Origin of the sequence: Streptomyces sp. NBC_01506 (assembly GCF_045040295.1) — a bacterium.
Classification (GTDB): domain Bacteria; phylum Actinomycetota; class Actinomycetes; order Streptomycetales; family Streptomycetaceae; genus Streptomyces.
Genome location: NZ_CP109422.1, coordinates 862939 through 1785684, shown reverse-complemented (window position 1 = coordinate 1785684; position 922746 = coordinate 862939). Strand labels below are relative to the sequence as shown.

Genomic DNA, 922746 nt, shown 5'->3' with positions numbered 1-922746 from the left:
GCGCGGGAAGCCCGCGAGCCGCCCTGCCAGCTCGGTGTCGAACAGCCGCGTGGGGCGCATGCCTATTTCCCGCAGGCACGGAAGATCCTGGGTGGCGGCGTGCAGGATCCACTCGGTGTCGGCGAGGACATCGCCGAGTGCGGAGAGATCGGGGCAGCCGACGGGATCGATGAGCGCCGTGCCCGCGCCTTCGCGGCGGAGCTGTACGAGATAGGCGCTCTGCCCGTACCGGTAGCCGGACGCCCGCTCGGCGTCGACGGCCAGCGGGCCGGTGCCCGCGCCGAAGGAGGCGATCACCTCGGCGAGCGCTTCGTCGGTGGCGACCACCGGCGGAATGCCTTCGCGAGGCTCCAGCAAAGGGATCGGCGCCGTTTCGACGTCGTCCGGGGGAGCGCCCCCGGTGGTTCGCAGTGCTGGGTCTGCTGCGGTGTCTTGGGCGTCGGTCACGTGTCAAGGGTATCTGTGAACGGACGCCGCCCGCCGACGGAACGTTCCGTCGGCGGGCGATGCGGCCGGTGGGGAGGGTGAAACCGGTCAGTGAATGATTCCGGTGCGCAGGGCCACGGCGACCATTCCCGCCCGGTCGCCCGTGCCGAGCTTGCGCGCGATACGGGCCAGGTGGCTCTTGACGGTCAGGGCCGACAGGCCCATGGAGACGCCGATCGCCTTGTTCGACTGGCCTTCGGCGACCAGCCTGAGTACCTCGACCTCACGGCCGGAGAGCTCGCGGTAGCCACCCGGGTGGCTCGGGGAACCCGGGGGGCGGCGGTGCATGCGCGGTCCCGCGCCGATGGGTGCGGCGCCGGGGCGGCCGGGGTGGCCGATGTTCGTGCGCGTACCGGTCACGACGTAGCCCTTGACGCCGCCCGCGAGGGCGTTGCGCACCGCGCCGATGTCGTCGGCGGCGGAGAGGGCGAGGCCGTTGGGCCAGCCCGCTGCCCGGGTCTCGGACAGCAGGGTCAGCCCGGAGCCGTCGGGCAGGTGGACGTCGGCGACGCAGATGTCGCGTGGATTGCCGACGCGGGGGCGCGCCTCCGCGATGGACGAAGCCTCGATGACGTCACGTACTCCGAGGGCCCACAGGTGGCGGGTGACGGTGGAGCGGACGCGAGGGTCGGCCACGACGACCATGGCCGTCGGCTTGTTCGGGCGGTAGGCGACCAGGCTTGCGGGCTGCTCGAGGAGAACGGACACCAAACCTCCTGGGAAGGTGCGGGACGGGCCGGCTCGGGGATGAAGCCGGGGGCGAACCGTGCTTGAAGGGTCATTGACCTCTTCGGCAGCAACCGTCCCGGCCTTTAGAGAATGATCACGAATTGGTGAGTAACAATTCGGGCAATTCGGATACGTGATCGATCATCCTACGAGTGGTCCCCTCTTTGGCCGAGCGAAAACCGGCCACCGCGGGGACGCACGTCGACCGACCAGCTCGTATGCCGACCGCGTTCACGGCGCCCCGGACGGGGCCTAACGCGCCTGCGGACCCCGGCGCTGGGGGAGCGAGACCACGCCCGCCCCCGGCTCCGTCGGACCGCTCGGGGCCGCCGGCGGCAGGCCCGCGAGCTGGCACAGCAGATCGCACCAGGCGGCCAAGTGCGTTGCCGCGTCCGGGACTCCACCCATGCCCTCGCGCGGCGTCCAGGAGGCCCGGATCTCGATCTGGGTCGCCGGACGGCGCTCCGAGAGCCCGCCGAAGTAGTGCGACCCCGCGCGCGTGACCGTGCCGCTCGGCTCTCCGTAGGACAGTCCGCGCGCCTCCAGCGCCCCGGTCAGCCACGACCAGCAGACCTCCGGCAGCAGCGGGTCCGCCGCCATCTCCGGCTCCAGCTCCGCCCGCACCAGCGTGACCAGCCGGAACGTGCCCTGCCAGGCGTCGTGCCCGTCCGGGTCGTGGAGCAGGACGAGTCTGCCGTCGGCCAGATCGTCGTCCCCCTGGACGACCGCCGCCTCCAGCGCGTACGCGTGCGGTGCGAGCCGCTGGGGCGGCTTGGTCGGGTCGATCTCCATCTCGGGGCGCAGCCGCGCCGTCCGCAGTGCTTCGACGGCCAGCTTGAACGCGGACGGGACGGAATCCTCCTCCGTACCCCCCGTATCGCCGACACCGTTGGAATGATCAGAAAACTGTCCCTGAGCCGCAGCCATGCGGGGAAGAGTAGGCGGAACGAGCGTCCCGTGCGGTGAAGGACACCCGGCCCGGGGCGGCCGCTTCTGTGTACATGCGAAGATTCTGGGCGTGAGCGCCAACGACCGCCCCCCGGGCCAGCCGACGAAGACCGCAGCGACAGCGGCGACACTCGCCACCCGCGACTCCGCCTTCATGAAGGCGTGCAGGCGGGAGCCCGTACCGCACACACCCGTGTGGTTCATGCGGCAGGCGGGCCGGTCGTTGCCCGAGTACCGCAAGCTGCGCGAGGGCACCGCGATGCTCGAGTCGTGCATGCGGCCGGACCTGGTCACCGAGATCACGCTCCAGCCGGTACGCAGACACGGAGTCGACGCCGCGATCTACTTCAGCGACATCGTCGTCCCGCTCAAGGCCATCGGCGTCGACCTCGACATCAAGCCGGGCGTCGGCCCCGTCGTCGCACACCCCGTCCGCACGCGCGCCGACCTCGCGCAGTTGAGGGATCTGACGCCGGACGACGTGCACTACGTCACCGAGGCGATGGGCATGCTCACCGCCGAGCTGGGGTCCACCCCGCTGATCGGTTTCGCGGGCGCCCCGTTCACCCTCGCGAGCTACCTCGTGGAGGGCGGGCCGTCCCGTAACCACGAGAACACCAAGGCCATGATGTACGGCGACCCGGAGCTGTGGGCCGATCTGCTCGACCGGCTCGCGGAGATCACCGGTGCCTTCCTCAAGGTGCAGATCGAGGCGGGCGCCAGCGCCGTACAACTCTTCGACTCGTGGGTGGGAGCCCTGGCCCCCGCCGACTACCGGCGCTCCGCGATGCCCGCGTCCGTCAAGGTCTTCGACATGATCGCCGGATACGGCGTGCCGCGTATCCACTTCGGTGTCGGTACGGGCGAACTGCTCGGGCTCATGGGCGAGGCGGGCGCGGACGTCGTCGGCGTCGACTGGCGCGTACCGCTGGACGAGGCGGCCCGCCGGGTCGGCCCCGGCAAGGCGCTCCAGGGCAATCTCGACCCGGCCGTCCTGTTCGCCCCCACACCGGCCGTGGAGACGAAGACCGATGAAGTCCTCGACGCCGCACGGGGGTTGGCGGGGCACATCTTCAATCTGGGGCACGGCGTGCTGCCGAACATGGACCCGGACTCGCTGACGCGACTGGTGGATTACGTCCACACGCGGACCGCGCACTGAGGCTGTCCTCGATCGCCGGACGGGCCGCACATGCGGCCCGTCCGGCGACTGAAGGCCCAACTCCCGGCTACCAGCCCGCCTTTCGGACCGCCGCCGTCGCCTTGCGGGCCGCCACCAGGACCGGGTCCCACACCGGGGAGAACGGTGGCGCGTAGCCCAGGTCCAGCGCCGTCATCTGCTCCACCGTCATCCGCGCCGTCAGCGCCACCGCCGCGATGTCCACCCGCTTCGCGGCCCCCTCGCCGCCCACGATCTGCACACCGAGCAGCCGCCCCGTACGGCGCTCGGCGAGCATCTTGACCGTCATCGGCCGCGCCCCCGGCAGATACCCGGCGGTGCCGGTGGACTCGATGGTCGCCGAGACGTACTGGAGCCCCGCCGTGCGCGCGTCCTTCTCGCGCAGCCCCGTACGGGCGATCTCCCGGTCGCACACCTTGCTGACGGCGGTGCCGACGACGCCCGGGAAGGTGCCGTAGTCGCCGCCCACGTTGGCGCCGATGATCTGGCCGTGCTTGTTGGCGTGCGTGCCCAGCGCGATGTGGCGGGTGGTGCCGGTGACCAGGTCGAGCACTTCCACGCAGTCGCCGCCGGCCCAGATGTCCTGGTGGCCGCGTACCCGCATCGACAGATCGGTGAGCAGCCCGCCGTGCGGGCCCAGCGGCAGCCCGGCCGCCCCGGCGAGCGCGGTCTCCGGCCGGACGCCGATGCCGAGGACCACGACGTCCGCCGGGTACTCGGCGTCGTCGGTGGCGACCGCCCTGACCCGGCCGTCGGCACCGGTCAGGATCTTGGTGACGGCGGCGCCGCCGACCGTGGTGATGCCCAGGCCGTCCATCGCTTTGTGCACCAGTCGGCCCATGTCCGGGTCCAGCGTGGCCATCGGCTGCTCGTCGCGGTGCAGGACGGTGACCTCGTACCCGCGCTTGAGCAGCGCCTCCGCCATCTCGACGCCGATGTAACCGGCGCCCACGACCACCGCGCGTCCGCCGTCCCCGCCCGTGCGGGTCAGGGACTCGATCAGCGCCTGGCCGTCGCCGAGGGTCTGCACGCCGTGCACACCGGGGGCGTCGATGCCCGGCAGCGGGGGCCGGATGGGGCGGGCGCCCGTGGCGATCACCAGCTTGTCGAAGCCCGTCCACGACTCGGACCCGCTGTCCAGATCCCGGGCGCGGACCCGCCGGCCCCCGGTGTCGATCTCCACGACCTCCGTCCGCATCCGCAGATCGATCCCGCGCTCCCGGTGCTCCTGCGGCGTACGCGCGACGAGGTCGTCCCGCCGCCCGACGTCGCCGCCGACCCAGTACGGGATGCCGCACGCCGAGTACGAGGCGAAGTCGCCGCGCTCGAAGGCGACGATCTCCAGCTCTCCGGGCCCCTTGAACCTGCGGGCCTGCGACGCGGCGGACATTCCCGCCGCGTCGCCGCCGATGACCACCAAGCGCTCCGCTGCCATTGCGCGTCCCTTCGTGTGTGTGCCGGGCACCGCGCACCCGGCACTCAGACGCTACGCGGACGCGGCCGGTTCAGTCGTCCTCGTCCCCTTCGGGCGACCTCTCCGGGGCCGGGGCGGGGTCCGGCGCGGCGGCGGGGTCCGCCGCGGGCGCGAAGACCTCGACCGGGGCGGGTGCCGCCGCCGGGGTCCTCCTGCGCCGCAGCCGGGCGCCGAACAGCAGCCACAGCCCGAGCAGCACCGCCAGCGCCGCGACGAACGGCAGGATCGCGGCCACCACCACCACGATCCACCGCAGCACCGTCACGAACGCGTCCCAGCCGCCGCCGAGCGCGTCCAGGAAGCCCGGGTCGTCGTCCCCGGAGTCCTTCTCCTCCTTCGTCCGCTCGCTCAGGTCGAGCGTGATGGTCGCCATCGTCGTCCGGTCGGCGAGCGACGCCTGCTTGGCCAGCAGGGACTCCAACTCTGCCTGCCGCGTGTTCAGTTGGGACTCCAGGGCCACCACGTCCGTGATGTCCTCCGCCTGGTCCATCAACTTCCGTACGCGGTTGACACTGGCGCGCTGCGTCGCGATCCGGCTGTTGACGTCGACCACCTGCTCGGTGACGTCCTTCGCGTTCGCCGTACGGGACAACAGCTTCCCGGTGCCCGCCAGTTCGGTCAGGACGGAGTCGTAGTCGGCCTCCGGGACCCGCAGGACGACATTCGACGCCACATGCGTGTCGTCGATGCGCTCGGTGGTCTCGTCCTCGACCACGCCGCCCGCGGCGAGCGCGACCGTACGGGCAGTGGCGAGTGCCTTCGTCACGCTTTTCACCTCCACCGAGAGCGTGGCGGTGCGGATCACATGGGTCTTCGAGGAAGGCTCGTCAACGGCCTTGTCGCCGTCGGCCGGTTGCTTGCCGGCGTAATCGTTCGCCGCCCCCGGAGCGGCGGCCCCCTCCTCGCCCGCCTGCGGTTTCGCCGCGCTGTCGGCCTTCATGTCTCCGCTGTCCGAACTCGACGCGCTGCACCCGGCCAGAGCCAGTGAAACGGTCAGAAGTGCTGCCGCGAATGCGGGAAGTGCACGCATGTCGGTCCCCCCAAGGACGCCAAGCGGTGAATGTCGCCGGTTCGACGGGGCGGCGCGGAAGCGGGTTGCGCTTTTCCGGTCGCGAAGCGGTCACGGTCGGGACTCGGTACGGGTCGCCACGCGCCGGACAGGCCCTGCGAGTGGTCTGAGACAGTGGACGGCATGGTGAGCAGTCCGAATCCCACGCCTCCGTCCGGTCCCATGGCTCCGTCCGGACCCGCGCCCCATGTCGTCGTCATCGGGGGCGGTATCGCCGGTCTCGCCGCCGCCGACCGGCTGTTGACCGCCGGCGCCCGCGTGACGCTTCTGGAGGCGACCGACCGGCTCGGCGGCAAGCTCAGGACCGGCGCGATCGAGGGCGCCCCCGTCGACCTCGGCGCCGAGTCCATGCTCGCGCGCCGCCCCGAGGCCGTCGCCCTCGCGCGCTCCGTGGGGCTCGCTGAGCGCCTTCAGCCGCCCGCCACGACCTCCGCCTCCATCTGGTCGCGCGGCGAGCTTCGTGCCATGCCCAAGGGCCATGTGATGGGCGTCCCCGGCGACGCCTCCGCCCTCGCCGGTCTGCTTTCCGTGGAAGGCGTCGCCAGGATCGGCCGCGAGCGGGACCTCGACCCGGTGGCTGTCGGCGACGACGTGTCCGTCGGCGAGTACGTCGCGCGGCGCCTGGGCCACGAGGTCGTGGACCGGCTCGTGGAACCGCTGCTCGGCGGCGTCTACGCGGGCGACGCCTACCGCATCTCGATGCGCGCCGCCGTCCCCCAGCTCTACGAGGCGCTGCGCACCCACGGCTCACTGCTCGACGCCGTCCGCGCGATCCAGTCCAAGGCCGCCGAACACCCCCGTACCGACGCCGTGTTCACCGGCATCGACGGCGGCGTGGGCCGGCTCCCGGGCGCCGTCGCCGACGCCGTACGGGCGCGCGGAGGCGACATCCGTACGACGACGCCCGTCCTGGACCTCACCCGCACCGCCGACAACTGGGCGGTCAGGACCGACCGGGAGACCATCACCGCCGATGGCGTCGTCATGGCGAACCCGGCCTGGTCCGCCTCCGTGCTCCTCGCGCGCGAGTCGCCCGCCGCGTCCGCCTCACTCGCCGAGATCGAGTACGCCTCCATGGCCCTGGTGACGATGGCCTTCCGCCGCGCCGCCGTCACGGACCTGCCCGGTATGCCGGCCGGCAGCGGCTTCCTCGTACCGCCCGTCGACGGCCGCACCATCAAGGCCGCCACCTTCTCCACCCGTAAGTGGGGCTGGGTCGACCAGTCGGCACCGGACCTGTTCGTGCTGCGCACGTCCATCGGCCGGTACGGCGAGGAGGACCAACTCCAGCGCGAGGACGCCGAACTCGCCGGCGCGTCCCTGCGCGACCTCGGCGCGGCCGTCGGACTCACCGAACGCCCCGTGGCCACCGAGGTGACCCGGTGGACCGGCGGTCTGCCCCAGTACCCGGTCGGCCACCCGGCCCGCGTCGCCCGCATCCGCGAGGCCGTCGCGAAGCTCCCCGCGCTGCGGCTGTGCGGCGCGTACGACGACGGCGTCGGCATCCCCGCCTGCATCGCGAGCGCACAGCGCGCCGCCGACGAGATCATGGCCACGCCGACCCTGGCGCGGGGCACGGATCGGGACGCGGGAGAATAGCCGTATGACTGCCGCATCAGACAAGACCCCCAACGCGGGCAAGAAGGCCAAGGATCTCAACGACGTCATCAGGTACACGCTGTGGTCCGTCTTCAAGCTGCGCGATCTGCTGCCGGAGGACCGGGCCGGATACGCCGACGAGGTCCAGGAGCTGTTCGACCAGCTCGCAGCCAAGGACGTCACGGTGCGCGGCACGTACGACGTGTCCGGGCTGCGCGCCGACGCCGACGTGATGATCTGGTGGCACGCCGGGACCGCGGACGAGCTCCAGGGCGCGTACAACCTCTTCCGCCGTACGAAGCTGGGCCGGGCGCTCGACCCCGTCTGGTCGAACATGGCGCTGCACCGCCCCGCCGAGTTCAACAAGTCCCATGTGCCGGCCTTCCTGGCCGACGAGACGCCGCGCGACTATGTGAGCGTCTACCCCTTCGTGCGCTCGTACGACTGGTATCTGCTGCCCGACGAGGAACGGCGTACGATGCTCGCCGACCACGGAAAGATGGCCCGTGGATATCCGGACGTCCGCGCCAACACCGTGTCATCCTTCTCGCTCGGCGACTACGAGTGGATTCTCGCCTTCGAGGCCGACGAGCTGGACCGGATCGTCGACCTGATGCGTCATCTGCGTGGTTCGAAGGCACGGCTGTACGTACGGGAAGAGGTGCCGTTCTACACCGGCCGCCGCAAGTCGGTCGCGGACCTGGTCGCCGGACTCGCCTGATCCACAGGCGCGGCCCGCGATTCGCTCCACGCGATCGCACAACTGCATGACGGCCGGGTCCGCCCTCGGGCAGCCCGGCCGTCCCACCCGGAAGATCAGACGACCGGCGGCAGCCCGCGGCCGGACCTCTCGTCCAGCGACACCGGGTTCGGCGCCGCGTGCGGCGCGCTCTCAGCGCGCCGCACCGGTGTCTTCACCGGCGCCCCCACCCGCTGCCCCGCACGCGGGGCGACATGCCCTGTGCCCCGGGCGCCGCGGGGAGGCGCGGCACGGCCGGGAAAGCGATGCTGGAGGAGACCCGCGTCCGTCCCGGGCGTCAGCGAGCCGCACAGAATCGGAGCGTGCCATGACCGCGAGCGGTGATCTGCTCATCGACGCCTTCGACCGTATCCGTGACACCGTCCACCGGGTGGTCGACGGGCTTTCCCCGGACGAGCTCGCCGTACGCATCGACGAAGGGGCGAACTCGATCGCCTGGCTCGTCTGGCACCTCACCCGGATCCAGGACGATCACGTCTCCGACATCGCCGGGACGGACGAGGTGTGGATCGCACAGGACTGGACGGGCACGTTCGAGCTGCCGTTCTCGCGCGACGCCACGGGGTACGGACACTCACCGAAGGACGTGGCGGCGGTCGGCGGGAGCACGGGGGAGGTGCTGGTGGGCTACCACGACGCCGTACACGCGCAGACCGTCACGTACATCAGAACGCTTCAGGACGCGGACTACACACGCGTCGTGGACCCGACGTGGGTCCCGGCCGTGACCCTCGGCGTGCGGCTGGTCAGCGTTGTCTCCGACGATCTCCAGCATGTCGGCCAGGCCGCTTTCATCAAGGGCTGGCTGACGCGCCGCTAGCGGACGCTTCGTCGGCGTACGGGACGTGGGCGCCCGGAACGTCGGCGCCCGCCACGTCGGCGCCCTCCGAGTCCGTCAGGTACGAGAGCAGTTGCCGGGCCGCCGGACCGGTGCGCCCCTCCTCGGGGACGGCGGCCGAGACCTCCCAGAGATGGCTCCGCGTCCCGGTCAGCCGCACCGTCGCCAGCGCGGCGGCCTGATCCTTGCGGGCGATCGGGCGGGGCACCACCGCGATGCCCAGACCGTGGCCGACCAGTTCGATGAGGCTGTGCACATCGTTGACCTCCAAAGAGACCCGCCGCTCGACGCCCACCGCCGCGAAGGACCGGTCCGTGAGGCCGCGGGCTCCCCAGTCCTGGTGGAAGTCCACAAAGACCTCGCCGGCCAGGTCCGCCCACCGCACCTCGGCGGCCCCGGCCAGTCGGTGCCCGGGGTGGCAGAGCAGCACCATCGGTTCGCCGGCCAGCTTGATCAGCCGTACCCCCTCGGGCACGGCTCCGGACACGACCACGAACGCCAGGTCCAGCCGTCCCTCGGCCACGTCGTCCACGAGAGAGGCGGAGCCGGCCTGCCGCAGCCGTATCTCGACGTCGGGGTGCTCGGACCGGAAGCGCGCGAGCAGGCCGGGGACATGGACGCCGGTGACGCACTGCTCCGTACCGACGGACAGCGTGCCGCGCAGCAGCCCCTGTACGGCGGCGACCGCCTCCTTGCCCGCCCGTACGCTCGCCAGCGCGCGCGACGCCTCCACGAGCAGCGCGCGGCCGGCGCCGGTCAGCTCCACGCGCCGCGTGGAGCGTACGAACAGCCGGGCCCCCAGCTCGCGTTCCAGCGCGCGCACGGACGCCGAGAGGCCCGACTGCGAGACCATCAGCCGCTGGGCGGCCCTGGTGAAGTGCCGCTCTTCCGCGACGGCGACGAAGTACTCAAGATGTCGGAGTTCCACAGAAAGGAGCCTAAGCGAGAGGCCCGGGACGCCGATGCCATTGAGAAGCTGGAGCGCTCAATGCGTTCAGTTTCTTCTATTGGACGCCTTGTGGGCGTGGAAGCGAGACTGGCGCATGCCCGCCGGAACCGGCCGGGCGCAGTAGCGGCAAGGAGCAGATCACACCATGAAGACTCGCCGTATCGGGACCGTCGACGTCAGCTCGATCGGCCTGGGCGGAATGCCGATGTCGATCGAAGGACGGCCCGACGAGGCCCGTTCCGTCGCCACCATCCACGCGGCGCTGGACGCCGGCGTGACATTCATCGACACGGCGGACGCCTACCACTCGTACGCCACCGACGTGGGCCACAACGAGTCCCTGATCGCGAAGGCGCTGGCGTCCCACGGCGCCGGATCCGAGGTGCTGGTGGCCACCAAGGGCGGCCATCTGCGACCGGGTGACGGCTCCTGGACGCTCGACGGATCCCCCGGATACCTCAAGCGTGCCTGCGAGGAATCGCTCCGCCGGCTCGGGGTGGAGTCGATCGGGCTGTACCAGTTCCACCGCCCCGACCCGAAGGTGCCGTACGAGGAGTCCGTCGGCGCCCTGCGCGACCTGCTCGACGAGGGCAAGATCCAGCAGGCGGGCATTTCCAACGCCACCCCGGAGCGGATCCGGCTGGCCGACGACATCCTCGGCGGCCGACTCGTCTCCGTACAGAACCAGTTCTCGCCGGCTTTCCGTTCCAGCGAGCCGGAGTTGGACCTGTGTACGGAGCTGGGGATCGCGTTCCTGCCGTGGAGCCCGTTCGGCGGCATCAAGAACGCGGCTGAACTCGGCTCCTCCCACGCCGCGTTCAACCGCGTCGCCGAGGCGCACGGAGTGAGCCCGCAGCGTGTCTGCCTGGCCTGGATGCTGGCGAAGTCGCCCGTCGTGGTGCCGATCCCGGGCTCCAGCCGTCCGCAGACCATCGTCGACTCGGTCGGCGCGGCCGGCCTCGAACTCAGCCCGGCCGAGGTGGCGGAGCTGGACGCCTGAGCAGGTGTGAGCGCCGTGGCCGACCGGACCGGTCGGCCACGGCGCTCAGGCACCGTCCGAACACCCGCTCACCGGCTCAGAGCTGAACACCCGGGTTCAGCCTGCGCCGCAGTTCGGAGCGTGTGTCGTCGGCGGGCTCCAGCGACACCGGGTTCGGCGCCGCGTGCGGCGCGCACTCGGCGCCGCGCACCGGTGTCTTGCCGGTCAGCAGATACGCCTCGAGGTGGTCGTTGACGCACTCGTTGGGGCCGCCCGCGATGCCGTGCGTGCCCGCGCCGCGCTCGGTCACCAGAACGGACCCGGCCAGCCGGCGTTGCAGATCCAGCGCCCCCGGATACGGCGTCGCCGCGTCCCGCTCGGCGGCCAGGATCAGCGTCGGCGGCAGCTCACCGGGGCCGGTGCGGATGTCGGCCGGCTGCTGGCGCGGTTCCTTCCAGAAGGCGCACGGCAGATTCATCCACGCGTTGTCCCACGTCTCGAACGGGGCCCGCTCGGCCAGCTCGGTGTTGTCGCGGTCCCACACCTTCCAGTCCGTCGGCCACGGTGCGTCGTTGCACTGCACGGCCGTGTAGACGGCGTTGCCGTTCTCGTTGTCGACGGCCGCCGCCGGGTGCGGCGTCGCCTGGTCGATCAGGGGCTTCGTATTGCCCTTCAGGAACTCCGACAGTGCCGTGGCCCGCATCGCCCAGTAGTCGTCGTAGTAGCCCACGCCGAGCATCGCCGCGTGCAACTGGCCGGGGCCGACCTTGCCGCCCGCCGGCCGGTGCGCGACCTCGGCCCGTACCCGCTCGTAGCCGCGCTGGACCTCGTCGGGCGTGGTGCCCAGGTGGTACGTCGCGTCGTGCTTGGCGACCCACGCGCGGAAGTCCGCCCAGCGCTGCTCGAAGGCGGGGGACTGGTCGAGGTTGTTGCGGTACCAGATCTGGTCCGGGTCCGGGTTGACGGCCGAGTCGAAGACCATCCGGCGTACGTGGGACGGGAAGAGGGACGCGTAGAGCGCGCCGAAGTACGTTCCGTAGGAGGCGCCCATGAAGGACAGCTTCTTCTCACCGAGGGCGGCCCGCAGGACTTCCAGGTCGCGGGCGTTGTTCAGCGACGTGTAGTGGCGCAGGGCCGGTCCCGCGCTGCGGGCGCAGCCCTGGGCGTACGCCTTGGCGCCGGAGATCCGCTCCCGCTTGTACGACTCGGAGGGGTACGTCGGCGCGAGCGTGGGCGCCTTCGCGAAGTCCCCGGCGTCCTGGCAGGACAGCGGCGCGGAGCGGCCGACCCCGCGCGGGGCGTAGCCGACGATGTCGTACGCCGCCGCGATCCGCTTCCACTCGGGCATCTGGGCCGCCATCGGGAAGGCCATGCTGGAGGCGCCGGGGCCGCCGGGGTTGTAGACCAGCGCGCCCTGGCGCTGGACGGTCTCCACGGCCTTGCCGTCGCCGCCCGCCGCGCCCGTCTTGCCGGACGCCTTCACCCGGCTGACGGTGAGTTTGATCCGCTCGCCGTCCGGCCGGGCGTAGTCGAGCGGTACCTCGACCGTGCCGCAGGTGAGGGGAGCGGGCAGCATCTCCGCCTTGGGGCACGCGCGGAACGTGATTCCGGCGGCGGCTGCGCGCTCGGCGGCGACGACGGTGCCGCGCGCCTCGGACGAGGTGCCGGCGAAGTCCGCGCCGCGCGCCGGGGCGGCGGACAGGGTGGACAGGACCAAGGAGCCGAGGGTGGCCAGGGCCCCGTACTTCGCAACTGCTCTCATCGCTTTCCCTTCAGGCGTGCCGCGTTGGGGGGAAGGCGATCATCTATGGAGCCGTTGAGATGTAAAGGAACTGTGAGCGGTGTCGGGGCGCATGACTCCGATGCGTCATACAGTCACTCAATAGGCCCGTACGGGGTGCGGGATCGGGTGTGGCGTGCTCCGTGCGCGGGTGAGCGCGACGAGGTCAGCCGCCGCCTCCTCCGCAACCGCCGCCGCCCCCACCACAGCCGCCCCCGCCGCCCCCTCCTCCGTCGCCGCCCCCGCCGCCGGAGCCGCCACCCCCGCCGCACCCTCCGCCCGAGCTGCCGCAGCCCGAACCTCCGGAGCCCCCGCCGCAGCCCGAATCGCCGCCCGAACCGCCGTCCCCGACGCCCGCGCTCGCGCACCACACCACCGTGGTCGCGGCCACATGCGGCGCCGCCTGGAAGTCGCGGCCGGGCCGCATGCGCGTCGCGACCATGAGCTGGTCCCGCAGCAGGGTGTCGTCCAGCGCCATCGGCCCGTCCAGGGCGACCCGGTGGTCGGGTGCCGTGGTGTACGTGTGCAGCACCCGGAACGACTGCCGCGCGCGGATACCGGCACCGGTGAGCCGCCGCCTGGCCAGCGCCGAACAGAGGAAGCCCGTGATGATGCCGATGATCGCCAGCGGGATGGTCGGGATGACCCACGGCGAGGAGGTGTCGATGAGCACGAAGACGGTCAGCGGTATGGCGAGCAGGGACACGATCGCCTGCGCCAGCCCCCAGCGCACCCACACGCGGGTCTTCCGGGCCGGTACCAGCAGCCCTCGCGCCGCCAGGGAGTCGCCGACGTCCTGGACGGCGCGCGAGCGCATCACCGCGAGGCGCAGCGTGTGCAGGGCGCCGTGCGGTGCCCGGTTGTGCTCGTCGATGACGGCGCGTTCCACCGGGTTGCGCGCGACATCGCCGTACAGGGCGACGATGCCGGGGCCGCCGATGCCCAGCCGGCCGTCCGCGTGCATCGCGACGATGGCGGTCTCGGCCACCCGGCCCGGTCCGCCGCCGAGGAAGGCCACGTCCATGAGGTCGCGGACGTCGGTACTGCCACCCCCTGAGCGCATCCTGATCACTCCGATCAGGAGCGTGACGATGGACAGCGGGATGGCGATCTGGAGCGTGGTCAACAGCGTGTCCACGGCCGTCACCGCCCCACGAGTACGGAGCGGGCGGCACGCACCATCCGGGTCGCACGGCGCGGCGCTCGCGCGCCGGAGCGATCCCGCCACCACTGGGTCAGCTCGCGCCGGGCCGCCGCGTCCTCGGGCCGGTCGGCGATGAGCAGATGCTCGGCGAAGTCGAGCGCGTCGCGCCGGTAACCGGCGCGCATGGGGCGGCACTTGGCGTACGCGAGGAATGTGGCGCGGTAGTCGGCGCCGAGGATACGCGGGATGTCGGGGGCCACCTTGGCGACGACCTCCGCCCGCTTCCCGGCGAGCGCCCGGCTCTGCACGCCGAGCCGCCGGGAGTCGAAGCCCTCGGGGGCGGGGGTCCCGGCGACCAGGGCGGACAGGAGGGCGGTCTGCGCGAGAGCGAGGCGCTGACGGGCGGGGTCGGTGGACGGGGCGGCCTCAACGGCGGTGTCCGAAGTGGAATTTGACGCCCCTTCAGGTCCCGTCACCGGTTCCGCTACGGGTCCCGGTCTCGCGAGCGTCGCGCGGATCGTGTCGAGTTCGGCGGCGAGTTCGGCGGTCGGCGGGAAGTTGTCGTCCCGTTCCAGCAGGACACCGGGCGGGGAGATCCGGGAGCGCAGCTCCGCGAGTATGCCGAGCACCGGCGCGCTCACCGGGTGGGCGTGGGTGTCGTGCCAGACGCCGTCGCGTTCGACGCCGCCCGCGACATGTACGTACGCGATGGCCTCGAGCGGCAGTTGACCGAGCGCGGTCGCCGGGTCCTCGCCCCGGTTCACCTGGTTGGTGTGCAGGTTCGCGACGTCGATCAGCAGCCGTACGCCGGTGCGCTCGACCAGCTCCGCCAGGAACTGACCCTCCGTCATCTCCTCGTCCGGCCAGTTGATCAGCGCGGCTATGTTCTCCACGGCGAGCGGCACGGGCAGCGAGTCCTGGGCGATCCGTATGTTCTCGCACAGCACCCGCAGCGCGTCCTCGGTGCGCGGGACCGGCAGCAGATGGCCGGCTTCGAGTGTGGGCGACGCGGTGAGCGGGCCACCGCCCCGTACGAAGGCGATGTGCTCGGTGATCAGCGGGGCGCCGAGGGCCAGCGCCCGCTCCGCCAGATCGGCGAGGCGCCTGGCGTCGGGCCGGTCGGCGCCCCCCAGACCGAGCGAGACGCCGTGCGGGATCACGGTGACGCCGCGTGCGCGAAGGCGCCCGAGCGAGTCGGGGAGATGGTCGGCGCAGATGTTCTCGGCGACGGCCTCGACCCAGTCGATGCCGGGCAGCGCCTCCACCGCTTCCGCGATCTCGGGCCGCCAGCCGATGCCGATCCCCAAGTTCCCCGCGTTCCCCGCGTTCCCCACGTGTGTCGTGTGGCTCATGACTCCCCCTCCTCCGTGCCTCGGCGAGTGCCGGTTCCGGGGTAATGGCCCCGCCGGGCGCCGGTGAATCCAGGGGAGGGGACGTTCAGAGCATCATTTGAGGTTCCCGCGACGGCCCGCGGTCGTTCACGGGCTCGCCTCGGTGCCCGGCGGCGCCGGGCGGTTGGTGTTCACGGCCGTCGGCGGGCCCGGCTGGGTGGACGGCCGGGAGGTGAAGGAGCGGTCCCCGGTCGGTGCGGCGGCCGGCGGTGACGGCGGCAGGCTGCCGTCCGGCGGCGGCGGGCCGGTGGGGCTGGCGGTCTTGGTGCCCGCGGCCTCGCGCGCGATGTCGTCGAAGTCGACCAGCCCGGTGCCCTCCAGCATCGTGATGTGGTCGAGGACCGTCTGGTTGGCGTCGGTGGCGAGCTGGCGTATCAGGGTGTTGCGTGTCGTATGTCTGACCTCGGCTATCAGCGCGAACACCTTGCCGTGGGCGTTACGCAGGAGGTTGGCGAACTTCCTGTCGTACTCGGAACCGGTGGCCGCCGACAACTCCCTGAGCCAGTCCTGCTGTTGCTCGTTGGGCTGGTTCGGCAGCTCGACGCCGAGCTTCGCCGCCACGTCGCGCGCGCGGGCGTCGAGGTCGGTGTGGCCGACGACGAGATGGTCGCCCGCGTCCTTGATCGCCTGGCTGGGGGCGCGCTCGATCGCCTGCTGCCCGGCGGGCAGTTCCCACAGCCCCGCGAGCCGCACCTTCACCAGGAAGTCGCGGTCCGTCGCGGAGAGCGGACCCCACTGGGTCGACACGCTCGACGCCGCGAGATTCGCCTCCCCGGTGCCGGAGCGGTCGGCGTACGACCAGAGAGGAAAGGCGAGGGCGCCGACCGTCGCGACGAGCGCCGCGATGATGAGTGCCGTGCCGTTGATACGTCGCAACAAAGTGTCTCCCGGGCCGATGTGCCACCGTGTCTCACCGCGTACCACCGTCGAATCAACCGCGCACCGACCGGTCGTTCAACCTACTTGGCGGTATCGGGAGATACGGATCTCGGCGCGGGAATGTTCAACGACGCGGGACCGAGGGGGAGCGCGCCACGTAGTCGGCGAGAGTGCCGCGGGTGCGTCGCAGGTTGTCGATGTGCTCGTCCATGGCCGCCATCTCCCCCTGGAGGATGGCCCGCAGGTCTTCGCACCAGTCGAACTCCGGCGCCTCCTGGGCCTCACCCCGGACGCATGGCAGCACCGAGCGGATCACCTCGGTGGACAGGCCCGCCTCCAGCAGCGCGCGTACCTGCCGCACGGTGACGACCGCGTCCTCGTCGTAGGTCCGGTAGCCGTTGTGCTCGCGCCTGGCGACCAGGAGGCCCTGTGCTTCGTAGTACCGCAGCAACCGCGCCTTGACCCCGGTACGCCGGGACAGTTCCCCGATCAGCATGGTGTCACCGTCCGTCGTGTCCGTTTTGCCGTGTCCCGGCTTCGCGTCTTGACCTTCTCATCGGTGTCAACCCATAGCGTCGTCCTGCCGAGCGGGCACCGCGCACAGGTGCCTGACCGATCACTAGCTGATGCTGGAGCGATGCACGATGTCTTTCGTTGTCCAACGTAACGGCCTGGCGGCGACCGCCGACGAGCTGACGCCCCTCGCCTTCGCGGGCTACGCCCACTTCACCGCCGTACAGGTCCGCGGCGGCCGGGTCCGCGGTCTCGATCTCCACCTGGCGCGGCTGCGGTCCGCCTCCCTGGAGATGTTCGGGCGGGCACTGCCCGACGACCAGGTCGTGTCCTACCTGCGGACGGCGGTACGGGCCGGCCCGGCCGACCTCTCGCTGACCGCCACGGTGTACTCCCCGGCGGGCGAGTTCACCGTGGCCGGACCCGAGGTGGAGCCCGAGCTGCTGGTCCGTACGGGACCGGCGGCGACCGGACCCGAGGGCCCGCTGGCCCTGGCGGTGGTCGAGCACGAACGGGAACTCCCGGGTGTGAAACATGTCGGCGAGGTGGCCAAGACGTACCACCTCCGCCGGGCCGTCGAGCTGGGGTTCGACGATGCGGCCTTCGTCGACCGGCGGGGCCGGCTGAGCGAGGCCACGATCTGGAATCTGGCCTTCTGGGACGGCGAGAGCGTGGTGTGGCCCGCCGCCGAGATGCTGACGGGTACGACGATGGGCATCGTCCGCCGCCAACTGGAACACCTCGGCGTCCCCCAGCGCACCGCGGAGATCACCCCCGACGATCTGCCCGCGATGGCCGGAGCGGTCGTCATGAACTCCTGGAACCCGGGAATCCCGGTGCGTCGCGTCGGCTCGGTCCACCTGCCGGACGCCCCGGTCTTCCTGAAGCGGCTGCACGAGGCATTTCAGGCCGAACCCGCCATGCCGCTGTGACGGCCGGGCGGCGGGCGCGGGCACCGGAGCGGGCGCGGGAGTGGGCACCGGAGCGGGCGTGGGAGCGGCCGACAGTGTTCAACGACGCAGCGCGGGATGGTCGGCGACCACCGTGCTCGACCCGGGCGCGATCTCCGTGAATCCGGCGTCACGGACCAACGGCAGCCCGCTGCCGGTCAGTCGGCGCCAGCGCGCGGCGTCCGGCGTGCGTACGGCGAGCGGGAATCCGGCCTCCCGCCACACCTTGCGTTCCGTCTCCGACAGCTCCCACCAGGCGAGCTGCGCGCCATGGCCGGCCTGGGCCATCGCCTTGCCCGCCGACATGCCGAGATCCGGGCTGAGCCAGAGCACGGGAGTGTCAGGGCCGGGCGGGTCGGTGGCGGGCGGGGCCTCGGGGTCGTCCAGGTCGGTGCCGGAGACCTGGAGCTTCGCCAGTTCCTTGGGCCAGCCGTCGAGCGGGATGGGCGGGAAGACCCGTACCTCCGCGTACGGGGCGAAGACGGGGCCGTCCTCGGCCGCTTGCGGTGGGTCGGTCGGACCGGTGTCCGTCGGCCCGGCGTCCGCCGGACCGCCCACCGTGATCCCCGGCAGCAGCGACGCCTTCCGCCACTCCGCGCCGCGCGCCCTGCGCACCACCTTGCGGATCCGGGCGTCCTGCCAGTCCCGCATCGCCCGCGCCCACTCGCCGTCGCCCGTGGACCGCTCGTCGGCGAGCATGACGAGTACGGCCCGAGCGGCGGCCTCCAGCGCGTCGGTACGGGTCGGCGGCGCGGCCTTCTCGATCCGTACCACCAGCGGCAGCACGAACTGCGGGGCCTCGTCACGCGCGGTCCGCTCATGCCGGAACGGGCTGTCCACCGGGGCGCCGGAGGTGTCGTCCGCCGGGTTGTCCGCCCCGGTGCCGGCGGTGTCGTCGATGCTCACGTGTCAAGTGTGCCAGTTCGGACTCGCCGCGATGTTGGCGGAATGCGCGGCTCCGGGTGACCATGCTCCGCATGAAGAGCGATCTGTTTTCCCACGAGAACATGGCACAGCAGGCGACCATCCCCGGGATGAGCCTCCAGAACTCCAAATCCGTCAAGTACGCCGTCAACGGCGAAATGCACGCGCGCCAGGGGTCGATGATCGCCTTCCGCGGCAATCTCCAGTTCGAACGCAAGGGCCAGGGCGTCGGCGGGATGCTCAAGCGCGCCGTCACCGGCGAGGGCCTGGCGCTGATGGCCGTGAAGGGCCAGGGCGAGGCGTGGTTCGCGCACGAGGCGGCCAACTGCTTCATCGTCGACATCGAGCAGGGCGACGCGCTCACCGTCAACGGCCGCAACGTCCTGTGTTTCGACCCCACCCTCAGCTACGAGATCAAGACGGTGAAGGGCGCCGGCATGACCGGCGGCGGCCTCTTCAACAGCGTGTTCACCGGCTACGGGAAGCTCGCCATCATCTGCGAGGGCGACCCCATCGTCATCCCCGTCACGGCGCAGGCGCCGGTGTACGTCGACACGGACGCCGTCGTCGGCTGGAGCGCCCAGCTCAGCACCTCGATGAACCGCTCGCAGTCCATGGGCTCGATGATCCGCGGCGGTTCCGGCGAGGCCGTCCAACTGATGCTCCAGGGCGAGGGTTTCGTCATCGTCCGGCCGAGCGAGCTGACGCCCACGAAGGCGTCCGGGAGCTGACCCACGCGTGGAACTACGAGGAGTGGGCCGCCGGTACGGTGTCGGCGGCCCCTGGGTGCTGCGCGGCGTCGACCTCGCGCTGCCGCCGCACAGCCTGATCCGCGTCGAGGGCACCAACGGCAGCGGCAAGTCGACCTTGCTGCGGCTGCTCGCCGGGATCGACTCGCCCACCGAGGGGCGTGTCACGGGCCGCCCCGGCCGTACGGCGTACGTCCCCGAGCGCTTCCCGGTCGCGCTGCCCTTCACGGCCACCGGGTAACTGACCCATCCGGGGCGGATCCACGGACTGCGCGGCGCCGAGGCGGTGGCGCGCGCCGCCGAGTGGCTGGAGCGCTTCGGGGCCGGGAGCCACGCCGGTACGGCGCTGTCGGAGCTGTCCAAGGGCACCAGCCAGAAGGTCGCCGTGGCACAGGCGCTGCTCGCCGCACCGGAGCTGCTGGTGCTCGACGAGGCGTGGACGGGGCTCGACTCGGCGGCCCGTACACAACTCGACCTGGCCGTCGCGGAACGCGTCGCCGCCGGTGGCACGGTGGTCTTCGTGGACCACGATCCACGGCGCCTGGCCGGGGCCGCCGACGCCGTGTACGCGGTGGCGGGGAACGCGCTCGTACGCGGTACGGCGCCGGGCTTCCCGGCCCAACAGGGGCCCCTGGTACGGGTCGTGGCGGTCGGCCCGCCGGGCGCGGCCCCGCCGGACGGGCTGCCCGGCGCACCCACACACGAGCGGGGGCCGGGGGACGGGACTGTACTGCTGAGTGTCGCCGCCGCGCACTCCGACGCGCTGTTGCGCGCGCTGCTCGCGGCGCGCCCGCCCTGGCACATCCGAGAGGTACGCGCGCCGACGGCGACGGACGCGAGCACGGCCACCACCACCAGCACGACGGAGCACGCCACTTCATGACCGCACTGTTCCGTTACCACACCGCCATGCTGCTGCGCTCGCAGCGCCGGCTCCCGCCGGTCCTGCTCCACGGCATCGTCCTCGCCGTCGGCGTCCAGGGCGGCGAGCCGGTGCTCGACTCGCTCGGTGTCGTCGCCGCCGCGCTGCTGCCGGTCACCGCGTGGCCCTCCGGATCTGCGTCACGCAGGAACCGGACGCGGCCCGCGCCGTCACCGCCACCGCGGCGGGCATGCCCCGCGCGCATCTCGCCGCGCTGCTCGCCGCGACGGCCTGCGCGGCGCGCTGGGCGTCGTCGGCACGGTGGTCGTCACGGCGGTCAGCGACCGGAGAAGCGCCAACGGCCTGGTGGAGCTGGCGCCGCTGCCCGCCGGGGCGGCGGGGCTGCTCGCGGCGCCGGTCTGTCTGCTGACCGGTGCCACGGTGGGCGCGCTGTTCTCCCGGCCGCTCGCGGGGATCGCGCTTTTCGCGCTGCTGGCGCTGGTGACCGGGTCTCCGGCCAAGGCCGCCGTGAGCGCTCCGGTGACCGGCTCGCGTGCGGGTGCGATCCACCCGCCGGGACTGCCGCTGGCCGCCGCCGCGCTGGTGGCGGCCGTGGCGGCGGGGATCTGTGTCCTGGGCGTACGGCGGGGCTGAGCGCGGCGCCGCCGTACGCCGTTCAGTACGCTCGACCGTATGGGAGACGAAACCACCGGTACCGGGACCGTCGTGTACGCGGACTGTGTGCACTGCGCAGAGCCGACCGAGTACCCGGAGTCGGTGAAGGGCATCACGCTGTGCCCCGTCTGCGAGTGGCACGAGGCGCAGCGGAACGCCTGCTCCGGCTGACGGCCCGGTCCGGTCCGGCCGGCGCCGGGGCTCAGCCCTTCATCAGATCCGACACCTTGACGAAGCGGTAGCCGCGCTCGCGCAGCGCGGGCACGATCTTGCGTACCGCCTCGTCCGTCACCGGCGCCGCGCTCGTCGTGCAGTGCATGACCACCAGCGAACCGGGCCGCACTTCGGCGAGCACCTGCTCGGCCACCGCGTCCGCGTCCGTGGCGAAGGCGTCGCCGCTGACGACGTCCCACTGGACCGCCGTCAGGCCGGCCGGTGCCAGGGTCCGTAGCGTCGACTGGTCGTAACAGCCGCCGGGGAAGCGGAAGTACGGCACGACCTGCCGTACCCCGGCCTTGCGGAACGCGCCGAAAGCCCGCTCCACATCGGCGGCCATGTCCTTCTTGCCGAGCACCGGAAGCCCGTAGCAGTCGGCCGTGAAGGAGTGGTGGCTGTACGAGTGGTTCGCCACCTCGAACAGGGGGTCGGAGCCGATCTCCCTCGCCTGGAACGGGTACTCCTCCGCCCACCGCCCCGTCATGAAGATCGTCGAGGGCACTTCGAGGCGGCGCAGCGACGAGATCAGCGTCGGGTTGTCGAAGCGCTCGCCACGGGCGGCGCGCGGTCCCTGGTCGGCCGTCATGTCGGCGTCGAAGGTGAGCGCGACGGTCTTGGCCGCCGCCTTGGTCCGGGTCTTGCCGGTGGGGTCCGCGCCACGGTCCGCGCCACGGAGGAAGACCGGCGTCACGGCCGGACGTTCGGGCCCTGCCGGGTGCTGTGCCGCCGCCTCGGGCGAGGGCTTGGCGGGCGGACGGGCCTCGGTGCCGGTGTCGGTGCCGCATCCGACGAGGACGGTCCCCAGCGCGGCGACCGAGATGAGTCTCTGGACATAGGTAGGCATATGGGCAAAATATATGACTAATTGTTCAACCTGCGGTTACGGCGCTCGAAGATTGCCGGAACACGGCACTGCGCCGCGTGACGGACCGTGAGAACATTTCCTCCCGTTCAAGGGTTCATCAGGGGGACCGGCGGAAGCCGGGGGAGGGACGACCCCATGGATGTGTTCCTCGGCCTCGGTATCGCGGGTGTGATCCTGCTCGCCGTCGCGCTGATCTTCGACGGAATCTTCGAGGGCCTGTTCGGCGGAGTGCTCGACGGCCTGTTCGCGGGCCTGCTGTCGCTGCCCGTCGTGGCGGGATTCGTCGCCATGCTGGGCTTCGGCGGTGCGATCGTGCTCGGTACGACCGACCTCGGAGCCGGCCCCGCCATCGCGGCGGGCGCCGTCGCCGGTGCCGTCACCGGCTGGCTGGCCTGGAAACTCAGCCGCGTGCTGATGCGCGATCAGACGGACGCCACGCCACGGGGAGCGGACCTCGTCGGTACGTCGGGGTCCGTGGTCACGGCCATTCCCGTCGGCGGTTACGGCGAGGTGATGCTCCGGGTGGCGGGCCAGCCGGTGAAGTTCGCCGCGAGGAGCGCGGTGCCCCTGGCGCGGGGTTCCGAGGTCTGGGTGGAGTCGACGCTGTCGTCCACCTCGGTCGGGGTCCGGCCCGTCGAGCGCTGAGCCACCCGCCGAACCGCCGAACCGCCGCGCGGTGGCCGGCGTCCCACAGGTGCGGCGTCCACAGCAGCCCGTACGTCAACAGGGGGAGTCCCATATGAGTCCAGTGATCATCGCGGTGGCGGGAGTCGTCGTACTTCTCGTCCTGCTCGCCCTCGTCGTCATCACCCGCTACAAGGTCGCGGGACCCAGCGAGGCCTTCATCATCACCGGCCGCCGGGGGAAGTCGTCCACGGACCCGGTCACCGGCCGGATCAGCACCGACAACAGCGGTCAGAAGGTCGTGGTCGGCGGCGGCGTCTTCGTGGTCCCGTTCGTCCAGCAGAAGTTCACGCTCGACCTGTCCAGCCGGCACATTCCGGTCGCCGTCCGGGGCGCGGTGACCCTGCGCGGCGTCAAGGCGCATCTGGAAGGCGTCGCGATCGTCAAGGTCGGCGGCAACGAGGACGCCATCCGCGCCGCCGCGCAGCGCTTCCTGCGGCAGCAGAAGGGCATCGTCGGCTTCACACAGGAAGTGCTGTCCGGCGCGCTGCGCGCCATCGTCGGCCGGATGGCCGTCGAGGACATCATCCGCGACCGCGCCGCCTTCGCCGGTCAGGTCGCCGAGGAGGCCGAGGCGAGCCTGTCCGGCCAGGGCCTGATCCTGGACGCCTTCCAGATCCAGGACATCACCACCGAGGGCTCCTATCTGGAGGACCTGGGCCGGCCCGAGGCCGCCCGTGCCAGGCAGGAGGCGGACATCGCCGAGGCGATCGCCAAGCGGGCCTCCGAGCAGGCCCGGCTCAAGGCCGCCGAGGAGATCGCGGTGGCCGAGCGGACGTTCTATCTCAAGCAGGCCGAGATCAAGGTCGAGACCGAGGCGGCCAAGGCCAAGGCCAACGCGGCCGGACCGCTCGCCGAGGCCGCGCGTCAGCAGGAAGTCTTGGGCGAGCAGGAGAAAGTGGCGCAGCGTCAGGCAGCTCTGACGGACCGTCAGCTCGACACCCAGGTGCGAAAGCCTGCCGACGCCGCGCGCTACCAGGCCGAGCAGGAGGCCGAGGCCCGCAGGATCGCGCAGGTGAAGGAGGCCGAGGCGGACGCCGAGCGGTCGCGGCTGACCGGTGAGGGCGAGAAGCTGCGCCGTGCGGCGCTCGCCGAGGCCGTACGCATCGAGGGCGAGGCGGAGGCGGACGCGATCACGGCGCGCGGTACCGCCGAGGCGGGCGCGATGCAGAAGAAGGCCGACGCGTTCGCGCAGTACGGGGACGCGGCCGTGCTCCAGATGCTCGTCGAGGTGCTGCCGGCCGTCGTCGCCAAGGCGTCGGAGCCGCTGAGCGCCATCGACAAGCTGACGGTCATCTCCACGGACGGCGCGAGCCAGCTCTCGCGCACGGTCACCGACAATGTCGCGCAGGGGATGGAACTGCTGACGTCGACCACCGGGGTCGACCTCGCGGAACTGCTCAAGGGGCTTACGCAGCGGGCGAGTTCGACGGAGCCGGCCAAGGCGTCGGAGACCAAGAAGAAGATCGAGCTCAGCGGCTGACGATACGTCAGACCGAAATCAGACCGCAGTACGTGAGGGGCCGGCCGGACCGTCGTCCGACCGGCCCCGTCGTACCGCCCGCCCGGTCGGCTGAACACAACTCGCGTGTCGCCCGTATCAAGGGGTCACTCCGTAATCCCCCACAGGAGGCGACGAGTTGAGTCACAGGCGAATATCCAAGGGCAAGGCCGTTCTCGCGGGAGCCGGGGCGGTGGGTGTCGCGGCGGCGGCCGTCCTGCTGCCGAACGCCAACGCGTCACAGTCCGGCACGGACGGCGGTGCGGACGGTGGTGCGGGGCGGAACGCGCGGACGGTCAGCGCCGCGTCGGCGCCGGAACTCGTCGCGAAGCTGTCCGCACAGCTTGGCGAGGACTACGCGGGGGCGTACTACGACGCGGGGACGAAGCAGGTAGTGGTGAATGTCGCCGACGGTGGTGGTGAGTCGGCCTCGCGGGTGCGCGACGCCGGCGCCGTGCCGCGAGGCGTCCGGCACAGCATGGGTGAACTCCGGTCCGCCACCGGCACGTTGAGCCGCGACGCCGCCGTCCCCGGCACCGCGTGGGCCGTCGACCCCCGCACCAACCAGATCCTCGTCACCGCCGACACCACGGTCACCGGCGCACGCTGGGACACGCTGGAGTCGACCGTGCGCTCGCTGGGCGACGGCGTGGCCCGTATCCAGAAGTCGGCGGGCGAGTTCAAACCGTTCCTGGACGGCGGCGACGCCATCTTCGGCGGCGGCGCCCGCTGTTCGCTCGGCTTCAACGTCACCACGCAGGACGGCGCGTCCGGCTTCCTCACCGCCGGGCACTGCGGCGTCGCGGCCGAGCAGTGGTCCGAGGACCAGAACGGCGCACCGGTCGGTACGGTCCAGGCCGCGACCTTCCCCGGCGACGGCGACTTCGCGCTCCTCACGTACGACGACCCGGCCACCGAGGCGCCCAGCGAGGTCGACGTCGGCAACGGCCGGAGCGTGCCGATCAGTCAGGCGGGCGAAGCCGCGGTGGGCCTGGAGGTGGTCCGGATGGGCAGCACCACCGGGCTGTCGGACGGTTCGGTCACCGGGCTCGACGCGACCGTGAACTACGCGGAGGGCTCCGTCAGCGGGCTCATCCAGACCAACGTCTGCGCGGAGCCCGGCGACAGCGGAGGCCCGCTGTTCACGGCGGACGGCACCGCGATCGGCCTGACGTCGGGCGGCAGCGGTGACTGCACCGTGGGCGGCGAGACGTTCTTCCAGCCGGTACCGACGGCGCTGGCGGCGGTGGGAGCGGAGATCCTTTCCGCCGGCTGACGACGGTGTCGGGGTGCCCTCAAGCGCCGGACGGGCTTACTAAGCCCGTCCGGCGCTTGAGGACGAACCGGCCACCGGGCGGACCCGGCAACCGAACCGGTCACCTCACCAGCGCTAGCGCCACGGCCCCGTGACGGCGAACGTCTTGCCGGGCGTGTAGGAGTTCACGTACATCGTGTCGCCGTCCGGCGCGAACGTGACCCCCGCGAACTCACCCCACTCCGGCTCCTCCGCCGTCCCGATGTTCTCCGCCGCGCGCGCCATCTCGTACAGCTCGCCGTGCCGCGTCAGCCCGTACACGTGCTGCGCGCCCCCGCCGTCCTCGCACACCATCAGGCCGCCGCTGGGCGCGAGGCAGATGTTGTCGGGGGACTCGCCGGGCATCTGGATGTCGGTGTCCGGGCCGAAGACGATCACCAGCGTGAGCCGGCGCCGCTGCGGTTCGTACTTCCACACCTGCCCGTAGTGGTCGGCCGCCGACCCCTCCGCGCTCCTCGCGAAGCTCGACACGAAGTAGACAGACCGGTCGCCCCAGTAGCAGCCCTCCAGCTTCTGGGCGTGCGTGATGCCCTTCTTGCCGAAGTCCTGGAGCCGGATGGGCGTTTCCCGCGCCTGGGTGTCCGGCACGGGCACCCACTCGACTCGGTCGAAGCTGGCGCCCGGCTCCTGGACGGCCGACAGATCCGGTACGCCGGGGACGCGCATGGCCTCCAGCGTGCCGCCCGCGCGCAGCGACCCGAGCCCGCCCAGCGGCTTCTCGGGCAGGAAGCGGTAGAAGAGGCCGAAGGGCCTGTCGAACGCGTCCTCCGTCTCGTACACCACACCCGTGCGCGGATCGATCGCGATCGCCTCGTGCTGGAAGCGGCCCATCGCCTTCAGCGGTACGGCACCGGTACGGTGCGGATCGGCGCCGTCGACCTCGAAGATGAAGCCGTGGTCCTTGGTGTAGCCGTTGGTACCGGCCTTGTCCTCGGTCTCCTCGCAGGTGAGCCAGGTGCCCCAAGGGGACGGCCCGCCCGCGCAGTTGACGGCGGTGCCGGCGATGGCGACGCGCTCGCCCAGTACGTTGTTGCGCCCGTCGAGTTCGAGCGCCGTACAGCCGCCCTTGCCCATCGGGTCGTAGGTGAGGCCGTCGACGGTCGGGACGCCGATCTTGGCGGTGGCCCGGTTCTCGTGGTTACGGACCAGATGGACGCGTCCGCGCCGGCCGGCGAAGGCGGCCATGCCGTCGGGATTGCTGGGGACTTCGCCCTCGCCCGAACGGAGCGCGTCGCCCGTTGCGGACAGGACGCGATAGCGGAAACCTTTCGGCAGGTCGAGCAGACCGTCCGGGTCGGGTACGAGCGGGCCGTAGCCGCTGCGCCCCATTTCCTGTGCGACGGCGGTGCCGGCGAAAAGCTCCGACACCGCTCCGGTGAACGCGATTCCGGCGACCGATGCTCCGGTGGCCAGGACCTGACGTCGTGTTGCGGACATGAGGCAACTCCCTGTTGGCGGACAGGAGACGTGACCCGCACGTGTGTATCACGGGTGTTGTGTACACGTGAACCGTGCGGGCCACTGAGCCTTATGTGTCGCCTGGTATGTCCTGAGAGATCAGCGGTTCAGCGGATCCTCGGTTCGGCGGATCTCGGTTCAGGCGAGCGTCGCGGTGAGCGTGATGCTCGTGCCCGCGAGCGCCTGGCTGACCGGGCAGTTCGCCTTCGCGTCCTCGGCGGCCTTGACGAACGCCGCCTCGTCCAGGCCCTCGACCTCGCCCCGAACGGTGATGTGGACGCCGGTGATGCCGGTGCCGGGCACCAGCGTGACCTCGGCCTGGGTGGTCAGCCTGGTCGGCGGGGTGCCGGCCTTGGCGAGACCGTTGGACAGGGCCATCGAGAAGCAGCTCGAGTGAGCGGCGGCGATCAGCTCCTCCGGGCTGGTCTTGCCGTTGGCCTGCTCGGCGCGGGAGGCCCAGGAGACCGGCTGCTCGGCGATGCCGGAGGAGTCGAAGGTGACGACGCCGCTGCCCTTGAGGAGGTCGCCTTCCCAGACGGTGTGTGCCTGGCGCGTGGTAGCCATGGTGATGGGAACCCTTCTGTATCGGGCACGCGGGAGCTGACCGACCGCACCTCGCGCACCGCACATCGTTACGGCACCGAACTTACTCGGCGAGCAGGCGCTTCGCGTCGCGCGCCAGTGCGGTGAGACGGGAGATCGCCCGGAAGTACTTCTTCCGGTAGCCGCCGTTCAGCATCTCTTCGCCGAATAGTTGGTCGAAGGGCAGCCCCGAGGCGAGGACCGGTATCTCCCGGTCGTACAGCCGGTCGGCCAGTACGACGAGGCGCAGCGCGGTCGACTGGTCGGGCACCGGGCCCACGTCCGTGAAGCAGGCGATCCGCAGACCCTCCGTCAGCGCGCCGTACCGGCTGGGGTGCACGGTGGCGAGATGGGCGAGGAGCGAGGGGAAGTCGTCCAGGCCGGCGCCTTCGGTCGCGTGGGCGGCGCGCGTCACCTGTTCGGTGGTGAGCGGGGGAGGGGCCTCGGGCAGTCCCCGGTGCCGGTAGTCCTCGCCGTCGATGCGCAGCGGGCGGAAGCGCGCGGAGAGCCCCTGGATCTCGCGCATGAAGTCGGCGGCGGCGAAGCGGCCTTCGCCGAGCTTGCCGGGCAGCGTGTTGGAGGTCGCGGCGAGCGCCACGCCCGACTCCACGAGCCGGCTCAGTAGACTCGATACGAGGACGGTGTCGCCCGGGTCGTCCAGCTCGAACTCGTCGATGCACAGGAGCCGGTGGCCGCCGAGGGTCCGTACGGTCTGCTGGAAACCGAGAGCGCCGACGAGGTTCGTCAGCTCCACGAAGGTGCCGAAGGCTTTCTGTTCGGGCGCGGCGGGGGTGGCGTGCCAGAGGGAGGCGAGCAGGTGGGTCTTGCCGACGCCGTAACCGCCGTCGAGGTAGACGCCGCGCGGGCCGGCGGTGCCGGCGCTGTCGGCGGGCCTGCGGGCGAACCAGCGCCGCTTGCCCTGCCCGCCGCCCGCCGGGCCGCCGAGTCCGGCGGCGAACGCGCTCAGTACGGTGACGGCCTCGGCCTGGCTGGGCTGGTTCGGGTCGGGGACGTACGTGGCGAAACGCACGGAGTCGAAGCGGGGCGGCGGCACCATCTCGCCGACCAGCCGCTCGGCCGGTACACGGGGCTCACGGTCGCACAGGGACACAGGGGAGTAAGAGGCGGAGAAGGGGGACACGGTTCTCAACTGTAGGCGGTGGGGGGTGGGGGCAGGCGGCTCGGCCGACCCGTAGGATTCTTCGAACATCTGTACGTTTCAAGTGTCGGGAAGCCGCATGGGGGGAAACGAACATGACAGACATGCCGGAGTCGGAGTCCGCCGTCACGCCGCACTACGGCGGCGACGGCCGCAGCGGCACCTATCAGGCGTCCGGCCTTCCGGAGAGCGCCCGGGTCGCGTGGGTGGCCGCGACGGACGGGGAAGTGATCGCCTCGCCGGTGCTGGCCGGGGACACCCTGCTCGTGGCCGACTCGGCCGCGAGGCTGTACGCCTTCGACGCGGCCACGGGCGCGCTGCGCCGGCGTCACACGTACAGCGACGACTGGGTCGAGGAGGAATTCGAGCCCGGCGACTTCGTGGCGCAGCTCCCGATCGCCGTGTGGAACGACATGGTCTTCGTCGGGGTGGGCGGGCTCGACCACGAGTTCGACGACTGTCTGCACGTCCACGACCTGAAGACGGGACAGGTCCTGCGGACGATCGAGGGGCCATGGCATCCGACGGTGATCGGCGACCTGCTGCTGCTCTCCGGTGACGGGGGCATGTGATCCCCCGGCGCGCCGGGCGCCGGCGCCGGACTCGCCCACCCTCACGCACGTCAGTTCGGGGCACCCCGGCGCGCGGATATGTGGGCGGCACCCCGGCGTGCGCCGTGTCAGACTGCGGCCATGCGACGCCTGTTCCCCGTGCCGTCCGAGCCGATGGCAGACCACGAGTGGGCCCTGGACGATCTGGCTGACGCGTACGCGTACCCCGAGCCGCTGGAGGGCCACTGGCTGCGCGCCAACATGGTCTCCACGCTCGACGGTGCCGCCCAGCACGACGGCCGTTCGCGGGGGATCTCCTCCGACGCCGACATGCGGATCTTCGGCACCCTGCGCGGGCTCGCGGATGTCGTCGTGGTCGGCGCGGAAACGGTTCGCCTGGAGGGCTACCGGCCCGCCCGCGCCCGTGACGCCTTCGCCGGACGCCGGGCCGCCGCCGGGCAGGCGCCCGCGCCCGCGATCGCCGTCGTGAGCGTGAGCCTGAACCTGGACTTCACGCTTCCGCTTTTTGTCTCGCCCCTTGTCCAGACCCTGATCCTGACCGGCTCCGCCGCGTACCCCGACCGGATCCGCGCCGCCGAGAAGGCGGGCGCGCGGGTGCTGGTCGCCGGGGACGGGCCCGGCGTCGAGCCCGCCCGCGCGGTCGCGGCGCTCGCGGAGATGGGCCTGGTACGGCAGCTCGCCGAGGGCGGCCCCCACCTGCTCGGCCAGTTCGTGGCGGCGGGTGTGCTGGACGAACTCTGTCTGACGGTCTCCCCCCTCCTCACGGTCGGTGGCGCGCAGCGCATCACGGGCGGACCGGACCTCGCGGACCCCGAGCGCTTCGCCTTGGCGGCCGTACTGGAGGAGGCCGGGTTCCTTTTCACCCGATACCGTCGGAGCTGACATTGGGCGGAATTTGTCGTTCCGGTTAGCTTCCACTGGGCACACTTACTCACGCAGACTCATCACGCAGACCCCGTGCGGACACGGGGAAGGATGGTTTCCGCAGTGGGCCTCACCGGCCCCTGAACGACGAAGGGCGCCTGTCGTGTTCACAAGCGTATTGATGATCGAGAAGCCCCTGTCGTCCGTGGACGTCGAATTCGTGACCACGCTCCACGGGGACGAGGACGTCACCTTCATCGTGCTCATGCAGCCCCGCGGCGACCAGGCGGACGCACTGCTGCGCGCCATCGACGACGTCGCGTTCGGCGAGCTGAGGGAGGCCGGCCGCGAGGGCGACGTACCCGAGGGCGCCGCCGCCCGTGGCCCCGCCGAGCTGGCCCTCGCCCACTCCCTGACCGTGCTGCGGGCGGCGGGCCGGGACGCCACCGGCGTGGTGGTCGAGAAGCACCCGCTGGACCACCTCAAGTCCGTTGTCGAGGAGTCGGCTGCCGACGAGGTGATCGTGCTCACCGAGCCGCACTACGTGGAGGAGTTCTTCCACAGAGACTGGGCCTCGCGCGCCCGCCACAAGGTCGGCGTACCCGTGCTCAAGCTCTTCGCGCACAGCGCGGAGGACGACGAGCCCGCGGGAGAGGCCAACGGGTCGGCGGGCGGAGCCGGTCGAAGCGAATAGGCTGGGGGGCCGCTGACGGCAGACGTACCGTACGGTCGGCAGCCCACGCCCCCGCACCCACCGCACCACCTGGGAGAACACGTATGGCACCCGGTATCCCCACCGCCATGGAACGGCCGCACTTCATCGGCATCGGCGGCGCCGGAATGTCAGGTATCGCCAAGATCCTCACCCAGCGAGGCGCCAAGGTCGCGGGCAGCGACTCGAAGGAGTCCGGCACCGCCGAGGCCCTGCGCGCGCTGGGCGCCACGGTCCATATCGGCCACGCGGCCGACCACCTCGCCGACGACGCCTCGTGCGTGGTCGTCTCCAGCGCGATCCGGGCGGACAACCCCGAGCTGGTACGCGCCGCCGAGCTGGCCGTCCCCGTCGTGCACCGCTCCGACGCGCTCGCCGCCCTGATGGGCGGCGGCCTGCGCTCCATCGCCGTGGCCGGCACCCACGGCAAGACGACGACGACGTCCATGCTGGCCGTCGCCCTCACCGAGCTGGGCCTCGACCCGTCGTACGCCATCGGCGGCGACCTGGAAGGGCCCGGCACCAACGCCCGCCACGGCGCCGGGGACATCTTCGTCGCCGAGGCGGATGAAAGCGACCGGAGCTTCCACAAGTACGACCCCGAGGTCGCGATCGTCCTCAACGTCGAGTTGGACCACCACGCCAACTACGCCTCCATGGACGAGATCTACGACTCCTTCGAGACGTTCGCCGGCAAGATCGTCCCCGGCGGCACGCTGGTGATCGCCGCCGACCAGCCCGGCGCGGTCGAGCTGACCGCGAAGGTCCGCGATCTGTCCACGGTCAAGGTCGTGACGTACGGCGCGGCGGCGGACGCCGACGTACGCGTCCACAAGGTCACCGCACGCGGTCTGACGAGCGAGGTCACGGTCGTCCTCGACGGCCGCTTCCTCACCTTCACGGTCTCGGTCCCCGGCCGCCACTACGCCCACAACGCGGTGGCCGCCCTCGCGGCGGGCGTCGCGCTCGGCATCCCCGCGCACAATCTCGCCTCCGCGCTCGGCAAGTACACCGGCGTCAAGCGCCGCCTCCAGCTCAAGGGCGAGGCGAACGGTGTGCAGGTCGTCGACTCCTACGCGCACCACCCCACCGAGATGACCGCCGACCTGGAGGCGATGCGCGACGCCGCCGCCCCCGGCTCCCGGCTGCTCGTCGTCTTCCAGCCGCACCTGTTCTCGCGTACGCAGGAGCTTGGTACGGAGATGGGCCAGGCCCTCGCCCTGGCCGACGCCTCGGTCGTACTGGACATCTATCCGGCCCGCGAGGACCCGATCCCCGGCATCACCAGCGAGCTGATCATCGAGGCGGCGCGGACGGCGGGCGCGGACGTCAGGGCCGTATCGGACAAGGGTGCGGTGCCCGAGGCCGTGGCGGGAATGGCGAAGGCCGGTGATCTCGTTCTCACCATGGGGGCGGGTGACGTGACGGACCTCGGTCCGCAGATCCTTGCCCGCCTGTCCCACTGAGGTGTCCCACTGAGGCACTGAGGCCCTGGAGAGGAAAGTCATGGCGTACGACATCGACAAGCCCGACGAGCAGTGGCGCGAGGAGCTGTCCCCGGCCGAGTACGCGGTGCTGCGCCAGGCCGGTACCGAGCCCGCCTTCGTCGGTGAGTACACGGACACCAAGACGACCGGCGTCTACTCCTGTCGCGCGTGCGGCGCGGAGCTGTTCCGCTCCGACACGAAGTTCGAGTCGCACTGCGGCTGGCCGTCGTTCTACGACCCGAAGGACACCGACGCGGTCGAGCTGATCGAGGACCGCACGATGGGCATGGTCCGCACCGAGGTCCGCTGCTCGCGCTGCGGGTCGCACCTGGGCCATGTCTTCGAGGGCGAGGGTTACGGCACGCCGACCGACCAGCGTTACTGCATCAACTCGATCTCGCTGCGGCTGACCCCGGACGAATAGTCACGCGGGCAGGATGGCGTGGATACGGGAGATCGAGAACACCCGCTCGGCGTCCCGGAGATGGCAGTGCGCGACGATGTGCGGCGCGTCGAGGACGATGCCGCTCACCGTACGCACGGTCCGGGCCCCGGACGCCGAGACGTACTCGATGGTCAGCGGCTCGCCCTCGTGAATGGCGTAGGCGATCTGCCGGACGTCGGTGAGTGAGAGCGACGGCGAGTAGCCGTCCAGGATCTCCTCGGTGTCGCTGTCGTAGGCGGGGCCGCCCTCCATCGGCGCGGGGTATGGCCGCCGGTCGGGGGCGGCGAGCAGCCGCTCGGCGAGTTCCCGTCCGGCGGCGTCGGCGCCCGGGTCCTCGCCGGCCACCGGGATCAGGTCTTCGAGCGGCAGCGGCGGTTCGGCCCGTGGCCTTGGCACGCGCTGGACGCTCACCGCGCCGTCGTCCGTCTCCGCCACCGGCGCGTAGCCGGCCCCGCGCAACGCCTCCAGGGTGACCGACGCCTCCGTACGGCAGAGCAGTACGGTCGGTGCGAGCCTGCGCAGACCGAGAGGTGACAGCGCGCTGTGCGCCGCGATCTCGGCGAGCAGCGCCGTGTCCTCGCTGTGCAGCACACAGGCGGCCGACGCCAGGCGGACCCGTCCGTGGCGGCGGGCGACATCGGCGATCAGATAGCTGAGCGGCTGCGGCAGCGGGCTGCCGGAGACCTCGGAGACCTCGGAGACCTCGCAGACACGGAGCAGATCGGCTTCGATGGCGTCCGGGGTCTGTCCCGCGTCCAGCGCGCGGCGCACCGACGCCGGGCTGAACCTCCATACGGAGGCCACCGACCGGCTCTCCCGGTCGGCGAGCGAGTCCAGCAGCGTGGCAAGTCGGATGGTGGGCTCTCCGGTCACCACCGCCGTCAGGTCGGCGCCGAAGCGGGCCCGGCCGGTGGCTGCCGGGAGCAGCCGGGCCGCCACCGTGTGGGCGGCGGCCGGTTCACCGGTCAGCAGGGCGGCGCCGAGTGGGCTGAGCGCGCCGCGCGCCAGTACGCCCAACAGCTCGGCCTCGTGGCCCACCGAGGCGAAGGGGATCTCGTCCTGGGGAGCGGAGTCCGCCAACGGGCGGTGCCAGGACACCAGTTGACCGAGGACGCCGAGGCCACGTACACCGTGCCCGGCCGGCAGTGTCGTGGCCGCCGCCAGTACCCCGCGCCGTGCGGCACGGCAGCCCGAGCACGTCGGTCGTCCCGCGAGGGCGGGCAGGGCCTTGCCGTCCTCGTCGCGGGAGGACGACGCCGAGAGGCCGAGCAGCCACCACGCACGCAGGAGCAGGGCGAACCGGTCGGCACTCTCGCGGGCGGCCCACGCGTCGTACGCGGTGGTGACCAGGACCCGCGTGCCCTCGTACGAGAGCAGGCCGGCCGCGTACGCGCTCTCCAACACCAGCCGGACGACGGATTCTTGACAGCCCGTCACCTTCCCCAGCTTCGCCAGCTCGCGGGCGCCGATACCGCCCGACTTGAGCGTGGCCGGTGGACGCGTCGCGCACTCCGCGAGGAGGGTGGCAGCCTGCCCGGCGAACGCCGTGGCTGCGGCAGACGCCTCCCGCTCCACCTCGTCCGGGGCCACGCGTACGAGATCCGCCGCGTCCGGCGCGGGCGGTACGGGGTCGAAAGGGGCGTGCCAGTCGGGCCCGCGCAGCGCGCGGATCACCTCTACCGGCACCTGCGGGGACTCGTACACCCACTCGCGCCGGACGAGCAACGCCCGTTCCAGCAGCCAGCGTTCGGCCGATCCGGCGCTCATGGTGGTGAACGCCCCGGCCGCTTCGGCCAAGTCACCGACACCGGCGTACTCCTGGAGGAGGGCGCGGGCCGCCTTCGGGGCGGAGCCGATGAGCGCGAGGAGCTTTTCCTCGTCCTCGTAAGTGTCGAGGATCGCGTCGTGGCGTGCCTGGCGCCGGGTGCCGGGGTTCAGACCGAGCGCTGTCGCGATGACGCGCAGATCGTCGGCGGTGTGGGAGTCGAGCAGTTCGGCGAGCCCGGGGCCCATGCCGAGGGGTGACTCCCACGCGTGCCGCAAGGCCGGCGCCATGTGCAGATCACCGTTCGTGTCCGGCCACACCAGGGCGAGACCGGTGAGGACGTCCAGCACCGGCGCGAGCGAGTCCGGGTCGGTGCCGAGCAGTGCTCGCAGTGACTCGGGCGCACAAGGGGCCGGGAGCGCGGCGAGTGCCTGGGCCGCCTGGAGACAGGGGAGCGGCAGCCGCTCCAAGGGCTGGACGACTGATCCGGTCCGCTGGAGACGGTCGGCGAGTTCGCCGAGGGTCAGCGGGGCAGGCGCGCGTGTGCCGTCGGGGCGGGCGGCGAACAGTTGTTGAAGCTGTTCGCCGCCGAGCGTACGCAGCCACCTGGTCAGGGTCGAGTGGGACTCAGACTGCGGTGGCATAGGTGATGAAGCTCGTCCAGGCGCCGGGGGCGAGGGCGAGTTGGGGGCCCTCGGTGACCTTTGAGTCGCGGATGTGGATGGTGGTGGGGCAGGCGGCGACTTCGACGCAGGAGTCGCCGGAACCGCTGCTGTGGGTCGACTTGTGCCAGGAGAGGGCTACTTCGACGCAACTGTCGCCGTCACCGCCGCTGTAGCTGCTCTTGAACCAGGCCAGTTCTGGGGTGCTCATACCGCTCCTCGCATCCGCCGCAACAGGCTCACGGAGTCCTCCAATGAGAGAGCCTGTGAACGCATCCTGGCATACCGCATCTGGAGCTCGCTGACCACTTTCGGGTCAGTGATGAGGTGGCCGGTCTTCTGGCCCTCGCAGTAGCCCAGCCACTGGTGGTCCGGGGTCTCCAACAGTTGCATGGGGCCGTCGAGACCCGCGTGGCGCTCCTTCACCTGTGGCATGAGCTGGAACTCGATGTTACGCAACTCGATGAGCCCGAGAATGTGGTCGATCAGATTCCGAGTGACCTCCGTCCCACCCGTGTTACGAAGGAACAGATGTTCTTCGAGGATGAAGCTGTACGCCGTGTTCGGGCGCTCCCGCAGCAACCGCTGCCGCTCCGTCCGAGCCGCCATCTTCGTCTCGATCTCGTCGTCCCCGAGGGGCGGAAGTTGGTTGAGGAACAACTTCCGCGCGTACGCCTCCGTCTGCAACAGCCCCGGAATCAACCGGCATTCGTACGTGTACAGACTGCGCGCCTCCGCCTCCAGCTTCGCCCACTGACGGAACCAGCGCGCCAGCCCCGGTTGCCGCGACAGATGCTTTGCCGCACCGCGCAACGCCCCGAAGGCGTCCAGGACGTCCTCCGCCCGTTCCACGAACTCCACTGTCGGGAACCGCCGGCCCTGCTCGATGGACGCCACCATCGGCAGTGAGTACCGCACCCGGGGCGCGAACTCCTCCTGTGTCAGCCGCGCCCGAATGCGGAACGCCTTGAGCACCGCCCCGAATGCTTTGAGGCTGTCCGACGTCTCCGGCTCCTCGCTACTACTACTACTACTCGTACCGCTTCCGTCCGTACTTTGAGTCATGCGTCTGCCTCCCGTGCGCACCTGTCCCTGGCCGGTCACCCACAACGCATCAATGCTCACGGACGGTGACGTCGACTGTCTACCTTCTGTACCCGTACGCTGACTCGGCGTACGGGTTGGCGATCTGGCCTCATCACCCCGCTGACCTCGACGTTGATGCCATGAACGCACCCGTCTCCCCACAACAACCGGGCACCGTACGTCTGTTCACACAGCGTTTCAGCTCAACCCCCCTCGGCGCGCGGCTCGCCCGGCATCTGGCGGTTCATCAACTGCACGCATGGCGGATCCCGTACGGCTCCGAGGTCTCGGAAGCCGCGGCGCTCGTCGTCGCCGAACTGGCCGCCAACGCCGCGACGCACGGCCGAATCCCCGGCCGGGACTTCGAGTTGGCGCTCAGGCTCGCGACCGCGCCCGACGTGCTGCGGATCGACGTGTCCGACACCCGTGGTGAACGCCGCCCACCCGGCCCCGGCCACCTGCCGCCCGCCCCGCCGCTCGACGCGCGCACCGGGCGCGGTCTGCTGATTGTCGAGGCGCTGGCGAGCCGGTGGGAGGTGTTGGACCGGGTGCCGGTGGGCAAGACCGTACGCGCGGAGCTGGATCTTCCGCACTGAGCGAGCCTCTTGTGCGGGGTTGGCCTGTCCATGACGATGAAGCGCCGGATCGTCGCTCTGGAAAGGAACTTCCATGCCCGAGCAGCCCGCTGGAACGCCGCGCAGGCCGCGTACGCCCCGTATGCCGCGCAGAAGGACCGTACTGACCTCGGCCGCCGCGACCGCCGCCATCGCCGGTGTCCCCCTGGTTGCCCCCGCCGGGCGGGCGGTCGCCGCGTCCGGCGGCGGGGCCGCCACCGCCCAGGCGCCCGACCGGGAGTTGCGCCAACTGCTCAAGGAGATCGACGCGGACCGTATCGAGGCGACCGTACGGCGGCTCGCCGCCTTCGGGACCCGGCACACGCTGTCGGTCCAGGACGACCCCGAGCGCGGCATCGGCGCGGCGCGTGACTGGATCCTGGCCGAGATGAGGACGTACGCGGCGGTGTCCGGCGGCCGGATGACCGCCGAGCTCCAGTCGTACATCCAGGAGCCCGCGTCACGGATTCCGGTGGCGACGCGGATCACCAACGTCGTTGCCACACTGCGTGGTTCGGTGACACCCGACCGTGTGTACGTCGTCGCCGGGCACTACGACTCGCGCGTCACCGACGTCATGGACGCGACCAGCGACGCGCCCGGCGCCGATGACGACGCGTCAGGTGTCGCGCTCGTGATGGAACTTGCCCGCGTGATGGCGAAGCGGCGTCCGGCGGCGACGATCGTGTTCACGGCGGTGGCGGGGGAGGAGCAGGGGCTGTACGGATCGCGGTATGCCGCAACGCGCTTCAAGGAGGCGGGTGTTGACGTCCAGGGCATGTTCACCAACGACATCATCGGCAGCTCGCGCGCCGACGACGGCACCCGCGACCCGTACGCGGTACGCCTCTTCGCGGAGGGCGTACCGACGTCCGAGACCCCGGCGCAGGCCAACACCCGCCGCTCGGTGGGCGGCGAGAACGACTCGGCGACCCGGCAGCTCGCCCGCTTCGTCAGCGATGTCGGGGACAACGACGCGACGGGCATGAACGTCCGCGTGGTCTACCGGCGCGATCGCTACCTGCGCGGCGGGGACCACATCCCGTTCCTCGAACAGGGCTATCCGGCGGCCCGGTTCACCGAACCGGCGGAGGACTTCGCGCACCAGCACCAGGACGTACGGGTGGAGGACGGCAAGCAGTACGGCGACCTGCCCGAGTTCTGCGACTTCGACTACATCGCGCGCGTGGCGCGGGTGAACGGGGCGGTGCTGTGGACCCTGGCGCAGGCGCCGGGCACACCGCGCGAAGCACGGATCGTCACGAGCAATCTCACCAACGACACCGAGCTGAAATGGACGTTGGGCACGGAGCCGGATCTGGCGGGCTACGAGGTGGTGTGGCGCGAGACGACGGAGCCGGAGTGGACGCATGTGATCAAGGTCGGACTCAAGACCACGCACACCGTGGACCTGTCCAAGGACAACGTCTTCTTCGGCGTACGGGCGGTCAACCGCGACGGGAAGCGGAGCCCGGTGGCCTTCCCGATGCCGGGCAATTGACGGCTCGTCAGGTCTGCCGTCAGCCATGACCGTGCAACTCGTCTACGAGACCCACGCGACCACGACCGACAACGAGGCCGGTCTCGCGACCGGTTGGCGCCCCGGCGTGCTCTCGGCGGCCGGGCGCCGCCAGGCGCGCGAGCTGGGCGAGCGGCGTCGTGACGACGGGATCGACGCGGTGTTCACCTCCGACCTGGAACGGGCGGTGGACACCGCGCGGATCGCGTTCGCCGGCACGGCGACGCCCCTGCACCAGGACGTACGGCTGCGCGAGTGCGACTACGGCCACTTCACCGGCCGCCCGGTCGCGGACCTGGCGCCGCGCCGGACCCGGCACATCGCGGAGCCGTTCCTCGGCGGCCAGAGCTACCGGGACGTCGTCCGCGCGACGGCGGACTTCCTGCGCCAACTGAGCGCGGAGCACGACGGTACGCGCGTACTGCTCGTCGCACACTCGGCCAACCGCTGGGCACTGGCCTGCCTGCTGGGCGGCGCCGAACTGCGCGATGTGGTGTACGAGCCGCCGGGGTGGTGGCGGCCGGGGTGGGAGTACACGCTGCCGACGGGCTGGAAGTAGGCTTCGGTCTCAACGGGGTTGCTACACAGCGCTGTTCAGCCTCGGGCACTCCGCCGACGTCGGCCGACGTTCCGGACGGGAGATCACTGAAGTGAACGAGGGATTTCGATGATCGCAGTGATATCGGCTGTGATCGCCGTTCTGGGCGCGGTGTTTACGGCAGTCCTGGGGCATCGGCTCCAGGTTCAGGCGAAGTCCCGCGACCGCCAGGACTACATGAGCCGATACCGGGACGCGCTGCTCTGGACAGCTTTCGATCTCCAGAGCAGGATCTACAACATCCTCAGGGGCTACCAACTCGACCTGCGCGGGAGGCGAGGATTCACCAGTGCCTTCCTGCTGGCGGGCACTGAACAGCAAGCGCTTTACGTGAAGAGAAGCACGGCGTTCCTGTTCGCCGAGTACCTGGGATGGGCCGAGATCTTCCGGAGGGATCTTCAGTTCCTCGACCTCGGAAGCAACAGGGCGAATCAGCAGATCATGTTCACCCTCAACAGGATCAGCAGGACCTTCGGAGACGTGAACTCCTCGGAGTGCTTCCGGATTTTCCGCACGGATCAAAGGGCGGTCGGTGAAATCATGATCGATCCGGACAGCGAGCCCGGTGAGCGCCGATGCATCGGCTACGCCGCATTCTGCGCGCAGCTCACCGCAGAAGGCGCGTTCTGCGAGTGGACGCGGGAACTCCTCGACCACGTCGAGCTCGCAGCCCGTGAGCCCGACAAAGCCCGTGACCGGCTGGCCCGGATCCAGCACCAGCTCATCGACCTGATCGACCTTCTCGATGCCGAAGGGCGACGCTTCCCCTCGGCGGAACGCTCACGCTTCGTGCCGACGGAGTGAGTCAGCCGACTCGGCGCGGCGTCCGACCCGCAGGACGCTCAGATAGCGGCGTGCCGCTCGATCGCCCATCCGCGTGCGGACGCGCTCGGCGATCGCATCGAGCAGCGGCTCACGGATGTCGCGGTCGAGCCTCCGGTACAGGGACAACGAGCGAAGGTGATCGGCGAAGCCGTCCCCGTTGAACCACTGAACGGTTGGATACCAGCGCACGATCGCCGGGCCGAACAATCCCCCGGGATCGTCGACCGGGCCCCAACCGGCGTCGGTGGTGCGCACGTCGTCCGCCAGCGGCGGATGACCCCAGCCGGGGTTCCCGGGACAGAACCGCTCGTGCAGATCGGCGGTCTCGGCGTACACCTCCCGCTCTCCCCGCCGACGGACAACGACGTGGCCGAGCAGCGCTGCCCAACCCCCGGGAGACAGCACGGCGTGCGCTCGCTGCCAGCCGATCGACGGGTCGACCCAGTGCCACGACGACGCGGCCACGAGAACATCGAAGCGTCTACCGCGGTCGTCCCACTCCTCAAAAGTCGACGTCTCGACCTCGACGTCGCGAAAGGAGGCGAGCCGCAGGCGAGCGAGTGCGGCCATGTCCGTGCCCGGCTCAACAGCGGTCACCGAGCATCCGAGCGCTGCCAGCGTGCGCGTCGCCTGACCGGTACCGCAGCCCACCTCCAGCACCGACGACCTTCCGTCCATGCCGGTGATCGCGCCGATGTCCGCGAACAGTTCGTCGGGGTATCCCGGCCGGACCCGGTCGTAGAGTTCCGGCACCTCGTTGAAGACTCGGCCGAGGTCATGTCGATTCGGGCGCCCCTGCGGATCATCAGTCACGAACGCACAAGCTATGAGGCTCGTCCACGCCGGTGCCACTGGTTTACCGGCAGCCGCAGGCCCGCTGCCGCCGGTGGGGAGGACGGCGAGGACGGGTGCCCGCCGCCCCGCCGCCCGGCACCACGGCGTGGAGGTCAGCCCGTCGCGGGCTGGAGCAGATCCCAGCGGTTGCCGTACAGATCCTCGAAGACCGCCACCGTGCCGTACGGCTCGTGCCGGGGCCCGTCCTGGAAGCGCACGCCCCCGGCCAGCATCCGGGCGTGGTCGCGCGCGAAGTCGTCCGTGTACAGGAAGAAGCCCACCCGGCCGCCCGTCTGCGCGCCGACGCTCGCCCGCTGGGCGTCGTCGGCCGCGCGGGCCAGCAGCAGCCCGCCGGCGGCGCCGCGCGGCCGTACGACCACCCAGCGGGAGCCGTCGCCCCGGTCGGTGTCCTCGACCAGTTCGAAGCCGAGCGGGCCGGTGTAGAAGGCGATGGCCTCGTCGTAGTCGCGGACGACGAGGGTGACCAGGGCGATGTATGACATGACGGGAACATTATACGTATGACAGAGCATGACGGAGCGTAGGGCGAGACGCACAAGCAAGGCGGCGCATCCGGGACCACCCGGCCGGTCCCGGATGGAACAATGCCGCCATGGACGCGCGGCAGCTCGACGTACTCATCCGCCGCGCCCGGCAGCTCGCCGCCCCCGGTCAACGCCGGATCCTCGGCATCGCGGGCGCGCCCGGCGCGGGGAAGTCCACGCTCGCCGCCGAACTCGTCGCGGCGCTCGGCGGCAGCGCCGTACTCGTCCCCATGGACGGCTTCCACCTCGCGCAGGCCGAGTTGCGCAGACTCGGCCGCGCCGACCGCAAGGGCGCGCCGGACACCTTCGACGCCGTCGGATACGCGGCGCTGCTCGCCCGGCTCCGGGCGCCGGCGGCGGGGGTCGTCGTGTACGCGCCCGCGTTCGACCGGGCGCTGGAGGAGGCCGTGGCGGGCAGTATCCCGGTCGCCCCGGACGTCCCGCTGGTCATCACCGAGGGCAACTACCTCCTGCACGGCGACGACGGCGACGGCGACTGGGCGCCGGTCCGCACGCTCCTCGACGAGGCGTGGTTCCTGGAGCTGGACCCCGTCGTGCGGGTACGGCGCCTGGTCGAGCGGCATGTGCGCTTCGGCAAGGAACGGCCGCGCGCGGAGCGCTGGGTCCAGGACTCCGACGAGGCCAACGCGCGACTGGTGGCACACGGCCGGCACCGCGCGGACCTGGTCGTTCCGGTCACCCTCGGGCCCGGCCGGCCGGCACCGTAAGGCCCCTACCGGACATTCACCACCCGCCAGGGCCTACCATCGATCGTTCGACGCACGTGGACGATCACAGGGGACCAACGGGGAACGGGGACCCGGACCAGGGGCCGGGGCACCGAACCGAGCGCGATCATGGGGAGGCGGACGACGTGGGGTTGTTCAGACGCGGGCCGAGACGAGACGGGCGCGAGATGCCTCGCGACCCCGAATTCTCCTTCTTCTCGACCGACGAGGCCGCGCTTTTCCGCAGCCAGGTCCGTGCGGCGTTCGCCGAGCGGGGCCTGGAGGTCACCGTCTACTCGGACCTGGTGACCGACAGCGCGGGCCGCCAGTTCGGGCTCTCCAACCTCGCCGCCGTCTGCCACAACGACGACCGGGGCCCGCGCGTCTGGGGCGAACTCGTCCGCCAGCACGCCGGGATGGTGCTGCGGACGATGGACGGCCCCTCGGCCCTCGACACCATGGCGCCCGCGCAGATCCGCGCCCAGCTCTACCCACGGGTGATCAGCGGCGACAGCCTGGACGCGCAGTCGTTCGCGTACGCGCGCTCCGTCGCGCCCGGACTGTACGAGATCCTTGCCCTCGACCTCCCGGAGAGCGTCATGATGCTCACCGACGAGGCGCTGGAACCGCTCGGCCCGCTGCCCGAGCTGCGGGCCCAGGCGCTCGGCAATCTGCGTCAACTGCCCGTCGAGGGGCGGGAGACGGTCAAGGACGCGGAGGGGATGCGGTTCGAGGTCGTCATGGGCGACTCGTTCTACACCGCGAGCCGCGTGCTGGCGCTGGACAGCCTCGTACACCAGGTCACCGGGCGGCTGCTCGGTACGGACGGCGCGCTGGTGGCGTTCCCGTTCCGGCACCAGGTCGCGTTCCATGTCATACGCGACGCCACCGTCATCCCTTCGCTGAACGCGATGGCGTCGTTCGCCGCGTCCGGCTTCGAGGACACGCCGGGCGCGATCAGCCCGTACGTCTACTGGTGGCGCGACGGCACGCTGACCCAGCTCAGCGACAAGGACGAGGGAAACGTCGAGGCGGGCGGGCTGCGCATCGTGGTCGGTGACGACTTCCAGGAACTGCTGGAACGACTGGTCGCACCCTCGGGCCCGGAAGACGACTGACCGGCCGCCGCCCGCTTCTGTCGCGTCTCTGTCGCGTCTTTATCGCGTCCGCAGCCAGGCCGCTCCCCGAGGGGAGAGCGCGTAGCCGGTGTCGAGGCTGAGCGTGAGGCCGAGGGCTTTCAGCTTGCGGATGTCGCGCTTGAGCGTGTCCTTCTCGACGCCGAGAGTCCCCGCGAGGTCCACGGCCCGCGTGCCCGGGTTGCCCTCGATCAGCCGCAGCGTCTCGCGCGTCCAGGCGCCTCGGGTACTGCGCGCGTCGAGCCGGTCCAGGGCCCCGGCGATGCGCGCGACGTCGTCGGACGTGAGCGCGGCGTCGGCCGCGATCGCGTCGCGGGGGTCCGGACCGCCGTACGACAGGGTGATCCGGAAGACCGGGTCACCGGGGCCGCCGCGCAGCGCCGCCACGACGTCCTCGACACCACGCGCCCCGGCGGCGCGGGCGTCCTCGGCGGTGATCGTCGCCGGATCGATCCGCTCGACGGCGTCGACGACGATCACCCCGGCGACGGAGAGGAACGTACCGCCGGCGAAGACCCGGCTGGTCGCCCAGCGGCGGAACGCGAGTGTGACGTCCCCCCGGGCGACACCTTCGGCGACGACCCGCGTGAGCATCACGCCGGCGCGCCGTTCCGGGCGGTGGTGGCCCTCAGAGGGTCGGTCATGGTCGTACTCCTCCGGGGCCCGGCGGAACAGGTCATGCCCCATCCTGCCGCACTCCCGGCCCGCTACAGGAGACGCAGTCGGCGCGACAGCCACCACCGCGGTGTCGTGGCCGGCGCACTCGTCCGGCACGTTCTGGGAGGACCAGCCGCCGAGGAACCGTGCCTGTCTTTGGATCCGGGGTTCGGGCAGTCCCACGTCCGGTACCTGAGCGTTCGTGTTGTTCTTCCGCTTCGAGTGGCTGCCGGTGTTCTGGCGTCTCGACCACTGCGGCGAGGGCCGACGACATCGCCCGCCAGGATCCCTCCCTCGCTGCCCTCACCGAGCTGGTTGTCTCCCTGGCCGACCAGCACGTCCCTCCCCAGGACGACGGCCACACCCACCAATACCCGGACTGGGTAGGCGCACTGCGCGTCCTCGGGCTCCGGAGTCGGGGCGGGCGTGGCCGCACAGTGCGGCGGAGCCACCGCCGCCCAGGAAGCTGGCGAGGTTGCCGAGTGGCGCGTGCCGTCAGGCAACCTCCCCAGCCCCGCAGAACGGCCTCATGCGGCCGGCCGCTCTGGATTCCCGCATGTGTCGCGCTAGTCGGTGAAGTGCGACAGCACGTCGTACGGATACGGCAGCGGGCGCGCGCTCGCCTCGTTCAGGCGGGTCGTCTGGGCGGCCGTCAGGTTCCAGCCCACCGCGCCCAGATTGTCCGTCAGTTGGGCGTGTGTCCGTGCGCCGATGATCGGGGCCGTGACTCCCGGTCGGTCCAGCAGCCAGCGCAGGGCGACCTGTGAGGGGGTGTGTTCCGTCTCGGTCGCGATCGCCTGGACCGTCTCGACCACCCGCCACGTCTCGTCGTTGTCCCGGCCCCGCCAGCTCTCGCCGTCGCCGTGCGACTCGCGGCTGCCGGGCGGGACCGACGTCATGCCGCGCTGGTACTTGCCGGTCAGCCAGCCGCCCTGGAGCGGGCTGTACGGGATGACGCCCACGCCCGCCGCCTCGCTCTGCGGCAGCAGCTCCCACTCCACCTCGCGCGCGAGAAGGTTGTAGATCGGCTGGAGGCAGACGTACGGTGCCCAGCCCCGCCGGTCGGACACGTCGAGCGCCCGCTGGAGCTGGCCCGGCGAGACGTTGCTCGCGCCCAGGTAGCGGACCTTGCCCGCCCGTACGAGGGTGTCGAGCGTGCCGAGGGTTTCCTCGATCGGTGTCCTGAAGTCCCAGACATGGGTCTGGTACAGGTCGATGTAGTCGGTGCCGAGCCGCCGCAGGCTCGCCTCCACCGACGCGATGATGTGCTTGCGGCTCAGCCCCGCCTCGTTGGGGCCCTCGCCCATCGGGAGCGCCACCTTCGTCGCGACGACCAGGCCGTCGCGGTCGCGCCCCTTGAGCCAGCCGCCGAGAACTTCCTCCGAGACGCCCCGGCCGTACGCGTCCGCCGTGTCCAGGAAGGTGCCGCCGGCCTCCGTGAAGGTGTCGAGGATACGGTGCGCGCCCGCCACGTCGTCCTTCGTGAAGGTCATCGTGCCGAGGCAGAGTTCGCTGACGCGGAGCCCTGTCCTGCCGAGAGTTCGCTGCTTCATGGCGTAGACGCTAGAGGTTCGAGCGCACACCAAGGCAGGTGATTTCGCTTGCCGCAGGTCTTGCCGCAGATTTCGTCGTCAGCCGCCCGCCAGCACCGCGCACGATTCCGGCGGTAGCAGCAACACCCCGTCGGGGCCCGGCGGTTCCACCGGGTCCCAGGTCAGCAGGGCCTGGGCGCTCCGCCCGCCCAGGGGGATCTCGGCCGGCCGCGCGGACAGGTTCAGGGCGATCCGCAGATCGCCGCGCCGGTACGCGAGCCAGCGCGCGTCCTCGTCGTACGCCACCTTCACCGTCGCCAGGTCCGGGTCGTTGAGATCCGGGTGGCTGTGGCGCAGGGCGATCAGGTCCCGGTGCCAGGCCAGCAGCCTGCTGTGCGGCTCACGGGCCGCCTCCGTCCGGTCCAGGCACGAGCGGGCGCGCGTCGCCGGGTCCTGCGGGTCGGGGATGGACTCGGCCGCCCAGCCGTGCGCCGCGAACTCCCGCCGCCTGCCGCTCCGTACAGCCTCCGCCAGCTCCGGATCGGGGTGGTCGGTGAAGAACTGCCACGGTGTTCCCGCGCCCCACTCCTCGCCCATGAACAGCATCGGGGTGAACGGTCCGGTCAGTACGAGCGTCGCGGCGCACGCCAGCAGACCGGGGGACAGGGTCGCCGACAGCCGGTCGCCGAGCGCGCGGTTGCCGATCTGGTCGTGGGTCTGGGCATAGCCGAGGAAGCGGTGGGCGGAGGTCCTGGCGGGGTCGACGGGGCGGCCGTGCGTCCGGCCCCGGAAACTCGAATACGTACCGTCGTGGAAGAAGGCGCGGGTCAGGGTCTTGGCCACGGCGGCGATCGGCTCGGCCGCGAAGTCGGCGTAGTAGCCCTGCGATTCGCCGGTGAGCGCGGCGTGCAGCGCGTGGTGGAAGTCGTCGTTCCACTGGGCGGTCAGCCCGAGGCCGCCCTGCGGGCGCGGCGTGGTCGTCCGAGGATCGTTCAGATCGGACTCGGCGATCAGGAACAGCGGTCTGGCCAGCTCGGCCGAGAGGTCGTCGACGGCGGCGGACAACTCTTCGAGGAAGGTCAGCGCGCGCGTGTCGGCGAGGGCGTGCACCGCGTCGAGGCGCAGCCCGTCGAAGCGGTAGTCGCGCAGCCAGGCGAGCGCGCTGTGGAGCAGATACGCGCGGACCTCGTCGGAGCCGGGCGCGTCGAGGTTGACGGCCGATCCCCACGGGGTGTGGTGCGTGTCCGTGAAGTACGGGCCGAACACCGGCAGGTAGTTGCCGGACGGGCCCAGGTGGTTGTGCACGACGTCGAGCACGACACCCAGGCCCAGCCCGTGCGCCGTATCGACAAAGCGCTTCAGCGCCTCGGGCCCGCCGTACGGCTCGTGCACCGCCCACAGCGACACCCCCTCGTACCCCCAGCCGTACGTCCCCGGGAAGGGGCACACGGGCATCAGCTCGACGTGCGTGACGCCCAGCGCGGCCAGCGGGGCGAGCTGGGCCGCGGCGGCGTCCAGGGTGCCCTCGTCGGTGAAGGTGCCGATGTGCAGCTCGTAGAGGACCGCGCCCGGCAGCGGACGGCCGTGCCAGGGATGGGTCCACCCGTACGCCGCCCCGTCGACGACCGCGCTGAGTCCGTCCGGTCCGTCCGGCTGGCGGCGGGAGCGGGGGTCGGGCAGCACGGGGCCGCCGTCCAGCGCGAAGCCGTAGCGGGTGCCGTCGGCCGCGGGCGCGTCGGTGGTCCACCAGCCCTCGCGGAGCGGGTCGCGGGCCATGGAGCGGTCGGCCGCGTCTGCCAGGTGGAGCGTGACCCGCTCCCGCGCCAGTGGTGCCCAGACCTCGAACTGCACGGGTGGTCCCCCTCTGTCGTCGGCACGCTTGTCACCATATGGTGACAAGCGTGCGGGCCGAGGGCTCGGTGATCGCGTCGATTCGGAGGACACGACCGGATGCGACCGGACACGACCGGATGCGGTCAGCTCCGGTCAGCTCCGGTCAGGCCAGAATGATCCGCTCCTGCACCACCGGATAGCCCGCGCGGGCGAACTGCGCGGCCATGGGGAAGTTCCCCTGGTCCGTCGCGCCCGCGATGAACGTCGCCCCGGTCTGCGCCAGCATGTTCGTGCACTCGACCAGCAGGTCGTACGCGTACCCGTGACCACGCTGCTCCGGTACGACCCCGATGAACCCGACGCACGGCCCCGCCGGGTTGTGCGCGGGCACGTGGATGCCGACCAGCTCGCCCGCCGGGTCGTACGCGAGCTGCCACCACTCGCGCGGCGACGGGCACCAGCGGAAGAAGTCAAGATCCTCCTGGGCGGCCTGGTCCAAGCCCGACTCGGCGATCGCGCGCAGCGCGTGCGCGTCGAGCGTGGCCGAGTGGACGCGGCGCAGCACGTCGAAGATCACGTCGTCGTCGGGCTCGGGGCGGAACTCCAGCCGGCCCGGCCGCTCCGGCAGCCCCAGATCGGGCGTCCACCGGTACTGGAAGCGCTCGACCAGCGGTTTCATCCCGGCGGCGCGCGCGGCGCCCGTCCGGGACTCGACAGCGGCGCGCAGCGTCGGGTCGTCGCGCCAGTTGGCCGGTGCGATCAGCTCGTACTCGACGTTCCACGGGGCACGCCGGAGCAGTTCCGCGCCCGCCTCCTCCTCGCCCGGCGCGAAGTCGAACCAGTTGAGCAGCCGCGGCTCCCGGTCGTCGGGCCCGCCCCACCAGGCCGCGCGGGCGACGACCACACCGTCGCGCAGCGCGACCCAGCTCCACTCAGGGCGGTAGTCGCCGCCCTCGGCGACGGTGCGGTACTCGACCCCGGTGATCGCGCGGCCGACGAGCCCCGCGTCGGGCAGCGAACGGAACAGCGGTGCCTCGGAGTCGGCGAGCTGACGGAAGACCGTATCGGTCATGGAATCGTGCCTCCAGGAAGGGGCGTTCACGATAAACGACCGGTCGGCCGCCGTACGAACCAATTTCGTCACCGGAAATCGGCCCTTCTGGACACGTCACGAACTCGGCCCGACAATCAGTCATGTGACGTCCTCGTTCGAGTTCCACACGTATCCCGCGCGGCTCTCCGACGCCGAGCGCGACCGTGTGCTCGCGGTCCTGCGAGAAGGGGTGGCACAGGGCAAACTGTCCCACGACACCTTCATACGCCGGATGGATCTGGCGCTGGCCGCCCGCAGGTCCGACGAACTGGCGCTGCTCACGGCCGACTTGGACACCGACGGCCGCTGGGCGCGGCGGCTGTTCGGCGCGGTGGGCCGGGCGTCCGCGTTCTCCGGACGGCTGCGCAGGGCGTGGCAGGTCGAGCGGCTGCCGAGGCTGCTGCTGCCCGACCCGGGCCCCACTCCGCTGCGTATCGGCCGTGACCCGATGAACGGGCTGCGGCTCAGCCACGACACCGTCTCCCGGCTCCACGCCGAGCTGGTGATGCACGGGGGGCGGTGGATCCTGCGGGATCTCGGATCGACCAACGGCACGACGGTCAACGGCCGTCGGGTGACGGGGACGGTGGTGGTGCGCGACGGGGACATGGTGAGCTTCGGCGAGTTGAGCTTCCGCCTCGCCGCGCACTGAGTCACTTGCCGCGCACCGAGCCGCGAGGGCGGCGGGCCCGGCGCTGCCGGGAGACGCGACGGCCCTGGTATCAGCGCTGGTGCAGCCCGCGTCCCGCCAGCGTCAGGAACGTCTCACCGACCGCCTCGGAGAGCGTGGGGTGTGCGTGGATGTGCCGCGCCACGTCGGACGGTTCCGCGTCCCAGCCGACGATCAGTTGGCTCTCGGCGATCATCTCGGAGACGTTCGGCCCGACGAGATGGACACCGAGGACCCGGCCGCCGCGCTCGGCGACCACCTTCACCACCCCGCCCTGACCGTGCACCATGCCCTTGGCCACGGCCGTCAGCGGCATGGTGTTGACCACCACGTCGTGTCCGCGGTCGCGGGCCTGCGCCTCCGACAGGCCGACGGCCGCCGTCTGCGGGCTGGAGTACGTGACCCGGGGGACCACCGCGTAGTCGACCGGCTGCGGGCGGGCCCCGGCCAGCGTCTCGGCCACGAGCAGACCCTCGGCGAACGAGGCGTGCGCCAGCCCGAGTGAGGGCGGCGGCAGCAGGTCACCGACGACATGGACGCCCGTGACGGCGGTTTCGAGGCGAGACCAGTCGGCGGGGGCGACATGGCCACGGTCGTCGGTGGTCAGCCCGGCCGCCGTGAGATCCAGACCGTCCGTGACCGGCTCGCGGCCGACGGCGACCAGCAGCCGCGAAGCCTCGACGGTACGGGCCTCGCCCCGCGCCGTCCGTACGGTGGCGCGCACCCCGTCATCGAGCACGACGGCATCCTCCAGGCGGGCGCCCACCCGCACATCGATGCCGCGCTTCTTCAGACCGCGCGTGAGGTGACGGCTGACGTCGGCGTCCTCCAGGGGTACGAGGCGGTCGGCCGCCTCGACCAGGGTGACCTCGGCGCCCATGGACCGGTGGAACGAGGCGTACTCGACGCCGATCGCGCCACCGCCGAGCACCAGCACCGAGGCGGGCAGCCCCGGCGCGAACAGCGCGTCGTCGCTGGTGACGACGCGGTGCCCATCGGGTGCCAGGCCCGGCAGCGTACGGGGGCGTGAGCCGGTGGCCAGGACGACGCCGAGGCGCGCGGTGAGGTCGGTGAGGTCGGTGAGGTCGCTGCCGCTGCCGTGGCCCTCGACGCGTACAGTGCGGGGCCGCCCGGTCAACCGGGCGCTGCCGCGCACCACTTGGACCCCGGCATGCGCCAGATGCCCCTCCACGCCCTTGTGGTTGCGGGAGACGATGTCGTCCCTGGTGGCGACCAGCGCGGGCCAGTCCACCGAGTCGAGAGTCGCCTTCACGCCCCAGCGCTCACGGGCCTCGGCGATGCCGTCCACGAGTTCGGCGGCGTGCAGCATCGCCTTGCTGGGGATACAGCCGCGGTGCAGACATGTGCCGCCGATCTTGTCGCGCTCGGCGAGGACCACCGTCAGGCCGAGGGCGGCGGCGCGCAGGGCGGTCGAGTAACCGCCGGTGCCGCCGCCGATGACGATCACGTCCGGGCTGTTCGTCGCTGTCATCCGGGTCATGCGCCCAGCCTCTGTCGCACGCTTGCCATTGGTCCAAGGCAATGTTTCTGTCATTGCGATGCACAACGGTCATGGCAAAGGGAGGGGATGCCGATGAGCCTGCGACAGATGGAGTACTTCCTCGCCGTTGTCGAGGAGTCGTCCTTCACCAGGGCGTCCGAACTCCTCCATGTCACCCAGCCCGCGCTCTCCCACCAGATCAAGGCCCTGGAGAAGTCTGTCGGCGGTCCGCTCCTGGAACGGATGACGCGCGGCGTGCGGCTGACCCCGATGGGCCGCGCCTATCTGCCGCACGCCGAACTGGCGGTCCGCAGCGCCGCCCAGGCGCGGCGTGCCGCGCGGGCGGCGGCGGGCGCGCAGGGCGGTGAGCTGCATGTCGCCGCGCTGCACGCGGTCGCTGTCGGCATCCTGCCCGAGGTGTTCGCCACCTGGGGGCGGGAGCATCCCGGAGTCGTGCTGCATCTGCACGAGTACGCGACGGCGGCCTCCTTGGAAGATCACGTCGAACGCGGCACGGCGGATCTGGCGGTGGGCCCGGCGCCGAAGGAGTGGGCGGGACCCGTGGCCGAGGTCGGCGAGGAGGAGATCGTCCTGGTCGTCCCCTTCGACGACCCGCTTGCGGGCCGCGCCTCGGTCCGCCTCGCCGAACTCTCCGACCGCGCATGGGTGCGGTGCGCGATGGAACCGGTGGTCGAGGGGCGCGAGTTCCTGGACTGGGCGTGCGAGGCGGCCGGCTTCGTACCGCGCACGGCGGTCCGCACCGAGCACACGTCGACGGCGGTCCGCATGGCGGCTGCGGGGGTGGGCCTGGTCACGGCGCCGTCGCACGTCGTGCGGGGGGCGGTCGGCGAGGACTGCGTGGTCGTCCGGGTGGACGACACCTGGCGGCGCCCGCTGACCGCCTTCTCGCGGGTGCCGTTGGTGGGGGCGGCGTCGGCGTTCGTGGAGCTGCTGAGGGCGGGGGAGTGGACGGTGGGCGCGGGGCGACTCCCGTCGGGGCGGGTGGTCTGACGTACGACGCGAGCGGTTCGCAGGCCGCGCCGCGCGGGGCGGTCTGCGAAGGCAGGCCCGCACGAACAGATCGCCGAGCTGATGCGGCAGACGCTGCGGTACGAGGGCGATGACGTGCTCGCCCCGCGCGCGCGTTGGCGATCCCGCGGGAGGATGTCGGGGCGCAGGGCCGTGTTGGAGGAGTCCCGCCTGGCGCTCCCCCATAGCCGCAGAGGGGGGCACGGGAGGCCCTCGGCGCGTTGTCGGAGTCGCCCACGTGCGCCCGTACGCGGTCGATCCTCCGCCTTGCCATCGCGCGCACCGATGGAGACATCAGCCGCGCCGCGGCGGGCGGATGGGGCGCTCCTTCCCGAAGTGGGCCTGGGCCCTTCTTCCGAGTCCCGCCTTGCCCGCAGGTGCCCCCTTCGCGCGCACCGGATGCTGTGGGCCCGCCCTGCGGGCGGACGGCGCTCCCTTCCGGACACGCTCTGGGGGCACCCGCAGAACGTGGACCCGTAGGTCGACCACCCCCTCCCACGCCACCGGGCCCGTGGCAGACGCCGTTCCCCGCCCGGCAGGGCTACTCGCGGCGCGACAGGAGCGCCACCGGGCCCGTCGACAGCAGTTCCGTCAGGGAGATCGGACCGCCCGGGAATTCGCGGTCCGGGGACAGCGCGTCCGTCCAGCGGCCCGCCGGCAGCTCCAGCACCGTGCCCGACCAGCCGCCCGACGCCGCCAGACGCAGGGACAGACGCGTGACCGCCGAGATCACCTCACCCGAGCGGGAGAACGCCGTGCAGTGGTCCGCCGCCGGGCCCGTCGCCGTCAGCGGGGTGTACGTCGCCGACTCCGCGAAGGCGTGCGGGCGTTCGCGGCGCAATTGCAGCGCCGCCACCGTGAGCACTGTCTTCTCGTCCGGCGGGCCCGTACGGAAACGTTCGCGGTTGTCCGGGTCGACCAGGGCCAGATACTCCCGCTCCGTCCGCTGGTAGATGTCCGGCACCCCCGGCATCGTGAGATGTACCAGCGCCGCCCCGAGCACGTTCGCCCTGACGTGCGGGGCGAGTTCACGGGCCAGGCGGGCCACCGCCTCGCGCGGCCGGCCCGCCGGACCCACCGCGACGAAGTCCCGTACCGCCTGTTCGTACACCGGGTCCGGCTCCGTCCAACTGGTGTGCAGCCCCGCCTCCCGTACGGCCTTCAGCAGCGCCGGCTCCATCCGCGCGCCGTCCGGCGGCGCCTCCACCGAGGTGAAGCCCACAGCCGTCTGCCAGGCCTGCCAGGCCAGTTGGGCGTCCGGCGCGGCGACCCCCGCCAGTTGGCGCAGCAGCGCGTCCCACCGGTCGGGGCACTCGGACAGGACGGCGATCCTGGCCCGTACGTCCGCGCTGCGCTTGGTGTCGTGCGTGGTCAGTACGGTGCCGGTGGCCGGCCAGTCGCGGGCGAGGCGGGCACAGTAGCCGTGGAAGCGCTCCGGGCTCACCGCGGGCCGCCCCGGATCGCCGCCGACCTCGTTCGCCGACAGCAGCGGCACATGGCGGTAGAACGCCGTGTCCTCCACCGCCTTGGCACGCAGCGCCGACGACGTCTGGGCGAAACGCGCGCAGAACGCCGTCCGGTCGGGCCCGCCGCCGAGCCGGCCCAGCGCCAGTTCCCGTACGACGTCCACCGCCGCCGCCTCCTGCGGCACCGCGAACGCCGCCTTCGCCTGCCGCGCGGCCTCCACCGGCACCGCCGCCTCGTCGGACTCCCGGCACGGCCCGCCCGCGACCGTGTAGGGCCGGTACACGGGCACCCGTACCAGCAGCTCCCGGATCGCCGTCCGCAGCGCCCACGGCGCGTGGTCGCGCAGCGCGACGTCCGCCGCGCAGATCCGCTCCGCGATGCGGGCCAGCGCCGCGGTCTCGGCGGCCAGCTCCTCGATGACGACCTTGTACATCGCGCGCCGTACGGTCGCTTCCCAGTAGCCGCCCCGGTCGCCGGCGGGCCCCGAGAAGTCCCGGAAACGGCGCGCCAGTTCGTCGGCACCGGCCGGGTCGGTGAACAGCCCGTCGATGTGGTGCAGCGCGTCGTAACCCGTCGTGCCGGCCACCGGCCAGCTCGCGGGCAGCGGCTCGTCGCCGGTGAGGATCTTCTCCACCACCGTCCAGCAGGCGCCGCCCGTCGCCTCGTTGAGCCGGCGCAGATACTCCTCCGGGTCGGCCAGACCGTCCGGATGGTCGATACGCAGACCGTCGACGACCCCGTCCCTGACGAGTTCGAGGATCTTGGCATGGGTCGCGGCGAAGACCTCCGGATCCTCCACCCGCACCCCGATCAGCTCCGAAATGGTGAAGAAGCGCCGGTAGTTGAGATCCGTACGGCCCAGCCGCCACCAGGCGGGCCGGTAGTGCTGGGCGTCCAGGAGCGCGGGCAGCGGCAGGTCCTCCGTACCGTCGGCGAGCGGGAAACGCTGGTCGCCGTGGTGCAACGCACCGTCCTCGACGCGCAGTGCGGCGAGTTCACCGCCGACCGGGCCCGGCAGCACTGGCAGCAGGAGCTTCCCGCCGCCCGCCTCCCAGTCGATGTCGAACCAGCGCGCGTACGGGGACGCCGGACCCTCACGCAGCACCTCCCACAGGGCCTTGTTGTGCCGGGGCGCGGTCGCCATGTGGTTGGGGACGATGTCCAGGACGATCCCAAGCCCGTACTCGCGGGCCCGGTGGGCGAGCTGCCGCAGCCCCTCCTCGCCCCCCAGCTCGGCGCGCACACGTGTGTGGTCCACGACGTCGTACCCGTGGGCAGAGCCCGGCACGGCCTCCAGCACCGGTGACAGATGCAGATGCGAGACCCCGAGCGCGGCCACGTACGGCACGGCCTTGGCGGCGGCGGCGAACGGGAAGTCCGGCTGGAGCTGGAGTCGGTAGGTGGCAGAGGGCGTCATGCGAACGTACGTACCCCGCTGAGCCGGTTCTGTGTCATCCGCTCATACATTCGGCAGCTACTCGCCATGGCCGGACGTGCCCGGACGTGCCAGGACGTGCCAGGACCGGCCGGGGGGAGGAGGGCGGGGGTACGTGTCGACGTACCCCCGCCCCGGTCCCCGCCCCCGTACTCGGCCCCCTCTACACCGACCGCATCAGCACGGTCATGCTGCGGCCGATCATCGTGATCCGCTCGCCCGCGTCCACCTTCGGACCGTCGCCCGGCGGTACGCCCTCCGGACGGGACGTGTCCACGACGACGCGCCACTGGCTGCCGTGATTCGCGGGCACGGCGAATTCCAGCGTCTCCGCGCTCGCGTTGAACATCAGCAGGAACGAGTCGTCGAAGATCCGCTCACCGCGCGGTCCCGGCTCCGAGATGGCCTGCCCGTTCAGGAAGACCGTCATGGCCTTCGCGTCGGTCGCCTGCCAGTCGCCCTGGATCATCTCTTCACCCTCAGGGGTGAACCACGAGATGTCCGACAGCTCGTCGTGCGTCCCCTCCACCGGACGGCCGTGGAAGAACCGGCGCCGCCGGAACACCGGATGGTCGCGCCGCAGCCAGACCATGGTCTGGGTGAAGGCGAGCAGCCCCTTGTTCTTCTCGTCGCCCTTCTTCGGCCAGTGCACCCAGGAGACCTCGTTGTCCTGGCAGTACGCGTTGTTGTTGCCGCTCTGCGTACGGCCGAACTCGTCGCCGTGACTGAGCATCGGCACGCCCTGGGACAGCATCAGCGTCGCGATGAAGTTGCGCACCTGACGGTCGCGCAGCTCCAGCACCTGCGGATCGTCGGTCTCTCCCTCCGCCCCGCAGTTCCACGAGCGGTTGTGGCTCTCGCCGTCCCTGTTGCCCTCGCCGTTCGCCTCGTTGTGCTTGTCGTTGTAGGCGACCAGGTCGTGCAGGGTGAAGCCGTCGTGGCAGGTGGTGAAGTTGATGGACGCCAGCGGGCGCCGCCCGTCGTCCTGGTAGAGGTCGGACGACCCGGTGAGCCGGGACGCGAACTCCGCCAGGGTGCGCGGCTCGCCCCGCCACAGATCGCGGACCGTGTCGCGGTACTTGCCGTTCCACTCGGTCCACAGCGGCGGGAAGTTGCCCACCTGGTAGCCGCCCTCGCCCACGTCCCACGGCTCGGCGATCAGCTTCACCTGAGAGACCACCGGGTCCTGCTGGACCAGGTCGAAGAACGACGAGAGCCGGTCCACCTCGTGGAACTGCCGGGCCAGTGTCGCGGCGAGGTCGAAGCGGAAGCCGTCGACATGCATCTCCTCCACCCAGTACCGCAGCGAGTCCATGATCAATTGGAGCACGTGCGGACTGCGCATCAGGAGCGAGTTTCCGGTGCCGGTGGTGTCCGTGTAGTAGCGCGGGTTGTCGGCGCCCAGCCGGTAGTAGGAGGCGTTGTCGAGGCCCCTGAAGGAGAGGGTCGGGCCCAGATGATTGCCCTCCGCCGTGTGGTTGTAGACGACATCGAGGATCACTTCGATGCCCGCCTCGTGCAGCGCCTTCACCGCCTGCTTGAACTCCAGCACCTGCTCGCCGCGGTCTCCCCAGGAGGCGTAGCTGTTGTGCGGGGCGAAGAAGCCGATGGTGTTGTAGCCCCAGTAGTTGTTGAGGCCGGCGTCCACCAGCCGGTGGTCGTTGACGAACTGATGCACCGGCATTATTTCCAGCGCGGTGACGCCCAGCTCGGTGAGATGTTCGATCACCGCCGGATGGGCCAGGCCCGCGTACGTACCGCGCAGCTCCTCCGGCAGGTCGGGGTGCAGCATCGTCAGGCCCTTCACATGGGCCTCGTAGATGACGGTGCGGTGGTAGTCGGTACGCGGGCGGCGGTCGTCGCCCCAGTCGAAGTACGGGTTGACCACGACGGCCGTCATCGTGTGCGGCGCCGAGTCCATGTCGTTGCGCGAGTCCGGCCTGCCGAAGTGGTAGCCGTACACCGACTCGTTCCAGTCGATGCTGCCGCTGATCGCGCGGGCGTACGGGTCCAGGAGCAGCTTCGCCGAATTGCAGCGCTGCCCGTTCTCGGGCTCGTACGGCCCGTGGACCCGGAAGCCGTACCGCTGACCGGGCATGATGCCCGGCAGATAGGCATGCCGGACGAAGGCGTCCGCCTCGCGCAGCTCCACCGCCGTTTCTGAACCGTCGTCGTGCAGAAGGCACAACTCGATCCGGTGCGCGGCCTCTGAGTAGACCGCGAAGTTGGTTCCGGCGCCGTCGTACGTGGCGCCGAGGGGATACGTCTGTCCCGGCCAGACCTGCATAGATATGACTCTTCCACTTCTGATCCGGGTGCTGGGGGCTTTCCTCGACCAGATACTCCCCGAAAGAGGCGCAACCTCCTAGGAGGCCCGTGCGGAAGCCGGGCCGGAAGCGGCCCGTCCGGCCCGGCGGGTCAACTTCGGGTTCCCGGCGCGTCACCCCGTTGCCGGACCGTGTCCCGCGTCGCATATGGCCGGATTCAAGCCATACGCCGCCACTTGGCCGACCATCCGTCACCAGGCCCAATGACTATGAATCATCCCACTCCGGCCGAGATCGGCACACAGAACGCCCGCCCGAGCCAGGGGAGTTGAGAAACGAGCCTGTGCATCCGGCTGCACCTCCTCCCCTTTGCGCAGTACCCTTCCTTGATCGTTGAAAGGGGAGGGAAGGCGGTGCGCGGGTGAGCTCGGGAGGGCTGGAGCTACCCCCAGGTGACCCAGGTCATGAGGGGGTTTCCGGCGACATCCCGCCCGGAGCGGTCTCCCTCGCACGGCCGATGGAGATCGGGGCGGAACTGGACTGGGGTCCGGAGGCATGGACCGAGGTGCGTACGCGCGCCCAGCGGGCCGGCCGGGCCTACATCTGGCTGAATCTTGTCGAACAGCGGCTCCGGGCCGTCGTCTCGGCGATCCTCAAGCCGATCTACGAGCCGGTGCACGGCGACGACTGGGTGGTGGCCGCCGCCGGACCGGCGGGCCAGGAGTGGGTCCAGCGCGCCGTCGCCGTCCGCGAGGTCTCCCGCCGCAAGGGCTATCTGCTGGACCCGGCCGACGACAACGTCCTGAGCTTCCTGACGCTCCCGCAACTGCGGGAGCTGATGGTCCAGCACTGGCCGGGCTTCCAGCCGTACTTCGACGACCGCCGCGATGTCGAGCTGGCCCTGGACGAGCTGGAGGTGGCCCGTAACGTCGTCTCCCGCAACCGGGCGCTGTCCGAGGCCGTCCTCGCGCAGGCCGAGCGGGCCTCCGCGCGGCTGCTGGAGATCCTGGGCAGCGGGACGGCCGTGCCGTCCGCCGAACGGCTCCGCGTGGACGCCGTGGAGGACCTGGTCGGCGACCGGTACGCGGACGTGGTCTCCGTCCACCCCGACCGGGTGCGGCTCCAGCGGCAGATCCCCGCCGAAGACCTCTTCGGCGGCGCGCGGCGCCTCGACGCGGTAGGGATAGGTCTGAACCTCCTCGTGCAGAACTTCTCCGGCCGGCGCCTCGTACGGCTCGCCGAGTCCGGCTGCCGGATACGGCTGCTCTTCCTGAACCCGGCCAGCAGCTCGGTCAAGCGCCGCGAACGCGAACTGGGTCTCAAGAAGGGCGAGCTGAGCCGGTCCGTGGAGATGAACATCCTCCATATGCGCCGGGTGCGCTCCCGGCTCCGCGACCCGGGCGCCTTCGAGATCAATGTCTTCGACGAGACCCCGCGCTTCACGGCGTATCTGGTCGACGGGGACGGCGCGGACGGACTCGCGGTCGTGCAGACCTATCTGCGCCGGGCGCGCGGCATGGAGGCGCCGGTGCTGGTGCTGCGCGGCGCGGGGCGCGATGTGGTGCGGGTCGGCCAGGACACGGAGCACGGTCTGTTCCAGACGTACCGCGAGGAATTCGAGTCGGTGTGGGCCGACTCGCGACCCGTCTCCTGACGGTGCGCGAGCACGTCGGCGTGCTGAAGCCACGTCAAGGCGGCACCCACCCGGCGTTGTCAGTGCCGCGTGCGAAGGTGAATGTCGAACGGGGAGAAGCGTGAGGGAGGACCGGGATGGGCTGGCACGGGGAGCCGTTGGTCGGATTCGATCTGGAGACGACCGGCACGGAGCCGCTTCAGGCGCGCGTCGTGACGGCGGCGGTGATCGTGGTGCGGGACGGCGCGGTGGAGGAGCGGTGGGACTGGCTGGCCGATCCGGGCATCCGGATCCCGGAGCAGGCGTCGGCGATCCACGGCGTCACCAGCGAGCGCGCGTCGGCGGAGGGCCGGCCCGCGCGTGAGGTGACGGACGAGATCGCGACCACGCTCGCCGGGTACTGGAGGCGGGGCGTGCCGGTCGTGGCGTACAACGCGTCGTTCGATCTCACGCTGCTCGCCGCGGAGTTGGCGCGGCATCAACTGCCGTCGCTCAACGACCGGGTGGGCGGCGGACCGATCGGCCCGGTGATCGATCCGTACACGATCGATCGCGCCGTCGACAAATACCGGCGGGGCAAGCGCAATCTGGAGGCGGTCTGCACGGAGTACGGGGTGGTGCTGGACACCGCGCACGACGCGGGCGCGGACGCGCTGGCGGCCGTGCGGGTGGCGACGGCGATAGCGGGCCGCCACCGCCAGGTCGGCTCCCTCTCGGCGGCGGCGCTGCACGAGCGGCAGATCGCCTGGTACGCGGAGTGGGCGGCGGACTTCCAGAGCTTCCTGCGGCGCAAGGGCAACGCGGACGCGCTGGTGGACGCGCACTGGCCGCTACGGGAGTTGGTGCCGGCATCTTCGGCGCTACCCTCCAGCCCCTCCGGCGTTTGATGGGCGGGCCGGGCCTGTTCAGCGCCTCAGGTGTTTGAGGCGCGGGCCGGGCATCTTCAGTCCGTCCGGTGTCTGAGGTGCGGGGCGGCGCATGTCCAGTCCGTCCGGTGTCTGAGGTGTGGGGCCGGGCCTGTTCAGCCTCGCCGGCGTTTGAGGCGCGGGTCGGGCATCTTCAGCGCCTCAGGTGTCTGAGGTGCGGGGCCGGGCCTGTTCAGCGCCTCCGGCGTTTGAGGGGCGGGGTCGGGCATGTTCAGCCTTCAGGTGTCTGAGGTGCGGGCCGGGCGATCTTCAGCCTCGCCGGCGTTTGAGGCGCGGGGTCCGGGGCGGAGCCCCGAAACCCAGCCCGCCCGGCGTTTGAGGGCACGGCCGAAGGCCGTACGGGGCCCGGGGCGCAGCCCCGGTTGAGGGAAGGGGCGGGTAGGGGAACAGCCCGCGCAGCGGCAGCCCGTCAGAAGGGGTACCAGCGCACCTCGGGGTCACCGTCGCGCAGCGACGCGACGCGGCGGCGGAATTCCGTCAGCGCCTTCGGGTTCGTCGGGGCGTGCTGCGCCACCCACGCGCAGCTCGCCGTCTCGCGGGCGCCGCGCAGCACGGCGCAGCCGGACCAGTCGCGTACGTCCCACCCGTACGTGTCCGTGAAGGTGTCGTACGCCTCCGAGGCCATGCCGTAGCGGTCCCGGGACAGGGCCATCACCACCAGGTCGTGCTCGCGCAGATCGGTGGCGAAGGTCTCCAGGTCGACCAGGACCGGTCCGTCCGGGCCGACATGGACGTTGCGGGGGAGCGCGTCGCCGTGGATCGGGCCGGGGGCCAGGTGCGGGGTGAGCGCCGCCGCCGCGGTGGCGAAGCCGTCCCTGCGCTCGCGCAGATAGTCGGCGTCGGCCGGGTCGATCGCGTCGCCCGCGATCCGCAGCCACCGCTCCACACCGCCGAGCAGTTCCCTGCGGGGCAGTTCGAACGGCGGCGCGGGCAGGGCGTGGACGAGCCGGAGCAGCGCCGCCAGATCGGCCGGGCCCGCCGGGCGTACGGCGGCGGGCAGCCGCCGCCAGAGCGTGACCGGGTGGCCCTCCACCGTACGGGCCTTGGGCTCGGCGGCCCGCACCGTCGGGACGCCGTTCGCCGCGAGCCAGTCGGCGACGGCCAGTTCACGCTCGGCGCGCTCCAGCAGCTCCGGGGCGCCGGCGAGGCTCCGGCCGACCTTGACGACCAGGTCACCCGTCGCGAACACCGCGTTCTCGCCCAGCGCCAGCAGCTCGGCATCGTGCGACAGCCCAGCGGGCAGCCCCGTGGCGTCCAGTACCGCGCGCGCCCCTGCCTCGTCCATCGAACTCTCCCTCAGTCCCGCCGGGCCCGGTGGCCGGTCAACCGGTCCGGTCACCGCCCAAGTCTCGCATCCGTGCAGGTTGGCTTGACGAACCCGCCGCCCGTCAGCACGATGACGGGGCCGCCAGGGCCTGTCCGGCGGATCTTCGTGAGCCCGGAGCGTCTGGCACGGCACCTCAGTGCGTTGTCGGACTCGTCCAAGTGCGTCCAGTACGAGCACGATCGTCCGCCTTGCGATGCACCGCACCAGACGCCCCGGGCCGATCCCGAATATCCGCCGGACAGGCCCTGGGGCGGCCATCCCCACAAAGCCGCCCGAAGGAGCCGAATTCGTGACACTGGCGACCGCAAAGGCGCGGTCCGGCAAGGGAGTTCCCGAGGGCAGACCACCACGGGAGAAGGTGATCGACCGCGGTGCCTGGTTCCTGGTGCTGCCGGCCCTGATACCGATTCTCGTACTCAGCGTCGGCCCCCTGTTCTACGGCATCGCCCTCGCCTTCACCGACGCGCAGTCCGGCCGCACCGAGCCCACCGAGTGGATCGGGACGCTCAACTTCCAGGACCTGTACCACGACACGCTGTTCTGGGAGTCCTTCCGGATCGGCCTGCTGTGGGCGGTCGGCGTCACCGTCCCGCAGTTCGTGCTGGCCCTCGGCCTCGCCCTGCTGCTGAACCAGCGGCTGCGCTTCCGCTGGCTCGCACGGGCCCTGGCGATCATCCCCTGGGCCATGCCCGAGGTGGTCGTCGGCATCATGTGGCGCCTCGTCTACAACGCCGACGCCGGAATCCTCAACGAGACGATCCGCGACTTCGGTCTCGGCGACGGCCGCGACTGGCTCACCGGACTGGCCACCGCCCTGCCCGCCGTGATCGTCGTCGGCATCTGGGCGGGCATGCCGCAGACCACCGTCGCGCTCCTCGCCGGACTCCAGAACACCCCGGACGAACTGCACGAGGCGGCGGCGCTGGACGGCGCGGGCGCCTGGCGCCGGTTCCGTACCGTCACCTGGCCCGCGCTCAAGCCGGTCGCCCTCGCCATCACGGCGCTGAATTTCATCTGGAACTTCAACTCCTTCGCCCTGGTCTACGTGCTGACCAACGGCGGACCCGGCGGCCGGACCCGGCTGCCCATGCTGTTCGCGTACGAAGAGGCGTTCCGCTACGGGCAGTTCGGCTACGCCGCCGCCATGGGCTGTGTCATGGTCGCCGTGATCTCCGTTCTCCTCGCCTGTTATCTGGTGGGACGTCTCAAGGCAGGGGAGGACAAATGAGTCTGCGCACCAGCAAGCCGGCGCGCGCCGGGCAGTACCTCGCGCTCCTGTGCTATCTCGTCTTTCTCGCCTTCCCCTTCCTGTGGCTGATCTCCACCGCCTTCAAACCGGCGCGTGAGCTGGGCAGTCTGCACCCCACCTGGATTCCCGACAGCCCGACCCTGGAGAACTTCCGGCAGGCGTTCGACGAGCAGCCGCTGCTCAGGGCCGCCGGCAACAGCCTCACCGTCGCGCTGTCCGCCGCCCTGATCTGCGTCGTCATCGCGACCCCGATGGCCTATGTGATGGCCCGGCAGCGCAGCAGGCTCGCGACGGCCGCCACCGGATGGGTCGTGGTCAGTCAGGCGTTCCCGTTCGTCCTGGTGATCATCCCGCTGTTCCTGGTGCTGAAGAACCTCCACCTGATCAACTCGCTGTTCGGGCTGATCATGGTGTACGTGGTGTGGTCCCTGCCGTTCGCGCTGTGGATGCTGGTCGGCTATGTACGGGCCGTGCCCGCCGAGTTGGAGGAGGCTGCCGCCGTCGACGGCGCCGGCCGGCTCCGTACGCTCGTCTCCGTCACGGTCCCGCTGCTGGCGCCGGGCATCGTCGCCACCGCGATGTTCGCCTTCATCACCGCCTGGAACGAGTTCTTCTTCGCGCTCGTCCTGCTCAAGACCCCGGAGAAGCAGACCTTGCCGGTGATCCTCACCCACTTCCTCGGTGCGGAGGGCGTCGCCGATCTGGGGCCGCTCGCGGCGGCGGCGTTCCTCGCGACGATCCCCTCACTCGTCATCTTCGCGATCATCCAACGACGGATCACGGGCGGCATGCTCGCCGGGGCGGTGAAGACCTGATGCGTACGAGAAGCCGGATCGCGGCCTGCGCGGTGAGCGCCGTGCTGCTGTTGAGCGGGTGCTCCGGGGGCGGTGACTCCTCCGACGGTCGGATCACCCTGCGCTTCCAGTCGCTGGCCTGGCAGGACGAGTCGGTCGCCGTCAACAAGGAGCTGGTGAAGGAGTGGAACGCCGCCCACCCCGACGTACGCGTCGAGTATGTCCAGGGCAGTTGGGACAGCGTCCATGACCAACTACTCACCTCCTTCGAGGGCGGTGAGGCGCCCGACATCATCCATGACGCCTCCGACGACCTCGCCGACTTCGCGTACGGCGGCTCCCTCGCCGACCTCGACGGGCTGCTGCCCGACCGGCTGAAGCGGGACATCCCGGAGCGGAGTTGGCAGACCACGACGTTCGGGGACGGGGTGTACGGCGTGCCGTTCCTCCAGGAGCCGCGCGTGCTGATCGCCAACAAGAAGATCCTTGAAGCCTCCGGGGTGCGGATCCCGACCGCCGAGAATCCCTGGACCTGGGCCGAGTTCAGGGCGGTCAGCAAGGAACTGACAGCGGGCGAGGGGCAGAAGCCGGGGCCGGGGCAGGCGGAGTACGGGGTGGCCTGGCCGCTCAAGGACCCGGTCTCCGCGACGCTCAATCTGAGCCGGTCGACCGGCGGGCAGCTCTTTCACCGGGGTGCCGACGACAAGGTGACGATCCAGTACACCGAGGCCGACGCCGAGGTCCCCGCCGTCATCCACGACCAGGTCAACAGCGACGGCAGCGCGTCGGGCGCCACGCTCGGCATGGGCGGTTCGGACACGCTGCCGGGCTTCTTCGGCGGCACATACGCGATGGTGCCGCTCGGGTTCTCGTACCGGCAGCAGATCATCCAGCAGGCGCCGAAGGACTTCGAGTGGACGGTGCTGCCGGCGCCCGCCGGGGCGGACGGGGCGACGCAGGGGGTCAGCCCGCAGACCCTGTCGGTCTCCGAGGACACCCGGCACAAGGAAGAGGCCGTCGCCTTCATCGACTTCCTGCTCCAGCCGCAGAACATGGTCCGCCTGGCCCGGGGCGACTGGATGCTGCCCACCGGTACGGCGGCGCTCACCGATCCGTCCCTGCACACCGAGAAGGACGGCTGGGGCACCGGCGCCGCGCTCGCCCGCGACCTGCTGCCGGCGCCCGCGCAGACGGTGCGCGGCTATCCGGAGTGGAAGGACAAGGTCGCCACCCCGGCGCTCCAGGAGTACTACAGCGGCGCGATCGACCGCGCCGAGCTGGAGAAACGGCTGGTGAAGGACGGCAATCTGGTGCTGGCCCGCTATCAGCGCTGATCTTTACGGGGAGTCGAGGCGGGCCGCTTCCAGGCGGGCCGCGCGGTCGTGGAGGTAGCGCTGTTCGGGGAGGCTGGTGGTGAGCCGGGCCGCCGTACGGTAGTCGGCGAGCGCGCCCTCGCGGTCGCCGGCCCGCTCCAGCAGGTGGGCCCGGACCGCGTACAGCCGGTGAAACCCCCTCAACCGCTCGTCGCCGTCCAGCGGTTCGAGCAGGGCGAGTCCGGCGCGCGGGCCGCAGACCATCGATACGGCGACGGCGTGGTTGAGCGTGACCACCGGATTGGGCGCGAGCGCCTCGAGGAGCCGGTAGAGGCCGACGATCTGCCGCCAGTCGGTGTCCTCGGCGCGTACCGCCTCCGCGTGCACGGCGGCGATCGCCGCCTGTACTTGGTACGGGCCGAGTTCGGCGCGCGTCAGCGTCTGCGAGATCAGGGCGACGCCCTCCTCGATGGAGGCCCGGTCCCACAGTGTCCGGTCCTGCTCCGCGAGCGGGACGAGGGAGCCGTCAGGGCCGGTGCGAGCCGCGCGGCGGGCGTCCGTGAGCAGCATCAGGGCGAGGAGTCCGGCGGTCTCACCGGCCATGACGCCGTGCGCACCGGCCAGGCTGTCAGCGCGGAGCAGGCGGCGTACGGTCCTGGTCAGCCGGATCGCCTCGCCCGTCAGCTCGCCACGGCGCAGAGCGGGCCCCGAGGTGGCGGTGTAGCCCTCGTTGAAGATCAGGTAGAGGACATGGAGCACCGAGCGCTGCCGGTCGGGCAGTTCGTCGGGCGGCGGCATGTCGAATCGCGCGCCCGCCGCCTTCACACGCTGCTTGGCGCGGCCGATGCGCTGGGCCATCGTCGCCTCGGGGACCAGGAAGGCGCGGGCGATCTCCGCCGTGGACAGCCCGCCCACGGCGCGCAGCGTGAGCGCGATCCGGGACGGTGGTGTGAGGGCGGGGTGACAGCAGAGAAAGAGCAGGGTGAGCGTGTCGTCCTCGTGGGCCGGTTCGTCGGCGGCGGGTGCGAACCACTCGTCGGCCGGGGTCCGCGCGGCGACCGCCTCCTCCCGCCGCCGGTCGGCCGCCTCGCTGCGGATGTGGTCGGTCAGCCTGCGCGACGCGACGGTGACCAGCCAGCCGTCCGGGCTCCTGGGCACGCCGTCCTTCGGCCACTGGACGGCGGCGGCCAGCAGCGCTTCTTGTACGGCGTCCTCGGCGGCCTCGAAGTCGTCGTGGCGACGCGCGAGCGCGGCGAGGACGCGCGGCACCAGCGGGCGCAGCAGATCCTCGACGCGCTCGCTGTCGCCGGCGCCCCCAGGCTCGCCCGTGCTCACATCTCCTGGCCGGATGTGTCCATGATCGGGCGTACCTCGACGGCGGCGAACCGCGCGTCCGGGAAGCGTGCCGCGATCTCGGTGGCCCGCTCCTGGCTGTCGCAGTCGACCACGAAGTAACCGGCCAACTGCTCCTTGGCCTCGATGTACGGCCCGTCCGTGGTGGCGGGCAGACCGTCCCGTACCCGTACCGACTTCGTGTTCACCGGGTCGGCCAGCGCGGTGCCGCTGATCAGCTCGCCGGACGTGGTGATCTCCTGCCGGAGCACGTCGGCCTGCTCGCTCATCTCGGCCCGCTCCTCGTCCGACATCGCGAGGGCTTCGCGGGTACGGAGGAAGGCCGGGTGACCCCAGCTCTTGGGGTTGCTGTAGATCATGATCAGATACTTCATCTCGACTCCCCGTCTTCCGGATGTACGGTACGGGGCCGGTCACGCACCGTCACTCAGGCCGTCCCGGCGAGGCCGACGACGTTGCCCTCGGGGTCGGCGAAGTGCCCGACCACCAGCGCGCCGGGCTCGGGCCGCGCGGGCTCGGGGCCCATCCGGCGTGTCCCGCCAAGGGCCTCGGCCTGCCGGAGCGCGGCTTCCACGTCGGGTACGCCGATGTAGAACAGGACCTGCGGCCGGAAGCCCGCCCCACCGGCGACGCCGCCGTTGATGCCGGGCACACGCCCGTTCGCGCCGTCGCCCCGTACGGGGTTCGCGGCGCCGTTCACGAAGCCGTACTCGCCCGGCCGCGACACCGTCAGCGTGCTCGCGTCCCCCACGGCGAAGTCCCACCCGAACAGCTCTCCGTAGAAGGCGCGCAACTTCGCGGGGTCGGCGCCGACGATCTCGAAATGCACCACTGGCAGTCCCATGACCGCTCCACTCCTCGTCACTCGTATCTCGCGTCTCGTACGTCCTTGGTGGACGTCTTACAGCGAGGTCGGAGCCGACGGGCCGATCTCTACGTCCGCGCGTGTTCCGGCGGCGGGAAATATCGGTTGTCCGAGACGATCCGGTTCGTCTAGCGTCCGGGGTATGGGTAGCAACTTCATGGCGATCGTAGAGACCGGCTCCGTCCGGGGTTCCGTCGCCGCCTTCACCCGGCTGCGGCGCGTCCCGGCGCCCTGACCGGTCCGGGGATCTTCGACCGCTGACTCGCCGTCGCCCCCGCGCGCACCGATCCATGATCCGTGCGCCGCCTCACCCTGCTCCGGTCAGGGCCTTCGTCTGCCCACGAAGCCCTTTCAGGAGACAGGACGCAGGTCATGGCCCGCAGCCAGCAGCACCGCCGATCCCGCACGCTCTCGCAGAACTTCCTCACCGACCGCGCCACCGCCGCCCGCGTCGTACGCGCCGCCCGCCCCGACCCCGCCGGGCTGCTGCTCGAAGTCGGCCCGGGGAAGGGCGCGTTGACCACCGCGCTCGCACCGCACTGCCGCGAGCTGCGCGCGTACGAGATCGACGCCGGGCTCGTCCCGGAACTGCGCTCCACCTTCGCCGCCGCACCCCATGTGCGGGTGTACGAGCGGGACTTCGTCACCGTACGCCCGCCGCGTGAACCCTTCGCCGTCGTCGGTAACGTGCCCTTCTCGCGTACCGCCGACATCGTCGACTGGTGTCTGCGCGCGCCCGCGCTGACCGACGCGACGCTCATCACCCAGCTCGAGTACGCCCGCAAGCGCACCGGCGACTTCGGACGCTGGTCGCTGCGGACGGTGGAGACCTGGCCGTACGTCGAGTGGCTGCTGCTCGGCCGCGTCGGACGCCGGGAGTTCCGTCCGGTGCCGCGCGTGGACGCGGCCATCCTGCGCCTCGAACGGCGCCCGCGCCCGCTGCTGCCCACCGCTCAACTCGCCGACTACCGGCGGCTGGTCGAGGTGGGCTTCTCCGGGGTCGGCGGATCGCTGTACGCGTCGCTGCGCCGGGCCGGCCACGCGCGGCGGCGGCTCGACGCGGCGTTCGAGACGGCGGGTGTCGACCGCACCGCGATCGTCGCGTTCGTGCCACCGGCGGCGTGGCTGACCCTGCACTTGAAGTTGAACGAGACGTCTCGTCTCGTTTGATGTTACGGTGTGGGCATGACGTCACCACACCGTGCCCATATCGCCATGTTCTCCATCGCCGCCCACGGGCACGTGAACCCGAGCCTCGAAGTCATCAGGGAACTCGTCGCCCGAGGGCATCGCGTCAGTTACGCCATCCCCGCCGCGTTCGCCGACAAGGTCGCCGGCACCGGCGCCGAGCCGGTGATCTACACGTCCACCCTGCCGATGGACGACGCCGACGCGTGGGGCACCGAGCTGATCGACAATCTGGAGCCCTTCCTCGCCGACGGGGTGCAGGCGCTGCCGCAACTGGCCGAGGCGTTCGAGAACGACCGCCCCGATCTCGTCATCAGCGACATCACGTCCTACCCGGCGCCGATCCTGGCCCGCCGCTGGGGCGTCCCGTACATCCAGCTCTCACCGAACCTGGTCGCCTGGGAGGGGTACGACGAAGAGGTCGCCGCCCCCCAGAACGCCCAGCTCGCCGGGTCCGAGCGCGGCCGGGCCTATCTCGCGCGCTTCCAGGCGTGGCTGGACGAGAACGGCATGGGCGTTCCCGTGGACCGGTTCGTCGCCCATCCCGATCGCGCGATCGTGCTGATCCCGAAGGCACTTCAGCTTTTCGCCGACCGGGTGGACGAGTCCGTCTACACCTTCGTCGGCGCGTGCCAGGGCGAGCGGGCCGACCAGGGGGAGTGGGAGCGGCCGGCGGGGGCCGAGAAGGTGCTGCTGGTGTCGCTCGGCTCGGCGAACACCAAACAGCCCGCCTTCTACCGAGAATGCGTCGAGGCGTTCGGTGGCCTGCCCGGTTGGCATGTCGTGCTCCAGATCGGCAAGTTCGTCGATCCGTCCGAGCTGGGTGAGATCCCCGGCAACGTCGAGGTGCATCCCTGGGTGCCTCAGCTCGCCATCCTTAAGAAGGCCGACGCGTTCATCACCCACGCGGGCGCCGGTGGCAGCCAGGAAGGGCTCGCGACCGGTACGCCGATGGTCGCCGTACCGCTGGCCGTCGACCAGTTCGGGAACGCCGACACGCTCGTCTCGCTCGGCGTCGCGCGGCGCCTTTCCATGGAGGAGGCGACGGCGAAGGCGCTGCGGGAGGCGGTCACCGGGCTCGTCGCGGACCCCGAAGTCGCCCGCAGGGGCGAGGAGATCAAGCGGGAGATGGCGAAGGAGGGCGGCACGCGCCAGGCCGCCGACATCATCGAGGCGGCGCTTCCGGCGACCGACTCCTGACGTACGGCACGCCGCCCGCACGCCGCACGCCGCACGCCCGGCCGGTCGAGACCGGTCGGGCGTACGGCGTATGCGTGTCCGAGGGATTGGGGAGTACGAGGGTGCGTCAGACCCGTACGGGATCGGGCTGTCCGCCCGCCTTCCGGCGGTCCTCACCACCGGCGTCGGACTGCTCCGCCGTCTCCACCTCCACCTCCGCGACGACCGACTCGTCGTGCGTCAGGTCCGGCAGCCACCGCAGCCAGGAGGGGAAGTACCAGTTGCGATCGTCCAGCAGCGCCATGACCGCCGGGAGCAGTACGCCCCGGATGATCGTCGCGTCGATCAGCACCGCCGCCGCCAGACCGACGCCCATCTGCTTCATCGACTGCATCGACAGCGTCCCGAAGATGGCGAACACCGCGACCATGATCACTGCCGCGCTCGTCACCACGCCCGCCGTCGTCACCACTCCGTGGGTGATCGCCTCACGGGTGGTGCGGCCCCGCATCCGCGCCTCGCGGATCCGGGACACCACGAAGACGTGGTAGTCCATCGACAGCCCGAAGAGGATCACGAAGAGGAACAGCGGCAGCCAGGAGATGATCGCCCCGACGCCTTCGGCGCCGACCAGCGACGCGCCCCAGCCGTGCTGGAAGACGATGGTCAGGATGCCGTAGGCGGCGCCTACCGACAGCAGGTTCAGCACGATCGACGTCACGGCGATCGTCAGTGACCTGAAGCAGAGCAGCATCAGTACGAAGGCGAAGATCACGACGAAGGCGAAGACGGGCGCCACGGCCCCGACGAGCTGGTCGTTGAAGTCCTTCGACCCGGCGACCTGGCCGGTGATCGGCGCCTCGACGCCGTCGACCGTGCCGAACGTGTCGGGTCGTACGGTGTCCCGCAGCAGCACCAGGCTTTTCTCGGCCCGGCTCTGGTCCGAGCCGCCGACCAGCGGTACCTCGATGATCGCGACGTTCTGCTTGTCGTGCGTGACGATCTCGACGGGCCCCTCCGAGGCCCCCGAACTGACCGCCCGCTCCCGGAAGTCGGCGAGTGCCTGCCGTACGGGCGCGGCGTTGATGTCGTCCGCCCGCACCACCACCTCGGCCGGCTCGGCGCCTCCCGGGAAGGCTTCGTTGACCCGCTCGTACGTCTGGACGATGGGCAGCGAGTCGCCGAACTCCTGGTCCAGCGTGAAGTTCTGCGTCTGCATGCCGACGGCCGGCAGGGCGATCGCGGCGAGCGCGCCGCCGGCCACCACCAGCGCGATCTTCGGCCGGCGCAGCACACCACCGAGCACCGCACGCCAGAACCGGCTCTCACCGGTCCCGCCACCGCCGGTCCCGCCACCACCGGCCGTGGCTCCGGCGGCGGCCGTCGCGCGTTGCTTCTTCGACTGCTTGAGGCGGTTCAGGAAGGGCACCCGGCCCCGCTCCACGCGGTCGCCGAGCAGTGACAGCAGCGCGGGCAGCACGGTCACCGAACCGACCATCGCCACCGCGACCACCATCAGCGAAGCCAGCCCCATCGACTTGAACTCGGCCAGCCCGGTGAACAGCATGCCCGCCATGGCGACACACACCGTCACACCGGAGACGACGACGGCCCGGCCGCTCGTCGCCGCCGCGATCCGCAGCGCCGTCTCGGCGTCGCGGCCGGCCTCGCGCTCCTCGCGCTCACGCCGCAGATAGAACAGGCAGTAGTCGACGCCGACCGCCAGACCCACCAGCAGCATCACGGAGTTGGCCGTGTCGCTCATCGGCATGACATGGCTGACCACGCCCATGAGCCCCATCGTCGCCATGATCGCGGTCAGCGCGAGCGCGATCGGCAGCAGCGCGGCGACCAGCGCGCCGAAGGCGATCAGCAGGATGCCCAGCGCCACCGGTACGGCGGAGATCTCCGCCTGCTTGAAGTCGTCCCCGAAGGCGTCGTCAAAGGTCTTGTTCATACTGGCGCCGCCGATCTCCGCGATCCGCAGCGTGTCCTTGTGCTCCTCCTGCACCCCCTCGACGGCCTTGAGCACCGGATCGATCCGCTCGCTCGAAGTCTCCGGATCGCCACGGATGTTGAAGCGCACGAGCGCGCTGCGCCCGTCCTTGGAGATGGTCTTCGTGTCGTACGGCGAGGCCACGTCAGCGACTTCGCCCGTACGCTCCACCGCCGCCTGGACCGCCGCGACCCCGGCGCGGAACTCCCTGTCCGTGGCGGACGTTGACGAGTCGACACCCTGGATGAGTACGGACTCACCCACCGGCTCCTTCAGACCCGCGTCCTCGATGATCCGCTCCGCCTGGCTGATCTCGCCGGACATCTGCTCGCTGTCCTTGACGTCGACCCGGCCCGCCGCCGAGCCAAGTCCCATGGCGAGTACGACGAACAGCACCCATACGGTCACCGCCGTCCACCGGTGCCGCGCGCTCCAGACCCCGGCACGCGCCGCGATTCCGCGCGGTGCGGGCGCCGCCCCCCGGCCCCGCCCGGACGGCGCGGCGCTGTCGCGTCCCCGTCCTTTGCCCCGTCGCCGTCTGTCTGTCGTCACCATCGCCGGTCCGTCCCCTCGGGCCTGAGAGCGGCCGTGCGCCGCGGTCTCCGACTCGAATTTATGGTCGGATTCCAGCCTTCTCGTCCTGCTCCCCGGTGACCTGAAGGGGGCCGGTTCTCCTTCTCGCGGGGTGGTCGCATCCCTGACAAGAGGGATGGAAGCCCCTTACAACTATCGGCCCGGGGAGGGAAATCGAGGGTGCGGTCCGAGTTGTGGGCGCATGGCCGGTTTCGTATTGAGCAAGGTTGTTTTCTAAGTCACAGCAGCCTGAGGGTCTTGATCTGGGCGCGACAATCGGCCAGGGTTTCGAACCAGCCCGCCGGAAGTTCTTCGTCCGGCGAGCTGTCCCCCCACACATGCTCACGAGGAGAACTCTCTTCATGACGATTCATAAGACGACTCATCGGCGCGCCACCCGGATGAGACTCACCGCGGCGATAACCGCCGTGGCGGCCGTGGCCGGTATCACCGCCTTCGCCTCCCCCACGGCGGGCGCGGTCACCCCCCTCGGCACGGTGTACGGCGCCGACGCCAAGGGCGCGGTCGTGGGCAGCTACATCGTGCTGCTGGACCAGAAGGCCGACAACAAGGACCTCGCCGCGCAGTACGGCGGGAAGCTCAACCGCACCTATACCTCCGCCCTCAACGGCTTCTCGGCCAGCGGCCTTTCGTCCACCGAGGCCAAGCGGCTCGCCGCCGACCCGGCCGTCTCCAAGGTCGTCCAGAACAAGAAGTTCTCGATCGACGCGACCCAGGAGAACCCGCCGTCCTGGGGTCTGGACCGGATCGACCAGACCGCGACCACCGGTGACAACGCCTACACCTACCCGGACAGCGCGGGCGAGGGCGTCACGGCGTACATCATCGACACCGGAGTCCGGGTCAGCCACGCCGACTTCGAGGGCCGCGCGTCGCTCGGCTTCGACGCGATCGACAACGACGACAGCGCCGACGACGGCCACGGCCACGGCACACATGTCGCCGGTACCGTCGCGGGCGCGTCGTACGGCGTCGCCAAGAAGGCGAAGATCGTCGCCGTCCGGGTCCTGGACGACTCGGGCAGCGGCACCACCGAGCAGGTCGTCGCCGGCATCGACTGGGTCACCGCGAACCACACCGGCCCGTCCGTCGCCAACATGAGCCTCGGCGGCGGCGCCGACCCCGCCCTCGACGAGGCCGTCCGCACGGCCATCGCCTCGGGCGTCACCTTCGGTGTCGCGGCGGGCAACGACAGCAGCGACGCCGGCGAGACCTCCCCGGCGCGCGTCGAGGAGGCCATCACGGTCGCCTCGTCCACCGTGGACGACCAGCAGTCGTACTTCTCCAACTACGGCCCGGTCGTGGACATCTACGCGCCGGGCTCCGACATCACGTCGACGTGGAACGACAGCGACACCGGCACCAACACCATCTCCGGTACGTCGATGGCGACCCCCCACGTCGTCGGCGCCGCCGCGGTGTATCTCGGCGGACACCCCGACGCCGCGCCGGCCGACGTCGCCACGGCCCTGACCGAGGGGGCCACGCCCGACGCCATCAGCGACGCCGACCCGAGCACCGCGAACAAGTTGCTGAAGGCCGTCGAGTAGCCGCCACAGGCTGACCGGCTGACGGCGCAGGACCGGCGGTCGCCGCGCTCTCCCCCACGGGGCGCGGCGACCGCCTTCCGCGTGCCGAAGCGGTGGGCCGAATTGGCGGTGGGCCGAAGCGCCATGTCGAAGCGGTATGCCGGAGCGGCCCGGACCGCCCGCCGACCTATCGTGGGCCCATGACGACAATCAGGTACGCGGCACTGCTGCGCGGCATCAATGTCGGCGGGAACCGGAAGGTACCGATGGCGGCTCTGCGCGACGTGCTCGCCGGCCTCGGCCACGGCGACGTCGCGACGTACCTCCAGAGCGGCAACGCCGTCTTCACCGACACCACCGGCGCCGACGAGTCCACGCTCGCCGCCGCGCTCGGCGACGCCATCGCGGAGAAGTTCGGCTTCGCCGTCGACTGTCTGGTGCGCGACGCCGCCTATCTGAAGGCCGTCGCCGACGCCTGCCCCTTCCCCGCCGCCTCGCTCCAGGGCAAACAGCTCCATGTCACCTACTTCTCCGAGCCGGTGGGCCCCGAACGCTTCGCCGCCATCGACCAGGAGGCGTACCTCCCCGAGGAGTTCCGGCTCGGCGACCGGGCGCTGTATCTGTACGTCCCCGACGGCCTCGGCCGCTCCAAACTCGGCGCGGCGCTGTCCAGTCCCCGTCTGTACCGGGGCACCATCGCCACCAGCCGCAACTGGAACACCGTCGTGAAACTGGTGGAGCTGACCCATGACTGAGTCGCCCGCGGTCGTCGCCGCCATCGAGGCCGAGCTGCGCCTCCTCGACCCGGTCGTCCGCTCGTCGGCGGAGCTGATCGGGGAACTGCTGCACCCGGAGTTCACCGAATTCGGCTCGTCCGGCCGGCGCTGGGACCGTGGGTCGATCATCGCCGCCCTGACCGCGCACGACGCGCCCGCCGCCAGGCCCGTCACGACGTCCGAGATGCGGGGCGTCGAACTCGCGCCGCACGTGGTGCTGCTGACCTTCGACACCGAGTACATGGGGCGCCGGGCGCATCGCAGTTCGCTGTGGCTGCTGACGGGCGGGCGCTGGCTCCTCTACTTCCACCAGGGCACGGTCGTCACGCCGTAGCCCCCCCCGCCCCGGTCCGTCCGTCCGTTCCGGGCGGCATTGTCGTGGACGGGGGTACGGCGTTACGGTGACGGCATGTACTCCCGGCGCCACATCGACCTGCTGCGCGTCGCCGGCGCGCTCTGTCCGGCGTACGGCGACGCCGCCACGCGGCACACGGCCCCACCGCGCACCGCCCTCTGACGCACCGCCCCCGCGGCTTCTTCCGGGGGTGACCGCTGTCCGGCGCGCGTGTCCATTTTGCCGAGTTCCCGTACTCCCGTACTCCCGTACTCCCGAACTCCCGGACAGCAGGAAGCGGTATCTCCCATGCCCGTGCCTCCCACACCCCTGTCTCCTCCGCCCCTCCATCTCGCCGTCGCACTCGACGGAGCGGGCTGGCATCCGGCCGCCTGGCGGGAGCCCGCCGCGCGCCCCGCCGAGCTGTTCACCGCCCGGTACTGGACCGATCTGGTGACCGAGGCCGAACACGGCCTGCTGGACTTCGTCACCTTCGAGGACTCCCTGAGCCTCCAGTCGTCGCGCCCCGACGGGCCGGACGGCCGTACCGACCGCGTGCGCGGCCGGCTCGACGCCGTACTGATCGCCGCCCGGGTGGCACCGGTGACGCGGCACATCGGGCTCGTCCCGACCGCGATCGTCACGCACACCGAGCCGTTCCATCTGTCGAAGGCGATCGCCACGCTCGACCATGTGAGCGGGGGACGGGCCGGGGTACGGGTCAGAGTCTCCGGTCGCGCCGACGAGTTCGCGCACGTCGGACGCCGCACCCCGCCCAGTACGCCGATCACGGCCGCCGCGATCGAGGAACTGTTCGCCGAGGCGGGCGACTACGTCGAGGTGCTGAGCAGGCTCTGGGACAGTTGGGAGGACGACGCGGAGATCCGGGACGTCGCCACGGGCCGCTTCATCGACCGCGCCAAGCTCCACTACATCGACTTCCAGGGCGCCGAGTTCAGCGTCAAGGGCCCCTCCATCACACCGCGCCCGCCGCAGGGCCGGCCACCCGTCGCCGCGCTGGCGCACGACACCGTGCCGTACGAACTGGTCGCCGCAGCCGCCGACATCGGCTTCGTCACCCCGCGCGACGCCGACGACGCCCGCGCGATCGTCGCCCGGATCCACCACGCGCGGGCGGCGGCGGGCCGCGCCGACGAGCCGGTGCACATCTTCGGCGACCTGCTCGTGTACCTGGACGACGACCCCGGTGCCGCCGCCGACCGCCGGGCCCGACTGGACGAACGGGCGGGCGCCCCGTACACGAGTGACGCCCCCGTCTTCTCCGGCACCCCCGCCGAACTGGCCGACCTCCTCCAGGAGGGCCGGCAGGCCGGACTCACCGGCTTCCGGCTGCGGCCCGCCACCCTGCCGCACGACCTGGAGCGGATCACCCGCGCGCTGGTGCCCGAGCTGAGCCGGCGGGGCGCCTTCCGTACGGCCTACGGGGCGGACACCCTGCGCGGACTGCTCGGCCTGCCACGCCCGGCCAACCGGTACGCGGCGGCCTGAGCGCGCCCGCCTGAGCGCGCCCGCCTGAGCGCGCCCGCCTGAGCGCGCCCGCCTGAGCGCACCCGCACGCCAGACCTTTCCCGGACTCCTGACCCGTACGAGTCGAAGGACGCCCCGCCATGAGCAAGCCCGTCAAGCAGATCCATCTCGCCGCCCACTTCCCCGGCGTCAACAACAGCACCGTATGGAGCGACCCGGCGGCGGGCAGCCAGATCGACTTCAGCTCCTTCACCCACTTCGCCAGGACCGCCGAGCGCGCCAAGTTCGACTTCCTCTTCCTGGCCGAGGGGCTGCGGCTGCGCGAGCAGAACGGGGAGATCTACGACCTGGACGTCGTCGGGCGCCCCGACACGTTCACCGTCCTGAGCGCGCTGGCCGCCGTCACCGAGAAGCTGGGCCTCGCGGGCACGGTCAACTCCACCTTCAACGAACCGTACGAAGTGGCACGGCAGTTCGCCTCGCTCGACCATCTCTCGGCGGGGCGGGCCGCGTGGAACGTCGTCACCTCCTGGGACGAGTTCACCGGCCAGAACTTCCGGCGCGGCGGATATCTCGCGCAGGAGGACCGCTACGAGCGCGCCAAGCAATTCCTGGCCGCCGCCTGGGAGTTGTTCGACTCCTGGCAGGGGGACGAGATCATCGCCGACAAGGAGTCCGGCCTGTTCCTCGCCCACCCCGACCCGGGCGGATTCGACCACCACGTACGGCAGTTCGACATCAGCGGCCACTTCGACGTGCCGCGCGGACCGCAGGGCCGGCCGGTCATCTTCCAGGCCGGCGACTCCGACGAGGGCAGGGAGTTCGCGGCGTCGGCCGCCGACGCGATCTTCACCCGGCACGGCACCTTCGAGTCAGGGCGGGCCTTCTACACCGACGTCAAGGGCCGCCTCGCCCGCCACGGCCGCTCCCACGACGAGCTGAAGATCCTGCCCGGCGTCACCTTCGCGCTCGGCGACACCGACGCCGACGCGAGGGAGAAAGCGGCCGTCATCCGCCGCCGGCAGGTGAGCGGACAGACCGCGATCCGCCTGCTCGAACAGCTCTGGAACCGCGACCTCAGCTCCTACGACCCCGACGGGCCGCTGCCCACCGCCGATCCGCTCCCCGGCGAGAACACGGTCGCGCGCGGGCGGGCGAGCGTACGGATGCACCGCGACCCGCTCGCCACGGCCGCGCGCTGGCGCGCCCTGGCGGCGGAGAAGGACCTCTCGATCCGGGACCTGATCATCGAGGTGACGGGGCGTCAGACCTTCATCGGCTCCCCGGCGACCGTCGCCGCCGCGCTCGACGACTTCGTACAGGCCGACGCGTGCGACGGGTTCATCCTGACGCCCCATCTGACACCCGGCGGGCTCGACGAGTTCGCCGACACGGTCGTCCCGCTGCTCCAGGAGCGGGGCGTGTTCCGTACGGAGTACGAGGGCGACACCCTGCGCGACCACCTGGGGCTGCGCACTCCCGTACCCGCCGGCCGGCCCGCCTCCCACTGACAAGGAGCACCACCGTGCCCACCACCCGTACCCCGCTCGCCGTCCTGGACCTCGTGCCGGTCTCGTCCGGATCCACCCCCGGCCAGGCGCTGCGCAACAGCATCGACCTCGCCCAGCAGGCCGAACGGCTCGGCTACACCCGGCACTGGTTCGCCGAGCACCACCTCAACCCCGGCGTCGCGGGCACCTCCCCGGCGGTCGTACTCGCCCTCACCGCCGCCGCCACCTCCACCATCCGGCTCGGCTCCGGAGCCGTACAACTCGGCCACCGCACCGCCCTGTCCACCGTGGAGGAGTTCGGGCTGCTCGACGCGCTGCACCCCGGCCGGTTCGACCTCGGACTCGGCCGGTCCGGCGGCAAGTCGGAGTCGGCGACCCCCGCCCCGGTGCCGGAGCAGGTGACCCCCGTCGTGGACGGCCGCACACCGAACGGGCTGCGCATCCCGGCCCGGTTCTCCTTCGCGAGCCTGCTGCGCTCCCCGCGCTTCGCGCTGCACCGCAAGCTGCTCCAGCAGCCGGGCGCCGAATCGCAGCCGTACGACGAGCAGATAGCCGACATCCTCGCGCTGCTGGCCGGCACCTACGCCACCGCCGACGGCGTCGAGGCGCACATCGTGCCGGGGGAGGGAGCGGACGTTCAGGTGTGGATCCTGGGCAGCAGCGCCGGGATCAGCGCGCAGGTGGGAGGCGCCAACGGCCTGCGGTTCGCGGCGAATTACCACGTCAGCCCGGCGACGGTGCTGGAGGCCGCGGAGGGGTACCGGGCGGCGTTCAAGCCGTCCGCCGAGCTGGAGCGGCCGTATGTCAGCGTGTCGGCGGACGTCGTCGTCGCCGACGACGAGGCCACCGCGCGCGAGCTGGCCACCGGTTACGGCCTGTGGGTACGCAGCATCCGCAGCGGCGAGGGCGCGATCGCGTTCCCCACGCCCGACGAGGCCCGCGCGCACCGCTGGAGCGCGGCGGACCGGGAGCTGGTCGCCGACCGGACACAGACGCAGTTCGTCGGCTCACCCGCGAGCGTCGCGGACCAGTTGGAGGTCCTGCGGGACGCGACGGGGGCCGACGAACTGCTGATCACCACGATCACCCACGACCACGCGGACCGGGTGCGCAGCTACGAGCTGCTGGCGCGGGAGTGGGCGCGACGGTGACCTGGCGGGCGGTTCTGTCCTCAAGCGCCGGACGGGCTGCGGGTTCTGTCCTCAAGCGCCGGACGGGCTGCGGGTTCTGTCCTCAAGCGCTGGACGGGCTGGATTGGTCGACCCCCAGCTCCGCCAGCAGGCGCTCCCGTAGCGCCGCGTACGCCGCGCTGCCGTGAGTCCGAGGTGCGGGCAGAGCCACCGGGATGTCCGCAGCGATGCGGCCCTCGGCGAGGACGACCACCCGGTCCGCGAGGACGATCGCCTCGTCCACGTCGTGCGTCACCAGCAGGACCGCCGGCCGGTGCTTGGCGCACAGCTTGCGCAGCAGGACATGCATCCGGATTCGGGTCAGCGCGTCCAGCGCGCCGAACGGCTCGTCGGCGAGCAGCAGTCCGGGTTCCCGTACGAGCGAACGGGCCAGTGACACCCGCTGCTGCTCACCGCCGGACAGTTCGACGGGCCACGCCTTCTCCCGTCCCGCCAGGCCGACTTCGGCGAGCGAGGCCCGGCCGCGCTCCACCGGATCGGGTCCGTCGAGACCGAGGACGACGTTGTCGAGCACCCGCTTCCAGGGCAGCAGCCGCGCGTCCTGGAAGACGACGGACACCGGCTCGGGGGAGCTGAGTTCGCCGGAGCCGGTGACATCGTGGTCGAGACCGGCGAGCGCGCGCAGCAGCGTGCTCTTGCCGGAGCCGCTGCGGCCCAGCAGGGCGACGAACTCCCCGGCGCCCACGGTGAGTTCGAGGCCGTCGAGGACATTACGGTCACCGAAGGAGCGGACCAAGTTGGTGATCCGTACGGTGCCGGGCTGCGGATCCGTCAGGTGGTCGGCGGTCAGCCCGCCAGTGTGCGTCGCCATGACAGCGTCCTCCGTTCGACGAGACGTACCAGCGCGTCCGAGAGCAGGCCCAGCAGCCCGTACACGACCAGGCCGACGATGATGACGTCGGTCTGCCCGTACGTCCGGGCCAGCTCCATCATGTAGCCGATCCCGCTGGTGGCGTTGACCTGCTCGACCACCACCAGCGCCAGCCAGGCGCCGGTCACGGCGAACCGCATGCCCAGCAGGAATCCGGGCAGCGCGCCGGGCAGTACGACATGGCGCAGGAAGGCCGTACGGCTCAGCCGCACCGTCTCGGCCAGCTCGACATAGCGGTTGTCGATGGTGCGCAGTCCGTTGTGCGTATGGATGTAGACGGGGACGAAGACGCCCAGGGCGATCGTGATGACCTTCATGGACTCGCCGATGCCGAACCACAGGATCAGCAGCGGGATCAGGGCGAGGGACGGGATGGCCCGCTTGATCTGCACCGGGCCGTCGATCACCCCTTCGGCGATCCTGCTGAGCCCCGAGACGAGCGCCAGCAGCAGACCGGCCGCGACGCCGAACAGCAGCCCGAGCGCGGCGCGTTGGGCCGAGGTGGCGAGGTTGGACTGGAGCCGGCCGTTCTCGATCAGATCGCCCGCCGTCGTCACCACGGTCCAGGGGGCCGAGAGATTACGGGCGTCGATCAGGCCGGTGGCGGAGCCGGCCGCCCAGACGGCGAGCAGCAGCAGGGGGCCGAGTGCCCAGCCGTACGGGACGGGGCGCCCGAGACCGAGCCGGCGGCGCGCGAGCCGCCGGGCGCCGCGCGACTCGCGCGCGGTGCCGGGGCCGCCGTCCGCTCCGTCGTCCGTCGACTCCGTCAACTTCGCCTTGATCAGGGTGATTTCCTCGGCTGCTTCGGTGGTCATGATCCGGCTCCCGTCTTGGCTCCGGTGTCGGCGGCGGTGCCCGCGATCGCTTCCGCCCCGACCTTCTCGAAGCGGCGGTCGAACAGGATCTCCGTGTCGAACGGCTCCTGGTCCGTCTCCTTCGCCAGCAGGTCCACCGTCTTCTGCTGATTGGCGATGGCATCGGTCCAGTCGTCCGGGATGGCGGGGTGCCCACCGTGCTCGACCAGATACTCGCCGTCCTCGCGCGAAAGCCCCTGGTCCTTCACGTAGTAGCCCTCGATCCACTCCTCGGGGTGCGTGTCGATCCAGACCTCCGCCTCGGCCCAGTACGTGACGAACTCCCTGATGGCGGCGGCCTTCTGAGGGTCACTCACCGAAGCGGTCGGCACCCAGAGATGACCCGGGTCGTCCCGCAGCCCGTGCGGGATCGTCTTGCCGCCGTCCTTGCCGTACTTCGCCGTGTAGCGCTTGATGTTGACCCCGCCCAGCGGTGCGGCGTCGACCTGACCGCCGCCGAGCGCGGTCGGATAGACGTCACCGGTGCTCGGCAGCTCCACCAGCTTCACCTCGCTCTTGGAGAGCCCCGCCTTGGCCAGGATGCGCAGGACGAGCGCGCCCTGCGCCTGGCCGGGGCTGTACGCGATCCGCTTGCCGCGCAGATCCGCGAGGCTGTCGATGCCGGCGCCCGGCGCGACGCCCAGCTCGTATATCGGGTCCTTGATCGGATCCGTACGGAACGCCGCGGCCACCAGTTTGGTGTCGAGCCCGGTCCAGTGGGCGTGGATCGACGGGATCTCGGCCGCCGAGCAGACATCCAGGGAATTGGCGCGGAACGCCTCGGAGCACTGCGGACCGCCGCTGAGATTGGCCCACTTCACCTTGAAGGGGAGCTTGTCGATCTGTCCGGACAGCTTGAGAGCCACCTGGATCTCGGGGCTGCCGATCGTGATCTCGGTGTCCGGGTCCACCGTCTCCGGGATCTCCACGTCGGCGAGATCCTTCGAGGACGCGGTGGTGGTGGCGGTGTTGTCGGCGCAGCCGGTGAGCACGGCCGAACTGATCAGGACGGTGGCGAGCAGGGCGGCACGGAGTGCTCTGGACATGTCTGTTCCCGGGTTCTCTGAATTGCTGGGGCCGTCGCGGAATGGGGCGGTGAGGTCAGCTACAGAGGGCGGTGGAGACGCGCATCAGATCGACGGCGCGTCGTTTGCTCAACCGCTGGGAATGGGACATGTGCGCGAAGCTAGCGGCGTGACGAAGCCCCGAGCAAGGGGCCCGGTCCGAATATGCGATACGGCAACAAGGGCTTCGTACCGCCGCTATACGCCCGACACAGAACACGACGGCCCAGGTCAGCTCACCGTGACCGGGACCCTGATCATCGCGTCGAACAGGTAACCCTGTGTGTTCGGCACCGAGCGCTCGGGCTGCGTGTTCCCCGCCGTGTCCGTGGCGCGCGCCAGAAGGTGCGTCTGCCCGGCCGTCCGCGGCTGCCAAGGGGCGTACCAGCGAACCCAGTTGTTACGGCGCGGGGTGTCCCGCAGATGGGCCCGCTGCCAGCGGCCCCCGCCGTCGGTGCTGAACTCGACCTGACGCACCGGCGCGTGGGCCGACCAGGCGCGGCCGGTCAGCCGGTGGGTGCGCCCGGCGGACAGCACGGTGCCCGGCGCGAGTTCGAAACCGGACTTGATGGTCTGCCGGGTGAGCGGGGCGCTGCCCCCGGGCGGGTAGGACGGGCCGAACAGCCGGTAGAAGTCGGTGTTCCAGGGCGAACTCAGCGGCTCGGCGCTCACCTCGATGTCGCCGAGCCACTTGATGGAGGCGATCCCCACCCAGGACGGTACGACGACCCGTACCGGATAGCCGTGGTCGTACGGCAGCGGCTCGCCGTTCATCTCGTACGCGAGGATCACGTCGTCCAGGGCCTTCGCCACCGGCAGCGGGCGGCGCACCCGGCCCAGGTTCACGCCCTCGGTGACGTAGTCGGCGTCCAGTCCGCGCGGCATCACGTCGACCGCGTGCGCGCCGACCCCGGCCTGACGCAGTACGTCCGAGAGCCGCACGCCGCGCCAGCGGGCGACGCCGATCGCGCCGAGCGTCCAGGCGGTGCCGGAGGCGGCGTCGCCCTGCTGGGAGGTGTAGAAACTGCGGCCGTTGCCCGCGCACTCGACGGCCACGTCGCGGGTGACGGAGGGAAGCCGGCGCAGTTGGTCGTACGTGAAGCGGGCCGGGCCGCCGCGCAGACCGCTGCCCCACACCGTCAGGCTCCAGGAAGCCGCGTCCAGAAGGGGAGTTGACGTGTGGTTGCGGACGAAGAAGCGCTCCACGGGGGTGTGGAGGCCGGTGTCGCCCAGGGCGGCGAAGTTGGCCTCGGCGTTGGTGCCACGGATGGTGAACAGCTCGGGCGGCAGCGGCTTGACGATGCCGGGAGCGGCGCGTGGCGCGGGTGTCGTGGGTGTGGCGGTGGCGGTGGCGGGTGTGGCGGTGGCGACCTGGGCGGCCACCGGGGTGGCGGCGAGCAGCTTCAGCACGGAACGGCGAGCAGGGGTCATCGCATAACTCCTTGGAGGAGGGGAGGTACGGGAGACGGAGACGGGAGAACAGGCGTCAGCGACAACAACAGCGGCGCGGCGAGAAGCGCGACATGACAGCCATGGGGGGAATCGTAGACGCGGCGCCCCGGCCGGGGCAGCTTTTTCCCGCACCAGGTCACACGACTGCGGATCTATGCTCGACACGAATCGGACCTTGGTCGAACGGAACGGAGTCGAGATGCGCTACATCATCATCGGGGCGGGTGCCGTCGGCGGCAGCATCGGCGGCCGGCTCGCCGAGTCGGGCCACGACGTCGTCCTCGTGGCGCGTGGCGCGCACCACGCCGCCCTGCGCGAACACGGCCTCAGGCTCACCACACCCGACGGCACCCGCGTGCACCGCCTGCCCGTGGTCGAACGGCCCGACGAACTCGAACTGCGCCTGGACGACGTTCTGTTGCTGTCGGTGAAGACCCAGGACAGCACCGCCGCGCTGGACGCCTGGGCCGCGCGGCCGGTGGCCGGTGGCGGGAGCGCCGGTCAGACGCTTCCGCTGGTGTGCGCGCAGAACGGGGTGGAGAGCGAACGGCTCGCCCTGCGCCGCTTCCGGCAGGTGTACGCCATGTGCGTCTGGCTCCCCGCGACCCATGTCGAGCCGGGCGTCGTCTCGGCCGGAGGCACCCCGTACACCGGCACCCTCCATCTCGGCCGCTACCCCTCGGGCACCGACGAGACCGCCGCCCGGATAGCCGCCGACCTGGAGAAGTCGCGCATACTGGCGCCGGTCGTGCCGGACGCGATGCGCTGGAAGTACGGCAAGCTGATCGCCAACCTCGCCAACGCGGTGGAGGCGGTCACCGGCCGCATCCTCGCCGACGAGGCCCGTGACCTCACCGCCCGCACGCTCGCCGAGGGCCGCGCCGTACTCGCCGCCGCCGGTGTCGAGGCCGTGACCGGGGCGGAGCAGGACGAGGTCCGGAGCCGGATGAGCTTCGACCCGTACGCCGTACCGGAAGGCGGCGGCGGCTCGTCCTGGCAGAGTCTGAGCCGGGGCACCGGCACGATCGAGACGGACTACCTCAACGGCGAGATAGCCCTGCTGGGGCGGCTGCACGGGGTGCCGACACCGATCAACGAGACCCTTCAGCGCGTCGCCAACACCTTCGCCCGCGAGCACCGGCCGGCGGGGTCCCTGCCGATCGGCGAACTGCTGCGGATCATCGACGCCGGTGCGTGAGATGGCGCGTGACGCCGCCGCCGTCCTCCGCGATGTCCCGCACCCGCGTGTATCCGAGCCGCGCGAGCAGTGCCAACGAGGGCGCGTTCCGCGCGTCGACGGTGGCATGGACCTCGGCGAGAGCGAGGGTGTCGTGCCCGTACGCGGTGAGCGCCACGGCCAGTTCGCGGCCGAGCCCCTGGCCCTGGAGGTCCGGCGCCAGCGCGTAGACCAGCTCATGACCGTCCAGCCAGGGCTCCGGCGACGGTTTGATCTCGGCGTGGCCCGCGTAGCGGCCGACGTGCCGTACGGCCCACACGTCGAACCGGTTCGACGGATACACGTCGGTGAAGACCCGGCCGAACAAGGCCCGGTCGGCCGCCTCGCTCTGCGGCCCGTCGCCCATCCAGCGGGACACCCGGGTGTCCTGGAAGAGCGCGACGAAGTCGTCCTCGTCGGCGGGGACGTACGGGGACAGTGTCAGGCGCTCGGTACGCAGATCGGGGGTCACGGTCCCGGAGGCTAGGCCCTGTCCGGCGGATCTTCGGGGGTCCGGGACGCCTGGCACGGCACCTCCCCGCGTTGTCGGAGTCATCCAAGTACGTCCAGTACGAGGATGATCCTCCGCCTTGCGATGCACCGCACCAGCCGCCCCGGCCTGATCCCCGAAGATCCGCCGGACAGGACCTAGGTGTGGCAGTGCGCGAGCCGCAACCGGCTTTGCGACCTGTCGCCTTTCTTCAAGACCGGCGCGCGGGGCCATTCCTACCGTGGGAATCATGAACAGCGACACGAACAGCGACACGAGCAACCCCGTCAACACCGTGTACCCGGCGATGCGCGAGTGCGCCGCCGAGGCCGCCCGGATCGCGGGGCACGTACCCGCCGACCGGCTCGCCGACCCCACACCCAGCGCGGACTGGGACGTCCGCGCCCTGGCCAACCACCTGGTGCTCTACACCTCGCACGGGCTCGAACACCGGGCGCGGCGCACGGAGATGTCCGAGACCCTCACCGCGCGCGACTTCACGGCCGACGCGGACTGGCCCGAGCGCTACCGGACCGCACTGGACCGTGCCGTCGCGGCGTGGGCCGATCCCGCCGTCTGGGAGGGCGGCACAGGGGACAGCCCGGCGGTCTCCGTCGGCACCCTGATGACCCTCGAAATGGCGTTGCACGGCTGGGAGTTGGCGCGGGCCACCGGCCAGGAGTTCCATCTCTCCGAGGACGCGGCGGCGTTCGTGCACGGCGTCGTGGACGAGTACGCCGAGATGTACCGGAAGTACGACGGCTTCGCCGAGCCTGTCGCGGTCCCGCCGACGGCTGACACCTTCACCCGCGCCCTCGCGGCGAGTGGCCGCGACCCGCGCTGGACGGCCTGACCGCGAGACACGAGCCCCGCGAAGTGGCCCACCTGATCGCCATACGAATGGCCCGCAGGGCGAGGCCACCGCCGGGCTAGCCTCTGGGCATGAGTGATCAGGAACACCGCACCACCGTCGACTTCTACTTCGATCCCGCCTGCCCCTTCGCCTGGATCACCTCCCGCTGGATGCTGGAGGTCGAACGGCAGCGACCGCTCGACCTGCGTTTTCATGTGATGAGCCTCTATCTGCACAACGTCGGCAACGAGCTGCCCGACTGGTATCGCGATCTGGTGGACCGCTCCATCGGTCCGGTGCGGGTCGCCGTGGCCGCCGCGCAGCGGCAGGGGGACGGGGTGCTGCGGGATCTCTACACCGCACTCGGTACCCGGATCCACGAGCGGAAGCAGGAGGACTTCGACGCGGTGGTCGCCGAGGCGCTGGCCGAGCTGGAGCTGCCCGCCGCTCTCGCGGGGGCCGCGCACGACCCGTCGTACGACGAGGCCGTGCGCCGCAGCCATGACGCGGGCAGGGATCCGGCCGCAGGCGCGTACGTGGGGACGCCGACCATCCATGTCGACGGGGCCGTCTGGTTCGGGCCGGTTCTGCGGGCGATTCCGCGTGGCGAGGACGCGGTCCGTGTCTTCGACAGTTTTCGGGTCCTCGCCACGCACCCGGACTTCTTCGAGCTGAAGCGCAGCCGCACCGGTGGCCTCGACTTCGGATGAGCGCGCTGGACGGTCTGCGTGCCGCCGGTGCGGTTCGGAACGTCACGCCGACAGCGCGGCGACCTCCCTGGCCGCCCGCGCCGACTCGTAGCGCCGCACCAGCAGCCGCGCCAACTCCGGTGCGGGGCCCAGGACATCGGCCAGCACGTCCGCGCCCGCCTCGTGCGCGCCGCGCGCGATGCGGTCGGGCAGGCGGCCGGGCGCGATCACGTACGGGGCCACGGCCACCCGACGTACTCCCTGCGCCCGCAGCTCGCGCACGGCGTCCTGCGTGCGCGGCAGGGCCGCGGAGGCGAACGCGGGCCGCACGGCACACCAGCCGGTGCGCCGCCACTCCCGCGCGACATGAGCGATCACCGCGATCGCCTCCGGGTCGGAGGAGCCCGCCGAGGCCAGTACGACCCCGGTCGAGCCCTTGTCGCCGGGCCCGAGCCCGGCCTCGTACAACCGGCGCTCCAGCGCCTGCGTCAGCAGTGCCGACGGGCCGAGGACATCGGCCTGTCGTACGTGGAGCCTGGGCAGCCTCGTGCGGGCCTCGTGCAGTACGGCCGGGATGTCGGACTTGGCGTGGAAGGCGCGCGTCAGCAGCAGCGGGAGCGCCACCACGTCCCGTACGCCCTCCGCGTCCAGCCTCTCCAGCACGCGGGGCACGGACGGGGTGTTGAAGTCCAGGAAGCCCGCCTCGACCCGTAGCCCCGGCCGCAGCGCGCGCACCCGGCGCAGCAGCGCGTGCACCGTCGCGGCGTGCCGGGGGTCGCGGCTGCCGTGCGCGACGACGACGAGGACGGGTCGGCCGGGGTTACGGGGCACGGGTGTCAGCTCCTGACCAGGAGACCGCGGCTGCGCAGGACGCGGCGCTCCAGGGGCGAGAAGAACAGCAGGTCGATGCCGATGCCGACGATCAGGATGAGGATGATCGTGGCCAGCACACCGGACATGTCGCTGTAGGTGCGGAAGTTCTCCATGAGCTGGCCGAGTCCCGTACCGAGGTCCGGCGAGCTGGCGATCAGCTCGGCGGCCATCAGCGACCGCCACGAGAACGCCCAGCCCTGCTTCAAGCCTGCCAGATAGCCGGGCAGCGCCGCCGGCAGCAGGACATGCCGGATGCCGTTGACACCGGTCGCGCCGATGGTCCGCCCGGCACGCAGATACAGCGGCGGGATCTGGTCGACGCCCGCCACCAGACCGTTGGCGATGGACGGTACGGCTCCGAGCAGCACCACCGCGTAGATCGTCGCGTCGGTCAGGCCGAACCAGATGATCGCCGCGGGCACCCACGCCACGGACGGCAGGGACTGGAGGCCGGACAGGATCGGACCGATCGCGGCCCGTACCACCTTGACCCGCGCGACCAGCAGCCCGAGCGGCGTACCGATGGCGACGGAGACGGCGAAGCCCAGCGCGCCCCGCGAGATACTGGTCCAGATATAGCCGAGCAGCGTGCCGTCCAGCCACATCTTCTCGATGGAGCGCCAGACGTCGAGCGGCCCCGGCAGTACGTAGTCGGGCTTGAGGTCGGACGCGGCGGCGAGCTGCCAGGCCGTGATCACCAGGACGACCGCCACGAGTGGCGGGACGATCTTGGAGAGCAGGACGCTGCCCAGCGACACCCGCTCGGCGGTCCTGGTCTCCAGCGCGTCCAGGCCGGCCTCCAGGCCCGCCAGGTCCTCCTTGGACACCTTCGTGTCCGGCGCGTCGGAGTCAGTGCTGGCCATGTCGGCGGATCTCCCCACGCAGCTCCTCGGTGATCTCCACCGACAGGTCCGCCACCGCGGCGTCCTCGATCCGGCGCGGCTGCGGGATGTCGATGCGCCACTCCCGCGCGATCCGCCCCGGCCGGGACGACATCAGCACCACGCGCTCCGCCAGCCGCACGGCCTCGCGCACGTTGTGCGTGACGAAGAGGACCGACACGTTCGTCTCGGCCCAGATCCGGGTCAGCTCCTCGTGCAGCACATCGCGCGTGATGGCGTCGAGCGCGGCGAACGGCTCGTCCATCAGCAGCAGTTGGCTGTCCTGTGCCAGCGCGCGGGCCAGCGCGACCCGCTGGCGCATACCGCCGGACAGCTCGTGCACCCGCTTGCCGTACGCGCCCTTGAGCCGTACGAGCTCCAGCAGCCGCTGGGCCTCGCCGCGCCGCTCCGCCTTGGGCATGCCCCGCATTTTCAGGGCGAGTTCGATGTTCTTGCCCGCCGTGAGCCACGGGAACAGCGCGTGCTCCTGGAACATCAGGGCGGGCCGGCCGCCGGGGACGTCGATGGACCCCGCCGACGGCAGGTCGAGCCCGGCGACCAGATTGAGCAGGGTGGACTTTCCGCAGCCGGACGCCCCCAGCAGGGTCACGAACTCGCCGGGCGCCACATCGATGCTGACGTCGTCCAGCACGAGCTGCCGGCCGCCGGGGCGGCCGAACGACTTGGACACATGGTCGAGACGGGTGGCGTACGTCTGTGTGTCGACCGTGGTGGCCTGCTTGACGAGAGTGGTGGCCATGAGTCGCACCTCCTGGGGGCGGTCCGGTTGCGGGCGGTCGGAGCTGTTCGAATGACTACTTGACGCCGAGACCGGCGTCGTCGATCGCGGGCTTGCCCTCCGCCTTCAGCACCTTGTTGAGCAGCGACAGGTCGTAGATGCCGTCGAGCAGCGGGTCTTCGAGGAGCCCCGCCTTCACCGCGTGCTCGGACGACTCGCTCAGCGTGGCGGCCAGCGGGTCGTCGGTGATGTCGACGTTCTTCCACGCCGGGTCGATCACCTCGGGCGGCAGCGCCGCTCCGGAGTCCGCCTTGAGCTTGGCGTTGGCCGCGGCCTTCGCCTCGTCCGGGTTGGCGTTGATCCAGACGTTCGTCTTCACCGAGCCGCGCAGCACCGCCTCGACGACGTCCGGGTGCTCCTCGAGGAACTTCTGGGAGACGATCACGTTCGTGATGACGAACTTGCCGTCCTCCCAGAGCTTCTTCTCGTCCAGCAGCACCGAACCGCCGCCCGCGACCAGCTTCGACGCGGTCGGCTCGGGCACCCACGCGCCGTCCAGCGAACCGGCCTCGAAGGACGCGGGGATCTGCTTGTTGTCCTGGCGGATGACGGTGACGTCACCCTTGCCGGTGTCGGCGTCGACCTTCAGGCCCTTCTCCGACAGGTAGTTGAGCAGCGCCACGTCCTGCGTGTTGCCGAGCTGCGGCGTCGCGATGCGCTTGCCCTCGAGATCGTCCAGGGACTTGATCTTGTCCGGGTTGACGACGAGCGAGACACCGCCGGACGCCGAGCCGGAGATGATCCGCAGGTTCTCGCCCTTCGACTTCGTGTAGCCGTTGATCGAGGGCGATGGACCGATCCAGCCGATGTCGATCGCGCCCGCGTTCAGCGCCTCGATCTCCGAGGGGCCCGCGTTGAAGACCTGCGGCTTGATCTTGGTGCCGCCCAACTCCTTCTGGATCAGGCCCTCTTGGAGACCGACCAGCGCGGTGGCGTGCGTGATGTTGGCGAAGTAGCCGATCTTCACCTCGTCCAGGCCGCCTATCTTCTCGCCGTTGGCGGCGGGGGCGACCTTGTCGTCCTTCTCGCTGTCGGAGCCGTAACCGCAGGCGCCGAGCACCACGGCGAGGAGGGGCAGGACCGCGACCGCGGCGATGGTACGCCGGTGGCGTGGGGTGGTACGGGTGGCTGGCACGGGAGGTGTTCCTCTCGTCGGCCCGTGCTCACGTCCCTCGGTGACGAGGCGGCGTGGCCGGGAAGTCGGCAGGTTTTCGGCGGAACAGATGCGGCGGGCGTGACACGGCGGACAGCGAGACGGCGGTCGGTGACACGACAGCCGGTGACACGGCGGCCGGTGACACGACAGCCGGTGACACGGCGGTCTCGCGGGTGCTCTGGGCGCGCGTGCGGTGCGCGTACGTCAGCGCGCACATCGCGCCACCCCGCCCGTCCCCGCGCCGAGGGCGCCGCTGCCGACCCGGCCGCCCTCCTTCGCGAACGTCGCGTATGCGTCCACGGGCATCAGAAGTCCCAGCCCTCGTCGTCGGCGGTGGTGTCCGCCGCCGGGGCGGGCGGCGGTTCGGCGGCGAACGAGTCGCCCGCCATGCCGGCCGACAGCGTGGTGCCGTCGGCCGGGTCGATCAGGATGAAGGAGCCGGTACGGCGCGAGTCGCGGTACGCGTCGAGCGCCAGCGGCTCCGCCGTACGGACGACGACCCGGCCGATGTCGTTGGCGACGAGCTGTCCCGGCGCCTCGTGCTGGGAGAGGTCGTCCAGCGTGAGCCGGGACGGGATCTCCTTCACGATCGCCTTGACCGTGCGGGTGGTGTGCTTGAGCAGCACCCGCTGCCCTACGGTGAGCGGCCTGTCCGCGACATGGCAGACGGTCGCCTCGACGTCCTGCGTACTGGCGGGGACGCCGGAGCTGGGCGCGATCAGATCGCCGCGCGAGACGTCCACGTCGTCGCTGAGCCGGATCGTCACCGACTGCGGCGCCCACGCGATGTCGACGGCTCTGCCGAGCGCGTCGATGCCCTCGATGGTGCTCGTACGGCCCGAGGGCAGCACGGTCACCGACTCGCCGACGCGCAGCACACCGGAGGCGATCTGGCCCGCGTAGCCCCGGTAGTCGGGGTGTTCGGCGCTCTGCGGCCGGATGACGTACTGGACGGGGAAGCGGGCCGGGCAGCCGGACAGGTCGTGGCTGACGGCGACGGTCTCCAGATGCTCCAGGACGGTCGGCCCGCCGTACCAGTCCATGTTCGCCGAAGGCTCCACCACGTTGTCCCCGGCCAGCGCCGAGATCGGGATCGCGGTCACCTCCGGGACGCCCAGCGAGGCGGCGTACGCGGTGAACTCCTCGGCGATCGCGGCGAACACGGGCTCCGCGTACTCCACGAGGTCCATCTTGTTGACGGCGAGCACCACGTGCGGGACGCGGAGCAGGGCCGCGACGGCCGCGTGGCGGCGGGTCTGTTCGACCACTCCGTTGCGTGCGTCGACCAGGACGACGGCGAGTTCGGCGGTGGAGGCGCCGGTGACCATGTTGCGGGTGTACTGCACATGACCGGGGGTGTCGGCGAGGATGAACCGGCGCCGGGGGGTGGCGAAGTAGCGGTACGCGACATCGATGGTGATGCCCTGCTCGCGCTCGGCGCGCAGCCCGTCCGTCAGCAGCGCGAGGTCGGGGGTGTCCTGGCCGCGTCCGAGCGAGGCGCGCTCGACGGCCTCCAACTGGTCGGTGAGCACGGACTTCGAGTCGTGCAGGAGCCGGCCCACCAGGGTGGACTTGCCGTCGTCCACGGAACCGGCGGTGGCGAAGCGCAGCAGGGTGGTGGTCGACAACTGCTCGGCCAACTGCTCGGTTGCCGTATGCCCGTTGGTCGTCATGTTTAGAAGTACCCCTCGCGCTTGCGGTCTTCCATGGCGGCCTCGGACATCTTGTCGTCGGCGCGGGACGCGCCGCGCTCGGTGAGGCGGGACGCGGTGATCTCCGTGATGACGGCGTCCAGCGTGGTGGCCTCGGAGTCGACGGCGCCGGTGCAGGACATGTCGCCGACGGTGCGGTAGCGCACGCGCCGTTTCTCCACCACCTCGCCGTCCTTCGGACCGCCCCAGTCACCCGCCGTCAGCCACATGCCGTGGCGGTCGAAGACCTCACGCTCGTGCGCGAAGTAGATCTCCGGCAGCTCGATGCCCTCCCGGGCGATGTACTGCCACACATCCAGCTCGGTCCAGTTGGACAGCGGGAAGACCCGCACATGCTCACCCGGCGCGTGCCGCCCGTTGTAGAGCTGCCACAGCTCCGGGCGCTGCCGCCGCGGATCCCACTGCGAGAACTCATCACGCAGCGAGAACACCCGCTCCTTCGCCCGCGCCTTCTCCTCGTCACGCCGCCCGCCGCCGAAGACCGCGTCGAACCGCTCCGCCCGGATCCTGTCCGTCAGCGGCACCGTCTGAAGCGGGTTACGCGTGCCGTCCGGACGCTCGCGCAGCGTCCCCGCGTCGATGTACTCCTGCACGGACGCCACATGCAGCCGCAGCCCGTGCTCGGCCACCGTACGGTCCCGATAAGCCAGCACCTCCGGGAAGTTGTGACCCGTGTCCACATGCAGCAGCGTGAACGGCACCGGCGCCGGCGCGAACGCCTTCAACGCCAGATGCAGCATCACGATGGAGTCCTTGCCACCGGAGAACAGAATCACCGGCCGCTCGAACTCACCCGCCACCTCACGGAAGATATGCACACCCTCCGACTCCAGAGCGTCCAGGTGGGTGAGGGCGTACGGCGCCACGCTGCCGCCGGAGCCCTCGGTGCCTTCGGTGCCCTCGGTGACGGATGCGACGGTGGTCGTCATCAGGCCAGACCCCTCTCGGTGAGCAGCGCGTGAAGCGCCGCCGCGGACTCCTGCACGGACTGCGTGTGCGACTCGATCCGCAGATCGGGCTCCTCGGGGGCCTCGTAGGGGTCGTCGACGCCGGTGAGACCGCTGATCTCGCCCGCCGCCTGCTTCGCGTACAGGCCCTTCACGTCCCGTACGGAGCACACCTCGACCGGAGTCGCGACATGCACCTCCAGATACGCGCTGCCCTCGCTCTGGTGGCGCTTGCGCACCGCCTCTCGGCTGTCGGTGTACGGCGCGATGACCGGCACCAGCGCCTTGACGCCGTTCGACGCGAGCAGTTCGGCGACGAAGCCGATCCGCTGCACGTTGGTGTGCCGGTCCTCGCGGCTGAAGCCGAGGCCCGCGGAGAGGAATTCGCGGATCTCGTCGCCGTCCAGGACCTCCACGCGGTGGCCTTCGGCGCGCAGTCGGTCCGCCAGTTCGACGGCGATGGTGGTCTTGCCCGCGCTGGGCAGACCGGTGAGCCAGACCGTCGCGCCCTGCTCGGTGGCGTTCGTCGCGTTCGCCGTGCTCGTCGCGCTCATCAGTGCAGCCCGCATTCGGTCTTGGAGTTGCCCGCCCAGCGGCCGGCGCGGGCGTCCTCGCCGGCCAGCACACGTCGGGTGCACGGCGCGCAGCCGACGGAGGCGTAACCGTCCTGGAGCAACGGGTTGGTGAGGACGCCGTGTTCGGCGACGTACGCTTCCACGTCCTCCTGCGTCCAGCGGGCGATCGGCGAGACCTTGACCTTGCGGCGCTTGTCGTCCCAGCCGACGACCGGGGTGTTCGCGCGGGTCGGCGACTCGTCGCGGCGCAGCCCCGTCGCCCAGGCGTCGTACGCCGTCAGGCCCTCTTCGAGGGGCTTGACCTTCCGCAGGGCGCAGCACAGGTCGGGGTCGCGGTCGTGCAGCTTCGGGCCGTGCTCGGCGTCCTGTTCGGCCACCGTGCGGCGCGGGGTGAGCGTGATGACGTTGACGTCCATCACGGCGGCGACGGCGTCGCGGGTGCCGATCGTCTCGGGGAAGTGGTAGCCGGTGTCGAGGAAGACCACGTCGACGCCGGGCAGCGCGCGGGAGGCGAGATGGGCGACCACCGCGTCCTCCATGGAGGAGGTGACGCAGAAGCGCGCGCCGAAGGTGGTGGTGGCCCAGGTCAGGATCTCCAGGGCGGTGGCGTCCTCGAGTTCGCGGCCCGCGCGTTCGGCGAGTTCCTTGAGTTCGGCGTGCTTCTGGCTGTCGCTCTCCGTGGTCTGCGTCAGAGCCGTCATATCCGTACCCCTCCGTCGTCCGTCGCGTCGTCCTTCGCCAGCCCACGGGTCAGCAGCCCGAGGAACTTCAGTTGGAAGGCCCGGTTGCAGGCCCCGCATTCCCAGGCGCCGTGGCCCTGTTCGTTCGGGCGCAGGTCCTCGTCACCGCAGTAGGGGCAGTAGAACGGGGCGGCGCGCTCGCTCACGACAGCGCCTCCTCGGACGCGCGGGCCGCCCAGGTGGCGAAGCGCTCGTCGGCCTCGCGCTCCTTCTGAAAGCGCGTCAGAACTCGCTCGACATAGTCGGGGAGGTCGGCGGCGGTGACTTTCAGACCGCGCACCTTACGGCCGAACGCGGGCTCCAGACCGAGCGCGCCACCGAGGTGCACCTGGTAGCCCTCGACCTGATTGCCGTCGCCGTCGAGCATCAACTGGCCCTTGAGGCCGATGTCCGCGACCTGGATCCGGGCGCAGGCGTTGGGGCAGCCGTTGACGTTGACGGTGATCGGCTGGTCGAAGTCGGGGATACGGGCCTCGAGTTCATCGATCAGCGAGGCGCCGCGCGCCTTGGTCTCGACGATCGCCAGCTTGCAGAACTCGATACCGGTGCAGGCCATCGTGCCGCGCCGGAACGGCGACGGCTTGACCCGCAGATCGAGCGATTCCAGGCCCGCGACGAGCGAGTCGACCTGGTCCTCGGCCACATCGAGCACGATCATCTTCTGCTCGACGGTGGTCCGCACCCGGCCGGAGCCGTGCGCCTCGGCGAGATCCGCGATCTTCTTCAGGGTCGGGCCGTCGACCCGGCCGACGCGCGGCGCGAAGCCGACGTAGAAACGGCCGTCCTTCTGACGGTGCACCCCGACGTGGTCACGCCACTCCGCCACGGGCCGCTCCGGCGCGGGACCGTCGACAAGCGTCCGCTTCAGATACTCGTCCTGAAGGATCTGGCGGAACTTGTCGGCGCCCCAGTCGGCGAGAAGGAACTTCAGCCGGGCGCGGGTACGCAGCCGGCGGTAGCCGTAGTCCCGGAAGATCCCGATCACTCCGGCCCATACGTCGGCGACCTCGTCCAACGGGACCCAGGCGCCGAGCCGTTGGCCGATCTTGGGGTTGGTCGACAGACCGCCGCCGACCCACAGGTCGAAGCCGGGGCCGTGGTCGGGGTGCTCGACACCGACGAAGGCGATGTCGTTGATCTCGTGCGCGACGTCGAGCAGCGGCGATCCTGAGACGGCCGTCTTGAATTTACGCGGGAGGTTCGAGAACTCCTTGGTGCCGATGAACCGGTCGTTGATCTCGTCGATCGCCGGGGTGCCGTCGATGATCTCGTTCTCGGCCACGCCCGCGACCGGTGACCCGAGGATCACACGGGGCGTGTCACCGCACGCCTCGGTGGTCGACAGACCGACGTCCTCCAGCCGGCGCCATATCTCGGGGACGTCCTCGATCCGGATCCAGTGCAGTTGGATGTTCTGCCGGTCGGTGATGTCGGCGGTGTCCCGGCCGAACTCGTGCGAGATCTGGCCGATGACCCGCAACTGCTCGGTGGTCAGCCGTCCGCCGTCGATCCGTACCCGCAGCATGAAGTATTTGTCGTCCAGCTCCTCCGGCTCCAGGATCGCGGTCTTGCCACCGTCGATACCGGGCTTGCGCTGGGTATACAGCCCCCACCAGCGCATCCGTCCCCGCAGGTCGGCGGGGTCGATGGAGTCGAATCCGGCCTTGGAGTAGATCGTCTCAATGCGTGTCCGCACATTGAGACCGTCGTCGTCCTTCTTGGCCTGCTCGTTGGCGTTGAGCGGAGTGAAGTGACCCACGGCCCACTGTCCCTCGCCGCGGTGACGGCTCACCTTGCGGCGGGGCGTGGCGGCAGCGGGCTTCTCAGGGGTGGCAGCCATGGCTGAATACGTCCTTCGGGACTACGGAGGGCGGCTCTGACCTGCACACGTGGGCTGACGGGCGCAGCGGTGCGCAGAGAGGATGCGAGCGGAGCGAGCGGGGGAGAGCGGCGGGGGCTGTGGTGCTCAGCTCGCCCGACAGATGGCGCTGGACATGCGGCCGAGATCGACGTGCCGCCGACTCACCAAGGCAATTCCAGACGTAGACATGGGGCGAAGCCTGGCACGCGGATCTGAGGGCAGTCCACCACGATCCACGATGTGGACGGGTGGGTCCCGCTATGTGAGATAGGGTGTCGGGCGCCCAGTTGCCGATGTGGAAGGGGAGACGTGACAGCTCCATCGGAAGACAGCGGGCGGCTCCTGGAAGCGCGTATCGGCCTGGTCCGGAGCATGGAACGGGGGAGCGCCGTGCTGTCGGCCCGGCTGGCCGAAGTGTTCCTGAATGTGCCGCGTCATCCCTTCGTCCCGGTCTTCTATCGAAGAGACGGGGACCGGTTCACACCCTGGAGCAGCACGGCGCCGGACGCCGACGCCTGGTTGGCGCAGGTGTACTCGGACGACTCGCTCATCACCGAGGTGGACGGAGTGCACGCGGAGGACGCCGGGCCGCAAGGCGTGAGCGGAGTGCCTACCTCGTCCTCGACCGCCCCGAGCCTCATGGCTGACATGCTCGACGCGCTGGACGTACGGCCGGGCCACCGTGTGATGGAGATCGGGACCGGCACCGGATACAACGCCGCACTGTTGTGCCGACTGGTGGGCGGGGGGTCCGTCACCACCGTGGACAACTCAAGACGTCTCACGACCACGGCCAGGACCCGGCTCGACGCACTGGGGCCGGCCCCCGACGTCAGGTGCGCGGACGGGGTGGAGGGTGTCCCGGGCCGAGCCCCTTTCGACCGCGTCATCGCGACCTGCTCGGTGCGGCGTATCCCCACGGCGTGGTTCGACCAGTGCGCGCCGGGCGGGCTCATGGTCGTACCGATCAAGGGAGCCCTGGCCGGAGGCATGATCGCCCGGCTTCAGACACTCCCTGACGGGACGGCCGCCGGGCGGATCATGCACACCCCGGCAGCGTTCATGCCCCTCCTGTCCGGTCCGGAAGAGACGGCGAAGATCCCTGAACGAATGGATGGAGCGCACCGCGACTCGAATCTGTCCGGAAGCGTTCTGGACGACTGGACCTTCTCGTTCTTCGCCGAACTGCACATGTCCGCGACAACTGTGCGCGACTATCACCGGGGACCCGACGGCGGGCATGTGACCGTCCTCTTCGACCCGCAGGACGGCTCCTACGCGCGCGTCGCGGATCGCGGCCCGGAGCCCGGCGCCCCCACGGTCCTCACGCGCGGTCCTCGGGACCTCTGGGCGCCGATCGAGAAGGCGTACGAGCACTGGCTGAGTCTCCACAGGCCACGGCGTGAGTGGTTCACCATCAAGGCGACACCGCACAAGCAGACCGTCAGCTATGTGATGCCTGACGGGCAAGGCGTGCACTGGGATCTTTGATGAGCCGAGCCGCAGGCGGGCTGCGTGCGCGGGTGTGCGGCCCAGTTGCGGTCCTACTCCGGCTCGTCTTCCACCTTCGTGTCGAAGAGGGTGAAGCCACGCCGCAGGTAGTTGTCCATCGCGTGCTCTCCGTCCTTGGAGCAGGTGTGCAGCCAGACCCGCTTCGTCGGTGTGCGCTCCGGGCGGCGGTCCGCCATGTCCCAGGCGCGGGCCACCCCGTACGACAGCAGGTGCCCGCCGATACGGCGGCCCCGGAAGGCCGGGATCAGTCCGAAGTACACGATCTCGACCGTGCCGTCGTCCTGCGCGGCCAGCTCCAGATAGCCGGCCGGGGTGCCCCTCTCGTACGCCACCCAGGTCTCGACGCCCGGCCCGGAGACGGCCTCGTGCCACTCCTCGTACGACAGGGAGAGGCGGTCGGTCCAGCGGATGTCACCGCCGACGGCGGTGTAGAGGAACCGGCTGAACTCCGCCGAGGGGACCTCGGACCGCACGATCCGTACGTCTCCCTCCGGCGCGGCGGCCGGCCGCAGATCGGCCGGGGAGGTCTGTTCCAGGGACCAGGTGGTCACAGTGATGCTCATGGTCGCCAGGGAATCATGCGGCTTTCGTGCGGCCAAAACCGCCCGAGCCCGGCACCTGTGGCGGGGCGTGTTCAACGCGTGGTCCGGCCCTCCGTCACCGCCGGGGCCGTCGAGTGGGGGAGCAGGTCCGTCGGGTGTTCCGGGCGTACGACCGTCACCTCGACCTCCTCCTTGAAGCGGTACGGCCGGTGGGCCAGCACCCCCGCCAGATGACGGCGCACCCGCGACATCTCGGCCCGCACCGTCACCGTGCGCGTCGGGTCCCCGAAGACGTCGGCCGCCAGTTGTGCCGCGCTCCGGCCCGCCCGGTGCACGGCCAGTACGTACAGCAGCTCCGCGTGGCGCGGTGTCAGCTCCTGCGCCCAGCTTCCCGCCGCCCCCGAGACCGTCACGGACCAGCTCCGGGGTCGGCTCAGATCCAGCACCACCTTGCTCGGCGCGTCCGGCGGCGGCTCCTCCTCCACGGTCAGCAGCCAGCCGCCCGGCAGCGGCTCGACGGTGCACATGCCGAGCGCCGGCAGCCAGAGCCGCCCCGGCCGTACGGACTTGGGCAACGGCAGCCGGTCGACCGGCGCCATCCCCGTCACGGCCGCCGTCCAGCCGTGTGTGTCGACGGCCACGGCCCGTCCGCCCATCCGGCACAGGATCGGCGACACGATCGAGCGCAGCCGCTCCACGGCCCGCAGATGCCGCTCCCGCAGCTCGTTCTCGGCGAGCCTGGCGATCGCGGTCACCAGCGCCAGCGTCGTCGGATGGAAACCCGTCGCCGGGCCGCTCACATCGACCACACCCAGCAGCCGCCCGTCGCGCGGGTCGTGCACCGGCGCCGCCGCGCAGGTCCACCGGGTCAGGGTCCGCACGAAGTGCTCGGCCGAGTGGACCTGCACCGGGGCCCTGGCGGCCAGCGCCGTACCGATGGCGTTGGTGCCCGTGACCTGCTCCGACCAGGCCGCGCCCTCCTCCAGACGGATGTCGTCGGCCTGCCGCATCACCTTGGAGCTGCCCGCGCGCCACAGGATCCGGCCCTGTTCGTCGGAGACCACCAGGATCTGCAGCGCCGTGTCGACAACGCCGGTCAGCCTGTCGCAGACGCCGCGTACCACCTCGGTGAGGGCCGATGTACGGCGCCGGTACTCGAGCTCCTCCGTCGTCATCACGACCGAACCGGTCTGCCGGTCGGGGCTGACGCCCAGCCGCCGCATCCGCTGCCACGACGCCTCGATGACGGGGCGCGGCGCCATCGGCGGCCGGTCACCGGCCAGCGCCGCCTCGCGGATCCGCTGGAGCAGCCGTGTCGCGTGCCGGCCGTCCATCGCGGCGAGGCGTGACAGATCGAGCGGTGTGTTCTTCATCGGACCCCCCGGCGGCGCATGGCGCTTAATCGATTCTGCGAAGTCTGGGCAGACACGTCGTCAGACGTAACGTGTAGATGGGCACGCTCCTTCGCGGGCCGGCAGTCCGGATGTTCTGCAACCACTTGCAACCCTGGCCAACTGACGCCCCGATACGTGAAGGTGACATCAAGTCGTGGGTGGTGCCGTGTCGGCGCAGCACCACCCTCGGCCCTATCAGGGGGTGTCGGGCGCCCGCCCCTGGCGCCCGTCACCGTCACCGTCACCGTCACCACCCCCCCCAGCCCCCGGCACCGGCACCGTCACCGGCCTCAGCCGACCGCCCGCGCCCGCGTCACCACCGACTCCAGGTCCAGGCTGTGCGGCAGCGTGCCGAAGGCCGTACCCCAGTCCCCGCCGAGCCGCGACGCGCAGAACGCGTCCGCGACCGCCGACGGCGCCCACCGCACCAGCAGCGACCCTTGGAGCACCAGCGCCATCCGCTCCACCAGCCGCCGCGCACGGGCCTCCACGCCGTCCAGATCGGCGAGTTCGGCCAGCAGGTCCTTGATCGCCCCGTCCAGCCGGTGGTCCGCGCCGCGCGCCTTGCCCACCTCCTTCAGGAACGCGTTCAGCGCCTCGGGCTCCCGCTGGAGCGCTCGCAGCACGTCGAGCGCCTGGACATTCCCCGAGCCCTCCCAGATCGAGTTGAGCGGCGACTCGCGCAGCAGCCGGGGCATGCCCGACTCCTCGACGTAACCGTTGCCGCCCAGACACTCCAGCGCCTCGGCCGCCACCGGCGTACACCGCTTCGTCACCCAGTACTTGGCCGTCGGCACCGCGAGCCGCAGAAACGCCCGCTCGCTCTCCGAGCCCGTGCTCTGCACGGCGTCCTGCGCCGCCGCCAGCCGCAGCGCCAGCGTCGTCGCCGCCTCCGACTCCAGCGCCAGATCGGCCAGTACGTTGCGCATCAGCGGCTTGTCGATCAACTCGCCCCCGAACGCGCTGCGATGAGCGGCATGATGGACCGCCTGCGCCACCGACTGCCGCATCAGCGCCGCCGATCCGAGCACACAGTCCACCCGCGTCGCCGCCACCATCTCGATGATGGTGCGCACCCCGCGCCCCTCCTCGCCGACCCGGCGGGCCCACGTACCGTCGAACTCCACCTCGCTCGACGCGTTCGACCGGTTGCCCAGCTTGTCCTTCAGCCGCTGGATCAGGAACACGTTGCGCGTGCCGTCCGGCAGTACGCGGGGCACGAGGAAGCACGTCAGCCCGGCCGGCGCCTGCGCCAGCACCAGGAACCCGTCGCACATCGGCGCGGAGCAGAACCACTTGTGCCCGGTGAGCAGATACTCGCCGTCGGCGTCCAGCGGCCTCGCGGCCGTGGTGTTCGCCCGTACGTCGCTGCCGCCCTGCTTCTCCGTCATACCCATCCCGAACAGCGCGCCGGCCTTCTCGGCGGACGGCCGCAGACCGGGGTCGTACCGGTGCGAGGTGAGCCGGGGCTCCCACTCGGCGGCCAGGTCAGGCTCGGCCCGCAGCGCGGGCACCGCCGCGTGCGTCATGGACAGCGGACAGCCGTGCCCGGCCTCCGCCTGCGTCCACACATAGAACCCGGCGGCCCGGCGCAGATGCCCGTCCGGCCTGCCCCAGGCGTCCGTCAGCCCCGCCGACACCGCCCGGTCCAGGAGTTGATGCCACGCCGGATGGAACTCGACCTCGTCGATCCGGTTCCCGTACCGGTCGTGGGTACGCAGCTTCGGCGGGTTCTCGTTGGCCTGGGTCCCCCACTCCTGCGCCCGCGCCGAACCGGCCTCGACACCGAGCGCGGACAGCTCCGACCGTGCCTCGGCGAGGACTTCGGGGGAGGAGTGCCGCTCCAGACCTTCCGCGAGGGCCCGGTCGCCGGTGAAGACGTCGTATCCCACCAGGGGCGGAACCTGGTTGGTCACTGTGTGGGTGCTGGCAGTCATGCCGCTACGGTAAGGAGGTGCAGGCAGCAAATGAAACACCCGAGCGGCCATCGGGGCGACTCCGCCGGGCCCGTGCCCTCTACCGCGACGTCTCCATGCGGAAGATGGCCTGGCTGCTGGTGAAAGACACGGTCAACTCGTGCATCGAGTACCGGATCCTCGGTCTCGCCGCGGAGGCCGCGTTCTTCACGCTGCTCTCCCTGCCGCCGTTGCTGCTCGGTCTCATCGGCCTGCTCGGGTACATAGACGACTGGACCAACACCACCACCGTCGCCTCGATCGAGGAGAACATCCTCACCGCGGTCGCCACGGTCCTCTCCGACCGCGGCGTCGACCAGATCGCGAAACCGCTCCTGTCGGACGTCACACACGGCGGACGCCCCGATCTCATCTCCATCGGTTTCGCCATCGCCCTCTGGTCGGGCTCACGGGCGGTGAACGTGTTCATCGACACGATCACCGTGATGTACGGACTCGACGGCCGCCGCGGCATCGTCGCCACCCGGCTGCTCGCCTTCCTCCTCTACATCGTGGCGCTGCTCATCGGCGCCGTGGTGCTGCCGCTGGCGGTGGTGGGGCCCGACAGGGTGGTCGACATCATCCCGTGGGGCACGGAGGTCGCCAGCGTCCTGTACTGGCCGGTGGTGATCCTGCTCTCCGTCGCCTTCCTGACCACGCTCTACCACGTGTCCGTGCCCGCGCGGTCGCCGTGGATAGAGGATGTGCCGGGCGCGCTCGTCGCCCTCGCCATGTGGGTCTTCGGCAGCTTCCTGCTGCGGATCTATCTCACCAGTACGGTCGAGGGCCCCACCATCTACGGGTCGCTCGCCGCCCCCATCGCGGTCCTGCTGTGGATCGGGATCTCGGCCTTCGCGGTCCTGGTCGGCGCGGCGGTCAACGCGGCCATCGACCGGGTCTGGCCGTCCGTCTCCACGGCGGCGGCACGCGCGGCCAACGACCGGCTGCGCGCGGCCCAGGCGGCGGAGCTGGTGGCCCGGATGGAGGCGCGGTCGGCGGAGACGGACGACAGCGAGTACGGCCCCGACCCGGACATGCCGTCGGAGTTCCCGGAGAGATGGTCCCGCTTCCTGCCGCCGGACGATCTGAAGTCCCGGTTCCACTCGAACCGCGACAAGGAGCAGAAGCCGTAGGCCGCGTCCTTGAACCGCGAGGGCTTTAACCTGGTGGTGTGTACAGGGAACGGGCGTCGCACGTCGAGGGCGTCGTCGTATGGACGCGGACAGCGCCGGAACGGGACGACGGCCCCGTCTATCCCGTCCTGCCGGACGGCTGCATGGATCTGCTCTGGATCGGCGGCCGGCTGAGCGTCGCCGGACCCGACACGCACGCGTTCACGCCGGAGCCGCGGGGCGCCTCCGGTGCTGGCGGCGGTTTCGCCGATGCGGTCGGGGTCCGCTTCGCGCCCGGCGTCGCGCCCGCGCTCCTGGGCGTACCGGCGTACGAACTGCGCGACCGGCGCGTGGACCTCGCCGACCTGTGGCCGGGCCCCGAGGCGCGCGAGATCGCCGAGCGCGTCGCCGCCGCCACCGACCCGGTCGCCGCGCTGGAATCGGCGGCGCTGCGGCGCGTCGCCCGCACCGGACCGCCCGACCCGCTGCTGCGCGCCGTCGTGGACGGGCTCGACGCGGGCCGCACGGTCGCCTCCGTCGCCGAGACGGTCGGCCTCGGCACCCGCACGCTGCACCGACGCTCGCTGGACGCCTTCGGTTACGGTCCCAAGACCCTGGCCCGCGTGCTGCGGCTCCAGCGCGCGCTCGCGCTCGTACGGGCGTCGGTGCCTTACGCGGAGGCCGCCGTCGCCGCGGGCTGCGCCGACCAGGCGCATCTCGCCAGGGAGACACGCGATCTGACCGGTCTGACGCTCGGCGCCTATGCGGCGTTGGCGAAGAAGGAGACGCCGCAGCCGTCCGGGTCGAGCACGACCGCGTAACGCTGGCCCCAGGTCGCGTCCCAGGGCTTGAGGTGGCCGCGGTACCCGGCGCCGGTCAGCTCCGCGTAGACCGCGTCGACATCGGCGGGGCTGTCGCAGAGGAAGTTCAGGCCGATCCGGTCACCGTTGGACGGTGGGGTCCAGTCGGGGTCGAAGGAGCGCATGACGTCCTCCGTGTCCCAGGCCAGCCGGAGCCCGCCGGGGAGGGCGGCCTCCACATGGGGAGCGGAGTCCGCGTCGGTGGGGATGTCCAGGCCGAGCCTGCGGTAGAAGGCGAGCGAGGCCGCCATGTCGGAGGTGACGATGCCGATCACGTCGAGTCGTAGAGTCATGGGACCAACGTAGGCGCAGGTCGGCGGGCCGGTCTTGAAGGAATCGGACGCCGGCCGTGACCGCCCTCGATCTACGGCTTCGACAGCCTCGAACGGTGCGGTGGTGGGGCGTGAAGAGTGAGGCGCGGACGGTGGTGGGGCCCGTCGTGCGCGACATCGCCCTGTGGCCGGCGCTGGCCTGGATCGCGCTCGTCTGGTTCGTGGGCCACCCCGACTCCTCCGTCGCGCTGGAACTGGCGCTCCCGCTGCTCGTGCTCGCGGTCGCCATCCCGGGCGGTCGCCGGTGGCCGGTGGCCGCCGTGTTCGCCGTCAACGCGCTGTGCGCGCTCGGCCTCGCCCACCCCGTCACACCGGCCAACGCCTACATCGTCGCGCTGGCCGTCTCCGCGTACCTCCTGGGCACCGGACCGACCACACCCCGCCGCGCGCTGCCGGTGTTCGGCGCCTGCCTCGCGGTCGACTTGGCGCTCACCGCCGCGCTCGGCGGGGGTGCGGTGTGGTGGTACTACACGCTGACGGCCTTTCCCCTGGCGCTGCTGGTGCCCTGGCTGTTCGGCCGCTACTGGCAGGCCCAGCTCGCGTTCGTACGCGGCGGCTGGCAGCGGGCACAACTCCTGGAGCGCCAGCAGCGGCTCGTCGCCGAACAGGCCCGGTTGCGCGAACGGAACCGGATCGCCGCCGACATGCACGACTCGCTCGGACACGAGCTGAGCCTGATCGCCCTGCGGGCCGGCGCCCTGGAACTCTCGCCCACGCTGACCGGCCAGGACCGGGAGGACCTGGGCGCGCTGCGGGCCGCCGTGTCGGACGCCGTCGGTCATCTGCGCGACACCGTCGGGGTGTTGCGCGACGACGAGGGGGACCGGGCCACCGCCGGCACCACGCCGCCGGCCGAGTCCGTCGAGCAACTGGTGGGCCGGGCACGGGAGTCCGGCGTCACGGTGGATCTGCGCCGCGACGGCACCCCGGCACCTCCCGGCCTCTCACCGCTCGTCGACCGGGCGGTCCACCGGGTGGTGCAGGAGTCCCTGACCAACGCGGCCAAGCACGCGCCCGGGGGAGCGGTACGGGTGCGGATCACGCACAAGGGCGGGGTGACCGGGATACGGGTGACCAACTCGGCTCCGTTGGCAGGGCGGTTGACGCCGTCAGGGCCCGAGTCCGGCGGGCGGGGGCTGACGGGGCTGCGGGAGCGCGTACGTGTGGTCGGCGGGACGCTGCGGGCGGTGCCGTACGGGAACGGGTTCGAGGTCGTCGCGACGCTGCCGGACCGGGTGAGCCAGGACCGGCCGAGGAACGCGGAGCAGGAGCCCGAGCCCGAGCCCGGCTCGGAATCGTCCTCGGAGTCGGTACGCCAACTCACCACCGCCCGGCGCAGGGCCAGGCTGCGGTTCGCCGCCGCGTTCGTGGTGCCCGGCGGATTCGGGCTCGTCATCCTGGGGTCCGCCGCCTACGCCGGCGTCCAGTTGGCGACCTGCGTGCTACGGCCGGCCGACTACGCCCAGCTCCAAGTGGGCCAGGACCGCGCCGAGTTCGCGAACGTCCTCCCGGCGCGGCAGTTCCCGTACGTCTCCGACTCCGCCAAGGACCGGCCCCGGCCCGCCGGGGCCACCTGCGCGTTCTACCGCTCCAGCGGCAGCCTGCTCGACCAGGTGGACGTCTACCGGCTCTGCTACACCGACTCCCGGTTGATCTCCAAGGACGTCGTGCCAGGGCCGGACAGCGGCTGAGGACGGGGCCGGGGCCACCGCGGACTGCTACGCGTCGCGCCGTCGCAGCACCTGACGGCCAGTCAGAGAGCAGCAGAAAGAGCACCGTCAGCACCCCGGCAGATCGTCACCGGCCGCAGCCCCGCGGGTCAGGATCATCCGTTCAGTGTTCCGGGGAGATCGCGGGCCGCTGCCGTGCCGATCGCTGACGGTGCTGGACGTTTCGCCGAGGGCAGCATCCTGCTCACCACGATGGCGACGGCACCGAACGCGGTCGAGATCGCGAACACGGTGGTGAATCCGGACCAGGCCGGAAGAGCCAGGTCCGGCAGCGGGTGTCCGGCGAGGACGCTGGCGCTGACCTGGGCGCCTAGTGTGCCGCCGACGCTCTTGAGGACAAAGGCGAGGCCGGTGACGCTCGCGACCCGTTCCACGGAGATCTCGGCGGCGACGGTGTTCATCGCCTGGGTCATGCCCCAGCCGATGCCGATGCCCATCAGCGCCGAGGACATCGCGAGCGGGACGGATCCCTGGCGGCCGGAGAAGAGGGCGCCGCACGCGCCCATGACGGCGATGCCGGACAGCAGCATCACGCTCCGGGCCCCCACTGCCCGCTCCAGTCGGCCGGTCAGCGGTGCGCTGAGGCAGGCCGCCACACCCAGGGGAAGCAGCAGCAGTCCGGCGGTGGTGGCACCGGCCTCCAGCCCGTATCCGGTGGCGTGGGGCGCGTCGGCGATGGTGGGTACGGTGAGGTGAATCGTGCTGGTGGCGTAACCGATGACGAACGACACCAGACAGACGACGGCGACCGGACGGCCGCCGAGCCGCAGCCGGACCAGGGGGTGTTCGGTGCGCGACTCCACGACGCAGAACACGGCCGGACCGGTGAGGGCCACTGCCTCCAGTGCGAGGAATCCGGGCAAGGTCCAGCCCCAGGAAGGTGCTTTGGTCACACCGGTGAGCAGGGCCACCAGTGACCCGGCCATCAGCAGCGCGCCCGGGATGTCGAGGCGGCCGTGCCGGGTGGGCGGGCAGGGCGGCAGCGCCGACCAGGAGCAGAGAGCGACCGGTACCAGGAGGGCGAGGGTGATCCAGTACAGCCAACTGTAGTGGAGCCTTTCCTTGGCCGGTTCGACCCGGTGTCTGACCGGCACCCACAGCAGCGTCGCGCGCACGCTGGTCGTCGCGTACTCGCCGGTCACCGTCGTCATCGCCAGGACGACCACCACGAACTGCACGAGCACCGGCGCTGGACGGCATGGTCGTTGATACGCGCGCCGGCGCCGCAGTAGAAGGTGAACACCCCCATCAGCAGCGCGCCCGCGACCAGGCTCACGTACGCGCCGCGTACCGTCCACACCTTGTCGCCCAGCTCCGCGCCGAGGGCCACGAGATCCGCGACGAGGACATCGCCCGGCTCTCCCCGCTCAAGCACCGCAACCTGAACCTGCTCGGCCGCTACAGCTTCACCGCCAGTGTCCCGGCCGCCGGCATCCTGCGCCCGCTGCGCGACCTGGACACGCCCGAGTTGGACGAGGACGACGACGGAAGCGGGGACGCACAGTGAACCGGACCGCTCAGGCGTTCGGTCGGGCGCCGCAGGCTACAGGTGCGGCGTGATCAGTGCGACGACCCTCGCCTTGTTTGCGGGTCCGATCCAGGTGCCGACGATCTTTCCCTCCTTGAACACATGGAGCGTGGGGATGCCGGTGATGTTGTACTTCTGTGTCGTCTCCGGGCTCTCGTCGATGTCGAGCCGGGCGATGGTGACACGGCCGGAATACTCCTTCGCGACATCGACCAGTACCGGGTCCAGCGCCTGGCACACACTGGACCACTCGGCGCGGAAGACAGCCAGTACCGGTCCGGCCCCCTTGACCACCTTCGCCTCGAAGTCCGCGTCGGTCACGTCGATGACGGTGCCTGCCATGTGGATCAGCCCTTTCTTCATAAGGGAGAGGAGAGTGAACTCGGGCCCAGGGGCCACCGCGTGCCGCAGCCGTTGATGCCTCGGCATCCGCGTACAAGCGTCGCGGGAGAGCGGCTGTGGCTGCCTTGGCCGCGGTTCTCCTCCTTTGCGGAATCAGCCGCAGCAACGGACCGCGGCGACCGGAGACTGCCCAGAACAGGCAAACCCGTTTGATATCCACGGTAATAGGGCTTGAACTCGCTGACACATGTCTGACCGCTCCCTCTTGTGCACTCCCCGGCAGCCTGTCGACCCCGGCCTACGGCAGCGCGGACACACCAATGCTGTCGTCAAAGGATCGAATGACGACAGGCAGAAGCCGCGTCCAATGAACCCGTGCAGGGTTTAACGACAGATAGGGTCCGATCCTCCGCACCGAAGGGGCCCACGGTGGCGAACCTGGTCGAGAAGCGGGTCGCGACCGACCAGCAGTCGACCGCCCGGCAGAACCTCGTCCTGGCCGAGGCCGGCATCAGGACCCGGTCGTCTTCGATGAGGCCGGCGGCACATCCTCGACGTGCTTGACGTTCTCCACCGCGACCAGGTCGCGGTGCGCATCCACGACGGCGCGTTCCCCGCGATGGACCTCACCGCCCGCCACCCGCGCACCGGAGAGCTGCTGTCCACGGTGAAGTTCATGGTGCAGACCCTCGCCGCCGCCGGCGAACTCCAACGCGACCTCCAGCGGGAGCTGACCTACGACCGGCTGCGGGCCGCCGAGGCCAAGGGCGCGAAGGGCGGGCGCCGCCCCGCCGTGGCGGCCGCCCAGACCGCCGACGTACGCACCGCGTACCCGGAAGGCCGCTCCATCGCGGCCCTCGCCCGTGACCACGGCGTCAGCCGCGGCGCCATCCGTAACGCCGTCGCCGACCCCCTCCCCGACCACACCGCCAGCGAGGAGGGCGCGCCCGCCCTGGAGCTGTCGTCGCGGAGGCGAGGGACGGGCGTGCGGGCCGTCGACGCCGTACGCGAACACCGCCCGGACGTCGCCCTGTTGGACATCCGGATGCCGACGCTCGACGGGATCCACCGCGAACTGCCCGGCACGGCGGTGGTCATGCTGACGACCTTCGGCGAGGACGACTTCATCGCCCGCGCGCTGAGCGGCGGGGCGGACGGGTTCCTGCTCAAGGCGGACGACCCCAGGGAGCTGCCGGCGGGCGTGCACGCGGTGGCCGGGGGCGGCGCGTATCTCTCACCGAAGGTCGCGGCCCGTGTCGTCGCCGGGCTGCGGGCCGGCGGATCGGGTGCGGCGGCGGTCCGGCCGTTGGCGGAGCGGCTGACGGGGCGGGAGCACGATGTTCTGGCACTGGTCGGCGGGGGCCTGTCCAACGCCGAGATCGGCGGACGGCTGCATCTGGTCGAGGGCACGGTGAAGGCCCATGTCAGCGCGATCCTGGCCAAGTTGGGCGTACGGAACCGGGTGCAGGCGGCGATCGCGGCGTACGAGGCGGGCCTGGTGGGCCGGGACCGCGACGACCGGCCGTGAGTGTGGCCGTGAACCGGCCGGACGTACGACGGCGGGCCGCGCGATGAGCAGCGCGGCCCGCCGGGGATACGTATCCCTGCCTCCTTCAGAACCTCGGAGGGTCGTCACCCTCGAAGCTCCGCCGGACGCCTCAGATGATCGAAACGCCGTAGACGCTCAGCGCTTCGGTGACCGGCTGGAAGAACGTGGTGCCGCCGGAGGAGCAGTTGCCGCTGCCGCCGGACGTGATGCCCAGCGCCGTGGTGCCGGCGAAGAGCGGGCCGCCGCTGTCGCCGGGCTCGGCGCAGACGTTGGTCTGGATGAGGCCGGAGACGATACCGTCCGCGCCGTAGTTGACGGTCGCGTTGAGACCGGTGACCGAGCCGCCGTGCAGACCGGTCGTGCTGCCGCTGCGCTGCACGGACTGACCCACGGAGGGGTTGCCCGCGCCGGTGATCTCCTGGTACGAGCCGTTGTACAGGTAGACCCTGCCGTCCGCCGCCGACGGGTTCGAGTGCTGGATGATCCCGTAGTCGTTGCCCGGGAAGCTGGAACCGGCGGTAGTGCCGATGGACCAGGAGCTGCCGATGTTGGTGCAGTGACCGGCGGTGATCGCGTAATTCGTGCTGCCGTTGGTCACGTTGAAGCCGAGCGAGCAGCGGGCGCCGCCGGTGGTGATGGCCTCGCCGCCGGCGATCAGCGGGGTGAACGTGCCCGGGGTGCGCTTGATCGTCAGGCCGGCCTCGGAGTCCGAGAGCGCGGACCTGACCTCGGCCAGCTCGGCCGCCGAGACCGTGCTGTCGGCGGTCACGACGATCTTGCCGGTGGCCTTGTCGGTGTACCACGCGGTGCCGGCCACGTCCGCGCCGCGCACGGCGGAACTGGCGTCGGCGAGCTGAGCCGCCGTCACCTTGGTGTCGGGAGCCGGGGCGGCCACGGCGGACGGTACGGCGAGCGCGACGGCGGCCACCAGACCGGTCGTTACGGCCAGGGCACGAGCGCGTCTGGACACGCCGCTGCGGGGGGAGAAACGCTTGAAGGTCACGAAAATCCTCCATCGGTGGGGGGAATGCACGGCCCCGTGGGGTGTGGGCCGCTGTTCGTGCGCCGGTCCGTGGCCGGTCCTTGCCGGTCGCGGACCTGTTGATCCGCACGGATGGAATCGTTGACGGGGTACGCCTCGTACACAAGGCCGACTTCCGGACCTCGGCCATACGTGCCGGGACCCTGCGCGGGCTGCTCCGCCGGGGGCGCGCCGCGCCTTCGCCCGTGCCCGGCGCGCGATTTGCTGCAAAGAGAAGCGGCGCGCGCTCGGCGCGCGATGCGGGCGGAAACTCCCACCAAGGGCCTGGGGTTTGGGGGTGTATGCCGGGGGTTGCGAGGGGTCACATCATGAACACCCGGCGTTTGCAGGGCAGTTGAGCGCATGCTATGAGCGGTGGGTACTACCGTGCGCGCGCCGGGTTGATGGCGAGGTCTTATGTGTCGTACACGCGAATTGCGTGCGCATGCTCAATGGCTGAATATGTTCGCCCGGTGCCGAGTTGGGGTCGCCGCACCCGTCCGCGATCGGCCAGAGCCGCGCTCTTGCGGGGTGGCCCCGCAATGTGCTGGGCGGTCAGAAACCCTCCGTGGGGACGTGCTGCCTGCCCAGGGGGATCACCGGCGGGGTGCCGCTCACCGGGTGACGTGACCGGCGTACCGGACCACGGCCGAGGTACGGCCCGCAGGGCCCGCGCCCTCCAGCGCGCGTACGCCCGCGCTGCCGCCTCGGTCATCGCTCAACACCGGCCGCACGAGGGCGAGTTGCTGCGCGGGCGCCACGTCGAGCCGGTGACCGGTGGCGATGGCGGCGCGGGTCGGCCGCAGTGTCGCCGAGCGCCCCGTCGAAGCTCCGCCGCCGCTGGACGGCTCCGGCCCGCCGCCGGCGGGCGACGCGCCGTGCGGGTCGAGCGGCCCGTACGCGTGACCGTCCCCACCGACGACCACGTCGGTGCCGGGGACGGTCGCGGCGCCGATGACGGCGGTCGTGGTGCTGATGCTGACGTTGGCGTCCGCCTGGGCGGTGCCTTCGACGACGGGGCTGGTCGGGGTCGTGTCTTCGATCGTGGCGGTGCCGGGGACGGTCGGGGCGCCGGCGTTGGCGTTCGCCCTGGGCGTGCTTTCGGCGACGGCGGTCGTGACGCCGGCGTCCGCCTGGGCGGTGCCTGCCGCCGTCTCGCCGGTTGCGCCCGCCACGGCCGGCCTCCGGCGGCTATGCCAGCTCCGCTGGCTGCTTCGGTGCCCCGACATCTCCGACCCCGCCCGGCAGGTGCGGGGGGCGGTCATGCCCCTGGCGTGGGCGTCAGGTCCGACGGCGCGTGCCGCCGTCTCGCCGGTGTGGTCTTGGCCGGCCTCCGGCGGCTATGCCGGTTCCGCCGGTGGTTCGGTCCCGGCGGCGGGGGCCGGGCGGTCGTGTCCCTGGTGTGGGCGTAAGGCCCGGTGGTGGTGTCCGCCGTCGTCTCGCTCGCCGGGCCCGGCCTACGGCCGTGACCACGCCGGTTTCGCCCGTTGGGCCTCCGCCCCCGCCCCCGTCCCGGCGGCGGCACGTGCCCGTCAAAGCCCGGGCCGGGAACACCGGTCAGGCGTCAGGCCGGGCGGTCCTGGAGTACGGACAGGATGTTGCCCGCCGGGTCCGTGAACCACGCGATGTACGGGCCGCCGAGCCGGAAGATGCCCCTGGCGTCGGTCTCCATGTCCGGATAGCGCTCGAAGCGCACACCCCGCCGGACCAGCTCGTCCACGGCCCCCTCGATGTCGTCCACCGGGAAGTTCAGAATGGTGTACGTGGCGGGGACATGGTCCGGCTTCGGGTAGACAAGCACCTCCGCCCCGCCCGCGAGGCGCAACCGCAGCATGCCGTTCGCCTCGGTGACGTCCAGGTCCAGCGTCTCGGCGTAGAAGAGACGGGCCCTCGGGATGTCGTCCACCGCGAAACCGCTGAACGCCTTGCTGCTGCCGAGCATGGCTGCTCCCTCTCGTCCGGCCGGCCCCCGCCTTCCCTTTCGACCGTACAAGCAGGGCAGCGCCCCGGCAGTCCGACCGGAGCCGACCGGAGCCGGGTGGGCCCGGCGCAGGGCCGCCGCGCCGGGTGCGTAATACTCGCAGCATGAATCCGCGTATTACCGGCGCCGGCCGACGCCCGGCGGGCCCCTCCCTGGCCGCCGTGTCCGTCCGGCGGGCCACCGCGCGCGACGCCAAGCGTCTGACCAGGCTCATCCAGGCGTCCAGCGCCTACGAGGGCCCCTACGCGCCCATGATCGCCGGCTACCGCGTGGGGCCCGACTACATCGAGACCCACCGGGTCTTCCTCGCCACCGCCCCGGACGACCGGCTCCTCGGCTTCTACGCCCTGCTGCTCGCCCCGCCCGAGCTGGACCTGATGTTCGTCGCCGACGCCGCGCAGGGCCTCGGTGTCGGACGGCGGCTGGTCGACCACATGAAGGGCGAGGCGCGCGCGGCCGGTGCCGGCTCCGTACGTGTGGTGTCGCACCCGCCCGCCGAGGGTTTCTACCGAGGCGTGGGCGCGGAACGCGTCGGTACGGTGGCGGCGAACCCGCCCGCGGTGATGTGGGACCGCCCCGAGCTGGTCATCGCGATCGACCCCGCCGGTGAAAGCCACCCTCACGGGTAGTTGACGCGCGGACGACCCCCGGCGCGCATCGGGATGTGGTCCGATGAGATGCGGTCCGACCCATTGACCGCGTTGCACCAAGACGTAACGCTGTCGCACATGGCTGAACGTCGGCCATTCACGTGAATGAGCGCGTTCAGTGGTCCCGCTCCCTGATCCCCCACATCTCAGGAAGGCAGGCAACGGCTCATGAAGGACTCGCAGGAAACGGCCCAGGAGCCCAGGCAGCCCACCGAGGGCACGATCAACTGGCAGACCCCCGAGTTCATGGTCGTCGAGACCGCGCTCGAGGTCACCGCCTACGCCCTCACCGACCGGTAGACCCCACCGCCATGCTGCTGGAGGTGCTCGGCACCGCGGCGGGCGGCGGACTGCCCCAGTGGAACTGCGCGTGTCCCGGCTGCGCCGGGGCACGCGCCCACCCGCGCCGGCGCCGCCGCCATGCCTCACTCGCCCTGCGCGCCGACGACGACCGCTGGTATCTCGTCAACGCGACCCCCGACATCGGCGACCAGATCGAGGACAGCCCCGTACTGCGCCCGGGGCCCGGACCGCGCGACACACCCGTGGCCGGAGTGATCCTCACCGACGCCGAACTCGACCACACCCTCGGTATCGCCCGACTGCGCGAGGCCGACGGCTTCGACGTCCTCGCCACCCGGCCCGTGCACGGCGCCCTGACCGGGCTCATGAGACTGGACGACATCCTCGCCCCGTACACCCGTGTCGAATGGCGGGAGTTGGGCGCTGAGCCCGTGCCGCTCACCAAGAGCGGCAGCGTCGAGATCGACGCCGTACCCGTCTCGCCCAAACGCCCGCGCTACGCAGCCGCCGCCGCGACTCCCGAGGCGTCCGACGACGACCACACCTGGGTGGTCGCGCTACGGCTGCGCGAGACCGCCACCGGCCGCAGTCTCGTCTACGCCCCCGCCCTCGCCCGCTGGACCGACGCCTTCCAGGACGCTGTCGAGGCCGCCGACTGCGTGCTGGTCGACGGCACCTTCTGGGACGACGACGAACCCGTACGCACCGGCATCTCGACCAGGACCGCCACCGGCATGGGACATCTGCCGATCGCCGGACCCCACGGCACCGCGCGCCGGCTCTCCGGGCTGCGTGCCCGCTGCCTCTACACACATCTCAACAACACGAACCCCCTCGGCGACCCGGACGCCCCGCAGCACAGGCTGCTCGGGCAGTGGGGCCTGGAGGTCGCCGCCGACCGAATGGTGATCGAGCTGTGAGCACAGCCGCCCCGACTGCGACGCGCACCGAAGGGCCCTGGAGCCCCGAGGAGTTCACCGACCGACTGCGCGCCGTACCGGCCGAGCGTTACCACGACCGCCATCCGTTCAACGTGCGGATGCACGAAGGCGCCCTGAAACCGGCCGAGTTGCGCCGCTGGATCATCAACCGCTTCCACTACCAGCGGCACATCCCCGTCAAAGACGCGCTGATTCTCGCCAAGTTCGACAGCTCATCGCTGCGCCGCTCCTGGCTCCGCCGTATCCAGGACCACGACGGTCTGGTGGAGGGCGAAGGCGGCATCGAGCGCTGGCTGCGGCTCGGCGAGGCCGCCGGGATCGACAGAGCGCGGCTGCGCTCGGGCGCCGAAGTCCTGCCGGGCGTACGGCTCGCGGTCGACGGATACGTCAACTTCTGCCGGCTGGGCTCCCCGCTCGAAGCCGTCGCCGCCTCGCTCACCGAACTGGCGGCGCCCGGCATCATGCGCACCCGCATCGCGGCGTTCGAACTCCACTACCGGTGGATCGAGTCCGACGGGCTGACCTACTTCCGCGACCGCGTCGGACAGGGCGGCCGGGACAGCGAGGAAGCCCTCGCCCTGGTCCTCGAATGGGCCGTGACCCGGCGGGAGCAGGAAGCGGCCGTCGCCGCGCTGCGGTTCAAGTGCGACGTGCTCTGGTCCCTGCTCGACGCGGTCGACCACGGGGCGGGGGAGTGCCCATGACGACCGGACGACGACCGCCGGACCTCGACACCGACACCGACACCGACACCGCCACCGATACCGCAACCGCCACCGATACCGACACCGCCTGGAAGCCGGTGCTCTCACGGTCGGTGATGTTCCGGCACGACCGGGTACGTGACACGGACCTGCTCGTCATGCCCGAACGCGTCGTCGTGCTCCAGGGCAACGCCGGCTCCGTCCTGCGCCTCTGCGACGGCGCCAACGATGTCGGCGCGATCGTCGCCACCCTCGCCGCACAGCACCCGGGCGCACCGATCGCCGACGAAGTCCCGCTCTTTCTCAGCCGGTTACGCGCGGAAGGCTGGCTCAAGTGACCCCACCGACCAGGCCGGCCGCCCCACCGTGGGCGCTCCTCGCCGAGCTGAGCCACGGCTGCCCCCTGCGCTGTTCGTACTGCTCCAACCCGGTCGAACTCATCAGCCGTTCAAGCGAACTGACGGCCGATCAGTGGGCCGGGGTGTTCCGGCAGGCCGCCGACCTCGGAGTCGTACAGACCCATCTCTCCGGCGGAGAGCCACTGCTGCGCCGGGACCTCACCGAGATCGTCGCCGCCGCCGACCGCGCCGGGATCCACACCCAGCTCGTCACCAGCGGAGTCGGCCTGTACGAGAAGAGGCTGGCCGCGCTGCTGGACGCCGGGCTGCGCAGCGTACAGCTCTCCGTGCAGCACGCCGACCCGGCGGCGTCCGAACTCATCGCGGGCGCACGCTCGTTCGCCGCAAAGGAACTCGCGGCCCAGCTCGTACGCGCGGCGGACCTGCCGCTCGGCCTCAACGTCGTGCTGCACCGCGCCAACCTCGACGCGCTGGACGATCTCGTCGAACTCGCCCTCGCCTGGGGCGCGGAGCGCGTCGAGCTGGCCAACGCCCAGTTCTACGGCTGGGCGTTGCGCAACCGTGATGCCCTCCTGCCCGACCGCGCGCAGATCTCCCGGGCCCGGCAGTCCGTCGAACGGTGGCGCGAACGCCTGGCCGGGCAACTGGAACTGGTGTGGGTCGTGCCGGACTACGTGGACGGGACGGCCAAGCCCTGCATGGGCGGCTGGGGCGCCGTGTCGCTGACGGTCGCGCCGGACGGGACCGTCCTCCCCTGCCCGGCCGCCGCCGCCCTGCCGGGGCTGGACGCGCCCAACGTCAAGGACCACTGTCTGGAGTGGATCTGGCACGAGTCGAAGGCGTTCAACCTCTACCGGGGCGAGGAGTGGATGAGTGACCCGTGCCGTACCTGCGACCTGCGTACCAAGGACTTCGGCGGCTGCCGCTGCCAGGCCCACGCGCTCACCGGAGACGCCACGCGGACGGACCCGGCCTGCCACCTGTCGCCCGACCACGCGCTCGTACGTGACCTGGTGGACGCCGCGATCGGGGCGGCGCCGGCGGCACCCGCGTACGTCTACCGGGACTATCCGCAGGACCACAGAGCCGCACCCGGTCACCCTTAGAACTTCCGTTCGCGCGGCCCCCGATGGCCGCACAGGCACGCACCGCACAGGCACGCACCGCACAGGCGCACACCGCACACCTCCCACCCAACCCCCCACTCCATCCGGAGGAACCCATGCACGGCAGCAAGCCGACGAAGACTTTCGTCAGGACGGCGGCGGCCACCGCCGCCACCGCGGCGCTCGTCGCCGGACTCGTCCAGACCGCCGCCGCGAACGAGTCCGGCACCGCCGCGGTGGCCGGTCAGCCGACGGCCATCACCACCATCTCCACCGGCTACTCGATCCCCTGGGGCATGTACTGGATGCCCGACAACTCCTCGGCGCTGGTCACCGAGCGCAATACCTTCAAGGTCTTCAAGGTGACACCGACCGGGCAGCGCACCGAGATCGGCTCCGTCCCCGAGTCCCAGACCACCGGCGGTGAGGGCGGCCTGATGGGCGTCGCCGTCGACCCGAACTGGCAGAGCAATCACTTCGTGTACTTCATGCACACCTCGTCCGACGGCAACCGCATCGCCCGGATGACCTACGACGGCACCCGACTCACCGGCTACACGGCCCTGTTGAGGGGCATCGCGAAGAACAGGTACCACAACGGCGGCCGGCTCGCCTTCGGCCCCGACGGCTATCTCTACGCCTCGACCGGCGACGCGCAGAACACCGCGCTCGCCCAGGACAGAAACTCACTCAACGGCAAGATCCTGCGCATGACGACGAGCGGCGCCCCGGCGCCCGGCAACCCGTTCGGCAACCACGTCTACAGCCTGGGCCACCGCAACCCGCAGGGCATCGCCTTCGACGCGCAGGGCCGCCTGTGGGAAGCGGAACTCGGCGAGAACACCCGCGACGAGCTGAACCTCGTCAAGGCCGGCAACAACTACGGCTGGCCCATCTGCGAGGGCAACTGCTCCACGGCCGGGATGACCAACCCGAAGGCCACCTGGACCACGGCCGAGGCATCACCAAGCGGAATCGCCATCGTGGACAGCGCCGTCTACATGGCGTCGCTGCGCGGCGAACGGCTCTGGCAGATCCCGATCAACGCCGGCAACGAGAACGTCGGTACGCCGCAGGCGCATTACGTCGGCACGTACGGACGGCTGCGCGGTGTCACCAAAGTGCCGGGCGCCGACGCGCTGTGGCTCTCCACGACGAACGTCGACGGCAACGGCGGTGAGCCGGCCGGGTCGGACAGAATCTTTCGCGTGACGATCGGCTGAACCGGCGCTCAAGGCGTACGGCCGACCCCGTACGACCGGCGCACGCCCCCGGGTACAGGCCGCTGTCCGGCGGGGAACTCCCCTTCCCCACCGGACAGTTGGCCCGTCACACCCTGCGCGCCCCGCGCCACCACACCCCGCGCGCCCGCTCACGCGGCGCACGCCGGACATGTCCGGCGGCGCCACGCCCGGGACAGGGCCGTTCGGGAGGGATCTTCATCGGAAGCGGTGCGCGTACGACCGACGTCGGTGTGTACTGTGCGTGTCTGCCGAGCGGGTTTCTTTCGACCCGTCAGATTTCCACGATCCTCCTGAGGTCCGTCCGATGATCGAGATAACGGTCCTGGCCGCCGGTGGCCTGGCCGCCGGGACGCTACTGGCGCTCGTCCTGGGAGGCGGTCTGCTCCGCTCCCGCCGTGACCGGTCCAGACTCCGCGAGGAGATCGCCGGTCTGCACGACCAACTGGACGACGCGCGCTCGAAGGCCGACCGTGTGTCCGACGAACTCAGCGCCGAGATCGCGCATCTCACCGACAAGCGCGTTCCGGCGGTGGCGACCCGTGCGGCGCACCCGCACGTCCAGGTCCCGGGCCCGCTCGGGCCCGGCTTCGCCGGCACCGGACCGGGCGCCGGTCTGGACGGGGTGCTCGACGCGCTGTTGATCGCCATGACGAAGGAGCGCAAGCGGGTCGACGCCGCGGCACGTGCCGGCATGCGCGGCACCACCCGCGAGATCCAGGCCGGGCTCTACCGCCTTCAGGACGTACTCAGAGGACTCCAACAGCAGTACGACGACCCCGAGTTGGCACAAACCCTGTTCGAACTCGACCACGAGAACGAGCAGTCGCTGCGCCGCGCGCAGGTCGCCGCCGTGGTGTGCGGCGCCTGGGTGGGCCTGGCGCGCGAGGAGTCGCACCTGGTGGACGCGGTGACCGGCGGCCAGTCGCGGATCGTCGGCTACCACCGGGTCCGCGTCAACAACCATCTGGAGCCGGGCACCGCGCTCGTCTCGCACGCCGTCGAACCGGTCGCGATCATCGTCGCCGAACTCCTCGACAACGCCCTGCGGCACTCCTCACGGGACACCGACGTCACGGTCAGTCTCGAACGCGCCCACCACGGGGTCGCCGTCACCATCGACGACGCCGGTGTCGGCATGTCCACCGACGAACGCGCCTACGCACAGCGCATGGTGGCGAGCAGCGAGCCGATCCTGCTGTCGGACCTCGGCGACCCGCCCCGGATGGGACTCGCCGCGATCGGTCAGCTCACCCGCCAGTTCGACCTGTCCGTCGACCTGTCGACCCCGTCGCCGTACGGGGGCGTACGCGCGGTGCTGCTCGTCAACAACCACCTGCTCAGCCATGTCGACCCGGTCGTCAGGCCACCGGCCGCCGCCGCGCCGCGCTCCACCCGCCCCGCAGGGACGGAACAGCTCGCCAGGCCGGAGACCAACGGCAAGCTGCCCATCAGGACCGGCGCCTCCTCACGGGCCGTACGGGCGGCGGCCCGGCCGACCCACCCCGCCGCCCCCGACACCCGTACGCCCGCCACCCGTACGCCCGCCACCCGCACGCCCGCCACCCGTACGCCCGACAACGACGTTGCCCCGCACCCCGACGACCCACAGGCCCGAGCCACGCACGCCAACGACCCGGACCACGACCACGACCACGGCACCGCGCCCGCCGACGACGTCCTGCCCCAGCGCAGACGGCGCCGCCCCCGCCCCGACACGATGGCGATCCCGGCCCCGGCCGCCCGCCCCGTACCCGAGCAGGCCCAGCCGCCCGCCCGTACCCCTGATGACTCCGCAGCGGCGCTCGGCGCGCTCCAGTCCGGCACCGCAGCGGCACGATCCAACGCCGACCCCGAAGGGAACGACCCGCGATGAAAAGCCGCGACGCCGGCGAAACGGCGTGGGTGCTCGATCCGATCCTGGAAATCCCGCATGTGCGGGCAGCCGTCCTGCTCACCAGGGACGGCCTCGTCTCCGGTTACACGGACGCGCTGAGCCAGGCCACCGCCGAACGCACGGCGGCGATCACCAGCACCGTGCAGGGCGCGTGCCGTACGGCCGCCGCCGCCTTCGCCGACCACGACGACGCGGAGATCCGCCAGATCGTCATCGAGTCCGACCACGGCTACATCCTGGTCGCGCCCACCTCGCACGGCACCTGTGTGGCCGCGTACGGAGGCCCCGAGGTACGGCTCGACCTGCTCGCCCACCGGGTGCACTCGCAGGTGGCCAGACTCGGCGAGAAGACGATGACCGCCGCACCGCGCGCGGGTAAGGGCGGCACTCCGGTATGACCGGCCGCAGGAGCGGCCGTCCACTTGTTCCCGCCTATCTGTCCACGGGCGGGGTGGCTCGGCCGAGCCATACGGAGCTGGAACGGCTTTCGCTGCTGACCGGCGGGGCCGGGCCCGCCCCCGACGGACTTCCCGCCGCCCGGCACGCGCTGTTCGATGTGCTCGCCGGCGGAACGCTCACCCTCGTGGAAGCGGCGGCCCTGCTGGAGCTGCCGGTCTCCGCCGTACGCGTACTCGCCGCCGAACTGGCGGACCAGGGGCTGGTGAGCCTACGCGCGCCGGTGCCTCCGGCCGCCCTGCCCGCACCCGACCTGTTGAAGAGAGTGGCCGATGGCCTCCGCGCCCTCAAGCAGTAGCACCAGCGGCACCGGCACCAGCACCAGCACCAGCGGCACCATCGGCGCCGGCGTCGGTGAGCTGCATCTGCCGGACACCACCCGCCAGTTGGTGAAAATCCTGGTGGCGGGCCCGTTCGGCGTGGGCAAGACCACGCTGATCGACTCGGTGTCCGAGATCCGCCCGCTGCACACCGAGGAACACCTCACCGAGGCGTCGGTGTCCGTGGACGATCTGGCGGGGGTACGGGACAAGACCACCACGACCGTCGCCATCGACTTCGGGCGGATCAGCCTGGACGCCGGGATCGTGCTCTATCTGTTCGGCACCCCCGGCCAGGAGCGCTTCCGCTCACTGTGGGCGGACATCGCCCACGGGGCGCTCGGCGCGCTCGTCCTTATCGACACCCGGCGCATCGACGACTCCTTCGACGTGCTCGGGCTGGTCGAGGAGTCGGGGCTGCCGTACGCCGTCGCGCTCAACACGTTTCCCGACGCACGCTCCTACACGGAGGAGCAGTTGCGCGGTTCGCTCGACCTGGAACCCGACACACCCATGGTGGTGTGTGACGCCCGGGACACGAACTCCTCCATCGACGCACTGCTCGCACTTGTCGAGTACTTGATAACCGCCAATGCCGCCCACGGTGGGCCCGCCGCCGCCGCCGCTTCCGCTTCCGCCGACGACGTCGCTGCTTCCGCCGACGACCTCGCCGCGCCCGCCGGCGCCGAGCCCGCCACCGGTGCCGCCGGCCCCGCGGACGGCACCGGCCCCACCCCGGAGACCTGGTGATCTGGTGACTTCCTACCCCGCCCCCGCGGCGGCCTTCTCCCTCTCGGCGCCGGTCCGGCTCTGGGACGAGGGCTTCGCCGCCGACCCGCACGGCCGCTACGAGGCCCTGAGGGCGCAGGGCCCCGTCGGCTGGGGCGAACTCGCCCCCGGTGAGCCCGCGTACATCGTCACCGACCGCCGGGCCGCGCTCGACATCCTGCACGACCCCGACACCTGGTCGCACGACTCCAGGGAGTGGGAGGCCACCGCCGCCCCCGACTCACCGATCCTCAGCATGCTGAAGTGGCGCCCCAACCCACTGTTCAACGACGGTGCCGCGCACAAGCGTTACCGCTCCGCGCTGGTCGACGGCTTCGACCTGGTCGAGCCGCACGACCTGCGCGAGCGCGTGCACCGCGCCGTGGACCTGCTGGTCGCCCGGTTCGGCCCGGCGGGCAGCGCCGACCTGGTGGACGACTTCGCCCGCCCGCTGATGACGCTGATCTTCAACAACCTCTTCGGCCTGCCCGACAGCGAGAGCGACCGCCTCCACAACTCCATCGGGCGGCTGATGGAAGGCGGCGACGACGCCGCCGCCGGCGAGCTGGAGTACGGCAAGTACGTCACCGAACTCGTCACCGCCAAAACCCTCAAACGCGGTGACGACCTGACCAGTTGGCTGATCGACCACCCGGCGGACCTCGCGTACGAGGAAGTCGTCTGGCAGGTCTTCCTCACGATGGCGGCGGGTCACGAACCCACCGCGAACCTCGTCGCCAACGCCCTGTCCCGGATGCTCGGCAACCCCACGTACTACTCCACCCTCACCAGCGGCTCGCGCCCCGTGATGGACGCGGTCCTCGAAGTCCTGCGCCACGAGACGCCGTTGGCGAACTACGGCATCCTTTACGCCCGTGAGGCGCTGAGTTTCCACGGCGTATGGGTACGCAAGGGAGTACCCGTCATCGTCTCGTACGGAGCGCTCGGCTATTTCTCCGAACGGGACGGCTCCGACGAGCCGCACCACCCGCACGACGCCTCCCATCTGTCCTGGGGGGCGGGACCGCACAAGTGCCCCGTCAAACAGCACGCCCTGCTCATCGCCACCGAGGCGATAGAGCGGATCACCCAGTGGCTGCCCGACCTGGAGCCCGTCACACCGCGCGACCAACTCACCTGGCGGCCGGGCCCGTTCGTCCGTTCCCTGCGCTCGCTGCCCGTCCGCTTCACCCCACGTACGCCGGACACCACCGTCGCTACCCCGTGACCACCGGCAGACCCGCCGGCAGCCCCACCGCCACCGCCACCGCCACCACCACCGGCATCAACGCCTTCGGCAACCCCGAGAAGTCAGGAGACCGAGCATGACCATGACCACCGATACGCGCACCCGCGTGGCCCTCGACCCCTTCGGCGCCGACATCACCGCCGAGAGTGCCCGGCTGCGCGCCTTAGGCACCATCGTGCCCATAGACCTCCCCGGCGGCATACCGGCCTGGGCGCCCACCGGCTTCGCCTCACTGCGCGCCCTCATGCTGGACTCCCGCGTCAGCAAGGACCCCCGGCTGCACTGGTCGCTGTGGGAGGACGTCAACAACAAGCCCGAGTGGAGCTGGATACTGGGCTGGGTCGGCGTGGTCAACATGCTCTCCACCTACGGCCCCGACCACACCCGGCTGCGCAAGCTCGTCTCGCCCAGCTTCACCCACAAGCGCACGGAGGCGATGCGTGACCGGGTGGAGGAGATAACCGCCGGCCTCCTCGCCGGCCTCGACGCGGCGGCGGCACAGGCGGGTCCCGGCGGAGCGGTCGATGTGAAGGCCGGCTACGCCCACCCGCTGCCCATGCTGTTCATCTGCGACTTGTTCGGCATACCCGACGACTTGCGCGACGCCGCCGTCAAGCTGATGGTCGACGTCTTCGACACCTCGGACCCGACCCCCGAGCACGCGGCCTCGGTACAGCGCCAGATCGGCACCGTGCTCCCCGCGCTGATCGCGTACAAGACCGCGAACCCCGGCAACGACCTGGCCACGGAGCTGATCCGGGTACGCGACGAGGAAGGCGACCGGCTCGCCGACCACGAACTCCTCTACACCCTCCTGCTCGTCATCGGCGCGGGCTTCGAGACCACGGTCAACCTCATAGGCAACGCCGTCGTCACCCTCCTGAACCACCCCGGCCAACTCGCCGCCGTCCGCGCCGGCGAGGTCAGTTGGGAGAGCGTCATAGAGGAGGTCCTGCGCGTCCACCCCTCGATCGCCAGTCTCCCGCTGCGCTACGCCGTCTCCGACATCACCGTCGACGGCGTCACGATCCCGGCGGGCGACGCCATACTGACCACCTTCGCCGCCGCGGGCAACGACCCCGAGCGGTACGGCCCCGACGCCGCCGAGTTCGACATCCACCGAGGCGCGGACGAGCACCTGTCGTTCGGGATCGGGGTCCACCGCTGCATCGGCGCGCCGCTCGCCCGGATGGAGGCCCTGACGGCGCTGCCCGCGCTGTTCGAGCGCTATCCGGACATGCGACTGGCCGTCGGGACGGACCAGTTGAAGCAGGTGCCGTCCTTCATCGCGTTCGGCTGGCAGGAGATACCGATACTGCTGCACGGGTAATGCCGACCGCCGCCGGACGGGCTCCCGGCGAAGCCCGTCCGGCGCGACGAGGGGCCGACGTGGCTGGTCCCAGGGGTCCTCAGCGGAGGTACGCGAGCCCCGGGTGGACGTCCACGTAGGCGTCCACCAGCCGCCGCGCCACCGTCACGGAGTCCACGAGCGGATGCAGCGCGAACGCCTTCTCCGCCGTCGTACGCGAACCGCTCTCCGCCGCCGCCAGCACCTCGCGCTCGACGGCCTTCACCGCGCAGACCAGACCGGTCGCGTGATACGGCAGCGGCGCCACTGACATGGGATGCGCGCCGTTCGCGTCGACGAGGCAGGGGACCTCGATGACGGCTTCGGCGTCCAGCACCGAAAGCGTCGTGCGATTGCGGACGTTGAGGATGAGCGTGGCGCGGCTGTTGTGCGCGATGGCCCGCATCAGGGCGAGGGCGACCTTCTCGTAACCGCCCGACTCCAGGTCCTCGGCGGCGCGTTCACCCGCGCCCGCCGCCTCACGGTTGTGGGCCATGTAGGTGGCCTCGCGTTCGGCGCGGGTACGGTCCCAACTCTCCAGCGCGGGAGTGCCCGGCCGCGCCATCTCCCCGTAGAACCGGGCCTGTTGGTCCCGCAGGAACGCGCCACGGGTGGCCTCGGCCTCGCGGTACGCGCGTACCGCCTCCCGGTTGAAGTAGTAGTAGTGCAGATACTCGTTGGGGATCGAGCCCAGGGACCGGAGCCAGTCCGTACCGAACAGCTTGCCCTCCTCGATCGAGCCCAGCAGTCCGGGATCGGCGAGCAGGCGCGGGAGTTGGTCGCGGCCGTCGATGCGCAGGGCGCGCAGCCAGCCGAGATGGTTCAGGCCCACGTAGTCGATGAACGCGCTGTCGGGGTCGCCGCCCAGGACGCGCGCGACGCGACGGCCCAGACCCACGGGGGAGTCGCAGATACCGATGACCCGGTCACCGAGTTCGCGCGCCATCGCCTCGGTGACCAGCCCTGCCGGGTTGGTGAAGTTGATGACCCAGGCGTCGGGGGCGAGCCGGGCGACCCGGCGCGCGATATCGACGGCGACGGGCACCGTGCGCAGCCCGTACGCGATACCCCCGGCCCCCACGGTCTCCTGACCGAGCACCCCCTCGGCGAGCGCGACGCGCTCGTCGGCCGCGCGGCCCTCGAGACCGCCGACCCGGATCGCCGAGAAGACGAAGTCGGCGCCGCGGATCGCCTCGTCCAGGTCGGTGGTGACGGTGACACGCGGCGCGTCGGGCACGCCGGCCGCCTGGTCGGCGAGCACGCGGGCGATCGCGGTCAGCCGGGCGGTGTCGACATCGTGCAGGACGACATCGGTGACCCGGCCCTCCGCGTGGTCGCGGAGCAGCGCGCCGTACACCAGGGGGAGCCTGAAGCCCCCGCCGCCGAGGACCGTGAGCCTCATCCGGGAAACCACCTTCACCTCGCGCCGTGCTTCGCGCGGCGTAAACGACAGGACCGTCCCGTTATACGTCACCGGGGGCGCGGCACGACGGGGCCCTAAAGCGTTGGCGGGCGCGGACGCCGTCCCGGCATGCTGGGGACCATGCTGATCAGGGAAGCCACCGATGAGGACTGGCCCGCCATCTGGCCGTTCTTCCACGGGATCGTCGCCGCGGGCGACACGTTCACGTATCCGACCGACCTCGGCGAGCACGACGCCCGCGACTGGTGGCTGCTGCCCCCGCCGAACCGTACGGCCGTCGCCGTGGACGACGACGGCCGTACGGTCCTGGGCACCGCCAAGATGAACGCCAACCACCTGGGCAACGGCGCGCACATCGCGAGCGCGAGCTATATGGTCGACCCCGCGCACACGGGCCGGGGCGTGGGCCGGGCGCTGTGCGAGTACAGCCTTGAGTGGGCGCGTACGGCGGGCTTTCGCGCGATGCAGTTCAACGCCGTGGTGGAGACCAACACGCACGCGGTGAAGCTGTACGAATCACTCGGCTTCACGGTGCTCGGCACGCTCCCGGAGGGCTTCCGCCACCCGGTGCACGGCTACGTCGGACTGCACATCATGCACCGCGCGCTCTGACTCGCCTCGGACATCCAGTGGGGTGCGCCGCCAGGCCCGGTCCAACTGGGCTCTGAGCAGGGGCAGCGGACTGTCGTCGCCGCCGTAGAGGCGGTCGGCGAGCCGGAGCAGTGTGTCGTACCGGCACAGTGCGAGCGCCCGCGCCGCCCGAGCGGCGGTGTACCGGGCGCCGGTCGCCACACGCACGGCGGCGGGGGCGCCGATCGAGATGGCGAGCCCGGCGATGTCCTCGGCCGGATCTCCCGTCGCGGCGTCGGTCCAGTCCAGGACGCCACTGAGGCCGCCGGCCGCGTCGAGCAGCAGATGCTCGCCCTTGAGATCGTTGTGGAGCAGCACGCGCGGTGTCGCCCGGTGCTGATCCGGCCCGGCACCGGTGGGCCGGTCCCGCGCCATGAGCCCGGAGTCGAACTCCCCGTCCGCCGTGAGCCGTTCGGCCGCGCGGACAGCGGCACTCCTGAGCGGGGCGATGTCGCGTGGCGCGTGCTCGCGAAGCCCCAGCGCCCCGGTCCGCGAGGCCGGGATCCCGCGCAGCACGGTCAACATCTCGGCCAGGGCGCCCTCCCCGGCGGCGGACACCTCGCGCACTTCCGCGGAGATGCCCGGGAGGCGGGCGTCGAGGGTGTAGGCGAGCCCCGGTGCCCACTCGCCCGAGGCCACGCTGGTGGGCACGGCGGCGAGCCGGGGTCGCAGCAGGTCGCGCAGCGCGACCTCGCGGCGCTGACGGGCGGAGGTGTCCGGATCGAGAGCGAGCCGCAGGACATGACTGCCGCCGATCCACCAGGTGGAGTGCTCACCGCCTTCGTCCACGGGGCGGATGTCCGTCTCGGCCACAGACGGCAGCACCGGCCGGACCAGATCGTGTACGGCGCGCTGGTGGAGCTGATCGCGCATGAGACTCCCTTCCTGGGTTTCACCTCGAACTCTCCCGCTGCTCCAGGCCCAGCACCTAACGATTAATGCCCTACGCGCCCTAACGTCCGACGTCCGCCGTCCGGTGGGGGAGTCAGCGTCCGGTCGCGCCGTCGATCTGTTCGCGCAGGATGTCCGCGTGGCCCGCGTGGCGGCCGGTCTCCTCGATCATGTGGGTGAGCGCCCAACGGACGCTGGGGGCGGGGGTGTTCGGCCGGGGGCGCGGCACCCGCGCGCCGAGGTCGGCGCATTCGTCGAGTACGTCGTCGGCCCGCGCGACCGTCGTCCGGTAACGGGCGACGACGTCGGCGACGCTGTCCGAAGGCGCGGCGTGGAACGTCGCCTGCCAGTCGGTGACCCGGTCCCCGAGGAACGTGGCCCGCTCGACGTGGATGAGGTGGTTGAGCAGACCGAGCAGGTTCGTGCCGGAGGGCACCGCGGCGGTACGGACGTCCGGTTCGGGCGCGCCCTCGACCTTCGCGGCGATCGATTGCCGAAGGTAGTCGAGGAAGCCGCGCAGAACCTCGGTCTCGCTGCCTCCGGTCCGGGGCGGCGGGGTGTCGCCGTGGCGCTTGCGGCCGGGGGTGGTGGGCATGGTGCCTCCTCGCGGGGAAGCCGCGCCGGTTCAGGCGGCGCGGCGGATGATCAGGACGTGGTCGATGACCTCGGCGGTGCGCCCGTCCGGTCCGGTGGCGACCCGGCGGGGCGCGTCCGCCCGCTCGACCGGCCACGTGGCCGGGTCCAGCCCGATGTCCGCCGCGACTTGACGGGGCGTCGGGTGGTGAACGTCGGGGTCCTGGTCCCACGACCACGGAGCGGTCGATCCGTGGTCGACGATCAGCAGCCGCCCGCCCACCCGCAGCGCGTGCGCGGCCTCGCGCAGGACGCTCGCCCTGTCCAGGTCGAGCGGGGTGTGCAGATAGTGCGCGCAGACGACGTCGAACGCGCCGTGCGGGAAGGACTCGCGCAGGTCGTGCCGCGTGGCGGCGATCCGGTCGCCCAGGCCCAGTGAGAGGGCGAGGCCGGTCAGGCGGTCGACCGCCACGGACGAGACGTCGACGGCGGTGACGCGCCATCCCTGGCGGGCGAGCCACAGCGCGTCGCCGCCCTCGCCGCATCCGAGGTCGAGCACATCGCCGGGCGGCAGGTCCGTGACCGTCTCGGTGAGCCGTACGTTCGGGCGCGGTTCGGTGGCCGGCGGTCGGGCCGCGTAGACGCCGTCCCAGTACGTGACCGCGTTGGTGGTGCTCATCGGGGCTCGCTCCTTCTGCGGGGCTGTCGGGGTACGTGACCCACTCTCGCCCGGCTTCCGTCGATCTGGCACGCGATCTTGCGGTTCTGGCAAGATGGCCGGGTGGACCGCGAATCGGAGGACGTACTCGGCCTGGTGGGGCCCCGGCTGCGTGCCCTGCGCCGCGAACGCGGTATCACCCTCGCCGACCTCGCGGCGGTGACCGGCGTGTCGGAGAGCACCCTGTCCCGGCTGGAGAGCGGGCAGCGCCGGGCCACCCTGGAGCTGCTGCTGCCGCTGGCCCGTACGTACAACGTGCCGTTGGACGACCTCGTCGGTGCCCCGCGTACGGGCGATCCCCGGATCCATCTGAAGCCGGTCCATCGGTTCGGGATGGTCTTCGTCCCGTTGTCCCGGCGGCCGGGCGGCACACAGGCGTTCAAGATGATCATCCCCGCCCGGCCGGAACCGCTCGAACCGACGCCGCAGACCCACGAAGGCACCGAATGGCTGTATGTGCTCAACGGCCGTCTGCGGCTGCTGGTCGGCGAGCGTGACGTGACGATGGCGCCCGGTGAGGCGGCCGAGTTCGACACGTCCCTGCCGCACTGGCTGGGCAGCGCCGACGGCGGGGTGGTCGAGCTGCTCATCCTGTTCGGGCCGCAGGGGACACGCGCGCATCTGCGCGCGGCGCCGCAGTGAATCGTCCGCCGGGCGAGTGCGGTTCCGGTCAGTTGGCCGGGCGGCCCTGGAGGCGTGCGGCACGTTCGCGTATCGCGGGGAGCTGGGCGTAAAGGGCGCCGCCCGGACAGAGCGTCGAGTAGCCGTCGCGGTGCCCCGACACCGTACGGAAGATCTGCCGGGTGCCCTTCTTGTACCGGCTGCCGTCGTTGGTGGACTCCAGCACCGCCGTGCCGCGCGGATCCACCCCGTACAGCCCGAGCTTCCACGCGATCAGCCGGACGAGCGAGTCGACCATGGGCTCGGGCGCCGGCATCCCGTCGCTGAAGTCGCCTATGGCCGCGATGCCGACGGTGGCGACGTTGAAGCCGAGGGTGTGCGCGCCGACGACGGGGTTGGCGACACCGCCGGCGCGGCCCTCGTAGATCACACCGCCCCGGTCCACGAGGAAGTTGTAGCCGATGTCGTCCCACTCCCTGTTGTCGACGTGGTCGACGGCGAAGTTACGGATGAGACCGGGGACCTCGGGCCGTGTGTAGTCGTTGGGGCTGCTGGTGTGGTGGATGAAGACGGCCTTGACATCGTTCGCCGTACGCTCCGGCTTCCGCCGGGGCGGCGGACTCTCCTGCCAGAACGTACGGGGCTCGACGGTGGGCGCGGCACTCGCCCACCGGAGCGGACGCTCCGGGCGCGCCTGGGGGCGCGGGCGAGGGGCGGGCCTGTCCTCGCCGACGATTCCGGCGGCGTCGGCGGCCAGGGTGAGGCCCGCGCCCGCTGCGGCGGCCCAGCCCATGCCGCGAAGGAGCACGCGCCGGTCGATGCTCATGGGGATGATCGTATGGCGGGGCGCCGGGATCCGCCTCCCCTCGGCGGGGGCCGGCCGGCCGTCGATGACGGCGGTGCGGCCGCCGGGTGTCGCCCCCGGACCGAATTCGAACAGTTCGTCCGTACGGAGGTCGCCCCGTCCGCCCCACTGTCCGTCCGCCCCACTGTCCGTACGCGTCGGAGCGGTCAGGACGCGCGGCGACGTACCGCGATCGTGATGCCGCCCGCCGCCAGCAGGGCGACCGCCGCGCCGCCGGTGCGGAGCGTGCCGTCGGTGGTTCCGGTCTCGGCCAGCTCGCCGAGTTGCGTGCCGGTGCCGCCGGTGCTGGTCCCGCCGGTGGAGCCCGTACCGCCCGTACCGCCCGTACCGCTCGTACCTCCCGACGACCCAGACCCGCCGCTCGTCCCACCCGTGGTGGCTCCGCCGGTCGGCGCGTTCACCACGATCTTGGCCGTGTTGTTGGTGCGGTTCTTGTCGAACGGCAGCGTCCCCCAGCGGTGATCGCCCTTCACGAACGCCACCTCGCCCGTGGCGTTCGCGACGACCTTGTCGATGTGCAGCCCGAAGACGTACGCGCGCTCGCTGTCGTCGTCGGCGTAGTTGTACGGCGTCGTGCAGCGGTACGTCCGCGCGGCGGTCGCCCCGCCTGCCCCGCCCGCCCCGGCCGGCTCGCAGAACTCCGGGACCTTCGTGACCGTCGTCCCCTTCGGGATCCCGACGTCGAAGACACCGATCGGCCCGTAGACGTCGTTCCTCGCCCAGGCCGGCCCCTTGTTGGCGAAGGTGACCGTCGCGTTCACGGTCCGGCCCGCCTTGCCCTTCACCTTCGAACCGGTGAGGGCGAAGTCCGCGGTGTTCTCGGCGGTGATGTCGACGCCCAGCTCGGAGCCGTGGACGGTGCCCGGCGCCTCCGGCGCGGTCCGCGCGACCAGCCGCAGCACCGGGTCCGCGCCGCCGCCGTGCTGCGTCCCGTCGGGGAACGTGCTCACCCCGGCGAGGATGTTGACGTTGAGGCGTTCGTACAGCGCCCGGTTCTGGACGGCCAGGCCGATCGGCTCGGCGGGTTCGTAGACCACGCCCGGCTCCAGGATCTGCTCGATGTCGCACACCGCGTTCGTCTGCGCCGGGCCCTCGTCCTGGGCGGGCGTCTCCTCGTACACGCAGTTGGAGTACTTCTTGGCGTACGCCAGCCCCTGCGATCCGTTGAGGTAGAGCGCGACCCGGGTGGCGGGCGCGGTCCCCTTGTTCTTCACCGCGAACGACACCTCGGTCGCGTCCCCGGGCCGCACCCCGTCGATCGGCCCGGTCTGTTCGAACACCAACTCGGCCCCGGGCTCGGCCTGTTCGGCGGCAGCGGCGCCGCCGTGCGCCGCCACCAGCGACCAGCCGGCCGCCGCCGCGACGACCGTGGCCGCCGCCGTGAATCGCCGTGGTCCGTGTGCCGTGGACGTAGATCTCATATGCCCCTCCGAGGACGCGTGCACCGAGTGGCGAACGGCTGTGGAACGGAAGACACACACGAGGGGTCGACGGTTGTACGGCGGGTCGCGAACGCGTTCAGTCGTGCGAGGGGCGGCCGTCGAGCTGGTGGTCGGCCAGGTTCAGCGCCTCGTCGATGACGCGCCGCAGATGGCCGTCGCGGAGGCTGTAGACGACCCGGCGGCCTTCCTTGCGCGTGACGACCAGACCGGCGAGCCGGAGCTTGGCGAGGTGCTGGCTGACGGCGGGCCGGGCCGCGCCGCACACCTCGGTCAGCGTGGTCACGTCCGCCTCCCCGCGCGACAGCTCGTGCAGCAGGACCAGCCGGGTGCGGTCGGCGAGGACGGCGAAGACCTCGGCGGCGAGGGTGAACTGTTCCTCGCCCGGGATGGGCGGGTGCGCATCATGCGCAGGTGATAGTTGCATGCGTGCGTTCATATGCACATAATGGCGAACGGGTCACGCCGCTGTCCACCCCCTGCTTTGCCCGGCCCCCCACTGCCCGCGCGTCGGAAGGTCATCGCCATGAACGACCCGCACGGACACCCGCACCCGGACGCCCACCCCCGCCCGCACCCTCACCCTCACTCGCACTCGCACCCGCATCCGCACCCCTACGAGCCCGCCGGGCGCCTGGCCCGCCTGCGGCACAAGGCCGGCCATCTCCTCACGCCCCACTCCCACGAAGCGGCCGACAAGCTCGACACCGCCCTCGAATCGTCGGCGAAGGGCATGCGCGCGCTGTGGGTCTCGCTCGCCGTGCTCGGCGCGACCGCGCTCGCGCAGGTGGTGGTCGTGATCCTGTCCGGCTCGGTCGCGCTGCTGGGCGACACCGTCCACAACGCCGCCGACGCGCTGACCGCGCTGCCGCTCGCCGTCGCGTTCGTCCTGGGGCGGCGGGCGGCCACCCGTGGATTCACCTACGGGTACGGCCGGGCGGAGGACGTCGCGGGCATCGTCATCGTGCTGACCATCGCCGCCTCGGCGGTCTTCGCCGCGTGGACCGCCGTCGACCGGCTGCTCGACCCGCAGCGGGTCCACTATCTGCCCGCTGTCGCCGCCGCGGCCGTCGTCGGCTTCCTCGGCAACGAGTGGGTCGCCCGCTACCGCATCCGCGTCGGCCGTGAGATCGGCTCGGCGGCCCTGGTCGCGGACGGGCTGCACGCCCGTACCGACGGATTCACCTCGCTCGCCGTCCTGCTCGGCGCGGGCGGCGCCGCGATCGGCTGGCGGCTCGCCGACCCGATCGTCGGGCTCCTCATCACCGCCGCGATCGTGCTTGTCCTGCGCGACGCCGCGCGCGAGGTGTTCCGCCGCGTGATGGACGCCGTCGACCCGGCGCTCGTGGACACCGCCGAGACGGCCCTGCTGGACGTCGAAGGGGTGCGGGCGGTGGGGGAGTTGCGGCTGCGCTGGATCGGCCACCGGCTGCGGGCCGAGGTGGCGGTCGTGGTGGACGGCGATCTGACGGTGCGTCAGGCACACCATGTCGCCGTCGAGGCCGAGCACGCCCTGCTGCACGCCGTACCGAAACTGACCGCCGCGCTGGTCCATGCCGACCCCGCCGCCACCGCCGACGAGGCGGACCCGCACGCGGCACTGAGCCACCACACCCCCGCGCACACCCCCGCCCATGTCCACGCCGGCTGAAGCTGTGCCCTTGTCGGTTGCATGACATCGTCATTAGCGTGTGCCGGGTTCCATCCCCCACAGGAGGAGACCGGTATGAAGGACCGAGCGAGACCCGCCTACCGGCGTCGGATCACCGCAGCCCTGGCTCTGCTCGCCTGCGTGGGCGCGGCTGTCGCCACGCCATCCGCCGGAGCGGCCGACGGCCAAAAGTCCACGCGCGTAGAGGCGTTGCCGATCTCATGGTCGGCGGATCTGACCCGTATCACCTCCGATGACGTCAACGTGCGCTACACGAAAGGGGCGTTGAGCGTACGGAGCACCAACTTCCGCCCGGCGTCGGCGCAGACCGGCCGAGGCTACGGCACCCAGGTGACCGCCCCCGAAGAACTCGACGCCCCCGTCAACCGGGTCAGCGCCGCACTGGACGCCGACACTCCCTCGGACGCCGACGTGGTCGTCGACGTCCGCGGCCGGTCGGCGGGAGGAGCCTGGACCGAGTGGACACCGGCCGACGACGGGGCGGCGGTCCTGCCGCGCGCGGTCACCACCGTGCAGACCCGGATCACCCTGCGGGACGCGAAGGGCGAGGCGCGCGTACGTGGTGTGCGCCTGACGGCCGAGAAGGGTGCCGCGCCCCGTAGCCAGGCGGGCGTCACCGCCGTCACCGCCCGGGTCTTCGCCACCCGCGAGGGACTTGTCGGCGGCACGACCGCCAACGGCCACATCATCCAGCCGAACGACCACTTCGTCGCCCTGCCCTCGCGACGCGGGTTGTCGCCCAACGGCAGCGGCCAGTACTCCGTCCAGGTCTGCGGCCCCGCCCGCTGCGAGACCGCGCCGGTGTGGGACGTCGGGCCGTGGAACACGAAGGACGACTACTGGAATCCGTCCCCGACCCGGGAGATGTTCAAGGACCTCGCCCAGGGCATGCCCGAGGCCCAGGCCGCCTACGAGACCGGCTACAACGGAGGGCGGGACGGCTCGGGCCGCACCGTGCTCAACCCGGCCGGTATCGACCTCGCGGACGGCACCTTCTACAACGTCGGTCTGAACGACAACGGCTGGGTGACGGTCACCTATCTCTGGACCGGCGACCAGTCGGGCAAGTCCTTCCCCACCTGGGGCACCGACGTCCGGATACGTCAGCAGGCGACCACCGCCTCGCCCGAGGTGGCGCGCCTGGCGGGCCCCACCACGGTCAACGTCACGTGCCAGGTACACGGCCAGCGGATCACGGTGGACGGCATCACCAACGACGGCTGGGCGTATCTGCCGTCGTTCGGTGGCTATGTCTCCAACATCTTCATCGACGTGGTGGAGTCCTGGCTGCCCGGCGTACCGAACTGCTGAAGCGGCGGGGGCACCGGGACCTGACCGTCAGGTCCCGGTGCCCCCGTGCGCGTACCCGCTACCCGGCCCGGACCGTCGCCGGCGCGGCCTCGGCCTCGGGCGCGGCGGCGGTGGCCGTGAGCCGGCCGCCGCGGTGCAGTGCGCCGAGCGCCGCCGCACAGGCCGCCCCGAGCGCGCACAGCGTGACCCACGGGAGCGCGGAGACGCCGGCCTGCCGGGCCGCGTCGAGAGCCGCGCCCGTGAGCAGGTTCCCGAGGGTGATGCCGACACCGCAGATGGTGTTGTAGAGCCCGTAGTGGGTGGCGACGAGACGGCCGCCGGACAGCCGGACGACGGTGTCCATCTCGTAGGGGTACGCGATCATCGTGCCCAGCGCGAGCAGCAGCGCGGCGAGCGCCGGTGGACCGGCCGCCAGGACCCACCGGCCGATCCCGCCGTCCGGTACGGGGATCGCCGTGGCCGCCAGGAGCGGCAGGAACGCGCAGCCCATCACGGCCAGCCCCAAGGAGAGCGCCCGCCCCGGCTCCACGCGGGCCTTGCACCAGGCCGTCACCCGGGTCTGGAACACGATGGTGGCCAGCCCGGAGACGGCGAACAGCAGCGCCACGGCGGCGGTGCCGAACCGCCCGTCGCCGCCCACCCGTCGTACCTCCAGCGGAAGCGCCAGATACACCTGGAAGGTCAGGACGTACGAGCCGATCATCGCCGCCGAGAAGAGCAGGAACGGCCGGTTGGCCAGCACCGAGCGCCACTGGGCCGGCACGCTCGCGCTCCGACGGTCCTCGTGCGCGCTCTTGTCGTCGGCGCCACGACGGGCCGGGAGCGCCCGGATCTGGACGATACTCAGCACCGCGAAGATCCCCGCCGACGTGAGGCAGGTGATCCTGAAGTCGACGCCCGTCAGCACCATGCCGACCAGCGGGCCGAGCAACACACCCGCCTGGTAGAAGACGTTGAACAGCGCGAACGCCTCGACCCGGCGCTCGTTGGCGTCCGCCGCGAGATACGCCCGGACCGCCGGGTTGAACAGCGCGCCGGCGAATCCGGTGGCCGCCGAAGCGGCGAGCAGCGCGGACAGCGAGTCCACGAGGCCGAGCGTCGCGAAGCCCGCCGTGCGCAGGACGCATCCGGCGACGATGAGCGGCTTGTAGCCGAACCGGTCGGCCAGTGTCCCGCCGACCAGGAACATCCCCTGCTGGCTGAAGTTCCGTACCCCCAGGACGAATCCGACCAGCCACCCGGCCAGCCCGAGCGTGCCGGACAGATGGGCGGCGAGGTACGGCATCAGCATGTAGAAGCCCAGATTGATGGTGAACTGATTGACCATCAGCAACTGGACGCCGCGCTCGTACGAACGCGTCCGCGCGATCAGCCCCTTCACCGGCCCGCCTCCTCAAGGGAGTTGGCGACACTCTCGCGATCGGTAAGGGTCAGCGGGTCGACCACCTCGGCGCACCGGGTCCAGCGGGTGACCTCCTTCTCGTCGGCGCGGCCCACCACCTCCGGTTCGGCGGCGGGCGCCGAGTCCAGCAGCCCGTACGTGGCGCAGTACTCGTCGTCGTACACCGTGCCGAGATAGCGCTGGGGCCCGTCCGGGAACACGGCGGCGATCCGGGTGTCCGGGGATCCGGTCCGGGCCAGCCAGTTGGCCACCAGGGCGACGGCGCCGACGCTCCAGCCGCCGGTGGCGTAGTGGGACGCGGCGAGTTGGCGGCACGTCCACACCGCCTCGGACGGCGCGACCCAGTGCACCTCGTGGAAGTTCTCGTACGCGACGTTGCGCGGGTGGATGCTCGATCCGAGGCCGCGCATCAGCCGGGTGCGGGCCGGCTGGCCGAAGATGGTCGATCCCACGGCGTCCACCCCGATCACCCGCAGCTCCGGGTAGAACTGGCGCAGCACCCGCGAGATCCCGGCGGAGTGGCCGCCGGTGCCCACGCTGCACACCAGGACGTCGATATGGCCGAGCTGGGAGGCGAGTTCGAGCGCAAGTGGGGTGTACGCGGCGGTGTTGTCGGGGTTGTTGTACTGGTCCGGGCACCAGGAACCGGGGTGCCGCTGAAGCAGTTCGGCCACGCGTTCGCGGCGCGCCTGCTGCCAGCCGCCGGTGGGGTGCGGCTCCGCGACGGTCTCGACACGGGCGCCGTACGCGGTCAGCAGCCGGGTCATCGACAGTTCGAGACCGGGGTCGGTGACGAGGGTGACCGGGTGGCCGTGGACCATGCCGGCCAGGGCGAGCCCCAGCCCCAGGGTGCCGCTGGTCGACTCGATGATCCTGGCGCCGGGCAGCAACTCGCCGCGGGCGCGGGCCCGTTCGACCATGTAGAGGCCGGGGCGGTCCTTGATGCCGCCGGGGTTGGAGCCTTCCAGCTTGGCCCAGAAGCCGTGCCCCGCCGGGGCGAAGGGCTCGCGGACACGCAGGAGCGGGGTGTTGCCCACCAGTGCGGACAGACCGTGGGGGGCCTGCGGGACGGCGGCACGGGGTGGGGCTGTGGGGGATTGGTGGCGCATGGGTTCGCTTTCGCTTTCGTTCGATGTACGGGAACGCGGGAGCCCGCCGCGGCGTGTGAATCGCGGCTCGACGGGCGCGCGGAAAGCGGCCGGAGTGGTCGTACGAGTGGCGCGTCACGCACAGGCGGAACGGGTCGGACGGCGCGAGGCGGCCCAACTGCGCGGTGCGTATGCGAAATTCATGCGCTCGAAAAGAGAAACGACCGGTCCGGAAGGGCGTTCTACACCCGCAGAATTCCCGGGTCTCGCGGTCCGGCGGATGCGGGGAAGGCATCGGCCGTCACCAGGAAAGCGGGGACACGGCAGTGCGTCAGTTCCGTGAAGCAGAGCGGTGTCGTGCCACGAGCGGGCAGATCGGCGCGGTACTGCGGCTGACCGGACGCACAGCTCTCCGACCCGTGCTCCGCCTCGTCCCCGTCGTGGTGACACGGCGCGATGTCGTGCTCCTCGAAGGCGGTCGACGCCGTAGCGGTCACCGCGACGACGGGGGACGCGTGGGTCGCGGCGTTGTGGCCGTTGACACCATGCGTGTAGAGCAGCGCCAGCAGAAGCACGGCCAGCCACAACACCCTTGACGGGCCCGCCAGTTGCCGGCGGGCCCGTCGCGGTGGTGACATCCGGCAGGCCGTGAACATACAGTGATCGTAGCGTCACTTCATGTGAGTGACGGCTAACCCACGACGGCCAGCCCCCGGTCGGTGGCGTTGAGCCGACGGCCGCCGGTCCCGGTGACCGTCACGATGTCCTCGATCCGTACGCCGAACCGGCCCGGAAGATAGACGCCAGGCTCCACGGAGAAACACATGCCCGGTACGAGCGGCTGCTCCTCGCCCTCGACCATGTAGGGCGGCTCATGGGTGGTGACGCCGATGCCATGACCGGTGCGGTGGATGAAGTACTCCCCGTACCCGCCCTCGGTGATCACCGCGCGGGCCACCCGGTCCACCTCCTGGCAGGCGATGCCGGGCCGCACCGCCTCGCAGGCGGCCTCCTGCGCGGCGCGCACCAGATCGTGCACGCGCCGCTCCTCCTCGGTGGGCTCGCCGACATGCACGGTGCGCGAGGTGTCGGAGCCGTAACCCTGGCACAGCCCGCCGAAGTCGAGCACGACCATGTCGCCGTCGCCGATGACCCGTTCACCGGCCTCGTGGTGCGGGTTGGCGCCGTTGGGGCCCGAGCCGACGACGGTGAAATCGACCTGGGAGTGGCCGAACCCGCGCAGCAGACCGGCGAGGTCCGCGGCGACGTCGGTCTCCCTGCGCCCGGCGAAGGGCACCTTCTTGATCTCCTCGTAGGTGGCGTCGGCGGCGGCGCCCGCCAGGGCCAGCCGCTCCACCTCGCGGGCGTCCTTGACGGCGCGCAGCATCGGGAGCGCGGTGGTCAACGGCGTGTACGAGGTGCCGGGCAGGGCCTCCTGGAGGCCGATGAGGTGCAGGGCCCAGGTGTTGTCGCTGATGCCGTAGCGGCCGTCGGCGACGAGCGAGGGCGCGGTCACGCCGTACGGGTCGACGCCGTCCGTCCAGTCGCGCAGGGTCAGCGCGGGCGCTCCCACGGCCTTCTCGGCGTCGGGCGCCTCCAGCTTGGGCACGACGAGGACCGGTTCGGCGTCCGGGGTGAGCACCAGCAGGGTCAGCCGCTCGGTGTCGGCGGGCGGCCGGTAGCCGGTCAGCCACACCATGTCGGGGCCGGGCGCCACGAGGACGCCGGCCAGCCCGGTGGCGGTGGCGTCCCGTACGGCGCGGTCCATACGGGCGCGGTAGTCGTCCGCGGTGAAGGGGGCCGGGGCCGCGGAGGCCCCGGCGGCGGCGGTCGGGTGTGCGGAGGTTGCGTCGCTGCCAGTCATGGACCCCATCCAAGCCTGCCGCCGCGGCGAGTGGACCTGGCTAGGGCTTCAGTTGTGTGAAGCGGATGTTGTTGCCGAAGGGGTCGCGCAGGCCGCAGTCGATGCCGTACGGGCGCTCCGTGGGCTCGTCGGTGAACTCGACGCCCCGGGCCAGCAGCGTCTCGTACGTCTTGCGGCAGTCGTCCGTGGTGAAGATGAGCGAGCCGCCCGTCGCGCCCTTGGTGACCAGTTCGCGCACCTGCTCCGCCGTCTCCTCCGACATCGCCGGAGGGCCGGGCTTCTCCAGCAGGATCTGCCGGTCCGGGTGGCCGGGGACGTTGACGGTCAGCCAGCGCATGAAGCCCATGTCGATATCGGCGTTGACCTCCAGGCCGAGCGTGCCGACGTAGAAGTCGAGTGCGGCGTCCTGGTCGAGGACGTAGATCTGTGAGTGTGTGATCGCGGTGAACATGTACTTCACGTTACGGGGCATGACGGGCGAAAACTTGTCCAGAACTGCTCAGCTCGGTCGACCGGTGGCGCTCACCGCGGGGAGCACGGTGAGGCAGCGCGGACGGTCAGGCGCTCGGCCGCGTCCACGCCTTCGCGAAACACATCGGTACGGCGCCGGCGCCGGCCGCACGTGTCGCGTCCTTGCGGTACGTCCTCGGTGGCCGGCCGACGATGTCGCGGAACGTACGGCTGAAGGTGGCCGGACTGCCGAAGCCGACCTCGTAACAGATGTCCGTCACACTGCGATCGGTCTCCCGCAGCAGGAACATCGCGCGCTCGACACGGCGGCGCTGGAGATAGCGGTGCGGCGTCTCGCCGAACGTGGCGCGGAAGGTCCGGGTGAAGTGCGCCTGCGACACATGGGCCATCTTGGCCAGGGCCGGGACGTCCAGCGGCTGCGCGTAGTCGCGGTCCATCGCGTCGCGCACACGGAGCATGCGGCGATTGGTCTCCTCCACGGCGCGGCTCACGTGACCCATCACATCACGGGCTCTCCGCCCCTACGCGCGGTCCGCCGCGTGGGTGTGCAGTTGGGCCCAGAACGTGGTCGAGTGGCCCCCCTCGTATCCGTGCGCCTGGGACAGGGCGGCCACGATGGACAGACCCCGGCCGGATTCCGTGCACGGGTCGAGGTCGATCCCCTTGGCCGGATAGGCGACACGGCCGTGGTCGCTGACCCTTATGGTCAGGGCTCCGTCCCCCCGGTGCAGCGCTATGTGAACCGGACTTCGCCCGTGCCGGATGGCGTTGGTGACCAACTCGCACACCACGAGCACGGCGTCGTCGACGGTGGCTCGCGGCAGCCGCCACTTCTCCAGCACACCGGCGGCCTTCCTGCGGGCATGGGCGGCCTGCGTCGAGTCGGCGTCCGGCAGACACCAGACATGCCTGTCGGCGGTGCGGTGCGAGCTGTGCGGGCCGGTCCGAGCGGCCAGAATGTCCATCATCATCTCCTGTGGGCGGGGCTTTACGCCTCCCACCGAAGCGTCTCCCGCCACCTCGCGGAAGGGCGCGGGAAGGACCGGACACTCTGATGTCCGGTCCTTCGGCGCGCCCGCGCGGCCGCACACAGGCACGATGGGAGAGCGCGGACCGGCGGTGACATCGCTGGTCCGGAGCGTGGCCCGGAGGTGTGAGATGGGGAGAGCGGAGCTGCCCCCTCAGTCGGACATGCCGAAGATCATGCGTACGTGGAGAGCGCGGCGGAATCTGGAAGACATCCCCGGAGCGAGCGCGCTGCCCCGCCACCGGCACCGGCGTGGGCAGCTCACCCAGGCCATCATGGCCGACCTGCTCGGGGTGGACGAGCGCCACTACCGGCGCCTGGAGCACGGCGAGGGCCGGATCAGCAAGGACCTGGTGAGGGACTGCGCCCGGATCCTGGGCCTGAACCCGGCCGAGGCGTCCGCCCTGTACGTCTGGTCCGGTCACCAGCCCCCGCAGGCGGTCGTACCGGAACACATGGACATCCCGCCCGACCTGCTCGGACTGCTCCACCGGATCGGCCACGGCGCCTACTGGAGCGACGACACCTACTCGGTGCTCGCCTACAACCGCCGCGCCGCCTGGCACTGGCCCTGGATGCAGCGGGCCGGCGCCAACATCATGGAGGAACTGCTCGCGCCCTCGTCCCAGGGACGCGACCAGTGCCGGCAGTGGGAGACCCACTGGGCGCCGTACATGGTCGCCGAGCTGCGCCGCAGCGCCGTCGTGGACCTGGAGCACGAACGTATCCAGGAGGTCGTACGCCGGGTGCGGCGCTCGCCCGAGGTACGCCGCCTGTGGGACGAGGACGAACGGGCGGAGATGAGCCTGCACCCTTACGCCACGGTGCGCCCCATGGTGCTGCCGCTCGCCGGTGCGGTCCATGTGTCGGTCCAGGCGCTGGCGCCGATGGCCTATCCGGGGCTGCGGATGATCGTCGGGATCCCTGTCGGATTCACCGAGCCGGAGCTGCCGGAGGGGCCGCCGCCCCCGCCGCGGCCCGCAGACGCAGCGCCGTAGCGGTGAAGCCGGGGCCGAAGGCGACCGCGACGCCCTCGCCGTCGATCGCGTCCGCCACCCGCGGATCCAGCGTGCGCGCCAGCACGTCCAGCAGGGCGACGCCGCCGAGGTTCCCACGGGCGAGGGAGGCGAAGGAGTGAGTACCCGCCGTGTCAGGGTCGAGCCCGAGCCCGGCCAGTGTGCCCCTGATGATCGCGGGCCCCCCGGGATGTACCGCCGCCCACTCGACCGGGCGCCCGTCCAGCCACCCGGCCAGATGCGGAAGCACCCGCCCCGCCGCCGTTTTCGCGTCGGGCCCCGAATCGAAGTGCAGCCCGTCCTCTTCGATCACGCCCCAGTACGCGTCCTGGCTCTGCGGAAGCACGAACTCCCAGGTGTCGGCCACCTCCAGCAGACCGTCCGACACGCCCCGGTCCGCGTCGGCGTCGGCGTCGCTCACCACCACCGCACCACCCGCGTCCCCGAAGAGACCGCCGTACAGGACGGACTGGAGCGTGAGGTCACGAGGGTGGTAGAGCGTGCTCAGAGCCTCCGCCGCCACGACCAGGACCCGTGCCCCCGGGCGCGCGCGTACGAAACGGGCCGCCTGGACCAAGGCGTGCGCGCCACCGGCACACGCCACCGTCGTCAGCCCCACCCGTGACACATCGGGCCGCAGCCCCAGCAGCCGTATCAGATCGACGTCCAAGCCCGGCACCGTCCAGGACGTCGTGTGCGTCGTCACCAGACAGTCCACATCGCCGGGGGCGAGACCCGAGCCGCGCAGAGACTCCCGCGCCGCGTCCACCGCCAGCGGGCGTGCTCCCTCGTACGCCGCCCGCGACCGCTCACCGACGCTCTCGCGCGCGGCGGTCTCGGCCAGCGGCGCGACCCAGGGCCGGGTCACCACCCCGGTGTGGCCCAACATCCTCAGCCACAGGGCGAGTTTGGGGTGGGTGGGATGACGCGCGCGAAGATCGCGTCCGATGTCCTCGGTGCTCACCCAGTACGGCGCCGTCCGCACCACAGGACGGCTGACGATGACGGTCACAAGGGCCTCCCCACCGCCCGGGGCCCGGCGGGTCCAGGACTGCTCGCTGTCAACAGTAGGCGAGTGTCACGGGAACGTGCCCGAGCCTTCGGATGGCCGCCGTGAGGGGGTGGTCCTAGCGTGGAGAGGTGGGGGTGAACCCGGCTGCGAAGGAGTACGCCATGGCTGACAAGCCCACGATCGTCCTGGTCCACGGTTTCTGGGGCGGAGCCGCCCACTGGGCGGGTGTCATCCCCGAGCTGCACCGGCGCGGCTACGGCTCGCTGCACGCGGTGGAGATGCCGCTCACCTCGCTGGCCGAGGACGCCGAGCGCACCGCCAAGATGGTCCGCCAGGTCCAGGGGCCCGTACTGCTGGTCGGTCACTCCTACGGCGGTGCGGTCATCACCGAGGCGGGCGACCTGCCGAATGTCACCGGGCTCGTCTATGTGGCGGCGTTCGCCCCGGACGTCGGCGAGAGCCCCGGACAGATCACCCAGGAACTGGCGCCCGCCGCCGCCGACAACCTCGTCCCGGACTCCGACGGATACCTCTGGATCCGGCAGGACAAGTTCCATGAGAGCTTCTGCCAGGACCTGCCCGCCGATCAGGCGCTGGTCATGGCCGTCACCCAGAAAGCTCCGTTGGCCACCACCTTCGGCGACGCGCTCACCACCGCCGCGTGGCGGTCCAAGCCCTCCTGGTACCAGGTCTCCAGCGAGGACCGCATGATCCACCCGGACAACGAACGCCGTATGGCGCAGCGTATGAACACCCGGAAGACGGTCGAACTCTCCGCCAGTCACGCCTCGTTGGCCTCCCACCCGGGTGACATCGCCGACCTGGTCGACGTCGCCGCCGCCGGCTGAGCGAGCGGTGCTAACGGCGCGGACCGCGGACGGCGCGGACCGGGAGTGGCGCGGTCCGGCCCCGGCTACCGCGCCGCGAACGCCGCCAGGATCGTCAGTGAGACCGTGCGCGCCGCGTCCTCGGGCCTGAGCCGCCCCGCGTTGATCTCGTCGGCCGCTCCGTGCAACACGTTGTGCAGCGTCGCCACCAGCCAGGAGGTCGGCAGGTCCGACCGGAACACGCCCTCGGCCTGACCACGGGCGAGCAGCCGTTCCGCGCGCGCGGCGGGTTCGGCGTGCAGATCCCGGATCCGGGCGCTCGTCAGCTCCTTCTGCGCGGCGATCAGAAGTGACCGCGACTGATGGATCAGCCGCCAACTCGCCCCGATCAGGCGCTCCAGTGCCTCGGCCGGGTCCCCGTCGAGATCGAGCGGTTCGAGTGCCGCGTCACCGTGCACGAGCACCCGGGCCATCGCCGCGTCCACGAGTTCGGCGCGTGAGGCGAAGTGCCCGTAGAGCGTCACCCGTCCCACCCCCGCCTCCTTCGCGATCTCCGCCAGCGTCGTCTCGGGGCGTCGCGCGAGGCTGTCGATCGCGGCGTCCAGGATCGCGTCGATGTTGCGCTGCGCGTCGGCCCGGCGGGCCGGCCGCGTAGGCGGCGACGAGGCCATGCGTCCTCCTTGAAATCAGACACTGTTGTTTGAGTTACGCTACCAGGCGAGATAACTCGAACATCGATGTCTGACTTAGGAGAAGCTGTGACCGATCAACGGATCACGACGGCGTCGGGCGCGGGCGCCCACCCGCGCCGGTGGCAGGCGTTGGCGCTGCTCGGTGTCGCACAGTTCATGCTGATCCTCGACGTCACCGTGGTGGCGATCGCGCTCCCGCACATAGGCGCCGACCTCGATCTCTCCCGCTCCGCGCTGACCTGGGTGGTCAGCGCCTACACGCTGGCGTTCGGCGGCCTGATGCTGCTCGGCGGTCGCGGTGCCGACCTCTTCGGGGCCCGGGGCCTGGTCCTCGCCGGGCTGGCCACCTTCACGGCGGCGTCGCTGGTCGTCGGCCTGGCCGGCGGCGCCGAAGTGCTGATCGCGGGACGCGTGGCGCAGGGTGTCGGCGCGGCGATGCTCTCCCCGGCGGCGCTCTCGGTCGTGGTGCGGCTGTTCGAGGGCGAGGAGCGCAACAAGGCGCTCGGTATCTGGTCGGCGCTCGGCGGCAGCGGCGCGGCCGTCGGTGTCCTGCTCGGCGGTGTGCTGACCGCCGGTCCTGGCTGGCCGTGGGCGTTCTTCGTGAACGTGCCTGTCGGCGTCGTCATCATGGTGCTGCTGCCCCGCATGCTGCCGCCGCTGCCCCGGCCCGAGGGTGTGCGTCCGCGTCTCGATGTGCCCGGTGCGCTCCTGGTGACCGGGGCGACAGGCGTGGGGATCTACGCGCTGATCAACGCCGGCGACCGTGGCTGGGGCGCGACGAGCACGCTCGGCCTGGCCGTGGCCGCCGTGGTGCTGTATCTGGTCTTCGGGGCCTGGCAACGAGCCGCGAAATCACCGCTGATGGACCTCTGCCTGCTGCTGCGCCGCCCGGTGACGGCGGGCACGTTCGTGATCCTCACCGGTACGGCGCTGATGGTGGCGGTCTTCTTCCTCGGGTCCTTCTACTTGCAGGAGTACAGCGGCCACGGCGCGCTGGTGACGGGGCTGCTGTTCCTGCCGGTGGCGCTCGCCACGATGGCCGGCGCCCAGACGGCGGGCCGCGTCATCGGTGGTCTCGGGGGCCGCCGGGTGGGGGTGGCCGGGATGGTGATCGCGGCGGCCGGGCTCGTCGTCCCGGTGTTCTGGGCCGGTACGTCGGCGGTCGTCCTCGGCGTCAGTCTGGCCGCGGCCGGGATCGGTTCGCTGTTCGTGGTCGCGTCGGCGACGGCGCTCGGCCAGGTCGAGCCGCACCAGGCGGGGCTGGCCTCGGGCATCGTCAGCACCTTCCACGAGTTCGGCGCGTCGATCGGGGCGGCGGTCGTCTCCAGCCTCGCGGCGGTGAGCCTGGCGGGCGGTACGGATGCCGGGTTCGAGCGGGCCTTCACCGTCTCGGCCGTTGTCGCGCTCGCCGCGGCTGTCGTGACCGCGCTGCTGATCCCGGCGCACTCGTCCACCGCCACGGCCACCGGGCTGAGCGCTGGGCACTGACCGCTGACCCGCGTCACGCGGCGGGTATCCCGAGCGCCGGACGGGCTGTCGAGCCCGTCCGGCGCTTCTGCGCGCCCCGACAACGCCCCGACAACGCCCCCACAACGCCCCGACAACGCTCCGAACAACGTCCCGGCGTTGGCGGGAAATACCCTAGGGGGGTATGTTGTTCACTCGATCGGAGATACCCCCCTACCGTATAGGAGCGCATCATGTCATCGCCAACCACCTCAGCCGATCCACGCCGCTGGACGGCGCTCGCACTGATCGCTCTCGCCCAGTTCATCGTGATCATGGACACCTCGATCATCGGTGTCGCGCTCCCCAAGATGCAGAGTGACCTGGGCTTCTCGCAGGAGAACCTGTCCTGGGTCTTCAACGCCTACGTCGTCGCCTTCGGCGGACTCCTGCTTCTCGGCGGACGCCTCTCCGACCTCTTCGGTGCCAAGCGCCTCTTCGTCGCCGGCTGGGTCGTCCTCGCCGCCGGCTCTCTCACCGCCGGCCTGGCGGGCGAGGTCTGGGTCGAACTGACCGGCCGCGCGGTCCAGGGCGTCGGCGCCGCGCTGATCGCGCCGTCCGCGCTGACCCTGCTGATGATGCTCTTCGGCGGCAACCCGAAGGAGCTGACGAAGGCACTGGCCCTGTACGGCGCCGCGGCCCCGGCGGGCGGCACCGCGGGCGTCTTCCTCGGCGGCGTCATCACCGAGTACGCGAGCTGGCCCTGGGTCTTCTACATCAACATCCCCATCGCGGTGATCGTCCTGGCACTGGTCCCGCGCGTCATGCCGTCCGCCCCCGCGCGCCGCGGCTCGATCGACCTCGCGGGCGCCGTCACCGTCACGGCGGGTCTCGCCACCGCCGTCTACGCCGTCGTCCGCGCCCCGGAGACCGGCTGGGCCTCGGCCGAGACCTGGCTCGTACTGGCCGCCGCCGCCGTACTGATCGGCGCGTTCGTCGCGATCCAGGCCAAGCGCCGCGAGCCGCTGATGCGACTGGCCATCTGGCGCTCTCCCAACCTCGCCGGCGCCAACATCGCCCAGCTCCTGATGGCCGGCGCCTGGATCCCCATGTGGTTCTTCCTGAACCTCTACCTCCAGCAGGTCCTCGGCCTGGGCGCGTTCGCCTCCGGCGCCGCGCTGCTGCCCATGACGGTCGCCATCATGATCATGATGATCGTGCTCGCGCCCCGGATGATCGGCCGCTTCGGTCCCAAGCCGCTGATCGTCACCGGCCTGTTCGCCCTCGCCGCCGGCATGGTCTGGCTCTCCTTCGCCCGCCCGGACGGCAACTTCTGGGTCGACGTCCTGCCGGCCTCCCTGCTCGCCGCCGCCGGTATGTCCCTGGCGTTCATCCCCTCCCTCGGTACGGCGCTGTCCAGCGCGCGTCCTGAGGAAGGCGGCCTCGCCTCCGGCATCGTCAACACCAGCTACCAGGTGGGTTCGGCCCTCGGGCTCGCCGCCATGACAGCGGTCGCCGCCGCCTACGGTGCCAAGGAGCTGGGCAACCCCGTCGCACTGACGGACGGCTTCTCGGCCGCCTTCGTGGGCGCCGCCGCCATCGCCGCGGTCGGTGCGGTCATCGCCTGGCTCACCCTGCGCACCAACCCCGCCCCGGCGGGCGCGGCGCCGTCCGACACCGGTTCGTCCGACACCGGTACGGAGACCGACACACCCAACTCCCGTACCGCAAAAGCTCTCTGAGTGAGCATCAGAAATCCCCGACGCCGTCGGACACGGACCTCCCTCGTCCTGTCCGGCGGCGAGGCGATTAATCACTGGCGCGCTCGGCGGGGCAGAGGCTATCTTCGCTCGTGTTCCTGACGGACCGATCGGGTCCCGTCAGCCGTGTGTGATCCAGGAGGTGTGTACCGATGACTGTCGCCGAGATGGGCCGTGCCCGCACTCAGTTGATCGTCCATATCACCTCCGTGGTCTCCGGCTGACCCCTTTCTTCTCTCCGCGCCCCCACCGGGGCGCGTGCCGGGACCGCCCTTGTGAAGGGTTTCCCGTTGTCTTTCCCGCTCATCTCTTCTGAGGCATCTTCCGCTTCGCATCCGCTCGCCCCGTACAACTGGGACGAGGGCTGGGAGGCGGAGTTCGCCCCGTACGCCGCGCAAGGTCTGCTGCCGGGCCGTGTCGTGCGCGTCGACCGGGGACAGTGCGATGTCGTCACGCCCGGCGGCACGGTACGGGCCGACACCGAGTTCGTCGTTCCGCGCGACCCGATGAAGGTCGTGTGCACCGGGGACTGGGTCGCGGTCGACCCCGGCGGCGATCCGCGGTATGTGCGGACGCTGCTGCCGCGCCGTACCGCCTTCGTACGCTCCACCTCGTCCAAGCGCTCCGAGGGGCAGATCCTCGCGGCCAACGTCGACCACGCGATCATCGCCGTACCGCTCTCCGTCGAGCTGGACCTGGGGCGTATCGAGCGCTTCCTCGCCCTGGCCTGGGAGAGCGGCGCGCAGCCGCTGATCGTGCTCACCAAGGCCGACCTCGTACCGGACCCGACCGGGCTGTCGTATCTGGTCGACGACGTCCGGACCACGGCGCCCGGAGTGGAGATCCTCCCTGTCAGCGCGGCGACGGGGGAGGGTGTCGACGTGCTGTCCGCCGTCGTCTCCGGGAGTACGAGCGTGCTGCTCGGCATCTCGGGCGCCGGCAAGTCGACCCTCGCCAACGCGCTCCTCGGCGAGGAGGTCATGGAGGTGCAGGCCACCCGCGACGTCGACGGGAAGGGCCGGCACACCACGACGACCCGCAATCTCCTCGCGCTGCCCGGCGGCGGCGTACTCATCGACACACCGGGACTCCGGGGTGTCGGGCTGTGGGACGCCGGGCAGGGCGTGGGGCAGGTGTTCGCCGAGATCGAGGAGCTTGCCGAGCGGTGCAGGTTCCACGACTGCGCCCACGGCAGCGAGCCGGGCTGCGCCGTGCTCGCCGCGCTGGAGGACGGCTCGCTGTCCGAGCGGCGGCTGGACAGCTACCGCAAGCTGCTGCGCGAGAACAAGCGCATCGTCGCCAAGACCGACGCCCGCATGCGGGCCGAGATCCGGCGCGACTGGCGGCTGAAGGGCGCGGAGGGTCGCGCGGCGATGGAGGCCAAGCGGGGGCGTATCCGTTAGGTCGCGTCCGACAGATCCCGCCTGGCGCGCGACGCCCGGCACGCCGTCCCCCGTAGCCCCCGTACCCCCGGGGGCTACGGGAGGTGCCCCCGCCGCGTTGTCGGAAGTCGCCCGAGTACGCCCGGTACGAGAGCGATCCTCGACCTTGCGATCGCACGCACCGACGGAAGTCATCAGCCGCTCCGGGGCGGGTGCACGCCCCGCCCTGCGGGCGGACGGCGCTATGTGTCAGACACGACCTGGGCGGGGTCCGTCCTCAATCGCCGGACGGGCCGCGTACCCGCCGTACGCGGCCCGTCCGGCGTGTCCATCTCCGTGTCCGAATCCCGCGAGTGCCGACGGCGGACACGGCGCACACTGGGGGGTGTGATGGACGAGGAGACCAGATACGAGGCGGTGGCCAGCCGCGACGCACGGTTCGACGGCGCGTTCTTCTTCGCCGTCGAGACCACCGGCATCTACTGCCGGCCGAGCTGTCCGGCGGTCACCCCGAAGCGCGAGAACGTCCGCTTCTACCCCACCGCCGCCGCGGCCCAGGGCAACGGCTTCCGCGCCTGCCGCCGGTGCCGGCCCGACGCCGTGCCCGGCTCGGCCGAGTGGAACGTACGCGCCGATGTCGTCGGCCGCGCCATGCGGATGATCGGCGACGGGGTCGTGGACCGTGAGGGCGTACCGGGACTGGCCGGACGGCTCGGCTACAGCGCCCGGCAGGTGCAGCGCCAGCTCACCGCCGAACTCGGCGCCGGGCCCGTCGCCCTCGCCCGCGCGCAGCGCGCGCACACCGCGCGGACGCTGCTCCAGACCACCGTCCTGCCGGTCACGGAGATCGCCTTCGCCGCCGGGTTCGCGAGCGTGCGGCAGTTCAACGACACGATCCGGCAGATCTACGCCCGTACGCCGAGCGGCCTGCGCGCCGAGTCCGGCAACGGCATGAGCGGCATGAGCGGCAGGAACGGCGCGAACCGCACGACCCGGCGGGCCACCGCCCCCGCCCTCGCCGGTATTCCGCTACGGCTCGCCTACCGGGGCGTCTACGCGGCGCGCGACATGTTCGACCTGCTCGCCGACGAGGCCGTCCCCCGCGTCGAGGAGGTGATCGGCGAGCCCGGCACCCGCACCTACCGGCGTACGCTGCGCCTGCCGCACGGCCCCGGCATCGTCTCGGTGGACGAAGCCCTCCCGCCGGCGGGAGGGACCGGCCCCGCCCGCTCCAACTGGCTGGAGGCCCGGATCCACCTCGCCGACCTGCGCGACCTCACCACCGCCGTACAGCGCCTGCGCCGGCTCCTCGACCTCGACGCCGATCCGTACGCCGTGGACGAACGCCTCGGCGCCGACCCGTTCCTCGCGCCGCTGGTCGAGGCCCGCCCCGGACTGCGGGCACCGGGCACCGCCGACCCCGACGAGTACGCGCTCCGCGTCCACCTGGGCGACGCCGAGGCACGGCGCCTCGTCGCGGCGTACGGGAATCCGCTCGAGCATCCGTGCGGCACGCTCACCCGGCTCTTTCCCACCCCAGCCGCCCTAGTGGACGACCCGGCGGCCGGCCCGCTCGCCACCGCCCTGGCGGACGGCACCGTACGGCTCGACAGCGGGGCCGGCCGCGAGGAGGCCGAGCGCTCACTGCTCACCGTGCCCGGGATGACGGCGCGTACGGCGGCGCTGATCCGCATGCGGGCCCTGGGCGATCCGGACGTGGCGCCGGACGGCGAGATGGGCCGCGCGGCCTGGCGGCCGTGGCGTTCGTACGCGGTACGGCATCTGAGCACCGCCGCCAGGGCTACCGGGATCTCCGCGTTCACGGAGGTCCCGGCGGAGTCGGCTCAGCCGGTCTCCTCCTCCAGCCCCCAGCTATGAATCTTCCGGGGATGGATCCGGATCAGCTCCTCGCTGAAGTGCGGTCCCAACTTGTGTGGCCCGGTGAGCAGTTCGGCCTCGCCCCGGATGTCCACGCCCCGTACCTTCCACGGTTTGACGCTCACGATGTCGTCCACGACCAGCGCCACCCGGGGGTTGGACTGGAGGTTCCGCCATTTCTTGGTGGTGCCCAGCGCGTACCCGCCCACCAGGATCGTGCCGTCCGACTGCGGGAAGAAGCCCACCGGATTGGCCTGCGGCTGGCCCTTCGGGTCGACGGTCGCCAGCCGGCCCAGCCGCTGGGAGGACAGGTACACGCGCTCGGCGTCGCTGAATTCGGTCATGGCTCCAGCCTCACACGCCCACGGCCACGATCGCCGCGCGACCCGGCACCGCCACTTCGCGGACACGGCCTAGAATCCAGGCCCTGAACGCACAGGCTTTCCGGGGGAGTCCAAGGTGCTGCGAGTCGATCTCCGTGGACGGGAGTTGAACCGGCTGCGTGTGGCGGACGGAGCGGACGCTCTGTGGGAGGCCGCGCTCAGCCTGCATCTCCTTCAGAACCAGCACGTCCCACCGGCCTTCGCGCCCTGGCGGCGCGAGGTCCGCTCGGCCCTGGAGAGCGCCGGACTCGCCCCGGTAGTAAGGGAGTTGATGCTGCTGTGTCCGTCGGCCGAGTACTTCCCCGACTTCCTCACGCCCGGCGGCGGCGAGCTGGACCTCGACATCGGTGTGGACCGGCTGCTGTCAACTCCCCGCCGGCGCCTGGTCGCTGACCTCACACGGCTCTACGCGCGCAGACGCGGGCCCGTCCCGGACTCCGTACGGCGGCTGTCCGAGGGGGACGTGGAGGCGCTGCGCTGGCTCGGGTCGGCGCTGCGGCGCTACTACTCGGTCGCCGTGGAGCCGTATCTGCCCGCCATCCGCGCACAGGCGGCGGCCGACCGCGCCCGCCGCGCCGAGGCGGCGCTGACCGGGGGAGCGGAAGGGCTGGTGGCCAGTTACGAGGAGCTGCCCGGCTGGCGCTGCGAGGAGGGCGTCCTGCGCACGCCGTACCCGCTCCACCGTGAACTCCGTTTGTCCGGGCAGACGTTGACACTGATCCCGGGCTTCTTCTGTGTCGGTACGCCACTGGCCCTGGTGGACGACGAACTTCCCCCGGTGCTGGTCCACCCGCTCTCCCCGGCGCCCGGCTGGCTGACGCGTTCCCGGCGGGGTGCGGCGTCGCCGCCGGTGGCGCAGTTGATCGGCACCTCGCGCGCGCGGCTGCTCGAACTCCTCGACCGGCCGATGACGACGACGGGTCTGGCGGAGGCGCTGCGGATGGCTCCGTCGACGGCGAGCCGCCATGCCTCCGTACTGCGCGAGGCGGGTCTGCTCACGTCGCGCCGCCACGGCAACCGGATGATGCACCACCGCACCCGACTGGGCAAGGCACTGCTGGACGGCCCCGCCCCGTGATCGCCGGACGGGCTCGTGGAGCCCGTCCGGCGATGCCCGGATCAGCAGTTCGGCACGCCCGGCAGCCACGCGTCCGAGACGTCGATGAAGATGTTCGAGATGTAGCCGCCGTACTCCGGCAGATACGACCAGGCGTCGTTGCTGTACCCCTGGTAGTTGACCAGCTCTCCGCGCTTCTGGCACCGCACCTCGACCGATGTCGGTCCCGCCAGACTGGCCACCTGCGCCGAGGTGGTCGCCGCATCCTGACGGATGCTCACGCCCGTGCCCCATGTCGGGAACGAACTGCCGGGACCGGGGCCGGGGTCACCGCTGCCGCCGTTGACGAGGGACATGTAGTAGTTCCAGTTCCAGTGCGCACCCGGGTCGGTGTGGTCGTTGCCCGGCACCTCACTGTGGCCGACGACGCCCGCGCGGGTGCGCGGGATGCCGTACTTCGCGGTGAGGTGGCGGGTCAGCGCCGCCGACGAGCGGTACATCGAGTCGGTGAACCAGGACGGGTCGGCGACGAAGCCCTCGTGCTCGATGCCGATGGAGCTGGAGTTGGCCGAGCGCGCGTGCCAGGCGGTGTTGGCGTCGCGAACCATCTGGGTGACCTGGCCGTCCGAGGAGCGGATCACATAGTGCGCGCTGACCTGTGAGGACGGGTTCTGGAACCAACTGATGGAGCCCGCGTACGACCCCTGGGTGACATGCACGACCACCTTGTTGATCGCCGCCGTACGGCCGTTCTGGTAGTTCGACGTGCTCGCCGGGACCCACAGGGCCGCCGGATAGTCGTCGCTCAGTACGCCGGCGTCCGACGCGACGCTCGCGTACTTGCCCCGGTCGGGCGTCACCTTGCGCGCCTTGACGAGGATCTGCTCGTTGTCGGCGGTCCGCGCGCGCAGCCCCTTGTTCAGCAGGTCGTACGCGGTGTCCGCGTACAGCCGCGCCGTCCGGTCGTCGGGCGCGGCGCCGTACTCGGCGGCCACCGGGTACCACTCGGCGAGCGAGTCGCGGTCGGCGTCGTCCAGCCCCTGCTCATCGGCGACGGCGCGCAGGACGGCGGCGGCGCCGCGGATGTTGGCCGCCGTGTCCTTCTTGAGCGCCGCAACGGACTCGCCGGTGAGCTTCGCGGCCCGCTCAAGCGTCTGGTGCTTCGGCTGGCTGACCAGGTGCATCACGCCGTAGCCGTTCGCCTGACTGGGGCTGCCGCCATGACCGTCGAGGTGCGTCTCGCCGTATCCGACGGCGACGAGCAGATCACGGGGTACGTCGAACTCGGCGGCGGCTTTCGAGAACGCGGTGTTCATGGCGCCGGCGCCGGAGCCGGAGCCGTCGCCGGGGTACGGCGCGGCCGTCGCCGACTGGCCGGTGAGGGCCAGCGACGCGGCGACCACGGTGCCGAGGAGCGCGGCCTGACCGCGTCTGAAGCCTGTCATCAAGGTCATGGGTCTTCTCTCCGCTCTGTGGTGCGCGGGTCCGTGACCTACGCGCACCAGTGGGGGCAAGGCGGGGTGAGGAGCTGTCAACTCCCGTGCATTGCAGATGACTTGTGAAGTTGTGTCGGTGTGAAGTGGCCGGACGGGCGGGTGGGGCGCGCTCTGCCGCACCGGCGGCGTCGACGCCATGCTGAGCTGTCGAGTTGTCAGGGGCAAGACATTTCAGCTCCGACGAAAGGCGCTGTCCAGTCGTTGTGGGACGGTGCGCCCGTCGCTACTTTTGCCGGGTCTCGCAGCGGTCGCGGCCCGCCCGCCCGGCTGCATCCCCCACATCCATCCGGGAGCATTCGTGACCCGTCTCAGACGCCTATCGACCACATTCGCCGGTGTGCTCCTCGTACTGGTGGGGATGCTGACCGTACCCGCCGGCGCCGCCGAAGCGGCCGAAGCGGGCACCTCCGACACGGCCGCCGCGGCGGCCGGGCCCAACTTCAAGGCCCCCTACCCGTGCGGACAGCGGTGGACCTACAGCCATCACTCCGCCGAGGTCCGCCGCGCGCTGGACTTCGTACGCGCGGACGGCGGCACCACCAACGGCACCCCGGCCCTCGCGTCGGCCGCCGGTACGGCGACCCGGCACAGCCAGCCGAGCGGCGCCGGCAACTACATCTCCATCGACCACGGCGGCGGTTGGACGACGTACTACTTCCACCTCGGCTCCTACTCGGTGGCCAGCGGACAGTTCGTCAACCAGGGCCAGCAGATCGGCACCACCGGCTCGAGCGGCAACTCCTCCGGCCCCCATCTGCACTACGAGCAGCTTCTCAACGGCGTCGGACAGAACATCGTCATCAACGGCGGCGGCCTGCCCTACCCCGGCAGCTACAACCAGTACTTCCTCACCAGTGACAACGGCTGCGGCGGCGGAGGCGGCGGAACCCCCTTCACCACCTGGGGCACCGGTGTCAGCGTCCGCGCGGACGCCCGGCTGAACGCCGCCGTCGTGACCCGACTGGCGGGCCCCACCAACGTGCACGTCCTGTGCCAGAAGCAGGGGGACACCGTGAACGCCGAGGGGTACAGCAACAACTGGTGGAGCAAGCTGCGCGACCAGGGCGGCTTCATCTCGAACATCTACATCGACCACCCGGCCGCCCAGCTTCCGGGCGTGCCGCTCTGCTGACCGGCGCACAGGTCCGGCCGACCGGTTCGTCCTCGATCGCCGGACGGGCTGCGAACGCAGCCCGTCCGCGCGTTCAGCCCCAGACCAGTACGCCCAGCCAGGCGCCCGCCACGAGCAGGCAGCAGAACAGCTCGACCAGCACCGGGACACCCGCCGAGCGCATCACCGCGCGCGTCGACGCCCAGCCGTCCCGGTGGCTGCCCAGCCGTACCCGCTCGACCGCGTAGATCCCCCCGACGAACGCCGGCACCGCGCCCACCACCGGCACCACGAAGAAGCCCACGATCCCGGCCAGCCCGCCGGCCAGCAGTGTGCGCCGACGGGTCCCCGTCTCGCGCGTCCGCCGGGACGGCAGCAGCGGTCTGAGCGCCTGGTTGAGCAGCAGCAGCGCCGTGGCCGCGATCAGTACCGCCCAGGCGGTGGCCGAGGTGTCGCTCAGCGCCCACCAGACCACGGCCGCCCAGACGATGGCGGGTCCCGGCACCCCCGGAATCAGCACACCGAGGACGCCCAGCAGCATGACCAGACCCACCAGCACGAGCTGCCACACGTCCATCTGCCAAGAGTGCAGGATCCCGGTCGCGGTGGCACGCGGGGCGTTCCGCGCCCGCCCCGACGTGGCCCCTACGGCCCGCGCCGTCCGCTCACTCCCGCAGGTCGCGGGAGACCCAGCCCTTCTCGTACGCGTGCCAGCCGAGCTGGAGCCGGGTCGTCACGCCCGCCAGCTCCATCAGGCCCTTCACCCGGCGCTGCACGGTCCGCAGCCCCAGATCGAGCTGCTTGGCCACGCTCGCGTCCGTCATTCCCGCGAGCAGCAGCGACAGGACCTCCAGATCGGTCTCGCCCGGCCCCTCGACCGCGTCTTCCACGACGGTCGTCGCCCCGTCCTCGCCGCCCCCCTCCCCGCCCGGGACCAGGCGCAGCGGCAGCGCCTCGCGCCAGACCGCCTCGAAGAGGCCCGACAGCGACTCCAGCAGCCCACTGGCGTGCACGACCAGCGCCGCGGGCTCCGCGTCGCCCGCCGTCAGCGGCACCATCGCCAGCGCGCTGTCGGCGATCACCAGCTTGGTCGGTACCCGGTCCACCACCCGTACCTGCTCGTCACGGCCCAGAGCCGCCGACAGCTCGCTGATCCCGTCGGGCAGCGACAGCACCTCGCGTTCGATCACCACGCGGTAGCGGACGCCGCGCGTCACCACCCGCTCCTCGGACTCGTTGTCGATCCCCGTCACGGCCATGGGCCTGCCGGTGACCAGCGCGCGGATCTCCCGCACCGCCCCGAGCTGGAGCTGGTGGAAGCGGTGCGCCACCGCGCTCGCGCCCGTCACCACCTCGACCAGATCGTGTACGGCGGGACCCGCCGACTCGGCGCGGTACTCCTCCGCGAGCAGTACGGCGGCCAGCTCGGCCCGCTCCAGCTCGTGGCGCTGCTGGGTGAGCAGCGCGCCCAGCGCCACGGCCGGCGGTGCGGCCACCCAGCGCCCCGTCCGGGCCGACGACTGCGCGGCCAGTCCCTGCTGCTCCAGCCGGCGCAGCGCGCGCTCGGTGTCCTGCTCGGGCATCGCGAGCCGATGCGCCAGATCGGCCGCCTCGGCGGCGCCGAGCGCCACCAGCGCGCGGTACGCCGACTCCTGTCTCTCGTCGAGACCTATCGCTCCCAGCACCCCTGCACCCCTCCCCGGACGGACGTTCAAAACCCGGCGGGGTGTGGCGGATACCGGCCACGGCGTAAACCCGCCGCGCTCATCATCCCCGGATCACGTGTCACTCTGCCAATGTGGCGACATTGCCGGATCGACAGACCTCAGGGATATGCCCCGGTTACTTCGGTGTGTGTCCGTCTTCGTATGCCGGACCTCGTATGCCGGATAAGCTGACTACCGGGACGTTCCTGTCGAACCCCGACGAGTCGCTACGATTCGAATCGGCGTACGGTCGGAAGTAAGGCCGGTCTCCGGCCCCGAATCCTGGTCGGCGCACTCCGGTGCGCTCCGACCTGCCGAACGTCCGCCGGGCGTCCTTCCCGTGGGGGGTGGGGTCGCCCGGCGGACTCCGGTCGCGCCGCTGATTTTTCGCGGTGTCCCGTTTTCTGACGGCCCGTGCGGTCGACAATAGGAGCATGAGCCAGCAGGGGGACCGGCCCGCCACCACCGACGACTGGTGGAACCGGCTGTACGACGACTCCGCACCCGACACCGGTCCGGCCGAGGCGCCGGGCGACACGATCGACGACCGTTTCGACTCGGCGGCGGACACACTCGGCACCGAGGGCGCGGCATCTGTGACGTCCCAGGCCCGGTACGTGCACGCGGTCGGCGACATCGGCGACATCGGCGGGATCGGCGACGACGACGAGGACGAGGACGACGAGGATGTGGGCACCGCCGCAGGCATCGGGTCCGTCTCCCGACCGCCGGCCTGGTGGGAGGCGCCCAGCGGCTATCCGGTGGTCCAAGGGCCCGCGCCCGTACCGCCATCACCGCCATCACCGCCCACGGTTGTCGACGCACCGCTCGTCCCGCCGCCCGCGCCGAGTCCCGTCGCGCCGACCCCTCTCACCCCCCGGCCACGGGCGCCGTGGGAGCCGCCGCCCGCCGCGTTCGACCCCAGCGACCCCAGCCCGCTCCCGATCACCACCCCGGTCACCACCCCGGCCGTGCCCCCGCCCCCGGACCCGCGCGCCGCCACCCCTGAGGCCCAGGCCCCCGCGCCCCCGCCCGCGCCGCAGCCGCCTCCGTCCGCTCCCGTCGCCCCCGCCCCCCTCACCTACGTCGGCGACCGGCCGCCCACCTACGACGCCGAGCCCACCGCGCTGCCCGCCGCCGACGCCGAAGGGCTCGGCCAACTCGTCGCCGACACGGTCCTCGACGGCGCCCAGTACGGCACGTACACCCTGCGCGCCGCCTCCGTGCGCGGCGATTCGGCGCGCTATCGGGGCGAGCCCCGCCGGGACGCCCTGCTCACCGCCCGCTTCGGGACCGGCGCGGGCGCCCTCGTCCTGGTCGCCGTCGCCACCGGCGCGCGTGCCACCGAGGGCGCGCATCTGTCCGCCGCCGACGCCTGCCGGTGGATCGGCGGCGCGGTCGGCCGCAGTCACAGCCGGCTCGCCGAGGACATAAGGGCCGGCCGCCGGGGCGATCTGAAGTCCGGACTGCACCGGCTCACCGACCGTACGTACGGCAAGCTGCGCGCCCGCGCCGCCGAGTTGGGCCGCGAACCGGAGGACTACACCGCGAGCCTGCGCTGTCTGCTGCTCTCCGCCGACGCCGACTGCCGTACCCGCGTCTTCTTCGGCGTCGGCGGTGGCGGGCTGTTCCGGCTCAGGGACGGCGCCTGGCAGGACCTGGAGCCGCCGGTGCCGGCCGACATCCGGGGCGAGCCGGTCCTCGGCTTCGGCTCCGCGCCCGCCCGAGCGGTCGCCGACGCCCTCGCCGAACAGACCCCCGACGGCGACCGCCTCACGATGGATCTGGAGATCACCAAGCCGCCGGGACCGGTCGTGGAGGACCCCGTTCCGCCTCCGCCGGAGCCGTTCCGCTTCCGCGCCTCGGTGGCCCGTCCGGGCGACACACTGCTACTGACCAGTGTCGGGCTCGCCGAGCCGCTGCGCGGCGAACCGGCCCTGGGCGACGAACTGGCGGTGCGCTGGGCGTCCGCCGAGCCGCCGGGGCTCGCCGCGTATCTGTCGGACGTCGGGCTGCGGGTGAAGGGTTACGCCGACGACCGTACGGCCGTGGCGGTCTGGGAGGCGTAACGGCGCGGGGCGTGGGTTGATGGACAGCGGGTATCGGAAGGGGATCCCGGGCCGCCCACGGTCGGTGGCCGTGGCCCGGATCTCCGGACAGCAGAAGGGCACGCTTCCATGGCCAAGCAGAACGTGGCGGAGCAGTTCGTCGGCATCCTCGCCCGCGCGGGTGTGCGGCGGATGTACGGGGTCGTCGGCGACAGCCTCAACCCCGTGGTCGACGCCATCCGGCGCAACGCGGCCATCGACTGGGTCCAGGTCAGGCACGAGGAGGCGGCGGCCTTCGCGGCGGGCGCCGAGGCCCAGATCACCGGCAAGCTCGCCGCCTGCGCCGGCTCCTGCGGGCCCGGCAATCTGCATCTCATCAACGGTCTGTACGACGCGCACCGCTCGATGGCACCGGTCCTCGCGCTCGCCTCGCACATCCCCACCGGTGAGATCGGCCTCGGCTACTTCCAGGAGACGCACCCCGAGCGGCTGTTCGAGGAGTGCAGCCACTACAACGAGATGATCACTAACCCCGAGCAGATGCCCCGGCTGGTCCAGACGGCCATCCAGCACGCGATCGGCCGGGGCGGTGTCAGCGTGGTGACGCTGCCCGGCGACATCGCCGCGCGGCCGGCCCCGACGAAGGCGATCGAGCACGCGTTGGTCACCTCACGGCCCACGGTGCGGCCCGGCGATCTGGAGATCGACAAGCTGGTCGACATGATCGACGAGGCGGACCGTGTCACGCTGTTCTGCGGCAGCGGCACGGCCGGGGCGCACGCCGAGGTCATGGAGTTCGCCGAGCGGATCAAGTCGCCGATCGGCCATGCGCTGCGCGGCAAGGAGTGGATCCAGTACGACAACAAGTTCGACGTCGGCATGAGTGGACTGCTCGGTTACGGCGCCGCGTACGAGGCCACCCACGAGTGCGATCTGCTGATCCTGCTCGGCACCGACTTCCCGTACAACGCCTTCCTCCCGGACGGCACCGACGTCAAGATCGTCCAGGTCGACGTCCGGCCCGAACGCCTCGGCCGGCGCTCCCAGTTGGACCTCGCGGTGTGGGGCGACGTACGCGAGACGCTGCGCTGTCTGACCCCCCGGGTGCGGATCAAGAACGACCGCAGGTTCCTGGACAAGATGCTCAAGAAGCACGCCGACGCGCTCGAAGGCGTCGTCAAGGCGTACACCCGCAAGGTCGACAAGCACATCCCGATCCACCCCGAGTACGTCGCGTCCGTGCTGGACGAAGTGGCCGATGACGACGCCGTGTTCACCGTCGACACCGGTATGTGCAATGTCTGGGCCGCCCGCTATCTGTCGCCCAACGGCCGCCGCCGCGTGATCGGTTCGTTCAGCCACGGCTCCATGGCCAACGCCATGCCGCAGGCCATCGGCGCCCAGTTCATCGACCGGAAGCGTCAGGTCGTCTCGATGTCGGGCGACGGCGGATTCACCATGCTGATGGGCGACTTCCTCACCCTCGTCCAGTACGAACTGCCGGTGAAGATCGTCCTGTTCAACAACTCCTCGCTCGGCATGGTGGAGTTGGAGATGATGGTGTCCGGGCTGCCGTCGTACGGCACCACCAACCACAACCCCGACTTCGCCGCCGTCGCCCGCGCGGCGGGTGCCTTCGGCGTACGGGTGGAGAAGCCCAGGCAGCTCGAGGGCGCGCTCAAGGACGCCTTCAAGCACAAGGGCCCGGCCCTGGTGGACGTGGTCACCGACCCGAACGCCCTGTCCATGCCGCCGAAGATCAGCGCCGACATGGTGCAGGGCTTCGCGCTCTCCGCCGGGAAGGTCGTGCTGGACGGAGGGGTGGGCCGCATGGTGCAGATGGCGCGCTCCAACCTGCGCAACCTGCCACGACCCTGACCCTCCGTCAGTACACCTTTACGCGGGAGTGAACCGCAGCGTCAGGATCTGGAACGGCCGCAGCGCCACCCGCAGACCCTCCGCTCCCGTCCCCGCCTCGTGCAGCGGACGCTCCAACAGGTCCGTGACCTGGGCCTGTACGACGGGGAACCCGGTCCGCAGCAACGCCGACGCACGGTTGCCGGCCGACTCGTAGAGCCGTACCACCACATCCCCGCTGCGGTCCTCGGCCAGCTTCACCGACTCCACCGTGACCGCCGGATGGTCGACGGACACCAGCGGCGCCGACGGGGGAGCGGCGGCGACCCGCAGCGGCAGATTGAGCGCCAGACCCTCCCGTACCGCGTCCGTCACCTCCGCGCCGGGCGCCAGCGCGTAGCTGAACTTGTGCGTGCCCAGATCCGTCTCCGGGTCCGGGCTGTGCGGTGCCCGCAGCAGCGTCAGCCGTACCGTCGTACCCAGCCCCTCCTCGTGCGCGGTGCGGGTCACGTCGTGGCCGTAGGTCGAGTCGTTGACCACCGCCACGCCGTAGCCGGGCTCGGCGACCCGCAGCCAGCGGTGCGCGCAGATCTCGAACCGGGCCGCGTCCCAACTGGTGTTGGCGTGCGTGGCACGGTGCACATGCCCGAACTGGATCTCGGCGGTGGACCGTTCGGCGTGCACGTCCAGCGGGAAGGCCGCCTTGAGGACCTTCTCCGACTCCTGCCAGTCGACCTCGGTGACGACGTCCACGCGCCGGCTGCCGGCCGCGAGCCGGATCTCCTGCACGATCCACGACGAGCCGAACGTACGGACCACCCGGACCGTCACGCGCAGTGGCCCCTGCTCCACCAACTGCACGGACTCCGCCGTCGTGAGATCGGTGTGCCGGTGCCGGTAGTGCCGGTCGATGTCCCAGGCGTCCCACTGGTTGGGGTGGTCCGGGTGCAGTTGGAGCAGATTGCCCCGGCTGCCGGGCGCCAGGACCTCACGGTCCGCCGTCAGATCGCGTACGGAGCTGAGCAGGCCGTCGCGGTCGACGGTGACCCGCAGCAGCCCGTTGTCGAGGGTGATCACGTCCGAGCCCTCGGCGCGCGTCGTCACGCCCAGGGTGCCGTCCGCCGTCTCGGCGGCGGTCAGAGCCGTCGCGCCCAGCCCCGGTACGCGTACGGCGACGGCCGACCGGCCGTGGCTGTTCAGCGCCTGCACGGCGCTGCCCTCGGGGATGTCGGCCGTGTCGGCCTCGACGATCTCCGTCCGCTCGTACGGCGAGGTGTTGAGCACCGCGGCACCCGCACCGCCCTCACCATCGCCACCACCCACGCCGAGCGCCGCGACCGCCGCAGCCGTGATCGCCGTCAGCTCCTCCCGCACCGCCGCGTAGGTGTCCCTGGCCTCCCGGTGCACCCACGCGATGGACGAGCCCGGCAGGATGTCGTGGAACTGGTGCAGCAGCACCGTCTTCCACAGCCGGTCCAGCTCGTCGTACGGATACGCGTACGACGGCGTGCGCAGCGCGGCGGCCGTCGCCCACAACTCGGCCTCCCGCAGCAGGTGTTCACTGCGCCGGTTGCCCTGCTTGGTCTTCGCCTGGGTCGTGTACGTCGCCCGGTGCAGCTCCAGATACAGCTCGCCCGACCAGACCGGGGCCTTCTCCCCGTACTCCTCCTCGGCGGCGGCGAAGAACTTGGCGGGCTTCTCGATCTCGACGCGCGGCGAGCCCTCCAGGGACTTCAGCCGGCGCGCCTTCTCCATCATCTCGCGGGTGGGACCGCCGCCGCCGTCACCCCAGCCGAACGGGACCAGGGAGCGCGAGGCCCGGCCCTTGTCGGCGAAGTTCCGCTCGGCGTGCGCCAGTTCGGACGCGTGGAACTGCGCGTTGTAGGTGTCGACCGGCGGGAAGTGCGTGAAGACGCGCGTGCCGTCGATGCCCTCCCACCAGAACGTGTGGTGCGGCATCTTGTTGGTCTGGTTCCACGACAGCTTCTGGGTGAGGAACCACTCCACGCCTGCCAGCTTTGCCAGTTGGGGAAAAGCCGCCGTGTAGCCGAAGGAGTCCGGCAGCCAGATCTCCCGCGTCTCGACCCCCAACTCCTCCTGGAAGAAGCGCATTCCGTGCACGAGCTGCCGGGCCAGCGCCTCACCGCCCGGCATGTTGGCGTCCGACTCCACCCACATCGAGCCCACCGGCGACCAATTGCCGTCCGCCACGGCCTTCTTGATCCGCTCCCAGATGTGCGGCTGGTGCTCCTTGACCCATGCGTACTGCTGCGCCTGCGAACAGGCGAAGACCAGCTCCGGATACTCCTCGGCGAGTGCGGTGACGTTGGCGAACGTCCGCGAAGCCTTGCGCACGGTCTCGCGCAGCGGCCACAGCCACGCCGAGTCGATGTGCGCGTGTCCGGCCGCCGAGACACGGTGGGCGCTGGGCGCCGCCGGACTGGCCAGGACCCCGGCCAGCTCGGCGCGGGCGGCCACCGCCGTACCCGCCACGTCGTGCAGATCGAGCACGTCCAGCATGCCCTCCAGGGCGCGCAGGATCTCGTGCCGCCGCGACCGGTCGGCGGGCAGCTCCGCCATCAGCTCGGACAGCACCTCGATGTCGAGCACCAGATGCCACACGTTCTCGTCCAGCACGGCGATGTCGGCGGCGGCGAACGTGTACAGCGGGGTGTCGCCGGAGGTCCGTACGTCTCCGAGGCGCGTCGGCATGAAATGGGCCGGCATCGACGGGTTCGCCGCCGCCTCGAGGAGCAGATGGACGCTCTCGCCGCCCTCGGCGGGCGCGCCGACGGGGATGTGCCGGTTACGCGGATGCACTCCCTTGATGGGCACGCCCGCCGCGTCGTACACCATCCCCTCCGCCTGGAAGCCGGGCCCCTCGCCCGTGAAGCCGGGGTCGATCACCACCTCCACCCGCAGCCCGGCGTACTCGTCCGGCACGACGCCCTCCAGCCGGAACCAACTGGTCGACCAGGGCGGACCCCACGGCGTCCCGGTCTGGAACGGCTCGTACGTGGCCTTCAGAGCCTGCTCCACGGGCACCGGCTCGCCCGGCACCTCCCAGACCGAGAGGATGAGTGGCGTCCTGGCCGCGTACTGCGCGGGGCGGATGAACTGGCGGAGGGCGCGCTCCAGCCGGCCCTCCACCAGGGTGCGGTCGTCGTGCATCAAGGCTCCTCAGGTCTACGGCTCGGCCTTTCGGAACGGCAGACTCCAGGTGTCCGGCCGATCTCGCAACCCCTCACTTCCCACCAGAAGCACCAGGCACTCGCCGTCACACCACTCGCATCCTCATGAGTGGCCGGTGGTCAGTGGGGAATGCATCTGGAGGAGAGCGTTCAAGAGAGGAAGCTCGCACAGACAACGGGGGCATGGGGGAGATGGGGGACATGAGAGGTACGGGGGAGCATGCGCGGCTGCTGAGCAAGCAGTTGCTCCGAAGAGTGGAGAGCGCCGATCTCACGGCGGTGCCCGAGGTGCGGCACGCGCTGCGTGAGCTGCTGAGTCACTGGCGGCAGCGCGAGTCGGCGGAGGTGGCGGAGCTGCTGACGAGCGAGCTGGTGACGAACGCGCTGGTGCACACCGAGTACGGAGCGGTGGTCAAGGCGACCGTCGCGGACTCCCAACTACGGGTGGAAGTGCGGGACTTCGTCGACGCGCCACCGACGCCGAGCGCACCGACGCAGGACGACGGGACGCACGGGCGGGGGCTGGTCCTGGTGGAAGGACTCGCCGACGCCTGGGGGGTGCGGTCCCAGGGGCTGGGCAAGATGGTCTGGTTCGAGCTGAACGGCGAGACGGCGTGAGGTCTGCCCGCGCCGACGCGGACGCCCGCGCCGCCACAGACGACGAACCGGCGCGACGGTCTCCCGTCGCGCCGGTCGTGAACCCGTGCGCGGTGTCGCTCCTCGCTCATGACGGCACTCGCCGCACTCGTACGCGTACGCGCACTCAGCCGAACTGCTGCTCCAGATGCTTGAGTTTGCGCTCCAGCGAGTCGAGCCGGGGCAGCGCCTGGGTGTCGTCCTCGGCCGTCAGATCAACGGTGTGCGCCTCGTACCCTTTCACCGGCATGAGGGACGGCTGGGACCGTACGGCCGACTGCTCTCCTTCGCGTAGATCGCCTATAACAGGCTCCGCAGAGGCGGCCGCGACGGCCGGCGGTGAGCCCGACCCGCCGCCCACGGCCGGTACGGCCGCCGCCGCCGGGAGTTCGACCTGGCGGCCACGGCCGCGCCCCCAGGCCCGGTGCTGCCGGTTGAGGGCCTTGATCCTCGCCCGGCCCAGCTTCTCCTGCTCGCGCCGCTGGTGCTTGTTCTGCTCCTTCTCCCGGCGGTCCTCGCGTACCTCGTCGACCGCCTCGTCCAGCGTGCGTACGCCTTCGAGAAGCATCAGCGACCAGGCGCCGAAGGTCTCACGGGGCGCCCGCAGCCACCGTACGATCCGGATCTGCGGCAACGGACGGGGCACCAGGCCCTGTTCGCGCAGCGCCGCCCGGCGGGTCTGCTTCAGTGCCCGGTCGAACAGCACGGCGGCCGAGAGCGACATGCCGGCGAAGAACTGCGGCGCTCCCGCGTTGTCCATGCCACGCGGCGCGTGCACCCAGTTGAACCAGGCGGCGGCGCCGGCGAACGTCCACACCAGCAGCCGCGAGCCGAGTGCGGCGTCGCCGTGGCTGGCCTCGCGCACGGCCAGTACGGAGCAGAACATCGCCGCTCCGTCGAGGCCGAACGGGACGAGATATTCCCAGCCGCCGGTGAGGTTGAGGTTCTGCCGGCCGAAGCCCACGAGCCCGTGGAAGGAGAGCGCGGCGGCCACGCCGGCACAGCAGAACAGCAGCAGATACGAGGCACTGCCGTAGATCGCTTCTTTTCTTCTGCGGCGCTCCTCGCTGCGTTCCCAGGAGTCTTCGGTCCTGGTCTTGGCGCCGGCGGCTTTGCCGCGGGCGATCAATGCCACCGCCACCAGGACGCCGATAAGGAGCACGCCGCCCGGAAGCAGCCAGTTGAGCGGTGAGTCGGTCAGTCGCATGCGGTGTCCCTTGCATCGCAGTGGGGCGTTTCGGGCGCCATATTGGCCGAACCACGGCTGCGCGCAGGAGGGTTTCGGGACAAGAGAACGCCAACGAGGCGCAAGGATACGCGAATAGGAGGGATCCTCCCGAACGAACCGGCGAAGGCGATGAGTTGCGTTCGAATATGACCCGCTGTCATGCCACCCGGATGAGTGGCATGATCCAACGAAGCGCGCAGGAGCGTCAGTTGCTGCTTGCGCTCAGCCGTCGGACCCGGTCCGCGTCGCACGTACGCGGGCAGGTCACGCAGGTGTCCTCGGGCCGCAGCGTGTAGAAGAAGCAGCAGCTCGCCCGGTCCCTGGTCGGCAGCGACTCGCCGCCGGGGCCCCGCAGTTCACGGAAGCCCGCCGTACCGACATACGGCTTCGTCGCGCCCGGCAGCAGCAGTTCGAGCTCCGTCATCGCGCGCCGCTCCTCGCCCAGCAGTTGCGCGACGTACCAGAGCCCCTCGACGATCTCGTCCGTCGCCAGGGCCCACAGCGCGTGATCGCGGCGCCGCATACGCGGCCCGAACGCGGCCAGCACCGGGGCGAGATGCTCGGCCACCGCCGCCCGCACCTCGGCGCGCAGCGCCTCCTCGTCCGCTACGACCCTGGCACCCGGCAGGTCGGCCGCCGGGTCACCGGGCAGACAGGCGAACTCGGCGACACGGACGGCCATTCGGCCCCGCGTCCGCTGGAACGAGACATGTTCCACCGGGATACGGGGCACCCGGCGGCTCACGAACCACGGCACGGTGATCAACAGGCAGGCGGGCCAGGCGTATCGGTGCAGTCCGAAGGTCGCGACGACGTCCGGGCGGGCCCGCTGACCGTAGTCGCGCACCACCTGCGCCTCGTCCCAGGCGAGGAACGTGTCGACCGCGGGGCCGCCGGCCGCGAGGTCGGTCGCGCCGACCCAGCCGTCCCCCGCCGCCGGACGCTCACCGTCCGTCAGCTCGTCGATGCCCAGGGAGGGGAACACCTCGGTCAGTCGCCGGTAGGCATCGGCGACCGGTGAGGTGAACCGGCCGGGCAGCAGAGCATGTGCGGACATTCCTGGGGACCACCGAATCGCGATCGTCTGAAGGTGAGGCTTACCTTACCCGACACGATGGATGTTTGAACTGTCACCCTGTCCGCCTATGGTGCTTCGGGGACCCGGTTCGCGCGAGCCGGGACGAGTGGGAGCAAGCGGAAGTAAGCGGGAAGCGGGAAACGGGAAACGGGAAAGTACGTGACGGCCGGAGGAGGGCGCGCGATGGAGCACGGCAGCGCGTACGACGGCGCGACCACGTCCGCGGGCCCCCAGGAGCCGCCCGGCCGGACACGGACCGGCCACACATCACGCGTCCCGGAGCAGGCACGCGGTGCAGGCGAGCACACGTACGACGCGCCCGAGCCGGGCGTACGCCCTGCGGTGCGGCGTCACTCCGTACGCGGCCAGATCCTCGACGCGCTCCGTACCGCCCTCGTCAGCGGCGAGCTGGTGCCCGGCGAGGTCTACTCCGGCCCCGCACTCGGCGAGCGTTTCGGGGTGTCCGCCACCCCCGTGCGCGAGGCCATGCAGCAGCTCGTACTCGAAGGCGCCGTCGAGGTCGTGCCCAACCGGGGCTTCCGGGTCGCCGAGCGCACGGCCCGCGATCTCGCCGAGCTGGCGGAGGTACGGGCGCTGCTCGAGGTCCCGGTGATGCTGAGGCTGGCCCGTACGGTCCCCGCCGAACGCTGGGCGGAGCTGCGCCCACTGGCCGAGGCGACCGTCGCGGCTGCGGCGTGCGGCGATCTCGCCGCCTACGCGGACCGGGACCGCGCCTTCCACGGCGCCCTCCTGGGCCTCTGCGGCAACCGGCGACTGGTCATGGTCGCCGACGATCTGCACCGCCGCGCGCAGTGGCCGCTCGCCGGCGCGCCGAGGGAGATCAGGGCCGCGCTCGTCGCGGACGCCGCCGAGCACTCCGCCCTGCTGGACGCGCTGATCGCCGGGGATCTGCCGGTCGTGCGCACGCTCGTACGGGAGCACTTCACGGGCGGCGCGGGCTAGTCCGTGTCTGACAAATCCCGCCTGGCGCGCGACGCCCGGCACGCACGCTCGCCGCGTTGTCGTCAGTCGCTCAAGTACGTCCAGTACGTCCAGTACGTCCAGTACGAGAGCGATCCTCCGCCTTGCGATCACACGCACCGACGCCAGTCATCAGCCGCTCCGCGGCGGGCGCGCGCCCCGCCCTGCGGGCGGACGGCGCTATTCGTCAGACACGACCTAAGCCCTGTCCAGGGGCCCCGCGGGGCACGTCCCCGGCTTTGGTGTCGCGTGCGTGTGCGGGTAGCGTCACTCACTCTTCGTCTTCCGGCCACCCACACCACGGGACGTCATGCGCGCCAGCAGTGTTCGTCAGCCAGCCCCCGCAACGGACCGGGCGGGTCTGTCAGGACGGGACCGGCTGCCGTCCCTGACCGGTCTGCGGTTCTGGGCCGCGTTGATCGTGGTGCTCTACCACCTCTCGCGGCAGGTCGGGGAGATCCCCTGGATCAGCGCGGCCACCTGGTACGGGCGCAGCGGTGTCACCTTCTTCTTCGTCCTGTCCGGCTTCGTGCTGGCCTGGACCTACGACGGGCAGCGGGTGCCGGCCAAGGTCTTCCTGTGGCGGCGTTTCGCCCGTATCTGGCCCCTGCTGGTGGTGACGTCGGCGGCCTCCGTCGCCGTCTGGATCGCCATCGGCAAGGAGGTGTCCACGAAGGCCGTGGTCGCGACGCTGCTCATGGTGCACGCCTGGGTGCCCGATCCGATGGTCCAGAAGGGCGCGAATCCGGCGGCCTGGTCGCTCAGTGACGAGGCGTGGTTCTATCTGATCTTCCCGCTCCTGATGCTGCTGCCGCTGCTGAAGTCCGGCCGGGGCCGCCTGTGGGTCGTGGTGACGATGACCGTCGCGCTCGTGGGCGTGTGGTTCGCGAGCGCGCTGATCGAGACGGGCGCCACCCGCGTATGGCTGCTCGACTACTTCCCGCCGACGCGCATGCTCCAGTTCGTGATCGGGGTGGCCGCCGGGCTCGCCATCAAGCGCGGCTGGCGCTCACCCGTCGGGCTGCCGACGGCGATCGCCCTGGTCGTGCTCTGGCATCTGGCGCTCGTCCCGTGGCGCGAGGCCGCCCCGGACGGCCTCTGGTACAGCCCGTACAGCGCCTCGCAGTTGCTCTCCGCGCCGATCTTCGCCCTGCTGGTGTGCGCGGCGGCGCAGGCGGATCTGCGGGGCAGCCGTACGGGGCTGGGCGGGGCGTGGGCGGTACGGCTGGGGCACTGGTCGTTCGCCTGGTACCTGGTGCACGAGATCGTCATCCGCGCCCTGCTCGCCCACTACGGCCGTACGGAGTCCCTGGCCGCCACGGCCGGCTTCTGGCTGCTGGCGATCGTGATCAGCCTGGCCGTGGCGGGGCCGGCGTACCAGTGGGTGGAGCATCCGCTGGAGCGGCTGCTGCGGAAGGCGGGGCCGCAGGCGAGGAAGGAACCGGCGGTGTCCGGCGGCGCCGCCCCCGCGACATCCGGGCTCACCTAGGCCCTGTCCGGCGGATCTTCGGGGGTCCGGGACGCCTGGCACGGCACCTCCCTGCGTTGTCGGAGTCGTCCAAGTACGTCCAGTACGAGGATGATCCTCCGCCTTGCGATGCACCGCACCAGCCGCCCCGGCCTGATCCCCGAAGATCCGCCGGACAGGACCTAGAGCCGGACCGGGCCGGTCCGGTCCGGTGTCGCCGGGTCCGGCCCGTCCGCCCGGCGGGCTTCGACTTCAGGCCGCCGGGCTCGGGGCCAGTTGCGCGGCCAGCCATGTCGGGACGCCGTCCAGCAGCCGGAACAGCCGGCCCGCCTCCGCGCGCAGCCGCGTCGCCTCCGGCTCCGGCTCGGCGTCGGCCAGTGCGGCGAGCGCCGGGGCCGTACCGACCAGATAGCCCAGCTCCTCACGGATCCGCAGCGACTCCCCGAAGCCGTGCCGTGCCTGAGCCAACTCGCCCTCGCGCAGGGCGAGTCCGGCCAGATGGCGCCAGGTGAAGGAGAGCAGCAGCGGCTGTCCGTGCGTGGTGGCGCCCGTGTGGGCGCGCCGGTACGCGGCGAGGGCCGACTGCGGTGAGTCCGCGAGGTGTTCGGCGATCAGGCCCCGGCGGAAGTCGAGCAGCGGCCGGCCGGGCGCCGTCGGCGCGAGCAGCGCGGCGGCCCTGCCGAGCGCGGCACGCGCCTCGTCGGCGCGGTCGCGCACTCCGAGAATCGTGGCCGCGTAGGCGAGATGGCCGCGCTCGCTGGCGGCGCCGCCCCGTTCGTCGTCCTCGCGCGCCGTGGCCTCGGCGACCCGCAGCGCGTCCTCCGCCTCGGGCCAGCCGTCACCCGTGAACAGGCAGCGCTCCACCAGCAGTGACGCTCGTTGCAGGGACAGCGCGGCTCCCCGATGGGGCGCGAGCAGTGCGGCCGCGTCGGTCCAACAGCCGCGCGAGCGCAACCGCCATACCGCGGTCTGGAGTGGGTCGTCACCGGTAATGAATCCGGCACCAGACATGGCGGTATCCGCCACATTGCCCTCCCCGAGCGCGCCATTGTGCTGTTGAGTTCTCACGCATCTCAACACGGATCGGCACGCCGGGCCAATAGTTCAGGTGAAAAAATTCACAATGCCTTGGTCAACAAGGGGTCGACAGCGGGCTGTTCGACGCTGCGTCAAGGCGGCCGGATGCGCCGTTCGGCACACTCCCCACGGGGCCGTCACCCGGCTGACCAGCGCGAGCACCCGCCGCCGGGCGGCGGGGAGTTCACCGTGCGGACGGCCAGGGGCCGCCGCCCGTCACGCGGTTGGATCTCGCCGTGACCACGACGGGTGACAGCGGTCAACATGGCACCGGGTGACGCGTGTTGGGCGCGATCAGCTCATCCGGAGGGCAAGGAAGAAGTCGAGCTTGTCCTCCAGCCGGGACAGATCGCGGCCCGTGAGCTGTTCGATGCGCCCCACCCGGTACCGCAGCGTGTTCACATGCAGATGCAGCCGGGCCGCACAGCGTGTCCAGGAGCCGTCGCAGTCGAGGAACGCCTCGAGCGTGGGGACCAGTTCGGCGCGGTGGCGGCGGTCGTACTCCCGTACGGGGTCGAGCAGCCGCGCGGTGAACGCGCGCCGCACGTCGTCCGGGACGAACGGCAGCAGCAGTACGTGCGAGGCCAGCTCGTGATGGCCGGCGGCACACACCGGGCCGGGCCGGGCAGCGGCCACCCGGCGGGCGTGTCTGGCCTCCTCCAGCGCGCCGCGCAGGCCCTCGGCCGACTGCACCGCCGCGCTGACGCCCAGCGTCACCCGGCCGTCGTCGGCGAGTCCGGCGGTCAGCGGTACGCGTACGGCGGCCAGCAGTACGTCCGCCTGGAGGCCCCCGTCCGCCGGCTTCGTGTCCCCGGCGGCCGGGGCGGTCGCGGCCGGGGCGGCCGGGCCCGGCGCCGTAGAGCCGTCCGGGACCGCCAGCGGCACCAGCGCGATCGCCTCGCCGCCCGTGTGGGCCACCGCGATCCGGTCGGCCGACTCCATGCCCGCCGTCGCCGGATCGACCAGGATCTCCTCGAGCAGCGCCTGGGCGACGTGACCGGCGTCGAGCGGACCCGCGCCGCCCCCGCCATCCCCGCCGCCGTCGCCCTCGCCCGCCCAGTCGACGCGCGCCACGACGAGCTGCCAGTGCGGGGCGCTCCCGTGGCCGGGCAGCAGCACCGGCGCCGCGACCCGCAGCCGTGCCGCGATCTCGGCGGGCGGGGCACCCGTCTGGACCAGTTCCAGAATCTCCTGGGCGAGCCGGCGCCGTACCGTACGCGCCGCGTCCCGCCGGTCCCGTTCGACCGCGATCAACTGCGTGACGCCCTGCAACAGATCCAGCCGGGGCGCGCCCCACTCACCCGCGTCCGCCTCCACGGCCAGCAGCCACTGCGACAGGACGCTCTCGCGTACGTCCCCGGCCGCCTCCCGTACGTCCCCGCCCCCGCCCACCGCCGCCGCGCCACGTCCCGGATCGCGCACCGGGAACAGCGAGTACGTCGTCCCGCCCACGGCCACCCGGTGCGGCGCCCGCCGCCCCGCGCGCGTCGCCGCCAGATGCTCCGCCGCCAGCGCCGCGCCCACCGCGCCGGACAGCGGCCGGCCCGCGCCGGCGATCCGCCGCCCGGTGGGGGAGAGCACCCACGCCCGCAGGTCGAGGTCCGAGCCCAGCAGGTCCAGGACCACCTCCGGTCCGCCGCCGGCCGGGCCGGACGTCATCAGCCTGCGGTGCCGGTCGACCACGGCGGCCAGATCCCCGGCGCGCTCGCCGGACACCTGCCGCACCACGTACTCGGTGACCGTCGCGAACGCGACGGACTCGTTCACCGCGAACAGCGGCAGCCGGTGCCGCAGACACGCCCCGATCAGATCGTCCGGGATGGCGCCCAGCTCGGCCTCACCGGCGGCCAGCCCGGCCACCCCGGCGCCCGCGAGGAGCCGTACGAAGGGCTCGGAGTCCTGGGGCGTACGCCGCCAGGCCAGGCCGGTCAGGACCAGCTCACCGCCCGACAGATAGCGGCTCGGGTCCCGCAGGTCGGTGGTCATCACGCCGCGTACGGTCCGGTCGAGCTCGTCCTGACCGCCGAGCAGCCGCAGCCCCAGCGCATCGGTTTCCAGCAGTGCGCGCAGCCGCATCTCGTCGCCGCCGATCTCTTTCGCCGCTTAGCCATTTGTTCGAATCTACAAGACCCGGAAGCCGCCCAGCCAACTCCTTCATGGTTTCGGTGACTGCACCGGACGGAGCACGGCCGGTGTACTTGGGCCACACAGCGTTAACAGCTAGTGAATATCCGTATGAGACAACCAGAGACAACCAGACATCTCGAATGAAGAGGGCCACCTATGGACTTCCTTCGCCCCGCAAGCTGGGAGGAGGCGCTTGCCGCCAAGGCCGAGCACCCCACCGCCGTACCCATCGCGGGTGGTACCGATGTCATGGTCGAGATCAACTTCGACCACCGGCGGCCCGAGTACCTCATGGATCTGGGCCGCATCGGTGAATTGGAAGAATGGGCGGTCGGCGAGGAGCACGTCCGGCTCGGCGCCTCCGTCCCGTACACCCGGATCATGGAGCACCTGCGGACCGAGCTGCCCGGACTCGCGCTCGCCTCGCACACCGTCGGCTCGCCCCAGATCCGCAACCGTGGCTCCGTCGGCGGCAACCTCGGCGCCGCCTCGCCCGCCGGTGACGCGCACCCCGCGCTGCTGTCCGCCGGTGCCGAGGTCGAGGTCGAGTCGGTACGGGGTGTCCGCCGCATCCCCGTCGAGGAGTTCTACACCGGTGTGAAGCGCAACGCGCTGGCCCCGGACGAGCTGATCAGGTCCGTCCTCATCAAGAAGGCGTCCGGGCCGCAGCAGTTCTCCAAGGTCGGCACGCGCAACGCGATGGTCATCGCGGTCTGCGCGTTCGGCATCGCCCTGCACCCCGACACGCGCACCGTGAAGACGGGCATCGGCTCCGCCGCGCCCACCCCGCTGCGCGCCCGCGTCGCCGAGGACTTCCTCAACGCGGCTCTGGAGGAGGGCGGTTTCTGGGAGAACGGCAAGATCATCACCCCGTCGGTCGCCAAGCAGTTCGCCGACCTCGCGGCGGGCGCCTGCAACCCGATCGACGACGTGCGCGGCACCGCGAAGTACCGCCGCCACGCGGTGGGCATCATGGCCCGCCGCACGCTCAACTGGACCTGGGAGCAGTACCGGGCCACCGGCACCACGCTGGAAGGAGTCGCATAGCGATGCGCGTGAACTTCACGGTCAACGGCCGTCCGCAGGAGGCCGACGACGTCTGGGAGGGCGAGTCCCTGCTCTACGTCCTGCGCGAGCGCATGGGTCTTCCCGGCTCCAAGAACGCCTGCGAACAGGGCGAATGCGGCTCCTGTACGGTCCGCCTCGACGGCCTGCCCGTCTGCGCCTGCCTCGTGGCGGCGGGCCAGGCCGAGGGCCGTGACGTGGTCACCGTCGAGGGCCTGGCGGACTTCGCCGACCACCGCGCGGAGCACGGCGGTCGCGGTACGCAGGACGCGCCCGCCACCTCGGCCCCGCCCGGCATCTCGCTCGACGCGGCCAAGCGGTGGGGCGCCAAGGGCGGCACCGACTCGCAGACCGGCGAAGGCGGTCAACTCGCCCCCATCCAGCAGGCGTTCATCGACGCGGGCGCCGTGCAGTGCGGCTTCTGCACCCCCGGTCTGCTGGTCACGGCCGACGAGATGCTGGAGCGCAACCCCTCGCCGTCCGACGCGGACATCCGCGAGGCCCTGTCCGGCAACCTGTGCCGCTGCACCGGCTACGAGAAGATCCTCGACGCCGTCCGCCTCGCCGCCGCCCGGCAGTCGGAGGCGGTCTGACCATGGCGACAACCAAGGCAACAGCCAGGACCCCAGCCAAGGCGACACCCAAGGCAGCAGCCAAGGCAGCAGCCAAGGCGACCACCACCGGTACCCCCACCGACATCACACAGGGCTCCCAGACCAGGGGCGGCGTCGGCGAGTCCACGCTCCGCCCCGACGGCACCCTCAAGGTCACCGGCGAGTTCGCGTACTCCTCCGACATGTGGCACGAGGACATGCTGTGGGGCCACACCCTGCGCAGCACCGTCGCGCACGCCGAGATCAGATCGATCGACACGGCCGAGGCGCTGGCCACCCCCGGCGTCTACGCGGTCCTCACCTACGACGACCTGCCGACCGAAGTCACCCGGTACGGCCTGGAGTTCCAGGACACCCCCGTCCTCGCCCACGGCAAGGTCCGCCACCACGGCGAACCGGTCGCGCTCGTCGCCGCCGACCACCCCGAGACCGCGCGCCGCGCCGCCGCGAAGATCCGGATCGACTACGCCGACCTGCCGGTGGTCACCGACGAGGCGTCCGCGACCGCCGACGGCGCGCCGCTGGTCCACGAGCACCGCGACGACCACCACGCCGGGCACGTACCGCACCCGAACATCGTGCACCGCCAGCCCATCGTGCGCGGCGACGCCGACGAAGCGGCCAAGCGTGCCGACGTCATCGTCTCCGGCGAGTACGTCTTCGGCATGCAGGACCAGGCGTTCCTCGGCCCGGAGTCCGGCCTCGCCGTGCCGGGCGAGGACGGCGGCGTCGACCTGTACGTCGCCACGCAGTGGCTGCACTCGGATCTCGGCCAGATCGCGCCCGTCCTCGGCCTGCCCGAGGACAAGATCCGTATGACGCTCTCCGGCGTCGGCGGCGCCTTCGGCGGCCGTGAGGACCTGTCGATGCAGATCCACGCGAGCCTGCTGGCCCTGCGCACCGGCAAACCGGTCAAGATCGTCTACAACCGGTTCGAGTCCTTCTTCGGGCATGTCCACCGCCACCCGGCGAAGCTCTGGTATGAGCACGGGGCCACCAAAGACGGCAAGCTCACGCATCTGAAATGCCGGATCGTGCTGGACGGCGGCGCGTACGCCTCCTCGTCCCCCGCCGTCGTCGGCAACGCCTCCTCCCTCTCCGTGGGCCCCTACGTCGTGGAGGACGTCGACATCGAGGCCCTGGCGCTCTACACCAACAACCCGCCCTGCGGCGCGATGCGCGGCTTCGGAGCCGTACAGGCGTGCTTCGCCTACGAGGCGCAGATGGACAAGCTCGCCGCCGAGCTCGACATGGACCCGGTGGAGTTCCGCCGGCTCAACGCCATGGAGCAGGGCACGCTCCTGCCCACCGGCCAGCGCGTCGACTCGCCCGCGCCGGTCGCCGAGTTGCTGCGCCGCGTCAAGGCGCGTCCGCTGCCGCCGGAGCGCCAGTGGCTCGCGGCGGGCGAGGCGCCCGACGTACGGGCGCTGCCCGGCGGACTGTCCAACACCACGCACGGCGAAGGCGTCGTACGGGGTGTGGGCTACGCGGTCGGCATCAAGAACGTCGGCTTCTCCGAGGGCTTCGACGACTACTCCACCGCCCGGGTGCGGATGGAGGTCATCAACGGCGAACCGGTCGCCACCGTGCACACCGCGATGGCGGAGGTCGGCCAGGGCGGCGTCACCGTCCACGCGCAGATCGCCCGTACCGAACTGGGCGTCGCGCAGGTGACGATCCAGCCCGCCGACACCCGTGTGGGGTCCGCCGGTTCGACGTCCGCGTCCCGTCAGACGTATGTCACGGGCGGCGCGGTCAAGAACACCTGTGAGCATGTCCGCGAGCGGGTCCTTCAGATGGGCCGCGTCAAGTTCGGTACGTACCACCCCGCTTGGGCCACGGCCGAGTTGCTGCTCGAGAGCGGCAAGGTCGTCACCGACGGCGGCGAGGTGCTGGCCGATCTGGTGGATGTCCTCGAAGGCGAGTCGGTCGACCTCGAGTTGGAGTGGCGGCACCGCCCCACGGAGGCGTTCGACCTGCGTACGGGGCAGGGAAACGGCCATGTCCAGTACTCGTTCGCCGCGCACCGCGCGGTGGTCGAGGTCGATACGGAGCTGGGCCTGGTCAAGGTGGTCGAGCTGGCCGTCGCGCAGGACGTCGGCAAGGCGCTCAACCCGCTGTCCGTCCTCGGCCAGATCCAGGGGGGCACCACCCAGGGCCTGGGCGTGGCGGTCATGGAGGAGATCATCGTCGACCCGAAGACCGCGAAGGTGCGCAACCCGTCCTTCACGGACTATCTGATCCCCACCATCCTCGACACGCCGACGATCCCCGTCGACGTACTCGAACTGGCCGACGAACACGCGCCGTACGGGCTGCGTGGCGTCGGCGAGGCCCCGACCCTGTCGTCAACTCCCGCCGTGCTCGCGGCGATTCGCGATGCGACGGGTCTGGAGCTGAACCGGACGCCGGTACGGCCGGAGCATCTGACCGGCACGTGAGCGGCACGTGAGCGGCACGCTCCGGACACGGCCCACAGCGTGTCCGGAGCGCCGGCCGCCGCACCGCTCGCGGCGGCAAGGCACCACTTCGCAACACCCTTGTACGACAACCCAGTTCGCCTCGGGCCGTCCCCCGGGTCGTGCAGCCCACGCACCATCCCAAATCCCGCATCTGAAGTCTTCTCGCGGGTGCCCCTGTGAACCTTGGGAGTAGGCATCATGACCCAGCAGTCCGTGCAGCCCGGGACAACAACCGCCGAGGACGCCGGCTCCGGCTCGCGTCCCCCGGCCGGAAGGTCCTGGCTCGACCGGTATTTCCACATATCCCAGCGGGGATCCACCGTCGCGCGTGAAGTGCGCGGTGGCGTCACGACCTTCATGGCCATGGCGTACATCCTGCTGCTCAACCCGCTCATCCTCGGCGGTAAGGACGCCGCGGGCAATGTGCTCAGCCAGCCCGCGCTGATCACCGCCACCGTCGTCGCGGCGGCCGTCACCACGCTGCTGATGGGCTTCGTCGGCAAGGTGCCGCTCGCCCTCGCCGCCGGTCTGTCCGTCTCCGGCGTCATCTCCACACAGGTCGCGCCCCACATGACATGGCCGCAGGCCATGGGCATGTGTGTGATGTACGGCGTCGTGATCATGCTGCTGGTCGTCACCGGCCTGCGCGAGATGATCATGAACGCGATCCCGCTCGCCCTCAAGCACGCGATCACGATGGGCATCGGTACGTTCATCGCGCTGATCGGCCTGGTCAAGGCGGGCTTCGTGCACGCCTCGCAGGGCGGCGGACCCGTCACCCTGGGCCCGGCGGGGGAGTTGGCCGGCTGGCCGGTCCTGATCTTCGCCGTCACCCTGCTGCTGATCTTCATGCTCCAGGCGCGTGAGGTGCCCGGCGCGATCCTGATCGGCATCGCCGTCGGCACGGTCGTCGCCGCCGTACTGAACGCCGCCGGTGTCATCGGCGCCAAGGCATGGGCGAGCGGACCGCCAGAGCTGACCGGCAGCGCCGTCTCCATGCCGGACTTCTCGCTGTTCGGGGACGTCGAGTTCGGCGGCTGGGGCGAGGTCGGCGCGATGACCGTCGGCATGATCGTCTTCACGCTCGTACTCGCCGGCTTCTTCGACGCGATGGCCACCATCATCGGCGTCGGTACGGAGGCCAAGCTCGCCGACGACAAGGGCCGGATGCCCGGCCTGTCGAAGGCGCTGTTCATCGACGGCGCGGGCGGTGTCATCGGCGGTGTCGCGGGCGGCTCCGGCCAGACCGTGTTCGTGGAGTCCGCCACCGGTGTCGGCGAAGGAGCCCGTACCGGCTTCGCCTCCGTCGTCACCGGCCTGTTCTTCGCCGCGTGCCTGTTCTTCAGCCCGATCACCCAGATCGTGCCCGGCGAGGTCGCGGCGGCGGCCCTGGTGGTCATCGGCGCGATGATGATGCAGAACGCCAGGCACGTGGACTGGAACGACCGCGCCGTCGCGATCCCGGTCTTCCTGACCGTGGTGATCATGCCGTTCACTTACCAGATCACCGCCGGGGTCGCCGCCGGTGTCATCTCCTACGTCGCCATCAAGATCGCCCAGAGAAAGGCCCGGGAGATCGGCGCGTTCATGTGGGGACTGGCCGTGATCTTCCTCGTCTTCTTCGCGCTCCACCCGATCGAGGGCTGGCTCGGCGTGAGCTGACGGGCACCGACCCTCCGCACATCCGATACTGAGAGACCAGAGGAGGCCGACATGCTGGACATCGCCGAAGAACTGAACCGGTGGGTCGGGCAGGGACGTGACTTCGCCGTGGCCACCGTCGTGGCGGTCGGCGGCAGCGCGCCCCGGCAGCCCGGCGCCGCCCTCGCCGTCGACAGCGAGGGCACGGCGATCGGCTCGGTCTCCGGCGGATGTGTGGAGGGCGCGGTCTACGACCTGTGCAGGCAGTCCCTGGACGACGGCGAGACCGTCCTGAAGACGTTCGGCTACAGCGACGAGGACGCCTTCGCCGTGGGCCTGACCTGCGGCGGCGTCATCGACATCCTCGTCACTCCGATCCGCGCCGACTCTCCCGGCCGGGCCGTGTTCGCCGCCGCGCTGTCCGCCGCCGCCTCGGGCGAGGCGGCGGCGGTCGCCCGGCTCACCGACGGGCCCGCCGAGCTACGGGGCCGAGCACTCCTCGTACGCCCCGGGGGAGCGTACGAGGGGACGCTGGGCGGCCACCCGGCACTGGACGACACCGCGGCGGGCGAGGCCCGCGCCCTGCTGAACGCGGGCCGTACCGGCACCGTCACGATCGGCGAGGACGGCTCGCGCTGCGGACGCCCGCTGACGCTCCTCGTCGAGTCGAGCGTGCCCGCCCCGCGCATGATCGTCTTCGGTGCGATCGACTTCGCGTCCGCCCTGGTCAGGGTCGGGAAATTCCTCGGCTACCACCTCACGGTGTGCGACGCCCGCCCCGTCTTCGCCACCCGCGTCCGCTTCCCGGACGCCGACGAGATCGTCGTGGACTGGCCGCACCGCTACCTGGCGTCGACGCAGACCGACGGCCGTACGGTGCTCTGCGTCCTGACCCACGACGCCAAGTTCGACGTCCCCCTGCTGGAACTCGCCCTCAAACTGCCCGTCGCCTACGTCGGCGCCATGGGCTCCCGGCGCACGCACCTGGACCGCAACGAACGGCTGCGCGCCGTCGGCGTCACCGAACTGGAGCTGACGAGACTCCACAGCCCCATCGGCCTGGATCTCGGCGCGCATACGCCCGAGGAGACCGCGCTGTCGATCGCCGCCGAGATCGTCGCGAACCGGCACGGCGGCACGGGCGTCTCCCTGACCGGCGCGCACACCCCGATCCACCACGAGGACAGCCGCGCTCCCGCGCGCCGTATCGGCTCCGTCGCCTAGGTCCTGTCCGGCGGATCTTCGGGGATCAGGCCGGGGCGGCTGGTGCGGTGCATCGCAAGGCGGAGGATCATCCTCGTACTGGACGTACTTGGATGACTCCGACCAACGCAGGGAGGTGCCGTGCCAGGCGTCCCGGACCCCCGAAGATCCGCCGGACAGGACCTAGTGCTTGCTGCTTGTCCTCAATCGCCGGATCCGCACACCCCGCGCCACGATCACCACGGCCGACGCCAGGGCCGCCGCCGCGACGCACACATACAGCGCGGGCCACACGTACAGCACCTGGTCGAGCGTGCCCTCGCGCCCCATCAGCAGCCCCACCAGCTCCGGGAGCAGCGGGAAGAGGGCCACCAGGACCGTGTACGGCACCGCCCGAAGCCCCGCACGCCACAGCGGGCGCCCGGCCGCGCGCCGCGCCCACCCCGCCGCCCGTACGGTGCCGAGCGTGCCCAGCCCCAGAGCGAGCAGCGTCAGCGCGGCCAGGACATAATCGGCCGTCATCGTGAACGGCTTCTCGATCCGCGCCGGCCGGCCCTCGGCCAGATCCCGCAGGCCGTCCGCGATTCCCGCGCTGTCGTCGCCGGACACCATGCCGGTGTTGCTGACGACGGCGATGCCGATCTTCCGCTCCGGGAGCAGGATCTGGATGGCGTTGTGGGTCAGCAACTGACCGGTGTGCTGGAGCGGCGGCGGCCCGTCAGCTTCACCGGCCTCGCCGAGCGACCAGCCCATCGCGTACACCTCGCCCTTCGGCGGCGTGTGCATGATGTCCAGGCTCGTCGCCGAGACGACGCGTCGCCCGTCCGCGCCGACACCGCCGTTGTTCTGTGCGATCAGCCAGCGCGCGAGGTCGTCGGCGGTGGTGACCACCCCGTGCCCGCCCGCCGTGAACCAGCGCGGATGCGACCGCTCGACCACGCGGCCGTAGGCCCGTACGTACCCCCGCGCGTCCTCGGGCATATCGGTCGTGGAGTCCACCGAGCGTGAGTCCGTCATCCCCAGCGGGGCGAACACCCGCGTACGGAGGCGGTCGGCGAACGGCTCCCCGCCGACCACCTCCACCAGCCGGGCCGCGACGAAGTAGTTCGGGTTGTGGTAGCTCCAGCGAGTCCCCGGCTCGGCGGCGAGACGGGCGCCGCGCATCCGGGCGACCGCGCCCTTGAGCGTGTGCGCCTGCGGCAGCGTCAGATCGGGGAAGGCCGAATCTGCCATGCCGGACGTCTGGTTGAGCAACTGCCGCACGGTGATCCGCGCGGCCCGCTCGTCGGCCATGGTGAACTCCGGCAGATAGCTCCGTACGGGCCGGTCGAGGTCGACCTTCCCCTCCTCGGCCAACTGCATGACGGCGAGCGCGGTGATGGACTTGGAGAGCGAGGCCACGGGGACCGGGGTCCGCCCCGTCATCGTCCGCCCGCCGGCGCTGTGCCCGTATCCGGCGGTGTGCATGACGTCGTCGCCCCGGGTCACGGCCACGACGGCGCCGGGCAGCCCGGTCTCGTCCAGGTAGTCGTTCATGAAGCGGTCTATCGCGGCGGGTGTGAGGGTGGGTGGGGGTAGGGCGGTCGCGGGGGTCGGTTCCGCGAGCGCGGTGGGGGCGGACCCCGCAAGCGCCACGAGGGTGAGGCCGAGCGCAACCACCAGGCCCTGTTTCCTTGTTCTGATCCACATGCCGGTCATCCCACCCCCCACCGGGGGTCCGGCACATTGGCATACGCCGGAGTACGAAGGTAGTGCTGGTCCTACTGTCCGGATCCCGGCCCCCGGCTACGGTCGGTGTGTGCAGCACACAACAGCCTGGCGGGCCGTCTCGCGGAGCCCGTGGAAGTTCCTCACCTCGGCCTGGCCCTGGCGGTCGTTCCTCTACCTCCTGTCCGGCGGTGTCTTCGGCGCGCTCGTCCTGGTGGTCCTGCTGGCGATGACCCTCGCCGGTGTCGTCTCCCTGGTGGTGGGTGTCGGAGCCGTCATCCTGCTCGGGGTGAGCCTCTCCGGCATCGTCGTCAGCCGGGTCGAGCGCCGGCGGGTGCGTCTGATGGACCCCGACCCGCTCCCCGATCCGCACCGCCCGCCGGCCGGACCGGGACTGCGCGGCTGGCTGGCCACCCGGCTGCGGGAGCCCGCCACCTGGCGTGAACTGGGCTTCACCGCCGCGTCGTTGGCCGCCATGTGGTGGATGGACGCGCTGGTACTGGGGCTCTCGCTCGCCGTCCCGGTGCTGCTCGCGATCTCACCCGTCGACGATCCGGACGCCTGGCCGCTGGTGGTCGTCGCGGTGCTCCTGGTGCCGGTCGCGCCGTACACCATCACCGTCTGGGCGGGGGCGCGAGCCGCCATGACCCGTGCGATCCTCGCGCCGCGCGACGGCGAACTCGGCCAACAGTTGACCGAGATACGGGCCTCCCGGGCCCGGCTGGTCGGCAACTTCGACGCGGAGCGCCGCCGGATCGAGCGGGACCTGCACGACGGCGCCCAGCAGCGGCTCGTCTCGCTCAACGTCCAACTGGGCATGGCCCGGCTGGACGCGGATCCGGGCTCGTCCGTCGCCCGGCAGCTCGACGCCGCGCAGGAGCAAGTCGCGCTGGCCGTCAACGAGTTGCGGGAGCTGAGCCGGGGTGTGCACCCCAAGGCGCTGACCGACCACGGACTGCCCGAGGCGGTCGGCAATCTCACCGTCCGCTCGGCCCTGCCGGTCACCGTGGACATCCAACTGCCGCACCGGCCGCCCGCCGCCGTGGAGAGCGCCGCGTACTTCGTCGTCGCCGAATCCCTCGCCAACGCGACCAAGCACAGCGCGGCCACCCGCGCCGAGGTCCACGCCCGGCTGCACGCCGACGTACTGACACTGAGCATCACCGACAACGGCGTGGGCGGCGCCGATCCGGCGGCCGGGACCGGGCTGACCGGCCTCGCCGACCGGGTCGCTGCGGCCGACGGCAGACTCCGTATCTCCAGCCCGGCGGGCGGACCGACCCTGCTCCACGTGGAGATCCCATGCCGCTGACTGTCGTGCTCGCCGAGGACTCCCCGCTGATGCGGGACGGCCTGGTCGGCGTCCTCACCCGGTTCGGGCACCGGCTCGCCGCCGAGGTCGGCGACGCGAACAGCCTCGTCACGGCCGTCCGTACGCACCGGCCCGACATCGTCGTCACCGACATCCGCATGCCGCCGGACCACTCGGACGACGGCCTGCGCGCGGCGGTCGCCCTGCGCCGTGAACATCCCGCGCTGCCCGTGCTGGTGCTCAGCCAGTACGTCGAACAGTCCTACGCCGCCCGCCTGCTCGACCTCGGCAGCAACGGCGGTGTCGGCTATCTCCTCAAGGACCGGGTCAGCGCGGTCACGGAATTCGTCGACGCGGTCACCCGCGTCGCCGCCGGTGAGACCGTGGTCGACCCGGAGGTCGTACGCCAACTCCTGCACCGGCGGCAGGATCCGCTCCGGCGGCTCACCCCCAGGGAGCGCGAAGTGCTCTCACTGATGGCGGAAGGGCGGGCGAACGCGGCGATCGCACGCCATCTGTATGTGACGGAGGCGGCGGTCAACAAGCACGTCAGCGCCATCCTCCAGAAACTTGACCTGCACGTGGACGGCGAGGGCCACCGCCGTGTCCTCGCCGTCCTGGCGTACCTGCGCGCGTGATCCGTGTGCGGGTCAGGTGGGTCAGGTGGGTCAGGCGTGTCGGGCGTGTCAGAGGACGACGATGCCTTCGCCGCCGACCGCGTCGGGTACCGGCGTGGTGCTGATCTTGGTGAGGGAGCCGTTGGCGTTGACGCGGAATCCGTCGACCGCTCCCTTGCCCCCGGTCTGTACGTACAGGTAGCGGTTGTCGGGCGAGACGGCGGCGTCCACGGTGCCCGCCCCGGTCGGGGTGTTGCCGAGCGCTTCGAGGTGCGCCCCGCGGTTCTGCCAGAAGCCCGAGAGCGTGTTGCTGCCGGCGTTGGAGACGTAGAAGCGGTCCCCGGCCCGGACGATCCAGCAGGTCGCCTGCTGGCCGGTCGCGATGTCGTCGAGGAGCGTGACATCGCCGCGCTTTTCGATGCGGAAGGTCAGGACGGTGTTGGGGCCGGCGTCGGCGACGACGAGCCGCTCACGTCGGTCGAAGGTCACGCCGAAGGGTACGGAGCCGGCCTTGCTGTTGACGACGGGCTTGGCCGCCGGGGCTCCCGTACGGTCGAGGTGGAAGACCTCGATGCTGTTGCCGCCCGCCTTGGTGGTGACGACGAGCCGCGATCCGTCGGGGGTGAAGGCGACCTGTCCGGGGGTGTGCGTGAACTCCGGTGCCGTGCCGGTGTCGAGGTGCAGGGCGCGGTGCCAGGTCTTGACCCGCTCCAGCCCCTTCGTGGTGAGCCGGTACCCCTGGATGGAGCCGCCCTTGCGTGCGTTGAGGACGTAGACGCGGTCGCCGTGCGTGGTGACGCTGACGGGGAAGGTGCCGCCGGAGGAGATGACCTGCTTGCGGTGGAGCCGTTCCCCGTCGACCGCGAAGACGGTGAGGGTGTTGCTCCCGGCGTTCACGGCGTAGAGCAGCCGGTGCTTGGCGTCGTAGGTCAGCGACCCCTGCGAGGCGAGGTGGTCCACGACGGAGCCGGCCAGCACCCCGCCCTTGCCGTCGGTCGCGTAGACGCCGCGCTTGTGGAGGGTGCCGTCGGGGGCGCGGTGGTAGGCGACGATCTTGTTGCCGCGCACGTCGTCGGTCTGGACGAAGACCGGGCCCCGGGAGTCCTTGGGGTGCCGGTCCTGTTCTGCGGACGCCGAGGCGGGTGCGACGGCGAGCGTCGCCACGGAGGCGGCGACCGCGACGGCGATCTTGAGCGTGCGGGCGAGCTTGGGCAGGCTGTTCATGGTTCCCCTGGTGAGGTGGGCGCGATCGCGAGAGAGACCTGACTGCCGGCCATGACGGCGGCAGGGCAGGTGAGTTCCCAGGGATGGTCGGTCAGCCGCTGCCGGGACGGGCGGAGCGGCCCGGCGTGGCGTCTCGTACGAGTGAACCGCTCGACTCCGAACAGCCCCTGATCGCGGCCACCTGCCGCAGCGCGCGGGCGCGGGCGCGGTCCCGGCCCCGCCGGGCACTCGCGTGAAGGTCGCACATCGGCGGGGTGTCGGTCGAGTGTGTCCTGAATCACCCGTTACGTTCTGCGCGATCCGATCCCAGTTGTGCCGCACGGAGGAGCCGACCCTTGCGTACACCCTTGTTCCGCTCGCTGTCGCTCGCCCTCGTGGCCGCCGTGACGCCCGCCGCGCTCGGGTACGGGACGGCGGCCGACAACGCCGCCCCCGCCGCCGCCCAGCCCGGCCCCGTACGGGTCAACCAGATCGGCTACGCGACGGGCGCCGACAAGATCGCGACCGTCGTCGCGGCGGCCACCACCGCGCTGAAGTGGCAGCTCAAGGACGACAAGGGCCGTACGGTGGCCTCCGGCACCACCCGCGTCGTCGGCGCCGACAAGGCGTCCGGCGACCATGTCCACCAGGCCGACTTCTCGCGCGCCACCGGCCAGGGGGTCCACCGGCTCACGGTCGCGGGCGTCGGCACCAGCGTGCCGTTCACCATCACCGGCAAGCCGCTCTACCCCGACCTCGGGCGCGAGGCGATGCAGTACTTCTACTTCCACCGCATGGGCACCCCGGTCAAGGCCGAGTACCTTCAGCACGCCGCCCACGCGCACGCCGCGCTGCACCCCGGCGACAAGTCCGTTCCCTGCTACAAGAATTGGTGCGGCAAGGACGGCGCGGACGGTAAGAGCGGCGGGAGCAGGGAGCAGCAGCGGCTGAACGTCGCGGGCTCCTGGGCCGACGCCGGAGACTTCGGCATCTACCCCGTCAACCACGCCATCTCCGCCTGGACCCTGCTCAACCTCTACGAGCGCAGGCGCACGGCGTACGCGGACGGCAGCCTGTCCGTACCGGAGCGGGCCAACGGCGTGCCCGACATCCTCGACGAAGTCGCCTACGGCTCACGCTTCATGACCGGCATGCTCCCCAGGACCGGTCTGGCGTCGCACAAGGTGCACAACCACACCTGGAGCGCGTTCCCGGTCAAGGACATCGCCGCCGAGAACGCCATGCCCCGCTCGGCCATGCCGCCGTCCACCAACGCCACGTACGCCGTGGCCCGTACGAACGCCCAACTCGCCCGCGTACTGCGCGAGTTCGACGCCAACAAGGCATCCGCTCTCTGGGTGTCCGCACAGGACGCCTTCAGCCGTGCCGAGGCGCGCCCCGACGTCGACTACCCGGCGGCCGACGACGGCGCCGACGCCGAGGGCGGCGGCGACTACCCCGACACCCAGAACAGCGACGACCGTTACGCGGCGGCGGCCGAGCTGTTCCTCACCGCCGAGCAGCGCGCCGACCGCTCCGCCGAGAACTACCGGACCGCCGTGACCGGTTCCGCGCACTACGGCGAGATCGGCCCCTTCGACTGGGGCCGGGTCGCCGCCACCGGCAGCCTCTCCCTCCTCGCCGTGCCCAACAGCCTCCCGCCCGCCGACCTCGAGCGGATGCGCGCGAGTCTGCGCACCGTCGCCGACACGCTCGTCGCCACGCAGCGGCGGGAGGGTTATCCGGCGCTGATCTCCGGCGCCGAGGCGTACCCGTGGGGCTCCAACTCCGCCGTCGTCAACCGGATGTTGCTGCTCGGCACGGCGTACGACCTCACCCACGACCGCGGCCAACTGAAGGCCATGCACCGGGCCATGGACTATCTGCTCGGCACCAACGCGATGCGGATCTCGTACGTGACCGGCTACGGCCCGCACCGGGAGACCGATCTGCACGACCGGCTCGCCTGGGGGCAGTACCCCAAGACCCCGTACCCCAAGGGCTGGCTCTCCGGCGGACCGAACAGCGCCGACATCAACGACCCGGTCACCCCCAAGGGCCGCCCCGCCGCCAAGTCCTACGCCGGGCCAGGCACGGCGCCCAGCGCCTGGGGCTCGAAGGAGAACACCATCAACTGGAACGCGCCGCTCGTCTGGGTCGCGACCTACCTCACGTCGACCGCCCCGGACCTGACCTCACGCTGACCGCGCCGCGAGGTCCGCAGGCCGCTTCACGCCGTACGCCGCTTCACGCGGCACGCCGCTCACGACGACGCGCGCCGCACCAACTCCGTGGGCAGCACGGCATGTTGGTGCGGCGAGCCGGGATCGTTGATCCCCTCCAGCAGCACCCGCGCCATCGCGCGCCCCATCTCCTCCACCGGCTGCCGCACCGAGGTGAGCGCCGGATCGGTGTGCCGCGCGATGGGGGAGTCGTCGAAGCCGACGACGGCCACGTCGTGCGGCACCCGGCGGCCCGCCGCCCGCAGCGAGTGCAGGGCGCCCGCCGCCATCACGTCCGAGGCGGCGAACACCGCGTCCAGGTCCGGATGGCGCGCCAGCAGCTCCGCCATCGCCCGCCGCCCGCTCTCCTCGGTGAAGTCCCCGTGCGCCGTCCACGAGGGATCCTGGTCGCCGCCGGCGCTCGCCACGGCCTCCCGGTACCCGCCGAGCCGGCACTGCGCCACGTACATGTCCAGCGGCCCGGTGATGGTGGCGATCCGCCGCCGCCCGGTCTCCGCGAGATGGCGCACGGCGCGGCGGGCGCCGCCGACGTTGTCGGAGTCGACGTAACTCACGGACTCGTCGGCCGAGCGCCGGCCGCTCAGCACGGTCGGCAGGCCCATCTCGGCGAGCAGGTCCGGCAGCGGGTCGCTGCCGTGCACGGACACCAGCAGCACGCCGTCGACCCGGCCGGCCCGCGCGTACTGGAGGAAGCGCCGGCGCTCGTTCTCCGTCCGTACGAGCGTGAGCAGCAACTGCATCTCGGTGTCGGCGAGACCGCTGCCGACACCCTGGAGGACGTCCGAGAAGTACGGCTCCGCGAAGAACCGCTTCTCGGTCTCCGGGATCACCAGCGCCACCGCGTCGGTCCGGCTCCCGGCGAGGGCGCGGGCCGCCCTGTTGGGTATGTAGCCCAGCTCGGTTATGGCGTGCTGGACGAGCTGCCGGGTGGAGTCCTTGACGCGCGGCGAGTTGTTGATGACACGGGAGACGGTGCCGCGCCCCACACCCGCGAGCGCCGCCACTTCTTCGAGTGTGGGCTGGCCGGTGCGGCCCGTACGTCCCCTTGCCACCATCGTGCGACCTCCATCGACGCTCCGTCGGGGGACCGTCATCCAATCACTGGGAGCGCTCCCAGATTAAGAGGTTGATCATATCGCGAACAGCCCCCCTCCGTCGGGCCGCATCACCTTCAAATACATTCATAGGTGTCTGTCGTGCACGTAAGGGCAATAGCCTTCCGGTGCGGTCGTACGGGAAGGCGTGGTTCTTCATGGAACGGAGCGGAATGCCGAAAGCACAGGGAGTCGCGGGAGCGCCATGCTGGGTGAGCCTGCTCGCGCGCGAACTGCCGGGCGCCCAGGACTTCTACGGCAAGGTCCTCGGCTGGACCTACCGGCGCGCCGGGCTCGGTGACGACTTCTCCGTGGCGCTCATCGACGGCCGGCCCGTCGGCGGTATCGGAGCGCTCGCCTCCTCGCTCCAGGTGGCCGTCTCCTGGACGCCGTACTTCAACGTCACGGATGTGGACGAGGCGGCGGCCCGGATCAGGGAGCGCGGCGGCACCGTCGGCGTCGGCCCGCTGGCCTTCCACACCGGCCGCGCGGCGCTCGCCGTCGACCCGGACGGCGCGGTCTTCGGGATCTGGGAAGGCGCGGTGCGCTCCGACTGGTCGATGGGGCGCGGCAGTGGCTCCGCCTCGCTGGAGCTGCGGACCAGGGACGCGGTCACGGCAGGGCGCTTCTACTCGCTCACGCTCGGCTGGGAGCCGCAGGGCGAGGGGAAGCTGCGCCTGACGCACGAGGGGGACCAGGCGGTGCTCCTCGACGGCGATGAGCCGCTGGCGCGGATCAGCGGCGGCGCCGTACAGGCGGCACCCGACCCGCAGATCCGGCCGCGCTGGCACGTGCACTTCAACGTGCGGGACGTGGGCGCGGCGGTCAAGATCGCGCTGGCCTCCGGCGGCTCGCTCGTCCTGCGGTCGGACGTGTCGGAGGTGTCGGCCGAGGTGGACGAGGCGACGCTGCGCGACCCGGACGGCGCGCTGTTCACGGTCACCGCCGCGGCGTGAGATGACACGGGGCAGGCTTGCGGACAGAAGATGTCCGCAAGCCTGAGTACCGTGCGAAGTATGGCTTCGAAGACGACGACGGACCCGGCCTCGCACCCCGTACTCACCACCCGCGCCCTCAACCGCGCCACCCTGGCGCGGCAGCTCCTGCTGCGGCGCGCGGCCATGTCCGCCAAGGACGCCGTGACACATCTGGTCGGGCTCCAGGCGCAGAACGTGAAGCCGCCGTACGTCCAACTCGCCGCCAGGCTCCGCGCGTTCGACCCCGGAGAACTCTCCGGGCTGATGGCCTCCCGCGAGGTCGGCCGCATGGTCACGCTCCGCTCCACCATCCACACCCACACCGCCGAGGACTGCCTCGCGCTGCGTCCGTTCGTCCAGCCCCTGATCGAACGGGAGTTGCGGGGCTTCCGTGACGGTCTCGTCGGGGTGGATCTGGACCGGCTCGCCGCGTACAGCAAGGAACTGGTCGAGGAACGGCCCCTGCCGCTCAAGGAGTTGAAGGCGGCCTTGGTGGAGCGGTGGCCCGCCGCCGACCCGCTCGCCCTCTCCGTCGCCGCGCGCTGCCTGCTCCCGCTCGTACAGGTCACACCGCGCGGGCTGTGGGGCCGCAGCGGTCAGGTCACGCTCACCACAGCCCAGAAGTGGTTCGGGGCCGACGGGGGCAACGGCGTCAGCGCTCCGACGACGGCGGGCATCGCGCCGGACGCCGCCGTCCTGCGCTACCTCGCCGCCTTCGGACCCGCCTCCGTCAAGGACATGCAGACCTGGTGCCGGCTGACCCGGCTCGGCCCGGTCTTCGAGCGGCTGCGGGACCGGCTCGCCACCTTCCAGGACGAGTACGGCGTCGAACTCTTCGACCTCCCCGACGCGCCCCGGCCGGGCGCGAGCACCCCGGCGCCGCCGCGCTTCCTCCCCGAGTACGACAACCTGCTGCTCTCGCACGCCGACCGCACCCGCGTCGTCCCCTTCGAGTACCGCAAGCTCATCTGGAACGGCAACCAGGGCTACCGCACCTTCCTCGTCGACGGATTCCTCGCCGGTATCTGGCGGTTGGAGGACGGCGCGGAGGGCGACGACCACGGGACGCTGACCGTGCAGGCGTTCGGCGCGCTCACCCGCGCGCAGCGTGAGGCGGTGGCCGAGGAGGGCGAGCGGATGCTCGGCTCCCTCTCCTCGGCCACGTCCCCCTCGTACACGGTGCGCTTCGCGGACTTCGCCCGGTTCACGGTCTGAGGCGCTCAGAGCCCCACGTCGCGCCGCCGTAGGTCCTCGAACGTCTCACGCCGCACCAGCAGCCGTGAGCGCCCGTCCGCGACGGCCACCACCGGCGGCCGGCCCGTCATGTTGTACTCCGACGCCATCGACACCTGGTACGCCCCCGACGCGGGCACCGCGAGTACGTCACCGGGCCGTACGTCCTCCGGCAGCTCCACCCCCTCGGCGAGCACGTCGCCCGCCTCGCAGTGCCTGCCGACCACCGTGGCCGCCCGCATCGGCGCCGTCGAGGCGCGCCCGATCCGCCGGACCGGGTAGCGGGCGCCGTACAGCGCCGGGCGCGGATTGTCGCTCATCCCGCCGTCGACCGCCACGAAGACCCGGCCGCCCGACCGCTTCACCGCCAGCACCCGGTACAGCGCGATCCCCGCCGGCGCCATGATCGAGCGGCCCGGCTCCACGGTCAGCCGGGGAACCGGCAGGCCCGCGTCGGCGCAGGCGCCGGCCAGCGCCCGCCGGATCGCCCGCCCGTACACGGCGGGTGCCGGGGCCGCGTCACCGGGCAGATACGCCGCCGCGAAGCCGCCGCCCAGGTCCAGCTCGGGCAGGACGACACCGAACCGGTCCCGTATCCGTACGAAGAAGGAGACCAGCTCCCGTACGGCCCGCTCGTAGGGCTCGGGCGAGGTGATCTGCGAGCCCAAGTGGCAGTGCAGACCGGCCAGTTCGAGCCGGGGCTGGCCCAGGATCCGGGCCACGGCGTCCTCCGCGTCCCCGTCCGCGATCGACAGCCCGAACTTCTGCCCCTCGGCCCCCGTACGGATCTTGGGGTGGGCGCCCGCCTCGATTCCCGGCAGTACGCGGACCATCACCTGCTGCGCGTCGTGCGCCGTGACCTGCGCGGCGAGCCTGGCGATCTCGCAGCCCGAGTCGATGACGACCCTGCCGACGCCGAGCCGCAGCGCCGTGCTCAGGTCCTGCGGCGATTTGGCGTTGCCGTGCAGCACGATCCGCTCGACCGGGAAGCCCCGGGTGGCCGCCAGCTCCAGCTCACCCGCCGAGCAGACATCGAGCCCCAGGCCCTCCTCCTCCATCCAGTCCACGACGGCACGGCACAGGAACGCCTTCGCCGCGTAGACGATCTCCGCCTCGGGCAGCGCGCGCAGCCAGGCCCGCGCCCGCGACCGCACCTCGCCCTCGTCGAGTACGTAGGTGGGGGTCCCGTAGCGCTCGGCCAGCTCCAGGAGGGAGACACCCGCGACGCCGAGGTCACCGCCGGGCGCGGAGACGGCGGAGGCGGGCCAGACCGACGGGGTGCTCAACTCGTTGACGACGAGCGGCGGTTCGGTCCTCACACGCCCACCGCCAGCGGCAGCTCGCCGGCGTGGCGCAGACACGGCCTGACCGTCGCGCGGGCGGGTGTGTGCGGGGGCGTCCGGTGGGCGACGGGCGGGGCCGCGAGCTGCGGGTCGAGCGTCACGAGGACGACGCCGAGCGGTTCCGCGAGCGCCCGCAGACACGGCTCGGCGAGCCTGATGTACGGCTGCCGGGCCCCGAGCGCGGCGGCCAGCCGCCGGGCGCTGGTGAAGCCGACGGCGGTCCGCGCGCCGAGCCGGGTGCGCATGAAGCGCAGTTGCCGCCCTCCGGCGGAGCCGAGCCGTACGGGTACGTACAGGGGCCCCGCCGACCCGGGTTCGTCGGGGTCCGCCCCTTCGGCAGTGGTGCTGTCCATGGTGTCCTCCGCGGGGGAGTGGTCGCTGTCTGACACCAGGAAGCTATGCCCGGCCCGTACCGGTTCGGGCACGTCATGACGCGGCGTTGACCGGCCGCCCCGGTTATTTGACGCTTCCCTGACGAGACCGGGGTCGCGCCCGCGCGCCAGCGCGTCGGCCGCCTAGGACTTGTCCGGCCGATCATGTGACTGGTTCATGTCCGGGTCGTTGGTGTGGGCATGGGGCGGGGTGATCTGAGTGATGCCGAGTGGGAACGGCTGCGGCCGTTCCTGCCAGTCAGCAACGGGCGTTGTGGCAGGTGGCGGGACCATCGGCAGGTGATCGACGGGATCCTGCACCGGGTCCGGACCGGTGTTCAGTGGCGTGACCTGCCCGAACGGTTCGGCCCGTGGAAGACCGTCTACGAACGGCACCGGCTGTGGTCGGGCGACGGGACGTGGGAGCGTCTGCTCCAGCATGTCCAGGCCGCCGCGGATGCGGCGGGTGAGATCGACTGGGACATCTCGGTCGACTCCACCATCGTGCGGGCTCATCAGCACGCGGCCGGCGCCCGCACCGACCCGCCGCCGGCACCCGCCTCAAAGGGGGGCGACGGTCCAGAACACCAGGGCGAAACCGCCTGGCAGAGTCTGCACGCCCGCCTGGTGGAGGTGGTGCGGGAGGTGAGGGCCTGGGCCGCTCACGCGGCGGGTTCACCACCAAGCTCCACCTGAGCGCAGACGGCCGCTGCCGCCCGCTGTCCCTGATCGTCACACCAGGTCAGGGAGCGGACTGCACCCAGTTCAAGCCGGTCCTGGAGAAGATCCGCATCCCGAAGACCGGGCCTGGCAGGCCCCGCAAGACGCCTGACAGCGTCGCGGCCGACAAGGCTTACAGCAACGGGCCGTGCCGCGAATACCTGAGGCGTCGCGGTATCCGGCACACAATCCCGGAGAAGACCGACAGCCAGGCCGCCCGCCTGCGCAAAGGCTCACGCGGCGGACGGCCACCGGGCTTCGACGAAGACCGGTACAGGAAACGCAACACCGTCGAACGGGCCATCAACCGCCTCAAGCAGCACCGGGCGGTCGCCACCCGCTACGACAAACGCCGCTACGTCTACCTCGGCACCGCAACCGCCGCAGCCCTCACCATCTGGCTCCGAACATGATCGACCGGACACCCCCTAGGCGGTCGTATCCCGTCGGCAAGTGGTGCCGGTACGCATATTGGAAGAGGCACCGGCGATGACGGAGTCGAGTCGGTCCCGGGTCTGGGCGAGGCCCGCGATATGCCGGTCGAGGTGGTCGCGTTCCACGGCCAGGCGCTGGAGCAGTTCGGGTGTGGCCTTGCCGTCGACGACGCAGGGCGTGAGCTCGGCGATGGCCTTGCTGGACAGGCCCGCGGCGTATAGCTGACGGATCACCCGGATCCGGTCGACGGCGGCTTCCGCATAGTGGCGCTGGCCGCTGCCGCTGCGCTCGGAGGTGAGCAGGGCCTGCTCCTCGTAGTACCGCAGAGCCCGGGTGGTGACGCCCGTGCGGCGGGCGAGTTCCCCGATACGCATGGTCGGCTCCCCTTCTTGTGACCTGAGCCACAGGTTCTTGCCCTTCACGTCAACGTCAAGTTTTAGCGTAGTCGGTGTGCTCGGTGACGCCGAGCGCGTCCTCCACCTCACTCACCCCGCCGCCTCTGAAAGGCAGACACACGCATGACCACTTACCGGACGACCGGTCTCACAGGCCCCGCCCCCACCCCGACCGTGTCGGTCAAGCCACTCGTGCTGAGCGCACCGCATCGCGGTGACGACCTGCACGTCCGCGTCACCGCCCCCATCACCGGCACCGGCCTGCCCGTCGTGCTGTTCGCGCACGGGTTCGGCTCCGACCTGGACGGTTACGCACCACTGGCCGACCACTGGGCGTCCGGCGGCTTTGTCGTCGTGCAGGCCACCCACCTGGACTCCAAGCGGCTCGACATCGCCGCGGATGATCCCCGCAGGCCCCGCATGTGGGGCTACCGGGTCCAGGACATGCGGTGCGTCCTGGACGAACTCGCCACGCTGGAGGCCGCCGTACCGGGACTGGCGGGCCGGGTGGACCACCGCCGCGTCGCCGCGGCCGGACACTCCTTCGGCGGCCAGACCGCGGGCATCCTGGTGGGCCTGCGCGTCAAGGACCCGCACACCGGGATCGCCGACGACCTGTCCGACTCGCGGGTCATGGCCGCCATCCAACTGGCCACCGCCGGCAAGGGCGGTGACGAGCTGACCCCCTTCGCCCACGAGAACCTTCCCTGGCTGCGCGATCAGGACTTCTCCCACATCACCGCCCCCGGCCTCGTCGTCGCCGGCGACAAGGACGACCTCCCGCTCTCCACCCGGGGCCCGGCCTGGACGACCGACCCCTACACCCTCAGTCGCGGCGACAAGAGCCTTCTCACCGTCCACGGCGCCGAGCACTTCCTCGGCGGCATCTCCGGCTATCAGGCGGCGGAGACCACCGACGAGGACCCCGACCGCGTCGCTCTCGTCCAGCAGGTCACCCTCGCCTACCTGCGCCATGTCACCGGCATCGACCACGGCGACTGGAACAACGCGCAGACGGTTCTCGCGGGCGGGCACCGGTTGGGACACCTCGAATCCAAGTGACCCGAGGCCAACACCGAGACGCCCGGCAGCGCGACCGTCCACTCGCTCGAAGACCGGCCGGACAGGCTTACGGCAGCAGCCCCGCCCGGCGGGCCGCCACCACCGCCTCCAGGCGGGTGTGCGCGCCCAGCTTGCGCATCGCCGCCCGCAGATAACCCTTCACCGTCTCCGGGCGCAGCCCCAGCCGCTCGGCCGCCGCCGCGTTCGTCGAGCCCGCCGCCACGCATGCCAGTACGTCCACCTCGCGCGGCGCCAGTGTCACCGGCTGCTGCTCGCGGTGCTCGCCATGGGCGCGCGGGCCCGGTGGGGCACCGCCCGCGCCCGCCAACCGGCCGCAGACGGCGTGCAGTTCGCCGCGCAGCGCGGAGTCCACGATGCGCGGCGCGAGCGCCCGCAGTTCGCTGTGCGCCTCGCGGACCTCCTCCCACGCCTCCGGCCGCCCGTGCACCGGCTCACGGGTCACGGCGAGCAGCCGCTGCACCTCGTCCCGTACGACCAGCGACTGCTCCACGTCGCGGGCGGCGGCGACAGCGGCGTCGAAGACGCGCTCTCCTATCGGCAGCGGATCGCGCAGCGCCCCGTACAGCACCCCACGGACCCGGCGCCGCACGATCACGGGAACGGCGACCACGGAGCGCAGCCCTTCGGCGGCGACCGCCGCGTCGTACTCGTGGCTGATGTGCCGCGCCTGCCGGTAGTCGGTCACCGCGCACGGCCGCAGCAGGGCGATCGACTTGCCGCCCAGCCCGTTGCCGACGCAGATCCCGAGCCCGCGCAGCGCCCCCGTCGCCGTGCCGTTCAGCTCCGCGATGCGTACCTGGCGGGTGTCGTGCAGCAGCCCGCCGAACACCACCGGCAGCCCGGTCGTACGGCGCAGCGTCAGCAGCGCAGTCCGCATCTCGACCGCTTCGACCGCCTCAATCACAGCGCCTTCCTTCTCTTCGGCTCACTCCGGCCGGCGCGACGAGGTCGGTTCACCCCCGTCAGGGGGTGGTGAGACGTACGTCACCGGTTACACGATGCTAGTGAACGGGCGAGCGATGAGGAGGGCACATGACGACAGTCGATGCGACCGAGCAGTTCCGCGCGGCCAGGGATTTCCTGCTGCGACACCGGGAGGACTACACGGCGGCGTACGAAGGCTTCGTCTGGCCCCGCCCCGCGCTGTTCAACTGGGCGCTGGACTGGTTCGACGTGATCGCCGAGGGCAACGACCGGCCCGCGCTGCACATCGTCGAGGAGGACGGCAGCGAGAGCGTCACCTCCTTCGCCGAGCTGTCCCGGCGCTCCGACCAGGTGGCCAACTGGCTGCGCGCCCAAGGCGTGGCGGCCGGGGACCGGGTGCTCGTCATGCTCGGCAACCAGACGGAGCTGTGGGAGACGGCGCTCGCTGCCATGAAACTGCGGGCCGTCGTCATCCCGGCGACGCCGCTGCTCGGCCCCCTGGACCTGCGGGACCGGATCGAGCGCGGCGAGGTGCGGCATGTGATCGTGCGGGCCGGTGACACCGCGAAGTTCGACGGCGTGCCGGGGGAGTACACCCGGATCGTGGTCGGTCGCGACGGTGCCGAAGTTGACGCCGGGGGCCGGGGTGGGGTGCCGGGCTCGGAAGAGGGCGGTTGGCGGGCGTACGACGCGGCCGGCCAGGAGTCCGCGGACTTCGAGCCCGACGGCGTCACCCGCGCCGACGACACCCTGATGCTCTACTTCACCTCCGGCACCACCGCCCGCCCCAAGCTCGTCGAGCACACCCATGTCTCGTATCCGATCGGCCATCTCGCCACGATGTACTGGATCGGCCTCAAACCCGGCGACGTGCATCTGAACATCTCCTCGCCCGGCTGGGCCAAGCACGCCTGGTCCAATCTCTTCGCGCCCTGGAACGCCGAGGCGACCGTCTTCATCCACAACTACACCCGCTTCGACGCCGTGCGGCTCATGGCCGAGATGGACCGCGCCCATGTCACCAGCTTCTGCGCGCCGCCCACCGTGTGGCGGATGCTCATCCAGGCCGATCTCAGGTTGCTGCGCAACTGCCCGCGCGAGGCCGTCGCCGCCGGTGAACCGCTGAACCCCGAGGTCATCGAGACCGTCCGCAGGGAGTGGGGCGCGACGATCAGGGACGGCTTCGGCCAGACGGAGACGGCCGTCCAGGTCGCCAACTCGCCGGGGCAACTGCTGAAGGCCGGATCGATGGGCCGGCCGACCCCCGGCTTCGTCGTGGAACTGCTGGACCCGGTCACCGGCGCACCCGGTGCCGACGAGGGCGAGATCGCGCTGGACCTGGCCAACGCCCCTGTCGGGCTGATGACCGGTTACTACGGTGACCCGGAGCGTACGGCGCAGTCCATGGCGGACGGTTACTACCGCACCGGCGACATCGGCTCGCGCGACGTCGACGGCTACATCACGTACATCGGCCGCAGCGACGACGTATTCAAGGCGTCCGACTACAAGATCTCGCCGTTCGAGCTGGAGAGCGCGCTGCTGGAGCACGAGGCCGTGGCCGAGGCCGCCGTCGTACCGGCACCGGACGCGCTGCGGCTCAATGTGCCGAAGGCGTACGTCGTCCTGGCGGACGGCTGGGAGCCGGGTCCCGACACGGCGAAGCTGCTTTTCGCGCACTCGCGCGCGGTGCTCTCCCCGTACAAGCGCGTGCGCCGCATCGAGTTCGCCGAGCTGCCCAAGACGGTCTCGGGCAAGATCCGCCGTATCGAGCTGCGGGAGCGGACGGCGGCGGGATCGGACGCGGAGTACGAGGAGGGCGACCGGAGTTGACGCACCGGACCGGTCCGGTGTGTCAACTCACCGTCGTGGCACGGCGCATGACGACCCGGGGCCAGTGGTCGAGACCGTGCGCGGCCTCGTCGCGCCTGATCTCCCGCAGCCCGTCGGTGAGTTCGCTCTCCGCGAGGGTGCGGAAGCCGAGCCGGGTGTAGTACGGCGCGTTCCACGGCACGTCCGCGAAGGTGGTCAGGGTGAGCCCGGCCAGCCCGGCGCTCGCCGCCCGTCCGGCCAGATGCTCGATGAGGGCCCGGCCGACCCCGCGCCCCGCCGCCGTGGGATGGACGGAGACCTGCTCGATATGGGCGGCGCCGTCGACCTCGTCGTAGATCAGATAGGCGACCGGGCGGCCCGTGCCGTCGTCGGTCACCCAGGCGTGACCGGCGCGCAGATAGCGGTCGAGAAGATCGAGGGCCGGGGGGTCGTCGTCGGCGATCGCCGCCATGCCGACGGCGCGGAAGGGTTCACCGGCGGCCCTCTCGATGTCCTGGAGGAGGGGGAGGTCGGCGGGGACCGCGGGGCGGATTCGCATGGAGAAAGTATGCCCGCGCGGTGCGCGCGCGGTTCAGGGTTCCGGCCGGGCGTGTGAGCGATCGAGCTCGGCCGCAGGGGTGTTGACGGGTCGCGGGGCGCCCGCCGGGTCCAGGAGGAACAGCGGCACCCCGAGGGCGTCGGCGCGGTCGCGCGCCTCGTCCACGTAACCCGCCAGGGAGAAGAACGCGCTCACCGCGGACTCGCTCAGCGCGTTGAGCCACAGACACTCGACGGCGCGCGCGTCGGCGGGGCGGGTGCCCAGATCGACCTGGGCGACGATGCCGGGACCGCGCAGATCCACGCCGTTCTCCGGCGGCTCGCCGGTCCGTAGGACGTCCGGGAAGCCGCTCCCGCACAGATAGAGCGCGGCGGCGTGCACGGCGTCACCCTTCGTCCCCGACGTCGCCGGCCTGACCGGAATCCGCAGCACCGTCCCGCATGGACAGCCCAGCTCCGGCTGCGGCCACTGGTCGAGGCGTCCGCATCCGGTACAGCTCACGGTTACCCACTCGTCGTCCCAACTCCGGCGTACCACGCGGACGGCGGGCGCGCCCACCACCAGGGGCGCCACGACGGGCGCTCCACAGGGGCAGGGGTAGGCCGCCGCCGTGAACACATGGCTGTGCCCGCAGTCGGGACAGCCGACCGGAACGCTCTCGCCCACTCTCAGTACCCCCTTGTTCCGCCCATCGTCCATCAACGGACGGGCATTGGGGAGGGGCTTCCGGCATCCCTTGACGGCGCACGGAAGGCACCTTAGATTGATTCCACATAGCAGAACAAGCTTTCCGTATTGTGGAATCGAAAGCTGCACTGTCGATGTGGCGCGGCGGCGGCGGAAGCGGCCGAAGCGGTGGAATCAACGGAATCGACGGAATCGACGCTCTCAGGTGGCGCGACAGAGCCCGAGTCCACCAGCCGAAGCAGGAGCACTCCATGCCTCGTATGACCGCTGCCCGAGCGGCAGTTGAGATCCTCAAGCGCGAAGGCGTCACCGACGCGTTCGGTGTGCCGGGCGCGGCGATCAACCCCTTCTACAAGGCCCTCGAAGAGGCCGGTGGCATCGACCACACGCTCGCCCGCCATGTGGAGGGCGCCTCCCACATGGCCGAGGGCTACACCCGTACGAACCCGGGCAACATCGGTGTCTGCATCGGCACTTCGGGCCCGGCCGGCACCGACATGATCACCGGGCTGTACTCCGCGATCGGTGACTCCATCCCGATCCTGTGCATCACCGGCCAGGCACCGACCGCGGTGATCCACAAGGAGGACTTCCAGGCCGTCGACATCGCGTCGATCGCCAGGCCGGTCACCAAGGCGGCCACCACCGTCCTGGAGGCCGCCCAGGTCCCCGGCGTCCTCCAGCAGGCGTTCCATCTGATGCGCTCGGGCCGGCCGGGACCGGTCCTCGTCGATCTGCCGATCGATGTGCAGTTGACCGAGATCGAGTTCGACCCGGGGACGTACGAGCCGCTGCCCGTCTACAAGCCGTCCGCGAGCCGCGCGCAGATCGCGAAGGCGCTCACGATGCTTCTCGCGTCCGAGCGCCCGCTGATCGTCGCCGGCGGCGGTGTCATCAACGCCGACGCGTCCGAACTGCTCGTGGAATTCGCCGAGTTGACCGGCACCCCGGTCGTGCCGACCCTGATGGGCTGGGGCACCATCGCCGACGACCACGACCTGAACGCCGGCATGGTGGGCATCCAGACCTCGCACCGCTACGGCAACGAGACGTTCCTCGCCTCGGACTTCGTCCTCGGCATCGGCAACCGCTGGGCCAACCGGCACACCGGCGCGCTCGACGTCTACACGGCGGGCCGCACCTTCGTCCACGTCGACATCGAGCCCACCCAGATCGGCAAGATCTTCGCGCCGGACTACGGGATCGCCTCGGACGCCAAGGACGCGCTGAAGCTGTTCGTGGAGGTGGCGAAGGAGCTGAAGGCGGCGGGCGAACTGCCCGACCGTACGCGGTGGATCGAGTCCGTGCTGGAGCGCAAGGGCACCTTGCACCGCAAGACGCACTTCGACAACGTGCCGCTGAAACCGCAGCGCGTGTACGAGGAGATGAACCGCGCCTTCGGGCCCGACACCCGGTATGTCACCACCATCGGTCTCTCGCAGATCGCCGGCGCGCAGATGCTGCACGTCTACCGGCCGCGGCACTGGATCAACTGCGGCCAGGCGGGGCCGCTCGGCTGGACGATCCCGGCCGCGCTCGGGGTCGCGAAGGCCGACCCGGACACGACGGTCGTCGCGCTCTCCGGGGACTACGACTTCCAGTTCATGCTCGAGGAGCTGGCGGTCGGCGCGCAGCACAAGATCCCCTACGTCCATGTGCTGGTGAACAACGCCTACTTGGGGCTGATCCGGCAGGCGCAGCGCAATCTCGACATCAACTTCCAGGTCAACCTGGAGTTCGAGAACATCAACTCACCGGAGCTGGGCGTCTACGGGGTCGACCATGTCAAGGTCGTCGAGGGCCTGGGCTGCAAGGCGATCCGCGTCACCGAGCCCGACCAACTGCTGCCGGCCTTCGAGGAGGCCAAGAAGCTCGCGGCCGAGCACCGGGTGCCGGTGGTGGTCGAGGCGATCCTGGAGCGGATCACCAACATCTCGATGGGTGTGCGGATCGACCAGGTGAACGAGTGGGAGGAGCTGGCCACCGAGCCCGGCGACGCGCCGACGGAGATCAGGCCGCTGGTCTGAGGCTTCGTGTGACGCCCCGTCACAACGCGCGACGTGCGGCCCCTCGCCCGGAACTCCGGTGCGGGGGGCCGCTGTTGTACGTGGGCGGGTCAGCCGCCGCAGCCACCACAGCCGCCGCAACCCCCGCAGCCACCACCGTCTCCGCCCCCGCCGTCCCCGCCACCACCGTCCCCACCGCTCGCGTCCGCCGTGTCGCCGCCGTGCGCGTGCTGCCCGTCGGCCCACCAACTGGCCGCCGCGACACCCCCGACGGCACCGGCCGCACCGGCGGCCGTTCCCGCGGCGGCACCGCCCGCCGGCCGCCGTACAGCTACGCGGGGCTTGCGAAGCTCGAACGGATTGAGCCCAAGGAGCAGCAGAAGGCCGACCGGAGCCAGCAACCAGGAATAGTCCTTCTGGACGACCGCGACGACGACCGACACCGCGGACAGGACGAGAAACATGGCAAGGCGCATTCCTTCAGTGTGCGCACCCGGTGAGGTCGCACAAGAGCCCGGCCGAAAAATCGGCCGGGCTGAAGACCGTCCGGCGGTGCGAGGCCGGCGCGACAGGACACTCGCACCGCCGGACGGCGTTTGACGGAGCCTCAGCAAGAGGCTGTGGGGACCGTGGCGACGGCGACGGTGAGCGCCGGTCGCCTTCCTTCATGCCAGGAAGGCGTCCGGCACCCCCTCACCACCGCACTGGCTCGCGCGTCGCCACGGTCCCGGGGATGTCCCTCCCACCGGCCACCCCTCACGAGGGCCGTTGGAAGGGACGGCTGTTGGCCGCGTAACAGCAGCTTGGTGTGCGGGTGGTTCCCGGGCTGCGGCGGCGCCTGGGCGCGACAGGACAGTTGTCAGCGCCGCCACAACCCGGAGTTCGGGGGCCGGACGAGGGTGCCGTCAGACCTGGCGGCCGGACAGCCGCTCGACGGCACGCAGCAGCGCCGAGTGGTCGAGGCCGCCGTCGCCCTGCGCGCGCAGGGAGGCGACCAACTGCGCGACGACCGCGCCGACCGGAAGCGCGGCACCGACATTGCGGGCGGCGTCGGTCACGATGCCCATGTCCTTGTGGTGCAGGTCGATCCGGAAGCCCGGAGCGAAGTCGCGGTTGATGAAGTTGTCCTTCTTACGGGTCAGTACCGTCGAGCCGGCCAGTCCGCCGTTGAGGACGTCGAGCGCAGCGTTCAGGTCCACGCCCGACTTCTCCAGGAAGACCACAGCCTCGGCGCACGCCTGGATGTTGACGGCGACGATGAGCTGGTTGGCCGCCTTCACCGTCTGCCCGGCGCCGTGCGGACCGCACAGCACGACGGTCCTGCCCAGTACGTCGAACACCGGCTTGGCCTCGTCGAAGTCGGCCTGCTCGCCGCCGACCATGATGGACAGGACCGCCTCGACGGCCCCCGCCTCACCTCCCGACACCGGCGCGTCGAGGACGCGGACGCCCTTCTCGCGGCCCGCCTCGGCCAGGTCGATCGACGTCTGCGGGGTGATCGACGACATGTCGATCAGGAGGGCGCCCTTCTTGGCGTTCTGAAGGATGCCGTCCTCGCCGTAGGCGATGGCCTCGACCTGCGGGGAGGCGGGCACCATCGTGACGATGACATCGGCGCCCTTGACGGCTTCGGCGATCGACGGCGCCACGGAGCCGCCGTTGGCCGCGAGCCGGTCCAGCTTCTCCCGCTCCAGCGTGAAGCCGGTCACGGAGTATCCGGCCTTGATCAGATTCTCGGCCATGGGGGACCCCATGATGCCGAGGCCGATCCATGCCACCTTGGGAAGAGTGCTCATCGGGGGTGCCTCTCTCGCATACGTGATTCCGTCGTGTCCACCGCGTCCGAGTGCTCGACCGAGTGGTCCACCGAGTGGTCCACCGCGTGGTCCGGACCGGGGCTCAGCGCGCGGCCCGCGCGTCGGCGGGCAGCCACGCGAAGGACTCGGCGCTCGGGCGGTCGCCCGGCTTGTACTCCAGGCCGACCCACCCCTCGTAACCGGCCTTGCGGAGCCGGTCGAGCAGGTCGTTCAGCGGCAGCGTGCCGGTGCCGGGCGCGCCCCGGCCGGGGTTGTCGGCGATCTGTACGTGGCCGGTCCTGTCGGCGTACCTGTCGATGACCTCGGCCAGCCCCTCGGCGTCCAGTCCGTTCATCGACAGGTGGTAGATGTCCAGGAGGAACGCGGTGTTGCCCAGCCCCGTCGCCGTGTTGACCCGGTCGACGACCTCGATCGCGGCCTCGGCGCTCACCAGCGGATAGTGCGGGGACTCCGGCCTGTTCAGCGCCTCGATCAGCAGGGTCGCCCCGATCCGGTCGGCCGCGCGGGCGGCGAGGACCAGATTCTCCAGGGCGAGCGAGTCCTGCGTCCGCGGGTCGACGCCGTCGACGCGGTTGCCGTACAGCGCGTTGAGCGCCGTACAGCCGACCGAGGCGGCGAAGCCGGCCGCCACGTCGATGTTCGCGCGGAAGCGGTCCGACTCCTCGCCGGGCAGCGACAGCGCGCCCCGGTCGGGACCGGGCAGTTGGCCGGCGTAGAAGTTGAGTCCCACGAGCTGGGTGCCCGCGTCGTCAAGGGCCTTCTTGAGGGCGTCGAGCTCGGCCTGCGGGGGAGTGGGCGTCTCGATCCAGGGCCACCACAGCTCCACCGCCGTGAAGCCGGCCGCGGCGGCTGCCGCCGGGCGCTGAAGGAGCGGGAGTTCGGTGAAGAGGATCGACAGGTTCACATCGAAGCGCTGCTCGGAGCCGGGCTTGTTCGTGACGGGGGCCATGAGGGGTTCTGCGCTCCTTCCGTATCGCGGAAGTTAGTTTCTGCTTAATGGAAGATTGCCTGGGATTCGGGGAGGCTGTCAAGAGGGCAGCCCTGATTTCGGCCCTGGGCACCCGGCCTGGCGCAGTAGGTTGTGCGCGTGCGACTGAGAGTGGAATTCACGACCGAGCCGTTCGACCTGGACGAGGCCCCCGCCCATGCCGTGGTGGCCCGCGAGGTCATCCGGACGGCCGACCTGGACGCCGTGGACGTCGGGCCCTTCGGCAACACCGCCGAAGGCGGCGCCGACGCCGTCATCGCGGCCGTCGACGCCCTGCTGCGCCGCTCCCTGGAGGCCGGCGCCACGCGCGTCTCGCTCCAGGTGAACGTGATCGCGGAGGACGGGAAGTGACCGAGCCTTCGGGCCTGCCCGACCATCCGCTGCTCGCGGCGGTGAAGCCGCTCGTCGACGCCATGGGCGCGCAGACGGTACGGCCCGAGCTGGCCCGGCCCGACGACGTCGTGCTGAGCTGGGAGGGCGAGGCGGTCGTCGCCGTACGCCTTCCGCAGCTCTCCGAATCGCTCGACCACATCCTCGTCGCGCTGGAGCGCCGGCACGGCATGCCCCTGTCGGAACTCGACCGCAGGACCAAGCAGTCCGTGGTGCGGTCGCTGGAGGCGCGCGGAGCCTTCTCCGTACGACACGGAGTGGAGACCGTCGCCGGGGCGCTCGGGGTCAGCCGGTTCACCGTCTACAACTATCTGAACCGGTCTCAGACGAACTGACGGGTCGAGCCGGACCGAGCCGGACCGATCCGGGTCGACCCGGATCGACAGGGGGCCGCCACCGCCCAAAAGAATTCAACAAAGTGTTGACGTGATGTTCGTGAAGGCGTTAGCTGTCCCGCAGCCCGTCAAGCACAGCCACGGAGGCTCCCGTGACGACCGAACAGCCACCGGGCCTCACCCGGTTCAACACCTCCTCCGACAGCGCGGCGCTGACCGCACTGCACGAGGTGTGCGCCAGTACGGCATGGGGGAGCGCACTGCTCGCCCACCGCCCGTACGCCACCCCCGACACCCTTCTCACCGCCAGTGACACCGCGACGGCCGAACTGACCGCCGACGACCTGGCGGAGGCGATGGCCGGGCACCCGCCCATCGGCCGCCCGAAGCCGGGCGACCCGACCTCGGCCCGCGAACAGCGGGGCATGGCCGGGGCGTCCGACGAACTCAAGACGGAACTGCTCGAACTGAACCTGGCCTACCAGGACAGGTTCGGACATGTCTTCCTGATCTGCGCCACCGGCAGGACCGGTGAGCAGATGCGGGACGCGGTCCGCATACGGATCGGCAACTCGCCCGAACAGGAGCGGGCCGTCGTCCGCACCGAGCTGGGCAAGATCAACCGCATCCGGCTGACCCGCCTCGTACACGCAGGAGAGTGATCCCTTGAGTACCGCAACCACCGCGTCGGTGTCCACGCACATCCTGGACACCAGTGTCGGACGCCCCGCCGCGTCCGTCGCCGTCTCGCTCCGCGCCCGCGGCGGCGGCCGGGAGCCGTGGGTGGTCCTGGGCCGGTCGGCGACCGACCCGGACGGGCGGTGCAAGGATCTTCCGGCGCTGCCGGAGGGAACGACCCATGTACGGCTCGACTTCGAGACCGAGGCGTACTTCCACACTCAGAGCCAGAAGCGAGCCGAGGCACAGCAGGACGCCCCCGCGCTACGGGACAGCGGCGCGTTCTTTCCGGAAGTGGCGATCACGTTCGCCGTCGCTCCCGGCGAGCACTATCACGTACCGCTGCTGCTCAACCCGTTCGGCTACTCCGTATACCGAGGGAGCTAGCAGATGCCGACCATTCTCGGCCAGAACCAGTACGGCAAAGCGGAGAACCGCGTCGTCAAGATCGTGCGGGACGGCGACACCCACCACATCAAGGATCTGAACGTCTCCGTCGCCCTGTCCGGCGACATGGCGGAGGTCCACTACTCCGGCTCCAACGCCAACGTCCTGCCGACCGACACCACCAAGAACACGGTGTACGCGTTCGCCAAGGAGTACGGCATCGAGTCCGCCGAGCGGTTCGGCATCGATCTCGCCCGGCACTTCGTCACCAGCCAGGACCCGATCCACCAGGCACGTATCCGGATCGAGGAGTACGCCTGGGAGCGCATCGAGACCACCGGCACCGGCACCGGTATCGGTGCCGGCGCTGACCAGGCCAGGCACTCCTTCGTACGCAAGGGCCAGGAGACCCGCGTCTCGCAGATCACCTACGACGGCGAGAAGTGGGAGATCATCTCGGGCCTCAAGGATCTGACGGTGCTCAACTCGACCAACTCCGAGTTCTGGGGCTACGTCAAGGACAAGTACACGACGCTCCGCGAGGCGTACGACCGCATACTCGCGACCGACGTGTCCGCGAGATGGCGCTACAACTGGACCGACGACGCGGAGCCGATGCCCGACTGGGAGGAGTCCTACGAGCGGGCGCGCGAGCACATGCTGCACGCCTTCGCTCAGACGTACTCGCTCTCGCTCCAGCAGACGCTCTACCAGATGGGCTCGCGAATCATCGACAGTCGCGGCGAGATCGACGAGATCCGGTTCTCGCTGCCCAACAACCACCACTTCCTGGTCGACCTCGAACCGTTCGGCCTGAAGAACGACACCCCCGACGGAGCCGTCTACTTCGCCGCCGACCGCCCGTACGGCCTCATCGAGGCCACCGTCCTGCGCGACGGCGTCGAACCCCGGATCCCGCTCGACATGACCAACCTGTAGCACCACCTCGCGCTACCCCCGACGCGCGCGCCGGCGTCAAGTCCCGTGAAAGCGGGGCGATATGGGGGAGGAGCGGGGGCATCTGCGCACCGACACAACCGCGGATCCCGATCGTCACCCCGCTCGACCCCGGATCCGTCCACCCACATGGGAAGAACGAGGACCCGCCATGGCGGCTTCGCGCATCGTCATCGAGAACTGTGCCATCGCGACAGTGGACGCGAACGACACCGAGTACGCCTGCGGGCATGTCGTCGTCGCGGACAACCTCATCGAATCCGTGGGCGCCGGCCGCGCCCCCGCCGGCCTTCCGAGCGTCGTACGGCGTGTCGACGGCACCGGCCATCTCGTCACCCCCGGCCTGGTCAACACCCACCACCACTTCTACCAGTGGATCACCCGAGGTCTGGCCACCGACCACAACCTGTTCAACTGGCTGGTGGCGCTCTACCCGACCTGGGCGCGCATCGACGAGTCCATGGCGCGCGCCGCCGCCCAGGGGTCACTGGCGATGATGGCGCGCGGTGGGGTCACCACCGCGATGGACCACCACTATGTGTATCCGCGCGGGGCCGGCGATCTGTCCGGCGCCATCATCGGGGCCGCGTCGGAGACAGGCATACGGTTCACCCTCGCCCGCGGCTCCATGGACCGCGGCCAGTCGGACGGCGGCCTGCCGCCGGACTTCGCCGTCGAGTCGCTGGAAGGCGCGCTCGCCGCCACCGAGGCGACCGTCGACCAGTACCACGACGCGTCGTTCGGCGCGATGACCCAGATCGCCGTCGCGCCGTGCTCGCCGTTCTCCGTCTCCACCGAACTGATGCGCCAGGCAGCCGAGTTGGCGCGCCGCAAGGGCGTACGGCTGCACACCCACGGCAGCGAGACGGTCGAGGAGGAGCAGTTCTGCAAGGAGTTGTTCGGGATGGGCCCGACCGACTACTTCGAGTCGACGGGCTGGCTCGGCTCCGACGTATGGATGGCCCACTGCGTCCATATGAACGACGCGGACATCGCCGCCTTCGCCCGCACCGGCACGGGCGTCGCACACTGTCCGTCCTCCAACGCCCGTCTCGCGGCCGGTATCGCGCGCGTGCCCGACATGCTGAAGGCGGGCGTTCCCGTCGGCCTCGGCGTGGACGGCACCGCGTCCAACGAATCGGGCGAGCTGCACACCGAGTTGCGCAACGCGCTGCTCATCAACCGCCTCGGCGCGCACCGCGAGTCCGCCCTGACGGCCCGTCATGCGCTGCGCCTCGGTACCTACGGTGGCGCCCAAGTCCTCGGCCGAGCAGATCAGTTGGGCTCGATCGAGGCCGGGAAACTCGCCGACCTGGTGCTGTGGAAGCTGGACACCCTGGCCCACTCCTCCATCGCCGACCCGGTGATCGCGCTGGTCTTCGGGGCCGCCGCGCCCGTCGCTCTCTCCCTCGTCAACGGCCACACCGTCGTGGAGGACAACCACCTGACCACGGTGGACGAAGACGCCATCGCCCGCTCGACGCGGGCCGAGGCGCAGCGCCTCGCGCGGATCGCGGCGGCGGGCTGACGGAGCCCGCCGCCGAATCTTTCCGGATGTCCGGTCGAGGGGGACGGCCCTCGACCGGCGGCCACGGGGCCCGAGCGGGGTTCCTGGCAGCCGCGTCCGGGTGGTGGCGTCCCGCACGACGGTGCGCCACCACCCGGGGCGGTGACTCGTGTACGTAACACGGGCTCGCTACTTTGCATGCTCACCCGCATGATCGCGCCCTCTCCACGCCCAGCAGCACCTCCCTGACACCCGCGTCGCCGCCGACGCGTAACCGACCGGAGGAACACCCGTGCCAGCCAAGCCCAGGTCCGCCCCTGACGAGATACGCGGCGAGATACGCGCCGAGATACCCGACGAGGACCGCAAGCATCCGGTCGACCAGACCCTGCCGCCCTTCAAGATGTTCACCAGCGGCCTCCAGCATGTGGCCGCCATGTACGCGGGCGTGGTGGCCCCGCCGATGATCGTCGGGCCGGCCGTGGGCCTGAACGCCCGGGACACCGCGTTCCTCATGGGCGCCAGCCTCTTCACCGCCGGTATAGCCACGCTGCTCCAGACGCTCGGCGTCTGGAAGATCGGCGCGCGGATGCCGTTCGTCAACGGCGTCTCGTTCGCCGGTGTGACGCCGATGGTCGCGATCGGACGGGAACGCGGCGCCGATGGCATCGCTGTCATCTTCGGCGCGATCATCGTCGCCGGAGTGCTCGGCTTCGTGCTCACACCGTACTTCTCCAAACTGGTGCGGTTCTTCCCACCTGTGGTGACCGGCACCGTCATCACCCTGATCGGTGTCTCACTGCTCCCGGTGGCCTTCAACTGGTCCCAGGGCGGGAACGCCACGGCCGACGACTACGGCTCCATGAAGAACATCGGGATGGCCGGTCTCACCCTGCTGATCGTGCTGGTCCTGCGGAAGGTGTTGCGCGGCTTCCTCCAACAGATCGCCATCCTGCTGGGGTTGGTCGTCGGCACCGTCGTGGCGATCCCGATGAACATGACGAACTTCGACGCGATCAAGGACGCCGATCTCGTCGGCTTCCCGACGCCGTTCCACTTCGGCGCACCGCAGTTCGAGATCGCGGCGATCATCTCCATGTGCATCGTGATGCTCGTGTGTATGACGGAGTCCACCGCCGACATGCTGGCACTCGGCAAGATCGTGGACCGGCCGGCGGACGAGCGCGTCATCAAGGGGGGACTGCGCGCCGACACCCTCGGCAGCGCCATCAGCCCACTGTTCAACGGCTTCATGTGCAGCGCCTTCGCGCAGAACATCGGGCTGGTCGCCATGACCAAGGTCCGCAGCCGCTTCGTCGTCGCGGCCGGTGGCGGCATCCTCATACTGCTGGGCCTGTGCCCGGTACTGGCCTCGGTGATCGCACTCGTCCCGCTGCCGGTCCTGGGCGGCGCGGGCATCGTGTTGTTCGGCTCGGTCGCGGCGAGCGGCATCCAGACGCTGGCGACGGCCGCGCTGGAGAAGGGCGAGAACGCGCTGATAGTCGCCGCAGCGGTCGGCATCGGCCTGATCCCGATCGCGGCGCCGGAGTTCTACCACGCGTTCCCGGAGGACCTGTTGGTGGTGCTCGACTCCGGGATCAGTACGGGGTGTGTGGTCGCGATCGTGCTGAACCTGGTGTTCAACCACCTGGGCGGGAAGAAGAGTTCGGCCCTCGCCGCGTAGCAGCGCGTCGCGGAGCCCCGTCACCTCAAGGGGGAGCGGTGGCGGGGCTGTCGCGGGCGGGCGTCAGACGGCGCCGAACTCTCCGGTCTTGATGCCCGACACGAAGGATGCGAACGCACCGGCGGGGAGGCCCAGAACCGGACCTGCCGGGCTCTTGGAGTCGCGGACGGGGACTACGCCGTGCGGGGCGGCGAGGTTGGCGGCTACCTCAACGCAGTCGCCGCCGTTGTCGCTGTAGGAGGACTTGAACCAACGGGGGGATTCGGTTGTCACGGTTGGCCTTTCGGTCAGACGGTGCCGAACTCTCCGGTCTTGATGCCCGTCACGAAGGCGGTGAACGCACCAACGGGAATGCCAAGGGTCGGACCGTCAGAGGTCTTGGAGTCGCGGATGGGCACTACGCCGTGCGGGTCGGCGAGGTTGGCGGCTACCTCTACGCAGTCGCCGCCGTTGTTGCTGTAGGAGGACTTGAACCAACGGGGAGATTCGGTCGTCACGGGTTGCCCTTTCGTAACTGGCTGATCATGGCCACGGATGCCGCCTGCGAGGGCGATTCGGCCTGTAGCTGATGGTAGGCCGTCAGCATGGGAAGTACCGCCGTGCTTTCCCGTTCGAGGTGACCCCGTTGTGCGGACTCGGCGTACGACATGAGCGAGCGATCCGCCATGGTCAGTACCGTGATGGGCAGATCAAACGGTCTGTGGCTCATGTCGAACGGGACGACTTGAAGCATGGTGTTCGGTCGCCCGGCGAACTCGATCAGCCGCGCCAACTGCGTGTCCATGGCGGCGTCGTCGCCGATGGACCGGCGGATACAGCTCTCGTCCAGCACCACCAGGATCATGGGAAGGCGGGGCCGCACCAGCGCCGACTGTCGCTCCGCCAGGAAGGAGACGCGTTCATCAGCCTGTTCGGGCGTGATGGCGCCCCGCCGTACGGCACTGTGCGCCAACACCCGTGCGTACTCCGGTGTTTGCAACAGGCCAGGGATGACCCCCGTGTTGTAAATCCGGATCTCTACGGCCCGGCCCTCATACCCGACGTACTCAGGGAAGCCTTCCAACAGGCTGCCGTGCCGGATCTCGCGCCATTCGCTTTCGAATGATTCGCCAGTATTTGCCGTGCCGAAGATAATGTCGAGCTTGCGCGAGAAGGGCAGGGTTGGCGGCTTGCGGGCAGTTTCCGTAGCCGAAATATGCTGGCTGGAACATCCCACGTGCTCGGCCAGGACTTCCTGACTCCAGCCACGTTTCTCCCGCAGCCTGCGGACACGGGCCCCAAAGGCCGCACGTGGGCTGCTCTCCGGGTTCAGCTCTTTACGGTTGACCATGCGTGACTCAACTCCGCCTTCGCGTCTGGTCAGTTGAAGGGATCTCAACTGTACGCCACTCTGGCCTCACTGGGTAATTGAGTCGCTACGGAGAGGAGTGGTCGTGTCCGGTATGAGTGTTCCCGCCAAGCGGCAGGGACCCCAACACGCCCCGGCCCTTGGCGCGTTGAGGGTTGGTGCACGGGAACCCGTGAACACTGAGGCGGCCCGCGTCTACCGTGCGCGTCCCGCCCCGGTGCCCGAACTGCGCGTCGGTATGGCGGTGTTCGACCCCCGGGCGGACATGCCGGGTGTCATCCGGTCCTTCACCGGACTCACGGTCTGGCTGATCCGTCCCTCGGGCCACACCTGGCAGTCGGCGCGGATCTCCATCCGTCCGGCGACCGAACGGGAACGGGTTCAACTCCGCGCGCTCGCCGCTCTGCGTCGAAAGCAGCGGCCCCCCGCGGGGCGGCGGAATTGGTGATGCGCGGGGGAGCGGGTCCGGCGCATACTGCCCCAATGCCGCTGAGCCTGCACCACATCGTCGTCGACACACACGATCTCCCCGGCCTCGCCCGCTTCTGGGCGGCTGCGCTGCGCTGGCGGGTGCTGTCCGAGCGCGAGCGGGAGGTGGTCATCGGGCCCGACGAGTCCGCACCGGTCGGCATGTGCTTCATGCCCGTGCCCGCGACGGAACGCAAGACGGTCAAGAACCGCCTCCACCTGGACTTGACGACCGTCGCGGAGGACCGCGAGGCCGAGATCGACCGGCTGATCGCACTCGGCGCGCGGCGGGTCGACGTCGGACAGACCGGCGAGGAGTCATGGACGGTCCTGGCAGATCCCAACACCTCTAACTACCAGTTCTGAGCATACGCGCACGTCAGCACCAACGACAGAGCCCCGCACGGCAGTTGCCGAACGGGGCTGTTTGCTGTCTGGTCAGTTGCAGAACGATGACCGTACGGCGGTCACGATGTCGCCGGCCTGGTCGTCGGTGAGGCTCGGCACGGCGCCACCCTCGAACCGGGTCTTGGCGTTGCCTTGGACGGTCGCGGCATCCTTGCCGCCTGTGATGTCTAGGCAGACGTTCCGGGCCCGGTCAACGGCCCGATCGTCCTCGGCCACCAGCTCCGGTTCTACGGCCCGCAGCGCGCGTATCAGGGCTTCGGTCTGTGCGGCATCGGGCGACGGGATACCGGACGGCTTGGACGGCTCCGCGCTCGGCTTCTCGTCCGGCTCGTCCGTGACCAGCCGCGCCGAGGCGGACGGCTTGGGCTCGGCCGTAGCCTTGTCCGGCTCGTCCTCGAACAGTGACAGCACTCCGCCGAACGCGAGCACTGCGACCCCCGTGATGATCCATGTTTTCCGCTCCACGCGGTCCCTCCCCTGGTCGCGCAAAAGATCGCCAATGCCTATCACGCGAGCCTCACATTACGTACACAATTCAGACGCGCGGAAGCCCCGCCCGGCACGGTGTCGGACGGGGCTGGTCTGCGATCTGTGTGTGCGTCTACGGGTTGCGCACCACGTCATCGGGCGTCGGTCCCGCGTTGAGCGCTACGGCGTGGCTCGGGCAGGCGTACAGGGTCGTTCCGGTGCCGCTCGGGCGCTGAATCCACCGGACGGCGACGGGCGCGTATGTCCAGTTGCGGCAGCGGCAGCAGCGTGCACCGGTGGGGGCGGGGCTCGGTTCGGCGGTGAGTGCGGCTGTCTGTTCGTCGCGTGTCATGCGGACACCCGCTCACGGTTTACGAGGCTGCCGAGCGGCATTGTTGGATAGTCGTAGTCGACGCCGAGCCGGGCGAATGCGGCGGCGTATGCCCGTTCGCGCTGTAGCTCGGGCAGCTCTCGCGTGTGCTCGTCCGTGAAGACGGCTCGCACGTCCCGTGATGACGGGGCGGTCCACGGACGGGACCAGGGCGACACGGGCGCGGGCTCGGTAGTGGGCGGGGTGGCCGTTGTGCAGTGGCGTCCACGGGCAGGCAGGACCAGCCGCAGCAGCCACACCAGGGCACGGGCGATAGGGTCACGCATAAGTCGATCAGCTCCTCAGAAAGCTGTTTCGGCGGAGCCTCGGCAAACCGCGTAGGACCGGTTTGCCGGGGCGTTTCTCGTGGTGAGCCTAGAGCTTCACGTCAAGATACGTAAAGCCTTGTAAAGGCACGTCAAGGGACATGGCTTGTTGTGCCCTATTGAGTAAGTCCCGCTACCGTTCACCCATGGACTACGGCCCAGACGACGAAATCGAGCGGGAGGCACCCGAGCCCCCGTTTCACCAGCTCGCGGGCATCCTGCGGGCGCGCATCGCGCGGGGTGACTGGAAGCCGCGCCGTCCGATCTCGTCGGAGACGCGTCTCTGTGAGGAGTTCGGGTTGTCCCGCCCCACGGTTCGGCGAGCCATCGCCGCTCTTGTTGCGGATGGCCTGTTGTTCGTTGTCCCGCAGCGGGGTACCTACGTCCAGGTTGCCGAGCCAGCCGGCGAGGACGAGCGGCAGGAGGGTTAGCGGACCCCGCCCACGTGGCATGGGCGTGACGTGTGGGCGGGGCCGCTGGTTCAGCGGTTCAGAGCGGCCAGGAGTCGGTTGGATCATCCACCCATGCGCTCTGCCCTTCCGCTGTCACGGTGAGCCCGAAGCGCTCGTATCCGGGTTTCCCCTTCTCCGCCCACCATCGGTAGGCCGCTTCGGCTTCGCCCCATAGTCGGCGGGGACCGGACTGCCAGACTGACGCCTCGTCGCCGTCACGGAACATCACGCAAGCCCACGAGCGATCGGTGAGCCCGTAGAACCACACGGGCAGTTCGCCGTCACGCTTTTCGGCAACGACGTGGACGCAATCGCGGAGTCTTAGCCCTACAGCGAACCGCTGGGGACTGAATCGATCCCCCAAAAAGTCGTCCTCTGAGATGGTAGTAGATGACTTGTCACGGTCGGCCGAACTGCCGTTGACGTAGTCGGAATGCACGACGGGCGAGAGCCGTTGGGCTCGTGCTTTCATGAACTCCACGCCACCCGTGAACGGCCCTGTGGCGCGCTCTCCGCCGCCAGCGACAACCAGTCGGGCCACGGCGTCACCATGGCCGTAGTGAGTCCCCCACGGGGCCACGATGACCGTACCGGGCCGGCTCTGTTCAACCCACGCGAAGGGGAGTTTGCGGAATCCGCACGTTGCAATGATGCGGTCGTACGGGCCACCTTCCTCGTAGCCCCTGAGCCCATCACGGTCGATGACGCGTACCGGGAGTCCAAATGCGTTCAGCGCCGTACGTGCCTCTGCCGCAACGACGGAATCCAGTTCCACCGTCACTACGTTCTCAACCCGCAACCGGTGTGCCAGCAATGCGGCGTTCCATCCGGTGCCCGTGCCGATCTCCAACACGCGATTGCCGGGCTCCACGGCAAGGTCTTTGAGCATCCGGAACACTACAGACGGCATCGATGCCGAAGAGGTGGACACCTCTCCCGGTTCATTACCGGTGTGTTGTCCGTCGTCCCATTGCGTCACGACGGGAACGTCCGAGTCTGCGTATCCGTACCATAGGTCGGGCTCTGCGGATCGCGAGACGGCAACGCTCTGCCCCGTCTTCATGTCGAAAGGCCAGATGAGATCCGGCAGGAATGAGGCGCGGGGAACGGCAGCGAACGAAGGTGCCCAATCCGAAGAGAGCGCACCCTCGGACATGAGGACGCGCCCCAGCTCGTTGCGGCTGGGGCGCTCCTGGTGTGCGTTGGTGGTCACTGTTCAGACAGCCTTCGGGGGGTTGGGAACGCCGGGGCCACCATCCGGGGTGGGCGGCGGGTGCGGGCCGGGGTAGGGCTGGCCGGGCAATTTGTCGTCGCCGTTGGAAACTACGCCGATCATGACTTCTCCCTCAGTTGTCTTTCCCTGTACCCGCCCGGCTGCCACTGTCCTTCAGGCGGGCGGAGTCCCCTTGCCCGGAATCGAACCGGGGCCCACTCAGAATTGCGTGACGTGCGGCACGGTTCTGAGCCTCTACCGACTGAGTTACAAGGGGTCAGCCCCGATGGGGGGCCTTTGAGCGTAGACCGAAGTGCCTTACTTTTTCTTGCCCTTGTCCAGCTTCGCCGCCAATCGCCGCTCGGCACGATTTCCGGTCGGATTCGCCGCCGTTGTTACGTACTTTGCCTTCGGCGTGTGAATAGCATCGCCAACTGGTGCCGGTTTCTTCTTCCCTGCCATGCGCCCTCTACTTTCTCTCGCGCTCTTTCTTTGGGTGTGCCCCGGCTCCAGTTTTCCGTCACGGTGGAGCCGGGCACCCGCTATCAGTGAGAACCGGCCGTGATGGGAAACCGGAACTCTCGGGAAGCCCCCCGATAGCGGTTGTTGTGGCCGCCCCTGCCGATCCCTAAGTGAGTATCGAAGGTGGAATCCACTTGGATTCAATCGACAGGGGCGGGGTTCAGAGTCGGCCGGTAAAGGCCAGCGTGGGGATCGCGACGGCATTCACGGCGACGAAGGGAGTCGTGAGAGACACGGACGCTCACCTCTCCCTTTTTGTAGGATCGTTGGCCCGGTCGGTCGGGTGGTGGCTCCCTGAATAGCCGGTGAGCAACAGCCAGCCGGCCCGTCGGGCCCTTCTGTGGCTCGTGTGACCAGAGCGGCCGTGCGTGGGGTGCCCGCTGGAGACTCGCGCTGTGGGAACGCACTCGGGCGGGGGGACGAGAACGGGCCAGACAGTCAAGGTGTAGCGGCAGCCGTTGTCCGTTATCACCACGGACAGCGGCGCCCCCTCTCTGAGCTGGTCCCGCGCAGCCTGGTAAGCGCCGGGGTCCTCGGCCCAGAAAGACAGTTCGGCACATCCATCGGGGACGGGCGCGGGGTCCACGAGCATCCACGGCGTTACCCATGCCGAGCGTTCCGGGTCGGGGTCGAGCCGGTCCACGATGCGCATCGCCTCACCGCGGACCCACCGCAGTGCGAGCACCGGGGAAATGGTCTGGAACGTGCTGAGGATGTGCTGCACGATCTCGCCCGTGCCGTATACCGGTCCCTCGGCGCGTACTTCCGCCCAGTAGCCCGTCAGATCCGGGCTGCCGTTCATGTCAGACCCTCGGGCTTCATGACCCACGGGCGTTCGATCACTTCGGCATAACTCAAGTGGTCGGGGTGGGCGCGCAGATGGGCGAACACCCAGGTCTGCATTTCGACCGTGGTCGGCTGCACGTTCGCGGGGTCGGTGGTCCATTTTTTCCCGGCGCCTACGGGCCGAAGCGACCACCGCCCGGCGCGCTCACCGCAGTACTCGCCGAGCTGGTCCCGCACGGTGTCCACGGCTAAAGCGCCAACAGCCGGGACCGCGCTCATTTGGACGCTCCGGGCTCCCGCAGAGTGCTCGGCGTCGGTTTGGTCCGCCCGTGGCGGAATGCGTGTGCGACGGGCCAACATCCTGCGGATGCGTCGTACAGGTTCCGTCGTCGCTTCCGGTCGGCAGAGGTACGGTTCATGGACTGGTCTCCCGTGTCCGGGGGTATGGGGGGTAGACCATGAACGTAAAGGCGTGACGGCCAGTCAAACCACGGAACAAGCGCGGTAGTTCGCCGAGCGTAACCGACCAACTACCACGCAGCGTGGTACGTCTCAGAAAACCCCCAGGTAGGAAGCCATGTCGCGCATCTCGGCTGTAAGTGTCCGCTTGCGGGAGCTGAGTACATCACCCATGACATACCGCGCTAGCGGCTGATGCTTGAGCCACGCACCGTTGCTCTCGCGGAGCCCCGCCAGTTCCGACATGGCGTCTTGGTGAGATCCCAACACCACATGGGACTGCGCCACGTCCAGCCGGTGACGACCCCAGTTCGGCGCGGTCGGCTTCCCCAGAGCCTTCAGCGCCTTGCCCCCTAGAACTCCCTCGTCCGCCCGCCGTAGCACTCCGCGCGCATCCCCGTCCAGCGCAAGATCTTCCACGGCTTTCATCTCGGCAGTGATAGGGCCGAAGCCGCCCCAGTGGTTCGGGAAGCTGTTGCGCTCTTGAGCAAGTGCGCTCGCAGCCGTACCCGCCATTCGGCGAGCAACGGCGGCATCATCGGGCCTGTTGTTGCGCACCGTGGCAGAGGCGACGCGCAGCCACAGTTCCCCCCACACCGCAAGTTCAGACGGCTTCGCCGACGACATACGCGGTTCCATCGCTTCGGCAGTCTGTAGGGCAAGCGCTTCGCTTTCATCGAACCTGTCTTGCCGAAGAAGCAACCAGCACATGCCGACGATGCCCGTACCGGCGGTTAACGTCTGCCCGCTCTCCCGTGCGAGTCGGATGGACTCCGCAAGAGCGTGGTAAGCCAAGTCGTACTGCCTCACCTGAGTGAGGTACTTCCCCGCGAGCAACAGCGAGAAAGTCCGAGCCTGCACGGCTTCCGTCTTGTCCTGGTCGCCCTCGGCATCCGCGGCGGCGGCCTCGGTTGCCCTCAGCAGCGCGGGCAGTTGTCGCGCAACAGAGTCGTATCGGTCTGCCCAATACAGTGCGTGAACGTCTTCAATGCGCTGGTGTAGGTCACCAACGTCCCCGGTCTCGGCTGCCAGTATCACCGGAGCTTCCAGCCCTACCGGGGGCATCAATGCCTTGCGAAGCTCGACCAGGTTCCGGCGAGACGCTTCGTCCCCCACCACGGGGGCTGGCGAGTCCGCAACGAACAGTTCAGCCGTGGTGACCTGTAGGCCACGCGCAACCATGTGCAGGGTGTCCGTGCGCACGTCCCCGCCTTGTTCGATCTTGCGGACAGTCTGGATCGATACCCCGGCCATTTCTGCTAGAAGTTCCTGGCTCCACCCCCTACGGCGGCGGTGCTTCCTGACGTTCTTAGCTAGCTCTGTCGTCATCGTCGGCCCCTCATCCTCTCCGCAACGGTACGCCCGCCGTGGTCTCCCGTACTGATACCCGCGCGCCTCTTGACACAACGTACTGGCGGGGCGGCAGCGTTCACGGCGAGGCTGGTCCGGGACACGACGAAAGCCCCGCCGTACCCCCAAGGTTGGGAGTGCAGCGGGGCTTCGGGCTGTGCAGGTAGGAGTGTGTGTACGGGATGTGAGAGCCCGACGAGTGCGGGTTAGGCGGCGGGGTGTCGTCTGCCTGTCTTGCGTGCTTGTCTTTCCAGGGCTTCGACTCTCAGGCGGTCGTCCCAGACGACCCAAGGTGTCCCGGCGGGTACCCAGCGGTTCGTCTCGCGAGACCGGTCCCATGTCCACTCGCCTACCGTGGCGCCCGTTGTGAGGCACGCTGCGATGACGCGGAAGCGGTTGGCTGGTGACGTGTCCAGCCATGCGGCAGCTCGGGGGCCATGCAACGCCATTTCGCCGGCCAGTTCATGCTCTGTGTAGACGATGACCTGTGCCCGTGGGAAGCGCGCTACTTCTCGCCATTGCCAGTACGCCCCGCCGGGACGCTCCGTATAGATTTCCGTGCGCAACTCGGCAGTTGGCCTTGCTACTGGGATCTTTCTTACAGCCTCACTCATTCCCCCACCACGCAATATCGGCCGTTCCTCTGATCCCCCGGTTGGGCCACATTAAGCGAACAGCGGGAGGTAAACAAGGGGTAATTCGCAGGTCACGGGGGGTGATCTAGCTGAGCGGCCAATCTAATTCATCGTCATTCTGCAACTCGACTCTGTCATAGGGAAGTTGGCGAGAAGGTCAGTGAGTTCATTCTCTTCCGGCCGAACTCGGCGCGTCACTGTCGCGACTGTCCGCCCCGAGCTGTCCCGGACGTGGATGTCCACCAGGGCGCCGCCGCAGCGGGTCACCGTCACCGTGCCCCCGTCCGTGGTCGCCATGGTCACCATGCCGCCACCCAGTCCGCGAGGGACTTACCGCCTTTGCTTGAGTTGCACGGCCAACAAGCCGGGACGACGTTGCGTTCAACGTCGTGTCCTCCGAACCCGAGCGGGACGACGTGGTCAAGGGCGGTGGCTTCGCTGCCGCAGTAGCAGCAGCGACTAGCCCAACGCGTGAACACGGCTGCACGGCTGTAGGGCTCGTGTTCGGCTCCGTATCGCTTAGCCCGCGCTTTCGAGTTGTGGCGCGCGTGTGCGTCCGGGTTCTGCAGTTTCCATGCCTTGCTACGCTCCGACTCCCGTTCTCTGTTGAGAGCGCGCCAAGCCCGTTGGGCAGTCCTGATCTTGTCCCGGTTTCGCTGTCTGTAGCTTTGGGCTTCCTTACGCACCGCTTCACGGTTGGTGTCCGCACGTGCCTTGGTCGCTGCTCGCTTGCACGCTTTGCAGGATGACATGAGCCCATCACGGCGACCGTGGGCTGAGTAGAACTCGGTGCGGGGCTTGCTCTCGCTGCACTTTGTGCATGTCTTCACCATGCGCGTGCACCGGCTCTGTACAACTCGGAGAAACGTTCCTTCCCCTTCTTGCGAGCCTGCCGCACCTGGTCGTGAGACAGACCCGTGTCCGCTTCCAACTCGGCGTCATCGATTACGGGCCGGTACTTCGGAACCGGGGAAATTCCGAACACAGCTTTCACCACGTGACGTTGCCGCTCGGACAGCAGTCCCAACGTGCGGTGCACCTGGTCCCGGATGACAGTACGGCGGTGCGAAGCGATATCAGCCGCGGTGATCAGCTCGGCGGGCATCCCGATTTCGCGCTCCAACTTCGCCGCGAGGGTGATCACTTTGCCGCCCTCGCTCTGAACGGGACGGTCCAGGTATTCGAGCCCGAGCCACGAAAGTCGTGCCGCGTACGCGTGGTCCGGGCTCATCTGGCGTTCGCCCATGTCGTCCGTGATGGCGATGCGCTCGGCGTCGTACGGGTCTCCGCCGGCCAGGGTCAGTGCCTTTTCAAAGTCGCCAGCGGCGTACGGGGTCACACCGGGGCGGGTTTCCGCCCGGCGGGCTTCCGACATGGCGGTGTGCAATGCGCGGTCTATGTACTTCATGAATTCGCCGGGGCTGTCTCCGTCGAACTTGGCGAGGGATTGCCAAACGGCTATTCGCCCGGCCTGTGCGAGGTCTTCCGCGAGGGCGTTGCCGTTGACCTCCGCCGATCCGGCGTAATGGCGGGCTTTGGCTTTGATGAGTGCTTCGGTTTCGCTGATGACCGCAGATACGGCGTCTAGGTCGTTTTCCCTGGCGGCCGAAATCTGCGAATGCGTAAGGTGCGTCATTGAGCTTGGCTCCGTACTTCGGGGGCTTTGCTCTCTGTGGAGAGCAGGAAGATCCCGGAACGGAGCGCGAGGGGTTCTGAAAGGAACCCACGGCTCTATTCAATGCGCCTTACAAAGGGCACAAAAAAGCCCCGTCCCGGATTAGCAGGACGGGGCTTGCGCATTGCCTTTATCGCTGCGTGGCAACGAATTTAGGTATATGCCAGCGGCACAACAATGCACCTTAATGCGGTGTGTTTACTCATATCGGTTCTTACCTGAGATATTGGCGCACTAGCCGCAACCTTTCGTAACGCTCGGCTAATTCGTTACTCAAACTAGTAGCATTGAGTGCATGATTGTGGAGATGTCGCGAATGTCGTGGCCCTAGCGTGACCCAATCGGGTGCAACCAAAGAAGAACAGGCATGTCTTCGGTCGGTTTCTCTCGCTTACTCTCCGTCGCGAAAATCGCGGACAGTAATCAGAAGTCGGCCCCGTACAGCGAGCCCCACGACCGTCCGCCGATCTCGGCTTCCGCGTCAATGGCGACTCCGAAGATCGGGAACGTCATGGCTCGCTCAAACTCTCGCGCGAACTCTCTTGCATCCCGCTCGGGCACCGATGCCAACAGTTCGTCATGAATGGGCAAGCGGCAGAATTCGAGCAGACCGGCCGACTCCATATTGAGCATGGCTTGCCCGAGGACGTCCCGCGCGGTGCTCTGGCACAGATAGTTGGTCACGGCGTAGGTGCGGTCCCGGTCCAGTGGCAGCCGGCGACCGGTGACGGAGACCAGGACCATGCCCGTTTGGAAGGCTTCGCGCTGCCATCGGGAAGCCGCTCGGCGAATCTCCGGATACACCCGGTCATACGCCTTGAAGGCGCTTCGCACATCTTCAATCGGCGCACCCGTTTGCCGGGCGGTTGTCTCGGCTCCGCCGCCGTAGATTTTCGACAGACCGACACCTTTGCACAGCTTGCGGTGAGCCTTTGTGAAGCCCGGTCCGAATACCAGTCGCGCGGTGAAGTCGTGCAAGTCCTCGCCCTTGCCGATTGCCTCCTTCATGCGCCGGACATTTGCGAGAGCGGCAAGAACCCGCATTTCGACAGCTTTGAAGTCCGTGGAAATGATCACGTGTCCGGGGTCGGCAAGCAGACACCGCCGGATCATGTGGTCACTGGACGGAAGTGTCTGGAGAGCGGGGCGGGTAATCGACATGCGGCCCGTACGGGCTTGCAGTGAGTTGATGAACGGATGGACTCTGCCCGCAGCGTCCACGGTCTTTAGAAACGTCCGTGTGTATGCCTTCCGCCACTTCCCGGCCCTCTTGCTCCGCAGCACAGCGAGGGCAAGCGGGTTGGGTGTGCGGGTGTTGAGTGGCTGCCACTGCAACGACATGTCCGCGAGCGCCAACAACACGTTCTTGTCGACCTTGACGGCCCCGGACGCCGTGCGCTCCGTCAGGGCCTCGCCCATGCCCGCGAACGCTTCGGCGAGTTGGGCCGTGCTGTTGACGTTCTCGACTCCGTACCGCCGGGCCTGGTCCGCGTACGTGGCCGCGTCCACGCCCAACCGGCCGTCAAGCTCGGCGGTGTACTCCGTGTCCAGCACCAGGCCCGTGCGCATCATGACCGCGCAGAGCCGGGCAATCTCGTGCTCATACGTCACCAGCTCGGCGCGCACGGACAGCCGGTTCAGTTCCCGCCGTAGCACCGGTTCGAGACGGGCCGTCAGGATCACGTCCAGCCCCGCGTAAAGGAGATACGTCGGATCCGTGATCGGTATGCTCGCCCATCCCGTTTCTTTGGTGAGTCCGAGGGACCTGAATACGGCTGTGAGTCCTGATTGTGTGTCCGGTGCGGCAGGGTCCACCCAGTGCGCGGACAGGGGTTTCAAGCCCGTCCCTATGCCGCCCTCTTGGGGCTGCCGGGGGTCCACCAGGCTCGCCAATATGCGGGTGTCGGTGGTCCATGGCGCGAGTTCTTCCAGGGGAATTCCCGCGTGCCGGTCCAACACCAGCCAATCGAACGCCGCATTGTGAATGAGAACTTGGCGGCAACGGTGGATTGCCTCTCGGGCGTACTGTGCGAACCACCCGCCCCGCTCGTACAGCAACACCCAAGCGTCGTGAGCGTCCCCGAACTGGACCATCCGGAGCCGATAGGTAGGGCTGAAAATATCCAATCCGGTTGTCTCGGTGTCCAGCGCGATTGGTCCCCGTTCGCGCGCCCGGTATAGCCATTGCCAGAACTGTTTCAGATCGTTGGTGTCCTCGGGAACGTGGACGGTGACCCGCTCGCCGGCTATGTCGTGACGGAATTCTCTCATTCCTCCCCCTAAAGCAGAATGGGCCGCCCACCCGAATAGGTGGACGGCCCGTGTCAGTGGTCAGTGATCAGTTTCCGAAGATTCCCGGTCCGGCTACGTCCGGGCTTTCTTCGGCAGTGCGGAGACCGACCAGACCGATTCCCCGCATGGTCTTTCGGCGGGACACCCCACGTTCTTCCATGGCGTCGTAAAAGGTGCGTCGGGTCCACCGCTCACGAGCCGGAAGGTTCTCCGCTTCGCACCACTCCAAATAGGTGTTGAACGCTTCGGTCCCGTTCATCACCCGGTCGTCGTCGGTGGGTTCCAAGACCCCTGGAAAGAAGCCGGCGAGCTGGTCCGACGTCTCCCGGTATTCACGGGATGCACCCGTGATGACCTGGGGGTCTTGCAGCCCGTCCGCGTACCAGTGGACGGCGCCACGTACCGCCCACGCTGCAATTCCCTCGGCTTCCCCCAACAGCCGCGCGTCTAGCGAGTGGTCGCGCTCATGGGGTGCGAAATAGCGCAGGAAAGGCAGCAGTTTCACCCGTCGCCAAAGTCCCTCGTCCTGACTTTTGAATTTGGGCTTGTGGTTCGTGGCGAGCAGCAGCAGAAAGGACGGCTTGAACTCGAAGAACTCACGCCGCAGATAGCGGGCTGAAATCATGTCCTTACCGGTGACGCGCTTTAGTACCGCTTCGGACATAGGCGCCCCGCTCTCACCCTCGGAGGCCATGACGAGCCGGGCGCCGCGGAGTGCGGCAATGTCGTTGGGAATGCCGCCGCTTACTTTTGCCTCGAATGTTGCAAAGGGTGTTGTCTTGCTGATGGCGCGGAACACGGCGGTAAGGGTGTCGACAAGCACAGACTTGCCATTTGCCCCCTTGCCCCACATGACCGCGAACGCTTGCTCTGTGACGTGCCCCGTAACGCCATATCCGATAAGGCGTTGAATGTACGGCGGAATTTCCGGCATACCAGGGAAGATTTCAGCGAGGAAACTCTCCCACCGTGGGCATTCGGCTTCGGGCCGGTAGTCGATATCCAGGCCATACGTCAGCATGTCGCGCATGTCGTGCGGGCGGACCTGTCCCGTACGGAGATCCACCACACCGTTTCGGAACGCGAGCAGATCGGGCCGGTTGTCAAAGTCGAGTGCTTCCACGCGCACCGTTGGCACGGACCGAAGTTCCGTCAGTAGAGCGTCAATTCGGTTGGTCATGGTGAAACCACGTGCCGCTTGAGTCTGTCCCGCGAGGACGAGAGCGGCCCCCATCCGGTGGATTTCCTGCCGGACCCTGGTGTCTGAGCGGCCCCAGACACGGCCGTTCCACGTGTAGAAACCGAGACCGGCCGCGTAGCGGATACGGCCCCCGCAGAACGCAGTGAGCGCATGGGCGTTCATCGCGTCGGACTCGCCGAGCTGCCCGACAAGGCGGGCAAGGATCTCCGCCGCTTCCGCCCCCTGGTCGCGCGTCACGGCGTCGGCCCCGGTGCGCTCGGCAAGCTCGGCAGACCGAGCTTCCGCTTCGGCATCGGCGGTGTCCCGGACGGGCCGGGCAGCCTTGACCGCACGGTGCAGCTCGGCTGCGAAGTGCTCGGGGTCATCCTCGCGCCAATCAGTCAAGTCCCAGCCGGCTCGCGGCAGTTCGAGCCGCAGCGCGTCAACTCCGTGGTCGGCGAGACCGGTGGCGAGCCGGGACGTGAAGCCGTTCCCGGCGGTGTCGTTGTCCCCGGCAAGGATGACGAGAGAGTCCCGCAGACCCTCGGCGAGTTCGCGCACCAGCTCGGGCGAGCCGGCGAGAGCGGCCCCACGAATCGCGACGGCGTCATAACCGCATCCGGTGGCCGTAAGCGCGTCGCCCGGCCCTTCACAGACCAGGACCGTTCCGTATCCACCCGCACCGCGAAAGACGCCGTAGGGGGTCCAGCGGTGACCACGGGGGTTAATCAGAGACAGCCACCGTGCGGGACAGTCGCCGGACAGGTCCCGCCCCTGTAGCCCTCGGGCGACTCCGTCCCATCCATACAGGGGGACAGTCACGCGCGGGTGCGCCCAGTACTGGCGAGAGAGGTACGGGAAGCCCTCGCCCTGGTCTCCGGGATCCACCCCGATGCCGAGATCTGTGGCGGTTTCCACATCGAGGCCGAACCGGTCGGCGAGGTAGCCCCGCGCACGCTCGGGCCACTCGGACGACCAGTTGCCGAGTGCTGCCGATGTGCGGTCGACGTACGCGGCGAGACCGGCGACCAGCCGCGCGGGGACCAGCTCGGGGCGTTCGGCGGACACCGTGTTGCCGGGGCCCGTCACGTCGAACAGGTCGGACCAGCCGAGACCGGCCGCGCGGATGACATCGGCGGTCTCGCACCCCGCCCGGCACGTGAGCCGTGCTTTCAGATCCTCGCCCCGCCAGATGCGCAGACTCGGCCGGCTGTCGTTGTGCGCGGGACAACGGGCCGCGTACCCGCCGTCCTGGTGCTCGTCCACGTCGCCGAAGCGTGAGAGCAGATCAGCGAGCAGCACGGCAGACCACCGCCCCACGCACATCAGCGAGCAAGACAGCGAAGTGATCGAGGTCCGTCGTCAGGTACCAACGCGACGTGTCGAGACCCCGCAGCGACACCGCGAACCCGTACGCCGCGAACATGTCGCGGGTGGACAGCCCGAGCGCTGTACGTGTCCGTGTCCACGTACGTACGTCAAAGTGAACCCGTCCCGACCGCACGCCGAGCCCGCGCCGCTTGTGCACGACGACCGCGTACGGGAAACCGGCATGCACCGCTTCAACCCGTGCTTGCCGAAGCCATGTCGGAACCGCCGGGCCTATAACGTCCTTGCATTCGAGAATGAACGGCACGGCATGCACGTCGCCAACATCCCGCGCACCCTCTTGCGCCGCTCTGCGAATGTTCCTGGAATCGAATGGGTCCAGGAAAGACCCGAGCGAATCGACCAGCCCGAGAGTTCTATTCAGATGGTCCCGGACCGCGCTTTCCCATGCGGTCCCGCGCGCTTTGTTGGGGTTAGTCATGGTCGGCCCCCTGACGCACGGTGCAGCCCCGGCCCATGGCATGAGCCACCGCAGCGAGATACCGAATCCAGTCCCGACGCGCACGCCAACCGTTCCGCAAAATCAGCTCGTCCCCGGCGGACAGCTCCCGCACGTCCCCGAGCGGCGGAGCATCGTCGGCAGAAATCACATACATCATTCGTCCCCCCACACAGCAAAAGGACCGGACAACCCGTATCGGTCGCCCGGCCCCTCATATCGTCTTACTTGTCGTCGCTCACAACGCCCGGAAGAATCAACCTGACGTGCTCGGAGCTGATCCATTCCCTACGGAGTGACCGACGCTTTGAAAATCCCGACTCAACCCCGGTGGGACGGACACGCAGCATTCCGCGCAGCCGACCATCAACCAGGCGTGCGGTCACCTTGTCCACGATCGCGTCAGTCATCCGGACACGGTTTCCCTGCCGCGCGGCATAGGCAATCAGGTCCCCCCGGTAGATTTCCTCGCCGCTGTAATCGGTGATAACACCGCGCTTACTCATTCGCCCCCCATGTGGTTAGTAGGTGTGAATATGCGGCGTGCGCCTGGTGGGGCACCACGCCGTTTCCGATGATGTGAAGCTGGTCCGTCCTGGTCAGCCCGCCAATTCCGGTCACCCATCCGTCCGGAAGGTCCATGAGCCATTCACCGAATCGGGGGGAGAGCAGTAGCCGGCCCCGGTGGTCCAGCTCGGCCGGTCGGGGAGCGGGACGGCCCGTCACCGATTCCCATCGGTGGATTCGGTCGGCTCTGTCGCCCCACCAGCCGCGAGGAGAGTGGACACCGGGAGGCTTTTCGCCACCACGTCCAACGATGCCCCGGATTGCCGTCCGTTCCCTGCTTTCCCGCCCCTGCGGCCGTGGCCATTCGGGCTGGTCCCCGTGTCCGGAGTCGGAAAGCCGGGCGATACAGAACCACCGGTCGCGCTGATGTGGGGCACCCATTGCGGACGCTCGGAGGCAGCACCATGACGCGTCGTACCCGCTCGCGGCCAGCTCCCCGAGAACAACGTCAAGACCGTTCCTGCGGATGGCTGCCACGTTTTCCAGGAACACAGCACGTGGTCGAATCGCGCGAACGGCTGCCGCAACGTGCTTCCAGACTCCCGAGCGCTCCCCATGAATTCCGGCTCCCCTTCCGGCCGTAGATATGTCCTGGCAGGGAAATCCGCCGGTGACGATATCGACGCGACCGGCCACCGCTCCCCAGTCGGATTCGCTGATATCGCCTAGATTTGGCACGGGATACCGCTCGGAAAGTACCGCGCTCGCTGCGGGTGAGTTGTCGGCGACGTACGCCACCCGTTCACCCGTCAATGACTCCACGGCCATCGCGAGCCCGCCGTACCCCGCGCACAGTTCAAGAATCGGCATCAAACATCCGCCATCAGCAGATGCCGGTAGGCCGTGAATGCCTGAGCGGGACAGACCCCATTGCCAATAGCTTTCAGATGGTCACGACGATTGAGCCCCGGAACTTCGGTTATCCAACCCGGCGTCAAACCCATGAGCCATTCTGCAAAAAAGGCCGTGACACGGATGCCGCCACGTGGCCCGATTTCGGTTGGAGCGGGTGCGGGGTATCCGGTGATGGATTCCCATCGTCGGATTACCGGGAGGTATTGCCCCCACCATGTGGAAGGTGAATAACCACGGTCCGTAGATTCATTCCACCGGTCCGTTTCGGCGAGTTCCCAGGGCCGCCCGTTGCATCGGATGCCGTCGGAGTAGGGAAGTAGAAAACAAACTTCGTCGGCAAGGGTGGAAGCGTGGGGCTGTTTACCCCCCCCCCCCCCCGCGTGGGTCGTTTTGCCAAGTCGCTTTAGCGGATGCTGCGCGCCGCCATTTGTCCCAAGATTTGCCGTGGGAGTCTTGAGGTACGGCGATGCAAAACCATCTGTCCCGATGGTGGGCGGCTCCAATGCCGGATGCGCGGTAGCTGCACCATTTAGCGTCATACCCTGCCGTGGCCAGAGACCCGAGAACTTCCGGAAGTCCCCGCCGCCGGATGACTGCAACGTTTTCCAGAAAGACAACGTCCGGTCGAATGATGCGAACAGCGTCGGCGACGTTTCGCCAGATGCCCGAGCGCGTGCCATTGATTCCCCCGCCTCGTCCCGCTATGGATATGTCCTGGCACGGGAAACCGGCCGTAATGGTGGTCACTTCACCCGTGAGGGGCGACCAGTCAATTTTTGTTATGTCGCCGAGATTCGGCGCGGACGGATACCGCTCGGCGAGGATCGTGGATGCTGCGGGGTCAATCTCCGCAACGTATTTCACGGTGTCCCCGGTGAGCTTTTCCACGGCGAGCCCGAGCCCCCCGTAGCCCGCGCACAGTTCAAGAATTGCCATCTTCCCTCCCCTGGTTAGCGGCCCTGGAAATTCGTCGTGTCCGGGGCCCCTTCCGTCCGCCTGCTAGAGCGACTTGGAAGAATCCGCTACGGCGTCATTCCAGGACTTCAGAACCTTGATTACCGGCTTGAAGTAAGAAACGTCCCGGCCCTTCTTTGTGGTGTACTCCACCAGTTCGATAGAAAGTTCAGCGAAAGCTTCTCCGCCCACCTTGTCCAGCGAGTTTTCGATCTCGTGTAGTACCTCGGCGAGCTTCCACGAACCGGTCTGGAAACGGAAAAGGCCAAGGCCGTAATCCTCGGCGAGCCGGAACATCACCGAAATAGAAGGAGACGGCCCCCGCTTGGACTTGGCGTTGGCTTTCCGGTCCTCCATCAGCGGCGGGCAACCGCACGCAATACCCTTGTCCGTCTCGGGGCTAAGGAACTCGACCCCGTCACAGTGATGAATGAGAACGTTTCCGTTCCAGAGCTTCATGTCCGACGAGACCGCCGAAGCGCCGGTCAGAACCACCTTCACGCGGTTCGTGCCGGTCAGAATCTCGATGAAGTTCTCCGACGTGGAATCGGTCACTTCCGGCTGCCCGCCCATGAGCTGAGCAATAGCGGCGGCAACGTCCGGATCACCGGTCGTCACCTTCCATTCGGCGAGGGCTTCGGGAATGCCGTTGACCGAGCGGCCCGAGTGGAAACGGCCCACGGTGTCATCAGAAAACGTGCCCTTCGGCAGCGCGTCCGGGTCGGTCTCGAAGATACGAATAGCCATACTGTGAATCCCCCTGGTTTGGGCATGAAAAAAGGACGAGCCGTTGTGTGCTCGTCCTGGTGCTGGTGCTGGTGTGGTTTAGCCGCGCCGCTGCGTTCCGGTGATGAGCCGGCGGACGCTCTGCGCAATCGGGCCGCCGAACACGGTCTGGGAAATTTCGCGGTCCCAGTGGAACACGTGCCGCAGCGTGAGGAACACGTTAAAGACGTCCTCGTCAATGCGGACGGGCTTGAAAACCCAACCGTCTGGAGTGATGTGGAGAACTGCCGCACCGCCTACGGCGGGCATGGGCTCTGACTTTCCGTCGGGTGAAATTATCCGGTCGGCATGGGCGTACGCGGAGAGTTGTAGCGCCACGTCCGGATACGCGCTCTTACTGGTCTTCCAGTCGACCAACAGCGTGTGCCACTCACCGTTTTCGTGGTCGGGCTTCCCGTCCTCGCCGAGCCGGACGCGAAGGATCGCGTCAAAGCTGCCCGCGTACCCGTGCTCATCAGACCAGCACACATCCTCGGCTCTGATCAGCTCGGGGCGCACGGCGGTAAGGAACTCGGCGAAACCGAGCCGGTACGGCTCCATATCCGGGTGTACTCGGCCGATCTCTTCGAGCCGGATCATGCGCTCGAAAAGGTCGTGTGCCTGACTTCCTACCTTTGCCCGCAGGCTGGTGTAACGGGTGTGGGAGTTCCGCAGAAAGTCCACGGCCCCCGCAGGGTCGCGCCCGGCGATAGCCTGAACGGAATCCAGGTTCTCGACTGCCGATTCTGCGGCCATGCGAGCGGCCCAGAATGTCAGGAACGGCTTGGGAAGCATCCCGACGATGCTTGTCACGCCCGGTACTTTCTCGGCGGTCTCAGGGCTGATGTAGAAGCGCGAGCCCCCGCGCTTGATAGTCCGGATGGCTCCGGGCATGGGTGTCCCCTCGTAGGCTTTGGTGAGTGATCGGCGAGGGGATGACGGATGACGGTTTAGACCCTCTTTTTGGCATGCGTCTAAAAAATAAGAGAGATAGCCAAAGAGGGGTCATCACGTCATACCGTCATCCCCCCGCTGGTGTCAGCGGGGAACCGCGAGGCGGTCCGCGAGCGCGTGCAGCTCGGCGACCGTGCCCGCGTTGGTGAGTACGGCGTCCGCCGGGAAGTCGTCCAGTTCGGTTTCGCTGGTGTGCTGTCGCTCGTCCTTGCCGGCTGGTCCGTGCTTGCCGGGACGTTCTACGCGGACGAGCAGCGCGCCACGAGCCTGGAGCGCTTCGGCTTCATTGACATACCGGGTGTCCGTGACGACCACGGGCAGCCCCCACCGGTCGGCGACGTCTACCTTGGCGAGGGCGGCGTGGAGCCAGTACTCGTCGTCCTGGTTCCGGACGGACTGCCCGAGTCGCTGCAACGTGCGCCGCACTTCCGGGCGGTGCTTGGCCTGGTGCCACCCGTCGCGCCGCACGACGTCGGACAGCCGGATCGGAAGCGGCCCGTATCCCGTGGGCTCATAGGCAACAACCGGGTCCAGGGACAGCGCCATGTCCCGCAGCGGGTCCGCGAACGCCACACGGGCGAACGCGAATTGCTGGACGAGCCGGGCGCCCACCGTGTCCTTACCGGAGCCCGCCCGGCCCATCAGAGCTACATGCCGGTAGGTCACTCCGCGGGCGCCTGGTCGTCGTCCTGGCGCTCGTCGATGGCGTCGTCCTGGTCGTCCGGGTGCTCGACCTCGCTGGCCGTGGCGGTCTTGGCGTCCTCGGCGCGCTGGACAGCCTCACCGGTACCGAGGATCGCGGCGACCAGGGCAAGGACGAGCGCGCTGGGCAGCTCGGGCACGTAGTGCGCCACCAGGGCGAGGGCGGCGACGGCTATGGCGTAGAGACGGGCGGGATGGGTCTTGACGAAATGCATGGGTGTTCCCCCGTTAGGAGTAGGTATCGGCGTGTTGCAAGGATTGGGCAGCGTTTGCGTCTAACCTCGGCGTAGCCGAGGGAGCACGAACAGCGCCAAGGGCGGCCAGCACGGAGTGTGATCGGTGCTGGGCTCGTGGGCTCCGAGCTGGTCCCGGCGGGTGTAGAACCGCTCACGGGGAGTCGTTAGACCGCCGGGACCTTGAGCGCGTCCCACGTGGTCTTGCCGGGCCAGCCGTCCGCGTCGGCCCCGGAGAACCCGCGCTTCCTCTGCCACGCGGCGTAGCTCTTGCGGTCCGCGGCGGTCCACTGCGGGCCGGGCCCGGACGAATAGGCGGAACAGCCCTCGGCCACGAGCCGCTTGCCCATGGCAGTGATCAGGGCCGAGCGGGGCGAGCCCTTGAAGTACGCGGCACCGGGAAACGGGGCGTACTTCGGCGTTGCCGGCTTGGTGTAGGCGGGACGGCCGAAGCCGAGTACCTGGGAGCGGGTGCGGGTGCGGCGATAGCAGCCGTCCCCGTTGCCCTGACTGCCGCTGGTGCCCGCGCTGGTGTTGCCCTCAATGGTCTTGATGTCGTGACCCGCCGGGCTGTCTGCGGTGACGATGCCGACGTGATCGGCGACCGCTCCGCCGTCCCACGTGTAGAAGACGATGTCCCCGCGCCGAGCGGCCGAGTTCTTGCTCACCCACTGACCGCGCGCCTTGAACCAATTCACATGGCTCGGGCAGTAGGCGAACTTCCCGACGACTCCCGCGTTTCCGCTCTTGTTCGCCCAGTAGCTAATTGCCATGTCGCACCACGGGTTGTAGTCCAGCCCGTACCAGGCCCCGTGCTTGGTCTTGTTGTTGGACCCTTCCTTGTAGCCGACGTCCGCCGAAGCGGCGGCAATCATGACGTCTACAGTTCCCATGAATTCTCCCTCTTTTGGGCATAAAAAAGCCCCGCCCGGTAGGCCCGGAACGGGGCTGGTCTTGCGTGCTGTTTCTCTAGCCGGTGAGGCGTGCGACGGTAAGTCCCGCAGCAACGACCGTCGCCACTGCGGTAATCAGCGCGACGGGCAGAACGAATCGTCCCCGCTCGCTCTCAAGCCCACGGATACGGGCCTCGTGATCCTCTAGCGTCTCGTCCACGGATTCCCCCTGTTGTCCGAGGCGTTGAACGTCGCCCCGGAGTCCCACAACCTCGTCATAGATTTCACGGGCTCCGATACGCACGCCCAAGGGCTCGTTGGTCTCTTCCATTCATCCCCCCTCGGTCTGTCACGGTGGCGGGGGCGCACCCGGACGGGTTGGCGGGTCCGGGGTCAATCCGGTATCGGTCGGAGTGCCGTTGGTCGTCGTCCCACGGAGTGTGAGCGTCTGCGTAATCTCGCTTCCGCTTCCGGACGTCTTGTTGCCGATTACCCAAGCCAGCGTTTCGAGTTGGGCCCCGGTTTTGTCCACCACGCGCACCACGTCCCCGAGTTCAATTCGGGGATCGGGCAGGATCTCAACGGATTGCAGCAGCGGCACCGGATAGGCTCCCGCAGTGATCATCACCGACGCGAGCAGCGAGGCACCTTCCCGAGTCTGCACCCATGTCGTGGCGTCGTGCGTATACGTCTGGACCCCGTACGCGCTCTGACTTGCCGTATGGCCGGCTGTGGCGACAGCCGGCGCGGGCTCCGACCCTTGCGGATGCGTTGCCGACCGGAGTGTTGCTTGATGGAAGTAAACAGGCGCCGCAGACCGGTTCCGCACCGTCATGGACAGGACTCCGCCCGAGCGGGTGACGCGCGGTTCCACCGCCCCATAAACCAGCACCCCGGAAGTGGCGTTCGCAGAATTACGCACGTCCATCACGGTTCCCGTTCCAATGTCCGTCGACGGAACTGGCGTCATCACGTCATACAGGGTCTCGCCCACCGGATACGTCCGGGTGAGTGTCTGCCCCGGCTGAATCGGCAGGGGAGACGGGGGCTTGTCCGTGATCGCTATTGTGCGTACGCCGGTGACCGATTCCCAGTTGTTCCACGTCACCGCACAGTAATTCCGGCATGCGTCGATCTCCTCGGTGGCGACCAACTTGCCCAATTCCCGTGACGACGTGACCGCGAAATCCGGTGCAGTGGGGGCAGTTGACCAGCGGGTGTGATCCCGCCACCGGAAATACCCGTCCGAGTCGAATTCTGCCGTGGACAGCGTGACGCGTGCTAGGTCCGTGATCACGTCCCACGCGCTACCACTCACGTTCGGAATCACCCGGAGCGGAAACCGCGGGGTATCCAGCGACGCCGTACGTTTCCATGTGCCAGCCTGTGTCGTCTGGCCAATGGTGACCGGCCGGTCCGGCATCATCGATATTTGCAGACCCTCGACGCGTGTGTTGGTCACACCGAGTTCAACGCTAGTCAATTGCCCGGCGGGGGCAGGGGTTGCCGCCAGGACTCCCGAGTTGAAAGCGGTTGTGGTCCCGTCCTCGGCCGTCACGTACGGGTAAATCGTGGGAACCCCTGTCGTGCTCCATGACAACCACCACCCAAGGTGATACGTCCCCGCCGTTTTCAACCGGTCCCAAGTCCACGACACCGACTGATTGTTGCTCGCATTCGAGTCCTGCCCGCTGTACGCAGTCAACTTCCCCGCCACAAAGTCCACGGCAAAATTCACGTAATGCGCGGTGCCACCACAGTTCCAGAGTTCGTCAATGGTCACGGACTTTGCCCCGGCGGGAAGTTCCCCGGTATCGGTCCAAAACTCTCGGTACGTCGCGTCCGAACGCCGGTTCACCGGGGACAGCTCGGGCGCATACCGCGCGTAGCTCGTCTGGTTCGCGGGGGCGACGAACGCCGACTCCTGCGGGGCACGGGTCTTGGACCACTGCGTCCACGAACTCGTCAGGTCCCGCAGCGTCCCGATACCGGCTGCCGCACCGCCGTGCATCGAGGCGTGCAGGATGGCGGTCGCTCGCGGGGGCGGACATGTATGTATTCCTGCCTTGCGCAGCAAGTGGTCCACGATCCATACCGGCGACGCACACCACGGATTGGTGTACGCCCAAGTGCCGTACATCAACCCGCCATCGGGCCGGGGCAGCTCGGCCGGCTGTCGCAGCCGCTCGGCGCCGTCCAGCGCCGACAGCCGCACCACGTCCGTACCCGACTCGGCAGAACGGGCGCGCACTGTGCCCCGGAAGGCGTCGAGAGTCTGACCGTTCACCCCCCATGCGTGGGTGACCGACTGACCGGGCCTGGCCACGTCGCCGGTGCTGCGAGGGGCCCACGGGCCGTACAGCGCCGGGGCCGACCTGTCACCAACCCCCGTGACTGACAAGTCCAGTTGGTCACTGGCGGACCCGCTGAAAGCACGCATGGCGTCCGGCAGATCGGTGGCGTACGCCTGGTCGAGTGACCAGCTCTCCACCTGAGATGACACGTCCCGTCCCCCGAGCCGGACCAAATGGGCCGCTGCACGTTCGCCGCTCGCCAGAGCTGCCACAAGGGACGCGCTACCCGGTCGCACTGCTGATCACCTCCACCATGTCCAGCCCGATGTCCCGAAAGGCGCCGTTGCCCGAAGTCGCCGCGTGCGTGTAGTTGGTCACGGAGTAGGCGGGACAGCCCTCGCCCGAGGGGCGGGCACCGGACAAGAGATCGACCGAGACGTCTCCCGCAGCGAGGACTGCCCGCCCAAGTGACCACACGCCAACGGCACTGAATTCGATGTTGGGCTTTACGAGAGCAGCGTTAGCCGGAACGGTTGCGACAAGCGGTGTGCTTGCTGTGGCTCCGAATGTCGAGCTGATGTAAGAGCTATCTGCCGCGTACCAGTGCAGGCGAAGTCCGTTAAGTGCTGCCCCGGATTCTCTGAGTCCCGGTGTCCACCACGTGAGCTTTGTTCCCGGTGTGACGGGAAAACCAATCCAGTACGGGTGAAGGTACGTCAGGTACGGGTAGCCGATATCGGTCATGGACTCAACAGACACCGTGTTCGGCGTATATGGATCATTCGCAACGCCGTACATGCTGATGGTCGGTGTGGCGTACAGTCTGGATGCCCCAATACCGGCGCCCTGTTGTGTGGACAGCAGATTGAACGCAAGCGGGTCCAACACGGCCACCGGACCGGGGGAATCCGCACGCCGGGCGAGAGCGTCAAGATGCAGGAAATCGGCTCGCACCATTGCTTCCCAGGAGAGTTTCAGCCGGCGAGGGCGCACCGGGGGCGCCCATGTGGTAACACCCCCGGCAAGCGATCGGAATTCCGACACTCCAAGATCAGGGCTACGGTCGAACGAACCGGCCCCGTCCCGTATCTCCCGGAGCGCACCGACGTTTCCAATCCACACCGGGAATCACCTCCTGTCTATCTGTCGGTTACCTGCCACTACGGCCCGAGCTATCTCTTGCTCGCCGATACGCAGCACGATTTCCCGCCGGTTCTCGCGGTCCCGCTCGGCAAGAATCTGCCTCACTTGGGCCCAAATATCGGCGGGTTCCCGCACGCGCTGGACCCTGCCAGACATGCTCGCGGATTCCACCCTCGGAACAGTCACCATGGCGCGCAAACGAGCATCAAGCGTGCCTTGCTCGGCGTCGATACCCTCCACGACACCGGGCGGAATGAACCGGCCGATCTGATCGCGCATCAAAAGACTCGGACTGTTGATTCCGAGCGCGTCCGCGATAGGGCCGGGAATGGCAGACTTGGCCCACCCGATGAGGGTGTCTGTCAACCATGACCCCATGGACTTAATACCGTCCCAGAGCCCGCGCACCAGGTCTTTTCCCTTGCCGACCAAAAGTTTTCCGAAGTCGCCAAGACCCTTCCCGATGCGTCCGGGAAGACCGCGCATCCAGTCCGTGAATTCACCGACTTTAGCTTTCGCCTGAGTGCCGAAACTGGCTACCCCACGAACAGCGTCAACGAACGCAGTTCCGAGTTTGCCAACAAAACCGACGATGTTGCCTAGCCACGAAATGGCGGTGCCCAGTGCGGAGAACAGGCCCGAGAAAACCGGACCCGCGAGCCGGATTACTACCGGGATCACGGCACCCAGGATCTTCGCCGCAAACTGAGCGAGCCACGTGACAATTGTGGTGACTACGGAGACAACGGGATGCGCTTTCTGGACCAGCTCGGACAGCTTTCCGCCGATCATCTGCACGGCGGGCACAACCCGTGTCGTGATGAAATCGGACAGCGACAAAAAAACCGGCTGTACATTCTCCAGAATGGCCGCGTAAATACGCATCGCGGCGGGCAGCACGTACTGAGTAAAGATCAGTGCGAGATTCGTAAAGATCGGTGCGAGCGCGCTGTAGACCGCACCATAAAGCGACATGAGAGCGGGAATCAGTTGCCCGGAGACAACAGACCAAAAACCTTGCAGAGCGGGGAGAACACCCGTCGTGAATTGCTGGACGAGTGCGGACACGCTCGGAGCGAGGGTGTCCCGGATAGTCGTTCCGAGCCCCAGCAGGATTTGCCCGAGACCGGATATCGACTGCCCGCCGGCTCCGGACGCGAATACTCCGAAAAAACCGCCGACCACATCTCTCGCGGTGCCGAGTGCCGGACCTAGAACATCCTTTGCCGTACCCGCAAAAGATATGAGTGACGGCAACACCTTGTTGCCTACGAAATTCGTCAGCGCTACCTCGGCGGTGCGCTTGAACTGTTCAATCTTGGCGGACGCATTGTTGTGCAGCGCGTCGCCCATTTTGTCAGCGGCACCCGCAGTATCTCCGAGAGCCTTGACCGCCGTTTTCGGGTCAAGGGCAAAAAGTGCTTGCCCTAGATCCTCCGCCGTCGTTCCGAAAAGGCCGACTGCCGCAGCGTTCTTCTCGGCAGGGTCCTTTATTGCCTTGATGCCGTCAAGAACTTGCTGCAAGCCTTGTTTTGCACCGGGGCCGCCCGCAGCAATCTTGCGGGTCATCTCCTCGGCATTGAGCCCGATTTCCGTATAGGCATCCGCGCTCGCCTTGCTACCGTCCGTCGCCCTGATCTGAAATTCTTTCAGAGCGTCAGAGACGATATCCGTGTCCCTCGCGCCTGCCTGTAGACCCTGGGACATGAGCCCCATTGCGTCGTTGGCAGAAAGCCCGAGATCACGAAATTTGGTGCTGTATTCATTGAACGAATCCGCCATGTCGTCGGCGCGCGGACCCATTCTTTGCATCCCCGCCGTAAGGATGTCCAGAGCTTCCGTACCATCTTTAGCCAGCCCGTTCTTCAGGATCTGACCGACCGCGTTACTCGTCTGCCCCAGGTCGAGTTCGAAAACGTCGGAAAGGTTGGCGACCTTCCCCGTTATCTCTTCAATCTGCGCATTGGTTGCTTCCGGAGGAAGGATGCCCGAGCGCATGATTCCGGAGACAGCGGCGGCAGCCTCTTCCACGGAGCCAGTGATGCCATGCGCATACAACTGTCCGGCCGCTTCTCCGTATTGCTTGGCCTGTTGGGGAGTGCTGCCCAACGTCGCCTGAATCCGCCCGTCAATGCGGGTCTGATCCAGAGCGTCCATGAACCCTTTTGCGAAGATCGCGGCGGCGGCAAGACCGACAGCGGCAAGCCCGCCTTTAAGGGCTCCGCCCATTTGCCCGGTGAAGCCCTCGCCGGCTGCCTGCCCGCCCTCTTGCCCCGCCGCCTCGGACGGCCCGGTGACCTGTCTCTGAAGCTCTGCCGCGAATCCCTCGACTTCCGGGACGATCGACACATAGCCCATGCCGACTTCTACGGCCATCAGGCACCCCCCGCACCGGGCTGCATACGGACGAGATAGGCCGCGACTTCCTGCGGACTCCGTTCCGTCCCGCCGATGCGCCCCGAGCGGATACCGGGCCGCTGAATGGGAGCCGGGCGACGACTCGGGGACTTAGCCCCGGCATTTCCCCGCTGCCAATTCGCCTCGGCAAGGCGGTCATGCAGTGCGGCGAGGAGTTGTGTTTCCAGTGTCCAACCGGACTCCTCACCGGCCAGTGAGCGGCCCAACGCGGACTCTGTGGGGAGGTTCACCACGAGAGCCCGGAACCGCCTCCACGTGAGCCCCGAGCCGGTACGGAAAAGGTCCCGGATATCGGTCCGGTAGTAGCGCTGGAAATCTGCTTCTATGGCCTCCCCGTTCTCCGTCAGGAGTCGGAAGAGGCCGAAAATTCCCCCACCGGGGCACCCTCGTGCTTCTGCCACTGCCGGAAAAGCTCGCCAAGTGCAGCGAGCGGAACGGGGATGGTATCGAACCGGGCCCACTGCTCACCAAGACCCGCCTTAAGCAGAGACTCAATATCCCGCGCACTCGGGTTATCGACGTTCACCGCGGTAAGAATGGACTTGTCCAGCTCTCCCGCTGCGGGCATGGTGAAGATGAGACCGGACAGGGAAAACCGGAAAGGTTCCTGCCGGGCTTCCGCAACCCAAACATCAAGGTCAAATGCAGCCGTGCTCACGTTAATTTCTCCTAGAGTAAAAGGAACGTTTCTGCAAAGTACTTAAGCTGCGGGTTCCTCACCCCAGGACGGGTCATCGCTGTACTTGACCGCAACCGTTCCGTCCGTTCCCGGATAGGCGGTAATGGTCAGGTCGTAGGCAATTGCTTCGTCACCCTTGTAAACAATGTCGCCGGTCTCGGTAACCTCACCGTCCGGCACAACAATGCGGACATGCGAATTGCCATCGATCACGTCGAAGCCGAACTGACGGCGGTCCGGCCCCGGTGCCTTGACCGCAAGCACGGACTTTCCGGAAGTGGTGAGCACCTTTGAGCCCTTGTGATACAGCTCAAGAACCGTTTTGCTCGTCTCGATGGCGGTGAACTGAAACGTCATCTCGGACGAGCTGATGACCTTCCGTACGGTCTGCCCGCCCTGCCAGCCCTTGATTTCGGAGGTCTCGGCGGTGTTGGACTCGGTAATACCGTCGTCGGAGATCCAGCCGACATCGGTAGCCGTGACAGGCCATGGACTCGTTGCATCGGTCGGCTTGACGGAGTTAAGCGGAGCCACATACGCGGCGCCGGTAATCGCAACGCGCACGGCGTTAGCGTTCAGAGGCATGGGTATCCCCTCGGAGTAAATGAGAATTGGATTTCAGTTGCCGGGTTCGGGGGTGTCGAGCACCCGCCCGCGCATGTGAATTTCAGCGGCGAATGCATATCGCGGCTGTGATGATTCGGGGTCGGGCAGCCATTGCGGGCCCCCGACTTCCGCCACGGTGTAGACCGTCACCCCGCCACGGACACCGGAAATTGCCCCGATCAGTCCACGCACCAGGGCGCACAGGTCATGCGCGTCCGCTTCGGTGGCTGCCCACATGTGGAAGTCGAGCCGGGCACGGTCTGACACCACGGTCCGTTGCAGCCCGCCGAGCCGTTCCACGCGAACGAACCGTGGAGGGCGCGGAGTTGGGATGCGGGACACCACGGGTACCCGCTCGCCGGCTGCCGCGAGGGCGGGGCGGAGATAGCCCGTCACCACGGCCACGGCGTCCGGCATGACGATGACGGGCCGGTTCAATCGGCACCGTCCAGCCCACGGAGCAGCGCCCGCCGCGTGCCTTCCGCATCGTTCTGTTTCTTGTAGTTGCCGATCACGGCAGCACGCCAACGGCGGGAACCTAGAGCCGAGTCGGTGCGGTACTCCCCGCCCGAGCTGTCAGCGGACTGTGCGATGCGCTCGGCCACCCGGCGGACTTCTGCCCCCGTGGCCGGGTTCTTCATGAAGGAATTGATGCCGTTGCGGTTCGGTCGGAACCTCACCCGTCCACCCCCTTCAATCGGGCTTCGGTGTGGTGGTGGCGACCGGCGAGGGTCCAGCGGGCAACGTCCCCGTCCACATCGAGCAACCGCCCGAGTGCAACCACGCGGTCCCCTGGTGCTAGGTCGATATCGGCGCGGGTCCGGGTGACCAGTCGCCACCCGGCGACAACAACGGGACGGTCCCCGGTGTCCTCGGTGGACGCGTCGGGCTGGACGGCAACGTGCCGGTAGGTCGTCCTGGTCGCGTTGGACCAGTCGCGTTCGCTGGTGGTGTTGCCGTACCGGTCCACCAGGAACGGGGCGCGCACGACCACGACGGTTTGGCGGTATTGGACGCTCACAGCAGCCCCACCACCGCTACGCGCTTGCGGTACCGGGCGAGTAGGTCCCGGTCCGCAGGGGCGAGAGAAGCCCCGATGGTCTCGGCGGAGTACGTCACGGACACACTGCCCACAGACTCTTGCCGTAGGTCGGACGGGTTCGTGAGCACTCGGCCGGCAAGGGTGAGCACCACCGCGAGCACGTCACCGGGCACCGCCGTATACCCGTGGGTGTAGGTGACGGTCACGGGCTGGTCGTCGGGCACTCTCACTCGGTCCCTGACGAGCTGCCACCGGTCCGGGGTGAGTGCCGTATCGGCGACCATGACCCCCTGTACGGAGATCACGGGACGCTGCGGCAGCACCGCCCACCCGCCGCGCGGGTACAGCAGTGCAGAGCTGGTTCCCCTGGTGAAGCTCTGCCGGGCTTCCCCGCGAACGATGCTGGCTGCCACGTCCAGCACCAGGGCAGCCGACTCGGGCAGCTCGCCCGGCTCGCGCTGCATCCACGCGGCAAGCTGTTCCGGTGTGGCGAGGGCGGGCAGTTCCATTCCGGCCCCCTCCTACTTGACTGTCTGAGCGGCGCACGCCAGACACCGCGTAACGGTCCGCGCCACCCCGCCCGAATCGAGAACCGGAAAGCTCTCAATACGGGCCGGGGCAGCGCACGAATCCGTGTGCGGAATCTTCGGGGCGGACGCCGTGGCACGCTTACGCGGCGGCAATTCCGTTCCCTTTCCGATTACTTGGCGAGAACGCCGTTAAGACGCGCGGCACCCTTGCCGCCGAACACCGCGAGACCGCAGTAGAACTCAATGCGGGTGCGGTAGGCGGGCTTGGTCTCAAGCTGCCCCAGGTCATCGACCATGACCCCGCCATTGGTGAGACCGGTCACGGCCTGGTCATCCTCGGTCTGCCCGAACCGCACAACGTAAATACTGGACGCGTCCGTTGCCGTACCAGCCGTCTCGGTCTGCGGAAGAATTTCCGCACCCGCAGCAGTCTGACCGGGATCCAGGAACGGAATTCCGTTGTACGTCGCAACGAGCTTGCCGGTAAGAGCTTCGCGCACCATCTCGAAACCGCCAATCCGGCGGGCGGCGGAACGCACCTTCGCGATAACCTGCCGGTTCGCGTACAAAGCACCGTTCGCACTTGTCAGGCCCGGAACGGAAGCAACGAGAGCGTCCATCAGGTCGAAAAACGTATGCGAGTCCGCAGCACCAGCACCCACAATGGGCGCGCCGTTCGTACCGGCGGAAATGACCTGCGCCCCGGTGAGCCGCTTACGCAGACCGTCAAACGACTTGGGATCCGTCACCACGTCACCGTTAAAGAACGTGTCCTGAAACTTGTAGGCCGCCGCCTTGACCTTCAAGCGTGTCTGTACCGCCCGCTGGTCATTCAAATTTCCGCGCGTCTGCACAATGAAACGGTCAACGTCCGCATCACCGCCGAGAATCACCAGAGATTCCGACTTCTGGTTTACCGTCCCGGTGCTCTCGGTGTACGCCTCATTGACGCTTCGGAAAGCAACTCCCGGAAGTGTCGCTTCCTCGTTGTAGCTGTAGCTGTTGCCCTCGATGGGCAGCAGCGGGATTCGGTCCAGAATGCTGGACTCCTGTACGAAAGTCTCAATGACCCCGCGCTGGAGATTGGTCGTGCTGAGCTTGGCGGACTCGGCGAGAGAAAGCGCCATGAATGACCCTCCATTTGAGCATGAAAAAAGGGGCACACGTAGCGTGTGACCCTTGGATTAGGTGTGGGTGCGGTTGGTTAGCCGGCCGAGCCGTACGCGTCCCGCAGACGGTCAAACGGGGTCGCGGGCTCGGCGTCCGGCTCTGCGCTGCCCCGCTGCCCCGCCCCCACGTCGCCCCACGGGGCCGGACTCGTCGAAGCGGGCTCCGCAGCGAGTGCAAGATACGGCTTGTCCTTGACGAGCTTGTCCAGCGCGGCAGTTACCGCAGTGGTGTTCACGTCGCCGCTCTCACTCACCAGACCGGCAACGTCGACCAGGGCGAGAGCGTCCGCCGGATCGCGGAGCCGACCAGCGGCAGCCGCCCGAATCTCCGCGCGAACGAGCTGCCCCGTGAACTCGGAACGGATCTCCCCGCGGAGCGCGTCGAGGTCGCCCGGCTTCTGCGCAGCGTTCGACCGGCGGAGCCGAGTTGCTTCCGCTTCGGCGGTCTCGGCGCGCTTCTCCGCAGCAGCTCGGGCAGCCCGCTCGGTCGACAGCTCGCCGGGCTTGTTGCCACCCTGGTCGTCCTCGGGCCTCGCGTCGGTCGGCCCGTCCTGGCGCTCGTCGCCGGTCGGGGCCGGGGTGCCCTCGCCGGGCTTCGACTCCGGGCCGTTCGCGGCCGGGTTCGGGTTCGGATCGTTGGGCATGCGTGCCCCTCCTATGTGATGTATCCGTGTTTCCGGAGCATGGCTATTTGGTGCTCGCGGTTATCACCGGCGAGTTTGAAGATGGTTTCCGGCATGAGGCGGGCCTCGTTCGCACGCTCGTACCGGGCTCCGGGGATCTTCTGGAAACCGGAATCAAGCGCCTTGCCACCGATTCCGCGTCTCGTCGTGCCCTCGGTCGTGACCCGCATAGGGCCCCGTCCCGTGGCAGCAGTCGCCATGCCTCGACGGGCGTTGACGATCTGCCCCAAGTCGGCCCCGCTCTCAAGGGCTTTGACCCCTGCGGCGCCGAGACGCTTCCGCTGTTCCTCCGTGCTCATCTCCTGAAAGAGCTTTTCCGGGGTCTTGGTCTGCTTCCACTCGGCGTCCGTCATCGGCGACATCCCACAGTCGCAGCGGGGATGCCTCTTGAAGCCCGTTGAATAGCTGTACTGACGGCCGGACAGAATGACACACCGGGCGCACGCGGGAAGCTTCACCACCCGGACGTACGAGATACAGCGGGGATGCGCTGCCATGGCAACGGCTGTTGCCGCTCGGGCCGTATCGGCGATCTGTGTGCCGATCAGCATTCCCATTTGATTCATGCCCCGCAGTGCGGCGGATGCTTCGCTCTCCCCGAGCGCGAGAGCCCGCGCGGCGGTGATGGCGGGGAGGTACAGGAGCGAGACAAGCGGGCGGGCATCGGACGTGATACCGACCAGGGCACCGGGATTCAGCCGGGCGAGCGGGGCAGCAGGGGCACCCTGCGCCAGCAGTGAGGCACTGACAAAGATTTCCGCCCCCTGCGCCACGGTCATTTGCCCGGCGGTCACCGCTGCAAGAATCTGTCGACCCGCTTCCCCTTGCAAAGCCGAGAGAATACGGTCCGGCGGAACTTCACCCCAGAGGGCTTGTACGGCCCTAATAACAGTCTGGGATACCTGCTGGACCAATGAATGCCGCTCGGCTGCCAGTTCGGCAACCCGGCTCATGCCGCGTCGTCCTGGTCGCCCTGGTTCGGCTCGGCCTGGTCGGGCTTCTCGCCGAACAGTGCGGCGATGTTGCCGCCGAGAACTGCCGTTGCCTGGTCGTCCCGCATGCGTTTCCAACGGTCGATTTCATCCGGGGTCACACCGGGAATTCGCTCCCACAATGCCTCATCGGGTACACCGATCGACTTCAACTTGACCAGTGCATCGGAGTATTGGGAGTCCGAGCGGAATTGAGGGTCACGCCAGACGACCGTGCCGGTAGCGAGCGAATCGGCACGGTCGGGCTCGCCGGCTGCCAGAGCTTCCAGCCGCATCACTTCACGCAGCGCTGCCCCGAAGTGCCTTTGCCGCTCCGTCACCTTGGCCACTAGACCGGCTTCCGAAGCGGCCAGAGCATCCGCACTCACATTGGTGAGCTGCCCCGTCAAGTACGTTGCCGGAGTGCGGGTCTGTGAGGCGATGTGTTCGACCGCAGCATCAATAACCCGGAGATAGTTCCCGAGATCAGCAGCGGTGAACTCCGCGATGCGCGCCGTGTCCTTCTCAAGCCACAGCAGCCGGTCCGAACGGAACCGGTTAAGCGGCTCGTCCTCCTCGCCCACGACTTCCCCGGAATCGGGGTCCACGATTTCCCGAACGGGCCGGTCCGTGCCGAGCACCGCGCGGGCTGGTAGCGCGAGGTCATCCGAAGCCGTAAGCAACTGCGCCCACAAGGTGTTTACCGCATCCTGTAGCGGAAGCACGGTCACCAGCTCGGAGCGCGGGGAAGCATGCAGCCGTGACCGGTTCGGGAGTTCGACCAGTGGCACGGCCCCAAGCGGATTCTTGATATGCGAGGGCTCACCACGGGGAAGACCCACCGTGCGGCCGGTCCAGACGTGCGAGCGGCCCCGACGCTGCCACCGGTACACCATGTCCGGGGTAAAAAGGGTGGCGAACTCCCACACCCCATCACGCCACGTTTTCAGCCCGGCAGAACGGAGCCTACGGCGACCGGGAACGTACTCCACCACGGCGTTAGCTGCGTGCTCGAAAGTGATTTCTGTGCGGATGCCGTCCGGTTTCCAGACCAGGGCGTACGAACGCCCGGTGATCAGAGCTTCCAGCAGAGCTAGGCCGACTTCAACGTCGCATTCGGACGTGCGCCATGCCTTACCCGCAGCCTGATCAATGGTCCCGTCCTCCAGACGGAATCCAATCGGCATGAGCCGTTCAACGGTGGCATCCGGTACGGTCGCACACCAGTTGTCGGAAAAGTCCTTGAACAGTTCGCCGGCCTGCGCGTTGAATTCGGGCGATGCGAACAGCAACGGGCGGTTGCCCTCGTAAGCGTCCGACCACTTGCGGGCTTCATTCTTCCGCCGCTCAATCTTCGCGCGAAGCCGGACCGTCATTTGCAGTGGTGTTTCCGCCATGCTCCCCCTTCCGGGCATGAAAAAGCCCCGACCGGCAGAAACCCGAGCGGGGCAGCTATGCGCTTGAGGCGCGAGGACGTTTAAGGGGTCTGCGTACGTATCCGTCAAGTGCCATGACCGCAGCGGCTATGCCGTCGATACGAGCGCTGGACTTTCCGCGGTCGGGCTTTACGGGTCTCATGTTGTCGTTTCCGTCCCGGTACACCTCGACCACGCTTGCGTTCCAGCGCAACACCGGATTGCCTCCGTGTCGAATCCGACCTTCACGCAAGAGCCGTTCCAGCTCTTTACATCCGGGCGACATGCCTAGATAGGTCTGTGCCACGGGGACCACGTCCACACCACGTGTCTTAGCTTCAATCCGCTGGACGAGCTGCCCGGCAAACATCCGATCATAACTGATGCGCTGTACGTCAAGCCGACGACAGTCCGCAATGATCTGTTTCTCGATCGCGTCGTAGTCGATCGCGTCGCCCTCGGTGAGCGTCAGCAGCCCGTCTTTAGCCCATTGATGCAAAGGGACCTGTAGCTGTTGTTCCAGCTCGTCTACGCGTTCATCGGGCAGCCAGAACCGTGAAATAACTTCCAACTCGACACCGGGCGCGCGGGATTCCACCACCAGCACCCAAGCTGAAAGGTCGGACACCGCACTCAGGTCCACCCCGCCCCAGGCGCGCCGATACCGGAACGTCGTGTCATTGACCGGCCCGCTATTCGCGTCCCACAGTGTGAGCGTTAGCCACCGTGAGGCAGCCCGCATACGCCTGTTGAGAGACAAGCGGCAAAAGGTGGGGAAGTAACTCGGCGTGGACTTCGCCTTGTTTGCCTCACGGCGCATGTAGGCGAGAGAGGGAGACGCGCCCAATCCGGGATTGGCCTTACGCCACGTCTCCTCGCTGAAAGGATCGTCCGACTCTGCGGCAGCCCAAATGACCCCGTAATGACCAGGGTCGGTAATGATCCCGTCCGCGCAACGGCGCGTGTAGGTGTGTTTCTCGTCGTAAATCGAGCCCTCGACGCCTTCATCAGCCGTCGTGATGTAAATGACCAAAGGCTGATCACGGGCACCGGTGCCGGTCTCGATAGCGTCGATAAGGTCACGCCGCTTATGAACGTGTACCTCGTCCACAATCGCCCCGGACACATTCAACCCGTGGGCGGTCTCGGCGATTTTGGAGAGTGCACGGAAGATGCCGCCGGTTCTCGGCACTCGGATAAGACCCCGCAGAACCTCCACGCGGCCCCGTACCGTCCGGGAAGTCAGGGCCATGCGCTTGGCGTCGTCAAAGACGCGCTCGGCTTGTGGCAGGCTGCCAGCAGCCGCGTATACCTCCGCCCCGATCTCCCGGTCCGCAAGTAGCAGGACGAGCCCGATACCGCTGGACAGAGTTGATTTCCCGTTCTTACGAGGAACTTCAATCCACGAAGACCGTACGACCCTTACGGCTCTGCCTAGTTCGGGGTCGTGAGCCAGCCATCCGAAGATCGGGGCAATCACCCAAACCGTTTGCCACGGCGAGAGCTTGAGTCTTGTCCGGCCCCAACGCCCCTTTGTGTGCTTGAACGTTTGGATAGCGTGGATGGCTCGCCGAGCGGCTGCCACGTCGAAATATGCGCCCGGAGCGGTCTTGGCTTGTGCTGCCACCACCAGCGGGCGTGATTGGACCGCTTCGGCTATCTCGTCCTCGGACAAGCCGAGTTCGCGCAGTGCGTCCAGCGGTACGGGAAGATCGTCAGTCGAATACGTCTCCGTCATCATCCCCACCAAAATCGGGCGGGGTTATCCGGGTCGCCGATGCGGGGCTGAGCCCCAACTCACCTACCAGTGCACGGAAGTGACTCCGGTACTGGTGGGCAATCGTCACCCACGGACTCTTTACCTTCCCGCGCTCCGTCTCGACTACCAATCCGGCCCGAGATAGCTCCCGCTCCGCCTGCCACAGACGAGCGACCGTCACGCAATACTCAATTGCCGTTTCCCGCTGCGCGTCAGTCAGGCCGGCTGCCACCACCACGGCGGGAATCGTCCTCGCCCAAACGTCAGCAGCCTTACCGCGCACGTCCTCGGACGAGTCGCCCGGCAGCAATTCGGACCAGTCAGGTTCGACGGGGGCCACCGGTGCGAAACGAGCGCCCTCGGAATTGCGATCTTCGCGGAACGTTCCCTCTCGGACCGCCTGGATATGGGGTTTCGGTTTCTGTCCGGGCACTGCCAATGCGCTCTCCTTTCCACGGAAACGCTCAAATGAGCCACGCGAGTTTTTTGTCTCCCTGCCGCTCAACTAGGGCTCGGGGAGGGGGCACCCGCCTGGTGAGTCAGAACGGCGGACGCTCGGACGACTCACGGCGCGATCGATGCTCGGCAGCGAACCCGCCCGGTTGGTGCTTCGCAGTCTCCGAGTTGTGGCACGACGTGCACAGCGGACGGAGCCTTGACCATGCGTCCGGTTTCGACTCGCCCCGCGCCACCAGCTCTCGCCGGCTCTCCGGAAAGTGGTCGGCAACGGTCGCCAGGGCGGAGCAGAGCACGCACCACGGATGGGCATACAGGTACGCCTTCCGGATGCGCTGCCAACGCGTCGTGTAGACAGCCCCACCGCGTGAGGCACGGTCCCGGTTCGCTTCCCGCTCATGGGTCGTACAGCGGCCACCTGTGGTCAGCTCGGGGCATCCGGGGATGGGGCAAGGGGGGCGGGGGCGTCGGGGCATGGGGGGATCACCTCCAGCGAGGGTATGGGAGGGCGGCTTATACCACGGAGATCCCCGAGATTCTGCAACTTCCGTTATTCGCCGAGAACCGCTGATGGGTTCTGTTAACGGTGCTTAGAGTCCTTGCCGTGAACGACATCGAGAATCCAAACCCTGCCGTGTTCGAACTCCGCTGCGGCAACGTGCTCCACGTGACGATCCAGCGCATCCCCGGATGGCTGGTGGCAGCCGTCGCCACGGCCACGGGAAGCGGGCTCGCGGCATGGCTCACGTCCCGGTGAAAAGCTTCGGATAGTCGTGAAGGGGACAAGGGGGTGAAGGTGCGGAATCCGGAGGTGTCTCATTTGAAAGGGGGGAGCATACGCGTTGCACGCTTAGCGTCTCCCTTCACGAACGTGAGAACGTACTGATGAATGCGCCCCATCTTCCTTGAGGCACGCCACTGAGCCGGCAGCCGCAAGGCCGCAGTACCGATCACGTTCAAGAGAACGGCATCGTTGTACAGGTGCATACCCGCCGCGCGGTGAGCAGCAACCGTAAGAGGTGCCAGTCCGCGAATGCGGCCCGCAGAGTCCCGCACGTCTCCCACCACCCACGTAGCAAACCGGTCTGCGGTGAGACAGCGTACGGACTCGCCAATGATTTTCCGGTAAGCGTCTTCAAAGCGCGCCCATGGCATGGCGGACAGGTCGTTGGGGTGGTCAGAGTAGCGCTCTAGACTGTGGTAGGGCGGGCATGTGAATACGTAGTCGAATGACGCATCGGGGAAGCTCGAAAGTGTCTTGGCCGAGTCCCCTTCAACCCACCTGGGCGGTACGGTGAGCAAGTTGCGCATTGCCCACTCCGTGGACTGCTTTTGGTTCGCCGCAACTTGCGAGCCCGACAAATCAACCCCGGTATAGGCGTAGCCTCTGTTTCCGGCAATGAGACCACGCACGGAACCGCCGGCGAATGGGTCGAGAATGGTGCCACCGTCCGGGCAATACCAGCCGTAACTAGCCTCGGCTAGAACGGGATCAAACGTGCTCGGATCGGCGATGAAACCCTTCCCGCCGTAATCGTCAGGCATGTTATAGAGGTCGACGCCTTCCCGGCCCTCACGACTATTGAGCCCGATGTCATCCCAAAACCGCCGACGTTCACGCCACGGCCCCAAGTCACTACGGATGACAGACATAGGGGTAATTCCTGCGGCCGGTCCGTAGCGGTTCTCACCCCTAACATGCGGCATGGCCAGCCCCCGTTCCATGTGGTTAATTGAGCAGCAGGGTGGACGAAATCGAACCGCCTCCACCGCTAGGATTCAGCGCGGAAACCGCCCGCACCTACCCGACGAGCCGGGCTAGGGCTAGTCCAGGGCGGTGTCATTGCGGGGCGTGACAGCCCCAAAGTCCTCGCCGGTCTTGGCCATGTGGCAGTCACGGCACAGGGGTTGCACATTGCTGTCTGTGTCCTCACCACCACGGGCGAGGGGGTGCACATGGTCCACGTCAACCGAGCTGGCAAGCGCAACCGATCCGCACCGTGCACAACGGGCACCACCACGGGCACCGACCAGAGCACGGAGCCGAGCGGCCCCCGAGTAGACAGCAGCGAGAACAGCGCGACGAGCACGCCGAGCCCGAACCGCGGAACGGCTCTCGTGGACCCGGTGGTGACCCTCGCAGCGGCCCCGGTGAGTAGCAGGCTCCGGGCAGTCGATACAGCGCACGATGCCCCCCGTTGTCGTCGGCCTGGTCGTCGACCTGGCGGTGGACAGGCTGAACACCCAACGTCCCGTCCGTGTGCGCCCCGCACGCCGTAGCGCTGCACTGTGGCGCCCTTCCTTGTCCGGCACCCCTCACGGCGCATGGGGACCACACAGGCTTACAACCCCGTTCGGCGCCCGTGGTCAACGGGCGGTTACTTGTGGGCGGTGTGGTCCCCGCGCTCTGCCTCACGACCCCAGCGGCCACCCCGTACGGGTGCGTGGTGCACGGGCAGAGCATCGGGTGAGGGGCGGGCACTCGGACCGCCCGTTCCGGGCTGGCGGGGTGCGCGGTAGTCCCTGGTCCCTCACTTGTTGTGGAGAGCAGGAGGATCCCGCCGGATCCATGACGGGATGACGGTTGGGATGCTGGTTTGGTTTTCTCTCGATTTTTTGTGTACATACAAAAAAAGACCCTCTAACCGTCATACCGTCATGGGTTCGCCCGCTGGTCGTGCTGCCGCTCGCCGAGCCGCCGAGCGCCCTGAGCGTCCGTGTGAGGGCATGGGAAAGCCCCGGCGGTCACGTGGACTGCCGGGGCTGTGCGGACCGGTCGTACTGCATCCCAGGACGAACCTGTTAGACACCGGGCCTACTCCGCACACTCCATGTCGGTGCGGTCTACGGGCGAGGGTATCCCGTCACGCGAGGACCGGAATCCGCGCGGGCACCGGGTCGGCAACGGGCTCGGGGCGCTCACGGGTGGGGTCGGCAACGTGTTCCGTGGGGGTGTGCACTGGCTCGGCCGTGGGCTCCGTAAGCCGTGCCGTGCTGCCGGGCACTGGGGGGATGTCCGTGCCGCCGGCTTCGGCTTCGGTGTCCGCAGCGGCCACGGCCGCACCTTCTGCGGCGGGGTCGAGTTCTCCGCGCATGGTGAAGTCAACGCGCCGCGTGTCCAGCTTGCGCCACCCGCCACGGACACCGCGCCGTACGTCCAGCCGAACGCCTGCTTCAACGAGCATGGCCCGGCGACCGGCCGTGTCCTGCTGCGCCCACTCGTCGGCGAAAGTGCGGCCCGTGGGTGTCACGATGCGCTGCGGCTCGCGCTTCTCACGGGTCTCAAGGTCGGCTATGCGCGCGTCCAGTGCATCGGCGCGTTCCTGCCATGCGTTCGCGGCGTGCCGGGACTTCTGGCGCCCCTTCTGTTCCTGGTGCTCGGCGAACTCGGCAAGAGTGGCGCGTAGCTCGGGCTCGGGGTCGTATCCGGGGATCTCGACTACGTGTTTCGTCTGGATCGGGCCGACCAGTCGCAGGAACTCGGCTGTCACGTACTCGTCCGCCCAATCGCCCCTGATATTCGCGGACTTGTCGCACATGAACCCGCGTGAGTGGGGGTTGCACTTGTACGTGGGGCGTTGCCTGGAGTCTTGCTTGTTGAGGTACATGCGGCCCCCGCACGCGTCGCAGTGGATCACCCGCAGCAACAGGGAATCCGTGTCGGACCGTTCGCGGTTGTCGATGCCGCGTGCGTTCAGCACGACGCCCACTCTGTCGAACTCTTCGCGGGTCATGACCGGGGTTTCCGTCGCCATGACCGGGTTGCCCTGGGTGTCCCGGACGGGCTTTCCCTGGTGCATCTTCCAGCCGAGCAAGTTCTCGTTGCGCAGCAGCCGCGTAATGACAGCGCCAGTCCACTTGAACACGTCGCGCACGACGTGTTCGCCTTTCGCCCCGCCGGTCTTCCCGCCCTTGGCACGTTCGTTCTTCACGGCCCAGTGGTCGCGCGGGCTCGGCACCTTGTCCGAGTTGAGCCCCACACCGATCAGGGAAACCGGCACCCCTTCCAGGAGTTCACGCACGATGCGCTCAATGATTTTCACGGCGTCCTGATCGGGTACGAGCGTCCAGCCCTTCCCGCCGTGCTCTGCGGGCATCGGGGCAGGCATGTAGCCGTACGAGGGGCGCGAGCCCCGCCACCGAAGCGGCATCTTCCGCATGGCTGCCATGGCGCCGGTAACCCGGTCGCTGATGCTCTGCGACTCCACCTGAGCCGCGAAGGCGAGCATCATCATCATGAGTTCGCTCATGGGGTCCATGGCGTTGCGGAAGTCGAACACCAGCCGGCCCCCGCCGATGCCCTCGGCGAAGACGAGCATCTTCCGGTGCTGCTTCGCCCACTTCGCGAGGTCGTGCATGTCGCCCATGGACCGGATGGCACGGTCGAACCGCCACCACACCAGCGCGTCGAACTCATTCGGGCGGGCAAGCCATGAGCCGAGCGCGGGACGGTCGAACGGGGAAATCTTGCTCGCGGACACGTCCAGGTCGACGGCTTCACGGAGCCCGTCACCGTCGCTGAAATCGATGTTGAGCGCCCCCGCCGCTATGTCGTCGGCATCGCGCTGCCGCTCGGGGCTGGTCGTCTCATCGGTGAGTACAGAGAGCCGGACGCACCGCACACCCCGAAGGGTCTCGGTGTAGACCGTCCCGGCAAGGGGGTTGCGAGTGGTCGTCATGCTCTCTGTAGAGAGCGGGGAGATCCCGGCTACGTCCTTGACCAGCGTTGATGCGCCCACGGCCCAACTCCAGAACTACTAGTTCCGTGTGTTGGGAGATCCTGAAGGGAATGAGTTTTGTGTGGTGCGGCCGAAGCGGACGCTGATCGGGTGAGGGGAGGCCGACGCCGCGCGTCTGCGCCTGTGTCGGCGTCCGTGCCTCAGCCGCCGTCGATGCGGTAACTGTCCCCGTACACCTGCCACTTGAGCGGCGGTTCGAGCGCCAGATTGTCCGCGTCGAGGAAGACCCGCTGGGCCGTCTCGACGCGGCTGGTGTCCTCGTGCGCCTTCTCCTGCTTCATCGCCCGGACCCGGGCGTCGAGGAAGGCGTTCAGGTACGCGGCCTCGTCGCCGCCCTTCGCGGGCGACTCGGCCTTTTCCAGGGCCTGTTCGCGGATCGTACGGAAGCCGGCCGAACCGCGTGCGTCGCCGAGGCCGTGCATCACGTAGGCGTCGTAGTAGATGAACTGCCCCAGCGCGCCCAGCCCGTCGTCCCTCGCCGCGTCGACGGCGGGGTCGAAGTAGACCCGGTCGCGCTCGTCGTCCTGTGTCTCGCGGAACGCCGGATCGTCGTCGGCGGCCCGCTGCCAGGCCGTGGTGAACGCGCTGCCGAGCCCGTCGTGCGAGTCGCCGCCCCGGACCGCGCGCAGCGCCGGGAGGAACGGCTTGAGTACGTTGCCGTCCGGCCGGGCCGCCGCGTAACGCTCGACCACCTTGAGCAGATCGCCGCAGCCGGTGCAGAAGCCGACGATGCCGGCGGTGTAGCCGCGGCCGTCGCCGATGTCCTCGATGTAGCGGTACTGCGCCTTCCAGTCGAGCGAGGAGTTCTCGGCGCTGGAGACCAGGCGCATCGCGATCTCCTTCTTCGCCGGGTCGTCCAGCGCGGTGGGCGCGTTCTCCCGCGCGGTGGCGGTGCACGCCGTGCACAGCGCGGCGAGCGCCAGCAGCAGCGCCAGGCCGTGTTTCAGAAGTCCGGTCACGACCTCAGTCAACAGGCCGGGCGGCGCGGACACGCGGGCGGTCCATGGACGGGCGTCGGGCGGAGCGAGTGGACCGCGTTGTCGACCGAGTTGTCAGTGGCTCGTGCCAAGGTTCTCGTTATGGATCTCGCACAGATTTTCGTGGATCTCGACGCGCAGCCATGGGCGGATCGGGAGCACGCCTATGGCAGCGCCGACGACGTCCCGGGCCAACTGCGGGCGTTGGCGGGCGACGACGCCGATGAGGCGGAAGAGGCGCTGTCCGAGCTTTACGGAAACGTCGTCCATCAGGGATCGGTGTACGAGGCCACGGCCCACACCGTGCCGTATCTCGCCCGACTGGCCGCTGCGGGGAGCAGACCGGCCGACCTGCTTCTGCTGCTCGGCTCCATCGCCGAGAGCGAGGACGAGCGCAGTGACACGCCCGGCGCGTGCCGGGCGGCGGTGACCGCCCAACTGCCCCTGATCCTGCCGCTGATCGAGGCGGCGGACACCCTCGTACGGCAGGCGGCGGTCTGGGCGGCGGCCAGGACCGGTGCGGCGGAGCAGGTGCTTCCGGCGCTGCGGCGGTGCTGGGAGGGCGAGTTGGACCCGCTGGTACGGGCGGAGGTGCTCGCGGGGTCGGTGTGGCTCGATCCGGCGGGCGCGGGGGAGTTCGAGAAGGCCGTGCTCGGGGAGACGGACGGGGGTGGGACCGGGGTGGCGGCCGGGGCCGTACAACTGGCCGCGCTGCTGGCCTGCTTGGACGCGGAGCTGCCATGGACCTCCGTCCATCACGACGCGGTCGTCTCTCTGCTGCCGGTGCGCCCACTGGCCGAGGGCCGGTTCGACGAGGAACAGGCCGAGCCGTTCCGGTATGTGGTCGAGGGGCTGCTGGAGCGGGACACGGACGAGGCGCGGGAGGCCGCGTTCGCGCTGGTCGAGGCCGGGCTGCGGCATCCGGAGGCCGACGCGCGCGGCGAGGCGGTCTGGGCCGCCGAGCACGCGTGCCAGGTCTCGCGCGCCGCCGCGCCCCGTCTGGCCGGGGCGTTGACGACGCTGCTCGGCGATCCCTCGTCGGTGAGCGCCGCTCTCTCGGTCGTCGATCAGCTCGGTCCCCACGCGACGCGGGCCGTCCCCGCGCTCATGGCCATCGCCACCGAAGAGGGAGACCTGGCCGACCGCGCGTTGGCGGCACTGGTCGCGACGGCCCCGGAGCAGGCTGCCCCGCTGCTGGCCGCAGACCTGTCGCGGCGGCCGAGGGCGCTCGACGCCGCGGCGAAACTGAGTCCCGGGTCGAGGACCGGGGAGGCTCGCGCGGGGGACCCCGACCCGTTCCCGTACACACCGGAGCTGCTGGACGCCGTCCGGGCCCGGCTGGCGGACAGCGACATCGCCTGGAACGAGTCGATCCACCTCGGCCTGGTCCTGGCCGGCTGGGGGCACCGCGCGGCACCGGCCGTGCCCGATCTGCTCGCCGCGCTGGACCGGTATCCCTTTGTCGTCCTGCGCACCCTGCCCGCCGTCTGCCCACCGGAGGAACGGGCCGGCGCGGTCGCGGCGTTGCGCGCCGCCGACCTCACCGGGCAGAGCCCGGCCGATGTCGGCTCGGCGCTGCACCGGCTCGTGGGGGAGGGGGAGACGGGCGTCACCGGCGCGCTGTTGGCGGCCGTGGTCGAGGCGCTGGCCGCCGGCGGCCGGGACGTGGCCGACGCGGCGAGACTCGCGGGGGAGCTGGGCGGCGGCCCGGAGACGGCCGCCCTGCTGGTGCCGCACCTGCGTGCCGCGCTCAGTGACACCGCTCGCGGCGACGCCGCCCGCAGGACAGCCCGCTCGGCGTCCGAATCGGCGCGCGGCTCGTCGGGAGATGGGCGCACCAACCCCCGCCTCGACAGCGACACTCAGATCGCCCGCGCGCTGTGGCAGCTCACCGGCAGCGCGGACGAGGCCGTGCCGATCATCGCCGGGGTGCTGGAGGACGCCGACGGAGAGTGGACGCGCTGGCCGAACGTCCGCGCGGCGCGGGCCGCCGGTGCGCTCGGCGAGCGCGGCCGGCCGCTCGTCCCACTGCTGGAGCGCAAGCTCGCCCACCCCGACCGGGCGGCGGCAGCGGCGCTCGCCCTCCTCGCCGTCGACCCGGCCGGCCAGGACCGTGGCCGGCTGGCGGACACGGCGCTGACATCGGCCGAGACGGACGCGGACCCGTTCACGGCGCTGGACGTCCTACGGGCCGTAGGAACAAGGAACTTGACGGATGATCAGCTCCGCCGGCTGACCGGCCTGGCGGAGCGGGACGCGCTCGTCTTCATACCCGGCTTCCCGTACGCCCCGGCAGTCGCGGACGCCCGCTTCCGGGACGAGGCGAGAGCGCTGCTGCGTACGGCCCTGGGAACCGCCGTCGAATGATCCTGAGGGTGGATCACGGTGGGGTGTGCGCCCGTGCGCCGCCGCTCGCGGCTCCCGCGAGCGGTCGTCACCAACCCACCAACAACGTAAGGACACCATTCCGTGCGATTCAGCAGCCTCAGGTCCGCCACGGCCGCCCTCTCCACTCTCGCCGTACTCGGGGGAGCGGTGGTGGCGTTACAACTCGGCTCGGCCACACAGTCGTCGGCAGCCGCAGGGTACGAAGTCGTCGACACATCGATCGCCACGGGTACGACCGGACCGGTGGTCGTCACCACCCCGGGCGATGAGGAGATCCAGATAGCCCTCGACATGCGGCTGTCCGGCTTCGGTACCAGCCGCGACATGATCACCTGGCAGGGCAACACCTGCCGATTCAACGTCGAGTTCCTCTACTGCACGCCGACCAACGGCCGACTCACCTTCAACATGAAGATACCCACGGGCGCCACGAAGGGCGGAATGGTCATCGTTCAGGTCCGCCCCTTCAGCGGCCAGTGGGCCGACGGGGACAAGGGCATCGTCACCCTCGTCTAGGCCCTGCCCGGCGGATCTTCGGGGGTCCGGGACGCCTGGCACGGCACCTCCCTGCGTTGTCGGAGTCATCCAAGTACGTCCAGGACGAGAATGATCCTCCGCCTTGCGATGCACCGCACCAGCCGCCCCGGCCTGATCCCCGAAGATCCGCCGGACAGGACCTAGCCGGAGCCGGGCCTCCTGCCAGGAGGCCCGGGACATGATCTAGGCCCCCGGCCGCCAGTCCGGCCGGCGCCCGCTCAGGCCGATCACCCGGTCGAGCAGCGGCGCGTCGGCCGGTACGGGGACCGGGGGGCCGAACAGGCCCTGCGGTGCCTCGTCCGTCTCCGCGCTCGCCGCCGCCGGTTCGAGGAACGGGAGCACCGCCTCCAGGCTCGCCCGGTCGACGTCGTACGGCTGCCCTGTGCTGCGCGCCAGGTCCCAGCCGTGCACCACCAGCTCGTTCAGCGCGACGAGGCCCGCCACCTCGGCCGGCAGATCCACACCGCCGGCCCGGGTGAAGCCCTGCCAGGCGTCGGGCGAACGCCAGGCCGCGGCCAACTCGTCCATCTGGACGGGGAGCGCGGTCCGCCAGTCGTCCGGCAACGGGGGCAGGCCCTCGGTGGGCGGGGTGTCGGTCGTCGGCCCCAGCGCCTTCCTGCCGGCGTCGCGGAAGGCGACGGTCAGCCCGACGACATGCGCGAGCAGCTCGCCCACGGTGTAGTCCGGGCACGGCGTGGGCCCCGCGAGGTGCTTCTCGTCGATGCCGTCGAGCAGTCCGGCCACGCTGCGGCCGATGGGGCCGTGGTCGGGAAGGTTCGTACCGCTGTTGGTGTCCATGAGAGGTAGACCTCCCGGACCACGAGAACTCATCGGTCCACCGCCACCACCCCTGTTACCAGCACAGGGCGGCTCCGCCGAACCGCGTTCAGCGCGCCGTGCCGCGCCCCAGAAATGTGACGTCGTCCGCGTCCGGCACGGTGATCTCGTGGAAGCCGACGCGGTCGTAGAAGGCCCGCGCCCCGGTGTTCGCGGGCAGCATCGACAGATGCACGGCGCCCACCCCCTTGGCGCGCAGCGCGTCGAGAAGCGCGTCGATCAGCGCGCGGCCGTATCCCCGACCCTGCCGGAGCGGCAGCAGATCGATGTGCAGATGCGCGGGATACGCGGTGAGTTCGGCCACCACCATCCGCTCCGGGTCGTGCAGCAGTCCGGCCATGACCTCGCTCGGTGTCCGCTCCCCGTCCCCTTCCGGCGCGGGATATCTGTCGCCGACGACCGGCAGCCACTTCTCCCGGTACGCCGCGACGAACCGCTCGGTGTCCGCGACCCCGACCACATACCCGACCGCCCGCCCTTCCCCGTTGTCGAGCACGAACGCCAGATCGGGCTCCAACTCCACGTAGGGACCGGCGAATACGCTGGGCACCAGCTCGTTGTCGGGATACAGATGCCGTGCGTCCCCGCCCGCGTCGGCGGTCCGCACACAGATGTCGTACACGGCGTCGCGATCGCCGGGACGGTAGGAACGTATGAAGGCCATGCGCCGAGTCTGTCCCGACCGGGAGCGCTCCCGCAACGGCCCGCCCCTTCGCCCCCGGTCCCGCCCCGGTCGCAGTCTCGGTCGGTCTCAGCCCATGCTCGCCGCCACCTCGCTGCGCAGTTGCGGCAGCTTGTCGTGGATGACACCCGGACACAGCGTGGTGCCGAAGTCCTTGTGGCCGTAGAGCTGGCTGGGCGCGATGCCGTACTGCCCGCACACGTACGCGCACAGCGTGACGAGCACGTCCCACTGTGCCGCCGGCGGCTGCGCGCCGTCGTGGTAGGCACCCTCGTTGGCGATGCCGATCGACTGCTCGTTCTGCCCCGAGGTGTGCGAGGCGAGTACGAAGCTGCTGCCCCCTTGCAGGGTGCTGAGGCTGCGATGCCGCCCTTCGGTGATCCAGCCGCCCCGGCTGACGACGAAGTGGTAGCCGCTGTCCAGCCAGCCGTTGTCGTCCATGTGCAGGTCCTGGACCCAGTGGGCGTGTGCGTGGGCCTGGGCGCGGGAGAAGTCGGAGGTGTTCGGGCCCACGGTGTGATGGACGACGATCTTCGTCGGTCGCCTGTTCAGCACGCTCACGGGGCTTCGGGGCGGCCGGGCGTTCCACTGCTGGGTGGTGTCGATGTCCGGTTCGACGCCACGCGCGGCGTGTGCGGTGGCGTACGCGGTGGTGGGTAGGGCGGCGGCGACGATCCCGCCGGAGCCGGCGAGCAGGATGTGACGTCGGCTGGGTCTGCGAAAGCTCATGGTGGTGCCTCCTGGTCCGCGGTGTCACCGAGTGTTCAGGGGCGGGGCGGGGCGGGGCAGGGCGTGGCGTGAACGTGCCTGCGGGGGCGGCCACTTGGGCCGGTGAAGTCACGCTGTGGGAGTGGGCTTCACCGGCCTGCGTCGCATCGTGTGGAGGCGGCCCGGCTACGGGGTGTTGTTGGCGAGAGCCACGAGCCGGTCCATGGTGCCGTTGAACTTGTTGCGGTCCACATCACCCGCGACACCGCTGACCCGGCCGGTGGCCGTGTACTGCCAGATCGTGTACGTGGGGAAGCCGGCCGGGATGTTGGGGCTGGTCGTCCCCCAATGGGCCACCCACAGCGGCGACTTGGCGGCCATGCCGGTCCAGCTTCCGGTGCAACTGTTCCACCAACTGGCCGTCGTGTAGATGACGACGTCGCGGCCCGTGCGGGCCTTGTAGGTGTTGTAGAAGTCGTTGACCCAGGTGCGCATCTGGGTGGTGGACAGGCCGTAGCAGGAGGCGCCCGACGGGTTGCTCTCGATGTCGAGAACGCCCGGGAGTGTCTTGCCGTCCTTGGACCAGCCGCCGCCGTTGCTGGCGAAGTAGTTGGCCTGGGTGGCCCCGTTGGAGGAGTTCGGGCGGGCGAAGTGGTACGCCCCGCGGATCAGGCCCGCGTTGTAGGAGCCGGTGTAGTTCGCGTTGAAGCGGGCGTCCTTGAAGTTCGTGCCCTCGGTGGCCTTCATGTAGGTGAAGTCGATGCCCGCGGCCTTCACCGAGGTCCAGTTGATCACGCCCTGCCAGTTGGACACGTCGATGCCTTGCACACCGCTGGTGTCCATGGGTGTCGGGCCGGGCGTGGGGCCCTGCTCGAGACGGGTTCCCGCGCCCATCCACGCCTGGCCCGGCCGTACGGTCTCGTCGGGGCCGGGGGGTGCGGCGGCGGCCGGTCCCGCGCCGGTGATGAGCAGCGTGGCGACGGTGCCGAGAACGCCTGAGACCTGGGCGCCCCTCGATCTGATGATTCGTCGGAACGGAGAGCTGTGCTGGGGCATGACTGCCTCCGGGACATGGTGGGGGTGGGGGTGTCCGGTCCTCGTCACCGAGTGCCATGGACACGACACGAGTAACGCACGCGTCAACTACGCGCGTAAAGGGGGCACGGGAACGGCCCGTGGTGTAGTCCTCTGGCGCCCGGCGTGAGCTGCGCCAATGCGCCGGAGCGTCAATAAGTTTCACGCCTGAAGACGCTGTAACCCGCCTGCCGGACATCCGCCGGACACGCGCCGCACCCCCGGCGCCACAGACGGGCCGGGGGTGCGGTGTGCGCGGGGCGGCGAGTGCGATGCCGGGCGGTGAACTCCCCGTATCAGCCCCGCAGTTGCTCGTAGGCCGGGAGTGTCAGGAATTCCTCGTAGTTCTCGTCCAGCGCCACCGTCAGCAGCAGATCGTGGGCCTGCTGCCACTTGCCCGTCGTGAACGCCTCCTCGCCGATCTCCGCGCGGATCGCGGCCAGTTCCTCGGAGGCGATCTTGCGGGCGAGGTCGGCGGTGGCGCTCTCGCCGTTCTCGAAGACGACGCCCGCGTTGATCCACTGCCAGATCTGGGAGCGGGAGATCTCGGCCGTCGCCGCGTCCTCCATCAGGTTGAAGATGGCGACCGCGCCGAGGCCGCGCAGCCACGCCTCGATGTAGCGGATGCCGACCTGGACCGCGCTGACCAGCCCCTGGTAGGTCGGCTCGGCGTCCAGGGAGTCGATCGCGATCAGTTCGGCCGCCGTCACCGAGACGTCCTCGCGCAGTCGGTCCTTCTGGTTGGGCCGCTCGCCCAGCACGGCGTCGAAGGAGGCCATCGCGATCGGGACCAGGTCGGGGTGGGCGACCCAGGAGCCGTCGAAGCCGTCCGCCGCCTCGCGGTCCTTGTCGTCCTTGACCTTCGCGAAGGCCACCTTGTTGACCTCGGGATCGCGCCGGGAGGGGATGAAGGCCGCCATGCCGCCGATGGCGTGCGCGCCGCGCTTGTGGCAGGTGCGGACGAGCAGTTCGGTGTACGCGCGCATGAACGGGGCTGTCATCGTCACCGCGTTGCGGTCCGGCAGCACGAACCTGGCGCCGCCGTCACGGAAGTTCTTGACGATCGAGAAGAGGTAGTCCCAGCGGCCGGCGTTCAACCCGGAGGCGTGGTCGCGGAGTTCGTACAGGATCTCGTCCATCTCGTACGCCGCGGTGATCGTCTCGATCAGTACGGTCGCGCGGACGGTGCCCTGCGGGATGCCCACGTAGTCCTGCGCGAAGACGAACACGTCGTTCCACAGCCGCGCTTCGAGATACGACTCGGTCTTCGGCAGATAGAAGTACGGGCCCTTGCCCAGCTCGATGAGCCGCCGGGCGTTGTGGAAGAAGTAGAGGCCGAAGTCGACCAGCGCGCCGGGGACCGCGCGGCCCTCGAACGTCAGATGGCGCTCGTCCAGATGCCAGCCGCGCGGGCGCATGACGACCGTCGCGAGTTCACCGGCGGCCTTGAGCGCGTACGACTTGCCGGACACCGGGTCGGTGAAGTCGACCTTCCGCGCATAGGCGTCCATCAGATTGAGCTGGCCGGTGATGACGTTCTCCCAGGTGGGAGCCGAAGCGTCCTCGAAGTCCGCGAGCCAGATCCGCGCGCCGGAGTTGAGCGCGTTGATGGTCATCTTGCGGTCGGTCGGCCCGGTGATCTCCACCCGGCGGTCTTTCAGCGCGGCCGGGGAGGGCGCGACCCGCCACGAGTCGTCCGCGCGTACGGCGGCGGTCTCGGGGAGGAAGTCCAGCGCCGACGTACGGGCGATCTCCGCGCGGCGCTCGCCCCTGCGGAGCAGCAGCTCGTCACGGCGGGGGGTGAACCGCCGGTGCAGCTCGGCCACGAAGGCGAGAGCCGCCTGGTCAAGGACCTCGTCCTGCCGGGGCAGGGTGTCGGCATCGACGACGGCCAGCGGGGACGGCGCTGGTGCGGACATGAGCTGTCACTCCTTACGGGCGGTGCCCGGCGACCGCCGGCTCACCGTTGGCGGCACTGGGTGCCGGGGCTCCGGACTGCGGTCACGGGCGCCTTCCGGTGGATCGGGCGCTTCTGACCTGTGGATAGTAGTTTTCTCATGGTGGAACTTCAATGGTTTGTTGATGTCGAGATTCTTCGGTTCGACACACCACGGCGCTCAGTGCCAGGGCTCTCACTCAAGGTGCGACAGATCCTCCTCCGTGTCGATGTCGTACGCCTCCGCGACATCCCCGCACTCGATCAGGACGAGGTCCCGCGCGTGGGACCGCAGATATCCGCGTGCCCCCTGATCGCCCGTCGCGTCCGCCGCCACTTCGGCCCAGTGGTCCGCGCCGAACAGCACCGGATGGCCGCGCTCACCTCCGTAGGAGGCGGCGGCGAGTGTGCCGGGGGAGTCGTACGCGGCCAGCATCCGCGCCACCGCCGCCGGACCGATCCCCGGCTGGTCCACCAGCATCACCAGGGCGCCGCGGGGTGCGGGGTCCACCGCCGAGGGTGCGGGGTCCGCCGCCAGCGAGGCCAGGCCCGCCCGTAGCGACGAGCCCATGCCACTCGCCCACCGCGGGTTGTCGACCAGGACACAGCCCGGCAGTACGGCGCGGGCCCGCACCTCGTCGGCGGCGGCGCCGAGCACCACATGCACCGGCTCGCAGCCGCCCTCCCGCAGCGACCGCACCGCGTGCTCCACCAGCGGGCGCCCCCGGTACGGCAGCAGCGCCTTCGGCCGCCCGCCCAGCCGCCGTCCGCCGCCCGCCGCGAGCAGCAGCCCCGCGACCGGCGACTCTCCGTGATCGTTCTCGTCCATGGGTTCTCCCTATCGCACGGGCCACCTCGCGCGCCCGCTCGCCCCGCCCGCGCGCCGCATATCGGACGGTCCGTCAGATTGCTGCCGGGCTCCGACCTGGCGATACGTCAGTTGAACAAGTTGAATATTGTCCATCTGGTGGCGCGCGGCCGTCCAAGTGGCGTTTACTGGCCCGCGTCTCGCGGCGCCGGGCATGCGAAAAGGGAGGCGCCGGAGGGACAAGCACCCTGCCGAAGGCATATGCACGATGGCGCGTGAGGGGGAGAACTTTGTTGCGGAGCGTGGGGCATACGCGAGTGACAGAGAATGGCGAGGATCCAAGACTGACCGGCCTGCGGTTCACCGTGGGCCGGCTCAGACGTGAACTCGCGGCGTATCCGAGTGAGTTCAGGGACAGAGGAATCGCGGAAGAAGAACTGGCCGCGCTGGCGGAGATGGTGGCGGGAGGCGATCCGGAGATCCGGCGGATGCGTCGCTCGCTGCTGCTGATCGTCGGCTCGATCGGCTCGGTGAGCGCCTTGGCGCCCACCCTGATGGATGTCAGGAAGGCGGTCGACCTCTTCGGAGAATTAGGACACTGACGTACGCACCGAGTACGACCGGGGCCGGGCGCTGTCGACCTGACCCTTCAGGTACCACGTACCACGTACCAGGTACAGGTAGCAGGCACGCGTGCCACGGCCGAGGGGCCCGAGCGCCGTACGCCCCAGGGGATTGGGACGTACGACGCTCGGGCCCCCCGGGCCTCACGACTGCTGCTGATGTGTCGTCGCCGTCGTCCCTGTCGTCGTCCCCGCCGTCGTCCCCGCAGTGCCTGTCGCCGCTGTGCTCGCCAGCGCCTCGGACAGATCCCGCGCCACCTCCTGAAGGATCGGCACGATCCTCTCGGTGGCCGTCTCCGTGACCCGCCCGGCCGGCCCCGAGATCGAAATCGCCGCCGGGGTGGGCGAGTTGGGGACCGGGACCGCCAGACAGCGGACCCCCATCTCCTGCTCGTTGTCGTCCACCGCGTAGCCGGCCGCGCGCACCGTCTCCAGCGCTTCGAGGAAGCCGTCCGGCGTCGTGATCGTCTTCTCCGTGGCCGCCGGCATCCCCGTACGCGCGAGCAGCGCCCGCACCTCGTCCGCCGGCGCGTGCGCCAGGAGCGCCTTGCCCACACCCGTGGAGTGCGGCAGCACCCGCCGGCCGACCTCGGTGAACATCCGCATCGAGTGCTTGGACGGCACCTGGGCGACGTACACGATCTCGTCGCCGTCGAGCAGCGCCATGTTCGCCGTCTCGCCGGTCTCCTCGACCAGCCGCGCCAGATACGGCCGCGCCCAGGTGCCGAGCAGCCGCGACGCCGACTCGCCGAGCCGGATGAGGCGCGGGCCCAGCGCGTAACGGCGGTTCGACTGCTGGCGTACGTAACCGCAGGCGACGAGCGTTCGCATCAGCCGGTGGATGGTCGGCAGGGGCAGTCCGCTGCTGGCCGACAGTTCGCTCAGACCGACCTCGCCGCCCGCGTCCGCCATCCGCTCCAGCAGATCGAAGGCGCGCTCGAGGGACTGGACGCCGCCGCTCGCGGATGCGGGCTTGGCGGCGTCGGTGGCGCTGGCGCTGGCGGCGCTGGACGTCGGCACGACAACGGTCCTTTCGGGCGTAGGGGCGACGGGACGACGGGTCGGTGCGTAGGGGCGACGGACGGGCGAGTCAGCAGTTTACCGGTCGGCGGACCGGTTGCCCGGCGGACCGGTGGGCCGGTCCGTGCGATGTATTCGCCGGTCAGGGGGTGTCTGTCCGGGTGTCGACCGTCACCCGCCGTGATCGGTCCGTACGGTGGGCGGGAGGGTCGGCTTCTGTCTGATGAAAGTTTGTTTTCGCTGTGTGGAAGTACCTCAGTGTAGTGCAGCGCGCCCGTTCCGGGCGGAGCGGCCTTGACGGACCCCGGTCCGGCATGAAGACTCCTTCAACAGTTCGTTGAATTTCTCGCTTGGACGTGACGACGGAAGAGAGGGTTGCCGGTGACCGACCTGGACCGGAACGTGGACCTGGTGCTGCGCTCGACACGCGTCGTCACCCCCGAGGGCACCCGCCCCGCGTCCATCGCCGTCGCCGGCGGCACGATCGCGGCCGTGCTCCCGTACGAGACGGTGTACGGCTCCGAACTACCGCCCGGCGCCCGACCGGTGGACGTCGGCGACGACGTCGTCCTGCCCGGCCTGGTCGACACCCACGTCCATGTGAACGACCCCGGCCGCGCCGAGTGGGAGGGCTTCTGGACCGCGACCCGCGCGGCGGCGTCCGGCGGCATCACCACACTCGTCGACATGCCCCTCAACTCCCTGCCGCCCACCACCACGACGGCCCATCTGCGGATCAAGCGGGAGGTCGCCGGCCGTAAGGCGCACATCGACGTCGGCTTCTGGGGCGGCGCGCTGCCCGACAACGTCCAGGACCTCAAGTCCCTGCACGACGCGGGGGTGTTCGGCTTCAAGGCGTTCCTGTCGCCGTCCGGTGTCGAGGAGTTCCCCGAGCTGGACGCGGCGGGGCTCGACCGGTCGCTCGCCGAGATCACCGCCTTCGGCGGGCTGCTCATCGTGCACGCCGAGGACCCGGGCGAACTGACCGCCGCCCCGCAGCGCGCCGGTGCCAAGTACGCCGACTTCCTCGCCTCCCGGCCCCGCGACGCCGAGAACGCCGCGATCGCGGGCCTGATCGCGGCGGCCCGCAGGCTCGACGCCCGCGTCCACGTCCTGCATCTGTCGTCCGCCGACGCGCTGCCGCTGATCGCCGAGGCCAAGCGGGACGGCGTCCGGCTGACCGTCGAGACCTGCCCGCACTTCCTCACCCTCACCGCCGAGGAAGTCCCGGACGGCGCGACCGAGTTCAAATGCTGTCCGCCCATCCGCGAGGCGGCCAACCAGGACGCGCTCTGGCAGGGACTGGCCGACGGGACGATCGACTGCGTCGTCTCCGACCACTCGCCCTCCACCACCGACCTCAAGACCTCGGACTTCGCGACCGCGTGGGGCGGTATCTCCTCCCTCCAGCTCGGGCTGCCCGCCATCTGGACCGAGGCCCGCCGGCGCGGTCACTCCCTGGACGACGTGGCGCGCTGGATGTCGACGGGCCCCGCCGCGCTGGCCGGGCTCGACAGGAAGGGCGCCATCGAGGCGGGCCGCGACGCCGACTTCGCGGTCCTGGCGCCCGACGAATCGTTCACCGTCGACCCCGACACGCTCCAGCACCGCAACCGCGTCACCGCGTACGCGGGCAGGACGCTGTCCGGCGTCGTCAGGTCCACCTGGCTGCGCGGCCGGCGGATCGTCGCCGACGGAGCCATCGCCGAACCCTCCGGCCGACTGCTCGAAAGGAACAACTGACCGTGCCCACAAGCCCCTTGACCGGGCCCTCTTCCGGGGTTCCCTCCTTCACCGGTGACGCGAGCCCGTACGGGGGCGGCGACCCGTACGCCGACTACCGCTCCGCCGACCTCCCCTTCACCCACCTGGTCGACCTCGCCGACCGCAGGCTCGGCGCCGGTGTCATCGCCGCCAACGACGAGTTCTTCGCCCAGCGCGAGAATCTGCTGAAGCCCGGCCCCGCCGAGTTCGACCCGGAGCGCTTCGGACACAAGGGCAAGATCATGGACGGTTGGGAGACCCGCCGCAGACGCGGCGCCTCCGCGGCCCGGCCGCACCCCGCCGACGAGGACCACGACTGGGCCCTCGTCCGGCTCGGCGCTCCCGGCGTCGTACGCGGCATCGTGGTCGACACCGCCCACTTCCGTGGCAACTACCCGCAGGCCGTGTCCGTCGAGGCGACGTCCGTGCCCGGCTCCCCGTCCCCGGACGATCTGCTCGCCGACGAGGTGACGTGGACAACTCTCGTACCGCGTACGGCCGTTGGCGGCCACGCGGCCAACGGGTTCAGCGTCGGCACCGAGAAGCGCTTCACCCATCTGCGGGTCAACCAGCATCCGGACGGCGGCATCGCGCGCCTGCGGGTGTACGGCGAGGTCGCCCCCGACCCCGGGTGGCTCGCCGCGCTCGGTACGTTCGACCTCGTCGCCCTGGAGAACGGCGGCCGGGTCGAGGACGCCTCCGACCGCTTCTACTCACCGGCCACCCACACCGTCCAGCCCGGCCGCTCGCACCGGATGGACGACGGCTGGGAGACGCGCCGCCGCCGCGACAAGGGCAACGACTGGATCCGTTACGAGCTGGCCGAGCGCTCCGAGATCCGGGCCGTCGAGATCGACACGGCGTATCTGAAAGGCAACTCGGCGGGCTGGGCGGCACTTTCGGTACGCGACGGTGAGCCGGGATCCGGCGCGCGGGCGGCGGGCTGGACCGAGATCCTGCCCCGTACCCGCCTCCAGCCCGACACCAACCACCGCTTCGTCCTCGACCGCCCCGTGACCGCCCGTCAGGTCCGGATCGACATCTTCCCGGACGGCGGCATCTCCCGACTGCGCCTCTTCGGCTCGCTCACCGACGAGGGTGCGGCCCGACTGGCCGTGCGCCACCGGGAGTTGGGCGGCTGACCGCCCCGGTCCGACATCAGCCGCTCCGCGGCGGGCGCGGGCCCCGCCCCCCACGGGCGGACGGCGCTACTTCGAAGACACGACCTACGCGGCGTGCCCGCCGTCCACCGAGAACTCGGCGCCCGTCACATACGCCGCCTCGTCACTCGCCAGGAACGCCACCATCGACGCCACCTCGTCGGCGGACCCGAACCGGCCGAGCGCCGTCAACGCGCTCTGACCCGCCGCGTACGGGCCGTCGGCCGGGTTCATGTCCGTGTCGATCGGACCCGGGTGGACGATGTTCGCCGTGATCCCCCGCTCGCCCAGCTCCCGCGCCAGCGCCTTGGTCAGCCCGATCAGCGCGGACTTGCTCGTCGCGTAGAGCGTGCCGCCGGGGCCGGGCACCCGCTGGGCCATGCAACTGCCGATGGTGATGATGCGGCCACCGCGTACGAGCTTCGTCGCCGCGGCCTGCGTGGTGAGGAAGACGCCCTGAACGTTCACCGCCAGCAGTCGGCCGACATCGGCCACCGGGAAGGAGTCCAGCGGACCCAGCAACCCGATCCCGACGTTGTTCACGAGGATGTCGAGCCGCCCGCCGAGACCCGCCACGGCCCGCTCCACCACGCTCACCGCCTCATCGGGGTCGGCCGCGTCGGCGCGCAGCGCGAGGCCGCGCCGCCCGGTCGCCTCGATCTTCCGTACGACCTCCCGTGCGGCGTTCTCGTCCGCGACGTAGGTGATCGCGACGTCCGCGCCCTCCTGGGCGAGCCGCACGGCGATCGCCGCCCCGATTCCCCGGCTGCCGCCGGTGACCAGCGCGGAACTCGTTACAGACATGTGGTGCGTCCTTCGGTCGATCGCCCGCGACGGCGGGCGATGGGTGGGTGCTGCCGATGACCTCGATCAAACCGGCCGCGCACCCGCGCCACCGGCGGGAATCGGACGACGACGGCCCGGTGCGGGGGCCGGGCTTGTCCTCAATCGCCGGACGGGCTGCACCTACCGCCCTAGGTCGATCGCCCCGTGACTTTGGTAGCGGTCTCCTCGCACCAGGCGGCGTTCGGTTTCCCACCTGCATAGATTGGTCGTATGACGCGTACGGAATACCCCTGGCTGCTGCCTTCGGCCATGGCGGCACCCGCCGACCCCGGGCCCGCCGGGAAACGGGGCGGGCGACGGCCCCGGCGTACCGTGCGTGACTGGGTCGTGGACCTGACCGCCTTCGTCTTCGCCGTCTTCATCGGCATGGTCGCCCTGGACGCGGCCGACCAGGCCGGCAACAGCGACACCCTTCTTCTGGCCGACATTCTGATCGGCCTGGCGGCCTGCGGCACGCTCTGGGTACGGCGGCGGCGGCCGGTCGCTCTGGCCGTCGGCCTCTGCCTGGTGCAGGTCGTGTCGCCGACGGCGGGCGGCGCCGCCCTGGTGGCCGTCTTCAGCCTGGCCATCCACCGGCCGTTCAAGCCCGTGGCCCTCGTCGCCGCCCTGGGTCTGGCGAGCGTGATCGGCCAGGCGTATCTGCGCCCGGACCCGACCACGTCCCATCTGATAGCGATCATCCTCGGCGTGCTGCTCATGCTGCTCGTACTCGCCTGGGGCATGCTCGTACGCTCGCGCCGCCAGTTGGTCGTGGCGCTGCGCGAGCGCGCCGTCCGGGCGGAGAACGAGGCGGCGCTACGGGCCGAGCAGGCGCAGCGCCTCGCCCGCGAGGCCATCGCCCGCGAGATGCACGACGTGCTGGCCCACCGGCTGACGCTGCTCAGCGTCCACGCGGGCGCTCTGGAGTTCAGGCCCGACGCGCCGCCCGCCGAGGTGGCCAGGGCGGCGGGTGTGATCCGTGACAGCTCGCACGAGGCGCTTCAGGACCTGCGCATGATCATCGGCGTGCTGCGCGCGCCCGGCGACGACGGCGAGCGTCCGCAGCCCACGCTCGTCACCCTGGAGGCCCTGGTCGCCGAGTCCCGTGACGCCGGGATGAAGGTCACGCTCGACAGCGGCGTCGACGACCCGGCGGCCGTACCGTCCACCACCGGCCGTACCGCCTACCGCATCGCGCAGGAGGGCCTGACCAACGCCCGTAAGCACGCGCCCGGCACCGGCACGACCGTCCTGGTGAGCGGCGGCCCGGGGGACGGGCTCACCGTCGAGGTACGCAACGAGGCGCCCCTCGGACCGGTCCCGCATGTGCCGGGATCCGGCCAGGGACTGATCGGACTGACCGAACGCGCCACCCTGGCCGGCGGCCGGTTCGAGCACGGTCCGACCCACGACGGCGGATTCGCCCTCCGGGCCTGGCTACCGTGGTCCGCATGACGACATCGATCATCCGGCTGCTCATCGTCGACGACGACCCCCTCGTACGCGCGGGACTCACCTTCATGCTGGGCGGCGCGGACGGCGTCGAGATCGTGGGGGAGGCGTCCGACGGCTCCGAGGTCGACGCGCTCGTGCGTGAACGCACGCCCGACGTCGTGCTCATGGACATCCGGATGCCCGTCATGGACGGTCTCACCGCCACCGAGCGACTGCGGGCGCGCGCGGGCGCGCCCGAAGTCATCGTCCTGACCACGTTCCACGCCGACGAGCAGGTGCTGCGGGCGCTGCGCGCGGGCGCCGCCGGATTCGTCCTGAAGGACACACCGCCGGCCGAGATCGTCGCGGCGGTACGGCAGGTGGCGGCGGGCGAGCCCGTGCTCTCCCCGGCGGTCACCCGCCAGTTGATGCACCATGTCGCGGGGGCGCCCACGGGCGTACGCAAGGACACGGCGACCGACCGGCTGACCCGGCTCGCGGAGCGCGAGCGGGAGGTGGCGCTCGCCGTGGGGCGCGGCAGCTCCAACGCGCAGATCGCGGCGGAACTGTTCATGAGCGTCCCCACGGTCAAGGCGCACGTGTCCCGCATCCTGGCCAAGCTCGGCCTCAACAACCGTGTACAGATCGCCCTGTTGGTGCACGACGCGGAACTGGTGACGGACAGCGACTGATAGGTCACGCCATGCCGCGGATTCGGCGGCGTACGCCGGAGCGACGTAACCTGACGTGATGACTGTTGTCGATCTGGGCGCGTACGGGCCCGACTTCACCGCGGATCCGTACCCGTATCTCGCGAAACTGCGCGAGTCGGGGCCGGTTCATGAGGTTCGTACGCCACAGGGCGACCGGCTCTGGCTGATCGTCGGGCACCGGGAGGCGCGCGCCGCGCTGGCCGACCACCGGCTCGCCAAGTCACCGGCCACGGTGGGCGGCAGCATGCTGGACGAACGGGTCATCGGACCGAATCTGCTGGTGGTCGACCCGCCGGACCACACCCGGCTGCGCAAGCTCGTCGCCCGCGAGTTCACCGCCCGCAGGGTCGCCGGATTACGCGAGCGGATCCAGCGCCTCACCGACGAGCTGATCGACGCCATGCTCCCGGCCGGCGAAGGCGACCTGGTCGAGTCGCTGTCGTATCCCCTGCCCATCACCGTCATCTGCGAACTGCTCGGTGTGCCCGCCGCCGACCGCGCGGTCTTCCGCACCTGGTCGACGGAGATCGTCGCCCCCGCCGAGTCGGCGGGCGAGTACACAGCCGTCCACGAACTCGGCGCCTACTTCGACGAGTTGATCGAGGACAAGCGCTGCGCGGGCCCCTCCGACGACCTGCTCTCCGCCCTGCTGCGCACCCGCGCCGAGGACGGCGACCGGCTCTCCGCCCCCGAACTGCGCGCCATGGCCTACCTGTTGCTGATCGCCGGTCATGAGACGACGGTCAATCTCATCACCAACGGCGTACGCGCCCTGCTCGGCCACCCCGACCAACTGGCCGCCCTGCGCGACGACTTCGGGCTACTCGACGGCGCGATCGAAGAGATGCTGCGCTACGAGGGACCGGTCATGAACGGCACCGTCCGCTTCACCGGCGAGCCCGTGACCGTCGGCGACACGGTCATCCCGGCATGGCAGACGGTGCTGGTCGGCCTCGGCGCGGCGGGCCGCGACCCCGCGCGCTACCCGGAGCCGGACCGCTTCGACATCCGGCGTACGGCGACGGCCACGGCGACCGGTGCCAAGGGCCGCAACCACGGACATCTCGCCTTCGGGCACGGCATCCACCACTGCCTCGGCGCGCCGCTCGCGCGCCTGGAGGCCCGGATCGCGGTCCGTACCCTCCTCGAACGCTGCCCCGATCTGACCCTCGACCCGGACACGGGGCCGCTGGACTGGCTGCCCGGAATGCTGATCCGTGGGGTGCGGGGTCTGCCGGTGCGGTGGTAGGCAGGGCGCGGGGTGCCGCGCGGGTACGTTCGGAGGAGTCTGACCATGCAGGAGTTCGACATTGTCCTGGCGCGGAAGGTGCTGGACGGGCAGCCTTTCAGCCGCCTGCTCGGTACCCGGGTGATGGTCTTCGGTGACGGCGAGGCGGAGCTGGAGCTGGACATCCGCGAGGACCTTCAGCAGCAGAACGGCTATCTGCACGGCGGCGTGCTGGCGTACGCGGCCGACAACAGCATCACGTTCGCGGCGGGTTCGGTGCTCGGTCCCGCCGTGCTGACGGCGGGCTTCTCCATCCAGTACATGCGCCCCGGCACCGGCCGCACACTTCTCGCCCGCGCGTCCGTCGTCCACGCGGGCCGGCGGCAGGCGACGGTGCGCTGCGATCTGTTCACGGTCGCGCAGGACGGGGCGCGGACCCTGTGCGCGGTGGCGCAGGGCACGGTACTGCCGGTACAGAAGCCGGCCTGAGGTTCGTGATCAACCGCCGGACGTGCTCAACCGCCGGACGTGCTCAACCGCCGGACGTGCTCGACCGCCGGACGGGTTCAGCCGCCCGGGATCTCGTCCAGCCGCACCGGGCGGTGTTCGCGCCGGGACAGCTCGCACGCCTCGGCGATCCGCAGCGCGTGCAGCGCCTCGTGGCCGTCGCACGGATTCTCCAGCTCGCCGCCCACGACACGGATGAACGCGTCCAGCTCCGCCTCGTACGCCGGGGCGAACCGCTCCAGGAAGCCCGGCCACGGGTTGTCGCAGCGCGGCGGACCCTTCGGTTCGGTCGAGGTGATCGGCGTACGGTCGTCCAGGCCGACCGCGAACTGGTCGAGTTCGCCCGCCAGTTCCATCCGTACGTCGTACCCCGCGCCGTTGCAGCGGGTGGCCGTGGCGGTGGCGAGCGTCCCGTCGTCCAGGGTGAGGACGGCGGCGGCCGTGTCGATGTCCCCGGCCGCGCGGAACATCGGGGGACCGGCGTCCGAACCGGTCGCGTACACCTCAACCACCTCGCGCCCGGTGACCCAGCGCATGATGTCGAAGTCATGGACCAGACAGTCCCGGTAGAGCCCGCCGGACAGCGGCAGATACTCCGCGGCCGGCGGCGCCGGGTCGGAGGTGATGGCCCGGACGGTGTGCAGCCGGCCCAGCGCGCCGGATCGTACGAGATCGCGGGCCGCGCCGTAACCGGCGTCGAAGCGGCGCATGAAGCCCAGTTGGAGGACGGTGCCGGCGGTGTCGACCTCGTCCAGCGCGCTCAGCGTGCCCTTGAGGTCCAGCGCGATCGGCTTCTCGCAGAAGGCGGGCAGCCCCGCCCGCGCGGCGCGGCCGATCAGATCGGCGTGGGCGGAGGTGGCCGAGGCGATGACGACGGCGTCCACGCCCCAGGAGAAGACCTCGTCCACCGAGGGGGCCGCCGTCGAGCCCGTACGGTCGGCGACCTGTGCGGCGCGAGCCGCGTCCGTGTCGGCGACGACCAGGGAGCCGACCTCGCGATGGCGGCTCAGCGCCTCCGCGTGGAAGGTGCCGATCCGGCCTGTGCCGATGAGTCCGATGCGCATGGCCCCCAAGGTGGCCTTCGCGCTGTCATCGTGTCAAGCGTTTGTCCTGACATTTGGACCCGTTGATGATCTTTGCGATGATCTCTGTCCGGAAGGCGTCGGTCTCCGACCGTGCGCTTCGGTTGTCCTGACAACCGAACGACGGGACTTTCCGTCAACATCTCACGGGGCTACGCTCCCCCCGTGCCCAAGCAGCCGGAACCAGAGCAGCCGAGCGGGTCGGCCCCCCGGGCCGCCGCGCTCCAGCTCGGTGTCGACCGCACCAGCCCGGTCCCGCTCTACTTCCAGTTGTCGCAGCAGCTCGAGGCGGCCATCGAACAGGGCGGACTCGCGCCCGGCAGCCTCCTCGGCAACGAGATCGAGCTGGCCGGCCGGCTCGGACTCTCCCGGCCCACCGTCCGCCAGGCCATCCAGACACTCGTGGACAAGGGCCTGCTGGTACGCCGCAGGGGCGTCGGCACCCAGGTCCTGCACAGCCAGGTCAGACGTCCGCTGGAGCTGAGCAGCCTCTACGACGATCTGGAGGCGGCCGGCCAGCGCCCCGCCACCCGCGTCCTGCGCAACACCGTCGAACCGGCCACCGCCCGGGTCGCCGCCGCGCTCGGCGTCGCGGAAGGGGCGGACGTACGGCTCATCGAACGGCTCCGGTACGCCCACGACGAACCGATGGCCCGGCTGCGTAACCATCTGCCGGTCGAACTCCTCGACTGCGACACCGCCCGGCTCGAATCCACCGGCCTCTACCGGATGATGCGCGCCGTCGGCATCACGCTGCACAGCGCGCGCCAGTCGGTCGGCGCGCGCGCCGCCGACGCCGAGGAGGCGCGGCAGCTCGACGAGGCGACGGGCGGGCCGCTGCTCACGATGGAGCGCACGACGTTCGACGACACGGGCCGCGCCGTCGAGTTCGGCGCGCACATCTACCGGGCCTCGCGCTACGTCTTCGAGTTCCAGCTCCTCGTCCGGCCGTAGGACCATAGGGCCGCCCCGTTCGTCGTAAGAATGTTCGGACAAACTATTGACGGGGCCGCGCGACCGCCGTTAGAACACCTCCAGCCGCAACGGGGCGGCCGGGAGAGAAGGCGGAACCACCATGCGTACCAACCGAAAGGCGGCGGGCCGCACGGCGGCGGCGCTGCTCACCGCATGCGCGCTCGCCCTCGTCGCGGGATGCAGTGGCTCCGGCGGCAAGGACTCCGAGGACAAGGCCGATGACGGCGGGAGCGGTACGGCGGCCAAGACCCCGCGCATGAAGATCGCCATGGTCACGCACTCCGGCGAGGGCGACACCTTCTGGGACATCGTCCAGAGCGGCGCCAAGGTCGCGGCAGAAAAGGACAACGTCCAGTTCCTCTACGCGGCCAACAAGGAGGGCAAGGAGCAGGCGCAGTTGATCCAGAGCTATATCGACCAGGACGTCGACGGACTCGTCGTCAGCCTCGCCAAGCCCGAGGCGGTCAAGGACGTCCTGGCCAAGGCCACGGCCGCCGGAATCCCCGTCGTCACGATCAACTCCGGCGCCGAGTTCTCCGAGCCGTTCGGGGCCCTGAGCCATATCGGCCAGGACGAGGCCATCGCCGGTGAGGCGGTCGGCGAGGAGCTGAACAAGCGCGGCAAGAAGAAGGCGCTCTGCGTCATCCACGAGCAGGGCAACGTCTCGCTCGAAGGCCGCTGCGCCGGTGTGAAGAAGACCTTCGAGGGCACCGTCGAGAATCTGAACATCGAGGGCACCAACATGCCCGCGTCGACGTCGTCCATCGAGGCCAAACTCCAGAGCGCCAAGGACATCGACACGGTCGTGACGCTCGGCGCGCCCTTCGCCGCCGCGTCCGTGAAGGCCAAGGAGAGCGCGGGCTCCAGCGCCGAGATCAACACCTTCGACCTCAACGAGGACGTGGTCAAACAGCTCAAGGCCAAGGAGATCGGCTTCGCCGTGGACCAGCAGCCCTATCTCCAGGGCTACCTCGCGGTCGACGAGCTGTGGCTCAACAAGAACAACGGCAATGTCGTCGGCGGCGGAAAGCCCGTACTGACCGGACCGGCCCTCGTGACAGAGAAGGACGTCCCCGCGCTGGAGAAGTTCACCGCGCGCGGCACCCGATGACAGGCGGCCGTCATCTCCCGATGACATGCACGTGCCCGTACCCGCCGACCGGGCCCCGAACAGCCATGACCGATACTTGGGCCGCCGGACCGGGACACACCCCGCCCGGCGGTACCGGGAAGTACGGCAAGAGGGGCACGGCGTCGTGGCAAGAGTTCGGACAGGGGTACGCGCTACCGGCGCGGTGCTGGCGGTGGTTCTCGGGGCGGCGTCCCTGGCCGGATGCAGCAGCACCGGCGGCAAGCGCGCCGAGGAGCGGGCCGCGGCGGCCGAGGCGCGGGGGCAGGCCGCGGTGACCACACCGAAGTGGACCTTCGCGATGGTCACCCACTCGGGAGACGGCGACACCTTCTGGGACATCGTCCAGGAGGGTTCCGAGGAGGCCGCGGCCAAGGACAACATCAACTTTCTGTACGCGAAGAGCGACGAGGGCCAGCAGCAGGCGCAGCTCGTCCAGTCGTACATCGACAAGGGTGTCGACGGGCTGATCGTCACCCTCGCCAAGCCCGAAGCGATGAAAGACGTCGTCGCCAAGGCCACCGAGGCGGGCATCCCGGTGATCACCGTCAACTCCGGCTCCGAGGAGTCGAAGGAGTTCGGCGCGCTCACCCATATCGGCCAGGACGAGTCCATCGCCGGTGAGGCCGTGGGCGACGAACTGGACAAGCGAGGCAGGAAGAAGGCCCTGTGCGTTCTGCACGAGCAGGGCAACGTGGGCCACGAGCAGCGCTGCGCGGGGGCGAAGAAGACCTTCGACGGCACGATGGAGAATCTGTACGTCGACGGCACCAACATGCCCGACGTCCAGGCGTCCATCGAGGCGAAGCTCCAGAGCGACAAGGGCATCGACGCGGTCGTGACGCTCGGCGCGCCCTTCGCGGACACCGCCGTCAAGGCGAAGGAGACGGCCGGCAGCGACGCCGAGATCGACACGTTCGACCTCAACGAGGCGGTCGCGGGCTCGCTCAAGGCGGGCCGGCTCGGCTTCGCCGTCGATCAGCAGCCCTATCTCCAGGGATACGAGGCGGTCGATCTGCTCTGGCTCCACCGGTACAACGCCAACGCGCTCGGCGGCGGGCTGCCGGTCCTCACCGGACCGCAGATCATCAACAAGCAGGACGCGGCCGAGCTGGAGAAATACGCGGAGCGGGGGACCCGATGACCACAACCGCACCACCGGTGAAGGACCGGCCGGACGACGGTGGGGACGGGGGCGGGGGCAGGGGCGGCGGCCCGGCCAAGGACGAGCGGCTGCTCGGTGACTCGGCGCTGCGCAGACTGCTCGGCAGGCCCGAACTGGGCGCAGTCGTCGGCGCCTTGGCCGTCTTCCTCTTCTTCTCGGTCGTCGCCGACTCGTTCCTCAAGATGTCCAGCTTCGGCACCGTCCTGTACGCGGCGTCGACCATCGGCATCATGGCGGTGCCGGTGGCACTGCTGATGATCGGCGGCGAGTTCGACCTGTCCGCCGGTGTGCTGGTGACCAGCTCGGCGCTGATCTCCTCGATGTTCAGCTACCAGATGACGGCGAACATCTGGGTCGGTGTGTTCGTGTCCCTGCTGGTCACCCTGGCCATCGGGATGTTCAACGGCTTCATGCTGACGCGGACGAAACTGCCGAGCTTCATCATCACGCTCGGCACGTTCCTGATGCTCACCGGTCTCAATCTCGGTCTGACGAAGCTGATCAGCGGCAAGGTCTCCACCAAGGGCATCAGCGACATGCAGGGCTTCGAATCGGCCCGTAAGGTCTTCGCCTCCGAACTGACCCTCGGCAGCGTCGAGTTGAAGGTCACGATCCTGTGGTGGGCGGGCCTGGTCGCGCTGGCGACCTGGATCCTGCTCCGTACCCGCTTCGGCAACTGGATCTTCGCGGTCGGCGGCAACGCCGAGGCCGCCCGCGCCGTGGGTGTCCCGGTGCGGCTGACGAAGATCGGCCTGTACATGGGCGTCGGCTTCTGCGCCTGGGTCTCCGGCCAGCATCTGCTCTTCTCGTTCGACGTCGTCCAGTCCGGCGAGGGCGTCGGCAACGAGCTGATCTACATCATCGCCGCGGTCATCGGCGGCTGTCTGATCACCGGCGGTTACGGCTCGGCGATCGGCTCCGCGGTCGGTGCCTTCATCTTCGGCATGACCAGCAAGGGCATCGTGTACGCGGAGTGGAACCCGGACTGGTTCAAGTTCTTCCTCGGAGCGATGCTCCTTCTGGCCACCCTGCTCAACGCATGGGTCCGCAAGCGAGCGGAGGCAACCCGATGACAGGCACGCCCAGCACGCCCGGCACGAACAGCGGCGGCACGGTGACCACGACACCTCTGGTGGAACTGGACGACGTCAGTAAGTACTACGGCAACATCCGTGCCCTCGAAGGCGTCTCGCTGGAGGTGCACGCGGGCGAAATCACCTGCGTCCTGGGCGACAACGGTGCGGGCAAGTCCACCCTCATCAAGATCGTCGCGGGCCTGCACCGGCACGACGCGGGCGATTTCCTCATCGACGGCGAGAAGACGACGCTCGGCTCGCCGCGCGAGGCGCTGGACCTCGGTATCGCCACCGTCTACCAGGACCTCGCCGTCGTACCGCTCATGCCCGTCTGGCGGAACTTTTTCCTCGGCTCCGAGCCGACGAAGGGAAAGGGCCCCTTCAAACGCCTCGACGTCGAACTGATGCGCACCACCACCCGCGAGGAACTGCTGCGGATGGGCATCGACCTGCGCGACGTCGACCAGCCCATCGGCACCCTGTCCGGCGGCGAACGGCAGTGTGTGGCGATCGCCCGCGCCGTCCACTTCGGCGCGAAGGTCCTCGTCCTGGACGAGCCGACCGCCGCGCTCGGCGTGAAGCAGTCCGGAGTCGTACTGAAGTACGTGGCCGCCGCGCGCGACGCGGGTCTCGGCGTGGTCCTGATCACCCACAACCCGCACCACGCGTATCTCGTCGGCAATCGCTTCGTGCTGCTCAAGCGCGGTGTGATGGCGGGCAGCCACACCAAGGGATCGATCACCCTGGACGAGCTGACACGCCAGATGGCGGGCGGTTCGGAGCTGGAAGAACTCAGCCACGAGCTGGCGAACGCCCCCGCACCGGCCCATCTCGGTGGCCGTCCGGTGGACGGGAGCGGGCATCCGGTCGACGGGGACGAGAAGGGCGAGGTGCCGGGCGGCGGTGCCCCGGACAAGGCGCAGCCCTGACCGACCTCCCCACCCTCCGAGTGGCAGAATCGGCGGTGGTGGACAACCGTCCACCGCCGCCGCCCCGGACACCCGGCGCGACGAGCCCCCGACCCGCAGGGACGACACGACACGTGCGAGCACCCAGGCCGCGTTCCGGTAGCAGCGCCGACCACCCGGCTGCCGACCACCCGGCTACCGGGACCCGACGGACACGTACGAGGGGGCCGGTGCGATGAGTACCTACCGTGACTTCACCCACCGCGGCTCCGCGCGCGCCACCGTCCTGCGGACCGTCGGCACCCGCGAACGCCGCTCGCACGCCTCGGCGCCGCGCGTGCCCACCGTGGGGATCGACATCGGCGGTACGAAGGTGATGGCCGGTGTTGTCGACCCGGACGGGAACATCCTGGAGAAGATCCGCACCGAGACCCCGGACAAGTCCAAGAGCCCCCGGGTCGTCGAGGACACCATCGTCGAGCTGGTGCTCGACCTCTCCGACCGTCACGACGTGCACGCCGTCGGCATCGGCGCCGCCGGGTGGGTGGACGCGGACCGCGCCAAGATCCTCTTCGCCCCGCACCTGGCCTGGCGCGACGAACCCCTGCGCGACTCGATCTCCTCCCGGCTCGCCGTCCCGGTGATGGTCGACAACGACGCGAACACCGCCGCCTGGGCGGAGTGGCGCTTCGGCGCCGGACGCGGCGAGGACCATCTCGTGATGATCACGCTCGGCACCGGTATCGGCGGCGCCATACTGGAGGACGGCCGGGTCAAGCGCGGCAAGTACGGTGTGGCCGGCGAGTTCGGCCATATGCAGGTCGTGCCCGCCGGACACCGCTGCCCGTGCGGCAACCGCGGCTGCTGGGAGCAGTACAGCTCGGGCAACGCGCTCGTCAGGGAGGCCAGGGAGCTGGCCGCCGCCGACTCCCCGGTGGCGTACAACCTCATCGAACGCGTCAAGGGCCACATCCCCGACATCACCGGACCGCTGATCACCGAGCTGGCCCGCGAGGGCGACGCGATGTGCGTCGAACTGCTCCAGGAGATCGGCCAGTGGCTCGGCGTCGGCATCGCGAATCTCGCGGCGGCGCTCGACCCGTCCTGCTTCGTCATCGGCGGCGGCGTCAGCGCGGCGGACGATCTGCTGATCGGCCCCGCCAGGGAGGCGTTCCGCCGCCAGCTCACCGGGCGCGGCTACCGGCCGGAGGCCCGTATCGCCAAGGCGCAGCTCGGCCCCGAGGCGGGCATGGTCGGCGCGGCCGACCTCTCCCGGCTCGTGGCGCGCCGCTTCCGCCGGGCGAACCGGCGCAGGCTCGAGCGGTACGAGAGGTACGAGCTGTACGCGGAGGCGATCCGCACCGGCCGGATGCCGCAGGACCTGCGCGAGGAGCAGGAGCTGCGCGAGGCCGAGGAGTCCCGCGCCGCGGCGGTGCGCGAACGGCAGGAGGCCGCCGCGGCGGCGGAGCCGAAACCGCGGACGCGGGCGCGCGAGGCACCGGAGGCACCCGGACCGCCGGACGCACCGCGAGAGCCCCGTACGAGCCCCAGCCGCGCCCCCCGCACCAGCCAGGAACCGCCCTCATGACCGTGCCCCACCAGTCGAAGTCCCCGGAATCGATGGGGAAGCCGCCGGAGAATCACCGCCACATGGTCCGCCGCCGGTGGGTGACGGCGATAGTGATCGTGCTGCTCATCGGCATCCCCGCCGGTTATCTCGTGGTCTCCGCCGGCCAGAGCAGGCGCAGCGGACTCGACAAGGAGCTGGAGTCCTCGGCGACCGGCCTCACGGACGCCGTGCCGTCGCGGATGAAGCAGCGGGTCTTCGAGGTGCCGATCCCCGGGCGTGCCACGAACGTGCGCTACTACGAGACGAGCAACTGGAAGTCCAGCCGTCTGTATGTGCAGTTCAACGTGACGTCCGGCCGGCTCGACACCTTCCTCACCGAGCTGGGCACGCACCGCTCGGCGCTCAAGGAGGGCGAGGTGACGATCGCGCCCCGCGACTCGCGCACCGTCGGCTGGGACTTCGTCCCCACCCGCGTGTGGTCGGGCACCACGCACAAGCAGAAGGACCCGCGCCCCACCCAGGACATCACCGTCGACCTGAGCGATCCGGCCATGCCGCGCGTGTACGTGGTCTCCACGACGACCCCGTGACCCACGAGCACGCAGTGACCGCGACGACTCCGTGACCACGACCACCCCGTGACCACGACGACCCCCTGATCAGCGCCACCCGGTGGGCGTCCCCCGACCCCCTCCCGTGCGCGATCGGGGGATGTGGGAGCGTGAGCGGGTGAGCGAGACGACCACGAAGACCTTGCAATACCGCGTCGACGGACCGGAAGACGCACCGGCCCTGATCCTGGGGCCCTCCCTCGGCACGACCTGGCATATGTGGGATAGGCAGACCCCTGAGCTGGCCAAACACTGGCGGGTGGTCCGTTTCGACCTGCCCGGTCACGGCGGCGCGCCCGCCCACCCCGCCACCGGTGTGCCCGAGCTGGCGGACCGGCTGCTCGCCACGCTCGACGGGCTCGGCGTGCAGCGCTTCGGCTACGCGGGCTGCTCCATCGGCGGCGCGATCGGTGCGGAGCTGGCGCTGCGCCGCCCCGACCGGGTGGCCTCGCTCGCGCTGGTGGCCTCGTCCCCGCGCTTCGGTACGGCGGACGAGTTCCGCCAGCGCGGCGTCATCGTCCGTACCAACGGTCTCGACCCGATGGCCCGCTCGGCGCCCGAGCGCTGGTTCACGGCCGGTTTCGCCGCCGCGCAGCCCGCGATCGTGGAGTGGGCGGTCCAGATGGTCCGCACCACCGACCCGGGCTGCTACATAGCCGCGTGCGAGGCGCTGGCCGCCTTCGACGTACGCGCGGAGCTGGGCCGTATCGGGGTGCCGACGCTCGTCCTGGTGGGCGCCGAGGACAAGGTCACCGGTCCCGCCGAGGCCCGCACGCTGGTCGCCGGGATACCGGACGCCCGGCTCGCGCTGGTGCCGGGAGCCTCGCACCTGGCGCCCGTCGAGCAGCCGGCCGCCGTCACGGACCTGCTCGTACGCCACTTCTCCACCGCCTGGCAGAACCCCTCCGACACCTCGACCGGTCTGACGGTGCTGCCCGACTGGGCCACCTACCCGGGCCCGGGGACGCCCGCGGGACCGCCGACCCTGTCGCCGATGACCACCCCCGTCGCCGAGATCACCTCCGCCGAGCAGCCGCGGGCCGTGGCCGCCGTACGCCCGGATCCGTACGAGGCGGGCATGCGGGTCCGCAGGGAGGTCGTGGGTGATGCCCATGTCGACCGGGTCATGGCCGAAACGGACGACTTCGCCGGCGACTTCCAGGAGCTTCTGACCCGCTACGCCTGGGGCGAGGTCTGGAACAGGGAGGGGCTGGACCGCCGCAGCCGGAGCTGTGTGACGCTGACGGCCCTCGTCGTGGGCGGCCACCTCGACGAACTCGCCGTCGAGACCAGGGCCGCCCTGCGCAACGGCCTGACGCCGGCCGAGATCAAGGAAGTCCTGATTCAGGCGGCCGTCTACTGCGGCTTCCCGGCGGCGACCGCCGCGTTCCGCGTCGTCGGCGCGGTCGTCCAGGAGGAGACCACCCCCGACCACTAGGGTCCGTCCGTCCCTCGCATTTGCCGTCGCGGTGGCGGATGTCGACCATGGGAGGGTGCGGCGCCGGTGGTCGTACGCAACCCCGTCCAGGAATTCGCGACACGAGGTGGTCACGGTGAAGCTCACCAAGAAGTCCCACGCCTGCGTCCGACTGGAGAAGGACGGGCGGACACTCGTTGTCGACCCCGGCGTCTTCAGTGAGCAGGACGCGGCGCTCGGCGCCGAGGCCGTCCTCATCACCCACGAGCACCCCGACCACTTCGAGGAAGGCAGGCTGCGGGCCGCCCTGGAGGCGGACCCGGCCACCGAGATCTGGACCCTGCGCAGTGTCGCCGAGCAACTGTCGGCGGCCTTTCCGGGGCGCGTGCACACCGTGGGGCACGGCGACACGTTCGCCGCCGCGGGCTTCGACGTACAGGTGCACGGCGAACTCCACGCCGTGATCCACCCCGACCTGCCGCGGGTCACCAACGTCGGCTATCTGGTGGACGGTTCACTGTTCCATCCCGGCGACGCGTTCACCGTCCCCGACCGCCCCGTCGAGACGCTGATGCTCCCGGTGCACGCGCCCTGGAACAAGATCTCCGAAGTGATCGACTACGTACGGGAGGTCAAGCCGCGCCGCACCTTCGACATCCACGACGCGCTGCTCACCGATCTCGCGCTGCCTCTGTACGACGGCCATGTCGGGCGCCTCGGCGGCTCAGGCCACGCCAGGCTGGCCCCCGGCGAGGCCACCGACCTGTGAGCACCGGCCCGGTGGCTGTCGCGACGCCGACTGTCAGACCTCGCCGATAGGCTGTCGTCCATGCGCATCGCCACCTGGAATGTCAATTCGATCACTGCCCGGCTGCCGCGTCTGCTGGCCTGGCTGGAGAGCACCGGCACGGACGTGCTGTGCGTCCAGGAGACCAAGAGCACCCTGGAGCAGTTCCCCTCCGACGCCCTGCGCGAGCTGGGTTACGAGTCCGCGGTCAACGCCACGGGCAGGTGGAACGGGGTGGCGCTGATCTCGCGCGTCGGTCTCGACGCCGTCGTCAAGGGCCTGCCCGGCGGCCCGGAGTACGAGGGCGTGGAGGAGCCCCGCGCGATCTCCGCGACCTGCGGCGGCGTGCGGATCTGGTCGGTCTATGTGCCCAACGGCCGCGAGGTCGGGCACGATCACTACGCGTACAAGCTGCGCTGGCTCGATGCGCTGCGCGCGGCGGTGGCCGAGGACAGCGCGGGGGACGGGCCGTTCGCCGTGCTCGGCGACTTCAACGTCGCGCCGACCGACCAGGACGTGTGGGACCCGGCGCTGTTCGAGGGCGCCACCCATGTCACCCCCGCCGAGCGTGCCGCTCTGGCCGCTCTGCGTGAGGGCGGTCTGTCCGACGTGATGCCGCGACCGCTCAAGTACGACCAGCCGTACACTTTCTGGGACTACCGCGAGCTCCGGTTCCCGAAGAACCGGGGTATGCGGATCGACCTCGTCTACGGCAACGGGCCCTTCACCGCTGCCGTCAAAGACAGTTATGTCGACCGTGAGGAGCGTAAGGGCAAGGGTGCTTCGGACCACGCCCCGGTCGTCGTCGATCTCGACCTCTGATGTTCGGAGGCCGGGCCGGCATCGTCGGGTCTGGCCCCGGGCATTCTGCCTCTGATACCGCCCGCGTGCCCTGAGGTGCGCGGGTACGGGGAAATGGCAGGCTGAGTGTATGAACATCCCTTTCTTGGACAACTGGCGCAAACGGAACGGCGCTGATGAGGGGGCGGCGTCGGCATCCGTCGTCGGGAGTGACGCGGAAGGCGTGGCCGAGCTGCTGTCCGAGTGCGAGCTGCTGCGGGTGAGGGCAGGGCAGTCCGGTCTCGAACTGGACGATTCCCCGGCCTCGTTGGAGGCTCTGGACCAACTGCCGCCGCACTGGCGCGACGACCCGGAGGAGCTGCCCTGGCTCGGCAACGACGCGGGGCTCTATCTCGGTACGGTCATCGTGCGTACGGTCGAAGGGGCGACCTGGCACATCTGGCCCGGCGGTCACCCCGTCGTGCGGCTCGTCTCCGGCCGGGAGATCCAGGTCGTGGAGGCGGGTCTCGACTGGGCCGTCAGCGGCGCGCCCGAACTGTCGCAGGTGTACGCGGAGGCGGCCGAGGCGTGACCGGGGTCTGCCACCTGGACGTTAATACGGCTTATGCCCGATTTATGCGTGTCGGGTGTGAAGTCCCTTGCCGGGCTGGATAGTTTGCGCTGACCTCGACAGAGCCGAGAACGGGGAGGGCAGCGTATGGCCGTCGACCACGGTCCGACGGGCAGTCCACGGCGCAAGCCGCAGTTCATTCCACGACCGACCCACACACCGCCGACCCGATGCCCCGGTCCGGGAGTTCGGGTGCGCGGACGAACCCATCGCGCCGGATCTGGACTACGATTTGCCGTTCATCCCCATGGCGACGGTGGTCTCGACGGCAGAGACCACGGATGCCGCGCCGGCCTCGGGCACCACCCGGGAGTCCGTACGCGTCCGCCGTGCCCCGCACCCGTGGGGATGGTCCCGCCGCCGCCCGACGCGCGGTAGCCCTTAGGGACACGGCCCGCCTCCCGCCTTGCGCGGGAGGACACTCCGGCAGCAGCCGGAGATCACTTCTCGCGCCGTAGGACCGACCGGCACCATGGGTCGGACGTGGCCGGGGAGAAGGTCAGCTGCGCGCCGGGAGGGCCGTGTCCGACATGGAGCGGGCCCGCGTCGTCGCCATGTACGACGAGGGTGCCGCTCTTTTTCGTCTCCCGCGCCGCCGCGGCCACCCTCAGCTCGACGCCCGGTGCGAGGTGCGCACGGCCGGAGCGGGCTCCTGAGCCGCCCTGGTGACGTCCGAGACCAGCTCGACCACATCGGGGCCGTACGCCTGCGAGTTGACCACCTTCAGCAGCAGACAGAACGAGTCGCGGCCATGCTTTCGCGCCAGCTTCGCGTGGTGCCTGGCCAGATAGCGCGAGGCCGCCTGGTTGGTGATCGCGCGCTGCCCGCAGAAGAGGAAGACCGGCCGGGAATCCTGCCCGGCCGTCAGCCGTGCCAGGATGACGTACTCCGCCACACCCGGCTCCGCGCGGTAGCGCTCGCTGCCGATCTGGAAGGCCCCGCGGTCCGGGCCCGGATCCGGATCCGTGTTGATCTTGACGCCGGGCAGCAGCGAGGACAGATGGGCCGCCATCCGGCGGTTCGAGGCGGGACCGCCCAGACAGAACTCCGTACGCTCCCCGAAACCCTGCTGCGCGGAGTCGTGCTGGACTATCTGCGCGTGCGCGCCGCAGTCCTTGATCAGCGCGGACAGCTCCAGCAGCGCGAAGACGTCATGACGGTGGACGGCACCGTCGCCGCCCGCCTCCCGGTTGACGACCAGCAGGCACTCGGAGTTGCCGGGCAGCCCGAAGAACGCCTGCTTCCTGCGCAGCTTGCGGCGCCAGAGATAGGTCCGGGCCATCCAGCCGAGAGCGGCGCTGATGCCGGCGGCGAGCACTCCGAGAACGATGTTGCGTATGTCGTCGGTCATGGGCGCGCATGTTAGCGGGACGGCGCCGCCGCGGACATGCCGCACGGGCTCCGGGGCAAGACACCGCCTCCAGTGCTTCTGGCGGGGAGTGGGCGGTGAAGTTACGCTCCGCGGACGGACGTACACCGGAGGTACAGATGCGCCGCCCCGCCGCACGCACCGCACGCAACGTCTCGGTCGTGGCAATCGCCGCCGCCATGCTCTCGGTCGGCGCCGCCGCGCCGCCGCAGTCCTCCTCCGCCGCGCCTCCTACGGAAGCGCCCGCCAAGACTCCCCCGAAGGCACCCGTCAAATCGCCGGTAGCCGTCGGCCACGGCGGGGCGGTGGCGAGCGTCGACACGGACGCGTCCGCCGCCGGCCTCGACGTGCTCAGACGCGGCGGCAACGCCGTGGACGCGGCGGTGGCGACCGCCGCCGCGCTCGGTGTCACCGAGCCCTACTCGGCCGGTATCGGCGGTGGCGGCTACTTCGTCTACTACGACGCCAAGTCCCGCTCCGTCCACACCGTCGACGGCCGCGAGACCGCGCCCCGGTCCGCCGACGCCACCCTCTTTCAGGAGGACGGCAAGCCGATCCCCTTCGCCGAAGGCATGACGAGCGGACTGGGTGTCGGTACGCCGGGCACCCCGGCCACCTGGGAGCGGGCGCTCGACTCCTGGGGCAGCGTGTCGCTGCGGGAGTTGCTGAAGCCCGCCGAGAAGCTGGCGAAGGACGGCTTCACCGTCGACGGGACGTTCCGCTCCCAGACCGCGTCGAACCAGGCCCGGTTCGCCGACTTCCCGGCCTCCGCCGAGCTGTTCCTGCCCGGCGGCCAACTGCCCGTGACCGGTTCGGTGTTCAAGAACCCCGACCTGGCCCGTACGTACGCGGAACTGGGCCGGCGCGGCACCGACGCGCTCTACCGGGGCGACCTCGCCCGCGACATCGTGCGCACCGTGCGCACCCCGCCCGTCGACCCGGACGCCACCCGCAAGGTCCGGGCGGGCGATCTGACGACCGGCGACCTGGCCGCGTACCGGACGAAGAAGCAGGCGCCGACGAAGGTCTCCTACCGAGGACTCGACGTGTACGGCATGGCACCGTCGTCCTCCGGCGGTACGAGCGTCGGCGAGGCGCTGAACATCCTGGAGCGCACCGACCTCGCGGGCGCCTCGCAGGCGACGTATCTGCACCGCTTCATCGAGGCGAGCCGCATCACGTTCGCCGACCGGGGGCGCTGGCTCGGCGACCCCGCCTTCGAGGACGTCCCCACCAAGGCCCTGCTGTCGCAGCGCTTCGCCGACTCGCGCGAATGCCTCATCAAGGACGACGTGGCCCTCAAGAGCCCGCTGCCGCCCGGGGACCCGTCGAACCCCGTGCCGTGCGCGACGGGCGGTACGGCGGCGCCGACGACGTACGAGGGGGAGAACACCACCCATCTGACGGCCGCCGACAAGTGGGGCAACGTCGTCGCCTACACGCTGACCATCGAGTCGACGGGCGGCAGCGGCATCACCGTGCCCGGCCGGGGGTTCCTCCTCAACAACGAGCTGACGGACTTCTCGTTCGCCGCCGCGAACCCGGCCGTCCACGACCCGAACCTGCCCGGCCCCGGCAAGCGGCCGAGGTCGTCCATCTCCCCGACGATCGTGCTGGACGAGCGCGACCGCCCGGTCCTGGCGCTCGGCTCACCCGGCGGCGCGACCATCATCACGACCGTCCTCCAGACGCTCACCGGCCATCTGGACCGGGGTCTGCCGCTGGTCGACGCGATCGCCGCGCCCCGCGCCAGCCAGCGCAACGGCGCGACCACGGAGCTGGAGCCGGGCCTCTACGACAGCCCGCTGCGCGCCCAACTCGAAGCACTGGGGCACACGTTCACCCGCAACCCCGAGATCGGCGCCGCGACGGCCGTCCAGCGGCTGCCCGACGGCCGCTGGGTGGCGGCGGCGGAGAAGGACCGCAGGGGCGGCGGCTCCGCGATGGTGGTCCACCCGGCGGGCCGGCCTTCCAACAGTTATACCGGTTGATGGCGGTATTACAATGACGGAATGGTACGCAGCCCCCTGACTCCAGAAGAGCGCGAGCGCGGCGAGCGGCTCGGCCTGCTGCTCCGCGAGGCGCGCGGCACCCGCAGCATGGTCGAGATCGCGGCCGTCGCCGGGCTCTCGCCCGAGACGCTGCGCAAGATCGAGACCGGCCGCGCCCCGACACCCGCCTTCTTCACGGTCGCGGCGCTGGCCGGGGCGCTGGGGCTGTCGATGGACGAGATCGTGACGGCCTGCTCGCCCTTGCCCGCCTGACCGGGCGAATTCGCCCACCGCTCGGTACCGAGCGGTACCGAGCGGTATCGATCGGTGCGGCGTGCTGCCGGGTAGTCTCGCGGGCGTGACTCTCGACGCGCTCCGCCGCAGCCGCTACGTCAGCCTCACCACATACCGCAAGGACGGCACCGGGGTCGACACCCCCGTCTGGCACGCCGTGGACGACGGCCAGTTGTACATCTGGACCCGCAGCGACTCCTGGAAGGTCAAGCGGATCCGTGACAACAGCCGCGTCGTCGTGACCGCGTGCACCGCGCGCGGGCGCATCGCGCCGGGCGCGGCGAGCGCCGAGGGCACGGCCCGGCTGCTCGACGACGCGCAGGCCGCCCGGGTCGACAGACTCCTCCTGCGCAAGTACACCTGGCAGTTCTGGCTCGTCGCGAAGCCGGCCGCGCTCGTACGCCGTGGGAAGCGTGTGCATACGGCGATCGCGGTAAGTTTCTGACGCCTCGTCGGCGCGCCGACTTGTTCAACAAGGTTGACCTCTAACCAGATTTTTATCTGGGAAACGTGACGTCGACCACTCGCTGAGCCCATACTTGAGTGATCGCACCGCACCGTGCGCGACAATCCCGCGTAGCCGTCACGTAACACGGCTGCGGTTTCATGCCGGCGGGCCGGACGGTTCCCTCACGGCAGTGCGCAGCAGGGCAAGGGCGGAAAGACAGCGATGACGAGGCATGAACTTCCTGCGGAGATCGGGGCTTTCGCGCGGTACTTCCGCGGGATGACGGCGCTCCTCGACCCGGACGGCGGCTGGTACGCCGTCTTCAGGCAGCGGGACCCGGAAGGGCTCAGGGCCTGCCTCGACGGTGCCGAAGTACCGCCCTGGGACGTGGTGGAGTCGCTGCTCCACGACCTCGCCGCGAGCCACGGGAACCGGCCCGTCGACCGCGAGACCGCGCGGGCGAGCCGGCTGCACGCCGCGTCCGCCGCCGCCCACGACCGGCTCCCCGGCGGCCCCGACGCGCTGCGCGAGCGGCTGCGGCTGATGCACCATGAACAGGCCACGGCGGCGAGCCGCGCGGATGAGGTCATGCGCCGCCTGCGGCTGGTCGGCGAGGGATCGCCCGAGGCCGATCAGCTCGAGTACGACCTGGCCTGGGTCCGCGACGACTACGCGCGCGCCACGGCCCGCTGCGCCGAACTGCGCGAACGGCTCGGGGCGGTCGCCGGGCCGCCGAACGCACCGTCCGCGCACACCACGCACTCCACCCACGGCACGCACAGCGCGCCCACCCCGCGCTCCTCCTCGCCCGCGCACGCGGCACCCGCCGCCCCGGCGTACGGCTCCCCGGAGGCGAGACCCACGGCCGCCGACGGGTGGTATCGGGCGGAGGAGCCCGTGGCCGACGACCAGTCGGTCTTCGGCCGCCCCGACGGCGGCCGGCCCACCGCACCCGACGACTGGTTCCGCCCCGAACCCGGCCGGACGGGCGAGAGAAGCGGCGGCGCGGACGGCCGCCGGGGCGCCGGTGCCACGGGCGACCCGGGGGACACCGGCTCGCACCCCACCGCCGGCCCCGAGGACTCGCAGGAGATGGCGCAGGTGCCCGGCCAGCGCCGTAAACAGCGCAAACAGCGAGGCGCGCGCTTCGCCTTCACCGAAGGGGCCGACGCGGCGGACGCGTCCCTCACACCGCCCGCCGCCACCGCACCGCCCCGCGGCGCCCGCTTCGGCGGCTCGCCCGGCTCCGAGCGCGGCCGTACCGACGGCCCCGACAGCGGGCTGACCCGGCAGCAGGCCGAGGCGCGCCGCGCCGCCCTGGACACGGTGGCCGTGCTCGTACGGCTCCGGGCGGCCGGCCGCAGCGGTGAGGCTCACGTGGCGCTCTGCGAGGCGGCGGCCAGACCCGCCGAGCAACTGCCCTTCCTCGCGGCCGAACTGCACCGTGCCGAACTGGGCGCCGACTGGGCCTCGGTGCTGTGGGAGGTCTCGTCCCTGCCGCCCGACCGGCTCGCGGCGGCGGCGACCGCGCTCGCCACGGCCGGCCGCGACGCCGACTGCGGTGTGCTGCTGCGGCAGGGCGTCTCCCGGCCCGCCGAGGACATCGGCCACGCGGTCGTCGCCCTCGGCGACGCGGGGCGCACCCAGGAGGTCCAGGCGCTGCTCGGCGCCTTCGTCCGGGCCCGTACGCCCGACGACACCGCGCGCATAGCCGCCGTGGACCCGCCGCGCCTGGTCCCGTGGCTGCTGGAAGCGGCGCGAGGCGTCTCCACCGGACACGAGCGCGATCTCGCCCGTGCGCTGCGCGGCGCGGGGCTGGGCGGCGCCTGACCCGGGCGGGTTGCGAATCATGATCGACTCAGCGGCTTAACCGCGATGGTCTTGCCCCGTCGGGACGGCGGGCTTAGGTTCTCCTCCTACGCACCGTATCTACGGGCGTAGAAAGCGCTCGGAACGCACCCGGAAACGCGCTCGGATCGCAATCGGAGAACGCGCAGCAGCACACCCGCAACACGCTCAGCGAGAAGCTGGGCGAACAGCTCAGCAGACGCTCGACCTTCCGCCGAAGGAGCAGCCCGTGGCCAGAGTCGTACGCGCCGCACTCGTCCAGGCGACCTGGACCGGCGACACCGAATCCATGATCGTCAAGCATGAGGAGCACGCCCGCGAGGCGGCCCGGCAAGGCGCCAAGGTCATCGGTTTCCAGGAGGTGTTCAACGCCCCCTACTTCTGCCAGGTGCAGGAGCCCGAGCACTACCGCTGGGCCGAGGCGGTCCCGGACGGGCCGACCGTGACCCGGATGCGGGAGCTCGCGCGCGAGACCGGCATGGTCGTCGTCGTGCCGGTCTTCGAGGTCGAGCAGTCGGGCTTCTACTACAACACCGCGGCCGTGATCGACGCGGACGGCTCGTATCTCGGCAAGTACCGCAAGCACCACATCCCGCAGGTCAAGGGCTTCTGGGAGAAGTACTACTTCAAGCCGGGCAACGCGGGCTGGCCCGTCTTCGACACCGCCGTCGGCAAGATCGGCGTCTACATCTGCTACGACCGGCACTTCCCGGAGGGCTGGCGCCAACTCGGCCTGAACGGCGCCGAACTGGTCTACAACCCCTCGGCCACCTCACGCGGACTCTCCAGCTATCTGTGGCAGTTGGAGCAGCCCGCCGCCGCCGTCGCCAACGAGTACTTCATCGCCGCGATCAACCGCGTCGGCCAGGAGGAGTACGGCGACAACGACTTCTACGGCACGTCGTACTTCGTGGACCCGCGCGGCCAGATGGTCGGCGACACCGCGAGCGACAAGGCGGAGGAACTGGTCGTCAGGGACCTGGACTTCGGGGTCATCGAAGAGGTGCGCCAGCAGTGGGCGTTCTACCGCGACCGGCGCCCGGACGCGTACGAGGGGCTGGTGCGGCCGTGACCGAAGCGCCCACGAGCCCGTCCGCCGCCGGCCCCTCCCACGACGCCCCGATCAGCCTGCCCGCCACCGACCTGCACGGCCGGCACCGCGCCGTCCTGCCCGACTGGCTGGCCCTCTACTACCGGCGGCCCATCGAACTCACCCACGGCGAGGGCCGCCACGTCTGGGACGCCGAAGGCAACCGCTACCTCGACTTCTTCGGCGGCATCCTCACCACCATGACCGCCCACGCCCTCCCCGAGGTCACCAAGGCGGTGAGCGAGCAGGCCGGGCGGATCATCCACTCGTCCACGCTCTACCTCAACCGCCCGATGGTGGAGTTCGCCGAACGCGTCGCCGCCCTCTCCGGCATCCCGGACGCGCGCGTCTTCGTCACCACCTCCGGCACCGAGGCCAACGACACGGCCCTGCTGCTCGCGACCGCCTACCGCCGCTCCAACCAGATCCTGGCGATGCGCAACAGCTACCACGGCCGCTCCTTCTCCGCCGTGTCCATCACCGGCAACAGCGGCTGGTCCCCGACGAGCCTGTCGCCGCTCCAGACGCTCTACGTGCACGGCGGGGTGCGCACCCGGGGCCCGTACGCGCATCTGTCCGACGCGCGGTTCATCGCCGCGTGCGTCGCCGACCTGGAGGACCTGCTCGGACACACCCGCGCGCCCGCCGCGCTGATCGCCGAACCGATCCAGGGCGTCGGCGGGTTCACCTCGCCGCCGGACGGGCTGTACGCCGCGTTCCGCGAAGTGCTCGACCGGCACGGCATCCTGTGGATCAGCGACGAGGTGCAGACCGGCTGGGGCCGTACCGGCGACCACTTCTGGGGCTGGCAGGCGCACGCCGAGAACGGCCCGCCGGACATCCTCACCTTCGCCAAGGGCATCGGCAACGGCATGTCCATCGGCGGTGTCGTCGCCCGCGCCGAGATCATGAACTGCCTGGACACCAACTCCATTTCGACCTTCGGCGGCAGCCCGGTCACGATGGCGGCGGGCGTCGCCAACCTCGCGTACCTCCTGGAGCACGACCTCCCCGGCAACGCGCGTCGCGTCGGCGGGCTGCTGATCGAGCGGCTGCGCGCGGCGGGGGCCGGCGTCCCCGTCGTACGGGAGGTGCGCGGACGCGGCCTGATGATCGGCATCGAACTCGTGAAGCCCGGCACCGACGAGGCGAACCCGGAGGCCGCCGCGGCGGTGACCGAGGCGGCACGCGAAGGCGGTCTGCTGATCGGCAAGGGCGGCGGCCACGACACCAGCGTGCTGCGTATCGCCCCGCCGCTGTCCCTCACGGTCACGGAGGCCGAAGAGGGCGCGGCGATCCTTGAACGAGCCCTGGACAGCGTCTAGTTCGCCGATCTCCGATCGCCGATCGCCGGACGGGCGGCCACCCGCGGCCCGCCCGGCGAACGGCCGTTCAGCCACCGCGGGTCCGTCCAGCCGTCTCACGTCCGTCCAGCCACCGCACGTCCGTCATGTCACGGAGGCCATGTACATGAGTAATCGCACGCTCGTCCGGGGCGGTCTGGTCATCACCGCCGCCGACGAGGTCCACGCCGATGTGCTGACCGAGGACGGCCGTATCGTCGCGCTCGCCTCCAACGGCTCCGACGTCGCCGCGAGTTGGACGGCGGACCGGGTCATCGACGCCACCGGCAAATACGTCATCCCGGGCGGCGTCGACGGCCATACGCACATGGAGATGCCGTTCGGCGGGACCTTCGCCGCCGACACCTTCGAGACCGGCACCCGCGCCGCGGCCTGGGGCGGCACCACCACCATCGTGGACTTCGCCATCCAGTCGCCCGGCCAGGCGCTGCGCGAAGGGCTCGACGCCTGGTACGCCAAGGCGGACGGCAACTGCGCCATCGACTACGGCTTCCATATGATCCTCGCCGACGTCAACGAGGACTCTCTTAAGGAGATGGACCTCCTCGTCCAGGAGGGCATCACCTCCTTCAAGCTGTTCATGGCCTACCCCGGCGTCTTCTACAGCGACGACGGCAAGATCCTGCGCGCCATGCAACGGGCCTCCCACAACGGGGGGTTGATCATGATGCACGCCGAGAACGGCATCGCGATCGACGTCCTTGTCGAGCAGGCCCTCGCCGCCGGCCGTACCGATCCCCGCTACCACGGCGAGGTACGCAAGGTGCTGCTGGAGGCCGAGGCGACGCACCGCGCGATCCAGCTCGCCCGCGTCGCGGACGCGCCCCTGTATGTCGTGCACGTCTCCGCCGAGGAGGCCGTCGCCGAGCTGGCAGCCGCCCGCGACAAGGGACTTCCCGTCTTCGGCGAGACCTGCCCGCAGTATCTCTTCCTGTCCACCGACAATCTCGCCGAGCCGGACTTCGAGGGCGCCAAGTACGTCTGCTCGACCCCGCTGCGGCCCCGCGAGCACCAGGCCGCCCTCTGGCGCGGACTGCGCACCAACGACCTCCAGGTCGTGTCCACCGACCACTGCCCGTTCTGCTTCAACGGTCAGAAGGAGATGGGCCGCGGCGACTTCTCCAAGATCCCCAACGGGCTGCCGGGCGTGGAACACCGGATGGATCTGCTCCATCAGGCCGTGGTCGACGGGCACATCACCCGGCGCCGCTGGATCGAGATCGCCTGCGCGACCCCGGCCAGGATGTTCGGCCTCTATCCCAAGAAGGGCACCATCGCGCCCGGTGCCGACGCCGACATCGTCATCTACGACCCGCACGCCGAGCAGACCCTGTCCGCCGAGACGCACCACATGGACGTCGACTACTCGGTGTACGAGGGCAAGCGCATCACCGGACAGGTGGAGACCGTGCTGTCCCGCGGCGAGGTCGTCATCGACGGCCGGAAGTACACCGGCCGTGCGGGGCACGGCAATTACACCCCCCGCGCCACCTGTCAGTACCTCACGTGACCGCACCTGACCTCACCTGAAAACGCAGTACCTCACCGAGAAGTTGGGAGTGGCTTGGCCATGGACTTCGGACTTGTCCTCCAGACCGACCCGCCGGCGTCGGCGGTCGTCGGCCTCATGCGGCGCGCCGAGCGCAACGGCTTCCGCTACGGCTGGACCTTCGACTCCGCCGTGCTGTGGCAGGAGCCGTTCGTCGTCTACAGCCGCATCCTCGAACACACCACCACGCTGATCGTCGGGCCGATGGTCACCAACCCCGGCACCCGCACCTGGGAGGTGACCGCGTCCACCTTCGCCACGCTCAACGAGATGTACGGCAACCGCACCGTGTGCGGCATCGGCCGCGGCGACTCCGCGATGCGGGTCGCCGGCCGCGCGCCCAACACCCTCGCACGGCTCGGTGAGGCGATCGACGTCATCCGTGACCTCGCCGAGGGCCGCGAGGCGTCGGTCGACGGCAAACCGCTCCGGCTGCCCTGGGTGCGGGACGGGAAACTGCCGGTGTGGATGGCCGCGTACGGGCCGAAGGCCCTGGCCATGGCCGGCGCGAAGGCCGACGGCTTCATCCTCCAGCTCGCCGACCCGTATCTCACCGAGACCATGGTCAACGCCGTCCGTACGGCCGCGTCCGACGCCGGACGCGACCCGGACTCCGTCACCATCTGCGTCGCCGCCCCCGCCTACGTCAGCGACGACCTGGCGCACGCGCGCGACCAGTGCCGGTGGTTCGGCGGCATGGTCGGCAACCACGTCGCCGATCTGGTCAGCCGCTACGGCGAACACTCCGACCTGGTGCCCGACGCCCTCACCACGTACATCAAACAGCGTGAGGGATACGACTACAGCCACCACGGCCGGGCCGGGAACCCGTCCACGGACTTCGTGCCCGACGACATCGTGGACCGGTTCTGTCTGCTGGGCCCGGCCGAGGCACACATCGAGAAGCTGAAGACGCTACGGGCCCTGGGCGTCGACCAGTTCGCCGTCTACAACATGCACGACGCGAAGGAAGCGACGATCGACACGTACGGCTCCGAGATCATCCCCGCGCTGATCTCCTAGGGCGTGTCCGTGAAGTCCCGCCTGGCCCGCGACGCCTGGCACGGCACCTCTCCTCCCGTAGCCCCCGAGGGGGCTACGGGAGGTGCCCCCTGCGGGGCGGACACGCCCCAGCCCCCCGCGCTGACCTCCTGAGCCCTCCCTCAGGGCGCCGGGCGCCTGGCGGTGACGATCCACACCCCGGCGCCCAACATGACGCCCCGCTCGGACTCGTACGGCCGCAGCACCGCGGCCATCTCCTCCCGCGCGGCGTCGGGCACCGTCAGCCCCGGCGTCCGCGAGAGGTAGAAGTCGACGGCGTCCGGGGCGTCGTGCCCCCAACAGGTGGGCAGTGTCACGGGGTTCACGTCGATGCCGGTGAACCCCGCGCCGGCCAGGACCTCGTGGATCCGCGACGGCTCCGAGAACGATGCCATCGCGGCGGCCAACTCGCCCTGGATCGGCCGGTCCTGGCCCGCCAGTGCGGCCAGCCGCCCGAGGGCCGCCCGCTCCTCGCCGTCCGGAAGCCCCGGCTGCGGACAGAGCAGGGCGAGCCGGCCGCCCGGACGTACGCCGCGCGCGATGTTGGCGAAGGCGGCCACGTGGTCGGCGAAGAACATCACGCCGCCCCGGCTGATCACCACGTCGTACGCGCCCGCCGGGAAGGGGTGGAGCTGCGCGTCCGCCAATACGTAGGCGACGTGGGGCAGTTCGCGGTCGTCGGTCAGAGACCGGGCGCGCTCCAGCAGGGGCGCCGAGATGTCGACGCCGGTGACCTGCCCCTGCGGGGCACGGCAGGCGGCCAGACGGGTCGTCAGACCGCTGCCGCAGCCGACGTCGAGGACATGGTCGCGCTCGCCGATCGCCGCCGCCGTGAACAGCGGGTCGTCGAAGTTGGCCATCATCGCGTTGTAGCGGTCGGGATGTTCGGCCCAGTGCGCGCCGAAGGGACCGTTCCACGCCTCGGCGACGGCGACGGCAGTGGCGGCGGTGGCCGCGGTGAGAACGGGACTGGCGTCGCTCATGCGGACTCCTCGACAAGCGCGGTGCCGGTCAGGGCCGCCTCGACGCGTTCGACCGCGCAGATCGCGCCGAACGCCACCAGATGCACCAGACAGTGATCGGTGTGCGGCGGGACGAGCCACGCCGCCACGTCCTCGTCCGTGACGCGGTACGGGGCGAGGGCCGCCAGCAGCGCGAGCCGGGCGCCCGGCCGCTCGTCCCGGTCCGGCAGGCCGTCACCGCTCAGCGGCAGCGGCGTGACACCGTCCCAGGCGGCCACCGTCCGCCGTACGTACGCGGCGTCCTCGTCGCTCAGCAGCCCCGCACCCAGGTGCGCCGCCGTACGCAGCGCCCCGAAGGCCGCGCCGACCGGGCTGTCACCCGCCCACGCGGGAGCCGGCCCCTCCGTCTCCAGCAGGCGCAGGCTGTCGCCGGGAGTCAGCTCGCGGCGGACCGTACGGGGCAGCTCGCCACCCGCCATATCGCGCAGCACCTGGGGCCTCTGCGCGTTGTCGGGCAGCATGTTCTCGGTCAGCAGCGTCGACACGACGCGGTTGATGAAGTGGAACGCGAGGCCCGTCCCGATGAACTCGGGCGCGTGCTCCGCCGGGAAGGGGCGCTCCGTGTCCATGCGCTTGCCCCAGTCCAGCAGCCGCCGGTGCCGCGGATCGGCCGGCTCCGCGCCGCGCCCCACCGTCTCGGCGAGGCCGTGCTCGCCCGTCGCGTGCAGCAGCACGGTGTGCGCGTCCACGCAGAACGGGCAGCGGTTGGCGAGCGACACCCCGGCGGCCACCACCTCCTTCTCCACCCGCGACGCGGCACCCGCGAGCAGGGACTCGCGGAGCACGGCCCAGGCGCCCGTCAGCAGCGGGGGAGCGGGAGTCAGGACGACGAAGGTGGGCGCGCCCTCGAAGCCGAGGTCGGTGGCGACCTGCGCGAGGACGTCGGCGCTCACGCCGGTCGCGGAGGTGGGCGGTTCGGGTGTGGTGTATCGGAACGTTCGAGTCATGGGTCGATGTTCGCCGTGGCCAGGGCCCCGTGGCGTCGTACCACCGATGGCATTACGGCCTGCGCCCGCCGGGTGGTGGCGGGCGGCGACTACTTCGCCGGGAGTAGTGGGGAAGCAGTCGCCGGGGACGACGCGCCGCCCGCCGCGCGCTGGTTAGAGTGCGGCCATGGGGGGCGAATGGAAGAAAGCGGCGGGCCGGCGGGCGGTGCTGCTCGACACGGCGCTCGCGGCCGTGACCGGTGTGGTGGTGCTGCTCGCGGCCGTGGCCGCCGACCACCCCGGCCCGGACCCGGTCGACATGTCGCTGATCGCGGCCGGCTGTCTGACGCTGGCCGCGCACCGGCGCGCGCCGGTCGCCGTGCTGATCGTGACGACGCTGTGCATGCTCGCGTACGTCCTGCACGGGCAGCCGGGCTCATGGGCCGCCTTCCCGGTCCTGGCGGCCGTGCACGCCTCGGCGCGCAGCGGGCGGCGGGCGTACGGCATCGCGGCGAGCGCGGTGTTCCTCGCCGTGTTCTTCGGCGTCGATCCGGGCGCCGACGACATCGTGGAGCGGACCGTGCTGCTGGTCGGCTGGTTCCTCTCGGCGGGCGTCACCGGGCTCGTCGACAAGAACTGGCAGGCGTATCTGCGGCAGACCGAGGAGCGGGCGCGCGAGGCCGAACGCACCCGTGAGGAGGGCGCGTTGCGCAGGGCGGGGGAGGAACGGCTGCGGATCGCCCGCGAGTTGCACGACTCCCTCACCCACTCCATCTCGATCGTCAGGCTCCAGGCGGGCGTTGCCGTGCATCTCGCGCGCAAGCGCGGCGACGAGGTGCCCGCCGCGCTGCTCGCCATCGAGGAGGCGAGCGGCGAGGCCATGCGTGAGCTGCGGTCGACGCTCGAAGTCCTGCGTACGGATGTCGTGCCGGACGGCACGGGCCTGGACCGGCTGGACGAGCTGGTCGAGCGGGCCAGGGCGGCGGGCATCGCCGTCGCCGTCTCCGTCACCCGCACCGGGAAGGCCGCCGGGCTTCTGCCGCCGGCCGTCGACCGGACCGCGTACCGCATCGTGCAGGAGGCCCTCACCAATGTGGCCCGGCACGCGGACCGCGCGAAGACGGCGGTACGGCTCACCCACCGGGCGCGCCATCTGCTGGTGGAGGTCGAGGACGAGGGCCCGGCCGCGCCCGGCGATCCGGTCGCCGAGGGGACAGGGCTCACCGGCATGCGCGAGCGCGTCGCGGCGCTCGGCGGCACGCTGCACGCGGCGCCCGGCGCGGGCGGCGGATTCACCGTACGGGCCGAACTTCCCCTGGAGAGCGTGTGATTGAGCGAGGCGATGGGGACGGGGCGGCTGCGGGGCCGCCGGGCGGGGAGGTGATCCGGGTCGTGGTGGTGGACGACCAGGCGCTGATGCGGGCGGGGTTCCGCGCGCTGCTCGACGCCGAGGAGGGCATCGAGGTGGTCGGTGAGGCCGCCGACGGGCGGCGGGGGCTGGATCTGGTGCGGGGGTGTGTCCCGGACGTGGCCCTCATCGACGTACAGATGCCGGTGATGACCGGCATCGAGACCACCCGGCACATCGCGGCCGATCCCGCGCTGGCCGGGGTCCATGTCGTCATCCTCACCAACTACGGCCTGGACGAGTACGTCTTCGACGCGCTGCGCGCCGGGGCCGCCGGATTTCTGCTCAAGGACACCGACCCCGTCGAACTGCTCCAGGCGATCCGCGTCGCCGCTCGCGGGGACGCGCTGCTGTCACCGTCCATCACGCGCCGGCTGATCGGCGAGTTCGTGTCCCGGCCGCCGGACCGCTCGACCGCGCCGGGTCTGGAAACGCTGACGCGGCGCGAGCGGGAGGTGACGGGGCTGGCGGCGCGCGGGCTGACGAACGAGGAGATCGCCGCGCACATGGTCATCAGCCCGTTCACGGCGAAGACCCACATCAGCCGGGCGATGACCAAGCTGGGCGCCAGGGACCGGGCCCAACTGGTCGTGTTCGCCTACGAGTCGGGGCTGGTGGCACCGCGCGAGCGGACGCGCTGATACGAGGGCCGGGGGCCGCGTCCACCTGCGCCCGCGCCAGGCCGTGTCTTCGAAGTAGCGCCGTCCGCCCGCGGGCCAGGCGGGACTTTGAAGACACGTCCTAGGTGTATTGATCACGAGCGTTGTTGACACTTGGCAGGTCTTGAACATGGCGAAGACCTCCGGTGTGGTGGGAGCTGTCTAGGAACTCACCGCACGGAGGTCTTCGTGTCCCACCGTAATGCCCGGCTGACCGTTCACGGTAGGCGACTGCTGGTCGAGCGGGTCTGCTCGGGCCGCCCGGTCGCGCATGTGGCCGCTGAGATGGGCGTATCGAGAGCCACCGCCCACAAATGGATGCGACGGTGGCGAGACGGGGGCGAGGCCGGGCTGCGTGACCGGTCCAGCCGGCCCCTCAGGACACCGCACCGGACCCCGGCCGATACCGAGGCCCGGGTGTGTGACCTGCGCCGGGAGCGCAAACTCGGCCCCGCCCGCATCGGCCCGGTCCTGGGACTTCCCGCCTCGACCGTGCACCGCATCCTGACCCGCCACGGCCTGAACCGCCTTGCCTGGATGGACCGTCCGACCGGCACCGTGATCCGCCGCTACGAACGCGAACGCCCCGGCGAGCTGATCCACGTGGACGTGAAGAAACTCGGCCGCATCCCCGACGGAGGCGGCCACAAGGTGCGGGGCCGCGACGCCGGCCGCCCGATCCGCGGCATGGGCTACGACTACGTCCACTCCGCCGTCGACGACCACACCCGCCTCGCCTACAGCGAGATCCATCCGGACGAAAAGGTCACCACCTGCGCCGCCTTCCTCACCCGCGCCGCCGCGTTCTTCCACACCCACGGCATCACCCGCATCGAACGCGTCCTGACCGACAACGCCTGGGCCTACCGCAAGGGCCTGGCCTGGAAGGCCGCCCTGGCCGACCTCGGCGCCACCGGCAAACTCACCCGCCCCTACCGGCCCCAGACCAACGGCAAAGTCGAACGCTTCAACCGCACCCTGGCCGACGAATGGGCCTACCAGCGCCCCTACACCTCCAACACCGAACGCACCACGGCCCTGGCAGACTTCCTCCACACCTACAACCACCACCGCGGCCACACCGCACTCGGCGGCCACCCACCCATCACCCGCGTCAACAACCCTCCGGGTCAATACACCTAGGGCACCCGGGCCGTCCACTCGCGCGTACCGAACTTCGTCTCGGCCAGCTCCCGCGCCCGCGCCATCTCCTCGTCGGTGACCTTGCCCTCGTCAAGGCCGTACCGCCCCCGGAACGAGTCGATCATCCGCTCGATGACCGCCTCGCGCGCCAGCCCCGTCTGACGGCGCAGCGGATCCACCCGCTTCTTCGCGCTGCGCGTGCCCTTGTCGGACAGCTTCTCCCGGCCGATGCGCAGGACTTCGAGCATCTTGTCGGCGTCGATGTCGTACGCCATCGTCACGTGGTGCAGTACGGCGCCGCCGCCCACCACCCGCTTCTGCGCGGCGCCCGCGATCTTGCCCGCCTCGGTGGCGATGTCGTTGAGCGGCTGGTACCAGGCGTTGATCCCCATGTCGCCCAGCGCGCCGAGCACCCAGTCGTCCAGATAGGCGTAGCTGTCGGCGAACGTCAGGCCCTGGACGAGGGAGTCGGGGACGGACAGCGAGTACGTGATGGTGTTGCCGGGCTCGATGAACATGGCGCCGCCGCCCGAGATCCGGCGTACGACCGTGACGCCGTGCCGCTCGGCGGCCCGCGGGTCCACCTCGTTGCGCAGCGACTGGAAGCTGCCGATCACCACGGCGGGGGAGTCCCACTCCCAGACCCGCAGGGTCGGCGCGCGGCGGCCCGCCGCGACCTCGTTGGTCAGGACCTCGTCCAGCGCCATGTGGAGCGCGGGCGACTGCGGCTCCATGTGCACGAGTTGCCAGTCGTAGTCCGTCCAGTCGGTGGCGTGGGCCACCGCGCGCCGTACGGCGATGCCGATGCCGTCACTCGTCAGCCCGTACATCCGGGTGCCGGGCGGGAGCGCCGTCTGGACGCGCGCGGCGAGAGAGGCCGCGTCGAGGTCGGCGGGCGCGCCTTCGAGCGCCCGGTCGATGAGGTGGATCGCCTCGTCCGGTTCCAGGAAGAAGTCTCCGGAGACCCGGACATCACGCAGCACGCCGTCCCGCGTGTCCAGGTCCACGACGACGAGCTTGCCGCCCGGGATCTTGTACTCACCGTGCACCGCTGTGCCACCGCCTCTTGTCCGTCTCGCCGCTCGCGCCGCTCTTGTTGGCTGTGCGGTCTGTCCGCGCGCTCTGTCTGTGCGCTGCAACGTACGGGGACGGGCGGATCATCCCGGACCGGACCGGACCCACCCACCCGCCCCTGTCCCCTACGTCACGGGCAGCCGCGCGCAGCGGCGGCAGGCGCGGGCCGAGGAGGCCACCATGCCGTGCGTGATCGCGGTGACCATGCCCGCGAAGGTGACCAGCGGCCAGTTCGTGGCCAGCGGAGACAGCACGGCCAGCGCGAGGGTGGCGACCACCATCGCCACACCCGCCGTCGTACCGGCCCAGGCGACGGCCAGCGGCAGCCGCCGGGGTGTGCGCAGCCTGCGGGCCGGCGCGCCGGTGGCGGCGAGTGCCGCCGCGGCGAGCAGCGTGGCGACGGCCGCGACCGCCGCCAGTTGGACGGCGAGGAGCTGTGGCGTGTGGTGGAGCTGCCAGCCCTGCCCGGAGGTCCAGATCAGATGCCAGCAGGCGATCAGGAACGGGACGGTGAGGGTGACCGACAGGGCGGTCCGCCGGGTCTGCGCGAGGGTCAACTCCCGCTGACAGCTCGGCACCAGCTCGTCAGGGGTGCCGAACTCCCGTACCGCCAGGCGGGCCGCCAGGTCGTCGGGCACGCCGTCGCGGGTGTGCGCCTCCACCGTGTCGGTGAGACCGTCCCGTATCTCCTGGAGCATCCGCGACTTGGCCCGGACCGGGCCGTGCAGCGCGGCGGACAGCGTCGCGATGTAGCCCGCGACCGGGTCGTCGGCGGGGTCGTCGGCGGGGGTGCCGGCGGGGGTGTCCTTCGTCTCGATCATGTCGCGGGCCTCGCGGCCGGGGCGGCGACGGCCGGGTTCAGGACCGCGCCGATCGCCGTCGTGAACTCGCGCCACGCCGTGCGTTCGCTCTCCAGGCTGCCGCGTCCCGCGTCGGTCAGCCGGTAGCAGCGCCGCCGCCGTTCGCCGACGGACTCCCAACTGCTGCCGAGCAGTCCGAGCCGTTCAAGTCTGTTCAGGGCCGGATAGATCGTGCCCGTACGGAGTTGGAGCGCGCCCTCGCTCCGCTGCTGGACCGCCGCGATGATCGCGTAGCCGTGCAGCGGGCCGGGTTCGAGCACGGCCAGCAACAGTCCGTCCAGGTGCCCACGCACCGCGTCTGTCTTCATGAGTAGACAGCCTACCTATAGAACGCGTTGCCGTGGTACCTATTGGCAGCCAACTTATTCACGCACTCCCTGAAGGGCCCTCGCGGTGACCAAGCTGCTGCTGTCCATCCATGTCCTCGCCTCGATCCTGGTGGTCGGGCCGATCGCCGTCGCGGCGTCGATGTTCCCGCGCTACGCGCGCCAGTTGGGGGAGGACGGCCGCTCCACCGGCGCCACGGTGCTGCTCCATCGCATCTGTAGCGGCTACGCGATCATCGGGGTCGCCGTCCCGGTCTTCGGGCTCGCCACCGGCGCGCAGCTCGGCGTCCTCACCGACGTCTGGCTGCTCGCGTCGATCGTGCTGACGGCGATCGCCGCCGCGATCCTGGCGCTGGCGATACTGCCCGGCCAGAAGAGCATGATCGACACGCCCGAGGACGGGGAGGGTCGCGACACGGCGCGCGCCGCCGCGCGGCTGGCCGGGCTCACCGGTGTCTTCAACCTGCTCTGGGCGGTCGTCGTCGTCCTGATGATCGTGCGCCCCGGTTCCACGACCAGCGCGTGAACGGGTCCGGGGCGGCGCACGCCGCCCCGGCCGGTGGCGCCGTCCTTCACGGGAACGCATGTCTACGGGAATACATGCGCAGTCATGTTGTTGTGGGGGTACAGGACACCGTGAAAGGCGGACACCATGCAGTTCGGAATCTTCTCGGTCGGCGACATCGCACCCGATCCGGTCACCGGCTACACGCAGAGCGAGGCGGAGCGCATCAGCAACATCGTGCGCATCGCCCAGCGGGCGGACGAGGTCGGCCTGGACGTGTTCGCGCTCGGTGAGCACCACAATCCGCCGTTCATCCCGTCATCGCCCACGACCCTGCTGGGGCACATCGCGGCGCTGACCGAGCGCATCATCCTCAGCACCTCGGTCACGCTCGTCACCACGAACGACCCGGTGAAGATCGCCGAGGACTACGCCATGCTCCAGCATGTGGCGAAGGGACGGCTCGATCTCATGGTGGGGCGCGGCAACACCGTGCCGGTCTATCCCTGGTTCGGTAAGGACATTCGCGAGGGTGTGGCGCTGGCGCTGGAGAACTACAACCTGCTGCACCGGCTCTGGCGGGAGGACGTGGTCGACTGGGAGGGCGAGTTCCGCACCCCGTTGCAGGGCTTCACCGCCACCCCGCGGCCCCTGGACGACGTGCCCCCCTTCGTCTGGCACGGCTCGATCCGCACACCGGAGATCGCCGAACAGGCCGCCTACTACGGCAACGGGTACTTCGCCAACCACATCCTGGCGCCCAACCTGCATTTCAAGCCGCTCGCCGACTTCTACCGCGCGCGCTTCGAGCACTACGGGCACGGCACGAAGGAGCAGGCGATCGTGGGTCTCGGGGGGCAGGCGTTCATCGCCAAGCGCTCCCAGGACGCGATCAACACCTTCCGTCCCTACTTCGAGGGATACCCGATGTTCAAGGGCAGCTCGCTCGACGACTACATGGACCGCACACCGCTGACCGTCGGCAGCCCGCAGCAGGTCATCGACAAGGTCCTCACCTTCCAGGAGGGCTTCGGCGACTACCAGCGCCAGCTCTTCGCGGTCGACGGTCTGGCCCTGCCGGTCGAGATGGCGCTCGAACAGGTGGAGCTGCTGGGCACCGAGGTCGTCCCGGTCCTCCGTAAGGAGATGGCCGCACGGCGCGCACCCGGAGTGCCCGACGCCCCCACGCACGCCTCGCTGACCAAGGAGAAGTACGGCGACGCAGAGCCGCGCCGGCCGCGACCGAACCCGAACCGCGGCGACAACCTGTCCGGCGCGTCTCCGTACCAGGACAGCGACCCGGCCGTCGCGGCCAACTTCCCCAAGGCCCTGTGACCGTGGCGCGCGCCGTCCGACTGGCGAACGAGGCATGGGAGGCCCTGTTCCGGGCGCAGGCCACCATCTCCCGCGAACTCGCCGCCGCCGACATCTGGGGGGACCTGCTGCCACGGGAGTACGCCGTGCTGCACGCGCTCTCCAACGCGCCCGCGCGGGGGCTGCGGATCACCGAGCTGGGTGAGGACGTACTGATCACCCAGCCCGGTATGTCCCGGCTCATCGCCCGTCTGGAGAGCCGTGGACTGGTGGCGCGCGAGGACGACCCGAAGGACGCGCGTGCCTGTCGCATCCGTCTGACCGGTACGGGCCTGGCCGCCCAGCGACGTACCGGCGGCGCCCTCGTACGACAGGTGGCCAAGGCGATGACGCGGGCGCTCGACCCCGGCCAACTGGCGGACATCCGCGACCTCAGCGGCGCGCTCCTCGCGGCGGCCGAGCGAGAGGCGGCGACCACCACCGCACCGAAGGAACCGAAAGCGAAAGGGAAAGGGAAAGCAGAATGAACGCGAACGCCGCCCAGCGCGACGAGTCCCCCGAGCAGGACGCGGCCGTGAACCCTGCCGTGAACCCGGCCGTGAGCTCTGCCGTGAACATCGTCGTCGTCAGCGCCGGGGTCAGCGACCCCTCGTCCACCCGCCTGCTCGCGGACCGGACGGCGCAGAAGGTCGTGGACCTGCTCCAGGCGTCCGGCATGTCCGCGACCGTCGGTGTCATCGAACTCGGGCCGCTCGCCGTCGACATCGCGCAGGCGATCGTCACCGGATTCCCCGGTGAGCGCCTCCAGGCCGCCTTCGAACGACTCGCTGCCGCCGATGCCGTGATCGCCAGTACACCCGTGTACAAGGCGGGTATCAGTGGTCTGTTCAAGTCGTTCGCCGATGTCCTCGACAACGACCTGCTCATCGCCAAACCCGTCATCCTCGCCGCCACCGCCGGCACCGCTCGGCACGCCATGGTGGTCGACGAACAACTCCGGCCGCTGTTCGCCTTCCTGCGCGCGCTTCCGGTGCCCACGTCCCTGTTCGCCGCGCCCGAGGACTGGGGGGACCGCTCGCTCGGCGGTCGGATCGAACGAGCCGCCACGGAGCTGGTCCTGCTGCTGCGCGCCGGCGTCGGCCGGTCCATCGCCGACAACGCCTGGGCGGGCTATCAGCACCAGTTCGGGGGCAACGCCACCCGTGCCGAACGAAGCGTCACCGACGTCGACTTCAGCACCGACCTCATGCGGCTCGCCACCGGCGGACGACGGTGAGCGACGGATCCGCCGGGCGGGGCGTGGGCGGGACCTGAGGGTCCGGACCTCCGGGGAGGGCCGGACCCTGACGCCGGGACCTGACGGCCCGCACCTGACACCCGGACCTGACGGCCCGCACCTCCGTGGCCAGGAGGCGGGCACGGAGGGCAGCCGGGCGATCGATAACCTGCCGGGGGCGGAAGGAGCCCCGGAGAAGCGATCACGAGCGCGCCCATCGGTCCCGCCGGCGCGCGGAAACAGCGAGGTGACAGACCCGTATGTTCACCACCCGCCCCACCCTCCAGGGCACCTTCGGCATGGTGTCCTCCACCCACTGGCTCGCCTCGCAGTCGGCGATGGCCGTCCTGGAGGACGGCGGCAACGCCTACGACGCCGCCGTGGCCGCCGGGTTCGTCCTGCATGTCGTGGAGCCGCATCTCAACGGCCCCGGCGGCGAGGTGCCGATCATCCTCGCCCCCGCCGGCGGTGAGGTCCAAGTCCTCTGCGGCCAGGGACCCGCGCCCGCCGGGGCCACGATCGAGCACTACCGCTCCCTCGGCCTCGAACTCGTCCCCGGTACCGGACCGCTCGCCGCGGCCGTGCCCGGCGCGTTCGACGCCTGGATGGTGCTGCTGCGCGATCACGGCACCAAGTCCCTCGCGCGGGTGCTGAGTTACGCCGTCGGCTACGCCGAGGACGGCCACGCGCCCGTCGAGCGGGTCGGCGAGACCGTGGAGAGCGTGCGCGAACTGTTCGAGACCGAGTGGACCTCGTCCGCCGACGTCTACCTGCCCGGCGGCCACGCCCCCGCGTCCGGCGAGCTGTTCCGCAACCCCGCCCTGGCCGCCACCTGGCGCCGTCTGATCACTGAGGCCGAGGCCACGGGCGGTGACGACCGCGTCGCGCAGATCGAGGCCGCGCGTTCCGTCTGGCGCACCGGATTCATCGCCGAGGCGCTGATACGCCAGTCCGGCCGCCCCACCCTCGACACCAGCGGCTCCCACCGCACCGGCACCCTCACGGCCGCCGACCTGGCCGACTGGTCCGCGACGTACGAGGCGCCCGCCACGTACGACTGGAACGGCTGGACCCTGTGCAAGGCCGCCGGCTGGAGCCAGGGCCCCGCCTTCCTCCAGCAGCTCGCCCTGCTGCCGCCCGCGCCGGAGCTTCCGGCGTACGGCTCAGCCGAGTACGTCCACCTCCTTACGGAGGGCTGCAAGCTGGCCATGGCCGACCGCGAGGCGTGGTACGGCGACGCCGCCCGCGTACCGCTCGACACGCTCCTCTCGGAGCCGTACAACGCCGCCCGCCGCGCCCTGATCGGCGACGCGGCCTCGTACGAACTGCGCCCCGGCAGCCCGGACGGACGCCGGCCCGTCCTCAGCGCCCACGCCACCGCCGTCGCCGCCGGTGAGGCCGGCTTCGACGCCCTCGCCGTACCGGCGGCGGGCGCGGGCGAGCCGACCGTCGCCCGCGACGGCGCGACCCGGGGCGACACCTGCCACCTCGATGTCGTGGACCGCTGGGGCAACATGATCGCCGCGACGCCGAGCGGCGGCTGGCTCCAGTCCAACCCCGTCGTGCCCGAACTCGGCTTCCCGCTCGGCACCCGCCTCCAGATGGCCTGGCTGGAGCACGGGCTGCCCAACTCCCTCACACCGGGCCGCAGGCCACGCACCACGCTCACGCCGTCCCTCGCCCTGCGCGACGGCGTACCCGTCCTGGCCTTCGGCACCCCCGGGGGCGACCAACAGGACCAGTGGCAGCTCCACTTCTTCCTGGCCGTCGCGCTGCGCCCGCGCGTACGCGGCGGACTCGACCTCCAGGGCGCGATCGACGCGCCCAACTGGCACAACGACAGCTTCCCCAGCTCCTTCTACCCGCGCGGGATGCGACCGGGCGGCGTCACCGTGGAGCCGGCCATGGACGCCTCCGTCGTGGACGGGCTGCGGCGCCGGGGCCACGACGTCATCGTCGGCGAACCCTGGTCGGAGGGGCGGCTCTGCGCGGTCGCCAGGGACCCGCGCACGGGCGTCCTGTCGGCGGCGGCCAATCCGCGCGGCATGCAGGGGTACGCGGTGGGCCGCTGACGACCGCGCGGGCCGGGCGTAGAGCCGGATGCGGCGACCGCGCGAGGGCCGGACGCTCAGCCGCCATCGAGTCGTCATCTCCGCTCCCACCTGCGTTGTCACACGTCTGTGGTTCTCTTGAGGAATGATCGATGACTTCCTGAACGGTGACCTTTCCGCTGTCGAGGCGGCGGTGCGCGATGCCGCCGCCGCCGAGATCATGCCGCGCTACCGGCAGCTCGCCGCCCACGAGATCGTCGAGAAGTCCGGCCCGCACGATCTGGTGACCAGCGCCGACCGGGGCGCCGAGGAGCACCTGACCGCCGCCCTCACGGCGCTGCTGCCCGGCTCGGTGGTGGTGGGCGAGGAGGCGGTGCACGCCGACCCGGCCGTGTACGGGGCGCTGCGTGGCGACGCGCCCGTGTGGATAGTCGACCCCGTCGACGGGACCCGCCAGTTCGTCCGGGGCGAGCCCGGTTTCTGCACGCTCGTCGCGCTCGCCCAGGGCGGCGAGCTGCTGGCCTCCTGGACGTACGCGCCCGCGACGGACGAGATGGCGACCGCCGTACGGGGCGGAGGCGCCCGGCTCGACGGCGTGCCGCTGCGCTGCGGCACCCCCGCGCCCGGCGCGGTGCTCGACGTCGCGATCTCGCACCCCGACTTCACGACGCCGGAGGAGAAGCGGGCGCTGCTGGGGGTCCGCAGCGCCACTGACATGGCCGCCCGGCCGTGCGGTTCGGCGGGGCTGGAGTATCTGGCCATCGCGCGCGGCGTGCTCGACGCCGTCGCCTTCAGTTGGGAGCTGGCCTGGGACCACGCGGCGGGCCTGCTGCTGGTGACGGAGGCGGGCGGCGCGCAGACGACGCTCACGGGCGAGCCGTTCCGTATCACGGGCGGAAACGCGCTGCCGTTTACCGCGGCGCGGGACGCGGCGACCGCGCGGCGGGTGCGCGAGCGCCTGCTGGGCGGCGCGCGGACAGCGGCGGAGGCGGAGGCGGCGTCCCGAGCCTGAGCCGGAGCGGGTCCGGGCGCCTGAGAAACGCCAGGGGCGTCGGCCGGATCAACGGACCTTTCGGGATCCATGGCCGTAGGCCGGGATCCGTCGCCCCCGCCGACGCCGTGTCAGAGGCCAGGAATATCCTGGTTGCTCTGGCCATCGGCTGACGAAGGAGTCCGAAGGTGCCGTCGATGCTCGATGCCGTCGTCGTGGGGGCGGGACCCAACGGGCTGACCGCCGCGGTCGAGCTGGCCCGACGTGGATTCTCCGTCGCCGTGTTCGAGGCCCGTGACACCGTGGGCGGGGGAGCGCGGACCGAGGAGCTGACTCTCCCCGGCTTCCGTCACGACCCGTGTTCCGCCGTGCACCCCCTGGGCATCGGCTCGCCCGCGTTCAACGACATGCCCCTGGCGCGGTTCGGTCTTGAGTGGCTGCACCCCGAGCTGCCGATGGCCCACCCCTGGGACGACGGCACGGCCGCCGTGCTGTCCCGCTCCGTCGCCGAGACCGCCGCCTCCTTCGGCCCGCGCGACGCGGGGGCGTATCGCAGGCTCGTCGCTCCCTTCCTCGGCAAGTGGGACTCGTTCGCACGGGACTTCATGACCCTGCCCCCCCGGGGGCTGCCGCACGACACCCTCACGCTCGCGCGCTTCGGACTCGTCGGGCTCCCCTCGGCGAATCTGCTGATGAGGCGCTTCCACGACGAGAAGGCCAAGGGGCTGTTCGCCGGTCTCGTCGCCCATGTCATAGCCCCGTTGAGCGGGATCGCGACCGGCGGGGTGGGGCTGATGTTCGCGCTCGCCGCGCACGAGAACGGCTGGCCGCTGCCGCGCGGCGGCTCCCAGTCCATCTCGGACGCGCTCGCCGCGTATCTGCGCGACCTCGGTGGCACGGTCCACACCGGATTCGAGGTCAAGAGGCTCGACGACCTGCCCCCGGCCCGCGCGTATGTCTTCGACACCTCACCGACCGCGCTCGCCCGTATCGCGGGCCTCGGCCGGGTGTACGACTCGTACACGTACGGTCCCGCCGCCTTCAAGATCGACTACGCGCTCGACGGCCCCGTGCCGTGGACGGCGGAGGCCGCGCGCCGGGCCGGCACGGTCCAGGTGGGGCCCACGAAGCGGGAGATCAGTACGGCGCTGAATCTGGCGTACGGCGGCAGCGCCCCCGCCACGCCCTTCCTGATCACCGCCCAGCCCAGCCTGGTCGACCCGTCCCGCGCCCCCGAGGGCAAGCATGTCTTCTGGGCGTACGGCCATGTCCCGAACAACTGGGACGGCGATCTCACCGAAGCGATCGAGCGGCAGATCGAGCGTTTCGCGCCCGGCTTCCGGGACCGGGTCCTGGCCCGCGCGACCGCCGGCCCGGCGGAGGTGGCCGCCCGTAACGCCAACTACGTGGGCGGGGACATCGCCAGCGGCTCCGTCGCCGGACTGCGGCTGCTGGTGCGCCCCAAGCTCTCCCTGTCGCCGTACAGCACGCGCCACCCGGCGGTCTTCATCTGCTCGTCCGCGACGCCGCCGGGGCCGGGCGTGCACGGCATGTCGGGGCAGAACGCGGCGAAGGCGGTGTGGCGCAAGCTGCGCGGGACGGCCTGACGCGACGAGGGCCCGGCGCCCGCGCGCCGGGGCCGCGCACCGGGCCTGCGCCCGCCCCCGAGGCCCGCGCCCGGCGGGCGGGACCCGCCCATCCCTGAGACGCTTGATGGCGGCCGGTGGACGTCATCCGTGCGCGCCCCCTGACTCGTGCGTGTCCTGAGCGGTGCGCCGTCGCCGACGCCGACGCCGAACGACCCGCGCCGAAGAAGGGACGGACCGCCATGCCCACCCTCACCACCACCGACGGCACCGAGATCTTCTACAAGGACTGGGGCACCGGCCCGCCCGTCGTGTTCAGCCACGGCTGGCCGCTGAACGCCGACGCCTGGGACGGCCAGCTCCGTCTCGTCGCCGAGCACGGCTTCCGCGCGATCGCGCACGACCGCAGAGGACACGGCCGCTCCAGCCAGACCTGGCAGGGCAACGACATGGACACGTACGCCGACGACCTCGCCCAGCTCCTCGACGCGCTCGACATCCGCGACGCCGTCGTCGTCGGCCACTCCACGGGCGGCGGTGAGGTCGCCCGCTACATCGGCCGCCACGGGACCTCCCGGCTCTCCAAGGCGGTCCTCCTGGGCGCGGTGCCCCCGCTGATGCTGCGGACCGACGCCAACCCCGAGGGCACCCCAATCGACGCCTTCGACGCCATCCGCGCGGGTGTGGCCGCCGACCGCTCGCAGTTCTACCAGGACCTCACCGACCCCTTCTACGGCTTCAACCGCCCGGGGGCCGCCGTATCGCAGGGCGTGCGCGACGCGTTCTGGCTCTGGAGCATGCAGGTCGGCCTCAAGGCCGCGTACGACTGCGTGAAGCAGTTCTCCGAGACGGACTTCACCCAGGACCTCAAGCGCTTCGACATCCCCACGCTCGTCGTGCACGGCGACGACGACCAGATCGTGCCCATCCAGGCGGCGGGACCGAAGTCCGCCGAGCTGATCAAGGACGCGACGCTGAAGGTCCACCCCGGCCGCCCGCACGGGCTCTACGGCGACTACGAGAAGGAGTTCAACGCCGATCTGCTGGCCTTCATCGGTTAAGAGCACGCGCTGCCTGGCAGCGCGAGGTTGATGTCGGATTCTCGCCAGCCCCGCCACCCGTCAGTGGCGGATGCTTGACGCATGCACACCGACACCGAGCGCTGTCTGCGCGCCGTCCGGTCCAAGGACGCGCGATTCGACGGATGGTTCTTCACGGCCGTCCTGACCACCGGTATCTACTGCCGTCCGAGCTGCCCGGTGGTGCCCCCCAAGGCCGAGAACATGGTCTTCCACCCGAGCGCGGCCTCCTGCCAGCAGGCCGGCTTCCGCGCCTGCAAGCGCTGCCGGCCCGACACCAGCCCCGGCTCTCCCGAGTGGAACGCCCGCGCCGACTCCGTCGCCCGTGCCATGCGGCTCATCCAGGACGGGATCGTCGACCGCGAAGGTGTCACGGGACTCGCCGGGCGGCTCGGCTACTCGGAGCGGCAGATCGAACGGCAACTGCTCGCCGAACTCGGCGCCGGGCCGCTCGCGCTGGCGCGCGCCCAGCGGGCCCAGACCGCGCGGCTGCTCATCGAGACCACCGCGCTCCCGATGGCGGAGGTCGCCTTCGCCGCCGGATTCTCCTCGATCCGCACCTTCAACGACACCGTCCGCGAGGTGTTCGCGCTCGCCCCCACGGAACTGCGGGCACGCGGCGCCCGCCGCGCGGACGCCGCCGCCCCCGGACCCCGGACCCCCGGCGTGATCAGCCTGCGGCTGCCCTTCCGCGCGCCGCTCACCCCCGACAACCTCTTCGGGCATCTCGCGGCGACGGCGGTCCCGGGCGTCGAGGAGTGGCGGGACGGCGCGTACCGGCGCACGCTGCGTCTTCCGTACGGACACGGCATCGTGGCCCTGGCACCGCGCCCCGACCACATCGCCTGTCGGCTCGCGCTGACCGACCCGCGCGATCTCACGGTCGCCATCAGCCGCTGCCGGCGCATGCTCGACCTGGACGCCGACCCGGTCGCCGTGGACGGGCAGTTGCGCACCGATCCGCTGCTGGCCCCGCTGGTCGACAAGGCGCCCGGCCGCCGGGTGCCGGGCACGGTCGACGCCGCCGAGTTCGCCGTACGCGCGGTGCTCGGCCAGCAGGTCTCGACCGCCGCCGCGCGCACGCACGCCGCCCGTCTCGTCACCGCGTACGGCACACCCGTGGACGACCCCGAGGGCGGACTCACCCATCTCTTCCCCTCGCCCGACGCGCTGGCCGCGCTGGACCCCGAATCCCTCGCGCTGCCGCGCAGCCGCCGCACCACACTGACGACCCTGGTCGCCGCGCTGGCCGACGGCACGCTGCCGCTCGGTACGGACAGCGACTGGGACGAGGCCAGGGCACGGCTGCACGCGCTCCCCGGTTTCGGCCCGTGGACCGTCGAGGTGATCGCGATGCGCGCGCTCGGCGACCCGGACGCCTTCCTTCCGGGCGACCTCGGTGTCCGCCGGGCCGCGCGGGCCCACGGTCTGCCGTCGACACCGGCCGCGCTCACGGCGCGCGCCGCCGCCTGGCGGCCCTGGCGGGCGTACGCGGTGCAGTATCTCTGGGCCACCGAGGACCACGCCATCAACATCCTTCCCGCATAAAGGAGTTCACCGCATGACCAGATCACACACGGTGATCGACAGCCCGTACGGACCGCTGACCCTCGTGGCCACCGACGGGACACTGAGCGCCCTCTACATGAGCGAGCAGCGCCACCGTCCGCCGCAGGAGAGCTTCGGGGAGGTGGACGCCCCGGACGCCGCCCCGTTCGACGGAGTGATCCACCAGCTCGACGAGTACTTCGCGGGCGAGCGCACCGAGTTCGACGTCCCGCTGCGGCTGAACGGCACCCCGTTCCAGCGCGGCGTCTGGGAGCAACTGCTGGCGATCCCGTACGGCGAGACCCGCAGTTACGGTCAACTGGCCGACGCGCTCGGCAAGTCGGGAGCGTCACGCGCGGTCGGACTGGCCAACGGCAAGAACCCGGTGAGCATCATCGTGCCGTGCCACCGGGTGATCGGATCGACGGGCGGTCTCACCGGATACGGCGGCGGGCTGGACCGCAAACAGCGCCTGCTGGCCTTCGAAGGCGCGGCGGGCTCGACGGGTGCGGCGGGTGCGGCGCGTGTCGGCGCCGGTACGGCGGCGAGCGGACCGGCGACGCTGTTCTGACTTCTGACTTCTGACGGGCCCGCCCCTGCTCTCAGCTCGCGTGGAACTGCCGCAACAGCGCGGGCAGCGCCGTACCGATCGGCTCGCGGATGATGTCGTCGGCCTGCTCGTCGTACGGGGTCGGCTCGGCGTTGACGATGACGAGCCGGGCCCCGTGCTCGGCCGCGATCCCCGCCAGCGAGGCGGCAGGCTGCACCTGGAGTGTCGTACCCACCGCGATGAAGACCTCGCACGCCTTGGCGATCGACATGGCCTGACCGAGGACGTGCGGGTCCAGCCGTTCGCCGAACATCACGGTCGCCGACTTGAGCACGGCGCCGCACACGGTGCACGGCGGATCGTCCTCGCCGGCCTCGACGCGGGCCAGCGCCTCTTCCATGGAGAAGCGGGCCCGGCAGCCGGTGCAGACCACCGACCGCGCCGTGCCGTGCAGTTCGAGCACCTTGCGGGCGGGGGTACCGGCGCGCTGGTGGAGCCCGTCGACGTTCTGCGTGATCACCCGGACCGCGCCGTCGCCCGCCCGGTCGAGCTCGGCGACGGCACGGTGCGCGACGTTCGGCTCGGCACGGAAGGCCGGGCTGTCCAGGCGCATCCGCCACGAGCGCCGCCGGATCTGCGGGTCGCTCATGTACGCGTCGTACGTCACCAGCTTCTCGGCCCCGGGATCGCGCCGCCACAGGCCGTTAGGACCTCGGTAGTCGGGAATGCCGGAGTCGGTGGAGATCCCGGCGCCGCTGAGGATCGCGACGAGAGTCATGCCGCGAGGGTATGCGGCGGCGCCGGGGCGCGGCGACCCGATAGCCGCCCGATAGCCGCCCGACTGCGGGTGCTTCTAGTAGAGGTGGCCGATATGACCCGGGTGGGGCGCGTGGCCCGCGTAGTCGGAGGCATCATCCGTGTCATCCGTGTCATCGGTGGCGGTGGTCACCGGGGCGAACGGTGTCGGTGTGCTGCCCGTCCAGCGGTTCAGCACCGCCTTGCCCGTCTGCTTGGTGACGCCGTCCTCCACGACCGTGCCGGCCTCGGCCAGGTAGTACCGGCCGTCGTCGAGCGACACGAGCCCGTACTGGCCGGTCGACTCCCAGCCGTACGTACCGGACGCCGGGTGGTGCAGCCCCTGCGCCAGGAGCGGCAGCAGTTGCCCGCGCTCCGGTGCCGGCTGGCCGCTCACCGGGCCGGTGACCGGGCGCTTCGAACCGTCGAGCACGAACAGCGAGTAGTTCGGGAACCGCGTCTTGGTGCCCTTGTACGCGGCCAGCAGCCAATTGCCGCTGTACGCGTCGTAGTCGAGGTTCTGTACGCCGTAGGTGGTGTTGCCGGTGTAGGCGAAGTACTTGCCGTCGGGCGATCCGGGGCCGCTGGTGTGCGGGTCGGCCTCGGTGAGCGGGCGCTCGTACTTCTTCCACCGCCGGATGTCGTACTGGAGCAGCACCTGGTTGTCGTTGTCCTGCCGGGTGGTGTTGGCGTAGACGCCGTACGCGACGGTGAGCATCTGCGTACGCGCGGCGCCGCGCCTGCCGTCGAACGCCGGGCCGAACGCGACGCCGTCGATGCCGCTGCATCCGTAGCGGTGGTCGGCGGTCTTCGCCGTGTCGCCGTCGAAGACGCCGTTGCCGTCCATGTCGGCCGAGTAGTCGTCCACGACCTCCTTGAGATGGACGGTCGAGACGACGCCGGTCGTCTCCGCGTCCATGTCCATCTCGGTGATGCGGTCACCGTCGAGGATCGCGATGTAGAAGGCCTTGGCCGCCTTGTACTCCAGCGAGCCGTAGACCCTGCCGTCCTTGGTGTTGAAGTCGAGGTCCCCGAGGTGCCCGGTGAAGCCGGTGACGGAGCCGACCGGCTTGCCGGCGAGGTCGGTCTTGACGAGGAGGTTGGTGAACGAGAAGTACATGAAGCCTTTGCGGCGGTCGACGGCCATGCCCTGGATGTGGCCCGACTTCCAGGCACCGCCGTCCACGGTCGCCGGGAGCTTCGGGAGCTTGGGGAGCGTGGCGGGCTTCTTGGCGGGCCCGGGAGCGTCCGACCCGGAGACGGTGTCCGCCGACGCGGTGACCGCGCCCGCCGCCACAACCGCCGTGGTGAGCACGGCTGTCAGCCAGCCGCGAATCTGCCGTCGCATGTTCCCTCCGGTGTCCTGGGCCTGGGATTCTGGATCATGCAGGGCGCGCGTGCACGGCGGGCCAACGCGAGGTGAATCGACGTCAACTACGGCGGGGCGGCGCGTACATGACATATGAGAACAGCTTCGGTCCCACCCGTCACCCCCGCGCGCACCCGGATCACCAGACTCGGCGGCCGTTCTCCAACTCCACGCCCTCCGCGCCGGCTTCGAGCGCGTCAAGGCCCGCGAGGACGCGGCCCCCGAGCGACCCGATCATCAACGCGGGGATCTCGGCCCGCTCCACCAGCCGCCAGGACAGCAACTCCTCCTCCTGGAGCCGGATCTCGGCGAGCCGGTCCGCGTCCAGCACACCGCCGTCGTACAGATAAGCCACGATGGGCGGCCGGTCCGGTGCCCGGGACCAGTCGACCGCCAGCAGCGGCCCCAACTCGACGTCCAGACCGATCTCTTCGAGCGTCTCGCGCCGCGCGGCCTGCCGGGGCGTCTCGCCCTCGTCGGACTCGACGGTCCCACCGGGCAGCGCCCAGCCCGGCCGGTAACTTGGCTCGACGATCAGCACCCGCCCCTCCAGGTCCCGGAACAGCACGGCGGCACCGGCGAGCACACGGGGGAGCCCGGCGATATAGGCGAGATAGTCGGCGTCGCGAGAGATCGTCACACGGAAAGCGTAGATCAGAGGCCCCGTGGGGGCGCTGCGACCGGTCCATGTTTATGGGAGGTTTGTCAGTTTTTCATGGCTCCGGTGTCTATGGGCAGGGAGCCACCGGGCCGGATAGGGTCGGTGCGGCGCGACTGCCTGTTCGAAAGCAAAGGAAATGACACGGTGACGGACGGAGCAGTAACCAAGGCCGCGCACGCGCACGTGCTTGTCGCGGCGGACAAGTTCAAAGGCTCGCTCACAGCCGTACAGGTCGCCGAGCGCGTGACGGCCGGGATCCACCTGGTCGCCCCCGAGGTGACGGTCGAGGCACTGCCCGTCGCGGACGGCGGTGACGGCACTGTCGCGGCGGCTGTGGCGGCCGGGTTCGAACGACGCGAGGTACGGGTCACCGGACCGCTCGGTGACGAACTGACCGCGGCGTACGCGCTGCGCGACGGCACGGCGGTCGTGGAGATGGCCGAGGCGTCGGGCCTCCAGCACCTGCCCGAAGGCGTCTTCGCACCGCTCACGGCCGGGACGTACGGCTCCGGCGAACTGCTGCGCGCCGCGCTCGACGCGGGCGCGCGCACCATCGTCTTCGGCGTCGGCGGCAGCGCGTCGACCGACGGCGGCGCGGGCATGCTCGCCGCGCTCGGCGGACGCTTCCTGGACGCCGCCGGGCAGCCGGTGGGGCCCGGGGGCGGCGGGCTGCGCGACCTCGCGACGGTCGACCTGTCCGGGCTCGATCCCCGTATCGCGGACACGGACATCGTCCTCGCCAGTGACGTCGACAACCCGCTGACCGGACCGAAGGGCGCGCCGGCCATCTACGGTCCGCAGAAGGGCGCGTCGCCCGACGACGTCACGACGCTCGACGCGGCGCTCGCGCACTACGCGCGCGTCCTCGAGGAGACCGTCGGCGCCACGGCGGCCGAGTCCGCGCTCGCGCCCGGCGCCGGGGCGGCGGGCGGTATCGGTTACGGCGCGCTCGTCGGCCTCGGCGCGAGCTTCCGGCCCGGCATCGAGGTCATGCTCGACGTGCTCGGCTTCGGGCCCGCGCTGTCCCGCGCCACGCTCGTCATCACCGGCGAGGGATCGCTGGACGAACAGACGCTGCACGGCAAGGCCCCGGCGGGCGTCGCGGCGGCGGCCCGCGCGCGGAACATCGAGGTGATCGCGGTCTGCGGCCGCCTCGCGCTGCGCCCGGAGGCGCTGGGCCGCGCGGGCATCCGCCGCGCGTACGCCCTGACGGACCTGGAGCCGGACCCGGCGCGCTGCATGACGGAGGCGGGACCGCTGCTGGAACGGATGTCGGCGGGTATCGCCCGCGACTTCCTGGACTGACGGGCGCGGGCCTGAACGCGCCCCGCCGCGCCCGGGTTCGTCCTCAATCGCCGGACGGGCTGGGGGTGCCTGCCGGGTTGGCGGGGTGCCGGCCCGTCCGCGCCGGGGTGTCCTCAATCGCCGGACGGGCTGGGAGTGGTCGCCCGGGCGGGTTGGGTTGCCGCTCGCGCGAGCCCGGGTTTGTCTTCAGTCGCCGGACGGGCTGGGGGTGCCTGCCGGGTTGGCGGGGTTTCGGCCCGTCCGCGCCGGGGTGTCCTCAATCGCCGGACGGGCTAGGGGGGTTCGCCGGGCGGGTTGGGAGTGGTTGCCCGGGTGGGTTGGGTTGCCGCTCGTGCGAGCCCGGGTTTGTCTTCAATCGCCGGGCGGGTTGGGGGTGCCTGCCGGGTTGGCGGGGTTTCGGCCCGTCCGCGCCGGGGTGTCCTCACTCGCCGGGCGGGTTGGGAGTGGTCGCCCGGGTGGGTTGGGTTGCCGCTCGTGCGAGCCCAGGTTGTCCTCAATCGCCGGACGGGCCAGGGGGGTTCGCCGGGCGGGTTGGGAGTGGTTGCCCGGGTGGGTTGGGTTGCCGCTCGTGCGAGCCCGGGTTGTCCTCAATCGCCGGGCGGGTTGGGCTGTCGCCTGTCCGCCGAGGCGCCGTGCTCGACCACGGTGGTCTTGAATCCTTCGTCCACCAGGGCCTTCTCGACCGTGGCGGTCCGCGCAGCGACTTCTCACGGCGTGACCCGCAGCGCCGACGTCGTGACAACTTATGTACCGTTCGGAATGTAAGTCGTGGGGTCGAGGTTCTCCTCCCTCACAGCCGCCGCGACAAGAGCGCGGGAGGGCGTCGCACGCCATCGGCGCCCAGCACCGCCCGATCCGGGCGACAGAAAGGCCGTCATGTCTGACACCGACCTGCGCGACATCGAAGCGCTCGACGCCCGTGAGTCCGAGTCCGACCGCATCGCCGTTGTCACCGGCGCCAGCCGTGGCATCGGGGCGGCCATCGCCGGCCGTCCCGGCGCCGACGGGTACACCGTCGCGGTTCATCACCGCCAGGACTCGGCCGCCGCGGCCGACGTCGTCGAGAAGATCACCGCGGCCGGCGGCACCGCGTTCTGGACGGCTTACGACGCGGCTGCGGGCTCGCTGCGCGACGCGCCCCTGCGGGTGCTGGTGAACAACGCCGCGATCGCCCTGCACGGTTCCATCGAGGAGTTCAGCGCCGAGGATTTCGTCCGCCAGCAGCAGATCAACGCCACCGCGCCGTTCCTGATCATCAAGGCCGCTCTGCCGCGCCTGGCCGACGGCGGACGCTCGTGAACATCTCCTCAGGCACTTCCCGCGTCGCCCTCCCCGACCTCATCGGCTACACCATGACCAAGGGAGCCATCGACGCCCTCACGCTGCCCCTCGCCCAGCACCTCGGCCCACGCGGCATCACTGTCAACACCGTCATCCCCGCCACCACCGACACCGACACCGACACCGACATGAACGCGTCCTGGTTGCGCGGCAACTCCGAACTCGTACCCACCATCGCCGCACAGAACGCCCTCGGCCGCATGGGCGAACCCGCCGACGTCGCCGACGTGGTCGCCCTTCTCGCCTCCCACGCCACCGGCGGGCTCCGCCTGTAGGCGGTATCCCTCCGGGGACAAGGAGAGCCCGGCCGGTGGCCGGGCTTTCGGCGGTGCGGTGCCGTGGCTTCGGAGGTCAGATGCCGAGTTGTCGCTGTACGGCCTCGGCGTCGATCAGGTAGTTCATCTCGTAGAAGCGTCCCTCGCGCACCTTGTGGAAGGAGTACTCGGGGTACTCGATCGTTTCGCCGGTCGGAGCGACGCCGAACCACTCCTTCGCGGGGGGTGCCCTTGTTGAACAGACGGGCTGCGACGCGGTCACCGTCGATGGCTACGTCCCGTACCCGCCAGGTGAAGTCCGGCACCGCGTCGCCGTGCCCCTTGCTGACCTCTGCGGCCCCGAACCGTGGGGCGTGTGTTGGATCGGCACTCGGGAGTACGCTGCACAGATGCCTGGTTCGCGGAGCGCCGTTATGGGTCGGCCTCGAGAATTCGATATCGACGAGGCGCTCGAGCGCGCCATGCGGGTGTTCTGGGAACGGGGATACGAGGGCGTCAGCCTCACCGACCTGACCAAGGCCATGGGCATCACGAAGCCAAGCCTGTACGCGGCCTTCGGCAACAAGGAGGAGCTGTTCCGCAAAGCTCTGGAGCGCTACATCGAGGGTCCGGCCGACTACGGGACGCGCGCCCTGGAGGAGCCGACCGCGCGAGGCGTGGCCGAGGCGATTCTCCGCGGAGCGGTTCGGACCACGACGCGTCCCGGAGGCCCTGCGGGCTGCCTGACCGTGCAGGGCGCGCTGGCGTCGGGCGAGGCGGGTCGGCCCGCGCGCGACATGCTGGTCGAGTGGCGCAACCTTTCGGGTCTACGCCTTGAGGAGCGCTTCCGGCGGGCCGTCGACGAGGGCGATCTTCCGCGCGACGCCGACCCCCGACAGCTCGCCCGGTATCTCATGACGGTGACGTTCGGCATCGCCGTCCAGGCCGCCGGCGGCCTCGGCCGCGACGAACTCCAGGACATCGCCGACATGGCACTGGAACGCTGGCTGCCGTAGCGGCAGCCGGGAGGGCCGCCGGGCGGCCATCTTCAGCCCGTCCGCGCGGGTGAGGGGTGCGTTCCAACGTGCCTGGCGGCCAACCTCCAACTGGCTGGACGCTTGAGGACACCCCGGCGTAGGCGGGGTTTTTTGGAGCCGTCCGGCGATTGAGGACAAAGCCTGGGCGCGGGCGAGGGGTGCGTTCCAACCCGCCCGGCAGCCAACCCCCAGCCCGTCCGGCGCTTGCGGACAGACCCCGCACCCGGCGGACCCGCACCCCTTCACCCCGGCGTCAGCCGAAACGCGTCCAGGGCCAGCGTCATTTCGATCAGGTCCCGGGGGCGGGACAGGGAGCGGGACGTCAGTTGTTCCAGGCGGCGCAGGCGGTTGAAGACCGTGTTGCGGTGGCAGTACAGCCGCGTCGCCGCCCGGCCCGCCGACCCCCCGTACTCAAGCCACGCGTCCAGCGTCTCCAGCAGGACCGCGCGGTCCGCCGGGTCCAGGTCCAGCAGTGGGCCGAACACGTCGGCGATCAGCCGGGCCGCCAGTTCCGGCTGGCTGACCACCAGCGCCGTCGGGAGGCGTTCGTCCAGGCGGACGATGTTCCGCGCGTCCGGCGGGAGCGTACGCAGCGCCGTCTCGGCCAGTCGGCGCGCCTGCCCCAGCCCGGCCAGGCTGTCCACGACCGGGCTGATGCCGCCCGGCCCCTGGCAGGGCCGTAACAACTCCGCCGCCAGCTCCGCCAGACCCGTGCCGCCGTCGAGCGCGACGACCGCGATCTCGCAGTCCGTACGCATCCGCCAGAAGAAGCGCATCCCGTCCGCCACGGCCACCCGCCGGAACGGCTCACGCCCGTCCCGTCGCTCCACCCGCACGACCACCACCGCGTAACGCCCCTGCTCGGGCAGGTCGAGACCGGCGGCGGCGCGCGCCGCGAGGCCCGGTGTCGAGCGGCCCTCCAGCAGCGCGTCGAGCAGGGCCTGCACCCGTTCGTCGCTGCGCCGTCGCATCGACTGCTCCGTGCTGCGGTACGCCTCCGCGACCGTCGTCGCCTGCCGGTCGACGCCCGCCCACATGTGGGACGCCGTGTGTACGAGCATCGGTACGTCGTCGGGGTCCTCCTCGCTGACGATGCGCAGCAGCTCGTCCCACACCAGATAGCCGGCGTGCCGGTACGCGTGCAGCACCAGGTCCAGCGCCAGGCCCTGCTCCGCCCGCTGCCGGCCCAGTTCTTCCGCGTACGCCAGGTCGCGGCGCGGTGCCGTACGCGGGGCCGCGATGGCCTCGATCCCGTACCGCATCGCCTCGTTGATCTGCCGCCAGTGCTCGTCGCGCGGCACGGCCGCGTCGAACTGCCCGGAATGGAGCGTGAGTTCGTCCATCAACTGGTCGGTCAGCGCCGGTACGCGCTCCAGAAGCACCCGGGACGCGGTCACCAGGACCGACCACTCGCGATCAGTGCGCGCTCTGCGGCCACCCATGGCTGGTGAGGATGCCACCGGCGGGCGCGGTGCGACAGCCCTTGTGCGCGTGCACAATCCGGCCGCCGCGCCGCTGGTCATCGGCAGCGATTCGCCCCCGCGCCGTGGACGGTGCCCCGGCCCGGTGCTGAGGTGTGCCTCCACGGCAGCACGACAGCCGCAGAACGCAGAGGAGACCCCGCATGGCCGCCGCGCTCGAAGTGCGTGCCCTGTCCGTCGGTTACGGCCCCGTACGCGCCCTGCACCAGGTGTCCATCGACGTACCGTCAGGTGGGATCACCGCCGTGCTCGGCGGCAACGGCGCGGGCAAGTCCACGCTGCTGAGGGCCATTTCCCGCACCCTCGCCTTCCACCGGGGTACGGCCGGCGGCGGCACCGTCCACTTCGACGGGCGGTCCATCGGCGGGCTCGGCGCCGCCGGGATCGTGGCCGCCGGTGTCGTCCAAGTCCCGGAAGGGCGGCAGGTGTTCGCCCGTATGACGGTCGCCGACAACCTGCGGGCCGGCGCACTGGGCGCGCGCGGCGGTCGCAAGCGGTACCTGGCCTCCCTCGCCGAGGTGCACGAACTGTTTCCCGTACTCGCCGACCGCGCCGGCCAGCGCGCCGGACTGCTCTCGGGCGGCGAGCAGCAGATGCTCGCACTCGGCCGGGGCCTGATGGCCCGCCCCCGGCTGCTCCTCCTGGACGAACCGTCGCTCGGGCTCGCCCCCCTGATGGCCGCCCGGATCGGCGAGACGATCCAGCGGATCAACGCGAGCGGCACATCCGTCCTGCTGGTCGAGCAGAACGCGGCCATGGCGCTGCGCCTCGCCTCACGCGCGTACGTCCTGGAGGTCGGCGAGGTCACGCTCGAAGGGGACGCCGCCGAACTGGCCGCCTCCGACGAGGTACGCCGCCGCTACCTCGGCGTCGTGGACGAGACGGCCGCCGAAGACGCGGGCCGGGCCCAGGAGTTGGCATCGGTGCTGCGGAGGTGGACCGCATGAGGGACCGCATGAGGGGCCGCATGACGGGCCGCATGACGGGCGCCGGGCACACATCGGGCGGACATCCCGAACGGACGGTCGGCGACACCGGGCCGGACCCCCACACCCCGGCCCCGCTCACCGTCACCGACATCACCGTCCGCTTCGCCGGACTCACCGCGCTCGACTCCGTCTCCTTCACCGTCGAACCCGGCAGCGTCCATGCCGTCATCGGCCCCAACGGCGCGGGCAAGTCCACCTGTTTCAACGTCCTGTCCGGCGTCTACCGCGCCACCTCCGGCAGCGTCCGCCTCGGCGCCGCCGAACTCACCGGTCTCGCCCCGCACCGCGTCGCCGCGCTCGGCGTCGCCCGCACCTTCCAGAACCTCGCGCTGCCGCCGCACGCCACCGTCGCCGACAGCATGCTGCTGGGCCGCCACCGCCTCACCCGCGCCGGTTTCCTCGCCACCGGGCTCCGACTGCCCTCCGCCGCCCGCGAGGCCCGCCGGCACCGGGCCAGGGTCGGCGAGATCGCCGAGTTCGTGGGGCTGGCCGGCGATCTGGACCGGCCGGCGGGCGCCCTCCCGTACGGCAAACAGAAGCTGGTCGAGCTGGGCCGCGCCCTGTGCATGGAGCCCACGGTGCTGCTCCTGGACGAACCCGTCGCCGGGATGACGGCCGGTGAGCGGCGCCGTACGGCCGCCGTCGTGGCCGGCGTACGCGACAGCCTCGGCATCTCGATCGTGCTGGTCGAACACGACATGGGGGTGGTGATGCGGCTCGCCGACGCCGTGACCGTACTCGACTTCGGACGCCGGATCGCCGGCGGTACGCCCGCCCAGGTGCAGAGCGATCCGGCCGTTGTCCGCGCCTACCTCGGCGAGAGCGCCGACACCGACACCGACACCGCCGACGCCGACGAGGAGGCCGCGTCATGACCACCTTCACCGAACTCCTCCTCGGCGGGCTCTCCATGGGCTCCGTCTACGCCCTCATCGCCCTCGGCTTCGTCGTCATCTTCAAGGCCACCGAAGTGGTCAACTTCGCCCACGCCTCGCTCCTGCTCGCGGGCGGCTACCTCACCGCCGTACTCCATGACGACATCGGCTTCTGGCCCGCCCTCGCCGTCGGTATCGCGGGCGCCGCCGTCGTCGGCTCGGCCGTCGAGTACACGGTCATGCGGCGCTACCGGGGCAGCGACCACAGCGTCCTGGCCATCGTCACCATCGGCGTCGACATCCTCCTCACCACCGAACTCACCCGCCGCATCGGCACCGACGTCCTGGCGCTCGGCGACCCCTGGGGCGACAAGCTCCTCACCCTCGGGGACATCACCATCGCCCAGACCCGGGTCGCGGCCTTCGTCGCGGCGGCCCTGCTGATCACCGCGTTCCTGCTCGCCTTCCGCTACACCACCTGGGGCGTCGCGATGCGCGCGGCGGCGGAGAATCCGCAGACCGCCGCGCTCATGGGCGTACGCCTCGGCCGGGTCTCGCTCTCCGCCTGGGCGGTCGCGGGCTCGCTCGCCGCCGTCGCCGCGCTGTTCCTGACGGTCTTCCCGACCCCCGGCCTGGAACGCGCCACCTCCCTCGCCGCGCTCAAAGCCTTCCCCGCCGCGATCCTCGGCGGCCTCGACTCCACGACCGGAGCGCTCGCCGGGGGACTGATCGTCGGCGTCACGGAGTCCTTCGCCACCGGCTACCAGAGCGATCTGACCTTCCTGGGGCGCGGCTTCGGCGACCTCGCGCCGTATCTGGTGATGGTCGCGGTGCTGCTCATCCGGCCCGCCGGGCTTTTCGGTACGAAGGAGCTGGCCCGTGTCTGACCCGACCAACGCGGCCACCAAGGCCCCGGCGGCCCCGAAGACCCCGGCGGCCACCAAGACCCCACCGCATCGCAGCCCCCGCGCCTACGCCTGGCTCGCCGGCTCCCTCCTGCTCCTCGCCCTGCCCTTCTACCTCGACCGCTTCTGGCTCCAGGCCGGACTCTTCGCGATGGCCGCCGCCATCGGTGCCATCGGTCTCAACCTCCTCACCGGCGCCACCGGACAGCTCTCCATGGGCCACTCCTTCTTCCTCGCCGTCGGCGCCTACGGCTACTGCGTCTTCGCGGGCGACAGCGGCGAGGAGAACGGCCGCCGGCTCACCGGACTCGGCCTGCCGACCTGGCTCGCGGTCGTCCTCGCCGTACTCCTCGCCGGCGCGGCGGGCGGCCTCTTCAGCCCCATCGCCGGCCGGCTGCGCGGCGCCTACCTCGGGATCGCCACCCTCGCGCTGATCTTCATCGGTCAGCATGTCCTCTTCAACGCCGGCGGTCTGACCGGCGGGTTCAACGGCCGCGACGTCCCCGTGCTCTCCCTCTTCGGTTTCGCCTTCGACGACACCGAGGTGGTGATCGCCGCCGTCCCCTTCGGGTCGTCGGAAAAGCTCTGGTACGCGGGTCTGTTCGCCCTCCTCGCCGGCGGGCTGTTCGCGCGCGGGGTGCTGCGCGGCAGGCCCGGCCGGGCCATGAACGCGATCCGCGACCACCGCGTCGCCGCCGGGGTGATGGGCGTGCCGGTCGCCCGCTACCGGGCCGCCGTGTTCGTCCTGTCCTCCATGTACGCGGGGCTGGCCGGCGTTTTGATCGCGCTGATCTTCCAGCGGACCGTGCCCGACTACTTCGGCATGATCCTGGCCCTCGAATATCTCGCCATGATCGTCATCGGCGGTCTGGGCACGGTCGCAGGAGCCGTCGTCGGCGCGGCCTTCGTCGCCCTGCTGCCGCAGCTCCTCACCCACTACAGCGACTCGCTCCCGCTGGTCGCCGACCCGGGATCGGGCGGCGTCACACCGGGCGAGGCGGCCCGCTATCTGTACGGCGCCGCGATCGTCGCGGTGGTGCTGTTCCTGCCCGGCGGACTCACCCGCCTGTCAGTTCCGACGGTTCGACGGTTCTCACGGGAGAAGACATGAAGCGACGCGCACGTCACCCGAACACACCGAGCGGCGCCGCGGCGCTGCTTCTCGTACTGGCCCTCGCGCTCGCCGGGTGCAGCGGCAAGGCCACCGAGGACAACGGCAAGGACAGCGACGCGGGCGCCGGGGGAGTGAAGACCGGGCAGGGCGTGAGCGACAAGACGATCACGCTCGGCGTCCTCACCGACATGACCGGTGTCTACGCCTCGCTCGGCAAGAGCGTCACCCAGGCCCAGCAGTTGTGGGCGGACCAGACGAACAAGGCGGGCGGTATCTGCGGCCGTACGGTCGAGCTGACCGTACGCGACCACGGCTACGACCCGCAGAAGGCCGTCGCCGCCTATACGGAGCTGGAGCCGGACGTGCTCGGCTTCGCCCAGTTCATCGGCTCGCCGTTCGTCGCCGCCGTCGAGAAGCGGATCGACGGGCAGGACAAGGGCCTGGTCCTGCCGCAGGCGTGGTCGGCCAGTCTGCTGGGCAGCCCGTACGTACGCGTCGTCGGCGCCACCTACGACATCGAGACCATCAACGCGATCGACTATCTCCTCGACCAGAAGCGCATCGCCAAGGGCGACAAGATCGGCCACGTCTACTTCGAGGGCGACTACGGCGAGAACGCGCTCGCCGGCTCCGAATACGCGGCCGAACAGGCCGGTCTCACGGTCGTGGAGCAGAAGATCAAGCCGACCGACAACGACATGTCCGCGCAGGTCGCCGCGCTCAAGAAGGCGGGAGTCAAAGCCATCGTCCTCAGCGCCGGACCGCGCCAGGCGGCCTCACTGGTGGGTGTGGCGGCGGCGGGCGGGTTCGATGTGCCGGTCGTCGGCAACAACTCGGCGTTCGCGCCGCAACTGCTCGCCACGGCGGCGGGCCCGGCGCTGATGAAGGACTACTACGTCGCCGCCTCCACCCTGCCCATCGGATCGGACGAGCCGGCGCCGAAGAAGCTCGCCACCGAGTACGCGGCGGCCTACCCGGACGACGGGCTCGACAACGGGGTCGTGTCCGGATACACGGCGGCGACGCTCTACGGCGAGCTGCTGAAGACGGCGTGCGAGAACAAGGACCTCACCAGGGCGGGCATCGACAAGGCGCTGCTCGGGCTCGACGCGTTCGACACCGGTTTCGGGATCACCCATGACTTCTCGGACCCGGCGGCGCCCTCCACCCGGCAGTCCGTGATCATGAAGCCGGACTCGAAGGTGCCGGGGGGCCTGAAGGTCGTCCAGGAGGCGCGGATCGCGAAGCCGGCGCAGTCGTTCACCTTCGGCGAGTGACCGGGTCCGCGCGGGTGGCGGGTCCGTCCTCAATCGCCGGACGGGCTGGAATCGGTCCGCCGCAACCGGCTGTGCCGTCAATCGCCGGACGGGCTTGAAATATTCGCCGGGCGGGCTGCGTAAGCAGCCCGCCCGGCGATTGAGGGCGAGCGCGGCCCACGGGCCGCGCAACCGGTCAGCGTTCTCCGGCCCCAGCCCTACGGAAGCTGCGCGGCACGCGCCTCACGGCGGTTGTCACGGAACGTGTTCACCCGTCGCGCCGTAGCGAAGAGCGGAATCACCGCGCCCGTCACCACCTGGAGCGCACAGCCCGTCTGGAGCAGGAGCTGCCCGCCCGGCGCGTCGAACGCCCAGGCCGCCAGCAGCCCCATCGCGGCCACGATCCAGCCGAGCATCGCCACCGCGAGGACACCTCGTGGCTTCGGATACTCGACCCGGCTCACCATCAGCCACGCGACGCCGATGATGGCGAGCAACGTCGGTACGAAGGGGAGTTCCAGGAGCACGATCGAGACGACCGTCAGCGCGCCGAAGGGGCTCGGCATGCCCTGGAACATGCCGTCCTTCGGCTCCACGCAGGAGAATCTCGCGAGCCGCAGGACCACCGCCAACAAGACCACGATCGCCGCCAGCGCCGAGACCCGCTGATGCGCGTCGTCGGCGACCATGCCGTACACGAGCACGAAGTACGCGGGTGCCAGACCGAAGCTGATCAGGTCCGAGAGGTTGTCCAGCTCCGCGCCCATGGGCGAGCTGCGCAGCTTGCGTGCCACGAGTCCGTCGAACAGGTCGAAGACCGCCGCGCACAGCATGAGGATCACGGCGGTGGCCGCGGAGTGCCGCGCCATGCCGGTCTCTTCGCTGCCCGTGAGGTGCGGGATCAGGATGCCGGTGGTGGTGAAGTACACGGCCATGAAGCCACAGGTGGCGTTACCGAGGGTGAGGGTGTCCGCTATCGACAGCCGCATGGACAGCGGCATGTCCTCCGCTTCGTCCTCCTCCTCGGCATCGGCGACCCAGCCGGCCGGTGCGTCGGGATCAATCACGGTCAATTCGAGTCACCCCTGCGGTCGTGGCCTGGCCGACCTCGACAGCGACATCGACACCTTCCGGAAGGTAGATGTCGACGCGCGAGCCGAAGCGGATCAGGCCGATGCGCTCGCCTTGCTCCAGCTTGGTGCCCTGCGGTACGTACGGCACGATCCGCCGGGCGACGGCACCGGCGATCTGGACCAGCTCGATGTCACCGAGTTCGGTGTCGAAGTGCCAGACGACGCGCTCGTTGTTCTCGCTCTCCTTGTTGAACGCGGGAACGAAACCGCCGGGGATGTGCTCCACGGACGTCACCGTGCCCGCGAGGGGGGCGCGGTTCACATGGACGTTCAGCGGGCTCATGAAGATCGCGACGCGGGTGCGTCCGTCCTTCCACGGCATGATGCTCTGCACCACTCCGTCGGCCGGTGAGATGACCCGGCCCTGTGTGATCTCTCGCTCGGGGTCGCGGAAGAACCACAGCATGCCCGCCGCGAGTGCGGTGGCGGGCACGGCGATGGCGGCGGCGCGCTTCGAGCCGCGCGCGCGGACCAGACTGAGTGCTGCGGTGGCGACGGTCGGCAGAAGCCACGGCGATGCTCCGCGCGCGAGGCGTCCCTTGGGAATGAGGTCGCGAGGTGCGGAGGTTTGGCTGTGGGGCATGAATGACCTTCGTAGCGGATGGAGCCGCACGGGCAACGGGGGACGGCGGCTTTCCGTCGATGGTATCGGTTGCCGGGTGCAACTGGGCAATGCAGAAGCCGAGTCGGCGGCCGGAAGCCGATGACGCGGGGTGATGTCGTGGGCGGTCAAATGGGATGAAAGGCCGTGATCAACCCTGGAATCGGTACTCCTCCAGCAACCGGCGACCAATGATCATTTTCTGGATCTCGGCGGTACCTTCGCCGATCAGCAGCATCGGTGCCTCGCGGTAAAGGCGCTCGATCTCGTACTCCTTGGAAAAGCCGTAACCCCCGTGGATACGGAAGGCGTCCTCGACGACTTCCTTGCAGTATTCGGAGGCGAGGTACTTCGCCATCCCTGCCTCCAGGTCGTTTCGTTCCCCGGAGTCCTTTTTGCGTGCCGCATTCACCATCATCGCATGAGCTGCTTCGACCTTCGTCGCCATTTCGGCCAGTTTGAACTGGATCGCCTGGTGCTGGGCGATCGGTTTGCCGAAAGTGTGGCGCTGCTGGGCGTACGAGACGCCGAGTTCGAAGGCACGTTGTGCGACGCCACAGCCACGCGCGGCGACGTTCACACGGCCGACCTCGACGCCGTCCATCATTTGGTAAAACCCTCGGCCGGTGGTGCCGCCGAGGACCCGATTGGCCGGAATGCGCAGTCCGTCCATGATCAACTCGGTGGTGTCGACGCCCTTGTAGCCCATCTTGTCGATCTTGCCGGGGATGGTCAGACCGGGCCGCACCTCACCGAAGCCGGGCTCCTTCTCGACCAGGAACGTGGTCATCGACCTATGCCGGGCCGTGCCTTCCGGGTGGCCTTCGTCACTGCGGCACAGAACGGCGACGAGCGTGGACGTACCGCCGTTCGTCAGCCACATCTTCTGGCCGTCCAGGACGTACTCGTCGCCGTCCTTGACGCCCTTCGACGTGATCGCCGACACGTCCGAGCCGAGCCCCGGCTCGGACATCGAGAACGCGCCACGTACCTCACCGGCCGCCATACGCGGCAGGAAGGTGTCCTTCTGCTCCTGGGTGCCGTGCTGTTTGAGCATGTACGCCACGATGAAATGCGTGTTGACGATGCCCGAGACGGACATCCAGCCGCGGGCGATCTCCTCCACGCACAGCGCGTACGTGAGCAGGGACTCGCCCAGACCGCCGTACTCCTCGGGAATCATCAGCCCGAACAGACCGAGTTCCTTGAGCCCTTCGACGATCCGGGTCGGATATTCGTCGCGGTGTTCCAGTTCGGTGGCCACCGGCAGGATCTCTTTGTCGACGAAGTCCCTTACCGTGGCGAGGATCTCGCGCTGGATGTCGGTCAGGTCCGCGGTCTGGGCGAGACGGCTCATGGATCAGATCTCCCTCGTCGTAGGCATCGGCTCGGGGCGGCCCGGCTGTTCGCCGCCGCGCCGCTCGACATAGGCGGCGGTCGGCACCATCACCTTGCGGCGGAACACGCACACGACCGTGCCGTCCTGCTTGTAGCCCCTGGTCTCGACGTACACGACCCCCCGGTCGTCCTTGGACCGTGACGGTGTCCTGTCCAGGACGGTCGTCTCGCCGTACAGCGTGTCGCCGTGGAAGGTCGGCGCGATGTGCCGCAGCGACTCGACCTCCAGATTGGCGATGGCCTTCCCGGAGACATCCGGGACAGACATACCGAGCAGCAGCGAGTAGACGTAATTGCCCACCACCACGTTCCTGCCGAAATCGGTCGTCTTCTCGGCGTAGTTGCTGTCGAGATGCAGCGGATGGTGATTCATGGTGAGCAGACAGAACAGGTGGTCGTCGTACTCGGTGACGGTCTTTCCCGGCCAGTGCTTGTAGACGGCCCCGACCTCGAACTCCTCAAAGGTGCGTCCGAATCGCATCGTTCACGCCTCCGGGACTTCGAAGACCGAGGTCCGCCGCAGCCCCGCCGCCCGGCCCTTGCCGGAGACGACCAGCGCCATCTTGCGGCTCGCCTCGTCGATCATCTCGTCGCCGAGCATCGCCGACCCCTTCTTGCCGCCCGCCTCGGACGTCGCGTAGTCGTACGCGTCGAGGATCAGCTCCGCGTGGTCGTAGTCCTCCTGCGACGGCGAGAAGATCTCGTTCGCGGCGTCGATCTGGCCCGGGTGCAGGACCCACTTGCCGTCGAAGCCCAGCGCGGCGGCGCGGCCCGCGACCTCGCGGAACGCGTCCACGTCCCGGATCTGTAGGAACGGCCCGTCGATCGCCTGGAGGTCGTGCGTACGGGCCGCCATCAGGATCCGCATCAGGATGTAGTGGTAGGCGTCCGCGCCGTAACCGGGCGGCTGCTGCCCGACCACCAGCGTCTTCATGTTGATCGACGCCATGAAGTCGGCGGGGCCGAACACGATGGTCTCCAGACGCGGCGACGAGGCCGCGATCTCGTCCACGTTCACCAGGCCCTTGGCGTTCTCGATCTGCGCCTCGATACCGATCCGGCCGACCTCGAAGCCCATCGTCTTCTCGATCTGGGTCAGCAGCAGATCGAGCGTCACGACCTGCTGCGCGTCCTGGACCTTGGGCAGCATCACACAGTCCAGATTGTGGCCCGCGCCCTCCACGACCGTGATCACGTCGCGGTAAGTCCAGTGCGTCGTCCAGTCGTTGACACGTACGACCCGGGTCTTGCCCGTCCAGTCGCCCTTGTTGAGCGCGTCCACGATCGTGTGCCGGGCGCCCTCCTTGGCGAGCGGCGCGCACGCGTCCTCCAGATCGAGGAAGACCTGGTCGGCCGGCAGCCCCTGAGCCTTCTCCAGGAAGCGCGGGTTCGAGCCGGGCACCGCCAGACAGGTGCGGCGGGGGCGGAGCCTGTCGGCGGGGGTTTGCGACGCGGTTGACGTGGCCGACGTGGTCGACGTGGTCATGTGCGGACCTCCAAGGGGTCGAGCTTGTTCGCGTGACGGATCTCGTCGACGATACGGCCGATGATCTCGGTGATCCCGAAATCCTTCGGGGTGAAGACGGCGGCCACTCCGGCGGCCCGCAGCGCCTCGGCGTCGGCGCCCGGGATGATCCCGCCGACGATGACCGGGATGTCCCCGGCCCCCGCGTCCCGCAGTCTGCCGAGCACGTCCGGGACCAGCGCGGCGTGCGAGCCGGAGAGGATCGACAGGCCGACGCAGTGCACGTCCTCGGCGACGGCGGCGTTCACGATCTGTTCGGGCGTCAGCCTGATGCCCTGGTAGACGACCTCGAACCCGGCGTCCCGCGCGCGTACGGCGATCTGCTCGGCCCCGTTGGAGTGCCCGTCCAGCCCCGGCTTGCCCACCAGCAGCCGCAGCCGCCCCGAGCCCAGCTCCGCCGCCGTACGCGACACCTTCTCCCGTACGGCCGCGAGCGGCGTCCCCGCCTCGGCGGCGACCGCGACCGGCGCGCCGCCCACCCCCGTCGGCGCCCGGTACTCGCCGAAGACGTCCCGCAGCGCGAAGGACCACTCACCGGTCGTCACCCCGGCCCGCGCGCACTCCACGGTCGCCGCCATCAGATTGCCGGTACCGGCCGCGGTCCGTTTGAGGGCGGCCAGCGACTCGCTCACCCGCGCGTCGTCCCGGTGTGCCCGCCACTCGTCCAGCGCGGCCACCACACGCGCCTCGTTCGCCGGGTCGACCGTCATGATCGCGGTGTCCAGATCGGCGGTCAGTGGACTGGGCGCGGTCTCCTCGAAGCAGTTGACCCCGACGATCTTCTCCTCGCCCGACTCGATACGCGCCCGGTGTTCGGCGTGCGAGGAGACCAGCCGCGACTTCAGATAGCCGGATTCGACGGCGGCCATCGCACCGCCCATGTCCTCGATCCGGGCCATCTCCGCCAGCGAGTCCTCGACCAGGGACGCCACCTTCGCCTCCACGACGTGCGACCCGGCGAAGATGTCCTCGTACTCCAACAGATCGCTCTCCAGGGCGAGTACCTGCTGTATACGCAGCGACCACTGCTGGTCCCACGGCCGGGGCAGCCCCAACGCCTCGTTCCAGGACGGGAGTTGTACGGCGCGGGCACGGGCGTCCTTGGAGAGGGTGACGCCCAGCATCTCCAGCACGATGCGCTGGACGTTGTTCTCCGGCTGCGCCTCGGTCAGACCCAGGGAGTTGACCTGGACGCCGTAACGGAACCGCCGCTGCTTCTCGTTCGTGACGCCGTACCGCTCGCGCGTGACCTGGTCCCAGATGCGGCCGAAGGCGCGCATCTTGCACATCTCCTCGATGAAGCGGACCCCGGCGTTCACGAAGAACGAGATCCGGGCGACGACATCACCGAACCGCGCCGCCGGCACCTGTCCGCTGTCGCGCACCGCGTCGAGCACGGCGATCGCCGTCGACATCGCGTACGCGATCTCCTGGACCGGGGTCGCCCCCGCCTCCTGGAGGTGGTAGCTACAGATGTTGATCGGGTTCCACCGGGGGATGTGCGCGACCGTGTACGTGATCATGTCGGTGGTCAGCCGCAGCGAGGGCACCGGCGGGAAGACGTGCGTCCCGCGCGACAGATACTCCTTCACGATGTCGTTCTGCGTCGTCCCCTGGAGCAGATCGCTGTCCGCGCCCTGCTCCTCGGCGACCACCTGGTAGAGCGCGAGCAGCCACATGGCGGTCGCGTTGATGGTCATCGAGGTGTTCATCCTGGCGAGCGGGATGTCGTGGAACAGCCGCCGCATGTCGCCCAGATGGGAGACGGGGACGCCGACCCGGCCGACCTCGCCGCGCGCGAGGATGTGGTCGGGGTCGTAACCCGTCTGGGTCGGCAGGTCGAAGGCGACCGAGAGTCCGGTCTGGCCCTTGGCGAGGTTGTTGCGGTACAGCGCGTTGGACGCCTCGGCGGTCGAATGGCCGGCGTACGTCCGCATGAGCCACGGCCGGTCCTTGGGGCCCCTGCCGCTGCCGGACTCCCGTTCCGCTTCCGGCATGTCACACGTCCCGGAAGCGGTTGATGGCGTCGATGTGCCGCGCGCGGGTCTCGGGGTCGCTGACGCCCAGGCCCTCGCGGGGTGCCAGCGCGAGGACGCCCACCTTGCCCTGGTGCCGGTTGCTGTGCACGTCGTACGCGGCCTGGCCGGTCTCCTCCAAGGCGTACACCTTGGACAGCGTCGGGTGGATCTTTCCCTTGCCCACCAGGCGGTTGGCCTCCCACGCCTCGCGGTAGTTGGCGAAGTGCGAGCCCACGATGCGCTTGAGCGACATCCACAGATAGCGGTTGTCGTACTCGTGGGTGTAGCCGGAGGTGGAGGCGCAGGTGACGATGGTGCCGCCCTTGCGGGTGACGTACACACTGGCGCCGAAGGTCTCGCGGCCCGGGTGCTCGAAGACGATGTCGACGTCCTCGCCGCCGGTCAGTTCGCGGATGCGCTTGCCGAACCGCTTCCACTCGCGCGGGTTCTGGTGGTGCTCGTCCTGCCAGAAGCGGTACTCCTCGGCGGTACGGTCGATGATCGCCTCGGCGCCCATGCGCCGGCAGATCTCCGCCTTGTGGTCGCTGGAGACGACGCAGACCGGGTTGGCGCCGCCAGCGAGCGCGAACTGGGTGGCGTACGAGCCGAGTCCGCCGCTCGCCCCCCAGATCAGCACGTTGTCGCCCTGCTTCATCCCGGCGCCGTTGCGTGACACCAACTGGCGGTAGGCGGTGGAGTTGACGAGGCCGGGCGCCGCCGCCTCCTCCCAGGTGAGGTGCTTGGCCTTGGGCATGAGCTGGTTGGACTTGACGAGTGCGATCTCCGCGAGGCCGCCGAAGTTGGTCTCGAAGCCCCAGATGCGCTGCTCGGGGTCGAGCATCGTGTCGTTGTGCCCGTCCGAACTCTCCAGCTCCACGGAGAGACAGTGCGCGACGACCTCGTCGCCCGGATGCCAGACGTTGACGCCCGGTCCGGTGCGCAGGACGACCCCGGCCAGGTCGGAGCCGATGACGTGGTACGGCAGATCGTGACGTTTCGACAGCTCGCTGAGCTTGCCGTAGCGCTCCAGGAAGCCGAAGGTCGACATCGGCTCGAAGATCGAGGTCCAGACGGAGTTGTAATTGACCGAGCTGGCCATGACGGCCACCAGGGCCTCGCCGGGGCCGAGTTCGGGCACCGGTACGTCATCGAGATGGAGCGACTTGCGCGGGTCCTTCTCGCGTGATTCGAGACCGGCGAACATCTCGGTCTCGTCCTTGTGCACGGTCACCGCGCGGTACGAATCGGGCAGCGGCAGTGCGGCGAAGTCGGCGGACGTGCTGTCCGGCGACTGGATCGCGTCCAGGATGTCCTTCACGGTGTGGCCTCCGGCGAAGCGTGTTGCGGGAACGCTGAACAGGTCCCTGGGGGATGGGACGAGGAGTCGCGCTGTGCGCGTGGTGCGGTGAAGGTGTGCCGTCGGTTCGGCGCGTGGTGGCGCTCGTGCTCGTGCTCGGCGACGCCGGGTGGGCGTGTGGGATGCCTGTGACGCAGGCGTCCGGGCGCGCGGGCCGGGTGGCTCGCGGGGACAGCCGGCGTACGAGAGGTCTCGGTACGCCGGCCGCCCGGACATCTACAACGTATGGCACGCCGTGTCGTTGGACAAGGCACTGCGTGCCAGGAATTTGTCTCAGTTGTCATCCGCGAGGCACGCATGAGCACCAGCAGTCCACTCTGTGAGGTGAAATGTCACCATAAGTGGCTACTTGACAGCGGGGTGTCTCAGTGGGGGCGTGTCACGGAGGGCTTGTCGCGCGGGGCGTGTTACCGAGCGCGATGCCGCGCTTGTCGCCGGGGGCCTTGCAGGGGGCGCGTCACGGCTTCTTGAGCGCCTGCTTGATGGTGCGCATGACCTCGTCCAGCGGTGCGTCCGTACGGGCCACCGCCACCAGCACCTCGCCGCCGGCGCTCACCGAGGCGGCGGGCCGCTCGCCGCCGCCCATGGTCCGGCCCGCGCCGATGCCGGAGCCGTAGATGTCACGGACGATCGCGAAGGCATGGTCCAACTGCGTCTCCACGTCGCCCTGGCCGTCGGCCCGCAGCCACCGCCGCAGCACATGGTTGTGCGCGGTGACGACGGCGGACGCGGCCACCTCGGCGAGCAGCGGGTCGTCGTTGCCGTCGGTGTGCTCGTGCTCGTCGAAGTGGCCCAGCAGATAGCGGGTGAAGAGACGTTCGTAACGGGCCACCGAGGCGATCTCGGCCTCGCGCAGCGTGGGCACCTCGCGGGTGAGCTGGTAGCGCGCCACGGACAGGGTCGGCGAAGCCGCGTACATCCGCATGACTTCCTTGATGCCCCGGCACACGGTGTCGAGCGGATGCTCGTGCGCCGGCGCCGCGTTCAGGACCGCCTCCGCGCGCACGAGCGTGTCGTCGTGGTCGGGGAAGATCGCCTCTTCCTTGGAACGGAAGTGCCGGAAGAACGTCCGGCGCGCGACCCCGGCCGCCGCGGCGATCTCGTCGACGGTCGTCGCCTCGTACCCCTTGGTCGAGAACAGCTCCATCGCCGCCGCCGACAGCTCCCGGCGCATCTTCAGCCGCTGGGCCGCCGCGCGGCCACCGGCCGCGCTCTCCGGGGCGTCGGTTGCGGTGTTCGTACGGGCGGGCCGTCGGGCGGAGTCAGCGGGCTGAGCCATGACCACGAACGTACTGCATCCGTACACAAGGGCGCGCCTGCGGGTCAACCGCCGGACGGGCGGCGAACACGCCGTCCGGCGGTTGGAGGGGACGGCCGGACATGGCGTGTCCGTGTAGCGCTGTCCGCCCGCGGGCCGGGCGGGACTTCTCAAACACTCCCTAGCGCCGCGCCGCGTACTCGCGGAAGCCGCGTCCCGTCTTGCGGCCCAGACAGCCCGCCGCCACCAGGTGTTCCAGCAGCGGCGCGGGCGCCAGGCCGGGGTCGCGGAACTCGCGGTGCAGGACGCGCTCGATGGCCAGCGAGACATCGAGACCGACCACGTCCAGCAGCTCGAAGGGGCCCATCGGATAGCCGCCGCCCAGCTTCATCGCGGCGTCGATGTCGTCCGGCGTCGCGTAGTGCTCCTGGACCATCTTCACCGCGTTGTTCAGATACGGGAACAGCAGCGCGTTCACGATGAAACCGGCCCGGTCGCCGCAGTCCACCGGGTGCTTGCGGATCGTCGCGCACACCTCGCGGACCGTGGCGTGGACCTCGTCCGACGTGAGGACGGTACGGACCACCTCGACCAGCTTCATCGCCGGAGCCGGGTTGAAGAAGTGCATGCCGATCACGTCCCGCGGGCGCGTCGTGGCGCGGGCGCACGCGACGACCGGCAGTGACGACGTCGTGGTGGCCAGCACGGCGCCCGGTTTGCAGACCTTGTCGAGCGCGGCGAACAACTGCCGCTTGACCTCCAAATCCTCGGTCACGGCCTCGACCGCGAGATCCACCTCGTCGAACGCGTCCAGCGAAGGGGCCGGGGTGATCCGCGTCAGCGCGTCGTCGCGTGCCTCCCCGGTCAGCCGCCCCTTGTCGACAGAGCGGTTGAGGGACTTGGCGACCCGCGCCTTGGCCGCGTCCGCCTTCTCCTGGCTGCGGGCGGCGAGCACCACGACGTAACCCGCCTTGGCGAAGACCTCGGCGATCCCGCTCGCCATCGTTCCCGAGCCCGCCACCCCGACCGAGCGGACCGCGCCCCGCTCGGTGCCCCCGCCGGGCTTCCTGTCCAGCGGGGTCAGCGCGTCGCGCACCACCGTGCCGCTGCCCGGCGCCTCGTACGTGTAGAAGCCGCGTCCCGACTTACGGCCGGTGAGCCCGGCCTCGCTGAGCTGGCGCAGGACCGGCGCCGGGGCGTGCAGCCGGTCGCGCGACGCCGCGTACATGGCCTCCAGGACCGTACGGGCGGTGTCGACGCCGATCAGGTCGAGCAGCGCCAGCGGGCCCATCGGCAGACCGCAGCCGAGCCGCATCGCGGCGTCGATGTCCTCGCGCGACGCGTACTTGGCCTCGTACATCGCCGCTGCCTGGTTCAGATAGCCGAACAGCAGCCCGTCGGCGACGAAGCCGGGCCGGTCGCCCACGGCGACGGGCTCCTTGCCCAGCTCACGGGCCAGCGCGGTGACGGCGGTGACGGCGGTCGGCGCGGTCAGCACCGACGACACGATCTCGACCAGCTTCATCGCGGGGGCCGGGTTGAAGAAGTGCATGCCGAGCACGCGCTCGGGATGCGCGGAGTCGGCGGCGAGCCGGGTCACCGACAGCGCGTTCGTGCCGGTCGCCAGGATGGTGGCGGGGCCGACGACGCCGTCCAGCGCGCGCAGGACCTGCTGCTTGATGTCGTACGACTCGGGGACGACCTCGATGACGAGATCGGCGTCCGCGGCGGCCTGGAGGTCGGTGAACGTACGGAACCGGGAGAGCACGCCGCGCCGCTCCTCCTCGGTGATCCGCCCGCGCTCCACGGCCCGCGCGGTGGACGCTTCGAGCGCGGCGACCGCCTGGGCGGTGGCGATCTCGTCGATGTCGATGCCGATGACCTCACGGCCGGCGCCGGCGAGGACTTCGGCGATACCGGTGCCCATCGTGCCGAGGCCGACGACGGCGATGGTGGAGAGAGGGATGTCCATCACGGGACTCCAGGGGATGAGTGACGACTGAAGAGGGGACAGGCGCGTTGCCGCTGCCCGGGGCCGCCGCCGACAGGCGCGCGCCGCAGGGGCGTTGTGGTGCGGTGGTGTGGTGCGGTGCGGTGCGTTGTGGGCGTCGGAGAAACGGAGAAGGAGTCGGCGGACCCTGTCCCGGAGTCGCGCCGTGGTGCCGGACCATCTGGGCCGGAGCCTGTGTGCCGAACCGACGGACACTCACGGTGGCTGCGTCACCAGGCCACCGGGAGCCGCGGGGGTTTCCCGCTCACTTGAGGTTAACCGGCGGGTAACGAGCGCGCCAGCCCTGGGGAGATGTGCGGTACGTCACCGGCGGAAACCGGCCGTTCGCGTGCCGGGCGGTCACGGAGCGCGTCCTGTCGGACACGGAGCGCGGATACTCTGCCCGGCATGAACGAGCTGGAACGGCCGGCCGAGACGGTCGGAGTGGGCAGGCCCCGGGCGCCGCTGGCCGCCAACGCCGCCAACGCCGCCAACGCCGCCCACGCCGCACGGGACGTCACCGACGAGGAATCACATCTGCTCGCGGACCGGTTACGGGACGAGTCCGGCGACTCGGCCACGTACCGGCGGCTGATCGCCACCGAGGACCACGAAGAACTGGCCCACGTCCTCGTCGCTCCCCAACACCCCCTGTGGGCACGGGAAATCGCCGCGTTCCGGCTCGGCTGCGCGGGCGACCGGCGGGCGTTCGAGGCGCTGGTGCTGCTCCTGAACCACCGCGACACCGAACGCTGTGTGTCGGCCGCGCACGCGCTGGTGAAACTCGGCGACCCCCGTACGCCGCGCGCCGCCGCCGCGCTCGCCACCAACGTGCTGCGCACCGCGTACGCGCTCCACCCGGTGCGGCTGCTCGCCGAGCTACGGGCGCCGGAGTCCGTACCGGCCCTGATCGCCACTCTGGAGCGGCTGCTCGCCCCGGACGAGACCCACTGGCGGGTGGCGCTCGCGTGCGTGGAGGGCCTGGGGCGCCTGGGCGACCGGCGGGCGCTGCCCCTGCTGCGCAGCGCGCGGGCGCATCCCCGGCTGTCCGCCGCCGCGTCGGAGGCGCTCAGACGGCTCGGGTGAGGCCGCGCGCGTAACGCACCTCGGGCACGGCGACACCGTCCACCTCGAAGGGTTCCTCGGCACCGTCGAGTAAGAATCCGGCCATTTCGTAGAAGCGCCGGGCGCGGTGGTTCTCTTCGAGGACCCAGAGCAGGAGCGGCGAGTGGCCGTGCGCCGCGGCGTGCCCCAGCAAGGAGTCCAGGAGGCTCCTGCCGACGCCGGTCGCCACATGGCCGGGCGACACGTACAGCGCGTACAACTCACCGGCTCCGTCGGGCACGCCCTCGTCGCGGCTCGGCCCGAGGCAGCCCCAGCCGACGACCAGACCGGCGCGCTCCGCCACCAGATTCACGACCCTGCCGTCGCCATCGGCGAGTTGGGCGCGCCGGCGGGCGGCGTCCTCCTCGACGCTCATCGCGTCGAGGTAGGACTGCGGTATCAGCCCGGTGTACGCCCACCGCCAGCCGTCGATCCGTAGGGCGGCGACGGCGTCGCAGTCGTCGGCGGTCATCGCGCGGATGAGCGGGGTCATGGGTCAGGCGTCCTCGCCGACGATCGCGAACGCCTCGATCTCCACGAGCAGTTCGGGCCGGAAGAGGGCGGACACCTGGACGGCGGAGCTGGCCGGGGGCCGCTCCTTGTCGATGACCTCGTCGCGCGCGATCCGTACGGCGGGCAGATGCGCGACATCGGTCACGAAGAACGTCAGCTTGACGACGTCGGCGAAGGAGGCACCGGCCTCGGCGAGGCAGCGGCGCAGGTTCTCGAACACCTGCCGCGCCTGCGCCTCGGCGTCCCCCTCACCGACGATCTTCCCGTCGCTGTCGAAGGCACACTGCCCGGACACGGCGACGAAGCGCCCGGTGCCCCAGACGACGTGGCTGTAGCCGTTTCCGGGGGCGACGCCGGCGGGGGAGTGCACGTGAGTGAGTCGGGTCATGCCGCCATCCTCGCGGACGCCACTGACAACGGCCGAATGCTTTTCCCCCGGCGGGGCGCTTCGCCCGGCGGGGCGGGCGGGTCGGGTTGCGCGGGTCCGCCCGGCCACCGCCCACGCACCGCAGCGCACCGCAGCGCACCGCACGCGTCCGCACGCGCTACGCGGCGACCGCCGCCGTCAGCAACCGGTGCGTCTGTTCGTCGAACGCCATCAGCCTGATCCGTTCGACGTCCGTGCGCGTGGACCTGAGCGTGTCCACCGCGATCCGGGCCGCCCGTTCCGGCGGGAATCCGAAGATGCCCGTGGAGATCGCCGGGAACGCCACGCTCCTGGCGCCCAGTTCATCCGCGACCTCCAGGCAGCGCCGGTAGCAGGAGGCCAGGTTGTCCGCCTCGCCGCGGTCGCCGCCCTTCCAGACCGGGCCGACCGTGTGGATGACATGCAGGATCGGCGGGGTGAGATCGAAGGCCGGTGTCGCCTTCGCGTCACCCCGCGCGCAGGGCGCGATCGCGGCGCCCGCCTCGGTGAGCCGTGGGCCCGCCGCCCGGTGGATCGCCCCGTCCACGCCGCCCCCGCCGCGCAGTGACTCGTTCGCCGCGTTGACGATGGCGTCCGTGTCCTGCCGCGTGATGTCGCCGTGTACGACCTCGATCACTGTCATACCGGGATGATCGCACCCAGCACTACAACAGCGTCAGTTGCGTCGGGCCCGGCTCCGGTGTCACGTCGACGCGCTCCGGGGCCGGCGTCCGCCGGCCCGCGCGGCCCGCCGGGCCGATGCCGAACTCGTCCGCCAGTTCGTGGACCTGGCGCGTGATGCGGCGCTGGTACCACTTCGGCGCGTACGCGCCCTCCGCGTACAGCCGTTCGTAGCGCGGCACCAGATACGCGTGGTGTTCCCGCAGCCACGCCATGAACCACTCGCGGGCCCCCGGCCGCAGATGCAGCACCAGCGGGGTCACCGACGTCGCCCCGGACGCGGCTATCGCCCGCACCGTGGCCCGCAGTTGGTCCGCGCTGTCGCCGAGGAAGGGGATGACCGGGGCCATCAGGACCCCGCAGCCGATGCCGCTGTCCGTGAGTGTGCGCACGGCGTCGAGGCGGCGTTCCGGGGACGGTGTGCCCGGCTCGACCGTGCGCCACAGCTCCTGGTCGGTGAAACCGACGGAGACGGACACGCCGACGTCCGTGACCTGGGCGGCCTGGCGCAGCAGCTCCAGGTCGCGCAGGATCAGCGTGCCCTTCGTCAGGATGGAGAACGGGTTCGCGTGGTCGCGCAGCGCCGCGATGATGCCCGGCATCAGCCGGTAACGGCCCTCCGCCCGTTGGTAGCAGTCGACGTTCGTCCCCATGGCGATGTGCGCGCCCTGCCATTGGCGGGAGGCGAGCTGGCGGCGCAGCAGCGCCGGTGCGTTGATCTTCACGACGATCTGCGAGTCGAAGCCGAGGCCCGTGTCGAGGTCCAGATAGCTGTGGGTCTTGCGGGCGAAGCAGTACACGCAGGCGTGTGTGCACCCCCGGTACGGATTGACCGTCCACTCGAACGGCATGCGCGACGCGCCCGGCACCCGGTTCACGATGGAACGGGCGCGGATCTCGTGGAACGTGATGCCGCGGAATTCGGGGGTGTCGAAGGTCCTGGTGGTCACCGCGTCGGTACCGAAAAGCGCGGCGTCACGGGTCGACGTGGCGTTCTCGGCCAGATTGTCCCAGCGCATGTGCGCCTCCTCAGATGTACTGACCACAGAATAGAACACTTGTTCCCATGATCGAAGCAACCCCGGATTTGGGCACGCCTGCCGAAGATGGTTGGCTGGTCGCCCGGAGAACCGAATGCTGGAGGAAGCCATGGCGCAGGTCGAAGCCACGACGGAGCGGATCATCGCGGCGGACCCGGAGGCGGTGTTCGACGCGCTGGCGGACTACCAGGACATCCGCCCGAAGGTGCTGCCCGCGCACTTCAGCGAGTACGAGGTCCGCGAGGGCGGCGACGGCGAGGGGACGCTCGTCCACTGGAAGCTCCAGGCGACCAGCAAGCGCGTCCGCGACTGTCTGCTCGAGGTCACCGAGCCCACGGACGGCCAGCTCGTGGAGAAGGACCGCAACTCCTCGATGGTCACCACCTGGGTCGTCACCCCGGCGGGCGAGGGCCGTTCGAAGGCCGTCGTCACCAGCGTCTGGGACGGGGCCGGCGGTATCGGCGGCTTCTTCGAGAGGACGTTCGCGCCCAAGGGCCTCGCCCGTATCTACGACGAACTGCTCGAAAAGCTCGCGAAGGAGACGGAGAAGGCCGCCGAAGCGTCCTGAACCGTCAAGTCTCCAACCGTCAAGTCCCCCGAGGCCGGGGCGTCCTGGACGGCAACGGACGACCTTCCCGGCGTCACTGGTTCGAGTGATTTAACCCGCGACGCGTGACGTGCGCCCGCGCACCACGCGTCGTGGGAAAGCCGCTGATGAGCGCCCCCCGACCGCTCCTCGCCACCCCGTGCCACCGTGCGCCGTACCTCTTTCGGTGAAGCGCCCAGCTTGCTCCCGCTCTGCGTGCAATGTGAAGAATTACGCCGCGCAGACGCGACGAAGGGGAGCAATTCGTGGGTGGGATCACGCTGGTGAAGGACGACGAGCAGGCCGCCGTGCCCGCTCCGGCCGCGATCGACCCGCCCCCACCCGCCCCCGGCGCCGCCACCGAGGGCGGTGAACTCTCCCCGCGCCGGGTGCGTCTGGTCTTCTTCGGACTGATGCTCGCGCTGCTGCTCTCGGCGCTGGAGCAGATGATCGTCGCCACCGCCCTGCCGAAGATCGTCGGGGAACTCCAGGGCCTGGACCGGATGTCCTGGGCGATCACCGCGTATCTGCTGACCTCCACGATCGGCCTGCCGATCTACGGCAAACTCGGCGACCTCTTCGGCCGCAAGGGCGTCTTCCAGTTCGCGATCGTCGTGTTCGTCGTCGGCTCGGCCCTGGCCGGCTGGTCGCGCACCATGAACGAACTCATCGCCTTCCGCGCCCTCCAGGGCGCCGGCGCCGGCGGGCTCATGATCGGCGTCCAGGCGATCATCGCCGACATCGTGCCGCCCCGTGAACGCGCGCGCTACATGGGCCTCATCGGCGGCGCGTTCGGCCTCGCCTCGGTCGCGGGACCGCTGCTCGGCGGCTTCTTCACCGACCATGTCTCCTGGCGCTGGTGCTTCTACTTCAACGTGCCGTTCGGCCTCGTCACACTCGCCGTCGTCACCGTCGTACTCAAACTCCCCAAGCCGCGCGGCAGGGCCCGGCTCGACATCATGGGCGCGGTGCTGCTCGCCGCCGCCTCGACCTGCCTGGTCCTGCTGACCAGTTGGGGCGGTACGGAGTACGAGTGGGGCTCGCGCGAGATCCTGGGCCTGGCAGTCGGCGCCGTCGTAACGGCCGTGCTGTTCGTGGTGGTCGAGCACTTCGCGCCCGAACCGATCATCCCGCTGCGGCTGTTCCGCGACTCGATCTTCAACATCACCGGTCTCGTCGGCGCGGTCATCGGTGTCGCGCTGTTCGGCGCCGCCAGCTATCTGCCGACCTTCCTCCAGATGGTCGACGGCGCGTCGGCCACCGAGTCCGGTCTGCTGATGCTGCCGATGATGGGCGGCATCGTCGCCGCCTCCGTCGTCTCCGGCCAACTCATCAGCCGTACCGGCCGCTACCGGATCTACCCGATCCTCGGCGCCGCCGTCTCCGCCGTCGGCATGTGGCTGCTGTCCCGCCTGGAGACCGACACCTCCCGGCTCGAATACAGCCTCTGGCAGGCCGTCCTCGGTATCGGTATCGGCCTGGTCATGCCGGTCCTGATCCTCGCCGTGCAGAACTCGGTCCAGCCCCGCGACCTCGGCACCGCCACGAGCGCCAACAACTACTTCCGGCAGATCGGCGGCAGCGTCGGCGCCGCCATCTTCGGCACGCTGTTCGCCGACCGGCTCACCGACGCGCTCGCCGACCGCGTGCCGTCCGGCGCCGGGCTGCCCAGCGCCGAATCCATCACCCCGCAGATGGTGCACGCGCTGCCGCCCGCGCTGCGGGACAGCTATATCCAGGCGTACGCGGACGCGATGCCGCGGATCTTCCTCTACCTCGTGCCGGTGCTCCTGCTCGGCCTGCTCATCGCCTGCTTCCTCAAGGAGAAACCGCTGGTGTCCCACAACGCCTCCGCCGCCGAGTCCACCGCCGTCCCGGCCGCCCGCAGCGGTTCCGCTTCCGGTCCGGCCGCCGCTTCCGCGAACGCCGCCGCCCCGCACTCGTATCCGCCGGGCGTCCCCGTCTGCGGCACCGTCCAGCACCACGACGGCAGCACCGTCCCGCGCGCCGCGCTCACCCTCATCGACGTACAGGGCACCCAGATCGGGCGCGGGGCCAGCGGCGAGGACGGGCGGTACGCGCTCAGCGTGCCGGGGGCCGGTTCGTACGTGATGATCGCCGCGGCGGGCGGGCACCAGCCGCAGGCCGTCACGGTCACCGTCGGGGAGCGCCCCGTCGAGCTGGACGTGGTCCTCGGCGGCGCCGGACGCCTCGCCGGCGCCGTACTGACCGCCGACGGCACACCCGTGCGCGACGCCGCCGTCACCCTCACCGACGTACGCGGGGATGTGGTCGCCTCCACCCGCAGCGGGCGTGAAGGCAGCTATGTGATCTCGGAGTTGGTGGCGGGGGAGTACACCCTCGCGGCCAGCGCGCCCGCCTTCCGGCCCGCCGCGCTGCTCGTCAGCGTCCAGGCGTCGCGCGAGACCCAGCAGGACATCGAGCTGGCCGGCGGGGCGGTACTGCGCGGCACCGTACGGGCCGGCGGCGGCCGTCCGGTCGAGGACGCGCGCGTCACCCTGCTCGACGCGGCGGGCAATGTGGTCGACACGCTCACGACGGGCGCGGACGGGACATTCCGCTTCGTCGATCTGTCGTCCGGCGAATACACGGTCATCGCCGCGGGCTATCCGCCGGTGGCCACCGTGCTGCGGATGGCGGGCGGCGGACGCACCGAGAGGGACCTGCAACTGGGCCACGCGGACTGACGGTCGGCCGAGTGGATCACCGGCTGAATGACTGACTGAATTTCAGTCAATTTACCGGCGTACGCGGGCGCACGACCTAATAGTTCATTGCCCGGCGCATTGCGTGTTCAGAGCCGTACCGTGGGTGCACAGCCGCAGATCCCGGCGGCGGGGAAGGAGCCTTCCACCCATGGACAGTGGCACTCCGCCGCTCCGGTCACGGCGCGGGCGCACCGTGACCGGCCGGATTCCGCTTGCCGTTGTCGTCGTGGACGCAGACGGCCTCGTGTCGCACTGGTCGAGCGGTGCGCGGCGGCTTTTCGGCCACTCCAAACAGACCGCGGTCGGGCAGCCGGCCGGTGACCTGATGCCGGTCTCCGGAGCCCTCACCGAGGACCGCACGGGGCGGGTCAACGGCGCCTACGAATCGTACGGCGCCGACGACGAGTTGGGCCCGGAGCTGCACGGACGCAGCTCCTACCCCACCGCCGGCCGGGCGAAGCTGTCCGACGCGGGACGCCCACAGCTCGACGTGCTGTGGTGGGCCTATCCGCTGGCGGGTCCGGGAACGGGGCGCCATCTCGTACTCGCCGCGGACGTCGACCAGTTCCGCGGCGACGTCGGTGACGCCGACAGTGGCCGGATCGCGCCGAGCTTCTCGCTGCACACCGAATTCCCCGATTCGCAGTCGCTGGCCGGGCAACTCCCGCACATCCTGCCGAACATGAGCGTCGCCGAGTCGGAGCGCGTGGTCGCCCAGGTTCTCGAACTCGGTTATCCGGTACTGGAGTTCAGCCGCCACGAACGGGTGCCCGTGACCCCCGACTGGGGCGTGCCGCGGCGCGGGGCAAGACGCGCGAAGGGCGGCACCGCTCTCGCGCACCACCACCCCGCCGGCCGGCCCGCAGCGGCACCCGTATCCGTACCGGCGCCCCTATCCGTACCGGCACTCGTATCGGCGCCCGTATCCGTACCGGCGCCGGATCCCGAACTCGACCTCGAATACGCGGCGGTCCGCGAGCGGCTGGAATTCCTGAACGAGGTCAGTGGTCTCATCGGCTCCTCGCTCGATCTCGCGCGCACCATCCGCGAGGTCACCAGCGCCGCCGTGCCCCGCTTCACCGATTTCGCCGGGACCCATCTGCGCGCCGCCGTCCTGGCCGGCGAGGGCTTCCCCACCGGCCCGCCCGACGTGACCACCATCTGGCACCGGGTCTGGGTCGAGCACAACGACGAACCGGGCCGCTGGGACGACACCGTGCCGGTCGGCGAGGCCATCGCCTTCCCCGAGCACACCCCGTTCTTCCAGTGCATGGTCACCGGCGAACCGGTCCTCATCCCGCGGCTCAGCGAGGAGGACGGCGACCGGATCTCCGCGCAGTTCGAGAAGCGCGACCTGCGCCCGCTCATCAACAACCGCTCCATGCTGCTGGTCCCGCTCAAGGCGCGTGACGTGGTGCTCGGCTTCATGGTGCTGATGCGCCGTCAGGGACGGCAGCCCTTCGACGACATGGACCGCACGACCGGCGCCGAGCTGGCCGCCAGGGCCGGTCTCGTCCTCGACAACGCCCGGATGTACACGTATCAGGAGACTGTCGCCGACACCCTCCAGGACAGCATGCTGCCGCAGGTCGCCGCCCGCATGCCGGGCTGCGACATCGCCACCCGCTATCTGCCCGGCGCCCGGCTCGGCCGGATCGGCGGTGACTGGTTCGACTCCGTCAAACTGCCCGGATCACGTACCGCGCTCGTCGTGGGCGACGTCATGGGTCATGGCCTCAACTCGGCGGCGATGATGGGCCAGTTGCGTACGGCCGTGCAGACGATGGCGACCATGGAAATGCCGCCCGCCCAACTGCTGCGCAAGCTGGACGACTTGGCGCAGCGCCTGGGCGAGAACTATCTGGCGACCTGCCTGTACGCGGTGTACGACCCCATCCGCTGCGAGCTCCAGATCGCCAACGCCGGCCATATCCCGCCCGTCCTGGTCCGCGCCGCGGACGGCCGCAGCGAACTGCTCGACCTGCCGACCGGCGCACCCATCGGCGTCGGCGGCGTGCCCTTCGAGACCGCGACGGTCCAAGTCGGCCCCGGTGACCGGCTGGTGCTGTGCACCGACGGTCTGGTCGAGGTGCGCGGCCAGGACATCGGCGCGGGTCTCGCGGCGCTCTGCGAGTCGGCCGCGCATCCGGCCGCCTCCATGGACCAGGCGTGCGACACGATCATCCGCGCGCTCAACACCCAGGGCGGGCGCAACGACGACGTGGCCCTGCTGATGGCCAGACTCAACGGCGTCCCGGACGGCGACGTCGCCGAGTGGCAGCTCGCGCTCGACCCGCGCGAGGTCGCGCGGGCCCGGCGCCTGGTGCGCGGCAAGCTGTACGACTGGGATCTGCCGGGAGCCGTGGAGAACGCGGAGCTGATGGTGGGCGAGCTGGTCACCAACGCCGTACGGCACGCCCGCATCCGCCATGTCGGGCTGCGGCTGGTGCGCACGGACGCGCTGCTCTGCGAGGTCACCGACGACGAACCGGCCCCGGCGACCCTGCTGGGCGCGACGGCGGACGACGAGATCGGGCGGGGCCTGCGGATCGTGAGCCGACTGGCCCGGGGCTGGGGAAGCAGCAGTTCCGCACAGGGCAAGACTGTGTGGTTCGAACAGTCCCTGGCGGGAAAGGGAGGGGCCTATCTGGCGCGTAAGTGACGCGCCGTCAATTCGCCCCTGGCGGGGCCGAATTCGGGAGGCACGGATGGGCCTGTCACAGCGGTACCGGGACGCGTGGGAGAGCTACTGGCGCGAGACCTCCGACGCCCCGGGTGAGGCGATCTGGGACTCCGACCCCTCCCTCACCGCGATACCGCACTGCGCCATACTGCTGCCGCACGCCGACCCCTCGCTGCCCGTGATCGACCTCGGCTGCGGCAACGGCACCCAGACCCGCTATCTCGCCACCCGCTTCGCGCGCGCCGTGGGCGTGGACCTCTCGCAGGCGGCGATCGAGCACGCGCGGCGCGCCGACACCGCGAAGGTGGCCGAGTTCGAGCAGCTCAATCTTGTCGACGGGGAAGCGGTACGGGAACTGTCGGCGCGGGTCGGCGACACACACGTCTATATGCGCGCCGTCATCCACCAGAGCGAACCGCAGGACCGGCCCGCCGTCGCCGGGGCGGTGGCCACGCTGCTCGGCGAGCGCGGCAGGGCGTTCGTCGTGGAGCTGACCTCCGGGTCCAAGACGGTGCTCCAGCAGGCGGCGGCGGCACCGGGCGGACCGCCCGCGAAACTGCGCCGGGTCTTCGACCACGGACTGAAGCCGGCCGGGGCCGCCGACGACGAAGTGCCCCGGCTGCTGGGCGAGGCGGGCCTGCGGATCATCGGCAGCGGGGACACCACGCTGCCTCAGACGGAGTATCTGGCCGACGGCACCCGGATGGAGCTGCCCGCCAGGTGGTTCGTCCTGGCTCCCGTCTGACGAATCGCCCCCGTCCGACGCGTCGGCGGCCCGGGAGGGCCGGGGGTGGTCGACGCGTCCGGCGGCGCGTACGGTTTCGCTGCATGAAGATCCTCATCAGCGCCGACATGGAAGGCGCCACCGGTGTGACCTGGCCGGCCGACGTCCTGCCCGGGACGCCGCAGTGGGAGCGCTGCCGCACCCTGTTCACCTCGGATGTGAACGCCGCCGTCCTGGGCTTCCTGGACGGCGGCGCCGACGAGGTGCTGATCAACGAGGCGCACTGGACCATGCGCAATCTGCTGCTCGAGGAGCTGGACGAACGCGCCCAGATGCTCACCGGGCGCCACAAGTCGCTGAGCATGGTCGAGGGCGTGCAGCACGGCGACGTCGACGCGATCGCCTTCGTCGGCTACCACACGGGCGCGGGCACCGAGGGCGTCCTCGCGCACACGTATCTCGCCAACTCCATCACCGGCGTCTGGCTGAACGGAGCGCGCGCGAGCGAGGGGCTGCTCAACGCCCACGTCGTCGCCGAGTACGGCGTCCCCGTGATCCTTGTCACCGGCGACGATCTGACCTGCCTGGACGCCGACGGTTACGCCCCCGCCGCCCGCAAGGTCGCCGTGAAGGACCATGTCTCGCGGTACGCGGCGGTCTGCCGCACCCCCGCGCGCACCGCCGCCGACATCCGCGCGGCGGCCAAGGAGGCCACCGCTCTGGCCGTACGGTACGAACCGGTCCGCGGCGGCCCGTTCACCGTCGAGCTGGAGTTCGACGCCGCCCATCTGGCCGCCGCCGCCACGGTCGTTCCGGGCGTGGTCGGCAGCGGCGAACGGCGTGTGGCGTACTCGAGCGGGACGATGTACGACGGCATTCGCACCTTCAAGGCGGTCACCACGATCGTCTCCGCCGCGGTGGAGGAGCAGTATGGCTGACATGACGACCGACAAGACGCCTGCCGGGCCGCGCGACATGACGCCCGACAGAACGCCCGCGGACGCGAGTGCGAGTGCGAGTACCGACCGAGCCGACGCCGTCGACATGGTGGCGCTGGACGAGGTGGTGTCGTTCACCTCGGAGCTGATCCGTATCGACACGACCAACCGGGGCAACGGCGACTGCTTCGAGCGCCCCGCCGCCGAGTACGTCGCCGAGCGGCTGGCCGCCGCCGGACTTCAGCCCACCCTCCTCGAACGCACCCCCGGCCGCACCAACGTGGTCGCGCGCATCCCCGGCACCGACCCGACCGCCGACGCGCTCCTGGTCCACGGCCATCTGGACGTCGTACCGGCCGAGCCCGCCGACTGGTCCGTGCACCCCTTCTCCGGCGAGGTCAGGGACGGCGTCGTGTGGGGGCGCGGGGCCGTCGACATGAAGAACATGGACGCGATGGTGCTCTCCGTCGTCCGCGCCTGGGCCCGCTCCGGGGTCCGGCCGCGCCGCGACATCGTGCTCGCGTACACGGCGGACGAGGAGGCCAGCGCGATCGACGGCTCCGGCTTCCTCGCCGACCACCACCCGGAGCTGTTCGAGGGCTGTACGGAGGGCATCAGCGAGTCCGGGGCGTTCTCCTTCCACGCCGGGCACGGCATGACGCTCTACCCCGTCGGGGCGGGCGAGCGCGGCACCGGCTGGCTCAAACTCACCGCGCACGGCAGGGCCGGCCACGGCTCCAAGGTCAACCGGGCCAACGCCGTCAGCAGGCTCGCGGAGGCCGTCGCCCGTATCGGCCAGCACCGATGGCCGGTCCGGCTCACGCCCACCGTCACCGCCGCCCTCAAGGAACTCGCCGCGCTGCATGACATCGACGCCGACGTCGACGCCGAGCACTTCGACGCGGACGCCCTGCTCGCCAAGCTCGGCCCCGCCGCCGCCCTGGTCGAGTCGACCGTGCGCAACAGCGCCAACCCGACGGTCCTGGAGGCCGGTTACAAGGTCAATGTGATCCCCGGTCAGGCCGTGGGCTATGTCGACGGGCGGATGCTGCCCGGTGGCGAGGACGAATTCCGCGCCACGCTCGACCTGTTGACCGGACCCGACGTCGACTGGGAGTTCAACCACCGCGAAGTCGCCCTCCAGGCACCGGTCGACTCCCCGACGTACGCCAAACTCCGCGCGGCCGTCGAGCGGTTCGACCCGGCCGGGCACGTCGTGCCGTACTGCATGTCGGGCGGCACGGACGCCAAACAGTTCTCCCGTCTCGGCATCACCGGCTACGGCTTCTCACCGCTCAAGCTGCCCGTGGGATTCGACTACCAGGCGCTGTTCCACGGCGTCGACGAGCGCGTCCCGGTCGACGCCCTGCACTTCGGAGTCCGCGTTCTCGACCACTATCTCCAGACCGCGTAGAGGGAGTTGGGCATGGAGCAGCCGAGACCCTACGGCTCCTGGCCGTCACCGATCGACGCCACGCTCGCCGCCTCGCACGACGGGCGGCCCGAGTTCGTCGGCACGGTCGGCGACGAGGTGTGGTGGACGGAGCCGCGGCCCGCCGAGGGTGGCCGGCGCGCACTCGTACGCGGCCGGTCCGACGGCGGTGAGGATTCGGTCCTGCCCGCCCCGTGGAACGTGCGCAGCAGGGTCATCGAGTACGGCGGCAAACCCTGGGACGCGGCGGTACGGGCCGACGGCTCCACCCTCGTCGTCTTCGCCCACTTCCCCGACCAGCGGCTCTACGCCTACGAGCCGGACGGCGACGGGCCCCCGCGCCCGCTCACCCCGGCCCCCGCCCCGGACGGCCGGCGAGGCGGCACCCTGCGCTGGGCCGACCCGCGACTGGACCTCGCCAGCGGCGAAGTCTGGTGCGTACTGGAGGAGTTCACCGGCGAAGCACCCACCGATGTGCGCCGCGTCCTCGCCGCCGTCCCGCTGGACGGCTCGGCCGCCGACGACCGTACGGCGCTGCGCGAACTGACCGACGACCGGCACCGCTTCGTCACCGGACCGCGCGTCTCGCCGGACGGCCGGCATGCCGCCTGGATCGCCTGGGACCACCCCCGAATGCCCTGGGACGGCACGGAGTTGCTGCTCGCCGATGTGACGGAGGCGGGCGCCTTCGAGCAGGTGCGCACCGTCGCCGGGGGCCCGCTGGAATCGGTCGCACAGGTGGACTGGGCGGCGGACGGCTCACTGCTGTACGTCTGCGACCCCGGCGACTGGTGGCGCTTGTACCAACTGCGGCTCGACGCGTCGGCGCCGCTGGGAGTGCGGGCGCCGGTGCTGCTGAGCCCCGCCGTGGAGGAGGAGTTCGGCGGGCCGCTGTGGAAGATCGGCCTCCAGTGGTTCGCGCCGATGGACGACGGCATGATCGCCGTCGTCCACGGCAAGGGCGCCACCGCCCTTGGCGTACTCGACCCCGAGACCGGCCAGCTCGCGGACGCCGCCGGGCCCTGGACCGAGTGGGCCGCCACCCTCGCCGTCCGGGGGTCGCGCGTGATCGGTGTCGGTGCCAGCCCGCGCAGCGCGTACGAGATCGTGGAGCTGGACACCACGACCGGGCGGGCCCGCGCCATCGGCGCACGGCGGGACGACCCGGTGGACCCCGTGTACTACCCCGAGCCACAGATCCGTACGTTCACCGGCCCGGACGACCGCGAGATCCACGCCCACATCTACCCGCCGCACAGCCCCGACCACAGCGCGCCCGGCGACGAACTGCCGCCGTACGTGGTGTGGGCGCACGGCGGCCCGACCAGCCACGCCCCGCTCGTACTCGACCTGGAGATCGCCTACTTCACCTCGCGCGGCTTCGGCGTCGCCGAGGTCAACTACGGCGGCTCCACCGGCTACGGGCGCCAGTACCGCGAACAACTGCGCGAGCAGTGGGGCGTCGTGGACGTCGAGGACTGCGCGGCCGTCGCCCGCGCCCTCGCCGACGAGGGCACCGCCGACCCCGCGCGGCTCGCCGTCCGGGGCGGCAGCGCCGGCGGCTGGACCAGCGCCGCCTCGCTCACCGGCACCGACGTCTACGCCTGCGGCACCGTCATCTACCCGATCCTCGACCTGGCCAACTGGACGCAGGACGGGACCCACGACTTCGAGTCGCGCTATTTGGAATCGCTCGTCGGCCCCGTCGCCGACGTCCCGGCCCGCTACCGCGAACGCTCCCCGATCAACCACGTCGACCGGATCACCGCCCCGTTCCTGCTGCTGCAAGGGCTGGACGACGTGATCTGCCCGCCCGTCCAGTGCGAACGCTTCCTCGAACAAGTGGCCGGGCGCGGCGTCCCGCACGCGTACATCACCTTCGAGGGCGAGGGCCACGGCTTCCGTAAGACAGCCACCATGGTCCGCGCGCTGGAGGCGGAACTGTCCCTGTACGCCCAGACGTTCGGGATCGACCGCCCCGACGTCCCGGTGCTGGAGCTGAAGACATGACCCCCGTCGCCCCGCTGATCCGCCCGCCCCGGCCGCGCCCCGGCGCGAAGGTCGCCGTCGTCGCGCCCAGTGGCCCGGTGCCCGCCGACCGCCTCGAAGCGGGCCTGGACATCCTGCGGGGCTGGGACCTCGATCCCGTCGTGGCACCCCATGTCCGGGACACCCACCGGGAGTTCGGCTATCTCGCGGGGACGGACGAGGCACGCGCCCGCGACCTCCAGGACGCCTGGTGCGACCCGACGATCGACGCCGTCCTGTCCGCGCGCGGCGGCTACGGCGTCCAGCGCATGGTCGACCTGCTCGACTGGGACGCCATGCGCGCCGCGGCCCCCAAACCCTTCGTCGGCTACAGCGACATCACCGCGCTGCACGAGGCGTTCGCCGTACGGGCGGGCGTGAGCACCCTGCACGGCCCCATGGTCGCGGCGCTGACCTTCCTCAAGGACCCGGCCACCCAGGAATCCCTGCGCGCGACGCTCCTCGAACCCGAGACGGTCCGCGTCATCGGCCTCGACACGGCGCACGGTCTGATCCCCGGCCGGGCGCACGGCATCACCCTCGGCGGCTGCGTCAGCCTCCTCGCCGCCGACCTCGGCACCCCGCACGCCCGCCCGTCCGCCGCCGGGGGACTGCTGCTGATCGAGGACATCGAGGAGGAGCCGTACCGGCTGGACCGGATCCTCACCCAACTCCTGCGCTCCGGTTGGCTGGACGGCGTCGCCGGGATCGCTCTCGGCTCCTGGGCGGACTGCGGCCCGTACGACGACGTACGCGCCCTGATGCTCGACCGGCTCGGCGGCCTCGGCGTCCCGGTGGTCGAGGAGCTGGGCTTCGGCCACGGCCCGACGAACCTGACGGTCCCCCTCGGCGTCCCGGCACTCCTGGAGGCGAGCGCCGACACGGGGACGCTCACGCTTCAGGTGCCGGCGCTGACCTAGCGCGGCGGCCGGTTCGCGCGGCCGGCACCTGGCGGGCCTTACGCTGACGCGATGCCCGACATCACCACCCCCGCGTCCGAAGGCCCACGCACGCGCGTACGCCCGTATCGGTACGAGGACGCCGACGAGTTCGCCGCATCGGCCCGCGACAGCGGCGAACTGCACCACCCCTGGCTCTTTCCGCCCCGCACGCCCGAGGCGTACGTCGACTACGCGAGCGCCGTCATCGAGGACCCCACCAAAGCCGGTTTCCTCGTCTGCGACCTGGCCGACGGCCGCATCGCGGGCTTCGTCAACATCAACGACATCGTCCGTGGCGGCTTCCTCAACGGAGCGCTCGGCTACGGCGCCTTCGCCCACGCCGCCGGGCGGGGCCTGATGCGCGAAGGGCTCGGCCACGTGGTGCGCCACGCGTTCGGACCGCTCGGACTGCACCGGCTGGAGGCCAACATCCAGCCCGCGAACGCCGCCTCGATCGCGCTCGTGCGCGGCACCGGATTCCGGTACGAGGGCTGTTCGCCCAACTTCCTGCGTATCGACGGAGCCTGGCGCGACCACGAACGCTGGGCGATCACCGCGGACATGATCCGTGCCACCACGCCCGGCGGGATCAGCGGCGGCCCTTCCGATTGATCTTCATCGTGTCCATGTCGGTCACGGTCGACCGCAGCTCCCCGAAGCCGACGCCCGTACCCCCGGCCAGCGCCGTGAGCGCCGTCTGCGCCCGGTCCTCGGCGAGCACCGCCGCCATCTCCGCGCCGTCGGCCGCGTCGGACACCACCACGAAGCGGTACGAGAAGTGCTTCAGGACCCGGTCGTAGGTGAGCGACCCCTCGGGCGTGAACCGCATCTGGCCAAGACCGTGCTCCTCGACCTCGGCGAGCAACCACGCCCGCGCGGCGTCCGTCAGCTCCTGGAAGGTCCCGCGCACGATCACCCGGTACGTGTGCTGCGTGGTCATGGAGGCGCCGCCTTCTTCCCGAAGATCCTGTTTGGAGAACGAGCGTACGACGCGCAGGATGGTCCGCATGCGCAATATCGTGGTGATCGACGCCCCCTCCAACCTTGGCCTGCGCCCGCCCGCCCCCGGCACCGTGCCCGGCTGCTACAAGCTCGCCGGTGCCATGCGTGAGCAGGGGATCGTGCGGCGGCTCGGTGCCTTCGAGGGCGGGGTCGTGGTGCCGCCCCGCTACGACCGGGGCGACTGGAAGGAGGGCGACGGGGTCTTCAACGCCGCTGCCATCGCCGCGTACACACCCAAGCTCGCCGACCGGATCGAACACCACGTACGGGCCGGAGACTTCCCGCTCGTCCTCGGCGGCGACTGCTCCATCCAGCTCGGCGCCTCGCTCGCGCTGCGCCGCATCGGGCGGTACGGCATCGCCGCGATCGACGGCTCCGCCGACTTCCGGCACACCGGGAACTCCGACGCCGTCGGCGCGGCGGGCGGCGAGGAGCTGGCCATCGCCACCGGGCGCGGCCAGCGCGACCTCAGCGACATCGAGGGCCTGCGCCCCTACGTCCGCGACGAGGACGTACGCCTCTTCGGCATCCGCGACTACGACGAGGACCGCGAGGAGCTGGCCCGGCTCAAGATCCCCACCGTGTCCGTCGGCGAGTTCCGCGAATGGGGCGGCGCCGACCTCGCCGGGGCCGTCCTGAAGACGTTGGAGACCCCCGTCACGGACGGCTTCTGGGTGCATCTGGACGCGGACGTCCTGGACCCCGAGGTGATGCCCGCCGTCGACGCCCCGGACGCGGGGGGACTGCTCCCCGACGAGCTGGAGGCGCTGCTGGGCGTCCTGGTGCGCTCGGAGCGCTGCGTGGGTCTCAACCTGACCATCTACGACCCCGACCTTGACCCGGACGGCACCGCCGGCGCGCTGCTCGCGGACATCGTTGTGGCGGCCCTCACCCAAGACTGATCTCCAGGTGCTCTGTTCGGCGCGCACTCGACCGTGTTCCATGGTCATCGGGTGCGCGCCGGCCAACCGAGCCGCCGGCGGCCCCCGCGAGCGAAGCGAGGTTTGCCTGTGGCCACGAGCGTGCGACGTGCCGTACTGACCCTGCCTGCCGCCCCATTGGGGCCGGAGAACCCCCTGCCCGCGCTCCGGCCGCTCGACGAGACGCACTCGATCGACGAGCGCGCCAAGCGGGACCTGCCCCGCGACATGGCGCGCCAGATCGGCTACGAGCCGCTGCGCACCCTGCTGCCGGTGCGCGTCCTCGACGGCTACGGACGCGACCGCGTGCCCACCGGCTTCGACACGATCGTCATCGAGAACGACCACCTGCGGGCCACGGTCCTGCCCGGACTCGGCGGCCGGATCCACTCCCTGCACCACAAGCCCACCGGACGTGAACTGCTCTACCGCAACCCGGTGTTCCAGCCCGCCGACTTCGCGCTCAACGGAGCCTGGTTCTCCGGCGGCATCGAGTGGAACATCGGCGCCACCGGTCACACCACCCTCTCCTGCGCCCCGCTGCACGCCGCGCTGGTGCCCGCGCCGGACGGCGGCGAGATGGTCCGGCTGTGGGAGTGGGAGCCGCTGCGCGGACTGCCCTTCCAGGTCGATCTGTGGCTGCCCGACGACTCAGACTTCCTGCACGTCGGCGTACGGATACGCAACCCGCACCAGGGTCCCGCGCCCGTCTACTGGTGGTCCAACATCGCCGTCCCCGAGGACGAGCACACCCGCGTCATCGCCCCCGCCGACGAGGCGTGGCACTTCGGGTACGAACGGAGCCTGCGCCGCGTCCCGGTGCCCGAGTACGACGACGCCGACCGCACCTACCCGCTGCGCGGCCAGTACCCGGCCGACTACTTCTACGAGGTCCCCCTCGGCGCCCGGAAGTGGATCACCTCGCTCGACGCGGCCGGCCACGGGCTCGTCCAGACGTCCACGGACACCCTGCGCGGACGCAAGCTCTTTCTCTGGGGCGCCGGGCGCGGCGGCCGGCGCTGGCAGCGGTGGCTCACCGAACCGGGCACCCCCGGATACGCCGAGATCCAGGCCGGGTTGGCGCGCACCCAGCTCGAACACGTCAAGCTTGACGGCCACGACGACTTCAGTTGGCTGGAGTCGTACGGTCCGCTGGAGGCCGATCCCGGCACGGTCCACGGCGCCGACTGGGGCGCGGCCCGCGCGGAGGTCGACGCCCGGCTCGAACGCGCCCTGCCCCGTGCCGATGTCGACGCCGCGTACGAGGCGTGGCTGCCGCACGCGGACACCGAGCCCGGCGAACGGCTCGCCACCGGCTCCGGCTGGGGCGCCCTCGAAGTCATGCGCGGCACGATGAGGGGCGGCTACCAACTGCCCGGCACCCCCTTCGACGAGTCGATGCTCGGCGAGCAACAGGCGCCGTGGGTCGAGCTGTTCACCCAGGGCACGTTCCCGAAGACGCGAAACGCCGAGCCGCCGGGGCCGACGCTCGTCGCCCCGCACTGGCGCGACATGCTGGAGACGGCGCCCGCCGAGCCGCTGACGGAGTATCACCTCGGTGTCACGCAGTGGCACGCGGGCGATCTGGCCCAGGCGGTACGCAGTTGGGAACGCGGACTCCAACTGGCCACCTCCCGCTGGCCGTTGCTCCGCTGCCTGGCCGTCGCCGACCGCGAGGGCGGCAACCCGGAGCGGGCCGCCGACCAGTACGCGGACGCCTTCGACGACCTGTGCGCCCGGCGCGTGGACGAGGACGAGTCCTGGACGGCGGCCACGGCGTCCCTGGCACGCGAGGCGATCGCCGCGCTGCTCGCCGTCGACCGCCCGCGCGAGGCGCGCCGCGTCTGGGACCGGCTGCCGCGGGAGACCCGGCAGCGCGGCGTGTTCCGGCTGATGGAGGCTCAACTGCTGCTCGCCGAGGGCGAGAAGGCGGCGGCACGCGCGCTGTTCGACGCGGGCTTCGAGGTGGCGGACCTGCGCGAGGGCGCGGAGACGCTGAACGAGGTGTGGGCGTCTTTGACGGACGATCCGCTGCCGGAGGCGTACGACTACCGGATGCGGCCGGCGGCCGGGTGACGATCGAGCGCGGTACGGGCCGTCCGTACCGCGCTTCGACATGCCGTGCCACGCGCGTGAGAACCGGGGTGGGCCCGCCCCGTCAGCCGCTCTGGACCGGGTTGCGGTCCACGTACTCGAAGACCGAGCCGTCCGGGTGGACCGCGATCAGGTTACGGCCCGCCGGGGTGGGGACCGGGCCCGCGAGGACCTGGGCGCCGACGCCCGTGAGCGCGGCGTACGCCTCGTCCACGTCCTTGACGGCGATCGTGGCGGTGACCTTGCGCAACACCTCGATCTCCTCGGCAGGGCCGCTCATCAACAGGAAGCAACTGACGGCGGCGACAGAGACCCCGCCGCGCTCGAAACGGAGCGCGGGGCTACCGGTCAGCCGTTCGTAGAACGCGACCGAGGTCTCCAGGTCGTCTACGCAGATGCGCAGCGTGGTTCCCAGGATTTCCATACGGGTGAGGGTAGCGAAGCACCGTTCTCCGTGACCATGAACCTCGGGGAACCAACCCTCATACCCGGCAAAGGATTTCGCCGTGCGGGACCATGAACCACGCGTCCGGGTCGGTGTCCCAGGCGCGCCACGCCTCCGCGATCCGGGCGAGCCGTTCGGCGGTCGCGTGGCCGCCGCGTACGGCCAGTTCCGCGTACACCGACTCCGTCGTGCGCTCCGCCCACAGACCGCTCCACCACGCGCGTTCCTCCGGGGTGGCGAAGCACCAGGCCGCCGCCGTGGACGTGATGTCGGTGAAGCCCGCGACGCGGGCCCAGGAGCGGAGCCGGCGGCCCGCGTCCGGTTCGCCGCCGTTCGCGCGGGCGACGCGGCGGTACAGCTCCTGCCACTCGTCCAGCGCCGGCGACGACGGGAACCAGGTGAACGCGCCGTAGTCGCTGTCGCGGGCCGCGACCGTGCCCCCGGACCGGCACACACGGCGCATCTCGCGCAGCGCCTGTACGGGGTCCCCGACGTGCTGGAGCACCTGGTGGGCGTGGACGACGTCGAAGGATCCGTCCGGGAAGTCCAGCGCGTGGACGTCGGCGACCGCGAAGCGGACGTTGTCCAGGCCGCGCGCCGCGACCGTCTCGGCGGCCCGCTCCAGCACGTCCGCCGCCGTGTCCACGGCGGTCACCGTGCCGGGCGCCACCAGCGCGGCCAGATCGGCCGTGATGGTGCCGGGGCCGCAGCCCACGTCCAACACGTTCATCCCGGAACGGAGTTCGGGGAGCAGATACGCCGCCGAGTTCGCCGCCGTGCGCCAGCGGTGCGAGCGCAGGACCGACTCGTGGTGGCCGTGGGTGTAGACGGCGCTCTCTCGTGCCATGACCGGGCTCCCTCTCCTGAAGTGGTCCCGTCACGGTACGCCGCGATGTCGGAATATGAGACCCGTGTCTCGCGATGTGGTCACTCGTGGGCCGTCCGGTGCCACTGCCCACGTGTGAGCGCGTACTCCACATCCCCCTGCTCCGAGCCCTCGATGACCTCGGGCCAGTCCTCGAAGTACGTACGGACGAACATCAGCCCGGCCTTCTCCAGCACCCGCCGGGACCCCGTGTTGACCGTCATCGTGTTCGCCGTCACCCGCTCCGTGCCCAGCTCGGCGAACGCCTTGCGTACGAGCGCGCGGGCACCCTCCGTCGCGTACCCCCGGCCCCATACGGCCCGGTGCAGCCGGTAGCCCAGCTCCACCACCCGCCAGTCGGTGTCGTTGAGCGGCTTCAGCTCGAACCAGCCGAGCCACTGGCCGGTGGACCGCTCCTCGGCGGCCCAGAAGCCGCGCCCGAGGAGGCGGGGCAGGGCCTCCGCGCGGAACGTGTCGGGCGCGGCGGGCACGCCGCCGTCGATGAAGCGCTTCACGCCGGGGTCGTTGTCCAGCGCGAGGAGGCGGTCGAGGTCGGCCTCGACGCACTCACGCAGCCGAAGGCGCGGGGTTTCGAGGAAGACAGGGGGTGCGGATTCCATGTCCGTGATCCTCGGCCCCGGACTGTCGGCCCGCCACCGATTTGCGCGGTGGTCAGCGGTGGTGAGCGGCGGTCACTGGAAGGCGCGCGGGCGGTAGACCGTCAGCCCCTCGTTCGCCTTGTCGACGGTCAACTCGACCGGCGACTGGGCCACTTCGCCGTCGAACGCCAGCGGCGTGCCGGGGGCGATCCCCTTGATCCGTACCCGCCGCATCCGCTCCGCCGCGTGCACCGGCGACCGGCTCAGCGGACCGGCCGCCGCCGCGGCCAGCAGCCGAAGGCCCGGGAAGCCGCCGCCGTGCACCACCCGTACATCCAGCAGACCGTCCGCCAGGTCGAGCCGGTGGCCGGGTGTGAACCCGAAGCGCTGATAGATGCCGTTCCCGGCGAACAGCATCCACAGCGACCGCCGCCGGCCCTCGAACTCCGCCTCCACCTGATGATGGCCGCGCAGCACCCGCACCGCCGCCAGCACCCCGGCGGGCCAGCCGCCGATCCGTGGCGCCCAGTGCTCGCGGACCCGCACCAGCTCCGGATAGACACCCAGACTGAAGGTGTTGAGGAAGTGCCCGCTCACCCCGTCGGGCCCGGTGAACCGGCCGAGGTCCACGCGGACCGCGTCACCCGCCGCCATCGCGCGGCACGTGTCGTGAAAGTCCTCGATCCCGAGGTCGTACGCGAAGTGGTTCAGCGTGCCGCCGGGGAACACCGCCAGCGGCAGCCCGTGCCGGGCGGCGACCGCCGCGGCGCGGTTGACCGTGCCGTCACCGCCGACGACGCCCAGCGCGCGGCACCGCCGCACCGCCTTCGCCAGCTCCGTGTTCACCTCCCCGGGATCGCACTCCACGAACTCCGCCCGCGGCAGGGCGTCGCGCAGCGCGCCCGCGGCGTCCGAGGAGCCCGACGCGCGGTTGACGACGATCACCATGTCCTCGCCGTCCGGCAGGGCCGGCGCCTGCGCGTACGGCCGGCCCGGCGAGGGCAACTGGGAGCGGGTCGGCACGATGCCCCGTACCGCGAACGCCGCCCCCACCCCCAGCGCTGCGCCCACCAGCACGTCGCTCGGGTAGTGCACGCCCGTGTAGACGCGGGAGGCCGCGACGGAGAACGCGACCGGTGCCACCACCGCGCCCCAGCCCTTCGACTCCAGGGCGACACCGGCGGCGAAGGCGGCGGCCGACGCCGCGTGCCCGGACGGGAAGGAGGTGGTGAACGGCTGCCGCTTCAGCCGCCTTATCAGCGGTACGGCGTCCAGGACGGGCCGTCGGCGGCCCACCGACCGCTTGCCGACGGTGTTGATGGCCGCCGACGCGACGGCGAGCGAGGCCACCCCGCGCAGGGCCGCCCGCCGTGAGCGCTGCCCGCGCCCGAGGAGCGCGATGGTGGCGGCGGCGCCGAACCACAGGAGACCGTGATCGGCCGAGCGGCTGAGCCGGGGCAGCACCGGCTCGGCACCCGGCCAGTGCCGGTCCGCCGCCGACCGGAATACCTGCTGGTCCAAGCCCTTGAGCAGGGCGGCGACCCGGCCGCGCGTGGTGGGATCGGTCGGGGTGCGGCCCGCGTGGATGTCAGACATGGAACGCGGGTACCCCGTACCGCGCGGTGCCACGCAGGAACCGGTACGGGAGCCGGAGCCGGTCGCGCCCGGTCGCGCCCGGTCGCGCCCGGCCGGATCCTGGCGTCGGACTGGCGTTCGGACTCGCGTTCGGCCGGGCGGCCGGGGAGAGTGGAGTACATGAACGATCCACTGCTTGACCGGCACGGCGAGGCGCTGGACCTCTTCACGGACCGTGTACACGCCGTCCGCGCGGACCAGTGGGGCGCGTCGACGCCCTGCGCCGAATGGTCCGTACGCGACCTGGTCAACCATCTGACGGCCGAGCAGCTCTGGGTGCCCCCGCTGGTGAGCGAGGGCCGGACCATGGCCGAGGTGGGCGACGCCTTCGACGGCGACGTCCTCGGCGACGACCCGGTCGCCGCCTGGGACCGCGCCGCGGCGGCGGCGCGCGCCGCGTTCGCCGAGCGGGGTGCGACGGACCGCACCGTGCGGCTCTCGTACGGCCCGACACGGGGCGGCGCCTACTGCGCGCAGATGGTGCTCGACGCCGTGGTCCACACCTGGGACCTGTCGCGCGGGATCGGCGTGAACGAGCGGCTGCCGGGACCACTGGTCGACTACGCGCTGGCGGAGGTCGAGCCGTACGCGGACAGCCTCTCGCAGAGCGGCCTGTTCGACGCCCCGCTTCAGCCACCACCGGGCGCCGACGCCCAGAGCCGTCTGCTGGCGATGCTGGGCCGCGCGATGTAGGCGCGTACCCCTCAAGGGCCGGACGGCCTCGTGGCCGGTGAGCGCGGGAGGTGGCGGGCATGGGGGCGACAGGGACGAAGAGGACGGCGGGGACGGCGGGGACGGCGGGGGCGACAGACGCGGCGGGGACGGCGGGGGCGGTTCACGAAGGACGCGGTCCCGTACGGTACGGGCCCCTGGCCCCGGACGCGGGCCTGCCCGCGCTGCCCGAACTCGTCGCCGTACTCGCGGACGCGGCGGGAGGGACCTCGCCCGAGCCGCCCGGCGGCGGCCCCGTCCTGCGGGAGGCCGCCTGCGGCTACTGGTCGAGGCGCGGTCTGCCCACACATCCCCAGGAGGCCGCCGCGGCGGCCGGCCCGCAACCGCTGCTCCTGGCACTGCTCGCCGCGCACGGCGGGGACATCCTGATGCCCCGCCCGCACCCGGCGTCCTGGGCGCCGCAGGCCAGACTCCTGGGCCGGCCCGTCTTCCAGGTGCCGACGCCCGCGGAGTGCGGCGGCATACCCGATCCGTACGCCTTCCTGGAGACGGTGCGCCGGGTACGGGCGGAGGGAGGCACGCCGCGGCTGCTGCTGCTCTCGATCGCCGACGACCCGACCGGCACCGTCGCCCCGCCGGAACTTCTCAGGGAGGCGTGCGAGGCCGCGGTCGGCGAGGGCCTGCACATCATCAGCGACGAGACCTGGCGCGACACCCTGCACCGGCCGTACGGGACGGTGCCGCTCAGCCCGGCCGAGATGTGGCCCGAGGACGTCACCGTCTTCTTCGACCTGGCGGGCGCGTTCACCCCGGCGTCGTGGCCCGCCGCCGTCGCGCGCTTCCCCGCGACGTCCGGCGGCGCCGTACGCCGGGCCAGGACGCTGGACCATCTCACCGCGCTGGGCGCGCTCGTCGCCGGGCCGGTCGCCGCCGCTGCCGCCTACGCGCTGGACGAACCGGCGGCCGTGACCGGGCGGATCGCCGCCGCTGCCGCGCTGCACGCGCGCGTGGCCGGAGCCGTACACCATGCAGTCCTGACCGCCGGGGCGCTGGCCAGGCCGCCGCAGGCGGGGCGCCATCTCTACGCGGACCTCGGGCCCGTACGCCGCGCTCTGGCCGCGCGAGGGGTCGGCGACTCCATGGAACTCGAGGAGTTCCTGGGCGAACGGCTGGGCATGCCCGTCCCCGGCGGACACCGCTTCGGCGACGAACTGGGCGCGCTGCGGGTGCGGCTCGCCACCGGACCGCTGCTCGGGTCGACCCGTGAGGAGCGGATGGAGTCCCTCACCGCGGTGGAGCCCCTGGAATTGCCGCATGTCGCCGAAGCACTGAGCATTTTGACGGCGGCCCTGACAGAACTGCGTGAACCGCTCGAACCGCTCGAACCGCGCTGAACGGAGCTTCGATGACGGATCGGACCGATCGGACGGACCTCACCGCACGCGGGCGCGCCACGGCCCCCACACCCCCGGCCCCGGCCGACCCGGCCGGCGGCGCGCCACGCCCGCTCGGTGAGGTCCGCCGCCACTGGCCCCGCTCCTTCGCCCACCGGCTCACCGCCCCGCTGCCCGGTGTCCGCGCGATGGCGCGGCTCGCCCGCGAGGGCGCCGCGCGGCCGGGACGCGGCGCGCTCGACGCCGTCCCGCTGCTGCCCTTCGAGCCGGGGCCGCTGCCCGCCGTGGACGCCGGAACCGTCGCCATCACGTGGGCGGGGCACGCGAGTTGGGTCATCCGTATCGGCGGGCTCACCGTCCTGACGGACCCGGTATGGTCGCGCCGGATCCTCGGCACGCCCGCGCGGATCACTCCTGTCGGCGTCCGCTGGGAGGATCTGCCGCCCGTCGACGCCGTCGTCATCAGCCACAACCACTACGACCATCTCGACGCGCCCACGCTGCGGAAGCTGCCGAGGCGCACCCCGATGTTCGTCCCCGCCGGTCTCGCCCGCTGGTGCCGGCGCCGCGGCTTCACCCGTGTCACCGAGCTGGACTGGTGGGAGGCCGCCGAACTGCCCGCAGTCGACGCCATCGGTACCCGCACCCGCACCGTACGGTTCGACTTCGTCCCGGCCCACCACTGGTCCAAGCGCACCCTCACCGACACCTGCCGCTCGCTGTGGGGCGGCTGGGTGCTGAGCGACGGGACGACCGGCCGGCGCGTCTACTTCGCCGGGGACACCGGCTACGGGCACTGGTTCAAGGAGATCGGCCGCCGTCACCCGGGCATCGACCTGGCGCTGCTGCCCATCGGGGCGTACGAACCGCGCTGGTGGCTCAGCGACGTCCACGCGGACCCGGAGGAGGCCGTACGCGCCTGCCAGGACGTGGGCGCGCGGAACATGGCGCCCATGCACTGGGCGACGTTCCTGCTCTCGGCCGAGCCTGTGCTGGAGCCGCTGGAGCGGGTCAGGGCGGCGTGGGAGCGGACCGGGCGACCGCGCGAGCAACTGTGGGACCTGCCGGTGGGGTCCTCACGCCTGCTGACCGTCCGGCCCTGATATCGCCGGACCCTCCGACGCCGCCGCCGGACCACCGTCCGGTGTGCCCTTCCCTTCCGACCCGTCCGGCCCGCCCGATCCCTTGCCGTGCCCGCGCAGCCTGCGCCACACCGTGGGCCCGCCGCTGATCAGCACCGTCAGCGCCACCGCCGCGACCACGCCCTCCCACGCCTCGTCGAACAGCGACCCGCCCAGGATCCCGATCAGTTGGTACGTCGCCGCCCACGCCAGGCACGCGGGCAGCGCGCCCTTGACGAACCGCATCGTCGACCATCGGCTGAGCAGACACGCCAGCATCACCGGGATCCGCCCGGCGGGCACCAGTCGCGACAGCACCAGCACCGTCACACCGTGCTCCCGCAGTTTGCGCTGCGCCTGTTCGAGCGTGTCGTCCGCGACCCGCCGCTCCAGCGCCGCCAGCCAGCGCGAGCCGTTCTTCGAGTTGACCCCGCGCCGCCCCAGCCAGTAGAGCGCTATGTCGCCGAGGAACGCCGCGAACGACGCCACGACGAATATGTAGAGCAGCGCGAGCGGCGCCGTCTGATGGAAGGCGACCACGGCCGCCGAACTCACCACGGCGCCGGTCGGCACCACCGGCACCAGGGCCCCCAGCGCCACCAGCAGGAACAGTGACGGATAGGTGACGGCCTGCTGCGCGGACTCCGACGGCAGTTGGCTCATGAGCTGGTCGATCACAGGGTGGCCCCCGGCCGCACACTCTCGCCGTGCTGAAGCCGGTGCACGGCGACTTCGGGCGCGCGCCGGGCCGCCAGGCGGACGAACTCGTCGCCCGGCGAATGGAATTCGTGCGGTCTGATCCCGTCCATGCCGATCGGCCAGAACGTGCCGTAGTGCACCGGCACCGCGGCGCCGGGGGCGAGCCTGGTCAGCGCCTCGGCCGCCCGGTCGGGGTTCAGATGACCGAGGCCCAGATGCGGCCCCCAGCCGCCCACCGGCAGCAGCGCCACGTCGACCGGGCCCACGACGTCCGCCATCTCGTCGAAGAGGCCGGTGTCGCCCGCGAAGTACGTCCGGCGCTCACCGATGATCACGAAGCCCAGCGCGGGAGCGAGGTGCGGTCCCACCGGCAGCCGCCGCCCGTCGTGGTACGCGGGCACCGCCCGTACCCACAGCGGCCCGATCTCCACCTCGTCGCCCGCGTCGACCTCCGTGATCCGCAGACCGCCCCTGCCTCTGACGGCGTCGAGCCGCCGCAGTCCGGGAACCGCCCGCCGCGTGCCGCGCGGCACGATCAGCCGGGTGCCCGGCGCGAGTTTCGCCAGCGACGGCAGATGCAGATGGTCGGAGTGCAGATGCGAGACCAGCACGGCGTCGGCGACGGCCGCCTCCGGCGGCGGCACGTCACCGCGCCGGCGGCGCAGATGAGCCAGGCGGCGCGCGAAGAGGGGGTCGGTCAGCACCCGGACACCGGAGTCCTCGACCGTGCAGGTGGCATGACCCCACCAGGTGATCACGTTTCCCAAAGCGCGACCTCAACTCCGTCCGTATCCAGCTCTCAGCGTACGGCGGACCGGCGCCGGACGGGCGGCCGACGGCTTGCGACTCCGCCCCCGCGCGCCCGAGGGCGTGCGCCCGTGGACATCTGTGCGCCCGCCCATGCCCGGAACGCGCCTCCTTAAGAAGGGCCGACCGGAGTAGGGTCGTCGAACACCGGGGAACAGGGGGCGGCTTCGGGGGAGTGGTCGGATGCGGTTGAGCGGGGGGCCGGAAACATGGGCGATTTACGAGTGGCGGCTATAGCCAGCCTCACCCCGCTCGAGGAGCTGGACTGTGAGCCGTTCCTGGTCGACATCCGCGGTCAGCAGGCGATGTGCGCCCGCTGGGCCGCGGACAAGGGGTATGTCGTCACACGACAGTTGCTTCTCTACGGGATGCGCTCCGACCACTGCGGACTCTGGGTCGATGTCGAAGCCGGGGTGATCGACGCCTTCGTCGTCCCGAACGAGCGGGTGCTCGACCGCGCGTTCGCCTCCGTCCCGGACTTCTACGCCGAGTGCGAGCGTCGCGGCGTCCCCCTGGAGACCGTGGGGACGGACGAACCTTCGTACGACGCGACGTCCAAGGCCAAGGTCCACCGCAGGCTCTCCATGCCCACCGCCGGGTACGACGGCTGCTGAACCCGTCCCCCCGGCCCCGCGACGCCCCACCCCTCACAATCCGCCGCCTCTTAAAGAAGACCGGCTCCACCGCGCGCTGTGCAAGGCTGTGCATCAAGCCCGTGGACGTGTGCGGGCCCTGGACGTGAGGTGAAGACGCGGTGTTCAAGGGGCGATGGCGGACGGCCGGCAGGGCCCTGGTGCGGGTGATCGTCGTATGGGCGGTCTCCACCCTGACCATGCTGGCGCTCGCCGGCATCCTGCCCGACTTCCAACTCCAGGGCACCGACGACAGCCTCACCAGGACCGCGCTCACCGCCGCCTGGGGAGCGGGAGCCTTCGGCCTGCTCAGCGCGCTCGTCTGGCCCCTCCTGGTGCGCGCCCTGCTGCTCGTGTCCGCCCTGGTGCTCGGTCTGCTGGTCTTCTTCCTCAACGGCTCGCTGCTGCTGGTCGCGCTCAAACTCACCCCCGCCGGCGGGGGCACCGCCAACGCCGAGAACGCGATCGTCGTCGCGGCCGTCATGTCCGCCGTCGCTTCGGCCACCTCCACCGCGCTCGCCGTACGCGACGACGACGCCTACCGGCGCCGGCTCTCGCGCCTCGCCGGACGCCGCCGGCGCCGCAGCGGTCAGGACACCGCCTACCGCCGCTCCACGGCGTCGCCCGGCACGGTCTTCCTCCAGCTCGACGGCGTCGGACACCAGGTGCTGCTCGACGCGGTCGCCGAAGGCCATATGCCCACCGTCGCCAACTGGCTCGGCGAGCGTCCCACCCACCGGCTCACCCCCTGGCGCACCGACTGGTCCAGCCAGACCGGCGCCAGCCAGCTCGGCATCCTGCACGGCAGCAACCACGACGTCCCCGCCTTCCGTTGGTACGAGAAGGAGAGCGGCCGGATCATGATCAGCAACCGGCCCGCAGGCGCCGCCGAACTCCAGCGCCGGGCCGTCGAGCACACCCGCGACGCCGGGCTCCTCACCCTCGACGGCGCCAGCCGGGGCAACCTCTTCAGCGGCGGCGCCGACCAGCTCGCGCTCGTGCTGTCCATGGCCGCGCGGCGCGGCCGGGCCACCCGCTCCCGGGCCGGCTACTTCGCGTACTTCACCGACCCGGCCAACGCCGTCCGTACGGCCGTCTCCTTCGTCGCCGAGGTCGGCCGGGAGATCGGCCAGTCGACGCGGGCCCGGATCCGCGGCGACCGGCCGAGGGTGGGCCGGGGCGGGCTCTACCCGTTCATCCGGGCCTTCGCGACCGTCGTGGAGCGCGACGTCGTGGTCGCGGCGGTGATAGGGGACATGCTGGCCGGTCGCGCCGCCGTCTACGCCGACCTCGTCGCGTACGACGAGGTCGCCCACCACTCGGGACCGCACAGCCGCGACGCCATGCGGGTCCTGGAGCGGCTGGACCGCTCGATCGCGCTGCTGGCCAAGGTCGCCGACCACGCCCCGCGCTCGTACCGCCTCGTGCTGCTGTCCGACCACGGCCAGAGCCCCGGCGAGACCTTCCTGGGCGTGTACGGGCTCACGCTCCGGGATCTCGTACGGGCCGGCTGCGGGCTTCCGGTGCCGCGCCGCGCGGTGCGCACCAAGAGCGGCGCCGAGGCGCGCGACGCGGCCCGTGACGCCGTACGGACAGCGCTGCACCGCCCCGTCAAGGACGGCGACGAGGGCGAGACCGGCGACGAGAAGCGCTCGGCCCGTGGCTCCGACCCGATCGTGCTCGCCTCCGGGAATCTGGGGCTGATCTCCTTCCCCGACGTCCCGGAGCGGATGACCCGCGAGCAGATAGACGAACGCCACCCCGCGCTGCTGCGGACCCTCGCCAACCATCCGGGCATCGGCTTCCTCCTCGTAAGAAGTGAGGCCAACGGCTCCGTGGTGCTCGGCCCCGCGGGGGCGGAGATCCCCGTCGCCAAGCTGGACGACACGGGGCTGCTGGCCACGATGGGGCCGGGCGCCGCCGACGCGGTCCGGCGCACCGACACCTTCCCCCATGTCGCGGACATCATGGTCAACTCGATGTACGACCCGGCGACGGGCCGGGTGCACGCGTTCGAGGAGCAGATCGGCTCCCACGGAGGACTCGGCGGCGAGCAGTCGAACGCCTTCCTGCTGTCGCCCCTGACGCTGCCCGCGCCCGTCCCCGGCGACGGCGAGCTGGTGGGCGCGGAACGGGTCCACGCGGTGCTGAAGGGCTGGCTGTACGACGGGGTGGGACCGCAGATCCCCCTCGGCCCGACGCCGGCCACCAGGTCCGTGCCGCGCAAGGAGACGGAACCGAGCGCCGAGGCGACGTAGCGCGGTGGCCGGGGAGCCTGGGCCGTGTCACGCGGCTCGTGGGCCGCGCCTGGCCTCGATCGCCGGACGGGCCACATGTGCGGCCCGTCCGGCGATCGAGAACGACAGCTAGGACCTGTCCTGTCCTTCTCCGCGCGGTTCGGTGGTCCGGCCCCCGGCAGGGCCGGCCGGGGCCGCGGTGGGCGCGGTCGTCGGGGTCTTGGTCTCGTGTTCGGTGGAGCGCGCCGCCTCGGCGCGCAGCAGGGCGTTGAGTACGGCGAAGGGGTCGATGGGCATGGCTGTGTCCTCGCGGTGCGATGGGGGCTGACCGGCTGGTGGGGTCGACGGGCACGAGGCGTGCCGGACCTCTCAGCAGCGCAGCACCGCACAACGGGCGGGGGGTGGCAAGGCGGGTCCGTTCCCCGACGGGGCGACGGCTCCTCCGTAACGAGGACGCGACGGTCGACGCCCGGTCCCCGCACGAGGGCCCGCCGCCCCGCGCCTGTTCGGCCGGGCCTGCGCGGGCTGCGCCGCCATCGCCGTGTCGTGGTGCCCCTCTCCCGCGGGCTCGGGCGGCGTCGACGCGGCCGGCCGGGGTTCCGTGCCGCGGGCGGCCGAGGCGCACGGGTCCAGCGACATCCCGAGGAGGGCGAGCAGCGCCAGCAGCAGTACGGCGACACGCACGGGGGGACGGCCCGCCGTGGCGGGCCGGGCGCTGCGCGGTTCCGGGGCGCTGTTCACGGGATGCACGACCTCCTGATCGTGCATCCTGTGCCCGCGAACGCCGCCGTGCGCGCCGGGAGGCCGAGAACCGCCCGCCCGGGGGACGCGGGTTACGCCGGCTGTGCCGGTCGGCGTAACGAGCCGCCCAACTCGGCGGCCAGGCGCGACGTCCTCAGCCCAGCGCCGTCGTGAGGTATTTCGCCGTCGCGGGATCGGCCGGCAGGAACGTCTCGATCGCCAGCTCGGCGACCGTCACGTCCATCGGTGTGTTGAACGTCGAGATGGACGACAGGAAGGTCAGGACCTGCCCCCCGTGCTCGATCCGCAGCGGCAGGGCGAAGGTCCCCAGCTCGAAGGCCGCTGCCTCGTGGGGGTCCGCCGCCCCGTACGGCTCCTCGTCCACCCCCGCCGGAGGCGGATACGCGGCGACCTCCTCGTACAGCGCGCGCAGCTCGTCGGAGCGGGCGAGCGCGATCTGCCGGTTCATCTGGTGCAGCAGATGCTGCCGCCACTGCCGGAAATTGCGGATACGCGGCGCCGCGCCTTCCGGATGGAGGATGACCCGCATCGCGTTCACCGGCTCCACCAGCAGATGCTCGGGCACGCCCTCCAGGATCAGGGCGAGTCCCCGATTGGCCGCCACCACCGAGTACGTTCCGTCCACGACGAGCGCGGGATACGGCTCGTACCCCCGCAGCAGCCGCTCCAGCCCCTCCCGCACCACCGCCATCGACGGGTCGTCGAGCGCGGTCTCGGTGAACCTCGGGGCGTAACCGGCCGCCAGCAGCAGGGTGTTGCGCTCCCGCACCGGTACGCACAGATGCTCCGACAGCCGCAGGATCATCTCCTCGCTCGGCCGGGCCCGGCCCGTCTCGACAAAGCTGATGTGGCGCGCGGAGGAGTCGGCGCGCAGTGCCAGCTCCAACTGGCTGATCCGGCGCTGTTCGCGCCAGCCTCTGAGGAGCGGTCCGACCCCGGTCCGCGACGCAGGAGATGTCATACGTGGACGGTAGCCGGGCCGGGACGGGGCCCGCTGCGGGGCCGGTGTTCTGCGGGCTCCTCCCAGGTGGGGCAATCTGGTTGCAAAGGGGCAGAACACGGTCGTGTCCGGTGAGGAGTGCCATGCGTAACGAACTACTGACAGAACTGGCGCAGCAGCTCAGGGTCGACTCGGTCCGGGTCGCCGACCTGGCGGGTTCCGGACATCCGACCTCGTCCATGTCCGCGGCGGATCTCGCCGCCGTACTGCTGGCCAACCACCTCACGTACGACTTCGACCAGCCCGACCACCCGGGGAACGACCGGCTGATCTTCTCCAAGGGCCACGCGTCGCCCCTGCTGTACTCCATGTTTCTCGCGGCCGGTGCCATCGAGGAGTCCGAGTTCCGCACCTACCGCCGGGAGGGCAGCCGGCTCGAAGGCCATCCCACGCCCCGGCTCCCCTGGGTGGACGTCGCGACCGGCTCGCTCGGGCAGGGCCTGCCGGTGGGCGTCGGCATGGCGCTCGCCGGGCAGCGGCTGGGCAAGGTCCCGTCCCGGGTCTGGGTGCTCTGCGGTGACAGCGAGATGGCCGAGGGGTCGATCTGGGAGGCCGCCGAGCACGCCGGATACGCGGGTCTCGACTCGCTGACGATGATCGTCGACGTGAACCGGCTGGGCCAGCGCGGCCCCACCCGCCACGGCCACGACCTCGGCGCGTACACCCGCAGGCTGCACGCCTTCGGCTGGCACACCATCGAGGTCGACGGCCATGACATCGGCGCGATCGACGCGGCCTTCAACGAGGCGCGCTCCACCATGGGTGAGCCCACGGCGATCGTCGCGGCCACCAAGAAGGGCCGGGGCGTCGCCGCCGTGGAGGACAAGGAGGGCATGCACGGCAAGCCCCTGCCCGACGCGGCGAGCGCCATCGAGGAGCTGGGCGGCCGGCGCAATCTGCGGGTCGAGGTGCGCAAGCCCGACCCGGCGGCCACCGAGCCGCGGCTGGAGGTCGGCCATCTGAATCTGCCGCGCTTCGACGTGGGCGACGCGATCGCGACCCGTGACGCGTACGGCCAGGCGCTGACGGCGCTCGGCTCCGCGCGCGGCGACATCGTGGCGCTCGACGGCGAGGTCGGCGACTCGACCCGTACCGAGTTCTTCTCCAAGGAGCACCCCGAGCGGTACTTCGAGCTGTACATCGCGGAGCAGCAGTTGGTGGCCGCCGCCGTCGGTATGCAGGCGGTCGGGCAGATCCCGTACGCCTCCACCTTCGCGGCGTTCTTGACCCGGGCCCACGACTTCCTGCGGATGGCCACGGTCAGCCGGGCGTCGATCAGCGTCGTCGGCTCGCACGCGGGCGTGTCCATCGGCGCGGACGGGCCCTCCCAGATGGGCCTCGAAGACCTCGCCATGTTCCGTGCCCTGCACGGCAGTACGGTGCTCCAGCCGTGCGACGCGAACCAGACGACCCGGCTCGTCGCCGCGATGGCCGAGCTGGAGGGCGTCAGCTATCTGCGCACCATGCGCGCGAAGACACCGGTCATCTACGGCCCCGACGAGCAGTTCCCGGTCGGCGGCAGCAAGGTGCTGCGGCACTCCATCGACGACCGGATGACGCTCGTCGGCTCCGGGATCACCGTCCACGAGTGCCTCAAGGCGGCCGACCTGCTGGCCGCCGAGGGGATCACGGTACGGGTCATCGACATGTACTCGGTGAAGCCGGCCGACGAGGTCACCGTCCAGGCCGCCGCGGCCGACACCGGCTGTCTGATCACGGTGGAGGACCACCACCCGCAGGGCGGTCTCGGCGACGCCGTCGCGGAGGTGTTCTCGGACGGGCGGCCGGCTCCTCGGCTGGTGCGGCTCGGCGTACGGAACATGCCCGGGTCCGCCACCGCCGACCAGCAGTTGCGCGCCGCCGGCATCGACGCCGACTCGATCGCCGCCGCGGTGAAGCTCCTGACGGGCACGGCCGTGGTGCGCTGACGGCCAAGGCGGCCGGGCCCCCACGCGTCCCGGCGGCCGGGCACCGGACACGGAGCGTGCGTGCCGGGCGTCGCGCGCCAGACGGGATTTGTCAGACACGGCCTGGGCCCGGTCGTCCGGGCCGACTTCGGAATCGGGAGACGAGCATGCTTCTGCCGGACAAGGCCCGGCTCGCCCAGCTTCTGCGCCGTTACCGGACCTGGGAGCAGTTGGTCCTCCAGGAGCCGCACAACTCGGTGCGCCGGCGACGGCTGGACGACGCCGCGTACACCCTGTGCGTGCTGATGGGGCACCGCACCGCGCATGAGGCGATCCGCGCGGCGGAGTCGTATCTCGGCAGAAGCCATCGGGGCGCGCAGGCGCGTAAAGCGGCGGACGTACGGGACGCGGCTCGGGCCCGCAGGGCCGCCCAGGCACACAAGGCGGCTCAGGCGCGCGAGGCGACCGGGCTCTGAGGCGCCGGCGAATTCTGAAGACCCCACCGACCCCACCCACCCGACCTACCCGACCCACCCGACCGACCCCACCGACAGCAACGCCGACCCCGCCGACATCAACAGCAGCCGGAAAGAAAGGGCGTGAACGGGCATGGCCGAATTCCTCACCGACATCGAGACGATTCGCGAGCGCGCGCGTATGGAGATCGAGAAAGGCCCGGTGACGGACGCCTACGGGGCGGATGCCGGACGCGTCATCCAGGTCCTGAACGAGGCGCTGGCCACCGAGATCGTCTGCACCCTGCGCTACAAGAGGCACTACTACACGGCGACGGGGCTGTACGCCGAGCCGGTCGCCGCCGAATTCCTGGAGCACGCGGGGGAGGAGGAGGAACACGCGGACAAGCTGGCCGAGCGGATCGTACAGCTCGGCGGCGAACCCGACTTCAACCCGGACACCCTCACCAAGCGCGCGCACGCGGAGTACGACGCCAGCTCCGACCTGATCGAGATGATCAAGGAGGATCTGGTCGCCGAGCGGGTGGCCATCGCGGCGTACACGGAGATCGCGCAGTGGCTGGGGGACGGTGACCCCACCACGCGCCGGGTCTTCGAGGATCTGCTCGCGCAGGAGGAGGAGCACGCGAACGACCTGCGGGGACTGCTGGAGCGGCTGCCGGGCAGCGCCAAGTCCTGACGGGCGCACCGGCGTTGTACGTGAAATCGCCGGACGGTCCGCGTCCGCGGTCCGTCCGGCGATTCGTCTGCGAAGCGGTGGGTCAGTTCCCCACGGCGCGGCGCTTGCGCGCGGCCCACGTGATGCCCGCACCCGCGACGAGTATGACGGCCGCGGCGCCCGCGATCAGCGGCGTGGTGCTGGAGGAACCCGTCTCGGCGAGGTCGTCACCGGCGGGGCTCGGCTGCGACGACGGCACGGCCGCCGCGTCGGTCGGCTCGGTCGTCTCCGTCTCCGGCTCCGGCTCCTCGACCGGCGGCGGAGTGGTCTCGGGCTCCTCCGGCGGCGTCTGGGGCGGCGTGGTCTCGGGCTCGGTGCCTTCGCAGACCGGCGCGGTCTTGGTGTCGTCGAGCGAACCGTCGTTGCCCGAACCGTCCACGACCACCAGATGGAGGGTCAGTTTCTCGGTGTGCTCGGGCAGTTCGATCTTCTTGTGGAACTCGCCACCGAACTTCTCGGTGGACAGCAGGTCCTTGCCGTCGACCGTCAGGGTCACCGTGTTCTCTTTGTCGGCGGTGTAGTTGACGAGATCGACGCTCACCTCCGAGCAGGTCACGGCCCAGGCCGGGGTGTGCGCCACCGCCGGGGCGACGAAGAGGCCGACGCCGAGCGCACCCGCCGCCGCGACCGTCACGAGCGCCCCGGGGCGTCGCCACGATCTGTTGAATACAGTCACTGAAATCCTCCGCGGGAACTGCGCCGGCCAGGATGGCGGCGCGCGCGCACAGTACCGCCATTCGGGCCCGACTCCGCACGCGCCCCTACTGACTTGACCGTCCCATGGGCCTGTTGTGCCCGAAATCGATACGCCCGCCACATTGCTCGCTCCGGGCCCCTTGCCGCGCCCTTGTCTCGTTTGTAACTTGGCGCAGATGCTTCGCAGGAAGCGCTTTCTGCGGGGCCGCGGTCGTACCGTCCGAGCCGTACCGTCCGAGCCGATGAGGTGAGCGGGATGCCCAAGCCCGGAACAACAGGCAGAAGGAGACTGGCCATTGCGGCGGGGGTGCTGCTGATGGCGCTTCTCGTGCCACCGGCCGCCGCGCGTGAGGACGGGCCGATCGCCGATCCGCTGCCCGATCCGACACTCTCCGAAATTGGCCTGGTTCTTGACGAGTTCTCGACCCTTCCCAAGTCCGAACCGGTGCCGCCGCCGACCGACGAACGGCTCAAGCGCTGGGCCCGGATCAACTTCGTCGGCGAAGTCCCGGACAGTACGGGCAGGTTGTACGTCCCCGATCTCAACGGCAAGCTGTATCTGCTGAACAGGGCGGGTACGCCCACCGAGTATCTGGACGTCGGCGCGGCCTTCGGCGCCGACTTCTGGTCCCATCAGGGGCTCGGCAGCGGCTTCGGATTCGTCGCGTTCCACCCGCGGTTCGCCGACAACGGCAGGTTCTACACCGTCCACACCGAGGCCCGAGGCGCCCTCACCAAGCGCCCGGACCTGCCTTCCGGCGGAGTCACGGTCGTCCACAGCGTCATCACCGAGTGGACCGCCGACGACCCGGCCGCCGCGACCTTCGCCGGCTCGCGCCGCGAGGTGATGCGGCTCGGCTTCCAGGGCACGGTCCACGACATCCAGGAGATCAACTTCAACCCCAACGCCCGCCCCGGCGACGAGGATTACGGGCTGCTCTACATCGCGGCCGGCGACGGCGGGGCCGGCTGGCGCAGTTCGGTGCCGCAGGATCTGTACGTACCGCAGGGCAAGATCCTGCGCATCGACCCGCGCGGTCACAACGGCCCCGGCGGCAAGTACGGGATACCGGCCACCAATCCCTTCACGCACCGGCAGTACGTGCTCGGCGAGATCTACGCGTACGGCTTCCGTGACCCGCACCGGTTCAGTTGGGACTCCGGCGGCAGCGGTCAGATGTTCGTCGGGAACATCGGGGAGCACCGGATCGAGTCCGTCTACGACGTCAGGGCCGGTGACAACCTCGGCTGGAGCGACCGCGAGGGCCCCTTCGAGTACCGCAAGGAGGGAAACCCGACCTGTGGTGTCTACCAACTCCCGGACGACGACGAGCAGTACGGCTACACCTATCCGGTCGCGGCCTTCGACCACGTACCGCCGCCGGCCACACCGTGCGCCGACAGCGGCAACGCGCTGATCGGCGGCTTCGTCTACCGGGGCGCGGAGATCCCTCAGTTGCGGGGCAAGTACGTCTACGGCGAAGGCGTCGGCGGCCGGATCTTCTACTCCGACGTGGCGGACATGCGCCGTGGCGGGCCGCTCGCGAAGGTCCACCAGTTCAAGGTCCTCGACACGGCGGGCGCGCCGACCTCCATGGCGGAACTGGCCGGGGACGAGCGGGTCGACCTGCGCTTCGGCACGGACCGCGCGGGTGAGCTGTATGTGCTCGCGAAGGCCAACGGGAAGATCTGGAAGGTCACCGATGCGCGCTGACACACACGGGCGGCGTCGCCTCGCGCCGGCCCTGGCTCTCGCCCTCGCCTCGACGCTCCTGGTCACGGCGTTCGCCCCGGCGGACAGACCGTCGGACAGACCGTCGGACAGACCGTCGGACAGACCGTCGGACAGAGCGGCGGACGGACCTTCGGACCGGGCCGCCGGTGCGCCCTCCCGCGTACCGCGCCCGGTCGCCGCGTACGACTTCGAGCACCCCGTCCCCGGTGACCCGGCCCGTGAGCGGGACCGGGGCCGCTCGGGAACCACGATCGAACTCGTCAACGGCGGCGCCCAGGCGCGGGTGAGGGACGACGAGCGGGACGGCCGTGTGCTGCGTACGCGACAGGTCTCGCCCGCGACGGCGAGCGCCGACGACTGGAAGGCGGGCGTGTACGGCCCGCAGGGGGTGCCGACCCTGCACGCGTTCAACGGGGCACGGCAGACCACCGTCATGGGCTGGTTCAAGATGACCGGTGAGAATCCCGCGCCCAACTCCAACACCCCTGATCCGAACGACCGTTACAACGCGATCGGCCTCGCCGGAATCCTCTCGGGCACCTCGCAGGGACACGACGTACGCGCGCTGCTCGAACTCATCACGGTCGAGGGGGAGATGAAGGTCGTCGCCCTCGGCCGCCGGTTGGACGGCGGGAGTTCACAGACGTTCGCCGCCGACACCGACTGGCGGCGGATCCTGCCGCCCGACACCTGGGTGTCGCTCGCCGCGACGTTCGACTTCGACACCGGCACGATGGCGCTGTACCGCGACGGCCGCCCGCTGCCCGGCCGGCACATCGTGGCCGGCGACCCGTGGGCGGTCCAGGGGCCACCGGAACCCGACACCGCTTCGCCCACCGATCCGCGCGGCATCAAGATCGGCGGCAGCTATCCGCAGAACACCCAGGAGGGCAATCCCTGCGACTGCCGGATGGACGACCTGATGTTCTTCGACCGGGCGCTCACGCCCACGGAGATCATGTCGCAGTACCGGCGCACGCGAGGATAATGGGCTGACGGGGGACGAAACGCCACAGTTCGGAGCCGAACGTGAGCCGTCCAAGCCGTGGAAACCGTCCGAGCCGTCCAAGCCGTCCAAGCCGTGTGCGCGGCGCGATGCGCGCACACGGTGCGGTCCGCGCCGCGCACCGCGCACGGGCCGCGCACCGCGCTCGCGGTGCGAGCCGTCCCAGCGGTGCGGGGGGTCCAGGCCGTCCGCGCGTTGTCGTCGTGGGAGCCGGTTTCGCCGGTTTCCAGGCCGCCCGTACGCTCTCCCGGCAGGTGGGGGACGAAGCCGAGATCGTCGTGCTCAACCCGACCGACTACTTCCTCTACCTGCCGCTGCTGCCCCAGGTCGCCGCCGGGATCCTGGAGCCGCGCCGGGTGACCGTCTCCCTGCCCGGCTCACTGCCGCGCGTACGCCTCGTACTCGGCGAGGCCGACCACATCGACATGGCGGAACGGCTCGTGCGGTACACCGGCCCCGAGGGCGTCCCCGGCGAGCTGACGTACGACCGGCTCGTCCTCGCCGTCGGCAGCGTCAACAAACTGCTGCCGATCCCCGGCGTCGCCGAGTGCGCCCACGGCCTCCGGGGCCTGCCCGAGGCCCTGTACCTGCGGGACCACGTCACCCGCCAGATCGAACTCGCCGCCACCGGCGACCGCGCCGAGCACGCGGCGCGCACCACCTTCGTGGTGGTCGGCGCGGGCTACACCGGCACCGAGGTCGCCGCCCAGGGCAAGCTGTTCACCGACGCGCTGGTCCGCGGGCAGCCCGGCGCGGAACGCGGACCCGCCCCGCGCTGGCTGCTCCTCGACGTCGCGCCCAGGATCCTGCCCGAACTGGACCACAGGCTCTCCGACACCGCCGACCATGTCCTGCGCGGGCGCGGCGTGGACGTCCGCACCGGCACGTCCGTCACCGAGGCCACCGCGAAGGGCGTCCAGCTCGACGACGGGGAGTTCGTCGAGACGCGGACCCTCGTCTGGTGCGTCGGTGTCCGGCCCGATCCGCTGGTCAGCGAGGTCGGACTGGCCGTGGAACGGGGCAGGCTGCTGGTCGACGCGCGGCTGAACGTGCCCGGACACCCCGAGGTCTTCGCCTGCGGTGACGCCGCCGCCGTCCCCGACCTGACCACACCGGGGGCCTACACGCCCATGACCGCGCAGCACGCGACCCGCCAGGGCAGGGTGGCCGCCCACAACGTGGCCGCGTCCCTCGGACACGGGGAGGCACGGGCGTACGCGCACCACGATCTCGGCTTCGTCGTCGACCTCGGCGGGGTCAAGGCCGCGGCCAACCCGCTCGGGGTACCGCTCTCCGGTCCGCTCGCCGCGGCCGTCACCCGCGGCTACCATCTGGCGGCCATGCCGGGGAACCGGATACGGGTCGCGGCGGACTGGATACTGGACACGGTGCTGCCCCGGCAGTCCGTACAGCTCGGGCTCGTACGCTCGTACACCGTGCCGCTCGACACCGCGTCTCCGGAACTGGGGAGGGTCCCCGGCGGACCCCGTAAGGAGTGACCCATGGCGAAGGACTCGCTGACACCGCAGGAGATTGAGGACCGGCTCGCGGCGCTGCCCGAGTGGTCCGTGGAGGACGGCAAGCTCACCCGTAGCTACCGGCTCGCCGACCACTTCGCCGCGACGGCGATGGTCGTGCACGTCGCGCACATCCAGCAGGAGCTGAACCATCACTCCGATCTCACCCTCGGCTACAACACCGTCGATCTGGCGGTGAACTCGCACGACGTGGGCGGCATCACGGACCGTGACTTCGACCTGGCCGCGCGGGTCGAGGAGATCGCGCCCACGCACGGCGCGAGCTGAGAGGCAGCGGGCGGCGGGCAGCGGGGAGCGGGGAGCGGGGAGCGGGCGGCGTTACGGCGACACGGCCTGTGGTCCGCCCTCCGTCGCGGCGCAACTAACCTGGCCGGTATGGACGCACTCGCCGGACTGCTCGACGGACCCCGTGCCCGGGGGGCCTTCCTGCTGCGCATGGTGATGGAACCGCCGTGGTCCGTACGGATCGAGGACCGCGCCCCGCTGTGTCTGATGTGTGTCACGCGCGGCGAAGCCTGGATCGTCCACGACTCGGGCACGGCGCCCGTCGTGCTGCGCCCCGGCGACATCGCGATCGTGCGGGGGCCGGAGGCGTACACCGTCACCGACGCTCCCGGCAGCACGCCGCAGGCCGTCATCGGCCCTGGCAGTACCTGCCACACCCTGCACGGCGAACCGCTCGCGCAGTCCATGAAGCTGGGCGTACGGACCTGGGGCAACGCCCTCGACGGGTCCTCGACGATGCTCGTCGGCACCTACCGGATGGACGGCGAGGTCAGCCGGCGGCTGCTCGACGCACTGCCGGACGTGCTCCATCTGCCCGTCGACGCCTGGGACTGTCCGCTGCTGCCCGTCCTGGACGACGAGATCTCACGGGACGACCCCGGCCAGAGCGTCGTCCTCGACCGGGTGCTCGACCTGCTGCTGATCGCCGTGCTGCGGACCTGGTTCTCCCGCCCGGACGCGGCGACGCCCGGTTGGTACCGGGCCATGGGCGACCCGGTGGTCGGCCAGGCGCTGCGGCTGCTCCACAACGAGCCGGCCCACCCCTGGACCGTGGCGTCGCTCGCCGCGAAGTGCGGCGTCTCGCGCGCGGCGCTCGCCCGCCGCTTCACCGCGCTGGTGGGGGAGTCCCCGATGGCGTATCTCGCCGACTGGCGGCTCTCGTTGGCCGCCGACCGACTGCGCGAGACGGACGCCACGGTCGAATCGATCGCCCGACAGGTGGGCTACGGCGGCTCGTTCGCGCTGAGCGCGGCGTTCAAGCGGGTACGGGGCATCAGCCCGCAGGAACACCGGACGGGCCACGGCGCCGGCGGCCCGTCCGGCGATTGAGGACGGTGCGCGGCCCTCAGCCTTCCGCCCTCAGCCGTCGAACGCGTCCGGGTCCAGGCCCAGCCGGGTCCCGGAGTCCAGCGCGGCGAGCGCCGCCAGGTCCTCCGCGTCCAGTTCGAAGCCGAACGGATCGAAGTTCTCCTTGATCCGCGACGGGGTCACGGACTTCGGGATCACCACATGGCCGAGCTGAAGGTGCCAGCGCAGCACGGTCTGCGCGGCCGTCCTCCCGTGCTTGCGGGCGATCGCCAGCACCGTCGGGACCTCCAGCAGCCCCTTGCCGGACCCCAGCGGCGACCAGGCTTCGGTCACGATGCCGTGCTCGGCGTCGAAGCCGCGTACCTCGGCCTGCTGGAACTGCGGGTGCAGCTCCACCTGGTTGACGGCGGGCACGACCGACGTCTCGGCCAGCAGCCGCCGCAGATGCGCGGGCTGGAAGTTGGACACGCCGATCGCCCTGGCCCGGCCGGTCCCGGCGATCTCCTCGAACGCGCGCCAGATGGTGAGGTAGTCGTCGCGCACGGCGCGCGGCCAGTGGATCAGATACAGGTCGACATGGTCGAGACCGAGCTTCGACAGCGAGGTGTCGAGCGCACGCAGGACACTGTCGCGCGTCCAGGTCTCGTTCTTGCCGTTCCACAACTTGGTGGTGACGAAGAGGTCTTCACGGGCGATCCCGGAGGCGGCGACGGCCTTGCCCGTGCCCTCCTCGTTCCGGTAGACGGCCGCCGTGTCGATGCTGCGGTAGCCGGTCTCCAGGGCCGTACTCACCGCCCGCGCCGCCTCGTCGTCGGGGACCTGCCAGACGCCGAAGCCCAGTTGGGGCATTTCGACGCCGTTGTTGAGGGTGAGGGAGGGGACCTTACTCACGTGCGGTGGATCCTTACGTCGTCGGTCGATCGTCGGGGGCACAACGTACGAGGGCGCGCGGGCATTCCCACCGTTCAGCGGTAGAGCGCGTCCACCTCGACCGTGTACGCCGCCTCGATCGCCTTGCGCTTGAGCTTCAGCGACGGCGTCAGCAGCCCCTGCTCCTCGCTGAAGGGATGCGCCAGTATCCGGAACGTACGGATCGACTCGGCCTGCGACACCAGCGTGTTGGCCGCCACCACCGCCCGCCGGACCTCCAGCTCCAGATCCGGATCGCGCACCAGGTCCACCGGCCGCAGCGGCCCCTTGCCCCGTATCGCGAGCCAGTGGTCCACGGCCTCCTGGTCGATGGTGACCAGGGCGGCGATGTACGGCCGGTCGTTGCCGACCACGATGCACTGGGCGACCAGCGGATGCGCCCGTACGCGCTCCTCCAGGCCGGCCGGCGACACGCTCTTGCCGCCCGACGTCACCAGGATCTCCTTCTTGCGCCCGGTGATGGTCAGATAGCCGTCCTCGTCGAGCGCGCCCAGGTCGCCCGTGGCGAGCCAGCCGTCGCGCAGGACGGCGTCGGTGGCCTTCGGATCGTTCAGATAGCCCGAGAAGACATGGTCGCCGTGCAGCCACACCTCGCCGTCCTTGGCGATATGCACCGTGGTCCCCGGAATGGGCTGGCCGACCGTCCCGTACCGGGTGCGCTCCGGCGGGTTGGCGGTCGCCGCCGCGCTGGACTCCGTCAGGCCGTACCCCTCGAAGACCGTGACACCGGCACCCTCGAAGAACAGCCCGAGCCGCCGGTCCATGCCCGAGCCGCCCGACATCGCGTGCCGCACCCGGCCGCCCATCGCGTGGCGCACCTTGGAGTACACGGCCTTCTCGAAGAACTGGTGCTGGATCCGCAGCCCCGCCGACGGGCCGGGGCCGATCCCGAACGCCTTGTGCTCCATCGCCTCCGCGTGCTTGACCGCCACGTCCACGGCCTTGTCGAAGGGCCCCGTCTTTCCCTCGCGCTCCGCCTTGCGGCGGGCGGCGTGGAAGATCTTCTCGAAGATGTACGGCACGGCCAGGATGAAGCTCGGCCGGAACTCGGCCAGATCCGGCAGCAGTTCACTCGCCCGCATCACCGGCTGGTGGCCGAGCTTCACCCGCCCCCGGATCGCCGCGATCTCGACCATGCGGCCGAAGACGTGCGCGAGGGGCAGAAAGAGCAGGGTCGACGCCTCGTCGCCGCGCTTGGAGTGGAAGACCGGCTCCCAGCGGCCGATCATCGTGTCCGTCTCGAACATGAAGTTCGCGTGCGTGATCACGCAGCCCTTGGGGCGGCCGGTGGTGCCCGAGGTGTAGATCACCGTGGCCGTCGAGTTGGGTGTCACCGCCCGGCGGTGCCGGTGCACCACGTCGTCGTCGATGTCGACGCCCGCCGCGTTCAGTTCGGCGACCGCGCCGGCGTCGAGCTGCCACAGTTGCTTCAGGCGGGGGAGCCGGTCGATCACCGAGCCCACGGTCATCGCGTGGTCCTCGTGCTCGACCACGCAGGCCGACACCTCGGCGTCGTACAGCATCCAGTAGACCTGCTCGGCGGACGACGTCGGATAGACGGGCACGGACTGGGCGCCGACCGACCACAGCGCGAAGTCGAAGACGGTCCACTCGTAGCGGGTACGGCACATGATCGCGACACGGTCACCGAACCGGACGCCACGTGCCAGCAGCCCCTTCGCCAGGGCCAGCACCTCGTCACGGAATCCGGCCGAACTCACGTCCCGCCAGGCGCCGTCGGGGCCTTTGCGGCCGAGCGCGACGCGGTCGGGATCATTCAGCGCATGATCGAATACGACGTCCGCCAGCCCACCCACATGGGGCGCAGACGCCATGGGACGGACAGTGAACTCGCGCAATGACCTGCTCCTTGTGGCGCTCCGCACGGCGCCGTGACGCTACCCCAAGGCGCGATCCGGCGGCAGGGAGCGGGCTCAAGTGGTATCTCGTCGCATCACTCCAGGTCAGAGGCCGGAAGAAAGATCCGGCGACAGGCTGGGGAGGAGCTTCTGACCGAAGAGTAAGTAAGCCTGGGGGGAATCTCCACCGAATCTGTACGGCGTGATTACGCCCCGCGCGGGGACCGGGGGGCTGGCCTGTACCAGCGCACCCGCACGGTCTCCCGCGCCCGTCCAAGTTACGAGGCGACGACGTCGATGACGTTGATGACCACGTGTTGGTTGCTGACAATGTAGGAGATCAACCCGCCGGTGACCTGCTTCCTGCGAGGGGGTTGCCCTCGGCGTCGAAGGCGCTTCCATCGGCATCCCAGAACACGAGGCTGTCGTCGCCTTTGCTGTGGGTGCGCCGCACGAGGTCCTCGACCTCGTCCAGGTAGCCCGGTGTGGCACAGGCGCAGGCATGCGGATGCCATTTGGCAACCACCGCGTGAATGCCGTCCTGATCGAAATCGGCGGCTGCGCTGAGGAATTCCTGTTCGAAGCTCTGCAACCACTCCGGCTTCCGAGCGAGCGCGGCCCGGATCGCGCCAGGTGTTCGCTCGCAGGAATCCAGATCGACCTTCAACGGCATGACCAACTCCTTGTTCTCCGCGCTCGATGGCAAGGGCGGCGATCCGATGGTACGTGTCGGCCCGACCGATAAGTACTGTGCGTGGTCGAGTGATTGGCGGTGCGTGACGAACGGCGAGGTTGCCACGCACCGCGCCCGTACTCACTCTCAGCGCGCGTCGGCAGGACGGTGCAGCCGGTCGCCGCCCGCCAGGATCGCGGCGGCGAGCGCGTCAGCCGGGCTGCGGTCGGATTTTCCCGCCCCGCCCGCGCGACGCCCGTGCCCGCTGCGCCGTCCGTGCAGCAGGACGAAGTCGACGTCGCCCAGCTCCGGCAGCGCCGCGCGGGCCGGTACCGGCACCAGGCCGGGAGGGATCAGGCCACGGGTGTGCGCCATCACGCCGAGCCCCGCCCGTGCCGCCGCGATCAGCCCGCTCAGGCTCGCGCTCGTACACGCGATGCGCCACGCGCGGCCGTCCGCCTCCAGCACCTCCAGCGCGCGGGCGCGCGTGATGCCCGGCGCCGGGAACAGGATCAGCGGCACCGGGCGCTCGGGGTCGATCCGCAGATGCGGCGCCCCGATCCAGGTGAGCGTGGACTGCCACACCAGCTCGCCGTGCGTGTCGCCGCCCCGGCGCTTGGCCAGCACCAGATCCAGCTCGCCGGCCGCCAGCCGCTCGTGCAGCGTGCCGGACAGTTCGACGGTGAGCTCCAGATCGACCTCGGGGTGGTCGGTGCGGAACGCCTGAAGGATCTCGGGCAGCCGCGTCAGGACGAAGTCCTCGGACGCGCCGAAACGGAGCCTGCCCCGCAGCCGGGTCCCGGAGAAGTACTCCGCGGCCCGCTCGTGCGCCGCGAGGATCGTCCGGGCGAAGCCCAGCATGGCTTCGCCGTCCTCGGTCAGCTCCACGCTGTGCGTGTCCCGCGTGAAGAGTTGCCGGTCCCCGGCCGCCGCCTCCAGGCGCCGTACGTGCTGGCTGACCGTCGACTGCCGCACGTCCAGCCGCCGGGCGGCCTGCGTGAAGCTCAGGGTCTGTGCCACGGCCAGAAAGGTGCGGAGCTGGGCGGGGTCGTACATACGGCCCAGGGTAGCTTCCGTCATCGCGGAACGTGATCACAGTCAGAGCCGTATGCGGGATTCCCGATCAAGCTCGGACCCTGGACGATGGAGAGCGCGCGATCCGTCCCGGAACACGGAACAAGATCCAGCGCGCAGAGCACAGGCAAGAACCAGTGGAGCACATGAACCGCCGCACCTCGCCCCGCCGTCCCCGCCTCTCCCGCCGTCCCCGGGCGTCGGGGTCCCCGTCCCGGTTCGCGCGCCGGCCGTCCTGGCGGCTGCCGATCGACCCGTACATCGTCGCCCTCCTCGCCACCGTCGGCCTCGCGGCGCTGCTGCCCGCGTCCGGCACCACGGCGGACGTCGCCGGCGGCGCGACGACCGGCGCGGTCGCGCTCCTGTTCTTCCTGTACGGCGCCCGGCTCTCGACCCGCGAGGCGCTGGACGGCCTCAAGAGCTGGCGGCTCCATCTGACCGTCCTGGCCTGTACGTTCCTGGTGTTTCCGCTGCTGGGGCTGGCGGCGCGCGGACTCGTGCCCTTCGTCCTGACACCGGAGCTGTACAACGGTCTGCTGTTCCTCTGCCTGGTGCCCTCGACGATCCAGTCGTCCATCGCCTTCACCTCCATGGCACGCGGCAACGTCCCCGCGGCGATCTGCGCCGGATCCTTCTCCAGCATCGCGGGCATCGTGGTGACGCCGCTGCTCGCCGCCCTCCTGCTCGGCGGCGGAGCGAACGGGTTCTCGCCCGACTCGCTGCTGCGGATCGTGGCGCAGTTGCTGCTGCCTTTCGTGGCGGGGCAGTTGCTACGGCGCTGGGTCGGCGGGTTCCTCGCCCGGCACCGCACACTGCTGGGCAGGGTGGACCGCGGATCGATCCTGCTGGTCGTCTATACGGCCTTCAGCCAGGGCATGGTCGCCGGGGTCTGGCACCGGGTGACTCCGGGGCGGCTCGGTGCGCTGTTCGCGGTCGAGGTGGTGCTGCTCGCGGCGATGCTGACGGTGAGCTGGTACGGGGCGCGGCGGCTGGGCTTCGGCAGGGCGGACCGGGTGGCGATCCAGTTCGCCGGGTCGAAGAAGTCGCTGGCGGCCGGGCTGCCGATGGCCAGCGTGCTGTTCGGCGCGCAGGCGAGCCTGGCGGTGCTGCCGCTGATGCTGTTCCACATGCTGCAACTGGTGGTCTGCGCGATGATCGCGAAGCGCCGTTCGCGAGACCCGCTCCCCGATGACGCTCTGTCCGACGATCTGTTGGCGGACAAAGCGACGCCGGTCCGCGCGGGGCTTGGCGCCGGGCAGTGACCCGGACCCCGACGCCCGGCGAGTGAGCCGAAGGGGCGCGTCGGTGTCGAAAGGGAGAGCGCGCGCAGGCCCCGAGGAACGAGGGGCCGAGCACGGTCGACCGTCGACACCGACTCAAAGCGCCCCGGAGGCGAACCGAGCCCCCAAAAAAAGGGGGGAGGGACCCGGCCGGCGCAGGGGGCGCTCCCCGCCGGCCGGGGCCTTGTCCCGTGTATCCCGTGCCGCGGCAGCGCGTCACACCTCGCTGTGGAGGGCGATGCGGTCGTCGCCGGCATACACGTTCATGGAGGGGCCGCGGAGGAAACCGACCAGGGTCAGCCCGGTCTCCGCGGCGAGGTCGACGGCGAGTGACGACGGTGCGGAGACCGCCGCCAGGACCGGAATTCCGGCCATCACCGCCTTCTGGGCGAGTTCGAACGACGCCCGCCCCGACACCAGCAGGATCACTCGTGACAGCGGCAGCAGCCCCTGCTGCAACGCCCGTCCGACAAGCTTGTCGACCGCGTTGTGGCGGCCCACGTCCTCCCGGATGTCGAGGAGTTCACCCTTCTCGGAGAACAGGGCCGCCGCGTGCAGACCCCCGGTCCGGTCGAAGACCTGCTGTGCCGCCCGCAACCGGTCGGGGAGGAGGGAGAGCAGAGCCGGTTCGACGCGGACCGGGGGAGTGTCGGCGATCGGGAAGCGCGCCGTGGTGCGTACGGCGTCGAGGCTGGCCTTGCCGCACAGGCCGCACGAGGACGTGGTGTAGACGTTGCGTTCCAGCGTGATGTCCGGCATCGGGACGCCGGGCGCGAGCTGGACGTCCACCACGTTGTACGTGTTGCTTCCGTCGTCCGTCGCCCCGGCGCAGTACACGATCGACCGGACGTCGTCGGCCGAGCCGAGGACGCCCTCGCTGACCAGGAATCCGGCGGCGAGCGCGAAGTCGTCTCCCGGGGTGCGCATGGTGATGGCGAGCGGCTTGCCGTTCAGCCGGATCTCCATCGGCTCCTCGGCGACCAGGGTGTCGGGGCGGGTGGTGACCGCTCCCTCCCTGATGCGGATCGTGCGGCGGCGCTCGGTGACGCGTCCCACGGTGATCCTCCCTTCTGCTGGTGCTGCCGGAATTGCCGGTACTGCCGGTGCTGCCGGTGCTCGTGCTGTCAGTGCTGCTGCGCGTGCTGGTAGCCGAAGCGACCCTTGATGCACAGATTGCCGTGGGTCACCGGGTTGTCGTGCGGTGAGGTGACCTTGACGATCTCATTCTCCTGCACGTGCAGGGTGAGGTTGCAGCCGACACCGCAGTACGCGCAGATCGTCGTGGTCTCCGTCTGGGCCGACTCGTCCCAGGTGCCGGCCTCGCGCATGTCGAACTCCGACTTGAAGCTGAGCGCCCCCGTCGGGCAGACCTCGATGCAGTTTCCGCAGTAGACGCACGCCGATTCGGGCAGCGCCACGGCGTGCTCCGTGGAGATACGGGCGTCGAAGCCGCGGCCGGCGACGGAGATGGCGAAGGTGTTCTGCCACTGCTCGCCGCACGCGTCCACGCACTTGTAGCAGAGGATGCATTTGTCGAGGTCCCGGACGTAGAGATCGTTGTCGATCTTCGGCGTCTCGTTCACCCGGGCCGCGTCGGGCCCGAACCGGTCGGGCTTCGCCTCGTACTCCTTGATCCACTCGGCCGCGCGCGGTGTCGTGGACAGGTCCGTGGACGACGCGAGCAGTTCCAGGACGACCTTGCGGCTGGTCCGGGCGCGCTCGGAGTCCGTACTGACCTTCATCCCGGCCTCCGCCTTGCGTGAGCAGGCCGGCGCCAGCGTACGGGCGCCCTCCACCTCCACCACGCACACGCGGCACGCGTTCTTCGGGGTGAGCGTGTCGCCCTCGCAGAGCGTCGGGATGTCCTTGCCGGCGGCCCGGCAGGCGTCCAGGATCGTGGCGCCCTCGGGGACCCGGGTGGGCTCGCCGTCGAGCGTGAACTCAAGCAGACGGCGCGGCAGTTGAAGAGGAATAGCGGTCACTTGAAAGCCCCCAGACGATCGATGGCGGACTCGACGGCGTTCCACGCGGTCTGTCCGAGACCGCAGATGGAGGCGTCGCGCATGGTCTGGCCGACCTCGCGCAGCAGCGCGACGTCGTCCGAGGCCGCGGCGCCCGTACGGTCCTTGATGCGGTGCAGCGCCTCCTCCTGGCGGACGGTGCCGACCCGGCAGGGCACGCACTGACCGCAGGACTCGTCGCGGAAGAACTCGGCGATGCGCAGCAGTGTCCTGGGCAGGGCGACGGTGTCGTCCATGACCAGGATCACGCCGGAGCCCAGGGTGGTGCCCGCGGCCCTGGTGCCCTCGAAGGTGAGCGGGATGTCCCGCTCGTCGGGCCGTACGAAACCGCCCGCCGCGCCGCCGAGCAGGATCGCCTTGATCTCGGTCGGTGTGCCCGCGAGATCGAGCAGTTCGCCCAGTGTGGCGCCGAACGGCAGCTCGTAGATACCGGGCCGTTCGACATTGCCCGAGACGCAGAACAGCTTGGGTCCGGTGGAGTTCTCGGTGCCGATCGCCGCGTACGCCTCGGCGCCCATCGTCAGGATGGGCAGCACGTTGATCAGCGTCTCGACGTTGTTGGCCGCCGTGGGTTTGCCGAACAGCCCCTTCTCCACCGGGAACGGCGGCTTGGAGCGCGGTTCGCCCCGGAAGCCCTCGATCGAGTTGAAGAGGGCCGTCTCCTCGCCGCAGATGTAGGCGCCGGCGCCCCGGCGGATCTCGATGTCGAAGGCGTAGCCCTGGCCGAGTACGTCGTCGCCGAGGAATCCGCGCAGCCGGGCCTGGGTGAGGGCGTTCTCCAGCCGGTGCAGGGCGCGCGGGTACTCGCCGCGCAGATAGAGATAGCCGACATGGGCGCCGGTGGCGTAACCGGCGATCGTCATGGACTCGATCAGGGCGAACGGGTCGCCCTCCATGATCACCCGGTCCTTGAAGGTGCCGGGCTCCGATTCGTCGGCGTTGCAGACCAGATAGTGCGGCCGGGCGGGCTGGGACGCGGTGGCCTGCCACTTGCGCCCGGTGGGGAAGGCCGCGCCGCCCCGGCCGAGCAGCCCGGAGTCGGTGACCTCCCGGATCACTCCGGCCGGTCCGATGTCGAACGCCCGCCGCAGGGCGGCGTATCCGCCGTGCGACCGGTAGTCGTCGATGCTGTACGGGTCGACGACGCCGACCCGTTGGAGCAGCAGCAGGCCGTCCTGTCCGGCCTGCGGTACGGCCAGTGCGGCGGACGGCTCCTCGGGGGCGTCCTCGGGAGCCGTGGCGGCCTCGACCAGTGTGTCGACGGTGGCCGGCGCGATGACGGCGAACGCCTGCCGCCGGGGGGCGGGTTCGGCCGACGAGCCGTTGGCGTGCGCCCGCAGGGGCGTGACCACCGCGCCGTTCGGCGCGTCGGCCGCGCCGAGATCCGCCCGGATGGGGGTGACGTCGGCGCCGCCGCCGTCTACCTCCGTTTTCGCCGTGTCCTGCTGCCGGACCACGTCCTTGAGCCTCGGGTCGCGCTGCGCGGGCACGGTGTCGGACGGGGTGCCCGCCTGCAACACCAGTGCCGCCGGGGCCCGTTCGCACAGCCCCAGACACGGGCTCGACTGCCAGACGAGTCCGTCGGCGGCCGAGCCCGCCGCGCCGATCCGTTCCTCCAGGTCCGCGCAGACCTTCGCGGATCCCTTCGCCGCGCACGCCAGGTCGGTGCAGACGTGCAGCACCTTGGCGGGCCGGGGCTTGACCGCGAACATGGCGTAGAACGTGGCCACGCCGTACGCCTCCGCCGGCGGCACCGTGAGCCGCCGGCACAGATAGGCGAGCGCGCCCTCGCTGATCCAGCCCACGCGGTCGTTGACGGCGTGCAACCCCGGCAACAGCAGGTCGCGCCGTTCGCGTGCCTCGCGACCTCCACGGGCCCAGCGCAGATCCGCGTCCGAGCGGTCTTCCGCGCCTTCCCACGCCGACGTCGCGGGACCGAGCAGCGAGTCGACCGCCGCGCGCTCCTCGTCCGTCGGTTTGCTGTCACCGAAGTGCAGGTCCACTGATTCTCAGCTCCTCGCTGCTGTCGCGGACATCTGAGTCACGCTCGCGGGCAACTTCTCGATCCGGATGGCCGACGCCTTGAACTCGGCGGTGCCGGCGATCGGGCAGTTCGCCTCGATCGTCAGTTGGTTGGTGTCCACCTCGTCCGGGAAATGCATGGTCATGAACGCCAGTCCGGGACGCAGCCCGGGGTCGATCCATACCGGTGCCTGCACCGTGCCGCGCCGTGAGGAGATCCGGACCTCCTCGCCGACCTCGACCCCGTACGACTCGGCGTCCTCCGGGCACAGCTCCAGATACTCGCCGCGCCGCAGCGGGGAGGCGAAACTCCCGCTCTGCACACCGGTGTTGTACGAGTCGAGGCGGCGCCCGGTGGTCAGCCTGATCGGGTACTGATCATCCGTCAGATCCACCGGCGGGTCGTGCTTCACGATGCCGAACGGGGCGAGCCTGCCGCGCTTGGCGGGGTCCGCGTCCCACAACCTGCCGTGCAGATAGGTGGGTTCGATCCGCTCGGTGTCGGGGCACGGCCACTGGATGCCCTGGTGCTCGGCCAGCCGGTCGTACGTCATCCCGAAGTGGTCGGGGGACAGGGCCCGCAGCTCGTTCCAGACGGTCTCCGCGTCCGCGAACTTCCAGTCGTACCCGAGCCGGCCCGCGATGTCGCAGATGATGTCGATGTCCTCGCGCGCCTCGCCCGGCGGGGTGAGCGCCTTGCGTACGCGCTGGACCCGGCGCTCACTGTTGGTGGTGGTGCCGTCCGTCTCGCACCAGGCGGCCGTGGCGGGCAGGACGACGTCCGCCAGCTCGGCCGTCTTGGTGAGGAAGATGTCCTGCACCACGAGGCAGTCGAGCGCCTTGAGCCGGTCCATGGCCTGCTCGCTGTCGGCCTCGGACTGGGCCGGGTTCTCACCGATGCAGTAGACGGCCTTGAGGTCGCCGGTCTCCATCGCCTCGAACATGTCGGTCAGGTTGAGGCCGTAGTGGGGCTGGATCACGGTGTCCCACGCGGTCTCGAACTTCCGCCGTACATCCGTCTCCAGGATGTCCTGGAAGCCCGGCAGCCGGTTGGGGATGGCCCCCATGTCGCCGCCGCCCTGCACGTTGTTCTGGCCGCGCAGCGGCTGGACCCCGGAGCCGTAGCGTCCGACGTGCCCGGTGAGCAGCGACAGGTTGATCAGCGCCCGGACGTTGTCCGTGCCGTTGTGGTGCTCGGTGATGCCGAGCGTCCAGCACAACTGGGCCCGCTCGGCGCGGGCGTAGGCGTGGGCGAGATCGCGGATCGCGGCGGCGGGTACGCCCGTCACCTTCTCCGCCACCGTGAGGGTCCACGGCTCGACCTCGGCCGCGTACTCCTCGAAGCCGGTGGTGGCCTGCTCGACGAACGCCTTGTTGTGCAGACCGGCATGGATGATCTCGCGGCCGACCGCGTGGGCGAGCGGGATGTCCGTGCCGACGTTGAGCCCCAGCCAGCTCTCGGCCCATTCGGCCGTGGTGGTGCGGCGGGGGTCGACGGCGTACATCCGGGCACCGTTCCTGATGCCCTTGAGGACATGCTGGAAGAAGATCGGGTGCGCGAAGCGGGCGTTGGAGCCCCACATCACGATCAGATCGGTGTGCTCGACCTCCCCGTACGACGAGGTGCCACCGCCCGATCCGAAGGCCGCGGACAGGCCGGCGACACTCGGCGCGTGGCAGGTCCGGTTGCAGGAGTCGACGTTGTTGGTGCCCATCACCACGCGCGCGAACTTCTGCGCGACGTAGTTCATCTCGTTCGTGGCCCGTGCGCACGAGAACATGCCGAACGCGCCGCGCGCGGCACCCAGTCCCTCGGCCGCCCGGTCCAGTGCTTCCTCCCAGGTCGCCCGCCTCAGCGGGCCGCCCTTCTCGTCCCGCACCAGCGGGTGTTCGAGCCTGGCGTAGGTCTTCGGCGTACGATCCCGCCTTCTTGCGCTGCTTTTCACGCTGCGCTCCCTCATGAGTCATGGCTTGTGGCCGCGCCATTGCATACAGTATCCCGATGCGCCGCGGGAAGCGGAAGCCTTGCGTAGGGGTTTTGTGCGGGCCGGGTCCACGGGGTGGCCGGTCCGTCCTCAATCGCCGGACGGGCTCAACTGAGCCCGTCCGGCGACCGGTGTCGGGACCTACGCGGCCACGCCGCGCGCCAGCAGGTCCGAGATGGCGTCGACCGTGCGGAGCGTCGGCACCTCGATGTCGCACATGGCGGCCAGTTCGACGACCGCCGCGAGCAGCACGTCCAGCTCCATCGGCTTCCCCTTCTCCAGGTCCTGGAGGGTGGAGGTCCGGTGGTCGCCGACCCGTTCGGCGCCGGCCAGCCGGCGTTCGACGGAGATGTCGGGGTGGCAGCCCAGTGCCTCGGCCACCCGGAGCGTCTCGTTCATCATCAGTTCGATGACTTCACGTGTGCTGCGGTGCAGGCACATCTCCCGCATCGTGGCGCGGGTCAGCGCGCTGATCGGGTTGAAGGAGATATTGCCCAGGAGCTTGATCCAGATCTCGTTGCGCAGTTCGGCCTCGACCGGACACTTGAGTCCGCCCGCCCGCATGGCCTCGGCGAACTCCTTGGTGCGCGGCGAGAGCGACCTGTCCGGCTCCCCGATGGAGAACCGGGTGCCTTCCAAGTGCCGTACGACGCCGGGCCCTTCCAGCTCCGTCGCCGCGTAGACCACGCAGCCGATCGCGCGCTCGGGCGGCAGGACGGCGCTGACCGAGCCGCCGGGGTCGACGCTCTCGATACGGCGGCCGTCGTGCGGGCCGCCGTGCTGGTGGAAGTACCACCAGGGGATTCCGTTCTGGGCGGCGATGACCGCCGTGTGGTCCTGGAGCAGAGGCGCGATCAACGGCCCGCACGCCGCGTACGAATTCGCCTTGAGACCCAGGAACACGTAGTCGACCGGCCCGATGTCGGCCGGCTGATCGGTGGCGTGCACCCGCGCGGTCCAATCGCCGCGCGGGCTGTACACCCTAACTCCGTGCTGCCTCATGGCCGCCAGATGCGGTCCACGGGCTATGAGATGGACTTCGGCGCCTGCGCGATCCAGCGCGGCTCCGACATAGGCGCCGATCGCACCGGCACCGACGACTGCGACTTTCACCGTGGGGCTCTCCGTTCGCTTTGAGGGTGTTGAGAGAAGCGCGGAGTCAGCCAAAGGAGCACACTTTGCCGACGATATATTGTCTACAGTATGGAATAACTGCCGACAAGACTTCTGTCGTCGGCATACGGTCGACTCAACAACGGGTCAAAGATCTTCCCAAAGGGTCTGGGGCGTTCCTAGAGTGCGCGTCCATGACCCCACCACTCGCCCCGGCCGGCTGGAGCCGCTGGCTGGTACCCCCCGCAGCGCTCTCGGTGCACCTGTCGATCGGGCAGGCGTACGCCTGGAGCGTGTTCAAGCCCCCGCTGGAATCCGCACTCGGCCTCTCCGGCACCCAGAGCGCCCTCCCCTTCCAACTGGGCATCGTGATGCTCGGCCTGTCCGCCGCCTTCGGCGGCACACTCGTCGAACGCAACGGCCCGCGCTGGGCGATGACCGTCGCGCTCGTCTGCTTCTCGTCCGGCTTCCTGCTCTCCGCGCTCGGCGCCGCGACCGAACAGTTCTGGCTGATCGTCTTCGGCTACGGCTTCGTCGGCGGTATCGGACTGGGCATCGGCTACATCTCGCCCGTCTCGACGCTGATCAAGTGGTTCCCCGACCGGCCCGGCATGGCGACCGGCATCGCGATCATGGGCTTCGGCGGCGGCGCGCTCATCGCGTCCCCCTGGTCCGCGCAGATGTTGGAGTCCTTCGGCTCCACGAACGACGGCATCGCCAAGGCGTTCCTCGTACACGGCCTGGTCTACGCGGTGTTCATGCTGCTCGGCGTCCTGCTGATCCGGGTGCCCCGCCCGGACACGGCGCCGAAGGCGGCCCCGGCCTCCACGTCCGCCCTGATCACCACCGCGCAGGTGTCCGCCAGGTCGGCCGTGCGCACACCGCAGTTCTGGCTGCTGTGGATCGTCCTGTGTATGAACGTGACCGCGGGCATCGGCATCCTGGAGAAGGCCGCGCCGATGATCACCGACTTCTTCGCCGACACCGACACACCGGTCTCCGTCTCGGCCGCGGCCGGTTTCGTAGCGCTGCTGTCGGCGGCCAACATGGCGGGCCGGATCGGCTGGTCGTCCACCTCCGACGTGATCGGCAGGAAGAACGCCTACCGCCTCTACCTGGGCGTCGGCGCGTTGATGTATCTGCTGATCGCGCAGTTCGGCGACGCGTCCAAACCGCTGTTCATCGTCTGCGCGCTGGTGATCCTCTCGTTCTACGGAGGCGGCTTCGCCACCGTCCCCGCGTACCTCAAGGACCTGTTCGGCACCTATCAGGTGGGCGCGATCCACGGACGGCTGCTCACCGCCTGGTCGGCGGCCGGCGTCCTCGGCCCGCTCATCGTCAACCGGGTCGCCGACAGCCAGGAGGAGGCGGGCAAGAGCGGCCCCGGACTGTACGGGCTCTCGCTGACCGTCATGATCGGGCTGCTCGTCGTCGGCTTCGTGGCCAACGAGCTGGTACGCCCCGTACACCCGCGCCACCACGAGCCCGCGAGCACGAGCGAAACGAAGCCGAGCGAAACGAAGCCGAGCGAAACGAAGCCGACCGAAACGAAGCCGGAAGCGCCGAAGGAGGCCCCCGATGACCACATCACCGCAGAGCGGGAGCGCAGTGTCTGAGTCCCGGCGGACGGCGCTGACCGTCTTCGCCTGGCTCTGGGTGGGGGCTCCTCTCGCGTACGGTCTGTACGAACTGGTCCGCAAGGCCACCCAGCTCTTCACCGGGTGACCGGGGGGCGATGATCCGGAGTCTCCAAGAGGAGGCGGGTAATCCTGTCGGGTCACCTGCCCCCTTACTCGTGAGTCGCTGACGAGACTGGGGAACTCCTGACGTCGACCGAAGAGGGGGTCCCGGGCATGACCGGCACTCGTATCGCCGCGCTCGGGCACTATCAGCCCGCCAAGGTGCTCACCAACGACGACCTGGCGGGCATGGTCGACACCAGTGATGAGTGGATCAGGAGCCGTGTCGGCATCAAGACCCGGCATGTGGCGGGACCCGACGAGACCGTGGACGAGCTGGCGGCGCACGCCGCGGCCAAGGCGCTCGCCGCCGCCGGTCTGACCCCCGCCGACATCGACCTCGTCCTGGTCGCCACGTCCACGGCGATCGACCGGTCGCCGAACATGGCCGCGCGTGTCGCCGCCCGGCTCTCCATGGGCTCGCCCGCGGTGATGGACCTCAACGTGGTCTGCGCCGGCTTCACCCACGCGCTCGCCACCGCCGACCACGCCGTACGGGCCGGTGCGGCCACCCGCGCGCTGGTCATCGGCGCCGACAAGATGGCCGACATCGCCGACTGGACCGACCGCTCCACCTGCGTACTCCTCGGCGACGGCGCGGGCGCGGCGGTCGTCGAGGCCGTCCGGCCGGGCGAGGAGCCGGGCATCGGTCCCGTGCTGTGGGGCTCGGTTCCCGAGATGGGCAACGCCGTACGGATCGAGGGCACCCCGCCGCGCTTCGCGCAGGAGGGCCAGTCCGTCTACCGCTGGGCCACCACCCAACTGCCGCCGATCGCCCGCAAGGTCTGCGAGCGCGCGGGTATCGCGCCCGAGGACCTGGCCGCCGTCGTACTGCACCAGGCGAACCTGCGGATCATCGAGCCCGTCGCCCAGAAGATCGGCGCGGTCAACGCGGTCATCGCGCGCGATGTCGTGGACTCCGGCAACACCTCGGCCGCGTCCATCCCGATGGCGCTGTCCAAGCTGGTGGAGCGCGGCGAGGTGGAATCCGGCGCTCCGGCGCTGCTTTTCGGGTTTGGCGGAAATCTCTCTTACGCCGGACAGGTCATCCGCTGCCCCTGATCCGCTACGGTTCTCGGTAGACTGTAGACGATAGCCAATCGTTGCTGTCTGTTGCCGAGATCTTTACCGTGTAGATCAGCCAGGAGTGGGGGACCGCATGTTGTCCGCAGGACTGCCGCAGGGCTCAGTGCCCAAACTCGAACGGCCTGGCCCGCTGCGCGAGCGCGTCTACGAGGCGCTGCTCGAACTCATCACGGTGCGCTCACTACGGCCCGGACAGCATCTGGTGGAGAGCGAACTCGCCGGCCATCTCGGGGTCTCCCGCCAGCCCGTACGCGAAGCGCTCCAGCGCCTGAACACCGAGGGCTGGGTCGATCTTCGGCCCGCCCAGGGCGCGTTCGTCCACGAGCCGACGGAGGCGGAGGCGGACCAACTGCTCTCGGTCCGTACGCTGTTGGAGGCCGAAGCCGCGAGACTCGCCGCCGCGAACTCCGGATCGGCGGGGATCTCGGCGCTGGAGGCGCTGTGCGCCAAGGGTGAGCAGTCGGTGGCCGACGACGACGTGGACCTCACGGTCGCGACGAACGCGGCCTTCCACGCGAAGGTGATGGAGCTGGCCGGGAACGTGGTCCTGGCGGAGCTGGCGGCGCAGGTGGACCGCCGGGTCCGCTGGTACTACACGCCGGTGGCGCGACAGCGGGGCAAGCAGTCCTGGATCGAGCACCGCGCTCTGATCGCGGCGATCTCCGCGCGGGACGAAGAGGCCGCGACGGCGGTCATGCGCTCCCACACGGAGCAGACGCGGACCACGTACCACCACCGCGGGGACGCGGCGGTCTGACACCTCGGCACTGTTGGACCAGTTCCTGCACTCACTGCGCACCTCCTCGGGAACAGCCGGCCGCGAGGTCGTGGCCTCGTGGCCGTAGCGTGAACCCGTCCACCGCGAACCGCTGTTCGCGGTGGACGGGAGCCTTCAGGACGGCGTCACGCGCTCCACGAGGTGCTGAAGCCGGTCGTCGAGCAGCTTCGCCGCGTCCGGGGTGCAGGTGGCGAGCGCGACCATGCTCGTCACGATGACATCGCACAGTTCCTTGTTGACGTCGTCCCAGGTGTGCGACCGGCCCTTACGCGGGTTGGTGCCGGCCGCGCCGTGCATCGCCTCGGCGACCTCTCCCACCTCTTCGCTGATCTTGAGGATGCGCCACAGCCGCTCGTCGCCGACCGGGGCCGCGTTTTCGTCAAGCCAGGTCCGCAGCATCTCGATACGGGTCCAGGTGGTGTCTTCCATGGGGGCCTCCTCGGATCGTGCGGGTACAGGGAAGAGAGCGTCAGTGCCCTCGTGGGGTGCTGGCGGTCCCGGCTCTCGGAGCACGCCGTTGGGGTGCAGCGCGAGTGACAGCGTCAGCGCAGAGTGATCCGTCAGCCGGTTTTCACAGGTCCGCGGTCCGTGGACGTAGGAACAACTGCGCAGCCCGGTACGGAGATCGGCCGACACGTGTGCGTGGTCGTAGCGGTAGCCGTCGCCGGTGCGCCCCACCCATGAGTACTCCAGCGAGTCCGGATGCAGCTCACGGTACGCGTCGGCGTAGCCGACCTCGCCGAGCCAGTTGTAGAACCCGTACTCGAAGCCCTTGAAGAACCCGTATCGGGGGGAGTGGTCGGGCTCCAGGATGTTGAAGTCGCCGATCACCACCTGCTGTCCGGCTTTTCCACCGGGCAGTCCGAGACGGCAGTCCTCGAGGAACTTCTCCTTGCGGGCCCGCTTGGGCGCGGTGCCGTCCCGTGAGGGGACGTAGAGCCCCACCACGTCGAGCGGCCCCTCCTGGGTGTCGACGGTCACCGACACGGCGCGGTGCGGCAGGTACTCGGCCACGACCCGCCCCGGCATGGTGGCGAGGCGGCTGACGATCATCACGCCTCGCTCTCCCCGTCCCGGCCGGGGGAACGTGACGTGGTACCCCTCTGCGTGGAAGCGGGATTCCAGCAGATCACACCCGGCGCTGTTGGCCGTCTCGGTGAGCACCAGGACTTCCTCCGAGCGCCCCATCAGGTAGGCCAACTGCCGCTCTGCGCGCTGCCTGCTGGGGTTGTTCAGGTTGAACGTCAGCAGGTCCAGCGTCGTCTGGCTGGTCATCAGCGGCCCCTCATCATCCACGTTTGGCTGACCGCGTCGACGATGTCGCGTGCGATCTGCTCCGGCCCTTCGGCCGACGCGTCGAGTTGCAGTACGCGGACGCCGGCGGTTGAAAGGAACCTAGCCGTCTCCTGGAACAGCGCGCATTCCCGCTCGGTGCCGCCGGGGTCCTGCTCGTAGCGGCTGTGCGCACCTCGGTTGCTGAGTCGTTTCTCAATCACCTTGGCGCGCGCGTTGATGATGACGGCGAGGTCGGGCATGTCGGCGTGCCGGTTGAGCTCCCAGACGACGTCGCGACCGACGCCGTCGAGGACCTGGAGAACGAGCGACGAGGCCACGTACCGGTCGCACACCACGATCTCACCGCGCGCCACGGCGGGCCGGATCTCCCGCTCCTGGTGCTGGTAGCGGTCGGCGGCGATCAGGCACGCCATCGCCATGCCCCGGTACTCGTCGGTCCCGTACCGGGCCAGGTCGCCGAGGGTGGTGTCGCTGGGTTCGCGGGTCGGGTGAACCGGCAACTCGGTGACCTGGAGTTGCTGAGCGACGAGGCCTGTCACGGTGGACTTGCCCACGCCGCCGGGGCCGTCGATGGTGATGAAAATGCCGGTCACGACACACCGACCACGGGGAGCTGGCGGGACTGGCGCGGTACGACGGGGCACTGCTCGGTGTCGACGGCGCCGATGCGCTGCCCGGCGGCGACGACGGCGGCCGGGCAGCCCTTCCCGCAGTCCTTCGACATCGGGCACCCGCCGCACGTCGGGTTCGCGCCCAAGTCCCATCGGTCGTGAAACTTGTACGCGTCCAGGCGATCGGCGACGTCGGTGTCGGTCCAGACGTTGCCGATGATGAAGTCCGTGTCGGGGTGCCGGCTCACCTTCGTGCGAGCCGCGAACACGAGGTACGGGCAGACGGCCACCTCGCCCTTCGTGAACACGTAGATGATCGTGCCGGCTTCGCAGCCCGACAGCGGCTTGTCGTCGTTGGGGAACCGGATGTGGACCATGTCCAGGCCGTCATCCACGAACGGCATCGTGATGTGCCGGATGTAGTGCATGTGCTCGTCCGGCCTGCGAAGTCTTTTCGAGGAGTTCGCGCCGCGGCCCATCTCGCCGAGCGGGTTCATCAGCACGTACTTCGCGCCCTGGTCCCGGGCGAACTCGCAGAGCTGCCGGTACTCGTCGTCCTCGGCGAGGTTGTTCGGCGTGCACAGTAACCCTTGCAGGATGCCGGCCCTCCCGAACCGCTCCACCGTTGCCACGGTCTCCACGAACCCTTCGGGGCGGCCGCGGAACTTGCCGTGCGACTCGGATGAGAATCCGTCGAGGCTGACGTTCATGTGGGCATCGAACGCCGCGAGTTGGCGGATCTGGTCGTCCGTCACCATCGTCGCGTTCGTGCACACTCCGACGCCCATTCCGGCGTCGCGGAACGCGGCCACGATCTCGATCAGGGCCGGGTGCATGAACGGCTCACCGCCGGTCAGCGTGACCCGGTTGACGCGGGCGTCGGCGAGCTGCGGAATGAGCTTGGTCTGGATGTCCGTGAGCGGCATGTAGTCGCCGCGCTTGGTGGCGGACACGAAGCAGTGTGCACACTTCTCGTTGCACGGCTCGCAAATCTGGATGAGCGCCTTGCGGTTCGGATGGTCGACGGTCGTACGGAAGTAGCAGGAAGCGGCCTGCCCCTGGATCAGGATCGGACGTGCGGTCATGCGGACCTCCATGGTGGATGGGTCGTGCGTGGTCGTAGTAATCGCCTTCACTCGGTGATCGCCGTGGCGGCGATGAGGGTGAGGAGGAATGCCGTCACGCTGAGGTACGTGTAAAGGCTGTGGACCAGGACGGGGTGGTCACGCCGCATTACCCTGAGAGCGGCGAGGCCGGTCTTGCCGTCGGCCTGCGCTCGGACGCCGAGTAAGGAAATGTCCACAGACGACCAGCAGACCGGCCGTCGCGAGTCGTCGTCGCGACCGGCGTCGAGGATCGTCTCGATGGAGGTGAACTGCTCGCAGTCCTTGCGGGCGGAGTCGTAGCCGCAGTGGCGGCGGAAGCCAGACATGAGTGGGTAGCTCTCTCTCGGTAGGGGGCAGGCCCTTATCGGTGACTGCGCCGGATCGGGGCGGTGGTCTAGGCCGTGGTCTTCTCGTCGATGAGGTGTTCGAGGCTGACGGTGATGCAGCCGTGGAGGGTGACGACGGTGCAGGCTGCGAGCGTCCAGCGGATCAGGGGGCTGTCGAGGCTGACCGCGACAGGCTGATCGTCGGGTCCGTGCACAGGGGTGAGGGTGTCGGGGTCGTGGACGACGCCGGCCACACCCCACATCTGGGCACGGCCGACCAGCGCGGCGGTGTATCCCTTGCGCAGGTGCGGGCAGGCGCTGACGGATTCGACCGCACAGGGTTCGCACACCGGTGGCGTGCTGGTCTGTTCGCCCTCGGTGATGGGGCGCCCGTCGGCGGAGCGCATGAGGAACAGGTGCCGTTCATCGGGCCGGCCGAACGTGGAGGTCCCACAGACCTGGCAGAGCATGTGCGACATCGCCTGCCGCTGCCGGTAGGGATGAACCGCCGCCAGATCGGGCTCCCCGAGCCCGCGTACGGCCGCCCGTCTGATCCACAGCGCCTCGTATCGGCGGTCGACGTGGCTCAACTCGTCGGCGTAGCCGATGCCCTCACCGCCACGCCCGGTCCGCCGGACCACTGTCCCGGGCTGCTTCTGCTCGCCGGTCCAAGGCGTGATGAACGGGACGTGCAGGCCCTTCCAGTAGAACTGCCGCAGGGGCTTCATGGCGCTTCCCTCAGGACCGAGGAGGGGTCGAATTCGTCGGTGGTCACCGCGAGATGCCTTTCAAGGGTGAAGTGAGCGGATGGGCCGTGGGCCGTGTTCGGAGCCCGGCGCCGGGACACCGAAGATCCGTTCGTACAAGACGGCCTCGGCCTCCGGGGTGGCGTTGTCCGCGAGCACGCCGAGGAGTACCGCGTGCCGGAGGCGGTCCCTGCGCCGACGACGCGGGGAGAGCGCGCGCAACACACCTACACGGGTCATATCGAGCGCGACGACGACGAGTTCCCAGGCGTGCGACGCCCGGTTCCGCCGACTGCTCCTCTTCTTCACGTTCCGTCGTACGGGCATGCCGGCTCCTGCCGCCTGGTAGTGGGTGCGACCCTGACCCGATTCGGTCGCCATGGGGGTGAGGCCCGTCCGGCTTCCGACCGCCCCCGCCGATGGGAAACAGCCGGACGGACTCCTGGTCCGGCCCAGCCCGACCGCGCGATTCCCTTTCTGCGTCGGCGCGTTGCGGACGGCGCCGGGGTTATGGGGTACGCCGCCGAGCCGGCCGGGCGTGGTGCGCGTGCGCGCGCAGCTCGTTGTTGCAGTCCTCGACAGTCGGCTGACCGCCCTGGCGCCGGGCTTCCTCGCGCTGCGCGGCCAGTGCCGCGCACACGTCGCATCCCTCGACGGCCACCGGCTCGAGAACCGCAGCGTCGTGACCCGCCCTCATGTCAGCCGCCGCAGACAGGTCTCGACGTGCTTGAGGAGCGATCGGTCGACCGGGGCGTACACACGGGGTACGCACTCGGGTACGAGCCGCCAGAAGCCACCGCCGTGGATGGTCTCTTCAAGCTCCACCAGCCCTTCGTCCGGGGCCGGTTGTACTGCTCCTGTGGGTGCGGCCATGGGGGCGCCTTTCGACAGCCAGATCACTAGATCTGGGTGAGGTCGTGCACGGCCGCGAACATGAACAGCAGGCCGATGAATGCGAGGAAGCCGAAACAACTCGGTATCGACAGGGTGTGAAGACATCCCCTGCCGTCGCCTTCGGGCGGCGCGGCAGTCGGACTCACGGGCTTCGGCGGTGGCGCTGAGCGTGCGGGGAGTGGGGGGTTCATGCCGTCAACTCACGGGGATCGGGGCGGAGTATCCGCGTACGGGTTGCCCGGGGCCGGGGTCACACGGAAGAAGGCGGTCGTCGTTGCCCGGTAGCCGCGGTGCGTCGGGTGGCCGCCGGTGTGGTTGAGCGCCCATGCCTCGGGGCTCGCCCGCTCCTCCGCCGCGTCCGAGGACTCGCCGCACGTCGTGCACTCGATCTCGTGCACCGGGCCGGAAGCGCCGGGCTCGGTGTCGACACCGAGCGACCAGTCAGCGTGTCGCATTACAGCGCGCGCGATCATCGCTCTCGATTGGCCCGCAGCGTGGTTCACATCAGCCCGCTTCCGTCAGACTGGCCGGGGCGTAGGGCGGAGTGCCGATGCGCGCGACGAAAGCGTGGCGCTCCAGCAGCCACGACGAGATATCTTCGTCGGTGGTGTTCCATGCGGAAACGACGATTCCGTCGGCCAGGCCCGAGTCGATCAGCTCTGCGAGGCGTGGCCAGAGCGGCCACGTCATGGCGGGCATTTCTAGCGGTGCCGTGTCGACTAGTTCCGCGACGATCGTCCAGTCTCGCGCTTCAGCGAACGCGCGGTGTGAAGCGAGAGGTTGCCCGTCCTGGGGTGTCGGGTGGCAGTCGTACAGCACGACGCGGACACGGGGTATGCGGGTAGGAAGCCCCCTACGGTGGCCGCCGCTCGACGACTCGGCCAGAGCTGCACGGCGAGCCCGTTGCTGGGGGGTCCGGTTCATGTAAGTACCGTGCCGCTAAAGGACGTTGAAATGAAGAAACGCCCCGTACGACTCTGCCGATTCGTCAGGCAGGGGGTCGTACGGGGCGTTGGATCGTAGGGTGACTACGCGTCAGGGCTCCTATGTGACATACGAGTTAGAGTGCGGTCTTTTCGGTGGCGGGCATGAAGCTGCCCGTACCGGCTGGGGTAGCGCCGATCAGTTTCGACACCCGGCGCAGCCGCGCTGTACTGGCCAGCCCGACCTTCTGAACGATCACGGACGGCAGGGCCTGAAACCGCGCCCATTCGGGAGCAGCGATCAGGGCCTCCTCCAAGGTATCCAGCGACGCGTCGAACATCTTCGCGTCGGCCTGCGCCATGGCCTTGTCCATCGCGTACCGGTTCCGGGCTGCGCCGGAGAGCGCCGACACGTCCTTGATTGAGTCGATGAGCGTCAGCGCCTTCCCGGTCTGCCCGAGCGCGACGTTCACACCGACTGCCTGTGTCGTCGCCGACACCGGACCGAAGAGAGTCCCATTGGCGCGGTGCTCGGCCCCCATACGGGCGCCCGTCGCGTGGGCCTGCGACAGGTAATCAGCCGCCCGGTCCTTATCGCCCACTCGCGAGGCGACGACGGCTGCGAAGTTCACGTGGCTGCCGTACGCCACCAACTGGTCCAAGGTGGCCTTCGAGAACCGGGGCTCAATGTCCACGGCAGACTTCTCCGCCAGGGCGAGCGCTTCATCCAGCCGCGAGTCCCGCAAGTAGACCCAGGACCGGCCCGATGCCACCAGAGCGGCTCCCATGTCGTCTGCCGCCCGCTCCGCCGCGTTCTGGGCGTGCCCGATCGCCGCGTACGCCAGGTCACGGAACCCCATGAGGTTCGCTACGTACGCGGCGAGACGGTAGGCATCAGCGACGAAGCCCCACGCCTCGGACTGCGCGTCGGCAGATTGCGCGTGCAGGTGGGCACCGGCTTCGGCGAGGAACAGCGCCGCGACCGCGCCGGCTTCCACGTAGTTGCCCTTCCAATAGAGGTTCCAGCATCGCTTCGTGGTCTTCCGAAGCTCGGCTGCGCTGGGCGCGTTGATGCCTGCGGGTAGCAGCCCAACAGCCGTGTCATGGACGGCTCGAGACAGGTCACGCATTGTGGTGCGGTCCCCATGCTCCATGGCCCGGCGCGGCCCCTGCTGCCCGAGAATGACGGATGTGTCCACGCGTAACGCGGCGGCGAGTTTCATGAGCGTCGGCAGGGTGAGCCGCCTGTCCTGCTCCGCTCCCTGCACCGTGGGAAGCGAAAGGCCGGTCATTTCCGCGAGATCCGACTGTCGGATCTCCTTCCCACGCAAGATCTTGATGCGCTCGCCGGTGGTGTACTCACTCCAACGTGGCATGGTTGTCTCCATTCCTAGCGTCCACTAGGGACGCTACCCCCGCCGCGCGGCCCGGTAGCGGCGAAGGGCCTTACGAACTTCTATCGTGGGGCCCTTTCGCACGTCACGCTCGCCGTCCCGCCGACAACGAAGGCGCCCGCTCGTGGAGCGGAAACATCATCGAGTCGGCGCAACCAACGAACCGACCCCGCTGGGGCCTTCCGCGACACGGTGGATATTGTGATCAATTCTGGGGAGGGGCCGACACATGCCTCTGGTCCTGTGGGACATCGACCACACACTTATCGAGACGCGCGGCGTAGGACGGGATCTGTCCGCCGCCGCATTCGAGCAGGTGACCGGTCAACCCATGCGAGAGCAAGCCACGATCGACGGCATCACGGAAGCCGTGACCTTCCGTGAGACCGCGAAACTCCACGGCCTCACACCTGACCGCGCCGACTTCGAACAATGCGCGCACGCTCTCCATCAGCAACACGTCTCGCACGCAGCAGAGTTGAGAGAACGCGGCTCGGCGCTCCCGGGCGCTGCCGCAGCCCTGGACGCCCTCGCCGTCGCGAACGTCCGCCAGACTGTGGTGACCGGCAACGTCCGCCCTGTCGCGGAAATCAAGCTGGGCGTCTTCGGCCTGGACACCCACATCCAGTGGGACGTCGGCGCGTACGGAGAAGACGCGGACCTCCGAACACCCCTCGTTGACTTGGCCCTCACCCGCTCGTCCACTTCAGCCAAAGACGCGGTACTGATCGGCGACACCCCAGCCGATGTTGAAGCCGGGCGTAAGAACGACGTTCACGTCATCGCCGTTGCTACAGGGCGCCGCTCCGCCGCCGAGCTGCGCGCGGCGGGCGCCCACCACGTCCTGAACGACCTCACCGACGTGGACTGTCTACTGAGCCTCATCGCGAGCCGGACGTAGGACGAGCTGGGGGAAGAGTGCCAGTGGCCCGGCGTACGGTTGTCGCATGCCCTCCCCTCCAGGCCACACGGCCCACTACTGTGCCCTGCGCAGGCTGAGCGTCCTGTGGGCCGAGGCAACCCATCGGGGCAACCTCGTGGCGGCCGCGTAGGGCTGTCCGGACGGCTCGGACACGGTGTTCGCGTTTTTGCCGGTCGCCACCCTGACGCGCATGGACACTGTTCAGACACGGTGTCCGGACAGTGTCCTGTCAGACGTTGATGAACAGCGCGACGACAGCGACGATCAGGGCGCCGATCTGCGCGGGCGCCAGCGGGCCCGCTTCGGCTCGTCGATCTCCTGTTGCGGCGCCCGGACCGACTCCTCGGTGTCTGCTCGGAGCTGCTTCACGTCGGCGCCCGCACGCGCGGTACGCTCGACCAGCACGCCGTACGACCCCTTGGTCCCTGCCAGACCGGTGCCGAGTCGCCACGTAGTTGAGCCAGCTCGACCGCGACGAGTTCGGACTCGGCAGCACTCACCCATCGCCTCGCCCCTGCGCGGTCAGCTCCCCGACCGCCACAGTGAGTTCCGCGCCGGGTGCAGGTCCTCGGCCGACCTCCGCGCGTGCCCGTACGTGCTGCCCAGCGCGGTGTCGGCCTCGACGTTCCTGTCCTGAACGCCCTCGTCCTCGTCCTCGTCCTCGGGCCACGTCGTGGCGACCGACCACCCCGGAAGCTTCACGTCCTCCGTCTCGTGCATCCGTCGGATCACGCGTGCGGTCGCCGTGAGACGACGAGGAGTCGGCGAATCGCCGCTCCGCCCCTCGTGCTCCACGGACAGCCACGTCGCGTTCGCGCCGGAGGCGTGTCACGACCGGCCATCGGCATCCAGCCACTGGAGAACCCGCCCGTCCAGGCGCGCGGCGAAACGGCTTTGTCCTGACTGTGGAGAAAGTTAGGAGCGATTCATGCTCAACTTCTTCCCACTCGGGGAAAGCGCTGCTACGTTCCCCTCGAAAGCCCGTCGAAACGACAACCCGACGTAGCGACGCATCACACAGCCGAGAGGCGGGGAGGGGCGCGTGAGACGAATGACCGCACGACCCGCGAACGCTCACCAGGCGCGACTGCTCCGGCTGTTGCGTGACGGTGGCCCCAACTCCCGCGCCCAGCTCGGCGATCAGGTCGACCTCTCCCGCTCCAAGCTCGCCGTGGAAGTGGACCGGCTGCTGGAGACCGGGCTTGTCGTCGCCGACGGGCTCGCCGCCTCGCGCGGCGGCCGTCGTTCGCACAACATCCGGCTCGCGCCCGCCCTGCGGTTCCTCGGGGTGGACATCGGCGCCACGTCGATAGACGTCGCCGTGACCAACGCCGAACTCGAAGTGCTCGGCCATATCAACCACCCCATGGATGTCCGCGAGGGCCCGGTCGCCGTCTTCGAGCAGGTGCTCGCGATGGCCGCCAAGCTCAAGGCGTCCGGACTCGCCGACGGTTACGACGGCGCCGGTATCGGTGTTCCGGGACCGGTCCGCTTTCCCGAGGGTGTGCCGGTCGCGCCGCCGATCATGCCCGGCTGGGACGGTTTTCCCGTACGTGAGGCGCTGAGCCAGGATCTCGGCTGCCCCGTCATGGTCGACAACGACGTGAACCTGATGGCGATGGGGGAGCAGCACGCGGGCGTCGCGCGCTCCGTGGGCGACTTCATCTGCATCAAGATCGGCACGGGTATCGGCTGCGGCATCGTGGTCGGCGGCGAGGTCTACCGGGGTACGACCGGCAGCGCGGGCGACATCGGCCACATCAGGGTCGAGCCGGACGGACGCGCCTGCGTCTGTGGCAACAGGGGTTGTCTGGAAGCCCACTTCAGCGGTGCCGCGCTGGCCAGGGACGCCGAGGACGCCGCCCGTACGGGCCGTTCCGCCGAACTCGCCTCGCGTCTGGAGGCCGCCGGCCGGCTCACCGCCGCCGATGTGGCCGTGGCCGCCGCGGCCGGCGACCCCACCGCCCTGTATCTCATCCGCGAAGGCGGCAACCGGGTCGGCCAGGTCATCGCCGGACTCGTCAGCTTCTTCAACCCGGGCCTCGTCGTGATCGGCGGCGGGGTGACCGGACTCGGCCACACCCTGCTGGCCAGCGTCCGGACCCAGGTCTACCGCCAGTCACTTCCGCTGGCCACCGGCAATCTCCCCATCGTTCTCGGGGAGTTGGGGCCGACCGCCGGAGTCACCGGCGCGGCCCGGCTCATCAGCGACCACCTCTTCTCCCCGGCCTGACACCGGCACCCCGACGTCAGGCCGTACGGCACACGCTTCACCCGCACTACCGAAATAACAGCAAAAAAGGCAACAAAAGCGCCAACGAACCACCGCACCACACCGCACCACCGCACATCGCTCCGCACGCCCGCTCACCGGCCGCATCCGCCGAGGGGATACGCCATGGCACCAGCACCACCCGAAGGCAGCCTGCTCACCATGTCCGGCATCACCAAGCTGTTCCCCGGCGTCCGCGCCCTGGACGGCGTGGACCTGGAGGTTCAGGCAGGCGAAGTCCACTGTCTGCTCGGCCAGAACGGGGCCGGCAAGTCCACACTCATCAAGGTGCTCGCCGGCGCGCACCAGCCCGACGACGGTGTCATCACCTGGCGCGGCGAAGAGGTCCAGCTCAAGTCGCCCATCGCGGCGATGAAGCTCGGCATCGCGACCATCTACCAGGAACTCGACCTGGTCGAGGGCCTGTCGGTGGCCGAGAACATCTTCCTCGGCCACGAGCCGACCACCGCCGGCTTCGTCATCAAGGGCGGCGAGGCCAGGGCCGCGACCACCGCGCTGCTCGCCCGGCTCGGCCACCCCGAGATACCGGCGGGCCGGCCCGTCGGTGAACTGTCCGCCGCGCACCGGCAGATCGTCTCCATGGCCCGCGCGCTCTCCCACGACGTACGCCTGATCGTGATGGACGAGCCATCGGCGGCGCTCGACCCGGACGAGGTCAACAACCTCTTCCGTATCGTCGACACACTCACCGCAGACGGTGTCGCCGTCATCTACATCTCCCACCGCCTGGAGGAGATCCGCCGGATCGGCGACCGCGTGACCGTCATCAAGGACGGCCGCACCGTCGCCGTGGGTCTGCCCGCGAAGGAGACCCCCACCAGCGAGGTCGTCTCGCTGATGACCGGACGGAAGGTCGCGTACGTCTTCCCCGACCGCCCGGCTCCCGCCGACACCCCGCCGGGCGAGCCGCTGCTGCGGACCGAAGGGCTCACCAGGGAAGGGGAGTTCGAACCGGTCGACCTCGAACTGCGGCCCGGCGAGATCGTCGGCCTCGCGGGTCTCGTCGGCTCGGGACGCTCCGAGATCCTGGAGACCATCTTCGGCGCCCGCAAGCCCACGGCCGGCCGGGTGCTGGTCGACGGCAAGGAGCTGAAGCCCGGCAGCGTCCGCGCCGCCGTACGCGCCGGACTCGGCCTCGCCCCCGAGGAGCGCAAGGCCCAGGCCCTGCTGCTCATCGAATCGGTCACCCGCAATGTGTCCGTGTCCTCCATGTCCCGCTTCTCGCGCGGCGGTTGGCTCGACAGCTCCGCCGAGCGCAAGGCCGCCAGGGCCGCGACCCAGGAACTCTCCCTGCGCCCCGACAACCCCGACGCGGTCATCCGCACCCTGTCGGGCGGCAATCAGCAGAAGGCGGTCCTCGCCCGCTGGCTGCTGCGCGGCTGCCGGGTGCTGCTTCTCGACGAACCCACCCGCGGTGTGGACGTCGGCGCGCGCGCCGAGCTCTACTCCGTGATCCGCCGGCTGGCCGACGACGGCCTCGCCGTACTGCTCGTCTCCAGCGAGGTCCCCGAGGTCCTCGGCCTCGCCGACCGGGTGCTGGTGCTCCGGGAGGGCCGTGTCGTCCATACGTCACCGGCCCAGGAGCTGGACGAACACCGTGTACTCGACCTTGTGATGGAAGGGAGTCCGACGCCATGACACAGCCTGCCTCTGAGGCGCGACAGGGCGGGCCCGACGCCGCACCCGCCCCGGCCGACGCCGTGCCGCTGACCAAGCCCGCCGGGAAGACCCCGGGAGGCTCCGGGGGCCGGCCGCCGCTCGGGCTGCGTCTCGATTTCCGGACGCTCTCGTTGCTCGGCGTGCTCGCCGCCCTGATAGTCGTCGGCGGTATCACCAAGCCCGAACAGTTCCTGGACACCAGCAACCTCCAACTGGTGCTCACCCAGGCGTCGATCATCGGTGTCGTCACCGTCGGCATGACGTTCGTCATCACCAGCGGCGGCATCGACCTGTCGGTCGGCGCGATCGTGGCCCTGGCCTCGGTATGGGCGACGACGCTGGCGACCCAGGAGTACGGCTTCGCCGGCATCCTGTTCACCGCGATCATCGTGGGTCTGGCCTGTGGTCTGGTCAACGGAGTGCTGATCGCGTACGGCAACATGGCGCCGTTCATCGCGACCCTGGCGATCATGGCGTCCGCCCGTGGTCTGGCTCTGCTGATCACCGACGGCAACACGCAGATCGTCACCCTGAAGTCGGTGCTGGACCTCGCCTCCCGTGACTCGTACATCCTCGGGATCCCGCCGCTCGTCATCATCTTCGCGGTGGTCACGATCATCGGCTGGCTGCTGCTCAACCGCACGACCTTCGGCCGGCGCACGGTCGCGGTCGGCGGCAACGCGGAGGCCACCCGGCTCGCCGGCATCGACGTACGCCGCCAGCGGCTCTACCTCTACCTGCTGTCCGGTCTGTGCTGCGGCATCGCGGCCTTCATGCTGATCGTGCTCTCCGGCTCCGGCCAGAACACCAACGGCAACCTCTACGAACTCGACGCCATCGCGGCGGCGATCATCGGCGGCACCCTGCTCAGCGGCGGGCGCGGCACGATCGTCGGCTCCGTCCTCGGTGTCCTCATCTTCACCACCATCACCAACATTTTCGCGCTCAACAACCTCCAGAGCGACGTCCAGCAGATCGCCAAGGGCGCGATCATCATCGCCGCCGTACTGGTCCAGCACCGCACGGCGCGCAACGGCGAGGCCTGACCCCGTAACCCGGGGCCCGACCTCGTACCGCTTCCCGACGCACCGCTTCCGACGCACCGCTCAAAGAGCTTCCTGAAGGGGACGAACCGCCATGCCAGAAACGAGCCGTAGAGGTCTGCTGTTCGGCACCGCCGCCATTTCGGCCGGTGCCCTCCTCACCGCCTGCACCAGCAACGAGAAGGACGAGCCCGCCGCGAACAACGAGCCGGCGGCCGACGACAAGCCCGGCAAGCCCGTCACCATCGGCTTCGCCGGCCCCCAGGCCGACCACGGCTGGCTCAACGCGATCAACGAGAACGCCCGCAACCAGGCGAAGAAGTACTCGGACGTCACGCTCGACATCACCGAGGGCTCGAACGACACCGCCGCGCAGATCGGCCAGATCGACGCCCTGATCAACAAGAAGGTCGACGTCCTGGTGATCCTGCCGGCCGACGGCAAGGCCCTCACCCAGGCCGGTCTCAAGGCGATGCGCGCGGGCATCCCCGTCATCAACCTGGACCGCATCTTCGCCGACCCGCAGGCGTTCCGCTGCTACGTCGGCGGCGACAACTACGGCATGGGCGTCAACGCGGGCAACTACATCGGCGAGAAGCTGAAGGACAAGGCCAACGCCACCGTCATCGAACTGTCGGGCCCCGACAGCCTGGAGCTGACCAAGCAGCGCACCCAGGGCTTCGACGACGCGCTGAAGAACTACCCCAACATCAAGAAGGTCGCCCGCCAGGCGGCCGACTTCACCGTCGAGTCCGGCCAGGCCAAGATGGCCCAACTCCTCCAGGCGCAGTCCAAGTTCGACGCCCTGTGGAACCACGACGACGACCAGGGCGTCGGCGCGCTGCGCGCCATCGACCAGGCCGGCCGCGACGGCTTCCTGATGGTCGGCGGCGCCGGTGCCAAGTCGGCGATGGACGCCATCAAGGCCGACAACAGCGTCCTGAAGGCCACCGTGCTGTACCCGCCGATCATGGCCTCGTCGGCGATCGACCTGGCCCGCGCGCTCGGCCAGGGCAAGGGCATCACCGGCATGGCCGGACTGGAGATCCCGGCGCAGGTCACGCTGTTCTCGGCGGTCGTCGACAAGACGAACATCGACGAGTACCTGCCCCAGGGCTTTAGCTGACCGGCTCCGCCAGTCAGGGCCTGATCCACACGACAGGACCCCGAGCCCCCACACGCGCGAGAGACGAGGAGTACTCCCTTATGACCAGCAGGGAAGCGTCGGAGAAGGAAGCCGGCGCACCGCCGCCACTCGGTATCGGCATGATCGGATACTCGTTCATGGGTGCCGCCCACTCCCAGGGCTGGCGCACGGCGGGACATGTCTTCGATCTGCCGATGCGGCCACACCTCGCCGCCATCTGCGGGCGGGACGAGACGGCCGTCCGGACGGCGGCCGACAGACTCGGCTGGGCCGCCGCGGAGACCGACTGGCGGGCCCTCATCGCGCGTGAGGACGTGCAACTGGTCGACATCTGTACGCCTGGGGACAGCCACGCGGAGATCGCGATCGCCGCACTGGAGGCGGGCAAGCACGTCCTGTGCGAGAAGCCGCTGGCCAACTCGGTCGCCGAGGCCGAGGCCATGGTCCGGGCCGCCGAAGCGGCCAGGTCCCGCGGCCAGTTGGCCATGGTGGGCTTCAACTACCGGCGGGTGCCCGCCATCGCGTACGCCCGCAGGCTGATCGAGGAGGGACGGCTCGGCGCGCTGCGGCACGTACGGGTCACCTACCTCCAGGACTGGCTGGTGGACGCCGAGTTCCCCCTCACCTGGCGGCTCAAGCGTGAGCACGCGGGGTCGGGGGCGCTCGGCGACCTGGGCGCGCACATCGTGGACCTCGCGCAGTTCCTGGCGGGGGAGCCGCTGGTCGGCGTTTCGGCGATGACCGAGACGTTCGTACGCGAACGGCCGCTGCTGTCAGGGGCGTCGGCCGGGCTCTCCGCGACCGGCGGCGCCGAGACGGGTCCGGTCACGGTGGACGACGCCGCCCTGTTCACGGGGCGGCTCGCCTCGGGGGCGCTGGCGTCCTTCGAGGCCACCAGGATGGCGGCGGGACGCAAGAACGCGCTGCGTCTGGAGATCAACGGCGAGGACGGTTCGCTCGCCTTCGATCTGGAGCGGCTCAACGAGCTGTCCTTCCACGACCAGTCGGAGCCGGCCGTCACGGCCGGCTTCCGGCGGATCCTGGTCACCGAGTCCGAGCACCCGTATCTGGAGGCCTGGTGGCCGCCGGGCCACGGGCTCGGCTACGAGCACACCTTCGTGCACCAGGCCAAGGATCTTCTCGAAGCCATCGCCGCCGGAACCGACCCCCTGCCCTCCTTCGCCGACGGGCTCCAGGTGCAGCGCGTGCTGGCCGCCGTGGAGGACAGTGCGGAGAAGAACTCGGTCTACACACCCGTACCCCCGCCGGCCCCGTCCGGAATCGAGTCCTAGGAAGAGGTCCGAATGCCACGCCCGTTCACGCTGTTCACCGGCCAGTGGGCCGATCTGCCACTGGAAGAGGTCTGCCGGCTCGCCCGTGACTTCGGTTACGACGGTCTGGAACTGGCCTGCTGGGGCGACCACTTCGAGGTCGACAAGGCGCTGACCGACCCCGGCTATCTCGCGAGCCGCCACCAACTGCTCGACAAGTACGGCCTCAAGTGCTGGGCCATCTCCAACCACCTGGTCAGCCAGGCGGTCTGCGACAGCATCATCGACGAGCGCCACCAGAACATCCTCCCCGCCCGTATCTGGGGCGACGGGGAGGCCGAGGGCGTACGTCAGCGGGCCGCCGCCGAGATCAAGGACACCGCGCGCGCCGCCGCGGCCTTCGGTGTCAACACGGTCATCGGCTTCACCGGCTCGTCCATCTGGCATCTGCTGGCGATGTTCCCGCCGGTGCCGCCGCATATGATCGAGCGGGGCTACGAGGACTTCGCGGAGCGGTTCAACCCGATCCTCGACGTCTTCGACACCGAGGGAGTGCGCTACGCCCACGAGGTCCACCCGGGCGAGATCGCGTACGACTACTGGACGACGAAGCAGGCGCTCGAAGCGGTCGACCACCGGCCCGCGTTCGGGCTGAACTTCGACCCGAGCCATTTCGTCTGGCAGGACCTGGACCCCACCGGATTCCTCTACGACTTCCGGGACCGGATCTATCACGTCGACTGCAAGGAGGCGCGCAAGCGTCTCGACGGCCGTAACGGCAGGCTCGGTTCGCATCTGCCCTGGGGCGACCCGCGGCGCGGCTGGGACTTCGTCTCGGCCGGGCACGGCGATGTGCCGTGGGAGGACGTCTTCCGCATGCTGGGGGCGATCAACTACGAGGGTCCGATCTCGGTCGAATGGGAGGACGCCGGAATGGACCGGCTCTCCGGCGCGCCCGAGGCGCTCGCCGATCTGAAGCGGTTCGACTTCGACCGGCCCACCGCGTCCTTCGACGCCGCCTTCGGCGGCGGCGAGTAGAAGAGTCAACACGAGCCCGGCGGGGACAAGTTCACCGCCGGGCCGTTCGGCATGCCCGGACGACCTTTGTCCTGAGGCGGGGAAAAGTTGAACTTCACCGCTGCTCAAGGGCTTTCCGTCTCGGACGAACAGAGTTACGGTCACTGAGATGTACAGGTCATGTTGATCTCCGGAGCGACGGCGCGCCCCGGCGGGCCGGCGGACCGAGAGCGACAGATGCGGGAACACGGGTGCTTGGACGAGCACTCCCCCCATCCCCCCCACCCGAGGTGAGCCCCCATGCTCCTTTTCTCCTCGGAACCCGCACGTACGACAGGCATTTCCGGAGGACTCTCGTGCACAGTCAACGACGTCCCAGGGGCCGATCCCTTCGCGCACTGCTGACCGGCGCCCTGCTCACGGCATCGGCCCTCAGCGCGGTGCCGGCCGGCGCCGCGCCGGCCCACGCCGCCGACCCGTCAGGACAGGCCGCCGCCCCCACGTTTCAGCAGGTGACCCTCGCCAAGGGGGCCGACGAAGCCGGTGAGCCCATGACCCTGGCGGTGCTGCCGGACCGTCAGGTCCTGCACACCTCGCGCGACGGGACACTGCGAATAACCGACGAGGGCGGCACCACCAAGGTGTCCGGCACCCTCGACGTCTACAGCCACGACGAGGAAGGACTGCAAGGAGTCGGGGTCGACCCCGGCTTCGCCCGGAACCGCGCCATCTACCTCTACTACGCGCCCAAGCTCGACACCCCGACCGGTGACGCGCCCGAGACGGGCACCGCCGCCGACTTCGCCCCCTTCGACGGGGTCAACCGGCTCTCGCGCTTCACGCTGAACGAGGACGGCACCCTCGACAAGGCCAGCGAGAAGAAGGTTCTCGACATCCCCGCCTCCCGTGGCACCTGCTGCCATGTCGGCGGTGACATAGCCTTCGACGCGGACGGCAACCTGTATCTGTCGACGGGGGACGACACCAACCCCTTCGCCTCCGACGGCTACACGCCGATCGACGACAGGCCGGACCGCAACCCGGCCTTCGACGCCCGGCGTTCGTCCGGCAACACCAACGATCTGCGCGGCAAGGTGCTGCGTATCAAGGTCGCCGACGACGGCTCGTACACCGTGCCCGAGGGCAATCTCTTCGCCCCCGGCACGCAGAGGACGAAGCCCGAGATCTACGCGATGGGCTTCCGCAACCCGTTCCGTATCTCCGTCGACCAGCAGACGGGGATCGTCTACGTCGGTGACTACGGTCCCGACGCGGGCGCGGCCGACCCGGAGCGCGGACCGGCCGGGCAGGTCGAGTTCGCCCGTGTCACCGAGGCGGGCAACTTCGGCTGGCCGTACTGCACGGGCGACAACGAGCCCTTCAAGGACTACGACTTCGCCACCGGCACCTCCGGCGCGGCCTTCGACTGTGCGGCGCCGAAGAACGACTCGCCGCACAACACCGGCCTCACCGAGCTGCCGCCGTCGCAGCCCGCCTGGATCCCGTACGACGGCAACAGCGTCCCGGAGTTCGGCGACGGCTCCGAGTCCCCGATGGGCGGTCCCGTCTACCGCTACGACGCGGACCTCGACTCGCAGGTCAAGTTCCCCCAGGAGTACGACGGGAACTTCTTCGCCGGCGAGTTCGGCCGTAAGTGGATCAAGCGCATCGACCAGGGCGCCGACGGGACGGTCACCTCGATCAACGACTTCCCGTGGGCCGGCACACAGGTGATGGACCAGGAGTTCGGCCCCGACGGCGCGCTCTACGTCCTCGACTACGGCACCGGCTACTTCGGCGGCGACGAGAACTCGGCGCTCTACCGCATCGAGAACGCCACCGAGGGGTACGCGCCGGTCGCCGTCGCCGCGGCGGACAAGACGTCCGGCACCGGACCGCTGGAGGTGGCCTTCTCGTCCGAGGGCACCACGGACGCGGACGGTGACCCGCTCACGTACGCCTGGGACTTCGGCGACGGCAAAACCTCCACCGAGCCGAACCCGGCCCACACCTACGACGAGAACGGCACCTACTCGGCGACCGTCACCGCGAAGGACCCGGGAGGGCTCACCGGCACCGCGTCCGTGCGGGTCGTCGTCGGCAACACCGCGCCCACGGTGAAACTGGAACTGCCCGCACCGGGGACGCTGTTCAACTTCGGCGACGAGCTGCCGTTCAAGGTCACCGTGACCGACCCTGAAGACAGCGCCGCCGGGGGAATCGACTGCGCCAAGGTCACCGTCCGCTACATCCTCGGCCATGACAGCCACGGCCATCCGATCACCTCGAAGACCGGCTGCGAGGGCACCATCACGGCGCCCGCCGACGCCGAACACGATCCCAACGCCAATATCTTCGGAGTGATCGACGCCGAGTACACCGATGGCGGGGGCGGCGGCCAGGCGGCGCTCACCGGTCACGGCCAGTCCGAGATCCAGCCGAGGCACCGTCAGGCGGAGCACGCCAACAATCAGTCCGGCACCACGGTGACCGACCGCGAGGGAGCCAACGGCGGCAAGAGCGTCGGCGGTATCTCGGACGGCGACTGGATCTCCTTCGAGCCGTACCACCTGGCGGGCGCCGACAAGCTCACCGCCAGGGTCTCCTCCGCGGGCGCGGGCGGCACCCTTCAGGTGCGGGCGGGCGCGGCAGACGGCGCCGTCCTCGGCTCGGCCGAGGTGCCCGTCACCGGAAGCTGGACCACGTTCGAGGACGTCGAGGTGGCCCTGAGCGGTGCCCCGGCGGACACGACCGACCTCGTCCTGACCTTCCAGGGCGGCGCGGGCGCGGAGGGCGACCTCTTCGAGGTGGACGACTTCGAGATCACCGGGGCCGGCGCCGCCGGCCAGGTCCCCGATCGCGACAGCCGGATCGAGGAGGGGCCCAGGTAGCGGCACGGTGTGATGGACCGGGACGTGCCCGGCGGTGGCCGGCAGCCACCGCCGGGCCGTCCGGTCTGCCGTTTCTCCCTTTGTCCTCAACGAGGAAAAAGTTCAACCCAATTGCTGCGCAAGGTCTTTCCGGCACGGACCAACCCAGCTAACGTCCAGCGAGATGTAAGGGCCACGTTGCTCACACAGGACGTGTCCCGGCATGTCGAGGGGCGCCATTTGGCGTCCCTCGACACCCGCACGTACGAACAGCCCCACCCCCGGAGGACTTTCGTGCCCAGAAGACGTCATAGATCCAGATCCCTCCTCGCACTCGTCGCCGGCGCCCTGATAGCCGGCACCATCTCCGCCGTCCCCGCCGCCGCGCACCCGGACGATCCCCACCCGACGGACGACACCTTCCAGCAGGTCGCCCTCGCCAAGGGCGCCGACGAGGTCGGCGAGCCGATGTCCCTCGCCGTGCTGCCGGACCGTCAGGTCCTGCACACCTCGCGCGACGGCACGCTGCGTATCACCGACGCGGCCGGCGACACCAAGGTCTCGGGCAAGCTCGACGTGTACACGCACGACGAGGAAGGTCTCCAAGGCGTCGGTATCGACCCCGACTTCGCCCAGAACCGCGCGATCTACCTCTACTACTCGCCGGTGCTCGACACCCCCGCCGGTGACGCCCCCGAGACGGGCACGGCTGCCGACTTCGCCCCCTTCGACGGGTACAACCGGCTCTCCCGCTTCACGCTGAAGGAGGACGGCACCCTCGACAAGGCCAGCGAGAAGAAGGTCCTCGACATCGAGACCAACCGCGGCCTGTGCTGTCACGTCGGTGGCGACATCGCCTTCGACGCGCAGGGCAACCTCTACCTGTCGACGGGTGACGACACCAACCCCTTCGCCTCCGACGGCTACACGCCGATCGACGAACGCTCCAACCGCAACCCGGCCTTCGACGCCCGGCGCACCTCCGGCAACACCAACGACCTGCGGGGCAAGGTCCTGCGGATCAAGGTCGCCGAGGACGGCTCGTACACGATCCCCGAGGGCAACCTCTTCGCCCCCGGCACCGCCAAGACGCGCCCCGAGATCTACGGCATGGGTTTCCGTAACCCCTTCCGTATCAACGTCGACCAGAAGACCGGCATCGTGTACGTCGGTGAGTACGGCCCCGACGCGGGCGCGGCGTCCGACACCCGCGGCCCGGCCGGCCAGGTCGAGTTCGCCCGTATGACGCAGGCCGGCAACTTCGGCTGGCCGTACTGCACCGGCGACAACGACGCCTACCGCGACTACGACTTCGCGACCGGCATCTCCGGCCCGGCGTTCGACTGCGCGGCGCCGAAGAACGAGTCGCCGCACAACACCGGTCTCACCGACCTGCCGCCGTCCCAGGCCGCCTGGATCCCGTACAACGGGAACAGCGTCCCGGAGTTCGGCGACGGCTCCGAATCCCCGATGGGCGGCCCGGTCTACAACTTCGACCCGGACCTGGAGTCCGCGGCGAAGTTCCCCGAGGAGTACGACGGCGACTTCTTCGCCGGCGAGTTCGGGCGTGAGTGGATCAAGCGCATCGAGAAGGACGCGGACGGCACCGTCAGCGCCATCCACGACTTCCCGTGGACCGGCACCCAGGTCATGGACATGGAGTTCGGCCCCGACGGCGCGCTCTACGTACTCGACTACGGCCGCGCCTGGTTCGGCGGCGACGAGAACTCGGCCGTCTACCGCATCGAGAACATCGCCGACGGCCGGGCCCCGGTCGCCGTGGCCGCCGCCAACAAGACGTCCGGCAAGGCGCCGCTGCGGGCGAACTTCTCCTCCGCGGGCACCACGGACGCCGACGGCGACGAAGTGACGTACGCCTGGGACTTCGGCGACGGTGGGAAGTCCACCGAGCCCAACCCCAGCTACGTGTACAAGAAGAACGGCACCTACACAGCGACGCTCACCGCCACCGACCCCAAGGGGCACACCGGCAGCGCGTCAGTGAAGGTCGTCGTCGGCAACACCGCGCCCAAGGTGACGCTCACCGTGCCCGCCGACGGAGCCCTCTTCAAGTTCGGTGACAAGCTGCCCTTCAAGGTCACCGTCACCGACCCCGAGGACGGTCCGATCGACTGCTCCAAGGTCACCGTCAACTACATCCTCGGCCACGACAGCCACGGCCACCCGATCACCTCGGCCAAGGGCTGCGAAGGCACCATCACCGCCCCGGCGGACGGCGAGCACGACCCCAACGCCGACATCTTCGGAGTCCTCGACGCCGAGTACACCGACGGCGGAGGCGGCGGCCAGGAAGCTCTCACCACGCACGACCAGGTGCAGCTCCAGCCCCGCCACCGGCAGGCCGAGCACTTCACGGGCCAGTCGGGCATCAAGACGTACGACAAGGCGTCGGCCAACGGCGGCAAGACCGTCGGCGACATCAACAACGACGACTGGATCTCCTTCAAGCCGTACAACCTGACCGGGTCCAAGACCCTCACCGCACGGGTCTCCTCCGGCGGCGCGGGCGGATTCCTCGAGGTACGTACGGGCTCCGCCACCGGCAAGCTCCTCGGCTCCGCGCCGATCCCGGTGACCGGCAGTTGGGACACCTTCCAGGACATCGACATCGCGCTGCGCTCGGTGCCGAAGGCCACCACGGAGCTGTTCCTCGTCTTCAAGGGCGGCGAGGGCGCGCTCTACGACCTCGACGACTTCGAGATCAGCGAGGAGGCCGCAGGACGGACCGAGAAGCGGGTCCTGGTCTTCTCCAAGACCGCCGGATTCCGTCACGACGCCATCCCGGCGGGCATCGCGGCCCTGAAGGAGCTGGGCAAGACCAGCAACATCACCATCGACTCCACCGAGACCGGCGCGCAGTTCACCACGAACAACCTCGCCCGGTACGACGCGGTGGTGTTCCTGTCCACCACCGGTGATGTCCTCAACCCCGAGCAGCAGAAGGCGTTCGAGTACTACATCTCCACCGGCGGCGCCTACATGGGCGTGCACGCCGCGTCGGACACGGAGTACGACTGGGCCTACTACGGCAAGCTGGTCGGCGCCTACTTCTCCGGGCACCCGCAGATCCAGCAGGCCACCGTGCGGGTCGAGGACAAGAAGCACCCCTCCACCGCCCACCTGGACGACGAGTGGCAGCGCACGGACGAGTGGTACAACTACCGTGACAACCCCCGCTCGGACGTGAAGGTCCTCGCCACCCTGGACGAGACGACCTACCAGGGCGGCACCATGAAGGGCGACCACCCGATCGCCTGGTGCCAGACCTACGAGGGCGGCCGGTCCTTCTACACCGGAGGCGGCCACACCAAGGAGTCGTACGCCGAACCGGCCTTCCGTGAGCACCTGCTCGGCGGACTGCGGTACGCGGCCGGCCAGGTCAAGGCCGACTGCAAGCCGAACACCGGCTACCGGTCGATCTTCAACGGCAAGACCCTCGAAGGCTGGAAGCAGGCGGGCCCCGGCAAGTTCAACGTCGCCGGCGGCGAGCTGCACACCGAGGGCGGCATGGGCATGCTCTGGTACCAGCCCAAGGAGCTCGGCGCGTACTCGCTGAAGATGGACTGGAAGATGGACGGGGACGACAACTCCGGTGTCTTCATCGGCTTCCCGGCCTCCGACGACCCCTGGTCGGCCGTCAACAACGGCTATGAGATCCAGATCGACGCCACGGACGCGGTCGACCGCACCACCGGCGCGATCTACGGCTTCAAGTCGGCCAACATCAAGGCCAGGGACCAGGTTCTGCGGCCTCCGGGCCAGTGGAACAACTACGAGATCAAGGTGCAGGGTGAGCGGGTCCAGGTCATCCTCAACGGAGTCAAGATCAACGACTTCACCAACACGGACCCGAAGCGCAGCCTGAAGAACGGCTACTTCGGCATCCAGAACCACGGTGCCAACGATCAGGTCGCGTTCCGCGACATCCAACTGAAGGAACTGGCCTCCTAGTACCCGGGAGGTCGACCCGGCCTCCTGGCCAACCACCAGGAGGCCGGCCGCCAGCCGGCGGCGGGCGGGGAGGCGCCGTACCCCCCGCCCGCCGTCCACCAACACACCCACCCGGCAGGGAGGCAGCCCGTGACCACCAACGATTCGACTGCAGGACGTACCGGAGTCTGGTTCGTCGGAGCACGCGGCTCCGTCGCGACGACGGCCGTAGCGGGATGCGCGGCGGTCACCGCCGGGCTCCACCCCGCGACCGGCATGGTCGCCGAGACCCCGCCCTTCGCGGACTCGGGCCTGCCCGCGCTGTCCTCGCTCGTCTTCGGCGGACACGACACCGCGAGCTGCCCCCTGCCGAAGCGGGCCGAAGCGCTCACCGCCGCGGGCGTTCTGCCGCACGGCCTGCCCAACAGCATCGCCGCCGAACTCGAGGCGGCCGACGCTGAGATCCGCCCCGGCGGACCGATGCCCGGCGACACCCGCGACGACGACGAACTGATCGCCGCGTTCGCCGACGACATCACCGCGTTCGTCCGGCGCACCGGCGTCGCGCGCGCCGTCGTCGTCAACGTCTCCTCCACCGAGCCGGAGCCCGCCGAGGACGACCCGCGGCTGCCCGCCAGCTCCCTCTACGCGGCAGCCGCGCTCAAGGCGGGCTGCTCCTACGTGAACTTCACTCCGTCGACGGGGCTGCGCAGCGCGGCCCTCGCGGACGCCGTCGCAGCCAGCGGACTTCCCCACGCGGGCCGCGACGGCAAGACAGGCCAGACGCTGCTCCGTTCCGTGCTCGCCCCGATGTTCGTCCAGCGCGCCCTCGACGTCAGGGCCTGGTCGGGCACCAACCTGCTGGGCGGCGGCGACGGAGCGGCGCTGGCCGACCCGGCCGCCGCGGCGGCCAAGAACGCGGGCAAGGAGCGGGTCCTCGCCGACACGCTCGGCACCGCGCCCGAGGGCGAGGTGCACATCGACGACGTGCCCGCGCTCGGCGAGTGGAAGACCGCGTGGGACCACATCGCGTTCGACGGCTTCCTCGGCTCCCGCATGATCCTCCAGACGATCTGGCAGGGCTGCGACTCGGCGCTCGCCGCACCGCTCGTCCTGGACCTGGCCCGGCTGGTCGCCCGCGCCCACGAGGCCGGGCTGAGCGGCCCGCTGCCCGAGCTGGGCTTCTACTTCAAGGACCCGGACGGCGGACCGGCCGCGCTGGCCGAACAGTTCGACGCGCTGCTCGCCTTCGCCGAGCGTCTGCGGGAGACCAAGTGACGCTCGGTCCTGTCCGGCGGATTTTCGGGGGCCAGGGACGACAGGACCTGCGCGCCTGGGCCGAACTCCTGCGGGTGTCCGCGCTGTTCACGGTCCCGGGCGACGCCCTGGCCGGCGCGGCGTCCTGCGGAGTGCGGCCCAACCGCGGCACCGCGCTCGCCGTCGGGGCGTCCCTGTGCCTGTACGAGGCGGGGATGGCGCTCAACGACTGGGCCGACCGCGACGAGGACGCCGTCGAGCGCCCGCACCGCCCGATCCCCTCGGGCCGCATCACCCCGAACGCGGCACTGGCGGCGGCCACGGGCCTGACGGCCACGGGCCTCTTCCTGGCCTCCCGCGCCGGCCGCCCGTCGCTGGCCCTGAGCACGGCCCTGGCGGCCACGGTGTGGGCGTACGACCTCCGCCTCAAACACACGGCGGCGGGCCCGGCGGCGATGGGCGCGGCGCGCGCGCTGGACGTCCTGCTGGGTGCGACGGCGACACGCTCGGCGGCGGGTGGGGTCGTGCGTGGCGGCGGTTTTGACCGCACGGCTGATGCCCCGACCGGGGTCCGCCCCGGCAGGGGCACCACGACGTCCGGCTCCGCGCCGGCCGCCCCGGCATCCGGCGCCGATCGCGCGCCGGTCACGACGGGCCGGTCGCTGCCCGCGCGAGTGGCCCGTTCGACGGGGAACTTCCCCGCGCCGCCCGCACGGCGCGGCGTGTTCGCCCGCCTGTCGGCCTGGAGCGGCGGCCCGGCGGTCGGGCAGTTCGGCCCGGCGGAGGCTCCGGCGGCCCAGGCCGCCGGTTCGGTCGGTGCGTCCGGTCGACTCACGGCTCCGCAGGAGAGGCGCGGCCCGCGTGCCCGCCTGTCGGCGAGGGCGGGCCGGTCCACCGGCGCCGTCGAGCCGACGCGCGGCTCGGCGGGGGAGTTGACGAAGATCACCGACTCGGCGACCCGTTCCGCGGACTGGACCACGACCCGTACGCGGAACGTGGCGGAACGCCAAGCGCGATGGGCCGATGAGGCTCGTACGCCCGCTTCCGCGTCCGCGTCCGCGCGCCGTACCGCGTCGTCCACCGGCGGCCACGCCGGATCGGTGGGCCGCGTCACGGCCCCGTCCGTTCGGCGGCGGGTGCCATCTGCCGGGCTGTCCGCCGGGTCGCCCGTGGCCTGTTCGACGTCACGGCCGGGTGCGTTCGCCCGCCTGTCGGCGTGGGCGGGCCGGTCCACCGGCGTCGGCGTCGGCATCGGCGAGCCGCCCCGCGTCCCGGTGGGCCGTACCGCCACGTCGGTGGCGATCTCGATGGGGGAGCGGGCGGAGGCGCTGACGACAAGACTCACCGAGTCGGCGGCCCGTTCGGCGAACCGGGTCACGAGCTCGACGTCGAACACGGCTGCCGGTAGCGGCCGTACGTCCGCCCGCCGTACCTCGCCTTTGTCGAACGGGTCGGTTACCGCTCGGGAAACGAAGTCCGGCGTATCAGCGATCCGTCCGCCGACACGGCCGGGCTCGTTCGCGTCACTGTCGGCGTGGTCCGGCAACCCCGCCGGTTCCGCCGCCGGTTCAGCGGGTCGGTTCGACGGTCTGCCGACCGCGTCGTCCACCGGCGGTCACGCCGGACCGCTGGGCGCAGCCCGGTCGTCCGCCGTCCCACGCGACGCCCTCCTCCCCGCCGCACTCCTCGGCGCGCACACCCTCGCCGTCACCACCGTCTCCCGCCGTGAGGTGTACGGCGGGTCCGTCGGGGCGCCGCTCGCCGCGCTCGTCGTCACCGGGGTGCTCGGCGGGGTGGTGGGCCGGTCGCGTACGGGCACCGGGCCCGACCTCGTCACCCCTGCCCTCGCCGCCACCTACGTCGTCACCGCCGGGCGGCCCCTCCTGCACACCGCGCTCAATCCGTCGCCGCAGCTCACCCAGCGCGCCGTCGGTGGCGGGATCCGGGCCATGATCCCGTTTCAGGCCGCGCTCGCCGCGCGCGGTGGGGCACCGGGGACCGGGCTTGCCGTCATGGCGCTCGTGCCGCTGGCCAGGAAGCTCGCGAAAAAGGTGAGTGTGACATGACCATCCGTTACGGATACGGCACCAACGGGCTCACCGATCTGCGTCTGGACGACGCGCTCGGGCTGCTCGCCGACCTCGGGTACGACGGGGTCGGGCTGACCCTCGACCATATGCATCTGGACCCGCTCGCCCCCGAACTCGCCGCCCGCACCGCCAAGGTGGCCGCGCGCCTGACGGAACTCGGCCTCGGGGTCACCGTCGAGACCGGTGCCCGCTATGTGCTCGACCCGCGCCGTAAACACGGGCCCACCCTCCTCGACCCCGACCCGGACGGGCGCGCCGCGCGCACCGCGCTGCTCGTCACCGCCGTACAGGTCGCCGCCGACCTGGGCGCGCACGCGGTGCACTGCTTCAGCGGCATCACGCCCGCCGGCACCGACCAGGACACCGCCTGGAAGCGGCTGGAGGAGTCGATCACCCCGGTCGTCGACGCCGCCCACACCGCCGGCGTCCCCGTCGCCATCGAGCCCGAGCCCGGCCATCTCCTCGCCGACATCGCCGGGTTCCACCGCCTCAGAACGCTCCTCGGCGACCCCGAACCGCTCGGTCTGACGCTCGACATCGGCCACTGCCAGTGTCTGGAACCGGCGCCGCCCGCCGACTGCGTCCGCGACGCGGGACCCTGGCTGCGCCACGTACAGATCGAAGACATGCGGCGCGGTGTGCACGAGCATCTGCCGTTCGGGGAGGGCGAGATCGACTTCCCGCCGGTGCTGGCCGCGCTCGAGGCCACCGGCTACCAGGGCCTGACCGTCGTGGAGTTGCCCCGCCACTCGCACGCCGGGCCCGAAATGGCCCGCACCTCCCTGGACTTCCTGCGCTCGAAGGGAGCATCGGTATGAACCGCGAGGAGATCGACGGGCGGCTCGACGCGACGGCCGTCGCCTGGCTGGACCAGGCACTCGCCGAAGCCGCAGAGGCCGCAGAGGCCGCCGACGCCGCGGAGACGGCGCACGAGGGCACCGCACCCGACAACGTTGCCCCGGCCCGCTGGGAACTCCACTTCGCCGCCGCCGGCCGCCACTGCGGCCGGCCCAACGCCGACGCCGCCCGCACCCTGCTCCTGCGCCGCGCCGCCGCCGACGTCCCCACCCTCACCCGCCTCTACCACCAGGGCAACGCCGCCGAGCGCCGCGCCGTACTCCTCACCCTGCCGCACCTCGTCCCCGGACCCGAGGCCCTGCCACTGGTCGAGGACGCCCTGCGTACCAACGACACCACCCTCGTCGAGGCGGCCGTCGGCCCGTACGCCGCCGACCATCTCGACCCGCACGCCTGGCGGCACGCCGTACTGAAGTGCCTCTTCACCGGCGTGCCCGTCACCGCCGTCGCCGACGCGGAACGCCGCGCCCACGGCGACGGAGAACTCGCCCGGATGCTCACCGACTTCGCGTCCGAGCGCACCGCGGCGGGCCGGTCGGTCCCCCCTGACCTGCACCGCGTACTGATCATGACCGGCGAGGAGTTCTGATGCGCATCTTCGACCCCCACATCCATATGACCTCCCGCACCACGGACGATTACCAGGCGATGTACGCCTCCGGAGTCCGTGCGCTCGTCGAGCCGTCCTTCTGGCTCGGCCAGCCCCGCACCTCGCCCGCCAGCTTCTACGACTACTTCGACGCGCTGCTCGGCTGGGAGCCGTTCCGCGCCGCGCAGTACGGCATCGCCCACCACTGCACGCTCGCCCTCAACCCCAAAGAGGCGAACGACCCCCGCTGCACCCCCGTCCTGGACGAACTGCCGCGCTATCTCGTCAAGGACGGCGTCGTGGCCGTCGGCGAGATCGGCTACGACTCCATGACCCCCGCCGAGGACGTCGCGCTCGCCACCCAGCTCCAGCTCGCCGCCGAGTACGCGCTGCCCGCGATGGTCCACACCCCGCACCGCGACAAGCTGACCGGGCTGCGCCGCACCATCGACGTCGTCGCCGAGTCGAATCTCGACCCGGAGCATGTCCTGCTGGACCATCTCAACGAGACGACCGTCAAGGACGCGGCGGATTCGGGCAGTTGGCTCGGCTTCTCCATCTACCCCGACACCAAGATGGACGAGGACCGGATGGTCTCCGTCCTGCGCAACCACGGCACCGACCGCGTCCTCGTCAACTCCGCCGCCGACTGGGGCAAGAGCGACCCGCTCAAGACCCGTAAGGTCGCCGACGCCATGCTCGCGGCGGGCTTCTCCGAGGACGACGTCGACAAGGTGCTGTGGCGCAACCCCGTCGCGTTCTACGGCCTCAGCGGCAGACTCCAGCTCGACGTCCCCGCACCCGAGGCCCTGCACGAGGGGAACTCCATCCTGCGCGGCGGTGAGTGAGCCATGCGCTTCCGCCACCCCGACGGCTCCACCGTCCACCTCTCGTACTGCACCAACGTCCACCCCGCCGAAAACCTCGAAGGCGTACTGGCCCAACTGCGCGACCACTGCGAGCCGGTACGCAAACGCCTCGGCCGCGACCGGCTCGGCATCGGTCTGTGGCTCGCCAAGGGCGCGGCCCGCTCCCTCATCAACGACCCGGCCCAACTGCGCGGACTGAAAAGCGAGTTGGAGCGGCGCGGCCTCGAGGTCGTCACCCTCAACGGCTTCCCCTACGAAGGCTTCGGCGCCGAAGAGGTCAAGTACCGCGTCTACAAGCCCGACTGGGCCGACCCCGAACGCCTCGCCCACACCACCGACCTCGCCCGGCTCCTCGCCTCGCTGCTGCCCGACGATGTCACCGAGGGCTCCGTCTCGACGCTGCCGCTCGCCTGGCGCACCGCCTTCGACGACGCCGCGGCCCGCACCGCCCACGCCGCGCTCACCACCCTCGCCGAACGGCTGGACGCGCTGGAGGAGTTGACCGGAAAAAGCATCCGGATCGCGCTGGAACCGGAGCCCGGCTGCACCGTCGAGACCACCGCCGACGCGATCGGACCGCTCACCGACGTCGCCAGCGCCCGCATCGGCATCTGTGTGGACACGTGCCACCTCGCCACCTCCTTCGAGGACCCGGCGACCGCGCTCAAGGCCCTCGCCGAGGCCGGCGTCACCATCCCCAAGGCCCAGCTCTCGGCCGCGCTGCACGCCGAACACCCCCATCTGCCCGAGGTACGCGACGCGCTGGCCGCCTTCGCCGAGCCGCGCTTCCTGCACCAGACCCGCACTCGTACGGCGGCCGGTCTGCGCGGCACCGACGACCTCGAAGAGGCCCTGGCCGGCGAGGCGTTGCCGGACGGCGCCCCCTGGCGCTCGCACTTCCACGTACCTCTGCACGCACCCCCCGCCCCGCCGCTCACCTCGACCCTCCCCGTACTCCAGGACACCCTCGCCCGGCTCGTCGGCGGTCCCGTACCGCTGACCCGCCACCTGGAGGTCGAGACCTACACCTGGCAGGCGCTGCCGCCCGAGCTGCGCCCCCGCTCACGCGGCCGGCTCGCCGAGGGCATCGCCGCCGAACTGACGCTGGCCCGCGACCTGTTGGTCGAACTGGGTCTCAAGGAGCTGCCATGACCGCCGACCCCACCACCACCCCCGCGACCGCCCCCACCCCCGCGACCGCCCCCACCCCCGCGACCGCCCCCACCCCGCTGCTGGTCCTGGACGTCGTCGGACTCACGCCCCAGCTCCTGGCCCATATGCCCAACCTCAAGAAGCTCGCCGCCGCGGGCTCCCAGGCCCCGCTGACCACCGTGCTGCCCGCCGTCACCTGTAGTGCCCAGTCCACTTTCCTCACCGGCACCCTGCCCTCCGAGCACGGCATCGTCGGCAACGGCTGGTACTTCCGCGAACTGGGCGACGTCCTGCTGTGGCGCCAGCACAACGGACTGGTCTCCGGCGACAAGCTGTGGGACGCCGCCCGCCGCGTCCACCCCGGCTACACCGTCGCCAACATCTGCTGGTGGTACGCGATGGGCGCCGACACCGACTACACGGTCACGCCCCGCCCCGTGTACTACGCGGACGGACGCAAGGAGCCCGACTGCTACACCCGGCCCCCGGCCCTGCACGACGAACTGCACGACAAGCTCGGCACGTTCCCCCTCTTCCACTTCTGGGGCCCCGGCGCCGACCTCGTCTCCTCGCAGTGGATCATCGACGCCACCCGCCACATCATCGACACCCGCCACCCCGATCTGGCGCTGTGCTACCTGCCGCACCTGGACTACGACCTCCAGCGCTACGGCCCCGACGACCCGCGCTCCCACCAGGCGGCCCGCGACCTCGACGCGGCGATGGGCCCGCTCCTGGACGACGCGCGCCGCGAAGGCCGTACCGTCGTCGCCCTGTCCGAGTACGGCATCACCAATGTCTCGCGGCCCGTCGACATCAACCGGGCCCTGCGCCGCGCCGGACTTCTGGAAGTGCACACCCAGGACGGCATGGAGTATCTGGACCCGATGGCGTCGCGCGCCTTCGCCGTCTCCGACCACCAGATCTCGCACATCTATGTGCGCCGCCCCGAGGACCTGGAGGCGACCCGCGAGGCGCTGAAGGACCTCAAGGGAATCGAGGAGATCCTGGACGAGCAGGGCAAGAAGAACTACGGCCTGGACCACCCGCGCTCCGGCGAACTGGTCGCCGTCGCCGAGCCGGACGCCTGGTTCACGTACTACTACTGGCTCGACGACGCCAAGGCGCCCGACTTCGCCCAACTCGTCGAGATCCACCGCAAGCCGGGCTACGACCCCGTCGAGCTGTTCATGGACCCCCTCGACCCGTACGTGAAGCTCAAGGCCGCCAAGGCCGTCGCCCGCAAGAAGCTGGGCATGCGCTACCGGCTCGCCGTCGTCCCCCTGGACCCCTCACCCATCCGCGGCAGCCACGGCCGCCTTCCCACGAGCGACGACGAAGGTCCGCTCATCCTGTGCTCCACCCCCCAAGCCGTCACCGGCCGCACCGAGGCCACCGACGTGAAATCCCTGCTCCTGACTCTCGCAGGACTGCACTGACCTAAGGAGTTCCACGCATGAGCCGCATGAGCCGCAAGAAGTCAGTCGACCCGGAGCTCGCAGCCAAGCTCAGCCGTCGCAACATGCTGGGCGTGGCCGCGGGCACCGGTGCCGCCGCCATTCTCGGCCTGTCGGCCGCCACCCCGGCGGCTGCCTCCGCCGACCGGGGACGGGGCAAGGGCGAACGCGTCCTCACCCCGGGCCACCTCGGCATCCAGCTCTACTCGCTGCGTGACAAGGTCAACTCGCTCGGCTTCGCGAAGGTCTTCGAGGAGCTGGAGCGCTTCGGCTACGACGAGATCGAGTACGCGGGCTACGGCCAGGGCAGCGCCGGCGCCATCACCCTTCCCCAGCTCCGCCAACTGGCCCGGAACCACGGTCTGCGCCCGATCGGCAGCCACGTCAACTACGCCGACGACAACAACCCCAACGCGTACAGCTTCGCCCAGAATCTGAACAAGGTGCTGGACGACGCCCAGGCGCTGGGCCTCGACCACATAGGCACCGCGTCGGGCCCCTGGCGTTACGGCGCCACCGTGGACGGCTGGAAGCGGGCGGCCGAGGACTTCAACACCTACGGCGCAGCCGCCCGCAAGCGCGGCATGAAGTTCTACCAGCACAACCACGCCGAGGAGTTCTCCTTCGCCAGCGACCAGCCGGGCGTGCGCCTCTACGACGTCCTGCTCGCGGAGACCGACCCCAAGCTCGTCTATCTGGAGATGGACATCTACTGGGCGTTCGCCGCCAAGCACCGCTTCAGCAAGACCGGCGACGGCAAGCCCGCGCCGTTCGACCCGCTGAGCTACGTGCTCAAGCAGCCGGACCGCTACCCGCTGTTCCACGTCAAGGACGGCGTGAAGAACGAGGCGGCGCGCGACGGTTACGACATGGTCGACGTCGGTGACGGCGACATCGACTACAAGAAGTTCATCTCGGCCGTGAACAAGACCCACAACGGCCGCAAGGACCACCACTGGCAGGCCGAGCACGACAACCCGGTCGACTCGCTGCTGTTCGCCGAGAAGTCGGCGGACCACCTGCACTCCCTGCGCGAGAAGCGCGGCCACGGCCACCACTAAATGGCGGACGAACGGCGGCTCCCCGTACGGCTGTTGGCCGTACGGGGAGCCGCCTCACTGTGCGCGAGCGGTCGTTCGACCGCTCAGGCGTCCTCCCGCCCGATCGGGTTCGGATTCGCCTGGATCTTCTTGATGTCCGGCCTGCCCGGCGCCTTCAGGAAGACGGCGAGGCACGCCGAGAACAGTCCGACGCCGCCCGCGATGACGAACGCCGTGTTGTAACCCCAGTTGTCCACCACGACTCCACCCACACCGGCGCCGACGAGGCCGGAGATGAGCTTGGAGCTGTAGACCATGCCGTAGTTCGACGCGTTGTTGTTCTCGCCGAAGTAGTCCGCCGTCATGGCCGCGAACAGCGGGAAGATCGCGCCACCGCCGAAGCCGGAGATCATCGAGCAGACCAGGAACAGCGGCATGTTGCCGATCGATCCCGAAGCCAGCACGCCGAACTGCGACAGGCCCAGGACGATGCAGACGAAGATCAGGGTGTAGCGGCGGCCGTACTTGTCGGATATCCAGCCGATGACACCGCGTCCGGTGCCGTTCACGATGGCCTTCAGCGACATGGCCGTGGCCACGATCCCGCCGGCGAAGCCCATTTCCTTGCCGAAGGGCACCTGCATCGCGATACCGAAGATGTTGATGCCCGCTGTGCAGAGCAGGCAGAACCACATCATCCACAGGACCGGTACGCGTGCGGCTTCCTTCGGTGTGTACTGCTTGACGGCCGGCGGGTTCTTCTCCAGCGCGCGCCGGATCTTCGGGTCGTCGGAGACCTTCAGCGGGTCGGCGCCCTCGGGCCACCAGAACTTCGGCGGGTCCTTGAAGAACCACCCGGAGATCGCCACCATCGCGCAGCAGATCACGCCGACGAAGACGAGTACGCCCTGGTAGTTGCCCAGGTCCATGTACGTGCTGAACAGGAAGACGAAGGGCACGGAGCCGTAGGCGAAACCGCCGTTGACGAGGCCGGTCTTGCCTCCCTTGCGCTCCGGATACCACTTGCCGACCATGTTCACGCAGGTCGCGTAGACAAGACCCGCGCCGATACCGCTGAACATACCGAAGCCGATATAAGCCACGATCACGTGCGGCGCGTAGGCCAGGGACAGATATCCCAGGATCGTGCCGAGCGCGCCGAGCATCATGGCGTAGCGGGCGGGCAGCTTGCCGCTCTCACGGAGCTGCCCGGCGGGGAAGGCCACGGCCGCCTGGAAGAAGATCCAGACACCCATCAGCCAGAAGATGTGCCCGCTGCTCCACATGTGAGCCGTGTGCAGTGTGTCCTCGGCCGAGGTGAACGCGTACTCCGAGGAGCTGATTCCCATCATGCCGATCCACGGGAAGAGCACCATCGTCCACCGTGGACGGCCCATGATCTGCCGGTCGGACTGCCCGATCCGGTAGATACGGCCGTTCCGGTCCGCCACCTCCCTGTAGGGGACGGCTGCGGAGATGTCAGTTGTCGCCATTGTCGATCGAACCCCTTGCGTCGAAGAAGTCAGGCCAGCGCCCCCTGTCCGTTCTCTTCGTGCGGGGGGCCTGCGATGAGCGGAATCCACAGGCCCCCTGGGTCGCGCCGTCAGCTCATCCGGCGCCTCCCCACAGCCCGGCGGCGCTCACAGGAGCCCCGCCGCTTTCGCCCATCGGCTGTGTCGCCCCGGGGGACAACCCCCGGACCCCCGGCCGTTCCACGGCGTCGCCCGGCTTCACAGCAGCCCCGCCGCCTTCGCCCATCGGCCGTGTCGCCCCGGGGGACAACCCCCGGACCCCCGGCCGTTCCACGGCGTCGCCCGGCTTCACAGCAGCCCCGCCGCCTTCGCCCATCGATACTTCGCGCCAAGCACCTCGACCGGCTTCTCCGTGGTGTACGGGTAGGCCACCACGCCCCGCTCGTAGAGGTACTGGCACGCGGCCTCCACCTCGACGTCACCCGCGAGCGACGCCACCACCGGCTTCTCGATGCCGCGCTCGCGGAACTCGGCCACCACCCGCGCCGTCAACTCGGCGAAGACCATCGGCGGGGTGACGATCGTGTGCCAGTAGCCCAGGACGAGGGAGTGGATCCGGGGATCCTCCAACCCGAGCCGGATCGTGGCCTCGTACGTCGACGGCGGCTCGCCGCCGGTGATGTCCACCGGGTTGCCCGCCGCCCCGAAGGGCGGGATGAAGGCGCGGAACGCCTCGTCCAGGTCCGGCGGGATCTCCATCAGCGACAGCCCGTTGTCGACGATCGCGTCCGACAGCAGCACACCCGATCCGCCGGCGCCCGTGATGATGACGACGTTCTCGCCCTTGGGAGTGGGCAGTACGGGCAGCCCGCGCGCGTACTCCAGCATCTCGCTCAGCCCCGGCGCCCTGATGACGCCGGACTGCTTCAAGATGTCCTCGTACACCGCGTCGTCGCCCGCGAGGGCCCCGGTGTGCGAGCCCGCCGCCTTGGCGCCCGCCGCCGTACGGCCGGCCTTGAGCACCACCACGGGCTTCTTCGGTACGGTCGCGCGCGCCGCCTCCACGAAGGCGCGGCCGTCCTTCAGGTCCTCCAGGTGCATCGCGATGCAGTCGGTGTTGTCGTCCTCACCGAACCAGGTCAGCAGGTCGTCCTCGTCCAGGTCCGACTTGTTGCCCAGTCCGACGATCGCCGACACACCCGTCCTGGTGGTCCTCGCGAAGCCCAGGATCGCCATCCCGATGCCGCCGGACTGCGAGGTCAGCGCCACGCCGCCCTTGACGTCGTACGGGGTGCAGAAGGTGGCGCAGAGGTCCTGCCAGGTGGAGTAGTAGCCGTAGATGTTCGGCCCGAGCAGCCGGATCCCGTTCTCCTCGGCGATCGTCACGATCTGCTGCTGGAGTTCGTGCTCGCCGGTCTCCGCGAAACCGGACGGGATCAGGACGGCGTTGGGGATGTTCTTGCGCCCGACCTCTTCGAGAGCGGTGGCGACGAACTTCGCGGGAATCGCGAATATCGCCACATCAGGCTCACCAGGAACATCCATCACGCTCTTGTACGCCTTACGGCCGAGTATGTCATCGGCCTTGGGGTTGACCGGATAGATCTCGCCCGCGAAACCTCCGTCGATGAGGTTCCGCATGACCGAATTGCCGATCTTGCCGTCCTCGTTGGAGGCACCGATCACCGCCACCGAACGCGGCTCCATCAGCCGGCGCATGGAGACCAGGATCTCCTCGCGCGAGTAGCGCCGCCGTTCGGCGGGCACCTCGTCGGTCAGCAGGATCCGTACGTCGGCCGCCATGACCCCGCTCTCGGAGGCGAAGACCGGGTTGAGGTCCACCTCCGCGATGTTGGGGAAGTCGGCGGCCAACTCCGAGGCCCGGACCACGAGATCGGCCAGCGCGTCACGGTCGACCCCCGCCGCGCCACGTACCCCGCGCAGGATCTCGGCGGCCCGGATGCCGTCCAGCATGGACAGCGCGTCGTCCTTGGTGGCCGGCGCCAGCCGGAAGGTGACGTCCTTCAGCACCTCCACCAGGACACCGCCGAGGCCGAAGGCCACGACCTTGCCGAAGGTGGGGTCGGTGACCGTACCGATCAGGATCTCGGTGCCCGCGGGCACCATCTGCTGCACCTGGACGCCGAGGATCCGCGCCTTGGGGTCGTACGTGCGCGCGTTGGAGACGATCGTGGTGAACGCGGAGCGCACCTCGGCCGCCGACTTGACGCCGATCTGCACGCCGCCGGCGTCCGTCTTGTGCAGGATCTGAGGCGAGACGATCTTCATCGCGACCGGGAAACCGAGCCGCGCCGCCACAGCCACGGCGTCGTCGGCCGACTCCGCCAGGGCCTCACCCGGTGTCGGGATGCCGTAGGCGTCCGTGACCGCCTTGCCCTCGGGGGCGGTGAGTGAGGTACGCCCCTGTGCCAGGGCGGCCTCGATGATCGCACCGACGGCATCCTTGTCGGGCGTGAACTGAATATGGCTGTCCGCCACTAGATGACTCCGTTCGTCTTCAACAGGCGCAGTTCCTCGTCGCCGAGACCCAGCTCGCCGACGTACACCTCCGCGTTGTGCTCACCGAGCAGCGGAGATGCGGTGATGGTGACGGGGGAGTCGGAGAGCTTCAACGGGCTCCCGACCGTGGTGAACGTCCCGCGCTGCGGGTGCTCGACCTCGACGACCATCTCGTTGGCCGCGAGCGAGGCGTCCTCGATGATCTCCTTGGTGGAGAGGATCGGGCCGCACGGGATGTTGTGGGCGTTGAGCTTCTCCAGCACCTCCCACTTGGGGATGGTCGAGGTCCACTCCTCGATGAGCTGGAACATCTTGCCCAGCTTGGTGAGGCGGGCCTCGGGAGTCGCCCAGTCGGGGTCGTCGGCCAGTTCGGGCCGGCCGATCAGCTCGCTGACGGGCTTCCAGCCGACCGGCTGCACGATCACGTACACGTAGTCGTTGGGGCCGCCCGGCGCGCACTTGACCGCCCAGCCGGGCTGACCGCCGCCGCTGGCGTTGCCCGAGCGCGGGACCGCGTCGCCGAAGTCCTCGTTCGGGTACTCGGCCAGCGGGCCGTGCGACAGCCGCTGCTGGTCACGGAGCTTGACCCGGCACAGGTTGAGCACCGCGTGCTGCATCGCGACGTTCACCCGCTGGCCGCGCCCGGTGGCCGTGCGCTGGTAGAGCGCGGCCAGGATCGCGGCGACCGCGTGCATGCCGGTGCCGGAGTCGCCGATCTGCGAGCCCGTGGCCAGCGGCGGCCCGTCCTCGAAGCCGGTGGTCGACATCGAGCCGCCCATGGCCTGGGCGACGACCTCGTACGCCTTGAAGTTGGTGTACGGGCCCTCACCGAAGCCCTTGATCGAGGCGTACACGATCTTCGGGTTGATCTCCTGGATCTTCTCCCAGGTGAATCCCATCCGGTCGACCGCGCCGGGGCCGAAGTTCTCGACCATCACGTCGGAGCGGCGGATCAGCTCGGTCAGGATCTCCTTGCCGCGCTCGGTCTTGGTGTTGAGGGTGACGCTGCGCTTGTTGCAGTTGAGCATCGTGAAGTACAGCGAGTCGACATCGGGGATGTCGCGGAGCTGCTTACGGGTGATGTCTCCCGTCGGCGCCTCCACCTTCACCACGTCCGCGCCGAGCCAGGCCAGGATCTGGGTGGCCGAGGGGCCGGACTGCACATGCGTCATGTCGAGGACACGGACGCCGCTCAGCGCCTGCGGGCTCACGGCGTCGGGGGAGTTCTCCGGGGCTTCTACAGCCTGGGTCATCTTGGCCTCCCTTACTTGTACATGGTCTGGTTCATGGTTCCGGGGGCGTACGCGTCGGGGTCGACCCAGACGTTGATCAGCGACGGCAGTCCGGACTCACGGGCCCGCTGGAGCGCGGGCGCGATGTCGGCCGGGTCGCGGACCTCTTCGCCGTAACCGCCCAGCATCTGGGCGAACTTGTCGTAGTGGACGTCGCCGAGGGTGTTGCCGACCCGCTCGCGCTCGTCGCCGTACTTGGCCTTCTGGCCGTAACGGATCTGGTTCATCGACGAGTTGTTGCCGACGATGCCGACGAACGGCAGGTTGTAGCGCACCAGCGTCTCGAAGTCCCAGCCGGTGAGCGAGAAGGCCCCGTCGCCGAACAGCGCCACGACCTCCTTGTCGGGCCGTGCCTTCTTCGCCGCGAGGACGAAGGGGACGCCGACGCCGAGCGTGCCGAGCGGACCGGGGTCCATCCAGTGGCCGGGCGACTTGGGCTGCACGACCTGGCCGGAGAAGGTGACGATGTCGCCGCCGTCGCCGATGTAGATCGAGTCCTCGGTGAGGAAGTCGTTGATCTCGCTGACCAGACGGTAGGGGTGGATCGGTGAGCTGTCCTTGCGCAGATTCGGCAGCCGCTTCTCGATCGCGGTCTGCTCGGCGGCGCGCAGCTCCTCCAGCCATGCCTTGCGCTTGACGGAGCCGCCGTTGATCCGCCCGCTGGCCGCCTCGGTGACCGACTTCAGGACGAGGCCGGCGTCACCGACGATGCCGAGGTCGATGTCGCGGTTCTTGCCGACCGTCCGGTAGTCGAGGTCGATCTGGACGACCGTGGCGTCCGGCGAGAGCCGCTTGCCGTAGCCCATCCGGAAGTCGAACGGGGTGCCGACGATGATGATGAGGTCGGCGTTGGTGAAGGCGTAGCGCCGCGAGAGCTGGAAGTGGTGCGGGTCGCCGGGAGGCAGGGTGCCGCGCCCCGCGCCGTTCATGTACGCGGGTACGTTCAGCGTCCGTACCAGCTCGATGGCGTCGTCCGTGGCCCGGGTCGTCCATACCTGGCTGCCGAGCAGGATCGCCGGCTTCTCGGCGTGGACCAGCAGATCGGCCAGCTTCTCGATGGCCGCGGGGTCACCGGGCGAACGGGTCGAGGCCCGGTACTGGCCGGCCTTGGGTACGCGTGCTTTGTCGGCCGGGACCTTCGCGTCGAGGACATCACGCGGAATCTCCAGGAAGGACGGGCCGGGAGCGCCGTTGTAGCACTCACGGAAGGCCATGGAGACCATGTCGGCCGCGCGGGCCGTGTCGGGGACGGTGGCCGCGAACTTGGTGATCGGCGTCATCATGTCCACGTGCGGCAGGTCCTGGAGCGAACCCATCTTGTGCTGGGTGAGCGCGCCCTGGCCGCCGATGAGCAGCATGGGTGACTCGGCACGGAACGCGTTGGCGACACCGGTGACGGCGTCGGTCGTGCCCGGTCCGGCGGTGACGACGGCGCAGCCGGGCTTACCGGTGATGCGCGCGTAACCGTCGGCGGCGTGGGCGGCGACCTGCTCGTGGCGTACGTCGACGACTTCGATGCCCTCGTCGACGCAGCCGTCGTAGATGTCGATGATGTGGCCGCCACAGAGCGTGTAGATGACCTCGACACCTTCTGCCTTGAGTGCCTTGGCGACCAGATGACCACCGGAGATGAGTTCCTGGCTGTCGTCGGGCATGAGGTTGTCTTGTCCCTTCGTAGGGGAGGTCGGAGGGCTCTTGTGGGTGCTCCCGAGTACTCCCGCGATGGATTGCATACAGTCTACGAATACTGTATGAAGCTTGTTATCCCGCATTCGGCGGGTGGTGTCCAGGGGGCGTGCGGCACTTTCATTCCTTTCTGTTGCAGTGGGAGCCGGCATGGATCTGTACGAGCACCAAGCCAGAGACCTGTTCGCGGAGTACGGCATCGCCGTGCCGGAGGCCGAGACCGTCGAGTTCGCGAGGGAGGCCGCGCTCGCGGCGCAGCGGCTCGGCGGCAAGGTCGTCGTCAAGGCACAGGTGAAGACCGGAGGCCGGGGCAAGGCCGGCGGGGTGAAGCTCGCGGCCGATCCGGCCGCCGCGGAACTGACCGCCCGCCAGATCCTCGGGATGGACATCAAGGGCCACACCGTCCGTACGGTGATGCTGGCCCAACCGGTGGACATCGAGACCGAGTTCTACGTCAGCTATGTGCTCGACCGCGCTGCGGGGACCTTCCTCGCGATCGCGTCCGCAGAGGGCGGCATGGACATCGAGGAGGTGGCGGCCACCCGCCCCGAGGCGGTGGCCCGCATCCACATCGACCCGGCCGAGGGCGTCACCGCGGCCAAGGCGGTCGAGATCGCCGTGGCCGCCCAACTGCCCGCCGAGACCGCCCCCGTACTCGAATCGCTCTGGCAGGTCCTGATCCGCGAGGACGCCCTGCTGGTCGAGGTCAACCCGCTCGTCAGGACCACGGACGGACGGATCCTGGCCCTCGACGGAAAGGTGACCCTGGACGACAACGCCCAGTTCCGCCAGAGCCGTTGGGGCGACGACCAGCAGGACCCCGGCGCCGACCCTCTGGAGGCGGCGGCCGCCGCCAAGGGCCTCAACTACGTCAAGCTCGACGGCGAGGTCGGCATCATCGGCAACGGCGCGGGGCTCGTCATGTCGACCCTCGACGTCGTCGCCGGCTGCGGGGCACGCCCCGCCAACTTCCTCGACATCGGGGGCGGCGCCTCGGCCCAGGTCATGGCCGACGGACTCTCCGTCATCCTGTCCGACCCCGACGTGAAGTCCGTGTTCGTCAACGTCTTCGGCGGGATCACCGCCTGCGACGCCGTCGCCGACGGCATCGTCCAGGCGCTGGAGACCGTCCGGCTGACCAAGCCGCTCGTCGTACGCCTCGACGGCAACAACGCCGCCCGGGGCCGCGCGATCCTCGCCGACCGGGCGCATCCGCTCGTGGAGCAGGTCACGACCATGGACGGTGCCGCGCGCCAGTCCGCCGTACTCGCGAACGCCGGATAAGGAGCAAAGCAATGGCGATCTTCCTGACCAAGGAGAGCAAGGTCCTCGTCCAGGGCATGACCGGTGCCGAGGGCATGAAGCACACCCGCCGGATGCTGGAGGCCGGAACCGACGTCGTCGGCGGCGTCAACCCGCGCAAGGCGGGCACGAACGTCGACTTCGACGGCCGGGCGGTCCCCGTCTTCGGCTCCGTCGCCGACGGCATCGCGGCGACCGGCGCGGACGTCACCGTCGTCTTCGTACCGCCGCCGTTCGCGAAGGCCGCGGTCATGGAGGCCATCGACGCGGGCATCGGCCTCGCCGTCGTCATCACCGAGGGCATACCCGTCCATGACGCGGTCGTCTTCCAGGCGTACGCCGCCAAGAGCGACACCCGGATCATCGGACCCAACTGTCCCGGGCTGATCAGCCCCGGCCAGTCCAACGCCGGCATCATCCCGGCCGACATCGCCACCAAGCCCGGCAAGATCGGACTCGTCTCCAAGTCGGGCACGCTGACGTACCAGTTGATGTACGAGCTGCGCGAGATCGGCTTCTCGTCGGCGGTCGGCATCGGCGGCGACCCCGTCGTCGGCACGACTCACATCGACGCCCTCGCCGCCTTCGAGGCGGACCCGGACACCGAACTCATCGTCCTCATCGGCGAGATCGGCGGCGACGCGGAGGAGCGCGCGGCGGCGTACATCGCCGACCACGTCACGAAGCCGGTGGTCGGCTACATCGCGGGCTTCACCGCGCCCGAGGGCAAGACCATGGGCCACGCCGGAGCGATCGTCTCCGGCTCGTCGGGCACCGCGGAGGCGAAGAAGAAGGCGCTGGAGGCGGCGGGCGTACGCGTCGGCTCGACGCCCTCGGAAACGGCCCGCCTGGTACTCGACCGCATCGCGGTCACGGCCTGACCCGACACCGCCCCTCAGGCGGTGTCTTCAAAGTCCCGCCTGGCCTGCGGCGGCTGGTACGGCACCTCCCTGCGTTGTCGGATTCTTCCGAGTACGTCCAGTACGCGGGAGATCCTCCGCCTTGTGATGCACCGCACCAGCCGCCGTGGGCCCGCCCTGCGGGCGGACGGCGCTACTTCGAAGACACGACCTCGTCCCGGAACCGCTCCTCACCCGCCGGACGGCCACCTCCACCGTCCGGCGGCCACCTCCAGCCCGTCCGGCGCTTGAGGACGAACCGCCCACCGGGCGGGCCCGGCCACAACCACCCGTACACAACAACCCGCCATCCCGGACGACCCGTGCACCTCGTCCGGAACCCGCGCACACGCGTACCGCCCCCTTTCGAGCGGAGTCCACGACATGGCACCCACCCTCATCCTGAAGCCGGGCACTGCCTGGTCCGACGCCTGGCAGAACTGTCTCACCGTCGCGCCCGAGGCATTCCGGGACGACCACGTGCTCAACCTCTGGGCCGCGTCCTGGCAGTCCGGCGGCCGTACCCTCCCCGCCTACAGCCCGGTCGACGGCAGCCCCATCGCCGGACCGCCCCGGCTCGACGCCGAGGCCGCGCAGCGGGCCGTACGCGCCTCGCTCGACCAGCACCACGCCTGGCGGCACATCCCGCTGCCCGAGCGCCGCGCCCGTGTCTCCGCGACACTCGACGCCCTGGCCGAGCACCGCGAACTGCTCGCCCTCCTGCTCGTCTGGGAGATCGGCAAGCCCTGGCGCCTCGCCCAGGCCGACGTCGACCGCGCGATCGACGGAGTGCGCTGGTACGTGGACGGCGTCGAGCCCATGCTGGCGGGCCGCAGCCCGCTGCCGGGCCCGGTCTCCAACATCGCCAGTTGGAACTACCCGATGTCCGTCCTGGTCCACGCCATGCTCGTACAGGCCCTGGCCGGCAACGCGGTGATCGCCAAGGCGCCCACCGACGGCGGCGTCGCCTGTCTCACCCTGGCCGCCGCTCTCGCCGTCCGCGAGGGACTGCCGATCACGCTGGTCAGCGGCAGCGGGGGAGAACTGTCCGAGGCGCTGGTCCGCTCCCCGGAGATCGGCTGCGTCTCCTTCGTAGGAGGCCGCGACACCGGCGCCCGGATCGCCACCACGGTCGCCGACCTCGGCAAGCGCCACATCCTCGAACAGGAAGGTCTCAACACCTGGGGTGTGTGGAACCACAGCGACTGGGACGCGCTCACCGCCGTCATCCCCAAGCTGTTCGACTACGGAAAGCAGCGGTGCACCGCGTACCCGCGCTTCGTCGTCCAGCGCTCGCTGTTCGCGGACTTCCTCGGGGCCTATCTGCCCGCCGTACGCTCCATCCGACTGGGCCACCCGCTGGCCGTCGAGCACCCCGACGACCCGCTGCCCGAACTGGACTTCGGCCCGCTCATCAACGCGGCCAAGGCCAAGGAGCTGGACGACCAGGTGGCCGAGGCCATCGACCGCGGCGCCGTCCCCATCCACCACGGCTCGCTCGCCGACGGGCGTTTCCTGCCCGGTCAGGACACCTCCGCCTACCTCGCGCCGGTGACCCTGCTGAACCCGCCGCCTTCCTCGCCGCTGCACCACGCGGAGCCCTTCGGCCCGGTCGACACGATCGTCCTGGTCGACACCGAGGCGGAACTCCTCGCGGCCATGAACGCCTCCAACGGGGCACTGGCCGCGACGCTGGCGACCGACGACCCGAAGACGTACGCGCGTCTGTCACCCCAGATACGCGCCTTCAAGGTCGGCCACGGCAAGCCACGCTCCCGCGGCGACCGTGACGAGCTGTTCGGCGGCTTCGGCTCCTCCTGGCGGGGCGCCTTCGTCGGCGGCGAACTGCTCGTGAAGGCGGTCACGAACGGCCCGGACGGGGAGCGCCCACCGGGCAACTTCCCGGACTACCACCTGATGCCGTGACGGTGGATCCGGCCCGGCCCTGAACCGGAATCGGCTGAGGTCGACCGAACCCCTCCTCAGCCGATTCCCCAGGTCAGCGGTGCTGTCAGTGCACCGGTGTACCGTCGTTCGCATGGACTCGAAGGAGCTCGCCAACCTCGCTCACCTGCGGCGGGCAAGGGATCTGATCGACCGGGAGTACGCACGTCCGCTCGACGTACCGACGATGGCCCGCCACGCGCTGATGTCGCCGGCCCACTTCTCCCGGCGCTTCCGCGCGGCCTACGGCGAGACGCCGTACAGCTACCTGATGACCCGCCGTATCGAGCGGGCGATGGCGCTGCTGCGTGCGGGCACGAGCGTGACCGACGCGTGCATGGCCGTGGGCTGTACGTCACTGGGCTCGTTCAGCTCGCGCTTCACCGAAGTCCTGGGGGAGACGCCCAGCGCGTACGCCGCCCGCGAGCACGGCGCGGTCACGGCGATGCCCGCGTGCGAGGCGAAGCTGCGCACCCGGCCGGCCAGGGACGCACCGAGCAGGATCCGAGAAGCGGCGCGCGAAGCCGCCGCCTAGGTCCTGTCCGGCGGATCTTCGGGGATCAGGCCGGGGCGGCTGGTGCGGTGCATCGCAAGGCGGAGGATCATCCTCGTACTGGACGTACTTGGATGACTCCGACAACGCAGGGAGGTGCCGTGCCAGGCGTCCCGGACCCCCGAAGATCCGCCGGACAGGGCCTAGCGTGGGTCACATGACCATCGCACTCCAGTACTGCCACATCACCGTCAACGACCCGGACGAATCACTCACCTTCTACCGCGACGCGCTCGGCCTCGAGGTGCGCAACGATGTCGCCTCGGGCGGCTTCCGCTGGGTGACCCTCGGCAGCGTGGACCAGCCGGGCCTCGAGATCGTCCTCTCGGAACCGCACGCCGGCCGCTCCCAGGCCGACGGCGACGCCCTCCAGGAACTGCTCACCAAGGGCGTCCTGACGCAGGTCGTCTTCCGCACCGACGATCTCGACGCGATGTTCGAGAAGGTACGGGCCTCCGGCGCCGAAGTGCTCCAGGAGCCCATCGACCAGCCCTGGGGCCCGCGCGACTGCGCGTTCCGCGACCCCTCGGGCAACATGGTGCGGATCTCGCAGGAGCCGAAGGCATAAACAGCGGTCAGCCCCGTCCGTGCGCCCCGGACCACGGGATATACGGGTGAAGAGCACTCCCGAGCCCTGGTATCGTTCTTTACGTCACCCCGGCGGAAACACCGAGGTTCGACCACTCGTCCGGGTGGCGGAATGGCAGACGCGCTAGCTTGAGGTGCTAGTGCCCTTTATCGGGCGTGGGGGTTCAAGTCCCCCCTCGGACACAGCGGCACTTCACAGAACTCCCAGCACGGATTCGTCCGGGCTGGGAGTTCTTCGTGTGGGGGAGGACATTCAGTGAGTACGGCGAAGAGACACATCTGGTGGGCGACCGTTGTGGCCTCGGCCGGGATATCAGCGGCGGCACTCACCGGGTGCGGCTCCGGTGACGGTGGCGAGACCGACGACCTCAGCGGCCCTGCCCCGGTCCGGTTGTCCTCCGTGGACCTCCAGAGCCGGTGGTGGGAATGGGCCGCGGCGGAACCCACCGACAGCAACCCGGTGGCCGACCCGACGGGCCGCGACTGCGCGCGCAATCAGCCGAAGGATCGCTGGTTCCTGGCCGGCACCTTCGGCGGACACACGTCCCGGACCTGCACGATTCCGGCCGATCGGCCGATCGCTTTCCCCGTCGTCAACATCGTGGGCGAGCTGATGGACTGCGGGGGATTCGACAGGTCCGCCGAAGGGACGGTCGAGGTCGACGGAGAGAAGGTCGCGGTCGACCGTCACGAGGGCGTGGAATTCAGATACTTCGCGGCCGAGGGCAATCCGGTGACCGAAGAGGAAGGGATCTTCCAGGGCGCGGGCTGCGGTTTGTGGGCACAGTTGCCGCCTTTGTCGCCCGGACGTCACACCGTCGAGATACGTGGCGGGGCAGAGGACCTCACCGTGTCGGTCGACTACGACCTGACGGTGGAGGGTAAGCCGGGGGCCGCACGAGGGGCGTAGTCGCGCGCACGTGACCGGTGTCGCCGCTCCCGCTCCCGCGCCCGGCCGGACGCCGTGAGTTCGCTCGCGCCTGGGCCGTTTCGCTCGGATCATCGGATCGTTGGTCCGGGTGTGCCGTTGGCTGACGCGCGGTGGGCGCGGATCGGAGTGTGCGGACTTGTTCGATCGGTGCTTCGCGTTTCCCGACGAGTTACGAGTGGCCGGGCCCGCCCACCCCGCGCGGGTGGGAATCATCGGCGGCGGGCTGGCCGGGCTGGTCGCGGCCTACGAACTCCAGCGGCGTGGGGTGGACGCCGTGGTCTACGAGCGGGCCGAGCGCCCCGGGGGGCGCGTACGCACCCATCGGTTCTGGGACGACACGTACGCCGACGTGGGCGCGATGCGCATTCCCGGCAATCACGAATGTGTACTGCACTATGTGCGCGAGTTCGGGCTGCCCACTCGCCCCTTCGTCAATCTGAACCCGGACGGGTACTACCACCTGCGCGGGCGGCGGGCGCGATTACGCCAAGTACGCCAGCTCTACCCGGCGTTCGGCCTCGACGCCACCGCTCAGGACGGTCCGCGGACGCTGCTGGACCGAGTGCTGCGTACGGCCTGGGAAGCACTCGGCCCCGTCCAGCAGATGAGCGTCCTGAAGGGCAACTGGCAGGACGCGGCCCTGGACCAGTTGATGTCGACCTCCTTGTGGCAGTTCGCACGGCGCCAACTCTCCGAGGACGCCTGGGACTTGCTCGGGCACACCAGCGGACTGGTGCACTACGAGCACGCTTCGCTCCTTGAGGTGCTGGTCGACTACTTCGGTCTCTTCCACGCCGCCCCCGTCGAACTCGACGGCGGGATGGACACGTTGGTCCGTGAGTTCGTACGGCGCCTGACGCCGGGAACGCTGCGCCTGTCCACGCGCGTCGACGCGGTGCGGCTGTCCTCCGGCGCCGCACAGATCCGCGGCCAGTGCGTGGGCCGGCCCGTCGAAGCGACGTACGACGCCGTCCTCGCCTGCGTCCCGCTGACCACTCTCGACCAGATCACCATCACCCCGGGACTGCCCCGCCGGCAGGCACAGGCTGTCCGCGGGGTCACCTACGCCAGCAGCACCAAGACCCTGGTGCACCTGCGGCGGCGGACCTGGGAACTTGACGACGGCATCTACGGCGGCGGAAGCTTCACCGACCTGCCCATCCAGCAGTGCTGGTACCCCTCCGACAACGCCAGCGTCGCCCCGGACACCGGCATCGGCACCGCCCCCGGCATGCTGTCGTCACACCGGCTGACCGCCCGCGACGCCGGGCTGTCGCACGAGGCGGGCGTCCTCACGGGCGCCTACCTCTGGGGGCCGCATGCCCGGCGATTCACCGCACTGCCGCCCGCCGACCGCGACCGGGTCGTGATGCGCTGCCTGGAACAGTTGCATCCGGGCATCTGCGAGGACATCGACGACATCGTGCACTGGGACTGGGACAATCAGCCGGGAATGAGCGGAGGGGCCTTCGCCTACCTCGCCCCCGGCGAGCACACCCGATATCTCGACGGCCTCGCGACGCCGCACCCGGTGGGCGATCCCCGACTCTTCTTCGCCGGCGAGCATCTATCCGCCGCCCGTGCGTGGATGCAGGGTGCCGCCCAGTCGGCGCTCCACGCCGTCGGGCACCTGCTGGACCGGCTCTCCACCCCGGCCGGGGGGCCGGGCAAGCAGCGTACGGAGCGCACGGAGCCCACGGAGCGCGCGACGGAAGACTTCGTCAGAGAGGGAACAGCGTCATGAGCACTCAGGACACGGAAAGCAGCCTTACCCGTCCTCCGCTGAGCATGTCGGTCCTGCCCGAAGTATTCCTCGCTCCCGAAGGCACCCGTGAACGCATCGGCCTGGAAGTCGAGGCGGGTGTACTGGACGAGACGACCGGTCTGGCCGCCCCGTACGACGGGCCGCACGGCATGGCCGCCCTCCTGCACGAGGTGCTGCGGGACTGGGGCGGCTCACCGCAGTGGGCCGACGACGTCCTGACGGGAGTGCACCTGCCGGACGGGACGAAGCTGACCCTGGAACACGGCGGCCAGTTGGAGTACTCCTCCCCTCCCGCGGACGACCTCGTGACTCTGGTGACCGCCATGCGCGGCACCATGGAACCCATGGCCGCGCTGGCGCGGCGGCACGGGCTGGCCATCGTTCCCGGCGGAAACCTCCCCTTCAACCGGGCCGACAGCACCACCTGGGTACCCACCGTGCGGGGCGGAGTGATGCGGACGTACTTCGCCGGCCTCGGCTCCGGAGGGGAGCGGGCACCGCACATCATGAGGCTGTCGACCTCGACCCAGACCACGCTGGACCACCTCGACGAGGACGACCTGGCCTCGAAGCTGCGCGTTCAGGTCGCGGCCTCGCCCGTTGTCGCCGCACTGCTCGTCAACTCGCCGCTGTACGCCGGAAACCTCGACGGTGTCCTCTCGCACCGCTGCCAGGACTGGCTGCGCATGGACCCCCGGCGCTGCGGCTCCCCGCGCCCCGCACTGCGGACCCCATTGACGGCGAAGAGCATCACCGACTGGGCACTGAGCGTGCCCATGATCTACCGCCACAGTCCCAGCGGCTACCGTCTCGCCGGACCGCGACCATTCGCGGACCACATGCGCCACGGCTTCGACGACGGCACCGCGCCCCGCTGGGAGGACTGGCTCTCCCATCTCGATCAGCTCTACACCACCGTGCGCGTACGCGGCACTCTGGAGACCCGCGCGCCGGACGGCCCGCCGTACCCGAACATTCCCGCCGTGCCGGCGCTGTGGACCGGACTGACGTACGACGCGCCTGCCCGCGAGGCCGCCTGGGAGCTGCTGCGCCGGTACACGCCTCAGGAGAGCGACGCGGCGCACCAGGCCCTGCCCACGGCCGGACTGGCCACGCGACTGGGCGCGGACAGCGTTCGCGACCTCGCCCGTCATCTGGTCCAGTTGGCCCGCACGGGTCTTCAGGCCCGCGTCGACGCCGGAGTCGAACGATCCGAAGCGGTCGGCTACCTCGACCCGCTCGAGGAGATCCTGGACACCGGCGAGACCTTCGCCGAGCAGACGGCCCGCCGCTGGCGGACGAGCTACCGCAACGACCCCGCCCGCTATGTCGCGGCTCATCGGATCCCGCCCGCCACCTGACGCGGTCGGCCTGACAGAACTCTCCGACGCCCGCTGTCGGGCGGGACCCGCCAACGGCCTCAACTCGCCCCCGGGCGCGGTGGCGGCTCAACCGCCTTGCGCGGGCGGACCGGACCGGCGGCCACCGCGTGGCCCGCGCCGCGGCCGTCCGCGCGTGCCACGATCAGCCCGTCACGGACCCGGACCGCGACCTCCGTGAAGTCGTCCACCGAGCCCTGGCCGACGGCCGCCGCGACCGTGCCGCCGTCGTCGAACACCACGCGCAGCCGGGGCAGTTCCCCGGCTGCGAACACCCGGCGCAGACACGCGACGAGATCGACGATCCGCAGTCGCGCCAGTCGGCCGATCTCGGCGGGATCGCTCGTCACGACGACCAGCGTCACCTTGTCGCGCCGGCGCGCCGAGCGCACCGCCTCGTCCGCCGCCGACAGACGTCTCACCCCGAGCACGACGACCACGCCGTCGTCATCGAGGTCCACCCGGCGGCCGTCGATCTCGTCGCGCAGCCCGTGGGGCGCCGCCCACTCGTCCTCCGCCGGCCGTGCCGGTCCGACGTAGGCCAGGTGCGCCGGCTCCGCGTCGTTGCTGAGCGAGATGCCGGCCAGATGCTCGGCGGCACGGGCCAGGTCGAACGGATCGCCGGCCCCCGGAGCGTTCTCCGCGAGAGCCGCCGCGCCGTGGAGCAAGGTCAGCGCCAGCCCCGCCACCCGTACCGTCCGGGTGCGCAGCGCGGTGTCCGGTTCGAGCGCGAGAGCGAGCAACAGGGCTTCGAGGGAGACGAGTTCGGCCAGCGCGGCACGGGCCGGCTCCGTATCGACCACTCCGGAAAGTGAGCGGAGCTGAAGATGCCCGCTGCCCGGTGTGTCACCGGCGAGGGGCAGCCGTTCGAGCCAGACCCGGGCGAACGCGCCCAGTGCCCCCGCGACGGAGTCGGGCGGTTCCGGCGGCGGTTCGGCGTCGAGCCGGGCCCGCTCGGCGGTGTCGGCGAGCACCGCGAGATACAGCGCGCGCTTGCCGGCGAAGTTGGAGTAGACCGCCCCCCTGGTCAGTTCGGCCCGCTCGGCGATCCGGTCGATCTTGGCCTCGCCGTAGCCGTACTGGGCGAACTCCTGCCGGGCCGCGACCAGCACCGCCGCGCGGGTCCGTTGCTGCTGCTGCGCCCGGGTCAGCCTGACCATCGTGTCCCCTTCCGCTCCTGCTGTGTCATGATACAGACGGCATCCGGATGATGACGGTATCGGAAAACTACAGGCATTGGAGATTCGCCATGCGTATGCGTGATACGGGGCCGGAGACCGACGGACCGCTCACGTCCGGGACGGGGACCGCGGCATGAACCGGCCCGAGACCCGTACGACGGACCCCGATCTGCTGGTGCTGCACGCGCTGCGCTGCGCCGGCGCCTCGGGCCCCACCCGCCTCGGCCTCGTCACGGGGCTGGCCGAGTCCGACGTCGAGTCCGAGCTCATCGATCTCGGGGTCGACGGACTTCTCACGCGCATGTCCGGAGCCATGCCCGCGTGGTGGCTCACGGACGCCGGCCGTGCCGCGCACGCCGAGCGGATCACCGCCGAACTCGATTCGGCCGGCGCCCGCGAGGCGGTGCGCGCGGCATACGACCGGTTTCTCGTTCTCAACCCGGAACTGCTCGATCTCTGCGCGGCCTGGCAACTGCGAACCGTCGACGGCATCACGATCGCCAACGACCACGGTGAACCCGCCTACGACGCCCGGGTCCTTGACCGATTCGCCGATTTCGACCGGCGCGCCGCGGCCGTCTGCGCCGAACTGTCCGCCGCACTGCCCCGGTTCGGCCGCTACCGCGACCGCCTCGCCGGAGCCCTCGATCGCGCCGTGTCCGGCGAGCTGGAATACGTGACCGACAGCACCGCGTCGTACCACACCGTCTGGGCGGAGCTGCACGAAGATCTGCTCGCCACACTCGGGATGCCGCGATGAGATGGATTCGCACGATCTCCGCCGACATCGAGGAGACCGCGCGGACCCTGGGTGGCAAGGCACTCGGCCTCGTCCTGCTGCACCGTCTCGGGCTGCGGGTACCGGCCGGATTCGTCGTCACCACCGAGGCGTGCCGTGCTCTCCTGCGAGCGGGACGTCTGCCCGACGGACTCGGCGCCGAACTCGCGACCGCCGTCGCCGAACTCGAACGCTCCACCGGGCGCGTCTTCGGCGGACCGCGCACACCGCTGGCCGTGTCCGTCCGCTCCGGAGCCAGTGTGTCGATGCCCGGCATGATGAACACGATCCTCAACCTTGGCCTCACGGCCGAGGCCACCGAGGGCCTGGCCGACGAGACGGGCGACCGGCCCTTCGCGCTGGATTCACGGCGGCGCTTCCTGTCGAGCTTCGGCGCGGCCGTCACGTACGTGGACATGGACGCGGACATCGACGCGGACTTGGACGCGGACGACGCGCCCCGGCAGTTGGAGCGCGCCGTCCAGGCCGTGTTCTCGTCCTGGGACACACCCCGTGCGCGGACCTACCGCGCGTTGAACGACATCCCGCACGATCTCGGCACAGCCGCCGTCGTCCAGACGATGGTGTTCGGCAACCGCGACGGGCACAGCGGCAGCGGAGTCGCGTTCAGCCGCGATCCCAACACCGGTGAGAACATCCCGTACGGCGACGTGCTGTTCAAGCACCAAGGAGAAGACGTCGTCTCCGGCCGAGCCACCACCCGGCCGCTGCGCGAACTCGCCGCACGCGAACCGGCCGTGTGGACTGAGTTGTTGGACGCACTGAGCCGGATCGAAGGGCACTACCGCGACACCTGCTATGTCGAGTTCACGTTCCAGAGCGGCGAACTGTGGATCCTTCAGGTCCGGCCCGGCCGGTTCGTCGGAGGGGCCGCCGTCCGCGTAGCCACCGAACTCGCCGACGCGCGGGTCATCGGGCGCCGCACCGCGCTGCTCAGGGTCTCGCCGCACCATCTGCGCCACGTCCGCACCCCACGCATCGCGGCATCGGGGGAGGCCGACATCCTCGCCCGGGGGCTCGGTGCCTGTCCCGGCGTGGCGGTCGGCCGAGTGGCGACCACCGCGGAGGCGGCGGTACGTATGGCCCGGGACGCCCCGGTCGTCCTCGTACGCCCGGAGACCTCCCCCAACGACATGCACGGCCTCGCCGCCGCCCGCGGAATCGTCACCGCCCGGGGCGGGCCGGCCAGCCACGCCGCGGTCGTCGCGCGGGCCATGGGGAAACCCGCGGTCGTGGGCGTCGCCGGTCTGACTGTCCATGTCGGCGACGGCGACGGCGATGGCGACGGCTCCGTGACGGTCGGCGGTCGCACGCTCGGCGACGGCACCCTCGTCACCATCGACGGGACCAGCGGTGAGGTCGCCCTCGGCAGTCCCCGCGTCGTCACGGACGCGGCCGGTGATCACCTCCACCGGCTGCTCGCATGGGCCGACGACATCTCCGGGGACCACTCCGCACGCGAGGAGTCCCAGCGCCTCGACGCGGCCCACACCGCGCTGCGCCTCCCCGGGCGGCCCGGCTGACGCCGATCCGCCGCCCCCGACGACGAACCGGTTCTGGAAAGGAATCGACGATGGCGACTCGACATGTGTATCTGCTACGGCACGGAGCGGCGGACCCGTTCGGTGAACTGACCGATGTCGGGCGGCGGCAGTCCGAACTGGCCGGGCAGCGCCTGGCCGGCCTTCCGATCGACGTGGTGTGGCATTCGCCGCTGTCCAGGGCGGAGCGGTCCGCACGGATCGTCGGCGGCTACCTGCCCGGCGCCCCCGTACGGGAAGCGCCCGAACTGGTCGATCACGTACCGCACGTACCGGACGACCCGTCACCGGCGTGGGCGGGGTTCTTCGACGGGTACGGCGCGGCCCAGGCCGCGGAGGCGGACCGCCTCGCCGGCGCCCTGACCGACAGGTTCGCGCGCCCCGCCGAGACCGAGACCCATGAGGTCCTGGTCACCCATGCCTATCCGGTGGCCTGGCTTGTCCGGCACGCACTCGACGCGCCACCGGCGCGATGGCTCGGTCTGAACTGCGGGAACACGGCACTGACCGCGATCGAGTACCGCGACGGTACGGAGCCGACCGTGCTGCTCTACAACGACATGGGGCATCTGCCGGCCGAGCTGCGCTGGACGGGGTTCGGGGCCGGCGCGCGGCCATGAGGGAGGTCGGACAGGTGCGACAGGTGCGGACCGAGGGCGTCCCCGATCCGCACCCGTCGCGTTCAGCGCATGGTTACCGGCGGCCACCGCCCGTCAGTTTGCCCGGTGCGAGCGGTGGCGTCGGGCCGCCCGTGATCACGAAGCTCGATCCAGGTTGGGTGACGATGTGGCCGTCCGCCGAGTTGGTGATGGTCACGTTCGACAGTGCCGCGCTGCCGCGCGCGCCGCTCATGGCCAGGATCCCGGCGCCGTTGTTGGATTTGTCGATCTTGACGTTGTTGATGGCGACGCCCACGGTGCCGCCGCCCGTCTTGAACTGGATGCCGTCGTACGTGGAGTCGTAGATGTCGGTGTCCCTGATCGTGACGCCGGGGATGTCCCGGCTCTGCGCGAACAGGGTGATGGCACCGAACTCCTGGTCCTCGTTCCAGAAGGCGCCGCCCGTGCGGTGGAGCGCGTTGTTGGCGATCAGGGTCTGCCCGGTGAAGGGCAGCGGGTCATGGTCGGTCGCCAGCATGATGCCCGGGTAGTTGGCGGTGTCGGAGATGATGTTGTTCTCGATCTTGTTGCCGTAACCGCCGTACACCGCCACGCCGTTCGCGCGCCAGGGCAGTTGGATGGTGTTGTTGGTGAACGAGTTGTCGTGCGCGACGTCCACCGCCTGGTCCTTGACGTACTTGTTGGCCCAGACCGCCAGGGAGTCGTCGCCGGTGGTGCGGAACGAGGAGTTGAACACCTTTGAATTCCGCGTGCCGTTGGTGAAGTTGATCCCGTCGGCGTACGTGTTGCGGATCCGCATACCGGTGAACTCGAGGCCGTCGGCGGGGCCCCAGAGCGCCGGGATGTTGTCGTAGTCGCGGCCGACCCAGACACCCACGTTGGCGTGCTCGATCCATACGTTGGAGATCTTGGTGTTCTTGCCGAAGCGGCCGTTGAGGCCCACCCCGCCCTCGGCGTTGCCGTCACCGCCGCGGATCCGGCCGGAGCCGAAGATGGCGATGTCCGAGATCTTGGTGTTGTCGTCGATGTCGAAGCCGAAGTTGCCCTCGTGCGGGTGGTTGATCCCGCCCGCGTTCTGCGGCTCGGTCAGGGTGTAGAGCTGGGAGTGCCACATACCCGCGCCGCGGATGGTGACGTTCTTGATGCCGATCTGGTTGTACTGCCCCTGGTTCAACGGGTCGTCGGTCAGGATCTTCTTCTCCTGACGCCACTGGCCCGCCGGGATCCAGACACACTCGATGGTGCCGTTCTGGTCGGCGGTGACCGCCGACTGGATGGCGGTCGTGTCGTCGATCCCGTCGCCCGGTATCGCGCCGTAGTCCGTGATCGAGGTGCACTCGGCGGGCTTGGCCGCCGGAGCCGCCACCTGCTCGAGGTCGATCAGGTCGATGTAGTAGAAGGACGCGCTGTCACCGGCGTCGCGCTGGAGCTTGAACGTGGTGCCCGCCGGATAGGTCGTGGACAGCAGGGAGTTGGCCTCGTCGAACAGCCGCCGGGCGTCGGCCTGGGGCGTGTTGGTCAGGGCCTCGGGGCCGTCCGTGTCGCCGTACAGCCAACTGTGCTTCGAGGAGAGGTTGAGCTTCTTCACGAAGGTGTTGTTGGCGTACAGGCTGATCGTGGCCTCGGTGCCGCCGCCGTTCGGGGCGTCCGGGATCGAGTTGCGCACCACGATCGAGTTCGCGGGGTTGGTGGAGGTGAACTCCACGAACTGGCCTGTGCTGTTGAGGCGTACCGACTTACGGCCCGAGGACTCGGAGCCGAAGTTGGTGTGCCCGAAGGTGCGTACGGCGTCGGCCTCCACCAGGGTGCCGGTGTAACGGCCGGACTCGGCCTCGTACTCGACGTACGGGACCGCCGCCCCGCGCCCGACCACGATCGAGCGGGAGAACGCGTTGTTGGTCTCGTTCGTCTCCGTCACGACGTTGGTCGCGTCGGCGGTGGCCACGATGTTGGCGCCGCCGCTGGTGGCGGTCCAACTGCCGTTGACGCTCACGTTCGTCGTCGTGCCGGCCGCGATCGACGGGGTGTTGGTGTTGAGCGTCGTGCCGCCCACCGCCACCCGCGTGACCGTGGTGGCGCCGGTCGCGGCGGTGCCCCTGTTCCGCACCTCCACGCTGAACTGGACCGAGGACCCGACCGCCGGGTTCTGCGGGGTCGAACTGACACTCAGCACCTGGAGATCGGGGCCGGGCGCCTGTCCCACGACCAGTGAACCGGCCGCCGTGAAGCTGTTGTTGTCGTTGTCCTGCTCGACAATCGTGTCGGTCGGGTCGACCACCGCCGTCACCTTGTAAGTGCCCTCGGCGCGTTTGCCCGCGGCGACCTGGACGGTCTGTGAGGCACCCGCGGCGAGGGCGCCCACGGCCGCGCTGCCCGCGACCGTTCCGCCGATGCTGACGTTGACGGTCGTCGGGCCGGACGCGGCCGTGCCCACGTTGCGTACGGTCGCGCTCACGGTGGTCGCGTCGGTCTCCACCGGGGAGGTGGGGGACCACGAGAGCGCGCTGACGGTGAGGTCAGGGTTGGGCGCGGGCTTCCCGATGACCTGGAGCTCGGCGACCTGGCCGCCCTGCGCACCGGTGTTGGAGAAGATCTGGAGCTGTAGGTCGGCGACCCGGCCGGTGACCGGGATCCGTACCCAGTTCTGGTTCGTCGCCGGGTTGAAGCTGTAGTCCGCGCGCGCCTTCAGCGAGGTGAAGCCGGTCGCGCCCTGGGCGCGGCCGAGCACCTGGATGTTCTGGGTCCGGGTGCCCCACGCCGCGTCGGGGTTGAGCTTGACCACGACGGAGGTGATGTCGGCCTCGGCCCCGAGCTTGACCGTCAGGGTCGACGGGTGCCCGGTGGACTCCCAGTACGTGTTGAGCTTGTCGTCGTTGGCGTTGGCAGCGACGAACGTATGGATCGTGGACGACGCCTCGATCGGCTTGCCGCGCGCCAGATCGGTGCCGTCGTCACCGGGATCGGGGTCGCCCGGATCGCCGGCCGCGGGGCCGTAGATCCCGAACTCGGAGATCTGCGCAGCCGGCCATCCCGTGTTGCCGGTGATGTTCAGCCGTACGTAACGGACACCGGTGGAGGGGAAGTCGATGGTGACGGTGTTGGCCGAGGCCGGGGTGAACAGCCACCCCTGCGAGGCGGAGAGGGTGCTGTAGGTGTTCCCGTCGGTGCTGCCCTGGACGCTGAGGGCCTGGGTGCGGGTCTCCCAGGTGGTGGGGAGCTTGAGCACCACCTGATCGATGGCGACGTTCTCGCCGAGGTCGATGCGCAGCGTCTGCGGGAACGCGTTGTTCGGCCCTTCCCAGTACGACGCCTGGTTGCCGTCGGTGACGTTGGAGGCCGGATGGTTCCCCTCGGACCCGCTCGCCGACACGCTCTTGCCGATCGACTGGTTGGGGCGCTCGGCGGCCGTGGCCGAGAGGGGGGTGAGTCCGACGGCGATCAGTCCGGCCATGACGATGCCGGTGATCAGCCGCCAGCCGAGCCGCGTGGGTCCGACCCGGGTGGGGCCGACTCGGGTGGGCTGTGCGGGTCTGAGCTGCTTCCGTCTCATTTGGTCCTCTGTCCGGTTGGAACGAGGGTGCGGGGGAGGCGGTGCGATGAAGTTGCGAGATGAAGCTTAAGAATTTGAGTCACTTGCTTACTTTTTTGCGATTCACAGGTTGCAATCATGTCAACGGCTTGTCAACGGTTTTCGCAGAGGTAACAAGTCGGTGCGCTGTGGGTGACGGTCCGTCAGCCGGCCGGGGTCGCGGGACCCGGTGTGAGCGCCATGCGCTCCTGCTCCTCCGCGACGATCAGCCGCGCCAGCGACTGCTCCGAGATGTCGACCGCGTCGGGGGTCGACTCCGCGACCTCGCTGTGGCGCGCGTACGCGTCGAAGAGACGCTGCTTCGCGCCGAGCAGATGGAGTATGCGCTGGTCGACACTGTCGGCGGTCAGCAGCCGGTGGACCTGGACATGGCGCAACTGCCCCATGCGGTGGGCGCGGGCGATGGCCTGGCTCTCCAGTGTGGGCTTGACCTGCGGCTCGCACAGGATGACCACGGACGCGGCCTGCAAGTTGAGACCGGTGCCGCCCGACTGGATCTGGCTGAGCAGGACCGCGTGCCCGGACGCGTCGGCGAAGCCGTCCACCAACTCCTGCCGCCGGGCCGTCGGCAGTTGGCCGGTGAGCGGACCGAAGACGGTGGGGGAGTCCGTACCGGTGGGTGAGCCCGTACCGGTGGGCGGGCTCAGCGCCTCCTCCGCCGCCGTCAGCACATCGCGGAAGAAGGAGAAGACGACGACCTTCAGACCGTTCGACGCCGCCTCGGCGACGAGTTCACGCAGCCGCCTGAGCTTGGCCGACGTGGCGGGATCGGCGTACGCCGCACGGCGCATCGCCATGAAGTTCCCGGCCTCGACGGCCTGTCGGTAGGCGGCCCGCGCGGCCGGGCTGAACTCCTCCCACTCGTCCACCTGTTGCAGCTCGGGCAGCTCGGTGAGGACATCGCGCTGATTACGGCGCAGATACACCGGCGCGACAGCCTTACGGAAGCTCTCGGAGTCGATGGTCGCGTCGTGGTACTCGATGCCCGGCAGGAGCGCGGGCTTCAGATGGCGCACCAGGTTACGGAACTCGCCGACCCTGTTCTCCATCGGTGTCCCGGTCATGAACAGGACGTGATCCGCGCGCGCCGCCCAGCTCTTGACGGTCTTCGAGCGCCGGGTCTCGGGATTCTTGACGTAATGAGCCTCGTCCACGACGAGCATGCCGACTTTCATGCCGTCGGGCACGGCGAGGGCGGCGAGGACGTCGTACGTCGTGACCGCCACGTCCCCGTGCTGCGCCCAGCGCGCCAGCGCCACGGCACGGTCCTGGCCGTGCAGCCGGTACGCGCGCAGCGTGCTGCGGGACTCGATCTCCCGGATCCAGTTGATGACCACACTGGCCGGGCAGACCACCAGGAAGTGCGTCCGCCCTTCGGTCTTGAGATGCGCGAGCGCGGCGATGGCCTGGATGGTCTTGCCCAGACCCATCTCGTCGCCCAGGATCACCCGGCGCTGGGCCAGCGCGAACCTGGCCCCGAACGACTGATAGCCGCGCAGCGACACCCGCCGGTGGGTGTCGTCAAGGCGCTGCGCGCGGACGCGTTCGGAGATGTCGTCGGGCAGGAAACCCTCGGCGGCGGAGACATCCGGGGTGAGCGCGGAGAGTTCGGCGAGCAGCACCAGATGGTCGGCCGGACGGACCTGGAAGTCGAGCCACGCCTCGTCCGCCGGTGCGACGGGCCGCAGCAGATCCGTGGCCGCCTGCGCCAGGAGGAGCGGGACCTCGCGATCGGCGGCGTCGGTGAGGAACGCGTCCACCAACTGGGCGGCTTTTTGCGCCTGTTGGCGGCGCCGCTTGCCGGTGAGCAGCATGCGCAGCCGGTCGCCGGCCGGCCGGGCGGGCGGCAGCAGCGGGGTGAGTTCGGCGTCGATCCGCCTCGCGGCGGCCACGGCACGGGGGATGTCGGGACCGGCGATCACCATCCGGTTCAACGCGATGACGAGAGCCGTGGAGTTGGGGTCGGCGGTGTCGGCACCGTCCGCGTCGAGGCGGACGACGACATGCTCCTCCATCGCCTCCGCGAGGCGGCGCGCGGCGGCGATCGCCTGCCCGGCGCTCTGCGTGCCGATGCCGGGGACGTGGCACAGCTCGTACGTCGAGGCGTCGAGCACCTTGCTTACGTTGCTGTACCCGGCCTGCTCGAGCGCGCCGAGCCGGAGCCGGCCTTCGGTGACGTCGGCGAGCCGCGAGAGGGGGATGCCTTCCAGCTCCTGGCGGACCAGCGCGTCGCGCAGCGGCGCGATGGCCCTCACCACCCCGTTCCGTACGTCCGTGTGGTCGGCGATCACCCGGCGCGCGGCGGCGAGGAGGCTGTCGGCGCGGGTGAGCACGGCGCGTGCCCCACTGCCCACCGGCACCTGCACCGAAACCGGCAGCGGCGTCCGCTCACGCCCCGCCTCCGCCCCCGCCCCGTCGCTCATGACACCTCTCGTGGTCCACCACACCCGGTCGAACCACATGATTCCACGGGGGTACGACATCGCCGGGCGGCCGATTTCGGCGCGCCCGGCGATATCAGGTGCGGACCGGGTGGCGGACGTGACCACGCGGCCATGGACCGGCGTCGGCCGGCTCGTCTACCGTTGCGACCGCGCGTTGACGAGCGTGTCCCGACCGGCCGCTTCGAGCGGCACGAGGCTGCGGGGCACCGAGCGCAGTGCGTTGTACCAGACGGTCGCCATCTTGGCGTAGCCCCCGGCGTTGGGGTGGACGCCGTCGGCGAGGTCGGCGACCGTCAATGCCTTGTGCATGTCAACCAAGTGGACCTGTGGGCCTTTGCTGTTGACGATGCCGGGCAGCGCCGCGTTGAACGTCTTGACCCGGGCCTCCAGGTCGGGGCTGGATTCCGGGGTGATCGTCGCCACGAACAGCTCGATCCGCGGCTTCTGTTGGAGGATCCGGTCGATGAGGCCGGAGAGCCGGGCCGGGGCGTTCGCCAGGTCGTAGTTCTGGTTCACGTCGTTCGTGCCGATCTGGAGCATGATCGTGCGCGGATCGCTCGCGGCGAGCCAGCCGTCGATGTTCGAACGGAGCTGGTCGATACGCCATCCCGAGTGACCCTGGTGGTCGTGGTCGCCCAGCTCCGGCGGGCCGTTGAACTGCGAGCCGACGAAGTCGACGGTGTAACCACCGGTGGCGAGATGCTGCCAGAGATTGACGCGGTAGCCGCCGGGGATGTTGTGACCGTGGGTGATCGAGTCGCCGAGAGGCATGATCCGCACGCCGCCGTTGGACTCGGCGATCGCGGCCGGTGCCGCCGTCGCGGCGGTCTGGGTGAGCGTCATGAGCGCCGCCGTGACGGCGAACACCAGAAGGCTGAGGAGAGTTCGCGCACGGCGTGAGACGTTTCTTCGCAAGGCGGGTCCTTCCTACGGGCCGCCGTTGAATGGGGGGTGCGCGTGGTGCGTCCGACGGTGCGTCCGCGCGTGGAGGGAAGTGCGGGGGAGCGTGGCGGCCACTGTCGTGGATACCACCGGTCGATCCCTTCGGCGAGGGATTGAGCAACGGTGTTGACGAAATGGCGCGGTTCCGGCCCCCACCCGGCGTGATCAGTCCTCGAACAGCAGCCGGCGCAGGAAGTTGTTCATGAACTTTCCCGCCGGATCCAGCGAGCCTCGCAGCCCCAGGAAGTCCGTCATACGCGGGTAGCGGCCCCGCAGCTCTGCGGGCGTCGTCGTGAACACCTTGCCCCAGTGCGGCCGTGCGTCGAGACCGTCCAGCGCCGCCTCCAGGCGTCTGATCACCGGCACCACGGAGGCGGTGTCCTTGATCCAGGTGAAGTGCAGGGCGACCGTGTCCCGCCCCTCGGCCGGGCTCAGCCACAGCCCGTCGCCCGCCACGGTACGCACCTCGCACACCTGGAGCACCGGCGCCATCACGGTCCCGAGCGCGGCCACCGCCCGCAGTGCCTCGATCGCGTGGTGGCGCGGGAGAAGATACTCGGACTGGAGTTCCGATCCATGGCTGGGGGTGAACTCGGCCCGGAAATGCGGCAGTCGGGAGTGCCAGGGCCCCGGCACCCCGTGCTGCGCGGTGCAGTGCGTCGCGGGCATACCGGGCACGGGGTGCATGGCCTCGGTCGCGGGGGCGGCCCAGGGGAAGTCCGCTTCCGCACTCGCACCCGCACCCGGTTCCGGCAGGTGGGACGCGGGGCCGGCCAGTCGCTTCAGCCAGACCTGACCGAAGCGCGGGGCGCTCCAGTCGGTGAACAGGCTCACGCTGTACGCCGCCGAGGTGATCGCGTCGAAGTGCTCCTCCAACACGGGCAGCGGCAGCCCGGTACGCACGAACTGCCGGATCTCGAAGGCCGGAACCAGGTCCAGGGTGAGCGACGTGACCACTCCCAGAGCGCCGAGCGCCACCACACAACCGGCGAAGCGCTCGCCGTCCTTCTCCCGGTCCAGCGTCAGCGTGTCGCCGTCCGCGGTGACCAGTTCCACCGTCCGTACGGCGGTCGCGAGCGACCCGGCACGGTCCCCGGAGCCGTGCGTACCGGTGGCCACCGAGCCCGCGACCGAGATATGCGGCAGGGACGCCATGTTGTGCAGGGCGAGCCCCTGGGCGTGCACGGCCTGGGCGAGTTCCGCGTACCGTACGCCGCCCCCGACCCGGACCGTACCGGCGGCCGTGTCGACATCCACCGTCCGGGGCAGCTCGGCGAGCGAGACGAGGGTGCCGTCGGTGTCGGCGATGCGGTTGAACGAGTGCCCGCTGCCCAGCGCCCGTACGCGGGGGCTGCCCGCGACGATCGCGCGCAGCGCGTCGAGCGTGGCCGGCCGGTGCACCCGGTCGGCCGAGAAGACGATGTTCCCGGCCCAGTTGGACCCCGCGCCGTCAGCCACTGCCCCGTCGGCCACTGCCTCCGTCAACTGTCCGCCCTCTTCCGATCCTCTTGCGATCCGCTCGCGTCGCCGCCGTGGCCGGGCGCGACCACGCGCGCGCTCCGGGCTTGGAGTATGCGCCGATGGTGTGATGATCTTCAACAGTTCTCGGTCCGCCGCGCCGCACCGTCCCAGCTCACTGCCTGCTGACCGCGCGCGTCACATCGGCGACAATCGTCGTGGCCAGGATCCAGCCGCTGATGATCAGGAGTTCGACAGCCCCTGATGCCAGCCGCCCTGAGGCGTGAAGGCCCGCTCCTGGCCGAAGTCGATGACCGGCAGCAGCAGATCGAGGCTGTCGTCGGCCGTACGGAAGTCCACGCCCTCACCCGTCGGGAACGCGTCCCACACGCGCCGTTCGGCCGGTGTCAGCGTGTTGATCTCCATTGCCGCGACTCTCGCTCGGCGGGGTTCAGGTGTCAACAGGCTCTCGAATCACGTGAGCTGACGCCGCACCAGTTCACGCAACCGGCCGCCCCCGTCCGCCAACAGGGCGGCGGGCGGGCCCTGTTCGACGATCCGGCCCGCGTCCATGACCAGCACCCGGTCCGCGTCGAGCACCGTGGACAGCCGGTGGGCGATCACCAGTCGGCCCGCGTTCAGCTTGCGGGTGCTCTCCATCACCACGCGCTGCGTCTCGTTGTCCAGTGCGCTGGTGGCCTCGTCCAGGAAGAGCAGTCGCGGGCGGCGGACCAGCGCCTGGGCGATCATCAGCCGCTGACGCTGGCCGCCGGAGATGGCGCCGCCGCCGGCGATCATGGTGTGCAGGCCCATCGGCATCCGTTTGATGTCCGCCGCCAGCCCCGCCATCGCGACGGCCTCCCACACCTCCTCCTGCGAGAACGTCTCGGCGCCGCAGACGCAGTCCCAGATGGAGCCGGTGAGCGGCTGCGCGTTCTGCAGGACGACACCGCACTGGCGGCGTACGGCCGCGCGGTCCAGCGCGGCCAGGTCCTGGCCGTCGTACAGCACGCTTCCGGTGACGGGCCGGTCGAAGCCGATCAGCAGTCGCAGCAGCGTCGACTTGCCGCAGCCGCTCGGGCCGACGACGGCCACGAACTCGCCCGGCTCCATCCATAGCGACACGTCGTCAAGCACCAGCGGGCCGTCGTCGGTGTAGCGGAAGGACAGCTTGCGTGCCTCGATCGCACCGGTCAGCACGCCGGGCCCGGCGCCCGTGTCGCCGACCTCGGGCGCGGCGTCCAGGACCGGCCTGATCTGCTCGAACAGGGGCAGCGCGGCGGCCACCGACACGAGCGCGCCGGTCAGTTGGGTGACGGAGGCCAGCAGCATGGTCACGGCGGTGTTGAAGGTCAGGAACTCGCCCGCCGACATCGTGCCGCGCGCCGGCCCGGCCAGCAGCATGAACATCACCAGGGAGCAGAAGGGCAGATAGACCGCGTCGAGGACCGTCGTCAGATTCTTGATCCGGCCCGCCCGCTGCTGGAGTTCACGCGAGCGCGCGAAGCCGCGCGCCCACGCCGCGTACGCGAAGCCCTCGGCCGCGGCGACCCGCAGCTTCGGGAGCCCGCGCAGGGTCTGGAACGCCTGGTTGTTGAGCTTGTTGCCGATCTCGACCAACTGCCGCTGCCAGCGCAGTTGCCACAGCCCAAGCGCGAGGAACACGGCCGCGATGACGGCCAGCATCCCGATCGCCGCCAGCGCGAGCGGCACGCTGTGGACGAGCAGCAGGACGAGACTCGTCGCGCCGACCGCGGCCGACTGCACGAGCACCGGGCCGATGCCCGACATCACCCGGCGGATGGCGCTGACGCCCAGCGCCGCGCTCGCCAGCTCACCGGTGGAACGCTCGGCGAAGAACTTCGTCGGCAGTCTCAACAGCCGGTCCCACACGGCGGGTTGGAGCGTGCTCTCGATACGGCCCTCCATCCGCAGGATGGTCAGGCTCTGCGTCAGCATGAAGGAGGCCGAGACGATGCCGGTGATCATGACGGCGAGCGACACCTGCACGATGAGATCCGTCCGGGCGCTCGGTACGTAGTCGCCGAGCACCCGCCCGGTCGCGATCGGCACCAGCGCCCCGAGACCCACGACGGCGAGAGTGGTCAGCGCCAGAGCGCGCAGATCGGTCCCGTTGCCGCGCAGCCCGAAGCGAAGCAACCGCCAAGGCGTCAGGGGCACTTCGGGCAGCGGGCGGTAGAACATCACGGCGCGCGGCTCGAAGTCGCCGGCGTTGTGCCCGCCCACGCGCAGCCGCGCCCCGGTGGCCGGGTTGACCGCCTCGTACCGGCCGCGCCGCCACAGCAGCGCCACCGGGGCGCCGGACCTGGCCCGACGGCCCACCAGCGGCCCGGAGTCGGTCCGCCACCACGGGCCGTCGAGCCGGACGGCGCGGGTGCGGACCCGCGAGGCGATCGCGATCCGTTCGACCGGGTCGACGCGGTCGTCGAGCGGGCCGCCCGCGCCCCGCGAGTGGTCGCGGAGCGCGATGCCGCAGGCCGCCGCGACCAGGCGGCAGACCGCGAAGGTCGCGTCGCGGGCGGCGTCGTCGTCCGTGGCGGTGTCGGCCGTGCGGCCGGCGCCGGTATCGGCACCGGGGCTGCCGATGGACGCCACCAGCGCCTCGTCCGCCCGCGCCCGGACCACCTCCCCGGCCTTGATCCCGGCGGCCGTCCGGTCCTCGTGCGCGCGCTCCTGCCGCTCGATCCAGTGGTCGACGGCCGACAGCAGCCGGTGCTGCTGATTGACCATCCGCTGCCACATCGCCCCGTCGACCAGCAGGTCGCCCGCCGCGTCCGCGCCGTACGAGGCGCCGTACCGCACGCTGCCCGGGGACACCGGCATCCACAGCACGTCGTCGTCGGACACGGCGCCTTCGGTGGGCGGGCGGGTGTCGAGCGGGGTCTGGAAAAGCGCGCCGAGGCCGCGGGCGGCGCCGAGGGCGAAGGCGTGCTCCAGCGGCGTCGGGACCGGAGGAGCGTACGGATCGGTGTGCGGATCCGAGTACGGATCGGTGTACGGCTCCGCGTAGGCGTCGTCGTACGCGGGCCCAGGCGCGTACAGCTCCCGCAACGCGATCCGCCGCAGCGCGCAGTCCTGCGACGGCCTGCTCAGCAAGGTGTGCCGGGGGCCGTCCACCGGGCCGAGGAGCAGCGTCCCCACCTCGAGGCGGCCCAGGAAATGCCACTGACCCCGCTGCTCCGCGTCGACGGCGAACAGGTCGAGTGTGCCCGCGACGACGAGCCACAGCACCTGTGGGCCCTCCAGCGGCACATTGCGCAGACCGGCGCAGTCGACGGGTGTGCCCAGCGCGCCGAGGGCGTGGATCACCGGGTCGACGCCTCTCGTGCCCGGTTCCGGTTCCGGTCCCGCCGTCGTGGACGTCACGTCAGTACTCCTTGACCAGTCGGGCGTACGGCCCTCCGGCGGCGACCAGCTCCTCGTGCCTGCCCCGCTCCACGACCGCGCCGTGGTCGAGCACCACGATCTCGTCGCTGTCGCGCACCGTGCTCAGCCGATGGGCGATCACCACGCACGCGCAGCCGCGCCGCCGCAGATTGTCGATGATCAGACGCTCCGTCTCGGCGTCCAGCGCACTCGTCACCTCGTCGAGGACCAGGATGCTCGGCCCTCTCACCAACGCGCGGGCTATCTCCAGCCGTTGGCGCTGACCACCGGAGAAGTTACGGCCGTCCTGCTCGACCCTGGCGCGAATGCCCTCGGGGCGGCGCGCGATCACGTCGTACAGCGCGGCGTCCCTGAGGGCGGTGACGACGGCGTCGTCCGGTATCGACGGGTCCCACAGCGCGACGTTGTCCCGGACGGTGCCCTCGAAGAGGAAGACGTCCTGGTCCACGAAGGACACCGAGGAGGCGAGCGCGCCGCGCGAGATGTCCTCCAGACGCTGCCCGTCGATGCGGATCGTTCCCTCCCACGGGCGGTAGAGGCCCGAAACAAGCCTGGACACCGTGGACTTGCCGCTACCGGAACCACCGACCAGCGCCACCTGCTGCCCCGGCCCCACCGTCAGCGAGAAGCCGTCGAGCAGTGGCGCGTCCAGCGGGCTGTACCCGAACACGACGCTCTCCAGCTCCACATGGCCCGTCAGCCGGCGGGTGCTCGCGTCCGGGCGCTGGCGTGAGTAGAGCGGATCGACGGGGAAACTCTCGACGTCCTTGAGCCGGGCCACGTCCGCGGCGAAGTCCTGGATCCGGCCCGCCACCCCGTTCAGCCGGGTGATCGGTGCGGTGAACCGCACCACCAGCGCCTGGAACGCGACCAGCAGACCGATCGAGACGGCCCCCTCCACCGCCCGCAGCCCGCCGATCAGCAGGATCAGCGCGCTGTTGAGCGTGGCGAGCGTGGGCGCGACCACGGCCAGCGCCGCGCTGGGCACACCGAGCTTCTGCTGCTCCTCCAGCGTCGTCGCGTGCTGCCCGGCCCACCGGCGGAAGTACCCGTCCTCACCGCCGGTCGCCTTCATCGTCTCGATCAACTGAAGCCCGGTGTAGGAGGTGTTGGTCAACCGCGCGCTGTCCGCCCGCAGTTTGCGCGTACCGGTGGCGCGCAGATGGATCACGATCCGCATCGCGACCACGTTGAGCAGCGCCATCAGCACGCCGACGACGGTCAGTTGGGGGTCGTAGGACCACAGCAGCGCGGCGTACAGGATCACCACGACCCCGTCCACCCCGGCCGCCGCCAGGTCCCGCGCCAGCGTCTCGGCCACCGCGTCGTTGGACTGGAGGCGCTGGACGAGATCGGCCGGACCGCGCTGGGCGAAGAACGCGACCGGCAGCCGCAGCAGATGCCGCATGAACCGGGCGCCGCTCAGCGTGGACGAGATGACGCGCCCGCGCAGCAGGTTCGCCTGTTGGAGCCCGGTCAGTACGGCGGTGAGCACCACCATCGTCGCCATCGACGCGAACAGCGGTGCCAGTAACGAGGTCTGACCGCCGATCAGGAACATGTCGATGTACGTACGGCTCAGCGCGGGCACCGCGGCGCCCACCGCCACCAGCAGCAGGCTGGCGAGCAGCGCGGTCAGCAGGGTGGCGGCCGTGCCGCGCATCCGCGCGGGCATGGCGCTCATGATTCCGGGCTTACGGCCGCCCCGGCGGAAGGCGGCGGTGGGCTCGAAGACGAGGACGACGCCCGTGAAGCTGGTGTCGAAGTCCGCCATCGCGACGAAACGGCGGCCCTTGTCGGGGTCGTTGATGTGTACGCCCCGGCCGCCGGGCCGGCGGCCCATACCGTCGTAGACCACGTAGTGGTTGAACTCCCAGAACAGGATCGCGGGCGCCCGCACCTCGGCGAGGGCTTCGGTCTCCATCTGCATGCCTTTGGCCGTCAGGCCGTAACTCCGCGCCGCCTTCAGGAGGTTGGAGGCACGTGAACCGTCGCGTGACACACCGCACGCGATGCGCAGCTCCTCCAGGGGGACATGGCGGCCGTGGTGGGCGAGGACCATGGCGAGGGAGGCCGCGCCGCATTCCAGGGCCTCCATCTGGAGGACGGTGGGGGTGCGCACTGCCCTGGGCCGGGGCGTCGTGGCGGCGGGCCGGTGCCTGCCGCGCCCGGCGGCCGGGAGTTGCTGGTGCTTCCCCGGAGCCGGCGGAAGCTGGTGCCGGCGCGGGCTCATGGGAGCAGCCAATCGATCGGGTGCTGTTCGGCCAGTCGGACGGAGCCGGTGGCCAGGGTCATGGACTCGACGGCATACGGCGGCCCGTCCGGCGACGACCAGTCGTAACCGGACCTGGTGGCTGACGACACGTCAAGTCGTACCAGTACGGCGACGGGTGGGCCCTCGCGGGAGAACTGCTCGCCCAACTGCGTACTGCCGAGGAACCCCGCGATGCGCCTGCTGGTCTCGGCGACCCGGCCCACGGCTTCGACGCGGCCGCGCAGCACGCCGTAGCGCTGCTTGGGCACCGACTGGACGGTGACGTCCACGGCGGCGCCCACGGGTATGGCCGCCCCGCTCTCGGCGGGGGCGTACAGCAGCACGCTCAGCGGGTCGTCGGCCTTCTCGACCCGTTCGACCGCCGCGACATCGGCCCCGGTGCTGATCACGGAACCGGCGGCGGCCACCAGGGTCGTCACCCGGCCGGCGCCGACGGTACGGACGACCGTGTCGCCCTCGGCCGTACGGACCTTGACGAGGGGGGAGTTGGCGGGCATCCGCTCGCCCTCCTCGGCGAGCACGTCCGTGACCTGTCCGGCCACCGGGCTCTGGAGGACGTAACTGCCTTGCGCGTGGGTGAGGATGCCGGGGGCGTCGAGCGTGGACGAGACGGTGCCGGTCACCGCCCAGATCGCCGCGGCGACCATGGCGACGACGGTGACGGCCAGGACGAGACAGCCCTGGGGCCGGGCGAGGCGTACCGGGAGGTCGATCTCCTCGGGCGACTGGAGCTTGGAAAGGGCCTGTTGACGGAACTGCACGACGCGCTTTCCTCATCCATCGCTCGGTGTTTCCGGCGCGCCCGGTGTCTGTCACGACCCGCACGCCACGACCACCGCCGCGCCGGCCGTATGCCCGGGACCCGGGGCACACGGCCGACGCGACGGAGTTGGGGTCTTGACTCAGAGGGTGGAGACCAGGCCCGTGGCGAGACCGGTCACGCCCGACGTGTCGACGCCGGTGGCACCCTCGACGGTGCCGATGACGCCGCCGACCGTGCCGGAGACGGGGACGACGGAGTCAACAGTGCCCGTGACGGTGCCGACGAGACCGCCGACGAGACCACCCGACACGTTGTCGAGGTCGCTGTCGGAGATTTCCTGGGTCTCAACCTGGGGAGAGCGGTTCATGATGTGAGATTCCCTTCGCATGGCTATTTCGCAATGGCCACGACCGGCCGCGCCGTACTGGCGCACCGGCCGTCGCAGCGGCAGTCGGGGCGCTCGTTCGGATTTTCGAGTATCAGGATTCGCAAATCCGCCGAATGGCGCCGGGGTGACTTCCCGCGGTGCGGAGGATCAAAGCACGCGGGCCGGTCGAGCAGCCACTCGAACGCCCGACATCCGGGCCGTTCCGTGGTGTTGGAGCACGCCGAAGTGCCGGTCCTTCCATTGCTTGGTGGCATCTTCTTCACGCGATCGACCCCCCGGAAGCGGACATTCCCCTACCAAGTCCCGACGAGCGGGCCGGCGTAGGTACGGACCTGGGGGCGAACGGTGTCCGACTGCGTATTCGGTGTGCAGATTCTTCGAAGGAGGCAACCACCCGAAAGTCCGTTGCCTGCGGCACCGATTGCCTCGTCACGGTATTTCCGGGGAAACGGCGCGGCTTCCAGGAGAAGGCAACATAAACGCATAACGGCGTTGCGCCGGACGCGGGGGAAATGCCCGCCTTCCGGCCGGTCACCGACCGGTTGGGCGCCGTCGGCGCCGTTTGTCGCCCGGCGCGCGGGATCGCCGCATCTGTCGGCCTTCGGCTGCCGGGCCGTGCGCCGGCCGGTCGCGGCCCCGCTCCCGACCGTCGCCGGCCGGCGGCCGATGGATCCAGGAAAAGCGGAGACAACCGAAAAGTGGCTGCCCGGGATTCGGAAAAGATCTGTGTACTCTCGCTGCCGGAGGTGAGGACACATGATCCTCGAATATATTCGCTATCGAATTCCCGAGAGCGGTGCGGCCGAATTCGAAGCCGCCTACGCCCGCGCGGCCGGACCGCTGGGCCGCTCACCCTTCTGCCACGACTTCGAGCTGTCCCGCTGCGTCGAGGAGCCCGACCACTACATCCTGCGGATCCACTGGGAGTCGCTGGACAAGCACATGAAGGACTTCCGGTCCAGCGACGAATTCCGCGCCTTCTTCGCCGAGATCCGGCCCTACCTCGATGCCGTCGAGGAGATGCGCCACTACACCCCGACCGATGTGGTGGGAATCGGCGCCGGCACGCCGCAGCCGCCGACCCTCTACGAGTGGGCCGGGGGCGGCGAGGCATTCGAGCGTCTTTTCAGCCGCTTCTACGAAATCGTCGCGACCGACGCATTGATCGGTCCGATGTTCGCGGGCATGAAGGCGGAACATCCGCACCATGTGGCGCTCTGGGTCGGCGAGGTGTTCGGCGGCCCCGCCGAGTACACGGCCCACCACGGCGGTTACGCGAACATGCTCGCCCACCACATCGGCAAAGCCATCACCCCCGCACAGCGCCGACGCTGGGTGAACCTCCTCGCCGACGCGGCGGACGACGTCGGCCTCCCCGACGACCCGGAGTTCCGTGCGGCCTTCATGAGCTACCTGGAATGGGGCACCCGTATCGCCCTGGAGAACTCCCGCCCGGACGCGACCCCGGTACCCCGCGCCCCGGTCCCGCGCTGGGGCTGGGGAGTGGCGCCGCCGTATCAGCCCTAGGCCGTGCCTTCGAAGTCCCGCCTGGCCCGCGACGCCTGGACGGCACCTCTCCCCCGTAGCCCCCGAGGGGGGCACGGGAGGTGCCCCCTGCGTTGTCTTCAGTCGGCCAAGTACGTCCAGTACGAGCCCGATCCTCCGCCTTGCGATGCGCCGCACCAACGAGACATCAGCCGCTCCGCGGCGGGCGCGGGCCCCGCCCCCACGGGCGGACGGCGCTACTTCGAAGACACGGCCCGGAGAGCCCCGCCGGGCTCCGGTCATCTCCGCCCTCGACCCGCTCGGCGCGCGGTAACCTGCCGCGATGACCGGCCCCGGCCCCGGCCCCGACCCCGCCCTCGACACCGTCACCGGTGCACGCCAGACCCTCACCGTCGTCCTCCCGGTCACGCTGCGCCGCGCACCCGACGCCGCCTCCGGCTGGGCCCAAGGCCCGTACCCCTTCGAGGGCGGCAGCCGCCGCACCGACACCGCCACCCGGTCCGGATACTTCGCACCGGCCTCCGCCCGCGTCCTCTACGGCACACCCGACCGCCCCTGCCGCTGGCACCGGCCCCTCGCGGTCACCCACGACGGCCTGCGCCTCGCCGGCCTGGAGATCCTGCGCACCGCGACCGCCCGTAACGCCCAACACGCCCTCGCCGTACTGCACTTCGCCGTCGAAACGCCGCTGCTCCCGGTCCTGCGGGCCATCGGCCACCGCCCCAACGCCGGACCCGAACCGCTCAACGGCCCCCTCGACCCCACGGCCCTTCTCGGCGGGGTCGCCGAAGTACGCGACGCGGCAGGCACGTTCGCCATCGCCCGCCCGTACACCGTCGCGTTCATGACCCCCGAGGCCCACCACACACCGGCGCTGCGCCCGGACCCCGAATCCATGCTGCCGCCCACGGCCGACCGCTGGCTGTGGCAGCTCGCCTCCCGTTCGGCGCCGGGGGACTTCCCCGTGGCCCCCGAGAGCGCCCCGAACCACGACACCTCCACCGTGCGGATATCCGCCGACTGGAGCGCCCTGGTGCTGCGGCACGGCGCCGCCTTCCTCGGACACCGCGCGGACACCGGGGACGGTGACTTCTACGACTTCGGCGCCCTGCACGCCCGCACCGTCTACCTCGACGCGCTGCTTCTCGGCTCGCTCCAGCGCGACCACATCGACGAACTCACCGAAGAACTCTCCGAGGTCTTCGACTCCGACCGTCTCACCCGCAGGGTGACCGCGCTGGAGAAGAACATCGCCCGCTTCCGCAGCACCTACTGGCGCCAGCACCTCACCGCCCACGGCCCCGCCAACGGTCTGCTGCGCGCCTTCCAGCACCAGCACCGCCTCCCCGAGCGATTCGCGGAAATCCTGGCGGAGGCCGCCGACTACAGCCGGCTGGTGCAGACCCTGGAGAGCCAGCAGATCAGCGGCGCGCTGGGCGTCCTCACCATCCTCGGACTCCCGCTCGGCACGGCGCTCGGCGTCCTCCAGGTCCTCGGCGACGAATCGGCCTCCCACCTGCTGCTCGCCCTCGCCCTGTCGATCGCCGCGACGGCCGCGGCGCTCACCACCCGCTACGGCCGCCTGGTCCTGTCCTCCCTCCGTGGCGGCGGGACGACGGACCGCGACACCCCCTAACCCCGGGCGAACCGTCGCGCCAGCGCGCGGAACGACTCCTTCTGTTCCCACGCAGCGCCGGCGACCGCCTTCAGCAGGCCGAAGCTCCCCATGTCCAAGTCCCGTGCCGGATCAGGGAAGTACGGCTTCGACGCGGCGAACTCGTAGACGTACGCGCCGTGGACGCCGTGGGACTCGTACAGGTCGAGCAGGTCCGTCAGGTAGTCCGCCTGTTCCTGCTCCGCGCGGACATAGGGGCCGCTCAGGACCGGAGGATCCGCCGACCAGTCGATGATGTCGAAGCCCGTGGGGCCGGCCGCCGCCGCGCCCTCGAAGGTGCAGCAGCCGAACTCGGTGATCAGCAGCGGCTTTCCGTGGTCCAGATGGGCGCGCAGGCCGTCCGTGTAGTGCTCGGTGTTGTACGCCATCCGGTAGTAGTTCTGCCCGACGAAGTCGAAGCCCGACCAGTCCACCCGCTCCCACAGCGCGCCGCCGTACGTCAGCCGGCCGCCGAAGCGCGCGCGGGCCACCTCGACCGCGCGGGAGAGGAGCGCGTTCAGTCTCTCGCTGAACTCCGGTATGCGCGGCCACCATCGCGGGTCCGTCAGCTTGGCCGAGCGCTCGCCGAAGGTGTCGCCGGGGATGAGGCCCGAGCCGAAGATCGTCAGCTCGCAGCCGACGTTGAGGTCCACGGCCCCGTGCCGCCGCCGCAGTCCCTCCGCCGCCTCGGCCGTCGCCGCCAGATGCGCCAGCACCGCCTCCGCGTCGCCCTCGATGAGCCGGGGCTGCAACCAGACATGCAGTCCGGCCTCGGCGGCGAAGCCCGCGTACGCCGTCAGCCGGTCGATGTCCGTGCCGAGCAACGTGACCGAGTTCGCGTTCAACTCGCCGCGGATGAGCGCCATGTGCTGCCGTACCACAGCGTCGGGCCAGGGCGCTGGGGCCGAGCCCCGGCCCGAATAGTCCGTTCCCGTGTTGTAGTTGACGCCCTTCCAGACCAACGGCGCCGCGCGCTCGGTGAGTTCTTCTCCCATGGTGTGACCATAGAGACACCAGCCGCGTACACCCGTTAATCAGCACCGGCCGAATTCGAGCGGATCCACGCGGATCCCTGCCCATCCGTAGGACGAGCGGACTAGTGTCGTGACCTGACCTGCACGCCCCTTCGCCTCTTAAGGAGGGTGATGGTGCCCGCGCCGGAGCACTCGGTCGGCCTCCCGCTCCTCGAACGCGAGCCGGAGATCGCCGCCGCGGCACACGCCGTCGACGGTCTCTTCGGAGAGACACCGTCCGGCGGACTCCTCGTCTACCGCGGCGCCGCCGGACTCGGCAAGACCGCACTGCTCTCCGAGGTCCGGCGCATGGCGGCCGGGCGCTGCACGGTGTGGTGGGCGCGCGGCGGCGAGACCGTGACCTCCGTACCGTTCCACGTCGTACGGCAGTTGCTGCAACCCGCGCTGACGGAGCGCGGCCCCGACGACGTACGGGAACTGCTCGGTGACGGGTACGACATCGTCGGCCCCGCCCTCGGAGTCGCGCCGCCCGGCGAGCTGAACGCCGATCCGCAGGGTGTCAGGGACGGCCTGGAGACCCTGTTCCGCAGACTCGCCGAGGCACTGCCCCCGCTCGTCGTGGTCGTGGACGACGCGCACTGGTCCGACCTGGAATCCCTCGCCTGGCTGGCATCCTTCGCCCGGCGTACGGGCGGCCCGCCGATCCTGGTCGTCGTGGCGTACCGCATCGAGGACGCGATCGGCGAATGCGCCCACCTCCTGCGGGCCCTCGGCGAGCACGCCCGACTGCTCGTCACCCTCAAGGCGCTCACCTCGGAAGCCACCGCCAAGCTCGCCCGCGCCAGCCTCGGCGAGCACGCGGACGAACCGTTCTGTCGCGAGGTGTGGGAGGTCACCGGCGGCAACGCGTACGAAACCGTCGAACTGCTCGCCAAGGCGCGCGATCAGGCCCTGGACCCCGTCGGCAAGTCCGCCGACGCCCTCAGCGCGCTCGGCGCCGCGTCACGCGGCACGGGCCTCATCGCCAGACTCGAGGAGCTGGGCACCACCACGACCCGCTTCGCCTGGGCCGCCGCGATCCTCGGCACCGACATCTCCCTCGAACTCGTCGTGTCCCTCGCCGGAATGGGGCCCGCGGAGGCCGCCGACTGCGCCGAACGGCTCCGGCTGGCCCGCATCCTCGTCGGCACCGACCCGCTGGAATTCGTCCACCCCCTCATCGCCACCGCCGTCTACCGCGCGATCCCCTCCGGCATCCGGACCGCCTTCCACGGCCGCGCCGCCTGGCTCGTCACCCGCAGCGGCCGGGGCGCCGCCCTCGCCGCCCGGCACCTCCTCGAAGTCCACCCCGACAACGACGCCGAGCTGGTCGAGCAGTTGCGCGAGGCCGCCGCCGAACATCTCGCGGTCGGCGCCCCCGACGCCGCCCGCCGCTGCCTCGAACGCGCCCTGAACGAACCGCCGTTGCCCCGCGTGCGGGCCGAAGTGCTGTACGAACTGGGCTGCGCGACCCTCCTGTCGTCACCCGCCACCACCGTCGGCCACCTGCGCGCCGCGATCGACACCCAGCTCCTGGACGACGCGCTGCGCGTCGACGCGGTCTTCCGGCTGTCCCAGGCCCTGACGCACAACGACCAGACCCGCGAAGCCGCCCGGGTCGCCGCGGCCGAAGCGGCCCGTACCGAATCCGGGCCCGCGCAGATGCGCCTCAAGACCGCGCACTTCCTCTGGGAGGGCGTCCAGGAGGCCGAGCGCGACGGCCGGGAACGCTCCCGCCGCCTCGCCGAGACAGCGGCCGAGCTGGGCGGACACGACAACACCGAACGCGTCCTGCTCATGCTGCGCGCCTTCGACGCCACGGCACGCGGCGAGAGCGCGGAGGAGATCGTCCAGATCGGCGAACGCGCCCTGCTCGACGGGGCGCTCGCCCCCGGCACCGGCTGGACCGGAGCGGACTGGGGCTTCGAACCGCCCGCCCTGCTCGCGCTGTCCTTCGCGTTCGCCGACCAACTCGACCGCGCGGAGCACCTGTTCGACGAAGGCATGCGGGCCTTCGAGATCTCCGGCTGGAGCGGCGGCCATCTCGCCTTCGCCCATACGCTCGTCGGCTACGCCCACCGCAGACGTGGCCGCCTCGCCGACGCCGAGACCTATCTGCGCGAGAGCCTGCGCCTCGCCGACCGGGTCGGCGAGCGCCTGCCGATGCACTGGAACGGCATCTGCATGCTGATCGACACCCTGCTCGCCCGAGGCCATGTCGAGGCGGCGCGCGAAGCGGCCGAGCGCTACGGCTTCGGACCGCCGTACGCCTCGTCCATCGCCATCCCCGACGCGCGCTCCGTACGCGGCCGGCTGCTGCTCGCCCTCGGCCGTACGGAGGAGGGGATCGCCGAACTTGAGGGAACGGGGCGGGCGTTGACGGCGCGCGGCCGGCACAACGGGGTGATGGCCCCCTGGGCGTGCGACCTCGCGCGGGCACTCGCCGACCTGAACCCCGCCCGCGCGGCCGAACTCGCCGCGTACGCCCGCGACCGGGCCGAGCGCTTCGGCACCCACACCGCGATCGGTGTCGCGCTGTGCACCTCCGCGTCCCTGACCGAAGGACCGGCCGCGGTCGAACTTCTGGCCGAGGCCGTCACCCATCTCGAGGCGTCACCGTGTACGTACGAGCTGGCGGTCGCCCGCGTCGAGTACGGCATCGCCGCACGGTCGGCGCCGGACCTCGGCCGGGGGCGGGTACTGGCCGAGGACTGCGGCGCGGACGGACTGGCCGAGCGGGCCGGGCTGGCGCTGGAGGACCTGGGTCGTGTCTGACAACTAGCGCCGTCCGCCCGCCGCGGAGCGGCTGATGACTTCGGTCGGTGCGTGCGATCGCCGGGCGGGATCTGTCAGACACGACCCAGGGACGGCGGGGGACGGGGCGGTCACCGCCAGGACCGAGGACCGCCGCCGCGCCACTCGACCGTGCCGGCGTCGGTCATCCGGGCGGGATCGATACCGGCCCTGCGCAGCAGCTCCGCGACATCGGCGGGACGGCGCGCCCGACCGGCGTCGTGGCCGTCCACCCAGACTCTTCGGCCTCCGCCGCAGGGGGGCAGGACCACGGCCAGCACATGACGCTCCATGCCTCCACTGTGCTCGCTGCCGCCGCCGGCCGCATCCGCACGCGTACGGCGGCACCGCACCGCACCGCACCGCACTCATGGCAGCGGGCCTGTCCGGAACCGATCTGCCGCCACCCGGCGGCGTCGCGCGGTGCGCCGTACGACGAACAGGGCGAGCGCCGCGAGGCACGCGGCCCCGATGAACACGATCGGCCAGATGTAGCCGGACGGTGCGGCCGCCCCGCCGGACGGCTCGGCCCGCGCCGCGGCGGCGAGACGGGCCGCCCCGGCCGCTTCCGTACCGCTGCCCGTACCGCTGCCCGTATCCCTGCCCGTACCGGCCTGCGCCTCCGGCCCCGCCGCGCGTCCCGACCGGGCGACCGGTCCCTGCTTCTTCTCCTCGGCCGCCCGGCGCGGCGGGCTCGCCGGCCGGGGTGGCTCCAGCGACCCCACGGGCGTCACGGCCGGCGCTGCCTCGAAGCCCCAGTCCAGCAGCGACCGCGCTTCCTCGTACACCGCCTGCGAGGCGCCGGACTGGGGATTCATCACCGTCGCCAGCAGCGTGCGGTCCCCACGCCTGGCCGCCGCGACGAGCGTGTTCCCCGCGTTCGTGGTGTAGCCGTTCTTGACGCCGATCACCCCCGGATAGCGCCGTACGCCATCGGCACCCGTCAGCAGCCTGTTCGTGTTCTGGATGCCGAAGGTCGAGCCGCCGTCGCCGGGGAACTGGGCCTCGACCGTCGAGCAGTGCTCCGCGAACGCCGGCAGCTTCAGCCCGGCGCGGCCGAACACCGCGAGGTCGTACGCCGACGACACCTGTCCCGGCGCGTCGTAGCCGTCGGGGGAGACCACATGGGTGTCGCGCGCCCCCAACTTCTCGGCCGTGGACTGCATCTGACTGATCGTCGAGTCCCAGCCACCGTTCATCCCGGCGAGCACCCGCACCGCGTCGTTGCCCGAGCTGAGGAAGACGCCCCGCCACAGATCGGCCACGTCGTACGTCTGCCCGGGGGCGATGCCCACCAGGCTGCTGCCGGCGCCGATGCCCGTGAGGTCCGCCTCGGTCACGCTGTGCCGGGCGTCGGAGGGGATCCGGGGCAGCGCGGTGACGGCGAACAGGGTCTTGAGCGTGCTGGCCGGCGGCAGCGGGCGGTGGGCGTTGTGGGCGGCCAGCACCGCGCCCGACCCCGCGTCGGCGACCACCCAGGACAGGGCGGAGACTCCTGCGGGGGGCGCGGGCGCGCCGGCCGTCGCGCGGACGTGGGTGCCGGGCCGGTACAGCAGCGAGGGGTCGGCCCGCGAGCCCGCGGTCGTGGAGGCGGGGGTAACGGTGGTGGCCGTCGCGCTGGACACCGACGCCGGGAGGAGGGTCAGCAGTCCGGCCAGCCCGGTGGCCAGGGCCACGGCGCGGGTGAACGCGGGGCGCGGGAACGATCTGATGATCATTCAGCCACCGTAGAAACGGACCACGTCGCGCGCACACCTGTGTGAGCCGACCGGAGGTATCCCCGTCCGCCGAGAGCCCCCCGAGTCCCCCGCGTCCTGTCAGTGGTCGCGGGTGAGCGAGACCCCATGGGCGCGCAGGATCGTGAGGGCGCGCACCGTGGCGTACCCACGCCACTCCACGTCGGCGGCGGGGGAGTACGGCTTCCAGTCGACGGTCCAGCCACCGTCCGCACGCTGGTCGGCGGCGAGCCGGTCGAGTTCGTCGGCGATCACCCCGGCGTCCAGGAGCGCCCGCAGCGGGCGGCCGGGGCGGGGCGCGAAGTCGAGCAGCCGCAACGCTTCGCCCTCGACGCCGTCCTCCACCGGCAGCGGGCTGCCGTCCTTCGGCAGGAAGGCGGCGAGCCGGTCCAGCTCGGCGGGGGCCCACGGGTGGGTGTCGTGGATGGTGTCGAGGAAGTCCAGGACGAAGCGGAACTCGATCACGTGCGGCGGACGGGTGAGAGCGGAGATCCGGTCATGGCAGAACGCGGTGGCCCGCGCGAGCCAGGGGTGCTCCCGTACGTCCGGGTCGTGCCGGCCCACGCGGTGCGCGGCGGCGGCGAGTTCCGACGTCATGTGGAGCGAGGAGACGTCCGGATCGGCCCGCGCCCAGAACGTCGCCGAGCCCGCCGCGTCCGGGCCGCTCATCGGCAGGGCGAACGGCACACCGCCGTCCGCCCGGGTGATCGACTCCAGCCAGCCGCACAACTGCGTCGCCCGCGCGAAGACGGCGGGCCCGCACTCCTCGAACACCTCGAAGGCGAGCAGCGCGCCGACCGGCTGGCTGTGGGCGGACCGCAGATCGGGTTCCAGGGCCCAGCCGTAGCCGCCGTCCCCGTTGCGGTAGGCGTCCAGTGCGGTGACGACGGAGGCGGGGGTGCCGGTCCCGCGCAGCAGCTCGTAGCGGCGTCGGTCCAGCAGTCGTGCGTGTGTGGTCATGAAGGCGGTGGCGCCGTCGAGGTCCGGGGTGTGGGTGAGGTTCATGGGGCGAGTCTGCGCGGTCCGGCCACGCCCGGTCTTGAACGAAACGGCCGCGGGGCACGGCGTGGGCCGGAAGGACCGTAGGGCCATGAGCGGGGCCGTCCGGTCGGACCCGTCGCAGTTCACAAGGGCACAGGGCCCCGCGATTCGAACAGGCGTCGTCACTGCATGTGCTGCCATCGGCGCTCTCCGTGCAAAAAGCGCGAGTCTATGCCTGTCGGGCCCGCCCGCGCACGAGGTTCATGAATATGCCGATGCGCTGTTTCGCCCGCACTAAGCTCTCGCGGAGCGCGCCGAGTTGATACGGAATCAGGCGCTTGTTCCCATCTGCCGCAATAGTTTCGAATACCCGACCCCTGAATCGACCTTCGAGGGCTTACATGGTTCGTGTTGAAGCACCCATGAATGATCAAGCGTCATCCACCGTTCGCGCGCTCCTGCTCTCCGCGGCCCTGATGGCGACAGCGACGGCCGTCGTCGTGGTCCTCGTCGCCGACGCCGCCCGGATACCGGTCGCTCTGTACGGCGCCGCCGCCACCGTCCTGGTCACCTGGGGGGCGGTGGAGATCGTCCGCCGGGGACAGGCGACGCGCGCGCTGCATGTGCGCTACGGGCACCATGTCGCCTTCCTGGAACGGCGTATCGCCGAGCACGACAGCCAGAGTGTGCGTCTCGGCAAAGAGTTGATGCCGCTCGCGATCCACCAGCTCCGCCGGGGAAACTCCCCTCAGGAGGTCATGAACGTCATCGTCGACGGTGACGAGCGCTACCGTGAACTCCCCGACTCGCAGCGTGTGTTGCTCCGCGCGATCCTCGACATCGTGGACGACGAGGAGGCCATGCGCGAGTCCGCGCAGCGCTCCTTCGTCAACATCGCCCGCCGCGTCCAGTCCCTCGTGCACCAACAGGCCAGCGAGCTGCGCGAGATGGAGGAGCACCACGGCCGTAACCCCGACGTCTTCGACGACCTGCTGCGTATCGACCACGGCACCGCCCTCATCGGGCGTCTCGCCGACAGTGTCGCCGTACTCGGCAAGGCCCGCCCCGGACGCCAATGGCCAAGGCCCGTACCGCTGTTCAGCGTGCTGCGCGGTGCCATGTCCCGGATCCTGGAGTACCAGCGGGTCGATCTGCACTCGATCGCCAAGGTGGCCATCGTCGGTACGGCCGTCGAGCCGCTGATCCACGCGTGCGCCGAACTCCTCGACAACGCCACCCGTTACTCGCCTCCGCAGACGCGCGTCCATGTGACCGCCGTCGAGGTGCAGACCGGTATCGCGATCGAGATCGAGGACGGCGGCGTCAGCCTCAGCGAGGAGGCGCGGACCCGGGCCGAGCGGATGCTCGCGCAGGCACAGGCCGGTATCGATCTCAACGACCTCGGTGAGACCCCGAGGCTCGGTATGGCGGTCGTCGGCCGGCTCTGCCAGATGTACGACCTCCAGGTGTCGCTGCGCCAGTCCGCGTACGGCGGCGTCCGCGCCGTCCTCGTCGTACCGCGCGACGTGGTCACCACCGGGCCCGCGCCCGGCATCGCCCACGGCATCGGCGCGTCCGCGATGGGCACCGGCGGCACCGAGCTGCCGGAGATGCGCCGGCGGCGCGCCACCGACGAGGCACGGCCCGCCGCCCCCGGCGGCAGGTCGGACCCGGCGCCCGAGCCGGCCGCCCTTCCCGCTCCCCGCCCGGCCACCGGACCGGTGCGCTCCGCGCCCGTGCGGACCGCCGCGGAGGACGACGTACCCGTCGTCACCGAGTGGACGGCGAACGGCCTGCCGCAGCGTCGCAGCCGCGGCAGGGCCCCGCTGGGCTCGCACAACATCGTGCGGACACCGGCGCCGCACGGCGCCAACGGCACGGCCGCCGGCGCCGCGAGCTCGCCGGGCACCTCGAACGGCACCTCGAACGGCACCGCGGAGGCGGGCAAACCCGGCCCCGGCATCTGGCTCGAAGCCTTCACCAAGGCGGTCAACGGCGACCCGCGGCGGGAGGAGCCGTCGACCGGCACCACCGGCACGACAGGCACAGGCGACGCGCCGCCGGACCGGCCCGGCGAGCGCGGGGAATCAGACGACGTGTGGGGCAAAGGGGACCTGAAGTGATCCAGCAGCGCGCCAACTTGGACTGGATGCTCAAGGAGCTGGCCGACGGGGTCCCGCAGGTCCAGCAGATCGTCGTGCTCTCCGCCGACGGACTGCGGATCGCCCGGCACGGCGGCGACCCCGACGTCGCCGACCGACTCGCCGCCGCCTGCGCGGGACTTCAGTCTCTCGCCGCCGCCGTCGCCGCCGAAATCCCGCAGAGCGACGGCCGGATGAGGCTCGTCGTCATCGAAGTGAGCGGCGGATTCTTCTACTTGATGGAAGCGGGCACGGGCGCCTACCTCGCCGTACTCGCCGACGAGACGGTGGACGCCGGTCTCGTCGGCGCCCGGATGCGCGACATGGTCGTCCGGATCGGTGCCCATCTGACGAGTCCGCCGCGACACGACGGGCGGACCGGATGACCCCTCCCCGACGAGAACGCAGGCTGCCCGGGGCGGACGTGGGGGACCCGGAACGGCTGTACGTGATCACGGGTGGCCCGGACGGCGCCAAGCGCGCCTCGCTCGACCTCGTCACCATGATCGTGGCGCGCGAGGCACCCTCACCGACGGTGCCGCCCGAACAGGCCGCCATCCTGCGGCTCTGCGGGGCGCCGCTGTCCGTGGCGGAGCTGTCGGCGTATCTGCGTCTGCCGTTCAGCGTGGTGACGGCCCTGCTGACCGACCTCCTCACGACCGATCTGGTCGAGTCCCGCGCGCCCGTCGCCCGCGCCACACTCCCCGACAGGTCCCTTCTCGAAGCGGTGATGCATGGACTCCAGAAGCTCTGACACGATCACAGGCCCCAGGAGCGAGGACGTACTTCCCACCACGGCGACATCCGCGGTGAAGGTCGTGATCGTGGGCGGATTCGGGGTCGGCAAGACCACCATGGTCGGATCGGTGAGCGAGATCCGCCCGCTCACCACCGAAGAGACCATGACCCAGGCCGGCGTCGGCGTGGACGACAACTCCGGGGTGGAGAGCAAGACGGCCACCACCGTCGCCATGGACTTCGGCCGGATCAGCATCAGCGAGCAACTGGTGCTGTATCTCTTCGGCACCCCCGGTCAGGAACGTTTCTGGTTCCTCTGGAACGGCCTCTTCGAAGGCGCGCTCGGCGCCGTCGTCCTCGTCGACACCCGCCGCCTCGAAGTCAGCTTCGACGTGATCGGGCGGCTGGAGGAGCGCGGCGTGCCGTTCGTCGTCGCCGTCAACACCTTCCCCGACGCGCCGAGCCATCCCGTCGAGGCGCTGCGCGTCGCGCTCGACCTGCCCGAAGAAGTGCCGATGGTCGACTGCGACGCGCGTCTGCGGGCCTCGAGCCGCGATGTGCTGCTGACGCTCATGCGCTATCTGCACTCGCTCGCGCTGCCGGCCTGATCCCCCTCAGCCCCGTCTCATCTTCCCCCCTGCCCCCCTCAGCCCGTCATCCCCCGACTCCCATCCCTGGAGTGACCGTGACAACGCCCTATTCGCACCGGCCGGGAACGGACGACCACGCCGCGCCGCCGCCGGGCTGCCCGGCCCACGGCATGGTCGCCGACGCCTTCGGCGACCTGGCGCCCGCCGGGCTGCGGCGGCTCTACGGCCCCGAGGCCGAGAACGACCCCATGGGCCTGTACGAGAAGCTGCGCGCCGAGCACGGCTCGGTGGCGCCGGTCCTGCTGCACGGCGACGTACCCGCCTGGCTGGTCCTCGGCCACAGCGAGAACCTGCACATGACCCGTACCCCTTCCCAGTTCTCGCGGGACTCCCGCCGCTGGCGCGCGGTCAACGACGGCAGCGTGCCGCCCGACCACCCCCTCGCGCCCGTCTTCACCTGGCAGCCCATCTGCGTCTTCGCGGACGGCGCCGAACACGAGCGGCTGCGCGGCGCCGTCACCGACTCGATCGGCCGGATCGACCACCGGGGTGTACGGCGCTTCATCAACCGCTACAGCAACCGGCTCGTCAACGACTTCTGCCAGGACGGCAAGGCCGATCTCGTCAGCCGCTTCGCCGAGCATCTGCCGATGATGGTGATGATCCAGATCCTCGGTATGCCCGAGGAGTACAGCGAACAACTCGTCCAGGCGGCCCGCGACATGATCAAGGGCACCGAGACTGCCGTCGAGAGCAACGCGTACGTCATGGCCGCCCTGGACCGGCTGGTGGCCCGGCGCCGGGCGGCGCCCCAGGAGGACTTCGCGAGCTGGCTCGTGGAGCATCCGGCCGGGCTCACGGACGCGGAGGTCGCCCAGCATCTGCGGCTGGTGCTGATCGCCGCGTACGAGACCACGGCCAACCTCATCGCCAACGTGCTCCGCATGGTCCTCACCGACCCGCGCTTCCGCGCCCAGCTCAGCGGCGGCCATATGACCCTGCCCGAGGCGGTCGAGCAGACCCTCTGGGACGAGCCGCCGTTCACCACCATCTTCGGCCGGTGGGCCGTGGGCGACACGGAGTTGGGCGGGCAGCGGATCAAGGCGGGCGACGCGCTGGTCGTCGGGATCGCCGCGGCCAACGTCGACCCGGTGGTACGGCCCGACGTCAACGCCTCCATGCAGGGCAACCGCGCCCATCTGGCCTTCAGCGGCGGCCCGCACGAATGCCCCGGCCAGGACATCGGGCGCGCGATCGCCGACACCGGCATCGACGCGCTGCTGCTGCGGCTGCCGGATCTGCAACTCGCCGTTCCTGAGGAGGACTTGCGCTGGTCGGCGTCTCTGATGTCTCGGCATCTGAAGGAGTTGCCGGTGACGTTCGCCGCGCGTCCGCCGCAGGATGTCGCCGGTCCGCCGTCCGCCACGCCGGGGTACGCGCCGCGCACCGAGTGGCAGGTGGCGTCGCCCCGACCGGTGCCGGGACGGCCCGCCGGGTCGCCGCCGTCAGCCACCGCGCCCGAACCGACGCCCGTACCGATGCCCGTGCCGCCGCCCGTCGCCGCGCAGACGGAGCCGACGCCCGCCGCCGGGGCGATCCCGCAGCAGCGTGGGCCCGGCGCCCCGGCGCGTGCGTGGCGGGCAGTGGTGCGGTGGTGGCGCGGCTACTGACGCCGCCGGCGGTGGGAGCGGCGCGGACAGCGTCAGCGGGCGACGTCCAGTTGCTCCCACCACCACGAGATCGTGGGGATCGGCAGCGGCTCCCGGCCGGCGTCGGAGGGGTAGCGCTTCCACCAGCCGCCCGGTTCCGCCGCCGGACCGGACGGCACCGAGTAGCGGGGACAGACCGAGGCCCAGTCCAGATGGCCCCGCACGAACTGCCCCAACCCCTCTATGTAGGCGCGCAGTTCGTCGCTCGCGTCCGCGAGCACCTGCTCGCTCAGCCGGCCGTGGAGCACCATCACCCGGTCGCGCATCGCCACCGCGTGTCTCAGCGCCGTACGGGGCTCGCAGCCGAGTTCCTGGCAGAGCACGTCGATCAGATTGAGGTCGTCGCCCGCCCGCAGCAGTTCCTTGTTCCGGGAGTAGAGGTCGTTGTCCCAACTGACCAGCGTCCAGGCCATTTCGGTGAGCGCCTGGACGCGCGGGTCCGCCAACTCCTCGTCCCGTACGGAGAATCCGCCGACTATCTCGATCATCGCCGTGGACGGTGCCATCCCGATGGCCCGCATCCACAGGGTGATGTAGTCGTTGAGCGACGGCAGTTCGGCGCTTCGGCGCCAGGACGCCTCCCACACCAGGCCCGAGGTGTAGACGCGCATGGCGTCCGTCCAGCGGCGAAGCTGCTGGGCGGAGGCGTAGCGCTCGAGCTCCGTGCGCAGGGCGCGCAGTGCGGCGGTGTGCGGTGAGTCGGCGCGGGAGTTCGCGGCCGGGGCCTCGACCGCGCGCAGGATGCGGGAGGTCTCCTGGGCCATCGAGTCGGCCGTGGCGTCGGTCTCGTCGCAGACACCGTCGTCGAGCGAGAAGAGCACGGCATGGAATTTGGCCATCAGGGTGAGGGGTTCGAGTTCCCCGTACGGCATCGTCCAGGCCGTCAGTCCGCCGAAGTCGCAGACGGCGAGACGCTTGCGCTGCTGGTCGTCGGTATCGAGATTCTGCCGCAGCATCCAGTCCACGGTGAGATCGTTGAGGACGTCTACGCCGGGATGTACGGCCGGTTCCACCGGACAGTAGAACGGCACGGCCGGAAGCTGCCGGGCCAGGACCTTTTCCTCGACGCACGTCATGACCGGCCTCCTGGGAAAGATGTAGGCGCAGGGCGGGTTCGGTGAGAATCTGGTGCGGTGTGGTGTAGGGCTCGGGTGTTCGAATGGAGCGTATATGCCCATGACCGAACGTCAATAACAGGGCAACTGGCACGTGCATGGCGGGAATTGACCATATGAGGAGTGGCCGGGATCGCTCTGGGCGGCCATGCGGCCGGGCTCCCACGTCAGCCACGGTCGTGCGGTTCCCGGCCAGTGGGGGAGGGGATCGGTTCCGGCGGTATCCCGCCGATCGGATTCGATCCTGTCCGAAAACGTTCTGATCGTGACCGGTACGTCACTGTCAGGTGGTGCGGCGAGACGAAGTGCGTGGGTGCTGTCAGCCGCGTGCGCCGAACGCCTGGGTCCACCACGGACCGCCGGACGCGTCATGGACGCCGACACCGATCTCCTTGAAGGCGCAGTTCAGGATGTTGTCCCGGTGGCCGGGGCTGTTCATCCAGCCCTCCATCACCTCGGCGGCCGTCCGCTGCCCCTTGGCGATGTTCTCGCCGTAGGTGGTCCATCGGTAGCCCGCCGCCGTGATGCGGTCGCCGGGGTCCCTGCCGTCCGGGCTGTTGTGGTCGAAGTAGCCCTTGGCCGCCATGTCCTGGGAGTGGCGCAGCGCGGCGGTCGCCAACTGTGAGTTGGCGCTCACCGGGCCACAACCGGCCTTGGAACGCTCGGAGTTGACGAGAGTGGTGACCTGCTCGGCGAAACCGCCGTCGCCTCCGCCGGGCTTGGGGTCGTTCTCCGGCGGCGTCGGATCGGGTTTCGGGGCCGGCTCGGTGGTGGAGGGGCGCGGGTCGGGCGCGGGCCTGCTCGGCTCGGCCGCCTTCTTGGACGGCGAGCGGGTCGGCGAGGGCGACGGGCTCGCGCTGGTGCGGGAGGGGGACGGACCGGCGGACTCCGCCGTACGGCTCGACGCCGACTTGGGCTCCAGCGCTTCCGGTTCGACGGCGGACGACGCGCGTGACTCGTCCTCGTCCCGCTCACCCGTGACGTACTGGGCGGCACCGGCGGCGGTGAGCAGCGCGGCGACGGCGGCGGTCACGGTGATCGCCCGGCGCCGTCTCACCCGCCGCTCGCGGCGCAGGGCGTCCCTGGCCCGCGTACGGCTCCCGGCCCCGTTGTCGGACGGGTGCGCGGACGGGTGCGCGGACGGCGACGGGTCCAGGCGGTCGCCGACCGGTACCGGCGCGAGGCCGGCCACGAGGGTGTCGGCGGGCTCCAGACCGGCCGCGTACCCGGAGCAGACGGTGCACTCGTAGGTGTGCCCGGATATTCGCTCGCGCCAGAGCGGGGACGGTATGCCGTCCCAACCGCCGACGAGCTGTTCCAGCAGGACGCACGGTGGCCGCGCCGACAGCGCGCGGACCACCACGCGGGCGATGTCCAGTTCGTGCCACATCCGCTCGACCCGCGCGTCCACCTGCTGGGGATGGGCGGCCAGGGCGGCGGAGACCTCGGGCCGGGTCAGCTCACCGGCGGTCTCCAGCCACCACAGCGCCACCAGCGCGTGGTGCTCGCGGTCCACCCAGCGCGTGGCCTCGGCCACCTCCCGGTGCTGACCGGACAGCCCGAGACGGCTGATCATGAGATCCACGAAGTCGAAGTCGGGGCGGGGGAGGGCCGGGTCGTACACATAGTCCGCGTGCTCCCGGATCCGGGCGACCGTGGTGGTGACCAGATACGCGCGGAAGTCGGCCGGGCGGCGCAGCGCGCCCAGCCCGCCGAGGACGTGGCGCACCGTGTCGCGCACGACGGCGTCCACATCCGGGTGACCGTGCAGGGCGTGGCCGACGAGCTGGTGGACCAGGGGCAGCGACTCGTGGCCGAGTCGGTCCCTGGCCGACCGGTCCCCGGCCTGTGCCGCCTTGACCACTGAGGTCTTGAACGGACTGCTCACGCTGGCTCACTCCCACTCGTGACTCGCGGTGGGCACCGATCGTAGGGGCAACACCGGAGCCGTACCTCCCGGATGCCGCACTCGACTCCGTACAAGTGGTCGAATTCATATCCGGCCAACTGTCCAGTTCGCTGTCCGGCGTGAAGCTCCGCTGTCGACCCGCTTAAGAAATCCTCGATGGACTGAACGGTCGGTGCGGCGGCATCTTGGTGCCGACAACGATCAGCGCCACCCGCACCCGCACCCGCACCCGTACCGCCTGGAGCCGCCCCGATGAAGGCACTTGTGAAGCTGACGGCCGAGCCGGGGCTCCGGCTCACCGACGTGCCCGAGCCGCTGACCGGCCCCTCGGACGTACTCATCAAGGTGCTCCGCACCGGCATCTGCGGCACCGACCTGCATATCCGCGCCTGGGACGACTGGGCCCGGCAGGCCGTCAGCGCGCCGCGCGTCCTCGGTCACGAGTTCGTCGGCGAGGTCGCGTCCGTCGGCGCCGACGTCCAGGACATCGCCGTCGGCGATCTCGTGAGCGGCGAAGGGCACTTGGTCTGCGGCAAATGTCGTAACTGTCTGGCCGGGCGCAGACATCTGTGCCGCAGGACGGTCGGACTCGGCGTCGGCCGCGACGGCGCGTTCGCCGAGTACGTCGCGCTGCCCGCGTCGAACGTCTGGGTCCACCGCGCGCCCGTGGACCTCGACATCGCGGCCATCTTCGACCCGTTCGGCAACGCCGTGCACACCGCGCTCACCTTCCCCCTCGTCGGCGAGGACGTGCTGATCACCGGCGCCGGCCCGATCGGCATCATGGCGGCGGCCGTCGCCCGGCACGCCGGCGCGCGCAACGTCGTGATCACGGACGTCAGCCCCGAACGCCTGGAGATCGCCCGCAAGGCCGGCGCCACGCTCGCGCTCGACGTCTCGGCCCCCGGCACCGGCATCGCGGAGGCCCAGCGACAGCTCGGCCTCAAGGAAGGCTTCGACATCGGCCTGGAGATGTCCGGTCGCCCGGAGGCGATGCGCGACATGGTCGACAACATGACGCACGGCGGCCGGATCGCCATGCTGGGGCTGCCCGCGCGGGAGTTCGCCGTCGACTGGGCGAAGATCGTCACCTCGATGATCACGGTGAAGGGCATCTACGGCCGCGAGATGTACGAGACGTGGTACGCGATGACGGTGCTGCTCGAAGGCGGCCTCGACCTCGCGCCCGTCATCACCGGCGGTTACGGCTACGAGGACTTCGACGCCGCCTTCGACAAGGCGGCCACGGCCACCGGCGGCAAGATCATCCTCAACTGGGCCTGACCTCCACGCCGTTCCCGCCCCCGCCCCCCCGCCGCCGCCTCCGCCGCCTCCCCCGCCTCCGCTCCCGCCTCCGCTCACCCTCCCTCCCTCCTCACACCGGAGCCCCGCATGTACGCGTCCGTCCGCGACGACCTCCGTGCCACCCTCGACGAGATCCGCGACGCCGGTCTCTTCAAACCCGAGCGCGTCCTCACCACCCCGCAGAACGCCGCCGTCTCCGTCGCCTCCGGTGACGTCCTCAACTTCTGTGCCAACAACTACCTCGGTCTCGCCGACCACCCCGAGGTCGTCGCCGCCGCCAAGGACGCGCTCGACCGCTGGGGTTACGGCATGGCCTCCGTACGCTTCATCTGCGGCACCCAGGAGATCCACAAGGAGCTGGAGCAGCGCCTCTCCTCGTTCCTCGGCCAGGAGGACACGATCCTCTACTCCTCCTGCTTCGACGCCAACGGCGGCGTCTTCGAGACCCTTCTCGGCCCCGAGGACGCGGTCATCTCCGACGCCCTCAACCACGCCAGCATCATCGACGGCATCCGGCTGTCCAAGGCCCGCCGGCTGCGCTACGCCAACCGCGACCTCGCCGAACTCGAAGCGCGCCTCAAGGAGGCGCAGGACGCGCGCCGCCGCCTCGTCGTCACGGACGGCGTCTTCTCCATGGACGGTTACGTCGCGCCCCTCGCCGAGATCTGCGACCTCGCCGACCGGTACGACGCCCTGGTGATGGTGGACGACTCGCACGCCGTCGGCTTCGTCGGCCCCGGCGGCCGGGGCACCCCCGAACTGCACGGCGTGATGGACCGCGTCGACATCGTCACCGGCACCCTCGGCAAGGCGCTCGGCGGCGCGTCAGGCGGCTACGTCGCCGCGCGCGCCGAGATCGTCGCCCTGCTGCGCCAGCGCTCGCGCCCGTACCTCTTCTCCAACTCCCTCGCCCCGGTGATCGCCGCCGCCTCGATCAAGGTGCTCGACCTGCTGGAGAGCGCGGACGGGCTGCGCGAGCGGCTGAACGCGAACACGGCCGTCTTCCGTACGGAGATGACGGCGGCCGGGTTCGAGATCCTGCCCGGCGACCACGCCATCGCCCCCGTCATGATCGGCGACGCCGCCGAGGCCGGGCGGATGGCGGAGCTGCTGCTGGAGCGCGGCGTGTATGTGATCGGGTTCTCGTACCCCGTCGTCCCGATGGGACAGGCCCGGATCCGCGTGCAGTTGTCGGCGGCGCACTCGACGGCGGACGTCCGGCGGGCGGTGGCGGCGTTCGTGGACGCGCGGGACGCGCTCGAGGCGTAAGAGCGCCCGGTCATCGCTCTCCCGGCCCGAAGAAGCTGTGGCCTGGCACTATGGGCGAATGATCGACCCCCGGCGTCTGCGCATCCTGCGAGCCGTGGCGGACCACCGTACGGTGACCGCCGCGGCGGCGGCGCTGTATCTGACCCCGTCCGCCGTCTCCCAGCAGCTCGCCGCGCTGGAGCAGGAGACCGGCCACGCGCTGCTGACCCGCAGCGGCCGGGGCGTACGGCTGACGGCGGCCGGGGAGATCCTGCTCACCCACGCCCACGAAGTCCTCGCGCAGCTCGAGCGGGCCGAGGCGGAGCTGGCGGCGTACGCGGGCGGAGTGGCCGGCGAGGTCACGGTCGCCGCGTTCGCCACGGGGATCGCCGAGGTGCTGGCCCCGGCCATCGCGCGGCTCGCCGCGTCGGACCCGGGCATCCGCGTACGGGTACGGGACTCCGAGGGCGACGAGAGCCTGCCGCTGCTGCTCGACGGCCAGGCGGACGTGGCGCTGGCCGTCGAGTACCGGGGCGCGCCCACCGAGGACGACCCGCGGCTGTCGCGCGTACCGCTCTACGCCGAGCCGTTCGACGCGGTCCTGCCCGAGGGGCATCCGCTGTGTCGCGAGATCGAGGTGCCGCTCGCCGAACTGTCGGACAGCGACTGGATCAGCCCGTACCCCGGCAATCCCTGCCACGAAGTGATGCGCCTCGCCTGCGAGTTGGCCGGTTTCGAACCGCGACTGGTGCATTCGTCGGACGACTTCCGCGCGGTGGTCGCCCTCGCGGGCGCGGGCGCGGGAGTGGCGCTCGTGCCACGCTCCGCGCTGCGCGGGATGGAACTGAAGGGCACGGTCGTACGCTCGGTGTCCGGCCCGCCCGCCACCCGCCGGGTCTTCGCGGCCGTCCGCAGGGGCGCGGAACACCACCCGCTGATCCGCCCGGTCCTTGACGCGCTCACACACTCGGCGTCAGGTCTGACGACGGGCTGAGCCCGGTCCAGGGGGTGCGCGGAGGCGCCCACGGGCGCGGCGGCAGACTGGGGCCATGGACGCAGGACTCGCCGCACTGCTCGGCGCCGCGGTCGGTTCGCTCGCCACGTTGGGCGCCGCGTTGGTCAACGGCCGTTCCCAGGCGCGGGCGCAGCGTGACCAGTGGCGCCGCCAGCACCGTCGTGACGCGTACGTGGGCTACCTCGGCGCGCTCCACGACCGGGACATCGCCATGGACGCCGTCCGCGCGGCCCTGCGGCCGGGCGCCCCGGATTCCGTCAATGCCGTCGATGCTGTCGATTCCGTCGATGTTGTCGATCTCGACGAGAAGCTCGGCCGTTTCGTCACGCTGGCGCGCGAGGTTCACCGCGCCGTCGAAATCGTGATCATCGAGGGGCCCGACTCCGTCGTGGCCGCCGCCGAGCGCGTCACCCACGCGTCGCAGGAGCTTGCCCGCGTCGTCGGACGGATGGGCGCCAACGCTCGCGCGGGTGCCGTCGCCGGCGCGGCCGACGACGCCGCACTCACCGATGCCGCGCTCGCCGAGGAGCGCGAGCGTTCCCTGTACCGGGCGGTCAAGGACTTCCGCCACGCGGCCCGCGCCGCTGTCGGCAACGGGGACTGAACCGGGCCCGCGCCGCCAGGTCAGCGGGCCACCGCCAGCACCAGGACCGCCACGATGACGATGACCGCGCCGGCCGCGATCAGGCGCTGTTTCAGTCCGTTCGAGAGGGTCGAGACGACCTGGAGGCCCCGCTCGCCGGGGAAGACGTGGAAGACCCGGTTCGGGGTCGTCCATCAGCACCACGCGGGCCAGCGGGCAGGTCTCCAGAGTCACCCGCCGGGACAGCTCCGCCTTCCGGCCGCCCAGATGGTTCGCCAGGGCCGCGCGGTGCGTGTCGTGGACGCCGGTGGGTAACGCGCCGTCCGCCGGGACGTCGTGCGACTGCCACCGCCCGGTGGCGGCCAGCCGCTCGCGGACCTTGTCGGGCCAGTCGGGCCTCGGCAGCGACAGGGAGGCGGTCTCGTGCGCGTACGCCACGGTCCCCTCCACCCAGTGGGTGATGCTGCCCTCGCCACCGCACACCTCGTGCGGGCGCACACCTGTCCCCGAGCAGCGCCCGCACGTCTCGCGTCCCCGGCCCTCGCAGTGCCGGCACCGGACCCGGCCGCGCCCCGAGCAGCCGGGGCACGCGGCCTCGGAGGTCGCGCACACCGCGCACGTGACTCGCCGCGCACCGGGTGACGTGGCGCGCGCACCGGTCGCGGCGGGGCGCACCTTCGCCGTACGCGTCCGACGCCGGCCGTTCTTCTCGCACTCCGTGCAGGGGGAGACGTCGAGGCACACGTCGCACGCGGGCGGCTCGTTGCGGCAGGTGCACGCGTGCCGGCCGCTGCCCGAGCAACCGGTGCACTGCTGCGTGCCGTTGTCGCACGGGCAGGGCACCGGCGTATGTGAGTGCGCGCGGAGCAGGGTGAGTGTGCCGGGCTTCTCGGGCGCCGACAGCGGGTGGTCCGCGAGGGCGCCTTCGTAAAGAGGCAGCGCCGACAGATCCTTCGTACCGAAGGCCGTCCGCTGTGTCTCGGTGCGTCGCTCCGTGAAGCGGACGACCGTACAGCGCACCAGTTGTCGGCGCGTGACGTCCCGGAGCCGGCCGGGGGCGGCCCCCGCGCCGCCGCCCATGGCCGTGTACGGGGCGAGGGCCTTGAGCAGGTCCTCGTCGGGCAGCGCGGTGTGGAGCGCGTCGTCGTTCGGTGCGTCGGACATGGGCGGGTCTCGTCCCTCCTCCGGCACGCGGCGACGCCGCGCGGATCGCAGGGTAGGACTGTTGCCGACCCACCATCAAGAGGGCCATGTGAGCCACGAATCGGCGGGGCGGGCGGGGTGCCGCCGCACCTCCGCACCGCCCCGTGTCCCACCCGCCCCGCCAGTCCCGTCGCGCCCCGACGCCGTCCGGCGCCGCCCAACGCCTCCCTACGACAGCAGGCTCGGCGCCGCCCGGTCCAGCACCGAGCCGACGCGCTCCCATGTCTCCATGTCCCGTGCCACCGGCGGCAGTTCGGGACCGTCGCCGGTCTTCCAGGAAGCGGCGATCGCCACCGGGTCCTCGCCGCCGGCGGCCGACGCCGCCAGCGCCGCCGCGCCCAGGGCGACCAGTTCGCCGCTCTCCGGCACGATCACCGCACGCCCGGACAGGCGCCGTACGGTCTCCACCCACGTACGACCCTGGGCACCGCCGCCCACCAGCCGCAGCGGCCGGTTCGCCGCCACGGGGTCCGCCGGATCGAGGCCGCAGGCGCGCAGGACCTCGTCCAGGGCGCGCAGGACCGTGTACGCCGCGCCCTCGTACGCCGCGCCGAGCAACTGCTGCGGCGTCGTGTCGTGCCGCAGCCCCGTCAGCAGGCCGGAGGCGGTCGGCAGGTCGGGGGTGCGTTCGCCGTCGAGGTACGGCAGCAGCACCGCCTCGCCGCCGGGCGCCGCGTCCTCGCGGTCCAGGCGCAGCAGTTCGGCGACCTTGTCGACGGCGAGCGTGCAGTTCAGGGTGCAGCCCAGCGGCAGGAACGTACCGTCGGCCGCCGCGAACCCGGACAGCGCCGCCGACGCGGGCCTGGTGCGCGTGGCGGCGAAGACCGTGCCCGAGGTGCCGAGGCTCAGCACGGGGTGGTCCAGCAGCCCGGCGCCGCCGAGGCCGAGGCCGACGGCCGCGCTCATGTTGTCGCCGGTCCCGGCGGCGACCGCGATACCGGCGGGCAGCCCCAACTGCTCGGCGGCGGAGGAGGTCAGCGAGCCGACCCGCGCGGCGCCGGTCGGGGCGACGGTGGGCAGCAGCGACTCGTCGAGGCCGACGAGCGCGAGCAGTTCGGGGTCGTACGCCCCACTCGCCGTGGAGTACCAGCAGGTGCCCGACGCGTCGCCGGGGTCGGTGGCCGCCGTGCCGGCGAGGCGTTCGGTCAGGAAGTCGTGCGGCAGCCGGACGGCCGCCGCCGCGTCGGCGGAGCCGGGATCGTTCTCGCGGAGCCACTGCCACTTCGCCGCAGTCATCGACGCGACGGGCACGGATCCGGTCCTGGCGATCCAGGCGTCGGGCCCGCCCAGCGCCTCGGTGAGCGCGGCGGCCTGCGGGGCGGAGCGGGTGTCGTTCCACAGCAGGGCGGGCCGCAGCGGCTTCCCGGCCGTGTCGAGCACCACCAGTCCGTGCTGCTGGCCGGCGACCGCTATGCCCGTGACGGCGGACGCCGGTACGCCGGACTCCTTGAGCCCCATGGCGACGGCCTCGCGCAGCGCCTGCCACCACACCTCCGGGTCGGTCTCCCGCGCCCCGGCCTCTCCGGTCACCCGGTGCGGCGCGCGCCCGACGGCGAGCAGCCGTCCGGTCGCCGCGTCGGTGAACGCCGCCTTGGTCGACTGGGTGGAGCTGTCGACGCCGATGACCACCTGGCTGTGCGGCACGCTCGTACCTCTTCCTGTATCCGGGCTCGCGGCGGGATTTTGACCGCAGGCCAACAAATTACGTGATGTTGTCGTGCATCCAGCAGGGATGGGCGTCATTTCCTTGCCCAAAGCGGCATTCGACGCTCCGGACGGTGTTGGGCGAACACGGGGTCTTTTCCGTTCCCACCCGGAGGTGCATTATTAGTCATGTCAGGAAACAAAAAGGTCTGCACCTGCCGGACCTGAGGTATCGAAGGCGGCCAAAGATATGACGGAACGCTTCACTCCGACCCCCGCGGACAAGTTCAGCTTCGGTCTGTGGACGGTCGGTTGGCAAGGCAGAGACCCGTTCGGAGACGCGACGCGCCCGGCGCTCGATCCCACCGAGTCGGTACAGCACCTCGCCGAACTGGGCGCGTACGGAGTGACCTTCCACGACGACGACCTGATCCCCTTCGGCTCGTCGGACGCCGAGCGCGAGGCGCACATCAAGCGCTTCCGCCAGGCGCTGGACACCACCGGACTCGTCGTCCCCATGGTGACCACCAACCTCTTCACCCACCCCGTCTTCAAGGACGGCGGCTTCACGGCCAACGACCGTGACGTCCGCCGCTTCGCGCTGCGTAAGACCCTGCGCAATCTCGACCTCGCCGCCGAGCTGGGCGCCAAGAGGTTCGTCGCCTGGGGCGGCCGGGAGGGCGCGGAGTCCGGCGGTGCCAAGGACGTGCGCCTGGCGCTCGACCGGATGAAGGAAGGCTTCGACCTGCTGGGCGAGTACGTCGTGTCGCAGGGGTACGACATCAAGTTCGCCATCGAGCCCAAGCCCAACGAGCCGCGCGGCGACATCCTGCTGCCGACCGTCGGCCACGCGCTCGCCTTCATCGAGCGCCTGGAGCGCCCCGAGCTGTACGGCGTCAACCCCGAGGTCGGCCACGAGCAGATGGCCGGGCTGAACTTCCCGCACGCCATCGCCCAGGCCCTGTGGGCGGGCAAGCTCTTTCACATCGACCTCAACGGCCAGCACGGCACCCGCTACGACCAGGACCTGCGCTTCGGCGCCGGTGATCTGCGTGCCGCGTTCTGGCTGGTGGACCTGTTGGAGACGGCGGGCTGGGAAGGCTCGCGGCACTTCGACTTCAAGCCGCCGCGCACCGAGGACTTCGACGGGGTGTGGGCGTCCGCCGCCGGATGCATGCGCAACTATCTGATCCTGAAGGAGCGCGCCGCCTCGTTCCGCGCGGACCCGCAGGTGCGGGAGGCGCTGCGCGCGGCGCGGCTGGACGAACTGGCGCAGCCGACCGCCGCCGACGGGGTGGCCGGCCTGCTGGCCGACCGGGGCGCGTACGAGGACTTCGACGTGGCCGCCGCGGCGAGCCGCGGCATGGCGTTCGAACACCTCGACCAGCTCGCCATGGACCACCTCCTGGGCGCCCGCTGACCCGGCACTGAGACGAACGTGTCCTGACACAGCCGCGCACGCGGGGCGGACCCACCGCCGGTCGCCCCGCGTGCGCGAGTGCTTGTACGTGTGCTTGTACGTGTACGTGTACGTGTGTGCGTGCATGTGTACGTGGAGGAGAGCCGGCCATCGACGGGCTGCCCGGATGCCGGGTGCCGCGAAAACCGTTGGCGGACCCCGGCGGCCACTGCTAGCTTTCCAAAGGCCGTGCGAGAGAACGAGGAGGTGGTACCCGTGAACGCAGTATCGACATGGGTGCTCCCCTCCGGGGTCACGGTCGGGCGATAGGTCGTCCGGGAGCGCCGTTCAAGCGCACTCCCGAAAGGCACGACCATGCGATTCACTTCCGAGCAGCGCCTCGACGACGGCGTCCTCGAACGCGAATTCACCCTCGGCGAGATCCCCGGCACCCTGTGGACGCCCGCATCCGCCGCGCCGACCCCGCCGAGCCCGCTGATCCTGATGGCCCACAACAACGGCCTGCCCAAGGCGCAGCCCCGGCTGGTGGCCCGCGCCCGGATCACCGCGGCGTACGGCTACGCGGTGGCCACCATCGACGCCGCCGGGTGCGGCGACCGGCCACGTTCCGCCGCCGACGAACAGGCACGCGCCGATCTCCGGCGGGCGATGCGGGCCGGCGAGCCGGTCGATGAGATCTTCGAGTCCCTTGTCGGCCCGCTGGTCGGCAAGGCGGTCCCGGAATGGCGGACCACCCTGGACGCCCTCCTCGCGCTGCCCGAGATCGGCGGCCCGGTCGGGTACTCCGGGTGGATGGCCCTCGGCGTCCGGCTGGCGGTGGTCGAGCCGCGCGTCGTGGCCGCCGCCTTCTTCGCCGGGGGTTACGTGCCCCGCGCCCAGCGCGAGGAGGCCCGGCAGGTCACCGTCCCGCTGCTGATGCTGCTCCAGTGGGACGACGAGGGGAATCCCCGGCAACGGGCCCTGGACCTGTTCGACGCCTTCGGTACCAAGGAGAAGACGCTGCACGCCAATCCGGGCGGGCACACCGGCACCCCGTGGTTCGAGGTGGACGACGGGAACCGGTTCTTCGGCCGACACCTGAAGTGAGGCCGGGCCGCCCGGCCGACAGCAGCCGGTGGCCGACAGCGGCCGGTGGTCGCCATCGGCCGGGCAGCCGCACCTCGACACCAGGGAGCAGGCCATGAACGAGAAGAAAGCTCGGGCACCTCGGTCCCGTGGCGGACGCCTGGCAGGCCCTTCGTGAGGCGAACCGGGCACGCCGGCCCACCGATTGACCGACGAGCCGACCGTGGTCCGACCGTGGTCCGACCCGTCCCCGAACCCCGCCCCGCCCACCGCGCCGCCGCGCTACGCGCTCGTGCGGTCCGCGTACGCCACCGGGTCCGCGAGCACCGCGCGGACCACCAGCGCCGCAGCGCCCCGCGCCGCGTCTCCCGCCGAGGATGACGCGCGTAGCCGGCCGCTGTCGCGCGGCCACAGGCCGGAGACCACCCGGTCGGTCAACTCGCCGTCGGCGGGCGGCGACAGCCACGGCATCAGGCTCCGGTAGATCCCGCCGAGCACCACCGCGTCGGGGTCGAAGAGATTCACCGCGCCCGACAGGACCCGGCCCACCATCCGGCCGGCCTCGCCGATCGCGGCGATCGCCCGCTCGTCGCCGGCCCTGGCCAGCGCCTCCAGCTCCGCGACGCCCGGCACCCCGGCGTTCTCGTCGAGCCCCGCGCCCCGCAGGAGCGCCGACTGGCCCGCGTACTGCTCCAGACAGCCACGGGAGCCGCACCGGCACAGCGGCCCGTCGGCGTCCACGACGACATGGCCGATCTCACCGGCGAACCCGTTGGCGCCGCGCAGCAGTTCACCGTCGAGCACCAGCGCGCCGCCGACGCCGATCTCGCCCGACAGATAGAGGAAGCTGCGAATCCCGCCCAGGCCGCCGAACCACAGCTCGGCGAGTGCCGCGAGATTGGCCTCGTTCTCCGAACGCACCGGCAGCGGCGTCGCGGAGGGATCCGACTCGGCCAGCGCCCGCGCGAACAACTCCTCGGCGGGCACCCGGTTCCAGCCCAGGTTCGGCGCCTGGCGGACCGTACCTCCCGAGACCAGACCGGGCAGCGCGAGCTGCACACCGACCGGCGAGAGGTCCTGTTCGGCGGCCGAGTCGAGGGTGCGCGCGGCGATCCGGGCGCCACGGGCGAGGACTTCGGCGGGCGCCGCGCCGCGGTTGTCGAGGTGTTCGGTGAGCCGTACGCGGTCGGTGCCCGACAGGTCGACCACGCACACCGAGATGTAGTCGATGTTGATCTCGACGCCGATGCCGGCGGGGCCGGAGCGCGTCACTTTCAGTACGGTGCCGGGCCGCCCGGCCTGCCCGCTGAACGTCTTGCCGGACTCGGAGAGGAATCCGCTGTCCAGCAACTGCTCGACCAGCGAGGACACCGCGGCCCGGGTCAGTCCGACCCGCGCCGCCACACCGGCCCTGGTCGCCTCGCCCTCGTCCCGCACGGCGCGCAGCACCAGGCTCAGATTGTGCCGGCGCACCGTCTCTTTGTCGGCCTTGGGACCGAGCGATGTGTGGTTGTTCTTCATGGTGCGGTCGAGCCTATGTGATCGGTATACGGACAGACGGCCGGTCCCGCGAGATCGATGGCCCGTCCAGCCACTTGTTTAGATTAATTAGTAATAATCATTGACAGGGTCGGGGAGCGCGGCGACAGTCTTCGTCGTGACCCCAACCCCCGGGAGACATCAGTGACTTCGCATCGGGCCACGGTGGCCGCCGTCCTCGCCGCGCTGTTCGCGGTGGTGACCGTGCCTTCCGCGCAGGCAGTGGACCGGCCGCCGGCCCAGGCCGTGGACCGGCCCGCCGGCCAGGCCGTCGACCAGGGCGCCCCCACGTACTACGACAGCGGCCTCGCCCCCACGCCGTACATGGGCTGGAACACCTACTACGGCCTCGGCGCCCCCACCGAGCAGGAGGTCAGGTCGGTCGCCGACCATCTCGTCAGCAGCGGGCTCAGGGACAGCGGTTACGACATCGTCTGGCTCGACGGCGGCTGGCAGGCCGACACCCCGCGCGACAGCGAGGGCCGGCTGGCCGCGCACCCCGGCCGCTTCCCCTCCGGCATCCCCGCCCTGGTGACGTATCTGCACGAGCGCGGACTCAGAGCCGGCATCTACACCGACGCGGGCACCTACGACGGCGGCAAGAGCTGCGGGCTCGGCAGCCGAGGCCATTACACCGAGGACGCGCGGCAGTTCGCCGACTGGAAGATCGACGCCGTCAAGGTCGACTTCCTCTGCGGAATCAGCGCGAAGCTCGATCCCGGGCCCGCCTTCAAGCAGTTCAGCGACGCCGTGGCGAAGTCCGGCCGCCCGATGCTGCTCAATCTCTGCAACCCGCTGACCGACGACTGGGGCATCCCGCACACCCCCGAGCAGGACGCGCACAACACCTACGTCTACGGGCCGAGGACCGGTGACTCCTGGCGTACCGGCACCGACGTCGCCTTCGGCACCCCCTCCACCGGCCAGTGGGCCAACATCCTGCGCAACATGGACGCCAACGCCTGGCACCCCGAGGCCCAGGGTCCGGGCCGCTACAACGACCCCGACTACCTCATCCCGACCCGCGAACTGGCCGACGGCTCGTACGAGCTGACCGAGGAGGAGTCCACCACCCAGCTCGTCATGTGGGCCGTGATGGGCTCACCCCTGATCATCGGCTCCGACCCGCGCACCCTGTCGCGGTCGATGACCGACACCCTGCGCAACCCGGAGATCATCGCCGTCGACCAGGACCCGCTCGCCGTCCAGGGGGTACGCGTCGCCACCGACACCACCGGCGACGTCTACAGCAAGACCCTCAAGGGCGCGGGCAAGCGGGCGGTCGTCCTCCTCAACCGCTCGGACAAGGCCGCGACCCGCACCGTGACCTTCGCGGACGCCGGACTGACGGGCGAGGTCTCCGTACGGGACGTGCGCGCCCGCGCCGACCGGGGCACGCACACCGGCTCGTACAGCGTCACCGTCCCCGCGCACGGCACCGCCTTCCTCACACTCGGCGGCCGGGACGACGCTCCCGGCGCCGCACTCGGTACGCGCTCCACCGCGAGCCCCGCGCTGGTGCGCGACGGCGACCGACTGACGGCGTTCACGCGGGGCGCGGACGGCTCACTGCGGCAGACGAGCGGGCGTGACGGCCACTGGCCGTCCCGTACGACCTCCCCTACGACCTCTACGACCTCCCGTACGACCGACCTCGGCGGCCCGACACACGGCCGGATCCTCGGCCAGCCCGCCGCCTACACCTCCCCCGCCGAGCCGGGCCGGATCGACGTCTTCGTACGCGGCACCGACGACGCGGCGTACCGGCGCGCCTTCACGGACGGGCGGTGGGGACGCTGGCAGAAGCTCGGCGGGAGCCTCGCCGACGCGCCGTCCGTCGCCTTCGAGAGCGCCGACCGGTGGACACTCCTCGCCCACGACGAGGACGGACAGATCCGGGCCCGTGGCCCGCGCTCCGGATGGACGACGCTGGGCGCGCCCGAGGGCCGGACCGTGTACGGGCGGCCGTCCGCCGTCGTGGACGAGGCGGGCCGGACACATGTCGCCGTACGTACCGCCGAGGACGCGGTGTGGTGGCGGGTACGGGACACGGCCGGCACCTGGTCGGCGTGGACGTCGCTGGGCGGGACCGTCAGCGGCAGCCCGACGCTCGTCGCGGTGGACGGCGGGGTGCGGCTGTACGCACGGGCCGGGGACTACACGCTCTGGCAGCGCGCGTACGGCAACGCAGAGGGGACCTGGGGTGGCTGGTCGGCGCGCGAGGAGTTCGTGAGCGGCGTCTTCGACGGCGCGCTCGGCGCGACCGCCGGACCCGGCGGCACCGTACTGGCCGCCTTCCGGGGCGTCGACGGCCGCGTCCACCAGACCGGCTTCCCGGCCGGGTGACCGCGGCCCCGGCCCGAGCGACGTATCGCACTGTCCCAACCCGCACTGCCCGAAAGGGAGTTCACCCATGGCCACCCCACCCACAGCCCCGCCCACAACCCCGACCTCACCGCTCGCCTCACCACCCGGCCGCCGCCAGTTCCTCGCCGGCACCGGCGCCGTGGGCGCCGCCGCGCTCCTGAGCGGCTGCGTCACCTCGGGATCGACCGGCAAGAGCGAGTCGGGCGGTGACGTCACCCTCCAGTCCAACCTCTCCTCGCCCCAGGCCAAGAAGGCCATGGAGAAGGTCGTCGAGAGCTTCGGCGAGGAGGGCGGCGCGAAGGCCAAGCTCAACACCGTCGCCTCCGAGACCTTCCGCACCCAGTTGCCGACCTATCTCACCTCCGCCAACCCACCGGACCTCTACACCTGGTACCCCGGCTCGGTCGCGGAGTCGTACGCGGCCAAAGACCTGCTGCTCGACGTCGGCGACATCTGGTCCGGGCCCGAACTGGCCGGATACTCCAAGGCGTTGAGCGAGCTGTGCACCTCCGCCGCCGGCCGGAAGGTCTTCGTCCCCACCACCTACTACTGGTGGGGTGTCTTCTACCGGAAGTCGAACTTCGCCAAATGGGGCGTCGATGAGCCCAAGACCTGGGACGAGTTCCTGGACCTGTGCGACACCCTCAAGGGCAAGGGAGTCGCGCCGATCGGACTGGGCGCGGGCGGTAACACCCCCTGGGTGGCGTCCTCCTGGTTCGACTATCTGAACATCCGGCTCAACGGCGCGTCCTACCACCGCGAACTCCTCGCCGGAAAGCACCGGTTCGACGACCCCGAGGTCCGCAAGGTCTTCGACCGCTGGGGCGAGGCACTGCCCTACTTCGACCCCAACGGCACCGCCCTGCCCTTCCAGGACGCCACCACGGCGCTTCTCCAGGGCCGTACGGGGATGATGCTGATCGGCACGTTCTTCGCCGACTCCGCCCCCAAGGAGCAGTTGGCGGACATCGACTTCTTCCGCTTCCCGGTCATCGACCCCAAGGTCCCCCTCGCCGAAGAGGCCCCCACCGACGGCTACTTCGCCAGCGCCCGCACCAGCCGCGAGGCCGAGGTGAAGGAGCTGATGCGCTATCTCGCCACCGCCGAGGCGCAGGAGATCTATCTCAAGAACTCCTCCGGCACCGCGCTGCCCACCCACCCCGACGCCAAGGACAGCGGAACCGCCCTGGTGAAGAAGGGCCGTGCGCTGATCGAGGGCGCCGCCGAACTCACCCAGTACTTCAACCGCGACTCCAGCGACGCCCTCCAGCCGCCCGCCGACGCCGCGCTCACCCGCTTCCTCGCCAAGCCCAAGGAGATCGGCTCCATCCTCACCACCTGGCAGCGCGAGTCCCAGAAGATCTGGGGCCGCTGAGATGTCGGCGGTCGTCACCGAGACACCCGCGAAGGAGCGCGGGCGGCCGGCGGAGAACAACGAGCGACCACGCCGTAATCGGTCCACCCGCGTGCCGCCCGTGGTCCTCGCCTTCGTCCTCGTCCCCCTGCTCGCCGAGGCGTTCTGGGTGTTCTGGCCGGCGGTCCAGGGCTTCTACCTCTCACTGACCGACTGGGACGGGGTCTCCGCGCCCCGCTTCATCGGCCTTGGCAACTTCCGTGAGATGTTCGGCGACGCCGTCTTCCGTACCGCCGTGCTCGACACCGCCCTGTGGCTGCTGCTGTTCGGCGGGCTCTCCGCGCTCCTCGGCCTCGGCGCCGCGCTGCTCCTTCAGCAGGAGCGCCGCGGCGTCGGCTTCTACCGGGCCGCGCTCTTTCTGCCCGTCGTGTTCTCGCTCGTCGCCACCGCCCTGGTGTGGCAGGCGATGTACCAGCCGGACGGGCTGATCAACCAGGCACTGGAAGCCATCGGTCTCGACAGCCTCACCCGCGCCTGGCTCGCCGACCAGGACACCGCCCTGTACGCCGTGATCGTGCCCGCCCTCTGGCGCCAGATCGGCTACGTGATGATCCTCTACATCGCCGGACTCAAGGGCATCGACCCGGTGCTCCACGAGGCGTCGAAAGTCGACGGCGCGAACCGCTGGCAGCGGTTCAGGCACATCACCCTGCCGCAACTGCGCGGCGTCAACGCCGTCGTCCTGTCGGTCATCGTCATCGACTCGCTGCGCTCGTTCGACGTCGTGTGGGCGCTGACCCGTGGCGGCCCGTACCACTCGTCCGAACTGCTCTCCACCTACATGTACTCCACCGCCTTCCAGTCGCTGCGACTGGGCTACGGCTCCGCCCTCGCGGTCGTGATCTTCGTGCTGGCCTTCGGGGTCATCGCCTCCTACCTCGTCCGAGCCTTCCGGGAGGCCGACTGATGTCCGCCACCTCAGGACCCACCTCGGCCACTCGCCGCAAGCTCGCGACCGCAGGCTTCCACCTCGGCGCCGGCACCCTGTCCGCGCTGTGGCTGCTGCCCATCGCACTCGTACTGGTCACCAGCGTCCGCTCGTTCGACGACATCGCCGCCAACGGGCTCGGCGCCCTGCCGCACTCCTTCACCCTCGACGGCTTCCGTCAGGCATGGGTCGACGGCGGTCAGCAGCGGGCGCTGATCAACAGCATGCTCGTCACCGTGCCGACCGTGCTCGCCACCCTCGCGCTCGCCTCGACGGCCGCCTTCGCCCTCAGCCGCTACGAACTGCCCCTGCGCCGCACGCTGTTGCTCCTCATGCTCGGCGGCAATCTGCTGCCGCCGCAGATCCTGCTCATCCCCGTCTCCCGCATCACCGAGACACTGGGCCTGTACGACACGCTGTACGCGCTCATCGGGGTGCAGATCGGCTTCGGCGTCGGCTTCTACGTCTTCGTCCTCCACGGCTTCATGCGGTCCATCCCCGTCGAGATCCAGCAGGCGGCGGTGATCGACGGCGCGAGCCCCTGGCAGATCTACTCCCGCATCGTGCTACCGCTGACCAGGCCCGCGCTCGCCGCGCTGAGCGCCCTCTCCTTCACCTGGATCTTCAACGATCTGCTGTGGGCCATCACCGTCCTGAGGACCGACAGCCAGATGCCGATCACCGCGTCGCTCATCGGCCTCCAAGGTCAGTATGTGTCCATGTGGAACGTGATCGCGGCGGGCTCCGTCATCGCGGCGGCCCCGACCGTCGTCGTATTCCTGCGATTCCAGCGCCACTTCGTGGCCGGCCTCAATCTGGGAGCGGTCAAATGACCCCGCACGAGCCATGGTTGCTGCGCACCGAGCACACCGTGTACGCCGTCACCCTCGCCCCCGGCGAGGGGTGGGCCGAACTCGCCGCCTGGGGCCCGCACGGCGCCGAGCGGGGACCGTCCCCCGTCGACTGGTCGCGCCGTACACACTTCATCACCCCTGCCGACGCCGCCCCCGCCGAGTACATCCCGTACGGGCCAAGGCCGTTCACCGGCGCCGACCTCGTCGCGCAGCGCCCCGGCGAGGAGCGCGGCGTGTGGTGGCGCTTCACCGGCGCGAGCGCCGACGGTGACCGCGCGCTGCGTCTCGTCTTCACCGACGACACCCTCGGACTGACCACGACGCTGTGCTACGAGAGTGTCCCCGGCACCGACGTGATCCTCCGCTGGACCGAACTGACCTGCACGGGCGACGCCGAACTGCGCCTGGAACGCTTCGACTCGGCGGCCGTGAACATTCCCGTCACCGACACCGCGCGGCTCACCTACCTCTGCGGCCAGTGGTCGCAGGAATTCCGCCGCACCCAGCTCGAACTCACCCGTGGCCGCTTCGAGTTGGCCAGTGCCCAAGCTGTCCCCGGCCACGCGTACGCACCGTGGCTCGCCGTCCAGGACGCGGCGCACCCGACCGAGGGCGCCACCCCCACCTATGGCATCGCCCTTGAATGGCCCGGCAGTTGGCGCATCACCGCCGACGCCGAGCCGGGCGGCGCCCTGCGCGTCCGGGCGGGCCGGCTGCCCCACGAGAGCGCCGTACGCCTCGCGCCCGGTGCCACGCTCACCACCCCCCGGCTCGCCTGCGCCTTCAGCCCGGACGGGCTCGAAGGGCTCGCCCGGGTCTGGCACCGCTACGAACGCCACCTCTCCGGCGAGCGGCTGCACCGGCCGCGCCAGGTGCTCTACAACTCCTGGGAGGCCACCGGCTTCGACGTCGAGGCCACCGGGCAACTGGAGCTGGCGCGCCTCGCCGCCGGCCTCGGCGCCGAGCTGTTCGTCGTCGACGACGGCTGGTTCACCGGCCGTGACGACGACACGGGCGGCCTCGGCGACTGGTATCCCGACCCGGCCAAGTTCCCCGCCGGATTCGACCGGTTCATCGCCCAAGTGCGGGAGCTGGGACTGGACTTCGGACTCTGGGTGGAACCGGAGGCGGTCAGCCCCGGCTCCGCCCCGCACACCGAACACCCCGAGTGGGTCTACCGCGTCGACGGCCGCCCGGTCACGCTCGTACGCAACCAGCTCCTGCTGGACCTCGGCCGCACCGACGTCCAGGACTTCGTCATCGGCACGCTGGACCGGCTGCTCGGCACGTACGCCATCAGCTATCTCAAGTGGGACATGAACCGCCCACCGACCGAACGCGGCCGGCCCGGCGACCCGCGCCCCGTCGAGAGCCAGGACCTCGACGCCGCCCATGTCACCGGCTACCTCCGCGTACTCGACCATCTGCGGACCGCGCACCCGCACGTCACCGTCGAGGGCTGCGCGGGCGGCGGCGGCAGGATCGACCACGCCACACTCGCCCGTACGGACGTGCTCTGGCCCAGCGACAACACCGCGCCACTGGACCGGCTCACGACCCAGTACGGCTACCTGCACGCCCACGCCCCGCACACGATGAGTTCCTGGGTGACCGACGCGCCGGGAATCTTCGACCCACGGCCGCGCTCGCTCGCCTTCCGCTTCGTCAGCGCCATGTCCGGTGTCCTGGGCATCGGGGCCGACATCCGGAAGTGGACGGACGCCCAGCGCGCCGAGGCCGCGCGCTGGGTGGCCCGCTACAAGGAGATCCGCGACATCGTCCACCACGGCGAGATCCGGCTGCTGAACTCACCCGCCGAGCCGACCTGCGGAGTGCAGTACGACGAAGACGGGCGGGGATCGGGCGCCGGTGCCCGCACCGTCGTCACCGCCTGGAACACCGGCCCCCTCGACGGCGCACCGCTGGTGCCGGGACGCCCGGCCCGGCTGCGGCTGCGCGGCCTCGACGCGGCGGCCGACTACCTGGACGAGGCGTCCGGTACGGCGTACGGCGGCGGGTATCTCCTGCACACGGGGCTGCCGTTCCACTGGACCGCCGACCACGACGCCGAACTCGTGGTCCTCACCGAGCTGGCCCCCGGCGGACCGGCGGCCGCGACCCCATGACCCGCACGCTCACTACAGTCGCCCAGGACGCCGGACGGCGGCCCCGCACCCCGAGGAGACGACCCGCACCATGAACGCACCAGCCCGCTTCCACGACCGCGTCGCCGTGGTCACCGGAGCCGCGTCGGGCATCGGGGCCGCCGCAGCCTCCCGCCTCGCCGCCGAGGGCGCCGCCGTGATCCTCGCCGACATCGACACCGTGCACGGCGAGTTCGTCGCCGCCGGTATCCGCGACAAGGGGGGCCGAGCGGACTTCGTACGGGCCGATGTCGCCGAACAGGACGACTGGGACCGCGTCGTGGCCGCCGCGCACCGCCGCGGCCCCGTCGGCGTCCTTGTCAGCAACGCCTACACCGTGGATGTCAGCCCTGCCCACGAGACGACCCTCGCCTCGTGGGAACGCCAGCTCGCCGTCAACCTCACCGGCGCCTTCCTCGGCTTCCGCGCCGTCCTGCCCGATCTGCGCGCCCACCACGGCGCCGTGGTGCTGACGTCCTCCGTCCACGCGCGCATGGGCATCCCCGGCCACCCCGCCTACGCGGCGAGTAAAGGCGCGCTGCTCTCGCTCTGCGGACAGCTCGCCGTCGAGTACGGACCGCAGATACGCGTCAACGCCGTACTGCCGGGCCCGATCCTCACCGCCGCCTGGGACCGGGTGCCACCGGCGGACCGCGCCCTCAGCGTCGAGGGCACGGCGGCGCGCCGCTTCGGCACCCCCGAGGAGGTCGCGGCGGCCATCGCCTTCCTGGCGGCCGACGAGGCGTCCTACATCACCGGATCGAGTCTGCTCGTGGACGGCGGATGGAGTGTCGTGAAGTCATCGGCCTGACCACGCGACCCACCGCCGCCCACGAACGACCAGCAGAAAGGCAGAACGACACATGACGCCATACGCGCGCCGCGGAGTGCACGGCCAGACCGTGGAGACTCTCGCGCGCCGGGTGCTCAGCGGCGAGATCCCCGAGGGATCCACCCTCGATCTCGTGGAACTGCAGCGCGAGTTGGACGTCAGCCTGACCGCCCTGCGCGAGTCGCTGAAAGTGCTCGCGGCCAAGGGAATGGTCGACGCGCGGCAGCGCCGGGGGACGTTCGTCAGATCCCGCGCGGACTGGAACCTGCTCGACGCCGACGTCCTGCGCTGGCAGTTCGCCGAAGGGACCAGCGCCGGCGCCGACCTGGCCCTGCTGCGCAACCTCGGCGAGGTGCGCGGCATCGTCGAACCGGCCGCCGTCCGGCTCGCGGCCGAGCGGCGCACCGACGCCGATCTCGCCGCGCTGGAAGCGGCGTTGACGCGGATGGGGGAGGGGGACGGCGGAGCCGCGCACGCGGTCGAGGCCGACCTCGCCTTCCACCGCGCGCTCCTCGCCGCCACCCACAACGAACTGCTGACACGCATGGAGATGGTCATCGAGTCCGGTCTCGCCCACCGCGACCGGATCGTGCACTCCTCACCGCACGGCGAGGACCCGGTGCCCAGCCACCGCGCCGTCCTGGACGCCGTACGCGCCCAGGACCCGGACGCCGCCCAGCGGGCCATGCGGGCACTGCTCGACCAGGCGGTCCGCGACCTCGACAAGGTGCACGGGACGTCCGGCCCGGCCGACGTTCCCGAGACGAAAGGCCCCGAGGCCAAGTGAAGATCGTGCGCGTGGAGACGTTCCTCGTCCCGCCCCGCTGGCTGTTCTGCCGTATCGAGACGGACGACGGCACCGTCGGCTGGGGCGAGCCCGTGGTCGAGGGCCGGGCGGAGGTCGTACGGGCGGCCGTGGACGTCCTCGCCGAATACCTGGTCGGCCAGGACCCGTCGCGTATCCAGGACCACTGGCAGGTCATGGCCAAGGGCGGCTTCTACCGGGGCGGCCCGGTGCTCTCCAGCGCCGTCGCCGGGATCGACCAGGCGCTGTGGGACATCGCGGGCAAGACGTACGGCGCCCCGGTGCACGCCCTGCTCGGCGGCCCCGTCAGGGACCGGGTGCGGGTGTACGCGTGGGTCGGCGGCGACGAACCCGCCCGGCTCACCGAGGAGGTCACCGCACAGGTCGAGGCGGGCTTCACCGCCGTGAAGATGAACGCCGCCGGGCGTACGTCCCCGATCACCAGCCCCGCCGAGACGGCCGCCGTGGTCGAGCGGGTGGCGGCGGCGCGCGCCGCCCTCGGTCCGCACCGGGACGTCGCCGTGGACTTCCACGGCCGGTTCAGCCCGGCGGGCGCCCGCCGGGTGCTGTCCGAACTGGCGCCGCTGCACCCGCTGTTCGTGGAGGAGCCGTTGTTGCCCGAGCACGGACATCTGCTGGCCGGGCTTGTCGCGTCCAGCTCCGTGCCCATCGCGACCGGTGAACGGCTCTACGGACGGGCCGAGTTCCTGCCCGCGCTCACCGCCGGGATCGCCGTCGCCCAGCCCGACCTCTCGCACGCCGGCGGCGTCTCGGAGGTGCACCGCATCGCCTCGCTCGCCGACACCTACGGAGCGCAGTTGGCGCCGCACTGCCCGCTCGGCCCGATCGCGCTGGCCGCCAGCCTGCAAGTCGCCTTCTGCACACCGAACTTCCTCATCCAGGAGCAGAGCAGGGGCCTGCACTACAACAAGGACGCGGACCTGCTGTCGTACGTCATGGACACCGAGCCGTTCCGTTTTGTCGACGGCCACGCCCACCGCACCGAGCTGCCCGGACTCGGCGTCACGATCGACGAGAACGCCGTACGCGCCGCCGACCGGACCGGGCACGCCTGGCGCAACCCGGTCTGGCGGCACGGCGACGGCTCGTTCGCGGAATGGTGAGCGTGCCGGTCCGCGCCGAGACCGACCGCGCGCACGGCGGACGCTGGACCTCGCTGCGCGTGGGCGGCCGGGAGTGGCTGTGGAGCCGCGACGAGCCGCGCCGTCCCCTCGTCGCGCCGGGCGACGCCTTCGCCGATGCCGGGGGCCTGGAGGAGTGCGTCCCGACCGTACGCGGCACCCCTGACCACGGCGACGCGTGGTCCCGGCCCTGGCACCGCGACGGCGACGAGGAGACCGGCGAGGAGACCGGCGAGGAGACCGGCGAGGAGTACGTCGACTGCCCGGACTTCCGCCTTTCGCGCCGTATCCGCAGGGAGGCGGCCGGCCTCGTCGCCGACTACCGGCTGACGGCCGCGCCCGGCTACCGCTTCCTGTGGGCCGCGCACGCGCTCCTGGACGTGTCGCCCCTGGCCACCGTCGACATCCGGCACGGCGCGCCGACCCGGCTCTACCCGGACGACGGGGCGCGCTGGATCGCGGGCGCCTGGCCACTGGTCGACGATCTGGCGCTCGACCGGCTCGGCCCCGACGACGGCACGGCCGTGGGCGCGGTCGTCGCCGCCCCGGAGGTGTCCGTACGCGACGGGCACGCCGGGCGGGACACCTTGCACCTCGCGCTCGAGGCCGAAGGACAGCCCGTCTCGGTCGCCCTGTGGCGCAACCTCGGCGGCTTCCCCGCCGACGCGCCGTACCGCTCCATCGGCGTCGAACCGATGCTCGGCCGGGTCTTCGACCTGGCGGCGGCCGGTGAGCACGACGCCGCGCGGGTCCCCGGATCGGGCGAGGTCCGCTGGCGGCTGACCGTCACCACGGGACGCGATCCGCGACCATGAACGAGAACACCACGAACGTGTAAGGAAGAAGGAACCCACCCGTGGATCTGCCGGCCGCCCTGCGCGCCCACCGACTCGTCGCCATCGTGCGCGGCGACGACCCCGAGGCGGCGCTCAGCACCGTACTGACACTGATCGAGGAGGGCGTCGCACTGGTCGAGGTCTCGCTCACCGGGCGGGACGCGCTGGACGTCATCGCGCAGGCCCGCGCCGCGCTCGGGCCGGACGCACCGCTCGGCGCGGGCACCGTCCTGACCACCGACGACGCGCACGCCGTCCACCGCGCCGGCGCGGACTTCGTCGTCACCCCCGCCGTCTGCGAAGGCGTCGGCGCCGCGCGAGGGCTCCAACTCCCCGTACTCGCCGGGGCGATGACCCCCACCGAGACCGTGGCCGCGCTGCGCGCCGGAGCCTGCGCCGTGAAGCTCTTTCCCGCCGCCCAGGCGGGCGGACCCGCCTGTCTGCGCGCGCTCCGGGGCCCCTTCCCTGACGTGCCGTTCGTCCCGGTCGGCGGCGTCGACGCCGAGGCCGCCAGGGCGTATCTGAACGCCGGCGCGCTCGCGGTCGGTGTCGGATCCCCGCTCATCGGCGACGCGGCGGACACGGCACACGCGGCGGGCGGCTCCGGTCTCGACGGCCTGCGCGCCCGCGCCCGCACCTTCCTGGACGTCGTACGCGCCGCGCCTCAGGACCAGTGGTGAGTACGGCTCCGCCGCCGCGCCCCGGTCCGGTCGTCTGTATCGGCGAGACGATGGCGGCGCTGGCGCCCGACCCGGTCGCCCCGCTCGACACCGCCGAGCTGCTGCGGCTCGACATCGCGGGCGCCGAGTCGAACGTCGCGATGTATCTGGCGGACCACGGGGTGCGGACCCGCTGGGTGTCCGCGCTGGGCGACGACCCCTTCGGACGGCGTGTCCGGGAGCGGATCGCCGCGTCGGGCGTCGACGTCTCCGGCGTACGCACCGATCCGGCGCGCCCCACGGGCCTGTTGGTCAAGAACCCGGGCACGGACGCGACGGGCGTCCACTACTACCGCACCGGATCGGCGGCCTCCGCCCTCGGGCCGGGGATCCTGGACGAGCCCGCGCTGCGCGGCGCCGGGCTCGTCCATCTCACCGGGATCACCCCGGCGCTCTCGGCGTCCTGCCGCGCCCTGGTGGAGCGGGCGCTGAGCGCCGAACGGCCGTACGGCGTGAGCTTCGACGTGAACCACCGCCCCGCGCTCTGGGGTGCCGAGCCCGCGGCCGAGATCCTGCTGTCTCTCGCGGCCCGCGCGGACATCGTCCTGGTCGGACTGGACGAGGCGCAGACGCTCTGGGGCGGAACTCCGGCCGACGACACGGGTCCCGACGAGGTCCGCGCGCTGCTCCCGCAGCCGCGCGTCCTGGTGGTCAAGGACGGGGCGCGGGCGGCCACCGCGTACGTGGGCCCCGACACGTACACCGTGCGGGCACCGAAGGTGCGGGTGATCGAGCCGGTGGGCGCGGGCGACGCGTTCGCCGGAGGCTTCCTGGCGGGTCTGCTGCGGTACGGCGATCCCGTACGCGCCCTGCGCCTCGGCCATCTGACGGCGGCTTCCGCCCTGCGCGTCACGGCCGACCACGGCCCACTGCCACCACCGCACCGGACGCGGGAACTGCTGGCGGCCGACGAGACGGCCTGGAACGCGCTGACCGTATGACTGCCGGCGAAACGAGCTGTCCTAAGAAGGAGGCCCGAGGCTCCGCCCTCCTTAGGAGGCGGTCAGCCGCGCTGCCGCACGGGGATCTCTCCCTGCGGCTGCGCCTCCCACGTAGGCGTGGTCCCCGAAAGCTGGCAGACCATCAGGTAGAAGGGGATCGGCGGGGTGTACGGCGTGGGGGCGTCCGGCCAGTGGATCAGCCGGGGCCGCTGGGCCGGGACCCGGGTGCCGGAGACGTAACGCGCGGGCAGAGGCCAGTCCAGCTCGAGATCCGAGCCGGCCGGGACGATCCACCACCACCACTCCTGGTCGGCGAATACGCAGCCGGTACTGGGCAGCCTGCCCATGAGCCGGAATCCGTGCCTCGCGGGGATGCCCACCGCGTCACAGCCGAGCGAGGCGGGCAGGGTCGGCGGCAGCGGCAGTTGCGCGACTCCGCTTCCTTCGTGACGCGGCCCGCGGGCGAACCGGCGCATCGTACGCATCAGCACGGTTGCCCCGCCTCGTGCGGCAGCTCCGCCCATACGACACGCCCGGCGCCGTAACCGGACGTGTCGTGCGTTCCCCAGCAACTGCTCATGGAGTCCACGAGGAGCAGACCCCGGCCGCCCTCGTCGTCGGACACCCGGTGAAGCTGCGGACCGGTGGGGCCGAAACCCTGGTCCTCGACCGCTATGTGCAGCCGGCCGTCCCCTTCGCGCAATTCGCAGATGACATGGTCGCCGGGCGCGTGGACGACGGCGTTCGTGACCAGTTCCGAAACGATGAGGATCGCCGTCTCACGCGTGTCTTCCGTGGTGCCCCACCGGTCAAGCCGGTCCCGCGTGAGCTGTCTGGCACGACAGACGGACTCGGCGTGGGCGGGTAGTGCGAAGCCGTAACGGCGGACAACGTTGCCAGGGCACACGGTCATCAGCGAGGGGGTGAGCGCGTTACCAGGTGCCACGACCGATTCCTAACGGTGGGGAAGCAGCACCGTGCGAAACCTCCGGGCGGAGCACGACAACTGCGGGAACTGGTTCACCGAACCACTCTCCCCCCGTGCGAGACACTTGGCAAGTAGCACTGTGAAATTTTCAGAGTGCCGTGTTCTTACTGGCGAGGACATGGCACACTTCTCACAACCGTGCATGGGGAGGTTCCAAAGTGAGTGAACCGCGGTCTGCCCCGACCGTGGGACAGGTCGTACTCGGCAAGCGTCTGATGGATCTGCGCGAGAGAGCCGGCCTGAAACGCGAGGAAGCCGCGAAGCTTCTCCGGGTGGCGGCGGCCACTGTCCGCAGGATGGAGACCGCCGAGGTCACGCTCAAAGTCCCCTATGTGCAGGTACTCCTGCGGGCCTACGGAGTCGGTGACGACGAGGCGAACGCCTTCGTCGAGCTGACCGAGGAGGCCAACAAGCCCGGCTGGTGGCAGCGGTTCCACGACATCCTGCCGGACTGGTTCAGTATGTACGTCAGCCTGGAAGGCGCCGCCTCCCTGGTCAGGTCGTACGAACCGCACTTCGTGCCGGGGCTCCTCCAGACGGAGGGCTACGCGCTGTCGGTCATGCACGCCGGCGCCGTGGGGCAGGTCCAGCCGGAGGCCATCGAACGGCATGTGGCACTGCGTATGCGACGCCAGTCCCTGCTCACGCGGTCGGACGCACCCAAATTGTGGGTGATCATGGACGAGACGGTGCTTCGCCGTCCCGTCGGGACGCCAGAGATCATGCGCGAGCAGATCGACCGGCTCATCGACGCGTCCGAGATGCCCAATGTGACGCTGCAGATCGCCGAGTTCTCCGCCGGACACCACCCCGGGACGTACGGGCCGTTCGTGCTTTTCCGTTTCGCCATGCCCGAACTGCCCGACATGATCTACAGCGAGTACCTGACCGGCGCGGTCTATCTCGACGCGCGTCCCGAGGTGGCGACCCACCTCGAGGTCTTGGACCGCATGGCGGCTCAGGCCGCGACTGCACAAGGCACGAAGGAGATCCTGAAGGATGTCCGCAAGGAGCTGTGAATGGATCCGATATACAACGGCATGCCCGCCACCGACCTCGGCGCCGAAGGCTGGCACAAGCCGTGGAGCGGCGGTAACGGCGGCAACTGCGTCGAGGCCATGAAGCTGGCCGACGGCAGAGTCGCCGTGCGCCAGTCCAACGACCCTGACGGCCCCGCGCTGATCTACACGCACGGTGAGATCGCCGCGTTCATTCAAGGCGCCAAGTCCGGCAAGGCCGACTTCCTGCTGACCTGACCGACCTGACCGACCTGACCCGAACTCGACCCGCTATCACCCGAAGTGATCAGACGTGACCCGAGGTGACGTGAACTCTGCGTCCGGATCGGCCGGATCCCGCCTGGTAGGAGCCGATCAGCCCTGATCGGATCTGAACTCATCTGTTCCTTGCGACTGTTCTTCCCCCTGTTCTTGCCAGCGACGCTGAGACTCATGGAGCGCACATGACCGGGCATGACCCCATCGACACGAGCAAGCCGCACCCTGCCCGGATGTACGACTGGTTCCTGGGCGGCAAGGACAACTATCCCGTCGACGAGGAGATGGCGCGGCAGCTCCTCGAACTCAACCCGCTCGGCCGGGAGATGGCCAAGTGCAACCGGGCGTTCATGCACCGGGCCACCCGCTGGCTCGGCGCGGCGGGCGTGCGCCAGTACCTCGACATCGGTACGGGCATTCCGACCGAGCCCAACCTGCACCAGATAGCGCAGGAGGTCGCCGCCGACTCGCGCGTCGTCTACACCGACAACGACCCCATCGTGCTGCGGCACGCGGAGGCGCTGCTGCGCAGCAGCCCCGAGGGACTGACCGACTACATCCAGGCCGACGCGCGCGAACCCGACAGGATCGTCGAACAGGCCGGCAAGGTCCTGGACTTCGACAAGCCGGTCGCCCTGTCCCTCATCGCGCTGCTGCACTTCGTCCCGGACGAGGACGGCGCGCACGAGCTGGTGCGCAAGCTGCTCGCACCGCTGGCGTCCGGCAGCTATCTGGTGATCTCCCACACGACGGGTGAGTTCGACCCGGAGGGCTCGGAGAAGGCTGCCGCGCTCTACAAGGCCAAGGGTGTGCCGCTCGCGCTGCGCTCGCGTGACGAGATCGGCCAGTTCTTCGAGGGGCTCGAACTTGTCGACCCGGGTGTCTCCCTGGTGGCCGAATGGCGACCGGAGCTGGGCGAGGTCGTCCCCGTCCCGGGCGACGGGCTGATCGCCGGATTCGTGGGCGTGGCCCGCAAGCCCTGACACCGGGCGGCGGGACAGAAGAACGACACGGCACGAACACAGGACCCACGCGGTCCGGACCGGCGGGGGTCCGGGCGGGCAAGCGCCTCGGCGCCGCGGCACTCTCGGGGGGTGTTGCGGCGCCGAGGTGTTTCCCGGTCCGGACCGGCCACTGTGCCCCGTACCCGCGAACCGCGTGTGCGCCACGTCACAGCGCCGGGACGGTCCGGGCGGCCCGAGCGGGCGCGGACAGACCGCGCGACCGCCCAGCGGCCCTCCGAAGCCCTTCCCGGCCCTCCCCTCCCCGGCCGTCGCCCGGCGGGCGGGCACAATGTACGGATGGCCCGACGCACCACACGCCCCACACGTACCTCATCGAGCCCGCGCGTCCCGGCGACTTCGCACGCCTCACAAGACGCCTCGCCCTGTCTGTGCGGACTGCCCGCCTCCTACGGAGAGTGCTGCGGCCGGTTCCACGCGAGAACCGCCGCGGCGCCCACCGCCGAACGTCTGACGCGCGCCCGCTACAGCGCCTTCGCGGTGGGGAACGAGCCCTATCTGCTGAGCAGTTGGCACCCCGCCACCCGCCCGTCACGGATCGATCCCGACCCGGCGATGCGCTGGGCGGGCCTGGAGATCCTGGCCACCACCGAGGGCAGCGCCTTCCACACCACCGGCACCGTCACCTTCCGCGCCCGCTACACCCGACGCGGCGAGGAGGGCGCGCTCCACGAACGCAGCCGGTTCGAGCGCCACGACGGCGCCTGGGTCTATGTCGAGGGCACCTTCGTGCAGTAGCCGGCGGCCCGCCCCGGCCTCAGTCGGAGGCCAGTACCTCCGCCAGGTCGTAGCGCACCGGCTCCTCCAACTGCGCGTACGTGCACTCCTCGGGCGTACGGTCCGGGCGCCACCGGCGGAACTGCGCCGTGTGCCGGAAGCGGTCGCCCTCCATGTGGTCGTACGCCACCTCGCACACCCGCTCCGGCCGCACCGCGATCCACGACAGGTCCTTCTTGCCCGTCCAGCGGCTCGGCGCGCCGGGCAGCCTGGCCTTCTCGTGGGCCGACTCCCGTGCCCAGGCGGCCCACGGATGCCCCTCGGCAAAATCCATCACCAGCGGCGCCAGCTCGTCCACCAGCTCGGCCCGGCGCTGCATCGAGAACGCGGCGCACACCCCCACGTGCTGAAGCGTCCCGGCCGGGTCGTACAGGCCGAGCAGCAGGGAGCCGACGACCGGACCGCTCTTGTGGAAGCGGTATCCGGCCACGACCACGTCCGCCGTCCGCTCGTGCTTGATCTTGTACATCACCCGTACGTCCGACCGGTACGGCAGATCCAGCGGCTTGGCGACCACCCCGTCCAGCCCCGCGCCCTCGTAGCGCCGGAACCACTCCTGGGCCAGCTCCACGTCCGTGGTGGCCGGTGCCAGATGGACGGGGGCCGAGACACCGCCGAGAGCGTCGACGAGGGCGGTACGGCGCTCGGACTGCGCGGTGGACAGCAGCGACCGGTCGCCCAGCGCCAGCAGGTCGAAGGCGACGAAACTCGCCGGGGTCCGCTCGGCGAGCGTCCGCACCCGTGAGTCCGCCGGGTGGATGCGCTCGCTGAGCCGGTCGAAGTCGAGCCGGCCCTCGTACGCGATCACGATCTCGCCGTCGACCACGCACCGCTCCGGCAGCTCGCGCAGGAAGGCGGTGACCAGCTCGGGGAAGTAGCGGGTCAGCGGCTTGCCGTTCCTGCTGCCGATCACCACTTCGTCGCCGTCCCGGTGGATCAGCGCACGGAAGCCGTCCCACTTGGCCTCGTACTGCATACCGGGCGGGATTTTCGCCACGGCCTTGGCCAGCATCGGTTTCGTCGGAGGCATCACCGGCAGATCCATGCCCCCGATTGTGCGCGGAACGAGGCCCGTCCGCCCGATATGCGGGCCGGGGGAGCCCGGCCTACGGTGGCGCGTATGGCGAGCAAGGGCGCGGCGATGGAGCTGGAGGTCGGCGGGCGGACCGTACGGCTGTCCAGCCCCGGCAAGATCTACTTTCCCGAGCGGGGCTTCACCAAGCTGGACGTCGCCCAGTACTACATCGCGGTGGGGGAGGGGATCACCCGCGCCCTTCGGAACCGGCCCACCACCCTCCAGCGCTACATCGAGGGCATCGCCGGCGAGTCCTTCTACCAGAAGCGGGCACCGAAGAACCTGCCCGACTGGATCCCCACCGCCCGTATCGCCTTCCCCAGCGGACGCACCGCCGACGAGATCTGCCCCACCGAACCGGCCGCCGTGCTCTGGGCGGCCAATCTCGGCACGCTGACCTTCCACCCCTGGCCCGTACGGCGGGGTGACACCGAGCACCCCGACGAGCTGCGCATCGACCTGGACCCGCAGCCGGGCACCGACTTCCACGACGCCGTCCGGGCCGCCCACGAACTGCACGGGCTGCTGGACGAGCAAGGTCTGCACGGCAGGCCCAAGACCTCCGGCGGACGCGGGCTGCACGTGTTCGTGCCGATCGAACCGCGCTGGACCTTCACGCAGGTACGGCGCGCCGCGATCGCCGTCGGCCGGGAGCTGGAGCGGCGCATGCCGGGCCGCGTGACCACGGCGTGGTGGAAGGAGGAGCGCGGCGAGCGGATCTTCGTGGACTACAACCAGACGGCGCGCGACCGCACCATCGCGTCGGCCTACTCCGTACGCCCCAACGAGTACGCCACGGTCTCCGCGCCGCTGCGCTGGGACGAGCTGGACGACGTCGCCCCGCGCGACTTCGACATCGCGACGATGCCGGCCCGCTTCGCCGAACTCGGCGACGTACACGCGGACATGGATGCCGAGGCGTACAGCCTGGAGGGTCTGCTGGAGCTGGCGGCGCGGGACGAGCGGGACCACGGCCACGGTGATCTGCCGTACCCGCCGGACTATCCGAAGATGCCGGGCGAGCCGAAACGGGTCCAACCGAGCCGGGCGCGCGAGGCCCCTCCCGAGGGTTGATCCCAGGACCTCAGGACCTCAGGACCTCGGGACCTCAGGAGCTGAGGAACCTCACCGAACGGAAGCGGTCGGGCGCCCCCTGACCCGGCTCGACAAAGGTCACGATCGCACCGTCGGGGCAGTCCGTCCCCCTGAACAGAACGGCGGTGCGGTTGGTGTGGTTGGCCGCTTCATTGGCTTCCGCCTGCGTGTTGTAGCAGCGACCGTCCTCGGGATCGTTCAGCTCATGCCCCCAGCCGTTCACGCGATAGGCGAAGGATCCTCGCGCGGCCTGGGCGGGCGTCGAGAAGACGGTGCACAGAGCTGTGGCGGCGACGGCGACAGCCAGCGCCTTTCGGAGGTTTGGGAGGTTCTTCACGGCATTGCTCCTTCGGGTGACGTCCTGGCGGGCAGCCAGTGTGTCCGCGCGGATACGCCGACAGGACGGCCGTCACCCGAACGGCCGTGGAGGAAACGATCCCGCCTCACCCGCGGGAGCGATCCCTCGCCCCGTAAACCCTGCCCACGCGACCGCCCGACCCCCCGGACAGGGCCGGCCTACTCGACGTCCCGCGCGCGGGACGCGAGCAGGGCGATCAGGAGGCTCGGCGCGATCAGCATCCCGAACACCGCCCCGTACGCCGCACCCTCCGCGTCCGCCGCCAGGAAGCCGTTGAAGAGGGCCGAGCCCAGGCCCAACACCGCGATCTGGCCCAGGTTCTGGGTCGTCTGGAGCGCACTGCTCGCGTACCCCTGCCGGCCCGGCGGGCTGTGTACGAGCGAGAGCAGCGTCACCGAGGGAGCCAGCAGGCCCATCCCGAGCGCCGCCACGACCATGGACGACGCGGCGATGTACGGATGCGTCGCCGGCAGCGTCCCGACGACCGCCAGCGCGGCGGCCAGCGCCATCACCAGCGCCCCGGTGGCCACCAGACGGTGCCGCGGCCAGTGCGCCAGCGTATGGGCCTGCACCCAGGATGAGGCGGCCCAGCCCACGGCGGCGCCCGTGAACGCCAGCCCCGTCACCACGGCGGGCACGCTCTCGTCGCTGATCAGGAACAGCGGCACGAACGCCTCCAGCGTGAAGAAGGCGCCCGAACTCAGGCCGCGCAGCAGGGCCGTGGCCGGCAGCCCCCGGCCGGCCCGCCAGGTGCCCGGTGGCAGCAGCCGGGCCGCGAACACCGCCATCAGCGCGAGCCCGGCCACCGCGCACAGCATCCGCCGGGTATCCCAGCCGGAGACGCCGTACTGCCCCAGCGCGGCGCCCAGGCTCACCGCGAGCGCGACCGTCAGCGCCGGGCGTGGCGGCCGGTCCTCGGCCGGCAGTGGCGCGGCCCGCCAGGCCCGGCCGCGCAGCAGGAACACCACCGCCACCGCCGGAAGCACGGTCAGCGCGGCCAGACCGAAGAACACGGCGCGCCAGGACCACCAGGTGACGACCAGCCCCGCCAGCGGCGGTCCCACCAGCGAGGGCACGAGCCAGCAGGTGCTCATCAGGGCCAGTACGCGCGCGCGTAGCCGCTCCGGATACGCCTGGGCCACGGCGGTGTTGACCGCCACCGCCACCATGCCGCCCGCGAGCCCGTCCAGGAAGCGCCCGGCGGCCAACTGCCAGACGGAGCCGCTGGTCGCGGAGACCAGCAGGGTGAGCACGGACAGCACCACGCCCGCCGCCAGCGGACGCCGCGCCCCGGCGCGGTCCGCCCAGTAGCCGCCGAGTACCCCGCCCAGCAGGCTCGCGGCCACGAAGCAGCCGGCCACCAGCGGATACAGCGACACCCCGTCCAGATCGCGCGCGGCGGCCGGCAGGATGGGCATCACGGCGAGCGCGGCGAATCCGGTCAGGAACATCACCACGGCGAAACCGACGGTGACGGAGGCGTACCTGCCGGAGAACAGGCCCTCCTCGGCGGCCGGTTCGGCCTCGACGGGCCCCGGCGCCCCGGACGTCACCTTCAGTTGATCAGTCACGGGCGCTCAAGCTATACGCGCTTCCCGTGCCCTCGCCAGCTATTTTCTTCCTGGCCCGCACCCACCCGCGGACCTGCCGCGAACGGCGAAGTGCCCCTCCCCGTAAGGGAAGGGGCACTTCTGTCGGCTCATCCTCCTACTGAAGCGTCCTTCTCAGGATGCTCCGGATCGGATCAGAGCTCCTTGATCCGGATGTCGCGGTACGAGATGACGTCCGTCGTGCCGTGCACCTGGAGCCCGACATAGCCGGACGAGTAACGCCGGCCGTCGGTACCCACGTCACCGGCGCGCGGCGGAGTGAACTCCTGCCCGCCGGTGTTGTCGAACTCGTTGATCACGACACCGTTGCGCAGGATCGTGTAGTGCTGGTCGACCACCTTGATCTCGTAGTCGTTCCAGGTGCCCTTCGGAGTCACGCCCGCGCCGGCCAGGCCCACGCGGTCGAACCCGTAGATCGATCCCGTCTTGTACATGTCGCCGTCCGGGCGGTCCAGGATCTGGACCTCGTGCCCGTAGTTGATGGCGACCCACTCCGGCCGGGTCTCCAGCGGGTGTCCGTTGACGTTCGGGAAGCGCACGAAGACACCGCCGTTGGCGTTGCCCGTGCCCGGCGCGTCGTCACGGAACTGGAGCTTCAGCGAGAAGTCGTCGTACTTGCGCTCCGGGAACCACAGCATGCCCATGCCCTGGACGGTGGTGCTGCTCGTCATCGCGCCGTCGGCGGTGAGTGAGAACTTGCCGCCACCGACCTGGGCCCAGTTGGAGAAGGTCGTGTCCGTGCCGTCGAAGATCGTGCGGTAGCCGGTCGTCTGACCCGGCCGGCCGATCTTCGACTGCTTGGCGGCCTTCGTGATCTTGTTGTGCTCGCGCTGGTCGATCACACCGGCCGACTGGAGCTTGGTCAGCACCGTCTCGACGTGCTTGAGGAACAAGGCGTGCGAGGACCAGTCCTTCTCGTCCTCGATCAGCTCGTTGATCGTGCACCGGCTGGTGGTGAGACGGTTCGGCACACCCGTGTCGACGGCGCCGACGATGACCGTCAACCGCACGTCGTACTCAGGGCAGTTGGGGGCCGGAACGCCACCGCCCTTGGCGATGGTGAACGTGACCTCCTTGGCCGCCGAGGTGTTGCCCGCCTTGTCCGTCGCACGGTGCGCGAGCTTGTGGTAGCCCACCGCGTCGACGATCACGGCCTTGGTGTACGCGAGGTACGGACCACCGTCGAGCGAGTACTCGATCTTCTCGACACCCGAGTCGTCGTCCGTGGCCTTGATGGTCGCCGTGGCGCTGGTGATGAACGCGCCGTCGGAGTTCTTGTCACCCGTCACGGCCACCGTCGACACCGGCGCGGTCGTGTCCTGCGCCGGAGGGGTGACGACGGTGAAGTCGACGGCCTTCTCGGCCGCGGCGTTGCCGGCCTTGTCGGTGGCCCGGTAACGGACCTTGTGCGTACCGACCTCATGGACCATCACCGGCGCGGTGTAGTCCTGCCAGGCCCCGCCCGCACCGATCGCGTACTCGATCTTGTTGACGCCGGAACCGGCGTCGGACGCGGTCACGGTGACCGTGGCCATGTCCAGGTAGGCGCCGTTCGCGTCCTGTTCACCGGTCACCGTCGCCGAGGTCTCCGGCGCGGTGGTGTCGTCGGTGGGCGGCGAGGCGACCTTGAACTCGGCCGTCTTCTCGGCGGCGGCGTTGCCCGCCTTGTCGGTCGCCCGGTAACGGATCTTGTGATCGCCGACGGTATTGACCACCACGGGGTTGATGTAGGGCTGCCATTCGCCGTCGGCCCCGACCGCGTACTCGATCGTGTCGACACCCGATCCGGCGTCGGTGGCGGAGAGCGTCACCGTGGCCTGACCGATGTACGCGCCGTCGGCGTTCTGGTCGCCGTCGATCTTGGCGGCCGTCTCGGGCGCGGTGGTGTCGTCACCGCCACCACCGTCGGTGACGGTGAGGATGCCGGTCATCATGCCGTGGCCGGGGATCGTGCAGAAGTAGCGGTAGGTGCCCGGGGTCAGATTGACCTCGGCCGTCTGCTTGCCGCCCTGCGCGTCCTCCGGACTGGCCATCAGGTTGAGCGTCACGTCGTTGTTGTAGTCGGGGTTCGACGTGTCGAAGGTGACCGTGTGCGGCATCGACGTGGTGTTGCCGGTCGCCTTGCTGTTCTCGAAGACGATCGTCGCGGGACCCGCGACGGCCGTCGTCGGGAACGACAGATACTCCGTGGTGGAGTTGCCCGCGGTCCAGGTCAGCACCTGGGCCGCCGCCTGCCGGTCGTCGCCGCGCCCGTATGCCTGTGTCGAGGTCAGCCCCAGCACCAGCATCAACGAGCCCAGCAGGGCCGTCCACAGGTGGAGAGGTCGCCGTCTCACTGCGCCTCGTTGTCTCACTGCGCCGCCTTCCTGGCCAGATCCTCGGCGGCGGGAGTGGCCTCGCCGCCCTTGTACGTCACGCGCCACAGCGCGGACTTCGCGTCCGAGGTGAAGAAGCCACGCCCGTAGTCGAGGACGTAGAGCGAGCCGTCGGGAGCGAACTTCCAGTCCATGAGGTTGCGGATGCCGTTCTCACCGACCGGAATGATTTTCTTCAACGACTCGGCGTGCACGGGCAGTCCGCCCTTGCCCGCGGTCTTGGGGTCGAGCTCGACCGCGTGCCGCGGCTGGGTCTGGTCGTAGAAGTCGCCCACGAACCACTTGCCGTCCCAGTACGACGGCCAGCCCTCGGCGGTCGCGTTGGCGGCGTCGAAGCGGTAGAGGGGACCGTTCATGGTCGCCTGGCCACCGCCCTTGAGCCACGGGAGGAGGTAGGTGGCCTCCTCCGACTTGTAGCTCGGGATGCCGTTCGCGTCACGCGGGAAGTCCGGCGCGCCGCCCTGGGGCGAGTACCAGATGGTGTTGCCGGTGATGGGCGGGATGTTGACGAGACCGTCGTTGTTCGGCGACTCGTTCTTCGGCGCGTCGCAGTTGTACCAGCCCAGCGGCTTCGTCGGGTCCGGCAGATTACGGTCGCGGTACGGCTGCTTGTTGCCCATGCAGTACGGCCAACCCTGGTTGCCCGCCTTGGTGATGGCGGCGAAGGTGTCGTACTTGGCCGGGCCCCAGGTGGTGCTCGGGGCGCCCGCGTCGGGGCCGACCCAGCCCGCGTACAGGGTGTCGGTCTTCTGGTCGACGGAGATACGTGCCGGGTTGCGTACACCCATCACATAGATCTCGCCGCGGGTCTTTCCGCCGCCCTCGGCACTCTCCTCACCGGTGAAGAGGTTGCCCTCGGGCAGGGTGTACGTGCCGTTCTTCTCGGGGTGGATCCGCAGGATCTTCCCGTTGAGGTTGTTGGTGTTGCCGGCCGTACGGCGCGCGTCCGCGAAGGAGACGCCCTTGTAGTTCGGCTCCGGGTTGTTGCCCGAGTAACCGTCGCTGAACTGCGAGGAGTTGTTGTCCCCGGTCGCGATGTAGAGGTTGCCCTTGGAGTCCCAGGCCATACCGCCACCCGAGTGGCAGCAACTGTTGATCTGCACCGGCCAGGCCAGCAGGACCTTCTCGCTGGCGAGGTTCAGCTTGCCGGTGGTGGGATTGATCTTGAAGCGCGAGACACGGCGCTCGGCCATCCGGGTGTCCCGGTTGATCTCCGAGTGGGGTGTGTAGTGCAGATACACCCAGCCGTTGGTCATGAAGTCGGGATCCAGCTCGATGCCGAGCAACCCCTCCTCGTTCTTGACCAGTTCGCCGCCGCCGCCCTTGTTGCCGAAGATGGTCAGGCCGCCGACCTTGCTGACCTGCTTGGTCTTCGGGTCGTAGACATGGATCTGACCCTCGCCCTTGCCGACGTTCGGGTCGGCCCAGTCGGTCACGACGGGCTGGGTGTTGTCGCCGCCACCACGGCCGATGTAGAAGACGCGGCCGTCGGGCGCGACGACCGTGCCGTGCGGCTCGCCGATCTGGTCGGACTCGCCCGGCTTGTTGGGCGCGGTGACGCGCTCCGCCGTGTAGTTGGAGGTGATCGTGGCCTTGCAGTCGGCCCGCGAGATGCGCGTGGTCCACTGGAGGGCGCCGCGCAGGTGGTCGCGGAAGTCGGTCTCGGCGTACGAGTCGACGGTGGCGCCCATGCCGGTGTAGAAGGAACGGCCGCCGTCGTAGTCACGGCACCAGGAGATCGGGTGGTCCGCGCCGTCGGCGCCCGCACCCGGCTTGTAGGTGCTCTCCCTGACACGGGCCACGGTGTGCACTTCGCCGGTCGGGTTCTTGTCCCAGTTGAACCACTTGTCGGAGCGCTTCCACTCCTTCGGCAGGTTCTTGGTCGCGGGGTGCTGACGGTCGCCGACCTCCACGGTCGCGCGCTGGACGGTGTCCGGGCTCGCGTCGTCGGGGCGGGCGCCGATCAGTCCGGTGAACCAGTCCGAGTACGGCTCGGTGCGCGCCGCGTCCCGGATGCCGAGGAAGCCTCCGCCGGCCTCGACGAAGGCTTCAAGTCCCGCCTCCTGCTCGGGATCCAGCACATCGCCGCCGCCCGTCAGGAAGACGACCGCGTTGTACTTGCCGAGCTTGGTGGCGTTGGTGAAGACCGAACCGTCACCGTTGGTCTCGGTCTTGAACCGCTGTGCGGTCGGGCCCGACAGGCCGATCTTCTCGATCGCCTCGATTCCGGCGTTGACGATCGGCGACTCCTCCGACGCCGAGCCGTGGAAGACGAGGACCTTCACGGTCTTGCCGCCGCCGGGCGGCGAAGGAAGGGACAACGTTGTCGACGGCGGCTCCGGGTACGGACCCGCCATGGCGTTTCCGCCGAGCAGAGACGCGGCCATCGTGCCGGCCACCACGGCCGCGGCCATTGCGCGCCGGGATCTTGACCGGCGATGTGGTACGCGCTGCATGTGTTCACCCACCCATCTTTGGTCACAGCAACAGGCGTGAAGCTAGACCTCTTTGGGCGGTGAGCCAAGAGGTATCACCGGAATGGAACTAACTTTGTCCTGAGTGTGGATAAACGAAGATCCCCGAGCTACCGTGTGGCCGTCCCGGGGCCTCACTGTGCCCCGACAGTCTCAGCACCGCATGTGGGGAGATCGGCATGGCGATGGACAGACGGAGTTTCAACCGGCGCCTGGTGGCCGGCGGCGCGGTCGCGGCAACTGGCGTGACATCGTTGTCCGTTACCTCGGCGTCCTCGGCCGCCCCCGCGCCCATGGCCGCCGAGGCGGGCCCGAACAGGGCACCCGCCGGCGGCAAGGTGCACCATCTCACCATGGTGGCCGAGCGGCTGGGCACGGGGAAGATCGGCTACGGCTTCGAGAAGGGCAAGGCGTCGATCCCGGGCCCGCTGATCGACATCGTCGAGGGCGACACGGTCCACATCGAGTTCACCAACCTCACGGACGTCGACGCCAGCCTGCATGTTCACGGTGTCGACTACGACATCGCCAACGACGGCACCCGTATGAACAAGAGTCATGTGCCGCCGGGCGGCAAGCGGACGTACACCTGGCGCACCCACAAGCCCGGCAAGCGCGCGGACGGCACGTACCGCGAGGGCAGCGCCGGCTACTGGCACTACCACGACCACGTTGTCGGCACGGACCACGGCACGGGCGGCATCCGGCAGGGCCTCTACGGCGGCGTCGTGGTCCGCCGGGAGGGTGACATCCTGCCCGACAAGCAGTTCACCATCGTCTTCAACGACATGCAGATCAACAATCTGCCGGGCGCCCAGAGCCCCAACTTCGAGGCCACCGTGGGTGATCGCCTCGAAGTCATCATGATCACGCACGGCGAGTACTACCACACGTTCCATATCCACGGTCATCGCTGGGCCGACAACAGGACCGGACTGCTCAGCGGCGCCGGTGACACCAGCCGGATCGTCGACAACAAGATCACCGGCCCCGCGGACTCCTTCGGGCTCCAGATCATCGCGGGCGAGGGCGTCGGCGCGGGCGCGTGGATGTACCACTGCCACGTACAGAGCCATTCGGACCAGGGCATGGCGGGCCTGTTCCTGATCGCCAAGCCGGACGGCACGATTCCCGGGTACGAGCCGCACCACCCGGGGGCGGCGAAGAAGGACCCGACCGGCGCGAAGGGCGCGACGAGCGCGAAGGACACGGCCTCCGCGACCGGCGCGAGTGCCCAGGGCGCGCACATGGGCCACTGACCGACGAGGCCCCGGCGCCGGGCGAGCCGCTGTGCGGCGCGCCCGGCGGGTCCGTCCGCGTGCACATGCGACGGGACCCGATCGGTAGAAGACTCGGGAGGGCAAGCAAGCACACGGGGGCCCTCACGAAGGAGCGATGATGCTCACCACCCGTTACGTACAAGGTTCACCGAACTGGACGGATCTCGCCACGCCGGACATCGAGGGTGCGAAGACCTTCTACGGAGGCGTCTTCGGCTGGAATCACGTATCGGCGGGACCCGACTTCGGCGGCTACGGCATGTTCCAGCTCGACGGCAAGACCGTGGCCGGAGCGATGCAGCTCCCCGCCGAGCAGGCCCCGCCGGCCTGGACGGTCTACTTCCAGACCTCCGACGCCACGGCCACCGCCAAGGCCGTGAAGGACAACGGCGGCACGGTCGTGAACGAGCCGATGGACGTCCAGGACCTCGGCCGTATGACCCTGTGCGCCGACCCGGCCGGGGCGCAGTTCGCCACCTGGCAGCCGGGGACGAACACCGGCCTGGAGGCCGTCGACAACCCGGGCACCCTCTGCTGGGCCGAGCTGCACACCCCGAACCCGGCCGCCGCCACCGGCTTCTACGGCTCCGCCTTCGGCTGGGAGACGACCTCCATGCCGATGCCGGGCGGCGGGGGCGACTACATCATGGTCCACCCCGCGGGCAAAGGCCCCGACGGCATGTTCGCGGGCATCGTGACCGACGAGGCCGGTCCCGCGTCCGCCGCGCCGGGGTCGAACTGGCTCCTGTACTTCGGTACGAGCGACTGCGATGCTGCGGTGGCGAACTCGGACCGGCTGGGCGGTACGACCGTCCAGGAGCCCACGGACATCGAGGGCGTCGGCCGGTTCGCCGTCGTGAACGACCCCTACGGCGCGCGTCTGGCGTTCATGCAGGGCGTCACGGAGGACTCGTGACCGAAGGCCGAGGCCGCGGGACGGGCCGTCAGGGCCGCCTCGGCCGTCCTGGTCGTCTTCCGGACGGTTGCCCATCAGGTCATTGATCGAATGTTTATCGGCACCAGGCAGCGTGTGTGCCATGCCGATCAATCCCATGAACTCCCTCACCAGCATCACCGGTCGCACGGGGCGGGAACTCGCCTGGCAGGAGAGCGCCCTGTGCGCCCAGACCGGGCCCGAGTTCTTCTTCCCGGCCCCCGGCTCGTCCACCCGCGAGGCGAAGCAGCTCTGCGGTGCCTGCGAGGGGCGGCGGGAGTGCCTGGAGTACGCGCTGGACAACGACGAGCGCTTCGGGGTGTGGGGCGGTCTGTCGGAGAAGGAGCGCGAGCGGCTGCGCCGCACGGGCAGCGATACGCCGACGGCCGAGGTCGCTTGAGTCGGTCGGAGTGGTAGCACGTCACCCGGTCGGCCGGTTCGCGGGTCAGGAAGCGGGGAGCTGGAACGTCTCCCCGTACATCTTCCATCGCAGGGGCGCCGCCAGCTCCATGTTGCCGTCCTTGAGGAAGACCCGCTGCGCCGTGTCGATGCGCGAGGTGTCCCGCTGCGTCTCGGTGACCTTCGTCTTGATCACATGCCGGCTCTGGTCGAGGAACGCGTTCAGATACTTCTTCTCGGAGCCGCCCTCGGCCGCCGTCTTCGCGTGCTTCATCGCCGCGTGCCGGATGCCGTAGAAGCCGCCCGCGTCGAGACCGGGCCCGTGCAGGACCATCGCGTCGTAGTAGATGAACTGGCCGAGGGTGCTCAGGCCGTCCATCTTCGCCAGCCGCACCGCGGGGTCGAAGTAGACACGGTCGCGGGTGCTGTCCTGAGCCTTGCGGAAGTCGGGACTCTTGGCCGCCGTCGCCCATGCCTGTGTGAACCCCGGGTCCAGACCGTGGTGCGAGTCCGTGCCGTCGACGTCGCGCAGCGCGGGGAGGTAGGAGGCCAGCGGATTGTCCGGGTGGTGCTCGGTGTACTCCTCGACGAGCTGGAGCATGTCGTTGGTGCCCGAGCAGAACCCGATGATCCCGGCGGTGTAGCCGTTGCCGTCGTCCAGGTCCTCGATCGCGTCGTACTGGGTGCGCCAGTCGAGTGTGGAGTTCTCCGCGCTCGCGACGAGCTGGGCGGCGATCTCCTTCTTGCCGGGGGCGGCGAGACCGGGCGGCATCTTCCTGATCCGCTCCTCCAGCTTCTCCTTCTCGCCCTCGCTCCCGGAGGCGAGGGGATTGGGCGCGGTGCTCGCCGAGTTCTCCGGCGGATTGTCGGCCAGAACGCCGGAGTCGTCGCCGCCTCCGCCGAAGATGACGGAGGCGACGACAACGATGGGTGCGCCTATGAGGAAGAGGCGGGTGACAGGCTTCACGGCGTAAAGCGTACGATGCCCGATTCGAACACCCGCGGGGAGCTCCCCTCGGATTCGTCACACCCAGGTGGGACGTGTGAGGAAGCTGTGGTGACCCTCGAGGGGCCGGCCCGGATAAAAGGCGTCAGCCGGCGGCGCGCGCGGCCATCCGCGCCTTGCGGGCGGCGAGCTTCTCGTCGAACTTGCTCGCCTCGGAGTCCAGCCCGTTCATGTACAGGCCCAGCTCCTCCTGCGCCCGCAGCCCCTCGGGGCCCAGCCCGTCGATGTCGAGCACCTTCAGATAGCGCAGCACCGGCTGGAGCACGTCGTCGTGGTGGATGCGCATGTTGTAGATCTCGCCGATCGCCATCTGCGCGGCGGCCCGCTCGAAGCCGGGCATACCGTGTCCCGGCATCCGGAACTGCACGACCACGTCGCGTACGGCCTGCATGGTCAGGTCCGGGGCGATGTCGAAGGCCGCGCCCAGCAAGTTGCGGTAGAAGACCATGTGCAGGTTCTCGTCGGTGGCGATACGCGCCAGCATCCGGTCGCAGACCGGGTCGCCCGACTGGTGGCCGGTGTTGCGGTGCGACACGCGGGTCGCCAGCTCCTGGAAGGCGACGTACGCGACCGAGTGCAGCATCGAGTGCCGGTTGTCCGACTCGAAGCCCTCCGCCATGTGCACCATGCGGAACTGCTCAAGCTTGTCCGGGTCGACGGCGCGCGAGGCGAGCAGATAGTCGCGCATCACGATGCCGTGCCGGCCCTCCTCGGCGGTCCAGCGGTGCACCCAGGTGCCCCAGGCGCCGTCACGGCCGAAGAGGCTGGCGATCTCGTGGTGGTAACTGGGGAGATTGTCCTCGGTCAGCAGATTCACCACGAGGGCGATCTTGCCGATGTCGGTCACCTTGGACTGCTCCGGCTCCCAGGCCGTGCCGTCCTCGAAGAAACCGGGAAAATTGCGTGCGTCGGACCAGGGCACGTACTCGTGCGGCATCCAGTCCTTGGCGACCTTGAGATGGCGGTTGAGTTCTTTCTCCACCACCTCTTCCAGTGCGTACAGCAGTCGGGCGTCGGTCCACGCCTCCGAACTGCCGAGGTGGGGAGAGGTGAGTGTCACGGATGCTCCTGGGGACGGGAGTAGTACCTACGGGTTCGTAGGTTACGTGACCGTAGGTTAAGGGCGCGGTAAGGCGGGAGCCAAGCCCAGATCCGTGATGCACCGAAAAAGAACCCGTCCGGCGATGCGGACCCGCGCGGCCCAGGGGCCGCGCGACCTGGTCATATCCCGATCTCGCGCCGGAGATGGTCCGCCGTGAACGACTTCGGGTGGTTGAGCAGTTCGCCCGGTGTGCCCTCGAAGACGATCTCGCCGCCGTGCTTCCCGCCGTCCGGGCCCAGATCGATCACCCAGTCCGCGCGCTTGACCACGTCCAGGTTGTGTTCGACACAGATCACCGAATTGCCCGCGTCCACGAGCCGGTCGAGCAGCGCCAGCAGGGTGCCCACGTCCGCCATGTGCAGTCCGGTGGTCGGCTCGTCCAGGACGTACACGCTGCCCGTACGGTGCAGTTGGGTCGCCAGCTTGATGCGCTGCCGCTCCCCGCCCGACAGCGAGCTCAGCGGCTGACCGAGTGTCAGATATGTCAACCCCACGTCGTTCAGGGTCCGTAGCCTGCGCAGCAGCGCTTCGTCGGCGCCGAACTCCTCGAAGAACACGATCGCCTGAGCGGCCGTCATCTCCAGGACGTCGACGATCGACCGGCCGCCCACCCGCAGCGCGAGTACGTCGTCGTTGAACCGCCGCCCCTCGCACGCCTGGCAGACGGTCGTCACCGGATCCATGAACGCCAGATCGGTATGGATGATCCCGCGTCCGGAGCATTCGGCGCAGGCGCCCGACGAGTTGAAGCTGAAGAGTCCCGGCTCCACACCGTTCCGCTTCGCGAACAGCTTGCGAACGGTGTCCATGATGCCGAGATACGACGCCGGGGTGGACCGTGAGGAGGCCGTGATCGCGCTCTGGTCGATGACGATCGCGTCCGGGTGGGCCGCCGTGAAGACCTGGGAGACCAGCGTCGACTTTCCCGACCCCGCGACGCCGGTCACCGCCGTCAGGACCCCGGCCGGGAACCGTACGTCGATCCCCTTCAGATTGTGCAACGAGGCTTTTCGCACGGCCAGTTGGCCGGTGGGGGAGCGGAAGCTCTCCTTGATGGGCGTACGGCTCACGAGATGCCGGCCGGTGAGCGTGTCGGCGCCCCTCAGTCGCTCCACCGTCCCCTCGAACACCACCTGACCGCCGTCCGCGCCCGCCCGTGGCCCCATGTCCACGACATGGTCCGCGATCGCCACCACATCGGGGTCGTGCTCCACCACCAGCACGGTGTTGCCCCGGTCGCGCAGCCGCCGCAGCAGATCGTTCAGCCGCCCCACGTCGCGCGGGTGCAGGCCCACGCTCGGCTCGTCGAAGATGAACGTCAGCCCCGTCAGTGAACTCCCCAGATGGCGCACCATCTTGAGCCGCTGTCCCTCACCGCCGGAGAGCGTGGTCGTCTCCCGGTCCAGGCTCAGATAGCCGAGCCCGATCCCGACCAGCCGCTCGAGCCGGGCGCGCGCGGCGGCGGCGATCGGCGTCGCCACCGGATCGTCGATCCGCGCCAGCACGTCGACCAGGTCGGCGACCTCCATCCGTGTGTGGTCGGCGATGGACAGACCGTCGATACGGGTGGCGAGCGCCGCCTCGTTCAGCCGCGCCCCGCCGCACGCGTCGCACACCCGCTGCGTGGTGAAGCGGTTCGCGGCCTCCTTGCGCTTCTCGGACAGGCCGGTCGTGTCGCGCTTGAGGTACAACCGGGTGAAACGCCCCACGATCCCCTCGAACCGTACGTCGGCCGACCCGGTCCGCATCTCCAGTCGGACGGTGAAGTCACCGCCGTACAGCAGTAGTTGACGCTCCTCGGCGGTGTACCGGCCGAGCGGCCTGTCCGGGTCGAAGTGCCCCGATCCGGCGTACAGATTCCACTCCCAGCCGCCCACCGAGAGCCCCGGCAGCAGCAGCGCGCCTTCGTTCAGGGACTTCGACCAGTCGATCGCGCGGTCGATGTCGAGCCGTACCACCCGCCCCACGCCGTCGCACCGTGGGCACATGCCGGACGGATCGTTGAAGGAGTACGCGGTGGCCGCCCCCGCGCTCGGCGTGCCGTACCGCGAGAACAGCACCCGGATGACGGAGTAGATGTCGGTCATCGTGCCGACGGTGGAGCGGACGTTGCCACCGACCGGCTTCTGGTCGATGACGATCGCCACCGACAGATCGTCGATCGCCTCGACCTGGGGCCGCTCGTATTTGGGCAGCCGGTTCCTGAGGAATGTCGTGAAGGTCTCGTTGAGCTGTCGCTGTGACTCCACGGCGATGGTGTCGAAGACGATCGAGGACTTGCCGGACCCCGAGACCCCGGTGAAGACGGTGATCCGGTTCTTCGGGATGGTCAGCGAGACGTCCCTGAGGTTGTTCTCACGGGCGCCGACGATGGTGATGTTCTGAGGCATGGGCCCGAAGCTAATCGGGAATCCAGACAACTACTGTCCGGATTCCCGACCGGCTTACGGCGCCTTCCCGCGCGGTGCGTCCTCAGTCACCGGACTCGATCGCCGGGTGGACCGACGGGCCCGCCGTGTCGCGCAGCTCCCCGTCCAGCAGCAGCCAGCGCGTGACGCCGATCGACTCCAGGAACGGCACATCGTGGCTCGCCACGACGAGGGCGCCCCGGTAGGACCCCAGCGCCGCCGTGAGCGCGCGCACGCTCGCCAGATCGAGATTGTTCGTCGGCTCGTCCAGCATCAGCAACCGGGGCGCCGGCTGCGCGAGCAGCAGGGCCGCCAGCGAGGCACGGAACCGTTCCCCGCCCGACAGGGTCCCGGCCGACTGGTTCGCCCGCGCGCCCCGGAACAGGAAGCGGGCGAGCCGCGCCCGGATCTCGTTGTCCGAGGCGGCGGGCGCGAACCGCTTCACGTTCTGCACCACACTCAGCGTCTCGTCCAGGACATCGAGCCGCTGCGGCAGAAAACGCGTCGGCACCAGCGCCTGCGCCTCGCCCGAGACCGGCGCCAGCTCCCCGGCGATCGTCCGCAGGAGCGTCGTCTTGCCCGCGCCGTTACGCCCCACCAGCGCGATCCGCTCCGGGCCGTGGATCGTGAACTCACCCGTCGCCCGCGCCCCGTACCGCAGTCGCAGCTCGCGCAGCCGCAGCACCCCGACCCCGGAGTGCACCTCGGTGGCGGGCAGCTCGATCCGGATCTCGTCGTCGTCGCGCACCGCCTCCACCGCCTCGTCCAGCCTCTCCCTCGCCTCGGCGAGCTTCGTGGTGTGCATGATGCGGTACTTGCCCGCCGACACCTGCGCCTCGCGTCTGCGCTGCGCCATGATGACCTTCGGCTCGCGCTTGGTGTCCCACTTCTTCTGTCCGAAGCGCCTGCGTCGCGCCAACGTGACCTGCGCGTCGGCCAGTTCGCGCTTCTGCCGCTGCACGTCGCTCTCGGCGACCCGCACCATGCGCTCGGCGGCCTCCTGTTCGACGGCGAGTGCTTCCTCGTACGCGGAGAGATTCCCCCCGTACCAGGTGATCTCGCCGTCCCGCAGATCGGCGATCCGGTCGACCAGATCGAGGAGTACCCGGTCGTGGCTGACCACGACCAGCACACCCGACCACTGCGCGACGGCGGCGTGGAGCCGTTCGCGCGCGTACAGATCCAGATTGTTCGTCGGCTCGTCGAGCAGCAGGACCGAGGGCCGGGCCAGCAGCAGGGCCGCCAGGCGCAGCAGGACACACTCGCCGCCCGACATCTCGCCGATGGTGCGGTCGAGTCCGACATGGCCCAGCCCGAGCTGGTCGAGGGTGGCGCGCGCCCGCTCCTCGACGTCCCAGTCGTCGCCGACGGCGGCGAAGTTCTCCTCGCTCGCGTCGCCCGCCTCGACGGCGAGCAGCGCGGCGCGGATGCCGGCGATACCGAGCGCCCGGTCGACGCGCAGACCGGTGTCGAGCGCGGCGTTCTGCGGGAGATAGCCGATCTCGCCCACGGTGTCCGTCCGGCCGCCCGTGGGGGTGAGCGCGCCCGCGACGAGCTTCAACAGGGTCGATTTCCCCGACCCGTTGACGCCGACGAGCCCGGTCCTGCCGGGGCCGACGGCCAGTTGGAGGCCGTCGAACACGGCGGTCCCGTCCGGCCAGGCGAAGGAGAGCGCGGAGCAAATGATTCGGGGGGAAGTAGACATACGGGTCTCCAGGCTGCTGCGAAAAGGATGCGGGGCAACGGTGGGAGACACCGGCGGAGGGCACCGGGAAGGGACGGCAGGACGGCGGGATCGCCGAGGTCGCACGCGGTGCGCGCGGGCAGGAAAGACCGCGCGGCACGGTGTCTCAGGACCTCAGAAGATCAACGTCCCACTCCGTTCGGCGACAACAGGACCGCTGTGCACCGTACGAGGACACGGGGGACGGGGGCAACGCGTTTTCCGTCGTGGCGGGGGAGCGGGACAGCGGTTCAGCAGGCGTCGCGCAGCAATTCGGCGACGTCGTTGTCCAGATCGAGATACAGATGCTCCCGGCCGACCGGGACGACGCCCACGGACCGGTCGAGGAAGCTCCGCACCTCCGACGTGCGGACATGGACCATCGCGACGCCCTCGGGGGCGTGGAACTCCAGGACCGTACGGTCGTAGCCGAACGGCCGCACCCGTACGTCGCCGAGCCCGGCCGGCTCGTCCATCCCGACCGTCAGCAACTCGCGGGAGAACGCCCAGGACACTTCGGTGCCCTCCAGCGTCGCCGTGGGCGGGAACGCCATCCGCACGGCGAACGGGTCCTGGCCGTCGTAGTGCAGGGTGGCGGGAACGGTCTCCTGCTGAGGCGCCGAGGCGACCAGCCGGGCTTGCAGGGCTTGCTCGATGACGGTGGACAAGGCCAGCTCCCCTTCGCACGGCTCGCGCGGATGTGTGTCTTCCGCTAAAGGGAAAGACGACACAACGCGCTGAAGAGTGCTCGGTGAACGGCGTGACCTACGTCACCGTTTTCGCTACTCGCCGGTCGGGACCGGCACGGCGGCGTTCGTACGGGGTCCTCCCGGCGGTCGCTCGCGGTACTCCGTGAGTCCAGGCGCGGTACGAGCGGCGACGAACTCCGTGATCCGGTACGCGCACACCTCCCCGATCACGAAGGGGTCCGTGGCGATGAGCGCGTCGAGCGCCGCGCGATCGTCCCCGGCGGCCAGGATCACACCCCCGTCGCGCGTCGACTTGCGCCCCGACAGGATGAAGGTCCCGGCGGCGAACTGCGCGTCGACCCAGTGGTGATGGTCCGCCACAAGGGGGTCGACACGGTCGACGGGGGCGGCGTAGGTCAGCTCCAGTACAAACATGAACGTGAGGTTAGCGGCGCGGTGCGGGCGCGCGCCCGAGCCCGGCCGGGACCCGCCGGACCGGACATAGGCTGACGCACCATGACGACGATCAGGACACCCGCCGACGAGGCCGAAGCCAGGGCCGTTCAGGACGAGTTGCGCGCGCTCGTCGTGCTCGACGAAGCGGGGCCGGCGGCCGGGACCGGGCTGGTGACCGGTGTTGACGTGGCGTACGACGACGAGCGGGACATCGTCGCCGCCGCGGCCGTCGTCCTCGACGCGGCGACCCTCGCCGTCGTGGACCGGGCGACGGCTGTCGGGCGGGTCGCCTTCCCGTACGTACCGGGGCTGCTCGCCTTCCGTGAGATCCCGACCGTCCTCGCCGCGCTCGACGCCCTGACGTCGGACCCCGGGCTCGTCGTCTGCGACGGTTACGGCCGCGCGCATCCGCGCCGGTTCGGGCTGGCCAGCCACCTCGGAGTGCTGACCGGGCTGCCGGTGATCGGGGTCGCCAAGAACCCCTTCACCTTCTCGTACGAGCAGCCCGGCGCCCGGCGTGGCGACTTCTCGCCGCTGCTCGCCGACGACGGCGAGGAGGTGGGCCGGGCGCTGCGTACACAGGACGGTGTGAAGCCCGTCTTCGTGTCGGTCGGGCACCGGACCGCGCTCGACACCGCCTGCGCGCACACCCTGCGGCTGGCGCCGGACTTCCGTATCCCGGAGACGACCCGCCGGGCAGACACCCTGTGCCGTCAGGCGCTGCGCGCCGCGGTGCGGGGCGTGGCGGACGTGGAGACCACGGGCGGAAATTGATCCGGCCAAGAGCGATGAGTTTCGCGCGGCCCCCTGGTCTGCCCCTCTGAAAGCGAACGCATGAACGAACAGAATGACGTGAGGGGCCACATCATGACCGGCACGACGCAGACCGACCTCCAGTACGTGACGTCGAAGGACGGCACGTCGATCGCCCACCGCGCGAGCGGCACCGGCCCCGTCCTGATCATGGTGGCGGGCGCGCTCGGCACCGGCACCGCCCCGCTGGACGCGGCCATCGGCGCGCCGCTCGCCACGGAGCACACCGTGGTCGACTACGACCGGCGCGGGCGCGGCCACAGCGGCGACACGCAGCCGTACGCGGTGGCGCGCGAGGTCGAGGACATCGAGGCGCTGATCGACGCGCACGGCGGGCAGGCAGCCGTCTTCGGCTTCTCGTCCGGCGCCGCGCTCGCGCTGGCGGCGGCCGAGGCCCTGGCCGGGAAGGTGAGCGCGGTCGCGGTGTACGAGCCGCCGTTCATCCTGGACGACAGCAGGCCGCCGCTGCCCGCCGACTACGTCGCGCGGATCAGGGCCCATGTGGCGGCGGGCCGCCGGGACCGGGCGGTCGAGCTGTTCATGACCGACGCGGTCGGCATCCCCGCCGAGTACGTGGAAGGGATGAAGAACCAGCCCGCGCCGCCGGCGGCGGAGGGTGAGATCCAGCCGCCGTCCTGGGCGGACATGGAGAAGATCGCGCACACCCTCGCGTACGACGGACTCGTCATGGGCGACACGATGTCCGGCAACCCGCTGGCCGCCGGTCTGTGGAGCGGTGTGACCGGGCCGGCGCTGGTGGTCTGCGGCGGTGACAGCGAACCGTTCATGCGGGCGGGCGGCAAGTCGGCCGCAGGGCTGCTGGCCCACGGCGAGTACCACGAACTCCCCGGCCAGAGCCACCAGTTCGACCCGGCGGCGCTGGCGCCCGTGCTCCGCGACTTCCTCGCGAACCGGGTGAGCCGACCGGCCGAGTGAGCTGAGGGGGGGCTGGAAGCTGATCCGCCGGCGGACTCGGGAGGGCCGTCGGCGGGTCCGGGTACGAACGTGGCGGCCCGTGCTGGGGGCGGGCCGCCGCGTTCCTACTCAGCGCACCGGTCCTCGGCGCACCGGCTCTCAGCGCGCGTGCGCGACCCGGAAGGTCATCCCGGCCGTCCGCAGCCGGTCCAGCAGCGCGTCACCCATCGCGGCGACGGTGGTGACCTGCCCCGAGGTGTCGGGAAGTTCGTCGAAGGCCAGGCTCAGCGCCGCCTCCGCCAGTATTTTCGCCGTCTCGTCGTAGCCCGGATCGCCGCCCGCGACCTCCGTGAACACCCTGCGCCCACCACCCTCGCCCACGAACCGCACCGTGAACCAACTCGCGCTCCGGCGCGCCTCGTCGGGCCCGGAGCCCGGCTCGAAGCGGTCCATCAGCGCCCGCCGGACCGCGGGCACCTGCGCCAGCGCGACGCCCGCGCCTGCCGCCACCGTGCCGCCCAGGGCGACCGGCAGCGACCGGAAGGCGGCGAAGTGCCGGTAGCGGAAGTCGGGGCCGTAACGCGGCACCGCCGCCGCCGAGCGCGTCACCACCCGCGCGTCGAGCGTGGGCAGCGGCAGCGCCCAGGCGCCGGTCTCCTTGCTGAAGTGCGGCGCGCCCAGCGGCCCGACCGCCCGCCGGCCGACCAGCCGGGGCTCGTGCAGCTTCCGCCGCTTCGCCGCCGCCACGCTCTGCCGGCCACGGCTCAGCGCGTTCAGCGCCGAGGCGAGGGTCCCGCCGGAGAAGAACGCGTTGGTGCGGACGAAACCGTCGATGCGCAGCGGCACGTCCGCCGGCAACTGCCGGACGGTGAAGTACGCGCCCAGATCGTGCGGCACGGAGTCGAACCCGCAGGAGTGCACCAGCCGGGCCCCGGTCTGCCGGGCCCGGTCCTCGTACGCCACATACATCCGGTCGACGAACTCCGGCTCGCCGCAGATGTCCGCGTAGTCCGTACCGGCGTCGGCGCAGGCGGCGACCAGATTCTCCCCGTGCCACACGTACGGGCCGACGGTCGTGGCGAGCACGCGGGTGGACTCGGCGAGCGCCCGCAGCGACGCCGGGTCGGCGGCGTCGGCCACCAGCAACGGGAGGTCCGCGCAGCGCGGGGCGAGCCTGGCCAGCCGGGCCCGCAGCTTCTCCAGCTTCGCCCGGTCGCGGCCGGCGATCGCCCACCGGCAGCCGTCCGGCGCGCTGAGGGCGAGATACTCGGCCGTGAGCGTGCCGACGAAACCGGTCGCGCCGAAAAGCACCACGTCGTACGGGCGTTGTGCCCCGTTCTGCCTGTTCATCGAGTCTCCGCCGTTCGAGCCACGCCGCTGTCGGGGGCCGAGGCTAGCGCCTGGGGCGGCGAAGAGGCCGAGCGGGACGGCGATCGCGGGGAAATCTGCGACCATCGGACAGAACAAGCGCTTGCTTGCCCACTGCCCCGGCGGGGCCGGTGCGGCAGCGGTGGGCGTTGCTCACATCATTGCTGTTACATCGTTGGTGTCACACCGCTGGGAGATCTCACCATGACGGCGACAACGAACGGCCCGCCGAACGGCCCGCCGAACGGCCCGTCGAACGGCCCGCTGAACGGCCCGCTGGCCGGGGTGCGAGTGGTCGAGCTGGCCGGTATCGGGCCCGGCCCGTTCGCCGCCATGCAGTTGGCGGACCTCGGCGCCGACGTCGTACGCGTCGACCGGCCGGGCGGCGCCGGGCTCGGGATCGACCCGGCGTACGACCTGATGAACCGCAACAAGCGCTCCGTACTCCTCGATTTCAAGGCCGACGGCGGCCCCGCCCGGGTCCTCGACCTCGTGGAACGCGCCGACGTCCTCATCGAGGGCTACCGGCCCGGCGTCGCCGAACGCCTCGGCATCGGCCCCGAGGAATGCCTCGCCCGCAATCCCCGGCTGGTGTACGGGCGGATGACCGGCTGGGGCCAGGACGGTCCGCTCGCCCAGCGCGCCGGGCACGACATCGACTACATCGCCGTCGCGGGCACCCTGTCCATGTTCGGCGACGCCGACCGGCCGCCCACCGTCCCCGCCAACCTCGTCGGCGACTACGCGGGCGGCTCGCTCTACCTCGTCATCGGGATCCTCGCCGCGCTCCAGCACGCCCGTACCCCCGGCGGCACCGGCCAGGTCGTCGACGCGGCGATCGTGGACGGCGCCGCCCATCTCACCACCATGATCCACGCCATGTCGGCGGCCGGCGGCTGGCAGGACCGGCGCGGGGCGAACCTGCTGGACGGCGGCGCGCCCTTCTACGGCAACTACGAGACGGCCGACGGCGAATACATGGCCGTGGGCGCGCTGGAGCAGCGGTTCTACGACGAGTTCATCGAACTGCTCGGCGTCGAGGACGACGTCCCCGCCCGTAAGGACTTCGCCCGCTGGGACGAGTTGAAGGCAGCGGTCACCGCCCGGTTCAAGGAGAAGACCCGCGCCGAGTGGACGGCCGTCTTCCAGGACTCCGACGCCTGCGTGGCGCCCGTACTGTCGCTGCGCGAGGCCCCCGCCCATCCGCACCTCGTGGCGCGCGGCACCTTCACCGACCACGCGGGCATCACCCAGCCGGCCCCCGCGCCGCGCTTCTCGGCCACGCCCACCTCCGTACGGAGCGCGCCCGCGCTGCCGGGGGCGGACACCGAGCGGATCGCCGACGACTGGGACGTCCCGAGCATCAGAAGCACGGACACGACCACGACAACGACCACGACCACCACCAGCTCCAACGACTGACGAAAGGCCGCTGTCTTGAGTACCGAAGCGTATGTGTACGACGCGATCCGCACCCCGCGCGGTCGCGGCAAGGCCAACGGTGCCCTGCACGGCACCAAGCCGATCGATCTGGTCGTCGGCCTGATCCATGAGATCCGCGGCCGGTTCCCCGGTCTCGACCCGGCGGCGATCGACGATGTCGTGCTCGGCGTCGTCAGCCCCCTCGGCGACCAGGGCTCCGACATCGCGCGGACCGCCGCCGTCGCCGCCGGACTCCCCGACACCGTCGCCGGCGTCCAGGAGAACCGCTTCTGTGCCTCCGGCCTCGAAGCCGTCAACCTCGCCGCCGCCAAGATCCGTTCGGGCTGGGAGGACCTGATCCTGGCCGGTGGCGTCGAATCGATGTCACGCGTGCCGATGGGCTCCGACGGCGGCGCCTGGGCGATGGACCCCATGACCAGCCTGCGTACGGGCTTCGCCCCCCAGGGCATCGGCGCCGACCTGATCGCCACCATCGGCGGCTTCACCCGGCGCGACGTGGACGAGTTCGCGGCGCTGTCGCAGGAGCGCGCGGCGGCGGCCTGGAAGGACGGCCGCTTCGCCCGCTCCGTCGTCCCGGTGCGCGACATCAACGGACTCACCGTCCTCGACCACGACGAACATCTGCGGCCCGGCACCACGGCCGACACGCTCGCCTCGCTCAAGCCGTCCTTCGCGCAGATCGGCGACCTCGGCGGATTCGACGCGGTGGCGCTCCAGAAGTACCACTGGGTCGAGAAGATCGACCACGTCCACCACGCGGGCAACTCCTCCGGCATCGTGGACGGCGCGTCCCTCGTCGCGATCGGATCGAAGGAGACCGGCGAGCGGTACGGCATGGCGCCCCGCGCCCGTATCGTCTCGGCCGCCGTGTCCGGCTCAGAGCCCACGATCATGCTGACCGGACCGGCGCCCGCCAGCCGCAAGGCGCTCGCCAAGGCCGGACTGACCATCGGCGACATCGACCTCGTGGAGATCAACGAGGCGTTCGCCGCCGTCGTCCTGCGCTACGTCGGCGAGATGGGGCTCTGTCTGGACAAGGTCAACGTCAACGGCGGCGCGATCGCCCTCGGCCATCCGCTCGGCGCCACGGGCGCGATGATCCTCGGCACCCTCGTGGACGAGCTGGAGCGCCAGGACAAGCGGTACGGACTCGCCACGCTCTGCGTCGGCGGCGGCATGGGAGTCGCCACGATCGTCGAACGCCTCTGACCCACCCGTCCGCCAGGCAACTCTTCCAGGCATCTCTTCGCTACGGAGCGGCAGCATGAGCGAGTCCACCACCATCCGCTGGGAGCAGGACGGGACGGGCGTCGTCACCCTCGTCCTGGACGACCCCGTCCAGTCGGCCAACACCATGAACCAGGCGTTCCGGACCTCGATCGCCGCGATCGCCGAACGCGCGGAGGCCGAGAAGGACAGCATCCGCGGCATCATCGTCACCTCCGCGAAGAAGACCTTCTTCGCCGGCGGCGACCTCAAGGACATGATCAAGATCGGCCCGGACGACGCCCAGCAGGCGTTCGACGCCGGCCTGGCCGTCAAGCGCGCCCTGCGCACCATCGAAACGCTCGGCAAGCCCGTCGTCGCCGCCATCAACGGCGCGGCCCTGGGCGGCGGTTACGAGATCGCGCTCGCCTGCCACCACCGCGTCGCGCTCGACGCGCCCGGCTCCAAGATCGGCCTGCCCGAGGTCACCCTCGGCCTGCTGCCCGCGGGCGGCGGAGTGACGCGTACCGTACGGCTCCTGGGCATCTCCGACGCGCTGCTCAAGGTGCTGCTCCAGGGCACCCAGTACGCACCGCGCCGCGCGCTCGACAACGGCCTCGTCCACGAAGTCGCCGCCACCACCGAGGAGATGACGGAGCGGGCCCGCGCCTTCATCGACGCGCACCCCGAGTCGTGGCAGCCGTGGGACGTCAAGGGCTACAAGATCCCCGGCGGTACGCCCTCCAGCCCGCGCTTCGCCGCGAACCTCCCCGCCTTCCCCGCCAACCTGAAGAAGCAGACCGGCGGCGCGCCCTACCCCGCGCCCCGTAACATCCTGGCCGCCGCCGTCGAGGGCTCACAGGTCGACTTCGAGACCGCGCAGACCATCGAGGCCCGGTACTTCACCGAGCTGGTCACCGGGCAGACCGCGAAGAACATGATCCAGGCGTTCTTCTTCGACCTCCAGGCGGTCAACTCGGGCGCCAGCCGCCCCCGGGACATCGACCGGCGCACGGTGCGCAGGGTCGCCGTCCTCGGCGCCGGGATGATGGGCGCGGGCATCGCCTACTCCTGCGCCCGCGCCGGTATCGACGTCGTCCTCAAGGACGTCACGACCGAAGCGGCGGCCAAGGGCAAGGCGTACTCGCAGAAGTTGCTGGCCAAGGCGGTCACCCGGGGCCGTACGACCCAGGACAGGGCCGACGCGCTGCTCGCGCGGATCACCCCCACCGGTGAGGTGGCCGACCTCGCGGGCTGCGACGCCGTGATCGAGGCGGTCTTCGAGGACACCGGGCTCAAGCACCGGGTGTTCCAGGAGATCCAGGACGTGGTCGAGCCCGACGCGCTGCTGTGCTCCAACACCTCGACGCTGCCCATCACCGCCCTCGCCGAAGGCGTCACGCGGCCCGCCGAGTTCGTCGGCCTGCACTTCTTCTCACCCGTCGACAAGATGCCTCTCGTGGAGATCATCAAGGGCGAAAAGACCGGCGCCGAAGCACTCGCGCGCGCCTTCGACCTCGTACGGCAGATCAAGAAGACACCGATCGTCGTCAACGACTCGCGCGGCTTCTTCACCTCGCGCGTCATCGGCCGCTTCATCAACGAGGGCGTCGCGATGGTCGCCGAGGGCGTCGAACCCGCCTCCGTCGAACAGGCGGCGGCCCAGGCCGGCTACCCGGCCAAGGTGCTCTCGCTGATGGACGAACTGACCCTCACCCTGCCGCGCAAGATCCGCGAGGAGACGCGGCGCGCGGTCGAGGAGTCGGGCGGCACCTGGACCCCGCACCCGGCCGACGCGGTCATCGACCGCATGGTGGACGACTTCGGCCGCCCCGGACGCGCCGGCGGCGCGGGCTTCTACGACTACGCCGATGACGGCAGCCGCGCCGGCCTCTGGCCGGGCCTGCGCGAGCACTTCACCAAGCCGGACACGGACGTGCCGTTCACCGACATGAAGGAGCGCATGCTCTTCTCGGAGGCGCTGGACTCCGTGCGCTGCCTGGACGAGAACGTCCTGACGACCGTCGCCGACGCCAACATCGGCTCGATCATGGGCATCGGGTTCCCGGCCTGGACAGGTGGAGTGCTCCAGTACATCAACGGGTACGAGGGCGGCCTGCCCGGCTTCGTCGCACGGGCCCGCGAGCTGGCCGCGACGTACGGGGAGCGCTTCGAGCCGCCCGCGTCGCTGGTGGCGAAGGCGGAGCGGGGAGAGACCTTCCGCGACGGCTGAGGTGCGTCACGCGGGCCGTGTCACGCGTCGGTGGTGAACGCGGCCCGCGGCTCCTCCTTGGCAGTGTCGCTGTCTCACCACCACTGCGAAAGATGGGCGAGGACGGCGAGCACCCGCCGGTGGTCGTCCGGCGCGGGCGGCAGGTCCAGCTTGAGCAGGATGCTCGCGATGTGCTTCGCGACCGACGCCTCGGTGACGAACAGCGCGCGGCGATCGCCGCGTTCGACCGCCCCTCCGCGATCAGACCCAGCACCTCGCGCTCGCGGGGCGTCAGCCGCCCCACCGGATCGCGCCGCCGTGCCGGCAGTTGCCGTACGACCTCCGGATCCACCACCATCCCGCCGTCCGCCACCCGCACCAGCGACGCCATGAACTCCTCGACGTCACCGACCCGGTCCTTCAGCAGATAGCCGGTACCGGCGCCGTGCCGCGCCGCGCCGCCAACAGCTCCTCCGCGAAGGTCTGTTCCACATACTGGCTCAGCGCCACGGCCGCCAACGACGGCTGGAGCGCCTGGAGTTCACGCACCGCGCGCAGGCCCTCGTCCGCGAAGCCCGGCGGCATCCGGACATCCGCGATCACCAGATCGGGCCGGTGCTCCCGCGCCGCCGCCCCAGCGAGGGGCCGTCGCCCACCGCCGCCGGGACGGTGTGCCCGAACCGCTCCAGCAGGCTCACCAGGCCCTCGCGCAGCAGGACGGCGTCCTCCGCGATCACCACGCTCAGCCGCCGCACGGAATCTCCAGTTGGATCAGGGTCGGCCCGCCGGGCGGGCTGGACAGCAGCATTCTGCCGTCGACCGCCGCCACCCGGTCCGCGAGCCCGGTGAGCCCGCTGCCGGCCGCCGGATCGGCGCCGCCGCGCCCGTCGTCGTACACCTCCAGCACCAAGCGGCGACCGGCCGCCCGCGCGCTCACCCGGCAGCGCCCGGCGCCGCTGTGCGCGGCCACGTTCGCCAGGGCCTCGCACACCGCGAAGGAACCGGCCGCCTCCACGGACGGCGGTGGCCGTTGTGGCAGATCGACGTCGAGATCGACGGGGGCGGCCGAACGTCCGGCCACGTCCCGTACGGCGGCGGCCGGCCCCCGCTCGGTCAGCACCTGCGGATGCACACCCCGGATCAGCTCCCGCAGCTCGGTCAGCGCGTCCTTGGCCATCACATGCGCCTCGGCCACCTCGCGCGTGGCCCGCGACCCCGGCGGCAGGTCGAGCCCCGCCAGCCCCAGCTTCATGGTGAGCGCCACCAGCCGCTGCTGGGCGCCGTCGTGCAAGTCCCGCTCGACCCGCCGCTCGTACGGCTGCTGTCCCGGCTGCTGTCCTGGCCGCTCGCCCGGCGCCCCGGCGCCACCGGGCTGCTGATCCGCGAGGGCATGCTCACCGCCGTACGGCGCACCGCCTCGACCGTCGCGCCGGTCCTGGCCACGGTCGGCCTCGTCGTGCTCATCACCGCCAACACGCAGACGACGGCGCACTCGTACGCCACCGAGGGCGCGGCGGCCGTGGCGGCCAAGGGCTCGGTCGTGCCCGACGGTACGCCGGGGCTGACGGACGCGGACGTGGCGCGTGTCGAGGGCAGCCCGCTGCTGCCGACCACCGTGCACGGCGGCGCGGACGGGTCGGCGCTGGAAGCAGCCGGGATCGAACCGGCCGCGTTCACCGCCGTCCACGACCGACTCACCGTCGAATAGGGTGCGTTGAACGCCCTGAAGGGACCCGGCACCGTGGCCGTCTCCCGGTCCGCGCTGACGACACTCGGCGTCCGGCCGGGCTCCACCGCGACGTTCACCTTCGAGGACGGCACACGGTGCCGGGCCCGTGTCGTGGCCGTCCTGAGCGACCGATCGGCGCCGTACAGCGCGCTGTTCACCCGCCCGACCGTCCGCGCGCACGACCCGTCCGCGCTGACCGAAGTCGTCCACCGCACCGGTCCCGCCGTCCAACCCGCCCCCGGCACACGGGAGATCGGCGTCGAGACCTATGCCACGGGCGAGGACGCGGAGGAGGACCGGCTCGTCTGGGTCTTCACCGTGCTGCTCGTCGCGATGTCCGCCGGATACACCGGCATCGCGGTCGCCAACACCCTGCTGATGGCCACGGCGGACCGCCTCCCCGACTTCCGCGTACTGCGCCGCTCCGGCGCGACACCCCGCCAACTGCTGGGAACGGTCGCCGGTGAGACGGTCTTCGTCGTCGCCGTGGGCACGTTGCTGGGCGCGCTGGTCGCACTGCCGTCCCTGCTCGGCATCCGCGCGGGCCTCAGCGCAACCCTCGGCGTGCCGGTCGAGCTCGTGATCCCGTGGACACCGATACTCGGCGCGGTAGCGGGCTGCCTGGCCCTGGCACTGACGGCGAGCGTGCTGCCGGCCCGCGCAGCCGTGCGGACGGTTGGCGGCAGCGCGTAGCGCGCCGCACCCGTTCACCCGTCAGGATCGGACGGGGCGTCCCGCCTCCCACAGCGCCGCCACATGCCCGGCGAAGCGGTCGTACAGGCCGTCGTCCCCCAGACGTCGAAGATGCAGCATCGGTGACTCGTGCCCGAGGAGGGTCGACAGGTGCGGAGTCACCAGCATCTCGTCATCGAAGATGAACACGCTCAGGGCGATGTGTTCGTCGGAGAATCGGGCGTCGATTCCCCCACTGCCCTCGATCTTGCTCAGGGCATCCAGGGTGATGCGGATGCGTGTTCCCACGGTGAGGGGGACTCCCTCGATCTCTTCCCGGCGCCGGGTGATCTCCGAATCCGGATCGCCGACGAGGAAGCGCACGCTGCACCCGGACGCCACTTTCGCGCTCAGCCGTGCCGGCAGTCGCGGATGTTCCTGCCACACGAAGTAGTTGGTGTAGCCGGCGAAGGTGATGGACGTCGACGCCCCGTCAATGAGACGCGCCCACACCGACGTCGGGCAGGCATTGCGGTACGGGTAGGCCGCGACGATCTCCCGGTCGGGCCCGGTTTTCATGGAACTTCGAATCGCCTTCGGCCACAGCACGTCGGCACTCACCCCCAACACCTCCGCCACGTCGTCCCGGGTCTGCTGGTGCGGCACTCTGGACGGGTCGGAGAGCCATCGTTCAACTGTCTTCTTGGTCACTCCGACTCTACGAGCGAGGCCCGTACGCGTCGCACCCGACCTTGAAATAGCATCTCGCAGCGCAATGTTCAACGCATCCCCCGGGGACGTTTGGGCCTCTTGGGATGGTATCCCGACCGAGGTCCAACTGTCCCCGATGTGTCGGTTCGTTCGTCCCCATGACTGGTCGATGGTGAGGTCATCGACCAGCCGGAGGTGCGCACCATGGCGCGACAGCCACAGAACAGGGAGCAACTCGTCCAACTGACCGAGCCGTCTCGTGAACCACAGAATCCGGTGCCCGGATGCGATATCTGCGCTGCCCATCACGAGCTGTGGCGTGACGCGACGAATCCTGCCTGCTCGTCGTTCGACCTCTCACGGGCGGTTGACCATTCCGTGGAGATCCGTCGGCATCCGCACACGAAATTGTTGCGGGAGGCGGGACCTAACGTCGCCGTGACCGTCCGAGCCCACGGCTGCCCCCGCACCAGTGGGGTACTGTGACCCGACCGAAACAGCGCACGTACCGAGGAGGTGGGACCCATTACCGCAGTGTCAGGCCGGGTGCTCCCCTCTCACGGCCGCGCGGTCCGTCCGACAGACTGAGACCGCCGGAGCGCCCGTAGGCGCCCCGAAAGGTTTCCATGTCGGCAACACCCTTCCCCCCTTCCACGCTCCCCTCCCTCCCCGCCGTCGTCACCAGGCTCCGCGCCGCCGGCTGTGTCTTCGCCGAGGACGAGGCGCGACTCCTGGTCGCCGCCGCAGGCAGCCCCGCCGCCCTCGCCGAGATGGTGAACCGCCGCGCCGCCGGACTGCCCCTGGAGCACGTCATCGGCTGGGCCGAGTTCTACGGCCTGCGGATCGCCGTCGACGCCGGGGTCTTCGTCCCCCGCCGCCGTACCGAATTCCTCGTCCGGCAGGCGGCGGCCCTGATCCACCAGACCCCGGCCGGGCGGCCCGCCGTCGTCGTGGACCTGTGCTGCGGCTCGGGCGCGCTCGGTGCCGCGCTGCTCGCGACGGCGCCCGGCCCCGTCGAGCTGTACGCCTCCGACATCGACCCGGCGGCCGTGGCCTGCGCCCGCCGCAATGTGGCCGTGGGCGGCACGGTCCTCGAAGGGGACCTCTTCGACGCCCTGCCGGACGACCTTCGGAGCCGTATCGACATCTTGCTCGCCAACGTGCCCTACGTCCCGACCGAAGAGGTCGGGCTCCTGCCGTCCGAGGCGCGCGAGCACGAGCCGCTGGTGGCGCTCGACGGCGGTGCCGACGGGCTCGACGTGCTGCGCCGGGTGACCGCCGAGGCGGCCCGTTGGCTGGCCCCCGGCGGCCATCTGCTGTTCGAGACGAGCGAGCGCCAGGCGCCGGGCGCCGTCGCCACGGTCAGGGGCGACGGGCTCGCCCCACGGGTCGTGACCTCCGAGGAGTGGGACGCCACGGTCGTCGTCGCCCAACTCAGGGGCGCCCGGCTCGGATCCGTGGCGTTCGCACCGGACCCGCGCCGCCGCTGACCCCCGTGCGACACGGCGCCGTTCCGTCAAGACTCGAACGCAACTGCCTTCTGTGTCCGCTCTATTGACACTCAGGTTTCAGGAGTTTTACGTTCCTTTACATCTGAGAGCGCTCTCGGACCCACTCTCCCCCCATGACTTCGAGGTGCCGTCCATGCCCACCTCCCGCTCCGGACGACCGGCCTCGGTGCTGGTCCTCCTCACCGCGATGGCCGCCTTCGGGCTCGGCCCCGCCGCCGGTCCCGCCTCGGCCGCGAACATCCCTGTCGGCTCGGGCAGTTACTCCGACACCCGCCCCGCCGGGACGTCGGGGCCGACGAACAACGTGGGCGCCCCGGTCACGCCCAAACTGACCGAGACGGCCAAGGACAGGCCCGTGCCCACCAACGACTGGTGGACCTCGCTCGCCTACCAGCGCTACGGCGACAACCCGTACTCCACCCCGATGTACGGCCACCCCCTCACCTACCAGGCCACCGCGGGCGGACTTGAGGTCGGCTATCCCACGACCCCCGCCGTCGTGGGTGACGGACGGCAGTACGAGTACGCGCACAAGGCCGACCTCACCCTCGGCCTCACCGGCCTCAACTCCCCGGACACCAAGGCCGACGACTGGTCCGACTGGACCGTCACGCCGTACTGGTCCGACGGCACCCGCACCCTGCGGACCACCATCGGCCACGGCATGCCCTACGTGTACGCGAAGGGCTCGGGCGGCGACGCGAGCATCACCACCGCGTCGGCACCGGCCGTCTTCTCCGACGACGGAAACGTCCTGGGCATCACCGTCGCCGGACACCACTACGCGCTGTTCGCGCCGACCGGCAGCGACTGGACGGTCTCGGGCTCCACCGTCACGGCCGGACTCGGCGGCAAGGACTACTTCTCGCTCGCGCTCCTGCCGTCCCAGGACGCCCTGGCGACCTACGCCAAATACGCCTACAGCTTCGTCACCGGCTCCACCACGAGCTGGAACAGCGAGGGCGGCGACGTCGAGGCGACGTACACACTCACCACCGAGCCGCAGGAGGGCACCGAGCGAGGCACCGTCCAGGCCCTCTACCGGCACCAGTGGCTCAACACGAGTGACCAACTCATCCCGTACACCTACGTGTCACCACGCGGCACCATGAAGGTGCGCGAGGCGACGTCCTTCACCACCCGGCAGAAGGCGTCGGGTGTACTGCCCGCGCTGCCGGAGTCGAACGGGGTGAACGCGGCAACGCTCAAAGCCCAGTTGGACGACGTGGTGAACGCCGGCGACCCGTTCTCGGGCGCGACCGACACCTACTGGACGGGCAAGGCGCTCGGCCGGCTCGCCCAACTGGCCCCGATCGCGGACCAGATCGGCGAGAGCGCGACCCGCGACAAGATCGTGGCCCTGCTCAAGGGCCGACTGGAGGAGTGGTTCACGGCGGGCGGTGCCAGTGAGTTCAGCTACGACAACGACTGGAAGACACTGACCGGTTACCCGGCGTCGTACGGCAGCGACACCGAACTCAACGACCACCACTTCCACTACAGCTACTACGTGTACGCGGCGGCGATCGTCGCCCAGTACGACCAGGCGTGGGCCGCCGATTCGGCCTGGGGCGGCATGGTCGAGACGCTGGTACGCGACGCCGCCAACCCGAGCCGCACCGACAGCGACTTCCCGTTCCTGCGCGGCTTCGACGTGTACGCCGGCCACAGTTGGGCCTCCGGACACCAGGGCTTCGCCGCCGGCAACAACCAGGAGTCGTCCTCGGAGTCCGTCAACCTCAGTGCGGGGCTGGTCCTTTGGGGCTCCGCGACCGGCAACGACGAGCTGCGCGACTTGGGTTCGTATCTGCTGGCCACCGAGTCCGAGGCGATCGGGCAGTACTGGTTCGACGCCGACCAGGAGGTCTTCCCCGAGAGCTTCCAGCGCGGCACGGTCGGCATGGTGTGGGGCAGCGGCGGCGCGTACTCCACCTGGTGGACCGCCAACCCGGAGGAGATCCACGGCATCAACGTCCTTCCGGTGACCGGCGGTTCACTCCATCTGGGCCGTGAGAAGGAGGCCATCGGCCGCAACATCGCCGAGATGGAACGGGAGAACGGCGGGCCGGCCGTCGAATGGCGCGACATCCTCTGGGAGTTCGAGGCGATCTCCGACCCGGCGAAGGCCAAGGCCAAGTGGGACGCCGGCCAGGCGGCCCTGTCCCCGGAGGCGGGCGAGTCCAAGGCCCACGTCAACCACTGGATCGGCACCCTCGACGCGGTCGGCGCCCCCGACCCGGCGGTGACCGGGTCGATCCCGACCTCGGCCGTCTTCACGAAGGGCGGGGTGAGCACGTACGCGGCGCACAACTTCGCCTCGACGCAGCAGACGGTGACGTTCTCGGACGGCACGACGCTCACGGTGCCCGCACGCTCCGCGGCGAGCACCACGGGCTGACCACGGACCACCCAACCGATCTGGTGCGACAACGAACCAACGCCCCACCCCCCCACACGCGGCGGGTCTCCGTCTCTCAGGCCGAGGCCCGCCGCACCAGCGTGGTCGGCGTGATCACGGACGCCGGCGCCCGCGCCTCCGCGCTGTCCTTGTCGAGACCGCGCAGCAGCAGCCGCGCCATCAGCCGGCCCTGCCCCTCCACGTCCTGCCGGATCGTGGTCAGCGGCGGGTCGGTGTCCTCGGCGACGGACACCATGTCGTCGAAACCGACCAGCGCCACCTCGTCGGGCACCGAGATCCCGCGCTCGCGCAGCACCCGCAGTGCACCGGACGCCATCAGGTCGTTGGCCGCGAACACCGCGTCCAGGTCCGGGCGCCGGTCCAGCAGTTCACGCATCGCCCGCGCGCCGCTGTCCACCGTGAACTGGCCCTCGGTGATCAGGCCCGGGTCGGCGTCCAGCAGTACGTCACGGTAGCCGTCGAGCCGGTCCGTGGACGAGGTCTGGTCGCGCGGGCCCGCGATGTGCGCGATGCGCTCACGCCCGAGATCGCGCAGATACTGTACGGCTGCCCGCGCGCCGCCGCGGTTGTCGGCGTCCACGTACGGCACGCCCTGATCGCCGGGCGCCGACGTCCAGCTCGGCCGGCCCCCGTACACCGTCGGGGTCCCCGAGCGGCGGATGATGGCCGGCAGCGGGTCGTCGATGTGCAGCGAGAAGGCGAGGGCGCCGTCGACATGGCCGCCCGCCAGATAACGGGCGATCCGTCCGAAGTCACCGGGGCCTTCGAGCAGGAGCAGCACCAACTGGGTGTCTTGGGCGGTCAGTTCCTTGCTGATGCCGCGTATCTGCTGCGAGAAGAACGGGTCGGAGAAGATCCGGATCTCCGGCTCGGCGATGATCACGGCGACCGCGCCGGTCCGCCGGGTGACCAGTGTGCGGGCCGCGTGGTTGGGCACGTACCCCAGTTCCTCGACGGCCCTGAGCACCTTGTCGACCAGTGGCTGCCGCACCCCCGCACCACCGTTGACGACCCGGGACGCGGTGGCCCGTGAGACGCCGGCCCGCGCCGCGACGGCTTCCAGCGTGGGCCGGGACCCAGGTGACTGCTCGGGCAAGGCGGGCGCTCCTCGTCGGTGGCCGTGCGCGGGGCACGGCCCTGTTCCGGCCGGTGGACACATGCGTGTCCGAACGGGCCCGACGACGGTACGGGCGACCGTACGGGCCGCCGGACCGGTACAGGGTATCCGCTGCCCCCGCCCCCGAGAGAGCGCTCCCAGAGGATCGCGCACGCGCCCCAACAGGGACGGCGGCAGCGACACCGTCAACGACGGGGCGCGTCCGCGAACTTACGGCTGATCGTGGACAGCCCTCTGTCGCACCGCTGTTCACGGGAGTACGTTTCCGCCCCATGGAGATCCGTTCACGGGGCACACGTCCGTCGGACCGCCCCGCCGAGCATCGGAGACCGCACCTGATGTCGCACCTGATGACGTCCCGGATTCGCACCCTCGTCCTGTCGGTGGCGGCAGCCGCCCTCGTCGTCCCTCTCACCGCACTTCCCTCGTCGGCGAGCACCGTCGGCACCGCAGGCACCTCCGCCCCCGCTCCCGCCTCCGCCTCTGGCGCCACCAGCACCGCCGACACCCCGCCGCGTACCGGCTTCGAAGACAGCGACGGCGCCGAGTGGACCACCCTGGCGGGGGAGCAGGAATTCCTCGCCGCCGTCGACCGCGGCGGCGAAGGGGTGTCGGTCAGCACCATCGGCACCACCAAGCAGGGCCGCCCCCTCAACCTCGTGGAGCTGGGCAACAAGCGCTCGGCGACCAGCCTCCTGCTGATCTGCAGCCAGCACGGTGACGAGCCCTCGGGCCGTGAGGCCTGCCTCACCACCGTCCGCGACCTGGCCTATCCCGAGGACCGCGCGACGAAGCGCTTCCTGGACCGTACGAGCGTCCTGGTCGTCCCGACCGCCAACCCCGACGGCCGGGCCGCCGACACCCGGGGCAACTCGGACGGCGTCGACATCAACCGCGACCACATCGCGCTCAGGACGGCCGAGGGACGCGCGATGGCCGCTCTCACCCGTGACCGCCAACCCGATGTCATCTACGACCTGCACGAGTACGGGGCCACCCCGCCGTACTACGACAAGGACCTGTTCGACCTCTGGCCGCGCAATCTCAACACCTCCTCGCGGGTCCACGACGAGGCGCAGACCCTGTCGGAGGCGTACGTACGCCCGGCCGCCCGCGCCGGCGACCACACCATCGGCACGTACGGCATCTGGACCGACCCCGTCACCGGCGACCCGATCAAGCAGACCGCGGGCGACGGCCAGGAGCGGATCCTGCGTAACGCCTCCGGGGTCAAGCACTCCATCGGCCTGCTCATCGAGAGCCGCGTCGACCCCGGCTCCGAGGCCGAGGAGAACGATCCCGCGCTGAACCAGCGGCGCCGCGTCGACAGCCAACTCGACTCCCTCAAGGGCCTGTTCGACTACGCCGACAAACGCCGCGCCAAGATCGCCACCGCCACCGCCCTGTCCCGCGCCGCCGGACTGCTCGACCGGGGCCCGGTCTACCTCGGGGGTGCCGACAACGAGCCCGCGGCCCCCGAGGACACCCTCGACAACCCTCCCTGCGGCTACCGACTGGACGCCGCCCAGTACGCGGACGTGAAGGACGAACTGGCCTTGCACGGTGTGAAGGCCCTGCCCACGCGTGGTGACGCCGCCTTCGTACCGCTGCGTCAGTCCCAGCGCAACCTGATCCCGCTCCTTCTCGACTCACGCGCCACCTACCACCTCACCGTCGGACAACCCGTGGCGACTTGTTGATAGAAAGAGACTCACATCACATGTGAGAGGTCTTGTCCGGCGGATCCTCGTGGCCTAGGAGGATCCGCCGGGCCGGGCCCAAGGCGTAACGGAGCGCCGACGCATGCTCCGTGAAACCCCGAAAGGTGTTGCCCGTGCCGCAGGACGCCCAGAAACCGGGAGCCGAAGGAGGCCCGCCGCCGGTCACGCCGGCCGGGCCCGGTCACCCCCAGGACTCCCGACGTCCACGGACCGACCGGGTGGTGTTCGGTGTCACCGCCGTCCTCACACTCGCCTTCGTGGTCTGGGGCTCGGCCGCCACCGATTCCCTGGAGGACGTGTCGAGTTCCATGCTCTCCGGCCTCATCCACAACGGTGGCTGGGCCTTCGTCCTGGTGGCCTCGGGCTTCGTGGTCTTCGCCCTCTGGCTGGCGATCAGCCGCTACGGCAAGATCACGCTCGGTGAGGAGGGTGAGAAGCCCGAGTTCAGGACCGTCTCCTGGGTCGCCATGATGTTCAGCGCCGGCATGGGCATCGGCCTGATGTTCTTCGGCGTGAACGAACCGCTCACCTTCTTCACCGACCCGCCCCCCGGCACCCACCCCGCCGACGCGGCGGCGGCCACGGAAACCGCCATGGCCACCACCCTGTTCCACTGGACCCTGCACCCGTGGGCCATCTACGCCGTGGTCGGGCTCGCCATCGCCTACAGCACCTTCCGGCGCAAGCGGCGCCAGACGATCAGCGCGGTCTTCGTGCCGCTCATCGGCGAGAAGCACGCGTACGGCACCACCGGCCGTGTCATCGACATCCTCGCGATCTTCGCGACACTCTTCGGTTCGGCGGCCTCACTGGGCCTCGGCGCCCTCCAGATCGGCAGCGGGTTCACCGAGCTGAACTGGACGGACAGCGTCAGCACCCTCGTGCTCGTCACCATCATCGCCGTCCTGACCCTGGCGTTCGTGGCCTCGGCGGTCTCCGGTGTCGAGAAGGGCATCCAGTGGCTCTCCAACACCAACATGGTGCTGGCGCTGTTCCTCGCCGTGTTCGTGTTCGTCGCCGGTCCGACCGTCTTCATCCTCGACCTGCTGCCGACGTCGATCGCGGCCTACTTCAACGACCTGTGGCAGCTCGCGGGCCGCACCGAGGCCAGCAGCGGCCGGGGTGTCGCCGAATGGCTCGGAAGCTGGACGGTCTTCTACTGGGCCTGGTGGATCTCCTGGACGCCCTTCGTCGGCATGTTCATCGCCCGTATCAGCCGGGGCCGGACGATCCGTCAGTTCGTGGGCGGCGTCATCCTCGTACCGAGCACCGTCAGTCTGATCTGGTTCGCGATCTTCGGCGGATCGGCCATCCGGCTCCAGGAGGACAAGGGCCAACTGGCCAAGGAGGCGACGGCGGAAGGTCAGCTTTTCGCGCTGCTCAGGGACTTTCCGATCGCCACCGTCACGAGCCTGCTGGTGATAATCCTCGTCGGCATCTTCTTCGTCTCCGGCGCCGACGCCGCGTCCATCGTGATGGGCACGCTCTCCCAGCACGGCCACTTCGAGCCCGGCAAGTACGTGATCGTCTTCTGGGGTGTGCTGACCGGCGCCGTCGCCGCGGTGATACTGCTCGTCGGCAACGGCGGAGGCGACGCGTTGCAGGGCCTCCAGAACATGACGATCCTGGTGGCCGCGCCCTTCGCGCTCGTCATGATCGGCATGTGCGTGGCGCTCCTGCGCGACCTGCGCCACGACCCGCTGATCATCCGCGGCGAGCGGTGCGTCGAAGTCGTCGAGTCGGCGGTCATCGCCGGCCATGAGCAGTACGACGGCGACTTCGAGATCCGGATCGGTCCCACGCCCGACGAGCCGAACGGAAGCACCCCGGACACGACACCGCGCTGAGCCTCACGCGCGTACGCGAGGCCGCCCGGCCCCGGCCGGTTCACCCCGCCAGCCGGGCGGCCTCCTCCGCGCAGCCCCAGGCCACGGTGACGCCCGCGCCGCCGTGGCCGTAGTTGTGCACCAGCCTTGCCCCGCCCGGCAGTTGGACGGCCTCGACCCGCGCCCGGGGCCGCGCGGGACGCAGCCCCACCCGGTGCGCGAGGACCCGGGCGCCCCGCAGCTCCGGACGCAGCGCGGCGCACCGCGCGACGATGGCCGCGGCGGTCTCCGGGTCGGGCCGCGTGTCCCACGCGTGCTCGTCGGCGGTCCCGCCGAGGACCAGACCGTACGGCTGCGGGAACAGGTACGTCGTACGGGCCGCGCCCCTGCCCCCGCCCGCCTTCCCGCCCGCCGACACGAACCACTCCTCGATCCCCGGGTTCTCGACCACCACGAGCTGCCCGCGCACCGGGAACACCGACGCGTCGGGCACCAGCTCGCGGGCGCCGAGCCCCGAGCAGTTGACCACGACGGGCGCCTCGGCCGCCGCCTCCCCGAAGCCGCCGACCGTACGCCGCTCCACGCTCCCGCCGGCGGCGCGCAGCCGCCCCTCCAGGTACCGCAGATGCGCCGGCATGTCGATCAGCGGCAGCCTGCCGCGCAACGCCTGACCGCACCCGTCGGGCAACTCCCCGGCCTGCGCCTCCCGCAGCTCGGGCAGCTCCCGCGCCCAACTCCCCAGGCCCACGAGCGGGGTGTCGCTCATCAGCCCGGCCACCACGCGTACACCCGTCGCCGCCGGATCGCGCGCCAGCGCCACGTACTCACGCAGCGACCGCAGCGACCACGGGCCGACCAGCTCGGCGGGCTCTATCCGATACGGCCAGAACAGCGCGCCCGCCACCGCCGACGTGGTCCGGTCGGCCGGCTCCCGCGCCCACACGCGCACCCGCCGCCCCCGCTCGGCGAGCACGACGGCGCTCGTCAGCCCGATGACGCCGCCACCGATCACGATCACCGTGTCGCTCATGCGGGGGACGGTAGCCGAGACGGATCCGGCCCGTGGCCGCGGGTGTGGTCAACGAGGCCGGACGGCCCGGTGCGCCCTGGCAGCCTCTCAGCCTAATTCGGTGGACAGCCCGGTGGCCGAGGAGCGACCCTCGATCCAACCCGACGATGGCCCCGGCGAGCCGCGAATCGCCGTACGACGTGAACGTGAACGTGAACCTGAACGTGAACCACTTGAGTCCCGCACCCCTTGGGCCGGCCGCCTCGCGCCGATGACCGCGATCCGCCCCCGTACCCCCGGGGAACTGCGCCGCAGCCGCCGACCACGTGCCCACTCCTGCTGGGACCACCTCTACGCGGCGCCGCTGTGGCCCCTGCACGGGGTCAATCTCGGCACCCTCGCCCGCACCTGCGACGCGGTCGGCGCGTGCCTCACCGTCCCGCGTTTCCCCTGGGTCCCGGAAGCACTGGCGCGCGGCAACACCCTGCGCAGACCCGTGTGCGTCCACTGGACGGGCGATCCGCTCGGCTGGCTCGCCAAGCAGCGCGCGGGCGGCGCGCGCATCGTCGGGGTCGAACTCGCCGACGAGGCGGTACGCCTGGCGGACCTGCCCGCCGCCCGGCAGCGCACGGTGATGGTCCTCGGCCATGAGCAGCAAGGCATCCCGCCCGAAGCACTCGACCTGCTGGACACCTGCGTGGAGATCCCCATGATCGGCACCGGCGCCAGCCTCAACGTCGCGGTGGCAGGCAGCCTGGCCCTCTACAGACTGGCCGGCCTCCTGTGACCACCGACACACACTTTCCACGCCCTAGAATCGACGGTCTGATGACTGCCACTCTCGTCGCCAAGAATCTCGCCGCAGGACACGGTGACCGCTCACTCTTCACCGGGCTCGACCTCGTCGTCGCGCCCGGCGACGTGATCGGGCTCGTCGGGGTCAACGGAGCCGGGAAGTCGACCCTGCTGCGGCTGCTCGCCGGGCTCGACACGCCCGAGGACGGGGCGCTGAACCTGTCCCCGCCCACCGCCACCGTCGGCCACCTCCCGCAGGAGCCCGAGCGCCACCCCGGTGAATCCGTACGGGACTTCCTCGCCCGGCGTACGGGCGTCACCGACGCCCAGGCCACCCTCGACGCCGCCACCCAGGCACTGGTCGACGGCGCGCCCGGCGCCGACGACGCGTACGCCGTCGGCCTGGAGCGCTGGCTCGGGCTCGGCGGCGCCGACCTGGACGAGCGCGCCGAGGAAGTGGCCGCGTCCCTCGGCCTGACCGTCGGCCTCGACCAGCCGATGACCGCGCTCTCCGGCGGCGAGGCCGCCCGCGCCGGCCTCGCGTCCCTGCTGCTCTCCCGTTACGACGTCTTCCTCCTGGACGAGCCCACGAACGACCTCGATCTCGACGGTCTCGAACGTCTCGAGTCCTTCGTCACGGGCCTGCGCCCCGGCACCGTCCTCGTCAGCCACGACCGCGAATTCCTCACCCGCACCGTCACCAAGGTCCTCGAACTCGATCTGGCCCAGCAGCAGGTCAATCTCTTCGGCGGCGGTTACGCGGCGTACCTCGAGGAACGCGAACGGGCCCGGCAGCACGCCCGCGAGGAGTACGACGAGTACGCCGACAAGCGCTCGGCCCTCCAGGGCCGGGCCCAGACGCAGCGCTCCTGGATGGACAAGGGCGTCAAGAACGCGCGCCGCAAGGCCACGGACAACGACAAGATCGGCCGTAAGTTCCGCTCCGAGTCCACCGAGAAGCAGGCGGCGAAGGCCCGCCAGACCCAGCGTCTGATCGAACGGCTGGACGCGGAGGCCGTGGACGAGCCCCGCAAGGAGTGGGAGCTGAAGATGGAGATCGCGGCGGCCCCGCGCTCCGGGTCGGTCGTCGCGACGCTGAACGGGGCCGAAGTCCGGCGCGGCGACTTCCACTTCGGGCCCGCCTCGCTCCAGATCGACTGGGCGGACCGGGTCGCCATCACCGGCGCCAACGGCGCGGGCAAGTCCACCCTGCTCGCGCTCCTGCTCGGCAGGCTGGCACCCGACGCGGGAGCGGCCTCGCTCGGCTCGGGCGTGGTGGTCGGCGAGGTCGATCAGGCCCGCGCGCTGTTCCACGGTACGGAGCGACTGCTCGACGCGTTCTGCGCGGCCGTACCGGACACGGAGCCGGCCGAAGTCCGCACGCTGCTGGCCAAGTTCGGCCTCAAGGCCGCGCACGTACTGCGCCCGGCGACGACGCTCTCCCCGGGCGAACGCACCCGCGCGGCCCTCGCCCTCCTCCAGGGCCGGGGCGTGAACCTGCTGGTCCTGGACGAGCCGACGAACCATCTCGACCTGGCGGCGATCGAGCAGTTGGAGTCGGCGCTCGACAGTTACGAGGGCACGCTGCTGCTGGTCACGCACGACCGCCGGATGCTGGAGTCCGTCGGGACGAGCCGCCGCATCGAGATCGCGGCGGGCAAGGTGACGGAGGTCTGAGACCGCCGCCGGGCCGGGGTTCGTCCTCGATCGCCGGACGGGCTCGACCGGCTCGTCCGGCCCGTCCGGCGATCAGGGGACAACCTGTCCCGCTCAGGGGTTCAGCGGCTCAGCCGCCCAGCCCGGCCCTGCGCAGCGCGTCGGCCATCGCGCTGTTCGTGGGCGCGGGCTTGGCCGACTTCGCGGGCGCCTGCCGCTTCGCGCCGCCGCGATCACCGCCCCGGTCACCGCCGCCCGACCCGCGCTGCCTGCCGCCACCGCCACCGCGCCGCTGCTGCGGCGCGCGCTCGTCGCCCCCGCCGCCACCGCCGGCAGACGACTCGGCCTCGTCGTCCAGCCGCAGCGTCAGCGAGATCCGCTTGCGCGGGATGTCGACCTCCCGCACCTTCACCCTCACCACGTCGCCCGGCTTCACCACGTCGCGCGGGTCCTTCACGAACGTCTTCGACATCGCCGACACATGCACCAGACCGTCCTGATGCACACCGACGTCCACGAACGCCCCGAACGCCGCCACGTTCGTGACCACGCCCTCCAGCACCATCCCGGCCGTCAGATCGCCGATCTTCTCTACACCGTCCTTGAACGTCGCCGTCTTGAAGGCCGGCCGCGGGTCCCGCCCCGGCTTCTCCAGCTCGCGCAGGATGTCGCTGACCGTCGGCAGCCCGAACGCGTCGCTGACGAAGTCGGCGGGCCGCAGCGAGCGCAGCGCCCCCGCGTTGCCCATCAGCGTCGCGACCTCGCTGCCCGTCGTCTTCACCATCGCGCGGACCACCGGATACGCCTCCGGGTGGACGGACGACGCGTCCAGCGGATCGTCACCGCCGCGGATCCGCAGGAAGCCCGCGCACTGCTCGTACGCCTTCGGTCCCAGCCGCGCCACGTCCTTCAGCGCACGCCGTGAGCGGAACGGCCCGTTGGAGTCGCGGTGGGCGACGATGCTCGCGGCGAGACCGGTGCCGATGCCGGACACCCGTGAAAGCAGCGGCGCGGACGCGGTGTTGACGTCGACACCGACGCCGTTCACACAGTCCTCCACGACCGCGTCGAGCGAGCGCGAGAGCTTCACCTCGGACAGGTCGTGCTGATACTGGCCGACACCGATGGACTTGGGGTCGATCTTGACCAGCTCGGCGAGCGGGTCCTGAAGGCGCCGGGCGATCGAGACGGCGCCGCGGATCGACACGTCGAGGTCGGGCAGCTCCTGGGAGGCGAACGCGGAGGCGGAGTACACGGAGGCGCCCGCCTCCGAGACCATCACCTTCGTGAGCTTCAACTCCGGGTGCTTGGCGATCAGCTCGGCCGCCAGCTTGTCCGTCTCGCGCGACGCCGTGCCGTTGCCGATGGCGATCAGGTCGACGGAGTGCTCGGCGCAGAGCCGCTCGAGCTTCGCCAGCGACTCGTCCCACTTGTTCGCCGGGACATGCGGATAGATCGTGTCGATGCCGACGACCTTGCCCGTCGCGTCGACCACGGCGACCTTGACGCCCGTACGGAAGCCCGGGTCGAGCCCGAGCGTGGCACGGGTGCCCGCAGGCGCGGCCAGCAGCAGATCGCGCAGGTTCGACGCGAAGACCCGTACCGCCTCGTCCTCGGCGGCGGTGCGCAGCCGCAGGCGCACATCGATACCGAGATGCACGAGGATCCGGGTGCGCCAGGCCCAACGGACCGTGTCGCCGAGCCACTTGTCGCCGGGCCGGCCGCGATCGGCGACACCGAAGCGGCGGGCGACCATGTTCTCGTACGTACTGGGACCCGGCCGCTCGGCGTCCGACTCGGACTCCGGCTCCAGGCTGAGGTCCAGGACCTCTTCCTTCTCGCCCCGGAACAGCGCGAGCATGCGGTGCGAGGGAAGCGCGGTGAACGCCTCCGCGAAGTCGAAGTAGTCCGCGAACTTGGCGGCCGGCCCCTCCGTCGCGTTGCCCTTGCCCTCGCGGACCTTCGCCGTGAGCCGGCCGCGCGTCCACATGCGCTCCCTCAGCTCACCGATCAGGTCTGCGTCCTCGGAGAAGCGCTCGGTGAGGATGGCACGGGCGCCGTCCAGCGCGGCCGTGGCGTCCGCGACACCCTTGTCGGTGTCCACGAACGCCGCCGCTGCGGTGAGGGGGTCCACCGACGGATTGCCGAGCAGCCCCTCGGCGAGCGGTTCGAGCCCGGCCTCGCGGGCGATCTGCGCCTTCGTACGCCGCTTGGGCTTGAACGGCAGATAGATGTCCTCGAGCCGCGACTTGGTGTCGGCGGCCCGGATCTGCGCCTCCAGGGCCTCGTCCAGCTTGCCCTGTTCGCGTACGGACTGAAGGATCGCGGTCCGGCGCTCCTCGAGTTCACGCAGGTAGCGCAGCCGCTCCTCGAGCGTGCGCAGTTGCGCGTCGTCAAGCGTCTCGGTCGCTTCCTTGCGGTAGCGAGCGATGAACGGCACGGTCGATCCGCCGTCCAGCAGCTCGACGGCCGCCTTCACCTGCCGCTCGCGTACGCCGAGTTCCTCGGCGATCCTGCCTTCGATGGACGTCGTCACGTTCTCCCCGACTCGGCTCTCGTGCTGGCTGTGCTTGTGCCTGCATTGTGCCGGGTGGCCGGGTGCCGTGTCGCGCGCCCTCTCGATCGGAGAGGTTGTGGCGTTGCGTCGCGGCGTTGCGTCGTGGCGTTGTGCCGTGGTGTCACGTCGTGGTGTGACGTACGCCGTGGCGCGACGCCTTCGCGAGCGTCAGTCCTTCCCGAGGAGATCGTGGGGGAACGCCCCGGCACCGACCGCGGCCATCAGGAATCCCTGCCCCAGCTCGGTCAGCCGCTCCACCCCGGCGGCGCCCAGATGCTCGTACGGCGCGCTGTCGAGCCGGTCCGTGTGCTCCTCCAGCTCGGCGCGCAGCGCGGTCCCCGCCTCGGTCAACTCGCCCGCGCCGTCCAGCAGTCCGCGCTCGCGCAGCCGTCCGGCGGCGGCGTCCAGGTCCGTACGGTGCCAGCCCCGGGTGGCGAGCACCCAGCGCGGGGACATGCCCTTGCCGGTCGCCGTGTGGCTGACGAGTGCTTCGACCGGGTCGAGCCCGGCGGACAGCAGCGCGGCGACATGGCCGTCGCCGCGGTGTTCGCGCAGCAGTGTCGCCGCGTGCCAGTAGGCCAGATGCGGCTGCTCGGGCACCGGCAGGTCGGCGTGCGCGGCGTAGAGCGGCCGGGCGTGCCGGGTGCACGCCTCGGTGGCGCGCAGGGCGAGCCGGGCCGCCTCCGCCATCTCGTCGGACGCGACGGCCTCCTTGCCGAGGACGCGCCGCAGGGTGGAGTCGACGGCGCGCAGCCGGGCGTCGAGCACGGTGCCGGGGGAGGCGACGCGCCAGACGGCGGGGATGTGCCGGGCGACGAGTTCGTAGCTGAAGTTGTAGAAGGCGGCGGCGATCACACCGGGTCCGACCTCGCCCATCGCGGCGCCGCGCCCGGCGAAATACGCGGCCCTCGGATCGTCGACGCCGACCCCGGCGAACTCCTTGTCGAGGTCCGGGGAGAAGTAGACCGTCGAGTGGAGCGGATTGACGGCGTTGTGACAGCGGCGTCCGGCGCGCGGGGCGAGAGTGGTCATGCCCGTACGTTACCGACTGGTCGGTACGCCCGGAAGTCCGGGGACCCAAGGGACCAAGAGGCTCCCGCCCCGGTGGTGAACCGCCCGCGGCCTCAGCCGCCGACCGTCCACTCGAAGCGCGGCGTCCTGCGCTCCAGGAACGCCGCCACCCCCTCCGCGCGATCCCCGCTGCCGCGCGACTGCTCGTCCCAGTACGCGTCCCGGTCCTCGCGGCCCGTCGCGTACTCCTTCGCCGCCGCCTGCGTCAGTCGCGAGCGGGCGGCCAGCACCCGGGTGAACTCGCCCACCCGCCTGCCCAGTTGGCCGACGGCGTGCACCTCGTCCACGAGTCCGGTCCGCAGTGCCCGCTCGGTGTCGATCAACTCCCCGGAGAACAGCAGGTACTTGGCGGTCGACGGGCCGACCAGCGCGACCAGCCGCCGGGTGGACGACGAGCGGTAGACGACGCCGAGCTTCGCCGGCGTGATCCCGAACCGCGCACCCTCCTCCGCGAACCGCAGATCGCAGGCGACCGCCAACTGGGCGCCGCCGCCCACGCAGTAGCCGCGTACGGCCGCCAGCGTCGGCTTGGGGAAGGCGGCCAGCGCGTCCTCGGCCCGCACGCTCAGATCCTGTATCGCGTCACCGGGCTCGCGCAGCGCCCCGATGTCGGCACCCGCGCTGAACGAGTCACCGGCGCCGGTGAGCACCAGGGCACGTACCGCGGGATCCGTCGCCAGCCGCGCCAGCAGCTCGGGCAGCGCCCGCCACATGTCCGGCGTCAGCGCGTTGCGCTTGGCGGGACGCGTGATGGTCACGGTGGCGATCCCGTCGGCCACGGCGACGGCCAGTTGCGGCGGCTGGGTCTCGGTCGGCTCGGGCTCCATGTGCCGGATGGTATCCGGGCAGGACGTAGCGGTGATCGTGAAGCCGCCGGAAAACAAGAGGGCAGGAAAGCGCCACAGTCGGTCAACTGTCTGACGTAGCCGAACGTATTCGGACACAATCCATCGATAGGCGCTGACTTCTGTTCAGTAAGGCGGTCCGTCCGGCTCTGTTACCAAGACTCGAGATCCAAGAACAGCGCGCTCGAGCGCTGCGGAACCGAGGGTGGGTGCGCGGTGGTGGAGAGCCTCGGGAGTATTCCGGCGAGACCGTACGACGGGGTCTGGAGGTTCACGGCCCCCTCGGTCGAGATCTCCGTGCCGCACGCGCGGCACGCCGTACGTGACCTGCTGGACCGGCAGGGCGCCCCGATCTCCGAGGAGACCGTCCAGGGACTGCTGTTGATCGTCTCGGAGCTGGTGACCAATGCCGTACGGCACGCGGCCCTGCTGTCGCCCGAGGTCGCGGTGGAGGTCGCCATCGCCGCCGACTGGATCCGGGTCTCGGTGGAGGACAACCATCCGTACCGGCCGAAGGCGCTGGAGCGGGACTACGGGCAGACCGGCGGGCGCGGTCTGCTGCTCGTACGGGAGATCACCCTGGAGGCGGGCGGCGCCTGCGACGTGGAGCACACGGCGAGCGGCGGGAAGATCATCTGGGCGGTGCTCCCGCTGACGCCCGACGCCGTGGCGATGCCGGCCCAGGAAAATCGACAGCCTCCCGCGCTCCCGGTGCTTCCCGGAGACCCGGTGATCCATGAGGCACGGGAAGCACGGGAAGCACGAGAGGCACGGGAAGCAGGAGAGGCGCGAGAGGCAAGGGAAGCGCGGGAGAGCGCTACCAGCCCCCGTCCGGCCCCGTGAGCTCCTTGACCGCCGGGCGCGCCGCGTCCAGCACGGTCATGAACCACGCGGAGAACGGCGCCGACCGGTGCCGCTCGTCCAGCTCCGCCGGCGTGACGAACGCCGTGTCGCCGATCTCCGCCGAGTCCGGCCGCAGCGCCGTCCGCGCCAGCCCCACGAAGAGGTGGTTGTACTCCTGCTCGACCAGCCCGGACGCCGGGTCCGGGTGGTTGTAACGGACCGTGCCCGCCTCGGCGAGCAGCGTGGGCGAGATGCCGAGTTCTTCGTACGTACGGCGCGCGGCGGCGGCGAACGGCGCCTCACCCGGATACGGGTGCCCGCAGCAGGTGTTCGACCAGACACCGGGGGAGTGGTACTTGCCGAGCGCGCGGCGCTGGATCAGCAGCCTGCCCTGCTGGTCGAAGAGGAACACGGAGAACGCCCGGTGCAACTGCCCCGGTGCCTGATGCGCCGCGAGCTTCTCCGCCGTGCCGATGGTGTTGCCGTCCTCGTCGACCAGCTCCAGCAAGATCGATTCTTGTACGCCGTTCGGCGAGCTGCTCGCCGCAGTGACAGGTGTGGTCGGCATAGCCATCCTTCGCTTCGGTCCTCGGCCCCCAGTCTGCCGTACGAGAGCGTGTTGTCCGCACTTCCGTGAAACGGGCATGTCCGCCCCCGCGATGTGCTCGCGGGGGCGGACATGGATGTGTCGCGTCCGGTGTGCCGCCCTGGTTCCAGGGCGCGTCCATTACGCCACCGGCGGTCCGTCCGGACGCAGGACGTAGCCGGTGTAGCCGTACTCCGTGCCGTGCTCGCGGCGCATCGCGATCTCCGCGCGGGTCACGGCCAGCGCCCGCCCCATGCCGGGCTCCCGCGGGTCGGCCGAGTCGGCCCGGTCACCGAGCGGCGCGTAGTACTCGTCCCAGTCGCTCTCCGGCTGCCGGTACACCTCCAGCACGGTGTAACCGGCGGCGACGGCCGCGGCCGTGTTCTCCTCGGTCGTACGCAGCGTGTACTGCTCGTCCCAGAAGGCACGCGCCTCGGGGCTCGGGTCGGCCGTCGTCCACTCGCACTCGGTGACGACCAGGGCGCCGCCGGGTGCGAGCAGCCGCCGCCAACGGGCCAGGCCGTTGGCGAAGCCGATGCCGTAGATCGAGCTCTCCGCCCAGACCAGGTCGAACGACCCGTCCGGGTAGGGCAGTTCGGCCATGTCGGCCGCTTCCGTACTGATCAGCCGGGTCAGCCCGCGGGCCGCGGCGCTCTGCCGCAGCTCCTCGAGGAACGGCTCGTGCAGATCGACGGCGGTCACCCGCGCGCCGGCCTCGGCGGCCAGCAGCAGTGCCGCCCGGCCGGGGCCGCAGCCCAGGTCGAGCGCGCGCGGACCGGACGGCAGCGGTCCGGTGAAGGACAGCAGTCGCCGGGTGGTGGCGTCGGAGCCGGGACCCTGCCGGGGCAGACCGTGGTGCAGGGCGAAGAAGGCGGCGTACAGCTCCGCCTCGGCCGCCGCGTCCGCGCCGGGGGTGTTCTGTGTGTCTGTCGTGTGTGCGTCGTTGTCGGACAACGTGAGCAACCCTTGTGTGAAGGGGCTCCGGCCGACGCGGGACCGGTGTGGTGCGACCGGTCAGCCGGTAGCCCGGGAGTCGAGGAAGGACCGTGTGCCGCGCATGGCGACCTCCACTGCGACGGTCATCAACCTCAGCTCCTTTCACGACGGGGGGAGACACCGATGTCTCCGGCTCTGACCTTACAGGGGCCTCGTGGGCGGTCCCACCGCAGGACCGCCAACGCCCGCCCCCGAACCGGCCCCGAACCGGCTCCGCCCCCTCAGTGGCAGAGATTCGCCTCGTGCTCGGCGTGCCCCACCGGCTCCAGTTGGAACGTGCAGTGCTCGACATCGAAGTGGCTGCCGAGACAGCCCTGGAGATCGTGGAGCATCTTCTCGTGCCCGACGCTGTTGAGCACCGACTGGCTCACCACCACATGCGCCGAGAGCACCGGCATGCCCGAGGTGATCGTCCAGGCGTGCAGATCGTGTACGTCCTCCACGCCGGGGAGCGCCACCATGTGCGCCCTGACCTCCGCCATGTCCACGCCCTTGGGCGCGGCCTCCAGCAGTACGTTCAGCGTCTCGCGCAGCAGTTTCACCGTCCTCGGGACGATCATCAGGCCGATCACCAGGGACGCGATCGGGTCGGCGGCCTGCCAGCCGGTGGTCAGGATGACCGTCGCCGAGACCAGGACGGCGACCGAGCCGAGTGTGTCGGCCAGCACCTCCAGATACGCCCCGCGCACATTCAGGCTCTCCTTCTGCCCGCGCACCAGCAGGGAGAGCGAGATCAGATTGGCGACCATGCCGACGGCCGCGAAGATGATCGTGAGCCCGCCGTCGGTGTCGGCGGGGGTGATGAAGCGCTCGACCGCCTCGAAGAGCAGGAAGCCGCCGACACCGAGCAGCAGCAGACAGTTGGCGAGCGCGGCCAGGATCTCGGCGCGGGCGAGGCCGAACGTACGGTTGCCCGCAGCCGGCCGGTTGGCGAAGTGGACGGCGAGCAGCGCCAGGGCGAGACCGACCGCGTCCGTCGCCATGTGCGCGGCGTCGGCGATCAGGGCCAGGGAGTCGGACGCGATGCCGCCGGCGATCTCCATGACCATCACCGACAGGGTGATCCCCAACGCGATCCGCAGCCGCCCCTTGTAGGCGGCGGTCGCGGTCCCCGGCGGCGGCGCGCCGCCGTGTGTGTGCCCGTGATCGTGCCCATCCCCCATGAGGTTGCCTCCCGGTCGGTTCGATCGTGCCGATGCGGCCAGTGAACTACGGGTGGGGGGTATCGGGCAACACGGGACTGAACACCGTTGTCATTCCCTCTGACCTGCGGGAATGCCCGCAGGTCAGCGGAGTGCCAAGATCTTTTACGGGTCAGCCGGCGGGCAGCTCGGGATGGCGCAGCCGCCATCCCTCCCACGCCGATTCGACCATCTCGCGTACGGTGCGCCGCGCTGTCCAGCCCAGCTCGTCGGTGATCGACTCGACCGACGCGACGGCCTTCGCGGCGTCACCCGGCCGGCGCGGCTCGACCACCGGGTCGGTCGTGTCACCGGTGATCTCGGCGACCAGATCCGCGAGTTCACGCACCGAGACACCTTCGCCGCGCCCGATGTTGTACGTCAGATCCCCGGGCACCTCCCGCGCCGCCAGTCGCCGGGCGACCGCGAGATGGGCGTCGGCGAGATCCGCGACATGGATGTAGTCCCGTACACAGGTGCCGTCCGGTGTCGGATAGTCCGCGCCGAAGATCCGCATCGGCTCACCGCGGGTGACGCGGTCGAAGAACATCGGGATGATGTTGTAGACCCCGGTGTCCGCCAACTCGGGCCGCGCCGCCCCCGCCACGTTGAAGTAGCGCAGACACGCGGTCGACAGCGAGTGGGCCCGGCCCGTGGCGCGTACCAGCCATTCGCCCGTGAGCTTCGTCTCGCCGTACGGATTGATCGGCACGGCCGGGGTCCGCTCCGTGATCAGGTCCACATCGGGTACGCCGTACACGGCCGCCGACGACGAGAACAGGAACCGCTCGACCCCGGCGGCGACCACGGCCTCCAGCAGCACGGTCAGCCCGTGCACGTTCTCCCGGTAGTAGGCGAGGGGCTGTTCGACCGATTCACCGACCTGCTTCTTCGCGGCGAGATGCACCACACCGCTCACCGCGTGCTCGGCCAGCGCCCGGTCGACCACCTCCCGGTCGAGCAACGAGCCGCGCACCAGCGGGATTTCGGCGGGCAGCCGGTCGGCGACCCCGGACGAGACATTGTCGAGGACGACGACCCGCTCACCCGCCCCGGCCATGGACAGCGCCACATGCGCCCCGATGTACCCCGCTCCACCTGTGATCAGCCAAGTCATGCCGTCACCTTAGGGCCTGTCCTCGAGCCCGCCGCCGGGCCGCCGCTCTGTCGTACGGTTACCGGACGTTCACCTGCCGGTCGTGGCTTCGACGGCGCAGACCGTGCGGAGTCGGATATGTCTTACGGGACCCGTACGGGTCCCTGACGGCCACGGTTTGTGAGGCGGGGCACCGATCGACAATGATGATCTCCCGGCGGGTCGCAATTGGCCCGGCTCATGGCGTCCGGGGCGTGAACGGGCAGTGAACGCAGGTTTCCGTTCATCCGATAGCCTCTGCCGACGTGCCGCCGACCCGGATGCCGGGCAGAGCCGCCGCGCGTCCGCCCTGTCAGTGTCAAGGAGTGAATTCGTCTGTCGACCGCCATCCTTACCGGCACCCCGGTACCCGGATCGCCGCTCGAAGGCGATCTGCGGTCGCTGGGATTCGAGGTGCGCACCGCGCCCGACGCGGCCACCGCGCTGAGCCTGCTCGGCTCGGCGCCCGCCGCCGACCGCGTCGCCCTCGTCGATCAGCGCTTCGTCGGTCATCTCCACGCGCTACGGCTCGCGTTGACCGATCCCCGCTTCCCGGCGGCGGCCGTCACCGGCGCGCTGACCGCGCGACCCGAAGCACGTGCCGCGCTGTCCGTGGCGCTGGCCGCCGTGACGCACGGCACAGCCCCCGACCGTACCGACGCGACCGCGACCGCCGACGCCCCCGCCGTACGTACCGGTGGCACCGGCCTCGTCACCGAGGCCGACCAGCCGGTCACCCATACCGCGCCCGTCATACACACCGCGCCCGCGACCGTCGAACTCCCGCTCGCCGACCGGGTCGCCGCCGCCCTCGAAGCCGACGGCACCGTCGTCCAGCACCCCGAACTCGGCTCGCTCGTCGCCGCCGTCCCGCACACCCCGGCCGACCGTACCCAGGCGCTCGCCGCCGTCGCCGCCGTGGACGACGAGGCCGTACGGCTGCGCTCCGCCGTCAAGGCCCGCGACGGCTTCTTCACGACCTTCTGCATCAGCCCCTACTCCCGCTACCTCGCCCGCTGGTGCGCCCGGCGCGGACTGACCCCCAACCAGGTCACCACCGCGTCCCTGTTCACCGCCCTGATCGCGGCGGGCTGCGCGGCCACCGGCACCCGCGGCGGCTATGTCGCCGCCGGACTGCTGCTGCTGTTCTCCTTCGTGCTCGACTGCACCGACGGACAGCTCGCCCGCTACTCGCTCCAGTACTCCACGATGGGCGCCTGGCTCGACGCGACCTTCGACCGGGCCAAGGAGTACGCGTACTACGCCGGTCTCGCCCTCGGCGCGGCCCGCGGCGGCGACGACGTATGGGCCCTGGCGCTCGCCGCGATGGTCCTTCAGTCCGTACGCCACTTCGTGGACTTCTCCTTCAACGAGGCCAACGCCGACAGCACCGCCGCCACCGTCAACGGCAAGGCCGTCGTCGGCACCCCCACCACCGCGCTCTCCAGCAGGCTCGACAGCGTCGGCTGGACCGTCTGGGTGCGCCGGATGATCGTCCTGCCGATCGGCGAGCGCTGGGCGATGATCGCCGTCCTCACCGCCCTGACCACCCCCCGGATCGTCTTCTACGCGCTCCTCGCCGGCTGCGCCTTCGCCGCCTGCTACACCACCGCCGGCCGCGTCCTGCGCTCGGTGACCCGCAAGGCCGTGCGTACCGACCGGGCGGCCCAGGCGCTCGCCGACCTCGCCGACTCGGGACCGCTCGCCGAGCTGGTCGCCCGCGTGGCCGGCCGCCCGGCCCGCGCGCTGCCCGGCGTACTGCCCCTGCTGATCGCCTTCGCGGGCGGTGCCACGGTCGTCTCCGTAGCCGCCTTCGGCCCGCTCGAGAGCCCCGTGCTCGTCCTCGGCGCCCTGGTGTACGTCGTGACCTCCGGCATCGCCGTCGCCCACCGCATGGGCGGCCCGCTCGACTGGCTCGTCCCGGCGGTCTTCCGGGCCACGGAGTACAGCACCATCCTGGTCCTCGCCGCCCGCGCGGATGTCCCCGGCGCCCTGCCCGCCGCGTTCGGGCTGGTCGCGGCGGTCGCCTACCACCACTACGACACGGTGTACCGCATCCGTGGCGGCGCCGGAGCCCCGCCCCGCGCCCTGGTCCGGTCGCTCGGCGGACACGAGGGCCGCACGCTGCTCGTCGCCGTACTCGCCGCCTTCTCCACGGCCGAATCCGGCCTTTCCCTGGGACTGACGCTGCTCGCCGTCGTCGTCGCCGTCATCGCGCTCATGGAGTCCATCCAGTTCTGGGTGTCCTCCGGAGCCCCCGCCGTACATGACGAAGGAGAAACCGCATGATCGGCCTCGTACTGGCAGCCGGTGCCGGAAGGCGCCTGCGCCCCTACACCGACACGCTCCCCAAGGCCCTCGTGCCCGTGGACGGCGACACGACCGTCCTGGACCTGACGCTCGGCAACTTCGCCGAGATCGGGCTCACCGAGGCCGCGATCGTCGTCGGCTACCGCAAGGAGGCCGTGTACGAGCGCAAGGCGGCCCTGGAGGCGAAGTACGGGCTCACCCTCACGCTCGTCGACAACGACAAGGCCGAGGAGTGGAACAACGCCTACTCCCTGTGGTGCGCCCGCGATGTCATCGAGCGCGGTGTGATCCTCGCCAACGGCGACACCGTCCACCCCGTCTCCGTCGAGCGCACCCTGCTCGCCGCGCGCGGCGAGGGCCGGAAGATCATCCTCGCGCTGGACGCGGTGAAGAACCTCGCCGACGAGGAGATGAAGGTCATCACCGAACCGGGCAAGGGCGTGCGCCGCATCACGAAGCTGATGGACCCCGCCACCGCCACCGGCGAGTACATCGGCGTCACCCTCATCGAGCCCGAGGCCGCCGGTGAACTCGCCGACGCCCTGAGGACCACCTTCGAGCGCGACCCCGACCTCTACTACGAGGACGGCTACCAGGAACTCGTGAACGCAGGCTTCACCATCGACGTCGCCCCCATCGGCGACGTCCCCTGGGTGGAGATCGACAACCACGACGACCTCGCGAAGGGCCGTGTCATCGCGTGCCAGTACTGACCCGACTCATCCCGTCCCCGGTCGTCGTGGACATCGCCCGCGGCGCCCTGGACGATCTCGCCGGCCTCCTCGCCGACCAGCGGATCTCCGCGTCCGGCAAGCTCGCGATCGCGATCAGCGGCGGCTCGGGGCAGGCGCTGCGCGAGAAACTGTCGCCGGTGCTGCCCGGCGCCGCCTGGTTCCTGGTCGCCGACGGCACCATCGACTGCGCGGTCAAGCTCGCCGACGACATAAAGGGCAAGCGGTACGACGCGGTCGTCGGGCTCGGCGGTGGCAAGATCATCGATGTCGCGAAGTACGCGGCGGCCCGCGTGGGCCTGCCGATGGTGGCCGTCGCCACCAATCTCTCGCACGACGGCATCTGCTCGCCGATCGCCACCCTGGACAACGACAACGGCCGTGGCTCGTACGGAGTCCCGACCCCCATCGCCATCGTCGTCGACCTCGATGTCATCCGCGATGCCCCCGTCCGTTTCGTACGCGCCGGCATTGGCGACGCGCTGTCCAACATCTCCGCCATCGCCGACTGGGAACTGTCCCACGCGATCACCGGGGAGCCGGTGGACGGCCTGGCCGCCGCCATGGGCCGTACCGCCGGTGAGGCCGTCCTGCGTCACCCCGGCACCGCCGGCGACGACGAGTTCCTGACCGTCCTGGCCGAGGCGCTCGTCCTCACCGGTATCGCCATGTCGATCAGCGGCGACTCCCGTCCCTCCTCCGGCGCCTGCCACGAGATCAGCCACGCCTTCGACCTGCTCTACCCCAAGCGGGCGGCGAGCCATGGCGAGCAGGTCGGCATCGGCGCCGCCTTCGCGATGCATCTGCGCGGCGCCCACGCACAGTCCCAGCTCATCGCCGAAGTGCTGCGCCGGCACGGACTGCCCGTGCTGCCGACGGAGATCGGTTTCAGCCTGGACGAGTTCGTCCGGGCCGTGGATTACGCACCGCAGACCCGTCCGGGACGCTTCACGATCCTGGAGCACCTCAACCTGTCCCCGGACCAGATCAAGGACGCCTACGCCGACTATGCAAAAGCCATCGGTAGCTGAACTACGCCCGGTCGTTCACCCCCCAGGTGTCAAGGACCGGCGCAGCGGCGAGCACTGGGGGGGCCGGCTCTACATGCGCGAGGTCTCCCTGCGCATCGACCGGCACCTGGTGAACACCCGGATCACGCCCAACCAGGTGACCTATGTGATGACCGCCGCGGCCGTCCTCGCCCTCCCCGCCCTCCTGGTGCCCGGCATCCTGGGCGCGGTGCTCGGCGTGGTGATGGTCCAGCTCTATCTGCTGCTGGACTGCGTCGACGGTGAGATCGCCCGCTGGAAGAAGCAGTACTCGATGACCGGGGTCTACATGGACCGGGTCGCCGCCTATCTGTGCGACGCCGCCGTCCTGGTCGGCTTCGGGCTGCGCGCCGCCGACCTGTGGGGTTCCGGGCGGATCGACTGGCTCTGGGCCTTCCTCGGCACCCTGGCCGCCCTCGGCGCCATCCTGATCAAGGCCGAGACCGACCTCGTCGGTGTCGCCCGCCACCAGCAGGGCCTGCCGCCGGTCAAGGAGACGGCGTCCGAGCCGCGCTCGTCCGGTATGGCGCTGGCCCGCCGGGCCGCCGGGGCGCTGAAGTTCCACCGCCTCATCCTCGGTATCGAGGCGTCCCTGCTGATCCTTCTCCTGGCGATCCTGGACACGGTCCGCGACGATCTGTTCTTCTCCCGGCTCGGCGTCGCCGTACTGGCCGGTATCGCCGTCGTGCAGACGCTGCTGCACCTCGTGTCGATCCTCGCCTCCAGCAGGCTGAGGTGAGTGACATGCGGCTCGGTGCGGTGATCATCACCATGGGCAACCGCCCTGACGACCTCCGGGCCCTCATCGACTCCGTCGCCAAGCAGGACGGCGACCCGATCGACGTCGTCGTCGTGGGCAACGGCGCCCCGGTCGGGGAGGTGCCCGAGGGCGTACGGACCGTGGAACTGCCCGAGAACCTTGGCATCCCCGGCGGCCGTAACGTCGGCATCGAGGCGTTCGGCCCCTCCGGCGGCGACGTGGACGCGCTGCTGTTCCTCGACGACGACGGGCTGCTGCCCGGCACCGACACCGCCGAGCTGGTCCGCGCGGCGTTCGCCGCCGACCCGGTCCTCGGCATCGTCAGCTTCCGGATCGCCGACCCCGAGACCGGCCTCACCCAGCGCCGCCACGTCCCGCGGCTGCGCGCCTCCGACCCGCTGCGCTCGTCGCGCGTGACGACGTTCCTGGGCGGCGCCAACGCCGTCCGTACGAAGGTCATCGCCGAGGTCGGCGCCCTGCCCGGCGACTTCTTCTACGCCCACGAGGAGACCGACCTCGCCTGGCGGGCGCTGGACGCCGGCTGGATGATCGACTACCGCGCGGACATGGTGCTGTTCCACCCCACGATGCCGCCGTCACGGCACGCGGTCTACCACCGCATGGTGGCCCGCAACCGCGTCTGGCTCGCGCGCCGCAATCTGCCCGCCCCCGTCGTGCCCGTCTATCTCGGCGTCTGGATCCTGCTCACCCTGGCCCGGCGCCCCACCGTCCCGGCGCTCAAGGCATGGTTCGGCGGTTTCCGGGAAGGCTGGTCGACTCCGTGCGGTCCCCGCAGGCCCATGAAGTGGCGTACGGTGTGGCGGCTGACCCGACTGGGCCGACCGCCTGTCATCTGACAGGCTCGGTTCTGAGAGCATCAGGGTTAACTTTCGGGTCCTGGCCGTCCACGCCTGTGCCCGACCGGCCGCGCATCTTGAACACGAAAGTTTCAACTTGTGAGTGAGACAACCCATGACGGCGCGATCGCCATGAGCGCCCCGCCGTCTCCCGACGACGGTCTGTCCTCGACCGAACTGGCCGCCAAGTACGGCCTGTCGGTGAGCGGTGCCCGTCCGGGACTGGCCGAGTACATCCGCAAGCTGTGGGGCCGGCGCCATTTCATCTTCGCCTTCTCCCAGGCGAAGCTCACGGCCCAGTACAGCCAGGCGAAACTCGGCCAGCTCTGGCAGGTGGCGACCCCGCTGCTCAATGCCTTCGTCTACTTCCTGATCTTCGGCCTGATCCTGAACGCCGGCCGGGGCATGGAGATCCGCGTCTACATCCCGTTCCTGGTGACGGGCGTGTTCGTGTTCGCCTTCACCCAGACGTCCGTGATGGCGGGCGTGAAGTCGATCTCGGGCAATCTCGGGCTGGTACGCGCCCTGCACTTCCCCCGCGCCTCCCTCCCCATCTCCTTCGCCCTCCAGCAGCTCCAGCAGCTCATGTTCTCGATGATCGTGCTGCTGCTCGTGGTGGTCGGCTTCGGCAGCTACCCGTCCCTGTCCTGGCTGCTGGTGCTGCCCGTCCTGGCGCTCCAGTTCGTCTTCAACACCGGCCTGGCGCTGATCATGGCGCGGCTGGGCAGCAAGACGCCCGACCTCGCCCAGCTCATGCCGTTCATCATGCGCACCTGGATGTACGCGTCCGGCGTGATGTTCTCCATCCCGCTGATGCTCGCCGACAAGCCGAACGTGCCGAGCTGGGTCGTGGACGTACTCCAGTACAACCCCGCCGCCATCTACATGGACCTCATCCGCTTCGCGCTGATCGACGCCTACGGCTCATCGAACCTGCCCCAGCACGTGTGGGCCGCGGGTCTCGCCTGGTCGCTGCTCGTCGGCATCGCGGGCTTTGTGTACTTCTGGAAGGCTGAGGAACGATACGGCCGTGGCTGACCTCGACAAGCAAGGGCGCGTCCCCACCGTCATCGCCGACGACGTGCACATCGTGTACCGAGTCAACGGCGGCGGCGGTGGCAAGGGCAGCGCGACCGCGGCACTGAGCCGCATACTCAGGCGCGAGAAGGGCGAATCGCGCGGAGTCCGTAAGGTGCACGCCGTCAGGGGGGTCAGCTTCACCTCCTACCGAGGCGAGGCGATCGGCCTGATCGGCACCAACGGCTCCGGGAAGTCGACCCTGCTGCGCGCCATCGCGGGGCTGCTGCCCACGGAGCACGGCAAGGTGTTCACCGACGGCCAGCCCTCGCTGCTCGGTGTCAACGCCGCGCTGATGAACGATCTCACCGGCGAGCGCAACGTCATCCTCGGTGGTCTGGCCATGGGTATGACGCGCGAGCAGGTACGGGAGCGCTACCAGTCCATCGTCGACTTCTCCGGGATAAACGAGAAGGGCGACTTCATCACCCTGCCGATGCGCACGTATTCCTCCGGTATGGCCGCCCGGCTCCGCTTCTCCATCGCGGCGGCCAAGGATCACGACGTCCTCATGATCGACGAGGCGCTGGCCACCGGTGACCGCAAATTCCAGATCCGCTCCGAGGCGCGGATCCGCGAGCTGCGCAAGGAAGCGGGCACGGTCTTCCTGGTCAGCCACAGCAACAAGTCGATCAGGGACACCTGTGACCGGGTGCTGTGGCTGGAGAAGGGCGAGCTGCTGATGGACGGCCCGACGGACGAGGTGCTGAAGGCGTACGAGAAGGAGACCGGCAAGTAGCCGTCCTCGTAAGGGAGTTCACGCTCCCGGCAGACACACCGCAGCGGACCCCCGCCGGATGCAATCCGGGCGGGGGTCCGCCGCGTCGCGCGGGCCGTCAGACGCCCGCCGGGGTCCGCTCCGGTTCGGCGGCGGCCGGCTCCTCGGCGAGGCCCACCTTCCGGTGCAGCCCGCGCAGCGCGGCCGGCGCGTACCAGGCGCCGCGCCCCAGCAGCCGCATCGCGGCCGGTACGAGCACCCCGCGCACCGCCACCGCGTCGATGACGATCGCCAGACCGCTGCCGATGCCGAACATCTGGAGGAAGCTGATCTGGCTCGTACCGAAGGCGAAGAAGCTCACGGCCAGCAGTCCGGCCGCCATGCTGACGATCCGCCCGGTGCGGGCCAGCCCCTGGGTGACGGTCGTCGTCCGGTCCGCGCCCGCGTCGTGCAACTCCTTCATCCGGCTGGTCACGAACACCTCGTAGTCCATGGAGAGCCCGAAGGCGACACAGAACAGCAGCACGGTCATCGAGGTGTCCATCGGCTGCGGGGTGAAGCCCAGGAGCGACGACAGATGGCCGTCCTGGAAGATCCACACCATCGCGCCGATCGCGGCCGACAGACTGATCGCGTTGAGCAGCAGCGCGCGCAGCGGCTGGACGACGCTGCCGGTGAACAGGAACAGCAGCACGAAGGTCGTCACGACGACCAGCCCGATCGCCCACGGCAACCGGTCACCGATGGACTGCCGGGAGTCGACCAGGACCGCGTCCGTTCCGCCGACCAGCATCTCGGTGCCCGCGGGCCGGTCCACCGCCCGGATGTCGGCCACCAGGTCCTGTGCGGCGCCGGACTTGGGTGTCGTGTCGGTGACGACGACCAGACGCTGTGCGTCCGGCCGGGCCAGCCCCGCGTGCGCCGGGCCCGGCTGCCCGCCCTTCCCGTCGGTGTAGGTGCCGGTGGAGGCGTCGACGCGTACCACACCGTCCAGTTGGGACAGTCCGGTGGCGTACGCCGCGAGCGGCTCCGCGTCGACGGCGGAGGTGCTGACGATCTGGACGGCGCCCGCCTCGTCGGTGGGGAAGTCGTTCTGGACGGCCGTCGCCACCTGGCGGCCGGCGGCGTCCTCGGGCAGCACCCGCTCGTCGGGCGTGCCGAACGTGACACCCAGCAGCGGGCTCGCGACGAGCAGCAGCAGGGCGAGCACGGGCAGGGCGGTGAGGGCGGGGCGGCGCATGACCAGCGCGGCGAGCCGTCCCCAGAAGGGCGCCTCCGAGCGGCGTACGGCCTTGGCCCAGGGCAGCCGGCCCTTGTTCACCCGGTGCCCCAGCACGGCGAGCAGCGGCGGCACCACGAACAGCGCGGCGACGACCGCGATCACCACCACACCGATGCCCGCGTAGGCGAAGGACCGCAGGAAGTACGGCGGGAAGACGAGCAGCGCGGCGAGCGCGGCGGCGACGGTCGCGGCCGAGAACAGGATCGTGCGTCCCGCCGTCCGTACCGTGGTGCGCAGTGCCTCGGGGACCTCTTGGCCCGCTGTGAGCTGTTCGCGGAAGCGGCTCACCAGCAGCAGGGCGTAGTCGATGCCCAGGCCCAGACCGAGCGCGGTCGTCAGGTTGATCGCGAAGACCGACACCTCGGTCACACTGCCGAGGACGAACAGCAGCGCGAACGTGCCGACGATCGCGATCAGCCCGATGACCAGGGGCAGCGCCGCGGCCACCAGACTGCCGAAGGCGAGGACCAGCAGCAGCAGCGTCACCGGTACGGCGATCGCCTCGGCCACGACCAGGTCGCCGGAGACCTGGGCGCCGACGTCGAGGCCCACGGCGATCTCGCCGCCGGCCCGCACCTCGACACCGTCGCGCTCGCCCGTGTAGCGGTCGATCAACTGCTCGGCGCGTTCGTCGCGCTCGGTCTGGTCCCCCTTCACATGGAGGGCGATCAGGGCTTCGCCGCCGTTCTCGGAGAGCAGCCGGGGGTTTTGGGTGTCCCAGTACGAGACCACGTTGCTCACGGTGGGGTCGTCCTTGAGGCCGGCGGTGAGGGAGCGCCCCCGCTCGTCGAACACGGGGGAGCCCGGTCCCTGCCCGTCGCCGTCCTGCGTGTCCTTCGATCCGATCAGGAACAGCAGATTGGTCTCGCCCCCGAACTTCTCGTCGATGTGTACGGCGGCGCGCGAGGACTGCGCGCCGGGGTCGTCGAAGCCGCCGCCGAGCAGTTTGCCGAAGGCGCCGGCGCCGAGCGCGCCCATGGCGAGCACGGCGCCGGTGGCCAGTACGAGTAGGAGCCGCGACCTCTTCAGGGCCAGCTCAGCGATTTTGGACAGCACGGGTTCCCCCATCGAATGTTAACGGCGTCAACACTGGACTCTGGCAGGGGATGTTAATGCTGTCAACATCGGGCAGGATGAAGGTATGGAGACCAACCGGGCGAACCAGCGGGCCAAGGCCGGCTATCACCACGGCGACCTGCGCAACGCGCTGATCACCGCCGGAGTGGAGCTCGCGACCGACGGCGGGCCGGAGCGGGTCGTCCTGCGCGAGGTGGCCCGCCGCGTGGGCGTCTCCGCCACCGCCGCCTACCGCCACTTCGCCGGCCAGGGCGATCTGCTCTTCGCGGTCAAGATCCAGGCGCAGCAGCGGCTCGCGGACGCGATGGAGCGGGTCGGGGTCGAAGTGCCGCGGGGCGACCACCCCGGGGCCGCCGCCGAACTGCGGCTGGCGGCGCTCGGCCGGGGGTACGTGGGCTTCGCCCTGGAGCACCCCGGCCTCTTCCGTACGGCCTTCTCCCACGCGCTGCTGGACGCCGGCGGGGGTGCGGGGTGGGGCGGTGTGACGGCGCCCGACGACAATCCCCAGTACCGCTCGTACAACCTGCTCAGCGAGGCGCTGGACGAACTGGTCGCCACCGGCCGGATGCCCGCCGAGAACCGCCCCGGCGCCGAGGCTGCCGCCTGGGCGACGGCGCACGGCCTGTCGATGCTCCTTCTCGACGGGCCGATGGGCCGACTTCCGGCCGCCGACCGGGACGCCGTGATCGAACGCGCGACCGACACCATCGTCGCCGGTCTTCTGGTGCCCCGGGAACCCCACCCGGCGCCTGTCAACAGTCAAACTTCCGTCAAGTCCCGTGCCGCTGAGGAAGGTTGATGCGGGTCGTGATGTTGTCGTTGTGCGCGAGGTCCCCCGGCGTGGCCCTGGGCGTTGTACAACGTAAGCTGTACCGGTGCTGATTCGTGGCAAGAGCGGCGATACGTCCGTAAGCCCCGGCTGACCTGCCGCAGGTCCGCCAGATCGGCGGTGTCCCCGTGGTCAGGCCGCGCGGCGTGTCCGAAATACGATGTTTGGGTCGGCAGTGTAGAACGGGAGACGTGACGGCAATGACGGTTGATCTCCAGCTCCGCGAGGGTTTCGCCGTCCCCGCAGCAGGCGGTCCGCAGTGACGGGCGCCCCCCAGAGGCAGGCAGAGCCCTCCTCGCGCGCCACCCTCGACAAGGCGGCCGGTGAGAACTTCCCGGTCGCCCCCTTCTTCCTGCCCCGCGCCTGGCGCCACGACCTGATGGCCGTCTACGGCTACGCCCGCCTCGTGGACGACATCGGCGACGGCGACCTCGCACCCGGTGGCGCCGACGCCCGCCACCTCGGCCTGGACCCCGCGCTGACGGACGACAGACTCGCCATGCTGGACGCCTTCGAAGCCGATCTGCGCCGGGTGTTCGACCCGGCCGGCCCGGCCCCCGGCCATCCGCTGCTGCGGGGCATCGTCCCGACCGTACGGCGCCACGCGCTCACCCCCGAGCCGTTCCTCGGTCTGATTCAGGCCAACCGCCAGGACCAGTCCGTACGGCGCTACGGCACCTACGACGACCTGGTCGAGTACTGCGAACTCTCCGCCAACCCCGTCGGCCGCCTCGTCCTGGCCATCACGGGCACCGCCAGCCCCGAACGTGTCCGCCGCTCCGACGCCGTCTGTACCGCGCTCCAGATCGTGGAGCACCTTCAGGACGTCGCCGAGGACCTGGCCGACGACCGGATCTATCTGCCCGCCGACGACATGAAGCGGTTCCATGTCACCGAGGCCGATCTCGCCGCGCCGACAGCCGGCGCCTCGGTACGCGCCCTGATCGCCTTCGAGGCCGAACGCGCCGGCCAACTCCTCGACGAGGGAGGGCCGTTGGTCCACAGCGTCAAGGGCAGACTCAGGCTCCTTCTCGCCGGATTCGTCGGCGGGGGGCGCGCCGCCCTCTCCTCGGTGGCCGCCGTGGGACACGATGTACTGCCCGGACCGCCCAAAGCCACCACACCACGTCTGCTGCGTGAAGTGGGAGCAGTCCTGCGGAAAACGCACAGAAAGGGGTGAGCCGGATCGTGGAGGGACAGACCCCCGTGTCGGCGCCGGTACTGGCCGCGTACAGCTACTGCGAGGCCGTCACCGGGCAGCAGGCCCGTAATTTCGCCTACGGCATCCGGCTGCTGCCGGCCGACAAGCGGCAGGCCATGTCGGCGCTCTACGCGTTCTCACGGCGCGTGGACGACATCGGCGACGGCACGCTGGAGCCGGGCGCCAAGCAGTCGCGGCTGGAGGACACCCGCGCCCTCCTCGGCCGGATCAGACGCGGCGCCGTCGAGGAGGACGACACCGACCCCGTCGCCGTCGCGCTCTTTGACGCGGCCCGCCGCCTCGCGCTCCCGCTCGACGGGCTCGACGAACTCATCGACGGCGTCCTCATGGACGTCAAGGGCGAGACGTACGAGACGTGGGACGACCTCAAGATCTACTGCCGGTGCGTCGCCGGAGCCATCGGCAGACTCTCCCTCGGGGTCTTCGGCACCGACCCCGCCGCGAGCGGCACCGAGCGCGCGTCCGAGTACGCCGACACCCTCGGCCTCGCCCTCCAGCTCACCAACATCCTGCGTGACGTACGCGAGGACGCCGGCAACGGCCGTACGTACCTGCCCGCCGACGACCTCGCCAAGTTCGGCTGCTCGGCCGGCTTCGACAGCGCCGTACCGCCCGCCGGCTCCGACTTCACCGGGCTCATCCACTTCGAGGCCAGACGGGCCCGCGCGCTGTTCGCCGAGGGCTACCGGCTGCTGCCCATGCTCGACCGGCGCAGCGGCGCCTGCGTCGCCGCCATGGCGGGCATCTACCGCCGGCTGCTCGACCGCATCGAACGCGACCCCGAGGCCGTCCTGCGCGGCCGGGTCTCACTGCCGGGACACGAGAAGGCGTACGTCGCCGTGCGTGGCCTGACCGGACTCGACGCCAGGAACATCTCCCGGCAGAGCGTCAGGAGGCGCCCGTGACACTCCCGCACGGCACCGACGCCACTCGATCAACCCTCCGGGTGGCTGACGCGTCCCTGACTGCGACAGTCGCGGGGGAGGGCGCATGACGACATCCGACAGCGCTGCCTCCCGCCACGCGGTCGTCGTCGGCGGCGGCATCGCCGGAGTCACCGCCGCCCTCCAGCTCGCCGACGCCGGGGTACGCGTGACGCTCGTCGAGGGCCGCCCCCGCCTCGGGGGTCTCGCCTTCTCCTTCACCCGCGGCGAGTTGACCGTCGACAACGGCCAGCATGTGTATCTGCGCTGCTGCACGGCCTACCGCTGGTTCCTCGACCGCGTCGACGGCGCCGCCCTGGCACCCGTCCAGGACCGGCTCGACGTCCCCGTACTGGACGTGGGACGCGCGCGGGGGCCCCGGCTCGGACGGCTGCGCCGCAACGCCCTGCCCGTACCGCTGCACCTCGCCGCCGGGCTCGCCGCGTACCCGCACCTCTCGCTCGCCGAGAAGGCGTCCGTCGGACGCGCCGCGCTCGCGCTCAAGGCGCTCGACCCGGCCGACCCCGTGCTCGACGGCATCGACTTCGCCACCTGGCTCGCCCGGCACGGCCAGTCGCCGCGCGCCGTCGAGGCCCTGTGGGACCTCGTCTGCGTCGCCACGCTCAACGTCCGCGCCGGACAGGCGTCCATGGGCCTGGCCGCGAAGGTCTTCAAGACCGGACTGCTCTCCGAGCGCGGCGCCGCCGACATCGGCTGGGCGCGGGTACCGCTGGGCGAGGTGCACGACACGCTCGCCCGCAAGGCCCTCGACGCCGCGGGCGTACGCACCGAACTGCGCACCCGCGTCACGGCCGTGGCCCGCACCGCGGACGGGCGCTGGAGCGTCGACGTACCGGGGGAGCGCATCGAGGCGGACACGGTGATCCTCGCCGTACCGCAGCGCGAGACGCACGCGCTGCTGCCCGAGGGCGCCCTCGACCGGCCGGGCCGGCTCCTCGACATCGGCACGTCGCCGATCCTCAACGTGCACGTCGTCTACGACCGCAAGGTGCTGCGCCGCCCGTTCTTCGCCGCGATCGGCACCCCCGTGCAGTGGGTCTTCGACCGCACGGACGCCTCGGGGCTGAAGGAGGGTCAGTACGTGGCGCTGTCGCAGTCGGCGGTCACGGACGAGATCGACCTGCCCGTCGCCGAGCTGCGCGAGCGCTATCTGCCTGAGCTGAAACGTCTCCTCCCGGCCGCGAGAAGCGCCGAGGTACGGGACTTCTTCGTGACCCGCGAGCGGACGGCGACATTCGCCCCGACCCCCGGAGTGGGGCTGCTGCGCCCCGACGCCCGCACCCGGGCGGCCGGGCTGTTCCTGGCAGGCGCATGGACCGCGACCGGGTGGCCAGCGACTATGGAGGGCGCGGTCCGCAGCGGCTTCGGCGCGGCGGGCGCGGCCCTGTCCGAACTCGGCCGCACCCACTCGCATCCGCTGCGGGAGGCCGCGTGAGACCCGAGGCCGCCATGACGGGGGCGGCGAGGACGAGTACGTCGGCGACGCGTACGGGACCCATGAGTACTGCGAGAAGAGGAGAGACCGTGCCGACTGTGCCCCCGGCCCATCCGGTTGTCGACACCGCCGACGTCTTCGCTCTGCTGGAGCGCGGCCGTGCCCTGTCAACCCCCGTACTGCGGGCCGCCGTCGGCCGGCTCGCCCCGCCGATGGACACCGTCGCCGCCTACCACTTCGGCTGGATCGACGCCGAGGGCCGGCCCGCCGACGGTGACGGCGGCAAGGCCGTACGGCCCGCGCTCGCCCTGCTGTCCGCCGAGGCGGCCGGATCGGCGCCCGAGACGGGCGTCCCCGGCGCCGTCGCCGTGGAACTGGTGCACAACTTCTCGCTGCTGCACGACGACCTGATGGACGGCGACGAACAGCGCCGCCACCGCGACACCGTATGGAAGGTGCACGGCCCCGCCCAGGCGATCCTCGTCGGTGACGCGCTGTTCGCCCTCGCCAACGAGATCCTGCTGGAGATGGGCACCGCCGAGGCCGGCCGGGCCACCCGCCGGCTCACCACGGCGACCCGCAAGCTGATCGACGGTCAGGCACAGGACATCTCCTTCGAGCACCGTGAGCGGGTCACCGTCAAGGAGTGCCTGGAGATGGAGGGCAACAAGACGGGCGCGCTGCTCGCCTGCGCCGTCTCCATCGGGGCCGTCCTCGGCGGGGCCGACGACCGCACCGCCGACATCCTGGAGTCGTACGGACACCACCTCGGCCTCGCCTTCCAGGCCATCGACGATCTGCTCGGCATCTGGGGCGACCCCGGGGCCACCGGCAAGCAGACCTGGAGCGATCTGCGCCAGCGCAAGAAGTCCCTGCCGGTCGTGGCCGCTCTTGCCGCGGGGGGTCCGGCGTCGGAACAGCTCGGTGAACTCCTGGCCGCCGACGCCAAGAGCAACGACTTCGACAGCTTCTCGGAAGAGGAGTTCGCGACCAGGGCCGCGCTCATCGACGAGGCGGGCGGCCGGGAGTGGACCTCGCAGGAGGCCCGCAGGCAGCACGCCGTCGCCATCGAGGCCCTGAACCGTGTCGACATGCCCGAACGCGTCCGCGCGCAGCTCACCGCGCTCGCGGACTTCGTCGTCGTACGAAAGAGATGATCACTATCACCATTCTCATAGCCACGCTCACCGGAGGCTGACGCACCACAAGCCTCCGTAGTCGCCGTCCGCCGGGTCGTCTCGCGATCCGCCGGACGACGGAGACCCCAGCACAGCAGAGGACCAACTGCACGTAAGGGGAAGCCATGACAGCGACGACCGACGGAAGCACCGGGGCCGTGGGACCCCGCGCTGCCGCGGCGAGCGAACCGTCCGACACCACTCCCGTCGCGCACGACATCGGAGAGGCCGCACGGCGTGCCACCGCACGATCTGTCGAGCATCTGCTCGGCCAACAGGACGCCCAGGGCTGGTGGAAGGGCGACCTTCAGACCAATGTGACCATGGACGCCGAGGATCTGCTGCTTCGTCAGTTCCTCGGTGTCCAGGACGCGAGAACCACCGAGGCCGCCGGCCGGTTCATCCGGGGCGAGCAGCGGACCGACGGGACCTGGGCCACCTTCTACGGCGGTCCGGGCGAACTCTCCACGACCATCGAGGGATACGTCGCGCTGCGCCTGGCCGGGGACGGACCCGATGAGCCGCACATGGCGCGCGCCGCCGCCTGGATCAGGGAGCACGGCGGGATCGCCGAGAGCCGGGTCTTCACCCGGATCTGGCTCGCGCTGTTCGGCTGGTGGAAGTGGGACGACCTGCCCGAGGTACCGCCCGAACTCATCTTCCTGCCCAAGTGGTTCCCGCTGAACATCTACTCGTTCGGCTGCTGGGCCCGGCAGACCATCGTGCCCCTCACCATCGTCTCGGCCCTGCGGCCCGTCCGCCCCGCGCCCTTCGCGCTGGACGAGCTGCACGCCGACATGAGCCGCCCGAACCCCGCCAAACCCCTTGCGGCGGCGGTCAGTTGGGACGGCATCTTCCAGCGTGTCGACAAGGCGCTGCACCTCTACCACAAGGTCGCACCGCGCGTCGTACGCAAGACGGCGATGAACGCGGCGGCCCGCTGGATCGTCGAACGCCAGGAGAACGACGGCTGTTGGGGCGGCATCCAGCCGCCGGCCGTCTACTCGGTCATCGCCCTGCATCTGCTCGGCTACGACCTGAAGCACCCGGTGATGCGCGCCGGACTCGAATCGCTCGACCGCTTCGCCGTCTGGCGCGAGGACGGCTCACGCATGATCGAGGCATGCCAGTCGCCGGTGTGGGACACCTGTCTGGCCACGATCGCGCTGGCCGACGCGGGTGTGAGCCCGGACCACCCCGCGCTCGTCAAGGCGGCCGAGTGGATGCTGGACGAGCAGATCGTGCGCCCCGGCGACTGGGCCGTACGCCGACCCGGGCTCACGCCCGGCGGCTGGGCGTTCGAGTTCCACAACGACAACTACCCGGACATCGACGACACCGCCGAGGTCATCCTCGCCCTGCGCCGGGTCACCTACCCGGACACCGCGCGCATGGACGCGGCCGTCGAGCGCGGCGCGCGCTGGACGCTCGGCATGCAGTCGAAGAACGGCGCCTGGGGCGCCTTCGACGCCGACAACGTCAGCTCGTTCCCCAACCGGCTGCCGTTCTGCGACTTCGGCGAGGTCATCGACCCGCCGTCGGCCGACGTCACCGCGCATGTCGTGGAGATGCTGGCGTACGAGGGCCTGGAACGGCACCCCGACACCCGGCGCGGCATCGAGTGGCTGCTCACCGAACAGGAGGCCGACGGCTCCTGGTTCGGCCGCTGGGGCGTCAACTACGTGTACGGGACAGGGTCCGTGGTACCGGCGCTCGTCGCCGCCGGGATCCCCGTCACCCACCCCGCGATCCGCCGCGCCGTCAACTGGCTCGAATCCGTACAGAACGACGACGGAGGCTGGGGCGAGGACCTGCGCTCGTACCGCGAGGAGAAGTGGATCGGGCACGGCGAGTCCACCGCCTCGCAGACCGCCTGGGCGCTGCTCGCGCTGCTGGCCGCCGGGCGACGGGACACACCGGCCGTCGAGCGCGGGGTGGCCTGGCTCGCGGCGGCCCAGCGGGAGGACGGCTCCTGGGACGAGCCGTACTTCACCGGCACCGGCTTCCCGTGGGACTTCTCCATCAACTACCACCTCTACCGGCAGGTGTTCCCGCTCACGGCCCTCGGCCGGTACGTCAACGGCGAACCGCATCTGGACCGCGCGCGGGCCCGCGCCGAGCGGCTGGGCGACGGCCGGACGAGGAGCGTCAAGGAGCGACGACCCGACAGCCGGGCGGACAGCCGCAAGGGGGCCTGATGGACTCTCCCCCCGACACAGGCGGCGACGCGGTCGGTGACCCGGCCGGCGCCCCGCTGCTGATCGCCTGCGCCCTCGGTATCGAGCACATCGCCCTGCGCAGTGCGCTGCGGAGCGCTCTGGCGGGCCGGGGCGAGCGCGGCGGCGCGCCCCATGACGCCGGGCCCGTCACCGTACTGCGTACGGGCATGGGCCCCAAGAACGCCGAGCGCGCGACGGCGCGCGCGCTCGGAACGGACCGGAACAGGGACGCGGCCGTCATCGCGTCCGGATTCTGTGCCGGCCTGGCCCCCGGAATGAATCCGGGGGACCTGATCGTCGCCGACGAGACCCGGGGCCCCCACGGCTCGACGCCCTGCACGGGAACAGGGCTGCTCGTGGAGGCGCTGTCCCGGGCGCTGCCCGGACGTACGGTCCATACCGGCCCGCTGACCGGATCCGACCATGTGGTGCGCGGCCCCGAGAGGGCCGGACTGCGCGCCACGGGAGCCGTCGCCGTGGACATGGAGTCCGCCGCGACGCTCCACAGTGCTCTGAGCGCCGGGTCCCGCCCGGTTGCGGCCGTACGGGTGGTCGTGGACGCTCCAGAGCATGAGCTAGTCCGAATTGGCACGGTTCGCGGTGGAATATCAGCTTTCCGTGTCCTTCGTGCCGTCATTCCGGCTTTTCTTGAATGGCACCGTTCTTTGCTGCTCCCCAGGAGGTGAGCTAGATGGCCATGCCGCTCCGTCAGACCATCAGGGTCGGGACGTACCTCGTTGAACAGAAGCTCCGCAAGCGTGAGAAGTTCCCACTCATCGTCGAGCTGGAACCCCTCTTCGCCTGCAATCTCGCATGTGAGGGCTGCGGCAAGATCCAGCACCCGGCCGGGGTCCTGAAGCAGCGCATGCCCGTGGCGCAAGCGGTGGGGGCGGTGCTCGAATCCGGGGCACCGATGGTCTCCATCGCCGGCGGCGAGCCGCTGATGCACCCTCAGATCGACGAGATCGTCCGGCAGTTGGTGGCCAAGAAGAAGTATGTCTTCCTCTGCACCAACGCGATGCTGATGCGCAAGAAGTTGGACAAGTTCACGCCGTCGCCGTACTTCGCGTTCGCCGTGCACATCGACGGCCTGCGCGAGCGGCACGACGAGTCCGTCGCCAAGGAAGGAGTCTTCGACGAGGCCGTGGAGGCGATGAAGGAGGCCAAGAAGCGCGGCTTCCGGGTCACCACCAACTCCACCTTCTTCAACACCGACACCCCGCAGACCATCATCGAGGTCCTCAACTACCTCAACGACGACCTGAAGGTCGACGAGATGATGATCTCGCCCGCCTACGCCTACGAGAAGGCACCCGACCAGGAGCACTTCCTGGGCGTCGAGCAGACACGGGAGCTGTTCAAGAAGGCGTTCGCCGGCGGCAACAGGAGCCGCTGGCGCCTGAACCACTCCCCGCTCTTCCTGGACTTCCTGGAGGGCAAGGCCGACTTCCCGTGCACGGCCTGGGCCATTCCCAACTACTCGCTCTTCGGCTGGCAGCGCCCCTGCTATCTGATGAGCGACGGGTACGTCCCGACGTACCGGGAGTTGGTCGAGGAGACCGACTGGGACAAGTACGGCCGGGGCAAGGACCCGCGCTGCGCCAACTGCATGGCGCACTGCGGCTACGAACCGACGGCCGTACTCGCCACCATGGGCTCCCTCAAGGAGTCGCTGCGAGCGGTTCGTGAGACGGTCGCCGGGAGCAAGTGAGACCGGCGGCCCGTGACGGTCACGGCCACCGGAAGGACAGCGGCGCCTCTCGCCGCTGTCCTTCCGGTGGCCTGACCGGCAGTCACCGTGATCTGACGGATCCGCCCAGGATCCAGAGGGGGCCGAGCATGTCGATACTGCAGAACATCCGGGGGCCGCGCGACCTGAAAGCGCTGACCGGCGCCGAACTCGACGAACTGGCCGCGGACATCAGGCAGTTCCTGATCCACGCGGTCGCCAGGACAGGCGGGCATCTGGGGCCCAACCTCGGGGTGGTGGAGCTGACCGTCGCCCTGCACCGGGTCTTCGACTCACCGGCCGACCGCATCCTGTGGGACACCGGACACCAGAGCTACGTGCACAAACTGCTCACCGGCAGACAGGACTTCTCCAAACTGCGGACCAAGGGCGGCCTCTCCGGCTACCCCTCGCGCGAGGAGTCCGACCACGACATCATCGAGAACTCCCACGCCTCCACCGTGCTGGGCTGGGCCGACGGCCTCGCCAAGGCCCGCCAGGTGCTCGGCGGCGACGACCATGTCGTCGCGGTCATCGGGGACGGGGCGCTCACCGGCGGCATGGCCTGGGAGGCGCTGAACAACATCGCCGCCGCGAAGGACCGCCCGCTGATCATCGTGGTGAACGACAACGAGCGTTCGTACAGCCCCACCATCGGCGGTCTCGCCAGACACCTCGCCGCCCTGCGCACCAGCGACGGCTACGAGCAGGTGCTCGCGTGGGGCAAGGAAGTCCTCCAGCAGACCCCCGTGGTGGGCCGGCCGCTCTACGGGTCGCTGCACGGGGCGAAGAAGGGCTTCAAGGACTTCGTCGCACCGCAGGGCATGTTCGAGGACCTGGGGCTCAAGTACGTCGGTCCGATCGACGGACACGACATCGCGGCCGTCGAGTCGGCGCTGCGCCGCGCGAGCCGCTTCACCGGCCCCGTACTCGTGCACTGTCTGACCGAGAAGGGCCGCGGCTACCAGCCCGCGCTGGACGACCAGGCCGACCACTTCCACACCGTCGGCGCGATGGACCCGCTGACCTGCGAGCCGCTGGCACCGGCCGGCAAACCCTCCTGGACATCGGTCTTCGGCGACGAGATCGTCGCCATCGGCGAGGAGCGGCCCGACGTCGTGGCCGTCACCGCCGCCATGCTGCACCCGGTCGGGCTCACCGGATTCGCCGCGCGCTTCCCCGACCGCGTCTGGGACGTCGGCATCGCCGAGCAGCAGGCCGCGGTCTCCGCCGCCGGGCTCGCCACCGGCGGACTGCACCCCGTCGTCGCCGTCTACGCCACCTTCCTCAACCGCGCCTTCGACCAACTGCTGATGGACGTCGCGCTGCACCGGTGCGGCGTCACGTTCGTTCTCGACCGGGCCGGTGTCACCGGCGTCGACGGGCCCTCGCACAACGGCATGTGGGACATGTCGCTGCTCCAGTGCGTACCGGAACTGCGGATCGCCGCTCCGCGCGACGCGGACCAGCTCAGGTCGCTGCTGCGGGAAGCCGTGGCGGTGGACGACGCGCCGACCGTGGTGCGATTCCCCAAGGAGTCGGTCGGCGAGCCGATTCCCGCCGTGGGGCGTACGGGCGGGCTCGACATCCTGCACCGGCCGGAGGACGGGGTCCCGGACGTGCTGCTCGTGTCCGTCGGGGCGCTCGCCGGGGTCTGTCTCGGTACGGCGGAGCTGCTGGTCGCGCGGGGCCTTCGCTGCACCGTGGTCGACCCCCGCTGGGTCAAGCCCGTCGACGAGGCGCTGGCGCCGCTGGCCGCGCGCCACCGGATCGTGGCCGTCGTGGAGGACAACAGCCGCAGCGGCGGAGTCGGTTGGGCCGTGGGGCAGGCGCTTCGCGACGCCGAGGTGGACGTACCGCTGCGTACCTTCGGCATCCCCGAACAGTTCCTGGCGCACGCCAAGCGCGGCGAGGTGCTGGCCGACATCGGGCTCACCCCGGTGGAGATCGCCGGGGGGATCAGCGCCGCACTGGCGCGTACGCGCAAGCGCGAGGAGAGCACGCGATGACGGAGTCCACGGAGCACGGGGCGGAGCAGGCGGAGGGGGAGCGCGGTACGTCCCCGGCGAAGGGCTTCGACCTCGCGAAGCTCCTCGCCGAACGCGGCGGTGAGCGCTACGAGTTGCACACCGCGTACCTCAACCACCAACTCCCGCGCATGCTGCGGACCATCGGCTTCGACAAGGTCTACGAACGCGCCGAGGGCGCCTACTTCTGGGACGCCGACGGCAACGACTACCTCGACATGCTCGCCGGCTTCGGCGTCATGGGCCTCGGCCGGCACCACCCCGTCGTACGCAAGGCCCTCCACGACGTCCTCGACGCCTCGCTCGCCGACCTCACCCGCTTCGACTGCCAGCCGCTGCCCGGACTGCTCGCCGAGAAACTGCTCACGCACAGCCCGCACCTGGACCGGGTCTTCTTCGGCAACAGCGGTACGGAAGCCGTCGAGACCGCGCTGAAATTCGCCCGGTACGCCACCGGAAAACCCAGGATCCTCTACTTCTCGCACGCCTTCCACGGCCTGACCACCGGCTCGCTCTCGGTCAACGGCGAGGCCGGCTTCCGCGACGGCTTCGCGCCGCTGCTGCCCGACACCGCGCTCGCGCTCGGTGATCTCGACGCGCTGGAAAGGGAGTTGAAGCGCGGCGACGTCGCCGGCCTCGTCGTCGAACCGATCCAGGGCAAGGGCGTGTACGCGATGCCGCCCGGTTTCCTGCGGGCGGCACAGGAGTCGCTGCGCCGGCACAAGGCGCTGCTCATCGCCGACGAGGTGCAGACCGGGCTGGGCAGGACCGGCGACTTCTACGCGTACCAGCACGAGGAAGGCGTCGAGCCGGACCTGGTGTGTGTGGCGAAGGCGCTCTCCGGCGGCTATGTGCCGGTCGGGGCGACCCTCGGCGAGGACTGGATCTTCAAGAAGGTGTACTCCTCGATGGACCGGGTGCTGGTCCATTCGGCCAGCTTCGGGTCCAACGCGCAGGCGATGGCCGCGGGGCTCGCCGTCCTGTCGGTGATCGAGGACGAGCGGATCGTGGCCAACGCCAGGGTGACCGGCGATCTGCTGCGGACGAGGCTGGCGGCGCTGGTCGAGCGGTACGAGTTCCTGAGCGAGGTGCGCGGCCGGGGGCTGATGATCGGCATCGAGTTCGGGCGGCCGACGTCGCTCGGGCTGCGGAGCCGCTGGACGATGCTCCAGGCGGCCAGGAAGGGTCTCTTCGCGCAGATGGTCGTGGTGCCGCTTCTCCAGAAGCACCGGATCCTCACCCAGGTCTCGGGGGACGAGCTGGAAGTGATCAAGCTGATTCCGCCGCTGACCATCGGGGAGCGGGAGGTCGACCGCTTCGTGACGGCCTTCACCGCGGTCATGGACGACGCGCACCGGGGCGGCGGGCTCATGTGGGACTTCGGCAGGACACTGGTGAAACAGGCCATCGCGAATCGGTGACGGGTCTCGGCTCCGAAGTTCACCGCGGCGGCTTGCCTCTCAGGCAAGAAATTTGCCTCAGAGGAAAATCCCTGGCGCAATGGAGGTATGAGCAACCCCGCCGCCAGTGAGTACGAGACCGGAGTGACCGGCGAGACCGGTGTGACGGACGAGGTCCTGCCGGACGTCGCACCCCGACTGCGCGAGCTGCGGCGCGGCCGGGGCCTCACGCTGGAGGCCGCCGCCGGGCGGGCCGGGCTCTCCCCGGCCCATCTCTCCCGGCTGGAGACCGGTCGGCGCCAGCCCTCGCTGCCGATGCTGCTCGGACTGGCGCGTGTCTACGGTACGACGGTCTCCGAGCTGCTGGGCGAGGAGCCGCCCGAGCGCGACCCCGTCATCCGCGCCGCGCGGGCGGAGCCCGTGGAGGCCGACGGCTGGACCTACCGCCAGGCGGGCAGCCCCTCCGGTCGTGCGATGCAGCCGTTACGGGTGACGGTGCCGTACGGGGCGCAGGCCGGCCTCGTCCGTGTCCATCCGGGGGAGGAGTGGATCCACGTCCTCCAGGGGCGGCTGCGGCTGGGCCTCGGGGACGCCGTCCATGTGCTCGACAAGGGCGACAGCGCCCACTTCGACTCGATGACACCGCACCGCCTGGCGGCGGCCGGCCCGGACGGCGTCGAGCTGCTGTTCGTACACACCCTGCTGACCAGCCCGACCGCCGAGCTGTGCCTGCCGGGCGGGGGCCACCGCCGGTGACTCGCTATCAGCTTCGAACGGACCAGAGAGGTCATCACCGTGTCTGACAACCCTGTGGACGCCACCGCCGAGCGCGAGCCGTCCTCCGACGCCCCCGCCGACGCCCCCGCCGACGCGCCCGCGCCCGCCGACGAGGCCCCCGCTCCCGCTCCCGCCAAGTCCGTGATGGACGAGGAGAGCAACTTCCCGCGCGGACTCGCCGTCCGGCTGTTCGCCTACCTCGTCGCCGGTCATGTCGTGGCCGGGTTCCTCTATCTGCTCTTCGAGGCGGGCGCGAAATGACGACAGGCCGCGTTCGCCGCTGATCGCCGGACGGACCTATTCGACGAGGCGCTTCCGCAGCCGCTCGCGTGTCTCGTCCGTCAGTCCCAGGCCGTCCGTGAGATAGCGGTCGACGCTGCCCCACGTCTCCTCCATCGTCGTGAAGGCCGTCTCGAGATATTCGGCGCGCGCGTCGAACAGCGGCGCCAGCAGCTCCATCACCTCCGGCGAAGTCCCGCCGGGCGTCGGATCGCTGCGGCGTACCTGATACCTGCGGTGCGGATCGTTCGACTTCAGATAGTCCGCCTCGATCGCCTCCCGCTCCACGCCCACGGCGAGCAGCGACACCGCGATGGAGAGCCCGGCCCTGTCCTTGCCCGCCGCGCAGTGCATCAGCGCGGGCAGGCTTTCCTCGGCCAGGGCGTGCAGCACACGCCGGTGCTCGGCGGTGCGGTCCAGAATGATCGAACGGTACGAAGCGGACATCCGGGCCACGCCCTTGCCGTCGGCGAGGATCGACCGGAGCTGGTCGAGATCGCCGTCGCGGACCATCTTCCAGAACTCCGTCCCGTCGGCCGGGTCGGTGAGCGGAATGTTCACATTGCGTACGCCGGCCAGCTCCACGTCCAGGCCGTCGAGCTTCTGGTCGGCCGCGTTGCGGAAGTCGAAGATCGTGTGCAGACCCAGCGACGTAAGGAACGCCCTGTCCTCGGCCGTGGCGTGCGCGAGGTGCCCGCTGCGGAAGAGCCGGCCGTACCGGACGCGCCGCCCATCGGCGGTCGGCAGACCGCCCACGTCGCGGAAGTTGCGTACACCGGCCAGTTCGGGCTCGGTCGACGGGACCGGCTGCGGCACCTCGTGCGTCACGTGAACTCCTCCGCGTCTGCGGTCGGCGCTCGTCGCCGACGCTGTCGCGCTCCGACTTTACGACATCCATTCCCGCTGAAATCAGTTCACGGATAGGGCTTCTGTCCGTATTGAGTGATTCCTTATAACGTGCCCCGTTCACAGGGGAGATGGGGGCAGATCGTCATCGACTGGTGAGCCAGATCATATCCGTGACGGTGTGTGGCGGCGCCCGGAAGGGGAATTGGGGCGGCGCCCGGAATTCGAAGATCCGTAATCCACACAGGGTGACCGCTCTTGGAGAACGATATCCAGGAGCGGATCACCGGGGGAATACGACGGCTTGTACGGGTCGGCCCACCCGGCTTACGGTCACCGCAATCCGAGCGGATCGCCGAATCCTGCCGCCGCTCGGAATCCGCATCCACCAGCAATCATCCACGTGTGGCAGGAGCGGGGGACCCAGGTAAGTCGCCGATCCGGCACACCGGACCGGCTTGGGGTGAAGTCGCGCCACGGCGCGACCGGGCATCTCCAGCCCGAACCCGACAGCTCACCTCGTAGGCGCCGGAGAGGAATTCGCCATGCCCGCAATGGGTAAGCACCGTCGTCCGAGGACCAACTCGATCGCGCGCGGAATCGTCGCCGCCGGAGCGGGTGGCGCCGCCCTCGCGCTTCCGCTCATCGGTGCCACCGGCGCGCACGCCGCCGAGCAGACCGCGGCGCCGTCCGTGGCGCCGGAGCGCGTCGTGTCCGCCGCGCACACCGCTTCCGCCGCCTCCGCCACGCAGACGGCCCAGCAGGCCGCCACCGCCAAGACCGTGAAGACGTACTCGGTCACCGCGGGCGACTACCTCGCCAAGATCGCCGAGACGCAGAAGGTCAGCGGCGGCTGGGAGAAGCTGTACGAGGACAACCGCGAGGCCGTCGGTGACGACCCGTCGCTGATCCACCCGGGCCTGAAGCTCACCATCAACGCGCAGAGCAAGGCGTCCTCCGAGGGCAAGGCCGAGGCCACCCCGAAGAAGCCGGCCCCCGCGAAGCCCGCCCCGGCCGAGCCCGCCCCGAAGGCGGACACCACCGCGGCGAACGAGCCCGCGGCGCAGAGCAGCGGCTCCGGCTACACCGCCCCCGTCGACTCCTCCACCTCGACCCCGTACCACCAGGCCGGCGGAAGCTGGTCCAGCGGCTACCACACGGGCGTGGACTTCTCGGCGGCGTCGGGCACCACCGTAAAGGCGGTCGGTCCCGGCACCGTCGTCTCGGCCGGCTGGTCCGGGTCGTACGGCAACGAGGTCGTCATCAAGCACGACGACGGCAAGTACTCGCAGTACGCCCACCTTTCCTCGCTCACCGTCTCGGCGGGCCAGAGTGTCGGCGGCGGCGACCAGATCGGTCTCTCCGGTTCCACCGGCAACTCCACCGGTCCGCACCTGCACTTCGAGATCCGCACCGGCCCGAGTTACGGCTCCGACATCGACCCGCTGGCGTATCTGCGCGAGCACGGCGTTTCCGTCTGAGCCGTTCGGCCTTCAGCCGTTCGACCTCTCCAGGAATGGCCGTTGGCCGGCACCCCGAGTGCCGGCCGACGGCCATTGTCTTATTCCGGCTTGAACGAATTTTGACCGGTGGTGTTTCTCACCGGCGTCAACCCCTCCTTACGGTCGCGTAAGTCACATACGCGGGTGAAAGATGTTCTGCTGTGGCTGACGATTCGAGCGATTCGAGAAGAGAGACCAGAAGCGCTTTCGGGTCGTACGCCGCCCTCGGTGACAGTTTCACCGAGGGCGTCGGCGATCCGGGACCGGGCGGAGTCTATGTCGGCTGGGCGGACCGGCTCGCCGTACTGCTCGCCGACCTCGCCGACCGGACATCCGACGCTCCGGCCGTCGACGACCCCGACCACGCGTCGTTCCGGTACGCCAATCTCGCCGTACGGGGACGGCTGCTCGACCAGATCGTGGCCGAGCAGATCCCGCGCGCCAAGGAACTCGCCCCGGATCTGGTGACGTTCTGCGCCGGCGGCAACGACATCATCCGGCCCGGCAGCGATCCCGACGACGTCGCCGAACGTTTCGAACGGGCGCTGGCGGACCTGACGAGCGTGGTCGGCACCGTCATGGTCCCGACCGGTTTCGACACGCGCGGTGTGCCGGTGCTGCGTCATCTGCGCGGAAAAATAGCCACGTTCACCGCACACGTCCGCTCCATCGCCGACCGCTACGACTGCCCGGTCCTGGACCTGTGGTCGCTCAGGTCCGTCCAGGACCGCCGCGCCTGGGACGGCGACCGGCTGCATCTGTCACCCGAGGGCCACACCCGCGTGGCGCTGCGCGCGGCCCAGGTCCTCGGCCTCGACGTCCCCGCCGACCCGGACCAGCCGTGGCCGCCGCTGCCTCCGCGCGGCACGCTGGAGGTGCGCCGCGACGACATGCAGTGGGCGCGCGAATATCTGGTCCCCTGGATCGGCCGCAGGCTGCGCGGCGAGTCCTCGGGCGACCACACGGTCGCCAAACGCCCGGACCTGCTGCCCCTGATACGGCACTGAGGACGGGTCACCGGGTCACCGGGTCACCGGGTCACTGGCGCAACGCGGCCGGTATCCGTTCCAGGACGCCACCCGCGAACACGTCGTACAGCGGCAGCGTCTCCAGGTGGACATAGCCGATGTGGCAGTCGCAGACCGCGAGCGGGCACGAACGGGGTCCGAGCGCCGTGCGGTACGAGCCGTCGTAGAGGTTGCCCAGCTCGGCGGGGACGAAGTGGCAGCGGCGGACCGTGCCTTCGCCGTCCACCGAGATCACCGACTCGCCCGTCCGGCACGGCAGGCCGGCCGAGCGGTGGGGGTGGCGGCTGTACGGGAACAGGGGGTCGACCGACGTCCAGTCGGCGGCCTCCGGGTCCGAATAGGTGCGGCCCTCCGCCGCGTTGACCCACAGATAGACATGTTCCGGGAGGTCGGCACGGAGCCGGCGGGCCTGGTCCAGATGGTCGGGGAGACCGACGATGCCGACGCTGAAGCGGATGCCCGCGGCGCCCAGCTCGTGGCACTTGGCGAGGAAACGGTCGTACGGCGTCTGGCCCGGGTGGTAGGTGCACCACAGGGCCAGCTTGGCCGGGTCGGCGGCTTTCAGCCAGTCCGTGCGGCAGCTCAGGTTCGTCTGGATGGCGACCCGTGCGACATGCGGGAGATGGGAGAGGTCGGTGAGCGCCCGCCGGTACCAGGAGCGGGTCAGACCTTCGCCCCACGGGGTGAACAGGACCGACAGCCGGTCGTCCGTCCGCTCGGCGGCCCAGTCCGTGAAGCGCGTCAACGCGGCGCGGTCCGCGCGCAGTTGGTCCGGGCTGTCGCGGCGCTTGGCGAACGGGCAGTAGGGGCAGTCGTAGTCGCAGGAGGCCAGTGGGCCCCGGTAGAGGATCGTCAGGTCCATGTCCGCCTCACTTCGCTTCGTACGACGCCATCGCCGCCCGGACGGCGGGGGAGAACAGCGCCGGGCCCAGCGCGTCCGAGTGGGCGAGCCCTTCGGGCGAGAGCCGCAGCAGGCCGGGCGCGGCGTCCGCGTCGAGCCAGCCGAGGGCGGCGAAGCGGTCCAGCTCGGCGGGGAAGTCGTCGTCGGGGCCACTGCCGAACCGCTCGCGGTAGCCGTCCACCGCCATGCCGACAGCCTGGAGCAGCGACTGGAGCAGATGGCGCCGGCGCGCCTCGTCGCTGTCGACCGCGCGGCCCACCTCCGCGCGGGAGAAGTCCTCGGTGAGCGTGTAGGCGTCGATGATCGAGCGGATCTCGCGCATCCCGACCGCGTAGTCGAAGGAGTAGTGCAGATCCGAGGTGTACGACCGCGCGCCGCAGCCGAGGCCGATCATGCCGTCCGTCTGGCACGCGTAGTCGTCCGCGCCCTCGCGCGGCGCGCCGGGGAGACGGAACATCCGCATCGACACCTGCTCGTAGCCCTGCGCGAGGAGATGGTCCCGGCCTTGCCGGTACAACTGGAGCCGCTGGGCGTCCCAGTCGGCCTCACTGGGATGCGCGCGCCGGCCGAGCGGGGTCAGCGGCCGGGCGTACAGCGGGTAGAGATACAGCTCCTCGGGCCGCCAGGCGAGCGCCGCGTCGAGCGAGAGCCGCCAGGAACGGGGCGTCTGGCCGTCGATGCCGTAGATGAGGTCGATGTTGAGGACCGGGATCCGCGCGTCCCGGATCCGGCCGAGGGCCGCCTCGACGTCGGAGCGGCGCTGCGGGCGCACGGCCGCCTTCGCCTCCTCCTCCACGAAGCTCTGCACACCGATGCTCAGGCGCGTGGCCCCCCGGTCGGCGAGCACCGACAGCCGGTCGGCCGTGGCGGTCGACGGCGACGTCTCGACGGAGAGGGGGACGGCCCGCAGATCAGCGCCCATCCGCTTCTCGGCGATGTCGCACAGCCGCTCCAGCTCGCCGGCGGTGAGGAAGGTGGGGGTGCCGCCGCCGAAGGCCGCCGCCGCGAAGCGCACCGCGTCGTCGCCGTTCCCGTTCCCGTCCCCGCCCCCGTTTCCGTTTCCGTGGAGCGCGTCGGCCACGGCGGTCGCCTGCCGGTCCAGCGCGTCCAGATAACGGGTCGTCAGCTCGTCGGGCGCGCCGATCCGGGTGAAGAGATTGCAGAAGCCGCAGCGCACCTCGCAGAACGGTATGTGCAGATAGAGCGAGAGCGCGTCCTTGCGTTCACCGGCCCACAGAGTGCTCAGGGCGGGGCGGTCGGCGAGCGGACGGTATGCCGTCTTGTGCGGGTAGGCGTAGACGTAACTCTCGTACGGGCGCGGCGTGTTGGTCATCGAAGTGCCCCTTGCTCCAGGAAGAAATGGGCGTACGGCACGGTCCAGACGGACTCGTGGCCGAGGCGATGGCCCGTCCAGCCGTCGTCGCCGTAGGCCGTGCCGTGGTCGGAACAGACGATCGTGAAGCAGCGGCGCCGGCTGCTCGCCGCGGCGAAAAGCCGGCCGATGTGCCGGTCGACGTACTCGAGCGCGGCGGCGTGCGTCTCCCGCGAGTCCCCCGCCGCGCGGGTGGCGCCGGGCAGATGGAACCAGTTCGGCTGGTGCAGCGACGGCACATTGACGAAGAGGAACAGCCGCTGACCGGCGGGCAGTTCGGCCACGACCCGCTCCGCGCACGCCACCTGCGACTCGAACGACGTCGGCGACGCGACGCCGAACTCCGGTGCCCAGTGGCTCTCCTGGAACATGCCCGGCAGTACGGAACCGAGCGCGCCGCGCTTGTTGAAGAAGCCGACACCCCCGACACACACCGTGCGGTACCCGGCGTCCGCGAGAGCGGACACAAGATCGGGCGCGTCGAAGACGAACGTCCTGTCGGCCGTGGACTCGCTGCCGTCGAACCGCGCGGCGAACAGCCGTGGATGCGGCCCCGGCGCGGCGGGCGTCGGCAGGAACCCGGCGAACATCGCCTGGTGCGACGCGTAGGTGAAGCTGCCGGGAGCGTGCCGCTTCTCCCAGCGCCCGTCCGGCAGATGACGTGCGAGATTCGGCAGTCGGCCCGCTTCGGCCAGCTCGGCCGCCACGTCGAAACGCAGTGTGTCGAGGGTGATCAGCAGCAGGTCGTCGTGCCCGACGACACGGCCCATGTCGGGCAGCTCCGCCGCATTTCGGATCTCAGACATGGGCCGTGTGCTCCTGCCCCGTGCCGTCGATCCGCGCGGCCGGCCGTCCGCCGCCCGCCCGCAGGGCAGCGAGCTGCGCCCCGTACGTGTCCAGGGCCTCCGCACCGCTTCCGGGCAGTCCCGTGAGACCGGGCAGCAGATCGCCGAAGGCGTTGACCTCGCCCACGGCGAAGCGGCGCCAGCCGGTCGCGGGCAGCAGGTCCACCCCCACGCAGTGCGTGCCGGGGAAGCACGCGGCGGCCCGCTCGCAGATCTCCAGCGCGGCGGCCCAACTCCGGCCGCCGCCCGCCGCTTCGGTCGCGGCCCGCGCCGCGTTCAGATCGCCGCGCGCCCCGCCGAGATGCAGATTGGTCATGGGCGACGAGCTGGTCCGTACGACGGCGTGCGTCGCCCGGCCCGCGACGACCACCACCCGCAGATCGGCCGCCCTGCCGTGCTGGGACGCCTTCGGCAGCCACCGCTCGACATGCAGCCCGTCCGGGGCCAGCGTGTCCACGATCGCCGCCACCTCGTGCTCGGTGGTCAGCCGCCGTACCCGCAGTGAGTTGAAAAGCCGCCCGGAGGCGTCGCGTTCGACCGAGGTCGTCGCCCGCACCCGCCCCGGCCCCGCGGTCTCGACGGCCAGTACTCCCGACGCCGACGAGCCGTGGGCGAGCTTGACGAACGCCCGGCGCATACCGGGACCGCCCATCAGCGCGCGTACGTCGTCCCAGCCACGCACGGCCGGGGCGCCGGGCCCCGAGGTCGGCGACGGCGGTACGGGCACGGAGGCCAGGTCCAGCACCTCGTGGCACAGCCGCTTGTCGAACAGCACCGCCAACTCGTCCGGATCGTCAAGGAGATCGGCCCCGGCCCGACGGGCGGCGCGGCCCAACTCCCGTACGGCGGCGGTGAACCGCTCGTACCACAGGGCCGTGCCCTCGACCCGGGTGGCATCGTCCGTGCCACGCAGCAGCCGCTCCACCGCCGTGTCCTCGCCCGGCGACTCGATCCGCACGACCTCACCCCGCCGGAACTCGGCGCGCCCGCCCAGCACATCGAGCCAGGCCACCTCACGGGCCGCCGGCAGCCCCGCCGCCCTGACCGCGTCCTGGAACAACCGGACCCGGCGGTTGGCGGGATTGCCGACGATCGCGAGGCGCGGCTCGCCGCTACTCGGAGACGGCGACATAACGCCACTCGTCGTCTTCGTCGATGTCGCCTGCCGGCTCCAGCTTCACCCGCACACCGTGCGGCTCCAGAGCCTCCTGGATCCGCCCGGTCCAGGCCGGTGACATGAAATGGTGGTCCAGGTCCAGCTCTTCGAGGTGGGTGAGCGGCTGTCCGGCGAGGAGTGCTTCGGCACCCTCGTCGCCGAGCGTGCCCATGGACAGCGCCAGTGATTCGAGCCCGGCCACGACCGGCGCCGAGGCCACGGCGCGGACGATCTCGTCCTGGATCTCGCTGTTCTGGAGCCCCAGATGGCGCAGCCGCGGGAATCGGCCGCCGTCGAGGAGGGGCGCCAGATCGGCGACGGTGGCGCTGCCTCCGTATTCCTCGACGCCCAGCCACAGCTCCAGACGCTCCAGCGCGGGCAGCTCGCTCGCGCCGACGGCGCGGACGACAGAGCCCGGCAGCCCACCCGATTCGAGACGCAGCACGCGCAGATGCTCGTGCTTCACCGGCCGCAGTCGCAGATCACCGTCCTCGTACGTGTCGCCGCAGCCCTGCGCACCGAACTCCTGAAGCAGTGGGAACGCCTCGATCGCCGGGGTGACGTCGGTCATCCTCAGCCAGGAGATCTCGCACCGCTCGCCGTCCACGTCCGCCAGGAACAGCGCGCGCAGGGCGGGGAACCGTGCCGCGTCGGCGATGATCAGCTCCATGGCGGGCGCCAGCCCCGAGTAGTCACCGGTCCACCACGGACCGATGACCAGCGCGCGCACGCGCTCGGTGTCCACGACGTCCGTGAACCGCTGCCACACCCTCTCGAAGGTCCACTGCTCGTCATACCCGCAGTCGAGCCGCCAGGCGACGGCGTCGGGCTCGGGCAGCGACCCCTGTGCCGGGACCTCGTCCAGGGGGAGGGTGAAGAACGGCAGTCCGTAGAGCTGCTCGAAGGGGTTGATCTCGACCGCGCCGCTCATTCCGCCACCGCCGTGTAACGCGACTCGTTGTCGGCGGACTCACCCTCGGAGAGGTCCACGACCACACCGGCGGGCTCCAGCGTGGCCCGGATCCGCTTTTGCATCGGCTCGCTCAGATAGTGGTGGTGCAGGTCGAGCTTCTTGAGGTGCGTGAGCGGCTGGCCGCCGAGCAGCGCCTCGGCGCCGTCGTCCCCCAGGGTGCCCATCGACAGGTCGAGGGTTTCCAGCCGCGCGACTACCGGCGCTCCGGCCAGCGCCGCCGCGATGTCGTCCTGGATCTCGCTGTTGCGCAGGGCCAGCGATGTCAGGGCGGGCAGACGCGCCCCGGTGAGGAACGGCTCCAGATCCGCCACGATCGTGTTCGCCCCGTACCAGGACGTGCCCAGCCAGATGTCCAGATGCTCCAGCGCGGGCAGTTCGGCCGCGCCGATGTTACGCACCACGTCGGCGTCCAGACCGCCCGTCTCGACGGTCAGCGAGCGCAGTCGGCCGTGCTTGATTCCGGTCATGTCCAGGGACTGGCCGCCGCGCACCCCGAACGAACGCAACTGGGGCAGGGCGTCGAGCAGCGGTGTCATCGACGACTGGTTGATCCACGAGATCTCGCACTCCTCGTAGGTGATGTCACCGAAGAACAAGGCCCTGAGGGCGGGGAGTTGACCGCTCGCGGCGACGATCGCCGCTATCTCGTCGTCCGGGCCCGTGTCATAGGCCTCGGACCAGGCGCCGACGATCAGGGCGCGGACCTCGGTGGTGTCGACGGCCTCGCGGAAGCGGGCGAACGCGGACTGCCACTCCTCCTCGCTGTCGTACGAGTCGACAGCGATCCGCCAGGCCACCGACCCCGCGTCGGGGAGCTTCGTCTTCGACTTCGCCTCGGCCTCGGCGTCGGGGAAGTCGAACGCGGGCAGGCCGTCCAGCTCCTGCATGTTGCTCGAAACGGTCATGGCGAGTGCTCCAGACACCGGGCGTCGGCGTTGATCGGCTTGTTGCTGAGAGAAGTTGTAACAGGCCCCACTGACAGGCCCGGTTCGGGGGCGGAGCCCGATGTCAGACCCACCGTCTAGCGTCGTTCACAGGTCGGCGCACTCGGTGCCGCCCGTCGAGGGGAGAGCCATGTACCGGCAGGGAGACGTGCTCATCGTGCCCGTCGCGGAGGAGAGCGTGCCGTCCGGCATCGGCGAGGCGCGGAGCGAGCCGAGGGACGCGCGGGGCCGCCTCGTTCTCGCGCTGGGTGAGGTCACGGGCCATGCCCACGCGGTGACCGGCCCCGGCAGGCTCGTCCGGGAGACCGGCGGTGAGTTCGGGCCGATGCTGCTCCATCTGCCGGAGGGCGGCCGGGTGGTGCACGAGGAGCACGCGGCGATCCCGCTGCCCAAGGGGTGGTTCCGCGTGGTGCGCCAGCGCGAGTACCTGCCGGGCGCGGTGCGCGTCGTGGCCGACTGAGGACCGACGACCGACGACCGACGACGGGGCGGGGCGAGGTCGCAAGCAGTACGCAGTACGCAGTGGGCAGTACACGGGACAGTGACGACAGGGGACGGGGCTTCAGACATGCAGCAAGTGGACAAGTGGCGGGGCGTCGCGGCGGCGACGGGGGCGGCCGACCGGCCGGCGGCCGAGGCGGGGATACGGCTCGCCTACCGGACGGCCGGACTGACCGAGCCGGAGCGGATCATCTGGGCGGATTCGCCGCTTGCCGGGCTGGCCGCCGTCCGGTCCCTCACGGATCAGGGCAGATCGGTCCGTGAGGAGGTGCGCACCAAGCCGTGGGCCGATGAACGACGGCGTATCCACGACGAGTTGGGCCCGGCGGGCTGGGCCGAGTGGTGGGGCGTCACCGGCGCCCGGCTGTGGGACACCACCCGCGCGCTCGCCGAGCGGATCCGCACCGGAATCACCGACGCGCTCGCCACGGACGACGCCGACCTTCCCGAGACACGCCAGTTGCTGCTGGACGCGGTCCTCGGTCAGCACGACGCCGCCTGGCTCGCCGCGTTCGACGGTCGCGGCGACCGGCTGACCGGGCTCGCGGAAGTCGCGGCCCACGCCGGCTGGTGGTGGCCGTACGAGAGGGTGACGGTGGTCTGCGAGCGGCCCGTCGAGCTGCACCGCGACGAGACGGGACGGCTCGACCGCGGTGACGGCCCGGCCCTGGCCTACCCGGACGGCTTCGCGCTCTACGCGTGGCGCGGTATGCCGGTCCCGGCCGACTTCCTCGCCGAACTCACCTCGCTCGACCCGGCGCGTATCCGCGCCGAGGAGAACGCCGAACTGCGCCGCGTGATGCTGGAGTTCTACGGCTACGACCGCTATCTCGCCGAGTCCGACGCCAAGCCGATCAGCAAGGACGAGACCGGCATCCTGTGGCGGATAGCGCTCGACGACGACGAGGACGTGGTGATGGTCGAAGTCGTCAACTCCACACCCGAGCCGGACGGCACGAGCCGCACCTACTGGCTGCGGGTCCCGCCGAGTACGCGTACCGCCAAGGAGGGCGTCGCCTGGACGTTCGGTCTCGACGCCCAGGCGTACGAACCGCTGAGGCAGACCTGACGGGGCGCACAAGCCCTTGTCCTCGATCGCCGTACGGGCCGCACATGCGACCCGTACGGCGATCGAGGACGAACCGGCCACCGGACGCCCTATGCCGCGCCGGACAGAAGCGCTTCGGAGCCGATCAGCGACGAACTGCCCCGCACCGTGCACGCGTAGGCGCCCGCCACCGCACCGAGGCGCGCGCAGGCGTCCAGGTCCCGCCCCGCGAGCCGCCCGTAGAGGAAGGCGGAGACATACGCGTCACCCGCGCCGTTGGAGTCGACCACCGGTGCGGGCGGGACCGTCGCCGGGATCGGCCGGGGCGTACGGCTGCCCTCACGGGTCAGGAGATACGACCCTCCGGCGCCCGCCGTGGCCACCACGGCCTGCGCCCTGCCCTCGCGCAGGATCTCCCGCATCAACGGCGCTATCCGCTCCTTCGCGCCCGCGGCGCTGAGGAAGACCAGGTCCGCGCGGTAGGCGAAGTCCCGGTGGTAGGCGTTCATCCCGTCCCAGTCGTGCAGGTCGGTCGAGACGGGGACGCCCAGTTCGATGATGTCGTCCAGCAGGAAACGGGTGAAGTTCGTGAGCGAGACATGGACATGGCGGGCCCGCCGAAGGTGCGGCAGATAGAACTCGCGCGGCATCCGCAGGTCCTGCGGATCGCGCCCGTCGTAGAAGGACATCCTGCGGCCCGTCTTCTCCACGAGATTGACCGCGCGACGCGTACCGGCCGGCGAGATCAGCCCTTCGAAGTCCACGCCGCCCTTGGCCAGATGCTCGCGGACCTGACCGCCCGTCCAGTCGTCACCGATGAAGTCGAGGAATTTGACGTCGAGTCCCAGGGCCTGACAGCCCAGGGCCACATTGCCGCCGGTCTGTCCCGGCCATTCGCGGATCGGCCCGACACCGATCGCGTCGGCGAGCGGGACGGGCAGCGAGTCGACACGGACCACGGTGTCCACGCCGCTGCCGCCGACGACCAGTACGTCGAGTCTCGGGTCGGCCTCCAGCCCGGCCCCGGGCCCACCGCGCTCGACGTCCGGGCGTTCGGTCTGCTGCTGCGCCACAGTCTCCACCTTCGTTCCGGAATCCGGATGTCCGCCACAGTACGACCGTGGTGGCGCCGGCCGGTGGTGGGGTGTCCGTCATTCGGTGGCGGACGCGGTCACGGGCTGTCGGCGTCCAACGCGGCCTTGTCGACGCCCAGTTCACGCGCCAGCGCCTCGTCCGACCACTCCAGCAGGGTGGTGCGGGTCAGCGATCCCGCGTACGACGTCATCTGTACCGCGAGACCGTCCAGCAGCGCGGTCAGCCGCCAGGCCGTCGCCACCGGGTCCGCGCAGCGGAATTCGCCGCCGTCGACGCCCTCGGTGATGACGGCGGCGAGCGCGGCCTTCCACTGCCGGTCCAGTGAGCTGGCCACCTCGTGGAGCGCGGGCTCGCGCGGCGCCGCCGCCCATCCCTCGATCCACAGTCGCCAGCCCTTGGCCTCGCCGGTCGGCGCGTACCAGCGGATCGCGGCGTGCAGCCGGCGCAGCGCGCTGGTACGGCGGCCGAGCACGTCCCGCAACTGCGCCAGGTCTTCCTCGGCGGAGTGCCGGAAGGCGGCGGCGAGCAGCTTCTCCTTCGTGGAGAAGTGATACAGCACCAGAGCGTTGCTCACACCGAGGACGGTGGCGACGTCCGCGATGCGCACGGCGGCCACCCCCCGTGTCTGGATCTGCTCGACGGCGGCGCGCAGCAAATCCTCGCGTCGCTCCTCCACACTCAGCCGCACTCTTGCCACAACTGAACCCTAACCCCAGCCGGTTGACACAATCGGCGGGCCTGTACACCAGCCGATCTTCCGCACCGGTCGGTGCGGTGCGAGGCCCTGCTTCATGGCCATGCCACGGGCGAGGGTCCGCAACTGAACGGAAAGTCAGCATCGGGGGCGGTGTCGGGGGACGGGCGGACGGCTTGAAGGGATCGCGGAGCGATGGCCGGGTGGCTGGTTTTCACCGTTCGGTGGCCGTGCGGGGGAATCCGCGAGATCGTCCGGACGTTGCATCGGCGTGCCCCGGACGGCACACCGGCGTGGCACCCCGGTCCAATGAATCGCCCATAATGGGATGAATCGAACCTCAGGAGATGCAGTGAACGGCGTCGGCTCCCCACCCTCACTCCGCTCCCGGCTGCGCGCGATGCGGTCCGAGGCATTCGGGGCCGATTCGGCCGGCGAACGCCTGGAGCGGATCCAGCGCTCCCCGAACTTCGCGGACGGCGTGTTCCAGAATCCCGAGGGCACCGCCCGGATCAGACCGTCCGGCTCCATGCTGGAGCTGTCGAAGGTCTACTTCCGTAAGGAGGCGCGGGCCCGCCGGGCGCCCGCCACCCCCATCCCGGTCCACCAGGACACCCTCGCGGACCTCGCCGTACCGCCCGCCTCCGGGCTGCGGCTGACCTGGATGGGCCACTCCAGCGTCCTCGCCGAGATCGACGGCCGGCGCGTGCTCTTCGACCCGGTCTGGGGCGAGCGCTGCTCCCCCTTCTCCTTCGCCGGACCCAAGCGCCTGCACCCCGTGCCCGTATCGCTCGCAGCACTCGGGCCGGTCGACGTCGTCGTCATCTCGCACGACCACTACGACCACCTCGATCTGCCCACGATCAAGGGGCTCGCCTCCACGAACACCGTCTTCGCCGTGCCGCTGGGTGTCGGAGCCCATCTGGAGCGCTGGGGAGTGCCCGCGGCACGCCTGCGCGAGCTGGACTGGAACGAGACGGCCGAGGTGGCGGGCATCTCCTTCACCGCGACACCCGCGCGGCACTTCTGCGGGCGTGGTCTGCGCAACCAGCAGCACACCCTCTGGGCGTCCTGGGCCGTCGCGGGCCCCGAGCACCGCGTCTACCACAGCGGTGACACCGGCTACTTCTCCGGCTTCCGCGACATCGGTGCCGCGCACGGTCCCTTCGACGCCACGATGATCCAGATCGGCGCCTACAGCGAATACTGGCCGGACATCCACATGACGCCCGCCGAAGGGCTGCGCGCGCATCTCGATCTCCAGCAGGGCAGCCCGTCCGGCGTGATGCTGCCGATCCACTGGGGCACGTTCAACCTCGCGCCGCACCCGTGGGCCGAGCCCGGCGAGGGCACCGTCACCGCGGCGGCGGAGGCGGGCGTACGGGTCGCGCTGCCTCGTCCGGGCGAGTCCTACGAGCCGACGCTGACCGACACCATCCCGGGCGCCCCGTGGTGGCGCTCGGTCGCCGTCCCGCCGGCCGAAGGCTGGCCGGGGGCGGTCCCCGCCGGAAGCAAGGCATCTGCCGCGGCTACGGCCCCGGTGGGCGCTTCCAGTGCCGCTTCCGCCTCCGGTGCCGGCGCGGACGCGGGTACGGCGGACCGGGTAACGGGCGCGGTCGGCACGGCCAAGACCGAGCCCGGCGGCGGTCCTGGCACCGGTGCCGGATCCGCCGATGCGGAGCCCTCCGCGCAGCGCGCGCCGTAACGGAGCCGCGCGAGACGCGGCGCGCGGACCGGCCTCAGACCTGGACCACCGTCACACCGCGCTCCTCGAACAGCCTCGCCTGCTCGGGGGCGCCGACGTCCGTGATCAGCGTGCTGATCGCTTCCGTGGGGCAGATCCGGGCGAAGGCCAGCGTGCCCAGCTTCGAACTGTCCGCCACCACCACGAGCCTGCGCGCGCGCTCGGCGAGAAGCGCGTTGATGCTCGCCTCGTGCTCGCTGCGCGCACCGGCCCCCGACTCCGCGTCGACGGCGTCGGCACCGATGAAGGCGATGTCCAGACTCACCTCGCCCAGGATGTGCCTGGCCAGCGGTCCCACGAGTTCGTACGACTGAGGCATGGCCACCCCGCCCGTGGTCACGATCTTGATGTGCGGGCGCACGGCCAGTTCATGCGCGATGTTGAGCGCGTTGGTCACCAGGGTGACGGCCGGCTCGGCGCCCCTGCCCGACATGTCCGCCAGATCGCCCCGCGTGGCGATCGCACGCGCGACCTCGGCCGTCGTCGTACCGCCGTTGAGTCCGATCACCATGCCCCGGTGCACCAGCGCGGCGGCGGCGCGGCCGACGCGCTGCTTCTCCGCCGATCGCCCCACCGACTTGTAACGCGGCGGCAGCCCGTACGAGACGGAGTGCGCCACCGCGCCGCCCCGGGTGCGGGTGAGCAACTGCTGCTCGGCGAGATGGTCGAGGTCCCTGCGTACGGTAGCCGCCGACACGGACAGCTCGGCGGCGACGTCGTCCACGTCCAACCGGCCCCGCTCGGCGAGCAGTTCGAGCAGGGTGTTGTGCCGTTCGTACCGGTCCACCGCATCTCCTTCGTCACGCCCCGGATCATTCAAGCACCTCCACGCCTGAAAGGATTTGCTTGAAGGTGCTTGAAACTCTGCCCTAGCATGCAGGAACAAGCATTCTGATGCAGAGATCGAGAGTGGAGAGCCGACGTGACGTTTGTCCAGACGGAACTGGCCAGTCAGCCCGCGAGCTGGAGGCGGGCGGCGGAGCTGGCCGACGGCCTGCGCGGTTCGAGCCAACTGCCCGAGGCCGGTGAGCGCACCGCCGTCGTCGGCTGCGGCACCTCGTACTACATGGCGCAGGCATACGCGGCGCTCAGGGAGGGCGCCGGTCAGGGGGAGACCGACGCCTTCGCCGCCTCCGAGTTCCCGGCGGGCCGCCGCTACGACCGCGTCGTGGCGCTGACCCGGTCCGGTACCACCACCGAGGTCCTTCAACTGCTGGCGGTGGCCCGCGGTACGGCCGCGCGGACGACCGCGATCACCGCGGACCCCGGCACCCCGATCCGCACGGCCGCCGACGATCTGGTCGTCCTCGACTTCGCCGACGAACAGTCCGTCGTCCAGACCCGGTTCGCCACCACGGCCCTCACCCTGCTCCGCGCCCACCTCGGTCTGCACACCGAATCGGTGGTCGCGGACGGCGAGCGGGCCGTGGCGGAGCCGCTGCCCGAAGGGATCACCGACTGCTCGCAGTTCACCTTCCTCGGGCAGGGGTGGACCGTCGGACTGGCCAACGAGGGTGCGCTCAAGATGCGGGAGGCCGCGCTCGCCTGGACGGAGTCGTATCCCGCGATGGAGTACCGGCACGGCCCCATCAGCATCACCACCGAAGGCACCGCGACCTGGCTGCTCGGGCCCGCGCCGGACGGTCTCGCCGAGCAGGTCGGCGCGACCGGCGGGCTGTGGGTGGCCGGTGAACTCGACCCGCTGGCCGAGCTGGTACGGATCCAGCGCCTCGCCCTCGCGCTCGCCGACGCGCGGGGCCTCGACCCGGACCGGCCGCGCCACCTGACCCGTTCGGTGATCCTCGCCGACGGATAACCGGGGGAGCGGACGGGGCGGACGGGGCGGACGGGGCGGACGAGGGCCGGGGCGGTGGGCAACCGCTCCGGCCCTCAGTGCGATGACACCGTTTCGGACTGTTGTGCGATAGCTCATACCAGAGCGGGATGCTCTGTGGGCAAGTTTGTCAACTGCCCGCCGCGACTGACTATTCGCCAACTACCGTGTGTGCTCGGCGATCAACGCTGGGCTTCTTTCGCATGTCCGATTTCGCTTGTCCGACTGCCCCACGTACCGAGGACACTGATGTCTCAACTTCGCGCACCCACCGCGCGACCCGACCGACGAGAAGGCGGACGGCACGGCCGGCCCGGCACCCGTACGCCCTCGGGCAGAGCGTCTTCGGCCAAGGCGTCCGCCGCCGACGGCCCGGCCACCCCCGGGTCCGCCGCCCCGGCGCCGCTCGAATCCCGTATGCGGCCCCAACTCCTGCGCGCCGCCGTGGTGCCGACCGTCATAGCCACGCTCAGCGGCCTTCTCGCCGTGCTCGTCACCGTCCGCTCCGGCAAAATGGCGCCGACCCCCGAGATCTGGGCCGCCCTGGTCGGTACGGTGCTGATCGGCGTCGTCTCGGCCACGGCCGCCGCTGTCGGCGCCGACCGCGTGGCCAGGTCCCTACTCGACCGCTGCGACGCGCTGCGCCGGTCCAACACCCGCGCCCAGGGCGAACTGCGCGGCGTCGTGGAGCGGTTGCGCCGAGGCGAGGGCCCGCCGCCGCGCCGCCCGCCCGACGTGACGGCTCCCGCAGGCGACGAACTGGACCTGCTCGCCGAGGAATTGGGCCGGTCCCAGGAGGCCGCCGTCACGGCCGTCGTCCAGGCGTCCAGGCTGTCGAGCAGCGTGGGCAACGAACAGAAGGTCGAGGTCTTCGTCAATCTCGCCCGCAGGCTCCAGTCGTTGGTGCACCGGGAGATCCAGCTCCTGGACGAGCTGGAGAATCAGGTCGAGGATCCGGATCTGCTGAAAGGTCTCTTCCAGGTCGACCACCTCGCCACCCGCATCCGCAGACACGCCGAGAACCTCGCCGTACTGGGCGGTGCCATCTCGCGCCGCCAGTGGAGCCGGCCGGTCGCACTGACCGAGGTACTGCGCTCGGCCATCGCCGAAGTGGAGCAGTATCCACGGGTCAAACTCGTGCCCCCCATCGACGGCACCGTGCGCGGCCACGCCGTCGCCGACGTCGTCCACCTGCTGGCCGAACTCGTCGAGAACGCCACGCTGTTCTCCGCGCCGCACACCCAAGTCCTGCTCCGCGCCCAGCAGGTCACCGCCGGACTGGCCATCGAGGTCGAGGACCGCGGGCTCGGCATGCCCGCCGACGAGCAGAAGCGGATGAACGCCCTGCTCACCGACCCCGACCAGGTCAATGTCGCCCATCTCCTCCAGGACGGACGGATCGGGCTGTTCGTGGTGTCGGCACTCGCCCGCCGGCACGGCATCGCCGTCCGGCTGCACGCCAACATCTACGGCGGTATCCAGGCCGTACTCGTCCTGCCGCAGGGGCTGTTGGGCGCGGACGGTGACGGCGACGGGGACGGCTCGGGGCAGGCCGTCGGCCCGGCCCCGGGAGCTTCGGCACCACCGGTCCAGGCGCCCACGCCGCCGGCCGTACCCGTGCAGGTGTACGAGGCGAGGCAGCCCAGCCCCGTCAGCCCTGCGAGTCCCGGGAGTCCCGCGAGCCCTGCGGCGGAGGTCCGGCAGCCGTCTCCGCAGCCCCGAGGGCAGCGCCCGTCGCACCGGCGGACCTCGGGACGCCGACCCCTGCCCGTACGCGGTGAGCACGCCCCGCGCGCGACGCCCGCCACGCCCAGCCCGCCCACCCCGCCCGCCGATACGCGTACCAGCTCGACCTCGCGGCCCCGGCCGCCCGCGTTCGTGCCGGTGTCGGACGACCTCTCCGTACCGGGCATCGTGCGCGGCACCATGGACCGGCCCCAACTGCCCAAGCGCCGCAGCCAGGAGCACCTTGTCCCGCAGTTGCGGGACGCGCCCGCGCCACCCGGCGACGACGGCGAACAGGTGCTTCACGATCCCGGTCTGATGGCGGCCTTCCAGCGGGGTATCAGCCTCGCCGAGGCCCAGCCCACCAGGGACCCGGGGTCCGATCCCGCCCTCTCGCAAGCGCAAGCGCAGGCGCCCGCGCCCGTACCGGCGCGCCTGACCGAACTGCCGGATCCGCGACGCCAAGACCGAGACAACCCCCACTAGGAGTAGATCACCATGGCGAGCGATGCGCCGACAGGCCACGTCTCCGACCTCGACTGGCTGCTCAGCGGCCTGGTCCAACGGGTGCCGTACACCCGTAGCGCGGTACTCCTGTCCTCCGACGGACTCGTCAGATCCGTCCACGGACTCGACCCCGACAGCGCCGACCACATGGCCGCTCTCGCCTCCGGCCTCTACTCGCTCGGCCGCAGCGCGGGCGCGCGCTTTGGCGACAGCGGCGAGGTGCGCCAGGTGGTGGTGGAACTGGACTCCACCCTGCTCTTCGTCTCGACGGCGGGTTCCGGCACCTGCCTGGCCGTCCTGGCCGGACGCGAGGCGGACGCCGCCGTCCTCGGCTACGAGATGGCGATGCTGGTCAAGAGCGTCAGACCGTATCTGGCGACGCCGGTCAGGCAGGCGGCCGGCACCACATCGAGCGTCACGGGGCAGTGACCGTGACGGTGCCGACGGACGGTCCGTGGCTGGACGACGCGGCGGGCCGGCTCATCCGCCCGTACACGGTCAGCGGCGGCCGGACCCGTCCGACGGCGGAACTGGATCTGATGTCGCTGGTCATGGCCACGGGAGCCGCGAGCCAGATGTATTTCGGCCCCGAGCACAGCGAGGCACTGGCCCTGTGCCACGGGCCCACATCGGTGGCGGAGATCGCCGGGCATCTGCGATTGCCCGCCGTCGTCACGAAGATCCTGCTGTCCGACCTGATGGAGAGCGGAGCCGTCACTGTCCGGCCGCCGCACAACTTCGACAATCCCAGCGACTGTTCCCTTCTGGAGGCAGTACTCGATGGCCTACGACGACAGCTCTGACTTTGCCCCCACCCCCTTCCCCACCGCGCTCAAGGTCCTGGTGGCCGGTGGTTTCGGGGTGGGCAAGACGACATTCGTGGGATCGGTCAGCGAGATCGCGCCGCTGAGCACCGAGGAGCTGCTGACGCAGGTCGGGGCCGAGACGGACGATCTGACGGGTGTCGAGCTGAAGACCTCGACCACGGTCGCCATGGACTTCGGCCGCATAACGCTGGACGAGCGGCATGTCCTCTATCTCTTCGGCACGCCGGGCCAGGAACGCTTCTGGTTCATGTGGGACGAACTCTGCCGGGGCGCCCTCGGCGCGATCGTCCTGGCCGACACCCGGCGGCTCGAGAACTCCTTCTCCGCCGTCGACTTCTTCGAGCAGCGCGGTATCGGATTCATCGTCGCGGTCAACGAGTTCGACGGCGGCTTCCGTTACGACCCGGAGGAGGTACGGGCGGCGATCGATCTCAGGCCGGACGTGCCCGTCGTGATATGCGACGCGCGCATCGCCAGCTCGGGGATCAAGACGCTGGTCACCCTCGTCCAGCACCTGCTCACCGCCGTACCGGTCGACGGGGTGGCGTGATGAGGTACGACCCCATCGGCCGGCTCCTGCTCACCCCCGCCGACCCCGACGCGCCCGAGCGCGTACATCGGCTGCGGGTACTCGGGCTCGGGCTCGGGCTCCGCGAACGGCCCGAGCCGGCCTTCGACGCCTTCGCGCTACGACTCGCCCAACTCGCGGGCGCGCCGTACGCGATGGTCAACTTCCCTGACGAGGAAAGGCAGTTCTACGCCGGGCTGCACACCCCGGCCCCCGAGCCAGAGTCCGGCCGCTTCAGGGACCGGGACCATGGCTACTGCCCCCATGTGGTGGTACGGCGCAGGGCGCTCGTCCTGGAAGACGTACGGGACTTCCCACGGTTCGCGGGCAACGCCGTCGTGGACGAGACCGGCCTGCGCTCCTATCTGGGCGTGCCGCTCATCGACCGGACCGGTATCGCGCTCGGCACCGTCTGCGTCGTGGACACCCAGCCCCGGCACTGGGGAAGAGCCGGTCTGGAGACCGTCAAGTCGCTGGCCGTCGAGCTGTCCGAGCGGATACGCCGCAGAGAGGGGGACGGCGGCGACATCTGACGATCCGTCAGACACGGTGTTCCAGGACATCGACGGCCAACTCCCGTACCACCGACTCGTCCACCTCCACCCCGAGGCCCGGCCCCTCGGGCACCCACGCGGTCCCGTTCTCCACCCGTACCGTCTCACCCGCGTACGGCGAGCCGATGAACTGGCGGCCGTTGAGATCGACCGGCGTCGTGATGCCGTACGCCGCGAACAGATGCAGCGAGGCGGCCAGCCCCAGATCCGACTCGGTGAGCCCCGACCCCATCAGCTCGACCCCGCAGTCCTCGGCGAGCGCGCACAGCCGCCGCGAGAGCGTGAGCCCACCGCTGCGCTGGACCTTGGCGATCGCGACATCGACCGCCCCGAGCCGGACGAACGTCGCCAGGTCGCTCGGGTGCCGCAGGCTCTCGTCGAGCGCCACCGGCACGGCCGACAGATCCCGCAGCCGACGCAGCCCGGCGATGTCGTTGGCGGACAGGGGCTGTTCGAAGGCGGTCACCCCGAGCGCGTCGAGCCTGCGGGCCATCCGCAGGGCGACGGGCACGGTGTACGCCTGGTTGGCGTCGACCCACAGCGGCGCGTCCGGGGCGTGTTCGCGTACGGCGGCCACCACGGCCGCGTCGGTGTCCTCGTCATGCAGACCGATCTTGACCTTGAAGGCGCGATAACCCTCGGCCCGGCCCTCGGCGACGCTGTCACCCACCTCGGCGGGCGACTGGCCCGACACGATCCAGCCCAACTCGACGGTCTCCGCGCGCCGTTGCCCCCACAGCACCCCGAGCGGCACACCCGCCGCCCGGCCCAGCAGATCGTGCAGCGCCACATCCACGGCGCTCTTGGCGAGCGGCGCGCCGATGGTGAATCCCCGGTTGACCGCCCGGTCGAAGGCGGTGTCGACGGCGTCCAGATTCCAGACCGGCGTACCGATGATCGCGGGCGCGAGATAGCGGTCGACGGTCGTCACGATGGACTCGGCGGTCTCGTACGTCCAGGCGGGAATGGGCGTCGCCTCACCCCACCCGTACAGCCCGTCCGCGCCGACCCGGACCAGGATCCGGACGGACGGGGTTCCGGCGACGGCCACGGAGCCGCCCGCGACGCCGAAGGAGCGGTGGGTGGGCAGTTCGACGGCGAACGTCTCGACACGGTCGATCCTCATACCGGCCATACCAGCTATACCAGCCATACCGGCCGGATCCTCCCTCATGTCCTGTCTCCTCTCCGCGCACCGTCGATCGGCGGCGGCGGTCCGGTACTCGCCCGCAGCACCACCTCGCCGCCCACCCGCAGCACACGCGAACGCTGCCCGTGCGGCTCGCGCAGCGCCAGCGAGATCGCGTGCTGTCCCATCTCGGTCAGCGGCAGGGCCACGGTGGTGAGCGGGGGAGTCAACTCCCTGACGAGCGGGATGTCGTCGAAGCCCGCGAGCGAGATGTCGGCGGGCACGTCGACGCCCGCCTTCCGGAACGCGGCGAGCGCGCCCACCGCCATCACATCGGTCACACCGAAGACGCAGGTGGGCCGGGTGGGACGGGTGAGAAGTTCACGGGCCGCCGCGTAACCGCCGTCGCGGGTGAAAGCGCCCTCCACGACGCACTCGGGCGCCAGCGCGATCCCCGCCTCCGCCAGCCCCTCGCGGAAACCGGCCAACCGGTCGGCGACGGTGGTGAGGTTGGGCGGCCCGCTCAGCACCGCGAACCGGCGGTGACCGAGCGCCAGCAGCGCGCGGGCGAGCGCCGCCGCGCCCGCGCGGTTCTCGGGCAGGACGGCGTCGGCGCGCACACTGCGGTGCCGGCTGACGACGGCGACCCGGCCGCCGGCGCGGATGTACGGGTCGAGCTCGGCGCCCAACGCCCGTTCCCAGGTGCGGTCCTGGAAGCCGGAGCCGATCAGCAGGATGGCGCGGGCGCGCTGGGCGCGGAGGATGGAGACGTACTCGATCTCCCTGGCCGGCTCGCGGAACGTGCTGGCGAGCATGACCAGGACGTCCTGTTCGGCCGCTGCCCGCATCACCCCGTCGGCGATCGCGGCGAAGTACGGGTCGCCCACGTCGTGACAGATCAGCCCGACCGTGTTGCTCGACGAACTGGCGAGCGCCTGGGCGTGTGCGTTGGGGATGTAACCGAGCAAATCCGCCGCCGCCCGCACCCGGTCCCGCAGTTCGTCTCGGACACGCGTCGTGCCGTTGAGGGCTCTGGACGCGGTCGACAGGGAGACCCCGGCGCGGCGGGCCACGACATCCAGCGTCACATGCGTCGTCCGTGCTTCCCGTTCACTCACGTCGGCCCTCGAGTCGCGGTGGCGGCAGGTCCCTGGCGGGGCCCGGAAACTTCCGGACGACCTATTGACCGTTCGGACAAGCAGTCATTAGCGTGGCGATCACCTTACCAGAAAGCGCTTTCTGAAAGCGCTTCTTCCGGTACGGCAGTACGGCAGCCGGTACAGCAGAGGATCGGACAGCGGTGCGTAACCGCGCCTGATTCCCGAGGAGTTCACTGTGAGCCAGAGCGTCATGCCGGGACCGACAAAAGAGATCGCGGGAGTCGCCACCCGCAACAGGCCAGGAGCGGGGGAGCGGTTCGGCAAGGCTGTGGAGACGAGTTGGCGGCCCGTCGCGCTGCTGCTCGCGTGCTTCGTCGCGTGGTGGGCCGTCGCCGCCGCCGAGTTGGTCGAGCCGTATCTCGTCCCCTCGCCGGGGGCGACCCTGGACGTGCTGACGGGCAAGACCAGTTACATCTGGGAACACACATGGGTGACCACCTACGAGACCCTGCTCGGCTTCGTCATCGCCGTCGCCGTCGGGGTGCTCGCGGCGGTCGTGATGGTCTACTCGTCCACCGTCGAGAAGACCCTCTATCCGATCCTGCTCTTCGCCCAGGTCGTACCGAAGATCGCCATCGCGCCGCTGTTCGTCGTCTGGCTCGGCTTCGGCATCACCCCGAAGGTCCTCATCGCGGTGCTCATCGCCTTCTTCCCGGTCGTGATCTCCATGGTCACCGGGCTCAAGGCGGTCGACCCCGAGATGCTTCAACTCTCCGCGACGATGGGGGCGAAGCCATGGCAGACCTTCGCCAAGATCCGCTTCCCGGCCTCGCTGCCGCATCTGTTCTCGGGCCTCAAGGTCGCGGTGACGCTCGCCGTCACCGGCGCGGTCGTCGGTGAGTTCGTCGGCGCCAACGAGGGCCTGGGATACGTGATCCTCCAGGCCAACGGGAACCTCGACACCCCGATGCTCTTCGCGGGCCTGCTCGTCATGTCACTGATCGGCGTCGTCCTGTTCGTCCTGGTCGAGATCGCCGAGAAGCTTCTGCTGCCCTGGCACGCCAGCCGCCGGGACAGCAACGTCACGACCTCGTTCTGATTGCAGAGTTGTCCAGTTCCAGTTCCAGTTCCAGCTTCGAGTATTCGAGTTTCGAACTTCGATGAGACCTCTCCTCCGAGAAGGGCCAGCCATGCACTCCCGCAGACTCCTGATCGGCCTCGTGCCGCTTCTTCTGGTCGCCACCGCCTGCGGCGAGGACGGCGACAAGACCACCACCAGCGACTCCGGCAAGAAGCTCGACAAGGTGACGCTGACGCTCAACTGGTACCCGTACGGCGAACACGCGCCGTTCTACTACGGCGTCAAGGAGAAGATCTTCGAGAAGCACGGCATCGACTTGGAGATCCGGGCGGGCCAGGGGTCGCAGAAGACCGTGCAGGCGACCGCCGCCGGGCAGACCGACTTCGGCTGGGCGGACACCCCGGCCGTGCTCAGCGGCGTCGACCAGGGCGTCAACGTCAAGAGCCTCGGTGTGATGCTCCAGACGACTCCGTCGTCCGTGCAGTTCTTCGCCGACCAGAACATCAAGACGCCCGCCGACATCAAGGGCAAGACGGTCGCGGGCACGGCGGGTGACGCGCTCACCAAGACGTTCCCGATCTTCCTGGAGAAGAACAACCTCGAGTTGTCCGACGTCAAGATCCAGAACACCGACCCGGCGGGCAAGATCGCCGCGGTGATCTCCGGCAAGACGGACGCGCTGCTCGGTTACGCGAGCGACCAGGGTCCGACCATGGCGGACAAGGCGAAGAAGGATGTCGAGTATCTGCGCTTCTCGGAGAACGGGCTCAACTTCTACTCCAACGGTCTGATCGCCGGCCAGAAGATCCTCAAGCAGGACGCCGAACTCACCAAGCGCATGGCCGCCGCCGTCAGCGAGGCGTGGGCCGCCGCCGAGAAGGCGCCGGAGCCGGCGGTCGCCGCGATGGAGGGCGCGTCCGAGCAACTGCCGCCGAAGAACGTACTGACCGAGCAGTTCGCGACGACGATGACGCTGCTGCACACCGACGCGACCCAGGGCAAGGCCCCCGGGCTCAACACCGAGGCCGACTGGCAGGAGACGATCGACATCTTCGCCGAGGCGGGTCTGGTGAAGAACCCCAAGGCGCCGGCGGATTACTGGGACAGCTCGGCATTGAAGGGATGACGATGCCCGGGGAAGCGACTCTGCGGGAGCCTGGCATGAGCAAGAGCGGTCTGAACAAGGGCAGTGCGGCTACAGGTACGAATACGGGCACGAGTACGGGTACGGGCGCGGGCACGGGTGCCGATGGCAAGGCCGCCGTCTCCCTGAACGACGTGGCCGTCCGGTTCCGTACGAAGGACCGCGATGTCACCGCGCTGCGGGATGTGTCGCTCGACGTGCCGATGGGCGAGTTCGTGGCGATCGTCGGCCCCTCGGGGTGCGGCAAGTCGACACTGCTCAAGCTGGTCGCCGGACTGCTGAAGGCGTCCGCCGGTGACGTACGACTGCACGGCGAGCAGGTCGACGGGCCACGGCCCGACATCGGTTACGTCTTCCAGCGGGCCGCCCTGCTGGAGTGGCGCAGCGCCCGGCGCAACATCCTGCTCCAGGCGGAGATGCGCCGGATGCCGAACGCCGTGGCGCGCGAACGCGCGGACGCGCTCATCAAGATGACCGGCCTCGGAGGCTTCGAGGACGCGTATCCGCACGAGCTGTCCGGCGGGATGCAGCAGCGGGTGGCCCTGTGCCGGGCGCTGCTGCACCAGCCGCCGGTGCTGCTGATGGACGAGCCGTTCGGCGCGCTGGACGCGCTGACGCGCGAGCAGATGAACATGGAGCTGAACCGCATCTGGCGGGAGACCGGCACAACCGTGCTGCTGGTCACCCACTCCATCTCGGAGGCGGTCTACCTGGCGAACAGGGTCGTGGTGATGAGCCCCCGGCCCGGCACGATCACGGAGATCATCGACGTGGGGCTGCCGGCGGAGCGCGATTACGTTCAGACGCTGGCCCGGCCGGAGTTCCGCGAGGCGACGACGCACATCAGGGAGCTGCTGGGAGCGGCGTCGTCGGAGGACTGATCGAAGGACCGACCGGAGGACCGACCGGAGGACCGACCGGAGGACCGACCGGGGGACTGACCCCCGACCGACCCGGTCCCATGAACCGGGTGGGGGCGGCACGACCTGTCGAGGCGCCGCCCCCGCCCGTGTACGCCGCGTCGCACGGTGCCCGTGCCCCGTACCGACCGGGGCTCGCCCACCTGGTGAGTCCGCGCGGTGCACACCCAACCGCCCTTCCCGCCCCGGCCACGCCGCCGGCGGGGAGGGCGGCTCGCTGCCCGCCAGGCCCCCGCCCCCGGCCGCCCCGAAACCCAGGTGTCCGCAGGTCGGCGCTGTGATTGGCTGTGGCGGTGAGTCATGAACGCATCTGTGTCCGGCGCCGCGACGCCACCGACCTCGACGCTTGTGTCCGCGTACTGGCCGAGGTGCACGAGAGCGACGCGTACCCACTCAACTGGCCCCAGGACCCGGCGGACTGGCTGGCGCCGCCCGAGTCGCGAACCGAGCCGCCGCTTGCCTGGGTCGCGCTGCTCGACGGCAGGATCGTCGGACATATCAGCCTCTCGCATGCCCGGCCGGGCGACGCCGCGCCCGGCGTCTGGAGCGCTCGCACCGGCATGAGCCCGGAGAACACCACGGTGGTGAGCCGGCTGTACGTCTCGCCGAAGGCCCGAGGCCATGGAATCGGCGCGCTGCTGCTGGCCGAGACGGTCCGCGACGCCCGCGAGCGCGGGCTGTGTCCCGTACTGGACGTCGTGACCTCCGACCGGTCGGCGGCGGCGCTGTACGAACGCCAGGGATGGACGCTGATGGGGACGGTGGAGCAGCGGTGGGGGCCGGACCAGACGGTCCAGGTGTACTGCTACGAGGCACCGCCGGGCATCTGAGAGCGGGGCCGGACCCCGTGTTCCCGTACAACACCACACCCCTCGACCGGCCAACCGCAGCCCGTCGAGGGGTGTGTGACGCTACGTCAGATCTGCTGCCTCAGCGGCTCAGTACCGCAGCCTCGACAGATGGCCGTAACTGTTGCGGGCCGTGGCGAACGGGTCCTTGGGCGAGTCGTGTTCGACCAGCCACTGCCGTACGCCGCCCCGGTGCGCGGTCTCGAACATCTCGGCGAAGTCCAGGACGCCCGAGCCGACATCGGCGAAGTCGCCGTTCGGCGCCATGTCCTTGACGTGCAGCGCCGGGAAGCGCCGGCCTTCGTCCACGAACAACTGACGCGGGTCCGCACCGCCCTTCGCCGCCCAGTAGACGTCGAGTTCGAAGCCCACGTACTCGGGATCGGTCTCGTTGAGCAGGATGTCGTACAGCACCTCGCCCTCGACCACCTTGTGGTCCGCGTCGTGGTTGTGGAAGAGCACCGGGCCGAGGCCCGACTCGCGCGCCACCTTGCCCGCCCTGTTCATCGCCGCCGCCGCCTCGCGATAGCCCGCGGGGGTGTGCATCGCGCTCGGCAGGCTCGGTACGACGACCCACTCGCCGCCCAGCGTATGGACGTCCGCGATGGCCTGCTGGAGTCCGGTGCCCGCCACCGTGGTGTAACCGACGTGCTCCAGAACGGCCTTGAGGCCGACGTCGTCCAACACCTGCCGGATCTGGGTGGCGTTACGGCCGAACCGCCCGCTGACGCCCACCGTCGCGTAACCGATGTCCGCCAGTTGCGCGAGCGTCCCTTCGAAGTCCGTCTCCAGGACGGACCGCATGGTGTACAGATGCATGCCGATGCCACCGCGCGGGATCCGCCGCCGGCACCGGGGGTCGTGGTGCCGGCCGGACTCCGCCGCGTGGGCGGTGACGGCCGTCGACGCCAGTCCGACCGCGGCCAGTCCCGCCGCCGCCGTCCCCAGGAACGCTCTTCGTGTGCCGTTCACGTGACCTCTTCTCTCGACTCGTTGTCTCTCGACTCGTAAAACGCGTTCGTTCGTTCGCTCGACTCGTTCGACTCGCCGGGCCAAGGTCTCCCGGCGTCAACTCGCCCGGATTCAGCGCGCGTTGATCTCGACCGCGCCCGTCGTCGTATTGCCCTTGTCGTCCGTGACCGTCAGATGCGCCGTGTACGCGCCCGGCCTGGCGTACGTGTGGGTCGCGCTCGCGCCCTGCTCTCCCGTGGGCTTCGTGTTGTCACCGAAGTCCCAGCGGTACGAGGCCACGCTCCGGCCCTCGGCGAGCTTCACCGTGCCGGTCAGCTTCGCGGCCAGCGGCGCCGTGCCCTCCTCCACCGAGGTGGCGACGGTGACGCTCGTGCCCGGATTGCGCTCCACTCCACGGCCGTTGAAGTGCAGCCAGTCGAGAGACAGCACGTCCTGCCCGTCCGGCTTCCAGTCCGGGTTGCTGAAGACCGCGTACATCTTCACCGTGCCGCCCACCGGCCTGAGTTGAGTGGTCGGTGAGATGAAGTTCGTCCAGGCGCCGGTGTTCGGGACGGTGACCGAGCCCATCAGCGGGCCGGTCGGGGAGCCGTTGCGGAACTCGATGGTGCCGCCGGTACCGCCCGAGGACGCGCCGACGGTGACGGACTGGACCCCGGTGAGATTCACCGGGTCGTACGCCACCCAGTCGCCGTGCTCGACCTCGATGACGCGCTTGCCGCCGGACGCCTCGGGCCGGGCACCCACGGTGACGCCGCCGTTCTCGCCGCCGGTGGCGCTGAAGAACTCGCCCTCGCGGTAGGAGGACTTGAGATTCGACGTGGCGGTGCCGGTCAGCGCCGGAACCCCTTCGCCCTCCCCGCCGTCGTCCTGGTAGCTCGCGGTGACGCGGTAGAAGAGATCCTGGTTCGCGTGCTCGTCGGTCGTCGGGACGGTGAAACTACCCGAGCAGCCCTGCTTGGACTCCACCGGGTGCAGTGTCGTCCCGTGGCCGAGCCGCCCCTCGACGGTGACGCGTGCGCAGTCGATCTGCTCGCCCTTGCCGTCCTCGTGGTCGGTGACCTTCACCGTGAAGGGAACGGTGTCGCCGAGGCTGAACATGCCGCCGTCCGGGGCCTGTTGGACCGTCAGTACCGGCCGTGTGTTGCCCACGGTGATGTCCTGCGTGTCCTGCGCCGACAGCTTGTCGGCGGCGGTGACCGTCAGCCGCGCGGTGAAGACACCGTTGTCGGTGTAGATATGGGTCGGGTTGGCCTTCGTGGAGTCGACGGTGCCGTCGCCGTCGAAGTCCCAGGCGTAGGTGACCGGCTTGCCCCCCGGCAAGCCGGAACCCTCGCTGGAGAACTTCACGCTGCGCGGCCCCGGTCCGGTGTCGGACTTGGTGGTGATCTTCGCGGTGGGCAACTTGCCGTCGCCGACGTAGTCGATGCGGTAGATGCCGGTGCCCGGATTGATCACACCCGTACGGCCGGCGCCCGAGCCGACGCCGAAGTCGATCACGTACATGGAGCCGTCCGGCCCGAAATCGGCCTCGAAAGCTTGGTTCCACTTCATGTCGGCGAAGACTCTGTTGATCGACTGGATGTCACCCGCCTTCGCCGGCGGGAAGCGCGGATCGGTGAACGACTGGTCCTTCTGCTGGAGCGAGAACGTCTTGAACCAGTTCTGGTTCAGGTCGAAGGCGAACCACTTCGCGTCGAAGTACTCGGGGAACTTCGTGGGCGACGGGTTGTCGGGGTCGTAGTCGTAGACGGGACCGCTCATCGGCGCACCACCCCCGCCGACCTCGGGGAACTGGGGTGATCCGGAGAACTGGTACGGCACCGTCGCCGGCGTGGCCGGCGGCAGCTCGCGCAGACCGGTGTTGTTCGGCGACTCGTTGACCGGACTGGCGCAGTCGAACTTCGCGCCCGAGACCTTGGTCGCGAAGTCGTAGTCGTTGAACGCGGCGTTGGCGCCCATGCAGTACGGCCAGCCGAGGTTCGCCGCCTTGGGCACGCGGTTGAACTCGACCGTGCCCTCGGGGCCGCGGTTGGGGTCCGCCGTCCGCGAGTCGGGTCCGTAGTCGCCCACCAGCAGCGCGCCGTCCTTCGGATCGGTGGTGATCCGGAAGACGTTGCGCAGCCCCATCGCGTAGATCTCGGCGCGGGTCTTGTCCGTACCGGGCGCGAAGAGGTTCCCCTCCGGGACGGTGTAAGTACCGTCGTTCTCAGGGGTGATGCGCAGCACCTTGCCGCGCAGGTCGTTCGTGTTGGCCGAGGTGCGCTGCGCGTCGAACACCGCCCGGCCGGCGCGCTCGTCGATCGGCGTGAAGTTGTCGGAGGCGAACGGGTCGGTGTTGTCGCCGGTCGCGACGTACAGATTGCCGTTCTTGTCGAAGGCGAGCGAGCCCGCCATATGCACGTTGGCGCGTTGCTCGTCGCGGTCGGTGGGGATCTCCAGCACGCGCTTCTCGGACGCCGGGTCGATGGTGTCGCCCGTCAGCGTGTAGCGCGACAGGTTGAGCTGTTTCTTCTCCTTGTCGGAGTGCAGCAGATACAGCCAGTTGTTCCTGGCGAAGTCCGGATCGAGCGTCAGCCCGATGAGCCCGTCGGACTGCTCCGTCATCTTGCGGCTGAAGTCGAAGTCCAGAGCCGTACTGGTCTGGTTCGTCGCCTGGTCGAGGACCTGGAGCTTGCCGGTGCGCTCGATGTAGATCACCCGGCGGTCGGGGGTGACGGCCAGTTCGTAGGGGTCGGACAGGTCCGTCGCCAACTGGGTCCGGGTGAAGGACCCGGTCTTGGTCGCGGAGCAGTCGCCGGGCTTGTTGCCGGCCGCCCACTGGATGCCGCCGAGCAGATGCCTGAGGAAGTTCTCCTCCTGGAAGGAGGCCGAGTCATGACCGCCGGCGGTGAACCAGGAGCGCCCGCCGTCGTAGTTCTGGCACCAGGACCACGGATGGTCCACGCCCTCGTCCAGCCCGGTGATGCCGTCGTTCACCTTGATCTGCGCGAGCGTGTGCACCTTGCCGGTCGGATTGGTGCGCCAGTTGTACCACTCCTCCGTACGCTCCCAGAGCTGCGGAAGTCCCTCGGTGGAGGGATGCGCCTGGTCGAGCACCTTGACCCGGCCCGTCTGGACGGCGGGGTGCTTGTCGAAGATGGCCCCGGTCAGCCCCTCGTACCAGTCCCAGTCGCGCTCGCTCGCGGACGCCGCGTGCAGCCCCACCCAGCCGCCGCCCGCGCGGATGAACTTCTGGAACGCGGCGCGCTGGGACGCGTTCAGCAGATCGCCCGACTCCGGCGTGGAGTTGGTGTTGTTGAAGACGATCGCCTGGAAGCGCGCGAGGTTCGCGTCGGAGAAGACGGCGGCGTCGTCGGACGCCTCCACCTCGAACCCGTTCTCCTCGCCGAGCTTCTTCACCCCGGCGATCCCGGCCGCGATCGACTCGTGCTCGAAGTTGGTGACCTTGGAGAAGACCAGGACGCGGTACGCCGCGGCCTGGGCGGGAGGGGGCGAGGCGACCCCGAGTCCGAGCACGAGAGCCAGCAGTGCCAGGACGACGGTGAAGGGCGTCAGCGCCCTCCGTGATCGGCTGCTGCGCAGAGGGGGTCGGTCTGGTGGACGGCTACTCACGGGCGCTCCCGATGCAGGTGGCGGCTACGAATGGGTAGAAAGCGCTTTCTGAAGTACGTCGCACAGCGTAGGTTCCCCGCTTCCGGAGGGTCAATGGGTCGGAAGCGCCCACTGTGGTGCGGGTGTTGGGGTACCGGGGAGTTGTGCCGTCCGGTCGATCGATTTCGGATGGGGTGGGCTGAATGTGGCCGTGCGCGGCGGTCCGGTCACCGGGCCGCCACCGGGCCGCCACCGGACCGCCGACGAAGCGCCGTCCGCTCGCCGTCCGCTCGCCGTCCGATCGCCGTCAGGAGAACGCGGCGATCACTCATCTCCCCGTCAGGACGGCGACAGGAAGGCGGAGACACGCGTGCGGAGCGAGCGGGGGTCGAGGCCGTGCGCCCGCAGGTGCTCGTCCATCTCCCCGTACTTGCGCAGTTCGCGCCGGCCCACCCCCAGCCCCAGCACCCGGTGCGGCACGTCGGCCAGCGCCTCGCCGGCCACCGCCGTCGACGTTCCGGCGAGATACGGCTCGACGATCACCACCTCGGCGGCGCCCGTGTCCCCGACCGCCCGGCGCAGCGCGGCGCCGTCGAAGGGTCGGACGGTCGACGCGTACAGCACCGTCGTGTCGAGCCCTTCCGTCGCGGCGAGAACGTTGTCCAGCATCGGCCCCACAGCCACCACCACGCCGTGGTTCCCCTCGCGGACGGTCAGGAAGCCGGCCCCGTTGACCGGCAGCGCCCGCGCGTTGGTCTGCTGCGACAGCCGTACGTACACCCGGTCGTCGCCCTTCGCGGCGTGCCGCAGCAGGGTCTCGGCCTCGTCGGGATGCCCCGGCACATGCACGGTCCACCCGTCGAGCGTGTCGAGGAGCGCGACATCGCCCGGCGACATATGGGTGAAACCACCGGCCGGCCAGTCGTACGACCCTCCGGCGCTCACCAGCACGCCGCCCACGCCCTGGTGCCCGAAGTCGAGTTTCACCTGCTCGAAGGGGCGCTCCACGAGGAAGCTCGCGAAGGTGTGGACGATGGGCCGCATCCCGGTGAGGGCGATCCCGCCGCCCGCGCCGACGAGCAGTTGCTCGCGGATCCCCACGTCGATCACCCGGTGCGGATGACGGCGCTCCGCCTCCCGGAAGCCGTCATGGCCGATCACGGCGAGTACGACGGCGAGCCGCGGGTCCTCGTCCAGCAGCCGGGACGTGGTAGAGGCGAAGCGCTCACGCATGGTGTCCATCAGAATCCTCCGAGTGTGCGGCAGTGGTCAGGAGCGGGCTTCGACGCGGGCGACGACCGCCCTCGCCCGCTCCGGGTGGGGGGCGGTGAACGCCTCGTACAGCGCCTCGTGGTCCCGCCCGTCGACGGTCACGGCCGACCAGCCCGCCGCCGTGAACCGGGAGGCGATCCCGCCCGGCCAGCCGTGGGCGGCGGACGAGTTGTCGATCACGAGCGTGTGCAACTGCTCGAGACCGGCCGGGCCCGCGTAGGCGATGGCCTCGTGGTTGCTGCCCTCGTCCAGCTCACCGTCCCCGATGAGGACCCAGACGTCGGAGCCGGTGCGCCCCTGTGCCCGCAGCCCGAGCGCGCTCCCGACGGCGAGCGGCAGCCCGTGCCCGAGCGACCCGCTGCCGATCTCTGCGCCCGGTACGAGCAGCCGGTCGGGGTGGTGGCCGAGCGGGGAGTCGTACGAGCCGAAGTCGGGGAGCAGCGACTCGGGGAAGTACCCCTTGGCGGCGAGGACGGCGTAGTACGCCATCGGCCCGTGCCCCTTCGACAGCAGGAAGCGGTCCCGGGCCGGGTCGTCGGCGGTGGTGGGGGAGACGTTCAGTACGCGGTCGAAGAGCACCCAGATCGCGTCGAGGGTGGAGGTGGCGGCCGAGTCGTGCTTCTCGTCGCCATTCATCAGTGACAGCAGTCGGTCGAGGTCCTGGTAGCCGTGGGTCCGTGTCCGTGTCCGTGTCCGTGTCCGTGGCGATGTCGATGTCGTCATACGGACCAACGTGCTACCTCAACTGAACTTGAGGTCAAGCGCGTGGCCGGCGAGCCGGCTCGGAGGCCGCGGAACGGGAAAAGCGGTTCGTGACCATCGGTCGGAGTGCGGTATTGTTCTCATGCGCGTTCAGCCAGGGGAAACCCCAGGTCAGACGGGCATCGGGACGTGGCGCAGCTTGGTAGCGCACTTGACTGGGGGTCAAGGGGTCGCAGGTTCAAATCCTGTCGTCCCGACTGGAGACAGTCGCAGATCAGGGCCGGTTTCGGAGCAATCCGAACCGGCCCTTGATCATTTGGCTATGTCCGCGACGGGGCCGTCAGCGAGAGCTGACCGGAAGGCGCATCTCAGGAGCCTTGCCTTCGGCTGATCTCGGCTGCGTAGGCGGCCCAGACGATGTGCCAGCGCGCCCCGCTCTTCGGCATCTCGAGGTCCGCGGCCGACCGCGTCATTGACCCACCTTGGCCCCCGGCTCGTGCTCCGGCCTCGTCGGCGGTTCCGCAAGGACACCGTGGCGCTCTTGGCGACCTCAGTTGGGGGTCAGCGGAACCTGTTCCAGCCAATTCCAGAGGGCGCGTTCGCGGTCTGTGTCGTAGGACTCGGTGGAGGACGCCGTGGCCTTCTTCCGGTGGATGTAAGCACCGGTCGCGGCGGGGGTGACGCTGAGGATCGCGTCGGCGAGCTTCTTGCCTGCGGGGACCGGGGTATCCACGAGGGGTGTGACCGTGAGCAGCGGGATGACTTTACTCATCAGGAAGGGGAAGGCTCCGCCGGTTTCGCGCGCGAGCCCGGTTCCGACCACGAGGCTGGGGTTGTACGAGACGATGTCGATGCCGTCGGGCAATCGGCGGGCCCATTCGTGGACCAGGTGCACGCCGCCGAGTTTGCTCGTCACGTAAGCACGACGGCCGGCCCGGACATTCCCGGAACGGTCGAATGCTCCGGGTCGGGAGATTTCCGGGATGGCCCAACGGGGTGCGGGCATGGTCCCCCCGGTGTGCCGCAAGTCACCGAAGTGCGCGTCGCTGACCGTGACGACGATGCGTGCCGGCGCCTGAATGTGAGGGTGTAGTTGCCTGAGGAGCTGGTGGGTGGACATGACGTTCACGGCAAAGGTCCTCTCGTATCCGTCGACCGTGGTCTGCAACGCGTTGGAGAGGTGGACACCCGCGTTGAAGACGATTCCCCGCAGCGGAGGCAACTCGCCGGAATCAAGCAGATCTTCCATCTGTGCGCCGGCGGCGGCGACGCTCGCCTTGCTCGACAGATCGATGTCGACGGTCGAGACGTGCGGAGAGATTTCCCGCAGGCTCGGCAGCACCTCGGCGGCAGAGGAGCCTCGGCCAAGTACCGCAAGGTGGGTATCGGGGCTGCGTCTGAGGATGTCTCGCGCGGCTTCCAGGCCGATCCCCCGAGTGGCCCCGGTCATGATCAGGGTTCGGTTCGCTGCGGTCATGTGGGGGCCTCCGGGGCGTGATCGTGGGAGTGCGGGTGTGCGTCGGCGTATGCGTTCTCCGCCGCCGCCATCGACTGTGACGGGGTGTTCGATGATCGGGGAGACTTCGTCGAGCCTGGTATCCGCAGGGCCACGCACCCGGCCTGGCGCCTAACCACTGGTGGGGGACAATGAATTCATGGCGGGAGATGAGCGGTTGGGTCTGGGCGAGTACCTACGCCACCATCGCTCGGAAATGACACCCCGGGATCGACCCGGGGCGTCCTCTCTGTCTCATAGGCGTGTGCCGGGCCTGCGACGCCAGGAACTCGCCGACGTCGCGGGCATCTCGGTCGAGTACTACACCCGTCTCGAACAGGGGCGCGCGTCCCGCCCTTCGCGGGAGATCCTCACCGCACTGGCGCGGGCCTTCCGGCTCTCGAACGCCGAGCGGGATCACTTGTTCCGACTCGCCGACGAGCGACCTCCGCAGCCGAGAGCACCGGCCGCGGAAATCCGACCGGGGCTCCAGCAACTGCTCAACAGCCTGGACGACACCATGCCCGTCACCATTCACGACGGCCGGCTCGACATGCTGGCGTTCAACGTTGCCGCGGCGGATCTGCTCGGGCCCGTCTTCGACGACGGACCTTACGGCCACAACATCGTCCACCAGGCTTTCACGTCGGCGGGACTCCGCGAGGTGCTCGGGAACGAGGGAGCGGAGCAACTCGCCCGAGTGGCCGCCGCCGAACTTCGCAAAGCACTCAGTCTCTACCCGGAAGACGAGCACCTTCGTTCGCTGTTTCGCGAGCTGTCGACGAGCAGTCCCGAGTTCAGCCGCCACTGGGAGCGAGGAGAGATCGGAACGTGGAGGTCCGCGATGAAGCGCCTCAACCATCCGACCAGAGGCTTGCTCGCGTTCGACAGCGAAATGCTGCACGACCCCGAGAACGACCACTGGATCATGATCTTCACCCCCCGGCGCGCATGATCGGTGGCAGCGGGTAGGCCCGCAGCAGAGCAGCCGACCAGATATCGGTGGGACGCACTGGCGTCGGTTCGACCGAGGACCTGTTCCGCGGGCTGCTGGACATCAAGATGGCTTCCAGCTTCCCGGACCGATACCGGCTCACCCCCGCTCGCGGCGAGCACTCCGGCGTCCGCGCGCGGGGGCGTCCAGGACCGGGTGGACCTGTCAGGCGTTCATCCCTCCGCGAGGCGCGGTACCGTCAGTGCCGGACGCCGGTTCGAGCGGCGTATTCGACTCGGTTGATCAGGCGGCTGTTGTGGGCGGCGTGCTTGAACCCCGGGGTGTGGTGGGTCCCGTTGGTGATGTCGTGGGCCAGGCTGGCGTAGACCTCGCCCACGTTGATGGACGCACCCGTCCATATCTCGGCGGCGGTGGGTCCGGTGCCGGTGGCGACGGGGCTGTCGGGCGGGGTGAAGTCCACGTTCGACGACAGCACGAGGTCGCCGACCTGAACGCCCGCGGGGTGACTGCCGGTCAGTTTCAGCCAGCCGTCCGACCCGCGAACCTCCATACCGAAGTGGGCGTCCGGCACGGGCACGCCGGCCAGGATCTGCACCCCGACCGGGGCGCCCGACGCGGTCTTCACGATGGCGTCGAGGTGATCCGGGACCTCCCGGACGGTCGTTGTGCCGGTGTCGACCAACTTGACCTCCGGCCACAGGAGTTCCGTGCGTGCGTCGATCTCGGTGATGTCGCCGAGAACCGTCTCGATCACATCCACGACATGGCCCGCCGCGATTGTCAGGAAGCCGGCACCCGCCGCCGCCTTGTCGAAGTACTCGTAGGCGCTCGCCGACTCCGGGCCGTTCCCGAATGTCGTCGCGGTGACGCGCGCCGAGAGCAGTCGCCCGAGCCGCCCCTGCGCGATGATCTCTGCGGCGCGGCGTACCGATGGATTGAGCCGGCCTTGCAGACCGATCGCGGTGTGCAGCGAACCGGCCGCGTCGGCCATCTCCTCTGCCTCCGCCACGGTCGTGCCCAGCGGGGACTCCGCGTACACGGCTTTGTTCGACGCCAGGGCGGCGAGCACCAACTCGCGGTGGGCCGGGACCTTCACCGCGACGGTGACGAGGTCGATCGAGGGGTCGCCTATGAGCTCGTAGGGGTCCGCGAACCACCGCTTGGCACCGAAGGTCTCGGCGGCGCGACGTGCGCTCTCCTCGTGGCGGGTCGCCACGGCCTCCAGGGAGAACTGCGGCTGCGCCGCGAGTGCGGGAATGTGGGATGCCCCCGCCCAACTCGCTCTCGTATCGGCTCCGATGATGCCGACACGAATCATCTTGCTCCGCACGATGTCCAGCTCCATTCGTTCGTCTTCGATCGCGGTACGGCCGATCCGTGCCGCGAGGGTCGCCCCTGCTTCAGTGGGGGGTTCGGGTGCCCGGTCCTACCCGTCGACACCTGGTCGAGCCACAACGACTCAGCCGGTGGAGCGTGTGCGGGGAGTTCTTCGCCCGGCGCCTTCTCTAAAGGTCGATCACGGCCATGTCGGGCTCGGCATGGCGAGCGCCGGACGCGGGCGTCAGATTCTGCAGACGGGCGATGTGGTCGGGGGTGAGTTGGATGCTGTCGGCGGCGCTGTTCTCCTCCAGTCGGTCGACACGCTTCGTACCGGGAATGGGCGCGATGCCTTCTCCCTGTGCGAGCAGCCAGGCCAGGGCGACCTGGGCGGGCGTCGCTCCGACATCGGCGGCGGTCTCGCCCACGTGGTCGACGATGCGCAGGTTGCGCGTGAGGTTGTCCCCGGTGAAACGGGGATTGGTACGCCGCCAGTCGGAGGCGTCCAGGCCGTCGAGGGAGCGGATGTCACCGGTGAGAAAGCCGTGTCCGAGTGGCGAGTAGGGGACCAGTCCGATTCCGAGCTCTCGCAGCGTGGGCAGCACGTCTGGTTCGGGGTCGCGTGTCCACAGCGAGTACTCGGTCTGGACCGCGGACACCGGATGGACGGCATGGGCCCGGCGGATCGTCGCCGCGGACGCCTCCGACAGTCCGATGTGGCGCACCTTGCCCGCCGCCACCAGAGCGCCCAGTGCTCCCATGGTCTCCTCGATGGGGGTGCTGGGGTCGACCCGGTGCTGGTAGTAGAGGTCGATGTGGTCGGTTCCAAGCCGCCGCAGTGAGCCCTCGACGGCGGCTCGGATGCTGGCGGGGGTGCCGTCCGGACCTGGTCGGCCGGTGTGCGAGACGAGGCCGAACTTGGTGGCGAGCACGACCTCGTCCCGGCGGCTCTTGATCGCTCGACCCACCAGTTCCTCGTTCACGTAGGGCCCGTACACCTCCGCGGTGTCCAGGTGCGTGACGCCGAGGTCCAGCGCGCGATGGATCGTACGGATCGACTTGGCGTCGTCGCGTCCGGCGCCCGTGTAGAAGGCCGACATACCCATCGCCCCGAGTCCGATACGCGAGACCGTGAGCCCACCCAATGACGTGACCCGCATCCGCAGTCCTTTTCTGGATCAATTCACCGGTGCGCACATCGATGCGCGCACCGGCCTGTCGTGCCGATGCGGACGACGCCGCGTGCCGGGCGAACTCCGCAGGCATGTCGAAGGCTCCTGAGGTCGACGTGAACTTGATGCGTCAAGAATTACACTAGTCGACTTGATGCGTCAACAACTCCTGTTAGTGTTGACGCATGGCAGACAGCGCAGCGGGAGACAAGGGGCGAGGACGCGGCCGAGCACGGCACGAGTGGGAAACCGGCAAGGCCGCGCCTGCCGCGGAAGCGTCGGGTGCGGCGGAGTCAACCGGACCGCCTGCCGCGACGCGATGGCTGAGCCCCGAGGAACGGGAGGCATGGCTGGCCAACTCCGCGATCATGATCAGCTTGCCGGCCGCCTTGGACGCACGGATGCAGCGCGAGACCCAACTGACCTTCTTCGAGTACATGGTGCTCTCGGTGCTGTCCGAAGAGTCGGCTCGCACCCTCCGGATGAGCGACCTGGCGGCGCGGACATCGGCGTCGCTCTCACGGTTGTCGCATGTCGTCGGCCGACTGGAGAAGCGCGGACTGCTCACACGAGCCCGGATCCCGGGCCCCGGCAGACGCACCAATACGACGCTGACCGAGGCGGGTTTCGACGAAGTCGTGGCCGCCGCGCCTGGACATGTCGCCGCGGTCCGCGAGTACTTGATGGACGAGCTGGAGCCGCATGAGCTGGCGACATTGCGCCGTATCGGCGCCGCGGTCGAGGCCGCGATCAAGCGCGGGAAACTCGACGCGGCCTCCGGGACGTCGGGCCCTGGGGGTTCGTAAGCCGGTCGATCGCCCGCTCGACCTCGTCGCGGCGTTGGTAGATCTCGCTGTCGAAGCCGGTGGCGGGCCGCCGTCGCCGCCGCGCCGTTGGCGGCCGGCCTGGTGGTCCTCCGGTGTGGGGATGGGGTGCTTGATCCGGCGTCATGGCAGGCGGCGGCGGTTGTGGGGCGAGCTGCATGCCATGTCACCGCCCAACGGGTGGGGGACCCCTATGCGTTCGAGGTCCCCGACCATCAGCCCGCGATCTTTCCCGCGGGCGGTGTGGACAAGGCCGTCAGGGCCCGCGACGGTGTGGTTGTTCTTCCTCACGCCAAGCTCAACTGCGGTCGGGGGCCTGCCGGTTACGCCCGTCGGCACCCACTGCGGCACCCACTGCGGCACCGCCGGTGCTTGAGTCGCGTTAGTCGCGTTCATGACGCGTGTCCGCGTCGCCGGTAGTGGTGTCGGCGGGCGGTGTGCTGGTGATTTCGTCGCCGGCGTGAGCGGCGCGGCTGAGCACAGCTCGCCTCCTTGAGCTTCCGTTCGCGGCCGAGCGCGGTGGCTGCCGTGACTGGTTCCGGAATTGTGAAACCGGCCCCTGATCATTTTCGGGGAACGCGGCGACACGGTCACCTGGCCGGTCAGGCCGACGGGCCGGTGCGTCGCACCGGCCCGTCGGGGTTGCGGGTGTCAGTGGTGCCTGGTGTGCCCGGTGCGCCGCTTGCGGCTGATGAGGACGGCCGCTCCTCCTGCGGCGAGCAACAGGGCGACGAGGGCGAGGATCTGTCCCATGTCGGACGAGCCGGTGCTGGCGAGTGAACCGGGTGTTTTACCGCCGGCCGGTGCCGGCGCGTTGGGGGCCGGGGTGCTGGGTGCCGGGCCCGTCGGTGTCGGAGTCGGTGACTCGGTTGTCGGCGGCGTGGGTGTCGGAGTCGGCTCCTCGGGGATGTATACGCCGGCGTCGATCGTGTGATCGACCCCTCCTGGCTTGGCCGGTGCGGTGACCGGGGCGAACCCGTTGCACAGCCGGCCGCTGGTCGGCGGGGTCACATTGGAGTCATGCACCCGGTCGTCGCCGGTCCGTGGCAGGGTGAACCGCAGGTCGCCGGCGGCCGGTTGGCCCACCACCTCGCTGGTGTCCGCCGTGCACACGTCGAACTGCACGGTGTACTTGGCGCCCGGAGTCAGCTCGTACTCCGCTCCGACACCGCCGAAGTAGTACTCACCGGCGGCATCGGTCGTTGTCGTGGCGACCTTCTCGCCGTCGGCGTCCAGCAGATTGATCGTCGCGTCCGGCAGCAGGACGTGCCCGGCGTCCTGGATACCGTTGTGGTCGCCGTCGAACCACACCACGTTGCCGATCTGGATCGGTGCGTTCGCCGCGGCGTACGCGATGTCGCCGAGGCCGCCGGCCTTGCCGAACCCGTTCTGGTTCGGACCGACGAACTCGTACGCGTTGTTGACCGGGTCGTTGCCGGGGCCGAGGCCGGTGGCCACGTCGTAGTAGCCGGTTCCGCTGGTGGCGACCCTGCCGGTCGGGTCCATCTGTGTGCTGACGACCCACTGCTGCTGCGGGATGTACGCGACCGATCCCAGCGACGACTCCTGGTGCGGCCCGGGTTGGGTCGCGGAGCCGCCGTTCGGGAAGAAGTCACCCGGGAAGTACTCGACGACGCCGGGGGGCTGGACACCGTCAAGGGTGGGGTCCGTGGCGTGGTCGGCGCAGTTACCGGTGCCTTCCCACTCGTACCCGCCGGTGGGCGTGGCGCAGGCCATGTTGATGTCGCCGCCGGCCATGCCGCTCTGCGGGGTGTCGTTGCCCGGCCTCGGGTCCAGCCCGCCCCAGCCCACGACGTCCATGAACCGGTCACGGAAGCCGAGGATCATCGAGCCGTCGCGGGCGAAGGCCATGCTGGCCAGCTCCGGCTGCGGATCCATGATCCAGCCGTTCACGGTGTGGCCGTCCCAGTCCGCCAGGTCGGTGTTCCACGGGTTCCAGTGGTTGACCTGGTCGTTGTCGGAGGGGGCGGTGAGCACGGCTCCGCGCTCGAACTCCAGCGACTTGGACAGCACGGTGGTGAACCTGTCGCCGTCAAAGGTGGCGACGACGGCCTTCAGGTCCGCGCGTTCCTGTGTGCTCTCCGCGCTGCACACACCCCCGACATGGAGGGTGTTGTTGTTGATGGCCACGCTGAACGGACGCCAGTCGTCCGCCGACGCGCAGCCCGGGTCGGGGATCGGCACGGTCTCCTCGGGCGCCGAGGCCGTTGGCTTGGTCGCGTCGAAGCTCACCAGGCTGCGGGTGAGCAGGTTCACGGCGTACAGGGTCGAGCCGTCGTCCGACAGGGCCAGGCCGCCGACGCTCTCCTTGCCCGGTGCGTCGGTGAACCCGGCGTCCTTGATCAGGTTGCCGGTGTCGTGCGCCGTCTCCGTGGCGCCCGGCACCTTCGCGAACAGCTTCGTGGCGCTTCCGTCGGCCGCCACGGTGTAGATCGCGTTACCGCCGTCCGGCCCGTACTCCGTGTAGCGCCGGGCGAAGGACGACTGGAAAAGCTGCTCGCGGTACCTGTCGTAGGCCAGCCCGTAGGTCGTACCCACCTGGTCCTGGGTGTTGATCACCTCCGGGCATGCCTGCGGGTCGGGACAGTTGCCACGGGCGTCCGTCCCGAACGCCACCAGTGCCCGGGTCTCCGTTCCGGCGGCGCCGCTCTGGATCGGCACGAAGTACCGGGAGTCGGGCAGCGCGTAGTCGGCCGGGTCCCAGACGCCGGTGGTCACCGAGTCGTCCTTGCCGTCCTTGACGTCCACGAACGTGGTGAAGCTGTCGAAGTGGTTCGGCGCGGTCGATGCGGGCGCCGCCCGCAGATAGTCGCTGTACGGTGCCGGGACGGTGACATCGACCCGGTACCGGCCGCCGGCCAGCTCACCCGACGGCGAGACGATGACCTTTCCGGTGGCATCCGTGACACCGGTGACGTGCTTCCCGGCGGGGTCGGAGACGTCGACCTTCATTCCCCGCTGAGGCACGTCCATGGTCGAGTTGATCACACCGGTGCCGAAGAAGTCCCGCAGTACCTCGACGGTCAGGGTACCGTCGGAGGCCGAGGCGCCGGCCTGCCCGGCACCCGTCAAGATCGTGCCTGTGCTGCCCCCGACCAGTAACAGGCCGGACAGTCCCACCCGCACCAGTCCGCGTAATGGCATGGCGCTCCTTTTTGTCGTCCTACGCTGATTCAGTTCGTCAAATGCAGGGCTGAGCGTACAAGTTGACGGAATGTCATGTGTGGTGAACGCAGGGTTTGGGGAGCCTCGGGGGAGACCTGTTACGCTCGCGCCGCGTGCGGAGCATCAGAGTGCGGAGCATCGACATCAAGCGGAGTGACGTGGGGCGCGTGCGCGAGGCGGGTCGGCGGGAGGCGGGCCGGCGTAGCCGATGGCCGAAGTTACGGTGGGTGGCAGCCGCCGCCATCGGCATCACGACCGCCGTGACCATCACCGTCGTCCTCATCGGTAGCAGCGGTGGCTCAACCGCCTCGCGGGCGTTGACACCCGACGAGGTGAACCGGCTGGCGATGGCACGGTTCCTCAACTACCAGGCGGGCGGCCGGGCGTTGACGATCACCGTGCCCAACGCCTCCGGCGGGCTGGTCATCACCGGATCCGTCGACTACCGCACCCACACCGGTTACGGCGTGGTGCGCGGGACAGGGCGCGACACGTCCAGCGACGGGCTGATCCAGTGGACGGGCACCACCGTCCTCGTCCATCCCCTGACAGACCCGCCGGCCGCCGCACCGGCGTCACCGCCCGCGTCCGGTTGGCACAGCCGTCCGCTCCAGAGTTCCGGCATGTCCCTGGACAGCTCGCTGGCCATCGCGCTCAGCCTCGCGAGCGACCGGCCGGACAACGCCGCGCTGCTGACGCAGAACGGCGCCGCGTGGGTCGGGCAGGAGCAGGTGCACGGCCACCGGACGGACATCGTGCGGGGACCGGACGCCGAGACCAAGGCCAGTACGTCGCAGACCGTGCGCTACTGGCTCGGCTCGGACGGCACCATGTACCGGGTTCGGGCGACGCTCGCTTCCGAGTCTCAGCCGGTGGTCTTCGACTTCGACGACCGCGAGTACGTCCCCGTCCAGCCGGTACCCGGAGTCACCCCGGCGCCGTAGCGCCGCTCACGAGGTCCGCGTCCGCGCACTCGCTGCGAGCAGCGACGCCGAGGGCAGCGCGATGTCCGCGACGTCCGGCAGGGCCGGAACGTCCGGCACGTCGGTGGCGCCGGCGGTGGTGGCCTGCGGGAACTGCGGCTGCGGACCGGGCGCGGCCACCTCGGTGAAGGGGATGCCCGCGGGCGCCGCCGGAGGTGCCCAACTCCCGGCGGGCGTACGGGATGTGGCGGGAACCGGACAGGTCGCGGAGTCCGCGAGCCCGGCGGGTACGGTCGTGCGAAGCTCGTTCCCGCGCAGGCAGTTGCCCTGTCCCCGGGTGGCGGCGGGGAACGTCCAGCCGACGTCGATGCCGTTGCCGGTGAAGGTGTTGTCCGTGATCCGGTTGCGGTCCGCCGTCAGGTCGGCGGTCGCGGTGATCACGAGCCCGGCGTTGGTGTTGCCGGTGATCCGGTTGCGGATGAACTGGTTGTCGCTGCCGCCGTCGACGCCGACACCCAGGCCCCAGCCACCGTCGGCCTGTACGGGGGTCCGGGCCTGCTGGTTGTCCGCGATCAGGTTGCCCGCGACGACGGCGTCGCGCTGTGGGAGCAGCTTCTCCTGGTGGTCGGAGCTGGTGGTCAGTCCGACGCGGTTGCCGGCCAGACGGTTGCCGACGACGTACATGTCGCCGCTCGCGTTGGTGCCTTCGTAACCGACCGCGTTGAGTTCGGAGATGTTGTCCCGCACCACGATCCGGCACGGCTTGCACTGGCCGACATAGATCCCCGAGTCCGCGCCGCCCGATGCGTAGGAGTTCTCGATGACACCGTTCTGCGCGGAGAACGCGTAGATGCCGTAGAGACCGTTGCGGGTCGCGGTCACATGCGAGACCAGGAACGACTTCAGCAAGTTGACGGGTTCGTCGCCGGTGTCGTAGCCGCCGCTCCCCGGCAGCCCCGCGACCGCCGCGGCGGATCCGGTGACCAGCACTCCGTTCTGGGTGTTCTTCTGTACGGTCAGGTTCTCCACGGCCACTCCGGGCGCCGTGACGACCACCCCGTTCGGCCGCCGTAACTGCCCGTCGATGACCACCTTTTCCCGCGATACGCCGCGCAGCGTGACGCGAGCCGTGTCGATCTTGACCGACTCGTGGTACACCCCCGCGGACACCAGCACCAGATCGCCGGGCTTGGCCAGGGACACCGCGTCGGAGATCGTCGGGGCGTCGCCGGGCACCTGGATCGTCACCCGCGTACCCTCCGGCCGCAGGCCCTTGGACGATCCGTCGCCGTCTCCGTCCTCGCCGCCACCTCCTCCGCAACCGGTCACCAGCGTCAGTACGCCCAGTGCCGCCGCCATCACGCCACGTGCTGATCGAGACATGATCCCAGTCTGGCACGGCGGCGAATTCCCCGCCGGAAAAGGGGAGTTGAGCGGCAGCCAGGAATCGGGTGTGGCACGCTCACCTCATGCACGACGCCGATCGCACTCCGTCACGCCGCGCGTTCCTCGATGCCACCGGCGGCGCGTTGGCCGCCGGTCTCCTCGCCGGGTGCACATCGGACTCCACCATCCGGCCGGACCGGCCCGTCCCTTCCGCGGCGGCCACACTCGCGCCGGTCGCGGCGACGGGCCGGCATCAGGCGGGCGTCACGCTTCCCCGATCGGCCCAGCGCAACCTGCTCGCCGTGGTGGCCGACCTCGGCACCACGGTGGCGCCCGGTCCGTTGCTGGCCGAACTCGGCGAGACCGTCCGCGCCCTCACCGCCGGATCCGACCCGCGGCTGCTGGGCCTGCCCCCGGGGGATCTGACCGTGACCGTCGGCCTGGGGCCCCGGCTGGTGCGGACGGCCGGTGCGGCACTGCCCGGCGCGGCCGATCTGCCGCGGTTCTCCCGCGAGCGGATCGCCTCGGGGGCGCGCGGCGGTGATCTGCTGCTACAGATCTGCGCCGACGACCCGCTGCTCCCGCCGGTCGCCGCCGCCGCGCTCCTGGACCGGGCCGGGGACCGCGTCCGCGAACGCTGGCGGCAGTCCGGACGGCGCGGTACGGACGTGCCCGTCGCCAAGGGCCGCACCGCACCGCGTAACGTGCTCGGTTTCATCGACGGCATCGTGGGCCCGCACACGGCCGCCGAGCGGGAACGTGACCTGTGGCTGGCCGGGCCGGCCTCGGTGGCCGGCGGCACGCTGGCCGTACTGCGGCGCATGGAGATCGACCTGACGCGGTTCGCCGCCCTGTCCGTCGCCGAGCAGGAGGCCGTCTTCGGGCGGCACCGGGACAGCGGCGTACCCCTGTCCGGCGGCACCGTCGCCTCTGGCCCGGAACTCGGCGCCAAGACGCCCGACGGGCGCTATCTCGTCCCCGTGGACGCCCATGTGCGCAGGGCGAACCCCACCGTGGTCGGCGTCGGCCACATGCTCCGCCGCTCCTACAGCACCGACGAGCCCGCCCCCGGCCTGCTCTTCATCAGCTTCCAGAACGACCTGCGGACCTTCACGGCCACGCTCGCCCGCATGGACGCCTCCGACGCGCTGCTGCCCTTCACCACCACGACCGCCAGTGCGAGTTTCCTGATCCTCCCCGGCTTCGACCGACAACACCCGCTCGGTTCCCGCCTGTTCGACTGATCGCGGCGCGGCGCGGCGCGGGGCGGGACGGGGCGGGACGGGGCGCAGTCAGTCGGCCGGGCGCAGCAGCGGGCGCTGCGCCTCCTTCTGCTTCTCGTACGCGCTGCGTGCGGCGGTCGTCGAGGCCAGCGAGGACACCTCGGCCACCGGCACGTCCCACCACGCCCCGGAGGCGGGCGCGCCGGCCAGCGGGTCGGTCTCGATGTGCACCACCGTCGTACGGTCACTGGCCAGAGCCGTCGCGAAAGCCTCGCGGAAACCGTCGACCCCATGGGCCCGGATGACATCCGCGCCCAGGCTCGCCGCGTTGGCGGCCAGGTCGACGGGCAGGACCCCGCCGTCGTGCCGGCCGCCGGCACCGTCCCGGTAGCGGTAGCGGGTGCCGAAGCGCTCGGAGCCGAGAGATTCGGAGAGCGCGCCGATGGAGGCGTACCCCCGGTTCTCCACCAGCACGATGACCAGTTTCAGGTCCTCGGCGACCGCCGTCGCGATCTCCTGGGCCATCATCAGATACGAGCCGTCGCCGACCAGGACCACCGACTGACGGTCCGGGGCCGCCATCTTCACGCCCAGGCCGCCCGCGATCTCGTAGCCCATGCAGGAGTAGCCGTACTCGACGTGGTAACCCAGCGGATCGCTGGGGCGCCAGAGCCGGTGCAGGTCACCGGGGAGGGAACCGGCAGCGGCGATCACCACGTCACGGTCGTCCACGGCGTCGCGGACCGCGCCCACGATCTCGCTCTGGCTGGGCAGCGGGGCATTCCCGCGGGCGAAGGCGGCGTCCACCGTCTCGTCCCAGCGGCGGACCAGTTCGTCCGCCCGCTCGCGCAGGCCGTCGGGCACGGTGTGCCCGGCCAGTGCGCGGTTCAGCGCCTCGATACCGGCACGCGCGTCGGCCTGGAGCAGCAGAGCGGCCTGCTTGGCGGCGTCGAAGGAGGCGATGTTGAGGTTGACGAACCGGACGTCGGGATCGGCGAAGAGGGTCCGGGAAGCGGTGGTGAAGTCCTGCCAGCGGGTGCCGATGCCGAGAACCACATCGGCGTCGCGGGCCAGGGTGTTGGCGGCCGGACTGCCGGTGTGCCCGATCGCGCCGACCGCGGCCGGGTGGCCGTGCGGCAGTGCGGCCTTGCCGGCCTGGGTGACGGCGACCGGGATGCCGGTGGCGGCGGCGAAGGCGGCCAGCGCGTCGGTGGCGTCCGAGTGGATCACACCGCCGCCCGCCACGATCAGCGGGCGCTCGGCCGCGCGCAGCAGTTGTACGGCCGCGGCCAGCGCCGACTCGTCGGGGGCGGGACGGCGTACGTGCCACACCCGGCGCTCGAAGAACTCCGCCGGGAAGTCCCATGCCTCGGCCTGGACGTCCTGCGGCAGCGCGAGCGTGACCGCGCCGGTCTCGGCCGGGTCGGTCAGCACCCGCATGGCCTGCGTCGCCGACGAGAGCAACTGCTCGGGACGCCAGATCCGGTCGAAGAAGCGGGACACCGGGCGGAAGACGTCGTTGACGGTGATGTCGGCGGCGTACGGGAGTTCCAGCTCCTGCAGGAGCGGGCTCGCGGCCCGGCTGGCGAAGGTGTCGCCGGGCAGCAGCAGTACGGGCAGCCGGTTGATGGTGGCCAGCGCCGCTCCGGTCACCATGTTGGTGGCGCCCGGCCCGACCGAGGTCGTACAGGCGAGGGTGGAGAGGCGGCGGCGGGTGCGGGCGAAGGCGACGGCGGCGTGCACCATGGCCTGCTCGTTACGCGACTGGTAGTAGGCCAGGTCGTCGGGCTGCTGGAGCAGCGCCTGCCCGACTCCGGCGACGTTGCCGTGGCCGAAGATGCCGAAGCAGCCCTCGATCAGCCGGTGTTCGACACCGTCGCGTTCGGTGTACTGCCGGGCCAGGAACGACACCAGCGCCTGGGCGGTGGTCAGCCGCCGGGTGCCTTCAGTGGTAGCGGTGGTGGTGTTCACCGGGGTCCCTCCGCATCGCACAGGGGCACGCGCGGGTCGGTCGGCATGCCCTCCCAGGAGGCCCGCACCCAGTGGTGGGCGGGGTCGTCGCGGCAGGCCATGGTCCGCTCGGGGCGCGGGCCGGCCAGCACGTTGAGGTAGTACATGGGGTAGCCGGGGGCGGCCATCGACGGGCCGTGGTAGCCGCGGGGCACGAGCACCGCGTCGCCGTGGCGGACCTCTTCGAGGAGGTCGACGCCGTCCGCGTATACCCTTTGGTAGCCGATGCGGTCGCCGACGGAGCCGGTGTTGGAGCCGGAGCCGGAGCCGCCGGTCGAGCCGAGTTCGAAGTAGTAGATCTCTTCGAGTACGGCTTCCCCCTCGTTCAACTCGTCGTGCTTGTGCGGCGGGTAGGAGGACCAGTTGCCGTCCGGAGTCAGCACCTCGACCGCGACCAGCCGGTCGCAGCCGAAGCCCTCGGGGGAGGCGAAGTTGTTGACCTGGCGCGTGGCGTTCCCCGCGCCGCGCGTCTCCACGAGGACCTTCTCGGCCGGCCCGTACGCGGGTTCCAGCCGTCGCTCGCAGCGGGCGGCGGGCAGCGCGAACCGGCCGCCCTCGGCCGAATGGACGGTGACCTCGGCGTCGCGCGGCGCGTACGCGAAGTCGGTCACCCGCGCGAACACGTCGGTGCGGCCCGCCAGTTCGAAGGTCCGGCCGTCGACGGTGACGCGGCAGGAGCCGGCCAGCGGGAGCACGACGCACTCGCTGTCGCCCGTGGTGAACTCCGCCGACTCGCCGGCGGCCAGCTCCAGAACCCGCAGCGAACTGTAGGACCAGCCCGCGTCCCGCGGTGTGATCACCAGCCGGAACCCGTCCGGGTCGTGCGCGCCGTCCGCGTCGGCCGAACCGGCGGGCAGATGCAGGGAGTTGGTCATCGGGTGTCCCCCCGTCCCAGCAGCGACACCGCCGTGTCCACCGCGCCGGCCACGTCGTCGTCCGGCGGGAAGAGCATGGTGCGGCCGATGATCAGCCCACGCACATGCTCGATTCGCAGGGCCCGCTGCCACGAGGCGTACATCGCCTCGGGATCGCCGCCGCCCTCACCGCCGAGCAGCAGAGTCGGCATGGTGGTGGAGGCCATCATCCGCTCCATCTCGTCCACCACCGGCACCTTCAGCCAGGTGTGCGCGGAGGTGCGGCCGAGGCCCTGGGCGATGTTGTTGGCCCAGATCTGGGCGTCGGGCTCCAGGATGTTGCGGACCCTGCCGTTCTCGCGGACCGACTTGAACGGTTCGACCAGTGCCAGCAGCCGTCGCTCGGCCAGCTCGTTGACGGCCTGGGCCGTCGCGCTCAGGGTCTGTGCGGTGCCCTGCTCGGCGGGGTCGATACGCAGCAGCATCTTGCCGCCGTCGAGACCGCCTTCGGCGATGCCCCGGGCGTCGTAGCCGCCGAACCGGTCGTCGAGTTCGAAGGAGGCGCCGGGCAGTCCGCCGCGGTTCATCGAGCCGAGTACCAGCTTGCCGTCGAGCGCGCCCAGCAGGATCAGGTCCTCGACCAGATCGGCGGTGCCGAGGAAGCCGTCCACACCGGGCCTGGACAGCGCCTGAAGACAGCGGGCCAGCAGCTCATGACGGTCACCCATGGCCGTCGGGTTACCGCCGGCCGCGACGGCGCCGCGCGCCGGGTGGTCGGCGGCCAGGATGAACAGCGGCCGGGCGATTCCCGCCGGGTCGAACCGGGGACGGGCCGCGGCGGCCCGGCGGATGGCCTGCGGGTCGGTCAGCCGCAGGCGCCCCACCGAGGCGATGTCGGCGGCGGGGCGGGCGGTGGTGATCACAGCGTGGCTCCAGGGGTGGTACGGCGACCGGCGAGCAGCCGGTCGATCTCTTCAGGGGTGGGCATCGCGTCGGCACATGAGTGGCGGGAGGCGACGATCGCACCGGCGGCATTGGCGTTCTCCAGCGTCCGGTTCAGCGGCAGACCGGCCACCAGACCGGCCACCAGCGCACCGCCGAAGGCGTCGCCCGCGCCGAGCCCGTTGACGACATCCACCGGCACCGGTGGCACGACCACGCTCTCGGTGGCGGTGCGGGCCAGCACTCCGGCGGGCCCGAGTTTGACCACGGCGAGGCGCACCCCGCGCGCCAGCAGCAGATCGGCGGCCCGGTCCGGATCGCGGGTGCCTACGGCCACCTCGACCTCGTCGCGGTTGCCGACCGCGACGGTGCAGTGCTCCAGGGCACGGGCGTAGTGGGCCGGGGCCCGGTCCGCCTCGCTCCAGAACATCGGGCGCCAGTCCAGGTCGAAGACCGTGTCGGTGCCCGGCTCCCGGTCGGCGAGGGCACGCAGAGTCGTACCCCGTGAGGGCTCGGTGGACAGTCCGCTGCCGGTGATCCAGACCACCTTGGCGCTTCGCAGCGCCTCGGTGTCCAGGTCGTCCTCGGTGATCCGCAGATCGGGGGCGTCCGGCCGGTAGAAGTAGAGCGGGAAGTCGTCCGGCGGGAAGATCTCGCACAGCACGACCGGCGTCTGGGCGCCGGGGACGGTCACCACATGCCGGTCGTCCACGCCGAAGCCGCGCAGCGCGGTGCGGACGAAGCCGCCGAACGGATCGTCACCGACCCCGGTGGTCACCGAGGAGCGCAGCCCGTGCCGGGCGGCGGCGACCGCCACGTTGGTGGCGCTGCCGCCCAGGTACTTGGCGAAGGTGCGCACCTCGGCGAGCGGGGTCCCCGTCTGTTCGGGGTAGAGGTCCACGCCGACCCGGCCGAGGGTCATCAGGTCGTACGTCATACGGCGTCCTCCTCGACGGCGACGGCGACGGCGGTGCCGATGCCGACTGCGGTACCGAAGCCGGCGGCGGCCCGGTCCACGTACAGACCCGGGTTCTCGCAGAGCGCGACGAGCGTCGCCGGCCAGGACGGGTCGTAGCCCGTACCGGCGGTGAGCCGGCGCACGGCCTCCCGCTTGTGCCTGCCGTGCACCACCATCACCGCGCGGCGGGAGTGCGCGACGATGGTGCGCACCCCCACCGTGACGCCGTGGCGCGGGACTTCGTCGATCGAGCCGAAGCCGGGGAAGGTGCCCAGGTTGTCCTCGCGGGTGGTGTCGGCGAGGACGGTGATCCGGCTGCGGCTGTCTTCGGGCGAGCCGGGCGGATTGAACGCGATATGGCCGTCGGAGGCGCCCGAGGCGAGGATGAACAGGTCCACCCCGCCCGCCTCGGCCAGCCTCTCCTCGTACGCGGCCGGGTCGGCCGGGTCCGGGAACCAGACGGACCGGTCCGGGATACCGAGGCCGGGGCGCGCCGCCGCGTTGAGCGGCGCCACGATCTCCTGGGCGGCGAAACGGTGACAACTGTTGTGGGCGCTGTGCGGGACATCCTGGTAGCCGCCGGCCGGGGCGGGCACCACGTACTCGTCCATCATGGCGATCACGACATGGCGCAGATCGAGCCCGCGTTCGGCGGTCAGGGCGGCGAGCGCCTCGTACACCGGCTTGGGGCTCCGGCCGCCCGGACAGCCCAGCACATAGGGGCGTGAGTCCCGGCCGGCCTCGGCGATGCCGTCGGCGATCTCCTGGGCGAGGGTGTCGCCGAGTTCGCCGGGACTGTCGAAGACGCGCGGGGACAGGGGGGCTGACACGGTGTTACTCCTTCACGGCCCCGGCGAGCATTCCGTGGATCATGCGGCGCTGGAGGGCGATGTAGCTGATGAGGACGGGAAGTGCGACCAGGACGGCCGCGGCGGCGGTGACGCCGGGGTCGCTGTTGCGGCGGTTGCCCGCGAAGAACGACAGGGCGAGCGGTGCGGTCTGCACACTCGCGTCGTCCGGTACGAGCACCAGCGCCAGCAGGAACTCGTTCCATGCGAAGAGGAAGAGCAGGGCGGCGAGGGCCCCGATGGCCGGCATCGCCATCGGCAGCAGGATCGACCGGAGGGTACGGAATTTCGAGGCGCCGTCCATCGCGGCGGCCTCCCGCATCGCGGCGGGCGTGGAGTCGAAGAAGGTCCGCATCCAGAAGATCGCGAACGGCAGGGAGAGGCCGATCTGCGGGAGGATCAGCGCCCAGTAGGTGTTGATCAGTTCCCAGGACTTGAGCTGGTGGTAGAGCGGGATGACGGTCGCCTCGTACGGCGTCACCAGTCCGGCCAGCAGCAGGACCAGCAGGGCCCCCTTCAGGGGGAAGGGGAAGACGGAGAAGGCGTAGCCCGCGAGGACGGCGAGCGCGATGGTGCCGACCACCACGCAGACGGCGACCAGCATGCTGGAGATCAGCGGCTGGGCGGAGAGCCCGCGGTCCCATGCCTCGGCGAAGTTGGCGAAGCTGATGGAGGTGGGCAGCGAGAAGCCGCTCTGGCGGCTGCCCGGCTCACTCAGCGCGAGCAGCAGGACGGATACGAAGGGGTAGAGCGCGATGAGCGCGGCACCCCACAGGACGGCATGGCCGATGACACTCTGGCGGCGACTGCTGTTGACGGTCATCCGTCAGCTCTCCTTCCCGCGCACCACGCGGATGATCACGGCGGTGACGACGAGGACGACCGCGGTCAGGCAGATGGAGATCGCGGAGGCGGCGCCGACCTCGCGGGTGAGGAACGCGCCCTGGTAGATGAAGACGCTGGGGACCGAGGTGGAGGAGCCGGGGCCGCCGGCGGTGGTGTTCCACACCAGGTCGAAGTTGCGCAGCGCGTAGGTGACCGTGAGTACCAGGGCGATGGAGATCTCGCCGCGCAGCGCGGGCAGGGTGACGGTGAAGAACTCCCGGATCGGGCCGCAGCCGTCCAGTTGCGCCGACTCGTACAGCTCCGCCGGGATCTTCTGCACACCGGCCAGGAAGAGCACCATGCACAGGCCGAACATCACCCAGGTACCGATGAGCCCGACCGCCGGGAGCGCGGTGGAGTAGTCGCCGAGCCAGGCACGGGTGAGGGAGCCGAGGCCGACGGCGCGCAGCGCCGCGTTGAGCGGTCCGTCGATGTCGTACACCCAGCGCCAGGAGACCGCGACCACGACGGTGGCGAGGATCTGCGGCAGAAAGAGCACGGCGCGGAAGAAGGCGAGGCCACGGACCCTGATCCGGGAGATCAGGGCGGCCAGGCCGAGGCCGATGGCGACCGGGAAGACGGCGTAGAAGACGAGGAAGACCAGGGAGTGGCCGAGCGCCGCGGGTATTCGGTCGTCGTGCAGCAGGGCGGTGTAGTTGTCGAACCCGGCCCACTTGCCGAGGGTGATGCCGTCCCAGTGGAACAGCGAGATCCAGGCGGTCTGGCCGATCGGGCGCAGTACGAAGAGGGTGTAGAAGACCGCGGCGGGCGCGAGGTAGAGGAACGCCGGCCAGTACTGGCGGGTGGCCCAGGCGCGTACGCGGCCCTGGTGGTCCTTCGGGCCGGTGGCCGCGGGAGCCTTGGCCGCTCTCCCGGTCCCGGCCGTCGGGTCGGCCGCCGGGCGGGCACTCATGAGGCGTCCTCGGCGTCGGCGCGCTGCTTCTTGGCGAAGGCCAGCCAGTCCTTCTGCAGGCCCTGGGCGAAGCCCTCCGGGGTGCCGCGACCGGACAGCAGATCCTGGGTGGTGGCGCCCACGGTGTCGTACATCGTGGTGGAGGCCCAGTCCAGATAGAAGTTCTGGCCGTCGTCGGCGAGCAGCTTCAGACCGATGTCGTTCACCTGCTCCACGACCGGGCTGGCCGCCTTGACGTCCCTGCCGCCGGTGACCGGGGTACGGCCCACGTCGGCGATGACCTGGGCGAACTCCTTGCTCATCAGCATGTCGAGGAAGGCGACCGCGGCCTTGGTGTTCTCGGTCTTCGCCGAGATGTGCCAGCCCAGGCCCATCGAGCCGACCGAGGCGCGGGTGCCGTCGGCGCGGGCGGGCAGGGTGAAGCCGACCTCGCCCTTCATGGACTCCTGGAGCGCGGGGGCGTTCCAGGAGCCGGCGATCAGGAACGCGCCCTGGCCCTGGCTGAACTTGGTGACGGCGTCGTCGGAGCTGATGCCGTCGTAGCCCTTGCCGAAGTAGCCGCCCTTCGCCCAGTCCTGGACCGTCTTGGCCGCGTCCACGGTGCCCTGGTCGGCGATGGTCGCGCCGGGCACGCCGCTGATCCAGGAGCGGACGTCGCGGCTGGGTACGTTCTGGGCCTGGACCAGCCCGATGACCTGGCTGGCCGGGTACTTCTCGGCGTTGCCGAGCATGAGGGGCTGGGTGCCCGCGTCCTTGGCCTTGTCGAGTGCCCGGGTGAACTCCTCGTACGTCTTCGGGGGTTCGATGCCCAGCTTGTCGAGCGTCTTGGTGTTGTAGAAGACGCCGACGAACTCGGTGGCCGGGCTGATGCCGTAGAGACTGCCGGAGCCGAAGATCGAACCGTCCGGCGACCAGCGGAACTGCTTGAGCGCGCCGTCGGTGAAGGTGTTCTCCCACCCGTAGGCCCGCATGACGTCGTCCAGCGGGCGCAGCAGTCCGGCCTCGACCAGCGGGCCGTCGGTGCCGTACCCCTGATTGCCCTGTGCCAGGTCCGGGGCGTCCGAGCCGGACATCGAGTTGACGACGGTCTTCATCAGGTCGTCGAAGCCCTTGGTGGCGACGTCGACCTTGACGTTCGGGTACTTCTTCTCGTAGAGCGGGACGAGCTTCTTGAGGGTGTTCTCCTCACCGGCGTCGGCGAGGACGCGCAGGGTGGTGTCACCCATCTCCGCCACGTCCTCGGGCGTGACGGGCTCGGTGATACGAGGCCCCTGGATTCCGGAGGACGCGGCGGGACCGCCCGCCCCCGGGACACTGCAAGCGCTTGCCAGGAGGGCGGTCAGGGCGATGCCTGCGACCCTGTTCCAACGCGGCTTCTTCATGGGTGCTCCGACTTTTTTCGGCCCGCATCGTCGCGGACCGGTGGGCAGCGGTGACATACGTGGGTGGGGATGGGCACGGCCCATGGGTGGTTCACCGGTACGCGGCGACGGTGGCGGCCAGCCATTCGTGGTTCGCGGCCTGTTCGGCGGCCACCCGCGGGTAGTCCTTCGCGGGCGTCGGCGCGCGGTCCTGTTCGACCACCAGCCAGTCGCGGTAGCCGCCGCGCAGCAGTTCGGCGAGGAAGGCGTCGATGTCGACATCGCCCGTGGCGAAGGGCACGCAGACGTCCGCCCACCAGGTGTCGAAGTCCTTGCGGCCCTCGGCCTTGGCCCGGCGGATGACGTCCATCTCGACGTCCTTCACATGCACATGGTTGATGCGCTCACGCCAGTTCTTCAGGCACTGGACCGGGTCCCCGCCGGCGAGCTGGATGTGCGCGATGTCCAGCGTCAGCCCGACCTCGGTGAGATCGAGCAGCCGGTCGACCTCCCAGGGCGATTCGACGTACGTGGAGATGTGCGGGTGGAAGGAGGTGCGCAGCCCGTACGAGCCGGCCAGTTCGACGGCGCGCGCGGAGAGTTCGGCCAGCCGCCGCCAGCCGGCCTCGTCCAGCGCCAGCGACCGGTCGTCCCAGGGGCGGGCCGGGTTCTCCAGCAGCGCCTGGCTGCCTTCGTCGGCGAGGATCGCCAGCGGCCTCTCGCCGGAGCGCTCGGCGCAGGCGGCCAGTTCGCGGCAGGTCTGTTCCATCCGCCGCAGGTCGTACGCGACGACGTCGTCGCCGAGCGCGTAGTGGACCGGGACGTAGGCGCCGACCGCGGTCAGGCCGTGGCGGGTGAAGGCGGCCGCGGTCTCCTCGGGGGTGCCGAAGAATCCGGGCGGGCCGAGTTCGCTGCCCTCGTAACCGGCCTCGGCCATCGAGGCGAGCAGGGCGTCCGGGGAGGTGCCGGCACCTCCCGCGCCCTCCCCGTAGACGCCGTAACTGACCGGGGCGTTGCCGAGCCGCGGCCCGGGAGTGGTGGTGGTGAGCTGCTGGTCCGTGGTCACTTGCCGTTCTCCTCTCCGGCCGCTTCCCCGCCGACCCGTACGCCTTCGCGCTCCGCGAGGGCGGCGATCAGGGCCTGGAGGCAGCGGATGTCCTCTGCCGCGCCGGCCGCGCCGGAGCGGACGGGGGCGCCGTCCCGTACGGAGGCGGCGAACTCTTCGAGCTGGCGGACGAAACCGGTGTCGTGGCCGTGCTTGAGGGTGGAGTCGTGGCGTACGCCGTTCTCCGCCCGCTCCACCCGCAGTGAGCTGCGCACATCGACCAGATACGGGGCCGCCATGTCCAGGCGCAGCCGCCCGTCGCGCGCCAGCACCGCGATCTCCTCGCCGTACTCGGGGTGGTCCGGCAGCCAGTTCCAGTTGATGACCAGCCTGGCGCCGTCGCCCAGGTCGCCGGTGGCCAGCAGGCACGGCGGCTCGCCCTCGACCGGCCAGGGCCACAGCTCGGCGGAGTCGAAGGAGGTGGGCAGGGTGAAGCCGAGGGCGCGCAGCACCGAAAGCTCGTGGATGACCGATCCGTTGAGGACGTCGCGGTAGTAGCCGGCGAGGGGCGCGGGGACCTCGCCGATGGCCTCGACGGTGCGCTCGGCCTCGTAGGCCAGCTCGGTGTCGACCACCGACATGTCGGCGTCGTCGGCCGGGCGGGACATGCGCAGATGCTCGACCTGGGGCTCGTCGGCCGGGTGGAGCACGGTGACGCGGACGGTGCGCGGGGTGTCGAGCCGGGCCAGCTCGGCGGCGGCGACTTCGGTCAGCGGGTCGTACATCTTCATGTAGCCGACCTGGAGGACCAGGCCCCTGGACTCGGCTAGCGCGCCCAGTTCCGCGGCCTCGGCGGTGGTGAGGCACAGCGGCTTCTCGGCGAGTACGTGCTTTCCGGCTTCCAGCGCGGCGCGGGCGGCGCGGGCGTGGGTGCCCGGGGTGGCCAGCAGGACGGCGTCGACGTCCGGGTCGGCCAGGACCGTCTCGTAGCGATGGGTGGAGCGCACGTTCGTACCCGCTCCGGCGGCGACCTGGGCGGCCCGGGAGGGCGACAGGTCGCAGACCGTCACGAGTTCGAAGAGGCCGCCGAGGCGCTGGACGGCCGGCAGGTGCACCGACTGGGAGATGGTCCCCGCGCCGATCACGGCGAGACGGACGGGTGAGGTCACCGGCATCTGAGACTTCCTTGGCTGTGCGGAATGAGGGCGGCGCGGAACACGGAGGCACCCCGAAAGAGGAACCAGGAATTCCGCCTCTTCGGCGTTGTCCGGATTATGGAGTAAGTCAGACCAGATAGTCCAGAGTCTGTACCAGATTGGCATCTGGTCTGGAGACTGGTTGCTCTGGTACTTTCCTGCCGTGACCGAATACGACGCCCCATCAGCCCTGGGGCCCGCCGTGCAACTCGCCCACCATGAACTGGTACAGCTCCTCGACCGCCGGGTCTGGATGCCGGGCAGCCGACTGCCGGGCGAGCGCGCGCTGGCCACCCGGGTCGGAGTGAGCCGCAGCAGCCTTCGGCACGCGCTGGCGAGACTCGAGTCCGAAGGGCGGGTGAACGCCTCCGCCCAGCGCGGCTGGTACGTCTCGACGGACGTGGTCAGCGAGCCCCCGAGCCTCCTCAAGAGCTTCACCGAGATCGCCCGCGAGCGCGGGCTACGGCCCACCGCGCGGATACTGCACCGCACGGTGCGCCCCGCGACCTACGACGAATCCGCCCGGCTGAGGGTGGCGCCCGCCTCCGAGGTCCTGGAGATCTCCCGGCTGCGCGGGCTCGACGAGGTGCCGGTCTGCGTCGACACCACCGTGCTGATCCGGTCCCGGGCACCCGGCCTGGAGACCGCGGACCTCACCGACCGCTCCCTGTTCGCGGTGCTGGAGGAAATCGCCGGAATACGGGTGACGCGCAGCGCCTACACGGCGCGGGCGGACGGCGCGGACCCGGCGCTGGCGGGACTGCTGGGGCTCCCGGTCGGCACCCCCGTCCTGGTCGGCGAGGAGGTCACCTGTGATCCGCACGATGTTCCGGTGCTGCTGGGGCGCGCGGTGTACCGGGGCGACGCCTACCGCTTCGAGGCGACGCTGCACCGCTCCGCGGACTGACACCGCGTCAGCGCCGCTGAGGCGTCCCGCGTCCCGTGTACGAGAGAAGGATCCGTGAGCACCACCGAAGTCACCGCCGCCCTGGATGTCGGCGGAACCAAGATCGCGGCAGGTCTGGTGACCGCCGACGGCACCGTCCTGCACCAGGACGAGCGCCCCACGGCGGTCGACGGGCGGCTGCGTGACCCGGGCCTGACCGGCACCGTGGCCGCCGCCCGGGGGCTGCTGGCCGAGGCCGGCCGCCGCGGACTCACCGTCACCGCCCTGGGCGCGGGTTTTCCCGAATATGTCGCCCCGGACGGAGTGCTGACGAGCCGTGAAGTGCTCGCCTGGGACATCCAGCCACAGCGGGTGTTGGCCGGCGAACTGCCCGGAATATCCGTCGCGGTCGGCTCCGACGTGCGCTGCGGGGCGCTGGGGGAGGCCCGTTACGGCGCCGGGCGCGGCCTGGACCACTTCCTCTACGTGTCACTGGGCACCGGGCTGTCGTCCACCGTGGTGCTCGGCGGAACTCCCGTACCGGGACGGCGCGGTGAGGCCATCGCGCTGGGCGCCTTCGAGGTCCCGGCGTCGGTCGACCCCGACTGGCGCGGCACCCTGGAGGAGTACTGCTCGGGCCGGGGCATCGGTGACCGGCGCACAGCGCTCGGCGGGGTCACCACCCCCGGCGCCCGCGAGGTGACCGAGCTGGCGGAGCGCGGCGACCCGGACGCGGACCGCGTCCTGGCCACCGCGGGAGCCGCGCTGGGCACCGTACTGGCCATGGCCGTCAAGCTGTTGGACCCCGCCGCGATCGTTCTCGGCGGCGGCCTCGGTACGGCACCGGGCCCGGTGCGGTCGGCGATGGAGGCCGCCTACGCCGAAGGCAGCGCGGCCCGCCCGCACGCGCCCCCCTTGCTGCCCGCCGCCCTCGGCCCGGCCGCGGGCCTGATCGGCGCGGCCTGCCTGGCCTCCGCCTGACCGGAACCAGGCAGGCGCGCGGGGCCCGTCAGGGGCCGCCGCCCGCCCACTGACTGTGTGGGTTGTCCAGCGCGTTCCGTACCTCCTGATCCGGGTAGGCGGACAGGCCCGACACCGCCACCGTCCCGGCGGGGCCACGTAGCAACGGGCCGTAGAGGGCGGCCACTTCGTCACCGGGCGCGGCGTCGTTCTCCCGGGTCCGGCGCAGCGCCCGGACGATCGCCGTACCGGCCCGGGTACGGAACGCGCCGGGGTCGTCGCACAGCATCGCGAAGCTCAGGCCACCCACCACCATCTCCGGTACGAACACCACCACCGGACCGTTCACCGACCATGTCCCGGCCCCCGACCGGGCGCCGCTCACCAGCCACGCCACCCCGGCCACGAGCCAGGCGGCCAGCAACGTCTGCGGGCCCCACCACCGCAGCGCCCGCCGCCGGGCCGAGGTGATCAGCCCCTCGGCCCGCAACCGCCTGACCAGCGGTTCCATCTCGGGCGCACGCTGCGCCACGGAGAGCAGATCGCCCGGCCGAGCCGGTTGGCCGGCGGCGTCCAGGAGCACCCCGGCCAGGCCCGTTTCCCTTCGGGTGGCGACGACCATGCCGGGTCGGCTGATCCGCAGCTTCCCCTCGGACAACAGGCGCGCCAACTCGATCTCCGCCAGCCGGTACTCACCACCGTGCAGATACGCCAACTCGGCCGTGCTGAGCGTGGGCAGTGGGTCGGGCGGCGCCCCGTGCCGTACGCCGCGCCGCGCGAACCAGGTCACCACCCACAGCGCCGCCAGCCCGACAGCGAACACGACCACGAGCGCCGACGAGGACAGCCCCATCGGAGCAGCCGGATCCCGCACTCCAACCTCCTCGGCTCGGCACCACGCGAGCGCCCGCCGTCGGCGCCCCTACGAGTTGCTGCCCGCGGGGGCGCCGTCGACACCGCCGGATTCAGTCCCGGTTCTGGGCCCGGCGCCGTACGACGAAGAGGATGCCCGCACCCGCGACCACCGCCGCGCCGGCCGCCGCCGCGATCGGCAGCGTCGAGGAGGAGGTACCGGTGGTGGCCAGGTCGCCGCCGGTCGTGCTCGACCCGGCACCGCCGGCCGAGGAGGAACCGGAACCACCGGTCGCCGAGGAGCCCCCGTCCGAGCCGCCGGTGCCTGAGCTGCCTCCGCTGCCGCCGGTCGAGCCGCCCGAGCCGCCGGTCGAGCCACCCGAGCCGCCGCTCGATCCGCTCGATCCGCCCGAGCCGCTTGATCCGGACGCCCCACCGCCGCCCGTCACGTCCAGCGTGATGGCGGCCTTGTCGTTGGCCTTGTCGGGGTCGAACGGCCGCGCCTCATCGCTCAGCGCCACCGAGCCCTTGGCGCCCGCCACCTGCTTGTCGATCTTCAACTGGAAGGTGTAGGTCTCGCCCTTGCCCTCATCGATCCACCGCTGACTGACGCCGCACGCATACGCCTTGCCCTTGGGCTCGCAGTATCCGTTCGCCTTGACGACCGACGTTCCGGCGGGGGGTGTGACCAGGACACTGACGAGGGGGTCCTCGTACCCGGTCAACACCCAGGCGGGACCGGCGTTGGTGAACTTCACCTTCAGCGCCACCGTATCGCCGACGCGACCCGCCAACTTGGCTCCCGTCACCTGGTAGTCGGCCGTGTTGACAGAGGTGACCGGCACATCGACCGCGCTCTCCGTGGCCTTGCCGCCGCCCTGACGCTCCACCAGTTTCACCGGCGGCGCGGTTCCGGCCACCGGCGTGGTGGCGTTCTCGTCCAGCTCCGGATGGGTGTCCGAGACGCTTACGCGCAAGTCGTCGTGGAGCGCGCGGTCCAGTGCCTTGATGGAGAGTGGCTTCTCGGGTACGTAACCGACACCGCCGGGTGCCACCGACTGGTCGAACTCACACACCACGTTCGACTTCTCGGTCATCTCGTCGTAGGAAGGGACCTGGTGCGCTTGGCAGTTGGACGGAATCGCCGCGTAATCGAGTCCCCGGGTGACGGAGTAGTAAACCCACACCTTGTCGGCGGCCTCGGTGCCCTTGTTCGACACCGTGACCGGCGGATCGAAGCTGCTGCCCGGCTTCACACCGTCGATCGGGGCGATGTCACCCAGAACCAGGGCGGGCGCGGGCTCATCGGCGACGGCGGTGGGGGCCGCGCCCAGTGCGATCAGACCGGCGCCACTCAGCGCGGCGATCGCGGCGACGGCGGTGACCGACGTAGTACGGGAGTTGCGAGTGGTGCGAGTGGTGCGACGGATGTGTGGGGGAGTCGGCATCGCGGAACCTCTGTGGGACGTGGGTGAACGAACGGTGTCCTGTGATGAACGGTCCTTCGAAAACCAAGACGCCTGTTGATGAAGAACGGTTGTACGCGCACCGGCCCTACGGCCTGAATTCGGCCTCGTCCGCCGCGTGGGGGAGCAGGGGGAACAGCCGGGTGATGAGCGCGACCGGCCGGGCGCCGTCGGGGCGGGCCAGGGGGCGCTGTTCACGGTTCCGGTACGGCGCGAGCGCCCGCCGGATCACGTCGGCGACCCGGCTCATCTCTTCGGGCGTCAGGTAGGCGACGGCGCTGAAAGCCTCGTCGTGGCGCCATTCTGACGGTGCGTCATCCCGCTGGGCGAGCCACCGCTGCCAGCTCTCGTCCTCCAGCCCCCGGGCCAAGTCGCCGAACTGCCCTTCCGTGGGCGCCCCGACAGCGGGACTGTGCTGCCTCAGCCGCCAGGGGCGCGCGCGGCCCCCGGTGTGCGGGGCTTCTTCGATGTATCCGTGACGAGCGAGCTGCCGCAGGTGAAATGAGCAGAGTCCGGAGCTGTGGCCCAGTCGGGAGGCGGCTTCGGTCGCCGTGACGGTGCCGACCTCGGCCAGTAGATCCAGCAGCGCTGCGCGGACCTCGTGCGTACGAAGCTCTCCGCCGGTGCTGCCGCCGGTGTGGTCGGTGTGGTCGGTGTGGTCGTGCGGGGTGTTGACGTCGTCTTCAGTCACTTTGCAAAGTCTGCTACTTTGCAAAGGGCTTGGCAAGTGGCCGTTCTTGCTGGAGAAGCCAGGTACCGGATGGGGGACACGTATGTCTGTTGGCCATGGGTCGGTGCGGCGCGTCACGGTGGTGGGTGAGGACGTCCTGAGCCGGCCGTGCCGGGAGGTGACGAATTTCGGTTCCCCCGAGCTGTCGACGCTGATCGACGACATGTTCGTGACGATGTACGTGGCCGAGGGCGCCGGTCTGGCGGCCAATCAGATCGGCGTCGACCTGCGGCTGTTCGTCTACGACTGCCCGGACGACGACGGGGTGCGGCACGTCGGCCATATCGTCAACCCCGTTCTGGACCAACCCGAACCGGGCAGCCGCCGGCTCGTGGAGGAGTTCGAGGGCTGTCTCTCGGTGCCCGGTGCCGTCATGCAGGTCCCCCGCGTCGACCGGACCGTCGTTCGCGGATTCGACAAGGACGGCCACCCGCTGGTCATCGAGGGGGCGGGCTACTTCGCCCGGTGCCTCCAGCACGAGAGTGACCACCTCATCGGCCACACCTATCTGGACCGGCTCTCCAAGCGGGACCGCAAGGACGCGCTGCGGCAGATGGCGGACCGGCGCGAGGAGGTCTTCGCCCAACGTGTGGTCAGGGCAGCCGAGTTGGGCCGATCCGTCCGCCGACCGGGCTGATTCCGGCATGTCCGTTCGCGTGAACCGGCACGGCCCCGGGGTGCCGTAGTTCGCTCGCCTCCTTCCGCCGCTCCATCGTGAGCCTGCCCGCCACGGGCGCCCCGAAGGACGTGCCGGCCGCGGTCGGCCGCGGTCGGCCGGTGCGCGAAGCACGGCGTGCCCTTCGCGCCCCGCTCCGGCGGCCACGGCCGCGAGGACACCGGTTGCACCTGGGCGGCGGCCCCACCTCCCTGTCGGTGCTCGCCGGCGCGGCCCGGCCGGCGAGGGTGTCCGGTGCGAACGCGCTGACTGCTTCCGTGACGGTGAGCGAAGCCCCGGCACCGCTGCGCGCATTCGGTGTACGCGTCGGCGCCGTGACCCCTGATCTCGATCTTCAACGGTTACCTTCGCCCTTCCGGCTCGTCATTACTCGTGACGGAACTCGCTACGGAACTCGCTCGAGGAAGGCAACATCATGAGCGGACCCGGCCCGGACGAAGCCCTGGCGGGAGCCTTCGAGAAGCAGCGCGGGCGCCTCGTGGCGGTGGCCTACCGGATGCTCGGATCGCGGGCGGACGCCGAGGACGCCGTGCAGGAAGCCTGGCTGAGACTGGCGCGCCAGGACGCGGCCGGGATCGACAACCTCGCCGGCTGGCTGACCACCGTGGTGGGCCGGGTCTGCATCGACGTGCTGCGCTCGCGCAAGGCCCGCCCCGAGGCACCGTACGACGACCGGCTGCCCGATCTGGTGGTGGCCGAGGACACCGGCGGAGCGCCCGAGGACGACGCGCTGCTCGCCGAATCGGTCGGGCTGGCGATGCTGGTGGTGCTCGACACCCTCCGCCCCACCGAGCGGCTGGCTTTCGTGCTGCACGACATGTTCGCGGTGCCGTTCGAGGAGATCGGCCAGATCATCGACCGGTCCACGGACGCCACCAAGATGCTCGCCAGCCGGGCCCGCAGGAAGGTGCAGGACACGCCTCGTCCGACCGACGAACGGCGCAAGCGGCGGGCGGTGGTCGACGCGTTTCTCGCGGCGGCGCGCGGCGGCGACTTCGAAGGGCTGCTACGGCTGCTGGACCCGGACGTGACCTGGCGCGCGTACACCTCGCACGGTGTGGTCGTACGGCTGGGAGCGGCCGAGCTGGCAGGCCGGGCCCAGCACGCGGCCCGTGCCGAGGTGACCACACGCCTCGCCCTCGTCAACGGCGAGCCCGGCATCGTGGCGTGGGGCCCGACCGGCAAGCCGCTGGGCGTGATGGCGTGCACCGTGGCGGACGGCCGAATCGTCGCGCTCATCTCCGTGAGCGACCCGGCCCGCCTCGCGGCCATGAACCTCCCGGCACCTCCGGACACCCCGTAGGCGCTCTGTCCACGGAGCCCGGCGACCTGCCATGGTCGTGGTCGTGGAAGAGGAGGCCCGGATGCCCGATCCCTCGGCCGGACCTCTGGCCGTCGACAGCCGCGGCAACGCGTTGGTCTCGTTCACGCCCGGCGTGGAAGGCGTCCTCCCTGGTGACGCCCCCACGCCCCTGGCTCTGACCGCGCTGTGGCACCGGGGCGAGGTCGTCGTCGTCCACGACCGGTTCCGGGAGCACTGGGAGCTGCCGGGCGGCATGATCGAACCGGGGGAGAGCCCGCGGCAGGCGGCCGTGCGCGAGCTGTTCGAGGAGAGCGGGCAGGAGCCCGGCGGTCCGTTGCGGTTCGTCGGCCACGCCGGCTTCCTGCTGGGGCCCGAGCGGCGCGCAGAATACGGCGCCCTGTTCACCGGGGACGCCCTGGTGCGCCGCCCCTTCCGGGCGAGCGACGAGATCGCGGCGGCGCGCTGGTGGGACCTGACAGTGCCGTTGCCCGGCCGCGTCTCGGCCATCGACATGTATCTCGCTCGGCTCACCCGCCCCGTAGCGGGTGAGTAGCGCGTCGTAGCGCCCTGGACGCCGACAGCCACCACGCCACCACACAGTCGGCCGCCTGCCTCGACCCGAACAGCGCAAGGAAACCCCACGCAGCGCGAAAAGCGGCTCATCACATGCATTGATGGCGATGTGCGGTCTTCTGCCTTCTCCGTGCCGTGATGCGAGCGGGCTTTCTCTGCCGAGCTGTTGGAGCCTCCCTTGTCCCTCGCCGAGCCGGACGTCGTCCGGAACCTCGAGAGCCGGCAGCCGACCGCCTACCTTCTCGCGTCGGTGCGCGGCTTCGGGCAGGTGGACCTCCAGGCGAGTCTGTGGACGGGCGCCTTCATTGTCGCCGGGCTCTGGACGGCGGGCTGGCGGATCGGCCTCTTCGCCACCCTCGGCACCCTCGTCGCGACGGCGAGCGCCTACGCGCTGGGCGTCGACCGGTCCGGCATCGCCCTCGGTCTCCAGGGGTACTGCGGCTGTCTCACCGGCATCGCGCTGGTCACATCGCTGGGGTACCACCCGGCGACGTACGTGCTCACGGTCGTCGGCGCGATCATGTGCACCCTGCTGATGGCGGCGCTGACCACCGTGCTCAAGCCTTACGGCCTCACGCCGCTCACCGCGCCGTTCTGCCTGGTCTCCGGCGTGATGGCGCTCGGCGCGCCGTCCTTCGACCGGATCTGGCACGGCGCGCCGAAGCCCGTGTCCAGCGCCACCGGCGGGGACACCGGAATCTCCTGGGACGACCTGTGGCACGCCTTCTTCAGCAACGTGTCGCAGGTCTTCCTGGTGGACACCTGGTACGTCGGGCTCATCATGCTCGTCGGCCTCGCCTTCGCCGGAGTGCGCGTCGTGCTGTACGCGGCGGCCGGCAGCGTCGTCGGGATCCTCGCCGCCTGGGCGCTCGGCGCACCCACCGCGCTGATCGCCGACGGAATCTACGGATACAACGCCGTCCTCGTGGCCATCGCCGTCGGCGCGGTCTTCCTCACCGGCACGGTGTGGAACGGCGCGTACGCCGTTTTCGGAGCCGCGGCCACCACCGGCCTGACGGCCGCGCTGACCTCGTTCTTCACCTCGTTCGGCGGCCACACCTTCACCTGGCCGTTCATTCTCACGACCTGGGTGCTCATGGCGGCCGTCCCGCTGCTGCCGCGCCTGAACAGGTCGGGCTGACGGCCCGGCCGCCACCGTCCCCCACCCGCCCCCGCACCTCCCCGAGGAAGGCACCCACGATGAACCTCGCACCGCGCGAGATCGACAAACTGCTGGTGTACGTCGTGGCCGACCTGGCCCGCAAGCGCCGCAGCCGCGGTCTCAAACTCAACTACAGCGAGTCCGTCGCGCTGATCAGCGAGGCGATCCTGGAAGCCGCGCGTGAGGGCAAGAGCGTCGCCGACTGCATGGAACTCGGCCGCCGGATCGTCGGCGAGGACGACACCATGCCGGGCGTACGGGACATGCTCGGACTGCTCCAGATCGAGGCGTCCTTCGTGGACGGCACCAAACTGGTGTCCTGCCACGACCCCATCGGCGGCTGAGCCCGGTGCCGGTGTCCGACCGCTGCGAAGTGATCGCCGTATGCGGCCACGAGGCCGCGTACGGAAGGGCGTTGCACACTCTGGTGGACCCGGCGGTGACCGTCGTGCCGAACGGGCGCGAGCTGTACCGGACCCTCGCGGCACTGAACCGCCGGGGCCGGGAGAGCTGTGTCGTACCGATGACACTGGGCCGCGACCCGCAGCTCGTCGCGGACACCGCCCGCACCCTGCGCGCGCTGCCCGCCACCGAACGCTCCGGGACCGTGCTCGCCGAGCCGTTCGGCACCTCCCAGCACCTGATCGCCTGGCTGCGCGCGGCGGCCGGACGTACACCGGACACCGCCGCCCTGCTCGTCACCGCGCCGGCCGGCGGTCCCTTCGAAGACGCCGAGCTGTACCGGGTCGCGAGTCTGGTCCGCCGTTACGGCGGCCACGCCTTGGTCGAGGTCGCCTTCACCGGAGGGGATCCCGACCTCGCCGAGGGGGTCCGGCGCTGCGGACTGCTCGGCGCGTCGCATGTGGTGCTGCTCCCGGCGGCGTTCGCGCAGGTGGATGTGCCGGACGTGCCGGACGTCCGGGATGTGCCGGACGTGCCGGACGTGCCGGATACGAGTGGTCTGTCCGGAGTACGGGTCGAAAGCGCGGGCCCGTCGATTCCGCCCGCCGCGCTCGCCCGGGTGCTCGCCGAGCGCGTGGCCGACGCCCGGCGGCGCCGGCACGAGCACGGTGACGACGGCATCGCGGCCGGCCTGACCGCCGCCGACAGCCACGGACACTCCCACACCCACCCACCGGGCGAGGGCCACGACCACGCCAACGTCCACGCCCACGGACATCCGCACCCCGCCCCCGCCCGAGCCATCAGGAGCACCGCATGACGTTCCATCAGAAGTACCTCTACGGCAAGGAACCGATCGAGATCAACGCCGGTCGCCGCACGGTCAAGCTGACCGTGAGCAACACCGGCGACCGTGCGGTCCAGGTCGGCTCGCACTACCACTTCTTCGAGGTCAACTCGGCGCTGTCGTTCGACCGCCGGAAGGCGCTCGGCATGCACCTCAACATCCCCGCCGGCACTTCGGTACGCATCGAGCCCGGCGGAACGCGCGAGGTGGAGCTGTGCGCGTACGCCGGAACCGGCCGCCTCGTCGGCTTCAGCGGACTGCTCAACGGCAGCCTCGCCTCGAATCCGGCCAAGGTCGAAGCGGTCCGCAAGGCGATCGAGCAGGGCTTCCAAGGCGCTCAGAACAGTGCCGGCGACGACTCCGGCGACGACCCCGGCGGCGCACCGACGCGGAGCACCCGGACCACGAAAGACACCAAGAATCCCAAGGGGAAGAAGAAGAAGGGTTCGCGCTGATGCCCATCCTGCCGCGCAAGCAGTACACCGACATGTTCGGCCCCACGGTCGGCGACCGCTTCCACCTCGCCGACACCAACCTCGTGGTCGAGGTCGAGAAGGACTTCAGCGAGGGCCAGTACGGGGACGAGGTCCTTTACGGCGGTGGCAAGACCATGCGTGACGGCATGGCCGCCGACCCGCAGGCCACGAGCGCCCAGGGCGCCCTCGACACCGTCATCACCAACGTCGTGGTCATCGACCCGGTCGTCGGTGTCGTCAAGTGCGACATCGGCATCAAGGACGGCTTCATCGCCGGCATCGGCAAGTCGGGCAATCCGCAGACACAGAACAACGTCCACCCGGATCTGGTCATCGGGCCCGGCACGGAGGCCATCGCCGGTGAGCATCTGATCGCCACCGCCGGCGCCATCGACAGCCACGTCCATCTGATCGCGCCGCAGCAGGCCGAGCAGGCGCTCACCAACGGCATCACCACCCTCATCGGCGGTGGCACCGGCCCCTCGGACGGTACGAACGGGACCACCTGCACACCCGGCCCGTACAACATCGCCCGGTTCCTCCAGGCGGCCGAGGGGTTCCCGATCAATCTGGGCATCATGGGCAAGGGCAACGGCAGCCTCCCGGAAGCGCTCAACGAGCAGATCGAGGCCGGTGCCTGTGCCCTGAAGGTCCACGAGGACTGGGGCGCGACCCCCGCCGTGATCGACAACGCGCTGAGTGTCGCGGACCGTTACGACGTCCAGGTGGCCATCCACACCGACAGCCTCAACGAGAGCGGCTTCTTCGAGGACACCCGCTCCGCCATCGACGGCCGCACCATCCACACCTTCCACAGCGAGGGCGCGGGCGGCGGTCACGCACCCGACATCATGCGGGTGGCGGGCGAGCCGAACGTACTGCCGTCGTCCACCAACCCGACCCTGCCGTACACGAAGAACTCGGTGGACGAACTGCTCGACATGGTCATGGTCTGTCACCACCTCAGCCATGACATCCCCGAGGACGTCTCCTTCGCCGACAGCCGTGTCCGAGCCGAGACGATCGCCGCCGAGTCGGTGCTGCACGACCTCGGCGTCATCAGCATGATCTCTTCCGACTCGCAGGCCATGGGCCGGGTCGGCGAGTCCGTCACCCGCGCCTTTCAGGTCGCCCACCACTGCAAGGACAAGCTCGGCACGATGGAGGGCGACTGTGCCCGCAACGACAACCAGCGGGTGCTGCGCTACCTCGCCAAGGTCACCATCAACCCGGCCATCGCCACCGGCATCGCCGACCACGTGGGCTCGATCGAGAAGGGCAAGCTCGCCGACATCGTGCTCTGGCCCATCCACTCCTTCGGGGCCAAGCCGAAGATGGTGATCAAGGGCGGCATCATCTCGTGGGCGCAGATGGGCGATCCCAACGCCTCGCTGCCGACGCCGCAACCGGTGATCTACCGGCCGATGTTCGGGCAGTACGGCAAGGCATTGCAGGCGACCCACGCCACCTTCATGTCCCAGGCCGGAATCGCCGCCGGTGTCCCGGCCGAACTGGGCCTGGAGCGCAAGGTGTTGCCGGTACGCCGCACCCGCAACATCGGCAAACACAACATGGTCCGCAACAACACGCTGCCGGACATCGAGGTCGACCCGGAGACGTTCAAGGTCACGCTCAACGGCAAGGTGGCCACCATCGATCCGGCCGAGGAACTGCCCCTCAACCATCTGTTCTTCCTGGCCTAGGCGGTGTACCGCGACGAGAGCGACACCCCGCCGGATCCCACCCCGACGACGGACGTCCGAGCCGCAGGACTCGGCCCCCTTCTGGTCAGCCTCCAGTTGACCGACTCGGCGTTCCCGAGCGGCTTCTACACGCTGTCCCACAGCCTGGAGGGATTCGCCCACGCCAAGGCGGTCGACTCCGCCACCCTGCCGCTCCTGCTCGAAGACCTGCTGCTGCACGGCGTCGGCCCGGCCGACGCCACCGCGCTCGCCCTCGCGCACCGGGCGACCCTGGCGGGCGACGCGGCGGCCGTCGCCGCGATCGACGAGTATCTGTTCGCCACCAAGCTGAGCCGCGAGACACGCCAGGCGGCCACCCGGACCGGCCGCCAACTCCTCGACCTCGCACGGGAGGTGTTCGACCGGCCGGAGATCGACGACCACTTCGAGCGTGTCGTACGGGGTGAGGCGCCCGGCACCCAGGCGGTGGCCGCGGGGGTCATCTACGCGGCGACAGGTGTCCCGGTCCGCCAGTCGGTCGCCTCGGACCTCTTCGCCTTCTGTGTGAGCTTCGCGGGCGCGGCCCTGCGTCTGCGGCTCACCGACCACCGCAAGGCACAGACCTTGCTGCGCGGGGCGGCCCCCGTCATCGAGGCGGCCGTCGACGCCGCGCTACGGCGTGAACTCGCCGACGTCGGCGCCACCGTCTTCGCCTCGGACATCATGTCGGGCCGTCATGAACGCGCCGACGCACGGCTGTTCGCGAGCTGACACTCCGTCACAACCCAGGGAGCACCATGGACGACAACGTACTGCGGGTCGGCGTCGGCGGGCCGGTCGGCTCCGGCAAGACCGCGCTCATCGAGGCGCTCGTACCGCTGCTGATCGAGCGTGGCCACCGCCCCTCCGTCATCACCAACGACATCTACACGCAGGAGGACGCCCAGCACATCCGCCGCACCCTCGCCGGTGTTCTCGAGCCGGAACGTGTCGTCGGCGTCGAGACGGGCGCCTGCCCGCACACCGCCGTACGCGACGACCCCACGATGAATCTGGCGGCCGGTGCCGAGATGCTGGAGCGCTTCCCGGACACCGACACCCTGCTCTACGAGTCCGGCGGCGACAACCTCACGCTCACCTTCAGCCCGGCTCTGGTGGACCTGTTCCTCTTCGTCCTGGACACCGCCGAGGGCGAGAAGATGCCACGCAAACGAGGCCCCGGCATCACCGATTCCGATCTGCTCGTCATCAACAAGATCGACATCGCGCGGTATGTGCGCACCGACATCGGCGTCATGGAGTCCGACGCCTACCGGGTACGCGAGAACCGCCCCGTCGTCCTCACCGACTGTCTCACCGGTGTGGGCATCGCGGACATCGCCGATTACCTCGCATCGCGCCGCAAGGCGTTGATCTGACATGCCGTCGGCCCCGCCCCGGCCGGACCGGCTCGCGCCCGGCCACTACCGCGTGGTCCGGGTCCCCCCGGAGGTGGCGGCCCTGGCCTCCGTACCCGACACACTCGCGCCCGGCTCACCCGCCAAGGTCGGCATCCTCGATCTGGCCTTCGCCGTACGGGACGGGCGCACCGAGCTCGTTGAGCGCTACCAGAAGACGCCGTTGCAGATCATGCGCCCGCTGTGGATCGACCCCGAGCTGCCCGGCATGAGTTACGTCTATCTGATGGCGACGGGCGGCGGCATCGCCCAGGCCGACCGCTACCGGATGGACTTCCGCTGCGGGCCCGGCACCCAGGTGCATCTCACCACCCAGGCGGCCACCAAGGTCTTCCGGATGGAGCACGACTACGCGAGCCAGCGCGTGCATCTGACGGCGGGCGCGGGCGCGTACGTGGAGTATCTGCCGGACCCGCTGATCCCGTTCAAGGACTCGAGGTTCTACCAGCGCACCGAGGTCACGGTCGCGCCCGACGCCAGCGTCGTCGTCGGGGACACGCTGACCGCAGGGCGGCTCGCCCGAGGCGAGCGCCACGACTACCGGGTCCTCGCCACCGACCTTCGGATCAGCCGTCCCGACGGCACGCTGCTGGCCATCGACACCCTGCGCCTGGCACCGCCGGGGGAGCGGGGAGCCGGTGTTGGGGTGGTCGGCCCCGGTGTGTTCGCCGGGCACGACCACGTCGCGTCGCTGTTCGTCGTCTCCGACCGCGCTCCCGCCACCGAGATCGCCGACACCCTGCACGAGGCGCTGGCCGGGCTCGGAGTCCTGTACGGAGTCAGCGTCCTGCCGAGGGACTGCGGTGCCTGGCTCCGGCTCCTGGACGACAGCCCCGTGCGGGTAGCCGCCGCGCACACCGCCGCCTGGCACGCCGTACGCCGACTGCTCACCGGCCACCCGGCCCCCGACCTGCGCAAGACGTAACCGCGCAAGACATGACCGAACAGGACGTAATTGCGCACGACGTAATCGCGAGACGTGCCCCGGCACCGCCGAGCCCCAACTCCCCCCACCCCTATGAGGTATCCGCCGATGAACACCGCTCCCGCGCCGATGCCACCCGCGTACGACTCCGGTGACACCGCCTGGCTGCTCGCCTCCACCGCCATGGTGCTGCTGATGACGCCGGGGCTGGCGTTCTTCTACGGCGGCATGGTGCGCACCCAGCACATCCTGATGATGATCAAGATGAGCTTCGCCGCGCTCGCCTTCGGCACGCTCCTGTGGTGGGCGGTCGGCTACACGCTGGCGTTCGGCCCCGACGTCGGCGGCGCCGGGCTCATCGGCAATCTCGATCACGCGTTCATGCGCGGCATCGAGCTGAACACACTGACCGGTCACATCCCCACGTTCATCTACGGCACGTTCCAGATGGGCTTCGCGATCATCACGGTCGCGTTGATCAGCGGTTCGATCGCCGACCGCGCCACGATGAAGGGCTGGCTCGTCTTCGTCGTCCTGTGGCTCCTGATCGTCTACATCCCCCTCGCGCACTGGGTGTTCGACCCGGACGGCTGGATCGTCAAGCATCTCGGCGCGCTCGACTTCGCCGGTGGTCTGCCGGTGGAGCTCAACTCCGGAGTCGCCGGGCTCGCCGTGGCCCTGGTGCTACGGGCCCCGCGCGACTTCGCGCGCCGCGAGGAGCGGCCCAACAACATTCCCCTCGTCGTCCTCGGTGTCGCGCTGCTGTGGTTCGGCTGGTTCGGCTTCAACTCCGGTTCGGCGCTCAGCGATCAGGGCACCGCGGCTGCCGCGTTCATCAACACCCAGCTCGGCGCCGCCGGCGCCATGGTCACCTGGCCGCTGGTCGAGAAGTGGCGTACCGGCAAGGTCACCACCGTCGGGGTCGTCTCCTCCGCCGTCGCGGGCATGGTCGCCATCACCCCCGCCTGCGGTGAGATCAACACGCTCGGCGCGGTGATCACCGGTCTCGTCGTCGGCGCGGTCTGCGCCTTCGCGATCACGCTCAAGTTCCGCTTCAACGTGGACGACACGCTCGACGTGGTGGGCGTGCACGGTGTCGGCGGTCTCATCGGACTGATCATGGTCGGCCTGTTCGCCACCGCGCGGATCAGCGGCCAGAAGGGGCTTTTCTACGGAGGCGGCTGGGGTCTGCTCGGCAAGCAGCTCCTGGCGATCCTCGCGGTGATCGCGTTCTCCTTCACCCTCACCTGGCTCATCGCCAAGGCGGTCGAATCGACGGTCGGCTTCCGTGCGAAGGAGGCGTACGGCCGCGTTCCCGGTACGGAGAGTGAGCGCGCCTACGACTTCCAGACCGCCGAGCGACTTGGTGCCCTGGTCACCGACAAGCCGGTGACCAGCGACGACGAGCTCGTCAGACAGATCACCAAGCTGCTGCGGGCCCGCGAGGAATCCAAATGACAGCTCGGGCCGACCGGATCATCGGCCGGCCCGTCCATCCACCGACCCGGAAGTACTTCTCATGCGTGTGTTCGTCACCGGCGCGTCCGGCTGGATCGGTTCGGCCGTTGTCCCGGAACTCATCGAAGCCGGCCACCAGATCGTCGGGCTCGCCCGCTCCGACGCCTCGGCCGCCGTCCTCACCGAGGCGGGCGCCGAGGTGCGCCGCGGCACGATCGACGATCTCGACACCCTGCGCGCCGCCGCGGCCGAGTCCGACGGTGTGATCCATCTCGCCTTCAAGCACGACATCGCGTTCAGCGGCGGTTTCGAGGACGCCGCCGGCGCGGACCGGCGCGCCATCGACACGTTCGGCGACGCGCTCGCCGGCTCGGACCGCCCGCTCCTCATCGCCTCCGGGACGCTCGGGCCGGCGCCGGGGCGGCCGGCCACCGAGGAGGACGGGCAGGCGGACGGCCAGGCGTCCGGTCCGGCCGGCGCCCATGCGACCGGCGGCCCGGCCATGCGGCAGGCCAACGCGTGGGCGACGGTCGCCCTCGCGGACCGGGGCGTCCGCTCGTGCGTCGTACGCCTTCCCCCGACGGTGCACGGCGACGGAGACCAGGGCTTCATGGCGTCCTTGGTCGCGATCGCCCGCGCCAAGGGCGTCTCGGGCCACATCGGTGACGGCGCCAACCGCTGGCCCGCCGTCCACCGCTCCGACGCCGCGCATCTGTTCCGCCTGGCGCTGGAGGGCGCCTCGGCCGGCTCCACACTGCACGCGGTCGCGGAGGAGGGCGTGCCGATCCGGGATGTCGCCGAGGTGATCGGACGCCACCTCGGCCTGCCCGTGGTCTCCGTCTCCCCGGACGACGCACCCGCCCACTTCACGTGGCTGGCCGGCTTCCTCGGCCTGGACTCGCCCACCTCCAGCGCCCACACCCGCGAACTGCTGGGCTGGCGGCCGACCGGACCGGGGCTGATCGACGACCTTGACGAAGGCCACTACTTCGCCACGCCCGCCCCTCCCTCGGCCTGACTCAGAGGGTGAACGCCTCGATGAGCGTCCAGATGGCGAGGCCCGCCATGCACGCGGCACCGATGCGCTGGACGGTCTTCAGCGGTACGCGCTGCGCGATGAAGCGGCCCACCAGCAGGGCGAGCGCGGAGACCGACATCAGCGCGAGGGCCGAACCGATGGCGGTGGGCAGCCAGCCGTTGCTGGCGGCCAGGTTGGCGGTGGTGATCTGGGTGAGGTCGCCCCACTCGCTGATGAAGACGGCCATGAAGGCGGTGGTGTAGACGGGCCAGAAGCCGGTGACCGTCTTGCCGCCGTCCTCTTCGTCGTCATCGTCCCCGCCCCGCAGGAGGACGAAGGCGCCGAACGCGAACAGCGCGGCCGACACGAGCTTGACGGCCATCCCCGGGAGCATGCTGAGCAGGCTGCCGGCGCCGACGGCGATGGCGACATGCACGAGGAAGGCCGTGGACGTACCGAACCACACATACAGCGGCCGCATCCGGGTGCCCATGGCCAGTGAGGCGAACATGGTCTTGTCGGGGAGCTCCGCGAGGAAGATCAGCCCGAAGGCGGTGAGCATCGCCAGGGGGTCGAAGGTCATTGACTTGGCTTTCTGCCGGGGCCGGGCCGTAGCTCGTGCGGCACCCGGAGGGCGACGGGAGGAACCATTCGACCCGGCACGATGGAGCGGCCCACAGAACAGTGCGGGCCGCGATCATGCCTTGGCCGAAGGTCTCGTCCGCCCCCGCAAAGTATGCGGCGGCCCGGTGGCCGGGATGTCCTAGGACGTCCAGTGTGTCGACCAGCGGTTCTCGGGACTACTCCCCTTCGCTGCCACCGATCGTAACAGGCGCCGCCGGACGGGTGTCGCCCACCGGACGACGTGTGGGAACAGGGCTCACAGGACGAAGCCGTTCGGGAACGGATCCGCCGGATCCAGCAGGTAGTTGGCGGTTCCGGTGATCCACGCGCGGCCCGCGAACTCCGGCACCACGGCGGGCACTCCCGCGACCTCGCTCGTGCCCACCAGCCGCCCCGTGAAGCGGGTGCCGATGAACGACTCGTTCACGAACTCCGTGTCCAGTGACAGTTCGCCCCGGGCATGGAGCTGTGCCATACGGGCGCAGGTACCGGTGCCGCAGGGGGAGCGGTCGAACCAGCCGGGCCGGATGGCCATGGCGTTGCGCGAGTGCCGGGCGTCCGAGCCGGGCGCGAGGAACTGCACATGCTTGCAGCCGCGGATCGCCGGGTCGGCCGGATGCACCGGCGGGTTCCGCGCGTCGATCGCCTCCGTGATCGCGAGACCGGCCGCGAGGATGTCGTCCTTGCGCGCCCGGTCGTAGGGCAGCCCGAGGGACGCCAGATCCACGATGGCGTAGAAGTTGCCCCCGTACGCCATGTCGTACCGGACCTCGCCCAGTCCCGGCACCGTCACCTTCGCGTCGAGTTCCAGCGCGAAGGCGTCGACATTGCGCAGCGTGACCTTCTCGGCGGCGCCGTCGCGCACCGTCACGCGGGCCTCGACCAGGCCGGCCGGGGTGTCGAGCCGTACGACGGTCTCGGGCTCGGTCACCGTGACCATCCCCGTCTCCACCAGCACCGTCGCCACCCCGATCGTCCCGTGCCCGCACATCGGCAGGAAGCCGCTGACCTCGATGTAAAGGACGCCCCAGTCCGCGTCCTGACGGGTCGGCGGTTGCAGGATCGCCCCGCTCATCGCCGGATGCCCGCGGGGCTCGTCCATCAGGAACCGGCGCAAGGGGTCCAGGTGTCGCATCGCGTAGCGGCGGCGCTCGGCCATCGTGGCGCCGGGGACGGGCGCCACACCCCCGGTGACCACGCGCGTCGGCATGCCCTCCGTATGGGAGTCGACCGCGCTGATCGTGCGTACGCTGCGCATCAGTCCTGCCGCCCTTCCGTGGCGAGAAAGTCGATCGCCTGCCGCATGTCGGCGGTGATCTGCTCCCGGTGGGCGGGGATCAGCGGGCCGCGAGGCGGGCGGCAGGGGCCGCCGTAACGGCCGACCATCTCCATGCCCAGCTTGATGGCCTGGACGAATTCGGTACGCGAGTCCCACCGGAACGCGGCGACCAGCGGCCGGTACAGGGCACGGGCCTCTTCCAGTTGTCCCTCCGTGGCGAGTCGGAACAGCCGGGCGGACTCGGCGGGAAAGACGTTGGGGAAGCCGGCGAACCACCCGGTGGCCCCCATCAGCAGGCTCTCGAGCGCCACGTCGTCGGCGCCGCTGATCACGTCGATCCCGGGGGCCCGCTCCTTGATCTCCAGCACGCGCCGTACGTCGCCGGAGAATTCCTTGACCGCCAGGACGTTGTCGATCTGGGCGATCTCCGCGAGGAGTTGGGGCGTCAGGTCGACCTTGGTGTCCACGGGGTTGTTGTAGACCATGACCGGCAGGCCGACCGCCGCCACGGCCTCGAAGTGCGCCACCACCTCCGCCGGGTTGGCCCGGTACATCGTCGGCGGCAGACACAGCACCCCGTCGGCGCCGTCCTCGGCCGCGGCCCGCGCCCAGCGCACGGCCTGGTGCGAACCCGGCCCGTGCACGCCGACGACGACCTTTCCGCGACCGCGTACCGCCTCGACGGCCGTACGGGCGACGGTGCGGCGTTCGTCGTCGGTCAGCGACGAGTACTCGCCCAGCGATCCGTTGGGGCCGACACCGTCGCAGCCGTTGTCGACGAGCCAGCGGCAGTGCTCGGCGTACGCGTCGTAGTCGACGGCCAGGCCCGCCGGGGCGGTCGGGTCCTGCCGGTAGGGCAGCGCGGTGGCGACGACGACACCGGTCAGGGGGTTGGGCTCGTTGCTGGTGGGGTTCATGAAGTGCTCTCCTGTGCGGGGGAGTTGGGGAAGGCGGGTGGTGGCTCGGGCGGGCGGGCCAGCTCGCCGAGCGTGATCGGCTCGGCGACGGGCCGGTGACGGTGGCCGGCGCTCGGTTCGGCGCTCGGTTCGGCGCTCACGTCGGCGGTGCGGCGCAGTTCGGCGACCGTGGGCCCGCAGATACGGGCCTGGCAGGGGCCGAGACCGGCCCGCGTCGCCAGCTTCGCCACCGCCGGTTCCGTACGGGTGGGGTCGACGGCCGATCGGCACACCGCCGCGTACGTCGTCTCCTCGCAGCGGCAGATGACCGTGTCGGGACGCAGCCAGCCGGGCCAGGCCCGGCCGATGGGATGGGCGACGGCCAGCGTGGCGGCGAACGCCCTGCCCCGGTCGCGAGCGCGGCGCAGCGTGGCCAGGGCGCGTGAGTCCGGGGCGCCGCCCGCCGCGAGCCAGCCGGCCACGGCGCCCTCGGCGCGCGCGGCGGGGGCACCGGCGATACCGGTGACCTCGCCCGCCGCGTACACGCCGGGCCGGCTCGTGCGCTGGTCGTCGTCCACGGCGACGAAGGCTTCGGCGGGCGAACCGTCCGGCCCCGGGCGCAGGGCGCATCCGGCCGCGACCGGCAGCTCCAGTCGCGGGGTGAACCCGTGACCGACGCACACGGCGTCCACCGCGATGACGCGTTCACTGCCGGGCACCACCGACCAGTCCGCCCGCACGCGGGCGCTGACGATCTCCTCGACCCGGCCGTCCCCGCGCGCCTCGACGACTGCCCTGCCGAACCGGTACGGGACCCGGTGGCGTCCCAACTCGGTTGTGTACGAAAGGAGTTCGCCGGACTTGCCGACCTGCGCCGCCAGTTCCCAGGGGCGTCGCAGCCAGCCCCGGGCCACCGCCCCCGGCCTGCCCGCCTCCAGCACCGCGAGCACCCGCGACCCGGCCTCCAGCAGTGACGTCGCCACCGGCAGGAGGAACGGCCCCGTGCCCGCGACCACCACCCGGTCCCCGACGACCAGACGCTCTCCCTTGGCCAGCGCCTGGGCGGCGCCCGCGGTGTAGACACCGGGCAGGTCCCAGCCCGGGAACGGGAGCACCCGGTCATGGGCCCCCACGGCGAGCACCAGGGCGTCGGGCTCCAGCACATGGCGGCGCCGGGGGCTACCGCTCGGCGTACCGCTCAGGACGTGCACCAGCGGCGGCCTGTCCGTGGCGGGGGCACTGCCGGGGTCACGGTCGCGATCACGGCGCTCCAGCGCCCACACGGAACTCTCCGCCCACCAGGAGCAGCGCGGGTGCCCGAGCACCCGCCGGGCCCGGCGGTCGAAGGAGCGGTAGCCGTGCTGAAGGGCTCCGGGGTCGGCCGCCTCGTACGCCTCGGGCAGCATGCGGTGGTACTGGCCGCCGGGCCGTTCGGCCGTGTCGATCAACGTCACGTGCGCGCCCGCCGCGAGCGCCGCGTCGGCGGCGGCGAGTCCGGCGGGTCCGGCCCCCACGACGACGACATGACGCCGACCGGTCACCGGTCCTGCCGCCCGTCGTACGAGGCCCGCGACTGCGTCGTCACCGCGTCGCCGTCCCGGGCGCGGCGGCGGCACGCCCGTACGTCGCGCTCGTCGTTCACCGTCACCAGGCAGTCGAAGCAGACACCGATCCCGCAGAACACACCGCGCGGCGCCCCCGAAGGAGCCTGCCGCCAGGAAGTACGGCCCGCGGCCAGCAGCACCCCGGCGAGGGTCTGGCCCGCGACGCCGGTGTACGGATCACCGTCCACCGTGATGGTGAGCGGCCGGTCCCGGCGGCCGGCCGGGTCGGACCCCATGGGTACGAGACGTGGGCTCATGGCCCCTCCTTGGTCACGGTGGGGGTGCCGGTGCCGGTGCCGGTGCCGAGCACCGCCGGCCGGTCCACCCGGAACGGGCCCGCGTCGATCGCCGTCCGACTGTCCGTCAGCAGCTCGCGCAGCAGCCGCGCGGTGCCGACGGACAGCCCGATCCCCGCGCCCTCGTGGCCGGTCGCGTGCCACAGACCCGTCAGCCGTGGGTCGGCGCCGATGACCGGCAGATGGTCGGGGACGTACGGGCGGAAGCCCCCGTACGCCCGCATGACGTGCACGCCCGCCAGCGAGGGAAAGAGCTTGAGCGCCTTGGCGGCGATCGCGGACAGCACCTCGGGGCGCAGGCGGTCGTCGAAGCCGACGCGCCGCCGGGACGAACCGAGAAGGACGCTGCCCGCCCGGGTGGACTCGACCACGGCCGAGGTCTGAAGATCTCCCGCGCCGCTGCCCACCGCGCCCACGTAGTCGGCGTCGTACACCTTGTGGAAGACCGTGGGCGGCAGGGGAGCGGTGACCAGGACCTCACCACGGCGCGGGCGGATGTCCAGCGGGACGCCGAGCCGCCGGGCGACCTCGGCGGACCACGGCCCGGCGGCGTTGACGAACACGTCGGCCGCCACCGGCCCGTCCACCGTGCGCACGGCCGTGAGCCGGCCGCCGCGCGTGACGGCGCCGAGTACTTCGTGGCCGGTACGCAACCGGGCCCCGGCCCGCAGAGCGTCGGCGAGCAGGGCGGTGGCCGCGCCGGCCGGCTGCACCTGCGCGTCGTCGGGGTAGTGGACGGCGGCGGTGCGGCGCTCGGTGAGGAAGGGTTCGGCGGTGGTCAGGGCGTCGTCGTCCATGACCTCGGCCCGTACCCCGGCCGCGCGCTGGGCCGCCGCGAAGGGGAGCAGCGCCTCGGCACCCTCTGCGGTGGTGGCGACGACGATGCCGCCCTTGGGGTCCCACTCGACCGGGTCCGCGTCCTGCGGCGAGGCCGTCCGCCCGGCGACGGCGGCCAGCACCTCGGGCCACAACCGGCGGGACAACTGGGCGAGTTCCAGCTCCGGGCCGGGGCCCTTGTCGGAGACCAGGATGTTTCCCTCGCCGTGCGAGGTGGTCGCGGCGGCGGCCCCGGCACGGTCCAGTACGAGCACGTCGAAACCGGCGACCGCGAGTTCACGGGCACAGGCGGCACCGATGATCCCGGCGCCGATGATGACGACTCGTGTTCGGTTCACCAGACCTCCGCGTTCTGCATAGCGAACGACAGTGAGGCTAGGGCGAGGCGCAGGAGGTGTCAACGACACCTCCTGCGCCGTTGTCAGTGAGGCGTGCCCGACGCCTCGGGCGGGGCGCCGCTCCCCGACCGGTAGTGCAGGAGCAGCACGGAGCGCACCGGCCCGTCGGGTGCCGCGTAGCGGTGCGGCAGGGAGGCGTCGAACGACACGTAGTCGCCCGGTCCCAGCTCCGCCTGGTGCCCGTCCACCTCGACCGTGAGCGTGCCGCTCTGCACCACGGTGTGCTCGGTGCCGGCGTGCCCCAGCGACGGCTGCTGCGCGTCGGCGCGTACCTGCTGGTCGTACACCTCCATGATGACCCCGCCCGCCTCGATCCGCCGGAGCGGGCGCAGGTCCACGCCCTCGCCGCTCAGCACGTCCACTTCGGCGGCGCGCACCACGGTCATCGCCTCCGCGTGGGCGGTGTCCAGCAGGTCGGAGATGGGCACGCCCAGGGCGCGGGAGAGGCTGAAGACCGTCTCGATGGTCGGATTGCCGGTGGCCGACTCCAACTGCGACAGGGTCGCCTTGCCGATCTTGGAGAGCCGCGACAGCTCGGACAGCGACAGGCCGCGCTGCTTCCTCTCCCGGCGGAGATTGGCGGCCAGCGTGCTTCGGACCGGACTGCTGGGGGACATCGGGCGGGCTCCTTCGACCGTCAGGTCAGGTCTGTTCGCTTCAGTGGGTGGTGGGGAGGCGGAGTGCGTTCGATATTACGAACGATCCTTGGTGAGGGCATCGTATCGGTGGCGCCTGGGATCAGCGAAGGGCGAAGCTCAGCTCCTCGCCCGCGAGGATTCTGTCCAGTTGCGGGCCGGCCAGATACCGGCGATCTCCGTTCGACATGTCCCAGGACGGGTCTTCCGGCTCCTTTGGGACGGTGATTCCGAAGTCCGGGTCCGCCAGCCGTTGTGCCAGCGCGAGGGGGACCGCGTCGGGCAGCCACTCGGCGTACGTCAGCGGCGCCTGCGCGTTACAGCTCCTCCATGCGGTGACCCAGCGAAACGCCCCGTCGTTCGCGAACAGCGCCGCCCGCCTCAGCAACTGGCTTCCCACCGCCGCCGATTCGGGCCTGTCCACCTCGAAGGTCCGGCGCGACCACCGGGGGTTCATCGCGAGCCAGCCCACACCTCTCGCCTCGATCCACCTCCCCGTGAGCGCGTCCGCCTGACGCAGCCGTGGACGTGGATACGGCGGGTGTGCGCGGGCGGTGCGGGGCGACCGCACCCGTACGACGACACGCGCCCCCGGAGCCGTACGCTCGTCCACCAGCTCGTACCGGTCCCCGAGCGGCAAGTCCCCCACGATGAGGCCCACCCCGCCGAGACACTGGGTGAATCCGTGGGAGTGGACCACCAGTTCCAGCCCGGTCGCGGTGGGCCGCACCTTCTCGATCCCCAGCGACGAGGCGTAGTCACGGAAGTAGAGGGCGGGCATCCAGGTTCTCGGAGCCGTGCCCGAAGCGCTCGCGAGGGCGACCATGATCCGCGACTCCAGCAACCGCTGGTGGGTGTCCGCCGCTTCGGGCAGCGGGGTCCGGCAGGCGCGCAGCGCCTCGTACGCCTCCTGGTAGCTCTCACCCGTGTACGCCGTGCGCCGCCGGGCCAATTCCTTGTGCGTCGTGTGCGGCATCAAGAGGCCGCCTCGTCGTGACCGTCGCCACCGCTGCGGATCTCGCGGCTCCACGCGCGTACTTCGCGCAGCAGTGTGTGGAAGTGCTCGTACCGCGTGGGACGGAACACCGCGGTCACGCCGAAGAGCAGAAGCAGCAGCGACGTACCCAGCAGCGGCAGATGGACGAGCACCGAGTTCAGCGCTCGCGAACCCCGAAGTACCGGAAGAATTGGCCACATGACTCAACCTGTTCTCACCAACCCGGCTTGGCGATCACTGGTCTGGAGTCGGGAACCGACCGTGCGCCGTCGTGGAATCCAGGGGGCCCGAGACCCTTCGGCCGTCTCCTCGGGAAGTTCCGGGCTCCCGAACGGCCTGGCTTCTGTGTCGCCAGGATTCGGACGCTAGCACGGACCGGCACGGCGCGGTAAGCCAATCCCGGAAAGGCAAGGGGCTCGGTGTGCGGAGTCACTTCGCGTCGAACGGGACCGTGAGCCACGGGCTGTCCGGTGTCGTCGTCAGCGCCCGGTGGGCGTCGAGCACCGTCGTGTACCAACTGCCGAACTCCTCCTCGTCGAAGTGCAGACACCGCCCCAGCACATAGCCGGCGGAGAACTCCTCCCACGAGCCGTACACCGCCCGCGCCGCCTCCGACGCGCGTTCGAGTGACGCGTGCAGCTCCGCCTCGGTGGCGTACCGGGCGCCCCGCCCCCAGCGGGCCATCTTGGAGCCGCGGCCGATGTCCCACGCGGCGATCGACCGGACGACTCCGTCGGGCGGCAGGAGACCGTCGGCGCGGAAGCGTGACTCGTAGCGCAGCACCTTGCCCACCAGAGCGCGCAGATGGGCCACGAAATCAGCGAACTCGGCGTCGTCGGTGGTCGTTCCGGTGCGCGCCGCCTGCTCGCGCAACGTGTCCTTCACGCAGTCCCGCCACTGCCCGGGGTCGACGCGCGAGCCCTGCCCGTCGCTCAGCGCCGTACGCGCGCCGAGGACGAAGTCCCAGTACCACGGGCTGACTTCACGCTCCAGCAGCCGCACCTCGATCGCGAGCCAGTCCTCGCGGTCGTGGACGTCCCACCATTCCCCCAGGCGCTCCCGCTCGCCCTGGTGACCCATGCCGTGCCAGTACGTGGTGTTCCACGCGTCGCCGTTGGTGAAGCACAGGTGCGCGCCGCAGGCCAGACCGTGCAGCAGCGGTCCGGTCGGCATGACGCCGGTGCGCCGGGTCACCACCCGGTTCATCAACTCGTCGGAGGAGAACAGCTCGTGATGCAGATCCACCCAGGCGTCACGCTCCTCGTCGTCGACGGGGAAGATCTGCTCGCAGGGTGTGGCCGGGTTGACCGCGAGGAAGTCCACGTCGGCGGGGAGTCTCTGGGCGAGTTCGCCCAGGGTCGCGTACTCGTACACGAGCTGCGGGTGCGGCCGGGGCAGCAGGCCCCCCGTGAAGACCGTCGCCACTGTGTGGCCGTCGGGGGTGTCGGTGGTCAGCATCGGATACGTGTCCTCGCCGGCCGCCGCCGACTCCTCGATCCTGACCGGGTAGTAGGCGCCCTCGATGACGACGGCACGCAGATACGCGTATGTGTCGCCGGTCCTGGTCAGCTTGTACAGATGCTGCTCCAGATCGGCGGGTGCCTGCCAGCGGCTGCCGTCCTGCGGGGTGGGGACGAAGGGGAAGAACTCGTCGTGGACCTCGTCCTCGGCCGCCGTGTGCATGGAACGCCCTCCGTACCGTACTGATTCCGGCCCGACTGAGGCCGACATGATCGTATGTGTACGGTACTGGCGATCAGCCTTCACCTCTTCGCCGCCTCCCTCAACTCTCGCTGGGTGAAGGCTCGATGACGGGCCGTCAGGTAGTCGGCTTCTCCCAGACCGAGACATGCCGTTCGCTGTCGCCGGTGAAGGGCTCGCGCTTCCAGCCCGCCCACCGGTCGCGCAGCCGCATGCCGGCGAGCTGGGCCATCAGATCGAGTTCCGCCGGCCAGACGTACCGGAACGGCACCGTCCAGTACGAGCCGCGCCCGTCGACCACCTCGACGTAGTTGGAGCTCATCTCCTGCGTCGCGACGTCGTAGATGTCGAACGACCAGCGTGTGGCGCTCGTATGGAACGGCATCACGTCCTGACCGGGCGGGAGCTTGCGCAGCTCGGGCAGCATGGTCTCGATCACGAAGCAGCCGCCGGGGGCGAGATGGTCGGCGACATTGCGGAAGCAGGCCACTTGGGCCGCCTGAGTCGTGAGATTCATGATCGTGTTGAAGACGAGGTACGCGACGGAGAACGTCCCGTCCACCCTTGTCGTCGCGAAGTCCCCGATCGTCACGTCGATCGCGTCGCCGCCGGGCTTGTCACGCATACGGGCGACCATCGCCCGTGACAGATCGATGCCGTGGACGGGGACGCCGCGCTCCGCGAGGGGGAGCGCGACCCGGCCCGTACCGATGCCGAGTTCCAGGGCGCGGCCGTCGCCGGCGAGCTCCGACAGGAGATCGGCCATCGGAGCCAGGGTGTCCGGATGGAACTCCCGTGCCGACGGATTGTCGTATGTGGCCGCGACGCGCTCGCCGAAGTAGCCGTCCTCATCATCCATGGGCCAGACCGTAGGGCAAGGGGCGCTCGGGGCGCCCGTGATTTTCCGCGTGGAACCGGCGGCCGGATATGCTCGGCCTGAAGTGACGAAAGCCTCATGGGAGGCCAATTCGCACTCCATCATCGAATCAGGAGACGGATGCTCCGTTCACGACCCCTCGGACCGACCATGACGCCGGAACGGCTGCTGGCCTTCGGCGACGCCGTGTTCGCGATTGCCATCACCCTCCTGGCACTGGGGATCGACGTGCCGACCGGTCTTCCAGAGGCGCGGCTGAGCGACGCGCTGCGGGACGTGGTGCCGGATGTCGGCGCGTACCTGCTGAGCTTCGCCGTCATCGGAATGCACTGGGTGATCCAGCACGGCCTGTTCGCGCTGGTCGGCCGCCTCGACCGCGGGCTGCTGTATCTGTACTTCGCGCTGCTCGCCCTCATCGCCGCACTGCCCTTTCCCACCCGGCTCGTCAGCGAGTACGGCGACACCGCTCTCGCCACCTCCGTGTACGGCGGTGTGATCGCCCTCGTGTCGGTGCTGACATCGGGGATGGCGCTGCGCCTTCTGCGCCGTCCGGAGCTGCGCGGGACCGGCGTACCGGCCGCGCGTATCCGCCGGTCGGTGTTCCAAGGGGGCGTGGTCGCCGCCGTGTTCGCCACGTCGGTGCCGATGACTCTGGTGTCGCCCGTCGCCGCGAAGTACTGGTGGCTCCTCGTCGTACCCCTGCGCTTCCTCGGCGGCCGGGACACGGACCCGGACGCACCCGAGGCCACCACCACGGACCCGGCGCGGGTCCCTCGGTGATCCACCGGGACCCGGTTGTCAGTGGTGGCTGCGATGCTGGCGTTCATGGACGAACTGAAGCGGCGCCGGGTGTACGGCGCCGACCACGACGACCCGGACCCCGGGCCCCGGACCGGCCACAGCTATCGGGAGCTGTGCGCGGGTCCGCTGGACGGGCTGCTCCTGGACGTGACCGGCTGGACGGACCAGCAGCTCGCCGAGGGCGCGGAGTTGCCCACGGAGATAGGCGCGTACGGACCCGGCGGGCGCACTCTGTACGGGCCGCGCGCCGGGGACGCGCGGCGCTGGGACTGGCGGGGCGACTCGCGCTGACGCGCGCCGAGCCGCAGTGCGCCTCGGATGTCCGGGCCGGCGGTGCGTGACACGTCCGGCTCGCACGTCCAGGTCGACCACGGGACTCGGCCAGTACGCAGAAAGTCTCCATCGAGGCGTGGCCCCGGCGCACACCCACGGCGCAGGTGGTGGCAGCGACCGGCGGCGCCGGCCACCACCAGGTGGCGAGCGCCGGATACAGCACCGACCGGGCGACGAGCCGGCAGGGCCGCGTCGTACCCCTGGCGTGCGCTGCGCAACTCCGCGCGGACGTCGTCGGAGGTCAGCAGCCACAGCCGTGGCCAGGCCGCGCGCCGAGGTCCGGGCCGTACGTGGTGAGGACCCGCACGTCCGTCGCGCGGACGCGGTCGCCGCGTGACAGCGGGCTCGCCTTACTCCGGCGGCCCGGCCGATGCCTCGGGCGCCGCCCGCGCCCCGCACGCGGCGGTCCGGGCACAGCGCGAACGGACCCCCGATACGCCGACCTTGTGGGGCGCGCACGTGCATTACGGCGCGTGATGCCGTGGTGTCGGTGGCCCTCCCGCGGAGTGGGGTCGGCGGTTCGGACTCAATCGCCGGACGGGCCCGATGAGGCCGGCCCCGGCAACTCCCGCAGGAAGCGCAGTTGTTCCAGGTCCTGGAAGTGGCCGCCGCCCTCGTGGCGGTTCCACGGCCAGACCCGGATGTCCTTCGGGCCCGACCAGTGGTTGTATGCCGCGAACACCGTGGACGGCGGGCAGATGTCGTCCATCAGCGCCGCCGAGAACAGCGCCGGGGCGCTCGCGCGGGCCGCGAAGTTGACCCCGTCGAAGTAGGACAGCGTCCTGAACACCCGCTCCGCCGACTCCCGGTGGGTGCGCAGATACGTCCAGATCTCGCGGTACGCGTTGCCCTCCACCACCTGAAGCGCCCGCCGGTAGTGGCACAGCGACGGCTGGTTGACCAGCGCGGCGCTCACGTCGTCGCTCAGCGCGGACGCCGCCAGCGCGATGCCGCCGCCCTGGCTGCCGCCGGCGATCACGATCCGTGCCGGGTCGACCGACGGGTGGGCGCGCGCTGCGTCCACGGCCCGGACCGCGTCGGTGAAGACCCGGCGGTAGTAGTAGTGCGCCGGGTCCTCGATGCCCCGGGTGACCATGCCCGGCGACGACGCGCCGCCGCTGCCGTGCGGGTCGCCCGTCGCGCCCGGCTGGAGCGAGCCGCCCTGGCCGCGCGTGTCCATCAGCAGGTGCGCGTATCCGGCCGAGGGCCAGGTCAGCCACTCGTACGGGAAGCCCCGCCCACCGCCGTAACCGAGGAAGCCCACCACACACGGCAGCGGTCCGGTGGCGGAGGCCGGGACCAGCAGCCAGCCGGCCACCGGGTCGCCGCCGAAGCCCGGGAAGCTCACGTCGAAGACGTTCACCTCGGTCAGACAGGCGTCGTACGGCGTGAAGACCGGCGGGCGGTCGTGGCCGCGCGCCTCGGCGAGCGTGTCGGCCCAGAAGGCGTCGAAGTCCGACGGTTCCTCCCGGTCGGGCAGGTAGGAGCGCAGCTCCTCCAGCGGCAGATCCATCAGCGGCATGGCAGCGATTCCCTTGTCGGCAGTGGGCGGTTCAGGCGCGGTCGGCGCCGTGCACGGTGAGCGTGTCCGGTGCCTCCACCCGGATCCCGCCCGTCGCGTCGAGCCGTACGGCCAAGGGCGCGCCCGCCACCCGCAGTCCGGTCAGCTCCAGCGGGCCGATGCCCTCGGCGGCGCGCGGCGAGAAGCGCAGCGCTCCGGCCGGTACGTCGGCCTCCAGGCCGAGCGCGGCCTGGAGCAGGACGACGGCGGACGCCGCCGACCAGGCCTGCGGGCGGCACGACGCCGGATACGGGGCGGGCACGCTGTCGGTGGCCGAGCCATGACCGGCGAACAGCTCGGGCAGCCGCCCCTCGAACGTCGCGGACGCCGCGACCAGACCGCCGGCCAGCGATGCCGCCTCCACCGGGAAGCCCGCGCGGACCAGGCCGTGCACGGCGATGGCGGTGTCATGCGGCCAGATCGACCCGATGTGATAACCGAACGGGTTGAAACCGGTCGAATCGGTGCTCAACGTACGCAGCCCGAAGCCGGAGTTCAGCTCGGGTCCCGCCAGCCGGGCGGCGAGCAGCGCGCTCTCCTCCTCGTCCAGCAGCCCGGTGCCCAGCAGATGCCCGAAGCCCGAAGTGACCGAGTCCACCGGGCGCTTGGCGGCGTCGAGCGCGACCGCCGGGTAACGGCCCGTCTCGTCCTGAACCCAGAAGCTCTCCCGGAAGCGGCGCTTGAGCCGGTCCGCCCACTTCTCCCAGCGCTCCGCGCCGGGCCGCCCGAAGGCGCGCAGCAGCGCGGCGCCGCCCATCGCCGCCTCGTAGCCGTACGCCTGGACCTCGCACAGCGCGATGGGGGCATCGGCGAGCGTGCCGTCGCGCCAGCGGATGGCGTCGCCGGAGTCCTTCCAGCCCTGGTTGGCGAGCCCGTGGCCCGATACGTCGATGTACTCGAGCAGACCGTCGCCGTCCGCGTCGCCGTAGGTCGCCAGCCACTCGAGCGCGGCCTCGGCGTGCGGCAGCAGGTCCCGTACCTGCTCGGGGTCGAGGCCCCAGCGCCAGGCGTCGTGCAGCAGGATCACCCACAGCGGGGTGGCGTCCACCGTGCCGTAGTAGACCGGCGGCAAAGACGGGCCCTCGTTGAGCTTCAACCCCTCGCGGCGTACCTCGTGCAGGATCTTGCCCGGCTGCTCGTCGCTGCGGGCGTCCGTCGTGGTGCCCTGGCGGCGGGCGAGCGTACGCAGCGTGCCGGCCGCCAGTTCGGTGCCGAGCGGGAGCAGCATCCGCGCCGCCCACAGCGAGTCACGGCCGAACAGGGTCAGGAACCACGGGGATCCGGCGGCCAGGAACTGGTCCTCGGGGTGCTCCGGGTCGGCCAGCAGCAGCCGCTCCAGATCGCCGACCGACCGGGCGTAGAGCTGATCCATGCGGTGGTCGGCGCTGCGCAGCTCGGTGGGCGACCACGGCACCGCGTCGCGGGCGACGGCCGGGAAACGCAGGGGTTCGTCGTCGGCGACGGCGCACTGAAGGGTCGTACGCCACGATTCGCGCGCCGCCAGGGCCACTTCGAACCGCAGCTCGCCCGCGCCCGCGTCGATACGGGGCGAGCCCGACGAGGCGCGCAGCCGGACTCCGACCCCGTCCCGGCGCCAGAGCAGCGCGTCGCCCTCGATGCCCGCGGGCAGCGCGGGCGACGTCCGGCCGGACTTGACGTCGATCATGCTCGCCAGGTCGGTGCCCGCGCCGACGACGACCTCCACCCGTATCGCCTTGACGCCCGCGTTCGCGATCTCCAACTCCTCGCGCAGCACGCCCGGTTCGACCGAGCGCACGCGGTGCAGGGTGACGGCCGGGTCGGCGGTGTGCTCGCCGACGCCGCGCAGCACGGCGCGAAAGGCCGTCCGGTCGGCGGTGGCGAGGGTGTTGCTGACGGGCAGGACGGGCACGCCCTCGACCCGGACCGAGAGTCTTGAGAGCAGCCGGCGGTCACCGTGGAAGAACCCGTCGGCCCCGCCGGCGATGTCACCGGCCGGCCGGGAGAGCACCAGGCTGGGCGCGTAGAGCGTGGTGCAGACGTCGTGCAGAAAGGGCTGAAGACCCTCGGTGACGACGTCCGCGGGCGGCTGATGACCGGTGGGGTTTCCCTGGACGACCGTGTTCACTGTGTGGCGCCTCTCATGATTTGGATCGATCAAAATTCACCTTAACCCTTGCCAAGCAGCCATGGGGAAGAGTTTTATCGATCCATTGCAGATGCGGCGCCGCATTTCGAGCGGTCTGCCGTGCGAGGAACGGAGGCCGTTGGTGGCACGTAAGACGTCGGCAGGAGGGCGTAAGTCGGGGCCGGTGACCCTGGCTCTCGTCGCCCAACGGGCTGGGGTGTCCACACAGACGGTGTCCAACGCGCTCAACTCACCCGAACTCCTCGCGCCCGGCACCCTGAAGCGGGTACGCGAGGCGCTGGACGAGCTGGACTACCGGCCCCACCAGGCCGCCCGCTCACTGCGCACCCGCTCCAGCAGATTGATCGGATACGGCGTCCAGCCCACGCCGCCCGGTCTGTCGACGCCCGTGTCCGACCACTTCCTGCACGCGCTGTCGGACTCGGCGGACCAGGCCGGCTACCGGATCCTGCTCTTCGCCGCGCCCCTGGGCGCCGACGACGAGGCCGAGCGCTACGACGAACTGCTGCGGGAGCACTCGGTCGACGGGTTCGTCCTCAGCAACACCTACCGGGGCGACAAACGGCCCAGTTGGCTGCACAAGAAGGCCGTCCCGTTCGTCGCGTTCGGCCGCTGGTCGGCGCGCGACACCGGTGACTGGGTGGACGTCGACGGTGCGCACGGCACCGCCGCCGCCGTCGACCATCTGGTGGCGGCCGGACACCGGAAGATCGCGTTCCTGGGCTGGCCGCGCGGCTCGGGCGTCGGTGACGACCGGGCCGGCGGCTGGCGGGAGGCCATGCGCCGGCACGATCTGCCCATACGTGACCTGCGGGTGTCGTCACTGGACGACGTGGACGCCGCCCGTACCGCGGTCGCCCGCGTCGTGGACCGTGCCACCGCCGTGGTGGCGGCCAGCGACACCCTGGCGCTCGGCTGCTACCGCGCGCTGCGGGACGCCGGGCTGAGCCCGGGGCACGACGTGGCGGTCGTCGGTTTCGACGACTCGCCCGCCGCCGGTCTCCTCTCGCCGAGTCTCAGCAGCCTCCGCCAGCCGCTGGACGAGGTCGGGCGGGCCTGCACCCGCATTCTCATGGACCGCATCAAGGACCCCGACGCCGCGCCGGAGCGAGTGCTGCTGGCGCCCGAACTGATCGTCCGGGAGAGCTCCTTGCCCGAGCCCTCCGCCTGAACCCGTCCGCCTGAATCCGTCCGCCTGAACCCCTCCGCCTGAATCCGTCCGTCTGAACCCCACGGCCTGAACCGCACCCTCCCCCCTCGGGCCACCGAATCCCCGACAGCGATAGCTGGAGAGAGAAGCAGATGAAGAAGAACAGAGCCGCGACCGCCGCCGCAGTGTGCGGCGCGCTGCTGATAACCGGATGTTCGTCCGACTTCGGCAGCGACAGCAGCGCCGAACAGGAAAGCTCCGGCAAGCAGAAGCTCACCGTGATGATCGGCTCCTCCGGCGACGCCGAGACCAACGCCGTCAAGGCCGCCGCCGCGGCCTGGGCGAAGAAGACGGGCAACACCGTCACGGTCGTACCGGCACAGAATCTCGACCAGCAACTCGGTCAGGCGCTGGCGGGAGGCAAGCCGCCGGACGTCTTCTACGTCGGCTCGGCCGTCTTCGCCAACTACGCCAAGGGCAACTCCCTGTACGCGTACGGTGACAAGCTCGCGGACAAGGAGGACTTCTCCGCCGCGCTGCGCAGCTCCTTCAGCTACGAGGACAAGTTCGTCTGCGCGCCCAAGGACAGCTCCACCCTCTCCCTCGCGATCAACACCACGATGTGGAAGGCCGCCGGGCTCACCGACGCCGACTACCCCAAGACCTGGGACGATCTGACGAAGGTCGCGAAGAAGCTGACCACCGGCAAGGTCAGCGGCCTCGTCGTCAACAGCTCGTACAACCAGCTCGGCCCCTTCCTCAAGCAGGCCGGCGGCTGGATAACCAACGCCGACCAGACCCAGATCACGGCCGACAGCCCCGAGAACATCGAGGCGCTGACCTATGTGAAGAAGCTGCTCAACGACAAGGTGCTCGCCTACCCCAAGCAGCTCGACGCGGGCTGGGGCGGTGAAGCGCTCGGTATGCAGAAGGCCGCCATGACCATCGAGGGCAACTGGCTCACCGGCGCCATGACCAACGACTACCCGGACGTCGACTACCAGGTCGTCCCGCTGCCCGCCGGCCCGAAGGGCCAGGGCACGCTCTCCTTCAGCACCTGCTGGGGCATCGCCAACAAGAGCACCCACCACGACGCGGCCGTCTCGCTCGTCGAGGCGTTCACCACCGCCGAGCAGCAGGTGGAGTTCGCCGACGCGTACGGCGTGATGCCCTCGCGCACCAGCGCGCTGGCGACGTACGAGAAGCAGCACCCGCAGGACAAGGCGTTCGTGGACGGAACCGCCTACGCACAGGGTCCGGTCACCCTGCCCGGCTTCACCAAGGTGCTCGAGCAGTTCGACACCGATCTGGCCGGGCTGGCGACGGCCGACCCCAAGAAGATCCTCGGCGATCTCCAGACCAACGGCGAGCAGGTCCTCAAGAGCGGCGGCTGACGGACCGGTGACCGACTGCGTACGAGACCGACCACGTACGAGACCGGCCGCGTAGGACATCCCTCCCGTACGGCATCCCTCGCGTACGACAGCCACCGCGTACGACAGCCACCGCGTACGACAGCCACCGCGTACGACACCCGCCGGGGCGCACGGCCCCGGCGGGTGCAGGAGAAAGAGAAAGACAATGAGTCAGTACGGCAGCGGCAGCGGCTCTGTCGCGGCGCCGCCGGCCGCGGCCGAAGGCGGCGGACGGCGCCCCCGCCGGGGGCCGGCGACCGGCATCAAAGGCAGACAAGGACTGTGGGGCTGGCTTTTCGTCAGTCCGATGGTGCTGGTCCTCGGCCTGTTCCTGCTGCTGCCCATCGGGATGGCCCTGTGGGTCAGCCTGCTGAACTGGGACGGGCAGTCCAACCCCTTCTCCGCCGCCGCCGACTTCATCGGGACCGACAACTACTCCAACATCCTGACCACCGACGGCCTCGACCGCACGCTGTTCATGACCTCGGTCCGCAACAACCTCTACTTCGTCCTGCTGGCCGTACCGCTCCAGACGATCCTCGCCCTGTCGCTCGCCGTCGCCGTCAACAGCCGCCGAATAAAGGGCAAGAGCGTCTTCCGGACGATCTTCTACTTCCCCTCGGTGACCAGCTCCATCGCCATCTCCACCGTCTTCCTCTTCCTGTTCCAGGGCAGCGGCGCCGTCAACGCGCTGCTGAAGTGGGTCGGCATCACCGGACCGAAGTGGTTCACCGACGCCAACGGCCTGGTGTGGACGGTGCTCGGCGGTCTCGGCCTCGTCGACCCCGACAAACCGACGGCCGCGCTCGCGTCCAACGGGTTCCTCGGGCTGTCCTGGTGGGACTGGCTCTCCGGCCCCTCCATCGCGATGTGCACCGTCATCGCGCTGATCGTGTGGACCTCGTCCGGCACCTACATGCTGATCTTCCTCGCCGCGTTGCAGGACGTGCCCGCCGAGTTGGAGGAGGCCGCCCTGCTGGACGGCGCCAACCGCTGGCAGTCGTTCCGCAACGTCACCATCCCCGCACTGCGGCCGGTGATCTTCCTGGTCCTCACACTCGGTCTGATCGGCAGTTGGCAGATCTTCGACGCCGTGTACGTGATGAGCCAGGGCGCCCCCGGCAACACCACCCTCACCCCCGCCTTCCTCTCCTACACCGCGGGATTCCAGGACTCCGAATACGGCCGCGCCGCGGCCATCGCCTTCATCCTGCTGGCGATCATCATGGTGATGACCCTGATCCAGCGCGTGCTGCTGCGCGACCGTGACAAGCCGGTCCGGACGGGCAGGCGGTTCGGGGCCATTCGCCGGAGGGCTTCATGAGTACGGTACCCACGACCTCACCGGCGCGGAAGGCCCCGGCCGCCAAGCACGCGACCTGGGAGCCCCGGACCCGCCCGAGCGATCCGGCCGGGCCACGCGGTACGGGCCACCGGATGCTGCTCGCCGTCGTCTATGTGCTGATCACGCTGGTCGGGCTGCTCTATCTGCTGCCGTTCGTCATCCAGATCGTGACGTCGTTCAAGACCGATCCGGACGCGGCGGCCAATCCGCTGGGCCTGCTGCCGGACCCGTTCTCGCTGGAGTCCTACCGGCGGCTGTTCGGGCTCGGGAACGCAGGTGACGCCGTACCGTTCAGCACCTGGCTGGGCAATTCGGTCCTCGTCACCGTGTTCATCACCGCCGGGCGGGTCTTCTTCGACTCGCTGGCCGGCTACGCCCTGGCCCGGCTCGACTTCCGCGGCCGCAACCTGCTGTTCAACGGCCTGCTGACGGTGATGTCCGTACCCGGCGTGGTGCTGCTGATCCCGAAGTTCCTGGTCCTCAACCAACTGGGCATCTTCGACACGTACGCGGGCATGATCATTCCCCTGCTGGTCGACGCGGCCGGGGTGTTCATCATGCGGCAGTTCTTCCTCTCCGTCCCCAGGGAGGTGGAGGAGGCGGCCAGGATCGACGGCGCCAGTGTCTTCCGCACCTTCTGGTCGGTGGTGCTGCCGATGGCCAGGCCCGCGCTGATCACCCTGACGATCCTGTCCTTCCAGGGGTCCTGGAACGAGTTCACCCACTTCCTGGTCGCCACCCAGTCGCCGCAGTACCAGACGCTGACGACCGGTCTCGCCTCCTTCGTCTCCGGCAGCCTCAGCAGCGGGACGCAGTATCCGCTCAAGCTGACGGCGGCGCTGCTGGCGACCGTCCCCGTGGCGCTGCTGTTCTTCACCTTCCAGCGCCACTTCGTCCGCAGCGCGAACTCGGGGGCGGTCAAGGAATAGGTCAAACTTCGTCGGACCGCCTGCGATCGGGCCGGCCGGCTGGTCAGAATGTGGCATGGTCATCCGCCGTCTCAGCTACCTGCTCGACCGGGAGCCGGACACCGGCAGCGTCCGGCTCCAGCCGCTCCGGCCGCCCGAGCCCCGGCAGTCAGGGGGCGAGCGCGGTACCGAGCACGGTGCCGGGGATGACGACCTGCTCGCACAGGTGGAGCAGGTCATCACCCTCACCCATCGCTGGACGCCGCACGGAGCGCTGAGTTGCAGCCGGCTCCCGGACGGCGGCAGTCTGCTGTGCAACGGACGTACGGACGGTGAACGGCCCGGCGAGCGACGGCAGTTGATCGAAGCCGTACACCTCCCGGCGGGTGCCGCCGGATTCGACCCGGTGTGGCCGATCGACACCTGGCGCTCCCGCTCCTGGGGCACGCCCGGCCCGGCGGGCGAGGGTACGGAGCTGCTGCCCGCGCCCGAGGGGCACTTCGACCTGCCGATGCTCGTCCGGTTCGCCCAGGAGCAGGCGTCGCGCGTCGCGCCGTTCCTCGCCGACGTATGCCGTCTGTGGGCCGACCCCGCCGGCCGGCAGATCGTCATCGCCGAGGAGGACCCGGAGACGGTCGTACGCTGGATCGCCCTCGCCTGCGCGTCACTTCCCGAACACCGGGCCAGGGAGCTGACGTTCGTCACCCGCGCCGACGAGCCGCACGACGCCCCGCAGCAGATCGTCGGGATCGGACCGGACTCGTCCTTCGACCGCGACGATCCGCTGCTGCTCGAGCATCTGTACCGCGTCCACGACGGACTCGGCGGACCGGGAAGCCCTCATGTCCCCGACACCTGGGCCGAGATGAGCGCCGCGCTCTGGCAGTCGGGCACCCCGCCGGTCGGGTCGGCACCGCTCTCCGCCGCTCCCCTCCCGCCGGACACGGCACCGGCCTCCCCGGCACCGGCGGCCCCCTCGTCCGGTGCGGCTTCCGGTACCGCGGCCACGGCTTCCCATACGGCGACGGACGCCGACGACCCGTTCGCCCCCGCCGCGCTCGTGCGCCAACTCCTGCGTACGGGAGGGGCGTCGGGGGACGGGCTCACCGCGCCCCACGGTGAATCCCTGCGGGCGGTCGTCGCCACGCTCGTATCGGCCGCCCGGGACGAGACCCAAAGCCCCTCGGCCGTAGAGGAGTTGACCCGCGTCTGCCAGGAACTCGGCAAGCACTGCCCCGAGAGCGTCACCGACCCGCTGGCGCTGGCCCTCGCCCGGCGCGGGCTCGTGGCGGCCCTCGACCAGGACCTGAACCTCCGGCACGACCCGCTCGCCGGACTGCCCCTCGGGGAAGCGGCACAACGCTCGCTGCGCTCCCAGTTCGGACGCCACTTCGACAAGGCACTGGCAGGTGGCGGACTCCGCGGCCCGGTCGCCTCCTGGGCCGTACCGCTGCGTCTCGCGCTCGTCCTGCACGGCCACCAGGGACCCGGCGTCGAGCACGCGGTGAACAAGCTCGTGCGCGTACTGCTCGAACCACGCGGCCCCGAGCGCGCCGACGCCGTCGCCGTACTGAGGAGTGTCGGTCACCAGGGACTGAGCCGGCTGGTCCTCGCCCGGCTCGCGGTCGAGACGACCGGCCGACGCAGCCATCTCCTGAGGGAGTTGCTGATGTCGCCCCACGGTGAGTGGGTACGGGCCCACCGCGACATCGCCCCGCCCTCCGTACGCCTGGTCGAGCAGGCTGCCAGGTGGAGCGGATCGCCGCACCACCTGCGCGGTATCGACCTGTTCGCCAAACTCGCCGAACCGGCCCCCGGCGCCGCCGTGTCGGCCGCCACGGACCCGCCGACGCTGGAGACCCTGTGGGGACTCGTCTGGGGGGCCGACCAGCCCGAGCGGCCGGACTTCCCCCGTATCGTCCGCATCTGCGGCGCGGAGGCGATACTCGACGCCAACCTCGGCACCCGCTTCCTGGCGTGGCTCACCGCGCCCGGACGGTTCGAGCCCGAACTGGTCGACTTCGCACAGGCGGTCCACCGCCGGCCGGAGCTGACCGGGCGGGAGCGTGCCACCGCCCAACTGCTCGTCGCCGCCGACAACTTCGCGCGCACGAGCCGGACGCCCCGAGAGGTCGTGGACAGCCTGGGCGAGCTGCGCCGGGCAGGCTCGCCCGTGGACCCGGCGCTGTGGAACGGCGTCCAGTACCTCCTCGCGCGCGGCTTCGCCGGCCTCACACCGCACGACCTCTACCAGTCGGGTGCGCTGTCGTATCTTGCCACCGCCGAACCGGCGTTGCAGGGGTACTACCGCGCCGCCATGGTGGCCGAGTTCGCCGACGAGGCCAAGGTGAGCCGGTGGGCCGCGCGGCCGGAGACCGTCGCCGATCTCTTCTACGTCTGGCGCCGGGGGCTGACCAGGACCTCGCGCGAATGGCCTTTCGTGGTCGACGAGTTGCTGCGGAACACGCTGGGCGTCGTGCTGCGCCGGATGAACGACGAACAGCGCGGGGCGGTCGCCACCCAACTGGCGGGGCGGTCGAACAACTGGGTCCAGAACTGGCTGCGTTGGGCGAACGAGATGAGCGGTGGCGCGGACACCCGGATCCCCGGCCGGCCCTCCGCGCACGGACCGGGGCGGGGACACGGGCGGGGACCGGGTGCGGGGCAGGGGGGCGCGCCACGGCAGGGTGTCGTCCCAGGTCAGCCGCCGCCGCCACAGCCCAGTGACTTGCCCACGTACCCACCCGAATATCCGCCCGGATACTCGCCCTCGCACCCGCCGCACCCGCCGCGCTGACGCCAGGGCTTCAATATCCCAGCTCAGCACACTTACCGAGGGGCCCTCAACTAGGCTTTCGAGCAACGCTTTCGGCGGCACCGGACCGCATCACCACATCACCGCATCGCCGCATCGCCGCATCACCGCAGTGACACACGGCACACACCGCATCACTCACCACACCGCACCACACAGGCAGAACCGGGCGTGCGCGAATGGGACGCCTCGGGGGAGAGGACCAGCGTGACCATCATTCTCGACGTTCCCGGCGGCAGCATGGCCAGCCGCCCGGCACACTTCATCTGGATGCTCGACTGTTCGGGCTCCATGGGAGTGAACGGCAAGATCGGCGAGCTGAACTTCGCCATCCGTGAGGCCATTCCGGAGATGCAGCAGGCCGCCCAGTCCAACCCGGCCGCCGCACTGCTCGTGCGCGTCATCTCCTTCGCGAGCGGCGCGAGTTGGCACATCCAGGAGCCCACCCCGGTGGACCGGTTCACCTGGGAGGACGTACACACCTACGGCGGCACGGACATGGGCGCGGCCTTCCGGATGGCCGCCGCCGCGCTACAGACCCCGCCCATGCCGCAGCGCGCCCTGCCCCCCGTCCTGGCCCTGGTCTCCGACGGCCAGCCCACCGACGACTGGCGCTCCGGGCTGCGCGCCATCGACGACACGCCGTGGGGCAAGCGCGCCGTGCGGGTCGCCGTGGCGATCGGCGACGACGCGGACAAGAGCATGCTCAAGGAGTTCCTGGGCAATCCCGAACTCGAACCGCTGCTGGCCAAGAACCCCCGCCAACTGGCCGCCGCCATCCGCTGGATGTCCACCGCGGTGGTGAAGGAGGCGTCGGCGCCGAAGATCGAGGACGCCACACCCGCGAACGTCTCGCCCGTCGTGCCGCTGACCAAGGACGAGACCGACATCTGGTGAACGCCACCGGGACGTCGACCGTGGCGTGGGAACTCCTCGACGGGGGAGTCAAGGGGATCGCCAAGAAGTACAGCCAGGACCGGGGCAGGGCGCTCATCACGGCGGACGGCCGCGCCGTCGTGCTGGCCGTCGCCGACGGGCACGGGTCGCGCGCGCACTTCCGCAGCGACCTCGGCGCGCGCTGGGCCGTGGAGGCGTTCACCGCCAGCGCCCGGGTCTACGCGCACGAGGTCGTACGACGCGGGGACGACGCGGCGAACTGGCCCCGGCTGCTCGCCGAGGCCCGCACGCTCCCGCAGCAGATCGTGCACGCCTGGCGCCGCCGTGTCCTGGTGCACGAGGCCAACTCCCCGGCGCACGGCGGGAACGCGACATCGGACGGTGCCTCGCCCGACGCCGATCTCGCCGTCTACGGCAGCACGCTCGTCGGCGCCGTCATCACCGAACGGCTCCTGGTCTGCTGGCAGTTGGGGGACGGCGACATCGTCCTCGTCGACCCGGACGGCACGACCCACATGCCCTTCTACACCGGCCCCGACATGGGCGACGAGACGGAATCACTCTGCGAGCCCGAGGCATGGCGCAAGGCGAGACTGCACTGGCAGCCCCTCACCGGCGGCCCGCCCCCGGGCGTGCTGATCTCCACCGACGGACTCTCCAAGAGCTTTGCCGACCACGAGGGCTTTCTGGCCTTCGCCACCGGGGTCCGGTCGCGCGCCGCGTCCCACGGTGTCGCGGCCGTCCAGGCACAGCTCCCCGACTGGCTCGGCCACGCGGCCAAGTACTCCGGCGACGACGCGACTCTGGCGGGCGCCCTCCCGGCGTTCCGTCCCGGCAGCGCACCCGCCCACCCCCACCCCCACCCAGACACGCACTGAGGCAGAGAGGAACAGCATGGCGAACGGCATGCTCGCGGCCGGACAGACCCTGGTCACCGAATCCGGGGACCAGGTCACGGTCGCCGAGCTTTTCGGCTCGGGCGGTCAGGGCGAGGTCTACCGGGTGCGGACACCGTACGGCGACCGGGCCGTGAAGTGGTACTACCCCCAGCTCGCCGACGCCCGGCAGCGCCAGATCCTAGAAGGGCTCATCCACCACGGCTGGGGCGACGACCGGTTCCTGTGGCCGCAGACGGTCGTGATGGACCCGAACGCCTCGTACCCGGGCTTCGGCTATCTGATGGACGTACGGCCCCAGCGCTTCCACGACCTGCCCGCGCTGTTCCGCCGTGACCCGTCGGTGGCGGCGACCACACTGCGTACGCTCGTCGCCGCCGCGCTGCACACCGTCGAGGCGTACTTCACCCTGCACTCCAAGGGCATCGCCTACCGCGACATCAACTGGGGCAACATCTTCTTCGACCCGGTCACCGGCGACGTGCTCGTGTGCGACAACGACAACGCCGTCGTGGACGGCGAATCCGCCGCCGTCGCCGGGACGATGGACTTCATGGCGCCCGAACTGGTGCGCGGCGACAAGGGCGCGCTGCCCGGCATCCAGACCGATCTGCACTCCCTCGCCGTTCTGCTGTTCCTGCTCCTGATGAACCATCACCCGCTCGACGGAGCACAGGCGTTGAAGATCCGCTGCATGGACGAGGCGGCCAAGCGGAAGATGTACGGCACCCACCCGGTGTTCATCTACGACCCCGCCGACCCCAGCAACAGGCCCGTGCCCGGCGAGCACCCGACCGTCATCGCCACCTGGGGCGCGCTGCCGAAGATCCTGCGCGACCTGTTCGTCAAGACGTTCACCCATGGCCTCAACTCGCCGTCGACACGGGTCCGTGAGTCGCAGTGGCGGGACGCGCTGAGCCGGGTGCTCGACGCGATCACGGTGTGCGCGTCCTGCGGCCGGCAGAACATGACACAGCCGGACGGTCCCGCTCCCGACTGCTGGAAGTGCGGCAACGCCGTGCTGCTGCCCCCGAAGCTCGAAGTCGTCACGGGCCGGGGCGCCCTGCGCACCCGCCGGGGCATCCGGCTCGACCCGAAGGCACGGGTGTACGCGCACCACCTGGTGGACGACCCGGAGCGGCACGACTTCACCGCCGTGGTGGGGGAGATGACCGAACACCCCCAGCAGCGTGGGCGGTTCGGCCTCACCAACCGTACGACGTTCGGCTGGACCGTCCGCCGCGACGACGGCACGGTCCAGGAGGTCGGCCCCGGCCGCACGGTGGCACTGCGCCCCGGACTGCTGCTGGAGTTCGGCGGCGGGACGGAGGCGGAGGTACACGCGTAGGAATGGACGGGCGCCGGGCGGACACACATCTCGCCCGGTGCCGGGTGCTCTCAGGCGCCGGAGCGGGCGCGCCAGCGGCGCCACCACGGGCGGGCGCGGGGCGCGCCGCCCTGGCTCCACGGGGTCCACGGGAACGACAGCAGCGCGAGGGCGCGGCTGTTGCGGGGCGACCGCGGCGGCAGGTCGGGGACATGCGGCAGGGACGTGGTGGCCGGGACCGTGGGGAACGACACCGCGTCCGGGCGGGGCACCGCGCTCACCTCGATACGGCACGGGCGCCCCGTCAGCGGGATCTCGACGCGCCGCTCGGCCAGGTAGCGGCTGCGGGCCACCCGTGTCTCCTGTCGCCGGCCTTCCTGCTCCCACACCACCAGGACCAGAACCGCGGGCTCGGGCCAGCGGAACCGTAGCTCCGCCGTGCCGGGTGCGACCCGCTGTGCGGTCAAGTCCGCTACGGCGCCCGGCCGTTCGACCAGCACGCTCGGCCCGGCCACCGCCCGGTCACCCAGCACACTGACCGCCGTCATCCGGACCCGCGACCGCTCCTCGGGCACCACGCTCACCGGGCCCTCGCCCGGCGCCGACCGCGCGGCCGGTGTGCCTGACACATCGTCACCCGACCGCCTGGGCAGACCGGACCACTCCACCAGACGGCCGTTCCCACGCGCCGGGGGACGCCAGTCGATCGTCACGATGCCGCCTTCGAGGCTCCGTACGGTGACGTCCTCCACCGGTGACGGCCACTCCACCGCCGTCGCCGCCACCCGCAGCCCCGGCGACCACACCAACTCCCCGCCGTCGCCCGGCAGATCGGGCACCGCCGGATAGCCGCAGGAGATCTCGTACAGATACGTTCCCGGCATCAGCGGCCGGTCCACGAACCCCTTCCGCCCGGCAGGTACGAGCAGCCCGTCCACCGGTACACCGTCCACCGGCTGCCCGGACCGGTCCGTCGTGCCCCCGGCCCGGCGCGCGGTCGAGCGCACCGCCCGGAACCCCGTCGCCGCCGGGTGCGCGCGCCACTCCAGTCGTACGCCGTCGGGCACCGGCACCGCGCGCACCTCCTCCACGTCCGGCACCAGCAGGACGCCGGCGGTGACACGGGGCACCCCCGCCAACTGCCCCCGGCGCAACGGCAGTACGGCGTACCGAACCCGTCTGCCGATCGGGGCGTCCAGATCGAGTACGGAGAGCGAGGTGTCCGTGTACGGCACCTCGACGGCCCGCTCCGGCGCCCCGTCCGGGAAGCGCAGTACGCGGTACGACACCGGTCCGGCCGCGCCTGCTCCCCGCCGGGCGGTGTCGCGCGGCAGCCGCGCGGCCGTCCAGGTCAGCGTGACGGCCCGCCGCTCGACGCTCACGCGCACCGTCGAGTCGGTGGGCGACGGCGCGTCGGGGGAGTGCCGCTCGTCGGCGAGCAGTGTGGCGGCGCCGAGCAGACCCGCCATCGCCCGGTCGTCGTCGGTCGCCCGCCGTACGGCCGCGAGCCACGAGACCGTCGCGGCCCGCAGCTCACCGAGCTGCCCGAGCCGCCGCGCCTCCTCCATCAGCCGGTCCACGGCCGCCGCCCGGTCGTTGAGCCGGGCCAGGAAGTTCGCCAGCACATGGTCGGTGGGGTGGGGCGGCAGGAGGCCGGCGATCCGCAGTGCTCCCCGCAACCGCTCACCGGGCCAGACCTCGTTGATCGATTCGGCCGCGTCGCGCACCGGGCCCCGGCCCGGAAAGCCCGCCGCGACGGCGGACGCCAGTTGTGCGGCGTCCGTGCTGTGCACACCCAGGGCCTCCGCCGCCTCGGCGGTCGGCCCTGAGGGCCGGTCCTTCAGCTCCCGGCACACCTGCCACAGCACGATGCGGCGCGGCCCCATCGGATCGTCGCGCACGACGGTCTCCATGGTGTCCATCAGTGCCGCCGCCGTACCGCCACGCGGATCGGTGGACGTGCGCCAGCGCTCGGCGGTCTCCTGGATATGCCGCAGGTCCACCCGCGTCCACGCCCGCCCCCGGGCCGGGAACCAGAGGCCGTCGAGGATCCGGAAGCCGTCGTCCGTCGACGCCTTCGGGAGGGTCGCGAACACGCTCGTCCCGGCCTCGACGGCCGGGCCCCGCAACAGATCGGCGGCATGCCGGAAGCCCAACCGCCGTATCACCGAGTCGAGTTCGGCGAAGCCGCGCATACCGGGGAACTGCGGCAGGACGGGCGGCGGCAGCCGCCGCCCCGCCGTGCCGCCGCTCGCGCCTTCCACCCGTGCGCCGGGCCGCCACCGCTCCACGCCGTGGGTCCTCTCGTTCGTCGCGGCCCTGGGGCCGTGGTCAGCGGGGCGAGGTGTAGAAGTAGATCCTGATGATCGCCGTGTTCGACGGTTCGCCGAGATCGTGGAAGTCGTCCGTCGCCGTCTTCTTGGAGAACATCTCCGGACGGGCCTTGCTGAGCAGCGAGTTGACGCGGTGCGCGTACTCCGTACCGCCCTGGCTGCCGCCGAATGTCAGCACCAGCGCGGCCGTGCGCCCCGGCCACTTCTTCGTGCCCTTGTTGATCTGGGCGACGATGTCCTCGCTGTCGCCGCCCTTCACCCGGATCTGCTGCGGCTTCAGCTCCACCGACCGCGGCCCGGCGGGGGACGGCGTCGGGGAGGGCGACGGGGAAGGGGAGTTGGACGGTGACGGCCTGGCCGCCGGGCGGGCGGCCAGCGGATCCGGCCGGTCCGCCATCGACACCAGCGCGAGCACCAGCACGAGGTCGGCGAACAGCCAGCCGGCCAGCATGACGACACCGGGCCGCCCACCACGCCGTACGCGTCCGGCCAGTTGGCCCACGCGGCGTACGGGACGGCTCACGAGCCCACCCCGTCCTGCGGCGGATACGGCGGGTGGGCCGGGCCCTGCTCGGGGATGCCGGGAGTGCCGGGAGTGCCGGACCGTGAGGCGGCACCGTTCGCGCCGTTCGCGCCGGACGGTGACAGCCGTTCCGTGGGCGTGTCGTACTCGAAACCCGCCCCGTACGCGCCCGCACCCGCGAGCGTCGGCGCGGACGCCGAGTCCGGCGTCGCGGTGAGCGTCGCGGTGAGCGTCGGGTCGGCGGTCGAGTACGGGGTCGAGTCGGGTGCCCCTACGGGCCCACCCCCACCCCCGAACCCGGCCCCGGCCCCCGCCCCGACCTGAGACACCGTCAGCCCGCGCAGCCCCGTGTCCAGCCGGGCCGCCGCGTCCTGCCAGTGCGCCGCCGCGGCGTCCCAGCGCTCCGTGGCCTCGCGCATCCCGTCGACAGCGTCGTTCGTGCGCCCGGCGCTGTCCACCAGCGCCTTCGACGCGCGCTCCGTGGCCTGCGCCACCGTCTCCGACTTCGTCGCCAGCGTCTGCTGCGCGGCGGCGAGCGCCTTCAGCGACGCCTCCACCGTGTCGCCCGCCGACTTGATCCGGTCGGCGATCCGGCCCGCCGCGGCCTGGTTCTCGGCGCCCGCCTGCGCGGTCGCCGCCTGCCCGCCCCGTACGGCCGCCTCGATACGGTCCGCCGCCGTGCCGAGCTTCGGCAGCTCACCCGTCAGCGCGAGCGCGGCGGTCTCCAGCGAGGTGGTCGCGTCCTGAAGCGCCTTCGCCGAGCTGACCAGCGAACTGTGACTGCGGTCGGCGCGCGACGCCAGCGACTCCATCCGCGTGGCGGCCTTGCTCAGACCGGCCGTGAACTGCTGCGGGGAGGCCGCGCGATGAGGTACGAGCGACAGTTGGATCCGGGTGAGCAGGGACGCCAGCCGGCCCAGCAGATACTCCTGCTCCCCGTTCAGCTTGGCCTCCACCCGGTCCGCGCGCGAACGGGCGCGCGCGTGCCAGACCGAGAGCACCACCAGCAGGCTGATCAGCACGACCGCCATCAGCGCCACGTTCTCGAAGCGGCCCGTGGAGGAGAGATGGCCGCCGAAGCCCGTCTGCCACAACTGGAGGAACGGCCGGGTCGCCTCCTTGGGATTCTCCTGGCTCAACTCCCCATAGGCGCGCACCGCTTCGCGCAGACCGAACCAGGTGATGAGCAGCGGGACGAACACCAGCACGCCCAGTGTCGCCTCCAACGCACCCTCGCGGACGGGGCGTTGACGCATCTCGTCACGCACCACGCGCACGAGTGCTCCCAGGCCCGCCTTGGTCGCCAGCGCCACTCGGAGCTGTGTGCGGAGAGGCGCGCGGCGGGCCGGTGGCGGCTGCGCCAGACTCTCCGGGCGTACGTACGCCTGCACCAGATCCACATCGGCCCATCGGTCGAGACGTGTGTGCTGCTCCAGGTCATGAGCGAGGTCGATGAGTTCCGCACTGCGCAGTTCGAAGGCGGGCTCGGCAGCGAGGAGCCTCAGTTCCCCTGCCAGTTTCTTCTGCTGTGGGTCCGCCTGCGCCGTGTTGGGTGATACCTGTGCCAACCCTGTTTCCCCCTGAATCGGGTGTTCCCCGTGAACGCGCACCGCTCGCGGCCGGTCGCCCACCTCGCCGCGACTTTATGGGGGGACGCCCCCGAGATCACGGCGGTTCCTCGCGTCGTGGCCCGGTCGTTGCGAAAGCGTGTCGCACCGGGCCGAGTTGAGGATCCCGTACGAGGCACGGCCGGCCGTTGACACGGACACGGGGCGGATCTAAGTTCGAATAGAAAGCGCTTACTCCGCCACCCGCCACCCGCTCGCCCGAAGGGGAGTGTTCACCACGTCCCGCACCGGCTCATCCGCAGAGGCAGTAGCAGACACGGCCGCACCCACCGCCGCGCCCACCGCCGCCCCGGCCTCCGGCTTCGCCGGGCTGCCCGGCGCCGTCGCCGTGTCGCATTTGACCGTGTACGACTGGGAGGCCGCCGACGGCCTGCGCGGCGGCACCCCGCATCTGCATCTGACCTGCTCCGAGGGGTATGTGGTGACGGCGGGACGCGGCGCCGTGCAGACCCTCACCGCCGAGAGGTTCGAGAGCACCCCGCTGGAGCCGGGCGCCCTGGTGTGGTTCACCCCCGGCACGATTCACCGGCTCGTCAACGAGGACGGGCTGCGGATCGTCGTACTGATGCAGAACAACGGGCTGCCCGAGGCGGGGGACGCCGTGCTGACCCTGCCGCCGGAACACCTGACCGACCCCGAGACGTACGGACGCCTCGTCCGGATCCCCGAGGGCACCGAGGCTGAGCAGGCGGCCTTCGCCCGGCGCAGGCGGGACCTGGCGATCGAGGGGTTCACGGCGCTGCGCGCGGCGTGGGACGCCGGCGACGAGAAGCCGCTGCTGGACTTCCACCGGGCGGCCGGTGCGCTGGTACGGCCGAGGCTGGCGGACTGGCGGGCGCGCTGGCGGTCCGGTGCCGCCGATGCCGCGCGGCAGACCGGCGCGCAGCTCGACCGGCTCACGGAGGGGGATGCCGCGCATCTCGCCGACGCGCGGGTGAACGCCCGACTGCCGCAAGCGCGCGGGAAGTTCGGCATGTGCGGGCGGCTGGACACGTACGCGGTGTGACACCGGCCCACCGGCCCACCGGCCCACCGGCTCACCGGCCCACCGGGTCGGCGGGACGGTGCGCCGGTCGGTCCGGCGCACCACCCCGCCTCCCGTCAGTCGGCGTAGACCTCCAGTTCGGAGAGCTGCGCGGCCGGCCAGCCGGTGTTGCCGGTGACCGTGACCCGTACGTAGCGGGTCGCCGTACCGGGCAGGGTGACGGTGGCGGTATTGCCGCTCGACGGGTTGAAGGTGACCCCCGCCGATGCCTTGAGCGAGGTGTAGGCGGAGTTGTCGGTGCTGCCCGAGACGCCGAGTGTCTGGGTACGGGTCTGCCAGGCGGCGGCCGGTGGCAGCTTCAGCACCAGCCGGTCGACGTTCTTCGCCGCGCCGAGATCGACGGTGATGGACTGCGGGAAGGCGTTGTTGGTGCTCTCCCAGTAGGTGTCGGCGTTACCGTCCACGGCGTTGCCGGGGCCGTACGTCTGCGCCTGGCCGGTCGCGGTCACCGGACGGCCCTGGGCGAGGTTGGTACCGGGCGGGTCGGTCGGGTCCGGCGGGTCGGTCGGGTCACCGGGATCGATCGGGCCGCCGGGCACACCGCCGTTGGTCCACTGCGGTGCGGGCCACACACCGGTGCAGGCGGGCGGGTTGGAGTACCACCCGGAGTTCTGGCTGCCGACCTGGGTGATCTGGAATCCGGCGCCCACGCAGTTGTGGATCTTGTTGGACTGGGCGATGTTGGTGGCCTTGACGTTCTCGAACGTGGCCTTGCCCGGTGCCTGGATCTGGAGCGCGTAGGTGCCCGCGCCGTCGATCTTGACGTTCTTGAAGTTGAGCCCGTTCGTCGCGCCCTCGATCAGATGGATCGCGGCGTACGAACTGTCGAGGATCTCGGTGTCGGTGATGTTGATCGTGGCGTTGTTGATCGGCTCGTTGAGCCCGCTGAACCACACCGCGCCGACGCCGAACTGCCAGTTGTAGTCGTTGTTCCCGGCCCGGATGAGGGTGTTGCGCGCGGCGGTGTGGGTGCCCGAAACGGCCGTTCCCTGGCCGGAGTTGACGCCCGGATAGCGGTTGGCGATATGCAGGCCGCCACCGTTGGTGATGGTGTCCGACATGACGTTGTCGGAGATGGTGATGTCCTTGCCGCCGTACGTGACGATGTTGTTCGCCAGGATCGGCAGGATCACCGTGTTGAAGGTGAACTTGTTGTTGACGTTCGGGATGTTCTCCGCCCACATGGCCAGACCGTCGTCACCGGTGTTGCGGACGAAGGTGTTGGTGACGGTGGAGTTGGTGACGCCGTAGTGGAAGTTCACGCCGTCGGCCGTCTGGTCCAGGATGCGGCTGTTCTTGATGGTCAGGTTGTTCATCGGACCGTCCACCCAGGCACCGCACTTGGTGTGCTGCATCCAGATGTTGTCGATGACGGAGTTGGACAGTGCCCCACCGATGGCGTTGACCTGGTCGTTGTCCACGCGCTCACGGATGTCGCCGATGATGGCGAAGTCCTTGAGGGTGACGTCGGTGCTGCCGCCCTGGTTCGCGTACTTGCCGTAGACGCCCACCGCCTTGCTGCGGTCGGTGGGGTGACGGCCTTTGAGAACGCTGTACCAGGGTCCGGCCCCGGCCAGCGTCACCTTGTCGACCACGATGTGGTCGCGGATCTCGAAGTTGCCTGCGGGGATGTAGACGGTTCTGTTCTGCGCCTGCCCCGCCGCTACCGCCGCCTGGAACTTGGCGGTCGAGTCGGCCGCGCCCGAGGGGTCGGCGCCGAAGTCGGCCACGACGTCGAGCGCGCCGGCGGGCTTGGCCTTCGGCGCGTCCACCTGCTCGAAGTCGGCGAGGTCGATGGTGAACGTCGGTGACTGCGCGGTCGACGACACCTGGAGACGGACCTTGGTGCCGGTCGCCAGGGTCGAGCCGAACATGGTGCGCGTCTCGTCGTAGAAGTGGTGCGGATTGGTGTCGCCGGGGTTGTTGTTGAACGGGTAACCGCCGTAGTACCAGCCGTACTTGGAGGTCACGGGCACGCTCTTGAGCTGACTGCCGTTGACCCGCACGTCGATCCCGGCGTCCCGGCCGGTTCCCGCGGAGTTGTCGGGCAGCGAGTAGCGGAAGGTCATGGCGTTGGCCGGCTTGGTGAGGGTGAACTCCACGTACTCACCGACCGCGTCGAGCGTCACGGCCTGCCGCCCGGACGCCTCGGAGGGAAGCGATCCGTACAGCCGGTTGGGGCCGATCAGGGTGCCGTTGGTGGCGGCGTACTCGGCCTCGTGCTCCACGAAAGGCACGGTGGCGCCACGGCCGGGGATACCGATGGGTGAGGGGGCGGGGACTCCGGCAGCCACGGCTGCCGGAGCGGCGGACATGACGACGACGGCGGCCGTCCCGGCCACCGCCGTCGCGAGAGCCAGGGAGGCGGAGAGGGAGGCGGACAGGCCGCGGCGGAGCAGGCGGCGTCTTGGGGGAGGTGTCACAGATCTACGTCCTTGCGGCTCGGTGGGGACTCTGCGGACGCGAAAAGGGTAGGAGTGGTTCCGCAGGAAGTCTATGAATCTGCGCAAGAAATAGATGCTTGGTCAGAATTTCTGGGCGACCACTCCCACCGCATTCCCTGCATATATACGCAACTTGGTCGCGTTGTCGATCTCGTACAGAGTCAACACCGGTGATCGCGGCGGTACTTCACCGGATTTCGGATCATCATCCGGCCGCAAAACTCGGCCTGATCCCAGCAAGAAGCGAAGTCACGATGGCTCTCGCACCAGCCCCTTACGCACCTCTTGTGAGCCCTGCGGTATCGGCTCTACGATTCTTGACACGGGACATGAAACGATTCAATCAAAGGGGCGGGCATGGGCATGGGCTGGACACGCAGAGGGCTCCTGGGCACCTCCGTGGTGGGCGCGGGCGCCGGAATCGTCTCGCTCGCCGCAGGGCCGGCGGCCTCGGCCGCCACACTCGGAAAGGGTGACGAGGCCCTGGACAGCGACAGCGACGGCGACAGCGACAGGCTGCGCGTCGTCGCCGCGAAGGTGGAGTACGCCCAACACGTCCTCGGCACCGACAACCCCACCCCGCTGCTCTCCTGGGAGCTGACGGCCGGTGGCCACGGCGCCCGGCAGAGCGCGTACCAGATCAGGGCCGCCACCGACCCGCGCAACCTCGCCAAGGGCCGCCAACTCCTCTGGGACTCCGGCAAGGTGACCTCCGCGCGCGGAGTCGCCGTCCCCTACGCCGGGCCCGCGCTGCCGCCCCGTACCCGCTGTCACTGGCAGGTGCGTGTGTGGGACGGCGACGGCGACGTCTCGCGCTGGAGCACGGCAAGCTGGTGGGAGACCGCCCTCGGCGACGAGAAGTGGGGCGCCCGGTGGATCGGCGCCGACGCCGCCGCCGCGCCCCCCGGCTTCGACGGCGCCTCCTGGATCTGGTCCGAGGGCGCCACGACCGGCGATGCTCCCGCCGGACCGGCGTGGTTCCGCGCCGCCCTCGAACTCCCCGCGGGCGCCGACGTCGCACGCGCGACCGTCGTCGTCACCGCCGACGACGACTTCACGCTCCACCTCGACGGCACCGAAGTGGCACACGCCCCCCAGCAGCAGGACGGCTGGCGCACCGGCCGCAGCGCCGACGTGACCGCCGCCGTCAAGGGGGCCGGGCAGCGCGTCGTCCTGGCCGCCGTCGCCACCAATCGCGGCGGCGCCTCCGTCAACCCGGGCGGATTCCTCGCGCGGCTGATCGTGGAGACCACCGACGGGCAGGCCCGCGAACTCGTCACCTCCGGCAACTGGCGCACCGTCAGAAGCGAGCAACAGGGCTGGCAGCGTTCGGACTTCGACGACAGCGGCTGGTCGGCGGCCACCGTACTGGCCCCGTACGGCGAAGGCCCCTGGGGCGACGGCGTGTCCATCTCCGTACCCGAAGCGCCCGCGCCGCTGCTGCGCCGCGAGTTCGCCGTACGCAAGCCGGTCACCCGCGCCCGCCTCTACATCAGCGGACTCGCCTACTACGTCGCCGAGTTGAACGGCAAGCAGGTCGGCGAGCAGGTGCTCGACCCGGGCTTCACCGACTACGACGAGACCGTCATGTACGCCGTGCACGACGTGACGTCCCTGCTGCGCCGGGGAGACAACGCCATCGGCGTCACCCTCGGCCGCGGCTTCTACGGCATGACCACCCCCAACGTCTGGAACTGGCACCGGCCGCCGTGGCACGGCGAGCCCCGGCTGCTGTGCCGACTGGAGGCCGAACACCCGGACGGCACCCGCACCACCGTCGTGTCCGACACCGACTGGCGCATGACCGAGGGACCCACCCTCACCAACTCGCTCTACGCGGGCGAGACTTACGACGCCCGCCTGGCCCCCGCCAACTGGACACGACCGGGCTTCGACGACCGCGCCTGGCGCGCACCGGGCGCCCAACAGGCCCCGAAGGGCGCCCTGCGGGCGCAGCCGCACGACCCCATCGAGATCATCGACACCATCACACCCACCAAGATCAGCGAACTGCGTTCCGGTGTGTACGTGGTCGACATGGGCCGCACCACCGCCGGCTGGACCCGACTGACCGTCAAGGCACCCGCCGGGACGAAGATCTCACTCACCCACGGCGAGAAGCTCAAGGACGACGGCAGCGTCCACGCCGAGACCGGGCACGTCCCCGGCCGCTTCCAGCGCGACGACTACATCTGCGCGGGCGGCGGGAAGGCCGAGGTGTGGGAGCCGTCGTTCTCGTACAAGGGCTTCCGCTACGTCCAGATCGAGGGCCTGCCCACCCGGCCCGAGCCCGCCGACGTACTCGGCCGGACCGTGCACACCAAGGTGGACGAGGTCAGCGCGTTCTCGTGCTCCGAGCCGTTCTACGAGACGCTGGACAAGGCGATGCGGCGCACGCTGCTGAACAACCTGCACGGCATCCCGACCGACACCCCCATGTACGAGAAGAACGGCTGGACCGGCGACGCCCAGCTCGGCGCGCCCACCCTCGCGTACGCCTTCGACGTCCAGCGCTTCCTGGACAAGTGGCTGGACGATCTGAAAGACAGTCAGAACGCCGACGGACAACTGCCGGTGATCGTCCCGAGCGGCGGCTGGGGTTACGGCGACCTCGGCCCGTCACCCGAGTGGACCACGGTCTACCCGTTCCTGGTACGCGAGATGTACCGGGTGTACGGCGACGACCGCGTCGCCCGGCAGCACTGGCCGGTGCTGACCCGCTATCTGGACTGGGAGCTGGACCGTCTCGTGGACGGTCTCGCCATCACCGCCCTCGGCGACTATCTGCCGCCCGGCTACGGGGGCAACCCGCCCGAGGACACCCGGCTGACGGCCACCGCCTATCTGTACCGCGCCCTGGTGAACACCGCCGAGATGGGTGAACTGCTGGGCCACGACGACGTGTCGGAGCGCTACCGCACCGCCGCGGCCGGCCTCAAGGACGCCCTGAACGCGGAGTTCCTCAACGATGCCGGGCACTACAGCACCTCGAAGGACCCGGACTACCGGCAGACCTCCAACGCGATCCCGCTCGCCTTCGGCCTCGTCCCCGCCGGCGCCCGCGCCTCCGTCGTGGACAGCCTCGTCGCCGACATCACCGAACGCGGCAACCACCTCAACACCGGCGCGCTCGGCACCAGCGTGCTGCTGCGCGTCCTGTCCGCGCACGGCCACCCGGACATCGCCCATGCCATCGCCACCCAGCGCGGCTACCCGAGTTGGGGCTACTGGTTCGACAACGGCGCCGACACCATGTGGGAGATGTGGCACCTCGACTCCCGCTCCCGCGACCACTACTTCCAGGGCACCGTCACGCAGTGGCTGTACGAGAACGTCGCCGGTCTGCGCCCCGGTGACGACGGCTACCGCACCTTCACCGTCCGCCCCGACGCCCGCACCGGTGTCAGTTGGGCGCGCACGGCGATCCGTACGGTACGCGGACCGGCCTCGGTCGCCTGGTCCAAGGTGGGCCGTGACCTGCGGCTGACCGTGAAGGTGCCGGTCGGCTCGAGCGCGGAGGTCCATGTGCCGGCCGACCGGCGGGACAAGGTGACCGCGCCGAAGGGCGCGACGTATCTCCGTACGGAGCCCGGCTTCCAGATCTACCGCGCGGCCCACGGCGCATGGGACTTCGTGGCGCGCGGCTGACCCGGAGGCTGCCCTCGATCGCCGGACGGGCTTGAAACAGCCCGCCCGGCGATCGAGGACACAGGCGCATGGTGACGGAGCGTCAGCTCCGGTGCCCGCCGCCGGCGCGCGGCATCGAGGACTCCCGCACCACCAACTCCGGCTGAAGCACGATCCGTTGGTGCCGGTGCTCACCCGCCGACTCGCCCGTCTCCTCGATCAGCAGCTCCGCCGCCAGCCGCCCCATCTGCGCGGCCGGCTGTCGCACCGACGTCAGCGGCACGGCGGCTGCCGAAGCGAACTCGATGTCGTCGTACCCCACCAGCGCCATCTCGTCGGGGACGGCGACCCCCGCCCCGTACATCGACTGGAGCACCCCCAGAGCCAGCAGATCGTTCGCGCAGAACACCGCGCTCGGCCTGCTGTGCATCCCCAGCAGCCGCGCGCCGGAGTCACGTCCCGCCGACACGTCCAGCCGCTCCGCCTCCACCACCCGCAGCCGGTCGGCCGGCAGCCCGGCCTCCTCCAGCGCCAGCAGCGCGCCCGCCCGCCGGTCACGGCACTGCGACAGATGCAGCGGCCCGGACACGTACGCGATGTCGGTGTGCCCCTGGGCGAGGAGATGACGCATCGCGAGCGCCCCGCCGGTGACATCGTCCACGGACACCGAACAGCCCTCGTCGCTCGGCACCACCCGGTCCACGAAGACGAACGGGATGTCCTGGCGCCGGAAGGTCTCCAGATTCCGGCCGGTCTCGTCGGTCGGTGTGATCAGCACGCCGCGCACCCGCTGCTCGCTGAAGAGACCCAGATACTCGGCCTCCTCGCTGCTGCTCTGCGCGCTGTTGCAGAGCATCACCCCCAGCCCGGACCCCCGCGCCACCCGCTCGGCGCCGGTGGCCACGTCCACGAAGAAGGGGTTGGCCATGTCGAGCACCAGCAGCGCGATGATACGGCTGCGGCCCGCCCGCAGATGGCGGGCCGACTCACTGCGTACGTAGCCCAGCCGCTCGATGGTGGACAGCACTCTCGCCCGCGTCTCCTCGGCCACCGACTCCGGCCGGTTGATCACGTTCGACACCGTGCCGACAGAGACGCCCGCAACTCGGGCGACGTCCTTGATACCCACCGATTGCGCCATCAGTCAGTGACCTCCACCAGCTCCAGACCGCTCAGACCGCCCAGTGCGCGCAGCTCCGGAAGGATGTCGCCGGTGGCGAGCGCCCAGTGGTGTCCCACTCCGCTCGCACTCCACGCGTCGGTCCACTCGCCCGGGTCGCGGCCGAAGTCGACACGCGAGGTGGTGTTGCCGATTTCCAGCAGCGGGCCTTCGACCACCTTACCCACCGCGGCGACCAGCCTGTAGCGACCGTCCCTGGACTGGCCGAGTCCTACCAGTGTGACCGGCCCCTGCCGTACATCGCACTCCACGGACACGCCCCAGCCGCGCTTGCCGTGGTAGACACCGAGCCCGCGCAGCACCGGGCGGCGCGCGCAGACGGTCGGATTGGCCGGTCCGTCGTGGCCCATCTCGACCACACCGTCGCGGAAGTTCAGCGCCTGGAGCTCGGTGAAGGTGCCACCCGCGCCCAGCCGGTCCGTGATCAGCATCGCGAGTGACGTGCGCAGCTCGTACTCCCCGCAGGTGGGGACGCCACGCGCGGTCAGCAGCGAGGAACCGAGGATCATGCCCGCGCCGAGGCGTTCGTGGATCTCACCCTCCAGACCCCGGTGGTAGTACGCCAGCGAGTCGAGCCCGAAATCGTCCACCAGCCGGTCGAGACCGACCGACACCCTGGCCGCCCACAGCAGGTCCTCCTCGACCACGGAGTCCGCGATCTCGAACGCGGCGTGGGTGGCGGCCAGCTTGGCCGCCACCGCCGTGTCGTCGGCCTTCAAGGCCCGTACGCGCAGATCGTCGAACTCCAGGACCTCCACATGGCCGCCGAGATTCGCCGGCACCATCGTCAGATCCGTCGACACGTCGTACATGCCCGGATACAGATGGCCCATCAGACCGTGCCGGCCGGTGCGCAGCACGCCACGTACCCCGGCGGCCTTGATCCACCGGCCGATCCGCTCCCACGCCCGCTCGTCCTCCAGATACCCGGAGACGGAGCGGAAGGGCACCCCGACCCGTTCGAAGGCGTTCGCCATCTCCGGCAGGGGACAGGCGCCGCAGTACGCCAGCCACTCACCGGTGCCGAACGCCGCGTGGTCCATCGCCTCGGTGGGCTGGAGATTGATGAGCAGCACCGGCGCGCCGCTGCGCTGGGCGACGGGCACCAGCATGGTGGCCGTCATATAGGTGGTGAGGAAGCCGACGATCAGATCGCAGTCGGCGGCGCGCAGCTTCTCGGCCGCCGCCGCGCCCTCCTCGGCGTCGGAGATGAATCCGACGTCCACCACCTCGGCGTCGAACTCGGTCAGACGGTCCGTCACCCGCTGTGCGGAGCACTTGAGTTGGGGAAGTAGATTGGGGAACTGGGGCCAGTACGCGCCGAGTCCGCCGGAGACAAGACCGATGCGGGGGCGGCGAGGGGTGGTGGTCGGTGCGGTCATGGTGCTGCGCTCACTCTCTGTTCAGTCGAGATGGAAGATCTCGGTGAGCGGCACCATCGCGTCGTCCGGTCCCGCCCCCTCCAGCGCCTCGAAGTACGGCGCCATCTCCGCCTGCCAGCGGGCGTTGACGTCCGTCGCCGCCATCGCGGCCCGCGCGGCGGCGAAGTCGTCGGTCTCCAGATAGCCGACCAACAGCCCGTCGTCGCGCAGAAAGAGCGAGTAGTCGCGCCAGCCCGCGGCGCCGAGTGCCGCGAGCATGTCGGGCCAGACGGCCCGGTGACGCTCGCGGTACTCGGCCAGCCGCCGCTGTCTCACCTTCAGTACAAAGCACACACGGGGCATGGGGGGACCTCAGAAGTCGAAGTCGCCGATGTTCTTGGCGTCGAAGACCGTGGGCGGGCCGAGAATGACCTCACCGTCCTTGCCGACCGTGTACTCGCCCAGGTCACCGGCCTGGAACCGCTCGCCCTCGGCCCCGGTGATCTGCCCGGACGCCAGGGCCGCCGCCGCGTACGTACCGAGGTAGCCCAGCTCCTTCGGGTTCCACAGCGAGAACTGGTCGAGCGTGCCGTTCTCGATGTACTCGCGCATCTGGTTCGGTGTGCCGAGGCCGTTGAGGACGACCTTCCCCTTGTAGGAGGAGTCGCTGATGTAGCGTGCCGCGGCGGCGATGCCGACCGTCGTCGGCGAGATGATGCCCTTCAGGTTCGGATACGCCTTGAGGAGCCCCTGCGTCTCCTGGAACGACTTCTGGTCGTCGTCGTCCCCGTACGCGACCTTGACGAGCTTCATGTCCTTGTAGGCGGGCTTCGTCAGCTCGTCCTTCATGAACTCGATCCAGGTGTTCTGGTTCGTCGCGTTCTGCGTGGCCGACAGGATCGCGATCTCGCCCTTGTTGCCGAGCTGCTTGGCGATGTTGCGGACCTGGCTGCGGCCGATCTCTTCGGAGCTGGCCTGGTTGATGAAGAGTTGACGGCAGTCCTTCGCGGTGTCGGAGTCGTACGCGACGACCTTGATGTCCTGCTTCATGGCCTGCTTGAGCGGGCCGCACACCGCGTTGGGGTCGTTGGCCGCGATCAGGATCGCGTCCTGCTTCTGCTGGATCAGGGTGTTGATGTACGACACCTGCGAGGACGCGTTCGCGGTGGAAGGACCGACCTCCTTGCCGGTGGCGCCGATGTCCCCGGCCGCCGCGATGCCCGCGTCGTCGACGATCTTCTCGTACGGGTTGTTGATCTGCTTGGGCAGAAAGGCGATCTTCAGGCCCTTCTTGAGCGGGGCGTCCGGATTCGCCTTGGCGTTGTCCGACGTGGCCGGGCCGTCCTCCTTGACGGAGTCCTTGGTGGTTCCCGAGCAGCCGGTCACGGCGAGCGTCAGGGCGCAGAGCGCGGCGGACGCGGCGACGGCGCGGTGTCGGGTACGGGCTTGCGACAGCATGGTGGATGCCTTTCGGGAGGGTCGGAAAAGGGAAGTCGGAGCCATAAGTCGGAGCCGTAAGTCGGAGCCGTAAGTCGGAGCGCGGAAGTCGGAGGGCGGAAGTCAGAGCGCGGCGGAGACCGGGACGGATTCCTCCGCCGCCTTGCGCCGGTGCCGGCGCTCCGTGAGCACGGCGATGATCCGGGGCGTCAGCACGGACGTGACGAGCAGCAGACCGGTGACGATCACCTGGATCTCGTTGGAGATGTCGTTGAGGGTCAGCAGATTCGTGAGAAGCCCGATCAGCAGCACACCCGCGACAGCGCCGCCCAGCGTGCCCTTGCCGCCGTCGAAGTCGACGCCGCCGAGCAACACCGAGGCGATGACGACCAGTTCGAGACCGAGCCCGTTGTCGGCGCGCGCGCTGCCGTAACGCAGGGTGTAGACGATCCCGGCGAACGACGCGACGAGACCCGACACCACGAACAGCACCAGCTTGAGCCGCTTGACGCGGATGCCGGCGAACCACGCGGCGTCCTCCTGGGCGCCGATCGCGAACAGCGAACGGCCGAAGCCCGTGCAGTGCAGGGCGATCGCCGTGACGACGGCCAGCACGGCGAACAGCGCGACCGGATACGGGACGAACGTGCCGGGCACCGTCTCCGTATACGCCGCGTACTTGGCGTACGTCTGAGGGAAGTCGGCCACCGCCTCGTCGCCGAGGATGACCGACGCCAGCCCCCGGTACAGCGTGAGCGTGCCGATGGTGACGGCCAGCGACGGCAGCCCGACCCGGGTGACGAGCCAGCCGTTCAGCAGCCCGCCGACGGCACCCGCCAACAGACAGATGGGCACGATCAGTTCGAAGGCGAAGCCCGCCTGCCACAGCGAACCGGCGAGCGCGCTCGACAGCCCCAGCATCGAGGCGACGGAGAGATCGACCTGCCCGGCGACCACCAGCAGGGTCATCGGCAGCGCGATCAGTGCGATCTCCGACACATCACCGAGCGCGGCCGAGAGATTGTCCGTGTTGGCGAACCCCTCCGTGGTGCCACTGCCGGCGAGGAAGACCGCGATCAGCAGAATCCCGACGGCCGTGTCCCAGCGCAGATACTTCGTGAGTGCGGTCGTCATCGTCGGCTCCTCTTCCTGAGCGCGCTGGTGGTACGCACCTGCAAGACGCGGTCGGTGGTGATGGCCGCGAGCAGCAGCACACCCGTGATGGCCTGCTGCCAGAAGGAGTCGACCTTGAGGACGACGAGCGCGCTGCCGATGGTGGTGAGCAGCAGCGCGCCGAGCGCCGCGCCCCAGACGCTGCCCGTGCCGCCCGTGATGGCGACGCCGCCGACGACGACGGCGCTGACGACGGTCAGCTCCCAGCCGTTGGCCGCGTCCGCGACGACGGTGCCGAAGCGGGCGAGCCACAGCGCGCCGGCGAAGCCCGCGATCGCGCCGGAGAACGCGTAGGCGGCCAGGATCCGGCGCCGTACGGGAATCCCCGCCAGTTGTGCGGCGTCCGGGCTCGACCCGATCGCGTACAGCTCACGTCCGCTGCGGTACGTACGCAGGAAGTAGCCGGTCGCGGCCAGTACGGCGGCGGAGATCAGCGGCAGATACGGAATGCCGAGGACACTGTCGGAGCCGAGCGCGAGCACGCCGTCGGGCACGTTGACCGCGTTGATCTGCTCGCCGTGCGCCCAGGCGTGGTCGATGCCCTGGATGATGTAGAGCATGCCGAGCGTCACCACGAGCGCGGGCACCCGGCCGAAGCTGACGAGCGCGCCGCTGACCAGTCCGCAGACGGTGCCGAGGGCGATGCCGAGCAGGACGACGGTGAGCGCGCTGTGGTCGGTGCCGGAGACGAAGTTGCCGCACGCGAAGGCCGTGAGTCCGACGACCGAGCCGACCGACAGGTCGATGTTGCGGGTGATCACGACGACGGACTGACCGACGGCGAGCAGGACCAGGATCGAGGAGTTGAGAAGCAGGTCCTTGATGCCCTGGTCGTCCAGGAAGCCGGGGTTGGCGATCCAGGTACCGAGGATCAGCAGCGCGAGCGCGCCGCCGATCGCGATCTCCCGGGCACGGAAGACGGCGTCCACGAGTGACCGGGCCGACCGGCGTTCGTCGGCGGGGGCGGAGGCGGGGGCTTGTGGGGTCCCCGGGTCGGGCTTGCCGAGGGTGGTGGTCATGGCGTCGGCTCCTTTGCCGCCGTACGTCCGGTGGCCGCGGCCATCACGGTCTCCTCCGTCGCCCGCTCACGGGGTATCTCGGCGGTGAGCCGTCCTTCGTGCATCACGAGGATCCGGTCGGCCATGCGCAGCACCTCGGGGAGATCGGACGACACCATCAGGACGGCGAGTCCGTCCGCGGCCAGGGACGAGAGCAGCCGGTGGACCTCGGCCTTCGTACCGACGTCGATGCCGCGCGTGGGCTCGTCCACGATGAGTACGGCCGGATCGGTCGCCAGCCACTTCGCGAGGACGACCTTCTGCTGATTGCCGCCGGACAGGACGGACACCGGATCGGTCAGCTTGTTGTACTTGAGCTGGAGTTTCACCGCCCAGTCGGCGGCGCGCCCGCGTTCGAGCGCCCGGCTGACCAGTCCGCGGCGGCGCACACCGCGCAGCCCGGTCAGACCGATGTTCCGTTCGATGGACATCTCCATGACCAGTCCGCGCAGCCGCCGGTCCTCGGGGACGAGCGCGAGCCCGGCGTCCATCGCGGCGGTCGGTGAACCGGCGGGCAGGACACGGCCGTCGACCTTCACCTCGCCCGCGTCCGAGCGGTCCACGCCGAAGACGGCCTGCGCGACTTCGCTGCGTCCCGCGCCGACGAGTCCGGCCAGGGCGACGATCTCACCGCGCCGTACCTCGAACGAGACGTCCGTGAAGACACCTTCGCGGGTCAGCCGGCTCACGGACAGCGCCGTCGAGCCGGGCTCGGCCGCCGCCTTGGGATACAGATCGTCCAGATCGCGGCCGACCATACGGCGCACGAGGTCGTCCTCGGTGAGCCCGTCGAGCGGTTCGGAGGCGACAAGGCGGCCGTCGCGCAGCGTGGTGACGTGCGAGCAGAGGCCGAAGATCTCCTCCAGCCGGTGCGAGATGAACAGCACGGCGGCACCCTCCGCCCGCAACGTCCGTACGACGGTGAAGAGTCGGGCGGTCTCGCCGCCGGTGAGCGCGGCCGTGGGCTCGTCCATGATCAGGACGCGCGCGTCGAAGGAGAGCGCCTTGGCGATCTCCACGATCTGCTGGTCCGCGATGGACAGTCCGCGCGCGGGGCGCTGCGGATCGAGCGCCACCCCGAGCCTGCTCATCAGTGCGGCCGTCGCGCGGTGGACGGCCTTGCGGTCGATACGTCCGGCTGAGCGCCGGGGCTGGCGACCCATGAAGATGTTCTCGGCGATGGAGAGATCGGGGAAGAGTGTCGGCTCCTGATAGATGACGGCGATCCCGGCGTCCCGGGCGTCGGCGGGCCCGTGGAAGACGACGCGTTCCCCGGCGAGCAGTATGTCTCCCTCGTCGGGACGGTGGACTGCGGCGAGGGTTTTGATGAGGGTGGACTTGCCCGCACCGTTCTCACCGGCCAGGGCGTGGATCTCACCGGGCCGCAGATCCAGGGAGACGTCGTGCAGGGCCCGTACGGCTCCGAAGGATTTGGAGACTCCCCTCAGCGCCAGGACAGGGGCCGGGCCCTTGTCGGGCTTTTCCATGGCGGGCTCCTCGGCGGGGCTGTGTGGACAGCGGTGTCAGTGACTCACTCATGAAAGGATTCAACTTTTCCGGAAGCTAGACGGGTGGAGCGGTTCGCGTCAATGGGCGTGCACAGGAAACCCTCGTCCGTTCGGTGGGGAGGGGTGATACCTCAACGGTGGTCGAGTCGGGGCCTTGACAGGCTGGTTGGCCCAGCTCATCATCGGCCTTGATGAATCGATTCATGGTCTGCGAATGGAGCGTTGAGAGATGACGAGCCGATCCGACATCTCCGCTGTGCGGGCGGTCCTCGCGACTCAGGCCGTCGAGACGCCGTCCTGGGCGTACGGCAACAGCGGGACCCGGTTCAAGGTCTTCGCCCGGCCCGGAGTCCCCCGTACCCCCGAGGAGAAACTGGACGACGCGGCCCGCGTACACGCCCACACCGGCGTCGCGCCCACCGTCGCGCTCCACATCCCCTGGGACAAGGTCCCCGACTACGGCGCACTCGCCGCGTACGCCCGAGAGCGCGGCGTGCGGCTCGGCACGGTCAACGCCAATGTGTTCCAGGACGACGACTACAAGCTCGGCAGCGTCTGCCACCCGGACGCGACGGTGCGCCGCAAGGCACTCGGGCACCTGATGGAGTGCGTCGACATCATGGACGCGACGGGGTCACGGGACCTCAAGTTGTGGTTCTCCGACGGCACCAACTACCCGGGTCAGGACGACATCCGCGCTCGCCAGGACCGGCTCTCCGAGGCGCTGGCGGCCGTGTACGAACGGCTGGGCGACGACCAGCGGATGCTGCTGGAGTACAAACTCTTCGAGCCCGCCTTCTACGCCACCGATGTCCCCGACTGGGGCACGGCGTACGCCCACTGTCTGCGCCTCGGCGAGAAGGCCCAGGTCGTCGTGGACACCGGGCACCACGCTCCCGGCACGAACATCGAGTTCATCGTCGCGATCCTGCTGCGGGAGGGAAAGCTCGGCGGCTTCGACTTCAACTCCCGCTTCTACGCGGACGACGACCTGATGGCCGGCGCCGCCGACCCGTTCCAACTCTTCCGGATCATGTACGAGGTGATCCGGGGCGGCGGCTTCACCCCGGACATCGCCTTCATGCTCGACCAGTGCCACAACATCGAGGAGAAGGTCCCCGCGGTCATCCGCTCGGTGATGAACGTCCAGGAAGCCACGGCGAAGGCCCTGTTGGTGGACGCCGAGGCCCTGGCCGCCGCCCAGCGGGACGGCGACGTCCTGGCGGCGAACGCGGCGCTGATGGACGCCTACAACACGGACGTACGCCCGCTGGTGGCCGAGGTCCGCGCCGAACTGGGCGCGGACGCGGACCCGGTGGAGGCGTACCACGCGTCGGGTTACGGGAAGCGGATCGTGGCGGAGCGGGTGGGCGGGGAACAGGCGGGGTGGGGTGCGTAATCGGGCTCTCTATTCGCCCGTACCGAAAGCGGAGATGTCGGCGTCGGGCCCGTCGTTGCCGATCTCCCAGTCTCCGCCGGTCCGGGCGTTCTTGGGCTTCAGCGTGAACGCCACCTTGTGGGTGTGCGCCGAGCCGCGCCCGGTGTCGGCGTCGGCGGAGAGCACCCATGCTTTGACGCCGCCGCTGACACGGGAGTCGTGGCGTAGCTCGACGGCGAACTCCATCTGGATCTCGCCCACATCGAAGCGGAGGTCCTGGCCGGCGCCGTGCGTGGCGGCGGCCATGAGCTGGTCGCGGATGACCTGGACGGCTTGGGTGAGGTCGATGCGGGGGAGGTCGGCGGGGGTCATGAAGGGGCCTGTTCGGATTCGTGGCGGATGGACAAGAGGTGATCACCCTTGATACGTACGGTTCTACCCGGATTACGGAGTCTGATCTCGGGAACCCAGGTCAGAGCCGAGAGGTCCACGGTGACGTCGGCGCGCTCGTCCACCTCCAGATTCAGGAACAGCACTCGCAGGTTCGGGAACAGCTCGCGGAGTCGGCCGGCGTCGGTGTCCCGCTCGATCCGTGGGACGAGGCGGAGTTGAGTGATGGACGGAAGAGGGGGCAGGCTGGCGGGCAGGGCCAGGATGCCCGTCTCGGAGGAGCTGCTGGTCGTGCCGAGCGTGAGTGTGCGGAGGTTCGTGAGGGCATCGAGCCCGGACAGCGTGTGTGAGAAACGCAGGCCGTGCAGTCTGAGTTGTGACAGGCCGAGTTGTGCCAGGCCGCTGTAGTCGTCTACCTCATGACATGCCACCAAGTTCAGATAGGTCAACAAGGTGGCCCTGTCGCCGAGTGCCCTGAGATTCTTCAGCCGCTCGTTGTCGACGACATCGACCCGGCCGGCCCCCACCGCTCCGGTGGCGCTCGCCATCTCTTCGGGACTCAAGTCGCCGAAGAACGAGACTTCGGGCACGGCCCCCACGAGGTGCAGAGCGGCGAGCTGTTCCGCGGTGTGGACGAAGATGCGCACGTCAGTGACGTCGGTGCGGGAAAGCACGAGTTCGGCGAAAGCTCTCGCCTCGAAGGACTGCCAGGCGTGGGCGAGTTCGGCCCTGATGTCGTGCGCCTGGTGCTCCGCGTACGTGCCAAGCAGATGCAACGCGTGATCGCCGCCGATCATTCGAGCGGTCGTCACCACGGCCGTCGCTTCGTCGTCCGACAGCCCCTCGGGGCCCGGCAGCAGATCCAGCACGAGAGGGCCGACGTAGGACAACCACTCCGCCTCGTCACTGTTCGTCGGCGGGATCAGCGCGGCGGCCCGCTGTTCCACTTCGGCGCGGACCCTCGGATCGAGACTCGTCGCGTGCTCCAGACTGGCGGCGGCCAGCAGATGGATCCGGACCTTGATGTCGTGGGAGGACTCGGGAACCTCATCTCCCTTGGCCACGAGCTGCTTCAGTAATGCCGCCCGTTCAGTGTCCCTGGCGTGGCCGACAGCCATCCAGACGATGTCCTCCCACTGGGGCTCGTGGGCGTGCGCGGCGATCATGTTGATGTCCTGGGCCTCGACGGCCGCCCGTGCCCCTAGATAGTCCAGAAACGTCCGATGAATGAAGTCCACCGTGCCGGCCGTAGGCGCCCGCAGGACGCCGCTTCGGTGCAGCAGGAAGCGGAAGACCCGTGGGGCGTCCTCGGGTGCCGCGACCTGTGGCATGGCCGGCAGGATGCGGGAGACCAGCGCGATCACGTCCTTCTGCTCCGCCTCCACGATCCCGTTGCGGATCATCCAGTACGCGATCTCCTGGAGGATTTTCTGCTGCCCTTCCTCGGAGACCGTCAGACCCTCCGGCTCCCCGATCGCCCGTTCGTGGTCGCGCCGGACCAGGAGCATCGTCAAAGCCGCTCCGTACAGCTTCATCCTGCTGTCGGGCAGGAACCCCCGCCGGTCGCGGTGCAGCGCGCAGATCATCGCGCACATGAGGGGGTTGGTGGCGAGCCGGGCCAAGTCCTGCTTGCGGGGCAGGGTGGAGAACAACTGCGCCTCGTACGCTTCGAGTTCGGCTCGCTCGGACGCGCGCGAGGTGACCGAGCGTGCCGCGTGGTGCCAGCGCCGTACGAACGCGGTGACGTCCCCATGGTTCATGGGCAGCAACTGGAACTCGGTGAATTCCTTGCGGTTCAGCCACCCGTCGTCCACCGCCGTCGGCCGGGTGGTCACCACCACTGCCGTGCGCGGATAGGCGGCGAGCAGCTTGAGCAGCCACTCCTTCGTCCGCGCGCGGTCCGCCTCCGGCATCTCGTCCACGCCGTCAACGAGAAGCAGTCCGCGCCCTTCCGTGAGTACCTCGTCCATCCACCCTTCGGGTGGGCTCAGCGGATGCCCTGCCGCACTGAGGAATTCCGCCGGAGCGGGCAGCGCCGCGCCGCGTACCAGGGTGCGCAGGGGCAGGACGACGGGGATATGTCCAGCGAGGTGGGCGAGCGACCCACCGAAGGAGTCCCGCGCGGCGTTCACGGCCAGCCACTGCACGAGGGTGGTCTTGCCGGACCCGGCCGCGCCGCGCAGCAGCACGCGCCGCCGGTCCCGCAGGGCGGTCTCGACCCGGCCGCGCTCGGAAGCCTCGCCCTCCCCGCCTTCTCCGTGGCCATGGACGAGTTCGAGACTGAGGTAGGCGGAGTCGAGCGGCCACTGGGCGTGTTCGGACCGGCTGAAGTCGAGGCCGAAGATGCTCAGTTCGCCGAATGTCTCCGCGATATAGGCGCGGTACCGGTCCTCGAACTCGGCCGAGTGGTGCGGGGTTTGGCGCACCAGGGTGAAGTGCATGGACTTGCCGAAGTTGACTCGGTAGACGTCGGCGAAGGTGGTCCCGGAGAACAGCTTGAACAGGGGTACCGCGTTGAGCCGGCCGTGCTGCCAGCCTGCGGAGTCTTTGGTCACCACGCCAATGAGGCGTCCGTGGGCGAAGACCGGCGCGCCGGACATCCCGGCCCACGGTGAGTCCCCGTCGTTCCGCACCGCCGGGGGAGTACCGGTCCCCTCCAAGACGTACTCGCCGCGCACGCTCCCTGAACCCGGCTTGATCGTGCCGAGGAACTGCTCGGTGTCCAGCTTCTGGCCGCCGTACCGCTGCACTTGGGGATATCCGAGGGCATAGCAGTCCAACAGCGGGGCGATACCGCCGACGCGGCCGAACCGGTTGGACTGGAACGCCCTCGCGGCCTCGGCGGTCACCAGGTTCTCGTCCGCGATGAGCAGGGCCGCGTCGCCCTCCTGGGCGCTACCGGCCCACAAGATCCGGCAGAGTACAAGGCCGCGCCCACCCGGCACGACGACGGTCGTTCTCACGTTCTCGTTCACGAGATGCCGCGCGGTGAGGACCACGCGCGGGGAGAGCAGATAACCGCTTCCCTGTGTGATCCCGAACACGACTGCGATGCGGTGCTTGATGACCCCTGGCCCTCCCGATCAACGACGGCGCCTGACCCGTCGCCGTTCCCGAAGTGCCATGCTATGACGGCCCGTTGAGGACATGACCCCAGATGGGCGCCCCGGCAGCCGAGTCCCACCACACCCCACTGCACCCACCACCCCGTAACCTCCCTCATATGCCCGATGACCTGCGCGTGCTGATCCTCGGAGGCACCGCCGAAGCCCGGCACCTGGCTGACGCGCTCGCCGCCGAAGCCCCCCACGTGCGTGTCACCACCTCACTCGCCGGGCGCGTCACCAACCCCGGCACCCCCGCGGCCGGGGACGTCCGTGTCGGCGGCTTCGGTGGGCCCGACGCGCTCGCCGCGTGGCTCCGTGCGCACCGTATCGACGTCCTCGTGGACGCCACGCACCCCTTCGCCGCCACCATCAGCACCCACGCCGCCCGGGCGGTGGCTGCCTCCGCCACCGACCTGTTCGCGCTGCGCCGCCCCGGTTGGCCCGCCCACCCACAAGACCGCCGCCACCCCGCCCGCTCGCTCGCGGACGCCGCCGCGCGACTTCCCGCGCTCGGGACCCGGGTCTTCCTCACCACCGGCCGCCAGGGTCTCGCCGCCTTCGCGGGCCCCGAACTGGACGGGCTGCACTTCGTCGTACGTACGGTGGAACCGCCCGAGCCGCCCCTGCCACGCAGCACGCACATCCTGCTCGACCGGGGCCCGTACACCGTCGAAGGCGAGCGGGCGCTGCTGCTCGAACACCGCGTCGACGTCCTCGTCACCAAGGACAGTGGGGGATCGGCCACCGCCGCGAAACTCACCGCCGCCCGTGAACTCGGCCTGCCCGTGGTGATGGTCGAACGGCCACCCGCGCCTGAGGGTGTACCGCACGTACCCGACGTACGCACCGCACTCGCCCGGTTGGGGCTCAGTCCCGACGCAGCAGATACGTGTCCATGATCCAGCCCTTGCGGGCGCGCGCCTCCGCCCGTAGCTCCACGATCCGGTCCGCGACCTCCGACAGCCGCCCCGACACCAGGATCTCGTCCGCGGTCCCGACGTACGCGCCCCAGTGGATGACCGGGTCCTCCGCCAGGTAGTGGCGGAACGACTGATGTCCGTCCAGCATCACCACCACGTCGTCCACCCCCTCCGGCCACGCCTGTGCCAGCCGCCGGCCCGTGGTGATCTGCACCGGGCGCGCCACCCGGTTCAGCCCCGTGCGGTGCTTGGCGAGCAGGGCCGAGACGCTGCTGATGCCGGGGATCACCTCGTGCTCGAAGCCGACCGTGCCGCGCGCCAGGATCTCGTCCAGGATGCCGAGCGTGGAGTCGTACAGCGCGGGATCGCCCCACACCAGGAACGCCCCCACCTGGTCCTCGCCCAGCTCGTCGGTGATCATCCGCTCGTAGATGTCGGCGCGCCGGCTGCGCCAGTCGCCGACCGCGGGGGAGTAGTCGGCGCCGCCGGCCGTCCGGTCGCGGTCCGGATCGCGGGCCTCGACCAGCCGGTAGTCCCGGCCGTCCGTGATGTGCTCGGCGAGGATGTCGTGCCGCAGTCGGATCAGGTCCGCCTTCGCCTCGCCCTTGTCGAGGAGGAAGAACACGTCCACCCGGTTCAGTGCCTTGACCGCCTGGAGGGTCAGTTGATCCGGGTCGCCCGCGCCGATGCCGATCACAAGAATCTGTCTCACCGGGCCGAGTCTGCCTCATGGGTCTGCCTCATGGGTCTGCCTCGTGGGGCCGAGCACCGCCCCAGCCCGTCGATACATCGGATGTCTGCGCGGGTCTTACGTTCGCCGCAGGGCACCGCATATGCTCCGGCCATGCGTGTCGCACTCTTCGTCACCTGCGTCAACGACGCGGTGTATCCGTCCACCGGGATCGCGACCGTGCGGCTCCTCGAACGCCTCGGAGTGGAGGTCGACTTCCCCGAGGCACAGACCTGTTGCGGCCAGCCCCAGTTCAACACCGGCTACCGCAAGGAGACCGAGCCGCTCGTACGCCGCACGGCCGCCGCCTTCGAGGGGTACGAGTACGTGGTGACCCCCTCGGGATCCTGTGCCGCGATGGTCAGGCAGCACTACCCGAAGATCGGCGACGCCTCCGCCGCCTCCCTGGCCACCCGCACCTACGAGCTGACCGAATTCCTCGTCGACGTCCTCGAAGTGACCGACGTCGGCGCCTACTTCCCGCACACGGTGACCTATCACCCGTCCTGCCACGGCCTGCGCCTCCTCGGCCTCGGGGACAGACCCCGCCGACTGCTCGAGGCCGTCGAAGGACTGGAGCTGCGCGAACTGCCCGGCGCCGACGAATGCTGCGGATTCGGCGGCACCTTCGCCGTCAAGAACGCTGACGTATCCACCGCCATGGGCCAGGACAAGGTCAGCAACGCCGTCTCCACCGGCGCCGACGTCCTGTGCGGCGCCGACAACTCCTGTCTGATGCACATCGAGGGCGTCCTGCGCCGGGAGGAAGCGCCGCTGCGCGCCCTGCATCTCGCCGACATTCTGGCGAGCACCCGAGAGGAGCCCCTCGTATGAGCGGGACGTTCGTCGGTATGCCGTCCTTCCCGCAGGCGGCCAAGGAGGCCGTGCACAACAAGACCCTGCGCGGCAATCTGCGTCACGCCACCCACACCATCCGCGACAAGCGCGCCAAGGCGGTGGCCGAACTCGCCGACTGGGCCGAGCTGCGCGAGGCCGGGAAGCAGATCAAAGACCACACGCTGCGCCATCTCGACCGCTATCTCGTCCAGTTGGAGACCCGGGTCACCGAGGCGGGCGGCACCGTCCACTGGGCGGCCGACGCCGACGAGGCCAATCGGATCGTCACCGATCTGGTCAAGGCCACCGGCGAGAGCGAGGTCGTCAAGGTCAAGTCCATGGCCACCCAGGAGATCGGCCTCAACGAGGCCCTGGAGGCCGAGGGCATCGCGGCGTACGAGACCGACCTCGCCGAACTGATCGTCCAGCTCGGCGACGACCGGCCCTCTCACATCCTCGTCCCCGCCATCCACCGCAACCGCGCCGAGATCCGCGACATCTTCCGCGAGAAGATGGCCGACTGGGGGCGCGCCGCGCCCGACGGGCTCTCCGACATCCCGGCGGATCTCGCCGAGGCCGCGCGGCTCCATCTCCGGGAGAAGTTCCTGCGGGCGAAGGTCGGGATCTCCGGCGCCAACTTCATGGTCGCCGAGACCGGCACGCTCGTGGTCTTCGAGTCCGAGGGCAACGGCCGGATGTGTCTGACGCTGCCCGAGACACTGATCTCCGTGGTGGGCATCGAGAAGGTGGTGCCGAGCTGGCGGGATCTGGAGGTGTTTCTCCAGACGTTGCCGCGCTCGTCGACGGCCGAGCGGATGAACCCGTACACCTCGACGTGGACGGGCACCGCCGACGGCGACGGGCCGCAGACCTTCCACCTCGTCCTGCTCGACAACGGCCGCACCGACACCCTCGCCGACGAGGTCGGCCGCCAGGCGCTGCGCTGCATCCGCTGCTCGGCCTGTCTCAATGTCTGCCCGGTGTACGAGCGGGCCGGCGGGCACGCGTACGGCTCCGTCTACCCGGGGCCGATCGGCGCGATCCTCAGCCCCCAACTCCGGGGCACGCAGAGCGAGATCGACGCCTCGCTGCCGTACGCGTCGTCGCTGTGCGGTGCCTGTTACGAGGTGTGCCCGGTCGCGATCGACATCCCCGAGGTGCTGGTCCACCTGCGGGAGCGGGTCGCCGACCAGGGCGGCAAGGGCCACCGGCTCGAGAAGGCCGCGATGAAGGCGGCGGGCTGGGTGTTCGGACATCCCGGCGTACTGGGGGCGGGGGAGCGGGTCGCGTCGAAGACCCGCAGACTGCACCCGTCGAAGCTGCCCGGCGCGGGGGCGTGGACGCGGGGCAGGGAGCTGCCGCAGATGCCGGCGGAGCCGTTCCGCGACTGGTGGAAGAAGAACCGGAAGAAGCCCTCATGAGCACCGACCCGGCAGCCGCCACCCCCCGATCGGGCTCGGGCTCGGGATCCGGTTCCGGTTCCGGCTCGGGCTCGGGCTCCGGCTCACGCGAGCGCATCCTGGCGCGGGTCCGCGCCGCCGTCGCCGACGCGCCCGACGCCCCCGAGGTCACGCGCGACTATCTCGACACGCACACCCCCGACGCCGGCATGGTCGACCTGCTGCACGAGAACCTGGCCGACTACCGGGCCGTCGTCCACCGCACCGACTCCGCCGGGCTGGCGGAGCTGCTGACGCGTCTGCTGGCCGAGCACGGTTCCCGCACGGTGCTGGTCCCGCCGGGTCTGCCACCGTGGTGGCTCGCCTCCGCCGATCCGACCCGGATCCACGACCGGGAGGCGTCCACCGCAAAGGAGTTGGACGAGGTCGACAGCGTCGTCACCGGCTGCGCGGTGGCCATCGCGGAGACCGGCACGATCGTGCTGGACGGCGGCCCTGACCAGGGCAGGCGCCGTATCTCCCTCGTACCCGACCACCACATCTGTGTGGTCCTGGCGCCGGAACAGGTCGTCGCGTCCGTACCGCAGGCGATGCCGCGCCTCGACCCGACCCGGCCACTGACCTGGATCTCGGGCCCTTCGGCCACCAGCGACATCGAACTGGACCGGGTGGAGGGCGTGCACGGCCCGCGCACGCTGGAGGTCGTCCTGGTCGAGGACTGACCTTTCCTCACCGCACCAATGGGAACTGCACGAAAGCCTCAGCCATGGCGGACCCATGAGCTGAACTCGTCGGCGAGGCCGGGCGGGTTGGCGGCCTCGGTCTGCCGGGCGATCGCCTCGTAGTACTCCAGCTCGTGGACGATTACCGGCACAGTGCGGCCGGCGGATCTTTCGATGACGCTGGTCGCACGGAGGGTTCGGGCGAGCTGGCAGCAGGTCTGGTTGAAGCGGGCCTCGATCTGCGCGGCGAGTGGCCCGACGACTGAATCCCGGTCGGCGAGGTCCGTCGGCTCGTCGTACCGAAGTCCGAGGCCGCTGATCCACTCCAGGCGAGCTGCGGCCCCGGCGGGGTCGCTGGTCAGGTCGCCGACCACAGTCAGCTCGTTCTGGATCCAGAAGGCGTAGTTCCAGCGGGCTTCTGCCTGGTCAGAGGCGTCCTGGATGCTGCGCCTGGCCTGAGTTCCCGTGTTGTAGCCGATCGTCAAGGTCGGCTGACGAGGGTCGTCGTTCTCGTTGTCGATGAAGAAGGAGACAGCGTAGATGTGTCGTCGTCGGCTGCCGGGATGGATGCGAGGGCACTCTCAGCGAGATGCTGGAGGTGATCGTTGAACGTCATGGTCGGCGGGGTCCTGTCGGTCGGGGTCATGACTCCCACCGATCGCGGTACTCGATATGGATCTCGCGCGCGTCGCCGAGAACGCCGTCGTTGGAGTGAAGCTCCGTGCAGAAGTGCGGGTAGCTCGGATGGACGGGGACGTATCCCGGGCCCTTTCGGGCGACGTCGAAGAAGTGCCGGGCAGTGTCCCGGAACAGCTTCGCGCTGCCGGTCATGAACAGGGTCTCGGCGTGGAGATGCTGGTGGAACAGATCCCGGTTCTCCTGGTAGTGCCGTGCCTCGTGATCAATCACGGCTTCGTCGGTGCGTCCTTGGCCGGGCAGCGTCACGGTCTGCGGACGCCCCGGGCCGAGCCGTCCTCGTATTTCCTTCCAGCGTGAAGGTGCGAACTGGAGCGAGTGGTGCAGCAGCACGAGATCTAGCTGTCGTGTGCCGGCTTCTGGCAGCTCGCGGGAGGGTCCACGGTTCCTCCGCATCGGCAGGTGGACCAACGAGCGCGGTGAAGTGGCAGCGAGCTTCCAGAGACCGCCGATTCGCCTCGCGGCGTCCTGATCGAGGTAGGCGTCCAGGTGCCGATCGTGGTCGATGAGCACTGCGTGGACCAGGGGTCGGGCGGGTCGGATGACCTTGAACTCCATTGCTCCGAGGCGTGCTTGGTGGATGGCGATGGGTAGCTTCACTGGTTCTCCGGTTCACGGCGGCTGACATCGGCGGCGTAAGCGGCCCAGTCGCCGGCTGATGCCTTCTGCCATTGGACGGCGACTTGGATGTGGACACCGAGGCCTCCTGGCGAGGATCAGGCAACAACGATATTCCCGAATCGAGCCGGTCAACGAGTCCGTGCAGTCAACTGACCGGGACGGCGCCCCCGCCGCCGCCCGTCACGCGTCGGGCACCCAACTCCCGTGGAATCCCAGGGGCACCCGGCCCGGCAGATGGATACGTGCGACCGGTCGTCCGGTGAAGTCCTGCGCCGACAGGATGACGAGGTCGGACGCGCCGCGCTCCGGATTGTGGACGTAGGCGAGCGTGTAGCCGTCGTCCTCCGCCGACGCCGAGCGGGACGGCACGAAGACCGCCTCCGACGTCGCCGCCCCCTTCGGGAAGCGGTGCACCTGGCTCGTGCCCCGGAACAGGTCGTGCTTGATCAGCTCGTTGCTGAACGAGCCGTCCGGCGGCACGCCGTCCACCGTGCCGTACGCCGTCCACATCTCGGCGGCCGCCGCCGAGTAGGCGTACCGGTGACGGTGCGCGATCAGTGACTCGTTGACGCGCGGGAACTCCTGCGGCCGGTCGTCGACCCGCTGGTACCGGACCCGCCCCTGGGTGAGGTCGATGGTCCAGCGGTCCAGGGACGGGGTCCCGTCCACCGAGGGTCCGCCGTTGCCACGGCCCGCGACATACATGGGCGCGGGCATGGACGTGAAGTCGATGACGATCCGGTCGCCGTCGTCGTAGGCGTTGAGAGTGTGCGAGTAGTAGAGCGGATCGACCTCGAACCAGCGCACCGGGCCGCCGGTGCGGCGCATGACACCGAGCCGCATGGGATGACGCTTGTTCCAGACGTACGGCACGAGGGCGCCGGACTCGGCGCCCGCCATGTCGAACGTGATCGGCACGTCCACGATGACCACATGACGTTCCGTCAGGGCGAAGTCGTGCATCATGGGCGCGTCCGCCACCTGGATCTTCGTCACGCGTACCACCTTGCCGGTGCGGTCGATCACCAGATGCCGCACATGGTCCCACGTCGGGTAGTACGAGATCGCGTGCAACTCGTCAGCCCTGGCGTCGTACTTGGTGTGAGCGGTGAACGCGCCCTCGAGCGTGGCGCGGAAGTCGTACGGGCGCACGGTGTTCAGCTCGCCGTCGAGTTCGTACGGCAGCGGCCCGCTCTCCTGGAGCGCGAGGATGCGGCCCTTGTACGGGATGACATGGGTGTTGGCGGGGAAGTCGTCCGGCGGGACCTCGCCCGGGTAGGGCTCACCCAGCTTCTTGGCCACGGAGGCCGAGCGGACCCAGCGGTTGCGGTACCACTCGGCGCGGCCGTTGCGCAGCCGGACACCGTGGACCATGCCGTCGCCCTGCATCCAGTGGTGGGCCCGTGGGTCCTCCAGGCCCAGCACGTTCGGTCCGGTCCGCAGGTAACGGCCGTCGAGTTCCTTGGGTACGCGGCCGGTGACCGGCAGATCGAAGGCGGTCAGCTCCTCGGTGACCGGCGTGAACGCGCCCTGGAGGAAGGGGTGTTGGACACCGCCACCCTGGGCGCCCGCCCCCACGACAGTGCCGCCCACACCGCGGGCGGCGGCCTGGGCCACCGCCGGGTTCCCGCCGGCACCGTACGCGCCCACCACACTTCCCGCAGCTACGACCGCCGCGCCCCGCAACACCCTGCGCCGTGTGTGACCACTCATCGCACTGTCTCCCCTGTTTCCGTCTGTTTCCGACAAGGAAGATCCTGCTGCGGATCACGGCGCGAGTCAGGAGAGGTGAGGACCGAACGACGGTGTACCTGGCCCCCCTGTCCGGGAGTTCACCCACCGCCCCCAGGCCCTCAGGAGTGGCCGGGCCGGAGCAGGCGCGGGGCCTCGGCTGCCGCGTCCACCGTGGCGGCGTCGATCCGTTCCGCCAGCTCACGGGCCCACGAGGTCAGTGCGCGGACATCGATCCCGTACGGCGCCTCGTACCCGGAAATCCGCTCGGCACCCCGCAGCAGCAGCCGCGCCCCGCCCGTCGAATTGCCCCGGGCGGCGTGCGTCAGCCCCACCGCGAGCTGTGCCATCCCGCGCCACAGCGCCTCCTCGTCGGCGGGGCCGGACTTCCACGCGTCCTCGAACACCTCGTGCGCGTGGAACGGCATGCCCGCGTCGAGCAGCCGCTGGGCCTCCCGCAACGTCTCGGCGGGCGCCCGTACCACCCCCTCGGGCTGCCGCTCGACCCCGGCCTCCCCGTAAGGCAACGGCCGCCCCAGCCCATCCCTCGGCCGCGCGTTCCGCGCCCGCCCTTCGATGTCTCGATCCCGCCGGTTCCGCGTCATGCCCCGATTGTCTCCCCACCCCTCTCCAGCCCCGCCCACCCCACGACGGCCCGTCGCCGGCCGGGGGTGGGGTAATGTTCTCGACTGTGGCCGCCGGGGAGATCTCCCGGGCGGCGGAACAGCGGGACGTGGCGCAGCTTGGTAGCGCACTTGACTGGGGGTCAAGGGGTCGCAGGTTCAAATCCTGTCGTCCCGACTTGCGTTCGCGCAGGTCGTAGGCGGTATCGGAGTAATCCGGTACCGCCCTTACGCGTTTCCTGGCGACCAGTTTCGGATCAGCCGGTCCAGCGGGGTGTGCGGGGCGGGGCGGGGCGGTCAACCGCTTTCACCGCCCTCACCGCCCTTGCCACCCTACGCGGCCAGGAGGTCTTCCAGCCTGTCGCGGACGCCGTCTCTGCCGCCCGCCGGGGCCGGCGCCAGCCTGTCCGGGTCGTGCGGGTCCCTGGCGAGGACGTGCAGCCGCCCCTCGGTACGGGCCAGGATCAGGTCGACGCTGGTGCCCGCCGTCTCGGCCGATCCCTGCGCGGTGTACTGGGTGACGGTGACCAGCGAGGAACGCTCCGCCCCCGCGAGCACGGCGTCGGGGTCCACCGGCCGATCGGTATCGGCCGACGGGCCACGGGGCAGCCACTCGGTGAGCGTACGGAGCGCTTCGTCGAGCTTGTAGAGGCCGAGCTGGTGGACGCCGAGCGCGTCGATGCGGACCACCAGGCAGATCCGCTCGGGCTGGGGGAGCAGCAGGACGCGCCACGGTTCGCCCGGACCCGTTCCGGTCGTACGGGCGTCAAGTACCTTCCTGGCCCGCTGCTGGAAGGCCACCGCGATGCCCAGGTCTCCGCGTACCTGGACCTCCTCGCCGGCGGAGCCCGCCAGGAGCAGTTGGCGCGCGGCCAACGAGCGGACGGCCTCGGTGAGTTCGTCGTCCGACGGCCGGGCCTCCAGGAAGTCCACAATCGCGTCAACGGCGGTGAGTTCGGCGATGGTGTACGCGCCGAGCAGCACCGGCCCGGTGTCCACCAGATGCACCACGGCCGAGACCAGCCCCTGGGGAACGGACGCCTCGCCCGGCCCCGGCCCCGGCTGCGACGCCGAAGGAGCGCCGCGTCGATCGTCGCTCATGACGAACCTCCAGCAGGCCAGTGCCACCGGCCCACGGCGGGCGCCGCGCGACTCTCACGGAGAACCGCGGCGGCGGTACGGGACGGGGTCTGCGTCACCCATACGTCGGAGTTGCCGAACAGGCCCCGGCCGGCCCGCCCGGACAGTGCCTGGCCCAGCTCACCGGCCAGATCCGGCCGGTCGGGCGGCGGGAACCGGGCCGCGAGTTCCCGGGACACGGCCGTGGCGTCGTCGTTCGCCTCGATCCGGCGCAGCGCCTGGGTCAGCGACCGCGCGATCGGCGGCGTCAGGGACGTGGGCACCGTGAGCACCGGCGAGAGATACAGCGGGCGCCGCTCGGTCATCCGCGACAGACCCCACGGTCCGACGTTACTGTCCGTGAACTTGTACACCACGTAGTCGATCAGATGCCGCAGATCGCTCGGACGGGGGAGTTTGGGCCCGCCGAACGCGGCCGGCGTCTTCTCCAGTTGCACCCAGGTGCCCTGTGCCGTACGGCCGTGCAGTTTCTCCCGTACGACCTGTCCGCGCATCCCGATGTCCGGGTAGAGCTTCTTGTCGATGTCACGGTGGTGGCTGGACAGCCGGGGATGGCTGCCCTTGGTGAACCGCCACTTCTCGTACAGCTTCGGATCGTCCACCAGCACATGGCCGCCGCGCAGCACATCGCGCAACTGCGGTACCTGCAATCCGTGCCCCTCCAGATCGGCAAGGATCACCGCTTCTTCCGGGCTGAGGCGTTCGGCGGCCTTGACCAGCCCTTTGCGGTACGAACCGGCCCGCGCTGTGATCTCGATCATGAGCCGCACCCTGGTGCGCACCTCTTCGGCCCGCTCGGCCCGCTCGGCGTGGACGGTGTCGGAAGCCGCCGTACCGGGCCGCTCGGCGCGTGTGACGAACGCCCGCGTGTGCTTGCGTGTCATCTGGCCAGTACAGCACGACAGGCAGCCGCGCGCAGAGCCACAGTGGGTGTCCTGGCGCTCCGCCCGGAATCGGCCCAGAACTCGCTCGACGCCCGCTGCCGCAGGCCCCCGTGTACGACAGCGGCCGTGCCCGGAGGCCGGTTCTTCACCGCTCGGTCACACCTCTCCCGCACCATGACCACCACGAAGCCCAACTACGCCTGCGGTAACGGGAGTTCGTATGATGCCGCAATGGCAAGTCACGGGGATCTCATAGCGGGGCGCTACCGCATCACGACACCGCTCGGGCGCGGCGGTATGGGCACGGTCTGGCGGGCGAACGACGAGCTGCTCGGACGGGCCGTCGCCGTCAAGGAGTTGCACGTCGACGTCGGGCTGTCGCCCGTCGAGGCCGAGAACCGGCGGGGGCGCACGCTGCGCGAGGCGCGCTCGGTCGCGCAGGTGAAGCATCCCGGCGTCCTGGTCCTTCACGACATCGTCCAGCACGACGGGCAGCCCTGGCTCGTGATGGAGCTGATCGACGGCTGCTCGCTCGCCGACCGGATCGCGGTGGACGGCCCGATCCCGCCCGCCGAGGCCGCCCGGATCGGCCTCGCGCTGCTGGCCGCGCTGCGCGCCGCGCACACGGCCGGGGTGCTGCACCGCGACATCAAGCCCGCCAACGTGCTCCTGGAGGCGGGCACGGGGCGCGTGGTGCTCTCCGACTTCGGGATCGCACAGGTCGACGGGCAGACGACGCTGACGGAGGCGGGCGCCTTCGTCGGCTCCCCGGAGTACACCGCTCCGGAGCGGATGTCGGGCAAGCGAACCGGCCCGGAGTCCGATCTGTGGTCGCTCGGGGTGCTGCTCTGCGCCGCCGTCGAGGGCGAGTCGCCGTTCCGCCGCGACTCGGTGGCGGGGGTGCTGCACGCCGTCGTGATGGACGACATCAAGGTGCCCGAGTCGGCCGGTCCGCTGCTTCCCGTCGTCAACGGTCTCCTTGAGCGGGATCCCGGGCGACGGCTCGGCACGGACGAGGCGGAGCAGGCGCTGCGCGGCTTCCTGGGGGAGGAGCGGATGCCCACCGTGCCGCATACGCCGACGCCCGGTGGCGGGCCCGCGCCCCGCAGGCCCGACGCGACGCTGCCCGCCGGCGATCCGGTCGTGCTCGGCGCCCCCTCCGCACCGGCTGCGCGCCCCCGGATCCGTACGGCGATCCTCGCCGGCGCACTGGTCACCGTCCTCGCGGCGGGCGGCACCGGCGCGTGGGTCATGACGAGGGACGACTCCGGTACGGGGACGGGGACGGACGCGGGGAGCGCCGGTGCGGCGGACAAGGTGCGGGAGAAGCAGCCCGAGGAGTCGCCGAAGAAGTCCTCCCGCGCCCCCGAACCGGTCGCCGACGACACGGGCGAGCCCGCCACCGGGAAGCCCACCGGGGACAAGCCGAAGCCCAAACAGTCCGTCGAGGCATCCGAGCCCGCCGGAGACCAGGCACCCGATGGCTACCGGACGGTCTTTGACCCGACCGGCTTCACGATGTCGGCGCCCACCGGCTTCATCCGCTCCAACGAACCGCCCCGCGTCTACTACAACTCGCCTGACAACGCCTTCCGCATCGGTGTCCATCCCCAGCCACTCGACCCGAACGGCCCGGCCGCGGTGATGCGGGAGGCGCACGCGAGCGGCCCGTCGGACTACCCGGGCTACCGGGACGGCTCGGTCCGCGAGACCACGCACAACGGCTTCCCCGCCGCTGTCTGGGAGTTCACCTGGGACGGCGCCGCCGACGACGGCGGGCCGCGCCGCACCTACGACCTGAGCTGGGACGAGGGCGGCAAGATGTACGACCTGTGGGTCTCCGCGCCGGCCGGACGAGCGGCGGACGGCGAGCGCCACTTCATCGAGGCGCACCGGTCGTTCGCCCGCGCGGGTTCCTGACTCAGGGACCGCGGCTTCGGCGCTGCAAGGTTGTCGCAAGGGTCCGTCGAGCCTTCTGTCCACCCCCCGGGGCAACTCGTCGGCAGAAGGAAGTTCGTAGCTCTCGGAAGAGAAGTCAACAGGGGGACGCCATGTCGGCGTTGAGCACGACCGGATCGAGTACGGCGGAAACGAACACGTTCCAGGCAAACACGACCGAGACCGGCACCATCGAAGCGAACCCGGGCGCGTCACGTCAGTGGCTCACCCTGGTGGACCGCAAGAAGATACTCGCGGTGGTCCACACCGTGACGTACGGGAAGCGACTGCTCGACGTCCTGTCGCTGCTGGAAGCCGACTTCCGGCTTCAGGTGGTCTTCACGGCACCGCCGCACGCCTTCGGCGACGACGTGCCCGCCTTCCTTGCCAGGCTCGGAAGCGTGGTGCTGCCGTGGGACCAGGCGACACGTATGACCTTCGATCTCGCTCTGGCGGCAGGGCCCCGCGGCGTGCAGTACATAGACGCGCCGCTGATCACACTGCCGCACGGGGCCAACTATCTGAAGCGGATCGTCGGGGGAGCGGAAGCGGGCGTGGCAGGGCTGCGCAGGCAGGATGTCCTGCCCGGTGGCAGGCTGCCCGCCGCCGTGGTCGTTCCGCACCTCGCCGAGCTGCGCGAGCTGGCGCGTGAGTGCCCGGAGGTGCTTCCGCTGGCGCATGTGGCCGGCGATCCCGTACACGACCGGATCATGGCCAGCCTGCCGCTGCGCGCGGCGTACCGCCGAGCGCTCGGGATCGCCGAGGAAGAGAAACTGGTGGTCGCGGTCTCGACCTGGGGCGCCCTGTCGGCCTTCGGCCGGTTCGACGCGCTCCTGCCGCGGTTGATCGGCGAGCTGCCGTCGCCGCGCTACCGTACGGCCCTGCTCGTGCACCCCAATGTGTGGGCGGGGCACGGCGCCTATCAGGTCAGAGCGTGGCTGGCACGCTGCGCCCAACTGGGCATGGCGCTCGTGCCGCCGGAGGCGGACTGGCGCAGCGTTCTGATCGCCGCGGACTGGATCATCGGTGACCACGGATCTGTCACCGTCTACGGGACGCTCACCGGTGCACCGATGCTGCTGGCCGCCTCGCCGGAGCAGGAGATCAATCCGTCGTCGCCCGCCGCCGCACTCGCGGCCCTCGCGCCGACGCTGTCGCCCACCCACCCGCTGGTGGACCAACTCGACTACGCGGCACGGGAGTACCGGCCCGAGGAGTACGCGGCGATCGCGTCGCGCATCTCGTCGGAGCCCGGACGGTTCAACCGGAACATGCGCAGGCTGATGTACGGGCTGCTGCGGATGGGCCAGCCGGCGCACGAGCCGATGACGGTCCCGCTGCCGCAGCCGCCTCCGCTGCTCGCGTGGGCGCCGCCGGGGCGGGGGGAGGTGTCGGCGTGAAGCGCTTCGTCGTGGTCGAGGCCGGCCCGGTCCCGAGGGACCTCATCTGCCCGGCCGCCCCCGCCGTACTGCGCGCGCGTTGCGCCGACACGTCGTTCGGCGTGGGTCTCGGTCGTATGGGCCTGAGCCTTGTCGTCGGACCGCCGCCGCGTGCGGACGATGTTCATGTGGTCATCGATGAGCACCTGGCCGTGGATGTGGACCTCTGCCGGGACAGCCGGCTGCTGGACTGCGCGGATGTACTCCAGGGAAGCCGGGCGCACTCGGCCGCCGACGCACTGCGCCGACTGAGGCACCTCACCTCGGTCCACCCGGCCTGTGGCATCGCGGCGGTGCCCCTGGCCGAAGCGGGCACGGGCACGGGCGCCGACGCCGACGCAGGCGCAGGCGCGGGCGCGGGTGGCTGGGCCGTGGCCGGCGGTCCCGACCGGGCCGTGGTCCTCGTACCGTACGGGCCGTACGCGGCCCCAGGCGAGCGGTCGCTGCTGCCGTCGTGCATGCACGCCTGGCTGGTGGCGGGGTGCTCGTTACGGGAGTGGCCGCACGCCCGCGAGGCACCGTCCGGCTGAGAAATCAGCTACGAGGACCTGGACCGGGCCGTCAACGGCGGCCCGGTCCACGGTATGTGACGGTGTGTCACCCACCCTCGCCGAGCCGGCGCGCGTCGGCGGGGCTCGTGATCTCGAACAGAGCCAGCGCCCGCGCGCGGAAATCCTCCGCAGCGCTCGCGTCCCCGTGCTCCCCGGCACTCTCGCCCAGCATCTCCAGAGTGCGCGCCTGCCAGAAGGCCGCGCCGGACTCGGTGAAGACCGCCAGCGCCCGGCTCATCCTGGCCATTCCCTGCGCGTAATCGCCGGCTCGGACACCGGCCCGCCCCAGGAAGGCGAGCGCCCGCGCGGCGTCGTGCGGGTCGTTCACCGCCACCATCGCGGTATGGGCGCGGGTGAAGCAGTCGACCGCCTCGTCCGCCGCGCCCGCCGCGAGCGCGATCTCGCCGAGAGTGGTCCGGGCGAGAGCCGCGCCTCGCGGATAACCGCACTCCTCCCACACCGCGATCGCACGGTTCAGGTAGGTGACGGCCTCGGCGGGCCGCCCCGCCTCGCGATGGCACGCACCGAGGCCCAGGAGCGCCTGCCCCTCGTCCCGTACGTCACCGGCGTCGCGCGCCGCCAGGAGCGACGCCTGATACCAGGTGGCCGCATCCTCGGTGCGGCGGGCGGCCCCCAGGCCGATGGCCCCGGAGTTGAGCATCTGCCGCTCGGCGGTCCTGTTCCCGGACCGCCGGGCGGCCTCCAGACCGATCTCATGGGCCTCGATCCAGGTGTCGTAGTGGCGTAACCGAAGGAATAAAGGCCACATAGCGTCCACAAGCATCCAACTCGTGTCGTTCCAGCCACTGTTCGCGGCGGACTGTACGGCACCCAGCAGATGCGTGCGGTGGGAGTCGAGCCAGCCGAGCGCCGCGACGTCGTCGGTGAACGGCAGTGGAAGTTCCGGCGCGTGGCGGTACGCACGGGGAAGGGTGAACTGCGCCGGGGTCAGCCGCTGTTGAGCCGCCGTCGCCGTATGCAGGCACCAGTCGCAGAACCGGCGCAGCGCTTCCTCACGGGCCGCGTCCGTGTCGTCCTGCCGGGCCCGGTCGTGCGCGTGGATCCGTACGAGATCGTGGAAGCGGCAGCTCTCGGGGCCGACGTCCTCCACGAGATTGGCCTCGACCAGCTCGTCCAGCCGGCGCTCCGCCCAGTCCAGCGACTTGCCGCAGGACGCGGCGGCGAGTCGCGCGTCGAAAGTACTCACCGGGAGCAGACCGAGCGTCCGGTACAGACGGGCGGTGTCCTCGCTCAGCACCGCGTACGACGCGTCCATGGCCTTGTGCACAGAGGTTTCTCCTTCGACTTCGAGTGCGGCCAGTCGGCCTCCCCCGCCCGCGTTGCGGTCCAGTGCGTCCGCGAGTGCCCCCACCGACTGCCTCGGGCGCGTCGCGAGCCGGGCGGAGGCCAGACAGACCGCGAGCGGAAGGCCCGCGCACAGGGCGACGACGCGGCGGACGGCGGGCAGCTCGCCCGCGACGCGGTCCGCGCCGATCCCGCGCGTGAGCAGTTCGACTCCGGCGGCCGTACCGAGCGCGTCGAGCTGGTGGAAACCCGCTCCCTCCATACGCAGACCGGTCAGCCTGCGGCGGCTGGTGACGACCACCAGGCCGCCCGGCCCGCCGAGCAGCAACGGCCGGATCTGCGCGGCGGTGAAGGAGTTGTCCAACATGACCGCGATGCGCAGGTCGGCGGTGAAGGACCGCCACAGCGACGCCAGTTCGACCGCGTCCGTGGACGGCGGACCGGCGCCCAGTGCCCGCAGGAACTGACCAAGGATCTCCGCCGGACCCACCGGCCCGCCCGCCGAGTGCCCGCGCAGGTCGGCGTACAACTGGCCGTCGGGGAAGTCCGTGCTCAGCGAACGCAGCCATTTGGACACCAGCGTCGTCTTGCCGATTCCGGCCGGACCGGTGACGACGATCAGCGGCAGTCCCGACTCGCGAAGACCGTCCAGCGACGAGAGATCCCTCTCCCGGTCGGTGAAGTGGGCCGGAACCGGGAGCAGTTGGCGCGGTGGCGCCGGCCGTGCCGGTGTCTGTGGCGCCGGGTGGAGGTGAATGCCGCCGTGCACCTCACCGGCCTGGACAGTCGGGCCGTACAGTCGTGCCTCGCCGTCGATCCTATTCTCGTGCGACCCTTCACCGGCCGTATTCCGCCCACTCATTCATCCGCCCCCCGCAGATCGATTGCCATTTACACGGACTGATTCGGGTCCTACCCCGGCACGACTGGGAATGACCATCCGGAATAGGAACGGGATCGCGCCAACCACGGCAACGGTGTATGGCGGAATTCACCGCGCGATGTCATGCTCGTGGGCCATCCGACGAACCAGCGGGGGCGCTGGTGGAATTTCAGATTCTCGGACCGGTGGGGCTTCGGCTGAACGGTCGGTGGCTGACGCTCGGATCGGACAAGGAGCGGGTGTTGCTGGCCGCGCTCGCGCTTGATGTGGGTCGGCCCGTCGCCATCAACGTACTCATGGAACGGCTCTGGGACGGCGACCCACCGGCGCGCGCCCGCGAGAACGCGCACACCTATGTCTCGCGCATCCGCCGGCGACTGCGGGCGGCCGGCACCGGGCCGGGCGCACCCGGCATCGTCAGCCGGGCGCACACCTACACCCTGCGGGCCGCGCGCGACTCGGTGGACCGGCAGCGCTTCCAGCACTTCGTCGACGCGGCGTTCGCCAGTGACAGTGACGAGCGGGCCGTGGAACTGCTGTCCCGCGCCGAGGAGTTGTGGCAGGGCGAGGCGCTGGCGGGGCTTCCCGGATTCTGGGCGGCGACCGTACGGAGAACCCTGGCGGAGACGCGGCTGAGCGCCGACGTGTCACGTATCGCCGCCGGGCTGCGGCTGGGGCGCTTCGCCGAACAGGTCGGGGAGCTGTCCGCGTTGGTCGACCGGTACCCCAGGGACGAGACGCTGCTCGGCCAGTTGATGCTCGCGTATTACGGCGGCGGGCGGTACACGGACGCGCTCCGGGTCCACCAGCGGGCGCGGCAGTCGCTCATGGAGGAGTACGGGGCGCTCCCGGGCGCCGAGTTGAACGCCATCCACCAGGGTGTGCTGGCCCGCGTACCGGCACGTGAGCTGGCCCACGGGGGTGCCGGGGAGCGGACGGCAGGCTCGGCAGGGACGGCCGCTTCCGCGGCGGCGGTTACGCTCGACGGACCCGTGCCCGTGCCTGATGGACCCGCGTCCGCCGTCCCCGTGCCACAGCCCCCGCCCGATGTGCCGCCGCCCCGGAATCTGCCCCAGCAACCGACGCTCGTGGGGCGCCGGAAGGAGTTACAGGCGCTGACCTCCATGATCGCCGACAAGGTGGCGCCCGGCGGATCGGTCGTCACCGTCGAGGCGGTCAGCGGAATGGCCGGGGTCGGCAAGACCGCCCTGGTCGTCGCCACCGCCCGGCTGCTCGCCGAGAGCTACCCCGACGGGGCGATCTACCTCGACCTCCTCGGGCACTCGCCCGCCCAGGAACCGCTCACCGCCAGGGCCGCGCTGGGCACTCTGCTGAGGCTGCTCGGCGCGCCGGCCTTCTCGATTCCGGCGGAGCTGGAGGGGCGTACGGCGCTGTGGCGGACCATGCTGGCCGAGCGCCGGGTGATCATCGTCCTGGACGACGCGACGGGACCCGACCAGCTTCGCCCGCTCCTTCCGGGCGGGTCGCCGTCCCTGACGATCATCGCCAGCCGCCGCCATCTGACCGGGATTCCACAGGCGTTGTCCGTCCCGCTCGACGTCCTGTCGAAGGAGGACGCCATCACGCTCTTTCGCGGCTTCGCGGGCGAGGAGCGCACCAGGGACATCGCGGAGACGGTACGAATCGTCCGGCTCTGCGGGTATCTGCCCCTCGCGATCGAGTTGGTGGCGCACCGGTTCCGGGCCCGTACATCCTGGACGCTGAGCGTCCTCGCCGAGCGCCTTGCCCGAAGTCCGGGGCGGCTGGCGGAAATTCGCACCGCCGATCAGGAACAGGAGATGACCCGGGCATTCGCTCTCTCCTACCGGACCCTCACCGCACAGCAACGGACCGCGTTTCGCCGCCTCGGGCTGCATCCCGGACCGGATTTCACGGCCGATGCGGCGGCGGCCCTGCTGGGGCTGCCGCCGGATACGACGGAGCGACTACTCGAGGGTCTGCTCGCATTCCACCTGCTCAGAGAGCCTGTACCGGACCGATATCGCTATCACGATCTGTTGCGTGAATATGCCCGTGGTCTATCCGATTCGGAGGACGGTGAACGCGATCGTCGGCAGGCTGTCGCCCGACTGACGGATTTCTACCTGCGTACGGCGGATCTCGCGGACCGAATCGCCTATCCCGAGCGAGTACGCCTGGACCTGTCGACCCTGCCTCTGTCGCCGACGCCGACGCTCACGGCGCCGGCGCCGTCCTTCCCGGACCCGGCCGCCGCACGTTCTTGGCTTGCCGAGGAGCGGGGAAACCTGCTCGCCGTCGAGGGCCATGCCCGGCGCGACGGTGCTCCCGAACGCGCGGCCCAACTCGCTTCCGCCCTGGCGGGCTTCCTCCAATCGGAGTGCTACTGGCGGGATGCCGGAAGGCTTCTGCGGCACGCCGTCGCCGTCTGGGACCGTACGGACAACGAGCCGGCGCTCTGCCGCGCCCTGATCGACCTGTGTGCGGCGGACGCGAGCGTCGGGGCCTACGCGGAGGCCGCCAAGGCGGGCGAACGCGCGCTGGAGTTGGCGCGCACGCTGGGCGACGGACCCGCCGAGGCCGAGGCGTTACGGGTCCTCGGCACGCTGAACTGGCATCTCGGAGAGAACCGCACGGCTCTCGTTCTGTTCCAGAAATCTTTCTCTATCAGATCGCTGTCGGGCGACGTCCGGGACATGGCACGCATTCGGAATAATATCGCTGTCACCTTGTTGTCCCTCGGGGAACGCGGCCGGGCGTTGGAGCATTTCCGCAACGCATTGGCGGGATTCAGGGAAGCAGGTGATGAGACGGCATCCGCCCGGACGCTCAACAACATGGGAGAATTGCAGATGCAGGCCGGTGAAGTGGGACTGGCCCGTCATTCTTTCGAGGAATCGATATCTTTCCTGGAGGCTGGCGGGAGTCGATACGACCGTGCGACGGTACGTAGAAACCTGGCCGAAACCCTTGCCGATTCGGGTGAATCCGCAGCAGCTCTGCGATTGTTCGGCGACACCCTTTCAGAGTTTCGCTCGCTCGGTGACAGAAAGAGCCAGGCCGAGACGCTGGTCGGCATGGGCGAGGCGCACTGGCGGCTGGGAGACGCCGAGGCGTCCGTCCGGCATCACCTCGAAGCGCTGCGGATCGCGCATGACATAGGAGCCGCTCACCATGAGGTCCAGGCTCTGCGTTGCCTCGGGCGCGCGGACTTCGCCGAGGGCCGACTGGCTGCGGCGACGGACCGGCTTCGGGCGGCGGTGGCCATCGCCGCCCGTACCCACGACCTTGATGAGGAAACCGCCGCGCGGACGTTGCTGGCGGAGGTACGGCTCACGGTCGGAGATGTGGACGAGGCCCGTATGGCATTGCGTGAGGCGTTCCAGTTGGTTCGACGTCGGGACAGCGTCCAGGCGCGCACAATTGGTAGACGCTTGAATGATGTCGAACGCCTGGGTGGGGTGGAACCGGATGTACGTTCTGCCGTGCACGACGACGAATAGGGCGTAACGCTCGAACAGGGGTCCGTCAATCGGCTCGTCCATATGTTGATACCCTTCCGGCTCCAGTGATGATCACCCGGGAGGGCTTCGAACGTGCGCAAACGTCTGACGGTCACCAACTTCATTTTTTCCTTGGCCGTCTTGGCGGCAGTAGTCATGACGAACGCCGGCTGCATCATGATGAGCGGCCAGGTCGCCTGAGGCTGAGGCCCGCCGCGCGTCACGACTCCGTCGTGGCGACGTGGCGGGCCAGCTCGGCGGCCAGGCGTCGCATGACCGTCCGGTTGGCGCGCCGCATCGTGGCCCGGACGGCGGGGGCCAGCAGGCGCTCGATGAGTGGAGCGCGTACCCAGGCATACGTGAACGAGACCCGGCTCCCGCCGGTCGGCAGCGGTTCGATGTCGTACGTGCCGTGCGCCCGGCGCCGGCCGGCCGCGCTGATGTTCCGTTCGACAATGCGTCGCGGCGGCTCCGCCTCGACCACCTCGATGGTGACGTCGCTCTTGGTGCCGCCCAGCGCGGCGGTGACGGTCGCGCCCGAGCCGACACCCCGACCGGGGCCGCTGTAGCGCCAGTTGGTCAGGTAATGGTCGGTGAACGCCTCGTGGTGGGCCATGACATCGAGGAAGTCGTAGACCTGCTCGGGTGTTTGCGGCACGTCGATCGATACGGTGACAGACCTCATGTACCGCATGGTACATAGGGCGTGTACCGGTCGGTACACTCGGCGCGTGGCGAACATGGTGAACGCGGACACAGGCCGGCGCGCCCAACTGCTGGACGCGGCCGTGGATTACGTCTCCGAGCACGGCATCGCGGAGCTGAGTCTGCGCCGCCTGGGCGCGGCGATCGGCACCAGCCACCGCATGCTGATCCACCACTTCGGCTCCAAGGAGCGGTTGTTCGTGGAGATCGTCCGGGCGTCCGAGCTGCGTCAGCGTGAGCTGCTGGCCCACCTGCTGTCGGAGCCCGGCCTTGCCCCGGCCGAGGCCGCCCGGCGCCTGTGGCGGCAACTGGCGCATCCACAACTGGCGGGCCAGGAGCGGCTTTTCTTCGAGATCTGCGGGCAGGCACTGCAAGGCCGGCCCGAGGCCGTCCCGGTGCTGGACGGGCTTGTCACGAACTGGCTCGACCCGCTCGTGGCCGCCGACGTCGCCGCAGGAGGCGACCCCGGCACCGCACGCGCCCGTGCCCGGATGGGACTCGCCGTTGTCCGTGGGCTGCTGCTGGACCTGCTGGCCACCGGTGATCACGCCGGTGTCGACGCGGCCATGGAGGAGTTCCTTGCGCTGTACTACGGCCCTGAGAACGGGAGCGGGAACGGGAACGCGGGTCGGCGGGCGGTCACTTGAGGTAGTTGTAGACGGTGGCGCGCGAGACGCCGGTGATGTCGGCGAGTGTCCGAACCGCGTTCTTCACGTCCAGGAAGCCCTCGTCGCGCAGGAAGCGGATCATGCGCTTCTTGTCCGTCGAGTGCAGGGCGCGCGGCGTCCGGCCGCGCGCGGCCGCGTACTCCTCGGCCAGCGTGCGGAGTTCGTCAGCCGTACGTGCCCGCAGGGTCTCGCTGAAGGGCTGTTTCTGTTCGTCGGTGCGGATCAGGTTGTGCAGACCGCGGGCGACGGTGGTGAACAGCGAGACGTCGAGATTCAGACAGATCGCGGCGACGTACTCGCCCTCGCTGTTCCTGATGCCGATGGACGTGCTCTTCGCCGGGCGGCCGTCGGGGAACGAGTTCGGGTAGTTCTGGATGACGTTGGGATAGCCGGGGTCCCGGATACGGGCGATACCGAGCTCGGTGGCCGGGTCGCCGACGGAGCGGCCGGACAGGTTGTTCTCGATCGCGTGGACCGAGTGCTCCGGATTCCGCAGGTCGTGCAGGACGACTTCGCACAGCCCCGGGAACATGCGGCCGACGGCGGTCACGATCGTCTCGGCCTCGCGCAGCAGCAGCTCGTCCTCGGTCATGCGATGACCTTGCCCATCGCCGCGGCGGCCTTGAGCCCGGACCCGGTCAGGACGACAACGGCCTTCTCACCGGGGCGAATCGCTCCCCGGGCCACGAAGGCGTCGATCGCGGCGGCGGCCGACGCTGAGGTCGGTTCCGCGTACAGTCCGATCCCCGCCAGACGGCGGGTCGCCGCGATGATGTCACTCTCCGGGATCGCCACGGTGTCCCCGCCGGATCGCCGGATCGCGTCGACGACCTCGGGCAGCCGGACGGGCGACCTGATGGCTGTGCCTTCGGCGATGGTGGGCCCGAAGCCGGCGCCGGTGCCGGTGGCGGGGTCGCCTTGGAAGGCCGCGTGGATGGGCGCGCACCGTTCGGGCTGGGCGACCAGCAACCGGGGCAGCCGCTCGATCTGGCCGGCCGCGAGCAGTTCGCCGAAGCCGAGGTCGCAGCCGAGGACGATACTGCCCGCGCCCGCCACCGTGACGACGACGTCCGGCGCCGTGAAGCCCAGGTCCTCCCACAGCTCGTAGGCCAGAGTCTTGGTGCCCTGGAGGAAGAAGGGATGCCAGTTGTGGCTGGCGTAGGCGGTGGTCCGTGCCTCCCGTATCGCCTGCTCGGAGGTTGCGCTCCGGTCGCCCGCCACCAGCGCCACCTCGGCGCCGTACGCCCGTGCTTGCAGGACCTTCGCCGGGGACGTCCCCTCCGGGGCCAGGATCCGGGCCCGGATACCGGCGGCGGCGCAGTAGGCCGCGACCGAGGAGCCACCGTTGCCGGAGCTGTCCTCGACCACCGACTCCACCCCGGCCTGGGCGAGCAGCGACACCATCACGCTGGTACCGCGGTCCTTGAAGCTGCCGCTGGGATTGAACCACTCGAGCTTGAAGCGCACGTCCGTATCACCCCAACGCCCGTCGATCAGCGGGGTGCAGCCCTCGCCGAGCGACACGGGCCGGGCGATGGCGCCGGGAAGCGCGGCGCGGTAGCGCCACAGGGAGCGGGTGGCGCTCTCCACACGCTCCGGCCCGATGCCCGGCCGAGGCTCGACGGTGAGGGGCGCGCCGTCGTCGCCCTGCCAACGCCGTGCGTCGAGTGGATAGGTCCGCCCGGAACGCGGGTCGAGATAGACGTCCATGGTCACTCCCCGAGGTAGACGCAAAGTCTAACTCTTGACGGAACGTCTACAAGCGGGTGGGCGGGCCGACGCGTCAGACGACGCAGAACTCGTGCCCCTCCGGGTCGGCCATCAGCACATGGTCCGGTCTGCCGTTCATCTCGTACTCCCGGAGCGTCGTCGCGCCCGCCGCCGTCAGGCGCTCGACCGTGGCCAGGACGCGTGGCCACCGTGTCTCCCAGGGGATGTCCCGGCCACCACCGACCCGCAGGTCCAGATGCAGCCGGTTCTTCGCCACCTTCGACTCCGGGACCTTGAGGAAGGACAGCGACGGGCCCACCCCGTCCGGATCCGCGAGATACGCGCCGTCGTCCCACTCCTCCTCCGGAACCCCGCAGTCGGCCAACCACGCCTCCCAGGTCGCATAACCGGTCGGCGGCGGCGGTTCGACATACCCCAGCGCGAGCGCCCAGAACTCAGCCAGTTTCGCGGGCTGCGCGCAGTCGATCGTCAGACTCCAGTTGGTAGCCACCATGTCTCCTCGGTCGTGTGCGCCAACCGTATCGGGCACCACTGACAGCCCCCGGAAAAGCAGTTCTCTCCTCCTCGGCCCGCCCGATAACCTCCCCCCGTGAAGTGATCTCTCCCGGCCGGCGCCACCCGCCCCGGCACAGCCACAGGCACAGCCACAGCCACCGATGTGAACCAGTTCTCGCGAGGAGAGATCACCGTGCCGCAGCGCACCGGTCCGTCGCACGGACGGCCATCCAGGAGTCCAGAGTTCAGCGACTTCGTCGCCCAGGCGTCCGCCTCTCCGGACGTGGTCGGCCTTGTCCTCAGTGGATCCCAGGCCCGGCAGGGCATGGCCACGTCCGACTCCGACCACGACGTCTACGTGATCACGGCCGACGACCCCGCGGTCACGCCACCCGCCGCAGGCGGGGCCCGGCGCTCGCCCGCGCTCGACGTCATGCCGCTCTCCCTGTCGGCGTTCCGCGCCCACGCCCTGACCGCGGACGCGCACTCCTGGGACCGGTACGCCTTCGTCCACTGCCAGGTGCTCCTCGACCGGCTCGACGGCACGATCACACAACTCGTCGAGGAGAAGGCCACCCTCGAAGGTCTTGAGGCGCACCGTCTGGTGCGCTCCGAGCTGGACGCGTACATCAACTCCGTCTACCGGTCGGCGAAAAGCCACCGCGACGGCCGCCCCGCCGACGCGCACCTCGACGCGGCGGAGAGCGTCCCCTATCTCCTCACCGTCGTGTTCGCCCTGCACCAGCGGGTGAGGCCGTACAACAAGTACCTGCTGTGGGAGCTGCGGAACCACCCGCTGGGCGCGCCCCCATGGGCCGCCGACGTGCTGATCCCGCAGATCCGGCGCGTCCTCGCGGACGGCGACCTCGCCACACAGCGCGCCCTCTTCGCCACCGTCGAACGCGCCGCCCGCTGGGCGGGCCACGGCTCGGTACTCGACTCCTGGGGCAGCGACCTCGACCTACTGGGGGAGAGGAGGGGTTGATCGACGCGGACGCGTACCCAATCCTTGTCGGATGCGCTATTCGCGAACCTGCCGAGTTCGGAGCGACCGAGATGACCTATGAGATACGTGGCGCGTCAGCGACGGCACCCGCCCCGTCCCCGGCGGAGCCCGGACGCTCAGGACGGCCCGGATATCCCGGACATCCCGGACGGCTCGTCGCGACGAGCGATCTCCACATCCGGTACTCCGAGAACCGGAAGATCGCCGGCTCCCTGTGGCCCGAGTCGGAGCACGACTGGCTGCTGGTGGCCGGTGACATCGGCGAGTTGGTGTCCGACATCGAGTGGACGCTGCGCACGCTCAGCGAGCGGTTCGCGAAGGTCGTCTGGGTGCCGGGCAACCACGAGCTGTGGACCGCCCCCGACGACCCGGTCCAGCTCAGGGGCGACGCGAAGTACCGTCACCTCGTGAAGCTCTGCCGGGAACTGGGCGTCGTCACGCCGGAGGATCCGTACCCCGTCTGGGAGGGCGAGGGCGGCCCCGCCGTGATCGCGCCGCTGTTCCTCCTGTACGACTACTCCTTCCGGCCGCCCGGAACGTACTCCAAGGAGTCCGCCCTCGCCGTGGCCGAGAATGCCGGTGTCGTCTGCACCGACGAGTTCCTGCTCCACCCCGACCCGTATCCCAGCAGGGAGGCGTGGTGCCGAGCCCGGCTCGCGGCCACCGAGCGACGGCTCATGGAGATCCCGCCCGAGCTGCCCACCGTCCTGATCAACCACTGGCCGCTCGTGCGCGAACCCACGAACGTGCTGTGGCGACCGGAGTTCGCGCTGTGGTGCGGCACGGAGGGCTCGGCCGACTGGCCGCGCCGATTCCGGGCCGCCTCCGTCGTGTACGGGCATCTGCACATCCCCCGGCTCATGTGGTGCGACGGGGTGCCCCATCAGGAGGTCTCCCTGGGCTACCCGAGGGAGTGGGGACGGCGCCCGCAGGAGCCCGGCCGGCCCGTGCAGATACTCCCGTTGCCGGTCCGTGGCGAGGCGGGGGTGGCGCGGTGATCGAGCGCATCGTGCCCGCCGCCGCGCGGACGGCCGAGGCGTACGGAGACCTTCCCGACGCCACGCTGTTCCCCGAGGAGGAGCCGCTGGTGAAGTCCGCCGTGGCCAAGCGCCGGGGCGAGTTCACCACCGCCCGCCACTGCGCGCGCCAGGCCCTGACCCGGTTGGGCGCTCCGGCGGGTGCGATCCTCACCGGCGAACGCGGCGCGCCGCTGTGGCCCGAGGGCGTGGTCGGCAGCATCACGCACTGTGCGGGTTACCGCGCGGCCGTGGTCGCCCGGCCCGCGCAGGTCACCGCGATCGGTGTCGACGCGGAGCCCGCACTGCCGCTGCCCGAGGGGGTCCTGGAGGCGGTGGCCCTGCCCGACGAGCAGATCGCGGTGAAGGAACTCCTGGAGTCCGCGCCGGGCGTCGCGTGGGACCGGCTGCTGTTCAGTGCCAAGGAGTCGGTCTACAAGGCGTGGTTTCCGCTGATGAGGAGCTTCCTGGAGTTCGAGGGAGCCCGGCTCGTCTTCGACCCGGCGGGCGGGACGTTCACGGCCCATCTCCTCGCGGGCCCGGCGCTGGCCGGGAGCCGTACCTTGCACACGTTCGACGGGCGTTGGCTGTCGGACAACGGCATCGTGCTGACATCCGTGACGGTCCCCGCGGCAGTCCCCGCGTAATCGCCGGGACCGTCGCGGACGTTGACCGACCGGGCCAGGTTCAGTTGACCGACCGGGCCAGGTTCAGGCGATCGACGCCGACACGATCGCCGCCACCGCGATGTTGCACGACGCCGTCACCCACACCGCCGGGTGCGGCTCCGCCTCGACCAGCGTCGCGCCCAGCTTGCCCGGCGTCACCAGATCCACGACCAGGAACGCCAGCGCCATCATCACCAGGCCGAGCACCCCGAAGGCCGCCGTCGACGCCAGGCCCTTGCCGAAGTCGTCGTACGTCGTCCAGATGGACGTGAAGACGATGCCGCCGATACCCAGGAGCGCCGAGCTGAGCAGGACCGCGGCGTTGCGGTTGCGGTCCTCCCAGATCTGCTTGCCGAGCTTTCCCGGAGTCAGCAGGTCGACGAGGACGATACCGAGGATCAGAAGGACCACACCGAGCGCGCCGTAGGCGCCGGCCCGGCCAAGTCCGTTGACTATGTCGTTCATTGAGAAGCTCGTCTCCGCTGCTGAAGATGATCGTGGCAAAGGCGTCGCAAAATGTATCGCACGGTGTACGAGCGGCGAGGCCGAGCCGGGAACCGCAGCCGAACCGCGCCCGGGGCGTAGCCCCACCCCGCCGCGTGAGCCAGAAATCCCCGGCCAACCCTGGAAGGCGAGGAAAACCCCCTCCCGCCAGGGAAGGAGGATTCAATACGATCGGTGCGACCGCCATCGGCGGCACCCCTGCCCGCCACCGAAAGGACCCCAGTCGTGCAATCCGCCACCTCGGCCGACCCACAGGCAAGCCCCCCGGCCGGCCGGACGGACAGCGCACCGGTCGCCCCGCCTGCCAGGAACGATCCGTACGACCGTCCCGTCGCCGAACTGCTCGCCCGGATGACCGACGACGAAAAGCTCGGCCAGCTCCAGCAGCTCGCCTGGGCGGGGGCCACCGGCCCCGGCGGCACCCAGACCCGGCAGGCCGAAGAGGCGGCCCGCGCGGGCCTGTTGGGGTCCGTGCTGAACATCCACGGCGCCAAGGAGAGCAACGCGCTCCAGCGGATCGCCGTCGAGGAGTCCCGGCTCGGCATCCCGCTGATCTTCGGCCTCGACATCATCCATGGCTTCTGGACCACCTTCCCGATCCCGCTCGCGCAGGCGGCGAGCTTCGACCCCGCCGTGTCCGAGCTGGACGCGTCGGTCTCGGCGGCCGAGGCGCGGTCCAACGGTGTGCACTGGACGTTCGCGCCGATGATGGACGTCACCAGCGAGCCGCGCTGGGGCCGTATCGCCGAGTCCGGCGGTGAAGACCCGTATCTGAACGCGGTGTTGGCGGCGGCGAAGGTACGCGGCTACCAGGGCGACGACCTGAAGGCGAAGGACCGGATCGCCGCCTGCGCCAAGCACTACGTCGCGTACGGCGGGGCCGAGGGCGGCCGGGACTACAACACCGTCGACGTGTCCGAGGCGCGGCTGCGCAACCACTACCTGCCGCCGTTCAAGGTGGCCGTGGACGCCCAAGTGGCCACCGTCATGGCCGCGTTCAACACCATCAGCGGCGTCCCCGCACACGCCAACGAGCAAACGCTCACCCGAATCCTCAAGCAGGACTGGGGATTTGACGGCTTCGTCGTCAGCGACTGGTCCGGTGTCCAGGAACTCATCCCGCACGGATTCGCCGCCGACGGCGAGGACGCCGCCCGGCTCGCGCTGGGCGCCGGTGTCGACATGGAGATGGTCAGCACCCATGTCGTGGACCACGGAAGGAAGTTGCTGCGCGAGGGACGGATCGAGGCGGCGCGACTGGACGACGCAGTGACCCGCGTCCTGCGCGTCAAGTTCCGTCTCGGCCTCTTCGACGACCCGTACGTACCCGAGAAGGCCGAGATCGCCGGGCCGACGCCCGAGGCCCGGTCGGCCGCCCGCACGGCCGCCGCGCGCTCCATGGTGCTGCTCAGGAACGAGGCGGGCGCGTTGCCGCTCGCGAAGACGGTCCGCTCCCTGGCCGTCGTCGGCCCGTTCGCCGACTCCGACGATCTCCAGGGCACCTGGGCGGGGCCCGGCGCGGACAAGTTCCGGTCGGTCACCGTGCTCGACGCCGTACGGGCCGCCGTACCGGACGCCACCGTCACCCACGCCCTCGGCATCGACGCCGCCGGCCGGGACACCGGCACGCTCCCGGACGCCGTCGCGGTGGCACGGGCCGCCGACGTCACCGTCGTCGTCGTGGGGGAGAGCCCGGACATCAGCGGCGAGGCGAACTCGCGCAGCGACATCGGACTGCCGGGCAGGCAGCAGGAGTTGATCGCGGCGGTCGCGGCGACGGGCAAGCCGTACGTCGTCGTCCTCGTGAACGGGCGTCCGCTCACCCTCGGCGACTGGGCCGACGACGCCCCGGCCGTACTGGAGGCCTGGCACCCCGGCATGGAGGCCGGGAACGCGATCGCCGACGTGCTGTTCGGGGACGTCGACCCGGGCGGCCGGCTCCCGGTGTCCTTTCCCCGTACGGTCGGCCAGATCCCGGTCAACTACAACCACGAGCGGACCGGCCGCCCCTACGACCCCGCTGATCCGGACCAGCGCTATGTCTCCCGCTATCTGGACGTCCCGGACGGCCCGCGCTACCCGTTCGGCCACGGCCTGAGCTATACGACCTGCACCATCTCCGAGCCCTCGCTCAGCCACAGTTCCATCGCCGCGGCGGCCCTGCGCGAGGGCGGCACGGTGGAGGTCGCCGTCACCGTACGCAATACGGGTGAGCGCGAGGGGGACGAAGTCGTCCAGCTCTATGTCCACGATCCCGTCGCGAGCATCGTCCAGCCGGTACGGCGCCTGCGCGGATTCCGCCGGGTGACGGTCGCGGCCGGGGAGTCCACCACCGTGCGCTTCAGTCTCGGCGCGGAGGATTTCGGCTTCTGGACGAACGACCCGCGGGGCCGGTACGTGGTCGAGGAAGGCGCGGTCGACATCGTCGTCGGCGCCGACTCGACGGCCACGGCCAGGGGCACGCTGCGGATCGTCTGACGGATCGGAAAGAACTGAGGGATCCGAGGGGTTTGAGGGAACTGAGGGGGGACATCCCCCAGGACCGACGACCCAGGACCGACGACGCATGACCCAGGACCACGACCAGGGAGACACCCGACATGGCAGAGACCGACATCCGCGACAACCGGGCGCAGGGCCGATTCGAGGCGTACGAGGGCGACGACCTCGTCGGCGTCATCGGCTACTTCGTGCTGGCCGGCGCCCCCGCCGCGCTCGTGGCCGTCCACACGGTGGTGGAGCAGGGCCACGAGGGCAAGGGCATCGCGGGCGCGCTGGTGAAGGCGTTCTACGCGACGGCGGCTCGCGAGGGCGTGCCCGTCGTACCGCTGTGCCCGTACGCCGCCAGGTGGACGCAGCGGCATCCGGAGGAGGCGGCCGTGGCCCCCGCCGCGTCCGAGGAGACGGTGCGCGCCGCGGAGGCCCAGCTCAAGGCGGACTCCGCGCGCTGGTGAGTTCCGGCGGGGGCAGCGGGGCAGGGGCCGATCAGCGGGGCGGGGGCCGGTCATGAGTGGATCCGGCGCGCGTGGGCACGCGCGCCGGGAGACATTGGGAACGCACGAGTCCGCACTTCTGGAGGACTGGCATGACCCATCCGTACCCCGACCCCGTACCCTCGCCCACCCCGCCGCCGGGGCCGCCCGGCCCCGAGCCGGGCCCCGGCCCCGGACCGCTGCCCGGCCCGGCGCCGGTTCCCGAGCCGTCGCCGGACCCGATCCCCCATCCGCCGGGCCCCGACCCGGTCCCGGAACCGGAGCCCGCGCCGGGGCCGCTCGGCCGGGTCGGCTGACCGGGTCCGTCCGACGGCCGGTTCGTCCTCGACCGCCGGACGGCCCACGAGCCGAGCGGCCCGGCCGAGGTGGTCGTCGGACCCCGCTCAGCCGGCGACCTCGGAGCGGTCCCCGCCCCACAGCGTGTGGAACGAGCCCTCGCGGTCCACACGCCGATAGGTGTGCGCGCCGAAGAAGTCCCGCTGCCCCTGCGTGAGCGCGGCGGGCAGCCGCGGCGCGCGCAGCGCGTCGTAGTACGAGAGCGCCGCCGCGAAGCCCGGTGTCGGCACTCCCTGCCGTACCGCCGTCGCGATCACCTCGCGCCAGTCGTCCTGCGCCGCGCCGATCTCCTCGGCGAACTGCTTGTCGGCCAGCAGGCTCGGCAGATCGCGCTGCGCGTCGTACGCGCCGCGGATCCGGTCCAGGAACGCCGCCCGGATGATGCAGCCCGCACGCCAGATCGCGGCGACCGACCCGAGGTCGATGTCCCAGCCGTACTCCTCGCTGCCCGCCTGGATCTGGTGGAAGCCCTGGGTGTACGACACGATCTTCGACGCGTACAGCGCCTGCTCGACACGGTCCGCGAAGCGCGCCGCCTCGTCCTCGCTCAGCGTCGTCGCGGTCGGGCCCGGCAGTGTCTGCGAGACGTCCCGCAGCCCGCCGTGCCCGGAGAGCGAGCGTGCGAAGACCGCCTCGGCGATGCCGGAGACCGGCACCCCGAGATCGAGGGCGATCTGCACCGTCCAGCGCCCGGTGCCCTTCTGCTCGGCCTGGTCGACGACGACGTCCACGAAGGGCTTGCCGGTCGCGGCGTCCCGGTGGGCCAGCACCTCGGCCGTGATCTCGATCAGATACGAGTCGAGCCGCCCGGTGTTCCAGGTCCGGAACGTCTCGGCGATCTTCTCGGGGGAGTAGCCGGCGACCGAGCGCAGCAGGTCGTACGCCTCGGCGATCAACTGCATGTCGGCGTACTCGATGCCGTTGTGCACCATCTTCACGAAGTGCCCGGCGCCGTCAGGGCCGATGTGGGCCACCGTCGGAGTGCCGTCCGGTGCCTTCGCGGCGATGCGCTCCAGCAGCGGGCCGAGTGACGCGTACGACTCCGTCGATCCGCCGGGCATGATGCTCGGTCCGTGCAGCGCGCCCTCCTCGCCGCCCGAGATCCCCACACCGACGAAGTGGATGCCGCGCTCGCGCAGTTCCTTCTCGCGGCGGCGGGTGTCGGCGAAGTGCGCGTTGCCGCCGTCGATGATGACGTCGCCCTCTTCGAGCAGTGGCGCGAACTCCTGGATCACGGCGTCGGTCGCGTCGCCGGCCTTCACCATGATGACGAGGCGGCGCGGGCGCTCCAGCGCGGCGACGAACTCCCGCGCCGAGTCGGCGGGCACGAAGGCGCCCTCGTCGCCGAACTCCTCGACCAGGGCGTGCGTCTTCGACGCCGTGCGGTTGTGGAGGGCGACGGTGAAGCCGTTGCGGGCGAAGTTCCGGGCGAGATTGCGGCCCATCACCGCGAGCCCGGTGACGCCGATCTGGGCAGTACCACTCATGCGTGTGCTCCTGGGTCTCCGTCGGATGTGCCTCGTCCGGCGGTAGGGATACGTACCGGCGGACTGGGCTGTTCATCGATCTTCAAGCCGCGCGCATTCTTTCGCATTCCGGGCCGGACGCGTCGTGCCCGTCCGTCTCCTGGGCGGCGGGGCCGTCCGGATGGGCCATCGGTCCTCCGGCCGGGCAGGACGGGGCTGTCGAGGCGCGTGTCGTCGTTGGGACATGTCCCACCTGTGCCACCGGAATTCAGTGACACCCATCCGCCGCCAACGGATTCTGTGCAGCAGATGAATTTCTCGCTTCGCACAACGGAAGGCGTGGGACCAGATGAGACGGATCCGCCTCGTGGCGGCAATATCGGTGGGACTGACCCTGGCCGCCGGCGCCGTGGCGCCCGTGTCGGCGGCTCCCGGTGACGTACAGGACAAGGACAGATCAGCGGCGAGCGGCGCGTCTGCGGCGGCCGGTTCGGGCGGTGCCACTGTGCGCCTGATCACCGGTGACCGGGTCACTCTCGGTACGGACGGTGACGGTGGGCCGGTCGTCTCGGTCGAACCGGGAGCGGGTCGCCGAGGCATCATCTTCCGCACGCTCGAGCAGGACGGCCATCTCACCGTTCTGCCGTCGGACGCGGGGGAGTTGGTCGCCGCCGGCCGGCTGGACCGCAAGCTGTTCGACGTGACCGCGCTCGTCGCCCAGCGGTACGACGAGGCGCACACCAGCGCGCTCCCGCTGATCGTGGGCGGTGCGGGCGGGAAGGCGGCGGGTGCCGCGGTGAAGCGGCTCACGGCCTTCGCCGACGACGGTTCCCCCACCCGGCGGCTGGCGAGCATCGACGCCCAGGCGGTACAGGTCCCCCGCGGCGACCTCGGCGCGTTCTGGAAGCAGTTGGCGCCCACCGGGCAGGCCATGAACAGCGCCGCCGCCGACGCGGTGCCCCAGATCTGGCTGGACGGGCGCGTCAGCCCGTCCCTCGACCGCAGTACGGCCCAGATCGGCGCCCCCGACGTATGGAAGACCGGTCTGCGGGGTGAGCGCGTCAAGGTCGCCGTCCTCGACACCGGTGCCGACCAGACGCATCCCGACCTCGCGGGCCGAGTCGCCGCCGCCCGGGACTTCTCCGGCAGCTCCGGCACGGGCGACGGCTTCGGGCACGGTACGCACGTGGCCGCCACCGTCGGCGGCAGCGGGAAGGCGTCGGACGGCACTCGCCAGGGAGTCGCCCCCGCAGCCGAGTTGATGGTCGGAAAGGTCCTCGGCGACGACGGCTACGGCAGCGAGTCGCAGGTCATCGCCGGGATGGAGTGGGCCGCGGCCGAGGGTGCCGAGGTCGTCAACATGAGCCTGGGCTCGGACTCTCCGAGCGACGGCACCGATCCCATGAGCCTCGCGCTGAACGAGTTGAGCGAGAGCAGCGGCGCGCTGTTCGTCGTGGCCGCGGGCAACAGCGGCCCGGGGACGGGGACCATCGGCTCACCCGCCGCCGCGGATGCCGCGCTGACGGTCGGGGCGGTGGACCGGGACGATTCGCTGGCCGACTTCTCCAGCCGCGGGCCCCGCCCCGGCAACAACGGTGTCAAGCCCGATGTGACGGCCCCCGGCGTCGGGATCGTGGCGGCCCGCGCGGCGGGCACCACCATGGGTGACCCGGTGGACGAGCTTCATACGTCGGCGTCGGGGACGTCGATGGCCACTCCCCATGTCGCGGGAGCGGCGGCCCTGTTGGCCCAGCGGCATCCCGACTGGTCGCCGGCGCAGATCAAGGACGCGCTGATCAGCACCGCCCGTATCATCGCCGGTCAGCGGGTCACCGAACAGGGCGGCGGGCGTATCGACGTCGCCGCCGCGGCGCTCGGCCCGGTGGCAGCCACCGGCACCGTCGCACTCGGTCCCTTCGAGGCGGGAGACGACCGAACCCGCACCAGCACACTGCGCTACACCAACACCTCCGACAAGGAGGTCACGCTCGCACTCACCACGAAGCTGGCCACCAGCGGCGGTCGCGAACCGGCCGAGGGCGCCGTACGTACGGGCTCGGACTCCGTACGCGTCCCGGCGGGCTCGACGGCCGAGGTACCCCTCACCGTGGACCCCGTCCGTGCGGCGCAGGGTGACTACTACGGTCATGTGACCGCGACCCCGTCGGACGGTTCGGCCCCCGTCCACACCACACTGAGCCTGGTCGTCCAGGGCCCCGTCCACAAGCTGACCGTCAACACCTACGACCGCGACGGCAAACGGATCAAGGCGCTGCCGACGATCTGGGGTGCCGACGGATTCGTCGCGTACACCAGCCTCGACCCGGCCGTCGCCGAGGTCGAGGAAGGCACCTACCAACTCGACTACGCCACCTTGGACAAGGCGCGGGACGGCGAGGAGCTGCGCCAAGTCGTCCTGCCCGAGGTGAAGGTCACCAAGGACATGGCCGTCAGCCTCGACGCACGCCGCACCACCCTGGTCGACATCCGCACACCCCGCCCCGCCGAACAGCGCGGCATCATCAGCTACCAGACGTACCGCAGGATCGACGGACGCGGTCTGATCCAGGGCACGATGTACTTCGACGTCGCCAAACGCCTGTACGTCAGCCCCACCCCGGCCGTCACGGACGGCACGTTCGAGTTCGCCTCCCGCTGGCAACTCGCCGCGCCTCTCCTCGAAACGGCCGTGCCGGGCACCGATCTCGACCTCGGCGCGTACTACATGCCCAGCTCGGCCCTGTTCGACGAGAAGGGCGAGCGGCTGACCGCCGTCGACGCGGGCGACGCGAGAGCCCCGGAGTTCGGCAAGGTACGCGGCAAACTCGCCGTCCTCACCGACGAGGACGGCGCGAACGAACGGGAACTGGTCGACAAGGCGGCAGCCGCCGGTGCCCGCGGCGTGATGATCGTCCACTTCGACGACATCGCCTGGACCCGCTGGCGGCCGGTCGGCGAACGGCTGGCGCTGCCCACCGTACGGATCAGTGCCGGCTCGGGCGCCGAGCTGCTGAAGCGGATCAACAAGCGCTCCACCACGGTGCGGTTCACCGGCACCGCGCGCAGCCCGTACCTCTACGACGTGATGCAGGTGTCCTCGCAGCGGATCCCGGATCGCGTGGTTCACACGGTGTCCGAGCGCAACAGCGCGGTCGTACGCAGCACGTACGCCGACAACGGCGGCTCACCGTGGGCGTCCGAACAGCGCTTCGCCCGGCGCCCGTACCAGGACTTCACCTGGAATCAGTACACCCGCGACGTACCGACCGGCTTCGAACGCACCGAGTACGTCAGCTCGGGAGACACCAGTTGGCACCACCTGGTGCACTACGAGACCACCTACGATGCCGACATGCCGCTGAACGTGGGCCTGGGCGACACGCGTCGCACCTACCGGCCGGGCGAGCGAGTGGCCGAGACCTGGCAGGGGGCCGTTTCCCGGCCGTCCATTCCGCGCGGCACGGCGACCCCGTCGGTCCGTGAGGGGAACGTACTGTCGCTGCGGATCCCGGAGTTCACCGACTCGACGGCCGGCCACCGGTCGCGGCTGCTCGCCGGCGGGGGCGGGATCGGCTCGTCGGATACGGCGGCGGCCCGGGAATCGGGTGACACTGCTGCGGCGGTGCTGTACCGCGACGGGAAGAAGACCGACGAGGCCGACGGCGCCTGGACGGACTTCACCGTGCCGTCCGGCGCGGCCGACTACCGACTGGATCTGACAACGTCCCGGACTTCGCCCGAGTGGGCCTACGGGACAGCCACCGACACGTCGTGGTCGTTCCGCTCCGGCGCCGCGGGCAAGACGGCGACGCTGCCGCTGCTCCAACTCGACTACGACGTACCGGTCGACGCGGACAACGCGGTCGGCCGCGGCCGGTCGCACACGATCGGGCTCACCGTCCGCAACCAGGACGCACTGGCCGCGCCGCGCGGTGTCAGCGTCAAGGTCGAGGCCAGTCACGACGACGGAAAGAGCTGGGAACGGGCCACGGTCAAGAACCGCGGCGCGGGCACGTTCTCCGCGAAGATCGGCGGACCGGACCGGCAGCGCGGCGACACGTACGTAACGCTGCGCGTCACGGCGGAGGACTCCTCGGGCAACCGTGTCCGGCAGACCGTCGAACGCGCCTACCTCCAGCGCGGATAGCGGGACAGGAGTTCTCTTCTGAGCACCGGTGGGCGGGCGGCGAGACGCACCCCGCCCACCGGTGTGCGGTACACACGATGCAGTACGGTATGAATTATTCGAAGGTGCGTGGATGTGAGCGCATGGGGGCCAAGGTCTCAGGAGGGCGCCGTGGCGCTGGAGGCCGCCGGGGTATCAGCAGTCGAGGAAGCCGTGTACCGGCTGCTGATAACGACCGGTCTGCTCACCGCCGCCGACGTCGCCGACCGGCTCGGGCTGGACGTCGCGCAAGCCCGTGACGTACTGACCGATCTCGCCGCCAAAGGCATGGCCAGCCACACCGACGGCCTGCCGCACCAGTACCGGCCGACGCCCCCCGACGTGGCGCTCACGCCCCAGCTCAAGCGCAAAGCGGACGCGTTGGACCTCGCACGCATCGAGGTCACCAGTCTCCTGGAGACCTACCGGGACACCACACGCCGTCAGGACCCCGGCCGGCTCATCGAAGTCATCACCGGCGGCGAGGCATTGCGCCAGCACCTGCGGCAGATCCAGGCGAGCGCGCGCGACGAGATGCTCTGGTTCTGCAAGGCCCAGTACGTGGCCATGCCCTCGGGCAGCAACAACGCCGAATTCGAGGCGCTGGGCCGGGGTGTGACCTATCGGGTGCTGTACGAGAAGGCCTTCTTCGACGACGAGGGCGCCGTGGACAACGTCGTGGAAGGCGTGCGCGCCGGGGAGATGGCCAGATCCGTGCCCCACCTGCCGCTGCGCCTGGCCGTGGCCGACCGTGCCATCGCCATCTGCCCGCTGGTTCCCGGCGGACCGCACGGCAGCCCGGACGAACCGACCACCGCGCTGGTCCGGGACAGCAGCCTCCTGGCCGCACTGATCGCCCTGTTCGAACGCTACTGGGAGGACGCCGTCCCGCTGGACGTGGACGACTCCGGAGCGGTCACCGGGACGGACGGCGCCGGAGCGCCCGACCCGCTCTCCTCCATCGACAGACGGCTGCTGTCACTGCTCGTGGCGGGTGTCGCCGACAAGGCGATCGCCACCCAGGTGGGCCTGAGCCGGCGCACCGTGCAGCGCCACATCCAGCACATGATGGACCTCGCCGGAGCGACCACCCGGATGCAACTCGCCTGGCAGGCGGCCCGCCGCGGCTGGCTGTGACCGGCCGGCCGGCCGACGGGCCGACCGGCCGACGAGCTGTGAACTGTCCTTCGGTGCCGGGCTGTTGAGCGGCAGCCACCGTGCCCGGACGCGGCCACGTGTCCGTTTACACCGGACGTCGTTTGTGAAGGTATGACCTCACTGCGCCGGTCGTGACCGATGCGGCACCGCCCCGCGCACAGTGTGGAAGGACAGAGAATGGTCACACGCAGAGGATTCATCGACGGAGTGTCGGTGGCCGGTGCCGCGACGGTATTCGGTATCACCCCGCCGGCCTCCGCCACCACGCGGGCGGCGGGCGCGGCCGTCACGGATGCCGAGCTGACGGCCCGTGACGCGATCCGCGCGACCAACGTCGGTATGCGCGCGAGCTATGCCGCTCTCAAGTCCGAACTGATCAGTCGGCTGAGTCCGGTGATCGTCGTCCAGAACGACGCCACGGGCGGCAAGTTCACTCTCATCCACGGTGGGAGCCCACAGGAATCCGCCACCCCGGTGCCCGAGCTGTTCGAGCTGGCGAAGTCGGTCAGCCACGTACCTCAGGGGATCTTCTCGATCATCGCCGCGTATCTGAGCGACAAGGTGCCCAACCTCCCCAACGCCCACCGCATCGACCCCCACGACCTGGACATGGTCGCGTTCGAGGGGCCAGGGACGGCCGGCTGGATCAGCCCGCTGAAGGAGTACGCCGCCACGCTCACCACCGCGCGCCGGCGGCTCGGGGAGGCCGATCTGCCGCGGGAGCTGGAAATCTCCTGCGGGAAGATCCTCGACGAATCACTCACGTTCATCCGAGGTTCCGTGCGAAGCGGAACATTCGACATGGCGTCGTTCGAGGAGTTCTCGGGCAGGACGTATCCAGGTATCCGCACGAACATGAAGTACGCGGCCGCGGCGCAGATCTCCGGTGTGGAAGGTCTTATGCGCAAGTGGCGGTCCACGATCGGTGAGGAGGCGTGGCAGGACCTGTACACGGTCGTGCTGTCGATCTGGACGACGTCCGAGCTGAACCAGGCTTCGATCATCATCAGGCGATGTATGAATCCGGCGAAGGTCGCCACCCACCTGATCGACCTGCCGACCATCGAAGTCCCCCGCGACCCGATCTTCCTCGCACTGGACAATCTCGCCCGGATCGTTCAGGACCGTGTCTCGGCCGAACTGGTCTTCCCCACCGATCCGGTGGTCGCGGACGCCTTCAAGGGCAAGGAGGACCTGCTCTCCGTCGAAATCCTGCACCAGCTCGGGGAGACGGCCGGGGCACCCGCGGCCTCCTTCTCCTCCTCCTCGGCGTCGTCGGCCTGTCCGGTTCGGCCCGGACGGGCGTGACCGGAGGTCAGTCGGCGTATCCGAAGATCAGACACAGAACGGCGAACGGAACGACGGACGCGCCCAGCAGCGTCAGCGCCGCCGGGGCCGCCGCCGTCAGCCGCTCCCTGCCCTTGCGCCGGGCCGAGCGGAACACGAGACGGGCCAGGACCAGCGGCAGCACCAGGAGGGCGAGGAAGATCGCTGGGGCCGAGAATCGGCTGAACCCGGTGGTACCGCTGTCCGTGACCAGGTGCCAGGCGGTGGCGCCGAAGACGACCGCCGGGCCGAGGAGCAGGCCGAACGAGAGGACCGTTGCCAGAGCGACGGTCAGTCCCTCGGTCAGTCGCTCGGTACGCGTACGTTCCCGGCGCACTTCCGTCATCGCTTCGTACCCCATGCCTACCCCCCCCAAGTGCGGCAGTGCGGTGTCTCCCGGTCAAGCCGCTCAGCCGGTGCTCGGCGGGACTACGGCGCCAAGACTCGCAGGTGTTACGGACGCGATGATCTCATGGGCTCACCGTTCCGTGGGCGCCTGCTGAGCCCCGGCTCGGAGTGGGCCGCCGGTGGTCGACCCGCCCGGCAGCGCACAGTCAACCTGTCGGCGTGAGCCACAAACCCCCACAACAGCCTTGCCGGGAGAGGAAACCCCTTCCGGCAGGTAGGGGAGAGGATTCACCAACTATTGACACTCTCTCAGCGGCGGCGTAACACTGGCCTGGCTTTGGAGAGCGCTCTCCCGCAGTGATCCCGGTGTTTTTGACGTTCAGACGTTCCTGATGTTCCTGACGTCCCCGGGCCCGGTTCCGGGAGCCGCTGTCCGCGGTGCACCGTCCAGTACCACTCTCTCCCCCCACCGCATACGGCGCGTATGCGGACGAAGAGCGGCATGGAGGTCCGCATGGCTGAAAGACTTCGCAGATCCACCCTGGTGTCCGCGTTGCTCGTGTTCACCGCCCTGGCCCTGGTGGCCATGGGGCTGACCGCGATCACGGACACCGCCACCGCCGATCCCAAGACCGACCGCTCCACCACGGCCGCGTCCCACGCGGGACACAAGATGCCGCCGGCCGTCCCCGTCCCGTCGGGCGACGATCCCGACGGCGACGGCTACATACCGGCGAACCCGCCGGTCACCGGCGTCGAACCGTCCGCCGAGATCCCGCCGCACCGCTACTTCCACGAGTTCCAGGCGAACTGCGACGTCACCCACACCAGGCCGGACGACCCGATCGTCTACCCGGGTCAGTCGGGCGCGTCGCACGACCACACCTTCATGGGCAACAGGACCACCGACGCCAACAGCACCACGGCCTCGCTGGACGCCGGCACCACCGCGTGCAAGGCGCCGGGCGACCGGTCCGCGTACTGGATGCCGACCCTGCTCAACGACAACCAGCCGGTACGGCCCATCGGTCCGCAGACCATCTACTACAAGGCGGGAGTCACCGACTACCGGACCGTCCGGCCGTTCCCGAAGGGGCTGCGGTTCGTCGTCGGCAGTCCGACCCAGACGGCCGAGCAGTTCCGTAACCACCCGGGCTGGGTGGAGGGCTGGGAGTGCGGTGAGTCGTACAACAACACCGAATTCCCGGCCAGTTGCCCGACCACCCCTGATGTCCAGCTCAACCTCCGCTTCCAGGCGCCCAGTTGCTGGGACGGAAAGTATCTGGACACCCCCGACCACAAGGCCCACATGGCCTATCCGCTCGTCCAGGGCGCCAACCAGGACGTCTGCCCGCCGTCGCACCCGGTGGCGCTGCCGATGGTCGAGTTCAAGATGGCCTGGCCGGTGAACGGGGACATGTCCAAGGTGAGACTCGCGAGTGGGACAGGGCACTCGTTCCACTACGACTTCTTCAACGCCTGGGACGACGCCACGCTACGCGCCATGGTCGACCACTGCGTTGTCGGTGGTCTCCAGTGCGACGCGCGCGGCTACGACCAGAACAACCCTCAGGCCGGTGCGGCCCTGAACGAGGACTACGAACTGCCGTAACCGGGACCGCTCTCCCGCCGGGATGCACCGCGCCCTGATGGGAGAGCGCTCTCCCACTCTTCCCCCGCCCCCCGCCCGCACTCTCCCCTCAGGTGACTCATGAGCGATTCACGACTCCTCCCACGGTTCCTTCCACGATTCGCGCCCGGCCGACTGCGCGCCATGGCAGCGGTCGCCGCCACCACTCTTCTCGCCGCCTTCGCCGTGACCCTCCCGGCCGCCCAGCCCGCGCACGCCGCCGGCAGCGTCGTCAAGGTCACCGGATCGCAGGGCGCCTGGCAGTTGACCGTCGACGGAGCGCCGTACCAGGTCAAGGGACTGACCTGGGGTCCGTCCGTCGCCGATGCCAGCAGGTACATGCCCGACGTGGCCTCCATGGGTGTCAACACCATCCGCACCTGGGGCACCGACGGCACCACCAAACCCCTCCTCGACTCCGCCGCCGCCAACGGCGTCAAGGTCATCGCCGGATTCTGGCTCCAGCCCGGCGGCGGGCCCGGCAGCGGTGGCTGTGTCAACTACCTCACCGACACGCAGTACAAGAACGACATGCTCGCCGAGTTCCCGAGATGGGTGGAGACCTACAAGGACCACGCGGGTGTCCTGATGTGGAACGTCGGGAACGAGTCCGTACTGGGTCTCCAGAACTGCTACAGCGGCGACGCGCTCGAGCAGCAGCGCAACGCGTACACCACCTTCGTCAACGAGATCGCCAAGAAGATCCACTCCGTCGACCCGAACCACCCGGTGACCTCGACCGACGCGTGGACCGGCGCCTGGCCCTACTACCAGCGCAACTCGCCCGACCTCGACCTGTACGCGGTCAATTCCTACGCCGACGTGTGCAACATCGAGGAGACCTGGAACGCGGGCGGCTACACCAAGCCCTACATCGTCACCGAGGGCGGCCCCGCCGGCGAGTGGGAGGTGGACGACGACGTCAACGGTGTGGCGTCGGAGCCCACCGACGTGGCGAAGGCCCAGGGCTACAAGGACGCCTGGAACTGCGTCACCGGCCACCAGGGCGTCGCGCTCGGGGCGACACTCTTCCACTACGGCACCGAGTACGACTTCGGCGGCGTCTGGTTCAACCTGCTCCCGGCGGGCCAGAAACGGCTGTCGTACTACGCGGTGAAGGAGGCGTACGGCAGGAGCACCGCCGGCGACAACAAGCCGCCGGTGATCTCGAACATGGCCGTCGACGGCGCCACGTCCGTACCGGCCGGACGCCCGTTCAAGGTCACCTCGGACGTCACCGACCCGAACGGTGACGCGCTGAGCTACGAAGTGCTGGTCAACAGCAAGTACATAGACAACAGCGGGCAGTTGACCCCGGCGCGGTTCACCGCCGAGGGCAACGGGGACTTCACCGTGACCGCGCCGGACAAGCTCGGCGTGTGGAAGGTGTACATCAAGGCGTCCGACGGCAAGGGCAACGTGGGGATCGAGACCAAGTCCTTCAAGGTCGTGCCGCCGCCCGTCGACGGCACCAACGTGGCCAAGGGGAAGCCCGCGACGGCGTCGTCCTTCCAGCCCGACAGCGTCGGCTGCCCCTGCCCGGCGGCCAACGCCGTCGACGGCGACTTCGGCAGCCGGTGGGCCAGCGACTGGTCCGACCCGCAGTGGATCCGGGTGGATCTGGGCGCGCGGACCGCGTTCAAGCATGTGCAACTCGCCTGGGAGGCCGCGTACGGCAAGAGCTACACCATCCAGACATCCGACAACGGACAGGACTGGAGCACGGTGAGGACCGTCACCGGCGGAGACGGAGGCATCGACGACATCGCGGTCACCGGTGAGGCCCGCTATGTCCGGGTGAACGCGACCGAGCGCGGCACCGCGTGGGGGTACTCGCTCTACGAGTTCGGCGTCTATAGCTGATTCACCGAACTCACCGAACTCATCGAACTCGTCGAATTCATCGCATTCATCGAATTCGCCAAATTGGTCTGAGTCGTCCTGCTTCATCCTCGATCGCCGGACGGGCCGCACGCGCGGCCCGTCCGGCGATTCCCGTGTGGGTCGTACGCGCGTCGTACGTGGGTCATACACATTTCTGTGCCCGTTTCGCTGACCGTTTTGAGGGGCCGGACGGGACGCAGCTCACGTTTGGAAGGCCGATCCGTGGAAGCCCCTCCACCGCCTCGGGCGCCGTTCGGGCAGGGATCAGCGTCAATCGGGCGCGGAAACGGGCGCCGAAGGGGGTTACCCCCCGTATCACCAGCGCTTACGCTGATGAGTAAACGGGCATGAACGGGCACACTCAAAGCCGCGAATAACCTGGTCGAGCCGGGTCTCTTGCTTGTACAAACGACCCATGAGCCCGAACGGGTGCTGAGCCGCAGCAGAGCAGGGAAGTGTGTGTCGTGGACACGGACGAACGCCGACGAGAAATTCTTGAGATCGCCCGACGTGACGGGTCAGTGGAAGTCACCGCGCTGGCCACCAAGTTGAGCGTCGCCAAGGAGACCGTCCGGCGTGACCTGCACGCCCTGGAGGAGCACGGTCTGGTACGGCGCACCCACGGCGGCGCGTACCCCGTCGAGAGCGCCGGCTACGAGACGACTCTCGCGGTGCGGACCACCCGCCTCGTACCGCAGAAGTCACGGATCGCGGCAGCCGCCGCCGATCTCATCGGTGACGCCGAGACCGTCTTCGTCGACGAGGGGTTCACCCCCCAACTCGTCGCCGAGGCCCTGCCCAGGGACCGGCCGCTGACCGTCGTCACCGCGTCCCTGGCGGTCGCCACCGGACTGGCCGAGTCCGACAAGATCGTCGTCCTGCTGCTCGGCGGCCGGGTGCGCGGCGGCACCCTGGCCACCGTCGACCACTGGGCGACCCGGATGCTCTCCGACTTCGTCATCGACCTGGCCTACGTCGGCGCGAACGGCATCTCGCGCGAGTACGGGCTGACCACCCCCGACCCGGCCGTCAGTGAGGTGAAGGCCCAGGCCATGCGCAGCGCGCGCCGTAAGGTGTTCGCCGGAATCCACACCAAGTTCGGCGCCGTCAGCTTCTGCCGGTTCGCCGATGTCAGCGACTTCGAGACGATCGTCACCGATGTCGGACTCCCGTCGGCGGAGGCGCAGCGCTACTCGCTGCTCGGCCCCCAGGTCATACGCGTCTGACCCGCCGCACCCAGTTCCCTACCCCCACCCCTACCCCTGCCGCAACGGCCAGGGGGCGGGACCGGTACGGCCCGACGACGCCCCACGATCTTCTCCACCCCTCACAGCAACCCGCAGTTTCGCAACCGAATGATCAGGAGATTCTCATGACCCTCCAGCAGCGACGATGTGGAATAGGCGTACGTGTGGGCGCGGGAGCGGCCTTGACGGCCCTCCTCGCGGGGTGCAGCGGCGCGGGCGGCACCAGCTCCGACAGCGGTGAGACGCTCAACGTGCTGATGGTCAACAACCCGCAGATGGTCGAACTCCAGAAGCTGACCGCCGCCAACTTCACCAAGGACACCGGCATCGAGGTCAACTTCACGGTGCTGCCGGAGAACGACGTACGCGACAAGATCAGCCAGGACTTCTCCAACCAGGCCGGCCAGTACGACGTCGCGACCATCAGCAACTTCGAGGTGCCCTTCTTCGCCAAGAACGGCTGGCTGCATACGCTCGACGAGTACGCGCAGAAGGACAAGGCGTTCGACCAGGGCGACATCCTCAAGCCGCTCCAGGAGTCGCTGACGGCCGAGGACGGCAAGCTCTACGGCCAGCCGTTCTACGGTGAGTCCTCCTTCCTCATGTACCGAAAGGACGTGTTCGAGAAGGAGAATCTGACGATGCCCGCCAACCCCACCTGGCAGGAGGTCGCCGACCTCGCGGCCAAGACCGACGGGGCCGAGGAGGGCATGAAGGGCATCTGTCTGCGCGGTCTGCCGGGCTGGGGCGAGGTCATCGCCCCGCTGACGACCGTCGTCAACACGATGGGCGGCACCTGGTTCACCGAGGACTGGGAGCCGCAGCTCACCTCGCCCGAGTTCAAGAAGGCGACCAAGTTCTACGTCGACCTCGTACGCGAGCACGGCGAGGCGGGCGCGCCGCAGGCCGGCTACGCCGAGTGCCTCAACAACATGACGCAGGGCAAGACCTCCATGTGGTACGACGCCACGGCGGGCGCGGGCTCGCTGGAGGCCAAGGACTCCCCGGTCAAGGGCAAGATCGGCTACGTGCCGGCGCCCGTCGACAAGACGGACAGCTCCGGCTGGCTCTACACCTGGGCCTGGGGCATGCAGAAGGCGTCCAAGAACACCGACAGCGCCTGGAAGTTCATCTCCTGGGCGTCCAGCAAGGAGTACGAGGAGCTGGTCGGCAAGGAGATCGGCTGGGCCAACGTCCCGGCGGGCAAGCGTGCTTCGACCTACATGAACGCCGACTACCGCAAGGAGGCCGCCGCGTTCGCCGATGTGACGTCGGAGGCGATCTCCAGCGCCAACCCGCGTGACCCGGGCACCCAGCCCCGCCCGACCGTCGGTATCCAGTTCGTCGGCATCCCCGAGTTCACCGACCTCGGTACGAAGGTCTCCCAGGAGATCAGCGAGGCCATCGCGGGCCGCCAGTCCGTCGACGAGGCTCTGGAGGCTTCGCAGAAGCTGGCCGAGAAGGTAGCCGAGGAGTACCGGTGAGCACTTCCGTCAGCGCGGCGCCGCCGGCCCCGGCGGACCCGTCCCCACCGGCCAAGTCCCGCCGCTCGGCGGGTCGTGGCTCGCGGGGGGCCGGACGGGCCCGAGCCTGGGCCACCCGGGCCCCCCTCCTGCCCGCTCTGATCTTCCTGATCGCCGTTACCCAACTGCCTTTCGTGGCAACGCTGTTCATCTCGCTGTTCGACTGGAACTCGCTCAACCCGGACGCCCGTAGCTTCTCCGGACTGTCCAACTACGGCTCCGTGTTCACCGACGCGGACCTGCGTGAGTCGGTGTTCACGACGATACTGCTCACCGCGAGCGTCGTGATCGCCAGCGTGGTGCTCGGACTGCTGCTCGCGCTGCTGCTCGACCGCAAGTTCATGGGCCGGGGCTTCGTCCGTACGCTGCTCATCACCCCGTTCCTGCTGGTGCCCGTCTCGGCGGCGCTGCTGTGGAAGCATGTGCTCTACAACCCCGAGTACGGCCTGCTGAACGGCGGTTGGGCCTGGTTCACCGGCCTGTTCGGTGTCGAGAACGCGTCGCAGCCCGACTGGATCTCCGACATGCCGCTGCTCGCCGTCGAGGCGTCGCTCGTCTGGCAGTGGACACCGTTCATGATGCTCATCCTGCTGGCCGGGCTCCAGAGCAGGCCGCTGGACATGATGGAGGCCGCGAGGCTGGACGGCGCGAACGCCTGGCAGATGTTCGCCTTCCTCACGCTGCCGCATCTGCGCCGCTACCTCGAACTCGGCGTCCTGCTCGGCTCGATCTACATCGTGCAGAACTTCGACGCCGTGTTCACCATCACCGCCGGCGGTCTCGGTACCGCCAACCTCCCCTACACCATTTACCAGACCTTCTACCAGGCTCACGAGTACGGACTGGCCTCCGCGGCAGGCGTGGTCGTCGTGATCGGCACCATGGTGATCGCGACCTTCGCCCTGCGCGTCGTCTCGTCCCTCTTCAGTGAGGAGGCGAAGCGCGCATGAGCACACTCTCCGCACCGAAGACCGCCGGCGCCCCCGGCAAGGGGACCAACGGCAAGACGTCCAAGCCGGTGCAGCATCAGGACAAGTACGGCCCCGAGGCACGCCGCGCCAAGCGGCGCTCCACCGCGCTGGGTCTGCTGGCCTGGGTGATCGGGATCGTCTTCTGCTTCCCCGCGCTGTGGATGCTGCTGACGTCCCTTCACTCGGAGTCGGACGCGGCCACCAACCCGCCGTCCCTCACCGCGCCGCTGAGCTTCGACAACTACAGCGCGTTCTTCGGCTCCGAGGGCGGGGCGAGCCCCTGGCCGCCGCTCATCAACTCGGTGACGGCGTCCGTGTTCTCGACCCTGTTCGTCCTTGTGCTGGCGCTGCCGGCGGCGTACGCGCTGTCCATCAAGCCCGTCCGCAAATGGACGGACGTGATGTTCTTCTTCCTCTCCACGAAGATGCTGCCGGTGGTCGCCGGACTGCTGCCGGTCTATCTCTTCGCCAAGAACGTGGGGATGCTGGACAACATCTGGCTGCTCGTCATCCTCTACACCTCGATGAATCTGCCGATCGCGGTCTGGATGATGCAGTCCTTCCTCGCGGACGTGCCGGTGTCCATCATCGAGGCCGCACAGGTGGACGGCGCCCGGCTGCCCACCGTCCTGGTCCGGGTCGTGGCGCCGGTCGCCGCCCCCGGTATCGCGGCCACCGCGCTGATCTGCTTCATCTTCAGTTGGAACGAACTGCTCTTCGCCCGGGTCCTGACCGGTGTGGCAGCCCAGACAGCGCCCGTCTTCCTGACCGGATTCGTCACCAGCCAGGGCCTCTTCCTCGCCCAGTTGTGCGCCGCGTCCGTCGTCGTGTCCCTGCCGGTGCTCGCCGCCGGCTTCGCCGCCCAGGACAAGCTTGTCCAGGGCCTTTCTCTTGGAGCCGTCAAATGAGGGCAGCGATCGTCGAAGGTGTCGGCAAGGTGTCGGTCACCACGGTCCCCGACCCGACCCCTGGCCCGCGCGACGTTGTCGTGTCCGTCTCCGCGTGCGGTATCTGCGGTACCGATCTGCATATCCTCCAGGGCGAGTTCGCGCCGACCCTGCCGATCGTGCCGGGCCATGAGTTCGCCGGTGAGGTCGTGGGGATCGGTTCGGAGGTCACGGAGCTGGTGCTGGGCGACAAGGTCGCCGTCGACCCGTCGCTGTACTGCCACGAGTGCCGCTACTGCCGGGCCGGTCGCGGCAACCTCTGCGACCGGTGGAACGCGATCGGGGTCAGTGTCCCCGGTGGCGCCGCCGAGTTCGCCGTGGCGCCCGTGGCCAACTGCGTCAAGCTCCCCGACCATGTCGACGTGCGGGACGCGGCGCTCATCGAGCCGCTGTCCTGTGCGGTACGCGGCTACGACGTGCTGAGCAGCACGCTCGGCGCCGACGTGCTGATCTACGGTTCGGGCACGATGGGCCTGATGATGCTGGAGCTGGCCAAGCGCACCGGCGCCGCGGGCGTCGACATCCTGGACATCAACCCCGAGCGCCTGGCCACCGCGTCCAAGCTCGGCGTGTCCCGGGCGGGCGCCTCGGCCGAGGAGTTCGAGCGGCCGGGCGGCTGGGACGTGGTCATCGACGCGACAGGCAACGCGGGCGCCATCCAGGACGGCCTCGGCCGGGTCGCCAAGGGCGGCACCTTCCTTCAGTTCGGGGTCTCCGACTACGCGACGACGGCGGTCATCGAGCCGTACAAGATCTACAACCAGGAGATCACCATCACCGGCTCGATGGCGGTGCTGCACAGCTACGAGCGGGCCGCCGCGCTGTTCGCCGCCGGGGTCCTGGACCCCGCGGTGTTCATCAGCGACCGGCTGCCGCTGGAGCAGTACCCGGACGCCATCGAGAGGTTCAAGGCGGGTCAGGGCCGCAAGATCGTGGTGGAGCCGTGACCGAAGCGCCCGGCGCGGCACCGGGCCCCGAACCGGGCTCCGGCGCCGTCCTGGTGATGGGCGAGGCGCTGATCGATCTGGTGCCGGTGGCCGGCGACGCTCAGGAGCACCGGGCCCAGCCCGGCGGCGCCCCCGCGAACGTGGCCACCGGACTGGCCAGGCTCGCCACGCCGAGCTGGTTCGCCGGGGCCCTCGGGAACGACGGGTTCGCCCGGTCGATCGAGCGCCGGCTGGTGTCGGCGGGAGTCGAGCTGGGCCTGTGCGTCCGGCCGGAACTCCCCACGGCGCTGGCCGTCGCGGACCCCGGCCCGCAGGGCACCGGATACCACTTCCACCTCCTGCGCACGGCGACCTTCCAACTGCCCGAGCGTACGGACGTGGAGCGCTTCGCCGCGGTGTACGTGGGCGGCCTCGCCGCAGTCGTCGAACCCGCCGCCTCGGCGGTGGCGACGACGGCGCGCGCGGCGGCGGCCGGCGGCCCGCTGCTGGTGGTGGACCCGAACGTGCGCGAGGACCGCACGCTCGACGCGGCGGGCGGAGCCGAGAAGCTGCGCGAACTGTGCGAGCTGGGCCAGGTCGTCAAGGCCAGCGACGAGGATCTGGCGCACCTGTGGCCGGACTCGACGCCCGACGAGACATGCCGAAGGCTCGCCGCCGGTGGCGCGCTGGTCGTGCTGACCAGGGGATCGCGGGGCAGTACGGCCTACACCGGGTCCGCCGAACCGGTGTCCGTGCCCGCCGTGCCGGTCGAGGTGGTCAACACCATCGGCGCGGGTGACGCCTTCATGGCTGCCATGATCACCTGGCTGGTCCTGGACGGTGTCCAACCGGGCGGCGGCGTGCGGGAGTTGGGGCGCGCACAGGCCCTGGAGATGCTGGGCTTCGCTTCGCGGGTGGCGGCCTCCGTGGTCGCCCAGGCGGGCACGGAGCCCTCGCTCGCGCAGGCGCGCGTCTGACGCGGCGTCGGTTGCGAGAGGTAACTCCTGTCCCCGGCAGCGGTGGTGACCGCTGCCGGGGACAGGCACGCGTGGCTCAGGCCGCCTTGTGGTTCCGGTCCGCCGACTGCCGGATGATCTCCGCGTACCGGTACCCGCTCGACTTGATCGTCCGCCGCTGCGACGCGTAGTCGACATGAACGAGGCCGAACCGCTTGTCGTAGCCGTACGCCCACTCGAAGTTGTCCAGCAGCGACCACGCGAAATACCCCGCGAGCGGCACCCCCTTGCGTACGGCACGCGCGCAGGCCGCCAGATGCTCCTCCAGATAGCGGGTGCGCTCCGGATCGTCGACCGTGCCGTCGTCCCGCAGGACGTCCGGGTAGGCCGACCCGTTCTCGGTGACGTAGACGCGCTGTGCGCCGTACTCCCCGCTCAGCCGTAGCAGCAGCTCCTCCAGACCGTCCGCGTGCACCTCCCAGTCCATGCCCGTGTGGCGCACGCCGGGCAGATAGACCTGTCTGGCGTACGGCGCGGGCCCGGCCGGGTCGTCGGCGACGACCTGGCGGAAGTAGTAGTTCAGCCCCAGCCAGTCCAGCGGCGCTGCGATGGTCCGAAGGTCGCCGGGGCGCTCGGGCAGCTCCACCCCGTACACGTCGAGCATGTCCTGCGGGTAGCCGCGCCCGTGGACGGGGTCCAGCCACCAGCGGTTGATGTGGCCGTCGGCCCGCACGGCCGCCGCCCGGTCCGCCGCGCGGTCCGTGGCCGCCTCGACCGGACTGAGGTTGTTGACGATGCCGATCCGGGCGTCGCAGGACGCGGCGCGCACGGCCTGGACGGCGAGGCCGTGACCGAGGTGCAGATGGTACGAGGCGCGCACCGCGGCCTCGATGTCGGTGAGCCCCGGCGCCATCCGCCCTTCCAGATGGCCGATCCACGCGGAGCACAGCGGCTCGTTGAGGGTCGCCCAGTCCTTGACCCGGTCGCCCAGACGCTCGGCGACGACGGACGCGTACGCGGCGAAGTGCTCGGCCGTCTCGCGGGCCGGCCAGCCGCCGCGGTCCTGGAGCGTCTGCGGGAGGTCCCAGTGGTAGAGCGTGGCGAAGGGGGTGATGCCCGCCTCCAGCAGGCTGTCCACCAGCCGGTCGTAGAAGCCGATCCCCGCCTCGTTCACCGGCCCGTCGCCGCCGGGCACGACGCGCGGCCAGGCGAGCGAGAAGCGGTACGAGCCGACCCCGAGCCGCTTCATCAGAGCGATGTCCTCGGGGACCCGGTGGTAGTGGTCGCAGGCGATGTCCCCGGTGTCGCCGTTGTCGACGGCGCCGGGGGTGTGGGAGAAGGTGTCCCAGATCGAGGGCGAGCGGCCGTCCTCGGCGACGGCGCCCTCGATCTGGTAGGCGGCGGTGGCGACGCCCCAGAGGAAATCGTGGGGGAGGGCGTTGAGGTCGTTCACTGACTGCCTTTCCGCAGAGGCCGGTTGAGGAATCGGTTGACGGGGAATCACCTGACGTCCCGTCACTTCACCGCTCCCGCCGTCAGACCGGCGACGAGATAGCGCTGGAGGAGCAGGAACCCGGCGACGACGGGCACGCTGACGACGAGCGAGGCCGCCATGATCTGGTTCCAGTACACGTCGTTCTGGGTGGCGTAGCCCTGGAGACCGACGGCGAGCGTGCGGGTCTCGTCGTTCGTCATCACGGACGCGAAGAGCACTTCGCCCCAGGCCGTCATGAACGCGTAGACGGCCACCGCCACGATGCCGGGGATCGCGGCGGGCACGACCACCCGGAACAGGGCGCCGAACGGGCCGCAGCCGTCCACCATCGCGGCCTCGTCCAGATCCCTCGGGATGGAGTCGAAGTACCCGATCAGCATCCAGATCGAGAAGGGCAGGGAGAAGGTGAGATAGGTGAGGATGAGCCCGCCCCTCGACCCGTACAGGGCGACGCCCGTGCTGTTGCCGATGTTGACGAAGATCAGGAACAGCGGGAGCAGGAAGAGGATGCCCGGGAACATCTGTGTGGAGAGCACCGTGACGGTGAAGACGCGCTTGCCCTTGAACCGGTAGCGGCTCACGGCGTACGCGGAGAAGACCGCGATCGTCACGGACAGCACCGTCGCCGCGCCCGCCACCATCAGTGAGTTCATGAAGTAGTGCGCGAGCGGGACGGTTTCCCAGATGTCGAAGTACGGGCGGACGGTGATCTCGGACGGGATCCATTGGAACTCGCCGGTCACGTCCTGAAGCGGCTTGAGCGAACTGCTGACCATCACATAGACGGGCAGCAGGGCGAAGGCGGTGAGGAACGCCAGGATGATCCGGCGGGTCCACAGGAAGGACGCCGGCGGAGCGAGGGGAGATCTGGCCTTGCCGGCCAGGGCCTTAGACGGCACCGGAACCCTTCCTTCCGCGCGAGGTGACCACCAGGTAGACCGCCGTCACCAGCAGCAGGAAGAGCAGCAGCAGGACGGACATCGCGGAGCCCGTACCGAAGTTCCAGGTGACGAACGACGACTGGTAGATATGGATCGAGATCAGGTCCGCCGCCTCGGGCGCCGAGTCGCCGAACAGCACGTACGGCGTGTTGAAGTCGTTGAACGTCCACAGGAACAGCACCAGCACCAGCACCTGGTTGACCGGGCGCAGCGACGGCAGGGTGATCTTGCGGATCTGCTGCCAGACGCCCGCGCCGTCGATGGACGCCGCCTCGTACAGCTCGCGCGGGATGTTCTGGAGCCCCGCCATCAGCATCAGGAAGGCGAACGGCCAGGACTTCCAGACGGCCACGACGACGAGCGCGATGAAGCTGTTGTCACCGATCAGCCAGAAGGACGGCTCGTCGGTGAGGCCGAGCTGGTCGTACAGGACATGGTTGATCAATCCGTTGTCGCGCTGGAACATGAACGCCCAGGTGATGACGGCCGCGTACACCGGCAGCGCGTACGGCGTGAGGAAGACGGCCCGCAGCAGCCCACGGCCGCGGAAATTCTCCTGGAGCATGACCGCGGCGGCCATGCCGAACAGCCAGGACAGACCGACCGTGATGAGCGTGAAGACACACGTGACGTAGAAGGAGTGGAGCAGCGCCTCGCCGAGCGGGGCGTCGAAGTCGACGGCGATCTTGTAGTTGTCGAACGCCCGCCACGGCGCCGTGCCCCAGTTGTTGATGTAGAACTGCGTCAGTTCGCGGAAGCTCATGACGATCCCGATCACCATCGGGACGATGTGCACGAGCAGTTCGAGCAGGACGGCCGGGAGCAGCAGAAGATAGGGCAGCCCGCCCTGGCGGATCCGGTCGGGGAGGCGCGGCAGACGCCGCCGCCGCGCACCCCCGACGCCCTGGTCCGCACCGCTGCCCGACGTGCTCACGGGGGGAGTCGGGGGAGTCACGGTGGACGTCATGGGCGGGTGCCTCACTGCTGCATCTGCTGCTGGGCCTTGTCCAGCCGCTTCTTGACGGACTCGGTGGTCACGGGGGTCCCTGAGGCGGCGTCCGCCCACAGGTCCTTGACCGCGGTGCCGACGGCCGTCTCGAACTGCGACTCCTCGGGCACCTGGGGGAGCGGCGCCGCGCTGTTCGCGAGGGTGTCGCGCAGGACCTTCAGATCGGGCGCGGCGAACGCCGGGTCGGTCTGGGCCGCCGCGACGGGCGGGATCGATCCGTAGGTCTTGTTGAGAAGCTTCTGCTCGGCGTCGCTCGTCATGAACTTGACGAACTTCTTGGCGCCGTCCAGGTTCTTGGTGTTCTTGAAGACGGCGATGTTGATACCGGCGACCATCGAGTTGACCTGCTCGCCGGTGCCGGGCGCGCCGGACGGCACGGGTACGGGCGCGGCGCCCCAGTCCTCGGGCTTCATGCCCTGCGAGGCGAACGTCGAGGCGGCGGCCTGCCACAGCACCATCGCCGTCTTGCCCTTGGCGAAGTCGGTCAGCGACTGGTTCTGGGCGTACTCCGCGTTGCCCGGAGCGATGATCTTGTCCTTGGCCATGAAGTCGACGTACTGCTTGACGGCGGCCACGTTGCCGTCGGTGGTGAACGTCGGCTCGCCCGACGCGTCGAAGAAGTCGGCGCCGTGCTGCTGGCCGAGCGCGAAGACCTGGTGGATGTTGTTCGACAGATTGCCGCCCTCGGCGCCCAGCGCCCACTTGCCGTCCTTGGACAGCTTCTTGCCGTCGGCGACCAACTCGTCCCAGGTGGCGGGCGGTCCGTCGATACCGGCGTCCGCGAACATCTGCTTGTTGTAGTAGAGCGCGTACGCGAGCGAGTACAGCGGTACGGCCGCCGGCGGTTGGCCCTCCGCACCCGCGGAGGCGACCGCCGAGTCGACGAAGCGGTCCCGGCCGCCTATCGCCTCGAAGTTCTTGTCGTCCCACGGCAGCAGCGCCCCGGTCGCCTGGAGCGAGGCCGACCAGGTGTTGCCGATGTTCAGTACGTCGGGGCCCTGCCCGGAGGTGGTGGCGGCCAGGATCCGGGTGAGCAGATCGGACCACGGCACCACTTCGAGCTTGACCTTGATCCCCGTCTCCTTCTCGAACTTCTTCAGCTCGGGAGTGAGGATCTTCTTGTCGGCCTCGATGTTGGGGCCCTGGTTGGACGCCCAGTAGGTGAGCGTCTTGGGCGAGTCGTTGCCGCCGCCCCCGTCGGTGGACGTGCCGCCACCGCATCCGGTGACGGTGGCGGCCAGGGCGGTGGCGAGGGTGACGATTGCTGCGGCTCTGGTCGTGCGCATGGAGGCCCCTTTCCGGGGTGGCTGTGTTCGAGAGTCGAACGCTGCCTCACGGCTTAATTTATGTCGTGATTTAAGAGGTGAGAGAAGGTCGCGTCAAGGTCTGGGACCGGGGTATGTTGCCTGCTGGGAAGGAGCACCATGGCCGAGCGGGACAGAAGAACAGTGCGTGACCTGCGCAGGGGCAATCGGGCGAGGGTGTTGCAACGGTTGTATTTCGACGGGCCGTTGAGCCGTCAGGAGCTGGGCCCCGCGACCGGACTGAGTTCAGGTTCCATCAGCAACGTCGTCACCGAACTCGCCGCCGAACGCCTCCTGGAGGAGGCCGGCGTGGTCGACTCGGACGGCGGCAGGCCGCGCACACTGCTGCGCGTCGCCCCCGGCGGCGCGCTCCTGATCGGCATCGACATCGGGGAGACCCGCGTCCGCGTCGAACTCTTCGATCTGTCCCTGACCGAACTCGCCCGCACCGAAAGGCTGTTGGCCCAGCACGGCCACGACGTCGAACGCGTCGTCGCGCACGTCCGCACGGGCGTCGCCCATGTCCTGCGGGACGCCGGGGCCGACCCGCGCGAACTGCTCGGCATCGGCATCGGCGTCCCCGGCATCATCGAACGCGACGGCCCCGAAGGCGCGGTCGTCCACGGCCAGACCATGGGCTGGACGGCGGTGCCGTTCGAGAAACTGCTGCGCGCCGCCGTCGACATACCCGCCGAGGTCCCGCTGTTCATCGACAACGGCGCCAAGACGCTGGGGCAGGCCGAGATGTGGTTCGGCGGCGGCCGAGGCGCGGGCACCGCCGCGATCGCGCTCATCGGCTCCGGAGTCGGCGCCAGCGTGATTCACGGCGGCGAAGGCGGCACGCTGGACGAGAACCAGCGCAGCAGCGCACTCGAATGGGGCCATACCACCGTGCAGATGCGCGGGCGCCGCTGCCGCTGCGGCTCCATCGGCTGTCTGGAGGCGTACGCGGGCGCGGAAGCGATGCGTGAACGCTGGCAGGAGGCCGGCGGTCCGCTGCCCGCCGACGCGGACGACGAGACGGCCCTGGCGGCCCTGCTGGCCGCCGCGTTCCCACCGCCGGGCGGACCCGCGCCCGATCCGGTCGCCGTGGCGCTGCTGGACGAGACCGCGGAGTGCCTGGGCGCGGCCGTCGGCGACCTGATCAACCTGTTCCTGCCCGAACGGGTGCTCCTGGGCGGCTGGGCGGGCCTGTTGATCGGCCCGCACCTGCTGCCGGACATCCGCCGCTACGCCCGCGAGTACGCGCTGCAGCACACGGCGGCGCGGGCGACGGTCGAGATGGGCCGCCTGGGTCCGGACGCGGTGACGGTGGGCGCGGCGACGCTGCCGCTGACGGCGTTCCTGTCCCGCGGCGGCACCCGCCCCCTGCCCCCGGCACCGGCCCAGGGGTCCCCACGCTGGGCCCCGGCCCCGACGGCACCGCGGCCGTGACGGTTGGGGGTTGGTGGGTGGTGTCCTCAATCGCCGGACGGGCTTGATGCGTAAGCAAGTTGCCGCGTCGGGCTCTCGCGTGCAGTAGCGTCGACGACCGGATGCCATCACGCCGAATCCGGGGAAAGAATCGTGCAGGTAGCGCTCTATTCGAATGCTTGCTTCCATTGCCTGGACCTTGCTGAGTTCACCGGCGAAAAACAGGTCGCCGACAGGGCGCGGCAACTCCTGGGTACCCCATGCCTGTTGTGCGGCGCCGCTGTTCGACGCGGCGACATCACCGTCGTGATGGACACCAAGCACCTGGAACTCATCGAGAGCGGCAGAAGGCCGTGGAGTGACGACGGCCGCTTCAGGATCGGTTACGGCGGTTTCGGCTCAGGTTACGAAGGGTTCGGGACCGATGACGTCCGGCCGGTGCCTGCCTCCAGCACGGTGGCCCGCGAGTTACTGGGACAGGTGTCGGGGGCCGCGACGTCGTACCGAAAGCAGTTGTGCGAAGTCGGCACGACGGTGCTGCTGAATACGGCGTCCGCCTTTTTGAATGACGCGGACCCGATGGGCGACCGGGTCCGGGTCAAGAACGCCTATCGGGCGATCGCCGAGTACGGAGAGTTCGAGCCGGCCGCCGGGGCAGCCATTCAGTTGGGACAACTCGAACAGACCGATGGCAACCTTCAAGAAGCACTGCGGTTCTTCCGAAGGGCCACGGAAGCCGCCACAGACGACGGGCAGATGAAGCCCATTGCCCATCTCTGCCTCGGAGGCATGCTCGACCATCTCGGTGACCTCGACGGAGCGAAGCGGGCCTTTCGCTCCTGCGTCGACTGTGGAAAGAGTCTGGCCCTGGCCGAGGCCGGCTTCCGGCTCGGGAGCATGCTGAGGCTCGAAGATCCACCGGCCGCTCGTGCCGTGTCCGAACTGGCTTTCGAAACCGGTGATGCGAAGTACGCACCACGGGCCGCCGTGAACCTCGGAGTGATCGAGGACGAGTACGGAAGGAACTCGAGGAAGGCACGGAAGTGGTGGGAGTACGCCCTCGCCCACGGTGAACTGCACGAAAGGACCGCCGCGGCATACAACATCGCGTGGACCTTCGAGCGAGAAGGCAGACATTCCAAGGCGCGCCACTACTACCGGCTCGCCGTCGACTCCCTGGAAGGCGAGGCCGCTCGGCGGGCCCGTGAGTACCTCGGCGGACAGGACTGAGCCCTCAAACCCCGGCGGTGCGTCCGAGTCGGTCAGCCGCGCATCAGACGGTCCGCCGCGGCGACGATGCCGTCCTCGCGCCCCGCCAGCCAGTGCACACAGACGTCGGCCAACTGCAGCACCAACGGGCCATGGATGTCCTGGAAGATCGCCCGCAGTGCCGCGCCCCGCTCGTCCGAACTGGGATGATCGGACAGCCGCATGCCTTGCGGAATGTCGTCGATCTCGTTGCGCACACGTGAGATCAGGTGGTCGATGGCGAAGAAGAACAACGGCCCGGCCACGGCGAAATGGTTGAGAATCTGGTCGGTCGGGTTCTCCAGCGCCCGCAAGGCCAGCAGCGCCCCGGTCCGGTCGGCCTGGAACTCCTGCTCCCGGGTACGGGTCAGCCAGCTTCCGGCCTCTCGCTCCCGTGGCGTCGCCAGATGGCCCTCCAACAGGTGGGCGAGCTCGTGAGCGATCACGAAGCGGGTCGTGGCGTCGGTCAGCCGCCACGCCATGCCGGCGGACTCCGTGTGAAAGGGCTGCCGACCGCCCCGCGTGGCGTCTCCCTGCAAGAGATAGGCGAGCAGTGAACGGGCCATGGCGGCTTCGGCCAGCTCTGTGCGTTCCCGCTCGACCGCGGTCGCCTCCGCGAACGTGACGCCGCCGTCCTCGTCGCGGTTGAAGAAGCCCATCGAAACGGCGAAGGTCTTGGCGATCTCCAGCACCAGCACCGTGAAGCCCGTATTGATCAGGATCAGCGTGCCCGTGCGTACGGCGCGGGCCTGGGCGTTGAAGGACTCATGCGGGTACGCCGCGAGATGGACGGGCTCGGGGAGCGAGAATCCGGCCTTGTTCAGGGCCTGTTGGAGGTCCGGAAGAATCCCGCGGAACGGATCTGCCGCTCCGGCTTCACCAGATAACAGTGGCGTCCCGCCGAAGAAGCGGCGCTCCTCGGCCGTCAAGGCGCGCCAGAGCGCGGCCACTTCCTTCTCGGACGGACGTCGGAGCGTGCGGCTCTCCGTGCGCAGCAAAGCCTCGTACTCGGCGCGCAGCGCCTCTTCCTCCATCACCTGTCGGTCCGCCAGGCCCTCGTACGCTCGTCCCAGTAGATACGGACCTTGGCCACCGCGCCCTCCTGGGCGGCAACCTGCTCCGCGATGTCGAGCTGCTCGAGTGCGCGAAGTGCCTCGTCGGACGCGTTCGTCGGCAGGTAGATCTTCAGGCGAGGATTCTCCTCGACGACAAGGAGCTCGCCGTGGTGCTCTCCCGGCGGAATCCGCTTGTTCTTGGCCTTGCTGAAAACATCCCGAAGCCAGACACGCACCGCCGCGTGCGTCTCCTCCGCGGCCTTCTGCGCCAGCGTCTGCAAGAAGGGGACCAGAGCCGACGTGACCACGGCCGTGGCGACGATCTCACCGAGCGCGTGAGCCGTCCCCTCCCGAGCCGGCGGCGCCGAACTACCCTCGCCGTGGGCCGGGTTGACAGCGGAACGTGAGTCGGTGTCCATACGGCCAGGCCGCCTTCCCCGTGCGGTGATGTCCGTGTCGCATCTTAGCGTCGTGGAGGCGGCCGACCGCGGGAACAGCACGGCCGCGGCTCTTGACCACGTCCTGCCGGCGGCGCGGCGCGGCGCGGCGCGGCGCGGGCGTACCGCTGTACGGTGTGCCGGCCCCGGCCCGGTCGGCCGGCGCCAGAACGTGTTCCAGACCCAAGAATCAGCCTGTCCGGCGATTGAGGACGGAAGCCGGACAGCCCGTTACGCCGAGGCCCGGAGAACCAGCGTGGGTTCGAAGATCACCGATGTCACCGGGCGGTCCGGCCGGGACAGCCGGTCCAGCAGCAGCCGCGCCATCTCCGCCGCCATGTCCTCCACCGGCTGCCGCACCGTCGTCAGCGGCGGCCGGCAGGCAGCCGCCGCGCGGCTGTCGTCGAAGCCGATCACCGCGACATCGTCCGGCACCCGCCGCCCGCGCTCGCGCAACACCTCGCACGCACCCACGGCCATCAGATCATTCGCCGCGAACACCCCGTCCAGATCCGGGTGTTCGGCGAGCAGCCGCTCCATCGCCGACGCGCCGCTCTCCTCGGTGAACTGGCCCTCCGCCACGGGGACGTACGGGTGCCCGTGCCGGGCCATCGTGTCCCGGAAGCCCGCCAGGCGGTCCTGTCCGGCCGGTACGTCGAGCGGGCCCGCGATCGTGACGATCCGCCGGCGGCCACGGGCGAGCAGATGGTCCGCGGCCAGCCGGGCGCCGTCCTGGTGGGCGAGGTCGACGTAGCTGATCCGTACCGGACGGGCCGGGCGCGCGTACAGCACGGCGGGCAGACCGGCGTCCGTGATCAGCGCGGGCAGCGGGTCCTCGGCGTGAGTCGAGACGACCAGGGCGCCGTCGGCGCTGCCCTGACGCAGGTACGACACCACCTCGTCCCGCGCGCGCGAGGTCTCGGCGAACATCAGCACCGGGTGAATCCCGCGCGGGCGAAGGAAGTTGACGACACCTGTCACCACCCGCCCGAAGAACGGATCCGCGAAGACCTCCGTCATGAAGGAGCCCACGCCGCCGTCGAATCCGGCGGCGGACCCCGCCGTCGCGGCGACCGGCGGTGGATCGTCCCCGGCGCCCGACACCACCAGGGCGATCGAGTCGGCCTTGCGGGTGACCAGCGAGCGGGCGGCGCGGTTCGGTGTGTACCCGGTGACGGCCACCGCGTCCCGCACCGCCGCCTGGATCACCGGGTCGACGTTGCGTACGCCGTTGATGACGCGTGAGACGGTGGCACGCGAGACACCGGCCGCCTTGGCGACGTCCTCCAGCGTGGGCGCGCCGGCCGCTCGTGAATCCTCCGTCATGAGCGCAATTTACCGCATCCGCGGAGAGCGCTCTCCATCGACGGTGATCGTCGTGCGCAGCGGCAGCTCGCCCGCCGAGGAGCCCGCCAGGAGCGTGAACTCGCCCGGTTCCGTGTCCCAGTGGCCGCTGTCCGTCGACCAGTGCGACAGGGCCCGCGCCGCGAGCCGTACGGTCGCCACGACCTCCTCCCCGGGGTCGGCCTCCACCGTCGCGAAACCCGCCAGCGCCCGCACCGGCCGGTCTACCGCCGTGGCCGTCCTCGCCACATAGACCTGGACGACCTCACGCCCCCTGCGCGGGCCGGTGTTGCGCAGCCGTACGCGTACGTCGACACCCGCCCCGTTCCCGTCCGTAACGGTGGCGGGCGCCTCCATCCCCTCGTACGTCCACGTCGTGTAGCCGAGCCCGTGCCCGAACCAGTACGCGGGCTCCGCCCCGGCGCGCAGCCACGCGCGGTGGCCGATGTGGATGCCCTCCTCATAAAGAAGGCGGCCGTCGCGCGGCCGGGTGTCGAGCACCGGGACGTCCTCCTGGGTCAGCGCCCATGTCGTCGGCAGCCGCCCGCCGGGCTCCGCGCGGCCGAACAGGACGTCGGCCAGGCCGTGTCCGGCCTCCTGGCCGGGGAACCAGGCGAGGAGCAGCGCGGGTACGTCGCGGTGCCAGGGCAGCGCGACAGGGCCGCCCGAGTTCACCAGCACCACCGTGCGCGGATTCGCGCGGGCCACCGCCCGTACGAGCGCGTCCTGCCCGTCGGGCAGCGCGAGCGACTCACGGTCCCGGCCCTCGGACTCGCTCTCCTGGGTCGTGCCCACCACGACCACGGCGACGTCGGCGGCCCGCGCGGCGGCTACGGCGGTGTCGAGGGCCGTCCGCGCGTCGCCCGGCGGAGGGGCGGCGGCCAGCAGCGTCGCCACACCCGTGCCGGGGTCCAGCCGCCGCCGCGCGACCACCTGCGACTCCACGCCCTTGGTCAACTCGGCCTCCGTACAACGGTAGGGCGGAGAGACATGGACGCGGGTGGGGTCGTCGCTGTCGAGCGGGAACTCGCCTGACAGCAGTGTCCGGCCGTCCACGGACAGGGACATCAGCCCCCAGCCACCCACCCCCAGCGTCCAACTCCCGCTCTCCGGGGGCCGTACGATGGCGCGGATCTCGACGGTGACGGCGCCCGCGACGCGGGCCGGTTCGACGATGCGGCCCGACAGCCGGTGTTCGGCGTGCAGTTCCGCGCCGTCCGCGTCCAGCAGCCGTACGAGAACGCCCGGTTCGCCGTCACGCGGATCACGCGTCCAGGCCGGGTCCAGCGGCCGTGGGCGGGTGTGCGGCGGCAGTCCGGGGGCGTACGTCACACCGGTACCGGTCCCGCCGGCTTCGCGCAGCGCCGCCTCGATCCCCTCCAGCGGCGTGACCACGGACGACGGGAACACCTCCGCGCTGCCACCCCCCTGGATCCGCACGGACACGGCGTGCGGGCCGATGACGGCGACGCGGCGCGGCCCGGCCGGATCCAGCGGCAGCACGCCCCGCTCGTTGCGCAGCAGCACCGTGCCGGCGGCCACGGCCCGCCGCAGCAGCGCCTGTTCGCCGGTGGGCGGCGCCAACTGCCGCCGGACGGGCCCCAGAGCACCCACGCGCCGGGCGAGCCGCAGCAGCCGCCGTACCTTGTCGTCGATCCGCGCCTCGTCGATCAGACCCGCTGTCACGGCGGCGAGCAGGCCGGCCGCCCAGGGGCTCTCGGGCCCCGGCATGGCGAGGTCCTGCCCCGAGCGCGCGGTGTCGAGCAGCGAGCGCACCGCCCCCCAGTCGGAGACGACCGGCCCGTCGAAACCCCAACCGGCATCCGGCGGCCCGTCCCCCTTCGCCTGCCCGCTCCCCTTCAGCGGCCACTCCAGGAGTGAACTCGCCGACATCGTCTCGCCGTTGACCTTGTTGTACGCGGACATCACCGCCCAGACCCCGGCGTTCACCACCGCCTCGAACGGGGCCAGATACAGCTCGCGCAGCGTCCGCTCGGTCACCCGCACGTCGACGTGCAGCCGGTCGGTCTCCGCGTCGTTGGCCACGAAGTGTTTGGCCGTGGCCGCGACACCGCCCGCCTGCACGCCCGTGACGAAGGCGACGCCCGTACGCGCGGTCAGCAGCGGATCCTCGGAGAAACACTCGAAGTGCCGCCCGCCGAGGGGCGACCGGTGCAGATTCAGCGTGGGGGCGAGCAGCACCTGAACGCCCTTGCGGCGCGCCTCGGCGGCCAGCAGCCCGCCGAGTTCGCGCACCAACTCCTCGTCCCAGGAGGCCGCCAGCGCGGTCGGCGACGGCAGTACGAGGGAAGTCCGCCGCTCGTCCCAGGCTTCGCCGCGTACCCCGGAGGGTCCGTCGGACATCGTGAGAGGACGCAGCCCGACGGCCGGCTCGGCGTACGTACGCCAATTGCTGGCACCCGTCAGCAGACGGACTTTCTGCCCGACGTCGAGCTTGTCCAGCAGTCGTTCGGTCTCGTCCTCGGCCATGCTGCCCCCTTCAATCCTGTTGGAGAGCGCTCTCCCGTCGATTCGCCCCAGACTCTCCGCCGGGTGCCGGACCTGTCAATGCCGGCCTTTGGGCTGCGACGACGCACGGAGGACGCACGCAGGACGCACGCAGGACGCACAACGGGCGCACGCGTGCCGCGAGGACTCCCGAGGTGAGCCCTTGTCATTGCACATGCGACTGGCCTAAGTTGACCGATTGCGACGTGTCCCAGACGTCCATACCAGCCAGTGGGGGAGCCGCGCTCATGGCCGCAACCGGTCGGCATCGCAAATACCAGCCGAGCCGTATCAACCGTGCGTCACTCACCGTCACAGCGGGCGGCGCGGGCATGGCTCTGCCACTCATCGGGGCGAGTACGGTCAGTGCGGCGCCGGTGGACACGTGGGAGAAGGTCGCGGCCTGCGAGTCCACGAGCAACTGGCAGATCAACACCGAGAACGGCTATTACGGCGGGCTCCAGTTCAGCCAGTCCACCTGGGAGGCGTTCGGCGGCGGGCAGTACGCCTCGCGCGCCGACCTCGCCACCAAGGACCAGCAGATCGCCGTCGCCGAGAAGGTCCTCAAGGGCCAGGGCCCCCAGGCGTGGCCCAACTGCTCGGTCAAGGCCGGTCTCACACGCGGCGGTGACGCCCCCGACATCTCACCGGCCAAGAGCACGGCCAAGAGCACGTCGAACAGCGCCAAGACCACGGCGAGCGCGCCCGCGAGCGACCCGAAGAAGGCCGCGTCGCCCACGTCCGTGCCGACCGAGCGGAAGGGCTACACCGTGGCGGGGGGCGACTCGCTCTCGCAGATCGCCGCCTCCCAGGAGTTACGGGAGGGCTGGCAGCGGCTGTACGAGGACAACCGCAAGGTCATCGGCAGCGACCCCGACCTGATCTTCCCCGGACAGAAGCTCGTCCTGCATGTCTCCGCCCCGGCGAAGGACAAACCGGCCGCCGAGGCGCCCGCTCCTCCCAAGAAGGCGGAGGAGCCGAAGGCGCAGGAGAAGAAGCCCGCCGAGAAGAAGGCGGAGCCGACCGAGAAGCCCAAGCCCAAGCCGAAGCCTTCGGCCGAGAAGCCCAAGGAAGAGGCCAAGCAGGTCTCGAAGCCGAAGACGGCGGACAAGCCCAAGCAGTCGTCCGGTTTCAGCGCGCCGGTCAGCGCGAGCACCGGCACGCCGTACCGCAAGGCCGGTTCCTGGGCGAGCGGCTATCACACCGGCATCGACTTCCCCGTCCCCACGGGCACGTCGGTGAAGGCCGTGGCGGGCGGCACGGTCGTGTCGGCGGGCTGGGAAGGCTCGTACGGCTACCAGGTCGTCATCCGGCACACGGACGGCAAGTACAGCCAGTACGCGCACCTGTCCGCGCTGAACGTGCGTGACGGTCAGAAGGTGAACGCGGGCCAGCGCATCGCGCGCTCAGGGTCGACCGGAAACAGCACGGGACCGCATCTCCACTTCGAAATGCGTACGGGGCCCGGCTACGGTTCCGACATCGACCCCGTCTCCTACCTGAGGGCGGGCGGCGTCCGCATCTGATCGCACGGACCGCCGCGCCGTGTGGCGCGTCGACTCGCGCCCCGCCCTGTTCGACCCCCGGCAGGGGATCAGGTGCCAGAGATGGCGGTCCGACGAGGTGCGGTCCCGCGCCGCCGTCGCCCCGACCGTCCCGGACGTGGGCGCGGAATCGGCATCGGCATCGGCGGCGGGGTCCGCCTTCGCCGGCTCGGTCGGCTCGACCGGCCTGGCGGCGGCCTTGGCCGTCTGTGTGGCAAGCCGCTCCTTCGTCAGGAGGACGAGTCCGCCCGCGGTGACCACACCGAAGCCGAGGGCGAGCAGGGCGCCCGTCAGGCCGTACCGGAATCCCTCCCCGAAGAGGGTGAGCCCGACAGTCGCCGCGACCACCGGATTCACGACCGTGACCGTCGCCAGCGGCGCGGCGAGCCCCGCACCTCGGTAGGAGGCTTGCGAGAGCAGCAGACCGGCCGCCGCGAGGCCCGCGATGACGAGCATGCTCGGCACCTGACCGCTGAACGTGCCCTCGGTCCAGTTGACGGCGACGGTCTTGGTGAACACCGAGGCGATACCGAAGGCGACACCGGCCGACGCGGCAAGCAGCACACTGCGCGCGGCCGGCCGGCGCACGGCCTGCGCGAGCAGGAACAGCAGGGCCACCAGGCCCACGGTCGCGCCCGCCACCACCGTGCGCTCGCCCGAGTCCAGCGAGTGGGAACCGGCGGAGCCGGTCAGCGCGAGCAGCCCGGCCAGTCCGAGCGTCGCCATGAGAGCGCCGCGCCAGGCGGCGGCCCCCGCCTTACGGCGGACGAAGACCGCGGCCATCGGCAGCGCGAAGACGATCGTCAGCGCGCCGAGGGGCTGTACGAGGCTCAGCGGGCCGTAAGCCAGCGCCACCACGTGAAGCAGCGCGCCGACCCCGTTCAACGCCACAGCGGCCCACCACACGCCGTGATGCAGGGGCGCGTAGGGCCGGGCAGGCGTATCCGCCGCGACGCGCTCCTGAAGGATCGCCCCGGCCGCATATGCGACCGCGGAGACCAGTGACAGCAGCACGGACAGCGCGAGTGCACTCATATATCCACGATCTCTCGCCTGATGCGATTAGTCGTCGTCCTGGAGACGGCATTCCGACGTACTGCTGTAGTAGTACGTCGGGAGAGCCGTAGTCATTCCCGCGGCTGTGGCCGGGACCTGCGGATGTGGTCGCCGGGTACGAACGGTGCCGTGATCCGGGCACGTGGAGCGACCACCGGACGTTACGGAAAGTGACATTCGGCGACGATCGAGACGGATGACCGGAGAGGGAGGGCGAGTGGATCTCGCGGCGGTGGGAGCGGTGGGCGGGTTCTTCGCCCTGCGGACGGGAGCGGTCGACGGGCCCGCCGGACCGGGGGCGCACGGCGGCGCGTACATCCCGCTAGCACAGATCTACGCGGGCGACATCGCGCCACTGTCGGCGCGCGTCGACGCGGTCGCCGCGAAGCTCGGCGCCCCCGAGCGCCGGATCGCCGCCTCGGTCGCGCAGTTGGGACTCGCCGCCCGGCTCTGGTCGGTCGCACTGGGCTCGGCCGCACTGCACGGCGAGGTCCCGGACCTGGACCCCGCGCGGCTGTTCTGGGATCCCCGCGGCTCCTCGCCAGACGACCTCCGGCTGCCCGAGCCGAGAGCCTTCCCGGCCACCGAGGGCACAAGCGGCGCGGGCACGGGGCCCAGCGCGGCCACGCGGACCGGCGCGGGCACGGGGCCCGGCGCGGCCACGGGGAACACCCCGGAAGCACCCCTCACCGACCTCGCGGCGGCGGTCCGCGAGGTGGTCCAGTACGGCCATCTCGTCCCCCTGGCGGCGGCCCTGCGCGCCGACGGCCGGATCTCGCCCGCCCTGCTGTGGGGCAACGCCGGATCCGCCCTCGCCGGCGCCGTACGCGAACTGCGCGTCTGGAGCCGCCGGGCAGGGCGGCCCGACGTGGACGAGCGGGCCGGCGCCATCGGCGCGGCCCTCTTCGCCCACCCCGATCTGCGATCCACCGGCGTCACCCGGGACGGATCCTTCCGGCGCCGAAGCTGCTGCCTCTACTACCGTTGCCCGTCCGGCGGCCTCTGCGGGGACTGCGTCTTCGACCGGCCACCGCAGCGCCCTTCCCCACGAGAGGTTTCCGGGTGACCATGACACTGCTGAGATCGTCGGGCGACGGGGGTATGGCGTGAAGGTCGGGCTGCTGACCCGGGAGTACCCGCCGGACGTCTACGGAGGCGCGGGCGTCCATGTGGAGTTCCTGGCGCGCGAGCTGCGTGAGCTGACCGACCTGAGTGTGCACTGCTGGGGCGAGGACGGCAGCAGCGCGGAGGAGCGGGCCCTGGGCGTCGTACGGCACCGGGCCGCGCCCGGACTCGAGGGCGCCAACGACGCGTTGCGCACCTTCTCCGTCGATCTCGCGATGGCCGCCGCAGTGGATGGCAGCGACCTGGTGCACTCGCACACCTGGTACGCGGCGCTCGCCGGCCATGTCTCCAAGATGCTCCACGGCATCCCGCATGTGATGACCGCCCACTCGCTGGAGCCGTTGCGCCCCTGGAAGGCGGAACAACTCGGCGGCGGATACGAGCTGTCCGGTTGGGCCGAGCGCACCGCCGTAGAGGCGGCGGACGCCGTCGTCGCCGTCTCGCGCGGCATGCGCGCCGACATCCTCGACTGCTACCCCTCGCTCGACCCGGACCGGGTGCGGGTGATCCACAACGGCATCGACACCCGCCTCTACCACCCGGACCGCGGCACCGACGTGCTGGAGCGGATCGGCATCGATCCCGACCGCCCCTTCGTGCTGTTCGTCGGCCGCATCACCCGGCAGAAGGGCGTCGCGCATCTGCTGCGCGCGGCCCGCGCGCTCGATCCCGAGGCACAGCTCGTGCTCTGCGCGGGCGCGCCCGACACCCCGGAGATCGGCGCCGAGTTCCGCGAGCTGGTGGACGAGCTGAGCGGCAGCCGCGACGGGGTGTTCTGGATCCCCGAGATGCTGCCGCGCCCCGAGGTGGTCCAACTGCTCAGCCACGCCGCCGCGTTCGTCTGCCCGTCGGTGTACGAACCGCTGGGCATCGTGAATCTGGAGGCGATGGCCTGCGGCACGGCGGTCGTCGCCTCGGCGGTCGGCGGTATCCCGGAGGTCGTGGACGACGGCAGCACGGGCCTGCTCGTGCCGTACGACGCGCGGCACCCCGAGGACTTCGAGTCGGCCCTCACCGAGACGCTGAACCGGGTCCTGGACGATCCGGAGTCGGCGGCGGCGATGGGTGCGGCGGGGCGGGACCGCGCGGTGCGCGAGTTCGGCTGGGACCGGGTGGCCCGCCGTACGTACGAGGTGTACGAAGGGCTGCTCAAGTCCCGTCAGCCGGGTAGGTAGTGGATCCGGACGGCCGGTAGGGTCGCGAACAGAGGGAGCGGCGATGCGTGGTGGACCTTCGGTGCTCGGGATCGTGCTGGCGGGCGGGGAGGGCAAGCGGCTGATGCCGCTGACGGCCGACCGCGCGAAACCGGCGGTGACCTTCGGCGGCACGTACCGCCTGGTGGACTTCGTCCTGTCGAATCTCGTCAACGGCGACATCCTGCGCAACTGCGTGCTGACGCAGTACAAGTCGCACTCGCTGGACCGTCATGTCAGCACCACGTGGCGGATGTCCAGCCTGCTGGGGAACTACGTCACACCGGTGCCGGCCCAGCAGCGGCTGGGGCCGCGCTGGTATCTCGGCAGCGCGGACGCGATTCTCCAGTCGCTCAATCTCGTCAACGACGAACAGCCGGACTACATCGCGGTGTTCGGCGCCGACCATGTGTACCGCATGGACCCCCGGCAGATGCTCAAGCGGCACATCGAGAGCGGCGCCGGGGTCACCGTCGCGGGCATCAGGGTGCCGCGCGCCGAGGCGTCGCAGTTCGGGATCATCACACCCGGCCCGGACGGCACGCGGGTCGACCGCTTCCTGGAGAAGCCGGCCGATGTGCCGGGACTGCCGGGCGATCCCGAGCATGTCTTCGCCTCGATGGGCAACTACCTGTTCACCACCAAGATCCTGGTGGACGCGCTGCACCGGGACGCCGAGGACCGGACCTCGGTCCACGACATGGGCGGCTCCATCCTGCCGATGCTCACCGAGCAGGGCATGGCGCAGGTCTACGACTTCGACGACAACCACGTACCGGGCGAGACACCGCGCGAGCACGGCTACTGGCGCGACGTGGGCACGCTCGACTCGTACTACGACGCGCACATGGATCTGATCTCGCACCAGCCGGAGTTCAACCTCGACAACCGGCGCTGGCCGATCTACACGCACGCCGGGCAGCTCCCGCCCGCGCGGTTCGTGGCGGGCGGCATCGCGAGCGAGTCGATCGTGGCCCCCGGCTGTGTCATCCGGGGGCAGGTGACCCGCTCCGTCCTGTCTCCCGGCGTGGTGATCGAGGAGGGCGCCGTGGTGCAGGGGTCGGTGCTCCACGACAACGTCCGGGTGGGCCGCGGCGCGGTCGTACGCGGCTCGATCCTCGACAAGAACGTGGACGTCCCGCCCGGCGCCACGATCGGCGTCAATCCGGGGCGGGACGAGGAGTTGTACACGGTCTCGAAGAACGGCGTCATCGCGCTCGGCAAGGGCCAGCCGGTCCTCTGACGCCTGTTCTCCGGTGCCGGACGGACCGAGCGCCCGTCCGGCACCGAAGTCCGGCACCTGCACCTGCACCGGCACCGGAGAGACAGCCGCGCCGCCCTCACATCATCCGGCGCCGCCTCCCCAGCCATGTCTGGGCGATCACCACCACCGCCAGGAAGGCGCCGCTGACGACCTGTTGGTACGCCGAGTCGAGCGACCCGATCTGGTTGATGACGTTCTGGATGACCTTCAGCAGCAGCACGCCCACCAGCGAGCCGCTGATGAAGCCGAAGCCGCCGGTCAGCAGCGTCCCGCCGATGACGACGGCCGAGATCGCCTCCAGCTCCATGCCGGTGCCGAGGATGGTGACACCCGAGACCAGCCAGGCCGCGTTGAGCGCCCCGGCCAGTCCGGCGCACAGACCGGAGAGGGTGTAGACGGCGATCTTCGTACGGGCCACGGGCGCGCCCATCAGCGCCGCCGCGTCCTCGTTGCCGCCGACCGCGTACACGTACTGTCCGAAGCGGCTGCGCCGCAGCATCACGGCGCCCGCGACGAACAGCGCCGCCGTGATCCACACCGGCACCCCGACGCCCAGCAGCTTCTCCTGGCCGAGGCTCGCGAAGAAGGACTTCCCGTCCACCAGATAGGTGTTGGAGCCCTCGTCGGTGATGGCCAGCAGGATGCCGCGGGCGGCGAGCATCGCCGCGAGCGTGACGATGAACGGCGCGAGCCTGGCCTTCGCGATCAGCAACCCGTTGACCAGGCCGATCAGACCGCACACGGCGAGCGGCAGGAGCAGCGCGACGAGTGTGCCGTACTGCGAACCCCAGGCGCCGAGCACCCCGCCCAGCGCGAACAGCGAGCCGACGGACAGATCGATCCCGCCGGTGATGATCACGAAGGTCATGCCCAGGGCGACGATCGCCAGGAACGCCGACGAGACCGCCATGTTCTGAAGGTTGTCGCCGGTCAGGAAGGTGTCGAAGCCGATCGACGCGCCGATGGCGACGAGCAGCAGCGTGACGAGCGCGCCGTGCTGCTGGGCGAGCGCGCTGAGGCGTTCGGCCCGGCTCGCGCCGAGCGGCGCCTCGTCGGTGTCCTTGCCGGAGGTCCCGTTGCCGGGGGAGGGGCCGGTGCCCGTGGCGCGGGCCGGACGCTCCGTATGGGTGTGGGTCATCGCTTTCCCCGTTCGCGAGCCGCGTAGACCGCGAGCACGATCACGACGGCCTGGGCGATCTGCGTCCAGGAGGGCGGCAGATCATGCTTGATGAGCGTCGCCGTCAGCAGTTGGATCAGTACGGCGCCGGCCACCGTGCCGCCGATGCGGATCCGGCCGCCGCTGAGCGGGGTGCCGCCGACGACCACCGCGGTGATGGCCGACAGCTCCATCAGGTTGCCGAGCGAGGTCGGGTCGCTGGCCTGGAGCCGTGCGGTGGCCAGCACACCGGCGATCGCGGCGAGCACGCCCGCGATGACGTAGACGAGGATCAGTACGCGGCGTACCGGCAGCCCGGCCAACTGCGCGGCCGGCCGGCTGTCGCCGATCGCGAGGAGCTGGCGGCCGAAGGTCGTCCGCTTCACGGTGAATCCGACGGCGAGTGCCAGTGCCGCGGCGATCAGTACGAGATACGGGATGCCGAGCAGATCGCCCGAGCCCAGCGAGGACATACCGGGGTCGCGTACGTCCTTGAGCTGTGGCAGCAGTACGAGGGCGATACCGCGTCCCGCGACCATCAACGCCAGTGTGGCGACAATGGGTTGGACGCCGATGAAAGCGATGAGCGAACCGTTGGCGAGGCCGATGACGGCGCCGCCGAGCATCGCGACGATCAGCGCGATCCAGGGGCCGTAGCCCAGATACAGCGACAGCAACGAGGTCGACAGGGCCATCACGGAGCCCACCGACAGGTCGACGCCCTCGCTGCCGATGGCCAGCGCCATGCCCAGCGCGACGATCAGCACCGGAGCCACCTGCACGGCCTGGGTACGGAAGTTCTCCGTGGACAGGAAGTGCGGGGTGAGCGCGATGTTGACCAGCAGCAGGACGGCGACGCCCGCGTACACCCCGTAGTCCTGGAGCAGGCGCAGCAGCCGCGCGCGGTCGACGGGGGCGCCCTTCAGGGCGAGTTCAGTCATGGTCCGTCTCCCCTCCTGAGGAGGTCTTGTCGACGGGTACGGCGTCACGTACGACGTCAGGTACGGCGTCCCGCGCGGCGTCCGGTTCGGCGCTTTTCGCGGCGTCCGGTGCCACGATCGCCGCCGCGTCCGGCGCGACGGTCTTCAGCGCCGCGTCCGACTCAGGGGCCGCCGCGATCGCGTGCAGCAACCGGTCCTGTGTGACGTCGTCCCCGGTCAACTCCGCCACGACGGCGCCGTCCTTGAGGACCACCACCCGGTCCGACCCCTCGATCAGCTCCTCCATGTCGGAGGAGATCAGCAGCACCCCGAGCCCTTCGCCGGCGAGTTCGTCGATCAGACCCTGCACCTCGGCCTTGGCGCCGACATCGATGCCACGGGTCGGTTCGTCCAGCAGCAGCACCTTCGGCCGCATCGCCAGCCAGCGGGCCAGCAGCACCTTCTGCTGATTGCCGCCGGACAGCTCGCCGACCTTCTGGTGCGGCCCCGACGCCTTGATCCGCAGCCGCTTCATGAAGGTGTCCACGATTTTGTCGACCTTGGCGTCGTCCACCAGACCGAACCGGGAGAGTCCCGGCAGCGCGGCCAGCGCGATGTTCTCCCGCACCGACAGGCCGGGGACGATGCCCTCCGCCTTGCGGTCCTCGGGCAGCAGGCTGATACCGGCCCGGATCGCGGCGGGCGTGGAGCCCGTACGTACGGGGGAACCGGCCACCACCACACGTCCCGAGTCCGGCGGCAGCGCGCCCGCGATGGCCTTGGCCGTCTCGCTGCGGCCCGAGCCGAGCAGCCCGCCGAGGCCCACGACCTCACCGGGCCGCACCTCGACCGAGACCTGATGCAGCGTGTGACGGACCGTCAAGCCCTGTGTGCTGAGCACCGGTTCACCGCCCGCGTGATGGTCGCCGGTGAACTTGGTGACCCCCTCGCCGCTCACCTCGCCCATCTCCCGGCCGAGCATCAGCGACACCAGCCGCAGCCTCTCCAGCTCCGCGATCGGCCCGGTGTGCACGAGCCTGCCGTCGCGCAGCACGGTGACCTTGTCGCAGACCTCGTACAGCTCGTCCAGCCGGTGGCTCACGTACACCACCGCGATGTCGCGCTCCTTGAGCATCCTGATCACACCGAACAGGGTGCGCACCTCGCGCGGTTCGAGCGACGACGTCGGCTCGTCCATGATGACCACGCGCGCGTCGACGGAGACCGCCCTGGCGAGCGCCACCATCTGCTGCGCGCCGACGCCCAGCGTCCGCAGCGGACGTTTGACGTCGACCCGCAGCCCGAGCGAGCGCAGCGCGTCGTCGGCCTCGCCGTGCATACGGCGGAAGTCGATCAGCCCGAACCTGTTCCGGGGCTCGCGCCCCAGGAACAGATTGCGCGCCACGCTCATCAGCGGGACGAGATTGACCTCCTGATAGATCGTGGATATCCCGGCGTGCTGCGCCTCCAGCGGGGTCTGGAAGCGCACCGGACGCCCGTCGTGGACGATCTCGCCCTCGTCGGGCTGGTACACACCGGTGAGCACCTTGATGAGGGTGGACTTCCCGGCGCCGTTCTCGCCGATGAGCGCGTGGACCTCGCCCGGCAGGGCGGCGAAGTCCACGCCGTCGAGCGCGCGTGCGCCCGGGAACGTCTTGGTCAGACCGGTGACCGACAGCACGTCAGAAAGCCTTGCCCAGATCGGCCTCGGCGTTCTCCGGGGTGTAGGCGCCGTCCTGGATAACGATGTCCTGGGCGACCTTCTCGCCCTTGGTGAAGGTGTCGAGGGTCTGGAAGGCGAGCGGCCCGAAGCGCGGGTTGGACTCCACGACCCCGGAGATCCAGCCGTCGACGATGCCCTGAACCGCGTTGCGCGTGCCGTCGACCGTCACGATCTTCACCGCTCCGGGCTTCTTCCCCGCGCCCTTCAGGGCGTTGACCGCGCCGAGGCCCATCTCGTCGTTCTCGGCGTAGATCCCCTTGATGTCCGGGTTCGACTGGATGAGCTGCTCGGTGACCTGCTGGCCCTTCTCACGGGCGAACTCGCCGGTCTGCTCGAACACCACCTTCAGATCAGGGGCCTTGGCCGCGATCTGGTCCTTGAAGCCCTTGGTGCGCTCGGTGGTGACGTTGTTGCCCGCGGCGCCGAGCAGAATCGCGACCTCGCCCTTGCCGCCGGTCGCCTCGATCATCTGGTCGGCCGCGCGCTTGCCCTGCTCGATGAAGTCCGAGCCGATGAAGGACACATAGTCCTTGCAGGCGGTGGCGTTGATCTTGCGGTCGATGGTGACGATCGGGATCTTCTTCGCCGCGGCGCTGCGCAACACCGGGCCCCAGCCGTCGGAGTTGAGCGGCGCGATCACCAACAGGTCGGCGCCCTTGGCTATCAGGTCCTGCACATCGCTGATCTGCTTGGAGAACTGCGTCTGGGCGTTGGCGGACAGGAGCTTGATACCGCGCTCCTCGGCCTCGGCCTTGATGGACGCGGTTTCGGCGATCCGGAAGGGGTTGGCCTCCTTCTCGGACTGCGAGAAGCCGACCGTGGCGTTCTTGAGGTCGATCTTCTCGCCGCCGAACTGCGTGATGTCGCAGGTCTTGTCGTCCGCGCCGGGCGTGGCGACGACCTGGCCGCTGTCCTTGTCGCCGGCCGACGAGCTCTTGTCGGAGCCGTCGTCCTCGGACTTGGCACAGCCGCTGAGGGCGAGCGCGCCGACGAGACTCGCGGCGAGGACGGTAGTGGTGGTGGTACGGCGGACGGCGGAAAGCTTCATGGTGATCCCCATCTCGGCGCGGCCCCGGCGACCGGGACGCTCACGGGAGGTCGGCTCGTACGGACTGGCGGACTGGCGGACTGGCGGACTGGCGGACTGCCGTGCGGCTGACCGCCGGTCTGACCGACCGGCGGTCTGACGGACTGCTGGAGTGGATGTGCTGTCGTCGTTCGGAACGGTTTTTACATCGTTGTACGGAGGCTGTAAAGCCTTCGCGCGATAACGGGCGTACGTACGGGGGCCGGTGGCGCTTCAGCGACCGTCCCGGCGGCGGCTAGGGGGTGTCCGGTCGATCATGTTCGGAGCCAGATGGTGAGGGCTGCGGCGGTTGCGGTGCCGAGGTAGACGTAGCGGCGTTTGTCGTAGCGGGTGGCGACCGCCCGGTGCTGCTTGAGGCGGTTGATGGCCCGTTCGACGGTGTTGCGTTTCCTGTACCGGTCTTCGTCGAAGCCCGGTGGCCGTCCGCCGCGTGAGCCTTTGCGCAGGCGGGCGGCCTGGCTGTCGGTCTTCTCCGGGATTGTGTGCCGGATACCGCGACGCCTCAGGTATTCGCGGCACGGCCCGTTGCTGTAAGCCTTGTCGGCCGCGACGCTGTCAGGCGTCTTGCGGGGCCTGCCAGGCCCGGTCTTCGGGATGCGGATCTTCTCCAGGACCGGCTTGAACTGGGTGCAGTCCGCTCCCTGACCTGGTGTGACGATCAGGGACAGCGGGCGGCAGCGGCCGTCTGCGCTCAGGTGGAGCTTGGTGGTGAACCCGCCGCGTGAGCGGCCCAGGCCCTCACCTCCCGCACCACCTCCACCAGGCGGGCGTGCAGACTCTGCCAGGCGGTTTCGCCCTGGTGTTCTGGACCGTCGCCCCCCTTGAGGCGGGTGCCGGCGGCGGGTCGGTGCGGGCGCCGGCCGCGTGCTGATGAGCCCGCACGATGGTGGAGTCGACCGAGATGTCCCAGTCGATCTCACCCGCCGCATCCGCGGCGGCCTGGACATGCTGGAGCAGACGCTCCCACGTCCCGTCGCCCGACCACAGCCGGTGCCGTTCGTAGACGGTCTTCCACGGGCCGAACCGTTCGGGCAGGTCACGCCACTGAACACCGGTCCGGACCCGGTGCAGGATCCCGTCGATCACCTGCCGATGGTCCCGCCACCTGCCACAACGCCCGTTGCTGACTGGCAGGAACGGCCGCAGCCGTTCCCACTCGGCATCACTCAGATCACCCCGCCCCATGCCCACACCAACGACCCGGACATGAACCAGTCACATGATCGGCCGGACAAGTCCTAGGCGCGGCCGAGGGTGCTCTCCCGTTCCACCAGCCGGAAATCGGCGCGGAGTTCACGCGGACCGGTGCCGACCGGGTCTCCGGTGCCCAGCAGCCGGTTGACGACGGACCGTACGGCGAGCCTGGCGATGGTCTGCTTGTCTGGCGAGATCGTGGTGAGCGTCACAGCCCCGTAGCGGCCCTCGGTGATGTCGTCGAAGCCGACGACGGCGACGTCCTCGGGGACCCGCAGCCCCCGCTCGGACAGCACCCGCATCGCCCCGATGGCGATCAGATCGTTGTACGCGAACACCGCGTCGGGCCGCACCCCCGAGTCGAGGAGCTGATTCATCGCGTCGGCGCCGTTGGCGTGGTCCCAGCCGCCCGTCGGGGCGATCAGGGAGTCCGGCGACGCCAGCCCCGCCGCCGTCAGCTCGGCACGCCAGCCGCGCAGCCGCAGATGTGACGGCTCGTTCACCCGGTCGGTCCTGGCGCCCAGGAACGCGATCGTCGACCGGCCGAGATCCAGCAGATGCCGTACGGCCGTCCGGGCGGCGGCCACGTTGTCGATCGCGATGTGGTCGTACGGCAGGTCGTACTCCCGCTCCCCGAGCAGCACCAGCGGCGCGTCCTGGTCACGGCCGAGCAGATCCTCCGTCTCCAGCTCGATGGGGCTCAGGATCAGCCCGTCGATCACCCGTGCCCGGAAGCCCTGGCTGACCAGAACCTCCTGCTCACGGCGGCCACCGGTGTGGTCGAGCAGCACCGTGTACTCGTGCTCCGCCGCCACGTCGATGACCGAGCCGGCCAGCTCGGCGAAGTACGGGTTGCCCAGCTCGGGCACCGCGAGCGCGATGATCCCGGTGCGCCCCTTGCGCAGATGGCGGGCCGTGAGATTCGGCCGGTAGCCGAGCTCGTCGATGGCCAGTTGGACCCGGGCTCGCATGGCCGGCGTGACATGCCGGTAGTTGTTCACCACGTTCGAGACGGTCTTGATGGAAACGCCCGCGCGTTCCGCGACGTCCTTGAGGCTGACGGTCACCGTATTTTTCCTCCTCCGAGGCCGGCCCGAAGGTCGCCCCTGCCCAATCTGTACAACGTTATATACGGTGCGCACCCGCGCTTTGTCATGACTCTGGACAGCGAGTGGAACGGCATGTTGTCATGCCAACTGCCGTTCCTTCCAACGTTGTACAGACTGTCGCAACGAGCCGCCACCCTCAGTTAGCAGGAGGATTTGTGCGCATCCGAAGAAATCTGGCCCTTTTGCTCGCCGCTGTCCTGGGCGTCGCCGGACTCTCGGCGGTCCCCGCCGCCTCGGCCGCGGCCGACCCGGTCGTGCCCCATGGACTCAAGGGCGACTACTACACCTCGTCCGCGCCCGGCGCCTTCGACTTCCACGAGCTGAAGGCCACCGGATTCGACCCGCAGATCGACTTCGACACCCTCGAATCCCGGCTCTCCACGGCCACCGGCGGCGCCGACCACGCTTCCGTCCGCTGGACCGGGAAGATCGTCCCCGAACGCGGCGGCCCCCACACCTTCTCGATGATCGGCGACAACGGATTCCGGCTGTGGATCGACGGCGAGATCGCCATCGACCACTGGGTCAACGACTGGGAGAAGGAGCAGACCGCCGACCCGATCGAGCTGACCGGAGGTCAGGAGTACGACATCAAGGTCGAGTACTTCGAGGATGTCGGCGGCTCGAATCTCCATCTGAACTGGAAAGAGCCCGGTGGCGCGAAAGAGCCGGTGCCCACCTCCGCCTTCCGGCTGCCCGACGGCTACGCGTACGACGGTGCCATCGCCACCACCGTCCTGGCCGACGGCCGCACACTGCGGATGGAGTTCGCACAGGAGCTGGCCGCGCCCCCGGCCGATATCGCAGGCCATCTCGACGCCGTCATCGGCGGCGCCCAATGGCCGCTCGGATCGGTGAAGAGGGACCCCGCCGACGCCCGCAGCCTGCTCGTCGGCCTCAAGGAACCCGTCGTCGGCCAGGGCGGCTCGGCCGACATCCGCTACGACGGCCAGGGTGGCCTCGTATCGCAGGACGCCGACCCCGTCGGCCAGTTCTGGAGCAGCGGACCCAACACATCCGAGTACCAGCTCTCCACGCCGTGGGCCGAGGAGGTCGGTCCCGACAACGCGCTGCCCGAGTACCCGCGTCCGCAGATGACCCGCGACGCGTGGCGCAATCTCAACGGGGAGTGGCAGTTCGCCGCCGCCGAGAAGGGCGAGAGCCCGCCGGTGGGCAAGAAGCTGGCCGAGAAGATCCTGGTCCCGTACCCCGTCGAGTCACAGCTCTCCGGGCTCGAACGGCACGAGGACCGGATGTGGTACCGCCGTACCTTCACCGTCCCGGGGAGCTGGGACATCAACGACGGCAAGCGCCTCAAGCTGAACTTCGACGCCGTCGACTGGCAGTCCGAGGTGTACGTCAACGGCAAGAAGGTCACCGAACACAAGGGCGGCTACGACCGGTTCTCCGTCGACATCACCGACGCGCTCAAGCCCGGCCGTACGCAGGAACTGATCGTCGGCGTGTACGACCCGACCGACGCCGCGGACGGCGAGAACCCGCCCATGGGCAAGCAGCGCCTCGACCCGAGCGGCATCTTCTACACCTCCTCGTCCGGCATCTGGCAGACCGTCTGGATGGAGCCGGTCGCCGCCGACCACGCCGACTCGCTCAAGCTCACCCCCGACGTCGCCGGTGAGAAGCTGGCGGTCGAGGTGAACGGCGTACGCCCCGGGGTGCCGGTCACGGCCACGGCGTACGAGGGCAAGCGCAAGGTGGGCACGGTCACGGGCCGTACGGGAGCACCGCTCAGCCTGCCGGTGCCCGACCCGCGCCTGTGGTCACCGGAGGATCCGTATCTCTACAAGCTCGACGTGCGCGTCGGCGGCGAGCGCTCCGGTGACCGGGTGGGCAGCTACTTCGGGATGCGCTCCATCGCCGTCGAGAACGTCGACGGGGTGCAGCGCACCGTACTCAACGGCGAACCCGTCTTCCTGATGGCCACCCTCGACCAGGGCTTCTGGCCGGACGGGCTGCACACCGCGCCGACCGACGAGGCGCTGGCGTTCGACCTGAAGGCACACAAGGAGCTGGGCTACAACTCCGTACGCAAGCACATCAAGGTGGAGCCCGACCGGTGGTTCTACTGGGCGGACAAGCTGGGACTGCTCGTCTGGCAGGACATGCCCTCGATGCCGAAGTCCCCGGCCGCCCCGGCCGCGGCCCAGTTCGAACACGAGATGAAGGAGATGATCGACCAGCACGCGAGCAGCCCCTCGGTGATCATGTGGGTCCCGTTCAACGAAGGCTGGGGCCAGTACGACCAGGCACGGATCGCCGACCAGGCCAAGGGCTGGGACCCGACCCGGCTGGTCAACAACATGAGCGGCATCAACTGCTGCGGGGCCGTCGACGGCAAGAACGGCGACATCGCCGACGCGCACGGCTATCCGACGCCGCTGATCCCCGCGCCGGACGGGAAACGGGCGCTGGTCAGCGGTGAGTACGGCGGCCTGGGACTCGCCGTACCGGGCCACGCGTGGCCGGTCCAGCACACCTATGTCGGTGTCGACCAGGAGAAGTACACGGACGAGTATCTGGATCAGCTCGACAACGTGCGCGACCTCGCCTGCCGGGGGAGCAACGGGGCCGTCTACACCCAGATCACCGATGTGGAGGGTGAACTCAACGGGCTGCTCACCTACGACCGCAAGGTCATGAAGCCCGACGTCCAGCGGCTCAAGGCGGCACACGACGCACTGATCCGCGACGCCTCCGACCCGGCCTCGATGGAGTGCGCCAACTCCTGAGAGCGGGACAGCGGGACACCAGGTCGTGTCTGACGAATAGCGCCGTCCGCCCGCAGGGCGGGGCGCGCGCCCGCCGCGGAGCGGCTGATGACTGGCGTCGGTGCGTGCGATCGCAAGGCGGAGGATCGCCCTCGTACTGGACGTACTTGGGTGACTGACGACAACGCGGCGAGCGTGCGTGCCGGGCGTCGCGCGCCAGGCGGGATTCGTCAGACACGGCCCAGGGCGCCGCACGGCCTCATCCGCCGTGCGGCGCCCGCCTGTTGGTCCACCGGTCGGCCCGCCCGGTGGCCCGCCCGTCGGATGAACACCGTGTGGCACCGGGAATAAGCAGATCGGAGCCCGGACTTTAGACTGCTGCGCGCCGCCGCTTCGCCCTCCGATCCGGCACGGCCACCGACGTCAGCAGTCAGCAGTCAGCAGTCAGAGCGAGGATCACATGCCCAAGGCGTACGTCTACACCCGGTTCGGCGGTCCGGAGGGCGAAGCCTTCATCGACCTGCCGAAGCCCGCCCCCGGCCCTGGCGAACTCCTCGTCGCCGTCCGCGCGGCCGGCGTCAACCCCGTCGACTGGAAGCTGCGCACGGGCTACACGCGGCCGGGCTCGACCCCCAAGCCGCTGCCCACCGTGTTCGGCAGCGAGGCGTCCGGAGTGGTCGAGGAGGTCGGCGAGGGCGTGCGCGGATTCGCCGTGGGCGACGCCGTCTTCGGCAACCCCGTCACCGGCGGATACGCCGAGTACACCCTGCTGCCCGCCGCGATCACCGCGCACAAGCCGGACGCGGTGTCGTTCACGGACGCGGCGGCCCTGCCGGTCGCGGCGGCCACCGCGTACGACGGGATCAGGCAACTGGACCTGCCCGCCGGTGCGACGCTGGTCATCACCGGCGCAGGCGGCGGCGTCGGTGTGGCGGCGACGCAGATCGCGGTCGCGGCCGGTATCCGCGTCGTCGGCTCGGCGAGCGCGGGCAAGAAGGACTTCGTCCAATCGCTCGGCGCCGTCCACATCCCGCCCGGCCCCGGACTTCAGGAGCGGGTGAGGGCCGCCGCGCCCGACGGCGTGGACGCGGTCTTCGACCTCGTCGGCGGCGCGGACCTGGAGACTGTCGCCGCACTCGTTCGCGACCGTACGAAGCTGATCAGCGCGGCGGACAAGGCGCGGGTCGTGACCCTGGGCGGCGCGGCGGTCGTACGGCTGCGCACGGCCGCCGTCCTCGAAGAGGTGGCCGAGCTGGTCGTGGCCGGCACCCTGCGGCCGTATGTGACACGGACGTTCCCGCTGGCCGAGGCGGCGCGGGCGCTGCGCGCGGTCGAGGAGGGCCACGCCCTCGGCAAGATCGTCATCGAGGTCGGCGCATGAGCGCCGTCCCGCCGGTCCCCTCGCCCGGCCGCCCGCCGTACCACCCGCTCGACAATCCCGTGCTCGCCGCGCTGACCGGCCCGCACGCCCGCTTCGCCGAGCGGCGCGGCCGGGTCCTCGGCTACCACCCGGAGGTGTCGCCGTGGCTCGCCCTGCCGGACGAGCCCGAGGCACGCGACTGGGCGGACGCCGCGCCGCTCGTGGGTGCCGACGGCACGGCCGTGCTGGCGGGGACGCACGCGCTGCCCCCGGACAGTTGGGAGGTCACCTTCCAGGTCGACGGTGTCCAGCTCGTCGACGAGTCGGTGGCCGCGGTCCCCGACGAGGAGGCGGTGGTTCTCGGCGCCGCCGACGTACCGGAGATCCTGGACCTGGTGGAGCGCACCAGGCCGGGCCCCTTCCGGCCGCGCACCATCGAGCTGGGTACGTATCTGGGCATCCGCCGCGGCGGCGAACTGGTGGCGATGGCGGGGGAGCGGATGCGCCCGCCGGGCTGGACCGAGATCAGCGCGGTCTGTACGGCACCGGAGTTCCGGGGCCAGGGGCTGGGCGCGCGGCTGATCCTGGCGGTGTCCGCCGGGATCAGGGAGCGTGGTGACACCCCGTTCATCCAGGCGGCCGGCGACAACGAGAACGCCGTCCGGCTCTACAAGGCGCTGGGGTTCCGGCTGCGCCGCCGGATGCCGTTCCTCGGCGTACGGGTCCCGGAACATGTCGGTGGGGCGGAGCGACGGTCTGTGGCGACCGCCGGTCCGCCCCACCGGTGAGGGTTGTCCGGCTACGTCCGGATCGGCTCATCCATCCGACCCGACCGTCCGGCCCGGCTGCGTCGCATACGGCCCGCCCTCATCGCGGCGGCGCCACAGATGAGGCCCAGCAGGGCGACGAACGCACCTGGGATCACGGCGCTGAGGAACACGCCACGGTTCGGGCTCGCGCCGACGACCCATGGTGCGGCGACCATCCAGGCGCCCATCAGGACGAGTGCCCAACTGAAGCCGTACGTCCTGGTCGGTGTGGCGGAGAATACGAGGGCCAGGACAGCGATCGCGATGCCCATGACCACGTTGTGGACCACGAGACCCGGCTGGCTGGTCGTGTAGTGCAGGATCCACGGTGACAGGGCTATGAACAGGCCCGCGAGAAAGATCGGGCCGTCCAGCAGCGCCACATCACGTCCGCCGAGCACGCGGGCGTACCTGGCCCGCATCTCTGGTACGTCAGGGTGAGCACCTATGTCTCCCCTGGTGTCGGTTACACCAGGGCGAGAACCTACATCTCCCCTGGTGTGTGAAACATCGGCCATGAGTCTCGACTCCTTCGGTCACGAGAGGTTCGACCGTGCTGCACCGGATCGAGCGGTACATGACCATTCTGCCCCTTATTCACCTTTATGTGTAGTTGAGCGTGAACAAAATTGCCCGGTACCTCATGGCAAACTGTTCGAGGCCGCTCGGCCGGACGGCCGTATCCGTAGGCGCCAGGCGGGCGCCGGACGGGTGAGCGCCCGGACGGGTGAGTGACGAGTGGACAGGGAACGGCACCGGCGATGACGTTGACAGATGACGGGACCACGTTCGGCGAGAGCGGACCGGATGCCGTGTACGGCTCCGACAGGCACGGCTCCGACGGGCACCGTCATGACCATGACCATGACCATGACTACGGCCCCGGTATCGACCCCGAGCGCATGGCCGTGTGTCTGGCCGTGCTCGACGAGCTGGACAAGCTCGACGTCGACCACCCCGACGCCGTCGCCGTACGCCGCGCCACCGCCGGGATCTACCGGACCGTCAAACAGCGCCGCCGCCAGGAGCGCCGCGCGGCGAAGACCGCCAACGACAAGGCGGTCACCGAGGCGACGGCCACCGGATCCGCCGAGCGCATCGACGACGAGACGCAAGGGCTGCTGCCGTCGTCCTCGGTCGCCGGCGAGATCGCCGGCATCCTCCAACGGCCGCGCTCCTGCTACATCTGCAAGACCCGTTACGTCGAGGTCGACGCCTTCTATCACCAGCTCTGCCAGCCGTGTGCCGCCGAGAACCGGGCCCGCCGCGACGCCCGTACTGATCTCACCGGCAAGCGCGCCCTGCTGACCGGGGGCCGCGCCAAGATCGGTATGTACATCGCGCTGCGCCTGCTGCGCGACGGCGCGCACACCACCATCACCACCCGCTTCCCCAGCGACGCGATCCGCCGCTTCAAGGCGATGGAGGACAGCTCCGACTGGATCCACCGACTCAAGATCGTCGGGATAGATCTGCGCGACCCGGCACAGGTGGTCGCCCTCGCCGACTCCGTCGCCGCCGAGGGGCCGCTGGACATCCTCATCAACAACGCCGCGCAGACGGTGCGCCGTTCCCCGCAGGCGTACAGCGAGCTGCTGGCCGCCGAGTCCGCGCCGCTGCCCGCCGGTGAACTCCCGTCCTCGCACGTCATCGGCGCGTTCGGCAGCGGTGCGCAGGCCGTGCTGCCCGCCGGCGGCGGTTCCGAGGCGCTGAGCGCTTCGGACATCACCTCTCTGGCCCTGGTCGGCGGCTCGGCCACGCTCGCCCGTATCGAGGCGGGCACGGCGATCGACGCGGGCGGCCTCGTGCCCGACCTGCACGACACCAACAGTTGGATCCAGACGGTCTCCGACGTCGATCCGGTGGAGCTGCTGGAAGTCCAACTCTGCAACTCCACCGCGCCGTTCATCCTGATCAGCCGACTGCGCCCGGCGATGGCAGCGGCGGCGGCCAAGCGTACGTACGTCGTGAACGTGTCGGCGATGGAAGGCGTCTTCAGCCGTGGCTACAAGGGCGCCGGCCATCCGCACACGAACATGGCCAAGGCCGCGCTCAACATGCTGACCCGCACCAGCGCGCAGGAGATGTTCCAGTCCGACGGCATCCTGATGACCGCCGTCGACACCGGCTGGATCACCGACGAGCGCCCGCACCCGGACAAGATGCGGCTCGCCGACGAGGGCTTCCACGCCCCGCTCGATCTGATCGACGGCGCGGCCCGCGTCTACGACCCGATCGTGCGCGGACAGGGCGGCGAGGATCTGTACGGCTGCTTCCTGAAGGACTACACGCCGGCCAACTGGTAGACCCCATCGAGCGCGCCTGCGCTCATTTGGTTAATGTAAGGCGCACGGACGCCAACCAGGGACCCACGAAGGTTCCTCGGCCGTCCCGGGACAGCCCTGCAACCAGGCCACCGCCCCGCCCGAAAGCCGGCGCCACCGCGACCGAACTGCCCTTTCCCTCTGCCCCGTTCGGCGGGCGGCGCCCGGTACGAGTCCGGAGTCGGCGCGCCCGGGGTTACGCGACACAAAGGAGTGCGCGGTGACACCTGAGAAGACTCAGCACGAGAACAGCCCGGCGGAACCAGGCGGTGGACGGGGCGCCGGCCCCCAGAAGCTCCGGAACATCGAGGTGTGGGCCAGGTCCGCGCCGATCAGGCTGGCGGGCTACGAGGACGACCTCGCGGAGCCGCACATCCTCCAGGGCATCGACTGACCTGTTCCTCCTCGACCGCCGGGCGGGCCGCATCTGCGGCCCGCCCGGCGCCCGTTGGCCCTCTGCTCCACATGCGCACCCCAGCTTGCGCGGCGGCCCCGTGTCCGGCACATATGGAGTCATATTCCGGACCGGACGAAAGCTGGGAGACCCCGTGCGCTGCCTACCCATTCGCCGTCGGCACGCCGCGCTCGCCGTGCTGTCGGCCGGCATCCTGATCATCGCCGGCTGTGGCGAGGACGGTGTCGGCGAGAACGGGCGGGGGGCCAGGGCCGCGAACGCGGCGGCGTCCGCCAAGGTCCTCCTCCAGCCGCTCGCCGCCCCGGGCCCCGACCCCTTCACCGAGTCGACCGCCGCGCCGCTGCCGGACGCCGCCCCCTCGGCCCCGCCGTCGCCGAGCGGTCCGGGTGAACCGGGCGACCCGGGCGACCCGGGCAAGGGCCCCCAGACGGTGCGCTCCGTCTCGGGCGCCACCGCCGGGCTGTACGGCGGTACGAAATCCGCCACCAGTTGCGACGTCGAGGCGCAGGTCCGCCTGCTGACCGCCGACCGCGCCAAGGCCACCGCCTTCGCGCGCGGCGCGGGTGTCGGCGGTGCCTCCGTACCGAAGTTCCTGCGCGGACTGACCCCCGTCGTGCTGCGCGCCGACGTACGTGTCACGAACCACGGCTACCGGGACGGGGCGCCCGTCGCCCACCAGGCCGTACTCCAGAGCGGCACCGCCGTCCTCGTGGACGACCGCGGACTGCCCAGGGTCCGCTGCGCCTGCGGTAACCCGCTGCGCCCCGCCGTCGCGCTGCGGGCCGACGCGGTCCACCAGGGGAAGCCCTGGAGCGGCTACCGGCCCGACCGGGTCGTCGTGGTCAACCGGAGCACCCGGGTCCTGACCGCCCTGGTGATCGTCGCCGACAATGCGTGGCTCGAGCGGAAGACCGGCACCGACGGCGACCAGGACAAGAAGCCCGACGTACCGCCGCCGTACCCCCCGGACACCGACATCATCGACCCGTCGCTCGAGCCGCCCCTGCCCGACGACACCGCCCCGGGCACCCCCGATCCCGGCCGCTCCGATCCGGCCGTCCCGGAGCCCGACGCCTCCGACAGCGACCCGGCGCCGTCGCCGGACTGCCTCACCCCCCACGCCCCGGCGCCCGACGAGCCGAGGTCGGAGAACATGGCCGCGCCGCCCGACTGCGCCGCGCCGACGGACGAGCCCGACGGCGGTGTCGACCCGGACTACCCGGTGATGCCGATGTCCCCGGAACGGCCGGGCTCCGACGCGCAGCTCGACGGCGACCCCGGCGCCCCGTCCGACGACGGCCTCGCCCCCGTGGCGCCCGAGGACGACCCGGCCGGACCCGGCACCTTCCAGGGCTGACCCGCGCGGTCCTGGGCCCGGCCCTTCTCCCGCACCGGCGCGGGGGACCGGGCGACCAGTCGAGATATCCGACAAATGATGACAGAGTGACCCCATGGTCGATCGGGAAGCGGGGCCCCCGTCGCTCCCCGACGACTGGCCCGCCAAGCCGGAACTGAGCCTGTCCCTCAACGGGATGGGCTGCTTCGACTGGGATCTCGGCAGCGGTCTGCTCCATCTGGACCGGGTGGCGCTTCAGATCTTCGATCTGACGGACGAGGACTACGACGGCACCCGCGCCCAGATCCTGGAGCGTCTGCCGCCGGGCGAGCGCGCCCGGCTCGACTCCGTCGTGGGGGCGGCGATCCGAGGCGGCGGCGAGGACTACGGCGCGTACTTCCGTGTCCGGCGCCGGGACGGCACACTGCGCTGGACCCACTCGCAGGGCTCCGTCCGCCGGGACGGGAACGGCCGTCCGCGCCGGCTCATCGGCATCGTCCGCGATGCCACCCAGGAACTCGCCGACTCGATGGCGCGGCTCGAGATCGACGAGGAACGCCGGCGCAGGACCACCGTCGTCGAGGGCGCGACGGCCGCTCTCGCCCACGCCAGGACGGTCCAGGACGTCATCGACGTGCTCAAGGAGTCCGGCGGCCTCGAACACCTCGGTGCCACCAGCATGGTCATGGGTCTCCTCGACTCCGGGCGTATCCATCTGGTCGCCGAGGGGCCACCGGGCTCCTTCGTGCCGGGCACGCGGGTCACGCGGGTGGACGAGGAGTATCCGATGAGCGAGGTGATCCGCACGCTCAGCCCGCGGTTCATCGAGACCGCGGACGACTTCGCCACCTCCTACTCGGGCCTGTGGCCGCACATCAGCCATCTCGGCATCACATCGGCGGCCTATCTGCCGCTGGTCGCGCAGGGCCGCCCCATCGGGGCTGTCGGGCTGCTCTACGGCGACAAGACCGGCTTCACCACCGAGGACCGCAATCTGCTCGTCGCCCTCGGCAGCAGCATCGCCCAGAGCCTCCAGCGCGCCGTCCTGTTCGAGCAGGAGCACGATCTCGCCGAAGGGCTCCAACAGGCGATGCTGCCGCGCCGGATCCCGGCCGTGCCCGGCGCCGAGATCGCCGTCCGCTACCGCTCGGCCCGGCTCGGCAGGGACATCGGCGGCGACTGGTACGACATCATCCCGCTGCCGGGCGGCCGGGTCGGTGCCGTCATCGGAGACGTACAGGGCCATGACACCGACGCCGCGGCCGTGATGGGGCAACTGCGGATCGTGCTGCGGGCGTACGCGGCCGAGGGCCACACCCCGGCCACGGTGATGGCGCGGGCCTCGGTCTTCCTGCACGAGCTGGACACCGACCGCTTCGCGACCTGCGTGTACGCGGAGGTCGACCTGGCCACGGGCGTCGTCCGGATGGTCCGGGCCGGGCATGTCGACCCGATGATCCGGGACACCGACGGCAGTTGCCGCCGGCTGCCCGCGGAGGGCGGACTGCCGCTCGGGCTCTCGGCGGAGTTCGGCCGGCTCGACTATCCGGTGAACACCGTCGAGCTGGACCCCGGCCAGACGCTGGTCCTGTACACCGACGGACTGGTGGAGCTGCCCGGGGCCGATCTGGACGAGGGGATGCAGCGGCTGGCGGGACTGATCGCGGGCGGTCCGCGCCACCTCCAGGAGCTGGCCGACCAACTGTGCGAGGTGGTGGACGAGCGGGGCGGCGAGGACGACGTCGCCGTACTGCTGCTGCGCAGGCGGGGCGCGTACGCGGGCAGGGCCGGCGGCCGGCTCCAGCAGCACGTCGGGCAGAACGACTCGGAGGCCCTGTCGTCGGCCCGTCACATGGTCCGGGCGGCGGTCCGTGCCTGGGGCGCGGGGGACCGGTCGGACGACATCGAGCTGGTGGCCGACGAGCTGATCACCAACTCGCTGACCCATACCGACGGCGGCGCGATCGTGACCGTCCGGGTGCTGCCGGGGGCGCAGCGGCGGCTGCGGGTGGAGGTCGAGGACCGGTCGAGCGCGCTGCCCCGGATCCGGGACGCGAGTGTGTCCGGGGTCTCGGGGCGCGGTCTGGTGCTGGTGGACGCGCTGTCCGCGGAGTGGGGCGTGGAGTCGCGCGGCAGCGGCAAATGCGTATGGAGCGAGTTCGTCGTCTCGGCCCGTCCGGAGCGTGACGCCTGACAGGGCAGCGGAGGGTACGGGGCGTTACAGTGGCACTAACTGAGCGTTACGCGTTGATACTTGACCGTAACCGACCGCAGGCGATTGACTTGCGGCTCCTGGCATCCCTCCCCGAGACATGAGGACCCCTTGACCACCGAGCTGCTGGCACCTCTCGATCTGGCCTTCTGGCATCTCGAATCCCCGGACCACCCGATGCACCTCGGCGCGCTCGCCGTCTTCGACGCGGCGCCCGGCGGCCCCGCCTCGCCGGGCGTGCGGACCGGCCCCGACGACGAGGCGCTGCTGGACCTGCTGGCCACCCGCGCGGCGGCCGTCCCCCGGCTGCGGATGCGGGTACGCGACGTGCTGCTGCCCGTGGGCGGCGCCGCCTGGAGCGTGGACAAGGACTTCGACGTACGCAGACATGTCAGGCACCTGGAGCTGCCGCCCGGAGAATTCGCCGAGGAGACCGCCAAGTTGGCCGGGGAGCTGATGGAACGGCCGCTGGAGCGGGGCATCCCGCCCTGGGAGATGTATCTCCTGAGGGGCGCGCCGACGGGAGCGACGACCACGGGGGCAGCGGGCGGGCTGACGGAAGGCGAGGTGCCGGGTGGGCGCCCCTTCGCCGTACTGGTGAAGCTGCACCACGCCCTCGCGGACGGCATGCGCGCGGTGGCCATCGGTGCCGGGATCTTCGACCAGATCGCCGACTCGCGCGCCGCCGGCACCCGCCGCGTACGCCCCGCGCCGCCCCGCTCCTGGCTGCCCGGCCCCTGGCAGGTGGCCGGCATGGCGAAGGACCGGCTCGGCGAGCTGGGCAAGGCGCTCGGCATCGGCGCGTCCGTCGTCCGTGCCAGCCGGCTCGACCCGCGCGGTACGCCCGCCCTCACGGCGGGCTCCAGCGGCACCCGGCGCCTGGTCACCGCCGTGCTCGCGCTTCAGGACGTACGGCAGGTGCGCAAGGCGCACGGCGGCACGGTCAACGACGTCCTGCTCGCCACCGTGGCGGGCGCGCTGCGCCGCTGGATGCTGGAGCGGGGCGAACAACTGCCGGACCGCGACCCGCGTTCCGACCCGCGTGCGCTGGTGCCGGTCTCCGGACGGCGGCCGAGCCGCGCCCGGCACGGCGCGGGCGCCGGCGGGGGTGCGGGTTCGGGCAACGTGCTCTCCGCGTATCTCCTCGGACTGCCGGTCTCCGAACCCGACCCGCTGTCCCGGCTGACGGCCGTGCGCCGGGCCATGGACCGCAACAAGAAGGACGGACCCTCGCGGGGCGCCGGAGCGGTCGCCGTACTCGCCGGACAGCTCCATCCGCTCGCCCACCGGCTCGGCGCGCCGATCGCGGGCAACGCGGCCCGGATCCTGTTCGACGTGCTCGTGACGAGCGTGCCGCTGCCGCGAGCGACGCTCTCGTTCGGTGGCTGCCCGCTGCGCGAGATCTATCCGATGGCGCCGCTGGCGCGCGGCCAGTCCCTGGCCGTGGGGCTGACGACCTACGGCGGACAGGTGCATGTCGGGCTGGTCGCGGACGGCAAGGCGGTGCCCGACCTCGGCGGGCTCGCGAAGAACATGAACGAGGAGCTGGCCGCACTGCTCCGCGCGACGGCGCCCACCGAACCCGCCGAACCCGCCGAACCCGCCGAACCCGCCGACCCCGCCGACCCCGCCGACCCCGCCGACCCCGCCGACCCCGCCGTGTCCGCCGTGCCCGTCGGCCCTTCCAGTCCTGTCGAATATGTCGCGACCGGGGCCGACGTGGCCGGATAGGTCGGACAATTCCCGACGCGAGCGTGCGGCCCGGTGCCCCGAAAGTGTTGACGCCACCCAGTCATCCGATGAATATTCTGGGTGTCAACTTCGGGAGGCACACCGCGATGCGGCAGAACACGCTCGGAAGCGGCGAGGTCGGCGTATCCGAGCTCTCCTTCGGAACGGCCGGGATCGGCAATCTCTACACCCCCGTCGAACCGGAGCGGGCCGCCGCCGCCGTCGACGCCGCCTGGGACGCGGGCATCCGCTACTTCGACACCGCACCGCACTACGGCCTCGGCCTCGCCGAACGCCGACTCGGCGAGGCCCTGCGCTCCCGCCCCCGCGCCGACTACACCCTGTCGACCAAGGTGGGCCGGCTGCTGGAACCCCTGCCGTTCGCGGACGGCGACGACCTCGCCAACGGCTTCGCCGTCCGCGCCACGCACCGCCGCGTCTGGGACTTCAGCGCCGACGGTGTACGCCGGAGCATCGACGACAGCCTGAAGCGGCTGGGCACCGACCGGATCGACACCGTCTATCTGCACGACCCGGACGACCATGTCACCGAGGCGTTCGGGCAGGCGTACCCCGCGCTGGAACAACTGCGGGCCGAGGGCGTCGTCGGCGCGATCGGCGCCGGGATGAACCAGACAGCCGTCCTCACCCGCTTCCTGCGGGACACGGACGTCGACGTCGTCCTGTGCGCGGGCCGCCACACCCTCCTCGACCAGTCCGCCCTCGCCGAACTCCTGCCCGAGGCCGCCGCGCGCGGGCGCAGCGTGGTCGTCGGCGGCGTCTTCAACTCCGGGCTGCTCGCCGATCCGCGCCCCGGCGCGACGTACGACTACACGGCCGCCCCGCCCGCACTGCTGGAGCGCGCCCTGCGCCTGAAGTCCGTCGCCGAGCGGCACGGCGTCCCGCTGCGCGCCGCCGCGATCGCCTACCCGCTGAGCCACCCGGCCGTCGTGAGCGTCCTCGTCGGGACGCGCTCCGCCGACGAGGTCCAGGACGCGGCGGACATGTACGGCCGTACGGTCCCGGGCGCGCTCTGGGACGACCTGCGCGCCGAAGGTCTGCTGGAGGACGACGCCCGATGAGCGAAGCGCCGCCGCGCCCGCCGACCGCGTCGGCGCCCGTCGTGGACGCCCACCACCATGTGTGGGACCTGTCCGTACGGGACCAGGACTGGATCACCGGGCCTGCCATGGCCCCCATCCGGCGGAACTTCACCGTCGCCGACCTCGCGCCGGAGGCCCGCGCGGCCGGCGTCGGCGCCACCGTCCTCGTGCAGACCGTCACGGTCGCCGAGGAGACCCCCGAATTCCTCGCCCTCGCCGATACGAGCGAGCTGATCGCCGGTGTCGTCGGCTGGACCGACCTCACCGCCCCCGACATCGCCGACACCCTCGCCGCCCTGCGCGAACTGCCCGGCGGCGACAAGCTCGTGGGCATCCGCCACCAGGTCCAGGGCGAGCCGGACCCCGAGTGGCTGCTGCGCCCCGACGTACGGCGCGGGCTCGCCGCCGTGGCCGCCGCCGGCCTCGCGTACGACCTGATCGTCCTGCCGCACCAGCTCCCGGCCGCGACCGCCGTCGCCGCGCTGCTGCCGCAACTGACCTTCGTACTCGACCACCTCGGCAAACCGCCCGTCGCCGCCGGCGACCTCGACCCCTGGGCCGGTCACATCCGGGCGCTGGCCGCCAGGCCCAACACCGTCTGCAAGCTCTCCGGCCTGGTCACCGAGGCCGCGTGGGACTCCTGGACGGCCGACACGCTGCGCCCGTACACCGACGCCGCGCTCGACGCGTTCGGCTCGGCGCGGCTGATGTTCGGCTCGGACTGGCCGGTGTGCCGGCTGGCCGCCTCGTACGCCGAGGTCGTGGCCGTCACCCGTACGCTGACCGGCGATCTGAGCGAGAACGAGCGGCGGGCGGTCTTCGGCGCGACGGCCACGGCGGTCTACGGGCTCTGAACGCACGCCCGCCGGGCGTTCGCCCCGGTGCTGCGGCACGCTTGAGGCATGCCGGAAGTACCCGAAGTCGAAGCGCTGAGAGAATTCCTCGACGGCCATCTGGTCGGCAAGGAGATCGTCCGCGTCCTGCCCCTGACGATCAACGTCCTGAAGACGTACGACCCACCGCTCGCCGCCCTTCAGGGCGCCACCGTCACCGGGATCGACCGGTACGGCAAGTGGCTCGACATCGTCGCGGGCGGGTCCGGCCTGCATCTCGCGATCCATCTGGCCCGCGCGGGCTGGCTGCGCTGGAAGGACGAGTTCCCCGCGACCATGCCGCGACCGGGCAAGGGCCCACTCGCCCTGCGTACCGTCCTGGCCGAGGGCGACGGCTTCGACCTGACCGAGGCGGGCACCACCAAGCGCCTCGCCGTCCATCTCGTACGGGACCCGGCGGACGTGCCCGCCATCGCGAGCCTCGGCCCCGACCCGCTCGCCGACTCCTTCGACCGCGACGCCCTGGCCGCCCTGCTCGCGGGGGAGCGACGGCAGCTCAAGGGCGCCCTGCGGGACCAGCGGCTGATCGCGGGCATCGGCAACGCGTACAGCGACGAGATCCTGCACGCGGCGAAGATGTCGCCCTTCAAACCGGTCCACCATCTGACCGACGACGAGATCACCGTCCTCTACGACGCGATGCGCTCGACGCTCGACGCGGCGATCGAGCGCTCGCGCGGCGTCGCCGCCGGCCGGCTCAAGGCCGAGAAGAAGAGCGGTCTGCGGGTGCACGGCCGGGCCGGTGAGACCTGCCCCGTCTGCGGCGACACCATCAGGTCGGTCTCGTTCGCGGACTCCTCGCTCCAGTACTGCCCGACGTGTCAGACGGGCGGCAAACCGCTCGCCGACCGCAGGACGTCCCGGTTCCTCAAGTAGGAGCCACTCACGCACGTACGGCAGCACCTCCGTACGAAGGCGGCCGTCACCCGCCCCGTACCGTCAGCAGCCGGTCGCCCGCCGCCGTACGCACCTCGAACCGGTCGATCTCGTACGGCCGCAGCGCGGCGCCGCCCCACGTGACCATCGGACCGTCGCCCCCCGCGCGGGCGGACCAGGTCATCACGGTCTCCTGCGAACCGTCACGCCCCACGGCCACCAGCGCGCACACCCCGCTCACCGCCGACTTCGACAGCTCCAGCGCGACATCCGTGCCCCAGCTCCGCTCCGCCGCGGTCACCACGGCCGCCGTCCCCGTCCCGCGGTCCGTCGCCGTCCACCGCTCGGCCGTCGGCAGCGCCGGGGAGCCGCCGCCCCGTTGCGCGTCCACGATCGCGAACGGGCCGCCCACCGCGATCACCATCGCCGCCGCGAGCAGGGCGAGACGCCGTCTGCGGCTCGACCGCCGCCGCGCGGCCGTCCCTTCGAGCATCCGGTGCAGCAACTCCGGCCCCACCGACACGAAGGGCGCCACCCGCGCGGGGGTCTGCCGCGTGTACTCGTCGAGCTGACCCTTCACCCCGTGGAAATCGCCCAACAGCAGTGTGCAGTGCGGACAGTCCATGAGATGGTCCTCGAAGCGGAAGGCGTCACGCGCGTCGAGGACGCCGAGCGCGTAGGCGCCGACGTCGCGATGGATCTCGATCTCCGGGGTCCGCATGCCTCCTGATACGGGGCGAGACGGCGAATCACTCAAGCCCGCGCCCTTCTCCGCCCGCCGATGCGGGCCCACCACGCGGCGAAGCACTTAAACTTCCGCGTCATGCTGCGTGTACTGGCCGTGGACGACGAAGCGCCCGCCCTCGAAGAGTTGCTGTACCTCCTGCGCGCCGACCCGCGGATCCGCAGCGCCGAGGGCGCCACGAGCGCGACCGAGGCGCTGCGCCGTATCGGTGCCGCCCTCGACGCCGGTCCGGACGACCCGGCCGCCGTCGACGTCGTCTTCCTCGACATCCACATGGCGGGGCTGACGGGACTGGACGTCGCCAAGCTCCTCGCCGGTTTCGCCGAACCCCCGCTGATCGTCTTCGTCACCGCCCACGAGGGCTTCGCCGTCCAGGCGTTCGACCTCAAGGCCGTCGACTATGTGCTCAAGCCCGTCCGCCGGGAGCGGCTGGCCGAGGCCGTGCGGCGGGTCGCCGAACTGGTGGGGGAGCGCGGCCCCGTCGTGGACACGTCCACCGATCAGATCCCCGTCGAACTCGGTGGCGTGACCCGCTTCGTCCCCGTCGCCGACATCGTCTACGCCGAGGCGCAGGGCGACTACGCCAGACTGCACACCGACACCGGCAGCCATTTGGTGCGTATTCCGCTCACCACCCTGGAGGAGCGCTGGCGCTCGCGTGGCTTCGTACGGATCCACCGCCGGCATCTCGTCGCCCTCGCCCGCATCGACGAACTGCGCCTCGACGCCGGTGCGATGAGCGTGCGTGTCGGCGACGCGGAACTCGCCGTCAGCAGGCGGCACTCCAGAGCCCTGCGCGATCTGCTGATGCGCCAGCCCGGCCGCTGACCGCCTTCGGCCCGCCCTGACCGCTGCCGACCGTCGCTGACCAGGCCCTTCGCAGGGCGGGCGGTGATGTGCCGGGGCTTCCCTCCGCCTTGACGGTCTGCCTAGACTCCGGCCCTGGCACCGGAACAACGCGCGACGCCCGGGGGAGGGGAGACGATGACCGCGGAATCCCACCCCAAGCGCGAGGTCGTCACCGGTGAACCCCGCCGCGTACGCCCACTGCCCCGCTACCGCGCCCAGGCCGAGATCGACGAGCAGACCGCACTCGGCGACGCCTACGTCCGCTCCCTCATGCGCAGCCAGCTCCGCGCCGGACTCACCGCGTTCGCGCTGCTCGCCGCGGTCGTCGGCACACTCCCGCTCGCCTTCGCCGCGGTGGGCGACTCCACCGTCGTCTGGGTGGTGCTCGGCGTCGCCGCCTATCCGCTGCTGACCCTGCTCGCCTGGTGGTACGTGCGGCGCGCGGAGCGCAACGAGCGGGACTTCGCCCGGCTCGTGAAGGGCCGGCCGCTGCCGTGAGCCAGAGCTACACGGTGACGGCCGTCGCCGTCGTCGTGGTCACCACCGTCCTCGTCGGCGGCTTCGGCCTGCGCATCTCGCGCACCACCTCCGACTTCTACGTGGCCTCGCGCACGGTGCGGCCCGGCCTCAACGCCGCCGCGATCAGCGGCGAATACCTCTCCGCCGCCTCCTTCCTCGGCATCGCCGGACTGCTCCTGCTGCACGGCCCGGACATGCTCTGGTATCCGGTCGGCTACACCGCCGGCTATCTGGTCCTGCTGATCTTCGTCGCCGCCCCGCTGCGCCGCTCCGGCGCGTACACCCTGCCCGACTTCGCGGAAGGACGCCTGGAGTCCCGCCCCGCCCGGCGGGTGGTCAGCGTGCTGGTCGTCGGCGCCGGCTGGCTCTATCTGGTGCCCCAACTCCAGGGCGCGGGACTGACGCTGGAGATCCTGACCGGCGCGCCGAACTGGTTCGGCGCCGTTCTCGTCGCGGTCGTCGTGGTGGTGGCCGTCGCGGCGGGCGGCATGCGCAGCATCACCTTCGTGCAGGCTTTCCAGTACTGGCTCAAGCTCACGGCCCTGCTCGTTCCGGCGATCTTCCTGCTGCTGGCCTGGCAGGGCGACGGGCGGCCCGCGATCGACTTCGACCTGACCGAGATGTCGAGCCGCGCGGACCACCCGATGTACGCGACGTACGGGCTGATCGTCGCCACCTTCCTCGGCACCATGGGCCTGCCGCATGTCGTGGTCCGCTTCTACACCAGCCCCAACGGCCGGGCGGCCCGCCGCACCACCGTCGTCGTACTCGCCCTGATCGGCGGCTTCTATCTGCTGCCGCCGGTCTACGGCGCGCTCGGTCGGCTGTACGCGCCCGCGCCCGCCCTCGGCGACGACGCCGACGCCGCCGTGCTGCTGCTGCCCGATCTGGTGATCGGCGGCACGGCGGGCGATCTGCTCGGCGCGCTCGTCGCGGGCGGCGCCTTCGCCGCGTTCCTGTCCACCGCCTCCGGACTGACCATGGCCGTCGCCGGGGTGCTCACCCAGGACGTGCTGCCCTCGCGCGGCGTACGGCACTTCCGGCTGGCCACACTGCTCGCGATCCTGGTACCGCTCGGCGGCTCGCTGCTGGTCAGCGGTATGCCGGTGGCGGACGCCGTCGCGATGGCCTTCGCCGTGTGCGCGTCGTCGTTCTGCCCGCTGCTGGTCCTCGGCATCTGGTGGCGGCGGCTGACCCCGCCCGGCGCGATCGCCGGACTGCTGCTCGGCGGTGGCTCGGCGCTGGTGTCCATCGGGATCACGTTCAGCGGCGCCGTACGGTCGGGCTGGCCGCACGCGCTGCTCGCCTGGCCCGCCGTCTGGTCGGTGCCCGTCGGGTTCCTCGCGATGATCCTGGTGTCGCTGGCCACGCGCTCGCGGATACCGCCGGGGACCAAGGCCGCCATGACCCGTTTCCATCTGCCGGAGGCCCTGATGCCCCGAGCCCGCGGAGGCCCCCGATGAGCGGCGCCGCCCTCACCGTACTGATCGTGCTCGGCGTGCTGCTGCCCGCCGCGGGCTTCGTGCTCGGCCGCCGCAGCGCACCCGGCCGCCCGGACCGCACCAGCGATGTCGGTACGCCCGTCGAGCACGCGACCTTCGAGACGCTGCACACCGCGTCGCTCGCCGCCCCGCCCCTGCGCGCCGGACTCACCGAGGAGAGCGCGGGCAAGGCCGCCCGCCGGCTGCGCTCACTGCTGGGGACGGACGCGCTGTGCCTCACCGACCGGGACCGGGTGCTCGCCTGGGACGGCCTCGGCGAGCACCACGGCAGTCATGTGATGGACCATGTGCAGGCGCTGCTCGCCAGCGGGCGCGACACCGCCTTCGCCAGCGGCTGCGGCGATCTGGACTGCCCGCTGCGCTGGGGCGTCGCCGTGCCGCTGACCGTCGACCACCGGGTGCTCGGCACCCTCGTCGCGTACGCGCCACGGGAGTCGGCCGTCCTCGCGCGGGCGGCGGGCGAGGTCGCCCGCTGGGTCTCCGTACAGCTCGAACTCGCCGAACTCGACCGCTCCCGCACGCAGTTGATCGAGGCGGAGATCAAGGCGCTGCGGGCCCAGATCTCACCGCACTTCATCTTCAACTCACTGGCGGCGATCGCCTCGTTCGTGCGGACCGATCCCCAGCGAGCCCGTGAACTGCTCCTGGAATTCGCCGACTTCACCCGCTACTCGTTCCGCAGACACGGGGACTTCACCACCCTCGCCGACGAACTGCACTCCATCGACCAGTACTTGGCTCTCGTCCGGGCCCGCTTCGGCGACCGCCTGTCGGTCACCCTCCAGGTCGCCCCCGAGGTGCTGCCGGTCGCGATGCCGTTCCTGTGTCTTCAGCCGCTCGTCGAGAACGCCGTCAAGCACGGTCTCGAAGGCAAGATCACGATGAGTCACATCACCATCAGCGCGCTCGACGCGGGCGCCGAGGCGGAGGTCGTGATCGAGGACGACGGGGTGGGGATGGACCCGCAGCGGCTGCGCCGGATCCTGCGCGGCGAGGGCGGTCTGTCCACGGGCATCGGACTGCTCAACGTGGACGAGCGGCTGCGCCAGGTCTACGGGGACGACTACGGGCTCGTCATCGAGACGGGGGTGGGGGCGGGCATGCGGATCGCGGTACGGATCCCCAAGTACCGCGCGGGCGTGCACGGCACGTGAGCGGCGGGCGGAGGCGGCGACCGGGAACACCGGCGGCGCGTGCCGTTTCAGAACAGATGGATCGCCAGATGCCCCAGCGGCAGCCCGAGTTGCCACGCCGGGGTCCACACCTGCGGTCCCTCCTCCTCGTTCAGCCCCGCGCCCCGGCCGCCCGCCACGAGGGGACCGCCGCCCGGCGCGCCCATCGCGTCGAGATCCGGCGCCAGCAGTTCGGTCTCCTCCAGCCACCGCCAGGCGGCCAGCGCCAGTTCGAGATCCGGGTCGGGATGGGCGGTGCCGGTGCGCTCCGCCTGGAACACCCGGGTCTCCAGCAGGTCGAGCTGGTGACAGACCCATTCACGCCAGCCGGTGCCGTACTCGGTCAGCGTCCGCCACTCGTCCATGCGCGCCACACCGCCGGGCCCGCCGACCGCCCCGTCGGACAGGAAGATGGTCAGGGCGAGTGCGTCGCGGCCCGCCCGGTACTCCAGTGTGGTGGGCGGCATCAGATCGCCGGTGCGCAGCAGGTCGTCGGCGACGTACTCCGCGTACATCCATGCCATGGGGACGAGCAGGCCGCCACCACCGCCTTCGTCATGTCGTTCCGGACGCATTGTTTTCCGCCTTCCTTCCCCTGCGTGGACGCAGCTTCACGGAGCATTGAACCGGCGGCCGGTGCCCAGCGTGGCCAGAAGAGCAGGATCGGACAGCGGACCGGAGGCGATTGTGACGGGTGAGGCCGGCGGTGACCCGCATGTGCGATCGCAGCTCGGTGCCTACGCGCTGGGAGCTCTCACACCCGAGGAGGACCGGCTCGTCGCCGGGCATCTGGAAGGCTGCGCGAGGTGCGCCGCCGCCTATGCGGAGGTGGCCGATGGCGCGGCGCTCCTCGCACTCTTCGACGAGAAGGACCTGTGGTAGCCGGGCAGCGAGCGGCCGAGGGCGCGCAGCGCGTAGTAGGAGCGGGACTTGACGGTGCCGGCCGGGATACCGAGCACCTGCGCGGCCTCGACCACGCTCAGCCCCTTGAAGTAGATCTGCGCGAGCACGGCGCGGTGCTCCGGGCTCAGCGACTTCACCGCCTGGCGGACGTCGAGCGCGGCGACGGAGCGCTCCGTGTGGTCGCCGGGCTCCGGAGTGGCTTCGAGGACGCCGTCGCTGACCTCCGTGGGGCGGGCGAGGCGTGAGCGGCGGGCGTCGATCGCCAGGCGGCGGCCCACGGTGAACAGCCAGGGCCGCATGGACTCGTAGGGGCCTTCGAACGCCTCGGGGTGCTGCCAGGCGCGTACCAGCGTCTCCTGGAGCAGATCCTCGGCGCGCTGCCGGTCGCCGTAGGTCAGGCCGAGCAGGAAGTGGAACAGCGCCGGGCCGTGGTCGCGCTGCAACTCCGCCAGCGCCCGCTCGTCGGTCGTCGCCGTGGCCGTGGCGGTGGTCATCGTGAACGTCCCTTCTCGCGGAGGTCGCTGCCGTCGGCGTGGGTGCCGTTGGCGTATCGGAACGCATCCGGTACGTCCGGCGACAGACGGCTCACAAGGGTCTGCGACGAGCGGTCGCTCCGCGCGGCGAGTGGTGCGGTGAACGGTTCGGTCGATCCGTTTCGTCCATTTCAGGTACTTCGCCGTGTCTGTAGCGTTAATCACATTAATATGAAGAATGCATGCCTTGACCGCTTGGTCGCCTTCCTTGTCGAAGAAGGAGCCTGACCGATGACGACGCGCATGCGATACGGCGCGGTGGCCACGGCCGCCCTGCTGCTCGGTACGACGGCGGGATGCGCCGGCCTTGGCACCGCCGACCCGGCCGCCGACCGGCCCGCCGGAAGCGCCGCCGGGTCCGGCCCTTCGGCGGCCGGCGGCGCCGCACCACGGGGCGGGTTCACGCTCGTCGCCTCCGGGGACGTCCTGCCGCACGACTCCGTCATCAGCCGCGCCAACGCCGACGCGGGCGGCGCCGGCCACGACTTCGTACCGATGCTCGCCGGGGTGAAGCCCGTCGTCTCGGCCGCCGATGTGGCGATCTGTCACATGGAGACGGTGTACGGCCCCGAAGGCGGACCCTTCACCGGCTACCCCTCGTTCGCGTCACCGCCCGAGATCGCCACCGCGCTCAGGGCGACCGGCTACGACTCCTGCTCCACCGCGTCCAACCACACCCTGGACGCCGGCGCCGAAGGCATCGGCCGCACCCTCGGCGCGCTCGACAGGGCCGGGGTGAAACACGCCGGCTCGGCGCGCTCTCCTGAGGAGGACACCCGGCCCGCGCTGCTCGACGCCGGCAGCGCGAAGGTCGCCCAACTGGCGTACACCTACGACACCAACGGCAAGCCGCTGCCCGAAGGGCAGCCCTGGGCGGTCGACCTCATCGACGAGGAGAAGATCCTCGCCGACTCGCGGGCCGCCCGCGCGGCGGGCGCCGACGTTGTCGTCGTCAGCCTCCACTGGGGTACGGAGTGGCAGACGGCGCCCGACGAGCGGCAGTTGGACCTCGGTGAGCGCCTCACCGCGGCCAGGACCGGGGACCGCCCCGACATCGACCTGATCATCGGCACGCACGCCCATGTCCCGCAGGCGTACGAGAAGGTCAACGGCACCTGGATCGTCTACGGCATGGGCGACCAGATCGCCGGCGAGATGATCAACAACGCCGGACAGTCCGACCCACGCGGCACCCAGGGCACGATCGGCCGCTTCACCTTCGAACCGCCCGCCGCCGAGGGGGAGCGCTGGCCGGTGACGAAGGCGGAGTTCATCCCGCAGACCATGGACAACAGCGTCGGACGGGTGGTCAATCTGCCCCGGGCGCTGGACGCGGACCCGACCAGGGACGACTACCGGACCACGCGGACAGCGATCGAGGCGGCGGTCCTGGGGCGCGGCGCCGCCGACGACGGCCTCACGACGGGCCGTTGAGCCGAAGCCGGACCCCGGTCCGTACTACGGAACGACCGTCACCGGCCAGCGGCCCGCCTTGACCAGCCGCACCGCCACCGAGCCGATGAAGCGGTGCCCCGCCGACTCGGAGGCGCCCACCACCACGGCGTCCGCCTTCAGGTCGTCGGCCGCCGTGACCAGCCCGTTGTAGGGGTCACCGCGCAGGGTGTGGAACTCCCAGCGGACGTCCCAGATCCCTCTGACCCGCTCGGCGCTCGTACGGATCTCCTCCGCCAGACCCTCGGCGATCTCGTCGGTCGTGTCGGAGACCGGGGCCCCGAGCGCCGCGCCCGACGACATCAGCGGCTGCACGTACACGATCGCGAGCAGGGCGTTCTGGCGCCGGGCGAGACCACCGGCGTACGCCGCCGCGCGCAGGGACGACTCGGAGCCGTCCACACCGGCGACGATCACCTTGGGGCCGTCCGTGCCGCGTTCGAAGGGGGAGGGCTGCTGATCCGTCACGCCTGGAGGCTACCGGCTCCCCTACGGCGGCCCATCAGGGGTGTGCCAGAAGGCCCGTTCGTCCTCGCTCGCGGCCTGGCCGGCGGCCGGTGGCGGCCGAGGAGGGCGGGAGATCGACCTGCTGTGGTCCGGGGCGGCTGACGCTCATCCGCTCATCCCATCGGGTGTTTTCCCCATGCTCCCCGGTGTCGGTGAGGCGCCGGAGACACCGGCCGTGCGAGCCATTGGCCATGGAAGCCATCAAAAAGGACCAGATGATCCCGGGGCGCCGGGCCGCGCTGCGTGTCGCCGCCGTCCTCGGGGCCGTCGGCCTGACCCGGCTGCTGACCGCGGGCGAGGCCCACACGCCGGGCCGTCCGGCGACCGGCACCCCGGCCGCGGGTGCCCCGGCGGCCGGACCGCCCGCGGCATTGCCCCGCGTGCCCTCGGCCTACAGGCTGAGCCCCATGACGGAGTTCCAACCGCCCGAGTACCACCCGGCCCACCTGCCCGTGCGCACCGAGCCCTTCCTCGAGATGCCGGACCTCGGCCACTCGATGGTGCTCACCTTCGACGACGGGCCCGACCCCCACTACACCCCCGGCATCCTTGAGACGCTGCGCGCGCACGACGTACGGGCGATGTTCTTCGTCTGCGGCGAGATGGCCGCGGTCCAGCCGGACCTGCTGCGCGAGATGGCCGACGACGGGCACATCGTGGGCAACCACACCTGGTCGCACCCGGAGTTGCCGAAGCTGCGGCCCGCCCGTATCCGTACGGAGATGGAGCGCACCAGCGAGGTGATCGAACGGACGCTGGGCCGTCCGCCGGTCTGGTTCCGCGCCCCGTACGGCTCCTGGAACCGGCACACCTTCAGGATCGGCGCCGACCTCGGCATGGAACCGCTCGCCTGGACCGTCGACACCCTGGACTGGAAGTCACCGGGCACCGGGAAGATCGTCCGCCGGGTGCTCGACGGGGCGGGGCCGGGAGTCGTGGTGCTGTCGCACGACGCGGGCGGCGACCGCTCGCAGAGCGTGGCCGCGCTGCGGCGCTATCTGCCCGAGCTGCTGGAGGGCGGGTACGGCATCACCGTACCGAGGCCCTGACGCGCGTGGTGGGTGGTGCGGACCGCGCCGCTCCACCCGCCACGCACGGGGGCGGGCCGGCGCGCTCAGCGGGTCTCCACCAGCCGGGCGAAGACCACGACGTTGCCGTCGTAGCCGCCCGCCTTCGAGTAGCCGCCGCCGCAGGTGATCACGCGCAGTTCGGAGTGGCCGGTGTCGCCGTACACCCGCGCCCCCGGGAAGTCGTTCTTGGAGAAGACCTCCACGCCGTAGATCTCGAACACCGCCACCCGCTCGTCGTAGCGCGTGACCTCGATGTGCTCGCCCTTGCTCAGCGAGCCGAGACCGTAGAAGACCGCGGGGCCCGCCTGGTTGTCGACATGGCCCACGACGACCGCGGTGCCGCGCTGGCCGGGGGCGACGCCGTTCTGGTACCAGCCCGCCATGTTCGGGTCCTGCGGCGGCGGGGCGGCGATCCAGCCCTCCGGGTCGAGTCCCACGTCCATCACGGGCGCGTCGACCTTGATGGAGGGGATCGCCACGCGCGACATGGGGGCGTACGGCAGCGGCTTCACGATGGGGACGGACGCGGGCTCGGTCACCGCTTCCCGCCGGCTGTCCAGTGCCGCCGCCGAGGCCGGCTGGGGCGGTCCGAGGGATACGTCGGCCCCGTTCCGCATCAGTGCGAGACCAGAGAGCATGACAAGAGCCAGAACGCCCCAGGGCGAGCGTTTCCTCGACTCCGAGCCGCTGTGGTCCTGGCCCATGTTTCTCCCTTCGTGGGCGCCTGATACGCACGCTAGGCGCGCGGCTCCGGGTCGGCGAGAACTGGAGGGCGAATGGGTGGCGCGGGCGCTCGCGCCCGCGCTGATGCCCCATTCGAGTAGTCGTCATATAAAAACTTCTGACGGTCTGTGACCTGCGGGTCCGTCAGGTGGGCTCGGTTTCCTTCGGCGTGTCGCCTCACCGGGGTGGACCAGTGCCGAAATGCGTCGAATGTACGGGCCGGTGATGGTTCGTCATGGAGGGCGTACTCGTCGAATCTCCCGGAGCACCGCTTTGGGGCGTCTTCCGCTGGAGGCTCAACGATGCGTGCTTCACGCGCTCTCACGGTGACTGCCGCGGCCTGCGCCGCCGTGGCGCTCTCCGCCCCGCTGGCCGGGGCCACCAACGGCCCGAGGGACATCACCGTCAACCCCTTCTCCGTCCACCAGGGCGGTACGTTGCACATCTCCGTCCAGGGCTGCGGCCACGGCGGTCATGTCACGTCCAACGCCTTCCCCAAGGCGCGGCTCTCGGTGAACGCTTCGGGCCACTCGGAGGCCAGGGCCCGTATCCACAACCACGCCACGCCCGGCGACTACAACCTCTCCGTCAAGTGCAGCGACAACAGCCGCATCGCGACCCACCGCTTCCGGGTGGTGGCCGGCGAGGGCGCGGAGGGCGGTCTCGGCGGTTCCATCGGCCCCAGCTCGACCGAGATGGCGGTCGGCGCCGGTCTCGTGGGCACGGCCGCGGTCGGCGGCACCTTCTTCATCGCCCGTCGCCGTCGTGCGGGCAACTCGCTCGTCTGACCGGCCGCTCGCTGCGTACGGTGAAACGCCCGTCGCCCCAAGTCCCGGAAAGGACTTGGGGCGTCGGGCGTCGGGCGTCGGGCGAACGGGGAAACGGGGACACAGGGTCAGTGCTGGCGGCTCGCCGAGCGACGGCGTACGACCAGGACGGTGCCGACGGCCGCCGCGGCCACCAGGCCGGTGCCGATGGCCAGTTCCGTGCCGTTCATGCCGATGAAGCTGCCGCCGAGCCCGCCCTTGACGCCGCCGGGAGGCGCGATCGCGGTGGAGCTGGTGGTCGCCGTCCGGGTCGGGGAAGCGGTCACCGTCCGGGTCGGCGTGGGCGTCGGGGCCGGGGTGCCGCCCGCGATGGTGAGGTCGGTGGTGCCCTCCTCGCCGTTGCACGTGAAGGTCACCTCGTACATCGCGCCGGGCTTGGCGTCCCAGAAGATGGTGGCGCGCGCCGATCCGCCGGAGGGGATGGGGGTGTCGTCGAACACCCCGGACTCGGCGGTGGCGGTGCTGCTGCAACCGGTGACCGTGAGGGTCACCTGGCCGCCGGCCGCGATCACCGACGGGGTGACGGCGAAACCGAAAGGTGTGACGGGGGCCGCCGCCGTGGCCATGGCCACGGCAGGCGTAGTCAGTGCGAGTGCGGCCGCTCCCAGCAGAGCGGCGGACGCGGCACGTATCGCGCGCATGGACAATCCTCCGGGTCTCCGAGGGGCAGTGCGGAACTGATTTCCGCAGTTGGCGGGAAATGCACCTCGATACCCGGCACGCTAGGAGCGCCCTACCACAGCCGCGATCGCAGTCGGGCGAACGGGTTGTCCTGTCACCCGACCGGCCGTGTGTCCCCGATCGCCGGACGGACCGCGCTCGCGGCCCGTCCGGCGACAGCGGAACGGACCTACGTACGGATGTGCGGGAACAGGTCGACGAACGGGGCCGCCGTCGCCGCGATGCCACGTCCGTACGGCGCGTCGAAGTCCCAGATCAGGAAGAGCAGAAACGCGATCAGCGCGCTGAACAGCCCCGCCAGCAGCAGCTCCCGCCAGCTCCGGCGGATCTGGAGCGTGAAGATCAGCCCCACCGTCACGACGGCGCCGATGATCAGGCCGAACCAGACCACCCCCGGCATCGTCGCCCCCGCGTTCTGCCCTCTGGCACCTCTCGAGTCGTCGGCCGCCGCCACCTGGTCGACCAGCGGCTGATACGCCTGCGCCTCGTGGTCGTCGGCGGGCACGTAGTCGGTGACGCTGCGACGGACCTGTTCCAGCAGCGCCGTGCCCTTGTCGCTGAGGCTCTTGTTCTCCGACATGTAGGACCACTCGCTGTGGACCACGTACGAGACGTACGCGTCGACGTCGCCCCGGATACGGTCGCGCACCTCGGCCGGGTAGACCTCGGACCGCGCCTGCACCTCGTGCAGGGCCTGTGCCTCCTGGCGTACGGACTCCTGGGCGCCGCCGCGTGCCTCCCAGACCCCGGCGATCGCCAGGCCCAGCACGATCGCGTAGACCACGCCGATCATCATCGTCATGTATTCGAGGACGTCAGGGCTCTCCGAGGGGTCGTCGTCGGCCGCTACGCGGCGGTTGTTGATCAGGACGATGGTCACGACGACCGCGCAGGCGGCGGCCATCGCGATGGTCAGGACAAGCCATTCCGACATGGGTCTCCGTCAGCTAGCGGGAACGGGGGCGAAGGATGGCGGCGGCGAGGACCGCGGGCGCCGTGAGCAGGAGCATGAGCATCACGGCCGACGTGCTGTTCGTCGGCTGCTTGCGCACGGGTGCCTTGTACGCGGGCAGGGCCGCCCGTACCTCCGGCGGACCGGCCTCCGGTGACGGCGCGGGCGTGGACGGGGAAGGCGAGGGGACCGGCGGGGGAGCGGCCGGTGGTGGCGGAGGCGGCGGGTCCGCGGCGGGCCGCGGTGGTGGCGGTAGGCGCGCGGGCTCGGCGGCCACGGTCGGCTCGGGCTCCGGTTCGGCCCGGGGCGGCGGTGGCGGTGGTGGTGGGGGTTTCTCCGGCGGGGGCTCGGGAGGCGGCGGCGGAGGAGGCGGAGGAGGCGGAGGGGGCGGCGGGGACGGTGGCGGGGGTTCGGGAGGCGGTGGCGGTGAGGGCGGCGGTGAGGGCCAGCAGGGCCCGTCCCCGATGACGACGACCGCGCCCGTACCGCCCGGCCCGGTCCAGGCCGAGACGCAGACGTTCGCGGCGGCCGGCACGGGCGTGCTGAATATCCACAGGAGCCCGGTGACCGCGAGGGTCCGCACGACAAGTGATCGGTTCACGGCGGCAGCATGAATCAACGCCGTCCTCGGCGTGCCGGAATGCAACTGGATTCCCCTGATCGTGGGGAAAAGGGGCTTTCCCTGTTTCTTTCTGAAGATTCTTTGAAGCGCGTTGAACGCTCCTTACCCCCCGCCGCGTACTTAGGGCCATGAACGGCGTGGCCCTGGCGCCTCAACTGACTTACGAACTACGGGAGTTGACATGAAAACCTGGCGGAACGCCTCGCTCGCGGTGACCGCGGCGGCCGTACTGGCCCTGACGACGGCGTGCGGTCAGGACAAGGGTGAGAGCCCCAACGGCCAGGCGGTCGGCGCCGCCGCACCCGCCGCACCCGCCGACGGCGGCTACGGCGCGGACGGCGGCTACGGCGACGAGTCGGCGACCGAGCCCAGGACGGCGGGTCAACTGGCCGTGTGGGACAGCAAGAAGCTCGGCGAGGTCGTCACGGACAGTGAGGGCATGACGCTCTACCGGTTCGACAACGACACCGCCGAGCCCCCCAGGTCGACCTGTGCGGGCGAGTGCGAGAAGGCGTGGCCGGTCGTCGCCGCGGGCGACGTCAAGGCGGCGGCGGGTACCGACGCGTCGAAGATCGGAGAGGTCACCCGCGACGATGGCACCAAGCAACTGACGCTCGGCGGCTGGCCGATGTACCGCTACGCCAAGGACGTCAACCCCGGTGACGCCAACGGGCAGGGCGTGGGCGGCACTTGGTTCGCCGCCGCCCCGGACGGGAAGAAGGCCGCCGTCGGCGCCTCCGGCGAGGACGCGGCCGGGGGAGCCGAGGCCGATCTCGCCGGACTGTCCGTGCGAAAGGACCCCAAGCTCGGCGACATCGTGGTGGACGCGAAGGGTATGACGGTATATCGGTTCAAGAAGGACAGTGCGTGGCCGATGAAGACCGCCTGCACCGGCGCCTGCCTCGAAAAGTGGCCGGTGGTCGCTCCGGTCGACAAGAACGACACCGAAGGCATCATCAAGAAGGGCTTCGTGACCTTCGACCGCCCCGACGGAATCAAGCAGCAGACCATCGACTGCTGGCCCATCTACACCTTCGCCGGCGATGCCGAGCCCGGTGACACCAATGGTCAGGGCGTCGGCGGCACTTGGTACGCGGTCGCGCCCGACTCGAAGCTGGTCGGAGCGCCCAAGTAGTCCCCACGTCGCGCCTCCGGCCGGACAGTCCGCCGTCACGCCCTGTGCGTGGCGGCGGACCGTTCGCGTTCCAGGGTTCGGGTGTGACGAGAACGGACCGCAAATTTCCGTTTCAGCTCGCTCTCTTGGCGGGCGATCAGTAGCCTCGGCTCGAACACCGGCCATGTGCACGGCCGTTCCCCGTGGCGACTTGTTGGAGATCTCGATGGAGCGTCCCGCCTGGGCACCGCAGGGCATCGACATATCGGTGCCGAGCGTTTCCCGCATTTATGACTACTATTTGGGCGGTTCGCACAATTTCGAAGTGGACAGGGAAGCGGCCCGTAAGGCAATGGAGTTCATGCCGGGACTTCCCAAGATCATGCAGGCGAATCGGGCGTTCATGCGCCGCGCCGTCCGTTTCGCCATCGGCGAGGGCGTGACCCAGTTCCTCGACATCGGCTCCGGCATTCCGACGTTCGGCAATGTCCACGAAGTCGCCCAGGGGGCCGACCCGGACGCCAGGGTGGTGTACGTCGACCACGACCCGGTCGCCGTGGCACACAGCAAGGCGGTGCTCGACGGCAACGCCCACGCCGCCGTGGTGTCCGCCGATCTCCGCGCGCCCCGTCGCATCCTCGACAGCCCCGAGACCCGGGGGCTCCTCGACCTCAGCCGTCCGGTCGGTCTGCTGCTGATCTCCGTCCTGCACTTCCTCCAGGACGAGGACAAACCCTTCCAGGCGGTGGCCGAACTGACCGAGGCACTTGCCCCCGGCAGCGTCATCGTCGTCTGCCACGCCGCGTACGCGGGCGTCCCGCTGCCCCAGGAACAGGTCGCCGGCACGGTCGGCGTCTACAAGGACATCCGCAACCCGCTGGTCATGCGGACGCGCGAGGAGATCGCCCGGTTCTTCGACGGCTACGAGTTCGTCGAGCCCGGTCTGGTGCCCATGGGGAACTGGCGGCCTGAGGGCCCCGTCGACCAGGAGGACCCGTACGCGTTGTCCGGCTTCGCCGGAGTGGGACGCAAGGCGTGATGGTGCCGGCGGAGGTCCCCGACGAAGCGGCGGAACCGGACGGACTGGAGGACCGGCTCAGGCGGTTCGCGACGATCTGGAGCCGGGCGATCTTCCCGGCGACGGCCACGTCACTGACCCGACCCGAGTTCGAACAGCATCTGCTGCCCCTGGCACGCCGGTTGAGGGACGCTCTGCACGACGACGTCTTCGACGCCACGCCCGCGCACGGCGTCGGGGCCGCGCTGGTGGCCGCGCACTGCACGGACCCGGAGACGCTCGCCCGCTCGCTGGGCGTCGTGGACGCCTATCTGGTGCTGTACTGCGGCGCCTGCGCCGATCCGGCCGGGGAACTGGCCGCCGAGGAGCTGCGGGCGCGCTGCGCCCGGCTCCAGCACGCGCTCGCCGCCGGGTTCGCCCTGGCGCTGCGCGAACGCACCCTCGCCGAACAGGAGGCCATCGCGCGCTCCGCGCTCGCGGCGCGCGGAGCCGCCGAGGACGCGCTGCACGCCACGGAGGCCCGCTTCCGCGCGGTCTTCGAGGGCGCGGCGATCGGTATCGGCATCGCCGACCTCGACGGCCATGTGCTGGAGGTCAACGACACCCTCACCCGGATGTTCGGCGGCCTCGAACACCATGTCCGCAGCAGGAACGTCAGCGAGTGGGTGCACCCCGACGACATACCGCAGGTCTGGCGGATGCACGGCGAGCTGATACGCGGCGAACGCGAGAGCCTTCGTACGGAGAAGCCGTTCTTCCGCAACGACGGCACCGTCCTGTGGACCAATCTGACGGTCTCGCTGCTCCGGGACGTCGACGGAGTGCCGCAGTACCAACTGGTGCTGCTGGAGGACACCACCGAGCGGCGGCTGCTCAATCTGCGGCTGCGCTACGAGGCGACCCACGACGCCCTGACCGGACTGCCCAACAGGACGCTGTTCTTCGAGCGGCTGGAGAAGGCGCTCACCCCCGTCAGGGAGCCGGCGAAGGACGGCGGCGCGACGGGGACGACGGGGACGGGGAAGGGTACGACGAAGGGCACGACGAAGGGCACGACGAAGGGGACGCCGAAGGACGGCGCGCCGGACACCGGGCAGCCGGCCCGCTTCGGCCTCTGCTACCTCGATCTCGACGGCTTCAAGGCGATCAACGACAGCCTCGGCCACTCCGCCGGCGACCGGATGCTGGTCGAGGTCGCCGACCGGCTCCAGAGCTGTGCCACGGCGCCCGGCGAGATGGTGGCCAGGCTCGGCGGCGACGAGTTCGTCGCGCTGACCACGGGGCCCGACTCACCGCGCGAGGTGAGCGACCTCGCGTCACGCATCCTCGGCGCCCTCGCCGCCCCGATCAGCCTGGACGGCCGCGAGTTCACCGTCCGGGGCAGCATCGGCATCGTGCAGGGCACGGCGGGCGAGTGCACCGCCGCCGAGGTGCTGCGCAGCGCCGACATCACGATGTACCGGGCCAAGTCGGCGGGCGGCAACCGGTTCGAGCACGCCGACGCCGAGGCCGACGCCCGCGCCATCACCCGGCACGGGCTCACCACGGCGCTGCCGACCGCCCTGGAGCGCGGCGAGTTCTTCATCGAGTACCAGCCGCTGGTGTGTCTCGCCGACGGAACGGTGTACGGCGCCGAGGCGCTGGTGCGCTGGAGCCACCCGACCCACGGCGTGCTCGGCCCCGACCGGTTCATCCCGCTCGCCGAGCACACCGGGCTGATCGTGCCGCTCGGGCGCTGGGTGCTCGAGCAGTCCGTACGGCAGGCCAGGGCGTGGCAGGAGGAGCTGGCGGCCGGTACCTTCGCGGGACCGCTGCGCATCAACGTGAACCTCTCGCCCGCCCAACTGCACCACCCCGGGCTCGTCGCCGACACGGTGGAGGTGCTGGAGCGGGTCGGCCTCGCGCCCGGCTCGCTCTGCCTGGAGGTCACCGAGTCCGCGCTGATCGGCGCGGACGAGGATCTGCTCAAGCCGCTGCGGCAGCTCGCCGAGATGGGCGTGGACATCGCGCTGGACGACTTCGGCACCGGCTACTCGAACCTCGCGAATCTGCGCAGACTGCCGGTGAGTGTGCTCAAGCTCGACCGTTCCTTCACGCAGGGAATGCAGCAGCACCCGGCCGACCCGGTCGATCTCAAGATCGTCGAGGGGATCGTCTCCCTGGCGCACGGCCTGGAACTGGCCGTGACGGTGGAGGGCGTGGAGACCGGGGCACAGGCCGACCATCTGCGAAGGCTGGGCTGCGACACGGCGCAGGGCTGGTACTACGCGCGGCCGGGCCCGCCGGAGATGCTGCACACCCTGTCGCTGGCCGACGCGGTCTGACGCCGTACGCGGTTCCGGCGGGCGGCAGTTGGGCCGCTGAGGCTGAGGCGGCGGCGGTCGGCGACAGGGTGTGCCGGCCGCCTGTTCAGCCGGGCGCGGCGCGCCCGCTCCGCGCCGTACGGCCGCTCCCGCCCGCGCCGCCCGTGGCGCCGGGCGCCCGCGCGCTGAACAGCACCTTCTGCAGCTCGCGCGCGGCCCGCGGCGGCGGGACGTCGCTGCGGTGCGCGAGCGCGATCGTACGGCGCAGCCCCGGCGGCGCCAGCGGGGTCACCCGCAGATCGCGCCCCGCCTGCTGCGCCACCATGCTCGGCACCACCGCCACCCCGAGCCCGGCGCGTACGAATCCCAGTACGGCGTCCATCTCGCCGCCCTCGACGGTGAACGTCGGCTCGAACCCCTCGGCCCGGCAGGCGGCGACGGTCAGCTCCCGCAGGTCGTAACCGTGCCGGAACATCACCAACTGCTCGCTCTGGAGATCGGAGATCCGCACCGGCCGGCGTGGGCCGGGCGCCCCCGCCGAGGAGACCACGACCAGGTCCTCGTGCAGCAGCTCGACCGTCGTCAGAGCCGGTGACGGGGTCGGCAGCGGGAGCACCACCAGGGCGAAGTCCAGGGCGCCGCGCGCCAGTTCCCGTACGAGATCGTGCGAACCGCTCTCCTCGATCAGCAGCTCGATGCCTGGGTGCCGGTCGTGGAAGGCGCGCAGGACCTCGGGCAGCAGACCGGTGCACAGGCTCGGGGGCGCGCCGAGCCGCACCCGGCCGCGCCGCAACTGGACCAGCTCCTGCACCTCGTGGCGCGCGGTCTCCGCGTCGGCGAGGATCCGCCGGGCCGTCGGCAGCAGGGCCTCGCCCGCGTCGGTGAGCGCGACATTGCCCCGCGCCCGGCCGAACAGCTCGGCACCCAGCTCCTTCTCCAGGGCCCGGATCTGCTGCGAGAGCGAGGGCTGCGAGACATGCACCCGCTCGGCGGCGCGGGTGAAGTGCAGGGTCTCCGCGACGGCGACGAAATAGACGAGCTGCTGGAACTGCATCCGGCCATGATAGACACCACGATAGGCGCAGCCTATGGACATGAGCCGAACCATGTCTTGGACCTCTCGGTGTACGCCGCCTTAGCGTGCGTGTCATGGCTCTGGCAACGCGTACGGACAAACGGGCGGACCGGAAGGCGGGCCGGAAGGCCCCCGGCGGGCCGGCCGGCGGTCGTCCCGGCAAGCGGCCCTCCCTGCTCGGCACCCTCTGGGGCTCCACGGTCGGCAAGAAGGCCGTCATGGCCGTCAGCGGCCTGATCCTGCTCGGCTACCTCGTCCTGCATCTGCTGGGCAACATGAAGATCTTCTTCGGCCCCGGCGAGTTCAACGACTACGGGGACTGGCTGCGGACCATGGGCGCGCCCGTCCTCCACCACGAGTGGGGCCTGTGGATCGTCCGCGTCGTCCTGCTCGCCGCCGTCATCCTGCACGGCGTGTGCGCCTACCAGCTCAGCCGCCGCGACATCGCCGCCCGCCCCACCGCCTACGTACACAAGCGCCGCCGCGCGAGCTACGCGACGCGCACCATGCGCTGGGGCGGCATCATCCTGGTGCTGTTCGTCATCTGGCACCTGCTGGACCTCACGACGCTCACCGTCAACGAGAACGCCCAGCCGGGCCACCCGTACGAGAACGTCGTCGCCACCTTCTCCACCTGGTACGGCAACGTCATCTACATCACCGCGATGCTCGCCCTCGGACTGCACATCCGGCACGGCTTCTGGAGCGCCGCACAGACCCTCGGCATGGGCAGCGCCACCCGTGACCGGGTACTGAAGATCATGGCCAACAGCCTCGCGCTGGTGCTGACCGTCGGCTTCCTCTCCCTGCCCGTAGGCGTCATGACCGGACTGGTGAGCTGATATGGACGACCGCCTCCCGCCCACGTACACCGACTACTCGACCGGCGAACCCCTCGCCGACACCAAGGCCCCGGCCGGGCCCGTCGCCGAGCGCTGGGACACCCGCCGCTTCGAGGCCAAGCTGGTCAACCCGGCCAACCGCCGCAAGCACACGGTCATCGTCGTCGGCACCGGACTCGCGGGCGGCGCGGCCGGCGCCACCCTCGCCGAACAGGGCTACCACGTCGTCCAGTTCTGCTACCAGGACTCACCGCGCCGCGCCCACTCCATCGCCGCCCAGGGCGGTATCAACGCCGCGAAGAACTACCGCAACGACGGCGACTCCATCCACCGCCTGTTCTACGACACCGTCAAGGGCGGCGACTTCAGGGCCCGCGAGTCCAACGTCCACCGGCTCGCCCAGATCTCCGTGGAGATCATCGACCAGTGCGTCGCCCAGGGCGTGCCCTTCGCCCGTGAGTACGGCGGCCTCCTCGACACCCGCTCCTTCGGCGGCGTCCAGGTCTCCCGTACCTTCTACGCCCGTGGCCAGACCGGCCAGCAACTGCTGCTCGGCGCCTACCAGGCGCTGTCGCGGCAGATCGCCGCCGGCACCGTCGAGATGCATCCGCGCACCGAGATGCTGGACCTGATCGTGGTCGACGGCCGGGCGCGCGGCATCGTCGCCCGCGACCTGATCTCCGGCAAGATCTCCACGTACTTCGCCGACGCGGTCGTCCTCGCGTCCGGCGGCTACGGCAACGTCTTCTATCTGTCGACCAACGCCAAGAACAGCAACGCCACCGCGGTCTGGCGCGCCCACCGGCGCGGCGCGCACTTCGCCAACCCCTGCTTCACCCAGATCCACCCCACCTGTATCCCGCGCTCCGGCGACCACCAGTCCAAGCTCACCCTGATGAGCGAGTCGCTGCGCAACGACGGCCGGATCTGGGTGCCGAAGGCACACGGCGACACCCGCCCGCCCGCCGAGATCCCCGAGGACGAGCGCGACTACTACCTGGAGCGGATCTACCCCTCCTTCGGCAACCTCGTCCCGCGCGACATCGCCTCGCGCGCCGCGAAGAACGTCTGCGACGAGGGCCGTGGCGTCGGCCCCGGCGGGCAGGGCGTCTACCTCGACTTCGCCGACGCGATCCGCCGGCTCGGCCGGGGGGCCGTCGAGGAGAAGTACGGCAACCTCTTCGAGATGTACGAGCGCATCACCGCCGAGGACCCGTACCAGGTGCCGATGCGCATCTACCCGGCGATCCACTACACGATGGGCGGACTGTGGGTCGACTACGACCTCCAGACCACCGTGCCGGGGCTGTTCGCGATCGGCGAGGCCAACTTCTCCGACCACGGCGCCAACCGGCTCGGCGCCTCCGCCCTGATGCAGGGCCTCGCCGACGGCTACTTCGTGCTGCCCTCCACCATCAACGACTACCTCGCCCGCAACCCGCACCAGGACACGGTCGACGACAGCCACCCGGCGGTCGCCGAAGCCGTCGCCGACACCGAGGACCGGCTGCGGCTGCTGCTCGCCGTCGACGGCGACCGCACCCCCGACTCCTTCCACCGCGAGATCGGCGAACTGCTCTGGGAGCACTGCGGGATGGCGCGCGGCGAGATCGGACTGCGCAAGGCGCTGGACCGGATCCCGCAGATCCGCGAGGAGTTCTGGCGCCGCATCAAGGTGCCGGGCACCGGTGAGGAGTTCAACCAGTCGCTGGAGAAGGCCAATCGCATCGTCGACTATCTGGAACTCGCCGAGCTGATGTGCCTCGACGCACTGCACCGCGCGGAGTCCTGCGGCGGCCACTTCCGTGAGGAGTCGCAGACCGAGGGCGGCGAGGCGGAGCGGCGCGACGACGTCTTCTCGTACGCCGCGGCCTGGGAGTTCACCGGCACCGGCACCGCGCCCGTCCTGCACAAGGAAGACCTCGTCTTCGAGTACGTCCACCCCACCCAGCGGAGCTACGCATGAGGCTCACCCTGCGCGTCTGGCGGCAGAGCGCCGCCGACGCCACCGGCGCCATGGTCACGTACGACATCGACGGCATCTCCGAGGACATGTCGTTCCTCGAAATGCTCGACTCGCTCAACGAACAGTTGATCCTCGACGGCGACGACCCGGTCGCCTTCGACCACGACTGCCGCGAAGGCATCTGCGGCGCCTGCGGTGTCGTCATCAACGGCGACGCGCACGGCCCCGAACGCACCACCACCTGCCAGCTCCACATGCGGCACTTCGACGACGGCGACACGATCGACGTCGAGCCGTGGCGCTCCGAGGCGTTCCCCGTGGTCAAGGACCTGGTCGTGGACCGCTCGGCGTTCGACCGGATCATCGGCTCCGGCGGCTACATCAGCGCCCCCACCGGCTCCGCCCCCGAGGCCCACGCCACGCCCGTGCCCAAGGCCGACGCCGACTTCGCGTTCGAGCACGCCGAGTGCATCGGCTGCGGCGCGTGCGTGGCCGCGTGCCCCAACGGCTCGGCGATGCTTTTCACCTCGGCCAAGGTCAACCACCTCAACGTGCTGCCGCAGGGCGCCCCGGAGCGCGAGACCCGGGTCCTGGACATGGTCGCGACGATGGACGACGAGGGCTTCGGCGGCTGCACACTGGCCGGTGAGTGCGCGACGGCCTGCCCGAAGGGCATCCCGCTGCCGTCGATCACGGCGATGAACAAGGAGTGGCTGCGGGCGACCCGCAAGGTGGCGCGGTAGGGCATCTCGTCGTCGCGGACCTCAACGCGCGCAATCGGCTCACGGATTGGGGACAGGGACCCGGCCCAGTCCCGCGACCCTTGCCAGCCGGGTGAACGAGTCCAGGAGCGCGTCGCGGTCGTACGTGCTGGTCGTCACCAGCACCTCGTCCGCGCCGCTTTCCTTGATCACCGACTCCAGGGCCTCGGCGACCTGTTCTGCGGTGCCCTGGACATGGCCGCGCAGCCCCGACTCGTAGAGCTCCCGCTCCTTCGTGGTCATCGTCAGTGTCTCGATCCGCTCGGCCGGCGCGAGCGGTGGGAAGACGCCGCGGGTACGGGAGTGGGCCATCGACCAGGACTCGGGGATCAGCAGCCGGCGCGCCTCCTCCTCGCTCGCGGCGACCGCGACCGTCCCCGCGATGATCACGTGCGGGCGGTCCGACCAGGCGGACGGGCGGAAGGTGGCGCGGTAACGCTCCACGGCCCGCAGCATGCGGTCCGGGCCGCGCAGATCGCCCACGACCATGGGCAGACCGGCCGCCGCGGCGATGTCCGCGCCCTCGCCCATGGCCAGGATGTACGGCTGAGGCCGCAGGCCCTCGGCGGGCAGAGCGTGGACCTGCGGGTAGAGCTTCTGCCCGCCGGTGAACCAGCCGAGCAGCTCCTCGATGCGCTCGGCGAAGTCCTCGACATCGTGTTTGTCCTTGCCGAGCGCCCGGCGTATCCCGTCGGTGAAGCCCACGGAGCGCCCCAGACCCATGTCGATCCGGCCGGGGAACAGCGACTGAAGGACCCCGAACTGCTCGGCCACGACGAGCGGCCGGTGGTTGGGGAGCATCACCCCGCCCGTACCGACGCGGATCGTGGACGTCGCGGCGGCCACGGCCGCCGCCAGGACCGTGGGCGCCGAGCCCGCGACACCGGGCACGCTGTGGTGCTCGGAGACCCAGAAGCGGTGGTAGCCGAGCGCTTCGACCCGCCGCGCGAGGCGCACGGTGTCGCGCAGCGCTTCGGGGGCGCCTCGGCCCTCACGGGTGCGGGAGCGGTCGAGTACGGAGAACCGGGTGTTCGCGATCACTGACGTCACATCTTGTTCAACAGCGACTCGGCGCGAGGATTCCCCGGCGCTTCCTTAGGCTGGGCGTGTGACGGACAACAGGCGTGCGACGGACGACAAGAGACCACTGGCCGTATTCGATCTGGACGGGACGCTCGCCGAGACCGCGCACCGCCAGCACTTTCTGGAGGCCGTCCCGAAGGACTGGGACGGCTTCTTCGGCGCGGCGGGGGCGGACACACCGCTGGCCGAGGGGGTGGCGCTGGTTCTCAAATGCGCCGAGGAGTGCGAGATCGTCTATCTGACCGGCCGTCCCGAGCGCTGCCGCGACGACACGCTGACCTGGCTGCGGGCGAACGGTCTGCCGGACGGCCAGGTGTTCATGCGCCGTAACCACGACCGCAGGCCCGCCCGCACCACCAAGGTGGAGCGGCTGCGCAAGCTGGCCGCCAAGCGGGGGATCCGCATGCTCGTGGACGATGACGAGCTGGTGTGCGACGCGGTGGAGCGTGCGGGATTCCGGGTCGTACGCGCCCGCTGGGCGAGCACGTCGCAGGCGCTGAGGGACGGCCAGGAGCGCGAGGGACGTACCTGAGCGTGCCGGACGAGGGTCAGCCCGCCGCCCGGGGCTGCCGCCCGGGGCCGGGGCCGGAAGGCCGGACTCAGCCCGCCGATTCGCCGTCCTCCAGGCGGAAGCCGACCTTGAGCCCGACCTGGTAGTGCTCGATTTGGCCATCGACGATATGGCCGCGGACCTGCGTGACCTCGAACCAGTCCAGCCCCCGCAGGGTCTGGGACGCCCGGCCGATTCCGTTACGGATGGCCTCGTCCACGCCCACCTCGGAGGTGCCGTAGATCTCGCTGACCCGATAGATGTGGTTGCTCATGGGGGTCGTTCTCCTCTCCGCGCCGGTCGCGGTGTCACTCCACCGTGCCCCACCGCGCGGCGCCGCGCGCGGCAGGACAAGGGCGTCGTCAGGACCTCGCGCAGGGGGGTGGGGCTTGACCGGTCACCTGGTCCATACCAAAATCGCGCCAATGCCCGTGCGAGCATCGGTTGCTCCCCCCACGTCGGGTCTCGACTCTTTCGTGCCGCGCGCCAGAAGGTGACCTACGTGAAAAACCGCTTCCTTGTCGGATCCGCCGTGTTCGCGTCCTCCATCGCACTCGTGGGATGCGGAATGCTCCCGGGCGGCGACGACAAGGTCATCACCGTCTGGCTCATGAAGGACAGCGTCTCCAACGCGTATCTGGAGAAGTTCACCAAGGCGTACGAGGAGGACAACCCCTCGGTCCAACTGGAGGTCAAGATCCAGGAGTGGACCGGGATCGGCAAGAAGGTGATGGCCGCGCTGGAATCCGAAGACTCGCCGGACATCATCGAGGTCGGCAACACCCAGGTCGCGCAGTACGCGGAGAGCAACGGCCTGCGGGACCTCACCCTGGAGTCCGTACGGGACCTGGGAAGCGAGGACTGGCTGCCCGGTCTCGCCGAGCCCGGCAGCATCAACGGCTCGCAGTTCGGCATCCCCTGGTACGCCGCCAACCGCGTCGTCATCTACAACAAGGACCTGTTCGCGGAGGCGGGCATCGACGAGCTGCCCAAGACCCGCGCCGAGTGGCTGGACATCACCGCCCAACTCGACCAGGGGGACCAGCAGGGCATCTATCTGGCCGGCCAGGACTGGTACACCCTCTCCGGCTTCATCTGGGACGAGGGCGGCGAGCTGGCGGTCGAGGCGGGCGGTGAGTGGGAAGGCCGGCTCGACACCCCCGAGGCGATCAGGGGCATGAAGTTCTACAAGGAGTTGCAGGCGCTCGGCGACGGCCCGAAGGACTCCGACGAGGTCAAGCCGGAGCAAGAAGCCGAGTTCGCGAAGGGCGACATCGCGCAGATCATCGACACCCCCAACTCCGCCGTCCAGATCGAGGAGAAGAACCCGGACCTCAAGGGCAAGCTCGGCTTCTTCCCGGTCCCCGGCAAGACCGCCGAGGCACCGGGCGCGGTCTTCACCGGCGGCTCCGACCTCATCGTCCCCAAGAACTCCTCGCACCGGTCGGCGGCGGTCGACGTGGTCAAGGCGCTGGCGGGCGAGAAGTGGCAGACGGAGCTGGCCAAGACGATGAGCTACGTGCCGAACAAGACGACGCTCGCGGATGTCATCGAGGGCCAGGAGGCCACGGCGGCGATGGCGGCGGGCGCGGCGGAGGGGCGCGCGACGCCCAACTCGCCGAAGTGGGCCAACGTCGAGCTGGACAACCCGATCAAGCCGTACATGACGGCCGTACTCCAGGGCGAGGACCCGAAGACCGCCGCCGAGGCGGCGGTCGCGAAGATCACGGCGGCGCTGCGGTAGCCATTGGTGTGCGGTGACGGGAAGGTCCACCGGGTCCGTCCGGTGGGCCGGTTCGTCCTCGATCACCGGACGGGCTTGACCGACTGCCGAACGGGTCGATTCACCGCCCGACGGGCTTGAGGCGCGTCCGGCCGGTGGTGGCCCCTTTGCCAACGCGTTACCCGTCAATCCCGGCCATTCAGCCGTCTCACATCCCCGCTCCGCCGTGCTGTCATGTCGAATCCAGTCGGTGACGGAAGAAACTAGGTGCCGGGTCGCCGCACGAGCGGCGCCCCCGGACCGCTCGTTCTTCCGTCCGGCACAGGAGACAGTCATGTCCGCCTCACCCGCCGTCGTCCCCGCGACCCTCCCCACCCAGCTCCCCCTCCCCGACGCCACCCCCGACCAGCGCTATCTCGTGTCCCTCGCCCGCGATCCGCAGGACGTACGCGCCGCGCAGCGCCTGCGCTACATGGTCTTCGCCGGTGAGATGGGCGCCCGTATCGACGGGCCCGAGCCCGGCCTCGACGGCGACGACTTCGACGCCTACTGCGACCACCTCCTCGTACGCGAGGCCGGGACCGGCGAGGTCGTGGGCACATACCGGCTGCTGCCGCCCGACCGCGCCCGCGTCGCCGGACGGCTCTACTCCGAGAGCGAGTTCGACCTCCGGCGGCTCGACCACATACGCGACGACCTCGTGGAGGTCGGCCGCTCCTGCGTGCACCCCCTGCACCGCAACGGCGCCGTCATCGCCCTCATCTGGGCCGGGCTCGCCCGCTACATGACCCGCACCGGGCACAACTGGATGGCCGGCTGCTGCTCCCTCCCGCTGAGCGACGGCGGCTTCCTCGCGTCGGCGACCTGGAACACCGTCAAGGACCGCGACCTCGCCCCGGAGGAGTACTGGGTCACCCCCCACCGCCTGTGGACCCCGGACGGCAGTGCCACCGCCCCCGCCCCCGCCGCGCGGGCCGAACTCCCCGCGCTGCTCCGGGGCTATCTGCGGCTCGGCGCCTGGGTCTGCGGCGCGCCCGCGCACGACCCGGAGTTCGGGGTCGCCGATCTGTACGTGCTGCTGTCGCTGCGCCGCACCAACCCCCGGTATCTGCGGCACTTCCTCTCGCTCGCCCCGGCGCGATGAGCGCCTGGCTGCCCACGGCGCCCTGCACCCCGCAACTCTGCGCCCCCCGGCCGGACGCCCCGCGCCGGGGCACGGTCACCGCGTCCGCGCGGCTGCTGGCCGGTCTCGGAGCCGTACTCCTCGGGATCCTGCTCGTCCCGCCGGTCGCCCTGCTCGGCGCCGGGCCGCGTGACCGGTTGACCCGAGGGTGGACGCGTACGGTCATCCGGGCCTTCGGGCTGCGCGTGCGGGTCGACGGCATGTCTCCCGCCGCGGCGCCCGCCGCGGTGCCCGCCGTGGCGCAGGCCGCGGTGCCCGACCCGCCGGGCGGCGTGCTCGTCGTCGCCAATCACATCTCCTGGCTGGACATCCCACTCGTCGCGACCCTGTTCCCCGGGCGGGTGCTGGCCAAGAGCGACATCCGGCGCTGGCCCGTCCTGGGCACGGTCGCGGCGCGCGGCGGCACGCTGTTCGTGGAGCGCGACCGGCTCCGCGCGCTGCCGGGCACCGTACGGGACGTGAGTGACGCCCTGCGCGCGGGGTCACGTGTGATCGTCTTCCCCGAGGGCAGTACCTGGTGCGGCAGGGACCAGGGACGCTTCACCGCGGCCATGTTCCAGGCCGCGCTGGACGCGGGGGCGGCCGTGCGTCCCGTACGGATCGGCTACCGCCCGCTCGGTCCCGCCGCGTTCGTCGGGGACGACCCGCTCGCCGTGTCGCTGTGGCGCATCGTGCTGGCCCGCGGGCTCACGGCTCAGATCGAGGTACTGCCCCTGATCCCCGCCGCGCGCCACGCGGACCGCCGCTCGCTGGCGCGCGCCGCTCAGGGCGCCGTCGCCAGCGACAGGGCGAACCTTCCGGCCTCGTCCGTCCACCAGTGCGTCAACTCCATTCCCGCACCGGCCAGTTCGGTGCGGACCCGGCCTTGAGTGAACTTCGCCGACACCTCCGTACGCAGCTCCTCACCCGCCTCGAAGGTGACCAGCAGATCCAGCTCGGGGATCTTCACGGTCAGGGCCCGGCGCGCCCTGAGCCGCATCTCGATCCACTGCTGTTCACGGTCCCAGCGCGCCACATGGTCGAAGTCCGCCGGATCGAAGTCGGCGCCCAACTCCCGGTCCACGACGGCCAGGACGTTCTTGTTGAAGGCGGCCGTCACACCTGACGCGTCGTCATATGCCCTGACCAGTACGGACTCCTCCTTCACCAGATCCGTCCCCAGGAGCAGCGCGTCGCCGGGCGCGAGCAGCGCGCGCACGGACGCGAGGAAGGCGGCGCGCTCGGCGGGGAGCAGATTGCCGATCGTGCCGCCGAGGAACGCGATCAGCCGCGGTCCGGGCATCTGCGGCAGCTCCATCTCCTTGGTGAAGTCCGCGATCAGCGCGTGCACGTGAAGGTCCGGCCGCTCGGCGAGCAGCGAATCGGCCGCACCGGTGAGCGCGCTCTCACTCACGTCCACCGGCACGTAACCACGCAGCAGCGGCAGCGCGTCGAGCAGATGCCGGGTCTTCTCCGAGGACCCCGAGCCCAGTTCGACCAGCGTGCGGGCCCCCGTCGCCGCCGCGATCTCGGGCGCGCGGGCGAGCAGGATCTCCCGCTCCGCACGGGTCGGGTAGTACTCGTCCAGCGCGGTGATCTCCTCGAACAGCTCGCTGCCCCTGGCGTCGTAGAACCACTTGGGCGGCAGGGACTTGGGGCTTCGGGTCAGCCCGTGCAGCACATCGGCGCGCAGCGCGGCGTCGGTGGCGTCCTCGGGCAGGGTGCGGGTCAGCAGGTACGGGCTCACGCGGGGGGCTCCTTGAGGGGAGTGAGCAGGACGTCGGTGCCGGTCGCCGCCAGCAGGGTGTGGTCGGGGACCTCGCACCAGCGCGGATCGTCGTCGTACGGCTCCGAGGCGACGACGGTGCCCCGGCCTGGCTCGGTGAGATACCACAGCGTGTCGCCCCAGGCGGTCGCCGTGACCCTCTCGCCGTCCATGAGCAGCAGATTCAGCCGGGAGCCGGGTGCCGCCCCGGCCACCTCCAGGACCGTGTCGGACAGGGCCTGGCCCATCCCGTCGCCGTCCCGCAACCGGTGCAGCACCAGCGCCCACACGAGCGCGGAGTCGGTCCGGGCGTCCAGCGACAGCAATTCGGCGGGAGGCAGGACGGCGGCCAACGGCGCCAGGCTGGAGGGCCAGCCGCGCACGGCACCGTTGTGGCTGAACAGCCAGGGCCCGGCGGCGAACGGCGCCGCAGCGGCCTCACCGTCCGCCCCCGCCTCGGTCGCGTCCCGTACGGCGGCGAGCACCGCGCCACTGCTGACCACCCGCGCCAGGTCGACCACGCTCTGATCGCCCCAGATGGGTCCCGGGCGCCGGTAGCGGGCGGGCAGCGGGTCGCCGTCCGCGTACCAACCGACCCCGAAACCATCGGCGTTGACCGTCCCGTGCCGCTGCCGACGCGGCTCCCAGGACTGCCGGTACAGCCCGTACTCAGGGCTGATCAGCACCTCGCGCAGCGCCACCGGCGCCCCCAGGTAGGCGATATGACGGCACATCACACATCTCCGGCGCTGCGCGCGGTACGGAAACCGGCGAAGATCTGCCGGCGCACCGGCAGGTCCCAGTTGCGGAAGGTCCCGCGGCACGCCACCTCACCGACGGCGAACGACCCACCGCGCAGCACCTTGTGCGCGGGGCCGAAGAACACCTCGGAGTACTCCCGGTAGGGGAAGGCGGCGAAGCCCGGATAGGGCAGGAAGTCGCTTGACGTCCACTCCCACACGTCACCGAGCAACTGCCGTATGCCCAGCGGCGACGCGCCGCGCGGATAGCTGCCCGCGGGCGCCGGGCGCAGATGGCGCTGACCGAGATTGGCGCGGTCGGGGGTCGGGTCCTCGTCGCCCCACGGATGGCGCCGTGAGCGGCCGGTGGCCGGGTCGTGCCGGGCCGCCTTCTCCCACTCCTCCTCGGTCGGCAGCCGCCGCCCGGCCCAGCGGGCGTACGCGTCCGCCTCGTACCAACTGACGTGCAGCACCGGCTCGTCGGCGGGTACGGGCTCGTCCACCCCGAACCGGCGGCGGAGCCACTGCCCCGCCTCGCGGCGCCAGAACAGCGGTGCGGCGATGGAGTGTTCGCGGATCTGCGCCCAGCCCTCCGGGGCCCACCAGCGCTCGTCCGTGTAGCCGCCGTCCTCGATGAAGCGCAGATAGTCGCCGTTGGTCACCGGCACCGTGTCGAGGTAGAACGCGGGCACGAGCCGGTGGTGCGCGGGCTTCTCGTTGTCCAGCGCCCACGGTTCGGCCGAGGTCCCCATCGTGAACCGCCCGGCGGGAACGAGTACTTCACCCGGCAGGTCCGCCGTGTCGAGCGGATCGGGGGCCGGCGGCTCCGGCGCCGTGAGCGCGGCCGGGCCGCGGCGCAACTGATGGGTGATCAGCATCGTCTCGTCGTGCTGCTGTTCGTGCTGCGCGATCATCCCGAAGGCGAATCCGGCGTCCAGCAGCGGACCGCCGCGCAGCGGGCTGCTGCCGAGGATGTCCAGGACCCGGCCCCGGATGTCGGAGGCGTACGCGCGGGCCTCGGTGGGGGCGAGCAGCGGGAGCGTGGGACGCAGCGCGCGGGGGTGCTCGAAGGCGTCGTACACGGAGTCGATCTCGGGCCGCACGGCCGGCCGGCCGCCGACCGTACGCAGCAGCCACTGCTCCTCCTGATTGCCGATATGGGCCAGGTCCCAGACCAGCGGTGACATCAACGGCGAGTGCTGCGCGGTCAGTTCGGGCTCGTCCACACAGGAGGTGAGCAGCGCGGTGCGTCGGCGCGCGGTGGTCAGCGCGTCGAGGGCCCGCCGCCGCAGCGCGTCCACGTCCGCACCCGCGTCGACGGCTATCCCGTCGGTGGTTCCGTCGGAGGGCGCGTCCGGTGTCCCGTCCGGTGTTCCGCCCGGTGTCCCGGCGTGCTCGCTCATGTGCTCAGTTCCTTCCCGGTCACGGGGACGTCCATATCGTCGGCGGGGCAGCGGCCCGGCACGACGTACCGCTCGGTGAAGGCCGCCACGGCGTCCCGTACGGCCTCCGTGGCACCCGTACGGGGCAGCGCCTCCTGCGCGACGGCGAAACACTCCACCGCCGCCGCGTGCAGCTCGGGATCGGCCAGTCCGTCCCGCGCCGCCGTGATCCACAGCGGATTGCCCGGCGCGGGCAGCGAGCCCGCCGTCTCGGCGAGCGTCTTGACGGTGCGGTACACCGTCTCGGCGGCCTGCGGATCGTCGAACAGCGCGGTGGTCACCGCCAGCGGCACCATCCAGCCGTCGTCCCCCGGCTGGGCGTCGATCATCCGCAGCTCCAGATGACCGCGCGGACGCACCGGCGGGAACAGGGTGGTGATGTGGTAGTCGAGATCGGCGCGCACCGGCGGGCGCGGCAGACCCGACCGGATCCACTCACGGAAGGTCAGCCCCTCGGGCACGTCCCAGGGGCCGTCCGCCGTCCGCACGCACATCACCGGCGCGTCCATGGCGAACTCCGCCCACGCGCCACGCGGCTCCCGCCGGGTGTCGGGCGATTTGGTACGCGCCGGGTCCAGGTCCGTCCACAGCGCCTGCCGGGTGGAGCGCCAGCCCGTCGTACGGCGCGCCTGGACGGGCGAGTTGGCGAACGCGGCCACCAGCACCGCGCCCAGCAGATGGGCGAGCTGCCAGCGCCTGCCGTAGCCGAGCGGGCCCGGCTCCTCCGTACCCGCGTCGAGGCAGACCTGGATGGAGGCGGAGGAACGCATCATGGCGCGGCCCGAGGGGCCGATCCGGTCGAGGTAGGTCTCCATCGCGTCGTACCGCGGCTCCTTCAGGAGCCTGCCCGGTGAGTGCCACGGATCCTGTCCGAGGCCGGTGAGCGTGAGACCGGCCGTACGCAGTTCGCGGCGTACGGCGGCGAGATCCGCCGCGGTGGAGTCGACACACTCCATCAGGGAGGCGGCGGGGGCCGAGCTGAGCTCCAACTGGCCACCCGGTTCGAACGTCAGCGCCGATCGAAGAGGGAGGTCCCGCAGGCCACCGAACGCCTTGTCGAGGCGCGCGGTGCGAACGGGCAGTTCGGGGTCGTACAGATCGTGCACGAGCCATTCCAGTTCAACACCGACGATGCGGGGCGGCCCTGTCTTGAAACATATGCCGCGCAACAGTGCCTCGGCGTCGTCCTCATTGAGAGACGGGCCCTCAGCTACGAATTCGTCCGACTGCATGGCCGGATCCTCCTGTCGAAGACCGTGACCGGACCCCGTCCCGGGGTTCGGGCCGGGGCGCTTCGTCCAACCTAAGGCCACTCCCGCCGCTCCGCACAAGAGTGCGCATCCGGGCGGAAAACGTGGTTGCCCCGAGCGTGTCGCGTCACCGACGATGCCTGATATGAGCGCACGGCTGCGGGGGATCGCGAAGCACACCGAGGAGATTGTCGCGGCGGGTGCGTACCGCGCGCGGGACGGCCGCCAGGTGCCCCTCACCGCACTGCTGGAGGCCGCGACCGAAGGGACCAGGCTGTACGGCCCGGAGCCCGTGCCGGTCACCCCGGACACCTCCCGTACGACATTCTTCGAGGTCACCGGCGAGAGCAGCCTCGAGGCCGCCCGGCGGACGACCTCGGCAGCGCCCGGCCCCGTGGCCGTCCTGAACTTCGCCTCCGCGCGTAACCCGGGCGGTGGCTACCTGAACGGAGCACAGGCCCAGGAGGAGGCCCTGTGCCGGGCCTCCGCCCTCCACGTCACCCTGCTGCGCGCGCCGGACTACTACGCGCACCACCGGGCCGACCGCAGCCCCTTCTACAGCGATCGCGTGATCCACTCGCCCGGCGTGCCGGTCTTCCGCGACGACCGGGGGCGGCTGCTCGACGCCCCGTTCACCGTCGGATTCCTCACCTCGCCCGCCCCGAACGCCGGGATCGTCGCGCGCGACCACCCGGCGCAGACCCATCGCGTTTCGGCCACACTCGACTCCCGTGCGGAGCGGGTCCTGGAGGTGGCGGTGGCGGGCGGCTACCGGCGGCTGGTGCTCGGAGCCTGGGGCTGCGGGGTCTTCCGCAACGACCCGGCGCGGGTGGCCGGCGCGTTCCGGGCGCTGCTGGTCGGGTCGCGGACGGGCCGTGGCCGGTTCGCCGGCCACTTCGACGAGGTCGTCTTCGCGGTGCTCGACCGGACGGCTGATTCGGCCACGCTGGGCGCCTTCCGTCGGACGTTCGCGGACGACGTCGCACCGGGTTCGGATTCGGATTCGGGCTCCGGCCCCGGCACGTAGGCGCGGCGCGTAGGCCCGGCGCGCGCGGGGCGTTCAGCGCCAGCCGTAACGCTCCCGCAGCCGCCCCACGACCAGGTTGAACCGCCCCCGGTCGAGCGCGCACGCCTCACGCCGCATGCCCTTGTCATGGATCCGCAGCACCCGGTCCAGATCCACCCACGACTGGCGCCCCTGCCGGTCCCACGGCCCGATCCCGATCGGCACCCACTCGCGGTCGCGGTCGTGCCGCTTGCTGGAGAGCTGGACGGCGAGCAGGGTGCCGGCGGGCTCGCGGGCCACCACGAGCACCGGACGGTCCTTGCCGCGCCCGTCGTTCTCCTCGTACGGCACCCAGGTCCAGACGATCTCGCCGGGGTCGGGGTCGCCGTCCCTGTCGGGGGCGTACGAGGTGCGTACGGGCCCGACGTCGCGCGGGTCGGCCTCGGTGGTGGCCGAGGGGCCGCTCCGGCCCGGGAGTTCGGGCTCGGGGGAGTGGTGGTCGGGGGCGCCGGGGTCGGTGAAGGGTTTCATCCGACCGAAGGTAGAGCCCCGGCACCCCCGACCGCCGAGCGGGTCGACCTTCGGGTTAGACCCCCGGGTTAGACCCCCGGGTCAGACCCACCCCTCCAGCGCGGCCATGAACGCGTCGAAGTCGTCACGGTGCGCGGTGTGTCCCGCGTCCTTGACCGTACGGACCTCGAAACCGCGCGACCGCAGTTCCGCCGCGTCCCGCGGCGAGACCATCGGGCTCGGATCGGCGGTCGTCACCAGCGAGGGGACCACCGGCTTCGCGGGCCGCAGGTCCGTACCGAACGCCGACGCGATGCCGTACGCCGTCCGCTCGTCCCACACGGCGAGGCTCGCCACCTCGAGGTCCACGTCCACGTCCTCCCAACGAGGATTGAGCGCGGATATCTCCTCGCGGGAGAGGGTCTTGGCCGCCGCCAGCCGTGCGGGCCCCTCGCTCTCGGCGGCACCCGCCGCCGGGCCCGGCAGATGCCAGGCCGGATCGCAGTAGACCGCGCGGCGCGGCGCCAGCCGCTCCACCGCGAGCGCGAGCGCCATCGCGCCCAGGGAGTGGCCGATCGCCACCTCCGCGCCGACGGGCAACGTCTCCACGAGGTCGTCGGCGAAGTCCTCCCGTCCGTACGGTCCTTGACCGCTGGCGCCATGGCCGCGCAGATCGACGGCGATCACGCGCAGTCCGCGCGCGGCCAGTTCGGGGCCCACCCGCCGCCACGTCCGGTGGTCGGCCATGATGCCGTGGATCAGGAGAGCGACACGGTCGCCCTCGCCCCAGGTGTGGGTGTGCAGTCGCAAGACAGTCCCTTTCTCAGGAATTCTCAGGAGTTCTCAGGAGGGTGCGTTTCACGCGTTTCACTTGCCGTCCCGTGCGGTGACCGCACGGGACAGCGGGCCCCGGATCGCACCGGTGACCCGTCTGGAAAGATGCCGTGGGCGATGAGCCAGTTACCTGAACAGTCCTCCCCGCCGCCGTCCGAACCGTCAGGACCGTCCGCCGAACGTCCCCACCCCCTCCCCACCGCCCGCCCGGTCCCCACCAGCGCCGACGTCGCGCGGCTCGCCGGGGTCTCGCGTGCCACCGTCTCGTACGTCCTGAACAACACCGCCTCCGTACGGATCAGCGAGCCCACCCGCCGCAAGGTCCGCGAGGCCGCCGAGGAGTTGGCGTACGTCCCCCACGCCGCCGCGCGCAGCCTGCGCGCGGGACACACCAGAATTGTCCTGCTCCCCAGCGCACACGTCCCCGTCGGCCCCCTCTACAGCCGCTTCCTCAACGAACTCCAGTGGGCGCTGCGGCGGTTGGACTACACCGTCGTCCAGTACGGCAGCCTCGGACTCGACGGCGACGAGGCGGCGCGCGCCTGGGCCGAACTGCGCCCCGTCGCCGTCGTCTCCCTCGGCGAGATCGCGCTCACCGGGCAGGGGGTGGAGATACTCAAGCGCTCCGGCGCGAAGGCCGTCATCACGCTCGGCCCGCGGCGGGTCGAGGGCGCGCACGCCCTGGTCATGGACCAGCGCGAGATCGGCGACTGCGCCGCGGAGCATCTGCTGGCGCGCGGACGCCGCCGGATCGGCGTGGTGATGCCCGAGGAGCCGGGCCTGGACCTCTTCTCGGAACCCCGGCTCGCCGGCGCGCGGGCCGCCGTCGCGGCGTCCTCCACGGGCGCCCACATCGAACCCTTGCCGCTGTCCTACACGGAGGAGTCGGCGACCGCGCTCGCCGCCCGCTGGGACGGCCTGGGCCTCGACGCCGTCTACGCCTACAACGACGAGTACGCGATGCTGCTGATGCGGGCGCTCCAGGACGCCGGGGTCCACATCCCCGGCGACACGGCGGTGCTGGGCGCCGACGACCTGCTGCTCGGCAGGCTGCTGCGGCCCCGGCTGTCCACGGTGCGCATCGACCTCGTCACCGGGCAGCGGCTGGCCGCCCTGGTCGACCGGGTGGTGCGTGATCCCGGCGGGGAACCGGAGCGGCACGGTCTGATGGGGGCGCGGGCGGTACGGCGCGAGTCGACCTGACGCCGCCGCAGGACATGCGCGGCCCCCGGCCGTTGTCTAGCGTCACCAGCATGAGCACTCAGTGGCACCCCTTCCCGCGGCGCTTCGAGATTCTGCTGGTACCCGAGCACACCGACGGCCGCACCAGCCCGCCCGACGCGACGACCGCGCTGCGCTCGGCCGTGGTGGAGGCGACCGGAGAGACCGGCGAGTCCGGCTACCCGCGTTTCGCGGGCGGGGGCATGGTCGCGGACATCGACCCGGAGACCCGTACCGTCGAAGGTCTGCTGATCGACGGCTACGAGGTGGACTACGGCCTGACGGCGCGCGTCGTGGACGATCCCGACAGCCCCGACAGCCCCGACAGCCCCGACAGCCCCGACAGCCCCGACAGCCCCGACAGCCCCGACAGCCCCGACGCACCCGATGTCGCGGAGCCCGGGACGCGTTGACCGCCCGGCCGGCACCCTCGCCCTTCGGCCCCGCGCGCCTGCCATGAAAGAGTGCGCGGACGACCGGTCGACCGAACGACCGGTCGACCGAAGGGGAGAGAACCGATGAGCGATCCGATGACCATCCGCGACGTCTACGTCGTGGACGCCGTCCGCACACCCGTCGGGAAGTTCGGCGGCGCGCTCTCCTCCGTACGGCCGGACGATCTCGCCGCCCATGTCGTACGCGCGCTCGTGGACCGTACGCCGGAGCTCGACCCGGCCAGGATCGACGACGTGGTGCTCGGCGCGGCGAACGGCGCCGGTGAGGACAACCGCGACGTCGCCCGCATGGCCGCGCTGCTCGCCGGGCTGCCGGTCTCCGTCCCCGGCGTCACCGTCAACCGGCTCTGCGGCTCGGGCCTCGAAGCGGTCATCCAGGCGGCGCGCGCCGTCGCGCTCGGGGACGCGTCGATCGTCGTCGCGGGCGGCGTCGAGTCCATGTCGCGCGCCCCGTGGGTGCTCCAGAAGCCCGAGCGCGCCTTTCCCGCCGGGCATCAGCAGTTGCACTCCACGACGCTCGGCTGGCGCATGACGAACCCCGCGATGCCCGCCGAGTGGACGGTCCCGCTCGGCGAGGGCGCCGAACTGATCGCGGACAAGCACGCGATCACCCGGGAGGCGCAGGACGCGTTCGCCCTGGAGAGCCACCGCAAGGCGGCGCGGGCGTGGGGTGCGGGGCTGTACGACGCGGAGGTCGTGCCGTACGCGGGAGTGGAGCTGGTACGCGACGAATGCGTCCGCGACAACACCTCGCTCGAAGCGCTCGGCAGGCTCAGGCCCAGCTTCCGTAAGGAGGGCGAGGGGCCGGGCGCGGGGACGGTCACGGCGGGCAACGCCTCACCACTGAACGACGGCGCCGCCGCCCTGCTCCTCGTCGACGAGGCGGGCCTGCGGGCGACGGGGCGCGAACCCCTCGCCCGGATCAGGACCTCCGCCGTCACGGGCATCGAGCCGCAGCTTTTCGGCCTCGGACCGGTCGAGGCGGTGCGCCGGGCGCTGGTCAAGGCGGGCCGGGACTTCGCCGACCTCACCACGTTCGAACTCAACGAGGCTTTCGCCGCCCAGTCGTTGGGCTGCCTCGCCGAGTGGCCCGAGCTGGACCCCGCCGTCGTGAACCCGCGCGGCGGCGCGATCGCCATCGGTCACCCGCTCGGTGCCTCCGGCGCGCGCCTGGCCGGGTCCGTCGCCCACCAGCTCGCGGCGGCGGGCTCGGGCACCGGTCTCGCCGCCCTGTGCATCGGTGTGGGCCAGGGCCTCGCGCTCGTACTGGAACGCTGACGCGCGGACCCTGTGTGCCTGGCTTACGCGCCTTACGCGCCCGCGGGGGTCCCGCCGCCCTCGCCCTCGGTGGGCGCCTGCGACTGAGCCTTCGCGGCGGCCTCCGCCTCCGCGACCGACTTGCGGACCTCTTCCATGTCGAGCGCGCGTGCCTGCCCGATCACGTCCTCCAGGGCCGTCTCGGGCAGCGCGCCGGGCTGGGCGAAGACCGCGACATTGTCCCTGACGATCATCAGCGTCGGGATGGAGCTGATCTCGAACGCCGCGGCCAGCTCCTGCTGCGCCTCCGTGTCGACCTTGGCGAAGACCAGGTCGTCGTGGCGCTCGGACGCCTTCTCGTACACCGGGGCGAACTGACGGCACGGACCGCACCAGGAAGCCCAGAAGTCGATCAGGATGAAGTCGTTCTCCGACACCGTCCGGTCGAAGTTCTCCTTGGTGAGTTCCACAGTGGCCATGACCTGATACCTCTTCCTTTTCGCTCCGGATGAAGCCGCCTCGCACAACGGTGGGTGCCACCGCCGTATTCCTGGTGCCCATTCCCGAAGATCGTGTGGCCATGCGGCGGGCACCGCACCAGACTGTCCCCATGACGGAAGCCATTGAGTACGACGTCGTGGTGCTGGGCGCGGGACCGGTCGGGGAGAACGTCGCCGATCGCGTCAGGGCCGCCGGGCTGAGCGCGGCGATCGTCGAGAGTGAACTGGTCGGCGGCGAGTGCTCCTATTGGGCGTGTATGCCGAGCAAGGCCCTGCTGCGCCCGGTGATCGCCCGCGCGGAGGCACGCAGAGTGCCCGGCCTGAGCCCGTCCGTACAGGGCCCGCTCGACGTACCGGCCGTCCTCGCGCACCGTGACGACTTCACCTCGCACTGGCACGACGACGGCCAGGTCGCGTGGCTCGACTCGATCGGTGTCATCCTCCACCGGGGCCAGGGCCGGCTCGACGGCAAGAAGCGGGTGACCGTCACCGACCCCGAGGGCGGCGGCGTACAGGTCCTCACCGCCCGCCACGCGGTCGCCGTCTGCACCGGCACCAGCGCCGTCGTGCCCGACCTGCCGGGTCTGGCGGGCGCCAAGCCCTGGACGAGCCGCGAGGCGACCAGCTCCCCGGGCGTGCCGGACCGGCTGGTGGTCGTGGGCGGGGGAGTGGTCGGCGTCGAGATGGCCACGGCCTACCAAGGATTCGGCGCGGCCGTCACGCTGCTCGTACGGGGCGACGGACTGCTGCCCCGTATGGAGCCCTTCGTCGGCGAACTGGTCACCGAATCGCTGACGGAAGCGGGCGCCTCGGTACGTACGGGCGTCTCCGTCGCCTCGGTCGAGCGCACGGGCGGCAGCGGACCGGTCACGGCGGTCCTCGACAACGGTGAGCGGATCGAGGCGGACGAAATCCTCTTCGCGACCGGCCGGGCGCCGCGCACGCAGGACATCGGTCTGGACTCCGTCGGGCTGAAGCCGGGCTCCTGGCTGACGGTCGACGACAGTTGCCGGGTCGAGGGCAGTGACTGGCTCTACGCGGTGGGCGACGTCAACCACCGCGCGCTCCTCACCCACCAGGGCAAGTACCAGGCCCGTATCGCGGGCGCAGCCATCGGCGCCAGGGCCCAGCACGTACCTCTGCTGGAGAGCGACCGCTGGGGAGCCCACGCGGCGACGGCCGACCACGCCGCCGTCCCCCAGGTCGTCTTCACCGACCCGGAGGCCGCCTCGGTCGGCCTCACCCTTCAGGAGGCCGAGCGGGCGGGCCACCGGGTCCGCGCGGTCGACTACGACATCGCCGACGTCGCGGGCGCGGGCCTGTACGCGGACGGCTACCGGGGCCGCGCCCGGATGATCGTGGACCTGGACAGCGAGATCCTGCGGGGCGTGACCTTCGTGGGCCCGGGGGTCGGCGAACTGCTCCACTCGGCCACGGTGGCGGTCGCCGGCGAGGTCCCGATCGAGCGCCTGTGGCACGCGGTCCCGTCCTACCCCACGATCAGCGAGATCTGGCTCCGGCTGCTGGAGACGTACCGAGGCCCGTGAGGGGGCTCCGGCCGCGTGCCGCGCGTACGACCGCCGTGGACAACCGCCGCGTACGGCCGCTCACTCGAACCGGAAGACCACCCCCAGCGCCGCGTCCCGCACGTCCGGTGACGGGTGGGTGCGCAGTGTGCGCAGTGCCGTGCGCCAGTCGGGCGGCCAGGCGAGACGGTCGCCCGTCGCGGACACCAGGGCGACGGCCAGGAGCCCGTCGGCCGGGTCGCCGGTGGTGGTCAGCCGGGTGGCGGCGGTCAGGACCGCCGTCAGGTCGGACGGCAGGCGGCAGTGGGCCAGCCGGCCGCGCAGTTGGACCGCCGTGTGCGCCGCCAGAGCGGGGCGGCCGGTCGCGTTGGTCGCCAAGTCCCGCAGGCGCGCGGTGAGTTCGGGAAGCGGGGCGTCCAGGGCCACGAGGGCGCGCAGAACTCCCGCACGGGCCACGGCGAGTGACGGCTCGTCAGCGAGCTGCGCCGCCACCGACTCCAGCACCGGAACTGTCTCGCGCGGCGATTGGTCCGGCAGGGTCCTCAGGAGCCCGAGCGCCCGCCGGCGGGCCGGGAGATCCCGGTCGGGGTGCGCGTCGGGCTCGCCCGCGGCGATCGCCGGGAGCAGCGCCGCCAGCGTGTCGTGCAGGGGGCTTCCCGGTGCGGCGCCGCCGACCGGATGCGGCAGCCCGGAGACGGCCAGTTGACCGATCGCCGACACAGCGGCCTGCACGACGGTGCGTGTTCCCGGCCCCTCGCCGAGGTCGGTGACCCGCGCGGACAGCCCCTCCACCACATCGGGGGCGTAGCGCGCCCACGCGGGGAGCGCACGCAGACCGGCCGTCGCCGTCTCCGGGTCCGCCGAGCGGCTCACCTCGCCCACCAGTTGGGCGTACCGGGGGCGGTGGATCTCCGGCAGGGACCAGGCGGCGGTCCGTACGACCGTCCGCAGTACCTGCGGTGCGGCTTCGGAGGCCGCCGTCAGCAGCGACCACGTCCCCTCCTCGGAAAGCAGCCCGGCCGAAAAGGCCACGATCGCCGCCTGTACGTCGGGGTGCTGGGCCGGCGCGGCGAAGGCCGTGGACAGCAGCGCCGAGGCGTGGGGGAGCGGCAGGTGACGAGCCGTCAGCCGTACCGCCTGCTTACGGCTCGTCACCTTCACGCCCTCGGTCGCGGTCAGCAACGCGCCCAGGTGCTCGGCGAGTTGGGACGGCGCGGTGAAACGCGCGGCACGGCTCGCGGCGTACAGGGCGACCCGTGCGCGGTCGTCCCCGGCGTGGGCGAGCAGCACGTCGAGCGCGTCCTGCGGCCGGTCCGCCCACACCAGCGCGGCCAACGCCGCCTCGGCCAGTACCACGTCCGGGGAGTCGGCGTAGCGCAGGGCGAGCGCGCGTCCGTGCTCCGGGATCGTCGCGGCGGCCCGGATCGCGGCGGCACGGTCGTGGAGCGGCAGCGACTCGTCGCCGGCCTGCGCGGCGGCCATGGCGCCCGCCGCCGCCTGCTGACGCGGCAACCAGCGTGCGGCGTGGCGGAGTTCGGGCTGCGGCCGGGGCGTGCCGTGCTTGAGGAAGCGGCCGTACGGCGGCGGCCCGTCGAGCAGCACGTCGAGCAGATCGGTCCGACGCTCCGTCAGAGCCTTCTGGACGGGGGCGAGTACGGCGGCCGACGGTTCCAGCTCCAGAATCCCGGCCACTCGCTCGTCCCGGCTCGACGGCGGCATCAGCCAGTACCGCACCGCCTTCTCGAACTCGCTGTCGTCGCCGTGCTTCAGGGCCTCTTCGAGCATTCCCTGGAGCACCGGCATCCGTTGGGCCCGCTCACCGAGCGAGCTGGTCAGTCTCAACAGCGGTCGGTAGTCGGCCCTGTCCATCGCCGCGTCCAGCCACGGGCGCAGCGTGTCGAGCACCTGATGTTCCTGCCCGCGCCGCAGCGTGCGGTCGAGCGAGCCGAGGTGATACACCCCGTCATGGGCGGCGATCTGTTCCAGTGCGCCCAACGACCAGACCAGCAAGTCCTGTTCACCGTCCGCCGCGTTCTCGCGCAGCAGGGCGACCGCCAGATCCCGGACGGCCTCCCGAGTGCCGTAGGAGACGTCCCGCGCCTCCAGGGCGTCCCGGACGATGCGGTCCAGCAGCGGCGTGGATTCGGCCGTGAACAGGTCGGGACGCACATCGGCGAGCGCGTCGAGGGCCGCGTAGCGCACCGGGTCCTGTTCGTTGCGCAGTCGCGGCAGCTCGACCAGTACCTCGTGCACGGCCGCGCGGTCGTGCGCGCGGGCGGCGTTGGCGATCAGCAGCGGCCAGGCATTCGCGCGGTCGTCCGCGTCCGGACGGCGGGTGGCCGCGAGGAGTTCGGCACGTGCCTCGGCGACCGGGCCGTACGCGACAAGCTCCAGAACCGCGTACCAGGACGCGCCCGTCTCGCGGCGCCGCGCCGCCCACCGGCGGGCGTGAGCCCAGCGGCGTTCGCGCGGCAGCAGGGCGAGCACCGGCAGCAGGTGCTTGGCGTCCTTGGTCTCGACACCGGCCGTCGCCAGGTCGAAGAAGTCGCTCCGGCGGTGCGGCGGCAGCGCCTTGAGCAGCACGGCGAAGTGCGAGCGGCCGAGCCAGCGGCGGCCGAGCGCGGGCAGCGAGGGCGGGTCGGCCCGTACGATCCGCCGCAGGACGGACGCCGAGGGAAGCGGCGGGTGCGACTGCCTGCCTCCGTCCGGCGGGAGCAGCAGCCGTACGGTGCGCTCGGCGTCGACGGCCACGAATTCGTTCAGCCGCGCGACCAGAGCCGGGGGCAGCACGTCGGGCCGGTGCCGCTCCAGCATCGACAGGACCCGCTCGGCGCGTGCGGAGACTGCGGCGGCCACCCCTTCCGCGTGCCGGCGCCAGGTGGCGTCGCGCTCGGGGCGCGGCCGCTCGGCGAGATCCCGCGCGGCGTGATCCAGCACCTGATCGGGGAAGTTGAGGCCGAGCCTGCTCCAGGAGCTGACGGCGTAGGCGAGTTCGGGCAGCGCCGCCGCCACGAACCGCGCCGAGCAGACAGGCAGCAGCTTGGCCGCAGTGTGATCACCCCATTCCTCGCGCAGCCTCGGGACCAGCCGCTCGGCCAGCGCCGTACGCCCGCCCGCCAGCACGACCTCCCCCAGCCGCTGCCGCGTGTCGGCCGAGGCGTCCTCGTACGCCGCCTCGATCGCCGCGTCCGGGAGCGGCAGCGTGCGGGCGGCCCGCAGCGCGTACGCGCGGACCATCGGGTCCTGGTCGGTCAGCCGCCCGGCCAGGAAGTCCGTGTGCCGCCCGACCAGCGCGGCGAACGCCGCGAGCCGTCGCTCGTAGATGCCGCGCCCCGCCAACTCGGCCACCAAGGCGGGCAGTTCATCACCGGGGTGGAGTGAACGGGCGCTGTGGGCAAGGTGCTTGAGGCGATCCGGGTACGACAGGGGTTCGAGTGCGGCGAGCAGACGGTCGGCCGTGAGTGACATGACGGTGATTGTGCCGGGGAGGGGCGCCGCGAGCCCAGCGGATTTATCCCGTTCCGCCGGGCCCTGCGGTACGCCCCTCCGGGGCCACGTCCGCGGGCCCGGCGCCCCACAGGGACCGGACTACGCCCCCGTACCCACGTACTCCCGCAGATGCCGCGCCGTGACCGTGTCCGAGTGCGCCACCAGATCGGCCGGCGTACCCGTGAAGACGACCTGCCCGCCGTCGTGCCCGCCGCCCGGCCCGAGGTCGACCAGCCAGTCCGCGTGGGCCATCACCGCCTGGTGGTGCTCGATGACGATCACCGTGTTGCCCGCGTCCACCAGCCGGTCGAGCAGCGCCAGCAGCTTGTCCACGTCCGCCATGTGCAGGCCGGTCGTCGGCTCGTCCAGGATGTAGACGGACGACTTCTCCGCCATCTGGATCGCCAGCTTCAACCGCTGCCGCTCACCGCCCGACAGGGTGTTCAGCGGCTGGCCGAGCCGCAGATAGCTCAGACCCACGTCGTCGAGCCGGCCGAGGATCGCGTGCGCCTGACCGGAGGAGAAGTAGTCGTACGCCTCCGCGACCGACATGGCAAGGACCTCGCTGATGTTCTTGCCGTTCAGTCGGTAGGTGAGCACCTTCGGGGTGAACCGCTTGCCCTCGCACTCCTCGCAGACCGAGGCGACGCCCGCCATCATCGCGAGGTCGGTGTAGACGAGCCCGAGACCGCTGCAGTTGGGGCAGGCGCCCTCCGAATTCGCGCTGAACAGCGCCGCCTTGACGCCGTTGGCCTTGGCGAAGGCGGTACGGATGGGGCTCAACAGCCCTGTGTAGGTGGCCGGGTTGCTCCGCCGCGAGCCCCGGATCGCTGACTGGTCGGCAACCGCCACACCGTCCCTGTTGGAGAGATAACCATGGATCAGCGAGGACTTGCCCGACCCCGCGACCCCGGTGATCACGCTCAGCACACCGGTCGGGATGTCGACACTCACGTTCTTCAGATTGTGCAGATCGGCTCCCTCGACGGACAGCCGGCCGTTCGGCTCACGCACCGACTCCCGCAGCCGCGCCCGGTGTTCGAGATGCCGCCCGGTCAGCGTGCCCGAGGCGCGCAGCCCCGCCACGTCGCCCGTGTAGCAGATCTGCCCGCCCGCGGTACCGGCCCCGGGGCCCAGATCCACCACATGGTCCGCCATCGCGATGACCTCGGGCTTGTGCTCCACGACCAGCACCGTGTTGCCCTTGTCGCGCAGCCGCAGCAACAGGTCGTTCATCCGCCGGATGTCGTGCGGGTGCAGCCCGATCGTGGGCTCGTCGAAGATGTACGTGGCGTCGGTGAGGCTGGAGCCGAGATGGCGCACCATCTTCACGCGCTGCGCCTCACCGCCGGAGAGCGAGGACGAGACGCGGTCCAGGCTCAGATAGCCGAGCCCGATCTCGACCAGCGACTCCAGCAGGTCGCGCAGATTGCCGAGCAGCGGTGCCACGCCCGGATCGTCGATCTTCCGTACGTACTGGGCCAGATCGCTGATCTGCATCGCCGAACACTCCGCGATGTTCACGCCGTCGATCTTCGAGGACAGCGCGGCGGTGCTCAGCCGGCTGCCGCCGCAGGACGGGCACTCGGCGAAGACCACGGCCCGGTCCACGAACGCCTTGACGGGAGCCTGCATCGAGTCCCGGTCCTTGACCAGGATCGTGCGGTTGACCTTGGTGATGAGCCCTTCGTACGTCATGTTGTTGGAGCCGACCTTGACCTTGGTCGCGGTCTTGTGGAGGAAGACCTCCCACTCCTGCGGCGTGAAGTCCTTGAGCTTCTTGTCCGGGTCGTAGAAGCCCGAGGCGACCATGATCTGCCAGTACCAGGCGTCCACCTGGAAACCGGGAACGGTGATCGCGCCCTCGCTCAGGGAGAGTTCGCGGTTCACGAGCTGGTCGATGTCGATCTTCGACACCTGACCGATCCCCTCGCACTCGGCGCACATGCCCTCGGCGGCGTTGAAGCTGAAGGCCGTCGAGGTCCCGATGTGGGGGACACCGAGCCGGCTGAAGATGATCCGCAGCATGGTGTACGCGTCGGTCGCCGTGCCCACCGTGGAACGGGAGTTGGCGCCCATCCGCTCCTGGTCGACCACGATCGCGGCGCTCAGATTGTGCAGCGAGTCGACGTCCGGCCGGCCCATGCTCGGCATGAATCCCTGGATGAAGGCGCTGTAGGTCTCGTTGATCAGACGCTGGGACTCGGCGGCGATCGTGCCGAAGACGAGCGAGGACTTGCCGGATCCCGAGACGCCGGTGAAGACCGTGAGCCGGCGCTTGGGGATGTCGAGCGAGACCTCCCTCAGGTTGTTCTCGCGGGCCCCGCGGACCTGGATCACGTTGTGACTGTCGGCGGCTGGGATGTCGTTCACGGACTGCTCCTCGGATATGCTCGGCGAGCAGTCAGCGTACACCGTACCCAATAGAACTCGCACATACTTTCGAAACAATGTCCGTAAGTATGCCCTGGATCGGCGAACTGTCGCGAAAACCGCCGCGGAGGCCGTAGCGGTCGGCCCGTACCGCCGGCCTTACAGCCAGCCGTTGCGGCGGAAGCTCCGGTGGAGGACGTAGCAGGCCGTCGCCATGAGGGCGAGGACGGCCGGATAGCCGTACGTCCACCCCAGGCCCGGCATGTGCTCGAAGTTCATCCCGTAGACGCCGCAGACCATGGTGGGCACGGCGATGATCGCGGCCCACGAGGTGATCTTGCGCATGTCCTCGTTCTGCGCGACGGTCACCTGCGCGAGATGTGCCTGGAGGATCGAGTCCAGCAGGTTGTCGAAGGACGCGATCTGGTCGGTGAGCCGGGCCAGATGGTCCGCGACGTCGCGGAAGTACGGCCGTACGTCGGCGGTGACACCCGTCAGCGTCCGGTTGGCCAGCATGTCCAGCGGCCGGTCCAGCGGCGCCACGGCCCGCTTCAGCTCCAGCAGCTCCCGCTTGAGCTGGTAGATGCGCCCGGCGTCACCCCGGCCCGCCCGGCCCGCCGATTCGTTGAAGACGTCGGACTCGACACGGTCGATGTCGTCCTGGACCGCGTCGGCGACGGCGAGGGAGTCGTCCACCACCTGGTCCGCTATCGCGTGCAGTACGGACGACGTCCCCATGGCGAGGCGCTCGGGCGCGGCTTCCAGCCGCTCCCTGAGGGGGCCGAGCGAACCGTGCCTGCCGTGTCTGATCGTGATCACGAAGTCCCGCCCCGTGAAGACCATCAGCTCGCCCGTGTCCACCACCTCACTGGTGGCGGTGAGTTCTTCGTGCTCGACGTAGCGGCAGGTCTTGAAGACCGCGAACAGCGCCCCGTCGTACTGCTCGACCTTCGGCCGCTGATGCGCGTGTACGGCGTCCTCGACGGCCAGCGGATGGAGCCCGAACAGCTCGGCGAGCCCCTTGAGCTCGGATTCGTCCGGCTCGTGCAGACCGATCCAGACGAAGCCCCTGCCGGACCTGCGGACCCGTCGTACGGCTTCTTCGGCCGGGCAGTCGCCCGGCTGCCGTATGCCGTCCACGTAGACCACACAGTTCACGACGGCGCTGCCGAGCGGCGACCGGGCCGGGTGGCTGAGGTCGACGGTGCTGCGGTAGACGCGCCGCACCGCCCGGCGGAGACGACGGATCATGGGCACAGGTGCTCCGTTTCGAAGGATCGGCGGCCAGTCTGCCACCGCCGCGCGGCGGGCCGTGCACGAGAGGGGCGCGGGCGACATGCGGGCGGGGTGGTGTGCTGGCACAGTCGTCAGGGAGCGGAGGGGAGCCCGGGGGCATCCACTGACACGACCGGAGTGAGGCGAGCGGTCATGGCGCAGAGGCATCCTGTGTTCGGGGCGCCGTGCTGGGCGAGCCTGCTGGCCCGCGACCTCGCGGACACGCAGAGCTTCTACGGTGCCGTACTCAACTGGACCTTCCGCCCCGCCAGGCTCGGCGACCAGTTCGTCGTGGCCGAGAGCGACGGCGTACCGGTCGCGAGCATCGGCGCGCTGGCCCCCACGCTCCAGGTCGCCGTGGCGTGGACGCCGTACTTCGTCGTGAAGGATGTGGACGCGACGGCCTCCCGCATCAGGGAGCGCAGCGCCACGGTCGCCGTGGGGCCCCTGGCCTTCGAGATGGGGCGGGCGGCGCTCGCCGCCGACCGGGACGGTGCCGTCTTCGGCTTCTGGGAGGGCGAGCCGCTGCCCGACGACACGACCAAGCTCGGCGGACCCCCGTTCCGGCTGGAACTGCGGACCTATGACGCCATCGCGTCGGCGATCTTCTACGGCGAGGTGCTGCACTGGGCCGACGACGGACTCGGCGGCATCGACGTCAGCTACGAGCAGGACCGGGTCGTGCTGCGTACGGGGCGTGGTTCCGGGCACATCGTGGCGCGCATAGGCAGCGGCGGCATCGAGGCGGCGGCGGACCCGCATCTGCGCCCGCGCTGGCACGTGTCGTTCGCCGTGGACGGTGTGAAGGCGGTCAGGGCGGCGGCCGAGACGGCCGAGGCGATGGGCGGGGCCGTGATCGCGTCGGAGGAGACGGCGTACCAGGACGGGGAGCAGGTGACGCTGCGGGACCCCGACGGCGGGCTGTTCACCCTGACGGACCGCTGAGGACGGCCGAGGACGGCCGAGGACCGCCGGCGGGCCCCTCGACCGGTCGGCCGGTGGGCGGCCGACCACCGACCGCCGACCGCCGACGTATGGCGGCGACGAGGCCGACCATCAGGCGACGAAAGGGAATCACGGTGAAGTACGGACATCCGGACGACTCCGAGGGGATCGGCTCGGCCGTCCCCAGGGACCTGCCCGACCAGCACGCCCGCCCCGGCGAGGATCCGCTGGACGTGGATGTGGAGGCCCTGGCGTTGTCCGGCGAGCCCGACGACGCCCCGGACGCCTCCGACGCCCCTGATGGCCCTGACGCGACGGGCACCCCGGAGGAGCCCGACAGGACGGCGCCCGACACGGACGAGGCCGGCACCGGCAGGCGCGGCGACCCCGACCCGGACGGTGAGCATCCCGAGCAGCCCGTCCCCGACGAGCCGTCGGGCTGACCGGCCCGGCGCCCACACTTCCCAGCGGAGGAACCCATGGTGAACAGCACACAAGCGCACACGGCGGCCCACGGCGCGGACATGGAGGTGACGGTGGAACTCAGCGGTTGCGCGACACAGGACGCGCACGCCGTGTTCGGCGCGCTGCGCACCGTCTTCGCCTCCGACCGCGCGCCCGACGACCGGCCCCGTGAGGTGGCGGGCGCCCGCCCGACGGTGTGGAGCTCGACCTTCGACGTGTCGGAGGTACGGCGCAAAGCCGGCCCGACAAGGCTCAGTGAGCCGGTGACCGCGGACCTCCAGGGCGGCTACTGGGCGGTCGCGAAACTCCAGGAGGAATTGACCGGCGCATTCGCCGTGCGGGTGCTCGGCAAGGCCGCCGGTGACCAGGAACAGGAGGTCCAGCTACGGCTGGACACACGTCGTACCTGAGAGCTGTGCCGCAGAATCGAGACCGGCCGGCCGAGGGGTAAACGTGGCTTCCGGGTGTACGTGGATCCAACCTGCCGTCCCCGTTGTTTCCGCCGGGCCGCCTGACCGGCCGGCACCCACTGCGACCAGCGCGTTTCCCCTGCGTATGCTCCCGGAACACTGCCCCGCACGGTGTCCCGGGAGCGTCGCGGGAATCCGAGAAGTTGCGCATTCGGCTCCGTCGGGTCAATCTTTTCAGTGACCCAGAAGTGGCTAATGCTCACGCTTCGTATTCGGGGGTCGTTGCAACAACGAGGTGAAGTACGTGGGCCTCTGTGTGAGGAGCCTCGACCATGACGATTCCACACGGCCGTTACTACGTGGTGGAATTGCACGCCTCTCCGGAGCGCGTATCGCAGATACGGCGCATAGTCGCCGCACACCTTCGACACTGGAATCTCGACCCGCACGTCGACCCGGTCTGCTCGGGCATCGACGAACTGCTGACCAATGTCCACCGTCATGTCGGTGGGGACAACAAGTGCATGGTCGAACTCCGCTGGACCGGCCGGTATCTCACGGCCGCCGTCTCCGACAACGGTCCTGAGCTGCCCCGACTGCCGTCGGCCGGTGGCGGCGGACTCTCCCGCCTCGCCTCACTCAGCGACACCTGGGGTACCTGTGGCACGGTGGAGGGCAAGGTCGTCTGGTTCACCAGGAGCGTCGAGGCGCCGCAGAACGTCCTGCGGCTGCCCGAAGTCCCGGTGGGCGGGACCGACGCCGCGGCGAAGGAGCCGGTTCCGGCGTTGAGCCTGGTGCCGGTGTTCGTGCCGTCACTGGCCTCGGCCTGACGACGGCGCGTACCTCGCACCTCGTATCTCTTGGCGGGACATCGCGGGCCGGGCCCGGAGCCGTATCACCGGCCCGTCCGGCCCGCGCCCGGGTGGCGCGCAGACGCGCAGACGCGGAGACGCGAAGACAAGGAGTTTGAGATGGAGACCGACCAGGGCCCGTGGACAGCTCGCGGCCGATCGTCCGAGCGCGAGGGGCAGTTGCGTACGTGTCTGCCCGCGCGCCTGACGATCCGCGAAGGCGAGTCGGGAAGCGACGGCCAAGGACGGCAGGAGATGGTGGATCAGGACTGGAACGTGGTGCGCGGAGAGGACTGAGTCCGACGCTGTCACCCGCCGCCGGTCCGACGGCGAACGGCTGGACGCCCCGTCCAAGGGGGCGTCCAGCCGTGTCGCGTCAGGCGCTGCCGCGGTCAGGCGCTGTCGGGGAACTCACCCGCCAGCGCGGCGGCCATCCGCAGATGCGGTCCGGCGTCCGTGGCCCGCCCCTGCCGCTCCAGCGTGCGGCCCAGCATGAGGCGCGCGTACTGCTCGACGGGGTCACGCTCCAGTACGGCGAGCAGTTCCGTCTCCGCCTTCCGGAGCCGGGCGGAGTGGTAGTAGGCGCGGGCGAGCAGCAGCCGCGGGGCGACCTGCTCCGGGACCTCCGCCACGAGGCTTTCGAGGATGCGGGCCGCCGTGACGTACTCGTGCGCGTCGAAGAACTGCTGAGCGCGCGCCCAGCGCTCCGAGGCGGTTCCGAAGTCGTAGTACGAGCTGATGTCCACTGGGTCCTCCTGGTCCTTCCGGTCCGTCATCATCGGCGTTCACCGGTCCACAACAGCGGAAGGTGGCGGAACATTCCGATGGTTGAATGTTGGACAATCTGCTCGACCGTTATCGTGTGGATGCTGCCACGGGGTGCCGGTCGGGATTAGGTTGTGCGCCATGAGCAATCTTGATCGTGAGGCGACGCTCTCCGTCTGCGGCGGCCGTGGCTTCGTCGTCGCCGAGCCGGTGCGTGAACTTCTCAGCCCCCGTCATGTCAAGCTCGGCGAGTCCACCGAGGTGCGCCGGCTGCTGCCCAACCTCGGACGCCGCATGGTCGGCGCGTGGGCCTTCGTCGATCACTACGGCCCCGACGACATCGCCGACGAGCCGGGCATGCAGGTGCCGCCCCACCCGCACATGGGACTCCAGACGGTGAGCTGGCTCCATGACGGCGAGGTCCTGCACCGTGACAGCCTGGGCAGCCTCCAGACCGTACGCCCAAGGGAGTTGGGCCTCATGACCTCGGGCCGGGCGATCAGCCACTCCGAGGAGAGCCCCCGCCCGCACGCCCGGCTGCTGCACGGCGCCCAACTGTGGGTCGCGCTCCCCGACGCCCACCGCGACGTGGACCCGCACTTCCAGCACCACGCGGACCTCCCCGTCGTCACGGCTCCCGGCCTGTCGGCCACGGTCATCCTCGGCACCCTGGACGGCACCACCTCACCGGGCACGACGTACACCCCCATTGTCGGCGCCGACCTGACACTCACCCCGGGCACCGACGCGCGACTGCCGCTCGACCCCGACTTCGAGTACGCGGTACTGGCGATGTCGGGCGAGTCGGAGGTCGACGGCGTCCCCGTCCCGGCGGGCTCGATGCTCTACCTGGGCTGCGGCCGTACCGAACTCCCCATCCGCACGGACTCACCGGCCGGCCTGATGCTGCTGGGCGGCGAGCCGTTCGAGGAGGAGATCGTGATGTGGTGGAACTTCATCGGCCGTTCGCACGAGGAGATCGAGGCGGCCCGCAAGGACTGGATGGACAGCACCCGCTTCGGCGACGTAACGGGCTACGACGGCACCCGCCTCTCCGCCCCGGAGCTCCCCCCGGTGGCCTTGAAACCACGCGGCCGTGTGCGCTGACCTGGCCTGATTGGCAGGGGGCCGGGAATTTCGTGGTGTACGCCGCGACGGCCAGACCGTAAGCGGCGTTGCCGATGCCGAGATCCGCCTTGATCTGCGGAAAGCGCGGCAAAAGGTTCGCGAGCGTACGAACGTACACTCCTGTCGCCGCCCACCGGCCCCCGTCACCTACTGACCGAACACGCCACGCAGCGCCGAGAGCTTGCGCGGCAGGTCGTACTCCGCGCCTCCCTCGTGGCCGTTGTACGGGAACACCTCGATCTCGGCCGGACCGGCGTAGGCGTGGTAGGCCGCGAACACGGTCGAGGACGGGCAGATCCGGTCCATCAGCCCCACCGAGAACCACGCGGGCGCGGTGGCCCGCGCCGCGAAGTTGACCCCGTCGAAGTACGACAGGGTTTCCATCGCCTCCTCGACCCGGAAGCGGTGCCCGGACAGCCAGCGGGCGATCTCCGCGTAGGGTCCCGCGTCCGTGATCCGCGACCCGCGCCGGAAGTGGCACAGGAACGGCACATCGGCGACCGCTGCCGCCACGTCCCCGCGCAGCCCGGCCACCGCCAGGGCGAGACCGCCGCCCTGGCTGCCGCCGAGGACCGCGACCCGGGAAGGGTCCACGGCCGCGTGGGCCTTCACCGCGTCGACGGCCCGTACCGCGTCGGTGATGAGCCGCCGGTAGTAGTGCCGGCCGGGATCCTCGATGCCGCGGGTCAGGAATCCGGGGGAGGACGATCCGTGCCCGTCCGGGCCGAAGTCCGGGGTGTCCGAGGTGTTCTTGCCGCCGCCGCCCTGGCCCCGGTTGTCCATGACGAGGTGGGCGTAGCCGAGCGCGCTCCAGGTCAGCCAGGAGTACGGGATGCCACGGCCACCGTTGTAGCCGATGTACTGCACCACGGCCGGCAGCGGTCCCGAGCGGACGCGCGGCAGCATCAGCCAGGCTTTCACCTGCTGGCCGCCCCAGCCGCGGAACGTCACGTCGAACACGTCCACGGTCGCCAATCCGGCGTCGTACGGCACGAATGTGGCGTCCAGGCCGTGATGAGCCGTCTCGGTGAGCGTCTTCTCCCAGAAGGCGTCGAAGTCGGCCGGCTCCTCCGGCTGTGGCCGGTACTCACGCAGTTGCTCCAGAGGCATGTCGAACAGCAAGGGTCTAGCTCCTCTTCAGGGTGAGATTGAGCGTCGCGCCGTGCAGGTTCGCCGTGTCGGCGGTGATCCGCGTGCCCTGTCCCGTGGCGGTGACGCGGATGCCGGGGTCGGCCGTGACGACCGTCAGGCCGCGCCGGGCGAGGTCCACGACCACCGAGGACCGCAGTTGCGTCGGATCCGAGAGCGCCACGGTGACGGTCCGGCCCTCCGGCCGTACCAGCACCGAGGCGGGGCCGTCCGCGGCGAGCTCCCGGGACGCAGACGCGCCCGCGGTCCAGAAGTTCGCGGCGAGCAGACCGTCCGCGCGGCGGCGTACGGCGTGTACGGCCGTCGAGTCCGTGACGAGCTCCACCGGGGGCGCGGCCGCCCACTGCCTGGTGCGCCCGGCGGAGGCGGCCGGTGCCTGGAGCCAGAAGTAGCCCGCGCCGGCCGGAGCCGCGCCGTGGTCCTGCCACAGCGTCAGATACGGGCGGGTCACGGGGGTGTCCGTGCCGTACTTGAGGTTGATCTCCTGCCAGGTCGCGGTGCGTTCCTCACGCAGACCGCGCAGCGTGGCGGTCTGCGGGAAGACGTACCCGCCGGTCCCTTCGGCATGCAGCCACCGCACCCCGTCGAGCCGCGCCGACCAGCCGGCGTCGGTCGGGGCAACCTTTCCGTCGATGAGCAGCGTGGCGTGCGGGTCGCGCAGCTTGCGGTTCTCCACAACGGTTTCGACCGGCCCCGTGTCCGCCGTGATGCCGGAGCCGACGCAGGCGATCACATCGTCCAGACAGAACCAGCTCTTGAGGCCGTGCAGCGAACTCCCGTACGCCCGCAGCTCCATGCCGTACGCGCCGAGGGTCGTCCCCGGCAGTGCGGTGCCGCCCGCCCAGTCGGCCGTGCTCGTCGTGCGCTGCCCCGCCGCGTTCGCCGGCCTGCCCGCGACGACCGTGGTGCCGGGCAGCCTGGCGGGGTCGACGGTGGGCCAGTAGTCCTCGCTGTAGTGCCCGAGGTCGTCGGTGTACAGCAGCACCATGCCGTCGGAGAGATGCCAGCCGTGCAGATTCTCGTTCTGGATCGACTCGTAGTTGTAGATCCGGCTCGAGTACGCGGAGATGCCGAGCGCGAACGACGGCCTGTGGTGTGCCGCCTTGTCCATCCTCGGGTGCTGCTTGTGGGCGACCAGCGGGCCGCGCGCGGGGACGGGGGAGTCGAGGACGCGGCGGGCGGCGACCAGCGAGGCGAGGTCGGTGACGGCCAGGAAGTCCCGGTAGGTGTCCTCGGCGATCCACTGCTTGACCAGCGCGGTGAACCGGTCGGCCGTGTCGCCCGGGAAGCTCGGGATAAGCCGCACCACCGCCTCGATGACCGTCTGCGCCGAGGCGTGCCCCTGCTTGCTGGGACGCGCGATCTCACGGCCGCACACCGAGGCCATCACATCGCCACGGGCCAGCAGCGGGTCGAAACCGTCGTCGACCCAGCCGCGGACGTTGTCGAGCTCGGGGTCGGTGACCGCCCACCCGGTGCCCGCGAGCAGATTCAGCAGCCGGGAGAGGTTGTTGAGCAGTTCCTTGCCGTAACCGCCGTTGTACGGGTGCTTGTAGTGCTGGAGGAACGAGCCGTCCGAGTAGAAGCCCTCACCGGTGCCCGCCGAGCCGTCCGCGCGGTCGTTGAAGGCCAGGACACTGTTGGCACCTGAACCCTCCACGTCCGAAAGCGCGTCGCGCACCCGGGTGAGGGCGTCCCCGTCGGCCCGCAGGACGGCGTTGACCGCGACCACGGTGGAGATCCACACCCGGTTCGCCCCGGTCGCGATCTGCCGGTCCGCCCGCCACAGATTCGGATCGGGTGTGTAGTGCCGTACGGCCGTGGTGATCCGGGTCAGCCGCTCCGTGCCGAGCACGTCGTACAGCAGCACGGACGCGTCGTTGAGCGCGAGCGCCGACCCGATCTCCCAGTCCCAGTCGTTGTCGAAACGGGAGTGCTCGGGGCCGTAACGGTGTGTCAGCATCCAGTCGATACCCGCGAGCAGTTGATCCGCGAGGGCCGCGTCCCCGTACTGCGCGGTGCCGGGCACCGCCCACGCGGTGGCGATCGTGGCGAGCCGCTTGAACGACGTGGTGACGTGGTTGGAGAGCGTGACGCTGGTCAGGTCGGGGAACAGGCCGTCGGTACGGGACGGGTCCAGGCCCGTCGCGGCTGTGGTCGCGGCACGGCCGGTCCGGGCGACGGCCGCCGCGATCCGCTCGTCCGTCAGGTCGAGACCGGCGCCCCCGGTGAGCAGGGTGTGCCAGCGGGCGCGGAGTGCGGCCGGGTCCTCGGCGGTAGCGTGCCCGGCGGCCGCGTGGGCGGTCCCGGAGGTAAGGGCGAGGGGCAGGGTGACGGCCGCGCCGAGCGCGGCGGTTCCTGCCAGGACGGTGCGGCGGGTGGTGCCTCTGCCGGTGCCTGGGTTCATGTGTCGGGCCCTCACAGGAGGTGTCGGCGGTCGACGGCCGCGGCGAGCGCGGCGTGACCGGAAGGATTGGGGTGCAGGCCGTCGCCGCTGTCGAACGCGGGCAGCAGGCGCGACGGCTGTGCGGGATCGCGCAGCGCGCCGTCGAAGTCGGCGACCGCGTCGAACAGCCGGCCGGTGCGCACAGCGCGGTTGATCTGCTGCCGGACCGTGTCGAGCTCCGGCGTCCAGCGGGTCCACCCCTCGAACGGGGTGATGGTCGAGCCGACGGTTCGCAGCCCCGCGTTCCTGGCACGCAGTACCAGTTGGCGGTAGCCGGCCAGGACGCGAGCGGGGTCCGTCTGGGCGGGCGGCTGCTGAAGGTCGTTGATACCGAGATGGACGAGCACGGTGCGCAGCCCCGGCAGCGAGAGGACGTCGCGGTCGAACCGGGCCTGCCCGCCGGGCCCGAACCGGGCGTCGTCCAGCAGGAGCCGGTTGCCGCTGATGCCCAGGTTGGCGACAGCCGATCCGGGGAGCCGCCGGGCCAGTTGGTCCGGCCAGCGCAGGTCCGTGTCGTCGGGCGTGCCGACGCCCTCCGCGATGGAGTCGCCGAGCACGGCGAGAACCGGGCCGTGGGCGCCGGTCACCTCGACGCCGGTCAGCAGGAACACCGAGGTGGTGCGCACCCCGTCGACGGTGTGCGAGGCATGCGTGTTGCGATGGAAGGACAAGGGACCGGTGGGGCCGGGCAGTTGGGTCTCCACCGTCAGCCGCGACGCCGCCGGAACACGTGGCCCGTCGACCGGATCACTGGTCAGGGAAGCGCCCGCGGCCAGCCACGCCTGCCGCCTCCCGCCGAACGTCACCGCACGCCCGCCGGCCGTCACCGGACCGATCAGGACCGGTACGGCTCCGAAGGCGTTCGCGTACCGCAGACGTACCTGCCCACCGGCCGACAGTCGCAGGACAGCCGTGAACACACCGTCGGTGAGGCCGCGGGCCGCCACGGCGTCGGTCTCGGTCGGCGCGGTCTGTGCCGTCGCCCAGGACGTGGCCCAGCGCGCCCCGCCGGCCCCGCCGCTGCCGCTGTCACTGCTTCGGGCCGTCGGCGCGGCCTGGGCTTCGGGTGCGGCGACCGCCACCGCGGCCACTCCCGCGGCCGCCGCCGTCAGTACCCCGCGTCTCGCGGGCCCCCGGCCGGTCACTGCGGGCACGGCCCGGTCGGCGCGTACTGGCCGCCGTAGGTGCCGACCGCGTTGCCGCCGGTGTTGCCGCTCATGGTGTTGGTGCACACGGGGCCCTGCGGGGTGCGCATGAACTTGATGCCACCGCTCGCGTTGCCGGTGATCGTGTTGCCGTACACACTCGTGTCGATGCCGTCGGTCGCGGTGTCACCACCGAGCCGGACACCGGCGCCGACGTTGTCGTACACGGTGTTGTAGCGGAAGATGTTGCCGCTGCCGCGTGCGTCGAGACCGCCGGAGGAGGCGTCCTTCTGGCCGGTGCAGTCGTTGTACTCGACGTAGTTGTTGGTCGAGTTCTCCTTCACGTCGACGCACTCGTTGCCCTGGGTGTCGATGGTGTTGTGGTGGATGCGGTTGTTCCTGCTGATGTCCGGCGCGGCGTCCGGGGCGCCGTTCGCGCCCTGCTGCTCGGGTGCTGTCCCGAGGTAGATGCCTTCGCCGTTCTTGCCGCCGCCGCCGAACTTGAAGTCGGCGACCCCGCAGTTGGTGACGGTGTTGTTGTCCACCTCCGCGCCGGTGACCAGATAGCGCAGCCGCACGCATTCGTCGGCGGCGTTCTTGAGCGTCATTCCGGTGATGCGCAGGGCACCCACCCCGTTTCCGGGAGTCGTGCTCATGACATATATCAGCTTCAGGCGATAGCCCGCCACGTCGGTGGACGAGCCGTGCAACCCGTCCACCGTGAAGCCGCTCAGCGTCGTGGAGTCGTGCTGCACCTGGATGATCCGGGCGCCGCCCGCCCCTTTCACCACGGCGTTCGACGGGCCCGTGACCGTGACGCCGGGGCGCCTGGTCACCGCGTCCTGCCGGTAGGTGCCGGCCGCCAGGTTCACCACCGCGCCCGTGGGGGCGAGGTCGAGGGCCTTCTGGATCGTGGCGAGCGGCGCCCCCGCCGACGTACCCGCGTTGGCGTCGCTGCCGGACGGTGAGACGTAGTACGCCGTCGCCGCCTCGGCGGCGACGGAAGGCGCCGGCAGAAGAAGCGCGGTGCCCGCGGCGAGCGCGGCGGCCAAAGTGGTGCGCAGTGCGTGGCTCATGAGGTGTGCCTCCTGGGATCGGCGAAGGACAGAGCGAGCAGTACGGGGATGCTGGGGCCCAGCAGCAGCGGCCCCAGCGGTACGACGAGGGAGAGCAGCACGGCGGAGACCACCGCGCCGAGCAGTGCGGTGCCCCGGGCCGGGGACCCGAAGCCGAGCGCCAGCGCCCCGGCCGACCAGGTGCGGACCGAGCCCCGCGGTGTCCGGCCGGCCTCGGCGGCGAGTGCGATGTGATGGATGACGAGCGCGGCGGCGATGCCCACCTGCGCGGCGAGCACGACGAAGGTCCACGGCTCCGAACGGGACAGCAGATACACGATGTTCGCGACGAGGACGACCGCCGCCGCCGTCGACACCAGCCCGTGCCGCCACAGTGCGCGCCAGTACCGGGGGAACGCGGCGAACGCGTTGACGAACACGCGGTTGTCCCCTTCCGTACGCCACCGTTGCAGCGCGTGCGCCATCGCCGCGAGCGCGGGCAGCCAGGTCACGACACCCAGCGACAGCACGGCGCACGCGGCCCCGGCGACGGCCGGGTAGGCGATGAACTCCAGCCGCCGAAGCAGCGTCGGCCAGCCGGACGACAGAGTTGCCCGCATGATTCAGCCGACCTTTCCCGTGTACGGCTCCGCCACGTCGAGGAGCACGTGCCCGTCCAACTCCAGCCGCGTGCACCGCACCACGTACGGCGCGGCGCCGGCGCGGATCAGCACGGCGGCGGCGTCGGCGCTCACCCCGGATGTACGGATCCGCCGGGTGACGGGGGACAGCAGGACACGCTCCCCGGCCTCCGCGAACGTGACGCCGTGCCCGTCCAGGCACGCGATCTGCCGTCCGGAAGGTGCCTCCTCGGGCGTGATGGCGGTGAGGAAGAGACCGTTCGACGACCGCGGGGCGCTCGAACGCAGCGTGTGGAGCGTCCGCGTGAGACGCAGGTCCGGCGTACTGGACGTCGGATTGGCCTCGACCTCGGTGACCTCGCAGGTGACTGAGGCGTCGTGAGGTGCGAACCGCTGTACGAGGGCGGTGGCCGCTCCCGACCTGATCAGCCGGCCGCCGTCCGGCCGCGGCTGAGTCGGGCGGTCGGTCTGGAGCAGGAATGTCCACTCCCGCTCCGCCTCCGCCTCGGCCAGGTCGAGCAGCACCAGCCGCCCCGACGGCGTGAACACCAGGGTCCGGTCCAGCCGCCGGACGCCCAGCGACGGGTCGTACATCGCGGCGATCTCCGCCGTGGCGTGCGCCCAGCCGATCTCGGTGTCCACCAGCACATCGCGCTGTCTGGCCTGCCGCTCGTACGGAATGTCCTGGTATACGTGGTAACGGTCCTCGTCCGCGTACCCCTGGCCGTCCACCAGCAGCAGATTGTGGTGCGCCGCCCGCTTGCGGTTGCTGTAACCCTCGTCCACGGCGAGGAACGCGCCCTGCGAGATCAGCACGAAGGACCCCGAATCCGGGTGGTGGTGCCCCTGGTTCAGGGTCTCCCAGCCCAGCTCGGCCCGGTGCCCGGCCGAGGTCTCCCACGCGGTGTGACCGCCACCCGGACTCGCCTTGAACGACACCAGCGTGGCGTCGTCGTCCCACCCCGTGCGGGCCGCGAGCAGCCCGAGATCAGGGAAGTACGCACGGGTCTCGGTGGGCCGGGCAGCCGGTACGGACGGGTCGTACCACAGATACTCCAGATAGGCCTCCGGCAGGATTCCCGGCCGCACCCCGCTCTCCGCCGCCTCCTGCCGCAGCAGTTCGCCCGACGCCAGATCGCCCATCCACTGGGCCTCCGCGATGCCGTACTGGGCGGCGAGCCGGTAGTACAGCCCCGCGCTGTGGCCGCTGCGCCGGTCGTGGCAGTCCCCGTGGTCGACGTTGAACGCGAAACCGGGCGCCGTCTGGTGGAGCCGGTAGCGGAAGGTGTTGGCGAGGAAGCCGCCGCGCTCCCACCAGTCGATGCCCTCCGCCTCCTTCAACAGATCCAGATGGATCGCCAGGAACGGCACTCCGTAGCGCCAGTACACGACGCCTTCGGCATGGGAACCGTCGGCCGGCAGGAGGTCCAGTACCGTGCCCAGGTTGTTCCTGGCGCGCTCCGTCCACTCCTCCTCGCCCAGGACGTAACCGGCGGTCGCCAGGCCCGCATAGCAGATCCAGTTGTGGTTCTGCCAGTACGACGACGACCACCAGCGGCCCTCGCTCGCCACCGCGAACTCGTACATCCGGCGGCCCTGGAGCGACAGCTTTTCCCGCAGCAACGCCCGTACCCCGTCCGGCAGTTCGTCACCGACCCACCGCAGGGCGAGCGACAGATGATGCAGCAGCCAGCCCGCGTCCAGGTCGTGGTCCGGCATATGGGCCCGGCCCCAGTGCGGCAGCCGCACCGCCGCCTCGATCCAGCGCCGGCTCTCGTCCAGATGCGCGCGGTCGCCGGTGACGCGGTACGCCAGAGCCGGGTTGGAGGCGGCGGGGCCCAGCCAGGTGATGCTGGCCGGCGGGTGCGTCCGGGGCGGGGTGAGGTCGCGGTGGCGCGCGGCCTCCTCCCGCAGCCGGACCTCCCGCGCGGGGCGCGGGCCCGGCGGCGGCGTGGCGGAGAGCAGCACGGCTCAGCCCTCCGTCCGGAAGCGCGCGGTGGAGCCGTCCGTCAGAGTCACCGTCAGCTCCTCACCGTCGAGCCGTACGTCGCTCACCGCGGGGCCCGCGGAGGCCGCCTGGTACACCGAGGCGAAGGTGACCCGCTCCGCCTCGCAGGTGAAGTCGACCCGGGAGCGCGCGCGCTGCGGATCGTCGGCGGGACCGGGGCCGGGCCGGGTCACCGGACGCACCGGTATCCCGGGGGTGTGGGTGTGCCAGCCGTGCAGAGTCTCCTCGCCGTACCAGGTGGTGCGTACGGGGCCGGTGGCCTGCAACTGGATGTCCAGCGCCGTTCCCGGGCGCAGTTGGGCCGTGATCCGGCGCGCTTCCCGGCCGGTCACCGTCACCGTCAGCAGATCCACCAGGTAGCAGTCGCCGAGTGCCACCCGCCGTACCGCGCGCACCCCTTCGTACGCGGTGGTGACCTCGGCGGTGACCGAGGCGGCGTCCGAATCCAGCAGTGTGCCCGCGCACTCCGCCTGCTCCGCGCCGTCCACCCGGAACGCCGGATGGGCCTCGGTGGACGTGTACAGATCACGGAACTCGGCGTGCGCGTAGGGCACTTGGCCGGGGTCCGGCTGCCATGGGGTCGTGGCCCCGTACAGATACAGCGACAGTTTGTCGCGGTGCCCGTGCGAACCGCCGTGCGGGCCGAAGTCCAGCAGCGCGTGAATGCCCTCCGCGCGCACCACGGCGTAACCCGTCGACCGGAAGACGGTGAGTCGGCCGGGTGCCGCCCGGCGGGGGAGCGGCGGTCCCGCGAACCAGCCGCCGAGCTGCCGGTCCAGCCCGTCGTCGTGCTCGCCGAGCTCGGTCCGGGCCCGTACCGCCACCGCTTCCAGTGCCTCGGAAGGCACCAACTGCTGGGCGAGCGCGATCAGTTCGAGCCATTCCAGAGCCAGCGGGCGGCGCAGATACGGTCCGTCGTGCAGCGCGGGAAGAATGCCGCCGTCCGTCGAGATCGCCGCCAGGACATCCGTCATCGAGGCCAGCGCACCCACCACGTCGGACGGGATCACCGCCGGGTCGGTGGAACGCAGTGCCAGCAGGGCCGCCCGGAGTACGAACCCGTGGTAGTAGGTACTGCCCTCCCACTCCCAGCCGTCCTCGGCGACCGCCACCCGCAGATGGGCGTACAGACCGTCGTCGCCCTCCAGCCACCTCTCGGTACCGTCCCACTCCCGGCCGCGCACCGCGGCGGCGGCCCGGCTCGTGGCCACGCCTGCCGCGTTCAGCCACGCGGTGTAGTTGGACGCGAGCTGCCCCTGGCCGGTCAGCACGGAGCGGGCGTCGAGCGCGGCCCGCTCAAGTTCGTCGAGCAGCGGCAGGACCGCCACCAGGTCCCCCGTGCCCGTCCCGGCGAGGGTGCTCACCGTATGCCCGATGTTGACGGCCCAGATGGCGTCGGTCAGCGCCTGGTGGAAGAGCCGGCCGCGCAGCATCCAGGTCTGCGCCTCGCCGTGCCGCTCGGTGGCGAGGTCGGCGTACACCGCGGAGTACTCGACGAGCCGTGCCACCACCTCGGTGCGCTCGCCCTGATGCGCGAGCACCCGCAGATGCCGCGCCCATGCCTGGTGCGACAGCACCAGCCAGGCGCCGCGCACCGTTTCCGTGTCCACCCGGCAGCCGAGCGCGCAGCGCGCACCGTCCTCGGGGAAGACTCCGCCGAGGAGATCGCCGTGGTCGAGTTCCACCCCGTGCGCCGGGCAGACGTACGCGTGCCACCAGCCGCCCCGCTGCCGGGCGATCCGCCTCAACGCGGCCACACGCCACCGTCGATGTCCACCGTGGTGGCGGTCAGGAAGCCCGAGGCGGGCGAGGCCAGATGGACGACCGTGTGGGCGACGTCCTGCGGTGTGCCGGCCCGGCCGACCGGGATGCCCGCCTCCATCGCCTGCTGGGCCTGGGGCGCGGTGAACGTGTCGTGGAAGGCGGTGCCCTTGATGAAGCCGGGTGCCACCGAGTTGACCGTGACTCCCGTACCCGCGAGTTCCTTTGCCAGGCCCTTGGTGAAGCCGAGGATGCCGGCCTTGGCGGCCGCGTAGGCGACCGAGCCGGGGCCGCCGCCGTTGTGCGCGGCGAGCGACGACATGGTGATGACGCGCCCGGCCGAGGACCGCGTCAGATGCGGCAGGGCGGCTCTCACCGTGCGGAACGTCGAGGTCAGATTGACGGAGACGACCTGGTCGAAGTGGTCGTCCGACATGGCCGCGATCTTTTCGCGGCCGATCAGATGACCCGCGTTGCAGACGAGGACGTCCAGACCGCCGAGGAATCCGGTGGCCTCCTCGACCAGTGCGTCCACCTCGTCGCTCACGGTCGCGTCGGCCTTGAACGCTTTGGCCCTGCGCCCCAGCGCCTCGATTTCGGAGACCGTCTTCGCGGCCTCGTCGGCGGAGGAGTGGTAGTGGACGGCGACATCGGCGCCGGCCTCCGCCAGGGCGACGGCGATGGCGCGGCCGATTCCGTGGCCCGCTCCCGTCACCAGTGCGCGGGAGCCGTTGAGATCAGCAGACATGGGTGAAGCCCTTTCGGTTACCGGCCCATGAGGGGCCGGAACCGGTCACTTGAGACCGGCGGTTGCGAAGCCCTGAACGAAGTAGCGCTGGCCGATGAGGAAGAGGACGACCATGGGAAGGGTGGCGAGTGTGGTGCCGGCCATCAGGAAGTGCCACTGGGGGCCGTTCTCCGTCTTGAAGACGGAGAGCCCGACCTGGATCACCCGCATGCTGTCCGTACGGGTCACCAGGAGCGGCCAGAGGAAGTTGTTCCACGAGGACTCGAAGGTCAGCAGCGCGACGGTGATGAACGCGGGCTTGACCTGCGGGCTCATGATCCGGGTGTAGATACGGAACTCGCCGAGCCCGTCGAGCCGGGCCGCCTCTTCCAGCTCCGTCGGCAGATCCAGGAAGAACTGCCGGAAGAGGAAGACCGCGAACGGGGTGACGGCGCCCGGGATGATGAGCGCCCACCAACTGTCCAGCCAGCCGCTGCCGCCCTGGCCGAGGATGTCGTTCCCGCCGGCCAGCGGCATGAAGCGGACGATCAGGAACTCGGGCAGCACCTTGGTGTACGTGGGGATCATGAGGGCCGCGATGAAGAGATAGAAGATCATCTCGCTGCCGCGGAACCTGATGCGCGCGAGCGCGTACCCCGCCATCGACGCGATCAGCACATTGAGCACGGTGTGGCTGATCGCGATGACGAGACTGTTCCGGGCGTACGTGGCGAAGGGCGCCGCCTTCAGCGCGTCGGCGTAGTTCCCGAACTGCCAGTGTTCCGGGAGCAGTCCGGCGTCCTGCGACGCGATCTCCACGGGCGTCTTGAGCGAGGTGAGCACCATCCAGACGAACGGCACCATCATCAGCAGCGAGACCAGGGACAGCGTCACGTACAGCGCGATCCGGCCGGCGGAGACCCGTTTGCCCTTGGTCACGGCCACCGGAGCCGGAGCCGGGGCAGGCTTCCGCAGTTCAGTTGTTGTGGCCACGGCTGCCTCCCATGATCCGCTTGTTGACCAGGGTGAAGCCCATCAGCAGCACGAAGAGCACGAGTGACTGTGCGCTGGCGTAGCCGACCCGGAACTCCCGGAAGGCGGACTTGTAGATCTCGTACGTCATCATCGTGGTGCTGTTGGCGGGGCCGCCGTCGGTCAGGATGTAGATCTGGTCGAAGGACTGGAAGGCGCTGATCATCGAGGTGATGAGCACGAAGAACGTCGCGGGCTTCAGCAGCGGCAGGGTGATCGAGAAGAACTGCCGGACCTTGGAAGCGCCGTCCACGGACGCCGCCTCGTACAACTCCTTCGGCAGGGACTGGAGCGCGGCGAGATAGATGAGCATCTTCATGCCGATGCCCTGCCAGACGCCCACCAGGATCACCGAGGGCATCGCCCACGTCGTCGAGGAGAGCCAGGCGGGTCCTTCGATGCCGAGGAACGACAGCAGGGCGTTGAGCAGCCCGTTGCCGGGGTTGTAGATCCACAGCCAGACCAGGGCGATCGCGACGGTCGCGGTGACCTGGGGCAGGAAAACCGCGGTACGGAAGATGCCGCGTGCCTTGAGACCGGTGTGCAGAGCCAGTGCCACCAGCAGGCCCAGCGCCATACCGACGGGCACCGTGAAGAAGGTGTAGACGAGCGTGTTGCCGATGGACTTGACGAAGACCGCGTCGTCCAGCATGTCCCGGAAGTTGCCCAGACCCACGAACTCCGGGGCCGTCAGTACGTCGTACTTCGTGAAGGCCAGGACCACCGAGACCACGACCGGGAGACCGATCCACAGCGACGCGTGCAGCAGCGCGGGCGCCACCATGAGCATGCCCGCCCGGCGCCGACGGCGTCCCGGACCTGTGGGGACCCGGCCCGTGCGCTTCTTCCTCGGTGCCTCGGGAGGGGAAGGCGGCCGCGGGGGCCGTGCCTTCACTACGGATGTCGCTGACACAGTGTCGGGTCCTTACATCCGGCCGATGGCGGCCTCGGCGAGCCGGCCGAGCTCCGCGATGGCATCCTTCGCGGACTGACCGCCCACGATGGCGGGTTCCAGCGTCGGCTTGATCTTTTCCCGGATCTCCATCCACGCCGCGGTCCCGCCCTCCGAGACGGCGTGTTCCAGGTTCTGCAGGGAGAGATCGACGAACTGGTTCTCCTTGACGTATCCGGACTCGTTGAGATCCCGGAGACCGGGTACCGAGCCGCGCTGCTTCGCCGCACCGAGGATCGAGTCGGGTGACGCCAGGTACTCGACGAGCGCACGGGCCGCGGCCGGGTGCTTGGAACGCGCGGACTGGGTGACGAGCGTGCCGCCCTGGAGCATCGCCGGCCTGCGGTTGGCCAGGACGAACGCACCGAGTTTGTCGCCCTCGATCAGCTCCGGGTTCTGCTGCTTGGTCTGCACCCACAGGGCGCTCGTCGACATCATCATCGACGCCCTGCCCGTCTGTACGTTGGAGGGGGCACCGGGGTCCGTCTTCTTCGCGTAGTCGGACGAGCCGTCCTTGATCAGGTCCTTGAAGAATTGCAGCGCCTCGACGCCACTCGCCTCGGTGAACAGCACCTCCTTGCCGTCGTCGCTGAACAGCCGGCCGCCGTTGGCGAAGAGGAAGGTCTCCCAGCACTGGCGCAGTTCGATGGAGAACGGGTCGAAGCCGATACGGCCGTTCTTCGTTAGCTGCTTCGCGACGGCGCGCAGCTCCGGCCAGTTGGCCGGGGTCTTCTTGATCCCGGCCTCCGCGAAGTGGTCCTTGCGGTACACGACGATGCGGGTGTCCAGGATGACGGGCAGCGCGTAGAGCTTGCCGTCGTAGCGCGACGGTTCCAGGACCCGCTTCTCGTAGTCGTGCGCGGTGGCGAGCGACTCCGGCAGCTCGGCGATCGCCTTCTTCGCGGCGAACGGGGGGATCCAGCCGACGCCCATCATGAGCACGTCGGGCAGCAGCCCGCCCGCGAGAGCGGTGGTGATCTTCTCGTTGAGCAGTTGGTACGTGGTGTAGTCCACGTTCACCTTGACGTCCGGGTACTTCTTCCGGAACCCGCCCAATATCTCCTGCTCAAGCAGGGTCTTGCCGTTCGCACCTTCGTAGATCGGGGTGAGCAGCGTGATCTCGCCCTCGGCGGGGCCGTCGGCCGAATCGGCGGCCGTGGAGCCGCCGCCACAGCCGGAGAGAGCGGCGGCGGCGGTACCCGCGCCGATGGCGGCGAGCACAGATCGTCTGTTGAGTTCCATGGGACACCCCTTTTGAGGTGGAGTCAGTGGATCGATCCAGCGATGACTTCCCGGACATGGCTGAGAAGCACTGGTAAATCGATGCACTGATGCTAGGAACGCGTTCAGAGTGACGTCAACAGGTGATGCGCAAGAATTTTTCGGGGATGTTAACTGGTGTACCGGTGGAGCCTGTTCAGTAAATCGGTACACTAGGCTCGGCAGTACGTTCCGAACCGGAGGTGGCATGAGCGGGGTAACGATCCATCAGGTCGCGGAGGTGGCAGGAGTCTCCGCGAGCACGGTCTCCAACGTTCTCAACGGACGTACGGACCGCATGCAGGCGGCCACCCTGGCTCGTGTGGAGCAGGCGATAAAGCAGCTCAGGTACCAGCCCAACCGGGCGGCACGCATGCTGCGCACCGGCCGCATCAAGGTCATCGGCCTGATCGTGCCCTCCGTCGCCAACCCCTTCTGGGGCGCGCTCGCGAGAGAGCTGGAGGCCATCGCGCTGGCCGACGGCTACCACGTACTGCTGTGCAACAGTGAGCGCGATCCCGCCCGCGAGCTCAAGTACGGGGAGGAACTGCTCGCCGACGGGGTCAGCGGGGTGGTCCTGTGCTCCTCCCTGCCCTCGCTCGACCATGTCGCCCCGCTGCTCAGCCGGGGTCTGAAGATGGTCGCCTTCGACCGCACCGCGCAGGCGGGCGATCCGGCGTCGCTGTCCAGCATCAGTGTGGACAACGCGATGGGCGCCGAGCTCGCCACACGCCATCTGATCGAACTGGGCCACCGAAGACTGGCGTTCGTCTCCGGTTCGGTCAACAGCGTCAACCGCCGCGAGCGGCTTCGCGGCTTCCGGGCCGCGCTCGAATCGGCGGGCATCGACCCGGCCGACGCGATCGTGTGGCCCGGCGCGGACACCACCGAGTTCGGGGACAAGGACGCGGCGGAGCTGGGCCGTAACGCGTCCCGGGACCTGCTGTCGCGACCGTCTCCGCCCACCGGCTTCGTCGCGATCAACGACATGTGCGCGATCGGCATCTGCCGTGGCGCCAAGGACGCCGGGCTCCGCGCCGGGCGGGACGTCTCGGTGGTCGGGTTCGACGACATCCTGCTCGCCGATCTCTTCGAACCTCCGCTGACCACGGTCCGCCAGCCGCTTCCGGAGATGGCGGCCGAGACCTTCCAGCAGTTGCGGGCCCGGATCGAATCGGCCCCGGCCGCCGGACGGTCGCTGCTGATCAGGCCCCGGCTGGTGATACGGGAATCGACGGCACCGGCGCCGGTCACCGCACCGGCGCCATCCACTGTTCCGGCGCCGTCCCCCGCTCCCGCACTCGCCGCGGCGGGCGCCGAAAACGCCGAGGCCGGATAGCGGCGACGTCGAACCGCCCCGCCCCGCCAGGTCGCGCGACCGGACGGGGCGGGAGCGGAAGGCCGTCAACCGGAACATCCTCAACTCCTACGTGTGGAAGCCGGCTCCGGCCACGGCGGGCGTGATCGCTCCGCTGGAGGGGGCAGCGCCGAACGGTGTTCGTGTGTGGGAGCCGTCCCGCGAGCCCGGGTGCCACGCGCTGCGCCACTTCGACGTATCCGATCCGAGGAGCTGACGGCCGTCGACGCTGCGGCGGGCCGGGTGTTCAGCGGACGATGCTTACCGCTGTGACGACCAGAACGGCGGCGCTGATGGAGTGCGGCGTTGACTGACTCGACCTCGCGATCGAGCGGGCCCGCGGGGACCACATCGCCTTTCTCGACAGTGACGACATCTGGCTTCCGCGCTGAAGGCGAAGCTGTCGGTGTAGCCGACCGCGTGGGCGACCGAAGTGATGGTCGCTCCGGGTTCGCGCAGGAGGTCGGCGGCGAGAGTCATCCGCCAGGTGGTCAGGTAGGTCATCGGTGGGTCGCCGAGCAGATGGGTGAAGCGTCGGGCGAGGGCCGCGCGGGAGACTCCGGCCCCTGAGGCCAGGGTGGCCACGGTCCAAGGGAAGGCCGGCCGGGGTGCGGCCGGCGGACAGCAGCCCGGCGCTCTCGTGGAAACGCAGGGTGGTGGCCGGGACGCCGCAGCGTCCGGCAAGTTGGGAGATCCGCATCGTGCTCACGCCCCGACGCTGAACCTTCCACCCGACTCGAAGGTCAAGCGTCCCGGCCGACGACAGCCCCGGTCCGGAGTCGTGGCTGCTCCCCGCGTGGCAGGAGTGGGGCAGGTGCGGGGCATATGCGGAACGGGGTGGGGATTGGTCGCTCAGAGGACTTCGACTTGATTTCAATCGCCGATTGACCGGATAGCTCTTTTTCATTCCGCAGGCCGATTCGATGTGACAGCTTTTCCGGGGGACCGGGCGGCGAAAATATCGTGGGGGGCGTACTGGGGAGCACGAGGGCTCACGGCAGTATGAAGAATGCCTCACCTGCCGGTCGATACGGAGTTCCGACCGGCGTAGGCGGGGCAGTGGATGTGATGCCGACAGGCGACCGACCACCACAAGGAGGACGTGCATGATCAATGTCCAAGTCGTACACAGGGTGGGACTGTTCCGTTCGGCTCTCGTGGCGTTGCTGCGCTGCGAGGAGACGCTCGATGTGTCGGCCTCTGCCCGACGGCTGTGCCGCCAGGGGGCACGCGGTTCGTCGCCGCACGTATGGGTGGCCGATATCGACTGTCTCGATGACCCGGCGCGCACGGGGCGGTCCGTACCCGGCAACGGGCAGGGCGGTAAGGGGGCGTTATTGGTGCTGACCTCGGCGAGAAAGCCGGGAGCGCTCCTCAAGGCATTCGAGGCGGGGGCACTGGGATATGTCAACAAGGACGGTGACCCAAGCCGGCTGATCGAAGGAATTCACCAGGTCGCGCGTGGCGAGCAATTCGTGGACGATTCGTTGGCCTGTGATTTCCTCAGAGCGACGAAAATCCCCCTTACCCCGCGGGAGTTGAGCGCGCTGACGCTCGCGGCGCAGGGGCTGCCGATCGGCGAGATCGCGCACTCGCTGAGTCTGTCGAGCGGGACGATACGCAATTATCTGGCCTCCGCCATGCGCAAGGTCGGCGCGCGCAACCGCATGGACGCCATCCGTATCTCCCAGGACGCCGGGTGGCTGTAGCGGTGCTCGTGACCGACGCTCCGGCCGGGGGCGCTCAGCCGCCGGCCGCCCGAGGTGTCCGCTGCCAGTGGCCGACCAGGTCGCGGTAGAGCGGGGAGTTCGTCAGCAGTTCGTCGTGGGTGCCGAACCGTGGTGTGGTGCCGTCCAGCACGAGCGTCCGGTCCGCCCGGCGCGCGGACGACAGCCGGTGGGCCACGACGATCAGCGCGCCGGCTCGGGCGCGGGTCCCGGCGGTGAGGGCGCGCTCGGCGAAAGCACGTTCGGCGTGTGCCTCCGTGACCGGGTCCAGATGGCAGGTGGCCTCGTCGAGCACGACGAGCGGCGCGGGGGAGAGATACGCGCGGCACAGCGCCAGCAACTGACGCTCACCGTGGGACAGCCTGCCGGGGTCGAGTACGGCGTCCGGGCCCCCCAGCCGGCGGAGGAGGGGCGCCGCGCCCAACACCTCGACCGCGTGGGCCAGTTCGGCGCTCGTCGCGTCGGGCCGCAGATGCAGGAGATTGTCGCGGACGCTGCCGGTGAAGACATACGCCTGCTGTGGGATCAGTACGCGGCGCTCCGCCAGCTCATGGGCCGCCCTGCCGGTCATCGGTTCCCCGGCCAGCAGCACCGTGCCGAGGTCGGGCGTGACGAGTCCGGAGATGACGCCCGCGAGGGTCGACTTGCCGATGCCGCTCGGGCCGACGACGGCCAGGTGTTCGCCGCGCAGGACGGTGAGGTGGAGGTGTTCCAGCACGGGCGGTGAGCCGGGGCCGTAGGCGTGGGTGACGGCGCGGACCTCGACCGCCGGCGCGTGGTGGTCGCGAGGAGTGCGTACGGCACCGGCCCCGATCCCTGCGTCGGCGCGCCGGGGTGTGGGCACCGGCGGTCCGGGAGCGGCCGTGGCGTCCTGGAAGCGGTCGACCACCACCAGCAGCCGTGTCCCCGCCGCTCCGAGCGCGGTCATCATGCTGTGCAGCGCGGGCAGCAGCGCCTGGAGGAGATAGGTGAGCGCACCGGCCAGCGCACCGGTCGTCATCCCCTGCCGCAGAAGCCATGGAGTGGTGACGAGCAGCAGAAGCACGGGGAGTTGGCCGGCGATGCCGAGCGCCACCGTACGTACCGCCGCCCAGCGCGCCAGTACCCGCGAGGTCCGCTCGGCGCGGTCGAAGAGCCGATCGGTGTCCGCCACGGCGTCCGCCTGCGCGCCGCAGGCCACGAGGTCGCGATGGCCGGCCGAGACGGCGCCCACCCCCTCCGCCACGGCCTCGTCGGCGTCCAGGAAGCGGCGCTGGGCGGAGGCCATCGGGAGCAGCGTGGCAAGGAAGAGCGCGATGCCCAGGACGAGCGGGGGTACGACCACGAGGAGCAGTTCGGGGGCGAGGGCCAGCAGGCCGACGAGCGCGCCGACGGCGTTGAAGACGAACGCCCGCACGGTGAGGACGAGCCCGGCGAAGCTGTCGCGGACGATCTCGGTCTGGTGGGTGAGCCGTGAGACGGCGCCGGCGTCCGAGCGGTCGTCGGTGCGGGCCGGGTCGGTGACCGCCCGGCGCAACGCCTGCCGGACCGCGCGCCGTACGAGAGCGTCCCGCAACGGCTCGGTCAGTTCGGCGAGTTGGGTGAATACGCCGCGTACGGGAGGTCCGGCACCCAGGATCGCCAGGGCACCGACCGCGAGCCAGCCGAGACCGGTGCCGGTCTGCCCGGCGAGGAAACCGCGGTCGAGGGCCTGGGCGAGGCAGTACCCGCCGAGGAAGGTCTGCGCGGACTCCAGCAACGACCATCCGCCGAGCCGTACGAGGACCCGTTTCCTGCTCCCCAGGAACCGCCGGGCGGCCGGCAGGTTCCGGCCCAGCATGCCCCGGCCGGGTCGCGTCCCGTCGGCCGGTGCCTTCGGGGCGGCCCTCATCGGTCGGCCCCCTCGACAGCGGGCGTGGGTGAGTGTCCGCGGTCGAGGACCGCCGTCGGGGGCGACGCGGGTTCCGTGGGGGCGAACAGCGCGCGGTAGCCGGCGGAGCGCCACAGCTCCTCGTGCGGGCCGGTCGCCCGTACCCGGCCGTCCTCCAGCCAGACCACCAGGTCGCAACGGGCCGCCGAGGAGAGGCGGTGGGCGACGATCAGCCGGGTGCCGTGGCGGACGTCCCCGGCGAGGGCGCGTGCCACCTGGTGTTCCGTGACGGTGTCCAGGCTGGACGTCGCGTCGTCCAGCACCAGCAGCCGCCCGGCACGGGCGAACGCCCGTGCCAGGCCCAGGCGTTGGAGCTCACCCCCGGAGAGCGGCGCGGCGCCCGGCGGGGTCGCGTAGCCCTGCGGGAGCAGCCGTACGAACGCGTCCGCGCTTGCCGCGCGTGCCGCCGCCCGGACCCGTTCGTCGGTCCGTGCCTGTTCGTCGGTCCGTGCCTGCTTGTCGGTCCGTGCCTGCTTGTCGGTCCGAATCTGTTCCTCGGTCCGCGTCCGTTCGTCCGTCCGGGGCCGTTCGTCGGGCCCGGTCCGCTCCCGTGCCGTCGGCGTGCGGCCGGCCAGTGCTTCGCCGAGCGTGGCGCCGAACAGGACCGGGCGTTCGAAGGCGTAACCGACCTCTCGGCGCAGTTCGTCGTGCGGTACGGCGCCGAGCGGGACGCCGTCCAGCAGTACGGTGCCCTCGTCCGGCTCGGTGAGCCGCCCCGCGACCGCCGCCAGTGTGGACTTGCCCGCGCCCGAGCGGCCGACCACCGCCACCGACGTGCCGCCGGGGATCGTCAGGTCCACCGCGTCGAGGACGGTCCGGCCGTCGCGCGTCACGGCCACCCCGCGCAGCTCCAGCGTGCCGCGCCCCTCGGGCGGCAGGCTCCGCGTTCCGTACGTCATGGCGGGCAGGGCCATCAACTCGGCCGTCCTGCGGCCCGCCGCGCGGCTGCGGATGAGCGAGCCGAGCAGGCCCGCCGCCGTACCGACCCCGGCGGCGAGCGCCGCGTAACGTGCGACGGCCAGCAGATCGCCGACGCTCATGTGCCCCGAGGCGAGCCGCATGCCGCCGACCGCCAGGACCGCGGTCGTCAGCAACGGCATCAGCACACCGCTGCGGGCGACGGCGGCGCCGTGGATCCGCCACATCCGGCTGCCCTGCGCGGCCAGTTCGGGCAGCGGGGCCAGGATCCGGTCACGGTCGCGGGCCTCGGTGCCGGCGGCGGCGATCGTCCGTGCCCCGGCCAGCGCCTCCACCAGGCGCGTCGCGATGTCGGCCTGGACCCGCTGATAGGTCGCGACGCTGTCGGAGGAACCGCGGGCGAAGGCGCGCAGCACCAGCATCAGAAGCGGCAGCCCCGCCAGGAAGGTGAGCGCGGTCCACGGGTCGATCAGGAAGAGCGCGACGACCGCTCCCACCGGCGCGAGCAGCGAGGCGCCGAGCGTCGCGGCGGAGACGGGCGCGGTACTCGCCTCGGTGGCGTTCGCGGTGAGCCGCACGGCCACGTCGCCGGGCGGGAAGCGGGAGGCGTGGCCGGGCCAGGCGGAGAGCAGGCGGCGGGTGCCCCTGGTGCGGAGCCAGGCGGCCGAACGGGCGCTGGTGGTGCCGCCGAACAGGGCCACCAGCGCGTCCAGCAGTACCTCGGCGACGATGACGGCCGCGCAGGCGAGCAGCCAGGGGTCCGCCTCCGGGCTCCGGTCGAGCAGGAGGTCGAGGGTGCGGCCGAGGACGGCGGGAAGCGCGAGGGACGCGGCCGCGGACGCGGCGGAGCAGAGGAAGACTGCCGTGGTGCGGCCCGCGCTGTGCCGTGCGGCGCCCAGCAGGAGACCGGCGGCTGTCGCGTCACGGCTCTCGGGAGCGGACGGCGTCTTCAAGAAGAGGGTCCCCCTCGGTTCGGGCGGCGGCGGTCGGTGCGGCGGGTGCGGGTGCGGGTGCGGCGACGGCGCGTTGCGATGACGTACGCCCGCGAGCGCCGTACGGGCTGGGGAGCCCGTCCGGCGCTCGCGGCACCAGGTCGTCGGCCGGCCGACGACCGGAGGTGTCGTCAGTGACAGGTGGTGACGCTCAGGCTGCTGTCACCGCAGAGCAGCAGGCTTGCCCGGCTGCCGGTGGCGACGTCGCCCGTGGCCTCTTCCTTCGGGGTCTCCATCGACTGCAGGTCAAGAAGGTTCATGACGGTGCCTCTCTTTTATGGGGACGGTGTGCTTGGTCACGACTCCTGAGGGAGCCGGTTCATGGGCCGCTTCTTCAGCGGCGGGAGGAACGGCAGCCGTGCGGGCTCGTCCGCGTGAGCGGCGGCGACTGCCAGCAGACAACCGGCGGTGCCGGTCGCGAGGTCCATGGAGAGCCGCATCATCTGCTCACCGGGGAAGGCGAGTTGGCCCCGGTAGGGCAGTGCGTGCCAGGAGAGTGTGTTCAATTGCCGAGCGATGTCGGCCGGTTCGGTGCCGGGGCCCGTCGCCGACGTACGGCTGAGGTGGAGCACCATGCCGGCGGCGCCGCGGAAGAGTCCGGGCTGCGCGTAGAAGGTGGCCTGGGCCGCCCGTACGATCTCCCCGCGTGCCCCCTCGAACCGTTCGTCGGCGCGGTGCACAAGATAGTCGTCGATGACCATTCCGATGCCGACGCTGCCGGCGCCCAGGTAGGGCATGGTACGCCAGCCCTCGTTCACCTGGAGTGTGCCGCCTGCGCTCCGTACGCAGCGGTCCAGGTCGCTGTTCAGCGCCCGCGCCGCGAGGTCGAGCAGGGCCGTGTCGCCGGTGCGTTCGTACAGGCGGATGAAGAGGAGCGCCACGCCCGCGCCCCCGTACAGCAGTCCGGCCCGGTGGGTGCTGTCGGCGACCGTCCCCGGGGGGACGGCTTCCACGGCGCGGGCGGCGAACTGTGCGCAGACCAGGGCCGCGTCGTCCAGTCCGCTCTCGCCGGTCGCCTCGCCGAGCGCGCTGAGCGCGAGGCCCAGCCCCGCGGCGCCACCGTGCAGATCGGCGGGCAGCTCCTCCCACGGCTGACGGAGCGTCAACTCGGCCAGCTCCAGGGCACGATGTGGATGGCCGAGGCGGTGCAGGGTCCAACTGAGGCCCGCCAGACCGTCGTAGAAGCCCAGCGGAGTGCCGGAATCGGGCTGCTTGGTGCGCTCCAGCAGCCATTCCTCGGCGCGGGGGCACGGGGCGGCGCCGCTCTCGGCAAGCGCGTAGAGCACCCCGGCGGTGCCGTAGCCGAAGGAGAGACCACCGCCCGCGGTGGCGAACTGGGCGATGTCGCCCGGGAAGTGGCGGTCGTCGCGCTCCGGGGTCGCGGAGGCGAGGATCGCGCGGACCATCGAATCGCGGCTGTCCGGCCAGTCGGCCGGCTTGGCCGGCAGGTAGGACACGGCCGGGATACGGGGTTCGGCCGGTGTGACGGACCGCGCCCGCGCGCTCGCGCCGGCCCCTGTCTCCCGGCCCAGACCCCGGTCCGCGTCCTGGCCAAGGTCCCGGTCCCGGCCCGGGACGCGCATGATCTCCGCCACCGCGTCGTCCAGGAAGGCACGGTCGACGGGGAACTCCCGCGCCACCACCTCCGCCAGATGCGCCGCCTTCTCACGGTCGATCGCGAAGAGGCTGGTCAGCGGTATGAACAGGGCCAGGCGCAGACAGGCGAGGGCGTACCGGTCGACATCGAGACCGCGCCGGTCCGCAGGCGCGACGAACGCCGGGTTGGCGACGGTCTGCCGCCCGTTGTCGGCGGCGGGCGCGGCGGCCTCGAAGTCCAGCAGTACGACGGACGACTCGTCCTCGGAGACCATGATGTTGAACAGATGCAGGTCGTTGAAGACGATCCCGCGTGCGTGCACCGCCTCGACGGCCTGCTCCACCAGGCCGTACACGCGCAGCGCCCACGCCGTGTACTCGGCGAGTCGCTCGGCTCCGGGATCCGCGTCGATCAGCGGATGTCTGACGGCGAAGAAGGAGTTGAGGGGCTTTCCCGCCACGAACTCCAGCACCAGGAAGTGGTGGCCGCCGACTTCGAACGTGTCGCGGACCTCCGGCGTGCAGGCCAGCCCCGACAGCCGCTCCAAGGCGTACCGCTCCCGGCCGAGCCGGGTCACCGCGTCGGCGCCGTCCGCCGCCAGGCCCGCGTGCGGCCTGGCCTCCTTGAGCACCACCTTCTCGCCGGTCCTGCTGTCGCGGCCGACGTACACGCCACCGCCGTTGGAGAAGTGCAGTGCCTGCTCCACGATGTACGGCGACGCTGCGACGGTCGTCGCGGCCCGCGCCTGGAGATGGGGGAGCAGCACGTCGGGCGGGGTGATCCAGTCGGGAATCCGGAAGACCGGTCCGCGCAGGTCGGGTACGAGCTTGCCGTCGGCGTTCTCGACCGCCGGGCGCAGCACGCCGTCGGCGTAGCAGTCGCGACGGGTGAAGCTGCCGTAACGCACATGGACGGGGCCGGTGTTCCACCGGAGGTCGCTCAGGATGTACGGGCCGGGCTCGCCGGCCAGCGAGGCGTCGAGTTCCTCGGCGACCTGGCCGAACTGCTCGTCGTCCTCGGGGTAGACGGTGATGAATTTCCCACTCGCGCTGCGGTCCGCGTATTTGGCGTTCCGGGTGTGCAGCAGATATCTGCTCGGCACGAATTTGAACGCGATACCACGGCCGACGCAGTAAGCCATGGTCCGTTCGAGAATCGACTCCGCATTGTCCAGACAGGCGGAGACATGAATCTTCCAACCCTGGGCGGGCAGTTCGTGCTCCTCCGGCCGCAGGGCCAGCCAGTCACCACTGCGATGACGCTGCCAGCCGTCGGGTACGGGGCGGCGGGCGGCTTCGTACCACTGGCCCGTCCCCCGTACAACAGCGTTTGTCTCATCGGCGGAGCCGGCCGAATCCGCCGAATCCGCGGAATTGGCCGACGGGTGCGCGTCGTTGACGGGGGACAGGTGGTGAGGCGAGTCGTAGAAATTCCGGTCCGCGTCGCAGAACACGGCGTATCCCTTGTTCACGCACCCTCCCTCGTCGGCGACAGCGCCAACCGTGCCACGCCGCCGAGGGAGGCCCATAGTCGCCGATGTCACCGAAAAACCGTGCGTTACGCACGAGTAACAGGGGTATTTCGCGGGGCTTGCCCGGGGTCAGTGGGTGCGGGGTTTGGGCGGGGAGGTGCCCGAGGCCAAGGGGGAGCGGGCCGGTTCGAGGCAGCCGTCCGTGATCAAGGCGACCGCCTCGGGGCTTCCCCATGCGGTGGAGCATGGCTGAGGAGGCGTCGGCCTACGCGGCGGACATCGCGGAGTCCATGGGGCTGGTCTGCTTCGATGTGCAGAAGAACCGGCTCAGGCCGTGAGCGGGGTCACCAAGCGCCGGTAGCCGATCAAGGTCGCTGCTGTGCCGACGAAGGCGAGGACGTGCTCGGCCTTGCGCTTGTAGCGGCGGTGCAGCCGGTGGCAGTTGGCCGGCGATGGCGGCCCCGGCCGCTGCGCGGACTCGATGCCCTTGCGGGCGGCGCGGTGGCGGTGGCGGATCGCCCGCCGACTGAGCCACCGTAGCCCTTGTCCGCATGCAGTTTCGCCGGCCTTCGGTGCCGGGGCCCGCGGCGCGACCGGATCGGCGGGATGCCGCGCACGAGCGGTTCCAGGCTCTGGTTGTCGTGCGTGTTCGCGCCGGAGGTGCCAGGGGACAGCGATAGTCCGTTTCGGTCGTCTCCCTGGCCCGCCGGCCGGGGCATTCCGATCCCGGGTTCACGGTGCGGAAGTACTCCCACTTCCTGCCACGAGCCGGCGCGACCATCGACGCGATCTTCGCGTAGCCGTAGCCGTAGCCGTAGCCGTAGCCGTGGCCGGTCGGCAGAGCCTGTGGAGCGTGACTCGTAGCCCGCCGTGGACGGGGCTCCGCCCGCCGTTCCACCTTCCGGGGCGAAGTGGCCGGGGGTACGGACAGGACGTGGGCCACATCCCCTGGACGCAACTGGTGAGGGTCCTGGCAGCCCCGGCCGGACTTCGGAGCCCTCTCTTCGGTAGCGGACATACCCGGACGCCTGCCAGGCGTGCGCCGATCGCCGCCCGTTGGAATCCGTTGGCGCCTGCCCGTCGGCCGACGGGATCTGGCCGCCGCCAACGGGGCCGGCCTTGTGAACGCTTCTTCTGTCCCCACCTTTCTGGGATGGGATCCCGGCGCCCCGCCGGTCACGCTGGGCGGGTCGGTGCGAGGGGCTGGGTCTCCGTAGTGCCGGCATCGCACCGTACGTCTCGTACGCGCGTCGTCGCGCGACAACACACAAGGTGGAGAACCATGAAGAAGTTACTCGGCGCCGTCCTGGCGTCGGCCGTGACCATCGGGGCATGGGTGTTCGGCGCCGTTCCGGCGCAGGCGGCGCCCGCGTCCGCGCCGGTCGGTCCCGCGGCGCTGGCGGCCGACGTAACCGTGAAGAACGCGTACAACGGCCGCTGCCTGCAAGCGATGGGGGCGTTCTCGGGCGCGATCACCCGGCTGGTGGACTGCGCCGCCACGAACACCGCCCAGGAGTGGGACGTCGCCTGGGTCTACACGGAGGCCGGCGGCTACTACGAGCTTCGCAACGCCGCCAGCGGACTGTGTCTGGACGCCGACTGGGGATCGATCGGCGGCAACGGCACCCGTACGCAGGTATGGGACTGCGTCGCCGCCCAGACCAACCAGCACTGGCGGATGAAGCCGATCACCAACCGCCCTGACACGTACCAGGTGACGGTGGAGACCAACGGCCGCTGCCTCGACGGGGCGATGGAGACCATCAGTACGAACCAGGGCAAGACCCAGCTCTGGAACTGCCTCGGGAGCAACCAGGTCAACCAGCACTGGCAGATCACCTGACGGACTCCGCCCTCGGGAATGGCCGGGCTCCTGCGGGAGGGAAGCCGGACCTGGCCCCCTCCTTCCGAGACCAACAAGTGCTATTTCCTTAGTAGTTGGGCTATCAGCGGCCAAGTCATGCTTAATCTGAGGGCATGCCTGACGACATGGAAGGACGCGGCCGGCTCGGCAGGGTCCGGCACGACGCGGTGCGGGCGGCGAGAGCCGCCCGCACCGCGGAGGAAATGTTCGCCGGGGTGATCGCGGCGGTCTCCCCGGTGCTGCGGTCCGACGTATGGGCGGGCATCACCGTCGACCCGTGGACGCTGATGAACACCGGAGGCAACTACAGGGACGCCGTACCGGGGCAACTGATGCCCCGGATGATCGACATCGAGTACCGGGAAGGAGACGTCAACTCCCTTCCGGACCTGGCACGAAGACCCGTGCCGGTCGGCCTGCTGAGACGCGAGATCAGCGGCCCGCCGGAACACAGCCCGCGCTACCGGGACATCATCGGGCCGCTCGGCCTGGAGGACGAACTCCGCGTCCTGCTGCGCGATTCCCGTGGCGCCTGGGGCGCGATCATCATCGGTGTCGGCGACGGGCCCCCGATCGGGCCGGACGCCCTGGCTCTCGCCGCATTCCTCTCCCGGCCCCTCGGCGAGACGTTACGCCGGTTGCACCTCACCGAACGGGCCCAGCAGAAGCCGTCGCCCGTCTCCCCGGCCCTGGTGATGCTGGACGCCGGATACCGGCCGCTGCACCTGACATCGTCGGTCGCGGCCTGGTTCGAGGACCTTCCACCGCACGGCCGTACGATACGGGGCCGGACCGCCGGATCGCCCCCGGCCGACCTGCCCCCGGCGGTATACGCTCTCGCCGCCGCCGTCCGCGCCCCTGGGGCCGCCGACTCACTCTCCTCCCTGGTACGCACCCGGTCGCGCGGCCTGGTCCGCCTCCACGCCTGGCGGCTGGAGAACCAGCCGCCCGCCGAGGTCGCCGTCGTGGTCGAGCCCGCCGGGCCGGGTGAACACGCGGCGCTCATCATCGCCGCGTACGGACTGACGCCCCGCGAACGGGACATCACGGCCCTCGTCCTGCGCGGCCACTCCACGGCCGAGATCAGCGAGCAGGCCCGGCTGTCCCGGCACACGGTGCAGGACCACCTCAAGTCGATCTTCGACAAGACCGGCGTCCGCAGCCGCCGCGACCTGGTCGCGACCCTCTTCACGAGGCACTACCAGCCCGCCCTCATCCCGTCCGGCCACCCGCCGCACAAACCGGGACCGGGGCCACAACCGCCACCAGGCTGACGCGTGGCCCACGGTGATGTCGGCCCGTGGTGAGAGGCTTGTGCACACCCCGAAGCACGGCCCGCGGACCGGCCGGGGTCCTGCCCGAGGGCGCCGTCGCCGACGCCCGCGCCTATTTCCCCGTACCCGACGAGGCCGGCCAACGGTACTGGACGACCTTCCTGGACCACTCCGAGCAGACCGCTCTCACCTGCCGGAACGCCATCGACACCAGGAGTGCCCGGCTTTACCGCACGGCGGGGGAAGAGATGCGGCGGACGTACTTCTCCCACCGGACGGTCTTCAACTGGACGGAGATGTCCACCGATTGACGATTTCCATCGGACCATTTCCGTCCGTTCGGGTGACTGATCCGGATCGTCAGAGGAACCCGGAGGTCCGGCCCGACAGTGGCGAGCGGCTGGGCCGAAGCGGTGGAGAAGAATCGGAAGGACAGTGCCGGTGAAGACGAGGGCGGGGCGCGTCGCCCTACTGACTGTCGGTGTCACGCCGGCCGCCGGTGGGTGTTCGTCGGACACGGCGGACGGCAAGAGTACGGCGGGGGCCGCGGCGGGTGCGTCGAAGTCGGCCGCGTCCAAGTCCGCCGAGCCGAGCGGGGCGCTGGTGAAGTGGGCCGGCCACATGTGCGAGGCCACGGAGCGTTTCAGGACGATGAAGGCGGACCGCGCGATCGGGGTCAAGGCCCTCGCGGATCCGCTCGGCGATGCGCCGGTCGGGGCCGAGCTCGTCGCCATCGGCGCATGGAAGGTACGCGTGTCGCTGTCGGAGACCAAGGGCACGGTGCGGAACAACGACCCCGAAGGCGCGGTGGGGGAGGTCTGGACAGGCGCCGGCGGAGGCGGAGCGTTCGGCGAACCGGACGGCAGAGAACTCACCATCAAGGCCGTCGCCGTCGACAAGAACGGGGCCGTGCTGAAGTTCCGCACGAAGTGATACCCGCCCGGCCCGCCCGGCATTGGGCGGGCCGGGCGAGGTCGGATCAGGTGAGGACCGCGCCGTACACGGCGAGGATCTCGTTGATCGGCTGGACGAAGGACGTGCCGCCCGAAGTGCAGTTGCCGGAGCCGCCCGAGAGCACGCCGATGGCCAGCCCTGTCGTGCCGTTGCCGGTGATGGTGAACACCGGGGCGCCGCTGTCGCCGGGCTCGCAGCAGAGGTTGGTGCGGATGAGGCCGCTGACGACCGCGCTGCCGTAGTTGACGGTGACGTTGGTGCCGGTGATGCTGCCGCCGCCGTGGCAGCCGGTGGTGCCGCCGGCCAGTGAGACGGACTGGCCGACGGTGGGGTTCGCGGGGCCGGTGATGTCGATGATCGTGCCGTTGCAGTTGACCGTTCCGGGCCGGGGCACCGCGGGATTGGCGTACCGGACGATGCCGTAGTCGTTGCCCGGGTAGCTGCTGCCCGCGGTCGGGCCGATGGCCGTGGTGAGCGATGGGTTTGTGTACCAGGTGGAGACGGCCTGGGTGCAGTGTCCCGCGGTCACGAAGTAGTCGGCGCTGCCGGCCCGTACGTTGAATCCGGCGGTGCAGCGGCTTCCGCCGCTGTAGACCGGCTCGCCGCCCTGGAGGTGCGGCCGGAAGGTGCCGGCGGTGCGCTCGAAGGTCAAGGCGTCGGCCCGCGCGCCCGCGCTGTCGCGCAGTTGGGCGATGTCCGCGGCCGACACGCGCTGGTCCACCGTGACCAGTACGGTGCCGGTCGCCTCGTCGACGCCCCAGGCCGTTCCGGCGATGTCGGCGGCCAGTACGGCGTCGCCCGCGGCTGCGAGCTCGGTGGCGCTGAACGTCCGCGGCTGGGCCTGCGCCGCCTGGGGGCCGGCCAGCCCCAGTGCGGCCGACAGGGTGAGCGCGGCCAGGGCGGTTACGGGCCGCCGGAAGCGTTGGGCGGTGCGTCTGAGGGGGTTGGTGCGCGTGGTGCTCACGTCTTCCTCCCACGAGGAGTTGGAGAACCGATGGGGACCTACCGCACGAAAGGGCATGGCCCTGACAAGGGGCATTCTCTCATCGCACCCCGCCTCACCAAGGCCGTCTTCCGGCCACCCGTCGAGACCGACCCTCGGAACGGCAAGAGTCCGCCCAGGGCCTCGCGCCGGCCGGGCCGGGATCGGTGGCCCACATCTCACGCGCCGCCCCGTTGACGTGATTTACCGATGATCGTAAGCTGCCTCGCCGTCAGTTCCGGTCATGTTCACTACACAACTCTCCCGAGAGGCAGGGGAGTTGCCGTCGCCTCCTCCACCGCAGGTCAGAGCCACCGCTCGACCGTCACAGCCCGCTCCGTTCCGCACCCACGACTCTGGGAGACGCATGTGAAAAGACGTCGCGCGACCGCCTGGGCCGCCTCATCGCTCGTCGCAGCTCTCGCGTTGACCGGCACGCTGACCGGCCCCGTGGCCGCGGCGCAGGATCGGGCGGGTGCGGTCGCCACCGCGACCGCCCCCGTCACGCACGCGGAGAACGACCGCGTCCCCGAGGGCTCCGTCTGGACGCAGAGCTACTTCCCGTCCTCCGACGACTCCGGCACCGAACTGCACGCCGACGTCCTGCTCCCCGAGGCACTGGCCAAGAAGAAGCGCGTGCCCGTCATTCTGTCGATCGGCCCGTACTTCGGCCACTCGGGGCAGACCGGCGTCGAGGACTGGACGCACACCGGTCCCTCGGACCGCTTCCAGGACTTCATCGAGGGCACGGACCTGTTCGACGAGGGATACGCCTTCGTCATGGTGGACCTGCGCGGCTTCGGCGGCTCCACCGGCTGCCTCGACTGGGGCGGACCGGGCGAGCAGGCCGACGTCAAGGCCGCCGTCGACTGGGCGGCCAAGCAGCCGTGGTCCACCGGTGCGGTCGGCATGTACGGCAAGTCGTACGACGCCCTCACCGGCCTCATCGGCAACAACCTGGACCAGCGGGCGCTCAAGGCCGTCGTCGCGCAGGAGCCCGTGTGGGACATGTACCAGTACATCTACTCCAACGGTGTGCCCCGCCCGAACGTCACCGGCACCGCCAACGCGTACAACTCCATCGCCACCGTCGACCAGATGGCGGACGACGATCCGCGCTATCTGGCCAACTCCCGGTGGGAGGAGACCCATCCGCAGTGCCTCACGGAGAACTCGGCCGGATACCGAATAGCCGACCAGCGGGACAAGCACTGGACCTCCCGCGACCTCGCCGGGATGGCCAAGCACACCGACACCCCGCTGTTCGTCACGCAGGGGTTCATCGAGAACAACACCAAGCCCGAGGAGATGCAGGAATACCTCGCCAATCACAAGGGCCCCGAGCGCGGATGGCTCGGCCAGTGGGACCACGTGCGCGGCGGTGACGTCACCGGCGACGGGCGCCTGGCCATGGGACGCGAGGGCTGGTACGAGGAGACGCTCTCCTTCTACGACCAGTACCTCAAGGGCGTCGAACCGAAGGTCGACTACCCCGCCTACTCGGTCCAGGACTCCACCGGCACCTGGCGTGCCCAGAAGACGTGGCCCGTCGTGGAACGGCCCGTCACCCTCCCGCTCGGCGACGGCTCGTACGTGGACGACGGCGGTGCCTCCGCACGCGTCGGTCTGGCCCCGTCCGGCGGGTCGACGTCGGGTCCCCGCGAACAGCCTTCCGGTGAATGGGACATGGAGAACGCCCCCGCGCTCGACCCGGCCGCGCCGAAGGGCCTGGCCGAGGGGCAGGCGAAGCGCCAGAAAGCCGGTGAGACCACGTCCAGCTTCTTCGTGTGGTCCAAGCCGGTCGAGCGGGCCGTGCGTGTCACCGGCACCCCGCAGGTCTCCCTGACCGCCAAGGGCACGGGCAACGTCATGCTCAAGCTGTACGACGTCGCCCCGGACGGCACCGCCGTCATGTTCGACGAGCAGGTCTCCCTGCTGGACTCCGGCAGGGTGACGGTCGACCTCAAGGCGACCGACTGGACCCTGCTCTCCGGGCACGTCCTCGCGTTGGAGATCGGCTCCATCCAGACAGGTTCATGGCGCGACACGCCCTCGGGCGAGACGATCAAGGTCAAGAGCGCGCGGGTCGAACTGGCCCTGGACAGCCCGGCCGACGACCGCCCGACCGCCGGGGCCCGCTCACCGTTCCTGGACACCTACCTGCGCCAGTACACGGTCGAACTGCCGGCCGGCCCGGCGTCGTTCACGATTCCCTCCGTCGGACGCCACTGATCCTCGGGCCGGCGTCCGGCGGCCCTCCGCCCGCCCAAGCAGTGTGCCGCCGCCAGTCACTGGCGGCGGCACACTGCTTTCCCCGACCGGGCGGAGTTCCTTCCCCCGAACTCGTCGCCGTGGAGCTGATCCGGGGTCAGCGGATCGTGGTGCTCCGGTGCTCCTTCAGGGCCGCGCAGTTGGAGTTCTCCACCGAGACGTACACGTTGGCGATGTTGCCGCCCCAGCTCACGCAGTAGCCCTTGCCGTAGACACGGCTCGGACCCGCGTACGACGTGAAGTCCCCGGAGTCGCCGGCCCACTCATCGGTGGAGGGCACGTAGACGTACGTCGACATGGCCTTGACGGTGCCCGGGTTGGTGCGGATGGTCGCGACGCAGTTCTTGCCGTTCGTCGAGTTGTACGTGAGGTAGACCGTGCCCAGCGAACCGATGGGAGCCGAGTTCACGGTCTTGTAGGCGCTGCCGCAGACTCCCTGCGGTGTGACGTTGGGCGCGGCGTGGGCGGTGGCACCGAACGCGGCCGTGGTACCCGCCACGAGCGCGGTCAACGCTCCTGCGGCAGCGACATTGCGCATGATTCCCATTATTTCCCCCTTGTTACTCCGAGCGTGGTTTGCTCGTACTTGGTAGACCCTCGAACGGCGGGGATGGTTGTACCCGGTCCGGCCCGGAGATGTCGTGGCGTTCCCTCACGCGAGGCGCGGGTGCCGTCAGAAGACGGACACACCGTAGGCGGCCAGTGGTTCGATCACCGGCTGGGCGAAGGTCGTACCGCCCGAGCCGCAGTTGCCGCTGCCGCCGGAGATCAGGCCGATGGCGCTGGTGGTTGCGAAAACCGGGCCGCCGCTGGCGCCGGGCTCGGAGCAGAGGGTGGTCTGCATCAGGCCGGTGACGACTCCGTCCGCGCCGTAGTTGACCGTGGCGTTCAGTCCGGTGACCGTGCCGCTCCGAACGCCCGATGTGGGGCTGCTGGTGCTGACCCGCTGTCCGACGAGGGGAGCGGCAGCGGTGGTGATGTCCTGGAAGGTGCCGTTCTGGAGGTAGACGGAACCCTGGGCGGCGCTCTGGTCCGTGTAGCGGATGAGGGCGTAGTCGTTGCCGGGGAAGCTGGAGTTGACGGTGGTGCCGATGCTGGAGATGTCACCCGTGTCGGTGCAGTGGCCGGCGGTCAGGGCGTACTTGACGCCCGCGCTGTCCTGCACGTTGAAGGCGACCAAGCACCGGACGCCGCCGGGCAGTTGGATGTACTGGCCGCCTGCGATGTGCTTGCTGAACTTCCCGCTGGTGCGGTTGATCTCGGGCGCCCCGGCGGGAGTTGTCGCCGCTTCGGTGAGTGCGGTGAGTTCGCCGCCGTCGACCGTGCTGTCCACGGTGACCACCACGGTGCCGGTCGCGGCGTCGGTGTACCACGCGCTGCCCGAGACATCCGCCCGCGCCAGGGCGGTGTGCGCGGCGCTGAGCTGGGTCGCGGTGGGTCTTCTCGCGTCCGGGGCGTCGGCCGCGGCGCTCGGCGCGGTCAGTGCGGTGGCGGCCAGCAGTCCGCAGGCCAAGGCGGCCAGTTGGGCGCGAGGGGCGGGGGTACGGGTCACGGGATCCTCCGTCGTGTCATCTCATGTCATGGCTGCGTCATCTGATCCGTTCATGTTTCACCGCGCCACATCGGCCGACAAGGTGCGGATTGCGCCGCCGCCACGGTCGGTGTCCGGCCACGGAGTGCGGCGGGTTCGGTCCGGCGAACGGCGGCTGGGCCTTGAACTGTTCGTCGAGCGTGACCGTCGGCGTGACGCGGCGCAGCGCCGCGCGTACGAGGGTCAGCGGGTGGTCGGGGAAGTGGGCGTCCCACTGCTCCAGGTCGGCCACGCTGTACGTCGGTCCGCCGAACTGCCCTCCGCCGGCGTACGGGCGGTGGCTGCTCAGCCGTCGGCCGGGTTGCCCCGATGCCTGGCCCACAGCGGGAGGCCGAACCAGCAGATGACGAACCACAGCGCCATCACTCCGACCAACCCGGCCGCCCAACTGCCCTGGACCGTCAGCCGCAACACCAGGAGCAGTGACGACGTCATGGTGCACAGCAGGAGGACCAGCCCGAGGATGGTCAGCCGGGATGCCAGGAGAACCGTTTCCGGCTTGAGCCGTCGGCCGGTGAGCACGCGGTGCAGCGACACCGGCCCCACCAGCGCTCCCACGGTGGCCGCGCCCAGGATCACGGTCACCGTGTAGATGTGCCGGTCGGTGTCGGACAGGGCCGTGAAGCGCTGCTGGAAGACGACGGTGAGCAGGAACCCGAACAGGATCTGCACCCCCGTCTGAGCGACCCTCAACTCCTGGAGCAGATCGCCCCAGCGCCGGTCGGCGCGCTCCTCGGGGGTCTCGGCGCCCCGGCCCCAGTCACGCGCACCCGTCGGGTTCGCCCCGCAGGATCGGCCGTGGTCCTCATGGCCCTCAGCGGCCTCATGGTCCCGCATGCTGTTCGACTCCCGACGCAGTCACGTACGGCGGTGGCGCACCGCCCCGGTCGAAGGATGCTGCTCCACGGCCTCGACGCATGTACGGCGCGCCGTACAGCCCGGCGTCCGCCGGTCCGCCGTGAGCCTGGGGGAGGAGGGGCCGTCACAACCTCTGCGGGGTGAGCAGGACGATCGGTATCTCGCGATCGGTCTTCTGCGCGTACTCGTCGTACAGCGGGAAGATGCCCGCCATCCGGCGCCACAGGGGCGAGCGTTCGGCCGGGGACGCCACGCGGGCGCGGGCGGTGAACCGGCGGTCGCCGACCTGCACACCGACGCTCGGGTCCGCCCGGAGGTTCTTGAACCACGCGGGGTCTTCGTCGTCACCGCCCTTTGAGGCGACGACCACCAAGTCCGCGCCCTCGGTGCCGTAGATCAGGCACGTACGGCGCGCGATGCCGGTCCGGCGTCCTGTTGTGGCGAGTACGAGCACATGGACGCCGTTCTATTCGTGTCCCTCGGCGCCGCCCGAGGCCGGATAGGTACGGGTCCGCTCGGCGACCCACTCCCATTGCGATTCGGTGGCGTGGTCGAGGTCATCGGCGACAGCCACGACAGGCGGTCCCTTCTGCGGCGGAAGTGCGGTACGGAACCAACTGACGGCGCGGCTGGTTCATTTCAGCTCCTCGACCGGCCCGATGATGACCCCGGCGGGGCCACGGACGTAGCCGTAGCGGCAGATGTCCTCGTACCGCACCACCTCACCCACGAGTTCGGCGCCGTGGGCGCGCGGCCGGTCGAGAACGCCGTCGACGGAGTCGACGACGAACGTGAGGCGGGGGATGCCCGGGGTGTTCACCGCCGCTCTCGGCGCGCTGGCCGTGAACACCGGCGATCGGAACGTCGACAGCTCGACCGGGCCGTGGCCGTCCGGGGTCCGTACGACGGCCATGTCCGCCCGGACACCCGTCCAGCCCGACGAGCTGGTCCACCCAGTCACCCTCGCCGTCGCCTCGCCCTCCACCTCCATGCCCAGCTCGACGAAGAACGCGACAGCCGCCGCGAGGTCCTCGACCACGACGCCGACGTGATCCATCCGGTGGATCATGAGTTTTCCTCAGTCACGCGACCCGTCGTGGGCCGTTCCTACCCCTGGGACGGATCCGGTGCGGTGTTCTCGGCATGACGGTGTCGAGAACGTGTCATCGGCTCCGACGTTCTCCGCGAAAGAGAGTCCCGGCCCCGCCCACGCGGGATCGAACAGAAGGAGTCAGACATGACCACCACCGGTTTCGACTACGCCCTCACCCGCACCCTTCAGGCGCCGGTCCAGCAGGTCTGGGCCGCCTGGACCCACGCCGACGAGTACGGGCAGTGGGCCAACGCCGAGGACGTCGTCCTGGACGTCCGGCCCGGCGGCGCCTGGAGCTCCGTCATGGTCATCCCCGGCGGCACGCGCGTCCCGCTGTCCGGGCGTTATGTCGAGGTCGTGGAGAACAAGCGACTGGTGATCGGCATGAGCGTCCCGGGCCGCGAGGAGATGGCCCTGATGAACGTGGACCTGGCCGCCGACGGCGACCACACCCGGATCGCCCTGTCGCAGACCTTCGACAGCGCCGAGGAGCGCGACCAGTCCAAGTTCGGCAGCAACATGCTCCTGGACGGCCTCACCGCCTTCCTGGCAGCGGCCTGAGCACGGGCCGGAGCTGCCTGAGTACGGGCCGGCCGGGCAATTCCGCCTGCCGGTCCCTCAGGGGCGCGGCCGGTCGTGCTCGGCCAGCATGCGGTTCTTGCCGGCGAGGATGTGCGCCTCCATCAGGCGGGCGGCGTCCTCGCCGTTGCCGGCCTCGAGCTGGTCGATGATGCGACGGTGCTGCTCGTTGGAGGTGCGCCGGGCGGCGCCGGGTTCGAGCCCGTGCCGGCGGAACAGATGCAGCTCCTTGGAGACCCCGTCGTACAGCTCGACCAGTCTCGGACTGCCGGAGAGGGCGACCAGGTGCCGGTGGAGGCCGACGTTCAGCGGGTAGTAGTCGTCCATGCTGTCGGCCTTGTCCAGGCTGTCCGCCGTGGCCCGTAGCGCCTGGGCCTCGGCGGCGCCGACCCGTGCCGCGGCCAGCCGTCCCGCCAGGCCGAACAGGCTGGCCCGGATGTCGTAGAGCTGGGCGGCCTCCTCGACGGTGATCTCGCGGACGAACATCCCGCGGTTGGCACGGAATTCGACCAGCTTGGTCCGCTCCAGATGGCGGCACGCCTCCCGGACCGGGCCACGGCTGACACCGAGTCGCAGGGCCAGGGCGGACTCGTTGATCCGGTCGCCCCCGACCGGGGCCGCCGGGCTGTCAGTCGACCGTGACGGCCTGGCGGTCCTTCAGCGCGCGCGCCTTCGCGTTCTCGATGTGCTGCCGCATACGGTCGGCCGCGCCCTCCGCGTCGCCGGCCGCCAGGGCGTCGTACACGGCGGTGTGGTCGTGCGCGGGCGACTCCGCGTCGGAGGAGCCGAGTTCGGTGAACAGGCGGAAGCGCTGCACATGGCCGCCCAGCGAGCGGTAGGCCGATTCGAGGAAGGGGTTGGCCGACTGCCTGGCGATCAGGAAGTGGAAGCGTTCGTCGGCCGACAGGTAGGCGCGTACCGACTGTGAGCCGTCCCCCTCCGCGCAGCGGCGCAACTCCTCGATGCTCGCGGCGACTTCCTGGAGGAATTCGGGGGTGGTGCGGCGGCCCGCCTCGTAGGTGAGGGTCGGCTCCAGGACCAGCCGTGCGTCCATCAGCTTGATCAGCTCGGTCTCGCTGAAGAGGGGGGCGACCCGGTAGCCCTTGAGCGCCTCGCGGCGTACCAGTCCGGTGTGTTCCAGCCGGGCGAGAGCCTCGCGCAGAGGGGTCTGGCTGACGTTCAACTCGCGCGTCAGGGCCCCGATGTTGAGCGATTGGCCCGGTGACCACAGTCCGTCCATGAACTGCCCGAGCAGCACGTCGTACATCTGGTCGGCCAAAGGCTGCCGTTCGGACGGGCGCCTGGTCATGCGAGCCTCCTTCGTCGCCCGATGGTAGCGCGACCGTCTCTCGCCATGATCACACGCGTTCTGGCGCGGCTATAGTATTTGAGTGAATCCTATATTATGGTCCTGAGCTGTTGAGATGGACCGCCGACGCGAGAGCGCAGAGCACAGAGGACGTGTCATGACGCAGCAGCCCCCGAAGAAACGTGCGTCCCGGGTGGTCGTCACCACGCCGTATCTCGAACCCGGGGGAGCGGTCGACAAGATGCTCCGGGACGCCGGTCTGGAGACGGTCTTCGCCCGGCGCGCGGACCGCGAGGCCAACGGACGCACCCTGGCGGACTGTGTCGCGGACGCGGCGGGCGTCGTCGCCGGCACCGACGCCTTCCCCGCCGAGGTCATCGAGGCGGCGCCGGGACTGAAGGTCTTCGGCCGCTGCGGCGTCGGTTACGACAACATCGACGTGGCCGCGGCGACCCGGCAGGGCGTCGCCGTCACCTTCACACCGGGCGCCAACCGGGTGTCCGTCGCCGAACACGTCCTGGCGCTGATGCTGAACTGCGCCCGGCGCATACCCCAGAACCTCGCCGCCGTACGCGCCGGCGGCTGGGCGCAGGACAGCGGACGGGAGTTGTACGGCGCGACGCTCGGCGTCGTCGGTCTGGGCTCCATCGGCAAGACCGTCGCCCGCGCCGCACTCGCGCTCGGCATGCGCGTCGTCGCCCACGACCCCTGGCTGGACGAGGACTTCCTGGCGGAGACCGGCACCGAGGGGCGGCCCCTGGACGGAGTGCTGGCCGAGGCGGACTTCCTCACCCTGCACATCTCCCTGGACGAGACCACCCGGCATCTGATCGACGCCGCCGCGCTGAACCGCATGAAGCCCGGCGCGTATCTGATCAACACCGCCCGGGGCGGGGTCGTGGACGAGGACGCCCTCGCCGACGCGATCGAGGCCGGCCGGCTGGCCGGCGCCGCGCTCGACGTGGTCGAGACCGAACCGCTGCCCGCCGACAGCCGGTTGCGGGCGCTGGACAGCGTCCTGGTGACCGCGCACATCGGCGCCGCCACCGTCGAGGCCCGCGCCAGGTCCGGGGCCATGGCCGCCGGTCAGGTGATCGACCTGCTCGCCGGACGCGAACCGGCGCATCTGGTCAACCCCGGTTACGCGGCCCACACCGGAGCGCGCTGATGCGGGCGCCGAACGGGCTGCGCTTCGACGCGAATCTGAAGTGGCTGTTCACCGAGGTCCCCTTCGAGGAGCGGTTCGACGCCGCCGCGGCAGCGGGCTTCACCGGTGTCGAGTACGCCGACCCCTACCCGTACCCGGCCGCCCGGCTGCGCGGACGCCTCACCGACGCAGGCCTGCACCAGGTCCTGATCAACACGCCGGTGGGCGAGCCGGGTTCACCCCGGCGCGCGGGCTCGGCCTGTCTGCCCGGGGACGCCGTTCGCTTCCGCGCCGACCTGGAGCGCGGTCTCGACCACGCGGTCGAGCTGGGCAGCGACTTCCTCCATGTGGTGGGCGGTGTACGGCCGCCCGACGTCAGCCACGACCTCGCCTTCGCCACGCTCGTCGGCAATCTCGCCTGGGCCGTCGAGCGGGCGCGCGGAACGGGAGTGTGCCTGGTCGTCGAGGCACAGAACAGCCGTGACGTGCCCGGCTTCCTGCTGGACACCCAGGCGCGGGCCGCCGCTGTCGTGGACGCGCTCGGCGGGGACGGAATCGGCCTGCTCCTGGACATCTACCACGTACAGGTCCAGGAAGGTGATCTCGTCCCGACCCTGCGCGAACAGCGGTCCCGCGTACGGCACATCCAGATCGCCGACCCACCGGACCGGACGGAGCCGGGCAGCGGCGAGATCTCCTGGCCGCGCGTCTTCGGCACGCTGCTGGACGCCTCGTACCCGGGCTGGATCGGCTGCGAGTACCGACCGGCCCACGGCACGGTCGAAGGACTGTCCTGGCTCACCGAGCTGACCGCCGTCGCGGACACCGCGGGGGAGGAGTCCCGGTGAGCGGCGGGGAGCGGGACCGGGGCCGGGCCCCGAGGATCGCGCTGATCAGTGCCACCCCCACCGCCGTCGCCCCGGCGGTCGCGGGACTGGCCGAGGAATTCCCGGCGGCCGAGCCGTGGAACCTGCTGGACGACCGGCTGCTCGCCGACGCGCCCGCCGAAGGGCCCCTGCCGCCCGGCCTCGTGGACCGGATGCGCGGGCTGATCGTGTACGCGCTGGCCGGCGGGGCCGACGGGGTGCTGCTGACCTGCTCGCTGTACGGCCCTGTCACCGACGAGATCGAGACCGGGGTTCCGCTGCTGGCACCCGACACCGCGGCCTTCCGGCAGGCGCTCTCCCCGGGCTTCGGCCGCGTACTGGTGCTCGCCTCCTTCGAGGCCGCGATGCGCGATTCGGTGACCCGTCTCTCGGCAGCCGCCGAGGCGGCAGGCTCCTCGACCCGGGCGGTCGGTGTGGTGGCGCCCGACGCGTTCGACGCGGCCCGCCGCGGTGACACCCCCGCGCTGGCCGAGGCGCTGCGGAAGGCGTGTGAGCCGTACGCCGCGGAGGCCGACGCGGTGCTGCTCGCCCAGTACTCGCTGGCGCCCGCCGCCGCGCCGCTGTCCGCCGCGCTGGGCCTGCCCGTCATCTCCGGTCCGCAGGCCGCGGCCGTGGCCCTGCGCTCCGCCCTCACCGGGAGGCCCGTATGAGTGACCATCAGGACACGTTCCACACAACCGACTTGACCGGCGGCACCGCACCACTTGGCGTCATCGCCGACGACTTCACCGGCGCGACCGATGTCGCGGTGGCACTGCGCCGCGCCGGACTGGAGACGCTGCTGTTCTTCGGCGTGCCGGACGGTAGGGGCGCGGGCGCCCGCACGCCCCCCGGCCAACTGCCCGAGCACGACGCCCTGGTGGTCGCGCTGAAGAGCCGGATGGTGCCCGCCGCCGACGCCGTCGAGTCCTCCATGGCCGCGCTGGCGTGGCTGCGGCAACAAGGCGCGGGACAGCTCTACTTCAAGTTCTGCTCGACGTTCGACTCCACGCCGCGCGGCAACATCGGCCCGGTCCTGGACGCGCTGGCCGACGCGACGGGCGCCAAATACGTGGCGCTGACGCCGAGTTCGCCGGAACACCGGCGGAGCCAGTACCAGGGCCGGCTGTTCGTGGAAGACGTCCTGCTCGGTGAGTCGCACATGCGTGACCATCCGGTGACGCCGATGACGGACTCGTATCTGCCCCGGCTGCTGAGTGCGCAGACGCGCGAGCGGGTGGCGCTGATCGGGCTCGGCACCGTACGGCAGGGGCCCGCCGCGGTACGCGCCGCGCTGCGGGACGCCGCGGCGGGCGGCGCGCGCTACGTACTGGTCGACGGGATCGAGGAGAGCGACCTGCGCGTGCTCGGCCGGGCCGTCGCGGACGCGCCGCTGGTCGCGGGCGCCGCCGGGCTGGCCGCGGGACTGGCGCACGCCCGCGCCACCGGCGCGAAGAAAGCGCGGGCCGGGGACACCGGGGACACCGGGGACACCGGGGACGCACCACACGGGCCGGCCGCCGTGCTGAGCGGGAGCTGTTCCCGCCGCACCCTGGAGCAGATCGCGGCGCTCGCGGACGCGGGCAGGCCCATGTACTACCTGGACGCGGTGGCCGTACCCGATCCGGTGGCGCTCGCCGACGCCGCGCTCGCCTGGTACGACGCGCTGCCCGCCGGTGGCGGCGCACCCGTGCTGTACTCCTCCGTCAACCCCGAACGGCTCCGCGAGGTACAGCGCGCGCTGGGCACGGAGCGGTCGGCCGCCGTGCTGGAGAAGGCCACCGGGCTGATCGCCTCCGGACTGGCCGGGCGCGGCGTACACCGGCTGATCGCGGCCGGGGGCGAGACCTCCGGCGCGGTGGTCAACGCACTCGGGGTCACCGGCGCACGCGTCGGCGCGGAGGCCGCGCGCGGCGTGCCCTGGATCCATCCCCTGGGCGGCCGGCCTCTCGCGCTGCTCCTCAAGTCCGGCAACTTCGGCGGCCCCGACCTCCTCACCGACGTCTCCGCCGCCCCGGGGCAGCCGGGAGGAACGACGTGAGCGGCCGGGGCGACGACCACGAGCGGGGCCTCCTTATCGCCACCGCGCGGGCCGTCGCCGCCCGGTCACTCACCCACGGCAGCACGGGCAATGTCTCGGTACGCGCCGGCGAGCACATCCTGGTGACACCCACCGGGTCGAGCCTGGCCACCGTACGCGCCGACGAGTTGTCCGTCATCGACACCGACGGGAACCCCGTGTCGGGACCGAAGCCGTCCAAGGAGGCGTTCCTGCACGCGGCGATGTTGCGCGCCAGACCGCGGGACGGGGCCGTGGTGCACACCCACTCCACATACGCGACGGCCGTCTCGTGCCTGTCCGACGTCGACCCCGACGATGTCCTGCCGCCGCTGACCGCGTACTACGCGATGCGCGTCGGGCGTCTGCCGATGGTGCCGTACTTCCCGCCCGGCGACAGCCGGCTGGCCGCCGTCACCGAGGCGCTGGCCGGCGAGCACGCCGCGCTGCTCCTGAGCAACCACGGACCGGTCGCCGCCGCGCCGGATCCGGGGCGCGCGCTGGAGGCGGCCCAGGAGATCGAGGAGACGGCGAAGATCTTCCTCCTGCTGCGTGGCGCCGCCGTCCGGCCGCTCACGCCGCCCCAGCGCCGGGCACTGCGCCCGACGCTCCTTTGACCATCTGAGAACCCCCCTCGCCGACCGGGCATCGCCCCGGCGCGATGCCCCATGCCCGGATCAGCTCTCCGGGCCGCTCCTCCGTCACCCATCTGAAAGGACGAAGATGTCCCCGGATACACCGCACACGGTGTCCCTCTTCAGCGCGCTCGCGGTGAAGAAAGCCCTCGACGATGTCCTCCTCGCGGCGTTCACCGAACGGACCCGCATCGCCGTGGAAGGCGTGTACGACCCGACGAACGTGCTGCTCAGGAGAGTCGAGGCCGGCGCCCGGCCCGATGTCATGGTCGGGGTGACCGGCTCGTTCCCGGCGCTGGTCGAGGCAGGTGTGATCGACGGTCCTTCGCTGCGGTACGTGGCAAGCTCCGGGATCGGACTGGCCATGCCTCCCGGCGCCGAACCGCCCGCGATCGACACGGTCGACGCGCTGGTCGCCACGCTGTGCTCGGCCCGCTCCGTCGCCTACTCGCGTACCGGGGCCAGCGGGGTCTACTTCGCCGGCCTGCTGGAGCGGCTCGGGATCGCCGAGGAGGTCAACGCGCGGGCCACGGTCGTGGAGAAGGGCTTCACCGCGCTGGCCGTGGTCGACGGCCGGGCCGATCTGGCCGTACAGCAGATGAGCGAGCTGCTGTTCGTCCCCGAGGCCGAGGTCGTGGGACCACTGCCGGAGGGGGCCCAGCACATCACCGAGTTCTCCGTCGGGCTGGGCACGGGGGCCGTCGGACGGAGCTGGGCCCGCGACCTGCACACTTTCCTCACCGGAGAGGAGGCCAGAGATGCGTACCGGAAAGCGGGACTCGACGTCCCACCGCTGGACTGAGCGGTACGCGGCCCCCTGGCCGCTCCGTCTGCCCTGCCGCGCCCACCGGTGCCGCCCATGAACGCGATATTCGCCCTGATCGCCTTCATCGGGGCCATCCTCGTGTGGAACGTGGGCGTCAAGCGGAACATCGGCGAGGCGATGGTCATCGGCTTCCTCGCCTGCGCCGCGTTCGCCGGCACGGACGCGCCGCGCGTCGCCTGGGACAGCCTGGTCGAAGGGCTGAAGTCCGACATCACCTTCGCCGCACTGGCCTTCGTCGTCGTCAGCGAACTGCTGACCAGAACGGGCCTTGTCCAGCGGATGATCGACATCCTCAGTTCGCTGCTGGGCCGCCGCACGGGCGGCTCCGCCTACGCGGCGACGGTGTCCGCCGGTCTCTTCGGCGCCGTCGCGCACAACGGCGCGGCGATCGTGGCGACCATCGGGTCCATCACCATCCCCTGGATGAAGCGCTCCAAGGCCAGCGGTGAGACCGCCGCACTGGTCCTGGCCGGAAACGCGGGCGTCGGCGCCACCTTCCCATTCAGCGGCGCCTTCTTCATCCTGCTCGCGGCGCCGACCGTACTGCCCGTCCTCAGCGCGCGGGACGTGGTCGGCACGATCTTCGTCACGGGCATCTGGATGGTCGCGATGCGGCTGGTCATCGCCTACGTCATCGTCAAACGGCGCGGCGTGGGCGCGATGGCACCCGAAGACATCCATCCGCTGCGCCGGACGTTCGCGGCCGGCTGGACCTCGCTGATCGTTCTCGCCGCCATCGCGGTACCGATCGTCCTGACGGCGTCCCCGACGAGCGACATCATCGGGGACCGGCTGGGCGGGCTGGACGTCGCCGACGCCGTACCGCTGCTGCTCTGGCTGCCGGTGGTGATGCTGATCGCCGGACTGATCGTCGAGCGCAGCGCGCTCCCGCGCGGCGGCGGGGAGTGGTGGAAGCTGCTGTCGGAGATCAGCCCCAAGCTCGGCCTGATCGGCGTCACGATGGTCGCGGCCTTCGCGGCCTCCAACGTGCTGGAGACGCTGGGGATCGGCGAACAGCTCACCCCCTATCTGAACCGCCTGGAGGGTGTGCCGCAGATCGTGGCCGCCCTGGTGGTCGGACTGATCGTCGTGATCGTCGCGGGCCCGCTGAACACGACCTCCACGCTCGCGGCCGTCGGCCCCGTCGCCTTCGCCGCCCTGACGGCGGCCGACGTCTCCCCGTACATCGCCTTCGCCGCCGTCATCGTGTGGGCCTCGTCCGAGGGCTGCTCACCACCGGGCGCCGCGCCCCTGTACGTGGCCGCCGGGATCGCCTCCATCAATCCGGTGAAGATCTTCGTTCCTGTGACGCTCTACTACCTCGTGCCGTCGTATCTGATGGGCGTCCTGATCGTGGTGGGAGCGATATGGATTCCGGGATAAGGAGTACGAGGATGTACACGTTCTGTCTGAACGCCACCCGCGTTCTGATCATTCTCTTCCTGGTCGGTGGATTCGTGGTGGTCGCGGGCCAGACGCTGGCCATCGCCGTCGGCTCCGCCACGCTGATGACGACGTTCGGCTCCGACGTCGCCGAGTTCGTCTGCGGACTGGCCGGACTGGCCGGTGTCTTCGCCTTCCTGCTGCTGTACACCCGCGAGGGGAAGGAGAAGGCGGGCGATCTGGAGGAGTGAGCAAGTACGTCGCCGGGGCCGGCCGCCGTCCGCCGGCCCCGGCGACGTGAGGTCGAGCCGTACCTCACCGGGCGGTTGGAGCGGGACGTACTCCAACTGCCCCGCCCCGCCCTGTCACGCCCTGTCACGCCTCGGCCGTGGGCCCCTCCTGGCTTACGCCGTCACGCTGCCGACGGTTCACGCGGCCGGTGTGGGTGGCCACGGCGTGGCCGGCCCTGCGTCCTTCGGCGCGGGCCACGATCAGCCCGTCGCGCACCCGGATCGCGACCTCGGTGAGGTCGCCGGCGGGCTCACCGGTCGGTTTCCCGCCGGGGCCGGCTGTCAGTACCAGTTCGGCGGAAACGCCACCCGCGCCGAACGCGGCGTCGCGGACGTCGACTTCACCACTGATCTCATGCGGCTCGCCGCCGGCGGGCCACCCTGCCAGCCACCGACGCAGCCGCGCGCGTCCCCGACTCCGCTCCCCGTAGCCCGCGGTACCGCCAGGGGCCGGACAGGGTCAATAGGCGTACAAGGCAGGCGTAGCGTGAGGTGAACGGTGGGCAGCAGCCACTCCTGCGTCACCGTCGCGCAGATCGCCGACGCCGCCCGAGTCGCGGTCCGAACGGTGTACAGCAGTACCGGCCAGAAGGTAGACATCCTGCGGGAGCTGCGCCTCCCCGCGGTGAACGACCCGAACGTGGAGATCACGATGCGGGCGATCGCCGCGACCGACGACCCGCGCCAGGTCATCGACATCACCGCACGGTGCACGCGGCAGGCCCATGACGCGCACTGGAGCACGCCGGCCGTGGTGATTCCTCAGTACCCTGCTGAGCCGACCGCCGCGGCCGTCCTCGAGGCCGCCACCACGGAGTACGTGAAGGCGCTGACGGGCATCGTCGAGCGTCTCGATCAACTGGGGGCGCTTCGCGCCGACATGGACCTGTGTCGCGCCGTCGACCTGCTCTGGTTCCATCTCGGGCAAAACGCCTGGTTCAGCCTGGTCGGCCCCCGGCAGTGGGGCTTCGACGTGGCTGAGGAGTGGCTGGCCGAGGCCACGAAGAGGGCGCTGCTCGAGGCTCCCGGGGACTGAGCCGTCCGCCGATGCACCACGCATCAGCCGGATGTGTCCCCGGACGTTGCGACATGGCGCAGCGCATCGGTCAGCCGGCCGAGGTCATGGCCGGTGAAGTGGTCGACGAGGTGCCGTCGCACGCTGGACAGAAAGGCTGGCCAGGCACGTTCGAGGCGGGCGAGACCGGCGTCGGTCAGGACGGCGTTCCAACCGCGCTTGTCCTGGTCGCACTTGGTGCGCTCGACCCAGCCCTGCTTCTCGAGGCGGGTGACGACGCGGGTCATCCCGCTGAGCGAGAGGCAGAGGATCACCATGACCAAGATCGGCATCATCCTCGGGAGCACATGCCCGGGACGAAACGGTGAGGCCGTGGCCCGCTGGGTGTACGAGCAGGCGACTCAGCGCACCGATGCCGAGTTCGAACTCATCGACCTGGCGGACTACAAGCTCCCGCTGCTCGACGAGGTCTATCCGCCGTCCATGGGCCGGTACGACCAGCCGCACACCCAGGAATGGGCCCAGAAGATCGCCTCGTTCGACGGCTTCGTGATCGTCACGCCCGAGTACCACCGCTCGGTGCCCGGCGCACTGAAGAACGCCCTCGACTTCCTCTATGCCGAGTGGACCAACAAGGCCGTCGGCTTCGTCAGTTACGGAGCGACCGGCGGCACCCGGGCCGTGGAACACCTGCGCCTCATTGCCGGTGAACTCCAACTGGCCGACGTGCGCTCGCAGGTCGCCCTCTCCCTCTTCAACGACTTCGAGAACTTCAGCGACTTCAAACCGATCGCTGACGCGGGGGTTGAAGAATGCGGCGACCGTGCCGCGACGATGCGGGCTGAGCACGACGGGGTCGGCTCCGGCCGCTTCGGCGGCACGGGAGATGACATCGGGAACTTGCCTCGCCATGGCGGAGACGGCCTCGCCGGAGGCTCCGACACCCATCTCACGGAGAGCGGCGAGAGCTTCCTCGAGAATCTCGTCGGCCTCCGCGTCTTCCTCTATGCGTACGACGGTGTCCCAGGCGACCGCTGACGCGGCGACGTGGAGAACGTGGACCTTGGCACCGGTCAACCGGGCCACCTCACCGGCGGTGCGCACCGCGCAGTGCCAGGCAGGGCTCGGATCGACGGCGATGCTCTGGAACATGTGAACTTCCTCTGTCTCTCGGCCTGTCGAGGTGCCCCGCGCTTGCCGCGCGCCTGACTCCGGCGCGCGGCAAGCGCGGGGAGGGCATCCGCCTGACGTCACACCAGGCCCTTGGGCTCCACGAACTGCGGGTCCCGCTTCAGCGCCGCCCACTCCTCCTTGTAGGGCACCCACAGTTCGGGGGCGGCATCGGCGAGCGGTGACTTCCAGTCCCGGAACCACTCGGCCATCAGCGCGATCGTGGTCACTGGCACGGCGCCTGCCTGGACGAGCCGGAGCACCGAGGTGTCGTGGATCTCCTTGGTCGCATCGCCCACCGCGTCCGCGACGAACGCGACCTCGTACCCTCGGCGATCGCGTCGATCGCCGGGAAGGTCAGGCACACCGACGTGACGATGCCCGCCATCACGATCTTCTTGCGGCCGGTCGCCTTGACCGCGTTCACGAAGTTCGCGTCCTCCCAGGCATTCATCTGGGACCGGTCGATCTCCTCGACGTCGGGCAGCTCGGCCCGGATCGTCTTGATGGTCGGCCCGTTGACGCCCATCTCGACATCGACCGTGCTGAGTACCACCGGGAGGCCGATGGCCTGGGCGAACTTCGCCAGGTAGGGCGTATTGAGCTCGATAGCCCGGCGATCCTGCTCGAAGATCAGGTCGAGCACACCGTCCTGGTAGTCGATCAGAGCCAGAGCCGTCTCCGACGCGTCGAAGACCGGCCGCTTCTTCTCACTCATCACTGTGCCTTTCGCGTGGCTTGCTGTTCCGTCTCGAACCGAGTCTCGGTGTCGCAGCGTGAGGGCCACGACCGTCGGACGACTGCGGATCGACGTGCACGTTCGGGACGGTCATTCGACGGGGGCGTCGATGGCAGCTGGGCACGTTGGGGGGGCGCCTGAGAGCGCTCATGGCACAAAGCCGGTACTCATAGAGCGGAGGAGATCCGAAATAAGAGCCGCTGCACCCCTCCCTGCGGGAAAGCTGGACGATACGTCAGACCTTTTCAGCCGACATCCAGGGATGGCCTGCGGTGAGCATGGCGATGTCCTCGATATCGGAGGTCAGAATCGTCAGCCACGTCGAGTTGCTGGTCAGACGCTCTGTTGATTCCGCGAGTGCGGCGCCTTGGCAGGAAGTTCATGGTGCCAAGGCCCCCAGTAGGGAACTCGCACGGTGCCGCCGGCGCCCCGGTAGCACTTGTCGGCCCAGCGCTCCACCCCAGCCCCCGCCAGGGCACCGATGATGCCGTGGGTTCGCGTGGCCTTGATGTCGTGCACGGATCCCGGCAGCGCGGGCGACGCCCACAGTAACCGTCCCGCCGGGTCGGCGATCACCTGCACGTTCATGCCGTGCTTCTTATGTTTCCCGGAGTGGAAGGGTTGGTCGGCGGCGATCCGGTCGATTGGCAGCAGCGTGCCGTCCACGATCACGAACGCCTTGTCGGAGGCTGTCCTCACCGCCTCGGCGAGGGTTGGAGCCAGAGCGGCCAGGATGTCGACGGCCTCGGCGATGTACCGGTAGGCGGTGGTGGTGCCCACGCCAAACCCGGCGGCGAGCTGGGCGTAGGTATGGCCGCATCGTAGATGAGCCAGCACGAGCAGCGCCTGCCGTCCGGCGGACGGCCGGCGCCATCGCGTCCCTTGCGCAAGACGACGTGCGGTCAACTCACGGGCGAGGAAGCGCAGAGCGGAGGTGGACAGATCGGCCCCGGCTGGGCAGACAAGCATGCGGAAGCTCCTGGCAGGACGGCTTGGACTCGACACGCACCCGTCTACCAGGAGCTTCTCTACGCCCGGACCCGCCCGCACCGCTGTGGCACCGCTCCGCACGCAGGTTGAGGAAACCTCAGTGGGTGTTGGGTGAGGGAGCGCGCGCGGAAGTGCTCGGCGGCGGTCACAAACGCGGGACAGTGGTCGAAGCGACGCCGATCCCCTTACGTGCCCGCGTCGTGCTCGGCTACCTGCGAGCCGGGCGCGAGCTGGATTCGGTCGAGCACGCAGCTCAGGGCCGACTCGGATTCCCCTCCGGTGTGTTCATCGAGGAGCGGTACCGCCGAAGCCCTCGCCGGGAAGAGAGTGGTCCCCTTGAACTGACCTCCACCCCCAGGAACGCCACTGGCCACACGCCTGGGTTTCTGATGGCCACCAGCCTGGACACCCAACGGCCACCCACCTGGGCATTTCAATGGCCGTTGACAGCGCCCGAGGGTGGCGTACGAGCCCGGACCGGACTGCGTCTGACCGCCCTTGGTCGTAATCAGCAGATGCTCCGGACAGGGGTGCAGTGCCTCGCGGATGATCTCCTCGCTGACGTGAGGTCCGTAGACGCCGGCGGTGTCGATGAAGTCGACGCCCAGTTCGACCGCGCGCCGCATGAGCCGGACGCACCACGGTCGGCCGGCTCACCCCAGACGCCCGGACCGACCAGTCGCATCGCCCCGAAGCCGAGCCTGTGGACGGTCTTTCCGGCGATCTCGATCGTCCCGGACGCGTGGCTGACGCGATTCTCGAGACGCCGGTCCTGGACCACTACCACACCGGCCGCTACGCGAAGATCCCCCCGCTGAAGTCCGGGCCCGCGCCGCATCCCCGCCGCACGTACCTGGCAGCCCGGCCCCGAACCCGCCCTCGACCCCGAATCCTCGCGGGCTTGCGACCGCATTGGGTACGCCCGCGTATCCAGGGTTTTCTCGGCCCCTTGCAGCGCCCTCTGCGCGGCCACTTCGGGCTCGGCACCCTTCAGGTAGGCGTGAAGGGCCTCGCGGTACGCGGTGAAGGCGGAGCCGTCCGGGCGGGCGAGGTGGGTCCGGTGAGGACCAGCGGGGCGAGGTCCTCGCGTGCGCCCCTGATCAGAGCGAAGGCGGTGGCCGTCTGCCGGCGCCCGGCACCGGCATCCTTGCCGTGCTTGGCCTGGTAGCGCAGCGTGCGGCCGTCGACGTTCACCTCGATCTCGGTGCCCGGCTCCGCCAGGGCGATGCGGAACAGGGCCGCCCCCGCGCGCGAGGCCAGCCGATGAATGGCGAGCTGGGCGTCCTCGGTGTCGCCGGGATTCCCCGCCCGCCCCTGTCCATCACGCTGCCGGGGCGCCAGACGGCGAGGGCCTCCCCGTCGGCGGGGCGAACGCCTTCCGCGGGCGTTCCTCGTACATGGCCTCGATCCGCGGGATCCCCTCGCGCTCGCAGGCGGGCCGCTCTACCACGTGAGGGCCCGCGGCGAGCGCGGCGACCGCGTCCGGCCGCCGGTTCCGTCGGTGCTTCGACCCTGAGGTCAGGACGAGGCCGCCTTCTCGAAGACCGATACCACGGTCGTGCTTTCCTCCCCGTACGGGACGCCGCTCAACGCACTCAGGCTGGCGACCCGACGCAGCCCCGACGCCTCGGCCATCTCGAGAAGCCGCTTCTCGCCGATCAGCAGCGCACGCTCGGGGAGGACGCGGATGTCCTCGTCATCGATCCAGATCTGCTTGCAGTTCCAGTACTCCCCCTCCAGCTCGGAGAAGATGACCATGCCGCGCCTGACACCGGGGTAGGGCATGAACATACTTCCCCCGTTGCCCTCCAGCTTCTTCACCCAGGGTATGTTGTGCGTCTCGGTGATCAGCAACCCGCCCGGGGCGAGATGCTCGGAGAACGTCCGCATCGCATCCATCTGGGCGGCCGGCTCCTGGAGCAACGCCAGAGTGCCGCACACACAGAGGACCAGGTCGTACTGCCGACCGTCCCGGTAGTGCCGCATGTTTCCGAGGCGCGGCACGATCGTCGGTACCGCGCGCTCGGCGAGGATCGACAGCATCTCCTGCGAGGCGTCGACCCCGACCAGTGAGGCGTCCACACCCTCCTCGCGAAGCCGTTCCGCGAGCGGGACGAGGACCCGTCCCGTGCCTGCCCCGAACTCCAGCACGGAAGGAGAGGTCCGGCCGCCGACCTGCAGTGCGAGCCATTCGATTTCCGCCGGCTCCAGATGCGGGAAGATCGAGTCGTATATGTCGGAGAACTGCTTTCCGTAGTTCCCGCTGTCCTGCAGATCGCCGGGGGTATAGGTGCCTTCGCTACCTGACGTCATGACTGGGAAACCTCCGATTGCGAGGGGAACGGGACAGTATGGGCATTGCTGCGTGACCAGCGGTCACGGGACGGGACGGAAGGCGGACACCACGGTCGCGAACCTCTCCGCGGCGAGCTCCGCCTCCTCTTCGGACATCGTCAGAGGAGGCATGAGCACGACGGTGTCGGGCGTGTAGTGGATCAGCACGCCCTGCCGCCGGCACGCGGTCTCCAGGGACGCCCGGTCCGGCATCGAGAGCGGATGCCCGTCGTGGTCCACGAGGTCGACGCCGACGTACGCTCCGAGGGCCCGGACGGACCTGACCGTGGGCACTCCCTTGAGCAGGTCGTTCAGCCGATCGTTCAGGAGCCGGCCCAGCGTCCGGCCGTGGGCCACCAGATCCTCGGTCGCGAACGCACGGATCGTGGCGAGTGCCGCGGCGCAGGCCACCGGGTGGCCGTCCGTCGTCGACGCGTGGGCGAACACCGTGCCGGTGGTGTCGAACACCTGGTAGATCCGGTCGGTCGCCAGGACGGCGCCCAGAGCCGAGTAGCCGGCCGTGATGCCCTTCGCGAGGCACATGAGGTCCGGCGCGACTCCGGAGATCTCGGCCGCGAACATCTCTCCCATGCGCCCGAACCCGGTGAACGCCTCGTCGAAGATCAGGAGGATGTCGTTCTCCGTGCAGTACTTCCGTGCGGCTTGGAGGTACGGGGTGGGCAGTGGCTGCCCGTTCCGTCCTTTCACCGGTTCGACGATCATCGCCGCGATGCGCTCCGGGCCCAACGCGTCCAACTGGGCGGCGAATTCGACACCGGATGCGTCGGTCGGCTCCGGAATGTGCTCGAAGCCCTCCGGCATCGGGCCGAAGACCCAGTGCATCATCCGCTGACCGCTCGCCGCCATGGCCGCCATCGGACTGCCGTGATAGCTGTCCCGGAGACCGACGATGAGACGCTTGTCGGACCGGCCGTTGTTCCGGTGGTAGGAGCGGGCCATCAGGATCGCGCTTTCGACCGCCGCACCGCCCGTGTGGCAGAACCGCACCCGGTCGAGGCCGGACGGGGCGATCCCGGTGAGCGCCTGCGCCAGTTCGACAACCACGGGAGCGGGCAGCTCCCAGCGCACCGTGCACACGTACGGCAACTCGCGTGCCTGACGGCTCATCGCTTCCACGACGTCGTTCCGACCGTAGCCGAGCGTCATGTTGCCCACTCCCGCGCGGGCGTCGAGAGCCCGGTTTCCCGAGGCGTCGATCAGCCAGGATCCCTCGCCCTTGACCCAGAGGTCCTGCGGACCGTTCCGGTCGAGGATCGTCGACGTGGGCACGGTCCCGTGCCAGAGCGCGTAGGCGCCCCGGTCCCAGGTACTCGGTGTCATAGCTCCGCCCCTCCCCGTGTCCGCGCTACTTCACCGGCGCCTGGACCACGGCACACGTCTGCGTGTATCCGCCGGCTCCCTGGATGAGCATCCCGTACTCGCCCGGGGCGAGGCTCTCCTCGATCGCCACCAGGTTCGCGAGGAGATCCCCGGCGCCGAGGCAGCCGGTGTCATGCTCAAGAAAGCGAGGGCTTCCTCCCACCAGTTCAGTGACGGCAGGCTTGAACATGCCCTCGCGCATGTTCTTGCTCAGGCGCGACAGTGCGATGCTGCTGAGGTCCGCGGCCTTGATGCCCGCCGTGCTCAGCGCCCGTTCGATGAGGTCATGGATCTTCGGAACGGCGAGCTTGACCATCGTTGCCGCCGCGCCGCCCTCCCTGAACTCCTTGTTGGCGCGGCGAAGGTCGATCGGGGCGCCGTGCCCCAGCGGTACGGAGGTGAACTCCGCCGAGCCGCGTAGCTGGTACTCCCACTGGGTGTCGGTCACCATGTCCAGCGCACGGAGATGGAGAAAGTCGTCGCCCTCACCGGTCCGGCCGAGCAGGGCCGCGGCCCCCGAATCCGAGTAGGCCGCGTCGTCATCGGTGAGCCACCGGTCGAAACCCGGCCCGCGGAACCGGTCCGAACTCGTCACGAGAACCGTGCTCGTGTCCGGAGTGGCGAGGAGCCACTTGGCCGCGAACTGCACCCCTACGGCGCCTCCGTTGCAGAGCTGCTGCACATTGACGGGATGCCCTTCGATGACTCCCGCCTGATGCGCGACGTAGTGGGCCGGCGACCACATGTCGAAGCCCTGGTGGTAGCTGAAGGTGTGCAGCAGAGCGCCCACGGAGTTCGGATCGACCCCGCTCTTCCCCAGCGTGGTTCGCGCCGCCAGCACGGCCATGTCGGGCGTGGCGAGGTCATCCGGAGCGACGTACAGTTCCGTGACGCCGAGGCGCTCGAAGTCCGCTGGACTGAGCTCGCCCTCGGGCCCCTTCTTGTCCTGAGGAAGCCAGACGGTCGCTGCCTTGATGCTCAACCCGGGCGCTATCACTGGATTCAGTACCTTTCTCTCGTCGTCATTGAGGGTTTCCGTGTTCTGACACGGGGGAGTTCGTCGTGCCCGCCCACCGGAACGGTGCTACGGCCGGGGAGCCTGTTCCTGATCCCGCAGGGCCAGGAGTTTTTTCCGGTTCACCTTTCCCGAGCCCGTCAGGGGAAAGCCGTCGAGCACGTGGATCTCCCCGGGCAGCATGTAACGGGGGACCTTGGTGGCCAGGTGGTCGCGGCACGCTCGGGGCGTGCAGTCCGCGTCGGCCGGCACCACGAACGCCACCACGACCTTCTCGCCCGATTCCTTCTCGGCCGTGGTGACGTAGCTCTGCTTGACGTACGGCACCTCGTTCATGAAGTGCGTGATCTCTCCGAGTTCGATCCGAAAGCCGTTGACCTTCACCTGATCGTCCAGGCGTCCCTGGAAGACGATGTTGCCGTCCCTCAGGGCGAATCCACGGTCACCGGTGTGATAGAGAACGGTCTTCTCGCCGTCGATGTCGTACTCGACGTACTTCTCCCGCGTCAGTTCGTCCCTTCCCAGATACCCGGGCGACAGCCCCGGACCGCCCAGGCAGACCTCGCCGAGCTCGCCGGCCGCGCACAGCGCACCATTCGAGACGATGTACAGGGACGTGTTCTGGATGGGCAGTCCGATCGGCAGGGCGGTATCGCCCTGGACGCTGCCCCGCACGGGGTAATACGTGGCGAACACCGAACACTCGGTCGGCCCGTACACGCTGACGACCTTGCCGTCCCCGTAATGCTTCCGCGCTCTTTCGATATGCCCGAGGGAATGCGCTTCGCCGCCGGTCAGAATGGTCTGCACGCTGTCGAGCGAGCCGGGGGATTCGTCCACGATCACGTTGAAGAGAGCCGTCGTCACGAACAGCGCCGTGGCGCCGTTCTGCTCCACGAGCCGCTTCAGCTCGGACAGCCGGATGTGATCCGACGGGTAGAGCACGCATGTCCCGCCGTTCAGCAACGCGCCCCAGATCTCGAAGGCGGCGGCGTCGAAGAACACCGACGCCAGTTGAGGGATGACGGCGTCGGGGCCGAGGGAGACGAACGTGGGGTCGGACACCAGACGGACGATGCCCCGGTGCCGGATTGGCACGCCCTTAGGGGATCCCGTCGATCCGGACGTGAAGACGATGTAGGCGAGGGAGTCCGGGTCGACCCGCAGGGGAGGGTTCTTCTCGTCGGCGTTCAGCGCCGGCAGGTCGACGGGCACCACCCGCAGATGCCGGAATCGCTCCGTCAACGTGTCGGGCGCGTCCGTCAGCAGCACGGTGCAGTCCGCCATGCCGAAGGTTCCGCCCAGGCGTTCGTCCGGCCATGTGCGGTCGAACGGCAGGTATGTCGCCCCAGTCTTGATGATCGCCAGCATGGCGACGAGCAGGCCCGGTGAGCGACTGACGGAGAGCCCCACGACGTTGCCGGCGATCACTCCGGCCGAACCGAGCCGCAGGCTCAGGGCGTTCGCCAGGCCGTTGAGCTCGCGGTACGTTATCGTGCGACCCTGGTGGACGACCGCGACGGCCTCCGGGCGACGATCGACGGCGGCTTCGAAGAGTTCCTTTAGGCTCTCGGCCGGGAAAGCGGCATCGGTCCCGTTGATCTTCCGATGAATAGAGAGAGCCTCGTCCGAAAGGGCGATCTTATTCATCCACATTCCTCAGACGTGTGTTGACGATTCGTGTCACGTGTTCCGGGTGGCTGTCCACGAAGAAATGTCCGCCGGGAATCTCGACCAGCTCGCACTGCTGCTGGGTGAACTTCCGCCAGCCGCGCATGCTCGTCCAGCCGTCGATCGCGTCGTCCCGGCTGTACAGGGCGGTGATGGGGACATCCACGCCGGAGGGGTGGCCGGGATCCCATATCTCGGCGAGCCGGATCTCGCTCCGCACCGTCGGCAGGAGCAGGCGCAACAGCCTCTCCTGGTCGAAGAGTTCCGCCGGCGTACCGCCCATGCTCGCCACCGCACCGCAGAAGTCGTTCTCCGTCATCCGGTGCATGTAGGGGCGCCTCTGGGGCACGTCGGGGCTCCGACAGCCGGAAACGAACAGCCTGCGCATCTCTCCCGGGTACGCGGCCGAGGCCAGGTGTGCCAGCTCGTAGGCCAGCCGACCGCCGAAACTGTGGCCGTAGAAGGCGTGGCGGCGGTGCAGGTACGGCGAGAGTGCCTCGAAGACGTCCTCCACCAGGGGCTGCCATCGGTCGTAGCGTGGTTCCTTGAGACGCCGGCCCCGACCGGGCAGGACGACGCACATCACCTCGATGTCGTCCGCGATCCCGTCGGCCCAGGCACGGAAGGTCTCGGGGCTGCCTCCGGCGTAAGGGAAGCAGATCAAGGTGCTGGCGGGTTCTGCCACCGTTTTGATGGGCAGCACCCACTTGCTGTCCCTCGCCGCCACGCCCACCCGGCTAGTCCGACGCCGCGTCGGCGTGCTTGATGTTCTGCTGGATGGCGGTGGCGATCTCCGCGACCCGGCTCTTGGTGAACAGCTCGTCCGCGGGGAGCGAGTCGTCGCCGAACTGCTTCTCCGCCCGCTCGATCAGCTTCACCGCGGTGAGCGATGTGCCTCCGGCCTCGAAGAAGTCATCCTCGCTACCCGATATCCGGAGGCCGAGCTGCTTGCACTCGTCGATGACCCACGCCTGAAGTGATTCCAGGGACTTGGGGTTTGCCGTCTCGCTCATGAGTGGTCTCTCCTAGTTGACGGGGAAGCGGAATCCGTTGACGGTGGTTTCGGCGAAGCGGTTGTGGCCGTACCGGTCCTCACCGGAGGTCAGCACGTTGCCGAACTTCTCCAGGCTCGCGCGCGCTCCGAACTCGTGGAGCTCGTCGGAGAACGGGTAGACCTTGACCTGCGTCGGCAGGTAGCGCGAGGCGAAGCCGAGCCGCATCTGGTCGGTTTCGCCGCTGTGCGGGTGGGACGCGTGCATGAGCGTTGACCAGAAGAGGATGAACTGCCCCCGGCGCATGACCTGGGAAACGGCCTTGGACTCGTCGGGGGACCAGTCGGGGTCCTTCTGCAGTTGCCGGTAGTCGTAACCGAAGAGACCGCGCTTGATGCCGTCCTTCTCCACCTGGTTGATGGCGTCCGGGTTGTATTCCATGATCTTCGACTCGTCGTAGTTCATGGACGTGTGCGTGCCCGGGATGAACTGGAGGCAGCCATTCTGGACGGACGCCTCGGTGAAGGCGGTCCACGCCGTGATGGTGCCTCCGAACTCGGCGTCCTCCGGCCACACGATGTGCGGGTGCTTCGCACCGTCGACGCTGGAGAAGTTGTCCGCCTGGTGCCAGTCCGTGCCCTCGTCACCCGGGTACTTGGGGAAGAGTTCGGTACGCCAGCAGAGCGTGTCGGGTCCGAGGATGCTCGACACCCGGTCCACGATCTCCGGCCTGGTGACGTGCTCACCGAGGAAGTCGACGTCGAGGTGGCGGTCGTAGCTGGCCGCCAGGTTCGTGTTGCCGGATTCCGTCTGTCCCTCGCTGTAGACGGAGTTCTTGGTGCGGAGCAGCTTCGGCCTGATCGCCTTGAGGTTCCCTTCCATCTCCTCTTCGGAGTACAGGTCGAAGGGGCCGATGTAACCGTCGCGAGCGAATTGCGCGAGCTCATCGGCGCTCAGTGTGAACTTTTTTATGCCAGCCATTTCTTCTCCTCGATCCCAATTGCGTTCCTATGCGGCGCCTGGAGAGGCATGAGGCGGAAAACTTCGAGTGTCGGCGGCTCGGCGGTCGAAGTTTCGGAAATTATGGCGAAGAACCAGAGAGGGACGCTAGCCGAGAAATTCCTCCATTGGCAACCCTGTCCGGTGGCCTGAACCGTCAATCAGGATTTATCGCCGCGCCTATGCTCGTTCACGATATCGGCAGGTGCGCCACCTGTGCGATATTAGTGTCACACCACCTTCTGTGAATTTTCCACGTCGTGATCGGCCGTCCTTTGTCGGACTTCTTGGCTGTGCCGGTGCCGGTCGGGTGCCGGTCAGGGAATGCTGCTCTCCGTCGCCATGGGACGGGAGGCCGCCGGGTCGGCCGGCAGGACACCACGACGCCGCTCGACGCGGTCGATGAGACTGAGCAGCGGTCCCGTCATCGCGGTGGTACCCAGGGCCATCACTATCAGGGCCAGGACCAGTTCCGAGGACAGGATTCCCGCGCGGTGCCCGGCCTCCAGCACGATCAGTTCGGTCAGGCCCCGGGTGTTCATCAGGGCCCCGATCCGGTAGGCCGAACCGGGACTCATGCCTCCCAGGCGGGCCCCGAGGTAGCCGCCGACCAGCTTCCCCGTGCAGCCCAGCGCCAACGTGGAGGCGACCAGCACCCAGGACGCGGCGGAGAACGTGCCGATGAGCACGGTGACACCGGTGACCACGAAGAAGACGGGCGTCAGGGCCCGCCCGGCTCGCGAGACGGCAGCCACCGGGCCGGCCCATACGGCCATGGTGTCACCGGTGATCGCCAGGCCGGCCATCGCGGCGCCGACGATGGCGGTCATGCCCAGGTGCTCGGTCAGGTACGCGATACCCACGGCGGCGGCGCCGACGGCGACCGCAGACGTCTTCGGCAGCCGCACGCACAGTCGGCGCGCGGTCCCGGTATGCAGAGCCAGGCGCAGCAGCAACGCGCCGCCGCCGCCCACGAGCAGCGCGATGCCGGACTCGCCCAGCCCCGCCAGGCTGCCCGCGCCGAGCCCGATGGCGAGGGTGAGCATGATCCAGCCGAGGCCATCCATGGCCACGGCGGAGGCCAGGGAGAACCGGCCCTCGACCGTGTCGCTCATGCCTCGGTCGCTGAGGATGCGGGACAGGACGGGAACCGCGGTGATGGACATGGCCACCGCGACCATGAGGAGGAGCGCGGGAAGTGACGCGTCGCCACGGGCTCCCTGGTCGTCGGTGAGCATGATGATGCCCACCAGCGCCGGCCCCGTGACGAGGGGCAGCGTGAAAGCGCCGCCGACGAGGGCGGAAAGGGTGCGCTTCGAAGGGCCGTCCGCGCCCAGTCGCAACTTGTGGGCGAGGCCGACCAGATAGAGCACGAGTCCGGTCTGGCCGACCAGTTTCAGGACATCGAACACGGCGGGGGGCAGCAGCGCGTCGAACAGCTCGCGGTCGGACAGCGCGAGCACGATGGGCCCGATCAGCAGCCCGACCGTGACCTCCCCGACGACTTCCGGCTGCCGTAGCCACCGGGCGAAGGTCCGTCCCGCGAGGGCCAGGAGCAGCACGGCGGCCAGCGCCGCCAGTACATGCAATGTACTTGTCAAGACCTCTGTTGCTTCCATGGGAGTGCAGCCCTTCGTGGATGTCCTGTCATGGAACGGCTGGGGGAGGCGGGCCGACGCGTGGAGCCCCCTGGCCCCGGCATGACCTGCGCATACGAAGCGCTTTTATGCGTGTATGCGTGAAGGGCTCAGCCCGGGAAAGACGGGCGGAGCATGGGAGAGGTCTCCGGGCAGGGGAGGAGGAGGCCCGGCCCGGCGCAGCGGGGCGTCGAGTGTGATCGGGAGCCGGCGCCCCCGTGCGCGACGGGCCGGGGCGGGAAGGCCCGGGCGGGGAGTTGGATCAGCGTGGCTCAACGGCGGAGTCCGAGAAGCGGAGTCCGCCGGGCGGAGCGGGGCGGCCTGGGAAGCTTTCTGCCGCAGGCGTTCGCAGGCCTGCCCCGGCGAGCGCGGAACTAGGGTCAGATCCAGTTGGATTTCTGAGCTATCCGCAGTGCGTCGATACGGTTACGCGCGTGCAACTTCGCTACTACGGACGAGAGGTAATTGCGTACAGTTCCTCGGGAGAGGTGCAGACGCGCTGCGATCTCGTCGATCGTGTCGCCGCGAGCGATATTCTCGAGGACGGAGAATTCTCTCGCCGTGAGTGGGCAGTCTTCATTGACCAGAGCGGCGACCGTCAGCTCCGCGTCGAAGACTCTTTCCCCCTGATGAACACGGTGGATGGCTTCGAAGAACTGGCGGGGGCGCATGCCTCGATCGACGACGCCACCGATGCCGGCGGCAAATGCCTGCCGCACGATCGACCGGGTGGAAGCAGTGACGAGCAGCATGCTTCGACAGTTCGGGAGGCTGGCGATTGTTTCGGCTATGGCGATGGCGTCGCTGTCCGCGCCCTCTAAGCTGAGGAGCACCACATCGGGGCTGTGTAACTCGGCGAACTCCAGTGCGCTGAGATTGTCATCCGCCGATCCGACGACTCGGATGTCTTCGTGCCGCTCCAGCAGTGCTGTTAGCCCGAAGCGTGATAAATGCAGGCTATCGGACATGAATACATCGATTTTCACTCGTCCCCCAACGTAGTTTTTCGATCATCAGCCGACCCATCGGGCCTTCAGCCCTTCTCGGCGCCACTGTGAAAGCTCGCCGCTCTTCGAGCCCGTGTCGATCCGATCGGCGACAGTAGCCCGCGCTGAGAGTAACACTGGTGTGCGAAGGCGCAATGCTTTATTGGCGCGGCTGCTAAACCCGGTGAAACGGACACAATGCATTGAATGCAAGGGCGAGTACGCTAAACGGAAGCGCCTCGCGGCGGCCTTCGTGAGGGGTGCGGACGCCGGAAGTCGCACTGTTCTTTCGGCGTTCTGGAGTGATCGAACTTCCTCTGCTACGTCCGAATCCGGACGGAGAGGCGGAGCTCCTGAGAAAGTGGAATATTATATTCCATGAGTGTCTATCCCCCGGTTCTTCTATCCGTCAGTGCAGGCCACGTTAGTGGTGGTCCCGCTGATTGTCACTCTCGTCACACAGTGCACAGGCGTCACCTGTGGAACTTGATCACTTCCGAATCGGGCGTATGCCGAATGAAGTCTCCTTCACCCATGCGCCGGGCGTGCCTGCCGCAATGTTTTGTTGAAAGGTAAAGAGTGGCTCGGCCTGCCGCCGAGTGAGCGGCATCCTCCGCCGAACCCGGCGGAGGCCGTGGAAGGCCGGCGTCGCGACCCCCGCCGTGCCTCCGATCGACTGGGGGTTGCAAAACCGGTCGGTCTTCATCCTAGGCCAATGGGCGCAGATCGAGGGCTGAAACAGGTTGTTACTCGCCAGTCGTGCGGGCGTCCCTCCGGCGCGTGCAGCATTAACCGCAAGTCGTGAGAACTGCATATGAGAGCGGGTGGGGTGGGCGTTGTAGCGTGGGGTCATCCGATCAACGTTCGCCATCCGGCGACCCGGGCCAGAACGCAATCACGCCGACATCTGGCCGATTCCCGGTGTTCGGCCTCTCCGCCGTTCCCGCGACCTCGGCACGTCCGATTCGCTCCGCACGGTGCACGTCGCCGCGATTCGGCGCCGCCGCACTCACGCGTTCGGGTTCCCGGTGATCCTCCGCCCGTTCGCACCGCGCCCGGTGCGCGGTCCCGAATGACGGTGTCCTGCCCGCCTTCGTCACGGTCGACGCGACCGTACGGTCCGACGCGCCCCACCCGGCGAACCGGGACCGTACGGGTCTGAATCCGCACACCACCCGGCTGGTGTGACCCCCGAGGAGAGTCTCGTGCCCATGGACCGCTTCATCCGAGCCCTGATCCACTGGCAGGCGGTCGAACCCCAAGCCCCGGCGCGCACGCTTACGGTCGACCAGGTGCGTCGGCGGTACGCCGAAGGCGCGGCGAACACACACCGTGACGCGGCGACGGCACCCGTCGGCGCGGTGACGGATCAGCAGATCGACGGATCGGGCGGCAGCTTCGGCGTGCGCACGTACCGGCCGGTCGCCGACCGCGGCCGCCTCGTGACGTACCTGCACGGCGGGGGCTGGACCGTCGGCGACGTCGACACGCACGATGTGGTGTGCCGTCGCATCGCCGCCTTCCTCGGGGCGGTCGTGGTCTCCGTCGACTACCGGCGTGCGCCGGAGCACCCCTACCCCGGCCCCCTCCAGGACGGCATCGTCGCGGCGGAATGGGCCGCCGGAACGTTCCCCGGGCGGGCGCACGTGATCGCCGGCGACAGTGCGGGGGCGGCCCTGGCCGTGGGGATCGCCCTGCACCAACGCGACCACGGGAGCGCCGACTTCAGCGCCCAGATGCTGGTATACCCGCCGGCCGACCCGGACATGAAGTCACCCTCGATGCGCGCCTACGGCTCGGGGTACCTGACGGACGTCGACGATCTGCGGTGGTACTACGAGCAGTACGTGCCGGATCCACTGCACTGGAGCGATCCGGCGATCGACCTGCTCCGCGGCGACCTGAGCGGGCTGCCGCCCACGGTGGTCGGCACCGCAGAATTCGATCCGCTGCACGACGACGGGGTCGAACTGGCAGCCCGGCTGGCTGCGGCCGGCGTCGCGGTGGAGCACCTGGAGGGTTCGGGCCTGGTGCACGGATACCTGCTTCTCGCCGGTGTCGTCCCGGCGGCCGCGGAGGCGACCACCGCGGTGCTGGACGCGCTGGAGAGGACCCTGACGGGTGCAGCGGCACTGCCGCACGCGGCCCCGGGCTCCGGAACGAGCGACCCGACCGCCCCCGCCCCCCCTGTCGCGACGCCATCGGCCTGAGGCCACTCGACGGCCCCGCCGGGGCCGGTTCCGACCGGCAGTGCACGCCCGCGACGGGATCGCCGCGGGTCACAGCCCGACCTCTGTGCCATCCGGGAGCGGGTCCCCGCCACCCGATCAGCATCGTTTCCCGACCGCACCGGCCCCGCGCGGCCCGCGTACGCGAACCGCAGGCACCGCGAGCCCCACCGCCCGCCGGTGGCCGCCGCAGGGCGCCCGGCCGCCTCCGCGGTCGCGGGCGAGCACCGCGGTTCCGAGCCCCTATCGCCGAACTCCCGTGTACGACGGGCCGACAAGGAGATCCTCACCGTGAGCCGTACCGGACCGCAGCCGACCGCAGACGTGCGTACCGTTCCCGACGCCCTGCGGTTACGCAGCGAGAAACAGCCGGACGAGATCGCCTTCGTCCATCTGCGCGATGGTGAGGTACCACACGAGGTCCTCACCTACCGCGAACTCCACGACCTCGCCGGGCCGCGGGCCGCCGCCTTCGCGGCCGAGGGGCTCGCGGGCCGCAGCGCCCTGATCATGTACCCCACCGGGCTGGAGTTCGTACGGACCGTCCTGGGGTGCATGTACGGGCGGGTGGCCGGGGCACCCGTACAGGTGCCCAGGCGCCGTGAAGAGGTGGAACGGATGCGTCGGATAGCCGACGACGCCGGCGCCTCGACCGTCCTGACCACCGCCGAGGCGGTTCGCGACCTCCAGGAGAACTTCGGCGGCCTGCCGGCCCTGGCCGGACTCACCCTGCTGGCCACCGACACCCTCGCGTACGACTCGGAGGCCACCGAGCCGGCGCCACCGGGCCCCGGGGACACCGCGCTGCTGCAGTACACGTCCGGTTCGACCGGGAGCCCCAAGGGCGTGATGGTCACCCACGCCAACTTCCTCGCCAACGCGGCCGAGACCGACGAGGCGTTTCCGTGCGGGCCCGACGGCACCGTGGTGAACTGGCTGCCCCTCTTCCACGACATGGGCATGCTTTTCGGCATCGTCATGCCCCTGTGGGCGGGCATCCCCTCTTACCTGATGGCGCCCGAGACCTTCATCCGCCGTCCGGCCCGTTGGCTCGAAGCCATCGCCCGGTTCGGCGGAACGCACTCCGCGGGGCCCAGTTTCGCCTACGAGCTGTGTGCGCGCGCCGCCGCGGACGGCAAGGCCGAGGGCATCGGTGATCTGTCGCGCTGGCGGACGGCGGCCAACGGCGCCGAGCCGGTGCGCTGGGCCGCCATCCGGTCCTTCACCGAGGCGTTCGCGCCGTACGGCTTCAACTCCCGGTCCATGTCGCCCGGTTACGGGCTGGCGGAGAACACGCTCAAGACCACCGCCTCCGGCGCGGGCCAGGAGCCCACCGTGCTCTGGGTCTCCGCCGAAGCACTGGCCGAAGGCATCGTGCGGCTCGCCTCCGAAGCCGCGGACGGGGCCGTTCCGCTGGTCGGCAACGGCAGCGCGTCGGGCCGCACCCGGGTGCGGATCGTGGACCCCGTCACCCGGCGTGCGTTGCCCGAGGGGCGCGTCGGCGAGATCTGGATCGACGGCCCCTGCACGGCGGCCGGCTACCTGGGCCGGGCCGAGGAGACCGAGGAGACCTTCCGTGCGCGTCTGACGGGTGAGGACGCTCCCGACCGGCCGCATCTGCGCACCGGTGATCTCGGCTTCATGCACGGCGGCGAGTTGTACGTCGCCGGACGCCTGAAGGACCTCATCGTCCGCAAGGGCCGCAATCACTACCCACAGGACTTCGAACTGACCGCCGAACGCGCCGTGCCGGGTCTGCATCCGAACAGCGTGGGCGCCTTCTCCACCGACGACGGGCTGTCGGAAAGGCTCGTGCTCGTTGTGGAGGCGGACGGTCGGCTCCTCAACTCCACGGGCGCGGCGGCCGTGCGCGCGCGGGTGTACGACGCCGTGCGCAGCGGACACCGGATCACGCCGGACGACATCGTGTTGGTACGGCGCGGGGCGCTGCCCAAGACCTCCAGCGGCAAGGTACAGCGGCGGGAGTGCAAGCGGCGCTATGAGAGAGGCGAGTTGCGGATCGTGGCCGCAGGGGTCACAACCGCGGCCGGAAAGGCATAGGAGGGCGTGGATTTCCTGTATGCAAAACGCATGGGGGCGTGTGTGGAAACCGCCTGTTGCAAGCCAATTGCAGACTGGTACCGTCTAGCCCGTTCCGGGGAATTGGCCGGATGTCGAGGGGTGACAGCCACACAGGGCGGACCCCCAATCCATTTTGCGTTCGTCGTGCTGGAGGGGTAACCCGTGTCAGACCGTACCGAGAATCCGGGCATACCCTGGGAGAAGGTGGCGGACACCATTGAATTCGTCCCCTCCGAGTACTCCAGAAAAACCGAATCGGAGACCGTGGCGCGGGAGCTGCTGCGCGGCGAAGCCGCCGACATCGACACGCTCGTCGAAGCATCCCTTCCGTTCGAAGAACGCGATGGAGTGCGCTACTTCGACATGAACGACCTGTACAACCTCGGGATGTATTCACAGAAGACGAATACGCAACCAGAGTTGACGTTCCGTATGCTCTTCCGGTTTGCGGGCCGTTCTCTCGACAGCCTGCTGCGCCCGAAGTCGTGGGACTTCCGCGTCCACCTGGAGTGCACCCACTGCGAGGGAAGTGCGCCCTGGCGCTTCGAGGCGCCCGACGTGGCCCGCTTCGGCGGGAGCGTCGCCGGCGGTGGGCATCCCGCGCCCGGCCCTGGGTCGGCCGAGTACGCGGCGACGGTCACCACGACGGGTGCCCGCACCCCTCTGGTCTCGCCCGAGCTGCGCACCCTGACCCGCGACTACCTCGACTCCGGCTACCGCTGGCAGATGATCCCGGTCGCCATGCAGGCGGACTACCGGCTGGTGCACGAGCTGGGCGCGACCAGCTGTATCGCCGCGAGTCTGCTGCTGGCCGAGCGGTTCCGCGAGGCCGGGTACCGCGCCGAGGCGAAGCGGGGCTGGTTCTGCGGAGTGCTCGGCGGCGCGCTCGACCTGCCGCACGCGTGCGTGGAGGTGGAGGACGAGGACGGAGTCCTCAAGAGCGTGGACATCGCCAAGGCGCAGTTGGCCGCACGGCTGTCCCCGGATACCAAGGAATTCCAGGACCTGTGCCTCGGGTCGACGTACAACAAGGTGATCCAGTCCACCGCTTCGGGAAATGCCTCCTTCGGCTGCCACGAATGCGGCTCGCAGGTGCCGGTCCATGTTCGTGCGGACATCCGATCGGCTCGTTGACGCAGAACTGTTCACGTCACTGTGTGGAAGGGCGAGTAAATGGCAGCACCCAAGATCGAACCTGTTGTGCTTGAGTTGGACAGGCTGGAAAGCATGGCCGAATCCGGCTACTACAACCCCTACACAATTTTCGACTGGCCCGAGAAGATCGAGCCGGATATGCCGTGGATGAGCGAGAACCTCACTACGCTGGCCGGTACTCCCATGTGGGACGAGCTCACACGTGAGCAGCAGATCGCGCTGACCCGGTACGAGGCCATCAACTTCTTCAGCCTCAATATCCACGGAATCCGCGAACTGCTGAGCGAAGTCGTGATGCGCATCCACGACCGGGCGTACGCGGATGTCTCGGAGTTCCTTCACCACTTCATCGGTGAGGAGAACGAGCACATGTGGTTCTTCGCGCAGTTCTGCCTGCGCTACGGCGGCAAGCTGTACCCGGCGCAGCCGACGCTGAAGGCCGACTCGGTGGAGCACCTGTCGACGGTGGCCCGCGAACTCATCGTGTTCGCGCGCATCCTGATCTTCGAGGAGATCGTCGACTACTACAACGCGTACATGGCGACCGACCAGTCGCTGCCGCACATCGCCCGAGAGATCAACCGGGTGCACCACCAGGACGAGAGCCGGCACGTCGCATTCGGCCGGATGATCTTCACCAACCTGCTCGGCCAGGTGTCCAAGAACGATCCGGACGAAATGCCGGTGATCGCCGAGTATTTGGAAAGCTACCTCCAGTACAGCATCGCGACCCTCTACAACCCGGCTGCCTACCGCGACGCCGGCATCCCGGACGCGCTGGCGCTGCGACGCCGTGCGATGGAGCACCCAGCCCGGGCCGAAGCGCACGACCAGGTACTGAAGAGGACGAGGAAGTTCCTGTCGAAAGCCGGCGTAGGCAAGGAGCTGATCAAGTGACGGCCGAATCGATGCAGGCGCTGAGGGAGTTCATCCTGAGCCGGAACCCCAAGCTGGACGACCTGCCCCACGATCTGGATCTGATCGACAGCCGGGCCATCAACTCGCTCGCGTTCGTCGAGTTCATCTTCCTGCTGGAGGAGCTCACAGGCGAGCCGATCGATCCGGAGGACGTGGACCTGGACGACTTCCGCACGCTCGACGCGATCGAGGCTGAATTCTTCACGAAGGAAGCGGTGTGATGACGACAGAGACGGCCAAGAGCGCGACCGACAACGGTCTGGGAGTCCTCGACGCGGAGCAGTTGCGGCTGCTGAGGGCGTTCGACGCACTGGTCCTGCGGTGGGCCGACACTTGGGGCGCCCCGGAGTTCCGGTTCCCGTTCCTGATGCGCTGCCAGGACCTCGACACGTTCGACTACTACGACAACTTCCCGCACCTGGGACTCACCGCGGTCCGCCTCGACCCCCACCGTCTGAACGCCCTGTTGAAGGAGACCCCCCGGCCCGTCGGTCGGATGCCCGCCGAGGTCATGGAGCCGACCGCATTCGCGCTGCCCTCGGCGTCCTGCTACTCCATCTACCTTGACCTGGCCGGATCCTCGCTGCCCGCAGGGGGCGCGCTGCGGACGACGAGCGGTACGTGCTTCCGCAACGAGGACCACTACCAGGGCCTCCAGCGACTGCTCGGATTCACTATGCGGGAGATCGTCTGCATCGGCTCCGAGCAGGCGGCGAAGGAGCACCTGGTCCGCGCCAAGGAGGCCGTGACGGGTCTGTGCGCCGAACTCGGCCTGGACTGCGAGCTGGAGGTCGCCACCGACCCGTTCTTCGACAAGAACGGTAGCAAGGCGAAGATGCAGCGCCTGTTCCCGGTCAAGGAGGAGTTCGTCGTCAACGGCCTGGCGATCGGCTCCGTCAACTATCACCGGAACTTTTTCGGCGAGCGCTGCGAGATCCAGGTCGGCGAGGACACAGCGCACACCAGCTGCCTCGCGTTCGGCATGGAGCGCTGGGTGCACACCCTGACCGACCGGTTCGGCACCACTGCCGCGGCGGTGGCCGCGCTCGAGAGCATCCGCTGATGGGCTCCGCCGCGGCGGTGCTCGGGACGCGGGTGAGCCTGCTGCAGTCGGGCATGGGAGGTGTCGCCGGGGCAGAACTCGCCTGCGCGGTCTCCAATGCCGGAGCGGCGGGCTGCGTGGGTGGGTACAAGCTGGCCGGCGAAGCGCTGTCGGCCGTACTGGAACGCCTGGTCAGGGGCACGGACCGGCCCGTCGGTGTGAACCTGATCCCCGAAGTGGTCGGGCCCGAGGAGCTCGACCGGCAGGTGGCGCAGGTGCTGGCCGAGACGCCGGACCACGTGTACGTGTCCCTGTTCGGCATGCCCGAGGGCGCCGTGTTCGAGCGGGTCGCCGCGGCGGGCCGACGGACGGTGGTGCAGGTGGGAACCGTTGAGGACGGCGTGCACGCGGCCGGCCACGGCGCCGTGGTGGTGGCCCAGGGCATCGAAGCCGGTGGGCACCTGCTCGGCACGTCCAGGCGCGACGAACTGGTCGCCGCACTGCGCGACCGGCTGCCCGATGCCTGCCTCGTCGCCGCGGGCGGCATCGGCGGACCGGCCGAGGCCGAGCGGGCCGTCGCCGCCGGAGCCGACGGAGTCCTCCTCGGCACCGCCTTCGTCGTCGCCCACGAGTCGCGCGCGCACGGCTACTTCAAATCGGCCGTGATCGCGGCCGACGCGAGCGACACCGTGATCACCGATGTCTACGAGATCGGGTGGCCCGGCCGCCGGCACCGGGTGCTGGCGACGGCCGTGACTGCGGATCCGGGTCAGCCCAAGAAGTTCATCGGCCGCACGGTGGTCGAGGAGAAGCCCTATTTGGTACCGCGTTTCAGCGCGGCCGTACCGACCGAGGCGACCAGCGGACGCATTGAGGAGATGGCGCTGTACTGCGGCCAGTCCTGCACCGAGGTCTCCGCCGAAGCCTCCGCGGCGGACGTCGTAGCCGTGTACGCGGGCGCGCTGCGGAGTCCGCGGACCACAGAAACCCAGAAGAGGACGGAAACCCGTGTCGGACAGTGAAACCCAGGAGCCGTACGACCTGACGTACCGCGAGGACGCCCCCCGCATACGCACCAGGGAGGGCGTCGAGCTCTACTACGAGTCCAGCGGTGATGGCCCGGCCATCACGATGCTCAACAACTTCTTCGTAACCGCCCCGTTCTGGCGGTCGCACACCCAGGTACTGGCGAAGAACCACCGCATCGTGAGCTACGACCTGGCCAACCACGGCGCATCGGTACGCCTCGGCCAGGAGCCGACCTGGAAGGAGCACGCGGCGGACGTGATCGGGCTGCTCGACGCGCTGGGGATCGACGCGACGTACCTGGTCGCCACGTCCGCCTCCTGCCAGCTCGCCAGGGATCTGGCGCTCGCACACCCGGACCGGGTCAAGGGCCTCGTGCTGGCCGGGCCGGTCTTCGGCCTCAAGAGCATGAGGCGTCACCGGCAGTTCAACCGTGCGATGCTGCAGACGCTGCAGAGCAGTGGCATGGCCGCCCTGTACAACCACATCTACCCGGCGGTGGTCAGCGGGCAGATGAACGAGGAAGGCGGCACACCGGGATTCCTCGGGCTCCGGGAGAGCTTCCTGGCGATGTCCACTCCCGATCAGATCACCAACGGCATAGGTCTCGTCCAGACGGGCGACCCCAGCTCCACGCTGCTGTCCCAGGTGGCTGCGCCCTCCCTGCTCGTTCTCGGGGACGACGACATGCTCCTGAGCACACAGCGCGGCCACGAGGTCGCCGCGCTGTTCCCCGACGGGCGCTGCGCGATCATTCCGGGAGCCGGACACATGCCCTTCCTCGACGATCCCGAACTCTTCGAGACGCTCGTCGCCGAGTTCGTGGAGGAAGTGGAATCGCGTGCCTGACGTGGAAGCCGAGCTTCAGCAGCGTGTTCGCGGGCTGCTGGCCGAACTGTTCGGCGACGAGCGCTTCGCCGGCCTCCCGGGCTCGGTGTCCCTGCGTGAGGCCGGGCTGCCGTCCACCGGACTGGTGAGCCTGCTGGTCGCGTTGGAGGACGCGTTCGGGTTCGAGTGGGACGACGACGTCGAGCCGGAGGTGCTGCGCTCGATCGACTCACTGTCGCGTCACGTCCTGGCCCTGCGGAGCTGAAGGCCGCAGGGGCGCCCGGTGGCGGCGGGATGGGCCCGCCCGAGGGCGTCGGTCCGGGGGCGACGGCCGTGTTCCGGCCGGTGGCTCCCCCCTACGGACCGGCCCAGCAGTCTTCGGCGGGGCGCCGCGCGGCGGCCGCGGCCCTCGCGTCCGCAGGCTCGGCGGACCGGACCGTCCCCCGCGAACACGACGGAAGGCCGCGCTTCCCTGAGGGATTCGCCGGCTCCATCTCCCACACCGAGTGCTGGGCGGTCGCGGTGGTGGTCCCCGGGGCCGAGGCGGTCGGCATCGATATCGAGAACAGCGCCCTCACTCCTCGCATCGCCCAGTTCGTCCTGCGGGAGCGGGAGCGCGGCACGCTCCTCGTACCGCACGGGGAGTACACCGCACGCGATCTGTTCGCCGCGAAGGAAGCGGCGTTCAAGGCCCTGAGCGGCATCGGGAACCTCGGTGCCTTCACGTTCTGGCGGACAGAACTCCGCCGGTCCGGCGAGGGGTTGGTCGCCTCGTACCGCGGCGAGCGGATACCGGTGTGGGTTCGCTCCGGGGCGGATCTGTCGTTCGCCGTGGCGATACGGCGATGAACGTCCGAGTCGGCCGCCCGGACCACACCGCTGTCCGGACCCTCTCGACATGCCGACACGCAGGACGAAAAGAGACTCACTGATGGCGAAATGCACCGAACCGGAGGAATCGATGGCGATCGACAGTGGACAGGACCGAATAGCCGGCATGACGCGCGGCATGATCAGTCACCTGAAGGAACGGTCCCCCAAAGTGGGGCACATCCGTCACCTGTACGAGGGGACCATCGCCAAGTACGACGGCGTGCGCGCCACCTTCAGTGACGGCTACGAGAAGATGGTGCTGACCACCTACGACTACCTGGGGCTGCTCGGCGACGAACGGATCAACGCGGCGGCGAAGGAGGCGGTGGATTTCTTCGGGACGGGATGCTACGGCTCACGGGTCCTGGGAGGAAGTCTCGACATTCACCGTCAACTGGAGCAGGAGATCGCCGCGTGGGTAGGCCGCGGGGACGCCCTGGTGCTCAGCTCGGGCTTCCTGACGAACTACTCGGTACTGTCCGCCCTGGTCGAGCCCGGTACCTGGGTGCTCTCCGACGAACTCAACCACGCGAGCATCGTCGACGGATGCATGGCGGCCAAGAACGCCGGAGCGACCGTACGCGTCTACCGCCACAACGACGTGGGCCACCTGGAGGATCTGCTGCGCCAGGCGCCCTCGGGTTCCACGAAGATGGTCGTGGCGGACGGCGTCTTCAGCATGGACGGGGACGTCCTTGACCTTCCCGGCGTTTCCGAGCTGTGCCGGCGCTACGGCGCCCTGCTCTTCGTCGACGAGGCCCACAGCCTGGGTGTGCTCGGGCCCAACGGAGGGGGCGTCCAGGACTATTACGGGCTGCCCGACACCGTCGATCTGGTCATGGGAACCCTCAGCAAAGCCATCCCGGCCGCAGGTGGTTTCATCGCCGCTTCGGAGGAGCTCATCGCGGCACTTCGGTTCGGTACGCGGGGGTACATTTTCAGCGGCGCGACATCTCCGATGACGGCAGCCGCCAGCCTTGCCGCGGTGCGCCTGGTTCAGCAGGAGGAGGGCGCTCAGCGCCGCTCCATGCTGGAGCGGAACACGAACCACCTCAGGAAGCGTCTGGAAGCTGCGGGTTTCACCCCGCCGAACGTACCGGGACCGATCACTCCCGTCATCCTGGGAGAAGACTACGTCGCCCTGGAAGCGGCGAGGATCTGCCAGGAGCGGGGCGTGTTCGTGCTGTCGGCGCTGCCCCCTGCGGTGGCCCCCGGCACCTCCCGCCTGCGCCTGAACGCGACGGCCGCCCACAGCCCGCAGGACATCGATTTCGCCTGTGACGTCATCGTCGAGGCCGTACGGGCGGCCTCCGCGCAGTCCGGAGGCTGACTGCCGCCGCGCGGCGGGTGAGCCCACCGCGGTCGGACGGGAGTCGCCCGCCCGGGCCGCCCTTCTCCGAAGTCACGTGACCGAGGGACAGCCACGGGGGATTGGTTCGTATGCATTCCGGAACACACATAGACGTCGCCTCCGAGGAATTCAACGCACAGGTCGCGCAGCTCGATCCGTTCAGCCTCGACGTGGAGCTGCGAGACCTGCACAAGATGAACGAAGCCGCTGACGTCGACGGGTTGGCACGTGTCCTCGGCGAGGCCCTTCCCACGCGGCGGAGTCCCGGGGGTCCGCGTTCCGGCCGGGCCCGGACGACTTCGGGGGCTTCCTCGGTCGGCACGGCTGGCAGGCGGAGGCGTACACCCTTGGCGAGTTGGCCGCAGATGCCTGCGCCTGGCTGCCTTCTCCGCCCGCCCGGCTCTGTCCGCCCCACGACCATCACTGGGTGGTTCGCGCACAACTCTCCTGAGGCCCGCCGACACAACGCATGGCGATTACTCAAATCGCTTCTATTTCAAGCCACTTGCTCGACAGTGAACTGACTCGATGTTAGCTTCACCATGGTTTCCTTAACCTCCTCCGACACGCATGACAAAAATGGGACTGAGGTGCCGTGACCAATACGGATTCGTTAAAAGGAACGTCAACCACCGACGGAGGGGCCCGGCCGGGACTCACGCTTGCCGCAGTGGCCGTCGTGCAGTTCATGGTGTCCCTCGACCTTTCGGTCGTGAATGTCGGGCTCCCGCAAATCCGCACGAGCCTGGGCTTCAGTGAGGTCGGCCTGACCTGGGTCATCCACGCCTACGCCCTCACCTTCGGCGGGCTGCTCCTGCTGGGCGGCAAAATCGCCGACCTCTTCGGCCGTAAGAAACTAGTTCTGATCGGTCTCACCGTGTTCGGTGTCGCCTCCCTCGCGGGAGGCTTCGCGACGGAACCGGGCCACCTGGTGGGCGCCCGCGCGGGTCAGGGCGTCGGGGCGGCCATGCTGGCCCCGGCCGCACTGGCGCTGCTGACCTCGACCTTCCCGTCCGGCAAGGAACGTGCGAAGGCGTTCGGCGTGTGGAGCGCGGTGAACGCCGCAGGTGCCGCCTTCGGCGTCCTGATCGGCGGTGTGCTCACCGAGTACGCCGGCTGGGAGTGGGTGATGTTCGTCAACGTGCCGATGGTCGTCATCGCGTTGATCCTGGCCCGGCGCATCGCCGCCGACGCGCCCTCGGTCACCCGCGGCCGCCCGGACATTCTGGGTACCGTCCTCGCTACCGCCGGCATGAGCCTGCTCGTGTTCGGCGTCGTTCGCACCGATCAGCACCCGTGGACCTCTTCGACGACCATCACCACCCTGGCCGCCGCCGTCCTCCTCTTGGCCGTCTTCCTCTACGTCGAGAAGACCACGTCCCGCGACCCGCTTATCCGGCTGGGCCTGTTCGCCAACCGTTCGGTCGCCGGCGCCAACCTCTTCGTTCTCCTGCTCGGCGGCGCCATGGCGTCTGCCTTCTACTTCGTCTCCCTCTACCTCCAGCGCGTGCTGGGGAGCGGCCCCGCCCGCACCGGCGTCGAATTTCTGCCGTTCGCGCTCGGCGTCGTCGTCGGCTCGGTTCTCGCCATCAAGCTGGCCGCCAGCCTCGCACCCCGGATGGTGCTGGCCATCGGCGGTGGGCTGACCGGCATCGGATTCGCCTGGTTCAGCCTGTTCACCGCCGACGGGTCGTTCGCCTCCGACGTTCTCGGCCCCTCGATCGTCGCCAGCATCGGCATCGGGCTCTGTCTGGCGCCGATGGCTTCCCTGGGCACCGGGGGAGTGGCGGCTCACGAGGCGGGCGCCGCCTCGGCGCTGCTCAACAGTTCACGCCAGATCGGCGCGGCCCTCGGACTGGCCGCCCTGGGCACCGCCGCCCACGCGCGCACCGGAGACGTCGGCACGTTGGAGGCGCTCACGGACGGATACTCGCTCGGCATGATCATCGGTGCGGTGATCGTGGTGGGCGGCGTCGTCATAGCCCTCGCGGCCCTGCCCCGTAGCAGCCCCGAGGCGGCGAGTGCCGCCACAGAACACTGAATTCCCGTGATAGAAGACTTCCGGTAGGAATTGGTATGTCCGCTCTGCGGCAAGGCCCCTGTCGAAAGTCTTGCCGCAGGGAAAGTCATGGATGGAAAACGCATATGGACGCATGCAGTAACTATGTGTTCGGGTGCGCTCTCTGCTGGTAATGTCGAGAGTGTTCGTTGAATTCAGGTAATGGCTGACGGCGGAATGCGGCTTGCGACTTCCGGATTTCCCGGTCCCGTCGCGGACTTCGGTCGATGTGAGTCGGAATACTGGCCCGGATTGAGCGGTCGCAGCTCGGTCGGGAGTACAAGGCTGTACTGGAGATCCGGATCGCCGCCGAGGCCCCTGCGCACCTCGCGTACGCGCGTGGGGTCGGGGTGCGGGCCCAGCGACCAGCGCCTCGCGACGTTCCCCCGAGACGGACTGCGGCTGGACACGGTCGTAGGAAACAGCCGGCGGAAAACAGGTGAGATATAGCCGATAGGCGAATCTCCCTTTCGATGGAGGAGATGTTGGAGTGATGGTCTACCGAGCGAACATCCGAAGTGATATCCGCTGCCGCGCTGCCCGGAAGGAGGCCGCGGGGGGCGCGGCCTTCCAGGGTGAGGTGAAGCGCCAAAGAGGGTCAACCGGCCGGTTTGTGATGCTGTTCTTCACTCCCCCGACTCGCCCGGCGAGTGACGTGCGGAGCTGCGCATGATCCGATTAGCGCGTACGCGCGCACGTAACCGGATGCGCCTGGCCGGCGCCGACGGGATAAAGTACTTGACGAGACGCATGGCGACCAGCGTGGCCACCGCTTTCGATGCCGAGGCCCGTCCCTGGGGTGCCACGTGCATGTTCATCGCGTCGGTGACCCGCGACCCGTCCACGGTCCTGGTGACCCTGAACGGCGCGAGTCCTACCGCCGGTGCCGCACTCACCGTCGGAGAGTTCGCCCTCAACGTCCTTCCCCGAGGCGCGCGGGCGGCAACCGAGCTGTTCGCCTCCAAGGCGCCGGACGCCTTCGACCGCGTCGACTGGGCCGTGCCGCGCGGGGCCACAGGACCCCATCTGCACGTCGACGCGCAGGCGGTGGCCGACTGTACGATCCTGGGCCACGCCTTCCACGGCGAACAGATCACCGTCGTCGCCGAGGTGAGCCGTGTCGTCCTGAAGCCCGCCCTGTGCTGCGGATGGCTGACCGCGTTCGGCGACGCGGCCTGACCGAGTCCCGTGCCCCGGATGCCTGACCGCACCCGGGGCACGCGCATGTCCGGGGCCGTCGTGCACGAGGGGCTGGGCAGACACAATCCCCCGCGGGACGGCCCCAGTTGACGGGATCGTGTGTATCCTCAGCCTCATCACGCCGTTGCGCGTGCCGACGCACGCGGTGGCCCGTCCCCCACCGCTGCGCGCATCGAGCAGGCAGGGAAGGCCTCATGGCCCCATTGCCGCCGGTGCCCTTCTCGAGGTTTCCGGTCCACGCTCTGTCCACGGAGCGGCCCTCGTTCCACCTCGCGCTGAACCGGGCGCCTCGCTCGTACCGTCCGCTCGCCGCCCACGGCTGCGGCTCGGGCCGTAAGTGTCTCCGGCCATGTGCACCCCGAGGAATCATCGGGGTCCGGCAGAGCCGGCCGTCCCCGACGCCCGTTCGAAACCCGGCGCCCTCGGTCATGCGGTGTGGCCAGTCGGTCTGCGGTGAACGTCCCGCTTCGCCTTTCCCTTCTGACCGCCGAGAAAAGGACATTCGCGATGAATCAGTTCCCCAGGCACTACTTCGAGACGAGGCTGAGGCTGGTCTCGGACCCCATGAACGCCGTCGCCCGCCTGGCCTCGTCCGGCCTGCACCCGGACTACGTGGTGTACGAGAACAGCGGGACGTGGTCCTACGCGGGCGGCTCGGTCGCCGAGATCACCCTGGACCGCACCGGCGCACGGCTGCGCCAGCAGGAAGAGGTGACGTTGCCCTGGACCGGCCGGCCGCTCAAGCAGGTGCAGGACCTCCTCGACGCCGTACGCATCAAAAGCTGGCGTGCCTACGGCTGGGTGACGTTCGAGTTGTCGTACGCCAAGGACGGAGACCTACGGCACATCGGCGATCAGCGACTGCTCCACCTCGTCGTCCCCCACACCGAGATCCGGATCGAGGGGGGCGAGGCCCACCTGCGCTCCGCGGACCAGGCCACCCTCACGGCAGCGCTGGACGCCCTGATGTCGGAGCAGGACGCGGCGCCGACCGTTCCGCGCCCCGTTGACGTGCGGCAGCCCGGAGCGGACGCCTACCGCCGGTTGGTGGGAGCGGCGATCGAGGAGATCAGGGACCACCGCCTCCAGAAGGTGATCTTCTCGAGGGTGGTGCCGGTCGACTTCGAGGTCGACTTCGTGGGGACCTACCTCGAGGGCCGGCGCGGCAACAGCCCCGCGCGGTCCTTCCTGCTCCACCTCGGCGGTATGGAGGCGACCGGCTTCAGCCCGGAGATCGTCGCCCAGGTCGACCCCGCCGGGCGAGTGGTCAGCCAACCCCTTGCCGGAACCCGTGCCTTGACCGGCGACCGGACCGAGAACGAACGCCTTCGCAGAGAACTCCTCGCCGATCCTAAGGAGATCTACGAGCACGCGATCTCCGTGAAGATCGCCTACGACGAACTGCTCGGCGTCTGTACCGACGGCACCGTCGACGTCGAGGAGTTCATGGTCGTGAAGGAGCGCGGCACCGTGCAGCACCTGGCATCCCGGGTGAGCGGTCAGTTGAGCACGGGCCGGGACGCCTGGGACGCCTTCGGCGCGGTCTTCCCCGCCGTCACTGCTTCGGGAGTGCCCAAGGACGCGGCGTACGACAGCATCCGCAGCAACGAGTCCGAGGCGCGGGGGCTGTACAGCGGTGCCGTCCTGACGCTGGATCAGGACGGGTCCATGGACGCCGCCCTGGTGCTGCGCAGCGTCTACCGGCAGAACGGGCGCACCTGGCTGCGGGCCGGCGCCGGAATCGTGGGGAACTCCCTTCCCGAGCGGGAGCTGGAGGAGACCTGCGAGAAGCTGGGCAGCGTCGGGCGTTTCCTGGTGCCTGTCGCCCAGCCCGTGGGGGCCGCCTCCGCGAAGACGGCGCGAGAGGCACACGCATGACGGCGACGTCCTCCCGGCCACGGATAGGACACGCCGTCGCGCCGGACACCGGAGACCTGTTGCTCGCCGAGGACGAGGGCGCCGCCCTCTCCTCGGACGACATGCGGCGATGGCGCGCTCTGCCCGCTCAGCAGCAGCCCGACTGGACCGGTGATCCGGGACTCGCCCCCGCGCGTGACGCTCTCGCGGCACGACCGGCGCTGGTCACCGCCGACGAAGTGGACACGTTGCGCTCCTTGTTGGCCGAGGTCGCGTACGGCCGGTACCACGTGCTCCAGGCCGGAGACTGCGCCGAGGACCCCGCGGAGTGCGCCGCCGGAGCGGTGCTGCGCAAGGCGGGCCTGCTCGACCGGCTGGCCGAGGCGATGGAGGCCCGCTCCGGAGTGCCCGTCCTGCGCGTCGGCCGGATCGCCGGCCAGTTCGCCAAGCCCCGCTCCCGGCCCATGGAACGCTTTGACGGCCGAGTGCCCGTCTACCGCGGGCACTTGGTCAACGCGCCCGAGCCGGACGCCCTGGCCCGGCGACCGGACCCCTCGCGCATGTCGGCGTGCTACGACGCCGCAGCCGCCGCCACAACCACCCTGCGGCTGCGCGGTGGTGGCACCGCGGCGCGGGAGGCCCGTGTCTGGACCAGCCACGAGGCACTCGTCCTCGACTACGAACTGCCCCTCGTGCGCCGCGACATCGACGGTCGGCTGCTGCTCACCTCCACACACTGGCCGTGGATCGGTGAACGCACCCGGCAACCCGATGGGGCGCACGTGCGCCTGCTGGCATCCGTGGATAACCCCGTGTCGTGCAAGGTCGGGCCGTCCTGCACCCCGG

At 70.5% G+C, this 922746-nt stretch carries 819 protein-coding genes, 3 tRNA genes, 24 pseudogenes and 1 riboswitch (2 of these 847 cut by a window edge); of the genes and pseudogenes, 433 read left to right on the top strand and 413 right to left on the bottom strand.

The features are described 5' to 3' along the window. The 3 genes from OG329_RS07550 to OG329_RS07540 form a co-directional block, all read right to left on the bottom strand. Nucleotides 1-447, bottom strand: the beginning of a protein-coding gene (locus tag OG329_RS07550; RefSeq protein ID WP_405793558.1) for an HRDC domain-containing protein. It extends 837 nt beyond the left edge of the window; 447 of the gene's 1284 nt are visible here — the first part of the coding sequence; the start codon lies at nt 445-447; the stop codon falls past the left edge of the window. 87 nt (nt 448-534) lie between these two features. Beyond that, complete coding sequence (locus tag OG329_RS07545) at nt 535-1194, bottom strand: response regulator transcription factor (protein ID WP_023537917.1); 660 nt, start codon at nt 1192-1194, stop codon at nt 535-537. A gap of 273 nt (nt 1195-1467) precedes the next feature. Then, nucleotides 1468-2142: a DUF3000 domain-containing protein gene (locus OG329_RS07540; RefSeq protein WP_405793557.1), complete on the bottom strand. Its 675-nt coding sequence runs from the start codon at nt 2140-2142 to the stop codon at nt 1468-1470. A 91-nt stretch (nt 2143-2233) separates the two neighbouring features. Between OG329_RS07540 and hemE the strand changes: the two genes are divergently transcribed. Further along, a complete protein-coding gene (gene hemE, locus OG329_RS07535) occupies nt 2234-3325 on the top strand; it encodes a uroporphyrinogen decarboxylase (RefSeq protein ID WP_405793556.1) in 1092 nt (363 codons plus the stop codon). Between the two features lie 67 nt (nt 3326-3392). Here hemE and OG329_RS07530 read toward each other — a convergent pair whose 3' ends face one another. Next, nucleotides 3393-4778 carry an FAD-dependent oxidoreductase gene (locus OG329_RS07530; protein WP_405793555.1) on the bottom strand — a complete coding sequence of 462 codons (1386 nt, stop codon included), beginning with the start codon at nt 4776-4778 and terminating at the stop codon, nt 3393-3395. 70 nt (nt 4779-4848) lie between these two features. Continuing rightward, the gene (locus OG329_RS07525) at nt 4849-5847 is read right to left on the bottom strand and encodes a DUF4349 domain-containing protein (RefSeq protein WP_405793554.1); all 999 of its coding nucleotides are present in this window, start codon (nt 5845-5847) and stop codon (nt 4849-4851) included. Nucleotides 5848-6048: 201 nt separating this feature from the next. Between OG329_RS07525 and hemG the strand changes: the two genes are divergently transcribed. From hemG to OG329_RS07510, 3 genes are all read left to right on the top strand, one after another. Next, complete coding sequence (gene hemG / locus OG329_RS07520) at nt 6049-7485, top strand: protoporphyrinogen oxidase (RefSeq protein WP_405793553.1); 1437 nt, start codon at nt 6049-6051, stop codon at nt 7483-7485. Nucleotides 7486-7489: 4 nt separating this feature from the next. Next, complete coding sequence (gene hemQ, locus OG329_RS07515) at nt 7490-8206, top strand: hydrogen peroxide-dependent heme synthase (RefSeq protein WP_405793552.1); 717 nt, start codon at nt 7490-7492, stop codon at nt 8204-8206. Between the two features lie 346 nt (nt 8207-8552). Further along, nucleotides 8553-9065 carry a DUF664 domain-containing protein gene (locus tag OG329_RS07510; protein WP_405793551.1) on the top strand — a complete coding sequence of 171 codons (513 nt, stop codon included), beginning with the start codon at nt 8553-8555 and terminating at the stop codon, nt 9063-9065. Here the strand turns inward: OG329_RS07510 and OG329_RS07505 are convergent. Continuing rightward, nucleotides 9040-10011 carry a LysR family transcriptional regulator gene (locus OG329_RS07505; RefSeq protein WP_405793550.1) on the bottom strand — a complete coding sequence of 324 codons (972 nt, stop codon included), beginning with the start codon at nt 10009-10011 and terminating at the stop codon, nt 9040-9042. The two genes, OG329_RS07510 and OG329_RS07505, sit on opposite strands and share 26 nt — an antisense overlap. A 166-nt stretch (nt 10012-10177) precedes the next feature. Here OG329_RS07505 and OG329_RS07500 point away from each other — a divergent pair, with 166 nt between their 5' ends. Continuing rightward, entirely contained in the window at nt 10178-11032 is an 855-nt protein-coding gene (locus OG329_RS07500) for an aldo/keto reductase (RefSeq protein ID WP_405793549.1), read from the top strand. A 76-nt stretch (nt 11033-11108) separates the two neighbouring features. Here OG329_RS07500 and OG329_RS07495 read toward each other — a convergent pair whose 3' ends face one another. From OG329_RS07495 to OG329_RS07475, 5 genes are all read right to left on the bottom strand, one after another. Beyond that, nucleotides 11109-12773 carry an alpha/beta hydrolase gene (locus OG329_RS07495; protein WP_405793548.1) on the bottom strand — a complete coding sequence of 555 codons (1665 nt, stop codon included), beginning with the start codon at nt 12771-12773 and terminating at the stop codon, nt 11109-11111. A 184-nt stretch (nt 12774-12957) separates the two neighbouring features. Continuing rightward, entirely contained in the window at nt 12958-13929 is a 972-nt protein-coding gene (locus OG329_RS07490; protein ID WP_405793547.1) for a TIGR04222 domain-containing membrane protein, read from the bottom strand. A 5-nt stretch (nt 13930-13934) separates the two neighbouring features. Next, nucleotides 13935-15287 carry a DUF692 domain-containing protein gene (locus tag OG329_RS07485; protein ID WP_405793546.1) on the bottom strand — a complete coding sequence of 451 codons (1353 nt, stop codon included), beginning with the start codon at nt 15285-15287 and terminating at the stop codon, nt 13935-13937. Nucleotides 15288-15413: 126 nt separating this feature from the next. Continuing rightward, complete coding sequence (locus OG329_RS07480) at nt 15414-16202, bottom strand: DUF4142 domain-containing protein (protein ID WP_405793545.1); 789 nt, start codon at nt 16200-16202, stop codon at nt 15414-15416. 127 nt (nt 16203-16329) lie between these two features. After that, on the bottom strand, nt 16330-16701 hold the full coding sequence (locus OG329_RS07475; protein WP_405793544.1) for a MerR family transcriptional regulator: 372 nt from the start codon (nt 16699-16701) through the stop codon (nt 16330-16332). A 148-nt stretch (nt 16702-16849) separates the two neighbouring features. Between OG329_RS07475 and OG329_RS07470 the strand changes: the two genes are divergently transcribed. Further along, nucleotides 16850-17650, top strand: coding sequence for an aminotransferase class IV family protein (locus tag OG329_RS07470; RefSeq protein WP_405793543.1), 801 nt, complete (start codon nt 16850-16852; stop codon nt 17648-17650). A gap of 78 nt (nt 17651-17728) precedes the next feature. Here the strand turns inward: OG329_RS07470 and OG329_RS07465 are convergent, their stop codons facing one another. Then, nucleotides 17729-18574 carry a peptidyl-tRNA hydrolase gene (locus OG329_RS07465; RefSeq protein ID WP_405793542.1) on the bottom strand — a complete coding sequence of 282 codons (846 nt, stop codon included), beginning with the start codon at nt 18572-18574 and terminating at the stop codon, nt 17729-17731. A gap of 71 nt (nt 18575-18645) precedes the next feature. Here OG329_RS07465 and OG329_RS07460 point away from each other — a divergent pair, with 71 nt between their 5' ends. From OG329_RS07460 to OG329_RS07445, 4 genes and pseudogenes are all read left to right on the top strand, one after another. Then, the gene (locus tag OG329_RS07460; RefSeq protein ID WP_405793541.1) at nt 18646-19323 is read left to right on the top strand and encodes an AIM24 family protein; all 678 of its coding nucleotides are present in this window, start codon (nt 18646-18648) and stop codon (nt 19321-19323) included. Between the two features lie 7 nt (nt 19324-19330). Beyond that, nucleotides 19331-20224 (top strand): annotated as a pseudogene (locus OG329_RS07455) (ATP-binding cassette domain-containing protein). Beyond that, nucleotides 20221-20857 (top strand): annotated as a pseudogene (locus OG329_RS07450) (ABC transporter). Before OG329_RS07455 ends, OG329_RS07450 begins: the two co-directional pseudogenes overlap by 4 nt. A 39-nt stretch (nt 20858-20896) precedes the next feature. Next, nucleotides 20897-21049 (top strand): hypothetical protein, encoded by a 153-nt coding sequence (locus OG329_RS07445; protein WP_405793540.1) that lies wholly within the window; start codon nt 20897-20899, stop codon nt 21047-21049. 31 nt (nt 21050-21080) lie between these two features. Here OG329_RS07445 and OG329_RS07440 read toward each other — a convergent pair whose 3' ends face one another. Further along, the gene (locus OG329_RS07440; protein ID WP_405793539.1) at nt 21081-21938 is read right to left on the bottom strand and encodes a polysaccharide deacetylase family protein; all 858 of its coding nucleotides are present in this window, start codon (nt 21936-21938) and stop codon (nt 21081-21083) included. A 156-nt stretch (nt 21939-22094) separates the two neighbouring features. Here OG329_RS07440 and OG329_RS07435 point away from each other — a divergent pair, with 156 nt between their 5' ends. The 3 genes from OG329_RS07435 to OG329_RS07425 all read left to right on the top strand — a co-directional run bounded on the left by OG329_RS07435 (nt 22095) and on the right by OG329_RS07425 (nt 25420). After that, nucleotides 22095-22604 (top strand): hypothetical protein, encoded by a 510-nt coding sequence (locus tag OG329_RS07435; protein WP_405793538.1) that lies wholly within the window; start codon nt 22095-22097, stop codon nt 22602-22604. Between the two features lie 94 nt (nt 22605-22698). Then, nucleotides 22699-24126, top strand: a complete 1428-nt coding sequence (locus tag OG329_RS07430; RefSeq protein WP_405793537.1) for a flotillin family protein — start codon at nt 22699-22701, stop codon at nt 24124-24126. Nucleotides 24127-24283: 157 nt separating this feature from the next. Further along, complete coding sequence (locus tag OG329_RS07425) at nt 24284-25420, top strand: S1 family peptidase (protein ID WP_405793536.1); 1137 nt, start codon at nt 24284-24286, stop codon at nt 25418-25420. Nucleotides 25421-25534: 114 nt separating this feature from the next. Here the strand turns inward: OG329_RS07425 and OG329_RS07420 are convergent, their stop codons facing one another. The 3 genes from OG329_RS07420 to zapE form a co-directional block, all read right to left on the bottom strand. Next, complete coding sequence (locus tag OG329_RS07420; protein ID WP_405793535.1) at nt 25535-26896, bottom strand: alkaline phosphatase PhoX; 1362 nt, start codon at nt 26894-26896, stop codon at nt 25535-25537. 159 nt (nt 26897-27055) lie between these two features. Next, complete coding sequence (locus OG329_RS07415) at nt 27056-27481, bottom strand: OsmC family protein (protein WP_405793534.1); 426 nt, start codon at nt 27479-27481, stop codon at nt 27056-27058. Between the two features lie 82 nt (nt 27482-27563). Next, nucleotides 27564-28709: a cell division protein ZapE gene (zapE, locus tag OG329_RS07410; RefSeq protein ID WP_405793533.1), complete on the bottom strand. Its 1146-nt coding sequence runs from the start codon at nt 28707-28709 to the stop codon at nt 27564-27566. 44 nt (nt 28710-28753) lie between these two features. Between zapE and OG329_RS07405 the strand changes: the two genes are divergently transcribed. From OG329_RS07405 to msrB, 5 genes are all read left to right on the top strand, one after another. Beyond that, entirely contained in the window at nt 28754-29230 is a 477-nt protein-coding gene (locus tag OG329_RS07405; protein ID WP_405793532.1) for a PQQ-binding-like beta-propeller repeat protein, read from the top strand. 120 nt (nt 29231-29350) lie between these two features. Next, nucleotides 29351-30112 carry a pyrimidine reductase family protein gene (locus OG329_RS07400; RefSeq protein ID WP_405793531.1) on the top strand — a complete coding sequence of 254 codons (762 nt, stop codon included), beginning with the start codon at nt 29351-29353 and terminating at the stop codon, nt 30110-30112. Between the two features lie 145 nt (nt 30113-30257). Next, nucleotides 30258-30788, top strand: a complete 531-nt coding sequence (locus OG329_RS07395; RefSeq protein ID WP_405793530.1) for an indole-3-glycerol phosphate synthase — start codon at nt 30258-30260, stop codon at nt 30786-30788. 83 nt (nt 30789-30871) lie between these two features. Then, nucleotides 30872-32272: a UDP-N-acetylmuramate--L-alanine ligase gene (murC, locus tag OG329_RS07390; protein WP_405793529.1), complete on the top strand. Its 1401-nt coding sequence runs from the start codon at nt 30872-30874 to the stop codon at nt 32270-32272. 40 nt (nt 32273-32312) lie between these two features. Beyond that, nucleotides 32313-32717 carry a peptide-methionine (R)-S-oxide reductase MsrB gene (gene msrB / locus OG329_RS07385; protein WP_405793528.1) on the top strand — a complete coding sequence of 135 codons (405 nt, stop codon included), beginning with the start codon at nt 32313-32315 and terminating at the stop codon, nt 32715-32717. On the opposite strand, the gene OG329_RS07380 is transcribed toward msrB, so the two are convergent. Genes OG329_RS07380 through OG329_RS07370 form a run of 3 tightly spaced genes read right to left on the bottom strand, consistent with a single transcriptional unit; the run spans nt 32718 to nt 36230 of the window. Further along, entirely contained in the window at nt 32718-35147 is a 2430-nt protein-coding gene (locus OG329_RS07380; protein WP_405793527.1) for a helicase-associated domain-containing protein, read from the bottom strand. Beyond that, a complete protein-coding gene (locus OG329_RS07375) occupies nt 35131-35376 on the bottom strand; it encodes a DUF397 domain-containing protein (RefSeq protein WP_405793526.1) in 246 nt (81 codons plus the stop codon). Before OG329_RS07375 ends, OG329_RS07380 begins: the two co-directional genes overlap by 17 nt. Then, nucleotides 35373-36230 (bottom strand): helix-turn-helix domain-containing protein, encoded by an 858-nt coding sequence (locus OG329_RS07370; RefSeq protein WP_405793525.1) that lies wholly within the window; start codon nt 36228-36230, stop codon nt 35373-35375. Before OG329_RS07370 ends, OG329_RS07375 begins: the two co-directional genes overlap by 4 nt. A gap of 161 nt (nt 36231-36391) precedes the next feature. Between OG329_RS07370 and OG329_RS07365 the strand changes: the two genes are divergently transcribed. The 4 genes from OG329_RS07365 to OG329_RS07350 all read left to right on the top strand — a co-directional run bounded on the left by OG329_RS07365 (nt 36392) and on the right by OG329_RS07350 (nt 39786). Beyond that, complete coding sequence (locus OG329_RS07365) at nt 36392-36847, top strand: ATP-binding protein (RefSeq protein WP_405793524.1); 456 nt, start codon at nt 36392-36394, stop codon at nt 36845-36847. A gap of 73 nt (nt 36848-36920) precedes the next feature. Then, nucleotides 36921-38366 carry a M20/M25/M40 family metallo-hydrolase gene (locus OG329_RS07360; protein WP_405793523.1) on the top strand — a complete coding sequence of 482 codons (1446 nt, stop codon included), beginning with the start codon at nt 36921-36923 and terminating at the stop codon, nt 38364-38366. A gap of 25 nt (nt 38367-38391) precedes the next feature. Then, nucleotides 38392-38943, top strand: a complete 552-nt coding sequence (locus OG329_RS07355; RefSeq protein ID WP_405793522.1) for a histidine phosphatase family protein — start codon at nt 38392-38394, stop codon at nt 38941-38943. Between the two features lie 108 nt (nt 38944-39051). Beyond that, nucleotides 39052-39786, top strand: a complete 735-nt coding sequence (locus tag OG329_RS07350; protein WP_405793521.1) for a hypothetical protein — start codon at nt 39052-39054, stop codon at nt 39784-39786. Here OG329_RS07350 and OG329_RS07345 read toward each other — a convergent pair. Together OG329_RS07345 and OG329_RS07340 are read right to left on the bottom strand one after the other, a co-directional pair. Beyond that, on the bottom strand, nt 39763-40620 hold the full coding sequence (locus tag OG329_RS07345) for a class I SAM-dependent methyltransferase (RefSeq protein WP_405793520.1): 858 nt from the start codon (nt 40618-40620) through the stop codon (nt 39763-39765). The two genes, OG329_RS07350 and OG329_RS07345, sit on opposite strands and share 24 nt — an antisense overlap. A gap of 134 nt (nt 40621-40754) precedes the next feature. Then, complete coding sequence (locus OG329_RS07340) at nt 40755-41144, bottom strand: VOC family protein (protein WP_405793519.1); 390 nt, start codon at nt 41142-41144, stop codon at nt 40755-40757. A 110-nt stretch (nt 41145-41254) separates the two neighbouring features. On the opposite strand from OG329_RS07340, the gene OG329_RS07335 reads away from it, so the two are divergent. Continuing rightward, the gene (locus OG329_RS07335) at nt 41255-41914 is read left to right on the top strand and encodes a nucleoside/nucleotide kinase family protein (protein ID WP_405793518.1); all 660 of its coding nucleotides are present in this window, start codon (nt 41255-41257) and stop codon (nt 41912-41914) included. A gap of 146 nt (nt 41915-42060) precedes the next feature. Beyond that, on the top strand, nt 42061-43032 hold the full coding sequence (locus OG329_RS07330) for a hypothetical protein (protein WP_405793517.1): 972 nt from the start codon (nt 42061-42063) through the stop codon (nt 43030-43032). A 39-nt stretch (nt 43033-43071) separates the two neighbouring features. On the opposite strand, the gene OG329_RS07325 is transcribed toward OG329_RS07330, so the two are convergent. The 4 genes from OG329_RS07325 to OG329_RS07310 form a co-directional block, all read right to left on the bottom strand. Then, entirely contained in the window at nt 43072-43737 is a 666-nt protein-coding gene (locus OG329_RS07325; RefSeq protein ID WP_405793516.1) for a hypothetical protein, read from the bottom strand. Nucleotides 43738-44273: 536 nt separating this feature from the next. Next, nucleotides 44274-45260, bottom strand: a complete 987-nt coding sequence (locus OG329_RS07320; protein WP_405793515.1) for an aldo/keto reductase — start codon at nt 45258-45260, stop codon at nt 44274-44276. Nucleotides 45261-45338: 78 nt separating this feature from the next. After that, complete coding sequence (gene treZ / locus OG329_RS07315; protein WP_405793514.1) at nt 45339-47090, bottom strand: malto-oligosyltrehalose trehalohydrolase; 1752 nt, start codon at nt 47088-47090, stop codon at nt 45339-45341. A 145-nt stretch (nt 47091-47235) separates the two neighbouring features. Beyond that, complete coding sequence (locus tag OG329_RS07310; protein ID WP_405793513.1) at nt 47236-48144, bottom strand: GNAT family N-acetyltransferase; 909 nt, start codon at nt 48142-48144, stop codon at nt 47236-47238. 124 nt (nt 48145-48268) lie between these two features. Between OG329_RS07310 and OG329_RS07305 the strand changes: the two genes are divergently transcribed. Further along, nucleotides 48269-48817: a DUF1707 and FHA domain-containing protein gene (locus OG329_RS07305; RefSeq protein WP_405793512.1), complete on the top strand. Its 549-nt coding sequence runs from the start codon at nt 48269-48271 to the stop codon at nt 48815-48817. Nucleotides 48818-48887: 70 nt separating this feature from the next. Here OG329_RS07305 and lpdA read toward each other — a convergent pair whose 3' ends face one another. After that, the gene (gene lpdA / locus OG329_RS07300) at nt 48888-50327 is read right to left on the bottom strand and encodes a dihydrolipoyl dehydrogenase (protein ID WP_405801695.1); all 1440 of its coding nucleotides are present in this window, start codon (nt 50325-50327) and stop codon (nt 48888-48890) included. 102 nt (nt 50328-50429) lie between these two features. Here lpdA and OG329_RS07295 point away from each other — a divergent pair, with 102 nt between their 5' ends. After that, the gene (locus tag OG329_RS07295; RefSeq protein WP_405793511.1) at nt 50430-51347 is read left to right on the top strand and encodes a LysR family transcriptional regulator; all 918 of its coding nucleotides are present in this window, start codon (nt 50430-50432) and stop codon (nt 51345-51347) included. A gap of 559 nt (nt 51348-51906) precedes the next feature. Here OG329_RS07295 and treY read toward each other — a convergent pair. Both treY and glgX read right to left on the bottom strand, forming a co-directional pair. Continuing rightward, a complete protein-coding gene (treY, locus tag OG329_RS07290) occupies nt 51907-54249 on the bottom strand; it encodes a malto-oligosyltrehalose synthase (RefSeq protein WP_405793510.1) in 2343 nt (780 codons plus the stop codon). Between the two features lie 181 nt (nt 54250-54430). Continuing rightward, a complete protein-coding gene (glgX, locus tag OG329_RS07285; protein ID WP_405793509.1) occupies nt 54431-56554 on the bottom strand; it encodes a glycogen debranching protein GlgX in 2124 nt (707 codons plus the stop codon). Between the two features lie 401 nt (nt 56555-56955). On the opposite strand from glgX, the gene OG329_RS07280 reads away from it, so the two are divergent. Beyond that, nucleotides 56956-58188 (top strand): SAV2148 family HEPN domain-containing protein, encoded by a 1233-nt coding sequence (locus OG329_RS07280; RefSeq protein WP_405793508.1) that lies wholly within the window; start codon nt 56956-56958, stop codon nt 58186-58188. Between the two features lie 116 nt (nt 58189-58304). After that, nucleotides 58305-59054: a 3'-5' exonuclease gene (locus OG329_RS07275; RefSeq protein WP_405793507.1), complete on the top strand. Its 750-nt coding sequence runs from the start codon at nt 58305-58307 to the stop codon at nt 59052-59054. A 448-nt stretch (nt 59055-59502) separates the two neighbouring features. Here the strand turns inward: OG329_RS07275 and OG329_RS07270 are convergent, their stop codons facing one another. Beyond that, nucleotides 59503-60378 carry a phosphotransferase enzyme family protein gene (locus OG329_RS07270; protein ID WP_405793506.1) on the bottom strand — a complete coding sequence of 292 codons (876 nt, stop codon included), beginning with the start codon at nt 60376-60378 and terminating at the stop codon, nt 59503-59505. 331 nt (nt 60379-60709) lie between these two features. On the opposite strand from OG329_RS07270, the gene OG329_RS07265 reads away from it, so the two are divergent. Genes OG329_RS07265 through OG329_RS07255 form a run of 3 tightly spaced genes read left to right on the top strand, consistent with a single transcriptional unit; the run spans nt 60710 to nt 63797 of the window. Then, nucleotides 60710-61648 carry a carbohydrate ABC transporter permease gene (locus OG329_RS07265; RefSeq protein ID WP_405793505.1) on the top strand — a complete coding sequence of 313 codons (939 nt, stop codon included), beginning with the start codon at nt 60710-60712 and terminating at the stop codon, nt 61646-61648. After that, nucleotides 61645-62484 (top strand): carbohydrate ABC transporter permease, encoded by an 840-nt coding sequence (locus OG329_RS07260; RefSeq protein WP_405793504.1) that lies wholly within the window; start codon nt 61645-61647, stop codon nt 62482-62484. Before OG329_RS07265 ends, OG329_RS07260 begins: the two co-directional genes overlap by 4 nt. After that, the gene (locus OG329_RS07255; RefSeq protein ID WP_405793503.1) at nt 62484-63797 is read left to right on the top strand and encodes an ABC transporter substrate-binding protein; all 1314 of its coding nucleotides are present in this window, start codon (nt 62484-62486) and stop codon (nt 63795-63797) included. Before OG329_RS07260 ends, OG329_RS07255 begins: the two co-directional genes overlap by 1 nt. A 3-nt stretch (nt 63798-63800) precedes the next feature. On the opposite strand, the gene OG329_RS07250 is transcribed toward OG329_RS07255, so the two are convergent. Genes OG329_RS07250 through OG329_RS07240 form a run of 3 tightly spaced genes read right to left on the bottom strand, consistent with a single transcriptional unit; the run spans nt 63801 to nt 65973 of the window. Next, complete coding sequence (locus tag OG329_RS07250; RefSeq protein WP_405793502.1) at nt 63801-65111, bottom strand: RNA polymerase sigma factor; 1311 nt, start codon at nt 65109-65111, stop codon at nt 63801-63803. Beyond that, nucleotides 65108-65503, bottom strand: coding sequence for a YciI family protein (locus OG329_RS07245; protein ID WP_405793501.1), 396 nt, complete (start codon nt 65501-65503; stop codon nt 65108-65110). The genes OG329_RS07250 and OG329_RS07245 overlap by 4 nt, the downstream gene beginning before the upstream one ends. 53 nt (nt 65504-65556) lie before the next feature. Continuing rightward, the gene (locus OG329_RS07240) at nt 65557-65973 is read right to left on the bottom strand and encodes a VOC family protein (RefSeq protein ID WP_405793500.1); all 417 of its coding nucleotides are present in this window, start codon (nt 65971-65973) and stop codon (nt 65557-65559) included. Nucleotides 65974-66366: 393 nt separating this feature from the next. On the opposite strand from OG329_RS07240, the gene erm reads away from it, so the two are divergent. After that, entirely contained in the window at nt 66367-67164 is a 798-nt protein-coding gene (gene erm, locus OG329_RS07235) for an ErmE/ErmH/ErmO/ErmR family 23S rRNA (adenine(2058)-N(6))-methyltransferase (RefSeq protein WP_405793499.1), read from the top strand. Between the two features lie 15 nt (nt 67165-67179). Further along, nucleotides 67180-68382, top strand: a complete 1203-nt coding sequence (gene mgt / locus OG329_RS07230; RefSeq protein ID WP_405793498.1) for a macrolide-inactivating glycosyltransferase — start codon at nt 67180-67182, stop codon at nt 68380-68382. Between the two features lie 106 nt (nt 68383-68488). Here mgt and OG329_RS07225 read toward each other — a convergent pair whose 3' ends face one another. Next, nucleotides 68489-70732 (bottom strand): MMPL family transporter, encoded by a 2244-nt coding sequence (locus OG329_RS07225; protein WP_405801693.1) that lies wholly within the window; start codon nt 70730-70732, stop codon nt 68489-68491. Nucleotides 70733-71292: 560 nt separating this feature from the next. On the opposite strand from OG329_RS07225, the gene OG329_RS07220 reads away from it, so the two are divergent. The 7 genes from OG329_RS07220 to OG329_RS07190 all read left to right on the top strand — a co-directional run bounded on the left by OG329_RS07220 (nt 71293) and on the right by OG329_RS07190 (nt 77740). After that, entirely contained in the window at nt 71293-72501 is a 1209-nt protein-coding gene (locus tag OG329_RS07220) for a S8 family serine peptidase (RefSeq protein WP_405793497.1), read from the top strand. Nucleotides 72502-72680: 179 nt separating this feature from the next. Further along, nucleotides 72681-73235 carry a DUF1697 domain-containing protein gene (locus OG329_RS07215; protein WP_405793496.1) on the top strand — a complete coding sequence of 185 codons (555 nt, stop codon included), beginning with the start codon at nt 72681-72683 and terminating at the stop codon, nt 73233-73235. Next, a complete protein-coding gene (locus OG329_RS07210; RefSeq protein ID WP_405793495.1) occupies nt 73228-73590 on the top strand; it encodes a DUF4440 domain-containing protein in 363 nt (120 codons plus the stop codon). Before OG329_RS07215 ends, OG329_RS07210 begins: the two co-directional genes overlap by 8 nt. 75 nt (nt 73591-73665) lie before the next feature. After that, nucleotides 73666-73773 (top strand): putative leader peptide, encoded by a 108-nt coding sequence (locus tag OG329_RS07205; RefSeq protein ID WP_385800458.1) that lies wholly within the window; start codon nt 73666-73668, stop codon nt 73771-73773. A gap of 126 nt (nt 73774-73899) precedes the next feature. Next, nucleotides 73900-75099, top strand: coding sequence for an LLM class flavin-dependent oxidoreductase (locus OG329_RS07200; RefSeq protein WP_405793494.1), 1200 nt, complete (start codon nt 73900-73902; stop codon nt 75097-75099). A gap of 119 nt (nt 75100-75218) precedes the next feature. Continuing rightward, nucleotides 75219-76589: an NtaA/DmoA family FMN-dependent monooxygenase gene (locus OG329_RS07195; RefSeq protein ID WP_405793493.1), complete on the top strand. Its 1371-nt coding sequence runs from the start codon at nt 75219-75221 to the stop codon at nt 76587-76589. 14 nt (nt 76590-76603) lie between these two features. Further along, nucleotides 76604-77740 (top strand): LLM class flavin-dependent oxidoreductase, encoded by a 1137-nt coding sequence (locus OG329_RS07190; RefSeq protein ID WP_405793492.1) that lies wholly within the window; start codon nt 76604-76606, stop codon nt 77738-77740. A gap of 82 nt (nt 77741-77822) precedes the next feature. Here OG329_RS07190 and OG329_RS07185 read toward each other — a convergent pair whose 3' ends face one another. From OG329_RS07185 to OG329_RS07170, 4 genes are all read right to left on the bottom strand, one after another. Further along, nucleotides 77823-78590, bottom strand: coding sequence for an ABC transporter ATP-binding protein (locus OG329_RS07185; RefSeq protein WP_405793491.1), 768 nt, complete (start codon nt 78588-78590; stop codon nt 77823-77825). Continuing rightward, the gene (locus tag OG329_RS07180; protein ID WP_405793490.1) at nt 78566-79465 is read right to left on the bottom strand and encodes an ABC transporter permease; all 900 of its coding nucleotides are present in this window, start codon (nt 79463-79465) and stop codon (nt 78566-78568) included. Before OG329_RS07180 ends, OG329_RS07185 begins: the two co-directional genes overlap by 25 nt. After that, a complete protein-coding gene (locus tag OG329_RS07175; protein WP_405793489.1) occupies nt 79462-80550 on the bottom strand; it encodes an ABC transporter substrate-binding protein in 1089 nt (362 codons plus the stop codon). Before OG329_RS07175 ends, OG329_RS07180 begins: the two co-directional genes overlap by 4 nt. 249 nt (nt 80551-80799) lie before the next feature. After that, the gene (locus OG329_RS07170) at nt 80800-81999 is read right to left on the bottom strand and encodes a sulfite oxidase (protein ID WP_405793488.1); all 1200 of its coding nucleotides are present in this window, start codon (nt 81997-81999) and stop codon (nt 80800-80802) included. Between the two features lie 220 nt (nt 82000-82219). On the opposite strand from OG329_RS07170, the gene OG329_RS07165 reads away from it, so the two are divergent. Then, nucleotides 82220-83218 carry a ketopantoate reductase family protein gene (locus OG329_RS07165; protein WP_405793487.1) on the top strand — a complete coding sequence of 333 codons (999 nt, stop codon included), beginning with the start codon at nt 82220-82222 and terminating at the stop codon, nt 83216-83218. Here the strand turns inward: OG329_RS07165 and OG329_RS07160 are convergent. Continuing rightward, nucleotides 83199-83708 (bottom strand): GNAT family N-acetyltransferase, encoded by a 510-nt coding sequence (locus OG329_RS07160; RefSeq protein ID WP_405793486.1) that lies wholly within the window; start codon nt 83706-83708, stop codon nt 83199-83201. The genes OG329_RS07165 and OG329_RS07160 overlap by 20 nt on opposite strands. A 268-nt stretch (nt 83709-83976) precedes the next feature. On the opposite strand from OG329_RS07160, the gene OG329_RS07155 reads away from it, so the two are divergent. Next, nucleotides 83977-84579: a TIGR03086 family metal-binding protein gene (locus OG329_RS07155; RefSeq protein ID WP_405793485.1), complete on the top strand. Its 603-nt coding sequence runs from the start codon at nt 83977-83979 to the stop codon at nt 84577-84579. A gap of 89 nt (nt 84580-84668) precedes the next feature. After that, complete coding sequence (locus tag OG329_RS07150; RefSeq protein WP_405793484.1) at nt 84669-85289, top strand: DsbA family protein; 621 nt, start codon at nt 84669-84671, stop codon at nt 85287-85289. A 42-nt stretch (nt 85290-85331) separates the two neighbouring features. On the opposite strand, the gene OG329_RS07145 is transcribed toward OG329_RS07150, so the two are convergent. From OG329_RS07145 to OG329_RS07095, 11 genes are all read right to left on the bottom strand, one after another. Further along, nucleotides 85332-86099 carry a sirohydrochlorin chelatase gene (locus OG329_RS07145; RefSeq protein WP_405793483.1) on the bottom strand — a complete coding sequence of 256 codons (768 nt, stop codon included), beginning with the start codon at nt 86097-86099 and terminating at the stop codon, nt 85332-85334. 5 nt (nt 86100-86104) lie between these two features. Then, nucleotides 86105-87004 carry an ABC transporter permease gene (locus OG329_RS07140; protein WP_405793482.1) on the bottom strand — a complete coding sequence of 300 codons (900 nt, stop codon included), beginning with the start codon at nt 87002-87004 and terminating at the stop codon, nt 86105-86107. Beyond that, the gene (locus OG329_RS07135) at nt 86991-87782 is read right to left on the bottom strand and encodes an ABC transporter ATP-binding protein (RefSeq protein WP_405793481.1); all 792 of its coding nucleotides are present in this window, start codon (nt 87780-87782) and stop codon (nt 86991-86993) included. The genes OG329_RS07140 and OG329_RS07135 overlap by 14 nt, the downstream gene beginning before the upstream one ends. Before the next feature lie 55 nt (nt 87783-87837). After that, nucleotides 87838-88956 (bottom strand): ABC transporter substrate-binding protein, encoded by a 1119-nt coding sequence (locus OG329_RS07130; protein ID WP_405793480.1) that lies wholly within the window; start codon nt 88954-88956, stop codon nt 87838-87840. Nucleotides 88957-89282: 326 nt separating this feature from the next. Next, complete coding sequence (locus OG329_RS07125) at nt 89283-90650, bottom strand: sulfate adenylyltransferase subunit 1 (RefSeq protein ID WP_405793479.1); 1368 nt, start codon at nt 90648-90650, stop codon at nt 89283-89285. A gap of 2 nt (nt 90651-90652) precedes the next feature. Beyond that, the gene (cysD, locus tag OG329_RS07120; RefSeq protein WP_405793478.1) at nt 90653-91618 is read right to left on the bottom strand and encodes a sulfate adenylyltransferase subunit CysD; all 966 of its coding nucleotides are present in this window, start codon (nt 91616-91618) and stop codon (nt 90653-90655) included. Beyond that, a complete protein-coding gene (gene cysC, locus OG329_RS07115) occupies nt 91618-92190 on the bottom strand; it encodes an adenylyl-sulfate kinase (protein ID WP_405793477.1) in 573 nt (190 codons plus the stop codon). The genes cysD and cysC overlap by 1 nt, the downstream gene beginning before the upstream one ends. Then, complete coding sequence (locus OG329_RS07110; protein ID WP_405793476.1) at nt 92190-92912, bottom strand: phosphoadenylyl-sulfate reductase; 723 nt, start codon at nt 92910-92912, stop codon at nt 92190-92192. Before OG329_RS07110 ends, cysC begins: the two co-directional genes overlap by 1 nt. Beyond that, a complete protein-coding gene (locus OG329_RS07105; RefSeq protein ID WP_405793475.1) occupies nt 92909-93097 on the bottom strand; it encodes a hypothetical protein in 189 nt (62 codons plus the stop codon). Before OG329_RS07105 ends, OG329_RS07110 begins: the two co-directional genes overlap by 4 nt. Then, entirely contained in the window at nt 93094-94791 is a 1698-nt protein-coding gene (locus OG329_RS07100) for a nitrite/sulfite reductase (protein WP_405793474.1), read from the bottom strand. The genes OG329_RS07105 and OG329_RS07100 overlap by 4 nt, the downstream gene beginning before the upstream one ends. A 126-nt stretch (nt 94792-94917) precedes the next feature. Continuing rightward, nucleotides 94918-95001: a putative leader peptide gene (locus tag OG329_RS07095; RefSeq protein ID WP_405801692.1), complete on the bottom strand. Its 84-nt coding sequence runs from the start codon at nt 94999-95001 to the stop codon at nt 94918-94920. 120 nt (nt 95002-95121) lie between these two features. Between OG329_RS07095 and OG329_RS07090 the strand changes: the two genes are divergently transcribed. Then, nucleotides 95122-96303, top strand: coding sequence for a methyltransferase domain-containing protein (locus OG329_RS07090; protein ID WP_405793473.1), 1182 nt, complete (start codon nt 95122-95124; stop codon nt 96301-96303). 53 nt (nt 96304-96356) lie between these two features. Here OG329_RS07090 and OG329_RS07085 read toward each other — a convergent pair whose 3' ends face one another. The 3 genes from OG329_RS07085 to OG329_RS07075 all read right to left on the bottom strand — a co-directional run bounded on the left by OG329_RS07085 (nt 96357) and on the right by OG329_RS07075 (nt 100197). Next, nucleotides 96357-96887, bottom strand: a complete 531-nt coding sequence (locus OG329_RS07085) for a GNAT family N-acetyltransferase (protein WP_405793472.1) — start codon at nt 96885-96887, stop codon at nt 96357-96359. 71 nt (nt 96888-96958) lie between these two features. Beyond that, nucleotides 96959-98239 (bottom strand): GAF domain-containing protein, encoded by a 1281-nt coding sequence (locus OG329_RS07080; RefSeq protein ID WP_405793471.1) that lies wholly within the window; start codon nt 98237-98239, stop codon nt 96959-96961. A gap of 311 nt (nt 98240-98550) precedes the next feature. Then, nucleotides 98551-100197, bottom strand: a complete 1647-nt coding sequence (locus OG329_RS07075) for an acyl-CoA dehydrogenase family protein (protein ID WP_405793470.1) — start codon at nt 100195-100197, stop codon at nt 98551-98553. Between the two features lie 17 nt (nt 100198-100214). Here OG329_RS07075 and OG329_RS07070 point away from each other — a divergent pair, with 17 nt between their 5' ends. Further along, the gene (locus OG329_RS07070; protein WP_405793469.1) at nt 100215-101348 is read left to right on the top strand and encodes a YihY/virulence factor BrkB family protein; all 1134 of its coding nucleotides are present in this window, start codon (nt 100215-100217) and stop codon (nt 101346-101348) included. A gap of 38 nt (nt 101349-101386) precedes the next feature. Beyond that, entirely contained in the window at nt 101387-102148 is a 762-nt protein-coding gene (locus tag OG329_RS07065; RefSeq protein ID WP_405793468.1) for a helix-turn-helix domain-containing protein, read from the top strand. Here OG329_RS07065 and OG329_RS07060 read toward each other — a convergent pair. Further along, entirely contained in the window at nt 102088-102480 is a 393-nt protein-coding gene (locus tag OG329_RS07060; protein WP_405793467.1) for a VOC family protein, read from the bottom strand. The two genes, OG329_RS07065 and OG329_RS07060, sit on opposite strands and share 61 nt — an antisense overlap. A gap of 110 nt (nt 102481-102590) precedes the next feature. Between OG329_RS07060 and OG329_RS07055 the strand changes: the two genes are divergently transcribed. Beyond that, complete coding sequence (locus tag OG329_RS07055; RefSeq protein ID WP_405793466.1) at nt 102591-104210, top strand: sensor histidine kinase; 1620 nt, start codon at nt 102591-102593, stop codon at nt 104208-104210. A 134-nt stretch (nt 104211-104344) separates the two neighbouring features. On the opposite strand, the gene OG329_RS07050 is transcribed toward OG329_RS07055, so the two are convergent. Next, nucleotides 104345-105433, bottom strand: a complete 1089-nt coding sequence (locus OG329_RS07050) for an MFS transporter (RefSeq protein ID WP_405793465.1) — start codon at nt 105431-105433, stop codon at nt 104345-104347. A gap of 137 nt (nt 105434-105570) precedes the next feature. On the opposite strand from OG329_RS07050, the pseudogene OG329_RS07045 reads away from it, so the two are divergent. Beyond that, nucleotides 105571-105756 (top strand): annotated as a pseudogene (locus OG329_RS07045) (hypothetical protein); the annotation flags it as partial. Nucleotides 105757-105792: 36 nt separating this feature from the next. On the opposite strand, the gene OG329_RS07040 reads toward OG329_RS07045, so the two are convergent. Then, nucleotides 105793-106119: a thioredoxin family protein gene (locus OG329_RS07040; protein WP_405793464.1), complete on the bottom strand. Its 327-nt coding sequence runs from the start codon at nt 106117-106119 to the stop codon at nt 105793-105795. A gap of 556 nt (nt 106120-106675) precedes the next feature. Here OG329_RS07040 and OG329_RS07035 point away from each other — a divergent pair. Then, complete coding sequence (locus tag OG329_RS07035) at nt 106676-107647, top strand: LuxR C-terminal-related transcriptional regulator (RefSeq protein ID WP_405793463.1); 972 nt, start codon at nt 106676-106678, stop codon at nt 107645-107647. 130 nt (nt 107648-107777) lie between these two features. Here OG329_RS07035 and OG329_RS07030 read toward each other — a convergent pair whose 3' ends face one another. From OG329_RS07030 to OG329_RS07020, 3 genes are all read right to left on the bottom strand, one after another. Then, nucleotides 107778-108671 carry a S1 family peptidase gene (locus OG329_RS07030; RefSeq protein WP_405793462.1) on the bottom strand — a complete coding sequence of 298 codons (894 nt, stop codon included), beginning with the start codon at nt 108669-108671 and terminating at the stop codon, nt 107778-107780. A 632-nt stretch (nt 108672-109303) separates the two neighbouring features. Continuing rightward, on the bottom strand, nt 109304-109864 hold the full coding sequence (locus OG329_RS07025; RefSeq protein WP_405793461.1) for a hypothetical protein: 561 nt from the start codon (nt 109862-109864) through the stop codon (nt 109304-109306). Between the two features lie 389 nt (nt 109865-110253). Further along, nucleotides 110254-110631 (bottom strand): VOC family protein, encoded by a 378-nt coding sequence (locus OG329_RS07020; protein ID WP_405793460.1) that lies wholly within the window; start codon nt 110629-110631, stop codon nt 110254-110256. Between the two features lie 143 nt (nt 110632-110774). On the opposite strand from OG329_RS07020, the gene OG329_RS07015 reads away from it, so the two are divergent. The 13 genes from OG329_RS07015 (at nt 110775) to OG329_RS06955 (ending at nt 121994) form a co-directional block, all read left to right on the top strand. Next, the gene (locus OG329_RS07015) at nt 110775-111299 is read left to right on the top strand and encodes a GNAT family N-acetyltransferase (protein ID WP_405793459.1); all 525 of its coding nucleotides are present in this window, start codon (nt 110775-110777) and stop codon (nt 111297-111299) included. A 189-nt stretch (nt 111300-111488) separates the two neighbouring features. Next, nucleotides 111489-111620, top strand: a complete 132-nt coding sequence (pqqA, locus tag OG329_RS07010; RefSeq protein ID WP_405793458.1) for a pyrroloquinoline quinone precursor peptide PqqA — start codon at nt 111489-111491, stop codon at nt 111618-111620. Nucleotides 111621-111631: 11 nt separating this feature from the next. Further along, nucleotides 111632-112543, top strand: a complete 912-nt coding sequence (gene pqqB / locus OG329_RS07005) for a pyrroloquinoline quinone biosynthesis protein PqqB (RefSeq protein WP_405793457.1) — start codon at nt 111632-111634, stop codon at nt 112541-112543. Further along, a complete protein-coding gene (gene pqqC / locus OG329_RS07000; RefSeq protein WP_405793456.1) occupies nt 112540-113268 on the top strand; it encodes a pyrroloquinoline-quinone synthase PqqC in 729 nt (242 codons plus the stop codon). Before pqqB ends, pqqC begins: the two co-directional genes overlap by 4 nt. Beyond that, the gene (gene pqqD / locus OG329_RS06995) at nt 113265-113606 is read left to right on the top strand and encodes a pyrroloquinoline quinone biosynthesis peptide chaperone PqqD (protein ID WP_405793455.1); all 342 of its coding nucleotides are present in this window, start codon (nt 113265-113267) and stop codon (nt 113604-113606) included. Before pqqC ends, pqqD begins: the two co-directional genes overlap by 4 nt. Further along, nucleotides 113594-114733 (top strand): pyrroloquinoline quinone biosynthesis protein PqqE, encoded by a 1140-nt coding sequence (pqqE, locus tag OG329_RS06990; protein WP_405801691.1) that lies wholly within the window; start codon nt 113594-113596, stop codon nt 114731-114733. The genes pqqD and pqqE overlap by 13 nt, the downstream gene beginning before the upstream one ends. A gap of 116 nt (nt 114734-114849) precedes the next feature. Beyond that, a complete protein-coding gene (locus OG329_RS06985) occupies nt 114850-115956 on the top strand; it encodes a PQQ-dependent sugar dehydrogenase (protein ID WP_405793454.1) in 1107 nt (368 codons plus the stop codon). A gap of 325 nt (nt 115957-116281) precedes the next feature. After that, a complete protein-coding gene (locus tag OG329_RS06980; protein WP_405793453.1) occupies nt 116282-117850 on the top strand; it encodes an ATP-binding protein in 1569 nt (522 codons plus the stop codon). Then, a complete protein-coding gene (locus tag OG329_RS06975) occupies nt 117847-118269 on the top strand; it encodes a roadblock/LC7 domain-containing protein (protein ID WP_405793452.1) in 423 nt (140 codons plus the stop codon). Before OG329_RS06980 ends, OG329_RS06975 begins: the two co-directional genes overlap by 4 nt. Next, complete coding sequence (locus OG329_RS06970; protein WP_405793451.1) at nt 118266-118625, top strand: DUF742 domain-containing protein; 360 nt, start codon at nt 118266-118268, stop codon at nt 118623-118625. The genes OG329_RS06975 and OG329_RS06970 overlap by 4 nt, the downstream gene beginning before the upstream one ends. After that, nucleotides 118600-119397 carry a GTP-binding protein gene (locus OG329_RS06965; protein WP_405793450.1) on the top strand — a complete coding sequence of 266 codons (798 nt, stop codon included), beginning with the start codon at nt 118600-118602 and terminating at the stop codon, nt 119395-119397. The genes OG329_RS06970 and OG329_RS06965 overlap by 26 nt, the downstream gene beginning before the upstream one ends. 4 nt (nt 119398-119401) lie before the next feature. Next, complete coding sequence (locus OG329_RS06960; RefSeq protein WP_405793449.1) at nt 119402-120643, top strand: cytochrome P450; 1242 nt, start codon at nt 119402-119404, stop codon at nt 120641-120643. 97 nt (nt 120644-120740) lie between these two features. Continuing rightward, complete coding sequence (locus OG329_RS06955; RefSeq protein ID WP_405793448.1) at nt 120741-121994, top strand: cytochrome P450; 1254 nt, start codon at nt 120741-120743, stop codon at nt 121992-121994. A gap of 79 nt (nt 121995-122073) precedes the next feature. Here the strand turns inward: OG329_RS06955 and OG329_RS06950 are convergent, their stop codons facing one another. Then, nucleotides 122074-123414, bottom strand: a complete 1341-nt coding sequence (locus OG329_RS06950) for a 6-phospho-beta-glucosidase (RefSeq protein ID WP_405793447.1) — start codon at nt 123412-123414, stop codon at nt 122074-122076. 141 nt (nt 123415-123555) lie between these two features. Here OG329_RS06950 and OG329_RS06945 point away from each other — a divergent pair, with 141 nt between their 5' ends. Next, on the top strand, nt 123556-124047 hold the full coding sequence (locus tag OG329_RS06945) for a GNAT family N-acetyltransferase (RefSeq protein WP_405793446.1): 492 nt from the start codon (nt 123556-123558) through the stop codon (nt 124045-124047). Here OG329_RS06945 and OG329_RS06940 read toward each other — a convergent pair. From OG329_RS06940 to OG329_RS06930, 3 genes are all read right to left on the bottom strand, one after another. Next, nucleotides 123952-124938, bottom strand: a complete 987-nt coding sequence (locus OG329_RS06940; protein ID WP_405793445.1) for an aminoglycoside phosphotransferase family protein — start codon at nt 124936-124938, stop codon at nt 123952-123954. The genes OG329_RS06945 and OG329_RS06940 overlap by 96 nt on opposite strands. Before the next feature lie 112 nt (nt 124939-125050). Further along, nucleotides 125051-125551: a DinB family protein gene (locus tag OG329_RS06935; RefSeq protein WP_405793444.1), complete on the bottom strand. Its 501-nt coding sequence runs from the start codon at nt 125549-125551 to the stop codon at nt 125051-125053. A 30-nt stretch (nt 125552-125581) separates the two neighbouring features. After that, the gene (locus tag OG329_RS06930; RefSeq protein ID WP_405793443.1) at nt 125582-126208 is read right to left on the bottom strand and encodes a class I SAM-dependent methyltransferase; all 627 of its coding nucleotides are present in this window, start codon (nt 126206-126208) and stop codon (nt 125582-125584) included. Nucleotides 126209-126310: 102 nt separating this feature from the next. Between OG329_RS06930 and OG329_RS06925 the strand changes: the two genes are divergently transcribed. After that, entirely contained in the window at nt 126311-126889 is a 579-nt protein-coding gene (locus OG329_RS06925) for a helix-turn-helix domain-containing protein (protein WP_405793442.1), read from the top strand. 28 nt (nt 126890-126917) lie between these two features. Here the strand turns inward: OG329_RS06925 and OG329_RS06920 are convergent, their stop codons facing one another. The 3 genes from OG329_RS06920 to OG329_RS06910 form a co-directional block, all read right to left on the bottom strand. Beyond that, nucleotides 126918-127694, bottom strand: a complete 777-nt coding sequence (locus OG329_RS06920) for a peptidoglycan recognition protein (RefSeq protein ID WP_405793441.1) — start codon at nt 127692-127694, stop codon at nt 126918-126920. Between the two features lie 185 nt (nt 127695-127879). Then, nucleotides 127880-129154 carry a hypothetical protein gene (locus OG329_RS06915; protein WP_405793440.1) on the bottom strand — a complete coding sequence of 425 codons (1275 nt, stop codon included), beginning with the start codon at nt 129152-129154 and terminating at the stop codon, nt 127880-127882. 97 nt (nt 129155-129251) lie between these two features. Further along, complete coding sequence (locus tag OG329_RS06910) at nt 129252-129611, bottom strand: metalloregulator ArsR/SmtB family transcription factor (RefSeq protein ID WP_078074410.1); 360 nt, start codon at nt 129609-129611, stop codon at nt 129252-129254. Between the two features lie 87 nt (nt 129612-129698). On the opposite strand from OG329_RS06910, the gene OG329_RS06905 reads away from it, so the two are divergent. Both OG329_RS06905 and OG329_RS06900 read left to right on the top strand, forming a co-directional pair. Continuing rightward, nucleotides 129699-130823 (top strand): cation diffusion facilitator family transporter, encoded by a 1125-nt coding sequence (locus tag OG329_RS06905; protein ID WP_405793439.1) that lies wholly within the window; start codon nt 129699-129701, stop codon nt 130821-130823. Nucleotides 130824-130898: 75 nt separating this feature from the next. Continuing rightward, nucleotides 130899-132155 (top strand): hypothetical protein, encoded by a 1257-nt coding sequence (locus tag OG329_RS06900; protein WP_405793438.1) that lies wholly within the window; start codon nt 130899-130901, stop codon nt 132153-132155. Nucleotides 132156-132213: 58 nt separating this feature from the next. Here OG329_RS06900 and OG329_RS06895 read toward each other — a convergent pair whose 3' ends face one another. From OG329_RS06895 to OG329_RS06865, 7 genes are all read right to left on the bottom strand, one after another. After that, complete coding sequence (locus OG329_RS06895) at nt 132214-133482, bottom strand: MFS transporter (protein ID WP_405801690.1); 1269 nt, start codon at nt 133480-133482, stop codon at nt 132214-132216. A 50-nt stretch (nt 133483-133532) separates the two neighbouring features. Continuing rightward, nucleotides 133533-134666, bottom strand: coding sequence for a PLP-dependent cysteine synthase family protein (locus OG329_RS06890; RefSeq protein WP_405793437.1), 1134 nt, complete (start codon nt 134664-134666; stop codon nt 133533-133535). Nucleotides 134667-134887: 221 nt separating this feature from the next. Then, nucleotides 134888-135301 carry a hypothetical protein gene (locus OG329_RS06885; RefSeq protein ID WP_405793436.1) on the bottom strand — a complete coding sequence of 138 codons (414 nt, stop codon included), beginning with the start codon at nt 135299-135301 and terminating at the stop codon, nt 134888-134890. Between the two features lie 35 nt (nt 135302-135336). After that, nucleotides 135337-136509: an aminopeptidase P family protein gene (locus OG329_RS06880; RefSeq protein ID WP_405793435.1), complete on the bottom strand. Its 1173-nt coding sequence runs from the start codon at nt 136507-136509 to the stop codon at nt 135337-135339. A gap of 40 nt (nt 136510-136549) precedes the next feature. Then, on the bottom strand, nt 136550-136960 hold the full coding sequence (locus OG329_RS06875; protein ID WP_405793434.1) for a VOC family protein: 411 nt from the start codon (nt 136958-136960) through the stop codon (nt 136550-136552). A gap of 106 nt (nt 136961-137066) precedes the next feature. Then, the gene (locus tag OG329_RS06870) at nt 137067-137471 is read right to left on the bottom strand and encodes a helix-turn-helix domain-containing protein (protein ID WP_405793433.1); all 405 of its coding nucleotides are present in this window, start codon (nt 137469-137471) and stop codon (nt 137067-137069) included. Nucleotides 137472-137501: 30 nt separating this feature from the next. Further along, a complete protein-coding gene (locus OG329_RS06865) occupies nt 137502-137945 on the bottom strand; it encodes an ATP-binding protein (protein WP_405793432.1) in 444 nt (147 codons plus the stop codon). Between the two features lie 193 nt (nt 137946-138138). Between OG329_RS06865 and OG329_RS06860 the strand changes: the two genes are divergently transcribed. Then, nucleotides 138139-139005: a helix-turn-helix domain-containing protein gene (locus OG329_RS06860; protein ID WP_405793431.1), complete on the top strand. Its 867-nt coding sequence runs from the start codon at nt 138139-138141 to the stop codon at nt 139003-139005. Here the strand turns inward: OG329_RS06860 and OG329_RS06855 are convergent. Continuing rightward, nucleotides 138941-140035: a PhlD gene (locus OG329_RS06855; protein ID WP_405793430.1), complete on the bottom strand. Its 1095-nt coding sequence runs from the start codon at nt 140033-140035 to the stop codon at nt 138941-138943. The two genes, OG329_RS06860 and OG329_RS06855, sit on opposite strands and share 65 nt — an antisense overlap. A 161-nt stretch (nt 140036-140196) precedes the next feature. Between OG329_RS06855 and OG329_RS06850 the strand changes: the two genes are divergently transcribed. Further along, nucleotides 140197-140883 (top strand): alpha/beta hydrolase, encoded by a 687-nt coding sequence (locus OG329_RS06850; protein ID WP_405793429.1) that lies wholly within the window; start codon nt 140197-140199, stop codon nt 140881-140883. 65 nt (nt 140884-140948) lie between these two features. On the opposite strand, the gene OG329_RS06845 is transcribed toward OG329_RS06850, so the two are convergent. After that, nucleotides 140949-141533, bottom strand: a complete 585-nt coding sequence (locus tag OG329_RS06845; RefSeq protein WP_405793428.1) for a TetR/AcrR family transcriptional regulator — start codon at nt 141531-141533, stop codon at nt 140949-140951. Nucleotides 141534-141620: 87 nt separating this feature from the next. On the opposite strand from OG329_RS06845, the gene OG329_RS06840 reads away from it, so the two are divergent. The 4 genes from OG329_RS06840 (at nt 141621) to OG329_RS06825 (ending at nt 148020) form a co-directional block, all read left to right on the top strand. Then, the gene (locus OG329_RS06840) at nt 141621-143042 is read left to right on the top strand and encodes an MFS transporter (RefSeq protein ID WP_405793427.1); all 1422 of its coding nucleotides are present in this window, start codon (nt 141621-141623) and stop codon (nt 143040-143042) included. A gap of 212 nt (nt 143043-143254) precedes the next feature. Next, nucleotides 143255-144742, top strand: coding sequence for an MFS transporter (locus OG329_RS06835; RefSeq protein WP_405793426.1), 1488 nt, complete (start codon nt 143255-143257; stop codon nt 144740-144742). Nucleotides 144743-145050: 308 nt separating this feature from the next. Further along, nucleotides 145051-146163, top strand: coding sequence for a ribosome small subunit-dependent GTPase A (rsgA, locus tag OG329_RS06830; protein ID WP_405793425.1), 1113 nt, complete (start codon nt 145051-145053; stop codon nt 146161-146163). Between the two features lie 369 nt (nt 146164-146532). Beyond that, complete coding sequence (locus OG329_RS06825; protein WP_405801688.1) at nt 146533-148020, top strand: DNA-3-methyladenine glycosylase 2 family protein; 1488 nt, start codon at nt 146533-146535, stop codon at nt 148018-148020. Here OG329_RS06825 and OG329_RS06820 read toward each other — a convergent pair. Continuing rightward, nucleotides 147987-148364 carry a PPOX class F420-dependent oxidoreductase gene (locus tag OG329_RS06820; RefSeq protein ID WP_405793424.1) on the bottom strand — a complete coding sequence of 126 codons (378 nt, stop codon included), beginning with the start codon at nt 148362-148364 and terminating at the stop codon, nt 147987-147989. The genes OG329_RS06825 and OG329_RS06820 overlap by 34 nt on opposite strands. Nucleotides 148365-148479: 115 nt before the next feature. On the opposite strand from OG329_RS06820, the gene OG329_RS06815 reads away from it, so the two are divergent. Next, nucleotides 148480-149481 (top strand): ArsR/SmtB family transcription factor, encoded by a 1002-nt coding sequence (locus tag OG329_RS06815; RefSeq protein WP_405793423.1) that lies wholly within the window; start codon nt 148480-148482, stop codon nt 149479-149481. A 41-nt stretch (nt 149482-149522) separates the two neighbouring features. On the opposite strand, the gene OG329_RS06810 is transcribed toward OG329_RS06815, so the two are convergent. Further along, a complete protein-coding gene (locus OG329_RS06810) occupies nt 149523-150914 on the bottom strand; it encodes an N-acetylmuramoyl-L-alanine amidase (RefSeq protein WP_405793422.1) in 1392 nt (463 codons plus the stop codon). Between the two features lie 340 nt (nt 150915-151254). Between OG329_RS06810 and OG329_RS06805 the strand changes: the two genes are divergently transcribed. Next, the gene (locus OG329_RS06805; RefSeq protein WP_405793421.1) at nt 151255-152088 is read left to right on the top strand and encodes a M23 family metallopeptidase; all 834 of its coding nucleotides are present in this window, start codon (nt 151255-151257) and stop codon (nt 152086-152088) included. A gap of 73 nt (nt 152089-152161) precedes the next feature. Here OG329_RS06805 and OG329_RS06800 read toward each other — a convergent pair whose 3' ends face one another. Both OG329_RS06800 and OG329_RS06795 read right to left on the bottom strand, forming a co-directional pair. Continuing rightward, nucleotides 152162-152644, bottom strand: a complete 483-nt coding sequence (locus OG329_RS06800; RefSeq protein ID WP_405793420.1) for a DUF456 domain-containing protein — start codon at nt 152642-152644, stop codon at nt 152162-152164. A gap of 88 nt (nt 152645-152732) precedes the next feature. Next, a complete protein-coding gene (locus OG329_RS06795) occupies nt 152733-153752 on the bottom strand; it encodes a helix-turn-helix domain-containing protein (RefSeq protein ID WP_405793419.1) in 1020 nt (339 codons plus the stop codon). Between the two features lie 455 nt (nt 153753-154207). On the opposite strand from OG329_RS06795, the gene OG329_RS06790 reads away from it, so the two are divergent. After that, complete coding sequence (locus tag OG329_RS06790; protein WP_405793418.1) at nt 154208-155842, top strand: protein phosphatase 2C domain-containing protein; 1635 nt, start codon at nt 154208-154210, stop codon at nt 155840-155842. Nucleotides 155843-155950: 108 nt separating this feature from the next. Then, nucleotides 155951-157699: a pyruvate dehydrogenase gene (locus OG329_RS06785; protein WP_405793417.1), complete on the top strand. Its 1749-nt coding sequence runs from the start codon at nt 155951-155953 to the stop codon at nt 157697-157699. Nucleotides 157700-157717: 18 nt separating this feature from the next. Here OG329_RS06785 and OG329_RS06780 read toward each other — a convergent pair whose 3' ends face one another. After that, on the bottom strand, nt 157718-160849 hold the full coding sequence (locus OG329_RS06780) for an alpha-mannosidase (RefSeq protein WP_405793416.1): 3132 nt from the start codon (nt 160847-160849) through the stop codon (nt 157718-157720). 221 nt (nt 160850-161070) lie between these two features. On the opposite strand from OG329_RS06780, the gene OG329_RS06775 reads away from it, so the two are divergent. After that, complete coding sequence (locus OG329_RS06775) at nt 161071-161487, top strand: ATP-binding protein (RefSeq protein ID WP_405793415.1); 417 nt, start codon at nt 161071-161073, stop codon at nt 161485-161487. A gap of 145 nt (nt 161488-161632) precedes the next feature. Here OG329_RS06775 and OG329_RS06770 read toward each other — a convergent pair whose 3' ends face one another. Then, a complete protein-coding gene (locus OG329_RS06770) occupies nt 161633-162712 on the bottom strand; it encodes a DUF2637 domain-containing protein (RefSeq protein WP_405793414.1) in 1080 nt (359 codons plus the stop codon). A 226-nt stretch (nt 162713-162938) separates the two neighbouring features. Further along, entirely contained in the window at nt 162939-163790 is an 852-nt protein-coding gene (locus tag OG329_RS06765) for a (2Fe-2S)-binding protein (protein WP_405793413.1), read from the bottom strand. 204 nt (nt 163791-163994) lie between these two features. Between OG329_RS06765 and OG329_RS06760 the strand changes: the two genes are divergently transcribed. Then, nucleotides 163995-164774, top strand: coding sequence for a GntR family transcriptional regulator (locus tag OG329_RS06760; protein WP_405793412.1), 780 nt, complete (start codon nt 163995-163997; stop codon nt 164772-164774). A gap of 328 nt (nt 164775-165102) precedes the next feature. Next, nucleotides 165103-166281: an acyltransferase family protein gene (locus OG329_RS06755; protein WP_405793411.1), complete on the top strand. Its 1179-nt coding sequence runs from the start codon at nt 165103-165105 to the stop codon at nt 166279-166281. Between the two features lie 231 nt (nt 166282-166512). Here OG329_RS06755 and OG329_RS06750 read toward each other — a convergent pair whose 3' ends face one another. Both OG329_RS06750 and OG329_RS06745 read right to left on the bottom strand, forming a co-directional pair. After that, entirely contained in the window at nt 166513-167271 is a 759-nt protein-coding gene (locus tag OG329_RS06750; RefSeq protein WP_405793410.1) for a hypothetical protein, read from the bottom strand. 360 nt (nt 167272-167631) lie between these two features. After that, on the bottom strand, nt 167632-169413 hold the full coding sequence (locus OG329_RS06745) for a PucR family transcriptional regulator (RefSeq protein ID WP_405793409.1): 1782 nt from the start codon (nt 169411-169413) through the stop codon (nt 167632-167634). 207 nt (nt 169414-169620) lie between these two features. Here OG329_RS06745 and OG329_RS06740 point away from each other — a divergent pair, with 207 nt between their 5' ends. The 5 genes from OG329_RS06740 to OG329_RS06720 all read left to right on the top strand — a co-directional run bounded on the left by OG329_RS06740 (nt 169621) and on the right by OG329_RS06720 (nt 176470). Then, the gene (locus tag OG329_RS06740; protein ID WP_405793408.1) at nt 169621-170511 is read left to right on the top strand and encodes an FAD binding domain-containing protein; all 891 of its coding nucleotides are present in this window, start codon (nt 169621-169623) and stop codon (nt 170509-170511) included. A gap of 2 nt (nt 170512-170513) precedes the next feature. Further along, complete coding sequence (locus OG329_RS06735; protein ID WP_405793407.1) at nt 170514-171122, top strand: (2Fe-2S)-binding protein; 609 nt, start codon at nt 170514-170516, stop codon at nt 171120-171122. A 2-nt stretch (nt 171123-171124) separates the two neighbouring features. Next, nucleotides 171125-173584 (top strand): xanthine dehydrogenase family protein molybdopterin-binding subunit, encoded by a 2460-nt coding sequence (locus tag OG329_RS06730; RefSeq protein ID WP_405793406.1) that lies wholly within the window; start codon nt 171125-171127, stop codon nt 173582-173584. Nucleotides 173585-173803: 219 nt separating this feature from the next. After that, entirely contained in the window at nt 173804-175267 is a 1464-nt protein-coding gene (locus tag OG329_RS06725) for an NCS2 family permease (protein WP_405793405.1), read from the top strand. Between the two features lie 51 nt (nt 175268-175318). After that, complete coding sequence (locus OG329_RS06720; RefSeq protein ID WP_405793404.1) at nt 175319-176470, top strand: XdhC family protein; 1152 nt, start codon at nt 175319-175321, stop codon at nt 176468-176470. 162 nt (nt 176471-176632) lie between these two features. Here the strand turns inward: OG329_RS06720 and OG329_RS06715 are convergent, their stop codons facing one another. Continuing rightward, nucleotides 176633-178108: a serine hydrolase domain-containing protein gene (locus OG329_RS06715; protein ID WP_405793403.1), complete on the bottom strand. Its 1476-nt coding sequence runs from the start codon at nt 178106-178108 to the stop codon at nt 176633-176635. A 139-nt stretch (nt 178109-178247) separates the two neighbouring features. On the opposite strand from OG329_RS06715, the gene OG329_RS06710 reads away from it, so the two are divergent. After that, on the top strand, nt 178248-179468 hold the full coding sequence (locus OG329_RS06710; protein ID WP_405793402.1) for a sensor domain-containing protein: 1221 nt from the start codon (nt 178248-178250) through the stop codon (nt 179466-179468). After that, nucleotides 179459-180106, top strand: coding sequence for a response regulator (locus tag OG329_RS06705; RefSeq protein ID WP_405793401.1), 648 nt, complete (start codon nt 179459-179461; stop codon nt 180104-180106). The genes OG329_RS06710 and OG329_RS06705 overlap by 10 nt, the downstream gene beginning before the upstream one ends. Before the next feature lie 48 nt (nt 180107-180154). Here OG329_RS06705 and OG329_RS06700 read toward each other — a convergent pair whose 3' ends face one another. Continuing rightward, complete coding sequence (locus tag OG329_RS06700) at nt 180155-181309, bottom strand: lactonase family protein (protein ID WP_405793400.1); 1155 nt, start codon at nt 181307-181309, stop codon at nt 180155-180157. A gap of 335 nt (nt 181310-181644) precedes the next feature. Between OG329_RS06700 and OG329_RS06695 the strand changes: the two genes are divergently transcribed. Then, nucleotides 181645-183492, top strand: coding sequence for a glycoside hydrolase family 9 protein (locus OG329_RS06695; protein ID WP_405793399.1), 1848 nt, complete (start codon nt 181645-181647; stop codon nt 183490-183492). 59 nt (nt 183493-183551) lie between these two features. Here the strand turns inward: OG329_RS06695 and OG329_RS06690 are convergent, their stop codons facing one another. After that, nucleotides 183552-184586, bottom strand: a complete 1035-nt coding sequence (locus OG329_RS06690; protein WP_405793398.1) for a LacI family DNA-binding transcriptional regulator — start codon at nt 184584-184586, stop codon at nt 183552-183554. A gap of 251 nt (nt 184587-184837) precedes the next feature. Between OG329_RS06690 and OG329_RS06685 the strand changes: the two genes are divergently transcribed. Further along, complete coding sequence (locus OG329_RS06685) at nt 184838-185581, top strand: VOC family protein (RefSeq protein WP_405793397.1); 744 nt, start codon at nt 184838-184840, stop codon at nt 185579-185581. Nucleotides 185582-185641: 60 nt separating this feature from the next. Further along, the gene (locus OG329_RS06680) at nt 185642-186817 is read left to right on the top strand and encodes a winged helix DNA-binding domain-containing protein (RefSeq protein WP_405793396.1); all 1176 of its coding nucleotides are present in this window, start codon (nt 185642-185644) and stop codon (nt 186815-186817) included. Nucleotides 186818-186822: 5 nt separating this feature from the next. Here OG329_RS06680 and lysA read toward each other — a convergent pair whose 3' ends face one another. Both lysA and OG329_RS06670 read right to left on the bottom strand, forming a co-directional pair. Then, a complete protein-coding gene (lysA, locus tag OG329_RS06675; RefSeq protein WP_405793395.1) occupies nt 186823-188154 on the bottom strand; it encodes a diaminopimelate decarboxylase in 1332 nt (443 codons plus the stop codon). Continuing rightward, nucleotides 188151-188531, bottom strand: coding sequence for an SAV_915 family protein (locus OG329_RS06670; RefSeq protein ID WP_405793394.1), 381 nt, complete (start codon nt 188529-188531; stop codon nt 188151-188153). Before OG329_RS06670 ends, lysA begins: the two co-directional genes overlap by 4 nt. A 219-nt stretch (nt 188532-188750) precedes the next feature. Between OG329_RS06670 and OG329_RS06665 the strand changes: the two genes are divergently transcribed. Next, nucleotides 188751-189682 (top strand): IS5 family transposase gene (locus OG329_RS06665; protein ID WP_405793393.1). Its coding sequence is split into 2 segments (ribosomal slippage): nt 188751-189164 and nt 189167-189682, totalling 930 coding nucleotides; the frame shifts between segments, so codons are not numbered across the junction. A 15-nt stretch (nt 189683-189697) separates the two neighbouring features. Here the strand turns inward: OG329_RS06665 and OG329_RS06660 are convergent. After that, nucleotides 189698-190078, bottom strand: coding sequence for a MerR family transcriptional regulator (locus OG329_RS06660; RefSeq protein ID WP_405793392.1), 381 nt, complete (start codon nt 190076-190078; stop codon nt 189698-189700). 144 nt (nt 190079-190222) lie between these two features. Between OG329_RS06660 and OG329_RS06655 the strand changes: the two genes are divergently transcribed. Then, entirely contained in the window at nt 190223-191161 is a 939-nt protein-coding gene (locus tag OG329_RS06655) for an alpha/beta hydrolase family protein (protein WP_405793391.1), read from the top strand. Between the two features lie 67 nt (nt 191162-191228). Here the strand turns inward: OG329_RS06655 and OG329_RS06650 are convergent, their stop codons facing one another. Continuing rightward, complete coding sequence (locus OG329_RS06650; protein WP_405801686.1) at nt 191229-192059, bottom strand: response regulator transcription factor; 831 nt, start codon at nt 192057-192059, stop codon at nt 191229-191231. A gap of 155 nt (nt 192060-192214) precedes the next feature. Between OG329_RS06650 and OG329_RS06645 the strand changes: the two genes are divergently transcribed. Beyond that, nucleotides 192215-193939: an AMP-binding protein gene (locus tag OG329_RS06645; protein ID WP_405793390.1), complete on the top strand. Its 1725-nt coding sequence runs from the start codon at nt 192215-192217 to the stop codon at nt 193937-193939. A 22-nt stretch (nt 193940-193961) separates the two neighbouring features. Here the strand turns inward: OG329_RS06645 and OG329_RS06640 are convergent, their stop codons facing one another. Together OG329_RS06640 and OG329_RS06635 are read right to left on the bottom strand one after the other, a co-directional pair. Continuing rightward, the gene (locus tag OG329_RS06640; RefSeq protein WP_405793389.1) at nt 193962-194477 is read right to left on the bottom strand and encodes a GNAT family N-acetyltransferase; all 516 of its coding nucleotides are present in this window, start codon (nt 194475-194477) and stop codon (nt 193962-193964) included. 33 nt (nt 194478-194510) lie between these two features. Beyond that, complete coding sequence (locus tag OG329_RS06635; RefSeq protein ID WP_405793388.1) at nt 194511-195176, bottom strand: hypothetical protein; 666 nt, start codon at nt 195174-195176, stop codon at nt 194511-194513. Between the two features lie 239 nt (nt 195177-195415). Between OG329_RS06635 and gcl the strand changes: the two genes are divergently transcribed. Beyond that, nucleotides 195416-197191 carry a glyoxylate carboligase gene (gene gcl, locus OG329_RS06630; RefSeq protein WP_405793387.1) on the top strand — a complete coding sequence of 592 codons (1776 nt, stop codon included), beginning with the start codon at nt 195416-195418 and terminating at the stop codon, nt 197189-197191. An 89-nt stretch (nt 197192-197280) separates the two neighbouring features. On the opposite strand, the gene OG329_RS06625 is transcribed toward gcl, so the two are convergent. From OG329_RS06625 to OG329_RS06615, 3 genes are all read right to left on the bottom strand, one after another. Beyond that, entirely contained in the window at nt 197281-197646 is a 366-nt protein-coding gene (locus OG329_RS06625) for a hypothetical protein (protein WP_405793386.1), read from the bottom strand. 429 nt (nt 197647-198075) lie between these two features. After that, nucleotides 198076-198966: a 2-hydroxy-3-oxopropionate reductase gene (locus tag OG329_RS06620; RefSeq protein WP_405793385.1), complete on the bottom strand. Its 891-nt coding sequence runs from the start codon at nt 198964-198966 to the stop codon at nt 198076-198078. Nucleotides 198967-199069: 103 nt separating this feature from the next. Further along, nucleotides 199070-199936 carry a TIM barrel protein gene (locus OG329_RS06615; protein WP_405793384.1) on the bottom strand — a complete coding sequence of 289 codons (867 nt, stop codon included), beginning with the start codon at nt 199934-199936 and terminating at the stop codon, nt 199070-199072. A 138-nt stretch (nt 199937-200074) separates the two neighbouring features. Here OG329_RS06615 and OG329_RS06610 point away from each other — a divergent pair, with 138 nt between their 5' ends. The 7 genes from OG329_RS06610 (at nt 200075) to OG329_RS06580 (ending at nt 205913) form a co-directional block, all read left to right on the top strand. Then, nucleotides 200075-200326: a hypothetical protein gene (locus OG329_RS06610; RefSeq protein WP_405793383.1), complete on the top strand. Its 252-nt coding sequence runs from the start codon at nt 200075-200077 to the stop codon at nt 200324-200326. Nucleotides 200327-200388: 62 nt separating this feature from the next. Continuing rightward, nucleotides 200389-200700, top strand: coding sequence for a helix-turn-helix domain-containing protein (locus tag OG329_RS06605; RefSeq protein WP_405801684.1), 312 nt, complete (start codon nt 200389-200391; stop codon nt 200698-200700). A 152-nt stretch (nt 200701-200852) separates the two neighbouring features. Then, nucleotides 200853-201362 (top strand): 2-oxo-4-hydroxy-4-carboxy-5-ureidoimidazoline decarboxylase, encoded by a 510-nt coding sequence (uraD, locus tag OG329_RS06600; RefSeq protein WP_405793382.1) that lies wholly within the window; start codon nt 200853-200855, stop codon nt 201360-201362. Nucleotides 201363-201366: 4 nt separating this feature from the next. Further along, nucleotides 201367-201765, top strand: coding sequence for a hydroxyisourate hydrolase (gene uraH, locus OG329_RS06595; RefSeq protein WP_405793381.1), 399 nt, complete (start codon nt 201367-201369; stop codon nt 201763-201765). A 3-nt stretch (nt 201766-201768) separates the two neighbouring features. Continuing rightward, a complete protein-coding gene (gene pucL / locus OG329_RS06590) occupies nt 201769-202704 on the top strand; it encodes a factor-independent urate hydroxylase (protein ID WP_405793380.1) in 936 nt (311 codons plus the stop codon). A gap of 169 nt (nt 202705-202873) precedes the next feature. Then, nucleotides 202874-204250 carry an 8-oxoguanine deaminase gene (locus OG329_RS06585; RefSeq protein ID WP_405793379.1) on the top strand — a complete coding sequence of 459 codons (1377 nt, stop codon included), beginning with the start codon at nt 202874-202876 and terminating at the stop codon, nt 204248-204250. Nucleotides 204251-204554: 304 nt separating this feature from the next. Continuing rightward, nucleotides 204555-205913, top strand: coding sequence for a nucleobase:cation symporter-2 family protein (locus OG329_RS06580; protein WP_405801683.1), 1359 nt, complete (start codon nt 204555-204557; stop codon nt 205911-205913). A gap of 63 nt (nt 205914-205976) precedes the next feature. Here the strand turns inward: OG329_RS06580 and OG329_RS06575 are convergent, their stop codons facing one another. From OG329_RS06575 to OG329_RS06565, 3 genes are read right to left on the bottom strand one after another with little or no spacing between them, the layout of a single operon-like run. Next, nucleotides 205977-206186, bottom strand: coding sequence for a DUF397 domain-containing protein (locus OG329_RS06575; protein WP_405793378.1), 210 nt, complete (start codon nt 206184-206186; stop codon nt 205977-205979). 14 nt (nt 206187-206200) lie between these two features. Further along, nucleotides 206201-206410, bottom strand: coding sequence for a DUF397 domain-containing protein (locus tag OG329_RS06570; RefSeq protein WP_405793377.1), 210 nt, complete (start codon nt 206408-206410; stop codon nt 206201-206203). Continuing rightward, entirely contained in the window at nt 206407-207243 is an 837-nt protein-coding gene (locus tag OG329_RS06565; protein ID WP_405793376.1) for a Scr1 family TA system antitoxin-like transcriptional regulator, read from the bottom strand. The genes OG329_RS06570 and OG329_RS06565 overlap by 4 nt, the downstream gene beginning before the upstream one ends. Before the next feature lie 190 nt (nt 207244-207433). On the opposite strand from OG329_RS06565, the gene OG329_RS06560 reads away from it, so the two are divergent. Together OG329_RS06560 and OG329_RS06555 are read left to right on the top strand one after the other, a co-directional pair. Continuing rightward, complete coding sequence (locus OG329_RS06560; RefSeq protein ID WP_405793375.1) at nt 207434-207709, top strand: hypothetical protein; 276 nt, start codon at nt 207434-207436, stop codon at nt 207707-207709. 35 nt (nt 207710-207744) lie between these two features. After that, nucleotides 207745-208095, top strand: coding sequence for a VOC family protein (locus OG329_RS06555; protein ID WP_405793374.1), 351 nt, complete (start codon nt 207745-207747; stop codon nt 208093-208095). A 72-nt stretch (nt 208096-208167) separates the two neighbouring features. Here OG329_RS06555 and OG329_RS06550 read toward each other — a convergent pair whose 3' ends face one another. The 3 genes from OG329_RS06550 to OG329_RS06540 all read right to left on the bottom strand — a co-directional run bounded on the left by OG329_RS06550 (nt 208168) and on the right by OG329_RS06540 (nt 209262). Next, complete coding sequence (locus OG329_RS06550) at nt 208168-208602, bottom strand: DUF732 domain-containing protein (protein ID WP_405793373.1); 435 nt, start codon at nt 208600-208602, stop codon at nt 208168-208170. 136 nt (nt 208603-208738) lie between these two features. Beyond that, nucleotides 208739-208957 (bottom strand): hypothetical protein, encoded by a 219-nt coding sequence (locus OG329_RS06545; RefSeq protein ID WP_405793372.1) that lies wholly within the window; start codon nt 208955-208957, stop codon nt 208739-208741. After that, on the bottom strand, nt 208954-209262 hold the full coding sequence (locus tag OG329_RS06540) for a hypothetical protein (protein WP_405793371.1): 309 nt from the start codon (nt 209260-209262) through the stop codon (nt 208954-208956). The genes OG329_RS06545 and OG329_RS06540 overlap by 4 nt, the downstream gene beginning before the upstream one ends. Nucleotides 209263-209447: 185 nt before the next feature. Between OG329_RS06540 and OG329_RS06535 the strand changes: the two genes are divergently transcribed. Further along, nucleotides 209448-209732, top strand: a complete 285-nt coding sequence (locus OG329_RS06535) for a winged helix-turn-helix domain-containing protein (RefSeq protein WP_405793370.1) — start codon at nt 209448-209450, stop codon at nt 209730-209732. A gap of 58 nt (nt 209733-209790) precedes the next feature. Here OG329_RS06535 and OG329_RS06530 read toward each other — a convergent pair whose 3' ends face one another. From OG329_RS06530 to OG329_RS06360, 35 genes and pseudogenes are all read right to left on the bottom strand, one after another. Then, nucleotides 209791-210966 (bottom strand): methyltransferase domain-containing protein, encoded by a 1176-nt coding sequence (locus OG329_RS06530; protein ID WP_405793369.1) that lies wholly within the window; start codon nt 210964-210966, stop codon nt 209791-209793. Nucleotides 210967-211154: 188 nt separating this feature from the next. Beyond that, nucleotides 211155-211243 (bottom strand): annotated as a pseudogene (locus OG329_RS06525). A 41-nt stretch (nt 211244-211284) separates the two neighbouring features. Beyond that, the gene (locus OG329_RS06520; protein ID WP_405793368.1) at nt 211285-211428 is read right to left on the bottom strand and encodes a hypothetical protein; all 144 of its coding nucleotides are present in this window, start codon (nt 211426-211428) and stop codon (nt 211285-211287) included. Nucleotides 211429-211729: 301 nt separating this feature from the next. Then, the gene (locus OG329_RS06515) at nt 211730-212290 is read right to left on the bottom strand and encodes a hypothetical protein (protein WP_405793367.1); all 561 of its coding nucleotides are present in this window, start codon (nt 212288-212290) and stop codon (nt 211730-211732) included. Next, nucleotides 212287-212553 carry a hypothetical protein gene (locus OG329_RS06510; protein WP_405793366.1) on the bottom strand — a complete coding sequence of 89 codons (267 nt, stop codon included), beginning with the start codon at nt 212551-212553 and terminating at the stop codon, nt 212287-212289. Before OG329_RS06510 ends, OG329_RS06515 begins: the two co-directional genes overlap by 4 nt. Before the next feature lie 273 nt (nt 212554-212826). Next, complete coding sequence (locus OG329_RS06505; protein WP_405793365.1) at nt 212827-214062, bottom strand: helix-turn-helix transcriptional regulator; 1236 nt, start codon at nt 214060-214062, stop codon at nt 212827-212829. Between the two features lie 955 nt (nt 214063-215017). Then, nucleotides 215018-215470 carry an HNH endonuclease gene (locus OG329_RS06500; RefSeq protein WP_405801681.1) on the bottom strand — a complete coding sequence of 151 codons (453 nt, stop codon included), beginning with the start codon at nt 215468-215470 and terminating at the stop codon, nt 215018-215020. Nucleotides 215471-215544: 74 nt separating this feature from the next. Then, a complete protein-coding gene (locus OG329_RS06495) occupies nt 215545-216354 on the bottom strand; it encodes an RNA polymerase sigma factor (RefSeq protein ID WP_405793364.1) in 810 nt (269 codons plus the stop codon). Between the two features lie 462 nt (nt 216355-216816). Next, nucleotides 216817-218664, bottom strand: coding sequence for a DNA polymerase (locus tag OG329_RS06490; protein ID WP_405793363.1), 1848 nt, complete (start codon nt 218662-218664; stop codon nt 216817-216819). A gap of 67 nt (nt 218665-218731) precedes the next feature. Further along, on the bottom strand, nt 218732-221167 hold the full coding sequence (locus OG329_RS06485; RefSeq protein ID WP_405793362.1) for a phage/plasmid primase, P4 family: 2436 nt from the start codon (nt 221165-221167) through the stop codon (nt 218732-218734). Further along, nucleotides 221154-221675 (bottom strand): hypothetical protein, encoded by a 522-nt coding sequence (locus OG329_RS06480; RefSeq protein ID WP_405793361.1) that lies wholly within the window; start codon nt 221673-221675, stop codon nt 221154-221156. The genes OG329_RS06485 and OG329_RS06480 overlap by 14 nt, the downstream gene beginning before the upstream one ends. Before the next feature lie 242 nt (nt 221676-221917). After that, nucleotides 221918-222199, bottom strand: a complete 282-nt coding sequence (locus tag OG329_RS06475; RefSeq protein WP_405793360.1) for a hypothetical protein — start codon at nt 222197-222199, stop codon at nt 221918-221920. Next, a complete protein-coding gene (locus tag OG329_RS06470; protein WP_405793359.1) occupies nt 222192-223070 on the bottom strand; it encodes a DNA cytosine methyltransferase in 879 nt (292 codons plus the stop codon). Before OG329_RS06470 ends, OG329_RS06475 begins: the two co-directional genes overlap by 8 nt. A 405-nt stretch (nt 223071-223475) precedes the next feature. Next, on the bottom strand, nt 223476-224051 hold the full coding sequence (locus tag OG329_RS06465; RefSeq protein WP_405793358.1) for a DNA cytosine methyltransferase: 576 nt from the start codon (nt 224049-224051) through the stop codon (nt 223476-223478). A gap of 63 nt (nt 224052-224114) precedes the next feature. Further along, a complete protein-coding gene (locus OG329_RS06460; protein WP_405793357.1) occupies nt 224115-224816 on the bottom strand; it encodes a hypothetical protein in 702 nt (233 codons plus the stop codon). Between the two features lie 78 nt (nt 224817-224894). Next, nucleotides 224895-225728: a hypothetical protein gene (locus tag OG329_RS06455; protein ID WP_405793356.1), complete on the bottom strand. Its 834-nt coding sequence runs from the start codon at nt 225726-225728 to the stop codon at nt 224895-224897. 144 nt (nt 225729-225872) lie between these two features. Then, nucleotides 225873-226454, bottom strand: coding sequence for a hypothetical protein (locus tag OG329_RS06450; protein WP_405793355.1), 582 nt, complete (start codon nt 226452-226454; stop codon nt 225873-225875). Beyond that, a complete protein-coding gene (locus tag OG329_RS06445; protein WP_405793354.1) occupies nt 226451-226705 on the bottom strand; it encodes a hypothetical protein in 255 nt (84 codons plus the stop codon). The genes OG329_RS06450 and OG329_RS06445 overlap by 4 nt, the downstream gene beginning before the upstream one ends. Before the next feature lie 185 nt (nt 226706-226890). After that, nucleotides 226891-227616: a peptidoglycan-binding protein gene (locus tag OG329_RS06440; protein WP_405793353.1), complete on the bottom strand. Its 726-nt coding sequence runs from the start codon at nt 227614-227616 to the stop codon at nt 226891-226893. 76 nt (nt 227617-227692) lie between these two features. Beyond that, nucleotides 227693-227947, bottom strand: coding sequence for a hypothetical protein (locus tag OG329_RS06435; RefSeq protein WP_405793352.1), 255 nt, complete (start codon nt 227945-227947; stop codon nt 227693-227695). Between the two features lie 18 nt (nt 227948-227965). Next, nucleotides 227966-229903, bottom strand: a complete 1938-nt coding sequence (locus OG329_RS06430; RefSeq protein ID WP_405793351.1) for a hypothetical protein — start codon at nt 229901-229903, stop codon at nt 227966-227968. Between the two features lie 289 nt (nt 229904-230192). Next, entirely contained in the window at nt 230193-230867 is a 675-nt protein-coding gene (locus OG329_RS06425; RefSeq protein ID WP_405793350.1) for a hypothetical protein, read from the bottom strand. Nucleotides 230868-231038: 171 nt separating this feature from the next. Further along, nucleotides 231039-233429, bottom strand: a complete 2391-nt coding sequence (locus OG329_RS06420; RefSeq protein ID WP_405793349.1) for a phage tail tape measure protein — start codon at nt 233427-233429, stop codon at nt 231039-231041. A gap of 385 nt (nt 233430-233814) precedes the next feature. Next, nucleotides 233815-234129: a hypothetical protein gene (locus OG329_RS06415; protein WP_405793348.1), complete on the bottom strand. Its 315-nt coding sequence runs from the start codon at nt 234127-234129 to the stop codon at nt 233815-233817. Nucleotides 234130-234171: 42 nt separating this feature from the next. After that, on the bottom strand, nt 234172-234735 hold the full coding sequence (locus OG329_RS06410) for a hypothetical protein (protein ID WP_405793347.1): 564 nt from the start codon (nt 234733-234735) through the stop codon (nt 234172-234174). Between the two features lie 33 nt (nt 234736-234768). Then, nucleotides 234769-235056 carry a hypothetical protein gene (locus tag OG329_RS06405; protein ID WP_405793346.1) on the bottom strand — a complete coding sequence of 96 codons (288 nt, stop codon included), beginning with the start codon at nt 235054-235056 and terminating at the stop codon, nt 234769-234771. A gap of 134 nt (nt 235057-235190) precedes the next feature. After that, nucleotides 235191-235436: a hypothetical protein gene (locus OG329_RS06400; RefSeq protein ID WP_405793345.1), complete on the bottom strand. Its 246-nt coding sequence runs from the start codon at nt 235434-235436 to the stop codon at nt 235191-235193. Then, on the bottom strand, nt 235433-235777 hold the full coding sequence (locus tag OG329_RS06395) for a hypothetical protein (RefSeq protein WP_405793344.1): 345 nt from the start codon (nt 235775-235777) through the stop codon (nt 235433-235435). Before OG329_RS06395 ends, OG329_RS06400 begins: the two co-directional genes overlap by 4 nt. Beyond that, nucleotides 235774-236307, bottom strand: coding sequence for a hypothetical protein (locus tag OG329_RS06390; protein WP_405793343.1), 534 nt, complete (start codon nt 236305-236307; stop codon nt 235774-235776). Before OG329_RS06390 ends, OG329_RS06395 begins: the two co-directional genes overlap by 4 nt. 191 nt (nt 236308-236498) lie before the next feature. After that, nucleotides 236499-237455, bottom strand: coding sequence for a major capsid protein (locus OG329_RS06385; RefSeq protein ID WP_405793342.1), 957 nt, complete (start codon nt 237453-237455; stop codon nt 236499-236501). A 77-nt stretch (nt 237456-237532) separates the two neighbouring features. After that, nucleotides 237533-238141: a hypothetical protein gene (locus tag OG329_RS06380; protein ID WP_405793341.1), complete on the bottom strand. Its 609-nt coding sequence runs from the start codon at nt 238139-238141 to the stop codon at nt 237533-237535. Between the two features lie 11 nt (nt 238142-238152). After that, complete coding sequence (locus OG329_RS06375; RefSeq protein ID WP_405793340.1) at nt 238153-239133, bottom strand: hypothetical protein; 981 nt, start codon at nt 239131-239133, stop codon at nt 238153-238155. After that, entirely contained in the window at nt 239130-240548 is a 1419-nt protein-coding gene (locus OG329_RS06370; RefSeq protein WP_405793339.1) for a phage portal protein, read from the bottom strand. Before OG329_RS06370 ends, OG329_RS06375 begins: the two co-directional genes overlap by 4 nt. Nucleotides 240549-240603: 55 nt before the next feature. Next, nucleotides 240604-242304, bottom strand: a complete 1701-nt coding sequence (locus tag OG329_RS06365) for a terminase large subunit (RefSeq protein ID WP_405793338.1) — start codon at nt 242302-242304, stop codon at nt 240604-240606. Then, complete coding sequence (locus OG329_RS06360) at nt 242282-242758, bottom strand: P27 family phage terminase small subunit (protein ID WP_405801680.1); 477 nt, start codon at nt 242756-242758, stop codon at nt 242282-242284. The genes OG329_RS06365 and OG329_RS06360 overlap by 23 nt, the downstream gene beginning before the upstream one ends. 627 nt (nt 242759-243385) lie before the next feature. On the opposite strand from OG329_RS06360, the gene OG329_RS06355 reads away from it, so the two are divergent. Continuing rightward, nucleotides 243386-243538 carry a hypothetical protein gene (locus OG329_RS06355; protein ID WP_405793337.1) on the top strand — a complete coding sequence of 51 codons (153 nt, stop codon included), beginning with the start codon at nt 243386-243388 and terminating at the stop codon, nt 243536-243538. 59 nt (nt 243539-243597) lie between these two features. Here the strand turns inward: OG329_RS06355 and OG329_RS06350 are convergent, their stop codons facing one another. The 4 genes from OG329_RS06350 to OG329_RS06335 all read right to left on the bottom strand — a co-directional run bounded on the left by OG329_RS06350 (nt 243598) and on the right by OG329_RS06335 (nt 248479). Further along, on the bottom strand, nt 243598-244434 hold the full coding sequence (locus tag OG329_RS06350) for a methyltransferase domain-containing protein (protein ID WP_405793336.1): 837 nt from the start codon (nt 244432-244434) through the stop codon (nt 243598-243600). Nucleotides 244435-244605: 171 nt separating this feature from the next. Then, entirely contained in the window at nt 244606-244968 is a 363-nt protein-coding gene (locus tag OG329_RS06345; RefSeq protein WP_405801679.1) for an HNH endonuclease, read from the bottom strand. Between the two features lie 677 nt (nt 244969-245645). Further along, a complete protein-coding gene (locus tag OG329_RS06340) occupies nt 245646-247460 on the bottom strand; it encodes a recombinase family protein (RefSeq protein ID WP_405793335.1) in 1815 nt (604 codons plus the stop codon). Between the two features lie 200 nt (nt 247461-247660). Further along, nucleotides 247661-248479 (bottom strand): chitosanase, encoded by an 819-nt coding sequence (locus OG329_RS06335; RefSeq protein ID WP_405793334.1) that lies wholly within the window; start codon nt 248477-248479, stop codon nt 247661-247663. 120 nt (nt 248480-248599) lie between these two features. Here OG329_RS06335 and OG329_RS06330 point away from each other — a divergent pair, with 120 nt between their 5' ends. Then, entirely contained in the window at nt 248600-250864 is a 2265-nt protein-coding gene (locus OG329_RS06330; RefSeq protein ID WP_405793333.1) for a hypothetical protein, read from the top strand. A 102-nt stretch (nt 250865-250966) separates the two neighbouring features. Further along, on the top strand, nt 250967-251401 hold the full coding sequence (locus OG329_RS06325) for a hypothetical protein (RefSeq protein WP_405793332.1): 435 nt from the start codon (nt 250967-250969) through the stop codon (nt 251399-251401). 204 nt (nt 251402-251605) lie between these two features. On the opposite strand, the gene OG329_RS06320 is transcribed toward OG329_RS06325, so the two are convergent. The 6 genes from OG329_RS06320 to OG329_RS06295 all read right to left on the bottom strand — a co-directional run bounded on the left by OG329_RS06320 (nt 251606) and on the right by OG329_RS06295 (nt 257488). Beyond that, on the bottom strand, nt 251606-252220 hold the full coding sequence (locus OG329_RS06320) for a TIGR03086 family metal-binding protein (protein WP_405793331.1): 615 nt from the start codon (nt 252218-252220) through the stop codon (nt 251606-251608). An 88-nt stretch (nt 252221-252308) separates the two neighbouring features. Continuing rightward, on the bottom strand, nt 252309-252923 hold the full coding sequence (locus OG329_RS06315) for a GNAT family N-acetyltransferase (protein ID WP_405793330.1): 615 nt from the start codon (nt 252921-252923) through the stop codon (nt 252309-252311). Nucleotides 252924-253010: 87 nt separating this feature from the next. Next, nucleotides 253011-253670, bottom strand: a complete 660-nt coding sequence (locus OG329_RS06310) for a peptidoglycan recognition family protein (RefSeq protein ID WP_405793329.1) — start codon at nt 253668-253670, stop codon at nt 253011-253013. Between the two features lie 165 nt (nt 253671-253835). Continuing rightward, complete coding sequence (locus tag OG329_RS06305; protein ID WP_405793328.1) at nt 253836-254705, bottom strand: lysozyme; 870 nt, start codon at nt 254703-254705, stop codon at nt 253836-253838. Nucleotides 254706-255019: 314 nt separating this feature from the next. Further along, nucleotides 255020-256642 (bottom strand): malate synthase A, encoded by a 1623-nt coding sequence (gene aceB, locus OG329_RS06300; protein ID WP_405793327.1) that lies wholly within the window; start codon nt 256640-256642, stop codon nt 255020-255022. 213 nt (nt 256643-256855) lie between these two features. Then, nucleotides 256856-257488 carry an NTP transferase domain-containing protein gene (locus OG329_RS06295; RefSeq protein WP_405793326.1) on the bottom strand — a complete coding sequence of 211 codons (633 nt, stop codon included), beginning with the start codon at nt 257486-257488 and terminating at the stop codon, nt 256856-256858. A gap of 269 nt (nt 257489-257757) precedes the next feature. On the opposite strand from OG329_RS06295, the gene OG329_RS06290 reads away from it, so the two are divergent. Continuing rightward, nucleotides 257758-258069 carry a DUF5955 family protein gene (locus tag OG329_RS06290; RefSeq protein WP_405793325.1) on the top strand — a complete coding sequence of 104 codons (312 nt, stop codon included), beginning with the start codon at nt 257758-257760 and terminating at the stop codon, nt 258067-258069. A gap of 165 nt (nt 258070-258234) precedes the next feature. On the opposite strand, the gene OG329_RS06285 is transcribed toward OG329_RS06290, so the two are convergent. Then, complete coding sequence (locus OG329_RS06285) at nt 258235-259110, bottom strand: IclR family transcriptional regulator (RefSeq protein ID WP_405793324.1); 876 nt, start codon at nt 259108-259110, stop codon at nt 258235-258237. A 390-nt stretch (nt 259111-259500) separates the two neighbouring features. Between OG329_RS06285 and allB the strand changes: the two genes are divergently transcribed. Then, nucleotides 259501-260853, top strand: coding sequence for an allantoinase AllB (gene allB, locus OG329_RS06280; RefSeq protein ID WP_405801677.1), 1353 nt, complete (start codon nt 259501-259503; stop codon nt 260851-260853). Between the two features lie 2 nt (nt 260854-260855). Next, nucleotides 260856-262016 (top strand): allantoicase, encoded by a 1161-nt coding sequence (alc, locus tag OG329_RS06275; RefSeq protein WP_405793323.1) that lies wholly within the window; start codon nt 260856-260858, stop codon nt 262014-262016. Nucleotides 262017-262100: 84 nt separating this feature from the next. Here alc and OG329_RS06270 read toward each other — a convergent pair whose 3' ends face one another. Continuing rightward, the gene (locus OG329_RS06270; RefSeq protein WP_405793322.1) at nt 262101-262838 is read right to left on the bottom strand and encodes an SDR family oxidoreductase; all 738 of its coding nucleotides are present in this window, start codon (nt 262836-262838) and stop codon (nt 262101-262103) included. A 252-nt stretch (nt 262839-263090) separates the two neighbouring features. On the opposite strand from OG329_RS06270, the gene OG329_RS06265 reads away from it, so the two are divergent. From OG329_RS06265 to OG329_RS06250, 4 genes are read left to right on the top strand one after another with little or no spacing between them, the layout of a single operon-like run. Further along, a complete protein-coding gene (locus tag OG329_RS06265) occupies nt 263091-264314 on the top strand; it encodes a sensor histidine kinase (protein WP_405793321.1) in 1224 nt (407 codons plus the stop codon). After that, on the top strand, nt 264311-264985 hold the full coding sequence (locus tag OG329_RS06260) for a response regulator (RefSeq protein WP_405793320.1): 675 nt from the start codon (nt 264311-264313) through the stop codon (nt 264983-264985). Before OG329_RS06265 ends, OG329_RS06260 begins: the two co-directional genes overlap by 4 nt. Nucleotides 264986-265043: 58 nt before the next feature. Then, the gene (locus OG329_RS06255) at nt 265044-266255 is read left to right on the top strand and encodes a cytochrome P450 (RefSeq protein WP_405793319.1); all 1212 of its coding nucleotides are present in this window, start codon (nt 265044-265046) and stop codon (nt 266253-266255) included. Between the two features lie 45 nt (nt 266256-266300). Continuing rightward, a complete protein-coding gene (locus tag OG329_RS06250) occupies nt 266301-266723 on the top strand; it encodes a PaaI family thioesterase (protein WP_405793318.1) in 423 nt (140 codons plus the stop codon). Between the two features lie 77 nt (nt 266724-266800). On the opposite strand, the gene OG329_RS06245 is transcribed toward OG329_RS06250, so the two are convergent. Next, a complete protein-coding gene (locus OG329_RS06245) occupies nt 266801-267805 on the bottom strand; it encodes a Gfo/Idh/MocA family oxidoreductase (RefSeq protein ID WP_405793317.1) in 1005 nt (334 codons plus the stop codon). A gap of 183 nt (nt 267806-267988) precedes the next feature. Between OG329_RS06245 and OG329_RS06240 the strand changes: the two genes are divergently transcribed. The 11 genes and pseudogenes from OG329_RS06240 to OG329_RS06190 all read left to right on the top strand — a co-directional run bounded on the left by OG329_RS06240 (nt 267989) and on the right by OG329_RS06190 (nt 278833). Next, the gene (locus OG329_RS06240; RefSeq protein ID WP_405793316.1) at nt 267989-268777 is read left to right on the top strand and encodes a GntR family transcriptional regulator; all 789 of its coding nucleotides are present in this window, start codon (nt 267989-267991) and stop codon (nt 268775-268777) included. Between the two features lie 121 nt (nt 268778-268898). Then, entirely contained in the window at nt 268899-269909 is a 1011-nt protein-coding gene (locus tag OG329_RS06235) for a sugar ABC transporter substrate-binding protein (RefSeq protein ID WP_405793315.1), read from the top strand. 145 nt (nt 269910-270054) lie between these two features. Further along, nucleotides 270055-271071 (top strand): sugar ABC transporter substrate-binding protein, encoded by a 1017-nt coding sequence (locus OG329_RS06230; protein ID WP_405793314.1) that lies wholly within the window; start codon nt 270055-270057, stop codon nt 271069-271071. Further along, a complete protein-coding gene (locus tag OG329_RS06225) occupies nt 271068-272165 on the top strand; it encodes an ABC transporter permease (protein WP_405793313.1) in 1098 nt (365 codons plus the stop codon). The genes OG329_RS06230 and OG329_RS06225 overlap by 4 nt, the downstream gene beginning before the upstream one ends. Next, a complete protein-coding gene (locus tag OG329_RS06220; protein ID WP_405793312.1) occupies nt 272162-273097 on the top strand; it encodes an ATP-binding cassette domain-containing protein in 936 nt (311 codons plus the stop codon). Before OG329_RS06225 ends, OG329_RS06220 begins: the two co-directional genes overlap by 4 nt. A gap of 214 nt (nt 273098-273311) precedes the next feature. Next, nucleotides 273312-274463: pseudogene (locus tag OG329_RS06215) on the top strand (ROK family glucokinase); the annotation flags it as partial. Between the two features lie 197 nt (nt 274464-274660). Continuing rightward, nucleotides 274661-275236 carry a hypothetical protein gene (locus tag OG329_RS06210; protein WP_405793311.1) on the top strand — a complete coding sequence of 192 codons (576 nt, stop codon included), beginning with the start codon at nt 274661-274663 and terminating at the stop codon, nt 275234-275236. Between the two features lie 139 nt (nt 275237-275375). Then, the gene (locus OG329_RS06205; RefSeq protein WP_405793310.1) at nt 275376-276695 is read left to right on the top strand and encodes an alpha/beta fold hydrolase; all 1320 of its coding nucleotides are present in this window, start codon (nt 275376-275378) and stop codon (nt 276693-276695) included. A gap of 115 nt (nt 276696-276810) precedes the next feature. Beyond that, nucleotides 276811-277443: an MBL fold metallo-hydrolase gene (locus OG329_RS06200; RefSeq protein ID WP_405793309.1), complete on the top strand. Its 633-nt coding sequence runs from the start codon at nt 276811-276813 to the stop codon at nt 277441-277443. A gap of 60 nt (nt 277444-277503) precedes the next feature. Next, complete coding sequence (locus OG329_RS06195) at nt 277504-278283, top strand: exodeoxyribonuclease III (protein ID WP_405793308.1); 780 nt, start codon at nt 277504-277506, stop codon at nt 278281-278283. Nucleotides 278284-278392: 109 nt separating this feature from the next. Beyond that, nucleotides 278393-278833 carry a DUF6278 family protein gene (locus OG329_RS06190; protein WP_405793307.1) on the top strand — a complete coding sequence of 147 codons (441 nt, stop codon included), beginning with the start codon at nt 278393-278395 and terminating at the stop codon, nt 278831-278833. 646 nt (nt 278834-279479) lie between these two features. Here OG329_RS06190 and OG329_RS06185 read toward each other — a convergent pair. Then, complete coding sequence (locus OG329_RS06185) at nt 279480-280223, bottom strand: hypothetical protein (RefSeq protein ID WP_405793306.1); 744 nt, start codon at nt 280221-280223, stop codon at nt 279480-279482. 137 nt (nt 280224-280360) lie between these two features. Between OG329_RS06185 and ggt the strand changes: the two genes are divergently transcribed. From ggt to OG329_RS06145, 8 genes are all read left to right on the top strand, one after another. Continuing rightward, complete coding sequence (gene ggt / locus OG329_RS06180) at nt 280361-282232, top strand: gamma-glutamyltransferase (RefSeq protein WP_405801676.1); 1872 nt, start codon at nt 280361-280363, stop codon at nt 282230-282232. A gap of 21 nt (nt 282233-282253) precedes the next feature. Next, complete coding sequence (locus tag OG329_RS06175) at nt 282254-282505, top strand: helix-turn-helix domain-containing protein (protein ID WP_405793305.1); 252 nt, start codon at nt 282254-282256, stop codon at nt 282503-282505. 85 nt (nt 282506-282590) lie between these two features. Then, complete coding sequence (locus OG329_RS06170) at nt 282591-282971, top strand: PPOX class F420-dependent oxidoreductase (RefSeq protein WP_405793304.1); 381 nt, start codon at nt 282591-282593, stop codon at nt 282969-282971. A 225-nt stretch (nt 282972-283196) separates the two neighbouring features. Continuing rightward, entirely contained in the window at nt 283197-284804 is a 1608-nt protein-coding gene (locus tag OG329_RS06165) for a hypothetical protein (protein ID WP_405793303.1), read from the top strand. Between the two features lie 247 nt (nt 284805-285051). Further along, on the top strand, nt 285052-285894 hold the full coding sequence (locus OG329_RS06160) for a nitrilase-related carbon-nitrogen hydrolase (RefSeq protein ID WP_405793302.1): 843 nt from the start codon (nt 285052-285054) through the stop codon (nt 285892-285894). Between the two features lie 56 nt (nt 285895-285950). Next, on the top strand, nt 285951-287237 hold the full coding sequence (locus OG329_RS06155) for an aspartate aminotransferase family protein (protein WP_405801675.1): 1287 nt from the start codon (nt 285951-285953) through the stop codon (nt 287235-287237). A 145-nt stretch (nt 287238-287382) separates the two neighbouring features. Further along, complete coding sequence (hydA, locus tag OG329_RS06150; RefSeq protein WP_405793301.1) at nt 287383-288786, top strand: dihydropyrimidinase; 1404 nt, start codon at nt 287383-287385, stop codon at nt 288784-288786. 60 nt (nt 288787-288846) lie between these two features. Continuing rightward, complete coding sequence (locus OG329_RS06145) at nt 288847-289848, top strand: TIGR03842 family LLM class F420-dependent oxidoreductase (protein ID WP_405793300.1); 1002 nt, start codon at nt 288847-288849, stop codon at nt 289846-289848. Between the two features lie 140 nt (nt 289849-289988). On the opposite strand, the gene OG329_RS06140 is transcribed toward OG329_RS06145, so the two are convergent. Together OG329_RS06140 and OG329_RS06135 are read right to left on the bottom strand one after the other, a co-directional pair. Then, complete coding sequence (locus OG329_RS06140) at nt 289989-290849, bottom strand: class I SAM-dependent methyltransferase (protein ID WP_405793299.1); 861 nt, start codon at nt 290847-290849, stop codon at nt 289989-289991. Beyond that, nucleotides 290846-291835, bottom strand: a complete 990-nt coding sequence (locus OG329_RS06135; RefSeq protein WP_405793298.1) for a carboxymuconolactone decarboxylase family protein — start codon at nt 291833-291835, stop codon at nt 290846-290848. The genes OG329_RS06140 and OG329_RS06135 overlap by 4 nt, the downstream gene beginning before the upstream one ends. 166 nt (nt 291836-292001) lie before the next feature. Here OG329_RS06135 and OG329_RS06130 point away from each other — a divergent pair, with 166 nt between their 5' ends. From OG329_RS06130 to OG329_RS06120, 3 genes are all read left to right on the top strand, one after another. Next, nucleotides 292002-293144, top strand: a complete 1143-nt coding sequence (locus tag OG329_RS06130; RefSeq protein WP_405793297.1) for a sensor histidine kinase — start codon at nt 292002-292004, stop codon at nt 293142-293144. Between the two features lie 50 nt (nt 293145-293194). Next, complete coding sequence (locus OG329_RS06125; RefSeq protein ID WP_405801674.1) at nt 293195-293863, top strand: response regulator; 669 nt, start codon at nt 293195-293197, stop codon at nt 293861-293863. A 207-nt stretch (nt 293864-294070) separates the two neighbouring features. Further along, nucleotides 294071-295024: an IS481 family transposase gene (locus tag OG329_RS06120; RefSeq protein WP_405793296.1), complete on the top strand. Its 954-nt coding sequence runs from the start codon at nt 294071-294073 to the stop codon at nt 295022-295024. On the opposite strand, the gene OG329_RS06115 is transcribed toward OG329_RS06120, so the two are convergent. From OG329_RS06115 to OG329_RS06105, 3 genes are all read right to left on the bottom strand, one after another. Further along, entirely contained in the window at nt 295021-296073 is a 1053-nt protein-coding gene (locus tag OG329_RS06115) for a biotin/lipoate A/B protein ligase family protein (protein ID WP_405793295.1), read from the bottom strand. The genes OG329_RS06120 and OG329_RS06115 overlap by 4 nt on opposite strands. 150 nt (nt 296074-296223) lie before the next feature. After that, nucleotides 296224-296919 (bottom strand): permease prefix domain 1-containing protein, encoded by a 696-nt coding sequence (locus OG329_RS06110; protein WP_405793294.1) that lies wholly within the window; start codon nt 296917-296919, stop codon nt 296224-296226. Continuing rightward, nucleotides 296916-297266: a PadR family transcriptional regulator gene (locus tag OG329_RS06105; RefSeq protein ID WP_405793293.1), complete on the bottom strand. Its 351-nt coding sequence runs from the start codon at nt 297264-297266 to the stop codon at nt 296916-296918. The genes OG329_RS06110 and OG329_RS06105 overlap by 4 nt, the downstream gene beginning before the upstream one ends. A gap of 85 nt (nt 297267-297351) precedes the next feature. Between OG329_RS06105 and OG329_RS06100 the strand changes: the two genes are divergently transcribed. From OG329_RS06100 to OG329_RS06055, 10 genes are all read left to right on the top strand, one after another. Continuing rightward, nucleotides 297352-297810, top strand: coding sequence for a DUF2269 family protein (locus tag OG329_RS06100; protein WP_405793292.1), 459 nt, complete (start codon nt 297352-297354; stop codon nt 297808-297810). A gap of 126 nt (nt 297811-297936) precedes the next feature. After that, nucleotides 297937-299124: a CE1758 family FMN-dependent luciferase-like monooxygenase gene (locus tag OG329_RS06095; RefSeq protein ID WP_405793291.1), complete on the top strand. Its 1188-nt coding sequence runs from the start codon at nt 297937-297939 to the stop codon at nt 299122-299124. A 2-nt stretch (nt 299125-299126) separates the two neighbouring features. Beyond that, entirely contained in the window at nt 299127-299630 is a 504-nt protein-coding gene (locus tag OG329_RS06090) for a MarR family winged helix-turn-helix transcriptional regulator (protein ID WP_405793290.1), read from the top strand. Next, a complete protein-coding gene (locus OG329_RS06085; RefSeq protein WP_405793289.1) occupies nt 299627-300379 on the top strand; it encodes a CE1759 family FMN reductase in 753 nt (250 codons plus the stop codon). The genes OG329_RS06090 and OG329_RS06085 overlap by 4 nt, the downstream gene beginning before the upstream one ends. 260 nt (nt 300380-300639) lie before the next feature. Further along, nucleotides 300640-302451, top strand: coding sequence for a gamma-glutamyltransferase family protein (locus OG329_RS06080; protein WP_405793288.1), 1812 nt, complete (start codon nt 300640-300642; stop codon nt 302449-302451). A gap of 124 nt (nt 302452-302575) precedes the next feature. Continuing rightward, entirely contained in the window at nt 302576-303442 is an 867-nt protein-coding gene (locus OG329_RS06075) for an inositol monophosphatase family protein (protein ID WP_405793287.1), read from the top strand. A gap of 176 nt (nt 303443-303618) precedes the next feature. Then, complete coding sequence (locus OG329_RS06070; protein ID WP_405801672.1) at nt 303619-305028, top strand: phytoene desaturase family protein; 1410 nt, start codon at nt 303619-303621, stop codon at nt 305026-305028. Between the two features lie 221 nt (nt 305029-305249). Further along, nucleotides 305250-306068 carry an alpha/beta fold hydrolase gene (locus OG329_RS06065; RefSeq protein WP_405793286.1) on the top strand — a complete coding sequence of 273 codons (819 nt, stop codon included), beginning with the start codon at nt 305250-305252 and terminating at the stop codon, nt 306066-306068. Between the two features lie 81 nt (nt 306069-306149). Next, on the top strand, nt 306150-307634 hold the full coding sequence (locus tag OG329_RS06060) for an AlkA N-terminal domain-containing protein (RefSeq protein ID WP_405793285.1): 1485 nt from the start codon (nt 306150-306152) through the stop codon (nt 307632-307634). A gap of 13 nt (nt 307635-307647) precedes the next feature. Then, nucleotides 307648-308205: a methylated-DNA--[protein]-cysteine S-methyltransferase gene (locus OG329_RS06055; protein ID WP_405793284.1), complete on the top strand. Its 558-nt coding sequence runs from the start codon at nt 307648-307650 to the stop codon at nt 308203-308205. A gap of 31 nt (nt 308206-308236) precedes the next feature. Here OG329_RS06055 and OG329_RS06050 read toward each other — a convergent pair whose 3' ends face one another. The 3 genes from OG329_RS06050 to OG329_RS06040 all read right to left on the bottom strand — a co-directional run bounded on the left by OG329_RS06050 (nt 308237) and on the right by OG329_RS06040 (nt 310988). Beyond that, nucleotides 308237-308962 (bottom strand): SIR2 family NAD-dependent protein deacylase, encoded by a 726-nt coding sequence (locus tag OG329_RS06050; RefSeq protein ID WP_405793283.1) that lies wholly within the window; start codon nt 308960-308962, stop codon nt 308237-308239. A gap of 75 nt (nt 308963-309037) precedes the next feature. Next, nucleotides 309038-310327 (bottom strand): hypothetical protein, encoded by a 1290-nt coding sequence (locus OG329_RS06045; RefSeq protein WP_405793282.1) that lies wholly within the window; start codon nt 310325-310327, stop codon nt 309038-309040. Nucleotides 310328-310487: 160 nt separating this feature from the next. Further along, nucleotides 310488-310988, bottom strand: a complete 501-nt coding sequence (locus OG329_RS06040; protein ID WP_405793281.1) for an NUDIX domain-containing protein — start codon at nt 310986-310988, stop codon at nt 310488-310490. Between the two features lie 165 nt (nt 310989-311153). Here OG329_RS06040 and OG329_RS06035 point away from each other — a divergent pair, with 165 nt between their 5' ends. Together OG329_RS06035 and OG329_RS06030 are read left to right on the top strand one after the other, a co-directional pair. Beyond that, the gene (locus OG329_RS06035) at nt 311154-312314 is read left to right on the top strand and encodes a glycerate kinase (RefSeq protein WP_405793280.1); all 1161 of its coding nucleotides are present in this window, start codon (nt 311154-311156) and stop codon (nt 312312-312314) included. An 876-nt stretch (nt 312315-313190) separates the two neighbouring features. Continuing rightward, a pseudogene (locus tag OG329_RS06030) lies at nt 313191-313930 on the top strand (SDR family NAD(P)-dependent oxidoreductase). Nucleotides 313931-314006: 76 nt separating this feature from the next. On the opposite strand, the gene OG329_RS06025 reads toward OG329_RS06030, so the two are convergent. Further along, nucleotides 314007-314192: a hypothetical protein gene (locus OG329_RS06025; RefSeq protein WP_405793279.1), complete on the bottom strand. Its 186-nt coding sequence runs from the start codon at nt 314190-314192 to the stop codon at nt 314007-314009. A 151-nt stretch (nt 314193-314343) separates the two neighbouring features. Here OG329_RS06025 and OG329_RS06020 point away from each other — a divergent pair, with 151 nt between their 5' ends. Further along, nucleotides 314344-314925, top strand: a complete 582-nt coding sequence (locus OG329_RS06020) for a TetR/AcrR family transcriptional regulator (RefSeq protein WP_405793278.1) — start codon at nt 314344-314346, stop codon at nt 314923-314925. A 263-nt stretch (nt 314926-315188) separates the two neighbouring features. Here the strand turns inward: OG329_RS06020 and OG329_RS06015 are convergent, their stop codons facing one another. Continuing rightward, nucleotides 315189-316388 carry a PucR family transcriptional regulator gene (locus OG329_RS06015; protein WP_405793277.1) on the bottom strand — a complete coding sequence of 400 codons (1200 nt, stop codon included), beginning with the start codon at nt 316386-316388 and terminating at the stop codon, nt 315189-315191. Between the two features lie 182 nt (nt 316389-316570). Between OG329_RS06015 and OG329_RS06010 the strand changes: the two genes are divergently transcribed. Genes OG329_RS06010 through OG329_RS05990 form a run of 5 tightly spaced genes read left to right on the top strand, consistent with a single transcriptional unit; the run spans nt 316571 to nt 321587 of the window. Beyond that, nucleotides 316571-317374, top strand: a complete 804-nt coding sequence (locus OG329_RS06010; protein ID WP_405793276.1) for an ABC transporter ATP-binding protein — start codon at nt 316571-316573, stop codon at nt 317372-317374. Then, complete coding sequence (locus tag OG329_RS06005; protein WP_405793275.1) at nt 317371-318291, top strand: ABC transporter ATP-binding protein; 921 nt, start codon at nt 317371-317373, stop codon at nt 318289-318291. Before OG329_RS06010 ends, OG329_RS06005 begins: the two co-directional genes overlap by 4 nt. Then, nucleotides 318288-319178 (top strand): branched-chain amino acid ABC transporter permease, encoded by an 891-nt coding sequence (locus OG329_RS06000; RefSeq protein ID WP_405793274.1) that lies wholly within the window; start codon nt 318288-318290, stop codon nt 319176-319178. The genes OG329_RS06005 and OG329_RS06000 overlap by 4 nt, the downstream gene beginning before the upstream one ends. Then, nucleotides 319171-320307, top strand: coding sequence for a branched-chain amino acid ABC transporter permease (locus OG329_RS05995; protein WP_405793273.1), 1137 nt, complete (start codon nt 319171-319173; stop codon nt 320305-320307). The genes OG329_RS06000 and OG329_RS05995 overlap by 8 nt, the downstream gene beginning before the upstream one ends. Next, on the top strand, nt 320304-321587 hold the full coding sequence (locus tag OG329_RS05990) for an ABC transporter substrate-binding protein (protein WP_405793272.1): 1284 nt from the start codon (nt 320304-320306) through the stop codon (nt 321585-321587). Before OG329_RS05995 ends, OG329_RS05990 begins: the two co-directional genes overlap by 4 nt. 197 nt (nt 321588-321784) lie before the next feature. Here the strand turns inward: OG329_RS05990 and pssA are convergent, their stop codons facing one another. The 9 genes from pssA to OG329_RS05945 all read right to left on the bottom strand — a co-directional run bounded on the left by pssA (nt 321785) and on the right by OG329_RS05945 (nt 332828). Further along, nucleotides 321785-322639: a CDP-diacylglycerol--serine O-phosphatidyltransferase gene (pssA, locus tag OG329_RS05985; RefSeq protein WP_405793271.1), complete on the bottom strand. Its 855-nt coding sequence runs from the start codon at nt 322637-322639 to the stop codon at nt 321785-321787. Continuing rightward, nucleotides 322626-323282 carry a phosphatidylserine decarboxylase gene (locus tag OG329_RS05980; RefSeq protein WP_405793270.1) on the bottom strand — a complete coding sequence of 219 codons (657 nt, stop codon included), beginning with the start codon at nt 323280-323282 and terminating at the stop codon, nt 322626-322628. The genes pssA and OG329_RS05980 overlap by 14 nt, the downstream gene beginning before the upstream one ends. Nucleotides 323283-323451: 169 nt before the next feature. Beyond that, nucleotides 323452-324657, bottom strand: coding sequence for an acyl-CoA dehydrogenase family protein (locus OG329_RS05975; RefSeq protein WP_405793269.1), 1206 nt, complete (start codon nt 324655-324657; stop codon nt 323452-323454). A gap of 3 nt (nt 324658-324660) precedes the next feature. Continuing rightward, the gene (locus tag OG329_RS05970) at nt 324661-325179 is read right to left on the bottom strand and encodes a MaoC family dehydratase (protein ID WP_405793268.1); all 519 of its coding nucleotides are present in this window, start codon (nt 325177-325179) and stop codon (nt 324661-324663) included. A gap of 3 nt (nt 325180-325182) precedes the next feature. Continuing rightward, entirely contained in the window at nt 325183-326184 is a 1002-nt protein-coding gene (locus tag OG329_RS05965) for an HpcH/HpaI aldolase/citrate lyase family protein (protein ID WP_405793267.1), read from the bottom strand. Continuing rightward, the gene (locus OG329_RS05960; RefSeq protein ID WP_405793266.1) at nt 326181-328220 is read right to left on the bottom strand and encodes a protein meaA; all 2040 of its coding nucleotides are present in this window, start codon (nt 328218-328220) and stop codon (nt 326181-326183) included. The genes OG329_RS05965 and OG329_RS05960 overlap by 4 nt, the downstream gene beginning before the upstream one ends. A 1-nt stretch (nt 328221) precedes the next feature. Beyond that, nucleotides 328222-329559 (bottom strand): crotonyl-CoA carboxylase/reductase, encoded by a 1338-nt coding sequence (ccrA, locus tag OG329_RS05955; protein WP_405793265.1) that lies wholly within the window; start codon nt 329557-329559, stop codon nt 328222-328224. A 496-nt stretch (nt 329560-330055) separates the two neighbouring features. Further along, nucleotides 330056-330877, bottom strand: a complete 822-nt coding sequence (locus tag OG329_RS05950; protein ID WP_405793264.1) for a TetR family transcriptional regulator — start codon at nt 330875-330877, stop codon at nt 330056-330058. Between the two features lie 160 nt (nt 330878-331037). Next, nucleotides 331038-332828, bottom strand: a complete 1791-nt coding sequence (locus OG329_RS05945) for a 3-hydroxyacyl-CoA dehydrogenase family protein (protein ID WP_405793263.1) — start codon at nt 332826-332828, stop codon at nt 331038-331040. A gap of 426 nt (nt 332829-333254) precedes the next feature. On the opposite strand from OG329_RS05945, the gene OG329_RS05940 reads away from it, so the two are divergent. Continuing rightward, nucleotides 333255-333932, top strand: a complete 678-nt coding sequence (locus OG329_RS05940; protein ID WP_405793262.1) for a HEAT repeat domain-containing protein — start codon at nt 333255-333257, stop codon at nt 333930-333932. Here OG329_RS05940 and OG329_RS05935 read toward each other — a convergent pair. From OG329_RS05935 to OG329_RS05920, 4 genes are all read right to left on the bottom strand, one after another. Further along, nucleotides 333916-334443: a GNAT family N-acetyltransferase gene (locus tag OG329_RS05935; RefSeq protein WP_405793261.1), complete on the bottom strand. Its 528-nt coding sequence runs from the start codon at nt 334441-334443 to the stop codon at nt 333916-333918. The two genes, OG329_RS05940 and OG329_RS05935, sit on opposite strands and share 17 nt — an antisense overlap. 3 nt (nt 334444-334446) lie before the next feature. After that, a complete protein-coding gene (locus tag OG329_RS05930; protein ID WP_405793260.1) occupies nt 334447-334851 on the bottom strand; it encodes a RidA family protein in 405 nt (134 codons plus the stop codon). Between the two features lie 157 nt (nt 334852-335008). After that, a complete protein-coding gene (locus OG329_RS05925) occupies nt 335009-335512 on the bottom strand; it encodes an O-acetyl-ADP-ribose deacetylase (RefSeq protein WP_405793259.1) in 504 nt (167 codons plus the stop codon). A 22-nt stretch (nt 335513-335534) separates the two neighbouring features. Then, nucleotides 335535-336569: an Rv2578c family radical SAM protein gene (locus OG329_RS05920; protein ID WP_405793258.1), complete on the bottom strand. Its 1035-nt coding sequence runs from the start codon at nt 336567-336569 to the stop codon at nt 335535-335537. Nucleotides 336570-336699: 130 nt separating this feature from the next. Here OG329_RS05920 and OG329_RS05915 point away from each other — a divergent pair, with 130 nt between their 5' ends. The 9 genes from OG329_RS05915 to OG329_RS05875 all read left to right on the top strand — a co-directional run bounded on the left by OG329_RS05915 (nt 336700) and on the right by OG329_RS05875 (nt 349263). Continuing rightward, nucleotides 336700-337158 (top strand): SRPBCC family protein, encoded by a 459-nt coding sequence (locus OG329_RS05915; protein ID WP_405801670.1) that lies wholly within the window; start codon nt 336700-336702, stop codon nt 337156-337158. A gap of 284 nt (nt 337159-337442) precedes the next feature. Next, nucleotides 337443-339884: an MFS transporter gene (locus OG329_RS05910; protein ID WP_405793257.1), complete on the top strand. Its 2442-nt coding sequence runs from the start codon at nt 337443-337445 to the stop codon at nt 339882-339884. A 169-nt stretch (nt 339885-340053) separates the two neighbouring features. Beyond that, the gene (locus tag OG329_RS05905) at nt 340054-342567 is read left to right on the top strand and encodes a SpoIIE family protein phosphatase (protein ID WP_405793256.1); all 2514 of its coding nucleotides are present in this window, start codon (nt 340054-340056) and stop codon (nt 342565-342567) included. 46 nt (nt 342568-342613) lie between these two features. Next, nucleotides 342614-343333: a class I SAM-dependent methyltransferase gene (locus tag OG329_RS05900; RefSeq protein WP_405793255.1), complete on the top strand. Its 720-nt coding sequence runs from the start codon at nt 342614-342616 to the stop codon at nt 343331-343333. Between the two features lie 83 nt (nt 343334-343416). After that, nucleotides 343417-344250, top strand: coding sequence for a M55 family metallopeptidase (locus tag OG329_RS05895; protein ID WP_405793254.1), 834 nt, complete (start codon nt 343417-343419; stop codon nt 344248-344250). A gap of 106 nt (nt 344251-344356) precedes the next feature. Next, nucleotides 344357-345664 carry a M20/M25/M40 family metallo-hydrolase gene (locus tag OG329_RS05890; protein WP_405801668.1) on the top strand — a complete coding sequence of 436 codons (1308 nt, stop codon included), beginning with the start codon at nt 344357-344359 and terminating at the stop codon, nt 345662-345664. 12 nt (nt 345665-345676) lie between these two features. Next, nucleotides 345677-347692, top strand: coding sequence for a prolyl oligopeptidase family serine peptidase (locus OG329_RS05885; RefSeq protein WP_405793253.1), 2016 nt, complete (start codon nt 345677-345679; stop codon nt 347690-347692). Beyond that, nucleotides 347689-348630: an LD-carboxypeptidase gene (locus OG329_RS05880; RefSeq protein WP_405793252.1), complete on the top strand. Its 942-nt coding sequence runs from the start codon at nt 347689-347691 to the stop codon at nt 348628-348630. The genes OG329_RS05885 and OG329_RS05880 overlap by 4 nt, the downstream gene beginning before the upstream one ends. Nucleotides 348631-348681: 51 nt before the next feature. After that, nucleotides 348682-349263 (top strand): GNAT family N-acetyltransferase, encoded by a 582-nt coding sequence (locus tag OG329_RS05875; RefSeq protein ID WP_405793251.1) that lies wholly within the window; start codon nt 348682-348684, stop codon nt 349261-349263. Here OG329_RS05875 and OG329_RS05870 read toward each other — a convergent pair. Next, nucleotides 349241-349591: a DUF6204 family protein gene (locus OG329_RS05870; protein WP_405801667.1), complete on the bottom strand. Its 351-nt coding sequence runs from the start codon at nt 349589-349591 to the stop codon at nt 349241-349243. The genes OG329_RS05875 and OG329_RS05870 overlap by 23 nt on opposite strands. Before the next feature lie 67 nt (nt 349592-349658). Here OG329_RS05870 and OG329_RS05865 point away from each other — a divergent pair, with 67 nt between their 5' ends. After that, complete coding sequence (locus OG329_RS05865; RefSeq protein WP_405793250.1) at nt 349659-350555, top strand: arginase family protein; 897 nt, start codon at nt 349659-349661, stop codon at nt 350553-350555. Nucleotides 350556-350663: 108 nt separating this feature from the next. Beyond that, complete coding sequence (locus OG329_RS05860; protein ID WP_405793249.1) at nt 350664-352649, top strand: DUF5107 domain-containing protein; 1986 nt, start codon at nt 350664-350666, stop codon at nt 352647-352649. Between the two features lie 82 nt (nt 352650-352731). On the opposite strand, the gene OG329_RS05855 is transcribed toward OG329_RS05860, so the two are convergent. From OG329_RS05855 to OG329_RS05840, 4 genes are all read right to left on the bottom strand, one after another. Next, the gene (locus tag OG329_RS05855) at nt 352732-353091 is read right to left on the bottom strand and encodes a VOC family protein (protein WP_383637496.1); all 360 of its coding nucleotides are present in this window, start codon (nt 353089-353091) and stop codon (nt 352732-352734) included. Between the two features lie 58 nt (nt 353092-353149). After that, on the bottom strand, nt 353150-353959 hold the full coding sequence (locus OG329_RS05850; protein WP_405793248.1) for a class I SAM-dependent methyltransferase: 810 nt from the start codon (nt 353957-353959) through the stop codon (nt 353150-353152). An 80-nt stretch (nt 353960-354039) separates the two neighbouring features. Beyond that, nucleotides 354040-354597, bottom strand: a complete 558-nt coding sequence (locus tag OG329_RS05845; protein WP_405793247.1) for a GNAT family N-acetyltransferase — start codon at nt 354595-354597, stop codon at nt 354040-354042. Nucleotides 354598-354669: 72 nt separating this feature from the next. Then, a complete protein-coding gene (locus tag OG329_RS05840; RefSeq protein ID WP_405793246.1) occupies nt 354670-356172 on the bottom strand; it encodes a bifunctional phosphatase PAP2/diacylglycerol kinase family protein in 1503 nt (500 codons plus the stop codon). A 159-nt stretch (nt 356173-356331) separates the two neighbouring features. Here OG329_RS05840 and OG329_RS05835 point away from each other — a divergent pair, with 159 nt between their 5' ends. From OG329_RS05835 to OG329_RS05825, 3 genes are read left to right on the top strand one after another with little or no spacing between them, the layout of a single operon-like run. Further along, nucleotides 356332-356904, top strand: coding sequence for a TIGR03086 family metal-binding protein (locus OG329_RS05835; RefSeq protein WP_405793245.1), 573 nt, complete (start codon nt 356332-356334; stop codon nt 356902-356904). Nucleotides 356905-356963: 59 nt separating this feature from the next. Further along, nucleotides 356964-358277, top strand: coding sequence for an aminotransferase class I/II-fold pyridoxal phosphate-dependent enzyme (locus OG329_RS05830; protein WP_405793244.1), 1314 nt, complete (start codon nt 356964-356966; stop codon nt 358275-358277). 11 nt (nt 358278-358288) lie between these two features. Further along, nucleotides 358289-359380 (top strand): MBL fold metallo-hydrolase, encoded by a 1092-nt coding sequence (locus OG329_RS05825; RefSeq protein WP_405793243.1) that lies wholly within the window; start codon nt 358289-358291, stop codon nt 359378-359380. Here OG329_RS05825 and OG329_RS05820 read toward each other — a convergent pair. Both OG329_RS05820 and OG329_RS05815 read right to left on the bottom strand, forming a co-directional pair. Next, complete coding sequence (locus OG329_RS05820) at nt 359354-360061, bottom strand: DedA family protein (protein WP_405801666.1); 708 nt, start codon at nt 360059-360061, stop codon at nt 359354-359356. The genes OG329_RS05825 and OG329_RS05820 overlap by 27 nt on opposite strands. Nucleotides 360062-360072: 11 nt before the next feature. After that, nucleotides 360073-360864, bottom strand: coding sequence for an MBL fold metallo-hydrolase (locus OG329_RS05815; protein WP_405793242.1), 792 nt, complete (start codon nt 360862-360864; stop codon nt 360073-360075). 249 nt (nt 360865-361113) lie between these two features. Between OG329_RS05815 and OG329_RS05810 the strand changes: the two genes are divergently transcribed. Then, nucleotides 361114-361518 carry a hypothetical protein gene (locus OG329_RS05810; protein WP_405793241.1) on the top strand — a complete coding sequence of 135 codons (405 nt, stop codon included), beginning with the start codon at nt 361114-361116 and terminating at the stop codon, nt 361516-361518. Nucleotides 361519-361658: 140 nt separating this feature from the next. Beyond that, nucleotides 361659-363794, top strand: a complete 2136-nt coding sequence (locus OG329_RS05805) for a phage holin family protein (RefSeq protein WP_405793240.1) — start codon at nt 361659-361661, stop codon at nt 363792-363794. Between the two features lie 108 nt (nt 363795-363902). Here the strand turns inward: OG329_RS05805 and OG329_RS05800 are convergent, their stop codons facing one another. From OG329_RS05800 to OG329_RS05790, 3 genes are all read right to left on the bottom strand, one after another. Then, complete coding sequence (locus tag OG329_RS05800; RefSeq protein WP_405793239.1) at nt 363903-364070, bottom strand: hypothetical protein; 168 nt, start codon at nt 364068-364070, stop codon at nt 363903-363905. 72 nt (nt 364071-364142) lie between these two features. Continuing rightward, the gene (locus tag OG329_RS05795; RefSeq protein WP_405793238.1) at nt 364143-364514 is read right to left on the bottom strand and encodes a hypothetical protein; all 372 of its coding nucleotides are present in this window, start codon (nt 364512-364514) and stop codon (nt 364143-364145) included. A 154-nt stretch (nt 364515-364668) separates the two neighbouring features. Beyond that, entirely contained in the window at nt 364669-365496 is an 828-nt protein-coding gene (locus OG329_RS05790) for a helix-turn-helix domain-containing protein (protein ID WP_405793237.1), read from the bottom strand. A 122-nt stretch (nt 365497-365618) separates the two neighbouring features. On the opposite strand from OG329_RS05790, the gene OG329_RS05785 reads away from it, so the two are divergent. From OG329_RS05785 to OG329_RS05775, 3 genes are all read left to right on the top strand, one after another. Beyond that, nucleotides 365619-367463: a transketolase gene (locus tag OG329_RS05785; RefSeq protein WP_405793236.1), complete on the top strand. Its 1845-nt coding sequence runs from the start codon at nt 365619-365621 to the stop codon at nt 367461-367463. 146 nt (nt 367464-367609) lie between these two features. Continuing rightward, nucleotides 367610-367918 (top strand): DUF5133 domain-containing protein, encoded by a 309-nt coding sequence (locus OG329_RS05780; RefSeq protein ID WP_405793235.1) that lies wholly within the window; start codon nt 367610-367612, stop codon nt 367916-367918. A 133-nt stretch (nt 367919-368051) separates the two neighbouring features. Beyond that, nucleotides 368052-368597 carry a bacterioferritin gene (locus tag OG329_RS05775; protein ID WP_405793234.1) on the top strand — a complete coding sequence of 182 codons (546 nt, stop codon included), beginning with the start codon at nt 368052-368054 and terminating at the stop codon, nt 368595-368597. A gap of 82 nt (nt 368598-368679) precedes the next feature. Here the strand turns inward: OG329_RS05775 and OG329_RS05770 are convergent, their stop codons facing one another. After that, nucleotides 368680-369312 (bottom strand): LAETG motif-containing sortase-dependent surface protein, encoded by a 633-nt coding sequence (locus OG329_RS05770; protein WP_405793233.1) that lies wholly within the window; start codon nt 369310-369312, stop codon nt 368680-368682. 276 nt (nt 369313-369588) lie between these two features. On the opposite strand from OG329_RS05770, the gene OG329_RS05765 reads away from it, so the two are divergent. The 5 genes from OG329_RS05765 (at nt 369589) to OG329_RS05745 (ending at nt 374946) form a co-directional block, all read left to right on the top strand. Continuing rightward, nucleotides 369589-371046 carry a PQQ-dependent sugar dehydrogenase gene (locus OG329_RS05765; protein WP_405793232.1) on the top strand — a complete coding sequence of 486 codons (1458 nt, stop codon included), beginning with the start codon at nt 369589-369591 and terminating at the stop codon, nt 371044-371046. Then, entirely contained in the window at nt 371036-372055 is a 1020-nt protein-coding gene (locus tag OG329_RS05760) for a LamG-like jellyroll fold domain-containing protein (protein ID WP_405793231.1), read from the top strand. Before OG329_RS05765 ends, OG329_RS05760 begins: the two co-directional genes overlap by 11 nt. 107 nt (nt 372056-372162) lie before the next feature. Beyond that, nucleotides 372163-373572, top strand: a complete 1410-nt coding sequence (locus OG329_RS05755; RefSeq protein WP_405793230.1) for an NAD(P)/FAD-dependent oxidoreductase — start codon at nt 372163-372165, stop codon at nt 373570-373572. Between the two features lie 3 nt (nt 373573-373575). Beyond that, nucleotides 373576-373878, top strand: coding sequence for a 4a-hydroxytetrahydrobiopterin dehydratase (locus tag OG329_RS05750; RefSeq protein ID WP_405793229.1), 303 nt, complete (start codon nt 373576-373578; stop codon nt 373876-373878). A 108-nt stretch (nt 373879-373986) separates the two neighbouring features. After that, nucleotides 373987-374946, top strand: coding sequence for an AraC family transcriptional regulator (locus OG329_RS05745; protein ID WP_405793228.1), 960 nt, complete (start codon nt 373987-373989; stop codon nt 374944-374946). A 30-nt stretch (nt 374947-374976) separates the two neighbouring features. On the opposite strand, the gene OG329_RS05740 is transcribed toward OG329_RS05745, so the two are convergent. The 4 genes from OG329_RS05740 to OG329_RS05725 form a co-directional block, all read right to left on the bottom strand. After that, on the bottom strand, nt 374977-375816 hold the full coding sequence (locus OG329_RS05740) for an aldo/keto reductase (protein WP_405793227.1): 840 nt from the start codon (nt 375814-375816) through the stop codon (nt 374977-374979). Between the two features lie 74 nt (nt 375817-375890). After that, complete coding sequence (locus OG329_RS05735) at nt 375891-377690, bottom strand: AMP-dependent synthetase/ligase (RefSeq protein WP_405793226.1); 1800 nt, start codon at nt 377688-377690, stop codon at nt 375891-375893. A 364-nt stretch (nt 377691-378054) separates the two neighbouring features. Next, nucleotides 378055-378387 carry a DUF6247 family protein gene (locus tag OG329_RS05730; RefSeq protein WP_405793225.1) on the bottom strand — a complete coding sequence of 111 codons (333 nt, stop codon included), beginning with the start codon at nt 378385-378387 and terminating at the stop codon, nt 378055-378057. Between the two features lie 147 nt (nt 378388-378534). Next, nucleotides 378535-379452, bottom strand: a complete 918-nt coding sequence (locus OG329_RS05725; protein WP_405801664.1) for a LysR substrate-binding domain-containing protein — start codon at nt 379450-379452, stop codon at nt 378535-378537. 251 nt (nt 379453-379703) lie between these two features. Here OG329_RS05725 and OG329_RS05720 point away from each other — a divergent pair, with 251 nt between their 5' ends. After that, complete coding sequence (locus OG329_RS05720; protein WP_405801663.1) at nt 379704-380723, top strand: bile acid:sodium symporter family protein; 1020 nt, start codon at nt 379704-379706, stop codon at nt 380721-380723. 234 nt (nt 380724-380957) lie between these two features. On the opposite strand, the gene fdhD is transcribed toward OG329_RS05720, so the two are convergent. The 5 genes from fdhD to OG329_RS05695 all read right to left on the bottom strand — a co-directional run bounded on the left by fdhD (nt 380958) and on the right by OG329_RS05695 (nt 387882). After that, nucleotides 380958-381797 carry a formate dehydrogenase accessory sulfurtransferase FdhD gene (gene fdhD, locus OG329_RS05715; protein WP_405793224.1) on the bottom strand — a complete coding sequence of 280 codons (840 nt, stop codon included), beginning with the start codon at nt 381795-381797 and terminating at the stop codon, nt 380958-380960. 68 nt (nt 381798-381865) lie between these two features. Then, the gene (locus tag OG329_RS05710) at nt 381866-382723 is read right to left on the bottom strand and encodes a 2Fe-2S iron-sulfur cluster-binding protein (RefSeq protein ID WP_405793223.1); all 858 of its coding nucleotides are present in this window, start codon (nt 382721-382723) and stop codon (nt 381866-381868) included. Then, nucleotides 382720-384765 carry an NAD(P)H-dependent oxidoreductase subunit E gene (locus OG329_RS05705; protein ID WP_405793222.1) on the bottom strand — a complete coding sequence of 682 codons (2046 nt, stop codon included), beginning with the start codon at nt 384763-384765 and terminating at the stop codon, nt 382720-382722. Before OG329_RS05705 ends, OG329_RS05710 begins: the two co-directional genes overlap by 4 nt. Nucleotides 384766-384771: 6 nt before the next feature. Further along, entirely contained in the window at nt 384772-386730 is a 1959-nt protein-coding gene (locus tag OG329_RS05700; RefSeq protein ID WP_405793221.1) for a molybdopterin oxidoreductase family protein, read from the bottom strand. A gap of 180 nt (nt 386731-386910) precedes the next feature. Continuing rightward, entirely contained in the window at nt 386911-387882 is a 972-nt protein-coding gene (locus OG329_RS05695) for a 2-dehydropantoate 2-reductase (RefSeq protein WP_405793220.1), read from the bottom strand. 194 nt (nt 387883-388076) lie between these two features. On the opposite strand from OG329_RS05695, the gene OG329_RS05690 reads away from it, so the two are divergent. The 3 genes from OG329_RS05690 to OG329_RS05680 all read left to right on the top strand — a co-directional run bounded on the left by OG329_RS05690 (nt 388077) and on the right by OG329_RS05680 (nt 391464). Next, nucleotides 388077-389498, top strand: a complete 1422-nt coding sequence (locus tag OG329_RS05690) for an OFA family MFS transporter (RefSeq protein WP_405793219.1) — start codon at nt 388077-388079, stop codon at nt 389496-389498. 237 nt (nt 389499-389735) lie between these two features. After that, nucleotides 389736-390683: a beta-ketoacyl-ACP synthase III gene (locus OG329_RS05685; RefSeq protein WP_405793218.1), complete on the top strand. Its 948-nt coding sequence runs from the start codon at nt 389736-389738 to the stop codon at nt 390681-390683. Nucleotides 390684-390780: 97 nt separating this feature from the next. After that, entirely contained in the window at nt 390781-391464 is a 684-nt protein-coding gene (locus OG329_RS05680; RefSeq protein ID WP_405793217.1) for a GntR family transcriptional regulator, read from the top strand. Between the two features lie 135 nt (nt 391465-391599). Here the strand turns inward: OG329_RS05680 and OG329_RS05675 are convergent, their stop codons facing one another. The 12 genes from OG329_RS05675 to OG329_RS05620 all read right to left on the bottom strand — a co-directional run bounded on the left by OG329_RS05675 (nt 391600) and on the right by OG329_RS05620 (nt 398763). Continuing rightward, the gene (locus OG329_RS05675; RefSeq protein WP_405793216.1) at nt 391600-392760 is read right to left on the bottom strand and encodes an endonuclease/exonuclease/phosphatase family protein; all 1161 of its coding nucleotides are present in this window, start codon (nt 392758-392760) and stop codon (nt 391600-391602) included. Beyond that, nucleotides 392760-393374, bottom strand: a complete 615-nt coding sequence (gene tmk / locus OG329_RS05670) for a dTMP kinase (RefSeq protein ID WP_405793215.1) — start codon at nt 393372-393374, stop codon at nt 392760-392762. The genes OG329_RS05675 and tmk overlap by 1 nt, the downstream gene beginning before the upstream one ends. After that, a complete protein-coding gene (locus OG329_RS05665) occupies nt 393371-394477 on the bottom strand; it encodes a radical SAM protein (protein WP_405793214.1) in 1107 nt (368 codons plus the stop codon). Before OG329_RS05665 ends, tmk begins: the two co-directional genes overlap by 4 nt. Before the next feature lie 47 nt (nt 394478-394524). Further along, complete coding sequence (locus OG329_RS05660; RefSeq protein WP_405793213.1) at nt 394525-394824, bottom strand: hypothetical protein; 300 nt, start codon at nt 394822-394824, stop codon at nt 394525-394527. A gap of 68 nt (nt 394825-394892) precedes the next feature. After that, complete coding sequence (locus OG329_RS05655) at nt 394893-395552, bottom strand: hypothetical protein (protein ID WP_405793212.1); 660 nt, start codon at nt 395550-395552, stop codon at nt 394893-394895. Nucleotides 395553-395612: 60 nt separating this feature from the next. Further along, on the bottom strand, nt 395613-395897 hold the full coding sequence (locus OG329_RS05650) for a hypothetical protein (protein WP_405793211.1): 285 nt from the start codon (nt 395895-395897) through the stop codon (nt 395613-395615). 181 nt (nt 395898-396078) lie between these two features. After that, nucleotides 396079-396210: a hypothetical protein gene (locus OG329_RS05645; protein ID WP_405793210.1), complete on the bottom strand. Its 132-nt coding sequence runs from the start codon at nt 396208-396210 to the stop codon at nt 396079-396081. A gap of 53 nt (nt 396211-396263) precedes the next feature. Then, nucleotides 396264-396443: a hypothetical protein gene (locus tag OG329_RS05640; RefSeq protein ID WP_405793209.1), complete on the bottom strand. Its 180-nt coding sequence runs from the start codon at nt 396441-396443 to the stop codon at nt 396264-396266. A 26-nt stretch (nt 396444-396469) separates the two neighbouring features. Next, nucleotides 396470-396610 (bottom strand): hypothetical protein, encoded by a 141-nt coding sequence (locus tag OG329_RS05635; protein WP_405793208.1) that lies wholly within the window; start codon nt 396608-396610, stop codon nt 396470-396472. Between the two features lie 54 nt (nt 396611-396664). Next, complete coding sequence (locus OG329_RS05630; RefSeq protein ID WP_405793207.1) at nt 396665-396919, bottom strand: hypothetical protein; 255 nt, start codon at nt 396917-396919, stop codon at nt 396665-396667. A 49-nt stretch (nt 396920-396968) separates the two neighbouring features. Then, nucleotides 396969-397154 (bottom strand): hypothetical protein, encoded by a 186-nt coding sequence (locus OG329_RS05625; RefSeq protein WP_405793206.1) that lies wholly within the window; start codon nt 397152-397154, stop codon nt 396969-396971. A 370-nt stretch (nt 397155-397524) separates the two neighbouring features. Beyond that, a complete protein-coding gene (locus OG329_RS05620) occupies nt 397525-398763 on the bottom strand; it encodes a helix-turn-helix domain-containing protein (protein ID WP_405793205.1) in 1239 nt (412 codons plus the stop codon). 247 nt (nt 398764-399010) lie between these two features. On the opposite strand from OG329_RS05620, the gene OG329_RS05615 reads away from it, so the two are divergent. Next, on the top strand, nt 399011-399682 hold the full coding sequence (locus tag OG329_RS05615) for an HAD family hydrolase (RefSeq protein ID WP_405793204.1): 672 nt from the start codon (nt 399011-399013) through the stop codon (nt 399680-399682). 285 nt (nt 399683-399967) lie between these two features. Here the strand turns inward: OG329_RS05615 and OG329_RS05610 are convergent, their stop codons facing one another. Together OG329_RS05610 and OG329_RS05605 are read right to left on the bottom strand one after the other, a co-directional pair. Continuing rightward, nucleotides 399968-400108, bottom strand: a complete 141-nt coding sequence (locus OG329_RS05610) for a hypothetical protein (RefSeq protein ID WP_405793203.1) — start codon at nt 400106-400108, stop codon at nt 399968-399970. A gap of 117 nt (nt 400109-400225) precedes the next feature. Then, nucleotides 400226-400423: a hypothetical protein gene (locus OG329_RS05605; protein WP_405793202.1), complete on the bottom strand. Its 198-nt coding sequence runs from the start codon at nt 400421-400423 to the stop codon at nt 400226-400228. Nucleotides 400424-400754: 331 nt separating this feature from the next. Here OG329_RS05605 and OG329_RS05600 point away from each other — a divergent pair, with 331 nt between their 5' ends. The 17 genes and pseudogenes from OG329_RS05600 (at nt 400755) to OG329_RS05520 (ending at nt 424287) form a co-directional block, all read left to right on the top strand. After that, a complete protein-coding gene (locus tag OG329_RS05600) occupies nt 400755-401936 on the top strand; it encodes an ROK family protein (protein ID WP_405793201.1) in 1182 nt (393 codons plus the stop codon). A 165-nt stretch (nt 401937-402101) separates the two neighbouring features. After that, the gene (locus OG329_RS05595; protein ID WP_405793200.1) at nt 402102-403634 is read left to right on the top strand and encodes a sugar ABC transporter ATP-binding protein; all 1533 of its coding nucleotides are present in this window, start codon (nt 402102-402104) and stop codon (nt 403632-403634) included. Beyond that, complete coding sequence (locus OG329_RS05590; protein ID WP_405793199.1) at nt 403631-404701, top strand: ABC transporter permease; 1071 nt, start codon at nt 403631-403633, stop codon at nt 404699-404701. Before OG329_RS05595 ends, OG329_RS05590 begins: the two co-directional genes overlap by 4 nt. A gap of 91 nt (nt 404702-404792) precedes the next feature. Then, a complete protein-coding gene (locus OG329_RS05585; protein WP_405793198.1) occupies nt 404793-405824 on the top strand; it encodes a substrate-binding domain-containing protein in 1032 nt (343 codons plus the stop codon). Between the two features lie 80 nt (nt 405825-405904). Then, nucleotides 405905-407137, top strand: coding sequence for a Gfo/Idh/MocA family protein (locus OG329_RS05580; protein ID WP_405793197.1), 1233 nt, complete (start codon nt 405905-405907; stop codon nt 407135-407137). 12 nt (nt 407138-407149) lie between these two features. Continuing rightward, nucleotides 407150-408154 carry a sugar phosphate isomerase/epimerase family protein gene (locus OG329_RS05575; RefSeq protein ID WP_405793196.1) on the top strand — a complete coding sequence of 335 codons (1005 nt, stop codon included), beginning with the start codon at nt 407150-407152 and terminating at the stop codon, nt 408152-408154. A gap of 335 nt (nt 408155-408489) precedes the next feature. Further along, nucleotides 408490-410967: pseudogene (locus tag OG329_RS05570) on the top strand (PQQ-dependent sugar dehydrogenase); the annotation flags it as partial. A 330-nt stretch (nt 410968-411297) separates the two neighbouring features. Next, nucleotides 411298-414975 (top strand): ThuA domain-containing protein, encoded by a 3678-nt coding sequence (locus tag OG329_RS05565; RefSeq protein ID WP_405793195.1) that lies wholly within the window; start codon nt 411298-411300, stop codon nt 414973-414975. Nucleotides 414976-415104: 129 nt separating this feature from the next. Then, entirely contained in the window at nt 415105-416232 is a 1128-nt protein-coding gene (locus OG329_RS05560; protein WP_405801662.1) for an inositol-3-phosphate synthase, read from the top strand. Continuing rightward, nucleotides 416229-416718: pseudogene (locus tag OG329_RS05555) on the top strand (UbiA family prenyltransferase); the annotation flags it as partial. The gene OG329_RS05560 and the pseudogene OG329_RS05555, both read left to right, overlap by 4 nt. A gap of 1157 nt (nt 416719-417875) precedes the next feature. Further along, nucleotides 417876-418277, top strand: a pseudogene (locus tag OG329_RS05550) (prenyltransferase); the annotation flags it as partial. Continuing rightward, nucleotides 418274-419119 carry a sugar phosphate isomerase/epimerase family protein gene (locus tag OG329_RS05545; RefSeq protein ID WP_405793194.1) on the top strand — a complete coding sequence of 282 codons (846 nt, stop codon included), beginning with the start codon at nt 418274-418276 and terminating at the stop codon, nt 419117-419119. The pseudogene OG329_RS05550 and the gene OG329_RS05545, both read left to right, overlap by 4 nt. Next, nucleotides 419116-419748 (top strand): EboA domain-containing protein, encoded by a 633-nt coding sequence (locus OG329_RS05540; RefSeq protein WP_405793193.1) that lies wholly within the window; start codon nt 419116-419118, stop codon nt 419746-419748. Before OG329_RS05545 ends, OG329_RS05540 begins: the two co-directional genes overlap by 4 nt. Further along, a complete protein-coding gene (locus OG329_RS05535) occupies nt 419748-420596 on the top strand; it encodes a TatD family hydrolase (protein WP_405793192.1) in 849 nt (282 codons plus the stop codon). Before OG329_RS05540 ends, OG329_RS05535 begins: the two co-directional genes overlap by 1 nt. 3 nt (nt 420597-420599) lie before the next feature. Beyond that, nucleotides 420600-421769 carry a metabolite traffic protein EboE gene (eboE, locus tag OG329_RS05530; RefSeq protein ID WP_405793191.1) on the top strand — a complete coding sequence of 390 codons (1170 nt, stop codon included), beginning with the start codon at nt 420600-420602 and terminating at the stop codon, nt 421767-421769. Then, nucleotides 421766-423208 carry a nucleotide pyrophosphatase/phosphodiesterase family protein gene (locus OG329_RS05525; RefSeq protein WP_405793190.1) on the top strand — a complete coding sequence of 481 codons (1443 nt, stop codon included), beginning with the start codon at nt 421766-421768 and terminating at the stop codon, nt 423206-423208. The genes eboE and OG329_RS05525 overlap by 4 nt, the downstream gene beginning before the upstream one ends. Nucleotides 423209-423225: 17 nt before the next feature. Beyond that, nucleotides 423226-424287, top strand: a complete 1062-nt coding sequence (locus tag OG329_RS05520) for a sugar phosphate isomerase/epimerase family protein (protein ID WP_405793189.1) — start codon at nt 423226-423228, stop codon at nt 424285-424287. An 83-nt stretch (nt 424288-424370) separates the two neighbouring features. Here the strand turns inward: OG329_RS05520 and OG329_RS05515 are convergent, their stop codons facing one another. From OG329_RS05515 to OG329_RS05500, 4 genes are all read right to left on the bottom strand, one after another. Then, entirely contained in the window at nt 424371-425759 is a 1389-nt protein-coding gene (locus tag OG329_RS05515; RefSeq protein ID WP_405793188.1) for an OFA family MFS transporter, read from the bottom strand. 327 nt (nt 425760-426086) lie between these two features. Continuing rightward, nucleotides 426087-428222, bottom strand: coding sequence for an acetate--CoA ligase family protein (locus tag OG329_RS05510; RefSeq protein WP_405801661.1), 2136 nt, complete (start codon nt 428220-428222; stop codon nt 426087-426089). 14 nt (nt 428223-428236) lie between these two features. Further along, nucleotides 428237-429511, bottom strand: coding sequence for a formyl-CoA transferase (gene frc, locus OG329_RS05505; RefSeq protein WP_405793187.1), 1275 nt, complete (start codon nt 429509-429511; stop codon nt 428237-428239). Between the two features lie 11 nt (nt 429512-429522). Further along, the gene (locus OG329_RS05500; RefSeq protein WP_405793186.1) at nt 429523-431205 is read right to left on the bottom strand and encodes a thiamine pyrophosphate-binding protein; all 1683 of its coding nucleotides are present in this window, start codon (nt 431203-431205) and stop codon (nt 429523-429525) included. A gap of 181 nt (nt 431206-431386) precedes the next feature. Between OG329_RS05500 and sucC the strand changes: the two genes are divergently transcribed. The 9 genes from sucC (at nt 431387) to OG329_RS05455 (ending at nt 440579) form a co-directional block, all read left to right on the top strand. Continuing rightward, complete coding sequence (sucC, locus tag OG329_RS05495) at nt 431387-432520, top strand: ADP-forming succinate--CoA ligase subunit beta (protein ID WP_405793185.1); 1134 nt, start codon at nt 431387-431389, stop codon at nt 432518-432520. Nucleotides 432521-432531: 11 nt separating this feature from the next. Next, a complete protein-coding gene (gene sucD, locus OG329_RS05490; RefSeq protein WP_405793184.1) occupies nt 432532-433419 on the top strand; it encodes a succinate--CoA ligase subunit alpha in 888 nt (295 codons plus the stop codon). Between the two features lie 402 nt (nt 433420-433821). Beyond that, nucleotides 433822-435363 carry an aldehyde dehydrogenase family protein gene (locus OG329_RS05485; protein ID WP_405793183.1) on the top strand — a complete coding sequence of 514 codons (1542 nt, stop codon included), beginning with the start codon at nt 433822-433824 and terminating at the stop codon, nt 435361-435363. Between the two features lie 112 nt (nt 435364-435475). Then, a complete protein-coding gene (locus OG329_RS05480) occupies nt 435476-435916 on the top strand; it encodes a helix-turn-helix transcriptional regulator (RefSeq protein ID WP_405793182.1) in 441 nt (146 codons plus the stop codon). Nucleotides 435917-436091: 175 nt separating this feature from the next. Then, complete coding sequence (locus tag OG329_RS05475; RefSeq protein ID WP_405793181.1) at nt 436092-436502, top strand: VOC family protein; 411 nt, start codon at nt 436092-436094, stop codon at nt 436500-436502. Nucleotides 436503-436620: 118 nt separating this feature from the next. Beyond that, nucleotides 436621-436705 (top strand) — tRNA-Leu (locus tag OG329_RS05470). A gap of 73 nt (nt 436706-436778) precedes the next feature. After that, a complete protein-coding gene (locus OG329_RS05465) occupies nt 436779-437432 on the top strand; it encodes a signal protein (protein WP_405793180.1) in 654 nt (217 codons plus the stop codon). 157 nt (nt 437433-437589) lie between these two features. Beyond that, complete coding sequence (locus OG329_RS05460) at nt 437590-439197, top strand: flavin monoamine oxidase family protein (protein WP_405793179.1); 1608 nt, start codon at nt 437590-437592, stop codon at nt 439195-439197. Further along, nucleotides 439194-440579 carry a glutamate-cysteine ligase family protein gene (locus OG329_RS05455; RefSeq protein WP_405793178.1) on the top strand — a complete coding sequence of 462 codons (1386 nt, stop codon included), beginning with the start codon at nt 439194-439196 and terminating at the stop codon, nt 440577-440579. The genes OG329_RS05460 and OG329_RS05455 overlap by 4 nt, the downstream gene beginning before the upstream one ends. Before the next feature lie 59 nt (nt 440580-440638). On the opposite strand, the gene OG329_RS05450 is transcribed toward OG329_RS05455, so the two are convergent. Continuing rightward, entirely contained in the window at nt 440639-441757 is a 1119-nt protein-coding gene (locus OG329_RS05450) for a TetR/AcrR family transcriptional regulator (protein ID WP_405793177.1), read from the bottom strand. Between the two features lie 154 nt (nt 441758-441911). On the opposite strand from OG329_RS05450, the gene OG329_RS05445 reads away from it, so the two are divergent. From OG329_RS05445 to OG329_RS05435, 3 genes are read left to right on the top strand one after another with little or no spacing between them, the layout of a single operon-like run. Continuing rightward, nucleotides 441912-442538 carry a transcriptional regulator gene (locus OG329_RS05445; protein WP_405793176.1) on the top strand — a complete coding sequence of 209 codons (627 nt, stop codon included), beginning with the start codon at nt 441912-441914 and terminating at the stop codon, nt 442536-442538. Continuing rightward, a complete protein-coding gene (locus OG329_RS05440) occupies nt 442535-444100 on the top strand; it encodes a PEP/pyruvate-binding domain-containing protein (RefSeq protein WP_405793175.1) in 1566 nt (521 codons plus the stop codon). The genes OG329_RS05445 and OG329_RS05440 overlap by 4 nt, the downstream gene beginning before the upstream one ends. A gap of 50 nt (nt 444101-444150) precedes the next feature. Continuing rightward, nucleotides 444151-444738 (top strand): histidine phosphatase family protein, encoded by a 588-nt coding sequence (locus OG329_RS05435; RefSeq protein WP_405793174.1) that lies wholly within the window; start codon nt 444151-444153, stop codon nt 444736-444738. Between the two features lie 73 nt (nt 444739-444811). Here the strand turns inward: OG329_RS05435 and OG329_RS05430 are convergent, their stop codons facing one another. The 9 genes and pseudogenes from OG329_RS05430 to OG329_RS05390 all read right to left on the bottom strand — a co-directional run bounded on the left by OG329_RS05430 (nt 444812) and on the right by OG329_RS05390 (nt 459984). Next, nucleotides 444812-448189 carry a CARDB domain-containing protein gene (locus tag OG329_RS05430; protein ID WP_405801660.1) on the bottom strand — a complete coding sequence of 1126 codons (3378 nt, stop codon included), beginning with the start codon at nt 448187-448189 and terminating at the stop codon, nt 444812-444814. Nucleotides 448190-448470: 281 nt separating this feature from the next. Beyond that, complete coding sequence (locus tag OG329_RS05425) at nt 448471-450750, bottom strand: DEAD/DEAH box helicase (protein ID WP_405793173.1); 2280 nt, start codon at nt 450748-450750, stop codon at nt 448471-448473. 156 nt (nt 450751-450906) lie between these two features. Beyond that, complete coding sequence (locus OG329_RS05420) at nt 450907-451614, bottom strand: SGNH/GDSL hydrolase family protein (protein ID WP_405793172.1); 708 nt, start codon at nt 451612-451614, stop codon at nt 450907-450909. 264 nt (nt 451615-451878) lie between these two features. Continuing rightward, the gene (locus OG329_RS05415; protein WP_405793171.1) at nt 451879-453186 is read right to left on the bottom strand and encodes an FAD-binding protein; all 1308 of its coding nucleotides are present in this window, start codon (nt 453184-453186) and stop codon (nt 451879-451881) included. Between the two features lie 160 nt (nt 453187-453346). After that, nucleotides 453347-453507 (bottom strand): annotated as a pseudogene (locus tag OG329_RS05410) (membrane-associated oxidoreductase); the annotation flags it as partial. A gap of 138 nt (nt 453508-453645) precedes the next feature. Next, nucleotides 453646-456558, bottom strand: coding sequence for an NHLP bacteriocin export ABC transporter permease/ATPase subunit (locus OG329_RS05405; RefSeq protein ID WP_405793170.1), 2913 nt, complete (start codon nt 456556-456558; stop codon nt 453646-453648). A gap of 1 nt (nt 456559) precedes the next feature. Beyond that, the gene (locus OG329_RS05400) at nt 456560-458812 is read right to left on the bottom strand and encodes an NHLP family bacteriocin export ABC transporter peptidase/permease/ATPase subunit (RefSeq protein ID WP_405793169.1); all 2253 of its coding nucleotides are present in this window, start codon (nt 458810-458812) and stop codon (nt 456560-456562) included. Next, entirely contained in the window at nt 458809-459615 is an 807-nt protein-coding gene (locus tag OG329_RS05395) for a hypothetical protein (protein ID WP_405793168.1), read from the bottom strand. Before OG329_RS05395 ends, OG329_RS05400 begins: the two co-directional genes overlap by 4 nt. A gap of 141 nt (nt 459616-459756) precedes the next feature. Next, a complete protein-coding gene (locus tag OG329_RS05390; RefSeq protein WP_405793167.1) occupies nt 459757-459984 on the bottom strand; it encodes a type A2 lantipeptide in 228 nt (75 codons plus the stop codon). 777 nt (nt 459985-460761) lie between these two features. Between OG329_RS05390 and OG329_RS05385 the strand changes: the two genes are divergently transcribed. Continuing rightward, a complete protein-coding gene (locus OG329_RS05385) occupies nt 460762-461532 on the top strand; it encodes an antibiotic biosynthesis monooxygenase (RefSeq protein ID WP_405793166.1) in 771 nt (256 codons plus the stop codon). 301 nt (nt 461533-461833) lie between these two features. Then, nucleotides 461834-463147, top strand: a complete 1314-nt coding sequence (locus OG329_RS05380; RefSeq protein WP_405793165.1) for a hypothetical protein — start codon at nt 461834-461836, stop codon at nt 463145-463147. Here OG329_RS05380 and OG329_RS05375 read toward each other — a convergent pair. Then, nucleotides 463144-464160, bottom strand: a complete 1017-nt coding sequence (locus OG329_RS05375; protein ID WP_405793164.1) for an abortive infection protein — start codon at nt 464158-464160, stop codon at nt 463144-463146. The two genes, OG329_RS05380 and OG329_RS05375, sit on opposite strands and share 4 nt — an antisense overlap. Before the next feature lie 150 nt (nt 464161-464310). Here OG329_RS05375 and OG329_RS05370 point away from each other — a divergent pair, with 150 nt between their 5' ends. Further along, nucleotides 464311-466953: an ATP-binding protein gene (locus OG329_RS05370; protein ID WP_405793163.1), complete on the top strand. Its 2643-nt coding sequence runs from the start codon at nt 464311-464313 to the stop codon at nt 466951-466953. A 110-nt stretch (nt 466954-467063) separates the two neighbouring features. Here OG329_RS05370 and OG329_RS05365 read toward each other — a convergent pair whose 3' ends face one another. From OG329_RS05365 to OG329_RS05355, 3 genes are all read right to left on the bottom strand, one after another. Continuing rightward, nucleotides 467064-467264, bottom strand: coding sequence for a hypothetical protein (locus tag OG329_RS05365; RefSeq protein WP_405793162.1), 201 nt, complete (start codon nt 467262-467264; stop codon nt 467064-467066). Nucleotides 467265-467339: 75 nt separating this feature from the next. Next, nucleotides 467340-468689: a D-alanyl-D-alanine carboxypeptidase family protein gene (locus tag OG329_RS05360; RefSeq protein WP_405793161.1), complete on the bottom strand. Its 1350-nt coding sequence runs from the start codon at nt 468687-468689 to the stop codon at nt 467340-467342. A 99-nt stretch (nt 468690-468788) separates the two neighbouring features. Continuing rightward, nucleotides 468789-469712, bottom strand: a complete 924-nt coding sequence (locus OG329_RS05355) for a hypothetical protein (RefSeq protein ID WP_405793160.1) — start codon at nt 469710-469712, stop codon at nt 468789-468791. Between the two features lie 377 nt (nt 469713-470089). Between OG329_RS05355 and OG329_RS05350 the strand changes: the two genes are divergently transcribed. The 5 genes from OG329_RS05350 (at nt 470090) to OG329_RS05330 (ending at nt 474827) form a co-directional block, all read left to right on the top strand. Continuing rightward, nucleotides 470090-471811, top strand: a complete 1722-nt coding sequence (locus OG329_RS05350; protein WP_405793159.1) for a sensor histidine kinase — start codon at nt 470090-470092, stop codon at nt 471809-471811. Continuing rightward, on the top strand, nt 471808-472215 hold the full coding sequence (locus OG329_RS05345; protein WP_405793158.1) for a roadblock/LC7 domain-containing protein: 408 nt from the start codon (nt 471808-471810) through the stop codon (nt 472213-472215). Before OG329_RS05350 ends, OG329_RS05345 begins: the two co-directional genes overlap by 4 nt. After that, entirely contained in the window at nt 472212-472583 is a 372-nt protein-coding gene (locus tag OG329_RS05340; RefSeq protein ID WP_385798964.1) for a DUF742 domain-containing protein, read from the top strand. Before OG329_RS05345 ends, OG329_RS05340 begins: the two co-directional genes overlap by 4 nt. Then, complete coding sequence (locus OG329_RS05335; protein WP_405793157.1) at nt 472564-473175, top strand: GTP-binding protein; 612 nt, start codon at nt 472564-472566, stop codon at nt 473173-473175. The genes OG329_RS05340 and OG329_RS05335 overlap by 20 nt, the downstream gene beginning before the upstream one ends. A gap of 77 nt (nt 473176-473252) precedes the next feature. After that, nucleotides 473253-474827, top strand: a complete 1575-nt coding sequence (locus OG329_RS05330) for a cytochrome P450 (RefSeq protein WP_405793156.1) — start codon at nt 473253-473255, stop codon at nt 474825-474827. 32 nt (nt 474828-474859) lie between these two features. Here the strand turns inward: OG329_RS05330 and OG329_RS05325 are convergent, their stop codons facing one another. Next, nucleotides 474860-475942: a hypothetical protein gene (locus tag OG329_RS05325; RefSeq protein WP_405793155.1), complete on the bottom strand. Its 1083-nt coding sequence runs from the start codon at nt 475940-475942 to the stop codon at nt 474860-474862. Nucleotides 475943-476300: 358 nt separating this feature from the next. Next, a complete protein-coding gene (locus OG329_RS05320) occupies nt 476301-477869 on the bottom strand; it encodes a CAP domain-containing protein (RefSeq protein WP_405793154.1) in 1569 nt (522 codons plus the stop codon). Nucleotides 477870-478142: 273 nt separating this feature from the next. Here OG329_RS05320 and tdh point away from each other — a divergent pair, with 273 nt between their 5' ends. From tdh to OG329_RS05305, 3 genes are all read left to right on the top strand, one after another. Continuing rightward, nucleotides 478143-479174 carry an L-threonine 3-dehydrogenase gene (gene tdh / locus OG329_RS05315; protein WP_405793153.1) on the top strand — a complete coding sequence of 344 codons (1032 nt, stop codon included), beginning with the start codon at nt 478143-478145 and terminating at the stop codon, nt 479172-479174. Between the two features lie 108 nt (nt 479175-479282). Beyond that, nucleotides 479283-480464: a glycine C-acetyltransferase gene (locus OG329_RS05310; protein WP_405793152.1), complete on the top strand. Its 1182-nt coding sequence runs from the start codon at nt 479283-479285 to the stop codon at nt 480462-480464. 58 nt (nt 480465-480522) lie between these two features. Beyond that, nucleotides 480523-481437 carry a LysR substrate-binding domain-containing protein gene (locus tag OG329_RS05305; RefSeq protein ID WP_405793151.1) on the top strand — a complete coding sequence of 305 codons (915 nt, stop codon included), beginning with the start codon at nt 480523-480525 and terminating at the stop codon, nt 481435-481437. Here the strand turns inward: OG329_RS05305 and OG329_RS05300 are convergent. After that, nucleotides 481403-483205 (bottom strand): hypothetical protein, encoded by a 1803-nt coding sequence (locus OG329_RS05300; RefSeq protein WP_405793150.1) that lies wholly within the window; start codon nt 483203-483205, stop codon nt 481403-481405. The two genes, OG329_RS05305 and OG329_RS05300, sit on opposite strands and share 35 nt — an antisense overlap. Nucleotides 483206-483412: 207 nt before the next feature. Then, on the bottom strand, nt 483413-484888 hold the full coding sequence (gene xylB / locus OG329_RS05295; RefSeq protein WP_405793149.1) for a xylulokinase: 1476 nt from the start codon (nt 484886-484888) through the stop codon (nt 483413-483415). Nucleotides 484889-485138: 250 nt separating this feature from the next. On the opposite strand from xylB, the gene xylA reads away from it, so the two are divergent. Both xylA and OG329_RS05285 read left to right on the top strand, forming a co-directional pair. After that, on the top strand, nt 485139-486308 hold the full coding sequence (gene xylA, locus OG329_RS05290; protein ID WP_405793148.1) for a xylose isomerase: 1170 nt from the start codon (nt 485139-485141) through the stop codon (nt 486306-486308). 354 nt (nt 486309-486662) lie between these two features. Then, nucleotides 486663-487394 carry a dienelactone hydrolase family protein gene (locus OG329_RS05285; RefSeq protein ID WP_405793147.1) on the top strand — a complete coding sequence of 244 codons (732 nt, stop codon included), beginning with the start codon at nt 486663-486665 and terminating at the stop codon, nt 487392-487394. A 261-nt stretch (nt 487395-487655) separates the two neighbouring features. Here the strand turns inward: OG329_RS05285 and OG329_RS05280 are convergent, their stop codons facing one another. Continuing rightward, entirely contained in the window at nt 487656-488894 is a 1239-nt protein-coding gene (locus OG329_RS05280; protein ID WP_405793146.1) for an ROK family protein, read from the bottom strand. Nucleotides 488895-489056: 162 nt separating this feature from the next. Here OG329_RS05280 and OG329_RS05275 point away from each other — a divergent pair, with 162 nt between their 5' ends. The 11 genes from OG329_RS05275 (at nt 489057) to OG329_RS05225 (ending at nt 501894) form a co-directional block, all read left to right on the top strand. Next, nucleotides 489057-491258, top strand: coding sequence for a glycoside hydrolase family 27 protein (locus OG329_RS05275; protein ID WP_405793145.1), 2202 nt, complete (start codon nt 489057-489059; stop codon nt 491256-491258). A 67-nt stretch (nt 491259-491325) separates the two neighbouring features. Beyond that, nucleotides 491326-492654, top strand: coding sequence for an ABC transporter substrate-binding protein (locus OG329_RS05270; RefSeq protein ID WP_405793144.1), 1329 nt, complete (start codon nt 491326-491328; stop codon nt 492652-492654). Nucleotide 492655: 1 nt separating this feature from the next. Continuing rightward, entirely contained in the window at nt 492656-493600 is a 945-nt protein-coding gene (locus OG329_RS05265; protein WP_405793143.1) for a carbohydrate ABC transporter permease, read from the top strand. Beyond that, nucleotides 493600-494454, top strand: a complete 855-nt coding sequence (locus OG329_RS05260; protein ID WP_405793142.1) for a carbohydrate ABC transporter permease — start codon at nt 493600-493602, stop codon at nt 494452-494454. The genes OG329_RS05265 and OG329_RS05260 overlap by 1 nt, the downstream gene beginning before the upstream one ends. Then, nucleotides 494451-496601: an alpha-galactosidase gene (locus OG329_RS05255; protein WP_405793141.1), complete on the top strand. Its 2151-nt coding sequence runs from the start codon at nt 494451-494453 to the stop codon at nt 496599-496601. Before OG329_RS05260 ends, OG329_RS05255 begins: the two co-directional genes overlap by 4 nt. Before the next feature lie 70 nt (nt 496602-496671). Further along, nucleotides 496672-497430 (top strand): SDR family NAD(P)-dependent oxidoreductase, encoded by a 759-nt coding sequence (locus tag OG329_RS05250; RefSeq protein WP_405793140.1) that lies wholly within the window; start codon nt 496672-496674, stop codon nt 497428-497430. A 52-nt stretch (nt 497431-497482) separates the two neighbouring features. Next, nucleotides 497483-498238 (top strand): FadR/GntR family transcriptional regulator, encoded by a 756-nt coding sequence (locus OG329_RS05245; RefSeq protein ID WP_405793139.1) that lies wholly within the window; start codon nt 497483-497485, stop codon nt 498236-498238. Beyond that, the gene (gene dgoD, locus OG329_RS05240) at nt 498235-499380 is read left to right on the top strand and encodes a galactonate dehydratase (protein ID WP_405793138.1); all 1146 of its coding nucleotides are present in this window, start codon (nt 498235-498237) and stop codon (nt 499378-499380) included. Before OG329_RS05245 ends, dgoD begins: the two co-directional genes overlap by 4 nt. Then, the gene (locus OG329_RS05235; protein WP_405793137.1) at nt 499374-500213 is read left to right on the top strand and encodes a hypothetical protein; all 840 of its coding nucleotides are present in this window, start codon (nt 499374-499376) and stop codon (nt 500211-500213) included. Before dgoD ends, OG329_RS05235 begins: the two co-directional genes overlap by 7 nt. A gap of 41 nt (nt 500214-500254) precedes the next feature. Next, complete coding sequence (locus OG329_RS05230) at nt 500255-500914, top strand: bifunctional 4-hydroxy-2-oxoglutarate aldolase/2-dehydro-3-deoxy-phosphogluconate aldolase (protein ID WP_405793136.1); 660 nt, start codon at nt 500255-500257, stop codon at nt 500912-500914. After that, complete coding sequence (locus OG329_RS05225) at nt 500911-501894, top strand: sugar kinase (RefSeq protein ID WP_405793135.1); 984 nt, start codon at nt 500911-500913, stop codon at nt 501892-501894. The genes OG329_RS05230 and OG329_RS05225 overlap by 4 nt, the downstream gene beginning before the upstream one ends. 62 nt (nt 501895-501956) lie before the next feature. On the opposite strand, the gene OG329_RS05220 is transcribed toward OG329_RS05225, so the two are convergent. Beyond that, nucleotides 501957-502379 carry a hypothetical protein gene (locus OG329_RS05220; protein WP_405801659.1) on the bottom strand — a complete coding sequence of 141 codons (423 nt, stop codon included), beginning with the start codon at nt 502377-502379 and terminating at the stop codon, nt 501957-501959. Further along, nucleotides 502379-502840 carry an ATP-binding protein gene (locus tag OG329_RS05215; protein ID WP_405793134.1) on the bottom strand — a complete coding sequence of 154 codons (462 nt, stop codon included), beginning with the start codon at nt 502838-502840 and terminating at the stop codon, nt 502379-502381. The genes OG329_RS05220 and OG329_RS05215 overlap by 1 nt, the downstream gene beginning before the upstream one ends. A 200-nt stretch (nt 502841-503040) precedes the next feature. Between OG329_RS05215 and OG329_RS05210 the strand changes: the two genes are divergently transcribed. The 4 genes from OG329_RS05210 (at nt 503041) to OG329_RS05195 (ending at nt 505919) form a co-directional block, all read left to right on the top strand. Beyond that, nucleotides 503041-503901, top strand: a complete 861-nt coding sequence (locus OG329_RS05210; RefSeq protein WP_405793133.1) for a helix-turn-helix domain-containing protein — start codon at nt 503041-503043, stop codon at nt 503899-503901. Further along, nucleotides 503902-504138: a DUF397 domain-containing protein gene (locus tag OG329_RS05205; RefSeq protein WP_405793132.1), complete on the top strand. Its 237-nt coding sequence runs from the start codon at nt 503902-503904 to the stop codon at nt 504136-504138. A gap of 206 nt (nt 504139-504344) precedes the next feature. Next, nucleotides 504345-505142, top strand: coding sequence for an SAM-dependent methyltransferase (locus tag OG329_RS05200; protein ID WP_405793131.1), 798 nt, complete (start codon nt 504345-504347; stop codon nt 505140-505142). A 318-nt stretch (nt 505143-505460) separates the two neighbouring features. Next, nucleotides 505461-505919: a YchJ family protein gene (locus OG329_RS05195; RefSeq protein ID WP_405793130.1), complete on the top strand. Its 459-nt coding sequence runs from the start codon at nt 505461-505463 to the stop codon at nt 505917-505919. Between the two features lie 19 nt (nt 505920-505938). Here the strand turns inward: OG329_RS05195 and OG329_RS05190 are convergent, their stop codons facing one another. Further along, on the bottom strand, nt 505939-507003 hold the full coding sequence (locus tag OG329_RS05190) for an ATP-dependent DNA ligase (protein ID WP_405793129.1): 1065 nt from the start codon (nt 507001-507003) through the stop codon (nt 505939-505941). Between the two features lie 75 nt (nt 507004-507078). Here OG329_RS05190 and ligD point away from each other — a divergent pair, with 75 nt between their 5' ends. Continuing rightward, complete coding sequence (gene ligD / locus OG329_RS05185) at nt 507079-508107, top strand: non-homologous end-joining DNA ligase (protein ID WP_405793128.1); 1029 nt, start codon at nt 507079-507081, stop codon at nt 508105-508107. Between the two features lie 34 nt (nt 508108-508141). Here the strand turns inward: ligD and OG329_RS05180 are convergent, their stop codons facing one another. The 4 genes from OG329_RS05180 to OG329_RS05165 all read right to left on the bottom strand — a co-directional run bounded on the left by OG329_RS05180 (nt 508142) and on the right by OG329_RS05165 (nt 514927). Next, nucleotides 508142-508465 (bottom strand): hypothetical protein, encoded by a 324-nt coding sequence (locus OG329_RS05180; RefSeq protein ID WP_405793127.1) that lies wholly within the window; start codon nt 508463-508465, stop codon nt 508142-508144. Nucleotides 508466-508644: 179 nt separating this feature from the next. After that, a complete protein-coding gene (locus tag OG329_RS05175) occupies nt 508645-510057 on the bottom strand; it encodes an MFS transporter (RefSeq protein ID WP_405793126.1) in 1413 nt (470 codons plus the stop codon). Between the two features lie 173 nt (nt 510058-510230). Then, nucleotides 510231-512384, bottom strand: a complete 2154-nt coding sequence (locus OG329_RS05170; RefSeq protein ID WP_405801657.1) for an OmpL47-type beta-barrel domain-containing protein — start codon at nt 512382-512384, stop codon at nt 510231-510233. Nucleotides 512385-512446: 62 nt separating this feature from the next. Further along, nucleotides 512447-514927: a ThuA domain-containing protein gene (locus tag OG329_RS05165; RefSeq protein ID WP_405793125.1), complete on the bottom strand. Its 2481-nt coding sequence runs from the start codon at nt 514925-514927 to the stop codon at nt 512447-512449. A 203-nt stretch (nt 514928-515130) separates the two neighbouring features. Here OG329_RS05165 and OG329_RS05160 point away from each other — a divergent pair, with 203 nt between their 5' ends. The 3 genes from OG329_RS05160 (at nt 515131) to OG329_RS05150 (ending at nt 517559) form a co-directional block, all read left to right on the top strand. Then, nucleotides 515131-516204 (top strand): multicopper oxidase domain-containing protein, encoded by a 1074-nt coding sequence (locus OG329_RS05160; RefSeq protein WP_405801656.1) that lies wholly within the window; start codon nt 515131-515133, stop codon nt 516202-516204. A gap of 139 nt (nt 516205-516343) precedes the next feature. Further along, nucleotides 516344-517141, top strand: coding sequence for a VOC family protein (locus tag OG329_RS05155; RefSeq protein WP_405793124.1), 798 nt, complete (start codon nt 516344-516346; stop codon nt 517139-517141). A gap of 121 nt (nt 517142-517262) precedes the next feature. Continuing rightward, nucleotides 517263-517559, top strand: a complete 297-nt coding sequence (locus OG329_RS05150; RefSeq protein WP_405793123.1) for a WhiB family transcriptional regulator — start codon at nt 517263-517265, stop codon at nt 517557-517559. Nucleotides 517560-517604: 45 nt separating this feature from the next. Here the strand turns inward: OG329_RS05150 and OG329_RS05145 are convergent, their stop codons facing one another. The 6 genes from OG329_RS05145 to OG329_RS05120 form a co-directional block, all read right to left on the bottom strand. Continuing rightward, nucleotides 517605-518525, bottom strand: coding sequence for a chitosanase (locus OG329_RS05145; protein ID WP_405793122.1), 921 nt, complete (start codon nt 518523-518525; stop codon nt 517605-517607). A gap of 124 nt (nt 518526-518649) precedes the next feature. Then, nucleotides 518650-519624, bottom strand: coding sequence for an acyl-ACP desaturase (locus OG329_RS05140; RefSeq protein ID WP_405793121.1), 975 nt, complete (start codon nt 519622-519624; stop codon nt 518650-518652). Between the two features lie 161 nt (nt 519625-519785). Continuing rightward, nucleotides 519786-522056, bottom strand: coding sequence for an ATP-binding cassette domain-containing protein (locus OG329_RS05135; protein WP_405793120.1), 2271 nt, complete (start codon nt 522054-522056; stop codon nt 519786-519788). An 82-nt stretch (nt 522057-522138) separates the two neighbouring features. Further along, nucleotides 522139-523779 carry an ABC-F family ATP-binding cassette domain-containing protein gene (locus OG329_RS05130; protein WP_405793119.1) on the bottom strand — a complete coding sequence of 547 codons (1641 nt, stop codon included), beginning with the start codon at nt 523777-523779 and terminating at the stop codon, nt 522139-522141. A 269-nt stretch (nt 523780-524048) separates the two neighbouring features. Then, nucleotides 524049-524465 (bottom strand): SsgA family sporulation/cell division regulator, encoded by a 417-nt coding sequence (locus OG329_RS05125; RefSeq protein ID WP_405793118.1) that lies wholly within the window; start codon nt 524463-524465, stop codon nt 524049-524051. Nucleotides 524466-524579: 114 nt separating this feature from the next. Then, complete coding sequence (locus OG329_RS05120) at nt 524580-524921, bottom strand: YciI family protein (protein ID WP_405793117.1); 342 nt, start codon at nt 524919-524921, stop codon at nt 524580-524582. A gap of 81 nt (nt 524922-525002) precedes the next feature. On the opposite strand from OG329_RS05120, the gene OG329_RS05115 reads away from it, so the two are divergent. Both OG329_RS05115 and OG329_RS05110 read left to right on the top strand, forming a co-directional pair. Further along, on the top strand, nt 525003-525716 hold the full coding sequence (locus tag OG329_RS05115) for an endonuclease V (RefSeq protein WP_405793116.1): 714 nt from the start codon (nt 525003-525005) through the stop codon (nt 525714-525716). A 93-nt stretch (nt 525717-525809) separates the two neighbouring features. Further along, nucleotides 525810-526691 carry an alpha/beta fold hydrolase gene (locus tag OG329_RS05110; RefSeq protein WP_405793115.1) on the top strand — a complete coding sequence of 294 codons (882 nt, stop codon included), beginning with the start codon at nt 525810-525812 and terminating at the stop codon, nt 526689-526691. A 138-nt stretch (nt 526692-526829) separates the two neighbouring features. Here the strand turns inward: OG329_RS05110 and OG329_RS05105 are convergent, their stop codons facing one another. Then, nucleotides 526830-528020, bottom strand: a complete 1191-nt coding sequence (locus OG329_RS05105) for a saccharopine dehydrogenase family protein (RefSeq protein ID WP_405793114.1) — start codon at nt 528018-528020, stop codon at nt 526830-526832. 351 nt (nt 528021-528371) lie between these two features. On the opposite strand from OG329_RS05105, the gene OG329_RS05100 reads away from it, so the two are divergent. Genes OG329_RS05100 through OG329_RS05090 form a run of 3 tightly spaced genes read left to right on the top strand, consistent with a single transcriptional unit; the run spans nt 528372 to nt 532920 of the window. Continuing rightward, a complete protein-coding gene (locus OG329_RS05100) occupies nt 528372-529460 on the top strand; it encodes a CaiB/BaiF CoA transferase family protein (RefSeq protein ID WP_405801654.1) in 1089 nt (362 codons plus the stop codon). Between the two features lie 15 nt (nt 529461-529475). Continuing rightward, nucleotides 529476-530690, top strand: a complete 1215-nt coding sequence (locus tag OG329_RS05095) for an acetyl-CoA C-acetyltransferase (RefSeq protein ID WP_405793113.1) — start codon at nt 529476-529478, stop codon at nt 530688-530690. A gap of 55 nt (nt 530691-530745) precedes the next feature. Further along, nucleotides 530746-532920, top strand: a complete 2175-nt coding sequence (locus tag OG329_RS05090) for a 3-hydroxyacyl-CoA dehydrogenase NAD-binding domain-containing protein (protein ID WP_405793112.1) — start codon at nt 530746-530748, stop codon at nt 532918-532920. Nucleotides 532921-532994: 74 nt separating this feature from the next. Here the strand turns inward: OG329_RS05090 and OG329_RS05085 are convergent. Next, a pseudogene (locus tag OG329_RS05085) lies at nt 532995-533636 on the bottom strand (response regulator). 5 nt (nt 533637-533641) lie between these two features. Further along, a pseudogene (locus OG329_RS05080) lies at nt 533642-534208 on the bottom strand (sensor histidine kinase); the annotation flags it as partial. Between OG329_RS05080 and OG329_RS05075 the strand changes: the two are divergent. Together OG329_RS05075 and OG329_RS05070 are read left to right on the top strand one after the other, a co-directional pair. Continuing rightward, nucleotides 534185-534607: a hypothetical protein gene (locus OG329_RS05075; protein WP_405802232.1), complete on the top strand. Its 423-nt coding sequence runs from the start codon at nt 534185-534187 to the stop codon at nt 534605-534607. The pseudogene OG329_RS05080 and the gene OG329_RS05075 overlap by 24 nt on opposite strands. Nucleotides 534608-534613: 6 nt before the next feature. Continuing rightward, on the top strand, nt 534614-535321 hold the full coding sequence (locus tag OG329_RS05070) for an ABC transporter permease (protein ID WP_405793111.1): 708 nt from the start codon (nt 534614-534616) through the stop codon (nt 535319-535321). Between the two features lie 21 nt (nt 535322-535342). On the opposite strand, the gene OG329_RS05065 is transcribed toward OG329_RS05070, so the two are convergent. Beyond that, on the bottom strand, nt 535343-535921 hold the full coding sequence (locus tag OG329_RS05065; RefSeq protein ID WP_405793110.1) for a hypothetical protein: 579 nt from the start codon (nt 535919-535921) through the stop codon (nt 535343-535345). 716 nt (nt 535922-536637) lie between these two features. Here OG329_RS05065 and OG329_RS05060 point away from each other — a divergent pair. Next, the gene (locus OG329_RS05060) at nt 536638-537501 is read left to right on the top strand and encodes a putative protein N(5)-glutamine methyltransferase (RefSeq protein ID WP_405793109.1); all 864 of its coding nucleotides are present in this window, start codon (nt 536638-536640) and stop codon (nt 537499-537501) included. 154 nt (nt 537502-537655) lie between these two features. Continuing rightward, nucleotides 537656-539920, top strand: a complete 2265-nt coding sequence (locus OG329_RS05055) for a glycosyl hydrolase (RefSeq protein WP_405793108.1) — start codon at nt 537656-537658, stop codon at nt 539918-539920. Between the two features lie 76 nt (nt 539921-539996). Here OG329_RS05055 and OG329_RS05050 read toward each other — a convergent pair whose 3' ends face one another. Beyond that, nucleotides 539997-541037 (bottom strand): LacI family DNA-binding transcriptional regulator, encoded by a 1041-nt coding sequence (locus OG329_RS05050; RefSeq protein ID WP_405793107.1) that lies wholly within the window; start codon nt 541035-541037, stop codon nt 539997-539999. Between the two features lie 371 nt (nt 541038-541408). On the opposite strand from OG329_RS05050, the gene OG329_RS05045 reads away from it, so the two are divergent. Both OG329_RS05045 and OG329_RS05040 read left to right on the top strand, forming a co-directional pair. After that, the gene (locus OG329_RS05045) at nt 541409-542758 is read left to right on the top strand and encodes a M14 family metallocarboxypeptidase (RefSeq protein ID WP_405793106.1); all 1350 of its coding nucleotides are present in this window, start codon (nt 541409-541411) and stop codon (nt 542756-542758) included. Nucleotides 542759-542892: 134 nt separating this feature from the next. Continuing rightward, the gene (locus OG329_RS05040) at nt 542893-544626 is read left to right on the top strand and encodes a BCCT family transporter (protein ID WP_405793105.1); all 1734 of its coding nucleotides are present in this window, start codon (nt 542893-542895) and stop codon (nt 544624-544626) included. A 40-nt stretch (nt 544627-544666) separates the two neighbouring features. Here OG329_RS05040 and OG329_RS05035 read toward each other — a convergent pair whose 3' ends face one another. Beyond that, nucleotides 544667-545635, bottom strand: coding sequence for an FAD-dependent oxidoreductase (locus OG329_RS05035; protein WP_405793104.1), 969 nt, complete (start codon nt 545633-545635; stop codon nt 544667-544669). Nucleotides 545636-545885: 250 nt separating this feature from the next. Between OG329_RS05035 and OG329_RS05030 the strand changes: the two genes are divergently transcribed. Both OG329_RS05030 and OG329_RS05025 read left to right on the top strand, forming a co-directional pair. Next, nucleotides 545886-546401 carry a TrmH family RNA methyltransferase gene (locus OG329_RS05030; RefSeq protein ID WP_405793103.1) on the top strand — a complete coding sequence of 172 codons (516 nt, stop codon included), beginning with the start codon at nt 545886-545888 and terminating at the stop codon, nt 546399-546401. A gap of 41 nt (nt 546402-546442) precedes the next feature. Then, complete coding sequence (locus OG329_RS05025; RefSeq protein WP_405793102.1) at nt 546443-548086, top strand: ABC-F family ATP-binding cassette domain-containing protein; 1644 nt, start codon at nt 546443-546445, stop codon at nt 548084-548086. A gap of 109 nt (nt 548087-548195) precedes the next feature. Here OG329_RS05025 and OG329_RS05020 read toward each other — a convergent pair whose 3' ends face one another. The 3 genes from OG329_RS05020 to OG329_RS05010 form a co-directional block, all read right to left on the bottom strand. After that, a complete protein-coding gene (locus OG329_RS05020) occupies nt 548196-550601 on the bottom strand; it encodes a Tex family protein (RefSeq protein ID WP_405793101.1) in 2406 nt (801 codons plus the stop codon). A gap of 189 nt (nt 550602-550790) precedes the next feature. Then, a complete protein-coding gene (locus tag OG329_RS05015; RefSeq protein WP_405793100.1) occupies nt 550791-551654 on the bottom strand; it encodes an SCO6745 family protein in 864 nt (287 codons plus the stop codon). Between the two features lie 92 nt (nt 551655-551746). After that, on the bottom strand, nt 551747-552520 hold the full coding sequence (locus OG329_RS05010) for an enoyl-CoA hydratase/isomerase family protein (RefSeq protein WP_405793099.1): 774 nt from the start codon (nt 552518-552520) through the stop codon (nt 551747-551749). Between the two features lie 237 nt (nt 552521-552757). Between OG329_RS05010 and OG329_RS05005 the strand changes: the two are divergent. Continuing rightward, a pseudogene (locus tag OG329_RS05005) lies at nt 552758-553198 on the top strand (ATP-binding protein); the annotation flags it as partial. A gap of 157 nt (nt 553199-553355) precedes the next feature. Here the strand turns inward: OG329_RS05005 and idi are convergent. From idi to galE, 4 genes and pseudogenes are all read right to left on the bottom strand, one after another. Beyond that, the gene (gene idi, locus OG329_RS05000) at nt 553356-553949 is read right to left on the bottom strand and encodes an isopentenyl-diphosphate Delta-isomerase (RefSeq protein WP_405793098.1); all 594 of its coding nucleotides are present in this window, start codon (nt 553947-553949) and stop codon (nt 553356-553358) included. Nucleotides 553950-554120: 171 nt separating this feature from the next. Continuing rightward, a pseudogene (locus OG329_RS04995) lies at nt 554121-554849 on the bottom strand (class I SAM-dependent methyltransferase); the annotation flags it as partial. Between the two features lie 335 nt (nt 554850-555184). Further along, complete coding sequence (locus OG329_RS04990) at nt 555185-556126, bottom strand: cation diffusion facilitator family transporter (protein WP_405793097.1); 942 nt, start codon at nt 556124-556126, stop codon at nt 555185-555187. Nucleotides 556127-556277: 151 nt separating this feature from the next. Continuing rightward, nucleotides 556278-557261, bottom strand: coding sequence for a UDP-glucose 4-epimerase GalE (galE, locus tag OG329_RS04985; RefSeq protein WP_405793096.1), 984 nt, complete (start codon nt 557259-557261; stop codon nt 556278-556280). Nucleotides 557262-557615: 354 nt separating this feature from the next. Here galE and OG329_RS04980 point away from each other — a divergent pair, with 354 nt between their 5' ends. The 7 genes from OG329_RS04980 to OG329_RS04950 all read left to right on the top strand — a co-directional run bounded on the left by OG329_RS04980 (nt 557616) and on the right by OG329_RS04950 (nt 564802). Continuing rightward, a complete protein-coding gene (locus OG329_RS04980) occupies nt 557616-559568 on the top strand; it encodes a DUF5941 domain-containing protein (protein WP_405801653.1) in 1953 nt (650 codons plus the stop codon). Then, nucleotides 559565-560302, top strand: a complete 738-nt coding sequence (locus OG329_RS04975; protein WP_405793095.1) for a sugar phosphate nucleotidyltransferase — start codon at nt 559565-559567, stop codon at nt 560300-560302. The genes OG329_RS04980 and OG329_RS04975 overlap by 4 nt, the downstream gene beginning before the upstream one ends. Further along, the gene (locus OG329_RS04970) at nt 560290-561351 is read left to right on the top strand and encodes an iron-containing alcohol dehydrogenase family protein (RefSeq protein WP_405793094.1); all 1062 of its coding nucleotides are present in this window, start codon (nt 560290-560292) and stop codon (nt 561349-561351) included. Before OG329_RS04975 ends, OG329_RS04970 begins: the two co-directional genes overlap by 13 nt. Next, nucleotides 561329-562108, top strand: a complete 780-nt coding sequence (locus tag OG329_RS04965) for a CDP-alcohol phosphatidyltransferase family protein (protein WP_405793093.1) — start codon at nt 561329-561331, stop codon at nt 562106-562108. The genes OG329_RS04970 and OG329_RS04965 overlap by 23 nt, the downstream gene beginning before the upstream one ends. Before the next feature lie 5 nt (nt 562109-562113). Next, nucleotides 562114-562986: a glycosyltransferase family 2 protein gene (locus tag OG329_RS04960; protein ID WP_405793092.1), complete on the top strand. Its 873-nt coding sequence runs from the start codon at nt 562114-562116 to the stop codon at nt 562984-562986. A 99-nt stretch (nt 562987-563085) separates the two neighbouring features. Further along, nucleotides 563086-564024, top strand: a complete 939-nt coding sequence (locus tag OG329_RS04955; protein WP_405793091.1) for an ABC transporter permease — start codon at nt 563086-563088, stop codon at nt 564022-564024. Then, complete coding sequence (locus OG329_RS04950) at nt 564017-564802, top strand: ABC transporter ATP-binding protein (RefSeq protein ID WP_405793090.1); 786 nt, start codon at nt 564017-564019, stop codon at nt 564800-564802. The genes OG329_RS04955 and OG329_RS04950 overlap by 8 nt, the downstream gene beginning before the upstream one ends. 97 nt (nt 564803-564899) lie before the next feature. On the opposite strand, the gene OG329_RS04945 is transcribed toward OG329_RS04950, so the two are convergent. Beyond that, complete coding sequence (locus tag OG329_RS04945) at nt 564900-567119, bottom strand: MMPL family transporter (RefSeq protein ID WP_405793089.1); 2220 nt, start codon at nt 567117-567119, stop codon at nt 564900-564902. 85 nt (nt 567120-567204) lie between these two features. Here OG329_RS04945 and OG329_RS04940 point away from each other — a divergent pair, with 85 nt between their 5' ends. The 12 genes from OG329_RS04940 (at nt 567205) to OG329_RS04885 (ending at nt 581161) form a co-directional block, all read left to right on the top strand. Further along, nucleotides 567205-567939, top strand: coding sequence for a TetR/AcrR family transcriptional regulator (locus OG329_RS04940; protein ID WP_405793088.1), 735 nt, complete (start codon nt 567205-567207; stop codon nt 567937-567939). Nucleotides 567940-568228: 289 nt separating this feature from the next. Beyond that, nucleotides 568229-569149: a squalene synthase HpnC gene (hpnC, locus tag OG329_RS04935; RefSeq protein ID WP_405793087.1), complete on the top strand. Its 921-nt coding sequence runs from the start codon at nt 568229-568231 to the stop codon at nt 569147-569149. Then, nucleotides 569146-570096 (top strand): presqualene diphosphate synthase HpnD, encoded by a 951-nt coding sequence (hpnD, locus tag OG329_RS04930; RefSeq protein ID WP_405793086.1) that lies wholly within the window; start codon nt 569146-569148, stop codon nt 570094-570096. Before hpnC ends, hpnD begins: the two co-directional genes overlap by 4 nt. A gap of 85 nt (nt 570097-570181) precedes the next feature. Next, nucleotides 570182-571570: a hydroxysqualene dehydroxylase HpnE gene (hpnE, locus tag OG329_RS04925; RefSeq protein WP_405793085.1), complete on the top strand. Its 1389-nt coding sequence runs from the start codon at nt 570182-570184 to the stop codon at nt 571568-571570. A gap of 62 nt (nt 571571-571632) precedes the next feature. Beyond that, on the top strand, nt 571633-572727 hold the full coding sequence (locus OG329_RS04920) for a polyprenyl synthetase family protein (protein WP_405793084.1): 1095 nt from the start codon (nt 571633-571635) through the stop codon (nt 572725-572727). 146 nt (nt 572728-572873) lie between these two features. Beyond that, on the top strand, nt 572874-574946 hold the full coding sequence (shc, locus tag OG329_RS04915) for a squalene--hopene cyclase (RefSeq protein ID WP_405793083.1): 2073 nt from the start codon (nt 572874-572876) through the stop codon (nt 574944-574946). Then, nucleotides 574946-575653, top strand: coding sequence for a 1-hydroxy-2-methyl-2-butenyl 4-diphosphate reductase (locus OG329_RS04910; RefSeq protein ID WP_405793082.1), 708 nt, complete (start codon nt 574946-574948; stop codon nt 575651-575653). Before shc ends, OG329_RS04910 begins: the two co-directional genes overlap by 1 nt. Before the next feature lie 5 nt (nt 575654-575658). Further along, nucleotides 575659-576678, top strand: coding sequence for an adenosyl-hopene transferase HpnH (gene hpnH, locus OG329_RS04905; protein WP_405793081.1), 1020 nt, complete (start codon nt 575659-575661; stop codon nt 576676-576678). 128 nt (nt 576679-576806) lie between these two features. Then, a complete protein-coding gene (dxs, locus tag OG329_RS04900; RefSeq protein WP_405793080.1) occupies nt 576807-578705 on the top strand; it encodes a 1-deoxy-D-xylulose-5-phosphate synthase in 1899 nt (632 codons plus the stop codon). Then, nucleotides 578702-580144, top strand: a complete 1443-nt coding sequence (locus tag OG329_RS04895) for an aspartate aminotransferase family protein (RefSeq protein ID WP_405793079.1) — start codon at nt 578702-578704, stop codon at nt 580142-580144. Before dxs ends, OG329_RS04895 begins: the two co-directional genes overlap by 4 nt. Before the next feature lie 87 nt (nt 580145-580231). Further along, entirely contained in the window at nt 580232-580879 is a 648-nt protein-coding gene (locus tag OG329_RS04890) for a helix-turn-helix domain-containing protein (RefSeq protein ID WP_405793078.1), read from the top strand. Between the two features lie 165 nt (nt 580880-581044). Beyond that, nucleotides 581045-581161 (top strand): DUF6126 family protein, encoded by a 117-nt coding sequence (locus OG329_RS04885; RefSeq protein ID WP_405801652.1) that lies wholly within the window; start codon nt 581045-581047, stop codon nt 581159-581161. A gap of 36 nt (nt 581162-581197) precedes the next feature. Here OG329_RS04885 and OG329_RS04880 read toward each other — a convergent pair whose 3' ends face one another. Continuing rightward, nucleotides 581198-581995 (bottom strand): tyrosine-protein phosphatase, encoded by a 798-nt coding sequence (locus OG329_RS04880; protein ID WP_405801651.1) that lies wholly within the window; start codon nt 581993-581995, stop codon nt 581198-581200. Between the two features lie 406 nt (nt 581996-582401). After that, a riboswitch (cyclic di-AMP (ydaO/yuaA leader) is annotated at nt 582402-582566 on the top strand. Between the two features lie 4 nt (nt 582567-582570). Between OG329_RS04880 and OG329_RS04875 the strand changes: the two genes are divergently transcribed. After that, complete coding sequence (locus OG329_RS04875) at nt 582571-583506, top strand: peptidoglycan DD-metalloendopeptidase family protein (protein WP_405793077.1); 936 nt, start codon at nt 582571-582573, stop codon at nt 583504-583506. A 182-nt stretch (nt 583507-583688) separates the two neighbouring features. Further along, on the top strand, nt 583689-584534 hold the full coding sequence (locus tag OG329_RS04870) for an SGNH/GDSL hydrolase family protein (protein WP_405793076.1): 846 nt from the start codon (nt 583689-583691) through the stop codon (nt 584532-584534). A 31-nt stretch (nt 584535-584565) separates the two neighbouring features. On the opposite strand, the gene OG329_RS04865 is transcribed toward OG329_RS04870, so the two are convergent. Genes OG329_RS04865 through OG329_RS04840 form a run of 6 tightly spaced genes read right to left on the bottom strand, consistent with a single transcriptional unit; the run spans nt 584566 to nt 590707 of the window. Further along, nucleotides 584566-585417, bottom strand: a complete 852-nt coding sequence (locus OG329_RS04865; protein WP_405793075.1) for an STM4011 family radical SAM protein — start codon at nt 585415-585417, stop codon at nt 584566-584568. 7 nt (nt 585418-585424) lie between these two features. Further along, on the bottom strand, nt 585425-586789 hold the full coding sequence (locus OG329_RS04860; protein WP_405793074.1) for an STM4012 family radical SAM protein: 1365 nt from the start codon (nt 586787-586789) through the stop codon (nt 585425-585427). Next, entirely contained in the window at nt 586786-587598 is an 813-nt protein-coding gene (locus OG329_RS04855; protein WP_405801649.1) for an STM4013/SEN3800 family hydrolase, read from the bottom strand. The genes OG329_RS04860 and OG329_RS04855 overlap by 4 nt, the downstream gene beginning before the upstream one ends. A 28-nt stretch (nt 587599-587626) precedes the next feature. Then, nucleotides 587627-588805, bottom strand: a complete 1179-nt coding sequence (locus tag OG329_RS04850) for an STM4014 family protein (RefSeq protein ID WP_405793073.1) — start codon at nt 588803-588805, stop codon at nt 587627-587629. Next, entirely contained in the window at nt 588786-589760 is a 975-nt protein-coding gene (locus OG329_RS04845; RefSeq protein ID WP_405793072.1) for an STM4015 family protein, read from the bottom strand. Before OG329_RS04845 ends, OG329_RS04850 begins: the two co-directional genes overlap by 20 nt. After that, a complete protein-coding gene (locus tag OG329_RS04840; protein WP_405793071.1) occupies nt 589757-590707 on the bottom strand; it encodes an STM4015 family protein in 951 nt (316 codons plus the stop codon). The genes OG329_RS04845 and OG329_RS04840 overlap by 4 nt, the downstream gene beginning before the upstream one ends. 169 nt (nt 590708-590876) lie before the next feature. Here OG329_RS04840 and OG329_RS04835 point away from each other — a divergent pair, with 169 nt between their 5' ends. Together OG329_RS04835 and OG329_RS04830 are read left to right on the top strand one after the other, a co-directional pair. Beyond that, entirely contained in the window at nt 590877-591206 is a 330-nt protein-coding gene (locus OG329_RS04835; protein WP_405793070.1) for a hypothetical protein, read from the top strand. A 108-nt stretch (nt 591207-591314) separates the two neighbouring features. Continuing rightward, complete coding sequence (locus OG329_RS04830; protein ID WP_405793069.1) at nt 591315-592316, top strand: DUF6745 domain-containing protein; 1002 nt, start codon at nt 591315-591317, stop codon at nt 592314-592316. Nucleotides 592317-592405: 89 nt separating this feature from the next. Here OG329_RS04830 and OG329_RS04825 read toward each other — a convergent pair whose 3' ends face one another. Both OG329_RS04825 and OG329_RS04820 read right to left on the bottom strand, forming a co-directional pair. Continuing rightward, the gene (locus OG329_RS04825) at nt 592406-593284 is read right to left on the bottom strand and encodes a carbohydrate kinase family protein (protein WP_405801647.1); all 879 of its coding nucleotides are present in this window, start codon (nt 593282-593284) and stop codon (nt 592406-592408) included. Nucleotides 593285-593466: 182 nt separating this feature from the next. After that, complete coding sequence (locus tag OG329_RS04820; protein ID WP_405793068.1) at nt 593467-594087, bottom strand: TetR/AcrR family transcriptional regulator; 621 nt, start codon at nt 594085-594087, stop codon at nt 593467-593469. 325 nt (nt 594088-594412) lie between these two features. On the opposite strand from OG329_RS04820, the gene OG329_RS04815 reads away from it, so the two are divergent. Further along, the gene (locus OG329_RS04815) at nt 594413-595789 is read left to right on the top strand and encodes an MBL fold metallo-hydrolase (protein ID WP_405793067.1); all 1377 of its coding nucleotides are present in this window, start codon (nt 594413-594415) and stop codon (nt 595787-595789) included. Nucleotides 595790-595823: 34 nt separating this feature from the next. Here the strand turns inward: OG329_RS04815 and OG329_RS04810 are convergent, their stop codons facing one another. Beyond that, the gene (locus tag OG329_RS04810) at nt 595824-596615 is read right to left on the bottom strand and encodes a DeoR/GlpR family DNA-binding transcription regulator (protein ID WP_405793066.1); all 792 of its coding nucleotides are present in this window, start codon (nt 596613-596615) and stop codon (nt 595824-595826) included. A 135-nt stretch (nt 596616-596750) separates the two neighbouring features. Here OG329_RS04810 and OG329_RS04805 point away from each other — a divergent pair, with 135 nt between their 5' ends. The 6 genes from OG329_RS04805 to OG329_RS04780 all read left to right on the top strand — a co-directional run bounded on the left by OG329_RS04805 (nt 596751) and on the right by OG329_RS04780 (nt 601822). After that, complete coding sequence (locus OG329_RS04805; RefSeq protein WP_405793065.1) at nt 596751-597644, top strand: SIS domain-containing protein; 894 nt, start codon at nt 596751-596753, stop codon at nt 597642-597644. Between the two features lie 267 nt (nt 597645-597911). Next, nucleotides 597912-599873: an ATP-binding protein gene (locus OG329_RS04800; RefSeq protein WP_405793064.1), complete on the top strand. Its 1962-nt coding sequence runs from the start codon at nt 597912-597914 to the stop codon at nt 599871-599873. A 12-nt stretch (nt 599874-599885) separates the two neighbouring features. Next, entirely contained in the window at nt 599886-600323 is a 438-nt protein-coding gene (locus OG329_RS04795) for a roadblock/LC7 domain-containing protein (protein ID WP_405793063.1), read from the top strand. 2 nt (nt 600324-600325) lie between these two features. Beyond that, the gene (locus tag OG329_RS04790; RefSeq protein ID WP_405793062.1) at nt 600326-600697 is read left to right on the top strand and encodes a DUF742 domain-containing protein; all 372 of its coding nucleotides are present in this window, start codon (nt 600326-600328) and stop codon (nt 600695-600697) included. Further along, entirely contained in the window at nt 600675-601271 is a 597-nt protein-coding gene (locus OG329_RS04785; protein WP_405793061.1) for a GTP-binding protein, read from the top strand. The genes OG329_RS04790 and OG329_RS04785 overlap by 23 nt, the downstream gene beginning before the upstream one ends. Further along, complete coding sequence (locus tag OG329_RS04780; protein WP_405793060.1) at nt 601271-601822, top strand: GAF domain-containing protein; 552 nt, start codon at nt 601271-601273, stop codon at nt 601820-601822. Before OG329_RS04785 ends, OG329_RS04780 begins: the two co-directional genes overlap by 1 nt. A gap of 7 nt (nt 601823-601829) precedes the next feature. Here the strand turns inward: OG329_RS04780 and OG329_RS04775 are convergent, their stop codons facing one another. Together OG329_RS04775 and OG329_RS04770 are read right to left on the bottom strand one after the other, a co-directional pair. Then, entirely contained in the window at nt 601830-603017 is a 1188-nt protein-coding gene (locus OG329_RS04775) for a mandelate racemase/muconate lactonizing enzyme family protein (RefSeq protein ID WP_405793059.1), read from the bottom strand. Continuing rightward, nucleotides 603014-604060 (bottom strand): LacI family DNA-binding transcriptional regulator, encoded by a 1047-nt coding sequence (locus tag OG329_RS04770; protein WP_405801646.1) that lies wholly within the window; start codon nt 604058-604060, stop codon nt 603014-603016. The genes OG329_RS04775 and OG329_RS04770 overlap by 4 nt, the downstream gene beginning before the upstream one ends. Nucleotides 604061-604322: 262 nt before the next feature. Here OG329_RS04770 and OG329_RS04765 point away from each other — a divergent pair, with 262 nt between their 5' ends. The 4 genes from OG329_RS04765 to OG329_RS04750 all read left to right on the top strand — a co-directional run bounded on the left by OG329_RS04765 (nt 604323) and on the right by OG329_RS04750 (nt 608047). Beyond that, entirely contained in the window at nt 604323-605171 is an 849-nt protein-coding gene (locus OG329_RS04765; protein WP_405801645.1) for an ABC transporter permease, read from the top strand. Between the two features lie 91 nt (nt 605172-605262). Further along, nucleotides 605263-606279: an ABC transporter substrate-binding protein gene (locus OG329_RS04760; protein WP_405793058.1), complete on the top strand. Its 1017-nt coding sequence runs from the start codon at nt 605263-605265 to the stop codon at nt 606277-606279. Nucleotides 606280-606314: 35 nt separating this feature from the next. After that, complete coding sequence (locus OG329_RS04755; RefSeq protein ID WP_405793057.1) at nt 606315-607178, top strand: ABC transporter ATP-binding protein; 864 nt, start codon at nt 606315-606317, stop codon at nt 607176-607178. Between the two features lie 332 nt (nt 607179-607510). Then, complete coding sequence (locus OG329_RS04750) at nt 607511-608047, top strand: GNAT family N-acetyltransferase (RefSeq protein ID WP_405793056.1); 537 nt, start codon at nt 607511-607513, stop codon at nt 608045-608047. 108 nt (nt 608048-608155) lie between these two features. Here the strand turns inward: OG329_RS04750 and OG329_RS04745 are convergent, their stop codons facing one another. The 4 genes from OG329_RS04745 to OG329_RS04730 form a co-directional block, all read right to left on the bottom strand. Next, nucleotides 608156-609037 carry a sugar phosphate isomerase/epimerase family protein gene (locus tag OG329_RS04745; RefSeq protein WP_405793055.1) on the bottom strand — a complete coding sequence of 294 codons (882 nt, stop codon included), beginning with the start codon at nt 609035-609037 and terminating at the stop codon, nt 608156-608158. 111 nt (nt 609038-609148) lie between these two features. Then, nucleotides 609149-612619 carry a ThuA domain-containing protein gene (locus OG329_RS04740; protein WP_405801643.1) on the bottom strand — a complete coding sequence of 1157 codons (3471 nt, stop codon included), beginning with the start codon at nt 612617-612619 and terminating at the stop codon, nt 609149-609151. Between the two features lie 348 nt (nt 612620-612967). After that, entirely contained in the window at nt 612968-613870 is a 903-nt protein-coding gene (locus OG329_RS04735) for a transketolase family protein (protein ID WP_405793054.1), read from the bottom strand. Nucleotides 613871-613897: 27 nt separating this feature from the next. Then, the gene (locus OG329_RS04730) at nt 613898-614623 is read right to left on the bottom strand and encodes a transketolase (RefSeq protein WP_405793053.1); all 726 of its coding nucleotides are present in this window, start codon (nt 614621-614623) and stop codon (nt 613898-613900) included. A 162-nt stretch (nt 614624-614785) separates the two neighbouring features. On the opposite strand from OG329_RS04730, the gene OG329_RS04725 reads away from it, so the two are divergent. Then, a tRNA-Pro gene (locus tag OG329_RS04725) sits at nt 614786-614859 on the top strand. Nucleotides 614860-615152: 293 nt separating this feature from the next. On the opposite strand, the gene OG329_RS04720 is transcribed toward OG329_RS04725, so the two are convergent. Further along, nucleotides 615153-616079, bottom strand: coding sequence for an SDR family NAD(P)-dependent oxidoreductase (locus OG329_RS04720; protein ID WP_405793052.1), 927 nt, complete (start codon nt 616077-616079; stop codon nt 615153-615155). A gap of 178 nt (nt 616080-616257) precedes the next feature. Between OG329_RS04720 and OG329_RS04715 the strand changes: the two genes are divergently transcribed. After that, nucleotides 616258-617052, top strand: a complete 795-nt coding sequence (locus tag OG329_RS04715; RefSeq protein WP_405793051.1) for a helix-turn-helix domain-containing protein — start codon at nt 616258-616260, stop codon at nt 617050-617052. Nucleotides 617053-617290: 238 nt separating this feature from the next. Here the strand turns inward: OG329_RS04715 and OG329_RS04710 are convergent, their stop codons facing one another. Together OG329_RS04710 and OG329_RS04705 are read right to left on the bottom strand one after the other, a co-directional pair. Further along, nucleotides 617291-618397 (bottom strand): Gfo/Idh/MocA family protein, encoded by a 1107-nt coding sequence (locus tag OG329_RS04710; RefSeq protein WP_405793050.1) that lies wholly within the window; start codon nt 618395-618397, stop codon nt 617291-617293. Between the two features lie 160 nt (nt 618398-618557). After that, the gene (locus tag OG329_RS04705; protein ID WP_405793049.1) at nt 618558-619529 is read right to left on the bottom strand and encodes an aldo/keto reductase; all 972 of its coding nucleotides are present in this window, start codon (nt 619527-619529) and stop codon (nt 618558-618560) included. Between the two features lie 197 nt (nt 619530-619726). Between OG329_RS04705 and OG329_RS04700 the strand changes: the two genes are divergently transcribed. Further along, nucleotides 619727-620347, top strand: a complete 621-nt coding sequence (locus OG329_RS04700) for a MarR family winged helix-turn-helix transcriptional regulator (RefSeq protein WP_405793048.1) — start codon at nt 619727-619729, stop codon at nt 620345-620347. Nucleotides 620348-621016: 669 nt separating this feature from the next. Here the strand turns inward: OG329_RS04700 and OG329_RS04695 are convergent. Continuing rightward, nucleotides 621017-623530, bottom strand: a complete 2514-nt coding sequence (locus OG329_RS04695; RefSeq protein WP_405793047.1) for an SdrD B-like domain-containing protein — start codon at nt 623528-623530, stop codon at nt 621017-621019. A 248-nt stretch (nt 623531-623778) separates the two neighbouring features. Between OG329_RS04695 and OG329_RS04690 the strand changes: the two genes are divergently transcribed. Beyond that, nucleotides 623779-624495 carry a hypothetical protein gene (locus OG329_RS04690; protein WP_405793046.1) on the top strand — a complete coding sequence of 239 codons (717 nt, stop codon included), beginning with the start codon at nt 623779-623781 and terminating at the stop codon, nt 624493-624495. Between the two features lie 6 nt (nt 624496-624501). Here OG329_RS04690 and OG329_RS04685 read toward each other — a convergent pair whose 3' ends face one another. Further along, a complete protein-coding gene (locus OG329_RS04685) occupies nt 624502-625857 on the bottom strand; it encodes a nitrous oxide reductase family maturation protein NosD (protein ID WP_405793045.1) in 1356 nt (451 codons plus the stop codon). 86 nt (nt 625858-625943) lie between these two features. Here OG329_RS04685 and OG329_RS04680 point away from each other — a divergent pair, with 86 nt between their 5' ends. Next, the gene (locus OG329_RS04680; protein ID WP_405793044.1) at nt 625944-627104 is read left to right on the top strand and encodes a Dyp-type peroxidase; all 1161 of its coding nucleotides are present in this window, start codon (nt 625944-625946) and stop codon (nt 627102-627104) included. Between the two features lie 48 nt (nt 627105-627152). Here the strand turns inward: OG329_RS04680 and iolD are convergent, their stop codons facing one another. The 10 genes from iolD to OG329_RS04630 all read right to left on the bottom strand — a co-directional run bounded on the left by iolD (nt 627153) and on the right by OG329_RS04630 (nt 638074). Beyond that, the gene (iolD, locus tag OG329_RS04675) at nt 627153-629054 is read right to left on the bottom strand and encodes a 3D-(3,5/4)-trihydroxycyclohexane-1,2-dione acylhydrolase (decyclizing) (RefSeq protein ID WP_405793043.1); all 1902 of its coding nucleotides are present in this window, start codon (nt 629052-629054) and stop codon (nt 627153-627155) included. Beyond that, nucleotides 629051-629968 carry a 5-deoxy-glucuronate isomerase gene (gene iolB, locus OG329_RS04670; protein WP_405793042.1) on the bottom strand — a complete coding sequence of 306 codons (918 nt, stop codon included), beginning with the start codon at nt 629966-629968 and terminating at the stop codon, nt 629051-629053. The genes iolD and iolB overlap by 4 nt, the downstream gene beginning before the upstream one ends. Continuing rightward, nucleotides 629965-630870: a deoxyribose-phosphate aldolase gene (locus OG329_RS04665; RefSeq protein WP_405793041.1), complete on the bottom strand. Its 906-nt coding sequence runs from the start codon at nt 630868-630870 to the stop codon at nt 629965-629967. Before OG329_RS04665 ends, iolB begins: the two co-directional genes overlap by 4 nt. Next, nucleotides 630867-631826 carry a 5-dehydro-2-deoxygluconokinase gene (gene iolC / locus OG329_RS04660; protein ID WP_405793040.1) on the bottom strand — a complete coding sequence of 320 codons (960 nt, stop codon included), beginning with the start codon at nt 631824-631826 and terminating at the stop codon, nt 630867-630869. The genes OG329_RS04665 and iolC overlap by 4 nt, the downstream gene beginning before the upstream one ends. Continuing rightward, a complete protein-coding gene (locus tag OG329_RS04655) occupies nt 631823-632677 on the bottom strand; it encodes a 6-phosphogluconolactonase (protein ID WP_405793039.1) in 855 nt (284 codons plus the stop codon). Before OG329_RS04655 ends, iolC begins: the two co-directional genes overlap by 4 nt. A gap of 4 nt (nt 632678-632681) precedes the next feature. Beyond that, nucleotides 632682-633518 carry a carbohydrate ABC transporter permease gene (locus OG329_RS04650; protein ID WP_405793038.1) on the bottom strand — a complete coding sequence of 279 codons (837 nt, stop codon included), beginning with the start codon at nt 633516-633518 and terminating at the stop codon, nt 632682-632684. Nucleotides 633519-633521: 3 nt separating this feature from the next. Continuing rightward, entirely contained in the window at nt 633522-634493 is a 972-nt protein-coding gene (locus tag OG329_RS04645; RefSeq protein ID WP_405793037.1) for a carbohydrate ABC transporter permease, read from the bottom strand. Then, nucleotides 634490-635875, bottom strand: a complete 1386-nt coding sequence (locus OG329_RS04640) for an ABC transporter substrate-binding protein (RefSeq protein WP_405793036.1) — start codon at nt 635873-635875, stop codon at nt 634490-634492. The genes OG329_RS04645 and OG329_RS04640 overlap by 4 nt, the downstream gene beginning before the upstream one ends. Before the next feature lie 91 nt (nt 635876-635966). After that, entirely contained in the window at nt 635967-636920 is a 954-nt protein-coding gene (locus OG329_RS04635) for a sugar phosphate isomerase/epimerase family protein (RefSeq protein ID WP_405793035.1), read from the bottom strand. Continuing rightward, nucleotides 636917-638074 (bottom strand): Gfo/Idh/MocA family protein, encoded by a 1158-nt coding sequence (locus OG329_RS04630; protein ID WP_405793034.1) that lies wholly within the window; start codon nt 638072-638074, stop codon nt 636917-636919. Before OG329_RS04630 ends, OG329_RS04635 begins: the two co-directional genes overlap by 4 nt. 184 nt (nt 638075-638258) lie before the next feature. On the opposite strand from OG329_RS04630, the gene OG329_RS04625 reads away from it, so the two are divergent. Together OG329_RS04625 and OG329_RS04620 are read left to right on the top strand one after the other, a co-directional pair. Next, the gene (locus OG329_RS04625) at nt 638259-639002 is read left to right on the top strand and encodes a GntR family transcriptional regulator (RefSeq protein ID WP_405793033.1); all 744 of its coding nucleotides are present in this window, start codon (nt 638259-638261) and stop codon (nt 639000-639002) included. Nucleotides 639003-639056: 54 nt separating this feature from the next. After that, nucleotides 639057-639962 (top strand): ROK family protein, encoded by a 906-nt coding sequence (locus tag OG329_RS04620; protein ID WP_405793032.1) that lies wholly within the window; start codon nt 639057-639059, stop codon nt 639960-639962. 28 nt (nt 639963-639990) lie between these two features. Here the strand turns inward: OG329_RS04620 and OG329_RS04615 are convergent, their stop codons facing one another. The 3 genes from OG329_RS04615 to OG329_RS04605 all read right to left on the bottom strand — a co-directional run bounded on the left by OG329_RS04615 (nt 639991) and on the right by OG329_RS04605 (nt 642950). Then, nucleotides 639991-640815 (bottom strand): TIGR04222 domain-containing membrane protein, encoded by an 825-nt coding sequence (locus OG329_RS04615; RefSeq protein ID WP_405793031.1) that lies wholly within the window; start codon nt 640813-640815, stop codon nt 639991-639993. 91 nt (nt 640816-640906) lie between these two features. Continuing rightward, a complete protein-coding gene (locus OG329_RS04610; RefSeq protein ID WP_405793030.1) occupies nt 640907-642241 on the bottom strand; it encodes an LAETG motif-containing sortase-dependent surface protein in 1335 nt (444 codons plus the stop codon). Nucleotides 642242-642347: 106 nt separating this feature from the next. Then, the gene (locus OG329_RS04605; RefSeq protein WP_405793029.1) at nt 642348-642950 is read right to left on the bottom strand and encodes a winged helix-turn-helix domain-containing protein; all 603 of its coding nucleotides are present in this window, start codon (nt 642948-642950) and stop codon (nt 642348-642350) included. Between the two features lie 82 nt (nt 642951-643032). On the opposite strand from OG329_RS04605, the gene def reads away from it, so the two are divergent. The 13 genes from def to OG329_RS04540 all read left to right on the top strand — a co-directional run bounded on the left by def (nt 643033) and on the right by OG329_RS04540 (nt 654968). Then, nucleotides 643033-643626: a peptide deformylase gene (gene def, locus OG329_RS04600; protein ID WP_405793028.1), complete on the top strand. Its 594-nt coding sequence runs from the start codon at nt 643033-643035 to the stop codon at nt 643624-643626. 454 nt (nt 643627-644080) lie between these two features. Next, nucleotides 644081-644968 (top strand): sigma-70 family RNA polymerase sigma factor, encoded by an 888-nt coding sequence (locus OG329_RS04595; protein WP_405793027.1) that lies wholly within the window; start codon nt 644081-644083, stop codon nt 644966-644968. A 61-nt stretch (nt 644969-645029) separates the two neighbouring features. After that, complete coding sequence (locus OG329_RS04590) at nt 645030-645521, top strand: NUDIX domain-containing protein (RefSeq protein ID WP_405793026.1); 492 nt, start codon at nt 645030-645032, stop codon at nt 645519-645521. Between the two features lie 198 nt (nt 645522-645719). Then, on the top strand, nt 645720-646682 hold the full coding sequence (locus tag OG329_RS04585) for an urea transporter (RefSeq protein ID WP_405793025.1): 963 nt from the start codon (nt 645720-645722) through the stop codon (nt 646680-646682). A 59-nt stretch (nt 646683-646741) separates the two neighbouring features. Continuing rightward, entirely contained in the window at nt 646742-647047 is a 306-nt protein-coding gene (locus OG329_RS04580; RefSeq protein ID WP_405793024.1) for an urease subunit gamma, read from the top strand. 11 nt (nt 647048-647058) lie between these two features. Then, entirely contained in the window at nt 647059-647925 is an 867-nt protein-coding gene (locus OG329_RS04575; protein WP_405793023.1) for a sirohydrochlorin chelatase, read from the top strand. Beyond that, nucleotides 647922-648407 (top strand): urease subunit beta, encoded by a 486-nt coding sequence (locus OG329_RS04570; RefSeq protein ID WP_405793022.1) that lies wholly within the window; start codon nt 647922-647924, stop codon nt 648405-648407. The genes OG329_RS04575 and OG329_RS04570 overlap by 4 nt, the downstream gene beginning before the upstream one ends. Beyond that, nucleotides 648407-650131 (top strand): urease subunit alpha, encoded by a 1725-nt coding sequence (ureC, locus tag OG329_RS04565; protein WP_405793021.1) that lies wholly within the window; start codon nt 648407-648409, stop codon nt 650129-650131. The genes OG329_RS04570 and ureC overlap by 1 nt, the downstream gene beginning before the upstream one ends. A 3-nt stretch (nt 650132-650134) precedes the next feature. Continuing rightward, nucleotides 650135-650881: an urease accessory protein UreF gene (locus tag OG329_RS04560; RefSeq protein ID WP_405793020.1), complete on the top strand. Its 747-nt coding sequence runs from the start codon at nt 650135-650137 to the stop codon at nt 650879-650881. A gap of 26 nt (nt 650882-650907) precedes the next feature. Continuing rightward, nucleotides 650908-651528 (top strand): urease accessory protein UreG, encoded by a 621-nt coding sequence (gene ureG / locus OG329_RS04555; protein ID WP_405793019.1) that lies wholly within the window; start codon nt 650908-650910, stop codon nt 651526-651528. A 1-nt stretch (nt 651529) separates the two neighbouring features. Continuing rightward, entirely contained in the window at nt 651530-652492 is a 963-nt protein-coding gene (locus OG329_RS04550; protein ID WP_405793018.1) for an urease accessory protein UreD, read from the top strand. Between the two features lie 108 nt (nt 652493-652600). Then, nucleotides 652601-653950, top strand: a complete 1350-nt coding sequence (locus tag OG329_RS04545; RefSeq protein WP_405793017.1) for an ammonium transporter — start codon at nt 652601-652603, stop codon at nt 653948-653950. 61 nt (nt 653951-654011) lie between these two features. Continuing rightward, the gene (locus tag OG329_RS04540) at nt 654012-654968 is read left to right on the top strand and encodes an SDR family oxidoreductase (RefSeq protein WP_405793016.1); all 957 of its coding nucleotides are present in this window, start codon (nt 654012-654014) and stop codon (nt 654966-654968) included. A gap of 1 nt (nt 654969) precedes the next feature. Here OG329_RS04540 and OG329_RS04535 read toward each other — a convergent pair whose 3' ends face one another. The 11 genes from OG329_RS04535 to OG329_RS04485 all read right to left on the bottom strand — a co-directional run bounded on the left by OG329_RS04535 (nt 654970) and on the right by OG329_RS04485 (nt 665094). Continuing rightward, a complete protein-coding gene (locus OG329_RS04535; protein WP_405793015.1) occupies nt 654970-655551 on the bottom strand; it encodes a TMEM165/GDT1 family protein in 582 nt (193 codons plus the stop codon). Nucleotides 655552-655848: 297 nt separating this feature from the next. Continuing rightward, complete coding sequence (locus OG329_RS04530; RefSeq protein ID WP_405793014.1) at nt 655849-656850, bottom strand: proline racemase family protein; 1002 nt, start codon at nt 656848-656850, stop codon at nt 655849-655851. Then, entirely contained in the window at nt 656850-657788 is a 939-nt protein-coding gene (locus tag OG329_RS04525; protein ID WP_405793013.1) for a dihydrodipicolinate synthase family protein, read from the bottom strand. Before OG329_RS04525 ends, OG329_RS04530 begins: the two co-directional genes overlap by 1 nt. Further along, nucleotides 657785-659308, bottom strand: coding sequence for an FAD-dependent oxidoreductase (locus tag OG329_RS04520; RefSeq protein ID WP_405793012.1), 1524 nt, complete (start codon nt 659306-659308; stop codon nt 657785-657787). Before OG329_RS04520 ends, OG329_RS04525 begins: the two co-directional genes overlap by 4 nt. Next, nucleotides 659305-659628 (bottom strand): (2Fe-2S)-binding protein, encoded by a 324-nt coding sequence (locus OG329_RS04515; protein ID WP_405793011.1) that lies wholly within the window; start codon nt 659626-659628, stop codon nt 659305-659307. The genes OG329_RS04520 and OG329_RS04515 overlap by 4 nt, the downstream gene beginning before the upstream one ends. Next, nucleotides 659625-660842, bottom strand: coding sequence for an NAD(P)/FAD-dependent oxidoreductase (locus OG329_RS04510; RefSeq protein ID WP_405793010.1), 1218 nt, complete (start codon nt 660840-660842; stop codon nt 659625-659627). The genes OG329_RS04515 and OG329_RS04510 overlap by 4 nt, the downstream gene beginning before the upstream one ends. An 83-nt stretch (nt 660843-660925) precedes the next feature. Beyond that, nucleotides 660926-661519 (bottom strand): helix-turn-helix domain-containing protein, encoded by a 594-nt coding sequence (locus OG329_RS04505; protein WP_405793009.1) that lies wholly within the window; start codon nt 661517-661519, stop codon nt 660926-660928. A 121-nt stretch (nt 661520-661640) separates the two neighbouring features. Further along, nucleotides 661641-662513: a hypothetical protein gene (locus OG329_RS04500; RefSeq protein ID WP_405793008.1), complete on the bottom strand. Its 873-nt coding sequence runs from the start codon at nt 662511-662513 to the stop codon at nt 661641-661643. Continuing rightward, nucleotides 662513-662734 (bottom strand): hypothetical protein, encoded by a 222-nt coding sequence (locus tag OG329_RS04495; protein ID WP_405793007.1) that lies wholly within the window; start codon nt 662732-662734, stop codon nt 662513-662515. The genes OG329_RS04500 and OG329_RS04495 overlap by 1 nt, the downstream gene beginning before the upstream one ends. Before the next feature lie 229 nt (nt 662735-662963). After that, complete coding sequence (locus OG329_RS04490) at nt 662964-664217, bottom strand: DUF1266 domain-containing protein (protein ID WP_405793006.1); 1254 nt, start codon at nt 664215-664217, stop codon at nt 662964-662966. 136 nt (nt 664218-664353) lie between these two features. Further along, complete coding sequence (locus tag OG329_RS04485) at nt 664354-665094, bottom strand: class I SAM-dependent DNA methyltransferase (protein WP_405793005.1); 741 nt, start codon at nt 665092-665094, stop codon at nt 664354-664356. A 138-nt stretch (nt 665095-665232) separates the two neighbouring features. On the opposite strand from OG329_RS04485, the gene OG329_RS04480 reads away from it, so the two are divergent. Beyond that, nucleotides 665233-665892, top strand: coding sequence for a TMEM175 family protein (locus tag OG329_RS04480; RefSeq protein WP_405793004.1), 660 nt, complete (start codon nt 665233-665235; stop codon nt 665890-665892). Nucleotides 665893-665937: 45 nt separating this feature from the next. Next, nucleotides 665938-666204, top strand: coding sequence for a hypothetical protein (locus tag OG329_RS04475; protein WP_405793003.1), 267 nt, complete (start codon nt 665938-665940; stop codon nt 666202-666204). 568 nt (nt 666205-666772) lie between these two features. Here OG329_RS04475 and OG329_RS04470 read toward each other — a convergent pair. Both OG329_RS04470 and OG329_RS04465 read right to left on the bottom strand, forming a co-directional pair. After that, nucleotides 666773-667768 (bottom strand): acetylxylan esterase, encoded by a 996-nt coding sequence (locus tag OG329_RS04470; protein WP_405793002.1) that lies wholly within the window; start codon nt 667766-667768, stop codon nt 666773-666775. Nucleotides 667769-667799: 31 nt separating this feature from the next. After that, complete coding sequence (locus tag OG329_RS04465) at nt 667800-669914, bottom strand: glycogen debranching N-terminal domain-containing protein (protein WP_405793001.1); 2115 nt, start codon at nt 669912-669914, stop codon at nt 667800-667802. Between the two features lie 142 nt (nt 669915-670056). Here OG329_RS04465 and OG329_RS04460 point away from each other — a divergent pair, with 142 nt between their 5' ends. The 8 genes from OG329_RS04460 to OG329_RS04425 all read left to right on the top strand — a co-directional run bounded on the left by OG329_RS04460 (nt 670057) and on the right by OG329_RS04425 (nt 680709). Then, nucleotides 670057-671106 (top strand): LacI family DNA-binding transcriptional regulator, encoded by a 1050-nt coding sequence (locus OG329_RS04460; protein WP_405792999.1) that lies wholly within the window; start codon nt 670057-670059, stop codon nt 671104-671106. A gap of 131 nt (nt 671107-671237) precedes the next feature. Next, on the top strand, nt 671238-672479 hold the full coding sequence (locus OG329_RS04455) for an extracellular solute-binding protein (protein ID WP_405792997.1): 1242 nt from the start codon (nt 671238-671240) through the stop codon (nt 672477-672479). Between the two features lie 187 nt (nt 672480-672666). After that, nucleotides 672667-673824 (top strand): carbohydrate ABC transporter permease, encoded by a 1158-nt coding sequence (locus OG329_RS04450; RefSeq protein ID WP_405792995.1) that lies wholly within the window; start codon nt 672667-672669, stop codon nt 673822-673824. Beyond that, the gene (locus OG329_RS04445; RefSeq protein ID WP_405792993.1) at nt 673821-674774 is read left to right on the top strand and encodes a carbohydrate ABC transporter permease; all 954 of its coding nucleotides are present in this window, start codon (nt 673821-673823) and stop codon (nt 674772-674774) included. The genes OG329_RS04450 and OG329_RS04445 overlap by 4 nt, the downstream gene beginning before the upstream one ends. A gap of 55 nt (nt 674775-674829) precedes the next feature. Beyond that, the gene (locus OG329_RS04440; protein WP_405792992.1) at nt 674830-677550 is read left to right on the top strand and encodes a GTPase-associated protein 1-related protein; all 2721 of its coding nucleotides are present in this window, start codon (nt 674830-674832) and stop codon (nt 677548-677550) included. A 258-nt stretch (nt 677551-677808) separates the two neighbouring features. After that, nucleotides 677809-678465 (top strand): vWA domain-containing protein, encoded by a 657-nt coding sequence (locus tag OG329_RS04435; protein WP_405801642.1) that lies wholly within the window; start codon nt 677809-677811, stop codon nt 678463-678465. Beyond that, entirely contained in the window at nt 678462-679343 is an 882-nt protein-coding gene (locus tag OG329_RS04430) for a PP2C family serine/threonine-protein phosphatase (RefSeq protein ID WP_405792990.1), read from the top strand. Before OG329_RS04435 ends, OG329_RS04430 begins: the two co-directional genes overlap by 4 nt. A 16-nt stretch (nt 679344-679359) precedes the next feature. Next, nucleotides 679360-680709 (top strand): protein kinase domain-containing protein, encoded by a 1350-nt coding sequence (locus tag OG329_RS04425; protein WP_405792988.1) that lies wholly within the window; start codon nt 679360-679362, stop codon nt 680707-680709. A 50-nt stretch (nt 680710-680759) separates the two neighbouring features. Here the strand turns inward: OG329_RS04425 and OG329_RS04420 are convergent, their stop codons facing one another. From OG329_RS04420 to OG329_RS04410, 3 genes are read right to left on the bottom strand one after another with little or no spacing between them, the layout of a single operon-like run. Beyond that, nucleotides 680760-682979 (bottom strand): hypothetical protein, encoded by a 2220-nt coding sequence (locus tag OG329_RS04420; RefSeq protein ID WP_405792986.1) that lies wholly within the window; start codon nt 682977-682979, stop codon nt 680760-680762. A gap of 40 nt (nt 682980-683019) precedes the next feature. Continuing rightward, nucleotides 683020-683544, bottom strand: a complete 525-nt coding sequence (locus OG329_RS04415; protein ID WP_405792984.1) for a hypothetical protein — start codon at nt 683542-683544, stop codon at nt 683020-683022. Further along, the gene (locus OG329_RS04410; RefSeq protein WP_405792982.1) at nt 683541-685112 is read right to left on the bottom strand and encodes a hypothetical protein; all 1572 of its coding nucleotides are present in this window, start codon (nt 685110-685112) and stop codon (nt 683541-683543) included. Before OG329_RS04410 ends, OG329_RS04415 begins: the two co-directional genes overlap by 4 nt. Nucleotides 685113-685482: 370 nt before the next feature. Between OG329_RS04410 and OG329_RS04405 the strand changes: the two genes are divergently transcribed. Beyond that, nucleotides 685483-686178, top strand: a complete 696-nt coding sequence (locus tag OG329_RS04405) for a cupin domain-containing protein (protein WP_405801641.1) — start codon at nt 685483-685485, stop codon at nt 686176-686178. A gap of 95 nt (nt 686179-686273) precedes the next feature. Here the strand turns inward: OG329_RS04405 and OG329_RS04400 are convergent, their stop codons facing one another. Further along, the gene (locus tag OG329_RS04400) at nt 686274-688640 is read right to left on the bottom strand and encodes a discoidin domain-containing protein (protein WP_405792980.1); all 2367 of its coding nucleotides are present in this window, start codon (nt 688638-688640) and stop codon (nt 686274-686276) included. A gap of 384 nt (nt 688641-689024) precedes the next feature. On the opposite strand from OG329_RS04400, the gene OG329_RS04395 reads away from it, so the two are divergent. Continuing rightward, nucleotides 689025-692309, top strand: a complete 3285-nt coding sequence (locus OG329_RS04395) for a family 78 glycoside hydrolase catalytic domain (protein ID WP_405792978.1) — start codon at nt 689025-689027, stop codon at nt 692307-692309. 82 nt (nt 692310-692391) lie between these two features. Here the strand turns inward: OG329_RS04395 and OG329_RS04390 are convergent, their stop codons facing one another. From OG329_RS04390 to OG329_RS04360, 7 genes are all read right to left on the bottom strand, one after another. Continuing rightward, complete coding sequence (locus tag OG329_RS04390) at nt 692392-693429, bottom strand: LacI family DNA-binding transcriptional regulator (protein WP_405792976.1); 1038 nt, start codon at nt 693427-693429, stop codon at nt 692392-692394. Continuing rightward, nucleotides 693429-694850, bottom strand: coding sequence for an arabinose isomerase (locus OG329_RS04385; RefSeq protein ID WP_405792975.1), 1422 nt, complete (start codon nt 694848-694850; stop codon nt 693429-693431). The genes OG329_RS04390 and OG329_RS04385 overlap by 1 nt, the downstream gene beginning before the upstream one ends. A 21-nt stretch (nt 694851-694871) precedes the next feature. After that, entirely contained in the window at nt 694872-695192 is a 321-nt protein-coding gene (locus tag OG329_RS04380) for an L-rhamnose mutarotase (RefSeq protein ID WP_405792973.1), read from the bottom strand. Nucleotides 695193-695201: 9 nt separating this feature from the next. Then, nucleotides 695202-696287 carry a rhamnose ABC transporter substrate-binding protein gene (gene rhaS, locus OG329_RS04375; protein WP_405792971.1) on the bottom strand — a complete coding sequence of 362 codons (1086 nt, stop codon included), beginning with the start codon at nt 696285-696287 and terminating at the stop codon, nt 695202-695204. A 102-nt stretch (nt 696288-696389) separates the two neighbouring features. Continuing rightward, nucleotides 696390-697400, bottom strand: a complete 1011-nt coding sequence (locus tag OG329_RS04370; protein WP_405792969.1) for an ABC transporter permease — start codon at nt 697398-697400, stop codon at nt 696390-696392. After that, the gene (locus OG329_RS04365; RefSeq protein WP_405792967.1) at nt 697397-698458 is read right to left on the bottom strand and encodes an ABC transporter permease; all 1062 of its coding nucleotides are present in this window, start codon (nt 698456-698458) and stop codon (nt 697397-697399) included. Before OG329_RS04365 ends, OG329_RS04370 begins: the two co-directional genes overlap by 4 nt. After that, a complete protein-coding gene (locus OG329_RS04360) occupies nt 698455-699984 on the bottom strand; it encodes a sugar ABC transporter ATP-binding protein (RefSeq protein ID WP_405792965.1) in 1530 nt (509 codons plus the stop codon). The genes OG329_RS04365 and OG329_RS04360 overlap by 4 nt, the downstream gene beginning before the upstream one ends. A 250-nt stretch (nt 699985-700234) precedes the next feature. On the opposite strand from OG329_RS04360, the gene rhaI reads away from it, so the two are divergent. Further along, on the top strand, nt 700235-701404 hold the full coding sequence (gene rhaI / locus OG329_RS04355; RefSeq protein ID WP_405792963.1) for an L-rhamnose isomerase: 1170 nt from the start codon (nt 700235-700237) through the stop codon (nt 701402-701404). A gap of 9 nt (nt 701405-701413) precedes the next feature. On the opposite strand, the gene OG329_RS04350 is transcribed toward rhaI, so the two are convergent. Together OG329_RS04350 and OG329_RS04345 are read right to left on the bottom strand one after the other, a co-directional pair. Next, nucleotides 701414-701755 (bottom strand): trypco2 family protein, encoded by a 342-nt coding sequence (locus OG329_RS04350; RefSeq protein WP_405792961.1) that lies wholly within the window; start codon nt 701753-701755, stop codon nt 701414-701416. Further along, complete coding sequence (locus OG329_RS04345) at nt 701752-704817, bottom strand: NACHT domain-containing protein (protein WP_405792959.1); 3066 nt, start codon at nt 704815-704817, stop codon at nt 701752-701754. Before OG329_RS04345 ends, OG329_RS04350 begins: the two co-directional genes overlap by 4 nt. A 179-nt stretch (nt 704818-704996) precedes the next feature. Between OG329_RS04345 and OG329_RS04340 the strand changes: the two genes are divergently transcribed. Further along, nucleotides 704997-705779 (top strand): cobalt-precorrin-6A reductase, encoded by a 783-nt coding sequence (locus tag OG329_RS04340; protein WP_405792957.1) that lies wholly within the window; start codon nt 704997-704999, stop codon nt 705777-705779. Here the strand turns inward: OG329_RS04340 and cobF are convergent. Continuing rightward, on the bottom strand, nt 705748-706512 hold the full coding sequence (gene cobF / locus OG329_RS04335; RefSeq protein WP_405792955.1) for a precorrin-6A synthase (deacetylating): 765 nt from the start codon (nt 706510-706512) through the stop codon (nt 705748-705750). The two genes, OG329_RS04340 and cobF, sit on opposite strands and share 32 nt — an antisense overlap. A gap of 132 nt (nt 706513-706644) precedes the next feature. Between cobF and OG329_RS04330 the strand changes: the two genes are divergently transcribed. Genes OG329_RS04330 through OG329_RS04320 form a run of 3 tightly spaced genes read left to right on the top strand, consistent with a single transcriptional unit; the run spans nt 706645 to nt 709489 of the window. After that, on the top strand, nt 706645-707364 hold the full coding sequence (locus OG329_RS04330) for a (Fe-S)-binding protein (protein ID WP_405792953.1): 720 nt from the start codon (nt 706645-706647) through the stop codon (nt 707362-707364). Beyond that, on the top strand, nt 707361-708788 hold the full coding sequence (locus tag OG329_RS04325) for a LutB/LldF family L-lactate oxidation iron-sulfur protein (RefSeq protein ID WP_405792951.1): 1428 nt from the start codon (nt 707361-707363) through the stop codon (nt 708786-708788). The genes OG329_RS04330 and OG329_RS04325 overlap by 4 nt, the downstream gene beginning before the upstream one ends. After that, entirely contained in the window at nt 708785-709489 is a 705-nt protein-coding gene (locus OG329_RS04320; RefSeq protein WP_405792949.1) for a lactate utilization protein C, read from the top strand. Before OG329_RS04325 ends, OG329_RS04320 begins: the two co-directional genes overlap by 4 nt. Nucleotides 709490-709527: 38 nt before the next feature. Here OG329_RS04320 and OG329_RS04315 read toward each other — a convergent pair whose 3' ends face one another. The 4 genes from OG329_RS04315 to OG329_RS04300 form a co-directional block, all read right to left on the bottom strand. Beyond that, nucleotides 709528-709974, bottom strand: a complete 447-nt coding sequence (locus OG329_RS04315; protein WP_405792947.1) for a hypothetical protein — start codon at nt 709972-709974, stop codon at nt 709528-709530. Nucleotides 709975-710131: 157 nt separating this feature from the next. Further along, on the bottom strand, nt 710132-710785 hold the full coding sequence (locus tag OG329_RS04310) for a hypothetical protein (RefSeq protein WP_405792945.1): 654 nt from the start codon (nt 710783-710785) through the stop codon (nt 710132-710134). Between the two features lie 201 nt (nt 710786-710986). Further along, nucleotides 710987-712519 (bottom strand): carotenoid oxygenase family protein, encoded by a 1533-nt coding sequence (locus OG329_RS04305; protein WP_405792943.1) that lies wholly within the window; start codon nt 712517-712519, stop codon nt 710987-710989. Between the two features lie 140 nt (nt 712520-712659). Continuing rightward, a complete protein-coding gene (locus OG329_RS04300) occupies nt 712660-713142 on the bottom strand; it encodes a DUF309 domain-containing protein (RefSeq protein WP_405792941.1) in 483 nt (160 codons plus the stop codon). A gap of 122 nt (nt 713143-713264) precedes the next feature. Between OG329_RS04300 and OG329_RS04295 the strand changes: the two genes are divergently transcribed. Further along, nucleotides 713265-713338 (top strand) — tRNA-Pro (locus tag OG329_RS04295). Between the two features lie 155 nt (nt 713339-713493). On the opposite strand, the gene OG329_RS04290 is transcribed toward OG329_RS04295, so the two are convergent. After that, the gene (locus OG329_RS04290; protein ID WP_405792939.1) at nt 713494-714261 is read right to left on the bottom strand and encodes a hypothetical protein; all 768 of its coding nucleotides are present in this window, start codon (nt 714259-714261) and stop codon (nt 713494-713496) included. Continuing rightward, the gene (locus OG329_RS04285) at nt 714258-715184 is read right to left on the bottom strand and encodes a hypothetical protein (protein ID WP_405792938.1); all 927 of its coding nucleotides are present in this window, start codon (nt 715182-715184) and stop codon (nt 714258-714260) included. The genes OG329_RS04290 and OG329_RS04285 overlap by 4 nt, the downstream gene beginning before the upstream one ends. A 231-nt stretch (nt 715185-715415) precedes the next feature. Between OG329_RS04285 and OG329_RS04280 the strand changes: the two genes are divergently transcribed. The 3 genes from OG329_RS04280 (at nt 715416) to OG329_RS04270 (ending at nt 719091) form a co-directional block, all read left to right on the top strand. After that, nucleotides 715416-717104, top strand: a complete 1689-nt coding sequence (locus OG329_RS04280; protein WP_405792936.1) for a protein kinase domain-containing protein — start codon at nt 715416-715418, stop codon at nt 717102-717104. A gap of 251 nt (nt 717105-717355) precedes the next feature. Beyond that, the gene (locus OG329_RS04275) at nt 717356-718522 is read left to right on the top strand and encodes a hypothetical protein (RefSeq protein WP_405801640.1); all 1167 of its coding nucleotides are present in this window, start codon (nt 717356-717358) and stop codon (nt 718520-718522) included. Further along, on the top strand, nt 718519-719091 hold the full coding sequence (locus OG329_RS04270) for a hypothetical protein (protein ID WP_405792934.1): 573 nt from the start codon (nt 718519-718521) through the stop codon (nt 719089-719091). The genes OG329_RS04275 and OG329_RS04270 overlap by 4 nt, the downstream gene beginning before the upstream one ends. A gap of 67 nt (nt 719092-719158) precedes the next feature. Here the strand turns inward: OG329_RS04270 and OG329_RS04265 are convergent, their stop codons facing one another. Continuing rightward, nucleotides 719159-721279 carry a tetratricopeptide repeat protein gene (locus OG329_RS04265; protein ID WP_405792933.1) on the bottom strand — a complete coding sequence of 707 codons (2121 nt, stop codon included), beginning with the start codon at nt 721277-721279 and terminating at the stop codon, nt 719159-719161. A gap of 182 nt (nt 721280-721461) precedes the next feature. Here OG329_RS04265 and OG329_RS04260 point away from each other — a divergent pair, with 182 nt between their 5' ends. Continuing rightward, a complete protein-coding gene (locus OG329_RS04260) occupies nt 721462-724782 on the top strand; it encodes an AfsR/SARP family transcriptional regulator (RefSeq protein WP_405792931.1) in 3321 nt (1106 codons plus the stop codon). A 220-nt stretch (nt 724783-725002) separates the two neighbouring features. Here OG329_RS04260 and OG329_RS04255 read toward each other — a convergent pair whose 3' ends face one another. Continuing rightward, nucleotides 725003-725467 (bottom strand): SRPBCC family protein, encoded by a 465-nt coding sequence (locus OG329_RS04255; RefSeq protein ID WP_405792929.1) that lies wholly within the window; start codon nt 725465-725467, stop codon nt 725003-725005. 55 nt (nt 725468-725522) lie between these two features. On the opposite strand from OG329_RS04255, the gene OG329_RS04250 reads away from it, so the two are divergent. After that, the gene (locus tag OG329_RS04250) at nt 725523-726134 is read left to right on the top strand and encodes a TetR/AcrR family transcriptional regulator (protein WP_405801639.1); all 612 of its coding nucleotides are present in this window, start codon (nt 725523-725525) and stop codon (nt 726132-726134) included. Here the strand turns inward: OG329_RS04250 and OG329_RS04245 are convergent. The 3 genes from OG329_RS04245 to OG329_RS04235 form a co-directional block, all read right to left on the bottom strand. Further along, on the bottom strand, nt 726127-726747 hold the full coding sequence (locus OG329_RS04245; protein WP_405792927.1) for a transcriptional regulator: 621 nt from the start codon (nt 726745-726747) through the stop codon (nt 726127-726129). The two genes, OG329_RS04250 and OG329_RS04245, sit on opposite strands and share 8 nt — an antisense overlap. Further along, a complete protein-coding gene (locus OG329_RS04240) occupies nt 726744-727865 on the bottom strand; it encodes a pyridoxal-phosphate dependent enzyme (protein ID WP_405792925.1) in 1122 nt (373 codons plus the stop codon). Before OG329_RS04240 ends, OG329_RS04245 begins: the two co-directional genes overlap by 4 nt. Before the next feature lie 73 nt (nt 727866-727938). Further along, nucleotides 727939-728376: a VOC family protein gene (locus OG329_RS04235; protein WP_405801637.1), complete on the bottom strand. Its 438-nt coding sequence runs from the start codon at nt 728374-728376 to the stop codon at nt 727939-727941. A gap of 198 nt (nt 728377-728574) precedes the next feature. Between OG329_RS04235 and OG329_RS04230 the strand changes: the two genes are divergently transcribed. The 3 genes from OG329_RS04230 (at nt 728575) to OG329_RS04220 (ending at nt 731050) form a co-directional block, all read left to right on the top strand. After that, a complete protein-coding gene (locus OG329_RS04230) occupies nt 728575-729366 on the top strand; it encodes a hypothetical protein (protein ID WP_405792923.1) in 792 nt (263 codons plus the stop codon). Between the two features lie 71 nt (nt 729367-729437). Beyond that, on the top strand, nt 729438-730385 hold the full coding sequence (locus OG329_RS04225; protein ID WP_405792921.1) for a metallophosphoesterase family protein: 948 nt from the start codon (nt 729438-729440) through the stop codon (nt 730383-730385). Beyond that, on the top strand, nt 730382-731050 hold the full coding sequence (locus OG329_RS04220) for a 4'-phosphopantetheinyl transferase (protein WP_405792919.1): 669 nt from the start codon (nt 730382-730384) through the stop codon (nt 731048-731050). Before OG329_RS04225 ends, OG329_RS04220 begins: the two co-directional genes overlap by 4 nt. A 63-nt stretch (nt 731051-731113) precedes the next feature. Here the strand turns inward: OG329_RS04220 and OG329_RS04215 are convergent, their stop codons facing one another. Beyond that, entirely contained in the window at nt 731114-731536 is a 423-nt protein-coding gene (locus OG329_RS04215) for a DUF350 domain-containing protein (RefSeq protein ID WP_405792918.1), read from the bottom strand. A gap of 390 nt (nt 731537-731926) precedes the next feature. On the opposite strand from OG329_RS04215, the gene OG329_RS04210 reads away from it, so the two are divergent. The 3 genes from OG329_RS04210 to OG329_RS04200 all read left to right on the top strand — a co-directional run bounded on the left by OG329_RS04210 (nt 731927) and on the right by OG329_RS04200 (nt 734864). After that, nucleotides 731927-734053 (top strand): glycoside hydrolase family 3 N-terminal domain-containing protein, encoded by a 2127-nt coding sequence (locus tag OG329_RS04210; RefSeq protein WP_405801636.1) that lies wholly within the window; start codon nt 731927-731929, stop codon nt 734051-734053. Between the two features lie 122 nt (nt 734054-734175). Continuing rightward, nucleotides 734176-734529 carry a GNAT family N-acetyltransferase gene (locus tag OG329_RS04205; RefSeq protein ID WP_405792916.1) on the top strand — a complete coding sequence of 118 codons (354 nt, stop codon included), beginning with the start codon at nt 734176-734178 and terminating at the stop codon, nt 734527-734529. A gap of 131 nt (nt 734530-734660) precedes the next feature. Beyond that, nucleotides 734661-734864, top strand: coding sequence for a hypothetical protein (locus OG329_RS04200; RefSeq protein WP_405792914.1), 204 nt, complete (start codon nt 734661-734663; stop codon nt 734862-734864). An 87-nt stretch (nt 734865-734951) separates the two neighbouring features. Here the strand turns inward: OG329_RS04200 and gndA are convergent, their stop codons facing one another. Next, nucleotides 734952-736391 carry an NADP-dependent phosphogluconate dehydrogenase gene (gndA, locus tag OG329_RS04195; RefSeq protein ID WP_405792912.1) on the bottom strand — a complete coding sequence of 480 codons (1440 nt, stop codon included), beginning with the start codon at nt 736389-736391 and terminating at the stop codon, nt 734952-734954. Between the two features lie 328 nt (nt 736392-736719). Between gndA and OG329_RS04190 the strand changes: the two genes are divergently transcribed. The 3 genes from OG329_RS04190 (at nt 736720) to OG329_RS04180 (ending at nt 743001) form a co-directional block, all read left to right on the top strand. After that, a complete protein-coding gene (locus tag OG329_RS04190) occupies nt 736720-740517 on the top strand; it encodes a S8 family serine peptidase (protein WP_405792911.1) in 3798 nt (1265 codons plus the stop codon). Between the two features lie 150 nt (nt 740518-740667). Beyond that, nucleotides 740668-741672 carry a helix-turn-helix domain-containing protein gene (locus OG329_RS04185; RefSeq protein WP_405792909.1) on the top strand — a complete coding sequence of 335 codons (1005 nt, stop codon included), beginning with the start codon at nt 740668-740670 and terminating at the stop codon, nt 741670-741672. Between the two features lie 198 nt (nt 741673-741870). After that, nucleotides 741871-743001: a twin-arginine translocation signal domain-containing protein gene (locus tag OG329_RS04180; protein ID WP_405792908.1), complete on the top strand. Its 1131-nt coding sequence runs from the start codon at nt 741871-741873 to the stop codon at nt 742999-743001. Nucleotides 743002-743008: 7 nt separating this feature from the next. Here OG329_RS04180 and OG329_RS04175 read toward each other — a convergent pair whose 3' ends face one another. After that, nucleotides 743009-743380, bottom strand: a complete 372-nt coding sequence (locus tag OG329_RS04175; RefSeq protein ID WP_405792906.1) for a hypothetical protein — start codon at nt 743378-743380, stop codon at nt 743009-743011. A gap of 501 nt (nt 743381-743881) precedes the next feature. Between OG329_RS04175 and OG329_RS04170 the strand changes: the two genes are divergently transcribed. The 8 genes from OG329_RS04170 to OG329_RS04135 all read left to right on the top strand — a co-directional run bounded on the left by OG329_RS04170 (nt 743882) and on the right by OG329_RS04135 (nt 753472). Continuing rightward, the gene (locus tag OG329_RS04170) at nt 743882-744979 is read left to right on the top strand and encodes a DUF1996 domain-containing protein (RefSeq protein ID WP_405792905.1); all 1098 of its coding nucleotides are present in this window, start codon (nt 743882-743884) and stop codon (nt 744977-744979) included. Nucleotides 744980-745141: 162 nt separating this feature from the next. Further along, nucleotides 745142-746860: a discoidin domain-containing protein gene (locus OG329_RS04165; protein WP_405792903.1), complete on the top strand. Its 1719-nt coding sequence runs from the start codon at nt 745142-745144 to the stop codon at nt 746858-746860. A gap of 485 nt (nt 746861-747345) precedes the next feature. After that, the gene (locus OG329_RS04160; RefSeq protein WP_405792901.1) at nt 747346-748107 is read left to right on the top strand and encodes a DeoR/GlpR family DNA-binding transcription regulator; all 762 of its coding nucleotides are present in this window, start codon (nt 747346-747348) and stop codon (nt 748105-748107) included. A gap of 146 nt (nt 748108-748253) precedes the next feature. Continuing rightward, nucleotides 748254-749612: an ABC transporter substrate-binding protein gene (locus tag OG329_RS04155; protein WP_405792899.1), complete on the top strand. Its 1359-nt coding sequence runs from the start codon at nt 748254-748256 to the stop codon at nt 749610-749612. Continuing rightward, a complete protein-coding gene (locus tag OG329_RS04150) occupies nt 749609-750601 on the top strand; it encodes a carbohydrate ABC transporter permease (protein ID WP_405792897.1) in 993 nt (330 codons plus the stop codon). Before OG329_RS04155 ends, OG329_RS04150 begins: the two co-directional genes overlap by 4 nt. Further along, nucleotides 750598-751530 (top strand): carbohydrate ABC transporter permease, encoded by a 933-nt coding sequence (locus OG329_RS04145; RefSeq protein WP_405792895.1) that lies wholly within the window; start codon nt 750598-750600, stop codon nt 751528-751530. The genes OG329_RS04150 and OG329_RS04145 overlap by 4 nt, the downstream gene beginning before the upstream one ends. Next, nucleotides 751527-752516: a zinc-dependent alcohol dehydrogenase family protein gene (locus OG329_RS04140; protein ID WP_405792894.1), complete on the top strand. Its 990-nt coding sequence runs from the start codon at nt 751527-751529 to the stop codon at nt 752514-752516. The genes OG329_RS04145 and OG329_RS04140 overlap by 4 nt, the downstream gene beginning before the upstream one ends. Further along, complete coding sequence (locus OG329_RS04135) at nt 752513-753472, top strand: PfkB family carbohydrate kinase (protein ID WP_405792892.1); 960 nt, start codon at nt 752513-752515, stop codon at nt 753470-753472. The genes OG329_RS04140 and OG329_RS04135 overlap by 4 nt, the downstream gene beginning before the upstream one ends. A gap of 76 nt (nt 753473-753548) precedes the next feature. On the opposite strand, the gene OG329_RS04130 is transcribed toward OG329_RS04135, so the two are convergent. From OG329_RS04130 to OG329_RS04115, 4 genes are all read right to left on the bottom strand, one after another. Then, nucleotides 753549-754904 (bottom strand): GH1 family beta-glucosidase, encoded by a 1356-nt coding sequence (locus OG329_RS04130; RefSeq protein WP_405792890.1) that lies wholly within the window; start codon nt 754902-754904, stop codon nt 753549-753551. Between the two features lie 62 nt (nt 754905-754966). Next, nucleotides 754967-755845 (bottom strand): carbohydrate ABC transporter permease, encoded by an 879-nt coding sequence (locus OG329_RS04125; protein WP_405792888.1) that lies wholly within the window; start codon nt 755843-755845, stop codon nt 754967-754969. Further along, nucleotides 755835-756854: a carbohydrate ABC transporter permease gene (locus tag OG329_RS04120; RefSeq protein ID WP_405792886.1), complete on the bottom strand. Its 1020-nt coding sequence runs from the start codon at nt 756852-756854 to the stop codon at nt 755835-755837. Before OG329_RS04120 ends, OG329_RS04125 begins: the two co-directional genes overlap by 11 nt. Before the next feature lie 11 nt (nt 756855-756865). Further along, nucleotides 756866-758182 (bottom strand): ABC transporter substrate-binding protein, encoded by a 1317-nt coding sequence (locus OG329_RS04115; RefSeq protein ID WP_405792885.1) that lies wholly within the window; start codon nt 758180-758182, stop codon nt 756866-756868. 138 nt (nt 758183-758320) lie between these two features. Here OG329_RS04115 and OG329_RS04110 point away from each other — a divergent pair, with 138 nt between their 5' ends. Together OG329_RS04110 and OG329_RS04105 are read left to right on the top strand one after the other, a co-directional pair. Further along, nucleotides 758321-759634, top strand: coding sequence for an ROK family transcriptional regulator (locus tag OG329_RS04110; protein ID WP_405792883.1), 1314 nt, complete (start codon nt 758321-758323; stop codon nt 759632-759634). 132 nt (nt 759635-759766) lie between these two features. Then, nucleotides 759767-760843, top strand: coding sequence for a tetratricopeptide repeat protein (locus OG329_RS04105; RefSeq protein WP_405792881.1), 1077 nt, complete (start codon nt 759767-759769; stop codon nt 760841-760843). Nucleotides 760844-760875: 32 nt separating this feature from the next. Here OG329_RS04105 and OG329_RS04100 read toward each other — a convergent pair whose 3' ends face one another. From OG329_RS04100 to OG329_RS04085, 4 genes are all read right to left on the bottom strand, one after another. After that, nucleotides 760876-761895, bottom strand: coding sequence for a hypothetical protein (locus tag OG329_RS04100; RefSeq protein ID WP_405792880.1), 1020 nt, complete (start codon nt 761893-761895; stop codon nt 760876-760878). Next, entirely contained in the window at nt 761895-762335 is a 441-nt protein-coding gene (locus OG329_RS04095) for a hypothetical protein (protein WP_405792878.1), read from the bottom strand. Before OG329_RS04095 ends, OG329_RS04100 begins: the two co-directional genes overlap by 1 nt. 249 nt (nt 762336-762584) lie before the next feature. Then, complete coding sequence (locus tag OG329_RS04090; RefSeq protein WP_405792876.1) at nt 762585-763679, bottom strand: LacI family DNA-binding transcriptional regulator; 1095 nt, start codon at nt 763677-763679, stop codon at nt 762585-762587. A 9-nt stretch (nt 763680-763688) separates the two neighbouring features. Beyond that, nucleotides 763689-766187 (bottom strand): glycoside hydrolase family 3 C-terminal domain-containing protein, encoded by a 2499-nt coding sequence (locus OG329_RS04085; RefSeq protein WP_405792874.1) that lies wholly within the window; start codon nt 766185-766187, stop codon nt 763689-763691. Nucleotides 766188-766453: 266 nt separating this feature from the next. Here OG329_RS04085 and OG329_RS04080 point away from each other — a divergent pair, with 266 nt between their 5' ends. After that, on the top strand, nt 766454-767731 hold the full coding sequence (locus tag OG329_RS04080) for a peptidoglycan DD-metalloendopeptidase family protein (protein ID WP_405792872.1): 1278 nt from the start codon (nt 766454-766456) through the stop codon (nt 767729-767731). On the opposite strand, the gene OG329_RS04075 is transcribed toward OG329_RS04080, so the two are convergent. Then, nucleotides 767612-768784, bottom strand: coding sequence for a DMT family transporter (locus OG329_RS04075; protein WP_405792870.1), 1173 nt, complete (start codon nt 768782-768784; stop codon nt 767612-767614). The genes OG329_RS04080 and OG329_RS04075 overlap by 120 nt on opposite strands. Before the next feature lie 217 nt (nt 768785-769001). Between OG329_RS04075 and OG329_RS04070 the strand changes: the two genes are divergently transcribed. Genes OG329_RS04070 through glgC form a run of 3 tightly spaced genes read left to right on the top strand, consistent with a single transcriptional unit; the run spans nt 769002 to nt 772366 of the window. Continuing rightward, nucleotides 769002-769871 carry a (2Fe-2S)-binding protein gene (locus OG329_RS04070; protein ID WP_405792868.1) on the top strand — a complete coding sequence of 290 codons (870 nt, stop codon included), beginning with the start codon at nt 769002-769004 and terminating at the stop codon, nt 769869-769871. A 40-nt stretch (nt 769872-769911) separates the two neighbouring features. Beyond that, nucleotides 769912-771105 (top strand): glycogen synthase, encoded by a 1194-nt coding sequence (gene glgA, locus OG329_RS04065; RefSeq protein WP_405792867.1) that lies wholly within the window; start codon nt 769912-769914, stop codon nt 771103-771105. Between the two features lie 43 nt (nt 771106-771148). Continuing rightward, the gene (gene glgC / locus OG329_RS04060; RefSeq protein ID WP_405792865.1) at nt 771149-772366 is read left to right on the top strand and encodes a glucose-1-phosphate adenylyltransferase; all 1218 of its coding nucleotides are present in this window, start codon (nt 771149-771151) and stop codon (nt 772364-772366) included. Between the two features lie 97 nt (nt 772367-772463). Here the strand turns inward: glgC and OG329_RS04055 are convergent, their stop codons facing one another. The 6 genes from OG329_RS04055 to OG329_RS04030 form a co-directional block, all read right to left on the bottom strand. Then, entirely contained in the window at nt 772464-773525 is a 1062-nt protein-coding gene (locus tag OG329_RS04055; protein ID WP_405792863.1) for an ABC transporter permease, read from the bottom strand. Beyond that, entirely contained in the window at nt 773522-774484 is a 963-nt protein-coding gene (locus tag OG329_RS04050) for an ABC transporter permease (protein WP_405792861.1), read from the bottom strand. The genes OG329_RS04055 and OG329_RS04050 overlap by 4 nt, the downstream gene beginning before the upstream one ends. Beyond that, a complete protein-coding gene (locus OG329_RS04045) occupies nt 774477-776144 on the bottom strand; it encodes a sugar ABC transporter ATP-binding protein (RefSeq protein WP_405792859.1) in 1668 nt (555 codons plus the stop codon). Before OG329_RS04045 ends, OG329_RS04050 begins: the two co-directional genes overlap by 8 nt. A gap of 1 nt (nt 776145) precedes the next feature. Continuing rightward, nucleotides 776146-777234 carry an ABC transporter substrate-binding protein gene (locus OG329_RS04040; RefSeq protein ID WP_405792858.1) on the bottom strand — a complete coding sequence of 363 codons (1089 nt, stop codon included), beginning with the start codon at nt 777232-777234 and terminating at the stop codon, nt 776146-776148. A gap of 293 nt (nt 777235-777527) precedes the next feature. Continuing rightward, nucleotides 777528-778458, bottom strand: a protein-coding gene (locus OG329_RS04035; protein ID WP_405792856.1) for an IS5 family transposase whose coding sequence is annotated in 2 segments (ribosomal slippage) — nt 777528-778121 and nt 778123-778458 — 930 coding nt in all. Because the reading frame shifts where the segments join, the coding sequence is not laid out codon by codon here. 53 nt (nt 778459-778511) lie between these two features. Further along, nucleotides 778512-779534, bottom strand: coding sequence for a LacI family DNA-binding transcriptional regulator (locus tag OG329_RS04030; protein ID WP_405792854.1), 1023 nt, complete (start codon nt 779532-779534; stop codon nt 778512-778514). 197 nt (nt 779535-779731) lie between these two features. Here OG329_RS04030 and OG329_RS04025 point away from each other — a divergent pair, with 197 nt between their 5' ends. The 3 genes from OG329_RS04025 (at nt 779732) to OG329_RS04015 (ending at nt 784453) form a co-directional block, all read left to right on the top strand. Beyond that, complete coding sequence (locus OG329_RS04025; protein WP_405792853.1) at nt 779732-782326, top strand: PA14 domain-containing protein; 2595 nt, start codon at nt 779732-779734, stop codon at nt 782324-782326. 439 nt (nt 782327-782765) lie between these two features. Next, complete coding sequence (locus OG329_RS04020) at nt 782766-783686, top strand: NADP-dependent oxidoreductase (RefSeq protein ID WP_405792852.1); 921 nt, start codon at nt 782766-782768, stop codon at nt 783684-783686. Then, nucleotides 783683-784453, top strand: coding sequence for a GNAT family N-acetyltransferase (locus tag OG329_RS04015; RefSeq protein ID WP_405792850.1), 771 nt, complete (start codon nt 783683-783685; stop codon nt 784451-784453). The genes OG329_RS04020 and OG329_RS04015 overlap by 4 nt, the downstream gene beginning before the upstream one ends. A gap of 11 nt (nt 784454-784464) precedes the next feature. On the opposite strand, the gene OG329_RS04010 is transcribed toward OG329_RS04015, so the two are convergent. Further along, entirely contained in the window at nt 784465-784992 is a 528-nt protein-coding gene (locus tag OG329_RS04010) for an SPW repeat protein (RefSeq protein ID WP_405792848.1), read from the bottom strand. A 384-nt stretch (nt 784993-785376) separates the two neighbouring features. On the opposite strand from OG329_RS04010, the gene OG329_RS04005 reads away from it, so the two are divergent. The 8 genes from OG329_RS04005 (at nt 785377) to OG329_RS03970 (ending at nt 795364) form a co-directional block, all read left to right on the top strand. After that, a complete protein-coding gene (locus tag OG329_RS04005; protein WP_405801634.1) occupies nt 785377-786780 on the top strand; it encodes an SDR family NAD(P)-dependent oxidoreductase in 1404 nt (467 codons plus the stop codon). A gap of 238 nt (nt 786781-787018) precedes the next feature. Beyond that, a complete protein-coding gene (locus OG329_RS04000; protein WP_405792847.1) occupies nt 787019-787192 on the top strand; it encodes a hypothetical protein in 174 nt (57 codons plus the stop codon). 154 nt (nt 787193-787346) lie between these two features. Further along, the gene (locus tag OG329_RS03995) at nt 787347-788570 is read left to right on the top strand and encodes a DUF6777 domain-containing protein (protein WP_405792845.1); all 1224 of its coding nucleotides are present in this window, start codon (nt 787347-787349) and stop codon (nt 788568-788570) included. Between the two features lie 94 nt (nt 788571-788664). After that, nucleotides 788665-790743, top strand: coding sequence for a SpoIIE family protein phosphatase (locus tag OG329_RS03990; RefSeq protein ID WP_405792843.1), 2079 nt, complete (start codon nt 788665-788667; stop codon nt 790741-790743). A 129-nt stretch (nt 790744-790872) separates the two neighbouring features. Further along, nucleotides 790873-792492: a wax ester/triacylglycerol synthase family O-acyltransferase gene (locus tag OG329_RS03985; RefSeq protein WP_405792842.1), complete on the top strand. Its 1620-nt coding sequence runs from the start codon at nt 790873-790875 to the stop codon at nt 792490-792492. Between the two features lie 107 nt (nt 792493-792599). Then, on the top strand, nt 792600-793574 hold the full coding sequence (locus OG329_RS03980) for an aldo/keto reductase (RefSeq protein ID WP_405801632.1): 975 nt from the start codon (nt 792600-792602) through the stop codon (nt 793572-793574). Next, nucleotides 793571-794449 (top strand): amidohydrolase family protein, encoded by an 879-nt coding sequence (locus OG329_RS03975; RefSeq protein ID WP_405792840.1) that lies wholly within the window; start codon nt 793571-793573, stop codon nt 794447-794449. The genes OG329_RS03980 and OG329_RS03975 overlap by 4 nt, the downstream gene beginning before the upstream one ends. Nucleotides 794450-794497: 48 nt before the next feature. Further along, on the top strand, nt 794498-795364 hold the full coding sequence (locus OG329_RS03970) for an Fpg/Nei family DNA glycosylase (protein WP_405792839.1): 867 nt from the start codon (nt 794498-794500) through the stop codon (nt 795362-795364). A gap of 46 nt (nt 795365-795410) precedes the next feature. Here OG329_RS03970 and OG329_RS03965 read toward each other — a convergent pair whose 3' ends face one another. Continuing rightward, entirely contained in the window at nt 795411-796085 is a 675-nt protein-coding gene (locus OG329_RS03965; RefSeq protein WP_405792837.1) for a zf-HC2 domain-containing protein, read from the bottom strand. A gap of 102 nt (nt 796086-796187) precedes the next feature. Between OG329_RS03965 and OG329_RS03960 the strand changes: the two genes are divergently transcribed. The 4 genes from OG329_RS03960 to OG329_RS03945 all read left to right on the top strand — a co-directional run bounded on the left by OG329_RS03960 (nt 796188) and on the right by OG329_RS03945 (nt 800133). Further along, a complete protein-coding gene (locus OG329_RS03960; RefSeq protein WP_405792835.1) occupies nt 796188-796937 on the top strand; it encodes a LytR/AlgR family response regulator transcription factor in 750 nt (249 codons plus the stop codon). A 156-nt stretch (nt 796938-797093) separates the two neighbouring features. After that, on the top strand, nt 797094-797456 hold the full coding sequence (locus OG329_RS03955) for a hypothetical protein (protein WP_405792833.1): 363 nt from the start codon (nt 797094-797096) through the stop codon (nt 797454-797456). Further along, on the top strand, nt 797453-798940 hold the full coding sequence (locus OG329_RS03950; protein ID WP_405792831.1) for a cation acetate symporter: 1488 nt from the start codon (nt 797453-797455) through the stop codon (nt 798938-798940). The genes OG329_RS03955 and OG329_RS03950 overlap by 4 nt, the downstream gene beginning before the upstream one ends. Next, nucleotides 798937-800133: a sensor histidine kinase gene (locus tag OG329_RS03945; RefSeq protein ID WP_405792829.1), complete on the top strand. Its 1197-nt coding sequence runs from the start codon at nt 798937-798939 to the stop codon at nt 800131-800133. Before OG329_RS03950 ends, OG329_RS03945 begins: the two co-directional genes overlap by 4 nt. A 47-nt stretch (nt 800134-800180) precedes the next feature. On the opposite strand, the gene OG329_RS03940 is transcribed toward OG329_RS03945, so the two are convergent. Then, entirely contained in the window at nt 800181-800726 is a 546-nt protein-coding gene (locus OG329_RS03940; RefSeq protein WP_405792828.1) for a hypothetical protein, read from the bottom strand. Between OG329_RS03940 and OG329_RS03935 the strand changes: the two genes are divergently transcribed. Next, nucleotides 800674-801033 carry a zf-HC2 domain-containing protein gene (locus tag OG329_RS03935; protein WP_405792827.1) on the top strand — a complete coding sequence of 120 codons (360 nt, stop codon included), beginning with the start codon at nt 800674-800676 and terminating at the stop codon, nt 801031-801033. The genes OG329_RS03940 and OG329_RS03935 overlap by 53 nt on opposite strands. Here the strand turns inward: OG329_RS03935 and OG329_RS03930 are convergent. Next, a complete protein-coding gene (locus OG329_RS03930; protein ID WP_405792825.1) occupies nt 800970-801548 on the bottom strand; it encodes a sigma-70 family RNA polymerase sigma factor in 579 nt (192 codons plus the stop codon). The genes OG329_RS03935 and OG329_RS03930 overlap by 64 nt on opposite strands. Before the next feature lie 270 nt (nt 801549-801818). Between OG329_RS03930 and OG329_RS03925 the strand changes: the two genes are divergently transcribed. Beyond that, nucleotides 801819-803021 (top strand): CapA family protein, encoded by a 1203-nt coding sequence (locus OG329_RS03925; RefSeq protein ID WP_405792824.1) that lies wholly within the window; start codon nt 801819-801821, stop codon nt 803019-803021. A 24-nt stretch (nt 803022-803045) separates the two neighbouring features. On the opposite strand, the gene OG329_RS03920 is transcribed toward OG329_RS03925, so the two are convergent. Continuing rightward, nucleotides 803046-803507: a universal stress protein gene (locus OG329_RS03920; RefSeq protein WP_405792822.1), complete on the bottom strand. Its 462-nt coding sequence runs from the start codon at nt 803505-803507 to the stop codon at nt 803046-803048. A 230-nt stretch (nt 803508-803737) separates the two neighbouring features. Between OG329_RS03920 and OG329_RS03915 the strand changes: the two genes are divergently transcribed. Then, nucleotides 803738-804595 (top strand): polysaccharide deacetylase family protein, encoded by an 858-nt coding sequence (locus tag OG329_RS03915; protein WP_405792820.1) that lies wholly within the window; start codon nt 803738-803740, stop codon nt 804593-804595. A 65-nt stretch (nt 804596-804660) separates the two neighbouring features. Here OG329_RS03915 and OG329_RS03910 read toward each other — a convergent pair whose 3' ends face one another. Beyond that, nucleotides 804661-805320: a class F sortase gene (locus OG329_RS03910; RefSeq protein ID WP_405792818.1), complete on the bottom strand. Its 660-nt coding sequence runs from the start codon at nt 805318-805320 to the stop codon at nt 804661-804663. 321 nt (nt 805321-805641) lie between these two features. Here OG329_RS03910 and OG329_RS03905 point away from each other — a divergent pair, with 321 nt between their 5' ends. Beyond that, complete coding sequence (locus OG329_RS03905) at nt 805642-806127, top strand: hypothetical protein (protein ID WP_405792817.1); 486 nt, start codon at nt 805642-805644, stop codon at nt 806125-806127. 107 nt (nt 806128-806234) lie between these two features. Here OG329_RS03905 and OG329_RS03900 read toward each other — a convergent pair whose 3' ends face one another. Both OG329_RS03900 and OG329_RS03895 read right to left on the bottom strand, forming a co-directional pair. Continuing rightward, nucleotides 806235-806807 carry a hypothetical protein gene (locus OG329_RS03900; RefSeq protein ID WP_405792815.1) on the bottom strand — a complete coding sequence of 191 codons (573 nt, stop codon included), beginning with the start codon at nt 806805-806807 and terminating at the stop codon, nt 806235-806237. Between the two features lie 209 nt (nt 806808-807016). Beyond that, entirely contained in the window at nt 807017-807781 is a 765-nt protein-coding gene (locus OG329_RS03895; protein ID WP_405792813.1) for a hypothetical protein, read from the bottom strand. A gap of 62 nt (nt 807782-807843) precedes the next feature. On the opposite strand from OG329_RS03895, the gene OG329_RS03890 reads away from it, so the two are divergent. The 5 genes and pseudogenes from OG329_RS03890 to OG329_RS03870 all read left to right on the top strand — a co-directional run. Continuing rightward, entirely contained in the window at nt 807844-808413 is a 570-nt protein-coding gene (locus OG329_RS03890) for a hypothetical protein (RefSeq protein WP_405792811.1), read from the top strand. A 189-nt stretch (nt 808414-808602) separates the two neighbouring features. Continuing rightward, nucleotides 808603-809556, top strand: coding sequence for an SCO0930 family lipoprotein (locus OG329_RS03885; RefSeq protein WP_405792809.1), 954 nt, complete (start codon nt 808603-808605; stop codon nt 809554-809556). A 205-nt stretch (nt 809557-809761) separates the two neighbouring features. Next, nucleotides 809762-810574 carry an SAM-dependent methyltransferase gene (locus tag OG329_RS03880; RefSeq protein ID WP_405792808.1) on the top strand — a complete coding sequence of 271 codons (813 nt, stop codon included), beginning with the start codon at nt 809762-809764 and terminating at the stop codon, nt 810572-810574. Further along, nucleotides 810574-811521 (top strand): annotated as a pseudogene (locus OG329_RS03875) (PAS domain S-box protein); the annotation flags it as partial. The gene OG329_RS03880 and the pseudogene OG329_RS03875, both read left to right, overlap by 1 nt. Before the next feature lie 120 nt (nt 811522-811641). Then, nucleotides 811642-812877, top strand: a pseudogene (locus OG329_RS03870) (putative bifunctional diguanylate cyclase/phosphodiesterase); the annotation flags it as partial. Nucleotides 812878-812962: 85 nt separating this feature from the next. Here OG329_RS03870 and OG329_RS03865 read toward each other — a convergent pair. Then, nucleotides 812963-813910 carry a LysR family transcriptional regulator gene (locus OG329_RS03865; protein ID WP_405792806.1) on the bottom strand — a complete coding sequence of 316 codons (948 nt, stop codon included), beginning with the start codon at nt 813908-813910 and terminating at the stop codon, nt 812963-812965. Nucleotides 813911-814005: 95 nt separating this feature from the next. Between OG329_RS03865 and OG329_RS03860 the strand changes: the two genes are divergently transcribed. From OG329_RS03860 to OG329_RS03850, 3 genes are read left to right on the top strand one after another with little or no spacing between them, the layout of a single operon-like run. Next, complete coding sequence (locus OG329_RS03860; protein WP_405792804.1) at nt 814006-814773, top strand: succinate dehydrogenase cytochrome b subunit; 768 nt, start codon at nt 814006-814008, stop codon at nt 814771-814773. 1 nt (nt 814774) lies between these two features. Then, entirely contained in the window at nt 814775-816739 is a 1965-nt protein-coding gene (locus OG329_RS03855; RefSeq protein ID WP_405792803.1) for a fumarate reductase/succinate dehydrogenase flavoprotein subunit, read from the top strand. After that, nucleotides 816736-817482 (top strand): succinate dehydrogenase/fumarate reductase iron-sulfur subunit, encoded by a 747-nt coding sequence (locus tag OG329_RS03850; RefSeq protein ID WP_405792801.1) that lies wholly within the window; start codon nt 816736-816738, stop codon nt 817480-817482. The genes OG329_RS03855 and OG329_RS03850 overlap by 4 nt, the downstream gene beginning before the upstream one ends. A gap of 39 nt (nt 817483-817521) precedes the next feature. On the opposite strand, the gene OG329_RS03845 is transcribed toward OG329_RS03850, so the two are convergent. Further along, on the bottom strand, nt 817522-818550 hold the full coding sequence (locus OG329_RS03845; RefSeq protein ID WP_405792799.1) for an LLM class flavin-dependent oxidoreductase: 1029 nt from the start codon (nt 818548-818550) through the stop codon (nt 817522-817524). 58 nt (nt 818551-818608) lie between these two features. Here OG329_RS03845 and OG329_RS03840 point away from each other — a divergent pair, with 58 nt between their 5' ends. Then, a complete protein-coding gene (locus tag OG329_RS03840) occupies nt 818609-819115 on the top strand; it encodes an HAD family acid phosphatase (protein WP_405792797.1) in 507 nt (168 codons plus the stop codon). Nucleotides 819116-819182: 67 nt separating this feature from the next. On the opposite strand, the gene OG329_RS03835 is transcribed toward OG329_RS03840, so the two are convergent. Next, nucleotides 819183-819407 (bottom strand): dodecin, encoded by a 225-nt coding sequence (locus OG329_RS03835; RefSeq protein WP_405792796.1) that lies wholly within the window; start codon nt 819405-819407, stop codon nt 819183-819185. A 228-nt stretch (nt 819408-819635) separates the two neighbouring features. Here OG329_RS03835 and OG329_RS03830 point away from each other — a divergent pair, with 228 nt between their 5' ends. The 3 genes from OG329_RS03830 to OG329_RS03820 all read left to right on the top strand — a co-directional run bounded on the left by OG329_RS03830 (nt 819636) and on the right by OG329_RS03820 (nt 822908). Then, a complete protein-coding gene (locus tag OG329_RS03830) occupies nt 819636-820877 on the top strand; it encodes an extracellular solute-binding protein (protein WP_405792794.1) in 1242 nt (413 codons plus the stop codon). A gap of 313 nt (nt 820878-821190) precedes the next feature. Next, complete coding sequence (locus tag OG329_RS03825) at nt 821191-822000, top strand: GNAT family N-acetyltransferase (protein ID WP_405792792.1); 810 nt, start codon at nt 821191-821193, stop codon at nt 821998-822000. Next, complete coding sequence (locus OG329_RS03820) at nt 821997-822908, top strand: lysophospholipid acyltransferase family protein (RefSeq protein WP_405792790.1); 912 nt, start codon at nt 821997-821999, stop codon at nt 822906-822908. The genes OG329_RS03825 and OG329_RS03820 overlap by 4 nt, the downstream gene beginning before the upstream one ends. Here the strand turns inward: OG329_RS03820 and egtD are convergent. From egtD to egtA, 4 genes are read right to left on the bottom strand one after another with little or no spacing between them, the layout of a single operon-like run. Then, the gene (gene egtD / locus OG329_RS03815; RefSeq protein WP_405792789.1) at nt 822803-823765 is read right to left on the bottom strand and encodes an L-histidine N(alpha)-methyltransferase; all 963 of its coding nucleotides are present in this window, start codon (nt 823763-823765) and stop codon (nt 822803-822805) included. The two genes, OG329_RS03820 and egtD, sit on opposite strands and share 106 nt — an antisense overlap. Next, nucleotides 823762-824517: an ergothioneine biosynthesis protein EgtC gene (egtC, locus tag OG329_RS03810; RefSeq protein ID WP_405792787.1), complete on the bottom strand. Its 756-nt coding sequence runs from the start codon at nt 824515-824517 to the stop codon at nt 823762-823764. Before egtC ends, egtD begins: the two co-directional genes overlap by 4 nt. Then, entirely contained in the window at nt 824517-825926 is a 1410-nt protein-coding gene (gene egtB, locus OG329_RS03805) for an ergothioneine biosynthesis protein EgtB (RefSeq protein ID WP_405792785.1), read from the bottom strand. Before egtB ends, egtC begins: the two co-directional genes overlap by 1 nt. Further along, nucleotides 825923-827197: an ergothioneine biosynthesis glutamate--cysteine ligase EgtA gene (gene egtA / locus OG329_RS03800; protein ID WP_405792783.1), complete on the bottom strand. Its 1275-nt coding sequence runs from the start codon at nt 827195-827197 to the stop codon at nt 825923-825925. The genes egtB and egtA overlap by 4 nt, the downstream gene beginning before the upstream one ends. Before the next feature lie 163 nt (nt 827198-827360). On the opposite strand from egtA, the gene OG329_RS03795 reads away from it, so the two are divergent. Then, a complete protein-coding gene (locus OG329_RS03795; protein ID WP_405792781.1) occupies nt 827361-828242 on the top strand; it encodes a TIGR02452 family protein in 882 nt (293 codons plus the stop codon). A gap of 33 nt (nt 828243-828275) precedes the next feature. Here OG329_RS03795 and OG329_RS03790 read toward each other — a convergent pair whose 3' ends face one another. Further along, nucleotides 828276-828752: a type II toxin-antitoxin system PemK/MazF family toxin gene (locus OG329_RS03790; protein WP_405792780.1), complete on the bottom strand. Its 477-nt coding sequence runs from the start codon at nt 828750-828752 to the stop codon at nt 828276-828278. An 81-nt stretch (nt 828753-828833) separates the two neighbouring features. Further along, nucleotides 828834-829541: an alpha/beta fold hydrolase gene (locus OG329_RS03785; protein ID WP_405792778.1), complete on the bottom strand. Its 708-nt coding sequence runs from the start codon at nt 829539-829541 to the stop codon at nt 828834-828836. Nucleotides 829542-829682: 141 nt separating this feature from the next. Between OG329_RS03785 and OG329_RS03780 the strand changes: the two genes are divergently transcribed. From OG329_RS03780 to OG329_RS03770, 3 genes are all read left to right on the top strand, one after another. After that, a complete protein-coding gene (locus OG329_RS03780; protein ID WP_405792776.1) occupies nt 829683-830768 on the top strand; it encodes a LacI family DNA-binding transcriptional regulator in 1086 nt (361 codons plus the stop codon). Between the two features lie 50 nt (nt 830769-830818). Next, the gene (locus OG329_RS03775; RefSeq protein WP_405792775.1) at nt 830819-831199 is read left to right on the top strand and encodes a hypothetical protein; all 381 of its coding nucleotides are present in this window, start codon (nt 830819-830821) and stop codon (nt 831197-831199) included. A 117-nt stretch (nt 831200-831316) separates the two neighbouring features. Beyond that, entirely contained in the window at nt 831317-832519 is a 1203-nt protein-coding gene (locus OG329_RS03770) for a thiolase family protein (protein WP_405801630.1), read from the top strand. Between the two features lie 32 nt (nt 832520-832551). Here OG329_RS03770 and trxA read toward each other — a convergent pair whose 3' ends face one another. Then, on the bottom strand, nt 832552-833025 hold the full coding sequence (gene trxA / locus OG329_RS03765; protein ID WP_405792773.1) for a thioredoxin: 474 nt from the start codon (nt 833023-833025) through the stop codon (nt 832552-832554). Nucleotides 833026-833108: 83 nt separating this feature from the next. Between trxA and OG329_RS03760 the strand changes: the two genes are divergently transcribed. Next, complete coding sequence (locus OG329_RS03760; protein WP_405792772.1) at nt 833109-834545, top strand: dihydrolipoyl dehydrogenase family protein; 1437 nt, start codon at nt 833109-833111, stop codon at nt 834543-834545. Between the two features lie 60 nt (nt 834546-834605). Here the strand turns inward: OG329_RS03760 and OG329_RS03755 are convergent, their stop codons facing one another. The 3 genes from OG329_RS03755 to corA all read right to left on the bottom strand — a co-directional run bounded on the left by OG329_RS03755 (nt 834606) and on the right by corA (nt 841637). Beyond that, nucleotides 834606-837992, bottom strand: coding sequence for a hypothetical protein (locus OG329_RS03755; protein ID WP_405792770.1), 3387 nt, complete (start codon nt 837990-837992; stop codon nt 834606-834608). Nucleotides 837993-838112: 120 nt separating this feature from the next. Beyond that, a complete protein-coding gene (locus OG329_RS03750; RefSeq protein ID WP_405801629.1) occupies nt 838113-840353 on the bottom strand; it encodes an ATP-binding cassette domain-containing protein in 2241 nt (746 codons plus the stop codon). Nucleotides 840354-840545: 192 nt separating this feature from the next. Next, entirely contained in the window at nt 840546-841637 is a 1092-nt protein-coding gene (corA, locus tag OG329_RS03745) for a magnesium/cobalt transporter CorA (protein ID WP_405792768.1), read from the bottom strand. Between the two features lie 177 nt (nt 841638-841814). Between corA and OG329_RS03740 the strand changes: the two genes are divergently transcribed. The 5 genes from OG329_RS03740 to OG329_RS03720 all read left to right on the top strand — a co-directional run bounded on the left by OG329_RS03740 (nt 841815) and on the right by OG329_RS03720 (nt 844629). Continuing rightward, entirely contained in the window at nt 841815-842606 is a 792-nt protein-coding gene (locus tag OG329_RS03740; RefSeq protein WP_405792767.1) for a VOC family protein, read from the top strand. Between the two features lie 134 nt (nt 842607-842740). Next, a complete protein-coding gene (locus OG329_RS03735) occupies nt 842741-843049 on the top strand; it encodes a hypothetical protein (protein WP_405792765.1) in 309 nt (102 codons plus the stop codon). Between the two features lie 39 nt (nt 843050-843088). Then, nucleotides 843089-843481 carry a hypothetical protein gene (locus tag OG329_RS03730; protein WP_405792763.1) on the top strand — a complete coding sequence of 131 codons (393 nt, stop codon included), beginning with the start codon at nt 843089-843091 and terminating at the stop codon, nt 843479-843481. Between the two features lie 332 nt (nt 843482-843813). Further along, nucleotides 843814-844311 (top strand): ATP-binding protein, encoded by a 498-nt coding sequence (locus OG329_RS03725; RefSeq protein ID WP_405792761.1) that lies wholly within the window; start codon nt 843814-843816, stop codon nt 844309-844311. Nucleotides 844312-844452: 141 nt separating this feature from the next. Then, nucleotides 844453-844629 carry a hypothetical protein gene (locus tag OG329_RS03720; RefSeq protein WP_405792759.1) on the top strand — a complete coding sequence of 59 codons (177 nt, stop codon included), beginning with the start codon at nt 844453-844455 and terminating at the stop codon, nt 844627-844629. 95 nt (nt 844630-844724) lie between these two features. Here OG329_RS03720 and OG329_RS03715 read toward each other — a convergent pair whose 3' ends face one another. Continuing rightward, nucleotides 844725-845078: a tetratricopeptide repeat protein gene (locus tag OG329_RS03715; protein ID WP_405792758.1), complete on the bottom strand. Its 354-nt coding sequence runs from the start codon at nt 845076-845078 to the stop codon at nt 844725-844727. Nucleotides 845079-845238: 160 nt separating this feature from the next. On the opposite strand from OG329_RS03715, the gene OG329_RS03710 reads away from it, so the two are divergent. Continuing rightward, the gene (locus OG329_RS03710; protein WP_405792756.1) at nt 845239-846204 is read left to right on the top strand and encodes a pirin family protein; all 966 of its coding nucleotides are present in this window, start codon (nt 845239-845241) and stop codon (nt 846202-846204) included. Between the two features lie 168 nt (nt 846205-846372). Here the strand turns inward: OG329_RS03710 and OG329_RS03705 are convergent, their stop codons facing one another. The 11 genes from OG329_RS03705 to OG329_RS03655 form a co-directional block, all read right to left on the bottom strand. Further along, the gene (locus OG329_RS03705; protein ID WP_405792754.1) at nt 846373-847347 is read right to left on the bottom strand and encodes an acetylxylan esterase; all 975 of its coding nucleotides are present in this window, start codon (nt 847345-847347) and stop codon (nt 846373-846375) included. Between the two features lie 4 nt (nt 847348-847351). Further along, nucleotides 847352-849781 (bottom strand): polysaccharide lyase 8 family protein, encoded by a 2430-nt coding sequence (locus OG329_RS03700; RefSeq protein WP_405792753.1) that lies wholly within the window; start codon nt 849779-849781, stop codon nt 847352-847354. An 11-nt stretch (nt 849782-849792) separates the two neighbouring features. Then, nucleotides 849793-850965, bottom strand: a complete 1173-nt coding sequence (locus OG329_RS03695; RefSeq protein ID WP_405801628.1) for an SGNH/GDSL hydrolase family protein — start codon at nt 850963-850965, stop codon at nt 849793-849795. Then, the gene (locus tag OG329_RS03690; protein ID WP_405792751.1) at nt 850962-852041 is read right to left on the bottom strand and encodes a DUF1565 domain-containing protein; all 1080 of its coding nucleotides are present in this window, start codon (nt 852039-852041) and stop codon (nt 850962-850964) included. The genes OG329_RS03695 and OG329_RS03690 overlap by 4 nt, the downstream gene beginning before the upstream one ends. Further along, entirely contained in the window at nt 852038-852640 is a 603-nt protein-coding gene (locus tag OG329_RS03685; RefSeq protein WP_405792749.1) for a DUF624 domain-containing protein, read from the bottom strand. The genes OG329_RS03690 and OG329_RS03685 overlap by 4 nt, the downstream gene beginning before the upstream one ends. A 3-nt stretch (nt 852641-852643) precedes the next feature. Beyond that, the gene (locus tag OG329_RS03680) at nt 852644-854629 is read right to left on the bottom strand and encodes a hypothetical protein (protein ID WP_405792747.1); all 1986 of its coding nucleotides are present in this window, start codon (nt 854627-854629) and stop codon (nt 852644-852646) included. 3 nt (nt 854630-854632) lie between these two features. Then, nucleotides 854633-856426 carry a heparinase II/III family protein gene (locus OG329_RS03675; RefSeq protein ID WP_405792745.1) on the bottom strand — a complete coding sequence of 598 codons (1794 nt, stop codon included), beginning with the start codon at nt 856424-856426 and terminating at the stop codon, nt 854633-854635. Then, nucleotides 856414-857178 (bottom strand): SDR family NAD(P)-dependent oxidoreductase, encoded by a 765-nt coding sequence (locus tag OG329_RS03670; RefSeq protein ID WP_405792743.1) that lies wholly within the window; start codon nt 857176-857178, stop codon nt 856414-856416. Before OG329_RS03670 ends, OG329_RS03675 begins: the two co-directional genes overlap by 13 nt. Before the next feature lie 45 nt (nt 857179-857223). After that, nucleotides 857224-858150: a carbohydrate ABC transporter permease gene (locus OG329_RS03665; protein WP_405792742.1), complete on the bottom strand. Its 927-nt coding sequence runs from the start codon at nt 858148-858150 to the stop codon at nt 857224-857226. Then, nucleotides 858134-858979 (bottom strand): carbohydrate ABC transporter permease, encoded by an 846-nt coding sequence (locus tag OG329_RS03660; protein ID WP_405792740.1) that lies wholly within the window; start codon nt 858977-858979, stop codon nt 858134-858136. The genes OG329_RS03665 and OG329_RS03660 overlap by 17 nt, the downstream gene beginning before the upstream one ends. Before the next feature lie 135 nt (nt 858980-859114). Continuing rightward, nucleotides 859115-860383 carry an ABC transporter substrate-binding protein gene (locus tag OG329_RS03655; protein ID WP_405792739.1) on the bottom strand — a complete coding sequence of 423 codons (1269 nt, stop codon included), beginning with the start codon at nt 860381-860383 and terminating at the stop codon, nt 859115-859117. A 226-nt stretch (nt 860384-860609) separates the two neighbouring features. On the opposite strand from OG329_RS03655, the gene OG329_RS03650 reads away from it, so the two are divergent. Continuing rightward, the gene (locus OG329_RS03650) at nt 860610-861740 is read left to right on the top strand and encodes a LacI family DNA-binding transcriptional regulator (RefSeq protein ID WP_405792738.1); all 1131 of its coding nucleotides are present in this window, start codon (nt 860610-860612) and stop codon (nt 861738-861740) included. Nucleotides 861741-862019: 279 nt separating this feature from the next. Here the strand turns inward: OG329_RS03650 and OG329_RS03645 are convergent. After that, nucleotides 862020-862361 (bottom strand): annotated as a pseudogene (locus OG329_RS03645) (helix-turn-helix transcriptional regulator); the annotation flags it as partial. A gap of 46 nt (nt 862362-862407) precedes the next feature. Next, nucleotides 862408-862458 (bottom strand): annotated as a pseudogene (locus tag OG329_RS03640) (hypothetical protein); the annotation flags it as partial. A gap of 406 nt (nt 862459-862864) precedes the next feature. On the opposite strand from OG329_RS03640, the gene OG329_RS03635 reads away from it, so the two are divergent. Beyond that, nucleotides 862865-863467 (top strand): DNA-binding response regulator, encoded by a 603-nt coding sequence (locus OG329_RS03635; protein ID WP_405792736.1) that lies wholly within the window; start codon nt 862865-862867, stop codon nt 863465-863467. Between the two features lie 34 nt (nt 863468-863501). Here the strand turns inward: OG329_RS03635 and OG329_RS03630 are convergent, their stop codons facing one another. The 5 genes and pseudogenes from OG329_RS03630 to OG329_RS03610 all read right to left on the bottom strand — a co-directional run. Then, complete coding sequence (locus tag OG329_RS03630; protein WP_405792735.1) at nt 863502-865355, bottom strand: ATP-binding cassette domain-containing protein; 1854 nt, start codon at nt 865353-865355, stop codon at nt 863502-863504. Beyond that, nucleotides 865352-867265, bottom strand: a complete 1914-nt coding sequence (locus OG329_RS03625) for an ABC transporter ATP-binding protein (protein WP_405792733.1) — start codon at nt 867263-867265, stop codon at nt 865352-865354. Before OG329_RS03625 ends, OG329_RS03630 begins: the two co-directional genes overlap by 4 nt. 170 nt (nt 867266-867435) lie before the next feature. After that, nucleotides 867436-867564, bottom strand: coding sequence for a SapB/AmfS family lanthipeptide (locus OG329_RS03620; RefSeq protein WP_405792731.1), 129 nt, complete (start codon nt 867562-867564; stop codon nt 867436-867438). A gap of 36 nt (nt 867565-867600) precedes the next feature. Further along, entirely contained in the window at nt 867601-870372 is a 2772-nt protein-coding gene (lanKC, locus tag OG329_RS03615; protein ID WP_405792729.1) for a class III lanthionine synthetase LanKC, read from the bottom strand. 327 nt (nt 870373-870699) lie between these two features. Beyond that, nucleotides 870700-871064 (bottom strand): annotated as a pseudogene (locus OG329_RS03610) (IS5/IS1182 family transposase); the annotation flags it as partial. Nucleotides 871065-871654: 590 nt separating this feature from the next. Here OG329_RS03610 and OG329_RS03605 point away from each other — a divergent pair. The 4 genes from OG329_RS03605 to OG329_RS03590 all read left to right on the top strand — a co-directional run bounded on the left by OG329_RS03605 (nt 871655) and on the right by OG329_RS03590 (nt 874443). Beyond that, a complete protein-coding gene (locus OG329_RS03605) occupies nt 871655-872215 on the top strand; it encodes an RICIN domain-containing protein (protein ID WP_405792728.1) in 561 nt (186 codons plus the stop codon). A 134-nt stretch (nt 872216-872349) separates the two neighbouring features. Further along, on the top strand, nt 872350-873510 hold the full coding sequence (locus OG329_RS03600; RefSeq protein ID WP_405792726.1) for a LuxR C-terminal-related transcriptional regulator: 1161 nt from the start codon (nt 872350-872352) through the stop codon (nt 873508-873510). 38 nt (nt 873511-873548) lie between these two features. Continuing rightward, on the top strand, nt 873549-873821 hold the full coding sequence (locus tag OG329_RS03595) for a hypothetical protein (protein WP_405792724.1): 273 nt from the start codon (nt 873549-873551) through the stop codon (nt 873819-873821). Nucleotides 873822-873951: 130 nt separating this feature from the next. After that, the gene (locus OG329_RS03590; RefSeq protein WP_405792722.1) at nt 873952-874443 is read left to right on the top strand and encodes a hypothetical protein; all 492 of its coding nucleotides are present in this window, start codon (nt 873952-873954) and stop codon (nt 874441-874443) included. A gap of 46 nt (nt 874444-874489) precedes the next feature. Here OG329_RS03590 and OG329_RS03585 read toward each other — a convergent pair whose 3' ends face one another. Next, complete coding sequence (locus OG329_RS03585; RefSeq protein WP_405792720.1) at nt 874490-875428, bottom strand: S1 family peptidase; 939 nt, start codon at nt 875426-875428, stop codon at nt 874490-874492. 387 nt (nt 875429-875815) lie between these two features. On the opposite strand from OG329_RS03585, the gene OG329_RS03580 reads away from it, so the two are divergent. Next, the gene (locus tag OG329_RS03580) at nt 875816-877678 is read left to right on the top strand and encodes a CocE/NonD family hydrolase (RefSeq protein WP_405792718.1); all 1863 of its coding nucleotides are present in this window, start codon (nt 875816-875818) and stop codon (nt 877676-877678) included. Nucleotides 877679-877814: 136 nt separating this feature from the next. On the opposite strand, the gene OG329_RS03575 is transcribed toward OG329_RS03580, so the two are convergent. From OG329_RS03575 to OG329_RS03550, 6 genes are all read right to left on the bottom strand, one after another. Beyond that, nucleotides 877815-878264: a spore-associated protein gene (locus tag OG329_RS03575; RefSeq protein WP_405792716.1), complete on the bottom strand. Its 450-nt coding sequence runs from the start codon at nt 878262-878264 to the stop codon at nt 877815-877817. Between the two features lie 126 nt (nt 878265-878390). Then, on the bottom strand, nt 878391-879269 hold the full coding sequence (locus OG329_RS03570; RefSeq protein WP_405792714.1) for a S1 family peptidase: 879 nt from the start codon (nt 879267-879269) through the stop codon (nt 878391-878393). A gap of 37 nt (nt 879270-879306) precedes the next feature. Continuing rightward, nucleotides 879307-879540: a hypothetical protein gene (locus OG329_RS03565; protein WP_405792712.1), complete on the bottom strand. Its 234-nt coding sequence runs from the start codon at nt 879538-879540 to the stop codon at nt 879307-879309. A 53-nt stretch (nt 879541-879593) separates the two neighbouring features. Beyond that, nucleotides 879594-880145 carry a DUF6328 family protein gene (locus tag OG329_RS03560; protein WP_405792711.1) on the bottom strand — a complete coding sequence of 184 codons (552 nt, stop codon included), beginning with the start codon at nt 880143-880145 and terminating at the stop codon, nt 879594-879596. Between the two features lie 145 nt (nt 880146-880290). Further along, on the bottom strand, nt 880291-880620 hold the full coding sequence (locus tag OG329_RS03555; RefSeq protein WP_405792709.1) for a nitroreductase/quinone reductase family protein: 330 nt from the start codon (nt 880618-880620) through the stop codon (nt 880291-880293). Nucleotides 880621-880800: 180 nt separating this feature from the next. Next, a complete protein-coding gene (locus OG329_RS03550) occupies nt 880801-881223 on the bottom strand; it encodes a VOC family protein (RefSeq protein WP_405792707.1) in 423 nt (140 codons plus the stop codon). Between the two features lie 180 nt (nt 881224-881403). Here OG329_RS03550 and OG329_RS03545 point away from each other — a divergent pair, with 180 nt between their 5' ends. Further along, complete coding sequence (locus OG329_RS03545) at nt 881404-881820, top strand: SRPBCC domain-containing protein (protein ID WP_405792706.1); 417 nt, start codon at nt 881404-881406, stop codon at nt 881818-881820. 57 nt (nt 881821-881877) lie between these two features. Here the strand turns inward: OG329_RS03545 and OG329_RS03540 are convergent, their stop codons facing one another. The 3 genes and pseudogenes from OG329_RS03540 to OG329_RS03530 all read right to left on the bottom strand — a co-directional run bounded on the left by OG329_RS03540 (nt 881878) and on the right by OG329_RS03530 (nt 883147). Then, a complete protein-coding gene (locus OG329_RS03540; protein ID WP_405792704.1) occupies nt 881878-882324 on the bottom strand; it encodes a GntR family transcriptional regulator in 447 nt (148 codons plus the stop codon). A gap of 3 nt (nt 882325-882327) precedes the next feature. Continuing rightward, nucleotides 882328-882435 (bottom strand): annotated as a pseudogene (locus OG329_RS03535) (GntR family transcriptional regulator); the annotation flags it as partial. Nucleotides 882436-882466: 31 nt separating this feature from the next. After that, the gene (locus OG329_RS03530) at nt 882467-883147 is read right to left on the bottom strand and encodes a GntR family transcriptional regulator (protein WP_405792702.1); all 681 of its coding nucleotides are present in this window, start codon (nt 883145-883147) and stop codon (nt 882467-882469) included. A gap of 157 nt (nt 883148-883304) precedes the next feature. On the opposite strand from OG329_RS03530, the gene OG329_RS03525 reads away from it, so the two are divergent. The 9 genes from OG329_RS03525 (at nt 883305) to OG329_RS03485 (ending at nt 891389) form a co-directional block, all read left to right on the top strand. After that, nucleotides 883305-884315: a phosphoglycerate dehydrogenase gene (locus OG329_RS03525; protein ID WP_405792701.1), complete on the top strand. Its 1011-nt coding sequence runs from the start codon at nt 883305-883307 to the stop codon at nt 884313-884315. Further along, complete coding sequence (locus OG329_RS03520) at nt 884315-885142, top strand: hydroxypyruvate isomerase family protein (RefSeq protein WP_405792700.1); 828 nt, start codon at nt 884315-884317, stop codon at nt 885140-885142. Before OG329_RS03525 ends, OG329_RS03520 begins: the two co-directional genes overlap by 1 nt. After that, nucleotides 885139-885831, top strand: coding sequence for an aspartate/glutamate racemase family protein (locus tag OG329_RS03515; protein ID WP_405792698.1), 693 nt, complete (start codon nt 885139-885141; stop codon nt 885829-885831). The genes OG329_RS03520 and OG329_RS03515 overlap by 4 nt, the downstream gene beginning before the upstream one ends. Beyond that, nucleotides 885828-887201 (top strand): 3-oxo-tetronate kinase, encoded by a 1374-nt coding sequence (otnK, locus tag OG329_RS03510; protein ID WP_405792696.1) that lies wholly within the window; start codon nt 885828-885830, stop codon nt 887199-887201. Before OG329_RS03515 ends, otnK begins: the two co-directional genes overlap by 4 nt. Further along, nucleotides 887198-887836, top strand: coding sequence for a class II aldolase/adducin family protein (locus tag OG329_RS03505; protein ID WP_405792695.1), 639 nt, complete (start codon nt 887198-887200; stop codon nt 887834-887836). The genes otnK and OG329_RS03505 overlap by 4 nt, the downstream gene beginning before the upstream one ends. A gap of 130 nt (nt 887837-887966) precedes the next feature. Then, nucleotides 887967-888656, top strand: a complete 690-nt coding sequence (locus OG329_RS03500; protein ID WP_405792693.1) for a substrate-binding domain-containing protein — start codon at nt 887967-887969, stop codon at nt 888654-888656. 57 nt (nt 888657-888713) lie between these two features. Next, entirely contained in the window at nt 888714-890063 is a 1350-nt protein-coding gene (locus OG329_RS03495) for a TRAP transporter large permease subunit (RefSeq protein WP_405792691.1), read from the top strand. 11 nt (nt 890064-890074) lie between these two features. Further along, nucleotides 890075-890314, top strand: a complete 240-nt coding sequence (locus tag OG329_RS03490) for a hypothetical protein (RefSeq protein ID WP_405792689.1) — start codon at nt 890075-890077, stop codon at nt 890312-890314. 538 nt (nt 890315-890852) lie between these two features. After that, nucleotides 890853-891389, top strand: coding sequence for a TetR/AcrR family transcriptional regulator (locus OG329_RS03485; RefSeq protein ID WP_405792687.1), 537 nt, complete (start codon nt 890853-890855; stop codon nt 891387-891389). Between the two features lie 23 nt (nt 891390-891412). Here the strand turns inward: OG329_RS03485 and OG329_RS03480 are convergent, their stop codons facing one another. Beyond that, nucleotides 891413-891685, bottom strand: a complete 273-nt coding sequence (locus OG329_RS03480) for a MarR family winged helix-turn-helix transcriptional regulator (RefSeq protein WP_405801627.1) — start codon at nt 891683-891685, stop codon at nt 891413-891415. Between OG329_RS03480 and OG329_RS03475 the strand changes: the two are divergent. After that, a pseudogene (locus tag OG329_RS03475) lies at nt 891684-892157 on the top strand (NADPH-dependent FMN reductase); the annotation flags it as partial. The gene OG329_RS03480 and the pseudogene OG329_RS03475 sit on opposite strands and share 2 nt — an antisense overlap. 57 nt (nt 892158-892214) lie before the next feature. On the opposite strand, the pseudogene OG329_RS03470 reads toward OG329_RS03475, so the two are convergent. The 15 genes and pseudogenes from OG329_RS03470 to OG329_RS03400 all read right to left on the bottom strand — a co-directional run. Next, nucleotides 892215-892454: pseudogene (locus tag OG329_RS03470) on the bottom strand (universal stress protein); the annotation flags it as partial. A gap of 164 nt (nt 892455-892618) precedes the next feature. Next, entirely contained in the window at nt 892619-892774 is a 156-nt protein-coding gene (locus tag OG329_RS03465; RefSeq protein WP_405792686.1) for a hypothetical protein, read from the bottom strand. Continuing rightward, a complete protein-coding gene (locus OG329_RS03460; RefSeq protein ID WP_405792685.1) occupies nt 892765-893256 on the bottom strand; it encodes an isochorismatase family protein in 492 nt (163 codons plus the stop codon). Before OG329_RS03460 ends, OG329_RS03465 begins: the two co-directional genes overlap by 10 nt. Nucleotides 893257-893664: 408 nt before the next feature. Beyond that, nucleotides 893665-894246: pseudogene (locus tag OG329_RS03455) on the bottom strand (transposase family protein); the annotation flags it as partial. A gap of 470 nt (nt 894247-894716) precedes the next feature. Beyond that, nucleotides 894717-895048, bottom strand: a pseudogene (locus tag OG329_RS03450) (aldo/keto reductase); the annotation flags it as partial. 209 nt (nt 895049-895257) lie between these two features. Then, nucleotides 895258-895461, bottom strand: coding sequence for a hypothetical protein (locus OG329_RS03445; protein ID WP_405792683.1), 204 nt, complete (start codon nt 895459-895461; stop codon nt 895258-895260). 324 nt (nt 895462-895785) lie between these two features. Continuing rightward, on the bottom strand, nt 895786-896580 hold the full coding sequence (locus tag OG329_RS03440) for a class I SAM-dependent methyltransferase (protein ID WP_405792682.1): 795 nt from the start codon (nt 896578-896580) through the stop codon (nt 895786-895788). 63 nt (nt 896581-896643) lie between these two features. After that, nucleotides 896644-897942: an aspartate aminotransferase family protein gene (locus OG329_RS03435; RefSeq protein WP_405792680.1), complete on the bottom strand. Its 1299-nt coding sequence runs from the start codon at nt 897940-897942 to the stop codon at nt 896644-896646. A gap of 25 nt (nt 897943-897967) precedes the next feature. Then, a complete protein-coding gene (locus OG329_RS03430; protein WP_405792678.1) occupies nt 897968-898963 on the bottom strand; it encodes a ketoacyl-ACP synthase III family protein in 996 nt (331 codons plus the stop codon). A 102-nt stretch (nt 898964-899065) separates the two neighbouring features. Next, on the bottom strand, nt 899066-900646 hold the full coding sequence (locus OG329_RS03425; protein ID WP_405792676.1) for an amino acid adenylation domain-containing protein: 1581 nt from the start codon (nt 900644-900646) through the stop codon (nt 899066-899068). After that, complete coding sequence (locus tag OG329_RS03420) at nt 900639-901352, bottom strand: thioesterase II family protein (RefSeq protein ID WP_405792675.1); 714 nt, start codon at nt 901350-901352, stop codon at nt 900639-900641. Before OG329_RS03420 ends, OG329_RS03425 begins: the two co-directional genes overlap by 8 nt. Nucleotides 901353-901404: 52 nt before the next feature. Beyond that, nucleotides 901405-901680: a phosphopantetheine-binding protein gene (locus tag OG329_RS03415; RefSeq protein ID WP_405792674.1), complete on the bottom strand. Its 276-nt coding sequence runs from the start codon at nt 901678-901680 to the stop codon at nt 901405-901407. A gap of 12 nt (nt 901681-901692) precedes the next feature. Further along, nucleotides 901693-902640 (bottom strand): chlorinating enzyme, encoded by a 948-nt coding sequence (locus OG329_RS03410; protein WP_405792672.1) that lies wholly within the window; start codon nt 902638-902640, stop codon nt 901693-901695. A 335-nt stretch (nt 902641-902975) separates the two neighbouring features. Continuing rightward, complete coding sequence (locus OG329_RS03405) at nt 902976-904259, bottom strand: cation:proton antiporter (RefSeq protein WP_405792670.1); 1284 nt, start codon at nt 904257-904259, stop codon at nt 902976-902978. Nucleotides 904260-904675: 416 nt separating this feature from the next. Then, nucleotides 904676-905281 (bottom strand): LuxR C-terminal-related transcriptional regulator, encoded by a 606-nt coding sequence (locus OG329_RS03400; RefSeq protein ID WP_405792668.1) that lies wholly within the window; start codon nt 905279-905281, stop codon nt 904676-904678. A 1211-nt stretch (nt 905282-906492) separates the two neighbouring features. Here OG329_RS03400 and OG329_RS03395 point away from each other — a divergent pair. The 15 genes from OG329_RS03395 to OG329_RS03325 form a co-directional block, all read left to right on the top strand. Further along, nucleotides 906493-907491 carry an alpha/beta hydrolase gene (locus tag OG329_RS03395; RefSeq protein WP_405792667.1) on the top strand — a complete coding sequence of 333 codons (999 nt, stop codon included), beginning with the start codon at nt 906493-906495 and terminating at the stop codon, nt 907489-907491. A 309-nt stretch (nt 907492-907800) separates the two neighbouring features. After that, on the top strand, nt 907801-909570 hold the full coding sequence (locus OG329_RS03390) for a fatty acyl-AMP ligase (RefSeq protein ID WP_405792665.1): 1770 nt from the start codon (nt 907801-907803) through the stop codon (nt 909568-909570). A 183-nt stretch (nt 909571-909753) separates the two neighbouring features. Then, a complete protein-coding gene (locus OG329_RS03385) occupies nt 909754-910725 on the top strand; it encodes a hypothetical protein (protein WP_405792664.1) in 972 nt (323 codons plus the stop codon). 39 nt (nt 910726-910764) lie between these two features. After that, a complete protein-coding gene (locus OG329_RS03380; RefSeq protein ID WP_405792663.1) occupies nt 910765-911643 on the top strand; it encodes a diiron oxygenase in 879 nt (292 codons plus the stop codon). Next, nucleotides 911640-911885: an acyl carrier protein gene (locus tag OG329_RS03375; RefSeq protein ID WP_405792661.1), complete on the top strand. Its 246-nt coding sequence runs from the start codon at nt 911640-911642 to the stop codon at nt 911883-911885. Before OG329_RS03380 ends, OG329_RS03375 begins: the two co-directional genes overlap by 4 nt. Continuing rightward, nucleotides 911885-912727 (top strand): hypothetical protein, encoded by an 843-nt coding sequence (locus tag OG329_RS03370; protein ID WP_405792659.1) that lies wholly within the window; start codon nt 911885-911887, stop codon nt 912725-912727. The genes OG329_RS03375 and OG329_RS03370 overlap by 1 nt, the downstream gene beginning before the upstream one ends. After that, a complete protein-coding gene (locus OG329_RS03365; RefSeq protein WP_405792658.1) occupies nt 912727-913728 on the top strand; it encodes an NAD(P)H-dependent flavin oxidoreductase in 1002 nt (333 codons plus the stop codon). Before OG329_RS03370 ends, OG329_RS03365 begins: the two co-directional genes overlap by 1 nt. Then, a complete protein-coding gene (locus tag OG329_RS03360; RefSeq protein WP_405792657.1) occupies nt 913715-914581 on the top strand; it encodes an alpha/beta fold hydrolase in 867 nt (288 codons plus the stop codon). Before OG329_RS03365 ends, OG329_RS03360 begins: the two co-directional genes overlap by 14 nt. Further along, nucleotides 914574-914825, top strand: a complete 252-nt coding sequence (locus tag OG329_RS03355; RefSeq protein WP_405792655.1) for a hypothetical protein — start codon at nt 914574-914576, stop codon at nt 914823-914825. The genes OG329_RS03360 and OG329_RS03355 overlap by 8 nt, the downstream gene beginning before the upstream one ends. A 29-nt stretch (nt 914826-914854) precedes the next feature. Continuing rightward, nucleotides 914855-915409 (top strand): 4'-phosphopantetheinyl transferase superfamily protein, encoded by a 555-nt coding sequence (locus OG329_RS03350; RefSeq protein ID WP_405792653.1) that lies wholly within the window; start codon nt 914855-914857, stop codon nt 915407-915409. Nucleotides 915410-915521: 112 nt separating this feature from the next. Beyond that, nucleotides 915522-916763, top strand: coding sequence for an aminotransferase class I/II-fold pyridoxal phosphate-dependent enzyme (locus tag OG329_RS03345; RefSeq protein ID WP_405792651.1), 1242 nt, complete (start codon nt 915522-915524; stop codon nt 916761-916763). Nucleotides 916764-917454: 691 nt separating this feature from the next. Next, complete coding sequence (locus tag OG329_RS03340; RefSeq protein ID WP_405792649.1) at nt 917455-918825, top strand: MFS transporter; 1371 nt, start codon at nt 917455-917457, stop codon at nt 918823-918825. Nucleotides 918826-919593: 768 nt separating this feature from the next. Next, nucleotides 919594-920022, top strand: coding sequence for a flavin reductase family protein (locus OG329_RS03335; protein ID WP_405792647.1), 429 nt, complete (start codon nt 919594-919596; stop codon nt 920020-920022). Nucleotides 920023-920550: 528 nt separating this feature from the next. Further along, nucleotides 920551-921921 (top strand): salicylate synthase, encoded by a 1371-nt coding sequence (locus tag OG329_RS03330; RefSeq protein ID WP_405792645.1) that lies wholly within the window; start codon nt 920551-920553, stop codon nt 921919-921921. Between the two features lie 101 nt (nt 921922-922022). Further along, nucleotides 922023-922746: the 5' portion of a 3-deoxy-7-phosphoheptulonate synthase gene (locus tag OG329_RS03325; RefSeq protein ID WP_405801626.1), read on the top strand. It continues 449 nt past the right edge of the window; the window shows 724 of its 1173 coding nt (coding positions 1-724); the start codon lies at nt 922023-922025; its stop codon lies beyond the right edge, outside the window.

What these genes read in the sequence shown, in the direction of transcription:
- OG329_RS05165 (WP_405793125.1), bottom strand. Translation starts at nt 514,927, where the DNA reads ATGCAGCGCGTACCACATCGCCGGTCAAGATCCCGGCGCGCAATGGCC.
- OG329_RS07525 (WP_405793554.1), bottom strand. Translation starts at nt 5,847, where the DNA reads ATGCGTGCACTTCCCGCATTCGCGGCAGCACTTCTGACCGTTTCACTG.
- OG329_RS03945 (WP_405792829.1), top strand. Translation starts at nt 798,937, where the DNA reads ATGAGCGGCGCCGCCCTCACCGTACTGATCGTGCTCGGCGTGCTGCTG.
- OG329_RS03655 (WP_405792739.1), bottom strand. Translation starts at nt 860,383, where the DNA reads ATGGAACTCAACAGACGATCTGTGCTCGCCGCCATCGGCGCGGGTACC.
- pqqA (WP_405793458.1), top strand. Translation starts at nt 111,489, where the DNA reads ATGAAGGACTCGCAGGAAACGGCCCAGGAGCCCAGGCAGCCCACCGAG.
- OG329_RS07225 (WP_405801693.1), bottom strand. Translation starts at nt 70,732, where the DNA reads ATGGGACTTGGCTCGGCGGCGGGCCGGGTCGACGTCAAGGACAGCGAG.
- OG329_RS06490 (WP_405793363.1), bottom strand. Translation starts at nt 218,664, where the DNA reads ATGAGAGAATTCCGTCACGACATAGCCGGCGAGCGGGTCACCGTCCAC.
- OG329_RS05810 (WP_405793241.1), top strand. Translation starts at nt 361,114, where the DNA reads ATGGGCGATTTACGAGTGGCGGCTATAGCCAGCCTCACCCCGCTCGAG.
- ligD (WP_405793128.1), top strand. Translation starts at nt 507,079, where the DNA reads ATGGCGAGCAAGGGCGCGGCGATGGAGCTGGAGGTCGGCGGGCGGACC.
- OG329_RS03670 (WP_405792743.1), bottom strand. Translation starts at nt 857,178, where the DNA reads ATGTCTGCTGATCTCAACGGCTCCCGCGCACTGGTGACGGGAGCGGGC.
- OG329_RS03330 (WP_405792645.1), top strand. Translation starts at nt 920,551, where the DNA reads ATGAATCAGTTCCCCAGGCACTACTTCGAGACGAGGCTGAGGCTGGTC.
- OG329_RS06985 (WP_405793454.1), top strand. Translation starts at nt 114,850, where the DNA reads ATGCACGGCAGCAAGCCGACGAAGACTTTCGTCAGGACGGCGGCGGCC.
- OG329_RS05485 (WP_405793183.1), top strand. Translation starts at nt 433,822, where the DNA reads ATGGCACCCACCCTCATCCTGAAGCCGGGCACTGCCTGGTCCGACGCC.
- OG329_RS07260 (WP_405793504.1), top strand. Translation starts at nt 61,645, where the DNA reads ATGAGTCTGCGCACCAGCAAGCCGGCGCGCGCCGGGCAGTACCTCGCG.
- OG329_RS03440 (WP_405792682.1), bottom strand. Translation starts at nt 896,580, where the DNA reads ATGACGTCAGGTAGCGAAGGCACCTATACCCCCGGCGATCTGCAGGAC.
- rhaS (WP_405792971.1), bottom strand. Translation starts at nt 696,287, where the DNA reads ATGCTGTCGCAAGCCCGTACCCGACACCGCGCCGTCGCCGCGTCCGCC.
- OG329_RS07540 (WP_405793557.1), bottom strand. Translation starts at nt 2,142, where the DNA reads ATGGCTGCGGCTCAGGGACAGTTTTCTGATCATTCCAACGGTGTCGGC.
- OG329_RS07110 (WP_405793476.1), bottom strand. Translation starts at nt 92,912, where the DNA reads ATGACGGCTCTGACGCAGACCACGGAGAGCGACAGCCAGAAGCACGCC.
- OG329_RS05745 (WP_405793228.1), top strand. Translation starts at nt 373,987, where the DNA reads ATGGACGCACTCGCCGGACTGCTCGACGGACCCCGTGCCCGGGGGGCC.
- OG329_RS04255 (WP_405792929.1), bottom strand. Translation starts at nt 725,467, where the DNA reads ATGAGGTCTGTCACCGTATCGATCGACGTGCCGCAAACACCCGAGCAG.
- OG329_RS06740 (WP_405793408.1), top strand. Translation starts at nt 169,621, where the DNA reads ATGGACTTCCTTCGCCCCGCAAGCTGGGAGGAGGCGCTTGCCGCCAAG.
- OG329_RS04630 (WP_405793034.1), bottom strand. Translation starts at nt 638,074, where the DNA reads ATGCCGGTGACCTCACCCGTCCGTCTCGCCGTGATCGGCGCGGGGACC.
- OG329_RS05535 (WP_405793192.1), top strand. Translation starts at nt 419,748, where the DNA reads ATGCGCATCTTCGACCCCCACATCCATATGACCTCCCGCACCACGGAC.
- OG329_RS05480 (WP_405793182.1), top strand. Translation starts at nt 435,476, where the DNA reads ATGGACTCGAAGGAGCTCGCCAACCTCGCTCACCTGCGGCGGGCAAGG.
- OG329_RS03600 (WP_405792726.1), top strand. Translation starts at nt 872,350, where the DNA reads ATGCCTGACGACATGGAAGGACGCGGCCGGCTCGGCAGGGTCCGGCAC.
- OG329_RS06000 (WP_405793274.1), top strand. Translation starts at nt 318,288, where the DNA reads ATGACCACCTTCACCGAACTCCTCCTCGGCGGGCTCTCCATGGGCTCC.
- OG329_RS06085 (WP_405793289.1), top strand. Translation starts at nt 299,627, where the DNA reads ATGAACGCGAACGCCGCCCAGCGCGACGAGTCCCCCGAGCAGGACGCG.
- OG329_RS04775 (WP_405793059.1), bottom strand. Translation starts at nt 603,017, where the DNA reads ATGAGGGAGGATCCGGCCGGTATGGCTGGTATAGCTGGTATGGCCGGT.
- egtB (WP_405792785.1), bottom strand. Translation starts at nt 825,926, where the DNA reads ATGAGCGAGCACGCCGGGACACCGGGCGGAACACCGGACGGGACACCG.
- OG329_RS06835 (WP_405793426.1), top strand. Translation starts at nt 143,255, where the DNA reads ATGTCATCGCCAACCACCTCAGCCGATCCACGCCGCTGGACGGCGCTC.
- OG329_RS05950 (WP_405793264.1), bottom strand. Translation starts at nt 330,877, where the DNA reads ATGGCTCAGCCCGCTGACTCCGCCCGACGGCCCGCCCGTACGAACACC.
- OG329_RS05500 (WP_405793186.1), bottom strand. Translation starts at nt 431,205, where the DNA reads ATGCCCGACGACAGCCAGGAACTCATCTCCGGTGGTCATCTGGTCGCC.
- OG329_RS05250 (WP_405793140.1), top strand. Translation starts at nt 496,672, where the DNA reads ATGAACGCACCAGCCCGCTTCCACGACCGCGTCGCCGTGGTCACCGGA.
- OG329_RS04530 (WP_405793014.1), bottom strand. Translation starts at nt 656,850, where the DNA reads ATGCGCAGCGTACGCACGATCAGCGCGGTCGACTCCCATACGGAGGGC.
- OG329_RS07530 (WP_405793555.1), bottom strand. Translation starts at nt 4,778, where the DNA reads ATGGCAGCGGAGCGCTTGGTGGTCATCGGCGGCGACGCGGCGGGAATG.
- OG329_RS07310 (WP_405793513.1), bottom strand. Translation starts at nt 48,144, where the DNA reads ATGACCGATACGGTCTTCCGTCAGCTCGCCGACTCCGAGGCACCGCTG.
- OG329_RS06015 (WP_405793277.1), bottom strand. Translation starts at nt 316,388, where the DNA reads ATGGGTGGCCGCAGAGCGCGCACTGATCGCGAGTGGTCGGTCCTGGTG.
- OG329_RS05280 (WP_405793146.1), bottom strand. Translation starts at nt 488,894, where the DNA reads ATGAAGAACAACCACACATCGCTCGGTCCCAAGGCCGACAAAGAGACG.
- OG329_RS05055 (WP_405793108.1), top strand. Translation starts at nt 537,656, where the DNA reads ATGCCCACCTCCCGCTCCGGACGACCGGCCTCGGTGCTGGTCCTCCTC.
- OG329_RS05285 (WP_405793147.1), top strand. Translation starts at nt 486,663, where the DNA reads ATGCGATTCACTTCCGAGCAGCGCCTCGACGACGGCGTCCTCGAACGC.
- OG329_RS06370 (WP_405793339.1), bottom strand. Translation starts at nt 240,548, where the DNA reads ATGGCGGAAACACCACTGCAAATGACGGTCCGGCTTCGCGCGAAGATT.
- OG329_RS06210 (WP_405793311.1), top strand. Translation starts at nt 274,661, where the DNA reads ATGACCGTGCCCCACCAGTCGAAGTCCCCGGAATCGATGGGGAAGCCG.
- OG329_RS06875 (WP_405793434.1), bottom strand. Translation starts at nt 136,960, where the DNA reads ATGTTCACCGCGATCACACACTCACAGATCTACGTCCTCGACCAGGAC.
- OG329_RS03660 (WP_405792740.1), bottom strand. Translation starts at nt 858,979, where the DNA reads ATGCTCATGGTGGCGCCCGCGCTGCTGCACGCGTCGCTGTGGATCGGT.
- OG329_RS06565 (WP_405793376.1), bottom strand. Translation starts at nt 207,243, where the DNA reads ATGGTCAACCGTAAAGAGCTGAACCCGGAGAGCAGCCCACGTGCGGCC.
- OG329_RS04210 (WP_405801636.1), top strand. Translation starts at nt 731,927, where the DNA reads ATGACCGACGACGAAAAGCTCGGCCAGCTCCAGCAGCTCGCCTGGGCG.
- OG329_RS05970 (WP_405793268.1), bottom strand. Translation starts at nt 325,179, where the DNA reads ATGCGATTCGGACGCACCTTTGAGGAGTTCGAGGTCGGGGCCGTCTAC.
- OG329_RS05270 (WP_405793144.1), top strand. Translation starts at nt 491,326, where the DNA reads ATGGCCACCCCACCCACAGCCCCGCCCACAACCCCGACCTCACCGCTC.
- OG329_RS06005 (WP_405793275.1), top strand. Translation starts at nt 317,371, where the DNA reads ATGAGGGACCGCATGAGGGGCCGCATGACGGGCCGCATGACGGGCGCC.
- OG329_RS06885 (WP_405793436.1), bottom strand. Translation starts at nt 135,301, where the DNA reads ATGTTCACGGCCTGCCGGATGTCACCACCGCGACGGGCCCGCCGGCAA.
- OG329_RS06050 (WP_405793283.1), bottom strand. Translation starts at nt 308,962, where the DNA reads ATGACTCTCGTCGCGATCCTCAGCGGCGCCGGGATCTCCACCGACTCC.
- OG329_RS05780 (WP_405793235.1), top strand. Translation starts at nt 367,610, where the DNA reads ATGCTTCTGCCGGACAAGGCCCGGCTCGCCCAGCTTCTGCGCCGTTAC.
- OG329_RS07460 (WP_405793541.1), top strand. Translation starts at nt 18,646, where the DNA reads ATGAAGAGCGATCTGTTTTCCCACGAGAACATGGCACAGCAGGCGACC.
- OG329_RS05335 (WP_405793157.1), top strand. Translation starts at nt 472,564, where the DNA reads ATGGACTCCAGAAGCTCTGACACGATCACAGGCCCCAGGAGCGAGGAC.
- OG329_RS05545 (WP_405793194.1), top strand. Translation starts at nt 418,274, where the DNA reads ATGACCATCCGTTACGGATACGGCACCAACGGGCTCACCGATCTGCGT.
- OG329_RS04855 (WP_405801649.1), bottom strand. Translation starts at nt 587,598, where the DNA reads ATGGGCCGTGTCGTCGGGCACGACGACCTGCTGCTGATCACCCTCGAC.
- OG329_RS06945 (WP_405793446.1), top strand. Translation starts at nt 123,556, where the DNA reads ATGCTGATCAGGGAAGCCACCGATGAGGACTGGCCCGCCATCTGGCCG.
- OG329_RS05425 (WP_405793173.1), bottom strand. Translation starts at nt 450,750, where the DNA reads ATGAGCGACGGGGCGGGGGCGGAGGCGGGGCGTGAGCGGACGCCGCTG.
- OG329_RS05205 (WP_405793132.1), top strand. Translation starts at nt 503,902, where the DNA reads ATGGATCCGATATACAACGGCATGCCCGCCACCGACCTCGGCGCCGAA.
- OG329_RS04005 (WP_405801634.1), top strand. Translation starts at nt 785,377, where the DNA reads ATGGCCGTGTGTCTGGCCGTGCTCGACGAGCTGGACAAGCTCGACGTC.
- OG329_RS04010 (WP_405792848.1), bottom strand. Translation starts at nt 784,992, where the DNA reads ATGGCCGATGTTTCACACACCAGGGGAGATGTAGGTTCTCGCCCTGGT.
- OG329_RS05435 (WP_405793174.1), top strand. Translation starts at nt 444,151, where the DNA reads ATGGCGACTCGACATGTGTATCTGCTACGGCACGGAGCGGCGGACCCG.
- OG329_RS04990 (WP_405793097.1), bottom strand. Translation starts at nt 556,126, where the DNA reads ATGGGGGATGGGCACGATCACGGGCACACACACGGCGGCGCGCCGCCG.
- OG329_RS05475 (WP_405793181.1), top strand. Translation starts at nt 436,092, where the DNA reads ATGACCATCGCACTCCAGTACTGCCACATCACCGTCAACGACCCGGAC.
- sucC (WP_405793185.1), top strand. Translation starts at nt 431,387, where the DNA reads ATGGATCTGTACGAGCACCAAGCCAGAGACCTGTTCGCGGAGTACGGC.
- OG329_RS03865 (WP_405792806.1), bottom strand. Translation starts at nt 813,910, where the DNA reads ATGCAGTTCCAGCAGCTCGTCTATTTCGTCGCCGTCGCGGAGACCCTG.
- OG329_RS06660 (WP_405793392.1), bottom strand. Translation starts at nt 190,078, where the DNA reads ATGCGTATCGGGGAACTCGCCCGCCGCACGGGCGTCACCACCCGGGCT.
- OG329_RS05615 (WP_405793204.1), top strand. Translation starts at nt 399,011, where the DNA reads ATGCCTCTGGTCCTGTGGGACATCGACCACACACTTATCGAGACGCGC.
- OG329_RS06635 (WP_405793388.1), bottom strand. Translation starts at nt 195,176, where the DNA reads ATGGACGATGGGCGGAACAAGGGGGTACTGAGAGTGGGCGAGAGCGTT.
- OG329_RS05665 (WP_405793214.1), bottom strand. Translation starts at nt 394,477, where the DNA reads ATGACCGCACGTCCGATCCTGATCCAGGGGCAGGCCGCTTCCTGCTAC.
- OG329_RS05620 (WP_405793205.1), bottom strand. Translation starts at nt 398,763, where the DNA reads ATGCCACGTTGGAGTGAGTACACCACCGGCGAGCGCATCAAGATCTTG.
- OG329_RS03525 (WP_405792701.1), top strand. Translation starts at nt 883,305, where the DNA reads ATGACGCAGCAGCCCCCGAAGAAACGTGCGTCCCGGGTGGTCGTCACC.
- OG329_RS06800 (WP_405793420.1), bottom strand. Translation starts at nt 152,644, where the DNA reads ATGGACGTGTGGCAGCTCGTGCTGGTGGGTCTGGTCATGCTGCTGGGC.
- OG329_RS05035 (WP_405793104.1), bottom strand. Translation starts at nt 545,635, where the DNA reads ATGAGCGACACGGTGATCGTGATCGGTGGCGGCGTCATCGGGCTGACG.
- OG329_RS04215 (WP_405792918.1), bottom strand. Translation starts at nt 731,536, where the DNA reads ATGAACGACATAGTCAACGGACTTGGCCGGGCCGGCGCCTACGGCGCG.
- OG329_RS05245 (WP_405793139.1), top strand. Translation starts at nt 497,483, where the DNA reads ATGACGCCATACGCGCGCCGCGGAGTGCACGGCCAGACCGTGGAGACT.
- OG329_RS06245 (WP_405793317.1), bottom strand. Translation starts at nt 267,805, where the DNA reads ATGCGCATCGGACTCATCGGCACAGGCCGGATCGGCACCTTCCACGCG.
- OG329_RS07085 (WP_405793472.1), bottom strand. Translation starts at nt 96,887, where the DNA reads ATGAGCATCACTGTGACCACCTGGTCCCTGGAACAGACCTCCCCGGCC.
- OG329_RS05760 (WP_405793231.1), top strand. Translation starts at nt 371,036, where the DNA reads ATGCGCGCTGACACACACGGGCGGCGTCGCCTCGCGCCGGCCCTGGCT.
- OG329_RS06265 (WP_405793321.1), top strand. Translation starts at nt 263,091, where the DNA reads ATGACGCGTACGGAATACCCCTGGCTGCTGCCTTCGGCCATGGCGGCA.
- OG329_RS04205 (WP_405792916.1), top strand. Translation starts at nt 734,176, where the DNA reads ATGGCAGAGACCGACATCCGCGACAACCGGGCGCAGGGCCGATTCGAG.
- OG329_RS05540 (WP_405793193.1), top strand. Translation starts at nt 419,116, where the DNA reads ATGAACCGCGAGGAGATCGACGGGCGGCTCGACGCGACGGCCGTCGCC.
- OG329_RS04685 (WP_405793045.1), bottom strand. Translation starts at nt 625,857, where the DNA reads ATGTCTCGATCAGCACGTGGCGTGATGGCGGCGGCACTGGGCGTACTG.
- OG329_RS05945 (WP_405793263.1), bottom strand. Translation starts at nt 332,828, where the DNA reads ATGGACATCCCTCTCTCCACCATCGCCGTCGTCGGCCTCGGCACGATG.
- OG329_RS04445 (WP_405792993.1), top strand. Translation starts at nt 673,821, where the DNA reads ATGAGTACGGTACCCACGACCTCACCGGCGCGGAAGGCCCCGGCCGCC.
- OG329_RS04595 (WP_405793027.1), top strand. Translation starts at nt 644,081, where the DNA reads ATGAGCGGACCCGGCCCGGACGAAGCCCTGGCGGGAGCCTTCGAGAAG.
- OG329_RS04090 (WP_405792876.1), bottom strand. Translation starts at nt 763,679, where the DNA reads ATGACGGAGGATTCACGAGCGGCCGGCGCGCCCACGCTGGAGGACGTC.
- OG329_RS04570 (WP_405793022.1), top strand. Translation starts at nt 647,922, where the DNA reads ATGACGTTCCATCAGAAGTACCTCTACGGCAAGGAACCGATCGAGATC.
- OG329_RS03425 (WP_405792676.1), bottom strand. Translation starts at nt 900,646, where the DNA reads ATGAATAAGATCGCCCTTTCGGACGAGGCTCTCTCTATTCATCGGAAG.
- OG329_RS06620 (WP_405793385.1), bottom strand. Translation starts at nt 198,966, where the DNA reads ATGAGCACTCTTCCCAAGGTGGCATGGATCGGCCTCGGCATCATGGGG.
- OG329_RS05825 (WP_405793243.1), top strand. Translation starts at nt 358,289, where the DNA reads ATGACGGATCGGACCGATCGGACGGACCTCACCGCACGCGGGCGCGCC.
- OG329_RS05975 (WP_405793269.1), bottom strand. Translation starts at nt 324,657, where the DNA reads ATGAGCCGTCTCGCCCAGACCGCGGACCTGACCGACATCCAGCGCGAG.
- OG329_RS07180 (WP_405793490.1), bottom strand. Translation starts at nt 79,465, where the DNA reads ATGACCACCGAAGCAGCCGAGGAAATCACCCTGATCAAGGCGAAGTTG.
- OG329_RS04265 (WP_405792933.1), bottom strand. Translation starts at nt 721,279, where the DNA reads ATGAGTGGGCGGAATACGGCCGGTGAAGGGTCGCACGAGAATAGGATC.
- OG329_RS06445 (WP_405793354.1), bottom strand. Translation starts at nt 226,705, where the DNA reads ATGCATTTCGTCAAGACCCATCCCGCCCGTCTCTACGCCATAGCCGTC.
- OG329_RS07510 (WP_405793551.1), top strand. Translation starts at nt 8,553, where the DNA reads ATGACCGCGAGCGGTGATCTGCTCATCGACGCCTTCGACCGTATCCGT.
- OG329_RS05310 (WP_405793152.1), top strand. Translation starts at nt 479,283, where the DNA reads ATGTACGCGTCCGTCCGCGACGACCTCCGTGCCACCCTCGACGAGATC.
- OG329_RS05520 (WP_405793189.1), top strand. Translation starts at nt 423,226, where the DNA reads ATGAGCCGCATGAGCCGCAAGAAGTCAGTCGACCCGGAGCTCGCAGCC.
- OG329_RS04730 (WP_405793053.1), bottom strand. Translation starts at nt 614,623, where the DNA reads ATGACGACATCGACATCGCCACGGACACGGACACGGACACGGACACGG.
- OG329_RS05300 (WP_405793150.1), bottom strand. Translation starts at nt 483,205, where the DNA reads ATGTCCGACGCACCGAACGACGACGCGCTCCACACCGCGCTGCCCGAC.
- OG329_RS07435 (WP_405793538.1), top strand. Translation starts at nt 22,095, where the DNA reads ATGGATGTGTTCCTCGGCCTCGGTATCGCGGGTGTGATCCTGCTCGCC.
- OG329_RS06235 (WP_405793315.1), top strand. Translation starts at nt 268,899, where the DNA reads ATGCGTACCAACCGAAAGGCGGCGGGCCGCACGGCGGCGGCGCTGCTC.
- OG329_RS05170 (WP_405801657.1), bottom strand. Translation starts at nt 512,384, where the DNA reads ATGCTGGTGCTGGGGCTGACCTCGACACAGGCATACGGGCGCGGCGAC.
- OG329_RS06750 (WP_405793410.1), bottom strand. Translation starts at nt 167,271, where the DNA reads ATGTCTGGTGCCGGATTCATTACCGGTGACGACCCACTCCAGACCGCG.
- OG329_RS05905 (WP_405793256.1), top strand. Translation starts at nt 340,054, where the DNA reads ATGGACAGTGGCACTCCGCCGCTCCGGTCACGGCGCGGGCGCACCGTG.
- OG329_RS05260 (WP_405793142.1), top strand. Translation starts at nt 493,600, where the DNA reads ATGTCCGCCACCTCAGGACCCACCTCGGCCACTCGCCGCAAGCTCGCG.
- OG329_RS04155 (WP_405792899.1), top strand. Translation starts at nt 748,254, where the DNA reads ATGACCCTCCAGCAGCGACGATGTGGAATAGGCGTACGTGTGGGCGCG.
- pqqB (WP_405793457.1), top strand. Translation starts at nt 111,632, where the DNA reads ATGCTGCTGGAGGTGCTCGGCACCGCGGCGGGCGGCGGACTGCCCCAG.
- glgX (WP_405793509.1), bottom strand. Translation starts at nt 56,554, where the DNA reads ATGCAGGTCTGGCCGGGACAGACGTATCCCCTCGGCGCCACGTACGAC.
- OG329_RS06905 (WP_405793439.1), top strand. Translation starts at nt 129,699, where the DNA reads ATGAACGACCCGCACGGACACCCGCACCCGGACGCCCACCCCCGCCCG.
- OG329_RS07185 (WP_405793491.1), bottom strand. Translation starts at nt 78,590, where the DNA reads ATGGCGACGCACACTGGCGGGCTGACCGCCGACCACCTGACGGATCCG.
- OG329_RS05775 (WP_405793234.1), top strand. Translation starts at nt 368,052, where the DNA reads ATGGCCGAATTCCTCACCGACATCGAGACGATTCGCGAGCGCGCGCGT.
- OG329_RS05525 (WP_405793190.1), top strand. Translation starts at nt 421,766, where the DNA reads ATGACCGCCGACCCCACCACCACCCCCGCGACCGCCCCCACCCCCGCG.
- OG329_RS04140 (WP_405792894.1), top strand. Translation starts at nt 751,527, where the DNA reads ATGAGGGCAGCGATCGTCGAAGGTGTCGGCAAGGTGTCGGTCACCACG.
- corA (WP_405792768.1), bottom strand. Translation starts at nt 841,637, where the DNA reads ATGATCCGTCGTCTCCGCCGGGCGGTGCGGCGCGTCTACCGCAGCACC.
- OG329_RS06920 (WP_405793441.1), bottom strand. Translation starts at nt 127,694, where the DNA reads ATGAGCATCGACCGGCGCGTGCTCCTTCGCGGCATGGGCTGGGCCGCC.
- OG329_RS06135 (WP_405793298.1), bottom strand. Translation starts at nt 291,835, where the DNA reads ATGACTCGAACGTTCCGATACACCACACCCGAACCGCCCACCTCCGCG.
- OG329_RS03605 (WP_405792728.1), top strand. Translation starts at nt 871,655, where the DNA reads ATGAAGAAGTTACTCGGCGCCGTCCTGGCGTCGGCCGTGACCATCGGG.
- OG329_RS03720 (WP_405792759.1), top strand. Translation starts at nt 844,453, where the DNA reads ATGGAGACCGACCAGGGCCCGTGGACAGCTCGCGGCCGATCGTCCGAG.
- OG329_RS06880 (WP_405793435.1), bottom strand. Translation starts at nt 136,509, where the DNA reads ATGACTGGCAGCGACGCAACCTCCGCACACCCGACCGCCGCCGCCGGG.
- OG329_RS06065 (WP_405793286.1), top strand. Translation starts at nt 305,250, where the DNA reads ATGCCCACCCTCACCACCACCGACGGCACCGAGATCTTCTACAAGGAC.
- OG329_RS05100 (WP_405801654.1), top strand. Translation starts at nt 528,372, where the DNA reads ATGCAGTTGGCGGACCTCGGCGCCGACGTCGTACGCGTCGACCGGCCG.
- OG329_RS06340 (WP_405793335.1), bottom strand. Translation starts at nt 247,460, where the DNA reads ATGACGACCACTCGCAACCCCCTTGCCGGGACGGTCTACACCGAGACC.
- OG329_RS04545 (WP_405793017.1), top strand. Translation starts at nt 652,601, where the DNA reads ATGAACACCGCTCCCGCGCCGATGCCACCCGCGTACGACTCCGGTGAC.
- otnK (WP_405792696.1), top strand. Translation starts at nt 885,828, where the DNA reads ATGAGTGACCATCAGGACACGTTCCACACAACCGACTTGACCGGCGGC.
- OG329_RS05930 (WP_405793260.1), bottom strand. Translation starts at nt 334,851, where the DNA reads ATGACCCGACTCACTCACGTGCACTCCCCCGCCGGCGTCGCCCCCGGA.
- OG329_RS07420 (WP_405793535.1), bottom strand. Translation starts at nt 26,896, where the DNA reads ATGTCCGCAACACGACGTCAGGTCCTGGCCACCGGAGCATCGGTCGCC.
- OG329_RS04380 (WP_405792973.1), bottom strand. Translation starts at nt 695,192, where the DNA reads ATGCCCCGTGTGTGCTTTGTACTGAAGGTGAGACAGCGGCGGCTGGCC.
- OG329_RS04305 (WP_405792943.1), bottom strand. Translation starts at nt 712,519, where the DNA reads ATGAGTGGTCACACACGGCGCAGGGTGTTGCGGGGCGCGGCGGTCGTA.
- OG329_RS05200 (WP_405793131.1), top strand. Translation starts at nt 504,345, where the DNA reads ATGACCGGGCATGACCCCATCGACACGAGCAAGCCGCACCCTGCCCGG.
- OG329_RS05785 (WP_405793236.1), top strand. Translation starts at nt 365,619, where the DNA reads ATGCGTAACGAACTACTGACAGAACTGGCGCAGCAGCTCAGGGTCGAC.
- OG329_RS04040 (WP_405792858.1), bottom strand. Translation starts at nt 777,234, where the DNA reads ATGAAGCTTTCCGCCGTCCGCCGTACCACCACCACTACCGTCCTCGCC.
- OG329_RS05655 (WP_405793212.1), bottom strand. Translation starts at nt 395,552, where the DNA reads ATGAAGCCCCTGCGGCAGTTCTACTGGAAGGGCCTGCACGTCCCGTTC.
- lpdA (WP_405801695.1), bottom strand. Translation starts at nt 50,327, where the DNA reads ATGACAGCGACGAACAGCCCGGACGTGATCGTCATCGGCGGCGGCACC.
- OG329_RS03925 (WP_405792824.1), top strand. Translation starts at nt 801,819, where the DNA reads ATGACGACGCGCATGCGATACGGCGCGGTGGCCACGGCCGCCCTGCTG.
- OG329_RS06705 (WP_405793401.1), top strand. Translation starts at nt 179,459, where the DNA reads ATGCCGCTGACTGTCGTGCTCGCCGAGGACTCCCCGCTGATGCGGGAC.
- OG329_RS07320 (WP_405793515.1), bottom strand. Translation starts at nt 45,260, where the DNA reads ATGAAGCAGCGAACTCTCGGCAGGACAGGGCTCCGCGTCAGCGAACTC.
- OG329_RS05835 (WP_405793245.1), top strand. Translation starts at nt 356,332, where the DNA reads ATGAACGATCCACTGCTTGACCGGCACGGCGAGGCGCTGGACCTCTTC.
- OG329_RS07210 (WP_405793495.1), top strand. Translation starts at nt 73,228, where the DNA reads ATGACTGAGTCGCCCGCGGTCGTCGCCGCCATCGAGGCCGAGCTGCGC.
- pqqD (WP_405793455.1), top strand. Translation starts at nt 113,265, where the DNA reads ATGACGACCGGACGACGACCGCCGGACCTCGACACCGACACCGACACC.
- OG329_RS05115 (WP_405793116.1), top strand. Translation starts at nt 525,003, where the DNA reads ATGACGACGATCAGGACACCCGCCGACGAGGCCGAAGCCAGGGCCGTT.
- egtC (WP_405792787.1), bottom strand. Translation starts at nt 824,517, where the DNA reads ATGTGCCGTCATATCGCCTACCTGGGGGCGCCGGTGGCGCTGCGCGAG.
- OG329_RS06980 (WP_405793453.1), top strand. Translation starts at nt 116,282, where the DNA reads ATGATCGAGATAACGGTCCTGGCCGCCGGTGGCCTGGCCGCCGGGACG.
- OG329_RS05350 (WP_405793159.1), top strand. Translation starts at nt 470,090, where the DNA reads ATGGTTCGTGTTGAAGCACCCATGAATGATCAAGCGTCATCCACCGTT.
- OG329_RS04300 (WP_405792941.1), bottom strand. Translation starts at nt 713,142, where the DNA reads ATGACGCGGAACCGGCGGGATCGAGACATCGAAGGGCGGGCGCGGAAC.
- cysD (WP_405793478.1), bottom strand. Translation starts at nt 91,618, where the DNA reads ATGACGACCACCGTCGCATCCGTCACCGAGGGCACCGAAGGCACCGAG.
- OG329_RS03915 (WP_405792820.1), top strand. Translation starts at nt 803,738, where the DNA reads ATGGAAGCCATCAAAAAGGACCAGATGATCCCGGGGCGCCGGGCCGCG.
- OG329_RS06540 (WP_405793371.1), bottom strand. Translation starts at nt 209,262, where the DNA reads ATGCGTGACCCTATCGCCCGTGCCCTGGTGTGGCTGCTGCGGCTGGTC.
- OG329_RS03940 (WP_405792828.1), bottom strand. Translation starts at nt 800,726, where the DNA reads ATGCGTCCGGAACGACATGACGAAGGCGGTGGTGGCGGCCTGCTCGTC.
- OG329_RS07270 (WP_405793506.1), bottom strand. Translation starts at nt 60,378, where the DNA reads ATGGACGAGGCAGGGGCGCGCGCGGTACTGGACGCCACGGGGCTGCCC.
- iolC (WP_405793040.1), bottom strand. Translation starts at nt 631,826, where the DNA reads ATGACGTACGACCTGATGACCCTCGGCCGGGTCGGCGTGGACCTCTAC.
- OG329_RS05730 (WP_405793225.1), bottom strand. Translation starts at nt 378,387, where the DNA reads ATGCCGTTGAAGGTCGATCTGGATTCCTGCGAGCGAACACCTGGCGCG.
- OG329_RS04450 (WP_405792995.1), top strand. Translation starts at nt 672,667, where the DNA reads ATGAGTCAGTACGGCAGCGGCAGCGGCTCTGTCGCGGCGCCGCCGGCC.
- OG329_RS05690 (WP_405793219.1), top strand. Translation starts at nt 388,077, where the DNA reads ATGACCCCACCACTCGCCCCGGCCGGCTGGAGCCGCTGGCTGGTACCC.
- OG329_RS06680 (WP_405793396.1), top strand. Translation starts at nt 185,642, where the DNA reads ATGGCTTCGAAGACGACGACGGACCCGGCCTCGCACCCCGTACTCACC.
- OG329_RS03860 (WP_405792804.1), top strand. Translation starts at nt 814,006, where the DNA reads ATGGCTCTGGCAACGCGTACGGACAAACGGGCGGACCGGAAGGCGGGC.
- OG329_RS04515 (WP_405793011.1), bottom strand. Translation starts at nt 659,628, where the DNA reads ATGAGCCCACGTCTCGTACCCATGGGGTCCGACCCGGCCGGCCGCCGG.
- OG329_RS05265 (WP_405793143.1), top strand. Translation starts at nt 492,656, where the DNA reads ATGTCGGCGGTCGTCACCGAGACACCCGCGAAGGAGCGCGGGCGGCCG.
- OG329_RS06305 (WP_405793328.1), bottom strand. Translation starts at nt 254,705, where the DNA reads ATGCCCCAGCACAGCTCTCCGTTCCGACGAATCATCAGATCGAGGGGC.
- rhaI (WP_405792963.1), top strand. Translation starts at nt 700,235, where the DNA reads ATGACGAGCCGATCCGACATCTCCGCTGTGCGGGCGGTCCTCGCGACT.
- OG329_RS03685 (WP_405792749.1), bottom strand. Translation starts at nt 852,640, where the DNA reads ATGCGGGCAACTCTGTCGTCCGGCTGGCCGACGCTGCTTCGGCGGCTG.
- OG329_RS03630 (WP_405792735.1), bottom strand. Translation starts at nt 865,355, where the DNA reads ATGAGGGCCGCCCCGAAGGCACCGGCCGACGGGACGCGACCCGGCCGG.
- OG329_RS04640 (WP_405793036.1), bottom strand. Translation starts at nt 635,875, where the DNA reads ATGAAGAAGCCGCGTTGGAACAGGGTCGCAGGCATCGCCCTGACCGCC.
- OG329_RS03395 (WP_405792667.1), top strand. Translation starts at nt 906,493, where the DNA reads ATGGACCGCTTCATCCGAGCCCTGATCCACTGGCAGGCGGTCGAACCC.
- OG329_RS03905 (WP_405792817.1), top strand. Translation starts at nt 805,642, where the DNA reads ATGCGTGCTTCACGCGCTCTCACGGTGACTGCCGCGGCCTGCGCCGCC.
- OG329_RS05600 (WP_405793201.1), top strand. Translation starts at nt 400,755, where the DNA reads ATGACCGCACGACCCGCGAACGCTCACCAGGCGCGACTGCTCCGGCTG.
- OG329_RS05935 (WP_405793261.1), bottom strand. Translation starts at nt 334,443, where the DNA reads ATGACCCCGCTCATCCGCGCGATGACCGCCGACGACTGCGACGCCGTC.
- OG329_RS06140 (WP_405793299.1), bottom strand. Translation starts at nt 290,849, where the DNA reads ATGAGCGACGCCAGTCCCGTTCTCACCGCGGCCACCGCCGCCACTGCC.
- ureC (WP_405793021.1), top strand. Translation starts at nt 648,407, where the DNA reads ATGCCCATCCTGCCGCGCAAGCAGTACACCGACATGTTCGGCCCCACG.
- OG329_RS06955 (WP_405793448.1), top strand. Translation starts at nt 120,741, where the DNA reads ATGACCATGACCACCGATACGCGCACCCGCGTGGCCCTCGACCCCTTC.
- OG329_RS04965 (WP_405793093.1), top strand. Translation starts at nt 561,329, where the DNA reads ATGCAAAAGCCATCGGTAGCTGAACTACGCCCGGTCGTTCACCCCCCA.
- OG329_RS04710 (WP_405793050.1), bottom strand. Translation starts at nt 618,397, where the DNA reads ATGGAGCTGGACATCGTGCGGAGCAAGATGATTCGTGTCGGCATCATC.
- OG329_RS04785 (WP_405793061.1), top strand. Translation starts at nt 600,675, where the DNA reads ATGGCCTACGACGACAGCTCTGACTTTGCCCCCACCCCCTTCCCCACC.
- OG329_RS05640 (WP_405793209.1), bottom strand. Translation starts at nt 396,443, where the DNA reads ATGGCCGCACCCACAGGAGCAGTACAACCGGCCCCGGACGAAGGGCTG.
- gndA (WP_405792912.1), bottom strand. Translation starts at nt 736,391, where the DNA reads ATGAGTGGTACTGCCCAGATCGGCGTCACCGGGCTCGCGGTGATGGGC.
- OG329_RS04325 (WP_405792951.1), top strand. Translation starts at nt 707,361, where the DNA reads ATGAGCGGGACGTTCGTCGGTATGCCGTCCTTCCCGCAGGCGGCCAAG.
- OG329_RS07020 (WP_405793460.1), bottom strand. Translation starts at nt 110,631, where the DNA reads ATGCTCGGCAGCAGCAAGGCGTTCAGCGGTTTCGCGGTGGACGACATC.
- OG329_RS06755 (WP_405793411.1), top strand. Translation starts at nt 165,103, where the DNA reads ATGCGCGCCAGCAGTGTTCGTCAGCCAGCCCCCGCAACGGACCGGGCG.
- OG329_RS04115 (WP_405792885.1), bottom strand. Translation starts at nt 758,182, where the DNA reads ATGCGCACGACCAGAGCCGCAGCAATCGTCACCCTCGCCACCGCCCTG.
- OG329_RS06790 (WP_405793418.1), top strand. Translation starts at nt 154,208, where the DNA reads ATGAGCCAGCAGGGGGACCGGCCCGCCACCACCGACGACTGGTGGAAC.
- OG329_RS04700 (WP_405793048.1), top strand. Translation starts at nt 619,727, where the DNA reads ATGGCAGACAGCGCAGCGGGAGACAAGGGGCGAGGACGCGGCCGAGCA.
- OG329_RS06110 (WP_405793294.1), bottom strand. Translation starts at nt 296,919, where the DNA reads ATGATCGAGACGAAGGACACCCCCGCCGGCACCCCCGCCGACGACCCC.
- OG329_RS06070 (WP_405801672.1), top strand. Translation starts at nt 303,619, where the DNA reads ATGCTCGATGCCGTCGTCGTGGGGGCGGGACCCAACGGGCTGACCGCC.
- OG329_RS04470 (WP_405793002.1), bottom strand. Translation starts at nt 667,768, where the DNA reads ATGCCGCTGATGGATCTGCCGCTGGAGGAGCTGCGCTCCTACCTGCCC.
- OG329_RS06190 (WP_405793307.1), top strand. Translation starts at nt 278,393, where the DNA reads ATGAACATCCCTTTCTTGGACAACTGGCGCAAACGGAACGGCGCTGAT.
- OG329_RS06465 (WP_405793358.1), bottom strand. Translation starts at nt 224,051, where the DNA reads ATGGCAATTCTTGAACTGTGCGCGGGCTACGGGGGGCTCGGGCTCGCC.
- OG329_RS07140 (WP_405793482.1), bottom strand. Translation starts at nt 87,004, where the DNA reads ATGGCCAGCACTGACTCCGACGCGCCGGACACGAAGGTGTCCAAGGAG.
- OG329_RS07075 (WP_405793470.1), bottom strand. Translation starts at nt 100,197, where the DNA reads ATGACTGCCAGCACCCACACAGTGACCAACCAGGTTCCGCCCCTGGTG.
- OG329_RS04715 (WP_405793051.1), top strand. Translation starts at nt 616,258, where the DNA reads ATGGCGGGAGATGAGCGGTTGGGTCTGGGCGAGTACCTACGCCACCAT.
- OG329_RS05110 (WP_405793115.1), top strand. Translation starts at nt 525,810, where the DNA reads ATGACCGGCACGACGCAGACCGACCTCCAGTACGTGACGTCGAAGGAC.
- OG329_RS04490 (WP_405793006.1), bottom strand. Translation starts at nt 664,217, where the DNA reads ATGCACACGGCGGCCGAGGACGAGGTCCACGACGAGTTCTTCCCCTTC.
- OG329_RS06165 (WP_405793303.1), top strand. Translation starts at nt 283,197, where the DNA reads ATGACGAGGCATGAACTTCCTGCGGAGATCGGGGCTTTCGCGCGGTAC.
- def (WP_405793028.1), top strand. Translation starts at nt 643,033, where the DNA reads ATGTCTGTTGGCCATGGGTCGGTGCGGCGCGTCACGGTGGTGGGTGAG.
- OG329_RS04590 (WP_405793026.1), top strand. Translation starts at nt 645,030, where the DNA reads ATGCCCGATCCCTCGGCCGGACCTCTGGCCGTCGACAGCCGCGGCAAC.
- OG329_RS05830 (WP_405793244.1), top strand. Translation starts at nt 356,964, where the DNA reads ATGGGGGCGACAGGGACGAAGAGGACGGCGGGGACGGCGGGGACGGCG.
- OG329_RS07125 (WP_405793479.1), bottom strand. Translation starts at nt 90,650, where the DNA reads ATGACGACCAACGGGCATACGGCAACCGAGCAGTTGGCCGAGCAGTTG.
- OG329_RS06930 (WP_405793443.1), bottom strand. Translation starts at nt 126,208, where the DNA reads ATGAGCACCACCAACGCGGTCACGTACTGGGACGGCGTCTACGCGGCC.
- OG329_RS07445 (WP_405793540.1), top strand. Translation starts at nt 20,897, where the DNA reads ATGGGAGACGAAACCACCGGTACCGGGACCGTCGTGTACGCGGACTGT.
- OG329_RS05515 (WP_405793188.1), bottom strand. Translation starts at nt 425,759, where the DNA reads ATGGCGACAACTGACATCTCCGCAGCCGTCCCCTACAGGGAGGTGGCG.
- OG329_RS04540 (WP_405793016.1), top strand. Translation starts at nt 654,012, where the DNA reads ATGCGTGTGTTCGTCACCGGCGCGTCCGGCTGGATCGGTTCGGCCGTT.
- OG329_RS06965 (WP_405793450.1), top strand. Translation starts at nt 118,600, where the DNA reads ATGGCCTCCGCGCCCTCAAGCAGTAGCACCAGCGGCACCGGCACCAGC.
- hemQ (WP_405793552.1), top strand. Translation starts at nt 7,490, where the DNA reads ATGACTGCCGCATCAGACAAGACCCCCAACGCGGGCAAGAAGGCCAAG.
- OG329_RS03850 (WP_405792801.1), top strand. Translation starts at nt 816,736, where the DNA reads ATGAGGCTCACCCTGCGCGTCTGGCGGCAGAGCGCCGCCGACGCCACC.
- OG329_RS04340 (WP_405792957.1), top strand. Translation starts at nt 704,997, where the DNA reads ATGCCCGATGACCTGCGCGTGCTGATCCTCGGAGGCACCGCCGAAGCC.
- OG329_RS03835 (WP_405792796.1), bottom strand. Translation starts at nt 819,407, where the DNA reads ATGAGCAACCACATCTATCGGGTCAGCGAGATCTACGGCACCTCCGAG.
- OG329_RS06520 (WP_405793368.1), bottom strand. Translation starts at nt 211,428, where the DNA reads ATGGCAGGGAAGAAGAAACCGGCACCAGTTGGCGATGCTATTCACACG.
- OG329_RS04180 (WP_405792908.1), top strand. Translation starts at nt 741,871, where the DNA reads ATGGTCACACGCAGAGGATTCATCGACGGAGTGTCGGTGGCCGGTGCC.
- OG329_RS05885 (WP_405793253.1), top strand. Translation starts at nt 345,677, where the DNA reads ATGGAGCAGCCGAGACCCTACGGCTCCTGGCCGTCACCGATCGACGCC.
- OG329_RS03895 (WP_405792813.1), bottom strand. Translation starts at nt 807,781, where the DNA reads ATGTCGGAATGGCTTGTCCTGACCATCGCGATGGCCGCCGCCTGCGCG.
- OG329_RS06410 (WP_405793347.1), bottom strand. Translation starts at nt 234,735, where the DNA reads ATGCCTCTGAACGCTAACGCCGTGCGCGTTGCGATTACCGGCGCCGCG.
- sucD (WP_405793184.1), top strand. Translation starts at nt 432,532, where the DNA reads ATGGCGATCTTCCTGACCAAGGAGAGCAAGGTCCTCGTCCAGGGCATG.
- OG329_RS06425 (WP_405793350.1), bottom strand. Translation starts at nt 230,867, where the DNA reads ATGGTGCGAGCCGATTTCCTGCATCTTGACGCTCTCGCCCGGCGTGCG.
- OG329_RS04070 (WP_405792868.1), top strand. Translation starts at nt 769,002, where the DNA reads ATGACCGGAGAGGGAGGGCGAGTGGATCTCGCGGCGGTGGGAGCGGTG.
- hemG (WP_405793553.1), top strand. Translation starts at nt 6,049, where the DNA reads ATGGCTCCGTCCGGACCCGCGCCCCATGTCGTCGTCATCGGGGGCGGT.
- OG329_RS04370 (WP_405792969.1), bottom strand. Translation starts at nt 697,400, where the DNA reads ATGACGACCGCACTCACGAAGTATCTGCGCTGGGACACGGCCGTCGGG.
- OG329_RS05750 (WP_405793229.1), top strand. Translation starts at nt 373,576, where the DNA reads ATGGCGAAGGACTCGCTGACACCGCAGGAGATTGAGGACCGGCTCGCG.
- OG329_RS06735 (WP_405793407.1), top strand. Translation starts at nt 170,514, where the DNA reads ATGCGCGTGAACTTCACGGTCAACGGCCGTCCGCAGGAGGCCGACGAC.
- OG329_RS04055 (WP_405792863.1), bottom strand. Translation starts at nt 773,525, where the DNA reads ATGACCCACACCCATACGGAGCGTCCGGCCCGCGCCACGGGCACCGGC.
- OG329_RS04975 (WP_405793095.1), top strand. Translation starts at nt 559,565, where the DNA reads ATGATCGGCCTCGTACTGGCAGCCGGTGCCGGAAGGCGCCTGCGCCCC.
- msrB (WP_405793528.1), top strand. Translation starts at nt 32,313, where the DNA reads ATGGCGTACGACATCGACAAGCCCGACGAGCAGTGGCGCGAGGAGCTG.
- OG329_RS05135 (WP_405793120.1), bottom strand. Translation starts at nt 522,056, where the DNA reads ATGCCTCAGAACATCACCATCGTCGGCGCCCGTGAGAACAACCTCAGG.
- gcl (WP_405793387.1), top strand. Translation starts at nt 195,416, where the DNA reads ATGCCTCGTATGACCGCTGCCCGAGCGGCAGTTGAGATCCTCAAGCGC.
- OG329_RS04535 (WP_405793015.1), bottom strand. Translation starts at nt 655,551, where the DNA reads ATGACCTTCGACCCCCTGGCGATGCTCACCGCCTTCGGGCTGATCTTC.
- OG329_RS05360 (WP_405793161.1), bottom strand. Translation starts at nt 468,689, where the DNA reads ATGATCATCAGATCGTTCCCGCGCCCCGCGTTCACCCGCGCCGTGGCC.
- OG329_RS03530 (WP_405792702.1), bottom strand. Translation starts at nt 883,147, where the DNA reads ATGACCAGGCGCCCGTCCGAACGGCAGCCTTTGGCCGACCAGATGTAC.
- OG329_RS04845 (WP_405793072.1), bottom strand. Translation starts at nt 589,760, where the DNA reads ATGAGCGGCGCGGTCGAGATCAACCCCTTCGAGCAGCTCTACGGACTG.
- OG329_RS05385 (WP_405793166.1), top strand. Translation starts at nt 460,762, where the DNA reads ATGATCCTCGAATATATTCGCTATCGAATTCCCGAGAGCGGTGCGGCC.
- OG329_RS05865 (WP_405793250.1), top strand. Translation starts at nt 349,659, where the DNA reads ATGCGCAATATCGTGGTGATCGACGCCCCCTCCAACCTTGGCCTGCGC.
- OG329_RS04875 (WP_405793077.1), top strand. Translation starts at nt 582,571, where the DNA reads ATGCCCGCAATGGGTAAGCACCGTCGTCCGAGGACCAACTCGATCGCG.
- OG329_RS05915 (WP_405801670.1), top strand. Translation starts at nt 336,700, where the DNA reads ATGGCGCAGGTCGAAGCCACGACGGAGCGGATCATCGCGGCGGACCCG.
- OG329_RS05765 (WP_405793232.1), top strand. Translation starts at nt 369,589, where the DNA reads ATGCCCAAGCCCGGAACAACAGGCAGAAGGAGACTGGCCATTGCGGCG.
- OG329_RS03700 (WP_405792753.1), bottom strand. Translation starts at nt 849,781, where the DNA reads ATGAACCCAGGCACCGGCAGAGGCACCACCCGCCGCACCGTCCTGGCA.
- OG329_RS03820 (WP_405792790.1), top strand. Translation starts at nt 821,997, where the DNA reads ATGAGCGCCTGGCTGCCCACGGCGCCCTGCACCCCGCAACTCTGCGCC.
- OG329_RS07415 (WP_405793534.1), bottom strand. Translation starts at nt 27,481, where the DNA reads ATGGCTACCACGCGCCAGGCACACACCGTCTGGGAAGGCGACCTCCTC.
- OG329_RS06390 (WP_405793343.1), bottom strand. Translation starts at nt 236,307, where the DNA reads ATGGAACTGCCCGCCCTCGCCACACCGGAACAGCTTGCCGCGTGGATG.
- OG329_RS07175 (WP_405793489.1), bottom strand. Translation starts at nt 80,550, where the DNA reads ATGTCCAGAGCACTCCGTGCCGCCCTGCTCGCCACCGTCCTGATCAGT.
- OG329_RS06785 (WP_405793417.1), top strand. Translation starts at nt 155,951, where the DNA reads ATGGCCAAGCAGAACGTGGCGGAGCAGTTCGTCGGCATCCTCGCCCGC.
- OG329_RS06505 (WP_405793365.1), bottom strand. Translation starts at nt 214,062, where the DNA reads ATGACGACAGAGCTAGCTAAGAACGTCAGGAAGCACCGCCGCCGTAGG.
- OG329_RS07500 (WP_405793549.1), top strand. Translation starts at nt 10,178, where the DNA reads ATGAAGACTCGCCGTATCGGGACCGTCGACGTCAGCTCGATCGGCCTG.
- OG329_RS04920 (WP_405793084.1), top strand. Translation starts at nt 571,633, where the DNA reads ATGAGTACTGCGAGAAGAGGAGAGACCGTGCCGACTGTGCCCCCGGCC.
- OG329_RS06650 (WP_405801686.1), bottom strand. Translation starts at nt 192,059, where the DNA reads ATGCGGACTGCGCTGCTGACGCTGCGCCGTACGACCGGGCTGCCGGTG.
- OG329_RS06760 (WP_405793412.1), top strand. Translation starts at nt 163,995, where the DNA reads ATGGAGCACGGCAGCGCGTACGACGGCGCGACCACGTCCGCGGGCCCC.
- OG329_RS05650 (WP_405793211.1), bottom strand. Translation starts at nt 395,897, where the DNA reads ATGCCCGTACGACGGAACGTGAAGAAGAGGAGCAGTCGGCGGAACCGG.
- OG329_RS04120 (WP_405792886.1), bottom strand. Translation starts at nt 756,854, where the DNA reads ATGACGTCCACCGTGACTCCCCCGACTCCCCCCGTGAGCACGTCGGGC.
- OG329_RS04350 (WP_405792961.1), bottom strand. Translation starts at nt 701,755, where the DNA reads ATGACCCCCGCCGACCTCCCCCGCATCGACCTCACCCAAGCCGTCCAG.
- OG329_RS06500 (WP_405801681.1), bottom strand. Translation starts at nt 215,470, where the DNA reads ATGTCATCCTGCAAAGCGTGCAAGCGAGCAGCGACCAAGGCACGTGCG.
- OG329_RS04550 (WP_405793018.1), top strand. Translation starts at nt 651,530, where the DNA reads ATGCCGTCGGCCCCGCCCCGGCCGGACCGGCTCGCGCCCGGCCACTAC.
- OG329_RS06130 (WP_405793297.1), top strand. Translation starts at nt 292,002, where the DNA reads ATGGGGGGCGAATGGAAGAAAGCGGCGGGCCGGCGGGCGGTGCTGCTC.
- OG329_RS05755 (WP_405793230.1), top strand. Translation starts at nt 372,163, where the DNA reads ATGCGCGCACACGGTGCGGTCCGCGCCGCGCACCGCGCACGGGCCGCG.
- OG329_RS07350 (WP_405793521.1), top strand. Translation starts at nt 39,052, where the DNA reads ATGATCGCAGTGATATCGGCTGTGATCGCCGTTCTGGGCGCGGTGTTT.
- OG329_RS03575 (WP_405792716.1), bottom strand. Translation starts at nt 878,264, where the DNA reads ATGGGAATCATGCGCAATGTCGCTGCCGCAGGAGCGTTGACCGCGCTC.
- OG329_RS04395 (WP_405792978.1), top strand. Translation starts at nt 689,025, where the DNA reads ATGGGCTGGACACGCAGAGGGCTCCTGGGCACCTCCGTGGTGGGCGCG.
- OG329_RS03780 (WP_405792776.1), top strand. Translation starts at nt 829,683, where the DNA reads ATGAGCCAGTTACCTGAACAGTCCTCCCCGCCGCCGTCCGAACCGTCA.
- egtA (WP_405792783.1), bottom strand. Translation starts at nt 827,197, where the DNA reads ATGCAGTCGGACGAATTCGTAGCTGAGGGCCCGTCTCTCAATGAGGAC.
- OG329_RS04110 (WP_405792883.1), top strand. Translation starts at nt 758,321, where the DNA reads ATGGCCGAGCGGGACAGAAGAACAGTGCGTGACCTGCGCAGGGGCAAT.
- OG329_RS07340 (WP_405793519.1), bottom strand. Translation starts at nt 41,144, where the DNA reads ATGTCATACATCGCCCTGGTCACCCTCGTCGTCCGCGACTACGACGAG.
- OG329_RS06145 (WP_405793300.1), top strand. Translation starts at nt 288,847, where the DNA reads ATGGACTTCGGACTTGTCCTCCAGACCGACCCGCCGGCGTCGGCGGTC.
- OG329_RS07295 (WP_405793511.1), top strand. Translation starts at nt 50,430, where the DNA reads ATGAGCCTGCGACAGATGGAGTACTTCCTCGCCGTTGTCGAGGAGTCG.
- OG329_RS04145 (WP_405792895.1), top strand. Translation starts at nt 750,598, where the DNA reads ATGAGCACACTCTCCGCACCGAAGACCGCCGGCGCCCCCGGCAAGGGG.
- OG329_RS03825 (WP_405792792.1), top strand. Translation starts at nt 821,191, where the DNA reads ATGTCCGCCTCACCCGCCGTCGTCCCCGCGACCCTCCCCACCCAGCTC.
- OG329_RS05580 (WP_405793197.1), top strand. Translation starts at nt 405,905, where the DNA reads ATGACCAGCAGGGAAGCGTCGGAGAAGGAAGCCGGCGCACCGCCGCCA.
- OG329_RS06260 (WP_405793320.1), top strand. Translation starts at nt 264,311, where the DNA reads ATGACGACATCGATCATCCGGCTGCTCATCGTCGACGACGACCCCCTC.
- OG329_RS07405 (WP_405793532.1), top strand. Translation starts at nt 28,754, where the DNA reads ATGACAGACATGCCGGAGTCGGAGTCCGCCGTCACGCCGCACTACGGC.
- OG329_RS04695 (WP_405793047.1), bottom strand. Translation starts at nt 623,530, where the DNA reads ATGCCATTACGCGGACTGGTGCGGGTGGGACTGTCCGGCCTGTTACTG.
- OG329_RS06950 (WP_405793447.1), bottom strand. Translation starts at nt 123,414, where the DNA reads ATGAGGCTCACGGTCCTCGGCGGCGGGGGCTTCAGGCTCCCCCTGGTG.
- OG329_RS04940 (WP_405793088.1), top strand. Translation starts at nt 567,205, where the DNA reads ATGGAGACCAACCGGGCGAACCAGCGGGCCAAGGCCGGCTATCACCAC.
- OG329_RS04320 (WP_405792949.1), top strand. Translation starts at nt 708,785, where the DNA reads ATGAGCACCGACCCGGCAGCCGCCACCCCCCGATCGGGCTCGGGCTCG.
- OG329_RS04500 (WP_405793008.1), bottom strand. Translation starts at nt 662,513, where the DNA reads ATGCCGCACACGACGCACAAGGAATTGGCCCGGCGGCGCACGGCGTAC.
- OG329_RS06895 (WP_405801690.1), bottom strand. Translation starts at nt 133,482, where the DNA reads ATGGTCAATCAGTTCACCATCAATCTGGGCTTCTACATGCTGATGCCG.
- OG329_RS04290 (WP_405792939.1), bottom strand. Translation starts at nt 714,261, where the DNA reads ATGAGCGACGATCGACGCGGCGCTCCTTCGGCGTCGCAGCCGGGGCCG.
- OG329_RS03335 (WP_405792647.1), top strand. Translation starts at nt 919,594, where the DNA reads ATGGCGACCAGCGTGGCCACCGCTTTCGATGCCGAGGCCCGTCCCTGG.
- OG329_RS05675 (WP_405793216.1), bottom strand. Translation starts at nt 392,760, where the DNA reads ATGACCAGCCAGACGACGCTGGACCTGCTGACGTTCAACCTGAACAAC.
- OG329_RS05880 (WP_405793252.1), top strand. Translation starts at nt 347,689, where the DNA reads ATGACCCCCGTCGCCCCGCTGATCCGCCCGCCCCGGCCGCGCCCCGGC.
- OG329_RS04705 (WP_405793049.1), bottom strand. Translation starts at nt 619,529, where the DNA reads ATGCGGGTCACGTCATTGGGTGGGCTCACGGTCTCGCGTATCGGACTC.
- OG329_RS03770 (WP_405801630.1), top strand. Translation starts at nt 831,317, where the DNA reads ATGACCATCCGCGACGTCTACGTCGTGGACGCCGTCCGCACACCCGTC.
- OG329_RS06720 (WP_405793404.1), top strand. Translation starts at nt 175,319, where the DNA reads ATGCTGGACATCGCCGAAGAACTGAACCGGTGGGTCGGGCAGGGACGT.
- OG329_RS07215 (WP_405793496.1), top strand. Translation starts at nt 72,681, where the DNA reads ATGACGACAATCAGGTACGCGGCACTGCTGCGCGGCATCAATGTCGGC.
- OG329_RS05430 (WP_405801660.1), bottom strand. Translation starts at nt 448,189, where the DNA reads ATGGCCGGACTGATCGCCGTCGGACTCACCCCCCTCTCGGCCACGGCC.
- OG329_RS05305 (WP_405793151.1), top strand. Translation starts at nt 480,523, where the DNA reads ATGATCGACCCCCGGCGTCTGCGCATCCTGCGAGCCGTGGCGGACCAC.
- OG329_RS07375 (WP_405793526.1), bottom strand. Translation starts at nt 35,376, where the DNA reads ATGAGCACCCCAGAACTGGCCTGGTTCAAGAGCAGCTACAGCGGCGGT.
- OG329_RS05355 (WP_405793160.1), bottom strand. Translation starts at nt 469,712, where the DNA reads ATGAACCTCACCCACACCCCGGACCTCGACGGCGCCACCGCCTTCATG.
- OG329_RS04020 (WP_405792852.1), top strand. Translation starts at nt 782,766, where the DNA reads ATGCCCAAGGCGTACGTCTACACCCGGTTCGGCGGTCCGGAGGGCGAA.
- murC (WP_405793529.1), top strand. Translation starts at nt 30,872, where the DNA reads ATGGCACCCGGTATCCCCACCGCCATGGAACGGCCGCACTTCATCGGC.
- OG329_RS07495 (WP_405793548.1), bottom strand. Translation starts at nt 12,773, where the DNA reads ATGAGAGCAGTTGCGAAGTACGGGGCCCTGGCCACCCTCGGCTCCTTG.
- OG329_RS06460 (WP_405793357.1), bottom strand. Translation starts at nt 224,816, where the DNA reads ATGGCTATTCGTATCTTCGAGACCGACCCGGACGCGCTGCCGAAGGGC.
- OG329_RS03415 (WP_405792674.1), bottom strand. Translation starts at nt 901,680, where the DNA reads ATGAGCGAGACGGCAAACCCCAAGTCCCTGGAATCACTTCAGGCGTGG.
- OG329_RS06320 (WP_405793331.1), bottom strand. Translation starts at nt 252,220, where the DNA reads ATGGACACCAACAGCGGTACGAACCTTCCCGACCACGGCCCCATCGGC.
- OG329_RS05920 (WP_405793258.1), bottom strand. Translation starts at nt 336,569, where the DNA reads ATGCGCTGGGACAATCTGGCCGAGAACGCCACGTCGACCCGTGACGCC.
- OG329_RS07275 (WP_405793507.1), top strand. Translation starts at nt 58,305, where the DNA reads ATGGGCTGGCACGGGGAGCCGTTGGTCGGATTCGATCTGGAGACGACC.
- OG329_RS06655 (WP_405793391.1), top strand. Translation starts at nt 190,223, where the DNA reads ATGACCACTTACCGGACGACCGGTCTCACAGGCCCCGCCCCCACCCCG.
- OG329_RS05255 (WP_405793141.1), top strand. Translation starts at nt 494,451, where the DNA reads ATGACCCCGCACGAGCCATGGTTGCTGCGCACCGAGCACACCGTGTAC.
- OG329_RS05090 (WP_405793112.1), top strand. Translation starts at nt 530,746, where the DNA reads ATGAGCGAGTCCACCACCATCCGCTGGGAGCAGGACGGGACGGGCGTC.
- OG329_RS04610 (WP_405793030.1), bottom strand. Translation starts at nt 642,241, where the DNA reads ATGCCGACTCCCCCACACATCCGTCGCACCACTCGCACCACTCGCAAC.
- OG329_RS04780 (WP_405793060.1), top strand. Translation starts at nt 601,271, where the DNA reads ATGAGGTACGACCCCATCGGCCGGCTCCTGCTCACCCCCGCCGACCCC.
- OG329_RS06045 (WP_405793282.1), bottom strand. Translation starts at nt 310,327, where the DNA reads ATGCGACGGCAGATTCGCGGCTGGCTGACAGCCGTGCTCACCACGGCG.
- OG329_RS03550 (WP_405792707.1), bottom strand. Translation starts at nt 881,223, where the DNA reads ATGGATCACGTCGGCGTCGTGGTCGAGGACCTCGCGGCGGCTGTCGCG.
- OG329_RS03480 (WP_405801627.1), bottom strand. Translation starts at nt 891,685, where the DNA reads ATGGTGATCCTCTGCCTCTCGCTCAGCGGGATGACCCGCGTCGTCACC.
- OG329_RS04085 (WP_405792874.1), bottom strand. Translation starts at nt 766,187, where the DNA reads ATGGCCGAGGACGAGACCGAACGACTGCTGGACAAGCTCGACGTCGGG.
- OG329_RS06435 (WP_405793352.1), bottom strand. Translation starts at nt 227,947, where the DNA reads ATGGAAGAGACCAACGAGCCCTTGGGCGTGCGTATCGGAGCCCGTGAA.
- OG329_RS06915 (WP_405793440.1), bottom strand. Translation starts at nt 129,154, where the DNA reads ATGAGATCTACGTCCACGGCACACGGACCACGGCGATTCACGGCGGCG.
- OG329_RS03710 (WP_405792756.1), top strand. Translation starts at nt 845,239, where the DNA reads ATGAGCAATCTTGATCGTGAGGCGACGCTCTCCGTCTGCGGCGGCCGT.
- OG329_RS05590 (WP_405793199.1), top strand. Translation starts at nt 403,631, where the DNA reads ATGACACAGCCTGCCTCTGAGGCGCGACAGGGCGGGCCCGACGCCGCA.
- OG329_RS04645 (WP_405793037.1), bottom strand. Translation starts at nt 634,493, where the DNA reads ATGAGTGCCCGCCCGGCGGCCGACCCGACGGCCGGGACCGGGAGAGCG.
- OG329_RS07380 (WP_405793527.1), bottom strand. Translation starts at nt 35,147, where the DNA reads ATGCCACCGCAGTCTGAGTCCCACTCGACCCTGACCAGGTGGCTGCGT.
- OG329_RS05890 (WP_405801668.1), top strand. Translation starts at nt 344,357, where the DNA reads ATGGTGGCGCTGGACGAGGTGGTGTCGTTCACCTCGGAGCTGATCCGT.
- OG329_RS04225 (WP_405792921.1), top strand. Translation starts at nt 729,438, where the DNA reads ATGACCTATGAGATACGTGGCGCGTCAGCGACGGCACCCGCCCCGTCC.
- OG329_RS04755 (WP_405793057.1), top strand. Translation starts at nt 606,315, where the DNA reads ATGAGCAAGAGCGGTCTGAACAAGGGCAGTGCGGCTACAGGTACGAAT.
- OG329_RS06330 (WP_405793333.1), top strand. Translation starts at nt 248,600, where the DNA reads ATGGATCTCGCACAGATTTTCGTGGATCTCGACGCGCAGCCATGGGCG.
- OG329_RS03560 (WP_405792711.1), bottom strand. Translation starts at nt 880,145, where the DNA reads ATGCGGGACCATGAGGCCGCTGAGGGCCATGAGGACCACGGCCGATCC.
- OG329_RS06455 (WP_405793356.1), bottom strand. Translation starts at nt 225,728, where the DNA reads ATGCCCGGAGCCATCCGGACTATCAAGCGCGGGGGCTCGCGCTTCTAC.
- OG329_RS06645 (WP_405793390.1), top strand. Translation starts at nt 192,215, where the DNA reads ATGACGACAGTCGATGCGACCGAGCAGTTCCGCGCGGCCAGGGATTTC.
- OG329_RS07355 (WP_405793522.1), top strand. Translation starts at nt 38,392, where the DNA reads ATGACCGTGCAACTCGTCTACGAGACCCACGCGACCACGACCGACAAC.
- OG329_RS07220 (WP_405793497.1), top strand. Translation starts at nt 71,293, where the DNA reads ATGACGATTCATAAGACGACTCATCGGCGCGCCACCCGGATGAGACTC.
- OG329_RS06470 (WP_405793359.1), bottom strand. Translation starts at nt 223,070, where the DNA reads ATGCCGATTCTTGAACTGTGCGCGGGGTACGGCGGGCTCGCGATGGCC.
- OG329_RS04760 (WP_405793058.1), top strand. Translation starts at nt 605,263, where the DNA reads ATGCACTCCCGCAGACTCCTGATCGGCCTCGTGCCGCTTCTTCTGGTC.
- OG329_RS04495 (WP_405793007.1), bottom strand. Translation starts at nt 662,734, where the DNA reads ATGTGGCCAATTCTTCCGGTACTTCGGGGTTCGCGAGCGCTGAACTCG.
- OG329_RS05965 (WP_405793267.1), bottom strand. Translation starts at nt 326,184, where the DNA reads ATGACCACGTCGACCACGTCGGCCACGTCAACCGCGTCGCAAACCCCC.
- OG329_RS06865 (WP_405793432.1), bottom strand. Translation starts at nt 137,945, where the DNA reads ATGGACATTCTGGCCGCTCGGACCGGCCCGCACAGCTCGCACCGCACC.
- OG329_RS06105 (WP_405793293.1), bottom strand. Translation starts at nt 297,266, where the DNA reads ATGAAGACAGACGCGGTGCGTGGGCACCTGGACGGACTGTTGCTGGCC.
- OG329_RS04245 (WP_405792927.1), bottom strand. Translation starts at nt 726,747, where the DNA reads ATGACCGAGGACGAGCTGCTGCTGCGCGAGGCCGAGACGATCGTGACC.
- OG329_RS04280 (WP_405792936.1), top strand. Translation starts at nt 715,416, where the DNA reads ATGGCAAGTCACGGGGATCTCATAGCGGGGCGCTACCGCATCACGACA.
- shc (WP_405793083.1), top strand. Translation starts at nt 572,874, where the DNA reads ATGACAGCGACGACCGACGGAAGCACCGGGGCCGTGGGACCCCGCGCT.
- OG329_RS06095 (WP_405793291.1), top strand. Translation starts at nt 297,937, where the DNA reads ATGCAGTTCGGAATCTTCTCGGTCGGCGACATCGCACCCGATCCGGTC.
- OG329_RS06860 (WP_405793431.1), top strand. Translation starts at nt 138,139, where the DNA reads ATGGGGAGAGCGGAGCTGCCCCCTCAGTCGGACATGCCGAAGATCATG.
- OG329_RS07170 (WP_405793488.1), bottom strand. Translation starts at nt 81,999, where the DNA reads ATGACCCCTGCTCGCCGTTCCGTGCTGAAGCTGCTCGCCGCCACCCCG.
- tdh (WP_405793153.1), top strand. Translation starts at nt 478,143, where the DNA reads ATGAAGGCACTTGTGAAGCTGACGGCCGAGCCGGGGCTCCGGCTCACC.
- OG329_RS03970 (WP_405792839.1), top strand. Translation starts at nt 794,498, where the DNA reads ATGCCGGAAGTACCCGAAGTCGAAGCGCTGAGAGAATTCCTCGACGGC.
- OG329_RS05875 (WP_405793251.1), top strand. Translation starts at nt 348,682, where the DNA reads ATGCCCGACATCACCACCCCCGCGTCCGAAGGCCCACGCACGCGCGTA.
- OG329_RS06195 (WP_405793308.1), top strand. Translation starts at nt 277,504, where the DNA reads ATGCGCATCGCCACCTGGAATGTCAATTCGATCACTGCCCGGCTGCCG.
- OG329_RS04080 (WP_405792872.1), top strand. Translation starts at nt 766,454, where the DNA reads ATGGCCGCAACCGGTCGGCATCGCAAATACCAGCCGAGCCGTATCAAC.
- OG329_RS03740 (WP_405792767.1), top strand. Translation starts at nt 841,815, where the DNA reads ATGGCGCAGAGGCATCCTGTGTTCGGGGCGCCGTGCTGGGCGAGCCTG.
- OG329_RS05790 (WP_405793237.1), bottom strand. Translation starts at nt 365,496, where the DNA reads ATGACATCTCCTGCGTCGCGGACCGGGGTCGGACCGCTCCTCAGAGGC.
- OG329_RS05010 (WP_405793099.1), bottom strand. Translation starts at nt 552,520, where the DNA reads ATGGAGCCCGAGCCGACCGAGACCCAGCCGCCGCAACTGGCCGTCGCC.
- OG329_RS04885 (WP_405801652.1), top strand. Translation starts at nt 581,045, where the DNA reads ATGGACGAGGAGAGCAACTTCCCGCGCGGACTCGCCGTCCGGCTGTTC.
- OG329_RS06780 (WP_405793416.1), bottom strand. Translation starts at nt 160,849, where the DNA reads ATGCACGACGACCGCACCCTGGTGGAGGGCCGGCTGGAGCGCGCCCTC.
- OG329_RS05155 (WP_405793124.1), top strand. Translation starts at nt 516,344, where the DNA reads ATGCTCACCACCCGTTACGTACAAGGTTCACCGAACTGGACGGATCTC.
- OG329_RS06255 (WP_405793319.1), top strand. Translation starts at nt 265,044, where the DNA reads ATGACTGTTGTCGATCTGGGCGCGTACGGGCCCGACTTCACCGCGGAT.
- OG329_RS05870 (WP_405801667.1), bottom strand. Translation starts at nt 349,591, where the DNA reads ATGACCACGCAGCACACGTACCGGGTGATCGTGCGCGGGACCTTCCAG.
- OG329_RS07155 (WP_405793485.1), top strand. Translation starts at nt 83,977, where the DNA reads ATGAACAGCGACACGAACAGCGACACGAGCAACCCCGTCAACACCGTG.
- OG329_RS07360 (WP_405793523.1), top strand. Translation starts at nt 36,921, where the DNA reads ATGCCCGAGCAGCCCGCTGGAACGCCGCGCAGGCCGCGTACGCCCCGT.
- OG329_RS05845 (WP_405793247.1), bottom strand. Translation starts at nt 354,597, where the DNA reads ATGGAATCCGCACCCCCTGTCTTCCTCGAAACCCCGCGCCTTCGGCTG.
- OG329_RS05450 (WP_405793177.1), bottom strand. Translation starts at nt 441,757, where the DNA reads ATGGTCAGGCTGACCCGGGCGCAGCAGCAGCAACGGACCCGCGCGGCG.
- OG329_RS05060 (WP_405793109.1), top strand. Translation starts at nt 536,638, where the DNA reads ATGTCGGCAACACCCTTCCCCCCTTCCACGCTCCCCTCCCTCCCCGCC.
- OG329_RS07255 (WP_405793503.1), top strand. Translation starts at nt 62,484, where the DNA reads ATGCGTACGAGAAGCCGGATCGCGGCCTGCGCGGTGAGCGCCGTGCTG.
- OG329_RS07440 (WP_405793539.1), bottom strand. Translation starts at nt 21,938, where the DNA reads ATGCCTACCTATGTCCAGAGACTCATCTCGGTCGCCGCGCTGGGGACC.
- OG329_RS05445 (WP_405793176.1), top strand. Translation starts at nt 441,912, where the DNA reads ATGAACCGGCCCGAGACCCGTACGACGGACCCCGATCTGCTGGTGCTG.
- OG329_RS05400 (WP_405793169.1), bottom strand. Translation starts at nt 458,812, where the DNA reads ATGAGCCCGCGCCGGCACCAGCTTCCGCCGGCTCCGGGGAAGCACCAG.
- OG329_RS06545 (WP_405793372.1), bottom strand. Translation starts at nt 208,957, where the DNA reads ATGACACGCGACGAACAGACAGCCGCACTCACCGCCGAACCGAGCCCC.
- OG329_RS06080 (WP_405793288.1), top strand. Translation starts at nt 300,640, where the DNA reads ATGTTCACCACCCGCCCCACCCTCCAGGGCACCTTCGGCATGGTGTCC.
- OG329_RS03795 (WP_405792781.1), top strand. Translation starts at nt 827,361, where the DNA reads ATGAGCGCACGGCTGCGGGGGATCGCGAAGCACACCGAGGAGATTGTC.
- OG329_RS06725 (WP_405793405.1), top strand. Translation starts at nt 173,804, where the DNA reads ATGACCCAGCAGTCCGTGCAGCCCGGGACAACAACCGCCGAGGACGCC.
- OG329_RS05220 (WP_405801659.1), bottom strand. Translation starts at nt 502,379, where the DNA reads ATGCGTACGATGCGCCGGTTCGCCCGCGGGCCGCGTCACGAAGGAAGC.
- OG329_RS05365 (WP_405793162.1), bottom strand. Translation starts at nt 467,264, where the DNA reads ATGGAGCGTCATGTGCTGGCCGTGGTCCTGCCCCCCTGCGGCGGAGGC.
- OG329_RS05685 (WP_405793218.1), top strand. Translation starts at nt 389,736, where the DNA reads ATGACCGGCACTCGTATCGCCGCGCTCGGGCACTATCAGCCCGCCAAG.
- OG329_RS06585 (WP_405793379.1), top strand. Translation starts at nt 202,874, where the DNA reads ATGGCGGCTTCGCGCATCGTCATCGAGAACTGTGCCATCGCGACAGTG.
- OG329_RS04440 (WP_405792992.1), top strand. Translation starts at nt 674,830, where the DNA reads ATGGTCATCCGCCGTCTCAGCTACCTGCTCGACCGGGAGCCGGACACC.
- OG329_RS07100 (WP_405793474.1), bottom strand. Translation starts at nt 94,791, where the DNA reads ATGGCTGCCACCCCTGAGAAGCCCGCTGCCGCCACGCCCCGCCGCAAG.
- cysC (WP_405793477.1), bottom strand. Translation starts at nt 92,190, where the DNA reads ATGAGCGCGACGAGCACGGCGAACGCGACGAACGCCACCGAGCAGGGC.
- OG329_RS06775 (WP_405793415.1), top strand. Translation starts at nt 161,071, where the DNA reads ATGAGAGGTACGGGGGAGCATGCGCGGCTGCTGAGCAAGCAGTTGCTC.
- OG329_RS06975 (WP_405793452.1), top strand. Translation starts at nt 117,847, where the DNA reads ATGAAAAGCCGCGACGCCGGCGAAACGGCGTGGGTGCTCGATCCGATC.
- OG329_RS05605 (WP_405793202.1), bottom strand. Translation starts at nt 400,423, where the DNA reads ATGCACGAGACGGAGGACGTGAAGCTTCCGGGGTGGTCGGTCGCCACG.
- OG329_RS06480 (WP_405793361.1), bottom strand. Translation starts at nt 221,675, where the DNA reads ATGACTAACCCCAACAAAGCGCGCGGGACCGCATGGGAAAGCGCGGTC.
- OG329_RS06640 (WP_405793389.1), bottom strand. Translation starts at nt 194,477, where the DNA reads ATGCGAATCCGCCCCGCGGTCCCCGCCGACCTCCCCCTCCTCCAGGAC.
- OG329_RS06475 (WP_405793360.1), bottom strand. Translation starts at nt 222,199, where the DNA reads ATGAGTAAGCGCGGTGTTATCACCGATTACAGCGGCGAGGAAATCTAC.
- OG329_RS03435 (WP_405792680.1), bottom strand. Translation starts at nt 897,942, where the DNA reads ATGACACCGAGTACCTGGGACCGGGGCGCCTACGCGCTCTGGCACGGG.
- OG329_RS05340 (WP_385798964.1), top strand. Translation starts at nt 472,212, where the DNA reads ATGACCCCTCCCCGACGAGAACGCAGGCTGCCCGGGGCGGACGTGGGG.
- OG329_RS04015 (WP_405792850.1), top strand. Translation starts at nt 783,683, where the DNA reads ATGAGCGCCGTCCCGCCGGTCCCCTCGCCCGGCCGCCCGCCGTACCAC.
- OG329_RS04720 (WP_405793052.1), bottom strand. Translation starts at nt 616,079, where the DNA reads ATGACCGCAGCGAACCGAACCCTGATCATGACCGGGGCCACTCGGGGG.
- OG329_RS06615 (WP_405793384.1), bottom strand. Translation starts at nt 199,936, where the DNA reads ATGGCCCCCGTCACGAACAAGCCCGGCTCCGAGCAGCGCTTCGATGTG.
- OG329_RS06225 (WP_405793313.1), top strand. Translation starts at nt 271,068, where the DNA reads ATGACCACAACCGCACCACCGGTGAAGGACCGGCCGGACGACGGTGGG.
- OG329_RS04890 (WP_405793078.1), top strand. Translation starts at nt 580,232, where the DNA reads ATGAGCAACCCCGCCGCCAGTGAGTACGAGACCGGAGTGACCGGCGAG.
- OG329_RS06270 (WP_405793322.1), bottom strand. Translation starts at nt 262,838, where the DNA reads ATGTCTGTAACGAGTTCCGCGCTGGTCACCGGCGGCAGCCGGGGAATC.
- OG329_RS07165 (WP_405793487.1), top strand. Translation starts at nt 82,220, where the DNA reads ATGCGCTACATCATCATCGGGGCGGGTGCCGTCGGCGGCAGCATCGGC.
- OG329_RS03635 (WP_405792736.1), top strand. Translation starts at nt 862,865, where the DNA reads ATGATCAATGTCCAAGTCGTACACAGGGTGGGACTGTTCCGTTCGGCT.
- OG329_RS06380 (WP_405793341.1), bottom strand. Translation starts at nt 238,141, where the DNA reads ATGCCCAACGATCCGAACCCGAACCCGGCCGCGAACGGCCCGGAGTCG.
- OG329_RS06625 (WP_405793386.1), bottom strand. Translation starts at nt 197,646, where the DNA reads ATGCGCCTTGCCATGTTTCTCGTCCTGTCCGCGGTGTCGGTCGTCGTC.
- OG329_RS05855 (WP_383637496.1), bottom strand. Translation starts at nt 353,091, where the DNA reads ATGGAAATCCTGGGAACCACGCTGCGCATCTGCGTAGACGACCTGGAG.
- OG329_RS05440 (WP_405793175.1), top strand. Translation starts at nt 442,535, where the DNA reads ATGAGATGGATTCGCACGATCTCCGCCGACATCGAGGAGACCGCGCGG.
- OG329_RS05575 (WP_405793196.1), top strand. Translation starts at nt 407,150, where the DNA reads ATGCCACGCCCGTTCACGCTGTTCACCGGCCAGTGGGCCGATCTGCCA.
- OG329_RS07040 (WP_405793464.1), bottom strand. Translation starts at nt 106,119, where the DNA reads ATGGCAGGCACCGTCATCGACGTGACCGACGCGGACTTCGAGGCGAAG.
- OG329_RS03620 (WP_405792731.1), bottom strand. Translation starts at nt 867,564, where the DNA reads ATGAACCTTCTTGACCTGCAGTCGATGGAGACCCCGAAGGAAGAGGCC.
- OG329_RS05455 (WP_405793178.1), top strand. Translation starts at nt 439,194, where the DNA reads ATGAGCACTCAGGACACGGAAAGCAGCCTTACCCGTCCTCCGCTGAGC.
- OG329_RS03495 (WP_405792691.1), top strand. Translation starts at nt 888,714, where the DNA reads ATGAACGCGATATTCGCCCTGATCGCCTTCATCGGGGCCATCCTCGTG.
- OG329_RS05150 (WP_405793123.1), top strand. Translation starts at nt 517,263, where the DNA reads ATGCCGATCAATCCCATGAACTCCCTCACCAGCATCACCGGTCGCACG.
- OG329_RS06890 (WP_405793437.1), bottom strand. Translation starts at nt 134,666, where the DNA reads ATGCGCCACCAATCCCCCACAGCCCCACCCCGTGCCGCCGTCCCGCAG.
- OG329_RS04250 (WP_405801639.1), top strand. Translation starts at nt 725,523, where the DNA reads ATGGTGAACGCGGACACAGGCCGGCGCGCCCAACTGCTGGACGCGGCC.
- OG329_RS03960 (WP_405792835.1), top strand. Translation starts at nt 796,188, where the DNA reads ATGCTGCGTGTACTGGCCGTGGACGACGAAGCGCCCGCCCTCGAAGAG.
- OG329_RS03370 (WP_405792659.1), top strand. Translation starts at nt 911,885, where the DNA reads ATGACGACAGAGACGGCCAAGAGCGCGACCGACAACGGTCTGGGAGTC.
- OG329_RS06385 (WP_405793342.1), bottom strand. Translation starts at nt 237,455, where the DNA reads ATGGCGCTTTCTCTCGCCGAGTCCGCCAAGCTCAGCACGACCAATCTC.
- OG329_RS06250 (WP_405793318.1), top strand. Translation starts at nt 266,301, where the DNA reads ATGCAGGAGTTCGACATTGTCCTGGCGCGGAAGGTGCTGGACGGGCAG.
- OG329_RS06375 (WP_405793340.1), bottom strand. Translation starts at nt 239,133, where the DNA reads ATGAGCCGGGTTGCCGAACTGGCAGCCGAGCGGCATTCATTGGTCCAG.
- OG329_RS04425 (WP_405792988.1), top strand. Translation starts at nt 679,360, where the DNA reads ATGGCGAACGGCATGCTCGCGGCCGGACAGACCCTGGTCACCGAATCC.
- OG329_RS06175 (WP_405793305.1), top strand. Translation starts at nt 282,254, where the DNA reads ATGGTACGCAGCCCCCTGACTCCAGAAGAGCGCGAGCGCGGCGAGCGG.
- OG329_RS06020 (WP_405793278.1), top strand. Translation starts at nt 314,344, where the DNA reads ATGGGTCGGCCTCGAGAATTCGATATCGACGAGGCGCTCGAGCGCGCC.
- OG329_RS04910 (WP_405793082.1), top strand. Translation starts at nt 574,946, where the DNA reads ATGGACTCTCCCCCCGACACAGGCGGCGACGCGGTCGGTGACCCGGCC.
- OG329_RS07335 (WP_405793518.1), top strand. Translation starts at nt 41,255, where the DNA reads ATGGACGCGCGGCAGCTCGACGTACTCATCCGCCGCGCCCGGCAGCTC.
- mgt (WP_405793498.1), top strand. Translation starts at nt 67,180, where the DNA reads ATGACGTCACCACACCGTGCCCATATCGCCATGTTCTCCATCGCCGCC.
- OG329_RS05375 (WP_405793164.1), bottom strand. Translation starts at nt 464,160, where the DNA reads ATGGGAGAAGAACTCACCGAGCGCGCGGCGCCGTTGGTCTGGAAGGGC.
- OG329_RS07095 (WP_405801692.1), bottom strand. Translation starts at nt 95,001, where the DNA reads ATGTCTACGTCTGGAATTGCCTTGGTGAGTCGGCGGCACGTCGATCTC.
- OG329_RS04170 (WP_405792905.1), top strand. Translation starts at nt 743,882, where the DNA reads ATGGCTGAAAGACTTCGCAGATCCACCCTGGTGTCCGCGTTGCTCGTG.
- OG329_RS03775 (WP_405792775.1), top strand. Translation starts at nt 830,819, where the DNA reads ATGAGCACTCAGTGGCACCCCTTCCCGCGGCGCTTCGAGATTCTGCTG.
- OG329_RS05960 (WP_405793266.1), bottom strand. Translation starts at nt 328,220, where the DNA reads ATGCCGGAAGCGGAACGGGAGTCCGGCAGCGGCAGGGGCCCCAAGGAC.
- OG329_RS05025 (WP_405793102.1), top strand. Translation starts at nt 546,443, where the DNA reads ATGACTGCCACTCTCGTCGCCAAGAATCTCGCCGCAGGACACGGTGAC.
- OG329_RS05850 (WP_405793248.1), bottom strand. Translation starts at nt 353,959, where the DNA reads ATGGCACGAGAGAGCGCCGTCTACACCCACGGCCACCACGAGTCGGTC.
- OG329_RS06315 (WP_405793330.1), bottom strand. Translation starts at nt 252,923, where the DNA reads ATGGCCTTCATACGTTCCTACCGTCCCGGCGATCGCGACGCCGTGTAC.
- OG329_RS03855 (WP_405792803.1), top strand. Translation starts at nt 814,775, where the DNA reads ATGGACGACCGCCTCCCGCCCACGTACACCGACTACTCGACCGGCGAA.
- OG329_RS07475 (WP_405793544.1), bottom strand. Translation starts at nt 16,701, where the DNA reads ATGCTGATCGGGGAACTGTCCCGGCGTACCGGGGTCAAGGCGCGGTTG.
- aceB (WP_405793327.1), bottom strand. Translation starts at nt 256,642, where the DNA reads ATGTCCGCACCAGCGCCGTCCCCGCTGGCCGTCGTCGATGCCGACACC.
- OG329_RS04390 (WP_405792976.1), bottom strand. Translation starts at nt 693,429, where the DNA reads ATGGCGCAATCGGTGGGTATCAAGGACGTCGCCCGAGTTGCGGGCGTC.
- OG329_RS03760 (WP_405792772.1), top strand. Translation starts at nt 833,109, where the DNA reads ATGACGGAAGCCATTGAGTACGACGTCGTGGTGCTGGGCGCGGGACCG.
- OG329_RS03790 (WP_405792780.1), bottom strand. Translation starts at nt 828,752, where the DNA reads ATGAAACCCTTCACCGACCCCGGCGCCCCCGACCACCACTCCCCCGAG.
- OG329_RS05160 (WP_405801656.1), top strand. Translation starts at nt 515,131, where the DNA reads ATGGACAGACGGAGTTTCAACCGGCGCCTGGTGGCCGGCGGCGCGGTC.
- OG329_RS06515 (WP_405793367.1), bottom strand. Translation starts at nt 212,290, where the DNA reads ATGAACGGCAGCCCGGATCTGACGGGCTACTGGGCGGAAGTACGCGCC.
- OG329_RS05630 (WP_405793207.1), bottom strand. Translation starts at nt 396,919, where the DNA reads ATGCGACACGCTGACTGGTCGCTCGGTGTCGACACCGAGCCCGGCGCT.
- OG329_RS05680 (WP_405793217.1), top strand. Translation starts at nt 390,781, where the DNA reads ATGTTGTCCGCAGGACTGCCGCAGGGCTCAGTGCCCAAACTCGAACGG.
- OG329_RS03900 (WP_405792815.1), bottom strand. Translation starts at nt 806,807, where the DNA reads ATGCGCGCGATACGTGCCGCGTCCGCCGCTCTGCTGGGAGCGGCCGCA.
- OG329_RS04650 (WP_405793038.1), bottom strand. Translation starts at nt 633,518, where the DNA reads ATGACCGTCAACAGCAGTCGCCGCCAGAGTGTCATCGGCCATGCCGTC.
- OG329_RS05370 (WP_405793163.1), top strand. Translation starts at nt 464,311, where the DNA reads ATGGTGCCCGCGCCGGAGCACTCGGTCGGCCTCCCGCTCCTCGAACGC.
- OG329_RS03520 (WP_405792700.1), top strand. Translation starts at nt 884,315, where the DNA reads ATGCGGGCGCCGAACGGGCTGCGCTTCGACGCGAATCTGAAGTGGCTG.
- OG329_RS04365 (WP_405792967.1), bottom strand. Translation starts at nt 698,458, where the DNA reads ATGACCACCACCCTCGGCAAGCCCGACCCGGGGACCCCACAAGCCCCC.
- OG329_RS04795 (WP_405793063.1), top strand. Translation starts at nt 599,886, where the DNA reads ATGGCGAGCGATGCGCCGACAGGCCACGTCTCCGACCTCGACTGGCTG.
- OG329_RS03955 (WP_405792833.1), top strand. Translation starts at nt 797,094, where the DNA reads ATGACCGCGGAATCCCACCCCAAGCGCGAGGTCGTCACCGGTGAACCC.
- OG329_RS05895 (WP_405793254.1), top strand. Translation starts at nt 343,417, where the DNA reads ATGAAGATCCTCATCAGCGCCGACATGGAAGGCGCCACCGGTGTGACC.
- OG329_RS06730 (WP_405793406.1), top strand. Translation starts at nt 171,125, where the DNA reads ATGGCGACAACCAAGGCAACAGCCAGGACCCCAGCCAAGGCGACACCC.
- OG329_RS07135 (WP_405793481.1), bottom strand. Translation starts at nt 87,782, where the DNA reads ATGGCCACCACTCTCGTCAAGCAGGCCACCACGGTCGACACACAGACG.
- OG329_RS03935 (WP_405792827.1), top strand. Translation starts at nt 800,674, where the DNA reads ATGGGGACGAGCAGGCCGCCACCACCGCCTTCGTCATGTCGTTCCGGA.
- OG329_RS06605 (WP_405801684.1), top strand. Translation starts at nt 200,389, where the DNA reads ATGGGCGCGCAGACGGTACGGCCCGAGCTGGCCCGGCCCGACGACGTC.
- OG329_RS04435 (WP_405801642.1), top strand. Translation starts at nt 677,809, where the DNA reads ATGGCCAGCCGCCCGGCACACTTCATCTGGATGCTCGACTGTTCGGGC.
- OG329_RS07200 (WP_405793494.1), top strand. Translation starts at nt 73,900, where the DNA reads ATGCCCGTGCCTCCCACACCCCTGTCTCCTCCGCCCCTCCATCTCGCC.
- OG329_RS05045 (WP_405793106.1), top strand. Translation starts at nt 541,409, where the DNA reads ATGACGTCCCGGATTCGCACCCTCGTCCTGTCGGTGGCGGCAGCCGCC.
- OG329_RS06060 (WP_405793285.1), top strand. Translation starts at nt 306,150, where the DNA reads ATGCACACCGACACCGAGCGCTGTCTGCGCGCCGTCCGGTCCAAGGAC.
- OG329_RS05800 (WP_405793239.1), bottom strand. Translation starts at nt 364,070, where the DNA reads ATGCCCATCGACCCCTTCGCCGTACTCAACGCCCTGCTGCGCGCCGAG.
- OG329_RS04100 (WP_405792880.1), bottom strand. Translation starts at nt 761,895, where the DNA reads ATGGAGGAAGAGGCGCTGCGCGCCGAGTACGAGGCTTTGCTGCGCACG.
- OG329_RS07150 (WP_405793484.1), top strand. Translation starts at nt 84,669, where the DNA reads ATGAGTGATCAGGAACACCGCACCACCGTCGACTTCTACTTCGATCCC.
- OG329_RS05325 (WP_405793155.1), bottom strand. Translation starts at nt 475,942, where the DNA reads ATGACGTGCGTCGAGGAAAAGGTCCTGGCCCGGCAGCTTCCGGCCGTG.
- OG329_RS06670 (WP_405793394.1), bottom strand. Translation starts at nt 188,531, where the DNA reads ATGGACAGCACCACTGCCGAAGGGGCGGACCCCGACGAACCCGGGTCG.
- OG329_RS03725 (WP_405792761.1), top strand. Translation starts at nt 843,814, where the DNA reads ATGACGATTCCACACGGCCGTTACTACGTGGTGGAATTGCACGCCTCT.
- OG329_RS06940 (WP_405793445.1), bottom strand. Translation starts at nt 124,938, where the DNA reads ATGCGCGATCAGCTCCACCAGCGCGCCGTACACGATCTGGTCCGGCCG.
- OG329_RS06700 (WP_405793400.1), bottom strand. Translation starts at nt 181,309, where the DNA reads ATGAACAGCCTGCCCAAGCTCGCCCGCACGCTCAAGATCGCCGTCGCG.
- OG329_RS03885 (WP_405792809.1), top strand. Translation starts at nt 808,603, where the DNA reads ATGAAAACCTGGCGGAACGCCTCGCTCGCGGTGACCGCGGCGGCCGTA.
- OG329_RS04485 (WP_405793005.1), bottom strand. Translation starts at nt 665,094, where the DNA reads ATGGATGATGAGGACGGCTACTTCGGCGAGCGCGTCGCGGCCACATAC.
- galE (WP_405793096.1), bottom strand. Translation starts at nt 557,261, where the DNA reads ATGACTTGGCTGATCACAGGTGGAGCGGGGTACATCGGGGCGCATGTG.
- OG329_RS07240 (WP_405793500.1), bottom strand. Translation starts at nt 65,973, where the DNA reads ATGGGACTGCCAGTGGTGCATTTCGAGATCGTCGGCGCCGACCCCGCG.
- OG329_RS06495 (WP_405793364.1), bottom strand. Translation starts at nt 216,354, where the DNA reads ATGACGCACCTTACGCATTCGCAGATTTCGGCCGCCAGGGAAAACGAC.
- OG329_RS04075 (WP_405792870.1), bottom strand. Translation starts at nt 768,784, where the DNA reads ATGAGTGCACTCGCGCTGTCCGTGCTGCTGTCACTGGTCTCCGCGGTC.
- OG329_RS06765 (WP_405793413.1), bottom strand. Translation starts at nt 163,790, where the DNA reads ATGTCCGCACATGCTCTGCTGCCCGGCCGGTTCACCTCACCGGTCGCC.
- OG329_RS03990 (WP_405792843.1), top strand. Translation starts at nt 788,665, where the DNA reads ATGGTCGATCGGGAAGCGGGGCCCCCGTCGCTCCCCGACGACTGGCCC.
- OG329_RS05925 (WP_405793259.1), bottom strand. Translation starts at nt 335,512, where the DNA reads ATGACAGTGATCGAGGTCGTACACGGCGACATCACGCGGCAGGACACG.
- OG329_RS05190 (WP_405793129.1), bottom strand. Translation starts at nt 507,003, where the DNA reads ATGGATCTGCCGGTGATGCCTCCGACGAAACCGATGCTGGCCAAGGCC.
- OG329_RS04835 (WP_405793070.1), top strand. Translation starts at nt 590,877, where the DNA reads ATGTACCGGCAGGGAGACGTGCTCATCGTGCCCGTCGCGGAGGAGAGC.
- OG329_RS05390 (WP_405793167.1), bottom strand. Translation starts at nt 459,984, where the DNA reads ATGAACCGCTCTCCCCAGGTTGAGACCCAGGAAATCTCCGACAGCGAC.
- OG329_RS04815 (WP_405793067.1), top strand. Translation starts at nt 594,413, where the DNA reads ATGAATCGAACCTCAGGAGATGCAGTGAACGGCGTCGGCTCCCCACCC.
- OG329_RS04050 (WP_405792861.1), bottom strand. Translation starts at nt 774,484, where the DNA reads ATGACTGAACTCGCCCTGAAGGGCGCCCCCGTCGACCGCGCGCGGCTG.
- hpnH (WP_405793081.1), top strand. Translation starts at nt 575,659, where the DNA reads ATGGCCATGCCGCTCCGTCAGACCATCAGGGTCGGGACGTACCTCGTT.
- OG329_RS04525 (WP_405793013.1), bottom strand. Translation starts at nt 657,788, where the DNA reads ATGAACCCCACCAGCAACGAGCCCAACCCCCTGACCGGTGTCGTCGTC.
- OG329_RS04960 (WP_405793092.1), top strand. Translation starts at nt 562,114, where the DNA reads ATGCGGCTCGGTGCGGTGATCATCACCATGGGCAACCGCCCTGACGAC.
- OG329_RS06850 (WP_405793429.1), top strand. Translation starts at nt 140,197, where the DNA reads ATGGCTGACAAGCCCACGATCGTCCTGGTCCACGGTTTCTGGGGCGGA.
- glgC (WP_405792865.1), top strand. Translation starts at nt 771,149, where the DNA reads ATGCGTGGTGGACCTTCGGTGCTCGGGATCGTGCTGGCGGGCGGGGAG.
- idi (WP_405793098.1), bottom strand. Translation starts at nt 553,949, where the DNA reads ATGCCGACCACACCTGTCACTGCGGCGAGCAGCTCGCCGAACGGCGTA.
- OG329_RS05660 (WP_405793213.1), bottom strand. Translation starts at nt 394,824, where the DNA reads ATGTCTGGCTTCCGCCGCCACTGCGGCTACGACTCCGCCCGCAAGGAC.
- OG329_RS07325 (WP_405793516.1), bottom strand. Translation starts at nt 43,737, where the DNA reads ATGGGGCATGACCTGTTCCGCCGGGCCCCGGAGGAGTACGACCATGAC.
- OG329_RS03880 (WP_405792808.1), top strand. Translation starts at nt 809,762, where the DNA reads ATGGAGCGTCCCGCCTGGGCACCGCAGGGCATCGACATATCGGTGCCG.
- OG329_RS06745 (WP_405793409.1), bottom strand. Translation starts at nt 169,413, where the DNA reads ATGCGGCTGCGCGCACTGCTGGAAACCGATGCGCTGGGGCTGCGGCTG.
- OG329_RS06365 (WP_405793338.1), bottom strand. Translation starts at nt 242,304, where the DNA reads ATGACGGAGACGTATTCGACTGACGATCTTCCCGTACCGCTGGACGCA.
- OG329_RS04095 (WP_405792878.1), bottom strand. Translation starts at nt 762,335, where the DNA reads ATGGACACCGACTCACGTTCCGCTGTCAACCCGGCCCACGGCGAGGGT.
- OG329_RS06935 (WP_405793444.1), bottom strand. Translation starts at nt 125,551, where the DNA reads ATGCCCACCACCCCCGGCCGCAAGCGCCACGGCGACACCCCGCCGCCC.
- OG329_RS03910 (WP_405792818.1), bottom strand. Translation starts at nt 805,320, where the DNA reads ATGGGCCAGGACCACAGCGGCTCGGAGTCGAGGAAACGCTCGCCCTGG.
- eboE (WP_405793191.1), top strand. Translation starts at nt 420,600, where the DNA reads ATGCGCTTCCGCCACCCCGACGGCTCCACCGTCCACCTCTCGTACTGC.
- OG329_RS07365 (WP_405793524.1), top strand. Translation starts at nt 36,392, where the DNA reads ATGAACGCACCCGTCTCCCCACAACAACCGGGCACCGTACGTCTGTTC.
- OG329_RS06295 (WP_405793326.1), bottom strand. Translation starts at nt 257,488, where the DNA reads ATGGACGAGAACGATCACGGAGAGTCGCCGGTCGCGGGGCTGCTGCTC.
- OG329_RS05595 (WP_405793200.1), top strand. Translation starts at nt 402,102, where the DNA reads ATGGCACCAGCACCACCCGAAGGCAGCCTGCTCACCATGTCCGGCATC.
- OG329_RS05820 (WP_405801666.1), bottom strand. Translation starts at nt 360,061, where the DNA reads ATGAGCCAACTGCCGTCGGAGTCCGCGCAGCAGGCCGTCACCTATCCG.
- OG329_RS05735 (WP_405793226.1), bottom strand. Translation starts at nt 377,690, where the DNA reads ATGGCGTCTGCGCCCCATGTGGGTGGGCTGGCGGACGTCGTATTCGAT.
- OG329_RS03980 (WP_405801632.1), top strand. Translation starts at nt 792,600, where the DNA reads ATGCGGCAGAACACGCTCGGAAGCGGCGAGGTCGGCGTATCCGAGCTC.
- OG329_RS06910 (WP_078074410.1), bottom strand. Translation starts at nt 129,611, where the DNA reads ATGAACGCACGCATGCAACTATCACCTGCGCATGATGCGCACCCGCCC.
- OG329_RS03540 (WP_405792704.1), bottom strand. Translation starts at nt 882,324, where the DNA reads ATGTTCGTCCGCGAGATCACCGTCGAGGAGGCCGCCCAGCTCTACGAC.
- OG329_RS06900 (WP_405793438.1), top strand. Translation starts at nt 130,899, where the DNA reads ATGAAGGACCGAGCGAGACCCGCCTACCGGCGTCGGATCACCGCAGCC.
- OG329_RS06970 (WP_405793451.1), top strand. Translation starts at nt 118,266, where the DNA reads ATGACCGGCCGCAGGAGCGGCCGTCCACTTGTTCCCGCCTATCTGTCC.
- OG329_RS07470 (WP_405793543.1), top strand. Translation starts at nt 16,850, where the DNA reads ATGTCTTTCGTTGTCCAACGTAACGGCCTGGCGGCGACCGCCGACGAG.
- OG329_RS05030 (WP_405793103.1), top strand. Translation starts at nt 545,886, where the DNA reads ATGACCGCGATCCGCCCCCGTACCCCCGGGGAACTGCGCCGCAGCCGC.
- OG329_RS06845 (WP_405793428.1), bottom strand. Translation starts at nt 141,533, where the DNA reads ATGGCCTCGTCGCCGCCTACGCGGCCGGCCCGCCGGGCCGACGCGCAG.
- treY (WP_405793510.1), bottom strand. Translation starts at nt 54,249, where the DNA reads ATGACGCCCTCTGCCACCTACCGACTCCAGCTCCAGCCGGACTTCCCG.
- OG329_RS05625 (WP_405793206.1), bottom strand. Translation starts at nt 397,154, where the DNA reads ATGACGTGGCCGCTCTGGCCACGCCTCGCAGAGCTGATCGACTCGGGC.
- OG329_RS04480 (WP_405793004.1), top strand. Translation starts at nt 665,233, where the DNA reads ATGCTCCGTTCACGACCCCTCGGACCGACCATGACGCCGGAACGGCTG.
- OG329_RS04285 (WP_405792938.1), bottom strand. Translation starts at nt 715,184, where the DNA reads ATGACACGCAAGCACACGCGGGCGTTCGTCACACGCGCCGAGCGGCCC.
- OG329_RS06555 (WP_405793374.1), top strand. Translation starts at nt 207,745, where the DNA reads ATGCCGCTGAGCCTGCACCACATCGTCGTCGACACACACGATCTCCCC.
- OG329_RS04895 (WP_405793079.1), top strand. Translation starts at nt 578,702, where the DNA reads ATGACGGAGTCCACGGAGCACGGGGCGGAGCAGGCGGAGGGGGAGCGC.
- OG329_RS05130 (WP_405793119.1), bottom strand. Translation starts at nt 523,779, where the DNA reads ATGTCTACTTCCCCCCGAATCATTTGCTCCGCGCTCTCCTTCGCCTGG.
- OG329_RS05195 (WP_405793130.1), top strand. Translation starts at nt 505,461, where the DNA reads ATGGCCCGACGCACCACACGCCCCACACGTACCTCATCGAGCCCGCGC.
- OG329_RS05380 (WP_405793165.1), top strand. Translation starts at nt 461,834, where the DNA reads ATGACCGGCCCCGGCCCCGGCCCCGACCCCGCCCTCGACACCGTCACC.
- OG329_RS07205 (WP_385800458.1), top strand. Translation starts at nt 73,666, where the DNA reads ATGTACTCCCGGCGCCACATCGACCTGCTGCGCGTCGCCGGCGCGCTC.
- OG329_RS03755 (WP_405792770.1), bottom strand. Translation starts at nt 837,992, where the DNA reads ATGTCACTCACGGCCGACCGTCTGCTCGCCGCACTCGAACCCCTGTCG.
- OG329_RS06055 (WP_405793284.1), top strand. Translation starts at nt 307,648, where the DNA reads ATGACCAGATCACACACGGTGATCGACAGCCCGTACGGACCGCTGACC.
- OG329_RS05900 (WP_405793255.1), top strand. Translation starts at nt 342,614, where the DNA reads ATGGGCCTGTCACAGCGGTACCGGGACGCGTGGGAGAGCTACTGGCGC.
- OG329_RS07485 (WP_405793546.1), bottom strand. Translation starts at nt 15,287, where the DNA reads ATGAGCCACACGACACACGTGGGGAACGCGGGGAACGCGGGGAACTTG.
- OG329_RS05840 (WP_405793246.1), bottom strand. Translation starts at nt 356,172, where the DNA reads ATGTCTGACATCCACGCGGGCCGCACCCCGACCGATCCCACCACGCGC.
- OG329_RS05990 (WP_405793272.1), top strand. Translation starts at nt 320,304, where the DNA reads ATGAAGCGACGCGCACGTCACCCGAACACACCGAGCGGCGCCGCGGCG.
- OG329_RS06350 (WP_405793336.1), bottom strand. Translation starts at nt 244,434, where the DNA reads ATGTCTGTCATCCGTAGTGACTTGGGGCCGTGGCGTGAACGTCGGCGG.
- OG329_RS04580 (WP_405793024.1), top strand. Translation starts at nt 646,742, where the DNA reads ATGAACCTCGCACCGCGCGAGATCGACAAACTGCTGGTGTACGTCGTG.
- OG329_RS07430 (WP_405793537.1), top strand. Translation starts at nt 22,699, where the DNA reads ATGAGTCCAGTGATCATCGCGGTGGCGGGAGTCGTCGTACTTCTCGTC.
- OG329_RS05420 (WP_405793172.1), bottom strand. Translation starts at nt 451,614, where the DNA reads ATGACGCTCACCCAGACCGCCGCGACGGCGGCACCGGCCGCGATCGCC.
- ggt (WP_405801676.1), top strand. Translation starts at nt 280,361, where the DNA reads ATGCGCCGCCCCGCCGCACGCACCGCACGCAACGTCTCGGTCGTGGCA.
- OG329_RS05105 (WP_405793114.1), bottom strand. Translation starts at nt 528,020, where the DNA reads ATGAACAGGCAGAACGGGGCACAACGCCCGTACGACGTGGTGCTTTTC.
- OG329_RS03380 (WP_405792663.1), top strand. Translation starts at nt 910,765, where the DNA reads ATGGCAGCACCCAAGATCGAACCTGTTGTGCTTGAGTTGGACAGGCTG.
- OG329_RS05585 (WP_405793198.1), top strand. Translation starts at nt 404,793, where the DNA reads ATGCCAGAAACGAGCCGTAGAGGTCTGCTGTTCGGCACCGCCGCCATT.
- OG329_RS03690 (WP_405792751.1), bottom strand. Translation starts at nt 852,041, where the DNA reads ATGAGCCACGCACTGCGCACCACTTTGGCCGCCGCGCTCGCCGCGGGC.
- iolB (WP_405793042.1), bottom strand. Translation starts at nt 629,968, where the DNA reads ATGACCAACTCCCTGCATCTGCCCGCCGGTTCGGCCGACGCGGACGGC.
- OG329_RS07015 (WP_405793459.1), top strand. Translation starts at nt 110,775, where the DNA reads ATGAATCCGCGTATTACCGGCGCCGGCCGACGCCCGGCGGGCCCCTCC.
- OG329_RS06420 (WP_405793349.1), bottom strand. Translation starts at nt 233,429, where the DNA reads ATGGCCGTAGAAGTCGGCATGGGCTATGTGTCGATCGTCCCGGAAGTC.
- dxs (WP_405793080.1), top strand. Translation starts at nt 576,807, where the DNA reads ATGTCGATACTGCAGAACATCCGGGGGCCGCGCGACCTGAAAGCGCTG.
- OG329_RS06440 (WP_405793353.1), bottom strand. Translation starts at nt 227,616, where the DNA reads ATGGGAACTGTAGACGTCATGATTGCCGCCGCTTCGGCGGACGTCGGC.
- OG329_RS06220 (WP_405793312.1), top strand. Translation starts at nt 272,162, where the DNA reads ATGACAGGCACGCCCAGCACGCCCGGCACGAACAGCGGCGGCACGGTG.
- OG329_RS06510 (WP_405793366.1), bottom strand. Translation starts at nt 212,553, where the DNA reads ATGAGCGCGGTCCCGGCTGTTGGCGCTTTAGCCGTGGACACCGTGCGG.
- OG329_RS04360 (WP_405792965.1), bottom strand. Translation starts at nt 699,984, where the DNA reads ATGGAAAAGCCCGACAAGGGCCCGGCCCCTGTCCTGGCGCTGAGGGGA.
- OG329_RS06185 (WP_405793306.1), bottom strand. Translation starts at nt 280,223, where the DNA reads ATGACCGACGACATACGCAACATCGTTCTCGGAGTGCTCGCCGCCGGC.
- OG329_RS03345 (WP_405792651.1), top strand. Translation starts at nt 915,522, where the DNA reads ATGGCGATCGACAGTGGACAGGACCGAATAGCCGGCATGACGCGCGGC.
- OG329_RS07060 (WP_405793467.1), bottom strand. Translation starts at nt 102,480, where the DNA reads ATGACTCTACGACTCGACGTGATCGGCATCGTCACCTCCGACATGGCG.
- frc (WP_405793187.1), bottom strand. Translation starts at nt 429,511, where the DNA reads ATGACCCAGGCTGTAGAAGCCCCGGAGAACTCCCCCGACGCCGTGAGC.
- OG329_RS06010 (WP_405793276.1), top strand. Translation starts at nt 316,571, where the DNA reads ATGGCCGCCGCGCTCGAAGTGCGTGCCCTGTCCGTCGGTTACGGCCCC.
- OG329_RS06770 (WP_405793414.1), bottom strand. Translation starts at nt 162,712, where the DNA reads ATGCGACTGACCGACTCACCGCTCAACTGGCTGCTTCCGGGCGGCGTG.
- OG329_RS03410 (WP_405792672.1), bottom strand. Translation starts at nt 902,640, where the DNA reads ATGGCTGGCATAAAAAAGTTCACACTGAGCGCCGATGAGCTCGCGCAA.
- OG329_RS04680 (WP_405793044.1), top strand. Translation starts at nt 625,944, where the DNA reads ATGCACGACGCCGATCGCACTCCGTCACGCCGCGCGTTCCTCGATGCC.
- OG329_RS06810 (WP_405793422.1), bottom strand. Translation starts at nt 150,914, where the DNA reads ATGACCTTGATGACAGGCTTCAGACGCGGTCAGGCCGCGCTCCTCGGC.
- OG329_RS04330 (WP_405792953.1), top strand. Translation starts at nt 706,645, where the DNA reads ATGCGTGTCGCACTCTTCGTCACCTGCGTCAACGACGCGGTGTATCCG.
- OG329_RS06310 (WP_405793329.1), bottom strand. Translation starts at nt 253,670, where the DNA reads ATGAGCTTTCGCAGACCCAGCCGACGTCACATCCTGCTCGCCGGCTCC.
- OG329_RS04455 (WP_405792997.1), top strand. Translation starts at nt 671,238, where the DNA reads ATGAAGAAGAACAGAGCCGCGACCGCCGCCGCAGTGTGCGGCGCGCTG.
- OG329_RS04830 (WP_405793069.1), top strand. Translation starts at nt 591,315, where the DNA reads ATGCAGCAAGTGGACAAGTGGCGGGGCGTCGCGGCGGCGACGGGGGCG.
- OG329_RS03975 (WP_405792840.1), top strand. Translation starts at nt 793,571, where the DNA reads ATGAGCGAAGCGCCGCCGCGCCCGCCGACCGCGTCGGCGCCCGTCGTG.
- OG329_RS04800 (WP_405793064.1), top strand. Translation starts at nt 597,912, where the DNA reads ATGTCTCAACTTCGCGCACCCACCGCGCGACCCGACCGACGAGAAGGC.
- OG329_RS05980 (WP_405793270.1), bottom strand. Translation starts at nt 323,282, where the DNA reads ATGCCCCACAGCCAAACCTCCGCACCTCGCGACCTCATTCCCAAGGGA.
- ureG (WP_405793019.1), top strand. Translation starts at nt 650,908, where the DNA reads ATGGACGACAACGTACTGCGGGTCGGCGTCGGCGGGCCGGTCGGCTCC.
- OG329_RS04735 (WP_405793054.1), bottom strand. Translation starts at nt 613,870, where the DNA reads ATGGACACCATGCGTGAGCGCTTCGCCTCTACCACGTCCCGGCTGCTG.
- OG329_RS04175 (WP_405792906.1), bottom strand. Translation starts at nt 743,380, where the DNA reads ATGGGGTACGAAGCGATGACGGAAGTGCGCCGGGAACGTACGCGTACC.
- OG329_RS04165 (WP_405792903.1), top strand. Translation starts at nt 745,142, where the DNA reads ATGGCAGCGGTCGCCGCCACCACTCTTCTCGCCGCCTTCGCCGTGACC.
- OG329_RS05940 (WP_405793262.1), top strand. Translation starts at nt 333,255, where the DNA reads ATGAACGAGCTGGAACGGCCGGCCGAGACGGTCGGAGTGGGCAGGCCC.
- OG329_RS04860 (WP_405793074.1), bottom strand. Translation starts at nt 586,789, where the DNA reads ATGACCAACACGCCGCGCCCGTACGAGAGTTACGTCTACGCCTACCCG.
- OG329_RS07245 (WP_405793501.1), bottom strand. Translation starts at nt 65,503, where the DNA reads ATGAAGTATCTGATCATGATCTACAGCAACCCCAAGAGCTGGGGTCAC.
- OG329_RS03650 (WP_405792738.1), top strand. Translation starts at nt 860,610, where the DNA reads ATGAGCGGGGTAACGATCCATCAGGTCGCGGAGGTGGCAGGAGTCTCC.
- OG329_RS06820 (WP_405793424.1), bottom strand. Translation starts at nt 148,364, where the DNA reads ATGACCGAATTCAGCGACGCCGAGCGCGTGTACCTGTCCTCCCAGCGG.
- OG329_RS05120 (WP_405793117.1), bottom strand. Translation starts at nt 524,921, where the DNA reads ATGTTTGTACTGGAGCTGACCTACGCCGCCCCCGTCGACCGTGTCGAC.
- OG329_RS04505 (WP_405793009.1), bottom strand. Translation starts at nt 661,519, where the DNA reads ATGTCCCCCAGCAGTCCGGTCCGAAGCACGCTGGCCGCCAATCTCCGC.
- OG329_RS04865 (WP_405793075.1), bottom strand. Translation starts at nt 585,417, where the DNA reads ATGGACCTGACGATCCTCTACCGGGGCCCACTGGCCTCCTGCGACTAC.
- erm (WP_405793499.1), top strand. Translation starts at nt 66,367, where the DNA reads ATGGCCCGCAGCCAGCAGCACCGCCGATCCCGCACGCTCTCGCAGAAC.
- OG329_RS03350 (WP_405792653.1), top strand. Translation starts at nt 914,855, where the DNA reads ATGGGCCCGCCCGAGGGCGTCGGTCCGGGGGCGACGGCCGTGTTCCGG.
- OG329_RS07400 (WP_405793531.1), top strand. Translation starts at nt 29,351, where the DNA reads ATGCGACGCCTGTTCCCCGTGCCGTCCGAGCCGATGGCAGACCACGAG.
- pucL (WP_405793380.1), top strand. Translation starts at nt 201,769, where the DNA reads ATGCCGACCATTCTCGGCCAGAACCAGTACGGCAAAGCGGAGAACCGC.
- OG329_RS04475 (WP_405793003.1), top strand. Translation starts at nt 665,938, where the DNA reads ATGGACGAACTGAAGCGGCGCCGGGTGTACGGCGCCGACCACGACGAC.
- OG329_RS06825 (WP_405801688.1), top strand. Translation starts at nt 146,533, where the DNA reads ATGGACGAGGAGACCAGATACGAGGCGGTGGCCAGCCGCGACGCACGG.
- OG329_RS07195 (WP_405793493.1), top strand. Translation starts at nt 75,219, where the DNA reads ATGAGCAAGCCCGTCAAGCAGATCCATCTCGCCGCCCACTTCCCCGGC.
- hpnE (WP_405793085.1), top strand. Translation starts at nt 570,182, where the DNA reads ATGACGACATCCGACAGCGCTGCCTCCCGCCACGCGGTCGTCGTCGGC.
- OG329_RS06690 (WP_405793398.1), bottom strand. Translation starts at nt 184,586, where the DNA reads ATGGTGGCAAGGGGACGTACGGGCCGCACCGGCCAGCCCACACTCGAA.
- OG329_RS04840 (WP_405793071.1), bottom strand. Translation starts at nt 590,707, where the DNA reads ATGACCGTTTCGAGCAACATGCAGGAGCTGGACGGCCTGCCCGCGTTC.
- OG329_RS03930 (WP_405792825.1), bottom strand. Translation starts at nt 801,548, where the DNA reads ATGACCACCGCCACGGCCACGGCGACGACCGACGAGCGGGCGCTGGCG.
- OG329_RS03460 (WP_405792685.1), bottom strand. Translation starts at nt 893,256, where the DNA reads ATGAGTGAGAAGAAGCGGCCGGTCTTCGACGCGTCGGAGACGGCTCTG.
- OG329_RS05015 (WP_405793100.1), bottom strand. Translation starts at nt 551,654, where the DNA reads ATGACCACTCTCGCCCCGCGCGCCGGACGCCGCTGTCACAACGCCGTC.
- hydA (WP_405793301.1), top strand. Translation starts at nt 287,383, where the DNA reads ATGAGTAATCGCACGCTCGTCCGGGGCGGTCTGGTCATCACCGCCGCC.
- OG329_RS07080 (WP_405793471.1), bottom strand. Translation starts at nt 98,239, where the DNA reads ATGAAGAACACACCGCTCGATCTGTCACGCCTCGCCGCGATGGACGGC.
- OG329_RS03545 (WP_405792706.1), top strand. Translation starts at nt 881,404, where the DNA reads ATGACCACCACCGGTTTCGACTACGCCCTCACCCGCACCCTTCAGGCG.
- OG329_RS03490 (WP_405792689.1), top strand. Translation starts at nt 890,075, where the DNA reads ATGTACACGTTCTGTCTGAACGCCACCCGCGTTCTGATCATTCTCTTC.
- OG329_RS05235 (WP_405793137.1), top strand. Translation starts at nt 499,374, where the DNA reads ATGGTGAGCGTGCCGGTCCGCGCCGAGACCGACCGCGCGCACGGCGGA.
- xylA (WP_405793148.1), top strand. Translation starts at nt 485,139, where the DNA reads ATGACGGAACGCTTCACTCCGACCCCCGCGGACAAGTTCAGCTTCGGT.
- OG329_RS03965 (WP_405792837.1), bottom strand. Translation starts at nt 796,085, where the DNA reads ATGCGGACCCCGGAGATCGAGATCCATCGCGACGTCGGCGCCTACGCG.
- OG329_RS04850 (WP_405793073.1), bottom strand. Translation starts at nt 588,805, where the DNA reads ATGTCGCCGTCTCCGAGTAGCGGCGAGCCGCGCCTCGCGATCGTCGGC.
- zapE (WP_405793533.1), bottom strand. Translation starts at nt 28,709, where the DNA reads ATGTTCGAAGAATCCTACGGGTCGGCCGAGCCGCCTGCCCCCACCCCC.
- OG329_RS06535 (WP_405793370.1), top strand. Translation starts at nt 209,448, where the DNA reads ATGGACTACGGCCCAGACGACGAAATCGAGCGGGAGGCACCCGAGCCC.
- OG329_RS04240 (WP_405792925.1), bottom strand. Translation starts at nt 727,865, where the DNA reads ATGGACGTCTATCTCGACCCGCGTTCCGGGCGGACCTATCCACTCGAC.
- OG329_RS04385 (WP_405792975.1), bottom strand. Translation starts at nt 694,850, where the DNA reads ATGACCGCACCGACCACCACCCCTCGCCGCCCCCGCATCGGTCTTGTC.
- OG329_RS03365 (WP_405792658.1), top strand. Translation starts at nt 912,727, where the DNA reads ATGGGCTCCGCCGCGGCGGTGCTCGGGACGCGGGTGAGCCTGCTGCAG.
- OG329_RS04190 (WP_405792911.1), top strand. Translation starts at nt 736,720, where the DNA reads ATGAGACGGATCCGCCTCGTGGCGGCAATATCGGTGGGACTGACCCTG.
- OG329_RS06075 (WP_405793287.1), top strand. Translation starts at nt 302,576, where the DNA reads ATGATCGATGACTTCCTGAACGGTGACCTTTCCGCTGTCGAGGCGGCG.
- OG329_RS07370 (WP_405793525.1), bottom strand. Translation starts at nt 36,230, where the DNA reads ATGACTCAAAGTACGGACGGAAGCGGTACGAGTAGTAGTAGTAGTAGC.
- OG329_RS04200 (WP_405792914.1), top strand. Translation starts at nt 734,661, where the DNA reads ATGACCCATCCGTACCCCGACCCCGTACCCTCGCCCACCCCGCCGCCG.
- OG329_RS04765 (WP_405801645.1), top strand. Translation starts at nt 604,323, where the DNA reads ATGCCGGGACCGACAAAAGAGATCGCGGGAGTCGCCACCCGCAACAGG.